The following is a 905,318-nucleotide window of genomic DNA, read 5'->3' on the forward strand; positions in this document are numbered from 1 at the left end:
GCAGTCTTCGCCGGCCTTGTCGCGGCGGTCCCTTGCGTCGTCTCAAAGTCGCACCGTTCGCCAACTCACCAACTGAAGCGCTCAGTCACAGACCCTCGGCTCGGCATCCACTGACGGCTCCGACGCCGTGATCACAGCCCCCACGTGAAGATCACCTCAGTCCTGGGCCTGGCATCCCTGCACGGTCCAGACCTACGGGCCCTGGATCTGCCGGCCGAGGTCAGTAGAGCCAGCGGTCCAGGAAAACCTGGCCAGAGAAACCCTCGTAGCCGTTGAAGGCCGCCGGGTCGATCTCCTTCAGCTCCTCGGCCAGCCGGTTCAGCTCGTCGAAAGCCCCCTCTTCCTCCACTTCAGAGAGGTACTCCTCGGGGCCGTCCGGCTCGCTGAGAAGCTCTGAGGCGGCGACGCAGCTGCCGTAGTGCTGAAGGACGTTGAGCCACACGCCGACACCCGAGTTGGCGAACCACGCCTCCCCATCCGGCATGACGAAGTAGACCGCCCCGGTCTTCGGCTCGACGCCGAACGATGAGCGCTCGGCCTGATCACCGGGGTCCGCCTGCTCGGTGAGACGGTAGAGCGGGCCCCGGGACGTGAGCAGGGCTGGCTCAACCTCGCTCTGCATCACGACTCGTTCGATGAGGCGCGGAGTTACCGGAATGCCCACCTCGACGAGCTGTGCCTTCAGAAGCCCGGGATCCGCCAGCCGGCCACAACGTCCCGTCCGGCTCGCGTGACATGCCCCAGACCAGCCCACTCGGTCAGCTGGTCGTACGTCGCCATCGAACGATCCTCTTCCGTCGGCTGTGGTCCTGACCCTGTCGAGCCGGTCTCAGGTCAAGGCACGGCCGCACGTGCGGGACAGCCCTTAGCGGACCGTCGTCCGGGGGAAGGAGACCTCGACGCGCCGGTTCTTCTTGCGGCCGTCCTCGGAGGAGTTGTCCGCGATCGGATAGTCCTCGCTGTAGCCCCGGACATCGAAGGTCGTCCCGGGGTCGAGACTCCGGGCAAGCACCTGCTGCACGGCGACGGCACGCTGCTTCGAGAGCTTCAGCCCGTGCTCGTACGTCCCGAGGTTGTCGGTGAACCCGAAGACCCGGACGCGGCCGGACCCAAGCTTGTTGACCTCGGCGGCGATGGCGGCGATGCGGGAGGTCGCGGCGGGACTCAGCTTGGCGCTGTTCTTCGGGAACAGCACCTCGGCCTGAAGGGCGAACGTCACGTCCACGTTGGTGTCCTGCCGCCGCTGCGCCCCGCCCTCCTCCTCGACGATCTGCTTGATGTCCAGCACCTTGGCGGGCGCGAGGGTGGCACCGTCGGGAAGCATGAGGCCGGGCGCGTTGGCATTGATGGCGGGCGGCGCGGCGGCGATGCCGGCGGAGCCGGGGGGATCGTCGGCGTGCGCGGTGGGCACGGTGAGCGGCCAGATGCCCACGGAGACGAGGGCCAGGGCGGCCAGGCGGCGGTTCGTCGTCGTCGTCATGGCGTCGCCTCAGGAGAGTTTGAGGGTGGCGGGTTCGAAGGTGGGGAGCTGGAAGGAGACCTCTGTGGTGGAGGCGGGGGGTGCGGGGAATTGCATGAAGACGGGGATCGACCGACCGGCGCCAATGTTGGAAAGCCCGGCAGTGGTCAGCGGGCGCCCGTCCGTGTCCCTCAGTACGTAGTACCGCTTCTTACCCACCGAGTCGACCAATGTGGCTCCGCCTAGGGAGTTTCCATGCTTCACCACCTCTGTCTCATCACCACTGAGACGAGAGGAAACGATGGTTCCCGCGTCGGACGTGTTCGTCAGCTGTCCCTTAATCGTGAGGAAGCCACCCGCGTCGCGTTCGGCAGAAGCGATGCTGAGCTCCAGCCCCTTCTGTCCCTTGAGGACTGCAAGCGTCTCCGAGGTCTGCTCAGCGGGCTCTGAGCCCTGGGTAGGAGCACTCTCCTGAGGCGCAGCCGATGTTGTAGCTTGCCTCTCCGTCTTCGGCTTCTCTTCTGCCCCACAGCCGACCGCAAGAAGGACCAGCGATGCGACTGCGAGGGAGGCCCACCCTCCGCGTGCGTACTGAATGTTCATGAAGCGCACTTCCTTTGCTCGTCGTCACAGGTCATTCGGACAGTCGGACCGTGAAGAGGTCGACGGCGTCGGGGAGGTTCGGGTTCTCGGGGTCGATCTCCCAGGAGTCTCCGTCGCATGCGAGCCCCATGATTGGACCCTGCTCTTCCTCTTCGCCCTGTCCAGGTGCAGACGGCGTTGATGTGGGCGGCTCCGGAGTGGGCACCTGATCCTCAACCATGCAGCGCGGTTCGATCACTGCTTCAGCAGACGCCGTTGCCTGCTGCGACTCCGATCCCGTCGTACGTACTGTCACGCGGAACCCCCAGGTGGCGAGACGCTCGCAGTCCGAGAGGTTCGCCTGATTCCGGGCCGCGAACTCACCCGCTTGTTGGCACGCAGAAGGATCGACGTATGCCACGCCTTGAAGGAAACCAGCCCACTGTTCAGGGTCGAGGACTACTTCGAGCCAGTCGTCCCGCAGCTGCTCCCGAGCATCCTGAGCGGCTGCTAGCGCCGCCGCGTCGGCCGCCGTCTGTGCGCTGTTCCGGGCGAAGGCCCCCTGCCCCACCGCAAAGTAGGCGAAGGCCAGAAACAGCAGACCGGCTATGACAGCGATGTAGACGGGGAACGCCTGCCCCACTTCGCCGCGCCGACGAACCGCGCCTACGAGCCGCCGGTCAACTCGCTGATCTTTGTGGCGATCGCATCCTTGATCGACTGGCCGATGTCCGTGCCGGTGATCGCCACCACGATCGCCACCACCACCACAATGATCCCGAGGTACTCCACCGCCGTCTGCCCGCGGTCCCTCGTGGACCTTGCCGTCCAGCTCCATGCCCGCACCTTGGCCTTGGTCGCGGCCTTCAGCATCGCGTCGTACATCGTGGTCCCCTCCGCGTTCAGACGCCGGTGGTCGTGTCGGCGCACAGGGCCCGTGGGCCCCTCTGTGGGTGCCGGTCATCGGGTCGGCCTGGTGCCCCGCCAAAAGGCTAGGGCCTCGGCGCGCGTGGCGGTGTGGAGTTCAGCGAAGGGAATGGAGCAAGTCGCGACGACTCGCCGGTCGTTCAGGCCCGTGGCAATCAAGTCCCGTCACCCCCACCTCTCTCACACTCGGTCCGCACTCTGTCACATGCGGTTGTGCGTGCGAAGCAGGTTCGTCAACCTGCGGTGAGATTGAGACAGTTGCCGCCGACGTCGTGACCGTAGGTCAGGCGCCGTCCTCGGGGAGCCGTTCTGCGACGAAGCTGCCCCGCTGCGGGAGGGTGATCACCCATCCCTCCGAGCGCAGGAGGGCGACGGCCTGTCGTGCCGTGTCCCTCGCCACGCCATGGTCCGCCACCAGCTTCGACTCGGACGGGATCGGGTCCCTCGGCCGGAGCTCGCCGGACTTGATCCGCTCGCGGATGACTCGGGCCACCTGCTTATAAATGGGCGTCGGGTCAAAACGGTCGATATCCATGTTCGGGACGTTAGCTACGTGCTACACGCTGGGCATATGGGCAACGTCCTAGACGAGGTAGACAAGCCATACAAGTCCAGCTAGCGTTCAAAACGGAAGACCCCGGCGAGTGCGCGAACACTCCCGGGGCGTGGCCAACCTGTGGAAAGCAGGTCAACATGACAGACCTTATCCGCGCCCTCGTTCTGTGGGCGAGGCTGGTGTTCGGGTCCCGGAGAAGCGGCCGGCACCGTGCCCGTACCGCTCTGCGGACAGCCGACCGGTCGCCGTGCCCGACCCCCGCCACAAGCGGGGCCGTGCGGCTCCCCCGCCCGCGTTCCCCCTACGGGCTCGACGAGCCGCTGAACGGGGACGAGACCGCTCTCGTCCGCCCCTACCTGCTCGCGTACTACCAGCGGCAGGAACGGGCCCGGCAGCGGCAGCGGCGGCTCGCCCTCGTCCTCGCGGCGGACTTCGGCATCGATCTGGACACCCGGGATCTGCACGGGCTGGGGGCGGCGTGATCGTGACCTCGATCAGCCCGGACCCCGAGCCCTGCGGCGCCCGGTGGCCCGGTGGGGACCGTCTCGGCCGTCACCGATCGCCGTGCACACTGCCCGCCGGGCACGAGGGCGCGCACCGGGCGGCCCGGCAGCCGGTACGGATGTGCGTGCGCTGCTGCGCGATCACTACGGACCCGGTCGTCGTCTCCGAGGTGCACCAGAGCTCCGGGCCCGGATTCAACGTCTACGCCTGCCCGGAGTGCGCGCCGCACTTCCCGCCCGTGCCGGACGTGCTCGACCTGTTCCACGACCGGGACCGGCGCCGGGGCGGTGGCGGCCTCTGAGCGCGCGCGCCACGAGGGTGCCGCGCCGGCTCACTCGCCGCCCGTGACCGAGCCGAAGTCGGTGCCCGTGCCCAGGAAGAGGCCCGCGCCGAGGAGGATCATCGTCGCCGGGACCATCAGGGTCGTGATGACCATGGTCGCCTTCGGGACGGCCTTCGCCGCCTTGCGGCGGGCGTTCTGGGCGTCCGTCCGTCGCATGTCGTTGGCGATCTGTATGAGGGTGTCCACGATGGGGGCGCCCAGCTCCTCACCCTGCTGAAGCGCCGTGACGAACTGCGCCACCTGCTCCGAGTCGTTGCGGCGGCGCAGTTCGTCGAAGGCCTGGCGGCGGCTGACGCCCATGTCCATCTGGCGCAGGGTGATGCGGAGTTCGTCGGACCAGGGGCCCGCGTACTGCTCCGCGACCCGTTCCAGGGCCTGACGGAAGCCGAGGCCGGCCGAGACGACTACGGCGAGGACGTCCAGGAAGTCGGGGAGGGTGCGTTCGATCTGGTCCTTGCGGATCCGGACGGCCGACCAGATGCCGACCTCCGTCCAGAACACACCGAACGCGAAGAGGAGGAGCGCTACGAGGAACGATCCCCTGGCGAGCATGAGCAGGCCGCCCAGGACGCCCAGGAAGCCGTAGACCGCCCGCCTCGCCCCGTACCGGTCGATGGTGAGTCCGCCGGGGTTGCCCGCGAGGTCGATACGGCGGCGTACGGCGTTGACGCGCTTGGGACCCATGAGGCGGAGGACTGCGGGTGACCAGCGCATGCCGAGCCGGTCGACGGCGGAGTCCACCGCGCCGGTACGGGTCGCGCCGACCTCCAGGGCGAGCTTGAGGTCGTCGGGGAGACGGGCGTCGGCGCGGTAGAGGCGCAGGCCGTAGGCGATGCCGGCGACGGCGAGGCCGGCGAGCAGGGCGAGAAGGAGGTCCATGGCGCGCGCCCGTCCTATACGTCGATCTTGGAGAAGCGGCGGATGGCGGCGAAGCCGACCACGTACAGGGCGCAGGCGGCGACCACCGCGAACTGTCCGAGGGTCGAGCCGGTCATGCGGTCGAGGGCGCCGGGCTGCATGTTGTCGATGAGCAGGAGGGAGCCGATGCCGATGACGGGGACGGAGTACGCGGTCATGCTCACCTGCGACAGCTGGGTGCGGACCTCGCGCCGGGTCTCCTTTCGCTCCTCCAGGGTCTCGGTGAGGTTCCGGAGGGAGGAGACGACGGTGCCGCCCGCCCGGTTGGCGAGGACGAGGGTGGTGACGAGGACGACCAGCTCGCGGGAGGGGAGGCGTTCCGCGAGCTCGCCGAGTGCGTCATCCAGGGACGTGCCTACGGCCAACTGCTGAGCTACCTTCTCCAGTTCATCTCCGGCTGGGGACTCCAGCTCGTCGGCTGCGAGGCTCAGCGCCATACGGAGGGCCAGGCCCGCCTGGGTGGCGTTGGCCAGGATGCGGGAGAGTTCGGGGAGTTGGTTGATGAACTTCTCGATGCGCTTCTGCCGCTGCCAGTTGAGGAAGCCCAACGCCACCCAGACGCCGAGGAGTCCGCAGATCGGGCCGAAGAACGGGGAGAGCGCCGACTGTCCGACGACCCAGAGGACGGCGACCGTCACCGCGAGGCCGACCGTGAACTCGCCCGGTGTGACGTCGAGTCCGGTGGCCGCGATCCGCAGCTCCAGCTTCCGACCCAGGGACGTCCGGCGTACGCGTCGGTCGATGCCCCGGAAGCGGCGCCTGCGGCGGCCGGCCGTCTCGGGCTCGTTCGTCTCGTCGAGCCGGGCGACGAGCGCCGCGTGGCGGCGGGCCCCGCTCGCGTACACCTGGACGCCCGTCACGCCGAGGACGCAGCAGATCAGCGCCACACCGAGCGTCAGCCACACGGGATCGATCGCGGTCATGGACCTCTGCTCCTAGTTCGCTTCTCGGGTGGCGAGCCCGGCGTCGGTCGCGGCCACGCCGAAGGCCTGCGGGATGGGCTGACCGGCCATGTAGAGCCGCTCGGCGACCCGCCGGGGCAGCGGGTGGTACGTGAACTGCCCGTACACCCGGCCGTCGGCCGCGACCGGCTGCGCCTGGAAGCGGCAGATCGTGGCGAGGAGGAACCGCTCGCGCCCGTGGGAGGCGAGGACGGCGATCTCGGTGATCCGGCGGGTGCCGTCCGGGTGCCGGGTCAGCTGGACGAGGACGTCCACCGCGCTGTTGATCTGATCGCGGAGCGCCTCGAAGGGCACCTTCACCTCGGACATCGAGGCGAGCGTCTGGAGCCGCATCAGGGCGTCCTCGGCCGAGTTGGCATGGACGGTGGCGAGCGAACCGTCGTGGCCGGTGGACATCGCCTGGAGCATGTCGAGGGTCTCGCCGCCACGGACCTCACCCACGATGATGCGGTCGGGACGCATGCGCAGGGAGTTGCGTACGAGATCACGGATGGAGATCTGGCCGCGGCCCTCGATGTTCGGCGGGCGGGCTTCGAGGCGGATGACGTGGGCCTGCTGGAGCTGGAGCTCCGCCGAGTCCTCGATGGTGATGATCCGCTCGCCCTCCGGGACGAGACCGGAGAGGGCGTTGAGGAGGGTCGTCTTGCCGGTGCCGGTGGCGCCGGAGACGATCAGGTTGAACTTGGCCTGTACGAGCCCGGAGAGCAGGAGCAGCATCTGCTCGTCGAGCGAGCCGAGGCCGATCATCTCGTGGAGCGTGTACGCGCGGGGGAAGCGGCGGATGGTGAGCGTCGCCCCGGTGAGGGACAGCGGCGGGATGATGACGTTCACGCGCTCGCCGGAGGGCAGGCGGGCGTCGACCATCGGGTTCGACTCGTCGACGCGGCGGTTCACGGTCGAGACGATGCGCTCGATGGTCTGCATCAGCTGGTCGTGGGAGGCGAAGCGGAGCGGCAGCAGCTCGACGCGGCCGGCGCGCTCGATGAAGATCTGGTCGGGGCCGTTGACCATGATCTCGGTGATCGAGGCGTCTTCGAGGAGCGGTTCGAGTACGCCGAGACCGAGGGCCTCGTCGACGACACGGCGGATGAGCTGGGCCCGCTCTGCCGTGGAGAGGACCGGTCCCTCGCGGCTGATGATGTGGCCGAGGACGCGCTCCAGGCGGGCGCGCCGCTCGGCGGCCGCGAGCGCGGACATCTCGGTGAGGTCGATCTCCTCCAGGAGCTTGGCCCGGAAGGCGGCGACGAGGTGACCGTCCTCCCGGCCGGCTCCGGCACCCTTGTCCTCGGGGGCGTTGATCCGGGCACGCAGACTCATGACTTGTCGTCCCTCCTTCTCATTCGTCGTCCTCGGTGGGCGGGGTGCGGGGCATGGTGGCGGTCTTCACGACGGGGTCGAAGTCCCAGAAGGGGAGGACGGGGGGGATCTCGACGCGGACGGTGATCACGGCCGCCTCGCCTCCCTCCCCGCCGCACCCCTCGATCTGGGGATCGACCCAGCCGCTCACGGCCGCGCGACCCGCCGTCCGGCAGTCCGGCGCGTTCTCTTCGTCGGTGGTCGCCGCCCGGGCGGCGGCGCGGGCCGCCGTGCCCGCCTGCTGGGCCGCGTACGCGGCGATGCCGAGCTGGAGGCCCGCGAGCCCGACGATGAGCAGGAGGGGGAGGAAGCCGAGGTACTCGATGGCGGCCTGCCCTCGGTCACGAGCCCTCTTGCGGAGGTGATCCCTCATTGCCTCAGGCCCTCCTCCGAGATCGCTCCCGCCGTGGCCGACACGGGGAAGAGGCCGACCGCGCCCGGGGCGATGGCGGGGACCTGGATCGTCACGGTCAGGGTCGCCATGCCGCCGCTCGGGGAGCAGCTCCCGACCTGCGCGCCACTCCTCCATGCCCCGTCCAGGTGCCGCAGCGCCGCCTCGCTGTAGGCTCCGCCGACCGCGCACGCCCGCGCCCCCTCATCCGCCGCGTTCGCCGCCAGCGTGTACGTGTAGCCGACCAGGACGACCTGCCAGAGCAGCGCCAGCGTGAGCAGGATCAGCGGCACCATGCCGAGGAACTCGATCGCCACCTGCCCGCTGTCTCCGCGCCCTCTGACGTCGTCGTCCCGGTAGGCCCGCATGGCTCAGCGGCCTCCGGTGCGGCGGCGCAGGCCCAGCGAGCCGCGGTCGCCCGCCCGGGCGAGCTCCTTGCCGGGCCTGCCCTGCTGACCGGGGGCGGGGGCCGCCTGGACCAGGCCCAGTTCCCCCGCGAGGGACCACAGGGCCTGCTTGACCGTCGAGCGGGCGTCGAGGTCGTGCAGGCGGCCCGCGTCGACGACGGCCTGGAGTTCCTTGAAGTTGGCGGGGACGGAGACGCCCGCCGTCCGGGTGCCGGTGATCTTCTGGACGAGGGGCGGCTGGATCTCCGTGGACCGGTGGTGGCGGTTGACCAGGGTGACGGTCTCCTCGGCCTTCCGTACCTGGAGGCGTTCCCACATCCGTACGGTCCGCTTGGCGGCCCGTACCGCAATCACGTCCGGGGTGGTGACGAGGAGCGCGGTGTCGGACATCTCGATCGCGGCGGCGTTGGCGCCGGTGAGCTGGGAGCCGCAGTCGACGACCACCACCTCGTGCCGGGCGCGCAGGGCGCTGACGATCTGGCGGGCGGCGCGGTCGGTGACCTCCTCGCCGCGCTCCCCCTCCGCCGGGGCGAGGAGCAGCGCGAGGCCGGTCTCGTGGACGAACACGGCGTCCTGGAGGACCCGGGGCGAGATGTCGGCGATCGCGGCGAGGTCGGCGGCCGACCGCCGGAACTGGACGTCGAGGTAGGAGGCGATGTCGCCGCCCTGGAGGTCGAGGTCGAGGAGGGCGACGGTCCGGCCGGAGGCGCGGGCGGCGAGGGCGAGGTGGACGGCGGTGACGGTGGTGCCGACGCCGCCTTTGGCGCCGCTGACGGTGACGACGGTGCCGCCGGGTCCGGTGGCGAGTTCGGCGCCGGCGCCGAGGTGGCGGCGTACCCCGGCGGACCACTGGGCGGCGGCCTGCACGCGGCTGGCGAGCTCCTCGTAGCCGAGGGGGAGGGTGACGAGCCCGCGCGCGCCGGAGTCCATGGCGGCGGAGAAGAGGACGGGGCTGGCGTCGGCGGTGATGAGGACGACGCCGACGGCCGGGAAGCGGAGGGCGACCTCGCGGACGACGTCGAGCGCGGGGACGGGTCCGATGCGCTCGTGGACGAGGACGACCTCGGGGAGTTCGTCGAGGGACTCGGCGGCGAGCCGGGCGAGGGTGTCGACGAGCTGGGTGGAGTCGGTGACGGGCGCGGCGGGTTCGGCGTCGGGGAGCTGGCTGAGCAGGGTGACGACGGAGCGGGCGGCGTCGGGGTCCCCGACGGCCGGCAGGATCCTGGTGGTCATACCGGCCTCACTTGTCTTTTTCGAGCGTGTAGGTGCGGTCGCCCTGGTCGGCGGGGGCGCCGCCGGTGGCCGGGGCGACGAGGGCGAGGCGTACGTGCTCGGCGAAGGACTCGGCGTACGCCACGCGCTGGGTGTCGAGGGTGGAGAGCGCGAAGCTGATGGGGACGGCCGCGGTGGCGCCGCGGCTCGTGCGGTCGTTGCTGTCGCTGATGGGGGTGAGCTTGCCGACGGAGAGGACGCGGGCGCCGGCGACGATCATCCGCGACTGGGACGGGTCGTCCTTCTTCTCGCCGGCGAAGGTGGCGTAGATGTTGACGGTGGCGCCGGCGTTGATCTTCCCCGCGACGCCGGTGGCGGCGTCGATCATGATCGCGATCTCCTGCTCACCGGGCTTGAGCTCGGGTTTCTGGACGATCATGTCGCTCTGGAGGAGGGAGCCCTTCCTGAGCTCGGTGACGGCGATCCTGCCCTCGATCTGGCGGAGATCGGTGACGGCGGTGTCGGAGAGCCAGCGCTCGGGCATGGAGATCTTCTCGAACTGGCTCGCGTTCAGGGCGCTGTAGGGAGCCACGTTCTTGGCGAGCCGGTACGCGGTGACTTCCGGGCCGACCTTCGCGTTCACGTCGCTGATGACCGTGAGGACGCCGGCGAAGGCGCCGAGGGCGCACAGGACGGAGAGCAGCAGCAGGATCACGCCGCGGCGCTGGCGGGAGTTCATGGCCGGACTTCCTCGATCGGAGACGTGGGTCGGAGCGGGCGGGGGTGGTGCGCGGCGACGGTCACGGGACGGTGCGGGGGTCGATCGCGGAGCCGGGTCCGGCTCCTATGGCCCGCGTGGCACCGCGCCCCGGAGCCGGAGCCGGCATCGAAGCCTGAGCCGGAATCGGGGCCGGTCCCCGGGCCGGGACCGGGTCGAGGGCGGGAGCCGTGTCGCGGGCCGCCCCGAGCACCCGGGTCGCCCCCCGCGCCGGAGCCGCCCCGGACCCCGGCGCCGCCCCGATCGCCGTCGGCACCGCGACCGCCGTCAGCGGGGCCGCGCAGAAGCCGCAGCGGTCGCCGATGAGCTCCATCCCGCACCAGTGGCAGGTCTCGCGCCGTACGGAGGAGACGAGTTGGTAGAGAACGGGCAGGTCGGGCAGGTACGCGACGAACTCCACGAGCTTGCCGGTACCCCACCAGCCGGGCGAGGTCTCGGGCAGTGCGGCCTCTTGGACGGGGCTCTGGATCTGCCACGCGGGGACGAGGGCGGTGGCGGGCCAGTCGGTCTGGAGCTGGCCGCGCGCGACGAGGAGCTGCGTGGCGAACTCCGGTCCCGCGAGGCGCTGGTCGCCCGCGCCGCCGAGCCGGACGATCTGCGGCGTGGGCCCGGCGAGGACGGCGAAGTGAGCCCCGGGCAGCCAGCTCTTGAGGTGGGAGGAGAGGCTGACGGGTACGCGGTCGAGGCGGGACACCGAGCCGAGTACGGCCCCCGCGTAGATGTAGTGGGCGAGCAGCCGGGCGGCGGAGGCGAGTACGCCGGGGCTGAAGTCGCAGGCCGCCAACTGTCGTAGCTGCCGGACGAGTACGGCCGCGCCGAGGGGCGGCAGGTCGGTCCTGACCAGCGCGATCCGGTCGCTTTCGAGGAGCCCGCGGACGGCGTGCAGGCGCCGCTCGACGGCGGCGGGGGCGGAGGTGGGGCAGACGACGACCACGCTTCCGTACCGCGCGAGGAGTTGCTGCATGTCGGCGACGGAGGCATCGAGGGAGCGCGTCTCGGGGGCCGGGAGCACAGCGGCGTTCGGCGTCTGCGGGTCGGTCGGCGGCAGCACCAGGTCGGCGCTGGTGACCGCGATCGCTGTCGGCACGTCAGACCCCCGTCCCCTCCGGCCTCCGGGGTCCCGGGAGCCGCAGATCACCTACCGCGTTCGCGGCGTCACCGCAGGGCGCCGCCGCCTCTGCACTTTATCCACGCCACCCGGGGTGGTGAACACACAATCGGCCAAGCTCCCCCCACTTTCTTCGGGCCCGGCAGTGGGCCCACCGGCCCTTTCACCACGACTTTCACCACGACTTTCACCACAACTCTCACCATGACTCCCACCACGGCTTTCACCACGGCTCCCGCCGCGACTTTCACCACGGCTCCCGCCGCGATGTCGCCCCCGGCGAATGCCGCTTGCCGCCAGAGGTCTTGACAACGCGATTGGTCTGGACCAGCTTGTGCGACAACGGTGGCCACCGTCCGCACCCCCGCAGCAGCCTCGTACCCCCGTACGAGCCCCTCCGTACGACGACGTACGGCACCTCCACATCCCCAACTCCCCCACCGGAGGATGCACGTGGACCGCACCACCACCCGCCCGCACGCACGTCGATGGCTCGGCGGAGCCCTCGCGATCGCCGTCGGCTCCGGGCTCGTCCTCGTCGGCGGAGCCGGCACCGCGCAGGCGGCCGACGTCAACGTCGCCAAGAACGCCGGGTTCGAGAACGGCCTCGCCAACTGGGCCTGTTCCGCGGGGAGCGGCGCCGCCGTCTCCTCGCCGGTACGCACCGGGGCCGGCGCCCTGAAGGCCACCCCGGCCGGCCTCGACAACGCCAAGTGCGTGCAGACCGTGGCCGTCAAGCCCAACTCCACGTACACGCTGAGCGCCTGGGTCCAGGGCGGGTACGCCTACCTCGGCGCGAGCGGCACCGGGACCGGCACGGGCAGCGTCTCCACCTGGACGCCCGACAGCGCCGCCTGGAAGCAGCTCACCACCACCTTCACCACCGGCGCGAGCACCACCTCCGTCGAGGTCTACACCCACGGCTGGTACGGCACGTCCCCCTACCTGGTCGACGACGTGAGCGTCTTCGGCCCCGACGGGGGCGGCGGCCAGGACCCCGACCCCGTCATCCCGGCCACCCCCGCCGGCCTCGCCGCCGGCACGGTCACGTCGAGCTCCGTCGCCCTCAGCTGGGGCGCGGTCTCCGGCGCCACCGGCTACAAGGTCTACCGCGACGGCGCCAACCCCCAGACGGTGACCGGCACGTCCACCACCGTGACCGGCCTCACCGCCGACACCGCCTACCAGTTCCAGGTCGCCGCGACGAACTCCGCGGGCGAGTCCGCCAAGTCCACGGCCGTGTCGGCCCGCACCGCCAAGGTCACCGACCCGGGCCCCGGCCCGGCCGTGCCCAAGCACGCACTCACCGGCTACTGGCAGAACTTCAACAACGGCGCGACCGTCCAGAAGCTGCGGGACGTGCAGGCGCAGTACGACATCATCGCCGTCTCCTTCGCCGACTCGACCACCACGCCCGGCCAGATCGTCTTCAACCTCGACCCGGCCGTCGGCTACGCCTCCACCGCCGACTTCAAGGCCGACGTCGCGGCCAAGAAGGCGGCCGGCAAGTCCGTGATCATCTCGGTCGGCGGCGAGAAGGGCAACGTCACGATCAACAGTGACGCGAGCGCGACCGCCTTCGCGAACAGCGCGTACGCCCTGATGCAGGAGTACGGATTCAACGGGGTCGACATCGACCTGGAGCACGGCATCAACTCCACGTACCTGACCAAGGCGCTGCGCCAGCTCTCCGCCAAGGCCGGTTCGTCGATGGTCCTGACGATGGCCCCGCAGACCATCGACATGCAGAACACCGGCACCGAGTACTTCAAGACGGCGCTCGCCGTGAAGGACATCCTCACGGTCGTCAACATGCAGTACTACAACAGCGGTTCGATGCTGGGCTGCGACGGCAAGGTGTACAGCCAGGGCTCGGTGGACTTCCTCACCGCGCTCGCCTGCATCCAGATCCAGGGCGGTCTCGACCCGTCCCAGGTCGGCCTGGGCGTCCCCGCCTCCACGCGGGGCGCGGGCAGCGGTTACGTCGACCCGTCGATCGTGAAGAACGCGCTCGACTGCCTGACCAAGCTCACCGGCTGCGGCACCTACAAGCCGGCCCAGGCCTGGCCGACGCTGCGCGGCGCGATGACCTGGTCGACCAACTGGGACGCGACGGCAGGCAACGCCTGGTCGAACGCCGTCGGCCCGCACGTCCACAACCTCCCCTAGCGGTTACGGGGATTCCCGCACGCAGCGCCGCCGCTCCCCCGGCGGCGCTGCGTCGCGTTTCCGCGCTGCCACCCACCCGGCCGGAGGCGAGTTCCGGCCGTGCCACCTCGACGGCGGCCGTGCCACCTCGACGGCGACGGCACGCCCGCCACGCCATCGGGCCAGGTGGACGGTTCCTGGGTCGTCTTCACCTAGCTTGTGCTCGATGACGTATCCGCCGATGAGGGTCCCCCACGGGCCGGCATGGCCGAACTCATCGTCTTGACCGGTCCATGACATGCCTTCACCATGTGGCCGGACACCCGCACGAGTTTGTCGCACTCCCCCACACTCCCCACCCAGGAGACACCATGCGACGTCCCACCCGCGGCAGAAGGTCCGCCACCCTCGCGGCCCTCGTGGCGCTCGCCCTCGCGGCGCCCCTCTCCGCTCTCTCCTCACCCGCCGGGGCCGACCCGGCGCCGACCGCCGCCCGTATCGCCTCCGGCGCCGAGGAGGTGATCCGGCAGTACGAGGTCGCCGGACCGTCCACCCCGGCCGCCCGCACCGCGCTCACCGCCACCGGCGTCTCGATCGACGAGGTCGACGCCCGCTCGGTCGTCGTCAGCGCCAACACCGAGCAGCTCGCCCGCCTCAAGGCGCTCGGCTACAAGCCGGTCGCCCTCCCCGGCCCGCCGAACCGCAACACCACCGAGGGCCACACGCACGACGAGGCCCTCGGCCCGCTCGACTTCCCCTCCGCCGACGCGAGGTACCACAACTACGCGGAGATGAACGCGGAGATCGACCAGCGCCTCGCCGCCTACCCCTCGATCATGCGCAAGCAGGTCATCGGGAAGACGTACCAGGGCCGGGACATCGTCGCGATCAAGATCAGCGACAACGTCGCCACCGACGAGAGCGAGCCCGAGGTCCTCTTCACCCACCACCAGCACGCCCGCGAACACCTCACGGTCGAGATGGCGCTCTACCTCCTGCGCGAGCTCGGCGCGGGCTACGGCACCGACTCCCGGGTCACCAACGCCGTGAACGGGCGCGAGATCTGGATCATCCCGGACCTCAACCCGGACGGCGGCGAGTACGACATCGCCTCCGGCTCGTACCGCAGCTGGCGCAAGAACCGTCAGCCCAACTCCGGCTCCTCGTACATCGGTACGGACATGAACCGGAACTGGAACTACAAGTGGGGCTGCTGCGGCGGCTCCTCCGGCTCCAAGAGCTCCGAGACGTACCGCGGAACGGCCCCCGAGTCGGCCCCCGAGGTGAAGGTCGTCGCCGACTTCGTCCGCTCGCGCACGGTCGGCGGCAAGCAGCAGATCACCGCGGCCATCGACTTCCACACCTACAGCGAGCTGGTCCTCTGGCCCTTCGGCTGGACCACCGCGAACACCGCCCCCGGCATGACCCAGGACGACCGCGACGCCTTCGCGACCGTCGGCGGGAAGATGGCGGCGAGCAACGGCTACACCCCCGAGCAGTCCAGCGATCTCTACATCACGGACGGCTCGATCGACGACTACCTGTGGGGCGTGCACAGGATCTTCGGGTACACGTTCGAGATGTATCCGGCGTCGTCCGGCGGCGGCGGCTTCTACCCGCCCGACGAGGTCATCGAGCGCGAGACGAGCCGCAACCGCGACGCCGTCCTCCAGCTCCTGGAAAACGCGGACTGCATGTACCGCTCGATCGGCAAGCAGGCGCAGTACTGCACGGCCTGACCCTCGCACGCAGCACCACAGAGGGCGCCCCGGCGGACCACCGCCGGGGCGCCCTCCCGCATCCGGTGCTCAGCCGAGGACGGCGAGCGCGTCGATCTCGACGAGGAGGCCGGCCGGGAGGCCGACGTACACGGTCGTCCGGGCGGAGGCCGGGTCCGCGAGGCCCTGCTCCTGGAAGTACTGGTTGTAGATCGCGTTCATCTCGGCGAAGTGGTCCACGTCGGTGAGGTAGACGCGCATCATCATGACGTCGTCCCAGCTCGCGCCGCCCTCCTCCAGGATCGCCTTGACGTTGGCGAAGGTCTGGAGGGTCTGCTCGCGCAGGGTCGGGCCCGCGACCGTCGGGGCCTGGCCCTCGACGGCGGGCAGGAAACCGACCTGGCCGGCGACCTGGAGGATGTTGCCCTTCTTCACGCCGTGCGAGAACTTCGCGGGCGGGGCGGTGTGGGTGGCGGGGGTGAGGGCGATCTTCTCGAGGGTCATCCGTTGTCCTTGGTAGGGGTGCTGCCGGAGTACTCCCGGCTGATGTCGTCCGCGGTGCGGCGCACCAGCGGGAGGAGACCGAGGAGTTCCTCGGCCGTGACGACCACGTTGGGCGCCGAGACCGACATGGCGGCGACGACCCGGCCGTCGGCGCCGCGGATCGGGGCGCCGACGCAGTTGATGGACTCCTCGTGGCCGCCGAGGTCGGTGGCCCAGCCCTGTTCGCGTACGGTCGCCAGTTCCTTGAGGAAGGCGGCGGCGTTCGGGGTCGAACGGGGCGTGTACGGGGGGTAGTCGAGCTTCGCGGCGACGGCGCGGCGGTCGGGCTCCGGCAGGTCGGCCAGGAGCAGCTTGGCGACGGCGGCGACGGTGATCGCGACCGGCTTGCCGATGCGGGAGTACATGCGGACCGGGTAGCGGCTCTCGAACTTGTCGATGTAGAGGACCTCGCCCTCCTCGTACACGGCGAGGTGGACGGTGTGCCCGGTCTGCTCGTTGAGGGCGGCGAGGTAGGGGTGGGCGATCTCGCGGACGTCGAGGTTCTCGACGGCTTCCTGGGCGAGCGCGAAGAGGCGGGCCCCGAGTCGGTAGCGCTGGTCCTGCTGGCGGTGGACGAGGCCGTGCTCGTGGAGGGTGCGCAGCAGCCGCAGGGCGGTCGACTTGTGGACGCCGAGCCGTTCGGCGACCTGCCCGAGGTCGGCGGGGCCCTGGGCGAGCAGCGGCAGGATGCTGAGCGCCCGGTCGACGGTCTGGCTCATGGCGTACGTACCTCCTGGTCGTCCCCCGTCCAGCCGGGGCCGAGGTGAAGTGTGCCCCAGGCTCCGGCGTCGAGGGCGGCGAGCCGGTCGGCGTGGGCGCGGCGGGGCGGGACGGCGACGTCGCCGGGGACGGTGAGGGCGGCGGCGGCCATGAGGTGGCCGTGGCGGAGCCGCGTGTCCATGTCGAGGCCGCGGAGGGTGGCGGAGAGGAACCCGGCGGCGAAGGCGTCGCCGGCGCCGACGGGTGCGACGACGTCGACCCGGGGGGCGGGGACGGAGGTGACGGTGTCGGGGGTGGGGGTGGCGGGCGCGCTGGGCTCGGGCGCGGGGCCGCTGCGCGGGGCCTCTCCCCACCCCGCCCCTTCCCGAACTGGGGCTCCGCCCCAGACCCCGCGCCTCAAACGCCGGCGGGGCTGAATCTCAGCCCGCCCGGCGTTTGAGGGCACGACCGCAGGCCGTACGGGGTCCGGGGGCTTGACCCCGGTTTCGGGAAGGGGCGGGGTGGGGGAAGAAGCCGCGCAGCGCTCGAACACAACCGCCCCCTCCCCACCCCGCTTCACCACGAGGACCGCCGGTTCCGGCAGGGCGCCACGGATCGCGGCCGGATCGCGGAGGCCCCACAGCGCCTCCGCCTCGTCGGCGCCGACGAAGACGAGGTCGGCACGGCGGGCGAGTTCGAGGAGCACCTCGGGGGCGGTGCCGTCGCTCCACAGGCCGGGCCGGTGGTTGACGTCGAAGGAGACGAGCGGGCGCCCGGGACGGGGGGCCGTGAGCTCCCGCATCAGGGCCAGGCAGCCGGCCGACAGTGCGGCCGTGATGCCGGTGAGGTGGAGGACGCGGGCGTCGGCGACGGAGTCGTACGGGACGGTGGCGGGCGACATGGCCGAGGCGGCCGATCCTGCCCGGTAGTAGACGACCTCGTGGGCGTCGGTGGCCCGGTCCTCGTCGGTGCGGAAGTAGACGCCGGTCGGCCGGTGCGGGTCGCGGGTGACGGCGGTGACGTCGACTCCGTAGCCGCCGATGGTGTCGACGAGGTGGTCGCCGAAGCCGTCCCGGCCGACGCGGCCGACCCATTTCACGCGGTGTCCGGCGGCGGCGAGGGTGCAGGCGACGTTGGATTCGGCGCCGCCGATCGCGCGGGCGAAGGAGGGGACGTCGGCGAGGCGGCCGGGCCGGGAGGGAAGGAAGGTGACCATGGACTCGCCGAGGCAGACGAAGTCCGGGGGTTCGGGCGCGTGTGAGAGTGCGGACGCGTCCGTGATCGCGTCCGGGGGCGCGTGTCCGCTCACTCTCGGGCTCCCTGTGACTGTGACGGGTCCATTGACCCGGCCTTGGCCCGGATGTTAGACAGCCATGAGCAAGATACGCAATGACCGTTGCACACAGCGCAACACTCGACGAGGAGGCCCCGTGCCCGACCTGCCCGACCTGGCGAACGAGCGAGTCGACCACCGCTTCAAGGGACTGCCCCCGGACGCCGAGGGCCTGACCGTCGGCGAGCTGGCGGCCCAGCGCCGCTCCCTCTTCACCGGCGGCTTCACCACCCCCGTCCTCGCGCTCTCCGCCGAGTCCGTCGAGCACAACCTCCGCCTCCTGGAGGTCTACGCCGAGCGCCACGGCCTCGCCTTCGCCCCGCACGGCAAGACCTCCATGGCCCCCCGGCTCTTCGACCGCCAGCTGGAGCACGGCGCCTGGGGCATCACGGCCGCCATGCCCCACCAGGCCCGCGTCTACCGTGCCCACGGCGTGGCCAGGGTCTTCCTGGCGAACGAGCTCGTCGACGCCGTCGCCCTGCGCTGGCTCGCCGCCGAGCTCGACGCCGACCCGGACTTCCGCTTCGTCTGCTACGTCGACTCGGTGCGCGGCGTCGAGCTGATGGACGAGGCACTCCGCGCGGCGGGAGCCGCCCGCCCCGTGGACGTCGTCGTCGAGCTGGCCGCCGGCGCGACCGGGCGGACGGGCGTACGGACCGAGGCGGAGTGCGCGGCCGTCGCCGACGCGGTCGCGGACGCCCCCACGCTGCGGCTCGTCGGCGTCGCCGGGTACGAGGGCACCATGCCCGGGGCCGACGGCGAGCGGGTCAGGGAGTGGCTGCACCGGCTGGTCGGGCTCGCGGCCGACTTCGACAAGGCCGGCCGCTTCGACCCCGCCATCGGCGAGATCGTGGTGAGCGCGGGCGGGAGCGAGTGGTTCGACGCGGTCGCGGACGTCTTCGCGGAGATCCCCGGACTCTCCCTCCCCGTCCTGAAGCTGCTGCGCTCCGGCGCGTACGTCTCGCACGACGACGGCCAGTACCGCGAGAGGACCCCCTTCAACCGGGTCCCCGAGGAGGGCGCGCTCCAGCCCGCGTTCCGTCTCTGGTCGCAGGTCGTCTCCCGCCCCACCCCGGAGCAGGCCTTCACGAACGCCGGCAAGCGCGACGCAGCCCACGACCTGCACCTCCCCGAGGCGCAGGTGGTCCGCGACGCCCGCACCGGCGAAGTCCGCGCCGCCGAGGGCGTCACGGTCACCGGCCTCTCCGACCAGCACGCGTGGCTGGGCACGGCGCCCGAGGCGGACGTGGAGGTCGGCGACTGGGTCGGCATGGGCCTGTCCCACCCGTGCACGTCCTTCGACAAGTGGCAGCTGATCCCGCTGGTCGAGGCGGACGGCACGGTGGTCGACTACATCCGCACGTTCTTCTAGAAGGAATCGGAAGGATCGGCATGGACCTCGTCTTCCGCGACGCGGAGGTCGTCGACGGCAGCGGCGGCCCGTCCTACCGGGCCGACGTGGCGATCGACGGCGGCCGGATCGCCACGATCGTCAAGGAGGGCGCCGCCGCCGGCTGTCAGCGCCCCACGGCCCGCCGCGTCGTGGACGCCGAGGGCCTCGCGCTCTCCCCCGGCTTCGTCGACATGCACGCCCACAGCGACCTCGCGCTGCTCCGCGACCCGGACCACAGCGCGAAGGCCGCGCAGGGCGTGACGCTGGAAGTCCTGGGCCAGGACGGCCTGTCGTACGCGCCGGTCGACGACCGCACGCTCGGCGAGGTCCGGCGGACGATCGCCGGCTGGAACGGCGGTGCGCCCGGGGACACGACCCTCGACCTCGACTGGCGCACGGTCGGCCAGTACCTGGACCGCCTCGACGGCGCGCACGGCGGCCGGGGCATCGCGGTCAACGCCGCGTACCTCGTCCCGCAGGGGACGGTCAGGATGTACGCGGTCGGCTGGGAGGACCGCCCCGCCACCGGGTCCGAGCTGGACCGGATGCGGCAGCTCGTCGCCGAGGGCCTGGAGCAGGGCGCGGTCGGCATGTCCTCCGGCCTGACGTACACCCCCGGCATGTACGCGCCGGACGCCGAGCTCACCGAGCTCTGCCGGGTCGTGGCGGAGTACGGCGGCTACTACTGCCCGCACCACCGCTCGTACGGCGCCGGCGCCCTCCAGGCGTACGCGGAGATGGTCGCCCTGACCCGCGAGGCGGGCTGCGCCCTCCATCTGGCCCACGCCACCATGAACTTCGGCGTGAACGAGGGCAGGGCGCCGGAGCTTCTGGCGCTCCTGGACGAGGCCCTCGCCGACGGCGCGGACATCACCCTCGACACGTACCCGTACACGCCCGGCAGCACGACCCTGGTCGCCGTCCTCCCGAGCTGGGCGAGCGAAGGCGGCCCGGAGGCGGTGCTGGCGCGGCTCCGCGACGAGGAGACGGCGGACCGGATCCGCCACCACCTCGAAGTCGTCGGCTCGGACGGCTGCCACGGAGTGCCGGTCGACTGGGACACGATCGAGATCGCGGGCGTGACCGACCCCGGTCTCACGGAGTTCGTGGGCCGCCGCCTCGACGGCTGGGCCACGGCCCGGCGCCTCCTGCTCGACGACCGGCTCGGGACGACGATCCTCCAGCACGTGGGCCACGAGGAGAACGTCCGGACGATCATGCGGCACCGGGTCCACACGGGCGGCTCGGACGGCATCCTCCAGGGCCTCAAGCCGCACCCGCGCGCGTACGGCACGTTCCCTCACTACCTCGGCCGGTACGTGCGCGAGCTCGGCGTCCTCTCCCTGGAGGAGTGCGTCGCCCACCTGACCTCCCGCCCGGCGGCCCGCCTCCGCCTCCCGGACCGGGGCCTGGTCCGCGAGGGGTACGTGGCGGACCTGGTCCTCTTCGACCCGGGGACGGTCGCGGCGGGAGCGACGTACGCGTCCCCCCGCACCCTCCCGGTGGGCATCCCGCACGTCCTGATCGACGGCAGGTTCGTCATCGAGGACGGCCACCGCACGGACACCCTGGCGGGCCGCGCCATCCGGAGGACCCCCCGACGAGGTGAGGTGCGGGACACCCCCTGGGTCCGCTAGGTCCGTGCCCTCGTCGCGTCCGGCACAGCGTCCCGCCGCGTAAGGACCGGCCACCGCTCCCGCCGCATCCACAACAGCCCCACCGCCACCACGACACCCGCCACCACGAACCCGTACCAAGGCGTGCGCCCCGACGGTGCCGTCTCGTACACGAGCGCCGCCGACAGCACCACCAGCAGCTGTCCGGCCCGGCTCCGCCAGGCGGCCGCCGCGACGACGGCCGTCCCCCACAGCAGGTACCACGGCTGCACCATCGGCGAGAGCGCCACGAGCGCGACCAGCGAGAGCCCGAGGCCGAGTACGGGGTCCAGCGCCCCCCGCCACGAGCGCCACGCGAGCGCGAGGATCAGCCCGACGGCGACGACGAGTCCCAGCTTCTGGACGACGCCCTTCACCGGATCGGGATCGTCCGCGACGAGCAGCCCGAGCGCGAGCCCGAGGTCGCTCGTCACCGAGAGCGCCGTGTGGATGGCCCCGGCGACGCTCTGCGTCCGCAGCCAACCGAACCCGGTACCGGCGGCCAGCGTCGCCCCCACCGCGACCCCGCCCGCCACGAGCCCCGGCAGCACGAGCCCCTTCACCACACCCCGTACGCCACCGTCCCGGCGCGCGATCATGACGCCGACGAACAGCAGGGCGACCGCCGCCGGCGACTTCACCATCATCGCGAGGCCGACGAGGACGCAGCCGAGCACCCACCGCCCGCGCACCGCGAGGAGCACACCGCCCAGCATGAGGCCGATCATCAGCCCGTCGTTGTGCATGCCGCCGACGACGTGGATCAGCAGCAGCGGGTTGAGCGCGGCCAGCCACACCGCTCCGTCCGGGCCCCCCGCACCCCCGCCGAGCCCCCGTACGGCCCAGACGATCAGCGCGAGCGCGCCCAGGGCGATCAGCCGCATCCCGAGGACGGCCGGCACGATCGCCCCGCCGGTCGCCTTCACGACGACCTCGGCGAGGAGCAGGAAGACCGGGCCGTACGGTGCGGGGGTGTCGGTCCAGTGGCCGCCGACGCTCGCCGCCGCGTCCGCGCCGAGGTCGCCGGGGCCGAGGACGGAGGGCCCGCCGCCGTAGACGTCGTGGCCTTCGAGGACCATCGCGCCCTGCGCGACGTAGCTGTAGACGTCCGCGCTGTAGAGCGGCGGGGCGAGGAGCAGCGGCGCGGTCCAGAGGGCCAGGGTCCCGAGAACCCCGTCCCGCGCACCCCGCGCGAGCAGGACGCCGTACCGCCACCAGGCGGCGACGAGCAGGGTCAGGCCGAGGTACGCGAGGACGGCGCCGGCCACGGTGAGCGCGGAGCCGCGCGGCTCCCACAGTCCCCAGCCGCCGCGTACGGGCAGCGTCCCGGCGGCCCACCCGCCCACGGCGACGGCGAGCGATCCGGCAGCACCCAGCCACCGGCATCCGGAGGCACTGAAAACCCACATGACGCGCCAACCTATCCCGGCCGGGCGGAGGCCTCCTATCTCGGCCGTCGGGAGGGGCCCCGCCCCTTCCCCGGCTTCGTCGGCTCGTCGCCGGTGGGAGCCGTCTCCGTCGTCGGGCCGGCGGCCGGAGCGGTCGTCGCGGACCCGGACGGAGCAGCGGTCGGTTCCCGGTCGCCGGCCGTGGCGGAGGGCGTCGCACTCCCCTGGGGCGATGCGGGCGCGGAGCCGGGGGCGGAGGCACCTCCGGCTCCACCTCCGCCCGAGGCGTCGGACGTGTCGGGCGGACCGGCCTCCCCGTCGCGGGCGGACGGGCCGGACGGATCGGAGGGGTCCGCCTGGATCAACGCGGGCGGCCCGCCGGGGCCGCCGTCGGGGGAGCCCGTGCCGCCCTTCGTGCCGGAGCCGCCCGAGAGCAGTGCGGCGGCGGCCCCGAGGACGGCGATCCCGCCGGCGGCGAGCAGCCACACGGGACCCCGCCCCCGGCGTGCGGGGGCGTGGCGGCGGCGGGCGCCCCGGGGGCCGGCGGCGCCGGGGTCGTGCTGGCTCATGGGCCCGAATTGTAGGGAGCACGACACCGCCGGTGCGACGGGGGTCACATCGGGGTGCCGTGTCCGACGTGTCCCAAAACACGAGGCGTCCCGCCCCACCCCGCCGTAAGCTCTCGTCATGCAGGTGATCCAGTCCACGAAGCTCGCCAACGTCTGTTACGAAATCCGGGGTCCGGTGCTCGAAGAGGCGATGCGGCTTGAGGCTGCGGGTCATCGCATCCTCAAGCTCAACACGGGCAACCCGGCCGCCTTCGGCTTCGAGTGTCCGCCCGCCATCCTCGAGGACGTGCTGCGCAACCTCTCCGAGGCACACGGCTACGGCGACGCGAAGGGCCTGCTGTCGGCCCGCCGTGCGGTGATGAGCCACTACGAGACGAAGGGCATTCCGCTCTCCGTCGAGGACATCTACCTCGGCAACGGCGTCTCGGAGCTGATCCAGATGTCGATGCAGGCGCTCCTCGACGACGGCGACGAGGTCCTCGTACCGGCCCCGGACTATCCGCTGTGGACCGCCTCGGTCTCGCTCGCGGGTGGTACGGCCGTGCACTACCGCTGCGACGAGCAGGCCGACTGGATGCCGGACCTCGCCGACATCGAGCGGAAGATCACCGACCGCACCAAGGCGATCGTGATCATCAACCCGAACAACCCGACGGGCGCCGTCTACGACGACGAGATGCTCCGCTCGCTGACGGAGATCGCCCGCCGCCACAACCTGGTCGTCTGCTCGGACGAGATCTACGACAAGATCCTCTACGACGGTGCGACGCACACGCCGACCGCCGCGATCGCCCCCGACCTCCTCTGCCTCGCCTTCAACGGCATGAGCAAGAACTACCGGGTGGCGGGCTTCCGCTCCGGCTGGCTCGCGGTCTGCGGCCCGAAGCACCACGCGACCTCGTACATCGAGGGCCTCACGATCCTCGCCAACATGCGGCTGTGCGCGAACATGCCCGCGCAGCACGCGGTGGCCGCCGCCCTCCAGGGCCGGCAGTCGATCGAGGACCTGGTACTGCCGGGCGGGCGGCTCCTGGAGCAGCGGGACACGGCGTACGAGCTGCTGACGCAGATCCCGGGCGTGACGTGCGTGAAGCCGAAGGGCGCGCTGTACCTGTTCCCGCGGCTCGACCCGACCGTCTACAAGATCAAGGACGACCGGCAGATGGTCCTCGACCTGCTGCGGGCCGAGAAGATCATGGTCGTGCACGGGACGGGCTTCAACTGGCACGAGCCGGACCACTTCCGGATCGTCACGCTGCCCGCGGCGGCGGACCTGGCGGACGCGGTGACGCGGATCGGCCGGTTCCTGGACGGCTACAGCCAGCCCTGACCCCGCCACACTCAGACATCGCTCAACTTTAGACCGAATCTAAGCTAGGATGGCTCTCAGAGCACTCAGGAGGCCATCCCATGTACGAACCGATCCGCACCAAGTCGGTCCACCGGATGGCCGACGACGACCACGCGTACCCGCACCGCTCCCGCGAGGAGGAGCTGGACATCCAGCTCGCCGGACACCTGTCCGCCCTGCTCGCCGTCACCGACGAGCTCGGCGACACGGAGGCGGGCGAGCTCATCGCCCGTCAGGTGGCGCGGCTGCGCGGCGCACCGCCCGCCCGCCACGCGGGCCTCAGCGGCTCGCCGGCGCGGGAGCTGCACCGCAAGGCGCACGCCCTCGCGGGCCGCGCCCTGGTCGTCGCCGCCTCCCGGGCCGACACGGCCGCCGCGATCCTCGCCGCCGGGCGCATGGACGCGCACACCGCGGCACTGGCCGGGGAACCCACCCTGGCCGCAGCCGGCGCCCCCTGACGGCCCCGGTCCGCGCGGCACGAACCGCGCGGACCGGGCGCCACCCACACCCCTACGGGGTGCCCCCGGCCGTCGGCTCGGTCGCCCTGAAGCCGGCCTCGTACACGACACACCGCGGCACACCCTGTTCGTACGCCTCGGCACCCATGACCACCGTCCGGCCGGTCCCCCCGTCCGCGAGGTCCTCGACGACCCCGAAGCCCCGCTCGACGGCCTTCTCCCGCTCGTCCTGGAACTCCACCGTCACCGTGTAGCTGCCCCTGCGGCCCGCCTGACTGGTGACCGACAGTTCCGCCACCGGCCGCTTGGACACCGGATCGACGGCGCACCGCGCCACCGTCACGTCCTCGGACGGGAACCGCATGTTCTCGTGGTTCTCCCCCACGGCGTAGATGTACGCGCCGATGCCGCCGACCGGCACCAGCACCACGAGCGCGCCCACCACCCACAGCATCACGACCGCCCAGCGTGGCATCGCCTCACCCCCCTGCTCGACGGGCTTCACGGTACATCCCGCTCCGGTTCGGTACCGGGATCGGTACTTCACCCCTCGTACACCCAACTCCCCCTGGAATGTGGGTTTCCGCGAGCACGCTGCCCGCGTGAGACGCATCCTGGGAATCGTCCTGGCCGCCCTGCTCCTCGGCGGCGTGGCCGCCGTCCTCGTGACGGGCGGCGACAAGGACACAGGCACGGCAACGAAGACCGTGCGAGGAGTCATCGGGTCGGAGAAGGCCGAGTTCTTCGCCGACCCACAGGTCGTGAAGGCGCTGGCCGCCAAGGGCTTCGCCGTGGGCACCGAGACCTCCGGGTCCTGGGACATGGACGAACTGCCCCTCGACGGCTACGACTTCGCCTTCCCGTCCTCCAGGGGGCCCGCCGACGGGCTCCGCGCGAAGGCGAAGACGAAGGACAAGGCGACCACCGCCCCGCTGCGGCCCTTCTACTCGCCGCTCGTCGTCGTCGCGCACAGCGCGGCGGCCCGGGTCCTCGCGGGCAACGGCCTCGCGACCCTCGGCCCGCGCGGGACGACCGGCACCCTGAAGATGGACGCCTACCTGGCCGCCGCCCGCGCCGACCGGACCTGGCAGCAGCTCAAGGGCTCCGCCGGGCGCGCCGAGCTGAGCGGCACCCTCTTCATCACCTCCACCGATCCGGTCGCCTCCAACTCCGGCGCCCTCTACCTGGCGGCCGCGAGCTACGTCGCCGACGGCGGCAAGGTCGCGGGCGACGCCGCCGCCGTGACCCGCACCGCCCCGCTCATGCGCAAGCTGATCCAGGTGCAGGGCGCCCAACAGGCGGGCTCCGACGCCCCGTTCCGCGACTTCATCAGCGGCGTCGGCAACCCCCTGGTCCTGGTGTACGAGTCCCAGGTCGCCGCCCAGCTCCTCGCGGGCAAGCCCATGGGCGACCTCGTCGTCCTCTACCCGGACACCACCGTCAACAGCGACCACACCCTCGTCCCGCTCACCGAGAACGGCCGGGCGCTCGGCGAACTCCTCGCCACCGACCCCGAACTGCGCAAGCTCGCGGTCCGCCACGGCTTCCGGCCGCAGGGCGCGGCGAGCGAGTTCACCTCGGCCACCGAACACCACGCCGCCTACCTCAACCAGACACTGACCGGCGTCCGCCAGGCGCCCGTGCCCACCAGCAAGGTGCTGCACGAGATGGCGCTGCGGGCCCGCGACCAGGGGGACACCGCATGACCACGCCCGAGGATCCGAGAAGAACGATGGCCCTGACACCGCCCGGGAACGACAGCCCGCTCGTCCTCACCCCGCCGGAGCCGGTGGCGCCCGTCCGCGCCGAGCAGGTCTCCGGCGTCGTCCCGCTGGACGAGTCCACCCGTACCGAGATGTCCCGGCGGGCCGTCGAGTACGTCGGATCGCTCTCCGGACTCGACCCGCGCTCCCCCGAGTTCTCGGGCCGCATCGGCGAGATCACGGCGCTCGGCGCGGGCGAGATGCGCTCCGCCACCCAGCAGTCGAACCGGATGCTCGACCGCACGGTCCGCTCGCTCGGCACCGGCGCGTCCGCCGGCGACGCCCAGACCCGGGTCGGCGCCTCGCTCGTCGAACTCCGGCGCACGGTCGAGGACCTGGACCCCCGGGACACCCCCGCCAAGGGGTTCAAGGGCCTCCTCTCCAAGCTCCCCGGCGGCAACAAGCTGCGCGACCACGTCGCCAAGTACGCCTCCTCGCAGGCCACTCTGAACCGGATCGTCGGCGCACTGCGCGGTGGCCAGGACGAACTGGAGCGCGACAACGCGGCGTTGCAGACCGAGCGGGCCCGCCTCTGGGAGACCATGGGCAAGCTCCAGGAGTACGCGGTGCTCACCGAGGCCCTCGACGCGGCCGTGGAGGAGCGGATCGCCCTCACCCCGGACCCGGCCCAGGCGGACGCGCTGCGCGCCGACGTCCTCTTCCCGGTCCGGCAGAAGCACCAGGACCTGCTGACCCAACTCGCCGTCTGCGCCCAGGGGTACATGGCGATGGACGTGGTCCGCCGGAACAACGCCGAGCTGATCAAGGGCGTGGACCGGGCGGCGACGACCACCCTGTCGGCGCTGCGGATCGCCGTGATGCTCGCCACCGCGCTGGAGCACCAGCGGAACGTCACCGAACAGGTCAACGCGCTCCGGTCGACGACGGAGAACCTCATCGCCACCAACGCCGGGATGCTGTCGGAGCAGGCCGGCGAGATCCAGCGGATCGCGGCGGACCCGGCGGTGGGCGCGGAGACGCTCCGCACGGCGTTCCAGCAGATCTACACGACCCTCGACGCCATCGACACGTACAAGGTCCAGGCCACGGAGTCGATGGCCGCGACCGTCCGGTCCCTGACCTCCGAGCTCCAGCAGGCGAGCTCCCACCTGGAGCGCAGCCGCCGCACCGGCGCCCTGGAAGGCGGCGGCCCCGCATGAAGACCATCCGTCGCCCAAGGACCCTCACCCGGACCCTCGCCGGCCTCGCCCTCGCCCTGCTCGTCACGGCCACCAGCGGCGCCTGCTCCACCATCGACAACAGCTCCTCCGGCGGCCAGGGCAGCCGCCCGACCCCGGACCGGCACGGCACGAGCTACGCCCCCGGCACTCTCCGCGTCCTCGCCTCCTCCGAGCTGGCCGACATGGCCCCCGTACTGGAAGAGGCCCGCAAGGCGACCGGCGTCACCGTCCGCCCCACCTACGCCGGCACCCTCGACGCCGTCGAGCAGATCGCCTCCGGCAAGGCGGAGAAGGCGTACGACGCGATCTGGCTGTCCTCCAACGACTACCTCAGGCTCCGCCCGGACACCGCCAAGCGGATCACCGGCGAGACCCCGATCATGACCTCGCCGGTCGCCCTCGGGGTCCGGCCCGCCGCGGTCGCCCGCCTCGGCTGGGACCCCGCCAAGGTCACCTGGTCGCAGCTGCACAAGGCGGTCGCCGAGAAGAAGCTGACGTACGGCATGACGGACCCGATGCGCTCCAACTCCGGTTTCTCCGCGCTGGTCTCGGTCGCCTCGGGGCTCTCCGGCGCCCAGTCCGCGCTCACCGAGCAGGACGTCACCCGGTCCACTCCCCGGCTGAAGGAGTTCTTCGCGGGCCAGAAGCTGACCTCCGGCTCCTCCGGCTGGCTCGCGACCGCCTACGGCCGTCGCGCCGACGTCGACGCGCTCGTCAACTACGAGTCCGTGCTGCTGTCCGCGCCCGGGAAGCTCACCGTGATCCGCCCGTCGGACGGCGTCGTGACCGCCGACTACCCGCTCACCCTGCTCACCTCCGCCCGCACCGAGGCGAAGGAGGCGGCCGGCCGGCTCACCACCTACCTGCGCACCCCCGAGACCCAGCGGCGGATCACGGACACGACCCTGCGCCGCCCGGTCGTCCTCGGCGTCCCGCCGGCGTCCGCGCTCGCCGAGGACCAGCGGCGCGAGCTGCCGTTCCCCGGCAGCCGGGCCGTCGCCGACGGGCTGCTCGACGCGTACGACAACACCCTGCGCAGGCCCTCCCGCACGGTCTACGTGCTCGACACGTCCGGCTCCATGGCGGGCGAGCGCCTCGAACGCCTCAAGACGGCGCTCGCCGAGCTCACGGGCGACTTCCGGGACCGGGAGGAGGTCACCCTGATGCCCTTCGGCTCCGCGGTGAAGCAGGGCGAGGTCCGTACACACACGGTCGACCCGGCCTCGCCGAAGGCGGCGCAGGACGCGATCGGGACCGACGCCCGGAACCTCTCGGCCTCCGGCGGCACCGCCATCTACTCCAGCGTCCAGGAGGCGTACCGCTTCCTCGGCGCATCCCCCGGCGGCGACACGTTCACCTCGATCGTGCTCATGACGGACGGGGAGAACACCGACGGCGACCCGGCCTCCGCCTTCGACACCTTCTACCGCTCCCTGCCCGCCGAGCAGCAGCGCACCCCGGTCTTCCCGATCCTCTTCGGGGACTCCGACCGCGGCGAGCTCGACCACATCGCGAGCCTGACCGGCGGCAAGCTCTTCGACGCCCGACAGGGTTCGCTGGACGGCGCCTTCGAGGAGATCCGTGGCTACCAGTAACCGCCTCCTGCGGTACGCCGAGTCCCGCAAGAACCTGACGGGCTGCGCCGCCGGCCTGGCCGGTCTCGCCCTCACCCTCACCGGAGCCGCGGGCTCCCTGTGGCCGCTGGTGGTCGTGGGCCTGTACGGGGCGGGGGCGCTGATCGCCCCGCCCGAGCGCCCGGACACCCCGCACTTCCCGAGCGCCGACGAGCAACTGGACGCCCTTCGGGCCGACTTCGTCAAGCTGCGCGCGTATCTGACCGAGGTGGAGCTGCCGTCGGCCACCCGCGAGCGGCTCACCGCCCTCGGCACCCTGATCGAGGCCCTGCTCGAACCGGGCTGGGTGAGCGACCCGGAGCACCTCCACGTCCTGGCCCGCGCGGTCCGCCTGGACATCCCGGAGGCCGTCGACACCTTCGTACGGACGCGGTGGTGGTCGCGGTTCACCTCGGGCTCCGAGGCCCCTGAGAGTCACCTCGAACGGCAGCTGGCCGCGCTCCACGAGGAGGCGACCGCGATCGCCACCGCCCTCCAGGAAGCGGAAGCGATCCGTCAGCAGATCCACACGGAGTACGTGGAAGGACGCGGCAACTGATCGGTTATGTTCCGCACATGTCACTCACTGATCGCCCCGCGTCCCGCCGCACCATCCTGACCGCCCTGGCAGCCGCCACCGTCGGTGCCCCGCTCGTCGGCCAACTCGCCGTCTCGGCACCGGCCTACGCCGGCACCGAGAACGACCTCTACGACAGCAACACCGACCTCTACACCAGCACGGAGCACCCGGTCACGGAGGGCACGGACTACGGCCGTCGGTACAAGCGCCACGAGCAGCTCGACAGGTACCTGTCCAAGCCGTCCGCGCCGCCGAAGACGGCGATCATGGCCATCCACGGCGGCCAGATCGAGCGGGGCACCTCCGAACTCTGCCTGGCGATCGCGGGCTACGACCCGGCGAACGTGGAGCTGGCGGACGTCACCCAGGGCTTCCACGACTACTGGATGTTCGAGGGCATGCGCTCGGAGAACAACAGGGACTTGCACGTCAGTTCGGTGAACTGCGACGACCACGTCGCCGTGGGCATCGCCGCGAGCCACCTCAACGTGCTGAGCCTGCACGGCTGCCAGTACAGCCAGCTGAACATGCCGCAGACGGCGATCTGGCCCTCGACCGCCGACCCGAAGCTGGTCGTCGTCGGCGGTCTCAACGCGGCCTTCCGCGCGGCCCTCGTGAAGGAGCTGAACCAGGCCGGCTTCCCGGCGGTCGACGCCTTCGCCCCCGAGCACCGGGAGAACCTCAAGAACTACGCCGGCGGCGTGACGAACAACATCTGCAACCGGACGGCGACCGGCGCCGGAGCCCAGCTGGAGATCACCGAAGACATGCGCAGGTCCCTCTTCGGCCCCCAGGCCACGGACTTCGACTGGAAGAGCGGCCGACTCGAGACCTGGGACAACGAGCGCTTCCGCGGCTTCCGGGACGCCTGCCGCCGGGCCATCGCGACCGTCGAGTCGAGCCAGGTCATCCTCTGACCCCGTACGCCGGACATGCGCCGGCCCCCGGAGCCTGAGGGGGCTCCGGGGGCCGGTTGCGTCGTGGTGGGCCGTCGTGACCCCACTGGTCAGGGCGGTGTTTCGGGGCAACCCACCACGAGTCTCGAAGGGGCGACTAGCCCAGGCGCTCCACGAGCGCGTTGTACTGGTCCCACAGCTCCTTCGGCGTGTGGTCGCCGAAGGTGTTCAGGTGGTCGGGGACGAGGGCGGCCTCTTCGCGCCACACGTCACGGTCGACCTTGAGGAGGAACTCCAGGTCCTCGGCCGGCAGGTCGAGGCCCTCGGTGTCGAGGGACTCCGGGGTCGGCAGGATGCCGATCGGGGTCTCGACGCCCTCGGCCTTGCCCTCCAGGCGCTCGACGATCCACTTCAGGACACGGCTGTTCTCGCCGAAGCCGGGCCAGACGAACTTGCCCGCGTCGTTCTTGCGGAACCAGTTCACGTAGTAGATCTTCGGCAGCTTCGCGGCGTCGGCGTTCGCACCCACCTTGACCCAGTGGGCCATGTAGTCGCCCATGTTGTAGCCGCAGAACGGCAGCATGGCGAAGGGGTCGCGGCGCAGCTCGCCGACCTTGCCCTCGGCGGCGGCGGTCTTCTCGGAGGCGACGTTCGCACCGAGGAAGACGCCGTGGTTCCAGTCGAAGGACTCGGTCACCAGCGGGACGGCGGAGGCGCGGCGGCCGCCGAAGAGGATCGCCGAGATCGGCACGCCCTTCGGGTCCTCCCACTCCGGCGCGATGATCGGGCACTGCCCGGCCGGGACGGTGAAGCGGGCGTTCGGGTGGGCGGCCGGCGTCTCGGACGCGGGCGTCCAGTCGTTGCCCTTCCAGTCCGTGAGGTGCGCGGGGGCCGTCTCGGTCATCCCCTCCCACCACACGTCGCCGTCGTCCGTGAGGGCGACGTTCGTGAAGACGGAGTTGCCCCACATGGTCTTCATGGCGTTGGCGTTGGTGTGCTCGCCGGTGCCGGGCGCGACGCCGAAGAAGCCGGCCTCGGGGTTGATCGCGTAGAGGCGGCCGTCCTCGCCGAAGCGCATCCAGGCGATGTCGTCGCCGATGGTCTCGACCGTCCAGCCGGAGATCGTGGGCTCCAGCATGGCGAGGTTGGTCTTGCCACAGGCCGACGGGAACGCGGCGGCGACGTACTTCGACTCGCCCTGCGGCGGGGTGAGCTTGAGGATCAGCATGTGCTCGGCGAGCCAGCCCTCGTCACGCGCCATGACGGAGGCGATGCGGAGCGCGTAGCACTTCTTTCCGAGCAGGGCGTTGCCGCCGTAGCCCGAGCCGTACGACCAGATCTCGCGGCTCTCGGGGAAGTGCGAGATGTACTTGGTGGTGTTGCAGGGCCACGGCACGTCGGCCTCGCCCTCGGCGAGCGGCGCGCCCAGCGTGTGCACGGCCTTGACGAAGAAGCCGTCGGTGCCGAGCTCGTCCAGGACGGCCTGTCCCATGCGGGTCATGGTGCGCATGGAGACGGCGACGTACGCGGAGTCCGTGATCTCGACGCCGATGGCGGAGAGCGGGGATCCGACGGGGCCCATGCAGAAGGGCACGACGTACATGGTGCGGCCGCGCATCGAGCCTCGGAAGATGCCCTCGGAGCCCGCGAAGAGCTCCTTCATCTCGGCCGGGGCCTTCCAGTGGTTGGTCGGGCCCGCGTCCTCCTCCTTCTCGGAGCAGATGTACGTCCGGTCCTCGACGCGCGCGACATCGGAGGGGTCGGAGGCCGCGTAGTACGAGTTCGGGCGCTTGACCGGGTCGAGCTTCGTGAAGGTCCCCTTGGCGACGAGCTCCTCGCACAGGCGCTCGTACTCCGCCTCGGACCCGTCGCACCAGACGATGTTGTCCGGCTGGGTGATCTCGGCGATCTCGTTCACCCAGGAGACGAGCTCCTGGTGCTGGGTCGGGACGGTGGTGGGAGCCGCGTTGTCGCGCGCCACGATTGCTCCTTGTTGAGGGGTTTTTTTGGTGTATGCCCCGTGGGGGCCGCGACCCGGATGCTTCGTAGCTGCTCATCCGGTGCCGACCGCACTCATTTGATCATCCGATGTTAGCGCCCATATGTCCAGAGGGCCGCACACGTGAGCATCGCCACTCATATCCGGGACCTACGGGCGCGTAGGTACGATTCGTTGTCATGACTGCAGCCACGCCGGAAGTGACCCCGATCGAGCTCCCGACGAAGCCCAGGCTCAGAGGATGGCTGCACGCGGGCATGTTCCCCGCCGTGATCGTCGCCGGTCTCGTCCTGGTCGCCTTCTCCGGCTCTCCCCGGGCCCGCATCGCCTGCGGAATCTTCGCCCTCACCGCCTGCCTGCTCTTCGGCATCAGCGCGCTGTACCACCGCGGCACCTGGGGCCCGCGCGGCGAGGCGATCCTCCGGCGCCTCGACCACGCCAACATCTTCCTGATCATCGCGGGCACCTACACCCCGCTCACCCTGCTGCTGCTCCCCGACTCCACGGCCAAGCCGCTCATGTGGGCGATCTGGGCGGCGGCCCTCGCCGGGATCGCCTTCCGGGTCTTCTGGGTCGGCGCCCCCCGCTGGCTGTACACGCCCTGCTACATCGCGATGGGCTGGGCCGCCGTCTTCTTCCTGCCCGATTTCATGCGCACGGGCGGCATCGCCGTCCTCGTCCTGGTGATCGTCGGCGGACTGCTCTACAGCGCGGGCGGGGTCATCTACGGCATCAAGCGCCCTAACCCGTCCCCGCGCTATTTCGGCTTCCACGAGGTCTTCCACTCGCTGACCCTGGCCGCCTTCATCGCCCACTACGTGGGCATCTCCCTGGTGGCCTACCAGCACGCCTGACGGACCTCGCCGGCCCGACTTCACGGACGGGCCGGCGCCCCCAGCGCGCCCCGGACGATCCGCGCCGACTCCGGATTGTCCGCGCACTCCCACACTCCGTGCGGGCAGTAGTCCGTCACCGTCTGGTAGACGGGCCGGTGCGCCGCGAACCAGTCGAGCATCCCCCGCACGTACACCGGATTGTCCCCGTTCCTGAAGAGCCCCCACTCCGGGTACGAGACGGGCTTCCCGTGCGCCGCCGCGAACCGCACGTGGTGTTCGAGCCCGTACTCCTCGGTCACCTGCTCCTCGAAGGAGAGCCCGGCCGGCTGGTCGTAGGCGTCCATCCCGATGATGTCGACGACGTCGTCCCCCGGGTAGCAGAGCGGCCACGCCACGGCGTCGAGCCCCCGGCTCGGGGTGAAGTCGAAGCGGAACCGCTGCCCCGCCACCTCCCGCAGCACCCCCACGACCCGCCGCCAGTACGCCTTCCAGGCCGTCGGGTCCGGGCCGCAGCGATGGCTGTACGTGGTGCCGTTCATCTCCCAGCCGAGCACCAGGACCGCGTCGCCGAGCCCGTGCTCCACGAGCCGCTCCCCCAGCACCCGGAAGTGCGCGTCGAAGGCACCGCCCGCCCCTTGCCGCAGCCCCGTGCGCACCTCCGTGTCCGGGAGCCCCGCCTCGTTGCGGTCGAGCAGCGGCACGTTCAGGACGAAGAGCCGTCCCGGCCGCTCCTCCTTCCACCGCGCCCAGGGCCCGAAGAGCGCCGGATGCCCCTCGATGTTGGACCAGCGGTCGCCGGGCAGGTACGTGTGCCCGACGGTCAGCGTCTCGCCGCCAAGCCAGGCCTGCACCTGCGCGATCCGCCGCACCCCGGCCTCGTCGGAGCCGGTGAAAAAGCCGGAGGGCACCCCCGGCAGCGGCTCCGGCGTCACCGGGGCCCGGCTTCCGGTGTGCCGCCCGCCGGGCGCGAGCCGCTCGTAGGGCAGCAGGAACACGAGAACGGCCGCGAGCAGCACGATCAGTGCGGCCCGCGGCCGGGACATCCAGGGGGAGGGTTTCACGTCAGCTCGTCCAGAATTCCCACCAGCGGGTCAGGATCAGCATCCCGATGATCCCGATGTGCAGGACGGGCAGGGCGAAGGCGAACTCGCCGAGGAAGGTCCGCACCCCGGCCGGGGCGGGCAGCAGCCCGGCCCGGACGTTGTGCGAGGTCACGTACCAGAACATGACGATGGTGGCGACCCAGGCCAGGCAGCACCACAGGCAGAGCGAGTTGATCTCGTACAGCGACTGGTACATGAGCCAGGTGCAGAAGCCGACCCCGAAGAGCATCCCGGCGTTCAGGCCGAGCCAGAACCAGCCCCGGTAGCGGGCCCCGGCGAGCAGCCCGGCACCGGCGGCGACGACGACGGCGTACGTGACGAGCCCGAGCATCGGGTTGGGGAAGCCGAAGACCGCCGCCTGCTCGCTCTTCATGATGTTGCCGCAGGAGACGACCGGGTTCAGGCTGCACCCGGGCTGGAAGCCGGGGTCCTCCAGGAGCTTGAACTTGTCGATCGTGATCACCCAGCCGGCCAGGACGCCCGCCGCCCCCGTGACCATCAGCATCCAGGCGAAGGCCCGGCCCGCGCCGAGCCCCGTCCCCGCGGTCTCCCGCGCGGACTCCTCCTGCCGCTGCCCGGGCATCCCGCCCCGTACGTTCACCGTCGCCATGCCGCGACCGCCTTCCGTTCTCTCGCGCTCAGCCCTGGAGGCGCCGCACCGGCATCAGGACGTGCGCGCACTCCGCGAGCATCTCCTCGTCGGAGACGAAGGAACGCAGCCGCGCCTCGTCGACCGGCTGCCCGGGGACGGCCTCGGGCCAGGGGCGCACGGAGCAGATGAGGTAGACCTGGCCGCGCTCGCGGGCGGCCGCCTCCCACTCGTCGGGCACCGGGCACTGCACCTTGAGGAAGGGCAGGTTGAGCACGGCGGAGCCGCCCTCGACGAGCAGCGTCGCGTTGATCCCGGCGTCCTTCTCCAGGTCGAAGAGCCGGTCGCCGACCGAGAGGTTCATGGACTCCAGGGCCGTCCGCATCGCCTGCTGACCGGCCTCCGGGCCGTCCCGGCCGTCGCCGAGCGAATACGCCATGAGGAACGGCGTGCCCGCCGAATCGGCGGAGGGTTCGCTGGACCACGGAATCACCGTGAGAGTTCCCAGCGGAGAGGCGCTGCGCGCCGAGGAAACGACATTGGAAGTGGTCATGAATCCGGATGCTAGTGGCCCAACCCCCCTCCCTCTTCGCCGATTTCACCCGAACGGTCGATATTCACGCCGCTGGCATTTCGAACGCAACGAACCCGGGTTTTCATCGTTGTGCCCTGAGGGCAATTGCCGACCCGAGGAGATCACTCATGATCGTCCCGCGCCGCGTCGCACTGCGGTCCCTCTTCGCCGTGGCGGTCGCCGCCTTCACCGGGGGCGCGCTCGGCCGCATCGCGACCCGCACCCCGCCGGGAGCACCGTCCGGGGCGCCGCGCGGCTCGCGCGACCCGCTCGCCTTCGACGAGATGTACGGAGGCCACCGCATCCGGGGCTTCTCCGGACCCGGCGGCACCCCGGCGGCCTTCGTCGACGGCCGGCCGCTGCATCTGATGCGCTGCGCCGACGGCGGTTACGTCTCGCCGATCGACCACTACGCGTCCTGCCCGACGCCGCTGGCGGCCACCCGCGCCGCCGTGGACGAGCTGGGCGCCGCCCCGCTGTCCCGGTTCGCCGCCGCCCATGGCGTCCACACCGACCCGACGGGAGGGAGCCCGCGTGGTGTACACGCGTAAGAACCAGCGCGACCTGACCGGCGCCGAGCGCCGGAAGTTCGTCGCCGCCGTCCTGGAGCTCAAGCGGACCGGCGCGTACGACGAGTTCGTTCGCACCCACATCGACCACTACACGGCCGACGGGGAGGGGCGGCTGCGGACCGCCCACATGGCGCCGAGCTTCCTGCCCTGGCACCGCAGGTTCCTGCTGGAGTTCGAGAAGGCGCTGCGCCGGATCGACGGCACGGTCTCCGTCCCCTACTGGGACTGGACCCGGGACAACAGCCCGGCCTCGTCGATCTGGGGCGAGGACTTCATGGGCGGCAACGGGCGCCGCGCCGACCTCCAGGTCATGACCGGCCCCTTCGCCCACTCCACCGGGCGGTGGAACGTCACGTACGCGATGTCCGAGACCCGCTTCCTGACCAGGGACTTCGGCCGGCCCCGCGATCCGGTCGCGCTTCCCACGCAGGCCCAGCTCGACGAGGTGATGCGGGAGCGGGTGTACGACGTGGCGCCCTGGAACTCGACGAGCGCGTCCGGCTTCCGCAACCGGCTGGAGGGCTGGGCCTCGGGCCAGGGCAACGAGCGGTTCCGCGTCCACAACCGCGTCCACCGCTGGGTCGGCGGGCTGATGCTCGGCGGCGGCTCCGTCAACGACCCGGTCTTCTGGCTGCACCACTCCTTCGTCGACCTGGTCTGGTCGCGGTGGCAGCAGCGCAACCCCGGGGCCGCGTACCTGCCGGCGGAGCCGCCGCCGCTGGGCGACGCGCAGTACCGCAAGGTCGTCGCCCGGCACGAGCCGATGGCTCCCTGGGGGGTCACTCCGGCGGAGCTGTTCGACCACAGCCGGATCTACCGGTACGCCTGACCCCGCACACAGGTGTGTCCCCCCGGCCGCCGGGCCGGGGGGACACACCTGTCGGACGAGGGGGATCAGCCGCCGTAGCCGCCGTTGTCGTGGCCGTGACCGTCGGCGTTGATGCAGGTGTTGCCGAAGGCCGGGTTGAGCAGGCCGATGACGTTGACGGTGTTGCCGCAGAGGTTGACCGGGACGTGGACCGGGACCTGGACGACGTTGCCGGAGGCGACACCGGGCGAGTGGGCGGCGACGGCCTCGGCGCCCGAGTCGGCGACGGCCAGGCCGGCTCCGCTGAGGGCCACGGCACCCGTGCCGGCGAGAACAGCGGCAGCCTTCGCGATGCGAGACATCAAGAACTCCTTGGACGTGGAAAGCGACCGCAGGAATCACGGCCGACTCCCCTTCAACGCCGGTCACACGGTCTGGTCACGGTCATTGCGCCGAACGAGACGAAAGAAATCCGAAAAGAGTCCGAAAAGAGATTGGCCCGCGGACGGAGGGCGCCCGCCGCCGGTTACGACGGGACGGGCCTCGGTCCACGGGCCGCGGCCATGCGACGAGCCTTCTCTGTAACGATCAACGACCCGTGGGGTGGCGGGGAAGAATCGTGTCTTCACCCGCGCGGGGGGGTGCCGCGGCGTCAGTGCGCGTTCGGCGCCAGACCGAGCTGGGGGTCGAGGGCTCCGCTGAGCACGGGGGTGAGGAGGGCGGCCTGCGGCTTCGCCAGGTCCGGAAGGCCGGCGAGCCCGTTGCCGCGCGGGGACTCCACGGGGTTGCCGACGACGGCGCCGGGAGTGGACGCCTTCATCTCCGAGTGCGGGCTGCTGAGGAGCGCCCGGCCGAGGTCGCTGCCGTCCAGGAGCTCGGGCAGCGGCGCGTCCACGACGGTCTTCGGGAGGGTGCCGGTGAGCGGCACGCTGGGCAGGGTGAAGTCCGGCAGGGAGCCGAGGCCCTTCTGGAAGCCGGTGGGCGCGCCGGGCACCGGGACGGGCACGCCGGTGGCCACCGTGGGCGCGTCCATCGGCAGTACGGGCTCAAGTCCCTGGAGCGGAACGATCACCGGTGCCTCGACGGCGGCGGCCGGGGCGGCCATGGCGGCGGAGGCGAGCGCGGTCATGAGGATTCCCATGCCGGCGTGAGAGCGCAGAGTCATGCGCTGTAGAACGAGCCGTTCGGGGGAAACGTGGCGGAATACCCCCGTGTGCAGCAACGCGTGAGGCCCTCACCGGTGAAGGTGAGGGCCTCGCTTGACGTTCCGTCAGCCCAGGGGGCCGTCAGTGACGGCGGGAGATCCGTCCGCCCCGGAGGTAGACGACGGTGCCGCCGATGATCAGCGCCGCACTGATGGCGGCCGCGCCCATGAGCGCGGGGTCGCTGCCGGTGTCGGGGAGTTCGGGCCCCGGCGGGGTCGTCGGGGTGCTCGGCTCGTCGGTCGGCGGGGTCCACGGCGGGGAAGTGGGCGGAGTGGTCGGCGGAGTGGTCGGCTCCTCACAACCGGGCTCCGGCTCCTCACCGGGCGCGGGCTCCTCGCACTCACCGGGCTCGTCCGGGTTGGTCGGAGGCGTCCACGGCGGCGAAGTGGGCGGAGTCGTCGGCGGAGTGGTCGGCTCCTCACAACCGGGCTCCGGCTCCTCACCGGGCGCGGGCTCCTCGCACTCACCGGGCTCGTCCGGGTTAGTCGGCGGGGGCGTGGTGTGCGGCGGAGTCGTCGGCGGCTCGGTGTGCGGAGGCTCGGTCGTCGGAGGCTCCGTGTGCGGAGGCTCGGTCGTCGGAGGCTCCGTGTGCGGAGGCTCGGTCGTCGGAGGCTCAGTGTGCGGAGGCTCGGTCTGCGGCGGTTCGGTGTGCGGAGGCTCGGTCTGCGGCGGTTCGGTGTGCGGCGGAGTCGTCGGGGGCTCCGTGTGCGGCGGAGTCGTCGGGGGCTCCGTGTGCGGCGGAGTCGTCGGGGGATGGGTCGGCTCGCCCGGCTCGTCGCCATAGCCGCCGGGTTCCCCCGCCTGGGCGCAGAGGTCGCCGACGGCCGCCGCGGCGAAGCCGCCGAGCTCCATGCTCTTGCCGCAGACGTCCGCGGGCAGGGGGCCCTGGACCTGACCCCCCGTACCGGGACCGGGGGAATCGCCCGTACCGGCATGGGAGTTGGCGGCAAGGGCGAATCCGCCGGTCAGCGACAGGATGCCGGTCGCTGCCGCTGCGGTGAGTACTTTCCTGCTGATGATGGACCGCATACCGCTCTTCCTCTGGAGAAAGGGAGAGACCGGCGAGGATCCCCCCTCGCTCCGACCGGCCAGTCCACGCCGACGTTCGCGTGGGATGGACCAGACAGTAGGGAGCGGGGCCCCACGTCAAGCGGGGGCCACACGGCGGCCGATCAGAAAATCATTCGATCAGCCGCCCAGCGGGAGACCGCCGAGCAGCGCGGAACCGCCCTTGCCGGCCTCGTTGAGCTGGCCCAGGGTGTCCGTGGCGGCCTTCACCGGGGAGCCGTCGGTGGTGCTGCTGAGCACGTCCGTCTTCAGTCCATTGGCGGCGATCGCCTCCAGGCCACCGTTCAGGCTGGTGGGGGTCAGCGCCTCCGTGGCCATGGCGGGCGCGGCGGCACCCAGCGCCGCGAGCGAACCGGCGACGATCGCGGCGACCTTGGTGGACTTCATGGGGAGAATCCTTCCTCTGTACTTTCAAGTCACGTTCCACACAGGGTTCTTGGCCGAATCCCGCGTGTTCTTCTGCCTTCTGTAACGAGAGGTGCGCTCCCCGGAAACTCCGGGAGGAAGGATTTCTCGACACTGCACCCGATCGATGTCGACCGGTGCTATTTGTCGCGCGAAGGCCCGTACCGGTGCGGCGGACGCCGGGCCGGTACGGGCCTTCGCGGGGACTACCTGACGGGAAGCGGGGGCTTGACCGGCAGGTCGGGGACGTCGACAGGCGGCTTCACGGGCGCGTCGACCGGCAGCTCGGGCGGGTCGACGGGCAGCTCCGGCGGATCGACGGGCAGCTCGGGCGCGGTGACCGGGAGCGCCGGAAGGGCGGGCAGTCCGGCCAGGTCCGGTGCGGGCAGACCGCTGCCGAGCACGGTGGCGACGGCCAGATTGACCAGTGACGTCAGGGTCGCGGTCACCTGCGGTACGACTCCGGCGGCATCGCCCGAGGTGACGGCGGCGAGCAGGCCGGCGACGGCCTTCTCAACCGTGGCGAGGGCGTCGTCCACGATGTCCGCGGGCGCGGCGGCGGCCTTCGCACCGGCGGCGACGGGCAGGCCCACCGGCGGCTTCACGGGAAGGTCGGGCGCGGGGAGATCCGGGGCCGGAAGGTCCGGCGCGGGCAGGTCCGGGGCCGGGAGATCCGGCGCGGGCAGGTCCGGGGCCGGGAGATCCGGGGCTGGGAGGTCCGGGGCCGGGAGGTCCGGGGCCGGGAGGTCCGGGGCCGGGAGGTCCGGGGCCGGGAGGTCCGGGGCCGGGAGGTCCGGGGCCGGGAGGTCCGGGGCCGGGAGGTCCGGGGCCGGGAGGTCCGGGGCCGGGAGGTCCGGGGCCGGGAGGTCCGGGGCCGGGAGATCCGGCGCGGGGGTTTCCGGCAGGGGGGCCGGGGCCGTGTTCTTGGCCTGGTCGACGGCCGCCGCGATCTTCGTTTTGAGGGCGTCGGCGTCGGCCGCGGGCAGTTGGCCCGCGTCGGCCTTGAGGGCTGCCGTGACGAGTTCGGTCACGGGGGTCGTCACCGAGCCGAGCTCGCCGAGCGCCTCGGCCTGGGTCAGCAGGGCGGCGGCTTCGGGGAGGGGCGCGTGGGCGGCCCGGTCGGCCGCGGAGGACGGATGGTGTTCGCCGGCGACGGCGGGTCCCGCCGCGCCGAGGGTGATGGCGGCGGATATCGCCAGGGCAGTGAATCGGCGTGTAGCCAGGGGACGCATATGTGTTCCTTTTCCTTATGCGTCGGACAACTTCTCTCCCACCGTGCCTGCGGGTATAGCCCTCCGCAACCGGGGAACTACTGAGCGCCACGTCTCCGTTCGAGTGAATCCACCCTCCCGGCCTGCCCCTCGAAGGGGCGTACGCCGTTGCACCGACCGGCGCACGACGGTGCGGCCGAACGAGTAGCCCACCAGTCCCCGCAAGGGAAAAGCCGGTGCGCCCACCCCGATCGGGGTGGGCGCACCGGCTTCGGAAGGACCGATCCGCTGTGCGAGATCAGACGTTGGCGCAGAAGTTGCCGAAGGTCGGGTTCAGCGCGCCGATGACGCTGACGGTGTTGCCACAGAGGTTGACCGGGATGTGGACCGGGACCTGGACGACGTTGCCGGAGCCGACACCCGGGGACTTCACGGCCGCACCCTCGGCGATGGAGTCGGCGGCGGCGACACCGGCGGCACCGGCGACCGCGGCGGCGGCACCGACGGTCAGGACAACGGCCTTGGCGATACGGGACATGGGGAAGTGCTCCTCGATCGAATTCATCCAACTCGGACTGCGCGGACTGTTCGGCCCGGCTCTCTCAACAACGCATCGGCCTTTCATCGGTTGCTCTCCCGAACGGGTGACGTTCAACCGATCTTTGGGCCATAAGAGGGCCATTGGAGGGACTGGGCGTGGAACAGCGCAACACGCTCAACGAGGAACCTGCCGCGCAGATACGGGAGTTAGCGTTTCCGAGCATCTAATGCTTACTATCGCCCCGCGTCGGGGTTATAACGTTCCCGAACGTTGCTTCCGGGCCGACCGCGCGTTCACCCATTTCGTGCGGACGACACCTCCCCCTCTCCCGGCCTTCTCGGGTCTTCCCTTCCTCCCCTCATCAAAGCGGAGAACCTGTATGCGGAATTCAGCGTTTCCTGCTGTGCGTCGCAGTGTGGTGTGCGCCCTGTCGTGTGCGGTGCTGTCCGCCGCGCTGCCGGTCGCCTCCGCCGCCGCGCCCCGGCCCGGTGAGGCCGCCCGCGTCCCCTTCGCCCCGCGCTACGAGGCCGAACAACACGGCGGGATCGTGCGGGCCGCCAACACCTCGGCGAAGGGCGCGAAGGGCACCGAGTCGGTCAACGACGACGCCTCGATCGCGTACGTCGACGTCGACAGCGACCCCAACACGTACAACTCCAGCCGTGCCGAGCTCCCGGTGCCCTCGGGCGCCCGGGTGAGCTGGGCCCGTCTGTACTGGGGCGGGAACCTGCGGGTGGGCGAGCAGAAGCCGCCCGCGGACAACGGGCGCGTCCTGATCGCCGAGCCCGGCGGCCAGTACAAGGCGCTGCTCGCCGACACCCTGATCGGCCACCGCACCGCCGGCGGCGCCGACGCCTTCCAGGCCTCCGCCGACGTCACCGAGCTGGTCCGCTCGGCCCGCTCGGGGCAGTGGACCGTCGCCCAGGTCAATGTCGCCATGGGGCGTTCGAAGGTCGGCGGCTGGGGTGGCTGGACGCTCGTCGCCGCGTACGAGAAGGCCTCGGAACCACTGCGCCGACTGGCCGTCTGGGACGGTTTCGAAACGGTCGGTCCGGGGGACGGTGAGCTGCGTGTCCCGGTCGGTGGAAAGCGTTATCCGAAGGGCGTGGGCGGACGTCTCGGCGTGATCGCCTATGACGGCGACCGCGGTACTTCCGGTGATTACCTGGCGGTCGAAACGAGCCCGTCCCGGAGCGTCCGAATGGCCGATTCCGCTAATTCTTCCGACGACGTCATGAACTCCAGCATCACCGAATTCGGCACCGGTCGGACGGTCCGTTATCCCGATGGTACGAACACTCTGGGGTACGACTCCGACGTCTTCGACCTGCGGGGGGCGCTGCGCGAGGGGGGCGATCGTGTCCATGTCCGGTTCGGCAGCCGGAAGGACACCGTCTGGCTCGGTGCGCTCTTCCTCCAGGCCGACGTCCGGCGCTGACGTGCGGCCTCCACGAGCGCCGGAAGCGCCGGACCCCGCGTCCGTCACCGTCCTGCACACGGTCCAGCCCGGTGACGGCGGGGTCGCCCGTGTCGTCGTCGACCTCGTCCGCGCCCAGCGCGCCGCCGGCCTGCGGGTCGCGGTCGCCTGTCCCCCGGGCACCTCCCTCTCCGCAGCCGTCCGCGCCGAGGGCGCCGAGACCCACGACTGGCGGGCCGGCCGGGACCCCGGTCCCCGACTGGTCCGCGAGACGAGGGAGCTGGCACGGGTGATCCGTACCGTCAGGCCCGGTCTCGTCCACGCGCACAGCGCCAAGGCGGGGCTGTGCACCCGACTCGCCCTGCGCGGACGGGTTCCGACGGTGTATCAGCCGCACGCCTGGTCCTTCGAGGCGGTCACCGGGACGACCGCGTCGCTCGCCCGCCGCTGGGAGCGGTTCGGCGCCCGCTGGACGGACCGGATCCTCTGCGTCAGCGAGGCCGAGCGCCGTACCGGCGAGGCCGCCGGGGTCGTGGCGGACTGGTCCGTCGTCCACAACGGTGTGGACGTGGCCCGGTTCGCGACCGACGGCCCGCCCGGCAACCCCGTACCCACCGTCGTCTGCGTGGGCCGGCTCTGCCGCCAGAAGGGGCAGGACGTGCTGCTCGCCGCCTGGCCCGCCGTCCTCGCGGAGGTGCCCACGGCCCGTCTCGTGCTGGTCGGCGACGGCCCGGACGGCGAACGGCTGCGGGCGGCGGCGGGCCCCTCGGTCCGCTTCACCGGCGCCGTCGACGACACCGTCCCCTGGTACCGGGCCGCCGACGTGGTCGTCCTGCCGTCCCGCTGGGAGGGCATGGCGCTCGCGCCCCTGGAGGCCATGGCGAGCGGCCGGCCGGTCGTCGTCAGCGATGTCGACGGGGCGCGCGAGAGCCTGCCGCCCACCCATGAACCCCTGTGCCTGGTCCCGCCCGAGGACCCGGCCGCGCTCGCCGCCGCTCTCGGCCGCCTCCTCGGCAGGCCGGAGCTGCGGCACCGTCTGGGCCGCGAGGCCCACGAGCACGTACTCAGCAGTTTCGATGTCCGGCGCACCGGCGCGGCCGTCGCGGACGTCTACCGCGAACTGGCCGGCGTGCGGGGGGCCGAACACAGAGAGCCGATTGCGCAGTGACCACGGAAAGTACCAGCGTTCCTCCCTCGCCGGGCCCCTGGCCCACGGCGGGCCAGGCCTTCGGCCTCGCCTCCCTCGCGCCGCGCCGCGCCACGACGGACCGGCTCGCGCTGCCGCGCCGCCCCGCCCGGCGGCGGTCCGGCGCCTGGCCGCTCGCGGCGGTCGACTGCCTCGCCGTCCTGGCCGCCGCCTCGCTCCTGAGCGCGGCGCACCACGACGCCCGGCTGCTGCTGCCGATCACGGCGCTCGTCCTCGTCCTCGACGGGCACGGGGGGCTCTACCGGCCGGCCGCGCACACCCGGCTGCTCGACGAGCTGCCCGCGCTCGCCTCCCGCGCCGGGGTCGCCTGGTGTCTGGCGGCGGCCGCCGTCGCCGCGTACTCGCCCGCCCTGGCGTTCGGGCCGCTGCGGCTCTGCGCCGCGTACGGCACGCACGTCGCCGTCGTGTGCCTGGTGCGCGCGCTGCTGCTTGCCCGCAGGCGGCGGGTGGCGCGGGAGCGTCCCCGCTCGGCGCTGGTCATCGGCGGGACGGGGGCCGCGCGCCGGTTCGCCGCGGCGGCCGCCCAGCACCCGGAGTACGGGGTGCGGCCGGTCGGGATCGTCGGCGTGCCGGAGCAGGGCGGAGCCGCCCGGGCGGTCGGGGAGGCCGGACTTCCGGTCCTCACCACGACCGAGGAGATCCACCGGGCCGTCATCCAGAACAGCGTGTGCGACGCGGTGTTCCTCGACGACGACCCGGGTCTCGTCAACCTCTTCCAGCACTACGGCTGCACCACCTGGCGGGTGGGCGGCCAGCGGCAGGCCGGGCCGATGGGGGAGCACGTCTGGGGGTACGCCTGGCGCCGGATCGTCCCGCTGGGCGAGCGCCGCGGGCTGACCGCCAAGCGCGCGCTCGACATCGCGCTCGCCGCGCCCGCGCTCGCGCTCGCGCTGCCGGTGCTGCTGCTGTGCGCACTCGCCGTGCGCGTCTCGGACGGGCCGGGCGTCCTCTTCCGGCAGGAGCGGGTGGGCCAGCACGGCCGCCACTTCACGCTCCTCAAGTTCCGTACGCTGCGGCCGACCGACGACACCGAGTCGGCGACCCGCTGGAACGTGGCGGGCGACCGGCGGATGAGCGCGGCCGGCGGTTTCCTGCGCAAGAGCTCGCTGGACGAGCTGCCGCAGCTGTGGAACATCCTGCGCGGGGACATGAGCCTGGTCGGGCCCCGGCCCGAACGCCCGTACTTCGTCGCCCAGTTCAGCAAGCTCCACACCGGTTACGCGGCCCGGCACCGGATGCCGGTGGGGCTGACGGGGCTTGCGCAGGTGCACGGGCTGCGCGGCGACACCTCGATCGAGGACCGCTGCCGTTTCGACAACCACTACATCGACCACTGGTCGCTCTGGCAGGACGTCTGCATCCTGCTGCGTACGGCGGCCGGGCTCGTCCGACCCACAGGGAGCTGAGGATGGCCACGGCCGTGACGCCGGTGCCGGCGGTCGACCCGGACGCGAGGAACCGGACCCGCGAGGACGTACGGGACCGGGCCCGCGACGACGTACGGGACTGGGCCCGCAGGGCCGGGGCGCTGTCCCCGGTCCTCGCCGTGATCGCGCTGCTGCTCGTCCCGGGCGGCGGCGGGGCGCAGGGCGGCACCGGCGGCACGGGCACGATCGCGGACGCGGCCTCCGGGCTCCTCGTCCTGATCTGTTTCGTGCGGGTGCTGCGCGGTGGCACCCGGCCGCTGACCCGGGCGGCGGCCGTCGTCCTCGGCCTGCCCGTCCTCGGGATCTGTCTGGCCGCGATCACCTCGAACGACCCGGCGGCGAGCCTGCCGGGCGTCGCCCGCTACGTACAGATCTTCGTCCTCGTCCCGGCGGCCGTGCTCCTGATGATCCGCGACCGGCGGGACTTCGCCGTGGTCGCCTGGGGTCTCGTCGGGCTCGCGCTGCTCCAGGGCGCGGTGGGCGTGCTCCAGTACCTGACCGGTACGGGCGCCTCGTACATGGGCGAGGACATCCGGGCCGTCGGCACCTTCGGGCCGACCGATGTGATGGGCATGGCGACGGTCGTGTCGTACGGGCTCGTCATTGTCACCGGGATCGCGCTCGGCAGCGGTCCCGGCCGGACCCGGACGGCGGCGCTGGTCTGCGCGGGGCTGCTGTTCCTGCCGCTGGTGCTGTCGTTCAGCCGGGGCGCGTGGATCGCGACCGTGCTCGCCTGCGGGATCCAGCTGCTGCTCGCCGGGCCGCGCCGGGCGCTGCGGGTGGCGCTCGCGGCGGGGGCGCTCGGCGTCGTCCTCGTCGGCGGTCTCGGGATCGGTTCGGAGATGGTGAAGGAGCGGGTCGCCAGCATCACGCAGGTGGCGGCGGCGCCGGACCAGTCGGTGACGGACCGGTACACGATGTGGGCGGCGGCCGGACGGATGTGGAGCACGGAGCCGGTCACGGGCGTCGGCCTCAAGGGCTTCCCCGCGTACCGCGACTCGAACGCCTCGCTCGCGCTGTCGTCCGGAAGCGACACGGCGGGCGCGGGCGCCGTCTTCCAGCGGCAGCCGCTGCTGTCCCCGCACAACATGTACCTGCTGGTGCTCAGCGAGCAGGGCCTTCTGGGGCTGTTCGCGCTGGCGGGCAGCTGGGTGGCGCTGCTCGTCGGCGCGCTGCGCCGACGGCGTCTCGGCGCGGACTGCGCACTGGTCGCGGCGGGCCTGCTGTCGTGGCAGCTCATCGACTTCTTCTACGCGGACATCGGCGGCCCGTCGACGGTCCTGATGTCGGTCGTGTTCGGCCTGGCGGTCTGGTGGTCGCTGGCGGAGGTGCGGCGTGCGTGACCCGTGGGCCGGGGAGCCGGAGCCCACGGACACCCCGTGGCCCGGCGCCCCGCGCTCCGCTCCCCGGCCGCCCTGCGGCACCCCGCTGACCGACCCCTGGCCGACCGCGCCTCCGGGGCCCACGGACTCTCCGTGGGCCCCGGAGGCGCCGGTGCTGCCGGGGGCGGGCGCGGGGGTGGGGACGGAAACGGCCGTACGGGGGGCGGAGACCGCCGTACGGGCGGACGGGGTGCGGGCGGACGGGGTGCGGGCAGCCGGCGTGCGGGCGCCGCGCGGGCGCCGGGCGCATGCCCGGGCGCGCGTACGGGCCGGGGCCGACCGCGTGCAGGGGCGGGGCTTCCTCGCGAAGGCCGCCGCCGTGACCGCCGGGCTCACCGCCCTCGGGGCCCTGCTCGGGCTCGTACGCGACCAGATCCTCGCCGGGTACTTCGGCGCGGGCGCGGAGACCGACGCGTTCCTGGTGGCGTGGACGGTCCCCGAGTTCGCCTCGACGCTGCTCATCGAGGACGCGCTCGCGCTGATCCTCGTGCCCGCCTTCTCCCGGGCGCTCGCCCGCCGCTCCGGCAGCCTGTTCGGGGATCCGGTGCGCGCCCTCGTGCGCGGCACGCTCCCGCGGCTCACCGTCGCCGTCTCGGTCGCCGCCGCCGTACTCGTCCTGGCGGCGCCGCTGATCGTCTCCACCCTCGCGCCCGGCCTGCCCGACCCTCAGCTCGCCGTCGACTGCACGCGGCTGACCGCGACCTGCGTGCTGTCCTTCGCCCTGGTCGGGTACTGCTCGGCCGCGCTCCGCGCGCACGGCTGCTTCCTGTCGCCGGCCTCGATCTACGTGGCGTACAACGTCGGCATCATCGGCACGATCCTGGTGCTGCGCGAGCCGTGGGGGGTGCGGTCCGCCGCCGCCGGGGTCGCGGTCGGCGGGGTCCTCATGGTCCTCGTGCAGGCCCCCTCGCTCCTCCGTGAGCTGCGGGCCCGCCCGGTGCCGAAGGAGGAGCCGACGGCGCTCGCGCCCGAGAGCGGGCGCGGCGGGCAGGAGGGGCGCATCCTGGTCCTCGGTCTCATCGCGCCGGTCGTCGCCTTCTCGCTCTGCCGCCAGTCGCAGACGCTGATCGAACGGTTCCTCGCCTCGCCGCTGCCCGCCGGGGCCATCTCGCATCTGAACTACGCGCAGAAGGTCGCGCAGATGCCGATGATCCTCTCCCTGATGCTGTGCACGGTCAGCTTCCCCGTGGTCGCCCGTGCCCTCGCGGCGGGCGAGACCGAGGCGGCCCGCCGCCGGGTCGAGCGGGATCTGCTGCTGGCCGCCGTCGTCGTGCTCGTCGGCGCCTCGACGGTGATCGCCGCCGCCCCCAGCATCGTCGAACTCCTCTTCGAACGGGGAGAGTTCGACCGTACGGACACCGTCGCCACCGCCGCCGTCATGCGCGTCTACGCCCTCGGCCTCCTCGGCCAGACCATGGTCGGCGCCCTCGTCCGCTGCTATTTCTCCGCCGCCCGCCCCCTCTGGTACCCGGCCGCCGCCATGGCCGCCGGGCTCGCCACGACCACCGTCGCCGGGATCCCCGGCGCCCACTACTGGGGCGCCGTCGGCATCGCCGCCGCGAACGCCCTCGGCATCACCTGCTCCGCCGTCCTGCTGCTGCGCGGCGCCCACCGCCAGACCGTGCCCGTCCAGGTCGACCGGCTCGGCGAGGGGCTCCTCCGGCTCGCCACCGCCGGCGCGTGGGCCACCGGCGCCGGCTGGCTCTGCTCGGTCGGGATCGGCTCCCCCGCCCTCGCCCTCACCGTCGCCGCCCTGGTCGTCATCGGCGTCTTCCTGCTCTTCATCGCCTGCGCCGCCAAGGCGCCGGAGATTCCGCCCCTGCCCCGCTCCGCCTCCCGGAGGACCGACCATGCCCGCCCCCACCGCGCTGCGCCGACTGCTGCCGAAGCCGCCCCTGTGGGTGAAACCGCCCCTGTGGGTGGCGATGTACCACTCGATCACGGACCCCGGTGACGACCCGTACCACGTCACCGTCTCCCCGGTCCGCTTCGCCCGGCAACTGCACTGGCTCGGCGACCGGGGACTGCGCGGGGTCTCGGTGCGGGAGCTCCTCGCCGCCACCGCCGCCGGGCGCGCCAAGGGGCTCGTCGGCCTCACCTTCGACGACGGCTACGCCGACTTCCTCGACTCGGCACTGCCGCTGCTGCGCCGGCACGGCTTCACCGCCACCGTGTACGTCCTGCCGGGCCGGCTCGGCGGCGAGAACGCCTGGGACACCGAAGGACCGCGCAAACGGCTCCTCGACGAGGACGGCATCCTGCGGATCGCGGAGGCCGGCATGGAGATCGGCTCCCACGGCCTCACCCACGTCGCCCTCACCGAGGCCGACGACACGGCACTCGCGGACGAGACCCGGCGCAGCCGGGAGCTCCTGGAGGAGATGACCGGCGAGACCGTGGACGGCTTCTGCTATCCGTACGGGAAGGTCGACCCGCGCGTGATCCACGCCGTACGGAAGGCCGGCTACCGCCACGCCTGCGCGATCGACCCCGGCCCGCACACCAGCGCGTACGCCCTGCCCCGCGTCCACATCGGCGAGGACGACACGTCCTGGCGGCTCACCGCCAAGCGCGTGCTGCACCCGCTGCGCCGCCGCCACCCCGTCGACGTGTTCCCCTCGCAGGCCCAGGCCGGACCCGCCGTGGTCGGTGCGCCATGAGGGTCCTGCACGTCATCACCGGGCTCGGCATCGGCGGCGCCGAGCAGCAGCTGCGGCTCCTGCTGCGCCACCTCCCGGTCCAGCACGGGGTCGTCACCCTCACCAACCCCGGCGCCGTCGCCGCGGGCATCGAGTCCGACGGCACGCCCGTCACCCACCTGGGCATGGCCGGCAACCGCGACCTCGGCGCGCTCCCCCGCCTCGCGCGGATCGTCCGCCAGGGCCGCTACGACCTCGTCCACACCCATCTCTACCGGGCGTGCGTGTACGGCAGGCTCGCGGCCCGGCTCGGCGGGGTCCGCCGGGTCATCGCCACCGAGCACTCGCTCGGCGAGGCCCAGATCGAGGGCCGCCCGCTCTCCGCGGGCACCCGCGCCCTGTACCTGGCGTCCGAGCGGCTCGGCACGTCCACGGTCGCCGTCTCGCCCAGCGTGGCCCGCCGCCTCGCCGACTGGGGGGTGCCCCCGGACCGTATCCGGGTGGTGCCCAACGGCATCGAGACCGGCCGCTTCGCCTTCGACGACCGCGCCCGCCGCCTCACCCGGGGCGTCCTCGGCATCCCCGAGGACGCCCATGTCGTCGGCGGGGTGGGGCGGCTCACGCCCGGGAAGCGGTTCGACCGGCTCGTCCGGGCCGTGGCCTCGGTGCCGGAGGCCCGGCTGCTCCTCGTCGGCGAGGGCGAGCACCGCGCGGAGCTGCTGCGGATCGCCCGGGAGTGCGGGGCCGCCGACCGGGTACTGCTCGTCGGGGCCTGCGAGGACCCGCCGTCCGTCGCCTCGCTCGGCCCCTCGCTGCCCGAACTGCTCTCCGCCATGGACGTCTTCGTGTCCACGTCCCCCGACGAGACCTTCGGGCTCGCGGTCGTCGAGGCGCTCGCCGCGGGCCTTCCCGTGCTGTACGTGGCCTGCCCCGCGATCGACGACCTGCCGCCGGACGCGGCTCCGGGCGCGCGCCGGATCGGCGAGTCCGTGCCCGAGCTGGTCTCCGCGCTGCGCGGCATCCGGGACGCCCGGCTCACCCGCCTCCCCCAGCCCGCGGCCGCCCGCCGCTACGACATCACGCACAGCGCAGGGCAGTTGATGTCCCTCTACGACCAGGCCGTCCACGGCACCCCGTCCCCCGCGAAGTGAGAGAGCCCGCACGATGAACACCACCCCAACCCGCACCTTCCCGCCCGCCGGCCTCCGTCGCCCGGGCCGCTGGGCCGTGCTCCCCGCCGCCGTCCTCGCCGGAGCGGTCCTCGGCGGCGGATACGGAGCGCTCAAGACCCCGCAGTACGCGGCGATCAGCTACGTCATCGTCGTCCCGGCCGAGAAGTCCGACCCGGCGGCGGCGCTCGGCTTCGCCCAGGCCTACGGGCGGGTCGCCACCGACATCGCGGTGACCGGCGACGCCCAGGTGTGGGCGGGCGTCACCGCCGACACGCTGCGCAAGAGCGTGCAGGCCGCGACCTCGCCGGACGCGCCGATGATCTCGATCACCGCCCGGGCCGAGAAGCCCGCGAAGGCCGTGTCCATGGCCGACGGGGTGGCCCGCGCTCTCGTCCTCAACAGCACGCACGTCGCGGGCAGCACGGGCGTCAAGGTCGTCCAGTTCTCGCGCGCCACCAAGCCGGTCGCGCCGGTGTCCCCGTCCGCGCCGCTCTCCGCGCTCGTCGGCGGCTGTGCCGGCGGGCTCCTCGGCGGCCTGGTCCTGCTCGTCCGCCCGAAGCGCGGCGCCGCGCGCGGCGAGGCCCGGCACTCCCGGCAGCCCGCCACCGCCCCGGGCACGCCCGCCGCGGCCTCCACCACGTCCGCCGCCGTGCCCGCCCCCGCGGTCGCCTCGCACCAGCCGGAACCGGAGGCGGTGTGACCCCGAGAACCCTGCGGACCGAGGTCTGCCGTGACGAGGAGCGCTTCGGGCGGCTGGCGGCCGAGTGGACGGCGCTGTACGGGCGCTGCTCCTCCGCCACCCCCTTCCAGTCCCACTCCTGGCTGCACTCCTGGTGGCTCTCGTACGGTCGGCCCGGTGCGCTGCGGGTGGTGCTCGTACGACGGGAGAGCGGCGAACTCGTCGCCGCCGCGCCCCTGATGCGGGCGCGCGGGCCGCTGCCCGTCCTCACCCAGCTCGGCGGCACCATCACCGACTTCACGGACGTGCTGCTCGACGACGACTGCCCCGAGGCGGCGCCCGCCCTGGCCCGGGCGCTCGCCCGGGCGGCCCGCGGCGCGGTCATCGACCTGCGGGAGGTACGCCCCGGCGCGGCCACCGAGCGGATCTCCGCCCACTGGCGCGGACCGCGCCGCCGGCTCCCGGACTCGCTGTGCCTGGAGCTGCCCGCCGTCCCCATGGAGGGGCTGCTCGAACGGATCCCCTCCGGGAAGGCCCAGCGGGTCCGCGCCAAGCTCCGCAAGCTCGACGCCCTCGGCATCGACTCGCACGTCGTCACCGGCGACGAGGTCCCGGCCGCCCTCGACCGGCTCCTGAAGCTCCATCAGCTCCAGTGGCAGGGGCGCGGAGTGACCGCCGAGCACACGAGCCGGCGCTTCGCCCAGCACCTCACGCGGGCCGTGCGGCCCATGGTGGAGCGCGGGGACGCGATGGTCACCGAGTTCCGGCTCGCCGGAGACGTGGTGGCCGCCGACCTGACCCTGATGTCCCCCCGACTCGCCGGCGGCTACCTCTACGGTGCCGACCCCGAACTGCGGGCCCGCAAGGTCGACGTGGCGACGATGCTGCTCCGCCACGGGGCCCGCGAGACGAGCACCGGCGGGCGGGCCACGCTGAGCATGCTGCGCGGCACCGAGGCGTACAAGCAGCACTGGCGCCCCGAGGCCGTCCGCAACCAGCGGCTGATGCTCGCCGGACGGCGTACGGCCCCGCTCCTGTGGCTGCGCGCGGGCGCCGCCGACGGTCGCCGCTGGGCGGCCCGCCAGGCCCGGGAGCGGGCCTGGGTGGGGCGGGCACTGGCCCGATTGCCCGGACGGACGCCGAACGGCGGCGGATGAGTTTCCTCCACCGCCGCCGTTCGGATCCGTCGGGTCCGGTCAGAAGGGCCAGACACCCTTCAGCGCGTCCTTCCAGTCGAGGTCGACCTCGTCCTTCCAGGAGTCCTTCGGGACGCAGACGGGCCCGCCGATCCAACTCTCGACCCACGAACCGAGGTTCACGGTCCAGCAGTCGGGCTTGGGCTCAGGCTTCGGTTCCGGCTTGGGCTCAGGCTTCGGCTCAGGCTTCGGCTCAGGCTTCGGTTCCGGCTTGGGCTCAGGCTTCGGTTCCGGCTTGGGCTCAGGCTTCGGTTCCGGCTTCGGTTCCGGCTTCGGTTCCGGCTTCGGTTCCGGCTTGGGCTCAGGCTTGGGCTCCGGCTTCGGCACCGGGACCGTCGGGTCTGTCGGCTCGACAGGGTCGGTCGGGTCGGTCGGGTCGACCGGATCCACAGGATCGACGGGATCGACCGGATCCACGGGGTCGACGGGGTCGACGGGGTCGACGGGGTCAACCGGATCCACCGGATCCACCGGATCAATCGGGTCCACCGGGTCCACCGGGTCGACCGGGTCCACCGGGTCCACCGGGTCCACCGGATCCACCGGAATCTCCGGGATTTCCGGGATTTCCGGGATTTCCGGTTCCAGCCCGTACAACATCTGCCGGAACACCAGCGACGACTTCGGATTGTCGTCGCACTGCCAGACGCCGTGCGGACAGTAATCCGTGATCGTGTGATACAGCGGCTTGTGCTGTTTCATCCACTCCAGCATGCGCCGCATGTACACGGGATTGTCGCCGTTACGGAAGAGCCCCCATTCGGGGTAGGAGATCTGCTTTCCGTGCTCCGCGGCGAAATCGACCTGCTTCTGGAGCCCGTACGGCTCGCTCACGTGTTCGTCGAAGCTCATTCCCGGCGGCTGGTCGTACGAGTCCATGCCGATGATGTCGACGACGTCGTCACCCGGGTAGCACTCGGTCCACGGGACGGCGTCGCGGCCGCGGCTCGGGTTGAAGTCGAAGCGGAACTCCTGCCCGGGGACGGAGCGCATCGCGGTGACGATGCGGGTCCAGTACTTCTTCCAGGCCGTGGGGTCCGGCGCGCACCGGTGGGTGTACGTCGTGCCGTTCATCTCCCAGCCGAGGACGATGACGGTGTCGGTCGCCCGGAGCTCGACGAGCCGCTCGGCGAGGGTCGTGAAGTGGTGGTCGTAGTACCCGGCCGCGCCCAGCTGGAGCTGTCGGCGGACCTCGTAGTCGGAGACGCCGGCCTCGTTCCGCTCCAGCATGGGGACGTTGAGGACGAACAGTCGGTCGTCCTGCTCGTTGCGCCAGTCCGCCCAGGCGTCGAGGAAGCCGGGCGGGCCCTCGATGTTCGACCAGAGGTCGCCCGGCAGGTAGGTGTGCCCGACGCGGAGTTCGCGGCCGCCGAGCCACCGTTCGAGCTGCCCGATGCGGGCGACCCCGAGCGCGCCCGAGTCGAGGAAGGCTCCCATGGCGCTGGAGAGAGTCGGTCCGGGGTCCTTCGTCGTTACGGAGTCGGTGGCGTGGGCGGGGGACGACAGGACGACCGATCCCGAGGCGAGGAGACCGGCGGTGAACACCCCCAGCCACGCTCTCGATGTTCTCCGCTGTGCAGCTGCCATGGCCGCTCCTTCACGTCGCTCGCTTTTTGATGATCCGTCAATCCGATACTCCGAAAGTATTCCTAATGAGCCGACCGTGAACTCGGCTTCCCTCTGATCAGTAGTCCATTAGAGGATTTCATCGCCCAGTTGGGGCACCCGAGATGAAGGGCATGCCGTGCCGCGCCGTCAGAGTTTCGACACCCGCGTACCCACCGTCCTTGTGCGACTCGACCCGAACCCCTTTCATCACGGCACTCTCGGCGCCGCGCGATCACTGGGACGAGCGGGAATCCCGGTCCATGCCGTCATCGAATCGAGCACCAGTCCCGTCGCCCGGTCCCGCTATCTCCGCTCGGCCCGCCCGGGCCCGGCCACACCGTCCTCCGCCGGGCTTGCGGAACTGCTGGTGCGAATCTCCGACGAGATCAGCCACGACATCGACGGCCGGGTACCCGACGGTGCCTCACATCCCGTGCTGGCCCTCCCCCTGGACGATGTCAGCGCCCTCGCGCTGGCCCGGCGGCGCGCCGAGCTGTCCCCGCGCTTCCTGCTGCCCGAGCAGACCGAGGAGCAGCTCCTGCGGGTCGCGGACAAGGCCGCGCTCGCCAGGACCTGCGCGGCGCTCGGTCTGCCCCATCCGCGGACCGAACTCCCCACCGGCGCCGACGAGGCCGCCGCCATGGCCTGGTCGCTCGGCCTCCCGGTGGTCGCCAAGTGGAGCAGGCCCTGGTCGCTGCCGGCCGGCCGCGGGCTGCGCAGCACCTCGATCGTGCGGTCCCTCGCGGAGGTACGGGAGTTGTACGGCCGCACTCCCGAGGCCGGCAGCCGGCTGCTGCTCCAGGAACTCCTACCGGCGGGCCGGGACCTGGACTGGTTCTTCCACGGGTACGTGGACTCCGCCGGCCGCTGCGCGACGGGGGCCACCGGACGCAAGGAGCGCTCCTGGCCCGACGGCGCCGGGCTCACCGCCGTGGGCCGCTGGGCGGCGAACCCGGCCGTGGACCGGACGGCCCGCGAGCTGCTCGACGCGCTCGGCTACCGGGGCGTGTGCGACCTGGACTTCCGGCTCGACCGGTCCACGGGCGCGTACCACCTGCTCGACTTCAACCCCCGGCCCGGCGCGCAGTTCCGGCTCTTCGCCGACCCCGAGGGGCTGGACGTCGTCCGGGCGGCGCACCTGGACCTGACCGGCCGTCCGGTGCCGCCGCACACCCCGGTATACGGCCGCCGGTTCGTCGTCGAGAACTACGCGGCGCTCTCGCTCGTCACCTCCCCGAGCCGCCGGTACGCGGCCGCGCCCGGCGCCGCGCGGCAGCCGCGTACCGAGCGTGCCTGGTGGGCGGCCGACGACCCGGCGCCCGCGCTCGCGATGGGCGTCGCCTGGCTAGCGCACCTCCTGCGCAAGGCCTTCGGCGCGGTCGTCCGGCGGCTCGGGGCCGGCCGGACCGGGCATCCGGCCGTCATCCCGGCGCCGTCGGCCCGCACCACCCCCGACCAGCTCACCCCACGATGAGAACGATGAAGGCGGAAGGCACGATGTCGAAGTCGATGTACGACCTGGTGGTCGTCGGGGCCGGACCCTACGGTCTGTCCGTGGCCGCGCACGCGGCGGCCCACGGGCTGAAGCTGCGGACCTTCGGCCGCTCGATGGCGTCCTGGCACGCCATGCCGCCGGGCATGTTCCTGAAGTCGGAACCCTGGGCCTCGCACCTCTCCGACCCGGAGGGGGCGTACGGACTCGACGCGTACGCCGTGACGCGGGGCGTCCGCGCCGAGCACGGCGTGCCGCTGCCGGTCGACTTCTTCGCCTCGTACGGTGACTGGTTCGCCCGTCAGGCCGTGCCCGCCCTCGACGAGCGCCTGATCGCCTCGGTCGCGCCCACGGCCGGGGGCTTCGCGCTGCGGACGGAGGACGGTGAGCCGCTCCGTACGCGGACGGTGGCCCTCGCCATCGGGGTGCTGCCCTTCCTGGAGGTCCCCGGGCCGCTGCGGGGGCTCCCCCGGCGGTACGTCACCCACTCCAGCCACCACGGCACGCTCGACCGCTTCGCCGGGCGGGACGTGACCGTCGTCGGCGCCGGTCAGGCCGCCCTGGAGACGGCCGCGCTCCTCACCGAGCAGGGCGCGGCCACCGTCCGGATCGTCGCCCGCGCGGACCGGCTGAACTGGAACACCCTGCCCCCGGCCCTCGACCGCGGCCCGTGGCGCACGGCGCGCGCCCCGCACACGGGCCTCGGCTGCGGCTGGCGCAACAAGCTCTACGCGGACACGCCGGGGCTCTTCCGGCGGCTTCCGGCGGCCACCCGGGAGCGGATCTTCGACTCGGCGCTCGGCCCGGCGGGCGCGTGGTGGCTGCGCGAGCGGTTCGCGGCGGTCGGGGACGTACGGCTCGGGCAGCGGATCACCTCGGCGACCGTGACCGGGGACGAGCGGCTCCGGCTCGACATCGCCGGGTCCGGCGGGTCGACGGTCCTGGAGACCGATCACGTCGTCGCGGCGACCGGCTTCACGCCGTCCCTGGAGCGGGCGGGGATGCTCGACCCGGCGCTGCGCGGGGCGCTGCGGACGGTCGGCGCGGTCGGCGCCCCGGAGGTCGGCGGCCTCTTCGAGTCCTCGTGGCCGGGGCTCTTCCTCGCCGGGCTGCTCACGGCCCCGTCGTACGGGCCGTCGATGCGGTTCGTGCTCGGCGCCGAGTACACGGCGGGCCGGCTGGTGAAGGGGGTCCGGCAACGGCTGCGGTCCGGAACCCGGCGCGGCACGGTGGCCCGACCCCGTACGGACGAGAAGGCCGCCGTCGGGGCATAGCCGAGGGCCGGCCCCGGAGAGCGGGTGCTCTCCGGGGCCGGCCCCTGTGCCTGCGGACCGCTGGGGACTCAGAAGTTGCCGCAGAAGTTGCCGACGGCGGGGTTGAGCACGCCGATGACGTTGACGCTGTTGCCGCAGACGTTGATCGGGATGTGGATCGGGGCCTGGACGACGTTGCCCGACAGGACGCCCGGCGAACCGATGGCCACGCCGTGCGCGTCCGCGTCCGCGAAGGCTGGCGACGCCACACCCATGGCCATGACGATTCCGGCGATGACGGCCGCGGCCTTCTTACAGTTCATTGCGTCTGGATCCTTTCCTCGGCGGAATACCTTTCCGCTGCACACCACACAACGAACACGCCTCACAAAGGAAACCTCGACATCGGCGACGTCACCTCTTTCACTCCATTGCCCCCACGAAACAGGGCCGGAGGGAACGAGAAACGTTCCCTCCGGCCCTGTTTCGTGCGCGGTGCGGATCAGCCGTTGTAGGCGCCGTTCCCGGAGAGGACCGGGATGTCCTCCAGGATGTGCGACAGCGGCTCGTCACCCTTGGCCTGGGTGGAGTTGTCCGCGCACTGCTGGTTCTGCGGGGACGACAGGACGTTGATGTCCTGGGCGGTGATCGGGATGGCGCCGATGAGCGAACCGAGGTTGCCCTTGACCGGGACGCCGAGGCACAGCTTGTTCAGCGAGCCCTGGACCGCCGCGAACTGCGGGCTCATGTCACCGGCGGTCTTGGAGTTGCCGTACGACTGGTGGGCGCCGTTGCCGCTGAGGGAGGTCGTGCCGCCGTCGTTGGCGATGGCGAGCGCCGGAGAGGCCGCCGCAGCGGAAGCGCCGACAACAGAGGCCGTCACAGCCGCAGCCGCCATAATCTTCTTGATCACGGTGATTCCGTTCCTGTTCCCACCAATCGACCTGATTGATGCGACGGGATCAACTGCGGCCGGGGGCATTGGTTCCGGCCCTTCACTCGTTCGACTGGGACTCCGTTTCGCGCTGTCGCGTGCGCTCCGCCAAGGGGGTGACACAGCGGAACCCGGGCGTCCGGAGGCCAGTTGATCAGGGCGCTCCCTGCACGGAGCCGGTTCTAGAAGGGAACTCCCGTGATCAAGAAGGTTATGGCCACTGCGGCCGCAGCCGCCTCCATCGTCGGCGTCTCCGCCGCGATGGCGACCCCGGCGCTCGCCATCGCCAACGACGGCGGCACCACCTCGCTGAGCGGCAACGGTGCCCACCAGGAGTACGGCAACTCCGCCACGTACGGCAACATGAGCCCGCAGTTCGCGCTCGTCCAGGGCTCCCTGAACAAGCCCTGCGTCGGCCTGCCGGCCAAGCTCAACGCCGGTTCGCTGATCGGTCTCGTCCCGATCACCGTCCAGGACATCAACGTCCTGTCCTCCCCGCAGAACCAGCAGTGCACCGAGAACTCCACCCAGGCCAAGGGTGACGAGGCTCTGTCGCACATCCTGGACGACATCCCGGTCCTGTCGGGCAACGGCGTCGGCAACAACTGACGTCCGGCTCACGCGTAAGGGGCCGCCCTCTCCGGGCGGCCCCTTACGCGTGCGTACTACGGCTACGAGCGCGGCCAGACGGGGGTGGCCATCAGCCGCTCCCACTCCCGGTCCGGCATTCCCGGTACCGTGCGCCCCGCCTGCACCCACTGTGTCACCAGTGCGGAATAGACCGGGAATGGCGTGCGGTCGACGGTCGGTGGGTCACTCACATATCGGCTCTTCGGAATGAAGGCCATCCGTTCCCATTTCCCGGGACCCGGCGCCATCTTCGCTCCCTCCACTGCGATTCACGCATCATTGCAAGGATTACACAGGCGCCGCAGGAGAGTGATTCGCTCTGCCCATGTCGCGTCGCGTACCTCTGTGCGAGGTGGGTCGAATTAGCGTGCGGGCATGAATTTCGCGCGCCCGAAGCGGCCCCGGAGTCTGCTGCTCGCCCCCGCGGCTCTCACCGCGCTCATCGCCCTCGTTCCCGGCGCGCTCGCCGCCGCCCCGACCGAACTCCCGTCCCCGGAACAGGGGCTGAACCTCCTGGTCGTCGGCCTCGACACCCGCAGGGGCGTCACCGAGGAGGAGAAGGAACGTTTCCGTCTGGGCGGGAAGGAGTGCGACTGCACGGACGTGATGATGCTCGTGCACGTGTCGGCGGCGAACGACCGGATCGACGTCGTGAGTCTGCCGCGCGACTCGCTCACCTCCTTCCCCGCCGACCACCGCGACCGGCGGACCGGCAAGCTGCACGCCGCCCACCCCGCGAAGATCAACAGCGCCTGGGCGGAGGGCGGTTCCTCGTTCACCGTGGAGATCGTCGAGTCGATGACCGGGCTGCCCGTCCACCGGTACCTGGAGATCGACTTCCGGCGCTTCATGGACACCGTGGACCGCGTCGACGGCGGGGTGCCCATCTGTACGGCGGAGCCCCTCAAGGACCCCTCCACCGGCATCGACCTCCAGCCCGGGACCAAGCCCGTCGGGGGCGGCGAGGGCCTCCAGTACGTCCGCTCGCGGAAGGCGGACGGGCAGATGGACTTCGGCCGGATCCACAAGCAGCAGAAGTTCGTCGTCAACACCCTGGAACGGCTCCGCGAAGGGATCCTCGACGACCCGGAGCGGCTGACGGACTTCGCCGCGACGCTGCGCGGGACGGCGGCGGCCGAGCGCGGGATCTCGACGGCGGAGCTGCTGACGCTCGCCGCCCGGCTGAGGGACCTGCCCCCGGACCGTACGGAGTTCGCGACCGTGCCCGTACGGGGCTTCAATCCGGACATCGCGGGTGTCGGGTCCACGCTCGCCTGGGACGAGGAAGGCGCGGCGGAGGTCTTCGGGCGGCTGCGCGAGGACCGGCCGCTGCCGGCCGCCGAGGAGGTCGCGCCCAGCGCGATCCCGGTGGGCACGTACGCGCCGGCCGCGGGGTCATCGCTCATCTGCCCGTAGTCCGTCCGGTGGACTTACCGGAACCTCCGTACGTCCGACCAGTTGATCAGCACGGCTCGGCACTCAGCGGGGCCAGTACCCGAAAGGCCTGAACAATGAAGAAGCTCTTGGCTACGGCTGCTGTGGCCGCGTCGGTTCTCGGCGCGACGGCGGCGGGTGCCGGACAGGCGCTCGCGATCGCCGACGACGGTGGCACCACCTCGCTGAGCGGCAACGGTGCCCACCAGGAGTACGGCAACTCCGCCACGTACGGCAACATGAGCCCGCAGTTCGCGCTCGTCCAGGGCTCCCTGAACAAGCCCTGCGTCGGCCTGCCCGCCAAGGTCAACGCCGGTTCGCTGATCGGTCTCGTCCCGATCACCGTCCAGGACATCAACGTCCTGTCCTCCCCGCAGAACCAGCAGTGCACCGAGAACTCCACCCAGGCCAAGGGTGACGAGCCGCTGTCGCACATCCTCAGCGACATCCCGGTGCTGTCCGGCAACGGCGCCGGCAACAGCTGAGCGACGACGCCCGGCACGGCGGCGGCCCCGCCGCCCCTCCTCGGAGGGGTGGCGGGGCCGTCGCCGTCCGGACAGGCCCTAGCGCGCCGGATTCGCCGTCTCGGCGAGCTCCGCCGGGTCGGTGACCGGGGCCTCGCACACGAAGTGACGGCAGACGTACGCGGCGGGCCCGCCGGCCACCAGCGGCCGGTCCTTCAGGAGCGGGAACTCCTCGCTGTCGGGGGCGCCGGTCGCGAGCACCGCGCCGGGGGCGGTGGCCAGGAGCGCGGTACGGCGCAGCTCCTGGAAGGCCTCGTCGGCGGGGGCGCCGACGACGGCGATCTCGCGGGGCCCGTCGAGGAGGGCCTCGGCGACCGCCAGGCCCCAGCCGATGAAGCGGGGCGCGCGGGGGCCGAGGGCCTTGACGACGCCGAGGGCTCCCTCGGCGGCGGTGCGGTGGGCCTCCGAGCCGGTGTGGGCGGCGTACGAGAGGAGCGCTCCGGCGGCGGCGGTCCAGCCCGAGGGTGCGGCGTTGTCCGTGGGGTCCTGCGGGCGGCGGATGAGGGCCTCGGCGTCGTGGGCGGTGTCGTAGAGCGCGCCGCCCTCGCCGGTGAAGCGGTCGAGGACGATGTCCAGGAGGAAGCCGGCGAACTCGAGCCAGGCGCCTTCGCCGGTGACGGCGGCGAGGGCGAGGAAGCCCTCGGCGACGTCGGCGTAGTCCTCCAGGACGCCGTCGTTGGTGCCGGCCCGGCCGTCCTTGGAGGTGCGGGTGAGCCGGGCGGTCTCGTCCATGTGGACCCGGACGAGCAGGTCGGCGGCCTCGGTGGCGCGCTCGACGAGGTCGGGGCGGTCGAAGAGGGCGCCGGTCTCGGCGAGGGCGGCGATCGCTAGGCCGTTCCAGGCGGCGACGACCTTGTCGTCGCGGCCGGGGCGCTCGCGCTCCTCGCGGGCGGCGAGGAGCCGGGCGGCGATGGAGGCGATGCGGTCGGCGTCGGCGACTCCGGCCTCCTGCGGGAGCTGGAGGACGGAGCTGCCGTGCTCGAAGGTGCCGTCCTCGGTGACACCGTAGTGGGCGGCGGCGAGGGCGGCGTCCTCCGCGCCGAGGACGGCGGTCAGCTGCTCCGGGGTCCAGGCGTAGTAGGCGCCCTCGACGTGCTTGCCCGTGCCGTCGTCGCTGTCGGCGTCGAGGGCGGAGGCGAAGCCGCCCTCGGGGGTGCGCAGTTCGCGGACCATGAAGTCGGCGGTCTCCAGGGCGACACGGCGGGCCAGGTCGCTGCCGGTGGCCTTCCACAGGTGCGCGTACACCCGGCAGAGCAGGGCGTTGTCGTACAGCATCTTCTCGAAGTGGGGCACGACCCAGGCGCGGTCGACGGCGTAGCGGGCGAAGCCGCCGCCGAGCTGGTCGTAGATGCCGCCGCGGGCCATGGCCTCGCAGGTGTCGGCGGCCATCTGGAGGGCGCCTTCGGAGCCCGTACGGGCGTGGTGGCGGAGCAGGAACTCCACGGCCATCGACGGCGGGAACTTGGGGGCGCCGCCGAAGCCGCCGCGGGTGGCGTCGTACTCGCGGACGAGGCCGAGAAGGGCCTGCGCGAGCTCCTCCTCGCCGGGGACGCCGTCGCCGCCGTAGGCGAGGGAGCGGCCCGCGAGGTCCTTGACGATCCGGTCGGCGACCTCGCCGACCTCGTCGCGGCGGTCGGCCCAGGCGCCGCGGACACCTTCCAGGACGTCGGGGAAGGAGGGCATGCCGTGGCGGGGCTCCGGCGGGAAGTACGTGCCGAAGTAGAAGGGGGCGGCGTCCGGGGTGAGGAAGACGGTCATCGGCCAGCCGCCCTGGCCGGTGGCGGCCTGGACGGCCTCCATGTAGACGGCGTCGACGTCGGGGCGCTCCTCGCGGTCGACCTTGACGGCGACGAAGTGCTCGTTGACCAGGTCGGCGGTGGCGTCGTCCTCGAAGGACTCGTGCGCCATCACGTGGCACCAGTGGCAGGAGCTGTAGCCGACGCTGAGCAGCACCGGGACGTCGCGGCGGCGGGCCTCCTCGAAGGCCTCGGCCGACCAGGGCCACCAGTCGACCGGATTGTCGGCGTGCTGAAGGAGGTAAGGGGAGGTCTCATGGGCCAGTCGGTTCGCCATGGTGCCCATCCTGCCCTGCCGTCGGGGGCAGAGCGTCGTCACACCCGGCCGAGGCGGGTGATGAGCGGTCCCAGGGACCAGCCCGTTCGGCGCAGGCCCGCCCAGGCGCAGCAGGCGGCGATGGCGAGCGCGGTCAGGGCGGCGCCGGGCGCGGTCGGCAGCCCGTTCATGACGAGGACGCCGGTCAGGACGACGACGAGTCCGTCGAACTGCCACAAGAAGACCCGGACGGCGGAGAGGTCGCCCAGCGGCGTGATGATCGGAAGCAGCAGTTCGACGGGCAGATTCGTCTTCATCTCGCGCAGGAACCTGGCGCCGAGCACGAGCGCCACCGTGCCTGTGACGAGGAGTGCCGTGTCGGCCCCGGCGGCCTGAAGCGGCCATCGCGTCGTGATCGTGACACCGCTCGCCAGGCCGACCGAGACCACCACCGCGACGACCGGCCAGGCCAGGGTGCGGGCGAGCGTCCCGCCCCACCACTCGCCGAGCAGCGGGGCCAGGGTCAGTTCGTCGCGCAGTCCGCGCCAGGTCTCGCCGACCCACCCGGACCCCAGGTACACGCCGACCGCGCCGGCCAGCCAGGCCGGCGTCGCGAGCCTGGCGTCCGGCTCCGCGACGCCGAGCGTCAGCACGGCGGCGCCGGCCGGCAGGAACACCGCGGCGGCGATCGCGCGGCCTCTCGTGCGCAGGGCGCGGACCGCTCCCTGGGCCAGGTGGCCGCGCAGCCGCCCGTCCGGACGCGTCAGGGCGTGTGTGAGCCCGCGCGGCTGCGGGCGGTACAGGTCGAGCGCGTGGTGGAGCGTGCCGGTCCAGGCGAAGGTCTGGGCCTCGGCGGCACGCGCCGATTCGCGGGCGAGCCGGGCGAGATCGACCGTACGGACGGACCGGAAGGCGGACCGGCCGAGCGCCGCCGCCGCGACCGCCAGCACACCGGTGACGAGCCACAGGCCGTCCCCGCCCAGGAAGGCGGACCGGCCGAGCAGCGCCACGGCGGCCGCCACGGCGGCCACGGCGGAGGCGAGCAGGACGTTCTCGCGCACCGTCCGGACCTGGCCCCACAACCACGCCACGGAGACGACGGCGCCGATGCCCGCCGCGACGGCCACGCCCTGCGGCAGGAGGCCGCTTCCCGGGCGGTCGAACAGGTCGGTCGCGAGGAACGTCGCCGTGCACACCGCGAGGAGCGTGCCGAGTCCCGCGTACGCCAGCCGGCGGCGGGCGAACGTGCCGAGGTAGTGCGTCGGGGACAGGTCGGTGGACATGAACACGTGCAGCAGGAACGGTTTGAGCACCAGCGGTCCCCAGAACCGGCCGGTGAGCTGGGCGCCCCAGACCGCCGCCGCCGCGACCAGGCAGGCCACGGGCATCGCCGCCCCGGCGGACCCCAGGGTGAGCAGCGCCCGCGTGGTGCGCACCAGGTAGACGACCGGCGCCACGTAGACGGCGCCGAGGATGACGGTGAGGTAGACGGTGTACGCCCAGTCCTGCACGGTGGCGCGGTCACCGCGGTGGGCGTACCGGTGGCGTACGGCGTGGACGCGGGCCCTGGGGCCGGACTCGACCTCCTCGGTGGTGCCGGCCGTCGTCATCCCAGCTCCACGACGCCGTCGCAGGCTTCCACCATGGCCGCCTCATGGGTGGCGACCAGGAACGACGTGCCCTGCCCTGCGCGCTCGGCGAGCAGGGCGGCGACGAGGGCGACGTGCTCGGTGTCGAGATGCCGCTCGGGTTCGTCGAGGAGGACGACGTCGGCGGGGCGGACCAGGGTCAGCGCGAGGTGGAAGAGCTGTAACTGGCCGGAGGAGAGCTGGGAGGGGAACCGCGCGCCCAGCGCGGTGAGACCCAGTCGCCCGGTGATCTCTTCGGCGCGCCCGACGGTCGTCGTGGTGTTGCCGTACCAGGAGGCGGCGACCAGGGTGACCTGCTCGCGGATCGTCATGTCACGGGCGACGGGCACCGGTTCGACGAGCGAGGCCACGAGCCGCCGGTGCCGGGGCCTGGCCATGTCGACGGTCTCGCCCCGCACGAGGACGGCGCCGTCCGTCAGCCGCCGGCTTCCCAGGAAGGCCCTGAGGAGGGTCGTCTTCCCGGAGCCGTTGCTTCCGGTGAGACACCGGAACTCGCCCGGCGGCACCGCGAACGTCGTCGGCGCCAGCAGGGTGGTCCCGTCCAGGACGACCGTGGCGCCCTCCGCGGCGATCGCGGACACGTCGTCGCTCACCGCGCCGCTCGCTAACCGGTCGGTAGGCATCCCTGAACCTTCTTGTCTGGGCAGGCGTACGGACGCCCCCCGTCCCGTGGACAGGGGGCGTCGTCGCTACTTTCCGGTGGCGCCGGCCTTGGCCGCCGGGGTGTCCGCGGTGGCCGCCGGGTCCGGGGCCTCCTCGAAGGAGACCTTGCCCATGTGGCGGTTCATCGACTTCATCAGCAGCCAGACCGCGACGGCCATGACCGCGAAGACGACGAAGCCGAGGACGCCGGGGGTCACCTTGTTCTTGTCCAGCTCTTCGGCGGCGAAGGGGACAAGCTGGGTCAGTGCCAGGTGTGCGCTCATGTCAGGCATTGTCGCGGATGCCCGCGAAGAGATCTTCCTCGGGGAGGGAGGTCGGGACCAGCGCCTTGCTGAGCTCGTACTCCTCCGTCGGCCAGACCTCCTTCTGGATCTCCATCGGGACCCGGAACCAGCCGCCGTCGGGGTCGATCTGCGTGCGGTGGGCGATCAGGGCCTTGTCGCGGATCTCGAAGAAGTCGGCGCAGGGCACGAAGGTGGTCAGCGTCCGCTCCTTGCGCTCGAACTCGCTCCAGCGCTCCAGCCACTCCCCGTAGGGGGACTCCAGGCCGCGGGCGAGGAGCGCCTCGTGCAGGGCGGTGGTGCGGGGACGGTTGAAGCCCTGGTTGTAGTAGAGCTTCAGGGGCTGCCAGACCGGGCCGAACTCGGCCTCCGGGTACTTCTCGGCGTCGGTCGCGCCGTCGAAGGCCACCATCGTGATCTTGTGGGTCATGATGTGGTCGGGGTGCGGGTAGCCGCCGTTCTCGTCGTAGGTCGTGATGACCTGCGGGCGGAACGAGCGGATCTTGCGGACCAGCTCTCCGGCCGCGGTGTCGACGTCCTCCAGGGCGAAGCAGCCCTCGGGGAGCGGGGGCAGCGGGTCGCCCTCGGGCAGTCCCGAGTCGACGAATCCCAGCCATTCCTGGGAGACGCCGAGGATCTCGCGGGCCTCGTCCATCTCCTTGCGGCGCACCTCGTGGATGTTCGCCTCGACATAGGCGTCACCCTGGAGCTGGGGGTTCAGGACCGAGCCGCGCTCGCCGCCCGTGCACGTCACCACGATGACGTCCACCCCCTCGGACACGTACTTGGCCATCGTGGCCGCACCCTTGCTCGACTCGTCGTCGGGGTGGGCGTGAACGGCCATCAGTCGCAGCTGGTCAGTCAAGACTCGATCCTCAGTGATTCGACGCGGAGGCAGGCTTCTATAGTGACGGAATCGGGGGAACGAAAATTCCGCCACCCCCGGCTTCGAGAGGATCCACCATGAGCGCGGTGCGAGAGCAGCTGCCCGAAGGGCGCTACGGGCGCTCCGCGGACGAGCGGGCCGACCGCAAGCTCAAGGTGGCCGGCGCCGTGCTCGGCGTCCTCTTCCTCGGCATGATGGGCTGGTTCGGCTGGCACTACGTCGTCGACAGCAAGATCAGCGCCGAGATGATCAAGTTCGACGTGGTGAGCCCCACCGAGGTGCAGGTGCACCTGGAGATCCGCAAGGACGAGGGCGTCAGGGGCGTCTGCACGCTGCGGTCACGGGCCGAGGACGGCGCCGAGGTGGCCCGCAAGGACGTGCGGATCGACGACCCCTCCGGCCGGGTCGACAACGTCTTCACGCTCCGTACGACGGCGCTCGCGACGAGTGCCGAGCTCGTGGGGTGTACGGCTCGGTAGCCGTGGGTAGGGACCGGGTGACGAGTCCCGGCGGGTCACGAGCGTGACCTGGGCTGACGCCATCTTGATGATGTATGTCCTCCCGCTTTTCGCCACTCATTGTTAGGCTCGTGGTTTCGCCCGCTCGGGAAGCGCCTGCTTCCCGTGTAGGGCGATGCTTTGTATTCCCAGTACCTACGAGGAGCACCTGTGACCCAGACCAGCGACAACGTCACCTGGCTCACCCAGGAGGCGTACGACAAGCTCAAGGGAGAGCTTGAGTACCTGTCTGGTCCCGCGCGTACCGAAATCGCGACCAAGATCGCGGCGGCGCGCGAAGAGGGAGACCTGCGCGAGAACGGCGGGTACCACGCGGCCAAGGAGGAGCAGGGCAAGCAGGAGCTCCGGGTCCGCCAGCTCACCCAGCTGCTCGAGCACGCCAAGGTCGGCGAGGCCCCGGCGGACGACGGCGTCGTCGAGCCCGGCATGGTCGTCACGATCGCCTTCGACGGCGACGAGGACGACACGATGACCTTCCTGCTCGCCTCCCGCGAGTACGCGAGCGACGACATCGAGACCTACTCGCCGCAGTCGCCGCTCGGCGTCGGTGTCAACGGCAAGAAGGCCGGTGACGACGCCGAGTACGAGCTGCCGAACGGCAAGAAGGCCACGGTGAAGATCCTCAGCGCCACGCCGTACGGCCGCTGAGCCGCCGCCTTCCACGGCTTCGTGTGACGGGCCGGACCCCTCGGGGGTCCGGCCTTTTCCCTTGCATGCACATGCAATGATGCGGCCCTGACGTTGCGTCATCAGAGTTGCGTCATCAGGGGGGATGGGCACAGTGCTGGGACCGCTGCGTGAGGGCACGCCACGGCAGATCGGACCGTACGAGGTGCTGGCCCGGCTCGGCGCCGGCGGCATGGGCGAGGTCTTCCTCGGGCGGGGAGCGGCCGACGGGGTCTTCGTCGCCGTGAAGACGGTGCGGCGGGACGTCGCCGGTGATCCCGCCTTCCGCGACCGGTTCCGGCGCGAGATCCGGGTCGCCGCACTCGTCGCCAGCCCCCACGCCGCGGCGCCCGTCGGCGGCGACGCCGACGCCGAGGTGCCCTGGCTGGCCACCGCGTACGTCCCCGGGCCCAGCCTCTCCCAGGCCGTGCGGCGCGGCGGCGCGCTGCCCGTCGCCACCGTGCGCGCCGTCGGCGCCGGGGTCGCCCGCGCCCTCGCCGACCTGCACGCGGCCGGGGTCCTGCACCGGGACCTCAAGCCCGGCAACGTCATGCTCTCCGTCGACGGGCCCCGCCTCATCGACTTCGGCATCGCCCGCAGCGCCACCGCGACCACCATGACCGCGACGGGGGTGATGGTCGGCACCCCCGCCTTCATGTCCCCCGAGCACGTGGCGGGCGCGCGACGGGTGACCGCCGCCTCCGACGTCTTCTGCCTCGGCTCGCTGCTCTGCTACGCGGCGACCGGCGAGGACCCCTTCGGTGACGGGCCGCTCGCCGCCGTCCTCTACCGGGTCTCACAGGCGGAAGCCAACCTGAGCCGGGTGCCGGAGGAGCTGCGCGGCACCGTCGCCGCCTGTCTGGCCCTGGACCCGGCGGACCGGCCCACGCCGGGGGAGCTCGCGGAGCTGCTCGGCGAGGGCGCGGGGAGTCGTTTCCCCTGGCCGAAGGGCGTACGGGACCACATCGGCGAGTACGGGACGGAGCTGGCCCAGCTCGTGGCCTCCGGCGGTCCGCTTCTGGAGGTCGCGCCCGCGCCCTCGATCGATCCCCGGGGGCCTGTCGTGACCTCGGGGGTGCCGGGGCTGCATTCCGTGCCGACGCAGGGGCCGGTCGCGCGGCCCGACGCCCCTCCGCGTCGGCGGCGGGGGCGGGTGCTCGCCGCCGTCCTGGCGCTCGCGGTCGTGGCCGGGGGGCTCGGCACGTATCTGTTGTGGCCGGAGAGCGAGACGAAGAAGCCCTCGGCGCCGCCGAAAGCCGCCCCGCCCGCCGGGCCGCGTGTCCCGGGCGTCGACGACCGGGGCCTCGCCGACGCCTCGGGCGTCGTCCCGCAGAGCACGGCCCAGCGGCCGGCCGACTGGAAGCCGTGGCAGGCGAAGCTGACCGCGCCGGCGCTCGGCTGCTCGGCCGGGGAGAAGGTGCTGGTCTGCCGGACGACGGACGGGCGGTACGAGGCGCTGGATCCGGCGAGCGGGAAGAAGCTGTGGGACGTGCCCCGCGCCAAGGACACGCCGCCCGAGACCTACATCAGCACCTCCGGTTACCCCTTCGTGGGCGGGGGCGCCACACGTCCCACGGTCCACGACGGGAACGTGGTGCTCGTCGCCGGAGCCTCGCTCCAGGTCCGTGACGCGCGCACGGGGGCGGTGCGCTGGGAGAAGCCGGCCCTGGGTCCACAGAACTTCTGGGACACCCGGCCCGTCGTCGGCGACGGGATCGTCTTCGCGGCGACGAAGCTCGCCGAGGACAGCACCGAAACGCTGGTCGCTCTGACGGCGTTCTCCCTGGCCGACGGACGGCGGCTCTGGTCGCACGGTCTCACCAACGGGGACATCTCCAGCGCCGAACGCAAGGCGTACGAGTCGGTGGCCTACGCCAAGGGCATCGTCTACGCGCTCAGTCAGGGCGGGCTCGTGGCGTACGACGGCAAGAAGGGCACTCAGCTCGGACAGGTGGACCCGGACTCCAAGGCGTGCCGCGAGCTCAAGGTGCTCGGTGCGTCGGCGTACTGCGCCGGCGCCGGGTCCGGCGAGGACACCGACACGGCGCTGCATCTGCTCGACGCCCGCACTCTCGCCTCGAAGGCCTCGCTGCCCGGCGCGCTCGCCTCGACCACTCCCACGTCCGTCGGTCCGCACGCCGTCGTGACCTTCGACAAGGGTCTGCGGATCCTCGACCCTCGCACGGGGAAGACGGTCGCCACGCACGCGGCCGAGGCCGCGCCCGCCGGCCTCGGCCAGAGCTGGTCGTCGCCCCTGATCGCCGGCGATCAGGTCGTGTACGCCGACTACTCCTCGCTCTACACCGTGCGGATCGGCGCCGACGGCAAGCCGGGCGGGCTCAACGTGACACCGGTGCCCGGGGCGCCGGGACCGCGTGCCGAGGAGGAGTTCTACGACCCGAGAATGGGCGAATTGATCTTCAAGAAGATCCGGCAGCCGGAGGTCCTGCCCGTGGGCGGAATCGCGTACGTCGTCTTCGACAAGGGTGTCGTCTCCTCCGTCGAACTCCCCAAGTGACGCTCTGAAAGGACCTGTTCGGTGCTGGAAGCTCTGCCCCCGGGACAGCCCCCGCGACTCACGGGGCCCTACCGACTGCTCGCCCGGATCGGCGCGGGCGGCATGGGCGAGGTACATCTCGCCTGCCGGGCCGACGAGCCGACCGCCGATCCGTACCGGATGGTCGCCGTGAAGACCGTGCGGGAGGACCTGGAGGTCGACGGGGACTTCCGGACCCGGTTCCGGCGGGAGATCGCGGCGGCGCGGACCGTGGACGGGCCGGGGGTGGCGCGGCTCGTGGACGCCGACGCCGAGGCGCCCTCGCCGTGGCTGGCGACGGAGTACGTGCCGGGGCCCTCGCTCGCCGAGGCCGTCGTGCGGTCGGGGGCACTGCCCGTCGCGGCCGTACGGGCCCTGGGCGTCGGGCTCGCGCGGGCTCTGGCGGACGTGCACCGGGTGAAGGTCCTGCACCGGGACCTCAAGCCCGCGAACGTCCTCCTCGGTGCGGCCGGGCCGAAGCTGATCGACTTCGGCATCGCGCATGCCTTCGAGGCGACGGCGCTGACCTCGACCGGGCTCGTGATCGGCTCCCCCGGGTTCATGTCGCCGGAGCACCTGGTGGGGAGCCGGGCGGTGGTGCCCGCGTCGGACGTGTTCTGCCTGGGCGCGGTGCTCGCGTTCGCGGCAAGCGGCCAAGGGCCGTTCCATGACGAGGAGATGGCCGCGGTGATCTATCGGATCACTCGCGCCGACGCCGAACTGTCCGGGGTTCCGGAGGAGTTGCGGACCGTCGTGGAGCGGTGCCTGCGGCTCGATCCCGCCGAGCGGCCCTCGGCCGAGGAGTTGGTGGGCCTGCTCGGTGGCGGGGGCGCTCCGGCGGCCTTCCCTTGGCCCGGTGGGGTGTTGTCGCTGCTCGCCGAGCACGGGGAGGCCGCCCGGCAGGTCGGGGAGGCGGCGGCGTCGGGTGCGGGCGTGGCCGATCTGCCGACGCTCGGGCCGGTCGTGCCGTACTCCCCCACCGCGATGACGGACCGGCCGGTGACGCCGGCCGCCGCACCCACGCGGTCTCGGCGGCGCTGGGGCGCCGCCGTGGCCGGGGCGGTGGCGGTGGCCGTGCTCGCGACGGTGGGTGTGGTACTGCTCAACCGGGCCGATGGGGCGGGGAGTTCGGCCGGCGGGGTCGCGGGGTCGCCGAGCACCGCCCCCGGTACGTCGGGGGCTCCGGCTCCGCGGACGCTGAGCCAGGTCGTCCTGCCGTACGGCGGCGCGGGCCACACCAACGACTTCGGCACGGCGGGCACCGACCGCGCGTACCGCCCGGCCGAGTGGTCGCCATGGATCACCGAGGTGGAGCCGGGCAGCGGCACCTGCGCGCTCTCCCCGAAGGTCCTGCTCTGCCCCGGGCCCGGCGGCGCGGCCACCGGGCTGAGCGCGGCGGACGGCAAGCAGCTGTGGAAGGTACCGGGCCGGGGCGAGGGGCTGCGCAGCGGCGCCCAGTATCCGGCGGTCGTCGGCGACACCGCGTATGTGACGGGGCCGGACGGGGTCGTCGCCTACGGGGTCCTGGACGGCAGGGAGCGGAACCGGATCCCGGGGCCCGGGGGCGATTGGGCCGTGAAGGGGACGGACCTGCTGGACGGGGTCCTCTACTCCACGTACGTCAACGTGCGCGACGAGCGGACGGGGCTCGTGACCGCCGTTCGCCTCGGCGACGGCAAGGAGCTGTGGCGGACGCCGCTCGACGCCCTGCCGGAGCAGCCGGTCGTGGCGGCCGGGCGGGTGTTCGTCCCGCTCGGCGTCGTGCCGGTGGCCCTGGACGCCCGTACGGGCAGGGAGACGGCGCGAGGCACGGAGGCCTGCAGCGTCTTCACCGTCCACGAGAAGAGCGGCAGCGTGCTGTGCTCGGGGCGGCAGGAAGGCACCGTCGGCGTCCTGGACGCCACGACGCTCACGATGCGTCGCACGCTGGGCAGCCAGGTCTCGGCCGGGCCCGCCGTGAACGCGGACGGGCTCGTCGCCGTCGTCGAAACGGACGGTGGCCTCGTCACGTACGACCTGAAGAGCGGCCGCGAGCGGTGGCGGGCGTCGGGGCACTCCGGGGAGCGGGTGTACCTCGCGGGTGACCGGGTCGTGGTCGCGGGCGCGACGAATGTGACCTCCTTTCCGGCCTCCGGTCCCACCGCCGAGGACGACGGGGAGGCCTACGAGCCCAACCTGCCCGACGGCGTCCCCCTGCAGCAGGCGGCCGGAGATGTACTGGCCGCCGGAGGGGCGGTGTTCCTCGCCCTCCCCGACGGCCTCGTCGTCTCCGGGTATCTGCCCTGAGCGGGGCGGTCAGCCGTCCGCGCGGCGGTACTTGCGGACCGAGAGCGTACGGAAGATGGCGACGATCAGGATCGAGTAGATCAGCGACGCCCACACCGGGTTCTGCATCGGCCAGGCGTCGGAGGGGGAGACGCCCGGGTCGCCGAAGAGCTTGCGGCAGGCCTGCACGGTGGCGCTGAACGGGTTCCACTCGGCGATGGGCTGGAGCCAGGACGGCATCTGGCTGGAATCCACGAACGCGTTCGAGATGAACGTGACCGGGAAGAGCCAGATGAGGCCGCCGGACGTCGCCGCCTCCGGGGTGCGGACCGAGAGGCCGATGAGGGCGCCGATCCAGGTGAAGGCGTAGCCCAGGAGGAGAAGGAGGGCGAAGCCCGCCATGATCTTCCCGAAGTTGGTCGGTGCCGCGTAGCCCGGGCGCCAGCCGATGATCAGCGCGACGATCGCGAGGACGAACAGGGTCAGCGCGGTCTGGACGAGGTCGGCGAGGGTGCGGCCGGTGAGGACCGCGCCGCGCGCCATGGGCAGGGAGCGGAAGCGGTCGATGAGGCCCTTGTGCATGTCGTCCGCGATGCCCGCGCCCGCGCCGGCCGTGGCGAAGGTGACGGTCTGCGCGAAGATGCCCGCCATCAGGAAGTTCTTGTAGACGTCCGGATCGGTGCTGCCTCCGATGCTCATGGAGCCGCCGAAGACGTACGTGAAGAGGATCACGAACATCACCGGCTGGATCAGCCCGAAGAGGATCATCTCGGGGATCCGGGTCATGCGGATGAGGTTGCGCCGGGCGATGACCAGGGAGTCGTTCACGGTGCTCACTTGGCCGTCTCCTTCGTCAGGTCACGGTCACGGCCCCGGCCGTCCTTGCCACGGCCGTCCGTGCCACGGCCGTCCGTGCCACGGCCGTCCGTGCCACGGCCGTCCGTGCCGCGGCCGTCCTCCGGGGGCGGCCCGCCGTTCTCCTCCTCCGTCAGTGCGGCCGCGTGGCCGGTCAGGGAGATGAAGACGTCGTCGAGGGTGGGGCGGCGCAGGCCGATGTCGTCGATCTCGACGCCGACGGCGTCCAGGTCCCGGATGACCTCGGCGAGCAGCTTGGCGCCGCCCGAGACGGGGACGGTGAGCTTACGGGTGTGGTCCTCGACGGAGACCTCGCTCTCCCCCCGGCCCGCGATGCCGTAGCGGGCGAGGACGCCGCGGGCGCCCGCGATCATCGCCGGCTCGTGGACGACGACCTCGACGCGCTCGCCGCCCGTCTGGGCCTTGAGCTGGTCGGAGGTGCCGCGTGCGATGACCTTGCCCTGGTCGACGACGCAGATGTCGTGGGCGAGGTGGTCGGCCTCCTCCAGGTACTGCGTGGTGAGGAGCAGCGTCGTACCCCCCGCGACGAGTTCCTTGATGACCTCCCACAGCGCCTGCCGGTTCCGGGGGTCGAGGCCGGTCGTCGGCTCGTCCATGAACATGACCGGTGGGGAGACGACGAGGGCCGCCGCGAGGTCGAGGCGCCGGCGCATGCCGCCGGAGTACGTCTTGGCGGTGCGGTCGGCGGCGTCCGCGAGCCGGAACCGGTCGAGAAGTTCGTCGGCCCGTACCTTCGCCGCCTTCGCCTTCATCTGGTACAGCCGGCCGACCATCTGGAGGTTCTCGCGGCCGGTGAGGTACTCGTCGACCGCGGCGAACTGGCCGGAGAGGCCGATCGAGCGGCGGACCTGTTCGGGATGCTTGAGGACGTCGATTCCGGCGACGACGGCCCGGCCGCTGTCGGGCTGGAGGAGCGTCGTCAGCACGCGCACGGTGGTGGTCTTCCCCGCGCCGTTCGGGCCGAGCAGGCCCAGGACAGTGCCCTCGGGTACGTCGAGATCGACGCCGTCCAGAGCTCGTACGTCACCGAAGGTCTTCACCAGACCCTCGGCGTAGATCGCGCCTGGCATGTGGGTTCTCCCAGGGAGATTCGGGCGTTTCCTACCGATCCTAGGTTTATCGGGCGGGCCTCGCCCAGTGAATTTGTGATCCGCGCCACACGATCGCGGGGTCGGGTGGGGTAGGCGGGGCGGTGCGGCGGCGCGGGTCAGCCGAGGACCGTGTAACCCGCGTCCCGCAGCGCCTCCTCGACCTCCCGGCAGTGCTCCGGGCCCTTCGTCTCCAGGTGCAGCTCGACCTCCGCCTCCGTCAGACCCAGGCGCGGATCCGTCCGCACATGGCTCACGTCGAGGACGTTCGCGTCGACCACCGTGAGGACCGCGAGCAGCGTCGCCAGCGCGCCCGGCCGGTCCGTCACCCGCAGCCGCAGGCTCAGATAGCGGCCCCCGGCGGCCATGCCGTGCCGCAGGATCCGCTGGAGGAGCAGCGGATCGACGTTCCCGCCCGACAGGATCGCGACGACGGGCCCCTGGAAGGCCCTCGGGTCGGCGAGGAGGGCCGCCACCGGGCTCGCACCGGCCGGTTCGACGACCAGTTTGGCCCGCTCCAGGCAGAGCAGCAGCGCCGACGACAGGTCGTCCTCGGAGACGGTACGGACCTCGTCCACGTACTCCTGGACCAGGGCGAACGGCACGTCGCCCGGCCGCCCCACCTTGATCCCGTCCGCCATCGTCACCGGCGACTCGATCACCACCGGATGCCCGGCGGCCAGCGACGGCGGATACGCGGCCGCGCCCTCCGCCTGCACGCCGATCACCTTCACGTCCGGACGCAGCGACTTCACCGCGAGCCCCACGCCGGCCGCGAGACCGCCGCCGCCGACGCCCACGAGGATCGTCCGGACCTCCGGGCACTGCTCCAGGATCTCCAGGCCGACCGTGCCCTGCCCCGCGATGATGTCGGGGTGGTCGAAGGGGTGGATGAAGACCGCGCCCGTCTCCCGGGCGTACGCCTCCGCCGCCGCCAGCGTCTCGTCGACGACATGGCCGTGCATCCGGACCTCGGCGCCGTACTCCCGGGTGGCCGCGACCTTCGGCAGCGGGGCGCCGACCGGCATGAAGACCGTCGCGTGCACGCCGAGCAGCTTCGACGCGAGCGCGACGCCCTGCGCGTGGTTGCCCGCCGACGCGGCGACGACCCCGGCGGCCCGCTCCTCGGGCCGCAGCCCGGAGATCCGTACGTACGCCCCGCGCAGCTTGAAGGAACCGGTCCGCTGGAGGTTCTCGCACTTGAGCTGGACCGGCGCCCCCACCAGCGACGACAGATGGCGGCTGCCCTCCATCGCGGTCACCCGGGCCACCCCGGACAGCATCTTCTGCGCCCCCCGCACGTCGTCCAGCATGAGGTGGTGCAAGGGGTCTCGCGTACGGAAGCTCATGACAGCAAGTCTCGCAGCTCACCGCCCTCGTGGCCGCTCGGCGGGCGGGTGCCGAATCCGGTTTGCGCAGCCCCGGTACGGACCCCCTCGGGTCCGCGTACTCTGTCCCCCACCGACCGACCACCCCCGCACGAGAGAGACCCCAGCCATGCCCACATCTCAGGACATGACGACTGAGCTCGACCCCGGTCTCCTCGACGCCCTCCAGCACCAGGTGGCCGTCTTCGCCCGCCGGGCCGAGCAGACCCGCCTCGGCGGCACGGGACAGCTCCGCAACTCGATGGACCGCGCCGCCTACCTCCTCCTCAACCGGCTGGACCAGGAAGGGCCGATGGGCGTCAAAGCGCTCGCGGCGGGCATGGGGATCGACTCGTCCACGGTCACCCGTCAGGTCGCCCCGCTCGTCGACACGGGCCTGGTCAAGCGGACCTCGCACCCGGAGGACGGGCGCGCGGTCGTGCTCCAGCTGTCGCCGCGCGGCCTCGCCCGCCTGGAGGAGGTCCGCTCCTCCCGCCGCCAGCTGATGGTGGAGGTCACGGACGGCTGGACGCAGGCCGAGCGCGAGTCCTTCTGCACGCTGCTCACGCGCTTCAACACCGCCCTGTCCGCACGGCAGTCGGCGCACACGGGGCATCCGGGGGCCGGTTCCGGGGGTACGGCGACGGAGTCCGCGCCGACGTCTTGAGCCGAGGGTCGTGAGCCGAGCCTGTTGAGCCGCGGCTCTTGACCCTGGCCTCCCGCTGCCCTCCTATGAGGGGGTGCGCGAGCATCGGATCGGACCTGGCAGCGAACAGGCCCACCGCACCCGGGAGTTCGAGACGTTCGTGGCCGGGGCGGCGGGACGGCTGCTGCATGCCGCGACCCTGCTCACCGCCGAGTCCCGTACCGCCAACCCCCACGCCAGGGCGCTGCTGAGCGCCGCCCTCGCCCATACGTACGCGGTGTGGGCGCGGTTGCGCGACGAGGACCCGTACGACCTCACCCGCCGCGATCTCGCCGCCCGCTTCGCCCGCACCGCGTGGCGGCACCACGGCGGACACGGCCCGCTGGCCGCGCTCGGCCCGCAGGAACGTCTCGTCGTCGTGCTGCGGCTCTACGAAGGGGTGGCCGAGGAGCAGGTCGCGGCCCTGCTCGGGCTGTCCGAGGCGCGCGTCCGCGCCGTCTGCGCGCGCTCGGTCGCCGCGCTCCGGGCCGCGGCGCGCGGCGCGGCCGCCGCCTCGCAGGGGCCGGGTGGTCCCGGTGGTCCCGGTGGTCCCGGTGGTCCCGGTACTCCCGGAGCTCCCGGAGCTCCCGGAGCTCCCGGAGCTCCCGGAGCTCCCGGAGCTCCCGGTCGGAAGATCGCCGCGTGACCCGGCACGAGGACAAGGAGGCGGCGGTCCGGCGGATGCTGGACACCCCGCACCCGCCCGTCCCCGCGGATCTCGCCGTACAGGCCGTGGAGCGCGGGTCGCGGCGGGCGCGCCGGGAGCGGATGGCGCGCCGGGTGCTGTGGTGCCTGTTCGTCGTCGCCGTGTTCGCGTTCGTGGTGTGGGCGTCGGTGGAACGGCCGTGGGAGGTCCCGCCCGCGCAGACGACGCCACCGCTCGAAGGGTGGTGACAAGAGGCCGGGCCTAGCCTGGAGGAGGGGCCTACTGGAGGTCGCCATGGCCAGGAAAGCAACGGACTGCCGGGACACCCCGAGCGTCTCCGGCTGCTCGCTCTACATCTCGGGCGAGGAGGAGGAGGTCGTCCGGGCCGCCGTCGAGCACATGGTGTCCGTACACGAACACACGGACACACTCGAACTCCGCGCGGAGGTGCGGGCCGCACTGAAGGACCCGCTGCCCGGGAGCTGAGCCGCGCTGAGCCGAACCGAGCTGAACCGAGCTGAACCGAGCTGAGCCGAGCGACGGAGGGCCCGGGCACCGTAACGGGACCCCGGACCCTCCGTACCGGCGTCGGCTAGCCCAGGGCCTGGCGGAGGTCCGCCAGGAGGTCCTCGACGTTCTCGATGCCCACCGAGAGGCGGACGAGGTCGGCCGGGACCTCCAGGGCGGAGCCCGCGACGCTCGCGTGCGTCATGCGGCCCGGGTGCTCGATGAGGGACTCGACGCCGCCCAGCGACTCACCGAGGGTGAAGAGCTGCGCGCGGTTGCAGACCTCGACCGCCGCCTCCTCGCCGCCCTGCACGCGGAAGGAGATCATGCCGCCGAAGGACCGCATCTGCTTGGCCGCGACCTCGTGCCCCGGGTGCTCCGGGAGGCCCGGGTAGAGGACCTGGGTGACCTTCGGGTGCTGGGTCAGCATCTCGACGACCTTCGCCGCGTTCTCGCTGTGGCGGTCCATGCGCACGGCGAGGGTCTTGATGCCGCGCAGCACGATCCACGAGTCGAACGGTCCGGCGACCGCGCCCATCGCGTTCTGGTGGTACGCGAGCTCCTCGCCGAGCGCCTCGTCGGCCGTCACGAGCGCGCCGCCGACGACGTCCGAGTGGCCGCCCATGTACTTGGTGAGCGAGTGCACGACGACGTCCGCGCCGAGCGCCAGCGGCTGCTGGAGGTAGGGCGAGGCGAAGGTGTTGTCGACGACGAGCTTCACGCCGGCCTGGCGGGCGACGCCCGCGACGGCCTCGATGTCGGTGATGCCGAGGAGCGGGTTCGAGGGGGTCTCGACCCAGATCAGCTTCGTACGGTCGTTGACGGCGTCCCGCACCGAGTCGATGTCGGAGGTGTTCGCCACCGAGAAGTCCACGCCCCAGCGCTGCACGACCTTGGCGAAGAGCCGGAAGGTGCCGCCGTAGGCGTCGTTCGGGATGACCACGTGGTCGCCGGGCGCGAGGAGGGTGCGCAGCAGGCAGTCCTCGGCGGCGAGCCCGGAGGCGAAGGCGAGACCACGCCGGCCGCCCTCCAGGGCCGCCAGGTTCTCCTCCAGGGCGGTACGGGTCGGGTTCGCGCTGCGGCTGTACTCGTATCCGCCGCGCAGCCCGCCCACGCCGTCCTGCTTGTAGGTGGACACCTGGTAGATGGGCGGGACGACCGCGCCGGTCAGCGGGTCGGCGGTGTTGCCCGCGTGGATCGCGCGGGTCTCGAAGCTCTGGTGAGAGTGCTGGTCGCTCATGAGTCAGGAGCGTAGTCCTGAGCGCCCCCCGCCGCTTCGTTCGTCTCACCGGGTGTCCTGGACAATGGACGCATGGAGATTCTCTGGTTCCTGATCGCGCTGGTGCTGCTGGTCAGCATCCTCGGCCCCTACCTGCGCCGCCGCAGGGGCGGTGTCGGGATCCGACAGGTCGCGCCGGGCGCACCGGACGCGGCGGACCCGGAGGCGTACGGCTTCGTGCGGCAGGAGGAGCAGGACGTACGGCTGCCGGGGGCCGACGAGGAGCTTCTCCACGTCCTCGACGTCGTCCAGGCCACCCAGGACTGGCGGGCCGCCTCGCGGCTGCTGGCCGAGACCGGCAAGGACGGCGAGGTGCGCTGGCAGCGCGTCCAGGCCTTCGCGGGCGCCGCCTCCCTCGAACTCCAGGAGCGGCCCGGTGTGGGCGGGGCGTGGCTGCGGGCCTGGCGGGCGGACGCGCCGAAGGACGCGGGCGGGGCGGCCGTGCACGGCGAGTTCCTGGTGCAGCAGGCGTGGCGCTCCTCGGCTGCCGGGACGGACGACTTCCGGATCATCCTGGAGGAGGGGCTGAAGGTCACCGAGGAGGCGGCGCTGCTCGCGCCCGGCGACCCCGTCCCGTACATCACGCAGCTGGCCGTGGCGCGTGGGCTCGGCTACAGCCACGAGCAGTTCGACCAGGTGTGGGCGAAGGTCATCGACCGCGCTCCGCAGCACATGGGGGCGCATCTGGCGGCCCTGCACTACTGGTGCGAGAAGTGGCACGGTTCGCGCGAGGAGGCCGACCACTTCGCGACGACGGCCGCCGCGCGCGCCCCGCGGGGCTCGCTGCTCGCGGCGCTGCCGCTGTTCGCGGTGTACGAGCACGTGCCCGACGTGGTGCTCGTACAGGACTTCTTCCGTACGGCCGTGGTGAGCAAGGCGACGGAGGGCGCGCTGTACGCGGTCCACTCGGCTCGGCCCGAGGACCCGATGCTCGCGCACGTCCGGCACCTGCTCGTCTGGTTCCTGGTGCGCGGCGAGCGCTGGGGCGAGGCCATGCACCAGCTGGTGCACGTCGACGGGCACGTGGGCGCGGTGCCGTGGACGCTGAGCGGGGACCCGGCGGCGGAGTACACGGTCTTCCGGAACCTGGCGGTGGCGGGGTACGAGGCGAACGGCGGCAGCCCGGTGACGCTGCCGCGCTGAGGCGGGGCTGGACCGCTGAGGGCCGGAGGGGAATCCCTTCCGGCCCTTCCTTGTTGTGTCGACTGCCGACGTCGAGGAGAGATGCAGCATGTTCCTGTCCCGCACCCCCGTCCTCCCCACCCCCGAGCAGGCCCTGCGCGGCCGCCCGGAGCCGGAGTTCTCCGTCCCGGATCGCCACACGGTCCTCGGCAACCCGCTCCTCGGCCCCTACCCCGAGGGCCTGGAGGTCGCCGACTTCGCCCTGGGCTGTTTCTGGGGTGCCGAGCGCAAGTTCTGGCAGACCGAGGGCGTCTGGACGACCCTCGTCGGCTATCAGGGCGGCATCACGCCGAACCCGGTGTACGAGGAGGTGTGCTCCGGTCTGACCGGCCACACCGAGGTCGTCCGGGTCGTCTTCGACCCGTCGAAGGTCTCGTACGCGTCGCTCCTGAAGCTCTTCTGGGAGTCCCACGACCCGACGCAGGGCTTCCGTCAGGGCAACGACGTGGGCACCCAGTACCGCTCCGCCGTCTACACGCACAGCGCGGCCCAGGCCGAGCAGGCCGAGGCCTCCCGCGCGGCGTACCAGAAGGTCCTCGCGGGCTCCGGCTACGGCGAGATCACCACGCACGTCCTGCCGGCGGACGAGGAGCGCCCGTTCTATCCGGCGGAGGCGTACCACCAGCAGTACCTGGACCGCAATGTTGGCGGCTACTGCGGCATCGGCGGCACAGGCGTGGCATGTCCGATCGGCATCGCGCCCGCTGACGAGTGACGATCGCTTGGTGCATGCGCGGGCAGACTCGTTCGCGGGGTTGGCCGTGGCCAGTGGTTGGGTAGGTTCGCGGGAGGCTCGCAGTGAGCCTCCCGACGCTGTGGGACGTACATGCGCTTCAACAACATGATCTACTTTTCGCGACGCAGACTGAACGCGTTCTTCCCTGAGCGCGCCGCGCGCCGCATGCCGGTCTTGAGCGCGGAAGTGGATCTGCAGGTTGCAACGGTGGCGGTGTCACCCGCTCCACCCAGAAATCCGACCGAATCGGAGCTTCACCGGCTCCGCCAAGTACGGCGACAGCTTGAGCGCGAATCCTCCTACTTCCATGCTCCAGGGTTGGCTGTGGGTGAGTGGATCGTCTTCGACCTTGAGATGGGATGGAGCACGTCACACGAAGACAGCAAGCTGCCCGACTTTGACGACGTCGTGTTCTTCATCGGGTCCCTGCGAGGCGAGCGGACTCTGGATGGAACCCCCGTCGATTTGATGCTCTGCGGTTCCACGGAGCATCTCCTCAAGAAGACGGCAACGGCGGGCAGGATGGGGTCGGGTACCCAGTGGCTGCACGACTTGGTCCTCAAGATCAACGACGCGGATGGGAACGGACTCACAGGCATCCCGGAAATGCTGACGGCTGCGGCCTTGGCCGTGCCACGAGTCAACCGCCCCGATCAGGTGGCGCGATGGGTGTTCGACATCGCCAAAGGCCACCATGCGCCGCAGCATCGGGCAAGAGTCCATGGGCTGGCCCGAGTGGACCTACACATTCCGGAGTCGGAGTTTCAACCGCGTCTCATTGTGGCCACCCCGCTGTACGTCCACGACGCCTCGAAGAAGCCGGCGCGATGGATGACACGTCTACGTCTTCACCGTGACCTGTATCGGCGCCATCGCCGGTCCATCTGGCAGTGGCGCCCCGATCTGCCACCACGTGACCGAGGCAGGCTCTACTGCCCACCCGGGCAGGCCGAAGCCGCTGAAGCCTCGGAGTGAGAGCTCGCCGCACCTTGTAGGACAGGGATCCCCTGGTGGCCTTGTACGTCTCAGCTTGCCTTCAGTCGCGCCACTGCGGGACCAGCAGGTCAGGGTTGAACGGGCGACGACCTCCGCCCCCCACCGGCCGCACGATCACCGTGTGCAGTACCTCCCGGACCAGCGTGCGCTTCTGCACCAGGTCCAGCCTGCCCGAAGCCCACCGCTCGCGTACGTCACCCGTGACCTCAACGGCCCGTTGCTCACTCAGAGCGTGACGCGTCCTGTCCGCACGGAGTTCCTTGACGCGCGCTTCCATCTTCTGGCTTTCAGGGAAGAACAGCTCGTCCGGCATCCGGTCTTCCTGCCATGCCTGGAGGAACGTGCGCTGCTTGGCCATCAGACGGTCCAGCTCCTCCTCCCCTCCCCACTTCTCGTGGGCGCGCGTCGCCCTGGCAGCCCTCTCCTCCAGCTTCGCGAGTACGGCTTCCGTGATGAACTCATCGATCTTGGCGCCGTTCCGTCCGGTACCGCCGCATCCGCCCATCTCCTTGCTGGGACACTGGTAGAGATACCCCCCAGAGAGGTCGGCTCGCGCGGTTGCCCTAAGGGGCGAGTTGCAGATCTGACCGTCAGCGCAAGGCTTTCCGCACCGGAGGATTCCCGTCAGCAGATACGACGGGGTGCGATAGTCCGTGACCGATCCGTCAGCCTTCACGTTGGGACCGACGCGGGCCGAGAAGATGGCGTCGATGGCCATCCACTCCTTGGGCGTGATGACGGACTCCCAGAGACCCGTAACCGGAACGCCGTTGGCATCGCGAACCAACTCACCGTTGTGCTTCCGCCAGCCGCACAGCCGAGGGTTCCACAGCGCGAGCTTGAGTGAGCGGCTCGCCCAATCCTTGCCGTTGATCGTGCGAACGCCGCGCTCCCGCCACTCGCGGAGGATGGAGTGCAGGGACCTGCCCGCGATCACCTCGCGGGCGGCCTTCGCCAACCACGCCGCTTCCTCGGGCTCCAGCGTGAGCTTGTCGACCTGCCAGCCGAACGGACGCTTGCCACCAGCCGGGATACCTGACTCCGCGCGAGCGCGGTGCGAGCGGCGCGCACGCCGCTGCATCTTGCGCACCTCCATCTTGGAGATGACGACGCCGAAGAGCCCCATGGACTCCACGTCCTCGCTATAGAGGTTCTTCGACCCCTTGGCGTCGGCGTAGAGCCGGCCTTCTTCGTACGTGATCGCGTCCACGAACCGTTCGTAGTCGCCCGCCAGGCGCGCAAGCCGGTCGTCCGCGACCACGATGACGCCCTGCACAGGCTGTCCGTCGGGCATGTGGCCCGACTTCAGCGCCTTGACCATGGCCTCGAAGTCCGGACGCACCACCGACGCCTTGGCCGCCGACAGGTCGTTGTCTGCGTAGCGGTGCACGATCGTCCAGCCGAGACGGGCCGCCGTCTCACCGTTCACCTTGTGTTGATCCTCGACGCCGTGACCGTCCTTGGCCGTGTCGACGGAGACACGCGCATACGAGACAACCGGGATGACCGATGCCGCTTCGCTCACTTCCCACCCCTCACTAAGAGTTACTAATCGTACACGTAGGGAAATGCTGTGATCGGCATTACCCGGACAAGAACCCGACCGGCTGGCGCGGCATCGGAGTCTCCTGCCTGTTCGTTGTCGGGGACGCCGGGAAACGTCAACGGGGTCGGTTTCCGGCGGTGTTACTCTGGCGCCATGCAGTTCTGCCACGCTCAGGCCCGTTACATGAGGCTGCGCCGCTCCTAGCGGCGGGCCCCTCTTCACGCGTCTCACTCTCCGCGCGTCCTCGCATTCCTGCGTCGGTACTCGCGCTCTCGCGTTCGTTCAGGCCCTCCGCTTCCGGGTCCCGCCGGTGCGGCTCTTCGTGCTGCCCCGGCTCCGAACGGTTTCGCGGAGCAGACTCATGCCATATTCCCCGCAGGGCGGCCGACACGAGCTCGGCCAGAACTTCCTCGTCGACCGGTCCGTGATCGACGAGATCGACGGCCTGGTGGCCAGGACCAAGGGTCCGATACTGGAGATCGGTCCGGGTGACGGCGCCCTGACCCTCCCGCTGAGCAGGCACGGCAGGCCGATCACCGCCGTCGAGCTCGACGGCCGGCGGGCGCAGCGCCTCGGTGTCCGTACCCCCGGTCACGTGACCGTGGTGCACCACGACTTCCTGCACTACCCGCTGCCGCGCAACCCGCACGTGGTCGTCGGTAACGTCCCCTTCCACCTGACGACGGCGATCATGCGGCGGCTGCTCGACGCCCAGCACTGGCACACGGCCGTCCTCCTCGTCCAGTGGGAGGTCGCCCGGCGCAGGGCCGGCGTCGGCGGGTCGACCCTGCTGACGGCCGGCTGGGCGCCCTGGTACGAGTTCGATCTGCACTCCCGGGTCCCCGCGCGCGCCTTCCGCCCGATGCCGGGCGTGGACGGTGGGGTCCTGGTGATCCGGCGGCGGTCGGCGCCGCTCGTGGGCCAGGTGAAGACGTACCAGGACTTCGTACGCCAGGTGTTCACCGGCAGGGGGAACGGGCTGAAGGAGATCCTGCGGCGTACCGGGCGGATCTCGCAGCGGGATCTGGCGGCGTGGCTGCTGCGGAACGAGATCTCGCCGCACGCGCTGCCGAAAGACCTCAAGCCCGGGCAGTGGGCGTCGCTGTGGGAGCTGACCGGCGGTACGGCCGACGGTGCCCTCGCCGGTGCGGGGGGCGGCGCGGCCGGATCGCTCGGGTCGGCCAGGGCAGGGGCCGGTCACCCGGGCGGGCGGGCCTCCGCGAGCCGTCGGGGGGTGCCGCAGGCGCGGCGCGGCCGGGGGCGGGTCGTACGGAGCTCCACCGGGACCGAGCAGGGGCGGGGCAGGGGCCGGGGTCGACCGGAAAGCTCCTGACCTGTGCCTGATCCGTATCTCGTGCTCGTCTCGGCGGTCTCACCCGTTCCCCTCCCGCTCGCACATGGCGGGAGGGGAGTGGCGGGGCTGTGTGCGGGGCTGCGGGGCGGTTATCTGCCCGTGCGGCGTCCGTACGACGAGCCTCGCGCGCCCTGGCGTCCCTTCGTCTGGCGGACCTGTGCGCGGGGAGCGCAGGGGTCGCCGCCGCGCGTGGGGCCGAATCTGCGGCCCTCGGGCGTCGCGGGGGGTGTCCGGTCGGGCCTGGCAGACGTGGAACGGGTCCTGTTCGCCTCCGGCTCGTACTCCCTGCCGCCGCCGCCCTGGGCGGGCATGCGCGCGCCGGTCGCTCCCGGTGCGTACCCCGGCTGGGAGGCCTGGAAAAGGGCGATCCATTGGGTGAGGGTCAGGTCCTTCGGCAGTCCGCCGTCCGGAATTCCGTGGCGGTCGGCGAGGGACCGGTAGGTCCGTTTGGGGATGTGGCGCCGGAGGATCTCGGCGAGGCCGCGTCCGGGTCCGGTGAAGACGGCTTCGGCGAACTGCTGGAAGGCGCGGCTCGCGCTCTCCGGCAGCAGGGGCCGGGGGCGCCGTCTGATCGTCAGGATGCCGCCGTCGACGCTGGGCATCGGACGGAACGACGTGGCGCGGACGCGGTCGTGGAGCGTGAACTCGTACCAGGGGGCCCAGGAGGTCGTGAGCAGCGATCCGCCGCTGCGACCGGCGCGTTTACGGGCGACCTCCCACTGCACGATCAGGGCCGCCGACTGCCAGTTCGTCGATTCCAGGAGACGCCGGAGGATCTGGGTCGTGATACCGAAGGGGACGTTTCCGACGACGGTGTCGATCTCGCGCGGAAAACGGAAGTCGAGGAAATCTCCTTGGAATACGGTGACCTTTTCCCGGTCGAACTTCCTCCGTATGTGCGCGGCCCAGTGCGGGTCCATCTCCACGGCCGTCACGGTGTCGAAGGAGTGGAGCAGCTCCTCGGTGATCGCGCCCTTTCCGGGGCCGATTTCGAGAACGTGTCTCCCGTCTCCCTCGACCTGCCGGACGAGATTGCGCACGGCTCTGTCGTCCTGGAGGAAGTTCTGCCCTAATTCGCGGCGGAGGACGTCGCGATCCGCTCGTCTCGGTATGGAGTCGCGCACTGCCATGAACGATCCCCTCCCTGGCTGCCGTGGTCAATGGACTTGGCACGGACCATACCTCACGGTCCGTCGCCTGACAGGAGAGCGAGTTGACGTAGTGACGGCTTTCCGTACGGGAGTTGGGAGCGGGCCGAGAGGGCGGGGTGAGGGGTGAGCGGAAGAGGGCGGGAGGGCCGGCTCAGGGTCGCCTTCCCCCAAGTGAGGTGCGGCGGAGTGGTATTGGAGGGGCCGGGAGGCTTGCTGCGCGAAGACCCTCCAACGCGCCTCCGGTGGGGTCGGGTTGAGGTCGCTGCTCGTCGGCCACTCCCGCCGTCGGGGCCGAACTATGTCATGTCGGGGATGAAATCAAGCCATTCCCCCGGGAACGGCTGTTACCCCTCCCTTTACCTGGCGTGGATTTCCCCACCATTGGTATAGAGCGTGAGTCGACACGACACCATGGGGACCGCGCATGCGGCGGACACCACCCCCCGGCGCCCCGACAAGGGGGGTCCGCGACCCTGCCGGACTCCCGTGGCCTGGGGTCTACGCCAGGTATAGGGGGAACGTAGGGGGAGCATAGGGGGGGTGCCCTGAGGTTGGGTGAAAGCGCGGCTTCCGGAAACGGAGCCGGATGTCTTCAGCCGGAATTACCAGGACCGGCGCGAGAACACCGGTGACAGGGCCCTGGGGCGGCAGCGTGGGACATGGGGGGAGTGCGGGTCCGACGGGGGTTGCCCCCTGCCGGCTCTGATCATGCGGAGCACTCCTTCTCTCCTGCTTCCCACCGGTGATGTGCGCGCCGAATTGATTCGTGGAGAGATGTCGACAGTGTCCAAGAGTGAGTCCGAGGAATTCGTGTCCGTGTCGAACGACGCCGGTTCCGCGCACGGCACAGCGGAACCCGTCGCCGTCGTCGGCATCTCCTGCCGGGTGCCCGGCGCCCGGGACCCGGGAGAGTTCTGGGAGCTCCTGACGGCGGGCGGCCAGGCCGTGACCGACATCCCCGCGGACCGCTGGAACGCGGGCGACTTCTACGACCCGGACCGCTCCTCCCCCGGCCGCATGAACAGCCGGTGGGGCGGGTTCGTCGAGGACGTCGACCGGTTCGACGCGGCCTTCTTCGGCATCTCGCCCCGCGAGGCCGCGGAGATGGACCCGCAGCAGCGGCTCGCCCTGGAGCTGGGCTGGGAGGCCCTGGAGCGCGCCGGGCTCGACCCGTCCTCACTCGCCGGCACCCGTACCGGCGTCTTCGCCGGCGCCATCTGGGACGACTACGCCACCCTGAAGCACCGGCAGGGTGCCGCCGCGATCACCCCGCACACCGTCACCGGCCTCCACCGGGGCATCATCGCGAACCGGCTCTCGTACACGCTCGGGCTCCGCGGCCCGAGCCTGGTCGTCGACTCCGGCCAGTCGTCGTCGCTCGTCGCCGTCCACCTGGCGTGCGAGAGCCTCCGGCGGGGCGAGTCCGAGCTCGCGCTCGCCGGCGGCGTCTCGCTCAACCTGGTGCCGGACAGCACCATCGGCGCGAGCAAGTTCGGCGGTCTCTCCCCCGACGGCCGCGCCTACACCTTCGACGCGCGCGCGAACGGCTACGTACGCGGTGAGGGCGGCGGTTTCGTCGTCCTGAAGCGGCTCTCCCGGGCGATCGCCGACGGCGACCCGGTGCTCGCCGTGATCCGGGGCAGCGCCGTCAACAACGGCGGTGCCGCCAAGGGCATGACGGCCCCCGACGCGCAGGCGCAGGAGGCGGTGCTCCGGGAGGCCCACGCGCAGGCCGGGACCGCGCCGGCCGACGTGCGGTACGTCGAGCTGCACGGCACGGGCACCCCCGTGGGCGACCCGATCGAGGCCGCGGCGCTCGGCGCCGCCCTCGGCACCGGCCGCCCGGCCGGACAGCCGCTCCTCGTCGGCTCGGTCAAGACGAACATCGGGCACCTGGAGGGCGCGGCCGGGATCGCCGGCTTCATCAAGGCCGTCCTGGCGCTCCAGGGCCGCGCGCTGCCCGCCAGCCTGAACTACGAGACCCCGAACCCGGCGATCCCCTTCGAGGAACTGAACCTCAGGGTGAACACGGCGTACCTGCCGTGGGAGCCGGAGCGCGACGGACAGCGGATGGTCGTCGGCGTGTCCTCGTTCGGCATGGGCGGGACGAACGCGCACGTGGTGCTGGAGGAGGCCCCGGACGTCGAGGCAGCGGAGGGCGACGGGCCGTCGGCCGTCGGCGGTGTGGTGCCGTGGGTGGTGTCCGCGAAGACCCCGGCCGCGCTGGACGCGCAGATCGGGCGCCTCGCCTCGTACGCGGGCAGCCGTACGGACGTCGATGCGGGTGCGGTCGCGCGCGTACTGGCCGGTGGGCGTGCGGAGTTCGAGCACCGGGCCGTCGCGATCGGTGCCGGATGGGACGGCCTCGTACAGACCTTGGCCGATCCGGAAGGGCTGATACGCGGCACGGCCTCCGGCATGGGCCGGGTGGCGTTCGTGTTCCCCGGGCAGGGCACGCAGTGGGCCGGGATGGGCGCCGAACTCCTGGGTTCTTCCGAAGAGTTCGCCGCCTCGATGGCCGAATGCGAAGCCGCGCTCGCCCCGTACGTGGACTGGTCGCTCGAAGCCGTCGTCCGGCAGGCGCCCGGCGCGCCCACCCTGGAGCGGGTCGACGTCGTCCAGCCCGTCACCTTCGCCGTCATGGTCTCCCTCGCCCGCGTCTGGCAGCACCACGGCGTGACCCCGCAGGCCGTCATCGGACACTCCCAGGGTGAGATCGCCGCCGCATACGTCGCCGGAGCCTTGAGCCTGGACGACGCCGCGCGTGTCGTCACCCTGCGCAGCCAGTCCATCGCCGCACACCTCGCGGGCAAGGGCGGCATGCTCTCCCTCGCGCTGGGTGAGTCTGCGGTTCTGGAGCGACTGGGCGCCTTAGACCGGTTGTCGGTCGCCGCCGTGAACGGACCTGCCGCCACGGTGGTGTCGGGTGACCCCGTACAGATCGAGGAGCTTGCGCAGGCGTGCAAGGCCGACGGGGTCCGTGCGCGGATCATCCCCGTCGACTACGCCTCCCACAGTCAGCAGGTCGAGATCATCGAGGACGAGCTCGCGGAGGTCCTCGCCGGGCTCACCCCGCAGGCGCCGCAGGTGCCGTTCTTCTCGACGCTCGACGGCGCCTGGATCACCGAGCCGGTCTTGGACGGCGGTTACTGGTACCGCAACCTCCGCCACCGCGTCGGCTTCGCCCCCACCGTCGAAACGCTGGCCACGGACGAGGGCTTCACCCACTTCGTCGAGGTCAGCGCCCACCCCGTCCTCACCATGGCTCTGCCGGAGACCGTCACCGGTCTGGCGACCCTGCGGCGTGACAACGGCGGCCAGGACCGCCTCGTCACCTCCTTCGCCGAAGCATGGGCCAACGGCCTCGCGATCGACTGGAGCCCGCTCCTCCCCCCCGCGACCGGCCGGCACCCCGACCTCCCGACGTACGCCTTCCAGACCGAGCGCTACTGGCTGGGCGAGATCGAGGAGCTCGCCCCCGCGGCCGAACTGCCGGTCCGGCCCGCCGTGCTCCGCCCGGAGGCCGCCGAGCCGGCGGCGCTAGACCGGGACGAGCAGCTGCGCGTGATCCTGGACAAGGTCCGGGCGCAGACGGCCCAGGTGCTGGGGTACGCGTCCGGGGGCCGGGTCGAGGTCGACCGGACCTTCCGTGAGGCCGGTTGCACCTCCCTGACCGGTGTGGACCTGCGCAACCGGATCAACGCCGCGTTCGGCGTACGGATGGCGCCGTCCATGGTCTTCGACTTTCCCACCCCCGAGACGCTCGCGGAGCAGCTGCTCGTCGAGATGCGCGGAGAGGCCCTGGGGAAGCGGGGGGCCGGGGTCGGGTCCGGGGCCGAGTCGGCTCCGGTGGCGGCGGTGGCCGGTGCCGTCGACGAGCCGGTGGCGATCGTGGGCATGGCGTGCCGCCTGCCGGGCGGTGTCGCCTCGCCGGACGACCTGTGGCGGCTGGTGGCCGGGGGCGGGGACGCGATCTCGGACTTCCCGCAGGACCGCGGGTGGGACGTGGAGGGGCTGTACCACCCGGACCCCGAGCACGCCGGTACGTCGTACGTCCGCGAGGGCGGGTTCATCGAGAACGTCGCCGGTTTCGACGCGGCGTTCTTCGGGATCTCTCCGCGCGAGGCCCTCGCCATGGATCCGCAGCAGCGTCTCCTCCTCGAAACCTCCTGGGAGGCCGTCGAGGACGCCGGGATCGACCCGACTTCCCTGCGGGGACGGCAGGTCGGCGTCTTCACCGGGGCGATGACCCACGAGTACGGGCCGAGCCTGCGGGACGGCGGGGAAGGCCTCGACGGCTACCTGCTGACCGGCAACACGGCCAGTGTGATGTCGGGCCGCGTCGCGTACACGCTGGGCCTGGAAGGCCCCGCCCTGACCGTGGACACGGCGTGTTCGTCGTCGCTGGTAGCCCTGCACCTCGCCGTGCAGGCCCTGCGCAAGGGCGAGGTCGACATGGCCCTCGCCGGCGGCGTGGCCGTGATGCCCACGCCCGGGATGTTCGTGGAGTTCAGCCGGCAGCGCGGCCTGGCCGGGGACGGCCGGTCGAAGGCGTTCGCCGCGTCGGCGGACGGCACCAGCTGGTCCGAGGGCGTCGGCGTCCTCCTCGTCGAGCGCCTTTCGGACGCGCGCCGCAACGGACACCAGGTGCTTGCGGTCGTGCGTGGCAGCGCGGTCAACCAGGACGGCGCGAGCAATGGCCTTACGGCTCCGAACGGGCCGTCGCAGCAGCGCGTGATCCGGCGGGCGCTGGCCGATGCCCGGCTCACGCCGGGTGACGTGGACGTCGTCGAGGCGCACGGCACGGGCACGCGACTCGGCGACCCGATCGAGGCCCAGGCCCTCATCGCCACGTACGGGCAGGGCCGGGACGGCGAACAGCCTTTGAGGCTCGGGTCGTTGAAGTCCAACATCGGACACACCCAGGCCGCCGCCGGTGTCTCCGGCGTCATCAAGATGGTCCAGGCGATGCGCCACGGGCTGCTGCCCAAGACGCTGCACGTGGACGAGCCGTCGGACCAGATCGACTGGACGGCGGGCGCGGTCGAACTCCTCACCGAGGCCGTGGACTGGCCGGAGAAGGGCGATGGCGGACTGCGGCGGGCGGCGGTCTCTTCCTTCGGCATCAGCGGGACGAACGCGCATGTCGTACTGGAGGAGGCCCCGGCTGTCGAGGCAGCGGAGGGCGACGGGCCGTCGGCCGGCGGTGGCGTGGTGCCGTGGGTGGTGTCCGCGAAGACCCCGGCCGCGCTGGACGCGCAGATCGGGCGCCTCGCCTCGTACGCGGACGGTCGTACGGACGTCGGTGCGGGTGCGGTCGCGCGTGTACTGGCCGGTGGGCGTGCGGAGTTCGAGCACCGGGCCGTCGCGGTCGGCGCCGGACGGGACGAGCTCGCGGGGGCGCTGGGCGCTCCTGAGGGCCTGGTCCGGGGTGTGGCCTCCGGTGTGGGTCGGGTGGCGTTCGTGTTCCCCGGGCAGGGGACGCAGTGGGCCGGGATGGGTGCTGAACTCCTCGATGTGTCGGAGGAGTTCGCGGCGGGGATGGCCGAGTGCGAGGCCGCGCTCGCTCCGTATGTGGATTGGTCGCTTGAGGCCGTCGTCCGGCAGGTGCCCGGCGCGCCCTCGCTGGAGCGGGTCGACGTCGTCCAGCCCGTCACCTTCGCCGTCATGGTCTCCCTGGCACGGGTGTGGCAGCACCACGGCGTGACCCCGCAGGCCGTCATCGGACACTCCCAGGGTGAGATCGCCGCCGCATACGTCGCCGGAGCCTTGAGCCTGGACGACGCCGCGCGTGTCGTCACCCTGCGCAGCCAGTCCATCGCCGCACACCTCGCGGGCAAGGGCGGCATGCTCTCCCTCGCGCTGGGTGAGTCTGCGGTTCTGGAGCGACTGGGCGCCTTAGACCGGTTGTCGGTCGCCGCCGTGAACGGACCTGCCGCCACGGTGGTGTCGGGTGACCCCGTACAGATCGAGGAGCTTGCGCAGGCGTGCAAGGCCGACGGGGTCCGTGCGCGGATCATCCCCGTCGACTACGCCTCCCACAGTCAGCAGGTCGAGATCATCGAGGACGAGCTCGCCGAGGTTCTCGCCGGGCTCACCCCGCAGGCGCCGCAGGTGCCGTTCTTCTCGACGCTCGACGGCGCCTGGATCACCGAACCCGCCCTCGACGGCACCTACTGGTACCGCAACCTCCGCCACCGCGTCGGCTTCGCCCCCGCCGTCGAGATGCTCGCCGCGGAAGAGAACTTCACCCACTTCGTCGAGGTCAGCGCCCACCCCGTCCTCACCATGGCCCTCCCCGACACCGTCACCGGCCTCGCCACCCTCCGCCGCGACGAGGGCGGCCAGGAGCGTCTGGTCGCGTCCCTCGCCGAGGCGTGGGCCAACGGCCTCCCCGTCGACTGGAGCCCGCTCCTCCCCGCCACCACCGGCCGGCGCCCCGGCGTCCCGACGTACGCCTTCCAGACCGAGCGTTACTGGCTCCAGAACACGCCCGCCCCCCTCACCACCGCCGACGACTGGCGCTACCGCGTCGAGTGGAAGCGGCTCGCGGTCACCGAGGAGACCGCGCGCGCCGGACTGTCCGGTCGCTGGCTCGCCGTCACCCCCGAGGACCACTCCTCGCAGGCTGCCGCCGTGCTCACCTCGCTCGTCGACGCCGGCGCCCGGGTGGAGGTGCTGGCGGCCGGGGCGGACGACGATCGCGAGGCCCTCGCCGCCCGGCTCGCCGGAGTGACGGCCGGTGACGGATTCACCGGTGTCGTCTCGCTCCTCGACGGACTCGTGTCGCAGGTGGCGTGGGTGCAGGCGCTCGGTGACGCCGGGATCGGCGCGCCTCTGTGGTGTGTCACCCGAGGTGCGGTCTCCCTCGGGCGCCACGACTCCCCCGCCGACCCCGACCAGGCCATGCTCTGGGGCCTCGGCCGCGTCGTCGCCCTCGAACACCCCGAACGCTGGGCCGGTCTCGTCGACCTCCCCGCGGACGCCGACCAGACCGCTCTGGCCCACATGCTCGTGGTTCTCGCCGGCCGCACGGGCGAGGACCAGGTCGCCGTACGCGCCACCGGGCTCCACGCCCGCCGTCTCGCCCGCGCACCCCTCCACGGACGCCGGCCCTCCCGCGACTGGCAGCCCCACGGCACCGTCCTCATCACCGGAGGCACCGGGGCCCTCGGCAGCCACGCCGCCCGCTGGATGGCCCACCTCGGAGCCGAGCATCTGCTTCTCGTCAGCCGCAGTGGGGAGCAGGCCCCCGGCGCCGTCCGACTCGCCGACGAACTGCGCACATTGGGCTCGCATGTCACTGTCGCCGCCTGCGACGTCGCCGACCTCGACGCCATGCGCACCCTCCTCGGCACCATCCCCACCGACACCCCCCTCACCGCCGTCCTCCACACCGCCGGAGCGCTCGACGACGGCGTCGTGGACACGTTGACCGCCGCGCAGATCGAGCGGGCCCACCGCGCGAAGGCTGTCGGTGCCGCGGTGCTCGACGAGCTCACGCAGGACCTCGACCTCGACGCGTTCGTGCTCTTCTCCTCGGTGTCGAGCACCCTGGGCATCCCCGGTCAGGGCAACTACGCCCCGCACAACGCCTACCTCGACGCCCTCGCCGCCCGCCGCCGGGCCGGCGGCCGGACCGCCGTCTCGGTGGCCTGGGGGCCGTGGGACGGCGGCGGCATGGCCGCCGGTGACGGAGTGGCCGAGCGACTGCGCCGCCACGGTGTGCCCGGCATGGACCCGGAACTCGCCCTGGCCGCACTGGAGTCCGTGCTCGGCCGGGACGAGACCGCGATCACCGTCGCGGACATCGACTGGGACCGCTTCTACCTCGCGTACTCCTCCGGCCGCCCGCAGCCCCTGGTCGAGGAGCTGCCCGAGGTGCGGCGCATCATCGACGCGCGGGAGAGCGCCACGGCCGGGCAGGGCGGGAACCCGTCCGCGGGCGGGAACCCCCTGGCCGAGCGGCTGGCCGCCGCGGCTCCCGGCGAGCGTACGGAGATCCTCCTCGGTCTCGTACGGGCGCAGGCCGCCGCCGTGCTCCGGATGCGCTCACCGGAGGACGTCGACAGCAGCCGGGCCTTCAAGGACATCGGCTTCGACTCGCTCGCCGGTGTCGAACTCCGCAACCGGCTGACCCGGGCGACCGGGCTCCAGCTGCCCGCGACGCTCGTCTTCGACCACCCGACGCCGCTGGCCCTCGCGGCCCTGCTCCGTGCCGAGTTCCTCGGCGAGGAGGAGACGGCGGCGGACACTGGGACGTCGGTCGCGGGCCCGGGCGATGCCGACACCGATCCGATCGCGATCGTCGCGATGAGCTGCCGCTACCCCGGTGGCGTCCGCAGCCCGGAGGATCTGTGGCGGATGCTGTCCGAGGGCGGCGAGGGCATCACTCCGTTCCCGGCCGACCGCGGCTGGGACCTGGACGGTCTGTTCGACGCGGACCCGGACGCGCTCGGCAGGGCGTACGTCCGCGAGGGCGGGTTCCTGCACGACTCGGCCGAGTTCGACGCGGAGTTCTTCGGTGTCTCGCCGCGCGAGGCGCTCGCCATGGACCCGCAGCAGCGGTTGCTCCTGGAGACGTCCTGGGAGGCGTTCGAGCGGGCCGGCATCGAGCCGGGCTCGCTGCGCGGCAGCAGCACCGGTGTCTTCATCGGCCTCTCCTACCAGGATTACGCGTCCCGCGTCCCCAACGCCCCGCGTGGCGTCGAGGGTTACCTGCTGACCGGCACCACCGCCAGCGTCGCGTCCGGCCGCATCGCGTACACCTTCGGTCTCGAGGGCCCGGCGACGACCGTCGACACCGCCTGCTCGTCCTCGCTGACGGCCCTGCACCTGGCGGTGCGGGCGCTGCGCGGCGGCGAGTGCACGATGGCGCTCGCCGGTGGCGTGGCGATGATGGCGACTCCGCACATGTTCGTGGAGTTCAGCCGGCAGCGGGCGCTCGCCCCGGACGGCCGGAGCAAGGCCTTCTCCGCGGACGCCGACGGGTTCGGCGCGGCGGAGGGCGTCGGGCTGCTGCTCGTGGAGCGGCTCTCGGACGCGCGACGCAACGGACACCCGGTGCTCGCCCTGGTCCGCGGCACCGCCGTCAACCAGGACGGTGCCAGCAACGGTCTGACCGCGCCCAACGGCCCCTCGCAGCAGCGGGTGATCCGGCAGGCGCTGGCCGACGCCCGGCTGACGCCCGGCGACATCGACGCCGTCGAGACGCACGGCACGGGCACCGCTCTCGGCGACCCCATCGAGGCCCAGGGGCTGCAGGCCACGTACGGGAAGGAGCGGCCCGCGGAACGTCCGCTCGCCATCGGCTCCGTGAAGTCCAACATCGGGCACACCCAGGCCGCGGCCGGTGCGGCGGGCATCATCAAGATGGTCCTCGCGATGCGCCACGGCACCCTGCCGAAGACCTTGCACGCCGACGAGCCGAGCCCGCACGTCGACTGGGCGAACAGTGGCCTGGCCCTCGTCACCGAGCCGGTCGACTGGCCGGCCGGCACCGGTCCGCGCCGGGCCGCCGTCTCCTCGTTCGGCATCAGCGGGACGAACGCCCACGTGGTGCTGGAGCAGGCGCCCGATGCGCCGGATGCAGTCGAGGTGGCCGACGTGGCTGGCGGGCACCTGCCCTGGGTGCTGTCCGCCAAGGACGAGCAGTCGCTGCGCGGCCAGGCCGCTGCTCTGCATGCCTGGCTGAGCGGCACCGGTAGCGACGTCGGCAGCGACCCCGCCGGTCTGCGGGACGTCGGGTACGCGCTCGCCACCAGCCGTACCGCCTTCGCCCATCGCGCCGCCGTGACCGCCGCCGACCGGGACGGGTTCCTGGACGGACTGGCCACGCTGGCCGGAGGCGGCACCTCGGCCCACGTCCACCAGGACACCGCCCGGGACGGCTCCACCGCGTTCCTCTTCACCGGCCAGGGCAGTCAGCGCCCCGGCGCCGGCCGTGAGCTGTACGACCGGTACCCCGTCTTCGCCCGGGCGCTCGACGAGATCTGCGCCCACCTCGACGGTCACCTCGAACTGTCCCTGCTCGACGTGATGTTCGCCTCCGAGGGCAGTGCGGAGGCCGCGCTGCTCGACGAGACCGGGTACACGCAGTGCGCGCTGTTCGCCCTGGAGGTCGCGCTGTTCCGGCTCGTCGAGAGCTGGGGCATACGGCCGGCCGCGCTGCTCGGCCACTCGGTCGGCGAGATCGCCGCCGCGCACGTCGCCGGGGTGTTCTCGCTCGCCGACGCCGCACGCCTGGTCGCCGCCCGCGGCCGGCTCATGCAGGAGCTGCCCGCCGGCGGCGCGATGCTCGCCGTCCAGGCCGCGGAGGACGAGATCCGCGCCTGGCTGGAGACAGAGGAGGAGCGGTACGCGGGCCGCCTCGACGTCGCCGCCGTCAACGGCCCGCAGGCGGCCGTCCTGTCCGGCGACGCCGACGCGGCGCGGGAGGCGGAGGCGCACTGGTCCGGTCTCGGCCGCAGGACCCGCGCGCTGCGGGTGAGCCACGCCTTCCACTCCGCGCACATGGACGCCATGCTCGACGGGTTCCGTGCCGTCTTGGAGACGGTGGAGTTCCGGCGCCCCTCCCTGACCGTGGTCTCTAACGTCACCGGCCGGGCCGCGGAGCCGGACGACCTGTGCGACCCCGAGTACTGGGTGCGGCACGTCCGCGGCACCGTCCGCTTCCACGACGGCGTCCGCGTCCTGCGCGACCTCGGCGTGCGGACCTGCCTGGAGCTGGGCCCCGACGGGGTCCTCACCGCCATGGCCGCCGACGGCCTCGGCGCCGACTCCGGCTCCGGCTCCGACGCTCCCCGGCCTCTGCTCGTGGCGCTGCTGCGCCGCAAGAGGCCGGAGACCGAGACCGTCGCGGACGCCCTCGGCAGGGCGCACGCGCACGGCACCGGACCCGACTGGCACGCCTGGTTCGCCGGATCCGGGGCGCGCCGCGTGGACCTGCCCACGTACGCCTTCCGGCGTGACCGCTACTGGCTGGACGCCCCGGCGGACGACACCGCCGCGGACACCGCCGGGCTCGGACTCGGCACCGCCGACCACCCGCTGCTCGGCGCCGTGGTCAGCCTCCCGGACCGGGACGGCCTGCTGCTCACCGGCCGTCTCTCGCTGCGCACCCACCCGTGGCTCGCGGACCACGCCGTACTGGGAAGCGTCCTGCTCCCCGGCACCGCGATGGTCGAACTGGCCGCCCACGCCGCCGAGTCCGCAGGACTGCGCGACGTACGGGAGCTGACCCTGCGCGAGCCGCTGGTCCTGCCCGAGCGCGACGGCGTCGAGCTGCGGGTGACGGTCGGGGAGCCCGCCGATGACGGAGCGCGGCCCGTGTCCCTCCACTCCCGGATCGCCGACGCGCCCGCCGGTACCCCGTGGTCCTGCCACGCGACCGGCGTGCTGGCCACCGACGGGCCCGAGCGGTCCGCCGAGTCCGACCGTGTGGCCGTGTGGCCGCCGCAGGGCTCCGAAGAGATTCCGCTCGACGGCCTGTACGAGCGGCTCCACGGCAACGGCCTCGCCTTCGGTCCGCTGTTCCAGGGGCTGAGCGCGGTGTGGTGGTACGAGGGCGAGGTCCTCGCCGACATCGCCCTGCCGGCGGACGCGCCCGCGCACGCGGCTGCGAACGCGGCTGCGGCGGCCCGCTACGGCATCCACCCCGCCCTGCTCGACGCGTCGCTGCACGCCATCGCGGTCGGCGGGCTCGTCGACGAACCCGAGCGCGTACGCGTCCCGTTCCACTGGAGCGGTGTCACCGTGCACGCGGCCGGTGCCTCGGCGGCCCGGGTCCGCCTCGCACCCGCGGGGAAGGACGCCGTCTCGCTGTCCCTGACGGACGGCGAAGGACGCCCGCTGGTCTCCGTGGAACGCCTCACGCTGCGCCCGGTCTCCGCCGGCCAGGCGGCGGCGAGCCGCGTCGGCGGGCTGATGCACCGGGTGGCCTGGCGTCCGTACGCCCTGACCTCCGCCGGCGTACAGGACGGGTACACCGGCCTGTACGGGCCGACGGCCGTCCTGGGCAAGGACGAGCTGAAGGTCGCCGCCGCCCTGGAGTCCGCGGGCGTCGAGGTCGGGGTCTACCCCGACCTGGCCGCGCTGACCCGGGACGTGGCGGCGGGCGCCCCGGCGCCCCGTACCGTCCTGGCCCCGCTGCCCGCGGGCCCCGCCGACGGCGGCGCGGCGAGCGTACGGGGCACGGTGGGCCGCACCCTGGAGCTGCTCCAGGCGTGGCTCGCCGACGAACACCTCGCGGACGCCCGGCTGGTCCTGGTCACCCGCGGTGCGGTCCGCGACCCCGAGGGGCCCCGCGCCGACGACGGCGGCGAGGACCTGTCGCACGCGGCCGCCTGGGGTCTCGTGCGGTCCGCGCAGACCGAGAACCCCGGCCGGTTCGGCCTGCTCGACCTGGCCGACGACGCCCCGTCGTACCGGACCCTTCCGTCGGTGCTCTCCGATGCCGGGCTGCGCGACGAGCCCCAGCTCGCCCTGTACGACGGCACCGTCCGGCTGGCCCGCCTGGCCTCCGTCCGCCCCGAGCCGGGCGCCGACGTGCCGGGGCTCGACCCGGAGGGCCTCAACTCGGAGGGAACGGTCCTGCTGACCGGCGGCACCGGCGCGCTGGGTGGCATCGTGGCGCGCCATGTGGTGAGCGAGTGGGGTGTGCGGCGTCTGCTGCTCGTGAGCCGTCGCGGCCCGGACGCCCCCGGGGCGACGGAGTTGGTGACCGAGCTGGAGGGTCTCGGGGCCGTGGTGTCGGTAGCCGCCTGCGACGTAGCCGACCGCGAAGGCCTGACCGGCGTACTGGCCGGGATTCCGGCCGAGCACCCGCTGACCGCTGTCGTCCACACGGCGGGAGTCCTGTCGGACGGAACCGTGCCGTCGATGACGACGCAGGACGTGGAGCACGTCCTGCGTCCCAAGGTCGACGCCGCTTTCCTCCTCGACGAGCTGACCTCGACGTCCGCATACGACCTGTCCGCGTTCGTCATGTTCTCCTCCGCCGCCGCCGTCTTCGGTGGCGCCGGCCAGGGCGCGTACGCGGCAGCCAACGCCACCCTCGACGCCCTCGCCTCACGCCGCCGGGCAGCCGGACTCCCCGCCCTCTCCCTCGGCTGGGGCCTCTGGGCCGAGAACAGCGGCATGACCGGCGGACTCGGCCAGGCGGACCTGCGCCGGATGAGCCGCGCGGGCATCGGCGGGATCAGCGACGCGGAGGGCACCGCGCTCCTCGACGCCGCCCTCCGCGACGGCCGGTTCCCGGTCCTGCTGCCCCTGCGCCTCGACGCCGCCGGACTGCACGACGCGGCCGGGAACGACCCGGCCGGGATCCCCGCGCTCTTCCGGGACGTCGTCGGCACCGGGACTGTCCGGCCCCGGCCGTCCGCGGCCTCCGCCACGGCGACGCCGGGGACTCCGGGAACGGAGACCGGCCCCGGCCAGGCCGCCCCGGCCGCGGCCACGCTCGCCGAACGGGCCGCCGCCGTGGACGGGCCCGCACGGCAGCGCCTGCTCCTGGAGTTCGTCGTCGGCGAGGTCTCCGAGGTACTCGGCCACGCCCGCGGCCACCGGATCGACGCCGAACGGGGCTTCCTCGACCTCGGCTTCGACTCCCTCACCGCGGTCGAACTCCGCAACCGCCTCAACTCCGCCGGCGGCCTCGCCCTCCCGGCGACCCTGGTCTTCGACCACCCGAGCCCGGCCGCACTCGCCGCCCACCTGGACGCCGAACTGCCGCGCGCAGCCGAAGACGAAGCCACCGAAGACGTAGCCACCGAGGCCGGGACCGCGACCTCCCGGAGCGTCGCCGACACGGACGCGCTCCTGGCGCAACTCACCCGCCTGGAAGGCACCTTGGTGCTGACGGGCCTCTCGGGCGCCCCCGGGAGCGAAGAGGTCCTGGAGCAGCTGCGGTCACTGCGCTCGATGGTCACGGGCGAGGAGGGGATCGCAGCCGGGTCCGGAACCCCGGATGCGTCCGGGGTCATGGCCGAAGACCCGGCCTGGTTCGGGGGCGGGAGCGGGAGCGGGAGTGAGGGCGGCGCGGGAGTGCCGGACTTCATGACCGCCTCGGCCGAGGAACTCTTCGGCCTCCTCGACCAGGACCCCCGCACGGACTGATCCCTGCCGCACGGTCGCCTCCCGCCCGGACCCCGTCCCGGGCACCTCGACTCGAATCACGTCATGCGCGCCTCGGGCGCCTCCAGGAACTCAAGGGGACAGCGTGTCCACGGTGAACGAAGAGAAGTACCTCGACTACCTGCGTCGGGCCACGGCGGACCTCCACGAGGCCCGCGGCCGCCTCCGCGAGCTGGAGGCGAAGGCGGGCGAGCCGGTGGCGATCGTGGGCATGGCCTGCCGCCTGCCGGGCGGTGTCGCCTCGCCGGAGGACCTGTGGCGGCTGGTGGCGGGTGGCGAGGACGCGATCTCGGAGTTCCCGCAGGACCGCGGCTGGGACGTCGAGGGCCTCTACGACCCGGACCCGGAGGCGACGGGCAAGACCTACGCCCGCGAGGCCGGATTCCTTTACGAGGCGGGCGAGTTCGATGCCGACTTCTTCGGGATCTCGCCGCGCGAGGCCCTCGCCATGGACCCGCAGCAGCGGCTCCTCCTGGAGGCGTCCTGGGAGGCGTTCGAGCACGCCGGGATCCCGGCGGCGACCGCGCGCGGCACGTCGGTCGGCGTCTTCACCGGCGTGATGTACCACGACTACGCCACGCGGCTCACCGACGTCCCGGAGGGCATCGAGGGGTACCTCGGCACCGGCAACTCCGGCAGCGTCGCCTCGGGCCGGGTCGCGTACACGATGGGCCTGGAGGGCCCGGCGGTCACGGTCGACACGGCCTGCTCGTCCTCGCTGGTCGCCCTGCACCTCGCCGTACAGGCCCTGCGCAAGGGCGAGTGCGACATGGCCCTCGCCGGCGGCGTCACGGTCATGTCGACGCCCAGCACCTTCGTGGAGTTCAGCCGGCAGCGCGGACTGGCCCCGGACGGCCGGTCGAAGTCCTTCTCGTCGACGGCGGACGGCACGAGCTGGTCCGAGGGCGTCGGCGTCCTCCTCGTCGAGCGCCTGCCGGACGCGCGCCGCAAGGGTCACCGCGTGCTCGCCGTGGTCCGGGGCACCGCCGTCAACCAGGACGGTGCGAGCAGCGGTCTTACGGCTCCGAACGGGCCGTCGCAGCAGCGCGTGATCCGGCGGGCGCTCGCCGACGCCCGCCTGACGACCGGCGACGTGGACGTCGTCGAGGCCCACGGCACGGGCACACGCCTCGGCGACCCGATCGAGGCCCAGGCCCTCATCGCCACCTATGGGCAGGGCAGGGACGGCGAACAGCCGCTGCGGTTGGGATCGTTGAAGTCGAACATCGGGCACACGCAGGCGGCCGCCGGTGTCTCCGGCGTCATCAAGATGGTGCAGGCGATGCGCCACGGCGTCCTGCCGAAGACACTCCACGTGGAGAAGCCGTCGGACCAGGTGGACTGGTCGGCGGGCGCGGTCGAGCTGCTGACCGAGGCCATGGCGTGGCCGGAGAAGGGCGACGGCAGCCTGCGGCGGGCGGCGGTCTCGTCGTTCGGCGTGAGCGGGACGAACGCGCACGTGGTGCTGGAGGAGGCCCCGGACGTCGAGTCGCTGGGCGCCCCGGCTGACGGGCCGTCGGCCGTCGGCGGTGTGGTGCCGTGGCTGGTGTCCGCGAAGACCCCGGCCGCGCTGGACGCGCAGATCGGGCGCCTCGCCTCGTACGCGGACGGTCGTACGGACGTCGACGCGGTTGCGGTGGCGCGCGTACTGGCCGGTGGGCGTGCGGAGTTCGAGCACCGGGCCGTCGCGATCGGTGCCGGTCGGGACGGCCTCGCACAGACCTTGACCGATCCGGAAGGGCTGATACGCGGCACGGCCTCCGACCTGGGCCGGGTGGCGTTCGTGTTCCCGGGGCAGGGCACGCAGTGGGCCGGGATGGGTGCTGAACTCCTCGATGTGTCGGAGGAGTTCGCGGCGGGGATGGCCGAGTGCGAGGCCGCGCTCGCTCCGTATGTGGATTGGTCGCTTGAGGCCGTCGTCCGGCAGGCGCCCGGCGCGCCCACGCTGGAGCGGGTCGACGTCGTCCAGCCCGTCACCTTCGCCGTCATGGTCTCCCTCGCCCGGGTGTGGCAGCACCACGGTGTGACGCCGCAGGCCGTCGTCGGGCACTCCCAGGGCGAGATCGCCGCCGCGTACGTCGCCGGTGCGCTGAGCCTGGACGATGCCGCCCGTGTCGTGGCCCTGCGCAGCAAGTCGATCGCCGCGCACCTCGCGGGGAAGGGCGGCATGCTCTCCCTCGCGCTGAGCGAGGACGCCGTCCTGGAGCGACTGGCCGGGTACGACGAACTCTCCGTCGCGGCCGTCAACGGACCGACCGCCACCGTCGTCTCCGGCGACCCGATACAGATCGAGGAACTCGCCCGCGTCTGCGAGGCCGATGGGATTCGTGCGCGGATCATCCCCGTCGACTACGCCTCCCACAGTCAGCAGGTCGAGATCATCGAGGACGAGCTGGCGGAGGTCCTCGCCGGGCTCACCCCGCAGGCGCCGCGGGTGCCGTTCTTCTCGACGCTCGACGGCACCTGGATCACCGAACCCGCCCTCGACGGCACCTACTGGTACCGCAACCTCCGCCACCGCGTCGGCTTCGCCCCCGCCGTCGAGATGCTCGCCGCGGAAGAGAACTTCACCCACTTCGTCGAGGTCAGCGCCCACCCCGTCCTCACCATGGCCCTCCCCGACACCGTCACCGGCCTCGCCACCCTCCGCCGCGACGAGGGCGGCCAGGAGCGTCTGGTCGCGTCGCTCGCCGAGGCGTGGGCCCACGGCCTGCCCATCGGCTGGGACTCCCTCCTCCCCGCCGTCACCTCCCACCCCGACCTGCCCACGTACGCCTTCCAGCGCCGCCACTACTGGCTCCACGACTCCCCCGCCGTCCAGGGCTCCGTCCAGGACTCCTGGCGCTACCGCATCGACTGGAAGCGCCTCACGACCGGCGAGCCGACCGTGCTCTCCGGGCGCTGGCTCGTCGTCACCCCCGAGGACCGCTCCTCCGAGGCGGCCCCGGTGCTCGCCGCGCTGTCCGGCGCCGGCGCCGAGCCCGTACAGCTGGACGTGTCCGCGCTGGGCGACCGGCAGCGGCTCGCGGAGGCGCTGGACGAGGTCCTGGCGGCGGCCGGTGGAGCCGTCGACGGCGTCCTCTCGCTCCTTGCGTGGGACGAGCGCGGCCACCCCGGTCACCCCGCCCCCTTCACGCGGGGCACCGGCGCCACCCTCACTCTGGTGCAGGCACTGGCGGACACCGGCGTCGGCGCCCCGCTGTGGTGCGTCACCCGCGGCGCGGTGTCCGTCGGCCGGGCCGACCACGTCATCTCCCCCGCCCAGGCCATGGTGTGGGGCATGGGCCGGGTCGCCGCCCTGGAGCACCCCGAGCGGTGGGGCGGACTGATCGACCTGCCCTCGGACGCCGACCCGGCGGCCCTGGACCGGATGGCGATGGTCCTCGCCGGCGGTACGGGCGAGGACCAGGTCGCCGTACGCGCGTCCGGGCTGCTCGCCCGCCGTCTGGTCCGCGCCCCCCTCGCCGCCCACGGCACGGCCTCGCCGTGGTGGCGGGCCGACGGCACCGTGCTCGTCACCGGCGCCGACGAGCCGGCGGCCGCCGAGGCCGCCCGCCGGCTGGCCCGGGACGGAGCGGCACACCTCCTCCTCCATACCGACCCCTCCGACCCCTCCGACACCGCCGACGCGGACCTCGCCGGACTCGTCGCCGAACTCGCGGACCTGGGCGCGGCGGCCACCGTCGTGACCTGCGACCTCACGGACGCGGACGCGACGGCCCGACTGCTGGCCGCCGTCCCCGACGAGCACCCGCTCGGCGCCGTGCTCCACCTGCCGCCCACGGTCGAATCCGACCCGCTGACCGCGACCGACCCGGACGCCCTCGCCCGCGTCGTGACCGCGAAGGCCACCGCCGCGCTGCACCTGGACCACCTGCTGCGGGAGGCCGCGGCGACCGCAGGGCCCGGACACCGTACGCCCGCCCTCGTCCTCTTCTCCTCCGTCGCCGCGATCTGGGGCGGCGCAGGTCAGGGCGCGTACGCCGCCGGTACCGCGTACCTCGACGCCCTCGCCGGCCGGCACCGGGCCGAAGGCCCCACTGTGACCTCCGTGGCCTGGAGCCCCTGGGAGGGCAGCCGCGTCACCGAAGGGACGACCGGCGAGCGGCTGCGCCGCCTCGGCCTGCGGCCCCTCGCCCCCGCGACGGCGCTCACCGCCCTGGACACCGCGCTCGGCCACGGCGACACCGCCGTGACGATCGCCGACGTCGACTGGTCGAGCTTCGCGCCCGGTTTCACCACGGCCCGGCCGAGCACCCTCCTCGCCGACCTGCCCGAGGCGCGCCGCGCACTCGACGAGCAGCAGACGACGACCACCGACGACACGCACCTGAGCCGCGAGCTCGCCGGCCTCACCGCCGCCGAACAGCAGCACCGCATACAGGAGTTGGTCCGCGAGCACCTCGCCGTGGTCCTCAACCACCCCTCCCCGGAGGCCGTCGACACCGGGCGGGCTTTCCGTGACCTCGGCTTCGACTCGCTGACGGCGGTCGAGCTCCGCAACCGCCTCAAGAACGCCACCGGCCTGGCCCTCCCGGCCACCCTCGTCTTCGACTACCCGACCCCCCGGACACTCGCGGAGTTCCTCCTCACGGAGATCCTCGGCGAGCAGGCCGGTGGCGCCGAGCCGGCACCCGTGGACAGCGGCGCCGTCGACGAGCCGGTCGCGATCGTCGGCATGGCCTGCCGTCTGCCGGGCGGTGTCGCCTCGCCGGACGATCTCTGGCGGCTGGTGGCGGGGGGCGGGGACGCGATCTCCGGCTTCCCGCAGGACCGCGGCTGGGACGTGGAGGGCCTGTACGACCCGGACCCGGACGCGTCCGGGCGGACGTACTGCCGCGCCGGCGGATTCCTGGACGACGCGGGCGAGTTCGACGCCGACTTCTTCGGGATCTCGCCGCGCGAGGCCCTCGCCATGGACCCGCAGCAGCGCCTCCTCCTCGAAACCTCCTGGGAGGCCGTCGAGGACGCCGGGATCGACCCGACCTCCCTGCGGGGACAGCAGGTCGGCGTCTTCGCGGGCACCAACGGCCCCCACTACGAGCCGCTCCTCCGCAACACCGCCGAGGACCTGGAGGGCTACGTCGGTACGGGCAACGCCGCCAGCATCATGTCGGGCCGCGTCTCGTACACGCTCGGCTTGGAGGGCCCGGCGGTCACGGTCGACACGGCCTGCTCGTCCTCGCTGGTCGCCCTGCACCTCGCCCTGCAGGCCCTGCGCAAGGGCGAGTGCGGGCTGGCGCTCGCCGGCGGCGTGACGGTCATGTCGACGCCCACGACGTTCGTGGAGTTCAGCCGGCAGCGCGGGCTCGCGGAGGACGGCCGGTCGAAGGCGTTCGCCGCGTCGGCGGACGGGTTCGGCCCGGCGGAGGGCGTCGGCATGCTCCTCGTCGAGCGCCTCTCGGACGCGCGCCGCAACGGCCACCGGGTCCTTGCGGTCGTGCGTGGCAGCGCGGTCAACCAGGACGGTGCGAGCAATGGCCTTACGGCTCCGAACGGGCCGTCGCAGCAGCGGGTGATCCGGCGGGCGCTCGCCGACGCCCGCCTGACGACCGGCGACGTGGACGTCGTCGAAGCCCACGGCACGGGCACACGACTCGGCGACCCGATCGAGGCCCAGGCCCTCATCGCCACCTACGGGCAGGGCCGGGACGGCGAACAGCCCTTGAGGCTCGGGTCGTTGAAGTCCAACATCGGGCACACGCAGGCCGCCGCCGGTGTCTCCGGCATCATCAAGATGGTCCAGGCGATGCGCCACGGCATCCTGCCGAAGACACTCCACGTGGACAGGCCCTCGGACCAGATCGACTGGTCGGCAGGCACGGTCGAACTCCTCACCGAGGCCATGGACTGGCCGGAGAAGGGCGACGGCGGACGGCGCCGGGCAGCGGTCTCTTCCTTCGGCATCAGCGGCACGAACGCGCATGTCTTACTGGAGGAGGCCCCGGCCGCCGAGTCGCTGGGCGCCCCGGGCGACGGGCCGTCGGCGGGTGTGGTGCCGTGGCTGGTGTCCGCGAAAACCCCGGCCGCGCTGGACGCGCAGATCGCGCGGCTCGCCTCGTACGCGGACAGCCGTACGGATCTGAACGCGGGTTCCGTGGCACGCGTACTGGCCGGCGGACGTGCGGAGTTCGAGCACCGCGCAGTCGCGATCGGCGCCGGACGCGAGGACTTCGCGGGGGCGCTGGACGCGCCCGAGGGGCTGGTCCGGAGTGTGACGTCGGGTGTGGGTCGGGTGGCGTTCGTGTTCCCGGGGCAGGGGACGCAGTGGGCCGGGATGGGCGCCGAACTACTCGATGTGTCGGAGGAGTTCGCGGCGGGGATGGCCGAGTGCGAGGCTGCGCTCGCTCCGTACGTGGACTGGTCCCTTGAGGCCGTCGTCCGGCAGAGCGAGGGTGCGCCCACCCTGGAGCGGGTCGACGTCGTCCAGCCCGTCACCTTCGCCGTCATGGTCTCCCTCGCCCGCGTCTGGCAGCACCACGGCGTGACCCCGCAGGCCGTCATCGGACACTCCCAGGGTGAGATCGCCGCCGCGTACATCGCCGGCGCGCTGAGCCTGGACGACGCCGCCCGTGTCGTGGCCCTGCGCAGCAAGTCGATCGCCGCACACCTCGCAGGCAAGGGCGGCATGCTCTCCCTCGCCCTCAGCGAGGACGCCGTCCTGGAACGACTGGGCGCCTTCGACGGGCTGTCCGTGGCAGCGGTCAACGGGCCCACCGCCACGGTGGTGTCGGGTGACCCCGCACAAATCGAAGAGCTTGCCCGCGTCTGCGAGGCCGACGGGGTCCGCGCGCGGATCATCCCCGTCGACTACGCCTCCCACAGCGCCCACGTCGAGATCATCGAGAAGGAACTCTCCGAGGTCCTCGCCGGACTCGCCCCCCAGACGCCGCGCGTACCGTTCTTCTCGACGCTCGACGGCGGCTGGATCACCGAGCCCGCCCTGGATGGCGCGTACTGGTACCGCAACCTCCGCCACCGCGTCGGCTTCGCCCCCGCCGTCGAAACCCTCGCCACGGACGAAGGCTTCACCCACTTCGTCGAGGTCAGCGCCCACCCCGTCCTCACCATGGCCCTCCCCGACACCGTCACCGGCCTCGCCACCCTCCGCCGCGACCAGGGCGGCCGGGACCGCCTCGTCACCTCCCTCGCCGAAGCCTGGGCCAACGGCCTTCCCATCGACTGGAGTTCCCTCCTCCCCGCCACGGCCGGCCACCACCCCGACCTCCCGACGTACGCCTTCCAGACCGAGCGCTACTGGCCGCAGCCCGACCTCTCCGCCGTCGGTGACATCACCTCCGCCGGTCTCGGGGCGGCCGAGCACCCGCTGCTCGGCGCGGCCGTCCCGCTCGCGGACTCCGACGGCTGCCTGCTCACGGGGAGCCTTTCCCTCCGTACGCATCCCTGGCTGGCCGACCACGCGGTGTCCGGCACCGTGCTGCTGCCGGGAACGGCGTTCGTGGAGCTGGCGTTCCGGGCCGGGGACCAGGTCGGCTGCGATCTGGTCGAGGAGCTCACCCTCGACGCTCCGCTCGTCCTGCCCCGTCGCGGCGCGGTCCGCGTGCAGCTGTCCGTCGGCGCGAGCGACGAGTCCGGCCGCCGTACCTTCGGCCTCTACGCGCACCCCGAGGACGCGCCGGGCGAGGCGGAGTGGACGCGGCACGCCACCGGTGTGCTGGCGGCCCGTTCGCAGCGCACCCTTCCCGTCGCCGACACGGAGGCCTGGCCCCCGCCGGGCGCCGAAACGGTGGACGTGGACGGTCTGTACGAGCGCTTCGCGGCGAGCGGCTACGGCTACGGCCCCCTCTTCCAGGGAGTCCGCGGCGTATGGCGGCGCGGCGACGAGGTGTTCGCCGACGTGGCCCTGCCGGCCGAGGTCGCCGGCGCCGAGGGCGCGCGGTTCGGTCTCCACCCGGCGCTGCTCGACGCCGGGGTGCAGGCGGCCGGCGCGGGCGGGGCGTTCGGCGAGGGCACACGCCTGCCGTTCGCCTGGAGCGGGATCTCCCTGTACGCGGTCGGCGCCACCGCCCTCCGGGTGAGGCTGGCCCCGACCGGGCCGGACACGGTGTCCCTGAGCGCGTCCGACGCCACCGGGCAGCCGGTGTTCGCCGCGGACTCCCTCACGGTGCTTCCCGTCGACCCCGCGCAGTTGGCAGCCATCAGCGACCCGACGCCGGACGCGCTGCACGTCCTGGAGTGGACCGCTTGGGACGGCGGTGCCGCGCAGGCGCTCCTGCCCGGCACGGTCGTGCTGGGCGGCGGCGATGCCGACGGCCTCGCCGCGGCGCTGCGCGCCGGTGGCACCGACGTCCTTCCCTTCCCGGACCTCGCCGCTCTGGCTCAGGCCGTCGACCGGGGCGAGACCCCGGCCCCGACGACCGTCCTGGTGGCCTGCCCCGCTCCCGGCCCCGGTGGGCCGGAGCAGGTCCGCGAGGCCCTGCACGGGTCGCTGGCGCTGATGCAGGCGTGGCTCGCCGACGACCGGTTCACCGACGCGCGTCTCGTGCTCGTGACCCGCGACGCGGTCGCCGCCCGCTCCGGCGACGGGCTGCGGTCGACGGGACAGGCCGCCGTATGGGGCCTGGGCCGGTCCGCGCAGACGGAGAGCCCGGGCCGGTTCGTCCTGCTCGACATCGACGCCGACATCGACATCGACGGCGACGGCGACGGCGACGGCGAGACCATCGCCGAGAGCCTCGCGACCGCCCTCGGCTCCGGCGAGCCGCAGCTCGCCGTGCGGGGCGGCGCGCTCCTCGTACCCCGGCTGGCACGGGCCTCCGCGCCCGCCGCGGCCGACGGCCTCGCCGCTCTGCCGCTTCCCGCCGCTCCGGCCCTCTGGCGTCTGGAGCCCGGTGCGGACGGCAGCCTGGAGAGCCTCACGGCGGCGCCCGGCGACGCCGATGCCCTCGCCCCGGAGCAGCTCGCCCCGGGCCAGGTCCGCATCGCCGTACGCGCCACCGGTCTCAACTTCCGCGACGTCCTGATCGCCCTCGGCATGTACCCCGACCCGGCGCTGATGGGCACCGAGGGCGCCGGTGTGGTCACCGCGACCGGCCCCGGCGTCACGCACCTCGCCCCCGGCGACCGTGTCATGGGCCTGCTGTCCGGCGCGTACGCCCCGGTCGTCGTCGCCGACGCGCGGACCGTGGCGCGGATGCCCGAGGGGTGGACGTTCGCCCAGGCCGCTTCCGTACCGGTGGTGTTCCTGACGGCCGTCTACGCCCTGCGCGACCTGGCGGACGTCAAGCCCGGCGAGCGCCTGCTCGTCCACTCCGCCGCCGGTGGCGTGGGCATGGCCGCCGTGCAGCTCGCCCGGCACTGGGGCGTGGAGGTCCACGGCACGGCGAGCCCCGGGAAGTGGGCGGCCCTGCGCCGCCTCGGCCTGGACGACGCGCACATCGCCTCGTCCCGGACCCTCGACTTCGAGGACGCGTTCCGCACCACGTCCGGCGGAGCCGGCATGGACGTCGTCCTGAACTCGCTCGCCCGCGAGTTCGTCGACGCCTCGCTGAGCCTGCTCGGACCGGGCGGCCGCTTCGTGGAGATGGGCAAGACCGACGTACGCGACCCGGAGAAGGTCGCCGCCGACCACCCCGGTGTCGGCTACCGCGCCTTCGACCTCGGCGAGGCGGGGCCGGAGCGGATCGGCGAGATGCTCGCCGAGGTACTCGCTCTCTTCGAGAGCGGGGTGCTCCGGCACCTGCCCGTCACCACTTGGGACGTCCGCCGCGCCCGCGACGCCTTCCGGCACGTCAGCCAGGCCCGTCACACGGGCAAGGTCGTCCTCACCATGCCGTCGGGGCTCGACCCGGAGGGAACGGTCCTGCTGACCGGCGGCACCGGCGCGCTGGGTGGCATCGTGGCGCGCCATGTGGTGAGCGAGTGGGGTGTGCGGCGCCTGCTGCTCGTGAGCCGTCGCGGCCCGGACGCCCCCGGGGCGACGGAGTTGGTGACCGAGCTGGAGGGTCTCGGGGCCGTGGTGTCGGTGGCCGCCTGCGATGTCGCGGACAGGGAAGGCCTGACCGGCGTACTGGCCGGGATTCCGGCCGAGCACCCGCTGACCGCTGTCGTCCACACGGCGGGCGTTCTGTCGGACGGAACCGTGCCGTCGATGACGACGCAGGACGTGGAGCACGTCCTGCGTCCCAAGGTCGACGCCGCTTTCCTCCTCGACGAGCTGACCTCGACGTCCGCATACGACCTGTCCGCGTTCGTCATGTTCTCCTCCGCCGCCGCCGTCTTCGGTGGCGCCGGCCAGGGCGCGTACGCGGCGGCCAACGCCACCCTCGACGCCCTCGCCTCACGCCGCCGGGCAGCCGGACTCCCCGCCCTCTCCCTCGGCTGGGGCCTCTGGGCCGAGAACAGCGGCATGACCGGCGGGCTCAGCGACACCGACCGCTCGCGGCTCGCCCGTTCCGGGGCGACGCCCATGGACAGCGAGCTGACCCTGTCCCTCCTGGACGCGGCGATGCGCCGCGACGACCCGGCGCTCGTCCCGATCGCCCTGGACGTCGCCGCGCTCCGCGTCCAGGAGAGGGACGGCATGCTGGCGCCGCTGCTCAGCGGGCTCACCCGCGGGTCGCGGCCCGGCGCCACGCCGGCCGCCCGGCGCAGGACCGCCGCCGGCGGCCCCGCCGAGGGCGACACGGACCTCGGCGGGCGGCTCGCCGCGATGACGCCGGACGACCGGGCCGCGCACCTGCGGGACCTCGTCCGTACGCACGTGGCGACCGTCCTGGGACACGGCACCCCGAGCCGGGTCGACACCGAGCGGGCGTTCCGCGACACCGGCTTCGACTCCCTCACCGCCGTCGAACTCCGCAACCGTCTCAACGCCGCCACCGGACTGCGGCTCCCGGCCACCCTCGTCTTCGACCACCCCACCCCCGGGGAGCTCGCCGGGCACCTGCTCGGCGAACTCGCCGCTGCGGCGGGCGGGGCCTGGACGGACGGATCCGGATCCGGATCCGAGGGGGCCGCGCCCGCGACGGACCGGCAGACGACGGCGGCCCTCGCCGAACTCGACCGGCTGGAAGGGGTACTCGCCTCCCTCGCGCCCTCTGCCGGCGGCCGCCCGGAGCTCGCCGCCCGGCTCAGGGCGCTGGCCGCGGCCCTCGGCGACGACGACGCCCCCGACCTGGACGAGGCGTCCGACGACGACCTCTTCTCCTTCATCGACAGGGAGCTGGGCGACTCCGACTCCTGACCTGGCCTGACCCACCCACTCACAGCACTGACACCACCGGCACCACCAGCCCCTCACACACGGAACGGACAGGCGAGAACGGGAGCCATGGCGAACAACGAAGACAAGCTCCGCGACTATCTCAAGCGCGTCACCGCCGAGCTGCAGCAGAACACCAGGCGTCTGCGCGAGATCGAGGGACGCACGCACGAGCCAGTGGCGATCGTGGGCATGGCCTGCCGCCTGCCGGGCGGTGTCGCCTCGCCGGAGGACCTGTGGCGGCTGGTGGCCGGGGACGGGGACGCGATCTCGGAGTTCCCGCAGGACCGCGGCTGGGACGTCGAGGGCCTGTACGACCCGGACCCGGACGCGTCCGGCAGGACGTACTGCCGGTCCGGCGGATTCCTGCACGACGCGGGCGAGTTCGACGCCGACTTCTTCGGGATCTCGCCGCGCGAGGCCCTCGCCATGGACCCCCAGCAGCGCCTGTCCCTCACCACCGCGTGGGAGGCGATCGAGCACGCGGGCATCGACCCGACGACCCTGAAGGGCAGCGGGCTCGGCGTCTTCGTCGGCGGCTGGCACACCGGCTACACCTCGGGCCAGACCACGGCCGTGCAGTCGCCGGAGCTGGAAGGCCACCTGGTCAGCGGCGCGGCGCTGGGCTTCCTGTCCGGCCGTATCGCGTACGTCCTCGGTACGGACGGACCGGCTCTGACGGTGGACACGGCCTGCTCGTCGTCGCTGGTCGCCCTGCACCTCGCCGTACAGGCCCTGCGCAAGGGCGAGTGCGACATGGCCCTCGCCGGCGGCGTCACGGTCATGCCCAACGCGGACCTCTTCGTGCAGTTCAGCCGGCAGCGCGGCCTTGCCGCAGACGGCCGCTCGAAGGCCTTCGCCACCTCGGCGGACGGCTTCGGTCCGGCGGAGGGCGCCGGCGTCCTGCTGGTGGAGCGTCTGTCGGACGCGCGGCGCAACGGTCACCGGGTGCTCGCCGTGGTTCGGGGCAGCGCGGTCAACCAGGACGGCGCGAGCAACGGCCTCACGGCTCCGAACGGGCCGTCGCAGCAGCGCGTGATCCGGCGGGCCCTGGCCGATGCCCGGCTCACCCCGGGTGACGTGGACGTCGTCGAGGCCCACGGCACGGGCACACGCCTCGGCGACCCGATCGAGGCCCAGGCCCTCATCGCCACGTACGGCCGGGAGCGCAGCGACGCACAGCCCTTGCGGCTGGGCGCGTTGAAGTCGAACATCGGACACACCCAGGCGGCCGCCGGTGTCGCCGGCGTCATCAAGATGGTGCAGGCGATGCGCCACGGGCTGCTGCCGAAGACCCTGCACGTGGACGAGCCGTCGGACCAGATCGACTGGACTGCGGGCACGGTCGAGCTGCTGACCGAGGCCATGGCGTGGCCGGAGAAGGGCGACGGCAGCCTGCGGCGGGCGGCGGTCTCTTCCTTCGGCATCAGCGGGACGAACGCGCATGTCGTACTGGAGGAGGCCCGGGCCGCCGAAGACACCCCGGCCGCCGAGCCGTCGGCGGGTGTGGTGCCGTGGATGGTGTCCGCGAAGACCCCGGCCGCCCTCGACGCCCAGATCGGACGACTCGCCGCCTACGCGGACACCCGTGCGGACCTGGATGCGGCCGGGGCGGCCCGTGCGCTGCTCGACGGGCGCACGGCGATGGAGCACCGAGCGGTCGCGATCGGCGACAGCCGGGAGGCCCTGCGGGACGCGCTCCGGATGCCGGAAGGGCTGATACGCGGCACGGCCTCCGCCGTGGGTCGGGTGGCGTTCGTCTTCCCGGGCCAAGGAACCCAGTGGGCCGGGATGGGCGCCGAACTCCTCGACACATCCAAGGAGTTCGCCACCGCCATGACCGAGTGCGAGACCGCATTCACCCCGTACGTCGACTGGTCACTCGAAGCCGTCGTCCGGCAGACGCCCGGCGCGCCCACCCTGGACCGGGTCGACGTCGTCCAGCCCGTCACCTTCGCCGTCATGGTCTCCCTCGCCCGCGTCTGGCAGCACCACGGCATCACCCCCCAGGCCGTCATCGGACACTCCCAGGGCGAGATCGCCGCCGCGTACGTCGCCGGAGCCCTCACCCTCGACGACGCCGCCCGCGTCGTCACCCTGCGCAGCAAGTCCATCGCCGCACACCTCGCAGGCAAGGGCGGCATGCTCTCCCTCGCCCTCAGCGAGAGCGCAGTCCTCGAACGGCTGGTGACCTTCGACGGGTTGTCGGTGGCAGCGGTCAACGGACCTACCGCCACCGTCGTCTCCGGCGACCCGGCCCAGATCGAAGAGCTCGCCCGCGTCTGCGAGGCCGACGGGATCCGCGCCCGGATCATCCCCGTCGACTACGCCTCCCACAGTCAGCAGGTCGAGACCATCGAGAAGGAGCTCTCCGAGGTCCTCGCGGGTCTGACTCCCCAAGCTCCCCGAGTGCCGTTCTTCTCGACCCTCGAAGGCGCCTGGATCACCGAACCCGCCCTCGACGGGGCTTACTGGTATCGCAACCTCCGCCACCGCGTCGGCTTCGCCCCCGCCGTGGAAACGCTCGCCACAGAGCAGGGCTTCACCCACTTCGTCGAGGTCAGCGCCCACCCCGTCCTCACCATGGCCCTCCCCGACACCGTCACCGGCCTCGCCACCCTCCGCCGCGACCACGGAGGCCAGGACAGCCTCGTCAGCTCCCTCGCCGAAGCCTGGGCCAACGGCCTGCCCATCGACTGGGACTCCTTCCTCCCCGCCGCCGCCTCCCGCCCCGACCTGCCCACGTACGCCTTCCAGACCGAGCGCTACTGGCTCCAGGACTCCGCTCCCACCAGCGCCGCCGACGACTGGCGCTACCGCGTCGAGTGGAAGCCGCTGACGACCGCCGGCCAGGCGGACCTGTCCGGCCGGTGGCTCGTCGCCGCCGAGGGCCGGCCCGACGCCGAGCTGCTGGACACGCTGAAGGCCGCCGGGGCGGACGTGGAGGTGCTGGAAACCGGGGCGGACGACGACCGCGAGGCCCTCGCCGCCCGGCTCGCCGGGCTGACGGCCGGTGACGGATTCACCGGTGTCATCTCACTCTTCGACGGACTCACGCCCCTCGTCGCCTGGGTGCAGGCGCTGGGCGACGCCGGAATCAAGGCGCCTCTGTGGTGTGTCACCCGGGGCGCCGTCTCCCTCGGGCGCCACGACTCCCCCGCCGACCCCGACCAGGCCATGCTCTGGGGCCTCGGCCGCGTCGTCGCCCTCGAACACCCCGAACGCTGGGCCGGTCTCGTCGACCTCCCCGCCCAGCCCGACGCGGCTGCCCTCGCCCACCTCGCCACCGCCCTCACCGGCAACACCGGCGAGGACCAGATCGCCATCCGCGCCACCGGACTCCACGCCCGCCGTCTCGCCCGCGCACCCCTCCACGGACGCCGGCCCACCCGCGACTGGCAGCCCCACGGCACCGTCCTCATCACCGGAGGCACCGGAGCCCTCGGCAGCCACGCCGCCCGCTGGATGGCCCACCACGGAGCCGAACACCTCCTCCTCGTCAGCCGCAGCGGCGAGCAGGCCCCCGAAGCCACCCGACTCGCCGACGAACTCCGCACATTGGGCTCGCGTGTCACTGTCGCCGCCTGCGACGTCGCCGACCCCGACGCCATGCGCACCCTCCTCGACACCATCCCCACCGACACCCCCCTCACCGCCGTCCTCCACACCGCCGGAGCGCCGGGCGGTGACCCGCTCGACGTCACCGGTCCCGAGGACATCGCCCGCATCCTGGGCGCGAAGACCCGCGGCGCGCAGGTGCTCGACGACCTGCTCCGCGACACTCCCCTGGACGCCTTCGTCCTGTACTCCTCCAACGCCGGGGTCTGGGGCAGCGGCGGTCAGGGTGTCTACGCGGCGGCCAACGCCCACCTCGACGCCCTCGCCGCCCGGCGCCGTGCCCGTGGCGAGACCGCGACCTCGGTCGCCTGGGGACTCTGGGCGGGCGACGGCATGGGCCGGGGCGCAGACGACGCGTACTGGCAGAGGCGCGGCATCCGCCCGATGAGCCCCGACCGCGCCCTGGACGAGCTGGCCAAGGCCCTGCGCCACGACGAGACCTTCGTCGCCGTGGCCGACGTGGACTGGGAGAGGTTCGCGCCCGCGTTCACGGTCTCCCGCCCCAGCCTCCTGATCGACGGTGTCCCGGAGGCCCGGCAGGCGCTCGCCGCGCCCGTCGCGCCCGCCGGCGCCCCGGCTCCCGGCGACGCCGCGTCGGCGCGCGCCGGGCAGTCGTCGGCGCTGGCCGCGATCGCCGCGCTCCCGGCACCCGAGCACCGGCCCGCGCTCCTCACCCTCGTCCGTACGCACGCGGCCGCCGTACTCGGTCATTCCTCCCCCGACCGGGTGGCTCCCGGCCGGGCCTTCACCGAGCTCGGTTTCGACTCGCTGACGGCCGTGCAGCTCCGTAACCAGCTCTCGGCGGCGGTCGGCAGCCGGCTCCCCGCCACCACGGTCTTCGACCACCCGACGCCCGCCGCGCTCGCCGAGCACCTCCATCAGGAGTACCTCGCGCCGGCCGAACCGGCCCCCACCGACTGGGAGGGGCGGGTACGCCGGGCCCTGGCCGAGCTGCCTCTCGACCGGCTGCGGGACGCGGGCGTCCTCGACACGGTCCTGCGCCTCACCGGCATCGAGCCCGAGCCCGTACCCGGCGGCCCGGACGGCGCCACCGCGGGCCCCGACGCGGAGCAGGAGCCGGCGGCGTCGATCGACGACCTCGACGCCGAGGCCCTGATCCGCATGGCCCTCGGCCCCCGCACCACCTGACGCAGGTCGCCCCCCCCCACCCACACCTGCGCCCCCACACGCCCACAACCCCATCCACGAGCGGAAGACCACACCCAGATGACGAGTTCCAACGAGCAGTTGGTGGACGCTCTGCGCGCCTCTCTGAAGGAGAACCAAGAACTCCGTGAAGAGAGTCGCCGCCTTGCCGACCGTCGGCAGGAGCCCATGGCGATCGTCGGCATGAGCTGCCGTTTCGCGGGCGGTATCCGGTCCCCCGAGGACCTCTGGGACGCCGTCGCCGCGGGCAAGGATCTCGTCTCCGACGTACCGGAGGAGCGGGGCTGGGACATCGACTCCCTCTACGACCCGGAGCCCGGGCGGAAGGGCACGACGTACGTCCGCAACGCCGCGTTCCTCGACGACGCCGCCGGCTTCGACGCGGGGTTCTTCGGGATCTCGCCCCGCGAGGCCCTCGCCATGGACCCGCAGCAGCGGCAGCTCCTCGAAGCCTCCTGGGAGGTCTTCGAGCGGGCCGGCATCGACCCCGCGTCGGTCCGCGGCACCGACGTCGGCGTGTACGTGGGCTGTGGATACCAGGACTACGCGCCGGACATCCGGGTCGCTCCCGAAGGCACCGGCGGATACGTCGTCACCGGCAACTCCTCCGCCGTCGCCTCCGGGCGCATCGCGTACTCCCTCGGCCTGGAGGGACCCGCCGTGACCGTGGACACGGCGTGCTCCTCGTCGCTCGTCGCCCTGCACCTCGCCCTGAAGGCCCTGCGGAACGGCGACTGCTCGACCGCCCTCGTCGGCGGCGTGGCCGTCCTCGCGACACCCGGGGCGTTCATCGAGTTCAGCCGTCAGCAGGCCATGGCCGCGGACGGCCGGACCAAGGGGTTCGCCTCGGCGGCGGACGGCCTCGCCTGGGGCGAGGGCGTCGCCGTGCTCCTCCTCGAACGGCTCTCCGACGCGCGGCGCAAGGGACACCGGGTCCTGGCCGTCGTGCGCGGCAGCGCCGTCAACCAGGACGGTGCGAGCAACGGCCTCACGGCGCCGCACGGCCCCTCCCAGCAGCGGCTGATCCGACAGGCGCTGGCCGACGCGCGGCTCACGTCGGCCGACGTGGACGTCGTGGAGGGCCACGGCACGGGGACCCGCCTCGGCGACCCGATCGAGGCGCAGGCACTGCTCGCCACGTACGGGCAGGGGCGTGCCCCGGGGCAGCCGCTGCGCCTGGGCACGGTGAAGTCGAACATCGGGCACACGCAGGCCGCTTCCGGTGTCGCCGGTGTCATCAAGATGGTGCAGGCGATGCGCCACGGCGTCCTGCCGAAGACCCTGCACGTGGACGAGCCGACGGACCAGGTCGACTGGACGGCCGGCTCGGTCGAGCTGCTCACCGAGGCCATGGACTGGCCGGAGCGGCCGGGCCGGCCACGGCGGGCGGGCGTCTCGGCGTTCGGCGTGGGCGGGACGAACGCGCATGTCGTCCTCGAAGAGGCTCCGGCCGTCGAGAAGGCGGAGGACGTCACGCCGTCGACCGTCGGTGGCGTGGTGCCGTGGCCGGTGTCCGCGAAGACCCCGGCCGCCCTCGACGCCCAGATCGGACGACTCGCCGCCTACGCGGACACCCGTACGGGCCTGGACCCGGCCGCGGCGGCCCGCACGCTGATCGACGGCCGTACGGCCATGGACCACCGCGCGGTCGCGATCGGCGACAGTCCGAAGGCCCTGCGGGACGCCCTCCACATGCCGGAAGAACTGATACGCGGCACGGCCACCGACCTCGGCCGCGTGGCGTTCGTCTTCCCCGGCCAAGGAACCCAGTGGGCGGGAATGGGCGCCGAACTCCTCGACACGTCCGAGGAGTTCGCGGCGGCCATGGCCGAGTGCGAGACCGCACTCGCTCCGTACGTCGACTGGTCGATCGAAGCCGTCGTCCGGCAGACGCCCGGCGCGCCCACCCTGGACCGGGTCGACGTCGTCCAGCCCGTCACCTTCGCCGTCATGGTCTCCCTCGCCCGCGTCTGGCAGCACCACGGCGTGACCCCGCAGGCCGTCATCGGACACTCCCAGGGCGAGATCGCCGCCGCGTACGTCGCCGGAGCCCTCACCCTCGACGACGCCGCCCGCGTCGTCACCCTGCGCAGCAAGTCCATCGCCGCACACCTCGCCGGCAAGGGCGGCATGCTCTCCCTCGCCCTCGGCGAGGAAGCGACGCAGGAGCGGATCGCGGACCTCGTCGGCCTCTCGATCGCCGCCGTCAACGGCCCCACCGCCACCGTCGTCTCCGGCGACCCGACCCAGATCGAGGAACTCGCCCGCGCCTGCGAGGCCGACGGCATCCGCGCCCGGATCATCCCTGTCGACTACGCCTCCCACTGCGCCCACGTCGAGACCATCGAGAGCGAACTCGGCAAGGCCCTCGCCGGGCTCACCCCGCGTGCGCCGCAGATCCCGTTCTTCTCCACCCTCGAAGGCGCCTGGATCACCGAACCCGCCCTCGACGGCACCTACTGGTACCGCAATCTCCGCCACCGCGTCGGCTTCGCCCCCGCCGTCGAAACCCTCGCCACCGACGAGGACTTCACCCACTTCGTCGAGGTCAGCGCCCACCCCGTCCTCACCATGGCCCTCCCCGGCACCGTCACCGGCCTGGCCACCCTGCGCCGCGAGGACGGCGGACGGCACCGCCTGACCACGTCCCTCGCCGAGGCGTGGGCCAACGGCCTCCCCGTCGACTGGGACTCCTTCCTCCCCGCCGCCGCCTCCCCCGCCGACCTCCCGACGTACGCCTTCCAGCACCGCTCCTACTGGATCAGTCCCTCGGCCCCCGGCGAAGCACCCACGCACACCGCTCCCGAGGCCGGGCTCGAAGCCGAGGCCGGCCAGGCGTGGGGGCTCGACGTCGCCGACCTCGACGAGGAAGGCCGGCGCGGCGCCGTACTCGCCATGGTGCTGCGGCAGGCGGCCGCCGTGCTCCGGTACGACTCGCCCGACGAGGTGTCCGTCGACCGGCCCCTGCGGGAACTCGGCTTCGACTCGCTGACCGCCGTCGACCTCCGTAACCGCATCAACCGGCTGGCCGGGCTCCACCTGCCGCCCACCGCCGTGTTCGAGCACCCCACGCCCGCCGCGCTCGCCGACCGCGTCAGCGCCGAGCTGGCCGAGCGGAACTGGGCCGTCACCGAACCCCGCGACCAGGCGGAACCCGCCGTCCCGGCCGCGGCCCAGACCCCGGCCACGGACCGTTCCCGCTCCGCCTCCCGCGCCGACGGGGGGATGTTCCGCGCCCTGTTCCGGCAGGCCGTGGACGACGGCCGGTACGGCGAGTTCCTCGGCGTCCTCGCCGAAGCCTCGGCGTTCCGCCCGCAGTTCGCCACGCCCGAGGCCTGCCCGGAGCGGCTCGAACCCGTGCTGCTCGCCGGCGCTCCGGCGAACCGTACGAAGGACCGTGCCCTTCTCGTCGGCTGCACGGGCACCGCGGCGAACGGCGGCCCGCACGAGTTCCTGCGGCTCAGCGCCTCCTTCCAGGAGGAGCGGGACTTCCTCGCCCTGCCCCTGCCCGGCTACGGCACAGGCACCGGTACGGGCACGGGCGGCGCCCTCCTCCCGGCCGACCTCGACACCGCGCTCGACGCGCAGGCCCTGGCGGTCCTCCGGGCCGCCGGGGACGCCCCGGTCGTCCTCCTCGGGCACTCCGGCGGCGCCCTGCTCGCCCACGAGCTCGCCTTCCGCCTTGAGCGGGCCCATGGCGCCCCGCCCGCCGGCATCGTCCTGGTCGACCCCTATCCGCCGGGCCACCAGGAGCCCGTCGAGGCGTGGAGCAGGCAGCTCGGCGAGGGTCTGTTCGCGGGCGAGCTCGAACCGATGGCCGACGCGCGGCTGCTCGCCATGGGCCGGTACGCCCGGTTCCTCGCCGCACCGCGTCCGGGCCGCAGCAACGCGCCCGTCCTCCTGGTGCGCGCCTCCGAACCGCTGGGCGACTGGCAGGACGAGCGCGGCGACTGGCGCGCCCACTGGGACCTTCCGCACACCGTCGCGGACGTTCCCGGCGACCACTTCACGATGATGCGGGACCACGCGCCCGCCGTCGCCGGCGCCGTCATCGCCTGGCTCGACGGCATCGAGCGGAACACCGCGCAGGGAGAGAACCAGTGAACGACAGACCCCTGAACGGACCCGTGAACAGACCCCTGAACGTGGACAGCGGCCTGTGGATCCGGCGCTTCCACCCCTCGCCGAACAGCACGGTGCGGCTGGTCTGCCTGCCCCACGCCGGTGGCTCCGCCAGCTACTTCTTCCGCTTCTCCGAGGAGCTCCACCCCTCCGTCGAGGCCCTGTCGGTGCAGTACCCCGGACGTCAGGACCGGCGCGACGAACCGTGCCTGGAGAGCGTCGAGGAGCTCGCCGAGCACGTCGTCGCGGCCACCGAACGCTGGTGGCAGGAAGGCCGGATGGCGCTCTTCGGGCACAGTCTCGGAGCCTCCGTCGCCTACGAGGCGGCCCGGATCCTCGAACAGCGGCACGGAGTACGGCCCGAGGGCCTGTACGTCTCCGGCCGGCGCGCCCCGTCCCTGGCGTCGGACAAGCTCGTCCATCTCCTGGACGACCAGGCGTTCCTCGCCGAGATCCGGCGCCTCAACGGCACCGACGACCGGTTCCTCCAGGACGACGAGCTGCTGCGGCTGGTGCTGCCCGCGCTGCGCAGTGACTACAAGGCAGCGGAGACGTACGAGCACCGGCCCTCCGCCAAGCTCACCTGCCCGGTGATGGCGCTGGCCGGCGACCGCGACCCGAAGGCGCCGCTGAACGAGGTGGCCGAGTGGCGCCGGCACACCAGCGGGCCGTTCTGCCTGCGGGCCTACTCCGGCGGCCACTTCTACCTCAACGACCAGTGGCACGAGATCTGCAACGACATCTCCGACCACCTGCTCGTCACCCGCTGCGCACCCGATCCCCGCGTCGTGCAGCCTCCGACCCGTCTTATCGAAGGAGCCGCGAAGAGATGGCAGAACCCACGGTGACCGACGACCTGGCGGGGGCCCTCACACAGCCCCCGCTGGGCCGCACCGTCCGCGCGGTGGCCGACCGTGAACTCGGCACCCACCTCCTGGAGACCCGCGGCATCCACTGGATCCACGCCGCGAACGGCGACCCGTACGCCGGCGTGCTGCGCGGCCAGTCGGACGACCCGTATCCGGCGTACGAGCGGCTGCGCGCCCGCGGCCCGCTCTCCTTCAGCCCGACGGGCAGCTGGGTCACCGCCGATCACGCCCTGGCGGCCCGTGTCCTCTCCTCGGCGGACTTCGGCGTGTCCGGCGCCGACGGCGGCCCCGTGCCGCAGCAGGTCCTCTCCTACGGGGAGGGCTGCCCGCTGGAGCACGAGCGGGCGCTGCCGTCGGCGCGCGACGCGGCGGAGGCCGGGCACCGCACCGAGGTCGAGCGGATCCACCGGGAGACCCTGGAGGGGCTCGCCCCGGACGTGTCGGCGTCGTACGCGTTCGAGCTGGTGGGCGGTTTCGTCCGTCCGGCGGTGACGGCCGCGGCAGCCGCCGTGCTCGGTGTTCGCGAGGACCGGCGCGGGGAGTTCGGCGACCTGGTGGAGCGGCTCCGGCCGCTGTCCGACAGTCTGCTGGCCCCGCAGTCCCTGCGGACGGTACGGGCGGCCGACGGCGCGCTGGCCGCGCTCGCGGCGCTGCTCGCCGACTCCTCCGGCCGGACGGACGGGGCCCTGCTGTCGGCGCTCGGTGTCACCGCCGCCGTCCAGCTCACCGGCAACGCCGTGCTCGCCCTCCTCGCCCACCCCGAGCAGTGGGGCGAGCTTTGTGCCCGGCCCGGGCTCGCCGCGGCCGCGGTGGAGGAGACCCTCCGCTACGACCCGCCGGTGCAGCTGGACGCCCGGGTGGTCCGCGCGGAGACGGAGCTGGCGGGCCGACGTCTTCCGGCCGGCGCCCATGTCGTCGTCCTCACCGCCGCCGCCGGCCGCGACCCGGAGGTCTTCACGGACCCGGAGCGCTTCGACCTCGCGCGCCCCGACGCCACCGCGCACCTCGCGCTGCACCCCGCCGGCCCGTACGGCCCGGTGGCGTCCTCGGTCCGGCTCCAGGCGGAGGTCGCGCTGCGGACCCTGGCCGGGCGTTTCCCGCGGCTGCGGCAGGCCGGGCCCGTGCTCCGCCCCCGCCGGGCGCCCGTCGGCCGCGGGCCGCTGAGCGTCCCGGTGAGCGCCTGAGACACCGGGACGCGGTCCTCCCCGGCCGCCGCCCCACCCCGCCCCGCCCCTCCACCGGCAGGAAGGACAACGACGCCATGCGCGTCCTGCTGACCTCGTTCGCACATCACACGCACTACTACGGCCTGGTGCCCCTGGCCTGGGCGCTGCTCGCCGCCGGGCACGAGGTGCGGGTCGCCGGCCAGCCCGCGCTCACGGACACGATCACCGGGTCCGGGCTCGCCGCGGTGCCCGTCGGCACCGACCACCTCATCCACGAGTACCGGGTGCGGATGGCGGGCGAACCGCGCCCCAACCACCCGGCGATCGCCTTCGACGAGGCCCGTCCCGAGCCGCTGGACTGGGACCACGCCCTCGGCATCGAGGCGATCCTCGCCCCGTACTTCTACCTGCTCGCCAACAACGACTCGATGGTCGACGACCTGGTCGACTTCGCCCGTTCCTGGCAGCCGGACCTGGTGCTGTGGGAGCCGACGACGTACGCGGGCGCCGTCGCCGCGCAGGTCACCGGTGCCGCGCACGCCCGGGTCCTGTGGGGGCCCGACGTGATGGGCAGCGCCCGCCGCAAGTTCGTCGCGCTGCGGGACCGGCAGCCGCCGGAGCACCGCGAGGACCCCACGGCCGAGTGGCTGACGTGGACGCTCGACCGGTACGGCGCCTCCTTCGAGGAGGAGCTGATCACCGGCCAGTTCACGGTCGACCCGACCCCGCCCAGCCTGCGTCTCGGCACCGGCCTGCCCACCGTCGGCATGCGTTACGTCCCGTACAACGGCACGTCGGTCGTGCCCGGCTGGCTGGGCGAGCCGCCCGCGCGGCCCCGGGTCTGTCTCACCCTCGGTGTCTCCGCGCGTGAGGTTCTCGGCGGCGACGGTGTCTCGCAGGGCGACATCCTGGAGGCGCTCGCCGACCTCGACATCGAGCTGATCGCGACGCTCGACGCGAGCCAGCGCGCCGAGGTGCGCAGCTACCCGAAGCACACCCGGTTCACGGACTTCGTGCCGATGCACGCGCTGCTGCCGAGCTGCTCGGCGATCATCCACCACGGCGGGGCCGGCACCTATGCGACCGCCGTGATCAACGCGGTGCCGCAGGTGATGCTCGCCGAGCTGTGGGACGCGCCCGTCAAGGCGCGGGCCGTCGCGGACCAGGGGGCCGGGTTCTTCCTGCCGCCGGCCGACCTCACCCCGCAGGCCGTCCGGGACGCCGTCGTCCGCATCCTCGACGACCCCTCGGTGACCGCCGCCGCGCACCGGCTGCGCGACGAGACCTTCGGCGACCCCACCCCGGCCGGGATCGTCCCCGAGCTGGAGCGGCTCGCCGCACAGCACCGCCGCCCGCCGGCCGGCGACCGTCCCTGACCCCCGTCGGAAGACCGCTCGGATACCACCCGGACACCGCCCGGAACCACCCGGACATCGCCCGGACATCGCCCGGGAAATCCTCAACCCTCAGCCCGAAAGCAGGAGTTCCGTGTACGAAGTCGACCACGCCGACGTCTACGACCTCTTCTACCTCGGTCGCGGCAAGGACTACGCCGCCGAGGCCTCCGACATCGCCGACCTGGTGCGTTCCCGTACCCCCGAGGCGTCCTCGCTCCTGGACGTGGCCTGCGGCACGGGCACCCACCTGGAGCACTTCACCAAGGAGTTCGCCGACACCGCGGGCCTGGAGCTGTCCGAGGACATGCTCACCCACGCCCGTACGCGGCTGCCCGACGCGACGCTCCACCAGGGCGACATGCGGGACTTCCGGCTCGGCCGCCGGTTCTCCGCCGTCGTCAGCATGTTCAGCTCCGTCGGCTACCTCCGTACGACCGGTGAACTCGACGCGGCCGTCGCGTCGTTCGCGCAGCACCTGGAGCCCGGCGGCGTCGTCGTGGTGGAGCCGTGGTGGTTCCCGGAGACCTTCGCCGACGGCTGGGTCAGTGCCGACGTCGTCCGCCGGGACGGGCGCACCGTGGCCCGCGTCTCGCACTCGGTGCGCGAGGGGAACGCGACGCGCATGGAGGTGCACTTCACGGTGGCCGACCCGGGCCGCGGCGTACGGCACTTCTCCGACGTCCACCTCATCACCCTCTTCCAGCAGGCGGAGTACGAGGCAGCCTTCACGGCCGCGGGGCTGCGCGTCGAGTACGTGGAGGGCGGCCCGTCGGGCCGTGGCCTCTTCGTCGGCGTCCCCGCCTGAGGCCGCTCGGCCCCCACACACAGACCCCCCGGGGCAACGCCCCGGGTGCACCAAGCACAGAGAGAGAAACGAACCGTGACAGGTAAGACCCGAATACCGCGCGTCCGCCGCGGCCGTACGACCCCCAGGGCCTTCACCCTGGCCGTCGTCGGCACCCTCCTGGCGGGCACCACCGTGGCGGCGGCCGCTCCCGGCGCCGCCGACACGGCCAACGTCCAGTACACGAGCCGGGCGGCGGAGCTCGTCGCCCGGATGACGCTCGACGAGAAGATCGGCTTCGTCCACTGGGCCCTGGACCCCGACCGGCAGAACGTCGGCTACCTCCCCGGCGTGCCGCGTCTCGGCATCCCGGAGCTGCGTGCCGCCGACGGCCCGAACGGCATCCGTCTGGTGGGCAGGACCGCCACCGCGCTGCCCGCGCCGGTCGCCCTGGCCAGCACCTTCGACGACACCATGGCCGACAGCTACGGCAAGGTCATGGGCCGCGACGGACGCGCGCTCGGCCAGGACATGGTCCTGGGCCCGATGATGAACAACATCCGGGTGCCGCACGGCGGCCGGAACTACGAGACGTTCAGCGAGGACCCCCTGGTCTCCTCGCGCACCGCGGTCGCCCAGATCAAGGGCATCCAGGGTGCGGGTCTGATGACCACGGCCAAGCACTTCGCGGCCAACAACCAGGAGAACAACCGCTTCAGCGTGAACGCCACGGTCGACGAGCAGACGCTCCGCGAGATCGAGTTCCCGGCGTTCGAGGCGTCCTCCAAGGCCGGCGCGGCCTCCTTCATGTGTGCCTACAACGGCCTCAACGGCAAGCCGTCCTGTGGCAACGACGAGCTCCTCAACAACGTGCTGCGCACGCAGTGGGGCTTCCAGGGCTGGGTGATGTCCGACTGGCTCGCCACCCCGGGCACCGACGCCATCACCAAGGGCCTCGACCAGGAGATGGGCGTCGAGCTCCCCGGCGACATCCCGCCGGGCGAGCCCTCGCCGCCTGCCAAGTTCTTCGGTGACGCGCTGAAGCAGGCCGTCCTGAACGGCACGATCCCCGAGTCGGCCGTGACCAGGTCGGCGGAGCGCATCGTCGGGCAGATGGACCGCTTCGGTCTGCTGTCGGCGACCCCGGCGCCCCGGCCCGAGCGCGACAAGGCGGGTGCCCAGGCGGTGTCCCGCAAGGTCGCCGAGAACGGCGCGGTGCTCCTGCGCAACGAGGGCCAGGCCCTGCCGCTCGCCGGTGACGCCGGCAAGAGCATCGCGGTCATCGGCCCCACGGCCGTCGACCCCAAGGTCACCGGCCTGGGCAGCGCCCACGTCGTCCCGGACTCGGCGGCCGCGCCGCTCGACACCATCAAGGCCCGCGCCGGCGCGGGTGCGACGGTGTCGTACGAGACGGGTGAGGAGATCTTCGGGTCGCAGATCCCGGCGGGGAACCTCAGCCCGGCGTTCCACCAGGGCGTGCAGCTCCAGCCGGGTCAGGCCGGGGCGCTGTACGACGGCACGCTGACCGTGCCCGCCGACGGCGAGTACCGCATCGCGGTCCGCGCCACCGGTGGTTACGCCACGGTGCAGCTCGGCAGCCACACCATCGAGGCCGGCCAGGTCTACGGCAAGGTGAGCAGCCCGCTCCTCAAGCTGACCAAGGGCACGCACAAGCTCACCGTCTCGGGCTTCGCGATGAGCGCCACCCCGCTCTCCCTGGAGCTGGGCTGGGTGACGCCGCAGGCGGCCGACGCGACGATCGCGAAGGCCGTGGAGGCGGCGATGAAGGCCCGTACGGCCATCGTCTTCGCCTACGACGACGGCACCGAGGGCGTCGACCGTCCGAACCTGTCGCTGCCGGGTACGCAGGACAAGCTGATCGCGGCGGTCGCCGACGCCAACCCGAACACGATCGTGGTCCTCAACACCGGTTCGTCGGTGCTGATGCCGTGGCTGTCGAAGACCCGCGCGGTCCTGGACATGTGGTACCCGGGCCAGGCGGGCGCCGAGGCCACCGCCGCGCTGCTCTACGGTGACGTCAACCCGAGCGGCAAGCTCACCCAGAGCTTCCCGGCCGCCGAGAACCAGCACGCGGTCGCCGGCGACCCGAACCGCTACCCGGGCGTCGACAACCAGCAGCAGTACACCGAGGGCATCCACGTCGGGTACCGCTGGTTCGACAAGGAGAACGTCAAGCCGCTGTTCCCGTTCGGGCACGGCCTGTCGTACACCTCGTTCACGCAGAGCGCCCCGACCGTCGTGCGCACGTCCACGGGCGGTCTGAAGGTCACGGTCACGGTCCGCAACAGCGGGCAGCGCGCGGGCCAGGAGGTCGTCCAGGCGTACCTCGGTGCCAGCCCGAACGTGACGGCCCCGCAGGCGAAGAAGAAGCTGGTGGGCTACACGAAGGTCGCGCTCGCCGCGGGCGAGTCGAAGACGGTGACGGTGAACATGGACCGTCGTCAGCTGCAGTTCTGGGACGCCGCGGCCGACTCCTGGAAGACCGGAACGGGCAACCGGCTCCTGCAGACCGGTTCGTCCTCCGCGGACCTGCGCGGAAGCACCACGGTCAACGTCTCGTGACGTGACACGCACGAAGACGGCGGTGCCCGCCACCCGGAAGGGTGGCGGGCACCGCCTTTCGGGCCTGGTACGCCGGTCAGCCGGCGTGCAGCGCCCACTCGCGTACGGCGTCGATCACCCGCAGCGCCTGCTCGCGCTCCAGGTGCGGGCCGATCGGCAGGCTGAGGACCTGCCGCGCGAAGCTCTCGGCGCGCGGCAGCGAGCCCTCCGCCGGGGCGTCGCCCGCGTAGGCGGGAGAGAGGTGCACCGGCACCGGGTAGTGCGTGAGCGTGTCGACGCCGCGGGCGTCCAGGTGGTCCCGCAGGTCGTCGCGGCGGTCCGTGCGCACGGTGAAGAGGTGCCAGACCGGGTCGGTGTCGGCTGCGGTCACCGGCAGGGTGATGCCGGGGAGTCCGGCGAGCCCGGACAGGTACTCCGCGGCCAGCGCCGACCTGCGGCCGTTCCAGTCGTCCAGGTGGGCGAGGCGGATCCGCAGGACGGCCGCCTGCATCTCGTCCAGGCGGGAGTTGGTGCCCTTCATCTCGTGGCTGTACTTCTGCCGGGAGCCGTAGTTGCGGAGCATCCGCAGCCGTTCGGCGAGCTCGGGGTCGCCGGTCACGACGGCGCCGCCGTCGCCGAAGCAGCCGAGGTTCTTGCCCGGGTAGAAGCTGAACGCGGCCACCGACGAACCGGCGCCGATCCGCCGGCCCCGGTAGCGGGCGCCGTGCGCCTGCGCGGCGTCCTCCACGATGTGCAGGCCGTGCCGGGCCGCCAGGTCGCGGAGGGCGTCCAGGTCGGCCGGGTGGCCGTAGAGGTGGACGGGGAGGAGTGCCCGGGTGCGGGGGGTGATCGCCTTCTCGACGAGCAGCGGGTCCAGGGTGGGGTGGTCCTCGTGGGGTTCGACGGGCACGGGGGTCGCGCCGGTGGCCGACACCGCGAGCCAGCTGGCGATGTACGTGTGCGAGGGGACGATCACCTCGTCGCCGGGTCCGATGCCGAGGCCGCGGAGCGCCAGCTGGAGGGCGTCCATGCCGCTGTTCACGCCGACGGCGTGGCCGGTCTCGCAGTAGGCGGCGAACTCGCCCTCGAAGGCTTCCAGTTCGGGTCCGAGGAGGTAGCGCCCGGAGTCGAGGACGCGGGCGACGGCGGCGTCGGTCTCCGCGCGCAGCTCCTCGTAGGCGGCCTTGAGGTCGAGGAAGGGGACGCGGGGGGTCACGAGGCCACTCCCGCGGCGAGCTCCGGCGCGGGTGCCTTGAGCGGCTCCCACCAGTCGCGGTTCTCCCGGTACCAGCGGACGGTGCGCGCGAGGCCGTCCGCGAAGGCGACCTGCGGCCGGTAGCCGAGCTCGCGCTCGATCTTCCCGCCGTCGAGGGAGTAGCGCAGGTCGTGGCCCTTGCGGTCGGCGACCTTCCGGACGGACGACCAGTCCGCGCCGAGCGACTCCAGGAGCATGCCGGTGAGTTCGCGGTTGGTCAGCTCCAGGCCGCCGCCGATGTGGTAGACCTCGCCGGCCCGGCCGCCCGCGAGGACGAGCGCGATGCCCCGGCAGTGGTCGTCGGTGTGCACCCACTCGCGGACGTTGGCGCCGTCGCCGTACAGGGGCAGCGTCCCGCCGTCGAGGAGGTTCGTCACGAACAGCGGGATCAGCTTCTCGGGGTGCTGGTACGGCCCGTAGTTGTTGCAGCAGCGGGTGATCCGCACGTCGAGGCCGTACGTCCGGTGGTAGGCGCGGGCGACGAGGTCGGATCCGGCCTTCGAGGCGGCGTAGGGGGAGTTGGGCTCCAGCGGGCTGCTCTCAGTCCAGGAACCGGAGTCGATCGACCCGTACACCTCGTCGGTGGAGACGTGCACGACCCGTCCCACGCCGGCGTCGACGGCGCACTGGAGGAGGGTCTGCGTGCCCTGCACGTTGGTCTCGGTGAACACGGACGCGCCCGCGATGGAGCGGTCGACGTGGCTCTCGGCCGCGAAGTGGACGACGGCGTCGACGCCGCGGAGCTCCCGGGCGAGGAGCTCGGCGTCGCGGATGTCGCCGTGGACGAAGCGCAGTCGCGGGTCGCCGGCCGCGGGGGCCAGGTTGGCGATGTTGCCCGCGTAGGTGAGGCTGTCGAGGACGATCACCTCCTCGGCGGGCACGTCGGGGTACGCCCCGGCGAGGAGCTGCCGCACGAAGTGCGAGCCGATGAAGCCCGCACCTCCGGTCACCAGAAGCCGCACTGCTGTCTCCCTTTCGGTGGCGCGGTGGGTCGCGCTGTCGGTCGCGATGTCGGTCGCGCTGTCGGTCGCGCGTACGCGGCGGTCGCGAGGCGTCGCCCTCACGGGGCTCCCTCGCGGCCGGCGATCTCCATCAGATACGTGCCGTACTCGGTGCGGGAGAGACGTTCTCCCAGGCGGTGGCAGGCCTCGGCGTCGATGAAGCCCATCCGGAAGGCGATCTCCTCTAGGCCGGCGATCCAGACGCCCTGCCGCTCCTCCAGGACCTGGACGTACTGCGCGGCCCGGAGGAGCGAGTCGTGGGTGCCGGTGTCCAGCCAGGCGAAGCCGCGGCCCAGGTCGACGAGTTCGGCCCGGCCCCGCTCCAGGTAGACGCGGTTGACGTCGGTGATCTCCAGCTCGCCGCGCGCCGAGGGCCGGATGTTCTTGGCGATGTCCACGACGTCGTTGTCGTAGAGGTAGAGGCCGGTGACGGCGAGGTTGGAGCGCGGCTTGACGGGCTTCTCGACGAGGCCGGTCAGCCGGCCCTCGGCGTCCACCTCGGCGACGCCGTACCGCTCGGGGTCCTTGACCGGGTAGCCGAAGAGCACGCAGCCGTCGAGCCGCGCGATGCTGTCCCGCAGGAGCGTGTACAGGCCGGGCCCGTGGAAGATGTTGTCGCCCAGGATCAGGGCGCAGGTGTCGTCGCCGATGTGGCCGGCGCCGACGAGAAGCGCGTCCGCGATTCCCGCGGGCTCTTTCTGTACCGCATAGTCGAGTTCGATTCCGAGGTGGCTGCCGTTTCCGAGCAGCGACTCGAAGAGTTCGATGTGCTGGGGGGTGGAGATGATTTGTATCTCGCGAATACCGCCGAGCATGAAAACCGACAGCGGATAGTAGATCATCGGTTTGTTGTAGACCGGAAGAATCTGTTTCGAAATCACCGAGGTCGCCGGATGCAGTCGAGTTCCGCTCCCGCCGGCCAGGACTATTCCCTTCATTCCCGGAAGCTAGCAGGAGAAGGCCGGTATTAACGGTTGGCGTGGCGGAGATAGGGGGCGCTAGGGGATGCGCAGGGGGAGTGTCGCCGCGCCTTTGGGGGGGGGTGGGAAAACGCCGAGGGCCCGGCCGTCCGGCCGGGCCCTCGGAAGGGGAGTGCGTGCGGGTGCGGGTCAGCGCAGGAAGCCGCGGACCTCCTCCCAGCCGTCCGCGGCGTCCCGCTCCAGCTGGTTCAGGCGGGCGGTGACGACCTGGTCGAAGCCGTCCATGAAGTACTCGTCGCCGTCGTGGGGCGCCACCTGGCCGCCGCGCTCGACGAAGTCGCGGACCACCTCGGTGAGGGAGGTGTCGGGGTCCACGCGGCCCGCGATGTACCGGGTGGCGCCGTCCAGGTCGGGGAAGCCGGCCTCGCGGTACAGGTACACGTCGCCGAGGAGGTCCACCTGCACCGACACCTGCGGGTGCGCGGTGGGCCGCATGGTGGCGGGCTTGATCCGCAGCAGTTCGGCGTCGGCCCCGGCCCGCAGGCTGTTCAGGGCGTAGCCGTAGTCGATGTGGAGTCCGGGGGTGCGCTCGTTGACCCGCTCCTCGAAGGCGTTGAGGGCCTCCTGGAGCTCGGCCCGCTCCTCCTGGGGCAGCTTGCCGTCGTCACGGCCGCTGTAGTCCTCGCGGATGTTGACGAAGTCGATCGTCCTGCCCTGCCCGGCCTCGTCGAGGTCGGCGATGAAGTCGACCAGGTCGAGCAGGCGCGAGGCGCGGCCCGGGAGCACGATGTAGGCGAAGCCGAGGTTGATCGGCGAGTCGCGTTCGGCGCGCAGCTGCTGGAAGCGGCGGAGGTTCTCGCGGACGCGGCGGAAGGCGGCCTTCTTGCCGGTGGTCTGCTCGTACTCCTCGTCGTCGAGGCCGTAGAGCGAGGTGCGGATGGCGTGCAGGCCCCACAGGCCGGGCTGGCGCTCCAGGGTCCGCTCGGTGAGCGCGAACGAGTTCGTGTAGACGGTGGGCCGCAGGCCGTGCTCGGTGGCGTGCGCGGCCAGGGTGCCGAGGCCGGGGTTGGTGAGCGGCTCCAGGCCGCCGGAGAAGTACAGGGCGTACGGGTTGCCCGCGGGTATCTCGTCGATGACCGACCGGAACATGGTGTTGCCGGCGTCGAGGGCGGACGGGTCGTAGCGGGCGCCGGTCACGCGGACGCAGAAGTGGCAGCGGAACATGCAGGTCGGGCCGGGGTAGAGGCCGACGCTGTACGGGAAGGCGGGCTTCCTGGCGAGGGCCGCGTCGAAGACGCCGCGCTGTTCGAGGGGTAGCAGGGTGTTCTTCCAGTACGCCCCCGCGGGGCCGGTCTCGACCGCGACGCGGAGCTCCGGGACCTGCCCGAACAGGGCGAGGAGGCGCCGGAAGGCGTCCCGGTCGACGCCCAGGTCCTGGCGGGCCTCCTCCAGCGGGGTGAAGGGGCTGTTGCCGTAGCGCACGGCGAGCCGGACCAGCTGCTCGGCGGTGCTCCCGGCCTCGTCGGGCGGTACGAGGCCGCCTGCGACGAGGCTCTGGCCGACGGCGTGGACCGCCGCCCCGATATCGGCTCCGGGATGCGCGCAGCGTTCGGCCGGGGCGGTGGCGGCGGGGGCAGGGGCGGTCATCAGGAGCGTCCAATCGTGGGCGTGGATGTCTGGGGGGCCGGGTCGTGGTGGCGCGCGGTCAGTTCGTGGCCCTTGGCGGCGCAGAGCCGCAGCACGTCGCCGACGCGGCGGATGTCGTCGTCGCCGACGGCGGTGCCGGTCGGCAGGGAAAGCACGCGTTCGGCGAGGCGTTCGGTGTGCGGCAGCGGGGCGTGCGTCCGGCCGCGGTACGGCTCCAGCTGGTGGCAGCCCGGGGAGAAGTAGGCGCGGGCGTGGATCCCCTCGGCCCGCAGGACGTCCAGGACGAGGTCGCGGTGGATGCCGGTGGTGTCCTCGTCGATCTCGACGATCACGTACTGGTGGTTGTTGACGCCGTGCCGGTCGTGGTCGGCGACCAGGACGCCGGGGATGTCCGCCAGCTGCGCGCGGTAGGCGGCGTGGTTGCCGCGGTTGCGGGCGGTGACCTCGGGGAACGCGTCCAGCGAGGTGAGTCCCATCGCGGCGGCGGCCTCGCTCATCTTGGCGTTGGTCCCGCCGGCCGGGCTGCCGCCGGGCAGGTCGATGCCGAAGTTGTGGAGGGCGCGGATCCGGGCGGCGAGGTCGCCGTCGTCGGTGACGACGGCGCCGCCCTCGAAGGCGTTGACGGCCTTGGTGGCGTGGAAGCTGAAGACCTCGGCGTCGCCGAGGCTGCCGGCGGGCCGGCCGTCGACCGCGCAGCCGAGGGCGTGCGCGGCGTCGAAGAACAGTCTCAGGCCGTGCTCGTCGGCGACCTTCCGCAGCTGGTCGGCGGCGCAGGGGCGGCCCCAGAGGTGGACGCCGAGGACGGCCGAGGTGCGGGGGGTGACCGCGGCGGCCACCTGCTCGGGGTCGAGGTTGCCGGTGTCCGGGTCGACGTCGGCGAAGACGGGGGTGAGGCCGATCCAGCGCATCGCGTGCGGGGTGGCGGCGAACGTCATCGACGGCATGATCACTTCGCCGGTCAGGCCGGCGGCGTGCGCGAGGAGCTGGAGTCCTGCCGTGGCGTTGCAGGTGGCCACGGCGTGCCGGACCCCGGCGAGGCCGGCGACGCGCTGCTCGAACTCGCGGACGAGCGGGCCGCCGTTGGACAGCCACTGGCCGTCGAGGGCCCGGCCGAGCCGCTCGAAGAGCTTGGCGCGGTCGATGCGGTTGGGCCGCCCCACGAGGAGCGGCTGGTCGAAAGCGGCGGGGCCGCCGAAGAATGCGAGGTCGGATAAGGCGCTTTTCACGGATGTTCCCTCCGGGCCACCGTCACGAAATGATTCGCCGATCCGGGAATCCCGAACGAGGTCGCCGCGCTCCACCGTGACGTACGACGCGATGGTCGATTGTGGTGGTCGATTTCGGGGGGACTCTAATCCGCGTGCAACGGACCGACAAGAGCGCACTGCGCGCTTCGGATGTGCTTCGGATCACATCCACTCCCCGGGTATTCCATCGGCGGCGCTAATGTGGTGATGCTTGTCAAGATCCGGGAATCAGCGGAGCCGCCGGGAGGGCCGGGGCGCGCTCCGCGGAAGAGCACGCGCGAGAAGTTCCGTTCCTCTTCCCGTTTCCGTTCCGCTTCCGGTTCCCAGTCAGGAGTTCTCAGTGCGCCGCCCCCACGAGGGAACGACCGTTTCGCCCCCGGTACTCGACCTGGCCACCCTGGGGCAGGACTTCGCGGCCGACCCCTACCCGACGTACGCGAGACTGCGCGCCGAGGGCCCGGCCCACCGGGTGCGCACCCCGGACGGGGACGAGGTGTGGCTGGTCGTCGGCTACGACCGGGCGCGCGCGGTCCTCACCGACCCGCGGTTCAGCAAGGACTGGAGGAACTCCACGACTCCGCTGACCGAGGCCGAGGCCCAGGTCAACCACAACATGCTGGAGTCCGACCCGCCGCGGCACACCCGGCTGCGCAAGCTGGTGGCCCGTGAGTTCACCATGCGCCGCGTCGAGTTGCTGCGCCCCCGCGTCGAGGAGATCGTCGACGGCCTCCTCGACGCCATGCTGGCGGCGCCCGACGGGCGCGCCGACCTGATGGAGTCCCTGGCCTGGCCGCTGCCGGTGACCGTGATCTCCGAACTCCTCGGCGTGCCCGAGCCGGAGCGCGCCGCCTTCCGCGGCTGGACCGACGCCTTCGTCTTCCCGGACGACCCTTCCGCGGCCCAGACCGCCATGGCCGAGATGAGCCGCTACCTCTCCCGGCTCATCGAATCCAAGCGCGCGCGGCCCGGCGAGGACCTGCTCGGCGCGCTCGTGCGGACCAGCGACGAGGACGGCTCCCGGCTGACCCCCGAGGAGCTGCTCGGCATGGCCCACATCCTGCTGGTCGCCGGCCACGAGACCACGGTCAACCTGATCGCCAACGGCATGCACGCGCTCCTCTCGCACCCGGACCAGCTGGCCGCCCTGCGCGCCGACATGACGCTCTTGGACGGCGCGGTGGAGGAGATGTTGCGCTACGAGGGCCCGGTGGAGTCCGCGACCTACCGCTTCCCGGTCGAGCCCGTCGACCTGGACGGCACGGTCATCCCGGCCGGCGACACGGTCCTCGTCGTCCTGGCCGACGCCCACCGCACTCCGGAGCGCTTCCCCGACCCGCACCGCTTCGACATCCGCCGGGACACCCGCGGTCATCTCGCCTTCGGCCACGGCATCCACTTCTGCCCAGGTGCCCCACTGGCCCGGATGGAGGCCCGGATCGCGGTCCGCGCCCTTCTCGAACGGTGCCCGGACCTGGCCCTGGACGTCTCCCCCGGCGAACTGGTCTGGTACCCGAACCCGATGATCCGCGGCCTCAAGGCCCTGCCGATCCGCTGGCGGCGAAGCCGGGAAGCCGGCACGCGCACCGGCTGAAACCCGCGTCCGCCGTGGCCGGGCCGTCCCGTACGGCCCGGCTGATCGGTCCCCATTCTCCGTAACAAGAGCTGGTTAGAGTGATCATCGGACGGCCGAAGGGTTCGGCACCCGGACGAGGGGGACTTCCGCGATGAATCTGGTGGAACGCGACGGGGAGATAGCCCATCTGCGGGCCGTTCTTGACGCATCCGCCGCCGGTGACGGGACGCTCTTACTCGTCTCCGGACCGGCCGGCAGCGGGAAGACGGAACTGCTGCGGTCGCTCCGGCGTCTGGCGTCCGAACGGGGCACGCCCGTGTGGACGGTCCGTGCGCTGCCGGGCGACCGCGGCGTCCCGCTGGGCGTGCTCTGCCAGTTACTCCGGAGCGCCGAGCAGCACGGTGCCGCCACGTCCGCCGTCCGCGACCTGCTGGACGCCGCCTCGCGGCGGGCCGGGAACCGCACGTCCCCGGCCGACGCCCCGCTCCGCGTCGACGAGACGCACCAACTGCACGACTGGCTGCGCTCCATCTCCCGCCGTACCCCGTTCCTCGTCGCCGTCGACGACCTGACCCACGCCGACACCGCGTCCCTGAGGTTCCTCCTCCACTGCGCCGCCCACCACGAGCAGGGCGGCATCGGCTTCGTCCTGACCGAGCGCGCGTCCCAGCGCGCCGGGTACAGGGTGTTCCGCGCGGAGCTGCTCCGCCAGCCGCACTGCCGCAGCATGTGGCTCTCCGGCCTTCCCCCCGGCGGGGTACGCCGGTTCCTCGCCCACCACTACGGCCCCGAGGCGGCCGAACGGCGAGCTCCCGCCTACCACGCGACGACCGGCGGGAACCCGCTGCTCCTCCGGGCGCTGACCCAGGACCGGCAGGCGGCCCGCACCACCCTCGGCACCGCGGGCGACGACGATCCCGTGTACGGCGACGCCTTCGCCCAGGCCGTCCTCGACTGCCTGCACCGCAGCGCCGACGGCACGCTGGAGACCGCCCGCTGGCTCGCCGTCCTCGAACAGTCCGACCCGCTCCTCGTGGAGCGGCTCACCGGCGCGACGGCCGCCGCCGTCGAGCGTCACCTCCAGGAGCTCGCCGCCATCGGCCTCCTCGACGAGGACGGCACCCTGAGGCATCCCGCGATACGCGAGGCCGCCCTCCAGGACCTGCCTGCCGCGGACCGCACCGAGCTGCACCAGCGCGCCGCGGAGCAGTTGCACCGCGACGGCGCCGACGAGGACACCGTGGCCCGCCATCTGCTCGTCGGCGGCGCCCCCGACGCCCCCTGGGCGCTGCCCCTGCTCGAACGGGGCGCGCAGCAGGCCCTGTTCGACGACCGTCTCGACGACGCGTTCCGGATCCTCGAGTTCGCCGTGCGTTCCAGCACCGACAACGCCCAGCTGGCCCGCCTCGCCCCGCATCTGGTCGCGGCCTCCTGGCGGATGAACCCGCACATGACGACCCGGGCCCTCGCGCTCTTCGACCGGCTCCTCGGCGGCGAACTGCCCCCCAGCCACCCGGTCATGGCGCTGATCCGCTGTCTCGTCTGGTACGGGCGGCTGCCCGAGGCCGCCGACGCGCTGTCCCGGCTGCGGCCCGCCACGGACGGCGACGCCCTGGAACTGTCCCTCACCCGGATGTGGCTGGCGGCGCTGTGCCCGCCGCTCCTGGAGTCCCTGCCGCCGGCGCCCGAGCCGGAGCGGGGGCCCGTGCCGGTGCGGCTCGCGCCCCGGACGACCGCGCTCCAGGCCCAGGCGGGCGTCTTCCAGCGAGGCCCGGAGAACGCGTCCGTCGCGCAGGCCGAGCAGATACTCCAGGGCTGCCGTCTTTCGGAGGAGACGTACGAGGCCCTGGAGACCGCTCTCCTGGTCCTCGTCCACGCCGACCGGCTCGACCGGGCGCTGTTCTGGTCGGACGCGCTGCTCGCCGAGGCCGCGGAGCGGCGGTCGCTGGGCTGGGAGGCGGTCTTCGCCGCGACCGGGGCGATGATCGCGATCCGCTGCGGGGACCTCCCGACGGCGCGGGAGCGGGCCGAGCTGGCGCTCTCCCACGCGGCGCCGGAGAGCTGGGGTCTCGCCGTGGGCGTGCCTCTCTCCGCGCTGCTCCTCGCGTGTACGGAGGCCGGCGAGTACGAGCAGGCGGAGCGGGTCCTGCGGCAGCCGGTGCCGGACGCGATGTTCGACTCGCGGCACGGCATGGAGTACATGCACGCCCGGGGCCGCTACTGGCTGGCGACGGGACGGCTGCACGCGGCGCTCGGCGAGTTCATGCTCTGCGGGGAGATCCTGGGCAGCTGGAACCTGGACCAGCCCTCGATCGTGCCCTGGCGGACCTCGGCCGCCGAGGTGTACCTGCGGCTCGGCAACCGCCAGAAGGCCAGAGCGCTGGCCGAGGCCCAGCTCGCCCTGGTGCGGCCCGGGCGTTCCCGCACCCGGGGGCTCACCCTGCGGGTCCTCGCGGCGGCGGCGGAAGGTCAGCAGGCGGAGCGGCTGCACGCGGAGGCGGTCGACATGCTGCACGACAGCGGGGACCGGCTCGAACACGCCCGTGCGCTGGCCGGGATGAGCCGCCACCAGCAGGCCCAGGGGGACAACTACCGGGCCCGGATGACCGCGCGGCTCGCCGGTGACATGGCCTGGGCCTGTGGCGCGTATCCGCTGGCCGAGGAGATCGTTCCGGGCCGCGGCGGCCGCCGGGCGAAGGCCGTGAACCCCGACCTCGAACTGCCGGGCGGCCCGGACGTCGGGCTGCTGTCGGAGGCCGAGCGGCGGGTCGCGGCCCTCGCGGCCAGGGGGTTGACGAACCGCCAGATAGCGCGCCGGCTCTGTGTCACCGCGAGCACGGTCGAGCAGCATCTGACGCGGGTCTACCGCAAGCTGAACGTGACCCGCCGGGCGGACCTCCCGGTGAGCCTCGCACAGGACAAGTCCGTCACCGCGTGAGGCGCGTCCCGGGAGGCCGGACGGCCTCCCGGGACGCCGGGATCACACGGTGGTGCCGAGCGGGGTGCCGACCGGTGAGCCGAGCCCGCCGCCGTCTGCTCCGTCGGCTCCGTCACAGGGCCTTGCTGAAGAGGGCGGGCGCGATCACCGCGGCCTCCGGGCCGTACGTGGCGACGAGCCGCTCGTGGAGTCCTTCCCGCGTGACCTCGTACGTCTGCGGTCCGACCGACTCCAGGGCGAAGGTGGCCATGGCGGCACCCGCCCGGGCGGCGTCGACGATCTCCAGGCCGGAGGCCAGGGCCGCCAGGAAGCCCGCGCGGAAGGCGTCGCCGCCGCCGGTGGGGTCCGCGGCGTTCGTCGCGGGCACGGCCGCGCTCTCGATGCCCGGCCCGTCGGCCGTGTCGATGCGGCACCCCTTGGCGCCGAGCGTGGTGATCCAGGTCCCGACCCGGGCGAGCACCTCCGCCTCGGTCCAGCCGGTCTTGCTGAGCAGCAGCGCCCGCTCGTACGCGTTCGTGAACAGCAGCTCGGCTCCGTCGACGAGCTCCCGGACGCTGTCGCCCTCCAGCCGGGCGAGCTGCTGCGAGGGGTCCGCGGCGCGGCGCAGGCCCAGCTCGCGGCAGACCCGGGTGTGGCGCACCATCGCCTCGGGGTCGTCCGCGCCGACGAGGACGAGGTCGAGCCCGCCGGGCCGCCGGGCCGTCTCGCCCAGGTCGATGTCGCGTGCCTCGGCCATCGCGCCCGCGTAGAACGAGGCGAGCTGGTTGCCGTCCTCGTCGGTGGTGCACATGAAGCGGGCGGTGTGCTGCCGGTCCGACACCCGTACGGCGTCGGTGTCGACGCCCGCGGCGCGGAGCAGCTGACCGTACCCGTCGAAGTCCTTGCCGACGGCGCCGACGAGGACGGGGCGGCGGCCGAGCAGGCCGAGGCCGTACGCGATGTTGGCCGCGACGCCGCCGTGCCGGATGTCGAGGGTGTCGACGAGGAAGGACAGGGACACGTGGGCGAGCTGGTCCGGCAGGATCTGCTCGGCGAAGCGGCCCGGGAAGGTCATGAGATGGTCGGTGGCGATCGACCCGGTGACGGCTATGCGCATGTCAGATCCCCGCGGCCTTCTTCAGGGCGTCCACGCGGTCCGTGCGCTCCCAGGTGAAGTCCGGCAGCTCGCGGCCGAAGTGGCCGTAGGCCGCGGTCTGCGAGTAGATCGGGCGGAGCAGGTCGAGGTCGCGGATGATCGCGGCCGGGCGGAGGTCGAAGACCTCGCCGATGGCGTTCTCGATCTTCTCGGTGTCGACCGTGTTCGTGCCGAAGGTCTCGACGAAGAGGCCGACGGGCTCGGCCTTGCCGATCGCGTAGGCGACCTGGACCTCGCAGCGCGAGGCGAGGCCCGCGGCGACGACGTTCTTCGCGACCCAGCGCATCGCGTACGCGGCCGACCGGTCGACCTTCGACGGGTCCTTGCCGGAGAAGGCGCCGCCGCCGTGCCGGGCCATGCCGCCGTACGTGTCGATGATGATCTTCCGGCCGGTGAGGCCGGCGTCGCCCATCGGGCCGCCGATCTCGAACCGCCCGGTCGGGTTCACGAGCAGCCGGTAGCCGTCGGTGTCCAGCTTGATGCCGTCCTCGACGAGCTGCGCGAGCACGTGCTCCACGACGAACTTCCGTACGTCGGGGGCGAGCAGCCCCTCCAGGTCGATGTCGGAGGCGTGCTGCGAGGACACCACGACCGTGTCGAGGCGGACCGCCCGGTCGCCGTCGTACTCGATGGTGACCTGGGTCTTGCCGTCGGGACGCAGGTACGGGATGGTCCCGTTCTTGCGGACCTCGGTGAGGCGGCGCGAGAGGCGGTGCGCGAGGTAGATGGGCAGCGGCATCAGCTCGGGCGTCTCGTCCGAGGCGTAGCCGAACATCAGGCCCTGGTCGCCCGCGCCCTGCTTGTCGAGCTCGTCGCCCTCGTCCCTCTGGGAGGCACCCTCGACCCGCTTCTCGTACGCGGTGTCCACACCCTGCGCGATGTCCGGGGACTGCGACCCGATGGACACCGACACGCCGCACGAGGCTCCGTCGAAGCCCTTCTTCGAGGAGTCGTAACCGATCTCCAGGATCTTGCTCCGGACCAGGGCGGGAATGTCCGCCCACGCCTTGGTGGTCACCTCGCCGGCGACGTGCACCAGGCCGGTGGTGATCAGCGTCTCGACGGCGACGCGCGAGGTGGGGTCCTCTCGCAGCAGTGCGTCGAGGATGGTGTCGCTGATCTGGTCAGCGATCTTGTCCGGGTGACCCTCGGTGACGGACTCCGAGGTGAACAGACGACGGGACACAACGCTCCCTGGGGTTGCAGCGGCTGCTGACGACATATGACGGGCCGGAAGCGGACCGGCCGGCGGACGGCCGAACCGGATCACATTGAAACCGTCCCGCTCCGGACACCGCCAGTGATCCTGCCCCCTGAACAGACCCGTAAATCCCCCTGCCCCACCCCCTATTGGAGCGCGCGAAGCGGAAACCGCGCGGCGACGCGACCACCCCCCTGCCTAGGGGCGTTGACGCCCCACCGTGGGGCTGATGAGGTCCCTGTGCTCCTGACCTGTGCTCCCTGACCTGTGCTCCTGACCGACCCCCGCGGCCCGGCCGCGCGCGACCCGTGGAGAGCGCCCCACATGCCCGACACCCGCACCACCGGCGAACCCGGCCGCACCCTGCCCCGGATCGCCACCGCCGCCGCGCTGGCCCTGGCCCTCGGGCTGCCCATGGCCCACCCGGCGGGCGCGGAACCGGCGGATCCGGGCCCGGCCCCGGCGCCCTCTTCGGGCAGCGCCGTCACGCCCACGCCGCAGCAGTTCGCCCACCGGGCCGACGCCGTCACCGTCACCCCGACCGTGACCCTGGTGACCGATCCGCGGACCGACCCGGCCGCCCTCCAGGTGGTCGAGAAGGCCCTGCGCGACGCGGGCGCCCGCACCCTCCAGCGCGCAGCCGCCCCCGTCCGCGGCCAACTGACCGTCCACATAGGCGGGGTGCGGGAGAACCCGGCCACGGCCGGGGCCCTTTCCGCCCTCGGCGTCCCCGGCCCGGCCGGCCTGCCCGCCGACGGCTACGTCCTCGCCGCGGGCCGCGCCGCCGACGGCACGGAGCGGATCGCGCTCTCCGGCGTGGACGCCCGGGGCACGTACTACGCCGCCCAGTCCCTGCGCCAACTCCTCCCGCGCACCGCCCTGTCCGGGGCCCGCCTGCGGGGCGTGACCGTGCGGGACTGGCCGGCCGCCCCGGCGCGCGGCGTCGTCGAGGGCTTCTACGACACCCCGTGGACCCATGCCACCCGCCTCGACCAGCTCGACTACTACGCCGAGCACAAGCTCGACACCTACATCTACTCGCCGAAGGACGACCCCTACCTCCGGGCCAAGTGGCGCGAGCCCTACCCGGCCGCCGAGGTGACCCGGATCCGGGAGCTGTCCGACCGGGCCCGCGCCCGGCACGTCGACTTCACCTACGCCGTCTCCCCCGGGCTCTCCGTCTGCTACAGCGCGCCCGAGGAGGCCCAGGCGCTGATCGCCAAGCTGGAGAGCGTCCGGGACATCGGCGTCCGCTCGTTCTCCGTACCGCTGGACGACATCAGCTACACCACCTGGAACTGCGCGGCCGACAAGGAGCGCTTCGGCACGGGCGGCGGCGCCGCGGGCGAGGCCCAGGCCCTGTTCCTGAACCGCGTGAACGACGGCCTCCGCGCCGCCCACCCGGACGCCGCCCCGCTCCAGACGGTGCCGACGGAGTACGACGACCTCGAAGCGACGCCGTACAAGAAGGCGCTCGAGACGAAGCTGGCGCCCGGCGTGCTCGTCCAGTGGACCGGCACCGCGGGCATCGCCCCGGCCATCACCCGCGCCCAGGCGGCCGAGGCCAAGCGGCTCCTCGGCCATGACGTCCTGCTCTGGGACAACTTCCCGGTCAACGACTACGTCCCCGGCCGGCTGATGCTCGGCCCGCTGGAGGGCCGCGAGAAGGGCCTCCCGCAGGACCTCGCCGGCTACACCGCGAACCCGATGCCGCAGGCCGACGCCTCCAAGATCGGCCTGTTCACGGTCGCCGAGTACCTCTGGAACGACCGCGCTTACGACCCGGCCACCGCCTGGACCGCCGCGCTGGCGGAGCGGGCGGGTGGCGACCGGCGCGTGCGGCAGGCGCTGCGGACCTTCGCCGACGGCAGCTTCTTCTCCCGGATGACCGGCCGCCAGTCCCCCGAACTCGCCGCCGCCATCGCCCGCTTCCGCAGCGCGGCGCCCGCCGACCGCACCGCCGCCACGGCCGTACTGGACGGGAAGCTCGCCGTCTTCGAGGGCGCCCCGGCCGTCCTCCGCGCCGACCTGCCCGACCGCCGCTTCGTCGAGCAGACCGGCCCCTGGCTGAACTCCGCCGAGGCCTGGGGCGCGGCGGCCCGCACCGCGCTCGCGCTGACCGGCGCCGTCCGCGACGGCGACACCGGTGAGGCCGCGCGGCTCCGCGCGCTCCTCCCCGGCCAGGTCGCGCACGCCCAGTCCTTCACGTACACCCACCTGTACGGGCTGAAGATCCCGGTGATCGTCGCGGACGGCGTCCTCGACGCCTTCGTCCTCGACGCGATCGCCGAACACGACGTCTTCCTCGGCGTCACCCCCCGCCCGAAGGGCATCACCAACCTCGAAGCGGACCAGGAGAACCTGATCCCGCACGCCGCCGACGGTAACGACGCGACGCACTTCCGCGGCCTCTGGGACCCGAAGCCCGGCGCCTGGGTCGGCCTCGACCTGCGGGCCGAGCGGGAGATCGGCAGGGTCACGCTGGCGCTCGGCGCGCCCGACCGGCCGCAGGGCCACCCCCGCCGCGGCGTGGTGGAACACTCCCTCGACGGCACGACGTGGCAGCCGCTCGGCGAGCTGTCGGGCGGCCCCGACACCGTGCTCACGGCCCCGGCCGGGACGCGGGCGCGGTACGTCAGGCTGCGGACCACCGAGGCACAGACCGGCCTGGAGACGTGGCTGACGGTGCGGGAGATCCGCGTCGGCTGACACGGCACACGGGCACGGCGAAGGGCCGGGGCGGCGGCACGCCCCGGCCCTCTCGTACGCCTCTACGCCTCTACGCCTCTACGCGCCTATGCGCCTATGCGCCTATGCGCCTATGCGCCTACGCCACGGGATCAGATCGTCGACGTGTCGATGACGAAGCGGTAGCGGACGTCGCTCGCGAGGATCCGCTCGTACGCCTCGTTGATCCGCTCCGCGCCGATCACCTCGATCTCGGCGCCGAGACCGTGCGCGGCGCAGAAGTCGAGCATCTCCTGCGTCTCGGCGATGCCGCCGATCATCGAACCGGCGAGGGTCTTGCGGCCGCCGATGAGGGAGAAGAGGTTGAGCGCGACGGGCTCCTCGGGCGCGCCGACGTTGACCAGGGCGCCGTCCGTCTTCACCAGGCTCAGGTAGGCGCCGAAGTCCAGCGGCGCGGAGACGGTGGAGATGATCAGGTCGAAGGTGCCGGCGAGCTTCGTGAAGGTCTCCGGGTCGCTCGTCGCGTAATAGTGGTCGGCGCCCAGCTTGAGGCCGTCCTCCTGCTTCTTCAGCGACTGGCTGAGGACGGTCACCTCGGCGCCGAGCGCGTGGGCGATCTTGACGCCCATGTGGCCGAGGCCGCCGAGGCCGACGATCGCGACCTTCTTGCCGGGGCCGGCCTGCCAGTGGGCGAGCGGCGAGTAGAGGGTGATGCCCGCGCAGAGCAGCGGCGCGGCCTCGTCGAGGCCGAGGCCCTCGGGGATGCGCAGGGTGTAGTTCTCGTCGACGACGATGTGGGTGGAGTAGCCGCCGTAGGTCGGCTCGCCGTTCTTGTCGAGGGCGTTGTACGTGCCGGTCCCGCCCTGCGTGCAGTACTGCTCCAGGCCCTGCTTGCAGTAGTCGCACTCGCGGCAGGAGTCGACGAAGCAGCCGACGCCGACCCGGTCGCCGACCCGGTGCTTCGTGACCCCGGAGCCGACCTCGGCGACGATGCCGGCGATCTCGTGGCCGGGGACCATCGGGAAGATGCCCTCGCCCCAGCCGTCGCGCGCCTGGTGGATGTCGGAGTGGCAGATGCCGGCGTACTTGATCTCGATGAGGACGTCGTGCTCGCCGACGGGCCGGCGCGGCACGGTGGTGCGCTCCAGCGGGGCGTTGGCGGCGGGTGCGGCGTAGGCGGTGACGGTGGTGCCGTTCGTGGTCATGACCCCAGCCTGCGCCAGGACGCCGGGATCACCCAGCCACCTGTTCTGCCTACGTCCAGCGTGCCTACCACTGGCAGGGACAGGAACGTCCGTCCGCCGGGTCGTACGACCTGGGATAATCGGGTCACATGGATCTCAGTGCCGAACTCAGCGAATTCCTGCGCTCGCGCCGGGCCCGGCTGAAGCCGGAGGACGTGGGGCTGCCGGAGTTCGGGCGCCACCGCCGCGTACCGGGGCTGCGCCGGGAGGAGCTCGCGCAGCTGGCCGGCGTGTCCGTGGCGTACTACACGCGTCTCGAACAGGGCAACGGCCGCAATGTGTCGATGGAGGTCCTGGACTCGATCGCGCGGGCGCTGCGGCTGAGCGACACGGAGCGGGCGCATCTGACGCATCTGGCGAAGCCGACGGTGAAGAAGCGGCAGCGGGCGGCGATCGCGCGTCCGCAGCGGGTCCGCCCGGGGCTCGTCCAACTTCTCGACTCGATGGACGGGGTGCCCGCGTTCCTCCTGGGCCGCCGCCTCGACATCCTGGCCTGGAACCGGATGGCGCGGGCGCTGATGGGCGACTTCGCGGCCTGGGAGCCGGACGAGCGGAACCTGGCCCGGATGATCTTCCGCGATCCGAACGCGCGCGACCTGTACATCGACTGGGAGTGCAAGGCGATCGAGGTCGTGAGCACGCTGCGGCTGTACGCGGGCTGCTACCCGGACGATCCGCTGCTGCTCGCGCTGGTGGGCGAGCTGTCGGTGAAGAGCGAGGAGTTCCGCTCGCTGTGGGCGGCGCACACGGTGGCCGACAAGGGGCACGGCACGAAGCGGCTGCGGCATCCGCTGGTGGGCGAGATGACCCTGTCGTACGAGTCTATGAAGGTGGCGGGCGACGATCCGGACCTGGTGCTCGTGACGTACCACGCGGAGCCGGGGACGGCCTCGGCGGACGCGCTGCGGCTGCTCGCGCAGTGGGGCGTGGACGAGCCGGCCCCCATACGGGAGTGAACGACGAGCCCGTCGGCGTACGGGAGTGAACGACGAGGCCCCCTCCACCAGGAGGGGGCCTCGTCCGCGTACGTGTGCCGGGGGGATCAGGCCTCCGAGCCGGCCTTCCAGTCGGCCCAGTTCATGTTCCAGCCGTTGAGGCCGTTGTCGGGGGCGATCGTCTTGTCCTTGGAGTTCTTGACGATCACGACGTCACCGACGATCGAGTGGTCGAACAGCCAGGCGGCCTGCTGGTTCGGGTCGCCGGCGCCCTTGGCGTCGTTGAGGCCGACGCAGCCGTGGCTGGTGTTGGCCGAGCCGAAGATCGAGTCCGGGCCCCAGTAGTTGCCGTGGATGAACGTGCCCGACGTGGACAGACGCATGGCGTGCGGCACGTCCTTGATGTCGTACTCGCCCTTGCCGTCGTCGTCGGTGAAGCCGACCGTGGCGCCGTTCATCCGGGTCTCCTTGAACTTCTCGGAGATCACCATCTGACCGTTGTAGGTCGGGTTCTCCGGGGAGCCGGCGGAGATCGGGATCGTCTTGATCGTCTTGCCGTCCTGGGTGACCGTCATCGTCTTGGTGGCGACGTCGACGGTGGAGACCTGGTTGCGGCCGATCTTGAAGGTGACGGTCTTCTGCTGGACGCCGAAGACGCCGTCGGCGCCCTCGACGCCGTCGAGGTCCAGCTTGAGCGTGACGGTCGAGCCCTCGGTCCAGTACTTCTCCGGGCGGAAGTCGATGCGCTGGGCGTTGAACCAGTGCCCGACGACCTCCTGGCCGGAGCTGGAGGTGACGGTGATGCCGCCCTGGACGGCCGCCTTGTCGGTGATCGCCTTGTTGAAGTTGATCGAGACGGGCATGCCGACGCCGACGGTCGAGCCGTCCTCGGGGGTGAAGTTGCCGATGAAGCTGTTCGCCTTCGAGACCGTCGTGAAGGACGAGTTCTCGTGGGCCTCCAGGCCCTCCGCGTCCACGGCGGTGGCGGCGATCTTGTAGACCGTGGCCCGCTCCAGCTGCTCGCTCGGCTTCCAGCTCAGCCCGTCGGCCGCTATCTCGCCCTTGACCGCGGTGCCCTCGGCGGACGTCATGGTGACGTCGGTGAGCTTGCCCTCGGTGACGGTGACCTTGGCGTCGTTGTTGATGGACGCGTTCTGCGTGCCGGTCTTGGGCGCGATGACGATCTGCGCCTTGGAGGTCTTCGCCGCCTCCGCGGCCTCGTCGACCTGGGACTGTGACGGTGGCGTCGGGGAGCCGGAGGCGCTGCCGCCCTTGTCGCCGTCGTTGCACGCCGAGAGCACCAATACGCCGCCGAGCACCGCGGCCGCGACCGCCAGGCTCTTGCGGCGCTTGCCGTCCGTCATCACACGCATCTCCATCGTCGCCGAGTCCTGCCAACGCTTGCTTCGCTGCTTACCTAAATACCCATGACACCCCGTCCGGTTCCGGAACCGGACGGTTTGTGGGGAACACCACTGTTCGACACGCACGGGTGGTGCGTCCGGTTCCCACGGGCATGCGAAAGGCCCCGGGACGGTGTCCCGAGGCCTGTGAACAGGTCGCTTTCCGGCCTTACGGCCGGTGCGCGCCCCTAAGCCCGGTCGTCGTCCCCGTCTTCCCCGTCTTCCGCGTCCCCATCTTCCTCTCCGAGGTCCCACTCCAGGGCATCGGGGTCGTACACGACCTCCTCTGTGCTCCAGGAGGCCTGGACCATCTCGATCCCGGGGACGTCGCGGATCAGGTCGAAAGGCTCGACGAGGTGGGCGAGGGCCTCGGCGCTGTCCTCGCGGGCGACGGCGCGGGCCTGGACGCGCTCCTCCTCCGGCATGAACTCGTCGCTGTCGATCCGGGCCTCGGCGGCCTCGCTCAGCTCGGCGGGACCGTCGATCTCCAGAACCACATCGACACGAAGCCGTACATAGCGTGCTGTCTCGGAAGTACTCATGAGTCGGAGCGTAGGGGGCGGCGGGCTCCCGGCTTTCCCGCGACCCGCTGTGTTCATTAGCATCGGCCGCACCGACCGATGCGCGGTTTCCGCAAGGGGGATCGAAATTTCCGTGTCCGCCGCCCGACGCCCACTTCTCACCGCCGCCGCGGCGGGAACGCTGCTGTGCGCCCTGTGGTTCGTACCGTCCGCCAACGCCACCGACGAACAGGGTGGTGTACGGGTCGGGACCGGCGTCGTCCAGGACGACCCGGCCGCGGGCGCCGCCCGCCTCGCGGAGACCGGAAACCTGGACACGACGCCGTACCTGCTCGGCGGGACCGGCTTCCTGGGAGTCGGCGCGGGTTTCGTGGCACTGGCGATGAGACGGCGGGGCAGGGCTTCCTGAGCCACCCGGCCCGGACATGACGGAGGGCCCGCCCCGGATTCCCGAGGCGGACCCTCCGCACTGCTCGACCTGCGCTCTCGCTTACGCCAGCGGCCCGGTGACGGGCTCCACCGCGGCGACGAGCCTGCCCGCGCTCACGAACGCGTCGGCGGCCGCCAGGTCGGGGGCGAGGAACCGGTCCGGGCCGGGCCCGGCGACACCGGCCGCGCGGAGCGCGTCGATGGCGGCCCGGGAGGCGGGCGCCGGGGTGAGACCCTCGCGGAGCTCGATGCCCCGGGTCGCGGCGTACAGCTCGACCGCGATGATCCGGTTGAGGTTGCCGATCGCCGTGCGCAGCTTGCGGGCGGCGGACCAGCCCATGGAGACGTGGTCCTCCTGCATCGCGGAGGACGGGATGGAGTCGGCGGAGGCCGGGACGGCGAGCCGCTTCATCTCGCTGACCAGCGCGGCCTGCGTGTACTGGGCGATCATCAGGCCCGAGTCGACGCCGGCGTCCTCGGCGAGGAACGGCGGCAGGCCGTGCGAGCGGTTCTTGTCGAGGAGCCGGTCGGTACGGCGCTCGGCGATCGAGCCGAGGTCGGCGGCGGCGATCGCGAGGAAGTCGAGGACGTACGCGACGGGGGCGCCGTGGAAGTTGCCGTTGGAGGCGACGCGGCCGTCGGCGAGGACGACGGGGTTGTCGACGGCGGCGGCGAGCTCGCGCTCGGCGACGAGCCGGGCGTGGGCCATGGTGTCGCGGCCGGCACCGGCGACCTGCGGGGCGCAGCGCACCGAGTAGGCGTCCTGGACGCGGGGGGCCTCGCCCGCGAGGGCGTGGCCGGTGAGGCCGGAGCCCTTGAGCACGGCCAGCATGTTGGCGGCGGCGGCGGCCTGGCCGGGGTGCGGGCGGATGGCGTGCAGCTCGGGTTCGAGGACCTTCTCGGTGCCGAGGAGGGCTTCGAGGGAGAGCGCGGCGGTGATGTCGGCCGACTTGTAGAGCGTGTCGAGGTCGGCGAGGGCCATGATCAGCATGCCGAGCATGCCGTCGGTGCCGTTGAGAAGGGCGAGGCCCTCCTTCTCCTTGAGCTCGACGGGCGCGATGCCGTGTGCGGCGAGCAGCTCGCCGGCGGGCTTCAGCTCACCGTCGGGGCCTTCCGCGTCCCCTTCGCCCATCAGGGCGAGGGCGCAGTGGGAGAGCGGGGCGAGGTCGCCGGAGCAGCCGAGGGAGCCGTACTCGTGGACGACGGGGGTGATGCCGGCGTTGAGGACGTCGGCCATGGTCTGGGCGACCTCGGGGCGGACGCCGGTGTGACCGGAGGCGACGGTCTTCAGCCGGAGGAACATCAGCGCGCGCACGACCTCGCGCTCGACGCGCGGGCCCATGCCGGCGGCGTGCGAGCGGACGATGTTGCGCTGGAGCTGGGCACGGAGCTCGTGGCTGATGTGCCGGGTGGCGAGCGCGCCGAAGCCGGTGGAGACGCCGTAGACGGGTTCGGGCTTGGCGGCGAGCGCGTCGATCACGGCCCGGGCGGCGGCGAGGGCGCGCACGGCCTCGGTCGACAGCTCGACGCGGGCGCCGTGGCGGGCGACGTCGATGACGTCCTGCGGGGTCGTGCCGGACGTGCCGAGGACGACTGTCTGCATATCCATATTCAGCACCCTACGGATTGAAGACCGACCTGTCACTAGGTGATTTTGTCACCGGCTCGACAGGGGACGACCCCTTACCGGGTCACGACGGTCGAGCCGGTGATCACCACCGGGGTTCCAGTCTGCCGTCCGAAGCCGTCAACGGCGCAGGAGCGACGCCGGCGGGGACGGGCACTCGGGCGTCCAGGGCCCCTCCATGACAAGGACCACGCCGCCACGTCCACGTGACGTCGAGACGCTCTTCCCGGAACTGGCAGCCCACCGGGGTACGACCACCCGGCTGCATCCACAACCGGGGGCACCCGGGGATGTCGGCGAGCTCCGTCGGCGGGCCGATGCCGTGGCCGCCGGACGAGCCGTGGCCGGTGTGCGGCGAGGGGGGTCGGGGGGACTCACCCGGCCAAGCCGCTAACCAAGCCCCACCCCACCGGCCTGCCACACGCCCTCCGGCCCCGGCCGCTGCCCGAGCCCTGGCGTGACCCCGGCCCCCGGACCGCCCTCCGAGAGTTTTTGCGCAGCTTCCGCCACCGGGTCAAGGGTGGCCGCAGGCCATCGCATCGCGACGCCGAAGGCGCCCTTGACGCGGCGGTGGAAGCTGCGACTCTCGGAAAGAGGGCGGTCCCACCAGAAGCCCACGAAGCAGGCCCACCCCCAGAGCCTCGCCCCCGCCCCGAGCGCCTTCGTAGCGAGCAAGTGTGCGGATCGGCAGCGCACTTCACTCGTACGGGCGGTCTTCACTCTGCGTGTCGTTGCGGGCATATGTCGTGCGGTGCGTTCGCAACAAATCGGCCCCCGTCGACGCGCTGGTCGGTCCCGGTGTCGGACCCGTGTGTAAGCGTGTAGCGCGAAGCATGCGACGTGTTGGAGGGGGAACGGTGGCAGCAAAAAGTGACGGCTGGGCTGGCATGGGCTGGGATTGGACGGATGTCGACGACATTCGCCGGCGTCTCGACGAAGGCGCCGATCCAGAGAAATGGAGCGGGGGCCGACCGCTGCATCGCGCAGCAGTGTTCGGGTCCTCGGAGGTCGTCGCGGAGTTGGCTGGTCGAGTTGCGCATGTGGACGCGCTGGAGAACGGGGTGACGGCACTCTGGGAGGCCGTCGTGTCCAGGAAGCCGGAAAACGCACGAGCCCTCACCGCTGCCGGGGCCGATCCTTGGCGGCTGTCGATCGGCGCCTGGTCACCGGGGCGGCTGAGCCTGGCTGGACCGACGCCGGGCCTGTTCTCGGTACCGGAACGGGTGGGCCTGACCGACACGGAGCGTGCGGCAGCGGAAGAGGCCAATCGGCTCACCACGGCACTGGGCACATTCCACTACGACGGTACGGGGCTGGCCTGCGTGGCCGGCATCGACGCGGCCGAGGCGGTGCGCCGTCTGGAGGCAGCGCCGGTGGAGGACGAAGTCCTCGATGAACTGCTGGAAGATCCGTACGAGTACGGCATGGACGAGAGTTTGCAGATCATCGGCGTGACGTCCGTACCGGGCGGCTGCGTCGTCACACAGCCCTGGGGATACGCGCCGCAAATGCCGGGCGTGCTGACCCGGTTGTCTGCCGACACGGTCTGCTACGGCCTGTACGCCAATCCCAAGAGCGGCAACCAAGGCAGCATCGCCCGTCATGGAACTGTCGAGGGCTGGGACCTGCACCCGGGCGGGGGACCGCACGAGAACGACACTTCCGAGGAAGTGTTGGCTTCGTACCTCTACCAGCACAGCGCCGTGGCCTACTCCTGCGCCTTTGCAGGACTGCGGCCGGCCGACAGGCGTGCCGTGGTCGGACCTCCCGATGTGTGGGTCGAACTGCCCCGCCGCGACTACTGGAGTCACTGACGCGGACAGAGCGCTCAACTGGCAGCTTTCCCTCCCGCCGCACTCCCGGCAGACCCTGTCCGAGACCGCCAAGCACGCCCGCATCGGGGCCTGTTCCTTCGCTCGTGCCAAGCTGCAGCTCAAGCAGGGGCAGGCACCCCTCACCGGCAGGCGCACCGGACCCGCTCACCGTCCGGGTGCGGGGCTACGGGGCGAGCCCCGCGGCCTCACCCCCGCACAGCGCCTCCCCGTACAGCGTCGACAAGGCGCCGTCGATGGGGTGGGGCTGCGGTACGCCGGAGGAGTCCGGCTTGTTCCACCTCTGGAGGTTGACGGCTACGGACATCTGGCGCTTGCCGTCGGCCCGGGTCAGGGAGATCGTCCCGGCGCCCCAGACCGAGCCGTCGTGGCCCCAGAACGTGCCGCAGTCCTTGGTGACCTTGTGCAGGCCGAGCCCGTACTCGATCATCGATCCGTCCAGGGCGATGACCGGGACCGTGCGCTGCATCTGCGCCAGTGACGCCCTGCTGACGATCCCGCCGCCCAGGAGCCGGGCGTAGAAGCGGTTGAGATCCTCCGTGGTCGAGACGAGCGCGGCGCCCGTGCCCGTCCACGACATGTCGTAGACGCTGTAGTCGCGCGGCGGGTCGATCAGGCCGTAGAAGGCCTCGTACATCCGGGAGTGCGGTCCCTCGATGCGCGGCCCGGACGGGAAGGCGGTGTGCCGGAGGCCGGCGCGCTCGATGACGTTCCGGGTGATGTACTCCTCCGCCGGGGTGCCGGTCACCTCCTCCAGGAGTTGGCCGAGGAGCAGCCAGTTGGTGTTCGAGTACACCCCCGGAAGGGCCCCCGGTTCACCGGCGGGCGGCGCCGCGAGCCCCATCTCGATCAGCTCTTCCGGGCGGAACCGCCGGAACCGGTTGTCGTCGAGGCTCTCGGTCGAGATGTCCGGCAGGGAAGGGAACGCCGCGAGCGACGGGAACGCGTAGCGGACGTAGTCGGGGATGCCGCTGGTGTTGTCGAGCAGCATCCGGACCGTGATCCTCATGCCGCGCTCCCCCGGCACCAGCCGAGGCAGGTAGCCGCCGATCGGCGCGTCGAGCCGGATCCGGCCCTGCTCGACCTGCTGCATGACGGCGGCGGCGGTGAAGGTCTTGGTGATGCTGCCGACGCGCTGCCGCATGTCCGCCGTGACGGGGCGGCCGGTCGTGACATCGGCGACGCCCGAAGCGCCGCGCCATGTCCGGCCGTTGTCGCGCACCTCGGCGAACACCCCCGGAACCCCGGCACGGTGGACACCGTCCAGGGCGGACTTCAGCGCCACACGGTCGAGGGCGGGGGCGGGAGCGGGAGCGGGGCGGGGGCCGGGAGCGGGGCGGGGGCCGGGGGCGGGAGCCGCCGCGACCGTGCCCGCGCAGGCGACCAGCGCGGCCACGGTCGCGCACACCACCGTTCGGAGCTTCATGACGTACGTCCTTTCACTGTCGACGACGAGGAGGAAGTGCGATGTCCACGGCTCACTCGGCCAGCGCGCGGCGCAGGGCCGCCCCGAGTTCGGCGATCTGCCGCTGCGAGACCTCGGCGGAGAGGATCGCCTGCGATCCGTGGAAGGTGCCGGGCCACTGGTGGAGCTCGACCGGCACACCCGCCTGCATCAGACGCAGCGCGTAGGCGATGCCCTCGTCGCGGTTCGGGCAGAACTCCGCGGTGGCGATGTACGCCGGTGGCAGGCCGGACAGATCGTCGGCCCGGGCGGGCGCGGCGTACGGGCCGGCCGGCCGGCCGCCCAGGTAGTGCCGCCACGACGCGGCGACCGTGGCGCTGGTGATCCAGGGCGTGTCGGTGAAGTGCACCGACGACCACGTCTCCTGACGGTCGTCGAGGCTCGGCTGGTTGAGCGCCTGGAACCGGATCGCGGGACCCCGCTCGTCCCGCGCCCGCAGGGCCAGCGCGGCCGCGAGGTTAGCACCGGCGCTGTGCCCGCCGACCGCGATCCGCGCCGGGTCGGTGCCGAGTGCGTCCGCGCGCCCGGCCGCCCAGGCCAGTACGGCGCAGGCGTCGTCCAGGGCCGCCGGGTACGGGTCCTCGGGTGCCAGGCGGTACCCCACCGAGACGACCACCGCGCCGGAGAGGTCGGCGACCCGGGCGGCCCACGGATGCTCGGTGTCGAGGTCGCCGAAGACCCCGCCGCCGCCGTGCAGCCAGACGACGGCGCCCTGCGCCCGGTGGGGGCGGTAGACCCGTACGGGCACGTCCGGTGCGCCGGGGACCGTGTGGTCCTCGACGTCCATCCGCGAGGTGTCCGGAGCCGGCGCGGCGGCGGCGCGGGCGGCGAAGTCCGCGCGCCCGGCGACCGGGTCGCTCATGTCCATGAGCGGGAGGAACGGGAGGAACGGTTCGAGTTCGGGATCCATGACGGCCATCCTGGGCGGCGCGCCCCGGGGAGGTCATCCGACGTCCGTCGCGCATCCCGCGCCGAAATCCCGCCGATCGGCGCGCCCTTGCTCTCCACCCCCGCCTATCCTTCCGGCATGGAGGCACTGGCCGTACGACTGTCGGGACTGGATCCGCACGTCGGCGGCGCGATCCGCATCATCGCGTTCTACGACACGCTGATGCGCCGGCGCGTGGATCTGGCGGCGCTCGCGCGGGCCTCGGCAGGTCTGGCCGAGTGCACGGCCGGGATCCGGCTCCACGGCACGGGTCAGGTGATCCGACTCGCGCCCGACGGCAGGCCGCCGGCCGGCCCGCCGGCGCCCGCGTCCTCCACGACGCCGATCACTCTCGACGACGAGGAGATCGGCACGGTGTGGCTGGAGCGCCACGGTCTTCCGAACCCGCTCGACGACGTGCTCCTCGACCGGCTGGCCATCGCCGCCGCCGGGGTCGTCGAGCGCCACGGCCCGGCGCGGACGACCATGGCCGACCCCGCGCTCGTCGAGCTGGCCATCGGCTCCGACACCGACGAGGCGGCCAGAGCCCGGGCGTTACGGCTCCTGGGGTTCGCCGCCGGCGTGCCGGTCCACGTCGTCGCCGTCCGTACACGGCTCCCGCTCGACCGGCTCGGCGCCCTGCTCTGCCCGGCGCGCCCGGTGAAGGCGGCACCACTCGCCGACGTGGGCGTCGTCCTGGCCACCGCGCTCGACCCGGCCGGGTTTCCGGCGGACGTCCGCGCGGGCATCGGCGACGCGGGAAGCCCCGACCGGTCCTGGCGGCAGGCCCGCACCGCCCTCCGCTTCACCACCGCGCGCGAGCCCGTCGTCCGCTACCCGGACCTGGGCGCGCTGGCCCTCCTGGCCGACGTCCCCCCGGACGTCGCACGGGACAACGCCGACGTGGCCGCCGTCGCCCGGCTCGCCGCCGGTCCGGAGGATCTGGAGACGCTGGACACCTACTGCGCCACCGGCTCCCTGCGCCGGGCCGCCGACCTCCTCCATCTGCACCACAGCAGCATCGCCCGCCGGCTGGAGCAGATCTCGAAGACCCTGGGCATCGACGTCACCTGCCCCACCGGCCTGACCCGGGCCAGGCTCGCCCTCACCGCGTGGCGGCTGCTCGGCGACTGAACGCCCGTCGGGGCAGTCGGGGCAGTCGGGGCCGTCCGGTCAGGGCTCCCGAGGCGGACCCTCCGGCGGCCCGTCGGGCAACGGCCCCGGCGACGGCTCGGGCAGCGAACCGGGCAAGGGATCCGGCAGCGGCCCCACCGACGACGGCGGCTCCACCGGTGGCGCGTCCCGGAAGCGGCGGCGGTCGCGGGCGCCGGGCGGGGCGTCGGCGAGGCGGATGACCGTGCCGTCGCGGCCCGCCACGACCGGCTTCGCCGAGCGCGCGGCCTTCGCCTGGTACTGGGCGGCGTCCGCGAGCCGGAAGAGGCGGCGCGCCGACCTGAGCGGCCCGATGGGGTCGCCCGTGGACGCCACCCCGCAGGCCACGCCCTCGCCGAGCTCCAGCTCCGCCGCCCGTACGCAGAGCTCCTCGGCGACGGCGACGACCTCGTCCGCCGTCGGGCCGACCGTGAGGAGGCAGAACTCGTCGCCGCCGAGGCGGGCCGCGAGCGCGCCGGGGAGCCGGGCCCCGCAGCGGGAGAGCACGGAGCCGAAGCGTTCGAGGAGCCGGTCGCCGACGGCGTGGCCGTGGGTGTCGTTGACGCGCTTGAGGCCGTTGAGGTCGCAGACCAGCAGGCTCACGACGGAGCCGTCGACCCGGTAGCGCTCGATGGCCTCGTCCAGGCGGGTGTCGACGGCCCGGCGGTTGGCGAGGCCGGTGAGCGGATCGGTGAACGCGAGCTTGCGGACCTCCTCCAGGCGTTCGGCCTGGGCGATGCCGGCCGCGACGACCGCCGCGAGGACGGTCGCGAAGTCGGCGTCCTCGCGGGTGAAAGGTTTCGCCTCGGGTGGGCGGGCGACGTACAGCTCGCCCCAGGCCCGCCCGTGCAGCACGATCGGGGCGACCACGCAGCAGCCCCGTCCGCGCTTGCGCAGACCCGTCACTCGGCCGGTCGGGACCCGGTCGCCGGCGGTCTCCACCCAGGCGTCCGGCTCGCCGCCGCCCGCCCATTGCTCGTGCAGGAACTCGGTGATCTCGGGGAACTGGTGCACCGGATACGTCTCCGAGTCCGGGAACTCCTCCTCGCCCGCGGCCCGCTCCCCGGCGTTGACCAGGACCTTCAGCCGGCCGAGGTCCCGCTCCCAGACGGAGAGGGCCGCGAAGGTCCCGTCGAGCCCGTCGCAGGACCCGAGCGCCGCCGCCCGCCAGAATTCGCGTGGAGTGTGCGCCGCCGCCATCCCCTGCGCCAGCGCCACTACGGCCCGCAGCCGCACATCCTCACCCATTCCTCCAGCTTAGGGAGTATTAGTCCGTTTTCCCTCGCGAGACGTCACGGAAAGTGACATGAAGCGAAAATCCGGCCGGTGGACTCCCCTCGCCCACTCCCCCACCCCCTCGCTCACTTCCCCGGCCACTCCGGCTTCCGCTTCTCGTTGAAGGCCGCCACGCCCTCGGCCCGGTCCCCCGAGAACGCCACCGAGCGCCACGCCGCGTCCTCGACCTCCAGGCCCGCCCGCAGGTCCAGGCCCTGGCCGAGCCGCATGGCCTTCTTGGCGGCGCGCAGTCCGACGGGCGAGTTGGCCGCGATGCGCCCGGCGAGCTCCAGGGCGGCCGTCCGCGCGTCCTCCTCCAGAAGGTCGACGAGGCCCAGCTCACGGGCCTCCGCCGCCTCCACGCGGCGGGCCGTGAAGACCAGCTCGGCGGCGCGCGCGGCGCCCACCCGGCGCGGGAGGAGCTGCGTACCGCCGCCGCCGGGGATGACGCCCACCGAGACCTCGGGGAGGCCGACGACGGCGGTCGCGTCGGCGACGATCACGTCGCAGGCGAGCGCGAGCTCGAAGCCGCCGCCGAGGGCGAAGCCGTGCACGGCGGCGACGGTCGGCATCGGCAGTTCGAGGACGCCGGTGTAGGCGGCGCGGGCGGTCGGGCGCTGGCGGACGAGCTCGGCGTCGGTGAAGGAGTTGCGCTCCTTGAGGTCGGCGCCGACGCAGAAGGCCCGGTCGTTCGAGGAGGTGAGGACGGTGACGCGGACGGAGGCGTCGGCGGCGAGGGCCGCGCAGGCCGCGCCGAGGGAGCGGGCCATCTCGGAGGAGACGGCGTTCATCGCCTTGGGCCGGTCGAGGACGAGCTCGGCGACATGCCCGTTCCCGTCCTTCCGGACCACCACGAACTCACCAAAACGCTGCTCGGACATGTGCCGCACACCCTCCCGATCCAGGACCCGTTAACGACGGTTAACGGGCGTTCACGGGAGATCCTAGGGCCGCCAGGCCCTCAGGTGGGGCGGCGGGTCAGGAGCCAGGGCTCGACGACGCCGAGACCACGGACCGGCCGCTGCCACATCGGCTGGAGCGCGAAGCGGTACGTGGCGGGCTTCCGGCCCTCCTTCTCCGCGAGGGCCGCCTCCTCGGCCGCCTCCGTCTCCGAGACGGGCGCGTCCCCGGTCCTGGACAGCTCCGCGGCGAGGGCTCCGTCGACGAGCACGGCGTCCTTCGGAGCTATCGAGGTGAGGCGGCTGGCGAGGTTCACGGTCGTGCCGAAGACGTCGCCCATGCGGGTCGTCACCGTGCCGAAGGCGATGCCCACGCGCAGCGCGGGCATCGTCTCGTCGTGGCCGAGGGTCTCGATGAGGCGGAGCGCGATCTCGGCGGCGGTGCCGGGGTCGTCGGCGCAGTAGAGCACCTCGTCGCCGAGGGTCTTGATGAGCCGGCCGCCGTGTGCGGCGACGAGGTCGGCGCAGGTGGTCTCGAAGGCCTCGACGAGTTCGCCGAGCTCCTCCTCCTCCAGGCGGCGGGTGAGCCGGGTGAAGCCGACGAGGTCCGCGAAGCCGACCGCGAGCCGCCGGTCGACCATCTCCTCGTCGTCGGCGGCCTGCACGACCCGGCCGGTGGCGGCGGCGAGCTGCCTCCGCCACACGTAGATCAGGAACTCCTCCAGCTCGGGCAGGAGCAGCTCGACGAGGGGATACGTCACCTCGGTGCGGGTCATGCCGGGCTCGGGGGGCTCGGTGAGGCCCTCCAGGAAGGAGTCGATCTGCCACTCGGCGAGCCGGGCGGTGGTCTGTCCGGTGGAACGGGCGACCTGCACGGCCATGGGCTCGCTGAGCAGCCCGGCCTCGACGAGACCGGCGAGCCGGCGCAGCGCGAGGACGTCGGCCTCGGTGAGCGCCTTGGCCTGGCCGATGTCGGCGAAGCCCATCGCGCGCCAGAAGCGGGAGGCGAGCTCCATGGAGACACCGGCGGTGCGGGCGGCCTGGAACGGGGTGTAGCGGCGGTCGGCGCCGAGGATGAGCTGTTCCAGCCGGATGGCGAGGGGGTCGTCGCTCGGCTCGGCCGTGTGGTCGACCTCGTGGTGGGGGGTGGGGTACGCGGAGGGTTCCGGTGCGGGGTACGCGGGTGGCTCGGATTCGCCGCCCGCGTTCGCGTCGTCGACGGTCACCGGCCGCCTCCTGCCCGTTCCCTGCCCACTTGTCCTGCCGATCTGTCGCCTGGATCGCGCTCCACGATACGGCAGGTGTGGAATGGCTCACGCCTGAACGGTGAGCCATTCCGTCCTGTGAGCCGATGTCCGGCCCGTCGCCGCCCTTCCCGCACCGTCAGGCGGGTGTCCGCAGGTGGACGATGTCGCCCGCGCCGACGGCCTCCGTGCCGCCGCCTTCCGTGGCCACGACGAGGCGTCCGTCGCCGTCCAGGGCGACCGCCTCGCCCTCCAGCATCCGCTCGCCGGGCAGGTCGGCCCGCACGCGGCGGCCGAGGGTCGCGCAGCCGGCCGTGTAGGCCGCCTGGAGGCCCGAGGCCTCGGGGTCGCCGTCGGCGCGTACCCAGTCGCCGTACCACTGGGCGAGGGAGCGCAGGACGGCCCGCAGGAGGGTGTCGCGGTCGGTGGAGACGGCGTCGGCGAGGAGGAGGGAGCCGGCCGCGGGGACGGGCAGCTCCTCCTCACGGAGCGTGACGTTGATGCCGAGGCCGACGACGATCGCGTCCTCTCCGGCGCGCTCGGCGAGGATGCCGCCGGTCTTGCGCTCCTCGCCTCCGACGGAAACCAGCAGGTCGTTCGGCCACTTGAGGGACATGTCGGTCCCGGCGGCCTTCGCGAGGCCCGTCGCGGCGGCCACCCCGGTGAGCAGCGGGAGCCAGCCCCAGCGGTGCACCGGCACGCCCGGCTTGAGGAGCACGGAGAGGAAGAGCCCGGACCGGGCGGGCGCCGTCCAGCTGCGGTCGAGGCGCCCGCGCCCCGACGTCTGCTCCTCGGCGACGAGCACGGCCCCCTCGGGCAGCTCGTCGGCGCGGGCGGCGAGGTCGCTGTTGGTGGAGCCGGTGGTGGTGACCACGTCGAGCGAGGTCCACAGACCGCCGGGCTGCACGAGCGCGCGACGCAGGGAGGGGGCGTTCAGCGGGGGCCGGTCGAGGTCGGACCAGGGCCGTCCTGAACCGTGAGAGGTCGTCATGCAAGCCAGACTAGGTGTGGCAAACACCGCAGTGCCGAACCGTATCGGCGTCGCTACGCTACGGGTCAGTAGGCCAGCAGTAGCCCATTCGTAGTCAACGAACCCCCCGTGACCAGGCAGGGAGCCGCATCCCGATGTCCGAGCCGGCAGAGCAGTACGAGATCGACATTCACACGACCGCGGGCAAGATCGCGGACCTCAGGCGCCGTATCGACGAGGCCACGCACGCCGGCTCGGAGCGCGCGGTGGAGAAGCAGCACGCGAAGGGCAAGCTGACCGCGCGCGAGCGGATCGGCCTGCTCCTCGACGAAGGGTCGTTCGTCGAGCTCGACGAGCTGGCCCGGCACCGGTCGACCAACTTCGGCCTGGAGAAGAACCGGCCGTACGGAGACGGTGTCGTCACCGGCTACGGCACGGTCGACGGGCGCCCGGTGGCCGTGTTCTCGCAGGACTTCACGGTCTTCGGCGGTGCGCTCGGCGAGACGTACGGCCAGAAGATCATCAAGGTGATGGACTTCGCGCTGAAGACCGGCTGCCCGGTCATCGGCATCAACGACTCCGGTGGCGCCCGCATCCAGGAGGGTGTGAGCGCGCTCGGCATGTACGGCGAGATCTTCCGCCGCAACACCCACGCGTCCGGGGTGATCCCGCAGATCTCCCTGGTCGTCGGCCCGTGCGCGGGCGGCGCGGTGTACTCCCCCGCGATCACCGACTTCACGGTGATGGTGGACCAGACCTCGCACATGTTCATCACGGGCCCCGACGTCATCAAGACGGTGACGGGCGAGGACGTGGGCTTCGAGGAGCTGGGCGGTGCCCGGACGCACAACTCGACCTCGGGCGTGGCGCACCACATGGCGGGTGACGAGAAGGACGCCATCGAGTACGTGAAGTCCCTGCTGTCCTACCTGCCGTCGAACAACCTCTCCGAGGCGCCGGCCTTCCCCGAGGTCGCCGAGACCGAGGTGACGGACGAGGACCGCGAGCTCGACACGCTGATCCCGGACTCGGCGAACCAGCCGTACGACATGCACAAGGTCATCGAGCACGTCCTGGACGACGGTGAGTTCCTGGAGACGCAGGCGCTGTTCGCGCCGAACATCCTGACCGGTTTCGGCCGCGTCGAGGGCTTCCCCGTGGGTGTCGTCGCCAACCAGCCGATGCAGTTCGCCGGCTGCCTCGACATCAACGCCTCCGAGAAGGCCGCGCGGTTCGTCCGGACGTGCGACGCCTTCAACATCCCGGTGCTGACGTTCGTCGACGTGCCCGGCTTCCTGCCGGGTGTGGACCAGGAGTACGGCGGCATCATCCGGCGCGGCGCGAAGCTGATCTACGCGTACGCGGAGGCGACGGTCCCGCTGATCACGGTCATCACGCGGAAGGCCTTCGGCGGCGCGTACGACGTCATGGGCTCCAAGCACCTGGGCGCCGACCTGAACCTGGCGTGGCCGACCGCGCAGATCGCGGTCATGGGCGCGCAGGGCGCGGTGAACATCCTGCACCGCAGGACCATCTCCGCCGCCGAGGACCAGGACGCCGAGCGGGCGCGGCTCATGCAGGAGTACGAGGACGCCCTGCTCAACCCGTACACGGCGGCCGAGCGCGGGTACATCGACGGTGTGGTCATGCCGTCGGACACGCGCCCGCAGATCGTGAAGGGGCTGCGCCAGCTGCGTACGAAGCGTGAGTCCCTGCCCCCGAAGAAGCACGGCAACATCCCGCTGTAAGCCGCGTACGAGCGCTGAAGGAGCCGTTGTGATCAAGGTCGTACGAGGAAACCCGACGCCCGAGGAGCTGGCCGCCGCACTGGCGGTGGTCCAGGCCCGGGCCGCGGCCACGGCGGCGGCGGCCGCCGAGGGTGGCGGCCCGGCGATACCGGAGGGCTGGTCGGATCCGTCCCGGATCGCGCGGACGGTACGCCACCGGCCGGGCCCGCGGGCCTGGGCCAGGTCGTACTGGCCCGTGTAGTCGCGTCGTCGTCAGAGTCGTAGTCGTCGTAGGCGTCGTCGTCCCATGACGGAAGGCCGGACCCCGTGTGCGGGGGGTCCGGCCTTTCGCCATGTGCACGGCGTCATTTGCGTCCGAGGAACACACCGGCGAGTACGGCTCCGACGGCGACGATCGCGGCATTGACGAGGACCGCGAGGCCGATGCCGTCGAGGAGGACGGGCGCGGTGACGACGACGGCGCTCATGATCGGCGTGCCCATGGTGATGCCGATCTGCTGGGTCATGGTCGCGAGCCCGGTCGCCATGCCCTGCTCGCCGTCGGGGATGCCCGAGGTGGCGGTGACCATGAAGCCGACGATCGCGAGCATGTTGCCGACGCCGCCGGCGAAGGTCGCGGCGAGCAGCAGTCCGAGGCTGCCGCGGTCGTCGCCGAGCCCGTACAGGGCGAGGGTGGCGGCGGCCTGGAGGAGTCCGCCGGTGACGAGGGCGGAGCGGGCGCCGAAGCGGCCGATGAAGCGGGAGGCGAAGACGCCGCCGAGGATCGTGCCGGCGCCGAGGACGCCGAAGGACAGCCCGGCGGCGAGCGGCGAGAAGCCCAGGACGTCCTGGAGGTACAGGGTCATGAGGAAGACCAGCGAGGTCTCGGTGACGAAGGCGACGAGCCCGGCGAGGTTGCCCCAGACGACGGTGCGGCGCTTCAGGACGTGGACGGGGACGAGCGGCGAGGCGGCCCGTCGTTCGACGAGGACGAAGGCGACGAGGAGGGCTGCGCCCGCGGCGAGGGCGGTGAGCGCGGTGGGGTCGGTCCAGCCGTGTTCGCCGGCGACCGTGAGGCCGTAGACGAGGGCGAGGAGTCCGCCGGTGACGGTGACCGCGCCGGGGATGTCGAGGCGGGGGCGGACGGCGGGGCGGCTCTCGGCGATGACGGCGGGGGCGACGAGGAGGACGGCGAGGGCCACCGGCACGTTGACGAGGAACGCCCAGCGCCAGGAGAGCAGGTCGGTGAGGACGCCGCCGAGGATCGCGCCGGTGGTGAAGCCCGCGGACATGAGGGCGCCGTTGAGGCCGAGGGCCTTGGCGCGCAGCGGGCCCTCCGGGAAGGAGGCGGTGAGCAGGGAGAGCCCGGCGGGGGTGACGGCGGCGGTGGCGAGGCCCTGGGCGACGCGGGCGGCCATGAGCATCTCGGGGCCGGTGGCGAGTCCGCCGACGAGGGAGGACACGCCGAGGAGCGCCATGCCGCCAAGGAAGAGGCGGCGGCGGCCGACGAGGTCGGCGACGCGCCCGAAGAGGAGGGTGAAGCCGGCGGCGGCGAGGGCGAAGGCGGTGGCGATCCACTGGAGGCCGCCGAGGCTGAAGCCGAGTCCCTGGCCGATGACGGGGAGCGCGACGTTCAGGATCGAGAAGTCGACGGCGAGCATGAACTGGGCGAGGAGGAGGACGACGAGGACGAGCCGCATCCGGCCGGTCATCCGGGCTTCGGCGCGTTCCGTGGGCGTGGGGAGATCCAGGGCGACCATGACACACAACCCCTTAATGGGAGATCCGTTCCGTTAAGATGTCCCGTACCGTAGCAGAGTCGAAGGCCTTAATGGAACAGGAGACCCGTTTGACTGAGAGCCAACCGGCCTCGCCCGGCACCCTGCGTCCCGGCGGCCGCACCGCGAAGGTGCGCGAGGCCGTCCTCGACGCCACCCGGGACGCCCTCGCAGACGCCGGTTTCCACGCCCTGAACATGGACCGGATCGCCGCGAGCGCGGGCGTCGGCAAGACCACCGTCTACCGCCGCTGGGGTTCCCCCGTCGGCCTCGTCACCGACCTCCTCCACGACATGGCGGAGCAGTCGCTGCCCGCCGCCGACACCGGCGGCCTCGCGGGCGACCTGCGGGCCAACGCCGAACTCGTACGGGACACCCTGACCGACCCCCGGATGGGCGCCGTCTTCCGCGCGGTCATCTCCGCGGCGGCCTGCGACGAGGAGTGCGCCCGCGCACTCGCCGGCTTCTACCGGACCCGGCTCGCCGAATGGGCCCCGGTCGTCGCCAGGGGCGCGGCACGCGGCGAGATCCCCGCGGACACGGACCCGGTGGAGCTGCTCCGCGCCGTCTCCGCGCCGCTCTACTACCGCTTCGCCGTCACCCACGAGGAGCTCACCGCTGACGTGGCCGAACGGGCGGCGGAGGCGGCGCTCGCGGCCGCGCGCGCCGGGGTGTTCCACCGCCCCGAGGGGGCCGCCGCCCCCGAATAGTCCTTCGGTACGGGGGCGCTTGAGTATCCGTACTCAGGCGCCCCGCGCGCCCCACCCGGAGGATCGGAGCATGCTGTGGTCCGACCCGAAGAACGAGCCGCCGAGGTTCATGCGCGAGATGCAGAAGATGATCCGCCGCGCGGGCGTCGTCCTCGCGCTGGCGATGGTGGTGGAGATGATCGTGGTCAGCGCGAAGTGAGCACGGCACTGACTACGCTGACCCCATGACTGCTGAACAGCGCCGCGTCGTCCTCGCCTCCGCGTCCCCCGCCCGGCTCGGGCTGCTCCGGCAGGCCGGGCTCGCCCCCGAGGTGATCGTGAGCGGCGTCGACGAGGACAAGGTCCACGCCCCGACCCCGGCGGAGCTCGCGCTCGCCCTCGCGGAGGCCAAGGCCGCCCATGTGGCCGCCCGGCCCGAGGTGTTCGGCGCGCTCGTCATCGGCTGCGACTCGGTCCTGGAGCTCGACAAGCAGGCCCTCGGCAAGCCGGCCGACGCCGAGGAGGCCACCGCCCGCTGGAAGGCGATGCGCGGCCGGGTCGGCATCCTCCAGACCGGTCACTGCGTGTACGACACGGCCGCGAAGCGCTACGAGTCGGCGACGGCCTCCACCGTGGTCCGGTTCGGCGAGCCGACGGACGCGGAGATCGCCGCGTACGTGGCGAGCGGCGAACCGCTGCACGTGGCGGGCGCGTTCACCCTGGACGGGCGCTCGGCGCCGTTCATCGACGGCATCGACGGGGACCCGGGCAATGTGATCGGCCTGTCGCTGCCCCTGCTGCGCACGCTGCTGAGGAAGCTGGACGTCGAGATCACCGACCTCTGGGCCTGAGGCCGGGAGGCCTTACGCGGTGGCCGGCGCCTCCTCGGGGGCGTCGACGCCCTCCCCGGCCCCGTCTCCGTACGTCTTCCCGTACGCCACCAGGGTGAGGACGACGAGTCCGACGACCGTCATCAGGAAGGCGAACGCGCCCCAGCCGATCAGGCCGACGGCGACCGCGCCGAGGATGCCGTGCACGACCGCGCAGCCGATGAGCAGGCCCCGGCCCGCGCGGCCCGGGCGGCGGTCGCGGATGCCGGCGACGAGGGCGACGAGGCCGCACAGGACGAGCGCGACACCGGAACCGATGCCGAGCCCCCAGGTGCCGGCGACCATGGCGTCCGGGTCCATCCCGTCGAGGGACATCGACTGGGCCTCCACGAAGCCCGCCATGACGGCGTTGATCGCGACGATGCCGGGCGCTTCGAGGAAGAGCACCGCCGCCGTCACGAGAGCTATCGGTCTGCGGGCCACCTCGGCCACCCCCTGGATTCGCCTGTTACCGACAGTACGATCGACAGCGCGAAGGCTACTGGCCGGTAAACCTGCGGACAAGAGTTCGCACACGGGCGGGCGCGGCCGGTCGCCCGGCAAAGAATCGACGGGCCGTTCGTAGAAACCCGACAAAGAAACCCGAATGGCGACTGGCCGGACGAACAGAGACCTGCGCCACACCTCGGAGCTACTGTGCCGTAAAGGAACCCTGCGTACCGTGGTGCGACAAGGGAATTCACGACCCGAGCAGGCCCGGGGTCACGCTCCGTGTGGGCAAGCTCACCACTGGGGACGGGTCGAAAGGCCGTGTCGGCAGTCCCTAAACTCAGCTTGTTTCAAGGAGGGAGCCATCGTGCGCAAGGTGCTCATCGCCAACCGTGGCGAAATCGCTGTCCGTGTGGCCCGGGCGTGCCGGGACGCGGGTATCGGCAGCGTGGCCGTGTACGCCGATCCGGACCGGGACGCTCTGCACGTCCGGGCGGCTGACGAGGCGTTCGCCCTGGGCGGTGACACTCCCGCGACCAGTTATCTGGACATGGCGAAGGTGTTGCAGGCCGCGAAGGACGCCGGTGCGGACGCCGTCCACCCCGGATACGGCTTCCTCTCCGAGAACGCCGAGTTCGCGCAGGCCGTCCTGGACGCGGGTCTGATCTGGATCGGCCCGCCGCCGCAGGCCATCCGCGACCTGGGCGACAAGGTGGCGGCGCGTCACATCGCGCAGCGCGCGGGCGCCCCGCTGGTCGCCGGCACGCCCGACCCGGTCTCCGGCGCCGACGAGGTCGTCGCGTTCGCGCAGGAGCACGGGCTGCCGATCGCGATCAAGGCCGCCTTCGGTGGCGGCGGTCGCGGTCTGAAGGTCGCGCGGACCCTGGAAGAGGTCCCCGAGCTGTACGACTCCGCCGTCCGCGAGGCCGTCGCGGCCTTCGGTCGCGGCGAGTGCTTCGTGGAGCGCTACCTCGACAAGCCCCGGCACGTCGAGACCCAGTGCCTGGCCGACACCCACGGGAACGTGGTCGTCGTCTCGACCCGCGACTGCTCGCTCCAGCGCCGCCACCAGAAGCTCGTCGAGGAGGCGCCCGCGCCGTTCCTGACCCAGGCGCAGAACGCCGAGCTGTACGCGGCGTCGAAGGCGATCCTGAAGGAGGCCGGCTACGTCGGCGCCGGCACGGTCGAGTTCCTCGTCGGCACCGACGGCACGATCTCCTTCCTGGAGGTCAACACCCGCCTCCAGGTCGAGCACCCGGTCACCGAAGAGGTCACCGGCATCGACCTGGTCCGCGAGATGTTCCGCATCGCCGACGGCGAGGAGCTCGGCTACGGCGACCCGGCGGTCCGCGGTCACTCCTTCGAGTTCCGCATCAACGGCGAGGACCCCGGCCGCGGCTTCCTGCCCGCCCCCGGCACCGTCACCGTCTTCGACGCCCCCTCGGGCCCCGGTGTCCGCCTCGACGCGGGCGTCGAGTCCGGCTCCGTGATCGGCCCGGCCTGGGACTCGCTCCTGGCCAAGCTGATCGTCACCGGCGCCACCCGCGAGCAGGCGCTGCAGCGCGCCGCCCGCGCCCTGGCCGAGTTCAAGGTGGAGGGCATGGCCACGGCCATCCCGTTCCACCAGGCCGTCGTCGTCGACCCGGCGTTCACCGCGGACCCGTTCCGGGTCCACACCCGGTGGATCGAGACGGAGTTCGTCAACGAGATCAAGCCGTTCGCGCCGGCCGGTGCCGACGCGGACGAGGACGAGTCGGGCCGCGAGACGATCGTCGTCGAGGTCGGCGGCAAGCGCCTCGAGGTCTCCCTGCCGTCCTCGCTCGGCATGACGCTGGCCCGCACCGGGCTCGCGGCGGGTGCGAAGCCGAAGCGCCGCGCGGCGAAGAAGTCCGGCCCGACCGCCTCGGGCGACACCCTCGCCTCCCCGATGCAGGGCACGATCGTGAAGGTCGCGGTCGAGGAGGGCCAGGAGGTCAAGGAGGGCGACCTCATCGTCGTCCTGGAGGCCATGAAGATGGAGCAGCCCCTCAACGCCCACCGCTCCGGCACCGTCAAGGGCCTGAGCGCCGAGGTCGGCGCCTCGGTCACCTCCGGCGCCACCATCTGCGACATCAAGGACTGACCGTCGCGGCACGTACGGTACGAAGGGCCCGCAGGCAGCAGCCTGCGGGCCCTTCCGTCGAGACACCCGTCGAGACACCCCGGTCGAGACACCCCCAGGGGAGGACCTCCATCATGCGAGCCGACGCGCGGCGCAACCACGAGCGGCTGCTCACGGAGGCCAGGGCCGCCTTCGCCGAACACGGCACGGACGCACCCCTGGAGGAGGTCGCCCGCCGTGCGGGCCTCGGGATCGGCACCCTCTACCGCCACTTCCCCACCCGGGCCGATCTGCTGAACGCCGTCTTCCAGGAGGCCCTGGCGGCGCTCCTGCACCGCTCGCACGAGCTGGCGGGCGCGGCCGAGCCGTGCCGGGCGCTCGTGGAGTGGCTGCGGGCCCTGATCGCCCACGCGGGCGAGTACCGGGGGCTCGCGCACGCGCTGATGTCCGCCTCGTACGACCGGAGTTCGGCGCTCGCCTCGTGCAGCGTGCCACTGCGCGAGGCGGGCGAGGCGCTGCTCGGGCGCGCTCAGGAGGCGGGGCAGGTACGCGCCGACGTGTCGATCGGCGACCTGATGCAGCTCACCAACGCGATCGCGCTGGCGGCGGAACAGTGCCCGGAGGACGTGGAGTTGGCGGACCGCCTGCTCGCACTGACCCTGCGGGGACTCACAGACTGATGGTGGTGGCCGTGGGACCCCTGGGGGAGGGTCCCTCGCGACGCGGAACTCGGTGAGGTGGCGGTGACGGTGACGGCTCAGCGGCGGCGCATGTCCGCGACCCGGGCCGTGCGCTCCAGCGTCTCCGCCGCCATTCCCCCGCCGGGCCCCCGGAACTGACCGGCCGCCATCCGTCCGCGCTGGACGGGGAGGGGCATGTCACGGCGGGCCCGGACGCCCGGGGGGTGCTGCTCACCGCCGACGGAGCCGGGCCCCTGGCCCGTACCGGCGACGGCGATCTGCACGCCCTGGTCGGCGAGGGCCTGGAGCTCGGAGGCGGCCCGCTCGTCGTGGGCCGGGGGCTCGTCGGTCACCAGGCGGGTGATGACGTCCGTCGGCACCGTCTGGAACATGGTGTCGGCGCCGAGCTTGGTGTGGTCGGCGAGGACCACGACCTCCGCCGCCGCCTGCACCAGGGCCCGGTCCACGCTCGCGGAGAGCATGTTGGACGTGGAGAGCCCGCGCTCGGCCGTGAGTCCGCTCCCGGAGAGGAAGGCCCGGGAGACCCGCAGCCCCTGGAGCGACTGCTCGGCCCCGCTGCCCACGAGGGCGTAGTTGGAGCCGCGCAGGGTGCCGCCCGTCATGACGACCTCGACCCGGTTGGCATGGGCGAGGGCCTGGGCGACGAGCAGGGAGTTGGTGACGACGGTCAGACCGGGCACGCGGGCGAGCCGGCGCGCCAGCTCCTGGGTGGTCGTCCCGGCACCGACGACGATGGCCTCGCCCTCTTCGACGAGGCTCGCGGCGACGTCGGCGATGGCCGTCTTCTCCGCGGTGGCGAGATGGGATTTCTGCGGGAAGCCGGATTCTCGCGTGAATCCGCCCGGCAACACCGCACCGCCGTGGCGGCGGTCGAGGAGTCCTTCTGCCTCGAGTGCCCGTACGTCCCTCCGTACGGTCACCTCCGAGGTCTGGACGACGCGGGCGAGCTCGCGGAGCGACACGGCCCCATTGGCTCGCACCATTTCGAGGATCAACTGGCGACGTTCTGCAGCGAACACGAAACTGACAGTAACGTGACCGGCCGATACTTTTCAGCACTATGCGCCGAATTGCAGAAGATGCGCACAGACGGGGCCTCCAAGTGGTATGGGAGACCCCGTCGTTGATCCGCTCGATGCCTGGGCTATGCCCCGCCTTGCCGGGGGTTGTCCGAGTCGGCGAACCGTTCCCGCAGGCGGGAGCGGTCCCGGAGCGGGGTGGGGCGGGGGTGTTACGCCTCGCCCGCCGACTTTCGGGTGTGCAACTGCCGTGCCACTTCCGCGATCGAGCCCGACAGGGAGGGGTACACGGTGAAAGCATTTGCGATCTGTTCGACGGTCAGATTGTTGTCGACCGCGATCGAGATCGGGTGAATCAGTTCGCTCGCCTTCGGGGCGACGATGCAGCCGCCGACCACGATGCCGGTGCCAGGGCGGCAGAAGATCTTGACGAAACCGTCCCGGATGCCCTGCATCTTCGCGCGGGGGTTGCGCAGCAGCGGCAGCTTGACGACCTTGGCGTCGATCTTGCCCGCGTCCACGTCGGCCTGCGTGTAGCCGACGGTGGCGATCTCGGGGTCCGTGAAGACGTTGGAGGAGACCGTCTTCAGGTTGAGCGGGGTCACCGCGTCGCCGAGGAAGTGGTACATGGCGATGCGGCCCTGCATGGCGGCGACCGAGGCAAGCGCGAAGACACCGGTCACGTCACCGGCCGCGTAGACGCCGGGGGCGCTCGTACGGGAGACCTTGTCGGTCCAGATGTGACCGGAGTCCTTCAGCTTGACGCCGGCGTCCTCCAGACCCATTCCGGACGAGTTCGGGATCGCGCCGACGGCCATGAGGCAGTGGGTGCCGGAGATGACCCGGCCGTCCGCGAGGGTGACCTCGACCCGGTCGCCGACCCGCTTGGCGGACTCGGCGCGGGAGCGGGCCATGACGTTCATGCCGCGGCGCCGGAAGACGTCCTCCAGGACGGCGGCGGCGTCCGGGTCCTCACCGGGCAGCACGCGGTCGCGGGAGGAGACGAGGGTGACCCGGGAGCCGAGCGCCTGGTAGGCGCCGGCGAACTCGGCGCCGGTGACGCCGGATCCGACCACGATGAGCTCCTCGGGGAGCTCCTTGAGGTCGTAGACCTGGGTCCAGTTGAGGATGCGCTCGCCGTCCGGCTTGGCGTCCGGCACCTCGCGCGGGTGGCCGCCGGTCGCGATGAGCACGGCGTCCGCGGTGAGCGTCTCCTCCGTGCCATCGACGGCGGTGACGATCACCTGGCGGGAGCCGTCCACGGCCTGCCGGCCGGAGAGCCGGCCGCGGCCGCGCAGCACGCGGGCGCCCGCCCGGGTGACGGAGGCGGTGATGTCGTGCGACTGGGCGAGCGCGAGGCGCTTCACCCGTCGGTTGACCTTGCCGAGGTCCACGCCGACGACGCGGGCGGCCTGCTCCACGTGCGGGGTGTCGTCCGCGACGATGATGCCGAGCTCCTCGTAGGAGGAGTCGAAGGTGGTCATCACCTCCGCCGTCGCGATGAGCGTCTTCGAGGGAACACAGTCGGTCAGGACGGAAGCGCCGCCGAGGCCGTCGCAGTCGACGACGGTCACCTCCGCGCCGAGTTGGGCGCCCACCAAGGCCGCCTCGTATCCGCCGGGTCCGCCACCGATGATCACGATCCGGGTCACTGGGATCTACGCCTCGCGTCTCGTTCTGCCGGGGGGTCCCCCCGCTGGGGTGCAGTGCGTACGCCATTGTCCCGCACGCTTCAAGTGCGTACCCCATTCTCCCGCACGCCCGGCGCGGCCTCGCGCCGGGGCTCCCCACGGGCGTCACCGCGGAGTCCGGGAGTTCGGCGGACACCCCGCCCGCTCCCGTACTCTCGGTCCCATGTCGCTCTACGCCGCTTTCGCCGGCAACCTCGACGCGCGGCTGATGAGCCGCCGCGCACCGCACTCCCCGCTGCGCGGCACCGGCTGGCTGAACGGCTGGCGGCTCACCTTCGGCGGCGAGCAGATGGGCTGGGAGGGCGCGCTGGCCACCATCGTGGAGGCCCCCCGCTCACAGGTCTTCGTGGCGCTGTACGACATCGCGCCGATGGACGAGGAGTCCATGGACCGGTGGGAGGGCGTCGGCCTGGACATCTACCGGCGGATGCGGATCCGGGTCGACACGCTCGACGGCGAGGAGGCGGCCTGGGTGTACGTCCTCAACGGCTACGAGGGCGGGCTGCCGTCCGCGCGGTACCTGGGCGAGGTCGCGGACGCGGCCGAATCGGCGGGCGCGCCGCACGACTACGTGATGGAGTTGCGCAAGCGTCCCTGTTGATCCGTCCGGGGCAGGCGACTCCCCCGTTCGTCGGAAACGACAAGACAACGATCGCATGTCCGTCAGCATCGTCATCTACGCGCGTAGGCATTCTCCGGCTACGCTTCTGCGCGTACCAAATCCGTCCGGGGCTCCCCTCGGACCCCCCTCCCCGAGGCGAGAGAGTCAGTGAACGCAACTGCCACCCCGTACGAGGCCGCCGAGGCCGCTGCCGCCCGTCTGCGCGAGCTGACCGGCGTCGAGAACCACGACGTCGCCCTGGTCATGGGCTCGGGCTGGGCGCCCGCCGTCGACGCGCTCGGCGCCCCCGAGGCCGAGTTCCCGGTGACCGAACTCCCCGGCTTCCCGCCGCCGGCCGTCGAGGGCCACGGCGGCACGGTCCGCTCGTACAAGATCGGTGAGAAGCGCGCGCTGGTCTTCCTCGGCCGCACCCACTTCTACGAGGGCCGGGGCGTCGCCTCCGTCGCCCACGGCGTGCGCACCGCCGTCGCCGCCGGCTGCAAGACCGTCGTCCTGACCAACGGCTGCGGCGGCCTCCGCGAGGGCATGCGCCCCGGCCAGCCGGTCCTGATCAGCGACCACATCAACCTGACGGCCGCCTCCCCGATCGTCGGCGCGAACTTCGTGGACCTCACCGACCTGTACTCGCCGCGGCTGCGCGCGCTGTGCAAGGAGGTCGACGAGACCCTGGAGGAGGGCGTCTACGTCCAGTTCCCCGGGCCGCACTACGAGACCCCGGCCGAGATCAACATGGTCCGCGCCATGGGCGGCGACCTCGTCGGCATGTCCACCACCCTGGAGGCGATCGCGGCCCGCGAGGCCGGCGCCGAGGTCCTGGGCATCTCGCTCGTCACGAACCTGGCGGCGGGGCTCTCGGGCGAGCCGCTGAACCACGAAGAGGTCCTCCAGGCCGGGCGGGACTCCGCCGCGCGGATGGGCGAACTGCTGACGCGGGTCCTCGACCGGATCTGAGTTTTTCCGGCGCTCCTCGCACCGCTCGGCCCCAGGGGGCCGAGCGGGCTTCGGAGCCCTGCGGCGGCCTCCGACCGCCGGGTGGTCCCGCCGCGCCCATGCCCCGCGCGGCGCCGGGCCGCAGGTGCCGCTGCGCGGGGCTTCTCCCCCACCCCGCCCCTTCCCGTAACCGGGGGCGAGCCCCCGGACCCCGTACGGCCTTCGGCCGTGCCCTCAAACGCCGGGCGGGCTGAAGGTTCCGCCCGAAGGACGGAAATTCAGCCCCGCCGGCGTTTGAGGCTCGGGGGTCCGGGGGCAGAGCCACCGGTTACGGGAAGGGGCGGGGTGGGGAAAGGCTCCGCGCAGCGGCACACCCACCGCCCCGCACCCTCCCGCCCCGCAACCCCGAAAGGCACACCGTGACGCAGGACGACCTCCTCGCCCGGGCCCAGGCCTGGCTCGCCGAGGACCCCGACACCGAGACGCGCGAGGAGCTCGCGAAGCTCATCGAGGCCGGCGACACCGACGAGCTCGCCGCCCGCTTCGCCGGCACGCTCCAGTTCGGCACCGCCGGACTCCGGGGCGAGATCGGCGCAGGACCCATGCGGATGAACCGTTCCGTCGTCATCCGCGCGGCCGCCGGCCTCGCCGCGTACCTGAAGGCCAAGGGCGAGACCGGCGGTCTCGTCGTGATCGGCTACGACGCCCGCTACAAGTCCGCCGACTTCGCCCGCGACACCGCCGCCGTGATGATCGGCGCCGGACTCCGCGCGGCCGTGCTCCCCCGCCCGCTGCCGACGCCCGTCCTCGCGTACGCCATAAGGCATCTGGGCGCCGTCGCCGGTGTCGAGGTGACCGCGAGCCACAACCCGCCGCGCGACAACGGCTACAAGGTCTACCTGGGCGACGGCTCGCAGATCGTGCCGCCCGCGGACGCGGAGATCGCCGCCGAGATCGACGCGGTGCGCTCCCTCGCGGACGTGCCCCGCCCGGAGGCCGGCTGGGAGACCCTCGGCGACGAGGTCCTGGAGGCCTACCTGGCGCGTACGGACGCCGTCCTGACGCCCGGGTCCCCCCGGACCGCGCGGACCGTCTACACGGCCATGCACGGCGTCGGCAAGGACGTCCTGACGGCGGCCTTCGGCCGCGCCGGCTTCCCGCCGCCCGCGCTCGTCGCCGCGCAGGCCGAGCCCGACCCGGCGTTCCCGACGGTCGCCTTCCCGAACCCGGAGGAGCCGGGTGCCATGGACCTCGCCTTCGAGGCGGCCCGGGCCGTGGACCCCGACCTGATCATCGCCAACGACCCGGACGCCGACCGCTGCGCGGTGGCCGTGCCGGACGCCTCGGTCGAGGGCGGCTGGCGGATGCTCCGCGGCGACGAGGTGGGCGCGCTGCTCGCCGCGCACCTGGTGCACAAGGGCGCGACCGGCGTGTTCGCCGAGTCGATCGTGTCGTCCTCCCTCCTGGGCCGGATCGCCGAGGCGGCCGGGGTCGGGTACGAGGAGACGCTGACCGGCTTCAAGTGGATCGCGCGCGTCGAGGGGCTGCGGTACGGCTACGAGGAGGCGCTCGGCTACTGCGTCGACCCGGAGGGCGTCCGCGACAAGGACGGCATCACGGCGGCGCTGCTCGTCGCCGAGCTGGCCTCGGTCCTCAAGGAGCAGGACCGCACGCTCCTCGACCTGCTCGACGACCTGGCGGTGGCCCACGGGCTGCACGCCACGGACCAGCTGTCGGTGCGGGTCGAGGACCTGTCGGTCATCGCGAACGCGATGGCCGCGCTCCGCGAGCGCCCGCCGGTCTCCCTCGCCGGTCTCACCGTCGTCTCGGCGGAGGACCTGACGAAGGGCACGGAGACGCTGCCGCCGACGGACGGGCTGCGCTACCACCTGGAGGGCGACTACAAGGCCCGGGTGATCGTCCGCCCGAGCGGCACCGAGCCCAAGCTCAAGTGCTACCTGGAGGTCGTCGTGCCGGTCGCCGACGCACGCGGGCTCGCGCCGGCGCGGGCGAAGGGCGCGGAGCTGCTGGCCGCGATCAAGCGGGACCTGAGCGCGGCCGCGGGGCTCTGACCCGGAGGTGTGCGTCGTGGGGCCGGTACGGGAGTGATTCCGTACCGGCCCTTTCGTCCGTCCGGGTGAAATCCGCCGTCCGGGTGAAATCCGCCGCTCCCGTCCGCGTCAGCCGAAGCGGCCGTTGACGTAGTCGGCGGTCCGCGGGTCCCTCGGCGAGCCGAACATCGTCTCCGTCGGGCCGTGCTCGACGATCACGCCGGGGGTGCCCTGCTCCGCGAGGAAGAACGCGCAGGAGTCGGAGACCCGGGCCGCCTGCTGCATGTTGTGGGTGACGATCACGACGGTGACCTCCGCCTTCAGTTCGGCGATGGTCTCCTCGACGCGCCGGGTGGAGGTCGGGTCGAGCGCCGAGCAGGGCTCGTCCATGAGCAGGACCCGGGGGCGGACGGCGAGCGAGCGCGCGATGCAGAGGCGCTGCTGCTGGCCGCCGGAGAGCGCCCCGCCGGGCTGCCGCAGCCGGTCCCTGACCTCGTTCCAGAGCCCGGCCCGCGTCAGGCACTCCTCGACGAGGTCGTCCTTGGCCTCCTTGCCCGCCCGGATGCCGCCCAGCTTGAGGCCGGCGAGGACGTTCTCGTACAGGGACATCGCGGGGAACGGGTTGGGCTTCTGGAAGACCATGCCGATCTCGCGGCGGGCGTGGGTGATGCGGCGGCCCCGGTCGTAGATGTCGGAGCCGTCGAGGAGGACCCGGCCGGCGAGCGAGGCGGTGCCGGTGAGTTCGTGCATCCGGTTGAGGATGCGCAGGAACGTGGACTTGCCGCAGCCGGAGGGGCCGATGAGGGCGGTGACCTCGCGGGCGGGCATGGCGAGCGAGACCCGGTCGAGGACCTTGCGGTCGCCGAACCAGGCGGACACGGCGTCGGCTTCGAGCGCGGCGGCGCGGGACGGGACCGGCGCGTCCCCGTGCCCGGACGGCCCGGGCGGCCCGGACGGCACGGGCGGCAGGGTGACGGTGTCGGCGAGATCGGTCACGGGCGGTGACTCCCTTGCGGTCAGAGGAGGTTGGGGAGGAGCCGGGTCAGCTGCCCGGAGACGAGGACCCCGAGGGCGACGAGGACCGGGACGGCGGCGACCCAGGTCTGCCGGGTGCCCCAGCGGCGGCGGGCGAGGACGGTGAGGATCGCGGCGGCGAGCAGCGCCTGGACGCCGAGGAAGATCCCGGGCCACACGTCGGACTCGCCCGCGAGCGGCTTCTCGGCGGCGGTGATCCAGCCGGGGCGCAGCGGCCGGGCGGGGCTGGGCTGCGCGTCGCCGATCAGCTTGGCGTCGACGCGGAGCACGTCCTCGGGGGTGTACGCGCCGCCGCTCGCCGTCATCAGCGTGAGGCGTCCTTCCCCCGCGCCGAGGGGGGTGGGGTTCGGGTCGCCGGGGCGGCGGATCGCCGTCACCTCGTACACGGCCTTGCCCTGACCGGTCGTCACCTCGACGCGGGCGCCGGCCGGCAGGCGGTGGACGTCGTTGAACGGGCTGCCGTACCCCCATTGGCGTCCCATGATCACGCTGGCCCCGGCCTGGCCGGGCAGGGCCGTGTCCCGGCGGTGGCCGGGTCCCGACATGAGGACGCCGGAGGTGGTGCCCTCGGCGACGACCTCGCGGATGCCGAGCGCGGGGATGCGGAGGAGGGCGACCGGGGCGCCGAGGGCGAGGGGCTTGCCGTCGTACGTGGACTGGCCCACGGGTGCGGTGCCGAGGGCGAGTTGCTCGCGCAGGTCGTCGTAGGCGGTGGACTGGTCGCGGGCGTGCTGGAGGTGGCCGACCACGGTCAGGTTGGCGGCGAAGCCGATGAGGAGCGCGGCGAGGACGCACAGCGCCGCCCCGGCCAGGGCGAGCCCGGCGCGGGGGGCGGCTGCGGGTGGCGTTGCGGTGGTCACGGGCGCGGGGCCTTCGCCTTGCGACGGCGGTTCTGGAGGACGGCCGCGGCGCCGAGCAGGCAGAGCGCGAGCGAGCCGAGGGCGGCGGACGCGGCGGAGGAGGCGCCGGTGGCGGCGAGGGAGCCGTTGCCGCCGTTGGTGGTGGTGTTGCCGTTGCCGGAGGAACCGGATCCGCCTGTGGAGCCGCTGGTGCCGGATCCGCCGCTCGTACCGGATCCGCCCGAGTCCGATCCGCCGCCGGTACCGGAACCGCCGGACGTACCGTCGCCGGAGCCGCCCGTGGTGCCGCCCGTGGTGTCACCGTCGGCGGTGCCGGTCGGCGACGGCGTACCGGTGCCGGTGGGGCTCGCGGTGCCGCTCGGGGTCTCGGACGGGGTCCCGCTGGGCGTGTCCGTCGGTGTGGGCGTGTCGGTGGGGGTGGGGTCGTCGGTCGGGGTCGGCGTGCCGGTGGGGGTGGGCGTGCCGGTGCCGGTCGGGGTGGGGGTGCCGGTGCCTGTGGGAGTCGGCGTCTGCGTGGGCTCGCCCACCTCCAGGGTGTTCCCGATGAGGCGGGCGGTGAAGGCCTCGGGGTCGGCGGGGGTGAACGTGGCGACCAGTGTCAGGCCGTTGTCGGCGGCCGTGAGGCCGGTGAGAGTGGTCTCGGCCTTTCCGGCGGCGACGGCGACGGTGGTGATGTCGATGAACTCGTCGTTCACGTACTTCTGGAAGGTCACCGATCCGACGGCGTCCCTGGGCTGCACGTCCGCGACGAGCTTGACCTGGCCGCCGACGACGGGCCGCGCGGGGTCGAAGGCGAGATCGATGACCGTGGCCCTCTGGGCGATCGGGGCCCAGGTGTCGCCGGTGACCTCGATCGTCGTGGAGAAGTAGTCCAGGCTGTCGCTACCGCCGGCCGGGCGGCAGTGGAGGCGGAGCTCGTAGCGGCCGTCGAGGGCGTCGGCGGTGCGGAACTTCAGCAGCGCTTCCTTGAGCGTCTGCTCACCCTCGATGGTGAGCGCGCGCGTGAACGGTCCCGAACTGAGCGGCTCACCGTTGGAGACGATGTTCCCGAGGAACTCGAACGCCAGACCGTCAGGGTTGACGACGACGAGCCGGCCCACGACGTACGGGTCGGTGGCCTCCCTCGCGGGGCAGCCACCGGTGGTCGTCACGCCGGTGGCGACCGGGTGAGAGGAGATGCTGCCCGATCCGCCCTGGAGCGTGAAACTCCCGAGCACGGTGAGGGCCTTGGCGGGGACGGCCAGCGCGAGGACGGCGGCGAGGGCGCCGCAGACGAGGGCGAGCGCCGTGAGGAGCGCGACGGGTGAGCGGAGTGGTGCCGGGCGGTTCATGCGGGGTCCCCCGGAGGAGTCGGAATCGGATCGGATGGAGACGGACGACGGGTGTACGGGTACGCCGTGGGGCCGGGCACCCTGGGGTGCCCGGCCGTTGCGCGGTTACGGGAGCGTGGTGATCAGCGCTCGCCCTTGACGGTCGTGGCGCCGCAGGCGGTGCCGAGGGTGCCGAAGCCGTAGTTGGCGATCGTCGTGCCGGCGGCGCAGACCTTGGAGGTCGAGCCGACGAAGGTGGAGGCGATCGTGGCGTTCGTCAGCTTCGCGGTCGGGACGACGTTGTAGACGTCACGGGTGAAGGGGAAGGAGAGGTTGAGCGTCTTGTCGGCGTTGCGGGGCGCGACGGTGCCGACGGAGCCGAGCACGGCGGCGCCGCGGCGGTCCGTGACGACGGCCTTCTCCTGCGCCGTGTACTGGGCGACGGAGTACGGCGCGATGTCACCGGCCGTGTCGAGGACCGTGCCGTCGTTCTCCTGGACACCCTGCTGGACGCAGGCGCCCGGCGTGGTCACACCGATGGAGGAGAGGAAGAACTGACGGGTGCCGGAGTTGGCCTGCGGCAGGATCGGGGTGAGCGCCACACCGTTGAGGGACGTGGTGGTGCACTCGTAGATGCCCTTCAGCTGGACCGCCGTCAGGTCGGACGGCAGGGCGCTGTCGGAGCGCTTCACCCAGGACACCGCGTCCTTGGCGAAGGGGATCCAGGTCAGGTCCGTGGTGCTGGTGTCGACCGGGCCGCGCGAGGAGCGGGCGAAGTCGAGGCAGCCGGAGTTGGTGTCCACGGCGTTGCGCAGGGCGTCGATGCCGGCCGAGGAGCCGTTGGGGCGGTTGATCACACAGCCGGTCGCCTTGGTCTTGATGGTGGCGGAGCCGGTGGCGTCCCAGGAGGCGATGATCTTCTGGTTCACGGCGTTGACGACGACGTTGCCGAGGCCGTTCAGGACGTCCTGGGTCGTGTCGGAGCCGGTACCGGCCAGGGTGCGGTACTGGGTGATCGGGTTGGGGTCGGCCTGCGCGGCGGGGGCGAGGGCGACACCGAGACCGAGGGCGGCCACACCGAGGGCAGCACCGATACGAGCGCGGGACTTGACGTTCACTTCTGATCTCCTCCGTGGAAACGGATGTCATGGAATGGACGTACAAGAAAATCCGGATTGTTTTCCCGGCCGACCCGTCGACCGGCCGGGAACAACAATTCCGTACGGGCGGTTCCAGGAGCCACCACGTTCAGTCGCTCTTCAGGTGACGAATTCCTGTCCTAGGTGAATCCAAGGGAATTCGGCGGCGGCCGGCGAACCCCAGGACGGCCGGTCCCGCGAGGCCGGCGATTCCGCCGACGAGGAGGACTGCGAGAAGGACCCAGCGGATGACGCCGAGCACCTGGGAGGGGGTGCTGCCGGTGTCGGCGAGCTTCTCCCCCGGTGCGCCCCCGGAGCCGTTCCCGCCGCCGCCGGAGGCCGGCGGTGCTGCGGAGGACGGCCGGGTGGTGGCAGCCGCGCTCGTGTCCGTGTTTCCGGCCGTACCGCCGCTCGCGCCCCCGCCGCCCGAGCCCGAGTCGGATCCGGCACCGGAGGCCGAGCCCGAGGCGCCCGTCGTGCCGCCCGACCCGGAGCCCGAGCCGGAGCCCGAGCCCGGCCCCGAGCCGGAGCCCGTCGTCCCGCCGGACGCCGAACCGGACCCTGCGCCCGTTCCGCCGCCTGACCCGGAACCGGAACCCGAGCCGGAGCCCGCACCTCCGGTCGTCGTGCCCGGCCCCGCCGGGACCCCCCGCTCCAGGCGGCCGGCCGCGGCCTCCGCCTGGAGCTTCAGCTTCGCGGGCATCGGCGCGTAGCCGAAGGGCAGCTCACCGGGGGCGGTGCCCTGCTTCTGCCCCGCTCCCGCCGCGTACCGCATCACGCGCGCGTAGTCCTTGCGCGCGTCGGCCGGAAGGCCGGTGGAGGCGGCCGCGTAGGCCACCATCGTCAAGGGGTAGGCACCGCCCTTGGCCCGACCGGGGTCCGGGGCGAGGACCCCGGGCACGGCCGAGTCCTTGAACTGCTCGACGGCCTTGAGCATGGACGAGGTCGTGGGCCGGACGTACGTACCGTCGGCGTTCGGCAGGGCGGCGATCTGGAGTTGGTAGCGGGACGCCGAGGCCGCGTCGGTGATGCCGTAGGCGCGGCGGGAGCCGGGGAGGATGTCGCCGCCGACGAGCTTCAGACCGTTGGTGATCGAGTCGTGGGCCTCCCGGTCCTTGGCGTTGTTGGTCCCTCGCCGGACCGAGCGGGCGGCGTCGTGCATGTCGATCGCGTACGGCGAGCGCTCGGTGATCCCGTACCGGATCTTCAATTCGCCGTTGACGAGTTCCGTCTCGGTGGGATCGGCCTTCGGGAATTCATCGGAACCGTCGGTGACGAGCCCCAGATCCTTGAAGTAGGGGTTGACTTTCATCCCCCAGGGGTCCGGCTTCCCTTCGAGGAAGGCGCGCGCTTCCGCATCGCCCCGCAGATAGTCCCAGACGACCCTCGTCGTGTCCGAACGCTCGGCGGAGAGCAGAATTCCGCCGGGGTAATTCCCGACCGCCTGCACGACCCGCTGGAAATCCGGGTTGAGCTTCTGGAACTCCGGATCCCGGACGATGGACCCCGGGTTCCCCTTCACGTGGTCCGGCGCCGGGGCCGTGTTGCTGAGGAGCCGGATGTCGGACGGATACGAGTACGTGAGCACCTTCGCCAACAGCCGGGCGCTCAGCTTCAGGTCCTTGACGAGACCGATCGCGTCGGCCTCCCAGTAGAGACCCACGGTGAGCGCGTTGACGGCGACCGGTGCGTGCACGAACCCCGCTTTCTCCCCGCCCTCCACGGGCTCGACGGTGAAGGCGAGGCCGGGCGAGGTGGTGGTGGGGTTCAGCAGGTTGCCCCGCGCCAGGTCCTCGCCGCGCTGGGTGAAGGTGAAGCGGGTGGTCCCGTCCGCGCACAGCGCCGCCTGCCAGGAGGTGATCGCGTCCGTGACCAGCTCGGAGCCGGTCATGCGACGCTCCGCCTTGTCGGTCGGGCATGCCTCACGGACCGGCAGGAAGTCGAGCGGGAAGACGATCCGCTGGTTCCAGTTGGTCGTGGAGAGCGGCGAGGTGTGGGGGCGCTGGTTGTTGCCGGTCGAGCCGTCCGGCTCGTGGGAGCCGCGCGGCACGACGACGAGCCAGCAGCCCCTGCCGCGGACGTTCCCACCCGTGCCGACGGGGTCGCCGCAGCCGAGGTGCGGGGCCTCCCGCGTGGACTGGAGGTGGATGGCCGCCTCGCCCGTGCCGTCGGGCTGGGTGGTGACGAAGAACTCCTCGTTCGTGTCGTTGGAGCTGAAGTACGTCCAGTCGGTGGCCTTCGTCGTCGGCGGGCCCGAGACCGGGGTGAAGGGAATGAACGGCTGGGACATCTGCCCCGGGTACTCCGGGCTCGGGATCAGCTCGTCGTACTCCTTCTCCAGCGGGTCGGTGCCGACCACGAGCTCACGCCTGACGATGTGTGTGCCGTAGTCGATGTTGCCCGTGGCCCCGGCGCCGAACTGGCACTGCTCTCGTTTCGGCCCCGCCGGATCGTCCCCCCAGCACTGCATGATCTGGAGGTAGTCGGTGTTCCTGCCCTTCGTCGGCTTCCCGCCCTTCCACGTGACCTTCAGGCCCTGGGCCCGCAGGTTCTCCGTCTGGTGGACGGTCACCTCCAGGCCGGAGAAGTCGTCGTACGGGCCTGCCGTGCCGCGCTTCGTCATCGCCGAGCTCTCCGGCTCGGCGGCGACCGCGACGGTGTCCTGGGGCAGTGGGACCAGGGCGAGCACGACGGCGGCGAGGAGCGCGCCGAGGCCGGCGGTGCGACGTCGGGTGGAGTTCCTCATCGGGTGCCTCCGTCGCGCCGGGCGCGGGCCGCGAGGGCGCGGCCGACGAGCGGGGGTGCGATGACCGTGGCGAGCAGCAGGACGGCGGAGAGCGCCATGAGCAGCCCGCGCAGTCCGGCGCCCGTGTCGGCGGCGAGGGTGACGGGGGTGCCGACGATCATGCCGCCGCCGGAGTCCTGTCCGGTGCCCGTGCCGCCGCCGCCCGTGGCGCCGCCGTCGGAGCCGCCGGTGAGGATCTCGCCCGTGTCGGGGTCGACGGCGGCGCCGCCGGTCCCGCCGGTCGCGGCACCGGAGCCCGTACCGCCGCCGGTCGCGGAGCCCGAGCCGGAGCCGGTGCCCGAACCCGTACCGCCCCCGCCGGTCGAGGACCCGGAGCCCGAGCCCGTACCGGAGCCGCCGGTCCCGCCCGTACCGGAGCCGCCGGTGCCGGAGCCCGTGGCGCCGCCGCCGGTGGAGGAACCCGAGCCGCCGGAGCCCGAGCCCGTACCGGAGCCCCCGTTCCCGTTCCCGTTCCCGCCCGTCGACGTCCCGGAGGTGGAGCCGCCGTTGCTGGAACCGCCGTTGGCGGTCCCTCCCCCGCTCGACCCGCCGTTGTTCACCGGCGTGGCCGTGCCGCGCGCGCCGCCGGTGCCGTCGGCACACTGGGTCGCACCGCGCTTGTCGCAGTCCTTCGGCCTCGGCGCGTTCTTGGCGAGGGTGTTGGTGCCGTCCGCCGAGAAGGTGGGGTTGCGGCAGTCGGAGAGGTCGACGGCGCCGGTGGGCGCCCCGGGTATCCGGCGGACCTGTTCGAAGCCGGCCTGGACGAGGTTCCTCGGCAGCGGCGAGTAGCCGAGCTCCTCGGCCTGCTGCTGGCCCTCGCAGAGGAAGTAGCGGGCGAAGGTGCCGAGCGAGCGGCCCTTCTCCTTGGTGTGCGGGGCGGTCTCCGTGGTGGGGACGACCATGTAGCTGTAGCTGGAGAGCGGGTAGCTGCGCGAGTCCTTCGACCGGTAGACGTCGTCGAGGATCTGGGTCAGGTAGTCGGTCGAGGACTTGTTCTCGTTGATGCGGGCGTCGAGCAGGGCGACGGCGACGCTGGAGGCGGTCGGCTCGACGTAGTACCCGGCGGAGTTGAGGATCTTGGCGACCGGGAAGTGGGCGTTCACGGCGTACGAGTACTCGACGTAGGTGATGGCGCCCTCGCCCTGCGGCTGGCGGACGTGTGCGGAGACTCCGAGCGAGCCGGACTTGGCGACGGCCGTGGCGCCGGGCGCGACGGGGAAGTAGGAGGTCATGCCGCAGGGCGTCTGGCGGCCCGCGCGCCGGCAGTAGTCGTCCCAGACGCCGCCGTGCTCCTTGGCGAGCCAGGTGGTGAACTGGGCGGTGGTGCCCGAGCCGTCGGAGCGCACGACGGGCACGATGCGGCGGGCCGGGAGGGTGAGGCCGGGGTTGTCGGCCTTGATCTCGGGCGCGTTCCACATGGTCAGCTGCCCGGTGAAGATGCGGGCCAGGACGGAGCCGGAGAGGCGCAGGTTGGTGACCTGCCGGCCGCCTATCCGGAGGTTGTACATGAAGGCGGTGCCGCCCGCGACGATCGGCATGTACGCATAGCCGCGGCCCGGCGGTACGTCGGTGGCGCTGCCGTCCTTGAGGCCGTACGGGATCTCGGAGACGGCGAAGTCGACGGTGCCGTTCTTGAACTGCTCGCGGCCCTGGGAGGAGCCGTTGGCGTTGAAGTTGACGGTCAGTCCGATGTTGGCGCCGATGTTGCGGCGCCACTGCTCGACGGCGTTGGAGCTCCAGGTCGAGCCGGAGCCGGTGATCTTGGTGTATCCGGCGGCCTGGGCGGCGGGCGGGCGGACGAGGAGGGCGAGCAGCGCGCACAGGGCGGCGGCGAGCCCCAGGAGGCTGCGGGTGGCGGGGACGGGTCTCACGGCGTACTCCTCGACGGTGCGGGTACGGATCGGCCCGGCCGGGCAGCGCTCCGGGGGGCGGCGGCCTGCCGGGCCGCGTCCTTCCGGGACGCCTCGGCCCTGCGCCGCTCCTGGCGCTTCGTCAGCTGCCCGGGGCCGCGGCCGCCCGCGATCCGGGCGAGGACGAAGAGCAGCAGGACGAGCAGCATGAGGACGGCGGCGGTGCCGAAGCCGCGGGCGATCATGTTCGGTTCGGGTGACTTGACGAGCTCGAAGGTGGCGAGCGGCAGGGAGACCTGGGCGCCGGAGGTCGGCAGCGCGTTCAGCTCGGCGGTGAAGCCGGCGGTCAGCAGCACGGGCGAGGTCTCGCCCACGCCGCGCGCGGTGCCGAGGATGACGGCGGTGGTCAGACCGGAGCGGGCGGTCGGCAGGACGACGTGCCAGACCGTGCGCCAGCGCGAGGACCCCATGGCGTACGAGGCCTCCCGCAGCGTGCCGGGGACCAGCCGGATGACGACGTCGGCGGCGCGGATGATGATCGGGAGCATCATCACGGAGAGGGCGAGCGAGGCGGCGAAGCCGGACCGCTCCGTGCCCAGGGCCAGGATGACGGTCGCGTAGATGAAGAGGCCCGCGACGATCGACGGCAGCGCCGTCATGGCCTCGACGATCGTGCGGACGAGCCGCGCGAAGGGGCCGGGCACCTCGTTGAGGAAGACCGCGCAGACGATCCCGGAGGGCACGGTGAGCGCGAGGGCGATGCCGACCTGTTCGAGGGTGCCGACGACGGCGTGCAGGATGCCGCCGACGTCGAGCGGTTCGAGGGGGCCGGCGAGGCTCATGTCCTCGGTGAAGAAGTTGAGGTGGACGAGGGCCTCGCGGCCCTCCCACAGGGTGAAGGCGACGACGAAGACGAGGACGGCGAGGAGCACGAGCCCCAGGCTGCGCACGACGACCCCGGCGATCCGGTCGCGGACGGCGGGCCCGTCCTCGTCGAAGGAGACGAGGAGCGCGTACAGCCCGAGGAAGAGGACGTACGCGACGAGGACGAAGCCGACGGCGCCGCTGAAGGGCAGCAGGCGGGCGAAGAGCAGCCAGGTGAGGGCGAGCGAGGCGGCCGCGGCGCCGAGCACGGCGTACACGTCGGTGGAGCGCAGGCTGCCGGTGGAGCGCCGCCGCTCGGGTCCGGGCGCGGAGGAGGACGACGGCGGGGGCGGCACGGCGGGCGGGCTCACCGGGGGCCGCTCGGGGGCGATGGTCATGTTCTTGTCCCCTTACGCGTCGCTGGTGGCGCCGGAGCGGCTGCGGGCGACGATGGACGAGGCGGCGAAGTTGACGATCAGGGTCATGACGAAGAGCGCGAAGCCGGCGGCCATGAGCGCGGACATGCCGAAGGGGGTGGCCTCGCCGTAGCGCAGGGCGATGAGGGAGGACACCGAGCTCGTGCCGGTCTGCAGGACGTGCCACTGGATGGTGAAGACCTGCGAGATGACCATGTAGACGGCGATGGTCTCGCCGAGGGCCCGGCCGAGGCCGAGCATGGTGCCGCCGATCATGCCGCCCCTGCCGAAGGGCAGGACGACGCTGCGGATCATGCCCCAGCGGGTGGCGCCGAGCGCGTAGGCGCCCTCGCGTTCGCCGGCCGGCGCCTGGGAGAAGACCTCGCGCATGATCGAGCAGATGATCGGCGCGACCATCATCGCGACGACGAGGCCGGCGACGAAGGTGGACGAGGTGTAGACGGTGGGCGGGGCGAGCGGGTCGTCGGGGTCGGCGCCGTCGACCCGGAGGAACGGGATCCAGCCCAGGTAGGCGGAGATCCAGCGGGCGATCGGGAGGATCGACTCCTCCAGCCAGAAGACGCCCCACAGGCCGTAGACGACGGAGGGCACGGCGGCCATGAGGTCGACGGTGGAGACGAGCGTGCGGCGCAGGCGGGGCGCGGCGTACTCGGAGATGTAGAGCGCGGCGCCGGTGGCGAGCGGGACGGCGACGACGATCGCGACGAGGGCGATGAGGATCGTGCCGAGGAGGACGGCGGCGATGCCGAAGCGGCCGGCGTCGGGCTCCCAGCTCTCGGTGCTGAGGAAGGAGAATCCGGCGCGGTCGAGGGCCTGCCAGGCGCGCAGGAGCAGGAAGCCGCCGACGAGGAGCATGACCGCGAGGACGAGGCCGCCGCCGGTGCGGGCGACGGTGCGGAAGACCCGGTCGGGAAGGCCGGGGTCGGCGTGGAGCCGTCGCGGCGTGTCGGGCGGCGGGTCCGCCGGTGTGCCGGCCGGCGGTCCGGGCAGCGGGTCAAGGGTCTCGGTGGTCACGGGAAGGACGTAAGTCCCGCCTGGTTGACGTGTGCGCCACGAGACGTGAACGAGGGGCGTGCGCGGGGCAACTTCCGTTCACCACAAGACAGTTGTCGTCCATCGCTCGCCTTCGGCGGCGAGCAGGGTCCGGAAGCGCTGGTACGCGGTACGACATGTGGAGTGCCGCTCGTAGGAACGCCCGGAGAGGGCGGTGGTCCGCCCCTCGGCGTCGCGCAGCAGCCAGACCCAGCCGTTGCCGCCGGCGGTGTGCTGCACCCCGCCGGCCATGGCGGCGTGTCCGGCGCACAGGGCCAGGAAGGCGTCCCTGCATTCGTCGTGGTCGTCGTAGCAGCCCCCCGACCGCGCGACGACCCGTCCGTTCTGGGCGACGAGTCGCCATCCGTACCGCCCGTCGGTCGTTAAGTCGACCAGACAGCGCGTCGTGGACACACCGGTGTCCTTGGTCATCGCCCCCACCCCCACAGTCTCGGCAAGCGCAATCTATTGAGACGGGGGTGAAAGTTGGGTGCTAAACGAATTGCCGGTGGCACGCTTCACCGGACCGTTGCCCCTTGGACACCGGCGACGTGGGCACCCGCCCCGGGGCCGGGGCGGGGCCGGTCGGGGCGGGCTGGGTGGGGCGGCCGGTCGCGAGGAGGATCAGCCCGTGGCGAGGAGGATCAGCCCGTCGCGAGGAGGATCACGAGCAGCAGCAGCCCGGCGACCGCGGGGGCGATGATCTCGTACGCCCAGCGCACCTGCGGCTCGCCCTGCGCGCCCGGGTCGCCGGCGTGGAGCGCGGCGAGCTCGCGCAGATCGGCGACGGTCTGGTCGCCGGGCGCGCTCCGGGACGCGTGGTCCCGTACGTCGGCGGTGACGGAGGTACGGCCGTGGGGGTCGTCCTGCGAGGCGCGGGCGGCACGCCGCGCCGCGGTCTTCCGCTTCCGCAGCGAGACGGGGACGGCCCACAGCTGGTACTTGGCGCCCTCCTGCGTGAAGACCTCGGTGGAGTAGCCGGCGCGGAGGTCGGCGACGGAGGCCCAGGGCAGCGTGATCGACCGGAACGGGTTGCGGATGCGGAGCCGCCGGTCGTTGGCGTACACGGCGGGCCGGATCGTGAAGGCGACGATCAGCGGGACGGCGAGGACGACCCCCGCGAGCGCGAGCCAGGGAGTCCGGCCCTCGCCCCGGATCAGCGCGTCGCCGCTGAAGAGGACCGCGAGGATCAGCAGGAACACACCGCTCGCGATGCCGAGGGGCGAGCGGAAGACGCGGTCGGCGAACTGCTGCCCGGCCTCCGGCTTCGGCTCGTTGCCTGCCTCGGGGGTCGGCTCAGGGGTCGGCTCGGGGGTCGGCTCCGGGGTCGTCATGCCGCCGATTCTGCCTCAGCGGGCCGGTGAGGGCTCAGGCGGCCCGCGTGGCCACGAGATCCGCGTACAGAATGATGTTGTCGGGCCGGTGGCCGTCGACCAGCTCTCCGCCACAGGTGACGAGGCGCAGCTCGGGGCGCGTGGTGTCGCCGTACACCTTGGCCGTCGGGAAGGTCTTCTTGTCGACCTGCTCCAGCTCCCTGACCCGGAACACGGCGACCTTGCCGTCCGCCCGGGTCACGGCGATCTCGTCGCCCACCCGGACCCGCGAGACGTTCTTCAGGACGGCGGGGCCGCGGGCGGTGTCGAAATGGCCGATGAGGACGGCGGGGCCGGTCTCGCCGGGCGTGACGCCCTTGTCGTACCAGCCGATGCGGTCGGCGTCCGCGACCGAGGGCACCTCGACGGTGCCGTCGGCGGCGAGGCCCAGTTCCAGGACGGGGCCGGTGTCCACGCCCGCGCTGGGCACCTGGACGCGGACGGGCAGCGAGCGGGCCAGCGGCCGGACGGGGGCGGTGCTCGCCGTCGGCGCGGGCGCGGTGGCCTCGGCGACGCGCGCGGGCGGGGTGGCGGCGGTGGGCGCGGCCCCGGCCGAGCAGCCGACGAGCCCGGTGAGGGCGGCCACGACGAGGAGGGCCGCGGTGGTACGAGAACGGGGACGGGCGCTCACGGGACGACTCCGGACGGGGTGTGACCGGCCGCCGCACGGGTGCGACGGCCGGTCTGGGGTGAGGTGCTCCTGCTCGGGTCAAGGGCGAGGAGACAAGGGACGGCTCAGACGCGGGCGGCTGCCCGGCGGCGCAGGGCGACGAAGCCGAGGCCCACGGCGGTGGCCGAGGCCGCGCCCGCGCCGACGGCGATCAGGACGGTGGAGCCGCCCTGGCTACCGGCGGCCTCGGTGCCGAACTCGGCACCGGCCGCGACGCCGCCGCGCGGGATGACGGAGGTCTGGCCCGCGTGCACGGTGGCGCCGGTGCCCCCGGCCCTGCCGGTGCCGTTCGTGACGGCGCCCTTGACCGGGGCGAGCTTGCAGCCCTTCGGCAGCTTCGGGAAGGCGTGCGTGGCGCCCTTGGCCGTGCCGCCCTCGACCTTGGTGTAGAGCGACGGAGCGGTGCTGTTCGCGGCGACGATCCGGGCGACGATGCCGGCGCTCTTCGGCAGCGCGGGGTGCTTCCGGTCGAGGGTCGCGAAGACCTTGTCGGCGCCGTTGGCGTCCGCGGTGGTGAGCTTGGCCTTCGGACCCTGCGGGCTCATGATCAGCTTGGCCTTCGCGCCCGCGCCGATGCTGACGGTCGAGGCGATCGTGCACGCGCCGAGCGTGTCCTTGTCGACCGGGGCGGGCTCGCCCTGGCCGTTGCTGCCCATGCCGTACGGCTGCGGGGCGGCCTGCTTCGACGAGCCGGGGACGTAGGCGGAGAACGAGCCGCCCTCGTGCAGGACGACGACGGCCTTGCCGAAGAAGTAGACCTTGGTGCCGGCGTGGACGTAGATGTAGCCGCTGCCCTTGTCGGTGGCGGTGTCGATGAGCTGAAGGCCGAAGACGCCGTTCTTCTTGCCGAGCTCGACGACGGTGCCGTCGTCGAGCCGGTAGATGCCGGGCACGCCGGGGGCGATGTTGCCGATCCAGTTGTGGATGGTGCCGTCCGGGTTCAGGACGAGGAACTCGCCGTTGTCCTGTCCGGCGGCGGAGCGGGTGTTCGCGTCGAGGACCCCGACCGGGTGACCCTGGCGGAAGAGCTCGGCGCGGTAGTGCAGGGCGTTGACCTTGTAGATCTTGACGACGGTGCCGGTGATGAGGGTCTGCGTACGGACGAGCGTGCCCTTCGCGGAGCCGGCCGACGGCACGGCGGCCGGAGCCGAGGTCGCCGGAGCCGTCGTGGCCGGAGCCGAGACAGGCGGAGCCGCGACGGTCGCGGTCGGAGCGGGCGTGGCGGCCGACTTCGCGGCCGGCTTCGCGGCCGGCTTCGCGTCCGACTCCCCAGCCGACTTCCCGGCCGACTGCGCATCCGACTTCGCATCCGACGTCCCCGCCGGCTTCCCGGCCGACTGCGCGGCCTGCTTCGCGGTCACCGGCCCGTCGGCGGCGAGGGCGGCACCCGCGGTGAGCGCCGGAGTGGTGATCGCGACGCCCGCGACGAGGGCGACGGCGACGGCGGTGCGAAGGGCGGTGCGCATAACGACTCCTGTGATTCAGGTGAGTGACAAGGCTGAGTCGCATGCCGCTTTTTCTCGGTCCGACTGTTTCCGGTGAGGTCTGGCTGGCTGCAAGAAAAAATCTAATGATCTTGTATTCAGGAGTCGTCCGCTCCATGTCACGGGCGTGTGACAGGAGTCACCACGCCGCAGGACCCCCTGTGACCTCGGGCTCGATGACAGAGCTCCCCTGTACAGGTCGCTACGCGCGTAGATATGCTCGACTGGTGACCATGCCCACCACTGCATCCGCAGCTTCCGCATTCGCCGACGTGACCGCGTCCGACGGTGCGCTGCGCCGCTTCCTCCACGGGCTGCCCGGCGTCGATGCCGTCGGCCTGGAGGCGCGCGCCGCGTCCCTCGGCACCCGCTCGATCAAGACCACGGCGAAGGCCTACGCCATCGACCTGGCCATTTCCATGATCGACCTGACGACGCTCGAAGGCGCGGACACCCCGGGCAAGGTCCGGGCGCTCGCCGCCAAGGCCGTCAACCCCGATCCGACCGACCGTACGACCCCGACGACCGCCGCCGTCTGCGTCTACCCCGACATGGTGGCCACCGCCAAGGCCGCCGTCGCGGGCTCCGGCGTCAAGGTCGCCTCGGTCGCCACCGCCTTCCCGGCCGGGCGCGCCGCGCTCCCCGTGAAGCTGGCCGACACGGCGGACGCCATCGCCGCGGGCGCCGACGAGATCGACATGGTCATCGACCGCGGCGCGTTCCTCTCCGGCCACTACCTGAAGGTCTACGAGCAGATCGCCGCGATCAAGGCGGAGTGCGGCGACCGCGCCCGCCTCAAGGTGATCTTCGAGACCGGCGAGCTGTCCACGTACGACAACATCCGCCGCGCCTCCTGGCTCGGCATGATGGCCGGCGCGGACTTCATCAAGACCTCGACCGGCAAGGTCGCGGTCAACGCCACCCCCGCCAACACCCTGCTCATGCTGGAGGCCGTGCGGGACTTCCGCGCGCAGACCGGCGTGCAGATCGGCGTGAAGCCGGCCGGCGGCATCCGCAACACCAAGGAAGCCATCAAGTTCCTGGTGCTCGTCAACGAGACCGTGGGCGAGGACTGGCTGGACAACCACTGGTTCCGCTTCGGCGCTTCCAGCCTGCTCAACGACCTGCTGATGCAGCGCCAGAAGCTGGCGACCGGCCGTTACTCCGGCCCCGATTACGTGACGGTGGACTGATCAACATGGCATCTGTATTCGAGTACGCGCCGGCGCCCGAGTCCCGGTCCGTCGTCGACATCGCGCCCAACTACGGCCTGTTCATCGACGGCGAGTTCGTCGAGGCGGCCGACGGCAAGGTCTTCAAGACCGTCTCCCCCTCCACCGAGGAGGTCCTGTCCGAGGTCGCCCAGGCGGGCGCCGAGGACGTGGACCGCGCGGTGAAGGCGGCCCGGAAGGCCTTCGAGAAGTGGTCGGCGCTGCCCGGCTCCGAGCGCGCCAAGTACCTCTTCCGCATCGCCCGGATCATCCAGGAGCGCAGCCGCGAGCTGGCCGTCCTGGAGACCCTGGACAACGGCAAGCCGATCAAGGAGACGCGCGACGCGGACCTCCCGCTGGTCGCCGCGCACTTCTTCTACTACGCGGGCTGGGCCGACAAGCTCGACCACGCCGGCTACGGCGCGAACCCGCGCCCGCTGGGCGTGGCGGGCCAGGTCATTCCCTGGAACTTCCCCCTCCTCATGCTGGCGTGGAAGATCGCCCCGGCCCTCGCGACGGGCAACACGGTCGTCCTGAAGCCGGCCGAGACGACCCCGCTCTCCGCCCTGTTCTTCGCGGACATCTGCCGCCAGGCCGGGCTGCCGAAGGGCGTCGTCAACATCCTTCCCGGTTACGGGGACACCGGCGCCGCGCTGGTCGAGCACCCGGACGTGAACAAGGTCGCCTTCACCGGCTCGACCGCGGTCGGCAAGTCCATCGCGCGCTCGATCGCCGGTACGCACAAGAAGGTCACCCTCGAACTGGGCGGCAAGGGCGCGAACATCGTCTTCGACGACGCCCCCATCGACCAGGCCGTCGAGGGCATCGTCAACGGCATCTTCTTCAACCAGGGCCAGGTCTGCTGCGCGGGCTCGCGCCTGCTGGTCCAGGAGTCGATCCAGGACGAGGTGCTCGACAGCCTGAAGCGCCGCCTCTCCACGCTCCGCCTCGGCGACCCGCTGGACAAGAACACCGACATCGGCGCCATCAACTCCTCCGAGCAGCTGGCCCGCATCACCTCGCTGGTGGACCGGGGCGAGGCGGAGGGCGCCGAGCGCTGGACCGCCCCCTGCGAGCTCCCGTCGGCCGGTTACTGGTTCGCCCCGACGCTCTTCACGGGCGTCACGCAGGCGCACACGGTCGCCCGCGACGAGATCTTCGGCCCGGTCCTGTCGGTGCTGACGTTCCGTACGCCGGACGAGGCCGTGGCGAAGGCCAACAACAGCCAGTACGGCCTGTCGGCCGGCATCTGGACGGAGAAGGGCTCCCGCATCCTCGCGGTCGCGTCCAAGCTCCGCGCCGGTGTCGTCTGGGCCAATACGTTCAACAAGTTCGACCCGACCTCGCCCTTCGGCGGATACAAGGAGTCGGGCTTCGGCCGCGAGGGTGGCCGTCACGGTCTGGAGGCCTACCTCGATGTCTGAGAAGACCGAGCAGCGACTGAGCGTTTTCAAGACCTACAAGCTGTACGTCGGGGGCAAGTTCCCCCGCTCCGAGAGCGGCCGGGTGTACGAGGTGACGGCGAAGACATCAGCCGCTGGCGCGGCGGGGAAGGGCAAGTGGCTGGCGAACGCCCCGCTCTCCTCCCGCAAGGACGCCCGTGACGCGGTCGTCGCCGCCCGCAAGGCCTTCGGCGGCTGGGCGGGCGCGACCGCGTACAACCGCGGCCAGATCCTCTACCGCGTCGCCGAGATGCTGGAGGGCCGCCGCGAGCAGTTCGTCCGCGAGGTCGCGGACGCGGAGGGCCTGTCCAAGTCGAAGGCGGCGGTCGTCGTCGACGCGGCGATCGACCGCTGGGTCTGGTACGCGGGCTGGACCGACAAGATCGCCCAGATCGTGGGCGGCGCCAACCCGGTCGCGGGCCCGTACTTCAACCTCTCCTCGCCCGAGCCGACGGGCGTCGTGACCGTCGTCGCCCCCCAGGACTCGTCGTTCCTGGGCCTGGTCTCGGTGATCGCCCCGGTGATCGCGACGGGCAATACGGCCGTGGTCATCGCGTCCGAGAAGTCCCCCCTCCCGGCGCTCTCCCTGGGTGAGGTGCTCGCCACCTCCGACCTGCCGGGCGGTGTCGTGAACATCCTCTCCGGCAAGGCCTCCGAGATGGGCCCGCACCTCGCGGCCCACCAGGACGTCAACGGGATCGACCTGACGGGCGCGACCGAGGGCGACCTGGCGCGCGACCTGGAGATCGCGGCCGCGGACAACCTGAAGCGCGTCCTGCGCCCCCGTACCGAGGACTTCGCGGAGTCCCCGGGCACGGACCGCATGACCGCGTTCCTGGAGACGAAGACGGTCTGGCACCCCACGGGCTCGCTGGGCGCGAGCGGCTCCTCGTACTAGCTCCACTCCCGCCGCGAGCGGAGCGGACGGCCCCCGGGTGTACTCACCCGGGGGCCGTCCGCTCTTGCCCCACACCCCGGTCGGCCGCAAGATCCGCTCATGATGAGGGGATTGATCAAGGGAGACAACGTCTTCGTCCCGACGGCCGCGCTGCGCGTCGCCGTCCGGAACGACATCGACGTGGCGGCGCTGCTCGTGACGGAGCGGGGCAGGGTCCGGGGGGACGCGGACATCGTCTTCGACGGCGCCCCGGTCCACCCGTCGGGCGCCGTACGGCTCTCCGACGGCGGGGACGGCGACGAGGACGGCTTTGTCTGGGTGGACGCCGACCTCACGGGCATCGAGGAGGAGATCTCCCGCGTCCTCGTGGTCGCGTCGACGGACGACGGCGCCCTGCGGGACGTGAACGACCTGTCCGTACGGGTCCTCGGGCCGGACGGCGCGACGGTCGTCGGGTACGAGGTGACCGAAGCGGGCGGCGAGACGGCGATGGTGCTCGCGGAGCTGTACCGACGGGCGGGCGGCTGGAAGTTCCGCGCGGTGGGCCAGGGGTACCTGGACGGCCTCGTCGGCCTGGCGGAGGACCACGGGGTCGACGTGGCCGAGGAGGAGGCGGTGGAGCATTCCCCGGCGGAGGTTTCCCCTGCGGCCCCGGCGGAGGCGGAGGCCGAGACGCGGAATCCGGAAGCGCCGCAGGTCCCGGTCCCGACCCAGGCCCCGGCCCCGGCCCCCGTTCCGACCTCCATCCCGGCCCCCGCCAAGATCCAGGCCCCTTCCCAGGCCCCGGCCCCCGTCCCGTACCCGTACCCGCCCGTCGCGCAGGGCCCGTCGGGCTGGACGTTCGGGGCCGTCTTCGAGCCGCGCACACTCTCCGGCGCGGGCAACACGGTCCTCGACGTCGAGGACCTCCCGCCGGGCCCCGTCATGGTCGAACTCGCCGTCAAGACCGACGGTCACACCAGCGTGTGGACCCTCGGCCCGAAGAGCAGGCAGGTGGACCTCCTCGTCAACAGCACTGAGCGGGACTTCCGGGGCCGCTTGCTCCACGTCGTCCCCGAGACCGGACGACTGCGAATGAAGCTGGGCGCGGCCGGGCCCTGGCAGGCGCGGGTCCTGCCGCTGGCGGCGGCCCAGCTCCTGACGGAGGACACGATGGAGTCCTGGGGCCCGAACGTCCTGCTGCACACGGGAGGGCCGATCGACATCGCCTTCCACTACCGAGGCAGCAGCAACTTCATCGTCAACTCCTACGACCTGGCGGGGCACGACGACCCCGCGACCCTCCCGGATTTCCTGCTGCCGCGCATCAACGAGATCGGCAGGCGCCGGGAGTCCCTGTCGCTGCCCGAGGGCCCGGTCCTCGTCCATCTGGTGCGGGCGGACGGCCCCTGGCGCGCGCGACTGAAGCAGCCGAGCGCGGCGGCGGCCTGGCTACGACGCGCCAGGCGCTGAGTTCTAGCCCGGGAGCAGCCCCTGCGTCAGCGGACCGGCCACCGGCAGGTCGGCGACCGCGCCGCCCTGCGTGACGTGGTCGGTCACCAGGTTCGTACCGACCGGCTTGAAGTCGGCGACCTGGGTGCCGAGTCCGTTGTCGAGCGGGTCGACGCCCGTCTTGGCCAGCGGGTCCAGCTGAAGGCGGGTCAGCGGGCCCAGGCCGTGGGTGACGCCGCTCAGCGCGCCCGCGCCGGCCGCGGCGGCGTCCGTCCGGGTCAGCGAGTCGACGGGCAGCGGCACCGGGGCGACCGCCTGGGCCGCCGCGCCCGCGCCGAGCACCGCGGCACCGGCCGCCGTGACGGTGAGCCCGGCCTTGAGCAGGGCGCTGCGGCGGGGGGTCCGGGGTTCTGCGTGACGCGCCATGAGTGTCCTTCCAGGGGGTGATCGAGCGGGCACCGACAGTAGTCGAGGTGTGATGCTCGATACCAACGGCCTTCCTCGGGGGTCCACCGCACGGGGGAATGGTTCACACTGGTGTCCCGTGAGTTCCCTACCGATACCGACCCGCGTCGTCCTGCTCGCCGGTCCCTCCGGCTCCGGCAAGTCGTCCCTCGCCGCCGTCACCGGCCTCCCGGTCCTGCGCCTCGACGACTTCTACAAGGAGCACGACGACCCGTCGCTCCCGCTCGTCGACGGCAGCTCGGACATCGACTGGGACTCCCCACGGTCCTGGGACGCGGACGCCGCCGTCGCCGCGATCGTCGAACTGTGCCGTACGGGACGGACCGACGTCCCCGTGTACGACATCTCCACCAGTTCCCGGGTGGACCACGAGCGGCTCGACATCGAGCGGACCCCGCTCTTCGTGGCGGAGGGGATCTTCGCCGCGGAGATCGTGAACCGCTGCCGCGAGCTCGACGTCCTCGCCGACGCGCTCTGCCTCCGCGGCCGCCCCTCGACGACCTTCCGCCGCCGGCTGGCCCGGGACCTCAAGGAGGGCCGGAAGTCCGTGCCGTTCCTGCTGCGCCGCGGCTGGCGGCTGATGCGTGCCGAGCGGGCGATCGTGGCCCGCCAGGCGCAGCTGGGCGCCCACCCCTGTGCCAAGGACGAGGCCCTGGGCCGCCTCGCCGCGGCGGCGGCGGGCCGCCACCGCACGCCGACGGCCCGCTGAGCACGGACGCCCGCACGCGTACACGAAACAGCGCGGGTCGGACGAGGCCCCCCGGCTCGTCCGACCCGCGCTGTGTTTCCCCCGTACCCCCGTACGGTCCCCCGTGCCCCCCGCAGGCCCCGTTTCCCCCGTAGGCCCCGTGGGTCTTTCCCCCCGGCCTTCAGGCCACCAGCTCGCCGAAGGACTCTTCCTCGTCACGGCCGAAGCTCAGCACCTCGTCCTCGCGCAGTCGCCGCAGCGACCGCCAGATGCTCGACTTCACCGTGCCGACACTGATGTCCAGGATCTCCGCGATCTCCGGATCGGTCCGGCCCTCGTAGTAGCGCAGCACCAGCATCGTGCGCTGGAGCTCGGGCAGCCGGGCCAGCGCCTGCCACAGCACGGCGCGCAGCTCCGTGCCGCGCATCGCGTCCGTCTCGCCGACCGTCTCGGGCAGTTCCTCGGTCGGGTACTCGTTGAGCTTGCGCCGGCGCCACGCGCTGATGTGCAGGTTGGTCATCGTCCGGCGGAGGTATCCGCCGACCGCGGCCTTGTCGCTGATCCGGTCCCAGGCGCGGTACGTGGAGAACAGCGCGCTCTGGAGCAGGTCCTCGGCCTCGAAACGGTCACCGGTCAGGTGGTAGGCGGTGGCGTACAGGGAGGCACGACGCTCCTGGACGTAGGCCGTGAACTCGGCCTCCGAGCAGGAACGCTCCCCCGTGACCTCCCCGTACGCCGCTCCCCCGTCAGCAATGGCCACCATGTACGGCGCCTTGCGCTGACGCCCGACGCTGCGAACGCACCCCCGCCCGTTCACCGCGCCGGACTTCTCGGTGCTCCGTACGACGTCGTGGAGACGCGTGACTACTGCGCTTGAGGTGGTGCTGTGCAGTGCGTTCATCGTGCGCCCCCCGTCGGTTGGAGTGTGTTTCGGTCCGTGTGCCAAGAAGCTTGCCCATCGGACTTCATGGCGGTGTCCGCCGACTGTCACAGCCGTGTCACAGGGGACGGAACAGAAGCGAGTCCACGAGCGGTCGTCCTCGGACGGCCGCATGCGACAGAATGACGGCGTGCCTTTTCTGCTGCTGATCGAGGACGACGACGCCATCCGCACGGCCCTCGAACTCTCCCTGTCCCGGCAGGGCCACCGGGTGGCCACCGCCGCGACGGGTGAGGACGGCCTCCAGCTGCTGCGTGAGCAGCGGCCGGACCTGGTCGTGCTCGACGTCATGCTGCCCGGCATCGACGGTTTCGAGGTCTGCCGGCGCATCCGCCGTACCGACCAGTTGCCGATCATTCTGCTGACCGCGCGCAGCGACGACATCGACGTGGTCGTGGGCCTGGAGTCCGGTGCCGACGACTACGTCGTGAAGCCGGTGCAGGGCCGGGTCCTCGACGCCCGCATCCGGGCCGTACTGCGGCGCGGCGAGCGGGAGTCGACGGACTCCGCGACGTACGGCTCGCTGGTGATCGACCGGTCCGCGATGACGGTCACCAAGAACGGCGAGGACCTCCAGCTCACCCCGACCGAGCTGCGGCTGCTCCTGGAGCTGAGCCGGCGGCCCGGCCAGGCGCTCTCCCGGCAGCAGTTGCTGCGGCTCGTGTGGGAGCACGACTACCTGGGCGACTCGCGGCTCGTCGACGCCTGTGTGCAGCGGCTGCGCGCCAAGGTGGAGGACGTGCCGTCCTCGCCGACGCTCATCCGTACCGTCCGCGGCGTCGGTTACCGGCTGGACGTTCCTGCGTGAGCAAGGGGATCCTCGCGCGGCTGCGGCTCTCCAGCCTGCGGCTGCGGCTCGTCGTCGTCTTCGCCCTGGTCGCGCTCACCGCGGCCGTCGCCGCCTCCGGCATCGCGTACTGGCTGAACCGCGAGGCCGTGCTCACCCGTACCCAGGACGGGGCGCTCAACGACTTCCGGCAGGAGATGCAGAACCGGGCGGCGACGCTGCCGCTGCGGCCCACCGAGGACGATCTGCGGCGGACCGCCGAGCAGATGGCGAGCGGCAGCGCCGGCTACCAGGTCCTGCTGCTCGGCGAGCGGGCCGCGGGCAAGCCGATCGCCGGCGCCTCCGACCCGGACGACTTCACACTCGCCGACGTGCCGCGCTCGCTGCGGGACGCCGTGGACACCAAGCGGCCGGTGACGGAGGCCAACCCGTATCCGTACCACCTGTTCTGGCAGCGCACGGAGCGGGACGGGACGCCGTACCTGGTCGGCGGGACACGGATCGACGGCGGCGGGCCCGCCGGCTACATGTTCAAGTCACTGGCCGCCGAGAAGGCCGATCTGAACTCGCTCGGCTGGTCGTTGGGGATCGCGACGGCCCTCGCGGTGGCCGGCTCCGTGCTGCTCGCGCAGGTCGCGGCGACGACCGTGCTGCGCCCGGTGCACCGGCTCGGCGAGGCGGCCAAGCAGCTCGGCGAGGGGAAGCTCGACACCCGGCTGCGGGTCACCGGCGCGGACGAACTGGCCGATCTGACCCGTACGTTCAACAGCGCGGCGGAGTCGTTGCAGAAGAAGGTCGCGGACATGAGCGCGCGGGAGGAGTCCAGCCGGCGTTTCGTGGCGGACATGTCGCACGAGCTGCGGACCCCGCTGACCGCGCTGACCGCCGTCACCGAGGTGCTGGAGGACGAGCAGGACTCGCTCGACCCGATGATCGCCCCGGCGGTGGCGCTGGTCGTGAGCGAGACCCATCGCCTCAACAACCTGGTGGAGAACCTGATGGAGGTGACCCGCTTCGACGCGGGCACCGCCCGGCTCGTCCTCGACGAGGTGGACATCGCCGACCAGATCACCGCGTGCATCGACGCGCGGGCCTGGCTGGACGCGGTCGATCTCGACGCCGAGCGCGGGATCGTGGCGCCGCTCGACCCGCGCCGCCTCGACGTGATCCTGGCGAACCTCATCGGGAACGCGCTGAAGCACGGCGGTTCGCCGGTCCGGGTCTCGGTGCGTACGGAGGACGGCGAGCTGGTCATCGCGGTGCGCGACCACGGTCCCGGCATCCCCGAGGAGGTGCTGCCGCACGTCTTCGACCGCTTCTACAAGGCGAGCGCCTCCCGGCCCAGGTCGGACGGGAGCGGGCTCGGCCTGTCGATCGCGATGGAGAACGCTCTGATCCACGGCGGTTCGATCACGGCCGCCAACTCGACCGGCGAGGACGGGGCGGTGGACGGCGCGGTGTTCGTGCTGCGGCTGCCCCTGGACGCCTCGGGGATCACCCGCGAGGTACAGACCCGCAGCAGCCAGGGCGAGGTGGAGGAAGCGTGAGGCGCCGCACCTTCGGCCGTACGGCAGGTGGCCGTACGGCAGGTGGTTGGTCGACCGGTGGACGATCGGCTGGTGGCCGGTCGAATCGTGGCCGGTCGGTCGGTACGGGCGTCCTGGCGGCCGCCGCGCTCACCGCGCTCGTCACCGGCTGCGGCATCCGGACGACGTCCGTCCCGGTGGACGCGGGCGCGGCCCCGTCCCGGGTCCCGTGCAGCGTGACCGGCGAGAGCGCCTCCGCGACGGCCGCGCAAGGGGTGCCCGTCCGGGTGTTCCTGGTGTGCGGCTCGCAGCTGGAGGCCGTGGACCGCAGGACCCCGCTGCCGGAGGCGAACGCGGGCGGCGATCCGGTGGTGACGGCCAAGGGGCTGCTCGTACAGCTCCTCGCCGAGCCCTCCGACGACGAGCGGCAGGCCGGGTTCACGACCGCGGTGCGCGGTCCGCTCGTGGTCGGCGACGGCTACGAGGGCGACCCGGCCGGCACGCTGCGGCTGAGCCGGCAGCCCGAGGACCTGACGCCGGTCGCGCTCTCGCAGATCGTCTGCACGTTCTCGGCGAGCTCGGCGGGCGCGGGCGACCACACGGTCCTCCTCGGCGGTCCCGGCCCGTACGCGCCGAAGCGCTACCAGTGCACGACGGAGCTGAAGGAACGTCCGGAGTCCGCTCCGCCGACGACCGCGCCCCCGGAGGCGACGACGGGCACCCCGACGGGTACGGAGACGAGCGGTACGACGACCGGCCCGGCGACCGGCTCCGCGGCCCCCGGGGCCACGCCCGCGGGCTGAGCCGATCGGGCCGTTCCCTCGGTCGCGTCCGACCCGGCGGAACCGATTCCGCCGTGGTGGGCGTCTTGGGGGGCGTGCAGCGTCAAGGTTCGGGCGGCAGTGCCGCCGTGGTCGTCCGCGTGGTGGGGTTCATCGGCCTCCTCGCGCATCTGCTGCTCGTCGCCTGGGTCAGCCTGCGGCCACGGGACGTGGCCTGGGTGACCGCGCCGAACACGATCCCGCTGGCCGGGCTCCGGGCCGATCTGGCCCTCGGCGGCGTCGAGGCGGCCCGGCTGATCGGCGAGGGACTGCTGCTCCTGGCCCCTCTCGGGGTGCTGCTCCCGATGGCCGACGGGCGGCTCGACGTCTCCCGCTGGGCCTCGCTGGCCCGGACGACCGCCGCCGGCGCGCTGGTGTCGCTGGCCGTGGAGCTGCTGCAGACCGCCGTACCGGGTCAGGTCGTGGACGTGGACTCCGTAATCCTGAACACCGCCGGGGTGGCGCTCGCCCATGTCCTCTTCGTGCCGGTCGGCCGGGCACGGCTGCGCCGCAGGTCGGCGGCGGGCCGGGCGGAGTCCGCCGCGGGGACCGGTCCGGGTGAGGGTGCCCCCCTCCTGCGGAACGAGACGCCTCAGGGTCCGACCCCGACGATTCCCAGGGTCCCGATCGCCCGGTAGACCGACGCTTCGTCCCCCCTCCCGGCGGCACCATGGAGTCATCGGGAGCCCGACGGAGCGGCTCCCGGAAAACGACTCCGAAGGAGCCCACCATGGCCGCTCTCGTCCGCCCTCGTGAAGGACGCATGATCGGTGGAGTGTGCGCGGCGCTGGCCCGGCGCTTCGGCACCTCCGCGACGACGATGCGCGTGATCTTCCTGGTCTCGTGTCTGCTGCCCGGCCCGCAGTTCCTCATCTACCTGGCGCTGTGGGTGTTCCTGCCGCAGGAGAAGAGCGCGAGCACGGCCTGGTAGCGCACAGGCACACACGCCGAAGGGGCGCGTGCCCGGGATTCCGGGTGCGCGCCCCTTCGGCGTGTGCGGCTGCGGTCAGCCGAGGGCGCCGCCGATCGGCAGGCCGCCGAGCAGGCCCACGACCGGGCCGAGCGGGGTGGCGCCGAGGCCGCCGGCCGCCGCGTCGAGCGGGAGGTTCTGGGTGGCCTGGGTGACCTGGCCGGCGGCGCCCGGGAGCTGCTTCACGCCCTGGTCGACACCCTGGCCGAGGGCGCCCTGGCCGGCACTGAGGGACTCGCCTGCGCCGTCAGGGAGCGTGGTGAGACCGTCACCCAACGGGACGGCCTGGGTCACCGTGCCCAGCACGTCGGCGCCGACCGGCAGGGACGGCGCTGCGGAGGCCGTGCCCGCGGCGGCGGCGGCGAAAGCGGCACCGAGAGCGGCGACACCGAGCTTCTTGGCGGCAGACTGCTTCATCTGAACATCTTCCTTGGGGAATCCGGGGGCTTCGGGGAAAGCCGGGAGGGGAAATCCTGGGAATGCAGAGCGGCTCTGCAACCTAACCAGTGGGCGACCCCTCCGCAAACACCGGAAAGCGACCGGGTGTCGCGCCGACCCGGTCGCTCCGAACCCCTTCGACAGGGCGGCCCTCAGCCCTCCGTACGGGAAGCTTCGCTGGTCGCGGCGGTCTGCTGGAACAGCCATTCGGACTTGAGCTCGGCATATCCGGGCTTGATCACGTCGTTGATCATGGCCAGGCGTTCGTCGAAAGGAATGAACGCTGATTTCATCGCATTGACGGTGAACCACTGCATGTCGTCGAGCGTGTATCCGAATGCGTCGATCAGCAGCTCGAATTCCCGGCTCATGCTCGTGCCGCTCATCAGCCGGTTGTCGGTGTTGACCGTGGCGCGGAAGTGCAGCTTGCGGAGCAGGCCGATGGGGTGTGCGGCGTACGAGTCGGCGGCTCCGGTCTGGAGGTTGGAGGTGGGGCACATCTCCAGGGGGATCCGCTTGTCGCGGACATAAGCGGCGAGCCGGCCGAGGCGGACCGAGCCGTCCTCCGCGACCTCGATGTCGTCGATGATCCGGACGCCGTGCCCGAGCCGGTCGGCGCCGCACCACTGGAGCGCCTGCCAGATGGAGGGCAGCCCGAAGGCCTCGCCCGCGTGGATCGTGAAGTGGTTGTTCTCCCGCTTGAGGTACTCGAAGGCGTCGAGGTGGCGGGTGGGCGGGTAGCCGGCCTCGGCGCCCGCGATGTCGAAGCCGACGACGCCGGTGTCGCGGTAGCGGTTGGCGAGTTCGGCGATCTCCAGGGCGCGGGCGGCGTGCCGCATGGCGGTGAGCAGGGCGCCGACCCGGATGCGGTGGCCGTTGGCCCTGGCCTGCCGCTCACCCTCCCGGAAGCCCTCGTTGACGGCCTCCACGACCTCTTCGAGGGTGAGACCGGCCTCCAGGTGCTGTTCGGGGGCGTAGCGCACCTCCGCGTACACGACCCCGTCCTCGGCGAGGTCGACCGCGCACTCGGCGGCGACCCGGACCAGGGCGTCACGGGTCTGCATGACGGCGCAGGTGTGCGCGAAGGTCTCCAGGTACCGCTCCAGGGAGCCGGAGTCGGCGGCCTCGCGGAACCAGATGCCGAGCTTGTCGGGCTCGGTCTCGGGGAGCTGTTCGTAGCCCTGCTCGCGGGCGAGTTCGATGACCGTGCCGGGGCGCAGGCCGCCGTCGAGGTGGTCGTGGAGCAGCACCTTCGGGGCACGGCGGATCTGGTCCGCGGTGGGGACGTTGGGGGTCTGGCTCGTCATTGCCGCACTCTAGCCCCTACGCGCGTAGAGCGCGCCTCGTGGCGCCGTATCCTCACCCGGATTTCTCGTGTGCGGGGCGACGGGGCCCCAACCTAGGCTGCCTCCATGACTTCCCTGGCGATCGACTCCGAACTCCCGCGCGTCCACGGCTTCCTGTCCGCCTTCCGCCGCCGCCAGGCGGCCCGTACGGTCGACTTCCCCGGCGGTTTCGCGGTCTTCGACGAGGCGTACGCGCTGTCCCGGGGGAACAACCACCTGCTGGTCGAAGGGCCGGTCGATCCCGAGGCGCTGCCGGGGCTCGCGGACGAGCTCCAGGGCTCCCTGCCGTACCGCCTCGTGTACGTCCTCGACGAGGAGGTCGCCGCGGCCTGCCGGGAGCCGATGGAGCGGGCCGGGTTCCGGCACTCGACCTCTCTGCTCATGTGCCACAGCGGCCCCGTGCCCGTCCACGGCGGGGCGCGGGAGGTGGACCTGGACGTGCTGCGGGAGCCCGCCCTCGCCTCCTGGAGCCGCTTCGCGCCGGACGCCTCGCCGGAGCAGGTCCGCGACCTGGTGGAGCGGCGGGCGGCCCGGCGGCGGGGCGCCGAGGTCGTGCGGTTCCTCGCCTCGTACTCCTCCGACGGCGAGGTGGCGGGATGGGTCGACCTCTACATGGACCCGGCGGCCGGGATCGCGCAGATCGAGGACCTGGTCACGGCCGAGGCCCACCTCGGGCAGGGCCACGCCGGGGCCGTCCTGGACACGGCGCTCCGCATGGCCGCGGACGCGGGCTGCACCACCCGCTTCCTGTCCGCGCGCCCCACGGACTGGCCGCACCGCTGGTACGGCCGGAAGGGCTTCGAGGCCATCGGAAGCGCGACCCGCTTCGAACGGGCTTAGGGGCAGCGCCCGTTCGGTCCACCGACGATACGTAACGGTGACCGCGTGTACGGGTGGCGTACACCTCGGCTTCTGAGACTGTTCCACCATGGCGCACTACGCACTCGTGGGGCCGTCCGAGGCCCGGAGACCCCGGCTCGGCCGTCCCGTTGGAGGTTCCCGGTCGGCGGCGGTGGGCGGCGTGGTGCTGCTCCTGCCCGACGGTGAGCCGATGTCGGGACGGCGCGCTTCGGCATGGGCGCACCTGGGGGTCCTGCCGCTCGGGCGGGCGCTCGTCAAGGACGGGCGGGCGGAGGGGCTCGTCGGGCACGTGGTGCGGTATCGGGGCCGCGGGTGGAACGGCACGGACGCGGAGCTCGCGGCGGACGCCTCGTGGGCGGTCGCGGAGGCGGTACGCCGGTACGGCGACGTCCCGGTCTGTCTCGTCGGGCACGGGATGGGGGCGCGGGCGGCGCTGCGGGCCGCCGGGCACGACGCGGTCGGCGCGGTCGTGGCGCTGGCACCGTGGCTGCCGGAGGACGACGTGGCGGCGGAACCGGAGCCGGTGCGGCAGCTGGTGGGGCGCCGCGTGCTGATCGTGCACGGCACGAACGACGCCCGTACGGACCCCGAGCTGTCGTTCCGTTTCGCGGCGCGGGCGAAGAAGGCCAACCGCGACACCTGCCGCTTCGAGGTTCACTCGGACGGGCACGCGCTGCGCCAGTACGCGGCCGAGGTCCAGGCGCTCGCCGCGGACTTCGCCCTCGGCGCGCTCTTCGCCCGGCCGGTGGCCCGGCCCGTGACGGACGCGCTGGCCGCTCCCCCGCCGCTGGGTCTGCGGATGCCGCTCGCGGCGGGCTTCGGGAGCTCGTACCCGCGGCCTTAGGGGAGCAGGTTTCCGCGCCTGCTCAGGAGGAACTTCTTGAAGGCGGCGACCGGGGGCGTGTCCGGGTGGCCGTCGAGCCAGGCGACGCCGATCTCGCGGGCCGCGCGCGGCGCGGTGACGGTGAGTTCGACGACGCCGGGGCGCGGGACCGCGGGCGGCGGCAGCAGGGCGACGCCGAGGCCTGCGGCGACCAGGCCGCGGAGGGTCTCGGCCTCCTCGCCCTCGAAGGCGACGCGGGGCTTGAAGCCGGCCTCGGCGCACAGGTCGTCGGTGATGCGGCGGAGCCCGTATCCCGGTTCCAGGGTCACGAAGGTCTCGTCGGCGGCCTCGGCGAGGCGGACGCGGCGGCGGCCCGCGAGGCGGTGGTCGTCCGGGACGACGAGCCGCAGCCGCTGCTCGTCGAGGCGCCGGGCCACCAGGTCGGGGGCGTCCGGCACCGGTGAGGTGAGGCAGAGGTCGAGGTCGCCGGCCCTGAGCCGCTCGATCATGGCCTCGCCGTAGTTCTGGACGAGGGTGAAGCGGACGCGCGGGTGGTCGACGCGGAAGGCGCGGATGAGGGCGGGGACGGTCTCGGAGCCCATGGTGTGGAGGAAGCCGAAGGCGACGCGGCCCGCGGTGGGGTCGGCGTCGGCCCGTACGGTGTCGGCGGCCCGCTCGACCTCGGCGAGCGCCTTCTCGGCGGCGGTGAGGAAGCGGCGGCCGGCCGGGGTGAGGGAGACGGTGCGGCCGCGGCGGGCGAAGAGGGCGACGCCTAGGTCCTGTTCGAGCCGGACCATCGCCCGGGAGAGCGTGGACTGCGGTACGCCCATCTCGGCCGCGGCCCGGGTCACGTGCTCGTGCCGGGCGACGGCGGCGAAGTACGCGAGCCGCGGGGCGAGCAGCAGTCCCATGTCTTCTTCGTTACTGTTCGGTGACAGCCGATGCTGTGACCTGTACTCATGCACCATGGGAACGATTACAGCAGTTCCGTGCATTGGACGCATGAAACGGATCGTCCTACGTTCGTGACATGCCTCCCGCCAGTACCAAGGCGGCCGCCACCCACGCGGCCGCCGACACCCGCCTTTCCCCCGGAGCCCCCGGCTACCGCCGCACGAGCCTCGCGCTCTTCGCCGCCGGACTGGCCGCCTTCGCCCTCCTCTACTCCACGCAGGCCCTCCTCCCGGCCATCTCGGCCGAGTTCGGCGCCACCGCGTCCGCGGCCTCCTGGACGGTCTCCGCCGCGACCGGCGCCCTCGCCCTGTGTGTCCTGCCGCTCAGCGCCCTCTCGGAGCGCTTCGGGCGGCGCGCGATGATGACCGCCTCCCTCTCGGTCGCCGTCGCCGTCTCGCTCCTCGTGCCGTTCGCCCCCAGCCTGGAGTCCCTGATCGCCCTCCGCGCCCTCCAGGGCGCCGCGCTCGCCGGGCTCCCGGCCTCCGCGATGGCGTACCTCGCCGAGGAGGTCCGCCCCAAGGCGCTGATCGCGGCGATCGGCCTGTTCGTCGCGGGCAACTCGATCGGCGGCATGAGCGGCCGGATCGTGACCGGCTGGGTCGCGCAGATGTGGGGCTGGCGCGCGGGTCTGGCCGCCGTCGGACTGACCTCGCTGCTGTGCGTGATCGCCTTCCGGGCGCTGCTGCCGAAGGCGCGGCACTTCACGCCGGGCACGCTGAACCCGAGGGCGCTGGCGAGCGCCGTGCGGACGCATCTGTCCGACCCGCTGCTCGTCCGGCTGTACGTGATCGGCGCGCTGTTCATGACGGTCTTCGGCGCGGTGTACACCGTGATCGGCTACCGCCTGGTCGAGGCGCCGTTCTCGCTCCCGCAGGGCGTGATCGGCTCGATCTTCCTGGTCTACCTGGTCGGTACGGTCGCCTCGGCCGCCGCCGGGAAGCTCGTCGGACGGCTCGGCCGGCGCGGGGCGCTCTACCTGGCGGTCTCCACGACCGCCGCGGGCCTGCTGCTGTCGCTCGCCGACTCGCTCGCCGCGGTCCTGGCGGGCCTGGTCCTCATCACGGCCGGTTTCTTCGCGGGGCACGCGGTCGCGTCCTCCTCGGTGAGCCGTACGGCGAAGACGGGCCGGGCGCAGGCCTCGGCGCTCTACCAGTCCGCGTACTACCTGGGCAGCAGCGCGGGCGGCACGCTCGGCGCGATCGCCTTCCACGCCGGCGGCTGGGCGGGCACGGTCCTGATCGGCCTCGTCGCGGTCCTCGGCGTCGTCTCCGTGACCCTGTACGGCAGCCACAGCGCCCGGGTCGCGGCGCGGCGGCCGCGACTCGCTGCGGCTGCCTGCAACTGACCGGCTCCCTCTGACGTCCTCGATGTCAGGGACTCTAGGGGGAGTTGACGATCATGAAGCGAACAGCGAGTCGTATAGGCAAGAGAGCGGGCATCGCGACCGGTCTCACGGCACTGGTCGTGCCGATGACGATCGCGCTCGGTACGGCCCCGGCGCAGGCGGCGTCCTGCAACGTGACGACGGGGCCGTACCAGAAGCAGGTGGAGAAGTTCCTGGGCCGGACGGTCGACGGTCGTCAGTCGCTCGCCGACTGCAAGGCGATCCAGTCGTTCCAGGCGAAGCACGGCATCACCCCGACCGCGGGGTACGCGGGGACGATCACCTGGCGCACGATGAACACGATGCTCCAGCAGAAAGCAGCCGGGACCAACCCGAACAAGGACCGCAAGTGTCCGACCAACCGGGGCCGGATCGCCTGTGTCGACCTGACGCGGCAGCTGACCTGGATCCAGGACGGCTCGCGCCTCAAGTACGGGCCGGTGCCGGTGCGTACGGGCAAGGACGGCACGGAGACGCGTACGGGCTCCAAGAAGATCTACTGGCGGAACATCAACCACTGGTCGACGATCTACCACGTCTCCATGCCGTACTCGCAGTTCTTCGACGGCGGCCAGGCCTTCCACTCGACGACCAAGTCCATGTGGAACCCGCCGGGTTCGGGCGGCTGCGTGAACATGCGGTCGGCCGACGCCAAGGCGTACTGGAACCTGCTCAGGAACGGCGACGACGTCTTCGTCTACGGGCGCAAGCCGGGAACCTGACCGGCACTGTCAGTCGGCTGAGGTAGCTTCCCTCTCACCGGCACCGAACGGGTGCCGGTGAGGGGTGAGTGGGGTATGGACCCGATGAGTGACGCCGCGACCGTGACGACCGAGGACCTCGACAAGTACCGCAGGGAGCTGACCGGTTACTGCTACCGGATGCTCGGATCCTCCTTCGAGGCGGAGGACGCGGTACAGGACACGATGGTGCGGGCCTGGAAGGCCATCGACAGCTTCGAGGGCCGCTCCTCGCTGCGGTCCTGGCTGTACCGGATCGCGACCAACGTCTGCCTGGACGCGCTGAACGCGGGCAAGAAGCGGGCGCGGCCGATGGATCTGACCGCGCCGACGCCGGTCGCCCAGGCGCAGCTCGTCAAGCAGCCGGAGATCACCTGGCTGGAGCCGGTGCCGGACGGGCGGGTCCTGCCGTCGGTCGCCGACCCGGCGGAGACGGCCGTGCACCGGGAGACGGTGCGGCTCGCCTTCGTCGCCGCCCTCCAGCACCTGCCGCCCAAGCAGCGGGCCGTGCTGATCCTGCGCGAGGTGCTCGCCTGGAAGGCGAGCGAGGTCGCGGAGCTCCTCGGGCTCTCCGTCGCCTCGGTGAACAGCGCCCTCCAGCGGGCCCGGGCGACCCTGGCCGAGCAGGCGCCGGCCGTCTCCGACCCGGCGAACCCGCTGGACGAGGAGCAGAAGGCGCTCCTGGAGCGGTACGTCGCCGCCTTCGAGGGCTACGACATGAAGGCGCTGACCGCACTCCTCCACGAGGACGCGACCATGTCGATGCCGCCGTACGACCTGTGGCTCCAGGGGCACGACGACATCGTCGGCTGGATGCTGGGCGTCGGCGAGGTCTGCTCCGGCTCGAAGCTGGTGCCGACCGTGGCGAACGGCTCCCCGGCGTTCGCGCAGTACCACCCCGACCCGGCGGGCGGCTTCGCCCCGTGGGCGCTGATCGTCCTGGAGCTCCGCGAGGGCAAGGTCGCCGGGATGGACTTCTTCCTCGACACCGAGCGCTGGTTCCCGCTCTTCGACCTGCCGGCGCGGCTAGACGCCTAAGGTCCCGTCGAGGCCGGTCAGCAGGAGCAGGGCCCGTAGCTCGGGGCCCGCTCCGTGGAAGCGGATGCGGTGGCCCCGGCGGCCGGCCGCGAGCTTCAGACGGGCGAGGGCGTCGACGGCCGCGAGGTCCGCGGGTGCGAGGGCGCCGACCTCGCAGACGACGTCACCGGGCGGGGCCGCGCCGAGTTCGGCGCAGAGGAGGGCCACCTCGTCCCCGGTGGGGCGGGCGGGCAGGGTCACGACGAGCGGCTGACTGATGTCCACATGGCTTGTGACCGGTCCGGGACCCGGAACTCATCGGCGGGGGTCCCGTGCCTACCTCTACGCTGTCGATCATGACTCACGAACCTGTCGAACTGGTGATCTTCGACTGTGACGGTGTTCTGGTGGACAGCGAGCGGATCTACTGCCGTGTGGACCGGGAGGTGTTCGCCTCCCTCGGGGCGGAGTTCACCGAGGCGGAGGTGATCGAGCACTTCGTCGGTTCCTCCCACGAGATGCTCACGGCGATCGTGGAGGAGCGCAGGGGCCGCCCGCTGGAGCCCGGCTGGCAGACGCCCTTCAAGCAGCGGTACGACGACGTGCTGGACGCCGAACTGACGGCCGTGGAGGGCATCACGCACGTCCTGGACACCCTGCCCCTGCCGTACTGCCTCGCCTCCAACAGCAGCCACGCCGGCATCCGGAAGAACCTGGGCAGGACCGGGCTGCTCGACCGCTTCGAGGGCCGGATGTTCAGCGCCCGCGACGTCGCCCGCGGCAAGCCCGCCCCGGACCTCTTCCTGCACGCGGCGGCCACGATGGGCGTCCCCCCGGAGCGCTGCGCGGTCGTCGAGGACAGCCCGTACGGCGTCCAGGCGGCCCGCGCGGCCGGCATGCGCGCCTTCGGCTACTGCGGCGGCCTGACGCGGGCGGACCGCCTGATGGGCCCGCGGACGGTGGTCTTCGACGACATGCGGGAGCTGCCAAAGCTGCTCGGGGAGCCGGTGTAGGCGTACGCCTACACCGGCTCCCTTCACGGGCCGGGCGTCAGGCTCCGGGCGTCAGGCGTCAGGAGATGCGGTCCAGGACGATCGGGTTCGCCGTGAAGTCGGTGCCCGTCGGGGCGATGTCCCAGGAGTCGTTCAGGGACTTCAGGGCGTAGTCGAACTTCTCCGGGGTGTCGGTGTGGAGGGTCAGCAGGGGCTGGCCCGCCGTCACCGTGTCGCCCGGCTTCGCGTGCAGCTCGACGCCGGCGCCCGCCTGCACCGGGTCCTCCTTGCGGGCGCGGCCCGCGCCGAGGCGCCAGGCGGCGATGCCGATGTCGTACGCGTCGAGGCGGGTCAGGACGCCGGTCGACGGGGCCGTGACGACGTGCTGCTCGCGGGCGACGGGGAGGGTGGCGTCAGGGTCGCCGCCCTGGGCCGCGATCATCCGGCGCCAGACGTCCATCGCCGAGCCGTCGGCGAGGGCCTTCGCCGGGTCGGCGTCCTTGATGCCGGCCGCGTCGAGCATCTCGCGGGCGAGCGCGATCGTCAGCTCGACGACGTCCGACGGGCCGCCGCCCGCGAGGACCTCGACGGACTCGCGGACCTCCAGGGCGTTGCCCGCGGTCAGGCCGAGCGGGGTCGACATGTCGGTGAGCAGCGCGACCGTCTTCACGCCGCTGTCGGTGCCGAGCTGGACCATGGTGGAGGCCAGCTCGCGGGCGTCCTCGATGGTCTTCATGAAGGCGCCGGTGCCGACCTTGACGTCCAGGACGAGCGAGCCGGTGCCCTCGGCGATCTTCTTGGACATGATGGAGCTGGCGATCAGGGGGATCGCTTCGACCGTGCCCGTGACGTCGCGGAGCGCGTAGAGCTTCTTGTCGGCGGGGGCCAGGCCGTCGCCGGCCGCGCAGATGACGGCGCCGGTGGTGTCGAGGACGTGCAGCATCTCCTCGTTGGAGAGCAGCGCGCGCCAGCCCGGGATCGACTCCAGCTTGTCGAGCGTGCCGCCGGTGTGGCCGAGGCCGCGGCCGGAGAGCTGCGGGACGGCCGCGCCGCAGGCGGCGACGAGCGGGGCGAGCGGGAGGGTGATCTTGTCGCCGACGCCGCCGGTGGAGTGCTTGTCGGAGGTCGGGCGGGAGAGCGCGTCGAAGTTCATGCGCTCGCCGCTGGCGATCATCGCGGCGGTCCAGCGGGCGATCTCCGCGCGGTTCATGCCGTTCAGCAGGATCGCCATGGCCAGGGCGGACATCTGCTCGTCGGCGACGACGCCGCGGGTGTACGCGTCGATGACCCAGTCGATCTGCTCCGGGCTCAGCTCGCCCTTGTCCCGCTTCGTGCGGATGACGGAGATGACGTCCATGAGGTGGTGCCTCTTTCTACGCGCATAGAGGGGGAAAGGGAGAGCGACCCTTCCATCGTGCCGGAAGGGCCGCTCCGAGGTGTTACTTGCGAAGGTGGTCCGGGCCGAACGCCTGCGGCAGCATCTCGGCCAGGGTCAGGAACCCGGCGGGCGTCTCCAGGACGAGGTCGGGGCCGCCGAACTCGAACAGGAGCTGCCGGCACCGGCCGCACGGGACGAGGGACTCGCCCCGGCCGTCCACGCACACGAAGTGCGTCAGCCGGCCGCCGCCGGTCGCCTGGAGCTGGGAGACGAGACCGCACTCGGCGCACAGGCCCAGGCCGAACGAGGCGTTCTCCACGTTGCAGCCGGAGACCGTCCGTCCGTCGTCCACGCGGGCCGCCGCGCCGACCGGGTAGCCCGAGTACGGGGCGTACGCGCGGGCCATGGCCTCGCGGGCCGTGACCCGCAAGGCCTCCCAGTCCGACGCCGGAAGCGGCGTCGTCACTTGCCCTCGCCCTTGCGGTAGCGCATGCCGTCCGCCTTGGGCATCCGCAGGCGCTGCGCGGAGAGCGACAGGACCAGCAGGGTCACCACGTACGGGGTCGCGCTGACGAACTCGACCGGGACCGTCTCCGTACCGAGGTACCAGATGAGGACGCCGACGCCGATGACGATGCTGATCGAGGACGTGATCCAGCGCTTCTTGTACGCCTTCCAGGCCGCCAGGACGACGAGGATCGCGAAGAGCAGCAGGAGCAGCGCGTGCACGGACTCGCCGCCGCTGCGGAGCTGGAGCGCGTCGGCGAAGCCGAACAGGCCCGCGCCCATCGCGAGGCCGCCCGGCCGCCAGTTGCCGAAGATCATCGCCGCGAGGCCGATGTAGCCGCGGCCGCCGGTCTGGCCCTCGTTGTAGATGTGCGAGGTGACCAGGGAGAGGAAGGCGCCGCCGAGACCGGCCAGACCGCCCGAGACGACGACGGCGATGTACTTGTACTTGTACACGTTGACGCCGAGGGACTCGGCCGCGATCGGGTTCTCGCCGCAGGAGCGCAGCCGCAGACCGAACGAGGTCTTCCACAGCACGAAGAACGTGCCGATCACCAGCAGCACCGCGAGGATCGTCACCAGCGAGACGTTGGTGACCAGGCCGCCGAGGATGCCGGCGATGTCCGAGATCAGGAACCAGTGGTGTTTCTCGATGTCGGCGAGCCAGTCGGACAGGCCCGGCACGGTGATCGAGGTGATGTCATCGGCCGGCGGGGACTGCTTGGGGCTGCCGCCCTTGGCCGCCGCCTCGCCGGAGTTGAACCACAGCTTGGCGAAGTAGGTGGTGACACCGACGGCCAGGATGTTGATCGCGATGCCGGAGATGATGTGGTCGACGCCGAAGGTGACGGTCGCGACCGCGTGCAGCAGGCCGCCGAACATGCCGCCCAGGATGCCGGCGAGGATGCCGATCCAGGGGTCGGTCTGCCAGCCGGCCCAGGCACCGAAGAAGGTGCCGAGGATCATCATGCCTTCGAGGCCGATGTTGACCACGCCCGCGCGCTCGGCCCACAGACCGCCGAGACCGGCGAGGCCGATCGGCACGGCGAGCGAGAGCGCGGCGCTGATCTGGCCGGCCGAGGTGAGGTCCTGCGCCCCGGTGATGACCCGCACGGCCGACAGGGCCACGAGCCCGCCCGCGACGATCAGCAGGATCCAGGGGAGGGTGAGGCGGGTGCGGCCGCCCTTGCCGCCGGCCGCCTTGGGGGCCGCGGGCGGCGGGGTGGAAGTCGCCGTGGCGCTCACGCCGACACCTCCGTCGTGTCGTTGGAACGGGCCTGGGCCGCGAGCTTCTCGCCGACCTGTCGCTGCTGGCGCTTGAGGCCGTAGCGGCGGACGACCTCGTAGGCGATGACGACGCAGAGGACGATGACGCCCTGCATGACGCCGACGATCTCGCGGTCGTAGTTCTCGAACTCCAGCTGCTGGCCGCCGCGCTCCAGGAACGCCCAGAGGATCGCGGCGAGCGCGATGCCGATCGGGTGGTTCCGGCCGAGCAGGGCGATGGCGATACCGGTGAAGCCGATGCCGACGGGGAAGTCGCCGCCGAATTCGTACGAGTCGTTGAGCAGCGTCGGCATACCGATCAGACCGGCCATGCCGCCGGAGATCAGCATGGACGTGACGACCATCTTCTTGACGTTGACACCGCTGGCCGACGCGGCCGTCTCGGACTGGCCGACGGTGCGCAGGTCGAAGCCGAAGCGGGTGCGGGAGAGCGTGAACCAGTACCCGATGCCCGCGATGACCGCGACGACGACGAAGCCGTAGATCGGGGTCGGCGTGGTCGGGAACTCGAAGAAGTGCGAGGACTCCGGCAGCGGGGTCGTCGCCACCTTCGTGCCGGCCGCGTCCAGGTGACCGAGGCGGCCGGGCTGGAGCAGGTAGCCGATGATCGCGGTCGCGATGAAGTTGAGCATGATCGTCGAGACGACCTCGCTGACACCGCGGGTGGTCTTGAGGAGACCCGCGACGCCCGCCCACATGGCGCCGACGATCATCGCGGTGACGATGATCAGCGGGATCTGGACGATGCCCGGCAGGGTCAGCGCGCCGCCGACGGCGGCGGCGAAGAAGGCGGCGAGACGGTACTGGCCGTCCACACCGATGTTGAACAGGTTCATGCGGAAGCCGATGGCCACCGCGATGCCCGCCAGGTAGTACGTCGTCGCCTTGTTGATGATGTAGACCTGGCTGTCGGACTTGACGCCGTAGTCGAACATGATCCCGAAGGCGCTGAACGGCTCCTTGCCGGTGGCCGCGAGCACCAGGGCGGTGATCAGGAAGGCGGCGACGATCGCGAGCAGCGGCGCCGCGATCGCCAGGAGCACCCGCTCCTTGTCGAACTTCTTCATCGGGCCTCGTCCTCCGGGCCGTCGGTGCCCTCAGTGCCCGCAGGGCTCTCAGGGCTCTCAGGGCTCTCAGGGCTCTCATCGTGCTCAAGGTGACCGGCGGCGGCGCCGGTCATGGCCGAGCCCAGCTCCTCCGGAGTGATCGTCGCCGGGTCGGCGTCCGCCACGAGCCGCCCGCGGTACATCACGCGCAGGGTGTCGGAGAGGCCGATCAGCTCGTCGAGGTCGGCGGAGATCAGCAGGACCGCCAGGCCCTCACGGCGCGCCTCGCGGATCTGGTCCCAGATCTGCGCCTGCGCGCCGACGTCCACGCCCCGGGTGGGGTGCGCGGCGATCAGCAGTTTGGGGTCGTGGCTCATCTCGCGGCCGACGATCAGCTTCTGCTGGTTTCCGCCGGAGAGGGAGGCCGCGGTGACGTCGATGCCGGGGGTACGGACGTCGTACTCGCGGACGATCCGCTCGGTGTCCTTGCGGGCGGCCTTGAGGTCGAGGATGGCGCCCTTGGAGTTGGGCTTCTCGGTGACGTGCCCCAGGATGCGGTTCTCCCAGAGGGGGGCCTCCAGGAGCAGACCGTGCCGGTGGCGGTCCTCGGGGATGCAGCCGATGCCGTCCTCGCGACGCTTGCGCGTGGGGGCCTCGGAGATGTCCTGGCCGTCCAGGGTCACGACGCCGCCGTCGGCGTTGCGCATGCCCATGATCGTGTCGACGAGTTCCGACTGGCCGTTGCCCTCGACACCGGCGATGCCGAGGACCTCGCCCTTGTGGATGGTGAAGGTGATCCCGCCGAGGACCGCGCGGACCACGCCGTCGGGGTCGACCGCGCTCAGCGCCAGGTCCTGGACCGTCAGCATCGGCACGTCCGTGACCGTCGACTCGCGGGTCTCCGGCGAGGGCAGCTCGGCGCCGACCATCAGCTCCGCGAGCTGCTTGGTGGTGGTGTGCTTCGGGTCGGCGGTGCCGACCGTGGTGCCGCGCCGGATGACGGTGATCTCGTCGGCGACCGACAGGACCTCGCCCAGCTTGTGCGAGATGAAGATGACGGTCAGGCCCTCGGCCTTGAGCTCGCGCAGGTTGTCGAAGAGCGCGTCGACCTCCTGCGGGACGAGCACGGCGGTCGGCTCGTCGAGGATCAGGGTGCGGGCGCCGCGGTAGAGGACCTTGAGGATCTCGACGCGCTGACGGTCGGCCACACCGAGGTCCTCGACGAGGACGTCGGGGCGGACGCCGAGGCCGTACGCGTCGGAGATCTCCTTGATCTTGGCGCGGGCCTTGTCCCCGATGCCGTAGAGCTTCTCGGAACCGAGGACGACGTTCTCGAGGACGGTGAGGTTGTCCGCGAGCATGAAGTGCTGGTGGACCATGCCGACGCCGCGGACGATCGCATCGCCGGGGCTGTTGAACGTCACCTGCTCGCCGTCGACCGTGATGGTGCCCTCGTCCGGCTTCTGCATGCCGTAGAGGATCTTCATCAGCGTCGACTTGCCCGCGCCGTTCTCGCCCACGAGGGCGTGGACGGTGCCGCGGCGCACGGTGATGTCGATGTCGTGATTGGCCACGACGCCGGGGAAACGCTTGGTGATGCCGCGGAGTTCTACGGCGTTCGGACTGCTGGTGCTGGAGGCTTTGATGACGCACTCTCCAAGGCAGGGAGCGTGAGGAGGACGAGGCGGGGACGCAGGCGCTGTCGGTGGCGAAAAATACCCTGTACGCCATGACGCTACGCGCGTAGCGTCAGGAAAATCGTTCAACTGCCCGCGGACATACGTGTGAAGGGGGCCCGGAGTGTCGGCCGAAGCCGCTCTCCGGGCCCCCTTTCCGACGTGTGTCAGAGGGTCGTGGCGACCTTGATCTGACCGTCGACGATCTTCTTCTTGGCCGCGTCGATCTGGGCCTGGATGTCCGTGAGGTGGCCACCCGTGGTGGTGAGGGAGACACCGTCCTCGGCCAGCGAGTAGGTGTGCGTGCCGGTCATCGGCTTGCCGTCCTGGACGGACTTGACGAGCTCGAAGACGCCGGTGTCGACGTTCTTGACGACCGAGGTCATGATCGAGCCGGCGTACTTCGACAGGGCCGGGTCCTTCGCCTGGTCCGAGTCGACGCCGATCGCCCAGGTGCCGGGCTTCGCGGCGACGGCCTCGATGGCGCCGGCGCCGGAGCCGCCCGCGGCGGCGTAGATGACGTCGATGCCCTTGTCGAGCATGCCCTTGGCGGCGGCCTTGCCCTTGTCAGGCGCACCGAAGCCGGACATGTCCGTACCGGTGGACAGGTACTGGATCTGGACCGTGGCGTTCGGCTTGGTCTCCTTGACACCCTGCTGGAAACCGGCGGCGAACTTCTTGATCAGCGGGATGTCGACACCGCCGATGAAGCCGATCTTGCCGTCCTTGGACTTCAGGGCCGCGGCGACACCGGCGAGGTAGGAGCCCTGCTCCTCGGTGAAGACGATCGAGTCGACGTTCTTCGCCTCGGAGACCGAGTCGACCAGGCCGAAGGTGGTCTTCGGGTACTTGGCCGCGACCTTGTCGATCGCGTCCTTGTAGGCGAAGCCGACACCGATGACCGGGTTGTAGCCGCCCTCGGCGAGGGAGGCGAGGCGCTGCTCGCGGTCGGCCGGGGTCTCACCGTTCTTCGCGGTGAGCTCCTTGGTCTCGACACCGAGGTCGGCCTTGGCCTTGTCGAGACCGCGCGCGGCGGAGTCGTTGAAGGAGTTGTCGCCACGACCACCCACGTCGTAGGCCATGCCGACCTTGATGTCGCCCGAGTCGGAGCCCGAGTCCCCGGTGGAGGACTCCCCGCAGGCGGTGGCAGTGAGAGCGAGAGCCGCAGTGACAGCACACGCGGCGGTGATCTTGGATACCCGGCGCACGAGGAGGTCCCTTCAAGACTGACCGAAAGCGCCTCTTCCGGCGCTGGTTTCGGGCGATCGTAACGCGCGTAGATGTCAGTTAAAGACCCGTTCATGAGTCGTTACCGGATCGACGCCCACGCGTCGTACCAGACGGTAGCGGCACGGGGACGATCCGACACGCGGCGCGAGCCCCATTACCTCGACCTGACGATCTTTTGCGATTTCCTTTGCACACGCTGAGTAGGGCTTGGTAACTCTCCTCTGACCATACGGGGACGGCGGGGCTGACCACCCCATCGCCCAGAACAAACAGGGGGAAGTCCTATGAAACGCTCCTTCGCCGCGTTCGGCATCACGGCGGCGCTGCTCGGCGGCTCCGCGGCCCTGGCGCCCACGGCCTCCGCCGGCACCATCGGCGACTGCAACACCTGGACGTCGAGCCGCGCGCCGTACACCGGTTCCGCGTACTGCAGCAAGATCGCGTGGGGTGACGAGTTCCGGGTGAAGGTCACCTGTGTGGACCCGCGGGGCAGCCAGTGGACCGTGTACGGCCCGTGGAAGAACAACACCCAGACGTCGACGGCCAAGTGCTCGGACAACCCGAACGTCGGCGTCCTGCGTGTCGGTGTCTCCTTCAGCGCCTGACCGTCTCGTTCGGCGTCTGACCGTCTCGTTCGGCGTCTGACCGACCGGAGCGGGTCCTGACCCGGCCCGCTCCGCCTTTCACCAGCACAGAAGCCCTAGGGGGAACCATGAAGAAGACCGTGATCGCCACGCTCGGCCTCGCGCTCGCGGCCGGCTCGCTGATCGCCGCGCCCGCCGCGTCCGCCGCGTCCGCCGCCCAGCTCGGCACGGCGAGCGTCGACTGCGAGACCTGGAAGTCGACCGGAGCGCCGTACACCGGTTACGCCAAGTGCACCGGCATGCTGCCCTATCCGCTCGAAGGCGCGAAGGTGAAGATCACCTGCGTCGACCCGCGGGGATCGCAGTGGGTCGTCTACGGCAAGGCCGTCGGCAACGGCAAGACGTCCAGCGCGAAGTGTTCCGACAACCCGAACGTCGGCATCTACAAGGTCGGCGTCGAGCGGGTGCGCCTGTGACGGCGGGCATGACCTGGAGGAACCGGGCGGCTCTCGCGTCCGCGGCTCTGGCCGTGGCCGCGGGTCTGGTCGGCGCGGCGCCCGCACCGGCGAGCGCGGCGGGCTGCACGGTGGGGAAGTCGGGAAGCGCTCCGTGGACCGGGTACGCGAAGTGCGACGTCTTCCAGGGGCGGCAGTACCGGGTCTGGATCACCTGTCAGGGTCCGACCGGCGGGCCGTTCCAGCGCTACGGCATGTGGCAGCGCGACGGACGGATCTCCAGCCAGCGCTGCTCGGACAGCCCCAACGTGGGCATCACGCAGGTCCGGGTGCAGTGGGGCAGGTGATCTGAGCGGGAGGCCGCGCACGCGGCCTCCCGCTCTGCTCGATCAGCCCCTGCGGTCGAGCAGCGCCGCGGCCGTGAAGAGTTCGACGGCCGTCTCGATGCAGCGTTCGTCCACGTCGAAGTCGCCCGCGTGCAGGTCGCGGACCCGGGTGTCGCCGGGGGTCCGGACGCCGAGGCGGGCCATGGCGCCGGGGACGTGCTCCAGATACCAGGAGAAGTCCTCGCCGCCGAGGCTCTGCTCGGTGTCCTCGATCGCGTACGGTCCGCGGCGGGCGGTCATCGCGTCGGCGAGCAGCTCGGTGACGACCCCGTCGTTGACGACCGGGGGGACGCCCCGCACGTAGTTCACGGTGGACTTCGCGCGGTGCAGGGCCGCGATCTCGTCGATCGCCGCGTGGACCAGGTCGGGCGCCTCCCGCCAGGTCGGCAGGTCGAGGCAGCGGACGGTGCCGGAGAGCTCGGCGTGCTGCGGGATGACGTTGCAGGCGTGGCCGGCCTCGATGCGTCCCCAGGTGACCGAGAGGCCCGAGCGGGCGTCGACGCGGCGGGCGAGGACGGCGGGGACGTCGGTGGCGATCCGGGCGGCGGCGGTCACGAGGTCGGTGGTGAGGTGCGGGCGGGCGGTGTGGCCGCCCGGGCCGTCAAGGGTGACTTCCAGCCGGTCGCAGGCCGAGGTGATGGGACCGGGGCGCAGCCCGATCTTCCCGGCGTCCACCCTGGGGTCGCAGTGGACGGCGATGATGCGGCCGACTCCGTCGAGCACGCCGGCCTCGACCGCGTCGGCGGCGCCGCCGGGCAGCACTTCCTCGGCGGGCTGGAAGAGGAGCCGTACGGCGTACGGGAGGAGGCCCTGCCGGTCGAGTTCGGCGAGGACGAGTCCGGCGCCCAGGACGGTGGTGGTGTGGACGTCGTGTCCGCAGGCGTGCGCGCGGTTGGCCACGGTGGAGCGGTAGGCGACGGTCTTCACGTCGGGGATGGGCAGCGCGTCGAGGTCGGCGCGGATCGCGAGCATGGGGCGGCGGCGGTCCGGGGTGCCGATGTCACAGATGAGCCCGGTGCCGCCCGGCAGGACCTTCGGCACGAGGCCGGCCGCCTCCAGGCGGGCCTTGAGCGCGGCGGTCGTACGGAACTCCTGGTTGCCCAGCTCGGGGTGCATGTGCAAGTCCCTGCGGAAGGCGATCAGTTCGGCGCGCAGGGGTGCGGACAGCGTTCCGGGCAGGGTGACGGAGCCTGGCTCACGGGACTTCAACTGGTTCACCTTTTGAAGGGTAGGCCCCTCGCATGGTCAACTGCCCGTTGATCACGAAAAGTTCAGCCCGTTAGGGGAAAGAATCTCGGTTTGGCAGGCATGAAGGCCCTTCCGTATGGGTACGCTCAGCCGAATTCGGCCGGGTTGGACCGGGTTGGGCCTGTCAGGCCGTTCCGGTGGCTCCTGTGGCTCCTGTGACCCGTGCCGTGAGCCGGTCGACCTCGTGGGCCGCCGTGCCCGCCACTCCGGACAGGAAGCCCTGGGCGCGCGGGGACGCGGTCGCCCGCAGCCACTCGGGCGCGACCTCGATGACGGCGACCTTCACGCCCGTACCGGCGAGGGCCAGTGGCAGGGTGTGGACGACCGTGGACGGGAAGCTGACGACGGTGCGGCCGATCGGGCCGCGGCGGGCGATCAGCTCCAGGGGCAGATCGGGCCGGACCACCTGGAGGCCCGTCTCGACCGCGATGCGGTGCAGCTTCTCGGCGCTCTCGCGGCGGTGCGCGAAGTAGCGGGTCGCGCCGTGGGCGCGGGCCAGTTCCGCGACCACGCGCGCGTAGTGGTCGGCGTCGACGACGCCTGTCTCGACCAGCGAGGTGCCGACCAGGTCCGCGCCGCCGGTGAGCAGCGGCGGGCCGAAGCGGGTCCGTGTCCAGGCGTAGGAGTTCTCCGTGACCTCGACGCCGGGCGGCGCCTCGACGGGCAGCGACGTGAAGATCTCGACCGTACGGCCGCGGGCCGGGGCGAGCCGTCGCCGGGCCAGCGAGGTCACCGGGGCGAGGACCAGCTCGCGCGGGCCCAGGTTGCCCTTGCGGTGCCAGCGCACCAGGCGCTCGCCGCGGCCGAGCTGGGCGGCGAACTCCATCGTCGCGGTGCCGTCGTCGACCACCGTCAGGTGCCGGGGCGAGAAGAGCGACAGGAGCAGCTGTACGTAGCGGGAGAACGGGTCGCCGATGATGACCCGCTCCGCCCGGCGCAGCGGCGGGGCGAGCTGCCGCAGAGTGCGGACGAGCGCGCCCCGGCCGCCGCGGGCCTCCTGCCAGCGGACGGTGAGGCCCTCGTCGCGGGCCAGCTGGGCCATCCGGCGCAGCTGGCCCCGCGACATGGGGTCGGTCGGCGAGAGGACGACGACCGTGAGGGCGGGCGTTGCGGGCTCCGCCCCCGGGGTGGGAGCGGGTGCCGCCCCCGGGGTGGTGGCGTCCGTGGTGCGGGACGCCGCGGCTGACGTGCCGACGGGCTCGTCCGGAGCGGATGCTCCGGTTGCGGGTGCCGCGCCGGGCGCCCGGTCGGGCGCCTGCGTGTGCGCCCATTCCAGGACGTTGAGGAGCTGGACCGGGCTCTCGACGAACGCCAGCTGCCCGGTCATGCGGCGACGAGCCCCTGGACCCGGCGGAGCTTCTTCATCGGGCCGAGCTCCGACTCGTAGACCTTCTTGACGCCGTCGCCGAGGGCGGTCTCGATGGTGCGGATGTCACGGACGAGGCGCTGGAGGCCCTGCGGCTCGACGGAGGCGGCCTGGTCGGAGCCCCACATGGCGCGGTCGAGGGTGATGTGGCGCTCGACGAAGGTGGCGCCGAGGGCGACGGCGGCGAGGGTGGTCTGCAGGCCGGTCTCGTGGCCGGAGTAGCCGATCGGGACGTTCGGGTACTCGTCCTTCAGCGTGTTGATCACGCGGAGGTTGAGCTCCTCGGCCTTGGCCGGGTACGTCGAGGTGGCGTGGCAGAGCAGGATGTTGTCCGAGCCGAGGACCTCGACCGCGTGGCGGATCTGCTTCGGGGTGGACATGCCCGTGGAGAGGATGACCGTACGGCCGGTGGCGCGCAGGGAGCGGAGGAGCTCGTCGTCCGTGAGGGAGGCCGAGGCGACCTTGTGGGCGGGGACGTCGAACTTCTCCAGGAAGGCGACGGCCTCGGTGTCCCACGGGGAGGCGAACCAGTCGATGCCGCGCTTCTTGCAGTGCTCGTCGATGGCGCGGTACTCGTCCTCGCCGAACTCCACGCGGTGGCGGTAGTCGATGTACGTCATCCGGCCCCAGGGGGTGTCTCGCTCGATGTCCCACTGGTCGCGCGGGGTGCAGATCTCCGGGGTGCGCTTCTGGAACTTGACGGCGTCACAGCCGGCCTCGGCGGCTACGTCGATCAGGGCGATGGCGTTGTCGAGCTCGCCGTTGTGGTTGATGCCGATCTCGCCCGTGATGTAGACGGGCTGACCCGGGCCGGCGGTCTTCTCGCCGAAGGTGCGCAGACGAGTGCTCATGGTGCTGTTCCTTACGAGTTGGGGATGCGGGGTGCGGGAGTGTCGAGCTCGGGTCCGAGGAGCCAGGCCGCGATCTCGCGGATCGCTCCGAAGCCGCCAGGGGTGGCGGTGACCGCGCGGGCCGCGGCCCGTACGGAGTCGTGGGCGCTGCTCACCGCGACGGGCCAGCCGACGAGGTGGAAGCAGGGCAGGTCGTTGACGTCGTTGCCGGCGTAGAGCACGCGCTGGGGGTCGATGCCCTCGGCGTCGCACCACTCCTTGAGGGCCCGGTCCTTGCGGTCGATGCCGTGCAGGACGGGGATCTTGAGCTTGCGGGCGCGGGCGGCGACGACGGCGTTCTGTTCGGTGGAGAGGATGAGGACGGGGAGTCCGGCGCGGCGCAGGGCCGCGATGCCGAGGCCGTCGCCGCGGTGCGCGGAGACGAACTCGCGTCCCTCGGCGTCGAGGTGGACCCGGTCGTCGGTCTGGGTGCCGTCGAAGTCGAGGACGACGGCGTCGACGTCGGCGAAGCCGGGGGTGGCGGGCTCGTCGAGGAGCGGCGCGAGGGCCTTGGCGCGGGCGAGGTCGTGCGGGTCGTCGATCTCCAGGACCCGGGCGGGGTCGGTGACGACGAGCGCGGTACGGCCGAAGAAGCGGTGCCCGTGGGTACGGAAGCCGGTCGCGTCCATGGCGTAGACGGCGCCGGTCTCCAGGTACTCGGGCTCCCGGTCCTGGCGGCGGGGGCGGTGCGCCTTGTCGTGGTTGACGCCCTCGGCGCCGTCGTCGACCGTGTCGCGCCAGAGGAAGCCGTGGGACGGGGCGGCCGTGAAGGCCGTGTCGGCGGCGCCCGAGGTGACGCGCTCGACGGTCTCGGCGACCTCGGCGGAGGTGAGGAAGGGGCTCGTGCACTGGACGAGGAGGACGACGTCGGCCGCACGGCCGTGGGTGGCCTCGAAGGCGTCCATCGCGTGCAGGACGGCGGCCTCGCTGGTCGCGGTGTCGCCCGCGATCTCGGCGGGGCGGTGCACGGCCTCGGCTCCGGCGGAGCGGGCCGCCGCCGCGATGGCGGCGTCGTCGGTGGAGACCACGACATGGGTGACCGGGCGGGCGCCGAGGCAGGCGCGGACGGCGCGGGCCACGAGCGGGACACCGGCCACCGGGGCGAGGTTCTTGGCGGGGACGCCCTTCGAGCCGCCCCTCGCGGGGATCACGGCGAGCACGGTGGCGGTGTCCGTGGGGTACGTCGTCATCAGAGTTCTCCCAGCCGGCGGATGACGGGGGCCACGCGCTGGACGCCGTGGCGGTACGCGCCCCGCGCCGCGTCCCGGACGATCCGGCGGAGGCCGCTCTCGCGGGGCTCCTGCGCGGTGACGTCCAGGCGGTGGCGGGCGAGGATCCCCGGCAGGTAGCCGGGGGCCGTCTCCGCTGTGTAGTAGGGGGTGATCGGGGGCAGCGCGGGGAGCGCCAGGAGTGCGGCGACCCGGTCGCGGGCCGCGTCGAAGGCCTCTTCGTACGGGCTGTCGGATGCCACGCCCTGCCGGGCGAGCCAGGTCTCGTCCGGGGTCGGGACGAGTCCCTTGTCGAGCGCCTCGAAGGAGGCGAGCAGGCCGGAGCCGACGAAGTGGTGGTTGCCGAGCGGCTCGCGGACCCCGAGGTCGGTGAGGATCGCGGTGGGGATCCGGCGGTGGAGGGCTTCGAGCGCGGCCGTGGAGGAGACGGTGACCAGGAGGTCGGTGCGGTCGAGGACCTCGCCCATGTGTCCGTACACGAGCCGGAAGTTGGCGGGCGGGTCGAGGTCGCGGACCAGCTTCTGGAAGGGGTACTCCTCCAGGTGCGTGGTGTGTTCGCCGGGCTTGGAGCGAAGCTTGAGGAGCACCTCGCGGCCCGGGTGGAGCCGTGCGTGCCGGATCAGCCGCTCCAGGACGTAGCTGCGCTCGGCCCGGCCGGCGGGCACGGACGGCTGCGCGGCGAAGACGAGGGTGTCGCGGCCGGCCTCGGGGGTGTGCGGGGCGCCGCCCAGGAAGGGCAGCGCGGCCTCGACGACCGAGTCGGAGCCGGCGCCCACGCCCTCGTACACGGCACGGAAACGCTCGGCGTCGTGCCGGGAGTTGGCGAGGACGACGTCGGCGCCGTGGCGCAGGAGGAGCCCGTCGGTGAGCTTCTCGTAGACCACGCCGACATAGCCGGTGACGATCACCGGGCGCCGGTCCAGGGCCAGATCGGCCAGACCCTGGAGGACGGCCCGGACGGTGCCGCCGACGAGGGCGAGGACGATGACGTCGTATCCCTTTCCGCGTTCCGCCGCGTCCCGTACGGCACGGAGGAACTCCGCACCCGTCACCTCGCTCGGGGTGGTCGTGGACACCCCGGTCTCGGCGAGTTGGCGCGGGGTGGGAGTGGCCCGTCCGCGCAGGACGAATCCGGTGGGTTCGGCTGTCGCCGTGGTGATGCGGCGCGCCGTGAGGGCGCCCCATTTCCACCGGGTGTCGGAGTCGGCGAGTACGGCTACTCGTACTGCCTCGTTGGTACTTGCTGGCACGTCGAGGACGCTAGAAGGGCATTTCGCTTTCCGGCCCAACTGAGACACAACAACGGGTGAACAGCGCCTCTCCGACGTGTTAAACAGGTCGGATTCCGGCCGCAATCGGACCGGGCAGGGGCCGGATTTCCCTGCAGGTAAAGGCGGTTAATCGGCCCGCCGCTTGGTGTTCACCAAATATCCCCCCACCGGTCGGGGGGAGTGCCGGGTCGGCACCTAGCGTCGGCCACGTGGTCAAGCTCTCCGTGGTCGTGCCGTTCTTCAACGTGCAGACATATGCCCCCGACACCCTCACAAGCCTGCGTGCCAACGCCCGCGAGGACTTCGAGTTCCTCCTTGTCGACGACTGCTCGTCCGACGGGACTCCCGAACTCCTCGACCGGGCCGTACGCGACGTCCCGGGTGCCGTCCTGCTCAGGCACGCACGCAACGAAGGACTGGCCACCGCCCGCAACACGGGCCTCGACGCGGCCCGCGGCGAGTACGTCACCTTCCTCGACGGGGACGACTGGCTCTCCCCCGGCTACTACGGGCGGCTCGTCGCCGCCATGGACGAGCTGGGCTGCGACTTCCTGCGCACCGGCCACGTCTCCGTCTCGGGCCGCAGCCGCAAGGTCCGCGGGGTGCCGGTCCCGCGCCGCGGCGAGGTACTGAACCCGCGCGACGCGATACTGCCGGCCCACCGGACGACCTCCGTCGACTACCCGTACGCGTGGGCCGGGATCTACCACCGGCGACTCCTGGAGCGCGGGCTCCTCCACTTCCCGCACGGCCTGCGGACGGCCGAGGACCGGCCCTGGATCTGGAAGCTGCACCGCGAGGCGGAATCGTTCGCGGCGATCGGGGAACTCGGCGTCTTCTACCGCCGCGGGGTCGCGACCTCGCTCACCCAGATCGGCGACGTCCGGCAATTGGATTTCATCCGCGCATTCGACCAGGTGATCGAGGAAACGGCGAAGGACCGGGACGCGGACCTTCTTCTCCCCAAAGCCGTCCGCACCTATTGCGCACTGATTTCCCATCACATCGGCGGGATCGGACGATTCGAACCCGAGGTGGCGCGCCTGTTGAAGGCGATGAGCGCGGGCGCGCTGCGCCGGATGCCGCAGGGGGTCCTCGACGAGGCCCTGACGTCGATGGGCGGGGACCGCGCGACGATGCTCCGCAAGCTGCGGAGGCAGCGCCCGGCACCGCCACCGGCGGCACCGGATCCGACACCCGTGGCGGTGTCCGTGACCACGGCGGAGACGGTGTCGGCACCGGTCTCCGCCACCGCCGCGACCCGTTCCCCGGAGGTGGCGGCATGAGCGCCCGACGCACCACTCAGATCTTCTGTGCCTCCACCCTCTACGGGGCGGCGACCCTGGCCGCCGCGCTGGACAGCGGCTGCTTCGGCCGCGCCGACCGCCGGATCCTGCTCGTCACCAACAACGCCGCCGTACCGGAGACCACGCCCGCCCTCGACGAGGCCGAGGGCTTCGAGCGGCTGCGCGGCCGCTTCGACTCCGTCCTGTCCTGGAACGAGACGATCTCCCCGCTCCACCCCGCCGGCTGGACGCCACGGGGACAGGACATGCCGATGCTCCAGCGCTATCTGCGGCGGCTCTGGGACCTCGGCGACGACCGCGTCGAGCTCGCCCTGGAATCCCTCCAGGTGACCCCCGCCCTCGCCATCGCCCACCTGCTGCCCGACGCGCCGATCACGGTGTACGCCGACGGGCTGATGAGCTACGGGCCGACCCGCAACAAGATCGACCCGCTGATCGGCGGGCGGGTGCGCGCACTGCTCCACCTGGACCTCGTCTCCGGGCTCGAACCGCTGCTGCTCGCGGAGTTCGGGGCGGTCCCGGAGGCCGTACCCGTGGAGGCCTTCACGAAGGTCGTCGAGGAGCTGGCCGGGCCGGTCGCGGCGACGCCCGAGGAGGGCCCCGCGCTCCTCCTCGGCCAGTACCTGGCCGCCCTGAAGCTGCTCACCGCCGCCGAAGAGGAAGAGCTGCACCTGCGGATGGTCCGCGGGGCGGTCGCCCGGGGCCACCGCAAGCTCGTCTTCAAGCCGCACCCGACGGCCCCGGACACCTGGACGCGGACGCTGGTGGACGAGGCGGCGCGGCTCGGTGCCGAACTGACCGTCGAGGACCGGCCCGTACTCGCCGAGGTGCTCTACCGCGAGCTGCGGCCCGCGCTCGTGGTCGGCTGCTTCTCCACGGCGCTGCTCACGGCGCACTCCTTCTACGGACTGCCGGTCGCCCGGGTCGGCACGGACACGCTCCTGGAGCGGCTCACCCCGTTCCCGAACAGCAACCGGATCCCGCTCACCGTGGTGGACGCGGTCGTCCCGCCCCTGGAGGAGGGCGGCCTGGACGAGCCGGCCGGTCCGGCCCTGGACGTGGTGGAGCTGAACGACCTCGTCGCCGCGGTCGGCTTCGCGATGCAGCCGAAGATACGGGCCGACCTGCGGGACGCGGCGGCGCGGCACCTGTCGGGCCCGCACGCCGAGCGCACCCGGCACCACTTCACCCGCCGGCGCCTGACCGTCCTGAACCTGCCGGGCGGCATCCCGCTCCCCCGGCATCCGCAGGTCCGCCGCCTGGCGCGCCGCGCGCTGCGGCTCCGCAAGGAGCTGCGGAAGCGCGGCGCCGCCCGGAAGTAGGCGGCCGACAAGAGGAGGGGCCCGGGAACCCGTGCGGGGGTCCCGGGCCCCTCCCCTTTTTCACCTCAGGCGCGGACGATCGACTCCTGGATCTCCGTCACCCACCGCGAACGGTCCTCCGGGCACTCCAGGTACAGCTCACGCGCGTAGTGCTCGGACGCGTAGCCGTTGCTGTCCATCCAGCGGGCCAGGGTCTGCACGGTCGGCAGGATGTCGTCCATCGAGCCCCGGTGGACGATGGTCGCGGCCTGCTCGATGCCGGGCAGGACGTGCACCAGGACGCCCTCCACGGCCGTCCCCTCGGGGACCGTCATACCGGCGTGCACGAGGACCGAGCCGTCCCCCTTGCCCGCGTCCTCGTAGTACGCGATCCCCGGACCGAAGCCGGTGACGCCCGCGGCTTCGAGACGGTCGCACAGCTCGCCGTACAGCGGCCCGATGGCCGGGCCGATGTCGTGCGGGCCGAAGCTCGCGGCGACCGTGCTCAGTTCGGCGATCCGCACGGCGGGGATCTTCTTGACGACGACGTCCTGGGTGGACATGCGTCCCTCCGTTTCGATGGCTCGGAGCCGCGCACCGACCTGGGTGAGCCGGGCCCGCGCCGCCTCCAGGGCCGCTTCCAGCTCGGCCTGGCGCAGACGCAGCATGCCCCGCAGCTCGTCCGCGTCGATCTGCTCGTCGAGGATCGCCCCCACCTGTTCGAGGGTGAAGCCGAGGTCCTTGAGCGCGATGACGCGATTGAGCCGGGCGAGCTGCTCCCCGGTGTAGAAGCGGTAGCCCGTGTGCGGGTCGACCCGGGCCGGGCGCAGCAGTCCGATGGCGTCGTAGTGACGCAGCATGCGGACCGACACCCGCCCGTGCCGGGCGAAGTCTCCGATGATGAACATGACGACTCCTACGGAACGGCCTCACACCGTGTCAGGGTCAACCGGACGACACGGCCCAGGGTCAGGCGGCGCTGCTGAGGGAGAGCTTCGCGGCGAAGCCGAGGAAGAGCGCGCCCGCCGCCGAGGTCGCCCCGGCGGAGAGCCGGCGACGGCTGCGGAACGCGGCCGCGAGCCGGGTCCCGCCGAATATCAGCATCGTGAGGTAGAGGAAGCTGCCGATCTGGAGCAGCGTGCCGAGCACCAGGAAGGACAGGGCCGGGTAGGCGTATCCGGGATCGACGAACTGCACGAAGAACGAGATCAGGAAGAGGATCGCCTTCGGGTTGAACAGGCTGATGACCAGCGCACGGCGGTACGGACGCTCGACCGGCCCGGCCGACGGCTGCTCCGCGTCGTCCGCCGCGTCGCCCCGGCCGCGCCACATCGCCCAGGCGGCCCGCAGCATCCCGTACGCCATCCAGACCAGGTAGCCCGCGCCCGCGTACTTGACGATGGTGAAGAGGAGCGGGGTGGTCTGGAGGAGCGAGGCCGCGCCGAGCGCGGCCAGTGTCATCAGGACCGCGTCCCCGGTGAACACTCCGGCGGCGGCCTTGTACGCGGTCCGCGTGCCCTTGCGGGCGGCGACGGAGAGCACGTACAGCGAGTTCGGCCCCGGCAGAAGGATGATGAGGACGAGCCCCACGAGATAGGTCGGCAGATCGGTGACACCCAACATAGAGCGGAGTGTCGCACACGAGTACGACACTCCGCTGTGACCTGCGTCTACGTGTCCTGGACGGAGGCTAGAAGGCGTCGGTGGGGACGTACGTGCCCCAGACCTCGCGCAGGGCGTTGCAGACCTCGCCGACCGTCGCCCGCGCCTTGAGCGCGTCCTTCATCGGGTAGAGGACGTTGTCCGTGCCCTCCGCCGCCTTCTTCAGCTCGACGAGGGCCGCGTCCACGGCGGCCTGGTCGCGCTCGGCCCGCAACTTCGCGAGGCGGTCGGCCTGCTGGGCCTCGATCGCCGGGTCGACGCGGAGGGGCTCGTAGGGCTCCTCGACGTCGATCGTGTAGCGGTTGACACCGACGACGACCCGCTCGCCGCTGTCGGTCTCCTGCGCGATCCGGTACGCCGAGCGCTCGATCTCGCCCTTCTGGAAACCGCGCTCGATCGCCGCGACCGCGCCGCCCATGTCCTCGACCTTGGCCATCAGCTCAAGCGCCGCGGCCTCCACGTCATCCGTCATCTTCTCGACCACGTACGACCCCGCGAACGGGTCGACGGTCGCCGTCACGTCCGTCTCGTACGCGAGGACCTGCTGCGTACGCAGGGCCAGACGGGCCGACTTGTCCGTCGGGAGCGCGATCGCCTCGTCGAAGGAGTTCGTGTGCAGGGACTGCGTTCCGCCGAGGACGGCCGCCAGGCCCTGGACGGCGACGCGGACCAGGTTGACCTCGGGCTGCTGGGCGGTCAGCTGGACGCCGGCGGTCTGGGTGTGGAAGCGGAGCATCAGCGACTTGGGGTTCTTCGCGCCGAACTCCTCCTTCATCACCCGCGCCCAGATCCGACGGGCCGCACGGAACTTCGCGACCTCTTCGAGGATCGTCGTGCGGGCCACGAAGAAGAAGGAGAGACGCGGGGCGAAGTCGTCGACGTCCATGCCGGCCGCGACCGCCGTGCGGACGTACTCGATGCCGTCGGCGAGGGTGAACGCGATCTCCTGCGCGGGCGAGGCACCGGCCTCGGCCATGTGATAGCCCGAGATCGAGATCGTGTTCCACTTCGGGATCTCGGCCCGGCAGTACTTGAAGATGTCCGCGATCAGGCGCAGCGAAGGCTTCGGCGGGAAGATGTACGTGCCCCGCGCGATGTACTCCTTCAGCACGTCGTTCTGGATCGTGCCCGTCAGCTTGTCCGCCGGAACACCCTGCTCCTCACCGACCAACTGGTACAGGAGGAGAAGGAGGGAGCCGGGGGCGTTGATCGTCATCGACGTCGAGACCTTGTCCAGCGGGATGCCGTCGAACAGCACCCGCATGTCGTCGATCGAGTCGATCGCCACACCCACCTTGCCGACCTCGCCCGAGGAGATCGCCGCGTCGCTGTCGTGGCCCATCTGCGTCGGCAGGTCGAACGCCACCGACAGACCCATCGTGCCGTTGGCGATGAGCTGCTTGTACCGGGCGTTCGACTCCGTCGCCGTACCGAAACCCGCGTACTGCCGCATCGTCCACGGCCGACCCGTGTACATCGAGGGGTACACGCCACGCGTGAACGGGTACGAACCCGGCTCGCCCAGCTTCCCGGCGGGATCCCACCCCTCCAGAGCCCCCGGCCCGTAGACCGGCTCGATCGGCAGCCCCGACTCCGACTCGCGCGCCATGTGTTGTGCCTTCCCGATAGACCTGCTGCTCAGCGGTACCGACCCTCGCGACGGACTGTAGCGGCGGGCGTGCGGCCGGTGGAGGGCAGCACGCTGGGACCTTCCTCACAGCTTGCGCGCGCTCCCTTCCGTTCCTTCGTACGCGCGTGCGCAACCGCACGCGCGCGGGAAGCATCCCTACGTACACACGACTCGGCCCGGGGGGCAACGATGAAGCGGACCACGTCCGTCATACGCAGAGCGGTACTGGCGGCGGCAGCGGTGGCACTGGCCGCCGGCTGTACGGCCCAGGCGGCCGATCCGGCAGGCGGCGGCGCGAGCCCGTCGTCGACGGCGCCGAAGGCGACGACGTCCGCCGCTCCCAGCGCGACGGCGTCCCCGACCGACGGCCCCACCGCCACACCGACCGACGGCCCCACCGTCACACCGACCGTCTCGCCGACGACGGACGACAAGCCGCCGTCCCCCTCCGCCACTGCCGGCACCGGGGCGCCGACGCCCGACGCCCTCATGAAGGACGGCGACGAGAGCGAGCAGGTCCGCGAGCTCCAGGCCCGGCTCCGGCAGCTCGGCCACTTCGACCGGGCCCCCACCGGTTTCTACGGGACGATGACGGCGGCGTCGGTCACGGCGTTCCAGAAGAAGCAGGGGCTGCCGCGGACGGGCTCGGTCGACGCGACGACCTGGGAGCGGCTGCTCTCGGCCAGCCGGAAGCCGACCGCCGACGAGCTGAAGCCGTCGACGACGAACAAGCTGGACACCCCGGACGCGCGCTGCATGACCGGCCGGGTGCTGTGCATCAGCAAGGAGAGCCGGACCCTGGCCTGGATGATCGACGGCCGGGTCGTCTCGTCCATGGACGTCCGCTTCGGCTCGGAGAACACCCCGACCCGCGAGGGCACGTTCAGCGTGGGCTGGAAGGCCCGCAAGTGGACGTCGACGATCTACCACACGCCCATGCCGTACGCGATGTTCTTCAGCGGCGGCCAGGCGGTGCACTACTCGGCGGACTTCGCGGCCCGCGGCTACAACGGGGCCTCGCACGGCTGCGTCAACGTCCGGGACCGGGCGAAGCTCTCGGCGCTCTTCGACCAGGTGAAGGTCGGCGACAAGGTCGTCGTCCACTGGTAGCGGCGGGGAGAGGGAGAAGGGGCGCGGGTGGGACCGGGGGAACGTGCCCCACCCGCGCCGGGTGCGCGGAGCCGTAGGTACGGGGGGAACCCCGGCTCGTCGCGCGGCCGATGACCAGTCGGCTCACTCAGTACTGCGCCGACGGCCCGGAAAGTGTCACACCTGCTGCGGGAAACGTCCCGCGGAGGCTCTTGTCGGCGTCCTCGGAGCCGCGGTTCCGGCGCTCGGCGCCGTCGTTCCGGCCGTCGCTCCCGCTGTCGTTCCCGCTGTCCTTCTTGCCGTCGCGCGTCCCGTCGGCCTTCCCGTCGGACGTGTCGTCGTCCTTGCTGCCGTCCTTGCTGCCGTCGTCCGCCTTGCCGTCCTCCCGGGGATCGGCGGACGCGCCCGTGCCGCCGGAGCCGAGGAGCCGGTCGCAGTAACGGCTGAGGGTCTCGCCGCCGCGCAGGGTCCCCGTCAGCTTCCGGCGGTCGGCGGCGTCGAGCCTGCCGGACCGGTAGTCCCGGCAGGCCTTGAGGGCCTTCTCGCGCACGGTCGACCCGCCGGTGCCCGTGTCCCCGCCCGGGCGGGACGTCGTCCGGCCGGGTTCCGGGGTGTGCCGGGTGGCGGGCGGTGCGGTGAGCGAAGGGGACGTGGACGAGGAGGGCGAGCCGGGGGAGGTCGAGACCCCGGGCGAGGGCGACGAGCCGGGCGAGTGCTCGACGTCGTCCGGTCCAGCCGAGGGCACCTCGGGGTCCTTCCGTACGCCGTGCGAGCCCGTCACGACGGGCTCCGGGCTCTCCGCCGCCGTGACGGTGGCCGCGGGCTCGGGGGTCATCAGCGGCAGCACGCCCGTGCCGGCGGCGACGGCGACTCCGCCGACCGTGACGGCGGCGACCGCGGCGGCCAGCCCGTACCGCACGGAACGCCCCCAGCGGCGGCGCGTGGCCGCGGGGACGGGGGCGAGCCGCACATGGCCCAGTTCGGCGTGGTCGGCGGCACGGCCGGCACCGACCGGGGTCGCTGTCCTGGCGAGGGCGGCGCGTTCGGCCGTGGCCCGGCGGAAGGCGGCAAGCGCCGCGGCCTCGCCGGGCAGCTCGGCGTGGCCGGCCCGGTCGGCCTGGGCGGTGGACGGCGTACGGGCCGAGTCGAGGGCCTCCGCGAGACGTCGGGCCTCGGGGCGCGCGGGGTCGTCGAGGGCGTCGACCGGCTCACCCCGGAGCAGCCGCTCCGCGGCCTCCTGGTCGAGCCACTGGTAGCGCTCGTCGGCCATCACATGTCCTTCTGCGTACGCGGACGTGAATGCGTCACACCGCCGGAGCCCGTGGCTCCCGGCCCGCGCCCGCGTTGCGGAGGGACACCGTCCAGCGGAACGACGTCTCCACCGGCCCCGTCCGCCCCGAGGAGTTCGGCGAGCCTCTTGAGCCCCCGGTGCGCGGCGGTCCGTACGGCGCCGGGGCGCTTCCCGAGGGTGTCGGCGGCGGTCTTGGCGTCCAGGCCGACGACGACGCGCAGGACGACGGCCTCTGCCTGGTCCTGCGGGAGTTGGGCGATCAGGTGCATGGTACGGCCGGTGGCCAGGGCTTCCAGCGCCTCGTCCGCGGTGTCGGAGTCGGCGGGCCTGTCGGTGAGTTCGGTGTCGTCGGCTCCCACGGCGGGCCGCCGGCCGCGCATCCGTATGTGGTCGAGCGCGCGGTTGCGGGCGATCCGGGCCGCCCAGCCGCGGAAGCGGTCCGCGTCTCCGCTGAAGCGGTCGAGGTCGCGCGCGATCTGGAGCCAGGACTCCGAGGCGACGTCCTCGGCGTCGCCGTCGCCGACCAGTGTGCGTATGTAGCCGACCAGCCGAGGATGCACGGCGCGATAAACAGTACGGAAGGCGTTCTCGTCCCCGTCCTGCGCAGCGAGCACCGCGGCGGTCAGCTCCGCGTCGTCCCCCAGCACTCCCCAAACCCTGTTCGTCGGTCGCGTCGTCGCGCCATCGCGGCTGGTCACCACCGCCACGCTGCCTCGCGCATGTGCACGCTACGTCGTACGCCCGCGCCGCGTCCACGCGATCCGGGGTCTTTGTACAACTTGCAACCTTCGAAAACGGTGCCGTGCTGCACGTGCGGGTGCACGTGTGCCGGTGTGACAGAAAGCGCAGCACCGGCGCTGTATGGAGTACGGAGCCGTGCTGCGGCTCCGTGGATGACGACCGGGGCCTCTCCTGTGGGGGGTGGCGGCCCCGGTCGTCTCCCTTTTCCGCCTCTCCCCCAGCATCCAGACCACCCGTACCGGGCTGGGCACACTGCACCCTCTTCACTGTCAACCGACAGTTGACACTCCATGGGTGTCAACCTAGGGTTGCCTCATGACGAATCCAGTCGTTCCGAAGGTCCCCGTCCGTCTCGACGAGCTCATCGAAGCGATCAAGAAGGTCCATCCCGACGCCCTGGAGCAGCTCTCCGGCGCGGTCATCGCGGCCGACCACCTCGGCGATGTCGCCGACCACCTCATCGGCCACTTCGTGGACCAGGCCCGGCGCTCCGGCGCCTCCTGGACCGACATCGGCCGCAGCATGGGCGTCACCCGCCAGGCGGCCCAGAAGCGGTTCGTCCCCAAGGATCCGGACGCGGAGAAGACGGACGCGAACGCGGGGTTCAACCGCTTCACCCCCCGCGCCCGGAACGTGGTGATGGCCTCCCAGAACGAGGCCACGGCCGTCGGCAACGGCGAGATCACCACCGCCCACCTGGCGCTCGGCCTGCTCGCCGAGCCCGAGGGGCTCGCGGCGTTCTGGATCCAGACGAAGGGCGTGACCCTCGACCAGGTCCGCGAGGCCGCCACCGCGACCCTGCCGCCGGCCGTCGACGAGCCGCCCACCCTCGTCCCGTACGACGCGGCGGCGAAGAAGGTCCTGGAGCTGACGTTCCGCGAGGCCCTGCGCCTCGGCCACAACTACGTCGGCACCGAGCACATCCTGCTGGCGCTCCTGGAGCACGAGGACGGCACGGGCGTACTGACCGGCCTCGGCCTCGACAAGGCCACGGCGGAACGGGAGATCGCCGAGTCGATCGCCTCGGTGTCGATCCAGGAGTAGGAGCGGATCAGGCGGTGCGGGCCCGGCGGGAGACGACCGCGCGCAGCACCCGGCCGCCCTCGACGGAGAGCTCACGGGCCCGGCGCAGTCCGGTCGGGCCGTGGGCGGCCGATTCGAGGACGGCCTGCTGGCGGCGGAGCTCCCCGGCGAGCAGCGGGCCCGCGCCGTCCGCGTCCCCGGCCCGGCAGCGCTCGACGAGCCCGTCGGGCACACCTGCGGCGTCGAACCCGCCGTGCAGGGCGAGGGCGGTGACGGAGCAGGCACCGGCCCAGGTACGGAGGGCCTCGACCGTCCACGCGGGCGGGGCGGTCGCCAGCATGGCGCGTACGTCCTCGGCGCCGTCCGTACGGGCCGCGTCCAACCCGACGAGGGCCTTGGCGGTGGCCTCGCCCCACGCAGCCCCGTCGCCGCGCGCGACGGCCGCCCACACGGGCCGCAGGGCGTCGCCCCCGTCGGAGGCGAGCAGCGGCAGACAGCGGTCGAGACAGGCGAGACCGGCCGCGGCCAGTCCTCGCTCGTCGGCCCCGTCGATCAGTTCCAGCAGGCTCCGGCCCGTCGCTGACGTCATGGACGCCTCCTCGCCACCCGATGCGGACGCAGTACTTCCCCTACTGCGCCGAGGGGCGGTTTTTCGTCACTGCGCGGCCGGAATCATGCCAGTGCCGCGCCGCGCTGCATAGGGCCGGGACAGTGCTCCGCCAGCGGATCCGGCTCAGCGCACCCTTGCCGCGAGTGCCCTGAACTGGTCCCAGGTGAGGGTCGGTTTCGTCGGGTCCCAGACCTTCTGGGCGAGTGCCGTCAGGGGCAGCCGGATGCCGTCCGCCACCTGGGCCTGGGTCTGCGCGCCCGAGAGGTCGCACCAGACGGCGAACCGGGCGCCGAGGATCTGGGGGTCGTAGCGGGCCGGGACCGGCGTCGTGCCGCGGAGCACCAGCGGGGTCCACTGCTCGTAGATGCGGCGGCCGGTGGGGTAGGTGAATTCGTTCGGCTCGCCGAGGACGTAGTAGAGGTACTCGTCGTTGAGGTTCACGACGTCGCGGCCCTCGCTCAGGTACTCGGCCGGCGGCCGGGCCCCGATCTCCTTGCCGGTCCAGTACTCGACCTCGATGCCCTTGTCGGCGTTGACGACACCGCCCCGGAAGAAACCGTCGTTCCAGGCCTTCGCCACCTTGCCCGTGTCGCGCACCACCGCCGCGCGGTCGTTCAGCCAGCCTTCCGCCAGGTCCTGGACGCGCGCCTGGGGGCCGTACTTCTGGCGGGCCGCCGTGGCCAGCTGCGGATAGGAGGCCTCGGGCGAGCGGACGGTCAGCGCCTGGTACTCGTCGGCGCCGACATGGAACCAGCCACCGGGGAAGAGGGCGGCGTACTCGCGCAGCAGCTCGTCCACGAGCCGCGCCGAGGCCGGCTTGGAGATGTCGATCGCACCCTGGCGCGGGACCCCCTGGACGTTGAGCAGTCGCAGGTCGGGGTAGGCGCGCAGGACGGCACCGAGGTGTCCGGGCGAGTCGATCTCGGGCACGACGGTGATGTGCAGGCTCTGCGCGAGGGCGAGGATCCGGCGCACCTCGGCCTTGGTGAGGTGCTGGGCCGAGACGATCTCGGGGTGGGTGTCCGAGGCGATCCGGAAGCCCTGGTCGTCGGAGAAGTGCAGACCGAACTGGTTGAGCTTGAGGTCGGCCATCTCCCGGAGCCGGGCCTCGATCCACTCCGCGGTGAAGAACTTGCGGGCGATGTCGAGGTTCAGTCCGCGCTGGGGCTTCGCGGGCGCGTCGGTGACGGTGCCCTCGGGCATCGCGCCGGTGGCCTTGACCGACTGCTTGAGCGTCCGGGTGCCGTAGAAGACCCCGGCCTCGTCGGGCCCGGTGATCCGCACCCGGCCGTCGCGGACCGCGAGGGTGTACGACTCGGCGGCGCCCGTCCCGCCCAGGGCCAGCTCGACGTCGCCGGGTCCGGCGGCGACGGCGCCGCGGTACGGGACGCCGAGCTCCCCGGCGAGCAGCTTGCCCTCGTCGGCGAGGCCCGCGCTGTTCGCGCCGAGGACGATCCCGGCCGTGGGCGCGGGCTTCCAGCCGGGGCCGCGGGCGGCCTCGTGGTCGCGGACGGCGGGGATGGTGCGGGGCTCGGTGGAGAGGGGGTACGTCCGGGTCGGCGTCGGGGTGGGCGTCGGCGTCGGGGAGGGCGGCGCGCTGGTGGGCGCGGCGCTCGTGGCCGTACCGCCGGAGGGCGACGAAGGGGACGGCGCCCCGGACGGAGAGCCGTTCGAACAGGCCGCCACGGTGGCCAGTGCCACCGCGGTCGCCATCAGTGCGGGGCCCCGGCGGGGCACCCGTATGGAGTACCGCATCATTCGGAATCCTCCCGTACGGAAGGCGGTCCGGCCAATCGGGGGAACGGAACCGGATCGTCCATCACATGTTCCGAAACTCTCCCTTCCGGGTGAAATTCGCGCATCCGTCGGACACTTCCCTCGTCCCGTCGATAACGTTGAGTCACGTCCACCCCACCCGTCCCGGAGTACCGGAGCCCACGCTGACCAGCGACACCCACGCCCCCTGCCGGACACCGGGCTCCACGGACACGCCTGCCATACCCGCGCAGAACAAGGGCCCCGCCGCTCAGCCGTCCACTCCGCCGTCCACTCGGCCGTCCCCCCACCCCTCGCCCCACGGGCTCACGCGCTTCAACGCCGCCTCGGCCGCCGAGGCGGAGACCCTGCTCCTCTCCTGCTGCCACAGCCCCCGGTGGGCCGAACGGGTGACCGCGCACCGCCCGTACCCGACGGTCGACGCGCTGCTCGCGGCCGCCGACGAGGCCGGCTACGACCTGTCCCGCGCCGATCTCGACGAGGCACTGGCCGCCGAGTCCTCCGCCCCGCCGCACCCCGACGCCCCGCCGGCGGCGCGGACCGCGCTGCGGGCCGCCCACGCCGCGTACGAGAGCAGCTTCGGACACGCGTTCGTGATCAGCCTCGAAAATGTGCGGCCCGGAGAGCGTCTCGACCAGGTATTGGCAGGCATTCGGTCACGTCTCGGCAACGAACCAGAGGAAGAGCGCGTGATCGCCGCCGACGAACTGAGGCGGCTCGCCCGCGCCCGGCTTGCCTTCCGCTTGTCCGAGGGCCTCACACCCCGACACTCCGAAGCGTGATTCCGACCGGAACAGGGCGATTTCGGCTTGTGGGATAGCCCGTCCGTGCCTGTTTGATCACACCGATGGACCCCGCGCGAGCGAACCGACAAGTCGTCGCTACGATGACCGGGGCCGGTGGACCGTACCCGGCCGGGTCAGACCGACAGAGAAGCCGGCCGACCCTGATCCCCGCTCCCGGAGGGTTTTTCCGTGCCGGCTGGAACGCTGTACCGCGGCCGGGAAGGAATGTGGAGCTGGGTGGCTCATCGAGTCACCGGCGTCCTCATCTTCTTCTTCCTGTTCGTACACGTGCTGGACACCGCTCTCGTCCGCGTCTCTCCCGAGGCGTACGACGAGGTCGTCGCGACCTACAAGACGCCGATCGTCGCTCTTCTGGAGTACGGCCTCGTCGCCGCCATCCTCTTCCACGCGCTGAACGGTCTCCGTGTCATCGCCGTGGACTTCTGGTCCAAGGGCCCGCGCTACCAGAAGCAGATGCTCTGGACCGTCGTGGGCATCTGGGTCGTGCTGATGGCGGGCTCGCTGTACCCCGTCCTCGGCCACGCCGCACGTGAACTGTTCGGGAGCTGACGCCAGATATGTCTGCTGACACCACCTCCTCCGCCGCCATCGGCCCCGTCGAGGGCGCCGTGTACGACGTGGACAACCCCGCGCCGTACATCGAGGCCCCGCGCAAGCGCACCGGCAAGACGCCGAAGGCGACCCGCGGCAACTTCGAGATGGCCGCGTGGCTCTTCATGCGCCTCTCCGGCGTGGTCCTCGTCGTCCTGGTCCTCGGCCACCTGCTGATCCAGCTCTTCCTCGACGGCGGCGTCTCCAAGATCGGCTTCGCCTTCGTGGCCGGCCGCTGGGCGTCCCCGTTCTGGCAGGTCTGGGACCTGCTGATGCTCTGGCTCGCCATGCTGCACGGCGCCAACGGCCTCCGTACGGTCATCAACGACTACGCGGAGCGGGCCAACACGCGCCTGTGGCTCAAGGGCCTGCTGTACACCGCCACGGTGTTCACCATCCTTCTGGGCACGCTGGTGATCTTCACCTTCGACCCGAACATCCGCTAGGCACGGGGCTGAGGTAATCCACGTCATGAAGATCCACAAGTACGACACCGTCATCGTCGGCGCCGGTGGCGCGGGCATGCGCGCCGCCATCGAGTCGACGAAGCGCAGCCGCACCGCCGTCCTGACGAAGCTGTACCCCACCCGCTCCCACACGGGCGCCGCGCAGGGCGGCATGGCCGCCGCGCTCGCCAACGTGGAGGAGGACAACTGGGAGTGGCACACCTTCGACACGGTCAAGGGCGGTGACTACCTGGTCGACCAGGACGCCGCCGAGATCCTGGCGAAGGAGGCCATCGACGCCGTCCTCGACCTGGAGAAGATGGGCCTGCCGTTCAACCGGACCCCGAACGGCACCATCGACCAGCGCCGCTTCGGCGGTCACTCCCGCAACCACGGCGAGGCCCCGGTCCGCCGGTCCTGCTACGCCGCGGACCGCACCGGCCACATGATCCTCCAGACGCTGTACCAGAACTGCGTCAAGGAGGGTGTGGAGTTCTTCAACGAGTTCTACGTCCTGGACCAGCTCATCGTCGAGGTCGACGGTGTGAAGCACTCCGCGGGCGTCGTCGCGTACGAGCTGGCCACCGGCGAGATCCACATCTTCCAGGCCAAGGCCGTGATCTACGCGTCCGGCGGCACCGGCAAGTTCTTCAAGGTGACCTCCAACGCCCACACCCTGACCGGTGACGGCCAGGCCGCGTGCTACCGCCGTGGTCTGCCCCTGGAGGACATGGAGTTCTTCCAGTTCCACCCGACGGGCATCTGGCGCATGGGCATCCTGCTGACGGAGGGCGCCCGCGGTGAAGGCGGCATCCTCCGCAACAAGGACGGCGAGCGCTTCATGGAGAAGTACGCGCCGGTCATGAAGGACCTCGCGTCCCGTGACGTCGTCTCCCGCTCCATCTACACGGAGATCCGCGAGGGCCGCGGCTGCGGTCCCGAGGGCGACCACGTCTACCTGGACCTGACGCACCTTCCGCCGGAGCAGCTCGACGCCAAGCTCCCGGACATCACCGAGTTCGCCCGTACGTACCTCGGCATCGAGCCGTACACGGACCCGATCCCGATCCAGCCCACCGCGCACTACGCCATGGGCGGCATCCCGACCAACGTCGAGGGTGAGGTCCTCTCGGACAACACCACCGTCGTCCCGGGTCTGTACGCGGCCGGCGAGGTCGCCTGCGTGTCGGTGCACGGCGCCAACCGCCTCGGCACCAACTCGCTGCTCGACATCAACGTCTTCGGCAAGCGCTCCGGCATCGCCGCCGCCGAGTACTCCGCCAAGCACGACTACGTCGAGCTGCCGGAGAACCCGGAGTCCCTCGTCGTCGCGACGATCGAGAAGCTGCGCGACTCCACGGGTCACGAGCGCGTGGCGGACATCCGCCGCGAGCTGCAGGAGACCATGGACGCCAACGTCATGGTGTTCCGCACCGAGCAGACGATCAAGACGGCCGTCGAGAAGATCGCCGAGCTGCGCGAGCGCTACGAGAACGTGTCCATCCAGGACAAGGGCAAGCGCTTCAACACGGACCTCCTTGAGGCCATCGAGCTGGGCAACCTGCTCGAACTGGCCGAGGTCATGGCCGTCTCGGCCCTCGCGCGCAAGGAGTCCCGCGGCGGTCACTACCGCGAGGACTACCCGAACCGCGACGACGTCAACTTCATGCGCCACACCATGGCGTACCGCGAGGTCGGCGACGACGGCTCCGAGACCGTCCGTCTCGACTACAAGCCGGTCGTCCAGACCCGCTACCAGCCGATGGAGCGTAAGTACTGATGGCTACCCCCGTACTGGACAAGGTCGAGGCGGAGTCCGCCGCCTCCCCGTACATCACGGTCACGATGCGGATCCGCCGCTTCAACCCCGAGATCTCGGACGCCTCGGTCTGGGAAGACTTCCAGATCGAGATCGACCCGAAGGAGCGTGTCCTCGACGCCCTCCACAAGATCAAGTGGGACGTCGACGGCACGCTGACCTTCCGCAGGTCGTGCGCGCACGGCATCTGCGGCTCGGACGCGATGCGGATCAACGGCAAGAACAGGCTCGCCTGCAAGACGCTGATCAAGGACCTCAACCCCGAGAAGCCGATCACGGTCGAGGCCATCAAGGGCCTGACGGTGCTGAAGGACCTTGTCGTCGACATGGAGCCCTTCTTCCAGGCGTACCGGGACGTCATGCCGTTCCTGGTCACCAAGGGCAACGAGCCGACGCGCGAGCGCCTGCAGTCCGCCGAGGACCGCGAGCGCTTCGACGACACCACCAAGTGCATCCTGTGCGCCGCGTGCACGTCGTCCTGCCCGGTCTTCTGGAACGACGGCCAGTACTTCGGTCCGGCCGCGATCGTCAACGCGCACCGCTTCATCTTCGACTCGCGTGACGAGGCGGGCGAGCAGCGCCTGGAGATCCTGAACGACAAGGACGGCGTGTGGCGTTGCCGCACGACCTTCAACTGCACCGACGCGTGCCCCCGTGGCATCGAGGTCACGAAGGCGATCCAGGAAGTCAAGCGCGCGCTGATCACGCGTCGTTTCTGACGTCTCGTTCGGCTGTAAACGCCCGCTTCTGTACGCTGCGCGTGCAGGAGCGGGCTTTGTCGTTGCGGAGTGTCGTGGAAAGCGGGGACTGATGAGCGAGCCGAATCCTTACGCGGACGGGGAGTACCGGTGGGGTCCTGGCGAGGGTTCCGGGACTCCCGCGTACGGGTATCCGCAGGACGCTACGCCGTGGGCGGGACCGGGGCCGTACCAGGCGCCGGCCTACCAGCCGACGCTGCCGGGCGGGGTGGCCATGCCGCCGCCGTACCCGACGGGCGGGGTGCCGTCGTTCGCCATCGGGGACATCAGCGTGGTCGGTGACCAGATCCTCACCCCGGCCGGGCCGATGCCGCTGAAGGGCGCGGTGTGGAACGCGATGGACCTGTCGCGTCACGAGGAGAAGATCTCGACGGTCGGCATCGTGCTGGCCTGTCTCTTCGTCGCGGCCTGCGGCCTGGGGCTGCTGTTCCTGCTGATCAAGGAGAAGGTGACGACGGGCTTCGTCCAGATCACCGTGAACAGCGGGGGCAAGCACCACTCCACGATGATCCCGGCGATGCACCCGGACACCATCCACTGGGCGATGGCGCAGATCAACTACGCGCGCTTGCTGAGCGTCTGACCCTGCTCCGGCGGGACGGTCAGTCCCAGTGGCGGACGTGCTCCGCGCTCTCCGCCTCGACCATGATGCGGCGCAGCAGGTCGTTGAGTTGATTCCGCTCCTCGGCGGAGAGGACGCCGAGGAGGCGGTACTCCTCGTGCCCGAGGACGTCCATGGCGCCGAGCCAGGTCTGATGGCCGGCGTCGGTGAGCTCGACGACGACCCGGCGCCGGTCGGTCGTGGACTGTGTACGGCGGACGAATCCGCGCTTCTCCAGGGCTTCGAGGCGGCCCGAGACGGAGGCGGGGGCGAGGTCGAGGTCCTGGGCCAGTTCGGAGGGGGCGGCGCTGCCGCCGCGGCCCGCGAGCTTGTGGAGGGTGTCGAACTCGTATCGCTCCAGGTCGAAGTCGGCGAGTGACTGCTCCCTGACCCGGCGGAAGTGGACGGAGAGCTTCTTCATCCGGGTGACGGCGCCCTCGACGACGGGGTCGAGGCCGGGCAGGACGGGCTGCCAGCGGGCGACGTGGTCGTCCGTCCAGTCGCGGGGCTGACCGGATTCACCTGGGGTACGCGGTTCCTCGGGGAGCGCCATGAAGTGATCGTACGTCGGCGGACGGGCCTCTTCTCAAGAGAAGTATTTCGTTGACGAATTATTCGATACCGAAATACTCTGCGGTCCATGCCTGCCGCTCCCGTGCGCGCCGCCGCGCCCGCCGCCGTCCCCCACCCCCTGCGCACCCGCTCCTTCCGCCTCCTCTTCACCGGCCGCGCCCTCTCCCTCCTGGGTGACGCGGCGATCCCCGCCGCCCTCGCCCTCGCCGTCCTGGAGGCCACCGGCTCCACGTCGGCGCTCGCCCTCGTCCTCGGCTGCGCGATGGTCCCCCGGCTGCTCCTGCTACCCCTGGGCGGCGTCGTCGGCGACCGCTTCGACGCCCGCACGGTCGCGCTCGTCACCGACCTCGTGCGCTGCGCCACACAGCTCCTGGTCGGCATCCAGCTGCTCGGCGGCGCCCCGAGCCTCGCCGTCCTCGCGGTCGCCGAGGCGCTCGGCGGCGCCGCCGGGGCCTTCGCGATGCCGACCGGTTCACCGCTGGTGAAGGGAACCGTCGCGCCCGAGGCGCTGCACCGCGCCAACGCGGCGATGAGCGTCGCCCGGAGCGCCAGCCGCCTCGGCGGACCGGCGCTCGCGGGCACTCTCGTCCTGACCGTGGGGCCCGGCTGGGCGTTCGTCCTGGACGCGGCCACCTTCGCCGTCAGCGCCCTGCTCCTGACGGCCGTACGGGTGGAAAGGGTGCCGATCCCGCGCCGCTCGCTCCGCGCCGACCTGGCGGAGGGCTGGCAGGAGGTCCGCTCCCGGGACTGGTACTGGACCAGCCTGATCGGCCACAGCGCCTGGAACGGCGCCGCGGCCGTCCTGATGACCCTCGGCCCCGCCGTCGCCGTGCAACGGCTCGGCGGCGACGCCACCTGGGTCGTCCTGCTCCAGGTCGGCGCCGTCGGCTTCCTCCTCGGGGCACTGCTCGCCGACCGGGCCCGCCCCAAGCGCCCGGTCCTGACGGCGAACCTCGGGCTCGCCACGTACGCCCTGCCGCTGATCCTGCTCGCCGTGGCCGCGCCCGCGCCGCTGACGATCGCGGCCTACGGGCTCGCGCAGGCGGGGCTCGGCTTCCTCTCCCCCGTCTGGGACACCGCCGTCCAGCGGGCGATACCCGACCACGCGCTCGCCCGCGTCACCTCGTACGACTGGCTGCTCTCGCTGGCCGCGATGCCGCTCGGCTACGCCCTGGCCCCGCTCGCCGCCGCGGCCTGGGGGCCGGAGGTGCCGCTGCTCGCCGCCGCGGTGGTGGTGGGCGGCTGCTGCCTCGGCACGGCGCTCGTCCCGGGGGTACGGCGCTTCCGCTGAGGCTCAGACCCCTGCCTGAGGCTCAGACCCCCGCCTGAGGCTAGACCCCCGCCTGAGGCTCAGACCCCCGCCAGGAAGGCGGTGAGCAGCCGGGCGGTCTCGTCCGGTCGCTCCAGGGCCGGGAGGTGTCCGGCCCAGTCGAGGTCGACCCGGCGGGCGGCGGGCAGGAGGCCGGCCAGGTCGTCGGCGACGGCCCGGAAGTCGGGCACGTCGTGGGCGCCGCTGGCGACGAGCGCGGGGACCTCGATGCGGGCGAGCTCCTCCCGGGTGACCTCGAGGTCGACCGGGCGGAACTCCGCGGGGGCGGCGAGCTGGACGTCGAAGGCGCGCCGCTGCATCTCCCGTACGAGGGCGCGGGCGGTCTCGTCGGCCTCGGGGCCGAGCCAGGTGTCGACGTTGAGCTCGACGGCGGCGTCGAGGTCGCCGGCCTCCAGGAGCGCGTCCTCGCGGCCGCCCCACGCCCGCAGCTCCTCGCTCGGCACCATGCAGGGGCTGCCGGAGCCGAGCAGGGCGAGCGCGGTGACGCGGCGGGGGTGACGGGCGGCGAACTCCAGGGCGACGACGCCGCCGAAGGAGGAGCCGACGAGGGCGGCGCGGTCGGCGCCGAGGTGGTCGAGGAGGTCGCGGACGTCCTCCGCGTGGGTGTGCGGGGCGTCGACGGGGGTGTCGCCGAAGCCGCGGAGGTCGCAGCGGACGACACGGTGGCCCGCATCGGCGAGCGCGTGGAACTGTCCGTCCCACATCCGGCGGTCGCAGACCCCGGAGTGCAGCAGGACAACGGTCGAGGGGCCTTGGCCGGCCAGGTCATGAGAGAGCGTCACCCGCTGACCTTAGAGGAGGGCGGAGCCTGGCGGCCATTGATTTGAGCATGCGACTTGAACACGTTCAAGAGGAGGTCTACAGTCATGCCCAACAGCTTTTGAACGCGTTCAAGGGAGGGTGGGGCATGGACCTCACTGTCGTCGCGTATGTCGTCTACCTGCTGATCAGCGTGGCACTGACCATCTGGGTCGCCCGCACGCTCAGCCGTAACGGAAGGATCTTCCTCGCCGACGTCCTGCACGGGAACGAGAAGCTCGCGGAGGCCGTCAACCACCTCCTCGTGGTCGGCTTCTACCTCGTCAACTTCGGCTTCGTCGCCCTCCACCTGAGCCAGGACGAGGCCGTCCTCGACGCCCGCTCGCTCTTCGAGGCCCTCTCCGTCAAGCTCGGGGTCGTCCTGCTCGTCCTCGGCGTGATGCACCTGGGCAACGTGTACGTGCTCAACAAGATCCGCCGCCGGGGCGTGATGGAGCGCGAGCAGGTCCCGCCGGTCGGCCCGCAGGGCTGGACCGCGTCCCCCAAGGGCGGTCCCTGGGCCCCGCCCGCGCCGCAGGCCTGAACCGTGCGGACCCCCGTCGGACGCCTGACCGTGCTGTACGACGCCGACTGCCCGCTCTGCGTCCACCTGAGGCACTGGCTGCTGCGGCAGCGGCAGCTCGTGCCGCTGGACCTGGTCCCGGCCGGCTCCCAGGAGGCCGGGCGCCGCTTCCCGGAACTCGACCACTCCGCCACCCTGCGGGAGATCACGGTGGTCGGGGACCGGGGGCAGGTCTACCGGGAGACGAACACCTGGATCGTCTGCCTCTGGGCGCTCGCCGACCACCGGGCCAAGGCCCACTGGCTGGCCACCCCGGCCGGGCAGCCCTTCGCCCGGGTGACCGTCCTGGCCGCCGCGAAGTGGCGCGAGGCCCTCAAGGGGCCCGCCTGCGAGGACGAGGGCGGGCGCTGCGAGGCACCCGGCCGGCCCGACTAGGCTCGGCACCGTGAAGGAAGAGCAGAAGGCCGACGAGCAGCGGGCCGAAGTCGACAAGGCCGAAGGCAAGAAGGCCCCGAAGAGCGAGCAGACCCGCACGCTCATCCTCGAAACCGCGCTCCGGCTGTTCAAGGAGCGCGGTTACGACAAGACGACGATGCGGGCCATCGCCCAGGAGGCCGGGGTCTCCGTCGGCAACGCGTACTACTACTTCTCGTCCAAGGAGCACCTCGTCCAGGGCTTCTACGACCGGATCGCCCAGGAGCACCAGGCCGCGGTCGAGTCCATCCTGAACGGCCCCGAGAAGGACCTGACGGCCCGGATCCGGGGCGTCTACCTCGGCTGGCTCGACATCGCCGAGCCGTACCACGAGTTCGCCGCGCAGTTCTTCAAGAACGCCGCCGACCCGGACAGCCCGCTCAGCCCGTTCTCACCGGAGTCGGAGGGCCCGCGCGAGGCGGCGATCGAGGTCCACCGGCGGGTCATCCGCGGCGCTTCGGTGAAGGTCGACCCGGAACTCGCCGAGGCGCTCCCGCAGTTGCTGTGGCTCCAGCAGATGGGCCTCGTGCTGTTCTGGGTGTACGACCGCTCGGAGGGCGCCGCGAACAGCCGGCGGCTCGTCGAGCGGCTCGCGCCGGTCACGGCCCGCGCGATCTCGCTCTCCCGGTTCCGGATCCTCCGGCCGCTCGTCAAGGAGACGCACGAGCTGCTCTCCGACTTCATGCCGACGGCGGCGGGGATGGCGGCCTCGGGAAGGCCCAAGCGGGCCACCCCGAAGCCGCCGGCCGGGGACAGCTAGATCCAGTCGAGCTCCCAGAGGCGCCAGATGCCGGTGCCGTCAGTGAGGTACTGGGAGCCGCCCACCGCCTCCGTGGCGAGGACGTAGTCCTTCTTCTGCCACAGCGGGACGAGCGGGACGTCGTCGGCGACCTCGGTCTGGATCGCCCGGAAGTCCCCGGTCGCCCGGGAGCGGTCGCTGAACTGCTGCGTCGAGACGACCAGGGAGTCGATCCGCTTGCTGGAGAAGCCGTTGTGCAGGGTGTTCGCCGTGCCGACGAGGGGCGCGGTGAAGCTGTCGGAGTCGGGGAAGTCGGGCAGCCAGCCGACGGTGTACGCGTCGTAGGCGCCGCGCGCGTACGCCTTCTGGAAGCCCTTCCAGTCAGCCTCGACGACCTTGACCTTGAAGAGGCCGGTCGCCTCCAGCTGCCGCTTGATCTCCGCGGTCTCGGCGGCGTAGGTGGCGTCCGCGCGGAAGCCGAAGGTGAACTTCACCGGCGTCTCCACCCCGGCTTCCTTCAGGAGCTTCTTCGCCTTCTTCGCGCTCGGCGCGGGGTTGGCGTCGTAGAACGCCGTGCTGTGCCCCACGAAGCCCTGCGGGATGAGCGAGTACAGCGGCTCGACGGTGCCCTTGTAGGCGCCGGTGGTGATCTCCGGGCGGTCGATGACGGCGGCGACGGCCTGGCGCACGGCCTTGTCCGCCAGCGGCGAGCCGGGCCGGACGTTGAAGTTGAGGTTGCGGATCTCCGCGCTCTCGGCCTCGGTGAGCCGGGTCCCGCCCTCGGTCTCCAGGGTCGCGAGGAATTCCGGCGGCAGCTGCCGGTGCGTGACGTCGACCTGCTGCGACTTCCACGCGCCGGCGAGGTCCTCGGACGTGCCGAAGTACTTCACGAGGACCGGGCCGCCGGCCTTCGTGATGGCGCCCTTGTACGCGGGGTTGGGCTCCAGGCGCGCGGACTCGCCCGGCTTGTACTCCTTGAGGACGTACGGGCCGGAGCCGTCGACGGCCAGGCCGGTGCGCAGCGCGTCGGCCGGGTACTGGTCCTTGTCGACGATCGAGCCGGCGCCGGTGGCCAGCTTCAGCGGGAAGGTGGCGTCCCGGCCGCTGAGGTTGAAGGTGACGTCGCGGCCGTCGGCCACGACGTTCTTCAGCGTCGGGAAGAGCGGCTGCGGACCGACGTCCGTCTTGATGCGCAGCATCCGCTCGAAGGAGTACTCGACGTCCTCGGCCGTCATCTTGCGCCCGTTGGCGAAGGTGAGGTCGTCGCGGAGCGTGCACCGGTACGTGGTGAGCTTGGCCCCCACGAACTTGCAGCTCTCGGCGGCGTCCGGCACGGGAGTCGTGAATCCCGGCTTGAACGTCAGCAGCGACTGGAAGACGTTGCTGTACATGGCCCACGAACCGGCGTCATAGGCGCCGGCCGGGTCGAGTGAAGTGACTTCGTCGGTCGTGCCGACGCTGATCGGATCCGACCGGAGTCCGTCGGAGGGCAGGAGTTGCCAGCCCCCGACCCCGGCCGCCACCAGTACTCCACAAGTGATGAGGATCCGCAGACGGACCGTCGACCGCATTGCCGTGTTTCCTTTTTTCGTACCACCCCAGGCACGACGCCCCCCGAAAACGCCGCATTACCGTCAGCCAATCACACGACTTTCACAAGTGGAAGGAAAAACTTTCACACAGCAGGTATATGTCCGGAATATGAGACTTTAAGCCGATGAGCAGCACGTATCGCTCTCGGAGCAGGGAGTGACCCCCTGCTCCGCCGCCCGATTACGCCTGCTTCGAGGCGAGTTCGACGAGGGTGATGTCGGAGGGCGCCCCGACCCGGACCGGGGGTCCCCAGGCGCCCGCGCCCCGCGAGACGTACAGCTGGGTGTCGCCGTACCGTTCGAGCCCCGCGACGGTCGGGTTGGCGAACTCGGCGAGGTAGTTGCCCGGCCATAGCTGACCGCCGTGGGTGTGACCGGAGAGCTGGAGGTCCACACCGTGGCGTACGGCGTCGTGGATGACGACCGGCTGGTGCGCGAGGAGCACGGCGGCGCGGGCCCGGTCGCGGTCGCCGAGGGCGCGGCCGAAGTCGGGACCCTGGCCCTCGCTCTCCCCCGCGATGTCGTCGACGCCGGCGAGGTCGAAGCCGGCCGCGATCTCCACGCGCTCGTTGCGCAGCGGGCGCAGGCCGAGCTCGCGTACGTGGTCGACCCAGGCGTCGGCGCCCGAGAAGTACTCGTGGTTGCCCGTCACGAAGAAGGAGCCGTGGCGGGCGCGGAGCCGGGCGAGCGGCTCGGCGGCGGACCCGAGGTTCTCGACGGTGCCGTCGACGAGGTCGCCGACGATCGCGATCAGATCGGGCTGGGTGGAGTTGATCGCGTCCACGATCCGCTGACTGTGGGCCCGGCCCAGGATCGGCCCGAGGTGGATGTCGGACACGACGGCGATCCGGTAGCCGTGCGCGGCGCGCGGCACCTTGGCGAGCGGGACGGTGACGCGCTTGATCCGGGGCCCGCGCAGCACACCGTACGTGCCGTACCCGACGGTCCCGAGAGCGACGGCAGCGGCGGAGCCACCGACGACACGCGAGACGAAGAGCCGCCGGGAGGGGGCGGCTGCCGGGGGCTCAGGGGCCTCCACGGCAGGCGCGGCGGTTTCGGGAACGGACACGGGCACGGGCACGGGTGCCGCCTGGTGCACCTCAGCCGTGGCGCGGCGGTCGAGCCACCGGCGCAGGACGGGCCGCACGGCCTCGCCGACCACGAGGGCCAGGGTCACGTACAGCAGCAGGGCGAGCCACAGGAACCCCGGCCAGGCGACGACCTGCTGGAACCAGAAGGGCGCACCGGCCCGCGCGGAGGTCAACGCCGCGAGCGAGAGCAACGGCAGCACGACGACGGCCACCGTACCGACCCGCCGAGCCGTCCCCCCGGCCACCGTCACATCGCGCACGAGGCGCCGCCACACGTACCAGTGAACCCCGCCGAGCACGGCGAGGACCACGACCAGAACCAGCAGAAACACGAGCACGCCCCGAACCCCCTCTTTCTCTTCCCGACTAGGAGCTGTGACCGGTGTCGCGACGCGCGGCACGCACTCCACGCAACCCGAGCACACCGATCACCGTCCCCAAGACAAAGGACGTGACGGCGAGCAGCAGGTGAACCCAGAAATAGGCCGTCGGGTCACCCGCGTCGTCGAAGGCGAGGCCGCTCCCGTCGTTCCACAGGTTTTTGACGAAGGTGACCCAGATGAACCAGCTCCACACCCCGAACGCGAGCAGGAACCAGGAGACGCGACGGCTGAGCTTCATGGCCCCAGTATCACCGTCCGCCTCCCCGGCCCCGCGTCCGGGTGGACGAGCGTGGACGAACCGCCAGGCGGGGTTCGGATCCCTGTTCCGTACCTGTACGTTCTCGACCGTGTCTGCTTCGAAGAAGACCGCTTGGGCGGTCGCCGCTGCCGTACTCCTGCCGTTCGTCATCGCCGCACCCGCGGCCCACGCGGACGAAGGGAAGGACGCGAAGGACAAGCAGCCCAAACCGCCCGCCACCATGTCCGCGGTCGGCGGCGCGCTGCTCGGCAAGCCCGGTACCCAGGTCCGGCTGGGGGCCGGTGCCCCCGTGCTGCCGAAGGATCTGTCCGCCCGGTCCTGGATCGTCGCGGACGCGGAGAGCGGCGAGGTCCTCGCCGCGCACAACGCGCACTGGCGGCTCGCTCCGGCGTCCACGCTGAAGATGCTCTTCGCGGACACCGTGCTGCCGAAGCTCGGCAAGACGCAGAACCATCTGGTCACCAACCAGGACCTGGCCGGGCTCGGCTCCGGGTCCAGCCTGGTGGGCGTCAAGGAGAAGCAGACCTACAGCGTCCGCGACCTGTGGCTCGGGGTCTTCCTCCGCTCCGGCAACGACGCCGTCCACGTCCTGTCGGCCATGAACGGCGGCATCCCGAAGACCGTGAAGGACATGAACGCCCGCGCGGCCGAGCTCCAGGCGCTCGACACGTACGTGGTCTCCCCGGACGGTTACGACGCCCCGCGCCAGGTCTCGTCCGCGTACGACCTGACACTCATCGCCCGCAGCGGCATGCAGAACGAGGACTTCCGCGAGTACGCCGCCACGCCCCGCGCCGCCTTCCCCGGCGAGCTGAAGCCGGGCAAGAAGCGCGAGACATTCGAGATCCAGAACACCAACCGGCTGCTGACCGGTGACTTCGGCGTCGCCCCGTACCAGGGGATCGCGGGGGTGAAGAACGGCAACACCACCCATGCCGGATCCACCTTCACGGGCGTCGCGGAGCGGGGTGGGAAGGTGCTGCTCGTCACCGTGATGAACCCGTCGTCGAAGGAGCAGCACGCGGTCTACAAGGAGACCGCCCGGCTGCTCGACTGGGGCTTCGCCGCGGCCGGGAAGGTGACCCCGGTGGGCGAGCTGGTGCCGCCCACGTCGGCCCGTACGGGCACGGGGTCGGGAACGGGGCCGGATTCCGGGTCGGGCACCGGGAGTTCGGACGGCGGCACGGCGCCCGCGCCCGGGAAGAACGCTCCGGACGCGTCGGCGAGCGCCGCCGCCTCCTCGGAGAAGTCCGGCGGCGTCGGGATCGCGCTGAGCGTGGCGGGCGGGGCGCTCGTCCTGCTCGCCGGCGCCGTGTTCCTCGTCAACCGGCGCTGGCCGCCGGCCGGTTCGGGGTCGCGGCGTCGTCGCTCGCGGGCTCCGCTGGATCCGGACGTGAACCCGTAGCCGTCCAGGCCGAGGAGAACAGCAGCAGTTTCGCGGTGAAGTTGATCCACAGCATCAGGGCGATCGGTGTGCCGAACGCCCCGTACATCGACTTCCCCGCGACCCCCTTCATGTAGCCGCCGAGCAGCAGCTTGAGCAGCTCGAAGCCGACGGCGCCGATGAGCGCCGCCACCACGAGCCGGCGGCGGGGCGGGTGGACGCCGGGCAGCAGCGTCAGGACGTAGAGCAGCATCAGGAAGTCGGCGGCGACGGCGACGAGGACGGCGGCCGCCTGGAGCAGGTAGCCGCCCGCCCCGTCGCCGGAGATGCCGACCCGGTCGGCGCTCCAGCCGACGGCGGTGGAGCCGAGCCAGGACGCGGCGAGCGAGCAGACCGCGACGCCGCCGAGGCCGAGGAGCACGAGCGCGTCCTTGCCCTTGCGCACGACGGGGTTGCCCTCCTCGGTGTCGTCGAGCCCCCACACGACCCGCAGGCACTCCCTCATGGAGCCGATCCAGCTGATGCCGGTGACGAGCAGGAGGGCGCCGGCGATGAGTCCGACGGTGCCGGCGTTGGCGACGAGGCCGTCGATGTCGAGCTGGTCGGAGATGCCGGGTACCTGGTCGGAGATCTTCTCCTCGATCTTGTCGAGCTGTTCCGTGGAGAGCAGCGCGGCGCCGATCGCGGCGGCGACCGTGATCAGCGGGAAGAGCGCGAGGAAGGAGAGGAAGGTGATCGCGGCGGCGAGCCGGCTCCAGTGGACCTCGTCGAGGGTCTCGTACGAGCGCCAGGCGTGGGTCCGCATGAGGCGGGTGGCCACGGGGCCGATGACGGGGAGCTTGGTCAGCCAGTCCATGTCGTACGCGTACCCCTTGATCCGTTGGTCCAGAGATGGCCGGAGTACGAGAATCCCCCGGCGGAGCGCGCGGGACGGTGAACGACATCCCGGAGGCAATGGCGGCATAAGCGACAGACACGGCTATACGGTCACCCTGATGGCTGTCGAGACCCACCGCCCTCTGAGGAGTACCCCACCATGAAGGACGCCTTCGGCACCCCGCAGTCCCTGCTCGTCCTCGGCGGCACCTCCACGATCGGGCTCGCGACCGCGCGCCGGATGATCGCCCGCGGCGTCCGTACGGTGTGGCTGGCCGGGCGGCCCTCCCCCGTGCTCACCGCGGCCGCGGACTCGCTCCGCGCGCTCGGCACGGACGTGCGCACCGTCCCCTTCGACGCGCTCGACACCGAGTCGCACGAGGAGCGGCTCGGCAAGATCTTCACGGAGGGGCCCATCGACGTGGTGCTGCTCGCCTTCGGGGTCCTCGGCGACCAGGCGCACGACGAGGCCGACCCCGTCGCCGCCGTGCGGGTCGCGCAGACCAACTACACGGGCGCCGTCTCGGCCGGTCTGGTGTGCGCGGGCGCGCTCCAGGCGCAGGGGCACGGCTCGCTGGTGGTGCTCTCCTCGGTGGCGGGCGAGCGGGCCCGGCGCGGTGACTTCATCTACGGCTCGTCGAAGGCGGGGCTCGACGTCTTCGCCCAGGGCCTCGGGGACGCGCTGTACGGCACGGGCGTGCACGTCATGGTCGTCCGGCCCGGGTCCGCGCGGTCGACGGCGGCGGCAGGGCGCGCGAGGACGCGGGCCCGGCTCTCTGCGACCCCCGAGGCGGTCGCTACCGCGATCGAGCTGGGGCTGCGGCGCCGCTCGGAGACGGTGTGGGTGCCGGGGACGCTGCGGATGGTGATGGCGGCGGTACGGCACGTGCCGAGGCCGCTCTTCCGCCTCCTGCCCGTGTGAGGAGGGGGAGGGCTCAGCCGGCGGGGGTGACGGTCGGCGTGTCGACCGGGCTGCCGCCCTGGGTCGGGACGGCCGAGATCGGCCGGCCGCTGCCGAACTCGTAGTCGTACAGCTTCCGCCACACGCCGTCCGGGCCCTGCTCGTACAGCGCGAACGAGCGGCACGTCCAGGCCGCCTCGTATCCGGCGAGCTCCTCGAACGCCCGGTCCATCCCCTCCTCGGAGATGGCGTGCGCCACGGTGACGTGCGGGTGGTACGGGAACTGGAGCTCGCGCGCGAGCGGCCCCGCCTCGTCCCGGATCTGGTGCTGGAGCCGGTTGCAGAGGGGGACGCCGTCCTCGAGCTTCACGAAGACGACCGGGGACAGCGGGCGGAACGTCCCGGTGCCCTTCAGACGGACGGGGAACGGCTCGTACTCGGCGGCGACCCCGGCGAGGTGCGCCTCGATCTCCGGGAGCCGCTCCTCCGCGACCTCGGTCGGCGGGACGAGGGTGACGTGCGTGGGGATGCCGTGCGCGGCGGGATCCCCGAAGCCAGCGCGCCGCTCCTGGAGCAGGCTGCCGTAGGGCTCCGGGACCGCGATCGAAACGCCGAGCGTTACGGTCCCCACGTCGTTCTCCTCCGTCGTCCGTCGAATGGTGTGCGGCGGGTGGTGCAGCCGCCAGTGTGCGTCCTGCACCACCCTCGTGGCCAGGGTCCTAGGACTCAGTGCTTGGCGGGCAGGAAGCCCATCCGGTCGTAGGTCTGCGCCAGCGTCTCGGCGGCGACCGCGCGGGCCTTCTCCGCGCCCTTGGCCAGGACCGAGTCCAGCGTCTCCGGGTCGTCCAGGTATTCCTGGGTGCGGGCCCGGAACGGCGTGACGAAGTCCACCATGACCTCGGCCAGGTCCGTCTTCAGCGCGCCGTACATCTTGCCCTCGTAGCTCTTCTCCAGGTCGGCGATGCTCGTCCCGGAGAGGGTGGACAGGATGGTGAGGAGGTTGGAGACGCCCGGCTTGTTCTCCGCGTCGAAGCGGATCACGGTGTCCGTGTCGGTGACCGCGCTCTTGACCTTCTTCGCGGTGACCTTCGGCTCGTCCAGGAGGTTGATCAGGCCCTTCGGCGTGGACGCCGACTTGCTCATCTTGATCGTCGGGTCCTGGAGGTCGTAGATCTTCCCGGTCTCCTTGACGATGTACGGCTTGGGGACGGTGAAGGTGTCGCCGAAGCGGCCGTTGAAGCGCTCCGCGAGGTCGCGCGTCAGCTCGATGTGCTGGCGCTGGTCCTCGCCGACCGGGACCTCGTTGGCCTGGTAGAGCAGGATGTCCGCGACCTGGAGGATCGGGTACGTGAAGAGGCCGACGGTGGCGCGGTCGGCGCCCTGCTTCGCGGACTTGTCCTTGAACTGCGTCATGCGGGAGGCCTCGCCGAAGCCGGTGAGGCAGTTCATGACCCAGCCGAGCTGCGCGTGCTCGGGGACGTGGCTCTGGACGAACAGCGTGCAGCGGTCCGGGTCGAGGCCGGCGGCGAGCAGCTGCGCGGCGGCGAGGCGGGTGTTCGCCCGCAGCTCGGCGGGGTCCTGCGGAACCGTGATGGCGTGCAGGTCGACGACCATGTAGAAGGCGTCGTGGGACTCCTGGAGTGCGACGTACTGACGGACCGCACCGAGGTAGTTGCCGAGGTGGAACGAGCCCGCCGTGGGCTGGATTCCGGAGAGCGCGCGAGGACGATCAGAGGCCATGCACATCATTCTCTCAGGTGTGGGAACCGATCCCCGACTGCCGGTGTATCAAAGGTGTGAGGACGCGGGAGGGGACCCGGGAGGGGGGCCTGGTCGACGACGAGGCCGTGGTGATCGCACGGGTGCGCGCCGGAGAGCCGGAGGCGTACGCGGAGCTGGTCCGCGCGCATACGGCGGTGGCGCTGAGGGCGGCCGTGGCGTGCGGCGCGGGCCCGGAGGCCGAGGACGTGGTGCAGCAGGCGTTCTTCAAGGCGTACCGGTCGCTGGGGCGGTTCAAGGAGGGCGCGGCGTTCCGGCCGTGGCTGCTGCGGATCGTCGTCAATGAGACCAGGAACACAGTGCGCTCGGCGGGTCGGCAGCGGGCCGTCGCGGGCCGGGAGGCGGACCTGCTCGGGGGCGAGCCGCGGATACCGGAGTCGGCGGATCCGGCGGTCGCCGCGGAGGAGCGGGAGCGGAGCCGGCGGCTCCTCGACGCCCTGGACGGTCTCGCCGAGGACCACCGGCAGGTGGTGATCCACCGCTATCTGCTCGAGCTGGACGAGGCGGAGACGGCCGAGGCGCTGGGCTGGCCGAGGGGGACGGTGAAGTCCCGGCTGAGCCGGGCGCTGAAGAAGCTGGGACTGGTGCTGGAGGGACTCGTGCGGGAGGGAGGTGAGGAGCGTGGCTGAGGAGCGGTTGCCGGAGGGCCGTACGCCGGACGAGCGGCTTCCGGAGGAGTTGCGGGCGCTGGGGCGGCGGCTGCGGGTGCCCGACGTGGACGGTGAGTCCATGGCGGAGCGGGTGCTCGCGCAGCTCCTCGCCGAGCACGCGCCGACGCCCGTGCCGGAGCCTCTGCCTGTGTGGCGCCGGTGGTGGGCATCGGTGCGGGGATGGGCGCGCGGGCGGTGGCGGGCGCTGGTGGCCGGTCTGACGGGGGTGCTGATCGTGCTGGTGCTCACCCCGCCCGTGCGGGCGGCGGTCGCGGACTGGTTCGGCTTCGGCGGGGTCACCGTGCGGTACTCCGACGATCCCGCCGGCCGGACCGCGGTGCCGGGCGGGGCGGTGCCGGGCGGGGCGGTGCCGGGGTGCGCCGACCCGGTGACGTTGGCGGAGGCCGGGCGCAGGGCGGGCTTCGAGCCGCTGATACCGGGTGCCCTGGGCCCGCCGGACGCGGTCGCGGTGACGGGGTCGGCCGAGCGGGGCCGGGCGGTGATCAGCCTGTGCTGGCGGGACGGGGAGCGGACGGTCCGGCTGGACGAGTTCCCGGCCCGGCTGGACATCGGCTTCGCCAAGGAGGTGACGACGCGGCCGGAGTGGGTGGATCTCCCGGACGGCGCGCAGGGCTACTGGTTCGGGGCGCCGCACCTGCTGACGGTCCCGATGACGGACGGGACCGGTCAGGTCTGGAGACATGAGGTCCGTACAGCGGGTCCCACGCTCCTCTGGACGCGGAGCGGAGGCGCGCTCACCTTCCGGCTGGAGGGCATACCGGACGCGGAGGAGGCGCGCGGGGTGGCGGAGTCGGCGGGCTGAGGGTGACCGCCCGGCGTGCGGCTTCCGGAGCGGTGGGCGCGCCGTAGCCGAGGTTTCCGCTTCCGGCGCGCGAGCGACGATAAGAAGGGGAGCCACACCCCTGAGCTCCCGGGCCGCAGGACGAACGGAGACCCCGTGTCGAGGACGCAAGACGCGATCGCTTCCGCGGAGGCGCACAGCGCTCACAACTACCACCCCCTTCCGGTCGTCGTCGCCTCGGCGGACGGCGCCTGGCTGACCGATATCGAGGGGCATCGCTATCTCGACATGCTCGCCGGCTACTCGGCGCTCAACTTCGGGCACGGCAACCGGCGGCTGATCGATGCCGCGAAGGCGCAGCTGGAGAGGGTGACGCTGACGTCGCGCGCCTTCCACCACGACCGCTTCGCCGAGTTCTGCACGCAGCTCGCGGCGTTGTGCGGCAAGGAGGCGGTGCTGCCGATGAACACGGGCGCGGAGGCGGTCGAGACGGCCGTGAAGACCGCCCGGAAGTGGGGGTACGAGGTGAAGGGCGTGCCGGACGGGCACGCGAAGATCGTGGTCGCGGGGAACAACTTCCACGGCCGGACGACGACGATCGTCAGCTTCTCCACGGACCACGAGGCGCGGGACCACTTCGGCCCGTACACGCCGGGGTTCGAGATCGTCCCGTACGGGGACCTGACGGCCCTGGAGGCGGCGGTCACCGAGAACACGGTGGCGGTGCTGCTGGAACCGATCCAGGGCGAGGCGGGGGTGCTGGTGCCGCCGGCCGGCTATCTGCCGGGCGTGCGGGAGCTGACGCGCCGGCGGAACGTGCTGTTCATGGCGGACGAGATCCAGACGGGTCTGGGCCGGACGGGGAAGACGTTCGCGTGCGAGCACGAGGGCGTGGTGCCTGACGTGTACATCCTGGGGAAGGCGCTGGGCGGCGGTGTCGTGCCGGTGTCGGCGGTGGTCGCCGACCGGTCGGTGCTGGGCGTGTTCCGGCCGGGCGAGCACGGGTCGACCTTCGGCGGGAATCCGCTGGCCTGCGCGGTGGCGCTCGAGGTGATCGCGATGCTGCGGACGGGCGAGTTCCAGGAGCGGGCGACGGAGCTGGGCGAGCACCTCCACGCCGAGCTGGGGCTGCTCGTGGGCGGCGGGGCGGTGGAGGCGGTGCGCGGGCGCGGTCTGTGGGCGGGGGTGGACATCGCGCCGTCGCACGGCACGGGCCGGGAGATCTCGGAGAAGCTGATGGAGCGGGGGGTCCTGGTGAAGGACACGCACGGGTCGACGATCCGGATCGCGCCGCCCCTGGTCATCTCGAAGGAGGATCTGGACTGGGGTCTTGAGCAGTTGAGAGGGGTGCTGTCGGACTGACGGGTCCGTCCCGCCGCGGGCCCGGCCGTCGCGCCCGCGGCGGGCCGTCTCGCCCGCGGCGGGCACGGGGTTCTCGCGGGCAACGCGGGCCATTGACACGACAGTTGGTCTAGGCCAATGATGCCGCCATGCCGAGACTCCGTCTGCGTCACGCCGTGCGTGCCGCGCTCGCCGCCCTCGTCCCCCTCGCGCTCCTCGGCGCGTCCACGGGACCCGCCCACTCCGCCCCGAGGGCGGCCTGGCCCGAGCCCGTCCCGGTGGTCTCGCACGTCGACACCACCGACCCGGTCGTCTTCATCACCATCGACGACGGCTGGTACCACGACCCCGCGGCGGCGAAGCTGCTGCTCGACCGCCGGGTGCCCGCCTCGCTCTTCCTGCTGCCGGGCGCCTACTCGTACGACTCCGGCTACTTCCACACCCTGCTGAACCAGGGCCGCTCCCGCGTCGAGAACCACACCGTCAACCACCCCGACCTGACCACGCTCGACGCCGCCGGACAGAAGGCGGAGGTCTGCGGGGCCCGCGATCAGCACCTCGCCCGGTTCGGCGACGGCCCGCGGCTGCTGCGTCCGCCCTACGGCACGTACGACGCGACCACCCGGACCACCGCGCGCGCCTGCGGGGCGAAGGCCGTGGTGACGTGGACGTACGACCTCACCACCTGGGGCCAGTGGACCCCGCCGACACCGACCCTCAAGGCCGGCGACATCATCCTGCTCCACTTCAACGAGACCCTGGAGCAGGACCTGAAGCGGGCCCTGGACCTGGCCGAGGCGGCCGGCCTCAAGCCCGCGCCGCTGAGGGAGTACGTCGCGGACTAGGGCCTGTCCGACCCTGATCCGCCGGACAGGCCCTAGCCGGGTCCTAGAGGATCACGTGCGGGAGGAAGCGGGCGTACTCGTCGGTGACGAGGCCCGCCGACTCCCGGATCCCGAGCCCCGCCGCCTCGTTCTCGACGACCCACGCGCCGAGCACCACCTTGTTGCCGTCGAAGTCGGCCAGCGGGGCCAGCTCCTGGTAGCAGCAGGCCTCCCCGTCCCGTACGAAGGGCTCCGTCCCGGCCTCGTGCAGGGTGACGCCCGCGCCTTCGCGGCCGAGCAGCGGCTTGGCGACCCACCCCGTGGTCGAGGCGAGCTCGCGCGGACCGTCGAGGTAGGCGGGGAGCAGGTTCGGGTGACCCGGATTCAGCTCCCACAGGATCGCGAGCAGCGCCTTGTTGGAGAGGAGCATCTTCCAGGCCGGTTCGATCCAGCAGGTGGTGCCGGTCCCGCCGCCGTTGTCGAGGGTGTCGAGGACGTGCTTCCCGAAGCGGTCGGTGGTCAGCCACTCCCAGGGGTAGAGCTTGAAGCAGCTGCGGATGAAGCGGAGCCGGTCGTCGACGAAGCGGCGCGAGAGCCGGTCCCAGCCGATCCGCTCGACGGACAGCGCCTCCGTGTCGAGTCCGGCCTGCTGGGCGGTCTCGCGCAGGTACGCGACCGTCATCAGGTCCTCGCCGAGCTCGTCGCCGTCCGAGTGGACGAAGTGGACGGGGCCCGGCGGCAGCAGGTGCGCCTGGCGCTTCCAGGCGTCGACGAGCCGCTCGTGGAGGGAGTTCCACTGGTCGGCGCCGGGGAACCGCTCCTCCATCCAGAACCACTGCGGGCTGGCGGCCTCCACCAGCGAGGTGGGGGTGTCGGCGTTGTACTCCAGCATCTTGGCCGGGCCCGTGCCGTCGTAGCGCAGGTCGAACCGCCCATAGAGGGAGGGGAGTTCGTCGCGGCGCCGCCAGGACTCGGCGACCAGGGAGGCGAGCTTCGGGTCGGTGATCCCGAGCTCGGCGAACCGGTCCCGCTCGACGATGTGCGCGGCGGCCGCCAGGCACATCGCGTGCAGCTCCTCGACGACCTCCTCCAGGGCCTCGACCTCGGGCAGCGTGAAGGAGTAGTACGCGCTCTCGTCCCAGTAGGGACGCAGCGAACCGTCCGGGTAGCGGGTCAGGGGGTAGACGACCCCCTGCTCCTCCACGATCGCCTGCCAGCCGGGCCGGGGCTCGATGGTGTGCCGCTTCATGTGCCGGGCCCTCCTCAGCCGCCGCCGGAGCCCGAGCAGCCGAAACCGCCGGTGTCGACGGCCGCCTTGCTGAAGCTGCCGCCGCTCACCTTGCCGCTCCGGACGGAACCGCCGTAGTAGTACGAGCCCCGGGTCGTGGTGCCGTTGCTGTCGTCGTCGTCATCGCCGCCACCGCTCTCGCACCGGTAGCTGGGCAGCTCCTCGCGGGTCAGCGGGTCCACACACCGCTGGTCCGGCTCCGAGCCGCACGCGGTGATCGTCGCCGCGAGCACACCCATCCCACCGAGCACCACCGTGCTCGACCTCAGCCTCCGCATGTCCCTGGCCCTCCCCTTCGCAGTCGCGACCGCACAGTGTAGGCCGGTCAATTCCAGCCGCAGCACCTAGAGTCATTTCGTGCTACTCGGGATGATTTGTGCGCTCGCCTCGTCCGTCTGCTTCGGCGCGGCCTCGGTTCTCCAGGCGATGGCGGCCCGCGCCGTGACGCCGGGGACCGGCGGCGGAGTCGACATCGCGCTGATGGGGCGGGCGCTGCGGCAGTGGCGGTACCTCGCCGGCCTCAGCGCGGACGGCCTCGGTTTCGCCCTGCAGATCGTGGCGCTGCGGACCCTGCCCATCTACGTGGTCGGCGCCGCCCTCGCCGCGAGCCTGGCGGTCACGGCGGTCATCGCCTCCCGGGTGCTGCGGGCGCGGCTCAGCCGGGTGGAGTGGACCGCGGTGGGCGTGGTCTGCGCGGGGCTCGCGCTGCTGGGCCTCGCCTCCGGGAAGGAAGGCCACCAGGACGGCCCCGAGTGGCTGCCCTGGGCGCTGCTCGCGAGCGCCTTCGGGGTGCTGCTGCTCGGCGTCGCGGGCGGGCGGCTGCCGGCGAAGCCCCGCGCCCTCGTCCTCGGCCTCGGGGCGGGCTTCGGCTTCGGGGTGGTCGAGGTGGCGGTCCGGCTGATCGACGGCATCGACTTCGCCGATCCGGTCTGGTACGCGCTCCTGGTGGGCGGCGGGGCCGCGTTCGTGCTGCTGACCTCGGCACTCCAGCGCGGGTCGGTGACCACGGCGACGGCGGGCGCGGTGCTCGGCGAGACGATCGGCCCCGCGATCATCGGGGTGGTCTGGCTCGGCGACACCACCCGGGAGGGCCTCGGCTGGCTCGCAATCACCGGCTTCGCGATCGCGGTGGCGGGCTCCCTGACCCTGGCCCGCTTCGGCGAACCACCGGAGGTGGACGCTAACGGACGGACAATGGAGGTGGGGGCGAGAGCGAGAGCGGGTTCCCACCAGGGCACCGGCCCTGGCACCGACCCCGGCACTGGCCCCGGCCCCGGCTCCGGGCAGGACTCCGCTTAGGTACCCCCGGGCACCTTCTACGCGCCCCCTGACGCCTGGGGCAGCACCCGGCACAGGGCCTGGAGTGCGCCCTGCCAGCCGCTGTCCGGGGGCGTGGCGTAGCCGACGACCAGACCGTCCAGGGCCGGCGCCACGCCCGGCCGGCGGAACTGGTTCACCCCCTGCACCGCGAGACCGTGCCAGGCGGCGGCTCGCAGGACGTCCTGCTCGGTGCCGGGCGGCAGGGCGAGGACCGCGTGGAGGCCGGCCGCGATCCCGCTGACCCGGGTCGGCGGCGAGTGCGCGGCCACCGCCTCCACCAGCTGGTCCCGGCGCCGCCGGTACCGCAGCCGCATGGCCCGTACGTGCCGGTCGTACGCCCCCGAGCCGAGGAACTCGGCGAACGCCAGCTGGTCCGGCGCGCTCGACGCCCAGTCCACGGCCCCCTTCGCGGCGACCACCTCGCCCACCAGCCCCTCCGGCACCACCATCCACGCCAGCCGCAGCCCGGGCGCCAGGGACTTGCTCGCGGTCCCCAGGTAGACGACCCGCTCGGGATCCAGGCCCTGGAGCGCGCCCACCGGCTGCCGGTCGTAGCGGAACTCGCCGTCGTAGTCGTCCTCCAGGACGAAGCCTCCCGAGGTGCGCGCCCAGTCGACGACGGCCGCCCTCCGGTCCGGCGGCAGGGCGCCGCCCAGCGGGAACTGGTGCGCCGCCGTCAGGAGGACGCCCCCGGCGCCCGCCAGCTCCTCGACGTGCGTGCCGCGTTCGTCGAAGGGCAGGACCGGGGTCCCGAGTCCGGCCCGGACGAGGAGGTCGGCGTGGACGCCGAGCCCGTACGACTCGACCGCCACGTCCCGCACCCCCCGGCCGCGCAGCACCTCGCCCATCAGCATCAGCCCGTGCACGAACCCCGCGCAGATCACGATCCGTTCGGGCCGGGCGTGCACGCCCCGCGCGCGGGCGAGGTACTCGGCGAGCGCGGTGCGCAGTTCGATCCGGCCGCGCGGGTCGCCGTAGCCGAAGGCCTCGTTCGGGGCGGCGGTCAGCGCCCGTCGGTACGCCTTGAGCCAGTCGGCGCGCGGGAAGGAGGCGAGGTCGGGGGTGCCGGCCTTGAGGTTGTGCGCCGGGGCGCCGAGCCGGGACCGTACCGCCGCCGCAGACGCCGCAGACGCGGCAGACGCGGCAGACGCGGCAGACGCGGCAGACGCGGCAAGCGTGGCAGGGGCAGGGGGCGCCGGCCTGCGGGGCGCGGTCCGGCGGGCGACGCGCGTGCCCGAGCCCTGCCGGGCGGTCAGCCAGCCCTCGGCGACCAGCTCGGCGTAGGCGTCGGCGACGGTGTTGCGGGCCATGCCCAGGTCGGCGGCGAGCGACCGGGAGGACGGCAGCCGGGTGCCGGCCTCCAGGCGCCCGCTGCGGACCGCCTCCCGGAGCGCGTCCATGAGTCCGGCGCGCAGCTGCGGACCGCGCAGTTCCAGATGGAGGTCGGCGCCAAAAGTGGCCCACTCGTTTGCCATGGAAATGGACCATACTCCTGCGCCATCCCGCTCGTACGGTGAGAAGCATGACGACCACCACGACGACGACGCACCAGACGACCCCGTACGCGCACGAGCACGAGCCCCGCCTCGCCCTGGCCGAGCGGGTCCCCGAGTTCTACCGGGCGATGATCCGGCTGGAGACGGCGGCCGCGAAGGACGTCGACCCGACCCTCTACCACCTGATCAAGATCCGCGCCTCGCAGGTCAACCACTGCGCTTTCTGCCTCGACATGCACACCAAGGACGCGCTGGCGGAGGGCGAGACCGTCGAGCGGATCGTGCAGCTCTCCGCCTGGGAGGAGTCCCGGCACTTCTACACCGAGCGGGAGCTCGCGGCCCTCGCCCTGACCGAGGCCGTCACCGTCCTCACCGACGGCTTCGTCCCCGACGAGGTGTACGCGCAGGCCGCCGCGCACTTCGACGAGACCGAGCTCGCCCGGGTCATCGCCGCGATCGTCACGATCAACGCCTGGAACCGGATCGGCGTGACGACCAGGCTGACGCCCGGCCACTACACCCCCCGCAGCGCGTGAGCCGGGGGCCGGAGGCCGACCTCCTGCGCGCCCTGCACGGGGGCCGGGCGGCCGGCGATCCGCTGGTGCTGCCCGGCCCGTGGGACGCCGTGAGCGCCCGCGCCTTCGAGGAGGCCGGTTTCCCGGCGCTCGCGACGCCGAGCGCCGGGATCGCCGCCGCCCTCGGGTACGAGGACGGGGAGACGCCGGCGGCGGAGATGTTCGCCGCCGTGGCGCGGATCGCCCGCGCCGTCTCCGTACCCGTCACCGCCGACCTGGAGGGCGGTTACGGGCTGCCGGTGGCCGAACTGGTGGAACGCGTACGGGAGTCCGGCGCGGTCGGGGTGAACCTGGAGGACAGCGACCGGGTCGGCGGACTCAAGGACCCGGAGGCCCATGCCGCGTGGCTGGCGGAGGTCCGGGCGGCCGCGGGCCCCGGGCTCTTCGTCAACGCGCGCGTGGACGTGTACATCCGGGAGGCGGCCGACGGGGTGGCGGTGCGGGACGCCGCGGTGTCCCGCGCCCGGCTCTACGCCGAGGCGGGCGCGGACTGCGTCTACCCGATCGCGGCCCCGCCCGCCGACCTCCCGGCCCTGCGCGCCGCGCTCGGCGGCCTCCCCCTCAACGCCCTGTCCGTCCCGGGCGGCCTGTCCTTCGCCGAGCTCGGCCTGCTCGGCGCGACCCGCGTCACGTTCGGCGACGGCCTGCTCCTGCGCGCCACGGCCGACCTCACGGCCCTGGCGGCGAGGCTCCGGAGCGGTGCCGTGCCCACGGGCTGAGCACGGCACAGTCCGTGGGAGCGGCGCCGTCGCCGTCAGTACGCGCCCGGGCGGAAGAACTCCAGGGCCGCGCGCAGGACCTCGCGCTGCTTGGGCCAGTCGGTCTCCGGGCCCGCGGCGAGGATGGCGTAGTGGTTGCCGTCCGGCGCCGTGAACGCGCGGTCGACGACCTGGCGGCGGCCGCCCTCGCGGTCGTACGCGTACACCAGCTCGGCGGAGTCGGCCGGGGCGTCCGGTTCGCCGGTGACCCGGTCGAGACTGATCTCCACATAGCCCGGCTTGTTGGCCTTGCCGTCGTCGGAGGCGCCGCGCAGGGCCTCGTACGGCGTCATGCCGGGCTCGGTGATGACGAAGACCTGGAGGAGGCTCTTCCCGTCCGGCGCGTTGTAGAAGACGCCCTCCGTGTCGGACTCGGTGCGGTGCCAGCCCTCGGGGACGGCGATCGTGAAGCCCTTGCGGTCCTTCTGCACCTTGTAGGTGGGCGGGGGGACGTCGTCGGTGGGAGAGGTGGCGGCGGAGTCGGAGGGCGTGGGCGAGTCCGACGGGGAGTCGGTCTCGTACGGGGTCTCCGTGTCCGTCGGGTCGTCCGAGGACGACGACTCCGGCGGGGCCGAGACCGAGACCGAGACCGCCGGGCCGCCCGCCCCCGGGGCGTTCCCGTCCTCGCCCTTGCCCCAGAGCAGCCACGTGCCCACCGAACCCGCCGCCAGGACGGCGACGGCCACCCCCGCCGCGACCGCGCCGCGCGTACGCGGGCGCCCGGCCGGGCCCGGTGCGGTGGAGTGCTGCCACTCCCCCGTCTCCGGTACGTACTCCGGGGCGTACGAGGGCGGGGGAGGCGGCGGGGGCACGACGGGACCGGCAACGGGAGCAGGGCCGGCAACGGGACCGGGAGCAGGACCGGGAGCGGGACCGGGAGCGGGTGTCGGCGCCGGGCCGGGAGCCGGACCGCCCCCGACCGGCTCCCAGCTCTGCGTCTCGTCGTTCCAGCGGGCGCTCATCTCACCCTCCGAGCAGGGCGCCGACGGCCTGCCCGACGGCCACGCCCGAGGCGAGGATCCCGCTCACCGCGCCCGCGTCCACGAGCGCCTGACGCAGCCGGGTCAGGCGGCCCGTACCGGCGCGCCCCGTGCCCTCGATCTCGTCCTCGGCGTCGGAGAGTTCCTCGTCCAGGGCGGCCGTCTGCTCGGAGGCGACGACCCCGCCGAGGTCGGCCCGGAGCCTGCGGATGGCCTGGAGGAGCTCCTCCTGCTGCGGATCGCGGGCCGGCTGCGCTCCGTTCACCGTGCTGGTGACGGTGTTGTTGTCGCCGATGGTGACGTTCCCACCGGTGTTGGTGACGTGAATGCCGCCGCGGGCCCTGTCGTTGCCATTGCCGCTGTCGTTGCCGGTGTCAGCCACGGTCGCCTCCGGTCGTCGAGGTGGTGAAGGTCTTGTTGGTGACGGAGTTGTGGTTGCCGAGGGTGACGTTGCCCTTGGTGTTCTCGATGAACGTGCCGCCCTCGGCGACGTGGATGATCTTCTGCTCGAACTCGGCGGTCTCGTAACCGGCTTCGCGCAGCGCGACGGTCACGCCGTTCGCGACCCTGTCCTGAATGCTCTTCAGGTAGCGGCTGACGTCCATCTCCTGGAAGAGGGAGGCCTGGTCGTCGGAGCCGCGCTCGCGGACCGAGATCCAGGGCCCCTCGGGCAGCGCGTTCGCGTGGCCCCCCGTGAGCAGCCGCCAGCCGTGGCGGAGCGCCCGCCAGAGGGTGACGACGGCCTGCCCGCCGGAGCGCGGGGTCTGGCCGAGCGCCCAGACGGCCTTCCCGAAGTGGTGGTTGTGCCGGAAGCGGTGGGCGATCCGGTCGGCGTCCCGGTAGAGCCGCTTCACCGGCCGCAGGACGTGCGGGGCGACCTCCAGCATCAGCATGCCGCCCTGCGTGTGGACGCGGACGAAGACGGTCGCGACGATCTCCTCGCCCCAGCCGCCGACCCGGACGCGGAGGAAGTGGCGGCGGGTCTCGCCGCCCTCCTCGATGGCACCCGAGCGGTGCAGCTCGAAGCCCTCCGGGGTGTACGGGGCGGCGGTACGGGCCGGCAGTCCGTCGACGGGCAGGAAGACGACCTCGTCGATCTCCAGCTCGCGCAGCCGGTCGCGTACGGCGGCCTGGATCTGCGGCGAACCGTGCGCGGAGGGCACGCGGAGCGCCTCCACGAGCGGGACGACGTGCCGCATGATCGCGCTGTTGTCGAGCGGCTCGGGCGCCTTGCCGTCGAGGTTCTTGCGGGGGCGCAGCTCGATGGAGAGCGACCAGGGCTCGTACGGGGCTCCGGCGCCGCAGAACGGATCGTCCGAGCCGTACATGACGAGGCGCGCGTGCTGCTCCACGCGGATCCGGTCGCGCAGGCGGCGGAAGCGGACGCCCTCGGCCTGCTCGGCCGGGTCGGAACGGAGGTCGGGGAAGCGCTCCTTGGAGAGCTCCTGGGTGAGCGCGCGGGCGAACTGGCCGTGGTGGGTCGCGACCGCCCAGGCCACGAGCAGGGGCACGGCGATGGTGATCCACACCTCCAGCGGGCCGATGCCGAACGCCTCCTCGGCGGCGACACTGATCGCGTACCCGAGGAACTCGCCCGCCTCGGAGACGTCGCCGAGGAGCTCCCCGCCGGACTCGTCGTCGCCGAAGGCGAGGACGAGCAGGAGGAGCGCCGACTGGACGAACGTGATCCGCCCGTACCAGCGCAGGAAGAAGGCGGGGACCGTGCGGTAGAGGGGCGGGGCGGCGGACCGGCCGCGGACCCAGCGGGCGAGGCCGAGCACCAGGAACGGTGCGATCAGGAGGACGATCAGGCCCTTGGTGAGCGGGAGCGCGATGATCCAGAGGGCGAGGATGCCGGCGGCCCAGGCGAGTTCGACGCGGCGGGCGCGCAGCGCGTGCGCGAGGACGCGGCTCGCGTCGAAGCCGAGGGAGGGCGCGGCGAAACGCTCCTCGTGGACGTACAACTGGTCGATGACGGCGTCCCGGAAGCCGTCGTCGAGGTAGGTGCCGGCGCAGAGCAGGCGGGTCGACTCGCTCGCGGAGGGTAAGCGGCGCGGATCGACGGCGGGCGGCGTGGTGGGTGGCGTACCCGGCGGCGTACTGGGTGGCTCACCGGGCTGCTGAGGTACGAACGATTGCGCCAAGACTCCCCCGATTACTGCGGAACTGTCCGTGTTGACGGCCCACTTGGACGGGACCGGTGGGACAGCATAGGGGAGGCGGGGACTCCGTGTTGGCGCGAAAAGTCGGCGCGGAAAGCGGCGCCCCCGGGCCGTACGGTCGGTCGTACGGTCCGGGGGCGCCGGGTATGCGGGGTGCCGTCAGGCGGTCAGGGCTTCAGGCGGTCAGGCCTTCAGCCCCTCGGGTCGCGGCTCAGATGAGGCCGAGCTCGCGGACCGCGTCGCGCTCCTCCGACAGCTCCTGCACGGAGGCGTCGATGCGGGCGCGGGAGAACTCGTTGATGTCCAGGCCCTGGACGATCTCGTACTTTCCGTCGGTGCAGGTGACGGGGAAGGAGGAGATGAGGCCCTCCGGGACGCCGTACGAACCGTCCGACGGGATGCCCATGGAGGTCCAGTCGCCCGCGGCGGTGCCGTTGACCCACGTGTGGACGTGGTCGATGGCGGCGTTCGCGGCGGAGGCGGCGGAGGACGCGCCACGGGCCTCGATGATCGCGGCGCCGCGCTTGGCGACGGTCGGGATGAAGGTGTCGGCCAGCCACGCCTCGTCGGCGACGGCCTCGGCGGCGTTCTTGCCGGCGATCTCCGCGTGGAAGATGTCCGGGTACTGGGTCGCCGAGTGGTTGCCCCAGATGGTGAGGCGCTTGATGTCCTCGACGGAGGCGCCGGTCTTCGCCGCGAGCTGCGAGAGCGCGCGGTTGTGGTCCAGGCGGGTCATCGCGGTGAAGCGCTCGGCCGGCACGTCCGGGGCGGCGGCCTGGGCGATCAGGGCGTTGGTGTTGGCCGGGTTGCCGACGACGAGGACCTTGATGTCGTCCGCGGCGTGGTCGTTGATGGCCTTGCCCTGCGGCTTGAAGATGCCGCCGTTGGCGGCGAGCAGGTCACCGCGCTCCATGCCCTTGGTACGCGGGCGGGCGCCGACGAGCAGCGCGACGTTGGCACCCTCGAAGCCCTGGTTCGGGTCGTCGAAGATGTCGATGCCCTTGAGCAGCGGGAACGCGCAGTCGTCGAGCTCCATGGCGGTGCCCTCGGCGGCCTTCACGCCCTGCGGGATCTCGAGGAGGCGCAGCTTGACCGGCACGTCCGCGCCGAGCAGGTGGCCCGAGGCGATGCGGAAGAGCAGCGCGTAGCCGATCTGGCCGGCCGCGCCGGTGACGGTGACATTCACGGGAGTGCGGGTCATGGCGATCTCCGTAAGACAGCTGGCGGTGGGGGTCCCTGCCCCGGGTTTCCGGACGTCCCTTCTGATCGACGATCGACGATCGATCAGTGCGATCGATCGGTGTCTCGACGTGAAGAGATTTCCAGCGGTCAGGCTATCGGACCCGGGGGCCCCCGAACCCCCACCCCGTTGTGGTCCGGCTCACTGCCACCCGTCCGAGACCACGAAGGTCCGTCAGTTCGTGGTGCAGGCCTCGCTTCCGTCCGCGAGCGTGGCGCAGGCCGTCGCGTCCGCGCCGGAGGCGACGGCGAGCATCGGGGTGTACGCGTCGGTGTCGGCGCCCGCGCTCACCTCGGCGCGCCGGGTGGTCCCCGCGGCCTTCACCGTGACGGTGTCCCCCGGTACGGCTCCGGTGATCCGCGCCCAGGCCGCCGCGCAGGTCTCGCTGTGCCGGACCTCGACCTGGGCGGTGCCGACGCGGGTGACGGCGACGGTGGTGGCGAGGGGGCCGCCGCAGCCCATGGCCTCCGGGTCGCGACCCGTGCAGCCGGGACCCGCGCACTTCACCCCTGCGGGGAGGCTGGCACTGGGCGCGGCCGTCGGGACGGTCGGCGAGGGCGGGGTCGCGGCCCGGTCGTCCGCGCCGTCGCCCGTACCGCCCAGGTCGACGAGGAGGAGGGCGGCGGTGACGACGAGCAGGGCGCCGAGGATCCCGGCGGCGTAGAGGAGGGGCGTCCGGCGGGGACGGGGCGGGGACGGGGCCGGGTCCGGGGATGCGGGTGCGGAGGCGGGAGCGGGGACCTGCCCGAGGCGCCGGATCTGCATGGTCCGGTCGCCGCCAGGACCGTCGTCAGGGCCGTCGCCAGGACCGTCGTCAGGGCCGGCTGCGTCACCCGAATCGCCGGCACCGTCGAGGCCGTCGGGACGGCCGCTCCGCGACCACCCCCGTTCGGCGCGTTCCCACTCCGCCGCGAGGTCCCCGGGGTCGGTTCCGGTCACTTCGGCGAGCGCCGCGACGGCGTTCCTGGGGACGGGCCGACGCGCGCTCAGATAGGCGTCCCACGTGCTCCGGTCGTGCCCGGTGCGCTCGGCCACGGCGGTGACGCCGAGGCCGCTGCGGTCGACCAGCCGGCGGAGCCGCTCCGCGAACGCGCGGACGTCCGGGTCGAGTTCGTCCGACAGCGTCTTCCAGCCAGGCATGTACGCCCCCCTTGTCCGCGGCCTCCCCTGCGTTCTCGAAGGATGGCAGCTCCGAGGGCGATCCGCGCCCCGGATGCGGAGGCGAGGTGGCGGAATGGTCACTTCCGTGACACAGCGAGCGGCCGGAACTTGAACCACGTTGGCGCGTACATGACTCTTGATCGCAGCGGCGCCCGCCCTCCCACGGGGGAGAGGGCGGGCGCCGTACGCAGCCTGTCGTCCTACGCCACCGCTCTACGTCACGGTGAGATGGAGGACGTCCTCCAGGAACGGGATCCGCAGCCAGGGCGCCGGCTGCACCATGAGTGCGAGCAGCACGATCAGGCCACCCATGACCCCGTACGTGATCATGTCCGTGAAGCGGGACCGCACGGCCAGCATGCCCACGGACGGCACCACCCGGCGCATCACCGCACCGAGGAGCAGGGCCGCCCCGATGAGCATCGTGCCCACCCGGAAGGCGTGCGGGAACGGGTCCGTTCCGACCACGACGAGGCCGATGCCGGCCAGGACGAGAACGGTGAGCAGGGGCCACTGACGCGCGGGCGCCGAGGCGTCGCCGGCCGCCGCCCGGCCGCCGCCCTCGGGCCGCGCGGTGTCGGTGGTCAGACCGAACCGGCGCCGCCTGGCCCCCTTGGCGGCCTCGCTCTCGGCGGCACCGCCCCCGGAGGCCCCGCCATCGGAGGCCCCGCCTTCGGAGGCCATGTCAGAGCGCCGCGGCCGCGCGCTCGGCGGCCTCGACGACGTTCACGAGGAGCTGTGCGCGGGTCATCGGGCCGACGCCGCCCGGGTTCGGGGAGATCCAGCCGGCCACCTCGGCGACACCGGGGTCCACGTCGCCGAGGATCTTGCCCTCGCCGTTGCGCGAGACGCCGACGTCGAGGACGGCCGCGCCCGGCTTCACGTCCTCCGGCTTGATCAGGTGCGGCACGCCGGCCGCCGCCACGATGATGTCGGCGTTGCGCAGGTGCGCCGACAGGTCCCGGGTGCCGGTGTGGCACTGGGTCACGGTCGCGTTCTCGGAGCGGCGGGTGAGGATGAGCGGCATCGGGCGGCCGATGGTGACGCCGCGGCCGACGACCACGACCTCCGCGCCGTTGATCTCCACGCCGTGCGCGCGGAGCAGCGTGATGACGCCGTTCGGCGTGCAGGGCAGCGGGGCGGGCTCGTTGAGCACGAGGCGGCCGAGGTTGGTCGGGTGCAGGCCGTCCGCGTCCTTGGCCGGGTCCATCAGCTCCAGGATGCGGTTCTCGTCGATGCCCTTCGGCAGCGGGAGCTGGACGATGTAACCGGTGCAGGACGGGTCCTCGTTGAGCTCACGTACGACCGCCTCGATCTCCTCCTGCGTGGCGGTGGCCGGAAGCTGTCGCTGGATGGAGGCGATGCCGACCTGGGCACAGTCGCGGTGCTTGCCCGCGACGTACTTCTGGCTGGCCGGGTCGTCGCCGACGAGGACGGTGCCCAGGCCAGGCGTGATGCCCTGGTCCTTGAGGGCCGCCACTCGGACGGTCAGTTCGGTCTTGATCGCGGCTGCGGTGGCCTTGCCATCGAGAATCTGGGCACTCATGAAGACATCCTCCCGGATGACCCCCGCCTTGTTCCAATTCGCTCCTGCCGGACGGCTCGTCATACGGGACGACAGATTGCACTTGCACAACTCCGAGGCGTATCGACTGGACAAGAACTCCGCGTTGCTACGACGATGACCTGCGCAACACCGCGGAAAGTGCCGGGGGGAAATCCGCTCAGATGTCGTGAAAGTCCTCCGCGCGGCCGCGTAGTCCCCGCACAGAAACATTCTCGGAGGAACCCCGCGATGAGCTTCGGCGATCCGAACAACCCCTACGGCCAGCCTCAGGGGCAGCCCCAGGGCCAGCCCCAGCAGCCCGGCTACGGCTACCCGCAGCAGGCCCCGCAGGGCGTGCCGCAGCAGGGGTACGGCTACCCCCAGCAGCAGCAGCCGGGCGCGTACCCGCCGGCGCCGGGCACGATCCAGGCCAACAACGGCTACATCAACCTGCACGGTCTCGGGACCGTCCAGGTCGGCTCGATGGGCCTGCGGTTCGCCGCGCGCCTGATCGACGCCGTGGCCATCGGCGCCCTCGTCTGGATCCTGTCGTTCATCGGCGCGGCGGGCGTGGTCGGCGCGGCCGAGTCCATCGAGGACTGCACGGGCATCGACCCGATGACCCCGGCGTACCAGGAGTGCGTGAACGAGCAGGCCGCCGCCGCGGGTGGCATCATCGCCGCCTTCTTCGGCTTCCTGTTCCTGCTGTTCATCGCCACGATGCTCTACGAGTGGCTGATGATCTCCTTCGTCGGCGCCACGCTCGGCAAGATGGCGGTGGGCCTCCGCGTCGTCAAGGAGGCCACGGGCAGCAAGCCGGGCCTCGGCGGCGGCTTCATCCGCTGGATCATCCCGATGGCCGGCGCGCTCGTCTGCGGTATCGGCCAGCTCCTGGTCTACCTGTCGCCGTTCTTCGACAGCACCGGCAAGACGCAGGGCTGGCACGACCGTGCCGCCGGCACGGTGGTCATCAAGAAGTAACGCTTGCGGCGGGCTCCCCCGCTGCTCCGAGGGCCGTCCGGCACACCGCCGGGCGGCCCTCGCCCGTTCCTCACACCCGCTTGAGCACCGCGAACCCGTCCGACCGGTACGTGATCTCGTAGCGCGCCTCCGGGTGCCGTTGTGAAGCGAGCTGCGTCGGGTCCGAGATCTGCTGCGACCAGCCGCCCAGGTCGAAGGCGAGGTAGTCCGGGGTGGCGCCCTTCGAGGTGCCGACCCAGTAGACCCGGTGGTCCGCCGTGAGGTGGGCGAGGAGCGAGACGTCCGCCTCCACGCTCGCGCCCTCCGGCACCGCGGCCACGGCCGCGCGCGCCTGCTCGGCCCGGGTGTCCGTGCGGTACGTCTCCGGCTTCAGCAGCTCCCGCAGCGGCAGGTTCATGGCGAGCACCAGCGCGACCGCCGTCGCGACGGGGACGACGACCTTCCCGTACGCGGCGAGCCAGGCGCGCGGCGAGGTGCGCACGGACCGGGCCGCGTCCACGAGGGCCAGGAAGAGCACCGGCATGAGGATGGCGCTGTAGTGCCAGTGCAGGCCCCAGTGGTTGGGGTCCTGGGAGACGAAGCGCCAGCCCAGGGTCGGCAGGACGAGCAGGATCAGCGGGGAGCGCAGGGCGAGGAAGCCCGTGATGGCGAGCAGGAAGAACACCATCTCCCAGCGTTCGCCGGAGACGAGGGCGTCACCGATGACCTGCCCGATGGAGGTCTCCGCACCCTCGCCCGTCTTCTCGATCTTGGACCAGTAGTCGTACTCGCCGACCCGGCTCGCCGCCGGGATCAGGACGAGGACCGTGAGGGCGAAGGCCGCCACGCCGAACCCGGCCAGGGCGGCGCCCAGCTTCTTCTGGCCCTTCACGAAGAGCACCACGCCGACCATGGCGACGGTGAGCCCCATGTCCTCCTTGACGAGGACGAGCGGCGCCGACCAGGCGACGGCCGCCGTCCAGCGCCCGAGGAGCAGGGCCCGGCAGGTCAGGGCGAGCATCGGGACGGCGAAGGCGATCTCGTGGAAGTCGGACTTGACGGCCTCCTGGAGACCCCAGGAGAGCCCGTACGCGACGGCGAGTCCGATGCCGGCGGCGCGGCTGCCGAGGACCTGCTGGGTGGTGCGGCCGACGACGACGGAGGAGGCGGCGAAGAGCGCGGCCTGCCCGAGGAGCAGGGCGGCGGGCGAGGGCCAGATCCAGTACAGGGGCGCGAGCAGCGCGGTGACCGGGCTGAAATGGTCGCCGAGTATGTGGAAGCCGGGGCCCTTGATGTCGACGACGGGGGCCCGGAACTCGGCGTACGCCCTGACGGACTGCCCGAAGATCCCGAGGTCCCAGGAGGGCGTGCGGAAGTGCGTGTACTGCACCCAGGAGTAGAGGAAGTACAGGCCGCAGAGGACGACCGCGAGGATCACATAGGGCCTCAGCGGTGCCGGTGAAAGGCCGTCCGACGCCTCCGCGTCGGTGGTATCCGCAGCGGGCCTGTTCAGTACGTCCAACACCACGTCCCCCACAACCGGCGGCCGACAAAAGAGCAACCCATTAGACCAGAGTCCACCCGATCGGCCGATCCGTAAGCGGTAGGTGACGTTCTGCATTCGTTTATCGCCGCTTCCTAGCCTGACCGCGCAGGCAGACCTCGGGAAAGGAAGCGTCATGTACAGCATCATCGTGGTGCCCGCACCCGCCGCCGGCCCCGGGAGCCAGGTCAGGCTGGCACCCGGCGAGAAGCTCCACTTCGGCCGCACCACCCCGCAGACGGCCGGCGCACCGTGCCACCACCTGGACATTCCCCACCCCGGGGTGTCCCGCACCGCCGGCGAGATCGGCGCGACGGCGAGCTACTGGACGCTCAGCAACTTCAGCGCGGCCTCGACCTACGTCGTCGAGAACCCGGAGGGCGCCGGGGAGCACATCAAGATCGCGCCGGGGCGGGTCGACGCCCCCGTGCCGTTCGAGTTCTCCCGGGTCGTCCTGCCCGCCGGCGGCGACCTGCTCGACTTCAGCGTCTGGGCTCCCCGCCACGACTACGTGGAGCGCGCGTACTCCGCCTCCGCCGAGGAGGGCGAGCCGACCGCGCTCGCCTTCCCCCTCGACCGCTCCAAGCGGTACTTCCTCGTCCTCGCCGCGCTCTGCGAGTCGCGGCTGCGCGGCGCCCCGCACGCGCCGCTGCCGACGGTCGACCGGATCGTGGAGCGGCTGCGGCCCCTGTGGCCCGCGGTGAACCGCGCCTCGGTGCAGTGGAACATCGACTACCTGGCCGTGAAGTTACGGCTCAAGCCCGGCCCGGACACGGCGGACGCGGGCCCGCGCCTCAACGGCAAGAAGGAGTCCCTGGTCTCGCTCGCGCTCCGCTTCGACCTCGTCCGCGAGGACGACCTGACGGCGCTGACGGCACCGACAGCCCCGACGAAGCCGACAGCCCCGACGTTCCTACCGGAGGCACGGTGAACTGCTTCCCGCTGACCGTGCCGACCGGGTACGAGGTCGGCGACTGGACCGTCGAGCGCCCGCTGGGCGCCGGCGCGTTCGGCAGCGTGTACGCGGCACGCCGCACGGGCACGGGGACCGACCCCCACGGCGACACCGGCGGACGGGGTGATCTCCCCGCCCGGGCCGCGCTCAAGTTCCTGCCGACCGGCACCCACACCCCGCGCCAGCTGCGCCACCTGCGCGACCTCGCCGACCGCGAGGTCGACCTCCTGAGACGGCTGCGGTCACCGCGCCTCATCCGGCTGTACGAGACTCTGACGGTCGACGACCCGGCGCACCCGGAGCTCGACGGCGCCACCGTCCTCGTACTGGAGGAGGCGGAGCGCCCGCTCCAGTCGCTGCTCACGGACTCCGCGGCGCCGCCGCCGTCCGGTCCCGCGCTGCTCGTCCAGATCTGCGAGGGCCTGCACCAGCTGCACACCGCGGGCTGGGTGCACGGCGACCTCAAGCCGGGGAACGTCCTGCTGATGAAGGACGGCAGCGTCCGGCTCGGCGACTTCAGCACGGCGAGTGAGCTGGAGGGCAGCCACGCCTACGCCGCCGGCTTCGCCACGCCCGACTACACGCCGCCCGAGCTGCTCTGGTCGGAGGTCGGCGACCGGGGCACGCGGATCCGTCCCAGCGCCGACGTCTGGGCCTTCGGCGTCCTGGCCCACACCGTCCTGACCGGCTCCTCCCCGCTGCCCGGCGGCACGCCGACCGCCCGCCGGGACGCCGCACTCCGCTACGCGCGCGGCGACGAGGAACTCCGCCTCTCCCCCGAGCTCCCGCCGGTGTGGCGGGAGATCGTCACCGACTGCCTGAGCCGCACCCACGAGGACCGGGCCGCCCACGACGCGACGTCCGTACTGAGCCGGGTCCGGGAGGCGGCGGCGGGCCGGATGCCGCGCCGACGGCGCTCCGGACGACGACGGCTCGTACCGCTCCTCGCCGCCTCCCTGGCAGGGCTGACGGCGGCGGGCCTCGGTCTGAACGCCCTGCTCGACCGGCAGGACGGAGAGAACACCGCCGCCGGGTACGAGCGGTGCGCGCCGGGCTACGTCTGCTTCTTCTCCGAGGCGGGCGGCAGGGGCGAGATGTGCGACTGGGAGAACGACGACCCCGAGTGGTTCGACGGCGACACGGTCTGCGCGTGGGCACGGAAGGAGGCCCCGCGCTCGGTGTTCAACAACGGCGCCGCCGACGCGAAGGGCTTCGTCCACGTCGCGTTGTTCGCGGCGACCGATCTGAAGGACGACCTGGGCTGCGTACCGCAGAGCGCACGCGGCGACATCACCCTGCCCCGGCCGATCGCCTCGCACACCTGGTCCACGAGATGCCAGGGAGCCGTGACCCTCTGATGTCCGAGTACGGGCGGAGCGCCGGACTTCGGGACGGTGGGGCGGCCATCCGCTCGCGAGAAGGGAACACGAACGTGTCCTACGCACGACTGCGCGCCGCACTCCTGGCGTTCCTGACGGCCCTGGGCCTCACCCTCGGGCTCGGCGCCGCCACGGCCGGCGCCGCCGCCGACACCCGTACGACCGCCGCCCCGCCCGCCGGCAAGCCGGCCTTCCAGCTGCCGTTCGCCTGCGGCACGCAGTGGCAGCTCAATACCTGGGACCACGATCCGGCGCTCGACATCGTCAAGGAGGGCAACCCCGGCTCCGACGGCCTGCCCGTCTACGCCTCCGCCCCGGGCACGGTCTCGGCCGCGTACTGGAACAACGGCTCCGGCAACACGCTCCAGATCAGTCACGGCAACGGCTGGTTCACGGCGTACTACCACCTCCAGGAGGCCCCGACCGCGTACGTGAAGGTCGGCGGTCAGGTCACCGGCGCCACGCAGATCGGCCGCGTGGGCAAGTCCGGCGCGGCCGGCGGCTGGGCCCACCTCCACTACGAGCAGCGCTACCTGGCCTCCGGCACGTTCACGGACGAGTCCCACCGCAGGCCCGTGCACTTCGGCGGTGTCGAGTACAGCGGGGCCGGCCGCCAGTGGGCGAGCGTCACGAGCGGCAACTGCGCGCAGCCGCAGACCGCCCCGTACCAGCCGTGGAACTGCCCCAACGGCTCCGTCTGCTTCTACTCCGAGACGGGCGGCCGGGGCACGGTCTGCAAGACCGACAGGAACGTGCCGGCGAGCAGCTGCGGCCTGCGCAAGTCCTTCTTCAACAACGGCAACCCGGAGGCCGGCGGCGACCACGTGTACGTCTCCTTCGCGGAGGGCGGCACGTCCTGCCTGCACCACGGCTGGGCGGACGGCCGGGGCGACTTCGCCGCCGGCGGCCGGACGATCAAGTCCGTGACCTGGGGCGGCGAGTGCGCCTGACCCTCCCCTAGGAGTTACGAGGTACCCCGAGCCGGACCGCGCCGCGAAGGTGTGACCGGGCCGCCCACCCGGAGCGGCCCGGTCACCCGAGGGGGCTCGGAACCATGACGTCCACGTTCGTTCGCGCCTGCGCCGTCGCCCTGGTCCTCGTGGCCGGTGCGACCGGCTGCGGGCCCGGAGCCGGGGCGGAGGCCGGCTCCGGCCCCCGTCCCGAAGTCACCGACACCGACCGCGCGTTGCTCCGGCACGCGGAGCAGGTCCTGGTCGAGCGGTGCATGCGGGCCAAGGGCTTCTCGTACCGGGCGGGACCGCGCCCGACCCCGGACGAGAGCCTCACCGTCGGCTACCTGCTGACGGACGCGGCCTGGGCGCGGAGGAACGGGTACGGCAGCCGGATCAGCGCGAAGGTCCTCGCGGCGCGGAAGACGAACCCGAACCTGCTGTACGTCGACGGGCTGTCGCCCGAGCGTCGCAAGGCCTACCGCACGGCCCTGGACGGCGGCGCCGGAGCCAGGACGCTCTCCGTGGAGGCGCCCGGCGGCGGAACGATCGGCCGCCGGCTCGGCGGCTGCGAGGAGACCGCCCAGAAGCGGCTGTACGGCGACCCGGCGGCCTGGTTCCGGGCCGCCAAGACCGCGACCAACCTGACCCGGCTGTACGTGTCGGAGCTGAGCCGCGACCCGGAGTTCACCGCTGCCCAGGCGGCCTGGGCGGCCTGCATGCGCGAGGCCGGTCACCCGTACGCGACCCCGGCGGACGCCCGCAGCACGCTCCCCGCGAGCGGGCCCGAGGACAAGATCTTCGCCGCCGAGGTGCGCCTGGCGACGGCAGAGGCCGAGTGCGCCGCGTCCTCCGGCTTCGCCCGCACGGGGCGGGCCCTGGAGCGCCGGTACGTGGACGGGCTGCGCGGCGCGTACGGCGACGAACTCGACGTGTACGCACGACTGGAGCACGAGGCGCTGACCCGCGCCCGCTCCCTCACATGAGCTCCCGCGGCGCGAGGCCGCGGGCGGACGGAGGAGGAACCATGAAGCGTCTCATCGGCAGCGCCGTCGCGGTGCTGGGCCTGGCGGCCGGCTCCGTGCTGATCGGCACACCGGCACAGGCGTCGACCGCGTGCGACAACTTCTACAACAACGCCGCGCGGTCCGGATACATGTACGCGTGGAACCTGCCCAACTGTTCCGGCCTGCTCGGCGGGGACGTGGACAACGACGCCGACTGGGGCGACTCCACCGGGTCCTTCCAGGGCAGCGACACCAACAACGCCGAGTCCGTCATGAACAAGGGCACGGGCAGTACGTACCACATCGTCCGGTTCTACGACTACACGGCCTACAACACGCCCAACGGTTACGGCTGCCTGCACCCGGGCGAGTACTACGCGAGCGACCTGCGGGACAACAGGCTCAGCGACGGCGGTCCGGCCGCCAACAGCATCAGCTCGCACAACTGGGTGTCCAGCTGCAGCCACTGGCTCGACTGATCCCCGCACCACGCACGGAGGGCCCGCCGGTACGCACCACGTACCGGCGGGCCCTCCGTCCGCTTCCGCGCGAGGATCAGTGGAAGAAGTGACGCGTACCGGTGAAGTACATCGTCACGCCCGCCTTCTTCGCGGCCTCGACGACCAGCTCGTCACGGACCGAGCCGCCGGGCTGCACGACCGCCTTCACGCCGGCGGCCGTCAGGATCTCCAGGCCGTCGGGGAAGGGGAAGAAGGCGTCCGAGGCGGCGTACGCGCCGCGCGCCCGCTCCTCGCCCGCCCGCTCGACGGCCAGCTTCGCGGAGTCGACGCGGTTGACCTGGCCCATGCCGACGCCGACCGAGGCGCCGTCCTTGGAGAGCAGGATCGCGTTGGACTTGACGGCGCGGCAGGCCTTCCAGGCGAAGGAGAGCTCGGCGAGCTCCTCCGCGGACAGGGCCTCGCCGGTCGCCAGGGTCCAGTTCGCCGGGTCGTCGCCGTCGGCCTGGAGGCGGTCGGTGACCTGGAGCAGCGCGCCGCCGTCGATCGGCTTGACCTCGACCGGGTTGGCCGGGGCGCCGTCGGCACGGAGCACGCGGATGTTCTTCTTCTTGGCCAGGACCTCGACCGCGCCGTCCTCGTAGCCGGGGGCCACGATGACCTCGGTGAAGATCTCGGCGACCTGCTCGGCCATCGCGACCGACACCGGGCGGTTGACGGCGATGACGCCGCCGAACGCGGACAGCGGGTCGCAGGCGTGCGCCTTGCGGTGGGCCTCGGCGACGTCCGCGCCGATCGCGATGCCGCACGGGTTGGCGTGCTTGATGATCGCGACGCAGGGCTCGGCGTGGTCGTACGCGGCCCGGCGCGCGGCGTCGGTGTCCGTGAAGTTGTTGTACGACATCTCCTTGCCGTGCAGCTGCTCCGCCTCGGCGAGGCCGCCCGTGCCGTCGACGTAGAGCGCGGCGCCCTGGTGCGGGTTCTCGCCGTAGCGCAGCACGTTGGAGCGCTCGTACGTGTGACCCAGGAAGCCCGGGAAGCCGCTGTCGTCGTCGGCGGCGTAGCCCTCGGCGAACCAGGAGGCGACGGCCACGTCGTACGCGGCGGTGTGCTGGAAGGCCTGGGAGGCGAACCGCTTGCGCAGGCCCAGGTTGGAGCCGCCCTCCTTGACCGCCAGGAGGACCGCGTCGTACGCGCCCGGGTCGGTGACGACCAGCACCGACGGGTGGTTCTTGGCGGCGGCGCGGACCATCGACGGGCCGCCGATGTCGATCTGCTCGACGCACTCGTCGGGGGTGGCGCCGGAGGCGACGGTCTCCTTGAACGGGTACAGGTTCACGACGACCAGGTCGAAGGGCTCGACACCCAGCTCGGCGAGCTGGTTGCGGTGGTCCTCCAGGCGCAGGTCGGCGAGGATGCCGGCGTGCACGCGCGGGTGCAGCGTCTTGACGCGGCCGTCCAGGCACTCGGGGAAGCCGGTCAGCTCCTCGACCTTGGTGACCGGGATGCCGGCGGCGGCGATCTTCGCGGCGGTGGAGCCGGTGGAGACGAGGGCGACACCCGCCTCGTGCAGGCCGCGGGCCAGCTTCTCCAGGCCGGTCTTGTCGTAGACGCTGACGAGTGCGCGGCGGATGGGGCGCGTCGTACCTTCGGCGGTCACGGGATTGTTACCTTTCGTCCCTCAATGCGGTAGCCGTGCCGGGCCAGACGCCCCACGACCTCGACGAGCAGCGAGCGCTCGACTTCCTTGATGCGCTCATGGAGCGCGGTTTCATCGTCCTCGTCCCGGACCTCGACGACGCCCTGGGCGATGATCGGGCCGGTGTCGACGCCGTCGTCGACGAAGTGGACGGTGCACCCGGTGACCTTCGCGCCGTAGGCGAGGGCGTCACGCACCCCGTGGGCACCGGGAAAACTGGGCAGCAGCGCCGGGTGGGTGTTGACGACCCGGCCGCCGAAGCGGGCGAGGAACTCCTTGCCGACGATCTTCATGAACCCGGCCGAGACGACGAGGTCCGGCTCGTGGGCCGCGGTCGCCTCGGTCAGGGCACGGTCCCACTCCTCGCGGGTCGCGTGGTCCTTGACGCGGCAGACGTAGGTGGGCAGCCCGGCGCGCTCGGCGCGCTCCAGACCGACGATGCCGTCGCGGTCCGCGCCGACGGCGACGATCTCCGCCCCGTACCCGTCGGGGTCGGCGGCGATGGCGTCGAGGAGGGCCTGCAGATTGGTACCGGACCCGGAGACCAGGACGACGAGGCGGGCGGCAGCCACTGGGTCACTCTTTCCGTGGTGTTTGTGCGGTCGTACGAACGAATCGTGTCGCTCGATACGGGGAACCCTACGAATGGCTCGACCGTCAGCAACGATACCGGCACACCGGACGGCCCCCACGGGACGGGGGCGGAGCAGGGCGGTAGCGTCAGGGTCCGACGCCGGACGAGACACCGGACAGGACACCGGGCAGGACTCCGGACGAGACCGGACAAGACGCCGAGCGAGACGCCGGACACGGCGCCGGACACGGCACGCAGAAGAGCACGCAGAACAGACAGCAGCGGAGACCGCGGGTGCGGCCGCGGTCACGACGACAGAGGGAAGACGTCCAGCACATGCCGGAGCGCCAGTCCACGAACGACAACAACCCGTTCGCGCCGCCGCCCGAGGGCCGGCCGGATCAGCCGTGGCAGCCCCGGCGACCGGAGGGCTCGGACGACGACGCGTCCGGTTCCTCGGGGTCGCCGGACGCTCCGGGATCGGAGCCGGGCGGGCCCACCGGGCCCACCGGGTCCTCCGGGGCGTCCGACGGGCGCTGGAGCCCGCGCCAGCCGGGCCGTTCGACGGACGGGTTCGGTCGGGGTCCCGACCGCCGGGGAGGCCCGGAGGGCGGACCTGGACAGGGCGGGTCCGGCCGTGACAAGGGGATGCGCTGGGATCCGACGGACCCGGCACAGCGGCGGGCGCGCTACGCGATCCTCGCGGGCATGTGGGCCTTCTTCTTCGCCATCTTCGAGATCCCGGAGCTGGCGCTGCTGCTCGGCGCCCTCGGGCTCTACTGGGCCATCAGCTCCCTGCGCGCGAAGCCGAAGGACGCGACGGCGGCCGACGCGGCGGCGGCTTCACCGTCGGAACCGTCGGGTCCGTCCGCCTCTCAGCCCGCGGACGCACCCGTCCCCACTCCCGCCTCCACTTCCACCTCCGCTCCCGCTCCGGCGGCCACGCCGGTCCGTTCCCTGCGGACGGCCGCGATCAGCGGTCTGGTGGCGTCGAGCGTGGCCCTGATGATCGTCGCGGTCGGCTTCACCATGCAGATCGTCTACGCGGACTTCTACGAGTGCCGTGACGACGCCCTGACCCACGCGGGCGAGCTCGCCTGCAACGACCTCCTGCCGAAGCCGCTGCGCGCGGGCTTCGGAGTGCGGGAGTAGCCCCCGCTCAGCCCTTGAGGTCCGGCGGCGGGGAGGACTCCCACGCCGCCGGGAGGTAGTCGTACGGCTCGTACCCCGGGTCGTCGTCCAGGTCGAGGCCCAGAGCCGGGACCGGGGCGGCGGCCTTCGCCGTAGCGGCCGGGGTGCCGGGATCGGTCCCGGCGGCTTGCGACGCCTGGCCGCCGGGAAAGGCGCCGGCAGCAGCGCCGGCGGTGGCACCGGCAGCGGCACCGGCCGTTGCGGCGGTCGTGGGGTCCGGAGCGGCGTCCGGCTGCGTCTCCAGGTCGAAGGGGTCCCCGAACCCCGCCCCCGCGGACGCGGTCGCCTGCGCCGTCGCGGGCGCGGGTGCGGTCGCGGGTGCCGGTACGGGCAGCGGCAGCGGCTTTGGCCGGAGCGCCCGAAGGCCCCAGGCCCGTACGGCCAAGGCCACCGGCACCCCGACGCAGGCGCCCCACAGCACCGTCGCCGCGCCGGCCTGCCACCACACCGGGCCGAAGGCGGACAGCCGCCCGGAGCCGAGCGGGCCGCCCGCGGCGGCCGCGAGGACGGCCACGGCCGCCCCGCACGCCCAGGCGGCCGCCAGCGCCGTCAGGGCCACATCCCGGGCCGGCCAGCCCTTGGCCGTGCGGCCCACGCGCCACCCCTGCACCAGGGTCGCGGCCAGCGGGACCGCGAGCGCCGCCCAGTGCGTCCACGTACCGCGCCCCTCGGCGGGCAGCGCGGCCAGCAGCGGGAACGACGGCACGGCCGGGTCGCCGGCGAGACCCAGCGGGGTCGCGAGCGCGCCCGTACCGAGGGTGAAGCCGGGACCGAGCCCGTACGCCGCGCCCCACACGGCCGCGTTCGGAAGCAGCGCCAGGACGAGGAGCAGGACCGCCGCCCGCCCCGACCACTCCCCCGCGAGGCCCTCGAACGCCGCCTGCGCCTCGCCCGCGTGCCAGGCCAGCGAGACCGCGGCGAGCACCGCGCCGCCGCCGCACAGCGTCACGAGCCCGAGGCCCGCCGCGCGCACGGCGGCCGCCGCCTGCCGCTGTCCGGGCAGCGGGCGGCCGAGCGCCGTCCAGACGCCCGTCCCCGCAGCGCCGAAGACGACGGCGGGCAGCCAGAATCCGGCGCTGATCAGCTCGGCGGGCAGCGGTCCGCTCTCGCTGTAGACCACCACGACCGCCGCGACCAGCAGGTATCCCCCGGCCACCGCGGCCACCGCACCGCTCGGAGAAGGGCGCGGCCGGTCGCTGTCGCCGCCCGGGTCGAGGGTGTCGCGGGCGGCCCGGTGGACGAGCCAGACGGGCAGGACGGAGAGGAGCATCGGCACGACGCCGAGAGGCGCGGGCAGCCCGGACAGCGTGTCCGTACGGATCAGGTCCACGCCGTGGGCGAGGAGCCAGAGCCCGGCGGCGACGTGCAGGGCGCCGCCGGGGCCGCTGTCGGGATGCGGGGAGCTGATCCAGGCCGCGGTCACCAGGACGGCGAGGGCGCCGAGACCGAGCCCGGCGGCGACTCCGCCGCGGACGCAGGCGGTGGCCAGGGCGGCGGAACGGCCGCCCTGGACCAGGGGGTGCTCGGTCAGATGGGTCACGGGGCCATGCTGCCAACGACACGCGCTTAAGCCGCGTAACAGGCAAACCTCCGCTGTGTCGCTCAAGATACGTTTATGTACTTTTCCGCCCATAGCAGCTCTGCGGGAGGTCGACGCCGATGAGCCGGAGCACCACGGATTCCGCATCCTCCGCGACCCTGCCGACACCGAAGGAGCGGCGCAGGTTGCGTGAGGCCCTCGCCCTGAGCGAGGAGCAGGTCGCCGAGGCCATGGGCGTCACGAAGGCCACCGTCAAGGCCTGGGAGACCGGGCGCTCGGCGCCACGGGGCCGCAAGCGCGAGGCGTACGCGAAACTGCTCGGCGCGGCGGAGGTCGCCGAGGCCGCCCGCGCACCGGAGCACACTCCGCCCGCGCCCGCACCGACGTCCCCGTCCACGTCCACGTCCGCGGTCACACCAATGGCCCTGCCCCCCGCCTCGGCCTCCGCCTCCGCCTCGGTCCGGCCCATGGCCGCCGTGAAACGAGCCGCCAAGCCGCCCAAGGCCCCCTCGCCGGTCCCGGCCATCGCGCCCGGCGCCGCGCGCAAGGGCGCATCGAAGCCGCCGGAACGCCTGAAACCGGCGGAAGCGGAGGCCGCCCCGGAGACCGTCCCGGAGCCCGCACCCGCACCCGCACGGCCGCCTGCCGAGCCGGGGCTCACCCCCGCGGAGGCCTTCGACGCGCTCTACGTACACGCCGCGCCCGGGCTCGTCCACCAGACCTATCTGCTCACGGGGCGCCGCCGGCTCTCCCGCGAGTCCGTCGAGTACGCCTTCCACCACGCCTGGGAGCACTGGCCCGAGGTCGCCGTCGACGCGGACCCGGTGGGCTGGGTGCGGGCGGCGGCGTACGAGTACGCCCTCTCCCCCTGGCACCGGCTGCGGCGCGCCCACAAGCACCCCGACGCCCCGCCGACCGAGGCGAGCCGGCGGGCGCTGCTCACCGCGCTGCTCGAACTGCCGCCGCCGTACCGCCGTACCGTCCTGCTCTACGACGGGCTCGGCCTCGACCTGCCGGACACGGCCGCCGAGACGGAGGCGAGCACCCCCGCCGCCGCCAACCGCCTGCTGCACGCCCGTACGGTCATCGGGCAGCGGATCCCCGAGCTCGCCGAGCCGGAGACCCTGCACCGGCGGCTTCACGAGCTGGTCTCCGAGGCGCCGACGGCGACCCTCCCGGCGGCGCGCGCGGTCCGGTCGGGCAGCGAGCGGCGGACCCGCAAGTGGACGCGGACGGTGCTCGGGGTGACGGCGGCCCTGATCTGCGTGACGGCCTTCACGGCGGCGACCGCTCCGACGCGCTACCTGCCCGTGGAGGTCCCCGGCGAGACCGTCAACGGGGTGCCGGTGCGCGGCGGCCCGCAGAAGCTCGGCCCCGAGGACGTCGAACTCCGCGACAGGCTCCGCAACGAGCCGAACCCCGGCCCGGAGCGGCTGATCCCGTCGGCGGAGTAGGCACGGCGCCCGTACGCGAGTGGGCCCCGCCCCCGCCCGGTTTCCCGGGAGGGGGCGGGGCCCACTCGTGTCACGACGTGTGCTGTCAGCCCGCGAGGATGGCGCGCGCCAGCTTGGCCGTCTCGGTCGGCGTCTTGCCGACCTTGACGCCCGCGGCCTCAAGGGCCTCCTTCTTCGCCTGGGCGGTGCCGGAGGAGCCGGAGACGATGGCGCCGGCGTGGCCCATGGTCTTGCCCTCGGGCGCGGTGAAGCCCGCGACGTAGCCGACGACCGGCTTGGTGACGTTGGCCTTGATGAAGTCGGCCGCACGCTCCTCGGCGTCGCCACCGATCTCACCGATCATGACGATCAGGTCGGTGTCGGGGTCCGCCTCGAACGCCGCGAGGGCGTCGATGTGCGTGGTGCCGATGACCGGGTCGCCACCGATGCCGACGGCGGACGAGAAGCCGATGTCACGGAGCTCGTACATCATCTGGTACGTCAGCGTGCCGGACTTCGAGACCAGGCCGATGCGGCCCGGCTTCGTGATGTCGCCCGGGATGATGCCGGCGTTGGACTGGCCCGGCGTGATGAGGCCGGGGCAGTTCGGGCCGATGATGCGGGTCTTGTTGCCCTTCGACTGCGCGTACGCCCAGAAGGCGGCGGAGTCGTGGACGGCGATGCCCTCGGTGATGACGACGGCCAGCGGGATCTCGGCGTCGATCGCCTCGACCACGGCGGCCTTCGCGAACGCCGGCGGGACGAAGAGGACCGAGACGTTGGCGCCGGTCTCCTTCATCGCCTCGGCGACGGAGCCGAAGACCGGGACCTCGGTGCCGTCGAAGTCGACGGTCGTGCCGGCCTTGCGCGGGTTCACGCCACCGACGATGTTGGTGCCGTCACCCAGCATGAGCTTGGTGTGCTTCATGCCCGTGGCACCGGTCATGCCCTGGACGATGACCTTGCTGTCCTTGGTCAGGAAGATAGCCATGGTGTTCTGACCTCGTCCCTTACTTCGCAGCCGCGAGCTCGGCGGCCTTGTCGGCCGCGCCGTCCATGGTGTCCACGCGCTGCACGAGCGGGTGGTTCGCGTCCGACAGGATCTTGCGACCCAGCTCCGCGTTGTTGCCGTCGAGGCGCACGACGAGCGGCTTGGTGACCTCTTCGCCCTTGGAGGCGAGGAGCTCCAGGGCCTGGACGATGCCGTTGGCGACCTCGTCACAGGCGGTGATGCCACCGAAGACGTTGACGAACACGGACTTGACGTCCGGGTCGCCCAGGATGATCTCCAGGCCGTTCGCCATGACCTCGGCGGAGGCGCCGCCGCCGATGTCGAGGAAGTTGGCCGGCTTCACGCCGCCGTGGTTCTCACCGGCGTACGCGACGACGTCCAGGGTCGACATGACCAGACCGGCACCGTTACCGATGATGCCGACCTCGCCCTCGAGCTTGACGTAGTTGAGGTTCTTGGCCTTGGCGGCAGCCTCGAGCGGGTTGGCTGCGGCCTTGTCCTCGAGAGCCTCGTGGTCGGGCTGACGGAAGTCGGCGTTCTCGTCGAGAGACACCTTGCCGTCCAGGGCCAGGATGCGGCCGTCCTTGGTCTTCACCAGCGGGTTGACCTCGACGAGGAGCGCGTCCTCGGCGACGAAGGTGTCCCACAGGGTCACCATGGCCTCGGCGACACCCTCGGCCACGTCGGCCGGGAACTTCGCCTGGGCCACGATCTCGCGGGCCTTGACGATGTCCACGCCTTCGACGGCGTTGACCGGGACCTTCGCGAGGGCCTCGGGGGTCTTCTCCGCGACCTCCTCGATGTCCATGCCGCCCTGCACCGAGGCCATGGCCAGGAAGGTGCGGTTGGTGCGGTCGAGGAGGTACGAGACGTAGTACTCCGCCTCGATCTCCGGGGACAGCTCGGCGATCATCACCTTGTGGACCGTGTGGCCCTTGATGTCCATCCCGAGGATGTCCGTCGCGCGGGCGACGGCCTCGTCCGCGTCGCCGGCCAGCTTGACGCCGCCGGCCTTGCCGCGGCCACCGACCTTCACCTGGGCCTTGACGACGGACTTGCCGCCGAGGCGCTCGGTCGCGGCGCGCGCGGCCTCAGGCGTGTCGATGACTTCACCGGCCAGCACCGGTACTCCGTGCTTGGCGAAGAGATCCCTCGCCTGGTACTCGAACAGGTCCACGCGCGTCCGTCCCTTTTCTGATGATCGCGGTTCGTTGTCTGCGTGGGCGTGCCGCGAAGGGCAACGTGACTGCACTGTCACAAGGGAGGCGTACACGGTGACCGTGGACGCGGCATGTCCGTCTCGCAGGTTATCCCCGAGGGAGGTAGGTCCCTAAATCGCAGGTCACAACGGAGCGGTGATACGGGTCACAGAACGTAGGGGGGCCGGGGCGGTCCGTAGGGGTTGCGGAGCGGGGACTCGCGCCCTTCACGGCAGGCGGGGACTGGGCTCCGGGCCCCTCACGACGCGCCAGGGATCGAGGTGAGGGGCTCGCGGAGGCGGGTGTGATATGGACCTCAGTCGACCCCGGAGCACCCGTGCGGGTGGTCCCGGGGCTGCGGATTCCGCACCTGCCGGGGGTACGACTCGATCACCCGTACGACTCCGGGGGCCGGACCCGGCTCGGGTCCGGCTCGGGTCCGGCTCGGGTCCGGGCTCAGGCCGTGGGTATCGGCAGCGGACGCTTCTCCAGAGCGGCGGCCATGATCTCCGGGAACAGGTCGGGGGTGCAGGCGAAGGCCGGGACGCCGAGCGCGGCGAGCGCCGCCGCGTGGTCCCGGTCGTAGGCGGGGGCGCCCTCGTCGGAGAGGGCGAGCAGCGCCACGAACTGGACGCCGGAGGCCTTCATCGCCGCGACCCGCTTCAGCATCTCGTCGCGGATGCCCCCCTCGTACAGGTCGCTGATGAGGACGACCACGGTGTCGGCGGGGCGGCCGATCCTCGCCTGGCAGTGGGCGAGGGCGCGGTTGATGTCGGTGCCGCCGCCGAGCCGGGTGCCGAAGAGGACGTCGACCGGGTCGTCGAGCCGGTCGGTCAGGTCGACGACGGCCGTGTCGAAGACGACGAGCCGGGTGGCGATCGACCGCATGGAGGCCAGCACCGCGCCGAAGACCGAGGCGTAGACGACGGAGGCGGCCATCGAGCCGGACTGGTCGATGCAGAGCACGACCTCTTTCCGCACCCCCTGGGACGCGCGCCCGTGGCCGATCAGCCGGTCCGGGACGACGGTGCGGTACTGGGGCAGGTAGTTCTTGAGGTTGGCGCGGATCGTGCGGTCCCAGTCGATGTCCCGGTGCCGGGGGCGGCTGATCCGGGCCGAGCGGTCGAGGGCGCCGGTGAGCGTGGCGCGGGTGCGGGTGGCGAGGCGCTTCTCCAGGTCGTCGACGACTTTGCGCACGACGGCCCGCGCGGTCTCCCTGGTGGTCTCCGGCATGGCCTTGTTCAGGGAGAGCAGGGTGCCGACGAGGTGCACGTCGGCCTCGACGGCCTCCAGCATCTCCGGCTCCAGGAGGAGCGTGGCGAGGCCGAGGCGGTCGATCGCGTCGCGCTGCATGACCTGGACGACGGAGCTGGGGAAGTACGTCCGGATGTCGCCGAGCCAGCGGGCGACGGAGGGCGCGGAGCCGCCGAGCCCGCCCGAGCGGTCCCCGCCCTTGCCGTCGGCCCGGCGCTCGCGGCCGTAGAGCTCGGCGAGGGCGCGGTCCATGGCGGCGTCGATGCCGGTGAGGGCGCGGCCGGTGCCCTCGGCGTCCCCGCCGCCGAGGACCAGCCGCCAGCGGCGCAGCCGCTCGTCGTCCGTCGTGCCGTCGGTGCTGCCGCTCATGTCGTGGCCTCTCGTGTCGTGGCCTCTCGTGTCATGGCCTCCGTACCGAGGATGAGGTGGAGGAGGGGCAGGACGCCGTCCGCCCGTTCCCGGTCGAGGCCGGTGGCGAAGCCGGGTACGCCGCCGGGCGTCGCGCGGCCCGGCCCGTCGGCCCGCGGGCCGCGCGCGACGAGCTCGCCGAGGGTGCGGCGGACGCCCGGCTCGTATCCGGAGAAGGTGCGGCGCAGCAGGGGCAGGACGTCGGTGAAGGCCGCCGCCGGTACGGAGGTGAGCCAGGTGTCGATCAGGCCGAGCAGCCGCTCGTCGTGGACGAGGAGCAGCCCGCCGCCGGAGGCGCCGCCGGCGAAGCCGTCGATCCAGGCGGCGGCGTCCTGCGGAGGGGCGCCGGGCGAGAGGGCGCGGCTCATGAGCGGTGCGGCCTCGTCCTCGGTGATCCGTCCCTCGTCGAGGAGGAGGCGGGCGGCCCGGCCGCGCAGGATCCCGGGCACGCGGTCGCGTCCGGCGAGCCGGTGCAGGACGCCCGCCCAGCGGTCGGCGGGACGTGCGCTGTCCGGCAGCAGGCCGAGTGCCTGGTGGACGTCGTCGATGCGGTCGCGCATGGCGGTGGCCGCGTCGGCGTCGAGTCCGACGCAGGCGGGCGGCAGGCCGACACAGATCCGCTCGGCGAGCCCGGCGGCGACCTCGGCGAGGGCGGCCGTGCCGGTGCCTCGGACGTCGCCGTAGCGCAGGGAGCGGGCCAGGGCAGGGAGGGCCTGGGCGAGGTGGGTGACGTCGGTGTCGAGCGCGGCCCGGTCGGCGAGGGCCCGCATCACGACGGGCAGGGCGTCGGCGAGGCCGGCGAGGAGGCACTGCTCGGCGAGGGCGGTGATGTCGGCGAGGGCGGTCGCGGCCAGGGCCCGGGACTCGGCCTTGGCGGTGGCGGCGGCCTCGACGGTGGTGCCCCAGACTCCGGCCTCTGCCACCTGGACGTGCAGCTCGGGCTCCCAGCCCAGCCGCCAGGTCTCCCGGAAGGTGCCGGTGCCGGCCCGTCCGGCGGCCGGGGTGCCCCAGCCGACGCCGAGCAGCCGCAGCCGGTGCAGGAGTCGGCTGCGGGCGCCGTCCGTGTCCTTGCGGAGGTCGAGGTCGAGCTCGCGCTCCCGCGCCTCCGGCTTGAGCCGCAGGGAGCGCTGGAGGCGGCTCAGGTCGCGCTGGAGGGGTACGGCGGGGGCGCCGGCCGGGACCTCGCCGAGGACGTCGCCGACGACGAGGCGGTCGCGGACGAGGTCGAGCGGCACGTCGGAGCCCTCGCACAGGACGGCGCGGACGGCGTCCGTCGTCTCGTCGAGTCCGGGGGCCGGCCGGCCGCGCAGGGCGGCGAGGGTGTCGGCGAGGCGGACGGCCTCGATGACGTGCGCGGTGGAGACGAGGTGGTCCTCCGCCCTGAGGAGCCCGGCGACCTTGGTCATCCAGCGCTCGACGGGCCGGTCGGGGGCGGTGAAGAGGTGGCCGTACCAGCCGGGCGCCTCGATGCCCGCGCCGTAGCCGGAGCGCCGGGCGAGCCTGCGGTGGGTCCAGGGGACCCAGGTGAGCTCGGTCTTCACCTTGGGCAGGCCCTTGAGGAGGGCGCGGTCGGCGGCGACGGTGGTCTTCCGGGTGAGGGCGGGGACGTGCCAGGCGCCGCAGACGACGGCGACCTCGTCGCCGAAGTCCTTGCGGGCGGCGCGCAGCTGGAGCCGCATGTACGCCTCGCGGACCAGGTCGCGGGGGTGCCCGCCGTGCCCGTACGCCTCGCGCAGGGCGCCCATGGCCTCGGCGAGGGCCTCGAACGGGGCGGTGGGGTCGTCTTCGCCGCGCAGTTCGACGACGTCCTCCCACCACTGCTCGGCGTCGTCGTGCCCGGCGGTCCTGGCGAGTTCGGCGAGGGGGTCGATACGGAGCCCGCCGCCGGCCTCCCCGCCGTCGGCGGCCCCTTCTCCGTCGGACCAGGTGGGGTCGGCGGCGGCGAGGGTGTGGGCGGCGGGCAGGTCGACGAACCGGACGGCGGCGCCCCGGTCGAGGGCCCAGCGGATCGCGACCCACTCGGGCGAGAACTCGGCCATCGGCCAGAACGCGGCCCGCCCGGGGTCGTCCACGGCGTGGGCGAGCAGGGCGACGGGCGGCCGCATGGACTCGTCCGCGGCGAGGGCGACGAGGGCATCGGCCTCGGCAGGTCCTTCGACGAGCACGACGGCGGGCTTCTCCGCGTCCAGCGCGGCCCGCACGGCGCGGGCCGAGCCGGGCCCGTGGTGCCGGACGCCGAGCAGCAGGGGCCGGCCGCGCCGCCCGCCGCCCCCGGCCTGGACCCCGCTCCGGCCGGGGACGGGGGCCGGTGCCGGTGCCGTGGTGGCGGGTGTCATGCGCTCACCTCGCGGCAGGCGCGGTAGAAGTCCTTCCAGCCGTCTCTCTCCCTGACCACGGTCTCCAGGTACTCCTGCCAGACGACGCGGTCGGCCGCAGGGTCGCGGACGACGGCGCCGAGGATGCCGGCGGCGATGTCCCCGGGGCGCAGGACGCCGTCGCCGAAGTGGGCGGCGAGCGCGAGGCCACCCGTGACGACGGAGATCGCCTCGGCCGTGGAGAGCGTCCCCGAGGGGGACTTGACCTTCGTCCGCCCGTCGGTGGTGACTCCGTCCCGCAGCTCGCGGAAGACGGTGACGACGCGGCGGATCTCGGCCGCTCCGGCCGGCACGTCCGGCAGGGCAAGGGAGCGTCCGATCTGCTCGACGCGCCGGGCGACGATGTCGACCTCGGCCTCGGGTGTCGCGGGCAGCGGCAGCACGACGGTGTTGAAGCGGCGGCGCAGCGCGCTGGAGAGTTCGTTGACGCCCCGGTCGCGGTCGTTGGCCGTGGCGATGAGGTTGAAGCCGGGGACGGCCTGCACCTCCTCGCCGAGCTCCGGGACCGGCAGGGTCTTCTCGGACAGGATCGTGATGAGGCTGTCCTGCACGTCGGCGGGGATGCGGGTGAGCTCCTCGACCCGGGCGGTCATGCCCCGCGCCATCGCCCGCATCACGGGGCTGGGCACGAGTGCGTCGCGGCTGGGGCCGTGGGCGAGGAGCCGCGCGTAGTTCCAGCCGTACCGGACGGCTTCCTCGGGCGTGCCCGCGGTGCCCTGGACGAGGAGTGTGGAGTCGCCGCTGACGGCGGCGGCCAGGTGCTCGGAGACCCAGGTCTTCGCGGTGCCGGGCACACCGAGCAGCAGGAGCGCCCGGTCGGTGGCGAGCGTGGTGACGGCGACCTCGACGATGCGGCGCGGTCCGACGTACTTGGGCGTGATCACCGTCCCGTCGGGGAGCGTGCCGCCGAGGAGATAGGTGGCGACGGCCCAGGGCGAGAGGCGCCAGCGGGCGGGCCGCGGCCGGTCGTCGGCGGCGGCGAGTGCGGTGAGTTCGTCGGCGAAGGCGTGCTCGGCGTGCGGCCTCAGGGCCGCGGTGGTGGCCTCGGGCAGGCCCGGTCCGGTGTGCGTCTCGACACCGGAACCGGGCTGCGCGACAGTTTCGGGCACGGTCATGGATCCCCCTCCAGATCGCTCGACCTGTTGTGCGATCCACCGTGCACCATCCCACTGACAATCGGCTGTCGCCGCTGGTCAGGTGCCCTGCCGGGAGGGCGGGGTGAGGGAGGGTCAGCCCACGATCGGGGAGGTCAGCCCACGATCGGGGAGACGGCGACGCAGCCGCCCGCCATCGCCTGCTCGCCCTTGGACTCCTTGATGACCTTGCCCTGGTAGACGACCTTGCAGGTAAGGCTCGCGGGGTCGAGCGAGACCGGCATGACGGCCGGCGGCATGATGCCGTGCAGCTTCACGGTCTTCTTCCACGGCGTGGTCGGCTTCTTCTCCGACTCGACCTTCGGCGCCATGGCACTGCCGTCACCGGCGTGGAACTCGATGGTCTCGATGCTCTTGCCGCCGACCTCGTACGTGACCTCGTAGGACTCGGTGACGGTCTTGTCGACCTGGTCGACGGCCTTCTCCGCGGCCTCCGAGCAGGCCCCGAGGCCGAGGGCGAGCCCGGCGGCGGCGAGGGCCGAGACGGCGGTACGGACGGTGCGCTTCATGAGGGGGTCCCCCTGGACGGGTGGTGCTGATCTTCGGTCACGCGCAGAGAATCGTAAAGAAAGAGTAAAGTCAAATCCCTTCCCGGAGGCCAGGGGCGTTGTCAGTGGCGGCGTCTACGGTCGGTGACATGAATGCCATGGGGGTGCGCTGGACGGCTGATCAGGTGCTGGCACTGGCTCCTGACGAGGCCTCACGCAGAGCGGGGAGCGAGCTGGGCACGGCCGGGCCGTGGTCGGGCACGGGCCGCGGCGAGGGAGCCGTCTGGGGTGTGTGCGGGGGCAGCGGCGGCCGGTCGTACGAGACGGTCGTCGACCTCACGGGGCCCGCGTACACGTGCGGATGCCCCAGCCGGAAGTTCCCGTGCAAGCACGCGCTGGGACTGCTGCTGCTCCAGGCGTCGGACGGTACGGCGGTGGCGGACGGCGCCCCGCCGGAGTGGGCGGCACCGTGGCTCGCGAAGCGCCGGGGCGGCGTCGGGAGCCCGGCCCGGCCGGCCGGGACCGGCGCCTCCAAGGCCCCGGCGGATCCCGAGGCCGCGCGGCGCAGGGCCGAGCGCAGGGCGGCCCGGATCACCGCGGGCGCGCAGGAGTTGGAGCAGCGGCTCGCCGACCTGCTGCGCGGCGGCCTGGCCACGGCCGAGCAGACCGGGTACGGCCTGTGGGAGGAGACCGCGGCCCGCATGGTCGACGCCCAGGCTCCGGGGCTCGCGGGCCGGGTCAGGGAGCTGGGCGCGATACCGGGTTCGGGTCCCGGCTGGCCCGTGCGCCTCCTGGAGGAGTGTGCGCTGACCCACCTCCTCGACCGGGCCTGGCTCGCCGCCGACCGGCTGCCCGCCGACTTCGCCACGACCGTGCGGACCCGGGTCGGCCTCACCGCCCCGGCCGACGGCGTCCCGGTGCGCGACCACTGGCACGTCCTCGCGCAGTACGACACGGCCGACGCCCGGCTGACCACCCGGCGGGTCTGGCTGCACGGCGCCTCGACCGGACGGACCGCGTTCCTCCTCTCCTTCGGCGCGGCCGGCCGGGCCCCCGGCCTCGCGCTCCCCGTGGGCGCGCTCCTCGACGGCGAGCTGACCCCGTACGCGGGCGCCGGCCGGCTGCGCGCGGAGCCGGGCGAGCAGTTCGTCCCGGTCGACGCCCCCGTCTCCCCGCCGCCTGGCGGTCCGGTGGGCGAGGGTCTCGACGCGTACGGGCGTGCGCTGCGCGAGGATCCGTGGCTGGACTCCTGGCCCGTGACCCTGCGCCAGGTCGTCCCGGCGCGGGCGGAGTACGGCTGGCAGCTCGCCGACGCGGACGGCCGCGAGGCCCTGCCGCTGACGCCCGCCGCGCAGAACCGGCCCGGACTCTGGCGCCTCGTCGCCCTCTCCGGCGGCGCTCCCGTGACCGTCTTCGGCGAGTGCGGCCACCGCGGATTCACCCCGCTGGCCGCCTGGTCGCCGGAGGCGCCCGCCGAGACGGTCCCCCTCATATGACGGCCCGCCACCTCCCCCGACCGCACGGAGGACCCCGATGAACACGCGCGCGACCACGCCCGCCCCGTACGCCGCAGGCTCCGACGGTGGCGGCGACGGCGACGACAGCGCCCGCGTCTGGGAGGAACTCGTCACCTCCGCGCTCCTCGGCACGGACCGACGGCCGCCCTCGGTCCTCGCGGGGGCGACGGGCCCGGGCGGGACGGGCCCGGGTGTGACGGACCCTGACGGGACGGGACCTGACGGGACGGGACCGGGCACGGCGGGCTCCCGTCCGGCCGGCGCGGACCTGCCGGGTGCGCTGCTCGACGCCGCCGCGCTGCACACCGTACGGCGCAGGGCGGGGCTGCGCCCCGGACCCGCCGCGCCACCGCCCGAACCCGCGCCGGAGGACCCGCGCCGGCCGCTGCCCGAGGCGGCCCGGCGACGGCTCGACCAGCTCCTCGCCGGGCGGGCCGCGCCGTCGCCCGCCGCCGGGCGCCGCGGGGCCGCGCCCGACCTCGCCGAACTGCTGCCCCAGTGGCTGGCCCTCGCCAACGAGCGCGGGTACAAGGCACCGCCCGCCACTCTGCCCGCCCTGCTCGACGCGGCCAGGGCCCGCACCGACCTGCGGCCCCAGGCCCTCAGGCTCGCCGGACCGCGCGGCCTGTGGCTGGCCGGCCTGAACCCCGAGTGGCGGTTCGCGCTGCGGGGTACGGGCGCGGCCGGCCGGCTCCCGTCACCCGGGGACACCGAGGGCGTCAGGGTCCTGTGGGACGAGGGCCTGTTCGCCGAGCGGGTCACGCTGCTCGCCGCCGTACGGACCGGGGACCCGGCGGCCGGCCTCGCCCTCCTGGTGTCCACCTGGACCGCCGAGCGGGCGGAGGACCGGCTGATGTTCCTGGACTCGCTGCGGACCGGACTCTCCGACGCGGACGAGGAGTTCCTGGAGGCGGCCCTCGCCGACCGCAGCCGCAACGTCCGCGCAACCGCCGCCGAGCTGCTCTCCGCCCTGCCCGCCTCGGCGTTCGCGGGCCGGATGGCCGGCCGGGCCGCCACCTGCGTCGGCCTCGACCGGACGGCGGAATCGCCCACGATCTCCGTCGAGGCCCCGCACGAGTGCGACGCGGCGATGCAGCGCGACGGGGTCGTGCCGAACCCGCCGGCCGGACGGGGCGAGCGTTCCTGGTGGCTGGGCCAGCTCGTCGAGGCCGCCCCGCTCGCCTGCTGGCCCGTCCGCTTCGGCGGACGGACTCCGGAGGAGATCGTGGCGCTGCCGGTCGCCGACGACTGGCAGGGCGAGCTGCACGCCGCCTGGTGTCGGGCGGCCGTGCGGCAGCGGGACGCGTCCTGGTCGCGCGCGCTGCTCGGCTCCCCCGCGATCCCGCCCGCGACAGGCCCCGGAACCTCGTCCCTGGCCGAGCGGGCGCAGCTCCTGGCGACGCTCCCGGCGGACGAACGGGCGCGCTGGGTCGCCTCCTTCGTCGCCGCCCACGGCCTGTCGGAGGCGTTCCAGCTGCTCGGCGTGTGCGCCGTGCCCTGGGCCGAGCCGCTGGGCGCCGCCGTGATCGACGCCCTCGACATCGCCCGGGACGCGGGCAGTTACCCATGGAGCTTCAGCGGGGTGATGGGCCTCGCGGAGCGCTGTCTCGCACCGGAGGCGGCGCGGCATCTGGACTCCCTGACGGCCCTGCCCGACGAAGAGGAGGAGGACACCGCGCCCGGCGCGGGCGGCTACTGGTCCGAGGCGTTCCAGCGGCTGGTCTCCACGCTCCGGCTCCGCGCGGCGATGCGCGCCGAGCTCACCCAGGTCCCCGTCTGAAGGGGCGGCACCACGGCGAAGGGCCCTCCCCGAAGGGAGGGCCCTGACAAGCGAGGCACGCGAGGACGTCGGACCGGTCAGGCCGGTCAGGCCGCCACGCGGACGTTCGCGTTCACCCAGTCGACGATGGACGCGGTCGTCGCGCCCGGCGTGAAGATCTCCGCCACGCCCTTCTCCTTCAGCGGTGCGATGTCCGCGTCCGGGATGATGCCGCCGCCGAAGACCTTGATGTCCTCCGCGTCACGGTCCTTCAACAGCTCCAGGACCTTCACGAAGAGCGTGTTGTGCGCGCCCGAGAGGATGGAGAGACCGATCGCGTCGGCGTCCTCCTGGATCGCGGTGTCGACGATCTGCTCGGGCGTCTGGTGGAGACCGGTGTAGATGACCTCCATACCGGCATCGCGCAGCGCCCGCGCGATCACCTTGGCCCCGCGATCGTGGCCGTCGAGACCCGGCTTGGCGACCACCACGCGGATCGGACCGGTCACACCCATCACTGCCTCCACATGCGACCCCCGCGCTTGATTGCCGGGGAGGTGAACGAACGTTATCGCCAGCATCCCGCAAGCGGCCGTTTCGCGGTGGCGAGCGAGGGGGAAATCACACGTGGGACATGTTCGCCATGCGCCGTTCCCCGCTTCGGGCCCTCCTCCTGGGCCCACCAGCCGCAAGCGGGGCCCGGTCGCAAGGGAGCCGCGACGAGGTCGCCGTACCTCCGTGCCGCCGTCCGTGCGGCGCGGGGTGCGGCGTACCTCCGTATCGTCCGGCCCCGCGTGCCGCTCGGGAGGTCGGCGATGAAGCTCTCCAAGGTCACCGCCCTGATGAAGGCCACCGCCTTGGAGCTCGCGATCCTCACCGGGCATCTCGTCCTCTACCCCTCCGGGATCGTGGCCGAGCGCCTCTCCCCCGCCACTCGCACGAGCGATCCAGCCGCCGGTTCCAACGCCGGTCCCGACGCCGATCCGCACGCGACGATCACCCCGGGCCTGCGCCCGGTCGTCCTGCTGCACGGCTTCGTCGACAACCGCTCCGTCTTCGTCCTGCTGCGTCGCACCCTCACCCGGCACGGCCGTGACTGCGTCGAGTCGCTCAACTACTCACCGCTCACCTGCGACCTGCGGAGCGCCGCCGAGCTGCTCGGGCGGCGGGTGGAGGAGATCCGCGCCCGCACGGGACACACCGAGGTCGACATCGTCGGACACAGCCTGGGCGGGCTCATCGCCCGCTACTACGTCCAGCGGCTGGGCGGTGACACCCAGGTACGCACCCTGGTCATGCTCGGCACCCCGCACTCCGGCACCACCGTGGCCCCGCTCGCCGACGCGCATCCCCTGGTGCGGCAGATGCGCCCCGGTTCGGCGGTCCTGCGGGAGCTGGCCGGCCCGGCGCCCGGTTGCCGTACGCGGTTCGTCAGTTTCTGGAGCGATCTCGACCAGGTGATGGTGCCGGTCGAGACCGCGCGCCTCGACCATCCCGATCTCCTCGTGCACAACGTCCGCGTCAGCGGCATCGGCCATCTCGCGCTGCCCGTCCATCCGACGGTGGCCACCGGGGTGCTCGGCGCCCTGGACGCCGGTGGCCCGGTGGCTCCGGGCGGCGCTCACGAAGGGGAGCCGGGCGCCGCCTCCGTCGCCTGATTCCCGCTGTGCCGTCGACGTGTGATCGCGGCCTCCTGCCCACCCACGTCAGCGGGCGCCGAGGGCCGCGACCAGGAGGTCGGCGAGGAGCGCGCCGGCCGTGCCCTCCGGGTCCAGGTCGGGGTCGTAGATCGTGACGTTGAGGCCCACGCAGTGATCCGAGGCGAGCAGGCCGGCAAGGAGTGGGCGCAGCTCGTGCGGCAGGAGCCCGTCCGGGTCGGGACTGTCGACCGCCGGCATGACGGCGGGGTCCAGCACGTCGGCGTCCAGGTGCACCCAGAAGCCGTCGAGCCCGCCGCCGCAGGTATGGCCGCAGTCCGTCCAGGTCGGTGAGGTCCCGCTGCCCCCGGCCGGTGGCGAGCGCCAGCTCCTCGCCGGCAGCGGCGCCGACGTACGCGCTGTTCCCCAGGTGCCGGAAGTCCGCCGAGGCGTCCACGGCGGCCAGTCCGTACCGCCCGATGCGCCGCAGCGCCAGCGAGGCCCCGAGCCGGATCGAGTTCATCGGGCCATCCTGAGCACTCAGGCGCGCCCCCGGCCAGCCCCTGGATCCGGCCGACTCACACCTTGTTCTTCGAACGTTCCTCGAACACAAGGCCAAAGCTCTCTCCCCGAGCTGGCGAAACACGGCCGATTGCCCGTTTCCTGCGGGCTCAAACGCCTCCGAAGATTGTCGGTTGCGCATACCGCCGGGTACAGTCGCGCCACTGCTTCCCCCGGGACACCCCTCATCGGGCCCGCCCCGGACTGGTCCTGCTGCCGAGGCGAGAGAGACGTTGGTGAACGACCAGCACCCCCACGCCGGGTACGTCGGAAACGACGCCCACACCACAGGCAGCTTCGCCGTCGACCCGCTGTTCGGCGCCTACCCCGCGGGTCAGGCCGACCACAGCGGCCAGTGGGACTTCGGCCAGTACGGGATGACCGGTCAGTACGACACCACAGGTCAGCAGCAGTACGACACGACGGGCCAGTGGGACACCACGGGCCAGTGGCAGGCCACCGACCAGTACGGATACGGAAGCGCCGCCACGCACACGCAGTACGAAACCGGCGGGCAGCAGTACGACACGGCCGGCCAGTACGACACCACCGGGCACTACGACACCACCGGGCAGTGGGACGCCTCCGCCTGGACCGACGCCCAGCAGACCGGCCAGTACGAGACCGTCCACGCCGGCGCGTACGCCGCCCAGGGCGCGTACGGCTACGAGGCCTACGACGCCACCGGCCAGTGGGCGGCCCCCGCCTTCGCGACCGAGACCGGCGCCTACGACGCCACCGCCTGGAACCAGGCGGCCTCCGAGGCCGAGCCGCTCGTCCCCCAGCAGTACACCCCGCAGGCGGAACACACCGCCGAGTTCGCGTTCGACCTCGCCCATGAGCAGCAGGAAGCGCAGGCCGAGTACGCCTACGCCGACGACCTCGTGGACGCCGCCGAGGACACCGTCCACGACGACGCCCTCCACGACGACGCCGAGAACTTCGCCTACGCCGAGCCCGTCGCCGAAACCAGCGCCGAATCCATCGTCGAACCCGCCGCCGAACCGGCCGCCGAGCTCCGTACGGAGTCCCCGCTCGCGGGCCGCCCCGTGCGCCGCGGCTCGGGCAGCAGCCGCGGCCGCCGCCGTACGCCCGCCAAACGGTCCGCCCTGCTGACCGTCGCCGTCCCCTCCGCCTGTGTCATGGGCGTCGCCGGCATCGCCGCCGCCTCCGTCAGCGGGCTCACCAACCCCACCACCGACGGCGGCAAGAAGGACACCACCGCCCTCGCCGCGGCCGACCCCGGCTCCGTCAAGCAGGTCGCCGCCAACAGCGCCCTCGACACGCAGCTGGCCGCGCTCAGCGAGGACGCCCGCGACTTCGGCGACCGCGCGAGCCGCACCCAGGAGCGCATCGACCTCAAGGCCCGCCAGGCGGCCGACAAGAAGAAGCGCGAGGAGGAAGCGGCCCGCAAGGAGGCGCTCCGCCCCAAGTACATGCTGCCGGTGGAGCTCCACCGGCTCAGCGCGCGCTTCGGCCAGTCCGGCGTCAACTGGATGTCCGTGCACACCGGCATCGACTTCCCCGTGCAGACCGGCACGCCCGTGATGGCCGCCACGGACGGCACCGTCCGCACCCAGCTGAACAGCGCCTACGGCAACATGGTGATCGTGACCGCCCCCGACGGCACGGAGACCTGGTACTGCCACCTCAGCAGCGCCAAGATCCGCTACGGCCAGGTCAAGGCCGGCGACGTCATCGCGTACTCGGGCGACACCGGCAACTCCACCGGCCCGCACCTCCACTTCGAGGTCCGGCCGGGCGGCGGTTACGCCATCGACCCGCTGGCCTGGCTGCGCAGCCACGGGCTCGACCCGACCAGCTGATCTTCACCCGCGTATGCGAGAGGGCCCCGGCCGAAGCCGGGGCCCTCTCGCATGCGCACGCGCTACAACTTCTCGACCGGCGCGTACCGCAGGAGCAGCCGCTTCGGCTTCTCGTCGCCGAAGTCGATCGTCGCCTGGGCGTCCGCGCCGACCCCCGTCACCGCCGTCACCGTGCCCAGACCGAACTGGTCGTGCGTGACGCGATCGCCGATCTGGAGGGAGATCACCGGCTTCTCACCGGCACGCCGGGTGGCGAAGCCCGAGGGGCCGGAGCGCGCGCGGGACGCGGAGAGCGAGGAGGTGATGCCCGAGGTCGGCCCGGCGGGCTTCGCCATCGGACCGGTCCGCTTCCACTCCAGGTACGCGGGCGGGATCTCCTCCAGGAAGCGCGAGGCCGGGTTGTACGAGGGCTGGCCCCAGGCACTGCGCATCGACGAACGGGTGAGGTAGAGCCGCTCGCGGGCGCGCGTGATGCCGACGTACGCGAGGCGCCGCTCCTCCTCCAGCTCCTTCGCCTGCCCGAGGGCGCGCATGTGCGGGAAGACGCCGTCCTCCATGCCGGTGAGGAACACCACCGGGAACTCGAGGCCCTTGGCGGTGTGCAGCGTCATCAGCGTGATGACGCCCCGGCCCTCCTCGTCCTCGTCCGGGATCTGGTCGGAGTCGGCGACGAGGGCGACCTTCTCCAGGAACTCGGCGAGGGTCGCGGGCTCCTCGCCGCGCTCCTGCTCGAACTCGAGGGCGACGGCGGCGAGTTCCTGGAGGTTCTCGATACGGGTCTCGTCCTGCGGGTCGGTCGAGGCCTGGAGCTCGGCCAGGTAGCCCGTGCGCTCCAGGACGGCCTCCAGGACGACGGCGGGGCCGGCGCCGGACTCGACGACGGTGCGCAGCTCGTCCATCAGCGCGTTGAAGCGCTTCACGGCGTTCGCCGAGCGGGCGGCCATGCCGTACGCCTCGTCGACCCGCTTGAGGGCCTGCGGGAAGGTGATCTTCTCCCGCAGGGAGAGGGCGTCGATCATCGCCTCGGCGCGCTCGCCGATGCCCCGCTTCGGCACGTTGAGGATGCGGCGCATCGGGACGTTGTCCTCGGGGTTGGCGAGGACCCGGAGGTACGCGAGGACGTCCCGGACCTCCTTGCGCTCGTAGAAGCGCACGCCGCCGACGACCTTGTAGGGCAGTCCGACGCGGATGAAGATCTCTTCGAAGACACGGGACTGGGCGTTGGTCCGGTAGAAGACGGCGACGTCGCCTGCCTTGGCCTCGCCGGTGTCCGTGAGCCGGTCGATCTCGTCGGCGACGAACTGTGCCTCGTCGTGCTCGGTGTCGGCGACGTAGCCGGTGATCTGCGCGCCCGCGCCCGCGTTCGTCCACAGGTTCTTGGGGCGGCGGGACTCGTTGCGCTCGATGACCGCGTTCGCCGCGGAGAGGATCGTCTGCGTGGAGCGGTAGTTCTGCTCCAGGAGGATCGTCGTCGCGTCCGGGTAGTCCTCCTCGAACTGGAGGATGTTGCGGATGGTCGCGCCGCGGAAGGCGTAGATCGACTGGTCGGCGTCGCCGACGACGCACAGCTCGGCCGGGCCGAGGTCCTCGTAGCCCGTGCCGACGAGCTCCCGTACGAGGGTGTACTGGGCGTGGTTGGTGTCCTGGTACTCGTCGACGAGGACGTGGCGGAAGCGGCGGCGGTAGTGCTCGGCGACGTCGGGGAACGCCTGGAGCAGATGGACCGTCGTCATGATGATGTCGTCGAAGTCCAGGGCGTTGGCCTCGCGCAGCCGTGCCTGGTACATCCGGTACGCCTCGGCGAGCGTCTTCTCGAAGCCGTCGACGGCCTGGTCGGCGAAGGACTCCTCGTCGATCAGCTCGTTCTTGAGGTTCGAGATCTTGGCGCTGAAGGACTTCGGCGGGAACTTCTTCGGGTCGAGGTCCAGGTCGCGGCAGACCAGCGACATCAGCCGCTTGGAGTCGGCGGCGTCGTAGATCGAGAAGGAGGACGTGAAGCCGAGCCGCTTCGACTCGCGGCGCAGGATGCGCACGCACGCGCTGTGGAAGGTCATGACCCACATGGCGTTGGCCCGCGGGCCGACGAGCTGCTCGACGCGCTCCTTCATCTCGCCGGCGGCCTTGTTGGTGAAGGTGATCGCCAGTATCTGGCCGGGATGGACGTGCCGCGTGCCCAGGAGGTGGGCGATGCGGTGGGTCAGCACCCGGGTCTTGCCGGAGCCGGCTCCGGCGACGATGAGCAGCGGGGTGTCGGTGTGGACGACGGCGGCGCGCTGCTCGTCGTTCAGCCCGTCCAGGAGCGCGGCCGGGTCCACGACGGGGCGCGCCGCGCCGTCGCGGTAGTAAGCGTCCCGGGGCGGGGGCGCGTCGAAGTGCTCCCCGAAGAGGTCGTGCGGGACCTGCTCGGGGACCGGGGCACCGTGCTCGTCGTCCTCGGGCGGGGGCGGGGCCTCCCCCGAGGAGTTCTGGAGGCCGGCCAGGAAGCTGTCGTCAAAGAGGCTGCTCATCGCCTCACGAGTCTAGGACGCCCCACCGACATCCGGGTCCGCCTTCGGGACGGCCTTCGTCACGCTCCCGGGAAACGGGTCACACCCAGAGGGTGGCGATGAAGATGTTCGCCGTGGTGAGGGCGCCGACCGCGGCGAAAAGGCCCTTGTCGACCTTCTCCTCGTCGCGCTTGACGTAGACCAGTCCGAGGATCACGACGAGCACGGCCAGCTTGATGCCGATCTTGATGTTGTTCACGGTCTGGTCGTCGGCCTGGTTGAGGCCGACGAGCGCGACGCCCGTGATCAGCATGACCAGCGCACCGTGCAGCATCGCCGGGGTGAAACGGGCCGTACCGGCGCCCATCGCCTTCATCTGGGTGAGGAATCCGCCCAGGAGGGAGGCGATACCGATGATGTGCAGGGCGACGAAGACATTGATGAGTACGTCCATGGGCGGAGCCTAACCGGGGCCTTAGCACCACTCTCCGGCCGGGTCCACTGCCTCCGGTGCTTCGGTCGGTCGTCTGCCGCAATGTCTCCCGGGCCGTCACCCCGGACGAACGAGATCGGTCCATGTCCATCACCTGCCGCCAATAGCGGTCAAGTCACTGCCGGGGCGTGACCCCGAGGTTTAGCGTCCTCCAGCAGGTGGCCGGCTCCCACCACCGCCGGTCACCCGGCGGCTGCCGGTCATCCCCGCCAGGAAAACCCGGCGGCGGTCCGTCTCCCCTGTGCGGCCCGCCGTCGGCCCGGCGGGCACCGTTCCCCCGCAGGGAAGAGGATGTGACCCGCCCTCGTGGCAGCGCACCGAAAACCCAGGCCGTCCCCGCTCGGTGGTCCGGCGGTCCGCACCGCCGCCACCCTCGCCCTCGCCTCCGCGGCGACCGCGACGCTCTTCGAGGGGTCCGGGCACGCGGACCCCCGACTCACCACCGCCCAGGTCAAGGCGAAGGTCGACCGGCTCTACCACGAGGCCGAGGTCGCGACGGAGAAGTACAACGGGGCGAAGGAGCGGGCCGACGCCTCCCGCGCGGCGTTCGACCGGCTGCGCGACGAGGCCGCCCGCAGGGCCGAGCGCCTCAACACCGCCCGGGACGGGCTCGGGGCCATGGCCACCGCGCAGTACCGCTCCGGCGGCCTCGACCCCGCCGTGCAGCTCGCCCTCACGTCCGACCCCGACGAGTACCTGGAGCGGGCCGCGCTCGCGGAGAAGGCCGCGGACCGGCAGGCGAAGGCCGTCACCGCCGTGCGGCGCGAACTCGGCGCGCTCCGGCAGCTGCGCGACGAGTCCGCGGGACGGCTGACCGCACTGCGCGGGCACGAGGAGGAGCTGCGGCGGCAGAAGGCCGTCGTCCTCGGCAAGCTGGAGGCGGCCAGGACCCTGCTCGCCCGGCTGACGGCGGAGGAGCGCGCCCGGTACGACGCCGCCGTCGCGGCCCGGGACAGCGCCCGCGCCCCGGAAGGCAACGGCACGAGCATCGGTACGCGTACGGACGGCGGTACGGCCACGGGCGCCGGAACCGGCGGCTCGACGGCGGCGCGCGCCGATCGATCCTCAGGCGACGAGCGCGGCCCCGTGACCGCCCCGAACACCCGGGCCGCCGAGGCCGTCTCCTTCGCCCGCGCACAGCTCGGCAAGCCGTACGTGTGGGGAGCGACGGGTCCGTCCGCGTACGACTGCTCCGGGCTCACCCAGGCCGCCTGGCGCGCGGCCGGCGTCTCCCTGCCGCGCACCACGTACACCCAGATCAACGCCGGCCAGCGCGTCTCCCGCTCCCAGCTCGCCCCCGGTGACCTGGTGTTCTTCTACTCGGGGATCAGCCATGTCGGGCTCTACATCGGCGGCGGCCAGATGATCCACGCCCCCCGCCCCGGCGCCCCGGTGCGGGTAGCCCCGATCGACGAGATGCCCTTCGCCGGAGCGACCCGCGTGGGGTGACCGGCGTGGGGTGACCGGCTGTCGCGGCCCGGGTGGGGTCGTTCAGACCAGGCGGCGGGCGGTGGCCCAGCGGGTCAGCTCATGGCGGTTGGAGAGCTGGAGCTTCCGCAGCACCGCCGAGACGTGCGACTCGACCGTCTTCACCGAGATGTAGAGCTGCTTGGCGATCTCCTTGTACGCGTAGCCGCGGGCGATCAGCCGCAGCACCTCGCGCTCCCGCTGCGTGAGCCGGTCCAGGTCCTCGTCCACGGGCGGCGCGTCCGTCGAGGCGAAGGCGTCGAGGACGAACCCGGCCAGGCGGGGCGAGAAGACGGCGTCGCCCTCCTGGACACGGAAGATCGAGTCGACCAGGTCGGTACCGGTGATCGTCTTCGTGACGTAGCCGCGGGCACCGCCCCGGATCACCCCGATCACGTCCTCGGCCGCGTCCGAGACGGACAGCGCCAGGAAACGGACCGGGTCCTCGGAGGCCACCATCAGGCTCGCGCAGCGGCGCAACACCTCGACGCCGCCACCGCCCGGCAGGTGCACGTCGAGGAGGACGACCTCGGGCCGGGTCGCGGTGATGACCGTGACCGCCTGGTCGACGTCGGCGGCCTCGCCCACCACCTCGACCCCGGTGACCTCGGTCCGGCCGATCTCCGCCTGCACGCCCGTACGGAACATGCGGTGGTCGTCGACGAGCACGACCCGCACCCGGCGTTCCGTACCCGGCGCCGTCGCCCCCGCCTCGGCCCCGGTCGCTGCCCCGGTCTCGTCGCTCATCCGTCCGCCCTCTCCATCTCAAGCTCCACTTCGGTGCCCCCGCCCGGCACGGACCGCAACCGGGCCGAACCGCCGTTGCGCTGCATACGGCCGATGATCGATTCTCGTACGCCCATCCGATCCTCGGGTACCGCGTCCAGGTCGAAGCCCGGACCGCGGTCCCGCACCGAGACGAAGACCATGCGGCCCTCCACCTCGGCGAAAACCTGCACCGCCCCGCCCTCGCCACCGTACTTGGCGGCGTTCACCATCGCCTCGCGCGCGGACTGCATCTGTGCGGTCAGTTTCTCGTCGAGCGGGCAGTCGCCGACGACGACCACCTCCAACGGGACTCCGTGCTTGTCCTCGACCTCCGCCGCGGCCTTCTTCACCGCTTCCGCGAGGGTCGCGGGCTCCTCCTCGTCCCGGCCGGTGCCCTCGGGCTTGTAGAGCCAGTTCCGCAGCTCCCGCTCCTGTGCGCGGGCGAGCCGGCGCACCTCCCCCGCTTCGTCGGCGTTGCGCTGGATCAGCGTGAGGGTGTGCAGCACCGAGTCGTGGACGTGCGCCGCGACCTCGGCGCGCTCCTGCGCGCGAATGCGCATGGTCCGCTCCTCCGTGAGGTCCTGCGACATCCGGACCAGCCAGGGCCCCGCGAGCAGGGCTATCCCGGTGAGCACCGCGACGGCGGCGGTGAAGGCCGTCCCGAGCTGGGCGACGGAGCCGCGGACCACCACGAAGACCGCGAGGCCGGTGCCGACGAGGGCGACGCCGACGAGTCCGCGGGCGACCTGGAGGGTCCGTCTGTGCCGGCCGGCATCGGTCCAGCTGGCCCGGCGGGCGTTGTCCGCCTGGCGCCAGACGAGGACGACACCGACGCAGATGAGGAGGACGGGCCAGACGTACCGCCCGTACTCGTTGTCGATGCTGATGTTCCCGACGAGGATCGCGCCGCCGATCGCGAGCGCGATCAGGGCGAAGACCTGTCCGCGGTCGGGCTTGCGCAGCCGGCGGCGGCCGTCCGGAGTGATCTCGAAGACGGGGCGGGGAGCGGCCCGGCCTCCGACACCGAGCGGGACGACGATCCAGAAGACCGCGTAGAGCAGGCCTCCGAGCCCGTCGGTGAAGAAGAGCACCGCGAACAGCGCGCGCACCCAGACGACCGGGAGTCCGAGGTGGCCCGCGAGGCCGCTTGCGACACCACCGAGCCACCGCCCGTCGGCGCTCCGGTAGAGCCTGCGCACGGGTGGTTCGTCGGTCTCGGTGACACGAGCGGCTGCGGACATGCACCGATCGTCACACGTTCGGCCTGCCCCGGACATCAGGGTCGGCCCTGAGATCGCCCCTGGTAACGCCTCAGGGGCGACACCCCTTCGAATATCAGGGTCGGGCCAGGGTCGGTCCCGGTGCCGCTCCGGGTCACGGGCCGTCACCATGGACGCATGACGAGTTCGAAGCCTTCGACCCACGAGGCCCCGCCGCCGGCGGAGGCCGATGCCTCTCTGCCTCTGCAGCGTTCGCGGAGCGGCAAGCTCGTCGGCGGAGTCTGCGCCGGCCTCGGCCGGCACTTCGACCTCGACCCGGTGATCTTCCGGATCACGGTCGGCGTGCTGTCCGTGACAGGCGGCGTCGGCCTGATCTTCTACGGCTTCGCGTGGCTGCTCGTTCCGCTCGCGGGCGAGGAGGAGAACGAGGCACGCAGACTGCTGACGGGCCGGGTCACCGGCGCCTCCCTGTCTGCCGTGTTCATGGCGCTGATCGGCTGCGGGATCTTCCTGTCGATGCTGCGCAGCGGGTCGATGCTGGGCTTCACGATGCTGCTGTCGCTCGCGGTGTGCGGCGCGGCGGTCTGGTCGCGGCGCCGGGCGGCCGGCAGCGAGGCGGAGAGCCGGATCGAGACGGCGGCCGCCCAGATGGTCGCCGAGGCGCCTCCCGAGACCAAGGCCCCGCCCCGCGTCGAGTACCAGTCCTGGTGGAAGGGCCCGATCGTCAAGGACGGATCGACGGGCAGGGTGGCGCTCGGCTATCTCTGGGGACCGCACGGCATCCCCGACGAGGACGGCAAGGTCGACGGCGAGGTGCCGAGGCCCGGAAGCCAGTGGGGACCGGATCCCTCCCGCGCCGACCGGCCGGCTCCGTCCATCCGGCGGAGCCCGCTCTCCATCGCCGGTCTCGTCCAGCTGCTCGCCCTGCTCGCGGCCGGCCTCGGCACCGCCCTCACCTGGGAGTCCGAGCCGCTGGGCAGGAGCCTGGCGACAGGGCTGGTGGCCGCCCTCGCGGTGTTCGGCCTGGGCCTCGTCGTCAGCAGCTTCCTCGGCCGCACCGGGTTCGGGACGGTCTTCCTCACCATCCTCACGGCCTGCCTGCTCGCCGGGGCGGTGGCCCTGCCCGACCGGATCACCACGGACTGGGTCCGCGAGACGTGGAAGCCGGCCTCCGTCGCCGCGGTGCAGCCGCACTACGAGCTGGGGACCGGCGTGGGCCTGCTCGACTTGTCGGCGCTGCCGGTCCCCGCGGGCACGACCGTCGCCACCCGGGCCGAGGTGGGCGCCGGACAGCTCAAGGTGGTCGTCCCGAAGGACGTGGTCGTGAAGCTCCACGCCGAGGTGGGGCTCGGCGATCTCCAGCTTCCCGGACAGCCCGCGGACGACATCGACATCGCCCCGGACCAGGTCGAGACCCGCACGATCGCCCCGCCGGCCGGGATCGCCCCGGCAGGCACGCTGGACCTCTCGCTCGAGGTCGGCATCGGACAGGTGGAGGTCACCCGTGCTGCTTCATGAGTTCCGCCCCGGCCGGCTGCTCGTCGGCCTCACCGCCCTCGCCCTGGCCGCCCTGTACGCGGGCGACCTCACCGGTGCCTGGACGACCCCGTGGTACGCGGTGATCCCGGTGCTCTGCGGCGGCCTGGGCACGGCCGCCCTGGTGACCTGGGTCGCCTATCGAATACGGCGCCGTCGATCCGCGAGGAACCTGTCCGCCGACAGCTCGGAGGCCCCTGCCAGCAGCAGCGGAAGCCAGGCCATCAGATAGGCGAGGTCGTTGCCGAGGTAGTACGGGCTCACCTGCCAGCTCACGGTCAGCCAGAGGCTCAGGGAGATCAGCACGCCGCCGAGCGCCGCCACGCGGGCGTAGAGACCGAGCAGGGTCCCGATCCCGACGGCGAGCTCTCCGAAGGCGATGGCGTACCCGAAGCCGGCGGGGTTCTTGAGGGCGAGGTCGACGAGGGCGGGGATCGCCGAGCTGTCCCGCACGGCGCGCATCGTCTCGCCGATGGAGCCGCTGCCCTCGGCGGCGAAGAAGGCGGAGTCGGTGAGCTTGTCGAGCGCGGCGTAGACGAACGTGACCCCGAGGAAGAGCCGCAGCGGAAGGAGGGCGTAGCGGGAGGCGACGGCCTTCCATCGGTCGAAGCTGACCTGCCACCGGGCGAAGGTGGCCTTCCGCCGGGCGCGGCGGCCGGTTCCGCCCTGGTCTCCCGGGCCTCCGGAAGCGCCCGGACCGCCGGTCCCGCCCGGGTCGCCTGGCGTGTCGTTCGTCCGGTCCGCTCGTCCCGTCATCGTCGGTCACCTCTCCATGCCCCGTACGACTGTTCGCGGAACGATTCTCCTCGGACCAGCGCCCGAGGGACACGTGGAGAGGGCCGGACGCTCAGTCGACGACGTCGATCGTGACCCGATTGGTCTCGATGCCCGCCGCCGTCACGACCGAGACCTCCACCCTGCCGGGCTCCACGTCCGCGGGGAGGGGGACGGTGAGGGCCCCGTCCGTCGGGTTGGCGAAGCCACCCGGGATGGGGACCAGGGGGACGTGGGCGTGGACGGCGCCGATGCGCACGACCAGCCGGGTCAGCGGGTCGGGGGCGGCGGCGCCCGGCGGGACGAAGCCGCAGCCGCGGATCTCGATGTCGTCGCCCGTCCGGATCGGGGCGTCGAGGTCGCCCGCCTCCCGGGAGCGGACGACGGAGTGGATCGTGGGGCGGACGCCCTCGGTGCACTTGGTGGCGAGGTGCCAGGCCGCGGAGACGGCGAGGAGCAGCACGAGCGACCAGGGCACCTCGGGGAGCCGGCCGGGGTCGCGGGCGAGGCCGACAGCCGTCAGGGCCAGGACGGCGCAGGAGACGAGGAGGTACTGGACGTCGGCGAGGCCGGCCCGGCCGCTGTCGTCGCAGAGCAGGTCGGCGGCGCGCGGACGGTCGGCGCGGACCTTCTGGAGGCGGCCGGCCGCGATCCGGACGGAGACGACGAGGCGGGCGGTGACGGTGACCGCCGACACGAGAGCGAAGACGGTGAGCAGGCCGGCACCGCGGGACAGGCCGAAGGCGGCCGGGCCCGGCCGGAGGAAGGCCAGGAAGAGGAGGGTGAAGCCGAGGAGGAGGAGCCAGGCGGCAGCGACGGCCCGGGTGGTGGAGAGCCGGTTGTCCTCGCCGATCAGGGGGGCGAGGAGACCGCCGCGTGTCCGGTGGGCGTGGGCGGCGGCGCTGAGCAGGACGGCGAAGACGAGGGCGGTGCACAGGCCGGCCGTGCGGGCACCGGTCCAGCCGTCGCCGATCGCGGTGAGGGCCTGGCCGAGCAGCAGGGCGAGGACGGCGCCCCAGACGGCGCCGATGCCCCCGCTGCGTACACGGTCGCGCCAGGCCGCCCCGGCCTCACGGCCGCGGACGGCCACGGCGCGGGCGGACTGGGCCAGCTCGTCGGAGACCCACTGGCGGGCGGCGACCGGCGAGTGGGCGACGGCCGCGGGGACGCCGTGCCCGGCGGCCAGCTCGTCCCGCCGGGCGAGGAAGGCGGCGACCGCGCGCCGGTGGCCGGCCTTCCCGCAGTGGGCGCAGCCGGCGCATGCCGTCGCGTGTTCGCCGTACTGTCTCGCCTCTTGAACCGCCACGGTGCTCACTTCCCGAGCTCACTTCACGACCCGTTCCGTTGCTTTCCGGTGCGCTCCGATGCGTTCCGAACGGTCAACCAGCCGTTGATTCCACGGAATTGTGTCGTACCGGCGGCTCCCGGAGCTGCCGTGTGCGCCCCGCCGGAGAGTGATTGCCGCGCCATCTCATTGACGTACAGAAGGGTGAAGCGATGGTGTTACGACAGGAGTTCGGGCTCCGCTCGGCTGATCCTGCGCCAGAGTGGCTGGTAGTTGATCCAGCCGACGAGGTCGCTGCCGAGCTGTTCGCGGGTGGCGACGGCGTCCCGGTGGTCGATCGGCACCGGCTTTCCGGCCGCCCGCGCGGCCAGTTGGACTTGGGCGCAGCGTTCCATGGCGATGAACCACCAGGCCGCCGCGTCGACGGAGGAGCCGACGGTGAGCAGCCCGTGGTTGCGCAGCACGATCGCCTTGAACGAGCCGAGGGCGAGGGCGATCCGGCGGCCTTCCTCGGCGTCGACGGTGACGCCGGTGTACGCGTCGTAGAGGGCGTGGTCCTGGTAGAAGGCGCATGCCTCCTGGGTAAGCGGGTCGAGGAGTTCGCCGAGCGCGGCGAGCGCCCGTCCGTGGAGCGAGTGGGTGTGGGCGACGGCGACGACGTCGGGCCGGGCCCGGTGGACCTGGGCGTGGACGGTGAAGGCCGCCTGGTTGACATGCTGGCCGCCCCGGACGACCTGCCCGTCGCCGTTGACGAGGACGAGGTCGCTCGCGGTGAGGTCCTCGAAGGGCGCCCCGAAGGGGTTCACCCAGTAGCAGTCGGGGAGCTCCGGGTCGCGGGCGCTGATGTGGCCCGAGACGCCCTCCTCGTATCCGAGCCGCCCGAAGAGCCGGAGCGCGCCCGCGAGCCGCTGTCTGCGGTGGGTGCGTTCCTCCTCGGCCGTCGCGTGGACGGGCGGCATGGCGAAGTGGAGCCGGTCGACGGGGACGGGGTCGGGTATCACGCTCATGCGCCGGAAGGTAACGCCCGGCCGGGCAACTCACCAGAGTCCGGACGTGAACACGACGAAGCCGCCGCCCCGGAGCACCGGGGCGGCGGCTTCAAGCACCTGCGGGAGGGACTACTCCCACTCGATGGTGCCCGGGGGCTTGCTCGTGACGTCGAGGACGACGCGGTTCACATCGGCGACCTCGTTCGTGATGCGGGTCGAGATCTTGGCGAGTACCTCGTAGGGCAGGCGCGACCAGTCGGCCGTCATCGCGTCCTCGGAGGAGACGGGGCGCAGCACGATCGGGTGACCGTAGGTGCGGCCGTCGCCCTGGACGCCCACGGAGCGGACGTCGGCGAGCAGGACGACCGGGCACTGCCAGATCTCGCGGTCGAGACCGGCCGCGGTGAGCTCCTCGCGGGCGATGGCGTCGGCCTCGCGCAGCAGGTCCAGGCGCTCCTTGGTGACCTCGCCGACAATGCGGATGCCGAGGCCGGGGCCGGGGAAGGGCTGGCGCTGGACGATCTCCTCGGGCAGGCCGAGCTCCTGGCCGACCATGCGGACCTCGTCCTTGAAGAGCTGGCGCAGCGGCTCGACGAGCTCGAACTCCAGGTCCTCGGGGAGGCCGCCCACGTTGTGGTGGGACTTGATGTTGGCCGTGCCCGTGCCGCCGCCGGACTCGACGATGTCCGGGTAGAGCGTGCCCTGGACGAGGAACGCGACGTCCTCGCCGGTGCCCGCCGACTCGGCGACGATCTCGGCCTGGGCCTGCTCGAAGACGCGGATGAACTCACGGCCGATGATCTTGCGCTTGGTCTCCGGGTCGGAGACGCCGGCGAGGGCGGTGAGGAAGCGCTCCTGAGCGTCGACGACCTTCAGGTTCACGCCGGTGGAGGCGACGAAGTCCTTCTCGACCTGCTCGGTCTCGCCCTTGCGCATGAGGCCGTGGTCGACGTAGACGCAGGTGAGCTGCGAGCCGATGGCCTTCTGCACGAGCGCGGCGGCCACGGCGGAGTCGACGCCGCCGGAGAGACCGCAGACGGCGCGCTTGTTGCCGACCTGGGCGCGGATGGCCGCGACCTGCTCGTCGATGACGTTGCCGGTGGTCCACGACGGCTCGATGCCGGCGCCGCGGTAGAGGAAGTGCTCCAGGATCTGCTGGCCGTGCGTGGAGTGCAGCACCTCGGGGTGGTACTGGACGCCGTACAGCTTCTTCTCGTCGTTCTCGAAGGCGGCGACCGGCACGACGTCCGTGGACGCGGTGACGGAGAAGCCCTCGGGGGCGGCGGAGCAGGCGTCGCCGTGCGACATCCACACGGACTGCTCGACCGGGGTGCCCTCGAAGAGGGTCGAGCCGGCCTTGGAGACGTGCAGTTCGGTACGGCCGTACTCGCGGGCGCCGGTGTTGTCGACGGTGCCACCGAGGGTCGTCGCCATCAGCTGGAAGCCGTAGCACATACCGAAGACGGGGACGCCCGCCTCGAAGATCGCGCGGTCGAGGCGGGGGGCGCCTTCCGCGTACACGGAGGACGGGCCGCCGGAGAGGATGATCGCCTTCGGGTTCTTGGCCAGCATCTCGGCCACCGGCATGGTGGACGGGACGATCTCGCTGTAGACCCGGGCCTCACGGACGCGGCGGGCGATGAGCTGGGCGTACTGGGCGCCGAAGTCGACAACGAGGACTACGTCCGGGTTGGAGACGTCGGGCGCGGCAGCGGGGGTCGCTGATGACACTACGGCGGCCTTCCGGCGGTAGGTGGGGTCCCCCGAAGGGGGTGCTCTTTGTCGATTCTACCGGCGCGCCGGTCGGACTTTTCGTCTCACCATCCGAACCCGGGTTGGCCCGGGGTCCGCGGCGGGGTCCATACTGTCGCCATGCGCAAGCTCCCGACCTTCGTCTTTACCTATGGCACCGGCCCGTCCGGCTGCCATGGTCGTGCTGCTTGAGCAACTGACAAGCGACTTCCCAGGCGCCCCGGGCCGACAAGGCCCGGGGCGTTCTGTCGTTTCCGGGCCGTGTCGCCCCGGGGTTCCGCACCCGACACCCCGAGGAGCCCCACCATGACGACGAACACCGCCATCACCGAGAAGACCGGCGCCCGCACCGACGAGGCCGCGGCGCTGATCGGTGGCGCCCGCGACCGCATCGACTCCCTCGACGACCGGATCATCGGTCTCATCCAGGAACGGATGGCCGTCTCGGCCGTCATCCAGGAGGCCCGGATCTCGTCCGGCGGCCGCCGGGTGAACCTGGCGCGCGAGATGGAGGTCCTCGGTCACTTCCGTGACGCGCTGGGCAAGCCGGGCACGGCGCTCGCGATGACCATGCTGGAGCTGTGCCGGGGCCGCATCTGAGCGGGGTCCGAAGGCGAGCGAGGGCCCGGATCTGAGTTCGGGCCCGCTCTCACCCGTACGGCGCGTGACCGGCCGCGACCCGGCTTCGTTGGTCCGGGTGTCCGTGCCAGCCAGGGGCGGGCCCGTAAGAAACCACGCGTGGCTTCGCTGGGGCGTGTGGCGTACCTCCGGTACGCCGTGGGACCTCGCACCAGCGCGTGTGGCCGGGCAGCAGGGGACAGCAGCCCGGTCACCCAGAAAGGGCGGTCGGCCCCGGGGACGCCCGGGGCCGACCGCAACCGGCTCAGAACGAAACCCCGAACGCCGTCCCCCTCCCTTCCCCTCCCCCCCTTCTCCGTTTCTCCCCGCGCGGCGCAACCCCCCGGTGCCGACGGCAAGGGCCCCGTACCGCGACCGGAATCGCGGCACGGGGCCCTTTCCTGCGTGCCCGGCACCCTCACACCTCCGGCGTGACGCGCGTCACACGAAGATCCTGCGCAACCGCTACAACCAATCCCGTCGGTCGCGGGTCATCTATGCAGCATCACCAAAAGCAGGAAAGGCGCTGCACTCGGAGGGGGGTGCAGCGCCTTTTCTCATTCCTGCTTCGACAAGCTCAGGCCTTCTTCGGCGGGACCGCCGGGATGCCCAGGAACGGCAGCCGCAGGGCGCCGAAGGCCTCGGCCGGGACCGCAGGGGACTTCGGCTCGACCGCCGCCAGCCGTACGTACGCCTCCCCCTGCCGCGGCCGCGGGTCGTCCTCGCCCTTGTTCGGCCAGAACGACATCGCCCGCTCCGCCTGCGCCGTGATCGTCAGGGACGGGTTGACGCCGAGGTTGGCGGAGACGGCCGCCCCGTCGACGACGGAGATCCCGGGGTGCCCGAAGAGCCGGTGGTACGGGTCGATGACGCCGGACCCGGCGTCGGCGCCGATCGGGCAGCCGCCCAGGAAGTGGGCGGTGAGTGGGGTGCCCATCAGCTCGCCGACGTTGGAGCCGGGGAAGCCGTTGATCTCCTCGGCGAGGAGGGTGGCGGCCCGGGTCGCCTCCTCGATCTGGACCGGGTTCGGCGCCCCGTGCCCCTGGCGGGCCGTGAGCAGGCCCTTCCCGAGGCCGCCGGGCTTGCGGTAGGTCGTGAGGGAGTTGTCGAGGGACTGCATGACCAGACCGATGATGGTCCGCTCCGACCAGTGCCAGTTGGAGAGGGAGCGGGCGGCGAGCGTCGGGTGCCTGAACAGGTTGAGGAACCAGTTGCGCACCCGGTGGGCACCGTAGGGCACCTGCAGGACGGTGAGGCCGCCCATGGAGTTGGAGCCCTTGCCGTACCGGACCGGCTCGATGTGGGTGTTCGCGTCGGGGTGGATCGAGGAGGTGATGGCGACGCCCTTGGTGAAGTCGGCCTTCTCCTTGCCGTGCTTCTTGCGGTAGCGCCGGTCGGTGGTCTGCGCGCCGACCAGGCCCTCGGAGTTGGTGCGGGTGAGCTCGCCGAGCCGGTGCGAGATCCGGGGCAGCAGGCCGCCGTCCTTCATCCGGTGCAGCAGGGTCTGCGTGCCGTACGTGCCGGCCGCGATCACCACCCGGCGGGCGCGGAAGGTCCGGCCCTTGCCCTTCTTCCGGTTGTCCGTGGGGAGGGTCCGCACCGCGTAGCCGCCCCGCGAGTCCTCGGTGACGGTGACGACCGTGGTCATGGGGTGGACGGTGGCGCCGGCCTTCTCGGCGAGGTGGAGGTAGTTCTCGTTGAGGGTGTTCTTGGCGCCGTGGCGGCAGCCCGTCATGCACTCGCCGCACTCGGTGCAGGCACGCCGGGCCGGGCCCGCGCCGCCGAAGTACGGGTCGGCGACCTCCGCGCCCGGCTTCGCCTTCGCCGTACCGTCGGAATCGTCACCGTCCCCGAAGAAGACGCCGACCGGCGCCATGTGGAAGGTGTCGCCGATGCCCATCGCCTGCGCGGCCGCCTTGAGGTGCACGTCCGAGGGGGTCGTCGTCGGGTTGAGCCGGACGCCGAGCATCCGCTGCGCCTGGTCGTAGTACGGCCGCAGCTCGTCCTGCCAGTCGGTGATGTCCTTCCACTGCGGGTCGTCGAAGAACGGCTTGGGCGGTACGTAGAGAGTGTTGGCGTAGTTGAGGGAGCCGCCGCCGACGCCGGCGCCCGCGAGCACCATCACGTTGCCCAGCAGATGGATGCGCTGGATGCCGTAGAGGCCGAGGGCCGGGGCCCACAGGAAGTTCTTCACGTCCCAGGAGTTCTTCGGCAGGGTCGCGCGGGTGAAGCGGCGCCCGGCCTCCAGGACGCCGACCCGGTAGCCCTTCTCGGTGAGCCGGAGGGCGGTGACCGAACCGCCGAAGCCGGAGCCGACGACGAGGACGTCGTAGTCGTACGCGTCGTCCGTCCCGCTCGCTTCCTGATTCTGGGCAGGGGGTACCGCGGTCATGGCTCTCCTCGTACGAAAAGGTGTGAAAGGAAAGGGCGTCAGCGCAGGCGCAGGGCCTTCAGCGCAGGCGCAGGGCCTTCATCGCCTTCAGGGACAGGCTCATCACCGCGGCGTACTTCTCGTCGTCCATGCCGAAGGAGGGCGCGAGCGGCATCAGCCGCTGCTGGGCGACGGTCTGGGCCTCGGTGTACTTGAGGATGCCCTCGGAGCCGTGGCGGCGGCCGAGACCGGAGTCCTTCATGCCGCCCATCGGCGACTGCACGCTGCCGTAGGCCGGCGCGTACCCCTCGTTGATGTTGACGGTGCCGGTGCGCAGCCGGGCCGCGACGGCGTGGCCGCGGCGCGAGTCCTTGGTCCACACGGAGGAGTTGAGGCCGTACGGCGTGCCGTTGGCGAGGTCGATGACCTCGTCCTCGTCCGTGAAGCGGTAGATCGACACGACCGGGCCGAAGGTCTCCTCGGAGCAGACGGCCATCGGGGCCTCGACGCCGTCGAGGATGGTCGGCTCGTAGAAGAGGGGGCCGATGTCGGGGCGGGCGACGCCGCCGGCGACGAGCGTGGCGCCCTTGGCGACGGCCTCCTCGACGTGCTTCGTGACCGCCTCCAGCTGCCGGTCGCCGACGAGGGAGCCCATGTCGGCCCCGTACGCGAGGGAGCTGCCGAGGCGCATGGCCTTGGTGCGGGCGGCGAAGCGGTCGAGGAAGGTGTCGGCGATCGACTCGTGCACGTACAGCCGCTCGATGGAGATGCAGAGCTGCCCGGCGGAGGAGAAGCAGGCGCGGACGGCACCGGCGGCGGCCTTCTCGATGTCGGCGTCCTTCAGGACGAGCATCGCGTTCTTGCCGCCGAGTTCGAGGGAGACGCCGACGAGCCGGGCCGCGGCACCCTGGGCGACCTCGCGGCCGGTGCGGGTGGAGCCGGTGAACGAGACGTAGTCGGCGTGCTTGACGACCTCGGGGCCGACGACCGGGCCCTCGCCCAGGACGACCTGGAAGACCTCGGCGGGCAGCCCGGCCTCGACGAGCAGGTCACGGGCCCACAGCGCGGTGAGCGCCGTCTCGGTGTCGGGCTTCATGACGACCGCGTTGCCCGAGACGAAGGCGGGGAGCGCGTCGCCGACGGAGAGCTCCAGCGGGTAGTTCCAGGGCGCGATCTGGCCGACGACCCCGCGCGGCTGGCGCAGCTCGGTGACCTTGGTGAGGGTCGGTACGACTCCGGTGTGGCGCTTGGCGCGCAGGTACGAGGCGGCCTTGCGGCCGTAGTGGCGGGCCGCGACGCACACCGCCTGGACCTCCTCGTGGGCGTGCAGGCGCGCCTTGCCCGTCTCCAGCTGGATGAGGTCGAGGACCTCGGCCTGCCGCTGGAGGACGAGGTCGTGGAAGCGGAGGAGGACGGCGGCGCGGACCTTGACCGGGGTCGCGGCCCAGGCCGGCTGCGCGGCGCGGGCGCGAGCGAAGGCCTCGGCGACGTCCTCGGGGGTGGACTCGGGCAGCTCCGCCAGCCTCTCCCCGGTGAAGGGGGTGTGGTTGGCCGTCCGGCCCGAGCCGACGACGCCCCGGATGAGCCGGGCGACCACCTCGGGCGTCACGACGTCGGCGGCGGTCCGCACGCCGGCGGGCGCGGGCGCGACCGGGTTGGTCGCGCCGGCGGGCGCGGCCGCTCCGCCCTGCGCGGCGGGGGCGTCGGGAACCGAGAGGGCGGCGGGGGCCTGCGAGTCCGTCATGAGGGCGAGCGTAGGCGGCGATCCGCCCTTTGGGTACCCGTCGGTAACGCGTTTTCACCGGGTACACACATCGCGCCAGCGATCACTGGCACATAAGCCCTGATCAGGGGCTTACGGCTGACGGAGGCCGGGGGAGGAGATTTTTCCGGCCCCCTTCGCCCGTCTGTTCGGCGGCCCGTTCAGTCGCCCGGCGGCCGCCAGTGCTGGAGCATGATGTCGAACTGCTCGCGTGTGGTCTCCCAGCTCGACTGCGGCGAGGACATGTACAGGGCGTACTCCGTGCCGTCGTCCTCGTAGTACATGAGGTCGATCGCGTGCCGCGGCCCGGGGAAGTCCTTCCTCTCGGTCCAGGTGAACTCCCACTGGCAGGACCGGACCTGGTCGCGGTAGGTGACCTGGCCGAGCTTGACCCGGGTGTAGTCCATCCGCTTCTGCAGGACGCGTTCCAGGTCGAGGGCGTGCATGTACGGGTTCTCGAAGTCGGGGCTCCGGTCGATGCTGATCCGGATGCGGTGATTGCCGTTGTCCGGGGTGTAGTCGATCTGGTCGCCCTCCTTCTGCCGCTTCCAGCCGTCCGGTACGAGCAGGCTGAAGCCCGCCGGATCGTGGACGCGGTGCCAGCCGGCCGGAATGTCGTTCTCGGTGGCCGGGGTGGCGATGGAGGGGCCGGTGGCCGTGGCTCGTCCGCCGTTCCTGTCGCCGTCCCGGTCGCCGCCCGCGTAGTGCATGGCGGCGAAGACGGCGCCGCCCGCGACGAGACCGGCGAGCAGGGCCGCGAGGACGACGGTGCGCCAGCGGCCTCGACCCGAAGACGAGGGGGCGGAGGTGGAGGTGGAGGCGGAAGGCACCAGGGTGGGGGGTGACTGCGAGCCCTGGGACGGCTGCGGCGTCTGGGGCTCGTCGGCCGGGTGAGGCCACTGCGCCGTGGACGTCCGCGGCGCACCGGCCGGACGCGCCGCGGCGTCCGTACCCGCCGTACCCGCCGTACCCACCGCGCTCCCGGCGGCCGTCGAGTCCGCCGCGTCCCCCGCGCCCGAGGTCAGGTCGTCCCTCGCCACGCGCTGGGTCGGCACGTACGCCTGTGCCGTCTGCGGCGTCCGTCCCTCCATCGCGTCGAGCAGCATCCGCTCGGCCTCGTCCGCACGCGGCCGGTGTTCCGGCTCCTTGCGCAGCAGCGCCACGATGACCGGTGCGAGCGGCCCGGCCTTCTCCGGGTACGGCGGCTCCTCGGTCACCACGGCCTGCATCGTGCTGATCGGGGAGGTCCGGCGGAACGGCGAGGTCCCCTCCACCGCCGTGTACAGCGTGGCCCCGAGGGACCAGAGGTCGGAGGCGGGACCGGGATCGCCGCCCCGTACCCGCTCGGGCGCCAGATAGTCGATGGAGCCGACGATCTCCCCGGTCCGCGTGATCGTCGAGTCTCCCTCGATCGCCGCGATCCCGAAGTCGGTGATCAGTACGCGCCCGTCCCGCGCCAGCAGGACGTTGCCCGGCTTGACGTCCCGGTGCAGCACCCCGGCCGCGTGCGCGGCCCGCAGCGCCCCGAGGACGTGCAGTCCGACCCTGGCCGCCTCACGGGGCTCGATCGCGCCCGTCTCCTTGGCGGCGTCTGCGAGCGAGGGCCCGTCGACGTACTGCATCACGATCCAGGGACGGCTGTCGTGCTCCAGGACGTCGTGGACGGTGACCACGCCCGGGTGGGTGATCCGCGCGGCGGCCCGCGCTTCCTTCTGTGTCCGCGCGTGCAGCACGAGCCGGTCGGCCTCCGCCACGAACCGGCCCGCCGTCAGCTCCTTCACCGCGACCACGCGGTGCAGTACCTCGTCGTGCGCGCGCCAGACCTTGCCCATGCCGCCACGGCCGATGCACTCGCCGAGCCGGTAGCGACCCGCGAGCAGCAACCCCGCCCCTGTGCTCTGAGAATGTTCCACTTGCCCCCGCCCGTTCCTTCGGATGCCAGGTTACGGAGGGGGGCGGGGGCTGCGGAACCTCGGGGCTGTCATAGGAACAGCACTGTGACCGGGGGACGGTGACGCCCCGATGGACGGCCCGGCGGGCGGCCCTGCGTCAGCCCGGCGTCCTCTCCGGCTCAGCGTCCCGGGCGGAACGCCTTCGTGGCCTCGTCGTAGATCTCGGATACCTTGTCGCTCTCGCCCTTCGGGCCGATGACCACCACGACGTGGTACCGGCCGCCGTCGATGAGGGCGAGGTTCCGGACGGAGACCTGGCGCCCGGTGCTGTCCAGCCACCAGTAACTGCCCGTGGCCGTCGCCGTCGTGCCGATGTCGACCCGGCGGGACGAATCCGTACCCGACCAACTGGACACGCGCAGCGGCTCCAGCTCGCGCTCCTTGTTGTTCTGGTACTCCAGGGGGTCGGATCCGTGGTCGGCGACCGTGTCCCTGCCCGGGACGACGATCATCGTGAAGTCGCCTCCGGTGTAGCGCACTTGCCCGGCGTCGTTGATCGGGCTGCGGCGCCAGCCGTTCGGCACCCCGATCCGGAAGCCCTCCGGGTCCTGGCGCAGGGTGTACCCGGCGGCGAGGGCGGGCGCCGACGGATCGGCCGCGGGCGGGGTCGTGGACGGCTTGGCGGGGGGCTTGGAGGTCGGCTCGGAGGACGGATCGGCCGGCGGGGCGCTCGTGGGTGCGGTGCCGGGCGCGGTGGTACGCGGGGACCCGCCGGCCGACGGAGCGCCCGCGCCGGGCTCCTTCCCCTCGCCCGGCAGGAAGAACACGGCGTACGCCACGGCCCCACCGAGCAGGAGCAGGACGAGGAGCAGCAGCGTACGGCCGAGGGAGCGAGGCGAACCCTCGCCCCGGGAGGGGCTCCGGGGCGCACGGGGGGCCCGGGGCGCGCGCTGCGGGATCTCCTCCTGGAACTCCACCCCCGCGTCGACGTATTCGCCCTGGTGGACGACCTCGGGCGCGGCCTCGTGAAGGGCCGCGGCGCGCGGCTCGGGGCGGGGGTCCTTGCCCCGCTTGTGACGGTGGCGGCCCGCACCCGCGCCCGCACCCTTACGGCGCCGGCGCACCAGCTCGCCGCGGCGGCGCACGATCGGCAGGCGTGTCTCGTCGAAGGACGGCAGCGGTACGGCTCCGAGGCCCGCCTCGGGCTCCGGCGCCGACCGCACGAGGGAGCGCAGCCAGCCGCGGAGCTCCTCGAAGTCGGGGCGCTCGGTGGGGTCCTGGCGGAGCAGGGACTCCACGACCGGGCGCAGCGGCCCGCACTCCTCGGCGAAGGCGGGCGGCTCGGCGCAGACCAGCTGGACGAGCTCGGCGGCGCTGTCCTCCGGGTAGGGGGCGTGGCCCTGGACGGCCCGGTAGAGGAGCGCGCCGAGCGCCCACAGGTCGGTGGCGGGACCGATGGGCGGGGCGAGGCGCCAGTTCTCGTGGACGGGGCCGGCCTGCTCGGGCGCCCAGCGCTCGGTGACCGCGCCGACGACGGCGATCCGGGTCTGGCGGGCCCGCTCGGCGTCGAGGCGCGTGGTGGGGCCGCGGTGGACCTGGACCGGTACGGCGAGCCGGTCGGGCGGTCCGGCGGCGCCGGCGGGGACCGGGAGGCGGGCGGGGTCGGGTGTCGCGGCCGTGTACCCGGCGGGCAGCGCCGGGCGGCCGGACCCTGGCAGTACGGGGCCGCGGCCGGGGCCCGAGCCGCCTGCGGGGATCGGTCCGGAGCCGTCACGCGCGGCGTGCGGACCGTCGCTCCAGCTGCCGGCGAGGTGCACGCGCGGCGGAGGACCGGCCTGCGGGCCGCCGTACGCCGTATCGCCGCCGTCGTCCTCGTCGTCGTCCTCGTCGTCGTCCGCCGCCTGCGACCACCACTGCGGCTCGGGCGCGCCGGACGCGGGCACCGGGGCAGGGGGCGGCGGGGGCGCGGGGGCCGGGACCGGTGGCGTGGGCGGCTCCGCCGGTGCGGGGCGCTGGCCGGGGAGCGCGCCCGTCTCGCCGAGCCGCGCCGCGGCACGCGCTCCCGCGCGGTACGCGGCGATGGCTCCGGCCCGTGCGGCCCGCACGTCGGCGGTGGGCGGCGGGGCGACGGCCGGGGGCTCCGCCCCGGTCCGGGTCTCGGGCGCGGACCTCGCCCCGGCGCCGTACGGGTCGGCCCCGTAGGACTCACGACCGTACGCATCGGCACCGGGACCGGCCGCGCCGCCGGTGCTCTCGCCACCGTCCTGGTCGGACCCGTACTGGTCAGGCCCGTACTGCTCAGGCCCGTACTGGCCGGACCGGTACTCGTCGGCCCCGTACTCGTCGGCGCCGTAGCCGTAGCCGGTCTCCCCGAGAAGCTCCTCGTCCGAGTCCGTCCCGTACGAGACCTCCTCGAACTCCACGACCTCCTCGAACTCCTCCGCCCCCTCCTCATCGGCCTCGGCCTCGGTCTCGGTCTCCTCGTAGACCTCGGCCTCGTACAGGTCGGAGCTGTACACCTCGGCGAACTCGGGCTCCGGCGCGAGCGGGAAGTCGGGCTCGAACTCCCGGGACGCGAACCCGGACCCCGTCCCGGCCGCCGTCCCGGCTCCGAACCTCGCCCCGAACTCCCCCTCGTCGTCCCCCGCCTCCGGCACGGGCGCGTAGCCGCACAAGGCCTCTTCCGCGGCGCCCACGGCGAGGCCCGTGAGGACCACCCGCCCGTCGTCGCAGACGAGCACGGTCCGGGCGGTGATGTTCCGGTGGACCCAGCCGTGGGCGTGGAGCGCGCGCAGGGCGGTGAGGACGTCGGCGCCGATCTCGGCCGCCCGGTACGGGTTGAGGGGCTGCTCGGCGAGGAGCGCGGCCAGCGGCCTGGCAGCCACGACCTCGCTCACTATCCACAGCGAACCGGCCTCCGCGAAGACGTCGAAGACCTGGTCGAGGAGCGGATGGTCGGGAATCTGCGCGGCGGCCTGGGCCGCCTCGATCGCCCGGCGCACGACGGGCTCGGCCGGCCGGCGGGTCGCCCGCCCGGCGCTCCCGTAGGACTGCGCGGAACCGCCCGCGCCGTCGAGCACCTCGGCGTCCACGAACTCCGGCAGGGGCACCTGGCGGACCAGGACCTCCTGCCCGCTGTACGTGTCGAAGGCGCGCGTCTCGGCGAAGTCGTACGCGTCCGCGCCCGGACCCGCCTCCGCGCCGGTCGGCGGCAGCGGCAGGCGGTAGCGGTCCGCCAGCACCCTTCCCGCGTAGTCGTCCACGACGCCTCCCCACGCGCGCACGCTGTCCCCCGTGGACCCGCGGATCCGTCGAATCACGCGAGTCCGTCAATTCCGGTCCGGCACCGTGCAGTTAGCGGCAATTGTCGGCTGCGTACGGTCCACGAACTCTCACGATACGTGGCGCCGGTCAGTCCTTGGGGCTGAACGTGGCGAACGCCGTCTCCCGCAGGGTCCGGCACTCCGCGCCGTTCCACTCGTCCGCCTTGCAGGTGATCATGATGGAGTAGCCGTGCTTGTCGTCCACCTTGAAGCCGCGGTTGAGCACGCGGACGGTCATGCCCTTCTGCGTGCGCGTGAACTCCCAGTCGGCGACGGTCGGGTAGCCCTTGTAGGAGACCTGCTTGATGCCGATGTGCTCGTAGTCCTGGCTGGTGACGGCCACGCCGGCCTTGGCCAGCTCCCAGGCGCTCTGCGCGTTGTCCTTCGGGCTGTCGTTGAAGTCGACCTGGACGCGCGGGAAACCGCCGCTCTGGCTGAATATCACGCCGAGGTCGTAGCCCGGTATCGAGCTGGGCTTGTAGGTGCCGGGCAGCGCCATGGAGAAGTGGAGCCGCTCGTTGGTGACGAGCGCGTACCCGGCGGGCAGCTGCGCGCCGGTACCGCCGCTGGGCTTGCCGGACGGCTTCGTGCCGCCCTGCCCGGTCGTCGTCCCGACCGTCGTCCCGGTGGTCGTTCCGGTGGTCGTCCCCGTCGTGCCCGTGTCGCCCGTCGATCCGTTGGAACCGGTGCCCCCGGGCTGCGCGCCGCCCTGCTGGCCGGGGCCGCCGGGCGTCTGCCCCTTGCCGCCGGAGCCTTCGGAGCCGCCGGACCCGTCGGCGCCACCGCCGGAAGCGCCGGCCGAGGCCGTCGTGCCGCCGGTCCCCTGGCCCTGCTTGTCCTTGTCGTCGCCACCGGTGAGGGAGACCGTCAGGATCGTGCCGAGCAGAGCGAGGACGGCGACCGCGGCGATGATCACCAGCGTGCGGCGCGGCACGACGTCGGTCAGCGGCGCACGGGCCGGAGCCTGCCTGCCGCCCCCCTGCAACGGCTCGACCGCCCTCGGCCTCGGCGGCTTCGCCTTCGGCTCGGCCTTCGCGGAGGCGGCCGCGTTGCGCACGGACTTCAACGCGCCCCGTACCCGGTCGGCGGCGACGGCCGTGTCGGGCGTCCTGTCCCGGTCGGCGGCCGGATCCGCGGGAGCCCGGTCGGGGCGCGGCGGAAGCAGTATGGCCCGGGTGACCTCGGGAGAGACCTCCGGCGCCGCGACGGGCGCGTCGAGCACGGCCCGCAGCAGGACCCGCGCGCGGGCGTCGTCGAGGCGCTGGGCCGGGTCCTTGGCGAGCAGGCCGTAGATGACCTGCTCCAGCTCGGGTCCCGCGTTCTTCGGGGGGTCGACCGGCTCGGTCATCACTGCCGTGAGGGTGGCGATGGCGGAGCCCTTGTCGTAGGGCGGGCTGCCCTCGACCGCCGCGTACAGGAGGCCGCCCAGCGACCACAGGTCGGCGGCCGGTCCGGGCTTGTGGCCGCGGGCGCGCTCCGGCGAGATGTAGGAGGGGGCGCCGACGAGCATGCCGGTGGAGGTGATCGAGGGGTCGCCCTCGACCTGGGCGATGCCGAAATCGGTCAGGACGACCCGGCCGTCATCGGCGATCAGCACGTTCGACGGCTTCACGTCACGGTGGAGGATGCCCTCGCGGTGCGCGGAGCGCAGGACGTCGAGGATGGCGAGGCCGACCTCGGCGGCGCGGCGGGGCGTGAGCACGCCGTCCTCGCGCACCGCGTCGGCGAGGGACTTGCCCTCGATGAGCTCCATGACGATCCACGGACGGTCGTCCTCGTCGACGACGTCGTACACGGTCACGGCGCCGTTGTTACGGATCCGGGCGATGGCCTTGGCCTCGCGCAGGGTCCGGGTGATGAGGCGTCGCTTCTCGTCGTCGTCGATGCTGGTGGGGAAGCGGAGCTCCTTGACGGCGACGGTGCGGCCCAGGGTCTCGTCGACCGCGCGCCACACGGTGCCCATGCCGCCGCGTCCGAGGACCACGCCGAGCCGGTAGCGGCCGGCGAGCAGCCTGCCCTCGGTCACGGGGTCCTTGCGCAGCCGGTCGCCGAAGCCGCCGGAACCACCGGAGGCACCGGAACCACCGGAGCCACTCCCGGAAGCCGAGCGGCCGGAACCGCTCCCCCGATCGGCGCGGGCGCTCTCGCCGTCGCCGTCCCCGGCGCCGAAACCGGCCCTGCCGGTCGACGGCTCGGTGCCCCGCAGCCGGCCCGTCGCGCCGGAGGGCTCGTCGGACACCGCGTCATCCTTCGGGTCGACAGCGCCCTCGGCACGCTCCACGTCGCCCGCGCCCTCCGCACGCTCCACGTCATCCACGTCGGCCGCGGCGTCCGCGTCCTCCGTAACGTCCGTGACCTGCGCGTCCTTCGTGTCCCGCGGGTCCCGCTCCGCCGCGCGCGCGGCCGGGACCGCCCCTCGGTCGCCGTCGGCCGCGGCCCCCGCGGCGGCGTCCCGCCGGGGGTCCCTCGCCGTGTCCCGCGACTGCTCCGCCTCCGACATGCGTCCCCTCTGCGATCCCTGATCTCCGCCGCGTCTGCCGCTTCCCGCGTGATGCGGTAACCCGCCCTGGAAGAGAGGCCATTGTCCCTCACCTCGGGACGGGTGCCGCCCCCGGGTCCGTACTCCGGGATGACGACGCCCGTCGGCACCCCCCAGGTTCCCACCGGATTCCGGACGACACGGACGTCCTGCCCGGAACGGACCGTCAGATCGGCACGATGTCCGGCGCCCCGAGCCGTGCGGCGTCCGCCGTCAGGTCGTCCGGCTGCCGCTGCGACTCGCGTTCGGCCTCGACCCGCTTCTCGTAGTGCTCGACCTCCTTGTCGATCTGGTGGGCGTCCCAGCCCAGGACCGGCGCCATCAGCTCCGCGCACTCGCGCGCGCTGAGCGTGCCCCGGTCGAAGGTCTCGATGGAGATCCTGGTCCGCCGGGTGAGGACGTCGTCGAGGTGGCGCGCGCCCTCGTGCGAGGCGGCGTAGACGATCTCGGCGCGCAGGTAGTCGTCGGCCGCCGCGAGCGGTTCCCCGAGCCCGGGGTCCTCGGCGATCAGGTCGAGGATCTGCTCCGTCAGGGAGCCGTACCGGTTGAGAAGATGCTCGACCCGGACGACGTGCAGCCCGGTCCTGGCCGCCGTCCTGGCCCGCGCGTTCCACAGGGCCCGGTAGCCCTCGGCGCCGAGGAGCGGGATGTCCTCGGTGACACAGGCGGCCACCCGCTGGTCGAGGCCGTGGACCGCCGCGTCGACGGCGTCCTTCGCCATGACGCGGTACGTCGTGTACTTGCCGCCGGCCACCACGACCAGGCCGGGGACCGGGTGGGCGACGGTGTGCTCGCGCGAGAGCTTGCTCGTGGCGTCCGACTCGCCCGCGAGCAGCGGCCGCAGGCCCGCGTAGACGCCCTGGACGTCGTCCCGGGTGAGCGGGGTCGCGAGCACGGTGTTCACATGCTCCAGGAGGTAGTCGATGTCGGCGCTGGACGCGGCCGGATGGGCCTTGTCCAGGTCCCAGTCGGTGTCGGTGGTGCCGACGATCCAGTGCCGGCCCCAGGGGATGACGAACAGCACGGACTTCTCGGTACGGAGGATGAGTCCGGTGGTCGAGTGGATGCGGTCCTTGGGCACGACCAGGTGGATGCCCTTCGAGGCGCGCACGTGGAACTGGCCGCGCTCGGCGATGAGGGCCTGGGTGTCGTCCGTCCACACCCCGGTGGCGTTGACGATCTGCTTGGCCCGGATCTCGTACGAGCCGCCCGACTCGACGTCCTGCACGCGCGCGCCGACGACCCGCTCGCCCTCGCGCAGGAAGCCGACGACGCGGGCCCGGCTGGCGGCCTTCGCGCCGTACGCGGCGGCCGTGCGCACGAGGGTGGTGACGAAGCGGGCGTCGTCCATCTGGGCGTCGTAGTACTGGAGGGCGCCGACGAGGGCGTCCTTCCTGAGGCAGGGCGCGACCCGCAGCGCGTTCCGCCGGGAGAGGTGGCGGTGCGCGGGCAGGCCGCGGCCGTGGCCGGAGGAGAGGGACATCGCGTCGTACAGCGCGACGCCCGAGCCCGCGTAGAACCGCTCCCAGCCCTTGTGCTGGAGCGGGTAGAGGAAGGGGACGGGCTTCACCAGGTGGGGTGCGAGCCGCTCCAGGAGCAGTCCGCGCTCCTTGAGGGCCTCCCGCACCAGCGCGAAGTCCAGCATCTCCAGGTAGCGCAGGCCGCCGTGGATGAGCTTGCTGGACCTGCTCGACGTACCGGAGGCCCAGTCGCGGGCCTCGACGATGCCGGTGGAGAGTCCTCTCGTGACGGCGTCCAGGGCGGTGCCCGCGCCGACCACTCCGGCGCCGACGACCAGCACGTCCAACTCTCGCTCCGCCATGGCCGTGAGCGCCTCGGTGCGCTCGGCCGGTCCCAGTGTCGCTGTCCTCACGGTTGCGCCTCCCGTCGTTCCCCGAGCCGTCCCGGTTCCGATTCTGGCCCGCTCCGGTGACTTCAGCCACCGCCTCGCCGCCACCCTGTGGATAACACTCGGCGACCTTCGGCCCCACAATGCCGCATATCGGTCATATTTACGCCTAGTCTGACATTGCGTTCACCCCGTTCTGTCCACCGGGGTTGCGCCTCGCGTCCCCTCCGGCTACTGGGAAGGACGGCCCACCCCCCATGCCCGCTGATCTCGCCGTCATCGGCCTCGGCCACCACGGACTCCCCCTCGCCCAGGCCGCCACCGCCGCAGGCATCGACACCATCGGCTACGACACCGACCCCCGCCCCGTCGCCGAACTCGCCGCCGGCCGGTCCCCGGTCGACGGCTCGCTCACCGCACCGGAGATCCGCCGGATGCTCGCGGGCGGCTTCCGTCCCACCACGAACACCGCCGAACTCGGCCGCGTCCGCACCGCCGTCCTCTGCGCGCCGACCCCCCTCGGCCCCGACCGCACCCTCGACCTCACCGCCGTCACCGACGCGGCCCGCGCCCTCGCCGCCCGGCTGCGTCCCCACACCACCGTCCTCCTGGAGTCCCCCGTCCCACCGGGCACCACCGAGGGCCCCCTCCGCGAGATCCTCGAAGCGGGCTCGGGGCTCCGCGCCGGCCGCGACTTCCACCTCGCGTACTCCCCCGGCCGCCTCGACCCCGGCAACCGCACCCACGGCTTCGCCGGCACCCCCAAGGTCATCGGCGGCCTCACCCCGGCCTGTACGGAGTCCGCCGCCGCCTTCTACGGCCGGCTCACCGACAAGGTGGTACGCGCGCGCGGCCCGCGCGAAGCCGAGACGGTCAAGCTCCTGGAGACCAACTTCCGGCACGTCAACATCGCCCTCGTCAACGAGATGGCGGTCCTCTGCCACGAACTCGGCGTCGACCTCTGGGACGTCATCCGCTGCGCCGAGACCAAACCCTTCGGCTTCCAGGCCTTCCGCCCGGGCCCCGGCGTCGGCGGCCACGGCGTCTCCGTCGACACCATCGGTGCCCACCGCCCGCTCCGCCTCGTCGAACTCGCCGGCCAGGTCAACGAACGCATGCCCCAGTACGTCGTCCAGCGCGCCGCCGCTCTCCTCAACGAGCACGGCAAGTCGGCCCGCGGAGCCCGGATCCTGCTGCTCGGGATCACGTACAAGCCCGATCTCCCGGACCGTCAGGGCTCGCCCGCCGACGAGATCGCCCGCCGCCTCATGGACCTGGGTGCGGCCGTCAGCTACCACGACCCGCACGTCCCCGACTGGCGCGTCCGCGAACTCCCCGTCCCCCGCGCGGACTCCCTCTACGAGGCCGCGGCCCACGCGGATCTGACGGTGCTGCTCCAGCACCACCGCACCTACGACCTCCAGGGCCTCTCGGTGAAGGCCCAGCTCCTCCTCGACACCCGCGGCGCCACCCCCGGAGGCGCGGCACACCGCCTCTGAGCCGCCTGCCCCGCACAGCCACGCGTCCGTACGCGAGAGGGCCCCGCACCACCCGGTGCGGGGCCCTCTCGTACGTACTCCGGATCAGCGCTTGTGCTGCGCGTCCGCGACGGTGACCTCGACGCGCTGGAACTCCTTGAGCTCCGTGTAGCCCGTCGTCGCCATCGCCCGGCGCAGGGCGCCGAAGAAGTTCATCGAGCCGTCCGGGATGTGCGACGGACCCGCGAGGATCTCCTCGGTGGTGCCGACGATGCCCAGGTCGACCAGCTTGCCGCGCGGAACGTCCTCGTGGACGGCCTCCATGCCCCAGTGGTGGCCCTTGCCGGGCGCGTCCGTGGCGCGGGCCAGCGGGGAACCGATCATGACGGAGTCGGCGCCACAGGCGATCGCCTTCGGCAGGTCGCCCGACCAGCCGACACCGCCGTCGGCGATGACGTGCACGTACCGGCCGCCGGACTCGTCCATGTAGTCGCGGCGGGCCGCGGCCACGTCGGCGACCGCGGTCGCCATCGGGACCTGGATGCCCAGCACGTTGCGCGTGGTGTGCGCCGCGCCGCCGCCGAAGCCGACGAGGACACCCGCCGCGCCCGTGCGCATCAGGTGCAGGGCCGCGGTGTACGTGGCGCAGCCGCCGACGATGACCGGGACGTCCAGCTCGTAGATGAACTGCTTCAGGTTCAGCGGCTCGGACGCGCCCGAGACGTGCTCGGCGGAGACCGTCGTGCCGCGGATGACGAAGATGTCCACGCCGGCGTCGACGACGGCCTTGGAGAACTGCGCGGTGCGCTGCGGGGAGAGCGCGGCGGCGGTGACGACACCGGAGTCGCGCACCTCCTTGATGCGCTGCCCGATCAGCTCCTCCTTGATGGGGGCGGAGTAGATCTCCTGCAGACGGCGGGTCGCGGTCGCCTCGTCCAGCTCGGCGATCTCGTCGAGCAGCGGCTGCGGGTCCTCGTACCGGGTCCAGAGCCCTTCGAGGTTGAGGACGCCGAGGCCGCCCAGCTCGCCGATGCGGATGGCGGTCTGCGGCGACACGACCGAGTCCATGGGAGCGGCCAGGAACGGCAGCTCGAAGCGGTAGGCGTCGATCTGCCAGGCGATCGAGACCTCCTTCGGGTCCCGGGTGCGCCGGCTAGGGACGACGGCGATGTCGTCGAACGCGTACGCCCTGCGGCCGCGCTTGCCGCGCCCGATCTCGATCTCAGTCACGATGTGTGGCCTTTCCCTCTACGTCTGCGCCTACCAGTATCCCCGACACAAGCGTGAGGGGCGGTCCCGGCCACATGCCGGAACCGCCCCCACGCGTCGCGCTGTGTTACTTCCTGCTGTAGTTCGGCGCCTCGACCGTCATCTGGATGTCGTGCGGGTGGCTCTCCTTGAGGCCCGCGGACGTGATCCGGACGAAGCGGCCCTTGGTCTCCATCTCCTCGATGGTGGCCGCGCCGACATAGCCCATGGTCTGGCGGAGCCCGCCGACGAGCTGGTGCAGGACGTTGGCCAGGGGGCCGCGGTAGGGCACCTGGCCCTCGATGCCCTCGGGCACGAGCTTGTCGTCCGAGGCGACCTCGGCCTGGAAGTAGCGGTCCTTCGAGTACGACCGGCCCTGGCCGCGGGACTGCATCGCGCCGAGCGATCCCATGCCGCGGTACGACTTGAACTGCTTGCCGTTGATGAACTGCAGCTCGCCCGGGGACTCCTCGCACCCGGCGAGCAGGCTGCCCAGCATGACCGTGTCCGCACCGGCGGCGAGCGCCTTGCCGATGTCGCCGGAGTACTGCAGACCGCCGTCGCCGATGACCGGGACGCCGGCCGCGCGGGCGGCGAGCGCCGCCTCGTAGATGGCGGTGACCTGCGGGACGCCGATGCCGGCGACCACACGGGTGGTGCAGATGGAGCCGGGGCCGACGCCGACCTTGACGCCGTCGACACCGGCGTCGATCAGGGCCTGCGCGCCGTCACGCGTCGCGACGTTGCCGCCGATGACGTCGACGCCGACGCTGGACTTGATCTTCGCCATCCAGTTCAGGGCGTTGCTGTTGTGGCCGTGGGACGTGTCGACGATCAGGAAGTCGACGCCCGCCGCGGCCAGGCCCTGCGCGCGCTCCAGCGCCTCGGGGCTGGCGCCGACGGCCGCGCCGACGAGCAGCCGGCCCTCGGCGTCCTTGGCCGCGTACGGGTACTTCTCGGCCTTGACGAAGTCCTTGACCGTGATGAGGCCCTTGAGGATGCCGGAGTCGTCGACGAGCGGCAGCTTCTCGATCTTGTGGCGGCGCAGCAGCTCCATGGCGTCCACGCCGGAGATGCCGACCTTGCCCGTGACCAGCGGCATCGGGGTCATGACCTCGCGCACCTGGCGGCTGCGGTCCGACTCGAAGGCCATGTCGCGGTTGGTGACGATGCCGAGCAGCTTGCCCGCCGGGTCGGTCACCGGGACGCCGCTGATGCGGAACTTGGCGCACAGCGCGTCGGCCTCGGCCAGCGTCGCGTCCGGGTGCACGGTGATCGGGTCGCTCACCATGCCGGACTCGGAGCGCTTCACGAGGTCGACCTGGTTGACCTGGTCCTCGATCGACAGGTTGCGGTGCAGGACGCCCACGCCACCCTGTCGCGCCATGGCGATGGCCATGCGGGACTCGGTGACCTTGTCCATCGCCGCCGACAGCAGCGGGATGTTCACGCGGACGTTGCGGGAGATGCGGGACGAGGTGTCGACCGCGTTCGGGAGGACCTCGGACGCGCCCGGCAGCAGCAGCACGTCGTCGTAGGTCAGCCCGAGTGTCGCGAATTTCTCGGGCACTCCGTCGACGTTTGCAGTCATGACACCTTCCCCAAATGGCCTTGATCGGTGCGGATGTCCATGCTAACGGGCCGAAGCCGTGTCTCATTCCACGATCAAGATCAGCCGGAAGCTTTGGACGTTTGTACGTGTACGAAAGGGCTGACGAGCCCCGGCAACACTTACTGTTCGGCCAGCGCGCGGAGCCTGCTGAGCGCGCGGTGCTGCGCGACCCGGACGGCCCCCGGGGACATGCCGAGCATCTGCCCGGTCTCCTCGGCGGTCAGCCCGACGGCGACCCGCAGGACGAGCAGCTCGCGCTGGTTCTCCGGAAGGTTGGCGAGGAGCTTCTTGGCCCACTCGGCGTCGTCGCTGAGCAGCGCGCGCTCCTCGGGACCGAGGGAGTCGTCGGGCCGCTCCGGCATCTCGTCGGAGGGCACGGCCGTGGACCCCGGGTGCCGCATGGCGGCCCGCTGGAGGTCGGCGACCTTGTGTCCGGCGATGGCGAAGACGAAGGCCTCGAAGGGCCTGCCTGTGTCCTTGTAGCGCGGCAGGGCCATGAGGACGGCGACGCAGACCTCCTGGGCCAGGTCCTCCACGAAGTGGCGGGCGTCCCCCGGCAGCCGGTTCAGGCGGGTGCGGCAGTACCGCAGGGCGAGCGGGTGCACACGCGCCAGCAGGTCGTGCGTGGCCTGCGCGTCGCCTTCGACCGCGCGGCGTACGAGCGCGCCGATCTCCCCCTGCCCGGCAGGCATGGGGGAACCCACGGTCTCGTCGTCGCGCATCGCTCCATGGTGCCCCGACGCCTCTGCGTTCGCGGCACCGCGTCCGTAGTTGTGCACCGAAGCGTTATGAGCAGGTGCGCCGGAACTCATCTCCCGCGCCCTCCCCTCCCGCTCGACCGACTCGTCCCCGAGGAACTCCACATCTCAAGGATGCGTCATTCCGCGAGGAAGTGACACAAGCCCACCCCGTCCACCCCACGACGGACGCGGATGCGGACGGGGAAATGGCCGGTGACCTGCGACTCAGCGCACCAGGCCCCAGCGGAAACCCAGCGCGACGGCGTGCGCCCGGTCCGAGGCGCCCAGCTTCTTGAAGAGGCGCCGGGCGTGCGTCTTGACGGTGTCCTCGGAGAGGAAGAGCTCGCGCCCGATCTCCGCGTTGGACCGGCCGTGGCTCATGCCCTCAAGAACCTGGATCTCGCGTGCGGTGAGCGTGGGCGCGGCGCCCATCTCGGCCGAACGGAGCCGGCGCGGGGCGAGCCGCCAGGTCGGGTCGGCGAGAGCCTGGGTGACGGTGGCCCGCAGTTCGGCCCGCGAGGCGTCCTTGTGCAGATAGCCACGGGCACCCGCGGCGACCGCGAGCGCGACGCCGTCGAGGTCCTCGGCGACCGTGAGCATGATGATGCGGGCGCCGGGGTCCGCGGAGAGCAGCCTGCGGACGGTCTCCACGCCGCCCAGACCGGGCATGCGTACGTCCATCAGAATGAGGTCCGAGCGATCCGCGCCCCAGCGGCGGAGGACTTCCTCGCCGTTGGCCGCGGTGGTCACACGCTCGACGCCGGGCACGGTCGCGACCGCGCGGCGAAGCGCCTCTCGGGCAAGCGGGGAGTCATCGCAGACGAGGACGGATGTCATGACTGACCTCCGTGGCTCTCGCAGCTGTTGCGCGTCACCTTGAGCCTCCAGGGCTGGTACGTATCGTCACCTGTGCGATTGACGCTCTCGGACACCTGCCCGATCGCTTGTTCCTTCAACCGCCTCCGCACACTCAACGACGGTCACTCGAAAGAGTTACGGGTCGGACGGCAGCCATCGGCACTCTACGTGAGGAGCCGTAAGCGGAGGAGAGCGACGCGGCCCATCTGCCCTTCATCGAAAGCTATGCCCCATTTAGCGGGTTTTCTTCCCTTTTCGCAGTGTCTGTGGCTAGATTCGCAATGAGTCATATTTACATCTACTTCGACAGTAGTTGTACTACCCCGAGTCGTCGGGGCCCGAGGAGCCCCGGCCGATCAGCCATCCACCCGCCCACCTATCCGTTCGACACGGTTTCAAGGGGACTAGCGCAATGGCAGATTTCTCCCGCCTTCCCGGACCCAACGCCGATCTGTGGGACTGGCAACTCCTCGCGGCCTGCCGCGGGGTGGACAGCTCCCTGTTCTTCCACCCCGAGGGAGAGCGCGGCGCGGCACGGAGTGCGCGCGAGAACTCGGCGAAAGAGGTCTGCATGCGGTGCCCGGTACGCGCGGAGTGCGCGGCACACGCACTCGCCGTGCGGGAGCCCTACGGCGTCTGGGGCGGCCTCACCGAGGACGAACGCGAAGAGCTCATGGGACGCGCCCGGAACCGCCTCATCACGGCGGCCCCGACGGCCGCACCTGTCACCTCCGTGACATCCATGACGGCATCGGCGGCGGCTGCGGGCCGCCCGATCGTGGAGCGCATGTGAAGGAACGTTTCCTCAGCGCAAGCTGAGCCCGAGTCGGTGACACCCGAGCGAGCCGCGCCCACGCGCGCGTGGCCGTAGTGCCTACGCGCGCGTGGCGGCGCGGGTCAGTTCGGCGAGCGTGGCCGCGACGGCCGGCACCTGAGCCAGGTCCGGCAGGGTCAGGGCCACGATCTCCCGCTCCACGGCGGGCTCAACGGTCACGGTCCGCGCCCCCTTGGGCCGTACGGACTCGATCGCGAGCGCCGGCAGGACGGCGACGCCGAGGCCCGCGCCGACCAGGCCCACCACGGCCGGGTAGTCGTCGGTGGCGAAGTCGATGCGGGGGGTGAAGCCCGCCTCCTCGCAGACGTCCACGAGCTGCCGGCGGCAGCGCGGGCAGCCCGCGATCCAGGACTCGTCCGCGAGCTCCGCGATGCCGACCGACCCGGCCTCGGCGAGCCGGTGCCCCTCGGGCACGAGGCCCACGAGCCGGTCGGCAAGCAGCGGGCGGACAACGAGGTCGTCCCACTCGGCCTGCCCCACCCCGTAACGGAAGGCGAGGGCAACGTCGCAGTCGCCCTCCCGGAGCATCTCGATCGAGCGCGGCGGTTCCGCCTCGACGAGGGAGACCCGGGTGCCGGGGTGCGCGGCGCGCAGCGCGGCGAGCGCGGTGGGGACGAGGGTGGAGCTGCCGCTGGGGAAGGAGACCAGGCGGACGCGGCCGGCCCGGAGTCCGGCGATGGCGGCGACCTCCTCCTCGGCGGCCGTGAGCCCCGCGAGGATGCCGGAGGCGTGGCGGACCAGGACCTCGCCGGCCTGGGTGAGGCGCATCTCGCGGCCCGTACGGATCAGCAGCGGGGTGCCGGCGGAGCTTTCGAGCGCCTTCATCTGCTGGCTGACGGCGGGCTGGGTGCAGCCGAGTTCGCGCGCGGCGGCCGAGAAGGAGCCGGTGGCGGCGACGGCGCGCAGGACGCGGAGATGGCGTGCCTCGATCATGCGGCCAAGCATAAGCGAATCTTGGGCGAAGCAGCGAATTCATAGACGATCCTTTGAGGGCTATCAAGGGATATCCCCGTAAAGTGCCCGCATGACCTTGTTGAGTGTGAACGCGGGCCGTGCCCGGGCGGCGGACTACACGGACGCCGCGTCGGGGCTGACGGCCATCGACAAGCGCCCCGTCGACGGGCCCGTCCGGATCGAGGCCCCCGGGCCGCCCGGTGTCGGGAGGAGCGGGGTGGCCGGGGACACGGTCTGCGACCTGCGGTTCCACGGGGGCGACGACCGGGCCGCGTACGCCTTCGCCCGCGAGGACATGGACCTGTGGGAGCGGGAGCTCGGCCGCGAGCTGGCCAACGGCTCCTTCGGCGAGAACCTCACGACCCGCGGCCTCGACGTGAACGGGGCCCTGATCGGGGAGCGGTGGCGGATCGGCGGGGACGTCGTCCTCGAAGTGACCGGCGGCCGCATCCCGTGCCGGACCTTCGCGGGCTTCGTGGAGGAGAAGGGTTGGGTCAAGCGGTTCACGCAGTCGGCGGCCGGACCCGGGGCGCTGCTGCGGGTGATCGTGCCGGGCGAGGTGCGGGCGGGCGACCCGATCACGGTCGTGCACCGGCCGGACCACGACGTCACCGTTGCGCTCCTGCACCGCGCGGCGACCGTCGAACGGACGCTGCTGCCCGGCACCTTGGCGGCCGCGGAGTGGATGGAGTCGGGGCTGCTCGCGCTCGCGCGTCAGTACGCGGAGAAGTACGGACGGACGGACGGCCGGGCGGACGGCGGGGCGTAGCCGCCGGGCGGGGCACTAACGTGCCGGTATGACGACTGCACTGATTACGGGGGCCACCGCGGGCATCGGGGCCGCCTTCGCACGCAGGCTGGCGGCGGACGGTCACGACGTCGTGCTGGTGGCCCGGGACGTGAAGCGGCTCCGGGAGCAGGCCACCGAACTGCACGACCGGCACGGCATCGAGGCCGAGGTCCTCTCGGCGGACCTGGCCGAGGAGAAGGGCATCGCCGCCGTCGAGGCGCGGCTCTCGGACCCGAAACAGCCGGTCGACATGCTCGTGAACAACGCCGGCTTCGGCAACAAGGGCCGCTTCCTGGAAGTGTCCATGGCCGACGAGTTGAAGATGCTCACCGTGCACTGCGAGGCGGTGCTGCGGCTGACCTCGGCCGCCGCCGCCTCGATGAAGGCGCGCGGCCGCGGCTCGGTGGTGAACGTCGCCTCGGTGGCGGCCTTCGTGCCCCGCGGGACGTACGGGGCGTCGAAGGCCTGGGTCGTGCAGTTCACCCAGGGCGCGGCGCGGGACCTCGCGGGCAGCGGGGTGCGGCTGATGGCGCTCTGCCCCGGCTTCGTCAGGACCGAGTTCCACGAGCGGGCCGGGATGGGGACGGACAACATCCCGGGCTGGATGTGGCTCGACGCGGACAAGCTGGTGACGGCGGCGCTCGGGGACCTGGAGCGGGGGAAGACGCTGTCGATCCCCGACCCCCGCTACAAGGCCCTGATGGGTGTGGTGAAGCTGGCGCCGCGCGGGCTGCTCGGCGGGGTCTCCTCCAAGGCGGGCCGCAAGTACGGCCCTAAGTGACCTTGAGGTCCAGTCGACCGGTGGCGCCGTCCCACCAGGTCACGTGGAGGGTGTGGCCGGTGACCCGGACGTTCGCGAGGGTGGTGACGGGTGCCGGGTCCGGTTCGGCGGTGAGCGAGGCGAGGGCGACGAAGAGGGCGGCCGGGCCGGTCGTCGTGCCGTGGAGGGCGAGCGTGCGGGTCCCGGGACCCTGAAGGGTTTCCCCGGTGGGGAGTTCGGCGGCCGGGGTGTCGTACGGGTAGCCGTGGACCGGGTGGAGCTCGGCGGTCGGCCCGCCGGGGGTGGTGGCCCAGCCCGTCTGCCGCACGGGAGTCCCCTCCGGGGCGCCGAGCACGAGGTGCGCGCGGACCTCGGCGCGGCCATGGGCGAGGGTCGCGGAGAGGACCCGGACGCCGGGCAGCGGACGGTGCACGGAGGCGGCCCAGTCGGGGCCCGTACCGGCCGGGGCGGCGGGGCCGCGGGCGGTGGCACCGCCGTCTTCCGTGAGCAGGGCGAAGTGGTTGTCCGCCGGGGCCGGCCCGGTGCTGGGGCCGGTGCGGGTGGAGTAGGCGTGCCGGGCGTAGCCGGGGTCGTCCGTGCCGGATTCGGCGCTGTGGACGTGGTTGCTGCCGTGGTTGTGGAGGCGTACGAGCCCGTCGGCTGCGGTCGTCTGGGCGAGCAGTCCGGTGGGGGCGAAGGCGCGGACGGTGTCGGCCCGTTCGGCGGGCAGGGCTTCCTCGGGGTCGGTCCAGGCGGGGTGGTCGGCGGGCAGGAGGAGGCCGAGGAAACCCTTGGAGGCCCAGTAGGGGGAGCCGGGTCCCGAGTACTCCTGGACCAGGGGCGCGTGCGGGCCGTGCCAGCCGAGAGTGAGCAGCCCGCGCTCGTCGGTGGCGCCGCGGTCGAGGAAGTACCGCAGGGAGCCGGAGGCGAGGCGGCGGGTCGCGCCGGGAGTGAGCGGGGTGTGCCCGGTGAGGGCGCCGAGCCAGGGCGCGGCGGCCGCGGCGAACCGGTAGATCAGGGAGCGCCCGTACGGGACGGGGGCGCCGTTCGCGTCGAAGAGGTGGACGTAGTCGTCGAGGTGGCGGCGCAGACGGGGGCCGTACCGGTCGAGGAGGGCCCGGTCGCCGCCGAGGTGGGCGTGGAGGACCGGGTAGAAGTGCAGGGCCCAGGCGTTGTAGTGGTCGAAGGCGCGGTTGTCGCCGTCGCTGTACCAGCCGTCGCCGAGGTACCAGTCCTCGATGCGGGCGAGGGAGCGGTCGACGGTGGCGGCGGCCCGGTCGGTCTCGGCGCCGGCGTCCTGGAGGAAGCCGGCGACGGTGAGGCCGAAGAGCCACCAGTTGTTGTCGACGGGGGACGGGCCGAGGGCGGGGCGGAGCCAGTCGACGACACGCCGGCGGGTGCGGTCGTCGAGGCGGTCCCAGAGCCAGGGGCGGGTGAGGCGGAGGCCGAGCGCGACCGAGGCGGATTCGACGACCGCCTGGCGGGTGTCGGCCATCAGGGGCCAGGAGTCGGGGTCGCCGGTACCGGGTCGCGCCGTCCCGGCGGCGAGTCCGTCCGCGTACAGGTCGAGGTGCCCGTGGGGGTCGTCCCCCTGGGCGCCCGCGACACGGAGGGCCGCGAGGAGGAAGGTGCGGGCCCAGCCCTCCAGTCCGTCGGAGCGGGCGCCGGACCAGCTGGGGCGGGGGCCGGGGAGGCCGACGAGGCCGCCGCGGGGGGAGGCGTACGGGCGTACGGCGAGGAGGAGCCGGTCGGCCGTGGTCTCCCAGTGGGCACGGGTCCAGCCGGTGTACGGGCTGAGCTCACGGTTCTCGGGCGGCGTGGGCATGATGCTCCCTGAGGGCTCCCTGGGTGACGTCTGCGTCGCCCGGAATCCTGAACAGGCTTCGATCGAACGTCAAGGGAATCAGAGCGAATGATCGAAACTCCCGTCGTTCGATCATTCGTGGACTAGAGTCGAGAGACCTGGTCCAGGGACCACCACTGCGAGGGGGAACCGCACCGTGCGCGAGAGTGCCGCCGAACGACACGACCGACTACTGGCCCTGGTCCGCGAGCGCGGCACCGCCCGGGTCGCCGAACTGGCCGAGCGGCTCGGCGTCTCCCCCGTCACCGCCCGCCGGGACGTCGAGGCGCTGGCCGGTCAGGGCCTGCTCGACCGGGTGCACGGCCAGGTGTCGTGGCCCCGGGGGCAGGGCGACCCGGGCGCGGGACGCCCCGGCGAGGGCCTGGTCCTCGGCCTGCTCGCCCCCTCCGCCACGTACTACTTCGCCGAGGTCATCCGGGGTGCGCACGAGGCCGCGGCGCGCGCCGGCGCCCGGCTGGTGCTGCGCGTCTCGGACTACCGGCCCGAGGAGGACCGCGCCCGCACGGAGGGCCTGCTCGCGGCGGGCGCCGAGGGCGTCCTCGTCGCACCCGGGTGGCGCGGCCCCGAGGACCGGCTCGCCTACGGGGACTGGCTGGCCGAACTCCCCGTACCGGCCGTGCTCCTGGAGCGCAGGGCGGAGCCCGGCAGCCCGCTCGACGGCCTGGACCGGGTGGTCTCCGACCACGGCCACGGCGTCCTCCTCGCCCTGCGCCACCTGCTCGGACTCGGCCACTCGACGCCGCTGCTCGTGGCCCGCGGGGACTCCCCGACCGCGCTCGCGGTGCGCGCCGGGTACGCCGAGGCGCTGGGGACGCTCGGCCTGAAGGAGCCCCGGCCGGTCATCGAGTCCGTACCGGCCGAGGCGGACCCGGAGGGCTTCGAGCGGGCCGTGCGGGCGCTGTACGAGGCGGTCCGCTCGGGCCTGGCGGGCGCGGCGCTCGTCCACAACGACGTCGACGCGATCGAGATCGTGCAGCGCCTGGCCGAGCTGGGCGTACGGGTGCCGCAGGACCTGGCCCTGATCGCGTACGACGACGAGGTCGCGGCGCTCGCCGACACCCCGCTGACGGCGGTCGCCCCGCCCAAGCGGCAGGTCGGGCGGTACGCCGCGGAGCTGCTCGTGGAGCGGCTCACCGAAGGCGGCGCGGGGTCCGGCGAAGAGGCGGCGCGACGCCATCTGAGCCTGCTGCCGCGGCTGCGGGTGCGGGACTCGTGCGGGGCGGGTCCGGGCAACTCCACGCCGGGGCACTCCGCACGATCGATCTGATCTTTTTTCGATCAATCAATCTTTCGCTCTTGACTTCGGTCATGAACGGTCACAGGATCACGGCCACAACCTCCCAGCCGCCCCGCCCCCAGGAGCCGTGCCGTGACCCGTACTTGGAGCAGAACGTCCCGCGTCATAGCCGGCACCGCCACCGCCCTGGCCGTCCTCACGGCCTGCGGCGGCGGCGGTGACGACACCGCAAGCAAGCCGAACGGCCCCGTGACCCTCACCTTCTGGGGCTGGGCCAAGGGCTCCAAGGACGTCGTGGACGCCTTCAACGCCTCCCACACCGACATCCAGGTGAAGTTCGAGGAGATCCCCTCCGGCACCGCCGGCGGCTACGCCAAGATCTCCAACGCCGTGAAGGCGGGCAACGCCCCCGACCTCGTCTCCATCGAGTACTCCTCGCTCCCGGAGTTCGTGAGCTCCGGCGCCCTCCAGGACATCGGCGGCGAGTTCACCGAGGCCGACCGCGCGAAGCTCCTCCCGCAGACCGTCGAACTCACCACCCTCGGCGGCAAGTCCTGGGCCGTCCCCTTCGACGCCGCCCCGCAGGCCTTCTTCTACCGCAAGGACCTCTTCGCGAAGTACAAGGTCCAGCCCCCCACCACCTGGGACGAGTTCAAGAAGGCCGCCGAGCAGGTCAAGAAGGCCGACGCCAAGGCCCGTATCGCCACCTTCTTCCCCGACGACCCGACGACCTTCGAGGCGATGGCCTGGCAGGCCGGCGCCCAGTGGTTCAAGGCCGAGAACGACACCTGGAAGATCGACACCACCGACCCGGCCACCACCAAGGTCGCCGCCTACTGGCAGGGCCTCCTCGACGCCGGCCTCGTCCACAAGAACGCCTCGTTCAGCCCCGAGTGGACCGGCTCCCTCAAGAACGGCACCACCATCGGCTACCTCGGCGCCTCCTGGGGCGCGGGCGTCCTCAAGGGCACGCTGCCCGAGCAGAGCGGCAAGTGGGCCGTGGCGCCCATGCCCAGCTGGGACGGCAAGCCCGCCAGCGGCATGCTCGGCGGCACCTCCTTCGCCGTGACCAAGGACAGCAAGCAGAAGGCGGCGGCCGTCACCTTCGCCGAGTGGATGTCCACCACCGAGGAGGGCGTGAAGGCCCGCATCGCCTCCGGCACCTCCTCCGCCTTCCCGGCCGCCGCGAGCCTGCGCCCGGTCGCCAAGAAGGCCTTCGACGCGAGCTACTACGGCGGCGAGGACATCTACGCCCTCTTCGAGGCCTCCGGTGCGTCCATCAACCCCAGCTGGGCCTGGGGCCCGACCACCGGCACCACCAACACCACGATCAAGGACCACTTCGGCAAGATCGTCCAGGGCGGCCCGACCATCGCGGAGGCCGTCAAGGCCGGCCACGACGCCACCGTCGCCGAGCTCACCAAGCGCGGCCTGAAGGTCGAGGGCTGACCGCGTGAAGGCCCGCACCCGCGCCGCCGCGATCCTGCTGACCCCGTTCTTCCTCCTGTTCACCGCGGTGATGGTGGTGCCGATCGGCTACGCGGTCTGGCTCAGCCTCTTCACCGAGAAACAGTCCGGACTGGGCTTCGGCGGCGCCGAGACCGTCTTCAGCGGCCTCGACAACTACACGGCGGCGCTGGGTGACCGGGCCTTCCGCGAGGGCTTCGGCGTCCTGCTCGGATACTGCCTGCTCTACATTCCGCTCCTGCTCGTCGGAGCCCTCGGCCTCGCCCTCCTCCTCGACTCGGCCCTCGCCCGCGCCCGCCGCTTCTTCCAGCTCGCGCTCTTCCTGCCGCACGCCGTCCCCGGCATCATCGCCGCCCTGATCTGGGTCTACCTCTACACACCCCAGCTCAGCCCGGTCGTGCGGGCGATGGAGGCGGGAGGCATCGGCTTCGACTTCTTCTCCCCCGAAGGCGCGCTGCCCTCCATCGTCAACATCGCCCTGTGGGAATGGCTCGGCTACAACATGGTCATCTTCTACGCGGCCCTCCAGGCCATCGACCGGTCCGTCCTCGAAGCGGCCACCGTCGACGGGGCCGGCGCCTGGCGCATCGCCTTCTCCATCAAGGTCCCGCTGGTCAAGGCCTCGCTCGCGATGGTCGGCCTCTTCACGATCATCGGCTCGCTCCAGCTCTTCACCGAGCCGCTGATCCTCAACAAGGGCACCGGCTCCGCCGTCACCTCCACCTGGACGCCGAACATGTACGCGTACACCGCGGCCTTCGACCGCAACGACTACGGGCTCGCGGCGGCCGCCTCGGTTCTGCTGGCCCTGACGGCGGCGCTGCTCTCCTTCGCGGTGACACGCCTGACGGGCCGCCGCAAGGCGGGGAAGGAGCGCACGGCATGAGCAAGCCCCGCACCGGCAACACCTGGCTCTCCAAGGCCGCCGTCAACGGCGCCCTCGTCCTCGCCGTCGTCTACATGCTCTTCCCCCTCGTGTGGCTGCTGACCGCCGCCACCAAGGACGCCGGAGGCCTCCTCGCCGGAAACGCCTTCTCCTTCGAGGGCTTCGACCTCGGCGGCAACCTCTCCCGGCTCGCCGAGTACAACGACGGCATCTACTTCCACTGGTACCTGAACAGCCTCCTCTACGCCGGATTCGGCGCCCTCGCCTGCTCGCTCGTCAGCGTCGCCGCCGGATACGCCTTCCACGTCTACGACTTCCGGGGCAAGGAGAAGCTCTTCGGCCTCGTCCTCCTGGGCGTGCTGGTCCCCACCACCGCGCTCGCCCTGCCGATGTACCTCCTCGCCAGCGAGGTCGGCATCGTCAACACCTACTGGGCCGTCCTGATCCCCGTCCTCGTCAACCCCTTCGGCGTCTACCTCTCCCGGGTCTTCTGCGCGGGCTACATCCCCGACGAGGCCCTGGAGGCCGCCCGGATCGACGGGGCCGGCGAGCTGCGCGTCTTCTGGTCCATCGGTCTGCGCATGGTCATGCCCGGCTTCGTGACCGTCTTCCTCTTCCAGTTCACCGCCATCTGGAACAACTTCTTCCTCCCCCTGGTGATGCTCTCGGACCAGAAGCTCTTCCCCCTGAGCCTCGGCCTGTACGCGTGGAACAGCAACGCCCACGGGGAACCCGACTTCTACCCCCTCGTCGTCACCGGATCCCTGCTCGCCGTCGTCCCCCTCGTCGTCGCCTTCGTCTCCCTCCAGCGCCACTGGAAGGCGGGTCTGACCGCCGGCAGCGTCAAGTGAGGAGCACACGTCCCACGATGCACCCCGCCACTGACAACCGCCCCGCCCTCCTCCTCGCGATGGGCCCGGACACCGCGGAACGCCTGCTCACCGACGCCCACCGGCAGCGCCTCGCGGCCCTCACCCGAACCGACCCGCACCTCGTCGCCCACGACCTCACCGCCCCGGACGCGCGGACCGCCGCCGCCCTCGCCGAGGCCGAACTCCTCCTCACCGGCTGGGGCGCCACGCCCCTCACCGCCGGGATCCTCGACCGCGCGCCGCGCCTCCGGGCCGTCGTCCACGCCGCCGGCTCCGTCAAGCACCACATCACCGACGCCTGCTGGGAGCGCGGCCTCCGCGTCACGACGGCCGCCGCCGCGAACGCGCTGCCCGTCGCCGAGTACACGCTCGCCGCGATCCTCTTCGCCGGGAAGCAGGTCCTCCGCTCCGCCCAGCGTTACGCCGAACTCCGCACCGACCACGCCTGGCTGACCGAATCCGCCGCCTGGGGAAACCACCGTCGCACGATCGGCATCGTCGGCGCCTCCCGGATCGGCCGCCGGGTCATCGACCTCCTCCGCCCCTTCGACTTCGAGATCCTCCTGTACGACCCGTACGTGACGACCCCGCCGCCCGGCGTGGAGCTGACCGGCCTCGACGACCTGTGCGCCCGCAGCACCGTCGTCTCGGTCCACGCGCCCCAACTCCCGTCCACGTACCGCATGATCGGCCCGGCCCAACTCGCGGCGATGCCCGACGGCAGCACCCTGATCAACACGGCCCGCGGCTCCCTGATCGACGAGACGGCGCTCCTCCCCCACCTCCTCTCGGGCCGCCTCCACGCGATCCTCGACGTGACCGACCCGGAACTCCCGCCCCCGGACTCCCCGCTCTACACCCTCCCGAACGTCCTGCTCACCCCCCACGTGGCCGGCTCCCTCGGCAACGAACTCCACCGCATGGCGGACCAGGCGATCGAGGAGGTGACGCGGTACGTCCACGGCGAACCCTTCGCGGAGGAGGTACGGGCGTCAGACCTCCAGCGCTCGGCGTAGACGGTCGGCCTCGTCGAGGACGAGGGGGAGGACGCCGGGGTCGCAGTGGAGGACGGCGGGCAGCACGTCCGGCCAGGAGCCGAGGTGCAGGGCGAGGGCGGCACACTCCCGGGCCCGGACCGGGTCGGGGTGGACCCGGGCCAGGTCGGCGTAGACGGCGGCACACCGGAGTCCGGAGAAGTGCAGTCCGGCGAGGAGCCGGGCCGCCTCTTCGTGCGCGCCTTCTCTGACGAGGTCCCCGGCGACGGACAGCAGCAGGCCTTCGGCGTTCCGGGGATCCGTCTCCCGGGCATGGCGGCACGCCTCCTCGTAGTCGCCGAGGACGACGAGGGCCTCGGCGAGGTACTGCGCCTGGGTGGCCGGAGACGATGGCGCCGCTTCCACCCGCGCCAGCCCCACCAGGCGTACCGCCTCCTCGCGTCTCCCCAGGGCGAGCAGCGCGCGCACACGGTCCGGCAGGAAGGTGACGCCGACCCCGCCGGTCCGAAACGTCCCCACCCCCGCGAACCGGTGGGCCGCCTCGTGTGCCCGTCCGTCCCGTGCCATCCCCGCCACCACGATCAAGGACATCAGGTCCTGGTCGTACGAGCTGCCCTCCCGCCCCAGGAGCGCGGCCTGGTCCCACGCCCCCACGTCCGCCAGGCCGCGGACGGCCACCGTCAGGTTCCGCCCGGAGCTCAATCCGCCGTTCCGGGCCAGGCGGACCACCGCGTCGAAGTCGCCCTCCGCCAGGCGGGCCCCGATCACCGTCTCCGTCCAGGGGGCCCAGCCCGCGGCCAGTTCCTCCGCACGGTCCACCTCGCCCACCGCCACCAGAGCGGACACGAACCCGAGAGCTTCGTCCGCCCCGTTGCGTTCGGCCACGGCGAGCAGGGACCGCGCCTCCTCCGTCCTGCCCACCCCCGCCAGCTCCCGCACCACCCCCAGGAGCGCCTCGGCGGACGCTTCGGGACCGGGTGCCCGCAGTGTCCGTTCCGCCGCGACGAGCAACTCCCTCGCCGCTTCCGGGTCGCCCGCGTCGAGGAGCGCGTCCGCGATCCCCACCCTCACCACGGCCCCCTTCCGACCACCGTCGAGCAGGGCCTGCGTCCGCTCCCGGCGGCCCGCGTGGCAGAGCGCCCGCGCGTACGCGGCCAGCAGGTCCGCGTGCCACTCCCCGGCAAGGCGGTCGACGACCGCACCCGCCCCTTCGAGATCGCCCGCGCGCAGCCGCGCCTTCCCGAGCTTGAGCCGCAGCTGCACCGTGGCCAGGGACTCCGACTGCTCCATCACCGCCTCCGCCTCGTCGAGATGCCCGGCCTCGACGAGCCCGTCGGCGACCTGGCGGAGGATCCACTCACCGGTCGCTCCGGGCATCTCGGCGGCGGCCTTCCGGGCCCGGTCCCAGGCACCGGCCTCGGCGTACTCCCTGCCCCACCGGCCGGTCTGCGGCCCCGGAAACTGCTCCCGGGACCAGCGGTCGAGGTGCTCGAACTCGCCCGTGGCGGCCAGCGCCCGCACCGTCTCGAACAGCCAGTGGTCGCTCGGCGCCGCGCCGATGGCCGCCAGCGCCTCGGAGCGGAGCACGTCCGCCCGCTCCTCGTGGCCGGCCGCCCGCAGGGCCCGCGAACCGTCGAGGAGCAGCGCGACCGCTACGTGCGGGTCACGGGCGACCGCCTCGCGCACCAGCTGCTCGGCCTCCCCGGCGCGGTCCGCCGCGGCCAGCGCCCCGGCCACCCGCGCCACGGCCGCGACCCGAAGCAGGAAGTTCCGCTCTTCGGTGAGCGCGACGGCCCGCTCGTACTGTCCGGCCGCGCAGAGCGCGTCGAGGAGGGGCGGCAGCAGACGCCCCCGTTCCATGTCGCTCTCCACGGCGCGCACGCGCCGCTCGGCGCGGTCCAGCTCGCCGAGCGTGAGGAGGGCCGGCACCAGGTATCGCGTCAGCAACTCCTGGTCGGAGCGGTTCCCCTCGGCCAGGACGAGCCCCTCGGCCTCCGTCACCAGCTCGTCGGCGGTCGATCGGTCCCCCGCCTCCAGGAGCCTGCACGCGACCGCGCACAGCCCGTGCACCGTCTCCAGGCGGCCCTCGCTCCGGACGAGGGCCGTCGCCCGGTCGATCCGTCCCGCCGCCGCCCACGCCGCCGCCAGCTCGACCGGGATGTCACCGGCGCGCCGCGTCAGCTCGCCGCGCCGGAACCCGAGCCGCAGCATCGTCGCCACGAGCCCTGCCCGGTCGCCGTGTTCGAGGACCGCCTCGCCCGTCGCCCGGACCTCCGCCAGCGCCTCGGCCACACCACCGGTCTCCTCCTGGAGCCGGTCGTGCCGCACCTCGTCGAGGGCGCAGGCCAGCATCCGGTCCAGGTCTCCGGCCGTCCGCAGCATCGGGAAGTAGCCGTGCAGCAGGTAGTCCGGGGTGCCGTCCGGCCAGCCCCCGGCACGCCATTCCTCCGCCCAGGCGTGCAGCGTCGCCCGCCGCTGACCCAGCACGCGACGGCCCAGCATGTCCCGGGCGCCGACCACCAGTTCCTCGTGCGCGAGGAGGTACGCCTCGCCGCGTACCGCGAACGTCCGCCCCGGCCCCGTGCGCAGCACGTCCTTCACCCGGTACGGGACCTCGCCCGTCAGTTCCGCGAGGTCGTCCGCCGTCAGGCCGCCGCCGGCGGCGGTCAGCAGGCCCAGGAGCTCGTACGGGAGTCCGCCGGCCTCCAGGAGCCGCTTCAGCTCCCGCTCCGCCTCCGCCCGGATCGCCCGCGCCTTCGGGGACGGGGAGAGGATCCGTACGGCCGCGGGGTCCCGGAGCGGGTGGTCGTCCGGGACGTCGGCCGGGAGGGGCGGGTTCAGGCGGCCGGAGACGATCACCCGGAGGTCGTACGGCAGCAGGCTCGCGATCGAGTGGGCGTCCGGGCCCGTCGTCACGCCCCGGTCCTCGTCCAGACCGTCTACGAGGAGGACCAGGCGCTCGCCGCGCGCGGCGCAGGCTGCGGCGGCCGAGGCGTACAGGCGTAACAGGTGGGCCTCGCGGGTGGCGGCCGTCAGGAGCGCTGGGAGGCCTTCCCCCGCCAGTTCCGCCAGCTGCTCCAGGACGACGTCCACGTACGCGGCGACGTCGTTCTGGGCGCCGAGGCGGGCCGTGATGAAGAAGGGGACGATCCGCACCCCTGGGGGTGGGTCGAGGGCGAACCAGGAGAGCAGCGCGGTCTTGCCGGCCCAGGCCTCCGCCCGCCACCAGGCGTACGCGGGGCCGGAGTCGGCCAGGCAGAAGGCCGCGAGCTCGGCGAGTTCGGCTTCGCGGTCGACTAGTTCCGCGGGCGCGATGCGGCGGACCTGCTCCCGGTACGCGGACCGGACCGCCGGCGCTTCCGGTGACCCGATCCGGTTGCCGTCGCCGATCACGACGACGCCCGAACCGTTGGTGACCGTGACCGGCCGTTCTCCCCCTGCCCGCTCCATGCGTCCAACCTAGACTGGAAGGGTCCTACCGGGGCCCGGGAGGCGCCATGACCTTCGTACAGATAATCGACTGCAAGACGAGTCGGGTGGACGACCTGAACCGGCTCATGGACCAGTGGGTCGAGCAGACCGAGGGCAAACGGACCGCGACCCACAGCATGGTCGGCAAGGACCGTTCGGACGCCTCCCACATCGTGGAGATCGTCGAGTTCCCCTCGTACGACGTGGCCATGCGCAATTCGCAGCTCCCCGAGACCGACCGGATCTTCCGCGAGATGGTCGCGCTCTGTGACGAGATGCCGACCTTCACCGACCTGGACGTGGTCCGGGACGAGGCGCTGTACAAAACCAACGCCCGGCACCTCATGGAGATGATGGCGCGGGAGCCGGAGCTCGCACTGCTCGACGAGGTGATGGCAGAGGGATACCACGACCACGATCCGACCAACGAGCAGGACGTCATCGGCATGGACGCCGTCCGGCGCGAGGTGGAGATGTGGCGGCGCGGCTTCGACTTCACCTTCGCCATCGACGACCAGATCGCCGAGGGCGACCGGGTCTGCACCCGCTGGACCTGGAAGGGCAGCCACACCGGGGACTTCATGGGGCTCCAGCCGTCCGGCATGGACGTGACCATGACCGGCACGGTCATCCACCGCTTCCGGGACGACGGGAAGATCGTCGAGGGGTGGTGGCAGTACGACCTGCTCGGGCTCATGGGGCAGCTCGGCGCGGTGGAGGGATGACCTCCTGAGGAAATCACGAGGCCCGATGCCCCCGCGACGGGGGCACCGGGCCTCGGTGATCAGTGGCGGTCAGTGACGACGCGCCTCAGACACGCCTCAGTGGGAGTGACCGTGGCCGTGGCCGTGGCCCGCGTCCGCCGGCTCCTCTTCCTTCTTCTCCACCACGAGGGTCTCGGTGGTGAGGAGGAGGGAGGCGATCGAGGCGGCGTTCTCCAGGGCGGAGCGCGTCACCTTCACCGGGTCGATGACGCCGGCCTTGACCAGGTCGCCGTACTCGCCGGTCGCGGCGTTGAAGCCCTGGCCCTTGTCGAGCTCCGCCACCTTCGAGGTGATGACGTAGCCCTCGAGGCCGGCGTTCTCGGCGATCCAGCGCAGCGGCTCGACGGCGGCGCGGCGGACGACCGCGACACCCGTGGCCTCGTCGCCGGTCTTGCCGAGGTTGCCCTCGAGGACCTTGACGGCGTGGACCAGAGCGGAGCCACCACCGGAGACGATGCCCTCCTCGACCGCGGCGCGGGTCGCGGAGATGGCGTCCTCCAGACGGTGCTTCTTCTCCTTCAGCTCCACCTCGGTGGCGGCGCCGACCTTGATCACGCACACGCCGCCGGCCAGCTTCGCGAGGCGCTCCTGGAGCTTCTCGCGGTCCCAGTCGGAGTCCGTGGACTCGATCTCGGCCTTGATCTGGTTGACGCGACCCGCGAGCTCGTCGGCGTTGCCGCCGCCCTCGACGATGGTGGTGTCGTCCTTGGTGATCGTCACGCGACGGGCGGTGCCCAGCACGTCCAGGCCGGCCTGGTCGAGCTTGAGGCCGACCTCCTCGGCGATGACGGTGGCGCCGGTCAGCGTCGCCATGTCGCCAAGCATCGCCTTGCGGCGGTCGCCGAAGCCCGGGGCCTTGACGGCCACGGCGTTGAAGGTGCCACGGATCTTGTTCACGACCAGGGTCGACAGGGCCTCGCCCTCGACGTCCTCGGCGATGATCAGCAGCGGCTTGCTGGCGCCGGCCTGGATGACCTTCTCCAGGATCGGCAGCAGGTCCTGGATCGAGGAGATCTTGCCCTGGTTGATCAGGATGTACGGGTCGTCGAGGACGGCCTCCATACGCTCCTGGTCGGTGACCATGTACGGGGACAGGTAGCCCTTGTCGAAGGCCATGCCCTCGGTGAAGTCGAGCTCCAGGCCGAAGGTGTTGGACTCCTCGACGGTGATGACACCGTCCTTGCCGACCTTGTCCATCGCCTCGGCGATGAGCTCGCCGACCTGCTGGTCCTGCGCGGAGAGCGCGGCGACGGCGGCGATGTCGGACTTGTCCTCGATCGGGCGCGCGGTGGCGAGGAGCTCCTCGGAGACGGCCTTGACGGCGGCGTCGATGCCCTTCTTCAGGGCGGCCGGGGAGGCGCCGGCGGCGACGTTGCGCAGACCCTCGCGGACCAGGGCCTGGGCGAGCACGGTGGCGGTGGTGGTGCCGTCACCCGCGATGTCGTTGGTCTTGGTCGCCACCTCCTTCACCAGCTGGGCGCCGAGGTTCTCGAACGGGTCGTCGATCTCGACCTCGCGGGCGATCGTGACACCGTCGTTGGTGATGGTGGGGGCGCCGAACTTCTTGTCGATGACGACGTTGCGGCCCTTGGGGCCGATCGTCACCTTCACCGTGTCGGCAAGCTTGTTGACGCCGCGCTCAAGGGCGCGACGGGCGTCCTCGTCGAACTTCAGGATCTTCGCCATGGGAGCGGTTCAGCCCTCTCGGAATCGTATGGAAACGAACTGCGCCCCCGGACGCCCTGTGCGGGGTCAAGGGGCGCAGCTCAAAGCATCCACTTCGGATACTTCGGTGAATTACTTCTCGATGATCGCGAGCACGTCGCGAGCCGAGAGGACGAGGAACTCCTCGCCGTTGTACTTCACCTCGGTGCCGCCGTACTTGCTGTAGAGCACGATGTCGCCGACCTGAACGTCGAGCGGAAGACGCTCGCCGTTCTCGAAGCGGCCCGGGCCCACGGCGAGGACAGCACCCTCCTGGGGCTTCTCCTTCGCGGTGTCCGGGATGACCAGGCCAGAGGCGGTGGTCTGCTCGGCGTCGAGCGGCTGGACCACAATGCGGTCCTCGAGCGGCTTGATGGCAACCTTGGAGCTGGTGGTCGTCACGATCCGACCTCCCCCTTCGGAGATTACGGGGTCAACTGTCTGAGGTGGCGACCAGGTGGATCCGTCGTCGCGGGTGCCGGACCTGCCTGTCGCTGTGTTGGCACTCTCCAGTGGGGAGTGCCAGAGCCGAGACTATGACCGCGATTAGCACTCGGTCAAGCGGAGTGCCAATTCCATGCCGTCGCGCGTCGTTCTGGTCTCGGTATGGGCAACGCCGTGACGGACCCTCCGGTTCCGGACGAGGGTGCGGCCATGACGACCCCTCCCCCTCCGGTACGCACGGCCGGCGACATCCTGTTCGGGATCCTGCTCCTCGTCCTGGAGGGCGTGCTCGTCCTGATCGCCGCCTTCACCCTGGGCATGCGCGGGTGGGCCGACAGCTACGGTCCGGCGCCTGCGGGACCGCCCCCGGTGGACTGGGTGCCGGTACTCGTCTTCGGAGCGATCACCGGCGGCGTCCTGCTGCTCGCCTGGGCGATGCTGCGCGGCGGCTGGTCCTGGACGGCAGGGGGCCAGTTCCTGGCCGCGGCGCTGCTCGGCATCGGCACGCTGGCCTTCGGGATACAGGAGTGGGCGCGGGCGCACCCCGCGACGCCGGGGCCGACGGCCCCGGCGACCCCGTCCGAAGCACAGTGCGTGTGCCGCAGCGGGGGCGGGCCCTGCGAGTGCCCGGGAGGGTGACCCCCGGGTCAGTCGGCGTGGCCGGAGATCCGGGCCGCCGTTCCTTCCGCCACGGTCGTCGCGTCCGGCGTGGCCATCCGTTCCGCCGCCTTCCGCCCCAGCCGCTCGATCGGGTCGACCGACGAGGCGCAGCCGGAGACGGCGAGCAGCGCGCCGGCCAGCGCCGCGCCGGCGACGGCCGCACGGAGCCGTCTCGTACGGAGGCCGCTCGCACGGAGGCCGCTCGTACGGAGTTGTCTCGCACGGAGGCCGCTCGTACGGAGCCGTCTCGCACAGAGCCCGCTCACACGTAGTCCTCGAGCTTCGCGACCGCGTACCCCTTGGCCGTGATCACGTTCATCACCCTCCGGATCATGTCGGGCATCGTGCCCTTCCAGTCGCCCTTGCCCCGGAAGTGGGTGAGCACGATGTCGCCGGGGTGCAGGTCCCGGTCCCACTCGCGCCACTCCATGTGGTCCGGGAACGCCTCTGACGCCCACAGCGGGACCGCCTTGATCCCGCAGGTCTTCGCGGCGCGCAGCGTGTCCTCGTTGTAGTTGCCGTACGGCGGGCGGAAGAGCGGGGGCCGCTTGCCGAATCGTTTCTCGATGACGTCCTGCATCCCGCAGATCTCGCGCTTCTGCTGCTTGTACGAGAGCCCGGGCAGGTAGCGGTGGTTGAGGGTGTGGTTGTGCAGGGAGACCCCGCCCTCCTGCGACTTCTGCATCCTCGCGAAGTACCCGTAGTCGTCCTTGACGACGTAGTCGCTGAGGAAGGCGCTGTAGGGGATCCGGAGGTCCTTCATCATCCGCAGCAGCTCGGGGTCCTTCTCCGCGCCGTCGTCGATCGTCAGGAAGACGACCTTCTGCTTGGTCGGCACGGTCGTGAAGACGGGCGGCAGCCCCTCGCCGTCCGTCTCGAATCCCTTGCGCGTGGTGATCTTCGGTTTGACCTTCGGCGGGGCGGGCGCGTCGAGCGGGGGCCGGGCGAGGCCCCACTTCTTGGCGGCGAGCGCGCGGGCGGCCTTCTGCTTGCGGACCTTCTCGACGTACGCGCTGAGCGCCCCGGCCGACCCCGGGGCCTGCGCCTGCCCCTGCTGCCCGGGGGCGGGGGCGGGGGCGGGCGCGCGGCGCTCCGGTTCGGCGGGGCCCGCGCCGGAGCAGGCCGTGGCGGCGGAGGCGAGGGCTGCGACGACGAGAGCGGCCCCGAGGGTCCGCCGGACAGGGTGCGCGCTGATCACCATGAATTCTTCCTCTTGTCGTACAAGCGGTATGGCGCCGCATCCTGTCAGTGCTGACGCCCCGTCCGGACCACGACACCGCCGTACGGCGCCACCGTCCCCCGGCCGGCCCACAGCGCCGCAGGGCCCACAATGGGACGGGTGACCGACCTCGCCCACTTCACCGCCCTGCTCACCCCCGAGGGGCAGGCCCTGCTCGCCGCCCTGCGCGACTACGACCCCGCCCAGGAGCTGGCGGTCGTCTCCCGGCTCCGCCGCGACCACCCCGCAGAGCTCGTCACGTCGGCGGTCGGCCAGGCCCGGCTGCGCCAGCGCGCGGTGGCCAAGTTCGGCGCCGAGGACGCGTACCGGATGTACTTCACGCCCAACGGCGTCGAGCAGTCGACCCGCGCCTCGGTCGGCACGTACCGGGCGGCCCGGCTCAAGGCGCTCGGCGTCGGCAGCGTCGCGGACCTCTGCTCCGGGATCGGCGGCGACGCGATCGCCCTGGCCCGCGCCGGGATCTCCGTCCTCGCCGTCGACCGCGACCCGCTCACCGCCGAGGTGGCCCGCGCCAACGCCGAGGCCCTCGGCCTCGCCGGGCTCGTCGAGGTCCGCGAGGCCGATGTGACGGAGATCGACACGAGCCCGTACGACGCGGTCTTCGTCGACCCGGCGCGGCGCGGCGGCCGGGGCAGGATCTTCGACCCCGAGGCGTACTCCCCGCCGCTCTCCTGGGCCGTCGAAGCGGCCCGCAGGGCCCCGCACGCCGCCCTGAAGGTGGCACCCGGCATCCCGCACGAGGCCGTCCCGGCGGAGGCCGAGGCCGAGTGGATCTCGGACGGCGGGGACGTGAAGGAGGCCGTGCTCTGGTTCGGTACGGAGCCGGGCGCCCGCCGCGCCACGCTGCTGCCCTCGGGCGCCGGGATCGTCGGCCGGGGGCTGCCCGACCCGGCGGTCCGGCCGGTCGGCCGCTACCTGTACGAGCCGGACGGCGCCGTCATCCGCGCGCACCTCGTCGCCGAGGTCGCGGAGGACCTCTCGGGCGGCCTGATCGACGAGACGATCGCCTACGTCACGGCGGACGAGCTCGTCCCCACGCCGTACGCCGCCGCCTACGAGATCACCGACGAACTCCCCTTCAACCTCAAGAAGCTGAAGGCGCTGCTCCGGGAGCGCGAGGTCGGGACGCTGACCGTGAAGAAGCGCGGTTCGGCGGTCGAACCCGAGGAGATCCGGCGGAAGGTGAAGCCGAAGGGCCCCAACTCCGCGACGGTGCTGCTCACTCGGGTCGCGGGAGCCCCGACGATGCTGATCGGCCGCCCGGCGGGCGGAGGCCGGTGACCAGGGTGCCGTAAGCCGCAAGCGGCACGATCCGAACGGGGGAGAGATCATGGCGCTGCATCCGGAAGGCATGTTCACCACGGGGCCGCTCGCGCACCTCGTCGGACTGGCCGCCGGCGGACCCGACCCGCTGGAGTGGGAGGTCCTGCGGTTCGACCGCGTCACGCGGACGGAGTACTGGGACCCCTCCTGGCGGCACAGCTCGCAGACCCTCGCCTCCCAGCTCGACTACATGGCCACCGCGTTCAGCGAGGACTTCTTCGCCACCTGCCCGGAGGCGGACCGCCGCGCCTGGCGCGCGGCCGCCGGGGCGAAGAGCGTGCCCGCGTTCATGACCGGGCTCGCGATGCTGCTGCGGCTCGCGGACCGCCAGGGGCACGCCACGTACGAGGACGTGCCGCTCGCCGCGTGGGAGGTGAAGGCGCAGTTCCCGCTGCTGATGTCGCTGGACGGCTGGGCGTACGACGGCGAGTACGCCTCGTACGAGGAGAGCATGTGGGCGTACATCGAGGGCGAGCACCCGTACTGCTCCTACGAGGTGGTCCCCCGCCTCACCCAGGCGCTGGAGGCGCGCACGCTCTGCACCGAGTCGGCGGCCTTCGCCGCGTCCTTCCGGAAGCTCGCACCGCAGGCGACCCCGGAGACCCTGGCCGTCATCACCCGCACCACGTTCACCCACATGACGGAGCACCACGCATGAATGCGATCTTCCACGACGAGCCCTTCCCCGAGGTGTTCGGGAACGCCTCCCAGGTGATCGTCAGCGCCGACGAGCAGTGGATCGCGGCCAGTTCGATCGGGTACCACCAGAGCCGGGTGGCCGTCTACCGCGCCGCCGACCTCTCCTGCGCACACCTCCTGACGTTCCCGTTGGCCGCCGAGGCGATCGACTTCCACCCCACGCTCCCGCTGCTGTCCATCGGCCTCAACAACGGCGACGCATACCAGCGCGAGGGCGGCCTCACCCTCTTCGAACCCGGCACGGGCCACCGCGTCGACTTCGCCGACCCCGACTGGGGCGTCGAGCCGGCCCGCTGGCTGGACGCCAGAACGCTCGAACTCACCTTCTTCACGTGGGAGTCGGACTGCTCGCAATTCCAGTCCCGCGCCACCGTCGTCCGCGACGACTGGCTCGGCCTCCCGTCCGACGCCCTCGACCTGCGCACGCTTCCCCGGACCCCGCTCCCCCCTGACGCCCTGGTCGAGTACCTCGACGGTGAACTCACGCATCCGCTGCTCCGGGCCCTCGCCGAGCGGGCAGGCCGGAGCTACGACGGCCTCGGCGGGGTCTGGGCCGTGGCCGGGCTGAGTGACGGCCGGGTACTCGCCACCCGCAGCCACGCCGTGCTGGAGTGCTGGTCCCCCGACGGCTCGCTGCTGTGGAGCGTTCCCGCGCCGTCGGCGGCCGGCGGTCAGCGGATCGAGGTCTCCGCCGACGAGCGGACGGTACGCGTGGCCGTCCCGGGCCCCGGCCCCGACTCTCGGACCCGGACGGACTTCCCCCTCGTCGCCACCTCCGACGGCACGGTCCTCGACGCCCCCTCGGTGCCCTTCGCGGCCGCGCTGACGGCCCGTACGGACGGGGTGTGGGCGATCCGGGACACGTACCAACGCAACTCCGAGGCCGAACCCCCCGCCCCGCCCAACGCCCGGGCCTTCGCCGCCGACGGCACCCCGCTCGGCACGGTCCACGAGCCGGAGCGGTACGACCTCGTCCCGATCGACGTACGCCGCTGCCCCGAGCTGCTGTACGGCCGCCGGCGCCGCGAGGTGATCGCGCTCGACCCTGTCACCACCGCCGAGACGGTGCTCTTCGCGCTGGAGCCGTTCATGGTCGACCGGCCGCTGGGCCGGGCGGTGTACGTCTCCGACAGCGCGGGCCCCGCGCTCCTGCACGGCCGGACGGAGCTGGTCCGCCGCACCTTCCCGGCGGGGGACGTGACCTGGACCGTGCCCACGGACTCCACGATCGTCGACCTCGACGCGCACGCCGGCGTCCTGCACGCCGTCTGCACCGACGGCACGCTGCTCTCGGTCGACACCGCCGACGGCACCGTCCTCGACCGGCGCCCCCTGCCCCCGTACGGCCCGCTCTCGGTGCACGCGGCCCCCGACGGCACGGTCCTCGTCGGCACGACGGCCGGCCAGATCCTGCGCTACTGAGCGCGTGATTCCTCGGTCGCCCGCGCGCGACCGAGGAGCAGTTCCCGCTCGCGCGCGTTCCGGGTGAGCGAGGCCGCCCGCTCGAACTCCGCCCGGGCCTCCGCCGCCCGCCCCAGCCGGGCCAGCAGGTCGCCGCGCACGCTCGGCAGCAGGTGGTAGCCCGCCAGGGCGGTGCCCCCGGCCAGGGCGTCGACGAGCGCGAGACCCGCCTCCGGGCCCTCCGCCATCGAGACGGCGACCGCGCGGTTCAGCTCGACCACCGGGGAGGGCGCGACGGCCCCGAGCCGGCCGTACAGGGCGGCGATGGTCCGCCAGTCCGTCTCCTCGTACGAGGCGGCCCGCGCGTGGCAGGCGGCGATCGCGGCCTGGAGGGCGTACGGCCCGTAGGAGCGCCCGTCCCCGGCCCGCTCCAGGGCGGCGAACCCCCGCCGGACGAGCAGCCGGTTCCAGCGGCTCCTGTTCTGGTCGGCGAGGAGGACCGGCTGCCCGTCGCGGCCGGTACGGGCCGCCGTCCGGGAGGCCTGGAGCTCAAGAAGGGCGGCGAGCCCGTGGGCCTCGCTCTCCCCGGGCATGAGCGCGGCGAGTCCGCGGGCCAGCCGCAGCGCGTCCTCGCACAGGCCGGGCCGCAGCAGGTCGTCGCCGGCGGTCGCCGCGTACCCCTCGTTGAAGATCAGGTAGACGACCTCCAGGACGGAGCCCAGCCGGGCGACCCTCTCCTCCCCGTACGGCACCTCGAACTCCACGCCCGCCTTCGCGAGCGCCCGTTTGGCGCGGGTGATCCGGGCCGCGACGGTCGCCTCCGGCACGAGGAAGGCGCGGGCGATCTCGTCCGTCCGGAGCCCGCCGACGAGCCGCAGCGTCAGCGCCGCGCGGCCGTCGGCGGAGAGCACGGGGTGGCAGGTGGTGAAGACGAGCCGGAGCACGTCGTCGTCGATGTCGCCCGGACCGGACGGCTCCGGGTCGTACGACTCCTCCGTGAGGGTCCGGCCCACCTCGGCGAGCTTCCGGGCATACGTCTCGCGGCGGCGCACGAGGTCGACGGCGCGGTGCTTCGCGGCGGTCGTCAGCCAGGCTCCCGGACGCTCCGGGACGCCTGACCGCGGCCACTGCTCAAGGGCGGAGACGAACGCGTCCTGGGCGATCTCCTCGGCGATGCCGACGTCCCGGACGATCCGCGCCACGGTGGCGATGATCCGCGCCGACTCCATCCGGCAGACCGTCTCCAGGGTGCTTTCCACCGTCATGGTTCACATGACAGCACACCTGACACGACACCTGACAGGACACCCGCGGGTCAGCCTTCCGGCATCTCCTCGACCTCGCGGACCTCCAGTCCGACCTTCCAGTTCGGCGGGTGGACGGCGAGGAAGCGCTTCCCCCACTCGACGGCCTCGGCCATGTCCTTGCACTGGAGCATCGCGTAGCCGCCGACGACCTCCTTGGTCTCGGTGAACGGTCCGTCGGTGTACGACAGCTTCCCGTCCGACCAGGTGATGCGGGTGGCCTCGGCGGTCGGCTTGAGCCCGGCCGTGTCCACCATGGCGCCGGCCTTGGTGATCTCCTCGAAGAGCGCGCCCATCCGCTCCTCGAAGCCGGGGTCGGCGCTCTCCATGTCGATGGTGTTCTCCTCGATGCGGACGAGGGACAGGAAGCGGGGCATGACGACTCCTCGGTGGTGCGGTGGCGGGGCCGTTCCCCGCCTTCCACACATACGTCGAACGGGCCGGGCCCGCATCGACACCACGCCCGGGGAATCTTCTAGACGTAGTCCTCCAGGCGGGCCACGGTGAAGCCCTGCTCCTGGATGCGGCGCAGCATCGTGGCGGTCATCTCGGTCATCGTCCGGCCCTTGAGCTCGGACGGGCCGCGGAAGTGGGCCAGGACGATGTCGCCGGGGTGCAGCTTCTTGTCCCCGCGCTGATACTGCATGTTCTTGATCTGCATGGACTCGCGCCACAGCACGATCGCGTCCACCCCGCAGGTCCCGGCGGCGGCGCGGGTGTCCTCGTTCCAGTTGCCGTACGGCGGGCGGAAGAGCCGCGGGGTCGTGCCGTACTCCTTCGCCAGCTTCGTCTGCTGGCCGCATATCTCGCGGCGCTGGGCGTCCCTGGAGAGCGTGCGGAGGTTCGGGTGCGTGAGGGTGTGGTTGGCGACGCCGTGGCCCTGGGCGGCGAGCGGGGCGAAGTAGCCGTAGTCGCCGCGTATCGCGGAGTCGGTGAGGAACATCGTCACCGGGACCTTGAGGTCCTTCATCATCCGGACGAACTCGGGGTCCTTCTCGGCCCCGTCGTCGATCGTGATGAAGACGATCTTCTCGGTGGTGGGGATCTCGCTGATGACGGGGACAGGACCACCCGGCTCGCGGGTCACCGGCTTGGTCGCCGGCGGGGCGGGCGGGGCGGCGAAGGGCTTGAGGCCCCAGCGGCGGTACGCGGCGGCGGCCGCGGCCTCGGGGGCCTTGTCACCGGCGGCCCCGGCGGACGGGGAAGCCGCGGGGGCGGTGGTGGCCGTCCCCCGGCCGGGGGTGGCGGCGGAGTCCTCCACCGCGCAGCCGGTCACCAACAGAGCGACGGCGGTCAGCGCCGCCCACACCACGATCTTCTTGTCCACGCCCTAGGGGATGCGCGAACGGCCCCCGGGGTTGCTCAGGAGGTCTCGACCGACTCGAAGCGCCAGCGGTGGACCGGACGGGTGATCAGCTCGGCCTCCGGTTCGGGCAGCTCCGGCAGTTCGGCGTCGAACGCCGCCGCCTCCCACCAGGTGAGGACGAGGACCCGGTCCTGCGGGGCGCGCAGGATCTCCCGCCGCAGCGGCTCGTACGGGAGGACCCGGGCCCTGGCCCACTCCAGGAGCTCGGCGCCCCGGCCCTGCGCGGCCCGCGCCTCCCACATGAGGGTGAGCCTCATGAGTACAGGTTCTCCTTGCTGACCTCGTGCACGTGATCGTGGTCGTGGTCGTGGGAGTGGCCGTGAGACGAACCGGGCACATGGGGATCAGTCACCGGCAGCGACGAGTCCGCCGACAGCTCCAGGTCCGACGCCGGCCGGTTGCGGGCGACCATCTCGGAGCCGAGCGCGGCGACCATCGCGCCGTTGTCCGTGCACAGCCCCGGGCGCGGTACGCGCAGCCGGATGCCGGCCCGCTCGCAGCGCTCCTGGGCGAGCGCCCGCAGCCGCGAGTTGGCGGCGACGCCGCCGCCGATCATCAGGTGGTCGACGCCCTCGTCCTTGCAGGCCCGGACGGCCTTGCGGGTGAGCACGTCCACGACCGCCTCCTGGAAGGACGCGGCCACGTCCCGGACGGGCACGTCCTCGCCGGCCGCCCGCTTCGCCTCGATCCAGCGGGCCACGGCGGTCTTGAGACCGGAGAAGGAGAAGTCGTACGCGGGGTCACGGGAGCCGCTCAGTCCGCGCGGGAAGGCGATCGCCTTCGGGTCGCCCTCCGTGGCGAGCCGGTCGATGACCGGTCCGCCGGGGAAGCCGAGGTCGAGGACGCGGGCGATCTTGTCGAAGGCCTCGCCGGCCGCGTCGTCGATGGTCGCGCCCAGCGGGCGCACGTCGGAGGTGATGTCGGCGGAGAGCAGCAGCGAGGAGTGGCCGCCGGAGACCAGCAGGGCCATCGTCGGCTCGGGCAGCTTGCCGTGCTCCAGCTGGTCGACGCAGATGTGCGAGGCGAGGTGGTTGACGCCGTACAGCGGCTTGCCGAGGGCGTACGCGTACGCCTTGGCGGCCGAGACGCCGACGAGCAGCGCACCCGCGAGGCCGGGCCCGGCCGTGACGGCGATGCCGTCGAGGTCCTTGGCGGAGATCCCGGCCGTCTTCAGGGCGCGCTCGATCGTCGGGACCATCGCCTCCAGGTGGGCGCGGGAGGCGATCTCGGGCACGACGCCGCCGAAGCGGGCGTGGGTGTCGACGCTGGAGGCCACGGCGTCGGCGAGGAGGGTGGTGCCGTGGACGATGCCGACACCGGTCTCGTCGCAGGAGGTCTCGATGCCGAGTACGAGGGGTTCGTCAGCAGCCATCAGAATCAGTCTCAGTTCCTTGAACGGTCAGTCGCATCACGAGCGCGTCCACGTTTCCCGGCTGGTAGTAGCCGCGCCGGAAACCGATGGGCTCGAAGCCGAAGCGCTCGTAGAGCTTCTGGGCCCGGGTGTTGTCCACGCGCACTTCGAGGAGAACCTCGTCGCACTCGAAGGCGGTGGCGTGGTGGAGCAGATCGGTGAGGAGCCGGGCGCCGAGCCCCGTACCCCACTGGTCGCGGGAGACGGCGATCGTCTGGACGTCGCCGAGTCCGCCGGCCGCGGCGAGCCCCGCGTACCCGACGAGCCGCCCCGCCGGGTCCTCGGCGACGAGGTAGCGGCGGGTGGCACGCGGCCCGCGCGCGTGCGCGAGCTCCGACCAGAACATCCCGGCCGACCAGGCGTCCTCGGGGAACAGCTCGTCCTCCAGGGCCAGCACCGGGGCAATGTCCCACCAGCGCATCTCGCGCAGTGCGACTCCACCGGTCGCCGGTCCGCCGGTCACGTGGGCGCCGGTCACGTGGGCGTGACCACCTTGTAGTTCTTCGGCACCTGCGCGTCGGGGCGGCGCAGGTACATGGGCAGCGGGTCCAGGAAGCCCTCGCCGCCGGCCGCGAGCCGTTCCGCGGCGAGCGCGGCGAGCGCGGCCGCCGACTGGTGCTCGGGGTCACGGGCGTCGGGGAAGGCCTCGGGGTAGAGGCGGGCGCCCGCGCCGACGACGGGCAGGCCCGCGAGCCGTTCGGCGATCTCGGCGGGCCGGTCGACGGCCGCGTCGGTCACGCGGGTGCGGGAGTCCTCGTACCGCGCCCAGTAGACCTCCTTGCGGCGCGCGTCCGTCGCGACGGCGAAGGGCTCGTCGATCCCGGAGGCGTACGCGAGGCCGTCGAGGGTGCACAGGCCGTGCACCGGGACGCCGAGCGCGGAGGAGAAGGCGGCGGCCGTGACGAGACCGACGCGCAGGCCGGTGTACGGCCCGGGGCCGACGCCGACGACGATCCCGGTGACCGCGTCGAGCGTGAGGCCGGCTTCCTTGAGGACCCGGTCGACGGCGGGCAGCAGCAGCTCCCCGTGACGGCGGGCGTCGACCTGGGCCGACGAGGCGACGACGGCCTCGCCGTCGTGCAGGGCGACGGTGACGGCGGGGGTGGCGGTATCCATGGCGAGCAACAGCACGCGAACAGCCTACGGCTCCCGGGACGGGCGGCGCCCCGGCGAGGCACCCGGGCCACCCCCGGGCCGCCCCCGGGCACGGCGCCCGGCCCCCGGGGGCACCGGCTGCTACCGTCACCCTTCGATACGTTCGTACGAGAGGTGGGCACGGTGGCAAGGAGCAGCTCGGGATTCGTGGCCGGGCTCACCGCGGCGGCCGTCGTCGCGGTCGGCGTCCTCGCGTACCAGGCCTCGGCGAGCGCCCCCACCGATCTGGCGGCGAAGCCGAAGACGCCGGGCACGAGCGCCCCCTCCGTGTCGCCGAGCGGCGGTCCGAAGCAGCCGGTGAAGAACCCGCTGACGGTCCCGGCGAGCTCCGGCACCGGTGAGCGGGTCGTGTACGCGCTCGCCGACCGCCGGGTGTGGCTGGTGAACGGCAAGGACAAGGCCACCCGGACGTTCACGGTGATGCCGAGCACGGTCGACCCGCTGCCGGGCGCCTACACGGTGACGTCGCGCTCGGGCTCGGTGCGCGGCTCGGACGGGGTGCAGATCGAGCACGTGGTGCGGTTCGCGACGGCCCAGGACGTGGCGATCGGCTTCAGCGCGGCGGTGGACGGCTCGACGCCGAAGCCGGACCCGTCGAAGAAGACCGGCGGCATCCGGATGAAGCGGGCGGACGGGGACGCGCTGTGGACGTTCGCGTCGATCGGCGCGAAGGTCGTCGTCGTAGCCTGATCCACCAGGCAGCCTGCTCGGACAGACCCTAGGCGGCTTCGTCCCGCCGTACGACGTCCTGGTCCCCGCCCGCGGCCTGCTCGGGCCCGGGACGGCGCGGCGGAGTGGACAGAGCGCGCGCCGCGGCACAGGACGCCAGCAGCTCGCCCATCGAGACGTGGTCCCGAGCGTGTCCCGCTTCGGCTCCCGCTCCCGCTTCCGCGCGCTGTGGCGTGGCCATGCATGCCTCCCGTAGGTTAGGTACACCTAACCAGCTCGTGCATCCATGTCACCACGGCACGTACGGCCCACGCAATATCTTCCCGACACGTTGTCGGAAGCTCCTACGATCAGACGTACGCCGCGGCGCCCGAGGGGGCCCGCCGTCAGCCGAGATCGAGGTCCTCGTCGGCCCAGCGCGAGCCGATCCCGCGCAGCACGACGGTGCGCCGGTCGTCGTCGGTGTCGCCGGTCAGCCGGTGGATGAGGACGTGGAGCCGGTCGTCGGTCAATTCCTCGACCTTGCCGTCACCCCACTCCACGACCACCACGGACTCGGGCAGCGAGACGTCCAGGTCGAGGTCCTCCATCTCGTCGAGACCGCCGCCGAGGCGGTACGCGTCGACGTGCACCAGGGCCGGGCCGCCGACCAGGGACGGATGGACGCGGGCGATGACGAACGTCGGGGACGTGACCGCGCCCCGCACGCCGAGGCCCTCGCCGAGGCCGCGCGTCAGGGTGGTCTTCCCGGCGCCGAGCTCGCCGGTGAGCATGACGAGGTCGCCGGGCCGGAGGAGTTTCGCGAGCCGGCGGCCGAGGTCCCCCATCTGCTCGGGGGAGTCGATGGCGAGGGTGGCGCCGGAGACGGGCGGGTGCGCTGCTTCCATACCCGCCAACTTAGCCCGTGCCGGACCGGACCCCTGTGGAGCTCCGCCCCGCAGGGGCCTCCCGGTCGCCGTCACCCTCCGGGGCCGTCATCCTGATGCTGGAAGGCGTCCCCCGGGAGGACGGTGTGCACCACCGGATGCGTGGCATCTCCGACGGATACGCGGGTGGCACCGACGACACCGTGACCCGCGTCCTGGCACACGCGCTCCCCCCGCTCCTCATCGCCATCGGCATCGTCTTCCAGTGGCTCACGCCGCCGGAGCTCACCGGCACGCCCTTCTTCGTGGCCGCGCCCCTCGTCGCGGCGCCCTTGTTCGCGCGCTGGGTGCCGGCGTTCTTCGGTGCCGTCGGGATCGTGGCGGCCACCCTGCTGCACGCCGTGGCCGGGCGGGTGACGGAAGCGGCCGTCGCCCACGACCTCGCGACAGAGCTGGCGACCATCGCGTTCGCCACCGCGCTCGCCGTGCTGATCAACGGCGTCGTCGCGCGCACCCGAGGTCAGCTCGCCACGGCCCGGGGAGTGGCGGAGGCGGCGCAGCGGGCCGTCCTCCCCACCCCGCCCGCCCGGATCGACGGCCTGCGTCTGGCGGCGCGCTACGACGCCGCCCAGACGGACACGCTGGTCGGCGGCGACCTCTACGGGGCCCTGGCGACCTCGTACGGGGTCCGGCTCATCGTGGGCGACGTCCGGGGCAAGGGGCTCGGGGCGATCGAGGCGGTCTCCGTCATCCTCGGCGCCTTCTGGGAGGCCGCGGACGGCGAGCCGTCCCTGTCCGACGTGGCGAACCGCCTGGAGAACGCCCTGGTCCGGGAGGGGACGCGGCGCCAGGACATGGACACGTCCGAGGGCTTCGCCACGTGCGTCCTCGTGGAGATCCCCCCGGGCCACGACCGCGTCCGCGTCCTCAACCGAGGGCACCCGGAGCCGCTGCTCCTGGGCGCCGCCGGAACCGTCACCGCCCTGCACCCCGGCGACTTCTCCCTGCCCCTGGGTCTCGCGGACCTCGGCGCGCACGCCGCGCCGCCGGACGAGTGGCCGTTCCCCCCGGCCTCGACGCTCCTGCTGTACACCGACGGCCTCTCGGAGAGCCGCGATGCGTCCGGGGTCTTCTACGGCCCCGCGGGGAGCCTGGAGGGCAGGTCGTTCACCTCGCCCGACAGACTCCTGGCCGCGCTCGTGGCGGACGTCCACCGGCACGCGAACGGCGAGAGGGGCGACGACATGGCCCTGCTGGCCGTCACCCGCCCGCCGGGAAGGACCGGCCGGAAGGACACCCTCCAGCCCTGACCTGCCCCGCCCCCTCCCCTACGCCTGCCCCTGCCCCTTGCCGACGTCGGCGACCACCGTCGCCGGCCCGGGGACGGCACCGGCCCGCACGAGCAGGTCGGCCAGGCGGTCGGTGACGGCCTCGGGGTGCTCCAGCATCACCAGGTGGCCGCCGTCCGGGACGATGACCAGCTCCGCGTCGGGCAGCAGATCGGCGATGGCCTCGGTGTGCGAGCTGGGGGTGACGAGGTCGTTGTCCCCGGCGAGCGCGAGCACCGGCAGCTCGAGCTCCGCGAAGGCGGTGAGAGCGGCGGCCTTGTCGTGCTCGGCGAAGGCCGGGTAGAACTCCGCGACGACGTCGATCGGGGTCGACTCGATCATCCGCTCCGCGAAGCGGGCGACCGCCGGGTCCACGTCCTTCGACGCGAACGAGTACTTCTTGATCAGCCCGGCGAACAGGTCGGCCGTCGCCCGGCGCCCGCGCTCGACCAGCTCCGCCTGGGAGCCGAGCGCCCGCAGCACCCCGGGCAGGACCCGCCGGACGGCGTTGACGCCGGCGAGCGGCAGCCCGTACGACACCTCGGCCAGGTTCCCGGCGGAGGTGCCGACGAAGGCGACCCCGACGACCCGGTCGCGGACGAACTCCGGGTACTGCTCGGCGAGCGCCATGATCGTCATGCCGCCCATCGAGTGCCCGACCAGGACGAGCGGGCCCTCGGGCGCGGCGACGTCGAGGACGGCCTTGAGGTCGCGGCCCAGCTGCTCGATGGTGACGGGCACCCCGTCGGGCCCGGACTGGGCGACGCCGTGGCCGGAGCGGCCGTGGCTGCGCTGGTCCCAGTGGACGGTGCGGACGAGACCGCGGAGCGCGGCTCGCTGGAAGTGCCAGGAGTCCTGGTTGAGGCAGTAGCCGTGGCTGAAGACGACGGTGACGGGAGCGGGCTCCTTGCGCCCGAAGAGCCGCCGCCGGCGCCCGCCGGACGTGTCGGCCCCGGTCTCCCCCACCTCGTCGACCTCGTAGTAGAGGACGGTCGAGTCGTCGGCGAGCGCGCGGCCTGAGGTGCCGCGGAGGCTGCCGTACGGGCCGGTGGCGTCCAGGGCGAGCCGGGCCTTCTGCCGGACGGAGCGGCCGACCGTGAGCCGCTCGACGGCGACTCCGGCGGCGGCGCCCGCGGCGAGGACGCCTATCGCGGCCCCGGCGAACCCGGCCCGCCGCCAACTCTTCGACTCGCCCACGGGAACCCCTCTTCGTCTATTCGTCCAGATAGACGCGCGGGACGCGCGCGCCGATCCGGGTGACGATCTCGTACGCGATGGTGTCGGCGGCCACCGCCCAGTCCTCGGCGGTCGGCTCGCCCCGGTCGCCGGGGCCGAAGAGCACGGCCTCGGTGCCCGGCTCGGGGGTGTCCCCGCCGAGGTCGACGACGAACTGGTCCATGGCGACGCGCCCGGCGACCGTACGGACGGTGTCGCCGACGAGGACGGGCCCGCGCCCGGACGCGTGCCGGGGAACGCCGTCGGCGTACCCGATCGGGACGAGACCGAGCGTGGTCTCCTCGCCGGTGACGTAGTGGTGCCCGTAACTCACCCCGTGCCCGGCGGGCACGTGCTTGACGAGGGCGACGCTCGCCTTGAGCGACATGACGGGCCGGAGCCCCAGCTCGGCGGAGGTGCCGAGCTCGGGGCTGGGCGAGACGCCGTACAGGGCGATGCCGGGCCGGACCAGGTCGAAGTGGGCCTCGGGCAGGGTGAGGGTGGCCGGCGAGTTCGCGATGTGCCGGACCTCGGGCTCGACGCCGGTCTTCTCGGCGTAGTCGAGCATCGAGCGGAACACATCGAGCTGGGCAGCGATGGAAGGGTGGTGGGGCTCGTCGGCGCAGGCGAGGTGTGACCAGAGCCCGGTGACCTTGACGAGTCCGTCGGCCTCGGCCTTCAGCGCGGCACCGACCAGCTCGGGCCAGTCGGCGGGCTGACAGCCGTTGCGCCCGAGCCCGGTATCGGCCTTGAGCTGGATACGCGCCGTCTTCCCGGTCGCTCGCGCGGCCTCGACGACCTCCTCCAAGGCCCACATCCCGCTCACGGACATGTCGAGCCCGGCCTCGATGCCCTGGTCCCAGGGGTCGCCGGGGGTCCAGAGCCAGCACATGACGGGGACGTCGGTGATCCCGGCGGCGCGCAGGGCGAGCGCCTCGTGCGGGGTGGCCGTGCCGAGCCAGTCCGCGCCCGCGTCCAGGGCGGCGCGGGCACAGCGCACGGCGCCGTGTCCGTACGCGTCGGCCTTGACCACGGCCATGATCCGGACGTGGGGGGCGACACGGGCGCGCAGCGTGCGGACGTTCGCACGCAGCGCGCCGAGGTCGATCTCGGCGCGGGCTCTGCGGGGCGGAGGTGTCTCAGTCATCGCGCCCAGTCTCTCAGGTGTCAGCCACCGGGCCGCTTCCCCCAGATGTAGACCCGGTCACCCTTGCGCAGGACGTCCCAGAGTTTCCCGGCGTTGCCGTAGCCGAGATTGACGCAGCCCCGGCTGCCGGTGGGCGTGGCGATCTGCCCGTAGACGGCGTGGAAGGCCTGGCCGCCGCTGAAGAACTGGGAGTAGGGCATGGGGGTGTTGTAGATGGACGACCAGTGATCCTTGTGACGCCAGTAGACGGTGTGCCACCCGGTCCGGGTGGCGTACCCGACCCGCCCGCTCCGCACGTTCACCACGGGGAACGTCACCTTCTTGTCCTTCCGCACCCACATGAGCTGCCGGTCGAGATCGACGCAGGCCACGGCGTACTTCTTGACGGGGCAGCGCCGCCCCGGGTCGAGGTTCTTCCGCGCGGCGAGCAGCTCGGCCCGCGCCCAGGTGACGGGCCCGGTGTACCCGTTGGCGGGCTTGATCTTCTCCTTCACCTGAAAGGCCTTGATGGCCCTGCAGTCCGCGGCCGACTGCTTCCCGTCGACCTTCAGCTTGAGCAGCCGCTCGACCTGCCGCTGGTAGGTCCCGGTGCTGGCGGTGCAGGCGGCCCCGACGGCACTCCGCGGCAGATACTCGACCAACTCGTCCACGTCCCCCTCCGGCTCGGGCACGGGAACGTCCCCCTGGGACTGGAGCGGCGGCAGCACCTGATCGGGCGTGTCCATCGGATACTCGGCCCGCCCACCACCGGGCACCCCGGGCACGAGCGGCTCGACGGCGTCAGGGGCGGGCGAGTCGGGTACGGGCTCGGGCTCGGGCTCGGGCTCGGGCGAGGGGGAATCGGCGGCGGGCGCGGGCGAGTCGGCGGCGGGCGCGATGGGCTCGGGCGTATCGGCGAGGGCCGTGGTCGGCCCGAAGGCGAGGACGGTGGCGAGGGCGAACAACAGCGGCGCGGTAAGAGTTCTCCAACTGATCACCCCACCCACCCAATCCCCGCCGCGCGTTCCCAGCGCGCCGGATCCCACGGGCGGGCCAACGGGTTCGCCCGACTGGCCGCCGCCCGACCCCACCACCGCGCACGCCCCGGAGCACCGGGGCAGGGGGCGCACCCCTCGCCCCCGACATGAGCGCCGCGCAGCAGGCGCACCCGGGTCCCGGCCACAGGCGTTCCGGGAGGGGCGGGGCGGGGCGGGGCGGGGGAAACAACCCACCGCCTACGACACCACGTCCCGCCAAGCCCCCCGCAGGGACTCCGCCACCTCGCCCGCCGTCACCGGCCCCGCACCGGCCCCCGCGGCCCGAGCGTCCCCCGGGCCTCCCACACCCCCCGACGCCCGCCGCGCAGCCAGCCCGTGCACGTACGCCGCAGCCGACGCCGCCTCCACCGCCGGCAGCCCCGCTGCCAGCAGCGACCCCGCGAGCCCCGACAGGACGTCCCCGCTCCCGGCCGTCGCCAGCCACGGCGTCCCCGTCGGGTTCACCCGTACGGGCCCGCCCCCCGGCCCGCACACCAGCGTCGTCGACCCCTTGAGCAGCACCGTCGCCCCGAACCGCCCCGCCAGCTCCCGTACCGCCGCGAGCCGTCCCGCCTCCACGTCCTCCCGGGAGACGCCCAGCAGCGCCGCCGCCTCCCCCGCGTGCGGGGTGAGCAGGGTCGGAGCGGGGCGACGGGCCCGTACCGCCGCCGGGTCCAGGCCCCGCAGGCCGTCGGCGTCGACGAGGACCGGCACGTCGGAGGCGAGGACCTCGGCGACCGCGACGACGGGCCCGGGCCCCTCGCCGAGCCCGGGCCCGACGACCCAGGCCTGCACCCGCCCGGCCTTCGCCGGCCGCCCGGAGTGCACCAGCGTCTCCGGGTGCCGCGCGAGCACCGCGTCCCCTGCGGGCCCGACGTACCGCACGGCCCCCGCCCCGCCCCGCAGCGCCCCCGCCACCGCGAGGACCGCCGCACCCGGGTAGCGGGCGGAGCCGGCGACGACGCCGAGGACCCCGCGCCGGTACTTGTCGCTCTCCGCGCCCGGCACGGGCAGCAGCCGTGCGACGTCCTCGTGCTGGAGGGCCTCCGTCTCCGGCACCCCGGGGAGGTAGGGGCCGAGCCCGATGTCGACGAGCCGCAGCGCCCCGGCGTACTCCCGCGCCGGGTCGACGAGCAGCCCGGGCTTGTACGTCCCGAAGGTCACCGTCACGTCGGCGCGCAGCGCCTCCCCCGTCACCTCGCCCGTGTCGGCGTCGACGCCGCTCGGCAGGTCGACGGCGACGACGACCGCGTCGGAGCCGCGCGCGGCCCGGGCGACGGGGACGGCGTCGGGCCGGAGCCCGCCCTGCCCTCCGATGCCGGTGATGCCGTCGAGGACGAGGTCGGCGAAGGCGAGCACCTCGAAGGGGTCGTCGGCGATCCGCCCGCCCGCCGCCCGGAGCGCCGCGAGCCCGCCCTCGTGGGCGCGCTCCCCGAGCAGTACGGCCGTGACGCCGGCGCCCCGCCGGGCGAGCCGGGCGCCGGCGTACAGCGTGTCGCCGCCGTTGTCGCCGCTGCCGACGAGCAGTACGACCCTCGCCCCGTACACCCGCGGCAGCAACCCGGCGCAGGCGGCGGCGAGTCCGGCGGCGGCCCGCTGCATCAGGGCGCCTTCCGGGAGGCGGGCCTTGAGTGCGGCCTCGGCGGCCCGGACGGTCTCCACGCGGTGAGCGGTACGCATGCCCAGCAGTCTGCCGCAGTCCCCGGCCCCGCGCCCGAACCGCTCAAGCCCCTGAGCAAGCCCACCGCCGGTATCGCGCAGAGGCTCACGTAGACGCCCTGGTCGGGGTCGTAGCCGGAGCCGGTGACGGTGGTGCCAGCGGCGGAGGCGGGGCGGTGTTCGGGGCGGTCAGGGAGAGGTTTGTAGGTGCGGGTGCCGTCGGTGACCGTTCCAATTAAGTGACCAGCAGTGAGTCTTGTACCCATACCTGGTCACTGCGGACATCCCGAACGGTTTTGGATATCCGACTGGTTGCCCGCGTTCCGGTGTTCCCCGCTCGGGCACGTGCATCGTGTGCGCGTTCCGTGACGGGTGGGCGGGTTCCCTCACGCTCTCGTGTCTCCGGTCCGGCCTGGGCGGTCCGATGCCCCACAGCATCACTCCGGTGCTGTGGGGGCGGTGCCGTCCGACGCCGGATCGGGTGCCCGAGGGCGCGTCGCCCGATCGCGACGCTCGCGGCGTCGTGTCGGGACATCTTTCGCTTGTTGCTGGCCAGGGGCTTGCGCCAGTGCTCATCGCCCCACATCGACGTGTACGCCGGATCGACGGCGACGATCGACAGGCCATGCTCGGCCGCCATGGAGACAAGCCGGGCCTTGAGCTTGCCGGTGGGGATGCCGGAGATCAGCTGCCTGAACCGCTTCTTGCGACCGTGTTTCTCTCGGGTCTTCTCGGCAGCGAAGTCCAGGTCCTCGATCGCGATGGCGGCCACGCCGCAGCTTTGCGCCCAGTGCAGTACCTGGGTGATGGCGTGCCGGATCTGCGCATCGCGGTGATCCGCGCTGCCGGACAGGTCGTAGAAGAACCGGCGCGGGTCGCCGACCGGGTTGCCCTGCGGGTCGAGGTGGTAGGCGGCGAAGTGGTCGGCGTTCGTATCGACGCCGATCACGCCCCGGGCCCGTGCGGCCGATAGAGGGACCGTCTGGACGACGGGGCGTTGCCAGGAGGCGGTGAGGTACCAGCGGCCCCGGCCGGTGTCGTAGTGGATGCGGTAGGCGACCGCCCGGTTCGCGGTGACACGGTCGGCCCATTCCTGGCCCCGGTGCGCGAAAGCGACACGGGAGGTGAGGACGTACCGGCCGTGCTTGACGTTGGCCAGGTGTGCCAGCGGGGCGGGCAGCTTGACGCTGACCTCGCCGTCGGTGGTGACGCGGATCGTCTCGTTCCCGTACCGCTTCCCGGACTCCCCGTCAGCGGCCAGGAACCAGCGTGCCGCCTCCCAGCGCTGCCGCCACTCGGCCTCGGTAAACCGCGCCGCTTCGAGGTTGTGCCGGGTGTTCAGTAACTTCCGGCCACCGCGCACCACGTGCACGACACCGGCCTCACGCTCGGCGCGAGCGATACCGAGCCGGTGTTCCAGGATGTGCAGACGCCGCGACTTGTGGAACCACTCCCCCTTGGACCGGTATCCGCCCGCTGCCCGCTTCGAACCCTTCTCGCCGATCGGCAGGGACAGCCGGTGCATCAGCATGCGCACACCAGCCTCAAGGGACTGGACGTGCGCGAACTGGCAGCGGCGGGACAACGCCCACTGATCGTGCGTGGCCTTCGTGATCGACCCCGCCCACCGAGAGGACGACTCCGCCGTCAGACCCTGCTTACGAGCCGCCCATGCATCCGAGGTGTGATCGCCCGCGTCAGCGCACCGGGCCTTGAGGTCACGCGAGGCGAGCCTGCCCAGATGCCCGCCGACCAGCCGCAACACCATGTCATCCTCAGGCGTGAGGTTCTTGAGCCGATCGCGAACCGCCATACCGGACGGCCCCAGAGCAACGAACGGCGCGTCGACCACCCGCAGTCGCCTTCCCGCGTCCACCCGCACCACACGCCTCCCTCCGCGACCAACACCCCGAACCTACGACCGCCCCCGACAACCCGACCCCCACACCCTCACGGTGTGAATTAGGACACACTCGCACGCTCTCGCATGCACTCCTGGACACTCGCCGAGCAGCAGTTCCCAACCCCCTGAGCCGCGCGCGAGACAACCCGGGGCCCGACCGTGGAAACGGCCGGGCCCCGGGCTCGTACATCCCAAGAGGGTCACCCCTCCGCGATCACCACCGCCGACGCCACCCCCGCGTCATGGCTCAGCGAGACGTGCCAGTGCTTCACGCCCAGCTCCGCCGCCCGCGCCGCCACCGTCCCGCGCACCCGCAGCCGCGGCTGCCCGGTCCCCTCGACGTACACCTCGGCGTCCGTCCAGTGCAGCCCGCCCGGCGCGCCGAGCGCCTTCGCCAGCGCCTCCTTCGCGGCGAACCGCACCGCGAGCGAGGCCACCCCGCGCCGTTCGCCGCTCGGGAGCAGCAGCTCGCGCTCGACGAAGAGGCGCTGGAGCAGCCCCGGTGTGCGCTCGATCGACGCGCCGAAGCGGTCGATCTCCGCCACGTCGATCCCCACCCCAATGATCATTTCCCACTCACTCCACGGTCACCGACTTGGCCAGGTTGCGCGGCTGGTCGACCTCGTTGCCCCGCGCGGTGGCGAGCTCGCAGGCGAAGACCTGGAGCGGCACCGTGGAGACCAGCGGCTGGAGCAGCGTAGGCGTCGCGGGGATCCGGATGAGGTGGTCGGCGTACGGGACGACCGCCTCGTCGCCCTCCTCGGCGATCACGATGGTCCGCGCACCGCGGGCCCGGATCTCCTGGATGTTGGAGACGATCTTGTCGTGGAGGACGGAGCGGCCCTTGGGCGAGGGCACCACGACGACGACCGGCAGGTCCTCCTCGATGAGTGCGATCGGCCCGTGCTTGAGCTCTCCGGCGGCGAAGCCCTCGGCGTGCATGTACGCGAGCTCCTTGAGCTTCAGCGCGCCCTCCAGGGCCACCGGGTAGCCGACGTGCCGGCCGAGGAAGAGGACGGTGTTCTTGTGGGCGAGGGAGCGGGCGAGGGCCCGGACGGGCTCCATGGTCTCCAGGACCCGCTCGACCTCGTCGCCGATGCGCGCGAGCTCGCGCACCACGGCGTGGATCTCGTCGCCCCACTTGGTGCCGCGCACCTGCCCGAGGTACAGCGCCAGCAGGTAGCAGGCGACGAGCTGCGTCAGGAAGGCCTTCGTCGAGGCGACGGCGACCTCGGGCCCGGCGTGGGTGTACAGCACGGCGTCGGACTCACGCGGGATCGTCGACCCGTTCGTGTTGCACACGGCGAGGACCTTGGCGCCCTGCTCGCGGGCGTGCCGGAGCGCCATCAGGGTGTCCATGGTCTCGCCGGACTGCGAGATCGCGATGACCAGGGTCTTCTGCCCGAGGATCGGATCCCGGTAGCGGAACTCGCTGGCGAGCTCGACCTCGCAGGGGATGCGGGTCCAGTGCTCGATGGCGTACTTGGCGATGAGGCCGGCGTGGAAGGCGGTGCCGCAGGCGATGATGACGACCTTGTCGGCCTCGCGGAGCACGGCGTCGGGGATGCGCACCTCGTCGAGGGTGAGCCGGCCGGCCCCGTCGATCCGCCCGAGGAGGGTGTCGGCGACGGCCTTGGGCTGCTCGGCGATCTCCTTGAGCATGAAGTAGTCGTAGCCGCCCTTCTCGGCGGCGGAGGCGTCCCAGTCGACGTGGTAGGCCCGTACGTCGGCGGGCACCCCGTCGAAGTCGGTGACGGTGACGGCGTCCCGGGTGAGCTCGACGACCTGGTCCTGGCCGAGTTCGATCGCCGAGCGGGTGTGGGCGATGAAGGCGGACACGTCGGAGGCGAGGAAGTTCTCGCCCTCGCCGACGCCGACGACGAGCGGGGAGTTCCGGCGGGCGCCGACGACCACGTCGGGCTGGTCGGCGTGGACGGCGACCAGGGTGAAGGCCCCGTCGAGCCGGCGGCAGACGAGCCGCATGGCCTCCGCCAGGTCCCCGGCGGAGGAGAACTCCTCGGCGAGGAGGTGGGCGACGACCTCGGTGTCGGTCTCGGACGCCAGGTCGTGGCCGCGTTCGGCGAGCTCGGCGCGCAGGGCGGCGAAGTTCTCGATGATGCCGTTGTGGACGACGGCGACGCGCCCGGCGTTGTCCAGGTGCGGGTGCGCGTTGACGTCGGTCGGCCCGCCATGGGTGGCCCACCGGGTGTGCCCGATGCCCACGGAGCCGCCGGCCAGCGGCCGGTCCTTGAGCTCCTTCTCCAGGTTGACGAGCTTGCCCGCCTTCTTGGCCGCGGCGAGTCCCCCGTCGGAGAGCACCGCGACACCGGCCGAGTCGTAGCCCCGGTATTCGAGCCGCTTCAGGCCCGCGACCACCACATCAAGTGCCGACTGACCGCCGGCGTATCCCACGATTCCGCACATGTCGGAAGCGTAGGGCGGAAGGGGGCCGGAAGGCCGGAGTTCGGCGGCCGCGCGTCGGCGGCCGACCGAACCCCGCCCCCTGGAGGGTGATGTCACAAGGGTGACGTCAGCCGAGCTTGGCGGCCTGCGCGTCGACGATCGCCTTCGGCAGGGCCTTGACCGTGCCGCTGAAGCTGAGCGTGGAGAACGAGGCCAGGGTGTTGCCCTGGCGGAAGGCGACCAGCTTGGTGACCCAGGGCTTGCCGTCCAGGTCGGTGGTGACCGTCCAGGCCAGCGACTCCTCCCCCGCGGTCAGCGTCTCCGGCGCGACCTTGGAGATCTTCGTCCGCTCGCCGCCGCCGATCAGCGTGAAGCCGCCCGCGCACTCCGTCCCGGCCGTCTTCAGCGAGGCGAATGCCTCCTGGGCGCCCTGCCCGTCGTACGAGCCGAGGGTCACGCCCGTCACCGGTGCCGCCAGCGCCCCCAGGGCGTCCTCCGGCGACGCCCCTTCGGTCTTCGGCACCTCGATGGCCTTGCGCTGCGCGGACGCCGCCGGCTTCCCGGTGGCGATGTACGACATGGCGTGGGCGAGCGGCGTACAGGCCGGCTTGTCGGCGGAGACCGCGGAGGCCAGGGCGATCTCCCCGGCCTTGGCCTTCTGCACCTGGTGGCCCGGCAGGTCGGCCTGCTCGACGATGAGCTTCTCCAGCTCGGCGGCGGACAGCGCCCTGGCGGGTGCGCTGCTCGTGGCGGAGGCGCTGGGAGCGGCCTCCTTGCCGCTGCCCTTGCCCTGGTCGCCGCTCTTCTCCCCGCCGCCGCAGGCGGTGACGAGCAGCGCGAGGGAGACGGCGGTGGCGGCGACGGCGGCGTTTCTCATGGACGTACGCATCGTGGTGACTCTCTGCTTCTCTTCGGTACCCATCGGTACTCTTCGTGCCGCCCGGCGGCGGCTCCCCCCGCGTGAGATCCCGAGGACCCGAGGACACAGGACACGCGGCATGAGCATGATCGCCCTGGGGTCACGGCCGGACAAAGGCTTTTGTCGCGTGACCGACCCCACGGCCCACGGACGCCGCCGACCCACGACAATGGCGGGGTGATCACTTCGCCGCCACGAAGCGCCAACGGAGAAGGTCCCCGCGACGGCGCCGGGACCGGCAGCCCCCGGAACGGCACCGGCCACCGCCGCCCGTCCGAGGCGACCCCGTACGTCGACCTCACCCGAGCCGAGTGGAGCGACCTCCGCGACAAGACGCCCCTCCCCCTCAGCGCCGACGAGGTCGAGCGGCTCCGCGGCCTCGGGGACGTCATCGACCTCGACGAGGTCCGGGACGTCTACCTCCCGCTCTCCCGCCTGCTCAACCTCTACGTGCAGGCCACCAGCGGCCTCCGCGGCGCCCTCAACACCTTCCTCGGCGAGAACGCGGAGCAGCGCGGCACGCCCTTCGTCATAGGAGTCGCCGGTTCCGTCGCCGTCGGCAAGTCGACGGTCTCCCGGCTCCTCCAGGCCCTCCTCGCCCGCTGGCCGGAGCACCCGCGCGTGGAGCTGGTGACCACCGACGCCTTCCTCTACCCGATGGAGGAGCTGAAGGCGCGCGGCCTCATGGCCCGCAAGGGGTTCCCCGAGTCGTACGACCGCCGGGCGCTCACCCGGTTCGTCGCGGACATCAAGGCGGGCAAGGAGGAGGTCACGGCCCCGGTCTACTCGCACCTGATCTACGACCGCGTGCCCGGCGAGCGGCTCGTCGTCCGCCGCCCCGACATCCTCATCGTGGAGGGACTGAACGTCCTCCAGCCGGCCCTGCCCGGCAAGGACGGCCGCACCCGCGTCGGTCTCGCCGACTACTTCGACTTCTCGGTGTACGTGGACGCGCGGCCGGAGGACATCGAGCGCTGGTACCTCAACCGCTTCCGCAAGCTGCGCGACACCGCGTTCCAGAACCCGTCCTCGTACTTCCAGCGGTACACGCAGGTCTCCGAGGACGAGGCCCTCGACTACGCCCGCACGATGTGGCGGACCATCAACAAGGTCAACCTCCTGGAGAACGTGGCCCCGACCCGCGGCCGGGCGACCCTCGTCGTCCGCAAGGGACCCGACCACAAGGTGCAGCGCCTCAGCCTCCGGAAGCTCTGATCTCCGTAAGCTCACCGCATGCTGCACCTCCGGATGATCGTTCCGCCCGGCCGTACCGCGGCCGCCGTCAAGCTGATCGCGTCGACGGTCGGCACCACGCACCTGGTGGTGCTGCCGGGCGCGGCCCGTGACCCGGCCGGCGACGTGGTCATGTGCGACGTGGCCCGCGAGGCGGGCGACGAACTCATCAGCGGGCTGCGCGAGCTGAGGGTCGACCAGGACGGCTCGATCGCCGTCGAGAACATCGACCTCTCCCTCTCCAAGCGCGCCGAAGACGCCGAGAAGGAGGCCCCGGGCGAGCCCGCGGACGCGGTGATCTGGGAGCAGCTGACGGGCGCGACGCACGAGGAGTCGACGCTCTCGATCACGTACAGCGCGTTCATGATCCTGGCGACCATGATCGCGGCCTGCGGTGTCGTCCTCGACAACGCGATCCTGATCGTGGGCGCGATGGCGGTCGGCCCGGAGTTCGGCCCGCTCGCCGGCGTCTGTACGGCGGTGGTGCAGCGCGCCCCGAAGCTGGCGGCGCGCTCGCTGACCGCCCTGCTCGTGGGCTTCGCGGCGGCGATCGCGGCCACCACGGTCTTCAGCCTGGGGATGGACGCGCTGGACCTGTTCAGCAGGGAGCAGCTGGACGCGGACCGCCCCAACACCAGCTTCATCTGGCAGCCGGACCCGTTCTCCTTCGTCGTGGCGCTGCTCGCGGGCGTGGCCGGCACGCTCTCGCTCACGTCCTCCAAGTCGGGCGCCCTGGTGGGCGTGGCGATCTCGGTGACGACGGTCCCGGCCGGCGCGAACGCGGCGGTGGCGCTCAGCTACGGCGAGATCGGCCAGATGTGGGGCTCGATCGAGCAGCTGCTGCTCAACCTCTTCGGCATCATGCTGGCCGGAGTGCTGACCCTGTACGGCCAGAAGCTGCTGTGGCGCACCCAGCGCGGCCGCTGGCGGCGTGAGACACCGGCGGCCCCGAAGCCCTGAGGGACCGGGCAGGAACGAGAAGGGCCCTGCCGCTCCCCCACGGGTGCGACAGGGCCCTCTCCTGCATGACGGTGCTTCAGAAAGGTTAGCCGAGCGCGGACTTCACGACGTCCGCCAGGCGCTGCGCGACCGCGCGGGCCTGCTCGATGTCGGCGGCCTCGACCATGACGCGGACGAGCGGCTCGGTGCCGGACGGGCGCAGCAGGACCCGGCCGGTGGCGCCGAGCTCCGTCTCGGCGGCGGTGACCGCGGCGGCGAGGTCGCCGGAGGTCTTCACACGGGACTTGTCGACGTCCGGGACGTTGATGAGGATCTGCGGCAGACGCTCCATCACGCCGACGAGCTCCGCGAGGGACTTGCCGGTGGCGGCGATCCGGGCGGCGAGCATCAGGCCGGTCAGGGTGCCGTCGCCGGTGGTGGCGTGGTCGAGCACGATCACGTGCCCGGACTGCTCGCCGCCGAGCGCGTAGCCGTGCTCCTTCATGGACTCCAGGACGTAGCGGTCGCCGACCGCGGTCTGGACGAGGTTCAGGCCCTCGCGCTCCATGGCGAGCTTGAAGCCCAGGTTGGACATGACGGTCGCGACGACGGTGTCGCCGCGCAGCGTGCCGGCCTCGCGCATGGCGAGGGCGAGCACGGCGAGGATCTGGTCGCCGTCGACCTCGTTGCCCGCGGCGTCCACGGCGAGGCAGCGGTCGGCGTCGCCGTCGTGCGCGATGCCGAGGTCGGCGCCGTGCTCGACGACGGCGGCGCGGAGCAGCCCCAGGTGCGTGGAGCCGCAGCCGTCGTTGATGTTGAGGCCGTCCGGCTCGGCGCCGATGGTGACGACCTGGGCGCCGGCCCGGGTGAAGGCCTCGGGCGAGACGTGGGAGGCGGCGCCGTGGGCCTCGTCGAGGACGACCTTGAGACCGTCGAGACGGTTGGGGAGGACCGTGAGGAGGTGGGAGACGTACGTCTCGAAGCCCTCGTCGTAGTCGCGGACCCGGCCGACGCCGGCGCCGGTCGGACGCGCCCAGGGAGCGCCGGTGCGGTGCTCCTCGTACACGGACTCGATGCGGTCCTCGAGGTCGTCGGCGAGCTTGTGGCCGCCGCGGGCGAAGAACTTGATGCCGTTGTCGGGCATCGCGTTGTGGCTGGCGGAGAGCATCACGCCGAGGTCGGCGCCGAGGACGCCGGTGAGGTGGGCCACGGCGGGGGTGGGGAGGACGCCGACGCGCAGCACGTCGACACCGGCACTGGCGAGACCCGCCACGACGGCCGCTTCCAGGAACTCTCCCGACGCACGCGGGTCCCGTCCGACCACCGCGGTCGGCCGATGGCCTTCGAAGGTGCCCGCTTCGGCCAGTACGTGTGCCGCCGCGACCGAGAGACCGAGCGCAAGCTCCGCCGTCAGGTCCGCGTTGGCGACGCCGCGCACGCCGTCCGTGCCGAAGAGTCGTCCCACAGCTGTCCTCCGAAAAATACGTGCCCAAGCCGATGAAAGATGAAGGTGAAGGTGAAAAGGGTTATGAAAAAACGTACGCCCCGACGGCACGGGCAGTGCCGCCGGGGCGTACGAAAACAGTCCGAGCAGGCGTGATTAACGCTTGCTGTACTGCGGGGCCTTACGGGCCTTCTTGAGACCGGCCTTCTTGCGCTCGACCGCACGGTCGTCGCGGGAGAGGAAGCCGGCCTTCTTCAGCGCCGGGCGGTTGTTCTCGACGTCCGCCTCGTTCAGCGCACGGGCCACACCGAGGCGCAGGGCGCCGGCCTGGCCGGAGACACCGCCACCCGCGATGCGGGCGATGACGTCGTAGCGGTTGTCGAGCTCGAGCACCTTGAAGGGCTCGTTGACTTCCTGCTGGTGCACCTTGTTGGGGAAGTAGTCCTCAAGGGTGCGACCGTTGATCTTCCACTTGCCGGTGCCCGGAACGATCCGGACGCGGGCAATGGCGTTCTTGCGACGGCCCAGGCCGGCGGCCGGCTGCGGGTCGCCGAAGCGGGACGCGAGCGACTCGGAGGTGTACTCACCCTCGACGAGCTCGGTCTCGGTGGTGTACTCCTCAACGCCCTCGAACTCGTCGACGGGGGTCTCGGGGGTGGTCTCGGCCACGATGCTCCTCAGATTTCTTTCGTTCTTAGGGGGTGTGGCCGGAACTACTGCGCGACCTGGGTGATCTCGAACGCAACCGGCTGCTGCGCAGCGTGCGGGTGGTTCGGGCCCGCGTAGACCTTCAGCTTCGAGAGCATCTGACGGCCCAGGGTGTTCTTGGGGATCATGCCCTTGATGGCCTTCTCGACGGCCTTCTCGGGGTTCTTCTCCAGCAGCTCGTCGTAACGGACGGAGCGGAGACCACCCGGGAAGCCGGAGTGGCGGTACGCCAGCTTCTGGGTCTTCTTGTTGCCGGACAGGTGGACCTTGTCAGCATTGATGATGATGACGAAGTCGCCCATGTCCATGTGCGGGGCGTAAACCGGCTTGTGCTTGCCTCGGAGGAGGTTCGCAGCCGTGGTCGCCAGACGGCCCAGGACGATGTCCTGCGCGTCGATGATGTGCCACTGGCGAGTGACATCGCCGGGCTTGGGGCTGTACGTACGCACTTCGTAGCCTTCGCTTCTTCAGTGGATGGAGTCCAGACACACCTGAAGCGATCATGCAGCTGGGGCCTGCACTGCCGGGACACCGCCCGTATGCGAGCCACTGGTAACTGCTCCAGGGAACCTGCGTAACGGCCCTTCGTGTGAGAACGACGAAGCCAATACGCATAACAAACCGCAACAGTACCCGCGCCACCCCGGACGGGTCAAAACGCGCCGCCCCTACCGCGCCCGCTCGACCCGACGCCCGACCAATCCCCGCCGCCGACCGCCCGAGGTCACCGCGCCCGCTCGACCCGCCGCTCGTCCCACACCGGCTCCGTCGACCTCTCCCCCACGCCGCACTCGCACGACTCGGCCCCAAGGGGCCTCTCCGGCTTCGCCCAGCTGCGCCGGACTCCGTCCGCCGACCGAAGCCCGAACCCGCCGCCGACCGCCCGAGGTCACCGCGCCCGCTCGACCCGCCGCTCGTCCCACACCGGCTCCGTCGTCTCCCGTACGACACCGTCCGAGCCGAAGACCAGGAACCGGTCGAAGCTCTTCGCGAACCACCGGTCGTGCGTGACCGCCATCACGGTCCCGTCGTACGACTCCAGGCCGTCCTGGAGCGCCTCGGCCGACTCCAGGTCCAGGTTGTCCGTCGGCTCGTCGAGGAGCAGCGCCGTCGTCCCCGCCAGCTCCAGGAGCAGGATCTGGAACCGGGCCTGCTGCCCGCCGGAGAGCTTGTCGAAGGGCTGGTCGCCCTGCCGCTCCAGCTCGTACCGCCGCAGCATCGACATCGCCGCGCCCCGGTCCTTGGCGTGCTCGGTCCACAGGATGTCGACGAGCGGCCGCCCGGTCAGCTCCGGGTGCGCGTGGGTCTGCGCGAAGTGCCCGGGCACGACCCGCGCGCCCAGCTTCCAGTCGCCCGTGTGGGCGACCGTCGGGTCCCCCGCGAGCAGCCGCAGGAAGTGCGACTTCCCGGAGCCGTTCGACCCGAGGACCGCGACCCGCTCCCCGTAGAAGATCTCCAGCGAGAACGGCTTCATGAGACCGGTCAGCTCGAGGTTCTCGACGGTCACGGCCCGCACGCCGGTCCGGCCGCCGCGTAGCCGCATCCGGATGTCCTGCTCGCGCGGCGGCTCCGGCGGCGGCCCCGCCTCCTCGAACTTCCGCAGCCGGGTCTGCGCGGCCGCGTAGCGCGAGGCCATGTCGTGGCTGACCGACGCCGCCTGCCGCAGGTTGAGCACGAGCTTCTTCAGCTGGGCGTGCTTCTCGTCCCAGCGCCGCTTCAGCTCCTCGAAGCGGGCGAACCGCTCGCGCCGGGCCTCGTGGAAGGTGGCGAAGCCGCCACCGTGCACCCACACGTCCGAGCCGGCCGGGCCGGGCTCGACCGCGACGATCTTCTGGGCGCCCCGGGAGAGCAGCTCCCGGTCGTGCGAGATGAAGAGCACGGTCTTACGGGTCTCCCGCAGCCGCTCCTCCAGCCACCGCTTGCCGGGCACGTCGAGGTAGTTGTCCGGCTCGTCCAGGAGCAGCACCTCGTCGGGGCCGCGCAGCAGGTACTCCAGGACCAGCCGCTTCTGCTCGCCGCCGGAGAGCGTCCGCACCTCCCGGAACTGCGCCTTGTCGTACGGGACGCCGAGCGCCGCCATGGTGCACATGTCCCAGAGGGTCTCCGCCTCGTACCCCTGCACCTCGGCCCAGTCGCTGAGGGCCTGCGCGTACGTCATCTGCGCGGCCTCGTCGTCGACCGTCATGATCAGGTGCTCGGCCGCGTCGACCGCCTTCGCGGCCTCCCGGATCCGCGGCTGCGCCACCGAGACCAGCAGGTCACGGACGGTGGACGCGTCCCGTACGGAGCCGACGAACTGCGGCATGACGCCCAGGCCGCCGCTGACGGTGACCGAGCCGCCGTGCGGCTGGAGCTCCCCGGAGATCAGCCGGAGCAGTGTGGTCTTGCCGGCGCCGTTGGCCCCGACGAGGGCGACGACCGCGCCCTCCCCGACCCGGAAGGAGGCGTCCCCGAGCAGGACCCGCCCGTCGGGAAGGTAGTACTCAAGATGTGCGGCCTCGACATGTCCCATGAGGTGCATTGTCACCGCACGCGTCCCCTTCGCCCAACCGGTTTAGGATGCGCGGCATGAGCTTTGGGGGACCGCAGTGGCCACAGGAGCCGCAGCAGCAGGGGCAGGGACAGCAGGGCCACGGACAGCAGCCGGGATACGGGCAGCAGCCCGGCCACGGCGGGCAGCAGCCGGAGTACGGGCAGCAGCCCGGCCACGGCGGGCAGCAGCCGTACGGCGGGCAGCCGGGCCAGGGACAGCAGCAGCCGAACCCCTTCCCGGGGGCACAGGGCAGCGGGCCCACCCCTGACTGGGGCGCCCTCGCCGACGCCTCGGCCAGCCGCAACCGCCGCAAGCGCTGGCTGCTGATCGGCGGCGGGGCGCTGGCGACCGTCGCCGTGGGCGCGATCGTCGCCACGGCCGTCGTCTCCACGAACAAGACGGACGACGAGTCGAAGAACGGCGGGATCCCCACCGCCTCGGCCTCCCCCACCGGCTCCCCCACGCCCGAGCCGACGTTCTCCTCGGTGGCGCCGCCGCCCCCGCCGAACCCGAAGGACTACATCTCGGACCCGAAGAAGGACAAGGCCCCGCTCACCGTGGACGGCCTCTTCCCGGGCAAGAAGATGTCCATGAACGGCCGCCCGTACAAGAAGGGCGCCACCTCCGCCACGACGAACTGCGCGTCCGTCACCCAGGGCGGCCTCGGCGCCGTCCTCAAGAAGAACGGCTGCCAGAAGGTCCTGCGCGCCACCTACGTGAAGGACGGCGTGGCGATCACCGTCGGCGTGGCCGTCTTCCCCTCCGAGGCGGCGGCCCTCAAGGCGAAGACCCAGGCCAGCGGAGGCATCGCGCCGCTGGCGGGCGCCGGCGTGAAGGAGTTCTGCCGCGCCACGGTCTGCCTGCGCCGCTCGAACTCGGCCGGCCGCTACGCCTACTTCACGCAGGCCGGCTTCACCAACGGCAAGAAGGTCACCAAGACCGACAAGCCGATCTTCCAGGCCAGCGACGACCTCGGGACCTTCGCCTTCAACCAGATCTACGCCCGCGGCCGGGCGCAGGCCTCAGCAGCAGCCAACGCTCCCGGGGAGTGACCGCTTGTTACGGGCCTCCTTGCTGCGCGCGGCAAGGAGGGCGTCCTCCGGGTAGCCGACCTCTTCGAGGGTGAGGCCGTGCGGCCGTACGACGTGGACGGCCGAGTCCCGCACGCCGGCGGCGAGCACCTTGCCGGGCCAGTCGACCGGCCGGTGGCCGTCGCCGACGAAGAGCATCGCGCCGACGAGCGAGCGGACCATGTTGTGGCAGAAGGCGTCCGCCTTCACGGTCGCTTCGAGGATGCCGTCGGGCCGCCGCTCCCACCTCAGCACCTGAAGGGTGCGGATGGTCGTGGCCCCTTCGCGCTTCTTGCAGTACGCGGCGAAGTCGTGCTCGCCGACGAGCGCGGTCGCGGCCTCGTTCATGGCGTCCATGTCGAGGGCCCAGTCGTGCCACAGGACGTGCCCGCGCAGGAGCGGGTCGACGCCCCCGGGGTTGTCGGTGACGCGGTAGGCGTAGCGGCGCCAGATCGCCGAAAAACGGGCGTTGAAGCCGCTGGGGGCCTCTTCCACCTTCCACACCCGTACGTCATGGGAGAGCCGCCCTGCGAGCCGCCTGAGCAGCTTGTCCCGGTGCTCCTCCCAGAGCTCGACGGGCAGGTCGACGTGGGCGACCTGCCCGCGCGCGTGCACCCCGGAGTCGGTCCGGCCGGCGACGGTCAGCTCGTACGTCTCCGTGGCACGCGTCACGGTCCGCAGCGCGGCCTCGATCTCGCCCTGCACGGTGCGCCGGCCCTGGGGCTGCTTGGCCCAGCCGGAGAACTCCTTGCCGTCGTACGAAAGGTCAAGGCGTACCCGTACGAACCCGTCCTGCACGTCATCGCTCACGCGGAAATCCTCTCAAACACACGGGTACGGGCCCGCACCCCCAGAGGGGTGCGGGCCCGCACACGAGAACAGTCGGTCGGAACGCTTACGCGTCCTTCACGTGTCCTACTTGGTCGAGTCCTCGACGGGCTCAGCCGGAGCCTCGGCGGCCGCGTCGGCCTCCTTGACGGCGCGCACGGTGGCGGCCTCGGCCTCGGCGACGGTCGCCTTCTTGGCGATCTCGCCCTCGACCAGCTCGATCACGGCCATCGGGGCGTTGTCGCCACGACGGTTGCCGATCTTGGTGATACGGGTGTAACCACCCGGACGCTCCGAGTAACGCGGGGCGATCTCGGTGAAGAGGGTGTGGACGATGCCCTTGTCGGTGATCGTCTGCAGCACCAGGCGACGGTTGTGGATGTCGCCCTTCTTCGCCTTGGAGATCAGGCGCTCGGCGACGGGACGCAGGCGACGGGCCTTGGCCTCGGTCGTCGTGATGCGGCCGTGCTCGAAGAGGGACTTCGCCAGGTTGGCGAGCAGCAGACGCTCGTGAGCGGCGGAACCGCCGAGGCGGGCACCCTTCGCGGGACGCGGCATGGTGTTTCTCCTTGGTGTCTGCCCCGGCCGTATCAGGTACCGAGGTCAGTATCCGAGCGGGCGGTCACCCGTCGGAGATCCGGACGCCCCCGAAGGGGCGCCCGGAGGGGGCGCGGGGAGCTGCGCGATCAAGCACAGCGCTCCCGCACCAAGGGACCGGCAAGCGGCCCCGAGCTCTTAGTACTGCTCGGTCTCGACGAAACCGGCATCCGCATCGTCATCGGCGCCGAAGGCGTCGGCGGCGGCGGTCGGGTCGAACCCGGGCGGCGAGTCCTTCAGCGCGAGGCCCATACCGGCCAGCTTCGCCTTGACCTCGTCGATCGACTTCGCACCGAAGTTGCGGATGTCGAGCAGGTCCGCCTCGGAGCGCGCCACGAGCTCACCCACGGAGTGGATGCCCTCGCGCTTGAGGCAGTTGTACGAACGAACGGTGAGCTCGAGCTCCTCGATCGGCAGCGCAAGATCAGCGGCGAGCGCGGCGTCGGTCGGGGACGGGCCCATGTCGATGCCCTCGGCGTCGATGTTCAGCTCACGGGCAAGCCCGAAGAGCTCAACAAGCGTCTTGCCGGCCGAAGCCATGGCGTCACGCGGACGCATGGCCTGCTTGGTCTCGACGTCGACGATCAGCTTGTCGAAGTCGGTGCGCTGCTCGACACGGGTCGCCTCGACCTTGTACGTGACCTTGAGCACCGGCGAGTAGATGGAGTCGACCGGGATACGACCGATCTCCTGGCCCGCCTGCTTGTTCTGGACGGCGGAGACGTAGCCGCGACCGCGCTCGACGGTCAGCTCCATCTCCAGCTTGCCCTTGCCGTTGAGCGTGGCGAGGACGAGGTCGGGGTTGTGCACCTCGACACCGGCCGGGGGCGCGATGTCGGCGGCGGTGACCAGACCCGGGCCCTGCTTGCGCAGGTACATCACGACCGGCTCGTCGTGCTCCGAGGAGACGACCAGCTGCTTGATGTTCAGGATGAGGTCGGTGACGTCCTCCTTGACGCCCGGCACGGTGGTGAACTCGTGCAGGACACCGTCGATGCGGATGCTGGTGACAGCGGCACCCGGGATCGAGGAGAGGAGGGTACGGCGGAGGGAGTTGCCGAGGGTGTAGCCGAAGCCCGGCTCCAGCGGCTCGATCACGAACCGGGAGCGGAACTCGTCGACGACCTCTTCGGTCAGCGACGGACGCTGAGCGATCAGCATGTCGTTATGTCCTTCTGTCGTGGACGCCCACTATTTGACGCCCGACGGGATGTAGCACCTACAAGGGTACGGGCGGCACGGCCCGAAGAGCCGTACCGCCCGAAGTCCTGGTCAAGCAGCCGTGCGTCGGAAGATCAGACGCGGCGGCGCTTGGGCGGACGGCAGCCGTTGTGCGGCGTGGGGGTGACGTCCTGGATCGAACCGACCTCGAGGCCCGTGGCCTGGAGGGAGCGGATCGCGGTCTCGCGGCCGGAGCCCGGACCCTTGACGAAGACGTCAACCTTGCGCATGCCGTGCTCCTGCGCGCGGCGAGCGGCCGACTCGGCGGCCATCTGCGCGGCGAACGGGGTGGACTTGCGCGAGCCCTTGAAGCCGACGTGGCCGGCGGAGGCCCAGGAGATCACGTTGCCCGCGGGGTCCGTGATCGAGACGATCGTGTTGTTGAACGTGCTCTTGATGTGCGCGTGGCCGTGAGCGACGTTCTTCTTTTCCTTGCGGCGCACCTTCTTGGCAGCGCCCTGACGACCCTTGGGGGGCATCTATTACTCCTACGGGAGGTGGTCGGTCCTACAGCGAAGACCGCTTGGTCAAGCGTCCGCTGAGGACTACTTCTTGCCCGGCTTCTTCTTGCCGGCGATGGCGCGACGCGGGCCCTTGCGGGTACGAGCGTTCGTGCTGGTGCGCTGACCGCGAACGGGCAGGCCACGACGGTGGCGCAGACCCTGGTAGCAGCCGATCTCGACCTTGCGGCGGATGTCGGCGGCGATCTCGCGGCGGAGGTCACCCTCGGTCTGGAGGTTGGCGTCCACGTACTCACGGATCTTGACGAGGTCTTCCTCGGCAAGGTCACGGACACGGGTGGACGGGTTCACGCCGGTCGAGGCGAGAATCTCCTCGGACCGGGTGCGCCCGATGCCGAAGACGTAGGTGAGTGCGACCACCACACGCTTTTCGCGCGGGATGTCAACACCGGAAACGCGTGCCATTCAATGGCTCCTGTGTTCTCGGGGGTCTGCTGCAGAACCGCTCCCGACCGCCGACTCTCCGAATGATCGAAGAGTGGTACGTCCGGGTCCCCGGCCCCCGCCGGAGGTGCCGTCAACCGTGGAACACGGCCCGACGGGCTCTGCGTATGTACGTACTGCTATGCGTCGCGCGAAGAACTGCGAAATGCAGGTCGGTCGGCGTGCGTCAGCCCTGGCGCTGCTTGTGGCGCAGGTTGTCGCAGATGACCATGACCCGACCGTGACGGCGGATCACCTTGCACTTGTCGCAGATCTTCTTGACGCTCGGCTTGACCTTCATGGGATGTGAGGTTCTCCGGGTCAGTGCCACCACCCGCGCCGCAAGGCGGGGTGCGGGCAAGATCTACTTGTACCGGTAGACGATCCGGCCACGCGTCAGGTCGTACGGAGAGAGCTCCACGACGACCCGGTCGTCCGGAAGGATTCGGATGTAGTGCATCCGCATCTTGCCGGAGATGTGCGCGAGGACCTTGTGACCGTTCTGGAGTTCCACCTTGAACATGGCGTTCGGGAGGGACTCGATCACGGTGCCCTCGATTTCGATGGCACCTTGCTTCTTGGCCACGCTTCGCCTTTCGAATCGGCTACCTTGATCGACTCTCGCCGCCGTATGCGGACACACGGGTACACGAGAGCCGACGCATCAGTCTACGTCAGGCCCCTGGAAAAGACGAATCCGGGAAGTTTGCCCACAGTAGAAGATCATTACGCAAGCGGCTACGCGAGGGGGTCCCGCACTACGCCAGCGGATCCGGCGCCGCGACGACGCCCAGCTCCGCCAGCTTCGCCTTGCCCCCGACCCATCCCCGACGCAGCCCTCGCGGGCTCGGCGCCAGGGGCGCCTCACAAGCTTCGGCCTGCTGCGGTGGACTCCGTCCACCGGTCTCCGCGCCGCGCGCGTGCCCGGGAGCCTGACAGCGTCAACGGCCCCGCACTACGCCAGCGGATCCGGCGCCGCGACGACGCCCAGCTCCGCCAGCTTCGCCTTGCCCCCGACCCATCCCCGACGCAGCCCTCGCGGGCTCGGCGCCAGGGGCGCCTCACAAGCTTCGGCCTGCTGCGGTGGACTCCGTCCACCGGTCTCCGCGCCGCGCGCGTGCCCGGGAGCCTGACAGCGTCAACGGCCCCGCACTACGCCAGCGGATCCGGCGCCGCGACGACGCCCAGCTCCGCCAGCTTCGCCTTGCCCCCGTCGACCGCCGTGAGGACCAGCGGGCCCTCCTCGGTGAGGGCGATCGAGTGCTCCCAGTGCGAGGACCAGGTGCCGTCGGTCGTGACGACCGTCCAGTCGTCCTTGAGGACCTCGGTGTGCGGGGTGCCCAGGGAGACCATCGGCTCGATCGCCAGGCAGAGGCCGGGGACCAGCTTCGGGCCCTTGCCGCGCTTGCGGGAGACGTAGTTCAGCAGGTGCGGGTCCATGTGCATCTCGGTGCCGATGCCGTGGCCGCCGTAGTCCTCGACGATCCCGTACTTCCCGAGGCTGTGCTCGCCGACCGACGGACGGGGCTGCCGCTTGATGTACGACTCGATGGCCTTCGAGATGTCGACGAGCCGGTTGCCGAGCTTCATCGCCGCGATGCCCGCCCACATCGACTCCTCCGTCACCCGGGAGAGCTCCACGAGCTCGGGCGCGTGCCCGGTGCCCACGAACGCCGTGTAGGCCGCGTCACCGTGCCAGCCGTCCACGATCGCGCCCGCGTCGATGGAGATGATGTCGCCGTCCTTGAGGACGGTCTTGTCGTCGGGGATGCCGTGGACGACGACCTCGTTCACCGAGGTGCAGATCGTCGCGGGGAAGCCGCCGTACCCGAGGAAGTTCGACTTCGCCCCGTGGTCGGCGATGACCTTCCGCGAGACCTCGTCCAGATCCCGCGTCGTGGCGCCCGGCACGGCCGCCTCGCGGGTCGCCGCGTGAATGGCGGCGACGACCAGCCCCGCCTCGCGCATCTTCGCGATCTGCTCGGGGGTCTTGATCTGCACCATCGTCGCGGGGCCTTTCTTGCGTGTACACGGGACAGAACAACGATACGGCCGCGGCGCCCTTCCCGGGCACCGCGGCCGTATCGAACAAACCGGTGTTACTTCTTCAGCGCGGCCATGGCCTTCGCCGTGACCTCGTCCACCTTGCCGAGCGCGGAGATCGTCACGACCAGGTTCTGCGCCCGGTAGTAGTCGATGATCGGCTCGGTCTGCGTGTGGTAGACCTCCAGGCGCCGGCGAACCGTCTCCTCGGAGTCGTCGTCACGCTGGTAGAGCTCGCCGCCGCAGGCGTCGCAGACGCCCTCGGTCTCCGGCGCGTTGTACGTCACGTGGAAGACGTGCGCACTGTCGTTACGGCAGATGCGGCGACCCGCGATCCGCTTCACGACCTCGTCCTCGGGGACCTCCAGGTCCAGGACCGCGTCCAGCTGCATGTCCTCGGCCTTCAGGACCACGTCCAGGGCCTCGGCCTGCGCCACGTTCCGGGGGAAGCCGTCCAGCAGGAAGCCGTTGACGGCATCCGGCTGCGCCATGCGGTCCTTGGCCATCCCGATGGTCACCTCGTCGGGTACCAGGTCGCCGGCGTCCATGAACGCCTTCGCCTTGAGGCCCAGCTCCGTGCCCTGAGAGATGTTGGCGCGGAACAGGTCACCCGTGGAGATGTGCGGGATGGCCAGGTTCCGGGCAAGGTACGCGGCCTGCGTTCCCTTGCCGGCCCCGGGCGGTCCGACGAGGACGATTCGCATCAGCGGAGGAACCCTTCGTAATTGCGCTGCTGGAGCTGGCTCTCGATCTGCTTCACGGTCTCCAGCCCCACACCCACGATGATGAGGATGCTCGTCCCACCGAAGGGGAAGTTGGCATTGGCGCCACCGAAGCCTGCCAACGCCATCGTCGGCACAAGAGCGATCAGACCCAAGTACAGCGAGCCCGGCCAAGTGATCCGGTTGAGCACGTAGCTCAGATACTCAGCAGTAGGTCGACCAGCCCGGATACCCGGGATGAAGCCACCATACTTCTTCATGTTGTCGGCGACTTCCTCGGGGTTGAACGAGATCGCCACGTAGAAGAAGGCGAAGAACACGATCAGGAGGAAGTACGTGGCGATGTAGTAGGGGTGGTCACCCTTGACGAAGTGGGCTTCGATCCAGGTCTTCCACCCCGCGGTGGAGTTCGAGAACTGCGCGATCAAGGCCGGGATGTAGAGCAGCGACGACGCGAAGATGACAGGAATCACACCTGCCTGGTTCACCTTCAGCGGGATGTAAGTGGACGTACCGCCGTAGGAGCGCCGGCCGATCATGCGCTTCGCGTACTGCACGGGGATCCGCCGCTGGGCCTGCTCGACGAAGACCACGAGGGCCACCATCGCGAAGCCGACGAGGATCACGGTGCCGAACTCGATCCAGCCGTCGGCCAGGTCACCCTCGACCTTGATCTTCCACAGCGCGCCCGGGAAGCCGGCGGCGATCGAGATGAACATCAGGATCGACATGCCGTTGCCGATGCCACGGTCGGTGATGATCTCACCGAGCCACATGACGACGGCGGTACCCGCGGTCATCGTGAGGACCATCGTGGCGATCGTGAAGATCGACTGGTTGGGCACCACCTGGTCGGCGACGGAACAGCCGCTGAAGAGCGCGCCGCTCTTGGCGGTGGCCACGAGGCCGGTGCCCTGAAGGATGGCGAGGGCGATCGTCAGGTACCGGGTGTACTGCGTGATCTTGGCGGTACCGGACTGCCCCTCCTTCTTGAGGGCCTCCAGGCGCGGGATCACGACGGTCAGCAGCTGCAGGATGATGCTCGCCGTGATGTACGGCATGATGCCGAGCGCGAAGATGGTGATCTGCAGCAGCGCGCCGCCACTGAACATGTTGACCAGGCCGAACAGGCTGTTGTTGCCCTCGCTGGCCTGCTTGACACACTGCTGGACGGCCTCGTACTTGACGCCGGGGACCGGGATGTGGGCCCCGAGGCGGTACAGCACGATGATGCCGAGCGTGAAGAGCAGCTTCTTGCGCAGGTCGGGCGTCTTGAACGCCCGGGCGAACGCGGTGAGCACGGTGCCTCCTGCGACCCCCGCGCTATGCGTCAAGGGTGACGGTCTTGAGGTTCGACGATTGGGTATCGGTCATCAATTCCGTGCGGGCATACCGCACGGAGTCTAGACAGTGCACGCCACCTTACCGGCGACCATGCCCGCCTAGGAACGACCAACCGGGGATGCCCCTTTTGGGAGGCATCCCGGGCGGGAGCGGACCTCCGGGTCCCGGGCATCCGACTTTGGTCGGGCGCCCGTCCCGACCAAGAGCCGTCCTGACACGGCATCCCGCCCCCAGAAGACTGATCGAGCCGTTCCGGACCGGCCGGCCGGCACGGCTCGATACTCGTCGATCCCACTTCTGGGGGAACACCTGTGAAGACCTCACTCACCGTCGCGACCGCCGTGGGCGCCGCCCTCCTGATGGGTGCCGGCACCGCCGCCGCCCGGCCGGCGGCGCCGAGCCCCGCTCCGGCGGTCGCCACGACGGCGGCCGCCGCACCGCAGGCCGCCGCCGCGGGCTGCCATCTCGCGGTGTACACACCGTGGAAGGAGAACGTCTCGCCCACGGGCGTGAGCGACCACGCCCGCGGCAAGTACCAGACCGTGAGCAACTGCAGCGGCTGGTACAACACCGCGCTGCTGCAGCACCACCGCTGGGACGGCTGGAACCGCATCGCCGGTACGGAGTGGGTGGGCAACCGCGGCATGAGCTATCTGGAGTGGAAGTGCCAGGGCAAGGGCACGTTCACCTACCGCACGAAGGGTTCCGTCCGCGGCGGCAACCCGGCCCGGGTCGCCTGGGCCACCAGCGCGGAACGCCGCTTCACCTGCTGACGTGAAGCCCGTACGGATGGCCCTCGCGGGCTGTGTCGCGGTGGCGGCCACGATCGTGGCCGCCACCGTCGGCGCCCCCGACGCGGGAGGGAGCTCAGGTGACGACGGCCGGGCCGGGAAGGCCGTCACTCGGATCGAGTTCACGGAGGCGGCTCCGCTGGACGCCGACCAGTCCGTGACGACGCACCGGAAGGTGGAGATGTACGCCGAGCACCAGGGTGACGCGGTGAGCAGGCTCCACTTCGTGATCACTGTCGACGGGCGGCTGGCGGAGGAGCGTGTCTGGCGTGCCGACCGCCCCGAATCCATCAGCTTGCGGACCTGGGAGTCCTGCACGACCGGTGAGGAAGCCACCCCCGATCCGAAGCCGGACAGCCTGGACGTCATCCTGCGGAATTACTTCGGGCCTCCCGAAGTCCCTCGTGACGCGAAGAAGGCCGCCGGCGGCGCGAGCCGTTGGGAGACGCCCACCGGCATGATGCTCATGGCGTACACCGACCTCGGCGGCCCGTATCCCCACCGGATCGTCGAGATCAAGGAGCCGGACGGCTCGATCGGCTCCACGATCAGCGGTACCCGGATGAGTGAGCATCCCGCCTTCCCCGGCTGGCGGGCGGGCTGGCAGACCTGTCGCCCCGCCACCGGGGCGTCCTGAACCGGAACATCAGGTACTGCTCAAAGTCGCTGTGCATGTGCAATCGGCGTCGATACAGTCGTGATCACCCAGGGGGGCGGGAGCGGGGGAACGCAGCGCCGCCCCCTGCCGCGATCGCGAAGTGGGGGAAATGAGCACGCAACGCCATGCACATGCCCATGTCCTTGTCGCCGATGACAGCCCGACCCGCACGCTCGGCCTCATCCAGATCGTCCAGCGATTCTCATACGTGAAGGCGATCAGCACCTGTACGTTCGACGGCCTGGCCGAGGCGGTAGCCCGCGCCGCCCCGGACCTCGTCCTGCTCAGCACCGCCGATTCGCCCGGGGAGGACCTGACCACCGTCCTCCGGCCCCGGGCAGGGGATCACGAGGTCCGTTTCATCTCCGTGGGACACCCGGCGCGGATCCGCGTCACTCCGTCCAGCGTGTCGGCCGGTCTCCATGGCTTCCTGCCCGACACCGCGACTCCGGAGGATTTCAACCGCGCCCTGGCCGCCGCCCTCGCGGGGTTCACGTATTTCCCCCGCGACATGACGGAGGAACTGACCGAATACCGCGGCCGGTTCCCGCAGCTGACTCCCCGGGAACAGCAGGTGCTGGATCTGCTCTCCGACGGGATGAGCAATCACCGCATCGCGAGCTCCCTGGGAATCAAGGAGGCCACGGTGAAGATGTACGTGACCCACGTACTGGCCAAGCTCAACGTCGAGAGCCGGCTCCAGGCCTGTCTCAAGGCCCGAGGGCTCACCTCGGCCGCGGCCTGATCTCCTCCGGACGCAGACAAGCCCGGCCGGCTCCCCCGAAGGGGAACCGGCCGGGCTTGATCAGTGCTGTCTACCGGACTCAGACGAGCTCGGTGACGGTGCCACCAGCGGCGGCGATCTTCTCCTTGGCGGAGCCGGAGACGGCGTCAACCGAAACCTGCAGCGCCACGGTGATCTCGCCGGTGCCGAGCACCTTGACGAGGCTGTTCTTGCGAACCGCGCCCTTGGCGACCAGGTCGGCCACCGTGACCTCTCCACCCTCGGGGTAGAGAGCGCCGAGCTTGTCCAGGTTCACGACCTGGAACTCGGTGCGGAACGGGTTCTTGAAGCCCTTGAGCTTCGGCAGACGCATGTGGAGGGGCATCTGCCCACCCTCGAAGCGCTGCGGAACCTGGTAACGGGCCTTCGTACCCTTGGTACCACGACCGGCCGTCTTACCCTTGGACGCCTCACCACGACCGACACGGGTCTTGGCGGTCTTGGCACCGGGGGCGGGACGGAGGTTGTGGGCCTTCAGCGGGCTGTTCTCCGCCATGTTATTCAACCTCCTCGACCGTCACGAGGTGGCGGACGGTGTGAACCATTCCGCGGAACTCGGGGCGGTCCTCCTTGACAACCACGTCGTTGACCTTCTTGAGGCCAAGCGAACGCAGGGTGTCGCGGTGGTTCTGCTTGCTGCCGATGTACGACTTCGTCTGCGTGACCTTGAGGCGAGCCATTACGCACCCGCCCCGGCACGCGCACGGAGCAGAGCCGCGGGAGCGACGTCCTCGAGGGGCAGACCACGGCGAGCCGCGATCTCCTCGGGACGCTGCAGGCCCTTGAGGGCCGCCACGGTCGCGTGCACGATGTTGATCGCGTTGTCGGAGCCGAGCGACTTCGACAGGATGTCGTGAACGCCGGCGCACTCCAGAACGGCGCGCACCGGGCCACCGGCGATAACACCGGTACCGGGGGAAGCAGGCTTCAGCAGGACAACGCCGGCCGCCTTCTCGCCCTGGATCGGGTGCGGGATGGTGCCCTGGATGCGCGGAACCTTGAAGAAGTTCTTCTTGGCTTCCTCGACACCCTTGGCGATGGCCGCGGGAACTTCCTTGGCCTTGCCGTAACCGACACCTACCGTGCCGTCGCCGTCACCGACGACAACCAGGGCGGTGAAGCTGAAGCGACGACCACCCTTGACAACCTTGGCGACGCGGTTGATCGCGACAACGCGCTCAACGTACGCGGTCTTCTCGGCGGCAGCGCCACCGTCGCGGCCCTTCCGGTCCCGCCGCTCGCCGCCACCGGCACCGCTTCCGCGGCGCTGGGGTCCAGCCATTGGATTACCTCTCTCTGTTACGTCCGTTAGTCCCGGAACCGGGGCTTAGAACTTCAGCCCGGCTTCGCGGGCGGCGTCAGCCAGAGCGGCAATGCGCCCGGCGTACCTGTTGCCACCACGGTCGAACACGACTGCCTCGACACCGGCGGCCTTGGCGCGCTCGGCGACCAGGGAACCGACCTGCTTGGCCTGCTCGGACTTGTCACCCTCGCCGCCACGGATCGACGCGTCCAGGTTCGACGCAGACGCAAGGGTGTGACCCTTGAGGTCGTCGATGACCTGAGCGGTGATACCGCGGTTGGAACGCGTCACGACGAGGCGCGGACGCTCCGCCGTACCCGACACGTTCTTGCGGATGCGGATGTGGCGGCGCTTCTTGGCGGCGCCCTTGTAGGCGTCGCCCTTGGCGATCTTCACACCGTATGCCATGGCTTACTTACCAGCCTTTCCGACCTTGCGGCGGATGACCTCACCCGCATACTTCACGCCCTTGGCCTTGTAAGGGTCAGGCTTGCGAAGCTTGCGGATGTTGGCGGCGACTTCGCCGACCTTCTGCTTGTCGATGCCCTCGACCGAGAACTTGGTCGGCGACTCGACCTTGAACGAGATGCCCTCGGGCGCCTCGACGAGGATCGGGTGGCTGTAGCCGAGCTGGAACTCCAGGTTGGAGCCCTTCGCGGCCACGCGGTAACCGACACCGCTGATCTCGAGCGCCTTCACGTAACCCTGGGTCACACCGGTGATCATGTTGGCCACCAGCGTGCGGGACAGGCCGTGAAGGGCCTTGTTCTGACGCTCGTCGTTCGGACGGTTGACGTTGAGCACGCCATCCTCGCCCTTAACGATCTCGATCGGAGCGGCGACGGTGTGGCTCAGGGTGCCCTTGGAACCCTTCACCGTGACCGTGCGGCCATCGATGGTGACGTCCACGCCGGCGGGAACCTGGATAGGCAGCTTGCCAATACGCGACATGAGCTTTCCTTCCTTTCCCGACTACCAGACGTAGGCGAGGACTTCCCCACCTACGCCCTTCTTGCCTGCCTGCTGGCCGGTCAGGAGGCCGTGGGACGTGGAGATGATCGCCACGCCCAGGCCGCCGAGAACCTTCGGCAGGTTGGTGGACTTCGCGTAAACCCGGAGACCGGGCTTCGAGATCCGCTTGATGCCCGCGATGGAGCGCTCACGGTTCGGACCGAACTTGAGCTCGAGGACGAGGTTCTTGCCGACCTCGGCGTCCTCGACCTTCCAGCCCGTGATGAAGCCCTCCTGCTGGAGGATTTCCGCGATGTGAGACTTGATCTTGCTGTGCGGCATCGTCACGGAGTCGTGGTATGCCGAGTTCGCGTTACGCAGACGAGTCAGCATGTCCGCGATCGGATCAGTCATGGTCATGAATTGGCCTTCGGCCTCTCTCGCCGGGGTTTCCTGTATGCGCCATCCCTCTCCCCACACAGGGGCGGGACGGGTGCGGCGCGGGGACCTACGGCGTAGTAAGTCGTACGGGCGACGGACGCCCAACCCTCCTAGCCTAAGCCATGGAGGGATGGGCGACCGCCAACCCAGTGCTTACCGAGAGTCTCCGGTCATTCCCAACACCCAAAGGGTGGAAGGGAATTACCAGGAGCTCTTGGTCACGCCCGGCAGCTCGCCACGGTGAGCCATCTCACGAAGGCACACGCGGCACAGGCCGAACTTGCGGTACACGGAGTGGGGACGACCACAACGCTGGCAGCGCGTGTAGCCACGCACGCCGAACTTGGGCTTGCGGGCAGCCTTCGCGATGAGAGCCTTCTTCGCCATCTCGCTTACGCCTCCTTGAAGGGGAAGCCGAGGTGACGGAGAAGGGCGCGGCCCTCAGCGTCGTTGGTCGCCGTGGTCACCACGGTGATGTCCATACCCCGGACACGGTCGATCTTGTCCTGGTCGATCTCGTGGAACATGACCTGCTCCGTGAGACCGAAGGTGTAGTTGCCACGCCCGTCGAACTGCTTGGGGGACAGACCACGGAAGTCGCGGATGCGCGGAAGCGCGAGCGACAGGGTGCGGTCCAGGAACTCCCACATGCGGTCGCCACGGAGGGTGACGTGCGCACCGATCGGCTGACCCTCACGCAGCTTGAACTGCGCGATGGACTTGCGAGCCTTGGTCACGGCCGGCTTCTGACCGGTGATCGTGGTCAGGTCGCGGATCGCACCGTCGATCAGCTTGGAGTCACGGGCGGCGTCGCCGACACCCATGTTCACCACGATCTTCACGAGGCCGGGAACCTGCATGACGTTCTCGTACGAGAACTCCTCACGCAGCTTGCCCGCGATCTCCTCGCGGTACTTCGTCTTGAGACGCGGAGTGGTGGTAGCCATCAGATGTCCTCACCCGTCCGCTTGGCAACGCGGATCTTGTTGCCCTCGTCGTCGAAGCGGTAACCGACACGCGTGACGACCTTCTTGCCGTCCTTCTCCACGACCAGCTGGACGTTGGAGACGTGGACCGGAGCCTCGGTCGTGACGATGCCACCGGCCTGCGACGGGCCGGCCTTGGTGTGCTTCTTGACCCGGTTGACACCCTCGACGAGGACGCGGTTCTCGCGGGGGAAGGCCGTGATGACCTTGCCCTGCTTGCCCTTGTCCTTACCGGTGATGACCTGGACCAGGTCGCCCTTCTTGATCTTCATGCTTACAGCACCTCCGGCGCGAGCGAGATGATCTTCATGAACTTCTTCTCGCGCAGCTCACGGCCGACCGGGCCGAAGATACGGGTGCCACGAGGGTCGCCGTCGTTCTTGAGAATGACAGCGGCGTTCTCGTCGAAGCGGATGTACGAGCCGTCCTGGCGGCGGCGCTCCTTGACGGTGCGAACGATGACCGCCTTGACGACGTCACCCTTCTTCACGTTGCCACCGGGGATCGCGTCCTTGACGGTGGCGACGATGACGTCACCGATGCCCGCGTAGCGGCGACCCGAGCCACCGAGAACACGGATGCAAAGGATCTCCTTGGCACCAGTGTTGTCGGCGACACGCAGTCGCGACTCCTGCTGGATCACGTCTATCTCCTGATTGTCTGCCGGTTCCCGGCCGGGGCACCGAAGTGCCCCGGCCGAGCCTGGCGGAACGAACTTGAAGGGTTACCCCTACAAGCTGTGGTTATTGGATTTCGCTTGCGCGAAATGCCTACTTGGCCTTCTCGAGGATCTCGATGACGCGCCAGTGCTTCGTCGACGACAGCTTCCGGGTCTCCATCAGGAGGACGCGGTCACCGATGCCGGCAGCGTTCTGCTCGTCGTGAGCCTTGAGCTTGTTCGTACGGCGGATGACCTTGCCGTACAGCGCGTGCTTGACGCGGTCCTCGACAGCGACGACGACGGTCTTGTCCATCTTGTCGCTGACGACCAGGCCCTCGCGGACCTTGCGAGCGTTGCGCTCGGTCTTCTCAGTCACGTTGCTCTCGCTCATCAGGCGTTCTCCACCGTCTCGATGCCCAGCTCGCGCTCACGCATCAGGGTGTAGATCCGGGCGATGTCCTTACGGACGGACTTGAGCCGGCCGTGGTTCTCGAGCTGGCCCGTCGCCGCCTGGAAGCGGAGGTTGAACAGCTCTTCCTTGGCTTCGCGGAGCTTGTTGAGAAGCTCCTCGTTGCCCAGCTCGCGCAGCTCGGACGCCTTGGTACCGGCGGTCATCACAGCTCACCTGCTTCGCGCTTAACGATCTTGCACTTCATCGGCAGCTTGTGGGCCGCACGGGTCAGGGCCTCGCGCGCGATCTTCTCGTTCGGGTAGGACAGCTCGAACATCACCCGACCGGGCTTGACGTTCGCGATCCACCACTCCGGCGAACCCTTACCGGAACCCATGCGGGTCTCGGCAGGCTTCTTGGTCAGCGGGCGGTCCGGGTAGATGTTGATCCAGACCTTGCCGCCACGCTTGATGTGGCGGGTCATCGCGATACGAGCAGCCTCGATCTGGCGGTTCGTCACGTACGCCGGCGTGAGGGCCTGAATGCCGTACTCGCCGAACGCAACCTGCGTACCACCCTTGCTCATACCCGAGCGCTTGGGGTGGTGCTGCTTGCGGTGCTTGACCCTACGGGGGATCAGCATGTCGGTCAGGCCTCCGTTCCGGTGCTCTCAGCCGGAGCGGCAGCGGCGGCGGGAGCGTCGGCCTTGGGGGCCTCGGCAGCCGGCGCGGACTGCTGCTGCGGCTTGCGGCCGCGGCCGCCACGCTCGCCACCGCGGCCACCACGGCCGGCCGGGCGGTCGCCAGCGCCGGCACCACGGGCCGGGCGGTTACCCGCACGGGCCGCAGCGTTCTCGGCGCGGACCTCGGCGATGTTCTTGACGTCGCCCTTGTAGATCCAGACCTTCACGCCAATGCGACCGAAGGTCGTCTTGGCCTCGAAGAAGCCGTAGTCCACGTTCGCGCGGAGCGTGTGCAGCGGCACACGACCCTCGCGGTAGAACTCCGAGCGGGACATCTCGGCGCCGCCGAGGCGACCGCCGCACTGGATCTTGATGCCCTTGGCACCGGCCTTCATCGTGCCCTGCATGCTCTTACGCATGGCGCGACGGAAGGAGACGCGGGAGGAGAGCTGCTCGGCAACGGCCTGAGCAACCAGCTGAGCGTCCATCTCGGGGTTCTTGACCTCGAGGATGTTCAGCTGGACCTGCTTGCCCGTGAGCTTCTCGAGGTCACCGCGGATGCGGTCGGCCTCGGCGCCACGGCGGCCGATGACGATGCCGGGACGCGCGGTGTGGATGTCCACACGCACACGGTCACGGGTGCGCTCGATCTCAACCTTCGAGATGCCGGCGCGCTCCATGCCGGACGTCATCATCCGACGGATGGCGACGTCTTCCTTGACGTAGTCCTTGTACAGCTTGTCGGCGTACCAACGGGACTTGAAGTCCGTGGTGATGCCGAGCCGGAACCCATGCGGGTTAACCTTCTGGCCCATTACCGGGTTCCTTCCTTGCTGCTGACGACCACGGTGATGTGGCTGGTCCGCTTACGGATCCGGAATGCACGGCCCTGAGCACGCGGACGGAACCGCTTCAGGGTCGGGCCCTCATCGACGTACGCCTCGCTGATGACCAGCGAAGAGGCGTCAGTGTGGTCGTAGTTGTGTGCAGCGTTGGCAATGGCGCTGTCCAGCACCTTGCCAACCGGCACGCTCGCGGCCTGCGGGGCGAAACGCAGGACCGCCTGAGCCTCCGTGGCGTCCATGCCACGGATAAGGTCCACCACTCGGCGGGCCTTCATGGGCGTGACGCGGATGTACCGCGCCTGGGCCCTGGCTTCCATGGTTGTCCTTCCAGTGTCTGTCATGGTCGATTCCACCCCGCTACTAGCGGCGCTTCGACTTCCGGTCGTCCTTCACGTGACCCCGGAAGGTGCGCGTCGGCGAGAACTCACCGAGCTTGTGGCCGACCATCGACTCGGTGACAAACACCGGAATGTGGGTCTTGCCGTTGTGCACCGCGATCGTGTGGCCGAGCATGGCCGGGATGATCATCGAGCGACGGGACCAGGTCTTGATGACGTTCTTGGTACCGGCTTCGTTCTGTACGTCCACCTTCTTTACGAGGTGTCCGTCGACGAAGGGTCCCTTCTTGAGACTGCGCGGCATCTAAACCCGCTCCTAGCGCTTCTTGTTCGTCTTGCGGCGGCGGACGATGTACTTGCTCGAAGCCTTCTTCGGCGAGCGAGTACGACCCTCCTTCTGACCCCACGGGGAGACCGGGTGACGACCACCGGAGGTCTTACCCTCACCACCACCGTGCGGGTGGTCCACCGGGTTCATCGCGACACCACGGACGGTCGGGCGAACGCCCTTCCACCGCTTACGGCCGGCCTTGCCCCAGTTGATGTTCGACTGCTCGGCGTTGCCGACCTCGCCGATGGTGGCGCGGCAGCGGGCGTCGACGAGACGGATCTCACCGGACGGCATACGAAGGTGGGCCATCGTGCCCTCCTTCGCCAGCAGCTGCACAGAGGCACCAGCGGAGCGCGCGAACTTGGCGCCGCCACCGGGACGGAGCTCGATCGCGTGGATCGTGGTACCGACCGGGATGTTGCGGAGGGCCAGGTTGTTGCCGGGCTTGATGTCCGCGCCGGGGCCGTTCTCGACCCGGTCACCCTGCGTCAGGTTCTTCGGGGCGATGATGTAGCGCTTCTCGCCGTCCGCGTAGTGGAGCAGCGCGATGCGCGCGGTGCGGTTGGGGTCGTACTCGATGTGAGCGACCTTCGCCGGCACGCCGTCCTTGTCGTGACGACGGAAGTCGATCACCCGGTAGGCGCGCTTGTGGCCGCCACCCTGGTGTCGAACCGTGATCCGACCGGTGTTGTTACGGCCGCCCTTGCTGTGCAGGGGGCGGACCAGCGACTTCTCCGGCGTGGACCGCGTGATCTCGACGAAGTCGGCTACGGAGGAGCCACGACGGCCCGGCGTAGTCGGCTTGTACTTGCGGATTCCCATTTCTCAGTCCTCGTCCGATTCCGGACGATCCAGACCGCCCTTAGGCGGTCGGACCGCCGAAGATGTCGATACGGTTGCCCTCGGCAAGGGTCACGATGGCGCGCTTGGTGTCCTTGCGCTTACCGAAACCGGCCTTGGTGCGCTTGCGCTTGCCCTGGCGGTTGATCGTGTTGACCCCGGTGACCTTGACCGAGAAGACCGCCTCGACGGCCTGCTTGATCTGGGTCTTGTTGGAGCCAGGCGCGACGATGAACGTGTACTTGTTCTCGTCCAGCAGGGCGTAGCTCTTCTCCGAGACAACCGGCTTGACGAGAATGTCGCGCGGGTCCGAGAAGGTCTTGCTGGTGACGACGGCCTCAGTCATCAGGCGTCGCTCCCTTCGGTCTCAGCGGTCTGGGGGCCAGACACGAAGGACTCGAGGGCGGCCTGAGTGAAGACCACGTCGTCGGAGACGATCACGTCGTACGTGTTGAGCTGGCCCGGCTCCAGGATGTGCACCTGGGGCAGGTTACGAGCGGACAGCCACGCGGCCTCGTCCGAGCGCTCGACGACCAGGAGCACGTTCTTGCGCTCCGAGATCTTGCCGAACAGCGTCTTGGCGGCCTTGGTGGAGACCTGACCCTCGACCACGCCGGTGACGACGTGGATGCGGGAGTGGGTGGCCCGGTCCGAGAGGGCACCACGGAGGGCGGCGACCTTCATCTTCTTCGGGGTCCGCTGGGAGTAGTCACGCGGCTGCGGGCCGTGGACGACGCCACCACCGGCGAACTGCGGGGCGCGGGTCGAACCCTGACGGGCGCGGCCGGTGCCCTTCTGGCGGTAAGGCTTCTTGCCACCACCACGGACCTCGCCACGACGCTTGGTCTTGTGCGTGCCCTGACGGGCCGCGGCCAGCTGCGCGACGACGACCTGGTGGATCAGCGGAACGCTGACCTTGGCGCCGAAGATCTCCTCGGGGAGCTCGACGGTCCCGGTCTTGTCGCCTGCCGGCGAAAGGATGTCAATGGTGCTCATCGGTTCCTCAAACCCCCTTGGCCGCGGTGCGGACCAGGACGAGGCCACCGTTAGGGCCGGGGACGGCGCCCTTGATGAGCAGCAGACCCTTCTCGGCGTCAACGGCGTGGACGGTCAGGTTCTGGGTGGTCACACGCTCGTTGCCCATGCGACCGGCCATCTTCATGCCCTTGAAGACACGACCCGGGGTGGCACAGCCACCGATGGAGCCGGGCTTGCGGTGCACGCGGTGGGCACCGTGCGACGCCTTGCCACCACGGAAGTTGTGGCGCTTCATGACACCGGCGAAGCCCTTGCCCTTGCTCTTACCGGTGACGTCGACCTTCACGCCGGCCTCGAAGAGCTCAGCGGTGATCTCCTGGCCGAGCGTGTACTCGGAGGCGTCAGCGGTACGGAGCTCCACCAGGTGGCGGCGCGGGGTGACGTCAGCCTTGGCGAAGTGACCCTTGAGGGGCTTGTTCACCTTGCGAGGGTCGATCTCGCCGAAGGCGATCTGGACCGACTCGTAGCCGTCGACGTCGTTCGTACGGACCTGGGTCACGACATTCGGGCCGGCCTTGACGACGGTCACCGGGACGACCCGGTTGTTCTCGTCCCAGACCTGCGTCATGCCGAGCTTCTCGCCCAGGATGCCCTTGATGTTCTTAGCCATCTCGCGCGCCCTCAGAGCTTGATCTCGATGTCAACGCCCGCCGGGAGGTCGAGACGCATGAGCGAGTCAACCGTCTTCGGCGTGGGGTCGAGGATGTCGATGAGGCGCTTGTGCGTGCGCATCTCGAAGTGCTCGCGCGAGTCCTTGTACTTGTGCGGCGACTTGATGACGCAGTACACGTTCTTCTCAGTGGGCAGCGGCACCGGGCCCGCGACCGACGCACCAGTGCGCGTCACCGTCTCGACGATCTTCTTCGCCGAGGAATCGATGACCTCGTGGTCGTAGGCCTTGAGCCGGATGCGGATCTTCTGTCCCGCCATGGCTACTAGTAGTCCTGTCTCTCGTAACGCTCTGGACTCGGGGGTTCTCTTGACTCTGTCTCCGACCCACGCGGTCGGGCGTGTCGCACTCCCTCTACGCAGAAATCCCGAAGGATTTCCCAACCAAGGGGGTGCGGTCCCAGAACCGCGAGCCGGGGGCAGAACACCACCCGAGTGCCTGGCCTGCACCCCGCTGACGCTTCCCGGAAGATTCCCGTACGTCCGCTCCTGAGAAGGAGCGACGAGTACTGTGGGACTCGCTTCCGGTCCTCCCGACGGGAGGCGCGCAGCATCGGCACTCAACCGAGCAACCCCGACAGTCTGCCACACAGGACCTTCCGGCCGCCAATCGGGGGCGAAGACTGTACCCCACGTCACGTACGGGCAAGCGTCGGGGCGCACGCGTCGTCCCGGACGCCCCTCCCGTACCCCCTCATCCCAACCGGCGTGCCCGTTCCGTCAGATGGCGGCGCTCGGGAGCGCTCGTCGCGTGCCGGGCCGCCTCGCGGTAGGCGACCGCCGCGTTCTCCTCGTCGCCGAGGAGTTCGAGGAGGTGCGCGCGCGTGGCGAGGAGCCGGTGGTGGTGGGCGAGGCGCTTGTCCTCCGCCAGGCCGGCGAGCAGCTCCAGGCCCGCTTCCGGGCCGTGGACCATCGCGACCGCGACCGCGCGGTTCAGCGTGATCACCGGGTTCTCCCCGATGCGCTCCAGGAGCTCGTACAGGGCGAGGATCTGCGGCCAGTCGGTGGCCGCGGCGGACTCCGCCTCGTCGTGCACGGCCGCGATGGCCGCCTGGAGCTGGTACGGGCCGACCCGCCCCTTCGGCAGCGTACGGCTGATCAGTCCGACGCCCTCCGCGATCAGCCCGCCGTCCCACCGGCCCCTGTCCTGCTCGCCGAGCGGCACCAGCTCTCCGTGCGGGCCCGTGCGGGCCTGGCGGCGGGCGTCGGTGAGGAGCATGAGCGCGAGCAGGCCCGCCGTCTCGGTGTCCTCGGGGACGAGCCGGTACAGGAGGCGGGTGAGCCGGATCGCCTCCGTGGACAGCCCGGGCGCGGTGAGGTCGTCTCCGGCGCTGGCCGTGTAGCCCTCGTTGAAGATCAGGTAGAGGACGTGCCGCACTTCGGTGAGCCGGGCCGCCCGGTCCTCCCCCACGGGCTGGACGAGGCCGCCTCCCGCCGCCTTGATGGTCTGCTTGGCCCGGCTGATGCGCTGCGCCATGGTCGTCTCGGGTACGAGGAAGGCCGCGGCGATCTGCGCCGTGGTGAGGCCGCCGACGGCCCGCAGGGTGAGCGCGATGCGGCTCGCGGGGGTCAGGTCGGGGTGACTGCAGAGGAAGAGCAGCGCCAGGGAGTCGTCCTCGTCGCCCGTGGGGGCGTCCGCCGCCCGGGCGACGAGCTCGGAGTCCGGGGTGGCGAGCGAGAGGGCGTCCTCGCGGCGCCGGCGCGCGGCCTCGCTGCGTACCAGGTCGATGTACCTGCGCTGGGCGACGGTGAGCAGCCAGCCGCGCGCGTTGTCGGGGATCCCGTCCTCGGGCCACTGCCGCGTGGCGGCGATGAGCGCCTCCTGGACGGCGTCCTCGGCGAGGTCGAAGTCGCCGTACCGCCGGACGAGCGCGCCGAGGACCCGCGGCGCGTACGTGCGCAGCAGGTCCTCGATCTCATGGGTCCCGGTCACACGTCCGCCGGGGACTCGTTCAGGATCGGCCAGAGCTCGACGGGGTCGACGTCCGCGAAGGGCATGTCCGCGGCGATCTGCTGGGCGCGCTCCGGGCCTTCGCAGTCGAGCAGGTAGAAGCTGGCCAGGTACTCCTTGGTCTCCAGGTACGGGCCGTCGGTGACCACGGGGGCGCCGCCCTCGCGGCGGACGAGCAGGGCGGCGGCCGCGTCGGCGAGTCCGTACGCGCCGATCAGCTCGCCGCTCTCCCGGTACTTCCGGTTGAAGGCCTCCTGCTTGGCGATCGCCTCGGGCCAGGCCTCGGCCGGGAACGACTCCCACTTGGCCTGGTTGCCGTAGATCATCGCGACGTACTTCATCTCGGGTGTCCTCCCCGTCACACGCGCCCCTGTGGCGCGCTGTCACCCATGGGTCGAGGCCGCCCGCGCGGCCACGACATCGGACGACAGTATTTCTCGAACTTCCCCAAAGATCTTTTTCGGCGGTGCCGGGAACCGCCGGGAACGCGAGAAGGCCCCGCACCTTTCGGTGCGGGGCCTTCTCTTGCAGCTCGTTGGAGCTACCAGGTCAGATCACAGATCAGGCAGTGATCGAGACGACCTGGCCGGCGCCGACGGTCCGGCCACCCTCACGGATGGCGAACTTGAGGCCCTCCTCCATGGCGATGGGCTGGATCAGCTCAACGCTCATGGCGGTGTTGTCGCCCGGCATGACCATCTCGGTGCCCTCGGGGAGGGTCACGACGCCGGTCACGTCCGTGGTACGGAAGTAGAACTGCGGGCGGTAGTTGTTGAAGAACGGGGTGTGACGGCCACCCTCGTCCTTCGACAGGATGTAGGCCTGGGCCTCGAAGTTCGTGTGCGGCGTGACCGAACCCGGCTTGATGATGACCTGGCCGCGCTCGACGTCCTCGCGCTTGATGCCACGGAGGAGCAGACCGACGTTCTCACCGGCCTGGCCCTCGTCGAGCAGCTTGCGGAACATCTCGATACCGGTGACCGTGGTGGTGGTCTTCTCGGTCTTGATACCGATGATGTCGACGGTCTCGTTGACCTTGAGGACACCACGCTCGATACGACCGGTGACGACGGTGCCACGACCGGTGATCGTGAAGACGTCCTCGATCGGCATGAGGAACGGCTTGTCGACCTCGCGCTCGGGCTGCGGGATCGACTCGTCGACGGCCTTCATGAGACCGAGGAGAGCCTCGCCCCACTCCTTGTCGCCCTCGAGCGCCTTGAGCGCCGAGACGCGGACGACCGGAAGGTCGTCGCCCGGGAAGTCGTACTCGGAGAGGAGCTCACGCACCTCGAGCTCGACGAGCTCCAGGATCTCCTCGTCGTCCACCATGTCGGCCTTGTTCAGGGCGACGACGATGTACGGAACGCCGACCTGGCGGGCCAGGAGCACGTGCTCCTTGGTCTGCGGCATCGGGCCGTCGGTGGCCGCGACCACGAGGATGGCGCCGTCCATCTGCGCCGCACCCGTGATCATGTTCTTGATGTAGTCCGCGTGACCGGGGCAGTCAACGTGGGCGTAGTGACGCGACTCGGTCTGGTACTCGACGTGCGCGATCGAGATGGTGATACCGCGCTGGCGCTCCTCGGGAGCCTTGTCGATCTGGTCGAAGGCCGAGGCCTCGTTCAGGTCCGGGTACGCGTCGTGCAGCACCTTGGTAATGGCGGCCGTGAGGGTCGTCTTACCGTGGTCAATGTGACCGATGGTGCCGATGTTGACGTGCGGCTTAGTCCGCTCGAACTTTGCCTTCGCCACTGAATCCTCCTGCGGAGTGGTTCTGTACGCCTTGCTTCATCGGCGCCAGGTGATCTTTGCTGGGATGCCATCCACCGGGGCCCGATTCCTCGGGTTTCGGGGGTCGAGCCCCGGCGACTGGTGTCAAGCCTAAAGCGTGAACTCGGAAGAGTTACTCGCCCTTGGCCTTCGCGATGATCTCCTCGGCGACGTTCCGCGGAACCTCGGCGTAGGAGTCGAACTGCATCGAGTAGCTTGCGCGACCCGAGGTCTTGCTGCGGAGGTCTCCGACGTAGCCGAACATCTCCGAGAGGGGCACGAGGCCCTTCACGACGCGAGCGCCGCTGCGCTCCTCCATGGCCTGAATCTGACCACGGCGGGAGTTGATGTCGCCGATGACCTCACCCATGTAGTCCTCGGGCGTGGTGACCTCGACGGACATCATGGGCTCGAGGATGACCGGCGAAGCCTTACGCGCGGCCTCCTTGAAGGCCTGCGAACCGGCGATCTTGAACGCGAGCTCGGAGGAGTCGACCTCGTGGTAGCCACCGTCGAGAAGGATGACGCGGACGCCAGTCATCTCGTAGCCGGCCAGGATGCCGAACTGCATGGCCTCCTGCGCACCCGCGTCGACCGAAGGGATGTACTCCTTCGGGATGCGGCCACCGGTGACCTTGTTCACGAACTCGTACGTGGCGTCGCCGTCCGTGATCGGCTCGATCGCGATCTGCACCTTGGCGAACTGACCGGTACCACCGGTCTGCTTCTTGTGGGTGTAGTCCACGCGCTCGACGACCTTGCGGATCGTCTCGCGGTACGCGACCTGCGGCTTGCCGACGTTCGCCTCGACCTTGAACTCGCGACGCATACGGTCGACGAGGATGTCGAGGTGAAGCTCGCCCATACCACCGATGATGGTCTGGCCGGTCTCCTCGTCCGAGTGCACCTGGAAGGAGGGGTCCTCCTCCGCGAGACGCTGGATGGCGACACCCAGCTTCTCCTGGTCACCCTTGGACTTGGGCTCGATCGCGACCTGAATGACCGGCGCCGGGAAGTCCATGGACTCCAGGATGACCGGGTTCTTGTCGTCGCACAGCGTCTCACCGGTGGTGGTCTGCTTCAGGCCCATGACGGCGACGATGTCGCCGGCGCCCACCGAGTCGATCTCCTCACGCTTGTTCGCGTGCATGCGGTAGATCTTGCCGATGCGCTCCTTCTTGCCCTTGACGGAGTTCAGCACCGCGGTGCCGGCCTCCAGGCGACCGGAGTAGATCCGGACGAAGGTGAGCTTGCCGAGGTGCGGGTCGCTCGCGATCTTGAACGCGAGGGCCGACAGCGGCTCGTCGTCGGACGGCTTGCGCTTGACGACCAGCTCCGCGTCCTTGACGTCGTGGCCCTCGATGGCCTCGACGTCCAGGGGGGAGGGAAGGTAGCGCACGACCGCGTCGAGCAGGGGCTGGACGCCCTTGTTCTTGAACGCGGTGCCACAGAAGACGGGGGTGACCGTCTTCTCGCCGCCACCCTTGCCGGAGGCAATGGTGATGCGACGGACGGCGGCGTAGAGCTGCTCCTCGGTGGGCTCGACGCCCTCGAGGAAGAGCTCCATGAGCTCCTCGTCGTTCTCGGAGACGGACTCGATCAGCTTGCCGCGGTACTCGTCGGCGAGCTCGGTCAGGTTCTCCGGGATGTCGACGACGTCGTACATCTCGCCCTTGGACGCGTCCGCGGACCAGACCAGGGCCTTCATGCGGACGAGGTCCACAACACCCTGGAAGTCCATCTCGGCGCCGATGGGCAGCTGCATGACGATCGGGACCGCGCCAAGGCGGTTCACGATCATGTCGACGCAGCGCAGGAAGTCGGCGCCCGTACGGTCGAGCTTGTTGACGAAGCAGATACGCGGGACGCCGTAGCGGTCCGCCTGTCGCCAAACGGTCTCGGACTGGGGCTCGACGCCGGCCACACCGTCGAACACGGTGACAGCACCGTCGAGCACGCGCAGCGAACGCTCCACCTCGACGGTGAAGTCGACGTGACCCGGCGTGTCGATGATGTTGATCGTGTGATCGACATTCTCGAGCGGCCAGTGGCAGGTCGTCGCGGCGGACGTGATCGTGATGCCGCGCTCCTGCTCCTGCTCCATCCAGTCCATCGTGGCAGCGCCGTCGTGGACTTCACCGATCTTGTAAGAGACGCCGGTGTAGAACAGGATCCGCTCGGTGGTGGTCGTCTTGCCCGCGTCGATGTGCGCCATGATGCCGATGTTGCGCACCTTGGCAAGGTCAAGCGAAGTGGTAGCCATATCGGCTCAGTCTTCTCTCGGTCTCGATGTGGGTTGCGACTACCAGCGGTAGTGCGCGAAGGCCTTGTTGGACTCGGCCATCTTGTGCGTGTCCTCACGCTTCTTGACAGCAGCGCCGAGGCCGTTGGAGGCGTCGAGCAGCTCGTTCAGAAGGCGCTCGGTCATGGTCTTCTCGCGACGGGCGCGGGAGTAACCGACGAGCCAGCGGAGGGCCAGCGTGGACGCGCGGCCCGGCTTGACCTCGATCGGCACCTGGTAGGTGGCGCCACCGACACGGCGGGACTTGACCTCGAGGGACGGCTTGACGTTCTCAAGCGCGCGCTTCAGCGTGATGACCGGGTCCTGGCCGGTCTTCTCGCGAAGACCCTCCATGGCGCCGTACACGATGCGCTCGGCGGTGGAACGCTTGCCGTCAAGCAGGATCTTGTTGATCAGCGAGGTGACAAGAGGAGAGCTGTAGACCGGGTCGATGATGACCGGGCGCTTCGGGGCGGGGCCCTTACGAGGCATTCTTACTTCTCCTTCTTGGCGCCGTAGCGGCTGCGAGCCTGCTTACGGTTCTTGACGCCCTGCGTGTCGAGGGAACCGCGGATGATCTTGTAACGAACACCCGGCAGGTCCTTCACACGGCCACCACGCACGAGCACGATGGAGTGCTCCTGCAGGTTGTGACCCTCACCCGGGATGTAGGCCGTGACCTCGATGCCCGAGGTCAGACGCACACGCGCGACCTTACGGAGGGCCGAGTTCGGCTTCTTCGGGGTGGTCGTGAACACACGCGTGCAGACGCCACGACGCTGAGGGGAACCCTCGAGCGCGGGCGTCTTGTTCTTCTCGACCTTGTCCTGCCGGCCCTTACGGACCAGCTGCTGGATCGTAGGCACTACTTCTCCGGTTTCTGTGTGCCGTCGGTGAAACTAACCTGAAACACTCGCCGACCCACGCGGTCGGGTGTGTCGAATCTCGCGGACCTCCGCCGAAGGCGGAAAAGGCGCGGATCACGGTGGCCGTTTCGCGGACTCGCCGTGCGGCGGAAGACACGCACGGGAGCCCAGGCACACCCCAGGCACAAGGCTTGAGCGTACCTATCGCACGGACTCCGGTCAAAACAAATGCCGACGCGCACGGAGCTCCGGGCAGGGCGAGGCAGGGCGGGGCACCCTCCGGCCGCCCTGGGGAGGGCGCCCGGAGGGGGGCCGCCGGGGTGGACCCGGCGACCCGGAGCGCCCGGACAGAGGTGGTCAGTCGCGCGCGGTCCGCCGCGCCTCGACGGCGGCAGGGTCGTCCAGTCCCTCCTCGTCGGGCTCCAGGAACTGGTTCACGACCTTGACGAAGACGCCCAGGCGCTCGTCGGGCACGCCCAGCCAGCGGGCGAAGTCCTCCATGGTCGGCTGCCAGTCGTTGGGCGGCAGCAGGTCCGCCGCCAGCGGCAGCTCCTCGGGGGTGACCCGGCCGGACCGGATCAGCATGTCCCGCACGGACACCCCGAGGAGCGGGGCGATCCGGCGCATCGTCTCCAGGTCGGGCATGCTCTGCCGCTGGAGCAGGCGCGTCACGGCGGCGCGGTGCACCCCGGCCTCGTCCGCGATCCGGGACTTCCCTCCGCCGCGGGGACTGTCGATGTCGTAGCCGCGCGCTCTCATCAGGCCTTCGACCCAGCCCGCGAATTCGTCGAGCCCTTGACTGGTCATGTGTACCGCTCCCTTACTCCCCACCCTCCGGATTCCATACTTTAGCGTGCTTGCGCGCACAGAATTACGTGCTTTCGGGCACGCAATCGTGTCGAATCGATGAAGGCCCGGTCAGGACATCCCCACAAGTTTGTTGCGCGCTCGCACGCAACGTGTAAGGCTGCTCACCGCCGCACTCGCCGGCCCCCTGAGCCCCAGAAGCCCCACCGGCCCCATGGACGCCCCGGTGGCCCCGGACCGTGGAGAAACCTCTTGTTCCCGACCGACCCGTCCCCCTGGCAGGCCTCCGCCGCGTGCGCCGGCCTCTCCCCGTCCGTCGTCTTCGCCCGCCGGCCCAAGGACGCGGCCCCGGCGCTGCGCGCCTGCGCCGACTGCCCCGTCCGCCGCGAGTGCGAGGCGGCCGTGGCCCCGGCCGAGAGCTACTTCGACGGCGTCTGCGCGGGCCGTCTGTGGCGCAACGGCCGCCCGGCGGACGCCCAGCGCGTCGCGAAGGCGGTCGCGATGGCGGGGAGCCGCCGCCGTGGCTGACCTCACCGACGTCACCGAGCACGCCGATCCTGCCGAGCCCGCCGCCCGTACCGCCGGCCTTTCCGACCGCGCGGACCACACCGTCGAGCTCGTCCTGCGGGACATCACCCTCTGGACCGCCTCCCTCGTACGGCAGTTCCCCGAGCTCTCCGAAGAGCTGGCCCCCGGCCGCCGCTCCCCCGCCGGGACCGCCCCCACCGCCCCGCACCCCGGCCGCGACGAGCTGATCCGCGAGGAGCGGCGTGAGGCGCTGCTCCTCGAACAGCGGCACGGCCTCTCCGTCCCCGGGCACGGCGCCGCCCCGATCCGGCTCCACATCTCCGACGCCATCCGGGACATCACCGACGGCGTGGTGGAGCTGGAGGACGCGGTCTGCGCCCGGCTCGCCCTGCCGCGGCCGCGCCGGGCCGGGGTGATCGAACGGCTGCGGCGGATCGTCGGGCTGCTCGACGCCGTCGCCGCCCATCCGGTCCTCGCCCGGCACGTCCGGGACGAGATCCGGCGGATGGCCCGCCGCTGCGCGCGGACGCTGGGCGACGCGGAGACGATCGTCCGGGTCTCGGGGCGCTGCCCGTGGTGCGACTCGGTGTCGCTGCGGGCGTTCCCGGACCGGCGGGCGGTGCTGTGCGTGAACCCGGCGTGCGTGTGCACGGACGAGGCGTGCGGCTGCCAGGACGACCCCGCGTACCGGCACCTGTGGCCGGAGAGCGGGTGGGCGGAACTGACGGAGGCCTCGGGGACCCGTACCGAGGAGATCGAAGCGGCGATGGACGACACGAAGGAGATCCCGTGCTGAGTTCCCCCTCCCTGCCCGCGCTGCCCGCGCTGATCCCCGGGCCGCTCGCCGCCGAGGAGGCCGGGGTCGCCCCCGCGACGATCCGCAAGTGGGTCCAGCTGGGACACCTGCGGGCCGCGGGCAAGGCGGGCCGCGCCCAGCTCTTCCGCCTGGAGGACGTCTTCGCGGCGGAGCGGCTGGCCCGCCGCCGTACGCGTACCGCCTGACCGTCCGTCACCGAAGCGCCCCGATTCCGGATCCGGAATCGGGGCGCTTCGTCATGCCCTCAGGAAGGCGCGCAGGGAGCCGACCAGGGCGTCGGCGAAGCGCTCGCGGACCGGCTCGGGGACGCGGTCGAGGGAGAGGTACGGATTGAGGTCCTCCAGCTCGACGAGGAGCAGCCCGCCCTCCGGGGTGCGGCAGGCGTCGACGCGCTGGATGCCGTGGTCGAGGGTGTTCCAGTCGACGAAACGGCGGGCGAAGGCGAGGTCCTCGGCGGTCGGTTCGTACGGCTCCAGGACCCAGCGGCGCTCGGGGTCGGGGGCGTACAGGGCGTACTGGAAGAGGTCGTCGACGAAGTAGAAGGAGACCTCGTACCGGAAGTCGATGCGCGGCTGGACGAGGAGCTCGCCGTACGGGAAGGCGGTGAGCTCCTCGTACGCCACGAAGCGCAGTCCTATGGAGTCGGCGCCGGCCTTGGGCTTGACCGCGTACTCCGTGGCGTCGGGCAGCCGGTGGAGGTCCTCGGGGCGGTCGGCGGTGGGGATGACGGGGTATCCGGCGGCGGTGAGGTCGAGCAGGTACTGCTTGCCGGCCATGTCGCCGCGCCCGTGGAGGGGGTTGTAGACGCGGGTGCCGAGGGCCAGGGCCCGCTCGCGGAAGGCCTCGTACTCCTTCTGGTAGGCGAGGACCGGGCCGCTGTTGCGGACGACGACGGCGTCGAAGCCCTCCATGAGGGCGGCGGCGTCGAGCGGGTGGCAGAGGGCGAGGTCGAAGTCGGCGCGCAGCCGGGCGGTGAGGTGGATGTCCTCGTCGCCGTAGCGCCGCCCGTTGGCCGGGTAGGCCAGGTCGGTCACGTAGAGCAGGCGGGGGCGGTCGGCGGTCACGGGCGGCTCCCTCGGTTCGGTGGCGGCCAACCTATCGAGCGGGTCGTCTCCGGACTCCGGGAGATCCCCTCGGCGTTCTAGTTGCGTGCGCGCACGATCACTGTCACAGTTGGTGCAGCGGCGGAGCTGCGCCCGCAGGACGGGACGCGGCTCCGCCGTCCGCCGTCCGGGCGCGCTGCCGCGCCCCGCCCCCTCCCGCCGGAGCGCCCCGGGCGGCACCCCGTCCCGCCATCCCTCCCCTCCCGAGGAGAACCGTCATGACCACTCCCCCGAGTGCTTTCCCGGACGTCGAGAAGCTGGTCGTCGACGTCCTCAAGGCCGACCCCGCCCTGGCCGGCGCGACCATCGCGGTCAACGCGCCGGCCGGCTTCGACGGCACGACGAGCGCCGTCCTGGTGAACCGCCGCGGCGGCGCCTGGATCGGCGACCAGCACGTCGACATGCCGCTGATCGAGTTCGAGGTGTACGGGCCGAGCAAGACCGCCGCCCACGTCCTCGCCAACGCGGCCCGGCGGTGCCTGCTCGCCACCATCGGCAAGCAGCTCGGCGCCGGCAACGTCGTCCACGACGTGGAGGAGCAGGACGGGCCGCGCTGGCTGCCCGACTACCTCTACCGGGGCGCCAACCGCTACCTCTGCGTGATCCGCCTCTCCCTGAGCGTCTTCTAGCCGCTCCCTCTGAGCGTCTTCCGAGCCGTTCCGGCTCCCTGACGGACGCTCACCCCACAGACCAGGCCTCGCCGTCCGGCGGGGCCTTTGCCGTACCCGGACCGGATGTCCGGGTGCGGTCGTCACCCCTCTCAACCCATCACCCCAAGGAGAAACACCACCATGGCTGGAAACAACTCTGCCGAGATCCGCGTCGCAGGTGCAGGCAAGCTCTACGTGGCCGACGCCGGCACCCCCGCCCCGGCCACCTTCGGGACCGACGCCGCCGTCGACTGGTCCGGTGCGGGCTGGAAGGACCTCGGTTTCACCACCGGCGACGGCGTCACCTTCTCCAAGAAGGACAAGCTGGAGGCCATCGACTCGTGGCAGTCGGTCTCCCCGGTGCACTACATCTACTCGGCCCGTGACCTCTCGCTGAAGTTCTCGATGCTCCAGTTCAACGAGGACACGCTGCCGTTCTTCATGGGCGGCGGCGCCGTCAAGGCGGAGCCGACCCCGGCGGTCGACACCTACCGCTACGAGATCGCCGAGCGTCCGTTCGCCGACGTGCGCGCCCTCGGCCTGGAGTTCACCGACGTGAAGGCCGGTGGCACGACCGCGGTCACGTACCGCTTCATCATCCCGCGCGGCCAGGTCACCGCCTCCGACGACATCAAGCTGGGCCGCAAGGCGGCCTCCCAGCTCGGTATCACCTTCTCCGCCATGTCGAAGGGCGACGGCAAGCCGCTGGCGACCTTCCTCATGAAGGACAGCCAGTACTCCGCGACTGTCTGATCCCCTTCCCCACCCGGGGCGGGACGGAGAACTCCGTCCCGCCCCACCCCCTCTTCTTCTTCACTCACTCGAACAAGGAGTACGCATCACCATGGCCCGTTTCGACGTCAACGCCGCCCGCGCCCAGCGACAGGAGGCCCACGGACGCAAGTGGTCCTTCGAGCTGGACGGCGAGACCTACACCCTTCCGACCGAGCTCAGCCGCGCCACCGCCAAGGCGCTGCGCAAGCTCGACGACAACGACGTGGACGGCCTTCTCGCGCTCCTGATGGGTGAGGAGCAGTTCGCGCGCTTCGAGCAGCACGACGTGACCGTGCAGGACATCGCCGCCATCCTGGAGGCCTACGGCAAGGAGACCGGGCTCGGCCTGGGGGAAGACTGAGCCTCGTCGAGTTCGTCGACGAACACGCCGAGGCCCTTGAAGCGGACTTCCTCCGCTACTACTCCACCGATCTGCTCGACTGGCACCGCGGCGAGCTCTCCAGCCGCCGGGTCCTGCTGCTGATCAAGCACCTGCCACGGGACAGCGCGCTCCAGCACGAGCTCCACGGCGAGGCCGCCGAGTGGTCGATCACCGACCATCTGCTGGCAGCCACGGTCGACCATCTCGCCGTCGCCAACTGGATGTTCGCCTGCGTCAACACGGGCGAGGACGGCGATCCGCCCGAGGCGCCCAAGCCCGTCCCCCGTCCGGGAAGCACGGACGAGGACGGGGAGGAAGGCGCGGAGGGTGCGGACCAGGACGGGCGGAACACGCCCGCCGGGGAGGACGAAGGAACGTCTCCCCACGCCCTCGCCCGGTTCTTCGGGTGATCCCGCGGCCCCCGGAGCCCCCCCCGTCAGGGAGTGGGCTCCGGGGGCGCTTCCTGTGCTCGCTCGGCGGCCATGTCCTCGGCGAGGGCCCTGGCGCGGTCGGACAGCCGGCGCCCCTTGCTCGCGCGCGAGTCGGGGACGGCGGGTCCGGCCTCCGGCCCGGGTTCGTGGCCGGGTCCGTGGCCGGGGTCCGGGTCACGGCGGTCGGCGGACGGGACGGGCTGGACCGGCACTCCGGCAAGCGGCGGCACGATCGGCCTCCCGCCCTTGCCGCGTACGACCTTCCGTACCGGCTGGGCGTTCCGGCGGGTACGGCTCTCCTGCGCGGTCAGCAGAACCTCGGCTTCCGCGTCCGGCTCAGGGCTCGTCCGGTGCTCCGGTTCGGGCTCGGGGCGCTGGTCGAACAGCTCGCGCTCCTTGCGTACGCGCTCCTCGGCCTCGACGACGGCCGCGGGCGGTTCGAGGAGCCGGGCGAAGGGAAGCGCGATGACCCGGGCGCCCTCCTGCCCGACGTCCGTACGGCGCTGGGGGCGGCGGATTCCACGCGCGTCACCCTGCCCCTGCGCGTAGGCATCGGCGACGCGCTTCTCGTACTCCCTGCGGATACGGGGGAGTTCGTCCGACACTGCCTCGGCCCAGCCGGCGGTGAACGCGGCGGTCTCCCGGCGGTCGATCTCGGCCCGCGGGATCACGACGAGCTCGTCGGGCGCGTACCCGGCGAGGTGGACGAGCTCCGAAAGGTAGGCGAACAGGTGGGGCAGATCGGGGTGGGCGTCGAGCCAGTCGACTACCCGTTCCCCCCGGTTGGCGCCCGGCTCCGTTTCCATGCGTCAGTACTGCCTTCCGCCCCCTGGGGTCCCCGCGCGCCCCTCGCGCCCCTCGCGCCCCGAAGTGGTCGGCCCCAGGAATGCGTCCTCCAGGTTACCCGGTCGAACGCATGACCCGATCAAGGGCCAACCCGTACGGGGGGCGCTGAATGAGACACGCCGTCAGCAGTTTCCCGCTCGACAAACCTCGAACAGATGTTCCACACTCTGTTCGCACAACAGTTCGAAAACGTGGTGCCCCCGCTCCTCACTCCGCGGCGCCGCCACACACGCACGGGCAAGCAACCGGAAGGCAGGCGTCCATGACCCAGCAGGCCGAGGCATCGCGACCGCAGATCCCTCTCCAGGACCGCCTCCGCCAGCTCCTCGACGGACCCGTCGCCCTCGACAAGAGAGCATTGCTGGGCACGTTGTACGCCGAGGTCTCCCGCTACGAGACGCTCGCGTACGTGGCCGGCTGGAACGACGCCCTCGCGACGGCGCGCCGCGGCCCCCGCCGGGGGGAGGACGCCTAGCCACCCCCGCTGCCCCAGACGAACGAGCCCCTGCCGGAACCGGCGGGGGCTTTTCGGCGCTTGGCCCTCACGGGCCGGAAGCGGAGCAACCATGTCCACCCTCAAATTCGACCCAGCGAAAACGATTCCCGAGCTCTCGGAAAACCTGAGGGACCACCACCAGTACCTCTCGAAGATCGACGGCGACCCGCTGCCCACGACCGGCTGGATGAAGCAGCAGCTGGCGCCCGTCAACAAGCTGATCACGGACCTCAAGGCACAGCAGGACAAGGTCGCCGAGGAGGTCGTCAAGCCCACCTGGGAACAGGTCATGGAGAAGCTGGGCCTCGGACCGGTGGCCGAGATCATCAAGAAGGGCATCGAGGGGGGCATCGGGGCCGCCATCGTCGCCGGCTTCGTCGCCCTCGGCGGCATCATCGTCCCCCTCCTCATGATCGCGCTCGGTGCCTTCCTGGTCTTCAAGCTGCAGAAGTGGCACGCCTCCAGGAACGCCAACAACGAGACGGTCGGCATGCGTGCCGACGGCAGCTTCGGCCGACGGAACTTCACGGACATCCAGAACGAGCGAAACGGCGTCGCCGGCGGCGGCATCGCCGACCTCCCGGCGAACGCCAACTTCGACAACCTGCGCGACCAGCTCACGCTGCTGAACCCGCAGCTGGAGACGTTCAACAAGCACGCCCCCGACTTCGTCACGCATTTCAAGAAGCTGCCGACCGAAAGCAAGGCCACCAAGGCGGCGAAGGGCGTCAAGGCCGTCGCCGAAGCCGTCGCCGGCGTCAACCACCAGGCGATGCCCCTGGTCTCCAGCGGCATGGGAAAGATCACCGGCGCCGTGCGGAACTCGGATCCCAAGAAGACCGCCGACTTCGCCAAGGCCATCGGGCAGGTGAAGTCCGCCATGGACGGCCTCGACGTGGACAAGGTCCCCAAGGTGGCGACCTTCCAGAACGCGGCCAACGCGGCCAAGGAACTCGCCCAGCACGCCGGGACCCTCTCCGGGCGGATGCGCGACTTCGCCACGGCCGTCCGTGACCTCAACCGCGAGATGAACCCGGCCACCTGATCCCCGCCCCACCCCGAAAGGAGGTACATCCATGTCCCTCGTCAGAAACCTGAAGAACGCGTCCACCGGCCTCGGCACCCTCAAGACCCAGGCATCCGGCGCCGCCACGTCCGTCAAGAAGGTCGGCGACGCCGGCAAGGCGGCGAACGGCCAGCTCAAGAACCTCAAGACCGCCGCCCAGGGCTCCACCGGCCAGCTCAAGAACCTGAAGACCGCCTCGGACCAGGCCGAGCGCGCCATGAAGAAGGCCGGCGACACCGCGCAGTCGGCCGGCGGCAAGCTCGGCAAGTACGAGTCGGGCGCCGGCAAGGCCGCCAAGGGCCAGGACAAGCTCAACAAGTCCATGAAGGGCAACATCCTCGCCCGGCTCCTCGAACTCTTCATGCCGCTCATCGAGAAGATCGTCGAAATGGCGATGCGCTCGAAGACGATGCAGACGGTCATGAAGAAGGCGTTCGACGCCATCAAGACCGTCATCAGCGCCGTCATGAAGGCCATCGGGCCGATCATGAAGAAGGCCGGCGACCTGATCAAGACGGTCTGGAACGGCATCAAGAGCGCCATCTCCACCGTCGTCAAGGCCGTCGCGACGGTAATCAAGACCTACGTGAACATCTGGAAGTCCGTCATCACCACGGTGATGAACGCGATCAAGAGCGTCATCAGCGGGGTCTGGAAGGGCATCAAGGCCGTCATCACGCCGGTCGTCGACTGGATCAAGAGTGCGATCCCGCAGGCGTTCACCGCCGTCAAGGACAAGATGTCGTCCATCTGGAACGGCCTCAAGGACATCGCGTCCCGGGCGTTCGACGGCATCAAGAGCGGCGTGAAGGGCCCCATCAACTCCGTCATCGGCCTCATCAACTCGATGATCGGAAGCCTCAACCGCGTCAAGGTCAGCGTCCCCGGCTGGGTCCCGGTCGTCGGCGGCAAGACCTTCGGCGTCAACCTGCCGACCATCCCCATGCTCGCCACCGGTGGTGTCGTCATGCCCCGCCACGGCGGTGTCCCGGCGATCCTCGCCGAGGCCGGCGAGGCCGAGGCCGTCCTCCCACTCTCCAAGCTGGACCGGCTGCTCGCCCTCACCGCCCAGCGCGCCCGTACGGCCGCCGGCCCCCAGCTCGGCCGGGAGGGCGCCGGACTGCACATCGAGCACTACCACGCCGCCCGCAACAACGACCCCCAGTCCACGGCGGATGCCCTGATGTACCTGGCGAAGGCACGCGGATGAGTGCCGTCGCGGCCATGCCGAACTTCCGCGGGGTCGCCGCACCGATGGGCAACCTACGGCGGGGGCTCGACGGGGCGGGCGGCTCACTGAGACAGCTCAGGCAGGGCGTTCAACATGCCGCGAGGGGCGCCGGCGACCTCAACGCCGCGGTCCGCAACGCCGGAACCACCCTGCGGAACCTCGGCCGCGACGCCACCGGCGCCGCCACCGCCGTGACCAAGATCCGCCGCTCCACCGCCCCCGCCGGCGTCAAGCGGTTCGGCACCGCCGCCGGCAAGGCCCGGACCGCCGCCGCCAAGATCGGCACCGGCGTCGGCGCGATCCTCGCCCTCCTGATCCCGATGCTCCCCGTCACCGACGTCATCACCAAGCTGATGGGCACCTTCGGCACCGTCATGACCGTCGCCTCGGTCGCCATGATCGCCATCAACGTCGCCATGCGGGCCAACCCGCTCGGCTTCGTCGTCGGCATCATCGTGCCCATCGCGGCGGCCATCATCGAGTTCGCACTGAACTCCGAGACCGGCCAGCAGATCATGCAGCAGGTCTTCGAGCGCGCCCTCGCGGTCATCGAGGAGATCTGGGCGTTCCTCGCCCCGTTCGTGGAGATGATCGGGACGGCGGTCGGGACCTACTTCGAGGGGTACCTGGCCCTGATCACCGGAGTGATCACGGGCATCGGCGTCGTCATCGGCGGGGTGTCGCAGCTCGGCACCGCCGTCTCCTCGGCGTGGAACGCGCTGCGCGGGATCGCCTCGGGCGCGATGGACGGCATCAAGAACGCCGTACGGCCGGTGGTCTCCTGGATCACCGACTCCGTCCCCGGCTTCTTCCGGACCGCGAAGGACGCGGTCTCCGGAGCCCTGCGCGGGATCGGCGACCTGATCGAGGGTGCCCTGAGCACCGTGATCGGGGTCGTCAAGGGTCCGATCAACGGCCTGATCGCCTTCGTGAACTGGATCATCGACGGTCTCGACAAGCTCAGCTTCGAGATCCCCTTCACCGGCAAGAAGTTCGGCGTCGACCTCGACAAGATCCCGATGCTCGCCGACGGCGGCATCGTCTTCCCCGGCGGCGACGCGGACGAGTACCGCATCGATTCGCTCTCCCAGCTGGAGAACCGCCGCGTCCCGGCCCTCTCCGAGCCGCCCCGGCGGCCGCACCGGATCAGGGAGTTCCACGAGGCGCCGGGCGCCGGGCCCCGGTCGGCCGCCGAGGACCTGCTCTTCCTCGCGACCGCCCGCGGCTGATCGGCCGCCTGCGCGACCGAGCGAAGACCCGCCCCCGAACGACCGTCCGCCGGCGAGCGACCGTCCGCCACCGCCGAGCGGCCGTCCGCCGACCCACCCCGCCGACCTCCCATCAGAAGTGAGGTGACGGCCCCCATGGCCGAGACCACCACCGCATACGCCGGAAACACCTACACCGCCGACCTCGCGCCCGGCTCACTGATCACCCAGGACGGGCAGATCCAGTGGGCCGGGCTTCTCATCGGGCCCGGCACGCCGTTCAACATCGACAAGTCCGGCCTGTCGGGCTGGGAAGACCTGCCCGAGTACGACTCCTCCGACGCCGACCGGCCGACGTCCCACGGCGCCTGGCCGGGCTCCCGGTTCGCCAAGCCGCGCAAGGTCGGCGGCACGGTCGTGCTGATCCCGGAGTTCAACCAGGCCTCCGAGGCCATCCGCGCGCTGCGCCAGGCGCTCGCCCTCCTCGACGAGGAGCGCTGGCTCACCGTCCGGCTGCACGGCGAACTGCTCGCCGTACGCGCCCGGATCGCCCAGCGCGTCGTCCCCGCCGACCAGGGCTTCGCCACCCAGGGCAGCTCGCGCATGTCCGTCCAGTGGCTGGCGTCCGACCCGCGCCGGTACGGCGTCACCGAGCAGATGGTCAGCACGACGGCCCCGCAGCCCGAGCGAGGTCTCGAATGGCCCCTCACCTGGCCGCTCACCTGGGGCGAGGCCAAGAGCACGGGTGACGCCGTCGCCGAGAACACCGGCTCCGCCCCCTGCCATCCGGTGATCGTCTTCCGCGGCCCGTGCTCCGTCCCCACCGTCACCGAGCGGACCACGCGCCGCCGGCTCCGGTACGCGATCGACCTGGCCGCCGGCGACGAACTCGTCGTCGACACCGGCGCGGGCACGGTCATGCTCAACAACTCCGCGTCCCGACGGCACACCGCGATGGCCGACTCCAACCCGGAGGAGCTGTTCGCGCTCGAACCGGGCCGTACCGAGCTGTCCTTCCGGCCCGACTCGGCCACCCCGGACGCCACGATGACCGTCCGCTGGCGCAGCGCCGAATGGTGACCCGCCACCTCTGATCCAGGCCTCCGAACCCGGCCCCCGATCCCCACACCCCTGATCCGCCACCCCGACCGTCACGGAGAGGTGACCCATGACCGTACGCGCCGCTTGGCTCCAGACCACCGGCCAGACCCGCGAGGACACCCGGCTCGCCCTCGCCGCCCTGCTCACCCCCAGTGGCCAGAGCGCCGAGGAGACCCCGCTGCGCTCGCGGTCGGGCATCGTGCCGGGCGGTCTCGTCCTCACCGGCAGCTCGCCCATGCAGTGCACCATCGGCACCGGACGAGCGATCGTCCAGGGCAAGGACACCGCCCAGGGCGCCTACCTCGTCGCCGTCACCTCCCCGGAGCTCCTCACCATCGCCGACGGCGACCCGATGTACGACCGGATCGACCTGATCGAACTGGCCGTCGTCGACGACGCCTACGACCGCACCGGTGCCACGGAGGCGGTGGTACGCCTGGTCAAGGGCACCCCCGCCGCCTCCCCCACCGCGCCGGCGAGCGGACCGGGCAGCACGATCCCGCTCTACACGGTCCTCGTACCGAAGGGCATCTCCGCCGGCGCAGGCGGCATCCAGTGGACCACCTCGGCGGTCACCACCATGCACTGGCCGGTCGTGGCCCTCGGCGGCATCATGCCCACCAGCGGCTTCAAGGGCGCGTACGTCGGCCAGTACCGCGACACCGCCGGACTCTTGCAGCGCTGGGACGGCACGACCTGGGTCTCGTACCCGAAGCCCGTCGGCGGCATCGCCCCGAGCACCACGACCACCGGCGCCTACACCGGCCAGTACCGGGACAACGGCGGCGGACTGCAGCGCTGGAACGGGGCCTCCTGGCAGTACGTCGAAGGCGCCTCGACCGTGCTGTTCAGCGCCACGCAGTGGCTGACCGCCCAGGCACAGAGCGTCCCCCCCAACACCTGGACCGTGCTCAACCTGCCCACCGTCGAGGTCGACGACGCCACCGCCTGGACCACGAACAACACCTACACCGTGCCGCGCACCGGCTGGTGGCGGGTCTCCGCACACGCCACCTGGGCCAACGAATCCCAGACCGGCATGCGCGGCGCCCGTGTCTCGGTCGCCGGCGTCGGACAGGGCCGGCTGACCTGGCTCACCCCCGCCGGCAACGGCGCCATATCCGTGGGCGGCAGCAGCCCGATCAGGCTCGTCGCCGGCGAGACCCTCCAGCTCTCCGGCTTCCACAACCACACCGCGGCGATCAAGACCCTCGGCGGCTCGGGCTACGCCTGCACCCTCTCCGCCGAATGGATCAGGTCCTGACTCCCCCGCACGCCGAACCGTCCCTCGACTCCTCGAACGGAGAATCCCCATGAACCTGCGCAGCAGCTGGGTCGCCGAGACCGGCCAGACCCGCGAGGACACCCGCCTCACCCAGACCGGTGTGACGACGCTGACCAACCCCGTCCAGGTCCGCTCCGGCGTCCTGCCGGGCTCGTACACCGGCGAGTACCGGCTGTCCGGCTTCTGGACGAAGGGCGAATCCGCCATGACGGCGCTCGTCTCCGAGGGCCGGGCCGTGATCCAGGGCGAGATCTCCCAGGGCGTCTACCCGGTCACCCTGCCGAGCTCCGTGGTCGTCACCTTCGATCCGGGCGACGCCCAGTACGGCCGCATCGACCTGATCGTCGTCCGGATCTACGACAACCTCTACGACTCCTCGAACCGCAACGAGGCGAAGGTCGAGATCATCAAGGGCGTCCCCGCCCAGGCGCCTCAGGCCCCGGCCGTCCCGCCGCGCTGCCTCGCGCTGTACGCGGTGACCGTCCCGGCCACCGTCAGCGCGGGCAACGGCGGCATCCCGTGGGCCACCGCCCTCAAGGACCTGCGCACCCCGGTCGTCGGCCTCGGCGGCATCCTCCCCGTCGAGGGCCCGGTCTTCCCGGGCGCCTACCCGGGCCAGTACCAGGACTCGGGCGGCGCCCTCCAGCGCTGGGACGGCAGCGCCTGGGTGCCGTACCCGTCCGCGCTCGGCGGCATCGCCCCGGCCGGCATGGTCACCACGGCCAGCTACGCGGGCCAGTACCGGGACGCCGGCGGCACCCTCCAGCGCTGGGACGGAAACTCCTGGGTGCCGATCGGCGGCATCGCCCCGGCCGGCACGATCACCAACGGCAGCTACCCGGGCCAGTACCGGGACGCCGGCGGCACCCTTCAGCGCTGGAACGGCACGGTGTGGGGGTCGGCGGTGCCCGGCCCGTACTTCGTCGACAACAGCGACTACGGCGACACCACGTCGCTCACATGGACCTCGACACTCGCGGGACGCGCCACGAACCCGCTCGCGCTCAACTTCGTCGCCCCGGCGTCGAGGTCCGTCGTGGTCAGCTTCGGCGCCCGCATGAAGTCGCACAGTGCCGACCACTACGCGTTCATGGCGCTCAAGCTCACCCAGGGAGCCACGGTCGTCGGCGACCTCGACGACGAGTACGCGACGGTCGCCGCCAGCCCGCACCTGATCTCGGTGGCCACCACGCGTCGGCTGTCGAACCTGACCGCGGGCGCGACGTACACCCTCACGGCCTTCTTCAAGATGGTCACCAACTCCACCTCCCTCAAGGGCGGTTACGACAACACGTTCATCAAGGTCGACCCGCTTCCGTAACCGCCGCCGCCATCACCACTCCGGGAGAACCCATGACCTTGCACTCCGGTTGGCTCGCCCCCACAGGACAGACCCGCCAGGGCACCCGCCACACCGCCGTCGGTGCCACCACCCCGGCCACTCCGCTCACCGCCCGCTCCGGCATCCTGCCCGGCACCAACGACGGCAAGTACCGCGTCGGCGGCCTGTGGATGAGCGGCAGCGGCCCGATGACCGCCACCGTCTACGCCGGCCGGGCGGTCGTCCAGGGCCCCGCCGTCCAGGGCACCTACCCCGTCACCCTCGACCAGGACACCGTCGTCACCTTCGCCGACGGCGACCCGCTGAACGACCGGATCGACCTCGTCGTCCTGCGCGTGTACGACGACCAGTACGACAGCTCGCAGCAGAGCAAGGCCGCCATCGAGATCGTCAAGGGCACCCCGTCGGCCGTCCCCGCGGTCCCGGCGGCGCCCCCGGTCTCCCTCGCCCTGTTCAGCGTCAAGGTGGTGGCCGGCACCTCCGCCGGCTCCAACGGCATCCTCTGGTCGGGGACCGGCATCGTCACCGACCTGCGCGTCACGACGGCCAGCGTCGGCGGCATCCTGCCCGTCTACAACAACGCGGCCGTGCCCGGCGCCTACCCGGGCCAGTACCAGGACAACGACAACGCGCACTTCCTCCAGCGCTGGGACGGCACCGGCTGGATCGCGTACCCCAAGGAGGTCGGCGGCATCGCCGCCAACGGCACCCTGCCCACGGGCAGTTACACCGGGCAGTTCCGCGAGACGAACGGCGTCCTCCAGCGCTGGAACGGCACCACCTGGGCGAACTACCACCCGCCGCTCGACCACGAGACCATCACCACCGGCGCCACCGCGCTGACCGGCTGGAGCATGTCGTCGTTCTGGGCCCGCCGCACCCGCGGCGGCGTCGTCACGGTGCGCATCAGCGTCATCCGCACCGGCGAGAACATCACCGCCAGCGCCAGCGGAGGCATCAGCGACTACCCCCTCGTCACGCTGCCGGCGGGCTGGTCCCCGGGCACGACGTTCGACGCCGTGGCCTCCAACTCCATAGGTTCCGGCACCGCCACGATCTACAACTTCACCAACGCGCAGATCACTCTGCGCGACTGGAGCGCCAACGGCTCCATCGGCACCACCGGGGGACTGAACGTCTCCGCCACCTACGTCCAGTAAGGGAGGACCGCGATGACACTCGACACCCCCTACCGGGCGATCTTCTGCGATCTGCTCTCGGATCAGACGATCGACATCCTGCCCCTGCGGGACGTCCAGTTCGACGACTACATCGGCAAGGCCGGCTCCCTCTCCGGCACCATCCCCATCCCCGACCGGGCGATCGCCGCGCGCGTCCGCCAGGTCCAGGAGGGCCGCACCGCGGTCTACCTGGAGCGCGGCGGCGACCTGTGGTGGGGCGGCATCATCTGGACCAGCACGCTGCAGAGCAGCGAGCGCGGAGTACTGACGCTCTCCATCCAGGCCGCGACCTTCGACTCGTACGCCGCGCGCCGCCGTATCCGTACGAAGCTCGACATCACGACGCCCACCGACCAGCTGGAGATCGCCCGCAAGCTCTGGGACGAGCTCCAGAAGGCCGTCGGCGGCAACATCCGCGTCGAACACGGGGAGGAGGTCTCCCCGACCAAGCGGACCGCGAGCTGGCGCAAGGGCGACGAGATCCTCTACTCGGAGGCGCTCGAACAGCTCGCCTCGCTCGACGACGGCTTCGAGCACCAGATCATGGTCTACCGGGACCCGGTCGACGGGCGGCGGATCCGGCAGCTCCGGCTCGGCGCCCCCAAGATCCGTACCGGCGCCACCGACCTCGTCTTCGACCGGCCCGGCACGATCCTGTCGTACTCCTTCCCGCGCGACGCGACCCGCGGCGGCACCACCGCCATGGCGCGCGGCGCGTCGATCAACTCGAACGCCGCCGCCGAGTCCCGGCCGCTGTTCTCGGGAGAGAAGGAATCCCCGCTGATCAAGGGCGGCTGGCCGCGGATCGACCTGTCGTCGGACCACAACGAGATCACCTCCCAGGCCACCCTGGAGAAGATGGCCACGGCCGAGCTCGCCCAGGCCGCCGGCGCCGTCGTGATCCCCGAGATCACCATCCGGCTCGGCGGGGTGGTGCCGCCGGCGCTGCTCGGCCGCACCGCCCGGATCCGGATCACCGACGAGTGGCACGCCCCCGGCCTCGACGCCCGCTACCGCATCATCGGCGTCAAGGTCAGGCCGCCGGAGCGCGGCCGCCCCGACACCGCCGAGCTCTACCTTGAGGAGGCCTGATGCCCCAGCTGCCCGAGGACATCATCGACCGGCTCACCCAGATGGAGCGCCGCATCCAGGCGCTGTCGACCGCGGTCAACACCCGGCCCGCCATGAACGAGGTCACCGACGGCGCCCTCAACGTCAAGCTGCCGAACGGCACCTCCGTCCTCCAGGTCGGCAAGTGGGACGAGGACCCGGAGAAGACCGAGTACGGGCTGGCGATGCGCCGCCAGACCGGCGAGCTGGCCATCGCGCTCTACAACGGCAGCGGCACCGACACCACCCGGCAGGTGCTGCGGCTGTACGACTCGTACGGTCACGAGGTCTTCTCCGACGACATCGTCAAGGGCGGCCTCGCCCGGCCGTGGCTCGCGATGCTGCCGCCGCAGGACCTCGCCTCCGCGAACTGGCCGGCGACGAGCTCCCTGAACAACTGGGCGACGATCGCCCGCTCCTACAACCCGGTCTGGCAGCCGCGGATGCGCCTGCTGATGGAGACCCGTGCCAGCTCGGGCGCCACCGGCGAAGTGAAGGTGATCATCGACGGCGCCACCCAGTTCGGCGGGACCGTCGCCGCCGGCAGCCAGTTCGACGTCACCGACGCCATCGTCGCCGACATCACGACGCGCTTCGGCACCACCGCCAAGATCGAGATCCAGGCCCGGGTCACCAGTGCCTCCGGCACCGTCTACGCCAAGCCGGTACTGATGTACGGCACCCAGAGCTGAGCCGTCCCGCCCCCATGGAGAGGAACCCCGCATGATCATCGACCCGGCCCAGCCCTGGGGCGTGGCCATCGACTACGCCGGCCGCGCCACCGTCACCGACGGCGGCCACACCGTCGACGTCCGCATCCACGACACCACGATGGGCGGCCCGCTGGAGGTCGACCCGATGACCGGCGAGTACCCGCAGGTCTACGTCACCGCCCAGCTCGACGAGGCCGGTACGGCCGGCTCCTCGCTGCGCGGCAGCGGGCTCGTCATCCTCAACGCGCAGGGCGGCCTGCCGGTCGTCCCGAACCAGGAGGCCGTACGCGACGCCGTCGCCGCCGCGCTCGCCGACTTCGAGACGCGCCGGACGGCCTACGCCACGCTCTGCACCACCTGGGCACCCCCGGCCCCGGACCCGACGCCCACCCCGGAGCCGGAGCCGACCCCCACACCGGAACCCGAGCCGATCCCGGAGCAGCCCTCCAAGGAGCCGACCCCGGAACCCGCCTCGGAACCGGTCCCGGACCCCGCCCCGGAAGCGGCCCCCGAGCCGTCCAAGGACCCGGAGCCCACCCCGACCGCGTAACCACGGCCGCGTAGCCACGGCCCCCGCCCCACCCGTACGTACGCCCGCCCGAGTGCGGGCCTTCTTCATGTCCGGAGGACACCAGATGGCCACTCCCCTCTCCGCGGACCGGCTCCTCGCCGCGCTCCGCGCCGAAGGCGTCACCGTCGTCGAACACCCCGGCTGGCGCACCCACAACCGCAATCACACCGGTGCCTGGGGCCCCGTCACCGGCGTGATGATCCACCACACCGTCTCCACCGGCACCGCCTCCTCCGTCGAGCTCTGCTTCAACGGCTACGAAGGCCTGCCCGGACCGCTCTGCCACGGCGTCATCGCCAAGGACGGCACCGTCCACCTCGTCGCCAACGGCCGCGCCAACCACGCCGGCGGCGGCGACCCGTCCGTCCTCCAGGCCGTGATCAGCGAGACGTACGGGGACCGGCCCCCGGCCCCCCGAGCCCACCAGGGCACCCCGAACGCCGTCGACGGGAACTCCCGCTTCTACGGCTTCGAGTGCATCAACCTCGGCAACGGCACCGACCCCTGGCCGGCCGCCCAGCTCGACGCGATCGAGCGGGTCTCCGCCGCCCTCTGCCGCGCCCACGACTGGGGCGCCAGGTCCGTCATCGGCCACCTGGAGTGGTCCGACTGGAAGAGCGACCCCAAGGGCTTCGGCATGCCGACGATGCGCGACCGCGTCCAGGCCCGCCTCAACAAGGCCCCCGCCAAGAACACCCCCACCTCCGGCAAGCCCGCCCCGCCCCGCCTCCAGCCCTTCCCGGGCACCTCGTTCTTCCGCAAGGAGACGAGCTCCCCGATCATCACGGCCATGGGCCGCCGCCTCGTCGCCGAGGGCTGTTCCGCGTACGGCGTCGGCCCCGGCCCCCGCTGGAGCGAGGCCGACCGCCGCAGCTACGCCAAGTGGCAGCACAAGCTCGGCTTCCGCGGCTCCGACGCCGACGGCGTGCCCGGCGCCGCCTCCTGGAACGCGCTGAAGGTCCCGTACACGAAGTAGCCCCGTACCGGAGAGGAGACCCCCGATGTCCGATGCCGCCAAGCGCACGGCCCGCACCGTCCTCCAGTCCGCCGTCGGCATCGCCGTCGTGCTCCCCGCGATCGTCGACGCGTCCGGCGTCCCCGCGACCCTCCCCTGGGTCGCCGGGGCGCTGGCCGTCGCCGGCGGACTGGCCCGGGTGATGGCCCTCGACACGGTGCAGACCCTGCTGCCGTCCTGGCTGCGCAGCTCCCCGGGAGGTGCCGATGACCGAGTCTGATCCGAACGACCCCGTCGCCGTCGCCCTCGAACTGGAACGCCTCCGCGGCACCCTGGAGGCCGGCTTCGCCCGCGTCGACGGCTCGCTCGCCCTGCTCGTCCAGCGCAGCGACCAGACCGACAAACAGCTGGCCGACCACGAGGCCCGGCTCGACGCCCTGGAGCGTGCCCGCTGGCCGCTGGCCAGCATCGCCGCGCTCACCGCGAGCGCCGGCGTGCTCGTCGCGGTCTGGGAACTGGCCGCCAGGTGACGAAGAAGCCCCACTGAAAGAACGCCGAAGGGCGGCCACCCCGCAATCGGGGTGACCGCCCTTCGGTTCGCACTACTTACTGGTTGTACGGACCGTAGTCGTAGTCCTCCAGCGGAACGGCCTGGCCGGAGCCCGAGCCGAACGGCGAGTAGTCGATGTCGTCGTAGCCGACGGCCGAGTACATCGCGGCCTTGGCCTCTTCGGTCGGCTCCACCCGGATGTTGCGGTAGCGGGCGAGGCCCGTACCGGCCGGGATGAGCTTACCGATGATGACGTTCTCCTTGAGGCCGACCAGGGAGTCCGACTTGGCGTTGATCGCCGCGTCGGTCAGAACCCGGGTGGTCTCCTGGAAGGACGCCGCCGACAGCCACGACTCGGTGGCGAGCGAGGCCTTGGTGATACCCATCAGCTGCGGACGGCCGGAGGCGGGGTGACCGCCCTCGGTGACCACACGACGGTTCTCGGTCTCGAACTTCGAGCGCTCGACGAGCTCGCCCGGCAGCAGCTCCGCGTCGCCGGACTCGATGATCGTCACGCGGCGCAGCATCTGCCGGATGATGATCTCGATGTGCTTGTCGTGGATCGACACGCCCTGCGAGTTGTAGACCTTCTGGACCTCGGCGACCAGGTGGACCTGGACCGCACGCTGACCGAGGATGCGCAGCACGTCGTGCGGGTTGGTGGCACCCACGGTGAGCTTCTGGCCCACCTCGACGTGGTCGCCCTCGCCCACGAGCAGACGGGCACGCTTCGAGATCGGGAACGCCGTCTCGTCGGTGCCGTCGTCCGGGGTGACGACGATCTTCTTGGTCTTCTCGGTCTCCTCGATACGGATGCGGCCGGCCGCCTCCGAGATCGGGGCGACACCCTTGGGCTGACGAGCCTCGAAGAGCTCGACGACACGGGGCAGACCCTGGGTGATGTCGTCACCGGCCACACCACCGGTGTGGAAGGTACGCATCGTCAGCTGGGTACCGGGCTCACCGATGGACTGGGCGGCGATGATGCCGACCGCTTCACCGATGTCGACCAGCTTGCCGGTGGCGAGCGAACGGCCGTAGCAGAACGCACACGTACCGACGGCGGACTCACAGGTCAGGACCGAACGGGTCTTGACCTCCTCGACGCCCGCGTTGACGAGGGCGTCGATGAGCACGTCACCCAGGTCGACGTTGGCCGGCGCGATGACCTTGCCGTCGACGACGACGTCCTCGGCGAGCATCCGCGCGTACACGGAGGTCTCGACGTCGTCCGTCTTCCGCAGGACACCGGTCTCGTCCTTGGCCGCGATCCGCAGCTTCAGACCGCGCTCGGTGCCACAGTCCTCCTCGCGGATGATGACGTCCTGCGAGACGTCCACCAGACGACGGGTCAGGTAACCCGAGTCGGCGGTACGCAGGGCGGTGTCGGCGAGACCCTTACGGGCACCGTGCGTCGAGATGAAGTACTCGAGGACGGTGAGGCCCTCACGGAACGACGCCTTGATGGGACGCGGGATCGTCTCGTTCTTGGCGTTCGACACCAGACCACGCATACCGGCGATCTGACGCATCTGCATCATGTTTCCTCGGGCACCCGAGTCAACCATCATGAAGATGGGGTTCGTCTTGGGGAAGTTCGCGTTCATCGCCTCGGCAACCTCGTTGGTCGCCTTGGTCCAGATCGCGATGAGCTCCTGCGTGCGCTCTTCCTTGGTGATCAGGCCGCGCTCGTACTGCTTCTGGACCTTCTCGTCCTGCGCCTCGTAGCCCTTGACGATCTCCTTCTTCGCCTCGGGAACGACGACGTCGGAGATGGCCACGGTGACACCGGAACGGGTCGCCCAGTAGAAGCCCGCCGCCTTCAGGTTGTCGAGCGTCGCCGCCACGATGACCTTGGGGTAGCGCTCGGCGAGGTCGTTGACGATCTCGGAGAGCTGCTTCTTGCCGACGGAGTAGTCGACGAACGGGTAGTCCTCGGGCAGCAGCTCGTTGAAGAGCGCGCGACCCAGGGTCGTCCGCAGACGGAACGAGTCACCCTGCTGCCACTCGCCGGCGGCGACACTGTCCTCGCCGTCCTCCGTGACCGGGGGAACCCAGCCGCGGGGAGCGACGGTGCCGACGGGGAAGCGGATGTCGATCTCGGACTGCAGCGCCAGCTCGCCGGCGTCGAACGCCATGATCGCCTCGGCCGTGGAGCCGAACGCGCGGCCCTCGCCCTTGGTGTCACGGAGCTCGCCGTCGGTGGTCAGGAAGAACAGACCGAGGACCATGTCCTGGGTCGGCATCGTGACCGGGCGGCCGTCGGCCGGCTTCAGGATGTTGTTCGAGGACAGCATCAGGATGCGGGCCTCGGCCTGCGCCTCCGCGGAGAGCGGCAGGTGCACGGCCATCTGGTCACCGTCGAAGTCCGCGTTGAACGCGGTGCAGACGAGCGGGTGGATCTGGATGGCCTTGCCCTCGACCAGCTGGGGCTCGAAGGCCTGGATGCCGAGGCGGTGCAGCGTGGGCGCACGGTTCAGCAGAACCGGGTGCTCGGCGATGACCTCTTCGAGGACGTCGTACACGACCGTGCGGCCGCGCTCGACCATCCGCTTGGCGCTCTTGATGTTCTGCGCGTGGTTCAGGTCGACCAGGCGCTTCATCACGAACGGCTTGAAGAGCTCCAGCGCCATGGCCTTCGGCAGACCGCACTGGTGCAGCTTCAGCTGCGGACCGACGACGATGACGGAACGCGCGGAGTAGTCCACACGCTTGCCGAGCAGGTTCTGACGGAAACGACCCTGCTTGCCCTTCAGCATGTCGCTGAGGGACTTCAGGGGACGGTTACCGGGACCGGTCACCGGACGACCACGACGACCGTTGTCGAAGAGGGCGTCCACGGCCTCCTGAAGCATGCGCTTCTCGTTGTTCACGATGATCTCGGGCGCGCCGAGGTCAAGGAGTCGCTTCAGACGGTTGTTGCGGTTGATCACACGGCGGTACAGGTCGTTCAGGTCGGAGGTCGCGAAGCGGCCACCATCCAGCTGCACCATCGGACGCAGGTCCGGCGGGATCACCGGCACGCAGTCGAGAACCATGCCCTTGGGGCTGTTCGCGGTCTGCAGGAACGCGGAGACGACCTTGAGGCGCTTGAGCGCACGGGTCTTCTTCTGGCCCTTGCCGGTACGGATGATCTCGCGGAGGCGCTCGGCCTCCTCCTCGAGGTCGAACGACTCGAGGCGCTTCTGCAGAGCAGCGGCACCCATCGAACCGTCGAAGTACGTGCCGAAGCGGTCACGCAGCTCGCGGTAGAGGAGCTCGTCGCCCTCCAGGTCCTGGACCTTGAGGTTCTTGAAGCGCGACCAGACCTCGTCCAGACGGTCGATCTCGCGCTGCGCACGGTCGCGCAGCTGCTTCATCTCGCGCTCGGCACCCTCGCGCACCTTGCGGCGCACGTCGGCCTTCGCACCCTCGGCCTCGAGCTCGGCGAGGTCGTTCTCGAGCTTCTTGGCGCGGGCCTCCAGGTCGGAGTCGCGACGGTTCTCGATCTGCTGACGCTCGACGGAGACGTGCGCCTCGAGGGAGGGCAGGTCACGCGTACGACGCTCGTCGTCGACGAACGTGATCATGTACGCCGCGAAGTAGATGACCTTCTCGAGGTCCTTCGGGGCGAGGTCGAGCAGGTATCCGAGGCGCGACGGGACGCCCTTGAAGTACCAGATGTGGGTGACGGGAGCGGCGAGCTCGATGTGGCCCATCCGCTCACGACGCACCTTGGCGCGGGTGACCTCGACGCCACACCGCTCACAGATGATGCCCTTGAAGCGGACACGCTTGTACTTGCCGCAGTAGCACTCCCAGTCCCGGGTCGGACCGAAGATCTTCTCGCAGAAGAGTCCGTCCTTCTCGGGCTTGAGCGTGCGGTAGTTGATGGTCTCCGGCTTCTTGACCTCGCCGTGGCTCCACTGACGGATGTCGTCAGCGGTAGCCAGACCGATCCGGAGCTCGTCGAAGAAGTTGACGTCGAGCACTATGCGTCAATCCCTCTCAGGGTTGTAAGTCTTGGGGTCTGGAACGGGGGTCCTGGGGCCGGCCGGGGGTTCATTGCTGAACCCCCGGTCCGGACTCCCGTCAGACCTCTTCGACGCTGCTCGGCTCGCGCCGGGACAGGTCGATACCGAGCTCCTCCGCTGCGCGGAAGACGTCCTCGTCGGTGTCGCGCATCTCGATGGACATGCCGTCCGAAGAGAGCACCTCCACGTTGAGGCACAGGGACTGCATCTCCTTGATGAGCACCTTGAAGGACTCGGGGATGCCGGGCTCAGGGATGTTCTCGCCCTTGACGATGGCCTCGTAGACCTTCACGCGGCCGGTCACGTCGTCGGACTTGATCGTCAGCAGCTCCTGGAGGGCGTACGCGGCGCCATAAGCCTCAAGCGCCCACACCTCCATCTCACCGAAGCGCTGGCCACCGAACTGGGCCTTACCACCCAGCGGCTGCTGGGTGATCATCGAGTACGGGCCGGTCGAACGCGCGTGGAGCTTGTCGTCGACCAGGTGGTGCAGCTTGAGGATGTACATGTAGCCGACCGAGATCGGCTCCGGGAACGGCTCGCCGGAGCGGCCGTCGAACAGCCTCGCCTTACCGGTCGGGAGCACCATGCGCTCGCCGTCGCGGTTCGGGATGGTGTGGTTCAGCAGACCCGCGAGCTCGTCCTCACGCGCACCGTCGAAGACGGGGGTGGCGACGTTGGTGCCCGGGGCGACCTGGTCGGCGCCGATCGCCTGGAGGCGCTGCGCCCACTCGTCCGCGAGGCCGGAGACGTCCCAGCCGCGGCTGGCGAGCCAGCCGAGGTGGATCTCCAGGACCTGTCCCGGGTTCATTCGGGACGGGACACCCAGCGGGTTGAGGATGATGTCGACCGGCGTGCCGTCCTCAAGGAAGGGCATGTCCTCGATCGGAAGGATCTTGGAGATGACACCCTTGTTGCCGTGACGGCCGGCGAGCTTGTCACCGTCGGTGATCTTGCGCTTCTGGGCGACGTAGACGCGGACCAGCTGGTTCACGCCCGGGGGAAGCTCGTCGCCCTCCTCGCGGTCGAAGACGCGGACGCCGATGATCTTGCCGATCTCGCCGTGCGGCACCTTCAGCGAGGTGTCACGGACCTCACGGGCCTTCTCACCGAAGATCGCGCGGAGCAGGCGCTCCTCCGGCGTCAGCTCGGTCTCGCCCTTGGGCGTGACCTTGCCGACGAGGATGTCGCCGGCGACGACCTCGGCACCGATACGGATGATGCCGCGCTCGTCGAGGTCGGCGAGGACCTCCTCGGAGACGTTCGGGATGTCCCGGGTGATCTCCTCCGGGCCGAGCTTGGTGTCACGGGCGTCGACCTCGTGCTCCTCGATGTGGATCGAGGAGAGGACGTCGTCCTGCACGAGGCGCTGCGACAGGATGATCGCGTCCTCGTAGTTGTGACCCTCCCACGGCATGAACGCCACGAGCAGGTTCTTGCCGAGCGCCATCTCGCCGTCTTCGGTGGCGGGACCGTCGGCGAGGACCTGGCCCTCGATGACGCGGTCGCCCTCGTCGACGACGACCTTCTGGTTGACCGAGGTGCCCTGGTTCGAGCGCGAGAACTTGTGCAGGCGGTACGTGATGTACGTGCCGTCGTCGTTGGCGACCGTGACGTAGTCGGCCGACAGCTCCTGGACGACACCGTCCTTCTCGGCCTTGAGCACGTCGCCGGCGTCGGTGGCACAGCGGTACTCCATGCCGGTGCCGACGAGCGGGGCCTCCGACTTGATCAGCGGCACCGCCTGACGCATCATGTTCGCGCCCATGAGGGCACGGTTGGCGTCGTCGTGCTCGAGGAACGGGATCATGGCGGTCGCGACCGACACCATCTGGCGCGGCGAGACGTCCATGTAGTCGACCTCGGACGGCAGGACGTAGTCGACCTCGCCGCCACGCTTACGCACCAGGACGCGGTTCTCGGTGAGCCGCATGTCGTCGTTGAGCGCGGCGTTGGCCTGCGCGATGACGAAGCGGTCCTCCTCGTCGGCGGTGACGTAGTCGACCTCGTCCGTGACCTGACCGTCGATGACCTTGCGGTACGGCGTCTCGATGAAGCCGAACGCGTTGACGCGGCCGTACGAGGCGAGCGAACCGATCAGACCGATGTTCGGGCCTTCCGGGGTCTCGATCGGGCACATGCGTCCGTAGTGGGACGGGTGCACGTCTCGGACCTCGAAGCCGGCCCGCTCACGGGACAGACCACCAGGGCCCAGCGCCGAGAGACGACGCTTGTGCGTCAGACCCGACAGCGGGTTGTTCTGGTCCATGAACTGCGACAGCTGCGAGGTGCCGAAGAATTCCTTGATCGACGCCACGACCGGGCGAATGTTGATCAGGGTCTGCGGCGTGATCGCCTCGACGTCCTGGGTCGTCATGCGCTCACGCACGACGCGCTCCATACGAGCCAGACCCGTGCGGACCTGGTTCTGGATGAGCTCGCCGACGTTACGCAGACGACGGTTGCCGAAGTGGTCGATGTCGTCGGTCTCGACGACGATCTCGTTGCCGTTCTCGCCGATCGTCTCGGTCTCGCCCGCGTGGAGCTTGACCAGGTACTTGATCGTGGCGATGACGTCGTCGGTGGTGAGCACGCCGGCGTCCAGCGGCTCGTCGGCGCCGAGCTTCTTGTTCACCTTGTAGCGGCCGACCTTCGCGAGGTCGTAGCGCTTCGGGTTGAAGTAGAGGTTCTCGAGCAGCGTCTGAGCAGCCTCACGGGTCGGCGGCTCGCCCGGACGCAGCTTGCGGTAGATGTCGAGCAGCGCGTCGTCCTGGCCCTGGGTGTGGTCCTTCTCCAGGGTGGCGCGCATGGACTCGTACTCGCCGAACTCCTGCAGGATCTGCTCGGTGGTCCAGCCGAGAGCCTTCAGCAGAACGGTGACCGACTGCTTGCGCTTGCGGTCGATGCGGACACCGACCAGGTCGCGCTTGTCGATCTCCATCTCCAGCCAGGCACCCCGGGACGGGATGATCTTGGCGGAGAAGATGTCCTTGTCGGACGTCTTGTCGATCGAGGAGTCGAAGTAGACACCCGGCGATCGGACCAGCTGCGACACCACGACACGCTCGGTGCCGTTGATGACGAAGGTGCCCTTGTTGGTCATGAGCGGGAAGTCGCCCATGAAGACCGTCTGAGACTTGATCTCGCCGGTCTCGTTGTTGGTGAACTCGGCGGTGACGAAGAGCGGGGCACCGTACGTGAAGTCACGGTCCTTGCACTCGTCGATCGAGTTCTTCGGCGGCTCGAAGCGGTGGTCGCGGAAGGTCAGCGACATCGACCCGGAGAAGTCCTCGATCGGCGAGATCTCCTCGAAGATCTCTTCCAGGCCGGACTTCGTGGGGACGTCCTGTCCCGACTCAAGGGCAGCCTCGACGCGAGCCTTCCAGGCGGCATTACCGAGCAGCCAGTCAAAGCTCTCGGTCTGCAGCGCGAGGAGGTTCGGAACCTCGAGGGGCTCCTTGATCTTTGCAAAGGAGATGCGCAGCGGGGCGGTGCTTGCGCCGTTGTTCGTATTGGTCGAGGCGTTGCGCGAGGCGGCCAAGAGGGGGTCCTTCCGAGGGCTCGGACTCACTACGCGCGTACCGGTCCCCAGCAATGCTTTGCGGCAGACTTTTCCTGAGATGACCAAAAGGCCAGTTCAGACGGGGTCGGTCCACGAAGCGGATGCGAAGGTATGCCCCTGGTGACGGGCAGGGGGCAGCTAACAGGCAGCGCAAAGGGTCAGTGTAGCCACTTGGCTCACTGATGTCCAGGGCGAATAATTCGCGACCCTCGTTGCTCTCAACTCCGCGGTACCTCGCGCCGTGCGGCGCACCTCGATACTGCCCGTTCAGTCGTCGATCCATGCCTCGGATACGGATCGTTGTGACGACGCGTCCTGAGAATTGCGCGCTGCGTGCGGTTCGTCAAGGCCCCCCGGTCTGCGGGGCGCACGGCGAAGATCACCATACTCCGCCACCGACGGCCCTCGGGGCCCCCGCCACGCCCTTCCCGGGGAACGCCGAAAGGCGACCACCCACAAGGGTGATCGCCTTTCGGTGCTCCCGCGTTACACGGGGGCTGGAGTCAGCTACAGCGACTCGAAACGGTCTTACTTGACCGTGACGGAGGCGCCGGCGGCCTTGAGGGACTCGGCGGCCTTCTCGGCAACGTCCTTCGCGACCTTCTCGAGGACGGCCTTCGGGGTGCCGTCGACGAGGTCCTTGGCCTCCTTGAGGCCCAGGGAGGTGAGCTCGCGCACGACCTTGATGACCTGGATCTTCTTGTCGCCGGCACCCTCGAGGATGACGTCGAACTCGTCCTGCTCCTCGGCGGCCTCGGTGGCAACCGGGGCGCCCGGGCCGGCAACGGCGACGGCCGCAGCGGCGGTGACGTCGAACTTGTCCTCGAAGGCCTTAACGAACTCGGAGAGCTCGATGAGGGTCATCTCCTCGAACTGGGCGAGGAGGTCGTCCTGAGAGAGCTTCGCCATGATGGGCGATCCTTCCACTAATTCGGCAGGTGCCGGATGTATGAAGAGGCGGGCGTAACGGCCCGCTGCGACCCGCGCGCTAGGCGGCGCGGATCAATGCGCGAGCCGAATTACTCGGCACCGCCCTGCTCGGCGAGCTTGACGCGAAGCGCCTCCGCGGTGCGGACGAACTTCGACGGCAGCGCCTGGAAGAGCGAGGCAGCCTGAGACTGCTTGCCCTTGAACGCGCCGGCCAGCTTGCTGAGCAGAACCTCGCGGGACTCGAGGTCCGCAAGCTTCTTGATCTCATCGGCGGTCAGCGCCTTACCGTCAAGGACACCGCCCTTGATGATGAGGTTCGGGTTCTCCTTGGCGAAGTCACGAAGACCCTTCGCCGACTCCACCGGGTCACCGGTGATGAAGGCGGCGCCCGTCGGACCGGTGAACTGGTCGTCGAGCGAGGTGATCCCGGCCTCGTTGGCCGCAATCTTGGTCAGCGTGTTCTTCACCACGGCGTACTGGGCGTTCTCACCGAGCGAACGACGCAGCGTCTTGAGCTGCGCGACGGTGAGACCCCGGTACTCGGTCAGCACGACGGCGTTCGAGCTCTGGAACTTGTCCTTGAGCTCGGCTACCGCGGCAGCCTTGTCGGGCCTTGCCATGAGCGTCGGCCTCCTTCCGGGTGATGGGACCGCGCGGAAGGGGCTGAACAAAACAAAACGCCCCGGCGCAGGCGCACGGGGCTTTGCTCGACCGCATCACGAAGATCCGGGAACTCATCCACAGTCACCTGCGCGGGTCGTTCGCATCTCAGCGAATCCTTCGGCCACCGCACCCGAGTGGGAGCAGCGACGACCAGCGGTCTTTGGCTTCTGTGGAAGCGTACGTGACGGGGTGCGGTTCGGGCAAATCAGCCCTGGCCGAGGCCCTCGCCGGCCCCCTCGCCGGCCCCCTCGCCGATGCCCTTGAGCATCTCCATGAAGTCGACGGTGTCCTTGGCCGGCGGGGCCTCGACGGTCGCCTTCGTGCCGTAGTCGGAGTAGAAGGCGGTCATGTTCATCGCGCCCTCGGGCATCTTCATGCCGACGACCATCTTGACCGGGTAGCCGTCACCGTTGACCCAGAGCTCGGTGTCGTAGCCCTTGATCCCCGACTCCTCCATGGTCGCCACGAGCTTGTCGCGGTCCGCCTTCGGCAGGCTGTCGAGGCTCTTGTTGGCGTTCAGCATGTCCTCGAAGGCGATCGAGCCCTTGTAGTGCTGGGCGTCGACGCCCTCGACCTTCTCCGGGCCGATGTGCTTGATGCCCGGGGCCTCCAGGAGGAGCGCGAGCTGCTGGGCCGGGTCCTGGTTCATACCGCCCAGGCCCTGCGACATCGTCTTCCCCAGGACGGCGTCGGATTCCTTCGCCATCCCGGCGAAGTCCATCTTCATCCAGCGCTTGCCGTCCATCTCGGCGGCCTGCTCGGCGCCCATGTCCATGTACATGACGTCGTCACGCATGATCATGCGGATCTTCTCGGGCATTCCGGCGGCGCCCGCGCCGGCGAACATGCCCCCGGACATCGTCACGTCCATCGCGGCCGGGTCCCAGCCCTGCACACCGGTCATGGTGGTCGTGCCGGAGTCCAGGCCGGTGCCGGTCATCTCGATCGTCATCCGGATCTTCGCGGCCTTGGCCTCGGAGGTCTTCGTGTACGCGGCCTGGATGACCTTCGTGACGTCTTCGAGGCTCTGCGTCTGCGGCTTCGCGGGCGCGTCGGCCGCCTTCGGGTCGCCGTCCTGACACCCCGCGACACCCACCACGACGGCCGTGGCCGTCAGGGCGACGCCCGCGCGCTTCCATGCGGACATGTTCATGAGCGTTCCCCACCCCTTGTTAAGCCTTTGCGATTCCTTGAACCGTAACAAAGAACAGGCCCTCGCCTCTCCGAGGAGAGGCGAGGGCCTGTCGACCACTCAGTGAACCGGTGAGGTTCAGACCGCGGCCGGGTCCTCCTCGACGAGGAGGTTACGGGTGCGGTTGGAGTCCAGCGGGATGCCGGGGCCCATCGTCGTCGTCAGGGTCGCCTTCTTGATGTAGCGGCCCTTGGCGGCGGACGGCTTCAGACGAAGGATCTCGTCCAGGGCCGCAGCGTAGTTCTCGACCAGCTTCGTCTCGTCGAAGGAGACCTTGCCGATGATGAAGTGCAGGTTCGAGTGCTTGTCGACGCGGAACTCGATCTTGCCGCCCTTGATGTCGTTGACAGCCTTCGCGACATCGGGGGTGACGGTGCCGACCTTGGGGTTCGGCATGAGACCACGCGGGCCGAGGACGCGGCCGAGGCGGCCGACCTTGCCCATGAGGTCCGGGGTGGCCACAACGGCGTCGAACTCGTTCAGGCGGTTGCCCTTGGAGATCTCGTCGATGAGCTCGTCGGAGCCGACGATGTCGGCGCCGGCGGCAATCGCGGCCTCGGCACGGTCACCGGTCGCGAAGACCAGGACCCGGGCGGTCTTGCCGGTGCCGTGCGGGAGGTTCACGGTGCCGCGGACCATCTGGTCGGCCTTGCGCGGGTCGACACCCAGGCGGAAGGCGACCTCGACGGTGCCGTCGAACTTCGTGGCGGCGGTGTCCTTCGCCAGACGGACGGCCTCGAGGGGGGCGTAGTTCCGCTCCCGGTCGATCTTGGCGTCCGCGGCGCGGAGAGCCTTGCTGCGCTTCACTTCTTCTCCTGTTGGTTCAGGTATGGAGTCGTGGTGCGGGCCGGCGCGGGCCCTACCACTAGGTCACAAGGGGGTTGATCAGCCCTCGACGGTGATGCCCATGGAACGGGCGGTACCGGCGATGATCTTGGACGCGGCGTCCAGGTCATTGGCGTTCAGGTCGGGCAGCTTGACCGTGGCGATCTCGCGGACCTGAGCGGCCGTGAGCTTCGCGACCTTGGTCTTGTGGGGCTCGCCGGAGCCCTTGTCCACACCAGCGGCCTTGAGGATCAGCTTCGCGGCCGGCGGAGTCTTGGTGATGAAGGTGAAGGTGCGGTCCTCGTAGACCGTGATCTCCACCGGCACGACCATGCCACGCTGCGACTCGGTCGCGGCGTTGTAGGCCTTGCAGAACTCCATGATGTTGACGCCGTGCTGACCGAGCGCGGGGCCGACCGGCGGGGCCGGGTTCGCCGCACCGGCGTTGATCTGGAGCTTGATAAGCCCCGTGACCTTCTTCTTCTTGGGAGGCATTGCTCTCTCCGGGTCCTAGTGAGAGTGTTCAGCCCGCCTTCCGGTCATCCGGATGCAGGCATACCGCACAACGATAACGGGTATGGACGTGCGGCTAAAAACCGAGCAGGTCAGAGCGGCTGCGAGAGCCACTCTGACCTGGTCGGAAGACGGTGAGATCAGTTCTTCTGGATCTGGTCGAAGCTGAGCTCGACCGGGGTCTCGCGACCGAAGATCTCGACGAGGCCCTTGACCTTCTTCGAGTCCGGGTTGATCTCGTTGATCGTGGCCTGGAGGGTCGCGAAGGGACCGTCCGTGACCGTGACCGAGTCGCCGACCTCGAAGTCCAGAACCTGGACCTCCAGCTTGCGGGCGGGAGCGGGCTTGCCCTCGGCCTCTGCGGCCTCGCGGGCGGCCTTCTCCTCGGCCTCCGGGGCGAGCATCTTGACGATCTCGTCCAGGGTCAGCGGGTACGGGTCGTAGGCGTTGCCCACGAAGCCGGTGACGCCGGGGGTGTTGCGGACGACGCCCCAGGACTCGTTCGTCAGGTCCATGCGGACGAGAACGTAGCCGGGAAGCTTGTTCTGCTTGACGTTCTTCCGCTCGCCGCCCTTGATCTGGACGATCTCTTCCTCGGGGACCTCGGCCTGGTAGATGAAGTCCTCGACGTTGAGCGAGACGGCACGCTGCTCGAGGTTGGCCTTCACGCGCTTCTCGTAGCCGGCGTAGGTGTGGATGACGTACCACTCGCCGGGGAGGGTGCGGAGCTCCTCGCGAAGCGCGGCGACCGGGTCGACCGGGGCGGCCGGCTCGGCCTCCTCCTCGGTCTCGTCCTCGGCGTCCTCGACCTCGACGGACTCCTCGTCGTCGGACTCTTCGTCCTCGGAGTCCTCGTCGTCCGACTCCTCGTCGGAGTCCTCGGTCTCGTCGGCTTCCGCCTCGTCCTCGTCCTCGTCCTCGACGTGGAGAGCGGCGTCCTCGGCGGCGTCGCCGGCAGCGTCGTCAGCAGCGTCGGCCTGGTCCTCGTCGGCGGCCTCGACGATGTCCAGCTCGTCCTCGACGGACTCGGACTCGAAGGCGTCGTTCAGGTTCGCGTCAGACACGGTGGCTGCTTCTTCCTGCGATACAGATGGGGTGGAACAAAAAGTCAGCCGAAGACGTACTTGACTGCTTCCTGGAAGCCATAGTCAATCACGGTGACAAGGCCGATCATGATGACGACGAAGATAATCACCACAGTGGTGTACGACGTCAGCTGGCTACGAGTGGGCCAGACGACCTTGCGGAGTTCCGCCACGATCTGGCGGTAGAAGAGCGCGAGCCGGCCCAGAGGGCCCTTCTTGCCGCGCTTGCCGCCCTTGCGGGCCTTCTTCTTGGACTCAGAGGCCTCGTCGTCGGCATCAGGCATGTCGATGGAGCCTACGGCGTCCGTCACGATCTCTCACCTGATTCCGGGTCGGCCGTGCCGCGCCCGGGATGGAGCCGCACGGCGGTGCAATGAAGTACGTACATGCGCACAACACCTGGCGGTGTGTGTAGCAGGGCCGGAGGGACTTGAACCCCCAACCGCCGGTTTTGGAGACCGGTGCTCTACCAATTGAGCTACGACCCTTTGTTGGTGTCCCTCAACCTACCGCATCGTGAGATGTGGTCGGTGCGGGCCAACGAGCAGTGAGCATACGTGGTGATGGGGGTCCGCGTCGAACAGAAACCGCGCCGACCTGCCCTCGGACGGGCGTACGACCGGGAATGACCGTTCCTGTCCGGTCCGTGAAACCTGTGTGCCTGGCCCTGACGAGGTCTGGGACGATGGGCCGTATGAGCGCTGCTACCCCTCCCACCGAGCGTCGGGTCTCCGCCCGCATCGGTGCGATCTCCGAGTCCGCCACCCTCGCCGTCGACGCCAAGGCCAAGGCCCTCAAGGCCGCCGGGCGCCCGGTGATCGGCTTCGGCGCCGGTGAGCCCGACTTCCCGACCCCCGACTACATCGTCGAGGCGGCCGTCGAGGCTTGCAGGAACCCGAAGTTCCACCGCTACACGCCGGCCGGCGGTCTGCCCGAGCTGAAGGCCGCGATCGCCGCCAAGACGCTGCGCGACTCGGGCTACGAGGTCGACGCCTCTCAGGTCCTCGTGACCAACGGCGGCAAGCAGGCGATCTACGAGGCCTTCGCCGCGATCCTCGACCCGGGCGACGAGGTCATCGTCCCGGCGCCGTACTGGACGACGTACCCCGAGTCGATCCGTCTCGCGGGCGGCGTCCCGGTGGAGGTCGTGGCCGACGAGACCACCGGCTACCGGGTCTCCGTGGAGCAGCTGGAGGCCGCGCGCACGGAGAAGACCAAGGTCGTCCTCTTCGTCTCGCCGTCCAACCCGACCGGCGCCGTGTACCCCGAGGCCGACGCCGAGGCGATCGGGCGCTGGGCCGTCGAGCACGGCCTGTGGGTCCTGACCGACGAGATCTACGAGCACCTCGTCTACGGCGACGCGAAGTTCACGTCGCTGCCGGCGATCGTCCCCGAGCTGCGCGACAAGTGCATCGTGGTCAACGGTGTCGCGAAGACGTACGCGATGACCGGCTGGCGCGTCGGGTGGATCGTGGGCCCGAAGGACGTCGTGAAGGCCGCGACGAACCTCCAGTCGCACGCCACGTCCAACGTGAGCAACGTCGCGCAGATCGCCGCCCTCGCCGCCGTCTCGGGCAACCTGGACGCGGTCGCGGAGATGCGCACCGCCTTCGACCGTCGCCGCCAGACGATCGTGCGGATGCTGAACGAGATCGAGGGCGTGTACTGCCCGACGCCGGAGGGCGCCTTCTACGCGTACCCCTCGGTGAAGGGTCTGCTCGGCAAGGAGATCCGCGGCAAGCGCCCCGAGACCTCCGTCGAGCTCGCCGCCCTGATCCTCGACGAGGCCGAGGTCGCGGTCGTCCCGGGCGAGGCCTTCGGCACGCCGGGCTACCTGCGTCTGTCGTACGCGCTCGGCGACGAGGACCTGGTCGAGGGCGTCTCCCGGATCCAGAAGCTGCTGGCCGAGGCGACCGCCTGATCACCTAGGAACGTTCCTAGCTGGGCCCCCGCTCTTCGGAGCGGGGGCCCGTTTTTGCGTTCTAGCAAGGTCCCGATCGGGGAAACGGGGTGCCTTCGTCCATTCGGGTGCGGCAGTATCAGTCGATGGAGCACGTTTCACGCGACATCACCCTGCTGCCCAAGGCCCATCTGCATCTGCACTTCACCGGTTCGATGCGGCCCACGACGCTCATCGAGCTGGCCGACAAGTACGGCGTCCATCTTCCCGAGGCGCTGAGCAGCGGTACGCCCCCGAAGCTACGGGCGACCGACGAGCGCGGCTGGTTCCGCTTCCAGCGCCTGTACGACATCGCGCGCTCCTGCCTGCGCGAGCCCGAGGACATCCGGCGGCTCGTCCGCGAGGCCGCCGAGGAGGACGTCAGGGACGGCTCCGGGTGGCTGGAGATCCAGGTCGACCCCACCTCGTACGCCCCACTGCTCGGCGGGCTCATCGCGGCCATGGAGATCATCCTGGACGCGGTCGACGCGGCCTCCCGGGAAACCGGGCTCGGGATGCGGGTGCTCGTCGCCGCGAACCGGATGAAGCACCCCCTGGAGGCGCGGACGCTCGCCCGGCTCGCGGTGCGGTACGCGGACCGGGGCGTGGTCGGCTTCGGGCTCTCCAACGACGAGCGGCGGGGCCTGGCGCGCGACTTCGACCGGGCGTTCTCGATCGCCCGCGACGGCGGTCTCCTCGCGGCCCCGCACGGTGGGGAGCTGACCGGCCCCGCCTCCGTACGGGACTGCCTGGACGACCTGCGGGCCTCGCGCGTCGGCCACGGGGTGCGGGCGGCGGAGGACCCCCGGCTGCTGCGGAAGCTGGCGGAGCGCGGGGTGACCTGCGAGGTCTGCCCCGCGTCGAACGTGGCCCTCGGTGTGTACGAGCGGCACGAGGACGTACCGCTGCGGACGCTCTTCGAGGCGGGTGTCCCGATGGCGCTGGGCGCCGACGACCCGCTGCTCTTCGGCTCGCGGCTCGCGGCGCAGTACGAGATCGCCCGCCGGTACCACGGGTTCACGGACGCGGAGCTGGCGGAGCTGGCCCGTCAGTCGGTGCGGGGCTCGGCGGCCCCGGAGGGCGTACGGGCGAAGCTCCTTGCGGGGATCGACGACTGGATCGCCGACTGATCCCTCGGGTCCGTCAGCCGATCCCGCGCATCAGCGTGCGCGCGATCGAGCGGGCGAAGTCGTCGAGCGGCCCGGGGCCGTCCTCGGTCATCTCGTACGCGAAGGCCCGCTGGACGCAGGCGCCGAGGAGGAGCGCCGCGGCCGCCCGCGGGTCGGCGTCGGCGGCGACCCGGCCGAGGCGCTGCTCGGTGCGGAGGTAGGCGGTGAGCCCCTCGACGGGCTTGTGCGGGCCGGCGCCGAGCCGGCGCATGCCCTCTTCGTGGCGGGCCTTGAGCTGCGGCTCGGCGTAGAGCGAGGCGGCCATCGGAAAGCTCTCCTCGTAGAAGAGGGCGGCCTGCCGGGCGATCTCGGTGAGGTTCTCCTCGACGGTGCGGCTGCCGGGGTCGGCGGCGAGGGCGCCGAGCAGCCCGCCGAGCCGGGGCAGCCGTTCGTCGAGGACGGTCAGGAAGAGCTCTTCCTTGCTCGCGAAGTACTTGTAGAGCGCCGCCTCCGAGCAGCCGGCCGCCTTGGCGATCTCCTTGGTCGTGGTGCGGGCGAGTCCCGCCGTCCGCATGAGGTCGCGCGCGGCGTCGACGATCCGTACGCGGGTCGGCCTCTGTTCCATGCATCCTCCAGCCACGCTTGACGCGTGAGTGAGTATCCACCCACCCTGGGGGTGAGTGAACACTTACCCACCCCGGGAGGGTGCGACATGAAGCTCACTGTCTTCGGCGCGACCGGTGGCATCGGCCGGGAGATCGTCCGCCAGGCACTGGCCTCGGGCCACGAGGTGACGGCGGTGGTACGGGATCCGACGCGGCTGGCGGTGACCGGGGAGCGGCTCGTGGTCCACCGGGCCGACCTCGCCGCCCCCGAGACCCTGCGCGCGGCCGTCACCGGCCGGGACGCCGTGCTGTCGGGCCTCGGCGCCCGCGGTCGCGCGGACGCGGCGACGGGCGTGGCGGCCCGGCTGACCCGCTCGGTGCTCACGGCGATGGAGGCGGAGCGGGTCCGGCGGCTCCTGGTGGTCAGCGCGGCGCCGGTGGGCCCCGCCGCGGAGGGCGACGGGGTGCTCGACAAGGCCGTCCTCGCCGTGATCAGCAGCGTCCTGAAGGACGTCTACGCCGATCTGCGGGTGATGGAGTCCGCGCTGGCGGCAAGCGGCACGGACTGGACCTCGGTCCGCCCGCCGAAGCTGACGGACAAGCCGCTCACCGGCCGGTACCGCACGGTCGTCGGCGGCAATCCGCCCCGGGGCCGCACGCTGGCCCGCGCGGACGTGGCCCACGCGATGCTGGCGATGATCGACGCCCCGGCGACGGTCAAGCAGGGCGTGGGCGTGGCCTACTAGGCCACTAGATCTCGACGCCGACGGTCACGGGCTCGTTGACGAGGGTGATCCCGAAGGCGTCCCGGACCCCGGCGACGACCTCGCGGGCGAGGGCGAGGAGGTCCTCGGTGGTCGCCTCGCCGCGGTTGGTGAGGGCGAGCGTGTGCTTGGTGGAGATCCGGGCGGGCCCGGTTCCGTACCCCTTGGTGAACCCGGCCCGGTCGATCAGCCAGGCCGCGGAGGTCTTCACTGCGCCGCCCTCGCCCGCGGGGAAGGCCGGCGGGGCGACGTCGGGGCCGAGCCGCTCCGCCACACGGGCCCGGAAGCTGTCGAACTCGTCGTTCGTGAGGATCGGGTTCGTGAAGAAGGAGCCCGCGGACCAGGTGTCGTGATCCTCCGGGTCCAGGACCATGCCCTTGCCGGCGCGCAGCCGCAGCACGGTCTCGCGGGCCTGGCCGAGCGGCACCCGGTCGCCCGCCTCGACGCCGAGGGCGCGGGCGGTCTCCGGGTACTTGAGCGGCGCCGACATCCCGTCCGCGTCCTCCAGCTCGAAGCGGACCCGCAGCACCACGTACCGCTCGGGCTGGTCCTTGAAGAGGCTGTGCCGGTACGAGAAGGCGCACTCGGCGTTGGTGAGGGTGACGGTCTCCTCGGCGCGCCGGTCGTAGGCGACGACCTCGGTGACGGTCGCGGAGACGTCCTGCCCGTACGCGCCGACGTTCTGGATCGGGGTCGCGCCGGCCGAGCCGGGGATGCCGGCCAGGCACTCGATCCCGGCGAGTCCGGCCTCGACGGTCCGCGCCACGGCGTCCGTCCAGACCTCGCCCGCGGCGAGCTCCAGGCGCGAGCCCTCCAGGGCGAAGCCGGTGGTGGCGATGCGCAGCGCCGTGCCGTCGAAGCCCTTGTCCCCGATGACCAGGTTCGAGCCGCCGCCGATGATCAGCAGCGGGGTGCCCGCGGCGTCGGCCTCGCGGACGGCCGCGACCACCTCGTCGTCGGTGGTGGCGGTGACGAGCCGGGTGGCGGGTCCGCCGAGCCGGAAGGTGGTCAGGGGCGCGAGGGGGGCGTCGTGGAGTGGCTGCACGGGCTCAAGGGTACGGGCCCGCCGCTTCCGCGACGGGCCCGTGACGCTCGTAGCCGTCAGGCGAGCTCGACCACGGCCCGCGACATGCCGAGGACCTTCTGGCCCGCGCTCATCGCGGTGATGTCGACCCGCACCTTCCGGTCGTCCAGCTTCGCGGCGACCTTGGCGCTGACCTCGACGAGGGCGCCCTGGTCGTCGTTGGGGACGATGACCGGCTTGGTGAAGCGGACGCCGTACTCGACGACGGCGGCGGGGTCGCCGGCCCAGTCGGTGACGACGCGGACGGCCTCGGCCATGGTGAACATGCCGTGGGCGATGACGTCGGGGAGGCCGACCTCCACCGCGAACTTCTCGTTCCAGTGGATGGGGTTGAAGTCCCCGGAGGCGCCCGCGTACCGCACGAGCGTGGCGCGCGTCACGGGGAAGCTCTGCGCGGGCAGCTCGGTGCCGACCTCGACGTCGTCGTAGGCGATCTTGGCGGTCATGGTCAGGCCCCCTCGGGTGCGCGGGAGACGAGCTTCGTCCAGGCGGTCACGACGTGCTCGCCGGACGCGTCGTGGACCTCGCCGCGGATGTCCAGGATGTCGTTGCCCGCGAGGGACTTGATCGCCTCGATGGTGGAGGTGACCGAGAGCCGGTCCCCGGCGCGTACGGGCCGGGTGTAGGCGAACTTCTGGTCGCCGTGGACCACGCGGCTGTAGTCGAGGCCGAGCTGCGGGTCCTCGATGACGGCGCCGGCGGCCTTGAACGTGATGGCGAACACGAAGGTGGGCGGGGCGATCACATCGGAGTGCCCGAGCGCCTTGGCCGCCTCGGTGTCGGTGTACGCGGCATTGGCGTCACCGATCGCCTCGGCGAACTCGCGGATCTTCTCGCGGCCGACCTCGTAGGCCGCGGTGGGCGGATAGGTCCGGCCCACGAAGGACTGGTCGAGCGCCATGGACTCGATACCTCCTGGATTCATTACCGATGGTGCGGGTGTCGCCGATCGCGCGGACAAACGACACGAGGCCGCCCCCTAGTGGGGACGGCCTCGTGTACGAGCCTGATTAGCGCGTCTCGCGGTGCGCAGTGTGCGAGTTGCAGCGGGGGCAGTGCTTCTTCATCTCAAGACGGTCCGGGTTGTTACGCCGGTTCTTCTTGGTGATGTAGTTCCGCTCCTTGCACTCCACGCAGGCCAGCGTGATCTTCGGGCGGACGTCGGTGGCAGCCACGTGAGTGCTCCTTGGACGGATGGGACGGATGAACGCATAAAAGAGTAGCCGATCGAAGGACCGACCCCAGAATCGGCTACCGTGTGTAGCGGTGACCGGACTTGAACCGGTGACACAGCGATTATGAGCCGCTTGCTCTACCATCTGAGCTACACCGCTTTGATGATCTGGATCCCGCCCTAAGGCGGGGTCCTTCTCACCAGAGCCCCAATACGGAATCGAACCGTAGACCTTCTCCTTACCATGGAGACGCTCTACCGACTGAGCTATTGGGGCGAGCGAGGAAGACATTACACGGTCTCCCGCCCATCACCCAAATCGGTTTCCGCGTGCCCGCGCGACGCCCCTCACCCGGCCCCCGCGACGGCTCTCACCAGGCGTCACGTACGCCACTCGTGGACTCATCGGTACGACTATTGCGCTCCTCCTCGAAGGCGGGACCGAGCCCCCCTAGGCTCTGCCCCACCTTGCGCGATCTTGATCTTGAGGAGCCTTGAGGAGCCCGATGTCAGCCGACAGCAAGCAGCCCCAGCCGCCCGAGGACGGGGCCGCCACCACCGCCGACTCGACCTCGCTCCTGCTCTCCCACGCGCGCCTCACCGACGGCCGGACCGTGGACGTCCGGCTCGTCGGCGGGCGGATCGAGGCCGTGGGCACGGCCGGCAGCCTCAGCGCCGTCGGCGGTTCCCGCGTCGACCTCGCCGGCTATCTGCTGCTGCCCGCCGCCGCCGAACCCCACGCGCACGCCGACACCGCGCTCTCCGCCGACACCCCGGGGCCCGTCTCGTACGCCCCGGAGGAGGTCCAGCGGAGGGCCACCGAGGCCGCCCTGCTCCAGCTGGGACACGGCGCGACGGCGCTCCGCGCGCACGTACGCATCGGCGACGTCCAGGGGCTCGGCCCGCTCGAAGCCGTGCTCCAGGCGCGGCGCTCGCTGCGCGGCCTCGCCGACCTGACGGCCGTCGCCGTCCCCCGGCTCCTCACCGGGGTCGCGGGCGCGGACGGGCTCGCGATGCTGCGGGACGCGGTGAAGATGGGCGCCGGTGTGGCCGGCGGCTGCCCGGACCTCGACCCGGACCCGGCCGGATACGTGGAGGCCGTCCTGGAGGTCGCGGCCGAGCACGGCTGCCCGGTCGACCTGCACACCGACGGGGACGACCCGGCCCGGCTCGCCCGGCTCGCGGCGATGGCCGGGGGGCTGCGGCCCGGGGTGACGATCGGGCCGTGCGCCGGGCTCGGCCGGCTCCCCGCCGACGTGGCCCGGCGGGCGGCGGACCAGCTGGCGGCGGCCGGGGTGACGGTGGTGTGCCTGCCGCAGGGCGGCTGCGGGGGTACGGAGCTGCGCGGCGCGGCACCGGTCCGGCTGCTGCGGGCCGCCGGGGTGCGGGTCGCGGCAGGCAGCGGGGCGCTGCGGGACATGTCCAACCCGGTGGGGCGCGGGGATCCGCTGGAGGCGGCGTACCTGCTCGCCTCGCTGGGCGGGCTGCCGCCCCAGGAGGCGTACGCGGCGGTGAGCGCGGGGGCGCGGGCCGCGATGGGGCTGCCGGAGGTGCGGGTGGAGGCGGGCTTCCCGGCGGAACTGCTCGCGGTGCGCGGCGAGCGGCTCGCGGGCGTGCTGTCCCTCGCGTACAGCCGGATCGTGGTGCACCGGGGGCGGGTGGTGGCCAGGACGAGCGCGGTGCGGGAGTACTGCGACTCGGCGGCCGCCCTGGACCTGCCCCGGCAGGTGCGGCCGGAGCGGCCGCAGCCGCCCGAGCCGGGGAGCCCTCCGGCCGGTCCCGTCGTACGGTCGTGAGTATGCGCATCGTCATCGCTGGAGGACACGGACAGATCGCCCTGCGCCTGGAGAGGCTGCTGTCGGCGGGCGGACACGAGGTCGCGGGGATCATCCGCCGGCCGGAGCAGGGCGACGACCTACGGGCGGCGGGCGCCGAGCCGGTCGTCCTGGACCTGGAGACGGCGTCGGTGGAGATGGTCGCGGCGGTGCTCCAGGGCGCCGACGCCGCGGTGTTCGCGGCGGGCGCGGGGCCGGGGAGTTCGGTGGACCGCAAGGACTCGGTGGACCGCGCGGCGGCCGTGCTCTTCGCGGACGCGGCGGAGCGGGCGGGCGTACGGCGCTACGTCGTCGTCTCCTCGATGGGCGCGGACGCGACCCACAAGGGCGACGACGTCTTCGACGCCTACCTCCGCGCGAAGGGCGCCGCCGACGACACGGTCCGCGCCCGCACGGCCCTGGACTGGACGATCCTGCGCCCGGGCTCCCTGACGAACGACGCGGGCAAGGGCCTGGTCCGCCTGGAGGCCCACACGGGCCGGGGCATGGTGCCGCGCGACGACGTGGCGGCGGTCCTCGCGGAACTCCTCGACACGCCGGCGACGGCGGGCCTGACCCTGGAGCTGATCAGCGGCTCGACGCCGCTCTCGGTCGCCGTGAAGGACGTGGCCGGAAACTGACCCGCCGCCCTACGGCCCGGAAACGAGTGAAGGTCCCCGGTGCGAACACCGGGGACCTTCTTCACGTGGCGACGCCAGGATTCGAACCTGGGTAGGCTAAGCCGACGGATTTACAGTCCGCTCCCATTGGCCACTCGGGCACATCGCCATGAGATCGCTGCCGTGGAGCCGCTTTCGCGGTGTTCTGTGGCAACGACGTAAACAATACCTGATCCCCGGGGGTGGTCCGCCACCGGATTGATCAGCGGTTCGAGTCGCGGCGAACCCCCTAGGCTTTGGGCTGTACCCGACAGCAACCGAGCAAGGAGCCACGAGTCATGGCCGACTCCAGTTTCGACATCGTGTCCAAGGTCGAGCGGCAGGAGGTCGACAACGCCCTCAACCAGGCCGTGAAGGAGATCTCCCAGCGTTACGACTTCAAGGGGACCAACGCCTCCATCTCCTGGTCGGGCGAGAAGATCCTGATGCAGGCGAACGGCGAGGAGCGCGTGATGGCGATCCTCGACATCTTCCAGACCAAGCTGATCAAGCGGGGCATCTCGCTGAAGTCGCTGGACGTCGAGGGTGAGCCGCAGCTGTCCGGCAAGGAGTACAAGCTCTTCGCCTCGATCACCGAGGGCATCTCGCAGGAGAACGCCAAGAAGGTCGCGAAGGCTATCCGGGACGAGGGCCCCAAGGGCGTCAAGGCGCAGGTCCAGGGCGACGAGCTGCGCGTCAGCTCCAAGAGCCGGGACGACCTGCAGGCCGTGCAGGCGCTGCTCAAGGGCAAGGACTTCGACTTCGCCCTCCAGTACGTGAACTACCGCTGACCCGTCGAGGCTCGTGTCCGAATTCCGCCAGCCCGAGCGTCGGCGGGCCCCGCACACTGGATCGTGGAAGACCCGTGCGGGGAGAGGAACCAGTCATGACCGTGTACGCGTACGTCGACGGCCCCCTGGGCGAGATGCTGCTGGTCGGGCAGCTCGCCGAAGGGGGCCGTGCCGTGCTGCGCTCCCTGTCCCTGCCGGGGCAGAAGGGCGGCGTCGAGGTCGAGGACGGGTGGACGTGCGCGCCCGAGGCGTTCGAGGACGTCGCCCGGCAGCTCGGTGAGTACTTCGCCGGGCGGCGGGAGCGGTTCGACATCCCGTACGACCTGAGCTGCGGTACGGACTTCCAGCGGCGCGTCTGGCGGGCCCTGGAGGAGATCCCGTACGGGACGACCGTCTCCTACGGGGACGTCGCCCGGCTCGTCGGCTCGGCCGGGGCCGGGGTGCGGGCCGTGGGCACCGCGATCGGGCGCAATCCGCTGCTCGTGGTGCGGCCCTGCCACCGGGTGATCGGGGCCGACGGGAGCCTGCGCGGGTACGCCGCCGGGCTGGAGCGGAAAGAGCGGCTGCTGGGAGTCGAGGGCGCCTTGGCGGGCCTTGCGTGAGCGAGGGGCTCTTTCCTCGCGAGCGGGCCGTCGTCGCGCCCGGGGCCGTGCACGTGCCCGGGTGGCTGTCGCCCGCGCGGCAGAGGGAGTTGGTGGACGCCTGCCGGGAGTGGGGGCGCGGGCCGGTGTCGTACCGGCGGACCGTGCTGCCGGGCGGGGGCGTCATGTCCGTGCGGTCGCTGTGCCTGGGCCGGCAGTGGGAGCCGTACCGCTATCTCGACTCGGTCGGCGTCGAACTGCCCGACTGGCTGGCCGCCTTGGGGCGCGAGGCGGTCGTCGAGGCGTACAGGGAGAACGGCGGGGCCGTGGGGTTCGCTCCCGATACCGCGCTCGTGAACTTCTACGGGGCCGGCGCGAAGATGGGCATGCACCAGGACAAGGAAGAGCGGTCCGGGGCCCCTGTGGTGTCGTTGAGCCTCGGGGACCGGTGCGTCTTCCGGTTCGGGAACGCGGAGAACCGCGGGCGGCCCTACCGCGACGTCGACTTGGCCTCCGGTGACCTTTTCGTTTTCGGCGGGGCCTCGCGGTGGGTTCATCACGGGGTGCCGACGGTCCACCCGGGGACGGCCGATCCGGCGCTCGGCCTGGTCGGGCGGCTCAACATCACGCTGCGCGAGACCGGTCTCTGACCGCCCCCTAGGCTGATGCGCGTGACAGAGGAACTGCGCCGGTCGCTCGGCGTCTTCGACGCGGTCGTGATCGGGCTCGGATCGATGGTCGGGGCCGGGATCTTCGTGGCGCTCGGGCCGGCGGCCGATGCGGCCGGGTCCGGGGCCGGGCTCCTCTGGGCGCTCGGGGTCGCCGCCGTCGTCGCGTACGCCAACGCCATGGCCTCGGCGCGGCTTGCCGCCCTTTACCCGGCCTCCGGCGGCACCTATGTGTACGGTCGCGAACGTCTCGGGTCGTTCTGGGGGTACCTGGCCGGCTGGGCCTTCGTGGTCGGCAAGACGGCCTCGTGCGCGGCGATGGCGCTGACCGTCGGGGCGTACGTGTGGCCGGAGCAGGCGCACGCCGTGGCGGTCGCCGCCGTGGTGGCTCTGACGGCCGTCAACTACCGGGGAGTTCAGAAGTCGGCGCTCCTCACACGGGTCATCGTTGCCGTGGTTCTCGCCGTTCTCGCCTGTGTCGTCGTGGTGTCCTTCGGGGCCGGCGAGGCGGCGCGGCCGACGCTCGGCGGAGAGGTCGTCGCGGGCTCGGTCTTCCAGGCCGCGGGTTTGCTCTTCTTCGCGTTCGCGGGGTACGCGCGCATCGCCACGCTCGGCGAGGAGGTCCGCGATCCGGCCCGCACGATCCCCCGGGCGGTGCCGGTGGCCCTCGGGATCGCGCTCGCCGTCTATGCGGCGGTCGCGGTGAGCGTGCTCACCGTCCTGGGGCCCGCCGCCCTGGCCGACTCCCCCGCGCCGCTCGCCGACGCGGCCCGCGCGGCGGACGCGGAGTGGCTGGTGCCGCTCGTCACGGTGGGCGCGGCGGTCGCCGCGCTCGGCTCGCTGCTCTCGCTGATCCTCGGGGTGTCCCGGACGACCCTGGCGATGGCGCGGGACGGATATCTGCCGGGCGGGCTCGCAGTCGTGCACCCCCGCTTCCGGGTGCCGCACCGGGCCGAGCTCGCCGTGGGCGCGGTGGTGGCCGTGGTGGCGGCGACGGCGGACGTGCGCGGAGCGATCGGCTTCTCGTCCTTCGGCGTGCTCGTCTACTACGGCATCGCGAACGCCTCCGCCTGGACGCTGGGGGGCCGGAACCGGCCGCTCGCCGCGCTCGGGCTCGTCGGCTGCGCGGTGCTCGCGTTCGCGCTGCCGCTCGGGTCCGTCCTCGTAGGGTCCGGGGTCCTCGCGGCGGGGGTCGTGGCATGGGCGGTCAGTCGAGGACGAGCCGTACCCCCGCGTCCGTGAGCTCCTCGACGAGCTCCTGGAAGGTCGCGGGGCGCTGTCCGCCGTAGGGCAGGACGCCCAGGCAGGCGCGGCCCACGTCGGCGTGATGCCAGACGACGGTCGCGCCGGCCAGGTCCTCGACCGTCGCCCCGAAGCTTCCCGCCCCTAAGCAGCGGCCCGGGCCGAGCACGGCCTCCCCCAGCGCGCACCGGAACGAGTCCTCGTCGACGATGTCGGTGCCGTCGAGGTGGTACGTGGCGCCGGGGACGAGCTCCGGGGCGCCGTGCGAGCCGTGGGCCGCGGCCCGGTCCAGCCACTCGCCGCGCGCCGCGCCGGTGAACCGCCGCCAGGTGCCGGGCTCGGTGGGCCTCGCGTGCCAGAACAGGTCCCATATCTCGCCGGTCGCGGGGGGCACCAGGCGCGTACGGGGGATGGACAGGGTGAGGTCGACGAGACCGCGGTGGCGGGCGGAGGTGTCCCAGCCGGTGATGCGGCCCGCCGCGCCCTCGTGGTGCTGGTTCCCGATCCGGGTGAGGCCCTGGTAGCGCACCTCGCGGAACTCCTCCGCGCCCGCGGCGAGGGCGTCGCGGAGTTCGCCACGCGGGGAGCAGCCGAGGAAGGTGACGTCGGTGTGGGCCTCCTCCTCGGGTGCGGCGCGCGTGACCGGGATCAGGTTGCCGCACGGGACCGGGTCGGCGGCGTGGGGGGTGCGGCGCGGCTCGCCGGTGGCCTCCACCGTGACGACGTCGCCGCGCATGCCGAGGATCCGGGTGTCGGCGAGGGCCCACCGTGTGCCGTGGAGGTCGACGACGAGCGTGCCGTACGGCGCGGTGCCCTCGACGACCGCCTGGGTGACGGCCCGGGACAGCTCGCCGCGGGGTTCGCAGCCGCGGAGCTCGTAGCGGACGCGGGCGGGTCGGGCGGGTTCGGCGAAGAGGCCCGTCACGTCCTGGCAGAGGGCCAGGACGTGGCGGCCGGGATCGCCGGGGGCGGGCATCAGCACGTAGCGGGGGAACTGCATCAGTGGGCCGGGTACGCCTGGTCCGTGGGGACGATCTCCTTGCCGAGGGGGAGCAGCGAGACGGGGATCAGCTTGAAGTTGGCGATGCCGAGCGGGATGCCGATGATCGTGATGCAGAGGGCGATGCCGGTGACGATGTGGCCGAGGGCGAGCCACCAGCCGGCGAGGATCAGCCACAGCACGTTGCCGATGCAGGAAGGGGCGCCCGCGTCGCGGCGGTCGACGACCGTGTACCCGAAGGGCCACAGGGCGTAGAGGCCGATGCGGAACGCGGCGAGGCCGAAGGGGATGCCGATGATCGTGATGCAGAGCAGGACGCCCGCGAGCATGTAGCCCAGGAACATCCAGAATCCGCAGAGGATGAGCCAAATGACGTTCAGGACGGTCTTCACGGGCGGTGACCTGCCATCTGTTCGAGCCGGGCGATCCGCTCGGCCATCGGCGGATGGGTGGAGAACATCTTGGACATGCCCTTGCCGGGGCGGAACGGGTTGGCGATCATCATGTGGCTCGCGGTCTCGATCCGGGGCTCGGGCGGCAGCGGCAGCTGCTTGGTGCCCGCTTCCAGCTTACGCAGGGCGCTGGCCAGGGCGAGCGGGTCGCCGGTGAGCTGGGCGCCGGAGGCGTCCGCCTCGTACTCGCGGGAGCGGGAGATGGCGAGCTTGATGACCGAGGCGGCGATCGGGCCGAGGATCATGACCAGAAGCATGCCGAGGAGTCCTGGGCCGTCGTCGTCGTTGGAGCGGCCGACGGGGATCAGCCAGGCGAAGTTGACCAGGAACATGATCACGGAGGCGAGGGCTCCGGCGACCGAGGAGATGAGGATGTCCCGGTTGTAGACGTGGCTCAGCTCGTGGCCGATGACGCCGCGCAGTTCGCGCTCGTCGAGGATCGCGAGGATGCCCTCGGTGCAGCAGACGGCGGCGTTGCGCGGGTTGCGGCCGGTCGCGAAGGCGTTGGGCGCCTGGGTCGGCGAGATGTAGAGCCGCGGCATCGGCTGGCGGGCCTGGGTGGAGAGCTCGCGCACCATCTTGTACAGCGCGGGGGCCTCGAACTCGCTGACGGGGCGGGCCCGCATGGCCCGCAGCGCCAGCTTGTCGCTGTTCCAGTACGCGTACGCGTTGGTGCCGAGCGCCACGAAGAGCGCGACGATCAGCCCCGTCCGTCCGAAGAAGCTGCCGATGACGATGATGAGGGCGGAGAGCCCTCCGAGGAGGACGGCGGTCCTCAGCCCGTTGTGCCGGCGGTGCACGGTACGCCCTCCAAGTGGTGCGGCAGGGGAACCCTTTGCTTCGTGGTGGTCCACTCGTCCAGTGGACCCTCCCGTACTGGTCAACGCCAGGCGGGAGGCTCGGGTTCCCCCGGCCGTACCGGGGCGGGCCGGACAGGCCTGAGGGCCGTTCGGGTGACGGCGTCCCCTAGGGCCTATCCGACCCTGATCCGCCGGACAGGCCCTAGCGGGCGGCCGGGACCGCGATCTTCTCCGGCGCCAGGCCGGCGGCGATGGGCTCGATCTCGCTGGTGCAGTGGGCGCAGCGGGTGGCGATCGCCGGGATCTCGGTGAAGCAGCGGGGGCAGTCGCGCTTCTCCGACTTGGGGTCGGCGGCCTCCGCCTTGGCGAACCTGTCCTGGACCTTCGCCAGCGGGGCGACGATCAGGAAGTAGAGGACCGCGGCGGTGATGACGAAGGCTATGGCGGCGGAGATGGCGAGGCCGTAGGGGAAGACGGTCTTGCCGACGCTGAACTTCGCCTCGCTGAAGTCGCCGACCGAGCCGGTGGCGAGGCCGATGAGCGGGGTGATGAAGGCCTTGCTGAAGCCCGTGACGACGGCCGTGAACGCGGTTCCGACGGCCAGACCGATGGCCATCGAGATGACGTTCCCGCGAAGTATGAAGTCCTTGAATCCGTTCAGCACGGGGTGTTGCTCCTCGGTGTTTCTTTGTGGGGGGGTCAGAAGAGGCTGTCCGCCGCGAAGCGGAGGGCGAACTGCGGGTAGCCCGACAGCACGACACCGGCGGCGGCGGTCAGCGCGATCGCCACGGTGACCGGCGCGGAGGCCTTGTGGGGGACGGGGGCCCCCACCGGCGCGCGGAAGAGCAGTGCCGTCCAGCGCAGGTAGTAGTACAGCGCGATCACGACATTGAGACCCATCACCACGGCCAGCCAGCCGAGACCCGCGTCGACGGCCGACGAGAAGACGGTCACCTTGGCGAAGAGGCCGATGATACCCGGGGGCAAACCGGCCAGATTCAGGAGGAAGAACCCGAGCACGAGGGCGGTGACGGGGCTGGCCGCGTACAGGCCCCGGTAGTCCGCGATCCGGTTCCCGGGGTGCGTACGGGCGACTAGGGCGACGACCGCGAAGGCGCCGAGGTTCACGACGGCGTACATCAGGGCGTACGCGACGGTGGCGCCGATCTGGTCGTCGTCGGCGTACGCGGCGGCGGCGATCGGCACCAGGAGGTAGCCGGCCTGGGCGACGGAGGACCAGGCGAGCAGCCGGACCGCGCTCCACGCGCGCGTGGAGACCTGCCGAAGGGCGGCGACGTTGCCGGCGGTCATGGTGAGCGCGGCGAGGGCGGCGAGCGCGGGGCCCCAGACGTCGGCGTACGAGGGGAAGGCGACGACCGTCACGAGGATGAGCCCGGTGAAGCCGACGGCCTTGCCGACCACCGAGAGGTAGGCGGCTACGGGCAGTGGCGCGCCGACGTAGGTGTCGGGGACCCAGAAGTGGAAGGGGACGGCGGCTGTCTTGAAGGCGAAGCCGACGAGGGTGAGGGCCACGCCCGCCTCGGCGAGCGTTTCGAGCTGCCCGGGGACGGAGTCGAGGCGCTGGGCGATCTCCGTGAGGTGGAGGGTGCCGGTCGCCGCGTACACGAAGCTGACGCCGAGGAGGGTGACGGCGGTCGCGGTGACGGAGGAGAGGAAGAACTTGAGCGCGGCCTCGCCGGACATGCGGTCGCCGCGCTTGAGGCCGACGAGCGCGAAGGCGGGCAGCGAGGCCACTTCGAGGGCGACGACGAGGGTCGCGAGGTCGCGGGAGGCGGGCAGCAGGGCCGCGCCGGCGGCGGAGGACAGCAGCAGGAACCAGAACTCGCCGGCCGGGAGCTTCTCGCGGGTCGCGTCCAGGGAGAGGATCGCGGTGAGGAGCGCGCCGCCGAGGACGAGCAGCTGGATGACGAGGGTGAACTGGTCGGCGGTGTAGCTGCACGCCGCGGCGTGCCCCTGGGCCTGCGCCTCGGCGGTGAGGCAGAAGGTGGAGCGGTCACCGGCCCGCAGCGGGACGAGGAGGGCGAGGGCGGCGGTGAGGCCGCCGATCGCGGTCCAGCCGAGGAGCCGCTTGCGCTCCGGGGGGACGAAGAGGTCGGCGACGAGGACCACGAGGGCGACCACGGCCGTGAGGGTGGGGGGCGCGATCGTCAGCCAGTCGACGGACTGGACGAGCGACTCGCCGGCGAGCGTCGTCACTGGGGTCATCGGGTGCCTCCGGCGAGGAGCTGCTGGACGGCCGGGTCGGTGAGGCCGAGGAGGACGGCCGGCCAGAGTCCGGCGAGGACGGTGAGGGCGACGAGCGGGGTCCAGGCGGCGAACTCGTACCCCTGGACGTCGGCGATCGCCGTCTCCTCGGCGGGCCGGGGGCCGCCCATGCAGACGCGGCGGACGACGAGGAGGAGGTAGGCGGCGGTGAGGAGGGTGCCGAACGCGCCGATCGCCATGAAGGTGAGGAAGGCGGGGCGGCTGAGGCCCGGGGCCGGGTCGAAGGCGCCGAAGAGGGCCAGCATCTCGCCCCAGAAGCCGGCGAGGCCGGGGAGGCCGAGGGAGGCGACGGCGGCGAAGGCGAGGAGGGCCCCGAGGCGGGGGGCGCGGCCGTAGAGGGCGGCTCCGGTGGCGCCGGCGAGGGTGTCGAGGTCGGCGGTGCCGTACCGGTCCTTGAGTGCGCCGACCAGGAAGAAGAGGAGGCCGGTGACGAGGCCGTGGGCGATGTTGGCGAAGAGGGCGCCGTTGACCCCGGTGGGGGTCATGGTGGCGATGCCGAGGAGGACGAAGCCCATGTGGCCGACGGAGCTGTACGCGATGAGCCGCTTGAGGTCGCCCTTGGCGCCGGGCCGCACCAGGGCGAGGCAGGCCAGCGATCCGTAGATGATCCCGGCGACGGCGAAGGCGGCGAGGTACGGGGCGAAGGTCCGCATGCCGTCGGGGGCGATCGGCAGGAGGATCCGGACGAAGCCGTACGTGCCCATCTTGAGCAGGACGCCGGCGAGGAGGACGGAGCCGACGGTCGGGGCGGCGGTGTGGGCGTCCGGGAGCCAGCTGTGCAGCGGCCACATCGGGGTCTTCACGGCGAGCCCGAGACCGATCGCGAGAACGGCGGTGACCTGCACGGACGTGGTCAGTCCACGGCCGTTGTCAGTGGCGAGTGCCACCATGTCGAACGTGCCCGCCTGCAGGCCGATGAGGAGCAGGCCGAGCAGCATGACGACGGAGCCGAGCAGCGTGAAGAGGATGAACTTCCAGGCGGCGGCCTGCCTGCCCTCGCCGCCCCAGCGGGCGATGAGGAAGTACATCGGGATGAGGACCATCTCGAAGGCCAGGAAGAACAGGACGAGGTCGAGGACGGCGAAGGTCGCGAGAGTGCCGGACTCCAGGACGAGAAGCAGGGCGACGAAGGCCTTGGGGGAAGGGCCGCTCGGCATCTTGAAGTAGGAGTACAGCGCGCAGAGGAAGGTCAGCAGCGCGGTCAGGACCAGGAGGGGGAGGGAAATGCCGTCGATGCCGAGGTGGATGCGCACGTCGAGTGCGGGGATCCACGTGATGTCCGTGGTGGCCTGCATCTTCGACGGCTGGTCGTGGTCGAAGCCGAGCGCGAGGACGATCGCGGCCAGCAGGATGACGCCGGTGACGGTGACGCCGTGGCGGAGCACGGCCTGGTCCGGCGACTTCCCCTTCAGTCCGGGCGGGGCCGGGAGAAGGGCGGCGGCTGCGCCGATGAGCGGGCCGACGACGGTCAACGCGAGAAGGAACTGCATCACGGATTCGCTGATATCGATCACGTCTCACGCTCCGGCGACGGCGTTGGCGAGGGCGACTGCGGCGATCACCAGGACGACGGAGCCGGCGAGCAGGGCGCTCAGGTAGGTCTGGACGTTGCCGGTCTGGGCGCGGCGGACGAGCCACCCGAGACCCTTGGCGGAGTTGCCCGCGGCGCTGACGTACGTGTCGACGACCTCGCGGTCCAGGAAGCGGACCAGGGAGGCGGCGGCGAGGACGGGGCGGACGAAGGCGGCCCGGTAGACGGCGTCCAGGTGGAAGCCGGCGGCGGCGGGGGCGTGCAGCGGGCCGAGGAGGGCACGGCCGGGGTCGGCCGGGTCCGCGGCGGGGTGCGGCAGGTGCAGCGCCTCGGCCTCGACCAGGCCGGCGTCGGCGTCGGGGTGGGCCACGTGCGGGACGGGGGGCGCGATCGGGGTACGGGCGGCGAGCGTCCGCCAGACCGCGTACGTGATCACGGCTCCGGCGGCGGCGAGGCCCGTGCCCAGGACGGCCGTGGTGACGGTCGGGGTGAGGGCGTCACCGCCGAACCAGTCGTCGAGGTACGTGACGGTCAGCCCGAAGCCCAGGGAGGGGATCGCGAGGACCCACAGGACGGTCGTCATGGCGAGCGGCTGGCGGCCGTGGTCGGGGGCCTCGGCGCCCCGGCCGCGGAAGGTCCGCAGCCACAGGCGGAGGGCGTAGGCCGCGGTGAGGAGGGCGGTGAGCAGCCCGGCGACGAGGACGGTCCAGCCGGCCCCGGCGGGGATGCCGGTCCGGTCCCCGAGCGCGGTGTGCTCGGCGGCCACGAGGACGGCTTCCTTGGAGAAGAAGCCGGCGAAGGGCGGGATCGCGGCGAGCGCGAGGAGGGCGACGGTCATCGTCCAGTACGCGTCGGGGATGCGCTTCGCGAGGCCGCTCATGCGGGACATGGCGGTGAGCGAGTTCGTCCCGGCGGCGTGGATGACCGCGCCGGCGGCGAGGAAGAGCAGCGCCTTGAAGGCGGCGTGCGAGAGGAGGTGGAAGACGGCGGCCCCGCGGTCGCCGACGGCGAGGGCGCCGGCCATGTAGCCGAGCTGGCCGATCGTCGAGTAGGCGAGGACCCGCTTGATGTCGTCCTGGGCGAGCGCGGCCAGTGCCGAGCCGACCATCGTGATCGCGGCCATCACGGCGAGCACGGTCATGGCCGCGGCGGATTCGGCGAAGACAGGGAGCAGTCGGGCCGTGAAGTAGATGCCGGCGGCGACCATCGTCGCCGCGTGGATGAGCGCAGAGACGGGGGTGGGACCGGCCATCGCGTCCGGGAGCCAGGTGTGCAGCGGGAACTGCGCGGACTTGCCGGCCACGCCCGCGAGCAGGAGCAGCGCGATCAGGGTCGGGTGGTCGATGCCGCCGTTCTCGACGGCGCGGAGGACCTCGGTGATCCGGAAGCTTTCGGCGTCGGCGGCGAGCGCGAAGAGACCGATGAGGAAGGGCACGTCACCGAGCTTGGTGACGAGGAACGCCTTGAGGGAGGCGGCCCGCGCCTCGGGGGTCTCCCAGTAGTGGCCGACGAGGAAGTACGAGCAGATGCCCATGATCTCCCAGCCGACCAGCAGCACCATCAGGTCGCCGGAGTAGACGACGAGCAGCATCGCGGAGGTGAAGAGGGAGACGAGCGCGGCGTACGAGGGGTAGCGGCGGTCGTCGCGGAGGTAGCCCGTCGAGTAGATCTGCACGCAGGTCGCGATCACGCCGACGAGGACGGCGACGAGGGCGGCGAAGCCGTCGATGTAGAGGCTCAGGTAGATGGGGACGGAGCCTGTGGGCGTGAGCTCCGTGGCCGCGCTGATCACCTCGTCGCCGCCCTGGCGGGCGGCTACGAGGACGGCGAGGACGGCCGCGGCGAGCGTCGGGAGCACGGCGAGCGGGCGGACGAAGCCGGGCGCGGTGCGGCCGAGGAGGAGTCCGGCGACGGAGCCGAGGAAGGGCAGGAGGGGGACGAGGACGGCGAGGGTCGTGGTGGTCACGCGGTGGCCTCGGCCTTCTCGCCGTGGGGCGTGTCGTCGTGCGGTTCGTGCGGTGTCCCGCCGTGCGGTGTCCCGCCGTGGGGCGTGCCGTCCGTGTCGTCGGGTCGCTCCGCCGTGTCGCGGAGGCGGTCGACGTCCGCGGTGCCGCGGTTGCGGTGGACCATCAGGACGATCGCGAGACCGATGCCGATCTCCGCGGCGGCGACGGCGATGGTGAAGAGGGTGAGGGCCTGCCCGGCGTGCAGGGCATCGCGGAGCCAGACGTCGAAGGCGACCAGGTTGAGGTTGACGGCGTTGAGCATGAGCTCGACGGACATCAGGACCAGGATCGCGTTGCGGCGGGCGAGGACTCCGTACGCGCCGACACAGAAGAGGAGGGCGGCGAGGACCGCGGGATAGGCGAGGTGCATCAGCGCTCCTGCTCCTTCTTGCGGGAGAGGACGATCGCGCCGACCAGCGCGGCCAGGAGGAGCACCGAGAGGGCCTCGAAGGGCAGCACCCAGTGCTTGAAGAGGGTGGCGCCGGTGACCTCGGTGGAGCCCTGGACGGCCCCGTCGAGGTCGATCCAGGTCGTGCGGAACGCGTCGACGACGACCCAGACGAGCGCCACGGCGGCGGCGAGCGCGACGCCGAGGGCGACCGGGCGATTGCCGGAGTCGGCGTCCGGGGAGCGGCCGATGGGGGCCTTGGTGAGCATGAGGCCGAAGAGGAGGAGGACGACGACGGAGCCGACGTAGATCAGGACCTGGACCCAGGCGATGAACTCGGCGGTCAGGAGCAGGTACTCGACGGCGAGCCCGCCGAGCGCCACGACCAGCCAGAGGGCGGCGTGGACGAGCTGGCGCGTGGTGACGGTGACGACGGCGGCGCCGAGGGTGACGAGGCCGACGAGGAGGAAGGCGATCTCGACGCCGGAGGGCGAGAGGAAGCCGTGGGCCTCCGCGGCCGCCGCTTGTGCTGCCGGGTGTGCTGCCAGGGTCACTGCTGCTCCTCCTGGGCCTCGGCGGCGGCTGCCTTCTCCGCTGCCGCCTTCTCGGCCGCCTTCTCCGCCGCCTTGCGGGCCGCGGCGATCTCCTTCGGTTCCTCCGCCTTCGGGTCGAGCGCGGGCGGCTCGGGGACCGTCCACATCCACTCGCGGAGCTTGTCGCGCTCGTGGGTGAGCTCGTGGATGTCGGTCTCCGCGTACTCGAACTCGGGCGACCAGAAGAGTGCGTCGAAAGGACACACCTCGATGCAGATACCGCAGTACATGCAGAGCGAGAAGTCGATGGCGAAGCGGTCGAGGACGTTCCGGCTGCGCTCGCGGCCGCCGGGGGCGGCGGCCGGCACGGTCTCCTTGTGGGAGTCGATGTAGATGCACCAGTCGGGGCACTCGCGGGCGCAGAGCATGCAGACCGTGCAGTTCTCCTCGAACAGCCCGATGACCCCGCGGGTGCGGGGCGGCAGCTCGGGCTGGACGTCCGGGTACTGCGCGGTGACGGTCTTCCTCGTCATCGTGCGGAGCGTGACGGCGAGGCCCTTGGCGAGGCCGGAGCCGGGGATGGGCATTACTGGATCGCCACCTTCACGATGCCGGTGAGCGCGATCTGCGCGAGGGCGAGCGGGACGAGCGTCGTCCAGGCCAGCTTCTGGAGCTGGTCCTCGCGCAGGCGCGGGTAGGTCACCCGCAGCCAGATCACGACGAAGGCGAGGACGGCGGTCTTGAGGAGGGTCCAGACCCAGCCGAGGCCGTCGGCGCCGAAGGGGCCGTGCCAGCCGCCGAGGAAGAGGACGGTGGTGAGACCGCAGAGGACGATGATGCCCGCGTACTCGGCGAGCAGGAAGAGCGCGAAGCGGAGGCCGGTGTACTCGGTGTACGCGCCGAAGATGATCTCCGAGTCGGCGACGGGCATGTCGAACGGGGGCCGCTGGAGCTCGGCGAGACCGGCGACGAAGAAGACGAGCGCGCCGACGATCTGCCAGGGCAGCCACCACCACTCGAAGGCGTTGAGGATGCCGGGGAGGGAGACGGTGCCGGCGGCCATCGCGACGGACGCGGCGGCGAGCAGCATCGGGAGCTCGTAGGCGAGCAGCTGGGCGGCGGTACGGAGGCCGCCGAGCAGGGAGAACTTGTTGGCGGACGCCCAGCCGGCCATGAGGCTGCCGAGCACGCCGACGCCCATCACGGCCAGCACGAAGAAGATGCCCGCGTCGACGACCTGGCCGACGGCCCCCTCGCTCGGCCCGATCGGGATCGCGACGAGGACGAGGAGGTACGGGAGGAGGGCGACGGCCGGTGCGAGCTGGAAGATCCGCCGGTCGGCGTCCTTGGGGACCACGTCCTCCTTCTGCGCGAACTTCACGCCGTCGGCGACGAGCTGGGCCCAGCCGTGGAAGCCACCGGCGTACATGGGGCCGAGGCGGCCCTGCATGTGGGCCATGACCTTGTGCTCGGTCTGCCCGACGACGAGGGGCAGGACGAGGAACACGGCGAAGACGATGAGGAGCCGGACGGCGACGTCGAGTGCGTCGTTCACGCGGGGTCGCCTCCGGCGGGGTCGGTGGGTTCGGTGGGTGCGGACTCTTCCCGCCCTGCGGGCGGCCCGCTTTCGGGGGCCGGTGCCTGGGCCGGGTCCTGGGCCGGGTCCTGGGCCGACGGCTCGGCCTCGGCCGGGGTGGCCGGGGTGGCCGGCGTGGCCGGGGCCTCGGGCTCGGCCGGGGTGGCCGCCTCGGTCGGCTCCGCCGCCGCCGTGCCCGGGGCCTCGGGCTCAGGCGGCTCCTTGTCGAAGGCCGGGCGGGCGTGGTGCCAGGGAGCATCCGAGCTGCGGGTACGAGGGGTCGCCGTGGCCGGGCCGTCCGCCGTCGCGTCCTGCTCCGGGGCCGCCTGGCTCGCCGAGCCGTCGGCGGCCGTGCCCGCGCGGCGCGGCGGGCGCGCCGTGGGCGCTGCCGGGGCCGCGCCGTCGGCGGCCGGGGCCGGGGCCTGGGGCTCCGGTGGGGTGCCTGCGTCCGGTGTCGTCTGGCTCGCCGAGCCGTCGGCCGTCGTGCGCGCGCGGCGCGGTGGGCGCGCCGTCGGCGATGCCGGGGCCGGGCCGTCGGCGGCCGGGGGCTGGGCCTCGGGCTCCGGTGCGGTGGTTGCTTCCGGGGTCGTCTGGCTGGCCGAGCCCTCCGTCACCGAGCGGGAGCGGCGCGGGGGGCGGGCCGCTGCCTCCGGTGCGGACGTCGGGTCCGGGGTCGGCTGGGTCGCCGAGCCCTCCGTGACCGAGCGGGTGCGGCGGGCCGGGCGGTCGCCCGCCGTCGCTCGGGCCGGGCGGGCCGGGGCCGGGGGGAGCTGGCCCTTGAGGGGGCCCCACTCGTTGGGGTCCGGGACGCCGGGCGGGAGCATCTGGCGGCGCTTCGGTCCTCCGCCGTCGTGGGACTCGCCCGGCTCCTTCGCGCCCGGCCACGCCTTCGCGACCCGGGCCGCGAGGACGAAGTCCTTGCGCAGTGGGTGGCCCTCGAAGTTCTCCGGGAGGAGGAGCGGGACGAGGTGGGGATGGCCCGTGAAGTCCACGCCGAACATCTCGTGGGTCTCGCGCTCGTGCCAGCCCGCACCCGCGTACACCCCGATCGCCGTCGGGAGGGCCGGCGCCGCGTGCGGGACCGTCGTACGGACGAGGAGGCGGCGCGGCGGGTGGCCGGCGCTGAGGGCGACCACGTGCGCGCAGACCCGGAAGCCCGTGCCCGGCTCGTCGACCGCGCTCAGCCAGTCGAAGTAGGTGCAGCCCAGCTCGTCGCGGGCCGTGGTGAGCGCCGTGATCCAGGCGGCCGGCGGGACGTCGACCGTCAGCAGGTCGTACGCCCGCTCCGCCGTCGCCTCCTCGCCGAAGATCTCCGTCACGGAGTCGGGGAGGGAGTCGTACGTACTCATGGCCTGTCTCCCGGCGGGGGCGTCAGCGGGCTCGTCAGCTCCGAGACCGACGCGGTCGTCGCGTACCGCTCCGCCAGGCTCTCGCGCGCGATCTTCTCCTGGAGCTTGAGGATGCCCTGGAGGAGCGCTTCGGGGCGGGGCGGGCAGCCCGGCACGTACACGTCGACCGGGATGATCTGGTCGACGCCCTTGGTGACCGAGTACGAGTCCCAGTAGGGGCCGCCGCAGTTGGAGCAGGCGCCGAAGGAGATCACGTACTTCGGCTCGGGCATCTGCTCGTACAGGCGCTTCACGGCCGGGGCCATCTTGTCCGTCACCGTGCCGGAGACGATCATCAGGTCCGCCTGGCGCGGTCCCGGCGCGAAGGGGATCACGCCGAGCCGGATGAAGTCGTGCCGGGCCATCGACGCGGCGATGAACTCGATCGCGCAGCAGGCGAGGCCGAAGTTGAAGACCCACAGGCTGTAGCGGCGGCCCCAGTTCAGGACCACCTTCATCGGCTCGGGAGCCAGGCGGGCGAGCGGCCCGAGCTTCGGAGCGGGCAGCGGTGTTACGTCCATGACAGGACGCCCTTCTTGTACGCGTAGAGCAGCCCCACGGCCAGGAAGCCGAGGAAGACGAACATCTCGACCAGGGTCGTGGCGCCGTAGCCGGGCGCCGCGAAGACCGTCGCCCAGGGGAAGAGGAAGATCGAGTCGACGGCGAAGATGACGTAGAGGAAGGCGTACACGTAGTAGCGGACCTGGGTGTGCGCCCAGCCCTCCCCCACGGGGTCGACACCGCACTCGTAGGTGAGGAGTTTCTCGGGTGTCGGCACGACGGGCCTGAGCAGTCGCCCGGCGCCGAACGCCACGGCGACGAAGAGCACGCCGACGACGGCGAGCAGCCCGACGACGGAGTACGTCTGGAAGTAGTCCGCCGCGTCGGCCGCGACAACGGTCGGTTCCCGCACGTCCGCCCCTCGGTCTCGGTGTCTCATGGGTCACTTCTGTACGCACGCGAGTCTAGGCCCTGTTAAAGGGACCGTAAGCGGTCCCCGGGTACTCCTTGGTAGGCCCCGGTGGGGATATCCCCACCGGGGCTCACCCACCTCCCCCATGGCGTCGCACGTTCCCCGACCGGCAGTCTGGGGACCATGAGCGCCGATCATGAATTCCCCGGTAAATCCCCCGGTTCCGCCGATGCCCCTCGTCCGCCCGTGCGGTCGGCCTACGGGAAGGAGACCTGGAAGGAGATCTCCTTCCTCCTCTCCAACCTCTTCACGACCCTGGCCGGTTTCGTCTACGCGGTCGTGACCGTCGTGCTCGGCGTGAGCCTCTCCGTCACGGTGATCGGGCTGCCGCTGCTCGCCCTCGGTCTGGGCGGCGCGCGCTGGATCGGCCGGTCGGAGCGGGCGCGGGCCCGCTCGCTGCTCGGGGTACGGGTCGCGGAGCCGTCCCGGATGCCGCCGCGCCGCGGCTTCTTCGCGTGGCTGTGGTCCTCGCTGAAGGACCCGGTGGCCTGGCGGACCCAGCTGTACGGGCTGATCCGACTGCCCTGGGGCATCGTGACGTTCACCGTCGCCCTGGTCTCGCTGCTGGTCCTCTGGCCCGTCCTGCCCTTCATCGCCCGCGGTCTGACGAACGCCGACCGGGGCATGGTCCGCGGGTTGCTCTCGCCCTCCGACGAGCTGGAGCGGCGGATCGCGGAGCTGGAGTCGGACCGTGGCGTGGTCGTGGACACGGCCGCGGCCGACCTGCGGCGCATCGAGCGCGATCTGCACGACGGCGCGCAGGCCCGGCTCGTCGCCCTCGCGATGGGGCTGGGTCTCGCGAAGGAGAAGCTCCTGGAGGACCCGGAGGGGGCCGCGGCGATGGTCGACGAGGCCCACGGCGAGGTGAAGCTCGCGCTCCAGGAGCTGCGGGACCTGGCCCGGGGCATCCACCCGGCGGTCCTCACGGACCGGGGGCTCAGCGCCGCCCTGTCCTCGGTGTCCGCGCGCTGCACGGCGCCGGTGAAGGTGTCGGTGGACCTGGCGGAGCGGCCGGCCGAGGCGATCGAGGGCATCGCGTACTTCACGGTCTCGGAGCTCCTCCAGAACGTCTCCAAGCACGCACGGGCCCGGTCCGCGTCCGTGGAGGTGTGGCGGTCGGAGGACCGTCTGATGCTCCAGGTGCGCGACGACGGCGCCGGCGGGGCGCGGCTCGACGGCGGGACGGGGCTCGCGGGGCTGACGGAGCGGCTCGGGGCGGTGGACGGCCTCCTCGTCGTCGACTCCCCGGAGGGCGGTCCGACGACGGTCACGGCGGAGCTGCCGTGGCGCTCCCGGCCCTCCGCGTAAGCACCGGGTGGGTCAGGTAGGGAAAACCCCCCACCGGAGACGCCCACTCCCCTCATGGTCCGGGGCGCGGCGAAACGGAACCCTGGAACACGTACCGCCCCATCCCCTTGAGCAGAGAAGGACGACCGCGATGGCCTCCCCCCGACTCCCCGCCGCGATCCGCGCGCCGTTCGAGGCCCGCACCTGGCGTGCGCTCGGTTACGTGCTGATCGGGCTGCCGCTCAGCGTCATCTGGTTCTCGCTCTCCGTCGCCTTCGTCTCGGCCGGCGCCGGGCTGCTCATCACCTTCCTAGGGGTGCCGATCCTGGCCGGGGCGCTCGCGATGTGCCGGGGCTTCGGCGCGGTCGAGCGGGCCCGGGCGCGGGCGCTGCTCGACCTCGACGTGAAGGCGCCGGAGCCGGTGCGCGGCAAGACCGGCGGGGCGTTCTCCTGGATGGGCGCGATGCTGAAGAGCGGGGCGTCGTGGCGCCACCTGCTGTACGCGCTGCTGCACATGCCGTGGGCGGTCTTCGGCTTCTCGGTGTCGGTGGCGCTGTGGGCCTGGGGCTGGAGCCTCTTCACCTACCCGCTGTGGCAGTGGGTCTTCCCCACGTGGATCGGGCAGGACGGCATCCAGCTGTACGGGGACGCCACCCACCAGATGTACCTCGACAACGGCTTCGAGGTCGCCGTGACCAGCCTGATCGGCCTGCTGTTCGTCCTGGTCGGGCCGTGGGTGCTGCGCGGGATCGTCGCCGTCGACCGGTTCCTCGTCGCGGGGCTGCTCGGCCCGTCTCGGCTGGCCTCCCGGGTGACGGAGCTGGAGTCCGACCGGGGCGTGGTCGTGGACACGGCCGCGGCCGACCTGCGGCGCATCGAGCGGGACCTGCACGACGGCCCGCAGGCCCGGCTCGCCTCGCTCGCCATGGATCTGGGGCTCGCGAAGGAGAAGCTGGCGGAGGACCCGCAGGCCGCGGCGACGATGGTCGACGAGGCGCACGGCGAGGTGAAGGTCGCCCTTCAGGAGCTGCGGGCCCTGGCCCGGGGCATCCACCCGGCCGTCCTGACCGACCGGGGCCTGGACGCGGCGCTGTCGTCGGTGGCCTCCCGGTGCTCGGTGCCGGTGTCGGTGGACGTGGACCTGCCGGCCCGGCCGGTCGCGGCGATCGAGGGCATCGCGTACTTCGCGGTCTCGGAGCTCCTGCGGAACGTCACGGAGCACGCGCGGGCCCGGCGCGCCTGGGTGGACGTGTGGCGGGCGGGCGACCGGCTGATGCTCCAGGTGCGGGACGACGGTGTCGGCGGCGCGGAGGCGGCGGCGGGCCGGAGCCTGGCGGGGCTCTCCGAGCGGGTCGGGGCGGTGGACGGCGTCCTGGCGGTGGACTCGCCCGCGGGCGGGCCTACGACGGTGACCGTCGAGCTGCCCTGGCGCGCGTAGCCCTGCTCCGTCCGTCTCGGCCCGCCTCGGGGTCCTCCCCCGGGGCGGGCCGCTTCCTGCGATGCTGGAGGCCTTATTGACCTTCGGGACAGGGGGCTGCGGGACGTGGGAGTACAAGAGGTGACAGATCGGGTGCGGGTGGTCATCGCGGAGGATTCGGTGCTGCTCCGTGAGGGGCTGACCCGGCTGCTGACCGACCGGGGGCACGACGTCGTCGCCGGGGTGGGTGACGGCGAGGCACTGGTGAAGCTGGTCGCCGGGCTCGCGGGCGAGGACGCGCTGCCGGACGTGGTGGTCGCGGACGTGCGGATGCCGCCGACGCACACGGACGAGGGCGTGCGGGCGGCGGTGCGGCTGCGCAAGGAGTACCCGGGTCTGGGTGTCCTGGTCCTGTCGCAGTACGTGGAGGAGCAGTACGCCACCGAACTCCTGGCGGGTTCGAGCCGGGGCGTGGGCTATCTGCTGAAGGACCGGGTCGCGGAGGTCCGCGAGTTCGTGGACGCGGTGGTCCGGGTGGCCGGGGGCGGTACGGCGCTGGACCCCGAGGTGGTGCAGCAGCTGCTGGGCCGGTCCCGTCAACAGGACGTGCTGGCGAACCTGACGCCGCGCGAGCGGGAGGTCCTGGGCCTTATGGCGGAGGGGCGGACGAACTCGGCGATCGCGCGGCAGCTCGTGGTGAGCGACGGCGCGGTGGAGAAGCACATCAGCAACATCTTCCTGAAGCTGGGCCTCTCCCCGAGTGACGGTGATCATCGGCGGGTACTGGCGGTGTTGACGTATCTGAAGTCCTGAAAATCTGACACCCTGTCAGAATCCAGCGCGGCCGCACGTGACCGAGTGCGGCCGAGTGCGACTGGAGCGAGGCCGGAGCGACATCGGGGAGGCTGCCGACCGTCCGACAACCGGAGGGTCCTAGATCCAATGGATGAGGCGTAACGCGACCTTCCGGAACAATCCGGGTGGCGACAGAACGTGACAATTCAGGGCAAGAGGGTGTCTCACAAAGAGGTCCGGTATGCGAGAAGTCCCGGGAGGGCCCCCCTTACCGTCGTAGGGTGGGCCACGGGACGACCGGTGATCAGCCGGCGTCTCCCGAGCCTTCTCCCGCCTCCGGCGGAGAGTCCCCTTGCCACGAGGGAGGTCCAGTTCAGTGACCAGCCAGGTCAGTAGCGAGGCCGGTGAGGCCCTGCTCGGGGAGCAGCGCAGCGCCCCGGCGACGGCCCACCACGGCGCCGAGAAGGAAGTGCGCCGGCTCGACCGGGTGATCATCCGCTTCGCGGGCGACTCCGGTGACGGCATGCAGCTCACGGGTGACCGCTTCACCTCGGAGACGGCGTCCTTCGGGAACGACCTCTCCACGCTGCCGAACTTCCCGGCCGAGATCCGCGCACCCGCCGGAACGCTGCCGGGCGTCTCGTCCTTCCAGCTGCACTTCGCCGACCACGACATCCTGACCCCGGGCGACGCCCCGAACGTGCTGGTCGCGATGAACCCGGCCGCGCTCAAGGCCAACATCGGCGACGTGCCGCGCGGCGGCGAGATCATCGTCAACACCGACGAGTTCGCCAAGCGCGCCATGGCCAAGGTCGGCTACGCGACCTCGCCCCTGGAGGACGGGTCGCTGGACGGCTACCGGGTCCACCCGGTGCCGCTGACCACACTGACCGTCGAGGCCCTCAAGGAGTTCGGCCTGTCCCGGAAGGAGGCCGAGCGGAGCAAGAACATGTTCGCGCTCGGGCTGCTCTCCTGGATGTACCACCGGCCGACCGAGGGCACCGAGAAGTTCCTGCGCACCAAGTTCGCGAAGAAGCCCCAGATCGCCGAGGCCAACGTGGCCGCCTTCCGGGCCGGTTGGAACTTCGGCGAGACCACCGAGGACTTCGCCGTCTCCTACGAGGTCGCCCCGGCGACCCGGGCCTTCCCAACCGGCACCTACCGGAACATCTCCGGGAACCTGGCCCTCTCGTACGGCCTGGTCGCCGCCTCCCGCCAGGCGGACCTGCCGCTCTACCTCGGCTCGTACCCGATCACCCCGGCCTCGGACATCCTCCACGAGCTGTCCAAGCACAAGAACTTCGGCGTGCGCACCTTCCAGGCCGAGGACGAGATCGCCGGCATCGGCGCCGCCCTCGGCGCGGCCTTCGGCGGCGCGCTCGGCGTGACGACGACGTCCGGCCCCGGTGTGGCCCTCAAGTCGGAGACGATCGGCCTCGCGGTCTCCCTGGAGCTGCCGCTGCTGATCATCGACATCCAGCGCGGCGGCCCGTCCACCGGTCTGCCCACCAAGACCGAGCAGGCCGACCTCCTCCAGGCCATGTACGGCCGCAACGGCGAGGCCCCGGTGCCGGTCGTGGCCCCGAAGACGCCCGCCGACTGCTTCGACGCGGCGATCGAGGCGGCCCGGATCGCCCTCACGTACCGCACGCCCGTCTTCCTGCTCTCCGACGGCTACCTCGCCAACGGCTCCGAACCCTGGCGCGTCCCGGACGTCGACGAGCTCCCCGACCTGCGGACCCAGTTCGCGACCGGGCCGAACCACACGCTCGACGACGGCACCGAGGTCTTCTGGCCGTACAAGCGCGACCCCGAGACCCTGGCCCGGCCCTGGGCCGTGCCCGGCACCCCCGGCCTCGAACACCGCATCGGCGGCATCGAGAAGCAGGACGGCACCGGCAACATCTCGTACGACCCCGCCAACCACGAGTTCATGGTCCGCACCCGCCAGGCCAAGATCGACGGCATCGACGTCCCCGACATCGAGGTCGACGACCCGGACGGCGCGAGCACCCTCGTCCTCGGCTGGGGCTCCACCTACGGGCCGATCACCGCCGCCGTCCGCCGTCTCCGCCGCGCCGGGCAGCCCATCGCCCAGGCCCACCTGCGCCACCTCAACCCCCTCCCGAAGAACCTCGGGGAGGTGCTGAAGCGGTACGAGAAGGTCGTCGTCCCCGAGATGAACCTCGGCCAGCTCGCCACCCTCGTCCGGGCGAAGTACCTCGTCGACGCCCAAAGCCACACCCAGGTCAACGGCATGCCGTTCAAGGCCGAGCAGCTGGCCGCCGTTCTCAAGGAGGCCATCGATGCCTGAGCCCACGGAGCTCCTGCTCAACCTGGTCCCCAAGGCCGAGGCCGTCCAGACGATGAAGGACTTCAAGTCCGACCAGGAGGTCAGGTGGTGCCCCGGCTGCGGTGACTACGCCGTCCTCGCCGCCGTCCAGGGCTTCATGCCCGAACTCGGCCTGGCGAAGGAGAACATCGTCTTCGTCTCCGGCATCGGCTGCTCCTCCCGCTTCCCGTACTACATGAACACCTACGGGATGCACTCCATCCACGGCCGCGCCCCGGCGATCGCCACCGGCCTCGCCACCTCCCGCCGCGACCTGTCCGTCTGGGTCGTCACGGGCGACGGCGACGCGCTCTCCATCGGCGGCAACCACCTCATCCACGCGCTCCGCCGCAACGTCAACCTGAAGATCCTGCTCTTCAACAACCGGATCTACGGGCTGACCAAGGGCCAGTACTCGCCCACCTCCGAGGTCGGCAAGATCACCAAGTCGACGCCGATGGGCTCGCTCGACGCGCCCTTCAACCCGGTGTCGCTCGCGCTCGGCGCGGAGGCCTCCTTCGTGGCCCGTACGGTCGACTCCGACCGCAAGCACCTCACCGAGGTGCTGCGCCAGGCCGCCGAGCACAACGGCACGGCGCTGGTCGAGATCTACCAGAACTGCAACATCTTCAACGACGGCGCCTTCGAGGTCCTCAAGGACAAGGACCAGGCCAAGGAGGCCGTCATCCGGCTGGAGCACGGGCAGCCGATCCGCTTCGGCGCCGAGCTCGACAAGGGCGTCGTCCGCGACCAGGCCACCGGCGACCTCCAGGTCGTCACGGTCACCCCGGAGAACGAGTCGCGGATCCTCGTCCACGACGCCCACGCGGCCACCCCCACCACCGCCTTCGCGCTCTCGCGGCTCGCGGACCCGGACACCCTCCACCAGACGCCCATCGGGGTGTTCCGGTCGGTGGAGCGCCCGGTCTACGACACGCTGATGGCGGAGCAGCTGGAGTCGGCCGTGGAGCAGCAGGGCAAGGGCGACCTGGGCCGGCTCCTCACCGGCAACGACACGTGGACGGTGGCGGGGTAGTTCCCGACCCGTCCGCCCGCCCGCACGAGTGACTGAGGGCCCGATCCGTACGCCCGTACGGATCGGGCCCCTCTCATGTCCCGTCCCGCGCCGCCTTCTGCGCCGCCTCGTCGAACTTCCCGAGGAAGACGGGCACTCCGTCCTTCACCTGCCACAGGAAGAGCCCCAGGAGGGCCGTGGCCTTGTCGTTCCTGGTCTTGGCGGAGTACAGCTTGGCCAGCCCCTCGTAGACGTCCCGCACCAGCGCGTTCGCGACGGCGGAGGCCTTCGACTCGGCACCGTCCCCGACCGCCGTGCGCAGCGCCTCCGCGATCCAGTTGACGGCGTCGTACGCCTCCGTGGTGTACCGGTCGACGGGGGTCGTCCCGGCCAGTCCCCAGCGCTTCCGGTACGCGGCGGCGAACGCCTTCGCTGCCGGGATCCCGTCGGGGTCGACGTACCCCGTGCCGAAGTACCAGCCCTCCGCCGCCGGCCCCGCGAGGGTGAGGAACTCCGGCTGGAGCACGTACTCGACGCTGCCGCAGGCCCCCTCGTACCCCTGGTCGCGCAGGGCCTTGGCGCACAGCGCGGCCCGGCTCGGCGAGTCGCCCGCGTACAGCACGCCCTGCGGGTCGGTCGCGAGGGCGGCCCGTACGGCGGCCGCGAAGTCCTCGCTGTCCGCCTCGACGGGGTGCGAGGTCACCACCCCGCCCCGGTCCATCGACGGCGGGGTGGCCTTCATGCTCTTGACGGCGAACCAGCTGTACCGGCCCGCGGCGCGGTCCTCCACGACGGCGGTCCGGACGACCTTGCGCTCGGTGAGGTAGCGCCCGAAGGGCACGATCATCACGTCGGGGGACGGACGTGACTCGAAGTAGGTCTGCCTGAGGGTCTGGCCCTTCACCATCTCGCCCGTCGGGATCGAGGCGAGGACGCTCACCAACGAGACCGATCGGTCGACGAGTTCGCCTCCCGCGGCGAGGACGGCCGGGGCGGTCGCCGGGCCGAGGACGCCGACCAGCCTCTCGTCCTTGAGGAGGGCGCGGGCAGCGGCCTTGGCGCGCTGGGCGTCCCCGCCGTCGTCCATGACCCGGAGGACCAGGTCGAAGGGGCGGTCCGGGCGGGCGTTGAAGGTCTCCACGGCCACCCGGGCCCCGCGTTCCTGGGCCCGGCCGTCCGTCTTGGCGGGGCCGCTGAGGTCGGTGAGCAGACCGAGCGTGTACGCGGCGAGCGGGGCCCCGGTGCCGCCCGCTCCCCCACCCGTACTCGTCCCCGCGATCGTGCCCGTCCCCGTGCCCGCCGGGGTGCGGCTCAGGAGCCACGCGGTCAGGCCGCCCGCGCCCGCGACGGCCACCGCCGAGCCGCCCATCAGCAGCCTGCGCCGCGAAACCCCCTTCGGGGGCTCGGAGTTCACGAGCATCGTCGGCTCGGGGACCGGCAGGTCGAGGACCCGCGAGGAGCGCTGGGCGATCAGCGCGGGCAGGCCGGGCGGCAGCCAGTCGCCCGCCGGGCCCTCGGCCTCCCCCAGCGCCGCCCGCACCTCGGCCGCCGTGGGGCGGTCCGCCGGATCCTTCGCCAGACAGGCGCCGACCAGGGGCAAGAGCGTGTCCGGTACGTCGTCGAGGGCGGGCTCCTCGTGGACGGTGCGGTAGACGACGGCCGCCACCCCGCCCGTACCGAAGGGGCGCTCCCCTGTCAGCGCGTACGCGAGGACACAGCCGAGCGAGAAGACGTCGCTCGGCGGGCCGACCTCGCCGGCCCCGGCGGCGCGGGCCTGCTCGGGGGCGAGGAAGCCGGGGGTGCCGATCATCGCGTCCGTGGCGGTCAGCGCGGTCGCGCCGGCGGAGCGGGCGATGCCGAAGTCGATGAGCCGCGGCCCGTCGAGGGCGAGGAGGACGTTGCCCGGCTTGACGTCCCGGTGGACGAGCCCCGCCTCGTGCATGTCGGCCAGCGCGGCCGCGAGCCGGGCGCCCAGGGCGCGGACGGCCGGCTCGGGCAGGGCGCCGTGCAGACCGACGGCCTCGGCGAGCGACGGCCCCGGCACGTACTCGGTCGCCAGCCAGGGCTCCCGGGCCTCCGGATCCGCGCCGAGGACGCGGACGACCCAGCGCCCCGTGATGCGCTCGGCGGCGCGGGCCTCGCGGCGGAACCGCTCCCGGAAGCCGGGGTCGGCGGCGTGCTCGGACCGGATGAGCTTGAGCGCGGCGAGCGCCCCGCCGCCGGAGCGGGCCAGGTAGACGACGCCCATGCCGCCCGCGCCGAGGCGGCCGAGGAGCCGGTAGCCCGCGATCGACGACGGGTCGGCCTTGCGGAGAGGCTGCACGGCCGGTCAGGCCTTCTGCTTCGCTTTGTTCGCCTCGCTCGCTTTGTTCGCCTCGCTCGCTTTGTTCGCCTCGCTCGCGGGGAGGACGGGTGCGGCGCCGATCAGCTTGAAGGCGCCGTTCTGCACGGCGTGCACGAAGGTCCCGCCGTTGGTGAGGTCGCCGCTCTCGTCGAAGGTGTAACCGCCCATGACACCCGTGTACTTCTGTTTCCGCAGCGCCGCCCAGAGCCCCTTGCGGGCCGGGCTCCCGCCGGCCTTGGCACGCCGCGCGAGCTCTTGCAGGGTCATCGTGACGACGTCGTACGACTCCCCCGTGTAGTACGCGGGGGCCGCGCCGAACCGCTTGCGGTGGGCCGCGACGAAACCGGCGGCCTCCTTGCGGGAGACGGCGTCGAGCACGGGGGCGCCGAAGAACCAGCCCTCGGCTGCCGCGCCGGCCTCCTTCAGGAACGCCGGCCCGAAGGCCCGCTGCCCGGCGAACCGCGGCCCGGCGAAGCCGAGTTCGCCGAGGGCGCGGGCGGCGAGGACGGCGGTGGCCCGGACGCCGCAGTGGACGTACGCGTCCATGCCGGCGTCGATCATCTCGCCGAGGATGGCGCGGTAGTCCCGCGCGCGGGCCGGGACCACGCGGAAGCGGGGGTCGAGGCCCGCCTGCCCGAAGCCGAACTGGACGCCCCGGACGATCTGCCAGCTGTACTGGTCGTCGGTGCGCTCCTGGAGGACTCCGGGCCTGCGGATGGCGGACAGGAGCGTGACGGCGTAGGCGAGGTGCATTCCGGCGTAGACGTGGTGGGGGATCGCCCGCAGCACCGTGGCGTTCGGCGTGCTCTCCGTGTCCCGGACCGTGAGCAGGTTGTAGCCGGCCGAGACGGTGAGCAGGGGAAGACCGGCCTCCTCGAAGGCGGGCAGGGCGACCTGGGCGGTGTCGTCGGAGGTGGCGCCGAGCACGGCGAGCACGCCCGGGTCGGTGGTGAGCCTGCGGGCCGCTGCCAGGGCCTTGGCCGGGTCTCCCCGGTCGTCGGAGACCGTGAGTTCGAGCGTGTACGGCTTGTCCTTGCGGGCGTTGAACTGCTCGACGGCGAGGCGCGCGCCGCGCTCCTGGGCCAGGCCGATCTCCTTGGCGGGGCCGGAGAGGTCGGCGAGGACGCCGATCTTCCAGGTGGTGCGGGGCGGGACGGGCTTCCTGCCGTCGTTCTTCCTGTCGTCGCCGTCGCCGTCGTCGCCCGTCAGGGCCGACCAGGCGGCGACGGAGCCGCCGGCCGCGGCGAGGACGGCGGCGCCGGAGGCGAGGAGCAGGAAGCCCCGCCGGCTGCGCTTCGGCTCCTCCGCCGGTCCCGTGCCGGGCGCGGTGACGTCGATCTCGGGGAGGGCGAGCATCCGGGCGGAGCGCTCGGCGATGGTCCGGACGACGGGGGCGGGCAGCCAGTCGGCGCCGTCGCCCGGGGTGTCCTCGGTGAGCCGGACACCGATCTCCGCGGCGGTGGGCCGGGCGGCCGGATCCTTGGCGAGGCAGGTCCGGACGAGGTCGAGCAGCCCGTCGGGTACGCCGGTCAGGTCGGGTTCGTCGTGGACGGTCCGGTACATCAGGGCGTCGACGGCGCCGGTGCCGAACGGCGGGCGGCCGGTCGCCGCGTACGCGAGGAGGCAGCCGAGCGCGAAGACGTCGGCGGCGGGACCGATCGCGTCGGTGCGGGCCTCGGCCTGCTCGGGGGCGAGGAAGCCGGGGGTGCCGACGACCATGTCGGTGGCGGTGAGGGCGGTCTCGCCGGTGGCGCGGGCGATGCCGAAGTCGATGAGGCGGGGGCCGTCGACGGCGAGGAGGACGTTCCCCGGCTTGACGTCCCGGTGGACGAGCCCGGCCGCGTGCACGGCGGCGAGGGCGCGGGCGACGGCCCAGCCGAGGAGGCGGACGCTCCGCTCGGGCAGCGCGCCGTGCGCGGTGACGGCCTCGCCGAGGGACGGGCCGGCGACGAAGGCGGTCGCCATCCAGGGTTCGGGGGCGTCCGGGTCGGCGCCGGTGACGGGTACGGCCCAGGGGCTGGAGACCCGGCGGGCGGCCTCGACCTCGCGGCGGAAGCGGGCCCGGAAGTCGGGCTGGTCGGCCTGGTCGGCGTGGGTGACCTTGACGGCGGCGAGCTCGCCGTTCGCCGTACGGCCCAGGTAGACGACGCCCATGCCGCCCGCGCCGAGACGGCCCAGGAGGCGGTAGGCGGCGATCACCGACGGGTCGGAGGGCAGGAGCGGCTGGAGGGCGCCGGGCTCGGGCCGGGGTGTGGGCTGCGGCTCGGGCCAGGGCTGGGGTTGCGGCTCGGGCCGGGGCTGGGGCTCGGGCTGGGGCTCGGGCTGGGGGGTCGTGGGGCTCATGACTGGACCTCCAGCTCGTCCTGGGCGCGTTCGAGCATCGTGACGAGGGCCTGGACCTGGGCGGGAATGGTGCCGACCGTCGTGGCGGTGTCCTGCTCGCTGTAGCCGGGCGCGCCCTTGACGACGGTGGCGACGGTGACCTGGCCGATCCGCGACTGGTACCAGCCGTAGAACTGGTCCCCCTTCACCGCGTCGTTGAGGTAGATCCCCCGCTCTCCGAGGGAGTCGTCGGCGGTGAAGTTGCCGCCGACGCCGAAGGGGTTGCCGAGGGAGATGAGGCCCGAGATGCGTTCGCCGTCGCGCAGCTTCTGGTCGGGGCAGCGGAGCGCCTCCTCCAGGGTCCCGGCCATCTCCCAGTCGGCGTCGGCCTCGGTGCGGTGCACGGTGACCGTGGCGGCGACCCGGAGGGTCCCGCGGGCGCCGTCGGCGGGCACCTCGCTGTAGGCGGTGACGCTGGAGAGGACGGTGGAGGGCCGGGTGCCCGTCTCCCAGGAGCAGTTGGCGCCGAGGACGGGCCAGTAGTCCGGGTCGCTGAGGTGCGGGGTGCGCTTCACGTATTCCGGGCCCCAGGCGTCGGGCCCGCCGACGACGGCGAGCGCGATCCGCCGGGCGTCGGCCTCGGTCTTCGGCGCGCGCTTCGGGTCGGGAACGAAGTCGAGCGCGGTGGGCGCCGGGGCGGCCGTGGTCGGAGCGGCGCTGGTCGGGGCGGCGCTGGTCGGGGCCGCCGACGTACGCGTACCCCCCTTGCCGTCGGGTCTCTTCCCGTCGTCACCGCCACCGGTGCAGCCGGTGGCGATCAGCCCGCCCAGCAGTAAGCCACAGCAGGCACGCAGCAGTCTTTGGTCCCCGTACGCCACAAGTCCCCCACGGTCCCTCACGGTTTCCCCACGAACGTGAGCAGATCGTACGGCCTGGAAGGTCAACTCACCGCGATTACCACGTCATTGAGACGCACTGGCGACACTCTCGCGACGCGCCTCGTCGTACCGCGCCCGGGCCTGCTCGACCTCCGCGACCCGCCGGTCGGTCCAGCGGGCGAGCTCCGCGACCTGGCGGGCGGCCTCCTCGCCCATGACGGTGAGGCTGTAGTCGACGCGGGGCGGGATGACGGGCTTGGCGTCGCGGTGGACGAAGCCGTCGCGCTCCAGGGTCTGGAGCGTCTGCGTCAGCATCTTCTCGCTGACGCCGCCGACCCGGCGGCGCAGCTCGCTGAAGCGGTACGAGCGCTCGCGCAGCGCGATGAGGATCAGGACTCCCCAGCGGCTGGTGACGTGCTCCATGACCAGCCGGGCCGGACACATGGCGCCGACGACGTCCGTCAGCAGGCTCTTCGGTTCCCCACTCACGTTCCCACTTACTTCCATACCAGTACCTTACTTCAAAGTGGGTACTTACGAAAGGAAAGTGCCCGACGTACGGTGAGGACATCGCCCACCGCACCCCACGGGAAAAGGAAGCATCATGAGCATCGTCGTCACCGGAGCCACCGGCCAGCTCGGCCGTCTCGTCATCGACGCCCTCCTCGCCACCGTCCCCGCCGCTTCCGTCGCCGCCGTCGTCCGGAACAAGGAGAAGGCGGCCGACCTCGCGGAGCGCGGTGTCGAGCTGCGGATCGCGGACTACAGCCGGCCGGAGACGCTGGCGGAGGCCTTCGAGGCGGGCGACCGGGTGCTCCTCATCTCGGGCAGCGAGGTCGGGCAGCGCGTCGCACAGCACGCCGCCGTGATCGCCGCGGCCAAGTCGGCGGGCGTCGCCCAGCTCGCGTACACCGGCGTCCTCGGCGGCCCGGAGGCCGACTTCGACCTGGCCGACGAGCACAAGGAGACCGAGCGGCTGATCCTCGCCTCCGGCCTGCCGTACACCTTCCTCCGCAACGGCTGGTACACCGAGAACTACACCGCGAACCTCGCCCCCGTCCTGGCCCACGGCGCCGTCGTCTCCAACGCCGGCGAGGGCCGGATCGCCTCCGCCACCCGCGCCGACTACGCCGCCGCCGCGGCCGCCGTCCTGACCGGCCCGGCCGAGGAGCACGTGAACCGGGCGTACGAGCTGAGCGGCGACACCGCCTGGTCGTTCGCCGAGTACGCGGCCGAGGTCGCCGCCCAGTCCGGCCGGGAGATCACGTACACCAACGTCCCCGCCGAGGCGCACCTCGCGATCCTCACCGGCGCCGGGGTCCCGGAGTTCTTCGCCGCGATCCTGGTCGACGTCAACCGGGCCGCGGAGCACGGCGCGCTCGCCGTACGGACCGGCGACCTGTCCCGGCTGATCGGCCGCCCCACCACCCCGATCGCCGTGACGATCAAGGAAGCGCTCGCCGCCTCCTGAACGAGGGGTCGGGCTGTCATGACCGTATGGCGATACGGGCATGACAACCCGCCCCGTGCGGCGCTACCTTCGACAGGACAGCGTGGCGCGCGGCAGGAGGTCCGGTGGAGACGAAGACGGAGAACGAAGGACGAGCAGGATTGCTCTACGGGATCGGCGCCTACGCCATGTGGGGACTGGTCCCGCTCTTCTGGCCGCTCCTCAAGCCCGCCGGAGCCGTCGAGATCCTCGCCCACCGGATGGTCTGGTCGCTCCTCTTCGTCGGCATCGCACTGCTCGCGCTCCGCCGCTGGAGCTGGATACCGGAGCTCGCGCGCAGCCCGCGCAAGCTGGCCCTGATCACCGTCGCCGCCGCCGTCATCAGCGTGAACTGGGGCCTCTACATCTGGTCGGTCAACACCGGCCACGTCGTCGAGGCCTCCCTCGGCTACTTCATCAACCCGCTCGTCACCATCGCGCTCGGCGTCCTCGTCCTCAAGGAGCGGCTGCGCCCGGCCCAGTGGGCGGCGGTCGGCGTCGGCTTCGCGGCCGTCCTCGTCCTCGCGATCGGGTACGGGCAGCCGCCGTGGATCTCGCTCACCCTCGCCTTCTCCTTCGCGATCTACGGCCTGGTGAAGAAGAAGCTCAACCTCGGCGGCCTGGAGTCGCTCGCCGCCGAGACCGCCGTCCAGTTCCTGCCGGCCCTCGGCTACCTGGTCTGGATCGGCACCCAGGGCACCCTGGCCTTCGGCTCCGAGGGCGCCGGACACGCGGCCCTGCTCGCCGCCACCGGCATCGTCACGGCGGTGCCGCTGGTCTGCTTCGGCGCGGCCGCCATCCGCGTACCGCTGTCGACGCTCGGACTCCTCCAGTACCTGGCGCCGACCTTCCAGTTCCTGCTCGGGATCCTCTACTTCCACGAGGCGATGCCGCCGGAGCGGTGGGCGGGCTTCTCCCTCGTCTGGCTCGCCCTGACGCTCCTCACCTGGGACGCGCTGCGCACGGCCCGCCGCAGCCGGGCCGCGATGGCCACGGCGTCGGCGGAGGCGGTGGCGTCGGTCGAGGCGGCTTCGGCCAAGGCGGCTTCGGTCGAGGCGGCGGCCTCGGTCAAGGCGGCCCACCACCCGGGGCGCTGACGTCTCACGCGTCCAGGAGGTCGTGCTCCTGGATCAGCCGGCAGACCGCCGTCAGCCGCAGGGTCACGAAGTCGTGGCCCGCGGGCTCGGTCCACTCGGCCTCGGACAGCCCGTCGGTGAACCCGAGCACGTAGTCGGCGAGCTCCTCCCGCCGCACGGTCCGGCCCTCCGGCCCCCGCTGGGCCGGGACGAGCGCGTCGCACACGGCGGCGGCGTGCTGGTCGACGGCGGCCGCGAGGCCCGGCTCGGAGGCGACCTCCGCGAGCCGGGGCAGGTACGCGACGGCGACATCGGTCAACGGGCAGCCGGGGGAATCGCTCATCACTCCACATTAGGTGCGGATCGGGGCGTCCCGACCGTGACCTTGGTCGCAGGTCGGTTCCCTCTTGTAACCGACCCGGTCCTGCGCCAGGATCGGGTGTCATGGATGACAGCGCCCTGAAGGCACCGAGCCACTGCGCGGGAAGCTACGGAAACGACGGCGACCCCGACCCCTTCCAGTGGGACACCCGCGAGGACTGCGAGGTCCGCCAGATCCTCGACCGCGTCGCCGACAAGTGGTCCCTCCTCGTCATCGCCCTCCTCGACCGCCGCGTCCTGCGCTTCACGGAGCTCAAGCGCGAGATCGACGGCGTCAGCCAGCGCATGCTGACCGTGACCCTGCGCCAGCTGGAGCGCGACGGCCTGGTGAAGCGCACCGTCCACCCGGTGGTCCCACCCCGCGTCGAGTACGAGCTCACCCCCCTGGGCGGGACCCTGCACACGACGATCCGCTCCCTCGTGACCTGGACCGAGCAGCACCAGAACGAGATCGCGGCGGCGCGCGAGGAGTACGACGCGAAGGAGGCGGCGCCCGCCTGAGGGCCGCGACGTCCGGCGGCGGCCCCGGGATATCCGGTGGCCCCGCCCCCGGGGCTTCGCGCACCCTGACGTCCATGGAAGAACCGAAGTACCGGATCCGGGCGCTCCACACCCCGGACACCGTCACCGTCTACCAGGCGTACACGCCGGGGATCGGCCTGCCCGCCGCCCGCGAGGGTCGATTCCCGGCCACATGGAAGCGGGACCGGATGACGTGGATCAAGCCGTCGTTCCTGTGGATGATGTACCGCTGTGGCTGGGGCGCGAAGGAGGGCCAGGAGACGGTCCTCGCCGTGGAGATCACCCGCGAGGGCTTCGAGTGGGCCCTGCGGAACGCCTGCCTCTCGCACTACGTGCGCGGGTTCCACCCCGACCAGGCCTCCTGGAAGCGGCAGTTGGGGCAGGCGCCGGCGCGCGTCCAGTGGGACCCGGAGCGCGACCTGCACCTGCGGCCGCTCCCGTACCGCTCGCTCCAGCTCGGCCTGTCGGGCGAGGCCTCCCGCCGGTACGCGGACGAGTGGACGGTCTCCGTCACCGACGTGACCCCGCTCGCCCACGACGTCCACGCGCTGGTCCGCGCGGGCGACCTGGCCGCCGCCGGCCGCCTGCTGCCCCGCGAGGAGCCGTACCCGGCGCCGGACGGGCTGCTGGACCACCTCCGCGCCCAGGAACCGGAGCCGTCCCCGCCGGTCACCGCGCCTTAGCACCCCGCGCGGCGGTCCTCGGGGCGGTCACTCCCCCACCCTCCGCACGATCTCGGCCATCACGCCCTTCCAGTGGGCGCGTTGGCGTTCACGCTCCTCGGCGCTCGCCATGTGCTCCTGGTGGAAGGTGAGGACGGTCCGGCCGTCGCCCGCCGGGGAGACGGCGACCTGGAGGACGGTCTCGCCGTACGACAGGCGGACGCGGTCCCGGGGCCGGAGGCTGCGGAGGGCGGGGTCGCCCTCGACGGGAAGCGCGGCTCCCGGACCGAACCAGAGGCTCAGGCCTTCGGGGCTCATGAGGAAGTCCCAGACGGCCGCGACGGGCAGGGGCAGGGTCTTGGAGACACCGATCTCCCAGCCGGCATCCCGCGTCAGTCCCACAGGCATCACACTTCTCCCTCCGGCGGGGTACGGGCACGGTGCGCCCGGACCTTGTGGCGGTTGCCGCACCGGTCCATCGAGCACCAGCGGCGGCGCCCGGGACGCGAGGTGTCGGCGAAGACGAGCGCGCAGTTGTCGGCGCCGCAGACGCGGACCCGGTCGGCGTACGGCCCGGTGAGGAGCTCGACCGCGTCCCGGGCGACCGTGGCGAGGAGCCGGGCCCCGGTGGCTCCGGGCGCCCACGCGCGCGTGCCGTCGGCGGCGATCAGGGCGACGAGCGGCGGCTCGGCGGCTGCGGCGTTGACCGTCGCCAGCTCCCCGGGGTCGGGGGCGGCGCCCCCGACCCGCGCCAGGGCGAGGCCCCAGAGCGCGTCCCGCACGTCCCGGACGGCCGCCAGCTCGGCGTCCGTGACGGTCACGTCGAGTCCGGGTGCGAGGCGGCAGCCCCGCACCCAGTCGAGCAGCCCGTCGACCCGGTCGAGGACCTCGTACTGCGCGGCGACCGGCCCGGGTCCACCGGTGAGCAGCAGCTCCAGGCAGAGGGCCCCGGCATCGAAGCGGAACACCTGCCCGTCGCGGTGCCGAAGGGTCATTCCGGTGGCGGCCAGTGTCATGTAACCAGTATAACCAGTTACATGAAGCCCATCCATTGGAAGCTTGTCCTCGACGCCGCCGACCCGCACGCCCAGGCCGTCTTCTGGGCCGCCGCACTCGGCTACGCGGAGGAGAACCACGACGCCCTCATCCGGCGCCTCCTCGACCTCGGGGCCGCCCAGCCCGAGCAGACCGTGACCGTCCACGAGGGCACGGACCACGAGCGCCTCGGCTGGCGCGACCTCGCCGCCGTCCGCCACCCGGACGACCCCCAGGACCCGGCGACGGGCGGCGGGCTCGGCCGGCGCCTCCTCATCCAGCGCGTCCCGGAACCCAAGACCGTCAAGAACCGGCTCCACCTCGACCTCCACCCGGACCCGGGCACCCGCGAGGCCGAGGTCACCCGCCTGGAGGCGCTCGGCGCGACGGTCCTGCGCCGGGTGGACGAACCGTCCGGGTCCTGGACGGTCATGGCCGACCCGGAGGGCAACGAGTTCTGCGTGCATTGAGGGCCGAGGTCAGGGCCTGCGCACCTCGAAGTGGAAGCAGCCGTACTCCACGGCGCGGACGTGCACGAGAACGACGGCCGGGTCGGCGAAGGCCTCCTCGAAGGCCTGCTCGAAGCCTTCGCCGGGAGCTTCGGGCAGCTCCAGGAGCCGCCCGCCGGCGATCCGGCCCTCCGCGTCGTACCGCCGGACGGTCCGCAGCGCCCCGGCCCGCTCGAAGGGGTACGCCTCCGAGGACCCGGGGCCGCCGCACTCCTCGGCGTGCACGAAGACGGGCCCCTGCTCGTCGTACGCTCCCGGCTCGACCCCACCCTCGGCCGCCCAGCGCCGCAGCGGCGCGTACGAGACGAGCGCGATCCGCTCCCCGGCGACGGAGAGCCGCAGACAGCAGCGCAGAGGACTCCCGCCCTCGGCGTCGACGAACGGCACACAGGGCTGCCCGGCATCGTCGGTGACGCGCAACTGGGCGTGGACGGCGGGCGAGATGGCGCGGGCGAGGTAGATGCTCATGGGCCCAGCGTCACGCGGCACGGCAAAGGCCGCTGGCGGAATTCGGACGGGGCGCTCGGGGCGGGGGCGAGGCTCTGGGGGTGGGCCTGCTTCGTGGGCTTCTGGTGGGGCCGCCCTCTTTCCGAGAGTCGCAGCTTCCACCACCGCGTCAAGGGCGCCTGCGGCGTCGCGATGCGATGGCCTACGGCCACCCTTGACCCGGCGCCGGAAGCTGCGCAAAAACTCTCGGAGGGCGGTCCGGGGCCGGGGTCACGCGGGGGCTTCGGGCATCGGCGGGGGCTGGAGGGCGCCCGGCGGGCCGGTGGGGTGGGGCTTGGTTCGTAGCCGGGGCGGGCGGACATCTTCCGGTGGGTTCGGGGTGCGCGGCCGTTGAATGGGGCAGCCGGGCCTGGCTAAGCGGCGAACGTCCGTCCCTTGGCGGGGATTCAGGCCCGGCTGGTCACTCCCGGCGGGTGGAGAGGTGACTAACGTGCAGCTACTCCGAGTAACAGCCCCCGAGATAACCCCCAAAGGGCGTACATCGCCCTTATCGGGCGGAGAAAGTGCACCAATGTCTCACCGCCAGCCGCCAGCCGCCAGCCGCCTCAGCCCCGACCACGCACCGCCCTCCGTCCACGACCGGCTGCCCAGCGCCTACCACCCACCGGGAGTGACCAGCGGGGCCTGAATCCCCAACTCCCCACCGGCCGCGACCCGCTAAGCGCCGCCCGGCTGCCCCATTCAACAACCGCGAACCCCGCACCAACCCCCACAGACACACCCGGCCCCGCCACTAACCAAGCCCCACCCCACCGGCCCGCCACACGCCATCCCGACCCCCGCCAATGCCCGGGCCCCCGCGTGGCCACGCCCCGGCCGCCCTCCGAGAGGTCTTTCGCTCCTGGAGCCGCCGGGTCAAGGGTGGCCGTAGGCCATCGCATCGCGACGCCGTAGGCGCCCTTGACGCGGTGGTGGAAGGTGCGACTCTCGGAAAGAGGGCGGCCGCACCAGAAGCCCACCGGAAACGCCCACCCCCAGCACCCCTGCGGGCCCACCGGCACCCCCAACCCCCGGCGTCCCGCCCCGGGTTCGCTCAGCGAACGCACCTGACCGGTTTCCGCTCTTGACGCGGAGTCAAACTCTCACTGAACATTCAGCACGCACAGCAGAACAACTGAACACCGCACATGCACTCGCACAGCTCCAGCGCCTCGTGGCACCCACGCCCGAGGCGTCTCGCACGTTCCGTCCCATCCCCGTTCGGAATCCGGAGCCCCCACATGAACATCTCCGTGCCCAGACGCGTCACCGCGGTCGCCGCTCTCGCGGCCCTCGCGCTCGCCGGTCTCACCGGTACCGCCGGCGCCGAGTCGCAGGCGGCCGCCGCCGCCCCCGACATCCCCCTGGCCAACGTCAAGCAGCACTTGACGGACCTTCAGTCGATCGCCACCGCCAACGGCGGCAACCGCGCCCACGGCCGTACCGGCTACAAGGCGTCCATCGACTTCGTGAAGGCCAAGCTCGACGCCGCCGGATACACCACCACCATCCAGCAGTTCACCTCCAGCGGCGCCACCGGCTACAACCTCATCGCCGACTGGCCGGGCGGCGACCCGAACCAGGTCCTGATGGCCGGCGCGCACCTCGACTCGGTCAGCTCGGGCGCCGGCATCAACGACAACGGCTCCGGCTCCGCCGCCGTCCTGGAGACGGCCCTCGCGGTCGCCCGCTCCGGCTACCAGCCCTCCAAGCACCTGCGGTTCGGCTGGTGGGGCGCGGAGGAGCTCGGTCTCGTCGGCTCGAAGTACTACGTCAGCCAGCTGCCGACCGCCGAGCGCGCGAAGGTCTCCGGCTACCTCAACTTCGACATGATCGGGTCGCCCAACCCGGGCTACTTCGTCTACGACGACGACCCGGCCATCGAGCAGACCTTCAAGAGCTACTTCGCGGGTCTCGGCGTCCCCACCGAGATCGAGACCGAGGGCGACGGCCGCTCGGACCACGCCTCGTTCAAGAACGTCGGCATACCCGTCGGCGGTCTGTTCACGGGCGCGAGCCGGGTCAAGACCAGTGCCCAGGTGTCGAAGTGGGGCGGTACGGCCACGGCCTTCGACCGCTGCTACCACTCGTCGTGCGACAACACGTCGAACATCAACGACACCGCCCTCGACCGCAACAGCGACGCGGTCGCGCACGCGATCTGGGCGCTGTCCGGCACGAGCACCCCGCCCACGGGCACGGTCTTCGAGAACACGGCCGACGTCTCCGTCCCGGACAACGGCGCCGCGGTCACCTCGACGGTCAACGTCACCGGCGTCGCCGGCAACGCCCCGAGCACTCTCGCCGTCGGTGTGAACATCGTCCACACCTACCGCGGTGACCTCGTCGTCGATCTCGTCGCCCCGGACGGCTCGGTCTACAGCCTGAGCAACCGGTCCGGCGGCAGCGCCGACAACATCGTCCAGACCTTCACCGTGAACGCCTCCTCCGAGGTCGCGAACGGCGCCTGGAAGCTCCGCGTCCAGGACAAGGCCTCGGCCGACACCGGCTACATCAACAGCTTCAAGCTGACGTTCCCGTAAGGCGCAGGACGCAAGAAACTCCCGGGTGGGTCGGTGACCATCGCCCCCGACCCGCCCGGGGTCCCAACCTGACGGTTACTTACCGGCGTTGGCCGCGTCCACCAGCGCGTCCTGCGTCACCGCGCCGACGTAGACCTTGCCGTCGTCGGTGAGCAGCGCGTTCACCAGCTTCGTCTTGAAGACGGTGCCCGAGCCGAACTTCCCGGTGACCTTGTCGCCGAAGGAGTCCAGGAGCCCCTGGATCTCCTTCGGCGCCTCGTCCGTCTTCGGGGCCGGGGCGCCTGAGTCGAGCTTCGCGATCGTCGTCCAGCCCTCGCCGATGACGTTCAGGCCACCGCCCGTCCCGAGGTCGCCGAAGCCGGGGAGGCCGCCGAGCTCGCCGCCGAACTCCTTCTCGAAGTCCTTCCCGAAGTCCTCGGGCTTCTCCGACCCCGCGCCCTTCTCCGCGGCGCCCTCGGTCACCTTCGCGCCCTCGGGGACCTTGAAGTCGAAGTCCGAGGCGGCCGGCTTGCCGAAGTCGACCTTCGTGAAGCCCGCGTCGACGACCGGCTTGCCGCCCTCGACCGAGGCGAGGGTGAACTTGAGCGGGGTGCCGTTCGCCGCGTCCACGGCGATCTTGATCGACTCGACCGTCGAGCCGGACTGCTTCGGCTTGATCATCAGCTGGTACGCGTCCCGGCCGGCGACCTTGGCCGTGCCGTCGACGGTGATCGACGTGGTGTCGCCGGCCGCCTTCAGGACCTCGTCGGCGAGCTGCTTGGGCGTGGTCGGGAGCTCCTTCGAGGGCGTCTCGCCCTTCTCGCCCTTCTCCCCGGCGCCTGCGGGGGCCTTCTCGTGGAAGACCTCCTTGGACTTGCTGTCGTACGCCCAGACGTCGTCGCCGTTGTGGATCAGGCTGTACTCGTCGGAGCCGTCCAGCAGCGTCAGCTTCTGGCGGTCGGGGCCGTCGGCGGCCACGCGCAGCGTGTGGGTGCCGGAGACGAGCTCGGTGAGCTTCTCCGTGGGGTCCGCCGAGGAGGAGCCGCCGCCACCGCCGGCCAGCGCGCCGAGGTCGGCCAGGCCGCCGACGGGCAGGCCGAGGTCGGTGGAGATCCTGAAGGTGCCGGACAGGGTCTGGGTGTCCGAGGCGGCGATCTTCTCGATGAGCTGCTGGGCCGTGATCTCCGGGAGGTCCGGGTCACCGGACGCCGCGAGTGCCGGGACGAGCCCGATGGTCGCCGCGGCCACTCCTGCCACCGCGATCGGGACGATGAACCGGCTCGCCTTACGGGTGTCTGCCATGGTCTCCGCTTCCTCCGTGCTGCGCCCTGTGGTCGATGACTCCATCTGACCAAATCGGGGGCATAGAAGCGTCAGCCCCCGGGATCAACCTCGCGTACTGCTTCGGGATGACCCCACCCTGAGATTCCCTCACCCGCCCGGTTGACCCCTCGGCGTCCGCCGGGCCCTCAGCCCGCGCGGTGGACCACCGCGTCGCACATCTCCTGGAGCGCCGCCTTCGCGTACCCGTCGGGCAGCGGCGCCAGCATGGCGCGTGCCTCCTCCGCGTACCGCACGGTGTCCCGCCGGGCCTGCTCCAGGGCCGGGTGGACGCGGAGCCGCCGCAGGACCTCGGCGTGCCGGTCGTCGTCCGTCAGGTCGCTGTCGACGAGGGCGACGAGCTCGACGTCCTCCGGGCGGCCGTGGGCGGCCGCCGCGGCCCGCAGGTGGAGGACGGGCAGTGTCGGGATGCCCTCGCGGAGGTCGATGCCGGGGGTCTTGCCGGACTCGTGGGAGTCGGAGGTGATGTCGAGGACGTCGTCGGCGAGCTGGAAGGCGACGCCGAGCCGCTCCCCGTACTGGGTGAGGATGTCGACGACGCTCTCGTCGGCGCCGGACATCATCGCGCCGAAGCGGCAGGAGACGGCGACGAGCGAGCCGGTCTTGCCGCCGAGGACGTCGAGGTAGTGCTCGACGGGGTCGCGGCCGTCGGTCGGTCCCGCGGTCTCCAGGATCTGGCCGGTCACGAGCCGTTCGAACGCCTCGGACTGGATCCGTACGGCATCGGGGCCGAGGTCCGCGAGCGTGTGCGAGGCGCGGGCGAAGAGGAAGTCACCCGTGAGGACGGCGATCGAGTTGCCCCAGCGCGTGTTGGCGCTCGGTACTCCGCGCCGGACGTCGGCCTCGTCCATGACGTCGTCGTGGTAGAGCGTGGCCAGGTGGGTGAGCTCGACGACCACGGCGGAGGGCACGACGCCCGGCGCGTAGGGGTCGCCGAACTGGGCGGAGAGCATCACGAGCAGGGGGCGGAACCGCTTGCCGCCGGCCAGGACGAGATGCTGCGCGGCCTCCGTGATGAAGGGGACATCGCTCTTGGTGGCGTCCAGGAGGCCCGCCTCCACAGCCGCCAACCCGGTCTGGACATCGGCCTCAAGAGCCTGGTCCCGCACGCTAAGACCGAACGGCCCGACGACGGTCACGAGGGGGTCTCCTGTCTGCTGACGCCTGCTGACGATCACACGGATTGTTCACATGGACTGTTGACGATCACATGGATTGTCGATGTGTCGCTCGATTCACTCAAGCCAGCGTATCCGGTCACCTTTCGATCACCGTGGGCGCCTTCCCGTCACCCCCGGTATGTTCGGGATCAGCTCATACGACCAGGAGTAGGCGTTTTGTCCCGAACAACGATCGATACGGAACCGAACGGCGAGCAGCCGCCCCCGGAGGACGACCACGCGTTCCTCGGCCATCCCCGGGGACTGCTGACCCTCTCGGGCCTGGAGGTCTGGGAGCGGTTCTCGTTCCTCGGCATGCAGGCGATCCTCGTCCTCTACTTCGCCGCGAGCGTCGCCGACGGCGGCCTCGGCATGGACTCCGGCACCGCCGCCTCGGTCTCCGCCGCCTACGGCACGCTCGTCTACCTCGTCTCGGTGGCCGGCGGCTGGCTCGCCGACCGCATCCTCGGCTCGTACCGCGCCGTCCTCTGGGGCGGCATCCTCATCGCCTGCGGCCACTACGCGATGGCCGTGCCGACCGCCGCCATGACCTGGGTGGGCCTCGGCCTGATCAGCGCCGGCACCGGCCTCCTCAAGCCGAACGTGGCCACCATGGTCGGCAAGCTGTACCGCACGGACGACGACCGCCGCGACGCCGGTTTCGCCCTCTACTACATGGCGATCAACATCGGCGCCTTCGCCGGCCCGCTGATCACCGGCTGGCTCGCCGACCACAAGGGCTACCACTGGGGCTTCTCGGCCGCCGCGATCGGCATGACCTTCGGCCTGATCCAGTACGTGGCGGGCCGCCGTCACCTGGCCGGGCGCAAGCACGCCGCCGAGTTCGCGCTCGCCCCGGACGCCATGCGCCGGGCCGTCCGGGCGATCGTCGTCGGGGCGGTCGTGACGGCCCTCGTCGCCGTGGCGCTCGCCCTCACGGGCTGGCTCACCATGGACCGGTTCGTGGACGTGCTGACCCTGATCTCGGTCATCGCGCCCGTCGTCTTCTTCTGGGTGATGTTCAGGAGCCCCCGGGTCACGGCCGAGGAGCGCGGCCGCCTCAAGCCGTACATCGTGCTGTTCCTGGCGTCGGTGGTGTTCAACTTCATCCTCTTCCAGGCGTACTCGACGATGATCCTGCTCGCCTCCACCAACGCCCGCACGACCATCCTCGGCTTCGACTTCCCCGCCAGCTGGTACGCCTCCGCCCTCGGCGCCTTCGAGGTCCTCCTGGCCCCCGTCGTGGCCGCCGTCTGGGCCCGGATGGGCCACAACCAGCCGCACGCCTCCAACAAGATCGCCTTCGGCGTGATCCTCGGCGGTCTCTCCTTCCTCCTGATGGTCCTGCCGACCTCCGGGCACGCCGACGACACCTACCAGATGGCCGCCTGGTGGATCGTCGGCTCGTACCTGCTGCTCGGCCTCGGCGACGTCCTCCTGGAGACCTCCGGGATGTCCGCCACGAGCAAGCTCGCCCCGAAGGCCTTCAGCAGCCAGACCATGTCGCTGTGGTTCCTGTCGCTCGCGCTCGCCAACGGCATCCAGGCCCAGACCGTGAAGCTCTACGACGACGTGTCCAAGCCCGTGTACTTCGGCGTGAACGGCGCCGTCGCCGTCGCGGTCGGCCTCGTCGTGATCGCCCTGGCGCCCTGGCTGCGCCGCACCATGCACCCCGTCCACTGAGGTGACCTGATGACGAAGCCGAAGATCCGTACCGACTTCCCGTACGAGACCCGCCACGAGGACGTCCGCATCCCCCTCCCGGACGGCACGAAGCTGTACGCCCGGATCTGGCGCCCGGTCACCGAGGAGCCCGTACCGGCCCTCCTGGAGTACCTGCCGTACCGCCTCAGCGACTGGACCGCGCCCCGCGACTGGCAGCGCCACCCCTGGTACGCGGGCCACGGCTACGCCTCCGTACGGGTCGACGTCCGCGGCCACGGCAACAGCGAGGGCCTCCCCGGCGACGAGTACGACGCCGTCGAGCTCGCCGACGGCGTGGCCGTCGTGAACTGGCTCGCCGAGCAGCCCTGGTGCTCGGGCAAGGTCGGCATGTTCGGCATCTCCTGGGGCGGCTTCAACTCGCTCCAGATCGCCGCCCTCGCCCCCGAACCCCTCAAGGCCATCGTCACCGTCTGCTCCACCGACGACCGGTACGACAACGACGTCCACTACATGGGCGGCTCGGTCCTCGGCGTCGACATGCACGCCTGGGCGGCCACCATGCTCGCCTTCGTCTGCCGGCCGCCCGACCCGCGGTACGTGGGCGAGGAGTGGCGCGAGCGGTGGCTGAAGCGTCTGGAGGCCGTGGACCCGCTCATCCACACCTGGCTCGCCCACCAGACCCGCGACGCGTACTGGCGGCACGGCAGCGTCTGCGAGGACTACTCCGCCATCGGGGCCGCCGTCCTCGCCGTGGGCGGCTGGCACGACCCGTACCGCGACACCGTGCTGCGGCTCGCCCAGCACCTCCCCCAGGACCGGGTGCGCGGCATCATCGGCCCCTGGTCCCACCAGTACCCGGACCGCGGCCTGCCGCCGGGACCCGCCATCGGCTTCCTCCAGGAGACCCTGCGCTGGTGGGACCACCACCTCAAGGGCGTCGAGAACGACGTGATGGCCGAGCCGCTGCTGCGCACCTGGATCAGCGAGTCGCACCCGCCGGCCACCGTGTACGAGGAGCTGCCGGGCCGCTGGGTCACCGACCCCGCCTGGCCCTCCCCGAACGTCACCCCCGTCACGTACGCCTTCCAGGGCGCCCCCCTCGTGGTCGACTCCCCGCAGCAGACCGGCATCGACGCCGGCCGGTTCTTCCCCTTCGGCAACGACGCCGACCTGCCGCCGGACCAGCGCGACGAGGACGCCCACTCCGCCTGCTTCGACTTCGCCGTCCCCGAGGACGGCGGCCCGATCGAGATCCTCGGCCGCCCGTCCGTCAGCCTCGCCCTGCGCGCGGACGCCCCCACCGGCCAGGTCGTCGCCCGGCTCTGCGACATCGCCCCCGACGGCTCCTCCACGCTCGTCACGCGCGGCGCGCTGAACTTCTCCGCCCGCTACGGCCGCGACCGGGCCGTGGAGGCGCAGGTCGGCGAGTGGGAGAGCTTCGTCTTCGAGCTGAACGGCATCGGGCACACCTTCCCGCCCGGCCACCGGGTGCGGCTCGCGGTCTCCTCCGCGTACTGGCCGTGGATCTGGCCGCAACCGGACGCGAAGGGCTTCACGCTCGACCCGGCGGGCTCCTCCCTCACCCTGCCGGTACGCCGCCACACGGAGGACGCCGTCGAGTGGGAGGAGCCGGAGCAGTCCGAGCCGCTGGGCGTCGCCTACCCGCGCACCCTGGAGGAGCCGCGCCCGGAGCGGGTCGTGGTGCGGGACGTGGCGAAGGGCGAGTGGAAGCTGGAGGTCGACCCGAAGTACGGGGGCACGCGGGTGTACCCGGACGGTCTGGAGTTCACCGAGGACGCGGTGGAGACGTACACGATCGAGGAGGGCGACCCGCTGTCCGCGCGGACGCTCTCGGAGTGGTCGATCCGGCTGCACCGGCCCGAGATGGCCTGGGACGTCACGGTCGACACGCGCTCGGAGATCTCCTGCGACGCGGACGCCTTCCACACCGAGAACGAGGTGGTGTGCAAGGAGGACGGCGAGGTCGTCTTCCACCACACGTGGGAGAAGAGCATCCCGCGCACGGCGGGCTGAGGACGGCTGCCGGACACGCGCGAAGGCGCCCGCACCGGGGTCGGTGCGGGCGCCTTCTCTCTGGACTTACGCGTTCGCGCCGGCCTTGCGGCGGCGGGCGAGGACGAACGCGCCGGCGCCCAGGGCGACGGCCCCGGCGGCGGCGAGGCCGAGCGGCAGGGTGTCGTTCGCACCGGTGGCGGCGAGGGCGCCGTTGTTCACCGCGGTGTTCGACGAGCCGCCCTGCTGGGTGGTGTTGCCGTTGCCCGTGGAGGTGACGGTCGGCGCCGGGGTGGGCGTCGTCGTCGACGGGGACGGCTCCGGGGTGGGCTTGGTCGTCGCCGAGGTGGGCTTCGGGGTCGGCTTGTCGCCCTTGGCCGCGACGATCTCGAAGTCGGCGGTCGCGTACTCCTCGCCGAGACCGCAGCTGCCGTCGTTGTTCTCGTACGCGCCGACGGCGAAGGCGACACCGGGGCCGGCCGGGGTCTCGTCGTCGAGGGTGAGGCGCAGCTTCACGTCGGCGGAGCCGCCCTTGACGAGGTCGCCGATCTCGATGGCGTCGAACTCCTTGGTGATCGGCGTCCACTCCAGGACGTCGGCCGAGGACCACTCGATGGAGATGTACTCCTTGTAGAACCCGGACTCCTCGTCGAAGGGCGCCTCGCCGTCGGGCAGGGCCGCCGCGTAGGCGAGGGCCTCGACCTCGTCGAGGGTCCGGTCGGAGGTGTTGCTGACGCGCAGCGAGAAGATCGCGCTGGTGCCGGCGGTGACCGACTTCGGGCCGCTGAGGGCGACCTTGACGGCGTCGTCCTCGTAGCAGTCGCCGAGGCCCTTCTCGAAGGCTTCCAGGGCCTCTTCCGCGTCGGCGAGGTCCTGCTCGGCCACCACGATGTCGGCGGCGAGCAGGCTGGCCTTCTGGGCGAGGGCGACCCGCGCGTTCTGGAAGGCGGTCTCCGCGTTCTTCAGGCGGAGGTCGGCCGCGGTCTTGGTGGCGGCTGCGGCCTCGACGGCGGTCTTCGCGGCGGTGACGGCCTGCTCGGCCGTCGCGATCTCCTCCGGGGTGGCGGTGCTGCCGGTCTCCTTCAGCTTCGCCAGGGCCTCCTCGGCGGTGACGAGCGCCGCGTCGGCGGTGGCCTTCGCGGTCTTGGCGGCCTCGACGGCGGCCGTGGCCGCGGCGAGCTCGGTCTTCACGGCCTCGCCGACATTGCCGTCCCTGAGGTCCTGCACGACGGCCTTGCGCTGGGTCTCCAGCTCGTCGAGCTTGGCCTCCGCGTCGGCGACGGCCTTCTCCAGCTCCTCGTACGAGGGCTTCTCGTCCTCGTCGTCGGTCGCGGGCTTCTGCGTCGACGCGGGCGACGGCTTGGTGTCGGCGAACGCCGGCGCGGCGGAGAGGAAGACGACCGGGGTGGTCACGGCGGCGGCCACGGCGGTCGCGAGGATGCGACGAATCTTCACAGTGTGGACCCTTTTTCCTGGTCAAGGAAGATGAAAAGAGCGTGTTGGGGCGTGCCTCCGCGGGGACTTCACGCGGCGCGACGCCACCGCGATCGTAGGGCTCGGGGGGCGTTCGCGGGAGGGCTGTTTCCGCAGTTCGGGACGGGTGTCTCGACGGATCTCGGCCACATACCGCACGAATGCGGACGGTTGCCCACGGAGGCCGCACTTTCTGTGTGATCCATGTCATCAGCGCCCGGCGGCGGGCCCCGTAACGTGTCCCCCACACACGTGGAAAGCGAGGCACGCACAGATGTCCGAGCACAGCCCGCTCGACCTGGCCGAGGGCGATCCCTTCGGCCCGCACAACCTCCCGTACGGCGTCTTCTCGACCGCCGACGAGCCCGGGCGGCGCCGGCTCGGCGTCCGGATCGGCGGGCACGTGCTGGACGCGGGCGCCGCGGCGCACGCGCTCGGCTCGCCCTATGCGGCGCTGCTCGCCCAGCCGAGCCTGAACCCGCTGCTCGCGGCCGGGCGGACCGCCTGGCGCGACGTCCGCCGGGCGCTCACGGCCTGGGTGACGGTGCCGGCGCACCGGGCGGACATCGAGCCGCTGCTGTACCCGCTGGACGGGGTGACGCTGCACCTGCCGTACGAGGTCGCGGACTACGTCGACTTCTACGCGAGCGAGCACCACGCGACGAACGTGGGCCGGATCTTCCGCCCGGACGGCGACGCCCTCACCCCCAACTGGAAGCATCTGCCGATCGGTTACCACGGTCGCGCGGGCACGGTCGTGGTCTCCGGCACCGATGTCGTACGCCCCTCCGGGCAGCGCAAGGCGCCGACGGACGCGGCCCCGGTCTTCGGGCCGTCCGTGAAGCTGGACATCGAGGCGGAGGTCGGCTTCCTCGTCGGCACCCCGTCGGAGCTGGGCCGGCCGGTCGCGCTCGGCGACTTCCAGGAGCACGTCTTCGGCCTGTCGCTGCTCAACGACTGGTCGGCGCGGGACATCCAGGCCTGGGAGTACGTGCCGCTCGGCCCGTTCCTCGGCAAGTCGTTCCAGACGTCGGTCGCGGCGTGGGTGACGCCCCTGGAGGCGCTGGACGCCGCCCGGACGGCCCCGCCGGCGCGGGACTTCCCGCTGCTTCCGTACCTGGACGACGCGGCCGCGGAGGAGCCGGGCGGCTTCGACGTGCGGATCACGGTGGAGATCAACGGCGAGGCCGTGGCCGAGCCGCCGTTCTCCACCATGTACTGGACGGCGGCCCAGCAGCTCGCCCACATGACGGTGAACGGCGCCTCGCTGCGCACGGGTGACCTGTACGGCTCCGGGACGGTCTCCGGGCCCGAGGTGGGCCAGCGCGGCTCGCTGCTCGAACTCACCTGGAACGGCCGGGACGCGCTCGAACTGGCCGGTGGCAAGCGGACGTTCCTGGAGGACGGCGACGAGGTCGTGCTCACGGCCTGGGCGCCGGGCCCGGACGGTACGCGGGTGGGTCTCGGCGAGGTCCGGGGCCGGATCGCTCCTTCCGCCTGAGCCGTCTGAGCCGCCTGATCCGTACGGCCGTCAGCGCACCCGCCACAGCGCGGGGACGTTCGGCGGCTCCCAGCCGGCCTGGGCCGTGTGTGCCTGGAGGCACGCGTAGCCCAGGCCGCCGTACGTGACGGAGTCCCCGGCCCGGTAGGCGGTCCCGGCGGCCCAGGTCCCGCCGGGAGACCCCGTCGGAGTCGCCGTCGGAGTCGCCGTCGGAGTCGCCGTCGGGCTCGGTCCGGGGTCCTGCGGCACGTTCAGGACGAAGTCGAAGGCGGCCTCCCGGGCTCCGCCCGCGTCCCGGACGGTCATGAGCAGCCGCGGGTCGAAGATGCTGTCGGTGTTGTTGCGGGGTTCGTTCGGGAAGTACAGCTGCGTGGTGAGCACGGGCCGGCCGGGGGCCTGGAGCTTGACGTGGAGGTGCCGGGTGCGGCCGGGGTAGAGGCCGGGCACGATCGTGGTGAGCTTGAAGGCGCCCTGTGCGTCGGTGAACTGGTGGCCGCGGAAGCGGAATCCCGAGTTGTCGTAGGCACCGTTGGTGTCGGCCTGCCAGAAGTCGAGCAGGACGCCCGGTATCGGCCGGCAGGCGAGTCCGAAGACGTAGCCGCTGACGGTCAGCCGGACACCGACCGTGCCGGACTCCAACAGGCTCGTCCGCAGCGGCGAGTTCGGCTTGAAGTACGGGCCCTCGGTCTGCGGCACGGTCGGGTCGTCGCCGTCGTCGCACTCCGGGGTGAGCGCGGGCGCCGCCTCGCCGGCGGTGAGGGTTCGGGCGAGCGCCGGGACGCCCATGAGCACCGCGGGCGCCGCCATGCCGGCGGCGAGCGCGGCGCGCAGCACCGCCTTGCGGGTGACGTGCCCGGTACTGGTTTCGTGGTCCATGCCTGCTCCTCCTGCGGGGGCGGGGTGGCGGGGATGGCAACGAACCTAGGGGCGCGGGCCGTCGACTTCGAGGGACGGAACACGGCGGTCGTGGTGTTTTCGGAAGTCCCCGGGGCTGTGGCCGGTCTCGCGGCGGAAGAAGCGGCAGGAGTACGCGGGATCGTCGAAGCCGACCCGGGCCGCGACCTGGCGGATCGTCAATCCGGTGCCGACGAGGAGTCGTTGTGCCTCGCGGGTGCGGGCCTCGCGGAGCAGGGCGCCGGGGGTGCGGCCGGTGGCGGCCCGTACGGCCTCGGTGAGGTAGCCGGGGGTGACCCCGATCCGCTCGGCGCACTCCCGTACGGACCGGTGGTCCGCCCCGGCGGGGGTGATCAGGCGGGCGAACTCCCCGGCGACGGTACCGAATCGGCCGGCCGGTGCTTCGGCCGTACACGTGGTCTCGGGCCCCGGGAGACGCGCCGTCCGGACGAGGAGGACGCGCAGCAGGGACCGCAGGACCGTGGCGAAGCCGGCGGCGCCGTGCCCGTACTCCCCGGCGAGTTCGGCCATCAGCCCGGTGGTACGGGCGTGGGTGGGCCCGTCGAGGGTGAGCCAGGGGCGCTCGCCGAGGCGGCGCAGCAGGTCCCGGTCGCCGGGGTGGTCGAGGAGGAAGTCCTCGGTGAAGAGGACGACGGTGCCGTCCAGGCCGTGCGCGTCCTCCCAGTGGTGGACCTGGCCGGGCACGATCACGGCCAGGTGGGGCGGGCGGAGCTCCCAGCGGGCCAGGTCGACGACGTGGGCGCCGGTCCCCGCCGTCACGTGGACGATCTCGTAGAAGGTGTGGCGGTGCGGGAAGGCGGCCCTCGACAGGGGGCCGACGGCGTCGAAGCTTCCGGTGGCGAAGGGCACGTCGTCGGGGAGGCGCAGCTCCAGGCGGTGGACGGGCGGGTCGCCCGCCCGGGGAGCGGCGCAGGGAGTCCCTGGTAAGACGGTCGAGCCGCGCATCGTGACGCTTCCTCCCGGGTGAGTGGTACAGACCATTCGGGGCGGTTTCCACGATGACACGGGCACCTCCAATGGGTCACCCCCGCGTGCGGCACCCCTACCGGGAAGCCGATGCTGCTGGAGGCGGCGGGAACAGGGGAGAGTCCGCCCCCGTCAGGCGCCCCGCACGGGCGCGCTCCCCCCTCCCGAGGAGCACACCCACCTGTCCGCTCGACCCCGTCGTCTCATGGCCGCGCTCGCCCTGGCCGCCGTCGGATCGCTGGCCCTGGGAACGGCACCGGCCGCCGCGGTCTCGGCCGGGAAGCCGGTCACCGACTTCCCCCATCCGGGCCTGAAGAAGACCTACGACGCCACCGTGGCGTACAAGTCGGAACAGAAGGCCATCGACGACGGCTTCGAGCGCACCGACATGTGTGTGGTGGACGAGAGTCCGGAGAAGCTCGGCGGCATGGGCTACCACTACGTCAACCCGGCGAACATCGGCTCGACCGACCCGACGAAGCCCGCGTCGGTGCTGTACGCGAAGAACCACGAGACCGGCAAGCGCGAGCTGGTCGCCGTCGAGTGGGTCGTTCCCAACACGGGCCAGCCCAAGCCGCGTCTCTTCGACCACGACTTCGACGGTCCGGCCGTGATCGAGGGAGTCGGCGACGTCTACACGCTGCACGCGTGGATCTTCAAGAAGAACCCGAAGGGCGTCTTCACCGCGTACAACCCGCGGGTGCACTGCGCTTGCCCGGAGGACGCGGCCGCACCCGCGCCCACACATCCGTAGACAGACGAGGAGGGGCCCGGCTCGCCGTGAGCCGGGCCCCTCCTCGTACGGCACGCACCTACCGGACGAAGACGCTCGCCTGGTTCGCCAGGTCCAGGAAGTACTGCGGCGCGAGGCCGAGCACCAGCGTGACCACGACGCCCGCCGTGATGGCGAGCGTCGTCAGGGCCGAGGGCACGGCGACCGTGGGGCCGTCCGCCTTCGGCTCGCTGAAGAACATCAGCACGATCACCCGGATGTAGAAGAACGCGGCGATCGCCGAGGAGAGCACGCCGACCACGACGAGCGCGCCCGCGCCGCCCTCCGCCGCCGCCTTGAACACCGCGAACTTTCCGGAGAATCCGGAGGTCAGCGGGATGCCCGCGAAGGCGAGCAGGAAGACCGCGAAGACCGCCGCGACGAGCGGTGAACGGCGCCCGAGACCGGCCCACTTGGAGAGGTGGGTGGCCTCGCCGCCCGCGTCCCGGACCAGGGTGACGACGGCGAACGCGCCGATCGTCACGAAGGAGTACGCCCCCAGGTAGAAGAGGACGGACGAGATGCCCTCGGGGGTGGCGGCGATGACACCGGCCAGCAGGAACCCGGCGTGCGCGATGGACGAGTACGCCAGGAGCCGCTTGATGTCGGTCTGGGTGATGGCGACGATCGCGCCGCCCAGCATGGTGACGATCGCGACGCCCCACATGACCGGCCGCCAGTCCCAGGTGAGGCCCGGCAGCACCACGTACAGCAGGCGGAGCAGCGCGCCGAACGCGGCGACCTTGGTCGCGGCGGCCATGAAGCCGGTGACCGGGGTCGGGGCGCCCTGGTAGACGTCCGGGGTCCACATGTGGAACGGCACGGCGCCGACCTTGAAGAGGAGCCCCGTGAGGACCATGGCGAAGCCGATGAGCAGCAGGACGTCGTTGCCCATGGTGTCGGCGAGCGCCGGGTCGACGGAGACGACGGCGCCGTCGACGACCCGGGCGATCGTCGCGTACGAGACGGAGCCCGCGTAGCCGTAGAGCAGGGCGATCCCGAAGAGCAGGAACGCCGAGGAGAAGGCGCCGAGCAGGAAGTACTTGACGGCCGCCTCCTGCGACATCAGCCGCTTGCGGCGGGCGACGGCGCAGAGCAGGTACAGCGGGAGGGAGAAGACCTCCAGGGCGACGAAGAGCGTCAGGAGGTCGTTGGCCGCCGGGAAGACGAGCATGCCGGCGATCGCGAAGAGGGCGAGCGGGAAGACCTCGGTGGTGGTGAAGCCGGCCTTGACGGCCGCCCTCTCCTGCTCGCTGCCGGGGACGGCGGCGGCCTCAGCGGCGAAGGAGTCGACCTTGTGGCCGTGGTCGGCCGGGTCGAGCCTGCGCTCGGCGAAGGTGAAGACCGCGACGATCGAGGCGAGGAGAATGGTGCCCTGGAGGAACAGGGCGGGTCCGTCGACGGCGATGGCGCCCATGGCCGCGATCTGGGCCTTGGTGGTGCCGTAGCCGCCGGCCGCCAGGCCGACGACCGCGGCGAAGGCGGCGACGAGGGCCAGGACCGAGAGGAACACCTGGGCGACGTAGCGGCCCTTGCGGGGCACGAAGGCCTCGACGAGGACGCTGATGATCGCGGCGCCGATCACGATGAGTACGGGCGAGAGCTGCGTGTACTCGATGTGGGGGGCCGGGATCTTGCTCAGCGGCTCGACCGCCGCCGTCGTCCACAGGCTGTGGACAGCCGTTGCACTCACTTGGCTGCCTCCACGTTCTCCACGGTGGGCTGGGGGTCCTTCTGCTGGACGTCGGACATGGTGTGCTGCACCGCCGGGTTGACGACGTCCGTCAGCGGCTTCGGGAAGACGCCGAGGAAGATCAGGAGGGCGATCAGCGGGACGACCACCGCCAGTTCGCGCACCCGCAGGTCGGGCAGCTCCCGCACCTCCTCCTTCACCGGCCCGGTCATCGTCCGCTGGTACAGGACGAGGACGTAGAGCGCGGCGAGGACGATGCCGGTGGTGGCGATGATGCCGGCCACCGGGTACCGGGCGTACGTGCCGACCAGGACGAGGAACTCGCTGACGAACGGCGCGAGTCCGGGCAGCGACAGGGTCGCGAGACCGCCGATCAGGAAGGTGCCGGCGAGCACCGGGGCGACCTTCTGCACACCGCCGTAGTCGGCGATGAGCCGCGAGCCGCGCCGGGAGATCAGGAAGCCGGCGACGAGCATCAGCGCGGCCGTCGAGATGCCGTGGTTGACCATGTAGAGCGTGGCACCGGACTGGCCCTGGGTGGTCATCGCGAAGATGCCCAGGATGATGAAGCCGAAGTGCGAGATCGACGCGTAGGCGACCAGCCGCTTGATGTCCCGCTGGCCGACCGCGACCAGCGCGCCGTACACGATGCTGATGAGCGCGAGGACGATGATCGCCGGGGTGGCCCACTTCGAGGCCTCGGGGAAGAGCCCGAGGCAGAAGCGGAGCATCGCGAAGGTGCCGACCTTGTCGACGACGGCGGTGATGAGGACGGCGACCGGGGCGGTCGCCTCCCCCATCGCGTTCGGCAGCCAGGTGTGCAGCGGCCACAGCGGCGCCTTCACCGCGAAGGCGAAGAAGAAGCCGAGGAAGAGCAGCCGCTCGGTGTTGGTCGCCATGTCGAGGGACCCGTTGGCCCGCGCCTCGGCGATCTCGGTGAGCGAGAAGTTCCCCGCGACCACGTAGAGCCCGATGACGGCGGCCAGCATGATGAGCCCGCCGACCAGGTTGTAGAGCAGGAACTTGACCGCCGCGTACGAGCGCTGGGCCGCCGCGTTCTCGTCGGATCCCGAGTGCGCCCGGTCGCCGAAGCCGCCGATGAGGAAGTACATCGGGATGAGCATGGCTTCGAAGAGGACGTAGAAGAGGAAGACGTCGGTGGCCTCGAAGGAGAGGATCACCATCGCCTCGACCATGAGGATCAGGGCGAAGAAGCCCTGGGTCGGGCGCCAGCGCGAGGACTTCGTCTCCAGGGGGTCGGCGTCGTGCCAGCCCGCCAGGATGATGAAGGGGATCAGCAGGGCGGTGAGCGCGATGAGCGCCACCCCGATGCCGTCCACGCCGAGTTCGTACCGGACCCCGAAGTCCTTGATCCAGGAGTGGGACTCGGTCAGCTGGTACCGCTCGCCGCCGGGCTCGAACCGTACGAAGACGACGGCGGCGAGCACGAGCGTGGCGAGCGAGACGAGCAGCGCCAGCCACTTGGCGGCGGTGCGACGGGCGGCGGGGACGGCGGCGGTGAGGATCGCACCGAGCGCCGGCACCGCTGCCGTGACCGTAAGGAGCGGGAAAGACATGACAGTTACACCGCCCTCATCAGCAGGGTCGCGGCGATCAGCACCGCAGTACCTCCGAACATGGAGACCGCGTACGTGCGGGCGTAGCCGTTCTGGAGCTTGCGCAGCCGGCCGGAGAGTCCGCCGACGGTGGCCGCGGTGCCGTTGACGACGCCGTCGACCAGGGAGTGGTCGACGTAGACGAGCGAGCGGGTGAGGTGCGTGCCGCCGGTGACGAAGACGGCGTGGTTGAAGTCGTCCTGGAGCAGGTCGCGGCGGGCGGCCCGGGTGAGGAGCGAGCCGCGCGGGGCGACGACCAGGACGGGCCTGCGCCCGTACTGGAGGTAGGCGAGGCCGACGCCGATCACCATGACGGCGACGGTGGCGGAGGTGACGGCCGCGGCGCTGATCGGCGGGTGGCCGTGGGCGTAGCCGGTGACCGGCTCCAGCCAGTTGATGAACCGGTCGCCGATGCTGAAGAACCCGCCCGCGAAGACCGAGCCGACGGCCAGCAGGACCATCGGGATCGTCATGGACCTGGGCGACTCGTGCGGGTGCGGCTCGTGGCCTTCCGCATCGGGCTGCCAGCGCTTCTCGCCGAAGAAGGTCATCAGCATCACGCGGGTCATGTAGTACGCGGTGATGGCCGCGCCGAGCAGGGTGACCGCGCCGAGGATCCAGCCCTCGGTGCCGCCCTTCGCGAAGGCCGCCTCGATGATCTTGTCCTTGGAGAAGAAGCCGGACAGACCGGGGAAGCCGATGATCGCGAGGTAGCCGAGGCCGAAGGTGACGAAGGTGACCGGCATGTACTTCCGCAGGCCGCCGTACTTCCGCATGTCGACCTCGTCGTTCATGCCGTGCATGACCGAACCGGCGCCGAGGAAGAGACCGGCCTTGAAGAAGCCGTGGGTCACCAGGTGCATGATCGCGAAGACGTAGCCGATGGGCCCGAGGCCGGCCGCCAGGATCATGTAGCCGATCTGCGACATCGTCGAACCGGCGAGGGCCTTCTTGATGTCGTCCTTCGCGCAACCGACGATCGCACCGAAGAGGAGCGTGACCGCGCCGACGACGGTGACGACGAGCTGCGCGTCCGGTGCCGCGTTGAAGATGTCGGCGGATCGGACGATCAGGTAGACACCGGCGGTCACCATCGTGGCCGCGTGGATGAGGGCCGAGACCGGGGTCGGGCCCTCCATCGCGTCCCCGAGCCAGGACTGCAGCGGCACCTGGGCGGACTTGCCGCAGGCGGCGAGGAGCAGCATCAGGCCGATCGCGGTCAGGGTGCCCTGGGACGCCTCGCCGGTCGATGCCAGGACCGGCCCGAAGGCGAAGGTCCCGAAGGTGGTGAACATGATCATGATGGCGATCGACAGGCCCATGTCGCCGACCCGGTTGACCAGGAAGGCCTTCTTCGCGGCGGTAGCCGCGCTGGGCTTGTGCTGCCAGAAGCCGATCAGGAGGTACGAGGCGAGGCCGACGCCCTCCCAGCCGAAGTACAGGAGCAGGTAGTTGTCGGCGAGGACGAGCAGGAGCATCGCCGCGACGAACAGGTTGAGGTAGCCGAAGAAGCGGCGGCGGCGCTCGTCGTGCTCCATGTAGCCGATGGAGTAGACGTGGATGAGCGTGCCGACCCCGCTGATCAGCAGGACGAAGGTCATCGACAGCTGGTCGAGCTGGAAGGCGATGTCGGCCTGGAAGCCCTCGACGGGGATCCAGGTGAACAGCCGCTGGTGCATCGCCCGGTCGTCGGCGCTCTTGCCGAGCATGTCGGCGAAGAGCGCCAGGCCGATGACGAAGGAGACGGCCGCGAGCAGGGTGCCGAGCCAGTGCCCGGTCTTGTCGAGCCGCCGGCCGCCGCAGAGCAGGACGGCCGCGCCGAGCAGAGGTGCCCCGACGAGCAGCGCAATGAGATTTTCCACGGGTCAGCCCCTCACAGCTTCATCAGGCTGGCGTCGTCGACCGAGGCCGAGTGGCGGGCACGGAAGACGGACACGATGATCGCGAGCCCGACGACGACCTCCGCGGCGGCGACGACCATCGTGAAGAACGCGAGGATCTGGCCGTCGAGGTTGCCGTGCATGCGGGAGAAGGTGACGAGCGCGAGGTTGCAGGCGTTGAGCATCAGCTCGACGCACATGAAGACCACGATCGCGTTGCGTCGGATCAGGACCCCGGCCGCACCGATGGTGAACAGCAGGGCCGCGAGATACAGGTAGTTGACGGGGTTCACCGGGTGGCCTCCTCTTCGTCCCGGTCCCGGCCGAGCCGCTCCTCGGAGCGCTGCTCCAGGGCCTTGAGGTCGGCCAGCGCCTCGCTGGACACGTCCCGGATCTGGCCCCGCTTGCGCAGGGTCTGCATGACGGTGAGCTCCGACGGGGAGCCGTCGGGGAGCAGACCGGCGACGTCCACGGCGTTGTGCCGGGCGTAGACGCCGGGCGCGGGCAGCGGCGGCACGTGCGTGCCCTCGCGTACGCGCTGCTCGGAGAGTTCGCGCTGGGTGGCGGCGCGCTGGGTGCGCTCGCGGTGGGTGAGCACCATCGCGCCGACGGCCGCGGTGATGAGGAGCGCGCCGGTGAGCTCGAAGGCGAAGACGTACTTGGTGAAGATGAGGGCGGCGAGGCCCTCGACGTTTCCGCCGTACGCGGAGTTGGCCGCGCCGAGGCCGTTGAACTCGGTGAGCGAGGCCTGGCCGATGCCGGCGATCAGCAGGATGCCGAAGCCGAGACCGCAGGCCGCGGCCCACCAGCGCTGGCCCTTGATGGTCTCCTTCAGGGAGTCCGCGGCCGTGACGCCGACCAGCATGACGATGAAGAGGAAGAGCATCATGATCGCGCCGGTGTAGACGACGATCTGGACGATGCCGAGGAAGTACGCGCCGTTGGCGAGGTAGAAGACCGCCAGGATGATCATCGTGCCGGCCAGCGACAGTGCGCTGTGCATGGCCTTCTTCATCAGGATCGTGGCGAGGGCGCCGACGACGGCGACGGTGCCGAGGACCCAGAACTGGAAGGCCTCGCCCGAGGACGTCGTGTAGGCGGCGAGGTTCGCGCTCATGCGTCCGCCCCCTCCGGCTCGCCCTTCTCGCCGTTGGAGACCTCGACCTGCTGGACCGTCCCGGGCGCGGCCTCGGTGACGAGGCCCCGGTAGTAGTCCTGCTCGGTCATCCCGGGGAAGATCGCGTGCGGCGAGTCGACCATCGTCTCCTCGAGGCCCGCGAGGAGCTGCTCCTTGGTGTAGATCAGGTTCTCGCGGGAGGAGTCGGCCAGTTCGAACTCGTTGGTCATCGTCAGCGCGCGTGTCGGGCAGGCCTCGATGCACAGCCCGCACAGGATGCAGCGGGCGTAGTTGATCTGGTAGACCCGGCCGTACCGCTCGCCCGGCGAGTAGCGCTCCTCGTCGGTGTTGTCCGCGCCCTCGACGTAGATGGCGTCGGCGGGACAGGCCCAGGCGCACAACTCGCAGCCGACGCACTTCTCCAGGCCGTCGGGGTGACGGTTGAGCTGGTGCCGGCCGTGGAAGCGGGGCGCCGTCGTCTTCTCCTGCTCCGGGTACTGCTCGGTCAGCCGCTTCTTGAACATGGCCTTGAAGGTCACGCCGAAGCCGGCCACCGGATTCTGGAAGTCAGACACCGTCCGTCTCCTTTCCCTCACTCGCAGTAGCAGTATCGGAGGCGCCACTGACAACGAGGTCCTTGTCGTGCCTCGGCCTGCGCCGGGGCACGGGCGGCAGGGACTGTCCGGGCTTGGGCGGTACGGGGAAGCCTCCGGCCATGGGGTCGAAGGCCCGCTCGGCCTCGGGGGCCTCCGCCTCGGCCTTCGCCTTCCTGTCGCGGAACGTGTCGAAGAGGAAGGAGAGCAGCAGCAGTCCGAGGACGGCACCCGCCACGTACAGGACGATGTTGCTGAACGCGATGTTCTCGTTCCGCAGGGCCCGGACGGTGGCGACGAGCATGAGCCAGACCACGGAGACCGGGATGAGGACCTTCCATCCGAGCTTCATCAGCTGGTCGTAGCGGACGCGGGGCAGGGTGCCGCGGAGCCAGATGAAGAAGAAGAGGAGCAGCTGCACCTTGAGGACGAACCAGAGCATCGGCCACCAGCCGTGGTTCGCGCCCTCCCAGAAGGTGGAGACCGGGTACGGGGCCCGCCAGCCGCCCAGGAAGAGCGTCACCGACACGGCCGAGACCGTCACCATGTTCACGTACTCGGCGAGCATGAACATCGCGAACTTGATGGACGAGTACTCGGTGTTGAAGCCGCCGACGAGGTCGCCCTCGGACTCCGGCATGTCGAAGGGGGCGCGGTTGGTCTCGCCGACCATCGTGACGATGTAGATGATGAACGAGACCGGCAGCAGGATGACGAACCAGCGGTCCGCCTGCGCCTCGACGATCGCCGAGGTCGACATCGACCCGGAGTAGAGGAAGACGGAGGCGAAGGCCGCGCCCATGGCGATCTCGTACGAGATCATCTGTGCGCAGGACCGGAGGCCGCCGAGGAGCGGGTACGTGGAGCCGGAGGACCAGCCGGCGAGGACGATGCCGTAGATGCCGACGGAGGCGATCGCGAGGACGTACAGCATCGCGATCGGCAGGTCGGTGAGCTGCATCGCCGTGCGGTGGCCGAAGATCGAGACCTCGTTGCCGGCCGGGCCGAAGGGGATCACGGCGATGGCCATGAACGCGGGGGCGGCGGCGATGATCGGCGCGAGGATGTAGACGGCCTTGTCGGCCTTCTTCACGATCACGTCCTCCTTGAGCATCAGCTTGATGCCGTCCGCGAGGGACTGGAGGAGGCCCCAGGGGCCGTGCCGGTTGGGCCCGATGCGCAGCTGCATCCAGGCGACGACCTTGCGCTCCCACACGATGGAGAAGAGCACGGTCACCATCAGGAAGGCGAAGCAGAAGACGGCCTTGATCGCGACGAGCCACCAGGGGTCCGTGCCGAACATGGACAGGTCTTCGGCGGCGAGGACGGTGTTCATTCCTGGACCTCCGTCGTGGTGGCCGCGCCGATGCGGACCAGGTCGCCGGGGTGGGCGCCGGTGGCGGAGTAGACGCCGGTGCCGGTCGAGTTCAGCGGGAGCCAGACCACGCGGTCGGGCATCTCGGTGACCTGGAGCGGGAAGGTGACCGAGCCGGCCGGGCCGGTGACCTCCAGGGTGTCGCCGTCCTTGACGCCGGTGTCGGCGGCGGTGGCGGCGGAGAGCCGCGCGACCGCCGCGTGGCGGGTGCCGGCCAGGGCGGTGTCGCCCTCCTGGAGGCGGCCGAGGTCGAGGAGGAGCCGGTGTCCGGCGAGGACGGCCTCGCCGTCGCCGGGCCGGGGCGCGGCCTGGCCGGGCTCGGTGGGCTCGGTGGCCCGCTCCTCGGTCCACCGGCCGAGCCGGTCCAGCTCGCGCCGTGCGGACTTCAGGTCGGGCAGGGCCAGGTGCGCGTCCATGGCGTCGGCGAGCATGTGGAGCACGCGCGCGTCGGCCGGGGAGAGCGACCTGGTCATCTGCTCGGGCTTGAGCGCGGCCTCGAAGAGGCGTGCCCGGCCCTCCCAGTTGAGGAAGGTGCCGGACTTCTCGGCGACGGCGGCGACCGGCAGGACGACGTCGGCGCGCTCGGTGACCTCGCCGGGCCGCAGCTCCAGGGAGACCACGAAGGCCGCGTCGAGCGCTTCACGCGCGCGTGCCGGGTCGGGCAGGTCGACGACGTCGACGCCGGCGACGAGCAGCGCGCCGAGTTCGCCGGTGGCCGCGGCCTCCAGCATCTGGCCGGTGTCGCGGCCGTAGCGGTGCGGGAGTTCGCGGACGCCCCAGGCAGCGGCGACCTCCTCCCGCGCGCGCGGGTCGGTCGCGGGCCGGCCGCCGGGCAGCAGGGTCGGGATCGCGCCCGCCTCCACCGCTCCGCGCTCGCCGGAACGGCGCGGGATCCAGACGAGCCGGGCGCCGGTGGCGGCCGACGCGCGCAGGGCGGCGGTGAGCGCGCCGGGTACGCCCGCGAGGCGCTCGCCGACGGCGATGACGGCGCCTTCCCGGCGGAGGGCCTCGGCGGCGGCGAGTCCGTCGCCTTCCAGGCTGACCCGGGAGGTGAGCGCGTCGAGCCACTCGGTCTCGGTGCCGGGAGCGGCGGGCAGCAGCGTGCCGCCCGACTTCTCCAGGCCGCGGGTCGCGTGGGAGGCGATCGCGTACGTCTTCTGCCCGTGCTTGCGCCAGGCCTTGCGAAGCCGCAGGAAGACGCCGGGCGCCTCCTCCTCGGACTCCAGGCCGACGAGGAGGACGGCCGGGGCGGCTTCCAGCGAGGTGTACGTGACACCGGAGCCGTCCAGGTCCCGTCCCCGCCCCGCGACGGCGGAGGCCAGGAAGTCGGCCTCCTCGCCGGAGTGGACCCGGGCACGGAAGTCGACGTCGTTGGTGTCGAGGGCGACCCGGGCGAACTTGGCGTACGCGTAGGAGTCCTCGACGGTCAGCCGGCCGCCGGCGAGGACGCCGGTGCGGCCGCGGACGAGTCCGCGGGCGGCGGCCTCCAGGGCCTCGGGCCAGGACGCCGCTTCGAGCTCACCGGTCTCGTAGTTGCGGACGAGGGGGGTGGTGAGCCGGTCGCGCTGCTGCGCGTACCGGAAGCCGAAGCGGCCCTTGTCGCAGATCCACTCCTCGTTGACCTCGGGGTCCTCGGCGGCGAGCTTCCGCATGACCTTGCCGCGCCGGTGGTCGGTGCGGGTGGCGCAGCCGCCCGCGCACTGCTCGCAGACCGACGGCGAGGACACCAGGTCGAAGGGGCGGGAGCGGAAGCGGTAGGCGGCCGAGGTGAGGGCGCCGACCGGGCAGATCTGGATCGTGTTGCCGGAGAAGTACGACTCGAAGGGGTCGCCCTCGCCGGTGCCGACCTGCTGGAGCGCGCCGCGCTCGATCAGCTCGATCATCGGGTCGCCCGCGACCTGGTTGGAGAAGCGGGTGCAGCGGGCGCAGAGCACGCAGCGCTCGCGGTCGAGGAGGACCTGCGTGGAGATCGCTACGGGCTTCTCGTAGGTCCGCTTGTGGCCGTCGAAGCGGGACTCGGACTGTCCGTGGGACATCGCCTGGTTCTGCAGGGGGCACTCGCCGCCCTTGTCGCAGACCGGGCAGTCCAGCGGGTGGTTGATGAGCAGCAGCTCCATCACGCCGTGCTGGGCCTTCTCGGCGACCGGGCTGGTCAGCTGCGACTTCACCACCATGCCGTCGGTGCAGGTGATGGTGCAGGAGGCCATGGGCTTGCGCTGGCCCTCGACCTCGACGATGCACTGGCGACAGGCGCCGGCGGGGTCGAGGAGCGGGTGGTCGCAGAAGCGCGGGATCTCGATGCCGAGCTGTTCGGCGGCGCGGATGACCAGCGTCCCCTTGGGGACGGAGATCTCGATGCCGTCGATGGTCAGCGTGACGAGGTCCTGGGGCGGGAGCGCCGCCTCGCCGCCCCCGGAGGGGGCAGACGTGGTGACTGTCATGCGTTCACCTCCGTGTTGTCTGCGCGCCGGTCGGCCCAGACGGTCGACCTGGCGGGGTCGAAGGGGCAGCCCTTGCCCGTGATGTGCTGCTCGTACTCCGCGCGGAAGTACTTGAGCGAGGAGAAGATCGGCGAGGCGGCGCCGTCGCCGAGGGCGCAGAACGACTTGCCGTTGATGTTGTCGGCGATGTCGTTGAGCTTGTCGAGGTCGGTCATGACGCCCTTGCCTGCCTCGATGTCGCGGAGCAACTGGACGAGCCAGTAGGTGCCTTCGCGGCAGGGGGTGCACTTGCCGCAGGACTCGTGCGCGTAGAACTCGGTCCAGCGGGTGACGGCCCGGACGACGCAGGTCGTCTCGTCGAAGCACTGGAGGGCCTTGGTGCCGAGCATGGATCCGGCGGCGCCGACGCCCTCGTAGTCGAGGGGCACGTCGAGGTGCTCCTCGGTGAACATGGGCGTGGAGGAGCCGCCGGGGGTCCAGAACTTGAGGCGGTGGCCCGGCCGCATGCCGCCGCTCATGTCGAGGAGCTGGCGCAGCGTGATGCCGAGTGGGGCCTCGTACTGGCCGGGTGAGGTGACGTGCCCGCTGAGCGAGTAGAGCGTGAAGCCCGGGGACTTCTCGCTGCCCATCGACGTGAACCATTCCTTGCCGCGGTGGAGGATCGCGGGAACGGACGCGATGGACTCGACGTTGTTCACGACAGTGGGGCAGGCGTACAGACCGGCGACCGCGGGGAAGGGCGGGCGCAGCCGGGGCTGGCCGCGGCGCCCTTCGAGCGAGTCGAGGAGGGCGGTCTCCTCGCCGCAGATGTACGCGCCGGCGCCGGCGTGCACGGTGAGTTCGAGGTTCAGTCCGCTGCCGAGGATGTTCCGGCCGAGGTAGCCGGCGGCGTACGCCTCGCGGACCGCCTCGTGGAGGCGGCGCAGGACGGGCACGACCTCGCCGCGGAGATAGATGAACGCGTGCTCGGAGCGGATCGCGTAGCAGGCGATGATCATTCCCTCGATGAGGGAGTGCGGGTTGGCGAAGAGGAGCGGGATGTCCTTGCAGGTGCCGGGCTCGGACTCGTCGGCGTTGACGACGAGGTAGTGGGGCTTCCCGTCGCCCTGCGGAATGAACTGCCACTTCATGCCGGTGGGGAAGCCGGCGCCGCCGCGACCGCGGAGCCCGGATTCCTTGACGTACGCGATGAGGTCGTCGGGGCTCATCGCGAGGGCCCGCTTGAGGCCCTGGTATCCCTCGTGCCGCTCGTAGGTCTCCAGGGTCCAGGAGTTGGGCTGGTCCCAGAAGGCGGAGAGGACGGGGGCGAGAAGCTTCTCGGGGCTGTTGTTGTTGTCGATCTCGGCCGCCAAGGTCATCACTCCCCCTCCTGACGGGTTGCCTCACCGCGCGGGTGAACGATTCGGTGGTGCGGGGCCTCGCCCTTGGACAGCCTCAGGCCGACGAGGGAGGCGGGGCCCGCTCCGCCGGTGGCCTCGACGGCGCCGGGGCGCTCGTCGGGGAAGCCGGCGAGGATGCGGGCGGTCTCCTTGAAGGTGCAGAGGGGGGCGCCGCGGGTGGGTTCGACGGTCCGGCCGGCCCGCAGGTCGTCCACCATCTTCTTGGCGGACGCCGGGGTCTGGTTGTCGAAGAACTCCCAGTTGACCATCACGACCGGTGCGAAGTCGCAGGCCGCGTTGCACTCGATGTGTTCGAGCGTGATCTTGCCGTCGTCCGTCGTCTCGTCGTTCCCGACGCCGAGGTGCTGCTTGAGCTCCTCGAAGATGGCGTCGCCGCCCATGACCGCGCAGAGCGTGTTCGTACAGACACCGACCTGGTAGTCGCCGGACGGCTTGCGCCGGTACATCGTGTAGAAGGTGGCGACGGCGGTGACCTCGGCGGTGGTCAGGCCGAGGAGGTCGGCGCAGAACCGCATGCCGGTACGGGTCACGTGGCCCTCCTCCGACTGCACGAGGTGCAGCATCGGCAGGAGCGCGGAGCGGGAGTCCGGGTAGCGGGCGATGATCGCCTTGGCGTCCTCGGTCAGGCGCGCGTGGACCTCGGCCGGGTAGGCGGGGGCGGGGAGCTGGGGCATCCCCAGGCTGACGTTCTCCGTCATCGGTCGACGCCTCCCATCACGGGGTCGATGGAGGCGACGGCGACGATGACGTCGGCGACCTGGCCGCCCTCGCACATCGCGGCCATGGCCTGGAGGTTGGTGAAGGACGGGTCGCGGAAGTGGACCCGGAAGGGACGCGTGCCGCCGTCGGAGACGACGTGCACGCCGAGCTCGCCCTTGGGCGACTCGACGGCCGCGTAGGCCTGCCCCGCGGGGACCCGGAAGCCCTCGGTGACCAGCTTGAAGTGGTGGATCAGGGCCTCCATGGAGGTGCCCATGATCTTCTTGATGTGGTCGAGGGAGTTGCCGAGGCCGTCGGGGCCGAGCGCGAGCTGCGCGGGCCAGGCGATCTTCTTGTCGCCGACCATGACCGGGCCCGGTGCGAGCCGGTCGAGGCACTGCTCGACGATCCGCAGCGACTGGCGCATCTCCTCCAGGCGGACGAGGAAGCGTCCGTAGGAGTCGCAGGTGTCGGCGGTCGGGACGTCGAACTCGTAGTTCTCGTAGCCGCAGTACGGGTCGGTCTTGCGCAGGTCGTGCGGGAGGCCCGCGGAGCGCAGGATCGGACCGGTGGCGCCGAGGGCCATGCAGCCGGTGAGGTCGAGGTAGCCGACGTCCTGCATGCGGGCCTTGAAGATGGGGTTGCCGGTGGCGAGCTTGTCGTACTCCGGCAGGTTCTTCTTCATGGTCTTCACGAACTCGCGGACGGCGTCGACGGCGCCGGGCGGCAGGTCCTGGGCGAGGCCGCCGGGGCGGATGAACGCGTGGTTCATGCGCAGGCCGGTGATCAGCTCGTACAGGTCCAGGATCATCTCGCGGTCCCGGAAGCCGTAGATCATGATCGTGGTGGCGCCGAGCTCCATGCCGCCGGTGGCGATGCACACCAGGTGGGAGGAGAGCCGGTTGAGCTCCATGAGCAGGACGCGGATGATGCTCGCCCGGGCCGGGATCTGCTCGGTGATGCCGAGGAGCTTCTCCACGCCGAGGCAGTACGCCGTCTCGTTGTAGAACGAGGTGAGGTAGTCCATCCGCGTGACGAAGGTGGTGCCCTGCGTCCAGGTCCGGTATTCGAGGTTCTTCTCGATGCCGGTGTGGAGGTAGCCGATGCCGCAGCGGGCCTCGGTGACGGTCTCGCCGTCGATCTCCAGGATGAGGCGGAGCACGCCGTGGGTGGACGGGTGCTGCGGGCCCATGTTGACGATGATGCGTTCGTCGTCGGCCTTGGCGGCGGACTGGACGACTTCTTCCCAGTCGCCGCCGGTCACCGTGTAGACGGCGCCTTCTGTCGTCTCCCGGGGGGAGGCGGACGGGGTGTTCACGAGTACGACCTCCGCTGGTCCGGAGCCGGGATCTGGGCGCCCTTGTACTCGATGGCGATGCCACCGAGGGGGTAGTCCTTGCGCTGCGGGTGGCCCTGCCAGTCGTCCGGCATCATGATCCGGGTGAGGGCGGGGTGGCCGTCGAAGACGATGCCGAAGAAGTCGTACGTCTCGCGCTCGTGCCAGTCGTTCGTCGGATAGACGGCGACGAGCGACGGGATGCGCGGGTCGGCGTCGGGCGCCGAGACCTCCAGGCGGATCAGCCGGCCGTGGGTGAGCGAGCGCAGGTGGTAGACGGCGTGCAGCTCGCGGCCCTTGTCACCCGGGTAGTGGACGCCGGAGACGCCGGTGCAGAGCTCGAAGCGGAGCGCCGGGTCGTCGCGCAGGGTCCTGGCGACCCGGACGAGGTGCTCGCGCTCGATGTGGAACGTGAGCTCGTCGCGGTCGACGACCGTCCTCTCGATGGCGTTGTCCGGGAGCAGTCCCTGCTCCTCCAGCGCGCCTTCGAGTTCGTCGGCGACCTCGTCGAACCAGCCGCCGTACGGGCGGGTGGCCGGGCCGGGGAGGCGGATCGAGCGGACGAGGCCGCTGTAGCCGGACGTGTCGCCGCCGTTGTTGGCGCCGAACATGCCACGCTGGAGGCGTACCTCCTCGCCGTGCTCCCCGCGCTGGCCGGGCAGGTTCTGCTCGCTCAGCTCCTTCTCGGGGTTGGGTGTCTCGTCACTCACCGGAGCAGACCCTTCAATTCGATGGTCGGCAGCGCCTTGAGCGCCGCCTCCTCCGCCTCGCGCGCCGCCTCCTCGGCGTTCACGCCGAGCTTGGAGGTCTGGATCTTCTGGTGGAGCTTGAGAATCGCGTCGAGGAGCATCTCCGGCCGCGGCGGGCAGCCGGGCAGGTAGATGTCGACGGGCACGATGTGGTCGACGCCCTGCACGATCGCGTAGTTGTTGAACATGCCGCCCGAGGAGGCGCAGACGCCCATGGAGATGACCCACTTGGGGTTGGGCATCTGGTCGTAGACCTGCCGCAGGACGGGCGCCATCTTCTGGCTGACGCGGCCGGCGACGATCATGAGATCGGCCTGGCGCGGTGAGCCGCGGAAGACCTCCATGCCGAAGCGGGCCAGGTCGTACCGGCCGGCGCCGGTCGTCATCATCTCGATGGCGCAGCAGGCGAGGCCGAACGTCGCGGGGAACACGGACGCCTTGCGCACCCAGCCCGCGGCCTGTTCGACCGTCGTCAGCAGAAAGCCGCTCGGGAGTTTCTCTTCGAGTCCCATAGGTGCCCCTCAGCCCCTCAGTCCCATTCCAGGCCGCCGCGACGCCACACATACGCGTAGGCGACGAAGACGGTGAGCACGAAGAGCAGCATCTCCACGAGCCCGAAAAGCCCCAGGGCGTCGAACGTGACAGCCCAGGGGTAGAGGAAGACGATCTCGATGTCGAAGACGATGAAGAGCATCGCCGTCAGGTAGTACTTGATCGGGAAGCGGCCGCCTCCGGCGGGCGTGGGTGTCGGCTCGATGCCGCACTCGTATGCCTCAAGCTTTGCCCTGTTGTACCGCTTTGGCCCGATAAGCGTGGCCATGACCACGGAGAAGATCGCAAACCCCGCACCCAGGGCACCGAGCACGAGGACGGGCGCGTACGCATTCACGCTCCTCGCTCCTTCCAGTCGTCCTTGACCGTTGGATCGCACGGCCGGACCGTGAAAGATCGCCCCCATGTGAGGCAGTTCACAAGCCCGGCTGCCCCGCATCTTATGCCTGCCCCTCTGTGATCTGCGACACGGGGTGCAGCAACGAGTTTGTGATCTCCACCACCTGACGAAGGATCATGAAGCCGGATGAGGGGTGATCTTGTTGCGCGAAGCGCCCAGGTGATCACCAGATGTGACATCCGTACCGGAAGTCGCTGCTCGGAGGGGGTGCCGCACTATCAAGCCATGGCCCATACAAGCAAATTGGTGATGGGACGGGCGCCGGTGATAAAGGAAGCGCACATCGCCCGGTCGAGGGGTCCGGCGTACGGGAGTGGACGCGTGCACTCGTTCACGAGCCCGGCTGTGACCTGCGTCACGCCGCGCAGGGGTCCGGGAAAGCGGGGCTTGGCCACCGAGGTGAAGAGGTGGTAGGTGACGGGCAATTCGGACGTTTTATTGAAAACACATGATCAAGGGCGCGATGGGTCGTGCCCGATTTGCCCGTTACGGCGTCAATAAGGGCGCCGAAGAAGCGGATTCACCCGTTCCCTGCGCAACTGTGGCGCAGCCCACGTTTCTTGAAGGGAACCGCCAAGCCCTGATAGCGGTTGTCCCATGTCCCACACCGCTCACATACCCAGCCACCGGAAGCCCCGCCGCAGCGCCTCGAAGCTCGCGCTCCGTGCCGGAGTTGCCGGTGGCGTCCTCGGCACCATCGCGGTGGCCGGTGCTGCCGGGCCGGCGTCTGCCGAGCCGGTGACCGAGACCATCGAAATGCCCACGCTCGGATCCCTCGACACCGCGGGCCTGGCGAGCGCTGTCGCCGCCTCCGCCGAGGCGTCCCAGCAGGAGGCCCTCGACCAGAGCCTGGAGTCGCAGGAGAACGCGGCCCTGCAGAAGGCCGCCAAGGAGGCCAAGAAGGCCAAGGCCGAGGCGGACCGCAAGGCCGAGGCCGAGCGCGCCGAGAAGGCCCGCGCCGAGGCCGAGGCCAAGGCGAAGGCCGAGCAGGAGCGCAAGGACGCCGAGGAGCGCGCCTCCCGCGACCGTGCGCGCACCCAGCTCTCCACTACCTCGACGAGCGACAACAGCTCGTCCGGCTCCGGCTCGTCGGACAGCGGCTCCTCCAGCTCCTCGGACAGCGGCTCGTCCACGAGCAGCAGCAGCAACGAGACGCAGGCCCCCTCCGGCTCCGCCGCCGCGATCGTGGCCTTCGCGCGCGCCCAGGTCGGCGACGCGTACGTCCGCGGTGGCACCGGCCCCAACTCCTGGGACTGCTCCGGCCTCGTCCAGGCCGCCTACGCCGCGGCCGGCATCGACCTGCCGCGCATCTCGTACGACCAGTCGAGCATGGGCACCTCCGTCTCGCTGAGCAACCTCCAGCCGGGCGACATCCTGTACTGGGGCAGCCGCAGCGGCTCGTACCACGTCGCCATCTACGTCGGCGGCGGCAAGTACGTCGGCGCGCAGAACTCGTCCACCGGCGTCGTCGAGCACTCGCTCGACTGGGACACCCCGTCGGGCGCCGTCCGGATCCTCTGATCCGGCGCACCACGCCGTAAGCCGAAGGGCCGTCACTCCTCGGGGGAGAGACGGTCCTTCGGTGTGTCCGGGGCCGGAGGGCTCAGCCGCCCTCGACCGCGCTTCCCTGGCCTTCCTGGGCCTCCGCGGCCACCGGGAGGCACTTGCGGAGGATCTCGGGGAGCCCGGGGGCGTACTTCACCTCCTTGCTCTCCGGCAGCCGGCCCGTCTTCGGGTCCGGGTCCGGGTAGTCGGGGAATCCGTTGCGCCGGACGCATTCGGACACCGCCTTGTCCTTCTTCAACTGCGCTTGATCGAGGGGCGGTTCAGCGGGGATCCGGCTCTTGCACGCCTTCTCGGCGGCCAGCTGGGCCTCGACGGTGTTGGCGTCCTTGTCGACCCGCCTGGCGCCTCCCTCCGTGTCCACGAGCTTCAGCCCCTGCTCGGCGAGGCAGTCGTAGAGCGGGTCGTACGCGGCTTCGATCGAGGAGGTCGGGACCGGCCGGGAAGCCGCGGGCTCGGCGTCGCCACCGCACCCGGTGAGCGCGAGAGCGGCGAGGATCAGAGGGGCGGCCAGCGGGCGTCTCATCGATGTACGTCCTTGTCCTGGGGGTCCCGATGCCTGGGACATCCCGATACGGGGGCGGCGCTCGGAGCCTGTGCGCGATGCGCGATGGGCGATGCGCCTCCAGGCTCGGCGCGGAACGGGCCGAGCGCATCGCACGGTTGCTCGACCGGTTCCACTCTAACCACCGGGTGAAGAGGGGGCCGTCCGCCAACTGGCATACGGGGCACGCCTGTTGCGATTTCTCGCCAAACGTGGCGCGTCGGCACTCGTGGACCTGACATAGTCACGGACCGCTGCGAGCCAACTCCGCTGCGGTGTCGTGTACTTCCCTGTCGGTGCCACGCAGGCCCCGACTGTCACACAGCTCCTGTGCAGCCTCCCTCGTACCGAAAGGCAAGGACATGAAGAACACCGCCCTCCGGCGTGCCCTCAGCACCGTCGTCGTCCTCGGCACCCTCGGAACAGGCGTACTGGCCACCGCCGGCACGGCCTCGGCCGTGACCAGGGACGGCTACCTGGACATCCGCGAGTTCGGCCTGTTCTACAACTCGTCCCTCGGGGGCTCGTTCATCGACCTGTACATGGCGGACGGCGACCTCGCCAACGACAGGTTCATCACCCCCGGCCCCGGCCAGGGCTACGTCGTGGGCGACAACGCCGCCTCGTACTTCAACAAGGACAAGGTCACCTGGTACGTCTACACCGGCGCCGGCGCGGGGGGCATCGAGGGCTGGATCCCCGCGGACCGCTTCGGCACCTTCTCCACGACGTTCAAGAACCAGGTCTCCTCGGTCTACCACTTCAAGGCCCGCTGAGCCCTCCTCCCCTCCGGCGGGTGTTCAGGCCTTCCTCCACGGGATCGGGTGCGGGTCAGTGGCGGAGGGCCTCCGCCGGTTCGATCCGGGAGGCCCGCCAGGCCGGGTAGAGACCGGCCACCACGCCGGTGACGAGACCGATCAGCGGCGCCGCGACGACCGCGGTGGGGTGGACGACCGGGGTCCACTCCCGGACGAGCGCCACCCCGATCACCGTGCACACGCCCAGCGCCGTCCCGACGAGCCCGCCGATCGCCCCCAGCGCGCCGGACTCCGCGAGGAACTGGACGGTGATGTGCCGCCCCCGGGCGCCCAGGGCGCGCCGCAGACCGATCTCGCCGGTCCGCTCCAGGACCGCGACCAGGGTGGTGTTGGCGATGCCGACCGCGCCGATCACCAGGCAGACCCCGGCCAGCAGCAGGAACAGCTGGTCGAGGTCGCCGGTGACGCCCGCCCGCAGCGCTCTCGGGTCCGGCGGCGGAACGGCCTTCAGATACTCCGGATGGTCGGGGCGCAGCGCGACCGGGGCCTCCTGCGCGATCTGCCGGGCGGCCCCGGTCTCCGTGGCGATCAGCATCTTCGCCGCACCGGCGTCGGGTGGCCCCCACATTCGCTCGGCGGTCGTCCGGGGCACGCTCACCGACATCAGCACGTCCGGCCTGCGCTCGACGTCGTCGACGATGCCGGCCACCACGAACGGCTCGTCCCCGATGAACACCGCCGGCCGGGTCTCCAGGGTGGTGATCCCGAGCCGGGCCGCGACGCTCGCGCCGATGACCGCCACCGGCTGTGCCTTCGCCGAGGCGAACTCGTCGTAGAGCCGGCCCTGCGCGAGGTGGGGGACGGCGGCCCGGAGCGCGCCCGGCGAGGCGGCGACCACGTCGACCGGTACGCCGTCGGCGCCGTCGCCGACGGGCGCGGCGCGCACGGTGACGTCCGAGCGGAGGCGGACAGTCCAGTACACCCCGGCGTCCCGGACGCCGCCGAGCCGCTCGATCCGGGCGTCCGCGTCGGCGGGGAAGCCCTGTTCCGCGAACTCGTTCTGCTCCCGGGAGATGTCCTCGACGCTGACCTCGGTGGCGGTCAGCAGGTCGAACCGGGCGTCGATCTGGGAGGACGTGGTCGCCGTCAGGCCGAGGATCGCGACGAACGTGCCGACGCCGAGGACCGTGCCGAGGGCGGTGAGGACGGAGCGGCCGGGGCGCTGGAGCATGCCCGCGACGGCCTCGGAGAGGGTGTCGCGGGGGGTGAGGCGGGAGGGTTCGACAACGCGTCCGCCATGGCGGTCTCTCATACGGGGGTCCCTTCGTGCCGGCCCGGCCGTACGGGGTCGGCCTCGCTGAGGACGCCGTCGCGGATCGTCACCGTGCGGCCCGCGCGTGCGGCGACCTCGCTGTCGTGGGTGATGACGACGACCGTCATGCCGGTGGCGTGGAGTTCGCCGAGGAGCGACAGGACCGTCTCGGCGTTGCCGGAGTCGAGGTTTCCCGTCGGCTCGTCGCAGAGCAGCAGCGAGGGCCGGCCCGCCAGCGCGCGGGCGATGGCGACGCGCTGGCGCTCGCCGCCCGACAGGCGGCCCGGGAGCGCGTCGACGCGGTGGGCGAGGCCGACGCGTGTCAGGGCCTCCCGGGCGCGGGCGCGGCGCTCGGCGCGGGGGACGGCCGAGTACAGCATCGACAGCATCACGTTCTCCGTGGCGCTGCGGTGCGGCATGAGGTGGAACGCCTGGAAGACGAAGCCGATGCGGCGGCCGCGCAGGGCGGTTCGGTCGCTGTCGGAGAGGGCGGCCGTGTCGATGCCGTCGAGGAGGTAGGTGCCCTCGGTGGGCGCGTCGAGGAGTCCCGAGACGTTCAGGAACGTGGACTTGCCGGAGCCGGAGGGACCGACGACAGCCACGAACTCGCCGTGCCGGATGGCGAGTTCACAGGGGTGCAGGGCCTGGACTGGCGGCGGGCCCGGGTAGGTGAGGCCGACCCCGTGGAACTCCATGACGGGGGTGTCCGGAGCGGGCTGCTCGGTGTGGGCGGGTGGCGGGCCGGAGTTCCGGTCCCGCCGTCGTCGTACGAGGGGGGTCACTCCGACCCCCGGCCGCCCTGGTCGGCGCCGGTGGCGGCCACCCCGGTCACGACCTCGGCGCCCTCCGCCAGGCTGCCCGCCGCGAGCGGGACGATCTCGACGTAGCCGTCCCCGAGGGTGCCTGTCCGCACCTCGACGGGTGTGCGGCGCCCGCTTCCGTCGACGACGGTGACCACGGTCGTACCGTCCGCGCTCGCCGACACGGCGGTGACGGGGACGACGAGGGCCTCGCCGTCGGTGGAGGCCGCCTCGATCGTCAGCCGTACGTCCTGGCCGGCGAGGGCGGGCGGGATCTCCTTGTCGGGCACGGCGGTGAAGAGGAACCCGGAGCCGGTGGGCCCGTTCGCGGGCGCGGCACCGTCCTGGCCCTGGCCCTGGCCCTCACCCTGGCCGCCGCCCCCCTTGGCGTCGGCGACGGTGGGCGTCGAGGCGACGCTCTCGACCTCGGCGGTGAGTTCGACGCCGGTCACCTCGTCGACGACACGGACCTTCTGGCCGGGCCGGACCATGCCCTTCTGGTGGTCCTGGAGGTAGCCCTGCGCGAGGAGGCGGCCGGAGGACAGGGTCATCAGCGTGCCGGAGACCGGGGAGCCGGGGCGTACGGCGGTGGACGCGACCCGGGCGGGGAAGCGCTCCACGAAGGAGACCTCCCCCGCCGGGACCATCGGTCCGGAGGCCGCCCACGCCTTGCCGAGCACGGTACGGGCCTTCTCCAGGTCCTCGACGGCCCGGTCCCGCGCCTTGCGCAGGTTCTTCTTCTGGGCCCCGTCCTTGTTCTCGGCGACCGCGTCCCGGGCGTCGTCGACGGCCCGTTCGGCGGCCGTGACGGCGTCACTCGCGGCGTCCACTCCGGCGCCCGCGTCGTCCACGGCCGGGCGCGGTTCGTAGCCGGCGGCGGCGTAGAACCCCTCCACGGCCTCCTTCGTCCCCGCGCCGAACGTGCCCTCCTCGTCGCCGGCCCGGCCGAAGCCGAGCCCGGCCAGCGCGGTCTGGAGCTGGGCCACGTCGTCGCCCGTCGCGCCCGGCTTGAGGTCCCGGTAGACGGGGAGCCGGCCCGGGAGGACGAAGAGCGGGCGGCCGGATATCTCCAGGACGACCTGCCCGGCGCGCACGGCCGCGCCGACGGCGACCGGCGTCTTGGTGACGACGGGCGCCCCGCCGTCCCCGCCGGCGGCGACCGGCGCCACCGGTACGGTCTGACCCGCGACGACGGTGCCGCGCAGCACGACCGTCTCCCGCAGGACGCGGCGCTCGACGGCGGCGGTGAGCACGTCTGCCGGGGGCGGGGCGGCGTCCGCCGCGATCTGGGCGGGCGACTTGATCACCGTACCGGCGAAGGCGCCGGCGGCGGTCAGGACGACGGCCCCGACGACGAGCGCGCCGATCCAGAGGCGGCCTCGGGTGGGTCGGCGTTCGGGGGTGGTGTCCATGGCCGAGTTCACGTCAGCGTCCATGTCGGCGACGTCAGTCCGAGGCCGGGAAGGGGACCTCGGAGGTCCCCGGGCGGCACTTGCTCATGACAGCCGTGTCGTCCATGTCCGCCCCCACGGGTGCTTCGCCGGTCTCCGGGTCGGGGTCGGGCCAGTCGGGGTAACCGTTGCGCCGGTAGCACTCCGCGATCGCCTGTGACACCTTCAACGCTTCTTGATCGACGGGGAGTTTGGCGGGAAGGAGGCTCTTGCACTCCTCCTGGGCGGCCATGATCACCTTGCGGTCGATGGCGTCCTTGTCCACGGTCATGACGCCGGGGCTCTTCTCCTTGAGCTTCACTCCGTGCTTGCCGAGGCACTCGGTGTGCGCGGCGTACACGGCGTCGATCGGATCGATCGGGGCGCGGGCGGCTTCCTCGGTACACCCGGTGAGCGCGAGGGCGACGAGGAGCAAAGGGATGGCCGGCGAGCGTCTCATCGGTGCACGTCCTTCTGCCTTCTACGGGGAGGCTGTCCCGGTGACGGGGCGCGCGGCGCTCGGAACCGGTGGCGCGGGGCGCCTCCACGGCTCGGCGCGAAGCGGGCCGGGCACGTCGTACGCGTGCTCGACCGGCGCCACTCTAACCACAGAGAGAAGACGCCGTCACTTCCCAACTGCCGCTCATCTCATACCTGCTGTTCATCTGGAGCCGATAACAGCCGGTCGGTTTCCGGGCACTTGACATACTCGGCATAGCGAACGGGTCCGGCGATCACGGGAGAGTCCCAGGTGAGCCGCCGGAAACGGGCGATCGGCGTATGTCCGCCAGGCAGTGCGGTTGACCAATCAGCCTGCGATCAGGTGGAGTTCGCCCTCGAATTCGCCCTCGAATTCGCCACGTTCTCACCCCGGTCTCCCTTCATGCCGAAAGGCAAGAACCTTGAAACAACGCCGAGTCGCGCGCCCCAGCCCGTCCCGTTCGGCCGCCGTCCTCCTGCTGAGTACGGGACTTCTTCTCACCGCCTGCTCGTCGGGAGAACCCGCAGTCTCCGCCGACACGAAGCCGCTGTCCGACCCGTCCAAGGTGTCCCCCGCAGAACTCGTGTATCCCTTGGACCCGTACAAGACGACGAACGAACAGATCCGCAGCCTGGAGACGGCACAGGACCTGCTGGTCGCGGACTGCATGAAGCGCTTCGGGTTCACGTACAAGCTGCCGGTCCGGCCCGCGCCGCGGCCCAACGGCACGTCGTTGCGCTACGGGATCACGGACGAGGCGAGGGCGGCACGGTACGGGTACGCCAGGCCCGGTGGCCCCGCCCCCGACCCGGAGAAGCTGCCCGAGGACTCGCTGCCTCCGGCCGAGCGGCTGGCGCTGACCGGGCCGCCGCTCAAGAGCAAGCCGGGAGGCGGTCTCGTCCTTCCCCCGCTCACCCTGGAGGAATCGCGGAAGACCGACAGCGGCCGGACGCTCAATGGGCAGAAGGTGCCGATCGGCGGCTGTTCCCGGGAGGGGCACCTCAGCCTCTACGCGGAGAAGAAGGAGCCCGTGGAGCTGCTCTACGTCTTCGGGATGGAGTCGGAGGCGTCCACCCGGGCCCAGCAGTCGCCGAAGGTGGCGAAGGCCGTGAAGGCGTGGTCGGCGTGCATGGCGGAGAAGGGGTACAGCGTCACCGACCCCGTCTCCCCGCACCAGGCGCTCGGGCTGGAGGCCGATGGCGACGACGGCAGCGCCAAGGCGATCGCCGCCGCGAAGCAGGACGTGGCCTGCAAGAAGCGGACGGATCTGGTGGCCCTCTGGTACACCGCCGAGGTCGGGTTCCAGAAGGAGCTCATGGAGGAGCACGCCGAGACGCTGAGTCAGGTCAAGGTCGAGCTGGACGAGCGGATCAAGAAGGCGGCCTCGGTCAACCGGTGACCGACATGACGAAGGGCCCTCTTCCCGCGGGAAGAGGGCCCTTCCTCGTATCAGGCCTTCGGGGCCACCTTCGAGAGGCCGTTGATGATGCGGTCCATCGCGTCGCCGCCCGTCGGGTCCGTGAGGTTCGCCAGCATCTTGAGGGTGAACTTCATCAGGAGCGGGTGGGTCAGGCCGCGCTGGGTCGCGATCTTCATGACCTTCGGGTTGCCGATCATCTTCACGAAGGCGCGGCCGAGCGTGTAGTAGCCGCCGTAGGTGTCCTTGAGGACCTGCGGGTAGTTCCGCAGGGCCAGTTCGCGCTGGGCGGGGGTCGTGCGGGCGTGGGCCTGGACGATGACATCGGCCGCGATCTGGCCGGACTCCATGGCGTACGCGATGCCCTCGCCGTTGAACGGATTGACCATGCCGCCCGCGTCGCCGACGAGCAGCAGGCCCTTCGTGTAGTGCGGCTGGCGGTTGAAGGCCATCGGGAGGGCGGCGCCGCGGATCGGCGTCGTCATGTTCTCCGGGGTGTAGCCCCAGTCCTCCGGCATCGAGGCGCACCAGGCCTTGAGGACCTCGCGCCAGTCCAGCTCGCGGAAGGCGGAGGAGGAGTTGAGGATGCCGAGGCCGACGTTGGACGTGCCGTCGCCCATGCCGAAGATCCAGCCGTAGCCGGGGAGCAGCCGGTCCTGCGGGCCGCGCCGGTCCCACAGCTCCAGCCAGGACTCCAGGTAGTCGTCGTCGTGGCGGGGCGAGGTGAAGTACGTGCGGACGGCGACGCCCATCGGGCGGTCCTCGCGGCGGTGCAGGCCCATGGCGAGGGAGAGCCGGGTGGAGTTGCCGTCGGCGGCGACGACGAGCGGGGCGTGGAAGGTGACCTCGCGCTTCTCGTCACCGAGCTTGGCGTGGACGCCGGTGATGCGGCCGGTGCGGTCGTCGACGATCGGGGCGCCGACGTTGCAGCGCTCGTACAGCCGGGCGCCGGCCTTCTGCGCCTGCCGGGCGAGCTGCTCGTCGAAGTCGTCGCGCTTGCGGACGAGCCCGTAGTCCGGGTACGAGGCGAGTTCCGGCCAGTCGAGCTCCAGGCGGACGCCGCCGCCGATGATCCGCAGGCCCTTGTTCCGCAGCCAGCCGGCCTCTTCGGAAATGTCGATGCCCATGGAGACGAGCTGCTTGGTGGCGCGGGGGGTGAGGCCGTCGCCGCAGACCTTCTCGCGGGGGAAAGCGGTCTTCTCCAGGAGCAGGACGTCGAGTCCGGCCTTGGCCAGGTAGTACGCGGTGGTGGAGCCGGCCGGGCCCGCCCCGACGACGATCACATCTGCGGTGTGCTCGGAGAGGGGCTGCTCGGTCACGGCGGAGTCTCCCGGAATTCGACGATGAGGACGTATCGCAGTCTATGGGGGGCGGGTGCGGGAGAAACGGAGGGTCACCCCACCGCTTTCCCACAGGGTGAACACCTGTTCCCCTGTGCTGAACGTGATGGCACGATGATCATCCGTGACCGACTTCCGATTCGACCTACGGCGGGGCGCGCTGATCACGGCCGCCCTCGCCCTCCTCTGCTCGGTGTTCCTCGTGCTGCCCGCGAGCGCCGAAGCCGAGCCCTTCGACGACTGCCCGCCCGCCACGTTCTGCCTCTACTCCGGAGCCGACGGCACCGGCGAGCGGCGGGACTTCACCGACCGGCAGAACGCCGAGAGCTACGACGCGACCTGGGACGGCAAGGCTCTGTCCGCGAAGAACAACACCGCGATGTGGGCCTGCGTCTACGGCGACCCCGCGTACGGCGGGCACCTCGAAACCGTCGATCTGGACGCCGAGGACGCCTACGCGGCCGGCGCCGTCAGCGGCCACAAGCTGGTCCCGACCCGGGCCCTCTGCTTCACCGGCTACGAGCGCTGCCCCGACAACCGGGTCTGCACCTTCGCGGAGCGCAACGGCCGCGGCGCGATGACCGTCCACCTCCCGGCGACCGACCCCGCCACCCGGAACTACGGCAACAGCTACGGCACCGGGCCCGCGCCCAAGTCCGCCTGGAACCGGACCGCGAAGGACGTCTGCTTCTACCCCCAGCCGACGTACACCGGCACCTGGGCCGACCCGGCGGACACCACGGGCGTGAAGAAGTTCGGCGCCTACGTCGTCCTGCGCGGCGACAGCGTCACCGTCCCGGCGCCCTTCGCCGGGACGTTCCGCTCGCACGAGCTCGTCACCACCACGGGAGACTGCCAGTGACCAGGAACCGCCGCCCCTGGGTGGCCGTGGTGGCCGCCCTCGGCGCCGCCCTCGCCCTGACCTCCCCCGCCTCCGGCGCCGGTCAGCAGGCCACCGACCCGCTCGCCACCTGGGCCAAGGGCACAGCGGTCACGGTCGCCCCCGGCGTCACCCACACCACCTGGACCGAAGGCCCCTCCGCCCTCCGCGCCAAGGCCCGCAAGCTCCAGATCGTCGAGATCGACCCCACCGCCGGGTCTCTCACCCTGGAAAGCACCGTCGGCACGCGCGACGGCTCGGCCGAGCACGTCACGGAGCAGCTCGCCAAGGTCACCCCGGTGGCGGCCCGTCACCCGTACGCGGGAGTCAACGGCGGCCTGTTCCAGCGGGAGCCCGCCGGAGCCGGCGTCGAGAAGACCGCCGCGCACACCAGCGTCTCGGCCACGGACGGCGTCCTGCACAGCTCCAGTTGCTGGAGCGGCGGGAAGGGCAGCACCGGAGCGGTGATCCAGTACGGCATCCCGTACATCACCAAGCTCCTCACGGACATGCAGCTGATCGGCCCCTCCGGCGAGACCGTCCGGATCGACGACGTCAACCGGACCCCGGGACGCCCCCCGCACTGCGCGCGCGACTCCGAGGACATGGAGGTGAGCAAGACCCCGCCCGTCTTCACCGACAGCGACGAGATCGTCGTCTTCACCGACGACTACGGCCTGCCCACCCCGAAGCCCGGGACCGACCCCCTCGTCGCCGCCACCGCCGACACGGGCTTCGAGGTCGTCGTCGACGCGCACGGCGTCGTCACCCAGGTCCGCGAAGGCCGCGGCGGAACCGCGGTCCCCGCGGGCGGCCGCGTCATCCAGGGCATCGGCACCAGGGCCCAGTGGCTCCGCGACCGGCTCGCCCTCGACGACCGGGTGACGATCGACCAGAAGCTCCACGACGTCACCCTGAACCGGGACATCCCGCTGGACAAGTCGGTCGACGTCGTCAGCTCCTTCCACCAGCTGCTCCGCCACTCGAAGATCCCCGCCGAGCTGCCCGACTCCTGCAGCGGCAAGGAGACGAGCGCCGACGGCACGACCCTGATCTGCACCGACTCGCGCACCGCGCTCGGCACGAACGCCCAGGGCCACCCGGTGCTCGTCACCCTCACCGGGGCGGACAACGAGGACGGCGACTACCTGCGGAGCTTCGCCGCCCTCCTGGACTCCCCGCTGCTCGGGATCGTCGACGCCATCAACCTGGACGGCGGCGGCTCCACCGCCCTGGTGACGAAGAAGCCGACGGAGGCGCAGTCGAAGACCCACACCCCGCCGACGGACCCCCTGGACGGCGGGCTCGTGCACCGCGAGGTCGCCGACTCGGTGTACACCGGCATCGGCGGTTACGGCATGTACGTGAAGCCGTAGCCGTCGCTCACCCGGCCGTCAGGCCTTGAACCCCCGGTGGAGCGCCACGATCCCACCGGTCAGGTTCCGCCAGGCCACCTTCGACCAGCCGGCCTTCTGGAGCATGCCCGCCAGGGTCGGCTGGTCCGGCCAGGACTGGATGGACTCGGCCAGGTACACGTACGCGTCGGGGTTCGAGGAGACGGCGCGGGCCACCGGCGGCAGCGCGCGCATCAGGTACTCCTCGTACACCGTGCGGAACGGCGCCCAGGTGGGGTGCGAGAACTCGGAGATGACGACCCGGCCGCCCGGCTTCGTCACCCGGTACAGCTCGCGCAGCGCCGCCTCGGTGTCCTGGATGTTCCGCAGCCCGAAGGAGATCGTGACGGCGTCGAAGACGTCGTCACGGAAGGGCAGCTTCATGCCGTCGCCCGCCGTGAACGGCATCCACGGGTGGCGCTTCTTGCCGACCTGGAGCATCCCGATCGAGAAGTCGCAGGGCACGACGTACGCGCCCGCGCGGGCGAAGGGCTGCGAGGACGTGGCCGTACCCGCCGCGAGGTCGAGAATCTTCTGCGCGGGGCGGGCGTCGACGGCCTTCGCGACCTCCTTGCGCCAGCGGCGGTCCTGCCCGAGGGAGAGCACGTCGTTGGTGAGGTCGTAGTTCGCCGCCACGTCGTCGAACATCGAGGCGACTTCGTGCGGCTGCTTGTCCAGGGTTGCGCGGGTCACTGGCGTTCGGCCTCGCAAGATCGGGTGCGGACGGATCCACCCATTCTGGCAGGCGGCGCCCTGCCGCCCGGAGCGGGCCCGCTGGGCGGCAGGATTTCCGGGAACTCCTTTCAACCTTTCGGGACCGGGGGTGCTCAAGGACGGTCGAGCACGCGCCACGACGGCGGGTGCACGACGGCGAGGGGAGAAGGGGTGCGATGGCAGTGTCGACCGAGATGACGGCCGCGGAGCCGGACGTCAGGGCCGGGGGCGGCTCCGACGTCGGGGCCGGGGGCGGCTCCGACGTCGGGGCCGGGGGCGGCGCGGACGTCCGCACCGACGGCCGGGTGGACGTCGGGTCCGTCGCCGGGTTCGAGGAGTTCGCCCGGGCCGCCCAGCAGCGGCTGTACCGCACGGCGTACCTGCTCTGCGGCGACGCCGAGACCGCCCGGGACCTGACCCAGACCACGCTGGCCAAGCTGTACCAGCACTGGCGACGGGCGGGGGCCGCCGATCATCCGTACGCGTACGCCAAGACGGTGCTGACCCGCACCTTCCTGTCCGAGCGACGGCGCCGGCTGCGCGATCTGCTCGCGCTGACCCGGACCGGGGGCACGGACCCGGCACCGCCCGCCGACCACACCGATCTGCGCGTGACGCTGCTCGGCGCGCTCGCCGAACTCCCGCCCCGGGCACGGGCGATGGTCGTGCTGCGCTATTGGGAGGACCAGAGCGTGGCCTCCGTGGCGACCCTGCTGCGGTGCAGCGAGGCCACCGTCAAGAGCCAGTGCTCCCGTTCCCTTGCCCGACTTCGCGTACGCCTGGCGGATGCCGGGCTCTCGATCACGGAAAGCTGAGGTCCACCGTGGAAAAGAACAACGACACCGATCTGTTGCGCGACGCCATGGACCGGACGACGGACGGTCTGCCACCGCTGCCCGACCTCGTCCCGCTCGCGGTGCGCGAGGGCCGCAGGCGGCGGGCCCGGTCCCGGTTCACGGTCGGGGCGGCGGCGTTCGCCGTGGTCACGGCGGGGGCCCTCGGTCTCACCCTGCTGCCGGGGACGACCGCCCCGGCGGTGTCGACACCCGCCACCGGGGGCGCGACGTACAGCTATCCCCCGGTGGTCGTGGAGGAGACGCCGGGCATCACGCCGCCGGACAACCCCGAGGGACTGTCCCCGGCCGAGCGGGAGCGCCGCGCGCAGTACCAGCAGAAGATGGCGGCTCTGCTGGACGAGCTGCTGCCCGCGACGATCACCGACATCAGCCCGGTGAAGGACCGGACGCCCGAGTACCGGATCACGGCGGGCGGCGAGACCTTCCGCATGGTCGCGTCGGTGCGACCGGGCAACGAGATGTCCCTCCTGTACTGCGAGAACAAGCCGAAGGACGCGCCCACCTGCGAGGAGGACACGCGGCTGAGGAGCGGGCCAATGAGCGAGTGGCCGACCTGGAGGGTGACCAAGCAGTACTGGTACCGCAAGAGCGTGGTCGCGCTCATCGTGTACGCCGGGAAGGCGGAGGCGCCGGTGACGCTGCGCGATCTGGTCGACGTCGCCGAGGACCCGCGCTTCCTGGAGCTGGTGAAGGAAGCGGACGCGCGTCCGGTGGAGGCGGAGGAGCCGCCGTTCGTCCTGGAACGCCTTTCCCCGACGGAGGTTGCCGAACTGTCCTCCGGGAAGGGTCAGCGGGCCCGGTAGACCAGTCGGCCGTCGATGACCGTGGCGACGCAGGTCGACGGGCCGAGGCGGACCAGAGCGGCCCGGTCGGCGACGTCGAAGACGGCGAAGCGGGCCGGGCCGCCCGGCACGAGACCGGGCAGCAGCACCAGCGGCGCCGGCGAGAAGGACGGTGGCCCGGGGAGCGTGTCCGGGCGGCGGCCGATGACCAGGCCGGCCCTGCGTACGGCGTCCACGGCGCCCCGGCCTCGCAGTTCACCGGCGACGCCGACCGTCCCGTGGGCCAGGAGCTGCTGCACGCCGCGGCGCGCGGAGGCGCCGCGGCGGGAGGGGTCCATCCGGAAGATCCGCTGCGCCCGCTCCCCGGGGATCGGCTCGGTGCCGAACCCCGCGGCCTCCCGGGGGTCCGGGTGGTACATGCCTTCGAGCAGCTCGGGCCCGTACGGGTTGAGCAGTCCGGGCGTGAGGATGCCGGGCCACTGCCGCACCCGCGCCTCGGGGCGCAGGGCGGCCAGGTCCTCGTACGGGCCGACGGCGGCGACGAGGGCGCCGTCGACCAGGACGGCGGTCTCGGGCGACGCCTCGGCGAAGTGGATCGTCAGCATGGCGCCGTCAGTTGGCGTCGAGGAGCTTCAGCTCGGGGTGAGCCGTGCCGCCCTCGATCGCCGTGGACGAGATGTGCGAGGCGACGCGCTCGTCGACCGGGTCGTTCGCCGGGTCGTCGTGGACGACGAGGTGCTCGTACGTCGTGGCGCGCTGCGCCGGGACGCGGTCCGCCGTGCGGATCATGTCGATCATCTCGCGCAGGTTGGAGCGGTGCTTGGCACCCGCCGAGGAGACGACGTTCTCCTCCAGCATGATCGAGCCGAGGTCGTCGGCGCCGTAGTGCAGGGTCAGCTGGCCGATCTCCTTGCCCGTGGTGAGCCACGAGCCCTGGATGTGCGCGATGTTGTCGAAGAACAGCCGGGCGATCGCGATCATGCGCAGGTACTCGAAGAGCGTGGCGTGCGTGCGGCCCTTGAGGTGGTTGTTCTCGGGCTGGTACGTGTACGGGATGAAGGCCCGGAAGCCGCCCGTCCGGTCCTGCACGTCACGGATCATCCGCAGGTGCTCGATCCGCTCGGCGTTGGTCTCGCCGGTGCCCATCAGCATGGTGGAGGTCGACTCGACGCCCAGCTTGTGGGCGATCTCCATGATCTCCAGCCAGCGCTCGCCGCTCTCCTTGAGCGGGGCGATGGCCTTGCGCGGCCGCTCGGGGAGCAGCTCGGCGCCGGCGCCCGCGAAGGAGTCGAGACCGGCGGCGTGGATGCGGGTGATCGCCTCCTCGACGGAGACGCCGGAGATCCGGGCCATGTGCTCGACCTCGGAGGCGCCGAGGGAGTGGATGACCAGCTGCGGGTAGGCCTGCTTGATCGCGGCGAAGTGCTTCTCGTAGTACTCGACGCCGTAGTCCGGGTGGTGGCCGCCCTGGAACATGATCTGGGTGCCGCCGAGCTCCACGGTCTCCGCGCAGCGGCGCAGGATGTCGTCGAGGTCCCGGGACCAGCCCTTCTTCGTGTCCTTCGGAGCGGCGTAGAACGCGCAGAACTTGCACGCCGTCACGCAGACGTTCGTGTAGTTGATGTTCCGCTCGATGATGTACGTCGCGATGTGCTCGGTCCCCGCGTACCGGCGGCGGCGCACGGCGTCGGCGGCGGCGCCCAGCGCGTGCAGGGGCGCCGAGCGGTAGAGGTCGAGCGCCTCCTCGGGGGTGATCCGGCCACCCGCGGCTGCGCGGTCGAGAACAGACTGGAGCTCGGCCTTCTCGGTCACCGGGTACGTCCCTTTCGGAGGGGTTCTGATCGTCCGAACCAGCGTACGCCAGGGGTTCTCACGGCTTCCCCAGGGTGCTCGGCGGGGTGTTCCGCGAGGTGTTCCGCGCGAGCAGCTCCACTCGGACGTCGGCCGGGAAACCCGTCGTCGGGCCGGTGCGGCGGGCGAACTCCCGCACTCCCGCGAGCTGCTCCGGGCCGAAGCGGAAATCGAGCGTCCGGAAGTACCGCTCCAGGAGCTCCGCGTCGAAGGTCTCCCAGCGGGCGGCCTGCTCGGCGACCTTGGCGACCTCTTCGAGGGAGAGGTCCCGCGAGGCCAGGAACGCCTGGTGCACCTCGTGGACGGTCTCGGGCTCGCGCGCCAGGTAGTCCTTGCGCGCCGCCCACACCGCGAAGACGAAGGGCAGCCCCGTCCATTCCTTCCACATGAGGCCCAGGTCGTGGACCTGGAGCCCGAGGCGGGGGGCGTCGTGCAGCGAGGCCCGGAGCGCGGCGTCGCCGATGAGGACGGCCGCCTCCGCCTCCTGCATCATCACGCCGAGGTCCGGCGGGCACGTGTAGTAGTCGGGCTTCACCCCGTACTGCTCGGCGAGCAGCAGCTGGGCGAGGCGCACCGACGTGCGGGAGGTCGAACCGAGCGCCACCCGGGCCCCGTCCAGCTCCCGGAGCGGCCGCTGGGAGACGATCACGCACGACATGACGGGGCCGTCGCAGCCCACGGCGATGTCGGGGAGGGCGACGAGGTCCTCGGCGTTCCGGAGGTACTCGACGAGGGTGATGGGGCCGACGTCGAGGTCACCCCGGACGAGGCGCTCGCTGAGCTTCTCCGGGGTGTCCTTCGTGAGCTCGAGATCGAGGAGCGTTCCGGTCCTCGCCAGGCCCCAGTAAAGGGGCAGGCAGTTCAGGAACTGGATGTGTCCGACGCGGGGCCGGCTGCGCGGGTGGGCGCCGGTTGCGTCGTCGGTTGCATTGTCCACATTGCGAGGCTAGACCCGCCTCGTGGCGCGGGCGTCGCCGGGGCTCACGACACGGCCGAGGTCGGCACGGAACCGCAGATCAAACATGTGAGTGACGTGATCTTTCCCTCTACCGTCCTCCGCATCCTGCGTGCTAGGCTCAACGCAAGTTGCAGTTTGGTTTCCCTTGCAGTACAGAGCCTGCGGAGCATGTGACCCGCAGGCTTTTGTAGTTTTCAGACTTGTTTGCAGGTTCTGGAGCAGGGCAACCCTTTGGCCCAAGGAGGGCTTATGGCTACCGGAACCGTCAAGTGGTTCAACGCTGAAAAGGGCTTCGGCTTCATCGCCCAGGACGGCGGCGGCCCGGATGTCTTCGTCCACTACTCCGCGATCAACGCGAACGGCTTCCGTTCGCTCGAGGAGAACCAGCTCGTGACCTTCGACGTCACGCAGGGCCCGAAGGGCCCGCAGGCGGAGAACGTCACCCCGGCCTAAGGTGCCCGGGTCGGCGTCAGCGCTGGACTAGAGCAGTACCCAAGGAGCCCCGCTCCGTGCCTCAGGGCACGAGCGGGGCTCCTGCCTTTTCTCCCTACACGGTCAGCATGTGGGGATGACCGCCCCGTTGTTGTCGCGGGCCTCGTCGTTGCCCCAGCGTGACAGGTAGTACGCGGACACGTACGCTCCGTTGCCGTTCTTCCCGGCGTAGACGGTGTCGAGGTCGGTCCTGAGCCACCAGTGGTTGAAGTTCCCGGAGGCGTCGCGGATCTCCTGGCCCCAGACCTTGCAGAAGACGTAGTTCGTGCCCGCGTTCAGCACGCCTTGGGCGTCGTCGGTGTTCGCCTGCGCGTAGCCGGTGGCGTTGGCGAAGGTGTCGACCCAGTACTTTCCGCCTCCGCCGCCCGAGCAGCCGTTGTCGCTCGTCAGGTACTTGGAGCCGTAGGAGCCCGGGTAGGGGGCGAGGGAGGCGCCGTTGATGACGATGGGCTGGCCGACGCCGTTGTAGAGCTGCTCGTAGTGGATGTGGGCGCCGGAGCTGTTGCCGGTGGAGCCGGTGGTGCCGATCTGCTGCCCCTGGGCGACCCAGGCGCCGTTGGCGACGGAGTAGGCGTTGAGGTGGAAGTAGTACGTCTTCCAGCCGCTGCCGTGGTCGACCACGATGTAGTTGCCCGCGCCGCTCGGCTGGGAGTAGCGGTAGGCGGTCCCGGACGCCGAGGCGAGGACCGGGGTGCCGGCCGTCGTGCCGCCGTCGGCGCGGATGAAGTCGAGGGCCTGGCGGACCTCGGCGGAGTGGTGGCCGTAGGTCCACTTCTGGCCACAGGGGTAGGGGGCCTTGAAGAGCGGCGCCGCCTGGGCGGGGGTGGTCGTGACGAGCGCGGTGAGCAGGCCCGCGACGAGCGCGAGCAGGGTGCCGAGCGGGGTGATCCGTGCACGCATGCGTCCTCCGGTGGGGGCTTCGTGGGGAGCGGGGATTCCAGGGATTGCCTGTCGTTACAGGGGTCGACGCGCGTTGAACGGACCACAGCGTGCCGGAAGATCGCGTGCCGCAGTAGACCGCGAGAACCACACTCGTACGACGGCGATTACGTAGTCTGGACACATGACCGAACGGAAACCGCCGGGCGTGAGCTTCGAGTCGTTCGTCGACAAGCAGATCCGGGAGGCCTCGGAGCGAGGCGAGTTCCGGAGCCTCCCCGGCTTCGGGAAGCCGCTGCCCGACGACTCCGCCCCGTACGACGAACTGTGGTGGGTCAAGCAGAAGATGCACCGCGAGGGCATGGCGGTACTGCCGCCGGCCCTCCAGCTGCGCAAGGACGCAGAGGACGCCACCGCGGCGGTGGCCGCGGCCGTCTCGGAGCGCCAGGTCCGCCGGATCGTCGGCGAGATCAACACCAAGATCGCCGAAGCCCTCGCCCGGCCGCCGGCCGGGCCGCCGCTCAACCTGACACTCTTCGACGTCGAGGAGACCGTGGCGCGGTGGAGGGCCGAGAGGAGTCTGCCGTGAACAGCGCCGGTCTGCTGGTCGACTCGTTCGGACGGGTACGGGAAGCCGTCCACGAGGCCGTGGAGGGACTGACGGAGGACGAGCTCGCCGCCCGGATCGACCCGGACGCCAACTCGGTCGCCTGGCTCGTCTGGCACCTCACCCGGATCCAGGACGACCACCTCGCGGACGCGTTCGACACGAAGCAGCTGTGGGCGTCGGACGGCTGGGCCACCCGCTTCGGCCTGCCGTTCTCCCGGCAGGCCACCGGGTACGGGCAGACGCGCGCCGAGGTCGGCGCGGTGCGCGCGCCGGCGGAGCTGCTGCTCGGGTACCACGACGCCGTGCACGCGCGGACGGTGGAGCTGATCGGGTCGGTGACGAACGCGGACCTGGCCCGGGTCGTCGACACGGCCTGGGACCCTCCGGTGACCCTCGGTGTCCGGCTGGTCTCGGTGATCGCGGACGACCTCCAGCACGCGGGCCAGGCGGCGTTCGTCCGGGGCGTGGTGGAGCGTACGGGCGCGGATCGCGATCACTGACGGGGCGTCTTTTCGTACAACCCCCGACCCGGATCACGAGTCAAACAAGCGTGGCGCTTGCCATGTCTGTTTGTTTTGGGGGGAATTCACCTTGCAGAATCGTTTGTCCGGTCGTGGTCGTCACCTCGCCGCCGCTGTGACCGCCGTCCTCGCGATCACCGCCGGCACGGCCCTGGCGTCCGGGCCGGCCGCGCTCGCCGCCCCGGCGGGTACCGCCGCCGTCACCGCCGCCACGGAAGCCACCGCCGACGCGACCGTGCCGTTCCCGGCCGGCGCGAAGATCGCCGGGGCCGGGACCACCGGCTTCCTGACCCGCTCCGAGAGCACCAACGAGCTCCGGTGGACCCGGTACGCGGACGGCAGCTCGACCGCCGTCGCGTCCCCTGCCGGCGGTGGCGTCGGCGGCACCGGCACGGACATCCTGGTGGTCGGTGACTCCGCCGCCCCGCACCTGATGCGTACCGTCACGCTCCTGGACATGTCCGTGCCCGTCGTCGACCGCCCCGCCGTCGTGGTCTCCTTCGACCTCGGCTCACTGGGGGCCACCTACGTCCAGGCCGTCGGCCCGCGCACCGTCCTCGCCAAGGCGCCCGTCAACGGCGCCCCCGGCGAGAAGCTGCTCCTCGTCACCGAGGAGAACGACGGCATCCACAGCCGCGAGGTGACCGGCCTCCCCGCCGACGCGAACGGCTTCTTCGCCGACGCGCCCGTCGTCGACGGCAAGATCCTCGTCGGTTACGAGACCGGCTCCTCCGACCTGCGCACCGGCGCCCGTGCCGTCATCGACGTGACCACCGGCGCGGTCGTCGAGACGTACCCCGCCGGCGTGTCCGACTCCCTCTCCTCCCTCCACTCCCAGCTGGCCCTCTCGGCCACGCACGTCGCCTGGACCGCGTTCTCCGAGGACGACGGCATCGTCTACACCACGGTGGACCGGAAGACCCGCGTCACGAAGCGGCACACCTTCGCCCTCACCGACGAGTACTTCGTCGGCCTGGTGGGCAACTGGCTGGTGTACGGCGCCCCGAGCAAGCTCACCGACAACGGCACGTTCCCGAACACGAAGGTGCAGGCCGTCGACCTGACGGCGGGCGAGCTCTCCGAGCCCACCCAGATCTCCGAGCCCGTCCAACTCGCCGACTACGCCACCTCCATGGAAGCCGCGTCGGACGGCTCCCTGCTCGTGCGCGGCGGCACGGTCGCGCAGGGCGAGGGCCTCTACCGGGTCTCCACCCCCGGGGGCGGGCAGCTCGCCGTCGAGAAGGTCGCGACGACGGAGCAGCCCACCGCCCTGACCTATCTCGGCTCCCAGGTGCCGGCCGTCGTCGACTTCGACCGGGACCGCGAGGTCGAGCTGAAGTGGCGGATGTCCCGGCTCAACGCCGACGTCCAGCTGAAGCTCACCCACAAGAAGACGGGCCAGACCTACTCCCGCCTGCTGGAGCTGCGCCGCGACTATCCGTCCCGGCACACGTTCGACGACATCACCTTCGGCATCACCTGGCAGGGCCTCGTCGACGACCTCTCGCCGGGCGACAAGTCGGCCTTCAACGGCGACTACACCTGGTCCTTCCGGGCCGTTCCGCAGAACGGCATCGGGCCGGCGGTCGAGCAGTCGGGCACCTTCAGGGTGGTCCGCTCGGCCAAGCCGCACGACTACAGCGACAACGGCTCGCCGGACCTGTTCGCCAAGGACGCGGGCGGCACGCTGTGGCGCGTCGACACCACGTACGACGCGGCCACGAAGCGGCTGGCTCCCACGTACCAGAGGACCCTGGTCGGCTCCGGCTGGAATGCGTACGACCAGATCGAGTCCGTCGGGAACGTCGCGGGCACGACCGCGGCCGACACGATCGCCCGTGACGCGTCGGGCGTGCTGTGGCTGTACCAGGGCACCGGCGACGAGACGAAGCCGCTGGGGACCCGTACGAAGATCGGCCCCGGCTGGCAGACGTACAAGCACCTCGCCGGCGGCGGCGACCTGACCGGGGACGGCCGCGCCGACCTCGTCGCCCAGGACAGGGCGGGCGACCTCTACCTCTACAAGGGCACGGGCTCGGCCGGCACTCCCTTCGGCGCCCGTACGAAGATCGGCGGCGGCTGGGGCGGCTACAACCAGCTGACGGCCGTCGGGAACCTCGCCGGAGGCCCGGCCGGTGACCTCCTCGCCCGTGACACGGCCGGCGTGCTGTGGCTGTACCTCGGCAAGGGCGACGGCACCTTCGCCGGCCGCACCAAGGTCGGCGGCGGCTGGGGCGGTTACACGGAGCTCGTCGGCATCGGCGACGGCAACAAGGACGGCCGCCCCGACCTGTACGCGTACGGCGGCTGGAACCGCGCCGCCGCCTTCTACGCCGGTACGGGCAACTGGAGCGCGCCCTTCGCGGGCGGGACCGACGCGATCAAGGTCCTGGAGTACGGCGGCGCCGGCTACCAGCGCGTCTTCTGACGCACGGCAGCCCCCCGCTTCCCCTTCTGGTTCCGACGACTGATTCCGACGACTACAGAGGAAACGATCCTTTGTCTCTATCGCGTACTCCCCGACGTCACCTCGCCGCTGCCGTCACCGCCCTCCTGGCGCTGACGGCCGGCACGGCACTCGCCGTCACCCCCGCCACGGCGGCCCCCGTCCCCGGCCCGGCAATCGTGCAGACGGCCGAGGCGATCGGCACGATCCCGCAGGGCGCGCGGGTCACCAGCGCCGGGGCCACCGGCTTCCTCAGCACGGTCCGGCACTACGACCCCTTGAGGACCGACTACCTCTGGACGAAGTACGCCGACGGCTCCACCACCCTCCTGAACACTCCGAACACCGGCTTCTTCGGACAGGGTTCGGACATCGTCTGGGGCGCCACGCCCGGTTCACTCTCGTACTCGATGTACGACATGGCCAACCCGGGAACCACCGTGGGCGGCGTCACGATGAACAACGGCACCTCCTCGCGCGGGGTCATCGGCTCGGCGCTCGTGACCGTCACCGAGGACCGCTACACCGGCGCCGTGCGAGTCGAGATCCTCCGAGGGAGCAAGTACCCGACGCCCCCCATCCCCGTACCCGGCATCCCGGGCAACGCCAACGTGACCAAGGTCGTCCTCACGACGCCCGGCACGGCCGTCATCGTGTACGAGACGGGCAGCGGCGCAACCCTCCGCTACCACCTGGCCGCCGTGGACACCGAGACCGGCGAGGTCCTGGAGACGCGCCCGGCGGGCTCGCTGGAGTTCGGCGACGTCGCGCTCTCCGCGACCCACTGGTCCTGGATCGAGTACGACTACCCCGACGGACCGCTCGGCGGGAAGCGCGTCGCCCTCCTCCACACCGCCCCGCGCGGCGGCGGCGCGACCACCACCACCAACCTGGGCATCGTCGGCGCCAGTGAGGTGATGCGCACGGGTCTCCTGGGCGACTGGGTGACCTACACCAGCGTCGGTGGCTACCAGTCCTACGGTCCGTCGCCGCACTACCCGCTGGTCGCTCGCCCCCTCGGCGGCGGGACGCCGGTCAAGCTCCTCGACCACGTCGTCACCGCGGTCTCGGACACCGACGGCAACCTCGTCGTGCGCGGCGGCAGCCTCACCGAGGGCGCGGGCTCGGGCGAGGGCGTCTACAAGGTCTCGGCGAACGCGACGGGCGGCGCACCGACCGTCACCACGGTCGCGACCGCGAACACGCCGACGGCGCTCGGGATCGTCTCCCAGGACGCCGCCCCGACCGTGGTCGACCTCGACAAGAGCCAGGGGGCGAGATTCAGCTGGACCCTGACCCAGGCGAACGTGGACGGCACGTTCACGCTGAAGCACACCCGCACCGGCAAGACCGAGCAGATCCCCGTCTGGACCGACAACCCGACGGCCAACCCGCACAACAAGGCCACCGTCGACTGGTCGGGCAGGCTCGTCTCCTCCTCCCTCGACGCCTACAACGGCGACTACACCTGGGAGCTCCGCGTCAAGCCGCGCAGCGGCATCGGCCCCGAGGTGAAGAAGACCGGCGCCCTCAAAGTGGTCCGCAAGACCGCCGCGCACGACTACTCCGACAACGGCACCCCGGACTTCCTCTCCCGGGACTCCGCCGGCCGGGTCTGGCGCGACGACATCAACAGCAGGACGCCGCAGGACGGCGTCCCCACGTCCACACACACGCTGCTCGGCTCCGGCTGGGGCGTCTACAGCCATATCGAGGCCGTGGGCAACGTCGCCGGTGCCTCCGTGAGCGATGTCGTCGCCAAGGACAAGGACGGCAACCTCTGGCTGTACCTCGGCAAGGGCGACGGCACCTTCGCGCCCCGCACCAAGATCGGCCCCGGCTGGAACGCGTACAACAAGATCACCGGCGGCAGTGACGTCAACGGCGACGGCTGGTCCGACCTCTTCGCCACCGACACCTCCGGCGTCCTCTGGCTCTACAAGGGCACGGGCAACTGGCGTACCCCCTACGGCAGTCGGACGCGGGTCGGCGGCGGCTGGGGCGCCATGAACCAGATCACCGCCACCGGCGACCTCGGCGGCACCGTCCACGGCGACCTCGTCGCCCGTGACACGACCGGCGTCCTCTGGCTGTACCCGAGCACGGGCACCGGCACCTTCGGCGCGCGCGTGCGCGTCGGCGGCGGCTGGGGCGGCTACACCCACCTCGTCGGCGCCGGCGACATCAACGGCGACGGCCGCGCCGACCTGTTCGCGTACAGCCCGGCCGGCGGCTCGTACGTCCACCAGGGCACGGGCAGCCTCTCGACCCCGTTCGCCCCGCGCACGAGCATCGGCGTCTACCTGCCGGGCTCGACGGCGCACAACCCGGTCATCTGACACGTCGGTGTCGTGACGGGCCTGACTGGCCCGAGGCATTCCGGATAGTCGTACAACCTTGCGACGCACTCGGAGGTCATGTGGGTGCGGCGTGGATCGCCGCACCCACATCACTCGAGGGAGAACTCCGTTTTGTCCCACACCGGTTCGTCCCGCCGCCACCTCACCGCCGCCGTCGCCGTGGCCCTCGCCGCCGCCTGCGCGGGCACGTTCACGACGGGCGTGGCCCTCGCCACCACCGAGACGACGACCGCCGTTTCGAGCGGTACGGCCCAGGAGAGTGCCGCCGCGCTCCTGCCGAACTCGTACGTGACCGGCAACGGACCGACGGGCTTCCTGTCCGTCCGCTGGGCCGCTCCTTCCGGCGGGCAGTCGGAGTACCGATGGACGCGGTACCAGGGCGGCGTCACCACCCTCCTGCCCGCGGGCACGTACGAGGGCAGCGCCGGCTCGGACGTGATCGTGAAGAAGGTCAACGGGACGACGTACAACCTGTACGACATGGCCACGGGCGTCGCCCCCGTCGTCATCGACACCACCTCCGTCGGCGCGACCGCCCGGCTCGTACGGGCCGAGGGCTCGACCCTCGTCATGGAGGTCCCGCGCGCCGGGGGCGGCTCGGACGTCCACCTCGTCGGCAAGGCGGCCGACGGGACCCTCCTGAACCGCAAGGTCGCCGGGGTTCCCGACACCACCTCCGTCCGCTCCTACTTCCCGGTCGCGCCGGGCGAGCTGCTCGTCCGCTACTGGGACTCCGCCCAGAGCGTCCTGCGCGCGCTCCTCGTGGACGTCGCCACGGCCAAGGTCACGGAGAACCGGGTGCTCACCGAGAGCATCGCGAGCCCCGACGTGACCGCCTCCGCCACCCATGTGGTCTGGAGCGAGTACGCCAGCGACACCACCACGGCCCTCTGGCTGGCCAAGCGCGGCCAGGAGGGCGCCACGCGGGTCCCCGTGGGCTCGAACGCGACGCTGGCGCTCGGGGTCCTGGGCGACGACTGGGTGGCGTACGGCGATCCGCGAGGGTTCGCGACGGCCAGGCCCAACCCCCTGCACGCCCTGACGGTCCGCTCGCTGACCGACGGCCGCACGGTCAAGCTCCTCGACCTCGTGCACCGTGTCGTCCCCACCGGCGACGGCACCCTCCTCGTCCAGGGCTCCACGCTCGCGCAGGGCGAGGGCCTCTACCGGCTCACGGTCGGCGCGGACGGCGAACCGGCCGCCATCCTCGTCGCGAGCACGGGCCGCCCCCTCGTGTACACGGTCACCGGCGTGACGGTCCCCGCGACCGTCGACTTCTCCGTCGCCAGGAACGGCGTGCCGCTGAAGTGGCAGGGCAGCGGCAGCAGCGTCGGGAAGGTGACCCTGGAGCTGACGCACACGGCGACGGGGGCCCGCGCGACCTTGGGCGCGACCACGCAGGGGGCCGTCAGCCTGAACTGGGGCGGCACCTTCGACAACGGCACGGCCGTCCACAACGGCGACTACACCTGGCGACTGACGACCGTGCCCTACAACGGGATCGGCGAGAAGGCGGAGCTGACGGGCTCGTTCAAGGTCATCGGCCGGCCGGCGGACCACGACTTCTCGAACAGCACCTCGCCCGACCTGCTCTTCCGCAGTGGCGGCCGGCTCTCCGTCTTCGACGCCCGACAGTTCCTGGACAGCAACACAACGGACCCGCTGTCGGAGGTCGTCGTCGGATCCGGCTGGGACACGTACGACCGGATCGTCACCCCCGGAAACCTGGGCGGCACCGTCCACGCCGACCTGCTCGGCCGGGACAAGAGCGGCGTGCTGTGGTCGTACGCGGGCACCGGCATTCCGTCCGTCCCCTTCAAGACGCGTACGAGGGTCGGCGGCGGCTGGGGGATCTACAACAAGATCACCGCCGGCCTCGACGTCAGCGGCGACGGCCGCCGCGACCTCCTGGCCACCGACAAGGACGGCGCCCTGTGGCTCTACAAGGGCACGGGCTCCATCACCTCTCCCTTCCGGCCGCGGGTGAGGGTCGGCGGCGGCTGGGGGATCTACAACAAGATCACCGCCACCGGGAACATCGGCGGCGGCCCCGCCGGAGACCTCATCGCCCGAGACAAGGACGGCGTCGACTGGCTCTACCTCGGCAAGGGCGACGGCACGTTCGCCGCCCGGACCCGGATCAGCAGCGACTGGGGCTACTACACCGACCTGATCGCCGTCGGTGACGCCGACCGCGACGGCCGGTCCGACCTCGTCGTCCGTCATGTGACCGGCGGCGACACGGGCAGCCTCCTCTTCTACCCCGGCAGCGGCGACTGGCGGAACCCCTTCCCGAAGGAGGTGTCGATCGACTCGTCGCGGCGGTTCGTCCGTGACGGCACCCTGATGTTCTGACCCGCCACCCGACCTGCGCAGCCGAAGAGAGAACAGAGCCTTGACGCGTACGAGAAGCACCCGGTACCGCTTCGCCCTCGCCACGGCCGTGGCCACCGCCCTCGCCGTGACGGCGGGCGGGACGGCCGGGGCCTCCGCGCCGACGACCTCGTTCGCGGCGACGGTGGCGGCGGAGCAGAACATCGCCGTCCCGTTCCCGGTCGACGCGACGGTCGTGAGCGCCGGTCCGACCGGCTTCCTCAGCGCCCAGAGCGGCGAACAGCTCACCTGGCGGTGGACGCGGTACGCGGACGGCGTCGCGACCGTGCTCCCGCCGGGCTCGTACCGGGGCGCCAAGCAGACGGACATCGTGGCGAGGACCGACGGGAGCGGCGTCTACACGCTGTCCGACATGGCGACGGGAGGCGACCCGCTGGAGGTCGACACCCGCCCCCTGGGCGAGGGTTACACCCTCGCCGGGGTCGCGGGCAGCACCCTCGTCATGAGGAAGGCCGCCGCGACCGGCGGCACGGAGCTCCACCTCGTCGGGAAGGAGCAGGGCGTCCTCGTCGACCACACGGTGACCGGGCTGCCCGCCGAGATCGTGAACCCCTTCGTCATCGTGGACTCGCCCGGCACCGTGCTGGTCCGGTACACGGTCACGGTGGACGGGGTGAAGCGGAGCCGCGTGACCATCGTGGACGTCGCGACCCACGCGGTCGTCGAGGAGCACGAGACGTCCGACGTCCCGGTCATCGGCATGGCCCTGTCGGCGACCCACATCGCCTGGGTCGAGAAGCCGGCCGACTCGACGGTGAAGGTGGCCGTGGCGCGGCGGGGCGGCACCGCCGAGACCGTTCGCCACGACACGGGCAGCACGGGCAACGTGGCCATCCAGATCGTGGGCGACTGGCTGACGCACCGGCGTTACTCGGTCAACGCGCCCACCACGGCGAACCCCCTGTACTCGCTGTACGCCCGCCCCCTGTCGGGTGGCGAGCCGGTCAAGCTCCTGGAACACACGCTGACCTCCACGGCCGGCCCCGACGGAACCCAGCTCGTGCGGGGCGGGACCTTCGAGCACGACGAGGGCCTCTACCGCATCGCCCCCGGCACCGCCGGTGCCCGGCCCGTCGCCACCCTCGTCGCGAGCACCGGCCAGCCCACCACCCTGGAGCTGGCGAGCCACACCGTCCCCACGACGCTCGACCTCGACCTGCCCGGCGCCGGCGCCCTGACCTGGACCTTGAGCCGGGGCGCGAACGCGGGCCTCGAACTCGTCCACAAGGCGACCGGGAAGACGGCGACGCCGGGCCTCCCCACCATCACCGAAGGAGTCCACACCGCGCGCTGGGACGGTCTCTTCGACGACGGCATCACCGCCTACAACGGCGAGTACACGTGGAAACTGACGGCGACGCCCTGGGACCGCGTCGGCCCCGACCTCGTCCGCACCGGCACCTTCAAGCTCCTCCGCAAGCCCACCTCGCACGACTTCAACGACAACGGCAGCTCGGACCTGCTCCTGCGGAACGACCTCGGTGAGCTGCTGGTGCACGACAGCCACATGGACCCCTACCAGCGGGGACCGGTCTGGCAGAAGAGGGCCCCTGTACGGATCGGCACCGGCTGGAACACCTACGACCAGGTGCTCGTCGCGCCCGGGAACATCGCCGGATCCGCGTACGCGGACATCGTCGCCCGCGACCGGTCGGGGGTCCTCTGGCTCCACCAGGGCGCCGGGCGGACCCTCGCGCCCCGGGTACGCGTCGGCGGCGGCTGGCAGATCTACGACCGGATCACCGGCGGCGGCGACATGAGCGGCGACGGCCGCCCCGACCTCCTCGCCACCGACAAGGCCGGCGTCCTGTGGCTCTACAAGGGCACCGGATCCGCCACCGCCCCGTTCTCGAAGGCCGTGCGGATCGGCGGCGGCTGGGGGATCTACAACAAGATCACCGCCACCGGGAACATCGGCGGCGGACCCGCCGGTGACCTCGTCGCCCGCGACAAGGACGGCGTGCTGTGGCTCTACCTCGGCAAGGGTGACGGCACGTTCGCCCCCCGGACCCGGATCGGCGGCGGCTGGGGCACCTTCCCGCCCACCGCGATGGGCGACGTCGACCGCGACGGGCGGCCGGACCTCGTGGCGTACCGCAACGAGACGGTGTACTTCGCCAAGGGCACCGGGGACTGGAAGGCACCCTTCGCGCCCGTCCGGGAGTCCACGTACCTGCCGACCAACTCGTACGCCCCGACGGTGTTCTAAGGCGCGAGCGGGACCGGCGGAACGGTGGGGATGGTCGCCCAGACCGTCTTGCCGACGGACCGGTCCTTCACGCCCCACGCGGTCGCGAGGGCGGCTACGAGCAGCAGCCCGTAGCCGCCCTCGTCGGGCTGCCCGGACGGTAACGGGCGGCGCTCGCCCCGCGCGTCGGAGAGCTCGATGCGTACGTGGTCGTCGGCGCGTTCCATCCGCACCTCGAAGTCCCTCCCCGGCACCCGGCCCTGAAGGGCGGCGTTGCTCGCGAGCTCGGCGACGACCAGTTCGGCCGCCTCGGCGGCGGAACCGGTCACGCCCCACTCGTGGAGCTGCTGCACGGCGAGTAGCCGCGCCAGACGTGCGCCCCGGCGCGTGGCCGAGAGCCGGAGCGTGAACTCACCGGTTGGGGTGGCGGTTTCGGACTTCATGCCCCTGAGAGTGGTGGGTGCGCCCTACGCTGAACAGCAGCGACGCGACGACGTTGAGTCACTGTACGGGTGCGCCAAGAGGGCGGTACGGATGTCGGGCAACGAGGAGGAGCGGCCGGAACGGCCCTCCGAAGCGGACGGTACGGCGCACTTGTTTCGTGCGCTCGGAAAGATCATCAAGGTGCTGCGGAAGAACGCGGGCCTGAGCCAGGCGGAACTGGCCGACATCACGCATTGCAGCGAGGACCTGATCTCCTCCATGGAGCGGGGCGTACGAATCCCCCAACCGGACTTCCTGATCCGGGCGGACCCCGTGCTGAACGCGGGCGGGGTGTTGGTGGCGGCTGTGGATGATCTACGGGACGCCCAGGCGAGGGCGCGGGTGCGGCACCCGGACTGGTTCCGGAGCTTCGCTGCGGCGGAAGCTTTGGCGGTTGCCCTGCACTACTACGAAGTACAGGCGGTGCCTGGCCTGTTGCAGACGGAGGCATACGCACGGGCCGTGATGCGCCATCGGCGGCCCGTCTGGGACGAGCAGACGATTGAGAAATGGGTGGCCGACCGCTTGGCCCGCCAGTCGCTCTTCGACAAGTGGCCAGCGAAGACGATCAGCTTCGTCCTGGAGGAGGCCATTCTGCGCCGCCCCACCGGCGGCCTCAGCGTCCACCACGAACAACTGCGCCGCATCCTGGACATCGCCAGTCGGCGCACGGTCCATCTCCAGGTGATGCCACTGACGAGGAAGGACCACCCCTCCCTCGACGGCGCGTTCACGCTGCTGACGCCGCAAGGGCGGCGCGAGGTCGCTTACACCGAGATCTACGGCCACGCTCGGCTGATCACCGACCCTGAAGAGGTACGTGTGTACGCAGAGCGCTATGGGATCATCCGGGCGCAGGCACTCACGCCCCGCGAGTCCCTGGAGTTGATCGAGAAGATGCTGGGAGAGCTATGAGCACCACCGATCTGGCCTGGTTCAAGAGCAGCTACAGCAGCGGCGAGGGCGGCAACTGCATCGAAGTCGCCGCGCACCCCACCACCATCCACCTCCGCGACTCCAAAGTCCCCCACGGCCCCCAGCTCGCCGTATCGCCCGCGACGTGGTCCGCGTTCGTCTCGTACGCTGCGTTTCCTAAGCAATCATGAGGAGCGGGCGCGGTGTTGAGTGACACCGGGCCCGCATCCCTGGGGGGATACGCATCATGAATCACGCGCACATACGCGGCCGTCGGCTCGCCGTGGCCGTCACCGCCGTGCTCGCCGTCTCCGCCGTCGGCGGGACGCTCGTCACCGCGCCCGCAGCGGTGGCCGCCGTCGCCGCCCCGGCCGCGCCGCTGGACGCGCAGGACATCACGTTCCCGGCGGGCGAGAAGCTCGTCAGCGCCGGGACCGCCGGGTTCCTCACCTCGAAGGACGACGGCGCGGGCGGGTCCGCACTGACGTGGACGTATTTCGACGACGGCGTCACGTGGCCGGTTCCGTCATCGGTCGCGTACCAGAGCCGTTCGGACACGATCGTCACCCGCGACGGGTACCGCTTCATCCTGCGGGACATGAGCGGGAACGGGGTCTCGACCTACGTGGAGCCGGTCGGGCTCGGGGCGGGCTACAAGGTCGCCGGGGCGGCCGGTTCGACGCTCTTCCTGAGCGTGCCGAACCCGACGTACGGGGGCGAGGACCTCTACCGGCTCACCCGGGTGAACGGCGTGCAGCAGCAGGAGAAGATCACGCCCTTCGGCCGCGGCCGTGACTACAAGGTCCTGTCCCACTCGCTCACCAGCGTGGTCGTCGTCTACACGGAGGACGGCAGCACCGGACCGATGTACCGCCGCGCGCTGGCGGACCTCGGCGGCGGTTTCCTGAAGGAGGAGCGGGCCCTCCTGGCGTTCGACCCGGCCACGGTCACGACCGCGATCAGCCCGTCGTACATCGCGTGGACGGAGTACGTGGACGGCGCCGCCAGGGTGGCGATCGAGAAGCGGAGCGAGTACGCGCCCTTCAAGCGCGTCTCGCTGGGCGCGGGCTCCAAGGGTGTCGTGGTCGGGTTCTCCGGCGACTGGGTGCTGTACGGCGTGCCGGACGGGCTCACGGCCCCGACGGCCAACCCGCTGCACGCTCTGACCGCGCAGAACGTGCTCACCAGCGAGACAGTGACGCTGCTCGACCACTTCACGTCCACGTCGACCGCGCCCGACGGAAGCATCTACGTCCAGGGCGGGAAGTCGACCGACGGGGAAGGACTGTTCAAGATCACGGAGGGCGACCACCCGACGGCCTCGCTGATCGCGGGCACCCCCGGCGCGTCCACCGCGCCGACCGTCCTCGGCAGCACGGTCCCCGGCGTGGCGGACCTCGACCGCAACGGCGGTCAGGTCGCCATGGAGTGGCAGCTCTCCCGGTACAACGTGAACATGGACGTCACCCTGCGGCACACCGCGACCGGGAAGACGTACACGAAGCGCCTCACGCGGCCTGCCGCGCCCGCGCGGCTCACGTGGGACGGGCTGACCTCGGACGGGTTCAGCGCCCCGAACGGCGACTACACCTGGAACGTCACCCTGACGCCGACCAACGCCATCGGGTACCCGGGATACGCGTCGGGCGCCTTCAAGGTGACCCGGAAGGCCAACCCGCACGACTACAGCGACAACGGTTCGGCCGACCTGCTCGCGCGGGACGCGTCGGGCGTGCTGTGGCGGGACGACCTGCTCGACTGGCCGGTGGGCGGTCAGGTGACGCCGGCGAAGCCCCGCGTCAAGATCGGCAGCGGGTGGAACACGTACAACCTGATCGAGGCGGCCGGGAACAACGGCGGCTCCGCCGTCGGTGACGTCCTCGGACGGGACACGGCCGGTGTGCTGTGGAACTACCCCGGCAAGGGCGACGGCACGTTCGGGACCCGGATCAAGGTCGGCCCCGGCTGGGGCGTCTACAACAAGCTCGCCGGCGGGTCCGACCTGAACGGTGACGGCAAGGCCGACCTCGTCGCCACCGACGCGTCCGGCCTGCTGTGGTTCTACAAGGGCACGGGCAGCTCCACCGTGCCGTACGCCGGCCGCGTGAAGATCGGGCCCGGCTGGGGCGTCTACAACCAGCTGACGGCCGTCGGGAACATCGCCGGGGGTGTCGCCGGGGACCTCGTCGCCCGGGACGCGGCGGGCGTGCTGTGGCTGTACCTCGGGAAGGGCGACGGTACGTTCGCGGCCCGGACCAAGATCGGTACGGGCTGGGGCGGTTACAGCCAGCTCGTGGGCGCCGGCGACACGAACAACGACGGCCGGCCCGACCTCGTCGCGTACGGGTCGGCGGGGACGCACGTGTTCCTCGGGACGGGGTCGTGGTCGGCGCCGTTCACGAAGACGACGACCTCGCTGTACGCGGGCGAGGGGACCAAGTTCACGTCGGTGTCGTGATGACGGTCGCCTGACCCGGTACGGGTCAGGGCCTGCCGGTCGCGCCTCGGACCGCTCGTCGTAGCATCCGGGGCGTGACCTCCAGGACCTTCGTTCTCTTCGACGTCGACGGCACCCTCATGGACGCCGTCGCCAACCAGCGCCGCATGTGGCACGAGTGGGCCGCGCGGTACGGGCTCGACGGGGACGAGGTGTACGCCGTCGCCCTGCGGACGCGACCCGTCGAGACCTTCGCGGCCGTCGCCCCGGGACACGACCCGGACGAGTGCCTCGCCCTGCTGCACGAGCTGGAGGACGAGGACGTCCGTACGGGCACGTACACGGCCTTCGACGGGGCCGCCGAGCTGCTCGCCGGCCTTCCGGCGGACCGGTGGGCGCTGGTCACGTCGAACTACGAACACCGGGTGCGGGGGCGCTTCGAGCGGACCGGGCTGCCGCTGCCCGGGCTGATCGTGGACGCGGCCTCGGTGGCCGAGGGGAAGCCGTCCCCTGTCCCGTACCTGCTCGCGGCCGAGAAGCTGGGCGCGGATCCCGCGGAGTGCCTGGTCATCGAGGACGCTCCGTCGGGGGTCCGCTCGGGGCTCGCGGCCGGGATGACGGTCTGGTCGGTCAACGGGCCGGAGCTGGTGGAGGGCGCCCATCGCCACTTCGACACGCTCGCGGAGGCGGCCCCGCACGTCCTGGCCGCTCTGAGCTAGCAGGGGGTGGGCCTGCTTCGTGGGCTTCTGGTGGGACCGCCCTCTTTCCGAGAGTCGCACCTTCCACCACCGCGTCAAGGGCGCCTCCAGGAGCGAAAGACCTCTCGGAGGGCGGTCCGGGGGCCGGGGTCGCCGGGGGCCCGGGCAGCGGCCAGGGTCGGAGAGCGACCGTCGGGCCGGTGGGTGGGGGCTGGGTTCGTAGCGGGGGTGAGTGAGCCTCTTCCGGTCGGCTCAGGGTGCGCGGTTGTTGAATGGGGCGGCCCGGCTCGGCTTGGCGAGTCGCGGCCGATGGGCAGTGGGGATTCAGGCCCCGCTGGTCTGTCCCGGTGGGTGGAGGGTCGTGCGCCTGGAGTGACCAGCGGGGCCCGAATCCCCGCCGAGGGACGGACGTTCGCCGCTGAGGACCCCTGACAAGTGGGGTCGCGCACGAGGCTGTCGGGAAGCGGTCAGCTGCGTCATCGCATGCGATAAGTCCGGCGACGTCGGCGATCACCTCCGGGATACTGGTCGCCCATGGATGAGGTCAAGGTCGTCGTCGCCCATTCCGAGCGCGCGACCCTGCGCGTCGGCGACGTGTTCCTGAAGGTGGACGCCGATCAGGCGCGTATCGACGTCGAGGTCGAGGCGATGTCTCTCGCGCCGGTCCCGACCCCGGAGGTCCTGTGGCGCAAGCCGCCCGTGCTCGCGATCGCCGCGCTCCCGGGGACGACACTCGGGCGCCTCGGCGGGCCGTCGACCGGGTCGTCGGCGGCGTGGGCCGCGGCGGGCGCCGCCATCCGGAAGCTGCACGACGCGCCGCTGCCGCCCCGGCCCGGCCGGGCCGGCCGGGCCATCGTCGCGCTGACGGCGGAACTCGACGACGAGTGCGAGTTGCTCGTGACGAACGGCCTCCTGCCCGCCGACCTGGTCACCCGTAACCGCCAGGTCGCCGAGGCCGCACTCCGGCCGTGGACTCCGGCGTTCACACACGGCGACCTGCAGATCGCGCACGTCTTCGTCGACGGCGACGAGGTGACGGGCATCATCGACTGGTCCGAGGCAGGCCAGGGCGATGCCCTGTACGACCTCGCCACCTTCACGCTCGGACACGAGGAGCACCTCGACGACGTCCTCGCCGGCTATGGCACCGACATCGACCTCGACGTGATCCACGCGTGGTGGTCGTTGCGAAGCCTGCTGGCAGTTCGCTGGCTGATCGAGCACGGCTTCGACCCGTTCGCACCAGGCTGCGAGGTCGACGTGCTGAGATCCCGGGCGATCTGGAACCGGCGGACCTTGTCCCGGTAGACCTCGTGGTCATAGCCGCGGTGGGTGGAGGGTCGTGATTAGTGAGGGTTCGGGACTGGCGGGGAGACATTCGTGCACTTTCTCGGCCCGATAAGGGTGATGTGCCTCCTTTAGGGGTTATCTCGGGGCCTGTTACTCGGAGTAGCTGCACGTTAGTCACCTCTCCACCCACCGGGAGTGACCAGCCGGGCCTGAATCCCCGCCAAGGGACGGACGTTCGCCGCTTAGCCAAGCCCGGCTGCCCCATTCAACGGCCGCGCACCCCGAACCAACCCCAGCGGACCCACTCGCCCCGGCCGCTAACCAAGCCCCACCCCACCGGCCCGTCAGGCGCCCTCCAACCTCCGCCGCTGCCCGGGCCCCTGGCGTGACCCCGGCCCCCGGACCGCCCTCCGAGAGTTGTTGCGCAGCTTCCGGCGCCGGGTCAAGGGTGGCCGTAGGCCATCGGCGGAGCCGACTTGCCCTTGACGCGGTGGCGGAAGCTGCGACTCTCGGAAAGAGGGCGGTCCCACCAGAAGCCCGCCGGAAACGTCAACCCCTCGGGCCTGCCCCTGACGGCCGGCCCTGGGACCCGTGCCCGCCGGGGCCCGTGCCCGCCGGGGAGGTGCGTCAGACCGCGGCGAGCCGGTCCACCGGCAGCTCCACCCTCGGCGCGGCACCCTCTGGCAGTAGCCGTCCCGACCGGGTCAGGGTCGCGAGGCCGTGCAGGGACGCCCAGAACACCTCGGTGAACAAGCCCGCGTGAACGCCGTCCCCTGCGACCTCGCCCAGGCTCTCCAGTAGGGCGGCGAAGGCGTCCTTCAAGGGCTCCGGGGTGTCCTCCTGTGCGTACGGAAGACCGCCGTCGAGCTGGAACATGGCGTCGTAGACCGCCGGGTGGCGTTCGGCGAAGTCGAGGTAGGCGCGGGCGAGGGCGGCGACCCGGGCGCGCGGGCCGTCCGCGGCGGAGGTCGCAGCCCGCACCGCCGCGGCCAGCTCGGCGGCGCCTTCGAGGGCGACGGCGCCGATGATCTCCCGTTTGCCGCGGAAGTGGCTGTAGAGGACGGGCTGGCTGTATTCGATGCGCTCGGCGAGCCGACGGGTGGTGACCGCGTCCCAGCCCTGCTGCTCGGCGAGTTCGCGGGCGGTCGCCACGATGAGGCGCTCGCGCTCCGCCCGTTCGCGATGCTTGCGTTCCTGTACCGACATGATTCGACCCTAGCACCGCTAGACAACAGAGCAGCATTAGCACTAGCGTTGCCTCATCACCTAGCAGCACTAGATTCCCGAGGGGTCGTCATGCTCAACGCACTCGAGGTCGTCACCACCGTGATCGTCGGCGTGATGGTGGGGGTGGAGTTCTCCGTCGCCTTCGTCATGAGCCGGATCCTCAACGCCCTCCCCGACGACAGCCGCCAACTCGGCCATGCGCACGGGGGCCGGATGCTCGGCGCCGTGATGCCGGTCTGGTACATCGGCTCGCTCGTCCTCGTCGCGGCATGGGCCGTCGCCGGATGGGGCCACGACGGCGCCGGACTCGTCGTCACCGCCGGCGCGCTGCTGATGCTCAGCGTGGTCATGTCGATCCTGCTGCTCGTCCCAATCAACAACCTGAACAAGACGTGGACCCCTGACAACCGACCCGCCGACTGGAAGCAGCAGTTGCACCGCTGGGAACGCTTCCACTACGCCCGCGTCGCCGTCATCATCGCCGCCTTCACCCTGCTCGTCGCCGCTCTTGCCTGAGCCCGCGGGCCGGCCTCGCGCCGGCAGCGCACGATCCCCGAACGATCCCTGCACGCTCCACGAAGCTCACCAAGCTCACCAAGCTCACCAAGCCGACGAAGACTCACAAGGAGCAGAACCATGTCACTGAAGAAGATCAACACCGCCCTGGCCGCCGTCTTCATCCTCTTCATCCTCTGGTTCGGGACGGAGTACATCCTGAGCCCGGAGACGACGGCGCCTGGCTTCGGTCTGCCGAGCTGGCCGTCCGGCGACGGCGGCGGTTTCCTGATCACCAAGGGAATCCGCGACGTCGTCCTGGCCTTGGTCCTGGGCATCCTGCTGGTGACGGGCCACCGTCGGGCGCTGGGCTGGGCTCTGCTGGTGGAGGCCCTCGCCGCGTACGGCGACATGGCCAACGTGCTGGCCCACCACGGCTCCGTGGCCACCGCGCTCGGCGTGCACTGCCTGACCGCGACACTGATGGTGGTCAACGGCCTGCTGCTCATGCACGAGACCCGCAAGACCGCGGCCGCTCCGGCAATGCCCGCCCCGCAGCCCGCCTGACGCCACCTTGGCACGTGTCGACATCCGCCCGTCAGCGCCCGCAGGCGATCTCGCGGGTGGTGTCGGCGATGGCGCGGTAGTCCTTGCGGAGGATTTTGGAGTGGTTGCTGGGGACCTTCGTGCTGATCTGGATGTTCGGGTTGCGGGTGGTGGCGGGGGTGAGGTCGGCGCGGATCTTTTCCATCAGGGCGGGGTCGCCGCCGAGGTTGCCGCCGGTGGCCAGGACGTAGCGGGTGGGGGCGGTGATGCGGTCGAAGACCGGGTTGAGGTGGGTGGGTGCGCAGAGTTCGTTGACCTCGATGTTGATCTCGGCGTGCTGTTCGGCGCTCATGCGGGCGGCCATGCCGAGCCGGCGGGCGAGGGGGAAGACGGGGCTGAGGCGGCGGAACAGTTTGCGGACCTGGGTTTTGGTGGCGTCGTCGAGCCAGGAGTGGGGCATGGCGCCGTCCACGGACACGACCCCGTGGACGCGGTCGGGGTGTTGGGCGGCCCAGTGGACGGCGAGCATGGCGCCGTAGGACCAGCCGACGAGGATGGGGCGTTCGATGCCGCGGGCTGTGAGGACGGCGTCGAGGTCGCGCAGGCAGGCGGCGAAGGAGTAGTCGGTGGAGAGTGCGGACTTGCCGCGGGCGCGCTCGTCGTAGGTGATGTGGCGGTAGTCGCCGCCGAGTTCGGTGATGACGTGGCGCCAGTGCTTCTGGTCGGCGTAGGAGCCGTTGAGGTAGACGACGGGGCGGCCGGGGCCGCCGGTGTCGGTGACGGCGAGGCGGGTGTCGTCGACGCAGACCGTACCGGTCCAGGCAGCGGGGTGGATGGCGGCGGTGGTGGCGGTGACGGTCATGGCAGGCCTTCTTTCTGGGTCGCAGGGCTGTGGGCGGGGTGGTGGTCAGAGGCTGCGGGCGGTGATGTCGCCGTGGGCGGTGGTCGCGGTGATGTTCAGGCCTGCGGCCGAACCCTCGCTGTTGTGGAGGGTGTTGGTGATGCGGCCGTAGGTGGTGCCGGCGTCGAGGGTGGCGGAGACGCCGCGGGCGGCGCCGATCTCCAGGTCGCCGGACTCGGTGCGGACCGTGACCGTGCCGGTCTTCGCCTCGGCGATCGTGATGTTGCCCTTCTGGGTGCGGAGTTCCGCGGGGCCGCCCAGGCGGCCGACGGTGATGTCACCGGCCTGGAGGGTGAGGCGGGCGGAGGCGGTCTCGTCGAGCTTGACGGTGCCCTGCGCGCTGTCGATGGTCACGTCGCCGAGGCGTCCGACTCCGCGGAGTTCGGCGGTGGCGGTCCTGGCCTCGACGCGGGAGCCGGCCGGCAGCTGGACGGTGACCTCGACCGCACCGGAGTTGCCCAGGATCCGGCTCTTCGGCTCGGCGGCCTCGATCCGCAGCACACCGTCGGCGTAGTCGACGCTGATCCGCTCGGCGGCCTTGATGTCGTTGCTCTTGGCCGGGTTCGCGGGGAGGACCTCGACCGTGGTGTCGGCCCGGTCGGCGGCGATGAACCGGATCCGGCCCGCCGGGACGGCGAGGACGGCGACGATCGCGGCGGGGGTGGCGAACTTCTGCATGATGCGCTCCTTGTGTTCTCCGGGCCCGGACTCTCTGTCCGCGCCGTTTCCGACAAGAGAAACGCTACGTTGCGTTCAAGGATCGAGCAACGTCTTCGTTGCGCCAGATGCGCATCCGCGCAGGTCATCGCCCATATTTCATTGCAACGGTCGTGCGAACCTAACGCAACATCCCTCACGCGTACGTTGCAACGGGATGAAGGTGAACGCGCCGAATGTCAATCAAGGTTGACGCCAAACGGCCTGTCAACGTAAGTTGACACCATGACCGATGCGACCGATCTCGCCACGCGAGCGGGCGACCGTGACCCCCGGGTCGGGCTGCGGGCCGTCTCCGCCCTGCGGCGATTGCTGGAACAACTGGAAGCCGTCCAAGTGCGCAGTGCGCGCCATCAGGGCTGGTCGTGGCAGGAGATCGCGACCGAACTGGGAGTCAGCCGGCAGGCCGTCCACAAGAAGTACGGGAGGCAGTGATGTTCGAACGGTTCACGAAAGCGGCGCGTGCCGTGGTGAAGGGGGCGGTCGATCACGCGGAACGGGACGGCGCGACCGTCGTCACCAAGGACCATCTCCTGCTGGCCCTGCTCGACCGGGAGGACACCCGGGCCTCGGCCGCGCTGCGCAGCCTGTGCCCGCCGGAGCGCCGGCCGTCCCTGATCGCCGCGCTGGCCGACGCCCGGCGTCGGGCGGGGCTGTCCCGGGCCGACACGAAGGCGCTGGCCGACCTCGGTATCGACGTCGGCGCGATCGTGGCGCGGGTGGAGGAGACCCACGGGGCGGGCGCGCTGGCCGGCGACCGCAAGGACTCCGGATGGTGGTCGGGCCGTCAGTCCTTCTCCCGGGAGGCCAAGACCGTGCTGGAGAAGTCCCTCCGGGTGGCCCTGGCGCGCAAGGACCGGGAGATCGGCGACGAGCACATCCTCCTGGCGCTCACCATGACCGGCGGGGTCGTCGCGGAGGCCCTGGCCGACCACGGCGTCACGTACGCCTCCGTCGAAGCCGCCGTCGCCGGCCCGACGGCCCTCTGACCCACCACGCCGGTCTCAGAGGTGGCCGTCCAGGGACTCCCGGACCTCGGCGGTGGTCATGAGCCCCGTGCCGTGCGCCACCGCCTCTCCCTCCTTCAGCAGGACGTAGGACGGGGCTCCGGTGATTCCGTACCGCTCGGTCGCGGCCGGACAGCGTGTGATGTCGGCGCGTACGGCCGTGACGCGGCCCGCGTACTCGTCGGCGATGCCGCCGACGACGAGGTCCATGGTCCGGCAGGGCTCGATCGCCTTGGGCCATGTCCCGATGAAGTACGCGAGGACCGGGACCCCGCTCATCTTGAGGATGAAATCGAACTCCGCGTCCTCACGGGGTTGGTGGACCCGCTTCGCCATGGAAGCTCCTGACCTCGTGTTCCGTCTTTCTCTCCCCATCATCCCCCGCGCGTCGCGGTGTGCGCCTGCGTCGCGGCGGCCCCACGGACCCGGTGGAGCGCGATGTGACGCGGCCCACAGGGAACGTCCTCCCTGGCTGCCTCCTCCTCAGGGTGTCGGTTGTTCACCAACGCTCCGGGGGAATCTCGTGGTTGACATCAGCACACGGCGGCGGGCAGGCCAGGCGGTCGCCGGGCTGCTCGCCCTGGACGGGCTCGCGCACGTCTACTGGGCCACCGGGCCGACCTGGCCCGCACCCGACCAGCGGGCGCTGTCGCTCGCCGTCATCGGCGGGGTCGTGTCCTTCGCGCCGCGCGTGGTGGTGCCGCTGGCGCTGGTGCTCTTCGGCGCTGCGGCGGCCGTCCTCGCCGGCGCGTACGGGCGGGGCGGGCGGGTCACCGGGCTGCTCGCCGCGCTGGTGACTTTCGCCGTCGCCGCCGGGCTCCTGGTCCGCGGGCTGGTCGGCCTGGTGTGGGCGCTCGGCGTCGGCGACGGGGCCGGTCCGGTCTTCTTCTGGCTCAATCTGCTCCTCTACACCCCGCTCTGCCTCGGCTTCGGCTGGGTGGCCGCCACCCGCCTGGTCGCTCCCCGGGCCCGGAAGGCACTCGCGCTGCCGCTGGCCCTTGCCGCGCTCGTCGCGGGCACGGCGTACGCCTGGCAGCCCGCCGAGGCGACCGGCTACGCCGCCCCGCCCGGTGGCCGGTACGTCGAGACGCCCGTCGCCCGCTTCCACTACGTCCGCCAGGGCGCGGGCGGCTCGCCGGTGGTGCTTCTTTCGCCCGGCGCGTCGTCGACCTTCGCCTGGCGCGAGCAGCTCGCCGCGCTCTCCCGGACGCACACGGTCTACGTTCTCGATCTCCCCGGCCAGGGGTTCACCGAGCTCCGCGACCGGTCCCTGACCTGGGACCTGGACGGGATGACCACGGCCATCGGGAGCTTCCTGGACGCCATGGAGATCCCCCGGGCCGCCCTCGGCGGGAACTCGTGGAGCGGTGGCTTCGCCCTCGCCTACGCCCAGCGCCACCCGGACCGGGTGAGCCGGCTCGCCCTGCTCGCGCCCTCCGGTCTCGACGAACGGGACCCCGTGCTGTGGGAGGCCCTCAAGCTGCCGATCGCCGGGGAGCTCCTGACGAGCCTCGGCGCGGGCCGGTCGGCCACCGAGTCGTCGCTGCGGGGGCTGTTCGTGAACCAGGGCCGGATCACCGACGAAATCGTGGACGCGGCCTGGGCTCCCGCCACCCGCGACACCAACCGGCGCTCGGTCTACCGCCTGGAGCGCGGCCTGGACTGGCGCGAGACCGAGGCCGCGATGCCCGCGACCCGGCAGCCGGTGCTCGTCCTCTGGGGGCGCCAGGACACCGTCCTGCCCGCCGCCCAGGCCGCTCGCTTCGGGCGGCTCCTGCCCCACGCGGAGACGACGGTCCTGGACGGCTGCGGGCACGCGCTCACCCTGGACTGCCCGGACCGGGTGAACCCGCTGCTGGAAGAGTTCCTCCGTGACCGCTGACCAGAAGGAGCGGGGGGACTGGGGTGACCGGGGTGACCGGGGCGTGGCTCTGGCGCGCGCGGCGCGGGCCGGGAACACCCTCGCGCTGCACGAGCTCCTGGACCACCTCACCCCGTACATCGCCCGGATCTGCACCCCCATCGCCCTGGCCGACGGCCCGGACGCCACCCAGGAGACGCTGCTCGCCGTGTTCCGGTCGCTGCGGTCCCTGAAGGATCCGCAGGCGCTGTACGGGTGGGTGCGGGCCATCGCCGTGCGGGAGGCGGTACGGATCGCCCGGCGGGCGGCGCGGGCCCACCCCGCCGAGCTGGCCGACGTACCCGAGCGCGGTGATCCGCAGCTCGCCGCGGACATCGACGACGTACTGGCCCGGCTGTCCCCCGAGCACCGGGCCGTCCTGGTGATGCGGGATGTGGAGGGCCTGGACGAGGAGGCCGCGGCCGCGCTCCTCGGCGTCCCGGCCGGCACCGCCAAGTCCCGGCTGCACCGGGCCCGGATGAGCTTCCGAAAGGCATGGTCCTCATGACGAGGCACGAGATGAGTGCGCACGAGATGACGACGTACGAGATCGACCCGGTGGAGCGGCTGCGCATCATGGCGGCCGGGGTCCGCGGCGCGCGGATCGCCGAGGAGGTGCTGCCCGTCCCGTTCGAGGAGGTGTGGGCGGTGATGGCGGACCTGGAGGGCGAGTTCGGCCGCTTCCAGCCGGACATGAGGAGGGTACGGGTGCTGCGGGTCGCGGGAGACCGGGTCGAGGCGCTGGCCCGCAGCAAGTACGGCTTCCGCGCGCACCTGCGCGGCTTCGTCCGGCCGGGCTGGTGCTGGCTGCAGAGCCGGTTCCTGATCATCGGCATGGCGGCGGCCCCGGAGCCGGGGCCGGGCGGCGGCACCCGGGTGGCACTGACCGGCGGTGTCCGGGTCCGCGTCCCGGGGCGGGCTCCGGCGGTCGTCCCGTTCGGCACGGCGTCCGAGCTGTCCCGCGCGATGGCCCTCCTCGCGGAACGGGTGGGCGACCGGGGGGCGGGCCCGGCCGTGTGACCGACGGAGGGCTACCGTTCAACCGCCGTACGGAAACAAGCACTTGGTCTCCGTACAGATGTGAATCACCCTCAGCTAATGTGTGGCCCATGCAGGGGGAACTGGAAGACCATTCTGGTGTGGGCAGTCTGAACGGCAGCGGAGCCATGCCACTCGAGGCGGGAGATCCCCGCCAGATCGGGGCGTTCCGGCTTCTCGGCGTGCTGGGCTCCGGGGGTATGGGGCGGGTCTATCTCGGCGCCGTGCCAGGGAAGTTCGCGGCGGTGAAGCGGGTCCTTCCCGTACTCGCCGAGGACACCGACTTCCTGAGCCACTTCGGGCACGAGCTCGACAACCTCGCCCGGCTGCCCGCCGGAGCCAACACGAAGCTCCTGGCGAGCGACCGCACGGCCAAACCGCCGTGGTTCGCCACGGAGTTCATCCCGGGCATCACCCTCAACGAGGCCATCCGGCTGCACGGCGGCCCGCTGCCCGCGGCCGCCCTGTGGCGGCTGCTGCGGGACGCGGCGGCCGGGCTGCGGGTCGTGCACGGTGCCGACATGGTGCACCGCGACCTCAAGCCGTCCAACGTCATGCTGACCGGCGACGGCCTCTCCCTCATCGACTTCGGCGTGGCGCGCGCCGCCGACCAGAGCCGGCTCACCAAGACCGGCATGGTCATCGGCACCCCCGCCTACATGGCTCCCGAGCAGGCCGTCGCCGAACGTCAACTCACCGGCGCCGCCGATGTGTTCGCGCTCGGAAGCCTGTTGCTGTACGCGGCGAACGGGCGGCCCCCGTTCGGCGAGGGCTCCGGGCCCGACCTCCTCTACCGCGTCGTCCACGGAGAGCCCGACTTCGGGAAGCTCGCCGAGACCGACCCCGAGCTCGCCGCGCTCGTCCGGAACTGCTTCGCCAAGGACCCGGCGGACCGGCCGACCGCCGCCGAGCTCGTCGACCGGGCCGACGAGGGCGCTGCCGGAGCCGCGTGGCCCGCCGCCGTCGCCGACCGCATAGGCGAGCGCGCGGCCTTCGCCGCCGGGGCGCCCACCGCCGAGCACCTCGCGGAGCTGGAGCGGATCGAGCCGGCCCAGGACGTCGCGACCGCCTCGCTCACCCCGCAGCGCGGGAAGGAGCCCGCGACCGCCGCCCCGGACGCCGTCGCGATCACCGGGGCCGCCGCCACGGGGAAGCGGACGCGGCGGAACCGGTTCGTCGTGTTCGCCGTGCCCGTCGTCGTGGCGACCGGCACCACCCTGACCGTCGCCCTCGGCCCGTACGTGGTCGGCCGCGACGCGGCGGCCGACGGCGCCTCCTCGTCGCCCTCCGCCGTCGCCTCGCAGCCGGCGCCCGGCAACCCCGCGGCCGTACCCTCGTCGTCGTCCTCGAAGCCGGGCGCGTCGACGTCCGCCTCCCCGTCCGCCTCCTCGGGGCCGTCGTCCCCGCCTCCGGGCGGGTCCACGGCGGCACCGCCGCCCGGCACCGGCTCCGGCGACGCGGGTGGCGGGGGCGGGGCCGTGTCCGGCGGCGGGGCCGGGTCCGGAAGTGATTCCGGAAGCGGTTCCGGAAGCGGGTCGGGTAGTGGCTCCGGCGGCGGGTCGCAGACGACCAGCCCCGGCGGCGGCGGCTCGACCACGACCAGCCCTGGAGGCGGTGGTGGCGGGTCGACGACCACGCAGCCCGCCCCGCAGCCCTCGCGGACGACCACCCAGCCCGCTCCCCCGCCGTCGACCGGCGGCGGCTCGGGGCCCTCGGGGACGTACTCCATCGAGAACGTCTCCAGCGGAGAGTGTCTGTCCGAGAGCCACCCCTCGTGGGGCGGCGTCATGGTCAACACCGCCCCATGCGGTACACCGCCCAGCAGCGGCACCATCTCCTACTCCTGGACCTACTCGTCCACGGGGAACGGCACCTTCCGTCTGGTCAACAAGAAGACCGGGTTCTGCCTCCAGCCGGGCGGGACACCCGGCTTCACCGCCAAGGACTGCAACGGCTCCAGCCTCCAGTCGTGGACGATCGGCACCAAGACGTCCGCCGGTCACACCATCAAGAACGTGAACAGCGGCGACTGCATGATCCCCGGCCCGCCGTTCCTGATGCTGTACACCTGCAACCCGAGTGACAGGAGCCACCTCTGGCGGAACATCTCCGCCGTCTGAACCGCGCGTCAGGAGCCGGTCGTGAAGACCGGCACCGTCGCGTCCCCCTCCGCCCGGAAGGCGACCCGCAGCTCCATCCCGATGCGGAGCTCCGCCTCCGGCACGTCCACGACCTCCGTCATCATGCGCGGGCCCTCCGCGAGGTCGACGACGGCCGCGACGTACGGGACACGCTCCCCGAAGGGCGGGAGGTCGTTCCGGTGGACGACCGACCAGGTGTAGAGCGTGGCGCGGCCGCTCGCCTGCTCCCAGCGGACGTCCTCGCTCCAGCAGTGCGGGCAGAACTCGCGCGGGTAGTGGTGGGTCCTGTCGCAGGCCGCGCAGTGGCGCAGGAGGAGCCGGCCTTCGGCGGCGGCGTCCCAGTACGGGCGGGTGAAGGCGTCGATGTCGGGGTCGGCGGCCGTCCTCGGGTTGCTCATCAGAAGAGTCCGATCGCGGAGTCGAGGGACCAGGTCTGCCAGGACATGGCGAGGAGGGCGACCAGGGATATCAGCGCCATCATCGCGTTCTGCCCCTGCTCGGCCCAGTCGTGGATCATCAGGACGAGGTAGAGGAGGTTGAGGAGGAGGCCGCCGACGAGGGCGACCGGGGTGAGGAAGCCGACGACCAGGCCGAGGCCGAGGGCGAGTTCGGCGTAGACGACGACGTACGCCATGACCTTGGGGCGGGGGGCGACGACGGTGTCGAAGCCCTTCTTCACCTGGGGCCACTTGTGGTTGGCGGCGACGTCGGCGGCCCAGGCGATGCCGGTGCCTCGCTCGAACCAGCCCTTCCTGTCCTTGTGGCGCCAGCTCTCCAGCCACCACAGGCCGAGGCCGATGCGGAGGACGGCGAGCCATTCGGCGCCGGTGAGCCAGACGGTCTGCATACGCGCGCCCTCTCGAGGAGTCGATCCAGGAATCTGACGGTACGTCAGCTCAGCCGTCAGTTCAGCGCAGGGCGGGCTCCCCGCGCAAGGGGCGGGCGCGCGTGACCGATTCGCAACCGAAATCCGCCCCCGTCGAGACCCACTGCGTGTACACGTCATTACGCTCAGCAGTCATGGTCACCACCCCCCAGCAATCCTCCGCTCACCCGGTGTACGTCATCGGCGGCGGCCCCGGCGGGCTCGCCGTCGCCGCCTCCCTGCGCGAGCGCGGCGTCCGGGCCGTCGTCCTGGAGAAGTCCGACGCCGTCGGCGCCTCCTGGCGTGCCCACTACGACCGGCTGCGGCTCCACACCACCCGGCGGCTCTCCGGCCTCCCCGGCCTGCGCATGCCCCGCGCCTTCGGCCGCTGGGTCGCCCGCGCGGACGTGGTGCGCTACCTGGAGACGTACGCGGAGAAGCACGAGCTGGAGATCGTGACGGGCGTCGAGGTCTTCCGGATCGAGCGGGCGGGCGAGGAGTGGCTCCTGCACGCGACCGGCGGCCGGCGGCTCACCGGGCGCGCGGTGGTCGTGGCCACCGGGTACAACCACACCCCGCGCCTGCCGGAGTGGCCGGGCCGCGACGCGTACGAGGGCGAACTGAGCCACGCCCGGACCTACCGCAACCCCGGTCCGTACGAGGGCAAGGACGTCCTCGTCGTCGGCGCCGGGAACACCGGGGCCGAGATCGCCGCCGACCTCGCCGAGGGCGGCGCCGGGCGCGTACGGCTCGCGGTGCGGACCGTCCCGCACATCGTGCGGCGCACGACGGCCGGCTGGCCCGCCCAACGCAGCGGCATCCTGGTGCGGCGCCTGCCGGTGGCCGTGGCCGACCGGATGGGCGAGGTGATGGGGCGCTGCTCCCTGCCGGACCTGACGGCGTACGGGCTGCCCCGGCCGGAGAAGGGCCTCGCCACCCGGCAGCGGGAGGGTGCGATCCCGGTGCAGGACGTGGGCCTGATCGACGCCGTACGGTCCGGGAAGGTCGAGGTCGTCGCCGCCGTCGACGCCTTCGAGGGCGGCGAGGTGCTCCTCGCGGACGGCACCCGGATCACCCCGGACGCGGTGATCGCGGCGACCGGCTACCGGCGCGCCCTGGAACCGCTCCTCGGGCACCTGGAGGGCGTGCTCGACGAGCAGGGACGACCGGTGGCACACGGGGCGCGCTGCGCGCGCGAGGCGCCGGGGCTGTACTTCACGGGGTTCACGAATCCGATCAGCGGCATGTTCCGGGAACTGGCACTCGACGCGGAGAGGATCGCGCGGCGGATCGCGCGGAGCCGCTAGCCCGGCCTGATCGGCAAGACTCCCGCTGGAGGGCGCCGAGCAGGTGGGGAGGGCTCCGATGCCCCTCCCCGCTCCTCCCCCACACCCCCTCTCCGTCCGCTCCCCGAACATCCATCCCCGCACGACCATTCCTGACTGGCCGTCAGTTCTGTAATCTGACTAGGCGTCAGGTCAGTAGTCATGGGCGGAAGGTGGAGCGGAACGATGCTTGGATCGACTCACGGCACCTTCACCACCGATCTCCGCGCCCGCGTGGTCGCCTGCGGGGAGGCGCCCGCCGCCGTCGTGCACGGCGTCACCGTCGCCCCCGGCGACCGGGACGTCAGCGGGCGCCCGCTGCACGCCCCCGTGCCCGACCTCGACCGGTTCTTCCGGCCCGGGTCCGTCGCCGTCGTCGGCGCCTCCGACACCGAAGGCCGCCCCAACACCGGGATCACCCGGCAGCTGCTCGCCTGGGCCGAGCGGGTCGGCGCCCGGCTCGTGCCCGTGCACCCGACCCGTACGAGCGTCTTCGGGATCGACTGCGTCCCCTCCGTCTCCGCGCTCACCGAGCCCGTCGACCTCGCCGTCCTCCTCGTCGCCGACCCGCTCCCCGTCATCGAGGAACTCGCCGACACCAAGGTGAAGTTCGCCGTCGCCTTCGCCTCCGGCTTCGCCGAGACCGGCGAGGCGGGCGCCGCCGCGCAGGAACGGCTCGCCGCCGCCGTACGCCGCTCGGGCATCCGGCTCCTCGGCCCCAACACCAACCTCAACGCCTTCGAGCGCTTCCGCGACGACCTCGAAGGCCCCGCCGTCGCCCTCATCACCCAGTCCGGCCACCAGGGGCGGCCCGTCTTCACCCTCCAGGAGCTGGGCGTCCGACTCTCCCACTGGGCTCCCACCGGCAACGAAGCCGACCTGGAGACCTCCGACTTCATCTCGTACTTCGCCGGACTGCCCGAGGTCGGGGCCATCGCCTGCTACGTCGAGGGGCTCAAGGACGGCCGCTCCTTCCTCCTGGCCGCCGACCGGGCCGCGCGCGAGGGCGTGCCCGTGGTCGCCGTGAAGGTCGGCCGCACCGAGACCGGGGCCCGCACCGCCGCCTCCCACACCGGCAAGCTCACCGGCGCCGACCAGGTCGTCGACGCTGCCATGCGTCAGTACGGGGTGATCCGGGTCGACGGGCTCGACCAGCTCCAGGACACCGCGACGCTGCTCGCCCGCGCCCGCAGGCCGCAGGCCGACGGCGTCGTCGTCTACTCCATCTCCGGCGGTACGGGAGCCCACTTCGCCGACCTGGCCACGGCGGCGGGACTCGAACTCCCCACGCTCCCCCAGGCCAAGCAGGACGAACTGCACCAGTGGATCCCGGAGTACCTGAGCGTCTCCAACCCCGTCGACAACGGCGGGCACCCGGTGGGCGACTGGCGCGGCCGGAAGATCATCGACGCGATCCTCGCCGACCCCTCCGTCGGCGTCCTCATCTGTCCCATCACCGGCCCCTTCCCGCCGATGAGCGACAAGCTCGCGCAGGACCTGGTGGACGCCGCCGAGGCGACGGACAAGCTGGTGTGCGTGGTCTGGGGATCGCCGGTCGGGACGGAGGACGCGTACCGCACGACACTCCTCGGCTCCTCGCGCGTCGCCACCTTCCGTACCTTCGGCAACTGCATCGGGGCCGTGAAGGCCTACCTCGACCACCACCGCTTCACCACCGGCTACCGCTCCCCCTTCGACGAGGCCCCCCGCACGCCCTCCCCCTCCTTCCGCAAGGCCCAGGCCCTCATGCGGCCCGGCCGGCGGCTCAGCGAGCATGCGGCGAAGCAGCTGCTGCGGGCGTACGGGATTCGGGTGCCGCGCGAGCAGCTCGTCACGAGCGCGGCGGCGGCCGTCCGGGCCGCGGGGCTCGTCGGCTACCCGGTCGTGATGAAGGCGTCGGGCGCGCAGCTCGCCCACAAGACGGAGCTGGGCCTGGTGAAGGTCGGCCTGACCTCGGCCAGTCAGGTGCGGGACGCGTACCGCGAGCTCACCGACATCGCCCGGTACGAGTCGATCGACCTCGACGGCATCCTCGTCTGCCAGATGGTCGGGCGGGGCGTGGAGATGGTGGTGGGCGTGACCCGCGACGATCTCTTCGGCCCGACCGTCACCGTCGGCCTCGGCGGGGTGCTCGTCGAGGTCCTGAACGACACGGCCGTCCGCGTCCCGCCGTTCGGCGAGCAGGAGGCCCGCTCCATGCTCGCGGACCTGCGCGGCCGGGCACTCCTGGAGGGCGTACGGGGCGCACCGCCGGCCGACGTCGACGCGCTCGTCGAGGTCGTGCTGCGGGTGCAGCGGATGGCGCTCGAACTCGACGGCGACCTCGCCGAACTGGACATCAACCCGCTGATGGTGCTGCCGCGCGGGCAGGGGGCGGTGGCCCTGGACGCGCTCGCGGTCTGCCGATAGGAGTTTCTCGTGGACGAGGTCCTGCACGCCGTGGAGAACGGCGTCTCCTGGATCACGCTCAACCGCCCCGAGGCGATGAACGCGGTCACCTGGGACCAGCGGGAGCGGATCATCGCCCTGCTGGCGTCGGCCTCCGCCGACCCGGACGTCCGGGCGGTGGTCGTCACGGCGACCGGCCGGGGCTTCTGCGCGGGCGCGGACCTGCGGGGGGCTCCGTCGTCCGGGGCGGACCGGGTGGCGGGGGACGTGGCCCGGATGATCCGGCTGGGCGCGCAGCGGTTCATCGGGGCGGTCATGGACTGCGAGAAGCCGGTGATCGCGGCGGTGAACGGCACGGCGGCGGGGATCGGGGCGCACCTCGCCTTCGCCTGCGACCTGGTGCTCGCGGCGGACTCGGCGCGCTTCATCGAGGTGTTCGTACGCCGGGGACTCGTCCCGGACGGCGGGGGCGCGTACCTCCTCCCCCGGCTGATCGGGCCGCAGCGGGCGAAGGAGCTGATGTTCTTCGGCGACGCGGTGCCGGCGGCGGAGGCGAAGGAGATGGGCCTGGTGAACCGGGTCGTCCCGGCGGAGGACCTGGAGAAGACGGCCCGGGAGTGGGCGGAACGCCTCGCCCAGGGCCCGACGCGAGCCCTCGCCCTGACGAAGCAGCTGGTCAACGCGTCCCTGGACACGGACCGAGCAACGGCCTTCGCGACCGAGGCGACGGCCCAGGAGCTCAACATGACGACCCGGGACGCACAGGAGGGGGTGGCGAGCTTCGTGGAGCGGCGGGAGGCGCGGTACGAGGGGCGGTAGCGGGTAGCAGGGCTGTCCGCCCGGGGCCTTATGGTGTGTCGCGCATATGCCACACACTGCCGCTCCGGGGGGAACGGAATGCCCAACTTCGCGCGCTCGCGCGTGAGATCCAGACGATCCATAGGATCCATAGGATCCACGAAAGCGCTCCTGCTTGTCCCTGCTCTGCTGACGGCCCTTCTGGGATCCGCGATCCCCGCGGGTACGGCCCTGGCGGCGACGCCCACGCCGCCGACCGCCGCGGCGACCGATCCGGTGCCCACGCCGTCCGTGGACCCGACGCCCACGGACGAGCCCGTACCCACGCCGTCCGTGGACCCGACGCCGTCCGAGGAGCCCACGCCCACCGGCCCGCCCTGTCCCGACCTGCCGTTCACCGCGCTCGGCGCGCCCGCCGACGCGAGGGGCGCCTTCACGGTGGACGGGGACGGCACCAGCTGCTTCACGGTGACCGTGGAGAACCCGGGTCAGTACCGTCTGCTCACCGCCGACGACCAGGTAAGTGCGTCGCTGTACTCGGGTGAGACCTGGGTCGACTGCACGTACTTCGCCTACCGGTACAGCTGGTGCGAGCTCGCCGCCGGACCGTACACGCTCAAGCTCCACAACAGCAGCGGGTCGGCCGGGGAAGGCCTCGTCTCTCTGGTCCCGCTGACGGCCGCTCCCGGCTGTCCGGCCGTGCCCGGCACGCGCTACGACTCGGCCCCGGCGACCGGGCGGGGGTACGGCCGGACGGGCGTCGTCTGCCGCTCCTTCACCGCCTCCCCTGGTGAGCGGATCACCGTCGACGCCCAGCTCGGCGGCTACGAACCGATCTTCTGGGTCACCGACGACACCGGCAAGCGCATCTGCCCCGCCTACGAGGACCGCAGCGACGGCTGCGTGCTGCCTGAGGGCACCAGCGGCTACCGCGTCCTCGCCACCGTGCCGGACGCCGCTGACAGCACCGCCTCCTCGTACACGTTCAAGGTCCGCCGTCTGTCGGACCCGGCGGGCTGCGTCCCCGTGACCGAGACCTCCTACGGCTCCGCCCCCGCCGAGGCCGCCCCGGGAACCGGATGCAGGACGTTCACCCCGACCACGACCGGCCGCTACGACGTGGACGAGGTCGGCCCGGACACGGGGGCCGCCGGGATCGACGTGTACCGCCCGGACGGCACCACCGCCTGCGCGGCGGGACAGAACTGCGCGCTCACCGCGGGCGTCCCCTACACCCTCGTCACCGACAAGCCCGTACGTATCCTCGACCGCGCCTCCACGGAGGGCTGCGACAGCGGTGTCACTCTCGCGGCCACCTATCAGGGGACGTTCGACGCACGGGGTGCGGTGGACTGCTTGCACCTGCCGGTTCCTCAGGACGCCCACATCGCCATCCTGGGCGGGGACGCCGCCGAGTTCACCGTGGTCGACGCGGCCGGTACCGCCTTCTGCGACAGCGGCCTGACCAAGGGCACGTGTGAGCTGGGCGGCACCGCCCCGTACCGCGTGCTGGTCTCCAAGGAGTACCTCGACGCCGCGTCCCGTACGTACCGTCTCGTCGTCCACCGCACGGACGCCCCGAGCGCCTGCCGGACCTTCCTGGCCGGCGACTTCACCACGAACCCGACGCGGATGACCGTACGGACCGGCGAGGGCGTCTTCGCCGACTGTCTGACCATCCCGGCCGCGGCTCACTCCGCGAACGAGCTCACGCAGATCCAGAAGGTCTCGGGCACCGCGGGAGCCGAGGTCAACGTCCTCGACTCGACCGGCAAGCACGTCTGCTCGATCAGTACCTACTACAACACGTGGACCACGTGCGCCCTGACACCTGGTCTCGCGCACACCGTCCTGGTCCAGGGCCATGACAAGCCCGCCGAGTTCGCGCTCACCCGCCGGGACGTCACCGCCACGGCACGCGGCTGTGTCACCACCCCGGCCGTCGCCGTCGGCGGCCCGTCCACCGGCGGTGTCCCGGCGAAGCCGGGGACCTTCCTGTGCCACCAGGTGACGACGGCGGACGCGCGGGACACCCTGCACCTGAACGCGCGTGACGCGCGGAGCTCCGCGCGGTTCGCCGTGTACGACGCGAACGGCGTGGCCCACTGCGGCTACTTCACCAACGGCTGCGCGGTAACGGGCTCCACGCGCTACCAGGCTCTCGTAGTCGTCCGGGAGGGCGAGACCGCCGCGCCCGCCTACCGCCTCGACGCCCTGCGGATCGGCACGGCCGCCGGCCCCGCGCCCGAGTGCGTCAAGGTGCCGAACGTCAGCTACGGCTTCGGGCCGCTGGTCTCCACGCTGTCGGAGCAGAAGACGGCGGTGTGCGCGGTGCTGCCGACGGCGACGCGCGACGACTTCGACCTGAAGCTCTCGCCCACGGGGACCGTCGCGCAGATACCGACCCCGAAGCTGTACTACGGATCCCCTCTGAAGGACGGCTGCCGGCAGATCTACGGCCCCGACGGCTACTCCTACACATGCGGCCTGCAGACCGAGAAGTTCGAGCGGGTGGCCCAGACGAGCACCCTGGTGGTCGGACTGCCGGAGACCCCGGCCCAGGCCGCCACGGCGCTGCGCGTCGAGGGCAGGTGCGGCGGCTCCAGCCTGTGCGGGCCCGATGAGTGGACCGTCGGCAGTGTCGGCCCCGCCACGGTCGGCAAGGGCAAGATCACGATGAAGGTCACCGGCACCGCTCTGCACGACGAGGACCAGGTGTTCCTGATCCAGTCGGGCGCGGACTACCGGGCTCTGTCGACCGCGACCACCGTCGCTCCCGACCGGCGGAGCATGACGGTCTCCATCGACCTGACGGACGCCCCGCTGGGCCCGCTCATGACGAGGGTGTACACGCGCTACTCGCGCTCCCAGGACAGCAACGCCGTCACCGTCGTCGCCGCCCTCCGCAACACCGCCGCCCCCACCTTCTCCGGCACCGCGATCGTCGGCGCGAAAGTCACGGCGAAGGCCGGGTCGTGGTCGCTGCCGGTGGACTCGCTCGCGTACCAGTGGCGGGCCAACGGGATCGCGATCGCGGGGGCCACGGCCTCCACGTACACGATCCCCTCCACCATCCAGGGCAAGCAGCTGTCGGTGGCCGTGATCGCGCGGAAGACCGGGCACCCGACGCTCACGTCCACGAGCGCGGCCGTCGCCGTCGGCAAGGGCGTCGCCCCCAAGCCCACCAAGGCCCCCTCCCTCTCAGGCACCGCCCGCGTCGGGAACAAGGTCACGGCCGTCGTCGGGACCTGGTCGCCCGCGCCGACCTCGTACGCCTACCAGTGGCGGGCCAACGGCGTCGCGATCTCCGGGGCCACCGGGTCGACGTACACCCCCGTCGCGTCCGTCGTCGGCAAGAAGCTGACCGTGACCGTGACCGCCCATCGGACCGGGCATCTCAGCGGGGTCTCCACGACCGCCGGGTACACCGTCGCCACCGGCCTCGCGCCGAAGGCGACCTCCGCTCCGTACCTCACCGGTACCGTCCGGGTCGGGCGGACGCTCACCCTGAACCGGGGGACGTGGACGCCCGCGCCGACCTCGTACGCCTACCAGTGGTACGCGAACGGGCGGGCGATCAGCGGAGCGACGAAGGCCTGGTGCACGCTGACGAAGGCGCAGCGCGGGACGAAGATCACCGTGCGGGTGACGGCCTACCGGACCGGTCACTCGTCCGGGGTCGCATGGACCCGGGCGACCTCGGCGGTCGTCGGCTGATCCTCGCGCGCGGTACGCAGGAGGCCCCCGGGGCGGCGGACGGAGACGGACGTCGCCCGGGGGCTTCTCCGTTCCCGGGGCTTCCCATCTGACGAACCGTCAGTTTCAATGGGTGGTGTGATGGGACACGCCGGGATGGCGGCCACCGCCGTCCGACACCTGAGAGCGGCCGGTTCGCCCACGGCCGTCGAACCACTGCCACGGCCGGTACTGCGCGCGGTGCGGGAGGACGAGCGACCGCCCGTCGACCCGGCCGAATTCCGCCGCGTCCTCGGTCACTTCGCGAGCGGGGTCACGATCGTCACGGCCCTCGACGCCGACGGCCCGGCGGGCTTCGCCTGCCAGTCCTTCGCCTCGCTCTCCCTCGACCCGCCCCTGGTCGCCTTCATGGTCGCCCGTACGTCGACGACCTGGCCCCGGATCGCGGACGCCGGCACCTTCTGCGTCAACATCCTCGGGGCCGAACAGGGCCCGCTCTGCCGGTCGTTCGCGGTGAGCGGGGCCGACAAGTTCGCGGGGGTCGACTGGGAGCCGGCTCCGGCGACCGGGTCACCGCGCCTCGCCGGCTCGCCCGCCTGGATCGACTGCACGATCACCGCCGTCCACACCGGCGGCGACCATCTGATCGTGGTCGGGCGGGTCGACTCCCTCGGCGCGACGGAGGACGGGGACAGGGACGGGGGCGGGGATCCGCTGCTCTTCCATCGGGGGCGGTTCGGGCGGTTCCGCTCCTAGTGCTCCGGTAGCACTCCGGCAGTACTCCGGCAGGAGTGTGGCGTCCGGCCCGGGGCGATGACAGGCGGCCGGAGCGCTAGACCGCCATCCGCCGCACCACCGCCAGCGCCTCGCGCACCGCCCCCGGAATGTCCGTCACCGGGAAGCGCGCCTGGCGCACCACGCGCTCGCGGTCCACCACCAGCACCGCCCGCTTCAGCCGCAGCGCCTGCCCGGCGCGGAACACGGGTAGCCGCAGGGCGGCGGCGAGGCGCAGGTCGACGTCCGAGAGCAGCGCGAAGGGGATTCCCTCCTCGACCGCGAACACCCGCTGCTCATCCGGGCGTTGCGTGCTCACGCCGCGCACCTCGGCGCCCGCCGCGCGGAAGTCGTCGTACGCGTCCCGGAACAGCCGGTTCTCCAGGGTGCAGCCGATCGCGCCCGGGATGTCGGCCCAGCCGTCCGGCAACGGGCCGGGGCGGCCGGTCGCCGGGTAGCAGAACAGGACGGTGGCCGCGGCCTCGGCCACCGGGTCCAGCGGCTCGCCGTCCCGGTGCCCCGGCAGTGCGAGGCGCGGCAGCCGCTCGCCCACCAGGTCCGCCACGCGCCGGGCCTCGGCACTGTGGTCGTCGGCCGTACCGCTGAGTGAGCCGTCGCCGAGCAGCCAGCGGTCCGCCCAGTCCTGCATCGAGAGCAGCACGGGCAGCAGCCCCCGCCCGCTCTCCGTCAGCCGGTACTCGTACCGCACCGGGCCGCTCTGATACGGAACCTTCTCCAGGACCTCCGCCTCCACCAGGTGCGCAAGGCGCTCGGTCAGCACCTTGCGGGAGATCCCCAGCTCCTCCTGGAGCGCGTCGAAGCGGTGGTGCCCGCGGGCGGCCTCTCTCACCAGGAGCAGGCTCCACCAGTCGCCGACCACCGCGGCCGCCTGCGCGATCGCACAGGCGGCGTCCCGCTCGGGCACCGACCTGACCATGGGGCTCCTGTCCTCCGGATGCGGCGTCTGCGGCTTCTGCAGTGTGCGGTCTTCGAAACCATCTTGCGCCATGCGGTCAGTTCCGGATAGGAACTCACTCGACAAGGTAAGTTCCCAAAAGAGACTCACTGGGGGTGGGCGTCGCATGAGCGAGGCACCGACGGTCCCGAAGCACGATCGCCGCAGCACGCACCACGCGACCTCGCCTCCGGCCGTCTTCTGGCGCTACTGGGCCGCTACCACCGTCAGCGACGCGGGCACCGCCGTCACCGCCCTCGCTCTGCCCCTGATCGCCCTCACCGTCCTCGACGCCACCGCGCTCCAAGCCGCCCTGCTCGCCGCCGCCGGACAGATCTCGTGGCTGCTGCTCAGCCTCCCGGCCGGAGTGATCGCCCAGCGCGTCCCGCTCCGCCGCCTCCAGGTCGCCCTCGACCTCGTACGGTTCGTCGCCGTCGGATCCCTCCCGCTCGCCTGGTGGCTCGACCGGCTCAGCTACCCGCACCTGTTGCTCGCCGCGCTGGTCACCGGCGCCGCGACCGTGCTCTTCGACATCGGCAACTCGACCTTCCTGCCCGCCATCGTCCCGGCCCGGCAGCTCGCCGCCCGCAACAGCCTGATGTCCGGCACGCACGCCGTCACCGAGACCGGAGGGCCCTCCGGGGGCGGTCTCCTCGTACACGCCGCGGGCCCGGTCGGCGCACTCCTCGTGGACGCGGCCAGCTACCTGTTCTCCGCCCTGCTGCTGCGTACGCTCCCCGAGCGCCGTCCCGCCGCCCGCACCGGCGACGGTGCCCTCCGGCTGATCCGTGAGGGCTGGACGTATGTGACGCGGCACCCGGTGATGCTGCCCTGCATGCTCTGGGCCACCGGCACCAACTTCGTCTGCGCCGCCCTGGTCGCCCTCACCCCCCTCTACCTGGTCCGTGAGGCCGGACTGACGCCCGTGCAACTCGGCCTGGTGCTCGCCATGGACGGGATCGGCGCGCTCGCCGGATCCGCCGTGGCGGTCCGGCTGACCCGGCGGTTCGGCACCGCCCGGGTGCTCGTCGGGACCGCGCTGGCCGGCGGCGCCGCTGCCCTGCTGGCCCCGCTGACCACGTCCGCGGCCGACGCGTACTGGTTCGCCCTGGGCAACGCCGGCTTTGCCTTCGGCGTCGTCATCGGGTCGATCACCACTCGCACGCACCGTCAGACCGAGTCCCCGCCCGAGCTCCTCTCCCGTGTCATGGCCACCGTCCGCTTCGTCTCCTGGGGCGCCCAGCCCCTCGGCGCCCTCAGCGCCGGCCTGCTCGCCACGTACGCGGGGACGCACGCGGCCCTGTGGACGGTGTGCACGGCCGCGCTCCTGCCGCCGCTCTACCTGCTCGCGGTCCCGGTGGGCCGCCGCCGGGACTTCGACTGACATGGTCACGAACGAACCGACGAGACCCCCGCCTCACGCACCCGAAGACTTCGGACCTGCTCGTCCGGAGCCTGTCCGGGCGATCCTGTCTCGTGGTTCCTCAAGGTCGAGAGAGCCGATGAAGCGGTCCAGCCGTGAGACGACGTGCCGCAATACGTCGACGGATCCCGTGGCGTCGTCCGCGAGCTCCAGTGCGTGATCCGCCGAGGGAACTTCCAGGACGTCATGTCGTAGGGACTCGGCGGTCCGTGAGTCCCACAGCCTGTCGGCGCTACCGCCGATGAGGAGGGTCGGCGCCTGGGCTCGCCGGAGAGCACGAGCCACATGGTCGATGGTCAGGAGCGGAGTGAGCCAGGCCGCTGCGATGTTCCGCTCGGCTGCGATGCCGCAGGCGAGTGAGCCCAAGGACTTGCCGACGAGGAGGCGACAGGCCCCCGCCTCGGCGTCGACGGCCTGGGTGACCTGCCGCTCCACCCACGCGATCCGGTCGTCCACGGTGAACTGCGAGAAGTCGTCCGGGATCTGCCACCACAGCTCCTGGACCGTCCAGCCGTGCTGGAGGAGCACGCCACGAGCGAAGTGCAGCAGCGGCCTGGCGGGCGAGTAACCGACTCCTGGAACGACGACTGCGACACGGTCAGGGGCACCGTCGAAGCGGGTGGGCATGGCGAAGGGAGAGGGATCGGACATGGCCGCAGGCTACTGGCACCCAACAGGACTCCGGTGTCGGAAACAGGAGGCCTAGGACTCCATGTACAGGGCTATCCCGCCCACCATGAAGACGCTCACCACGGCGAGCGTGCCCCACAGCAGCAGGGAGACGAAGTACCCCTGCCTCGCCGGCCGGGTGAGCAGCGCCGCCACCGCCAGGAACGCCCAGCCCACGAGCCATCCCCACACGCCGGCGAGCGGCGCCAGGAGGGCTCCGGCGAGGGCCGACAGGCCCAGCTGCCACCAGACCGGGCGGCCGCCGAACCTGCGCCCCAGGTCCTCGCCGAGGAGCACCACGGGCAGGACGAGTACGGCGGAGACCGCGAACGCCGCCAGCACGCCGAACGTGGACACCAGCGGGAGCGCCAGCAGGAACAGCCCGCCCTCGTACGTGTAGCCGGTCTCCGCCGTCCGGCTCAGGCCCACCGTCATCAGCACGGCCAGGGCCACCCCGGCCTCCAGGCACAGCGCCAGCGTCGAGACCCGCAGCATCCGGGCGTTCGTCCGCCCCGTGTCAGGACCGCTCATCGGCGATCACCCCCTGGCGGTCATCATGCTCCCGCCAGGGACGCCGTCTCCGTCCGGGGTCGGCGGATGACCAGGGCCATCAGCGCCGCCGCCGCGCAGAGCGCGCCCGACGCGTACCAGACGAGGTCGTACGTGCCGAAGACGTCCCGGGCGACACCGCCCGCGAAGGCGACGACGGCCGCGCCGACCTGGTGGGAGGCGAGGACCCAGCCGAAGACGATCGCCGAGTCCTCCCCGTAGTGCTCGCGGCAGAGCGCGATCGTCGGCGGGACCGTGGCCACCCAGTCCAGGCCGTAGAAGACGATGAAGAACAGCATCGGCGGGTGCACGGTGGGCGCGAGCAGCATCGGCAGGAAGAGGAGGGAGATGCCGCGGAGCGCGTAGTAGACCGCGAGCAGGCGGCGGGCCTCGAAGCGGTCGGTGAACCAGCCCGAGGCGATCGTGCCGACGACGTCGAAGACGCCGATGACCGCGAGCAGTCCCGCGGCCGCCGTGACGGGCATCCCGTGGTCGTGGGCGGCGGGCACGAAGTGGGTCTTGACCAGGCCGTTCGTGGAGGCGCCGCAGATCGCGAAGGTGCCGGCGAGCAGCCAGAAGGGGCCCGTGCGGGCCGCCTTGAGGAGGACGGTGACGGCCCGGCGCGCGGCGCCGGTGACGGGGGCGGGCTTCTCGGCGTACTCGCCGCCGTACGGGGCGAGGCCCGTGTCCGCCGGGTGGTCGCGGAGCAGCAGCCAGACGAAGGGGACGACCGCGAGGGCGGCGAGCGACACGGTGACGGCGGCGGGGCGCCAGCCGTGGTCCTCGACCAGCCAGGAGAGGAGGGGGAGGAAGACGAGCTGGCCGGAGGCGCCGGCGGCGGTGAGGATGCCGGTGACCAGGCCGCGGCGGGCGACGAACCAGCGGTTGGTGACGGTCGCGGCGAACGCGAGCGCCATCGAGCCGCTGCCGAGGCCGACGAGCACGCCCCAGAAGAGGACGAGCTGCCAGGCCGCCGTCATCCACACGGTGAGGAGCGAGCCGACGGAGATGATCGTCAGCGCGACGGCGACGACCCGGCGGATGCCGAAGCGGTCCATGAGGGCGGCGGCGAACGGGGCCGTGAGCCCGTAGAGGGCGAGGTTGACCGAGACGGCGAAGCCGATCGTGCCGCGCGACCAGTCGAACTCCTGGTGCAGCGGCTCGATCAGCAGGCCCGGGAGCGAGGCGAAGGCCGCCGCGCCGATGATCGTGACGAAGGTGACCGCCGCGACGAACCAGGCGCGGTGGACGCGGGGCGTGCGGCGGGGCGATGAGGGAGTCGCGGGCGCGGGAGCGGCGCTCTCGGTTGTCTGGGCCATGCCACAGAGCATCCCGTCCGCACCCCCGCACCGACCATTGACCCGAATGACAGCTTTCCAAAGGATCGGGCCAGTCGCCATCAAGCCCCCTACACCCGCGGCAGCGTCCTGATCGGCCGTACGGCGAGCAGCGCCCCCACCACGAGCACCGCGATCCCCGCCCCCGCGAGCAGCACCTCCTCCGTGCCGACGGCCGCCGCCACCGGGCCCGACAGGGTGCGCCCGACGCCCATCATGAGGAGTGAGCCGGCCACGTCGTACGCGTGCATCCGGTTGAGGGCCTCCTGCGGGACGTGGGTCTGGACGGCGGTGGACCACATGACCAGCCAGAACGCGAAGGCCGCGCCGCCGATGAACTGGCCCGCGCCGAGCACCCACGCAGGGGCGCCCGTACCGAGCAGGACGAGGTTCACGGGGAGGCCGAGGAGGGCCACCGCGCCCGCCGCGAGGGGGCGGCGGGGCCGCAGCCGGAGGGCGAGGAGGCCGCCGACGGCGCTGCCCGCGCCGTTGATCGCCATGAGCACGCCGTACGTGGCGGAGCCGTGCTCCCCGGTGACCAGGCTCGCGGTGAGCGGCACCATCGGGCCCGCGACGGTCAGCCCGTACACCGTCCAGATGGAGATGACCCCCCACAGCCAGCTGCGGGAGCGGAACTCCCGCCAGCCGCCGACGAGTTCGGCGCCGAGGGAGTCACGACGTGCGGTGTCGGACGGGATGGGGACGAGCCGCATGAGGGCGAGGCAGAGGGCGCTGACGGCGAAGGTCGCGCCGTTGAGGGCGAAGGCGGCGCCGGCGTTCCACACGGCGACGAGCAGCCCCGCCGCAGCCGGTCCCGCCATGATCATGAGGGCCTCGACGACCCGCAGGACGGCGTTGGCGCGCTGCACGTCGGGGGCGATGCGCGGAATCGTGGAGGCGACGCCGGGCTGGAAGAGAGCGGCGCCCATGCCGCTGAGGACGGAGAGGGCGTAGACGGCCCACAGGGGTGGGCTGCCGAGGGTGAAGGAGACGGCGAGGACGGCGGCGCCGGGGAGGCGGAGCAGGTCCGCGAGGATCATCATGCGGCGGGCGGTGAACCGGTCGGCGAGGACGCCGCCGAAGAGCACGAAGAGCGCGAAGGCGGCGGTCCAGCCGCCGAGGGCGAAGCCGACGGTGGAGCCGGGGTGGCCGGCGCCGAGGAGTCCGGCGGCGTAGGCGACCGGGACCATGCCCTCGCCGAAGACGGCGACCGCGCGGGCGACGAAGAAGAGCCGGAAGTTACGGTTCCACAGTGCGGGCGGCTCGGCCGGTACGGGAATCCGTTCGGCGGCCTCAGACTTGTACGTGTTGTCCGTCACGGACACGAAGAGGTACCAGTAACTGGTCTGGACCACCACTGATTTTTCCCCCGAAGGGAGCCCCGCCGTGCCGTCCCCGCACCGCGTCGCCGTCCTCGCCCTGCCCGGACTCCTCCCCTTCGAACTCGGCATCCCGCACCGCATCTTCGGCCGCGCCCGGGACGCGGAGGGCACGCTGCTGTACGAGATCGTCACCTGCGCCCCGGTCGCGGGCCCCGTCCCCACCGACGCCGACTTCTCCGTGTACGTGGAGCACGGCCCCGAGATCCTCGCCACCGCCGACACGGTCGTCGTCCCCGCCTCGTACGAGCTCGGCCCCGTCTACGAGGAAGGCAGGCTCACCGCGGAGCTCGCCGCCGCCCTCGCGCACATCCGGCCCGGCACCCGGCTCGTCTCCATCTGCACCGGCGGGTACGTGCTCGCCGCGGCCGGGTTCCTCGACGGACGCCCGGCCACCACCCACTGGTCCTCCGCCGCGCACTTCCAGCGGCTCTTCCCGAGCGTGCGGGTCGACGCCGACGTCCTCTTCGTCGACGACGGCGACGTCCTCACGTCGGCGGGCGTGGCCGCCGGGATCGACCTGTGCCTGCACATCGTGCGCCGCGACCACGGCACGGCCGTCGCCAACGACGTCGCCCGCAGGACCGTCGTACCGCCCCACCGCGACGGCGGCCAGGCCCAGTACATCGAGCGGCCCCTCCCCGAGGCCGGCACCCACACCACGACCACGGCCAGGGCGTGGGCGCTCGCCCACCTCCACGAGCCGATCCAGCTGCGGGACCTGGCGGGGAAGGAGTCGATGAGCGTACGGACGTTCACCCGCCGCTTCCGCGACGAGGTCGGGATCAGCCCCGGGCAGTGGCTCACGCAGCAGCGCGTCGAGCGGGCCCGGCACCTCCTGGAGTCCACCGGTCTGCCTGTCGACCGGGTCGCGCAGGACGCCGGCTTCGGCACGTCCCAGTCGCTGCGCGTGCACCTGATGGGCGCGATCGGGGTGACCCCGACCGCCTACCGGCGCACCTTCCGCTCCTCCGCGTCCACGACGGATTCCTCCTCCTGAGACTCCCGGGTCCGGCGGGTCAGCCGCCGCTCCCCCACCGTGCCGATCGCCACGAGCAGCACGGTCAGACCGACGCCGTAGAGGATCGCGGTCGACGGGGCCACCACCTTGAGCAGCCCGCCCGCGAGGGCGCCGCTGGCGGCGTAACCTGCGCCGACGGCCGCGTACATGACCGAGTACCCGGCGGCGAGCGCGGACGCCGGGAGGAGCCGGCGCAGGGCCAGGTTGCGGGTGAGCGCGGCGGGCGCCTGGAGGAGTCCGGCGGCGGCCAGGACGAGGCCGATGGCGGCGGTCCAGGGCAGGAGGGCGACGAGGGCGACTCCCGCGGTCACCCCGAGGACCAGGACGACGGACTGCACGAGCAGCGGGCCCGGCCAGTGCCCCCGCAGGCCGTAGACGAACGCGCCGACGGCCGAACCGATCGAGAACCCGGCGAGCAGCGGACCGGCCCAGCCGATGGCGATCCCGCGCTGTTCGAGCAGGGCGGGCAGGAGCAGTTCGGCGAGGGCGAGCAGTGTGAGCCCGGCGGCCCCGAGGACGTACACGGGCCAGACCCGCAGCAGCGCCCGCCGCGCGGAGACCCCCTTCTCCGGCGGCTCGGCGGCCCAGCCGACGGGCAGCAGCCACATCCCGGCCACCGAGAGCGCCATCAGGGCGGCCATGAGGAGCAGCGGTACGTCGGGGCCGACGCCGAGCGCGAGACCGGTGGCGAGCGCGGGCGAGGCCGCCCACACCCCGAAGGTCAGCATCGACTCCATGCTCATCGCCTGCGTGACGGCCCGCTCCGGGACCATGCTCGTCAGGAGCGCGCGCAGCCCGCCCGCCACGGCCGCCGGTCCGGCGCCCGCGAGTACCGCGAGGGCGGCGAGGACGACGGGGTGGGCGCCGGGCACGAACCCGAGCCCGGCGAACCCGGCGGCGCCGACGGCGAGTCCGGCGGCGAGCTGTGGCCGGGCCCGCTCGGCGTTCATACGGAGGCCGAGGACGGGGGCGGCGACGATCTCCCCGATGACGTACGCGGCGGCGAGCGCGGCCCCGAGGGAGTACCCGCCGGGCCGCTCGCGCACGAGGAAGACGAGCGCGAGCGGCGCCATGGCTACGGGCAGCCGCCCGGCGGCGGTGACGGCGCACCAGGCGAGGACGGGTCGGGTGGCGAGCTCGCGGTAGGACATGGCCACGACCGTAACCCTCAGGCGGTCCTGTCACCCAGAGGAATTGGGGTGGCTCCCTGTCCGCTCGTACGGCTCAGAAGGTGAGCACCCCGCGTGCCACCTTTCCCTGCTCGGCGTCCTCGACGGCCCGCGCGAACTCCTCCACGGGGTACGTCCGCGTCACCAGTTCGTCGAGGAGGAGGCTGCCGGAGCGGTACAGCTCCGCGTAGAGGGCGATGTCCTTCTGGGGGCGGGAGGAGCCGTAGCGGCAGCCCAGGATCGACTTGTCCAGGAACATCGCGGCGGGCGGGAAGCTCGCCTCCGCCGTGGGGGCGGTCATGCCGAGGAGGATCGCCTGGCCGTGGCGGTCGAGGAGCTCGATCGCGGTACGGACGAGGCCGGTGTGCCCGACGCACTCGAAGACGTGGTCGGCGCCGGTGGGCAGGATCTCCCGTACGCCGTCGGTGGAGGCGAGGAAGTGCGTGGCGCCGAACCGCCGGGCCACGGCCTCCTTCTCCGGGTTGGTGTCGACGGCGACGATCGTCGGGGCGCCGGCGATCCGGGCGCCCTGGATGACGTTGAGGCCGATGCCGCCGGTGCCGATGACGACGACGGTCTCGCCGCGGTCGACCTTCGCGCGGTTGAGCACGGCCCCGACGCCGGTGAGGACGCCGCAGCCCATGAGGGCGGCGGAGGTCAGCGGGATGTCCTTGGGGATCTTCACGGCCTGGACGGCCTTGACGACGGTCCGCTCGGCGAAGGAGGAGTTGGACGCGAACTGGAACAGCGCCTGCCCGGTCGACGCCCGCGAGAACGGCTGCCCCGGCATGCCGATCGCCTTGCGGCACATGGTGGGCCGGCCGCGGTCGCAGTCGGCGCAGGCGCCGCAGTTCGCGAGCGTGGAGAGGGCGACGTGGTCGCCGGGGACGACGTGGGTGACGCCGGGGCCGACGGCCTCGACGACCCCGGCGCCCTCGTGGCCGAGGACGACGGGCGGCGGGAACGGAATGGTCCCGTCGACGACGGACAGGTCGCTGTGGCACAGCCCGGCGGCGGCGATCCCGACGAGCACCTCCCCGGGCCCGGGCGCCCGTACCTCCAGATCGTCGACGACCTGCACGGACTTCCCGTCGAACACGACACCACGCATGAGCTCCAACTCCTCGTCTCGGGGGTGAATCTGTACGTGCCGCGCGTGGGGTCACGCGTTCGGGCGGGAGCCGTCCGCCGCCGCCTTGGCCATCTCCTCGAGCCGCGCCAGCATCGGCATCGGGTCGACCCCCACCGTCCCCGGCAGGAAGTCCGCGATCCGCTCCGGCGTCCACGCGCCGCCCTCCGCGTACCCGGCGCGCAGCTCCCTGGGCTGTGCCCACACCGCGATCTTCGGGCCGGCGATCGTGTACACCTGGCCGGTGATCTTCTCCGCCCTGGCCCGCTCCGAGAGCAGGTAGACGACGAGCGCGGCCACGTCCTCCGGCTCCCCGATCTCCTTCAGCTCCATCGGGACGTTCGCGGACATCCGGGTCCTGGCCACGGGCGCGACCGCGTTCGCGGTGACGCCGTACTTGTGGAGTCCGAGGGCGGCGCTGCGCACGAGCGAGATGATGCCGCCCTTCGCCGCCGAGTAGTTGGCCTGCGCCACGGAGCCCTGGTGGTTGCCGCTGGTGAAGCCGATCAGCGTCCCCGTGCCCTGCTTGCGCATCACCGCGGAGGCGGCGCGGAAGACCGTGAACGTGCCCTTGAGGTGGGTGGCGACGACCGGGTCCCACTCCTCCTCGGACATGTTGAAGAGCATCCGCTCGCGCAGGATGCCGGCCACGCACACGACGCCGTCGATCCGCCCGTACTCCGCGAGGGCGACGTCCACGATCCGCTGGCCGCCCTCCATCGTCGAGATGTCGTCGGCGACGGCGACGGCCGAGCCGCCGGCGGCCTCGATCTCCTTCACGACGGAGAGGGCGATCTCCGAGGTCGGTTCGCCGCCCTCGATCGACACCCCGTAGTCGTTCACGACGACCTTCGCGCCCTCCGCCGCGCAGGCGAGGGCGACCGCGCGGCCGATGCCCCGCCCCGCGCCCGTGACGGCCACGACCTTGCCAGCCAAGAAGTTCCCCATGCCCGGCCCCTCCCGCAGTTTCTGACGGTCCGTTAGATTCATTCGTTGTCAGGATTCTACGGTCCGTCAGATACCGGAAAACAAGACCCCGGAGGCCCCGATGTCTCTGCCCGCCGCTTTTCACGAGATCGCCAAACGCGTCAACAACTGGGGCCGTTGGGGCCAGGACGACGAGATCGGCACGCTCAACCTCGTCACCGACGAGGTCGTACGCGAGGCCGTCGCCACCGTCCGCACCGGCCGCCGCGTCCCCCTCGCCGTCGACCTCAAGCAGGACGGCGTCCAGACCGGCATGATCCCCGGCCGCGTCAACCCGCTCCATGTCATGGTCCAGGTCAACCAGGAGCTGTTCGGCCCCGGCACGGTCGCCACCAGCGACGACGCCGTGACCTTCGGCCTCCAGGCCGGCACCCACTGGGACGCGCTGACGCACGCCTCGCACTCCGGGCGGATCTACAACGGCCGCCCCGCCGACACCATCACCGCGCACGGCCGCGCCGAGTTCAGCGGCATCCACACCGCCCGCCAGGTCGTCTCGCGGGGCGTCCTGCTCGACGTGGCCGCCGCCAAGGGCGTCGACCGGCTGCCCGGCGACCACGCCGTCACCCCCGAAGACCTCGACGAGGCCGCCGAGTTCGGCGGGGTCACGGTCCGGTCCGGCGACATCGCCCTCGTACGGACCGGGCAGATGCAGGTGTACCTGGCCGGGGACAAGCACGGGTACGCGTTCCCGTCACCGGGGCTCTCGGTCCGTACGCCGGAGTGGTTCCACGCCCGGGACGTCGCGGCCGTCGCCAACGACACCCTGACCTTCGAGATCTTCCCGCCGGAGATCGACGACCTCTGGCTGCCCGTCCACGCCCTCGACCTCGTCGAGATGGGGATGCTCCAGGGGCAGAACTGGAATCTCGAAGAACTGTCCACAGCCTGTGCACAAGAGCGGCGCTACGCCTTCCTGCTCTCCGCGATGCCGGAGCCCTTCGTCGGCGGCACGGGCACACCGGTGGCCCCGATAGCCATCCTCTGACTCACCGGCTCACCGATTCACGGGCGGCGGCGCGCTCGCGCGCGCCCCGAGCACGGCACGGCCGCGCCGCCACCCGGCCACGACCCGCACACGCCGAGGACCCACGGCCCTCGGCTCCCCTCGCCACGAATCGCTCACACCAGAGTGGGCAAAACGGAACGAACCGTCAACAGTGCACCCGGCCGGGCGACACCGCGCCCTGACCGTGCGCGGGGGTCACAGGCGCCCTGTCCACCTCGCACCAGATGCTCTTGCCGGCGCCTTCCGGCTGCCAGCCCCACCGGTCCGCGAGGCCGTCCACCAGCTCCAGGCCACGCCCGTTGGTGTCCTCGCCCTCCGCGTGCCGGGGCCGCGGCGGCCGGTCGCTCGCGTCCGCCACCTCGACGCGCACCCCACCCTCCGCCGCGAACAGCATCCGCAGCACCGCCGGGCAGCCCGTGTGTACCACGGCGTTGGTCACGAGCTCGGAGATGATCAGCACCAGCGTCTCCGCGAGCGGCTCGTCGTCCCCTATGCCCGAACCGGCGAGCCGCGACCGCGCCCACCTCCGGGCTCGCCCCACTTCCGCCGGGTCGGGCCCGACCTCCAACTGCACCTGAAGCACCTGCACCGCTCACACCATCCGAACCGGCGGACACACCTTCACGGAACGTGATTCCCTTGTGGGACAGCATGGTTGACGTACAGTCACCGCAACAAGCGCTTCGGGCATATTCCAGCGCGAAGGAGTACGCATGGCCCATACTGTGCGACGCACTCTGCGGGTAGTCGAACGCCGGGCGCGAGCGGCGGGCATTCCCGGGCCCGGAGTCACCACAAGGGCGACACCGGGACGATCCGGGCCAACGAGCACGCGCATCCCACGGAGAGTACCGGAGCCGGAGACCGACTCCAGGCCGTGACGGCCCCGCCGAAGGACACAACCCGATATCAACATTCCGTGACGTGGCGAACGCGGAGCGCTACAGATTCGCCGCCACCACCTCCTCGGCCCGCGCGGCGGGCAGCCGCAGCCGCGCCCGCACCCAGGCCCGCTTGAGATGCAGGTGCACGTCCGCCTCCCAGGTGAACCCCATGCCGCCGAACACCTGGAGACAGTCCCGGGCGTTCGCGGTGGCGGCCTCGTCGGCGAGGAGCTTGGCCCCGGCGATCTCGACGGGATCACCGGTCACGGCAGCACCCCGCACGGCGGCCCGAGCCAACTCACCCCGCACGAGCATCCCGGCACACAGATGCTTCACGGCCTGAAACCCCCCGATGACCTGCCCGAACTGCTCCCGCTCCCGCGCGTACGACACAGCCATCTCGGTAGTCCGCCCAGCACTCCCCACCTGCTCGGCAGCGGTGAGCAGGACGGCGACTTCCGTCGCGGGCAGGACCTCCGCCGTGTCCTCCACCACCCCCGTTGTGGGCATGCGTTCCGCCGGGGCGTGGGGGTCCCCCCTCTGGGGGAGGGTGGGCACAACGGAACGGCGCCCATGCGGGCGCGTTCCGCTCCTGCTCCCGGCGCCCACGAACCCCGGCACTCTGTGCAGGGGCGTCAGTGGATCCACCGACCGCAGCGGGACGGCGCCCTCCGCCTCTCCCAGCACCACGTCCGCCTCGTCCAGCCACGGGACCAGCCCCTCGTCCACCTCCGTCACTACGGTGGAACCCTCCGCCGCCCCCGGCACGGCCCCAGCCGCCACGTGCGTCGCGACCAGCGGCCCCGGCAGCAGCACCCTCCCCGCCTCCTCAAAGAGAAGCACCGCCTCCGCCAGCCCGAGCCCCACCCCGCCCTCCTCCTCCGGCAGCCGCAGCGCGAAGAACCCGGCCGCGCCGAGCTCCCGCCACAGCTCCCGGTCCAGGGACGGGGAAGGCGCGTCCACGGCCGCCCGCAGGGCCTCCCGGTCGAAGAGCCGCGCGAGCAGCTCGCGTACACCCTTCCGGAGCGCCCGCTGGTCCTCGGTGAGTCGGAAGTCCATGGCGGGGGTCACCGTCCTTTCGGGAGGCCGAGGATGCGCTCGGCGACGATGTTGCGCTGGATCTGGGAGGTGCCGGCGGCGATCGTGTACGAGAGCGAGGACAGCCGGTCGAGGGTCCAGTCGTGGCCGAGGTCGAGCGCGTCGGGCCCCAGCACCCCGGCAGCGGCCTCGTACAGCTCCTGGCGGGCGTGCGAGTAGTGCAGCTTGAAGACGGACCCGCCGGCCCCCGGCACCCCACCCGTCGCCTGCGCCTCGCTGACGTTCGCCTGGGTGAGCCGCCACAGCGCCTGGAACTCGGCGGAGAGCCTGCCGAGCCGCCGCCGCAGGGCGGGGTCGTCCCAGGTGCCGTTCTCCCGTGCCGTACGGGCGAGTTCGCCGAGGAGACGGCGGCAGGCGACGACCTCGCCGACGAACGCGGTGCCGCGTTCGAACGACAGCGTGACCATGGTGACGCGCCAGCCGTCGTTCTCGTCCCCGACCCGGTTCCCGACGGGCACCCGCACCTCGTCGAGGAACATCTCGGCGAACTCCGTCGAGCCGGCGAGCGTCCGCAGCGGCCGTACGGTGACGCCGGGCGCGTCCATGGGCATGGCGAGCCAGCTGATCCCCCGGTGCTTGGACACCCCCGGCCCCGCATCCGTACGGACAAGAAGCTCGCACCAGTCGGCGACCTCGGCGTGCGAGGTCCAGATCTTCTGCCCGCTGACGACGTACTCGTCGCCGTCCCGGACCGCCCGGGTCCGGAGGGAGGCCAGGTCGGAGCCGGCGTCGGGTTCACTGAACCCCTGGCACCAGACCTCGTCGCCGCGCAGGACCGGCGGCAGCCAGCGGTCGCGCTGCTCCGGTGTCCCCTCGGCGGCGATCGTCGGCCCGGCGTGCAGCAGCCCGACGAAGTTGGCGCCGACGTAGGGCGCGCCGGCGAGCTCGGTCTCCTCCAGGAAGATCAGCCGCTGGGTCGGTGACGCGTCCCAGTGGACGTCCGCGTACCCGGCGTCGTACAGGCGGCGCTGCCAGCCGCAGTCGTACGCGCGCCGGGCGGGCCAGTCGAGCGGGTCGGGTCTCGGCGGGAGCGTGGGCAGGGTGGCGGCCAGCCATTCCCGCAGCCGCCCCCGGAACTCCTCCTCCTCGTCGCTGTAGGCGAGGTCCATCAGACGAGGCCCTGGCCGGCGCCCCGGCCGACGCCCCGGTCGAAGTCCAGGTCCAGCATGCGGATGGCGTTGCCGCGCATGAGCTTGTAGATCGTCTCGTCGTCGAGGCCCTGGACGTGGTCGAGGGCGACCTCCTTGGTGTGCGGGAAGGTCGAGTCGACGTGCGGGTAGTCGGTCTCGAAGGTGGCGTTGTCCCTCCCCACGACGTCCAGGGACGCGATCCCGTGCTTGTCGCGGAAGAAGCAGCAGAAGATCTGCCGGTAGTAGTACGTGGACGGCGGCTCGGGGATGAGGTCGCGGACGCCGCCCCAGGCGCGGTGCTCCTCCCACACGTCGTCGGCGCGTTCGAGGGCGTACGGGATCCAGCCCATCTGGCCCTCGCTGTAGGCGAGCTTGAGCCGGGGGAACTTCACGAGCACCCCGCTGAAGAGGAAGTCCATCATCGAGGCCATGGCGTTGTTGAAGCTGAGGGAGGCCTGGACGGCGGGCGGGGCGTCGGGGGAGGCGGCGGGCATCTGGCTGCTGGAGCCGATGTGCATGTTGACCACCGTCCCGGTCTCCTGGCAGACGGCGAAGAATCGGTCCCAGTAGCCGGAGTGGATCGAGGGGAGTCCGAGGTGGGTGGGGATCTCGGAGAAGGTCACGGCCTTGACGCCGCGGGCGGCGTTGCGCCGGATCTCGGCCACGGCGAGGTCGATGTCCCAGAGCGGGATGATGCACAGCGGGATCAGCCGGCCGCCGCTGCCGCCGCACCACTCCTCGACCATCCAGTCGTTGTAGGCGCGGACGCAGGCGAGGGCGACCTCCTTGTCGTGGGCCTCTGCGAAGGTCTGGCCGCAGAAGCGCGGGAAGGTGGGGAAGCAGAGGGAGGCCTCGACGTGGTTGAGGTCCATGTCCTTCAGGCGGGCGGCCGGGTCCCAGCAGCCGCGGCGCATCTCGTCCCTGGTGATCCCTTCCAGGGTCATGTCGTCGCGGTCGAAGCCGACGGCGGCGATGTTGCGCTTGTACGGGAACTTGAGGTCCTCGTAGATCCACCAGTCGGTGGGCGGCCCTTCGGGGTCCATCGTGATCTGGTACTTGCCGGCGACGTAGGCGAGCTCGCCGATGCCGGCCGTGAGGGGCTTGGGGCCGCGGTCGCGGTACTTCTTGGGCAGCCAGGTCTCGAAGAGATGGGCCGGCTCGATCACGTGGTCGTCGACGCTGATGATGCGGGGCAGTTCCGTCATGACCCCTCCAGGTTTCTGATGGACCGTCAGATCTGACGGGATCAGGCTAGGCCCCGCACCCCTGGACCGACAAGCAGGGGACCTCTACGCTCGCCGAAGAATCTGACGGAACGTCAGCCAAGAGGGGTAACGGATGACCGAGACCGCACACGCCCTGGGTGATTCCCGCACGCTCTGGGAGCTCGTCGAACGCCGCGCCGCCCTCACCCCCGACCGGCCCGTCCTCCTCCAGGGCGACCGCGTCCTCACCTTCGGCGGCCTGCGCGAGCGCGCCGAGCGCTGCGCCGCCGGGCTGTACGGGATGGGGGTGCGGCCGGGCACGGTCGTCGCCTGGCAGCTGCCCACCCGGATCGAGACGGCGGTGCTCTCCTTCGCGCTCGCCCGCATCGGCGCCGTACAGACGCCGGTCATCCCCTTCTACCGGGACAAGGAGGTCGGCTTCGCGCTGCGCGAGTCCAAGGCCGAGTACTTCGCCGTCCCCGGGGTGTGGCGCGGGTTCGACCACACGGAGATGGCCCGGCGGCTCGGCGCGCGCGGGATCTTCGAGGCGTACGGCCCCGAATCCCTCCCGGACGGCGACCCGGGGATCCTGCCGCCGCCGCCCGCCTCGGGGACGGACGTCCGCTGGATCTACTGGACCTCAGGCACGACCTCCGACCCCAAGGGCGTCCTGCACACCGACCGCTCGCTCCTCGCGGGCGGCTCCTGCCTCGCCCACGCGCTGCGCCTCACGGACGGGGACGTCGGCTCGATGGCCTTCCCGTACGCGCACATCGCCGGGCCCGACTACACGGTGATGCTCCTGCTGTACGGGTTCCCCGCCGTCATGTTCGAACAGTTCGCCCTGCCGGAGGCGCTCGACGAGTACCGCGCGAAGGGCGTGACCGTCGCCGGCGGCTCGACCGCCTTCTACGCGATGTTCCTCGCCGAACAGCGCAAGCGCCCCGACGAGCCGGTCATCCCCACCCTGCGGCTGCTCGCGGGCGGCGGGGCGCCGAAGCCGCCGGAGATCTACCACGCGGTACGGAAGGAGCTGGGCTGCCAGCTCACCCACGGGTACGGGATGACCGAGGTCCCGATGATCACGATGGGCGACCCCGAGGACACCGTCGAGAACCTCGCGACCACCGAGGGCCGCCCGCCCGCCGGCATGGAGATCCGGATAGTCGGCGCCGGCGCCGGCATCGGGACCGGGACCGGCGTCGGGACCAGGACCGGCACCGGCTCAGGTACCGGCGACGGCGAGGTCCGGCTCCGCGGCGAGGCCGTCTGCCAGGGCTACCTGGACCCGGCGCAGACCGCGGCCGCCTTCGACGAGGACGGCTTCCTCATCACCGGGGACGTGGGGCACCTGACCCCGAGCGGCCACCTCGTCCTCACGGGCCGGATCAAGGACATCATCATCCGGAAGGGAGAGAACATCTCGGCCAAGGAGATCGAGGACCTCCTCCACCGCCACCCGGACGTCGGCGACGCGGCCGTCATAGGCCTCCCGGACCCCGAGCGCGGCGAACGCGTCTGCGCCGTCGTCGAGCAGCCCCCGGGCGCGGCCCCGCTGACCCTGCCAACGGTCGCGGCCTTCCTCCGCGAGGCCGGCCTCTCCGTCCACAAGCTCCCGGAACAACTGGAGGTCGTGGACGCCCTCCCCCGCAACGAGACCCTGCGCAAGGTGCTGAAATACCAGCTCAGGGAACAGTTCGGCGCTCTATGATCCCCGGGATTCTTCCGCGAGTTCCCACTCGCGGAACCTGAGGGGGACCACATGAGAAGACGACCCATCGCGCTCGCGGCGGGCCTCGCGGCCGTCGCGGGCCTGCTGCTCGGCATACCGGCGGCGGGCACGGCGACGGCAGCGGCGACGGCGACGGCGACGGCGACGCCAGCGACGGCTACTGCCACCGCCACCGTCACGACCACTCCGTACGCCGGCGAAGTACGCGTCATCACCTGGAACATCTGCGGCGAGGCCGGCAGCAAGCGCGGAGTGATCGGCTACTGCCCGTACCGCAACGAACCCGGCCTCAAGATGGACGAGGTCAAGAAGCTCGTCGACGCCCACCAGGCGAACGTCGTGATGCTCCAGGAAGCCTGCGGATACCAGGGCGAGACGCCCCCGGCCGGAGCCGAGAAGAGCCACATGGCCCTGCTCGCCGCCCGCCTCGGCCCCGGCTGGTCCCTCGCGCACGCCGCTGGGAACAGGGCCGGCGACTACGTCGACAAGGACCCGCTCGTCGTCAAGGACGAGAGCGACCCGCTCAATGCCGAATCGGCGTGCCGCGGCACCGCCCTGGGTGGCAAGGTCGGCGTCCTGCTCGCCGTCAAAGGGACCTTCGACGGCCCCGTCGAGCGCGTCGAGACCGTCCCCGCCGAGCTCTCCCACCGCCGGCTTCCCCTGCTCTGCGCACGGGTCACCGGCCTCACCGACAAGCTCTGCACCACGCACCTCATCGACAGCAACAGCACCGTGGCGAAGCGTCAGAGCGAGACCGTCCGCGACCACCTCAAGTCCGCGCTCGCCACCGGTGTCGTCCTCGGCGGCGACTTCAACTACCGCGAGACCACGGATGCCCTGAGCCCGATCGCCACCACCCTCGACCGCTGCGAGAACGACGACGACACCTCCGTGCACTGGGAGAACACCGCTGCCCAGCCGCACTGGAGCCGCATCGACCACCTCTTCGGAACCGAGCGGCCCGGCGGGCAGCGGTTCGTGTCCTGCACCGTCGACCACTCCCTCCTGGACACCACGCAAAACCTCCTGATCGACGCCAAGCCCTCGAACGGCTATTCCGACCACGCCCCGGTCATCGGCTACCGCCGCCCGGCGCCCGTCCCCGGCGACATGACCGGCGACGGCGCGCCCGACCTCGTCGCCGTCGACGACGACGGCAAGCTGCGGCTCCACCACGGCGAGGGCACCGGCGGCCTCCCCGCAACCTACGGAGTCATCGGCACCGGCGGCTGGTACAGCGCCTCCGTGGCGCACCGCGGGGACTGGACCGGCGACGGCACGGAGGACGTGCTGGCCCGCGTCGGCGGCGAGCTGCGCGTCTACGCCAACCGCGGCGACGGCTCGATCACCGCGCCCGTCGTGGTCGCGACCGGGCTGCCCACGGACACGAAGGTCGCAGGCGTCGGCGACGTCACCCACGACGGACACCCCGACGCGGTCCTCCAGTACGACGACAAGCTGTGGCTCCGCGCCGGGGTCCGCGGCGCGACGCCGGCCGTGGCCGCACCCGTCCTGATCGGCCCCGGTGGCTGGGACGTCATGACGCTCACCTCCCCCGGCGACGCCGACCGGGACGGGCGCGTGGACCTGCTCGCCCGGAGCACCGGGAACGGCGACCTCTGGCTCTACCGGGGGTACGACGACGGGACCTTCGGCAACCGGGTCGAGTACGGGCACGGCTACGCCGTCACCACGCGCCCGCTGCTCGCGGGAGGTGCCGACGCCGACCGGAACGGGGTCGCCGACCTGTGGGCGACGACGAGCGAGGGCACCGGCACCCTGCTCTTCTACGCGGGCGGCACCGGCGACACGGGGACCCCGGTGGACGGCTCCCGCACCACGGTCGGCACCGACTCATGGAGCACGATCCGGTCGATCAGCTGACCTCCACCACGGCCGCGGGGACGTCCCCGTACACGTCGAAGAGGCGGCGGACGCCGAGGGCGGACAGGACCCGGTCGACATGACCGTCCCCGCCGTCGATGCCCGCCTCGGGCAGGATCAGGCGGAGGCGGCCGCCGCAGGAGCGGAGGAGGCGGCGGGCGGCGATGAGGACGCCGACTCCACTGGAGTCGCAGAAGCGCACGGCGGACAGGTCTATCACCAGGTCGTGCCGGCCCCCCGCGACGGCGTCGTGGACGTGTCGGCGTATGCGGGGGGAGGTGACCAGGTCCAGTTCGCCCCTGATGCTCAGCACCGTCCAGGGACCCTGCTCGTCCTCGTCGACCTCGATCGTCGTCACGATCGCCGCCTGCCCCGACACCACCGGCCGAAACCCCTTCACCGAGGTATGGCGCTTTCCTTACCATCCAGACCCGCGTCAAGGGCGCACTTGCGGCAAACAGGCGTGCGTCGTCGGCACCGCGCATTACTTTGGAGAACGAGGACTCAAGGGCCGGCAGGGAACGGAGGATTCGCATGGCGATGGAGACACCACCGCGCTGGGACCGCAAGATGCAGCAGCGGCTCGCCGCCGGGGAGGCCGCCGCGCTCGGCGAGTTCTACGACCGGTTCGCCTCGCTCGTGCACAGCCTCGCCCACCGGGTGCTCGACGACGACGCCGCGGCCGACCAGGTCACCCGCGAGGTCTTCGGCTACATCTGGGAGAACCCCGACGACTACGACCCCAAGCAGGGGAACATGCGGTCGTGGGTCGCCCGGCTGACCCAGCGGCAGGCCGTCCACCGGCTGCGGCAGGCCGAGGCGACGGCCTACGCGGAGACCGGGCAGGGCTCCGCCGAGGAGCTGGAGCAGAAGGTGCGGCGGGCCTCCGTCGCGGCCCGCGCGGACTACATCGTGACCTCCATGCCGGCGCCGCTGCGGGCCGCGCTCGAACTGGCCTACTTCCAGCGGCGGGACTACCGCCAGACCGCGGCCGACCTCGGGGTCACGGAGGACGAGGCACGGCGGCGCCTCCGGCTCGGGCTCCAGCTGCTCTCCTCGGCGAACACCCGCTCCCTGGAGGGCTCCTCCCCTCCCGGCGGCTACGGGCGGACGCTGTGACGGGGGCGAACGGCGACGCGGACGGCGTCGCACGCGCCCCGTGGATACCGGGCCCGCGCCGGTCGGCGGACGACCACGCGGACCTGACGGCCGACCCGACGGTGGACCCGGCGAAGGCCCCGGAGGCCTTCGAGGCTCGCGAGCTCCCGGAGGGCCCGGCGGTCGAGGCGGAACCGGCCGAGCCGGACGTGCCGCAGCTGACCCACCGCGTGCTCAAGTCGCTCCTCGGCGCCTGGGCGCTCTCGGCGTGCTCCGCCGGGGAGACGAAGGCCGTCGAGGACCACCTCACCGAGTGCGCGCCCTGCGCCGAGGAGGCCCTGCGGCTGCGGGACGCCGTCGCCCTGCTCCACGAGGACCGCGACCTGGACCTCGACCCGCTGCTGCGCTCCCGGGTCCTGGAGAACTGCCTGGGCCGCCGCCCCGCCCGCGTACCGGTGCCCGAGTGGGTCACCCCGTACGACGCGGAGACCGCCCGGCTCGACGCGCTGCTGCGGGACATCGGCGAGTCGGAGTGGCACGCCCCGGTGCGGCTCAAGTGGTTCGAGGACGAGCACATCGTGCGCCGCAAGACCACCGTCGCCGGGGTCATCGGCCACCTCCTGGCCGTGGACGGCCTGGTGACGTCGGCGCTCGGCATCAAGGACCCGCTGGGCGCGGGCGTGCCCGAGCTCTCCCCGACGGAGCGGACCGAGGCGTTCTGGTCGGCGCTCGACCGGCCGCCGAACCGCGCGCTGCGCGGGCCCTGGCGGGACCAGTCGCACGCCCTGATCCGTACGGTCTCGTTCGCGGGCCGCGGCGTGGGCGACCTCACGGTCACCTACAAGGACTTCGCGCTGCCGCTGCGGGACTCGCTCCTGGAGCGGGCCTTCGAGTGCTGGGTGCACGCGGACGACATCGCCAACGCGGTGGCGTACCCGTACGCCCCGCCGAGCGGCGCCCATCTCCACGGCATGATCGACCTGGCGGTCCGGCTGCTCCCCGCCGCCCTCGCCGGGCGCCGCCGCAGCGGCCTCGCGGCCCCGGCCCGGCGCCTCGTCGCGGCGGGCGCGCCCGGCCGCTCGCTCCACCTGGAGGTCGAGGGGGCGGGCGGCGGCCACTGGTACATCGCGCTGGACTCCCCGGCGGCGATCGCCTCGCCGGACCGGGCGGTGGCGCAGGTGGCGATGGACGGGGTGGAGTTCTGCCAGCTGGTGGCCGGCCACATCTCGCCGGAGGAGGCCGCGGCCGGACAGGACGGCGACCGGGAGGCCATCCGCGACGTCCTGTCGGCGGCGGCGTCCCTCAGTCGCCTGTAGCGCCCTGCGGAGCTGCTACGCGAAGACGACCGTGCGGCGGCCGTTCAGGAGGATGCGGCGCTCCGCGTGCCACTTCACCGCGCGGGCCAGCGCCTGGCACTCCACGTCGCGGCCCACGGCGACCAGCTGGTCCGGGGTCACCTCGTGGCCGACGCGCTCGACCTCCTGCTCGATGATCGGACCCTCGTCGAGGTCGGCCGTCACGTAGTGCGCGGTCGCGCCGATCAGCTTCACACCGCGCGCGTGCGCCTGGTGGTAGGGCTTGGCGCCCTTGAAGCTCGGCAGGAAGGAGTGGTGGATGTTGATGATGCGGCCGGAGAGCTGCTTGCACAGGTCGTCGGAGAGCACCTGCATGTAGCGGGCGAGGACGACCAGCTCGACGTTCTCCTCGCGGACCAGGTCGAGGAGTTCCGCCTCGGCCTCGGCCTTGGTGTCCTTGGTGACCGGAATGTGGCGGAACGGGACGCCGTACGAGCCGACGAGCTCCTCGAAGTCCGTGTGGTTGGAGACGACGGCGACGATCTCCACCGGCAGCGCGCCGATCCGCGAGCGGAACAGCAGGTCGTTCAGGCAGTGCCCGAACTTGGAGACCATGAGCACGACCCGCATGCGCTGCTCGGCGAGGTGGATCTGCCACTCCATGCCGTAGGAGTCCCCGACCGCCGTGAAGCTCGCGCGCAGCTTCTCCACGTTCACCGGGGCCTCGGCCGAGAAGTGGACCCGCATGAAGAAGAGACCGGTGTCGCGGTCCCCGAACTGCTGGCTGTCCTCGATGTTGCACCCGGTGATGAACAGGTAGCTCGACACGGCGTGCACGATGCCCTTTTTGTCCGGGCACGAGAGGGTGAGGACGTACTGGTCGGTCATCCCGTCAGCCTGCCATACCGGGGAGGCCCGCGAGAGCCACCGTCCGGCAGGCGGAACGGCTCAGGACCGCGTCATGATATTGAGCACGTCGAGGGAGCGCGGGGGCGCGTCGGGATCCTCCCCGTCGGCCTGCGCCATCCGTACGTGTGCCTCGCGGGCGGCCCGTACGGCCTCGGGCCAGCCCTGGTGCTGCAGGTAGGCGGAGACGGGTGCGTCCGGGCCCACCTGGTGCATGATCCGCAGCACGCGGAGCACGGCGACGTCGACGAGGGCGGCCTCGCCGGTGTCGCGGAAGACCGCGCCCACGTACTTCTCTGCGGACCAGTTGTCGAGCCAGGTGTCCTCGACGAGGCGGTAGACGGCGTCGGTGACGTCGCCGTATCCCTCCTGGCCGGCCAGCCAGGTCGTCTCGTGGAACCCGGGGTCGGAAAGCATGTGCAGCGCGGAACGCACGTTGATGCGCCAGCGCCACCACGGCATGTCGTTGAGCGGCATGCCGCCCATGGTGGAGGAGCGACGGCCGCGACGGGAAGAGTTAACCGAACCGGAGACTGGACTGGACACGTTTCGATCGTACGTTCCCTTGCCAGATAAGCGGACTCGCCCCCTCCCCATCACCGCCCGGCCCCCGTAATTCACCTTTACGTCACCCTTCGTTGAACCGCGCTCACTCCCGCGTTACCCGTGAGGCGGAAATGTGCATGCCCATGACCGGTAGGCGACTGACCTCACTCCTCGCGTACGTCACCACCACGGCGGCCGGAGCGTCGCTGCTCACCGGGTGTGGCGTGCTCCCTGGGGCCACGGGGGGCTCCAGGGAGCCCGTCACGGTGATGACCTGGGCACCCGACCAGACCCAAGCGACCAACATGCCCGGAATGCCTGCGATGGCGCAGGCCTATGCCCGCTGGGTCAACTCCCAGGGCGGCATCGACGGCCACGAACTCCGCGTCCTCACCTGCAACGAACAGAACACCAGCGCCGGCGCCGCCGCCTGCGCCCGCCGGGCCGTCCGAGAGAACGCGGTCGCGGTCGTCGGCTCGTACAGCCAGAACGGCAGCTCGTTCATGGCCCCGCTGGAAGCCGCCGGCGTCCCGTACATCGGTGGCTACGGCATCTCGGAGGACGAGTTCACCAGCTCGCTCTCCTACCCCGTCAACGGCGGCCAGGCCTCCCTCATCGCCGGACACGGCATGCAGCTCGCCGAGTCCTGCCGCAAGGTCTCCCTCGTCCGGCCCGACACCGTCGCCGGCGACCGGCTCCCCGACCTCCTCAACTCCGGCCTCCGCAAGGCGAGTCACCGCAGCGCGATCGACATCCCGGCGGTCGAGGACGCCGGCGAGTACACCGAGCAGGCCGGCCGGGCCCGCGACAAGGCCGGCGACGAGAAGGGCTGCGTCACCGCCGTGCTCGGCGAGCGGACCCAGACCTTCTTCGACTCCTTCCGGCGCCTCCCGGAGGACGGGAAGAACGGCGGCTCCGGCAAGAAGGGCGACCCCGTCCGCATCTCCTCCGTGCTCGGCAGCGTCGCCCAGCCCGTCATCGACCGCACCGGCGGCGCCCGCAGCCCCTTCGAGGGCGCGTACGTCACCGGCTGGTACCCGGAGGCGGCCGACAAGAGCTGGGCGCCGATGCGCAAGGTCATCCAGGAGCACGCCTTCGCCGACAACCGGGTCGACCCGGCCGACGCCGGCGTCCAGACCACGTGGATCGCCTACACGGTCCTCAAGTCGGTCGTCGAGACCCTCGACAGGGACAAGATCACCGCCGAGCAGATCACCCACGCCCTCGACCGGGGCGCGCGCATCGACACCGGCGGACTCACCCCCAGCCTGCGCTGGATGTACGAGGACCTGCTCGGCGCCCCCGGCCTCATCCGGGTCGTCAACCGCGAGGTGACGTTCCAGGTGGTCCGCCAGGGGCGGCTCGTGGCGCAGAAGCCCGGCTTCGTCGACGTCGGCGAAACCGTCCTCAGCGCCCCGTAACACGCTCCCCTAGAGCTGGGTGGGCGTCCGCTTGTCCAGTCCGTACTTCGTGGCGGTCGGGTTCCACAGCCCGGCCGCCTGCTTCTTGGCGGTGGTGGCCTCGCCGCTCTTCTTGTTGGCCTCCACCAGATGACCGGTGCTCTTGGCCTTGCCGCCCTTGCAGGCCTTCTTGGCCTTCATCTGGACCGCCCAGGCCGCGTAGTGGTCGTCCGCCGAGGCCGAGGCCTGCCAGGCCTTCGTCAGCGCGGCCGTCAGCTGGGGGCTGTTCGGAAGCTTGTCCACCGAGAGCGTCTTGAGCTTGGTCACCAGGCCCCGGCGCTGGTCGGCGGCGCCCCGCAGGTCCTTCGCCGCCTGGTCGAGGTCCTTGCACTGCTGGATCTTCGCGACCGAGCTGATCACCGTGTCACGGCTGCTGTTGCTGGTCGCGAGGAGCTTGTCCAGCTCCTTGGCCTGCGGCTCCGCCGGGTCGGCCGGCTTCTCCGCGGGCGCCTCGGTGGTGGCGGAGGGCGCGGCGGAGCTCGCCGCGACGTTCTGCCCGGGAGTCTTGGGGTCCTTCGGGTCGTCCTCGCCGCTGAGCAGCATCCCGGCGCCGAGACCGACGACCGCGCAGCCCACGACGACGGCGGCGATCAGCGCGACCGGCGACTTACGGCGCGGCGGCTCGGGCTCGTCGTCGTAGTACGCGTCCTGGTAGGCGTACTGCTGCGGCGGCTGCGGCGGCTGGTAGCCGTGCTGCTGCGGAGGCGCCTGGTGCTGCTGGTGCTGCTGCTGCTGCTGGTACGGCGGCGGGGCGGGCTGCTGGTGCTGCTGCTGCTGCTGCTGCGGCTGGTAGGCCTGCGGCGGCTGCGGGGCCCGCGGAGCCTCCGTACGGAAGAGGTTGTCGAACTCGGCGGGCGGCTGCCGCTCACCGGTTTGCTGAGCCTGCGACTGCGGCGGTACGGGCGCGATGTACTGGGTCGCGTCCGAGGCGCCCCCGGGCTGCCCGGGCAGCTGGCCCGGGAGCGGCCCCGTCCCCAGGAACTGGGTGTTCGCGCCCGCGCCCGGGTGCGGCGGCACGGCCGCGATGTGCTGCGTCGCCTGCATGTCCCCCGCGGCCTGGGCGGCCGGCGGCGGGTACCCGTACCCCGGCTGCGGGGCCTGCACCGGCGGCATCGCACCGGGTACGGGCGCGATGTGCTGGGTCGCCTGCATGTCGGCGGCGGCCTGGGCGGCCGGCGGCGGGTAGCCGTACCCGGGCTGCGGCGGGAGCTGCTGCGGTATCGGCGCCTGAGGCGCGGCCTGCGGCGGGATCTGCTGCTGCGGGACCGGCGGCAGGTACTGCGTGGACTGCATGTCGGCAGCGCCCGGCGTCGCCTCAGGGGGCAGCGGCTGCGCGGGCGGCAGCGGCTGCCCGCCCGGCTGACCACCGGCGGGACCCCAGGCGCCGTCCCACGGCTGAGCTCCCCCGTGGGCACCGTCGTGCGCGGGGGGCACCGCCGGGTACTGCGGCTCCGGACCCTGTCCGTTCTGCGTCACCGGGACTCCTACTGATGGACCTACGGAATCGTCGGCTCACGCTACCGGGTGCGCGCGGGGCTCCGCACACACGTGTGAGGCCGGTTACACAACCTTCCTGCGCCTCGCCTCCGTGGCCTACGCCGCCGACAGGTCCATCCGCGCGCTGAACTCCCGCACCACCGCCTCCCCCGCGTACGGCTCCAGGCTCTCCCTCAGATCGTCCAGGTACTCCGCGCCCCGCGACGACCGCAGCGTGCCAAGGAGTTCGAGCGCCCGCGTCCCCGTCCGGCAGGCCTGCTCCACCTCCCGCTGCTGCACCTGCGCCGACGCCAGCAGGGCCAGACCGATCGCCCGGCGCCGCGCCCGCGTCTCAGGATGGCCGGCGATCGCCTCCCGTGCCGCCCGCGCCGCCTCGTCCGCCTGCCCCAGGTCCCGGTGGCAGTGCGCCAGTTCGTCCGCGAGGTAGGCGTGATCGAAGTGCGCGATCCACACCGGGTCGTCGCCCGCCTCCGGATCGGCCTGCTCCAGCGCCCGTACGGCACGGCCCGCCGCCGTCTCGAACGAGCTGATGTCCCCCATCAGCGCGTGCCCGCGCGCCTCGGCCGCCAGGAACATCGCCTCCGCCCGCGGCGGCACCTTGCCCCGCGCCCCCTCCTGCGCCGCCCGCGCCAACTGGGCGATCTCCCGGGGGTTCCCGAGCTGCGCGGCGAGGTGGCTCATCGACGCGGCCAGGACGTACCCGCCGTAGCCCCGGTCCCCCGCCGCCTGCGCGAGCCGCAGCGCCTGGATGTAGTAGCGCTGCGCGAGACCCGGTTCGCCCGTGTCCACCGCCATGTACCCGGCGAGCTCGGTCAGCCGCGCGGCCGCCGCGAAGAGCTGCCGGCCCACGGCCTCCCGGTACGAGCCCGAAAGCATCCCCGACACCACGCTGTTGAGGTAGTGCACCACCACCGGCCGCACGTGACCGCTGCCGAACCGCCGGTCGAGGTCGACCAGCGCGCTCGTCATCTCCCGTACCGCCGCGACGTCCGCGACCCCGACGCGCGCGCCCGCGAGCCGCGCCACGTGCGCGTCAGGACCGGTGATCAGCCAGTCCCTGCTGGGCTCGACGAGCGCGGAGGACGCCACCGTGGAGCCCGTCAGGAAGTCCCGCCTGCCCACGTCGCTGCGCCACAGCTCGCAGACCTGCTCGATCGCGCCGAGCACGGTCGGCGCGAACTGGAGGCCCACCCCGGCGGCGAGGTTCCGGCCGTTCGCCATCCCGACCTCGTCGATCGTGACCGTCCGGCCCAGTTTGCGGCCCAGTGCCTCCGCGATGATGCCCGGCGCCCGGCCGCGCGGCTGCTGCCCGCGCAGCCACCGCGCCACCGACGTCTTGTCGTACCGCAGGTCGAGGCCGCGCTCCGCGCCGACCATGTTGACCCTGCGGGCGAGGCCGGCGTGCGAGCAGGCCGCCTCCTGGATGAGCGCCTGGAGCCGTTCGTTCGGCTGACGCGCGACGAGTGGCCTGGCTGCCATGAGTTACCCCCTGAGGCCGAGCGGTGATCACAGGTGCAGTGATCACGAGAAGTGATCACTGCCCGGTGGATATCCGGTCAATGCCGATGTGAACACGCGAAACCGGACAGGCCGGCCGCGACGCTGCCGCCGGCGCCCCCACTGATGCGTGCCCCTTGCTTCGTGCCCCTTGCTGCGTGCCCCTTGCTGCGTGCCCCTTGCTGCGTACCCCTTGCTGCGTACCCACCCCCCGCTCCCCCGGCCCCCGCGCGCCCCCGCCGGTGCACCCGTGCGCCCCGTATGCAGGATCGATGCGTCACACCGCTCTCCCCCGCGCCCGTAACCCCAGGTGACGGGGGCAGTTGTGTTCACCGTGGAAGAGACCATCGGAGTCACGGAAGCCGCACAGATCCCCCAGCAGCGAGGCGAACAACTGCTGGACAGCGCCGTGCGGTACGCGGAAGAGCGGCACTGGGACGTGTTCCCCGGGACCTGGCTTGAGGCCGTCGAGGGCAGGGAGCGATGCTCCTGCGGCGCGGAGTGCGCCGTCCCCGGCGCGCACGCGGTCAAGCCCGACTGGTCGACCCAGGCCACCGGGAGCGGCGTCGGGGCGCGGCGCATGTGGTCGAAGACGCCGAAGGCGTCGATCCTGCTGCCGACGGGCCGGACGTTCGACGCGATCGAGGTGTCGGAGTCGGCCGGTTTCCTCGCGCTGGCCCGCATGGAGCGCATGGACCTGACGCTCGGCCCCGTGACCTGCACCCCGGACCGCCGGATGTTCTTCTTCGTCCTGCCGGGCGCCGCCGCCAAGGTGCCCGACCTCGTACGGAAGCTGGGCTGGGTCCCGGGCGCGATCGACCTCGCCACGCGCGGCGAGGGGCACTACGTGGCGGCCCCGCCCACCCGGATCGGCGGCGTCGGCGCGGTGCAGTGGGCACGGCGCCCCACCCCGGCGAACCGCTGGCTCCCCGACGCGGAGGAGCTGATCAGCCCCCTCGCGTACGCGTGTGGCCGGGAAGCTGCGGAGGCGCGCGTCCGGGCGCAGTGATCCCTGGGCCCGGCCAGGCCTCACCCGTATGGTGGTGCCCGTATACACGGGGACAACCGAAGGGTTGACGGGACATGCCTGACCAGGCATTTGACGGAGTTTTCGACAAGGCGGGCGCCGCAGCGGGCACCGCACCGGGTGCCGGTGCGGTGCCCGCGGTGCGTGTCGAGGGGCTGTGGAAGCGTTTCGGCCAGCAGATCGCGGTGAACGGGATCGATCTCGTCCTGCCCGCGGGGAAGTTCATCGGGCTCGTCGGGCCCAACGGAGCCGGCAAGACGACCACCCTCTCCATGATCACGGGGCTGCTCCGGCCCGACCAGGGGCGGATCCTGGTCGCCGGGCACGACGTATGGGCCGACCCCGAGTCGGTCGCCGAGGTCAAGGCGCGGATCGGCATCCTGCCGGAGGGGCTGCGGCTCTTCGAGCGGCTCTCCGGCCGTGAACTCCTCGCGTACAGCGGCCGGCTGCGAGGGCTGCCGGGCGCCGAGGTCGACAAGCGGGCCGCGCAGCTCCTCGACGTCCTCGACCTCACCGGCTCGCAGAACAAGCTGGTCGTCGACTACTCGACCGGCATGCGGAAGAAGATCGGCCTCGCGGCCGCCCTCCTCCACAACCCCGAGGTGCTGTTCCTGGACGAGCCGTTCGAGGGCGTCGACCCGGTGTCGGCGCAGACGATCCGCGGGGTCCTGGAGCGGTACACCCAGTCCGGTGCGACCGTCGTCTTCTCCAGCCACGTCATGGAGCTGGTCGAGTCGCTGTGCGACTGGGTCGCCGTGATGGCGGCGGGCCGGATCCGCGCGCAGGGCCCGCTCGCGGAGGTCCGCGGCGACCGGCCCTCGCTCCAGGCGGCGTTCCTGGAGCTGGTCGGGGCGAACGGGCGCGAGACGGCCGGGGAGTCCCTGGACTGGCTGGGCGGCGGGGCGCAGCGATGAGCACGACGACCACCGTCACCACGACCAGCACCACTGCCGCCTCCCCCAGACCGTCCCTCACGTCCACCTTCGTACGGCTCAAGCTGTCGCTGCTGAAGAACGGGCTGCGGCAGTCGGGCGGGCGGACCGCCGCGTACATCGTCTCGATCGTCTTCGGCGTCCTGTTCGCCGCGGGCATGGTGCTGTCGTCCGTCCTGCTGCGGGGCAGCGCCTCGGCCGACACGGTCGCGGTCCTCCTCATCGGGACGCTCGCGCTGTCCTGGACGGTCATGCCGCTGTTCGTGCCGAGCGGGGACGAGACCCTCGACCCGTCGCGGCTCGTGATGCTGCCGCTGCGGCCCCGGCCGCTGGTCCGGGCCCTGCTCGTGGCGTCCCTGGTGGGCGTCGGGCCCGTACTCACCCTCGTCCTGGTGCTCGGCGCGGCCCTCTCGGTCGCGCGGGGCACGGCGGGCGTCGTCGTCGCCGTGCTCGCCGTCCCGCTCGTGACGGCCGTGTGCGTCGCGCTGTCCCGGGCGGTGGCCGCCGCCAACATCCGGCTCCTGACCTCCCGCAAGGGCCGAGACCTGGCGCTGCTCAGCGGCCTGGTGATCGCGGTCGGCATGCAGCTGGTCAACTTCGGCGCCCAGCGCCTCGGCCAGACCGGCGGTCTGGGCCCGCTCGAACCGGCGGCGGCGGTCGTCGGCTGGCTGCCGCCGGCCGCCGCGATCGGCGCGGTCGACGCGGCGAGCAGCGGCGACTACGCGGTGGCCGTGGCCCGGCTGCTGCTCACGGCGGCAGCGCTCGTGGCGCTGGTGTACTGGTGGCAGCGGAGCCTGGTGCGGCTGATGGTCGAGCCGGACGGCTCCACGATCGGCGCGTCGTCCGGGTCGGGTGCCGCCGAGAAGTCCGGGGGTACGGGGCTGCTCAGCCGGATCCTGCCGGGCGGGCGGACGGGCGCGGTCATGGAGCGCAGCCTGCGCTACATCTGGCGCGACCCGAAGACGAAGGCCGCGTGGGTGACCTCGCTGGCCATGGGCCTGATCGTGCCGCTCTTCAACGCCTTCCAGGGCACGGGCACCATCTACTGGGCGTGCTTCGCCTCGGGCATGCTCGGCGTCCAGATGTACAACCAGTTCGGCCAGGACACGTCGGCGTTCTGGATGGTCGCGCAGACCATCTCGACGACGGCCGACGCGTACGCCGAACTCCGGGCCCGGGCCCTGGCCCTCCTGTACGTCACGCTGCCGTTCACCGTGCTGGTGACGGTGGCGACGGCCGCCGTCCTCGGCGACTGGTCGGCCCTCCCGGAGGCGCTCGGCCTGTCGTTCGCCCTGCTCGGCGCGCTGGTGGGCTCGGGCGCGGTGGCCTCCTCGGTCTTCCCGTACTCGATCCCGCAGGACAGCGGCTACAAGAACGTGGCACCGGGACAGGGCGGCCTGGCCTGGATGTCGATCCTGGGCGGCATGCTCGGCTCCGTGGTGCTGTGCGCCCCGCCCATCGGCGCGACGATCTACCTCCACCTGTCCGACCGGCAGTCCGCGCTGTGGCTCATCCTCCCGGCCGGCGTCCTCTACGGCGCCCTGCTCACCTGGGCGGGCCTCAAGCTGGCGGCCCCGCGCACGGCGAGGCGACTCCCGGAGATCCTGACGGCGGTCAGCAAGGGCTGACGGCCAGGCCGGACGATTCGACGATCGGTGGGCGTGTGACCGCCCGCCGATCGTTCGCACGCATGGGGGCCTTTGCGAAGACGGCACGTGCGTCTACGCGGTGGGCAAGAAGCCGGGACCGCCGGCGATGTCGCCGGTGCCACGTGCGACCACCCGCTCGTCGGGTCGGCCGGGGCCGCGAGATCCGGACCCTGACCACGCCACGGGGCGGGGCGGGGCGGGGCGGGGCGGGGCGGGCGGACGCTAGGTGGTCAGGCCGCCCTGGGCGTACTCGTCGAGGCGGTCCCGCCAGCCCGCCGGCATACCTACCCGCTTGCTGTCGGGCCGATATGCGGGCAGGCCGTACTTTCGCTCATGTTCGTCCCAGGCCGCGTCCGTGCGGCACGGGCCGCAGTGCGTCTCGTCCGCCGCCGGGCGGAAGACGTGCGGGTTTCCCGGGCCCTCGCAGGCGATCAGCGGCGCCGGGCGGGCGGGCGGCTCGGCAGGAGCCTCCGGGGCGTCCGGGACGAGCGGTGCCGGCATCTTCTCCGTCAGGCGGTGCCGCAGGAAGCCGACCGCCGACCGCACGCCGTTGCCCGGCAGGTACGCCGTCAGGGCGCGGCGCATGTCGGCGGCCGAGACCCCGCGACGGAGCCATTCCGCCGCCTGCTCGGCCAGCCCCCGCGCCTCCCGGACCCCGAGCAGCAGGTCCTTGTGGCTGTGGCGGAGGGAGAGCAACAGGCGTTCGGCTGTGAGAAATTCCGGGTCGCCGTCAGGCGGTGCGGAGTCCGCCTCGATATCCGCCTCGGGGGCCGGGTCCGGCTGCGGCTGCGGCTCCGGGTCCGGTTCGCGATCCGCCCGCGCTTTGGGGGGTGGGTGGGGATCGTTCTTCCCAGAGTCTTTGTCTACCGGTTTATAGGTTTGGGCATTCCGGTCCCGTGAAGAACCGGCTTTCGGCTGCCGACCACTCGGCGACTCGGGCGGCTCGCCGCCACCCCGGAGGGCGATCGCCTCCTCGCTCGTGAGGGTGACGTTCGACGCGAGTTGGTCGGTGACCCAACGCCCCCGATCGTTCTGCCACCTCCACTCGTGGAGGTACCCGTTCGCGATCAGGTGCTTCCTCGCGTTCCGGTACTCCCTGGGCGTCAGCTCCAGCGCCTCCGCGTACTTGCCGAGGGCCTCATAGCGCTCCTGCTCGGGGAGGCTCTGGACGATGAGGATCAGGACCTTCGCGTCACTGTTCATCCGACGCGAGTAGAGGATCTCGTTCGCGGCCTTGGTGTAGCTGCGCACAGGCGCGATAACATGCCGAAGCATTTCTGGTGGACCTCTAGTTTCCACTGGGCGTGAAGGTCCTCGGACGGTGTTGGCGCACCCCCGGGGACCGCTCCCTTTACGGAGCGTGATAACAGGGTTACCGTAGCGCACAATTGACGGTCCAATGCAACAACTCCGCCTCTACGAACGGATCTTCGAGCGTCGGTCGCGACCGCCAGTCCAACGGCCAGGTCAGCCCGTGCAACGCCGGGATCCCGACGTACGCCTCACTCCTGCCGCTGCCACTCAGCGCCCTCGTCGGCGCCGGCCACGCGAAGTCGCCTGCGGCGCGCGGCGGAAGCAGAAAGTACAGGTTCTTCTCGCCGGTGGCCTCGCGGACGATCGGGCCCGCCTGGAAGTCCGTGAACGACATGATCCGGTACGCCACGTCCTCGCCGAGGAAGCCCCCGATCCGTACGGCGTCGAAGTGCACGCCCGCGTGACGGAGGGCGTGACCGGTCGCGGGTACCCAAGCGGGTGCGGTGTCAAGCGACTTGCGCAGATTCATGCGGCCAGCTTGGAGGCCGTGGTCTGCTGAGACCAGCGACACAGTCCGGTTGTGCAGGACTGTGCACTCGGGAGGTCGGGTGTGAACAACGAGAAGAAGGGGAGCCCGGGGGCCGCGAAGGCCTTCGGTGCGCTCCTGCGTTTCTACCGCGAGCGGGCAGGCATCTCACAGGAGGCACTGGGCCGGGCAACCGGATACTCCAAGTCCCAGGTGGCCATGATCGAGCGCGGGGAGCGGCGGGCGAAGGGGAACTTCGTCGACATCGCGGAGGAGTTGCTGGGTGCACAAGGTGCACTTCTGGCAGTGGCCGGGGAGGTCACGGCGAGTGGCATCGCCGCCTGGTTCGAGGACTACCTGGAGGAGGAGATCAAGGCAGCGGGCATCCACTGGTACGAGACCCATCTGATCCCCGGGCTTCTCCAGACCCCGGAGTACGCACGGGCCGTCTTCCACTGCGCCGTCCCGGCCCTGGAGGACGAGGAGATAGAGGCGGGCGTCGCGGCCCGGATCAAGCGGCAGGAACTGTTCTCCCGCAGGCCCGCGCCGCTGGTGACCTTCGTCCTGGAGAAGGCCGCGCTGACCAAGCCGCTCGGCGGGCCGGAAGTGCTCCGGAAGAACCTGCTGTACGTGCGGGAGTGCGCCGACCTTCGGAACGTCACCATCCAGGTGATGCCGGAGGACCGGCGGACCCACGCCGGGCTCAACGGGCCGTTCATCCTTCTGGAGACCGAGCGGCGCCAAGGTCAACTCGTCTATGTCGAGGGGCAGGGCGGCAGGTACTTTCTCAGCGAGCAGCCGGACGTGGGGGACTGCTTCGCCCGCTACAGCACTCTGCGGGCGCAGGCCTTCAGTCCGGAGGAATCGGCACGACTCATCGAACAGGTGGCACGAGAGCTATGAGCACCGACCTCAACTGGTTCAAGAGCAGCTACAGCGGCGACCAGGGCGGCGCCTGCGTCGAAGTCGCCCTCTCCTGGGCCAAGTCCTCCTACAGCGGCCCCCAGGGCGGTGACTGCGTCGAGGTCGCCACCTGCACGGATGCCGTCCACGTCCGGGACTCCAAGGACCTCGACGTCCCCCCCTTCTCCGTCTCCCCCGGCGCCTGGGCCGCTTTCGTGGCCCGGGTCGGCTGACCCGGGCCACGGGACCTCAGCGGTTCGCGAGCCGGTCCAGGTCGGCCCGGGTGCCGTTGAAGACGTCCGCGTTCACCGGGGCCTTGATGGCGTCGAAGAGCGCGGATTCCGTGTACTGCCACATCAGCCAGCTCGCCGAGCCCGCCGGCAGCGGCGGCTGGGTGATCGACCGGCGGTAGTCCGCGAGCTGGAGGCCGTACCCGGCGAAGGCCGTCGTCGAGCCCATGCAGTCGTCCAGGAACGACTTCTGGGTGTAGATGACCGGCTTCCGGCCGAACGCGGTCTCCACCTTGTTCAGCCATGCCGTCACGTCGGCCACCGAGCCGTGGACCGGGCAGCGGCCCGTACCGTCGTCCATCCGCTCCAGGTCCAGGACGGGCGGCAGGTCTCCGGGGCGGTGGCCGGTGTAGCCGGTGGCGCGTACGGCGGCGATGAAACGGTCCGCCTGCGCGGGTCCCGTCGGCGCCGTCGCCGCCGTGTAGAAGTGGTACGGGGCGACCGCGAGGCCCGCCTTCCGGGCCGCTTCCAGGTCGGTGGCGAGGTACGGGTCCGTGACGTTGAGGCCCCGCGTGGCCTTGACCGTCGCGAACTCGACGCCTTCCGCGCGCAGGCCGTTCCAGTCGATCGCCGCGCCTCCGGGGTGCTGGTACACGGAGGTGTCCACGCCGTCGACTGCGTAGCCCGCCGGGCGGGGCGGCTCGCAGGAGGCCCCTCGGGCGGCCCAGTCGTCCAGTGCGGCCCAGGTGTTCGGGCCGACGATCCCGTCCTTGCCCAGACCGGCGCACGACTGGAACTGGGCGACCCGGCTCTCCGTCCCTCCGCCGAAGTCGCCGTCGACCACGAGGGGCGGGTAGTGGCCTGGCTCCATCGTCAGGTTCAGCAGGCACTGGGCCTCCTTGACCTCGGCGCCGCCGGCACCGCGTCGCAGGGTCGGACGCGCGTCGGAGTAGTCGCACCCGGCGACCGCCGGCCCCGCCGGGGCGGGGCGTCCGGCCGCTTCGGCCGTCGTCGACGCCACCACCGTCGATGCGAGCAGCAGCGCGAGCGACGCCCCCGTGAGGGTCAGCAGCTCTCGAAGCTTCCTTCGTCCCATCTGTTCCTCCTGTGGTCTCTGTGACTTCCGCGGCACGAGTTCCGAGCCGGTGTTCGACGGCATGCCGATGCGCCGCAACTACGGGCTTCAGCACGGCAGTTCTGGGACATTGGGACGTCGGGGCGCCATGGGCCTCCCGGACCGGAGACAACGCCGAACCCTGGGACGTCACTGGGACGACGGTCGGGGGTGCTCTCGTCAGGAGTTCGTTTTGAATCGATTCACCGAGGCCGAGCGCTTCGCGGCCCGACTGCGCGAGTTACGCCAGCGAGCCGACTACAGCTACGAGGTCCTCGCCCAGAAATCCGGTACCAGCCGTTCCAGCCTCCACCGCTACTGCACGGGCTCCTCCGTCCCGCAGGACTACGGCTCCGCCCACCGCATCGCCGTCGCCTGCGGAGCCACCCCCGCCGAGCTGCGCGAGCTGCACCGGTTGTGGGCCTTGGCCGACGCGGAACGGGCTGAAGCGCTCGAACCCACCGAGCCGGTCGAGTCGGTTGAGCCGGCTGAGCCGGTTGAGCCGGTTGAGCCGGTTGAGCCGCCTCCGCCGGTCGAAGTCGCCTCTCCTCCGGAGGAGAAGGAAAGCGAACCCGCCGAGCCGACCGTCACCGAGCCCGAGCCCGACCACGAACCCGCTCCCGCCCGCCGGACCCCGCGCCGGCTCCTCGTCGCCCTCGCCGTCACCGGCCTCGTCCTCGCTCTCACCGCCTGGGGCGTCTCCGTCCTCTCCTCGCCCCCGGAGGGCACGGCACCGGAGCCCTGCGGGCCCGTGGTCAGCATGGGGCAGAACGACGAGTGCGTACGGGACGTACAGGAGCGGCTCCGCGACCATGGTGCCCGCATCGGGGTCGACGGGTCCTTCGGGCCGGAGACCCTGCGCCGGGTGACGGCGTTCCAGGTGCTCGCCGGCCTCGTACCGAACGGGGTCGTCGGGGACCCCACGAAGAAGGCCCTCCGCGAATCGCCGGTCCGTATGGAGACCTGGGCGCCGGAGAAGGTACGCCAACGGGTCCGCGAGGTCTTCACGGAGGCACCTGACGATGCCGTGGCCATCGCCGACTGCCAGTCCTTCCTCGACCCTCTCCACATCCTGCCGAACACCAACGGCAGCAGGAACTGGGGGGTGTTCCAGATTTCCGACGCGCGCCTGGCAGAACTGGGCGGCACGCCGGCCCAGGCGCTCGACCCCGAATGGAACATCCAGGCCGCCCGGAAGCTGTGGAGCCGCGAGCGCGACTTCGGCGACTGGCCCCACTGCGAGCGGGCCCTGACGAAGGCCCCGGCCACACCGTCGGCGTCCGCGTCCCGCTGAGGACGAGCGCGCCCGCCTCACCTCCCCCGTAGAGAGGTGAGGTGGGCGCGTACGGATCAGGCGTGGGCGTTGGCGAACCGCGCGAACGCGGCCCGCGTCCCCGCCCCGGCGATGCCGTCGATCGCACCCGTGTAGCCGCTGGTCGCCTTCAGCTGCCGCTGGAGCGCCCTGATCGTGTTGGGGCCGGGGTCTCCGTCGATCGCACCCGTGTAGCCCCAGTACTGCTTCAGGCAGCGCTGGTAGGCCTTCCAGCTGTCGGTGCCGAGGAGGCCGTCGATGCTGCCGTTGTAGTCCCAGAACTGGGCCAGCCAGCGCTGCACGTTCTTGGCCTGCGTGGTGCTCAGGCCGAAGTTGTTCGTCGCCAGCGTGCCGAAGGCCTCCGCGCCCACCGCCTGCTGGGCGGCCGCCGGCGGGGCTGCCGCGAAGCCGGTGCCCGCCGTCGCGAGGGTTCCCGCCGCCAGGCCGGCGATGGCGGTGACACTGACGAAGGCCCTCGTCAGAACGCTCGGTCGCATGTGCTTTCCCTTCATTCGGTGACGCTGTCCGTGTCGAACGGGGACGACGCTGGCAGGGCGTCCCGGACCGTCGCAACGAACACCGGCCCCCTGGGACGGCGGGATGGCTCCGTCCGTCTGAGCTGCGGGGATGCCCTCGCAGCTGGGACGGGGATGGGACGCCGTGAGGGCCCCCACCCGTCGGGGTGGAGGCCCTCACCTCACTCACGTACGCCTATCGGATCAGAAGGCGCCGTTGAGGCTCCACCAGTTGGCGTCCTCCGGGGCGCCGGCGCCCAGGGCGCCCGTGCCCTTGCCGCCGTAGAGGACCAGGCAGCCCACGCCTCGGCAGCCCTCACCGACGTAGTCGCTGGTGGTGATGGCGGCGAGGTCGTTGCGGCCGTCGGCGTCGAAGTCGCCGACCGCGAGGAAGGAGGCCATGACGTTCCAGCCGCCGGAGCCGATCAGCACGCGGGCACCGAGGGTGGTGCCGGTGGACGGGTAGAGCCAGAGCTTGCCCGTGGAGCCCTCGCGGCCGATCAGGTCGGCCCGGCCGTCGCCGTTCATGTCGCCCGGCGCCACCAGGGCGTTCATGGCGTTCCAGCCGCCGTTGCCGATCAGCTTGCGCGCGCCGAGGGTGCCCGTCGCCGTGCCCGGGTAAAGCCACAGCTTGCCGGTGGACTTCTCGACGGCGAGCAGGTCCGAGCCTCCGTCGGCGGTCAGGTCACCGAACGCGGTGAGCTTGTTCATGGCGTTCCAGCCGCCAGTGCCGATCAGCTTGCGCGCGCCCAAGGCGCCCGTGCCGGTGCCCGGGTAGAGCCAGAGCTTGCCGGTGGCCAACTCACGGGCGATGACGTCCTCGTGGGCGTCACCGGTGAAGTCACCGTGCCGGGTCAGGGCGTTCATGGCGTTCCAGCCGCCGGAGCCCACGAGCTTGCCCGTGTCGTCACCGGGCAGGAACCACAGACGCCCGACCTTGTCACGGACCAGGACGTCCGACTTCTTGTCCGCGTTCATGTCGCCGAAGCCGGCGGCCATGGGGGCCGTGTAGGCGTTCCACTCGGGGTACGGGGGCGCCACGCACTCACGCTCGGTGGGCACGAGCCTCACCGAGCTGACGCTGCTCCACGCGTAGCCCCACTCGGTGCCCGCCGGGTCCGGGCGCCGGATGTCGGTGCCGCCCTCGACGTCGTAGTTCGGGTCGTCGTACAGGCAGGCGAACTTGTTCGTGTGGTTGACGACCGACTCGAACGTGTTGTCCCAGGTCCCGAGCGTCGCCGTGTCCACGTTCGTCTTGTACATCGTGCCGGTGCCGTTGTCGGTCTTCCAGGCGCAGAAGTAGCCCGCCGGGCAGTCGCTGATCGCGGCCTGCGCGGGCACGGCGCCCGAACCCAGCAGAGCGGCAGAGGTGAGTCCCAGCGCCGTGGCCACCGTGGCCAGGCGCTTCAGCAGTGATGTGCGCAAAGTCGTTCCCTCCCTGAGGTGGCGCGGAGAGACCTCGACGCGCCACGGGGGCACCGTACCTTGTCATGCGACGATCACGGCAAGGGGGTTTCGGTGGCTCGCCTTCAGGGTGTGAGCACGCCGTTCAGGAAGGGTTCGACCGCCTCGCTCCAGGCCTCCGGGTGCTCGTAGTGGAGGAGATGGCCCGCGTCGGGGATCTCCGCGTACGCCCCGTGGGGCAGGACCCTGACCATCTCCTGGGCCTCGGCGCGGCCCAGCTCGCCGTCGAGGCCGCGGACGACGAGTGTCGGGCAGCGGACCTGGGCGAGCGACTCCCAGTGGGCGTCGTGGACCCATGTCTCGCGGGAGGTCAGCATCTGCGCCGGGTCGAAGACCGGGCGCCAGCCGTCCGGGTGCTCGGCCATGACCTCGGCGAAGAAGGCGCCCCGCGCGGGGTTCGGGCGCTCCACCCACGGATCGTCCTCGCCGAACCAGCGGCGGACGGCGTCCAGTGACGGGAAGGGCGCGGGCCAGCCCCGGAACCAGTCCTGCCACGCGCGCTGCGAGGCGGCCCCGAGGGCCGAGGCCCGCATGTCGCAGATGACGAGGGCGCGGACGAGATCGGGGCGCTCGGCGGCCAGTTGCCAGGCGGTGAGGGCGCCCATGGAGTGGCCGACGAGGGTGACCGGGCCGAGGCCCAGCTGCTCGACGACCGCGGCCGCGTCCGCCACGTACGCCTCGCGGGTGAAGGGGCCGGCGGGCGGCTTCTGGCTGTGGCCGTGGCCGCGCTGGTCGAGGGCGACGACGCGGTGGCGGCCGGTGAGGCGGCGGACGGCGGGGGCCCAGTGGGCGGCGTGGCCCATGAGGCCGTGGAGCAGTAAGACGCCCTGCGCGGGCGGGGTGGGCGGGTGTGTGGGCGGGGTGCGTCGTGTGGCGCGCGCCGGTTCCGACCGGGGGGCCGGCGGGCGCGGTCCCGGCTGCGGGCCGTCCTTCCGGTCGTCGCCGGTCGGTGTCGTGTAGTCCCAGGCGGCCAGGCGTACGCCGTCGGCCCCGGTGACGTCGAGTCGTCGCGCCATGTCCCTGGCACCCCCTCTTTCCCGTCGAACCGCATCAGAGTATCGAACTCGCATTCGAAAATGCGCTTCTGCCACCCAACACCCCTCGTTCGAGTGACAGGCCTCAAGGATTGACTCCCGCTGCCGAGGGGAGATCTTGAACGGGAGGCGGACCGCTCGGGGAAAAACGGTCCGACGGGACTGACCTTGAGAGCTCGGGGCTCCAGGTCAGCACAGGGGAGGACAGGCCCCGGCGCCCAAGGGCGCCGGGGCCCTCTGTCGTCCGTCGCCCTCGGTCCCGCTTCGTCCTCATGGGCCACTCCTCACGGCAGCACACGGCTCGTAAGCACACGGCTCGTACCAGCGTGGCACGCCGAGGGGGCGGGCGTGGCCATTCCGGCGTAAACCGGGGCGCGCGACGGGCGTTGACCCGGAACGTCTCCGATCCGATCCGCTTCCGATCCGCTTTCGTGACCCCCTCGCGTACAACCAACTCCCCCGGCCGCGGGTCCATCCGGTCATGCTCAGTCCTCAAGTCCTCAGCAAGGGGGACCACTACACGGTCCTCCGGCCCGACCGTCTGACCACGACGGAGGGGCGGCAGATCACGCACATCCCCCTGGCCGCCGTCCAAGAGGTCCGGTCGGAAGGCGACAAGGCCCTGCTGGTCGTCCTGACCGACGGGGTGACCCGCCGTCTCCCGGGCGGCAACGCGTACGCCACCTCCGCCTTCCTCACCGCCCTGACCGCGGCCCTGCCCGAGCAGCGGGACCCGGCAGGGAGCGCCCTCGTCACGACCGAGGAGGGCGGCACCATCATCAAGGTGTGGCAGGTGTGGACCGGCGGCGGGGCCTTCCTCGCGGCCTGCGTCGGCTACGTCTGGTGGACCGGCTCCGCCCACGGCGAGCTGATGGGCCTGGCCGCCTTCGGCGGACTGTTCGGGCTGATCGTCGGAGGACCGCTCACCTTCGCCACCTTCATCAGCGTCAAGAACCGGGTGGTCCTCCGTCGGCGTGGCATCACCGTCGCCGCCGCACGGCACTACCACCCGAACGGCAAGCGGGCGAGCTGGTACAAGTTCACCGACACCAGCGGCAACGAGCACACCACCAGCTACGGCTCCAACCGCATGACGGAAGAGATCCACGTCGTCTACGACCCGGAGAACACCGGGCTCAGTGCCGCCGCGGAGCCGCTCTTCTCGACCGTCCTGAAGCACTCCTTCGGCGGGTCGGTCTCGCTCGCGATCCTCACGCTCGGCCTGTGGGGCGTCCTCGCGCCCTACCTCTGACCCGGAGTACGGAGTGAGGGGCGCCCCGCCTGGCCGGCGGGGCGCCCCTCACTCCGTACTCCGTACAGCCGCAGTCAGCGCTTCGCGACGAAGACGTGCGCCGCGACCTCCGCGACCAGCTCGGCGGCCTCGCCGCTGCTGCCCACGAGGACACCACCCGGCGACTCCGTCACCGACACCACGGAACCGGGCTGCACGCCCGCCCTCCGCAGCGTGTACATCAGCTGGGCGTCCGTCTGGATCGGCTCGCCGATCCGGCGCACGACCACCGTCTTGCCACCGCTCGCGTCCAGGTCCGCGAGGGAGACCATCGAGTCGTCGAGGAAGGCCTCGGCCTCCGCCTTCTCGCCCAGCTCCTCGAGACCCGGGATCGGGTTCCCGTACGGCGACTCCGTCGGGTGACGCAGCAGCTCCAGGACCCGCCGCTCCACGGCCTCGCTCATCACGTGCTCCCAGCGGCACGCCTCCGCGTGGACCTGCTCCCACTCCAGGCCGATCACGTCGACGAGCAGACACTCCGCGAGGCGGTGCTTGCGCATGACGCGGGTGGCGAGGCGGCGGCCCTCGTCCGTCAGCTCCAGATGGCGGTCACTCGCCACGGCCACCAGGCCGTCGCGCTCCATCCGGGCCACCGTCTGGCTCACCGTGGGGCCGCTCTGGTCGAGCCGCTCGGCGATCCGGGCGCGCATAGGGACCACACCTTCCTCCTCAAGCTCGAGGATGGTGCGGAGATACATCTCCGTTGTGTCGATCAGTCCGGACATACGTGCCCCTCGATGAGTCGTGCGCTGGCCCTGACCCAATTCTGACGCATCGCGCCGACAACCGGGCCGCACTGGGGTGAGGCGGTATTGACAGAGCAATGGTCCAGACCGCACCGTGATCCGCGACCACGACGAGAAGGAGCCGCCGCCATGGGCGAGAGCAAGCTGGCCGGACAGTTCTTCGACGCCGCGATCGGCCTGCTCCAGCAGGTCCGCGACGGGGACTCCGAAGAGATCGCCGCCGCCGGCGCCGCGATCGCCGAAGCCGTCGCGAACGGCAACAGGCTCTTCGCCTTCGGCGCGGGCCACTCCTCGCTCGCCGCCCAGGACGTCGTCTACCGGGCCGGCGGCCTCGCGCTGATGAACCTGCTCGCCGTCCCCGGCGTCGTCGGCGTGGACGTCATGCCCGCCACGCTCGGCTCGGCCCTGGAGCGGGTCGACGGCCTCGCCGGGGCGGTCCTGGACTCCTCCCCCGCCAAGGCCGGGGACGTCCTGATCATCATCTCCCTCTCCGGACGCAACGCCCTGCCCGTCGAGATGGCGATGAACGCCCGCGCCCTCGGCCTCACCGTCATCGGCGTCACCTCCGTGGCGTACGCGACGGAGACGAAGTCGCGGCACGTCTCGGGGTCGTACCTCAAGGACCACTGCGACATCGTCCTCGACTCCAGGATCGCCATCGGGGACGCGGAGCTCACCCACGAGGGCATCGAGGCGCCGTTCGCACCCGCGTCGACCGTCGTGACCAGCGCGCTCATGCAGGCCACGATGGCCGCCGCCGCCGAGGAACTCGTACGCCGGGGCATCGAGCCGCCGCTGCTGCGCTCCGGGAACGTGGACGGCGGGCACGAGTGGAACGGCCGCGTGATGACGGAGTACGGCGACCGGATCTTCTTCCGGCACTGAGCGGGTACGGGGCGGGGCCGCCTGTCACGCCCAGGGCCGCCGCCCCCTCACTCCCCCGGCGGTAGTCCGAGCTCCGCCGCGATCCTGGACGCCACCGTCTCCGCGAAGACCACGTCCTCCCGCTCGAAGCCCGGGCGGCACGCGGCCCGCAGGAACGTCAGCACGCCCAGCGTCCGGCCCCGGGTGCGCAGGACCGCGCACAGGGCGTGCGCCGCGTCCCCGGGCCACTGATGGGCCTCCGCCCACACCTCGGCGGTCCGGCCCGCGCTCGCCCGCACGGTGCCCGCACGGTCCAAGGCCTGGAGCGCCGGATGCCTCGGCCCGTACCGCAGCGGAATGTCGCCGCCCACGACCGGGGAGGACGGTCCGGGGGCACTCGGCGGGGTGGCCAGGGCGCGGGTCAGACGGCGCTCCCCGACGACCCGGTCGACGAGGGCGTGGTCCGCGAAACCGGCCAGGGCGAAGTCGAGCAGGACCGTCGCCGCCTCCTCCGCGGTCTCGCACTCCGCGGCCGCCGCGCCCGCCCGGTGCAGCTGGCTCCACCGGAACCGCAGCCGGTCCGCCTCGCGCACCGCGAGCCGGTCCTCCGTCACGTCCTGGAACAGCCAGGCCACGCCCAGCGGCACCGGCTCCTCCGCCATCGGCGAGGACAGCCGCAGGAAGCCGCTGCGCCAGCACCGGCGCTGCTCGCCCGACGACGTCCGCAGCGTCACCCACACCTCGGCGGGCGCGGGCGGCGTGCCGGCCGCCAGGACGTGCTGGAGGGCGGCCTCCAGCTCCTCGGCGCCGTGCACGACGACGTCGCCGAGCGGGCGGCCGAGCAGGGCCGTACGGCCCGTACCGAAGGCGCGGGCCGCGTGGCCGTTGACGACGGCGGGGCGCAGGTCGGCGTCGACGAGGACGACACCCCAGGAGGCGTCCTCGAAGAGGGCCTCGCTCAGGGCGACGGAACGCTCCAGATCGAGCTGTACGTGGACCTCGCTGAACGCGCAGTAGACGCCCGCCGGGCTGCCGTCGGCGCCGCGCACCCCGGCGGCCTGGCTCCGTACGAGCACCCGCCCACCGTCCTTGCGCAGCAGCGCCAGCTCATGGACCTGCCGGCCGGGGCCCTTCATGGCCCCCATCAGCCGCCCGAGGGTCTCCTCGGCGTCCGCGCCGCGCGCCGCCCACCCCCCGAACCCGCGCCGCCCGACGGCCTCCCCGGCGGACCAGCCGAGGATCCGCTCGGCCTCACGGTTCCAGTGCGTGATCGTCCCGTCGGCGTCCAGGGCGCAGAGCGCCGCGTCCATCCCGTCGAGCAGCGCGGCCAACAGATCGGCCCCGGCCCCCGGAACGGAGGCGGTCTCGCTCGCGGCCCCCGTGAATGCACTCATCCCGGTACCCCCCATGCTGCGCCCATTCAACTGGAACGTGACGCAGAGCACACCCCGCTTCCGCGAATTGAATAAATGGGTTGAGGGGCACGGGGGGCGCTTCCTAGGGTGTGGGTACACGCGAAAGGAGGTGATCCGAAGACATGGTTTCTTTTCGGACTCGTGAGGTGACTGCGGGCTAAGGCCTGCCGTCGCACGCACTCTGTGCACCTCGGCAGGCCAGTCTGCCGAACACCACCGCAGTCACCCGACCCGTGAGTCGCCGGTCAGTCCGACCGGCTCCTGTCCGAACCTAGGCGGACGGGACCAAGGCTCACGGGTCGTCTGCGTTTTCGCGGTCGTTCAGGGAGCGAGGCGCTCCACGCGCCAGGTTTCGCCGCCGTTGTCCTCGGCGCCGGTGTCCTCACGGACGTACCGCAGGCGGTCGTGGAGGCGGTTCTCGTGGCCCTGCCAGAACTCGACCGCGTCCGGGACGACCCGGATGCCGCCCCACTCCGGCGGGACCGGGACCTGTTCGTCCTCGGGGTAGCGGGTCTCCAGCTCCTCGTAGCGGGCGAGGAGTTCCTCGCGGGAGGCGATCACCGAGGACTGGTGGCTCGCCCAGGCGCCGAGCTGGGAGCCGTGCGGGCGGGTGCGGAAGTAGGCGACCGTCTCGTCGCGGCCCGTGCGGACCGCGCGGCCCGTGACGATGACCTGGCGGGCCAGCGGGTGCCAGGGGAAGAGCAGCGAGATCTGCGGGTTGGCCGCCAGCTCCTCGCCCTTGCGCGAGCTGTAGTTGGTGAAGAAGACGAAGCCGGCCGCGTCGTAGTGCTTCAGCAGGACCGTCCGGGAGGACGGGCGGCCGTCGGGGGTCGCCGTGGAGACGACCATCGCGTTCGGCTCGTGGATCGCCGGGTTCTCCGCGGTCTCCTTGAACCAGCGGGAGAACTGCGCGATCGGCTCGGGCGCGAGGTCGGACACGGACAGCTCCGTGGTGCGGTACTGCTCGCGCATGTCGGCGGGATCCAGGGCGTCGGGATCCGGGGCGTCGGTCACGGCGTCGGCGTTCGTCGCGGGATCGGTCACGGGGCCATCCTGCCGCAGCACCTCAGTCTGCCCGGCACCGCCCGGCGCTAATCCTCTCTCGCCGGATCGGCGCAGTGTGCCGGATGTCACGCTTCCCCGCATCATCGGAACCGTACAGACTCTTGGGCTGGATGACTGTTGATTCCCCACCATCGACCACCGCACGGTTGATCGATCATCGATAGAGGAGCCGCCTGATGTCCGACTTCGTACCCGGGCTCGAGGGAGTCGTCGCGTTCGAGACGGAGATCGCCGAACCCGACAAGGAGGGCGGCGCCCTCCGCTACCGAGGCGTCGACATCGAGGACCTCGTCGGTCACGTCTCGTTCGGCAACGTCTGGGGCCTGCTGGTCGACGGCGCCTTCAACCCGGGTCTGCCGGCGGCCGAGCCGTTCCCGATCCCGGTGCACTCCGGGGACATCCGGGTCGACGTCCAGTCCGCGCTCGCGATGCTCGCACCCGTGTGGGGCCTCAAGCCGCTCCTCGACATCTCCGTCGAGGAAGCCCGCGACGACCTCGCCCGCGCCGCCGTCATGGCCCTCTCGTACGTCGCCCAGTCCGCGCGCGGCCAGGGCATGCCGATGGTCCCGCAGAGCGAGATCGACAAGGCGCAGTCCGTCGTCGAGCGGTTCATGATCCGCTGGCGCGGCGAGCCGGACCCGAAGCACGTCAAGGCCGTCGACGCGTACTGGACCTCCGCCGCCGAGCACGGCATGAACGCGTCGACGTTCACGGCCCGTGTCATCGCCTCCACCGGCGCGGATGTCGCCGCCGCGCTCTCCGGCGCGGTGGGTGCCATGTCCGGACCGCTGCACGGCGGCGCGCCCTCCCGCGTCCTCGGCATGATCGAGGAGATCGAGCGGACCGGCGACGCCACCGCGTACGTGAAGCAGGCCCTCGACAAGGGCGAGCGGCTCATGGGCTTCGGCCACCGCGTCTACCGCGCCGAGGACCCGCGCGCCCGCGTCCTGCGCCGGACCGCCAAGGAGCTGGACGCCCCGCGTTACGAGGTCGCCGCCGCGCTGGAGAAGGCCGCGCTGGACGAGCTGCACAACCGCCGCCCCGACCGGATCCTGGCGACGAACGTCGAGTTCTGGGCGGCCATCGTCCTCGACTTCGCCGAGGTCCCCGCGCACATGTTCACGTCGATGTTCAGCTGCGCCCGTACGGCCGGCTGGTCGGCGCACATCCTGGAGCAGAAGCGCACCGGGCGGCTCGTGCGCCCGTCGGCCCGCTACACGGGTCCCGGCCAGCGGGACCCGCGCGAGATCGAGGGGTACGCCGACATCGCCGGCTAGGAACGGTCGGGCTTCGGCCTGTCCGGCTAGGACGCCATCGCCGGGTACGTCTCCGGGTGCAGCAGCAGGTCCGCGTGGTGGCGGGCCGCCACCAGCGGGTGGGCCCGGAGCTTGCCCTTCAGCTCGTTACGGCCGTACTCGGCGAACAGCGGGTTCGCCGGGTCGGCCGTGACGCCCGGGGCCGTGGAGGCGTACGGGAAGGTCAGCGGTGCGATCCGGGCGTCCAGGCGCGGGTTGTAGAAGAACGGGACGGAGTAGCGCTCCGTCGCCCCGGGAGGGGACACCACCCGGTGGTTCGTCGCGATCAGGTAGCCGTTCGTGGCCACTTCCAGCAGTTCGCCGAGGTTGACGACGAACGCACCCGGCAGCGGCGGCACGTCGTGGAACTCCCCGTCCTCCCGCTCGACCTGGAGCCCGCCGACCTGGTCCTGGAGCAGCAGCGTGAGGAAGCCGTAGTCCTTGTGCGCGCCGACGCCCTGGTCGTCGCCCTCGCCGCTGCTGCCCGGGTAGCGCACCAGCTTGAGGTGCGGGTGGGCGCGGGGGCCGAAGATGTCGTCGTAGAAGTCGGCGGGCGCGCCGATGGACGTCAGGAGTTCGTGCAGGAGCCGCTCGGCGACGCCGCTCAGGCGGTCGATCCAGTGCAGGGCCGCTGTGCGCAGCTCGGGGAGCGCGGCCGGCCACTGGTTGGGGCCTTCGAGCCACCAGTACGGGGCTTCCCAGGCGCCGGGAGTGCGCGCGGGGCGCTCGGCGCCGATGTCGAGCTGGTCGCGCCAGTCGCGGGCGCCGGCGGTGCGTTCGTCGCCGATGCGGGTGTAGCCGCGGAAGTGCGGCGAGTTGATGTTGTCGAGGGCGAGCCGGTCGGCCTCGGGCAGCGCGAAGAAGGCCCGCATGGCGGTGGTGAGGGCGCGTGTCTCGGCCTCGGTCACGCCGTGCCCGACGAGCTGGAAGAAGCCGACGTCGTGGGCGGCGGAGTGGAGCTGGGCGTGGAGCAGCCGCCGGGCCTGGGGGCCGCGGTCGGCGGCGGAGAGGTCGACGATCGGGAGCTGCGCTGCGTAGGAGGGCTTGATCCGCGAGCCGGGCACCGGCTCGGGTGAGCGACGCGAGCTGCGGGTCGGCTGCTGGGAGGTCGAGCTGAGAGTCATGGGTGCGTCCGCGGGGTCTACGGGTGCCCGGGGCGGCCGCCAGGGGTGGGGCGGGGGCCACGGGTGCCGGTCGGCTTGGGCTCTGAACGAGGGACCCGGGGGCGCGGTGTGGTGCCCGGGGGTCAGGGGGTCAGGCGGAGCGGCGACAGCTCATGCTCGTGACGCGGACGAAGTCCACGTGGCGACGGCGTACGAGCGAAGGCATGCGAACAGCGTACTGCGGCAGGCCCGGATGGGGTGTGGTCCGCGTCACGCCGCCGGTCCGGCCGTGCGCGCTCCCCGGGCTCTGGTCAAAACGGTGGGTGTGCGCGAAGATCACCGCCACGCGTGTCACGCGCATGCCAAGCTTCCCGTCGCAGCACCCCATCGCAGGAGGATGTCCATGACTCCCCGCACCCGCAGCCCCCGCCGCACCTCGCGCGGCCTGGTCGCCGCGGCAGCCGTCGCCGGCACGGCCGCCGCCGCCCTGCTCCCCTCCCCGGGGGCCGCCGCGGCCGTACTGCCGCAGGCCCGGGTCTTCATGGTGAACCCGGTGCAGTCCTCCGGCGACCAGTCCCTCGCCGACCACAAGGACGCGGCGAGCGACGTACCCGCCGCCGCCTACGCCACCGTCACGCTCCGGAACCTCGACGCGAGCGGCGGCCTGTCCGGGAAGTGGGCCGCCGTCCGCTCCGAGACGGGCAAGCCCGCCGCCGTCGCCGACGCCGCCTCGTACGACCGCTCCCAGGACCAGTTCGAGCAGGTCATGGCGTACTTCTGGGTCAACGAGGCACAGGAGTACCTCCAGGGCCTCGGCTTCGGCACCGAGCTGCCCGGGGCGAACGACCGCGTGCAGCCGGTCCGCCTCAACCAGTGGGGCGCCGACAACTCCTTCTTCACCGACAAGAAGGACGAGATCCGCTTCGGCAAGGGCGGCGTCGACGACGCCGAGGACGCGGACGTGATCGTCCACGAGTACGGCCACGCCGTCCACGACGCCCAGGTGCCCGGCTTCGGCACGAACGCCGAGTCCGGAGCGATCGGCGAGGCCTTCGGCGACTACCTGGCCGTCGCCGTCGGCACCCACGCGGCGGCGAAGTACGGCTGGCCGCTCAAGGCCGACGCGGCCTGCGTGGCCGACTGGGACGCCACCGGCTACAGCGAGGCACCGCACTGCCTCCGCCGGATCGACGGTACGAAGACGTACGCGGACCGCGAGGGCGAGGTCCACGCCGACGGCGAGATCTGGTCCCGGGCGCTCCTCGACATCCGCACCGCGCTCGGCGCCCGCACGGCCGACCGGATCATCGTCAACGCCCAGTTCGGCTTCGCGCCCGACACCAGCTTCCGCGACGCGGCCCTGACGACGGTCGCGACGGCGGAGCGGATGTACGGCAAGGGCGCGGCGGACGCGGTACGGAACGCCTTCCGGGCGCGCGCGATCCCCGGCGTCTGACCGCCGGACAGGCCCTAGGGCCCTAGGCGAGGGCCTCGTTCACCAGCCGCGCCCATTGGGCCACCACCCGTTCCCGGCGGGCGCGGTCGTCCGTCAGGAGGGTGGCGAGGCCCAGGCCGCGGGCCATGTCGAGGAGGCCCTGGACCGTTTCGCGGACGCCCGGGACGGACTCGTCGGCGCCGAGGACCTCGACCGCGACCCGGTGGGACTCGCGGCCGACGCGGGCCTCCAGTTCGGTGACGCGGTCCCGGAGCTGGGCCTCGTCGGAGGCCGCGACCCAGAGGTGGAGCGCGGCCCGGAACAGCGGCCCGGTGTAGAGGTCGACGAGGGCCTCGACGGCCTCGTGGCGGTCGCGGGACGGGAGGGCGCGCAGGGCCTGGGAGCGTTCCTCGGCGACGTACTCGACGGCCGCCGTGAAGAGGTCCTCGCGGGTCGGGAAGTGGTGCTGGGCCGCGCCCCGGGAGACGCCGGCGCGTTCGGCGACGACGGCGACCGTGGAACCCGCCCAGCCGTGCTCGGCGAGGCAGGCCACGGCGGCTTCCAGGAGCCGCTGCCGGGTGGCGCGGCTCCTGTCCTGCTTGGGCGCGGTCAGAGCCGCCATTCCGGGTCCCGTCGTTCGAGGAAGGCCGTCATCCCTTCGCGCGCCTCGGCGGAGGCGAAGAGCGTGGCCGACCTCTGCACCAGGTCCTCCGCGTCGCGTTCGAAGGTTTCCAGGACTCTAGCGGTGACCAGCCGTTTCGCCTCCCGCAGGCCTTGCGGGGAGCCGGCGCGCAGGGCGTCGAGGATGCCGTCGTACGCGGTGGCGGGTGCCGTCACCAGGCCCATGGCGATCGCCTCGGGAACGCCGAAGCGTTCGCCCGTGAGGTAGTAGCGGGCGGCCGCGCGCGGGTCGAGCCTGGGGAGGAGGGTGAGGGAGATGACGGCCGGGGCCACCCCGATCCGTACCTCGGTGAGTGCGAAGTCCGCGGCTTCCCCGGCGATCACGATGTCGCATGCGCCGAGGAGGCCGAGGCCGCCGGCCCGGGCGTGGCCGGTGACGAGGCCGACGACCGGTTTCGGCAGTTCGACGATCTGCCGGAGCAGGTCCACGAAGGCGTACGGGCTGGGCGGGGCCTTCAGGTCGGCGCCCGCGCTGAACGTGCCGCCGGTGTGGGTGAGGACCACCGCCCGGACCGCCGGGTCCTTGCCGCAGGCGGTGAGGGCGTCGGCGAGCTCGGTGACGAGGTGGGCGGAGAGAGCGTTGCGGGTGGCCGGGGAGTCGAGGGCGAGGGTGATGATCCCCCGCTCCTCGGTGAGCGCGACGAGGGGTTCGGGTGGGGTCATGCGCGGTCCCTCAGTTCTCTGCGGAGGATCTTGCCGGACGCCGCCCGCGGGATGCTCTCGACGAACTCCACGCTGCGGACCTTCTTGTACGGGGCGACGCGTCCGGCCACGTACGCCATGACGTCCTCGGCGGTGAGGCCGTGCGCGGTGGGCGCGGCGGGCGCGGCGGCCTGGCGGACGACGTAGGCCTTGGGGATCTCGGTGCCCTCGGCGTCGGTGACGCCGATGACGGCGGCGTCGGCGATGCCGTCGTGGGTGAGGAGGAGCGCTTCGAGTTCGGCCGGGGCGACCTGGAAGCCCTTGTACTTGATGAGCTCCTTGACCCGGTCGACGACGAACAGCCAGCCGTCGTCGTCGACGCGCCCGATGTCGCCGGTGTGGACCCAGCCGTCGCCGTCGATCATCGCGGCCGTGGCATCGGGGCGCCCCAGGTAGCCCTTCATGACCTGCGGCCCCCGGATGGCGATCTCGCCCGCCTCGCCGGGTGCCGCGTCCTTCGCCGGGTCGTCGAGGGAGAGGATCCGCAGCTCGGTGGAGGGCAGGAGCTTGCCGACGGTGCCGGGAGGGGGGTTCTCGACGACGAGCGGGGTGACGTGGGTGGCCGGGGAGAGCTCCGTCATGCCGTACGCCTGACGGACCGGCGGCAGTCCGAGCCGCGCCGAGCAGGCCTCGGCGAGGGCCGCGTCGAGCGGGGCGGCGGAGCTGACGATGTACTCCAGGGAGGACAGGTCGTAGTCGGCGACCGCCGGGTGCTTGGCGAGGGCGAGGACGATCGGCGGGGCGACGTACAGGCCGTTGATGCGGTGCTTCTGGATCGCGCCGAGGAAGGTGTCGAGGTCGAAGCGGGGCAGGACGACGACGGTGGCGCCCTGGCGGAGCGGGGCGTTCATGAGGGCCGTGAGGCCGTAGATGTGGAAGAAGGGGAGGACGGCGAGGATGCGGTCGCCGGGGCCCATCGGGACGAGCGGGGACAGCTGGGCCAGGTTGGTGGCGATCGACGCGTGGGTGAGCATCACGCCTTTGGGGACGCCGGTGGTGCCGGAGGAGTACGGGAGGGCCGCGATGTCCTCGTCGGGGTCCATCGGGGGATCCGGGACCGGGCCGGTGGAGGCGAGGAAGGACTGGAGCGAGCGCACGTCGCCCGTCTCCGTCTGGTCGCAGACGAATATCTCCTTGATCCCGCCCGCGAGTTCGGCCGCCGCGCGGGCGGCCGGGAGCAGCGGCGAGACGGTGACGATCCAGCGGGCGGAGGAGTCGCGGAGCTGCTTCGCGAACTCCTCGGGTGTGGCGAGCGGGTGGACGGTCGTGACGGACGCACCGGCGCGGGTGGCGGCGTAGAACGCGATCGGGAAGAGCACGGTGTTGGGGCTGTGCAGGGCGAGCACGTCGCCCTTGCGGACACCGGCCTCGGCGAGCCCTGCGGCGACCAGCCGGTGGAAGCCGTCGACCTGGGCGTACGTGAGGGTCAGCTCGCCGGCCCCGTCGATGAGGGCCGGGGTGTCGCCGTACTCGGCGGCGCGGCCGAGGACCGCGTCGTGGATCGGGAGGGAGACGGTGGGAACGTGCTCGTACTCGCTGTGGAACACCATGCGTTGCCCCCTGAGCGGCGGTGGTGGAAGGTGCGGATCTCGTCGGTCACCGGAAGGAAATCAAGCACGCTTGCATGGTCTTGGGAAGACGGCAGCCGGACACCGACGCCCCTGTCGCCGGGGCCGGTTAGCCTGCACTCATGGTCTTCAAGCGTCTTCTGGGCAGGGGCGGCATACCGCTCGAAATCGATACGATCATTCAGTCCGGGCCGACTCAGCCGGGCGGCATCCTCACCGGGGAGGTCGTGCTGCGCGCGCCCGAGCGGGACGTCGAGGTGAAGTCCATCAGTCTGCGGCTGGCCGCCAACGTCTCGATGGCGCACAAGGGCGACGGCGACGGCGAGCGTAGCGGTGACACCTTCGACTACCCCAGTGTGAGCAGCTGGTTCACGCTCAAGAAGGGCGAGGAGCGGCGGCTGCCCATCAAGCACCGGCTCAAGTGGGAGAGCCCGCTGTCCGAGGTGAAGGGGCAGGAGGTCGGCCTGCTCCTCGGGCTGAACACCGAGGTCGAGGCCGAGGGCATCAAGGCCCAGACGGACGACGACCTCGTGCGCGTCACCTCGACGCCCCTGCACGACGCGGTGTTCGACGCGTTCGCCGCCGAGGGGTACGAGCTCCGGACCTCCCGGACCGTGTCGGAGATGATCCCGCGCACCGAGTACCACGTGTACCTCGTACAGAGCTTCCTCCTCGTCGATCAGTCGCCGGGCGGCGAAAAGCGCCCGAAGAACCTGGAGTTGGTCTTCCGGGCCAACCCCGTCGGCTGCGAGATCTACCTCCGCAGGGGCGACCTCGGCCAGAAGTACTGGGAGAAGAAGGCGCCCGCCCTGCGGTACGTCGCCGCCCACCACGACCTCGGCCGGGTGGACTTCGAGGCCGAGGTGCGGCGGTGGATCTCCGAGGTCACGCTCCTGGGCGACCGGAACGACAGCGGCGACGAGGGCTGAGACCCTCCTCCCGTCCCCCGGTCAGTACGACTTGGGCAGGCCCAGCGTCTGGTGCGACACGTAGTTGAGGATCATCTCCCGGCTGACCGGGGCGATCCTGGCCACGCGGGCGGCGGTGATCAGGCGGGCCAGGCCGAACTCCTTCGTGAGGCCGTTGCCGCCGAGGGTGTGGACGGCCTGGTCGACGGCCTTCACGCAGGCCTCGCCGGCGGCGTACTTCGCCATGTTGGCGGCCTCGCCCGCGCCCATGTCGTCGCCCGCGTCGTAGAGATGGGCTGCCTTCGCCATCATCAGGCGGGCCAGTTCGAGCTCGATGTGGGCCTGCGCGAGGGGGTGCGCGATGGCCTGGTGGGCGCCGATCGGCGCCTTCCAGACCTGGCGCTCCTTCGCGTACGTCACGGCCTGGGCGAGCGCGTACCGGCCCATGCCGATCGCGAACGCGGCCGTCATGATCCGCTCCGGGTTGAGGCCGGCGAAGAGCTGGAGCAGGCCCGCGTCCTCGTCGCCGACGAGGGCGTCCGCCGGCAGGTGGACGTCGTCGAGGGTGAGCTCGAACTGCTTCTCGTTCGCGTCGAGTTCCATCTCGATGTGGCGGCGCTCGAAGCCGGGGGCGTCGCGCGGCACGATGAAGAGACAGGGCTTGAGGCTGCCCGTGCGGGCGTCGGACGTGCGGCCCACGATCAGGGTCGCGTCCGCGATGTCGACGCCCGAGACGAAGACCTTCCGGCCGTTGAGGACCCAGCCCTCCTCGGTACGGGTCGCGGTCGTCGTGATCCGGTGCGAGTTGGAGCCCGCGTCGGGCTCCGTGATGCCGAAGGCCATGGTGCGGGAGCCGTCCGCGAGGCCCGGGAGCCACGTCCGCTTCTGCTCCTCCGTGCCGAAGCGGGCGATGACCGTGCCGCAGATCGCGGGCGAGACGACCATCATGAGGAGCGGGGCCCCGGCGGCGCCGGCCTCTTCCAGGACGATCGACAGCTCGGCCATGCCGCCGCCCCCGCCGCCGTACTCCTCGGGCAGGTTCACGCCGAGGTAGCCGAGCTTGCCCGCCTCGGCCCACAGGGTGGCCCGGTCGAAGCCGGGGCCGTGACGGTGGCCGAGCGCGGAGACGGCTGCCCGGAGCGCGGTGAGCTCTTCACTCTCGATCATGGTGCTCATACGGTCTTGTCCTCCTGTGCTTCGGTCTGTACGACGGCGAGCAGGGCGCCTACCTCGACCTGGCGGCCGGGGGCGGCGTGGAGTGCGGTGAGCGTGCCGGAGGCGGGGGCGATGACGCGGTGCTCCATCTTCATGGCCTCCAGCCAGAGGAGCGGCTGTCCGGCGATGACCTGGTCGCCGACGGCGAGCCCGTCCGCGACCCGGACGACGGTGCCGGGCATGGGGGCGAGCAGGGAGCCGGGTTCCCGCTGGTCGGCGGGGTCGGGGAAGCGGGGGCGGACGGTGAGGCGGTGGGGGCCGACGTGGACGGTTCCGTCGCCGTACCGGGCGACGTCGAAGTCCCGTACGACTCCGGAGATGTCGAGGCGCACACGGTCGGGTGACGCCGACACGACCCGCACCCCCTCGGGGGCCGTGACCTCGTATCCGCCGTCCCGGACCGGCCGGTAGCGGACCTCGTGCTCCCCGTACGTCCTCGCCTCGTCCTGGGAGCGCAGGTTGCGCCAGCCGCCGCCGAAGCGGCCCCGGCGGGAGGCCGCGCGGGACAGGGCGGCCGCCACCGCCGCGTACGCCTCCCCTTCCGGCGCCGTGGTCAGGGCGGGCAGGTTCCGGTCGTAGAAGCCCGTGTCGAGCGTGTCCGGTGCCCCGTACTCCGGGTGCCGCAGCGAGGCGACGAGCAGGGCCCGGTTGGTGGCGGGGCCGTGGATCCGGGCCCGCTCCAGGGCGTGGGCGAGCTTGCGGGCGGCCTCGGCGCGGGTGGGGGCGTGGACGACGATCTTGGCGAGCATCGGGTCGTAGTGGACGCCGACCGCGTCGCCGGAGACGTACCCGGTGTCGACCCTGACCCGGCCCTCGCGGGGGACGTCGAAGCGGTGCAGGAGGCCCGTCTGGGGCGCCCACTCCCGGGCCGGGTCCTCCGCGTAGAGGCGGGCCTCGATCGCGTGGCCGCGCGGGGCCGGGGGCTCGGGGGGCAGTTCCCCGCCCTCCGCCACGGCGAGCTGGAGGGCGACGAGGTCGACCCCGTACACCTCCTCCGTCACCGGGTGCTCGACCTGGAGCCGGGTGTTCATCTCCAGGAAGTGCGCCCGGCCGTCCGCCACCAGGAACTCGACCGTGCCCGCGCCGACGTAGCCGACGGCCTTCGCCGCGCGGACGGCCGTGTCGAGGAGGGAGGCTTCCAGGGCGGCCGGCAGACCGGGCGCCGGGGCCTCCTCGATCACCTTCTGGTGCCTGCGCTGGAGGGAGCAGTCGCGGGTGCCGAGCGCCCAGACCGTGCCGTGGGTGTCGCAGAGGAGCTGCACCTCGACGTGCCGGCCGTTCTCCACGTACGGCTCGACGAAGACCTCCCCGTCACCGAAGGCGCTCGCCGCCTCGGCGGACGCCGCCTTCAACTCCTCGGGGAGGGAGGCGAGTTCGCGGACGATCCGCATGCCCCGGCCGCCGCCGCCCGCCGCCGCCTTCACCAGGACGGGGAGGTCGGACGCGGTGACGTCCGTCAGGGGTTCGATGCCCAGGAGTTCCTTCGCCCGGGTCTTCGAGGCCATCGCCTCGATCGCCTCGGGCGGCGGGCCGATCCAGACGAGGCCCGCGTCGGTCACGGCCCGCGCGAAGCCGGCGTTCTCGGAGAGGAAGCCGTAGCCGGGGTGGACGGCGTCGGCGCCCGCCGCGAGCGCCGCCTTCACCACCAGGTCGCCGCGCAGGTACGTCTCCGAGGGCGCCGCCCCCGGCAGTCGTACGGCCGCGTCGGCCTCCCGGACGTGCAGGGCGTCGGCGTCCGCGTCGGAGTACACGGCGACGGTGGAGATGCCCAGGTCACGGCAGGTGCGGAAGACCCGGCAGGCGATCTCGCCCCGGTTCGCGACCAGTACGGTCGAAATCATGAGTGGTGCCCTCACATCCGGAAGACGCCGAAGCCGCCGCGCGCGCCTTCGACCGGTGCCGTGTGGATCGCGGACAGGCACAGCCCGAGGACCGTGCGGGTGTCGCGGGGGTCGATGACCCCGTCGTCGTACAGCCGCCCCGACAGGAACATCGGGAGGGACTCCGACTCGATCTGCGCCTCGACGAGCGCGCGGAGACCGGCGTCCGCCTCGTCGTCGTAGGGCTGTCCCTTCGCGGCGGCGCTCGCGCGCGCCACGATCGAGAGGACGCCGGCGAGCTGCTGCGGGCCCATGACGGCGGACTTCGCGCTCGGCCAGGCGAAGAGGAAGCGGGGGTCGTAGGCCCGGCCGCACATGCCGTAGTGCCCGGCGCCGTACGAGGCGCCCATGAGGACGGAGAGGTGCGGGACCTTCGAATTGGCCACCGCATTGATCATCATCGCGCCGTGCTTGATGATGCCGCCCTGCTCGTACTCCTTGCCGACCATGTAGCCGGTGGTGTTGTGGAGGAAGAGCAGCGGGATGTCGCGCTGGTTGGCGAGCTGGATGAACTGCGCCGCCTTCTGCGACTCGGCGGAGAAGAGGACGCCCTGCGCGTTGGCGAGGATGCCGACCGGGTACCCGTGCAGGGACGCCCATCCGGTGGTGAGCGAGGTCCCGTACAGCGGCTTGAACTCGTCGAAGTCGGAGCCGTCGACGATCCGGGCGATCACCTCGCGCGGGTCGAAGGGGGTCTTGAGGTCGCCGGGGACGATGCCGAGGAGTTCGTCCTCGTCGTACTTGGGGGGTTCCGCGTGTGACGGATCGGCGTGCGCCTTGCGGTGGTTGAGGCGGGCGACGATCCGGCGGGCCTGGCGGATCGCGTCCGTCTCGTCGACGGCGTAGTGGTCGGCGAGGCCGGAGGTCCGGGCGTGCATCTCGGCGCCGCCGAGGGACTCGTCGTCGCTCTCCTCCCCCGTCGCCATCTTCACGAGCGGCGGGCCGCCGAGGAAGACCTTCGACCGCTCCTTGATCATCACGGTGTGGTCGGACATGCCGGGGACGTACGCGCCGCCGGCCGTCGAGTTGCCGAAGACGACCGCGACGGTGGGGATGCCGGCGGCGGAGAGGCGCGTGAGGTCGCGGAAGAGCGCCCCGCCGGGGATGAAGATCTCCTTCTGGGAGGGGAGGTCGGCGCCGCCGGACTCGACGAGCGAGACGACCGGGAGCCTGTTGGCGAAGGCGATCTCGTTCGCCCGCAGGGCCTTCTTCAGCGTCCACGGGTTGGAGGCACCGCCGCGCACGGTCGGGTCGTTGGCCGTGATCAGGCACTCGACGCCCTCGACGACCCCGATGCCGGTGACGAGCGAGGCACCCACCTGGTAGTCGCTGCCCCAGGCGGCGAGCGGCGACAGTTCCAGGAAGGGGCTGTCGGGGTCGACGAGCAGCTCGATGCGCTCGCGGGCGAGGAGTTTGCCGCGCCCCCGGTGCCGGGCCGTGTACTTCTCGCCGCCGCCCGCGAGGGCCTTGGCGTGCTCGGCTTCGAGGGCGTTGAGCTTGTCGAGCATCGCGGCGCGGTGCTCTCGGTGCTCGGGTCCGCCGGTGTCGAGGGCGGAAGCGAGGACGGTCACAGGAGTACCTCCGGGATGTCCAGGTGCCGGGAGCGGAGCCACTCGCCGAGGGCCTTGGCCTGGGGGTCGAAACGGGCCTGCGAGGCGACGCCCTCGCCGAGGATTCCGGTCACGGTGAAGTTGAGCGCCCGGAGGTGCGGGAGGACATGCCGGATGACCGGCAAGTCGGCGGTCTCCGGTAGGAGTTCACGGAAGCGGTCGACGGTGAGCGTGTGCGCGAGCCAGCGCCATTCGTCGTCCGTGCGCACCCAGACGCCGACGTTGGCGTCGCCGCCCTTGTCGCCGCTGCGGGCTCCGGCGATCCGGCCGAGGGGGGCGCGGCGGGTGGAGCCGTACGGGAGCGGCGGCGGGAGCGGCGGGTCGGGTACGGGCGCCAGGTCCTCCGTGCTCCTCGGCGGTACGGGTACGGGTACGCGGCCGCCGTCCGGGAGCACGGCCGTGTGCGGGACGCCGGCTGCGGGGACGTACGCGGTCCCGAAGACGCCGTAGGGAGCACCCTTCCCGGGGGGCGCGGTGACGTGGAAGCCGGGGTAGCTGGCGAGGGCCAGTTCGATGGCGGCGCCGGTGAGGGCGCGGCCGACGGCCTCCGGGGAAGGGTCGCGGACGACGAGCCGGAGCAGCGCGCTCGCGGTCTCCTCGGTGTCGGCGTCCTCGCGGTCGGTGCGGGCCAGTTCCCAACGGACGTCCGTGGGGCGGGAGTCGGCGGCGGTGAAGGCGTCCTCGATCTGGTCGCGGACGAGCCGGGCCTTGGCCTCGATGTCGAGGCCGGTGAGGACGAACACGACCTCGTTGCGGAAGCCGCCGAGGCGGTTGAGGCCGACCTTGAGGGTGGGGGGCGGGGCCTCGCCGGTCACGCCGTGGATCCGGACCCGGTCCGGGCCCTCCTGGGTGAGCCGTACGGTGTCGAGGCGGGCCGTCACGTCGGGGCCCGGGTAGCGGGCGCCGGCCGTCTCGTACAGCAGCTGGGCCGTGACCGTACCGACGTCGACGAGGCCGCCCGTGCCGGCGTGCTTGGTGATGACGGCGCTGCCGTCCGCGTGGAGCTCGGCGACCGGGAAGCCGGGGCGGCGGAAGACGGACAGGTCGTGACCGGCCGGCTCGGCGAAGAAGGCGTAGTTGCCGCCGGTGGCCTGGGTGCCGCACTCCAGGACGTGCCCGGCGACGACCGCGCCCGCGAGCCTGTCGTACTCCTCCGGGCCCCAGCCGAAGTGCCACTGCGCGGGCCCGGTGACGAGGGCGGCGTCGGTGACCCGGCCGGTGACGACGACATCGGCTCCGGCGGCGAGGCAGGCGGCGATACCGGCCCCGCCGAGGTAGGCGTTGGCCGTCAACACCCCCTCCTGCGGAGGCAGTCGGTCGCCCTCGACATGGGCGATACGGGTCGGCAGGCCGAGCTTCCCGGCGAGGGCGCGCAGGGCGTCGGCGAGGCCGGCGGGGTTCAGGCCGCCCGCGTTGGTGACGATGCGGACGCCGCGCTCGTGGGCGAGGCCGAGGCCCTCCTCCATCTGGCGCAGGAAGGTCTTCGCGTATCCGGCGGCCGGGTCCTTGAGCTGGTCGCGGCCGAGGATGAGCATGGTCAGCTCGGCGAGGTAGTCGCCGGTGAGGACGTCGATCGCGCCCTCGGGCCCGCCGCCGGTGAGCATCTCTCGGACGGCGTCGAAGCGGTCACCGTAGAAGCCGGAGGCGTTGCCGATGCGGAGGACCACTACGCCGCCCCCCGGGGTGCGCGGCCGGTGCCGGCCGGGCCCGCGAAGGCCTGGGCGATGGCGAGCCAGCGCTCGGCGTCGGGGCCGTGCGCGACGAGCGCGGTGTCGTCGCGGTGGACGCGCTGGGTGACGAGGAGGCAGAAGTCGAGGGCGGGTCCGGTGACGGTCTGGGTCGCACCCTCGGGGCCGTACGCCCACACCTCCCCGTCGGTTCCGGTGAGTTCGACACGGAAGGGCTCGGCGGGCGCCGCGATCCCCCGCACCAGGAAGGCGTAGTCGCGGGCACGGACGCCGATCCAGGCGACATGCCGGAGCCGGGCCGTGGGGGTGCGGACCACACCGAGGGCGTCGGCGATGTCCTGGCCGTGCGCCCAGGTCTCCATGAGCCGGGCGGTGGCCATGGCCGGGGCGCTCATCGGCGGCCCGTACCAGGGGAAGCGCGCGCCGGACGGGACCGCGCGCAGGGCTTCCTGGAGGCGCTCGCGGCCCGTGCGCCAGGCGGCGAGGAGCTCGGCGGGCGGCAGCTTCGCACCCTCTTCCGCGCCGTCGTCGACGAAACGGTCGGGGGCGGCGAGGGCCTTCGCGGTCTCGGCGGCGAAGGCCTCGGGGTCGGTGGCGGCGAGAAGGGCCGCCCGGTCGGTCCAGGCGAGGTGGGCGATCTGGTGGGCGACGGTCCAGCCGGGCGCGGGGGTCGGCGCACCCCACTGCTCGTCACTCAACTCGCATACGAGCAGATCGAGTTCCTCGCTCTCCTCACGCAGATCGTCGAGGACGACGGCGGGATCGGACACGGTGCGCTCCCCTCGGGACACGGTGACGTGCCCCGGAGCATGGCAGCGAACCAGAAAACAATCAAGCATGCTTGCTTTGATTTTTGACGGATCCCGGAGGCGCCTCGGGGAGCGGGTCATACGGGTCATCCCTCAGGCGTACGACGGCCGTGTGGCGGGCGACTCGGGGACGACCCCGAATCGTGCCTGGTGGGGCCGTGTACGGGAGGGGTCGGCTCCTAGCGTGGAGGGCATGTCGTCACTGCTCGCCTTCGCCGTCAAGGACTTCCGGTCCCAGCTCCGCCAACTGGTCCTCACGGGCGCCGCCGTCGCCGTCGGCGTCGCCTTCCTGGTCCTCTCCGTCGGTGGCGCCGGAGCACTCGTCCAGTCGTACGAGCAGTCCGCCGCCGCCGACGTCGGCACGGCCCCCGTCCAGGTCGTCGCCCCCGAGACGGGCGTCCTGCCCGCCGGCGCGGCGGCGAAGGCGGCGACGCTGCCCGGGGTCGTCGAGGCGAGCGAACGGCTCGTCGGCCACGCCAACGTCCTGCTGCCCTCCGGACGGCCCCTCGACGACCGCGCCCTCGTCACCTCCGTCGCCGCCGACCCCGCGCTGCGCTGGCAGCGCCTCGACAGCGGCCGCTGGCCGCAGGCCCGGGACGAGGCCGTCCTCGACACCGACACCGCGCGCCGGGTCGGGGCGGCGCCCGGCGACACCGTACGGCTGACGAAGGCCGCGGGCGGCACCGCCGACGTACGGCTCACCGGACTCCTCGACACCTCCGCGTCGGAGGCCCTCAGCGCGCAGCCGGCGATCGGCGTGCCGTACGCGCAGACGCGGACGTACGCGACGGGCGTTCGCGCCACCCACCTCGACGTCGACCTGGCGCCCGGGACGCCGGGGGGTGCGGGTGCCGCGGCAGCCACCGCCACCGCCGCCGCTGCCAAGAAGGCGATCGGCGGCGGCGTCGCCGCGTACACCCACGCCGGGGCGGTCGAGAACGCCAAGCAGAGCGGCAGGACGATGTACGCCGTCGTCCTCACGGCCGCGCTCTCCTTCGTCCTCATCGCCATGGCCGTGGCCCGCATGGTCGTCACGAACACCTTCTCCGTCGTCCTGGCCCAGCGCGCCCGCCAACTCGCCCTGCTGCGCTGCATCGGCGCCGACCGCGAGCAGGTCCGCCGGGTGATCCGCCGCCAGGGGCTGCTGCTCGGCGTCCTCGCCTCCGCCGCCGGCCTCGCCACCGGCGCGGGCGCCTGCCTCCTGGGCACCGCGCTCCTCGACGGGCTCGCCGACCTCGGCCCCATCGAGGTCTCGCTGCTGCCCGGCCGGCTCACGTTCCTCCTCGCCGGGGTGTTCGGCGTCCTGCTCACCCTGTGGGCCGTCCGCAAGCCCGCGCGGGCGGCCGCGGCCGTCCCGCCGGTGGCCGCGCTCGCCGCGAGCGGCGCCGCGAAGCTCCCCGAACCCGGCAGCCGGGCCCTGCGCGAGGCCGTCTCCGTCGTGTTCGTCGTCACGGGCGCGGGCCTGCTCGCGCTCGGCACGTTCGGCGGCTCGCCCCTGGCGCTGCTCGCCGTGACGCTCGGCGCGATCCTCACGTTCTTCGGCGTCCTCCGCTACGCCCGCCACCTGCTGCCGCCGCTGGTCGGCCTCCTCGGCCGGGGCCTGCGCCGACCCTTCGGCACCGCCGGGAAGCTCGCCGTGCAGCAACTGCGCGCCAACGCGGCCCGGACCGGGGCCGCCGCCTCCGCGATGCTCGTCGGGGTGACGGTCGCCGTGTCCGCGGTGACCGCGATCGGGGTCGCGAGCGGCGGCCTGGAGACGATGCTGGCGAGCCGTACGCCGGCGGTCTTCAGCTTGGTGGGCGGCGAGGCGGGTAAGGCGGGCGGGGCCGACACGGCGAACGCCGATGCGCGGGACGCCGTCCCCGCCGACGCGCTCGCCGCCCTGCGCGACCGGCGCGAACTGGCCGTCACCCCGGTCCGTACGGCCACGCTCACCGTCGACGGCCGCAGCACCGTGATCGCCGCCGCCGACCCGGCGCGCCTCAACCCGGCGGCGGAGGACGTCGCGGATGCCCGCGCCCTCAAGGACGGGGAGGCGCTGACGCTGACGGGGGACGGAACCCTGACGGTGAAGAGCGCGGACACCACCCGTGACACCACCCTCACCGCCCGCCGCTCCGTGCTGCCCCTCGCGCTCGCCCCCGGGGCCACCGTGTACGTCACCCCCGCCACGCTCGACCGGCTCGCGCCCGGCGCCACCGGCGTGGCCACGGTCCTCGTCGACCCGGCCGCCGGCACCGACCACGCCACCGCCCGCACCGCCATCGACCAGGCGCTCGGCGCCCACCCGGACCTCCGGGTCGCCGACGCGACGGCCGACGCCCGGCTCATCCGGAGCATGCTGGACCGGCTGATGCTCGTGGTGACCGTGCTGCTCGGCTTCTCGATGGCCATCGCCGCGCTCGGCGTCGCCGCGACCCTGATGCTCACCGTCGAGGAACGCACCCGGGAGTTCGGCATGCTCCGCGCGATCGGCCTGGCGGGCGGGCAGCTCCGCCGGATGCTCACCCTGGAATCCGTGCTCCTGGCCGTGTCCGGCGCCCTCGCCGGTACGCTCCTCGGCCTGGTCTACGGCACGCTCGCCGCCCGCTCCGTCCTCACGGCGGTGTCCCCCCTGGAGATCCTCGCTTCCTCCGGCGGTACGGCCCTGACGGTCGTCGGCATCTTGGCGGCGACCGTCGTCACCGGCATCGCCGCCTCGGCCCTCCCGGCGCGCCGGGTCCGCCGCCTGGCGGTGGTGGACGCACTCCAGGCCCCGGCGTGACGGATCAGGTGTGACGGATCAGATCAGTCCCACTGCTCGTCCGCGAGGGAGGTGACCGGCTGCGGCTTGCCGATGACGGCCAGGGCGATGAAGAAATTGATCTGGCCGATCGCGATGGTGAGAGTCGCCAGCGCCTTCTCGTCGTAGTGCTTCGCCACCTCGGCGTACAGCTCGTCGGAGACGCGCTCCTGACCGTGCGGGGCGGGCTGGAGGGTGGCCTCGACCAGGGCGAGGGCGGCGCGCTCGGCGTCGGTGAAGTACGGGGCGTCCTGCCAGGAGGCGACGGCGGTGATGCGCTCCTCGGACTCCTTGGCCTTGCGCAGGAAGCCGGTGTTCAGGACGGTCAGGTAGGTGTTGCGGACGATCTGCCCGGCGCGCAGGTGGACGAGGTTCATCGTGGTGCGCGGCACCGACTGGTTGCCCGTGGCCCGGAAGAGGGCGGCGCTGATGTCGTTCAGCTCGGGCACGAACTCGGCGGGGTTGGACATCCGGGAGATGGAGGGGTTCGTCATGGCTGTCGTTCTCCTTGGTGTCTGTGTGTCTGTCCGGTCGGTGTCTTCACAGCACTGACGGACAGCCGCACGGAGATGTGACAGGAACCCGGAAAGAAGTTCCGCCGGACGCTAGGCGAGGGCGCGGCGGGGGCGCGGGACGAGCTCGCCGCCGCAGTTCGGGCAGACATCGCCCATGGCGTCGGCGCACGGCACGCAGAAGCTGCACTCGTACGTACAGATCCGGGCGGGCCCGTCCACGGTCAGGGTCGCGGTCTCACAGCGCTCGCAACGGTCGCGCATCTCCAGGGCCATGCTCGGCTCCCCTCCTCGTACGTCGGATGACACCCCTCATCCTCCGAGGCGCCCCACTCCCCCGAAACAGGCCGAAAGCCAAAGATCAAAGGGATCGGGCCGCCACCTCGGTAGGCCTGCGTCACGCCCCCTGTTCGGGCGCCTCGTGATCGTCACCGGCGTTGGCCCTCCGCCAGTCCGCCGCCCCGATGAACAGCAGTGCCGCACCGCCGAGGGCGGCGCCGACAAGGACGGCGCTCGAAAGCACCAGCTGGACGCTGAGGGGGATGCTCGCCCTCAAGTGCGTGTCACCGATGTTGAGTTCGTAGTTGCTTTCAGGGGCGGAGGGTGCGCCGTCGGCGCTCGCGTGCTCGGGCATGGAAGCAGGAGACAGCGTCCCGGACATTCCGTCAAATCTTCCAGATACCGGGTGTCCGGATGGCCGGAAACAAAGCCTGCCCCTGCCCCGAGGCACCCGCGGAGGTCGGCGTCAGCGTTGCGCCCACCAGGTCACCGCCGCCCCGCCTGCCGTGGTGGCCAGAGCGACGAGCCATCCGGGGATGCGCTGGACGGTCAAGTGCAGCCCTCCAACGCGGAGTTCGAATCGCGCGGGCGGGGTGGCCGGGTCTTTGGTGTGGGACACGTTTCCTCCTGTAGGTCTCCCGCTACCTGACACCTGCCCGCGGGTGGACCACGGACTCTCGATTCCCGATCACGAAACCCTCGTGGAGATCCCCCTGGAGCTGATCCGAGAGGCGTTCGGAGGCCAGCTCAGTGACTAAGACCTTCGGGGACCTCTTCGGTTCGTTCCAGCAGGAGGCGTTCCGGCTGGAGACGCTCGCCGACTACAGCCGCTCCGGCAGTGTGGACGCGTACCGGCTGTTCCTGGACGGGCAGCCCAAGCCCGTCGACTACAACGCCGACTGGCTCGCCGACGTACGGACGCACACCTCCGCCGGGCGGCGGATGTACCGGGTGCATGTTCTGGCCCGCCCCCTCACCCCGTATCTGCGCTTCGAGCTGGGATGGGGCTACGTCACGAACGCCACGGCCGGCGAGGAGTTCTTCATCCTGGACGTGACCGAGCAGCCGAGCCCGCTGCCGCCGAGCGTCGGGGACTTCTGGCTGTTCGACTCCACCGCCGCCGCCCCCATGCGGTACGACGGCGAGGGCGGGTTCCTCGGGGCCGACGTGCTGTCCGACGACCGGGGCCCCGAGTACGTCACGTACCGGGATACGGCTCTGGCACACGCCGTTCCGTTCGCCGACTGGTGGGCGAAGCACGAGGCGTGAACCGGGGGGCGGTCGTAGGTTCGGGGTGCTGGCCGCGGAGGGAGGCGTGTGGTGCGGGTGGACGCGGGAAGGCGACTGCGGGTGGTCGACGCGCCGTTCGTTGCTCTGGGGCCGTCCGGTATGGCGGTTCGCGATCGGCTCAAGAACCTCACGCCTGAGGATGACATGGTGTTGCGGCTGGTCGGCGGGCATCTGGGCAGGCTCGCCTCGCGTGACCTCAAGGCCCGGTGCGTTGACGCGGGCGATCACACCTCGGATACATGGGCGGCTCGTAAGCAGGGTCTGACGGCGGAGTCGTCCTCGCGGTGGGCGGGGTCGATCACGAAGGCCACCCACGATCAGTGGGCGTTGTCCCGCCGCTGCCAGTTCGCGCACGTCCAGTCCCTTGAGGCCGGTGTGCGCATGCTGATGCACCGGCTGTCCCTGCCGCTCGGCGAGAAGGGTTCGAAGCGGGCAGCGGGCGGATACCGGTCCAAGGGGGAGTGGTTCCACAAGTCGCGGCGTCTGCACATCCTGGAACACCGGCTCGGTATCGCTCGCGCCGAGCGTGAGGCCGGTGTCGTGCACGTGGTGCGCGGGGGACGGAAGTTACTGAACACCCGGCACAACCTCGAAGCCGCCCAGCTCACCGAGGCCGAGTGGCGGCAGCGCTGGGAGGCGGCACGCTGGTTCCTGGCCGCTGACGGGGAGTCCGGGAAGCGGTACGGGAACGAGACGATCCGCGTCACCACCGACGGCGAGGTCAGCGTCAAGCTGCCCGCCCCGCTGGCACACCTGGCCAACGTCAAGCACGGCCGGTACGTCCTCACCTCCCGTGTCGCTTTCGCGCACCGGGGCCAGGAATGGCGTGACCGCGTGGAGGCGAACCGGGCGGTCGCCTACCGCATCCACTACGACACCGGCCGGGGCCGCTGGTACCTCACCGCCTCCTGGCAACGCCCCGTCGTCCAGACGATCCCCCTGTCGGCCGCCCGCGCCCGGGGCATGGTCGGTGTCGATACCAACGCCGATCACTTCGCCGCCTACCACCTCGACCCGCAGGGCAACCCGGTCGGCGACCCGCGCCGGTTCTTCTACGACCTGTCCGGCAGCGCGGATCACCGCGATGCGCAGATCCGGCACGCCATCACCCGCCTCCTGCGCTGGGCGCAAAGCTGCGGTGTGGCCGCCATCGCGATCGAGGACCTGGACTTCGCTGCCGAGAAGACCCGAGAGAAACACGGTCGCAAGAAGCGGTTCCGGCAGCTGATCTCCGGCATCCCCACCGGCAGACTCAAGGCCCGCCTGGTATCCATGGCGGCCGAACACGACCTCGCCATCGTTGCGGTCGATCCGGCGTACACGTCGATGTGGGGCGATGAACACTGGCGCAAACCCCTGACCAGCAACAAGCGAAAGATGTCCCGACACGACGCCGCGAGCGTCGCGATCGGGCGACGCGCCCTCGGACACCCGATCCGGCGTCGGACGGCACCGCCCCCACAGCACCGGAGTGATGCTGCGGGGCATCGGACCGCCCAGGCCGGACCGAGTACCCAAGGACGTAAGGGAACCCGCCCACCCGTCACGGAACGCGCACACGATGCACGTCACCGGACGGGGATACAGCGAACGCGGGAACCCAGCGCATCCAACACCGTTCGGGATGCGCGCAGTTCCGGGATCTGGCAGCAGTTGTCACTCCTGGACACTGCTTAGGAACGGTGTGCAGCGTGGACCAGGCGTCGTCGAGGGACCAGCGGGGATCCGGCCGGTCGACTTCCCCGCCGAGGACCGAGCGGTAGAACTCCGCGAGTGCGCGGGGCGCGGGGCAGTCGATGACGAGGCACTGCAGGTCGGCGATCACGCGCGGATTCTAGAGGGGCTGCTCAGCCCACGCCCTGGCCCAAGCCCTGGTCCGCGCGCTTGGCCGCACGGACCTGGGTGCGGACCGCGCCCATGCTCGCCCCGATGACGAGGGCGATGGCGAGGGCGTCGGTGACGGACAGGGCCTGGCTGAGGATGAGGAAGCCGGCCGCCGCCGCGATGGCCGGTTCCAGGCTCATCAGGATCGCGAAGGTGGGCGCGGGCAGGCGGCGCAGGGCGAGGAGTTCGAGGGTGTACGGGAGGACGGACGACATCAGCGCGACCCCCAGGCCGAGCAGGACCGTCGACGGTACGAGGAGCTTGTCGCCCGCCTCCGCGATGCCCAGCGGCAGGCTGAGGACGGCGCCGAAGGCCATGGCGAGCGCGAGCCCGTCGGCCTGCGGGAAGCGGCGGCCGGTGCGGGCGCTGAAGACGATGTACGCGGCCCACATCGCGCCCGCGGCGAGCGCGAAGGCCGCGCCGACGGGGTCGAGGCGGTCGAAGCCGCCGCCGCTGAGCAGGACGCAGCCGCCGAGGGCGAGCCCGGCCCAGAGCAGGTTGCTCAGCCGGCGCGAGGCGACCACCGAGAGGATCAGCGGGCCGAGGACCTCCAGGGTCACGGCGGCGCCGAGCGGGATCCGGTCGGCGGCCTGGTAGAAGAGGATGTTCATCCCGGCCATGGCCGTGCCGAAGGCGACGATGGTGCCCCAGTCGGCGCGGCTGTAGCCGCGGACCTTGGGCCGGCAGATCGCCAGCAGGACGACGGCGGCGAGCACGAGCCGGAGGGTGACGACGCCGAGGGCTCCGGCGCGGGGCATCAGGAGGACGGCGACGGCGGAGCCGAACTGCACGGAGAGTCCGCCCGCGACGACGAGGGCGACGGGGCCGAGGTGCCGGCCCGCCTTCCCCTTCCCCGGTACGGGAAACCGTGCGGAAACCCGTGCGGAGACCCCCTGGGGCTCGACCGCCACGGCGACCGGCGGCACATCCCTGACCGGACTGTTCACCGGACTGTTCACCGGACCACTCCTCCATTGCCCATCTCACCACTGGTTCACTGCACTGTACTGCAAGTGCAACACAGTGAACGCGACGTCTACTCCCCCACGATCCCCCTCTCACGCTACGAACACCCGCGCGGCACCGGAAATGCCGATTGCGCTGCGGTTATGCTCCGAAGACATGAGCATCGAGCTACGCCACCTCCGCTGCTTCCTCGCCATCGCCGAGGAACCCAGCCTGACCAGGGCGGCCGCCCGGCTCCACCTCACCCAGCCGGCCGTCTCCCGCACGCTCGCCGCGCTCGAGCAGCACCTCGGCGCCCGGCTCGTCGACCGCTCCACCCACCACCTCGCCCTCACCGCAGAGGGCCGCGCCTTCCAGGACAGGGCGGCCGCGGCCCTCGCCGCCTTCGACGCCGCCGTCGACCCGGCCAGACTCCGGCACCGCCCCCTGCGCCTCGGGCACGCCTGGTCGGCCTTCGGCCCGTACACCACCCCGCTCCTCCGGCGCTGGCAGCGCCTGCACCCCGAGACCCCGCTCGAACTCCTCCGCATCGACGACCGCACGGCCGGGCTCGCGCGCGGCGAGGTGGACGCGGCGCTGCTCAGGGGCCCGGTCGACGCGCCCGGTCTGGTCACCAAGGAGCTCGCCACGGAGGAACGGGTCGCCGCGCTGCCCGCCGACAGCCCGCTCGCCGACCGGAGCGACCTCACCCTCGGGGACCTGGCCGCCGAGACGATCGTCCTCAACACCGTCTCCGGTACGACCACGCTCGCGCTCTGGCCGGCCGAGGCCCGCCCGGCCGCCACCCTGACCGTCGCGAACACCGACGACTGGCTCACCGCGATCGCCGCGGGCCGCGGCACCGGCGTCTCGTCCGGCTCCACGGCCGCGCTCCACCCGCACCCGGGCGTCGCCTACCGCCCGCTGTCCGACGCGCCGCCGCTGCCGGTGGTCCTGGCCTGGCGGGACGCCTTCCCGCACCCGGCGACGGGCGCGCTGGTCGCGATGGCGCGGGACATCGTCAGCGGGGACTGACGGAGGGGGGCGAGCCCCTCAACTCCTCCCGGCGGAGGATCCCGCCAAAGGGAGCGCCCTTGACGCGGTGGTGGAGGCAGCCACACTCGGGAAGAGGGCGGCCGCACCAGAAGCTCGCGGCGCCGGGCAACCCCAGCACCTAAAAAACCCCAGGTCAGCGGTACTCACAGAGGTACGCGGTCGCGACCTCGACCTTCAGCTGGAACGTGCTGTCGCCCGGGACCTCGAACCGCGTGCCCGCCTCGAAGGTCTCCCAGTCACCTGCGTCCGGCAGCTTCACCGTCAGGGCGCCGCTGACCACGTGCATCGTCTCCGGAGCGGCCGTGCCGAACTCGTACTCACCGGGAGCCATGACGCCGACGGTCGCCGGGCCCTGCTCCTGCTCGAACGCGATCGACTTGACCGTACCGTCGAAGTATTCGTTGACCTTGAACATGACCATCCTCCGGAGGACCTCGTCGCGCGCCGCTACTGGCGAGGCGAGTGTACGAGTCACCCTTCCAGGCCCCCCTCCAAGCCCTCCGCCAGCACCTCCGCCAGGTGTCGGGCCCGGCCGCCCGCGAGATCGCCGATCTGGGTCCTGCACGAGAAGCCGTCCGCCAGGACCTCCGATCCCTCAGGGGCCGCGCGGAGTGCCGGCAGGAGCTGGTCCTCGGCGCAGGCGATCGAGACGGCGTAGTGGTCCGGTTCGAAGCCGAAGTTGCCCGCCAGGCCGCAGCAGCCGCCCGACAGCTCGCCCGTCAGGCCCGCGCGGGCGCGGAGGCGGCGCTCCGGCGCGTCGCCCAGGACCGCGTGCTGGTGGCAGTGGGTCTGGCCGGTGACCGGGCGGTCGAGGCGGGGTGGGGTCCAGTCGGGGGCCAGGGTCTCCAGGGCCTCGGCGAAGGTCAGGACGGAGGCCGCGAGGCGGGCCGCCCGGGGGTCGTCCGGCAGGAGTTCGGGCAGGTCCGTGCGGAGAGTCGCCGCGCAGGAGGGTTCGAGGACGACGATCGGGCCGGGGCGGGCCGAGAGGTCCAGGACGTCCAGCGTCCGGCGCATCACCTTCCGCGCCGCGCCCAGCCGGCCCGTCGACACGTACGTCAGGCCGCAGCAGACCCGGCCCGGCGGGAGTGCCACCCCCAGGCCCGCGTCCTCCAGGACGCGCACCGCCGCGCGGCCCACCTCCGGGGCCAGGTGGTTCGTGAAGGTGTCCGGCCAGACGGTCAGGGTCGGCGGGCGGCGTGAGCCGCGTTCGCCGAACCAGGACGCGAACGTCCGGTCCGCCACCCTCGGCATCGACCGTTCCGGCGTCACCCCCGCCAGGCGCGTGGCGAACGGCAGCCGCGTCGCCGCGTTCACTCCGCGGCCGAAGAGGGCCAGCCAGCGGGGCAGGCCGCCCATCGTCCAGTGGGAGCGCGGCCGGCGCCACACCCGCCGGCCCGCGTAGTGGCGGTCGAGGAACTCCGCCTTGTACGCGGCCATGTCGACGCCCACCGGGCAGTCGCTGCGGCACCCCTTGCAGGACAGGCACAGGTCGAGCGCCTCCCGGACCTCCTCCGAGCGCCAGCCGTCGGTGATCACCTCGCCGAGCGCCATCTCGTGCAGCAGCCGCGCCCTGCCCCGCGTGGAGTGTTTCTCCTCTCCCGTCGCCCGGTAGGACGGGCACATGACCGATGATCCTGAACTCGGGGCGCCTGTACGGCATTTGGCTACACCTACGCATCGCGCCGCCTGCCGGCCCACGCCCACCAGCGGCAGGCCCTCGAAGCGCAGGCCGGAGTCCAGTGGCTTCGGGCGGACCAGCATCCCCGGGTTCAGGCCCCCGTCCGGGTCCCACACGTCCTTCACCGCGCCGAAGAGGCCGACGAGCTCCTCCCCGTACATCCTCGGCAGCAGCTCCGCCCGCGCCTGCCCGTCTCCGTGCTCCCCGGAGAGCGAGCCGCCGTGGGCGACCACGAGGTCCGCGACCGCCTCCGAGAAGCGGCGGAAGTCCCGTACCCCCTTCGCCGTCCACAGGTCGAAGTCGATCCGGACGTGCACGCAGCCGTCCCCGAAATGCCCGTACGGGGTCCCCCGGAGGCCGAAGTCCGCCAGCAGCGCGCGGAATTCGCGCAGGTACGCGCCCAGCCGGGCCGGCGGCACCGCGCAGTCCTCCCAGCCCGGCCAGGCTTCCCCGCCCTCCGGCGTCCGCGTCGCCGTCCCCGCCGCGTCCTCGCGGATCCGCCACAGCGCCCGCTGCCCGGCCGGGTCCCGGACCAGCGCCGAGTCGAGTGCGTCCGCCGCCCGGACCAGCCCCCGCGCCGGGCCCTCCCCGTCCATCTCCACGAACAGCCACGCCCCGCCCCGGGGCAGCCCCTCGGCCGCTCCCCGGACCAGGTCTGCCGCCATGCCCTCCACCGTCAGGGGGCTGTACGAGAGGAGTCCCGCCGCCGCTTCCGCCGCCGCGCTCTCGTCCGGGTAGCCGAGGACGACCAGCACCGGCTCGGCCGGCAGCGGGACGAGCCGCACCGTCGCCTCCGTCACCACCCCCAGCGTCCCCTCGCTCCCGCAGAACGACCGGACCACGTCCGCGCCCCGCTCCGGCAGCAGCGCGTCGAGGGCGTAGCCGGAGATCCGGCGCGGGAGGCCCGCCGGGTAGCCGGTCCGCAGGAGGGCGAGGTGGCGGTCGACGAGGTCGAGGAGTCCGGGCGGCGCGCCCTGCCCGTCCCGGCCGAGCGTCAACCGTCCGCCTCGGTACGTCACCACATCCAGCGAGCGCACGTTGTCCGCCGTGGTCCCCCAGGCGACCGAGTGCGCCCCGCACGCGTTGTTGCCGATCATGCCGCCGAGGGTGCAGCGGCTGTGCGTCGACGGGTCGGGGCCGAAGGTCAGCCCGTACGGCCTCGCCGCCGCCCGCAGCTCGTCGAGGACGAGCCCCGGCCCGACGACGGCCGTCCGCTCCTCCGGGTCCAGGGAGACGAGACCGGCCATGTGCCGTGTGAGGTCGAGCACCACGCCCGTGCCGGTGGCCTGGCCGCCGATGGACGTGCCGCCGCCGCGCGCGACGACCGGTGTCGTCCCGTGCGCCCGGCACACCTCCAGGACGGCCGCCACGTCGGCCGCGTCGCGCGGCGCGACCGTACCGACCGGCACACGGCGGTAGTTGGAGGCGTCCATCGTCGTCAGGGCCCTCGCCGTGACGGAGAAGTCGACGTCTCCGGCGACGGCGGCGCGCAGGTCCGCGGCGAGGGCGGACGCGTCTACATCGTGTGTTCCCACAACGCCAGGATGTCTCAGTCCTCGTCTCATCCGGCGGACATCCCGCGACCGGCGCCTTCCCGAACCGATACTCTCCGCCTCGTGGCTGAGATCCAGATTCCCGCTGACATCAAGCCCGCCGACGGCCGTTTCGGCGCGGGCCCCTCCAAGGTGCGTACGGAGGCGCTGGACGCCCTGGCCGCGACCGGCACCTCTCTCCTCGGCACGTCCCACCGCCAGGCTCCGGTCAAGAACCTGGTCGGCGAAGTGCGTGCCGGCGTCTCCGACCTCTTCTCGCTGCCCGAGGGCTACGAGGTGATCCTGGGCAACGGCGGCTCCACCGCCTTCTGGGACATCGCGACCCACGGTCTGATCGAGAACAAGTCGCAGCACCTCACCTTCGGCGAGTTCTCCTCCAAGTTCGCGAAGGCCGCCAAGCTGGCTCCCTGGCTTGCCGAGCCGACCGTGATCTCCTCCGACCCGGGCACGCACCCGGAGCCGGTGGCCGAGGCGGGCGTCGACGTCTACGCGTACACCCACAACGAGACCTCCACCGGTGTCGCCGCCCCGATCAAGCGGGTCGCCGGTACCGACGAGGGCGCGCTCGTCCTGGTCGACGCGACCTCGGGCGCGGGCGGCCTGCCCGTCGACATCGCCGAGTCGGACGTCTACTACTTCGCCCCGCAGAAGTCCTTCGCCGCCGAGGGCGGCCTGTGGCTCGCGGCCTTCTCGCCGGCCGCGCTGGAGCGCGCGAAGAAGATCCACGAGTCCGGTCGGCACATTCCGGAGTTCTTCTCGCTGCCCACGGCGATCGACAACTCGCTGAAGAACCAGACGTACAACACCCCGGCGCTCTCGACCCTCTTCCTGCTCAACGAGCAGCTGAAGTGGATCAACGGCCAGGGCGGTCTCGACTGGGCCGTGGCCCGGACGAAGGAGTCCTCGGACGCGCTGTACGGCTGGGCCGAGGAGTCCAAGTACGCGTCGCCGTTCGTGACGGACGCGGCGAAGCGCTCGCAGGTCATCGGCACGATCGACTTCGCGGACGAGGTCGACGCGGCGGCGGTCGCGAAGGCGCTGCGCGCCAACGGGATCGTGGACACCGAGCCGTACCGCAAGCTGGGCCGCAACCAGCTGCGGGTCGCGATGTTCCCGGCGATCGACCCGGCGGACGTGCGGGCGCTCACAGCCTGCATCGACTACGTGATCGAGAAGCTCTGATCTTCCGTACGGAGGGCCCGGCGTCGGACATCGTCCGCGCCGGGCCCTTCGGCGTACCCGTGGCCCGCGCCCGGTCGTTCGCCGTGGTTCACCCCATCTGCGCCTTCACGTGATCGATCACCGCGGTGAACTGGTCGGTCGGCGAGAACTCCACGACGTCGACGTCCTCAAGGGCCTCGGGGGCATGGCCGGGGCCCCAGTAGTAGGCCTGCCCGGCCTCGTAGATCTCCTCGCCCGAGGCGGTCCGCATCCTGATGCGCCCCTTGAAGAGGTACCCCCAGTGGGGACACTGGCACAGATCGCCTTCGAGGCCCTTCAGCGCCGGCCCCATGTCGGTGCCTGCGGGAAGGTGGATGAACGCGGCGCTCAGCCCACCCCCGGCCTCCGTCATCCGCAGCTCCACGCCACCGCCCTCCAGGGCGACGGGGGTGGTCTCTCGGGTGGTTGCCGTCATGTTTCCTCCACGGCCGCTCCGGTCCCGGTCTCGGCTCTCCGGTCTCCTTCCAGTCTCGCGCGCCCGGGTCGGCGGCGCAGCGGCGCCACCCGGCTCGTACGTCACCGGCTGAGCGCCTGGTAGCGGCGGACCGCCAGCGGCAGGAAGACCGCCGTGAGCGCGAGCGGCCAGGCGAAGGCCATCAGGACGGCGTGCTGTTCGACCCAGGAGCCGCCGCCCGCGCCCGGGTTGCCGAAGAGCTCGCGGGTGGCGGTGACCGTGGACGAGATCGGGTTCCAGGCGGCGACGGGCCCGAGCCACGAGGGCATCAGGGACGGCGCCACGTACACGCTGGAGATCATCGTGACCGGGAAGATCACGGCGTACAGCGCCCCGGCGGCCTCCGTGTTCGGCACCATCAGGCCGCACCACACGCCCACCCAGATCAGGCTGAAGCGCAGGAGGAGGAGCAGGCCGAAGCCGAGGAGGGTCGGGCCGGGGCCGCCGTCGGACGTCCAGCCGATGGCGAGGGCGGTGGCGGCGAGGATGGCGAGTTCGGCGGAGGCGATCAGGAGGTCGGAGACGCCCCGGCCGGTGGCGACGGCGGACGGGGCCATCGGCATGGAACGGAAGCGGTCCACGACCCCCTTGCCGCTGTCGGAGACGACGGCCGTCGCGGTGTTCATGAGGCCGAACGCCATGGTCATCGTGAACATGCCGGGCATCAGGAACTCGCGGTAGTCACCGCCTCCCGGCACGAGCATCGCGCTGCCGAAGACGAATCCGTAGAGGAGGACGGAGACGATGGGGAAGCCGAGCTGCCAGACGATCGCGATCGGCTGGCGCCGGTAGTTGAGCAGGGTGCGGCGGACGAGGGTCCAGCAGTCGACGACGGCCCAGCGGGCCCGGCCGCCGAAGGTGTCCGGGGTGATGACGGGGGCACTCATGCGGCGGCCTCCTGGCCGGTGAGGCGGAGGAAGACGTCGTCCAGGGCGGGGCGGCGCAGCGCCAGGTCCTCCACGGCGATCCGCTCCCGCTGGAGAGTGCGGGCGACCTCGGTCAGGGCGGCGACGCGATCGGTGACGGGGGCGTGGACGCGCCGCTCGGCCTCGTCGGTGCGGGGCTCGGTGCCCGCGACCCCGGCGAGGATCGCGCGGGCTGCGGGCAGGTCGGCGTGCTCGGCGACGACGACCTCGACGCGGTCGCCGCCGACGCGGTCCTTGAGGCCGTCGGGGGTGTCGTCGGCGATGGCCCGGCCCCGGTCCATGACGGTGATCCGGGAGGCGAGCCGGTCGGCCTCGTCGAGGTACTGGGTGGTGAGGAGGACGGTCGTGCCGCCCGCGACGAGCGTGCGTACGGCGCCCCAGACCTCGCCCCGGGCACGTGGGTCGAGGCCGGTGGTCGGTTCGTCGAGGAAGAGGACGGCGGGGGCGAGGACCATCGAGGCGGCGAGGTCGAGGCGGCGGCGCATGCCTCCGCTGTACTGGCCGGCGCCCTTGTCGGCGGCCTCGGTGAGGCCGAAGCGGTCGAGGAGTTCGGCGGCGCTGGTGCGGGCGCGGCGGGCGCCGAGGTGGAAGAGCCTGCCGAAGAGTTCGAGGTTCTGACGGCCGGTGAGGCCCTCGTCGACGGCGGCGTACTGGCCGACGAGTCCGATGCGGGCGCGGACGGCGCGCGGGTCGTGGGCCACGTCGATCCCGGCGACCCGGGCGTGGCCGCCGTCGGCCTTCAGGAGGGTGGCGAGGATGCGGACGGCGGTGGTCTTGCCCGCGCCGTTGGGGCCGAGGAGGCCGTGGACGGTGCCGGCGCGGACGGCGAGGTCGAAGCCGTCGAGGGCGTGGGTGGCGTCGCTCTTCTTCCCGTACCGCTTGCGGAGTCCCTCGGCGAGGACGGCGTGTTCGTGCATGGAGGCCTCCTGGTTCCGATCACATTCTGAGTACACCGTACTCAATTCAGAGTACACTGTACTCAGTTTTAGAGTGGCGGCATGACGACGAGCAGCCTCGACCTCCTCTGGGGCACGGGCGACCGACCCAGCCGCGGCCCCAAGCCGGGCCTCACCCTCGAACGGATCGTGACGACGGCGGTCGGCATCGCCGACGCCGAGGGGCTCGACGCCGTCTCGATGCGGCGGGTGGCGGGCGAGCTCGGCGTCGGCACGATGTCGCTCTACCGGTACGTCCCCGGCAAGACCGAGCTCCTCGACCTGATGCTCGACCGCGTCCAGGGCGAGTCCTTCGACGACGCCCCGACGCCCCCCGCCCACTGGCGCGACACCGTCACGGCGCTGGCCCGGACGACCCTCGGCCTCTACCGGGCCCACCCCTGGCTGCTGAAGGTCAACGAGGCCCGCTCCGTCCTCGGCCCGAGCGCGCTGCGGGGCCTGGAGCTCTGCCTGTCGGGGCTCAAGGGGCCGCACGGCATGGGGCTGAGCGACCCCGAGACCATCTCGGTCATCATCACCGTGCAGGGCTTCGCGGCGGGGATCGCGCGCATGGAGCTCCAGACCGTCGAGGCGGCGAAGGAGACCGGCGTCGACGACGAGGAGTTCTGGCGCACCCAACAGCCGTATCTGGAGCGGGCAATGGCCTCCGGCGACTACCCGATGATGGCGGCGCTCGCCGCCGACACCTTCTCCCGGGACGTCGACCACTTCGCCTTCGGCCTCGCCCGCCTCCTGGACGGTTTCGAGGCGCTGGTCGGCGGGGCGGGCGGGGTCAGCCCCGCCGCAGCAGACGCTTGATGCCCAGGATCAGGACCGTGGCGCCGGCGAGGACGAGGAAGCCGACGGTCGCGTTCCCCTGACCGCCCTGGTCCTGCGTCGCCGGGGCCTTCGGCGCTCCCGGGGTCGTCGGCGCCTCCGACGGGCCGCCGCTGCCGCTGCCGGACGGACGCTCGGCCCCCGCCCGGTCCACCCGCACCACCTTGCTGTTCGCACCCTCCGAGCCGAACATGAACGCCGAGCCGTCCGTCGTGTACGTCACCGACTCGGCCTGCCCCTGGAAGGGGGCGCCGACGCCCGCTCCCCCGTCGCCGAGGCCCTCGGCGACGAGACGTCCGTCCTTCCACGCGTACTCCTTCGCGCTGAAGTAGCCGCGCAGCACGAGCCGTTCACCGTCCGGGGAGAAGGCGCCGTCGGTCACCCACGGCACCTCGTCGACGCGCCGGAAGGTGTTCGTCCCGGACGAGGAGAGCCGCTCGGGGCCCGCGTACAGGCCTCCGCCGTCCTGGTTCTTGCTCGCGATGTACACCCGGCCGGTCTTCGGATGGACCATCAGGGCCTCGGCGTTGCGCGGTCCGTCGGCGTACTTCACGACGTACTGCTTCGCCGACACCTTCTGGTCCTTGAGCGTCTTCGGCTCGGGGAAGCGGTAGATCCAGACGTGGTCCCAGGAGCCGTCGAGGTTGTCGCCGATGTCGCCGACGTAGATGTCGCCGTCCGGGCCGACGGCGATCGCCTCCATGTCCCGGGGGGTGCCGACGCCCTCCATCGTCAGGGTCGCGACGGTCTCGCCCGTACGGGAGTCGATGCCGTAGATCAGGGGCGCGTCCTGGTCGTTGTGCGTCCAGTAGATCCCGGGGTGGGCGCGGCTCGCCGCGAGACCGCTGGACTCGGTGATCCGGGGGTCCGAGATCGTGAAGTCCCGGTCGGGGTCCTGCCCTTCGGCACGGGCATGACCGGCGGGGACCAGCGCAAGGGCCGCCGCAGCACCGAGGACGCACAGAGCAGTTCGCATGCCCTCAAGCCTGCCACGGACCGGGGGAAACCCGCTTGACCAGCGAGGGAGCCGCTGTCATGGTCGCCCGCATGCCCACTTTCACCGCGCCCGACGGCACGGCACTCACGTACCACGTCTCCGGCTCCTTCCCCGGTTCCGGATCCCCGCTGCTGTGCCTGCCCGGCGGTCCGATGCAGGACTCCGCCTATCTCGGGGACCTGGGCGGGCTCACCGCCTTCCGTACGGTGATCCGGCTCGATCTGCGGGGCACGGGTGCGTCGGCGGTGCCGGACGACCCGTCCTCGTACCGCTGCGACCGGCTCGTCGAGGACGTCGAGGCGCTGCGGATCGAGCTCGGGCTCGACACCGTCGACCTCCTCGGGCACTCGGCGGGCGCGAACCTGGCCGCGCTGTACACGGCCGCGCACCCTGAGCGGGTGGCCCGGCTGGTCCTCGTGACCCCGGGCACGGCGGCGGTCGCGCTCGACACGAGCGGCGAGGAGCGGCTCGCGGCGGCGCGGCTGCGGAGCGCGGAGCCGTGGTTCGGTCCGGCGTACGCGGCCCTGGAGGAGCTCGCGGCGGGGCGCGGGTCGGCCGAGACGTTCCAGGCCGTCGCCCCGTTCTTCCACGGGACGTGGGACGAGGCGGCGCGCGAGCGGCACGCGGAGAGCGACCGGCAGCGGAACGGCGCGGCCGCGGGCGTCTACGGGAGCGAGGGCGCCTTCCAACCGGCGGTCACGCGTGCCGCGTTCGCGGAGTTCGGGTGTCCGGTGCTCGTCGTCGCCGGGGAGGGCGACGCGAACACGCCGGTGCCGACGGCCACCGCGTACGCGGAGCTGTTCCCGAAGGCCACGCTCGCGGTCCTGGCCGGGGGCGGGCACTACCCGTGGCACGACGACGAGCGGTGGTTCACGGAGACGGTCGACACCTTCCTGGGATGACCCCTGTCCGTGTCCGGGATCACGTCGCCGCCCCTGGGAGCGGTCCGCAATGATGTGACCATGCGTTTTCTGTTCGTCGGCGACAGCATGACCATCGGACGCGTCGGCGACTGGACCTGGCGCCACCGGATGTGGCAGCACCTGGAGGCGACGCTTCCGGGCGGGTACGAGATCGTCGGCCCGCGCATCGGGCTCTACGACCCGACGGCGGCCGACGACCCCGACGGTGTCGACGCCTACGCCGACCCCGCCTTCCCCGCTCCCGCCCGGCGCCATCTGGCCGGCTGGGGCGAGGGCTGGCTGCACATGGCGCCCGTGATCGGCGAGACGGTCACGGCCACGGGGGCGGACGTCCTGCTGATCTCCCTCGGCCTGATCGACCTCGGCTTCTACACGAACAGCGACCAGACCGAGGAGAACGTCCGCGCGTTCGTCGCGGCGGCCCGCGCCGCGAACCCGCGGGTACGGGCCGTCCTGCTGCCGGTCATACCGAACGTCCGCGCCGAGTACGATGCCCCCTTCGCCGCCGAGTGCGACCGCTTCAACGAGCTCCTCGCGAAGGCGGTCGCCGACCTGGACACGGCGGCCTCTCCGCTCCTCCTGGCGGCGATCCCGGAGTCGTACGACATCCACGCGGACACCTACGACGGCACCCACCCGGGGGTGACCGGCGAACACAAGCTGGCCGCGGCGTTCGCCACGGCGATGCACCAGGCCTGGGGCCTGGGCGGCCCCTACTCCCTCTGAGGTCATCGAGGTTCATCATGGAAATCCAGCACACCGGCGCGGCGCTGAGCGTCGGCCACCACGACGCCGAGCTCGACGCGCGCCTGTCCAGCGGCCTCGACGAGATCAACTTCCCCGCGACCGGGACCACCGCCGCCGATCAGGGCACGCTGTCGGTGAAGGCCGTCGACGAGGCCGGCGAGCTCATCGGGGGCCTGTCCGCCTGGACCTGGGGCGGGCTGCTGGGCATCGAGATGCTCTGGGTCCGCGAGGAGAGCCGCCGGGACGGCTGGGGCGCCAAGCTCCTCCTCGCCGCGGAGGAGGAGGCACGGCGGCGCGGCTGCGACCGCGCGTCCGTGTCGTCGTTCACCTTCCAGGCGCCGGAGTTCTACCGGCGCCAGGGGTACGCCGAGACCGGCAGGACCCTGGGCATCCCCGGCGGCGCCGAGGACGTCCACTTCCACAAGAAGCTGAGCTGAGCCTCCCCGGTTCCGGGTGTCACGCGGCGCGGGTGAGGCGGTTCGCGAACGTCGAGACCGTGTACGTACCGATGCCGAGGACGACCTCCAGGGCGTTCCGGCGGGTGTAGCCGTGGGACGTGAAGGCCGCGAGCTCCTCGTCGCTGACGGCGCCCGAGGAGGCGAGCACCTGGAGGGTGAACAGGCGGACGGCGGCGAGGCGGTCGGGCGCGGGGGCGGTCGCCGGGTCGAGGGAGGCCATCTTGGCCTCGTGCATGTCGACGCACAGGTGGCACTGGTTGCGGGCGGCGACGGTCAGGATCACGGTCTCGCGGGAGTGCGGGTCGAGCGTCGTGGACTCGAAGATCTCGCTGAGCTTGAGGAAGCCGTTCAGGGTCTCCGGCGACTCCTTGAGGAGGGCGACGGCGCCGGCGGTACGGGCGGAAAGGTCTGCGGGCAAGGTGTCTCCGATGTACGGGCGAGCTAGAATGGACAACATGGTTGACCATGTCGATGGAGAAAACGTAAACCAGGTTGTCGATCAGGGCAAGGGGAAATCCACCGACGCCCCCGGCCCGGGTTACGAGCTGCCCCTGCTCCTCTTCGGCGGCTTCCGCACGCTCATCGACCGGCTCCACGCCCGTCTCGCCGCCGAGGGCCACCCCGACCTCCGCCCCGCCCACGGCTTCGCCATGCAGGCCGTCGGCGCCGGGGGCGCCACCGCCAGCGACATCGGGCGGCGCCTCGGCGTCTCCAAGCAGGCCGCCGGCAAGACCGTCGACCGGCTCCTCGCCCTCGGTTACGCGGAACGCGCCGACGACCCCGCCGACGCGCGCCGCAAACTCGTCCGCCTCACCCCGCGCGGCCGCGACGCCCTCGCCCGCTCCGCCGCGATCTTCGACGAACTGCGGGCGGAGTGGGTCACGGCCCTCGGCGCGGACCGCGTCCGCGACGTCGAGACGGCCCTGCGGAACGTCGTCCCCGCGGAGACGGCGTTCCGCCTGGACGCCACGAGCTGGCTCGGCGCCCCTTAGAACCGGGGCATCACCAGGCGAAGGCCTCCGGCGACGGACCCGGGCCAGGGAAGATCTCGTCCAGCGCGGCCAGGACCTCCTCGCTCAGCTCCACCTCCAGGGCGCGCAGCGCGCTCGTCAGCTGCTCCGGCGTGCGCGGGCCGACGATCGGGCCCGTCACGCCCGGGCGGGTGAGCAGCCACGCGAGGGCCGCCTCGCCCGGCTCCAGACCGTGCTTGTCGAGCAGGTCCTCGTAGGCCTGGAGTCGCGCCCGCGACGCCGGGTCGGCGAGCGTCTCCGCCGCGCGGCCCTCCGTGCGGCGCTTGCCCTGCGCCTCCTTCTTCAGGACCCCGCCGAGCAGGCCGCCGTGGAGCGGCGACCACGGGATGACCCCGAGCCCGTACTCCTGCGCGGCCGGGATCACCTCCATCTCGGCGCGCCGCTCGAAGAGGTTGTAGAGGCACTGCTCGCTGACGAGCCCGACCGAGCCGCGCCGGGCGGCGGTCTCGTTGGCCTGGGCGATCTTGTAGCCGGGGAAGTTCGAGGAGCCCGCGTACAGCACCTTGCCCTGCTGGATCAGGACGTCGACGGCCTGCCAGATCTCCTCGAAGGGCGTCGAGCGGTCGATGTGGTGGAACTGGTAGACGTCGATGTAGTCGGTGCCGAGCCGCTTGAGGCTGGCCTCCACCGCACGGCGGATGTTGAGCGCCGAGAGCTTGTCGTGGTTGGGCCAGGCGTCGCCGTCGGCCGCCATGTTCGCGTACACCTTGGTGGCGAGGACGGTCTTGTCGCGGCGGCCGCCGCCCTGGGCGAACCAGGAGCCGATGATCGACTCCGTCCGCCCCTTGTTCTCGGCCCAGCCGTAGGCGTTGGCGGTGTCGAAGAAGTTGAGACCCGCGTCCAGCGCGGAGTCCATGATGGCGTGACTGGTGGCTTCGTCCGTCTGCGGACCGAAGTTCATCGTGCCGAGGACGAGTCGGCTGACCTTGAGTCCGGTGCGTCCGAGCTGCGTGTACTCCATGGGAGTCAAGCCAACTGCTTCGAGTCCGCTCGAAGCAAGGGGATTCCCACGGAGCGAAGAGGTGCCTACTGTCCGGTGACCGCCGCCACCGCGATGATCGCGAACATCAGTACGAGCGCGCCGGCCATGATTCGGTTACGGGTCTTCGGGTCCACGCATCGAGGTTAACCCGAACGCCCCTCGCGTCCCTCAAGGGGCCAGCCGTCGAGCTTCTCGTACCGGGGCTGCTCGCCCCGCACCCCGCTCACCGGCAGGTTCGAGCGGACGAGTGCCAGCTCGGCCACCTGCCAGCGGTCGCCCTCGAAGGTGTGGAGCTCGTCGAGGAACGGATGGAGGTCGATCTCGTCCGTCCGCGCGCGGGCGAGCGTCAGATGGGCCTGGTAGCGGCGGTGCTCGTCCATCGCGACCCCGGCCCGGCGCGCGGCGGCGTCGGCCCGCTCGGCGAGCAGCCGCAGCTCGTCCAGGTCCCCGGCGACGCCCGTCCACAGGGCGCGGCGGCCGAAGTGGCCGCCGCCGTGGAGGCGCAGCGGGAACGGCGGGGTGCGGTGCGCGGCCCGGGCGAGCCGGACCCGCAGCTCGGGCAGCAGCTCCTCGTCGACCTCGCCCATGAAGGCGAGCGTGAGGTGCCAGCCGGGCCGCGAGGTCCAGCGCAGCCCGTCGGCTCCGGGCAGCCGGTGCAGTCGGTCGGTGACGTGTCCGAGCTCGGCGAGCTGCTCCGCGGGCGGCAGGACGGCGGCGAAAAGCCTCATGGGGAGAGTCTGGCAGGCCGGGGCGCCGGGCCGGGACGCCGGGCCGGGAGGCTAGCCTCTGCGGGATGAAGATCAGAAAGGGCGGGGTGGACGACCTCCCCGCGATAATCTCCGTGCTCGACAGCGCCGTGGTGTGGCTCAACGGCAAGGGCATCACCGCCCAGTGGGGCACGGAGCCGTACTCGGCCCGCCCGGCGGCCGTGCGGCAGGTCGAGGACACCGTGACCGAGGGCGATCTGTGGATCGCCGAGATCGACGGCGTACCGGCGGGCACGATGACGCTGACGCCGCACCCGGGCAAGCACGTGCCGCCGGCGGACGAGCCCGAGGTGTACGTGCGCATGCTGGCGACCGACGTGCGGTTCCACGGCCACGGGGTGGGGGCGGCGCTCCTCGCCCACGCGGCGGAGGAGACCCGGCGGCAGGGGGTGTCGCTGCTGCGGGTGGACTGCTTCGCGGGCAGCGAGGGGCGGCTCGTCGCGTACTACGAGGGCCAGGGCTTCACCCGGACCGAGCCCTTCGCGGTGGGCGAGTGGCAGGGCCAGATCCTGGAGCGGCGGGTCTGAGGACCCGCCGCTCCAGGGACACGCGGTCGGCTGATCACACGGTCAGCCGTACCGCGGCCGGTCTCGTGGCCGGTACCGCGGCCGATCTCGCGGTCAGCTGGTGAAGTACCCGGCGTCCAGCCCGATCCAGCCGACGATCTGGCGCTCGTCGAAGACGCGCAGCGCGCCGTCGGAGGTGACCTCCCAGCGGACGGTGAGGGGGCCGGTGATGCTGCCGGAGCCGGTCGTCTGGCCCACCATGCCCTGGGTGCGGCTGGGGTGGAGGTGCGACGGGAGAGTCAGGATCGTGTCGCCACTGGTCCACGGGGCCTTGGGGTCGACGCGGGTCACCCGGAGGTGGAGGTCGACGCGGTTGCCCGTCTGGCGGTACTGCGGGAGGTAGCTGCCGGAAGCGGTGCAGAGGGTCTTGTCCCACTCCAGGGGAGTCCACGGGACGTGGTCGCCGGTGCCGTCGGTGGTGCTGGTGATGCCGTAGAGGGCCATGTGACGCTTCTCCTGGGTGGCGAAGCCGAACACGAGCTGCGGCCCGGCGGGCGTTCGGCGGACGGTGATGGCTTCGGTCTCGCGGTGGGCCAGGTGGAGAGCGGTGGTGTTGAAGGTCCGCTCGACCACCTCGCCGGTGGTGACGTCGTAGACGTTCCACCAGGAGTTGCCCGGGCTCGGGTTGGTGGCGCTGTAGGCGCTGCCCTCGTTCTGGTAGACGAGGTTCCCGTACAGGCACCAGGACTGGGTGCGGTACTTCGCCGGGAAGCTGCGCTGCGGGGTGAAGTCGCAGCGCTTGAAGGCGGCGAGGTCGTAGACGCGGTACTCCGCGACGCCGGACGACACATGGCGTACCGCGATGCGGCCGTGGTCGACGTCCAGGGACGGGGTGATGTGGGTGGCTCCGGGGACGGGGTCGAACACCTCGACGAGCCCGCTACCGGCGTCGACGACGGCGTCGGGCGTGAACGCGACCCGGCCGATGTGCTTGCCGTAGGCGAATTCGTCGGTGTCGGGGTTCCCGTCGCTGGGGACGGGGTCCGCGTCGGTCTCCAGCCAGAGCCAGGGCGTGCCGTCGACGTGCTCGACGCCGAGTCCGCCGCCGTGGCCGAAGCGCCTCAGGTACATGACGGCGAGGACGGTGCCGTCGGGCGCGAGCTGGTTGACGCAGAGGTCGCCCAGGCGGTTGCGGTCCTCGCCGGACACCCGAGCGGTCTCGTTCGTGAGCTGGCGGTTGTGGCTGATGAGCTGTACGGCGTAGGCCAGGCCGGTCACCGGATCGAAGGCGACCTGCTGGTGCACCTTGGTCTGGTCGAGGAGGAGCTCCTTGCCGTACAGGTCGACGGGCTCGGCCTTCAGGTCGAACCTGTGCCCCGCGGGCAGGCTGCCGGGCGGCAGGCTTTCGGCGACGGCGACGGCGACAGCGGCTGCCGCGGGCGCGGCCGCGGGCACGGCCGCATGGGCGGCGCCGACGGGGGCGAGGACCGGAGTGGCGGCCATCGCGGTCAGGAGGGTACGGCGGCTCAGCGGCATGAGGGAACGGCTCCGTTTCGTCGCTGCGACGGTGCGGCGGTGGCCACCGGAGCGTTCGACGAGCCGCGGCCTCGGCCGCGGCTCGGTATGTGGGCGGAACGTATGGACATGGGCGTGCAAGCCCCCCTTTTCAAGATCAATCACCTGCACGGTGCCGTGATCTTCGCACACGGAAGCGAGGGATCAAGGGGGAGATTCGGGGGTGCCTGACGGAGGGCCGGGGCGGAGGCAGAAGCTCCGCTCCCCGCCCCGGAAAGGCGGAGGCAAGGCCTCCGCCCCACCCGGGAGGGTCAGGCCGCCGTCACCAGTCGCTCGCGCGCCACGAACCGCACCTGCGGGTGGCCGTGGCGCCAGCCGAAGGCCATCTTCAGGCCGCCGACCCTGGCCAGGATCAGGCCGATGACGCCGGCCGCGGCCAGCGAGATCACGCCGCCCGTGGCGAAGCCGACGCGGGCGCCGTACGTGTCGGTCACCCAGCCGAGGAGCGGCGCCCCGATCGGGGTGCCGCCGGCGAAGACCATCATGTAGAGGCTCATCACGCGGCCCCGCATGGCCGGGTCGGTCGCCATCTGGACGGCCGAGTTCGCCGTGATGTTGACCGTGAGGCCGATCATGCCGATCGGCACGAGCAGCAGCGCGAACAGCCAGAACGCCGGCGACAGCGCCGCCGCGATCTCCAGGACGCCGAAGACCGCCGCCGCGACGACGAGCATCCGCAGCCGGGTCGAGCCCCGGCGGGCCGCGGCGAGGGCGCCCACGAGGGAGCCGGCCGCCATCAGGGTGTTGAGGAAGCCGTACGTACCGGCGCCGACGTGGAAGACCTCCTCCGAGAAGGCCGTCAGCCAGATCGGGAAGTTGAACCCGAAGGTGCCGATGAAGCCCACGAGGGCGATCGGCCAGATCAGCTCCGGCCGCCCGGCCACGTACCGCAGGCCCTCCCGCAGCTGGCCCTTGCCGCGCGGGGCGCGCTCCACCTTGTGGAGCTCGCTCGTCCGCATGAGCAGGAGGCTCACGAGGGGGGCTAGGAAGGAGAGGCCGTTGAGGAGGAACGCCCAGCCGCTGCCGACTCCGGCGATCAGCACACCGGCGACGGCGGGGCCGACGAGCCGCGCGGACTGGAAGTTCGCCGAGTTCAGGGAGACGGCGTTGCGCAGGTGCTCGGGGCCGACCATCTCGGCGACGTAGGCCTGGCGGGCCGGGTTGTCGACGACGGTCACCATGCCGAGGAGGAAGGCGATCAGGTAGACGTGCCAGACCTGGATGGAGCCGGAGAGGGTGAGGACGGCGAGCGCGAGACCGCAGAGGCCGAGGGCGGCCTGGCTGAAGAGGAGCAGGGTGCGCTTCGGGTAGCGGTCGGCGATGACACCGCCGTACAGCCCGAAGAGCAGCATCGGCAGGAACTGCAGGGCGGTGGTGATGCCGACGGCGGCGGCCGAGCCGGTGAGGCTCAGGACCAGCCAGTCCTGGGTGATGCGGGCCATCCACGTACCGGTGTTGGAGACGATCGCTCCGGTGAAGAACAGCCGGTAGTTGCGGATTTTGAGCGAGGAGAAGGTTTCCCCCCGCCCGCGGGTCTTGAGGGTGGGTCGGTGGACGGGTGCGGAGTCTGCTCCGGGTCCCGTACTCAAAGTGCGTTCGCCTCCTTGGCGCGTCGGTCAGAGGTGAGCGAGCTTCTCCAGGACCGGGGCGGCCGCGCGCAGCTTGGCCCATTCGTCCTCGTCCAGGCCCTCGGCGAGGGTGGCCAGCCAGGCGTTCCGCTTGCGGCGGGACTCTTCGAGCATGGCCTCGGCCGTCTCGGTCTGGCGGACCACCTTCTGCCGGCGGTCGTCGGGGTGCGGCTCCAGCCGGACCAGTCCCTTGGCTTCGAGCAGCGCGACGATGCGGGTCATCGACGGCGGCTGGACGTGCTCCTTGCGGGCCAGCTCACCAGGGGTGGCCGAGCCGCAGAGCTTGAGGGTGCCGAGCACCGACATCTCGGTGGGGCTCAGCGACTCGTCGACGCGCTGGTGCTTGAGTCGTCGGCTCAGTCGCATGACGGAGGAGCGGAGCGCGTTCACGGCCGCGGCGTCGTCGGCTGTGCCGTGGGACAGGTCAGGCATGTTTGTTAGCCTAACTCATTACTCTTCCTAAATACCAACCGGAATGCGCCGACGTCGTGTGGATCACACGACCGGGGGACGGACGAGGGAGGAACCGTCACCAGAGATCACGCTTCGGCATCCATGTATCACCCAAACGAGTGAGTCGGATCCGGAAAGTGACGCAAAGAGGCACCGGGTGCCCCGACCCTGAACGGCATGGGATCGACAGTGCTCAGCCTGCGCATCGACGGTGAGCTGCTCGACCGGCTCAGGAGTCACGCCGCGAAAAGAGGAATGAGCGTCCAGGACTATGTCGTCCGGACGCTCATTCGGGAGGATTTCGACGAGCGGTTCAAGACCGCCGTCGACGAGACGGAGAGGTTCTACGGGTCGGAGCCGGCGTCGGCGTCGGTGTCGACGTCAGCCGCGCCCTCACCCACCCCCTCGCCCGAGGATCACGTCAGGCCGAGCGCCGGCATCGCGTAGTAGAAGACGAAGACCGCCGACACGACGTACATGGCCGCCGGGACCTCACGGCCCCGGCCGGCCGCCAGGCGCAGCACGCTGAACGCGATGAAGCCGAAGCCGATGCCGTTCGTGATCGAGTACGTGAACGGCATCATCAGCATGGCCAGGAACGCCGGCACCGCGATGGTGTAGTCGCTCCAGTCGATGTCCTTGACCGAGCCGGCCAGGATCAGGAAGCCGACCGCGAGCAGCGCGGGCGTGGCCGCCTGCGACGGAACCATGGTCGCCAGCGGCGTCAGGAAAAGCGCGACCGAGAAGAGACCGCCGGTCACGACCGAGGCGAGGCCCGTCCGCGCGCCCTCGCCGACGCCCGCCGTGGACTCCACGAAGCAGGTGGTGGCGGAGGACGAGGTCGCGCCGCCGGAGGCGACGGCCAGGCCGTCCACGAGCAGGACCTTGTTGATGCCCGGGAAGTTGCCGTCCTTGTCGATCAGCTTGGCCTCGTCGCCGACGCCGAGGATCGTGCCCATCGCGTCGAAGAAGCAGGACAGCAGCACGGTGAAGACGAAGAGGACGCCGGTCAGGAGACCGACCTTCTCGAAGCCACCGAAGAGGCTGACCTCGCCGACGAGCCCGAAGTCGGGCGAGGCGACGGGGTTGCCCGGCCACTTAGGGGTGGTGAGACCCCAGGAGGGGACGGTCGCGACCGCGTCGATCACCATGGCCACGACCGTCATGGCGACGATCGAGATCAGGATGGCGCCCGGCACCTTGCGGATGATCAGGGCGAGGGTGAGCAGGGTGCCCAGGATGAAGACGAGGACCGGCCAGCCCAGAAGGTGACCGCCGCTGCCGAGCTGGAGCGGGACGGTGGTGTGCGCGGCGTCGGGGATGCGGGAGACGAAGCCCGAGTCGACGAGGCCGATGAGCATGATGAAGAGGCCGATGCCGATCGCGATGCCCTTGCGCAGGCCGACCGGGACGGCGTTCATGACGCGCTCGCGCAGACCGGTCGCGACGAGCAGCATCACCACGATGCCGGCGAGGACGACCATGCCCATGGCGTCCGGCCAGGACATCTTCGGCGCGAGCTGGAGCGCGACGACCGTGTTGACGCCGAGACCGGCGGCGAGGGCGATCGGCACGTTTCCGATGACGCCCATGAGGAGCGTCGAGAAGGCCGCCGTGAGGACGGTCGCGGTGACGAGCTGGCCGCTGTCGAGCTGGTTCCCGTACATGTCCTTGGCGCTGCCGAGGATGATCGGGTTCAGCACGATGATGTAGGCCATCGCGAAGAAGGTGGCGAAACCGCCCCGGACCTCACGGGCGACGGTCGACCCGCGCTCGGAGATCCGGAAGTAGCGGTCGAGGCCCGAGCTCGGCTGCGGGGCCGCGGGCTCGGGAGAAGTGGCCTTGGCGGTGGCCGTGGTGCTCATGGGGGTTCCTCTTCGGAAGACGTCCATTTGGCGGTTCATACGAGGGAAACCCGCCAGAGGCAAACCGTTTCAGTATGAACACATGAACGAGCGAGCGTCTATCTCCGCGCGTAGATGTGAATTCCCGCCACCTAGACTGAGCCCATGGCGAAGTGGACACCGAAGCACGAGGCACCCGAGCCCCTCGAAGGGCCCGTCGTCGCCACCATCACCGGCGGCACGATCCTCTGGTTCGCGCTCTTCCTCGTCCAGGTCCCCTTCTACGGCTGGTTCGACGACCGCGACCTGACCTGGTGGGTGTGGACCTGCCTGGCGGGCGGCGGGCTCGGCCTGATCGGCATCTGGTACGTACGGGGACGCGAAGCGGCGATCAAGCGGCACGCGGCGGAGGCGCGGACGGCGGAGGCGGCGGGGAACCCCGAGACGACCCCGGACACGACCCCGGAGACGACCCCCGGCGCATGACCGACGCGTAGCACCACAGGACCATTCCCCTCCTCCCCCGGTCTGATCTTCACCCTGCTCGGCAGGTGAACGACCCATTCCGGTCGTACCGTCGAAAACATGACTCAGCGGGCGAAGATCGACACAGGCGGCAGCGAGACCGAGGCGGTGGAGCCGCCCGTCGTGCACCGCCCGGCCGGGCTCACCGCGGCCGAGGTCGCCGAGCGGGTCGCACGCGGCGAGGTCAACGACGTACCCGTACGCAGCTCCCGCTCGACCACCGACATCGTCCGCGCGAACGTCTTCACCCGCTTCAACGCCATCATCGGCGTGCTCTGGGTGATCATGTTCTTCGTCGCGCCGATCCAGGACAGCCTCTTCGGCTTCGTGATCATCGCGAACACCGGCATCGGCATCATCCAGGAACTCCGCGCCAAGAAGACCCTCGACGGACTCGCCCTCATCGGCGAGGCGAAACCGACCGTCCGCCGCGACGGGGTCGCCGCCGAGCTCTCCACCTCCGAGATCGTCCTCGGTGACCTGATCGAGCTCGGCCCCGGCGACAAGGTCGTCGTCGACGGCGTCGTCGCCGAGGCCGACAGCCTGGAGATCGACGAATCACTCCTCACCGGCGAGGCCGACCCGGTCGTGAAACAGCCCGGCGACCCGGTCATGTCCGGCTCGTTCGTCGTCGCCGGCGGCGGCGCGTTCACCGCCACCAAGGTCGGCCGCGAGGCCTACGCGGCCCAGCTCGCCGAAGAGGCCTCCCGCTTCACCCTCGTCCACTCCGAGCTGCGCAGCGGCATCTCCACGATCCTCAAATACGTGACGTGGATGATGATCCCGACCGCGATCGGGCTGATCATCAGCCAGCTCGTCGTGAAGGACAACGACCTCAAGAACTCGATCGCCCGCACGGTCGGCGGCATCGTCCCGATGATCCCCGAGGGCCTCGTGCTCCTCACCTCCGTGGCCTTCGCGATCGGCGTGATCCGCCTCGGCCGCAAGCAGTGCCTCGTCCAGGAACTCCCCGCCATCGAGGGCCTGGCCCGCGTCGACGTCGTCTGCCTCGACAAGACGGGCACGCTCACCGAGGGCGGCATGGACGTCACGGAGCTCCGCCCGCTCAACGGCTCGGACGAGGCATACGTACGAAAGGTCCTCGGCGCGCTGGGCGAATCGGACCCGCGCCCGAACGCCTCCCTCCAGGCCATCATCGACGCCTACCCGGACTCGGTGGACTGGCGCTGCACGGAGTCGCTCCCCTTCTCCTCGGCGCGCAAGTACAGCGGCGCGGCCTTCAGCGAGGGCAACGGCGAGAACTCGACATGGCTCCTGGGCGCCCCCGACGTCCTCCTCCCGTCCGGCGACCCGACCCTCACCGAGATCGACCACCTCAACGAACAGGGCCTGAGGGTCCTCCTCCTCGCCCGCACGACCCGCGACCTCGACGCCCCCGAGATCGCCACCGACGCCCGCCCGACGGCCCTCGTCGTCCTGGAACAGCGGCTACGCCCCGACGCGGCCGACACCCTGGCCTACTTCGCCGACCAGAACGTCGCCACGAAGATCATCTCGGGCGACAACGCGGTCTCGGTCGGCGCGGTCGCCGGAAAACTGGACATGCCCGGCGCCGCGAACACGGTCGACGCCCGCCGGCTCCCCACGGACCGGGAGGAAATGGCGAAGGTCCTCGACGAGAACGCGGTCTTCGGCCGGGTCAGCCCGCAGCAGAAGCGGGACATGGTGGCGGCGCTCCAGTCCCACGGCCACACGGTCGCGATGACGGGCGACGGCGTCAACGACGTCCTCGCCCTGAAGGACGCGGACATCGGCGTCTCGATGGGCTCGGGCTCGGAAGCGACCCGCGCGGTGGCCCAGATCGTCCTCCTGAACAACTCCTTCGCGACGCTCCCGTCGGTGGTGGCGGAAGGCCGCCGGGTCATCGGCAACATCACCCGCGTAGCCACCCTCTTCCTCACCAAGACGGTCTACTCGGTCCTCCTCGCAGTCCTCGTCGTCTGCTCCCAGGTCGAGTACCCCTTCCTCCCCCGCCACCTCACCCTCCTCTCCACCCTCACGATCGGCGTCCCGGCCTTCTTCCTCGCCCTCGCCCCCAACAAGGAACGCGCGAGGCCGAACTTCGTCCGCCGGGTCATGAGGTACGCAATCCCCGGCGGCGTCATCGCGGCGGCGTGCACCTTCACCACGTACCTCCTCGCCCGCCACCACTACAGCGGCGAAGGCGCCCTGGAAGCGGAGACCAGCGCGGCCACCCTCACGCTCTTCCTGGTCTCCATGTGGGTCCTGGCGATCATCGCCCGCCCCTACACCTGGTGGCGGATCACCCTCGTCGCCACGATGGCCGGCGCCTTCCTCCTGGTCCTCGTCGTCCCCTGGCTCCAGGACTTCTTCGCCCTGAAGCTGGTCGGCACGACGATGCCGTGGGCGGCGGTCGTGATCGCGGCGGTGGGCGCGGTGCTCCTTGAGGTGGCGTACCGCTGGGTGAGCAGGAAGTTCCCGGCATAAGCCCCGGCGGACCGGGCCCCGGCGGACCAAGCCCCGGCGGCAACTCCCTGCCGAGCCGCCCGAGTCCCCGCTAGGGTGGCCGATCGATCGCGCGTGATCATCGGTTGGGGGCGGGGATGGCTGCGGGTACGGGGGAAACGCGTCTCACGATGCTCGGGCACTACCAGGTGGCCGAGTTGCTGGGAGCCGGCGGCATGGGCGAGGTCTACCTCGCCCACTCGCCCTCCGGACGGGCGGTCGCCGTCAAGGTGATCCGCGAGGACCTCGCGGCGAAGCCCGGCTTCCGCGAACGGTTCGCCCGCGAGGTCCAGGCGGCCCGGCAGGTGAGCGGCGCGTTCACGGCACCGGTCCTGGACGCCGACACGACGGGCCCCACCCCGTGGATGGCCACCCAGTACGTCGAAGGCCCCACGCTCGCCGACGTGGTGAACGACCGGGGCACGCTCCCCGCCGACGAGGTCTGGCGACTGGCGTCGGGCCTGTGCGAGGCGCTGCGCGACATCCACCGCGCGGGCCTGGTCCACCGCGACCTGAAGCCCGGGAACATCCTGCTGGCCGAGGACGGCCCACGGGTCATCGACTTCGGCATCTCACGCGTCGTGGACGCGACCGCCCTGACGCAGACCGGTCAGATCCTGGGAACACCCCTCTTCATGGCGCCCGAACAGTTCCGCACCCCCCGTGACGCGGGACCGGCCGCCGACGTCTTCGCACTGGGATCGGTCCTCGTCTACGCGGCGACCGGCCACGGCCCGTTCGACGCGGACACCCCGTACGCGATCGCCTGGAACGCCGTCCACGAGGACCCGAACCTCACCGGCCTGCCCGAATCCCTCCGCCCCGTCGTCGAACCCTGCCTGCGCAAGGACCCCGCCGAACGCCCCGCCCCCGAAACCCTCCTGACCCTCCTCTCCTCCCGCCGCGAACGCCGCGCCCACCGCACCTCCGCCCGCGAAGCCGAACTCGCCCACACCCGCCGCGTCCGACTGCGCCGGGGCGCGCTCGCGGCGGGCGCGGTGGCGTGCGCGGCGCTCATCGCCGGCGTATGGACGTGGTGGCCGAACGGGGACGGCGGCGAAAGCCCCCGGAAACCGCTCGCCACGGCCGGCACCCCGTCATCCGGACCGACGTCCGCGCCGGTGCGGATGCCGGGCTGGAAGCCGTGGGTGACACAGCTGCGTACGGACCAGGGCCCGCCACGCGAGATGACCGACTGCCGCTACGAGGCCTCGGCCCTCTGGTGCACGGACGATCGGGCACAGCTGGCACGTCTGGACCCCCGCTCGGGAAAGGTGCTCTGGCGACAGACCGGCCCCGGAGGGCAGGGGTCGGCAATCCTGGGCACGACGCGCTGGACCGTTCTGGTCGGCGCCTACCAGGAGAACGGGTCCCAGCACGCGTACAAGATCCAGGCATACGACGTGGAGACGGGAAAGCCGCAGAACGAGCGAGTGATCCCCGGGGCGAAGGAGTGCGGCCTCGCCGCCGAGCTCATCGTCTGCGCTCACGGCGGAAGCATGTCGGCGTGGAACCCGGACGGGATCTCTCCCCGGTGGACCGCCTCATCGGACTGGGTCCTGCTCCCCTCGCCGAAGGGCTCCCCGCCGCAGAGCGTCTACGTCATGAAGATCACCGAATCCGGCCTTCCCACGGAGGTCGGCGAGATCAGCCAGGGTGACGGCCACCTCATCTGGCGCCAGGACGTCCCCAAGGGAACCGGCTTCGCCAGGGTGTCCGGTGAGGGCTTCCTGTACTTCCTCACCTACAGGGGAGGCGTGACGAAGCTCGTCCGGCTCGACCCGGAGCGCGGGGGTGAGAGGACGACGGACCTGGCCGTCCCCGAGCGCATGCTGGACATCGTGGGCGAGGTGTTCTACAGCCATCGCGGCGGCGTCATCAGCGCGTACGACATCGCCACCGGGCGGCGCCTGTGGGCCTCCAGCACGCTCCACCACCGCTTCTCGGCCCCGACGGTGGAAGGCGACCGCATCCACTTCACCACCCAGGACGGCACGGTCATCGCCCTGGACCGGCACACCGGGGGCGCGCTGTGGCAGCAGAAGGCTCCTCAAGGAGGATCCGAACCCGGCCCTTCGGCCAGGGCCACCCTCGCCATCCCTGCACCCGTCGTCCTCGGCGATGTCATCGTCGCGCCGGCCTACCAGGCCTGGATCCACTCGTTCCTCGCGCCGCAGACGGCCACGCCCCCTCGGGCGAAGGCCCCTTCCACCGCCGCCGGATGATTCAGTCCCCGCTGGGCCGCCACGCCTGGGCCTGACGGACGGCGACACGGGAGGCCCAGGCCCACAGCACCACGCTGACGACAAGGACGACGCCGGTCGCCGACAGGATCAGCCCGGCGGTGACGTGGGACTCGTCGCTGTTCGTGATCGGCGCCGCGAGGGCGGTCGCGACCGCGACGCCCGCGGTTCCGGCAAGGGCAAGCGGGGCGAGGACCGCCCACGCCGCGCTCGTACGGAAGACGCGCAGCCCACCCGTGAGTACGGACAGGGGCGCGAGAGCGCGGCCCTGCCGCAGGAACTCCGCCATGGCGCTGAGGCCCGCGGCCATGACGAGTACGGCGATACCGACCATCCCGAACAGGGCGCTCCAGCGGCCTTGGTCACGGTTGTGAGCACCCCCGGACTCCCCGCCCGGGGCACTGACGGCCGCGCCGCGCGGGAACACCTCGTGGGACATCCGCTTGAGAGCGGGCACGGAGAGCGGCCGTCCGTCCCGCCGCACGAGGGCGAGGACCGGCTGCTCGGCGTCGCCGGAAGCGGCGCGCTCCGTCAGCGTCCGGGCGTCGGCACGGCGGATCACCAACGGCGAAAACCCGTAGGAGGTCCACCGGAACAGCTCGAACAACCGCGAGTCCTGCGGGATCCCACCCACGCGCGCCTCGCGCGCGGGGCAGGACAGACGCAGGGCGGTCAAGGCGGCGCAGTCGCCGTACACGGTCACGTCCCCCCGCCCCTCGGCGCCACTGCGATGCGTCAGCAGGACAGCCTCGGCCTCCGGGACGCGGGTGGTGAAGTCGGCCACGTCGGATGCGGACACATCGCCGTCGATGCTCACACTGACGGTGCTGCGGTCCATGTGGTCCATGGCTCGCTGTTCATCGCTGGCCTGTGACCCGAAGATCCCCTGCCACGCGATGGCCTGCATGAGCACGATGAGAGCGATCGAGACACCGGCGACGAGCCGGGCCGTCGCGCCGGGATGCGCGCTGCTGCGCCGCCCCGCTACGAGCGTTCCCGGCAGGTGGTGCGCCCGTGCCCGGCGGGCGAGCAGGACTCCGGCCTTGGCGACGACGGTCGCGAGGGCGGCCGGCAGCGTCAGGACCGTACCGGCGATGCCCACCCAGCTGACGAGCATGCGCAAAGGGGGAGCCGGAGCGAACCCGGGGCCGTACACCGCCAGGAGGATCCAGAGCGGGCACAGCACGGCCAGCCGGGGCAGCCAGGCGCTGCGGGAAGTACTGCGCGGCCGGGTCCCGGACGTGCCCCGGCGGGGCGCGAGGTCCGCGAGGACCACGGCCGTCAGGACGATCAGGAGTGCCGCGAGGGGCGCGAGTACGGCGGCGGACCAGCCGTACGCGCGAAGGTGGGAGGAGGAAAGGATGTAGTCGGCGTGCGGGATGCGCAGGTCACGCAGTAAGGCTCCACCGACCGCTGCGGCACCGATCACCGCGCCGAGTACGGCCGCGGGCCCGGCCTCGCCCACGGCGATCAGGGCGCGGTCGGTCCGTCGTCCGCCGAGTGCGGCGACGAGCGCGGTCCTGCGGTCTCGGGCGTGCGCACCGGTGCGTGCCGCGACGACCAGCAGGACGGAGGCGGGCAGGACGAGCAGTCCGATGACGACGGCCTGGAACATCCACTCGGACTTGTCGTTGCTTCCCCCCATGCCGAAGTCCCCGCCGGCCCACCCGCCTCCGGCCGAAGGACCGAACCCGGTGACGACTTCGACCTGCCCGCCAGCGCTCAGTCCGTCGCGCGGGCGGACGTAGGCGAGCCATTCGGACGGCTCGTCCAGCCCTTCCTCGCCGATCGTGCCGGCCAGCCGGCCGTAGCGATGGTCGATGTCCTCGCCGGCGCCCGCCCTCCGCAGCTCCGGCGACAGGAACACCTGGCCCGGTTCCGGCCAGCGGTCCAGCCCGGGCGGCAGTGGCGCGTCCCCGCGGTGAGGGGCCAAGTGCACGACGGTGAACTGACGTTCACCGGCGAGCGAGTCGTATCGCTCCAACCACGCCGTAGCGTCGGCCACGCGCTCCCCGGCCCCGTCGGAGCCGATCACGGGCTCCCTGGCCACCCGACGCTCCTCCTTGCCCGCGTACACGGCATGGACGGCGACGAGGCTGCCCAGGCCGAGCCCGAGGACGAGCGTCGCGAGGAACAGCGCGACGAAGCGCACGCCGCCTGCCTCGGTACGGCGGCCGGCCACGCGCCCGATGGCGAGGAGCCGGCGCGCGAGCGTCATACGGCCGCTCCCGAGGAGACCGGCTTCAAGGTGCCCGCATCGAGCCGCAGCGTACGGTCGGCTCGTGCGGCGATCCCCGGATCGTGGGTCACGACGAGCAGCCCGCACGCGTAGCGCCGGGGCAGATCGAAGAGCAACTCGGCGGTACGGTCACGGGTTTCCGTGTCCAGGGCGCCGGTCGGCTCGTCGGCGAGCAGCAAGGCGGGTTCGTTGATCAGGGCGCGGGCCACCGCGGTCCGCTGCCGCTCACCGCCGGACAACTCCTCACTCGTCGCCGCCTGCGGTACGCCGAGGTCGTCGAGAAGCTTCTGCGCCCGGTCTCGCGCTCCGTCCCGGCGGGAACGGGCGAGCATCGCCGCGAGCATCACATTGTCCAAGGGGCTGAGCTCCGGAAGGAGTTCACCGAACTGGAAGACCATGCCGATCGCCTCGGCACGCACGATGGCGAGGCGCCCGGGCCGCAGCCCGACGATGTCGGTGCCGGTCACCTTCACGGACCCCGCCGCCGGTTTGATCAGCCCGAGTACGCAGGAAAGCAGTGTGCTCTTACCCGATCCGCTCGGGCCGGTCACGGCGACGGATTCACCGGCCCGCAGGGTCAGGGAGAGGTCGGTGAACAGCTCCCGCGTACCGAGGGAATGCGTCAGCCCCTCGATCTCCAGAACGGGCCGTATGGATTCCGTGCCGTGTGCCGTGGCCACTAGCGGTCCTCCTGAGCGCAGACAGAATCCATCACGCTCGCACGGCGGAATTGACGCCACAAGCAACCACGTGAATGTCCGTCACATCACGGCGGATATCAGCTGTCAGCTGTCAGCTGGTCGACGGCTCGGGACAGCCGCCGCACACGCAATGCAGCCGTCAGCATAGGGAGAGTGAACTCGCCGTCGGCGGTTTCCGGCCTACTGGAAAGGAATGCGCGGATCCGCCCGAGCAGGGCCTCGCGTTCGCTTTCCGGCATGACGAGCATCCCCGCGCGCGTCGCGAGGGTCGCGACGAGGGAGTCGGCGGTGCGGAGCTGCCCGTGCGGGAACTCGGCTTGCTCCGGCGAGCCGAACCAGGCGGCCGCGCCGGCCTTCGGGAGATGCATGTCCGCCGTCACGGCACGCCAACTGGCGGGCGTGTCACGCGGCCCGATGGCCGCGCTCCCGCTGACCCGCGCGAGCCCGGCGACCCAGTCGACCTGGTCGTCCATCACGTTCCACAGCCCGGCCAGGACACCACCAGGTGCGAGGACCCTCGCGATCTCGGGCCCCGCGACGGCCATGTCGAACCAGTGCATGGCGTTCCCGGCCAGCACGGCGTCGACGGACCCGTCCGGCAGCGGAATCGACTCGGCGCTGCCGGGCAGGGCGCGGACGGTCGGCAGCGCGCGGCGCAGTTCGGCCAGCATCGCCGGGTCGGGCTCGACCGCGATGACGTCGACGCCCAGCGCGACCAGCGTGGCGGTCAGCTTGCCGGTTCCGGCGCCGAGGTCGAGGACCCGGGGCCCTGGCGCGGTCTCCAGCGCCCAGCGCACGGCGGCCTGCGCGTAGTCGGGACGGTGCTCGGCGTATGCGGCAGCCGCGGCGCCGAACGACGAGCTGTGAAGGAGACGTTCGCCGATTTCCACGGTAATACCGTAAGGGTGAATCACGGGAACTGGCGGTCTCGGTCGGCTGATCGCCCGGGGGAGAGTCGGTACTCCAGGAACCTGCCCGGGTGACGCGGCCGACCGCGCCCCGGCGAGGACCTCAGGACCGGCTTTAGACCGTCAGCGCACGTCGACGAAGTCGGCCGCGGAGAGGGCGGGTGCGGCCCAGTTCGGGGCCATGTACTTCCAGCGCCAGAATCGTCCGGAGTCTACGGCTCCGCTCGGACACCACCAGAACGGCGCGACGGCACCCGGCTGCCGGGCGGGGCTCCAGCGGGTGGGCGTTTCCGATGAGCTTCTGGTGGGACCGGGGTCACGCCAGGGGCCCGGGCATCGGCGGGGGTCGGAGAGCGACCGTCGGGCCGGTGGGTGGGGGCTCGGTTCGCAGCCAGGGCGGGTGGGTCTCTATCGGTCGGTTCGGGGTGCGCGGCCGTTGAATGGGGCAGTCGGGCGTGGCTTAGCGGCGAACGCCCGCCCCTGGGCTGGGATTCAAGCCCGGCAGGTCACTCCCGGCGGGTGGAGAGATGACTCACCCGCAACTACTCCGAGTAACAGGCCCCCCCTTGACGCGGTGGTGGAGGCCGCCACACTCGGAAAGAGGGCGGCCCCACCAGAAGCCCACCAGATACCCCCACCCCCAGGACCTCCCCCAGCAAGCGGGGCGATGAGTTCACCTCAGGAACGTCTTGCGCCACTCCAGCGGCGACATCGTGAGCGCGGCTTCGGCGAGGGCCTGCGCGGACGCCGTCTTCAGACTGCCGAGTGAGGTGTCGATCCAGTCCTGGACCAGGGTGTTGCCCTGCGCCCGGTACTCCACAGCCTGCACGAGGCACTCCAGCTTGTCCGCGTCCTTGGCCACGATTGCCTCGGGGCTGTCATTGGCCTCGTACTCGTCGACGACCCGCTGGACCCCGGCCTTCACCGCCGGATGCGCGGCGGACACCTGATCCGCGGTGACGGTCTGGTTCGTGGCCGCGTCGATGTAGCGGCGGCCGATGTGCGGGATGTCGCCGATCCGGGTCTCCTGCGTGTCGTGGAACAGACACATCAAGGCGACCTTGGCCGGATCCACGCCCTCCATCATGGCGAGCACGGCCCCGATGACGCCGACGCGGAACGAATGCTCGGCGATCGACTCGGGGTTGTTGTTGCCGGTGAACCACCACCCGGTGCGCTTGGCATTCTTGAGCACCCCCATCTCGAAGATGAACCCGGCCGTGCCCTGCGCGTTCGCCGTCTCGTCTGCCATGCGGTGACCTCCGGTTCTCAGCTGCGATCACGCAAAACGTAATACACGGTGTTGAGTTCATGACGAGATCTTTCGGATGCGACACCCTCGTCCAACAGCCGGCCCGTACGCTCTGCCAAGTCCCGCGCAAGCGATGCCGACGCCTGGGGCAGCCATGGGTGCCCCGCCAGCAGGGCCCACAGGGTGTGGGCGTACAGATCGACGTATCCCGGGGCGTGGTGCATCCCGTACGTGGGTTCGTAGCGGGGGTGAGTGAGCCTCTTCCGGTCGGCTCAGGGTGCGCGGTTGTTGAATGGGGCGGCCCGGCTTGGCTTAGCGGGTCGCGGCCGGTGGGGAGTTGGGGATTCAGGCCCCGCTGGTCACTCCCGGTGGGTGGAGGGCGTGGGTGGTGCGTGGTCGGGGTTGGGGGGCTGGCGGTGAGACATTGGTGCACTTTCTCCGACCGATAAGGGTGATGTGCCCCCTTTGGGGGATATCTCGGGGGCTGTTACTCGGAGTAGCCGCACGTTAGTCACCTCTCCACCCACCGGGAGTGACCAGCCGGGCCTGAATCCCCGCCAAGGGACGGACGTCCGCCGCTTAGCCAGGCCCGACTGCCCCATGCAACGGCCGCGCACCGCGAACCAAACCCAGCGGACCCACTCGCCCCGGCCGCTAACCAAGCCCCACCCCACCGGCCCGGCGGGCGCCCTCCGGCCCCCGCCAATGCCCGAAGCCCCCGCGTGACCCCGGCCCCGGACCGCCCTCCGAGAGTTTTTGCGCAGCTTCCGGCGCCGGGTCAAGGGTGGCCGTAGGCCATCGCATCGCGACGCCGTAGGCGCCCTTGACGCGGTGGTGGAAGCTGCGACTCTCGGAAAGAGGGCGGTCCCACCAGAAGGTCTCAAGAACCCTTCGCCCCCAGAACCCCGCCCGAGGCGTCGCGGTCAGCTACTGACCTATTTCCCTCCTACCGTCGGGCCATGACCACTTCACCCGAAGCCGAAGGCTCCGTCTCGTTCCCTCCCGGAGAGCTCGGTGAGCTGCTGCGTGCGCTCGCCGAGCAGCGCGAGTTGCTGCTCATCACCGTGCGCGGCATCACCGACGTCCAGGCCGCGCAGCGTACGACCGTCAGCGATCTCACCTTGGGTGGGATCGTCAAGCACATCGCCCGCGGGCATCACGTGTGGACGCAGATCCTCGTCAAGGGGGACGGGGAGCTGCCGGACGGCATGCTCGACATGGAGCAGTACCGCATGGTCGACGGCGAGACGCTCGGCGGGTTGTTGGAGCAGTACGCCTCCGGCGTCCGGATGACCGAGGAGGCCTTGGGCGGTCTGCCCGATCTGGATCGGACCGTGCCCCTCCCCCGGACTCCCTGGTCCCCGCCCGAGACCGTCTACTGGTCCGTTCGCCGGATCCTGCTGCACCTCCTCAGGGAGACGGCGCAGCACGCCGGGCACGCGGACATCATCCGGGAGGCCCTCGACGGAGCGAGCACCACCGCTCAGCGGTGATCGCCCGCTCCGGAGACGTCGGTCAGTCGAACCAGCGGTCCCTTGCCAGTTCCGCCGTCCTCGACGGGTCCTCCAGGAGGGCCGCCACCTCGAAGCGGCGGGGCCACTGGCCTGCCGACCAGGCCAGGCCTGCCGCCACGCCTTCCAGCGTGGCGGCGTGGAGGATGCCGTCCTGTGTCACCCGCCAGTCCAGTTCCACGCCCCCCGCTCGGAGTTCCTCGTGTTCGATGTACGAGGCAGGGGTTGCCGGGCCCAGGAGGGCGTGGACCGACGGCGGGACCTCGTGTTCCTCGCCGACCGTCGTCACCTCCGCCTCGAACGCCTCGCTCAGGCGGCGGACCTGGAACAGTTCCGCCAGGTCGGCCGCGCGGGACGGGGCCACCGGGAGCAGTGGCGTGTCGCCCGTGAGGGGGAGGAGGTCCGGGGCGTCCGCCACCAGGGCTTCCGCCGCGTCCACGACGGCCAGTTGCCCGTCCACTACCGCCCGCAGCTCGTCCGGGAGCGTCACCTGGTCCGGGTCCATGTCCGCCAGCGCCGTGTAGAGGGCGTGGAGTTGGGGGGCCGTTACCTCTCGGGCCGGGTCCGCCAGGCGGGTCAGGAGTTCGGCCGCGCCGCCCGGCTCCTCCAGGAGCGCCGCCACCGACGTGCGGACGCCCAGCGCCCGCAGGACCTGCTCGTCGTCGAAGCCGGTCGCGTCGGCGGGGTCGTACAGGCCGGAGAGGAGCGGGTCCGAGCCTTCGGCGCGGAGTCCCGCTGGGCGGCGGCCGTCCAGGACCGGGTGGTCCCGGAGCCACCAGGCCGTGTACGAGCGGACCGTCTCCGTCGTGCCGTCCGGGAGGAGGATCCGTACCGGCTGGGTGAGGGCGTCACGGAGCGGGGGCTGCGCCAGGAGGGCCAGCGCCTGCGGCCAGGCTTCGTCGTCCACCAGGTCCAGATCGCGTACCGCCACGATCTCCGTCGCCACCGGCGGCACCGGCGACTCCGGCAGGCGGTCCAGGACGTCCTCGCACCACACGTCGACCGCGTCGAGGAGGCCGGCGTCGTCCGGCTCCGGGTAGTCGCTCTCCCGGGGCTCGACCTCGTCCGGGTCGAGGACCAGGTCGGTCGCACGGACCAGGGCGAAGTTGGACAGGACTCCGCAGGCCGCCAAGGGGCGTTCGCCCCAGCGGGATGCCAGGTCCCCGTCGACGAAGGGCAGTTCGTCCTCGCGCATCACCGACGCGAAAGCGGAGCCCGGGAGGACCAGCTCGCCCGCCGGGGAGAGTTCGCCGTCCTCGTCGGGGAGGGCTAGCGCGCCGAGCCACGGCTCCTCGCCCGGGTCGAGTTCCGCATCCCTGACCAGGGTGAGGACCGTCTCCGCCAGTTCCTCCGCGTCGAGGGTGTCCGCGTCCTCGTCCCAGATCTCGCCCGCGTCGAGCGAGGCCGCTACCGCCGCCCGTACCTGCGGGGTCGTCAGGACCGCGCGGGGCGTGGCGGGCAGGGCGCCCAGCTTCTCCAGAAGCGGGTGCGCCGCCTCCGGATGCGCCACCTTCAGGCCGAGGCGGGTCAGTTCGGCCGGGGTCCGGTCCTGCGGGAGCAGGACCTGGCGCGGGCCGATCGTCGTGCGGATCCGGACGTCTTCGCCGGAGTCGGAGTCGGCGTCGGCGTCGTTCGCGAGCGGCACCGGGAGGCCCGTCAGGCGGTCCGGGTCGACGCCCGCGAGGGAGTCGTACAGCCGCCACCACCACGTCGGGGCCCTGTCCACGCCCGCCAGGCGGTCGATCGCCTCCGTCAGGGGTACGCGGCCCACGCCGAGCGTGCGCAGTTCGGGGCGCCGCTCCAGGCCTGCCGGGAGAAGGGTCGGGAAGACCTCGGCGAGTACGTCGACGGTCTCCGCGCCCGCGCCCTCCGCCACCTCCGCCTCGATCGGGCGGAGCGCAGGCAGCTCTTCGGAGGGGGCCGCCGGCGCCAGGAACGCGACCCTCGGCAGCCGGTCGAGGATCGCCTCGCGCAGCGCCCCGTCGAGCGGGCCCTTGCCGAGCGGGCCGGGTACGAGGTCGAGGGTCGCGGTCGTCACCGGGTGCCAGTCGGCGAGGAGTTCGGCGTACGCGTCGGCCGCGCGCTGCACCAGGAAGTCGGTGAGCGGGCCGGGCGCCGGGTGGCGCCGCGCGGTGTCCAGCGGCAGGGACGCGATGAGGAGGGCAGGGATGCCGAGCGGCTCGTCGGTGGGCGTGGGGGCGTGCACGACCGGTTCGGTGCGGGGGTGGCGCGGGGCGCCCTCAGCGTCCACGGGTACGGCCCAGGTGACGGCCCAGTGGGGGCGGAGCCGCTCCTCCACCGGGCGGTCCTTGAGGAGTTCGGCGTCGATGGGACCGGTGTGGGAGACGGTCCGCCAGCGGTGGGTGCCGGTCGCCGTGTCGTCGATGCGTACGTAACCGTCGTCCTCGGAGCGGCGGAGGGTTCGTACGCCCTCGGCCGTCTCCACGACGATCTCCGCGAGACCGGGGAGCGTGAGGAGCAGCGCGTCGTCGACCTCTTCGAGGAGCCGCTCGGCCAGGTCGAGGGCGGCGGTGTCGCGCAGCGGGAGGACGACGACCGTGTCGTAGCCGTCGGGCGCGGTGCCCTCGGCGGGCAGCGGGAGACGCAGGAGGGGTACGTGGCCGTCCCTGCGGCGCAGTTCGTCGCCGAGGCCCGGGCTGTACCGGGCGGACTCGGCGGCGAGTTCGCGGGCCTCGGCGAGGGACCAGCGGACGCCGCCGTGGCGGCCGAGGACGGCGGGTTCGTCGGTCACGGCGAGGACGGCGGCGAAGCCGACGCCGAAGCGGCCGACGGCGCCGGGGCCCTGCTCGCGCTTGGCGGAGGCGCGGAGCGTGGACAGCGACTCGGCGCCGGTGGCGTCCAGCGGGGCGCCGGTGTTGGCGGCGGCGAGGATCGCGGGGCTCTCGTCGTCCGCGGGGTGGAGGGTGAGGCGGAGGCGGCCGGTGACGCCGGCGCGGTGGGCGGCGTCGGCGGCGTTCTGGGCGAGTTCGACGACGAGCCGGTCGCGGTAGCCGCCGAGCGCGAGGTCCTCCTCGGCGTTGGCGTCCTCACGGAACCGGGCGGGCGAGGCGCCCCAGGCGTCGAGCACTCCCCGCCGCAGCCGTGCGGTGCCGAAGGGATCGGTTCCGTCGGTCGTCGTCCGGACGCTGACGCTCACGTCTGACTCCACTCTGCGGGGCGGTGATCACGGGCTGATCAGGAGGTGACACGGCCGGACCCGAAGGTCCGGGGCCCGAAAGGTACCGCGCTCCGCCCCGCCCCGGCCGCCGGGGCACGACCCCGCCCCGGGGCGCGCGGAAGCACATCCCGGGGAGGGAACGGGGGTGGACAGACCCTACGAGTGACCCAGGTCCTCGGAGGAGTCGTCGGGCTCCGTCGTCGAGCCGGAGTCCTTGGCCGGGCGGAGCGGGAAGACGTCCGCGGCCATCGAGTCGAGGACCGGGGGCGCCGGGCGCGGGGGCTTCGGCATGACCGCGGCCTCCGAGTGGCCCCCGCAGCCGTACGCGAGGGAGACGACCCGGCCGTCCGCCGGGGAGAACTCGTTGGCGCAGACGCCGAAGGCCTGCTTCAGGGAGCCGGCGAGCGGCACCAGGAACGCGCAGGAGTCGCAGGACGCGGGTGCCGCCTGCGCCATCGGGGTCTTGGCGCCGAAGCTCTCGTCCCAGCGGTCCGCGGCCACGTGCAGGCCGTAGCGGGAGAGGACCCGGGCCCGGCGCATGCCGAGCTCCTCGGCGACCGAGGCGATCGCGCCGCGCGAGGGCGTACGGGAGACGATCTCGGCGTCCTCGACGTCGAGGTGGTCCGCCAGCTCCTCCGAGACCGCCGAGTTCGGCGGCGGCGCGTCCTCGCCCGAGTACCCGGGCTCCAGGCGCAGGTCGTCCTGCTCGGTGGGCAGCAGGTCGCCGGGGCCCATGTCGCCGGGGCGGAGGCGCTCGCTCCACGGCACCCACTCGGGGGCGAGGAGCGCGTCGGCGCCGGGCAGCAGGACGGTTTCGTCAAGCGTGATGTTCTTGGCGCGGGAGGCGCGGGTGACCGTCACCGCCCAGCGCCAGCCGCGGTAGCCGGGCTCCTCGCACGCGAAGAAGTGCGTGACGACCCGGTCGCCCTCCGCGACGACCTCGACGTGTGCGCCCACCTTGCCGGGCGCGGCCGCCTCCTCGGCGGCCTCCCGCGCGAGGTCTACCGCCTCGACGCACAGGCGGTCGGGGGTACGCGTGGCTCGCGGGGTACGCGGGGCACCGCTTCGCGTCGTCGCAGCACTCACAGGTCTCGCTTCTCTCCTACGCCGTCTCACGGGTGCGCCGGCCGAGGGGCGAAAGCGAAGCCACGGGCGGCGGGCGGAGCGGACCTGAGGGCCGCATCGACGTCCGCACCCGACTTGTCTCGCGTGTCTCGGGCACACCTATCACCATCCATTCTGCGGGATGCCGAAGAGGCGCGCGGCCGAGAACTTCCGCCGGTGACGCGCTACGCACGCTACCCCGTTCGCGGGCCTCCGCCCACCTGCCCGCCTCAAGTGGCCCGGATCGCGGACGGTCCGGGGACGGTCGGAAGGGGGTTCGACGGCGTCCGGAAGAGGATTCGGGGGCGGTCGGAAGAGAATTCGGGGGCCGCCGGAAGGGGGTTCGGGTGCGGTCGGAAAGAGGCCGGGAGCGACCGGAAGGGGGCCGGGGGGCGGTCCGGGGCGGTCCGAGGGCGGCCCGAAGGGTCCTCGCGCGGCCCCGGCAGCCCCGTTCCCCGGGCGGGCCGACGCACCGCCGTTCGCCGCGCCACGGTTCGTCCGGCGCGCCGGTGGGGCACTATGACGGAGTGGCAGCCGCACGGTCCCCCGCACGATCCGAAGATCATGCCGGACCGCTCAGCCGAGCGGGCCGGGCGGTCGGACGCGCCCTGCACCTGCCCTTCACCGGGACCGCGAAAGGCATCCGGAAGGCCACCCACGCCCATGGCGCGGGCGAGTCGGGGCTCGGCAAACTGATCGAGCTGCACGCCGTGAACGGCGCCGGCGACGTCATGATCACCGTCGCCCTCGCCTCCACCGTCTTCTTCTCCGTGCCCACCGACGAGGCCCGCGGCCGCGTCGCCCTCTACCTCGCCGTCACCATGGCCCCCTTCGTCCTGCTCGCCCCGGTGATCGGCCCGCTCCTGGACCGCATCCCGCACGGCAGGCGCGCGGCGATGGCGGGCGCGATGCTGACCCGCGCCGTCCTGGCGATCATGATGTCGGGCGCGGTCGCCACCGGCAGCGTGGAGCTGTACCCGGCGGCGCTGGGCGTGCTGGTCGCCTCGAAGGCGTACGGGGTGGTGCGCAGCGCGGTCGTCCCGCGCCTGCTCCCACCGAAGTTCTCCCTCGTGAAGGCGAACTCCCGGGTCACCCTCGCCGGGCTGCTCGCCACCGGGATCGCCGCGCCCATCGGGGCGGGGCTCCAGCTGATCGGGCCCCGGTATCCGCTGTACGGGGCGTGCACGCTGTTCCTGCTCGGGACGTTCTGGGCGCTGCGGATGCCGCCGAAGGTGGACTCGGCGAAGGGTGAACGGCGGGCGCACCTGCTGACGCACGGCGAGCGGAAACCGAGCCTGCGGACGGTCGGCCCGTCCGTCCTGCACGGCCTGGAGGCGAACGCGGCGCAGCGCATGCTGTCGGGTTTCCTGATCTTCTTCCTGGCGTTCCTGCTGCGCGAGCATCCGCTGTCGGGGCAGAGCGCCGCCGTCTCCCTGGGGATCGTGGGCGTGGCGGCGGGCGTGGGGAACGCGTGCGGCACGGCGGTCGGCTCACTCCTGCGCGACCGGGGTCACGGGCCCGAGGTGATCATCGCCACGATGATCACCGTGGTGTGCGGTACGGCGATCTGCGCGGCGATCTTCTTCGGCGGCGCGATGGTCGCCGTCCTCGGCGCGGTCGCGGGCCTCACGCAGGCCCTGTCGAAGCTGTCCCTGGACGCGCTGATCCAGCGGGACGTGCCGGAGGTGGTGCGGACGTCGGCGTTCGCGCGCTCGGAGACGGCGCTGCAGATGGCGTGGGTGGTGGGCGGAGCGATCGGCATCTCGCTGCCGCTGAACGGACAGCTGGGCATGGCCGTGGCGGCCGGGATCCTGGCGCTGGGCGCGCTCCTCGCCGTACGGGGCCTGCTCGCGGCGGCCCGCCGCCGCCCGGGCGGCCCGCCGGGCCCACAGGGCCGCTCGAAGGCGCGGGTGGCGTAGTACGGGCGTAGTACGGGCATGGTGCGGGCGTGGTCCGGGCGCGCTCCCAGGGGGCTCCGAGCCGGCTCCGGCCGTCAACCGACGTCGATCCGGCGGTCTCCCGACGTCGCTGCGGCCACCTCTCCCGAGGTCGCTCCGGCGGTCTCCAGGTGTCTCCCGAGGTCACGGAGCGGCGGCGCGCCGTACCCCCGCGTGGCGCTGGCGCGGCGGCCCGATAGCCTTCGGCTCATGACCGTTGCGTTCTTCTCCGGCTCGCGCCGCCGGGCCGCCGTCGCCCTCGGGGCCGTCTCCGCCGGGCTCCTCGTACTCTCCGCCTGCGACAAGCCGACTCCGATCGCGACTGTCACGGTCGGGTCCGACTCGATCCACTCCGAGGCCGCCTGCTACAACGACGGCGACGCCATCAAGGAGTCGCAGATCCAGCAGTGCCTCAACAAGAAGGCCGAGAAGTCCATCACCGTGGCGATGGACGACAAGGTCCGCTTCGGGGTCGACCCCGACATCGCGGACAACGGCTGGACGATCTTCCTCGGCGGCCAGCAGGCCGAGCCCGAGCCGTACAAGAAGACGTACCGGACCATTCCGGCCAGCGCCTTCTTCGCCGCCGGCCAGACCGGCGAGACGCCCGACAACACCCAGGTGACCATCGTCGAGAACACCGGCAAGAAGCTGACCGGTATCTGGCACTTCCAGCTGAAGAAGGAATCCTGATCCGCCGGTGGTCCACCGGATCCTGATCGTGACGGCCGTGGCGGCGGAGGCCGACTCCGTCGCCGCCGGCCTCGGTCACGACACCCCGGAGACCGCCTGGGAGCCCCTGGCGCTCCCGGGGGGTCTCACCCTGCGCCGCCACGCCGACGGAGTGGATCTCCTCGTCGGCGGGGTCGGACCGGCGGCCGTGGCCGCCGCGACGGGTACGGCGCTGGCCCACGCCTCGCTGTCCGGCACCGGCACCGGCGCCCCCTACGACCTCGTCGTCTCCGCCGGGATCGCCGGCGGATTCGCGCCGCACGCCCCGATCGGCACCGTCGTCGTCTCCGAGGCGATCGTCGCCGCCGACCTCGGCGCGGACACCCCGGACGGGTACCTCGCCGTCGAGGAGCTCGGCTTCGGACGGTCCGCGCACCCCGTACCGCACACCCTCACCGGCCCTCTCGCCGCCGCGCTGCACGCCGGCGACCGGCCGCACACCGTCGCGCCCGTCCTCACCGTCTCCACCGTCACCGGTACCGCCGGACGCACCGCCGAGCTGGCCGGGCGCCACCCGACGGCCGCCGCCGAGGCGATGGAGGGCTTCGGCGTCGCCGAGGCCGCCGCCGCGTACGGCGTGCCCGTCGTCGAGATCCGGGCCGTGTCGAACGCCGTCGGCCCGCGCGACCGCGCCGCCTGGCGGATCGGCGAGGCCCTGGACTCCCTCCGGCAGGCGTTCTCCCTGCTGGGCCCCGCTTTCTCCCTGTTCTCCCCGGAGGCGAAGTGAAGCTGAAGATCGCCTACTCGCCCTGCCCGAACGACACCTTCGTCTTCGACGCCTGGGCCCACGGCCGCGTCCCGGGCGCCCCCCGGCTCGACGTGACCTTCGCCGACATCGACGTCACCAACGGCTGGGCGGAGGGCGGCACCGACGACCACGACGTCCTGAAGGTCTCGTACGCCGTGCTGCCCTGGATCCTCGACGAGTACGCGCTGCTGCCCTGCGGCGGCGCCCTCGGCCGGGGCTGCGGCCCGCTCGTCCTGACCCGCGACTCGGGCACGGGGGCGGACCTCGCGGGGAAGACGGTCGCGGTGCCGAGCGAGCGCTCGACCGCGTACCTCCTCTTCCGGCTGTGGGCGGCCGAGAGCGTGCCGGGAGGCGTCGGGAACGTCGTCGTCATGCCGTTCCACGAGATCATGCCCGCCGTCCGCGACGGCAAGGTCGACGCGGGGCTCGTCATCCACGAGGCCCGCTTCACGTACCAGAGCTACGGCCTGCACTGCCTCGCCGACATGGGCGAGCACTGGGAGGCCACGACCGGGCTCCCGATCCCGCTCGGCGCGATCGTCGCCCGCCGCTCCCTGGGCGAGGAGACCCTGCGGCTGCTCGCCGAGTCGGCCCGTACGTCCGTGCGGATGGCCTGGGACGACCCGGCGGTCTCCCGGCCGTACGTCCTGGAGCACGCCCAGGAGATGGACCCGAAGGTGGCCGACCAGCACATCGGCCTCTACGTCAACGAGTTCACGGCCGACCTGGGCGAACACGGCTACGCGGCGGTCCGCGGGCTGCTCACCCGCGCCGCGGCCGAGGGACTCGTACCGCCCCTCGGCCCGGACGCGCTGGCGTTCCCGTGATCCGGGTCCTCCCCGGGTCCTACACGTCGAGCTGGTCGGCGACCGCGCGCAGCAGGCCGGCGATCTTCTTGCCCTGGGTCTTCTCCGGGTAGCGGCCCCGCTCGAGCGCCGGCGTGATGTTCTCCAGGAGCGTCGTCAGGTCCTGGACGATGGACGCCAGTTCGTCGGGCTTACGGCGCTGCGCGGCGGCGACGGACGGCGTCGGGTCGAGGATCGCCACGGAGAGCGCCTGATCGCCGCGCTGGCCTGCGACGACCCCGAACTCGACCCTTTGGCCCGGCTTCAGCGCGTCGACTCCGGCAGGGAGCACCGACGAGTGCACGAAGACGTCGCCGCCGTCGTCGCGGGAGAGAAAGCCGAAGCCCTTCTCGCTGTTGAACCATTTGACCTTGCCGGTAGGCAAAGCACGCACCCCATTCCACCAGTCAGCCGAACCACTGTCGTCGCGGATCAGGCCGTCCAGCGTTTGCTCGTGCCTGCCGTCGTTCGAAGCCTCCCCAGCTCTGTACCCCCCGTCAAGCAGCTCCACCCCTCCAGGCCACTAGTCCTGGCCGGGATCGATCGCAGCTCGCCGGGGCGAGAAGGCACGGACATCACAGCACACGTACGGGACCCCCTGAGAGCGGATTACCCCTGGACGTACGACAAACCCCCCTCCCGTAGTGAATACGGGAGGGGGGTTTGTCAGGTCGGCCGCTCCCGCTCATACGCGTCCAGGCGGCCTCGCAGCGTCATGGGCAGCTCTGTCGACCCATAGGCCTCGGCCAGGGCCTCGCGCGTCTCAGGGTCTTCGAGGAGGTGAGGGGACGCCCAGTGCCGGGGAACGTTCCATCCGCACCAGATCCAGTCCGCCGGTTCCGGCATCACGAGCTTCTGCTCCGCCGCGATCCTTCCGATCTCACCGAGGTCGAGCACGGCCCCGGAGCGGCTGCCGCGGGCCATGTCCGGCAGGCAGTCGCGCCAGACCCACATGGTCACCTTGTACTCCTTCAGGAAGGACCGGCGGTCGTCCTGGTCCTTCTCGTCCCACACCTCCCCGTACTGTCGCCCGGTCGGCCTGATGTGCGGATTCCTGCGTTCCTCTTGCTGCTTCTTCAGGTGCCGCACCGTGCCGGACAACGACTTGTGCATCCGCCAGTAGGACTCCTCCTGGCCTTCGCCGTCGCATTTCCCCGCAAGGAAGTCGCCCTCGAGCCGGGTGAGCCGCGCCCCGGCCGCTGCGAGTTCCTTCTCGACCGAAGGGCCCGCGCCCGCTCGGTCGTACTGCTGCCACTGCCCGACGCTCTGGAGGACGATGTCCTCGGCGACCCGGTCCAGTTCCTCACACGCGATGTAGGCCCCCTTCTTGCAGGAGCCACCGCGGAATCGGTTGGTGCACCGGTAGGAGTACCGCGAAGGAGACCGGGTGCCGTCCTTGCGCTGTGCCCCGGAGGTCGAGACCCGGGCCAGCGATGCGCCGCATTCTCCGCACTTGGCGATTCCGGCGAGCAGGCTCTTGGCGGCTCGGGTTCCGGGCCCCTTGGCGCTCGTCTCCTTCGGAGCGATTCTCTCGACCAGGTCGAACCACTCGTCCATTTCCGCGTGCGGACGGTCCGGCAGGATAAAGGGCTCGCCGTCATCGCCGAGAACGGCTTCGCCCTTGTACGTGTAGATACCCGGGAACCAGTTCGAGCGGACCATCTTGTTGATGATCGTGGCCTGCCACATGACCCCCTTCGGGACCTGCCCCTTCCGCTCCCGCAGATGATCACTCCACGTGAGAACGCCCTTCTCGTTGAGCTCCTTGGCGATCCTGTGGGTGGTCTGCTTCCTCCCACCGATCCGCGTCTTGATCTCGTCGGCACGGTGGTTGAGCCAGCGGCCGAGCCGAGGCCGCCTGAACGGAGACAGTCCGCCGGACACGTCCGTGTCCTCGGCCTCGCCGACGAGGATGCCCGCCACGTGTGGTGCGTTGACGTAGTGCTCGATTCCCCGCCGCTGCCGCGCGATGGCGGTCGACTCGTCGGAGTCGGACGACAGCCGCAGGCACGCCAGGTAGCGCAGATCGGATTTCATGAACATCAAGGTGCGTGCGTGCCCAGGCGAACCGCTAGGACGTACAGGTAGGCACGTTTGTTCTGATGCTCACGCTCGGGAGTCTCTGACAAGACGGCGCCCCAATGTCCTTCCGGCCCGGGAACTACCCTGGCCGGATGCGTACTGAAATCCCCGCCGTACCGGTGAACGACAGCGCCCCTGGTGACGGACTCGTCAAGGTCGGTGTCGTGCTCTTCGGCGTGGGGGCGGTGGCGACGCTGGTCACGGTGGCTCCGCTGTTCCTGGGGACCGAGCCGTTCCCCACCGTCGCGTACACCGTCTCCATGCTCATGGGCGTCGGATTCGCCGTCGCCGCCGCCGGGGTGCTGCGGTCGATCGCGGCCCAGCGGCGGCAGGCCCGGGAAGGTGCGGCCGCGGCCGTTCAGGCCCGGTAGGTCTCCAGCCAGGGGCGGAAGTCCGTCAGGTCCGTGAGGACCACGTCCGCGCCGGCCGCGCGCAGCTCCTCGGGGGCGCAGGGGCCGGTCGCGACGGCCACCGCGAGGGCGCCCGCCGTGGCGGCGCCCCGGACGTCGCCGACGTGGTCGCCGACGTACACCTGGGCGTCGTGGGCGCGCAGGGCCTCGGCCTTGCCCTCGGCCCAGAGGCCGCCGACGACGGCGTCCGGCTCGATCCCGAGGTGCTCGAGGTGCAGCTCGGCGTGCGGGCCGTTCTTGGCGGTGACGACGATCGTGCGGCCGCCCGCGTCGCGCACGGCCTGGATCGCGTCCCGGGCGCCCGGCATCGGCGGCGAGGGCTCGATGGCGTACGCCGGGTAGAGCGCGCGGTAGCGCACCACCATCTCCGCGACCTGTTCCTCGGGGAACCAGTACGCCATCTCGTGTTCGAGGGGCGGGCCGAGGCGGGTGACGACCAGGTCGGCGTCGATCGTCGCGCCGGTCTCGGCGGCGAAGGCCTCCCAGGCGGCCTTGATGCCGGGGCGGCTGTCGATCAGCGTCAGGTCGAGGTCGAAGCCGACGGTGAGGGTGCGTGTGGGGGTGGTGCGGGTGGGCGTCTCGGTCGTCGTCATGGGGCCATTCTGCGGGAACTCGGGTACCTGCGTTCGAATAATCGGTGCTGCTTACACTGAGGCGAGCCTTACCGAACCGATGGGTCCCCATGCCAGCCGCTTTCCCTTCCAGACGGGTCCTCGCGACCTCGGCGGCTGTCGTCGCCCTGCTGCTCGCCGTCCTCCTGAGCCTCACCGTCGGCGCCCGCGCCATCGCCCCCTCGACCGTCTTCGACGCCCTGCTGCACGGCGGGACGAGTGACGACGCCGAGGTCGTACGGCAGCTCCGCGTCCCCCGGACCCTCATCGGGCTGATGGTCGGCACCGCGCTCGCCCTCGCCGGCACCGCCCTCCAGGGCATCACCCGCAACCCGATCGCCGACCCCGGCATCCTCGGCATCAGCCAGGGGTCGTCGGTGGCCGTCGTCCTCGCCATCGCCTTCTTCGGGGTGCACGACCTGAGCGGGTACGTGTGGTTCGCCTTCGTCGGCGCCGCGCTCGCCTCGGTCGCCGTCTACGCCATCGCCTCCGGCGGCCGCGGCGGTGCCACCCCCGTGAAGCTGGCGCTCGGCGGGGCCGCGATCAACGCCCTGCTGCTCTCCGTCACCACCGGCGTCCTCACGACCAAGGCCTCGGCGCTCGACGAGTTCCGGTTCTGGCAGATCGGCTCCCTCGACGGGCGCGACACCGAGATCGTCGGCCAGATCTGGCCCTTCCTGCTGCTCGGCACCGTCCTCGTGCTCTCGGTGGCCCGCGGCCTCGACGCGCTGGCGCTCGGCGACGACGTCGCCAAGGGCCTCGGGCAGCGGGTCGCGACCGTCCGGATCGTCGGCGGACTCGGAGCGACCGTCCTGACCGGCGCCGCCGTGGCCGCCGCCGGGCCCGTCGCCTTCGTCGGCCTCGCCGTACCGCACATCGCGCGGGCCGTCGTCGGCTCCGACCACCGCTGGGTCCTGCCGATGGCCGCGCTCATCGGGCCGGTGATGCTGCTCGTCGCGGACGTCGCCGGGCGGGTCGTCTTCCCGCCGGGCGAGATCCCCGCCGGGGTCATGACCGCGCTGATCGGGGTGCCGTTCCTGGTCACCCTGGTGCGGCGGAAGGCGGTGCCCGCGTGAGTACGACGTCTGTGCGGCCCGCCGGGTACGGGCTCGTGCGCGCCGGGCGTGGGTCCTTCCTGGTCCACCGGCGTTCGGCCCTCGTCGCGGGTGGGCTTCTTCTGCTCCTGGCCGCCGCCTCCGTCGCGTACCTCTGCGTCGGCGAGCGGTTCGTCGGCCCCTCGGAGGTCGTACGGATCCTCCTCGGGCAGCCGTCGCCGTCCGCGTTCGTCGTGGAGGAGCTGCGCGCGCCGCGGCTCGTCGTCGCGCTCGCCGTCGGCGCCGCCTTCGGGATCGCCGGCGCGCTCATCCAGACCGTCGCCCGCAACCCGCTCGCCAGCCCCGACATCATCGGCATCAGCCAGGGCGCGGGGGCCGTCACCGTCGCCGCGATGACCTTCGGCCTCACCTCGTACACCGTGCTGCCGTACGTCTCGATCGCGGGCGGCATCCTCGCCGCCGCGCTCGTGTACGTGTTCGCCTGGCGCGGCGGGCTGCACGCGACCCGGTTCGTCCTCATCGGCATCGGCATCGCGATCGCGCTGCGGTCCCTCATCACCCTCTTCATGACGAAGGGCGACTACCTGGTCGCCCAGCAGGCCCAGGTCTGGATGACCGGCTCCCTCAACGGACGCGGCTGGGACGAGTCCGGGCCGATCCGGTGGACGCTGCTCCTGATGCTGCCCGCCGTGCTGTGGGCCGCACGCGCGCAGCGGACGGTCTCCCTCGACGACGACACGGCGACCGCCCTCGGCGTACGGCTCGGCCGGATCCGCCTCGGGCTCGTCGCCGTCGGGGTCGTCCTCGCCTCCGTGGCGACGGGCGTCGCGGGGCCGGTCGACTTCGTGGCCCTGCTCGCCCCGCAGATCGCCCGCCGCATGACGCGGACCGCGCAGATCCCGCTGCTCGGCTCCGCGCTCGCGGGCGCGGTGATCGTGGTCGTCGCCGACCTGCTCGCCCGGCGGCTCCTCTCCCCCGTCGAACTGCCCGTGGGCGTCCTCACGGCGGCGGTCGGCGCCCCGTACCTGATCTGGCTCATCGTCCGGAGCCGAACGGAAGGCAAGGCATGACGAGCACGACCACCAGCACGAGCACGAGCACGAGCGCGGGCGCCGGTCGGCTGGCCGCCCGCGGTCTCACGCTCGCCTACGAGGACCGCACCGTCGTGCACGAGCTGGACCTCTCGATCCCCGACGGCAAGGTGACCGTGATCGTCGGCCCCAACGCCTGCGGCAAGTCGACCACCCTCCGGGCCCTCGGGCGGCTCCTCAAGCCGGCCGGCGGCGCCGTCCTCCTCGACGGCGAGGAGCTGGCCAAGCTCCCCACGAAGCGGATCGCCCGCTCCATCGGGCTGCTTCCGCAGACGCCCGTCGCACCCGAGGCGATCACCGTCGCCGACCTCGTCTCCCGGGGCCGCCAGCCGCATCAGGCCTGGTGGAAGCAGTGGTCGGAGGAGGACGAGCGGGCCGTCACCGACGCCATGAAGCGCACGGACGTCGCCGCGCTCGCCGACCGGTCCGTCGACGCGCTCTCGGGCGGCCAGCGGCAGCGCGTGTGGATCGCGATGGCCCTCGCGCAGGAGACCGACCTGCTCCTCCTCGACGAGCCCACCACCTACCTGGACATCTCGCACCAGGTGGAGGTCCTCGACCTGGTGCGCCGCCTCAACCGGCTGCGCGGCCGGACCGTCGTCCTCGTCCTGCACGACCTCAACCAGGCCGCCCGGTACGCCGACCACCTCGTCGCCATGAAGGCCGGCCGGGTCGTCGCGGAGGGCCCGCCGGAGAAGGTCGTCACGGCGGAGCTCGTACGGGACGTCTTCGGCCTGGAGTCGGTCGTCGTGCCGGACCCGGTGACGGGCTCGCCGCTGGTGGTGCCGGGGGCGCCGTGGCACGCGGACGACGGGGAAAAGGCCGTCTGAGAGCTCAGTGCTTGCGGGAGCGCCAGAGCAGGAACAGCGCCGAGGCGATCGCCGCGCCCCGCAGGACCCACGGCCAGGTCTCGGCGATCGCCGCGCTCATCGCGGGGCCGCCCGGGGCCACGGCCTCGCCCCAGCGGCCCTCGACGCGGCCCCACAGCCAGACGACGCCGGTCGCGGCGGCGAGGCCGGGGACGACGAGGACGGCGCCCTTGACCTCGCCGGGGGTCAGGCGGCGGGAGGCGTACGCGAGGAGCCAGCCGGCGGCGAGTGCGACGAGCGAGCCGAAGACGGCGCCGCCGAGCAGGAGCAGCGCGGCGAGCAGGACGAAGGGGTTCGCGAGGCGGGGGCGGGCGGGGGCCGGGTCGGCCTCCGGCTCTTCGAGCGCCTCGTCCGGGTCCGGCGCGGGGGCCGTCTTACGCCGCAGGACGACGCGGGCGAGCCGGCGCCACCGGCCCGGGGCGTCCTCCTCGTCGTCGAACTCCTCGTCGTCGGCCTCGGGGGCCGGGGGCTCGAAGAGGTCCGGCCGCTCGATGCCGCCGACGAAGCCCGGGAGCCCTTCGGTCACGTCGATGTCGGTGGCATGGGTGGCGTCGGTACGCCACCAGTCCGGGTCCAGATCGCCGTCGCGGACGCCGTCGCGGGGCGGGGAGACCGAAGCGGGCGGCGGGGACGGCTTGACGGACGGCTTCACGGTGGGCTTCACGGACTTCGCCGGCTTCGCCTTCGCGGATCGCGGGGACGGCACCGGCGCCCCGCCCGGCCTGGCCGTACCGCCCGCCCCACGCGCCCCGCCCGGCCCGCCCGGCCCGTCCTCCGCCCGTTCCACGACCTCGTCGGGCGTACCCAGCGCGCCGAGGATCCCCCGTACCGCCGCCGGGCTCTCCTCGCCGTACGTGCTGCGCCGCCGGTCGATCTCGTTCCGCAGCGTCGACACGAGCCGCGCCCGGTCGTTCTCCGGCAGCTGCCGCTGCTGTGCCAGATCGCCGACCCGGCTCAGATAGTCGTAGACCAACTGGTCGCTCTCGATCCCCACAGTGCCCCTCCACAGCCGGTTCGCCCGGTACGCCCCGACGTTAGCGCGCGGGCAGGGGCTAACGTGGGGCGGATGGGGATCGGTGAGCTCGACCGGGAGGCGCACGTGGCCGAAGCATCTGGCGCCGCGGCGCCGCGCACGCTCGCGGAAGCGCTGCGCGCGCGGGGCGACGACGGCCTGGCCGCGCTGCTGCGCGCCCGGCCCGACCTCCTGGGCCCCGTGCCGAACGACCTGACGCAGCTGGCGACCCGTGCCGGTACGCGCGGTTCCGTGATCCGGGCGATCGAGCGGCTCGACCGGTTCGCCCTCCAGGCGGCCGAGGCGCTCGCCGTGGCCCCGGACCCGACGCCGTACCCCGTACTCCTCTCGCTGGTCGCCGGCGACGAGGGCGACCCGGAGATCGAGGCGGCGCTGCCCGCCGCGGTCGCGCTGCTGCGCGAGCAGGCGCTCGTGTGGGGCGAGGACGAGCGGTTGCGGCTCGTACGGACCGCGCGGGAGCTGCTCGCGCCGTCGGCGCAGCATCCGTCGCCGACCGGGCTCGGGCCGACGGTCGCCGAGGCCACGTCCGGGATGTCGCCGGGCCGGGTGCAGGAGATCATCGCGGCGGCCGGTCTGACGTCGACGCACGATCCGGTGTCGGCGGTGGCCGTGCTGACGGAGCTGTTCACCGACCGGACGCGGATGGGCGAGCTGCTCGACACGGCGCCGCCGGAGGCGCTCGCGGTCCTGGACCGGCTGGTGTGGGGTCCGCCGTACGGGGAGGTGACGGCGAACCCGGCGCCTCCCGTGCGCTGGCTGCGCGACCGGGGGCTGCTGCTGCCGGTGTCGCCGCGGACGATGGTGCTGCCGCGGGAGGTGGCGCTGCACCTGCGGGGCGGGCGGGCGCACCGGTCGCCGGAGCCGCTGCCGCCGGAGCCGGTGGTGGGGCGCGACTACCGCCCACAGGTTGTGGACAGCGCGGCCGCCGGGCAGGCGTACGTGGCGCTCGCGACGATCGAGGAGCTGCTGAAGTCCTGGGACCGGGGCGGCCCGCCGGTCCTGCGCGCGGGCGGACTCGCCGTACGGGACCTCAAGCGGATCGCCGCGACGCTGGACGTCTCCGAGCAGATCGCCTGTTTCTGGCTGGAGCTCGGTTACGCGGCGGGGCTGCTCGCCTCGGACGGCGAGGCGGACGAGCGGTACGCGCCGACGCCCGCCTACGACGACTGGCTGGACCTGCCGCCGGCCGAGCGGTGGGCGCGGCTCGTCACGCCGTGGCTGGCGGCGACCCGTACGTCCGGTCTGGTCGGCGGCCAGGACGCGAAGGGCCGTACGCTCTCGGCGCTCGGCCCCGACCTGGACCGCTCGTCCGCCCCCGAGGTCCGCCACCGGGTCCTGTTCCTGCTCGCGACGCTCCCGCCGGGCGCGGCGGCCGACCCCGAGTCGGTCCTCGCCCGGCTGCGCTGGGAGCGGCCCCTGCGGGGCGCCGAGGGGTCGTCCTCCGCGGGCGCCGCGACCGTACGGACCAGGATCGCGCGCTGGACCCTGGAGGAGGCCGAGCTGCTCGGGCTCACCGGGCGCGGCGCCCTGTCCGGTCCGGCGCGCGCGCTCCTCAACCTGCCGCTCGCCGAGGCCGCGTCCCCCGCGGAGCCGGGCGGCGGGGTGGAGGCGTCGGTGGCCGCGACGCGGGCGGCGACGCTGCTCGCGCCGCTGCTCCCCGAGGCCGTCGACCACGTCCTCCTCCAGGCGGACCTGACGGCCGTGGCGCCGGGCCCGCTGCGGCGGCCGCTGGCGGACGCGCTGGGTGTCCTGGCGGACGTGGAATCGAAGGGTGGTGCGACGGTCTACCGGTTCACGCCGGGTTCCGTGCGGCGCGCGCTCGACTCGGGCCAGACGGCGACCGACCTGCACGAGTTCCTCGCGAAGCACTCGACGACGCCCGTCCCCCAGCCGCTCGCCTATCTCGTGGACGACGTGGCGAGACGCCACGGCCATCTCAAGGTCGGTGCGGCGTCGGCGTACGTGCGCTGCGACGACGACACGGTCCTCGGCGAGATCCTGGCCGACCGGCGGTCCGCGCCGCTGGGGCTGCGCCGCATCGCCCCGACGGTGCTGGCGGCGCAGACGGACCCGGTGTCGCTGCTCGACGGGCTGCGGTCGATGGGGTACGCCCCGGCGGCGGAGTCGGCGGAGGGCGACGTCCTGATCGCCCGCGCCGACGCGTACCGCACCCCTGCCCGTACGGCCCCGGTGCCCGTCCCCGACGGCCCGCCGTCCCCGGACGGCACTCTCCTCGCGGCGGCGGTCAAGGCGATCCGGGCCGGCGACCGGGCGGCGACGGCGGTCCGCAAGGAACCCTCGACCCCGACGACCGCCGGCACCCTGCCCCGCACGTCGGCGGCCGAGACCCTGGCCACGGTCCAGGCGGCCGCGATGACCGGCTCGGCGGTCTGGATCGGCTACGTGAACGCGGAGGGCGCGGCGAGCCAGCGGGTCATCGCCCCGGTCCGCGTGGAGGGCGGCTTCGTGACGGGCTACGACCACACGGCCGACGAGGTCCGCACGTACCCCCTGCACCGGATCACGGGCGTGGCGGAACTGGCGGACGACCAGGTCTAGGGAGAAGTGTCCGACCGGGAGTCCGACCCTGATCGGCCGCGGACAGCCCTTCCTAGGAGTCGACGTTCCCGGTGAGGAGCATGACGAGGAAGACCATCCACCCGGCCGTGGCGACCATGTACGGGAAGAGGACGGCGGCCCCCGTACCGAACGCGGCGAGGACGACCCGGGCCCGGTGGCGCCGCCGGGTCCGGGCGAGGAACCAGCTCGGGACGATCAGCGCGAACGCGACGACCAGGCTGCCGACCAGCATGAACGGCGCCGCGGCCCACATATCCTGCGTCCCGGAGACGGCGTACGCGCCCAGGGGCGCGACGAGCGTCCCGACGAGCGGTGCGGCCCACCATCGCGCGTCCGGCTCGTCACCGGACGCCACGGCGGCGAACGACGGGTGCGGTCCGCGGGCGGCGGTGCCCCGGGCGTCCCGGGCGAGGTTCGAGTTCATGCCCTCATCCCACAGCGTCCGCCGTCCCGCCCCCAGCGCGCGCGTACTCATCCGGCGTACGGCGGGTACTCAGGCCGCGGCGCCGCCGGGACGACCGGCCCTCGCCCCGCACCACACGGTGCTTCGCCGTTCAGCCGCCGGAGGAGGGGTCCACGCCCCGCCCAGGATCGGCCACCATGCGGCACACTGGAGGATTGGCCGCCGTCATCGGGAGCGGCCCGGGAAGGACTGATCGCGCGTGAATGGGCCTCTCATCGTCCAAAGCGACAAGACGCTGCTCCTGGAGGTCGACCACGAGCTCGCCGAGACGTGCCGGCGGGCCATCGCGCCGTTCGCGGAGCTGGAGCGGGCGCCCGAGCACATCCACACGTACCGGCTGACGCCGCTCGGGCTGTGGAACGCGCGGGCCGCCGGGCACGACGCCGAGCAGGTGGTCGACGCGCTCGTCGAGTACTCCCGCTATCCCGTGCCGCACGCGCTGCTCGTCGACATCGCCGAGACGATGGACCGGTACGGGCGGCTCACGCTCTCCAAGCACCCCACCCACGGGCTCGTGCTGACCAGTACCGACCGGCCCGTCCTGGAGGAGATCCTCCGGTCGAAGAAGGTGCAGCCGCTGGTCGGGGCGCGGATCGACGAGGACACCGTCGCCGTGCACCCCTCCGAGCGCGGGCAGATCAAGCAGACGCTGCTGAAGCTGGGCTGGCCGGCCGAGGACCTCGCCGGGTACGTCGACGGGGAGGCCCACCCGATCGAGCTCGCCGAGGACGGCTGGAGCCTGCGGCCGTACCAGCGGCAGGCCGTCGACGGCTTCTGGCACGGCGGTTCCGGGGTGGTCGTGCTGCCGTGTGGCGCGGGGAAGACGCTGGTCGGGGCCGGGGCGATGGCGGAGGCCAAGGCGACGACGCTCATTCTCGTGACCAATACCGTCTCCGCCCGTCAGTGGAAGAGCGAGCTCGTGAAGCGGACCTCGCTCACCGAGGACGAGATCGGCGAGTACAGCGGGACGAAGAAGGAGATCCGGCCCGTCACCATCGCCACCTACCAGGTCCTCACGACCAAGCGGAAGGGCATCTACCCGCACCTGGAGCTCTTCGACTCCCGGGACTGGGGCCTCGTCGTCTACGACGAGGTGCATCTGCTGCCCGCGCCCGTCTTCAAGTTCACCGCCGATCTCCAGGCGCGGCGTCGGCTCGGGCTGACCGCGACGCTCGTCCGGGAGGACGGCCGCGAGTCGGACGTCTTCTCGCTGATCGGGCCCAAGCGCTTCGACGCGCCGTGGAAGGAGATCGAGGCGCAGGGCTACATCGCGCCCGCCGACTGCGTCGAGGTCCGGGTCAATCTGACCGACTCCGAGCGGCTCGCCTACGCGACGGCCGAGCCGGAGGAGAAGTACCGCTTCTGCGCGACGACGGCGACGAAGCGGAAGGTGACCGAGGCCCTGGTGAAGAAGTTCGAGGGGCAGCAGATCCTCGTCATCGGGCAGTACATCGACCAGCTCGACGAGCTCGGCGAGCATCTGGACGCCCCCGTCATCAAGGGCGAGACGTCGAACGCGCAGCGCGAGAAGCTCTTCGACGCGTTCCGTACGGGCGAGATCAGCGTGCTCGTGGTGTCGAAGGTCGCGAACTTCTCGATCGACCTGCCCGAGGCGACGGTCGCGATCCAGGTGTCGGGCACCTTCGGCTCCCGGCAGGAGGAGGCGCAGCGCCTGGGCCGGGTGCTGCGGCCGAAGGCCGACGGGCACCAGGCGCACTTCTACTCGGTGGTCGCGCGGGACACGATCGACCAGGACTTCGCGGCGCACCGGCAGCGGTTCCTGGCGGAGCAGGGGTACGCGTACCGGATCGTCGACGCGGACGAGCTGCTGGCTCCCTGAGCCTGTCCGAGAGCGGGCTCGGTCTCAGTCCATCAGTGCGAGGAACGGGCCCGCGATCGCCAGGCAGTACTGGGCGATGACGAGTCCACGGCGGGGCACGATCAGGGCCGCCACGCCCGCTACGGCTCCGGCGGCCACCGCCCAGAAGCCGGCCGCGATGAACGCGCCGCCCACGCCGTCGCCGTCAACGGCGTCGGCCATGGTGATCGCGCCGGTGGCCACCAGGCAGGCCAGGAGGAGCAGCAGGCCGAAGCCCGCGGTGACGCGCAGGGTGAAGGGGGTCGGGCCGGTGGTGTCGTCCGTGGTGGTGGTCGTCGTCTCCATGCCCTGATCACATCAGGAGCGGCGGGGCGGCCGCCAGGCGTTCGCGTACTCAGTCGGGGCCGGGTGCGTACTCAGGGCGCGGGTTCCTGACGCCGGCCTCGGGCGGGCCGTAGTCGCCGAGGAGGACGACGCCGGCCGCCGCGCCGCCGAAGGCGCGTATCGCGCGGAACGCGGTGCCGAGCGGGCGGGTGCGGGGGCGGGGAACGGTGGTCACGAGGGTGAAGGTCGTCGCGGTCATGTCTCCATGATGGAATCCGGACATTCCGAACACATCGGCCTGGGGGTGGAACCGGTGTCCCTCTCATGGCGGATCCCGACCCCTACGGATATGGGGGCTCCCGGTGGAGTGAAATCGATTCGCCGTGCTCGGCCCGCCGGAGTTACACTCGCCAGCTTCCCCGCCTCCCTCCGTGGAGAGCCGCCGCCCGGCCGGAAACCGGCGGCCACCTCGTCGTGTCCGTGTATCCACCTGCTCGGAGGCTTCACCGTGTCCGTTTCCGACCCCGTGCCCGCTTCGGACCCCGTCTCGGACCCCGTCTCGGACCTCGCTTCGGACCCCGTTTCCGATCCGCTCTCGCGCGAGCGCGCCCATCTGACCTCCTCCCGCGCCGCCCTCCGCGCGATGCGCGAGGACGTCGAGGCGCTCGACATCAAGGACGTCACCGCGAACTGGGTCAACTCCCTCGTCCTCGGGCGCCAGATCGAGGACCGGATCAAGGCGCTCGCGGACCTCGCGGACACCCCGCTGTTCTTCGGCCGGCTCGACTACCTGCACACCACGCAGGAGGGGCAGCGCTTCTACATCGGGCGGCGGCACGTCCACGACGCCGACGGCGACCCGATGGTGATCGACTGGCGTGCGCCGGTGTCGCAGCCGTACTACCAGGCGTCGAAGAAGGACCCGCAGGACGTGGGGCTGCGGCGGCGCTTCGGGTACACGGCCGGTGACCTCACCGCGTACGAGGACGAGCACCTCTCCGACCCGGCCGCTGTGACATTTACCGGCTCCGCCGAGGGGTCGACCACGAGCCGGCTGCTCCAGGCCGAGATCGAGCGGCCCCGCGTCGGCCCCATGCGGGACATCGTGGCGACGATCCAGCCGGAGCAGGACGGGATCGTCCGCTCCGACCTGTCGGGGACCGTGTGTGTGCAGGGAGGCCCGGGTACGGGAAAGACGGCCGTGGGTCTGCACCGTGTCGCGTACCTCCTCTACGCGCACCGGGAGCGGCTCGCCCGCACCGGCACCCTGGTCATCGGGCCGAACCGGTCCTTCCTTCACTACATCGAGCAAGTCCTCCCGGCTCTGGGTGAGTTGGAGGTCCAGCAGGCGACCGTCGACGATCTCGTGGCACACGTCGAGGTGCGGGGCACGGATGAGGCGGCGACGGCGGTCGTCAAGGGCGACGCCCGGATGGCGGAGGTGCTGCGGCGCGCGGTCCGTGCGCACGTCTCGCTGCCGAAGGAGCCCCTGATGGTGGTGCGCGGCTCGCGGCGGTGGCGGGTTCCGGCGTACGAAATCGAGGAGATGGTAAGGGAGTTGCTGGACCGGGACATCCGGTACGGGGCGGCCCGCGAGGCGCTTCCGCAGCGGATCGCGCACGCGGTCCTGGTGCGGATGGAGGAGGCCGGCGAGGCGCCCGACGACCGGGTGCAGAACGCGGTCGCGCGGAACCCCGCCGTGAAGGCTGTCGTGAAGGAGTGCTGGCCGCCGGTGGAGCCCGCGAAGCTGGTGCTGCGGCTGCTCGGCGACGCCGACTTCCTGGCGGAGCACGCGGAGGGGCTGCTCACCGAGGACGAGCAGAAGCTGCTGCTCTGGGCGAAGCCGGCGCGGAGCGTGAAGGCGGCGAAGTGGTCGGCGGCGGACGCGGTGCTGATCGACGAGACGAGGGACCTGGTCGAGCGGACGCACTCGCTCGGGCACGTGGTCCTCGACGAGGCGCAGGACCTGTCCCCGATGCAGTACCGGGCAGTGGGGCGCCGGTGCACGACCGGTTCGGCGACGGTCCTGGGCGACCTGGCGCAGGGGACGACGCCGTGGGCGACGGAGAGCTGGGCGCAGGCGCTCGGGCACCTGGGCAAGCCGGAGGCGGTCGTGGAGGAGCTGACGGCCGGCTTCCGTGTGCCGCGCGAGGTCATCGCGTACGCCTCGCGGCTGCTTCCGCACATGTCGCCGGGGCTGGCGGCGGTGGAGTCGGTCCGGGAGAACCCGGGTTCGCTGGCGGTCCGCCGCGCGGAGACGGAGCAGTTGGACGCGGATGTCGTCGCCGCCTGCGTCGAGTCCCTGGCCCACGAGGGCTCGATCGGCCTGATCGCCGCCGACGCGCGGATCGCGCCGCTGGCGGAGGCGCTGACGGCGGCCGGTCTCGCGTACCTCTCCCCCGGCGAGGAGACGACCGCCGAGTCCCGGCTGACCCTGGTCCCGGCCTCGCTCGCGAAGGGCCTGGAGTACGACTACGTGGTCCTGGACGAACCGGCGGCGGTCGTCGACGGCGAACCGGACGAGCGGACGGGCCTGCGGCGGCTGTACGTGGCGCTGACCCGCGCCGTCTCGGGCCTGACGATCCTTCACTCGGCGCCGGTTCCGGAGCAGTTGGGCGACCTGTGACGACGGTCAGGCCTTAGCGGTTGGCGGGGCGGGCGGTGAGGAGGCGGAAGCGCATGCCGTGGCGGGCGTACAGCCGCCAGAGTTCGATCCCGGCGATCAGCGTGGTCGCGGCGGCGCCGCCGAGGGGCAGCAGGACGGGGTTCCCCGCCCATCGGGTCAGGGGGAAGAAGACGTCCTGGAGGGCGAGTTCCCAGGCGAGTGCCACCGTGATCAGCGCCGGGAGTGCCTGGTGGATCTCGACCGTGCGGAACATGTGGCGCGACACCTGCGGGACGGCGAAGCAGAGGAACGCGATTCCCCGCGCCACCCCGTAGAGGCAGACGGTGATCGCGACGACCGTGAGAACGGGTTGCTCGTCGAAGAAGGCGGTGCCCAGCCAGACGGCGGCCGCCCCTCCCCCGAACGCGAGCACGAGGTGGCCGAGGAAGGCGCCGGCCGCCGTGAGGGGGCCGCGCAGCCGCTCACCGAGGCGGCCCTGCGTCGGCGGCCGGACGATCAGGAAGTACGCGACGGTCACCAGCGGCGCCGTCACGAGGAGCAGGAACGGCACGAGCAGCAGCCGGAAGCCGCCGTCCCGTAACCAGAGCACGAGGAGGTCGCTCTCGTTGGCGACGAGGGGCCATTTGACCGCCAGCGCGACCGCGATGCCGCCCCAGAACCTGACGGCCTGGAGGAGCGCGATGGGAAGGTCCCGCAGGACCACCTCCCCGCGCGGTTCCATCCACCGCCGGGCCAGGACCCGGTCCTTGTGCTCCTTCGGAACGTTCACGGCCCCCGTCATGCGCCGGATTGTGACAGCGGGGGCCGGTGGACGACACCGTTCCGAGGCCCCCGTGAAGGGAGCAGGGGTCAGACGTCGAATTCGGGCAGGGCCTCCGACCAGGACCGGTGGGCGACGGCGGCCAGGACCGGGTTCGTGACGCGGTAGTAGTCCTCGGTCACCAGGCCCCAGCACAGGGCCCAGCCCCGGCCGCGCTCCCAGGTGGCGTCGTCGATCTGGGCGGCCTCGCGGAAGAGGGGTCGGGTCTCGGCGGTGAGGAGCGTCCAGGCGGGCATGGTGTCGCAGGCCGGGTCGCCGACGCCCAGGCCGCCGAAGTCGATGACGGCGCTGAGGCGGCCTGCGCGGCCGAGGAGGTTGCCGGGGAGCAGGTCGCCGTGGATCCAGACGGGTGCGCGCTGCCACTGCGGGAGCCGGAGCACCGCCTCCCACGCCGCCGTCGCGAGCTCCGCGTCGACCGTTCCGTCGGCGCCGAGGGCGCGGATGGCGCCCGGCATGTGGCCTTCCTCCCAGGCGGTGACCGGGCCACCCCGGGAGGAGGCCGGTCCGCCGGTCGCGTCGACCGCGCGGAGGGCGGCGCCGAAGCGGCCCAGCTCGACGGCGGCCTGGGCGAGGTCGGTGAGCGGTGCGGTGAAGGTGTCGGCGCCGTCGAGCCATCCGAACACGGACCAGGGGTGGTCGAAGCCCTCCCCCGGTACGCCGTGCCCGACGGGTACGGGGATGGGCAGCGGCAGGTGCGGGGCGAGGTGCGGGAGCCAGCGCTGTTCCTTCGCGGCCTGCCCTGCGGCCCAGTCGGCCTTCGGCAGCCGTACGGCGAACTCGTCCCCGAGCCGGAACATCGCGTTGTCCGTACCGGCGGAGTCCACCTCCCGCACGGGAAGTCCCGCCCACTCGGGGAACTGCGCGGCGATCAGGCGTTCGACGAGGGCGGTGTCGATCAGGGACGAGGGCGCGGGGGAAGGCATGGCGGCGACGCTAGTGGTCGTTCACTCCGACCACCACGGATTTTCCGCTCCGCCCCGGCGGTCAGGACCGGCGGTCAGGACCGGCGGATCAGGTGCGGGGCCCGCCCTGATCCGCCGGACCGGCCGTCCTACGCGTCGACCGCCTCGCGCCAGGCCCGTACCGCGTCCGCCGAGACGGGGGCGGCCCAGCCCTGGGGGCGGGCGGCGCCGCCGATGTGGAAGGCGTCGAGACCGGCCGCGCGCAGCTCGGGGAGGTGGTCGAGGCGCAGGCCGCCGCCGACGAGGATCCGGGCCTCGTAACCCGGTTCGCCCGCGCGGGCGGCCTCGGCCTTGAGGGTGGCGAGGCCGTCGTCGACACCGGTGGCGGAGCCTGCCGTGAGGTAGGTGTCGAGGCCCGGCAGGTCGGCGAGCCGCTTGCGCAGCCCGTCGCGGTCGTTCGTGCGGTCGATGGCCCGGTGGAAGGTCCAGCGGGCGCCGTCGAGGACGGCGATGAGCCGTTCGACGGCGACCAGGTCCGGTTCGCCGTCGGCGGTGAGGAAGCCGAGGACGAACTCGTCGGCGCCGGCCTCGCGGAGCTCGGTGGCGCGGGCCACGAGGGCGTCGACGCCCTGGGGGCCGCCCGCCGAGAATCCGTCGGTGAGCCGGAGCATCACGCGCAGCGGGATGTCGACGGCGGCGCGGATGGCGGCGAAGCCGGTCCGTGACGGGGTGAGCCCGTCCGCCGCTATGTCGGTGACGAGTTCGAGCCGGTCGGCACCACCGGTCTGGGCAGCGACCGCGTCTTCCTCGTCGAGGGCGATCACCTCAAGGACAGCACGGTTGCTCATCGAGCCCATTCCTCCATGAATGACGGCTACAGGTCTAGTCCAATGACCAGACTAGCCGTGCGAGTGACCTCCCGCATCGCCCGTGGCCTCATCGGCTGCGGGAGCGGTGGTCTTCGGGGCCGGAGCGGTCGCCTTCCCCGCTCCCGCCGTGACCGTGAAGGCCGCCGTCCGGACCTTGCCCTCGTGCTGGAAGTCGAGGAAGAGACGGTACGTCCCGCCGCTGGGCGCCGTCGCGGTGAAGGAGACGTCCGGGCCGGGACCCCCCTCGTTCGGGTGCACGTGGAGGTAGGCGAGGTCGCCGTCGCGCAGGGCGACGAGGTGTCCGTACGCGCCGAGGTAGGGCTCCAGGTCGGTGACGGGCTTGCCGGCCTTGGTGACCGTGAGCTTGAGCTCGCCGGCCTTGCCCGGGTCGAGGGTGCCGCCGAGGCGGACCTGGTAGCCGTCGACGGTCGCGGTCGGGACGACGGCAGGCATCGGCTTGGGGGCGTACGCGCCCGGTACGGAGAGGTCGGCGCCGAGCGTGACGCCCTGGGCGCCGGGGGCGGCGGGCTTGAAGTCGGCGAAGGCCTTGTAGCCGCCGGCGGCGGGCAGGTCGACGGGGGTCGTCCAGGTGCCGTCCGCGGCCTTCACCGGGTGCAGGTGGCGGAAGGTGGTGAGGTCGCGCGAGGCGACGATGAAGTGCAGTTCCTTGCCGTGCTCGGTGGTGAAGGCGGTGACCTTCTTCCCGCCCGCGTCCTTGATCGAGAACTTCAGGACGCTCTTGCCGGTGGCGGGGGTCGGCGTCTCCAGGGCGAGGGTGTAGCCGCCGTCGGAGACCTGGAGTCCGCCGGGGAGGTTCGCGGCGGCGGGCGCGTCCGTGGTCGCGCCCTCCTCGTGGCCGGCGTGGCCGTCGCCCGCGGCCGCGCTCTTGCTCGGAGCCGGCGCGGCGGCGTGGTCGCCGTGCCCGGCCTTCTTCGGCTCCTCGACGGGGCCGACACCCGTGCCGACCCCGTACGCGGCCCCGAAGGTCGCGGCGAGTGCGGCGGCATAGGCAGTGATCTTCACACCGGTGTTCATGGCTGCTCTCCCGATACGTGGGTCGATGCGTGGGTCGATACGTGGAGCGGGTGCGCGGGGTGGCGCGGTAACCGTTCGATGCACTTCACCATACCCCTGGGGGGTATCAAGTCAAGTCAGGGATCCGCTTGCGTCGGATACGGGTGGGGGGTATACATGGACTCACAACCGGATACCCCCCGAGGGTATCCCGGTCCCGGAGGAACCGACCGAGGAGAAGCCATGGGCTCCTGCTGCACCCCTGACAACAGCTGCTCGACCAGCACCACCGACACGGCCGCCGTCGCGGTCGCCGAGAGCACGGTGACCGTCTACGCCGTCTCCGGCATGACGTGCGGCCACTGCCGGACCGCGATCACCAAGTCCGTCAGCGCGCTGGACGGCGTCATCACCGTCGACGTCGACGTCAACGGCGGCCTGGTGACCGTCACCACCGGCGGCGAGCCGGACGACGCCGCGATCGCCGCCGCCGTCGACGACGCGGGCTACGAGCTGACCGGCCGCGCCTGAGCCGCACCACTTCGGCCGCCGGGACCCGCCCGTCACGCCCGGGTCCCGGCCCCCGACACCCCCGTACTCACGAGGAGCAGGAACAGCCATGACAACGACGACACCGGGCACCGCTCAGGTCGAGCTCGCCATCGGCGGCATGACCTGCGCCTCGTGCGCGGCCCGTATCGAGAAGAAGCTCAACCGCATGGACGGGGTCGAGGCCACCGTCAACTACGCCACCGAGAAGGCCAAGGTCACCTTCGCCGCCGACATCGACGTCGCCGCGCTGATCGCGACCGTCGAGGCCACCGGCTACACCGCCGCCGAGCCCGCGCCGCCGAGGAGCGAGGCGCCGGGCGCCCCCGAGGGGCCCTCCGACGAGGAGAAGGCCGACGAGGAGCTGCGGCCCCTCAAGCAGCGACTGATCACCGCCGTCGCGCTCGCCGTGCCCGTCATCGCGATGGCGATGATCCCGGCGCTCCAGATCGAGTACTGGCAGTGGCTGAGCCTCACGCTCGCCGCGCCGGTCGTCGTCTACGCCGCCTGGCCGTTCCACCGCGCCGCCTGGACCAACGCCCGGCACGGCGCGGCCACCATGGACACCCTGATCTCGGTCGGCACGATCGCCGCGTTCCTCTGGTCGCTGTGGGCGCTGTTCTTCGGGACCGCCGGTACGCCGGGGATGACGCACCCCTTCGAGTTCACCATCGCCCGTACCGACGGCGCCGGGAACATCTACCTGGAGGCCGCCGCCGGCGTCACCGCCTTCATCCTCGCCGGCCGGTACTTCGAGGCCCGGTCGAAGCGCAAGGCGGGCGCCGCGCTCAAGGCGCTGATGCAGCTGGGCGCCAAGGAGGTCACCGTCCTGCGCGGCGGCCAGGAGGTCACCGTACCGACCGCCGAACTCCAGGTCGGGGACCGCTTCCTGGTCCGCCCGGGCGAGAAGATCGCCACCGACGGCACCGTCGTCGAGGGTTCGTCCGCCGTGGACGCCTCCATGCTCACCGGCGAGTCCGTCCCGGTCGAGGTCTCCGTCGGCGACTCCGTCACCGGCGCCACCCTGAACGCCGGCGGCCGGCTCGTCGTCGAGGCCACCCGCGTCGGCTCCGACACCCAGCTCGCCCGCATGGCCAAGCTCGTCGAGGACGCGCAGAACGGCAAGGCCGCCGCCCAGCGCCTCGCCGACCGCATCTCGGCCGTCTTCGTCCCGATCGTCATCGCGCTCGCGCTCGGCACGCTCGGCTTCTGGCTGGGTACGGGGCAGGGCCTGACCGCGGCCTTCACCGCCGCCGTCGCCGTCCTGATCATCGCCTGCCCATGCGCCCTCGGCCTGGCCACCCCGACCGCCCTCATGGTCGGCACCGGTCGCGGCGCCCAGCTCGGCATCCTGATCAAGGGCCCCGAGGTCCTGGAGACCACCCGCAAGGTCGACACGATCGTCCTCGACAAGACCGGCACCGTCACCACCGGCCGCATGACCCTCATCAAGGTCCACACCGCCGAGGGCGTCGACGAGAAGGACGTCCTGCGGCTCGCGGGCGCCCTGGAGCACTCCTCCGAGCACCCCATCGCCCAGGCCGTCGCCACCGGCGCCGCCGCCAAGGTCGGCACCCTGCCCACCCCCGAGGACTTCGCCAACATCCCCGGTCTCGGCGTCCAGGGCGTCGTCGACGGCCACGCCGTCCTCGTCGGCCGCGAGAAGCTCCTCGAAGAGTGGGCCATGGCCCTCCCGGCGCAGCTCAAGGCCGCCAAGGACACCGCCGAGAAGGCCGGCAAGACCGCGATCGCCGTGGCCTGGGACGGCGAGGCCCGCGCGGTCCTGGAGGTCGCCGACGCCGTCAAGGAGACCAGCCCCGAGGCCATCCGGCGGCTGCGCGCCCTCGGCCTCACCCCGATCCTGCTCACCGGCGACAACAAGGCGGTGGCCGAGGCCGTCGCCGCCGAGGTCGGCATCGACGAGGTCATCGCGGAGGTCATGCCGCAGGACAAGGTCGACGTGGTCAAGAAGCTCCAGGCGGAGGGCCGTTCGGTCGCCATGGTCGGCGACGGCGTGAACGACGCCGCCGCGCTCGCCCAGGCCGACCTGGGCCTGGCGATGGGCACCGGCACGGACGCCGCCATCGAGGCCGGCGACCTGACGCTCGTCCGGGGCGACCTGCGGGCCGCGGCCGACGCGATCCGGCTCTCCCGCAAGACGCTCGGCACGATCCGCTCGAACCTCTTCTGGGCCTTCGCCTACAACGTGGCCGCTCTGCCGCTCGCCGCGGCCGGACTGCTCAATCCGATGATCGCGGGGGCCGCGATGGCCTTCTCCTCGGTCTTCGTCGTCGGCAACAGCCTGCGCCTGCGCGGCTTCCAGGCCGCGGACAAGTGACCTGATCACCCAGTAGCGAGCGATGTGACGGGGAGACCGCCGTGGCCGGTTACGGACAGCACAAGGAAGACATCATCAGACGCCTGCGGCGCATCGAGGGCCAGGTGAGGGGGGTGCAGCGGATGGTCGACGAGGACGTGTACTGCATCGACGTCCTCACCCAGGTCTCCGCCATCAACGCGGCGCTCCAGTCCTGCGCGGTGGCCCTCCTGGACGAGCACCTCAGCTGCTGCGTCACGGAGGCCATCGCCCAGGGCGGGGACCAGGCGAAGGTGAAGGTGGGCGAGGCGTCGAAGGCCATCGCCCGGCTCATCCGGACCTGACGAAGTAGCGCGGACGGCGTTCGGAATACCGAAGCGGTATCAACCGCCCTTGCGTGAAGGGCACTCAGCGGACAGCGTGATGCTCAGGCGAAGACAGAGCCCGAGCACCTGCCGGAGGAGCACCAACTCCGCCGGACCGGGAAGACCGGGGCCGCAGAGCTTCACGCAGGGGCGGTTCCTCATGAGGGCGCTCAGGGAGGTGCTCAGGGAGGTGCTCAGGGTGGACGACATCCCGCCATCGTACCCCTGGGGGGTATACCTGAGCGAAGGATGCGGCCCGTACGATGAGCCGCCCAGGGGGAAGGGGATCCACGTGCGCCGGCTGGGAGAGCTGGAGGCCGAGATCATGGACCGGTTGTGGGCCTGGCAGCGGCCCGCCACGGTCCGCGAGATCGTCGACGACATCAATCGGGGACGCCGGGTCGCCTACACGACCGTCATGACGGTGGCGGACATCCTGCACCGCAAGGGCTGGCTCCGCCGCGAGAAGGCGGGCCGGGCCTGGCTGTACGAGCCCGTCCGCAGCCGCGAGGAGTACACCGCCGGCCTGATGCGGGACGCCCTCGGCGACAGCCAGGACCGGCCGGCCGCCCTCCTGCGGTTCGTCGAGGTCATCTCGGACGAGGACATGGCCGCCCTGGACGCGGCACTCCGCGCGGCCAGGGGCGGCCCGCCGAGGGGCGCCGGCGGCATCCCCGCGGGCGGTGGCGCGTGAACCACCACGCCCTCGTCCCACTCGGGCTCGTCCTGCTCACCGGCTCCCTCGTGCCCTGGCTCGTCGTCCGGGCCCGCTGGGCCCAGCAGGTGCCCCGCCTCGCGCTCGCCGTGTGGGCCGCGTGCGGCGCGGTCTTCACCACGGCGAGCGCCCTGCTGCCCGCCCAGCTGGTCCTGTCCGGCGAGAGCAGCCACCGCCTCACGGACATGCTGCTCACGCTCCGACTCCCCACCCCTGCCCAGCTGCTCGCCCTCGACGGCCGCGAGCAGCTCGCCCTCGCGATCGCCCTCGGCGTCCTCTCGCTCCCCTGCGCCGCCTTCGTCCGGAGACTGGCGCGGGCCCGCCGGGTGCGGGTGCGGCACGCGGGGGTGCTGCGGCTCGTCGGGCGGTACGACCCCGACCTGCGGGCCACCGTCCTCGACGACGACCGGCCCGCCGTCTACTGCCTTCCGGGCCGCTCGCGCCGCGTCGTCGTCTCCTCCGGAGCGGTGCACACACTGACGTCCGCGCAGCTCGCGGCGGCCCTCGCGCACGAGCGGGCGCACATCGCGGGGCGGCACCACCTCCTCGTCGCGGCGACGGAGGCCTTCGCGGCCGTCTTCCCGCGCCTTCCGCTCGCGCGGTACGGCGGGTCGTCCGTACCGCTGCTGCTCGAAATGGCCGCGGACGACCGGGCGTTGCGGCGGTGTACGCGCGACGCGCTCGCGACGGCGCTGTACGCGCTGGCCTCGGGCCGGGCACCGCGGTCCGCGTTCGCGGCGGGCGGCCCCTCGGCGGCGCTGCGGATGCGGCGCATCCTCACCCCGTACAGCGCGGGACACCCCGTCCTGCGCGGGCTGTTCACCATCGGGTCGGCGGCGCTCGCGATGGCCCCGCTGATCGTCGCCTGCTGTTCCTTCCCCGGCTAATTTACTCGCTTCACCGTCCGACCCCCCGAACACCGCTATTTACTAAGCGAATTCGTAGATTTCGCATCGGTCACGGGCACCTTAATTCACCGCTATTGTGGGTACGTTGGGGCTCTGGCTCGGCACGTCGAAGGGTACGAAACCTATGCAGCTGGCTGGCGTTCGGACGGCCGCGGCCGGCGATGCGACGACGATATCCAGGCTGCTCGCGGACGCCATTCGGAGCAGCTACGCCGGAATACTGGCCGAAATCCCGATGCGGCGGCTGATCTCGGAGCAATGCGCACTCCCCCGCATACGCGCGGAAATTGAAATTCCGGGGGGCGCGCCCGGCTGGCTCGGCTGGCTCGTCGCGACCGACCCCGAGGGCGCGGTCGTCGGCGTCGCCGCGGGCGGGGTCCCGGTGCCGGGCGAGGGCGAGGTGTACGCGCTGGCCGTCGCGGACGGCTCCCGCCGCCGAGGAGTGGGTACGGCCCTGCTGGCGGCGGCCACGGACCGGATGCGGAGCTACGGCGCCCACGACCAGCGGGTCGAACTCCCGGCGGAGACGGACCCGGCACTCCCCTTCTACACCCACCAGGGCTTCGCCCCTCTCGGCCCCACACGCTGGAGCCGCAAGGTCTGACGCGCCCCCGGCGCAGGCCCGTACGACTGCCGAACCGGCGGTCGTGGCAGATCCACGCCATCGCGTGTTCACGCAGCCCGATCCGGTGGATCGGCGCTCCCCCGCCAGGTCAGGATGGGTCCAGCGGCGCGGTCCCGGCGGCACGGGTACCTCGTCCGGACGGCATGGACCGAGCGAGCCCCTGGAGGAGCGATGCACACACCGAGCGGCATTTCCCTGCCCGTCGTGCCCGCAGCGCTCGCTACGGTCCTGCCGTCCCGATACGACCGGGAGCGGGAGCCCGCCCCTGGGGCCGGCATCCGGATCAAGTCCGACACCCTTCCCGGACTCGAGTCGGTCTCCCCCGCCGACGAGGGCTCGGTCTGGCTGCACGACGCCCTGCTCGGCCCGCACAGCGCGGACATCGTCCGGTACCTCAGCCTCGCCCGCTCCACCGGCGGACCCGTTCTGGACCTCGGCTCCGGCGCCGGGCGGCTCGCCGTCCCGTTCGCCCGGCACGGCTTCGCCGTGGAAGCCGTGGACCGGGACGCCTCGGCCTTGGAGCGCCTCGAGGGCTGGGCCCGCCGGATCGGCCCGCAGGTCGCCGGACTCGTCGTCACCCACCGGGCCGACCTCACCGAGCTGCGGCTCGAAGGGAGTTACCGGCTGGCGATCCTCGCGGGCGCGATGGTCACGGCCGTCCCGCCCGCGCACCGGCCGGAGCTGCTGCGCGAGGTCGCCTCCCATCTGGAGACGGGCGGGGCGCTCGCCCTCGACTACACCGCGCACCAGCTGCCCGGCCTCATCGCGGAACCCCGCCGGACCTGGGCGTTCCAGGTCCCGCGCTTCGACGGCATCGACGAGTGGGTGGTGGCGCGGCAGGTCTTCGACCTGCCGTCGATGAGCGAGCGGATCACGTACTACACGGCCCGCACCGGCAAGATCTCCACCGAGCGGGTCGTGCTGACCACCGACAAGTGGATCGTGGATCCCGAGCGGCTCGCGGCCGAACTGCACTCGGCCGGACTGCACATCGAGGGCCGGCGCCGCCACCGGATCGACGACCGGACCGAGAGCGTCCTGCTGGTGTGCAGGACGGACGACTGAGACGAACGCGTGAGGCGGACGCCTGACGAGGTTGACGAGCAAGAGGTACGATGCCCACAAACGTTTGAGCCGACCAGGTAGCGGGCGGAGAAGATGGCAGTCGTGGAAGAGCTGACGGGCCGCGAGGCGGTGATCCAGCGCCTGCGCGACGTCGGGCTGCGGGTCACGGGCCCGCGCCTGGAGGTGCTCACGGTGCTCGCCGCCGGCGGCCATCTCGACGTCGAGGCGATCACCACGACCGCGCGCGAGCGGCTCGGCACGCTGACCAGCCAGGCCGTGTACGAGATGCTGCGGCACTTCCAGGAGACCGGCCTGGTCAGCAAGTTCGACCGCCCCGGCCTGCCCGCCGTGTTCGAGATCTCCGGCCCGGCACACCAGCACGCGCTGTGCGTCGTCTGCGGCCGCGTGGAGAACGTCGACACGGCCGCGCCGAAGCCGCCCCGGGGCGCGCTGCCGGAGTGGCGGGTGGAAGACGCCGAGATCGTGTTCAAGGGCCTGTGCCCCGACTGCCGGGCGAACACCCCCGCCGCCTGAGCGGTCCCGAGCCCCCCGCGAACCGTCCTGAGCTGCGGTGAACTCCGTGCGCGGCGTTCGAATGTATGGCAGGGTCTAGCGGGGCGATTCATCAGGATCCATAGGGGTCCGAGGGGAGTCTGCTGCGCCGTGTCCAGAAACACCGCCGTGGCCCGTACGGGCAGCGAACAGGCTCTCGCCGTCTACCAGCAACTCCGCGCCCGTCCGGGGACGGCCTTCGACGAGGTCGCGGACCGGCTGGAGCTCTCCGCCGAAGAGCGGGAGCGATGTCGTGACGAACTCGTCTCCTTAGGACTGACCGCACCCTCTCCCGACCCGAGCGCCGCCGTCGACGCCGTCGTCGACCCCGACGTCGCCCTGCTGCGCCTGCTGCGCCGGGAGCGCGACCGGCTCCGGGAGCGCCTCGCCGCCACCAGCCGCGCGCACACCGCCCTCGAAGCCCTCGCCGGACCGTTTCTGCGGGCCGGGGCCACACCGCGCGGGGAGATCGAGGTCGAGATCGTCGACGATCCCCACCGCATACGGCGGAGCCTCGCGGACCTGACGGACTCCGTCCGGACGGCCGCGCACTTCATGCACACCGGCTCCGTCCGCCGCGAGGAGCTGCCGGGCGAGCTGGCCCAGGACCGTCAGTGGGCGGAACGAGGGGTCCGGATCCGGGCCATGTACAGCCGGCGGGCCGCCTCCGTGCCGGAGATGGCGCAGCACCTGGAGGAGCGGGCCGCGCTGGGCGTGGAGGTCCGGTTCGCCTCCGTCGTCCCGATGAACATGGTCCTCGCCGACGAGAACTTCGCGCTCCTGCCGACCGATCCGCACGACCTGTCCTCCGCCGCGATCCTCGCCCGCGGCCCCGGCCTCGTCCGCTCCTACCTCGCCCTGTACGAGTACTGCTGGACGGCCGCCGCCCCGTACGGCGAGGAGGAGACCGCGGAGAAGGGCGGCGACGGGCTCTCCGAGCAGCAGCGGGCGGCGCTGCTCATGCTCGCCTCCGGCATCAAGGACGAACAGATCGCCAAGAATCTGGGGGTCTCGCTGCGGACGGTCAGCCGGCTCCTCTCCGAGGTGATGCAGGAACTGGGCGCGGCGAGCCGCTTCGAGGCGGGCGTGAAGGCGTCCCGGCTCGGCCTGCTCGACGGCGAGGGGGCCGAGCGCGGGGTGTAGGGGGTGTCTTGCCGGTCAGGCCGGGTCAGGGAGCGGGGTCTGGTGCCGTGCATCGCAAGGCGGAGGAGGGAGTCAACGCGGAGCGTTGGCGACCGACGACAACGCGGCGAGGCGCGGTGCCAGACCCCGCGAGCCCGGCATGATCGGCAAGACACCCCCTGAGGGCGGGATACCACTGGGGAGTTCGGATGACGCACGATGGATGCCTGATCGGTCGGACCGGTCGGATCGGTATGACGGACGGCCGCCCAGCCGTGTGACAGGGTGACGGCGGCGCGACTCGAGGGAACAGGGGGTCACTTCGCCTTGATCACCACCGGCGGCGGCACGGGAAGCGGAACCGAGCGCTCGGAAGGCTCACCCGATGCCGTGGTGACCCTCTATCAGGAGCTGCGCAGGCGCGGGGTGTCCAGCCTCGGCGAAGTCGGGGCCCAACTCCGCCTGTCGCCCGAGGAGTACGAGCGATGTCGTGACGAACTGACGGACCTCGGGCTCATCGTGCCGACCAACCCCGCCCAGCACGGCGCCCGCGCCGAGCTCCGGGCCGGGCTCAGGGCGGGCGAGGGCGGCCATCGGCAGGACGGCACCGGGCACGGCGACGGTGACGGGAACGGGGGCGGTGACGGGAACGGCGACGGCGACGGCGATACGGTCGCGGTGATCGACCCGGAGATAGCGCTGCTCCGGCTCCTGCACCGGGAGCGCGAGCAGCTGCGCGAGCACCTCGACGAGGCGGACCGCGCGTACGGCACATTGGAGACCTTGGCGGGGGCGTTCCTGCGGGCCGGTTCCCTCACGCGCTCGGACGCCGATGTGGAGCTGCTCAGCGACTACCGCCGGATCCAGCAGGTCCTCGAGGACATCACGGACGTCATCCAGCACAGCCTGGCGTCGATGCACCCGACGTCGCTCGTGCGAGAGGTGGCGGAGCGCGTACTGAGCCGGGACCGGCGGCAGATCGAGAACGGGGTGCGGGTCCGCGCCATGTACAGCGAGCGGGTCGTCTCCACTCCGGAGGTGGCGGAGCTGCTGCGGCGCCGGGTCGAGGCGGGTGTGGAGGTGCGGATCACGCCCGCCGTCCCCATGACGATGATCATCGCCGACGCGCAGTTCGCGATGGTCCCGGTGGATCCGGCGGAGCCGATGGCGGGCGCGGTACTGGCCCGGGGGCCGGCCCTGGTCCGCTCGTACATCGCGCTGTACGAGCACTGCTGGCACACGGCGTCGCCGTACGGGGACGGCACGACGCCGGAGCAGGGCGGTGACGGGCTCTCGGAGCAGCAGCGGGCGGCGCTGACGATGCTCGCCTCGGGAATGAAGGACGAGAAGATCGCGCGGGGGCTCGGGGTGTCGCTGCGGACGGTGAGCCGCATGCTGTCCGAGCTGATGCAGGAAATGGGCGCGACGAGCCGGTTCGAGGCCGGGGTGCGGGCCCATCGGCTCGGCTGGGTCGACTGACGCGGGATCGGCTGAGGCCGGGTCGGCCGAGGAGTTCCCCGGGGAATGCGAAAAGGCTCCGCGGCCGCCCCGGAAAGGGCGAGCGCGGAGCCTTTTCGCATTCCCCGGACGCTCAATTGGCAGGTATCGGCGCCGGGGAGACCTTGTTCCACTCGTTTCCGTTCGACGGAGACGGCGTGGGGGTGGGCGTCGGGGTGGCGGTGGCCGCGCCGGCCTCCCCTTCGGCCATCACGTGCTGGGGGGCCGAGACCGCGCTCGGGGCCGTCGCCAGGGCCGCGCCGCCGGCGACGGCGAGACACGCGGCCGCGGCGAGGGCGAACTGACGGACGGTCTTGCGCATCCCCGTGGCGTGCTCAGCAGACATGATTCCTCCAGGAGTTGGAATGTGAATTCCGCCTTCCGGGGGCCCGTGCCGCCGGGCGTTCCCTGAAGACATCTCCATTCTGTCCCCGCCCCGGAATCCGATCCAGGGATTCTCTGTGCGTGGACCCGCCATGGCGTGGATGCGTCAATACGCCTGCACCACAACGGAATTGAAGGATCCGGAGCCTTCCATATCTTTGGTCGAACCAAAAGAGGTGCTAGACTTGAGCCACGGCCTTCTCATTCCTCCAGGAGAGAGAGGCCGCCGGGGCAGGGGCGTGCCGCCGCCCCTGCCCCACCCCCTGCCCACGCCCCTCCACCAGCGCCCCCCGGTACACCTCGACGGTCCGGGCGGCGGAGGCGCGCCAGCTCATCCCGCGCGCGTGACGGACCGCCGCCTCGCCCATCGTCTCCACCGCCTCCGGGTGCGCGGCGAGCCACCGCAGCCGGCGCGCGTACTCCATCGGGTCGTGGCCGTGCACCAGGAGCCCCGTCACCCCGTCCCACACCGCCGTCGGCAGTCCGCCGACCGCCGCCGCGAGCACCGGGGTCCCGCAGGCCTGCGCCTCCAGGGCCACCAGGCCGAAGGACTCGCTGCGCGAGGGCACCACCAGCACGTCCGCCGCCCGGTACCAGTCCGCGAGGCGTGACTGCGGTACGGGAGGGCAGGCCCGCAGCACGTCGGTGACGCCCAGCTCCCCCGCCAGCTTCCAGGCCGTCCCCTCGCGGGTCGCGCCCGAGTGGCCGCCCACCACCGGGACCAGGAGTCGCCGGCGGAGCCCGGGCTCCAGGCGCAGCAGCTCGGCGACCGCCCGTACGAGCACGTCCGGGCCCTTCAGGGGCTGTATGCGGCCGGCGTAGAGCGGGACGAACGCGTCGGCGGGGAGCCCGAGCCGGGCCCGGGCCGCCGCCCTGCCTTCGGCCCGGGAGGTACCCCCGGCAGGCCGGAAGGTCCGCAGGTCGACCCCGGGCCGTACGACCTCGGTCCGCTCCCCCGCCGCCCCGTAGAGCGTGCGCAGCGCGTCCGCCTCGTCGGTGGTGTTGGCGATCAACCGGTCGGCTGAGCCGACGACCTGGAGTTCGCCGCGGACGCGGAGCTCGGGCTCGGGGGTGTCGCCCTCGGCGAGCGAGGCGTTCTTCACCCGGGCCAGGGTGTGGGCGGTGTGCACGAGCGGGATCCGCCAACCGACCGAGGCGATCCGGCCCGCCTGGCCGGAGAGCCAGTAGTGCGAGTGGACGAGGTCGTAGCGCCGGTCCTCCTTCAGCAGGGCCAGCGAGAAGGGCACGACGAGGTCCGGCATGGCCTCCTTGGGCAGCGGCCCGCGCGGCCCGGCGTGCAGATGACGGACCCGGACGCCCGGGGCGAGCTCGACGAGCGGGGGCAGGCCCTCGCCCCGGCAGCGGGTGAACAGGTCGACCTCCACGCCCTGTTCGGCGAGGGCTCGGGAGAGTTCGACCATGTAGACGTTCATTCCGCCGGCGTCCCCCGTCCCGGGCTGGTGGAGCGGGGAGGTGTGGACGCTGAGCATGGCGACGCGCAGGGACACGTGGGGCTCCTGTGGAGTGGGGGCCACGTGTCCCTGCGCGGAGCTCGCGCGCACGGTCACGCGGCAGGGGGACGGAGGAACTGAGGGGCGAGGAACCGAGGGAGTGGGAAACTCACGTACTGAGGTACTGAGGTACTTAGTTGCTTAGTAGTCGAAGAGGTCAGAACCCGAAGACCGGGCCCGACGGCGGTGCGAGCCGGGTCCCCGGGAGGGGGCCCATGAGCGCGTGCCAGTCGACCGGCCGCCCCGGCTCCACCTGGAGCGCCGCCGCGAGCCGGGCCGCGCCCTCCGGCATCACCGGTCGCGCCCACGCGGAGAGCGCCGATGCCACCGCCAACTGGGCGGCGAGCGCCGGGAGATGACGGCAGGAGGTGCTGGGCCGGCACCGCTCGTGGGCGTTGACGTGACCGAAGTCGGCCACCGAGCGGACCATCTCGTCGAGGACGGCGACCGCCCGGCGCGGATCGAAGGCGTCGGGGCCGTACGCCTCGCGCAGGTCGTCCACGCCCCGGTGGAGCCGCCGCTCCAGGATCTCCCAGCCGGTGCCGCCGGGCAGCGCCTGCGGGGCGAGCCCGCCGCACTCCTCCCGTACGGAGGAGAAGAGCCGCGCGAGCCAGCTGTTCCAGCTCTCGTCCAGCTCCCGGCGGGCGGCCGCGAGCCGCTCCCGGTGGAAGACGGTGCGGCGGCCGAGCGGGCGGGCCTGGAGGACGTGCCGGCGGAGGGTGTCGGAGCCGTACTCGGTGAGGAGGTCCAGCGCCCAGACGTTGCCTTCCTGGACGCCTTCCTCGATGACGTACGACTCGTTGACGTTGAAGTCCTGCGGCAGCTTGATGTCCTGCGCGAGGAGCAGCACCGGCAGGAGCACCGCGTGGCAGAAGGAGTGCCCGAAGCCGCAGAAGTGGATGGCGCGGCGGGGCAGCGGGCCCTTCGTGTCGTAGCCGAAGAGGTGCATCGCGGCGGCCTCGAAGCAGCCGTCGATCCGGTGCTCGGGGAAGCCGTCGACCGGCACCGGGAGGCCCCACTCGGCGGGGTGGCCGACGGCGATGTCCGGCAGCCCGTCCTCGACGAGCGACTCGCACAGGGCGGCGAGCCGGGGCGGGAGCCCGGCCGTCGCCCAGTACTCGGCGAGCGTCTCCCGGAACGGCTCCAGGGGCACGTACAGCCGGCGGCAGCGGCGGGCCACCGCCGGGGTGTCGCAGACCGCGCAGCGCGCCGAGACGAGGTCGCCGCCGTCGTTGGGGCGGGCGCACTCGTGGCACATGCCGCCGTCGCTGTCCGCGCCGCAGTGCGGGCAGCTGCCGGTGGCGTGCGCCCCGTACAGCCAGCGGTCGCACGGCTCGCAGTAGGGCAGGAGGCGGGTGCGCGGGGCGATGACCCCTTGCGCGAACAGTCTGCTGAAGAGGTCCTGCACCCAGCGTCCGTAGCCCTTGTCGCGCCGCGGGCGCACGATGTGGTCGAACTCGACGCCCGAGCGCAGCCAGTCGGCGGTGATCGCGGCGCGGTAGCCCTCGGCGACCTCCTCGGGCTTGCGGTTGTGGCGCAGCGCGCGGACCTCGACGGAGCTGGCGTGGTCGGCGGTGCCGGTGGTGAACCGGACCGCCTCCCCCTCGGCCCGCAGATAGCGGGTGAGGACGTCGGCAGCGACGTACGGCCCTGCGAGGTGGCCGATGTGGAGTTCGCCGTGGGTGGCGGGAGGGGTCGCGGTGATCCAGACGGGGGTGCTCATGGGACTGGGACCTCCTTGACGCTGTGGTGCGGGGCTTCAGCGGGGCACGATCAGCGGGACTGCGGGTCAGCGGGTCAGCGGGGCTCGAAGTGGAAGGAACGGATGAAGCAGTCGCGCGGCTGCTCGACGGCGTAGACGATGCATTCGAAAAGGGCCTGGGTGGTCAGCTTCTCGTCGGGTGCTATTCCGTCCGGATTCGATCCGTCCCATTCCGCGAATCGCGGGTCGGAGGTCGAGAAGTCGGGCGGGAAGAGGGAGAAGACGCGGACTCCGGAGGGCCGCAGTCGGCGCGAGAGGATGTCGGCGAATCCGGCCTGCGCGCTCTTCGCCGCCCAGAACGCCTCGTGGGCGTGGCCGGCGGTCGCGGCGGAGGCGCCCTCGGCGTCGCGGACGGCGACCATGTTGACGATGTCGGGCCGCAGGGAGCCGCGCAGCAGCGGCAGGAAGTGCTTCACCATGAGGACCGTGCCGCCGGCCGTCGACTCGATCGTCTCGACGATCTCGCGGTCGCTGGCGGCCTCCAGGTCCATGCCGTCGAGCCAGCGCGCGCCGTTGTTGACCAACAGGTCGACGCGGTCGGTGCGTTCGCCGACGCGGGCGGCGAACTCCCGGATCTCGGCGGGCCTGCTGAGGTCGCAGCCGAAGGCGTGGATACGGTCGCGGGCGGAGCCCATGACTTCGGTACGGGTGCGTTCGGCGGCTTCGACGGTTCGTGCCGAGACGTAGACCTCGGCGCCGAGATGCGCGAATCCGACGGCGAGCGCGCGACCGAAATAGCGGGACGCTCCGGTCACGACGACACGCAGATTCTCGAATTTCATGTGCGTCTGCTCTCCCCACGGATACCGATTACCGGTCCATTTCAGCGTGGCAGAGAAAGGACACCGTGGGCCCTGTGAGAGGGGTGCGCGTTCACGCCGTTGCGTGGATACGCCACGGCAGTTCGAGCCTGCCGAGGACCGTCGCGCGCTTGTGGTGGACGCGGACGCGGTCGGGCGCGGCGGAGACGGTGACGGTGCCGCCGGGGGTGCGGACGGGGCCGGTCGGCGCGGGGACGACCGTGCCGTCGAGCGCGCCGGCGGCGGCGAGGGCGGCGGCGCCGGTGAGCGCGAGCCGGGGGTGCCAGCCGCCGACGGTGAGCGCGCGGACGGAGAGCCCGCCGGGGCCGTCGCCTTCGGTGAAGGCGGCGATCTTGGGCAGGGCGGAGTGGGGCGGGTACCCGAGGATACGGGCGGCCTCGGCGCGCAGTGCGAGGAGCCGTTCGTGGAGCGCGTCCTCCGGGAGGTGGCGGGCGTCGACGAAGACGTACGGATTGCCGTACCGCACGAGCGAGACGGGCACCCCGCAGAGGACGTCGACGGGCCGGCCGGTGGGGAGGGTGCCGGGGGCGGTGGGGGCCTTGAGGAAGCTGAGCGTGTAGGCGCCGGTGCCGTGCGGCTCGCAGAGGACGGTGTCCCCGGTGGTCACGGCCCGGACGGTGACGGGCCCGGGGCGTCCGTCGGCGACGACACAGGCGAGGAGCGAGTGCCCGCACCCGGCCCGGAAGTCGAAGGCGCCGCCGGGCAGGGCCTGCACGAAGCGGTAGTCGAGGCCTCGCCGGCCGGGGCCGTGACCGGGGCCGTACAGGGCGATCTTGTGGAGGTCCGCGTACGCCGTCCCGGCGAGCGCGCGGCGCAGCCGCGCCAACTCGCCGCCGAGCGCGAGCGCCCCGGCCGGGAGCTGGTCGAGGCGCAGGACGAGGGTGGGCCCGGGGGCGTCCTCGGCCCGGACGACGGTGGCGTGCACGGTATCCGCGGCCCGCTCCCTGCCACGCGCACGCGGGGCGGGTGCGGGACGGGAAGGTCCCGGGGTCTCAGGCCGCACAGCCCACCGGGATTCGCATGCCCTGTACGACCTCCGTCCACAGTTCGTGGACGGCGAGGCCCCAGAGGGCCAGGGCGTCGTGGTGGGAGGGGCGTTCGAGCTGGCGGGCGAGGAGCTTCTGCACCCGGTCGGCGCGTACCTTGCCGCCGAGGACGAGCCGGGCCGGGGAGAGCAGTTCGCGGACGGTGTCGAGGAGGGGGCTGCCGGGGGCGAGCATCGCCGCGAGCGGGAGCGTGAAGGGTTGCTTGGGGCGGCGGAGGACGCCTGCCGGAAGCAGCTCGGACCCGGCCTCGTACAGCGCCCGCTTGCCCGTCCGTGCCGCCGTCGGCAGGGCGCGGGCGTGCGCGACGACGGAGGGCTGGCAGAAGGGCATGCGGGCCTCGACGGCCCAGGCCATGGAGAGGTGGTCGACGCGCCGCAGGTGGTACGCGGGGAGCCGCCAGCGCGTCTCGAAGGCGGTCATCGCGGTGAGCCGGTCCTCGCCGACGGCCTCGGCGGAGCGCAGTTCCTGCTCGATGCGGTCCGCCGCGGAGCCCTGATCGGCGATGTGGGCGCGGTAGTTGGCGGTGTAGAGGTGTTCGCGGAGCAGGCGCGGGGCGGCGGAGAGGGCGTCGGCGTACGCGCCGGCCCAGTCGGCCCCGGCGGGCGCGGCGAGTGCGGCGCGCATCCGGTCGTAGCCGCCGAAGAGTTCGTCGGCGCCGTCGCCGGCGAGCGCGACGGTGAAGCCGTTCTGGCGGACGGCGCGGAAGAGCGCGTACGTGGAGAGGGTGATGGGGTCGGCGTTGGGCTGGCCGAGGTGGCGGACGGTCCGGGTGAGGAGGGAGGAGAGTTCGTCGGGTTCGACGGAGACCTCGTGGTGGACGGTCCGGGCCCGGCGGGCGACGGAACGCGCGTACGCGGCCTCGGAGTCCGGCCACTTGCCCCGGTAGGTGAGGTGGAACGTGTGCAGCGGCGGGGCGTCGGTCTCGCGGGCGTGCTCGGCGGCGAGCGCGGTGACGAGGCCCGAGTCGAGGCCGCCGCTGGTGATCGCACAGACGGGCACCTCGGCGTGGGCGAGCCGCCGGACCTCGTGGCGCAGGATGTCCTGAGTGTCCTGGGTGTCGCCGAGGGGCGTTGCGGGGCGGGGGCCCCGGCGGCGTACGACCGGCGCGGATCCCGGGCGGACCAGGGCCGTCGCGCCGGGCGGCAGGACGCTGACGCCGTCGAGCGCGGTGTGCGTGGAGAAGGAGGTGCGGGTGGCGAGGACGGTGTCGAGGGCGTCGTCGCGCGGGGAGATCCGTACCCCTTCGAAGGCGAGGAGGGCGGGGATCTCGGAGGCGAAGCGGGTGGAGCCGTCGTACGGATCGTGGTGGAAGTAGACCGGCTTCATGCCCATGTCGTCGACGGAGAGGACGAGTTGGGCCGAGCCGGGGCGCAGGTCGAGGATCGCGACGGCGAACATGCCGTCGAGGTGCTCGGCGAAGGCGGGCCCGTACTCGGCGTACAGCGCGGGGAGCACGGTGCCGTCGCAGCGGTCGGGGAAGCGGTGGCCGCGGGCGGCGAGCGCGCGGCGCAGTTCGGCGTGGTTGTAGATCTCGCCGTTGAGCACGGCGAGGATGCCGGGGAGGTGCGGCAGCCGGTAGGGCTGCTGCCCGCCGCACGGGTCGGTCACGGCGAGCCGGTCGCAGCCGAGCGACCAGCCGGGCCCGCTGAGCACATGGTGCTCGTCGGGGCCGCCGTGGCGCTGGCGGGCCGAGACCGCCGCGAGCTCGGCGGGGTCCGGGCGGTCCGCTCCCGCGGCGATGGTGCCGAGAATCCTGCACATGGCGGTCGCCTCCGTATTCCGAAGTCGCGCTTCCGACGTCACGCGTCCGAAGTCGCTGTCCATCTCACACTGGTCGCACCCAATGATTTGAATCTACCAAGTTTTTGAATGGCGCGTAAGTGCCATGTCCAGTTCACGCCACGGGTTGGCCTTGCGACGCTCCCGCCACCCCAACAGGCTTGCCTCATGAGGGACATGGAGGATTCCGAGAGGGGCCGCGGCGCACCCGCATCCCTGCTGGTCGTGGCCGCGCACCCGGACGACATCGAGTTCTGCGTCAGCGGCACCGTCATGCAGTGGATCGAGCGCGGCACCCGCGTCACGTACTGCATCGTCACGGACGGCGGCGCCGGCGGTTACGACGAACAGCTCCCCCGGCAGGCGATGGCGGATCTGCGCCGCGCCGAGCAGGTCCACTCCGCGAAACTCAGCGGCGTCGCCGACGTCCGCTTCCTCGGCTACCCCGACAGCTTCGTCGAGGCGTCCGTGGAGCTGCGGCGCGACCTGTGCCGGGTCATCCGCGAAGTGCGCCCGCAGCGGGCCATCATCCCGTCCCCCGAGATCAACTGGGCGCGCGTCGCCGACCTCCACCCCGACCACCGCGCGGTCGGGGACGCCTGCCTGCGCGCGGTCTACCCGGAGGCCCGCAACCCCTTCGCGCACGCGCAGCTCCTCAAGGAGGAGGGCCTGGAGCCGTGGACGGTCCACGAACTGTGGCTGATGACCGGCCCCACCCCGAACCAGTACGTGGACGTCACCCCGGTCTTCGACCGCAAGGTCGAGGCGCTGCGCATCCACACCTCCCAGACGGCCCACTTCGACGACCTGGCCGGCCTGCTCCGCGACTGGCTCGGCGAACACGCGACGGCGGGCGGGCTGCCGCCGGGCCGGATGGCGGAGGCGTTCCAGATCGTGCACATCGACTGAGCCGGAGCCTTCCCCGATACCTCGCGAGCGTCCTTGTGGCGGCACGGAGCGCGTGAGACGGTGAACGCCACACGTGGGGGCGCGTGCGACCAACACGCGCGTGACAAGGGGGAGTTACCGCCATGGCCATGGAAGTGCCGGAGCTGTTCCAGGCTCTGATCAGCCAACTGCAGCTCGCATGGCCGGAAGCCGACGAGGACGCGTACGGGCGGGCTTCGGGGCACCTGGAGACGTACTCCAAGCTCACCGGGGACGACACGTACGCCGCACACCAGCACATCCAGCGCCTGCTGTCGTCCGGCCGCGGCGAGGCGATGGACGCACTGGGGCGGCACTGGAACAAGGTCAAGGACCCGCACGCCGCCGCCATCGAGACAGCGGCACTGAACTCGGCCGCCGCCACGGCCACCATCTCCGCCAAAGTCCAGGGCGCGAAGCTGCAGGTCCTGTCGATCACAGCCAACCTCGCCAAGCTCACCTTCGCCTCGTCCGTCGCCGGGTCGGTGACCTTCGGCGCGAGCACGGACGCCGTCGGGCCCGCCGTCGCGGCGGCCCGGACGCAAACGCACGCGATCGTCAGCGCATGCCTGGAGGACACCGTCCACCTGCTGGGCCGCCTGGAGAAGGACCCGTCCGTGACCGCCCTCGACGCCGCCGCCGCCGACCTCGCCGCAGGTGTCGGGGGCCGGGGAGGCGAAGCGTCGGACGGCTCGGGGACGGGCCGGGCCTGGGGCAATTCCCTCGACCCCGCCGGCTCCGGCCGGGCCATCGCCGAGGGCATCAGCGTCGACCACGCCGAACACCAGCTCGCGGCCGGGAAGCTCAGGGAGGTCGCCACCGCGGTCCTCGGAACGACCGCGGGCGCCCTGTCCCAGGCCGCCGGCGAGCACGCGACGGCCGCGGCCGGTGGTTCCCTCGGCGCGGCGCTCGCCCCGGTACTCGACTCGGTCCTGGACCGGCTCGCCAAGGCCACGGCGGCCTTCGGCGACCACCTGAACGGCTCGCTCCCCGACGCGGTCCTGCTGATCTCCAGCAGCCAGCAGGACACGGACGACGACAACAAGCGGCGGATGTCCGAACTGGACCGCTAGGGCGTTTCCTTCGGATCTTCCGGTCGGATTGCGCTGAGTAGAGCCGCATGGACGATCATCGGGTCGTGAGCACGGGTTATTGGGCGGTCCTCGGGGACTCCGAGTCTTGAAGGGGTGTGACCCAGATACGCCAGAAACCCGCCAGAACTTGATCTTGGCCTGCTGAGTGCCTGACGCTGTCGGGGATCTTGGCGATGACGGTCGGCCATGCCCTCGACATCTCAGTCTCCAAGATCCCCGACCTCGTCACCCGCGATCAGCTCTGCGTCTCCTCGCGGCGTCCAATAGCGGCCGCATCGGGGATGACGAGCAGCTTGCCGGTGGTACGCCGAGCCTCCAGATCGCTGTGGGCCTGGGCGGCCTCGGACAATGCGTAGCGGCCCGTTACGGTGACCTCAAGCGCCTTGGAGCGCACCCACTCGAACACATCGGCGGCCCGTCGGAGCAGTTCGGACCGATCGGCGATGAAGTCCCCGAGGCTGGGCCGGATCAGGGTCAGCGAACCGCCGTGGGCGAGCCGAATCGGATCAAACGGCGGCACGGCGCCACTTGCCGCGCCGAAGAGCACGAGATGGCCGCGGGTTCGCAGGCTGGCGAGGCTCGCATCGAAGGTGTGCGCGCCGACGCCGTCGAAGACAACCGGCAGTCCCTGACCGCCGTTGAGCCGCCTCACCTCGGCTGCGAGATCGTCGACTGCGGAGGAAAGGATCACCTCAGCGGCCCCGGCACGCTTCGCCAGCTCGGCCTTCGCCGTGGTCGACGTCGTGCCGATCACCCTGCCGCCGAGATGGGTGATGAGCTGGGTCAAAAGCAGCCCCATGCCACCAGCAGCCGCATGCACGAGCACCGTGTCGCCCCCCTGAACCGGGTAGGCGTCCTTGACGAGATAGTGCGCGGTCATGCCTTGGAGGAGCACGGCGGCGGCTGTCTCGAAGCCGATATCGTCGGGCAGCGGCACCAGCCGGGAGGAGTCCACGACGGCCCGCTCGGCATACGTGCCGGGAATCTCCACCCAACCGACCCGGTCCCCGACTGCGACGTCAGCGACGCCGGGTCCAACTTCGACGACCGTGCCGGCGCCCTCAGTGCCCGGGGTGAAGGGCAGCGGGAGGCTGTACCGGCCTTCGCGGTGGTAGACGTCGAGGAAGTTGACCCCGGATGCGGCGACCTCCACGATCGCCTCGCCCGGACCCGGCCGCGGCTGGTCCACCTTGGCCTCCTGCAGCACCTCGGGACCGCCCACTTCGTACACCTGAATCGCTCGCATGGCCCTCCAATATCGGCTCGTCCCCCACCAACCCCGTTGATGGCGATCCGATTCCCGGCAAGCCCAAACGAGGCAATACACCTAGGGCCAGGGATCCGACGTCAGTGGTCCGGCGTCAGGGCAGGAGCGCGAGCGCCGGCTCGCGCCACTCGCGGGACCTCGTCCGGCTCACCGCCGGCATCGCCCTGTCCACGGCCCACCGCGACGACGAGGAACAGCCCGCCCGCCTGCTCGCCCTGGTCCTGGACGCCCCCCACGCGACACCGCGCGGCCAGGAGGTCTGCGGAGCGGGGAAATGCCTCGACACCGGCCGCGTGATCGGGGACGCTTCGCGCGATGACCAGAATCGACGACACACCGCCCGCGTGGGACGAACGCACCCAACTCGCCACGTTTCTCGACTACACACGCGGCACCGCCCGCGCCAAATGCGACGGCGTCTCCGCGGAGGACGCCCGCAAGGCGCTCCTTCCCGGCTCGCCGCTGATGACCATGAGCGGACTGATCAACCACCTCCGCTGGGTCGAGTACTACTGGTTCCAGGTGGTCTTCCTCGGCGAGGAGGACCAGGGCCCCTGGACCGAGGAGGACCCCGACCGCGAGATGCGCGTCGCCGTCGACTTCCCGCTCCCGCAGCTGCTCGACGAGTACGCCGAACAGAGCGCCCGCTACCGCGAGCTCGTCGCCGCGAACAGCCTCGACAAGCGGGCGGAGCGACCCATCCGCGACGGCCGCCACGTCGACCTGCGCTGGATCCTCCTCCACCTCACCGAGGAAACGGCCCGCCACAACGGCCACTTGGACATCCTGCGCGAAATGCTCGACGGCACGACCGGCGGCTAACGGCTAACGGCTAACGGCTAACGGCTAACGGCCGGCGGCCGGTGCGGAGGGAAGCGGTTCCTCCGCCGGACCGGCGGGTACGTGGCGAACATGTCAAAGGGCTGGCGCTGGTTCCTCCTGGCCGTGTTCGTCGTCTGGACCGTCTTCGCACTCCAGTGGATCGACCTGGGCTGCGACTACCCGGAGGCGTACCTCGCGGTCGTCCGCTTCGGCACGCCGGAGGGGCTGGAGTTCCTGCCCGCCTGCGCCGGGTAGGAACGCCGGTTGTCCGACACGGTCCGATCAGCAGGGCGTACGCGCAGGTTCGCCCTTATCTGATTGCCGCCGACCAGCGCGGTCGGATAGAAAGCCTGCATGCTTAGGGGTAGCAAGATCGGGCTCAGGGCCCGGCACGACGAGGACATTCCGATCCTTCGGACCGAGCTCTACGACGACGTGGTCATCGGCTCGCGAGCCGAAGCCGCGCCGTGGCGGCCGGTCACGCCCGGTTCGAAGGATCCGCGGCTCGTGGTGGACGACACGGTCCAGGGGCACGTCCCGTTCTCCGTGGTGGAGTTGGACGGCGGCGCGCTGGTCGGCACCGCGAACCTGTGGGGCATCGACAACCACCACCGGTCCGCGCACATCGGGCTCGGGCTGCTGCCGTCCGCCCGCGGCAAGGGCTACAGCACCGACGTGGTCGCGGTGCTGTGCCACTACGGCTTCGTCGTGCGCGGCCTCCACCGCCTCCAGATCGAGACGCTCGCGGACAACACCGCGATGCTGCGCTCCGCCGAGCGCAACGGCTTCGTCCGCGAGGGCGTCCTGCGCTCCTCGGCCTGGGTGTTGGGCGAGTTCCTGGACGAAGTACTGCTCGGCCTTCTCGTCCAGGACTGGAAGCCGGACCCGGCGGCTTAGGCAAGGACAGTCGTCGGGGCCGTACGTCGGCAGGGAGGATCGACAGGGAGCCTCGACAGGGCGGCTCGGCAGGGCGGTTCGACCGCGAGGCCGCGTCAGCGGACCACGTCGAAGACCTGCTTCTGCAGACCGTTGGCGTAGACCTCGTGCTCGACGAGCTTCAGCTTCTGGGTGTCCTTGTCGGTGGCGCTGAAGAGCCGCTTGCCCGCGCCGAGGAGGAGCGGGAAGACGAGCAGGTGGTAGCGGTCGATCAGGCCGGCGTCCGAGAGGGCCTGGTTCAGGGTGGCGCTGCCGTGGACGATGATCGGGCCGCCCTCGGTCTCCTTCAGCGCGGCGACCTCGTCGAGCGAGCGCAGGATCGTCGTCTCGCCCCAGTTCGACACCAGGTCGTCCTCGGTGAGCGTGGTGGAGACGACGTACTTCGGCATCTCCTTGTAGTCGGCGAAGTCCTCCATGTCGGGCCACACGGGGCTGAACGCCTCGTAGCTGGTCCGGCCCAGCAGGATCGCACTGGCCTCCTTCTGCTCCCGGCCCTTGATCTCGAAGGCCTCGGGGAGGAACTCGACGTCCTTGAAGGTCCAGCCGGAGTTCCGGTAGCCGGGCTCGCCGCCGGGGCCCTCCACGACGCCGTCGAGCGAGATGAAGGCGGAGGTGATGAGAGTGCGCATGTCGATTCCTCGGTTCCTCGGTGTTCCGGCAGCTTGCCGCCGGTTCTCGGCGCCGCGCGCCCAGTCGTGATGTATGACCGGGGCCCGCGGGAAAACTCATCGGTCGCCGCCCAAGCCTAAGATCGAAGTATGGCCATGCAGCGCAGTTCCTCACTGTCCCTGTGGTCTCGGGACTCGTTCCTGTCCGTCGCGTCGGTGGGCTCGACGCTCTCGATCGGCTCCGTCGGGTCTTTCCTGTCCGTCGGCTCGATCGGCTCCGCACTGTCGATCGGCTCCGTCGGCTCCTGGGCGAGCGCCTTCTCGCTGCTGTCCGCGCGGTCGTGCCGGGCGATCCTCTCCCACGGCTCCCGGCGGGGCCGCTGACGCACGGCGGCCCCTGTGGGCTGTCAGGCCGCCGAGTCGATCTTGGACTGGAGGTTGGTCAGGAGGAGCTGGAGGAGCTCGATCGTCGTCTCGTCCGTCAGGTTGCCCTCGGCGTCGAAGCGCTCGTGCGAGCGGAACACGTGCACCTCCGGCTTCACCACGACGTCGTTGTCCGTCCAGACGAAGACCTGACGCAGGGCGATCTGCGCGCGGACCGTGCCGAAGTTGGTCGGCGCGGCGCCGAGGATCGCCGTGGGCTTGCGGTTCAGGGGCAGGCCCTCGGTGCGGGTCCAGTCGGTGCTCAGCCAGTCGAGGGCGTTCTTGAGGACGCCGGGGATGGAGTAGTTGAACTCCGGGGTGGCGATGAGCAGTCCGTCCGCCTCCATTACCCGCCGGCGGAGCTCGTTCACGACGGCCGGGCGCAGCTCGGGCGTGTCGAGGTCCTGGTCGTACGGCGGGATGTCGCGCAGGCCCTCGTAGATCTCGATCTCCTGGCCGGTGTTGAACTTCTGGGCCGCTCGCAGCAGTTGGGTGTTGTGCGAGTCGGCGCGGATCGAGCCGGAGATGGCGAGGATCGTGGACGTGGGCTTGGACGCGGTCATGGCGGTTCCCCCTCGGAAACGGTGTGTCGTATCTCGACGACCAGAAAGCTAAACCGATCGGTTCAGTCTGTCAACGGAACGGTTCAGTCTTGACAGTGAACTGAATGGTGTAGTTCATTCGACGTATGCCCACACCCCCGACCACCGACGCCGATACGACCCCCGCTCCCGCCCCCGCCCTCACCCCCGCGACAACCGACGTCCGCGAGCGGGCAGGGGGCGGCGGTCTGTTCCTCGCGTTACTCGCCGCGCCCGCCGCGATGGGCGTGTCCGGGCCGACCCTGGCCCTGCCCGAAGCCGCCCGCGGACTCGCTGTCTCCCCCGGGACGGCAGCCTGGCTGCTGACCGCCTACGGGATCGGCATGGCGGTCGGTACGCCCCTGCTGTCCGCGGCGGGCGGGCGGCGCGGCCCCGCCGGGACCGTCCGGGCCGGCGCGGCCGTCCTCGTCCTGGGCGCGGCCCTCACCCTCGTCGCCCCGAACCTGCAGCTGGCCGTCGCCGGGCGCGCCCTGGAAGCGGCGGGCGCGGCCGGTCTCAACGTCGCGGCCTTCCAGATCGCCGGCCGGGACCGCTCGGGCCGGGCGCCCGGGCTCGTCGCGATCGGCAGCGCGGTCGGCGGCACGACGGGCCTCTTCATCGGCGCGGCCGTCGCCGGGACGCTCGGCTGGCGCGCGACCCTGCTGCTCCCGCTCCTCAGCCTGCTCGCCCTCGTACCGGCGCTGCGCCTCGCGGGCCGCGCCGCACCCAAGGCGGGACCCGAGAGCGGGCACCGGCCCCGTACCCCCGCACTCACCCTCCCCCTCCCCCTCGATGTGCTGCGCGACCACGGCTTCCGCACCGCCGCCGGGCTCATGCTCGCGCTCTCCACCGTCAACTTCGCCCTGCTGTACGCGGCTCCGCGTCGCGTCACCGCCCTCACCGGCTGGACCGGCGTGGAGACCGGCGCGGCGGCCTCGATCGCCACCCTGGTGGGCGCCCTGCTGTCCTGGCAGCTGATCCGCGCCGCCCCCCGCCTCGGCACGCGCCGGACGCGGCTGCTGCTCGCGGCCGGATCACTGGCGGCGGCCGCCCTGGCCGCGTTCGCGCCCTGGGCGGCGGTGGTCCTCGTCGGCTCGGCGACCAGCTCCTTCGTCACGGCCGGCGGTCAGGGGCTGCTCACCGGCGCGGCGACCGGGCGGCTCCCGGAGGCGCGGCACGCGACGGCGATCGGGCTGTTCAACCTGGCCTTCCTGATCGGCGTGGCGGCGGGCCCGGCCGCAGCGGAGGCACTCCAGAGCACACCCTGACGTCACCCTGACCGCCCGCCGACCGCACGCCGACCTACCCGACCTACCGCCCTACCGACCTACCGCACACCCTCACCTCAGGAGCTCTCCATGTCCCTCCTCCACCCCTCCTACCCCGCCCCCCGCTACTTCGGCGAGCAGGGCGAGCTCACCGCCCGCTTCCGGCCCGCCGACGCCGAGCCCGACTACGTCTCGGGGCCGGGGCCGGGCGGCACCGCGTACCACTACCTGTCCAAGAACACCTCGACCGACGGCGAGTACGGCCTGTACCGCGTCGACATGGGGCCCGAGGCGGGCGGCCCGAGCGCCCACTTCCACAAGGCCATGTCGGAGGCGTTCTTCGTCCTCTCCGGCAGCGTGCGGCTGTTCGACGGGGAGAAGTGGATCACCGCCGGCTCCGGCGACCACCTGTACGTCCCCGTCGGCGGACTGCACGCCTTCCGCAACGACGCCGCCGAACCCGCCTCGATGCTCATGCTGTTCGCCCCCGGCGCGCCCCGCGAGGAGTACTTCGAGGCGATCACGCAGCTCGCCGACCTGAGCGACGCCGAGCGGGTGGAGTTCTGCGAGCGCCACGACAGCTTCTTCGTGTAGACGCGTCGGGCCGGGCTCTGCGGAGACGCATCGGGCGCCGGGCTTTGCAGACCAAACCGTTCAGTTCATATACTGGCGGCCCCGCCACCACACCTAAGGACCCCGCCCATGGACGCCCAGGGCGCCATCGACGAGTACGGCATCCCGATCATCCCGGACCCCGCCGACGCGGCCTCGCGCAAGCGGCAGGCGATCATCGACGCCGCCCTCGCCGAGTTCCTCGCCGAGGGCTACTCCGCGGCCTCCATGGACGCGATCACCCGCGCCTCCGGTGTCTCCAAGGCGACGATCTACAAGCACTTCGGCAGCAAGGAGCGTCTGTTCCTCGCCGTCATCGGCGGTGTCCTGCCGAAGACGTACGCCGATCTGGAGCCCTCCAACTCCACCCTCGCCGACGCCCCCGACCTGCGGGCCGCGCTCCTCCGGCTCACCACCGACTGGGCGCGGATCCTGCTGCGGCCCGACATCATGTCGCTGCGGCGCCTGGTGATCGGCGAGATAGACCGTTTCCCGCAGCTCGGCCAGCTCTGGTACCGGGTCAGCTACGACATGAACAACGGCCCGCTCGTCGAGGCCTTCACCGAGCTGCACGCGCGCGGCACGCTCGACGTGCCCGACCCGAAACTCGCCGTGCAGCAGCTCGTCGCGGTGACGGTGGGCGTACCGCAGCTCGTGCGGACCTTCTCGCCCGACGCGGTGATCGAGGACGCCGAGCTGACGCGGGTGATCAGCTCGGGAGTGGATCTGTTCCTGGCCCGGTACGCGCCCGCCTGACGACCCTGACCCGGGCCCACACCAGCAGGGCCGCCGCCCACGCGCCGGTGGTCAGGAGCTGGATACGGCTCGCCTCGTCGCCCAGCATGAAGAGCAGCACCCCGCCGATCCCCGCGAGGGCGACGACCGCCCGTGCGGACGTGCCGTGCAGGCGCAGGTGGGAGGCGGCGATCAGCGCCCAGACGACGAGGATCGCGGCGCCGATGGAGTTGAGCAGGAACGGGAAGACCGTGCGCGGCCAGAGCAGGCTGAGGATCACCGAGACGAAGCCGAAGGCGGCGGAGGCGAGGACGGCCGCGTACGGGACTCCCTTGCGCAGCCGGCCGAGCGCTCGGGGCGCGTCGCCGCGCCCGACGAGGGCGTACAGCATGCGCGAGGAGCCGTAGATGTTGGCGTTCATCGCGGACAGGAGCGCGACGAGCACGACGGCCTTCATGAGGTCGGCGGCGCCGGGAACGCCGATGCGGGCCATGACGGCGGCGTACGGGCCGTCGGCCACGGCGGGGTCGTTCCACGGGACGAGGGCGACGATCACGGCCATCGAGCCGAGGTAGCAGACGGCGACCCGCCACATGACGGCCCGTACGCCGGTGCGGACCGCGCGGACGGGGTCGTCGCACTCGGCCGCGGCGATGGTGACGGTCTCCAGACCGCCGAAGGCGAAGACGGCCGCGACCATGCCGACGGCGACGCCGTACCAGCCGTGCGGCAGGAAGCCGCCGTCGCCGATGAGGTGCGCGGTCCCGGGCGAGGGCGTGCCCGGGAGCAGACCGGCCAGCACCACGACCCCCAGGACGAGGAACCCGGCGATCGCGGCGATCTTGAGACCGGCGAACCAGAACTCCAGCTCGCCGAAGTTCCGGACGCCGGCGAGGTTGCTCACGGTGAACAGGCTCATGAAGACGGCCACCCACACCCAGCCGGGCACGGCCGGCACCCAGCCCTCGACGATGTGCGCCGCGCCGACGGCCTCGGCGGCGACGCTCACGACGAGCAGCGCCCAGTACATCCACCCGGCGAGGAGCCCGGCCCACGGCCCGAACGCCGCCCGCGCGTGCTCCGCGAAGGAGCCCGTGACCGGGCGGGCCGCGGACATCTCGCCGAGCATCCGCATCACCAGGACGGTCAGGACGCCGGCGAGGCCGTACGAGACGAGGATCCCGGGCCCGGCGGCGGCGATCCCGAACCCCGAGCCGACGAACAGTCCGGCCCCGATGGCCCCACCCAACGCGATCATGGCCAGATGCCGCTGCCGCAGCCCCGCGCCGAGTACCCGCTCTGTCACGATTCCCCCCGAAATTCAGACGACCGGCAGACGACCGGCGCAGGAGTTTCGCCGCTGACCTGGCGCAATGGCAAACCGGTTCCGGCCGCTGAGACGTCCCGGGACGACGGAAACGGGTCGGGGAACGCGCGGGACCACCGCAGACCTCCAGGCCGCCTCCGACCCGGGGATACTGACGGCACCTGCACTCACGGCCTTCCGGAGGCGCTCGTGTCCACGTACTCGGTCAGCCCGGACGACGACCTTCCGGCCGTCGCGGGAACTCGGCACGGCGTGGAGGCACCGGAGGACGTCGTCCGACGTGCTCAGGCCCTCCGCTGGCTCCAGGACAACGCCGAGCGCTTCATCGACTTCGACGTCCTGGAGGAGCGGGCGCGGTACGGGCCCAACGTCACCACACCAGACCCACCGCCAGCGCCGTGATCAGCACACCCGAGGCGAGGGCCGTCGTCAGGCGGCCCCGGGGGCCCGTGACGAGGTGGCCGAGGAGCGTGCCTCCGGTGGCGAGGAGGAGTTGCCAGCTCGCCGAGGCCACGAAGGCGGCGAGGACGAACACCGTCGCTTCCGTCGCGCCCGTCGTCGAGTGGCCGCCGAGGACGAGAGCGGTGAAGTAGACCACCGTCATGGGGTTGAGGACCGTGATCCCCAGGAACGTGAGAAACGCCCGCCGGGGCGCCGGCGGAGCGGCCTCGGCGGTCGTCGCTCCGGAGCGGTACGTGCGCACCGCAGCCCTCGTGGAGACGGCCGCCAGGATCACGAGGACCACGGCCGAAGCCCAGCGCAGCGGGCTCGCCACGGGAGCGAGGAGAGGGACGAGGGCCGCGCCCCCGAGAACCGCGAGCGTCGCGTACAGCCCGTCCGCGGCGGCGATGCCGAGCGCCGCGCCCGCCCCCGTACGCCAGGGGGAGCGAGCCGCGACCGCCACCAGGTGGGCGCCGACGGCGCCGACCGGGATCGCGATGCCGTAGCCGGCCAGCAGGCCGGCCACCACCGCGCCCGTCACGCGGCGGCGGGGATCGCGCCTCCGGGGGAGCCGGGCTGCTGCTGTCGGCGGTAGTCCGCGCCGTCCTTCGTACGGGTGAGGAAGCCGCCGATCACGAGGTAGCGGCGCAGGGCCGAGAAGTCCTCGTGCACCGTGAGCAGGGCCTCGTTGACCTCGGACTCACGGTAGGAGCGGTCCGCGTCGAAGAGGGTCTCGGCGAGGTGCGCGAGGAGCGCCTCGCGGCGCGCGGGCTTGCGCGGGATCGCCTTGAGGCGCCCGTCGGCGGAGAACAGGTCCGCGACGGGACGGGAAGGATGACTGGTCATGGGACGGAAGCCTGGCGCCCACGGCCCCCGCCCCGCAAAGGGTTTTCGGGAGGCCAGGCCCGGCCAGGCCCGGGCTACTTGAGGATGACGTTCACGGCCTCCTGCACCTTGGGCAGGATCGACCGGACGCCTCCCCGCTCGAAGATCGGCCGGGCCTTCTCCACGAACGCGAGGAAGTCGTCCTCCGAGTCCCAGAAGTCGACGACCCGCCAGCCCCCGGACCCGTCAGGACCGGCCGCGTGGGCGAGGAACCCCTGCGGCGGGAACCACTCCTCGGCCTCCAGCAGCCGCGTGGTCTCCTCGTACTGCGCCTGGGTGCCGCCGGGGATCTCGACGGTGACGATGACGGCCATGGTGCTGCTCCTGTACGTGCGGGGAGTGGGGTCCCGACCAGCTGACCAGCCGGTCCCCCGCCCCGCACGGCGGCGGACCCCGAACGAGCGAATGAGCCGGTCAGGCCTTTCCGATCAGGCCTTCCGGTCACGCCTTTTCGGCCCGGGCGGCCGGGGCGTCGGGGCCGCAGGACATGCGGGCGGCCACCAGAATCGGGTCGCCCTCCTTCGCGTCCCGGACCGGTTCCGCGCACTCCAGAAGGCCCGAGCCGTGGATGAACCAGCTGGTCGCCCGGCCCGCCGCCCGCTTGCCGTCCGCGCAGGTGTAGAGGAAGTCGGCGGTGACCTGCCGCACCCACCTGTAGTCCACGAACGTTCCGGCACCGTCGACTCTGGTGCCGCCCGCGGTGAGATCCGGTGCGGACCGGCGGACGTTGGCGAACTCGTAGGCGTCGCCGTCGCCATAGACGGCATCGGTGTCGGCGATGTGGGCGCCCAGCGAGCGGAGCGCGGCCGCGGCGCCGACGCGCGGCCCCTTCTCGAAGGTGACGGTGGTACGCGGTGTGTGCAGCGGCGCCGGCTTGTGCGTCAGCTCGCCGCCGCCCTTGCCGAGCTTCTGCTTCTCGGCGACGCCCGTCAGGACGTCCCGCTTGTCGACGTTGAACCACGTGTACGTGCCGTTCGCGCAGGCGGTGTCGGCGGCGGCGCGCGCGGGCCTGTCGACCGGCTTGGGAGAGTCGGACGTACAGGCGGCCGTGCCCGCGATCAGTGTGACAACGGCACACGCCGCGAGGCAGGTCTGTCGGATCTTCATGCTGGTGTCCCCCGGGCCCATTGGTCGATGGTGGGATGACCCTGCCCGCCGAAGGGCAGGCAGGACACGGGACTTGAGCAACTTCAGAGCTCGACCTGACGAGGTCAGCCCAGGAAGCGTGAGACGTAGCGCCGCTGCCAGGGGGTTTCGACTGCACGGGGGTCGTAGTTCCGGCGCACGAACTCCACTGCCTCGTCGGCCGGTGCTCCGTCCAGGACAGCGAGACAGGCCAGGGCTGTGCCGGTCCGGCCACGGCCACCGCCGCAGGCGATCTCGACACGTTCGGCGTCGGCACGGGCGTACGCCTCGCCGAGGACGGCAAGGGCCTGTGCGTGACTGGTGGGCAGCCGGAAGTCCGGCCAGCGCAGCCAGCGGAACTCCCAGGGGACCTCGGGAGGCTGCTTGCCGAGCAGATGGACGGCGAAGTCAGGCGCCGGACCGTCCGGAAGCGGCCGGCGAAGGCCGCGGCCCCGGACCAGACGCCCGGAGGGAAGCCGCAGCACACCAGCGCCCGTGGCGCTCCAGGTCTCGTTCACCCGCTCACCGTAGTTGCGGCGGCGGGCAGAGCGCGGCCTAACGCGTCACGCGGTAGCGGAGGTAGACGACCTTCGAGCCGATGGGGCGGGTCTCGACGAGTTCGAGATCGACCCGGCGCTCGTCCCGGGCGAAGAACGGAATGCCGCCGCCGACCAGCACCGGGTAGACCATGACCTGGTACTCGTCGATCAGACCCGCCTCGGCCGCCCCGGCGGCGAGCGTCGCACCGCCGATCGCGATGTCGCCCTCCCCCGGCTCGGCCCGCAGCCGCTCGATCTCCTCCGCCAGACCACCGGAGAGCAGGCGGGCGTTGCCCTGCACCTCCGTCAGCGTGGTGGAGAACACCACCTTCGGGAGCGGCTTCCAGAGCGCGGTCCACTCGCGGTTGGCGTCGTCGAGCGTCGGATCCTGGTCGGCGGTCTCCCAGTACAGCATCGTCTCGTACAGCCGACGCCCCAGCAGGTGGACGTCGACGTGCCGGATCTCGTCGATCCAGAAGCGGAAGACCTCGTCGCCGGGGTCCGTCCAGTCGAAGCCGCCGTCCGGCCCGACGATGTAGCCGTCGAGTGAGACGCCCATCGAATAGGTCACGTTGCGCATCAGAAGTCCTCCTCCTCGGTGACGGGACCGACAGTACGACCGCCGAACGCCACAGGCTCCTCACACGGCCGGGCGAGGAGGCAGGATGGCCCCCATGAGCGGCATATTCGACCCCCTCGACCCCGGCCGTGTCCTGCCCGGCGCGTACTCGCCGTGGGAGGAGGCGCTCGCCCTGGTCAACCGGGACCTCGCGGTGACCCTGCCGGACGTGGAGCCGCTGCGACTGCTAGTGGTTCCCTCATGGGACGAGGGAACGGGCGAGGACGTCTACGTGGCCATGGCCAACGGCGAGTGGCAGGGCAACTGCCTGGAGCCGAGTTCGGCCGACTCGCCCACGGGCGCCGTGGCGGCCGTCGCCGAGGCCGCGCAGGAGACCGTCTCCGAACTCCTCTGGCAGGCCTGGCCCGTGTGCGGCGAGCACGGCATCGGCATGCACCCGCACGAGGAGGACGGCCAGGCCAACTGGCACTGCGCGGGCGGGAAGAAGCCCAGCGAACCGGCGCACGTCCGCGCGACCATCGGCGCCCTGGACACCCTCGTACGCCCCCACCGCCCGAACCGCAAGCGCCGGCGGCATGAACGCTGACCGCTGACCGCCGGGCCGGGTGCTGGGGGTGGGCGTTTCCGGTGGGCTTCTGGTGTCGGCCGCCCTCTTTCCGAGAGTCGCACCTTCCACCACCGCGTCAAGGGCGCCTACGGCGTCGCGATGCGATGGCCTACGGCCACCCTTGACCCGGCGGCTCCAGGAGCGAAAGACCTCTCGGAGGGCGGCCGGGGCGTGGCCACGCGGGGACCCGGGCATCGGCGGGGGTCGGGATGGCGTGTGGCAGGCCGGTGGGGTGGGGCTTGGATAGTGGCGGGGCCGGGTGGGTCCCTGGGGTTGGTTCCGGGTGCGCGGTTGTTGGATGGGGCAGCCGGGCGGCGCTTAGCGGGTCGCGGCCGGTGGGGAGTTGGGGATTCAGGCCCCGCTGGTCACTCCCGGTGGGCGGTAGGGGGCCGGGGGGATCGGTCGTGGGCGGTGGGTCCTGGATGGTCGGGGTCGGGGGGGCTGGCGGTGAGACATTGGTGCACTTTCTCCGCCCGATAAGGGCGATGTGCACCCTTTGGGGGGTCATCTCGGGGGCTGTTACTCGGAGTAGCCGCACGTTAGTCACCTCTCCACCCACCGCGAGTGACCAGCCGGGCCTGAATCCCCGCCAAGGGACGGACGTTCGCCGCTAAGCCAAGCCCGGCTGCCCCATTCAACGGCCGCGCACCCCGAACCCACCGGAAGATGTCCACCCGCCCCGGCTACGAACCAAGCCCCACCCCACCGGCCCGACGGGCGCCCTCTAGCCCCCGCCGATGCCCGAAGCCCCCGCGTGACCCCGGCCCCCGGACCGCCCTCCGAGAGTTTTTGCGCAGCTTCCGGCGCCGGGTCAAGGGTGGCCGTAGGCCATCGCATCGCGACGCCGTAGGCGCCCTTGACGCGGTGGTGGAAGCTGCGACTCTCGGAAAGAGGGCGGTCCCACCAGAAGGTCACGAAGCAGGCCCGCCCCCCGGATCTGCCGGGCGGTAGCCGGGTCAGCTTGCCGGGGTGGTCAGCTCGCAGTGCGGGTAGTCGTTGTCCGGATCGCCGACGGCGGTCCAGAGCATCAGGACCTTGCCCTGCCTCAAGGCGGAGTAAGGGTCGGGCTTCCGCTGGAACTTCGTGGGGTCGGCCATGTCGAAGCCCACAGGTTGAGCGTCGTCGAAGGTCACAGCGACGATGCTTTTCCCCTTGTAGGTGTTTTCCTTCCAGGTACCTGTTCCGGACCAGGTCAGACCGTCGTACCACGAGACGGCGACGCAGATCTTGTCGGCGGTGAACGTCCCGTCCCGCTTCAGCGTGATGGTGCCGCCGTCGTCATCGGTCCACGTGGTCGCAAGTTCGGCCGGCTTCAGGGCGACCGGTTCGCCGTCGGGCGGTGGCATGACGGTGAGCCTGCCGCAGGCCGTCAGGGCGAGAGCCATGGCGGCCGATATCAGCGCAGTACTACAGCGACGCAACACACTCCACCCCTCGCGGGTTCCGCAGGCCGCGTGTGCGACCGGTGGACTCAGGAACCCACGCCGTACCCTGGCACGGAGTTTGAACATGTTCAAGTCTCCATCGGAGCGAGCAAGCGTGCGGACCCGCAGCGCACTTCACTCGTACGGGCGGTCTTTACTCTGCGTGTCGTTTCAGGCATATGCCGTGCGGTACGTTCACACAAAACGGCCCTCGCCAACGGGTGCAACCGTCGTCGAGGGCCTGAACCACTAGTGGAAAAGACCTCCACCGTGATCTATCGCAACTTTATCGCGCCCTCGCGCGACTTCACCCAGCTCACCAATGCGATCATTCGCCATCCGCGCCTCAATTCCGACGCCACGCGCATCCTCAACTGGCAGCTTTCCCTCCCGTCGCACTCCCGACAGATCCTCTCGGAGACCGCCAAGGAGGCCCGGATCGGGGCTTGTTCGTTCAGCCGGGCGAAGCAGCAGCTCAAGGCCAAGGGGTACGTGCACGAGCGGCGCGTGCAGGGAGAAGGGGGCCTCTGGGCCACCCAGCAGCTCGTGTCCAGCGAACCCCTGCGGGCCGAGGAGGCCGCCAAGATCTTCGGCAGCCTCCCCTTCCGCGCCGGGGCCGAGCGGGTGTTTCCGCAGGTGGCTCCGAGTGCCGTGGTTCCGGCCGCCGGTCATCCGGTGCGTCCGTCGACCGACGGTCATCCAGAGAAAGATCCTTGGGAAGACACCTCCATCCTTCCGCCCGAGCCGGAGCCGGATCCCGAGCCCGAGCCCGAGCCAGAGTCCGAGCCCGAGCCGGACCCCGAACCCGAGCCGGAGCCGGAGCCGGAGCCGGATCCCGTCGACGGGTCCGACCACGCTCAACTCGACGAAGCACGCGCCCTCGTCGGCGCCCTCCCCCTCCTCTCCCCCACCCTCCGGCACATCCCACCCGGCATGCGCGACGAGCTCACACAGCTCACCGCCCACTGGCTCGCCGCCGGGCACACCTCCGCCGACGTCCACGAACACATCCTGCGCGGCCTGCCCGGCGCCGGAACGCCCGTACACCGACCCGGGGGCCTGGTCAGATACCTGCTCCGCCACGTACCACCCCTGCGCCCGACCCCACCGGCCGCCGGACCCCCACGCCTCTCCCCACGACTCGAAGGCGCGCAGGAATGCGCGGGCAGACACACCCAGCCCATGCTGTTCCGGCCGGTCGCCGAGGATCAGACCCTGTGCCCGGAGTGCGCCTCCTGGGCTACTGACCCAGTCGGTAGCGGATCTTCTTGACGAGTTCCTTCAGGTCGGGCCGGCGCAACAGGCTGTAGTGGTCCGCGTCGAGCTCCACCACCGTCGGCCGGCGGGTCGACCAGCCCTCCGTGTTCTCCAGGAACGAGTAGTCGTCGCCCTCCGCCTTGAAGAGCGTCACCGGGCACGCCACTTGGCGTTCGGTGAGCTCCTTGAAGGTGTACGTGAAGTCGAACGTCTCCTCGACGATCGCGACGATGCGGCTGATCAAGTCCGGGTCCAGGGACGGGAAGCGGTCCGCGACCAGGGCGACGAAGGAGTCACGGTCGTCGGCCTTCACCGTCGCGTCGATCGTGCCCGCGAAGACGGAGTACAGGATCGTCACGAACGCCGGGTTGTCGTACGCCGCCCCGCCCGTCTCCGACGAGCGGACCTTCGGCGAGCCGGGGGCGATCAGGAAGAGGTTCTCCACCTGCTCGCCCGCCGCTTCGAGGAGGTGCGCGGACTCGAAGGCCACGCGGGCGCCGAACGAGTAGCCCCACAGCGTGTACGGGCCCGTGGGCTGGCGGCGGCGGATCGCGGCGACGTCGGCCGCCGCCATCTCGCGGATCGTGGCGTACGGCTCCTCACCCCGGTTGATGCCGTAGGCCTGCACCCCGTAGAAGGGGCGGTCGATGCCGATCTCCTCGGCCAGGTGCCGCAGGTTCATCGTGTAGCCGCCGAGGCCCGGCCAGCAGTACACCGGCGACTGGGCACCCGCCGCGTGCAGCCGCACCAGGCGGGACGCGGGGGTCGCGGCCGCGCCGTCCACCCGATGGGCGAGCTTCTCGATCGTCGGCGACTCGAAGAGGATCTGGAGGGGGAGCTGGACCCCGCCGCCGAACTCGCGGTTGATCTTGGTGATCAGGGCTACGGCTATGAGGGAGTTGCCGCCCGACTCGAAGAAGTCGTCGAGGACGGAGACCGCCTCGACCTCCTCGTACTTGAGCGCCGCCGCCCAGATCTCCGTCAGCCTGCTCTCCGTGCGGGTTCTGGGGAGGACGTGGGGGCGGCCGTGCAGGCCGGCGTTGACCACGGCCAGCTCGCCCAGCGCCTTCGCGTCCACCTTGCCGTTCGCGGAGAGCGGCAGCCGGTCCAGGACCACGACCCGGTTGGGGATCATGTAGTCCGGCAGGTGGTGGACGAGGTCGTCGCGGATCATCTCCGCCGGGCCCTTCATGTGGACCGTGTCCTCGTACATGCCCTCGCTGAGCCGCTGCTCCTCGCTGACCCTGCCCCCGACGAAGAAGTACGACGGTCCCGTCGGGCGGTCCGCCGCCGTGAGGATCTCGTCCATCCGGCGGGCGGCGGGGAGCGGGTGGCCCGTCTTCGAGCTGTAGCCGGAGGACATGAACCCGAGGCCGTGGTCGCCCAGTTGGAGGCGCTGGAGCGCGCGGCCGAGGTCTACGTACGCGCGTCGGGTGTCGGTCGTGCGGCTGATCACCGTGATGCCGAGAGCGGCACGTTCGTAGACCGCCTGGTTGATGGCGATCACGTGCTTCTTCTCTATGAGGGAGTCGGAGATCGGTAGTAAGTTGCCTTGTTCGTAGGCGTATTGGGCCGGTGGGAGATCTTCCGTTCCCTGCGGGTGCGACTGGACGTAGACGTCCACCTCCCGGGGCATTCCCGGCGCCTCCGCGTCGTACGGGACCACCTCGAACGTCGCCTCGTCCTCGCCGGGCCTGAGGTCGAGGCCGTAGCCCGGCAGGATCTCCTCGAAGAGGCCCACCATGTGGCCCGTCTCGATCTCCAGGACCTCCTGGATGTTGTTCTTGTAGACCGGCTCGATGGCGGAGCGCTTGCCCCGGAAGGAGAGACGGAGGGTGGGGTCGTCGTCGCCCGTGGCCGCAAGCTCGGCGGTCAGGTACAGCTGGTGGCGTACCGGGTGGTAGTAGTACGTGCCCGGGTCCAGGCCCGCGATGCCGCGCGCCTCCACGTACAGCTGGGTGGCGTACAGCGCGCCCGGCGAGGCGTAGCCGTACTTCGGGAGGAGTCGCTCCGCGCTCGTGAACTGGCCGAACCAGCGCAGGAGTTCGCCGAGGTCGGCGGTGGTGAGGCTGCCGATCGCGCGGGAGCCGATGCCCTCGGGGCGGCGGGCCAGGGCCGCCAGGACGTCGGCGCGGGTGACGTCGCCGCCCTCGTAGAAGCGGTACGTCTTGCGGGCGAAGACCGTGCGGCGCATGCGGGCGGTCGGGGTGCGGCCCGGGAGGGCGACGGCCGGGCGGCCGGCCAGGTCGGCGTCGTCGCGGGTGCCGGCGTTGGACAGCTGGGCCTTGACCTGGAGCTTGGACTCCTTGGACTGGTGGTGGGCGCCGTGGTTGCCCTGGTCCATCAGGGCGGCTTCCTTCGGGGAGAGCTCGACGCAGGCGACGAGGTTCTGGAAGCCGGTGCGGGGCTCGTTCTTGACGATGACCGCCGCGTTCTTCACCCAGTCGTGGTTCTCGATGGCGAGGGCGATCTCGTCCAGCTCGACGCGGAAGCCGCGCAGCTTGATCTGGTTGTCGGCGCGGCCGGCGAACTGGACGGTGCCGTCGTCGTTCCAGTGGGCCAGGTCGCCGGTGCGGTAGAGGCGTTCGCCGGTTTCGGTGTCGGTGAGGAAGCGGTCGGCGGTGAGCTCCGGGCGGTCCAGGTACCCCCGCGCCACCTGGATTCCGCCGATGCACAGTTCGCCGTCGCGGATGTGGAAGGTCGTGTCGTACGCCGGTCTGCCGATGGGGATCGCGGACGGCCCTTCGGAGAGGCTCGCCCGGTCCACCGTGTGCGAGGAGGCGTTGATCGTGCACTCGGTGGGGCCGTAGAGGTTGATCAGCTCGGCGTCCGGGAGTTCGGTGAGGAGCCGGGTGGCCAGGTTCCGGGAGAGGATCTCGCCTCCCGAGTAGACGCGGCGGAGGGTGGTGCAGGTGGCGAGTCGTTCCGTGTCGACGAGGGCCTGGAGGAGGGTGGGGACGCCCTGGAGCATCGTCGCGCCGTGCGCGCGGACCGTGTCGATCAGGGCCTCGGGGTCGCGGTAGACGCCGGGCGGGCCGACGGCTACGCGGGCGCCTACGGCGGGGGCGAGGATCTCCCACTGGGCGGCGTCGAAGCTCATGGGGGTCTTCTGGAGGACGGTTTCGGCCGGGCCGAGGTGGTGCTCTGCGGCCATCCAGCGCATCTGGGCGACGATCGAGCGGTGCTCGATCATGACGCCCTTGGGTCTGCCCGTGGAGCCGGAGGTGTAGATGACGTACGCGAGGTCTGTGTCGTGGATGTCGTCGTACGGGGTGGGTTCCTCGCCCGCTGTGCGCCAGGCGTGCTGGACGGCGTCCTTGAGGGTGACGACGGTGGTGCCGGGCGGGGCGAGCTCGGCTACGCGGGTGCTGAAGCGTTCCTGCGTGAAGACGATGCGGGCGCCGCTGTCCTCGATCATGTAGCGGAGGCGCTCCTCGGGGTACTCCGGGGAGAGCGGGACGTAGGCGGCGCCGGAGCAGATGACGCCCCAGGCGCCGATGACCAGTTCGAGGGACGGGTCCACGTGGACGCCTATGCGGGTGTCGGTGGTGGCGCCGAGGGTGCGGAGGTAGGTGGCGAGGACGGTTGCGCCTTCCGTGAGCTCGTGGAAGGTGAGCGTTTCGTCCTCGTAGCGGACGGCGGTGGCGTGGGGGTGGGCTTGGGCCTCGGCGCGGAGGAGCTGGTCGAGCGTGGACATGGGTTCCCTTCGTCTGCGGGCTCGCCGAGCCGGGCGTTCCGTCCGCCCTGTTGTGGCCGCCCCCTCGCCGGGCCGGCGCCCCGTCGCCCCCCGTTGTGGGCGGTCGTACGCCGGGCCGGCGCCCCGTCGCCCCCCCCGTTGTGAGCGCGGGATTCGACGGACGGGCGGGCTGGGGTCGTTGGGGTCAGCGGTAGATGAGTAGTTCGTGTTCTGTGGCGCCTGTCAGTTCGTAGCGGGTGCGGACCAGGGGGCGGCCCGCGTAGATGCGGATCAAGGTTGCCGCGTCGCCGATGAAGCGGGCCGGGTCGCGGCCCTCGATCTCGTTGCCCAGAGCCACCGGGTGGTCTTCTCGGTCCGCCAGGACGCCCACCAGGCGGGGGGTTTCCCGTTTGCGGCTCGTGACCGTGAGGAGGGGGAGGGCCAGGTCCAGGCTTGCCCCGCAATACGCGCCCGGTTCGCCGAAGGCCTCTCGGACGTCTCCTGCGTGGACCCACTCCCCCAGCGCCACCGCGTCCAGCCGGCCGTCCTCCCGTTCCGCGATCACCGGGCCCGCCTCCGTCAGGCCGCGTTCCAGTTCGTCGAGGATCCGGGCCAGCGGCCAGTCCTCGCGCTCGGCCACGTCGCAGGCGTTCGCCTCCGGCAGGAACACGCCTTCCTCCAGGCGGTCCTCGACGATCCTGACCAGGGCCGCCCCGCAGTGGGCGAGGACCTGCCGAGCGGTCCAGCCGGGGCAGGCCGTGCGGAGTTCGTACGCCTCCGGGGGCGTACGGCGGAGGAGCGGCATCAGCAGGTCCCGCTCCGTCCTCAGGAGTCGGTCCGGGAGCCAGGGGTCACGCCCTTCGTCGGTCGTACGCATCAGTAGCGGTAGTGGTCCGGCTTGAAGGGACCGTCGACGTCGACACCGATGTACGACGCCTGCTCGGGGCGGAGCTTCGTCAGCTTGACGCCCAGGGCGTCGAGGTGGAGCCGCGCCACCTTCTCGTCCAGGTGCTTGGGGAGGGTGTAGACGTCCACCGGGTACTCCTCCGGCTTCGTGTACAGCTCGATCTGGGCGAGGGTCTGGTCGGCGAAGGAGTTCGACATCACGAAGGACGGGTGGCCTGTGGCGTTGCCCAGGTTCAGGAGGCGGCCTTCGGAGAGGACGATGACGACCTTTCCGTCCTCGAACGTCCACGTGTGGACCTGCGGCTTCACTTCGTCCTTCACGATCCCCGGGATCCGCGCCAGTCCCGCCATGTCGATCTCGTTGTCGAAGTGGCCGATGTTCCCGACGATCGCCTGGTGCTTCATGCGGGCGATGTCGGACGCCATGATGATGTCCTTGTTGCCCGTCGTGGTGATGAAGATGTCGGCCGTCTCGACGACGTCCTCCAGCGTCGCCACCTGGTAGCCGTCCATCGCCGCCTGGAGCGCGCAGATCGGGTCGATCTCGGTGATGATCACGCGCGCGCCCTGGCCGCGGAGGGACTCCGCACTGCCCTTGCCCACGTCTCCGTAGCCGCACACCACCGCCGTCTTGCCGCCGATCAGGACGTCCGTCGCGCGGTTGATGCCGTCGATGAGCGAGTGACGACAGCCGTACTTGTTGTCGAACTTCGACTTCGTCACGGCGTCGTTCACGTTGATCGCCGGGAAGAGCAGAGCGCCCTCGCGGTGCATCTCGTACAGGCGGTGCACGCCCGTCGTGGTCTCTTCCGTCACGCCCCGGATGCCGGCGGCGATCGTGCCCCAGTCCAGGGTCGTGCTCCGCAGCAGCTCCAGGATCACCCGGTGCTCGTCGTTCTCGGCGGTCGACGGGTCCGGGACCTCGCCGGCCTTCTGGTACTCCACACCCTTGTGGACGAGGACGGTCGCGTCACCGCCGTCGTCCAGGATCATGTTGGGGCCGTCGGCGTTCGGCCAGGTCAGCGCCTGCTCCGTGCACCACCAGTACTCCTCCAGGGTCTCGCCCTTCCAGGCGAAGACCGGGATGCCCGCGGCGGCGATCGCGGCGGCCGCGTGGTCCTGCGTCGAGTAGATGTTGCAGGACACCCAGCGGACCTCGGCGCCGAGCGCGACGAGCGTCTCGATGAGGACCGCCGTCTGCACGGTCATGTGCAGGGAGCCGGTGATGCGCGCGCCCGCGAGGGGCTGGGCCTCCGCGTACTCCCTGCGGATCGACATCAGGCCCGGCATCTCGTGCTCGGCCAGCGTGATCTCCTTGCGGCCGAAGTCGGCCAGGGAGATGTCGGCGACCCTGTAGTCAGTGAATGCAGTGTCGGAGAACTCAGACATTCGCAACGCTCCTTGCGCTCATGATGGTTCGGTGGATTTCCAGCGCCGCCGTCGACTTGTTCAGCGTGATGTAGTGCAGGCCCGGCGCGCCCTCGTCGAGCAGTCGCAGACCCATCTGCGTCGCGTACTCGACCCCGATGCGGTACGCGGCCGCCGGGTCGTCCTTCGCCGCCTCCAGGCGGTGGGCGAGGTCCTCCGGGAAGGCGGCGTCGCTCAGCTCGGCGAAGCGGCGGATCTGGCGGACGTCGGTGGCCGGCATGATCTCCGGGATGATCGGGGTGTCGCAGCCGGCGGCCGCGACCCGGTCCCGCAGCCGCAGGTAGTCCTCCGGGTCGAAGAACATCTGCGTGATGGCGTAGTCGGCGCCCGCCCGGCACTTGGCCACGAAGTGCGCCAGGTCGGCGGACGGATTCGCGGACCTCGGGTGGCCTTCGGGAAACGCCGCCACTCCGATCCTGAAGTCGCCCAACGACCGGACCAGTTCGACGAGTTCGTACGCGTACGTGAAGCCCTGCGGGTGCGGGGTCCAGGCGCCGCGCGGATCGCCCGGCGGGTCGCCCCGCAGGACGAGCACGTCCCGGACGCCCGCGTCCGCGTACGCGCCGATGATCGCCCGCAGTTCGGCGACCGAGTGCCCTACGGCCGTCAGGTGGGCCACCGGCCGCAGCGTCGTCTCCGTGACGATCCGCTTCGTGACCTCGATCGTCCGGTCGCGGGACGAGCCGCCCGCGCCGTACGTCACGGAGACGAAGTCCGGGGACAGCGCCTCCACTCGGCGGATCGCGTCCCAGAGGGTGTGCTCGCCCCGGTCGGTCTTCGGTGGGAAGAATTCGAAGGAGTACGTGGGGTTCACTGGCGTCTGCCTCCCGCGTTGAAGTAGCTCGCCTCCGGGTGGTGGACGACGATCGCGTCCGTCGACTGCTCGGGGTGCAGCTGGTACTCCTCCGACAGCTCGACCCCGATCCGCTCGGGGCGCAGGAGGGCGGCGATCTTCGCCCGGTCCTCCAGGTCGGGGCAGGCCGGGTAGCCGAGGGAGTAGCGGCAGCCCTGGTACTCGGTGCGCAGCATGCCGTCGATGCCGGAGGGGTCCGTGGCAGCGATGCCCCACTCCGTACGCACCCGCGCATGCCAGTACTCGGCCAGCGCCTCCGCCAACTGGACGGAGAGGCCGTGGAGTTCCAGGTAGTCGCGGTAGGCGTCGGCGGCGAAGAGCTTCGCCGTCTCCTCGCCGATCCGGGAGCCGACGGTGACGACCTGGAGGGCGACCGCGTCGACCTCGCCGGAGTCCTCGGCGCGGTGGAAGTCGGCCAGGCAGAGGCGGCGGCCCCGCTGCTGGCGGGGGAAGGAGAAGCGGGTCCGCTCGCCTCCGTCCTCGTCCAGGACGATCAGGTCGTCGCCCTTGGACACACAGGGGAACCAGCCGTAGACGACGGCTGCTTCGACGAGGCCGTCGCGCTCGACGCGGTCGAGCAGCGCCCGCAGTCTCGGCCTGCCCTCCGTCTCGATCGTGTCGGCGTCCTTCAGTCCCCACTGGCCCTTGAAGAGGGCCGTCTCGTCGAGCCAGGGGGCGTACGCGGCGAGCGGGATGCCCTTGACCACCTTGGTCCCGAGGAAGGGGGGCTCGGGTACGGGGTTGTCGGCGGCGACGTCGGAGCGGCCGGCCGGCTCCGGCTCCCGTACCTCCAGGGCGACGGGCGTCTCGCGTTTGGGTACGCGACGCGGCTTCAGCGGCGGGAGTACGGCTCCGGGGACGCCCCGTTTGACGCCCATGAGCGCGTCCATGAGGCGCAGGCCCTCGAAGGCGTCGCGGGCGTACCGCACCTCGCCCTCGTACAGCTCGTGGAGGTCCTGTTCGACGTACGCCCTGGTGAGGGCGGCGCCGCCGAGGATCACGGGGAACTTCGCGGCGAGGCCGCGGCCGTTCAGCTCCTGGAGGTTCTCCTTCATGATCACGGTGGACTTCACCAGGAGACCCGACATGCCGATGACGTCGGCCCGGTGCTCTTCCGCCGCCTCCAGGATCGCGGAGACCGGCTGCTTGATGCCGATGTTGACGACGTTGTAGCCGTTGTTGGAGAGGATGATGTCGACGAGGTTCTTGCCGATGTCGTGGACGTCCCCGCGGACCGTGGCCAGGACGATCGTGCCCTTGCCGTCCGCGTCCGTCTTCTCCATGTGCGGTTCCAGGTGCGCCACGGCCGTCTTCATGACCTCGGCGGACTGGAGCACGAACGGCAGCTGCATCTGGCCGGAGCCGAAGAGCTCGCCCACCGTCTTCATGCCGTCGAGCAGGACGTCGTTGACGATCTCCAGAGCGGGGCGGCCGGTCAGGGCCTCGTCGAGGTCCGCCTCCAGGCCGTTCTTCTCGCCGTCGATGATCCGGCGCTTCAGCCGCTCGTCGAGCGGCAGCGCGAGGAGCTCCTCCGCCTTGCCCGCCTTGAGGGACTTCGCCGTCGCGCCCTCGAACATCTCCAGGAAGCGTTGCAGCGGGTCGTAGCCCGGGTCGTCCCCCTGCTGAGGCCGGCGGCGGTCGTGGATGAGGTCGAGCGCGACCTCGACCTGTTCCTTCTCCAGGCGGGCGATCGGCAGGATCTTCGACGCGTGGACGATCGCCGAGTCCAGGCCGGCCCGCACGCACTCGTCGAGGAAGACCGAGTTGAGGACGATCCGCGCGGCCGGGTTCAGGCCGAAGGAGATGTTCGACAGGCCGAGGGTCGTCTGGACGTCGGGGTGGCGGCGCTTCAGTTCGCGGATCGCCTCGATCGTGTGGACGCCGTCCTTGCGGGACTCCTCCTGGCCCGTGCAGATCGTGAAGGTCAGGGTGTCGATGAGGATGTCCGACTCCCGGATCCCCCAGTTGCCCGTGAGGTCGTCGATGAGCCGCTCGGCGACGGCCACCTTGTGCTCGACGCTCCGGGCCTGGCCCTCCTCGTCGATCGTCAGCGCCATCAGCGCCGCGCCGTGCTCGCTCGCGAGGGCCGTGACCTGCGCGAAGCGCGACTCGGGGCCGTCGCCGTCCTCGTAGTTCACCGAGTTGACGACGGCCCGGCCGCCGATCTTCTCCAGGCCGGCCCGCAGCACCCCGATCTCGGTCGAGTCGAGGACGATCGGGAGGGTGGAGGCGGTGGCGAAACGGCCTGCCAGCTCCGCCATGTCCGCCGTACCGTCACGGCCGACGTAGTCCACGCACAGGTCGAGCATGTGCGCGCCCTCGCGGATCTGGTCCCGCGCCATCTCGACGCAGTCGTCCCAGCGGCCGTCGAGCATCGCCTCGCGGAACTTCTTCGACCCGTTGGCGTTCGTCCGCTCGCCGATCGCCAGGTACGCGGTGTCCTGCCGGAACGGCACGTGGCTGTAGAGGGAGGACGCGCCCGGCTCCGGCGTCGGCCGCCGGTCGAGGACGGCCGCGCCGCGCACCCGCTCCACGATCTCCCGCAGGTGCTCCGGGGTCGTCCCGCAGCAGCCGCCGACGAGTGCGGGGCCGTAGTCCCGCACGAACGCCTCCTGCGCGTCGGCCAGTTCGGCCGGGGACAGCGGGTAGTGGGCGCCGTCGGAGGTGAGGACCGGCAGGCCCGCGTTCGGCATGACGGAGATCGGGATGCGGGCGTGCCGGGAGAGGTGCCGGAGGTGTTCCGTCATCTCCGCCGGGCCCGTGGCGCAGTTCAGGCCGATCATGTCGATGCCGAGCGGTTCGAGCGCGGTGAGCGCCGCGCCGATCTCCGAGCCGAGCAGCATCGTGCCAGTCGTCTCGACCGTGACCTGCACGATCACCGGCAGGTCCACGCCGACCCAGTCCAGGGCCCGGCGGGCACCGATGACGGCCGCCTTCGTCTGGAGCAGGTCCTGCGAGGTCTCGATGAGGAGGGCGTCCGCGCCGCCCCGGATCAGGCCCTCCGCGTTCTGCTGGAAGGCGTCGCGCAGCGGCTCGTACGTGACGTGGCCGAGCGTCGGCAGCTTCGTGCCGGGTCCCATGGAGCCCAGGACCCAGCGGGGGCGGCCGTCGGCGGCCGTGTGCGCGTCGGCGGCGGTACGGGCGATCCGGGCGCCGGCCTCCGACAGCTCGTACACCTGGTTCTCGATGCCGTACTCGGCGAGCGCGGCGAGGTTCGCCCCGAAGGTGTTGGTCTCGACGCAGTCCACGCCGACCGAGAAGTAGGCGTCGTGGACGGAGGCGACGATGTCGGGGCGCGTGAGGTTGAGGATCTCGTTGCAGCCTTCGAGGTTCCGGAAGTCGTCCATCGTCGGGTCGGCGGCCTGGAGCATCGTGCCCATCGCCCCGTCGGCGACCACGACCCGGGTCGCGAACTCCTCCCGGAGGGAACGCCTTCCCGTACTCATGTCAGTCCCCTCAGATGGGTGACCAGGGTGGCCGTGCAGCCCACCCCGTACGTCGTCCTGATCCGGTCCAGGAGGGAGTCCCGGTGCAGCCGGTACTCCTGCGTCCCCACGTAGTCGAGGACGGTCGCCGCGACCGCGCAGCCCAGCTGCGCCGCGCACCGCTCGGGCACGCCCCACAGCGTCCCGGCGAGGAACCCCGCCCGGAAGGCGTCGCCGACGCCGGTCGGGTCGACGACCCCGGCGACCTCCACCGCCGGGACGGCGAGCGGGGCGCGGTCCGCGCCGCGGATACGGACGCCCGCCTCGCCGTGCGTGGTGACCCAGGTGCCGACCCTGGCGAGCACCTCGGCCTCGCTCCAGCCGGACTTCTCCAGGAGCAGGGCCGTCTCGTACTCGTTGGTGAAGAGGAACCGCGCCCCGTCCACCAGCTCCCGCACCTGCTCCCCGTCGAGCCGCGCCAACTGCTGCGACGGATCGGCGGCGAAGGGAATCCCCAGGTCACGGCAGGTGCGGGTGTGCCGGAGCATGGCCTCGGGGTCGTCCGGGGAGACCAGGACCAGTTCCAGCCGGCCGGTGCGCGCGACCACGTCCCGCAGGTCGATCTCGCGCGCCTCGGCCATCGCCCCCGCGTAGAAGGTGGCGATCTGGTTCTGGGCCCGGTCGGTGGTACAGACGAAGCGGGCGGTGTGGAGCGACTCGCTGACGCGCACCGAGTCGGTGTCCACACCGTGGTCCTTGAGCCAGACCCGGTACGGCTCGAAGTCGGCCCCGACCGCGCCCACGAGGGCGGGCCGCAGCCCGAGCACACCGAGTCCGAAGGCGATGTTCGCTGCCACTCCGCCGCGCCTGACCTCCAGGTTGTCGGCGAGGAACGACAGGGAGACCTTGTCGAGCCGGTCGGCGAGCAGCTGCTCGCTGAACCAGCCGGGGAAGGTCATCAGATGGTCGGTCGCGATGGATCCCGTGACAGCGATACGCATTTCAGACCCCCGCTGCCTTCTTCAGGGCCTCCACGCGGTCCGTGCGCTCCCATGTGAACTCCGGGAGCTCGCGGCCGAAGTGGCCGTACGCCGCCGTCTCCGCGTAGATCGGCCGCTTGAGGTCCAGGTCGCGGATGATCGCCGCCGGGCGGAGGTCGAAGACCGCGCTGACGGCCTCCTGGATCCGCTCGTCCGGGAGGGTGCCGGTGCCGAAGGTCTCCACGAAGAGGCCGACGGGCTCCGCCTTGCCGATCGCGTACGCGACCTGCACCTCGCAGCGGCGGGCGAGACCGGCCGCGACGACGTTCTTCGCGACCCAGCGCATCGCGTACGCCGCCGACCGGTCGACCTTCGACGGGTCCTTGCCGGAGAAGGCGCCGCCGCCGTGCCGGGCCATGCCGCCGTACGTGTCGATGATGATCTTGCGGCCGGTGAGTCCGGCGTCGCCCATCGGGCCGCCGACCTCGAAGCGCCCGGTCGGGTTGACCAGGAGCCGGTAGCCGTCGGACTCCAGGCTGACGCCCTGCTCGACGAGCTCCTTGAGGACGTGCTCGACGACGTACTCGCGGACGTCCGGGGTGAGCAGGCCCTCGACGGAGATGTCGGCGGCGTGCTGTGAGGAGACGACCACCGTGTCGAGGCGGACGGGGCGGTCCCCGTCGTACTCGATGGTGACCTGCGTCTTCCCGTCGGGCCGCAGGTACGGCACGGTGCCGTTCTTGCGGACCTCGGTCAGCCGGCGCGACAGGCGGTGGGCCAGCGCGATCGGCAGCGGCATCAGCTCGGCGGTGTCGTCGCAGGCGTAGCCGAACATCAGGCCCTGGTCGCCGGCGCCCTGGGCCGCCAGTTCGTCCCCGGTGCCTTCCACCCGGGACTCGTACGCCGTGTCCACGCCCTGCGCGATGTCCGGCGACTGGGCGCCGATGGACACCGACACGCCGCAGGAGGCGCCGTCGAAGCCCTTCGCGGAGGAGTCGTAGCCGATGTCGAGGATCGCCTCGCGCACCAGCTTCGCTATCGGCGCGTACGCCGTGGTGGTGACCTCGCCGGCGATGTGCACGAGACCGGTGGTGATCAGGGTCTCGACGGCGACGCGTGAGGACGGGTCCTCGGTGAGGAGCGCGTCGAGGATCGTGTCGCTGATCCGGTCGGCGATCTTGTCGGGGTGTCCCTCGGTGACGGACTCCGAGGTGAAGAGGCGGCGGCTCATGCCTGGACCTCCACCGGAGCCTGCGCCGGGGCGTTGAAGAAGTGCTGCTCGATCGCGCCGAGGGTGCGGATCGACTCGACCTCCAGGGTCTCCATCTGGATGGAGGTGCCGCTCTCCTGCTCCAGGAGGAAGACGAACTCGACGAAGGACAGCGAGTCGATGAGCCGGTTCTCGATCAGGTCGAGGTCGGAGGCGATGTCGTCGCGCTCGGGGTGACGGTCGAGGATCCAGTTCTTCACCGTCTGCAGGCCGTCGGCCATGGTTGATCTCCTTTAGCTGCTGCTAGCTACTGCTGCTGGATACGGAAGAGGTGAGGGCGGGGGCGATGATCGGGGCGGCCACCGCGACCGCGTAGTCCACGTCGTGGCTGATGGACACGGTGATCTCGGTGATCCCGGACTCGGCGGCCATCTCGGCGGCGGCCCGGTGCAGCTCCACGAGCGGCCAGCCGCCCTCGGAGCGCCGTACGACGATGTCCGGCCAGGGCAGGAACCTGCCCCTGACCCGTAAGGTCTTGAAAGCCGCTTCTTTCGCCGCGATCCGCCCGCACAGGCTCAGGACGTCGAGCCCGGAGGACGTACGGCAGTCGGCGAGCTCGCCGGGGGTGAGCATCCGCTCGAAGAACGTCTCGCCGTACTGGGCGAGGAGCCTGCGGACACGGTTGACGGACACGATGTCCATGCCGAGGTTCGCCCACCCCAGGCCGCCCGCCGGCGGGGCGGCGGGACGGGCCGGCACGTCAGATCACCGGCCCGGCCGTGCCACTCGCACCGGCCCGCATGCGGGCGTTCGCGTCGAGCACCGCCTGGGTGGCGGACTCCCAGCTGCCGTGGCGCCGGGTCAGTGCGGACAGCCACCGCTCGAGACCGAAGGCGACACAGCTGGTGAAGGCCGGACCGCCGGTCGACTCCAGGGTGATGTCGCAGCGGTCGCCGAAGAAGTTCCGGTGGGTGTTGACCGAGGCGATCGCCAGGTCCTCGTACAGGAACTCGTACTTGACCGGGGTGAGCCGCTGGAGGAGCGCCTTGGAGCCGCCCTTGTCGAAGAACGGGTCGCAGGCGGCCTCCTTGCGCAGCGGCAGGTCGAGCGCCGTCGCGAAGGCGTGGATGCGGGCGGTGAAGTCGGCGAGATGCGTCTCGGCGTGCTCGCGCGCGCCGATGGCGACGATCTCCCGCATGCGGAAGCCGAGTTGGCGCCGCATGCCCTCGTAGTGGGTCTCCTTGCGGAAGCACCAGGAGCAGATCGTGACGAGGGTGTCGTCGGCGACCTGGGTGCCCTGGTGGTCGAGGTAGACGGCGTAGCAGGACGCCGAGGGCAGTCCGAGCGCGGCCGGTTCGAGGGCGTCGCTCGGGAAGCAGCCGGTGTCCGCGGAGAAGGGCGTGGTCGCGCGGCGCTCCAGGTCGAGCGGGGCGGCGACGACGGCCTGGTGCGGGAAGTTGTCGTAGTAGTCCAGCTTCGCCAGGTCGGCGGCCGGCAGGAGCGGGGGCATGGTCATCGGGCGGGCGCCCGCGGTCACTCCCCAGTTTTCGAAGGTGTCGTCGAGGAGCCGCAGGAGGCGGGTCCCTTCGGGGCCGAGCGAGGGCAGGCCGCGGGTGGTGCCCGGGCGGTCGCGCTGCGGTTCTCGCCGGCTTTCCCCGGCTTTCCCGGGGGCCCCGGCATGCGCGGGGGTCGTCACGGTCATGGTCTCTTCACCTCTCGGGTGGGAGGTCTCAGGCAGGTCCTGGGGTGCGTCAGACGACGGGCAGGGTGTCGTCGGAGAAGATCCCGGTCTTCAGGAAGAAGGAGAGCGGCTTGCGGATGGACTTGCGCTCGTGCGGGCGGCGGCGTTCGTCGGCGACCAGCGAGTTGCGCAGGGCCAGCGGGTCCGGGATGCCGGCGTCGCGGTAGACGTGCGGGTTGTAGAGGGAGTTGGTGCTGTAGACGACGTACCGCTTGAGGTACGCCTCGACCTCGCGCACCCGCTCGGCGCTGACGGACTGGCACATCCGGGAGTAGAGGAGCGAGACCAGTTCACGGCCGAAGGCGATGTGGCGGGACTCGTCCTGGTGGTGGATGCGGTTGACCTCGCGGATCGTGTGGCAGAGGGACTCGTCCTTCGCCATCCGGGAGTTGTAGTGGTCCACGAGCTCCTCGAAGAAGAGGATGCGGGTGAAGACCAGGAAGTTCTCGACCTCGGGCTCCCAGGCCGCGTCGGCGCGCATCGCGGTGGAGCCGTAGATCTTGTGGCCGTAGCGGCGGCAGAACTCGGAGAAGAACCACATGTGTTCGTTCTCCTCACCGATGAAGTGGTGGAAGAAGTCCGAGGGGACCTCGAAGCCCGGCATGTGGATGCGGCCGACGACCTCGATGAGGAGCTCGCGGATGCCGTGCACGTTGAGGCTGTAGAAGTTGATGGACTCCCACTTCGACAGGCGCTGAAGCGTTTCCTCACCGAGGGTGTCGTAGTGCTCGGTGCCGTAGACGGTGAGCAGCTCCGGAGTCATCCAGAAACGGTTCTCCTCCAGCGTCTCGGGCCACTGGAAGGTCTGGTACGGGTTGTAGTAGTCCTCTACGGAGCGCTCGCTGAGCCGCTCCAGGACCTCCATGAACCGGTCGGTGACGGGCAGGGGGGCGGTCACGCCCATGTGCTTACTCCTCTGACGATGGGGGGTTACGGCCGGACCTCGTATACGGCGTTCACAGCGGTCTCCGTGGCGCGGCGCCAGCGGGTGAAGCCGGCCTCGTCCGCGATGGCCCGGAAGGCCTTCTCGCCGGAGTGGTTGCCGAGGGCGTGCGGGCCGCGCTGCGCGACCGCGACCGGCAGGCACATCACGGCCGACAGGGCCATGAACATGCGGGCGGCCGGGGTCTGCGTGTCGATGTCCTGCGGGGACACGTTCGACTCGACGAGCATCCAGGTGCCGTCCGCGTCCAGGGACTTGTGGACGTGCTGGGCGGCGGCGACCGGGTCGCCCATGTCGTGCAGGGCGTTGAAGAAGCACACCAGGTCGTAGCCGGAGCCCGGGTAGTCGTCGGCCGAGGCGACGTCGAAGACGACCCGGTCGGAGAGACCGGCCTCCTCGGCGAGCTCACGGGCGATCGAGATGGCTTCTTCGGAGTAGTCGAAGCCGTGGACGGTGGCCTGCGGGAACGCCTTGGCGATGAGCAGCGTGGTGTGGCCGACGCCGCAGCCGACGTCCGCGACGGTGCCGCCGTTCGCCAGCTTGTCGGTGACCTCGTGCAGGGCGGGCAGCCAGTCCGGGACGAGCTTGTGCTCGTACGTGGGCTGGAAGAAGGAGCCCATGCCGGTGTCGAGGGCCGCGTCGTGCTCGGCCCAGCCGACGCCGTCGCCGGTGCGGTACGCGTCGACGAGCAGGTCCTCGGTGGCGTACAGCGCCTTGAGGGCGGTGAAGAACCCGGCGGCGTACGTGACGGCCGTCGGGTCGGCGAGGACCTCGACGTGGTCGGCGGGGAGCGTGTACGTGAGCGAGCTGGGGTGCCGCTCGACGTAACCGGCGGAGAGCTGGGCGTGCAGCCACTCCTCGATGTACCGCTCGTTCGTGCCGGTCGCCTCCGCCAACTGCCCGGCGGTCAGGGGGCCTTCGGCGGCCAGCGCCTTGTACAGGCCGAGGCGCTCGCCGAGGGCGACGGTCAGACCGCGGACGGCCGCGCCGGCGTCGGTGATGACCCGCTGGTGGAAGTCGTGGGCGCTCATGCCGCCTTCTCCTCGCTGTGGGTGGGGAGGCCGGAGCCGGTCGCACCGGGCAGGTCGCAGGTGAAGAGGAACGACCTCGGTACGCCCGGGAGGGCGCGCGGCGCGACCTGGTAGGGCCAGCGCCCGAAGTCGGCGCCCTCCTCTCCGGGCTGCCTGACCTCCCGTACGGCCCAGCCGCAGTCGTCGAGCAGCGCCTCGGGCTCCTCGGTGCCGAAGAGCCACGGGTTGCCGTCGTCCTTCAGGGCCTTGAGGAAGGTGCGGGCCAGCGGGTTGACCAGGGCGGCCTTCGAGATGACGTCGCCGAGCAGCACCGAGCCGGGCGCGGCGTGCGCGGAGAGCGTCGAGATGAGGGTGCGCACGGCCTGCTCGGGCAGGAAGAACAGCAGGCCCTCGACGACCCAGAGGACGGGCTCCTCGCTCTTCCAGCCGGCTTCCTTCAGGGGGCCGGTCCAGTCCTGGGTGAGGTCGACCGGGACGGTGATCCGGGTGCGGCCGGCGGGCTGCGGTTCGTCCGCCAGCATCTCGGCCTTGGCGGCGAGGAGCGCGGGGCGGTCGAGCTCGTAGACGGTGACGCCGTCGGGCCAGGGCAGCCGGAAGAAGCGGGTGTCCATGCCGGCGGCGAGGAAGACGACCTGGCGGATGCCCCGCTCCTCCACCGCCTTGACGACGGCCCGGTCGAGGTAGGTGGTGCGGATGGCGAGGAACGGCACGATGCCGCCCCCGTCGTAGCGGTCGAGGAGCTCGAAGCCGATCTGGTCGGCGACGGTCCGCGCGTAGGGATCGGCGAACAGCCGGTCCTCGCGCTCGGTCTCCAGGGCGCGCGCGGCGGCGGTCCACTGGGCGGTGCGGGATACGGCCTCCACAGGAGGTCCCCCTTCACTGGCGAACAGGGTGGTGGGAAGGAATGGCGAAGGAATGGCGGAAGAGCCGGAGAGTGGTGCGTGAGTGGTGCGTGAGTGGTGCGGACGGCCGCGTTCAGGCGGCCTGGCGGAGGACGGTCCGTCAGGCGCTCATGGCCGGGACAGCGCTCTTCGCCGCCGGTCGCCCACAGGCGACGGGGTCCTCGGCCGCGGGCATCGACGACAGATGGTCGGCCTCGGAGTCGGCGGGGCGCCGGCGGAAGATGCTGTGCAGGATCATGCTGAACACGGCCGTCCCGTCGGCGGCCACCAGGGTGCACCGCGGTTTGACGGTGCCGGTGGTGCGGTTGAACGGCGACGGGGTGGAGCCGAGGATCTCTACGCGCGCGGTGAGGACGTCGCCCGGGCGGACGGGCCGCAGGTAGCGGACCTCGTCGATGCCGGGCGAGCCCATACAGGCGCTGTAGGCGAGCAGGCCGTCCACGTACCGCCGCATGAACATCGACTGCGTGTGGAAGCCGCTCGCGATCAGGCCGCCGAACTGCGAACGTTCCGCGAGCTCGGGGTCCGTGTGGAAGGGCTGCGGGTCGAAGCGCCTGCCGAACTCCAGCACCTCCTCCGCCGTGACGGTGACGGCGCCCAGCTCGTGGACGTCGCCGGGCCGGAAGTCCTCGAAGTAGCGCATCACGCGCCCCCCTTGACCTAGGAGTGGTCTTTCCCTGGCGACATCCAATCTACGAATCGTTCGTTTATTTTGTCAACCCAAAAGAAGGCCGGAATCCGTTCAGGCGAGGGCCTGTTCGACGTCGGACCACAGGTCCTCGACGTCCTCGATGCCGACGGACATCCGCACCAGGCCCTCGCCGATCCCCGCGGCGGCCAGCGCGGCAGCGTCCAGCTCGCGGTGGGAGGTGGAGGCGGGGTGCGTCACGAGGGTCTCCACGCCACCGAGGGAGAGCGCGAGTTTCGCCACCCGTACGCGCTCGACGAAGGCCCGGCCCGCCTCCCGGCCGCCGGCCAGCTCGAAGGAGAGCAGCCCGCCGCCGCCCGAGAGGGCCTTGCGGGCGTTCTCGTGCGAGGGGTGGTCCGCGAGCCACGGGTAGTGCACGGCCGTGACGTCGCCGCGGGCCTCGGACCGTTCGGAGAGCGCCGCGGCGAGCGACACGGCGTTGGCGCAGTGCTCGCGCATCCGCAGCGGCAGGGTGGGTATCCCGCGCAGGGTCAGCCAGGCCGCGAACGGGTCCGCGCAGGCGCCGAGTTCGACGGTCCGCGGCCACACGCGGTGGCGCAGCTCGTCGTCGGCGAAGACGGCGGCGCCGCCGAGGACGTCGGAGTGCCCGGAGAGGTACTTGGTCGTCGAGTGGACGACGATGTCGGCGCCGAGCTCCAGGGGGCGGCACAGCACGGGCGAGGCGAGCGAGTTGTCGACGAGGCTCGTCACGCCCGCCGCGCGGGCGGCGGCGAGCAGCCCCGGCAGGTCGGGGACCTGGCCGGTGGGGTTGGCGATGGTCTCCAGGACGAGGAGCCGGGTGGCGGGGTGGACGGCCGCCGCCTCCAGCTCGGCGGGGTCGTCGCCGGAGATCCGGACGACCTCGATCCCGTACCGCTCGGCCAGGTCGGACAGGACGGCGTGGGTGCCCCCGTACAGGCAGCGCTGGGCCACCACCCGGTCGCCGGGCCGCAGGAGGGCGAGCAGGACGCCGCTGAGGGCGCCCATCCCGGACGCGAAGGCGATGGCCCCGGCGCCGCCCTCCAGGCCGGCGAGGGTCTGTTCCAGGGCCCGTACGGTCGGGTTGCCGCGGCGGCTGTAGACGTACCGGCCGTCGGGGCCTGCCATCGCGTCGGCGAGCTCGGCTGCGGAGTCGAAGGCGAAGGCGGAGGACTGGACGAGGGGCACGGAGAGCGGCCGACTGCCGGTCGGGAAAGGCTCGTTGAAGACGTGCACGGCTCGGGTGTTCAGTTCCATGGCGTTCCTTTCCTGCCATTCCTGATACGGGAAAGGGGCCGCCCGACGTCCGGTGACGGACATCGGGCGGCCCCTGGGTGCGTGCGTGCGTGCGTGTCGGGCCGGTCAGGCGGAGACCTTCTCGCCCTGCGCGGCGGGGGCGGCGGCCTCGGCGGCCACGGCCTTGTCGCTCTTCATGACGAGGAGGGTGATCACACCGCCGACGGCGGCGATGATCGCGGCGCCGATGAAGGCGGCCGAGAACCCGTCGGTGAGGGCGGGCAGGTTGCCGAGCTGGTCGGCGCCCTGGGACATGGCGACGGCGGTCAGCGCGGCGAGACCGAGCGCGGAGCCGACGTTGTAGGTGGTGTTGACGATGCCGGAGGCGAGACCGGCCTGCTCCTGCGGGGCGCCGGACATCGCGGCGATCATCGCCGGGATGTAGGCGAGGGACATGCCGAGCGCGGCGACGAGCGAGGCCGGCAGGACGTCGATGAGGAAGGTGCCGGTCGGCGGGACGGCCGCGAGCCAGACCAGACCGGCCGCGAGGACGAGCAGACCGATGCCGATGAGCGGCTTGGCCCCGAACTTCATCATGAGCCGGGAGGTGATGGCCGTCATGAAGATCATGAGGAGCACGGTCATCGGGAGCAACGCGGCACCGGAGGCGAAGGCGCCGTAGCCCAGGACCTGCTGGAGGTACAGGTTGAGGAAGTACCACATCGGGATCCAGGCGGCACCGAGCAGCGTCATCGCGAGGTTGGCCGAGCCGAGGCGCGGGACCCGCCAGACGCTGAGCGGCATGAGCGGCTCGCGGATGCTCTTCTGGATCACGAAGAAGAGGATCAACAGGGCTGCGGCACCGACCAGTTCGAGGACGGTGGCGGTGGCGCCCCAGCCGACCTCGGGGGCGCGGACGACGGCGAAGACGGCGAGTGCGAGACCGGCGGTGACGGCGACGGCGCCAAGGACGTCGACGGAGCCGCGGCGGGACTCGACGTCCGGGAGGAGCTTGGTCGCGGCGAGGGTCGCGAGGCCGATCGGGATGTAGATGATGAAGACCCACTGCCAGGCGGCCCACTCGGTGAAGACACCGCCGAGGAAGACGCCCGCGGTACCGCCGGCGGGAGCCGCGGCGCCGTAGAGCGCCATGGCCTTGCCGAGCTCCTTCGGGTCGTGCATGAAGAGCATCATCAGCAGGGTCATCGCGGCGGGCGCGATGAGCGCGCCGCCGACGCCCTGGACGGCGCGGCCGGCGATCTCCACCCAGGCGGTCTGCGCGGCGGCGGCGAGGATCGAGCCGACGATCATGATCGCCCAGCCGGTGACGAAGATCTTGCGGGCCCCGACGAGGTCGGAGAGGCGTCCGCCGAGGAGCAGCAGGCCGCCGAAGACGATGACGTAGGCGTTGAAGACCCACTGGAGCTCGCCCTGCGTGAAGCCCAGGTCCTTCTGCATCTCGGGGAGTGCGACCCCGATGATCGAGGTGTCCATGATGACCATGAACTGAGCGGCGGCGAGCACGACAAGTGCCCACCAGCGCCGGGGATTGACGGTTGACATTGCCCTGACCCTTCACTCGCTGCTGCATACCCCAGGGGGGTACCTTCGCGGAGCACCGTAGCATACCCATGGGGGGTATGTAAGGGTGAGGTGAGGGCGCGGCTAGAGCATCAGGGAATCACCCCTTCCGGCGCGGAGCGCGACACAGGGGAAGCAGGCCTTCCGGGCCGTACGCCGGGCAGAATGCCCCCATGACCGCCGAGGAACACCCCGAGCTGCTCCAGCGCTGGAACGCCACCCTGCGCGCCGCCCGCGCCGGCCACGAGGGCCCGGACCCCGCCCCGTACGGCCGGAACCTGCTCTCCCGCTGGGCCGAGCCGCAGCGCCGCTATCACACGGTCGACCACCTGCGGGCGGTCCTGGACCGCATCGACGAACTCTCTGACCAGGGCGCGGAGGGCGGCGAGCTGGAACTCGTCCGCCTGGCCGCCTGGTTCCACGACGCGGTCTACCGTCCGGACCGCTCCGAGAACGAGGAACGCTCGGCCCTGCTGGCCGAACGCGCCCTGAGAGAAGCGGGCCTGACGGAGCATGAGGTACGGGAGGTGGCCCGGCTGGTCCGCCTGACGGTCTCCCACGACCCGGCCGCGGGCGACCTGAACGGCGAGACCCTCTGCGACGCGGACCTCGCGATCCTGGCCACCGATCCGGATACCTACAGGGGGTATGCGGCGGCGGTCCGCGAGGAGTACGCCTTCGTCCCCGAGGACGCCTTCCGGACGGGCCGTGCGACCGTCCTCCGCCAGCTCCTCTCGCTCCCGCGCCTCTTCCACACGCCGTACGGGGCGGCGGTGTGGGAGGAGAAGGCGCGGGACAACATGGAAAAGGAGCTCAAGGAATTGACGGACATGCCCGAAACAGAGTGAGCGCGGGCCGAGCCGACGCCAAAACGTAATGGGAGCACCCGCCTACCGCCGGTAAGATCATTTTGTTTGTTCTTCGCCAGCGAGAGATGCCAGGAAAGACCATGAAACTGCGCAGGGCCCTTCCGATTGCCGCCGTCATACCGGCCCTCCTTGCGATATCCGCATGCAGCGGTGAATCCTCGGATTCCGACGCCAAGAAGCCGAAGGCGAGCGCGAGCTCCGGCGCGAAAAGCAAGCAGAGCCCCGAGGAGAAAGAGGCCGCCGAGGCGAAGCGCCTGGGGGCGTTCGACGGAAAGTCCCTCGAAAAGGTCGCCATCACGGGAAAGACCGCGAACTTCGACGCCGAGAAGATCGCCAAGGCGGAGGTCGAGGCCGGCCGCGGCATGGAGGCCGACAAGAAGGCCTGCCAGCCGCTCGCCAGCCTCATCGGCGGTTTCACGCACATCCCCGCCGTGAGCACGGTGCACCGCTCCCTCCAGCCCGGCGAGGCCGCCAACGCGACCGTCGGCTCCATGTGGCTCGCCTCGCACTCCGAGGACAACGCCACCCGGGTCATGAAGGAACTCCGCACGGCCGTCACCGAGTGCCCCAAGGGCTTCAAGACCCTGGGCCTCACCTACGGCAAGGTCGAGAACCTCCCGGCACCGAAGCTCGGCGACGAGGCCGTGGGCTACCGGATCACCGGCGACATCGCCAAGCAGAAGGTGCCGATGACGTACACGGTGGTGCGCAGCGGGGGCGTGATCGCGGCGTTCTACGGCGTGAACATGCTGGACCAGAAGAAGGCCGCGATCCCGGAGCCGGTGATCACGGCCCAGCTGGAGCGGATCGCGAGCGCGAAGGGCTGACGGCTGGAGCCGGACGCGCGAACGCCCGGCCGGGTGGGTCCCGGCCGGGCGTTCTCGTACGACGGGTCAGTGCGAGGGATCAGTCACCGAGGAACTGCAGGTATCCGTTGTTCCGGTAGACCCACAAGGTGCCGTCCCTCAGGAGCCGAAGGACCGGGGTCCGGCGCTCCACGGGGATCTCCGCGATCTCACGAAGCAGTTGATACGCCTGCTTGCAGTTGAAGAGCGTCTCGTCGTGCCCGCTCACTCCCCAGCGCACGGCGGTATCCGGCGCCTCGATGACGAATTGGAGCAGGCTCTCCTCGTCGTCGTCCTCGAACTCCGACTGGATTCCTTTTCCTCCGTCGAGAACACGAACCCCAAGGCCCATCTCTCACAACCTCCTGCCTGGTCCGACTACACCGGGTACAAGGAGCTCGGGACTCCGTAGATGGACACGACCACCGCGACGCGAGTCGTCATCTGTCCGTCCTTCTTCTTCTTTCCGATGATCCCGAGTTCGGGTTCGAATTCGCAGATACGGTTGTTCACATTCGTCTTCGAAAACTCCCAGCGGCCGTCGCACTTGGTCTCCGCCATCATGAAGATCTGCAAGAGCTGAGGACCGGTGATGTTGTTGTCCCAGACGCCCTTCTCCGGGAGGTAGTTCACACCACCCTCGAAGTGGCCGTCCTTGATCTTATCGACGAACCAATTGGTCATCTTCACCGGCTTGCACAGGCCCGGCATCGACTTCCAGCCGCCGAGGTCCACCTCCTCCTCGTCCGGGTCCTTGTAGTCCTTCCAGAAGTCCTCGGGGTCGACGGGGGCGGGGGTGCTCTCCCAGTCCGAAGGCCAGCCGAAGTCGTCGCTGTTGGAGGCGATGGAGCTGAACGACGCCTTGCCGGACGACGGGGTGCGGTACAGAGCGGTGCTGAACGAACCGCTGCCGTACGACGCCGTGCTGGTCGCCCCGGACTTCGGCGGGATCAGGCAGACCGGAGACTTCCTGACCTTGTCCAGGAGGCCCTTGTACTTCTCCATCAGCTTCTTGGCGAGCTTCGACGCGTCGAAGAACTTGTCGAGCGCCATGCCGATCCGGTAGAGGGCCTTCGCCACCGCGGGGATCTTCAGGACCGGGACGAGGAACCCCGCCACGTCCACGAGCGCCCAGACGCAGGCCTCGAAGTCCCAGGTGGACAGGCACTCCTTGATGTTGGCGAGACCGAACAGCTCAAGCAGGATCGCGCCGCCGTTGGCCTTGACCCACTCGACGATGTCCCCGCCGGCCAGGTCCCTGGCCGCCTTGTAGTCGTCGACGCACTGCTGGCCGCACATCTGCATGAGCAGCGATTCGAGTTCCGGCGTGAGCCCCTGCCCGGTGACCAGGGAACCATCCTCGACGTGGTCGGTCCGCTGCTCCAGGAGGCGCTTGCGCTCCTCCTCCTCCGCCCGCTTGGCGGCCTCGTCGGCCTCCGTCGCGAGCGCGTGCGCGTTCTCGGCGGCGGTCTCGGCCGCGTCCGCGTCGCTCTCGGCCTGGGTGGCCGAGGAACGGGCGGCGGCGGCGTCGTTCTCCGCCGAGGTCGCCGCCGCACGGGCGCTCGCGGCGTCCTTCTCCGCCTCCGTGGCAGCGCTGTCGGCCGCGACCGCGTCGCCCATCGCCGCGTTCGCGGCGGACGTCGCGGCCATGGCGTCCGAACCCGCCTGGAGGGCGTATCCGTCGGCGCGCTTGGCGGCGGCCTGAGCGGCCTTGGCCGCCTTCTCCGCCTCCACCGCCGCGGCCTGGGCGCGCTTCACGGCCTTCGCGGCGCGCTCCGCGTCCTTGGCCGCCGCCGCTGCCGCCTGGGCGGCCAGCTTGTCGTCGGCCGCCGCCTGGTCGGCGAGGCGCTGGGCCTCCGCCGCGTACGCGGCCGCCTGCACGGCCTTCGCCTCGGCGGCCTTCGCCTGCTGCTCCGAGAGGGTCAGCGCGCTCTGGCCGGTGAGGACCGCGAAGCCCGCCGACGCGTCGGTCTCCTGGTACGGAGAGCCGATCGCGATGGCTTCCTTCGCCGGCTTGACGGCCTGGGTCGCGGTGTCCCGCGCCGCGCTCGCCGCCTGGGCGACGGCATACGCGTGACCGGCCGTCTTCGCCGCCCACTCGGCGGTCAGGACCGCCTCGGTGTGCGCGGCCGCCGCCTCCTGCTTCGCGACGGCCGCAGCGGCCGACGCCTTCCGCGAGTCCGCCTCGGCGTTCCGCGCGTTCTGCGCGGCCGCCTCGGAGGCGTCGATCGCCGTGGCAGCGGCCGCGTGGGCGGCAGCCGCCGATCCCATCGCGGTCGCGTACGCGGCCCAGGCGCCGTCCGCGGCCGCCTTGGAGCGGTCCGCGGCACCCTTGGCCCGGGTCGCGGCCGCACGGGAGTTGACCGCTGCGGTCGTCGCCTCGTTCGCCGCCGCACGGGCGTTGGTCGCCGCGGTGGTCGCCGCGGTGGCGGCGGCACGCGCCTCGGTCGCCAACTGCCGCGTCTCGGTGGCGGCTTCGGTGCCCTCGGCGGCGGCAGCCGCGGATTCGAGGGCCGCGGCCCGGGAGTCCGCCGCCCTCTTGGTGCGCTCCGCCTCGACGGCGCGGTCACGGGCCAGCCTGGCCTGCTCCTCCGACGCCTCCGCGTCGGCCCGCTTGAGCGCGGCCCCGTCGGCGGCGGTCGTCGCGTCGGAGCGGGCGGAGGCGGCCTTGCCCTTCTCCTCCTGAGCACGGGCCTCGGCCGCACTGGCCTTGTCCCGCTCGTGCTCCGCGGTGGCCCGGTGGGCCGCCGCGTTGGCGCGCTCCAGCTCCGCCTCGGCGCGCTTGGCCTGCGCCGTGGCGGCCGCCTGCTTCGCCTCCTGCTCCTCCTTCTCCGCGGTGGCCTTGGCCTCCTGCGCGATCTTCAGGTTCGCTTCGGCCTCGGCCGCCTGCTCGTCGGCGCTGTCCGCGGCGGCCTTCGCCTGGGCGGCGGCCTCCTGCGCGGCGATACGGCGGAACTCGGTGTTCACCGCGTGCGCCTGGGTCTTCGCCAGGGCAAGCAGCGTCTGGGACGTCGAGACCGTGGCGTTCGCCGCGTTCAGCGCCGTCTCCGTCGCCTTCGCGGCGGCCGTGGCTGCGGCGCCGGAAGCGCGCGCGACCTGGACCGACTGCTGGGCGTACATCAGGCCACGGCCGCGCGGCACCCCGGAGGCGTCCGCGATCGCCCAGGCGTCCTGCTGGGCGGTCACCGCGCGCTGGGAAGCCGCGGTGGCCAGAGCGGCCTGGGCCTGGGCCTTGGTGACCAGCGCCTGGACCTTGCCGCGGGCCTTGGTGAGGTCCGACTTGGCCTGGTCGAACAGCGCCTGCTTCGGCTTGAAGAGGTGGTTCGGGTCGCGTGCGAGCTGGTCGTGCCAGTACTTCTGCCAGAGCAGGATCTGGTCGGCGAGCCACGCCTGACCGATCGCCTCGATCATGTGGTCGGTGGCGGCCTTCGTCGCCGCGGCGGCGTCGGCCTCCGCCCGCATGACGATCCCGCGCTGCGTGTTCTGACCGGCGTACTCCGACTCCCACTCGGCCGAGGCCCGGGAGACGACGTCGCTCAGGGCGTTGCGCGGGTCCACGGGGTCGCCGTGGTTGCACGTGGCCCAGGACTGCTTGAGGTTCTCGACCTCGACGCGGAACGCCGCGGTCCCCTCGGTGACCTTCTTGGCGGGGAAGCCGCCGTGCCGCAGGTAGGTCGCGATGTCGGCGGACGTGGTGCTGCCGGAGAACAGCTCGCCGGGCGCGCCGGCGTTGCGCAGCATGAAGCCCGCCGCGAAGTCGTGCCAGTCGTCCTTGCCACGGTTCTGCTCGGCGACGGCCTTGGCCTGGGCGACGGATTCGGCGCTGGGGTTGGTGTGCCCGTCGTAGCCGACCCGCGCGGACAGCTTCGGCAGCGAAGCGTGCGTGAACGCCGTGATCTCGGCGCCGAACTGCGGCGCGTGCAGCGTGATGTCGTCACTGAACGAGCTCATCGCGTACGGCCGGTTGGCGTCCTCGAGGACGGCCTTGCGGGCCGCGATGGCGTCCACGTACTCGTACGCGGCCTTCTTGTCCTGGGAGTTGGCTTCCCCCAGGGGCATGAACTGGAGCCAGATGGAGTCGCCGATGACCTCGTGCAGCTGCGCGTTGGTCCCGGTCAGGCCCTGGATGGCGACGGCCTTCGTCTTGGCGCCGCCCGCGTGCAGGGCGACACCGGCGAGGCAGCGCTCCTTGCGCGGGGTGGAGCGGACGACACTGATGACGGACGTCAGCTCGTTGAGCCGGCGCAGGGCGTCGTCGGCGGCGTTGAAGATCGTCCGCATGCCGTCGGAGACCTTCTCGATCGCCACGGCGAGCGCGGGGATACGACCCACGATCACGGACGACGAGGGGATGTCCACGAGCGCCCAGAGGCAGTCGTCGACGTCCCGCGAGGCCAGGCAGTCCTTCACCTTGGCGGCGTCGAGCTGCTCGAAGAGGATCTGCCCGCCGTTCGCGGTCGCCCACTCGACGACGTTCACGGAGACGGCCGCGAGGCCCTTCCGGTAGTCGTCGACACAGGTCTGACCACACGCGTCGAGGAGGATCTGCTCCTCGCGCTCACCGAGCGCGGGCCAGTTGGCAGCACCGCCCTTGATGGGCGTGGTGCCCTCCTCCAGGGCCTCCTGGTGCGCGGCCTCGTTCTTCTCGCGCTGCTCCTGCTCGATCTTCTTGGCGGCCTCTTCGGCGGCGGAGCTGTCGCCCTCCGCGTCGGACGCCTTGTCCTCGGCGTCCTTGGCGTCCTTCTCCGAGTCGGCCGCCTTGCGCGCGGCTTCGGCGGCGGCCTCGGCGGACCGGCCGGCCTTCTCGTTCGCCTCGGCGGCGTGCCGCTCGGCGTCGGTCGCCTCGCGGTCGGCCTCGGCGGCGATGCCGCTCACGGCACCGGCGGTGGTACGGGCGCTGAGCGCGTCGGTCCCGGCCTGTTCGGCGTGACCGGCGGCGGCGTCGGACGCGTCCTTCGCGCCCTTCTGGGCGTCGGAGGCCTGTCCCGCTGCCGTCTGGGCGCGGGTCACGGCCTCGACCGCACGCGACGAATCGCTCGCCGCGCGAGCGGCGGCCTCGGCCGCGAGCTTCGCGTCACCCGTCGCCTGGTCGGCGGTCAGCTGCGCGGACTCCGCGGCAGCGGCCGCTGCGACGGCCTTGGCCTCGGCGGCGGCGGCCTGCTGCTCGGCGAGCGTCTTCGACGACTGGCCGGACAGCACCGCGAACGCGGCCGAACTGTCCTTCTCCTGGTACGGAGTACCGACCGAGACGGCGGTGTCGGCGGCGTTGATCGCCGCCTTCGCGCTGTCGCGAGCGGCCAGGGCGGCCTGACCGGCCGCGTACGCACGGCCGACCACGGTCGCGGCCGACGTCACGGCCTCGGCGGCACTGGTTCCGGCGGCGACCGACTCCAGCTGGGCCTTCTTGGCCAGCTCGGTCGCGTTCTCCGAGGCCGTCGCGGCGTTGTCCGCGCGGATCGCCGCGTCCTGCGACGCGTCGAGCGCGGTGGCCGCGGCGACGTGCGCCGTGGACGCCTCGCCCTGGGAGACGTAGAAGGCGGACCAGGCCGTGTCGGCACTGGCCTGGGCGCGCTCGGCGGCGCCCTCCGCCGTGGTCGCGGCGGTCCGCGCGGCGACGGCGGCCGTGGTCGCCTGGTCCGCGGCGGTCTGCGCGGCCGTCGCGGCCTGCACGGCCTGGTTCGCGGCCGTACGGGCGGCGGTCGCCGCGGCTCGCGTCTCGGTGGCGGCGGCGCTGCCCTCGGCAGCGGTCGCGGCGGCCTCAAGGGCGGCGGCGCGGGCCGCGGTGGCCTGCTTCGCCTGGAGTGCGGCGACCGCCTTCTCGCGCGCGGTCTGCGCGGCCTTCGCCTTCTCGCCGGCGAGCTTCCGCTTCGCCGTCGCATCGGCGGTCGCCGTGCCCGCAGCCGTACCCGCGCTCGTGGCGGCGGTCTGCTGCGTGGCGGCGCGCTCCTCGGCCTCCTTGGCCTTGGCGCGCTCGGTGGCGGCCTTGGCGCGGGAGGCGGTGGCGGTGGCCTGCTCGGCCTGCGCCTTCGCCCGCTCGGAAGCGGCGGTCTCGGCAGCGGTCTTGGCCTTGTCCCGCTTCTGCTCGGCCGTCGTCCGCGCGGCCTTCGCCGTGTTCGCGCTCTGCGTGGCGGCCGTGGCGTTCGCCTCGGCGCTGTCGGCGGCGGCCTTCGCCTGAGCGGCGGCCTCCTCCGCGGCGACGCGACGGAACTCGGCGTCGATCGCGTGCGACTCGGTCTGCGCCTTCGCCAGCAGCGCCTCGCTGGTGGCGACGGTGGCGTTCGCGGAGGCGAGCGTGGTCTCGGTCGCCTTCGTCGCGGCGGCGGCGGCAGCGGCGGAGGCACGGGCCACCTGCACGGACTGCTGCGCGAACATCAGACCCCGACCGCGCGGGACGTGGGACGTGTCGGCGACGGCCCACGCTGCCTGCTGTGCGGTCGTCGCCGTCTGGGCGGCGGTGGCGGCCTTGGCCGCCTGTGCCTTGGCCGAGGTGACGAGGGCCGCGATGTTGGCGCGGTACATGGCGAGGTCCGCGTCGGCCTTGTCGAGCCTGGCCTGGTCGGGCTGGTCGCTGTAGTAGCCGGGCCACTTGGCGATGGTGTCGCGCCAGTACTTGCTCCACTTCAGGACCTGGTCGGCGAGCCACGCCTGGCCGATGGCCTCGATCAGGTCGTCGGTGGCCTCACGGGCCGCCAGCGAGGCGTCGGCCTCCGCGCGCATGATGGTGGCGCGCTGGGGGGCCTGGCCCGCGTACTCGAGCTCCCACTCGACCATCGCGGTCATGAGGGGCTCGTTGAGCTTGCGGGACGGGTCCCACGGGTTCTGGTAGTCGCAGCCGGCCCAGGCCTGCTTGAGATCCTCGACCTCGACGCGGTACTCGGGCGTGCCCTTGACGGGCGCCACGGCCGGGAAGCCGCCGCGCTTCAGGTAGGCCGCGATGTCGCTGGAGGTGTTGGCGGAGTTGCCGACGTTGCTGAACCTGAGCATGGAGTCCGCTGCCCAGTCGTGCAGCTGGTCCTTGCCGTTGTTCTCCGCGGCGACGGCCTTCGCGCGTTCCATCGCCTCGGCGCTGGGCCGGCTGATGTCGGCCTCGCCGATGCGCCAGGCGAGTTCCTTCTGCGTGACGACGGTGAAGTGCCGGAGGTCCTCGCCGAACTTCGGCGCGTGCCAGGTCAGTCCGGCGTCGGAGGCCACGGAGCTGGCGTACGGGTGGTTCGCGGCGGTCAGGGCGTCCTGGCGGGCCCAGGACATGTCGGAGTAGACGCCGGCGGCCTCCTGGTCGGCCTTGGACGCCAGGTTCAGCGGGCTGGGGTTCCACCATTCGGGAGCCCGGACGATCCCGCCGAGCTGTTCCTCCGCGCCGGTCAGGCCCTCGATGGCCTTGACCTTCACCTGCGGGCCGCCGACGTGCAGCGCCACCGCGGCGATGCAGCGGTCGAGGCGCCGGTCACTGCCGATGCTGTTGCGGTAGAGGCCGTCGTCCACCTCGGGCGTCGGCACCTCGGCGGCGACCGGGGACGCCGAGATCATTCCCACGAGGACGGCGGACACCGTCATCAGGGCTGTCGAACTGGTGGCCCTGGTCAGGGCCGACCGTAGGCGACGCCGGCGTCTGCCGGCGTCTCTGAGCAATGACATGTCCCGCCTTGCAATCTCGCGATCGTCCGGCAGCACCTCAAATTGAACATGGGCATGACAGAGCAGCGGTCAGCCTCCCCGGGGCACACTCCCCCGAAAACGGCCGCCGGCACGCTCGCCCCCCACGAACCGGCGCTACCGCTTGCTCCGCGACGATGTCACGCGCAGCACCTCCAAGAGAAGATCAAATAATCTTCACCAAAGCCTCACAGGAGCGGGAAAGAGGCCAAAGCGACGCCTAGTTGATCATGTTGTTACCGGCCGTAAGGGAGTGGGGCGAGAGGAACGCGTCTCGCATCGCAAGACATTCCCCGCACACGGAATGTCAGGCACAAAATCCAGGTTTACGCATGTCATGCCCTCCCTCTCCGCCGAAGACGCCACCGCCACCCCCGGCCCCACCCCCGGCCCCACCTCCGGCCCCGCCCCCAGCCGGATGCCCCTGGCCGTCTACATCCTCGGCCTCTCCGTCTTCGCGCTCGGCACGAGCGAGTTCATGCTCTCGGGACTCCTCCCGGCCATCGCGGAGGACATGAACGTCTCCATCCCCCGCGCCGGACTCCTCATCTCCGCCTTCGCGATCGGCATGGTCGTCGGCGCGCCGCTGCTCGCCGTCGCCACCCTCCGGCTCCCCCGCAAGACGACCCTCGTCACCCTCATCACCGTCTTCGGCCTCGGCCAGATAGCGGGCGCCCTCGCCCCGAACTACGCCGTCCTCTTCGCCTCGCGCATCGTGAGCGCGCTCGCCTGCGCCGGGTTCTGGGCGGTCGGCGCGGCCGTCGCCATCGCCATGGTCCCGGTGGGCTCGCGCGCCCGCGCCATGGCGGTCATGATCGGCGGCCTGTCCATCGCCAACGTCCTGGGCGTCCCCGCCGGCGCCTTCCTCGGCGAGCACCTCGGCTGGCGTTCCGCGTTCTGGGCGGTCGCCGCCGCCTCCGCGATCGCCCTCGTCGGCGTCCTCACCCGCATCCCCCACATCCCGCTCCCCGAGACGAAGCCGCGCCTCAAGCGCGAACTCGCCATCTACGGCGACCGTCAGGTCCTGCTCCAGATCGCGATCGTCGCGCTCGCCGCCGGCGGCGTCTTCTGCGCCTTCTCCTACCTGTCCCCGCTCCTCACGGACGTCTCCGGCGTCGACGAGAGCTGGGTCTCCGGCGTCCTCGCGCTCTTCGGGATCGGCGCCGTCATCGGTACGGCGATCGGCGGCCGGGTGGCCGACGCCCACCTCTTCGGCGTCCTGCTCACCGGCATCACCGCCTCGACCGTCTTCCTGATCGCGCTGGCGTTCCTCGCGTCGAGCCCGGTCGCCACGATCGTCCTGACGTTCCTCCTCGGCGTCTCCGCCTTCTACACGGCCCCGGCCCTCAACGCCCGCATGTTCAACGTCGCCGGCGCCGCCCCCACCCTCGCCGGCGCCACGACCACCGCGGCGTTCAACCTCGGCAACACCGGCGGCCCCTGGCTCGGCGGCACCGTCATCGACGCCGACCTCGGCTTCGCCTCCCCGGCCTGGGCGGGCGCGGCGATGACGGCAGCGGCCCTCGGCGCGACGGCCCTGGCGCTGCGCCTCGGCGGGCGCGCCTCCGGCAGCCACGTCGTGACCAAGAGCCCGACAAAGCAGCCCGACGACGCCGGCACGCCCGTACCGCTGAAGAACACCGCCCGCTGATGGTGTTTGCCTGTGTCCGCGTACTGGTCAGCAAGATCATGTCGGGATGACGGTGGTCTAGGGTGCCCGGCGGCCTGAAAGCGTGAGCAGCGGGGAGTGACGGCGGTGACGTGGAACAACCCGGCGGGAGGGGATCGGCGCCCGGCGTGGGATCCGGACGCGACGGAAGTACTCCCGCCGCCGACGGCTACGGGACGGTGGAGAGCCCCGGGCCCGGACTCGGACATCACCTCGACCCGGCCCTTGCCCGGGATCGACGGGGACGCGTACGCACCGCGCGCGAACACCGTCCCGCCTGAGGGGCACACCCGCCGCGCGTCGAAGACCGCGAAGGTCGTGTGGGCAGCCGCCGCTCTGGCGGCCTGCACGACGGGCGGGATCGCGATCGGCACGATGACCGCGGACCCGGCGCAACCCGCCGCGAGCGAACTGCCGACAGGTCCAGCCGCGCCCGCCTCGCACTCTCCGGCCGCGACCGCCCCGGAGCCGTCGAACGGCCCGGCCGCGTACCGGGTGACCCTGGAGACGGCGGACGCCGATGGGGCGGGCACGGACAGCGACGTCCAGGGGCGCCTGACCGACGAGGCCGGGCGCACGTCGGCCTGGACGGTCCTGGACACCGACGGGCAGAACGACTTCGAAGCCGACACCCGGACCACCTACGTGATCGACGTGCCGGCCGCCTTCGGCCGCCCGGCCTCCCTCCAGTTGTGGAAGGGCGGGAAGGACGCCTGGGCCGTCGAGTCCGGCGCCCGGATCACCGGCCCCGACGGCTACAGCGCGCTCTGGCACCCCGCCGGCACCTCGCCCCATCTGTGGATCACCGGCGGCGACGCGGCCCCCGACGACGGCTCACCGGTGTTCACCGCGTACAGCCCGGACGGGACGCTCGCCGGAGAGCGCACCTGACGGCTCCGCCACCCGCCCCACAAATCCCCGTCTCGCGTGGCGACTTCGGGCACGGACCGGGGAACACGCCGACCAGGGACGGTGCGCGATCCCCCGGCGCCCCTACGCGGACATCGCGTCCTGCACGAGCCGTTTCATGAGCGGGGACGGCTCGACCGCCAACTCGCTGCGCAGCAGCCGCCGGTACTCCTGGTAACGCTTCACCGCGCAGGCCCTGTTGCCCTCGGCCAGGAGGATCTCGATGAGGATGCGCTGCGCCGTCTCCCGTATCGGATCGATCTGGGCGGCGGTCAGCGCGGTCTGGAGGGCCGCGAGGTACTCCCCTTCCCGCTGGAGCCGCTGGGCCAGGCCCTCCAGCGCGTGCAGGCGCACCTGGTCCCAGCGCTCACGCTCCGGTACGAGCCACTCGTCCGGCCAGCGGGGCAGCAGTTCCTCCCCGAGTCTGGCCGTGAGGCCCTCGGGGTCGGCGGGCGGCGGGCCGTCGCCGACCGCGTCCTGCGCCAGGCACCGCACCTGGTGCAGGTCCACGTCGACCAGGGGCGCGAGCCGCAGGCGGCGGTCCACGCACTCCACCGTCGTCAGGGGCCCCGCGCGCCGCCCGTGACACAGCGCGGTCCGGAGGTTCGCCGAAGCCCGGCTCGGGCTGCAGTCGGGCCACAGCCGCTCGGCTGCCGCACCCCGGTACACGCCGGCCGTATGCACGGCGAGAAGCGCCAACAGGCGCTGAGCTCCCGAAGGGAGGGGAATACGGCATCCGGCGTACGAGAGCTCGAAAGCACCGAGCAGTTCGAGGTATACGCCGTTCGATGACACATCCCTCACTGTGCAACCGGCCGGTGCATCACGCATCCGCGCATCCCGCCGTCATCCCCCCTGACTTCGCCCCTGTTTTCGGCCCCGGCCGCGCTTTCCCGACACGATCCGCGAGCCGCGGGTCCTGCGGATCCACCGGCCTGACCGGTGGGCAGACGTCTCAGGGCACGCCCCGGAAATGGTCCGGAAACGCTCCGGGGACGCCGCTTGCACATTCCGGGTGACGGAGCGCCGACGAGGCCCCCGGAGAGTCGGAGCAAGACGTTCTTCCGCAGCCGCCGGTGCCCACGGGCACGGAAAGCAGGTCGGGAATGAAGGCTCGGGCGATTCTCGGGGACCTCGGCGCACGGCACGACCAGCCGTTCGGGGATCCACGCGTCTGCGTGGCCCTGCTCGACGGGCCGGTCGACCTGTCCCACCCCTGCTTCGCGGGCGCCGAACTCACCCGACTGCCGACGCTGGTACAGGAACCCGCGGGGCAGGGGCCGATGTCCCGGCACGGCACGCACGTCGCCAGCCTGGTCTTCGGCACCCCCGGCACATCCGTCACGGGGCTCGCCCCGCGCTGCCGCGGACTGATCCTGCCGGTCTTCCGCGACGGCGGCGACGGCCGGGTGCCCCAGCTCGACCTGGCCCGCGCCATCGAACAGGCCGTCGAGGCGGGAGCGCACGTCATCAACATCAGCGGCGGCGAACAGGCCGCGGACGGGTCTGCGGACCCCATCCTCGACCGCGCCCTGCGGCTGTGCGAGGACCGCGGTGTCCTCGTCGTGTCCGCCGCCGGGAACGACGGGGCCGACACCGTCCAGGTACCGGCCGCCGTCCCCTCCGTCCTGGCCGTCGGCGCCGCCGCGGCCGACGGCCGGCCGCTCGACATCAGCAACTGGGGTGCGGCCTACCGCGCCCACGGGATCCTCGCCCCGGGGCAGGACATCGAGGGCGCCGCTCCCGGCGGCGGCCTCGCCCACCTGACGGGAAGCAGCTTCGCCACCCCCCTCGTGGCCGGCACGGCCGCCCTGCTCGTCGCCGCCCAGCTGGCCGGCGGCGGGGCGGCGGACCCGAGGGCCGCCGGGCAGGCGCTGCTCTCGACGGCCACCGCCCCCGACTGCGCCGACCCGGACGCCCCGGTCTGCCGCCGCGGGCTCGGCGGGAGCCTGGACGCCGTCCGGGCGCACGCCCTCATCACCACCAGGAAAGAGGAGACAGCCGTGACCACTCCCGCAGCCGCCCCCACGCCGTCCGAGGCCCCGGCGCCGAACGTCGCCCCGGCCGCGTACGAGACCCCCGCGTCGTACGGGACACCCGCCGCGCCCGTACCGGCGGCCCCACCCGTACCGGCGGGCATCACCGCCGACGGCGAGGCCCTTCCCCCGCCTCCGGTCCCGCCCGCGCCTCCGGCACTGGCACCGGCCCAGGTCCAGACGCCGGCATCGGCACCGGCACCGGCACCGGCTCCTGCCGCCCAGGCCCCGGCCCCTGTTCAGGCCGCCCCGGCCCAACCGATACCGTCTGCGCCCCCAGTTCACGCCCCCCACACCACGACAAGCGCCGGGGTACGCCCTGCCTGTGGCTGCGGCGGCGACCCGGCCACGTGCAACTGCGGAGGCGGAGGCGGTGCGTTCCCCCGTCCGTTGATCTACGTCATCGGCACCATCGGCTTCGACTACCCGACCGAGGCGCGCCGGGACAGCTTCCGGCAGCAGATGCCGTACGTCGACGCGACGATCGACGGCAAGGTGGTCGAGCAGAGTCCGGACCCGTACAGTCCCCGCCAGCTCCGCGACTACCTCGCGACCTCCCCCTGGGTCTCCGACAAGGTGACCTGGACTCTCACCATGGACGGCGCCACGGTGTACGCGCTGGAGGCCGAGCCTTCCGCCGGCATGGACTGGAGCGAGCCACTGGTCCCTCCGGTGGAAGCCCAGCGCGCCCGCAAGGCGCCGGACCGGATCGCCACCGAGCAGGGCAAGACCGACACCGACCTGTTCCGCCTCTTCGCCAATCCGCCGGTCTCGACGGTCTACCGGGTGTTCCGCGACGCCGTCGCGGGCCAGGCACTCAACCCGGACGACCCCGCCGAACGCGACGGATACATCTCCCGTGTCTCCGTACCCGGTGTCCTCACCAACCGCACCACTCGCCTCTACTCCGGTCAGATCGTGCCCGTGGTCGAGGTGAAGAGCCGCGGTCTGTACACGTGGAACGAGGCAGCGCTCGTCGACCTCGTCTTCGACCAGGTCAAGAAGGACACCGACGCCCCGCCGGTGGCCGACAAGAAGCAGGCCAAGGTCCAGCTCCGCGACGAGGAGGACCTGAAGCTGACGATCCGGGCCCTCCTCGACAAGATCTACTACCAGTTCCGCAACCTCGGCCAGACCTCCGCCGACCGCGCGCTCAACTTCATGGGCACCAACGCCTTCCTGTTCGGCGACAAGATCGCGGAAGGCCTGCTGTCCGCGAGCAAGGTGCCGGGTTCCACCAAGAACCTCTACGCGCTCGACACCATCACCGTCGCCAAGAGCCCGTACTGCAGGGTCGGTTCGGACTGCCAGGACGTGACCGTGACCTTCTACGACCCCGAGGACGAACGCAGGTCCCGGCTCTCGTACCTGTTCACCATCGACGTGAGCGACGAGCTGCCGGTCACCCTCGCCCCGGTCCACACGTTCCTCGGCTCCTTCTGAGACTCCCGTCCTGAGACTCCCGTCGACCACCGAGAGGAGACACCGCGATGGACACCCGACGCAACCGCCCGGGAGCCATGCCGCTCCAGGCCCGTCCCGTCCAGCGTGACGGCCCCGAGGCCGGAGCCCGTGACGCCCGTACCGGCGTCGCGGCCGCCAAGTCCTCCTGCGCCACCATGACCGGCCCGGCCAGGCAGATGTGCTACGCCCAGTACGGCGTGGCCGGCTGACCGGAGCCTTCGAGGAAAGGAGAGCACCATGTTCGACGAGACCCACACCACCCCCGAGGCCGGCGGCGAGACGCCGCGCCGGTCCACCGCCGGGCAGCTCCGGCTCCAGCTGCCCCAGCAGTCCGCACCCGTCCAGCGCGGCAAGCACCCCGAGGGTGGCGACACCTCCGGCGGCGCGGCGGCCAACGGCCTGCTGGGCAGCCTGCTCGGCGACATCATCCCGTTCTGACGGGCTCACGCCCCGCAGCGGGAGACGAAAAGGAAGGAGAGCACCATGTTCGACGAGACCCACACCACCCCCGAGGCCGGCGGCGAGACGCCGCGCCGGTCCACCGCCGGACAGCTCCGGCTCCAGCTCCCCCAGCAGTCCGCACCCGTCCAGCGCGGCAAGCACCCCGAGGGTGGCGACACCTCCGGCGGCGCGGCGGCCAACGGGTTCCTGGGCGGCCTCCTCAGCGAGATCCTGCCGATCTGAGACCTGAGCCACCCGGCGGGACCGGTGCCGGGGCAGGCACCCGGCACGGTCCCGCCCGATCCGAGGAAGCACCATGCGACTCGATCTGCCGAAGCCGGCACCGGCGGTGGACCGGCGGGAGCACTACCCGCCGTACCGCTTCGTCGTCACTTTCGTGGACGTCAACAAGGTGGAGCAGCACGTGCACGTCCAGCCGCGGGGCAACTTCGGGAGTCTGCCCGGGGCCCCTGCGCCGGTCGTGCACAGCTACGGCCGCGGTTGGCAATGCGCCCCGACGGGTTGCCGGTGGAACGGCGTCCTGTGAGGGATGGGGGAAAGGGAAGGGGACGGTCCGCCCCACCGGCGGCCCGTCCCCGCAGGAAGGAGCCGAGACCACCATGGCCACACTCAGGTCGGCCGTCTCCTGGCCGAACGACAAGACATATCTCTTCTTCGACGACGACACCTACGACCGGTACGACTCGGTCACGGGCCTCCGCGAGGACTCCGGACTGCCTCTTTCCAACTGGCCCGGCCTCCCCCGCTCCCCCGACGCCTTCGTCTGGTGGGGTGCGGGCAAGGCGTACGCGTTCACGGGGAGCACGTATCTCCGCTACGACAACCTCTCCGACCGCGTCGAGCCCGACTACCTGCCGCCCAACCCGCCGTTCACGGTCGAGGCCGGCTGGCCCGGTCTGCCCACCGGCGCGGGCGGCGGAACCGACTGGCGTACCGGCGTCGACGCGGCCGTGAACTGGGGAAACGGCAAGGTGTACCTCTTCAAGGGCGACTCCTACGTGCGGTACGACGTCACCGCCGACCGGGTCGACCCCGACTATCCCCGCCCTATCGCGGGCAACTGGACCGGGCTCACCCCCGACGGTGTGGACGCCGCCGTCCACCCGGGCGGCCGGTTCGCGTACTTCTTCCGCGGCGGGCAGTTCCAGCGCTTCGACGTGGACACCGACCGGGTGGACGCGAGCGGTCCTCTGGACGCCTCCTTCCGTCTCGCGCCCACCCCCTCCGGGGCCCTGGCCCCGGCCCGCCTGCTGACCCCCACCCAGGCGAACAAGCTCATGGCCGACCTGATCCGACGCGGCAAACTGACCCTGAAGAGCCCGGCGTTCGTCGACGGGCCGGCCGGGATCGTGGCGCCGGCGCCCGGCCAGCGGGTCGTGGTGAGCCCACCGTCGTTCGGCGGCATCCGCTACACGAACCAGATCAACCCGGCGTCCGCCGTCATCGACAACCTCGACCAGCGCATGCTGATCGCGCTGTACCGGCTCACCCTCTGGATCAACTCGTCGGCACCGGACGTCACCGAGCTGCTCCACCTGGGCATCGGGCACGGAAACGGCCCGGCGAACGACTGCCACAACGAGGGCCGGGCGCTCGATCTCTCCGGCATCCTGGGTACGTCGGGCGGGGCGGCCTTCACGCGGTCGGTGAAGACGCACTGGGGCAACCTGCCGCGCCCGCCCGGTGTCACGGTCCGCATCGACCCGGCCGTGGACCCACTGGGGTTCGGGCTGTTCTCGACCGCCTTCCGGTACGCCACGTACGAGTGCGAGGCGAACGGCATCGGGCCGGCCAACAAGTGGCCCATGCCGGACCTCGGCGGCAGCGGCTTCGTGATCTACCCGGACTACGGCGGTACGGTCGCGCTGCGCAACGCCCACCAGGACCACTTCCACATCCAGGTCGGCGTGACCCGCAGCTGACGGGTTCAGGGCGCCGGGCGGCTCTTCGGGCGGCGCAGGCCCGCCTCGGTGAGGCGGCGGAGGAGCTCCTTCGAGCCGACCTCGACCGCGCCGCCCGCCACCGCGTCCGCGTACCGCTCCGACGGGATGTCGTAGTGGTCCCGCTCGAAGGCGCGCGGCGGCGCGCCGATCGAGGCGGCGAAGGCGTGCAGCTCGTCGAAGGAGACGTCGCTGACCAGGTGCGACCACATGCGGCCGTGCCCCGGCCAGGTCGGCGGGTCGATGTAGAGGCTCACGCCGGGCACCCCACCGGGTCGATGTAAAGGCTCACGCCGGGCACCCCACCGGGTCGATGCAGAGGCTCACGTCAGCCTGCCCACCGGTGCGACCACCACTCCCTGCTTGCCGCAGACCCAGTGCGGGTCGGGCCCGAGCTCGGGCTCCACGTCCAGGGCGTGCGGGTCGCCCGTGGAGCAGACCGGGCAGAGCGGCCAGCGTCCGTACCGTTCGAGGAGGGCGTCCTGGACGTCCTGGGCGACGAGCCCCGCGACGTACGTCACACCCTCGGGCCACTGCTCGACCCACCAGCGCCGGTGGGCCACCGCGTCCTCCACCATCGACACGACCTCGGCGGCGGCCACCTCTCGGGCCACCAGGTCGGCCATTACCAGCGCGCGAGCGGCGTGCAGCGCCTGCTCCACGGGGTCGATCTCGTCCATGCACTCATTGTCACCCGCCGCCGGGAAAGGGCGAAGGTCCCGTCCGTTTCCGGGACCCGCCCGGGGCCGATCCGGGCCGATGGGGTCTTGTCGGCCCGCCCGGCCGAAAGTATCTTTCAGATGTGACCAATGAAGTGAAGGAAAGTTTCACGAGCGAGGCGCCTGCCGCGCCCCCCGCGCCCGCCGCCCTCGCGGCCAAGGTGCGGACCCTCGCGCCCTCCATGACCCGCTCGATGCAGCGGGTCGCCGAAGCCGTCGCCGGCGACCCCGCCGGCTGCGCCGCCCTCACGGTCACCGGCCTCGCCGAGCTCACCGGCACCAGCGAGGCGACCGTCGTCCGCACCGCCCGGCTCCTCGGCTACCCCGGCTACCGCGACCTGCGCCTCGCCCTCGCCGGCCTCGCCGCACAGCAGCAGTCCGGCCGCGCGCCCGCCGTCACCGCCGACATCGCCGTCGACGACCCCGTCGCCGACGTCGTCGCCAAGCTCGCCTACGACGAGCAGCAGACCCTCGCCGACACCGCCGCCGGACTCGACACCGTCCAGCTCGGCGCCGCCGTCGCCGCGCTCGCCACCGCCCGCCGCATCGACATCTACGGCGTCGGCGCCTCCGGACTCGTCGCCCAGGACCTCGGCCAGAAGCTGCTCCGCATCGGCCTGATCGCGCACGCCCACAGCGACCCGCACCTCGCCGTCACCAACGCCGTACAGCTCCGCTCCGGCGACGTCGCCATCGCCATCACCCACTCCGGCTCCACCGGCGACGTCATAGAGCCGCTGCGGGTCGCCTTCGACCACGGCGCCACCACGGTCGCGATCACCGGCCGCCCGGACGGCCCGGTCACGCAGTACGCCGACCACGTCCTGACCACCTCCACCGCCCGCGAGAGCGAACTGCGCCCCGCGGCCATGTCGTCCCGGACCAGCCAACTCCTGGTCGTGGACTGTCTGTTCACCTGCGTCACCCAGCGTACGTACGAGACGGCGGCCCCTGCCCTCGCCGCCTCGTACGAAGCCCTCGCCCACCGCCACTCGCCCCGGACCCGCTGACCGTTCGCGCAGACCACCCGCCCGCCGAGCGTCACACGTCGACCGCCAACGACGCCGACGACGTCCACGCACCGAAAGAGCCGCACATGTCCACCTCCGCCACGTCCGCCACCTACTCCGAGCTCCGCGCCCAGCTGGCCACCCTCACCACCGAGGCGTTCCGCCCCGAGCTCGCCGAGATCGACCGGCTGCCGACCCTGGACATCGCCCGGACCATGAACGGCGAGGACCAGACCGTCCCCGCCGCCGTGGCCCGCCAGCTCCCCGCCATCGCCGCCGCGATCGACGCCACGGCCGCGCGCATGGCACGCGGCGGCCGGCTGATCTACATGGGCGCCGGCACCGCGGGCCGCCTGGGCGTCCTCGACGCCAGCGAGTGCCCGCCCACCTTCAACACCGACCCCTCCGTCGTCGTCGGCCTGATCGCGGGCGGCCCCTCCGCCATGGTCAAGGCCGTCGAAGGCGCCGAGGACTCCAAGGAGCTCGCGGTGAAGGACCTGACCGCGCTCGGGCTCACCGCCGACGACACCGTGGTCGGCATCTCCGCCTCCGGCCGTACCCCGTACGCCATCGGCGCCGTCGAGCACGCCCGCGCGCACGGCGCGCTGACCATCGGCCTGTCCTGCAACGCGGACAGCGCGCTCGCCGCCGCCGCCGAGCACGGCATCGAGGTCGTCCCCGGCCCCGAGCTCCTCACCGGCTCCACCCGGCTCAAGGCCGGCACGGCCCAGAAGCTCGTCCTCAACATGATCTCGACCATCACGATGATCCGCCTCGGCAAGACCTACGGAAACCTGATGGTCGACGTCCGGGCCTCCAACGAGAAGCTCCAGGCCCGCTCGCGGCGGATCGTCGCCCTCGCCACCGGTGCGCCGGACGAGCAGATCGAGGCCGCCCTCGCCGCCGCCGACGGGGAGGTGAAGAACGCGATCCTCATGATCCTCGCCGACATCGACGCCCCCACGGCCGCGAGTCGCCTCACCGTCTCCCAGGGTCACCTGCGTGCGGCGCTGCACGCGACGACCACCTGACACCCCCACCCCCGCACAGCAAGGCCCACCGCACCATGAGCAATGACGACAAGAACCGCGCCATCGCCGCCGCGATCCTCCCCCTCGTCGGCGGCGCCGAGAACATCTCCTCGGTCGCCCACTGCATGACCCGCCTCCGGCTTGGCCTGCGTGACCGCTCCCTCGTCCAGGACCAGGCCCTCAAGGCCCTGCCGTCCGTGATGGGTGTGGTGGAGGACGACACGTACCAGATCGTCCTCGGCCCGGGCACCGTCGCCCGCGTGACCCCCGAGCTCGAAGCCCTGGTGGCCGCCGCCCCTCAGCCCGTCCACACGGCCGAGGACCTCGCCGCCCAGGGCGCCGCCCTGAAGGCCGCGCAGAAGCAGAAGAACGCCACCCCGTTCAAGCTCTTCCTGCGCAGGATCGCGAACATCTTCGTTCCGCTGATCCCCGCCCTCATCGGCTGCGGCATCATCGCCGGCCTCAACGGCCTGCTGATCAACCTCGGCTGGCTGCCCGGCGTCACCCCCGCCCTCGCGGCGATGGCGAGCGGCTTCATGGCGCTCATCGCGGTCTTCGTCGGCTACAACACGGCCAAGGAGTTCGGCGGCACCGCCATCCTCGGCGGCGCGGTCGCGGCGATCATCGTCTTCCCCGGCGTCGCCAAGATCGACGCCTTCGGCCAGACCCTCTCCCCCGGCCAGGGCGGCGTACTCGGCGCACTGGGCGCGGCGATCCTCGCCGTGTACGTGGAGAAGTGGTGCCGCCGCTGGGTCCCCGAGGCCCTCGACGTCCTCGTCACCCCCACCCTCACCGTCCTCATCTCGGGCCTCGTCACCATCTTCGGCCTGATGTTCGTCGCCGGTGAGATCTCCACCGCGATCGGCGAGTTCGCCAACTGGCTCCTCGCGAACGCGGGCGCCGGAGCCGGCTTCCTCCTCGGCGGTCTCTTCCTCCCGCTCGTGATGCTCGGCCTGCACCAGGCCCTGATCCCGATCCACACCACGCTCATCGAACAGCAGGGATACACGGTCCTCCTCCCCATCCTCGCGATGGCGGGCGCCGGCCAGGTCGGCGCGGCCATGGCCGTCTACCTCAAGCTCCCTCGCAACGGCTCCATCCGCCGCACCATCAAGTCCGCCCTCCCGGCCGGCTTCCTGGGCGTCGGCGAGCCCCTGATCTACGGCGTCTCGCTCCCCCTGGGCCGCCCGTTCATCACGGCCTGCGTCGGCGGCGCCTTCGGCGGCGGCTTCGTCGGCCTCTTCAGCATGCTGGGCGACTCGGTCGGCTCGACCGCGATCGGCCCGTCGGGCTGGGCGCTCTTCCCGCTCCTCGACGGCAACAAGGGCCTCGGCGAGACGATCGCGATCTACGCGGGCGGCCTGCTCGTCGGCTACGCGGCCGGATTCGTCGCCACGTACTTCTGGGGCTTCAGCAAGGAGCTCCTGGAGGAGTTCGACGTCGACACGGAGGCGGCGACGGCCTCCGAGGTGACGGTGGCGGCGGGCGGACCGACGCCGACCGCGACGACCCCGACCACTCCGACCACTCCGGAGCCGGAACCGGCGAAGGTCTGACAGGGGTACGGGAAGGGCCCGGGCGGCACATGCCACCCGGGCCCTTCCCGTACCCGTGGTCGTCATCGGCAGAGAACGTCCTCCGACGGCCGGACACCCTCGGTCAGATAGCGGGTCACCGCCGCGTCACCGCAGGCGTTCCCGTTGCCCAAGTAGACCCCGTGCCCGCCGTGGTCGACGGAGACGAGCCGCGCCCGCTGGCCGAGGGCCTCCCGCATCCGCAGCCCCTTGGAGTACGGCGTGGACGGGTCGCGCAGGTTCTGGATCATCAGGATGTTGGACGGCCCCCGGTCGGTGATGCGGACCGGCTTCTCCACCGCCCCGCCCTTCCAGAAGGAGCAGGGCGTGATGTTCGCCGGCATCCCCGCCGTCAGCGGGAACCGCTCCCGGTCCTTCGCCACGGCCCGCTCGTACGCCGGTACGGACGCGGGCCAGTTCACGTCGTTGCAGATCACGCCGACGGTGATGGCCGCCGCGTCGTCCGGCATCGCACCGGCCAGCTCGCGCGGCAGCACCGGCTCGCCCTTCGGGTCGAGCGCCTCCGTCACCATCTGCGCGAAGGACGGGAAGAAACCGTCGGAGTAGAGCGCGAGCTGGAGCGCCTGGAGCAGCATGGACCCGGTGAGCGGGGGCCCGGGGGTCACGGGCGCACCCGGCGCGCCGGGCAGCACGGAGGCATGCGGCTCCCGGTCGAGCCGGCCCGCGAGGTCCATGAGCACAGCCCGTACGTCCTCGGGCCGCTCCGCGAGCCGCAGCCCCTCGACCGCCCGGTCGGGGTGCGCCGCCCAGGCCGCGAAGTCCGGGAAACGGTCCTCGGCGCCCTGCGCCATGCCCTCCAGCCAGCCCCGGGCGACCCGCTTCGGGTCCGGGTCGTTGCTGCTGTCGAGCACCCAACGGTCCGTACGCCCGGGGAACTTCTCCGCGTACGAGGCCGCCACGTACGTCCCGTACGACACGCTCCACGCCGACAGCTCCCGCTCGCCGAGCGCCTGCCGCAGCCGGTCCATGTCCCGCACCTGGTTGGCGGTGGTCAGCCCGCGCAGCATGGCGCCGCCGTTGCGGGCGCAGGCCTCGGCGACCCGCTTCGAGCGGGCGATGTTCTCCTCGACGCCCCCGTCGGCGCTCGGCCACGACCGCAGCGTCATCATCCACCGGTCGCCCTCGTCGAGGCCGCACCGCGCCTTGGCGGAGCCGCCGATCCCACGTGGGTCGAAGGCCACGAGGTCGTACGCCCCGTCCATCTCCTTCGCCAGGACGGCACCCTTCTGCGCCAACCGCTGCACCCCGGAGCTGCCGGGCCCGCCCGGGATCACCATCAGGGTCCCGCGCCGCGCCTCGGGCCGCGTGCTGGGCAGCCGGGAGACGGCGAGCTGGATCTGCTCCCCGTCGGGCCGGGCGTAGTCCAGGGGTACGGAGAGCATGGCGCACCGCTGTCCGGGCAGCGGCCGAAGGGCCGGGGCGCAGTCACCCCACGCAAGCCCGGCGCCGGCCCCGCCGGTGGCGGCAGTGGCGGCAGCGGCGGTGGCACCGCCTCCGGAGAGAGCGGCACCGGCGACGGCGGCGGCGGAGAGGGCGAGGACAAGCGTCTTGCGTCCACGGTTCGTTGTCATGCGCACAGCCTCGTGCAGCGGTCCCGTCCGCCCCATCCGGCAGGCACGCGGGCCGAGCGTGGGGACAACCCCCGCCCGGAAGGGGGGCGTACGGCCCCGCTCGGAGCGAAAGCGGGCGTTCGGGGGATGATCACCGCATGACCTCCCACGACACCACTCCCGCCACCACTCCCCCCGGCACCTGGGCCCTCGGCGGCGACCTCGTCGTCAACCGGATCGGGTTCGGCGCCATGCGGCTGCCCCAGCGTGGCGAGGCACTCATCGAGAACGCCGTACCGCGAGACCGCGCGGACGCGATCGCCGTCCTGCGCAAGGCCGTCGAGCTCGGGGTGAACCACATCGACACGGCGGCCTTCTACTTCTCGCCGCTCCGCTCCGCGAACGAGCTGATCAACAGCGCGCTCGGCGGCCCGTACCCCGACGACCTCGTCATCGCCACCAAGGTCGGCCCCTGCCGCGACTCCTCCGGCGCCTGGAGCGAGCACGCCCGCACCCCCGCCGCGCTGCGCGCGCAGGTCGAGGAGAATCTGCGCCAGCTCGGCCGCGACCACCTCGACGTCGTCAACCTCCGCGTCCTCGGCACCGATTCGATCGCCGAACGGTTCGGCGCCCTCGCCGAGCTCCGCGAGGCCGGCCTCATCCGCCACCTCGGCCTCTCCAACGTCACCCCCGACCACCTCGCCGAGGCGCAGTCGATAGCCCCGGTCGTCTGTGTGCAGAACATGTACGGGATCGGGGTCCGCCCCGAGTACGAGGATTTCGTCCGTCTCTGCGGCGAGCAGGGCGTCGCCTTCGTCCCCTTCTACGCGATCGCCGCCGCCGGTGGCCAGGGCGGAGCGACCGCCCCCGAGAGTCCCGAGGTCCTCGCCGTCGCGAAGGCCCACGGGGCGACCCCCGCCCAGGTCCGCATCGCCTGGACCCTCCACCAGGGCCCCCACCTGCTCGCCATCCCCGGCACCGGCGACCCCGCCCACCTCGCCGCCAACGTCGAGGCGGGCGCCCTCCGCCTGACCCCCGAGGACCTGACCCTCCTGAACGACCTGCACCGCACACCTCAGGCAAAGTGACCCCATGACGACCACACCCGGCCACACCGCACCCTCCCCGCGCACCGCCGCCGACCTGGCGCCCACCGGCACCCTGCGTGCGTCCGTCAACCTCGGGAACCCGGTCCTCGCGCAGGGCACGCCCGACGCCCCCTCCGGGATCACGGTCGACCTCGCGCGGGAGTTCGGCGCGCGGCTCGGGCTGCCCGTCGAGCTCCTCTGCTTCGACGCGGCACGGAAGTCGTTCGGGGCGATGGCGGACGGCCGGGCGGACCTCTGCTTCCTGGCGGTCGATCCGGCGCGCGAGAAGGAGGTCGCGTTCACGCCCCCGTACGTCGTCATCGAGGGCGCGTACGCCGTGCCGCGCGACTCGGCGATCAGCACGGTCGCGGAGGTGGACGCCCCGGGTGTCCGGATCGGCGTCAAGCAGGGCTCCGCGTACGACCTGTTCCTCTCCCGCTCCCTCGCCCACGCGACCGTCGTGCGCGGCGACGAGGGCGTCGACGTGTTCCGCGCCGAGGGTCTTGAGGCCGGCGCGGGCATCCGGCAGCCGATGGCCGCGTACGCCGCCGCGCATCCGGAAGTCCGGCTGCTCGAAGGGCGGTTCATGGAGATCCGGCAGGCCGTCGGGACGACCGTCGGCCGCCGGCCCGAGACCGTCGCGTTCCTCCGCGACACCGTCGAGGAGCTGAAGGCGAACGGCTTCGTCGCCGCCTCCCTGCGCCGCGCGAGCCAGGATCCGGCGCTCCTGGCCCCGCCCGCGTAGTGGCGCGGAAACCCTTCCCGGCAGGCTCCGGAAAGGCCTCGTCCCGGGCCTGAGGGAGGGCCCGCAGGGGTTCGCGCACCGGATCCGGTCCGGGGGTCCACGCGGCCGCCCAACGGCCGCGCACGGCCCGCGCAGCGGACCCGCACACCACCTCTGACCTGGGCTTTTACCCCTCCACCCCTTATCCTGGAGATCGATTCGGAGGGGGATCCGCATGGACCTGAACAACCGTGACATCCGTACCGTCGAGGACGTACTGCGCCTGCTCGACGGGCTGTTCGCGCCCGGTGCCGACCGGTGGACCGAGGGCGGCGCCGACTGGTGGGACGGGTTCTACGCCGACCGGGACAAGCCGGTGCCGTTCTTCGTCGCGAAGCCCGACGAGAACCTGGTGTCGTACGTCGAGCGGGGCCTGCTCCCGGCCGGCGGGCGGGTGCTCGACCTCGGGTGCGGGCCCGGGCGGAACAGCCTGTACCTCGCGTCGCTCGGGTACGAGGTGGACGCCGTCGACCTCTCCGCCACCGCGATCCGCTGGGCAGAGGAACGCGCCCGCGAGGCCGGCGCGGCGGAGAGCGTGCGCTTCGTGTGCGGCGACGCCTTCGCCGCACACGAACCGGACGTCCTGGACGGCCCGTACGACCTCGTCTACGACTCCGGCTGCTTCCACCACCTGCCCCCGCACCGCCGCGTCAGCTACCTCGCGCTCCTCGACCGCGTCCTCGCGCCCGGCGGGCACTTCGCGCTCACCGCGTTCGCCGCCGGGGAGGGCGGCATGGGCTCGGAGCTGCCGGACGCCGACTTCTACCGGCAGGGCAAGCTGGACGGCGGACTCGCCTACACGGACGTGGAGTTGCGTGCGCTCTTCGCCGACCTGGCGGAGATCGACGTCCGCCGCATGCGCGACGAACCCGCCGCCTCCGCGCACTTCGGCGAACCCTTCCTCTGGACGGCGCTCTTCCGTAACCCCTGACTCACATCGTCCGGACGTGGTCCGCGAGGCGGTCGTACTGTTCGCGTACGCCCGCCTCCATGCCCGCCGCCAGCGCCTGGTCCCTGATCTCGTTCGAGGGCCAGAGAGAGGTGCTGGTCAGGGCCGTGCCGCCGTGCGGGGTCGCGTCGAAGGTGAGGGTGACACGGACCGGGGCCGTGTCCGGCATCTGCTCGAAGACCTCCGTGTAGTCGAGCCGCTCCGCCGGGACGATCTCCTCGTACGTGCCGGAGAAGACGATCTCCTGGCCGTCCGGGGCGGTCTGGCCCCACCGCCAGGCGCCGCCCACCCGCAGGTCCACGTCGACGACCGTCGTCGTCAGCCCGGAGGCGCCGTACCACTCGCGTACGTGCTCGGGGCGCGTCCAGGCCTCCCACAGCCGGCCCGGCGGAGCATCGAAGGTCCGGGTGATGACCAGTTCACGGTCGGCGGGTGTCGTCAGCAGGGTGACCATGGGCTCGGCCCTTCCACGGTGTCCCTTCCAGCATCACTCCGGTGCGCCCCCACAGCCACTTCCGTAAAGGGAGTGAACACGTTCAACAGGTGAGCGCTAAAGTTCTGCCACGCGGCCGCCCCGAATCACGGCGACGCCGCCATCACAGACCTGTGGGGGGTCCCTTTGCCGCGCTCAACGCGCAGGCTTCCGCACGCCCTTGTGCGTGCCGCAGCCGTCTTCGCTCTCTCGGCGGGTGTCATCGTGCCCGCCGTCATCCACGCCCCGGCCGCGCACGCGGATGCGACGAGCCTGTCCGGCATGACGCTGGACGACGGGCGCTACCGCCTGAAACTGCCCGCCAACGCGCTCTGGATCAAGGTCAGCGTCCTGGCCTCCACCGCCCCCGGCGCCGCCGTCCTCGCCTCCACGGAGGCGCTCACCACGGACAACGTCGACTGGGAGACCGACGCGCCCTTCGCGCTCCCGCAGGGCACCGCCCTCGGCGACTACCCGGTACGCGTCGACTACCGGCTGCCCGGCGGGACCACCCAGCAGTCGACCGGCGGCACCTACAGCTACCGGCCGCACATCGGCGTCACCGACGTGTCCTGGAACCGCACCAGCACCAGCTACGACCAGCGCCAGGCCGTCCTCTCCGGAAAGACGACCCTCTGGAACCCCGCCACCGGCGCCCGCACCGCCGCGCCCGGCGGCACCAAGGTGGCGATCACCCTCACCTCGCTGGACGGCACCGGCGGGGTCGTGAACTCCAGCGCCACGACCCGCACGGACGGCAGCTTCTCCGTGACGCTGACCCCGAACGGCTGGGTGTCCGGCAGCGCGACCGTGGTCACCGCCGGCACCGTCAACGACCCGAACAACGCGGCCTACGTCCCGTCCCTGGGCGTCGAGACACTCCTCTACCGGATCAGCGCCGACGTGAACAAGTACCGCGTGCGCGCCGGTACGGACGTGCGGGTCACCGGGCACGTGGAGCGGTACACGCCGACCGGCTGGAAGCGCTTCGCCGGCGCCCCCGTCGTCGCGACCGGGGAACAGTCCTACGGTGCCGCCACGACGAACGTCCTCGGCAGCGCCACCTCCTCCGCGACCGGCACCTTCTCCTTCAACGCGCGGGCCCAGTACAGCACCGACTTCGTGTACACGTCGCTGCGGCCCTCGCCGTACTTCGGCGACTCCCGCCCGTACGCCAAGAGCGACATCGCCGTACCGCAGCAGTTCTCGTACTCCCCGCACACGATCACCCTGGACGAGCACGGGAAGCTCACCGCCACGGGCGGGTTCGGGTCGGCCTACTGCCGCAACGGGCAGCCCGTGCACCTGCAGGTCTCCTTCGACGCCGGATCCACCTGGCGCGTCCTGCGCTCCGGCATGACCGACAGCGGCTGCTCCTACACCTTCACCACCCAGGGCTACGAGAGCGCCCTCTACCGGATCTACCACCCGGAGACGAACGAGCTGGTCGCCAAGGGGAGTACGTCCCTGAAGCGGGCCCGCACGCCCACCCGCTTCTCCGCCTTCGGCGTCAGCCCCACGCAGCCCACGGTGAACGGGAAGATGACGGTCTCCGGCACCGTCCAGCGCAAGGTCGGCGGCCTCTGGAAGCCGCTCCCCGGCACCAAGGTGACCCTGGTCTACAAGCCCAAGGGCGAGAGCCAGTGGTACTGGGTCAACCAGGGCATCACCACCGACGCCAACGGCCGGTTCAGCTACCGCGCCACCGCGTACGGCGACGGCTCCTGGGCGCTGTACCTCAACACCACGGGCAGCTACTTCTACAGCGAGACGAATGCGAAGTACATCGATGCGCGCTGATCTCTCCGCCTCCTGCAGGCGCTCCCTGACGGCGGGCCTGGCCGCCGCCGCGCTCGCCGCCGGGACCCTGACGGTCACGGCCGCGCCCGCCGCCCACGCCGCCACGCTCGTCGGCATCGGCCGGGCCGTCACCGACGACGCCCAGCGCGGCATCTTCCAGGTGACCGCCTGGACCGACGCCCCGAACGCCAGGATCACCAAGGTCTCGGCCACGGTCCGGCAGGGCTCCACGGTCCTCGTCGACATCCCGACGCTCCCTGTGGTCCCCGACCCCTGGGACCCGAGCGCCGCCAACCTCTTCCGGCTCGCGGACGCCGCCACGTTGAAGCTCGTCGAGGACGGCGGGCGCATCCCGGCCCTCGGGACGTACGCCATCGACGTCACCGCCACCGACTCCCTCGGCAACAAGCAGACCCGCACCGACGCCGGACAGCTCGACTTCCGGCTCCGTCCCGAGGTCACCCTCGTCCCCACCAAGCCCACGTACGCCGACCGCAACGCCCGCCCCTCGGGCACCGTCGTCGGCATCCAGCCCGGCTCCGGGGACCGGGTCACGCTGTCCGACAGGCCGGTCGCCATCGAGAGGACCAGCCCGGCGCAGGACGGGACATGGAGCGCGGCACAACAGGCGGTCACCGACGCGGCCGGCCGGTTCACGTCGCCGCCGTTCCCGATCTCCAGCGAGGACCTCGGCACCTCGGCCATCCACTTCCGGACGACGGTCACCGCCGACACCCCCGAGATCCACGGCACCGTGACGGATTACCTCAGCGTCTCCGATTACGTGTCACGCAAGGTGGCCGTCACCGCCACCGCCGACAAGAAGCGGGCGCTCAACGGGCAGACCGTCACCATCAGCGGCCGGATGACCGACCCGGCGGCGGCGGGCGCGCCGGTCGCCGGCCACCAGGTCCGCGTGCGGCTCGGCGGCCCCACCTACGGAACGGGCCCGAGCGCCGTCGTCCGGACCGGCACGGACGGCCGGTTCACCGCCCGGCTCGTCGCCATCGCGGGCAAGGAGTCGGGCAACTGGTTCGTCGAATCCCCCGACCGGTACGTAAGCTTCCCGGATCTTCACGGCGCGCTGGCCATCCCGCTGGAGTCCCGCACCGACCTCCGTACGTACGGGCTCTCCGCCGACGGCCGGGTCACGGTCTCCGGCACCTTCCGCGCCCGGTACGTGCCGGAACCGAACTTCGAGACGTCCCAGTTCGTCCGGCTGGAGCAGCTCGTCGGCCGCGACTGGAAGGCGATCGCCTGGGCGAGCGTGAACTCGGCCTACTTCAACGACTTCACGCTCTCCGCGGCGAGCAAGGGCGGTTGGTTCCGCGTCCGGCACCTCACCACCGACCAGTTCGCCGAGTCCGTCACTCCGTCGTTCCGGCTCACCCGTCTCGACACCCGGATCGTCTCCCTGAACGCCGGCCCCGAGCCGGTCGCCAAGGGCGGGTACGTGACGGTCACCGGCGGCCTCCAGCACTACGCGGACTGGGCCTGGCGGGCGTACGGAAACGCTCCGGTCGTCCTGCAGTTCCAGCCGCGGGGCAGCACGACCTGGAAGCAGATGGCGACCGGCCGGTCGAACGCGAGCGGCAACGTCTCCCTGAAGGCGAAGGCCACCGGGGACGGCACCTGGCGCATCCGCCACTACGGCGACAGCAGGCACTTCAACACCCCGGCCGCGGCCGGCGGCGACTACGTCGACGTGCGCTGACCCACCGATTCCCGTGACAACGCCCGAGGGCGGCACCCCCCAGTCGGGGAGTGCCGCCCTCGGTCACGTTCAGCAGTACTGCGGTACTGCGATGAACCACCGATCCCGGAGGATCAGAAGTCCATGTCACCGCCCGGCATGCCGCCGCCGGCCGGCGCGGACGCCTTCTCCGGCTTGTCGGCGATGACGGCCTCGGTGGTGAGGAACAGCGCGGCGATCGACGCGGCGTTCTGCAGCGCGGAGCGCGTGACCTTCGCCGGGTCGATGATGCCCTCGGCGATGAGGTCGACGTACTCGTTGGTCGCGGCGTTCAGGCCGTGGCCGACGGGCAGGTTGCGGACCTTCTCCGACACGACGCCGCCCTCGAGGCCGGCGTTGACGGCGATCTGCTTCAGCGGAGCGTCGAGCGCCTTGCGGACGATGTCGGCACCGGTGGCCTCGTCACCCTCGAGCTCGAGCTTGTCGAAGACGCCATCGGCCTGCACCAGGGCGACGCCGCCGCCGGCGACGATGCCCTCCTCGACGGCCGCCTTCGCGTTGCGAACGGCGTCCTCGATGCGGTGCTTGCGCTCCTTGAGCTCGACCTCGGTCGCGGCACCGGCCTTGATGACCGCAACACCGCCGGCGAGCTTCGCCAGGCGCTCCTGCAGCTTCTCGCGGTCGTAGTCGCTGTCCGAGTTCTCGATCTCGGCGCGGATCTGGTTCACGCGACCGGCGACCTGCTCGCTGTCACCGGCACCGTCGACGATGGTGGTCTCGTCCTTGGTGATGACGACCTTGCGGGCGCGGCCCAGCAGGTCGAGGCCCGCGTTCTCCAGCTTGAGGCCGACCTCCTCGGAGATGACCGTGCCGCCGGTGAGGATGGCGATGTCGTTCAGCATGGCCTTGCGACGGTCGCCGAAGCCCGGGGCCTTGACCGCGACGGACTTGAAGGTGCCGCGGATCTTGTTGACGACCAGGGTCGACAGGGCCTCGCCCTCGACGTCCTCGGCGATGATCAGCAGGGGCTTGCCCGACTGCATGACCTTCTCCAGGAGCGGGAGCAGGTCCTTCACGGAGGAGATCTTGGAGTTGACGATCAGGAGGTAGGGGTCGTCGAGCGACGCCTCCATGCGCTCCATGTCGGTGGCGAAGTACGCCGAGATGTAGCCCTTGTCGAAGCGCATACCCTCGGTGAGCTCCAGCTCCAGACCGAAGGTCTGGGACTCCTCGACGGTGATGACGCCTTCCTTGCCGACCTTGTCCATCGCCTCGGCGATGAGCTCGCCGATCTGGGTGTCGGCGGCGGAGATGGAGGCCGTCGAAGCGATCTGCTCCTTGGTCTCGACATCCTTCGCCTGCTCGAGGAGCGCACCGGAGACGGCCTCGACGGCCTTCTCGATGCCGCGCTTGAGGGCCATGGGGTTGGCACCGGCGGCGACGTTGCGGAGGCCCTCGCGGACGAGCGCCTGGGCGAGAACGGTGGCGGTGGTCGTACCGTCGCCGGCGACGTCGTCCGTCTTCTTGGCGACTTCCTTGACCAGCTCGGCGCCGATCTTCTCGTACGGGTCCTCGAGCTCGATCTCCTTGGCGATGGAGACACCATCGTTGGTGATCGTGGGGGCGCCCCACTTCTTCTCGAGGACGACGTTGCGACCCTTGGGGCCGAGGGTGACCTTGACGGCGTCAGCGAGCTGGTTCATGCCGCGCTCGAGACCGCGCCGGGCCTCCTCGTCGAACGCGATGATCTTGGCCATGTGAAGTGGTCCTCCCGGACATGGGGTGGATAACGCTCCAGGACCGCGCCGACGCCCGCGACGGACGGCCTCCGCGTGTTCCGTGTGGTTCCCTGCCCCACCCGGTCGGCGACCTCGTCTGCCCGATCCTCGTAGCACTCTCACCTTCCGAGTGCTAACGCCAATGATTAGCACTCGCCCTAGGAGAGTGCAAGCGACTCTCGGGTTTCGGGCAGTCCTGACACGGGTCGGCACAGGTGCGGCACGGGTCCGGAAACGCGTGAGGGGCCCGCTTCCCCTGGGGGATGCGGGCCCCTCGACGGCGTTGCGTCGGTGGCCGATCGCGCCGCGCTCAGACGGCGAGCTTGACCATGTCCGCCTGCGGACCCTTCTGGCCCTGCGAAATCTCGAACTCGACCCGCTGCCCCTCTTCGAGGCTGCGGTAGCCATCCATCTGGATCGCGCTGTAGTGGACGAAAACATCCGCACCACCGTCGACCGCGATGAAGCCGTAGCCCTTCTCCGCGTTGAACCACTTGACGGTGCCCTGAGCCATGCCTAACTCCCCTATTACTGGCCCTTGCGCGGGAACCGCACTTCGCGGACCCGGGGTCAGACCCTGCGCCGGAACGCGTCGACCGCCGCTGAATGTATCTGCCCAACTGCCCTCTGCAACAGGTCATTCGAGCGAGAATTCTGGGCATGGCGGAAAGGGGAATTAGGGAGAATCCCTGGAGTTCCGGGGCAAGTCGGGCCCGGCAAAACGCGCAGAACGTACACAACGCACATGCACTTTGGCTGCTTCCTGACGCGCAAGGACGCATTCTCATATGCGTCCGGCATGAGCAGCGGAGGGGACTTCCCCAACTCTACCCCGCTTAACCATGCAGAATTGCCCCCTCCGCTTTATGTCGCGGAAGGGGCAATTCAAGAAAGACGGGACAGACGATGCGTCAGCCGAGGGGTCAGCAGCCTCCGGCGACGGCCGGGATGATCGAGACGCCCGCGCCGGCCGGGGTGGCCGTCTCCAGGCCCTGCTCGAAGCGCACGTCGTCGTCGTTCACGTACACGTTGACGAAGCGGCGCAGCTTGCCCTGGTCGTCCAGGACGCGGGCGGCGATGCCGGTGTGGTTCTTCTCCAGGTCCGCGATGACCTCGGCGAGGGTCGCGCCCTCGGCCGGGACCTCGGACTGCCCGCCCGTGTAGGTGCGGAGGATGGTGGGGATGCGGACGTTCACGGCCATGTCTTCGTACCTCTCAGAGGGCCAGGCCCGCGGCGCGGAACGCGTCCAGGCTCGGGCGGATGGTGGCGGTCGCCTGCGAGCCCTCGGCCACGGCGTCCAGGGTCTTGAGGCCGTCGCCGGTGTTCAGCACGACGGTGGTGAGCTCCGGGTCGATCAGCCCCGCCTCGACGAGCTTCTTCGTGACGCCGACGGTCACACCGCCCGCGGTCTCGGCGAAGATGCCCTCGGTCTGTGCGAGCAGCTTGATCGCGTCCACGACCTGCTCGTCGTTCACGTCCTCCACGGCGCCGCCGGTGCGGCGGGCGATGTCGAGGACGTACGGGCCGTCGGCCGGGTTGCCGATCGCGAGCGACTTGGCGATCGTGTTCGGCTTCTGCGGGCGGACGACGTCATGGCCGGCCTTGAAGGCGGCGGAGACCGGGGAGCAGCCCTCGGCCTGGGCGCCGAAGATCTTGTACGGCTTGTCCTCGACGAGGCCCAGCTTGATGAGCTCCTGCAGACCCTTGTCGATCTTGGTGAGCTGCGAGCCGGACGCGATCGGGATGACGAGCTGGTCGGGGATGACCCAGCCGAGCTGCTCGCAGATCTCGTACGCGAGCGTCTTGGAGCCCTCGCCGTAGTACGGGCGGAGGTTGACGTTGACGAAGCCCCAGCCCTCGCCGAGCGGGTCGCCGATGAGCTCCGAGCAGAAGCGGTTGACGTCGTCGTAGTTGCCCTCGATGGCGACGAGGTCACCGCCGTAGACGGCGGCCATGACGACCTTGCCCTGCTCCAGGTCGTGCGGGATGAAGACGCAGGAGCGGAAGCCGGCGCGGGCGGCGGCGGCGCCGACGGCGCCGGCCAGGTTGCCGGTGGAGGAGCAGGAGAGCGTGGTGAAGCCGAAGGCGCGGGCGGCCTCGAGGGCCTGCGCGACGACCCGGTCCTTGAAGGAGTGGGTCGGGTTGCCCGAGTCGTCCTTGACGAAGAGCTTGCCGGGGGCGACACCGATCTCGCGGGCGAGGTTGTCGGCCTGGACGAGCTTGGTCCAGCCCGGGTTCAGGTTCGGCTTCTCGGCGACGTCGGCCGGGACGGGCAGCAGAGGGGCGTAGCGCCAGATGTTGGCGGGGCCGGCCTCGATCTGCTTGCGCAGCGCCTCGGGGTCACCGGTGGGGAGGTCGTACGCGACTTCGAGCGGTCCGAAACAGAGTTCGCAGGCGAAGATCGGACCGAGGGCGAAGACTTCACCGCATTCGCGACAGGAAAGCCCTGAAGCGGGACCGAGGTCGACGGTGGTGGCAGAGGCGACAGTCTGTACAGCCATGGAGGCGAGGCCCTTTCTCCTCATCTTTCCCATGACGAACTTTTCGTCATGAGACGGATTTGGCACCTTCCCTAGCCGGGGGCCTCGCTGGAGGACGAGACGAACCGACTGGAGGGTTGCCGGGGCTTCAACGGGCCGTTTCCCTCTGCCCCTCTGGATGAGCGGTATTCGATTGTGAAGTGCGGTGAAGTCCTTGCGGGCTTCGTTCCTGCGCTCCGACGCGGGCGGCACCCCGACGTGCATCGGGCATCCGCGTTGTTCAAGACTGTAACCGAAGGCCCCGGCGCTTGGACGGGCCGTCCGTACCGCGAGATGGAGATCACGTGCTGGAAGAGGTGGAGCGCTGGCTGGACCGGCGGTCCTGGTCCGTGGCTGACCGGCCGATGGAGCGGATCCTCGCCGCCAAGCGAAACACGAAGGTCAGCGTCGTGCTGCCGGCGCTGAACGAGGAGGCGACGGTCGGCGACATCGTCGCCGTGATCCGCCGCGAGCTGATGTCCGAGGCGGTGCCGCTCGTCGACGAACTGGTCGTGATCGACTCGGGCTCCACCGACCGTACGGCGGAGGTGGCCGCGGCGGCCGGGGCGCGGGTGGTCGCGCGGGACGCGATCCTCCCCCGGATACCGGCCGTCCCCGGCAAGGGCGAGGTCCTGTGGCGGTCGCTCATGGTGACGAGCGGGGACGTCGTGTGCTTCGTGGACGCGGATCTGCGGGACTTCTCCGCGGACTTCGTGACGGGGATCGTGGGCCCGCTGCTCACCGACCCCGACATCGACTTCGTGAAGGCGACCTACGACCGCCCGTTCGGAGCCGGGGACACTCCTGGCCAGGGCGGTCGCGTGACCGAGCTGGTGGCACGCCCGCTGCTCAACCTGCACTGGCCGCAGCTGGCCGGCTTCGTCCAGCCGCTGGGCGGCGAGTACGCGGTGCGGCGCTCGCTCCTGGAGCGGCTGCCCTTCCCCGTCGGTTACGGAGTGGAGCTGGGGCTGCTCGTCGACGCGCTGCACACGGTGGGCCTGGACGCGCTCGCGCAGGTCGACGTGGGTGTGCGCAAGCACCGCCATCAGGACGAGCGGGCGCTCGGCCGGATGGCGGCGGCGATCTACCGGACGGCGCAGCTGCGGCTGTCGCGCGGGCACCTCGTACGGCCGCGGCTGACGCAGTTCGAGCGGGGCGAGGACGGGTTCGTCCCGCGGACCTACGCGGTGGACACGGAGGAGCGGCCGCCGATGCTCGACATCAGGGAGTACACGCGCCGCCGCGTGGCGTAACGCCACCAGATGATCCGTTTTGCCTACATTGCCCTTTTATGCGCTTCAGACAACAACACCTGGGCAGTGTGGCGGCGGTCGTCGGCCTCGCCGTGGCCTCGCTTGCGCTCTCGACGGCCGGTCCGGCCTCGGCGGACGTCATCGAGCCCTTCGGCAAGCGGTACGACGAGTCGATCTACGGCGACTTCACGACCCTCGGCAACACGGTCATGGGCTGCCCCACCTCCCCCGCGGACATGGCCGCGCGCTGCGCGGCCGCCGCGAAGGGCGAGGGCTCCGACAACAACAACACCTTCGTGATGCAGCGAATCGACGCCGCCGGCCTGGCGACGGGCGGCGGGGCACCGCAGTACGGCTCCAGTACCGGCCACGTCGTGATCCCGGCGGGCGCCGAGGTCGCGTACGCCCGGCTGTTCTGGGGCGGCAACGACGGCACGTACAAGGGCCCGAGCGGGGCCCAGCTCCAGCGCTGCGACATCTCCGGCACCGACGTCGAGGCCTCACCCGGCGACCCGGCGACGACCGCGCCGATGATCAGGGTCGGGGCGGGGGCGGCGACGCCGGTCTCGATCGACAGCATGGTCACCGACCCGTCCGACACCAACGGCCCGCACTACTACACGGGCGAGTCGGACGTGACCGCCGCCTTCGCGGGCGTCTCGGGGACGGACGCGCAGGTGGCCGTCGGCAACATCTGGGCGCCGACCGGCAAGGGCTGCGTGGCGGGCTGGTCCCTGACGGTCGTCCACAAGTTCCCCGGCCCCGACCCGGTCAAGGCCCCGGAGCGGCGGAACGTGTACGTCTACGGCGGCCACGTCCTCCAGCGCTCGACCTCGCCCGCCACCACGATCACCGTCGACGGCTTCTACCGGAGCGGTGGCACGGCACGGGCGAGCGTCACCGCGTACGAGGGCGACTGGAACACCCCGGGCGACAAGTTCCTCGTCGACGGCAAGAACGTCACCGAGGCCCACACCGGCAACACCAACAACTTCTTCGTCAGCGAGGACGACGGCGCGGTCGCCCCGAAGCTCGTCAACAACCTCAGCATCGACGCCAAGGCCTTCGACATCCCGGCCGGCGCCATCCCGCAGGGCGCGACCTCGGCGGATCTGACCTTCTCCACGAACGGCGACACCTACGTGCCGTCGGGACTGGCCTTCTCCGTGCCGGTGCCCGACCTGGAGATCACCAAGACGGCGAGCCCGCGCACGGTGAAGCCGGGCGACACCCTCACGTACACGATCACCGCGAAGAACATCAGCACGATCGACTACCCGAACGCCAAGTTCAGCGACGACCTCACCGGGAACCTCGACGACGCCGACTACAAGGGCGACGTGAAGACGGACCTGGGCGAGGTGTCGTACACGAAGCCGAAGATCGGGTACATCGGAAACATCCCCGCCGGGAAGACGGCGACCGTCACGTACTCGGTGAAGATCAAGGACCCGGTGGCCGGCGACGGGAAGCTCCGCAACAGCGTCGAGGTGGCAACCCCGCGCTCCAACTGCGGCGACGGCAGCAAGGACCCGGCCTGCGCGGTGACCCCGGTGATCGAGCCCCCGAAGCCGAGCCCGACGCCGACGCCGACGCCGACGCCGACGAACCCGGACCCTGAGCCGACGGACCCGACGACGCCGCCGACACCGACGTCCTCGGCACCGGTGGAACCCACGGACCCGCCCTCCCCGACGACCCCGGCCCCTTCCCCCTCGACGACCACGTCCGCCGCCCCGGTGGTCCCGGCGCCGGGGCCGCACGGGCAGAACGGCGGCTCGATGGCCGAGACGGGCAGCAGCGGTGAGCGGCTGTGGCTGCTCGGCGCGCTCGGCGTGGCACTCGGGGCGACGGGCCTGGTGGCGAAGGCGGCGATGCGCGGCCGACGCGAGCGCTGACCGGCACTGACCCGCACTGACTCCCGCTGACCCCCGCTGACCCTCCGTGGCCGGATCGGCCCGTCTCGTATACGTACGTTTGAGCGTTTACGGGACGGGCTAGGTTCGCCACATGGCTACTGTGCTCGTGGCATCCAACCGGGGACCCGTCTCGTACGTGCTCGGCGAGGACGGTGAGCTCGACGCCCGCAGGGGCGGAGGCGGCCTGGTCTCGGGCCTGAGCGCCATCTCGTCCCAGGACAGCCTGTGGGTGTGCGCGGCCCTAGGCGAGGGCGACCGCGAGGCCGTACGGCGCGGGATCGGCGAGCCGGGCGTCCGGATGCTGGACATCGCCCCGGACGTGTACGCCGACGCCTACAACGGCATCGCGAACTCGGTGCTGTGGTTCCTCCACCACCATCTGTACGACATCCCGCGCGAGCCCGTCTTCGACGCGGAGTTCCGGCGCCGCTGGGAGGCGTACCGGAGCTACAACCGCGCCTTCGCCGAGGCCCTGGCCGCCGAGGCGGAGGAAGGCGCGGCGGTCCTCGTCCAGGACTACCACCTGGCCCTGGTCCCGGGGATGCTCCGCGAACTCCGCCCCGACCTGCGGATCGCCCACTTCACGCACACCCCGTGGGCCTCCCCGGAGTACCTGCGGATGCTCCCGGACGACATCCGCGAGGAGCTCCTGTGGGGGATGCTCGGCGCGGACGAGCTGGGTTTCCACACCTGGGGATGGGCGTCGGCGTTCGTCAGCGGCGCGTCCATGGACGGCGCGGCGGGGTCGGCCCAGGGCCTGTGGCGCAGCGGGGACCCCTGGCGCGGGGTGGAACACATGCGGCACGGCTCGGAAAAGGCCCACACCCGGGTCCGGGCGTACCCACTCGGCGTGGACGCCGACGAGCTGCGGGCGCTCGCGCACCGCCCCGAGGTGGACGAACGGCTGGCCCGGCTCCGGGAGGAGATCGGCGACCGCAGGACGATCGTCCGTGTCGACCGCACCGAGCTCTCCAAGAACATCCTCCGCGGCCTCCTCGCCTACCGCGAGCTGCTCACCACCCACCCCGAGTGGCGCGACCGGGTGGTCCACCTGGCCTCGGCGTACCCCTCGCGGCAGGACCTGGAGTCGTACCGCCAGTACACGACCGCGGTGGCGCGGCTCGCCTCGGAGATCAACACCGAGTTCGGCACTGCCGACTGGCAGCCGGTCCTGGTCTCGGTACGGGACGACTTCACCCGCTCCCTGGCCGCCTACCGCCTCGCGGACGTGGCCCTGGTGAACCCGGTGCGCGACGGCATGAACCTGGTCGCGAAGGAGATACCGGTCGTCTCGGAGGCCGGCTGCGCGCTGGTCCTGTCGCGGGAGGCGGGGGCGTACGAGGAACTGCGCGAGGACGCGCTCACCGTGAACCCGTTCGACGTGTCGGAGACCGCCGAAGCCCTCCACACCGCCCTGTCGATGCCGCCGACCGAACGCGCCGCCCGCTCCGAACGCCTCGCCACGGCGGCCACGGCCCTGCCACCACAACGCTGGTTCCTGAACCAACTGGAGGCGCTGCGCGACTAGGGAGTGCCTTCCTTCCGCTCCCGACGCTCGCGGCCCCAGGCCGCCAGCGGCTCCAGGGCGTCGTTGAGGCGCATCCCGTCCTTCGTCAGGCCGTACTCGACGCGGGGCGGGACCTCGTCGTACGAGACGCGGTCCACGATCCCGTCGGCCTCCATCTCCCGCAGGTGGGAGGCGAGCACCTTCTCGGTGATGCCGGGAATCAGCCGCCGCAGCGCGCCGAAGCGGCTCCGCGGGTGGACGTGGAGCGCCCACAGGATGAGCACCTTCCACTTGCCGCCGATCACCTCCATCGAGGTGTCGATCCCGCAGACGTGCTCGTCGTCGGCCCCGGGCCGGTTCAGCGTCGCCATCCCCCACACCCTTCTGACGTGTTCACTCACCTCAGGGTAACCACCCACTTCCAAGTGGGTACTTGAGCAGGTCAGGGCCCTGGAGCAGCCTGGGGGCATGACACAGAACACCGCACAGAAGACCCCCGTCACCCTGCTCGGCCTCGGTGCGATGGGCACCGCCCTGGCCCGTACCTGGCTCACCGCCGGTCACCCGCTCACCGTCTGGAACCGCACCCCGGGCCGCGCGGCCGGACTTGTCGGCGAGGGTGCGAAGCCCGCCGGCAGCGCCGCCGAGGCGGTCGCCGCGAGCACCCTCGTCGTCGTCTGCCTCCTGGACGACGCCTCGGTCGGCGAGGCCCTCGCCGACGCCGACCTGGCGGGGAAGGACCTCGTCAACCTCACCACCACGACCCCGGCCCAGGCCCGCGCCCGCGGCGAGTGGGCCCGCGAGCGCGGGGCCCGCTACCTGGACGGCGGGATCATGGCCGTACCGCCGATGGTCGGCATCCCGGAGGCCGGCGGGTACGTGTTCTACAGCGGCTCGAAGGAGCTGTTCGCGGAGCACCGGGAGACCCTGGCCGTGCCCGTGGGCACCACGTACGTCGGCGAGGACGCGGGCCACGCGGCCCTGTACGACGTGGCCCTGCTCAGCGCGATGTACGGGATGATCTCGGGCGCCACGCACGCCTTCGCCCTGATCCGGAAGGAGGACATCGACCCGGTCGCGTTCGCCCCGCTGCTCGTGGACTGGATCACGGCGATGGCCGGCCCGTCGATCACACAGACCGGCAAGCAGCTGACGAGCGGCGCCCTCACCGAGGACGTGGTCTCCAACCTGGCCATGCAGGTGGCCGGTGTCCCGACCTTCCTCACCACGGCCGAGGAGCAGGGCGTGAGCCCGGAACTGATCAGCCCGTTCTTCGAGCTGATGCGCCGCCGGCTGGCCCTCGGCAGCGGCGACGAGGACCTCACGGGCGTGGTCGACCTGCTCGTACGAGGGAAGTGACCGGTCAGGCCCCCCGTACCGCCTCCGCGAGCGCGGCCAGGAAGTCCACGACCCCCGGCGGGCCCGCCACCGAGAGGTCCGCGCGGGCGGCGAGTTCCGGGACCTCGGTGGAGCCGCTGCAGACCAGGAGGCCGGGGGTGCCGTCGGAGCGGAGTTTCTCGACGGCGGCGAAGGCGGGCAGGTCGCCCAGGTCGTCGCCCGCGTAGAGCACGGATCCGGCGCCCGTCTCCCGTACGTACTCGGCGAGCGCCACGCCCTTGTCCATGCCCGGGGGCCGCAGCTCCAGGACCATGCGGCCGGGTTCCAGGACCAGGCCGTGGTGGGTGGCGAGGTCGCCGAGGGGGCCCTTGAGGGCCTCGAAGGCGCCTTCCGGGTCGAGGGCGCGGCGGGTGTGGACGGCGACCGCCCGGCCCTTCTCCTCGATCCAGACGCCCGGCCAGGCGCCGGCCCGGTCGAGGAAGCCGGGGAGTTCGGCGCGGACGGAGGCCACGCCCGGGTGCGGGGCGGCGGCCTTGACGGTGCCGGTGACGGCGTCCCAGCGTTCGGCGCCGTAGTGGCCGAGGACGACGAGGTGTCCGAGGCCGGGGACTCCGGCGAAGCCCCCGTAGCGGACGGCGACCCCGGCGGGGCGGCCGGTCACGACGGCGACGGAGGCGACCTCGGGAGCGAGGGCGGCGAGGGCGGCCACGGCACCGGGGTGGGCGCGGGCCTGTTCGGGGTCGGGGACGATCTCGGCGAGCGTGCCGTCGAAGTCGAGGGCGACGACGGCTTTCGCGGGCCGCGCGAGAAGCGCGGCCAGACCGTCGGCGCCGGCGGATGTGGTCGGGTGCGGGAGGCTTCTGACCATGTTCACGACCCTACCGACGCGGGGCGTCCGCCGACACAGGACAGCAGGGTTTGGCCGCGCTCGGATCGCCACCCCGACCCCCACCGGGCATGCCGCGCGATCCGGCCTCAGCCCTCACCCGTCGCACCGCTGGGAGCGTCCCCGATTCCGGCGCTGGCGGACCTCACTCACCTGCGCCGTTGCTTCTCCGCCCTCACCCGGCGCAGCCGGTTGACCGTGACCGGGTCGTGGGCGAGGGCGCGCGGGTCGTCGAGGAGGGCGTTGAGCAGCTGGTAGTAGCGGGTCGGGGAGAGGCCGAGCCCCTCACGGACGGCCCGCTCCTTGGCGCCGGGGCCGGGCCAGGAGCGGCGCTCGACGGCAAGCAGGGCCCGCTCGCGCTCGCCGAGCCCGTCCCCGCTGCCGCCGTCCGTCGTCCCCTGCTCTTCGGTCATACGACCAACTTATTACTCGGCGTTCTCCGCCGCCGTCGCCGCCCGGCCTATCGTGCCGAGGACCTCGGCGGGGCGGCCGGCGGGGGTGACGGCCTTGCCGATGTTCTGCTTGACGTTCTCGCTGACCGTGGCCCAGGAGGTCTTGCCGACGGGCGGGAGCTGGGAGTCCGGGAGCCCCTTGAGGAACTCGCGCAGGTTGGCGTACTCGGGGTCGGTCTCCATGCGGGTGGAGGCGCTGACGGTGACCGGGAGCAGGTCGTTGTCGCCGGCGAACTTCAGGACGTTCTCGTCGGTGAAGACGAAGTTGAGGAAGTCGCCGATCTCCTTGCGGTGGCCGTTCTGCTTGAAGCCCATGATCCAGTCGGCGACGCCCATGGAGGTCCTGGGCTTACCGTCGATGCCGGGCAGCGGCACCTGGCCGACCTCGACGCCCTTCTTCGCGGCTTCCTTGACCAGCGAGGGGTGGCCGTTGAGCATGCCGACCTCGCCGCTCGCGAAGGCGGCGAAGGCGGCCTTGCGGTTGAGCTTGCCGGGGGCGACGGGGCCGGTGAGGCCCTTGCCGACCAGGTTCTTCTTCAGCCAGTCGAAGGTGCGGACGTTCGCCTCGGAGTCGACGGCGTAGTGGTCGGTGGCGTCGGTCCAGCCGCCGCCACCGCTGAGGAGCCACATGAGGGCCTCGGCCTGGGCCTCCTCGGGGCCGAGCGGCAGCGCGAAGGGGGTCTTGACGCCCTTGTCCTTGAGCTTCTCGGCGGCCGCGGCCAGCTCGTCCCAGGTGGTGGGGGCCTCGGCGCCGGCCTCCTCGAAGAGGGCCTTGTTGTAGAAGAGCGGCCGGGTGGAGGCGACGAACGGCAGCCCGTACTGGGTGCGCTTGGTCTCTCCGGCGGCGACGAGCGGCGCGAGGAAGTTGGCCTGGACGGGGATGGAGAGGATCTGGTCGGCGGCGTAGAGCTCACCGGCGGCCGCGTAGTCGGCGTAGGCGCCGATCTGGGCGACGTCGGGGGCCTCGTCGGCCTTGACCATCTCGGCGACCTTGCGGTCGACGTCGTCCCAGGACTCGATCTGGACCTCGACCTTCACACCGGGGTGCTCCGCCTCGAAGGCGGCGACGAGGTCGGCCCAGTACTTCTTGGTCGTGTCCCCGCCGGTCAGGTCGTAGTCGGCGGCGACCAGTCTGAGGGTCACGTCACCGGATTCGCCCTCCAGGACGCCGCATCCGGCGACCGTGGCGGTCAGTCCGAGGGCGGCGGCGGCCGCGGTCAGTCCAAGGAATCGTCGCCGCTCCACGGCTTCATCCACCTTTTTGCTCGTCGTTGAGCTGCGTTGAGTTGTTATGTGCACGGTTTTCACACGGCTGTGAGCTGCGCGTTTGCTCTACGCAGGGACGCAAGTCTCCCCCGCGGCCGGGCATGAGGTCTACACCACCTGGGTATCACTTCCGCAACACAGCCGGGACCATGGACCCATGACGGGTCCCGAATTTGTATCCGTACGCAACAATCCTCGGCAGTGGACTAGACCTTTTGGGTCCCCGCGCGCCAAACTGTCCCCCGTGAGACACGTCATCGCCCTGGATGTGGGCGGCACCGGCATGAAGGCCGCCCTAGTCGGGGCGGACGGCACCCTGCTCCACGAGGCCCGCCGCGCCACCGGGCGCGACCGCGGCCCCGAGGCCGTGGTCGAGACGATCCTCGGCTTCGCCGAGGACCTCCGCGCCCTCGGCCAGGAGCGGTACGGCGAGCCCGCCGCGGCCGCGGGAGTCGCCGTCCCCGGCATCGTCGACGCCGAGAACGGCATCGCCGTCTACGCGTCCAACCTCGGCTGGCGCGACGTTCCCATGCGCGAACTCCTCAGCCGGCGCCTCGACGGCATCCCCGTCGCCCTCGGCCACGACGTCCGCACCGGCGGCCTCGCCGAAGGACGCATCGGCGCCGGCAACGGCGCCGACCGCTTCCTCTTCGTGCCCCTCGGCACCGGCATCGCCGGCGCCATCGGCATCGGCGACCGCATCGAGGCCGGCGCCCACGGCTACGCCGGCGAGATCGGCCACATCGTCGTCCGCCCCGGCGGCACCGACTGCACCTGCGGCCAGCGCGGCTGCCTGGAGCGGTACGCCTCCGCCTCCGCCGTCTCCCAGGCCTGGGCCGCCGCCTCCGGCGATCCCGAGGCCGACGCCGCCGACTGCGCCAAGGCCGTCGAGTCCGGCGACGCCACCGCCCTACGGGTCTGGCAGGACGCTGTCGACGCCCTCGCCGACGGCCTCGTCACCGCGCTCACCCTGCTGGACCCCAGCACGCTCATCATCGGTGGCGGTCTCGCCGAGGCCGGGGAAACCTTGTTCACACCACTTCGGGCCGCGGTGGAGGAGCGAGTCACGTTCCAGAAGCTGCCCGCCATCGTCCCGGCGGCCCTCGGGGACACCGCCGGTTGCCTGGGCGCGGGCCTCCTCGCCTGGGATCTGCTCGCCGACCAGCACCCCCAGCGCCCCACCGACTCGGAGGTTTCCGCCTGATGGCCGATCACAAGGTTCTCGCCGGCGCACACGTCGTGCTGCCCACCGGAATCGTCGAGAACGGACGCGTGATCGTCGAGGGCGACCGCATCACCGGCAGTGCCCCGGAAGGCGCCCCGGCCATCGACCTCACCGGGCACTGGCTCGTCCCCGGCTTCGTCGACATGCACAACCACGGCGGCGGCGGCGCGTCCTTCACCTCCGGCACCGTCGACGACGTCCTCACCGGCGTCCACACCCACCGCCTGCACGGCACCACCACCGTCGTCGCCTCCTTCGTCACCGGCGACATGGACTTCCTCACCCGGCGGGCCGGCCTGCTCTCCGAACTCGCCGAGCAGGGCGAGATCGCCGGCCTCCACTTCGAGGGCCCGTTCATCTCCCCCTGCCGCAAGGGCGCCCACGACGAGACGCTGCTCCGCGACCCCGACCCGGCCGAGGTCCGCAAGCTGATCGACGCCGGCCGCGGCCAGGCCAAGATGGTCACGCTCGCCACCGAGCTGCCCGGCGGCATCAACTCCGTACACCTCCTCGCCGAGCACGGCGTGATCGCCGCGATCGGCCACACCGACGCGACGTACGAGCAGACCGTCGCCGCCATCGACGCGGGCGCCACCGTCGCCACGCACCTCTACAACGCGATGCCCGCCCTCGGCCACCGCGCGCCCGGCCCGATCGCCGCGCTCCTGGAGGACGAGCGGATCACCGTCGAGCTCATCAACGACGGCACGCACCTCCACCCCGCCTCCCTGGAGCTCGCCTTCCACCACGCGGGCCCCCAGCGGGTCGCCTTCATCACCGACGCGATGGACGCGGCGGGCTTCGGCGACGGCCACTACTCCCTCGGCCCGCTCGCCGTCGAGGTCAAGGACGGCGTCGCCCGCCTCGTCGAGGGCGGCTCCATCGCCGGCTCGACCCTCACCCTGGACCGCGCCTTCAAGCGCGCCGTCACCATCGACGGCCTCCCCGTCGAGTCGGTCGTCCAGGCCATCTCCGCCAACCCCGCCCGTCTCCTCGGCGTCTACGACCGGGTCGGCTCCCTGGAGCCCGGCAAGGACGCCGACATCGTCGTCCTCGACGCCGAGTTCAACCTCAAGGGCGTCATGCGCAAGGGCGCCTGGATCGTCGACCCGACGACCACCACATCGGCCTGATCAGCGGTCTGATCAGCGGTCATACGGCGTCAAACGGAAGGGCGGTTGGTCGCGGGTCTGGGCCAACCGCCGTTCCTTTGGCATGATCGGTGCCCGTCGGAACGCCCGTTCCGCAGGACTTCACACGGAGTACGGGGGTGCACAGGTGATTCTGACAGTCACCCTCAACACGGCGCTGGACCTGACCTACCGGGTCCCCGCCCTCACCCCGCACGCCTCCCACCGGGTCACCCAGGTCATCGAACGCCCCGGCGGCAAGGGCCTCAACGTGGCCCGCGTGCTGGCCGCCCTCGGCCACGAGACCGTCGCCACCGGCTTCGCGGGCGGCGCGACCGGCGCCATGCTGCGGGACCTGCTCGTCGCGACCCCGGTCCGCGACGAGCTCGTGGAGACCGCGGGCCCCACCCGCCGTACCGTCGCCGTCGTCGACACCACGACCGGCGACACGACCCAGCTCAACGAGCCGGGTCCGACCGTCACCGCCGGCGAGTGGGCCGTCTTCCGGGACCGCTTCACCGAACTCCTCGACGGGGCCCGGGCCGTCGCCCTCTGCGGCAGCCTGCCGCCGGGCATCCACGTGGGGGCGTACGCGGAACTCGTCCGGCTCGCGCGCGCGGCCGCCGTCCCCGTACTCCTCGACACCAGCGGGGAACCGCTGCGGCGGGGCATCGCCGCCCGCCCCGACCTGGTCAAGCCGAACGCCGACGAGCTCGCCCAGCTCACCGGCTCCCGCGAACCCCACCGGGCCACCCGCGACGCCCGCCGCCGCGGCGCCCACGCGGTGGTCTCCTCCCTCGGCCCGGAGGGGCTGCTCGCCGCCACCCCCGAGGGCCTGTGGCGCGCGGCCCCACCCGCGGCCGTGAAGGGCAATCCGACCGGCGCGGGCGACTCGGCCGTCGCGGGCCTCCTCTCGGGCCTGGTGGACGACGCCCCATGGCCCGAGCGCCTCACCCGCGCGGTCGCCCTCTCGGCGGCGACGGTCCTCTCCCCGGTGGCCGGGGAGTACGACGCGGCGGCCTACGAGGAGCTGCTGCCCCGCGTGAAGGTGACGCAAGAGGTGACGCAAGAGACCCCCTGATCCTCGGGAGAGGCAGGGGGTCGGGGGGCCGGAATGCCGCGGACTTACTCGCCCGGGGTGACTTCCAGCCAGTCGAGCAGCACGTTGCACTGATTGCCCGTCTCGCACGAGATCTTGATCTCGTTGTCGCCCTTCTGGAGGGTGACCGGCGCCCAGGTGGTCTGCCAGTTCTTCTCCAGGTTCGGGTCCGAGGACTTGATGAAGTTCTTCAGACCGAGCGGCGAGGAGTTCGCCTTGCCGTTGACCGTCAGGGTGGCGTTGGCGTCGACCGCGGGGATCGCGTAGCGGACGGTCAGGCGGTACGCGCCCTCCGTCGGCATGTTCGCCTTCCACGTCACCGAGGCACCGACCGCGTTGAAGCCCGAGACGTAGGTGCCCTCGACGCCCTCGGCGCCCTTGACGGTCTTCTCCGTGCCGGCCGTGCCGCCCAGCTTCAGCGTCGCCGCGTCCTGCTTCGGCAGCTCGACCGGGGTCGGCTCCGTGCTCGGCTCGGTGCTGGGCTCCTCGGAGCCCTGGGAGGAGGGCGCGGTCGACGGCGTGCCGCCACCGGCCTGGCCGTCCTTGTCGTCCTTGTCGCCGTTGTTCGTGATCACGGCGGCGGCGATGCCGACGACGACGACCGCGACGACCGCGACCGCGCCGATCAGCAGCCCCCTGGAGTTGGGGCCGCCGCCGGAGCCGCCGCGCGAGGGCGGCGGGGCCTGGCGGGTCGGCGGGCCGCCGTAGGTCTCGGGGGCGGCGTACTGCGCGTGCGGCTGGCCGTAGGGCGCCTGCTGCTGCGGCGGCACGTAGGGCTGCTGCGGCGGCTGACCGTACTGGCGCTCGCCGACCGTCCTGACCTGGTTGTACGAGGTCCGGGGCACGCCGGGCTGAGCCGCTCCGGGGCCGGGGTAGCCGTAGCCGCCGCCCTGCGGCGCCTGGGCGCCCGCTGCCTGACCGTCCTCGTACAGGTAGCCGAACGGATCGTCGTCCTCGGGCTTGCTCGCGCCGTGGTTACCGGCAGCCATCCGGGTCACTCCTATCCATGCTCGCCAGCCGTCGCCGACCGGCCGAGCCTACCCCGAACGGACCAGCCCCCGGGGCGGGCCTTGACAGGCGGACGGGTGGCGGTGGACTCAGCCGGCCCGGCGGTGGACCTTGGCGCGGGAGCGCTTCTCGATGTACATCCGCTGGTCGGCGGAGTTCAGGACCTCTTCGACGGTCATCCCGCACTCGGCCCAACCGATGCCGAAACTCGCCCCGACCCGGACCGCCCGGCCGTCCACCCGGATCGGCGGAATGATCGCGTTCCGGAGGCGTACGGCCAGGTCGGCGGCGTCGGCCGCGCCCAGGCCGTCGGCGAGGACGACGAACTCGTCGCCGCCGAGCCGGGCGACGGTGTCCCCGTCGCGGACGCCCGTGGTGAGCCGGCGGGCGACCTCGATGAGGACGGCGTCGCCGGTGTGGTGCCCGAAGCGGTCGTTGATCGACTTGAAGCCGTCGAGGTCGCAGAAGAGGACGGCGAGCCCCTTCGTGCCGTCGTCGACCTCGCCCGTGGACGGGGCGACGCTGTGGACGTGGTGGTCGTACGGCCCGGCGCCGTTCGCCGGCTCGAAACCGAAGCCGTGCTCGTGCTCGTACGGCGACTCGTAGCCGGATTCGCCGCCGGTGCCGACGTGGGGCCCGGCGTCGTGTCCCTGGCCGTAGCCGCCGTCCCTGGCCGAGTCGTAGCCGCCGTCGTGCCCGCCGCTCTCGTACGCCGCGCCGCCCTCGTAGCCGGCGTACCCCGCGGCCTGCGCCGGGCGCTCGCAGAGGCGGGCGGAGAGCCGGGAGCGCAGCTCGGCGCTGTTGGGGAGGCCGGTGAGGGCGTCGTGCGAGGCGCGGTGGGCGAGCTGGAGCTCGTGGCGCTTGCGCTCCTCGATGTCCTCGACGTGGGTGAGGAGGAAGCGGGGGCCGTCGGCGGTGTCGGCGACGACCGAGTTCCGCAGGGAGACCCAGACGTAGGTGCCGTCGCGCCGCCCGAGGCGCAGCTCGGCGCGGCCGCCCTCGGCGGAGGTCCGGAGCAGTGTCCCGATGTCCTCGGGGTGGACGAGGTCGGCGAAGGAGTAGCGCCGCATGACGGACGCGGGCCGGCCGAGGAGCCGGCACAGGGCGTCGTTGGTACGGAGGAGCCGGCCGTGCTGGTCGCCGCCCATCTCGGCGATGGCCATGCCGGAGGGGGCGTACTCGAAGGCCTGCCGGAAGGACTCCTCGCTGGCGCGGAGGGCCTGCTGTTCCCTTTCGAGCCGGACGAGGGCGCGCTGCATGTTGGAGCGGAGGCGGGCGTTGCTGATCGCGATCGCCGACTGCGAGGCGTACATCTGGAGCGCTTCCTGGCCCCAGGGGCCGGGGTGCCGGCCGTTGCGCGGGCGGTCGACGGATATGACGCCGAGCAGTTCACGGCCGGAGCCGGAGGCGTACATGGGGGCGTAGAGGCGGTCGTGGGGGTGCCACTCGTCCTCGAAGCGGGGTGCGGGGCCGTCGGTGTGCCACTGGGGGACGTCGTCCTCCATGAGGACCCAGCCCTCGGTGTGCGGGATGAAGCGGAGCTCGCCCCAGGCGGAGCCCATGGAGAGGCGGCGGTCCCAGGAGGCGCGGGAGCCGACCCGGCCGGTGATCAGGGCCTCGGCGGCGGAGCTTCCGGCGAAGGCGGCGACGACGAGGTCACCGTCGGGGCGTACGAGGTTGACGCAGGCCAGCTCGTAGTTGAGACCGGCGACGACACCGTCGGCGACGGTCTGCAGGGTGTCCGCCAGGCTGCGGGCTGTGTTGAGGTCCGCCACGACCTGATGCAGCTGCCGCAGGGTCGAGAGACGGACGTACGGCTCCGACTCGGTCTCCATCGCTCGCTCTCCCCGAGACCTCGACAGCAACTCCAGGGTTCTCATCGGCTTCGTGCTGCACTGTCCCTGCCACTGAATCACAGCGAGCTGCGCACCCGGTACACAGGGTCAGCAAATACTGCCGTCTGTGACTCAAGTCACAGCAGGTCATGGCGGGTCGCGCACAACCTCGTGGGGTGGTCCGGGCCTAGTGGGTCGTACCGGGGACACGTGCCACCGGACACGTGCCCCGGTCACGTGCCACCGGAAGCCCTTCAGTGGCCTGCGGGGAGGGCCGGCGGCCTGCGCAGCAGCCACTGGCCGAACGTCCGGCGCGGGGGCCGCACCACGACACGGCCGAAGCTCTTCCTGCCGACCAGCTCGACCCGCAGCAGGACGGGCGCGCCCGGGGCGGCGTCCGGCGTCCGGCGGATCCTGAACCTGCTGTGTTCGAGGGCCAGGCCGTCGACGTCGACCACGATGCCGGGCCGGGTCACCAGCGTCAGGGTCTTGCCCTGACTGTCCACGTCGATCCGCAGGGTGTCCTGCGTGATCACCGCCTCGGTGAAGTCGAGCGTCACCTCGCACCACTCCGCAATGAGCTCCATCCTCCGCGGCACCACCCAGCGCCCGGCGCGCGTAATGGTGCTGTGCTTCTGGTGGATCCTGAGCACGTCCTTGACCTCGGCCGCGGCCGCGCCGCCCGGCGACGCGGACGGCAGGTCGGCAGTGAGCGCCGCGAGCTCGCCGAGGGTACGCGCCGACAGGGCGACCTCCAGGCGCTCGTCCAGCTCGTCCAGGGTCAGCCGGCCGTCGCCCGCCGCGACGCGCAGGACGTCCACGGTCCGGTCGCGGTCCTCGTGGGAGGCGCGCAGCTCGGGCGACGCGGACGCGCCGCGGCCGGAGCCGGAACCCGAGTGCTGCCCGGTGGACGAGATCTCTCGCGGCATGCGTCCGCCCTGGTCGTGTCGAAGCGTCGAGGGCTTCACGCCCGGGGACTAACGCTATATCGCGTCTTGGGTCTCGGCCAGGTCCCGCGAGGAAGCCCGTCCGGAAGCTTTCCGCTCCCGCTCGACCATGCCCAGCGCCACCCCGGCGACGATGACGGCGCCGCCCGCCGCCTGGGCCGGCCGGATCGACTCGCCGTTGATCAGGACCGCGCCGAGGACGCCGAAGACCGGGACCAGGTTGAGGATGTTCACGGCGACGCTCGACGCCATCCTCCGCAGGCCGTAGTTGTAGAGCAGGAATCCGCCGACCGAGCACGCCACGGCCAGGTAGACGAGCAGCGCCGCGGCGGTCGCGTCCGGCATCCGCCAGTCACCGGCCTCGACGAGGGAGGCGAGGAGGAATCCGGCCGCGCCCGCGAGGGTCTGGTGGTACGTGACGCTCATGGCGCTCTGCCCGGCGCTCGCGCGCTTGCCGAGCACGTTGTACCCGGCCCAGGCCAGCCCGCCGAGCAGCAGGAGGACGTCGCCCGTCCACCGTGCGCTGCCGCCGACCTGGGCGCCGTTGCGTACGACGAGGAAGGCGCCGGTGGTGGCCAGCAGGACGCCCGCGATCCGCAGCGGCGGCATCCGGGCCCGGAGGACGACCCGTTCCAGGAGCATCGTCATCAGGGGGTACGTGGCCACGATCAGGGACGCGTCGGACGCGGTGGACAGGTCGACGCCGACGTTCTCCAGGACGAAGTAGACGGTGATACCGAGGAAGCCGCTCAGGTAGAGCTGCCGCCGCTGCCGGGCGTCCGGCCGGGCGTCGGAACGGGCGCCGGGCCGGGCCGCGCGGCGCCGGTTCAGCCGTACCGCCACGCCGAGGAGCAGGGCCGCCAGCGCGAACCGGACGGCGCCGATGGAGAGCGGGCCGACGTCATCGAGGAGCCGTTTGGTCACCGCGTACGAACTGCTCCAGAACAGCGCGGCCGCCACCACGGCGCACACCGCCGACACGCCGGCCCCTCGCTCACGCATAACGAACCCACACCCCTCATCCCGAACAAACATCAGCCAATCGACGCGGACAGTAATCGACTGTCGAAGGTCGCGCTTAGAATCCGAATTACCTTCGGAATTCGAGTGGGAGAGGCGATCGTGGACGAACTTGATTCGGCGTTGGTGCGGATGCTCCAGGAGGACGGTCGGCGCACCAACCGGGACATGGCCCAGGCGCTCGGCATCGCCCCGTCGACCTGTCTGGAGCGGATCCGGTCGCTGCGCGAGCGCGGCATCCTGACGGGGTTTCACGCCGAGGCCGACCTCGCGGCGATCGGCCGCGGGCTCCAGGCCGTGATCGCCGTACGGGTCCGCCCGCCGACGCGTGCGGTGATCGAGTCGTTCCAGGCCTTCCTGGAGGGGATGCCGGAGGTGATCTCGCTGTTCGTGCTCACCGGGCACGACGACTTCCTGGTGCACGTCGCGGTCCGCGACACCGACCATCTGCACGCGGTGGTCCTGGACAAGCTGACGAAGCGCCCGGAGCTCGCCGACGTACGGACGTCGGTGGTGTACGGGCACATGCGCAAGAAGGTGATCGGCCCGACGTGAGGGATCCCTGCGTGAGGGTTGCGGACACTGGGGGGTCCTAGGACCCCCGGGGGTGGCGAACTGGTCCCCGGGCCCGATGCGGCCCCCGGCCGGCCCGGTCTAGCGTGCGGGTGTGCTGCAGAAGACGCCCGCCCCGCCCCCCGTGTCCGATCTGGCCATCCCGCATGCTGAGGGGGTGAGCAACGACGAGTTCCGGGCGGCGATGTCCCGCCTCGCCGCGGGCGTGGTCCTGGTGACGGCGCACGACCCCGACGAGGGCCCGCGCGGCGAGGACGTCGGCATGACGGCCACCGCCTTCATGTCGGTCTCCCTCGACCCGCCGCTCGTCCTGGTCAGCCTCCGCAACGGCTCCCGCATGGACGACCTGCTCGCCGAGGTCCCGGTCTGGGCGGTGTCGATCCTCTCCGAGGGCCAGCGGCAGATCGCCGGGCGCTTCGCGATGAAGAACCGGGTCAGCGACCGGCTCCTCTTCGCCGACCTTCCGTACACGCGCGGCGCGGAGAGCGGCGCTCCGCTGCTCGGCGGGGCGCTCTCGGTGCTGGAGTGCCGCACGGAGAGCCGGGTCGTGGCCGGGGACCACACCCTGGTCGTCGGCCGGGTCGTGACGGTCGGCCTGCCCTCGGCAGACGGCAGCGGCCCGCTCACGTACTTCCAGGGGAAGTACCGGCACCTGAGCTGAGAACGGCGGGCGGGGCTCTGAGGAGGCTCAGCCCCAGTCGCCGCGGGACTGCCGGGTGCGCTTGGTCTCCGAGCGCTGCTTCTTCTCCCGCAGCCGCCGTTCGTTGATGCCGCGCGGGATCTTCGTCGCCCTGCGGGGCTTCGGCGGCGGGGCCGTCGCCTCGGCGAGGAGGGTGGCGAGGCGGACCGCGGCCGTCTCGCGGTTACGCCACTGGGAGCGGTGCTCCGAGGCGCGGACCGTCACGACGCCGTTGACCAGGCGGGAGGCGAGGCGCTCCAGGGCGCGGGCCTTCCACACCTCGGGGAACGCCGTGGTGGCCGCGAGGTCGAAGCGGAGCTCCACCTGCGAGTCGCTGGTGTTCACGTGCTGCCCGCCCGGCCCAGACGACCGCGAGAAACGCCACTGGAGCTCGGCCTCGGGGAGCGAGACGGAGCCGCGGATGGGATAGGGACCGGACATGCCTCCATGTTCCCCGCAGTGGGCCGTTGGAGTCATCCTGTTTTCGCCGGGAACCCGTCGGGAACCGCTGGGGGTCCGTGCGCGTTTCTCCAGGCGACGACACCACGATGAAAGGGACTTTCCATGGCTGTGAGCCTGTCCAAGGGCGGCAACGTCTCTCTGACCAAGGAGGCCCCGGGCCTCGCCGCCGTCACCGTGGGCCTCGGCTGGGACGTCCGCACCACCACCGGTACCGACTTCGACCTCGACGCGTCCGCGATCGGTGTGGACGCCGCCGGCAAGGTCGCCTCCGACGCCCACTTCGTCTTCTTCAACAACAAGGCGACGCCGGACCAGACCATCGTCCACACCGGTGACAACCGCACCGGCGAGGGCGGCGGCGACGACGAGCAGATCAACGTCAACCTCGCGGGCCTCCCGGCGAACGTCGACAAGATCGTCTTCCCGGTCTCCATCTACGACGCGGTCAACCGCTCGCAGAACTTCGGCCAGGTGCGGAACGCCTACATCCGCATCGTCAACCAGGCCGGCGGCGCCGAGCTCGCCCGCTACGACCTCTCCGAGGACGCCGCCGTCGAGACCGCCATGGTCTTCGGCGAGCTCTACCGCAACGGCGCCGAGTGGAAGTTCCGCGCGGTCGGCCAGGGCTACGCCTCGGGCCTCGAGGGCATCGCCCGCGACTTCGGCGTCAACCTCTAAGACTTGATCCGTAGTTCACCAGAGGGTGAGCTGCGGGTCGCAGCCGGGGCGGAGGCCGGGCGCTCCAGCGTGGTCACCTTGCGGTGTCTCATCTGGGGTTGCTCGGTCCCGCCGTTCGGCGGTTCGGGGAGTAGAGGTCCCACGGCGTTGCCGTGGGACTGCCTGACCCCGAGCAGGGAGAGCGCGTCGGCCGCCGCCGGGGAGAGCTCCTCCACCGGCCCGGTCAGCGGCCGCCACTCGACGGCCTCCGTACTGCCGTCCGTCTCGGTGACGGCCAGGAGATCACCGGGGCGGAGCTCCACCGCGTAGAAGACCGCCACCAGGTGCCAGGTCACACCGTTCCGGGTGGCCGTGTATGTACGGGCGTCGACCAGCCGGGCCCCGACGAGCACCCGGCCCGTCTCCTCGTACAGCTCACGCGCCAGCGCCTCCACCGGCTGCTCCCCGGGGTCGATCCCGCCGCCCGGGAGGTGCCAGAGACCGGCCTCGAAGACCGGCGAGGCCTCCGACAGGCGGGTCAGGAGCAGTCGGTCGCGCTCGACGACGATCGCGTAGGCCGAGACGCGCTTCTGCACGGGCGTGTTCATCGATTCCCTTCCAGGGGTTCCAGTTGTCAGTGGTCCCGCGAGACCAGTCCCGCCTCGTACGCGACGATCGCGGCCTCCACCCGGTTGCGCGCCCCGAGCTTGGCGAGGACGGCGCTGACGTGGGCCTTCACGGTGCCTTCGACCAGGTGCAGCCGGGCCCCGATCTCCGCGTTGGAGAGCCCCGCGCCGACCCCCGCGAGGACGTCCCGCTCCCGTGGCGTCAGGTGGCCGAGGGAGCGGTGGGGCCGTGCCGCCCGGTGGGAGCCCGCCGCCCGGTCGGAGCGCAGCCCCTCGATGACCCGGGCGGCCACCCGCGGCGACAGATAGGCGCCGCCCGCCCCCACCGCCCGCACTCCGTTGAGCAGCTCCCGGGGGTCGTCCGCCTTGAGCAGGAAGCCGCTGGCCCCGTCCGCGAGCGCCCGCGTGATGAACGCGTCCTCGCCGAAGGTCGTCAGCATGATCACGCCGGCCGTCGGCAGCACCTGGTGGATCCTGGCGGCCGCCGCGAGGCCGTCGAGGCCGGGCATCCGGATGTCGAGGAGGACCACGTCGGGGCGGTGGCGCCGGGTCAGCTCGACGGCCTGGTGGCCGTCGGCGGCCTCCGCGACCACCTCCGTGCCCGTGTCCCTGGCCAGGATGGCCCGCACCCCGGCCCGGACCATCGCCTCGTCGTCGGCGACGAGGACCCGGACCGGCCGGCTCTCCGCCGACGTCTCTTCCACGCGCCGAGCCTACGACTCCGGGAGGGCCGAGCACCCCTGACGAAAGGAAGGAAGGTCCTTCCGAACGCCCCATGCGCCGCCGGGCCCGCCGCTCCTAGCGTCCACCGTGTGATCGCACTCCGAGAACTGACGAAACGCTACGGCGGGTCCACCGCCGTCCACGAACTGACCCTGGACGTCGCGGCGGGCCGGGTGACCGGCTTCCTCGGCCCCAACGGCGCCGGGAAGTCCACCACGATGCGGATGATCCTCGGCCTCGACCACCCCTCGCGCGGCACGGCGCTCATCGACGGCAGGCCCTACGCGGCCTTGCGTCACCCCCTCCGCGAGGTCGGCGCGCTGCTCGATGCGAAGGCCGTGCACCCGGCCCGTACGGCCCGCTCCCATCTGCTCGCGCAGGCCCGCAGCAACGGCATTCCGGTGCGCCGGGTCGACGAGGTCCTGGACACGGTGGGCCTCGCCAAGGCGGCCCGGCGCCGGACCGGCTCGTACTCGCTCGGCATGTACCAGCGGCTCGGGGTCGCGGGGGCGCTGCTCGGCGATCCGCCGACGCTCGTCCTCGACGAACCGGTCAACGGCCTCGACCCGGACGGCGTGCGCTGGATGCGCCAGCTCGTCCGGGGCCAGGCCGCGCAGGGCCGCACGGTCTTCCTCTCCAGCCATCTGATGAGCGAGATGCAGCTGACCGCGGATCACCTCGTCGTCATCGGACGGGGCCGGCTGCTCGCGGACACCCCGATGGCCGCGTTCCTCGCGGGCGGCGCCCGGCCGTCCGTACGGGTCGAGGTGCCCGACCCCGAGGAGCGGGCCGTCCTGGTGAGCCGCCTCGCGGCGGAGACCGGTGTGACGGTGGAGGCGCAAGAGACACCCGGGACGCCCGGAGTGGTCCTGGTGCGGGGCCTGAGCGCCGCCCGCGTCGGCGACCTCGCCCACCGCCACGGCGTCAGGCTGCACCAACTGAGCGATGTCCAGGTGTCCCTGGAGCAGGCGTACATGGAACTGACGGCGCGGAGCGTCGAGTACGTGACGGGAGGGGAGAAGGATGAGCACCGCCACGATCACGCGTAAGAACACCGCTGAGATCTCCGGCGGGGGCTTCGCCGGGGCGTTCGGCGCCGAGTGGACCAAACTGTGGTCGGTCCGCGCGCCGTACGTCTGCCTCGTGGCCGCCCTGGCGACGACGGGGATCTACACCTTCTACTACGGCTCGATCGCCCAGCTCAACGGGCACCCCGTCCAACCCGTCGGCGACGCCTCGGTCTCCTCCACCGCCGTCGTCCAGTTCGCCGTGGTCGTCCTGGCCATGCTCATGGTCACCGGCGAGTACACGACCTCCAGCGTCCACGCCTCGCTCCTGTGGGTGCCCGTCCGGCACCGGGTCCAGCTGGCGAAGGCACTGCTCGCCGCCGTGGTCTCCTTCGCCACCGGCGCGGTGTGCGCGGTGGCCGGCATGGCCGTGGCCTGGGGTCCGTTCGCCGGGCACGCCTCCTTCGACGCGGCCTCCGCCGCCCGCCAGACCGTGGCCGTCGGCGGCTACTACGCCCTCGTCGCGGTCCTCACCGTCGGCGTGTCCTTCGCGACGCGGCACGCGGCCGGGGCGCTCGCCGTGCTCCTCACGCTGCTGTGGGGGCTGCCGACCGTGCTCCTGGGGCTGGGCGGCCCCGCCCTGCTCGCCGTCCACGACTGGCTGCCGCACAGCGCGGGCGGCGTCTTCATGCGAGGCACCGCCCCCGACGCCCCGCACGCCCCCGACACCCCGTACGGGCCCGGCGTGGCCGTCCTGGTCCTGGCGGCATGGGCCCTGGCCGCCCATCTGACCGGCCTGTACCTGCTGCGGCGGCGTGACGCGTAGCGTCGGACGGATGATGACAGCCCCTCCCGTGCGGCGCGCGCTCGCCGACCTGGCCCTGTGGGCCGTGCTCTGCGGCGCCGCCGTCCTGTGGCTCCGGGACGACCCGACACCCTCGGTCGCCCTGGGTCTGGTGCTGCCGCTCGTGGTCGCGGCGGTCGCGCTCCCCCTGTCCCGGCGCCGGCCGGAGGCCGCGGTCCTGCTGGCCGGTGTCGCGTGCGCGGTGGGGTTCGCGGACACGACGAGCCCCGCGCACGTCTCCGTCCTGACCCTGGCGGTACTGAGCTGCCTCCTCGGCCTGCGGACGGCGGCGACCCGCACGCCGCTGCTCGTGCTCGCGGCGGCCCTGGCGGCCGGCCTCGCGGTCTGCGCCGTCCTGCGGGTGGGCCCGGTGTGGTGGTTCTACGCCCTGACGGTGCTGCCCGCCGCGCTCCTCCTGCCGTGGCTCGCGGGCCGTTACTGGCGCGGCCGTACGGAGCTGGTGCGCGGCGGGTGGCAGCTGGCGCGGAGCCTGGAGGAGCGGCAGCGGTTCGTCGCCGAGCGGGCGCGGCTGACGGAACGCGCCGGCATCGCCGCCGACATGCACGACTCCCTCGGGCACGTCCTGAGCCTGGTCGCGCTGCGCGCCGGGGCACTGGAGCTCTCCCCGACGCTCGCCGAGCGGGACCGGGAGGACCTCGCCGAGCTGCGCGGGACGATCGCGGACGCCGTCGACCAGCTGCGGGAGACGGTCACGGTCCTGCGCGAGAAGCCGCAGGACGACCCGCTCCGGCCGGCCACCGACACCGTCGAGGAGCTCCTCGGCCGGGCCGTCGCCTCCGGCGTCCCCGTCCGGTGGGAACGCGAGGGCCCGCCGCCCGCGCTGTCCCCGCTGATCGAGCGCGGGGTGTACCGGGTGGTGCAGGAGGCGCTCACCAACGCCACCAAGCACGCGCCGGGCAGTCCCGTCCGCGTCAGCATCACCCACGACGCGGACCGCGACCGCACCCACGTCCGGATCGTCGACGCGGGACCGCTGCCGGGCCGGGCCCCCGGCGATCAGGCGGGCGGCCACGGGCTCGCGGGGCTGCGCGAGCGCGTCACCGTCCTCGGAGGGACCCTGCACGCCGGCCCGTACGAGGAAGGCGGCTTCCAGGTCAGCGCGACCCTCCCGCACCGCGCGACGCCCCCGCCGCGGCCCGACGACAGCACCGGCACCGCGCCCGAGTCGGCGCGCCGGCTGGCCCAGGTGCGGCGCAGTGCCCGCCTGCGCCTCGCGACCGCCTTCGCGATCCCGGCGGGAGCGGCGCTCGTCTTCGTACCGGCGGCGGCCTACTTCGCGTACCAGCTGAGCGCGGGAGTGCTGCCGCCGTCCGCCTACGAGCAGCTCCCCGTCGGCGGGACCCACGCCGACCTGGCCCCGCTCCTGCCGTCCGAGCCCTTCCCGTACCCGCCGGACGACGCCCGGTCGGCGCCCCGGCCCCCGGGAACCACCTGCGCCTTCTACCGGTCGAACGGCAACCTCCTGGAGGAGGTCGACCTCTACCGCCTGTGCTGGTCGGGCGCCCGCCTCGTCACCAAGGACACGCTGCCCGCGCGCTAAGGCGCGGCCGGCTTCCCCTCGCCGAACAGCCAGACGTCCCACAGCCCGTCGAGGTCCTTCCCGGCCACGCTCTCCGCGTAGGCCGTGAAGTCGTCCGTGGAGGCGTTGGCATGCCGGTACTTCGCGGGCCAGCCGCGCAGGATCTCGTCGAAGGCGGCGTCCCCGACCGTCTCGCGCAGCTTGTGGAGGACCATCGCGCCGCGCTGGTAGACGGGCGGGTCGAAGAGGTTCTCGGCGGAGGGCGGGGCGGCCGGCGGGAAGGCCCAGTTGGCGTCCTGGGCGAAGGCCCGCGCGAAGTGCGTCCGCGCCGGGACGCCCTCGTACTCCTCCGCGTACAGCCATTCGGCGTAGGTGGCGAAGCCCTCGTTCAGCCACAGGTCGCGCCAGGTGGCGGGGGTCACCGAGTTCCCGAACCACTGGTGCGCCAGCTCGTGGACGAGGGTCGTCCGGTCGAAGGAGGCCGCGGGGAAGACGGGCCGGGTCTGGGTCTCCAGGGCGTAGCCGAGGGTCCCGTCCTCGGTGACGATCGCCCCGGCGGCCGAGAAGGGGTACGGGCCGAAGCGCTCGGCCTGCCGGGCGAGGATCTCGGGGATCTCGCCCCGCAGCGCCGCGCTGCCCGCCGCGACCGACGGGTCGGCGGCGGTCAGGACGGGGAGGGAAACGGGACCGGGGCCGGGGTCGGATCCGGTCGTCGGCCCGGGCGCCCTGGCCGTGTCCGTCGCCGTCTCGTACCGGCCGATCGCGACCGTCGCCAGATAGCTCGCCATCGGCTCGGCCGAGTGCCACACCGTGGTGACGCGGCCGTCCCGCTCCGTCCGCCGGTCGGTCCTGACGCCGTTGGAGAGCGCTTCGAGCCCGGCCGGGACGGTGAGCGTGATGTCGTACGCGGCCTTGTCGGCCGGGTGGTGGTTGCCGGGGAACCAGGTCATGGAGCCCTCCGGTTCGCCGACCGCGACCGCCCCGTCGTCGGTGCGCAGCCAGCCCTCCTCGGAGCCGTCCGCGTCCGTGATCGGCTCCGGCACGCCCGTATAGGTGACGGTGGCCTTGAACTCCGCCCCGTCGCCGATGTCCTCGCGCGGGCGGAGCGTCAGCTCGTCGCCCGCCCTGTTGTACGCGGCGGGGGCGCCGTCGACGGTCGCCCCGGCCACCGTGAGACCGGCCAGGTCGAGGTTGAAGGCGCTGAGGTCCTGGGTCGCGCGGGCGGTGATCTCGGCGGTGCCGTCGAGGCGCCCGGTGCCCGGGTCGTAGGCGAGGGACAGGGCGTAGTGCCGCACGTCGTAGCCGCCGTTGCCGAGCTTCGGGAAGTACGGGTCGCGCAGCCCGGCGGCCCCGGGAACGCCCCGGACCCCGCCGCCGGCCTCCGTACAGCCGCCCGCGAGGAGCGCGAGGGCGAGAAAGGCCGCGGCGGCCCCGGTCCGGGTGCCGGTCCGGGTGCGTCGCCGGGTCACGTACTCGTCCTCGTACACGTACACGTACCGATCCTAAGCAGGACGGATGCGACCGACACCGTACGGAAACGGCGGTGGCGCCCGGCGGGGGATCCGGGCGCCACCGCCGGCTGCGGGGCTACTGCTGCCGAGCGAGGGCTCAGTTGGCGAGCGCGGCCACGCCCGCCTGGGCGAACTTCTCGTCCAGGTCGCCGGACGGGGCGCCCGCGACGCCGATGCCCGCGATGGGCGCGCCCTTGGCGGTGACCGGGGCGCCGCCCGCGAGGAAGAGGGTGCCGGGGATGTCCTTCAGGTTCGGCGCCTGGGCGAGGCGGCCGGCGAGGACGGAGGTCGGGGCGTTCCACGAGACGGCGGTGAAGGCCTTGCGCTCGGCGGACTCGTAGGACTGCGGGCCGGCGCCGTCGCCGCGCAGGGTCACGATGGTGTTGCCGTTGCGGTCGACGACGGCGACGGAGACGCGCTGGTTCTCCTTCTCGGCGGCGTCAAGGGTGGCCTGCGCGGCCTTCGTCGCAGCCTCGATCGTCAGGTGCGTCGACTGCTGGAGGTTGTCGTTGCCGGCGTCGGCCCGGACGACGGCGGCGGGGGCGGCGGCCGGGGCGGAGGCGTTCGCGGAGACCGCGCCGAAGGTACCGGCGGCGACGACAGCGGCAGCGGTGGCACCGAAGAGGATCTTCTTCATGAGGAACTCCGTGAGGTGAGGAGGAGGGGAGGGAAGAGGGAGGAGGGCGGTTCGTTCGTTCGCTCTGTCATCCATCCTGTGGCCGGACCCGAGGCCTTTCGGTCCACGGTCCGGCTGCCCTGCTCGCGCACACTGGAGGACGCCCGGGTCAGCCGATCGGCTGATGCCGGTCTGGTCCATCCGGGCCACGATGGACAGATATCCCCAGGTCAGGACGGAATCGAGAACGGAGGCGGGCAGGTGACACAGCCGGAAGGCAGGCGGATGACACAGCCGCCCACCGAGCAGGACCCGGACGCCCCCTGGCTCGCACGCGTCATGCACATCGCGTTCTTCCTCCTCCTCGGCGCCTCCCTCGCCCGCTTCCTGCTGCGCCACCCCTGGGAGGACCGCAGCCCCTGGATCGTCGCCCTCTCCGGCGCCCTCGCCTCCCTCTACCTCCTCGGCCCCGTCCTCGGCACCCGCGCCGCCCCGCGCCGGATCGCCTGGCTGGGCACGGTCGTCGCCGTCTGGATCGTCCTCGTCGTCCTCGCGCCCAGCTTCGCCTGGTGCGCGGTCCCGCTCTTCTACACGGGCCTGCGCACCCTCCCCCCGCGCGCCGCGCTCGGCCTCGTCGTCCTGCTCACCGCCTTCGTCGTCTTCGCGCAGGTGCAGCTCGCCCACGGCGGCTGGGACCCGAACCTGGTCGTCGCGCCGCCGGCCGTCGCCGCGATCGCCACCGGGGTGTTCGTGTACTCCGACCGGCAGGCCGCACGGCAGCGGGCGCTCATCCACGACCTGATCCGCACCCGGCGCGAACTGGCCGCCATCGAGCGCCGCGAGGGCACCCTCGCCGAGCGCCAGCGGCTCTCCATGGAGATCCACGACACCCTCGCGCAGGGCCTCTCCAGCCAGCAGATGCTGCTCCAGGCGGCGGACCGCACCTGGGACAGCGACCCCGGCACCGCCCGCCGCCATGTCCGTACCGCCGAGTCCATCGCCGAGCGCAACCTCGCCGAGGCCCGCCGCTTCGTCCACGACCTCGCCCCCGCCGACCTCGCCGAGGGCGGCGGCCTCGAAGAGGCCCTGCGCGGTCTGGCGGCGCGCGAGTCGGCGGAGTTCCGGGTGGACGGGACCGCGGTACCGCTGCCCGACCGGACGCAGTCGGCGCTCCTGCGGATCGCGCAGGGCGCCCTCGCCAACATCCGCGAGCACGCGGGCGCCGAATCCGCCGCCCTGACCCTCACGTACCTCGACGACCAGGTGGTCCTGGACATCGCCGACGACGGCCACGGCTTCGACCCGGCGCTCACGCGCGACGCGGGCGGGCGCGGCGACCGGGGCGACCGGGGCCACGGGCTGCCCGCGATGCGGGTGCGGGCCCAGCAGCTGGGGGGCACGCTGACGGTCGAGTCCACCCCGGGCGAGGGCACGGTGCTCTCGGCCGCGATCCCCCTGACGCCCTGACCACCCACATCCCTCTGCCCCCCTCGCTCCTGGAGTCGTGATGTCCGTACGGATCCTCCTCTGCGACGACCACGTCGTCGTCCGCGCCGGGCTGCTCGCCCTCCTCGGCAGCACCCCCGACATCGAGGTCGTCGGCGAGGCCGGCAGCGGTGAGGAGGCCGTCGCCATGGCGGCCAAGCTGAAGCCCGACGTCGTCCTGATGGACCTCCAGCTCGGCCCGGGCATCGACGGCGTGGAGGCGACCCGCCTGATCGCGCCCACCGGTGTCCACGTCCTCGTCCTCACCACGTACGACACCGACGCCGACATCACCCGGGCCATCGAGGCGGGCGCCACCGGCTACCTCCTGAAGGCCGAACGGCCCGAGGAGCTCTTCGCCGCCATCCACTCCGCCGCGCAGGGCCGCACCGCCCTCTCGCCGCCGGTCGCGAGCCGGGTCATGGACCGGATGCGGGGCGCGGCGGGCCCGAGCCTCACCGACCGGGAGCGGGACATCCTCGGCCAGCTCGGCCGCGGCCTCGGGAACCGCGAGATCGCGCGGGCGCTGTTCATCAGCGAGGCGACGGTGAAGACGCACCTCGGCCGGATCTACGCGAAGCTCGGCGTCGACACGCGCGCGGGCGCCGTGGCGGTCGCGAAGGAACGCCGCCTGCTGCCGTAGCGCGCCGTGCTGCCGTCGCGCTTCCTGCCTCCGAGACACGGACTCACTGCTACCGTGCGTTGCTGTCCGAACGCACGGTGTCATAATCCTCTCCGTGGGAGCGCACGTGAAGCTCGCCATCGTCGGCGGCGGCCCCGCCGGCCTCTACCTCTCGATCCTGCTGAAGCGGCAGGACCCGTCCCACGACATCGCCGTGTACGAACGGAACCCCGCGGGCTCCACGTACGGCTGGGGCGTCACCTACTGGGCCGGGCTCCTCGACAAACTGCGCGCGGGCGACCCCGAGTCCGCCGCGGCCGTCGCCGAGGCCTCCGTCACCTGGACCGACGGCGTCGCGATCGTCCGCGACGAGCGGACCGTCCACCGCGGCGACGCCGGCTTCGGCATCGGGCGGCGGCGGATGCTCGCGCTCCTCGCCGACCGGGCCGAGGAGCTCGGCGTACGGGTCGCCTTCGAGCACGACGTGACCGGGCGGGACGCGCCCGAACTCGCCGACGCGGACCTGGTCGTCGCCGCCGACGGCGTCAACAGCGTGCTGCGCGAGGCGCACGCGGACCACTTCGGCGGCGAGGTCACCGCCGGCCGCAACCAGTACATCTGGCTCGGCACCACCAAGGTCTTCGACTCGTTCAGTTTCGCCTTCAAGGAGACCGAGCACGGCTGGATCTGGTGCTACGCCTACGGGTTCAGCGGCGAGCGCTCCACCTGCGTCGTCGAGTGCTCCCCCGAGACCTGGACGGGCCTCGGCCTCGACACCAGCGGCGAGACCGACAGCCTGCGGCTCCTGGAGAAGCTCTTCCACGACCTCCTCGACGGCCACGAGCTGATCGGACGGGAACGGGCCGACGACGCCGCCCAGTGGCTCACCTTCCGCACCCTCACCAACCGGGTCTGGCACCGCGGCAACCTGGTCCTCCTCGGCGACGCCGCCCACACCACGCACTACTCGATCGGCGCGGGCACCACCCTGGCCCTGGAGGACGCGCTCGCCCTCGCGGACGCCCTGCGCGCACCCGATGCGCTGCGCACCCCCGCCGGCCTCGACGCCGCCCTCACCACGTACGGGAAGCGGCGCCGCGCCGAGCTCGTCTCGGCCCAGAGCGCGGCCCGGTACAGCGCCCAGTGGTACGAGAACCTGCCTCGCTACATGCGGCTGGAGCCGGCGCAGATGTTCGCGCTCCTCGGCCAGCGCCACTCGCCGCTGCTCCCGCACATCCCGCCGCAGCTGTACTACCGGATCGACCGGGCCGCCGGACAGCTGGAGGCCCTGCGCCGCCTCAAGCGCTGGCTGGGCCCGCGGGTGGCGCGCGCGGTGCACGGCCGCCGCTGAGCGCGCCTGGTCGCGGCCCGCCGGGGTCACGCGTCACACGTCCCGGCGGTGGACCGCGATCAGGGCCACCGCCACCGCGCCCAGCGACCAGGCCGCGTACACGGTCCACGCCCCGCCCGTCGTCCACGGGAACTCCACCGGCACCGGCGAGTCCCCCACCTCCGTCAGCCGCTTCCACGCGCCCTGCGGCAGGGCGTGCAGGAACGTCGCCGACCAGCGGCTCCGCGCGTCGACGAGCGCGGGCAGCAGGAGCAGGACGCCGGTGACGGTGACGATGGTGGTCGCCGTGTGCCGCAGGAGCGCCCCGAGGCCGAAGCCGACGAGCGCGCACACCGGGGCGAGCAGGGCGGACGCGGTGACGGCGGCGAGCGCGCCCGGGTAGTCGATCGACATGCCGGCGTCCCGACCGGAGAGCACGGCCTGCGTGGCGGCGAAGGAGACGGCGGCGACGAGGATCCCGTACACGAGCATGACGCCCGTGAGGACCAGCGTCTTCGCGGCCGTCACGGCCCGCCGGTCGGGTACGGCCGCGAAGGTCGTACGGATCTGGCCGGTGCCGTACTCGCCGACGATCACGAGCGCGCCGATGGAGCCGGCCGCGAGCATGAACACCATGGCCCCGCCGAGCGTGAAGGCGTCGCGCATCGCCCAGATGGGCACGAACAGGTCGCGGATGCCCTGGGCGTAGTTCGGGTAGTTGCGGTAGTCGGCGAAGGTCGCGTTGAGGTTGACGGCGAGGACGGCGAACGCGCCGACGCCGAAGGCCCAGGGGGTGGAGCGCAGGGACCACAGCTTCATCCACTCGGCGGCGAGCAGATCACGGAAGCGGGCGCTGCTCATCGGTTCTTTCCTTTCTTCTGGAACTCGACGCTGTCGGCGGTGAGTTCCATGAACGCGTCCTCCAGGGAGGAGGCGCGGACGGCCAGTTCGGCGAGCGCGGTGCCGTCCCGGAAGGCGAGCGCGCCGACCCGGTCCGCGCCCATCCCGGTCACGGTGAACACCCCGCCCGCCCCGTCCGGCGGCCGTACGGTCGCCCCCTCGCGGATCAGGGCGGCGGCGAGGCCCGGTGCCGCGGCCGGGTCGGCGGTCCGTACGGTCACCCCGCCGCCGGAGCCGCGCGCGGCGAACTCCGCCAGGCTCTCCGCGGCGATCAGCGTGCCGCGGCCGATGACCACGAGGTCGTCGGCGGTGTGCTCCATCTCGCTCATCAGATGACTGGAGACGAACACCGTGCGCCCCTCGGCGGCGAGCCGCCGGAACAGGCCGCGCGCCCACAGCACGCCCTCCGGGTCGAGGCCGTTGACCGGCTCGTCGAAGAGCAGGACGGGCGGGTCGCCGAGCAGGGCGGCGGCGATCCCGAGCCGCTGCCGCATGCCGAGGGAGTAGCCGCCGATCCGGCGCCTGGCCGCGTCGGCGAGCCCGACCTCGTCGAGGACCTCGCCGACCCGGCGGCGCGGGATGCCGTTGGTGCGGGCGAGGGCGGCCAGGTGAGCGTCGGCGGTCCGGCCGCCGTGCACGTCGTGCGCGTCGAGCAGCGCCCCGACGTGCCGCAGCCCCCGCGGCAGGTCCCGGAACCGCCGCCCGTCGACGGTGGCGGTCCCGGACGTGGGCTCGTTCAGCCCCAGGATCAGCCGCAGAGTCGTGGACTTGCCGGCCCCGTTGGGACCGAGAAACCCGGTCACCCGCCCGGCCCGCACACGGAAACTGAGCCGGTCGACGGCGACGCGACCGCCGCGGGCGGGGGCGGGGTCGGCCCCACCGGAGGCCGGGTCGTCGTCGCTGCCGCCCGCGCGGCGGGCGAACAGGCGGGTCACAGGGCCGAAGGCGGCGCCCACCGGGCCGGACGGGCCGCTTCGGCGGCGGTCGTGGCCGTAACGTTTGGTCAGTTCTCGGACTTCGATCACCCGGCCAACGGTGCCGGGACGGCACCCTCGCCGACATCGGCCCGCCGGCCACAAACGGGCCGGTGGGGTGGCCCGGGGGCGTACGCCCCGAGGCCGATGCCCGGTACCCCTCCCCCTGCCTACGATCGGCCCATGCCTGCCACCGCCACCACCACCACGACGACCGCCGCTTCCCTTCCCGCCGTCGCCCCGGCCGGGCGCGTGTCGGCGGTCCTGGCGTGGTGTGTGGCCGCCGCCCACCCCTTCGTCCTCTTCTTCGGCGTGCAGGCCGGGCCGTTCCGCTCGACGGAGCTCCGTCTCTTCCTCACCACCGTCGGCATCGGCCTGCTCCTGCCCCTGGCGCGGCGCAGACCGGAAGCGGCGCTCGGGCTGCTCCTCGTCGGACTGTTCGCGGCGGCGACCACCTGGCCGGCCCCCGAGCTGCTGTACCTCCCCGTCCTCGCCGCCGACGCCTGCGTCGGGTGGCTGACCGCCCGGCGCCCGCTCCGCATCGCGGTGCCCGCCGCCCTGACGACGCTCGCCGTGCAGCTCGGGGCGGCGCCGTACACGACCTCCGGCCGGAACGTCTTCATCACCACGGCCCTGGCCCTCGCCCTCGCGCTCCTCACCGCCGGGCTGCTCGGCCGTTCGGTACGCGAGCGGCGCGCGCACGCGACCGAGCTGCGGGCGCGGTCGGAGGCGGAGGCCGTCACCGCCGAGCGGCTGCGGATCGCCCGCGAGCTGCACGACGTCGTCGCGCACAGCATCGGCGTCATCGCCATCCAGGCGGGCGTCGGCCGCCGGGTCATCGACACCCAGCCGGCCGAGGCCCGCAACGCACTCGCCACCATCGAGACCACCAGCCGCGAGACCCTCGCCGGTCTGCGCCGCACCCTGGGCGCGCTCAGAGCCTCCACGAAGGACACCCCGTCCTCCCCTGCCCCCTCCCCCGCACCGCTCGAACCGGCACCGGGCCTCGCCGACCTGGACCGGCTCGTCGCGTCCACGGCCGACGCGGGCGTACGGGTCGAGGTGCGGCGGCTCGGCGACCTCGACCGGCCGTTGCCGCCGGAGGTCGACCTCGCCGCGTACCGGATCGTGCAGGAGTCGCTGACGAACGTCGTACGCCATGCGTCGACGCCCGCCTGCCGGGTGACGGTGGACCGGAGCGAGGACACCCTGCTCGTCGAGATCACCGACGACGGCCCGTCGAAGAACACCCCCGACACAGGGGCCGGGGCCACCACCGAGCACGGGCACGGGCACGGATACGGCATCGTCGGCATGCGCGAGCGAGCCGCGCTCCTCGGCGGCCGCTTCTCCGCGGGCCCCCGCCCGGGAGGCGGCTTCCACGTGACCGCCGCACTGCCCCTGCCGCTTCCCCAGGAAGGCCCCCGCACGCCATGACCCAGCCGACCCAGCCGACCCAGCCGACCTCGACGACCTCGACGACCTCGCCGATCCGCGTCCTCCTCGTCGACGACCAGCCCCTGGTCCGGGCGGGCCTGCGCGTCCTGATGGCCGACAGCCCCGACCTCGCTGTCGTCGGCGAGGCCGGCACCGGCACGGACGCGGTCCGGCTGGCCGGCGACCTCCGCCCCGACGTGGTGGTGATGGACGTCCGGATGCCCGGCATGGACGGCATCGAGGCCACCCGGCTCGTCACCGCGGGCCCCGGCGCGCCCCGCGTCCTCGTCCTCACGACCTTCGACGACGACGAGTACGTGTACGGTGCGCTCCGCTCCGGCGCGAGCGGCTTCCTGGTCAAGGACATGGCCCTGGACGACATCCTCGCGGCGATCCGCGTGGTCGCCGCCGGGGACGCCCTGATCGCGCCGGCCGTCACACGCCGCCTGATCGAGGAGTTCGCGGCCCGCCCCGAACCGGGCCCGGCCCCCGCCGCCGCCCGGTCCCGTCCGCTCACCGGCGTGACGCCGCGGGAGCGGGAGGTGCTCACCCTCGTCGGCCGCGGCCTGTCCAACGGCGAGATCGCGGTACGGCTCCACATCAGCGCGGCCACCGCCAAGGCGCACGTCGCGCGGCTCCTCGCCAAGCTGGACGCACGCGACCGGGTGCAGCTCGTGGTCCTCGCGTACGAGACGGGCCTGGTGCCGTGACACCATCGGTCCCGTGCTCGACATCGGCTACTCCCTCTCCCGTCGCTTCCCCGACCCTCCGCAGACCGACTACCGCCGCGCGGACGTCCACGCGCTGCGCCACGACCTCTTCTGCGGGGACGTCTACCTCGCCGACACCAAGGCCGACCGCGAGGTGTCCACAGCCTGGGGATGGGTCCCGGTGCTCGACTTCGCCTGGGCCCTGTGCGACATCGTCGAGCAGCTCGACCAGGACCCGCGCGGCAGCCGCGCCGCGCAGCCGCAGTACGCGGAGCTCGACTTCACCGAGTCCTCGGACCGGATGCTCTTCGAGCGCCGCTTCGGCTGGGTCGACGTCGAGGCCGACTGGATGCCGGGCGACGAGCCGCCGGTCACCTTCAACCACGCCGAACTGCGCCGCGAGGCCCGCGATTTCCTGCACGACCTGATCGCCGACCTCACCGACATGCACGAGGGCCTCGGCGACAACCCGGCCGTCTGGTCCCTCCAGGCCCGCTTCCCCCGCCTCAAGTAGCAGCGGCCCCTCCTCACCCCTCCACCCGCACCCCCAACCGCGCCGCGAGCACCGGCGCCAGGTCGAGGAGCTGCGTCGTCGAGATCACCGCGCCCGCCAGCGACTCCACCCCGCGCGCGATCTCCAGACGCTGCACGCCGCGCAGGTCCACGTCCTTCAGCCGCGCCCCGGAGAAGTCCGCCCCGGTCAGGACGCAGTCCACGAACTCGACCCGTTCGAGCACCGCGCCCCCGAAGTCCGGCTCGCTCAGCACGCACCCCTCGAAGACGACGTCCTTCAGCTTCGCCGCCCGCAGGTTCAGGTAGTCGCACTTCCCGCCCCGCACCACGACTCTCTCCAGCACCGCCCCGTGCAACTGCACCCCGCCGAGCCGCGCGTCCACGAGCTCCACGTCCCGCAACTGCGCCGCGGACAGGTCCGTGCCCACCCCCCGTACGCCGCTCAGCACCGAGTCGAGGAACCGCGCGCCCGTCAGACGCGCCTCGTCGAGCCCGCACTCCCGCAGCGCGCAGTCCAGGAACCGCGCGCCCGCCCCCGACTGCCCCGCCAGGTCGAGCCCGGACAGTTCGAGCCCGTCGTAGTCCCCGTCGGCCTCGATCCCGCCCTCGTACGCCACGAGGGGAGGCAGCCGCACCTCCGGCCGCCGCGCCCCCGCCACCGCTCCCGCCTTCTTCTTCCTCGCCGTCGCCATCCCCCCATAGTGATCCATGCCACTGACAACACCCCCGTCCCGATGTCACAAACGCCGCCCCGCCACCCGTCCCCCGTACGAGACCGAACGACCACGGCGAGGGAGACGGACATGCGCAAGCTCACGATCATCGGCGGCGGCTTCGCGGGGCTCACCGCGGCGATCACCGCCGCCGAGGCCGGCGCCAAGGTGACCGTGCACGAGGCACACCGCACTCCCGGCGGCCGGGCCCGTACCGCCGAAGGCCCGTACCGCACCAACGAAGGCCCGCACGCCCTCTACGACGGCGGCCCCCACTGGACGTGGCTCAAGCAGCGCGGCCTCCTCGGCCCGCTCGCCCCGCTGCCGCCCGCCGAGGCCCTCCGGCTCCGCTTCCACCGCGACGGCGCCCTGCGCCGCACCCCGCCGCTCGGCCTGCTGCGCCAGACCCTCCGGAACGCCGCACAGGCCCCCGTCGACGTTGACTTCCACACCTGGGTCACCGGCCTCGCGGGCGAGCGGACCGCCCACGACGCCGCCGCCTACAGCGCGGTCGCCCTCTTCCACCACGACCCGGGCTCGCTCTCGGCCCGCTTCGTCCAGGAGCGTCTGCACCGGGCGGGCTCCCTGCCGCCCGAGGCCCACTACGTCCGGGGCGGCTGGGGTCAGCTGATCGAACGGATGGTCGCGCGCGCCTGGGAGATGGGCGTACGGATCGAGACCTCGTCCCGCGTCGACAGCCTGCCGCTCGGCGACGGGCCGGTGGTCGTCGCCACCGCCCTGCCCGCCGCCGCCCGGCTCCTCGGCGACCCGTCGCTGACCTGGGAGAGCGGCCGCACGGTGCTGCTCGACCTGGCGCTGCGGACCCGGAAGGGCGATCCGTTCGTGGTCTCGGACCTGGACGCGCCCGGCTGGATCGAACGGTTCACGGCGCAGGACCCCTCGCTCGCCCCCGCCGGACAGCAGCTGATCCAGGCCCAGCTGCCCATCGGCCCCGGCGCGTCCAAGGCGGACGGCGTCGCCCATGCCGAGCGGCTCCTCGACCGCGGCTTCCCCGGCTGGCGCGAGCGGACGGTGTGGCGCCGGGAGGCCGTGTCCCAGGGCCGTACGGGTGCGGTGGACCGGCCGGGCACCACCTGGCGCGACCGGCCGGCGGTCGACCGGGGCGACGGCGTGTACCTGGTGGGCGACCAGGTGGCGGCGCCCGGAGTGCTGTCGGAGGTGTCGTTCACGAGCGCGATGGAGGCGGTGTCGCTGGCCGTCCGCACGGAACTGCTTGACCTCAAGCGCGCTTGAGGTCGGAGGCTCTACCTGTCACCGCGAAAGCACCACGGGAACACACCCGGACGACGACAGGGGAACCGTCATGCACGCCATCCGCCTCCACGCCTTCGGCCCCGCCGAGAACCTCACGTACGAGGAGACGACCGACCCCGTACCGGCCCCCGGCCAGGTCCGCATCCGTGTCGCGGCGGCCGGCGTGCACCTCCTCGACACCGCGCTGCGACTCGGCCACACCGGCCCCTTCCCCGCCCCCGCCGAACTCCCCACGATCCCCGGCCGCGAGGTCGCCGGCACCGTCGACGCACTCGGCGAGGGCACCGACCCGTCCTGGCTCGGCAAGCGGGTCGTCGCCCACCTCGGCATGGTCCCCGGAGGGTACGCGGAGCTGGCCGTCACCGACGCCGCCCGCCTGCACGCCCTGCCCGAGGGCCTCGGCGAGGCCGAGGCCGTCGCCATGATCGGCACCGGCCGCACGACCCTGGGCATCCTGCAGTTCACGGAACTCGGCCCCGACTCGATCGCGATCGTCCCGGCGGCCGCGGGCGGCATCGGCACCCTGCTCGTCCAGTACGCGATGAACGCCGGCGCGACCGTCGTCGGCCTCGCCGGCGGCCCCGCGAAGGTCGCGCTCGTCGAGGCGAACGGCGCCGACCTCGCCGTCGACTACAAGGAGACGGACTGGCCGGAGAAGGTCCGCGCGTACCTCGGCGGGCGCTCCGCGACCGTCGTCTTCGACTCGGTCGGCGGCGACACCGGCCGCGCCGCCGTCGACCTCCTCGGCAAGGGCGGGCAGCACGTGGTGTTCGGCTGGTCCGGCGCGGGCCTGCACGACGGCGAACCGCTGACGTTCACCCCGGAGGAACTCGCGGAGCGGGGCATCACGTCGGACTCCGTCCTCGGCCCCGTCATGATCCAGAAGGCGGGCGGCGACGTCCGCAACCTCGAACTCGCCGCCCTCGCCGCCGCGACCGACGGCAGCCTCCGCCCGGCGGTCCACCGCTTCCCGCTGGAGGACGCGGCGAAGGCCCACCGCGCCCTGGAGACCCGGGGCACGACGGGCAAGGTGGTCCTCATCCCGTAGGAAGCACGGATCACCGACTCAGACGCCGATGACGTCCCACGAATGCGCCTTGAACTCCTTCTGGAAGTCGGCGTGGTCCTCCCACATCCGGGCGGCGGAACGCAGCACGTCCCAGTTGTGCTCAAGGGCCTGGTCCACGACGGGCCGCAGTTCGGGGGCCGACTCCCGCTTCTCCACGAGGCCCTTGACCGCCGAGGCGGCCTGCACGGTGTAGCGCAGGGCGCGCAGGGCCCGGGACGTGTCGTCCATCCCGAACCCGTGGTCCTTCCCGTTCGCGGGGTCGAAGAGGGGCGTCAGGCGCGCCTCGATGAAGTCGGTGATCCGCTGAAACCGCTGCTCGATATCCATGCCCCCTTCCTACAGCACGTCCTACAGCACTCCCGCCCCACCACCGCCGAGCTCCGCCAGCGCCCCGTCCGTGAGGCGGTAGACCGTCCACTCGTCCTGCGGGCGGGCGCCCAGGGACTCGTAGAAGTCGATCGACGGCTTGTTCCAGTTCAGGACGGACCACTCCAGGCGCTCGTAGCCGCGGTCCACGCAGATCCGGGCCAGCTCGCTCAGCAGGGCCTTGCCGTGGCCGCCGCCGCGCACCTCCGGACGGACGTACAGGTCCTCCAGGTAGATGCCGTGGACACCGCGCCAGGTCGAGAAGTTGAGGAACCAGAGCGCGAAGCCGGCGACCTCGCCGGACTCCGTCTCCGCGATGTGGGCGAAGGCGGCGGGGCGGTCGCCGAAGAGGGCCTCGTGGAGCTGCTCAGGGGTCGTACGGACCTCGTGGAGGGCCTTCTCGTACTCCGCGAGGTCGCGGATCATGGCGAAGACGACGGGGACATCGGCGGGCGTGGCGGTACGGATCATGGGACCAGCCTGCCCCGGATCACGCCCTCCTGGCCAGCAGGATTCGCGCGAGCGCCACCTGTTCCTCGTCCAGGCCGGGCTCTCCGTCCTCGATGTCCCAGAGCCCGTTCTGCAGGACCCGGCCGAGCGTCCACGCCACCGCCCGCCGCCGGTCGCCGACGACCTCGGCCAGCAGGTCGAACCGCCACAGCATCTCGTCCGGATCGGGATCGAACCGGTCCGTCAGAGCGGGCAGCAGATCGAACCCCGGATCCCCGGCGAGCGGCTTGGGGTCGATGGCCAGCCAGGGCTCCCGCTCGGCCGCGAGCACGTTGTCCAGGTGGAGGTCCCAGTGGAGCAGCCGGTCCCCCGGCTCGCCCGCCACGTCCCGTACGGCCGCCGCGCAGTCCCGCAGGACGGCGGCGTCGGCCGCGTCGAGCCGTGCGGCCGCGTCCGGTACGTCGGCGAGCATCCCGGCGGCGATGTCGCCGAGGGTCCGCAGCCCCGCCGGCGCCGGAACGGCCACGAGCCGGGCGAGCAGCGCCGCCACGATCCGCAGCGCCTCCCTGGTGTCGGCGACCGAGGACAGCGGCCGGGCGGCGTCGAGCCACTCCAGGAGCATGGTCCCGGTCCCGGCGTCGTGATCGAGCAGCCGCACCACACCGGCCCCGTCCCAGACCCGCAGCCCGACCGGCTCCCCCTCGGTCTCGTCGTCGAGGATCTGCATCTTCAGCGCGGCGCGGGTGCCGTCCGCGACCCGCTCCACCGGCAGCACCAGCGAGGCCACCCCGTACATGGAGGGTCCGGTGACCCGCAGCCCCCAGCGGCCGAGGAACTCCTCGGCCCGCGCGGGCAGCCCGGCGACGAACGCCCGCCCCGCCTCACCGTTGTACTTGGCCTGCGAGCGCGCGAGTTCCTCGGGTACGTGAATCACGTACCGAGACTAGACACCGGCGTCGCGCAGCGCCTTCGAGAATGCGCCGGCGCCGTAGAGGGCGCCTCCACCGGGCAGCACGCCCCCGTCGACGAGCACGGTCGGCGTACCGCCGCCGAAAGACCCGTATCCACAGGCCCAAGGCCCCGGGTAACGTCCCGCCCACGCACCCGGCAGACGGACTGAGGAACGACACATGAGTACGGTCAACGGCGGCATCTCGTTCTGGTACGGGCAAGAGGGCGCCCCCGCCCCCCGCGAGCCGCTCCCCGGCGACACCACGGCCGACGTCTGCATCGTCGGCGGCGGCTACACGGGCCTGTGGACGGCCTACTACCTGAAGAAGGCCGTCCCGTTCCTCAACATCACGGTCCTCGAAGCCAAGTTCTGCGGCTACGGCGCCTCCGGACGCAACGGCGGCTGGCTCTACAACGGCATCGCGGGCCGCGCCCGCTACGCCAAGCTCCACGGCCACGAGGCCGCCGTCCGCCTCCAACAGGCCATGAACGCCACGGTCGACGAGGTCCTGGACATCTGCGAGACGGAGAAGATCGAGGCGGACCAGCACCGCGGAGGAGTGCTCGAAGTAGCCGTTTCCCCGGCGCAACTGGCCCGTCTGAAGGAGTTCCACGCGACCGAGGCCGCCTTCGGCGAGAGGGACCGCGAGCTCTACGGCGCCCGCGAGACGGCCGACCGGATCCGCGTCACCGGCGCCGTCGGCTCGTCCTGGACACCGCACGGCGCCCGTCTGCACCCGGTGAAGCTGGTCAAGGGCCTGGCGGAGGCCGTGGAGTCCCTCGGCGTGACGATCCACGAGTCGACGCCGGTCACGGAGATCAAGCCGAAGCACGCGATCACCCCGTACGGCACGGTCCGCGCCCCGTACGTCCTGCGCTGCACGGAGGGCTTCACGGCCTCCCTCGCCGGGCAGCGCCGCACCTGGCTGCCGATGAACTCGTCGATGATCGCCACCGAGCCCCTCACGGACGCCCAGTGGGAGTCCATCGGCTGGGAGGGCCGCGAGACCCTCGGCGACATGGCGCACGCCTACATGTACGCGCAGCGCACGGCGGACGGCCGCATCGCGCTGGGCGGCCGGGGAGTCCCGTACCGCTACGGCTCGAAGACGGACAACGACGGCCGCACGCAGCCGCAGACGATCGAGGCCCTCCGCGACATCCTGGTCCGCTTCTTCCCGCAGCTCGCCGGCATCGGCGTCGACCACGCCTGGTCGGGCGTCCTCGGCGTCCCCCGCGACTGGTGCGCGACGGTCACGCTCGACCGCTCGACGGGCCTGGGCTGGGCGGGCGGGTACGTGGGCTCCGGCGTCGCCACCGCGAACCTGGCGGCCCGTACCCTCCGCGACCTGATCCAGCAGGACTCGGGCCAGTCGGGCCCCACGGACCTCACCGCACTGCCCTGGGTGAACCACAAGGTGCGCAAGTGGGAACCGGAGCCGCTGCGCTGGCTCGCGGTCCAGGCGATGTACGCGGCGTTCCGGGGTGCGGACCGCCGCGAACTGACGGGCCACAGCGCGGAGACGGACCGGGTGGCGGTCCTGGCGGACAAGGTGACGGGCCGCCACTGAAGGACGGGCGGCCCGGAACCAAGACCTGGGCAAAGGCCGCCCCGTAACCCTCCCACTCCCCCTCCCCCTCCTCCTCCCCTCACTCCACTTGAATGCCGAAGTCCCCCACCAACTCCTCAAGGCCGCCCCGGTACCCCTTCCCGCCGAGGACGAAGTCCCAGTTGCCGCCGGCGCGCCGCCGGAACGACCCGAGGACGAGGGCGGTCTCGCCGGGCCGCCCGTCGGACACCTCAAGGCGGTCGAGCTCGCCGCCGGAGTCGTCCCGCAGCCGGATCCCCGCGTCGGTGAAGGCGCCCAGGTCGGCGTCGGGATTGACCTCCGGGTCCACGGCGGCCACCAGGACGAGCCGGTCGGCGCGGGCGGGGAGCGCGTCGAAGCCGACTCGTACGGCGGCGCGGTCGCCGGGGGCGGCGGCGACCATGGCCACCGAACCATCGGGTGTGGCGGGGTTGTTGAAGAAGACGAACCACTCGTCGCCGAGGACCTGGTTGCCGGAGCAGACCAAGGCACACACATCAAGAGCGGTGGACCCCGACCACACCATGCCGAGCAGATTGAAGTCGTCGTCGGCCTCGGCGGGCGCGGTCACGGCGACCTCGACGGGAGCCGGAGTGGTCGTCCCACCCCCCAGCCGCCCGCGCAGCCCGTGCTGATGGAGCAGGTCGACGAGCTCAGTACCCGAAATCAGTGTGAGCGGCTTCCCGTTGGCGAAGGCATAGGACCCCGGCCCGAACTTCGAGGTCGTGACGAGCACGCCCTTGTTCGCACCGGCGTCCTGCACGGTCCCGTACAGATCGCGGACGGCGGTCGGCGGGACGGTGTTCCGGTACCGCTTGACCTGCACGACGATCGAGCCGCCGCTGATCGGATCGGAATCCAGCGCCTCGACGTCGACGCCGCCGTCGTTGGAGCGGCGCGTGGTGACGGCCTGAAGCCCCCGAGCACGGAACAGTTCGGCCACAAGCCCCTCGAAGGCGATCGGATCCATGACGAGGAGATCGGGCTCGTCCCCGTCCCCCTGCACCACGACGTCCGAACCGACCTGCTCGGGCGTGCGCAGCGGGGCCACGGCGACCCGCTCCTCGGGCTTGGCGGACAGCCGCCCGCCGAGGGCCCCGGTCAGGCACTCCACGGCCCCGACGAGCTCCAGGTTCAAGCGGTCGAAGTCGCGCCGTCCCACGACGAGGGAAGCGACGCACACGCGCCCGGCGAGCCCGGTGGCGGGATCGACACCGCTCACGTACCCGTTGAGGGCGACGCTCTCGAGCACCCCGCTCCGATCGGCGACGAACAACTCCCGCACGGCGAGGAGCACGCTCTGCGCGAGCACGTCCCGATAGAGGGCGCGCCGCTGAGTAACGGGCCGAGGCACCTCCTTGTCCTCATCCGGGCCCGGCAAGTACTTAATCCCCTTGGCGGCGGGCACGACCTCGTACGCGGGCAGGTCCCAGTCGAGGACGAACGTGCGCCCGACAGGGTCGTAGGCGGCGGCGACCTCGCGCGGAAACCCCTCAGGCCAGGCGGCGGAGGCAAAAAGCACGGCCGAAAAGAACTCGACGACGGTCTCCGGCTCCCCCACTCGCAAGGCGTCGGCGGTCCCGGCGAGCCCGACGTTATGCGCGCGGACCTCCTCGATCCGCGCCGCGGCCCAGGAGTCGTACGCCTGCCGATACGCGGCCAACTGCTCCAGGCGCCGCGCCTCGGCGGCCTGTGCCGCGTACCAGTCGCGCTCGAACCGCGCCCGACCGCCGGGCTCCTGGTAGTGCCGCTGGTCCGGCATGGCCACGGGCTCGCCCAACGCCCCGGGCGCGAACGGCTGCACGACCTCACTCCGCCGCAACCCCTCCACACCAAAAACGGGAGCCCGGCATCCGGAGACAAGCAGCCCCTGAAGCTGGGCGACCCGCGCGTCCAACTCCTGCGTCCGGCGCAGAGCGTCCTCGTCCCGATGCCGCCGATACGCGGCGCGCTGCTCCTTCTGCATCCGGGCGACATCCCGCTCGTACGCCCGCTGCGCCCCCTCCGCCTCCCTGCGCTGACGCAGCACGGCCTGCTGCTGCCCCTCGCGCTCCCTCTGCGCAATCCGCTGCTGCTCGGCCCAGACCCCGATCAGCCCACCGGAACGCCGCCCCATCCGCACACCCCTCCCCGAACGCCACCTGTACGCCCCCGTAACGCACAAGTGTCCCGGACGAGCCCGACCGGGAACACAGGAACACCGCAGCCGCTACGGTCCCGGGTCGGAACCTGAACGCCCCGGCCGCAGGCGCCGCCGGCATCGGGCCACTAGGCCGCGTGACAGTCCGTCAGGTAGTCGAGCCCGGGATCAGGCGGACCACATTGCAGGATCGCGTCCACCGCCGGCCACAGCTCGACGGGTACGGCGTAGCAGAGGAACATCCAGGGGTCGTCCGCATCCGGCTCGATCACTTCCCGAAGCCGCAGAATCTGATCGCGGCTGATGGGAAACTCGGTACGCAGGAATTCGTCCACCTTGCTGAACCCCTGCAACGACCAGACGACCCCGGGCTCCTCTGAAGGCATCCACCGATCGTATCGCCGCGTGGGGGTGCATAGGTCAACGTCCCCTGCCGGTGTCATAGGCGCCTGCCAGGATCACGCACATGACAGCCGGAGAAGATCTCGTTCCCCGCGTGGCGGCGAAGGCCAGGGCCACTTCCACGACGTTGCCTCCCGCCGCCAGTGCCGAGGAGATCGCCTCGGCAGAGGCAGTTCTCGGCTTCGCACTCCCGCCTCTGCTGGCGAGCCTGTACCGGGAGGTGGCCAACGGTGGCTACGGACCCGAGTATCAGCTCCTTCCGCTGGTCGGAGCAGGACGCACGGTGCTGAGCGAGTACCAGTCCGAACGATCCGGTTCAGCTCAGGGAGAGACACCGTTCTGGCCGGCGGGCGTGCTGCCGATCCTCGACTGGGGCTGCGCCATGTACGCCGCGGTGGACTGCCGCAGCGAGACCGCCACGGTCCTCCTCTTCGAGCCGAACGCCATGACGGACGACGGAGCCGCCGCCTGGTTCGTCGACGCCGGGAGTCTGGCCGAATGGCTCGAAACCTGGCTTGCCGGAACAGGGTGGTACCGGGAGGACGCCTATGAGAACACAGATGAAGAACCGGAGGACATGCCACCGTGGGAGCTCGCCGCTTCCCGGATCGCGGAGTGAACGAACCGCGGGATGAACTCGCTGAGCTCCATGAAGCGGCTCCTCACCCGACGGCAACCCAGCCCGACCGCCCCTGACCTCCACCTGGTGAGAGGTCCTGCACGGTGCCGCGTGATCCAGACAAGAGCGGGCTGTGCCGGACCGTGCACTCACGCATCGCTCACGCACAATCGATGAATACGCCTGAGGGTTCGAGTGATCAGGGCTTGAGGAGGGCGGCTGCCTCGCGGGCGGCGTCGATGGCTCCGGCGCGGGCGGCCTGCCGGTCGTCGTCGCTGCGGGCGTAGGCCACGGAGATGACCATGTTGCTGCGGCGGAAGAAGACCTGCGCGGTGATGTTCTTGCCGGGTACGGGCGGCCGGAAGCGGAGAAGGGCTTCGTCGCCGAGGCCGAGCAGGTCTTCCTGGGTGTCCTTCTCCCAGCCCAGTTCTCCGTCGGTGCGCTGCTCGCGCATGTCCTTCTCAGCCAGTTCGACGTTGAGACGGCTGGCGAAGAGGTGCACATTGGCCCGGTACTTCCCCTTCTCACGCGGGGCTGCCCAGGTGCAGGAGGCCACGTCCTCGCGTCCGCCGTACGCCTCGGGCACGAGCCGGTGGATCGTCTCGGGGGTGACGAGCTCGCAGAACCGCGGATCGGCCGTGAACTCGCCCTCCTGCTCGCCCTCCCACCACCGCCATGTCCAGAAGGCAGCCAGGGTGACGACGATCAGCGCGATCGCGGCGGCGAAGACGAGACGCGAGGGGGCGGCGGACCGAGTCGGCACGACGGGCCCGGCGGCCTCGGGGGGTATGGTCACCGCCGCAGCATAGGGGCCACCGAGACCCCCCTCCAGGACCCGGCTCCGCGGGACAACCAGCGCCCCGACGCCTCACCCGGCCCCGCTGCAGGGAACACGCGTCCCTGAGGCCGAGAACGTCTCTGGGCAGGATGGGCGTCTGGTCAGCCGAAGGCGAGCTCGCGGAAGCGGTTGCGTGCGAACCCGCGCTATAAGCTTGGGAATCACTCGGCACTCGGGGGTCGGAACGCCTGGTGACCTGCGGAAACGTCCGCTGCGGAGCCGAGTTCCGGAGCCCGCGGAACCCCCGTGTCGACCGCTGTTTACCGCCCTGACTGGCGCGTAGTGGCACGAGTCGTGTGCTGCCCGGCGTCACAGGTACCTCGGTCGTCGGGACGACGCTCGGCGTCAGCGGAGGTTCTTCCAGAACGCATGATTGTGGTCCTTGGTGAACTCCGTGCGCTTCCACGGTCCCGAGGCCAGCGACTGCACGTAACCGCCGCTGCGGAAGCTCGGCCAGTCCGTTTTTCCGGACTCGGCGAAGTCCACCCAGGTGTCCGTCATTCGCTTGCCGAGGCGTTCCTGCTTCTCAGTCAGCTTCTCGAACAGAGGCAGCTTGAGGTCGAAGAGGTAGGACAGCTCCGACATGTGCGAGGCGCGGAGCTCGAAGCTGAGCTTCGGGTCGCCTGCCCATGAGGGCGTCTCGCGCTCACTGAACTCGAACATCCGGGTCGGAGTCCACTGCGACAGCAGCCGGGCGGTGTCCAGCGTCGGAACCGACCAGGTGCGATCGGTCAGGACCGTTGCCAGGGCCTCGCCGGCAGAGCTGAAGCGGCTCAGCGGGTAGCGGGCCAGTACCGCGTCGGACTGGGCGCCGAACTCCTTGCGGATTTCGGGCTCGTACGCCTCGGGCGGCATGGGATCGCCCGTCAGCTCCTGGCCGAGGATCCGGCCGCGCTCCTCGTCGTGGTTGACCCCGATGAGGACCGGGACGCGGTTGAACCTGCCCGTGCGCAGCGCCTCGGCCGGGGCCAGTGGCATGAGGTCCGTACCGGCGATCGGGCGGGGCTCGTTCCAGGTCCCGTACGCCTTCATGAGCGTGGCCGCGTCCGTGCCTCGCAGGCAGGACTCCGCATCATCGCAGTCCTTGCCCTCCTTGGACTTCAGCTTCTTGAGCTCGGCGAGCGTGGCCTTGGCCTCGGCCTCGGCTTCCTCCCGGGTGCGGGAGCCACCCGTGGCGCAGGGCGCGCTCTGCACGATGGCGCGGTCGAACAGTCCGGCCGACTTCGGCGAGGCGAGGTGGCCGCAGACGCTGTACCCGCCGCCGGACTCACCCATGATCGTCACGTTGCCGGGATCGCCCCCGAAGACGCCCGCGTTGGCGCGGACCCAGCGCAGCGCCGCCTGCTGGTCCTCCAGGCCGAGGCCGCCGGAGGTCCTGAGGGCCGGATGGGACAGGAAGCCCATGACGCCGAGCCGGTAGTTGACCGACACGACGACGGCGCCCTCGGCTGCCAGCCGCTCGGGGCCGTAGAGGTCGCCACTGCCGAACATCAGGCTGCCGCCGTGGATCCACACGATCACCGGCCGCTTGGCGGCCCGCTTCACGGGGGTGGTGACGTTCAGGTACAGGCAGTCCTCGGCCTCGCTGGGGACTCCGACGGGCAGCCCCTTCGGCTGCGCGCAGGGGGATCCGGGCGCGGTCGCCTCACGCACCCCGGCCCAGGCGGCGGCGGGCTGCGGCGAGGCCCAGCGCAGGTCGCCCACCGGCGGGGCGGCGTACGGGATGCCCTGGAAGCTGCGCAGGCCGTCGCTGTCGGCGGTGCCACGCACGGCGCCGCCGGTGGTGCCGACCACCGGGCCGGCGGTGCTGCCTGCTGCCGCTCGCGCGGGGGTGGTCGGCCCGACGCCCAGGCCCAGGCCCAGCGTGGTCAGCGTGAGGGCGGCGGCGATGAACCCCTTGGAAACGTTCCTGGTGTGTCTCATGGCCCGAACGCTACGCAGATTTGCGCGATCGTGCAATACGCTTGTCTAACTCGATCGTGTGAGGCGTTCGTGTCACACGGGCGCTAGGCTCCTGAGCATGGGAAACCGCGAAGCCCTGCTCATCGGCGCCAAAGCCTGCCTGCGGGAAAAGGGATACGACCGCACCTCTGTGCGTGACATCGCCACGGCCGCCGGAGTGAGCACGGCCGCCGTCGGCTACCACTACGGCTCACGCGAGGCACTGCTCAACCAGGCCCTGTTCGAGATCCTCGACGAGTGGGGCGACGCGATGGGCCGGGCGCTGGTCCCCGACGCCGACGGCTCCTCCAGAGCGCACTTCGAGCGCATCTGGGAGAGCCTGATCGAGGACTTCGGTGCGCACCCCGACCTCTGGCTCGCCTCGGTGGAACTGTTCATGCAGGCCCAGCGGCAGCCGGAGCTGCGCGCCGCTCTGGCCGGGGGTACCGCTCAGGGGCGGCGTGGCATGGCGGCCATCCTGGACGGCGTCCGCGAGGAGGAGGTGTCGGACGCCTCCGTCCGCACCCTCGGCGCCGTGCAGTTGGCGCTCGTGTCGGGTGTGATGCTCCAGTGCCTCAGCGACCCCTCCAGCGCCCCCACCGCTGCCGAGGTGCTCGAAGGCGTCCAGGCCCTGGCCGAGTTGGCGCGCTGACCATGACAGACAACGAAGAAGGCTCAGGTCGCTGACCTGGGCCTTCCCTCAAGAGCGGATGACGGGAATCGAACCCGCGCCATAAGCTTGGGAATCACCCGATACCTAACCTTATGCATGACCCCTGACCTGCGGGAATGCGACCCGAACCCCTCGTCCGGCAAGGTCCAGCGGACCTCCTGACGCCCGCTGTTTACCGGTCCTGCTGGGCACGTTGTGGCACGCAGCCTGGGTGGGGCGCGAAGACGGGGGCGAACCCGAACCGCACCGGCGTCGAACGCAGGGGCCGTGCCGGCGGGATTCTCTCAGCGCGGCTGCTCGCGCCCCAGCCGCCTCCTGTGGTCGAACCGTTGCAGGAAGCATCGCCACCGGCGTCAGCAGGCGTTCCCGGGCGAGGCGTCTGTCGAGGCGCCGGGTACCCGCGGCGTTCTCGGCGGATCGGCTGACTCTCTCGCGTACTGGCGGCACTCGCCGGTGAAGACGGCGGCGAGTTCGGTCTTGAGCAGGGGCGCCACGAACGGGACCACGGCCGCTTCGGCGGCGCCCTCGGGCTCGCGGTAGACCTGGAGTGCGAGGCCCTCCATCACGGCGGCGAGGCGGACGGCCGCCGCCGACGGATCCACGTCCTCGTCGACCTCGCCGCACTCCTTGCCGTTGTGGACGGCGCGGGCGATGTCCTCGCGCAGCTTACGAGCGGCCTCGGTGTCGACGGCCGCGAGGGCGGGGGCGTCGAGGGCTCGGCCGGCGAACGCGCGGGTGACGCGGTATTCGGCGCGGCGGGCCTCGTCCAGGGGGATGTACTCGGTCATCACCTCCGCCATGACCCGTGCGAGGGGTCGCTTGTGCTCGACCCCGTCCCTGATCCGCTCATCGACGCGCGCGCGGATGCGGGCCGAGACCTCGCGGAAGGCATGGAGCAGCATCTCGTCCTTGGTGCGGAAGTAGTGCTGGACGAGCCCGACGGACATGCCTGCGGTGGCGGCCGTGCGGGCGACGGTGACGGCGTCGAGCCCGTGTGCGGTGATCAACTGGCTGACAGCGTCGGCGATCTGACGTCGGCGTTCTTCGTGGTCGGCGGTTCGCGGCACTTGATAACCGTACCAGCGTACGGTTATAACCGTATTCCCATACGGTTATTTGGCGTGCCTCACGGAAGGACGACGCCCCATGCTCAACCCGCTCCGCCGCGCCGCCGCAGCGGCGACAGCCCTCCTGCTCGGCCTGCTTCCCTTAGGTCATGCGCCGGCCGCGGCCGACTCGCCCATCCCCGCGGACCGCTTGGCGGCCGTGGACGCCTACGTGCACGACCGCATGGAGGCCACCCGTACGCCCGGGCTCTCCTACGCCGTCGTCGGACCCGACGGGCCGATCCACACACGCGCCAGGGGAACGGACGGATACGGCGAACCGGTCACGATCGAAACCCCCTTCCTCTGGGGCTCGGTCGCCAAACCGATCGCCGCGAGTGCCGTGATGACCCTCGTGCAGGACGGGCGCCTCCGGCTCGACGACCCGGTCGTCGAGCACTTGCCCGGCTTCCGTTTCGGCGGCTCCGGTCACGCTTCTCGCGTCACCGTCCGCCACCTGCTCCAGCAGACCGCCGGCCTGCCCGAGTCGGCCACCTTCGAGGTCACCGACTGTGTCGACGCCGACTGCCCGGGAGCGGTGCAGCGCGTAGCCGAGCTGGACGACGTACCTCCACTCGGACCGCCCGGCACCACGTACACGTACAGCAGCGCCAACTACCTCGTGCTGGCCGCCGTCGTCGAGTCCGTGACCGGTCGCCCCTTCGCCGACCACCTTCGGGACAGCGTCCTGCGCCCGGCCGGCATGGACGGGGCGATCGCCGACCGGGCGTCCGCACGCGAGCGGAACCTTCCGCCCGGGCACCAGCTCCTCTGGGGCATACCGTCCGCGATCGCCGACGGCGTGGACGACGACGGCGCCGCCTACGGCTACACGGGCGGTGACCTGAACGACCTCGCCGCGTTCGCCTCCCTCCAGCTCCGGTCAGGGAGGACCGGCAACGGCACGACGATCCTGACGCCCGAGTCCGTCCGCCTGATGCGGCAATCCGGCCGACTCCACCCGTCCGGCGCCGACACCGGATACGGACTCGGCTGGCGCGTCGGGGGCCTTGAGGCTCCCCTCGGCAGCGCGATCTGGCACACCGGTGCCACCCCTGGCTACTCCGCGATGCTCTTCCTCCTGCCGAAGCAGAACATCGCCCTCGTCCTCCAGCAGAACCTCCACGGCCTCCTCCACGACGGTGCCGTCATGGAAGTCGGCTTCGGCGCGGCCCGCATCCTCGCCGGCGGCACCACCCCCACCGACGCACCCTCCGCCGCGACGTACCACGCCACCGTCTGGGGCCTCACCGCCCTGGCCCTCACCCTCCTCGCGGGCACCTACCAGTCCGCCCGCCTGCTCCGCCGACGGCCCGTGCCCCGCCGCATCGTGCCCACCGTCCTGTGGTGTCTGGCCGGCGCCCTGCCCTGGATCGCCATGGCGGCAGCCCTCACCCTCATCGGGCCCAGAGCGCTGTGGACCTGGACACCCGACGCCTTCATCGCCCTCTGCACGGCAACCGCCGCCGGGACCGCCACCATCGCCCTGCGGCTCACCACCGCATACGTCGGCAGAGACAGCGCCCGGCGTCCGGCCTCCCCGGGGCGAGTCCGCAGTGCCTGAAGGGTGAGGATCGCGCGACCGTACGAGGAGCGGGAAGGTGCCAGTTCCGGGAGGACCGTAAAACGTAGGTGGCACGGCCGTGATCATGCGAAAGGGCCGGCGCCGGGGAAACATGCCCCTGCGCTGGCCCTTTGTCTTGAGCCCCCTGTCGGGTTCGAACCGACGACCCCCGCTTTACAAGAGCGGTGCTCTGGCCAGCTGAGCTAAGGAGGCAGCGAGTGCAGTGTAACCAACCCCGCCCGGGCGGCGGCCGGAAATCTCACGTCCTCTGGGTGGCTGACAGATCGGGCATGGGCAGGTAGCGTCACTTGCGGTTCACCCAGGTGGACTAGACCTCAATCCTTCCTTTACTCGGATCGTCCGGCACGTTCCTGCCGGTGAAGGGATACACCACCATGGCTTCCGTCACTTTCGACAAGGCGACCCGGGTCTACCCCGGTGCCACCAAGCCCTCCGTCGACCAGCTCGACATCGAGATCGCCGACGGCGAGTTCCTCGTCCTCGTCGGGCCCTCCGGCTGTGGCAAGTCGACCTCGCTCCGCATGCTCGCGGGGCTCGAGGACGTCAACGCCGGCTCCATCCGCATCGGTGACCGCGACGTCACGCACCTGCCGCCGAAGGACCGGGACATCGCGATGGTGTTCCAGAACTACGCGCTGTACCCGCACATGACCGTCGCCGACAACATGGGCTTCGCGCTCAAGATCGCCGGCGTCAACAAGAGCGAGATCCGCGCCAAGGTCGAAGAGGCCGCGAAGATCCTCGACCTCACCGAGTACCTCGACCGCAAGCCGAAGGCGCTCTCCGGCGGTCAGCGTCAGCGTGTCGCCATGGGTCGCGCCATCGTGCGTGAGCCGCAGGTCTTCCTCATGGACGAGCCGCTGTCGAACCTCGACGCGAAGCTCCGTGTCTCGACCCGTACGCAGATCGCCGGTCTCCAGCGCCGCCTCGGCATCACCACGGTCTACGTCACCCACGACCAGACCGAGGCCCTCACCATGGGCGACCGCGTCGCCGTGCTGAAGGACGGTCTGCTCCAGCAGGTCGACTCCCCGCGCAACATGTACGACCGGCCCGCCAACCTCTTCGTCGCCGGCTTCATCGGCTCCCCCGCCATGAACCTGATCGAGGTCCCGATCACCGACGGCGGCGTGAAGTTCGGCAACAGCGTCGTCCCCGTCTCCCGCGACGCCATCGCCGCCGCCTCCGCCAACGGCGACACGACGGTCACCGTCGGCATCCGCCCCGAGCACTTCGACGTGCAGGGCTCGGAGAGCGACCAGGGCCTGGCCGTGACGGTCAACGTCGTCGAGGAGCTCGGCTCCGACGGCTTCATCTACGGCTCCACCCGCGTCGGCGGCGAGGACAAGGACCTCGTCGTCCGCGTCGGCGGCCGTGACGTCCCCGCCAAGGGCTCCACGCTCCACGTCGTCCCGCGCGCCGCCGAGCTGCACGTCTTCTCCACCTCCACGGGCGCCCGCCTCAGCGACTGACCCGTAGCGCTTCACTGAACGGCCCCGCATCTCTTGCAGATGCGGGGCCGTTCGCCTAAGAGGTCCAAGTCGTGGTTTACCCCGGAAAACCCCGGCATTCAGGGCCCGCCCACGACCCCCGCGTCAACACGGAATTCGAAAAGCCGCCTCGAACCATCCCCCGCGAGAGTGACTAAATGTCGCCATATCACTACCGGCCGCTACGCTCGCCTGCGTGACGCACACTGCCCGCCGAATCGGCCGCTCTCTCGCCCTCGTCCTGCCCGTCGTCCTGGTGCTCTCGGGAACGCTCGCGGTGTCCGCCGTTCCGTGGGCCGGCCAGGACTCCACCACCCAGCTGACGGCCTCCTCCACGGACGTCTCCGTCCGCGCCAAGTCCCGTGCCCCGCAGGATATTCTCCGCGACCAGCTCCTCGCAGAGCTTCAGGAGAAGGACCCCGGCACGGCCCTCACGCACCTCCAGCGCGAGGTCGAGAACCGGCCTTCCCTCGCCGAGCACTGCATGTCCATCGCCCGCGCCCTCGGCCGCGCCGCCGTCAAGCACTACGGCCCCTCCCGCGCCCAGTCCTTCTCCCGCCCGGTCTGCGACACCTCGTACGCGACCGGTGTCATGCGCACGAGCTGAGCCGGGAGCTGAGACCTCAGCCGAGCCGTGAGTCGAGTCGGGAGTCGAGCCGCACGCCGAGCCACGGGCTGAGCATCGTCGTGCGCCCAGCCGCCCTCCGGCGCACGGGGCGCCTATCGTTCCCCGTATGCACACCAATCCGACGCAGGCCGTGGTCCTGGCGGGCGGCCAGGGCTCGCGGCTGCGCCCCTACACCGACGACCGCCCCAAGCCGATGGTCGAGATCCCGGGCACCGGGACCCCGATCATCGGCCATCAGCTTTCCTGGCTCGCCGCCGAGGGCGTGACCGACGCAGTCGTCTCCTGCGGCCACCTCGCCGAAGTCCTCCAGGAGTGGCTGGAAACCGCCGACCTCCCCCTCAAGGTGACGACCGTCGTCGAGTCCGAGCCCCTGGGCCGCGGTGGCGGCCTCAAGTACGCCGCCGCGCATCTGCCCTCGCCGGACCAGCCCTGGTACGCGACCAACGGCGACATCTGGACCCGCTTCTCGCTCCGCGAGATGGCCGCGTTCCACGACGAGCGGGACGCCGTCGCGACCCTCGCCCTGGCCCGCCCCCGCATCCCCTGGGGCGCCGTCGAGACCGACACCTTCGGGCACATCACCGACTTCGTCGAGTCACCCCCGTCGCCGTTCCTCATCAACGCCGGCGTGTACGTCTTCTCCGCGGCCTTCACCGAGCTCCTCCCGGACCTCGGCGACCACGAGCGGACCACCTTCCCCCGGCTCGCCCGCGAACGCCGCCTCGCCGGCTTCCCGCTGCCCCAGGGGGCGTACTGGCGCGCCATCGACACCGCCAAGGACCTGACCGAGGCCGCCAAGGAGCTTGCCGCCCAGCGGGCCTGAGACACCCCGGGAGGACGAGTACGTACGCGTGAGGGCGGCGCCGCTTCTTCGCGGCGCCGCCCTCTCTCGTACGCGTACGTGTGCGCGTACGTGTGCGCGTACGTGTGCGCGTACGTGTGCGCGTGCTCCTGCCCGCGTCAGCCCAGCAGGCCGCCGATCGGGTTCCTCGCGCCGCCCGTCGTCGAGCCGCTCTCCGTCGGCGTGCTGCTGCCGCCCGTCGAGCCCGTCGAACCGGTGGAGCCGCCGCTCGACGTGCCGCCCGTGCTCGTCGGGGTGTCGCTGGTGGTCGGCGGGGGCGCCGGGTCCGACTGCGTCGGCGGGCGCGTGGTCGTCGTGGACGAGGAGCCCGTGGTGCCGCTGCCCTGCGTGGCCGTCGGGCGCTGTTCCTGCGTGCGGGTGGCCTCCCGGGTCGTCTCGGTCGGCCGGGTCGCCTCCTCGGTCTCCTCGCGCCCTGCGGTGGCCTCCGTCGTCTCGGACGTCTCGGACGTCGCGGACGGCTCCGGCGCGGTGGAGGCGCTCCCGGAGGGGGCTCGGCGCGTCGGCTCCGTGGGGAGCGGGCGGCCGGGGAGGTGGTTGATCGGGTCGTCGTTGGGGCCCGGGACGGTGACCATCTCGGTCGAGCGGACCGCGCCGCCGAGGACGGAGCCGATGAGGAGGGTGAGGCCGACGACGACCGAGGCGAGGAGGGTGCTGCGGCGCGTGACGCGGCGGCGCAGGGCCCAGAGTTCGGCGCGGGGGCCGAGGGTGCGCCAGGCCTCTCCCGCGAGGCGGCCGTCGATCGAGTACACGGGGGCGCCGGCGATGATCAGCGGGGACCAGGCGGCCAGGTAGATGATGTCGGCCGAGTCGTAGACCGGGACGGTCTTCCAGCTGACGGTCAGGATGAGCGCGGCGGAGAGCAGGGCGCCGACGACGGCGGCCGCCCGCTGCCAGAGGCCGAGCACGGTGAGGACGCCGACGACGACCTGGAGGAACGCGACGGTGAGCCCGGCGCCCACGGGGTGCTGGAGGGCGAAGTCGCGGAGCGGTTCGGCGAGGGCCCACGGGTGCAGCGAGTTGAGCCACTTCACCATGGAGCCGCGCTCGCCGCCGTCGAAGTAGACGGGGTCGCAGAGCTTGCCCATGCCCGCGTAGATGGAGATGAAGCCGAGGAAGACGCGGAGCGGGAGGAGGACGACGCCGAGGTTCATCCGGCGGCCCGGGTAGTACGCGTGCCGGACGGGGTCGTGCGCCTGGCGCCGGCCGTCGCGGCCCTCCCGGCCGTCCGCCGTGCCGTACGCCGTGTCGTCCCCGTACGGCCCGGGGGTCTCGGGCCGGAGCTCGTACACGTCGTCGTAGGCGCCCTCGGCGCGACGCATCGGCGGCAGCAGCGGCCCGGCGGCCTCGGCGGGCACCATCGGGGTGGGCATCGTGTCGTCGATGCGCGGGATGGCCTGGGTCGCGCCCGCGTCGAGCCCTGCGTCCAGGCCGGAGTGTCCGGCGTGTCCCGCGTGCCCGAGGCGTCCGCCCGGTGCACCATGGCCGCCGTGACCGACCGCCGGGTCCAGGGTGGAGACGGCGGAGGACTCGCGTACGGCCTGGAGCAGACCGGTCGCGCCCGGCGCGGACTTCCCCGTCCACACGACGGGACGGCGGCGCGGCGCGCCCCCTCCCGCACCGGCTGCGGCTCCCGCTCCCGCGAGTGCGGCGACGCGCGGGTTCGCGGCGAACGTCGGCGCCTGTGCCGGCGCGAGCCGCACACGGAAGCTGGCGTGGTTCACGATCACCTGGGCGGGATCTGAGTCCACTTTGACCATGCTCAGCGCGGGCTGATCGTCGAACCCCGGCCGGGGCGTTCTGGTGTCCACACTCATCTAACCGAGTGATCTGGGTTTAGGACACTGCCTTGACAGCTCGCAAATGTCCGAGACCCGTCAAGATCAACGCCGCGGCCGAGGCCGGTCGTCCGAAGAAGTGTTGCGATGCGTGGTGCGGAGAAGTGTTACGCCATACGGCGGCGGGCCGCCTCGTACAGCACGACACCCGCGGCCACACCCGCGTTGAGCGACTCCGCGCCACCCGGCATGGGGATGCGGACGAGGTAGTCGCAGGTCTCGCCGACGAGGCGCGACAGGCCCTTGCCCTCGGAGCCGACGACGATGACGACCGGGCCGGACAGCGCCTCCAGCTCGTGGACCTCGTGGTCACCGTCGGCGGCGAGGCCGACGACCGTGAGACCGGCCTTCTGGTACTGCTCCAGGCAGCGGGTCAGGTTGGTGGCGCGGGCGACCGGGGTACGGGCGGCGGTGCCGGCCGAGGTCTTCCACGCACCGGCCGTCATGCCGGCGGCGCGGCGCTCGGGGACGACCACGCCGTGGCCGCCGAAGGCCGCGACGGAGCGGACGACGGCGCCGAGGTTCCGCGGGTCGGTGATGCCGTCGAGGGCGACGATCAGCGGGTCCTCGCGCTCGTCGAAGGCGGCCGCGGCGAGGTCCTCGGGGTGCGCGTACTCGTACGGCGGGACCTGGAGGACGAGACCCTGGTGGTTCAGGTTGTTCGTCATCCGGTCGAGCTCGGGGCGCGGCGCCTCCATGATGTGGATGTTGCCGCGGCCGGTGGCGAGGTTCAGGGCCTCGCGCACGCGCTCGTCGTTGTCGATGAACTGCTGGACGTACAGGGTCGTGGCGGGCACCCCGTCGCGCAGCGCCTCGAAGACCGGGTTGCGGCCGACGACCATCTCGGACGTCCCCTTGCCACCGCGGCGCGCGACGGGCTTGCGCTTGGCCACGTTCCGGGCCATCGCGTTGGAGACGCGGAACGCCTTGTGGCCCTTGCGGTCGGTGGCCTTGGGCGTCGGGCCCTTGCCTTCGAGGCCCTTGCGCCGCTGGCCACCGCTGCCGACCGTCGCACCCTTCTTGTTCGACGTGCGACGGTTCCTGCGCTGGCTGTTCCCGGCCATGACTACCTATTTCCTCTAATGCCTGCGTACACAAGTCTGTAACTGAAGTGTGCCGCCCGGAGCCCCGAGCGGCACGTCTTCTAACGGTTGCCCAGCGTCCAGCGGGGGCCGTCGGGGCTGTCCTCGATGGCGAGACCGGAGTGGCTCAGCTGATCGCGGATCGCGTCCGCGGTCGCCCAGTCCTTCCGCTCGCGGGCCGACTCGCGCTGCTGGAGCACGAGCCGTACGAGGGTGTCGACGACGCCGTGGAGCTCCTCGCCGCCACCGGACTCGTCGGCCCAGTGCGGGTCGAGCGGGTCCAGGCCGAGGACGCCGAGCATGGCGCGGACCTCGGCGAGGCGGGCGATGGCCTCGTCCTTGTCGTCCGCCGCGAGGGCGCTGTTGCCCTGGCGGACGGTGGTGTGGATGATCGCGAGCGCGTGCGGCACGCCCAGGTCGTCGTCCATGGCCTCGGCGAAGGCCGGCGGCACCTCGTCGGCAGGGGCGACGGTCGTCCCCGCCTTCTCGGTGGCGCGCTGGACGAACCCCTCGATACGGGCGAACGCCGACTCGGCCTCGCGCAGGGACTCCTCGCTGTACTCGATCATCGAGCGGTAGTGCGGGGTGCCCAGGTAGTAGCGGAGGACGATGGGACGCCAGTTCTTGACCATCTCCGACACCAGCACGCTGTTGCCGAGCGACTTCGACATCTTCTCGCCGGCCATGGTGACCCAGGCGTTGTGCACCCAGTACTTCGCGAAGTCGTCGCCGTAGGCCTTGGCCTGGGCGATCTCGTTCTCGTGGTGCGGGAAGATCAGGTCGAGGCCGCCGCCGTGGATGTCGAAGGCGGAGCCGAGGTACTTGTGGGCCATGGCCGAGCACTCCAGGTGCCAGCCGGGGCGGCCGCGGCCCCACGGGGTCTCCCAGTCGGGCTCGCCCGGCTTGGTCGCCTTCCACATCGCGAAGTCGCGCGGGTCGCGCTTGCCGGTGATGCCGTCCTCGGCGGGCTGCCGCAGGTCGTCGATGTCCTGGTTCGACAGCTCCAGGTAGCCCGGGAAGGAGCGCACGTCGAAGTAGACGCTGCCGTCGGCCTCGTACGCGTGACCGCGCTCGATGAGGCCGCGCATCATCTCGATCATCTCGGGGACGTGCCCGGTGGCGCGGGGCTCGTAGGTGGGCGGCAGGCAACCGAGCGCGTCGTAACCGGAGTTGAACGCGCGCTCGTTCTCGTAGCCGATCGACCACCAGGGGCGGCCCTGGTCCGCGCCCTTGGCGATGATCTTGTCGTCGATGTCGGTGACGTTCCGGATGAACGTGACGTCGTAGCCGCGGTAGGCGAACCAGCGGCGCATGATGTCGAAGTTCAGCCCCGACCGGATGTGGCCGATGTGCGGGGCGGCCTGGACGGTCGCGCCACAGAGGTAGATCGAGACACAGCCCGGTGTGAGCGGGGTGAAGTCACGGATCTGCCGGGCGCTGGTGTCGTACAGGCGAATAGTCACCACTCCAGGGTAGTGGGCGTGTGGTAGTGCCCCGCGACCCTGTCGGCTGACGCGGGACACGTTTTTCACGCCCTCTGCTGCGATACGGGGTAGACGAGGGCCGTCGCGAGGGCGGCGAGGCCCTCGGCGCGGCCGGTCAGGCCGAGCCCGTCGGTGGTCGTGCCGGACACGGAGACGGGTGCGCCGGCCGCCGCGCTCAGCGCCTTCTGGGCCTCGTCGCGGCGCTTGCCGACCTTGGGGCGGACGCCGACGACCTGGACGGCGATGTTGCCGATCTCGTATCCCTCGGCGCGGACGATCCGGGCGGCCTCGGCGAGGAGGGTGACGCCGGAGGCGCCGGACCACTCGGGGCGCGAGGTGCCGAAGTGGGCGCCGAGGTCGCCGATGCCGGCGGCGGAGAAGAGTGCGTCGCAGGCGGCGTGGGCGGCGACGTCACCGTCGGAGTGGCCGGCGAGGCCGTACCCGTCGTTCTCGTCGGCGTCCCAGAGGAGTCCGGCGCACCACAGCTCGCGGCCCTTCTCGAAGGCGTGGACGTCGGTGCCGATGCCGGTGCGCGGCAGCACGGGGAGATCAGAAGCCATCGTTGGCCCTCCTGCGGGCGAGTACGGCCTCGGCGAGGACGAGGTCGAGCGGACGGGTCACCTTGAACGCCTCCTCGTGGCCGGGCACGACGACGACGGGCGCGCCGAGCCGCTCGACCATGCCGGCGTCGTCGGTGGCGCCTTCACCGGTGAGGGCGATGGTGGCGTGGGCGTTGACCAGCGTGTCGTGGTCGAAGCCCTGCGGGGTCTGGACGGCGCGGAGGCGGGCGCGGACCGGCGTGGCGACGACCTGCTCGGGGTCGCCGGGCTTCTCGGCCGGCTCGACCTCCTTGACGGTGTCCGCGACGGGCAGCGCGGGGACGACGGCGACGGCCCCGTCGCGTACGGCCTCGATGACGGCGTCCACGGTGTCGACGGGGACCAGGGGGCGGGCCGCGTCGTGGACGAGGACGGTGGTGATGCCCTCGGGCAGCGCCTGGAGTCCGAGGTGGACGGACTCCTGGCGGGTGTCGCCGCCGGGGACGACGACGTAGTCGGTCCGCTCGGGGAGGGCGTGGTCGTCGAGGAGGTGCTTGACCTCGGCGGCGCCGTCGGGGGGTGCGACCACGACGACGAGCGAGACCGCGCGGGAGGCGGCCATCGCGCGGACGGCGTGGATGAGCATGGGGGTGCCGTTCAGCGCGCGGAGCGCCTTGGGGGCGCCCGGGCCGAGGCGTACGCCCCGTCCGGCAGCCGGGATCACCACGGCGGTACGAGGAGGACGCGCTTCGTCTGACATCGGTTGCACTCCGGCAGGTTTGTTTCCGCGGCCGACATGGGTATGGCCTCACCGTGCCGGACGCGACGCCTTGACCGGGCCCTTTCCGTGACGACGGTCGAGGCGTTGCCGCGTGAGCACAGGGGTTCGGACGTAACAGGGGGTGCGGGTTCTCTTCAGCGGTACGTGCGGGGTTGCCCGGCTCTGCCGGCCTTGCCCGTGTGCGTACGGTCGCGCGTACGCTCCGCATACGTACGCGAACATGCCGCAGCGCCCGGCGACAGCGCTGTGTGGTTCACAGCGCGCCAGCGGGCACCGCGGCATCGCTTCACTTGGAAGCACGCTCGGAACGAATCGCCCGGAAAGATCCGGTTGCCGGGCAGGGCCCGGTCGACCGGAAGAGACCGGAGCGATTCAGAGCGCGCTCACTCAGGACGCGAGGACCTCGTCGAGGAGAGCCTCGGCCTTGTCCTCGTTCGTGTTCTCCGCGAGAGCCAGCTCGCTCACCAGGATCTGCCGAGCCTTGGCAAGCATCCGCTTCTCACCGGCGGACAGCCCGCGCTCGCGCTCCCGGCGCCACAGGTCGCGCACTACTTCGGCGACCTTGATGACATCGCCGGAGGCGAGCTTCTCGAGATTTGCCTTGTAGCGACGGGACCAGTTCGTCGGCTCTTCGGCGTACGGCGCGCGCAGCACCTCGAAGACCCGGTCCAGCCCGTCTTGACCGACCACGTCGCGAACACCGACGAACTCCGCATTGTCCGCCGGTACACGAACCGTCAGGTCGCCCTGCGCGACCTTGAGCACCAAGTAGGTCTTGTCCACGCCTTTGATCTGGCGAGTTTCGATGGCCTCGATCAGCGCGGCCCCGTGATGGGGATAGACCACGGTGTCGCCAACCTTGAACGTCATGTGACAGGTACCCCTTCCGTGGCTATCCAGGGTAACACGGATACTGGTTCTTCTGAATGGCGTTTTCGCAGGTCAGAGCATATCTCGGGGCTTGACAACAGCATCACGAACGTGCTGCGGAGGGCTTCCGGAAGGCGGTATTCGCAGGTCGGAGCCGCTGTGCGGACGGAGAGAAACGCGCACGTTACACGTACCAGGAACCCCTCCAGGGAGGGGCGATGTCCTGGTTTGTCGGGTTCGGGGCGCCCTTCTTCGCGTACTCCGTTCGAGGATCGACCACCCGTACGGATGCATGCCGGGGTGATTCCGGAATTGATCAGGTCGACGACGGTCCGCGATTTCCCGGAGCGGGGCTGCGGGGAATGCGGGGCGACCCTCGAATTGATCAAGGCGGTTATGTGAACAACAGGTCAATGGGTCGCGATCCGGCCACGGGGGCCCGCTCACGCGCCCGCTCACGAGCCTGCTCACGGCGACGGCCGGGCGCCCCTCGGGCCGGGGCTCCGGGAACCCCATGGGGGCCCACCGGCAACTGCCACGGCCGGTTAGGGGCGGGTCGGGTGCGGGACGGAGAGTGCGGCTCGGTAACCTAAGCGCGCTGACACACCTTTAGCTGTTCCTTGGTCCCCAAACCTGTCCGTTCGTCCTAGGAGATGCCGCCGCCGTGAGCCGCAGCCTTCGACGCGGCGCCCTCGCCGCCTCTGCCCTCGTGTTCTCCATCGCCGCGCTGTCCGCCTGTGCTGCGGGCAACGACGCGCAGACCCTCGGAGTCAAGCCGGACAACGCGGCCGTCACCGTGGACGACGTCAAGATCCAGAACGCGCTCGTCATCACCCAGCCCCACCAGGGTGTGAAGGGCCCGGCCGTCGTCTCGGCCACCGTCTTCAACAACGGCAGCGCGCCGCAGACCCTCGACGCGATCACCCTGCCGGGTACGAGCGCGACGGTGAAGCTGACGCCGGCCGCGGGCAGCACCGGCCCGATCACCGTCCCGGCGCTCGGCTCCGTCGTGATCGGCGGCGCGGGCAACGCGACCGCGACGATCGAGAACGGCACCGAGGCCGCCAGGAAGGGCGACGCGCAGGAGGTCGTCTTCAAGCTCAGCAAGACCGGCGACGTCGGCCTGGAGGCCTTCGTCGTCCCGGCGACGAGCTACTTCAAGGAGTACGGCCCGTCGGTCGTCCCCGCTCCCCCGGGCTCCTCGCCGACCGCCTCGGCGCCGGCCGAGGGCGAGCACGGCGGCGAGGCCGAGCACGGCACCGACGCCTCCGCCGAGGCGACGACCGCCGGTCACTGACCGAGCGGCAGCAGGACATACGTGTGAAGGGGCGCCCCCGGTCGGGGGCGCCCCTTCACACGTATGTCCGCCTCGTTTACGGCTCGACCTTGCAGCCCAGGATTTACGGCTCGAACTTGTAGCCCAGGCCGCGGACCGTCACCAGGTAGCGCGGGGCGCCGGGATCCGGTTCGAGCCCCGTCCCACGTGCGCCCCTCGCACTGGTCGGCCCTGGGGGCCTCACAGGCTTCGGGGCGCTGTGCCGGACTCCGTCCGGCCGCCTCGGCCGGGGTCGGCCTACGGCTCGAACTTGTAGCCCAGGCCGCGGACCGTCACCAGGTAGCGCGGGGCGCCGGGATCCGGTTCGATCTTGGCGCGGAGGCGCTTCACGTGGACGTCGAGGGTCTTGGTGTCGCCGACGTAGTCCGCGCCCCACACCCGGTCGATGAGCTGCATACGGGTCAGTACGCGGCCCGCGTTGCGCAGCAGCATCTCCAGGAGGTCGAACTCCTTCAGCGGCAGGTCGACCTTGCCGCCCGAGACCGTCACCACGTGGCGGTCGACGTCCATGCGGACCGGGCCGGCCTCCAGGGCCGCCGGGGTGACCTCCTCCGGCTCTCCGCGGCGGCGGAGCACCGCGCGGATGCGGGCGACGAGCTCCCGCGAGGAGAAGGGCTTGGTCACGTAGTCGTCGGCTCCTATTTCCAGGCCGACGACCTTGTCGATCTCGCTGTCCTTGGCGGTCACCATGATCACCGGGACGTTCGAGCGGCCGCGCAGCTGGCGGCACACCTCGGTACCGGGCAGGCCCGGAAGCATCAGGTCGAGGAGGACGAGGTCGGCTCCGTTGCGCTCGAACTCGTCGAGACCGTCGGGCCCGGTCGCCGCCACGGCGACCTCGAAGCCTTCCTTGCGGAGCATGTACGACAGGGCGTCGCTGAAGGATTCCTCATCCTCGACGACGAGCACTCGGGTCACGGAAGGACCTCCGGGGCGGGAAGCGGTTCGGTCATGAGATCTGGGGTGGGAGAAGAGACGGGCCGGCGGTCCCGTGCGGAGCCCGCCTCGGGCAGCCGCAGGGTGAACGTGGAGCCCTGACCCTCGGTGCTCCATACGGTGACCTCGCCACCGTGTGAGGCGGCCACGTGCTTGACGATGGCGAGGCCGAGCCCCGTACCGCCGGTGGCACGGGAGCGGGCCGGGTCGACGCGGTAGAAGCGCTCGAAGACGCGCTCCTTGTCCTTGTCGGGGATGCCGATGCCCTGGTCGGTGACGGCTATCTCGATCAGGTCGCCGCCGGGCGCGGCGATCTTGCGGGCCGCGATGCCGACGCGGGTGTGGGCGGGTGAGTAGTTGACGGCGTTCTCGACGAGGTTGCCGAGGGCCGCGGCGAGCTGGCCGCGGCTCCCCCAGACTCGCAGGTCGGCCGCTCCGCCGGAGACCATGGCGATCTGCTTGGTGGAAGCGGTGTGCCGGGAGCGGTCGATCGCCTCGGCGACGAGCTCGTCCACGGACACCGGCTCGGAGTCCTCCAGCGGGTCGTCGTTCTGCACGCGGGAGAGGTCGATGAGCTCCTGTACGAGGTTGGTGAGGCGGGTCGCCTCGATCTGCATGCGGCCGGCGAAGCGGGTGACCGCCTCGGGGTCGTCCGAGGCGTCCATGACCGCCTCGGAGAGCAGGGAGAGCGCGCCCGTGGGCGTCTTGAGCTCATGGCTCACGTTGGCGACGAAGTCGCGCCGCACCGCTTCGATACGACGGGCCTCGGTGAGGTCCTCGACCAGCAGCAGCACGAGCCGCGACCCCAGCGGGGCGACCCGGGCGGAGACGGCGAGGGCTTCGCCGCGTCCGGTGCCGCGCCGGGCCAGGTCCAGCTCGACCTGTCGTATCTCCCCGTCGCGACGGGTGTCGCGGGCCATGTTGAGCATGGGCTCCACGGCCAGCTTGCCGCCCCGGACCAGGCCGAGGGCGTACGCCGCCGAACTGGCCTTGACCACGGAGTCGCTCTCGTCGAGGACGACTGCGGAGGAGCGCAGTACGGACAGCACGGTGTCGACGCCGGGCGGGAGCACGGCGTCGGTGTGCAGGGAGGTTCGGGTGGGCCGCGCCTGGTCGCGCTCGCTCCAGCGGAACGCCAGCATGGCGATCACGCCGGTGCACACGCCGGCGATCGCTGCCAATGCGGCGACCGCCGCGTTCACGTCCATGCCCTCAAGGTTATGCGGGGTGGAGGACACTCTCCCAGCCGTCCGAGTGGCTGCTCGAACAGTCGTCGCCCAGAGTTCACCGTGGAGACGGTGGTGGTTCATTTGCTGCGACGGCGGCAGTGGCGCGTGTCGCCCAGAGTTCACCTAGAGGAAAGTGCCGATTCATATGAGGGGGTGGAACCGGACGCGTAAGGGGCCGAACGTGGAAGCGTGGGGGTCCGAAGCCCCACCCGGACCCCGGAGCTTTGCGTAGAGAGGGACATCCATGCGGGACGCGTACCACGAGGAACTGGACTCGATCGGCGAGAGCCTGGTCGAGATGGCCCGACTCGTCGGATCGGCGATCGGGCGGGCCACGACGGCGATGCTCGACGCGGACCTGAAGCTCGCGGAGAGCGTGATCGCGGCGGACCAGAAGGTCGACGACCTCCAGCACGATCTGGAGGCGCGGGCGATCGCACTGCTCGCGCGGCAGCAGCCGGTGGCGACGGATCTGCGGATAGTGGTGACCTCGCTCCGCATGAGCGCCGACCTGGAGCGGTCGGGCGACCTGGCGCAGCACGTGGCGAAGCTGGCGCGGCTGCGGTTCCCGGACACGGCGGTGCCGCGGGACCTGCACGCGACCATCCTGGAGATGGGGCAGCTGGCGCAGCGCCTGATGGCGAAGGCGGCGGAGGTCATCATCACGAAGGACGTCGACCTGGCGCTCCAGCTGGAGCAGGACGACGACGAGATGGACCTGCTGCACCGGACGCTGTTCCAGCACCTGATGGACGACCGCTGGCGGCACGGCATCGAGACGGCCGTGGACGTGACGCTCCTCGGCCGGTACTACGAGCGGTTCGCGGACCACGCGGTGTCGGTGGCGAAGCGTGTCGTGTACCTGGTGACGGGGGAGCACGCGGACGAGCTGCAGGCGGCGGACGCGCCGGTGGAGGGCGCGTAGGCGCACGGGCGCCGATGCGCCGTTGATGCGCCGGTCCGAGTGGGCATGCAATGGGGGGAGGCGACGCACGCCTCGAAAGGGAGGGACCCCATGGCCGAATCCCCTATGACGACCGATCCCCGGCAGGAGACCCCGCGCGGGACGGAGTTCCTGCCGGTACTCGGCGCCTGTGGCTGCGGCTCGGGCTGCGGCTGCGGCTGCCAGTCGGGCTCGCCGTGCCAGTGCGGAGGCTGCTCGGGCTGACCGGAGCGAGAGGAGGGGGGGTGGGGCAGCGACCCCACCCCCTCCTTCCGGTCTTCTCAGATGTCGAGTACGCCGACGGTCTGGTCGCCGCTGAGCTCGCCGGTCGTACGGAAGCCGAGCCGGCGGTAGAACTCGCCGGGCCCGTCCTCGCCGGGCTCCCAGGTCACGTACAGCTGTGCCGTCCCGCGCCGCCGGAGCTCGTCGCGCACCGCCTCGACGGCGAAGCGCCCGTACCCCTTGCCCTGTCCGGTGGCGGCGATGTTGAGCCGCCAGAGGCCGCTGCGGCGGTCGGTGGGGTCCTTCTCCTCGTTCCACGGGATGTCGAGGAAGGCCATGAGGAAGCCGACGAGCTCGTCCCCGTCGAAGATCAGCCGGGGCCAGGCGACGTCCCCGAAGGCGTACGCCTCGGCGAGGGACTTCACGACGGGGGCGACGTTGCGTTCCTGATGGGGGTGGACGCGCAGCCCGAGGGCGGCGTCGACGTTCTCGGGGGTGACGCGCTCCAGGCGGAGTGCCGGACCGGGCTGTGACGTGCTGGGCTGTGACGTGCTGGGCTGTGACGTGCTGGGCTGTGCCGGGGCGGGCTGTGACGTGCTCATGGCCTGGACGCTAACGATTCCGTGCCCTCCCCGCCCGTGATTTTCGCGGACGGGCCCCCTGCCCGCCGGTGGACGACGGTCAGGGGGCCTCTTCACGCGCGCCCCTTAGTTGGGGAGGAACACCACCGAGCGCAGCAGGAGGCGGTCGGAGGCGGGGCGGCCGTGGGGGCGGAGGGTCCAGGAGTCGCCGGTGCAGTCGGGCTCGGTGAAGACGATCGCGTACTCGTCCGTGTCGTTGTGCGGCGCGAACGCGGGCGCGGAGGCGCCCGGGTCGGCGGCCTCGGGGATCGTGACGCACTCGCCGCTCGCCGGGTCGTGCAGGACGGCGGCCTGCGGCTCGCCGTTCAGCCCGACGTACCGGTAGACGAAGTCACCGGTGGCGGCGTGGGCGGACGTGGCGAGGGTGGCGGTGAGGGCAAGGGCGCCGCAAGCGGCGGCGACGGTGTGCCGGAGACGCACGAGGACTCTCGTTTCGTGAGATGGAGCTGGTCACCGGCAGACCTACCGCTCCGCGCGCATCCCGTACGCGCCGCCCCCGAGCCGTAAGGTTTCGCCCTCACCCGTCCGGCGCAGCGGTCATTCTCCCCGTCTGTTGCCGGAGGTGTCGCACAGCGCGCGGTCGACGAGGTCGCCGGCGGCCTTGTGGTGCCGGAGTGCTGTGTCGAAGTCGTTGAAGCTGGTGGTCATGGAGACGGTGACGGCACGGCCGCCGTCGCCGGTGGCGCCGTTCAGGGTGATGTAGCCGGCTTCGCCCCCTTCGTGGCTCCAGTAGGTGCCGCCGCAGGTCAGGGGGCGGTTGACCAGGCCGAGGCCGTAGCGGCCGCCGGGCCAGATCACCTCGAACTGCTTGGCGACCGGGACGGTGTCCCGCATCTCGGCCATGCGCGCCTCGGACAGCAGCCTGCCGCCCAGCAGTCCCCGGAAGAACCGGTTGACGTCCGCCGTGGTGGAGACGTAGCCGCCGAGGTCGGGAACGATCTGTTCGGTGACGTCGGTCCGTTCGCCGGAGGCGAAGACCTGGTAGCCGCGGGCGTGCGGGCGACGGAGGGTGGGCGTGTTGCCCGCCAGGTAGGTGTGGTGCATGCCGAGCGGTTTCAGGATCCGGCTCTCGACCTCGTCCTTCCACGGTCGGCCGGTGACCTTCTCCACGATCATGCCGAGGACGACGTAGCCGGTGTTGGAGTAGCTCCAGCCGGTGCCGGGCGGGAAGTCCGGGTGGTGCTTCATGGCCCGGGCGACGATCTGTTCGGGGGTGTAGGTGTCGTAGCGGTGCCGGTAGTAGTCCTGCGGGGTGTCGAAGCCGGGAAGGTCGTCGTGGAGGCCGCTGGTGTTCCGCAGGAGCTGCCGCACGGTGATCTTCCGTCCGTCGTTGCCGTTGGCGTCGATCACTCCGGGCAGCCGGCGGTCCACCGTGTCGTCCAGTGACAGCCGGCCCTCGCCGACCAACTGCAGGACCACGGTGGCCATGAGCGCCTTGCCGGTACTGGCCATCCGGAAGTAGCCGTCGCGGGGCACCGGGCGGTTCGTGCCCGCCACGGCGACGCCCGCGGTGGCGACGAGGTCGCGGCCGGAGGCGGTGGTCACCCGCGCCTGGACGCCGGTGATCCCCAGCGCCTGGAGGGCGGAGGTGTCCCGGCGCAGGTCATCCTGCCGGTAGCCGGGCGCGGATGGCGGTGCGGCCGCGGCGCCGTCCGCGGGCCGGGCGGCCGCGGCGGCAGCGACTGTGCCGAGTAAGGCCGCCGCGACGGCCGGCCACCACCGGCCGATCCGGCGGTGACGCTGCTGGGAACGCTGCTGGGACGGGCGGTGCTTCGGCCCGGAGGCCGGGGTCGTGAATCTCATGGGCATCACGCTAAGCAAGCATGACGTTACGGGTCGCTACCGCGGGCTGCCCCTCGAAAGCTACAGCCGGCTGTAGTGCCACAGGGGGCGCCCGGCACGTACCGTGGCGCGTCCGAGGGCCGGTCCCGGTCCCGTACGACGGCCGAAGGCGAGCCAGTGCGCGGTGTGAACGGCAAGGCCCGAGCACGGTCGATCCAGGCCTTGGTCCAGGCCGGACGCAGCGGTCACTACCTGCTCGGCACCCTGGTGACCGCGACGGTAACGCTCGTGGCGGCGCCCCTGCTGTGCGTACCGTCGCTGGCGGCTCCCTGGGCGGAGCGCCACCGTCGCCGCGCCGGGGCGCTGCTGGGCCGGCCGGTGGAGCCGCGCCCCCGTTCCCCGCGCCGCGACCTCGGGTGGCTCGCGACGCAGTTGGCCACCGGTCTGCCGGCGGGCGTACTCGCCCTGCTGTGCCTCGGCAACCTGCTCCTCGTCCTGGGCATCACCGTGGGGTGGTGGGCCTTTCCCGCGTCGGAACCGGCACGGCTGCCGCTGCTCGGTGTCCATGTCGACAGCTGGGCCCTCGCGCTGACGGCCGGTCCGGTGCAGTTCCTGCTCCTGGCGGCGCTGGCGGCCATCGCTCTGCCCCCGCTCGCGCGGGTACACGCGCGGTGCTGCCTGGCGGTGACGGCGCCGACTCCCGCGGAGCGACTGGCCGCACGTGTCGGCGAACTCACCCGGACGCGCGCGGACGTCCTGCAGGCGCACGGCGCGGAACTCCGCCGGATCGAACGCGACCTGCACGACGGCACCCAGGCCCGGCTGGTGGCCATCGCCATGCGTCTTGCCGTGGCCGGGGAGATCCTCCCCCAGGACCCCGACGCGGCCGGCGCGCTCGTACGGCAGACCCGAGCCGAGACCGAGGAGGCCATGACCGAGCTGCGCTCCGTCATCCGCTCCGTCTACCCTCCGGTCCTGGCCGACCAGGGCCTCGTCGGCGCACTCCGCGCCCTGGCCACCAGGGCCGGCGTGCCGACCCGCATCGACATCGGCGAGCTCGGTGAGGTCCCTGCCGCGGTCGAAGCGGTCGCCTACTTCGCCGTCACCGAGGCACTGTCGAACATCGCCCGGCACAGCCGGGCCACCGAGGCCGCCGTCCACCTCACCCGCGACGGCGCGCTGTTGTCCGCGGAGATCACCGACGACGGGACCGGCGGAGCGGACGCGTCCAGAGGCAGCGGCCTGGACGGAATCCGCCGCCGCGCCGCCGCCCTGGACGGCACGATGAGGGTCAGCAGCCCGCCGGGCGGGCCGACCGTCGTCACCGTGGAGCTGCCGTGCGTGTAGTCATCGCCGAGGACAACGTCCTGCTGTCCTCCGGACTCGAACTCCTGCTGGGCTCCCAGGGCTTCGAGGTCGCCGCGATCGCGGTCGACGCCCCCGGCTTCCTCGCCGCCGTCGAGACCCACCGCCCGGACGTCACCATCGTCGACGTGCGGCTGCCCCCGACCTTCCGCGACGAGGGCATCCGCGCGGCCCTCCGGGCCCGCCGCGACCACCCCGGACTTCCCGTCCTGGTCCTGTCCCAGTACGTCGAGCAGGAATACGCCGGCCGCCTCCTCTCCGACACCCGCGGCGGCATCGGCTACCTGCTCAAGGACCGGGTGAGCCGTATCGCCGAGTTCACCGACGCCCTGCGCCGCGTGGCCGCCGGCGGCACCGCCATGGACCCCGAGGTCATCGGCCAGCTCCTCGCCGGCCGCGGCGATCCCGTCGACGCGCTCACCCCCCGCGAACGCGAGGTCCTGGCCCTGATGGCCGAAGGGCACGACAACACCACGATCTCCCAGCGGCTCTTCGTCACCGACAACGCCGTCCACAAACACATCGGCAGCGTCTTCCTCAAGCTCGGCCTGTCGGCCGGCGACAGCGGCCACCGCCGCGTCCGCGCCGTCCTGGCCTACCTCCGCCGGCACGGCGGCACCTAACCCGGCCACGCGTGACGGGACAGGAAAGAGCCCCCTCCCTGCGGTTTCTCCGCAGGGAGGGGGCTCTTTCGTCAGTCAGGGCTACAGCAACGGCTGCAGCAAGGGCTACTTCTTGCCCTGGTTCTTCACGGCCTCGATCGCCGCCGCCGCCGCGTCCGGGTCGAGGTAGGTGCCGCCCGGGTTGAGGGGCTTGAAGTTCTCGTCGAGCTCGTACGACAGGGGGATGCCCGTCGGGATGTTCAGGCCCGCGATGTCCGCGTCCGAGATGCCGTCCAGGTGCTTGACCAGGGCGCGGAGGCTGTTGCCGTGGGCCGCGACCAGGACCGTACGGCCGGTGAGGAGGTCCGGGACGATGTTGTCGTACCAGTACGGGAGCATCCGGTCGACGACGTCCTTGAGGCACTCGGTCCGCGGGCGCAGCTCCGGCGGGATCGTCGCGTAGCGCGCGTCGTGGGCCTGCGAGTACTCGCTGTCGTCGGAGAGCGCCGGCGGCGGGGTGTCGTAGGAGCGGCGCCACAGCATGAACTGCTCCTCGCCGAACTCGGCGAGCGTCTGGGCCTTGTCCTTGCCCTGGAGGGCGCCGTAGTGGCGCTCGTTCAGCCGCCAGGAGCGGTGGACCGGGATCCAGTGGCGGTCCGCGGACTCCAGCGCGAGCTGCGCGGTGCGGATGGCGCGCTTCTGGAGGGAGGTGTGCAGTACGTCGGGGAGCAGGCCGGCGTCCTTGAGCAGCTCGCCGCCGCGCGTCGCCTCCTTCTCGCCCTTCGCGGTGAGGTTCACGTCCACCCAACCGGTGAACAGATTCTTCTCGTTCCACTCGCTCTCGCCGTGGCGGAGGAGGATCAGCTTGTACGGTGCGTCGGCCATGCGTACGAGCCTAATCGACCGCCGACGATTGACGCGCGTCGTCAATTCGCTGGCGTCCGGCACCTGAGATACGTAAGTTACGAGAGCCGTGATAGGGGCTTACAGACACCAAGGGGCCGGCCACACATGTCCATCGACTCGCTCAGACGATCAGCTCACGCGACCGTTTCCGGTTTTCCCCGGGGCTTCTGGTGGCTCTGGCTGTCGACCCTGGTCAACCGTACCGGGGCTTTCGTCCTGACGTTCCTCTCCCTCTACCTGACGCAGGAGCTCGGGCACTCCGCCTGGTTCGCCGGACTCGTCGTCGCCCTCCACGGCCTCGGCGGCGTCGCCGGCTCGCCGCTCGGCGGCACGCTCACCGACCGCTGGGGCCGCCGGCCCACCATGGTCACGATGCACCTGGCCGCCGCCGCCTGCGCCGCCGCCCTCGCCGTCGTCACCAGCGCCTGGGCCATCGCCACCGTCGTCCTCCTCATGGGCGTCGCCATGCAGGCCGTCCGGCCGTCGATCAACGCGACGATCGCCGACATGGTCCCCGCCCACGACGTGCGCCGGGCGTACGCCCTCAACTACTGGGCCCTCAACCTCGGCTTCGCCATCGCCTCCATCGGCGGCGGCGCCGCGGCCTTCCTCGGCTACCGCACGCTCTTCGTCGTCGACGCCGTCGCCACCGTCCTGTGCGCCGTGATCGTCTTCCTGCGGCTCCCCGAGACCCGCCCCGAGGCCGCCGTCGACAAGCAGGGCGCGCCCGTCGCCGAGGAGAAGGTCAGCATGCTGACCGTCCTCCGCGACGCTCCCTTCCGCACGCTCGTCCTCCTCAACCTCCTCGTCTGCGTCGTCTTCACCGCCCCCTGGATCGGCCTCCCGCTGACCATGGCGCACCAGGGCCTGCCCCCGTCCTCCTTCGGCATGGTCATCGCCGTCAACGGCATCGTGATCGTCGGCTTCCAGCTCCTCGTCAACAAGCTGACCGACAAGCGCTCCCCCGTCCTCCTGCTGACGCTCTCGTCCCTCCTCTTCGCCGTCGGCACCGGCGCCACCGCCCTCGCGGGCTCGTCCGTCGCCTTCGCCGCGACCGTGGTCGTCTGGACGGTCGGCGAGATGATCCACGTCCCGACGAACGCCGCCGCCACCGCCCGCCTCGCCCCCGAGCACGCCCGCGGCCGCTACCAGGGCGTCATGGGCATGTCCTGGGCCGTCGCCGGGTTCGTCGCCCCCATCACGGCCGGCGCGATCGTCGACGGGCCCGGCCCCGACGTCCTGTGGGCGGCGACCGCCGCCATCGGCGTCGTCGCCGCCGTCGGGTACTTCACCCGGCTGCGGAAGGCCCTGGCGGAGGAGACCGCGACGCAGGAGACCTCGCCGCGGGAGACCTCGCCGCGGGAGACCTCTCCGAAGGACGCCCCCCGCGTCCTCAAGGAGGAGAGCAGCACCGACACCTCCGACACCTCCGTCAAGGCCTGAGCTCCCCCGCCCCTTCACCCCGTCCCGTACGCCGCCCACCGTACGAGGCCGAACCCCTCCCCCTCCCTGCGCACTTCGGCGGCACCCGCCCCGCCGAAGTGCGCGGGCACGACCAGCTCCCGCTCGTCGGCGGCCCGTTCCAGGATCCGGCGGCGGCTCACCGCCGCCCCGCCCGCGTCCAGGCAGAAGCAGCTGGCGCAGGACGGTTGGAGGAGCTGTACGGGGCTGTGCAGCAGGTCGCCGACGAAGACCGCCCTGTCTCCCCCTGACGCGACCCGCAGGACCGCCGAGCCGGGCGTGTGGCCGGGCGCCGGCTCCAGGGTCAGGTTCCCGTCGATGCGGTGGGCCCCGTCCCACAGCCGGACCTGTCCGGCGCGGTGGACCGGCGCGACGCTGTCCTCGTAGACGAGCCGGTCCTCCTCCTGGAGCCCGTTGCCGTAGCCGTTCTCCGGGCCGTAGTGGAAGTCGTCGGCGGCCGGTACGAGGTACTCGGCGTTCGGGAAGGTCGGCACCCATTCCCCCTGGACGTCCCGCGTGTTCCAGCCGACGTGGTCGGCGTGCAGGTGGGTGTTGACGACGACGTCGACGTCCTCGGGGCGGACGCCCGCCCGCTCCAGCCGGCCCAGGAAGTCGCCCTCCTGCCGGTGGAAGTGCGGCGAGTGCGGCCGCTCGCGACCGTTGCCCACCCCCGTGTCGACCAGGATGGTCCGGCCCCCGCTGCGCAGCACCCAGCTCTGCAGCGCCATGACCGCGCTGTCGCTCTCCGGCTCCCAGTGGTCCGGCGCGAGCCACTCCTCGTTGTCCCTCCACACCTCGGCCCCGGCCCCCGGGACGATGCCGCGGGCCGGGCCGAACGGGCCCTGCCACTCGACGACCCGGATGACCTCGACGTCTCCCAGCACGATGCGCGGTGCGCTCTCCGTGTTCATGTCGTCGAGCCTAGGGAGAGGGGAGTGAGCTTCTCGATGCTTCTCTCGCTCTTCTCGATACGCATACTGCTCATGGATGAGGGTCTGGGGCCTACGCTGGCTCCATGGACCTGGTGAGCGACGCGATCTCGGCCGTACGCGTCGGGCGGCCCTCCTCCGACCGCGTGCGGGTCGGCGGCAGCTGGTGCGCCCGGCTGGACCCGTACGACGGCGCCGGCTTCCACGTCGTCCTGAAGGGCACCTGCTGGCTGCTGCCCGACGGCGGCGAGCCGGTCGCGCTCGGCGCCGGGGACGCGGTGCTGCTCCCGCACGGTACGGGGCACGTCATCGCCGACTCGCCCGCCGACGCGGCGACCGTGGCACGGGCGGTGCCGTTCGCCCGGTGGGCCGACCGGACGCTGCCGCAGCCTCCCCTGCCCGCGTTCCACGCGCGCGAGCGCGAGGTGGAGATGCTCTGCGGCAAGTACCGGCTCGACCACGGCCGCGCGCACCCGCTCCTCGCCGAGCTCCCCCCGCTCGTCCACCTGCCGAACCGCGTCGGCCACCACCCCGAGCTCCGCGCCGCCGTCGACCTCCTCGGCGGCGAGCTCGACGCCCGGCGGCCCGGCTCCTCCGTCGCGCTAGCCAGCCTGCTCGACCTGCTGCTCGTCTACATGATCCGGTCCTGGCTGGCCGAGACCGAGGAAGGTGCATGGCCGGCCGCCCTCGGCGACCCCGTGACCGCCGCCGCCCTGCGGGCCCTGCACTCCGACCCGGCCGCGCCCTGGACCAACGACCGGCTCGCGGCCGAGGCGGGCGTCTCCCGGCCCACCCTGGCCCGCCGCTTCACCGCGCTGGTCGGCCGGCCCCCGATGGCGTATCTGACGTGGTGGCGGCTGACGCGCGCCGCCGCCCTGCTCCGGGACACCGCGGACCCGCTGGCCACGGTCGCCCGCCGCGTCGGCTACGCCAGCCCGTACGCCCTCTCGCACGCCTTCCGCCGGGAGTTCGGCACGACGCCGGGCCAGTACCGGAGGGGTGAGGACGTCACTACCTCCCGCTGAGCGCCCGCTGGGCCTCGTACAGGTTCCGCGGGCGCACCGACTCCGGGCTCCCGTAGGCCTCCACGCGCGCGTGGAGCTCGCCCGCGAAGTCCGGGACGTCGATCTGGTCGAACTCCCGTACCTCGCTGATGCCGACCGTGGCGCTGTACGGCGCGACGGTGTCGAGCTTCACGAGACCCGCGCGGCCGTTCGTCACCGTCACGTTCCAGTGGGCGAACCGGGCGCCGTAGAGCGGCCCGGCGGAGGCGTCGCCGCCGTGCCGGCCGTCGTTCTCGACGGTGATCTCGGTCCGTACGTTCGCGAAGGGCATGCCCCGGTGGGTGTCGAAGGTGCCCGTCTCCATGACCCCGCGCGACCAGACGTTGTGGCTGGACAGGCCCTCGACGTTGATGCCGTGGAGCTGCGTGCCCGCCGGGGCGGGGACGGTACGGGCGGCGATGCGGAAGTCCTCGACGAGGTTGTCGTGCGCGCCCTCCCGGCAGAAGTACGGGTGGTGGGAGCCGCGCCCCTCGACGCGCGTACGGCGCAGGGTGCAGGCGGAGGCGGCGACGAGCCCGAAGCCGTTGTCGACGTGGCGGACGACCACGTCCTCCGCCCAGCAGTCGTACGCACACTGGAAAGTGACGCCGTTGAAGCCCTTGTCGAGGAGGTGCGGCGACTGGGGGACGTCCGGCGCCTCCAGGGTCAGGCCCACCACCCCCGAGCCGGTGAGCGGGGCCACCCCGGAGACGAGTCGGGGGTCCCACTCGGGGCGGAGGTCGAGCGGCAGGGGCCGTTCGAGGGTGACGCGGCGGCCCGCGAGCCCGGTGATCCGTACGGGCCACTCGTAGGGGACGTAGGAGGTGAGCTTGGTCTTGTCGTCCCAGGTGTACGCCTCCGGGCCGGGCCCGCCGCCCGCCATGTGCTCCAGGAGCGTGTGGCCCGGGTCGTCGGCGAGCCGGAGCAGGACGAGCTGCCCGCGCCGGAGTGCCGACGGGTCCTCGACCGTGACCGAGCGGTCGCCCCGGCGGGCGGGGCGGAGGGTGGTGAGCGTGGTCCATTCGTCGCGCCGGTTGCCGGTCCAGCCCTCGAAGGGCCAGGCCCGGTCCCGTATCGCGGCGACGAGGGAGGCGTGCCGGGCGTGCGGGGAGAGCCAGACGAGGCCGCCGGCCCAGGACCAGGAGGACTTGTCGCCGCCGTAGCGGGAGCCGTACGGGCCGATCAGTTCGGTGAGGTGCCGGGTCGCGAGCAGGGTCGTCCGGCCGGAGCCCGCGCCGCGCAGGACGACTCCGTTGTGGCCGATCCGGAGGTAGTCGTCGATCCGGTACGTGCCGGGCGGCAGCAGCACCGTGCCGCCGCCCCGCTCCCCCGCCTCGGCCAGGGCGCGGTTGATCGCGGGGGCGGAGTCGGTGGCGCCTTCGGGATCGGCCCCGTAGGTGACGGCGTTCGCCACGACCGGAGGGCGGGGCGCGCGCCGGGCTCCGCCGTGGGCGCCGGCCTTGCCCACGTAGGGGATCTGCGGGTGGGTGGTGGGGGCGGCTTCGAACTCGCGCCAGAGCCCCACAGGGTTGTGGCCGGGGCCGGGGCGGGTGGGGGAAGTGAACCCCGTCGCCCCCAGGGATCCCACGGCTCCCGCGACCGCCACCGCACTGCCGACGAACTGCCTTCTGCTGAGTGCCATGCCCCTGAACCTTTCACGTATATGAACGGTGTTCAGATCTGCGCCGGGCGTGAGCATGGCAGGAGAAGGCCCCTGCCGGAAGGGGTCAGCGGGAGGGTTTCTGGGTCAGGTTCTTGAACGCGTCGAGGTTGCGGGTCGACTCGCCGCGCGAGACCCGCCACTCGTACTCGCGCCGGATCGCCGACGCGAACCCCAGCTCCAGGAGCGTGTTGAAGTCGCCGTCCGCCGCTTCGAGGACCGAGCCGAGCAGCCGGTCCAGCTCCTCGGGCGTGACGGCGGCGAGCGGGAGCTTCCCGGCGAGGTAGATGTCGCCGAGGCCGTCGACCGCGTAACTCACCCCGTACAGCTTGAGGTTGCGTTCGAGCAGCCAGCGGTGGACGCCCGGCTCGTTCTCGTCGGGGTGCCGGATGACGAAGGCGTTGAGGGAGAGCGAGTGGCGGCCGGCGCGCAGCGAGAGCGTCGTGAAGAGCTTGCGCGTGCCCGGGAGTTTGACGACGTACGAGCCGGGCTCGGGGGACTCCCACTCCACTTCCGCGTCCTGGAGGGTGGACTCGATGATCCGCCGTACGTCCGCGGCGACGTCGCCCTTGGTCGCGCCGTTCCTGGTCACGTCCGCGGCCACGTCGCCCTTGCTCACGCCGTCCCTGGTCACGCCGCCCCCGGTCACGTCCTCAGCCATGGTGGGAGCGTACGCGACGGCGGTTCTCGCGGACCCGATGGTCGTGCATGGCGGCCGTGTACACATCGGCCGTCCCCGACGCCGCCGTGTCCCAGCCGAACGACCCGGCGTGCAGGGCCGCCGCCGCGCCCATCCGGTCCGACAGGCCCGGGTCGGCGACGAACCGGCCGAGCGCGCGGGCGTAGTCCGCCGGGTCGTGCCCCTGGACGAGGAAGCCGGTCACGTCGTCCCGCACGGCGACGGGCAGACCGCCCACCGCCGCCGCGACGACCGGGGTGCCGGCCGCCTGCGCCTCGATGGCGACCAGGCCGAAGGACTCGCTGTACGAGGGCATGACGAGGACGCTGGCCGCGCGGAACCAGTCCGCGAGCCGGTCCTGCCCCACCGGCGGGTGGAAGCGCACGACGTCCGCGATCCCGAGCCGGGCGGCGAGCTTCTGGAGGCCCTCCGGCTTGGCCAGGCCGCTACCGCTCGGACCGCCGACGACCGGGACGACCATGCGCGAGCGCAGCGACGGGTCCTGGTCCAGGAGCCGGGCGGCGGCGTGCAGCAGGATGTCCGGGGCCTTGAGGGGCTGTATGCGGCCGGCGAAGACCGGGATGAAGGCGTCCTGCGGGAGCCCGAGGCGGGCGCGGGCGGCGGCGCGGCCGTCGGCGGGGCGGAAGTGGTCGAGGTTCACGCCCGGGTGGACGACCGCGATCTTGCCGGGGTCGGCCTCGTAGAAGCGGGCGAGCTCGTCGGCCTCCTCGGCCGTGTTGGCGATGAGCCGGTCGGCGGCCGAGACGATCTGCATCTCGCCGATGACCCGGGCCGCGGGCTCGGGGGTGTCGCCCTCGGCGAGCGCCGCGTTCTTGACCTTCGCCATGGTGTGCATCGCGTGGACGAGCGGGACGCCCCAGCGCTCGGCGGCGAGCCAGCCGACGTGGCCGGAGAGCCAGTAGTGGGAGTGGACGAGGTCGTAGTGGCCGGGACGGTGACCCGCCCACGCCTGCATCACGCCGTGCGTGAAGGCGCAGAGCTGGGCCGGCAGCTCCTCCTTGGCCAGACCCTCGTACGGGCCGGCGTCGACGTGCCGGACGAGGACGCCGGGGGTGAGCTCGACGACCGGCGGGAGGCCGCCGGTGGTGGCCCGGGTGAAGATCTCCACCTCGATGTCGATGGCGGCGAGGCGCTTCGCCAGCTCGACGATGTAGACGTTCATGCCGCCCGCGTCGCCCGTGCCCGGCTGGTGCAGCGGGGAGGTGTGGACGCTGAGCATGGCGACCCGGCGCGGGGTGCGGTTCCGGCCGGGGAGCCGGAGCCGGGTCGGCGCCTGGTGCCGGTGCCGGGCACCGGCGAACCGGGACACGTACTGGCTCACGTCGGCGGTCCTTCCGCTCGGGGACTGCGTCGGGCATGACAGCTGAAGGGCGGGTGACGCCCTTCAGCCCCGACAACAGCGGAATGCTCCCTTTCATTTCCGGCGCCCCGGGCGCTTTGCCAATTCATTACCGGTCGAGAACGGCCGAGGGGTAGCCCGAGGAGCGGCCGAGAGGTAGCCGGGGAACGGTCACACCTGGTCACGCCCGGTCCGCCGCACTCCACCCCTTACGCTCGTGTCATGGCCCCGCGCACCACCCGCCCCGTCGGCACACCGACCCGCGGGACCACCAACCCCAACCGTCTGCGCCGCATGGACCGCTGGATCGCCGCCGTCCACGGCCCCGCCCTGCGCCGCTCCCCCGAGCCGCCGCTCGCCGTCGACCTCGGATACGGGGCCGCCCCCTGGACCGCCGTCGAGCTCCTCGCCCGGCTGCGCACCGCCGAGCCCCGCACCCGGCTGTACGGCATCGAGATCGAGCCCGCCCGCGTCGAGGCCGCGAAGCCGTACGAGCACGAGGGCCTCTCCTTCCTGCACGGCGGCTTCGAGGTGCCGGTGCCCGGCACGGTCGCCCTGATCCGGGCGGCGAACGTGCTGCGCCAGTACGACGAGGAGCAGGTCGCGGCGGTATGGGCCCGGCTGTGCGGGCGGCTCGCGCCCGGGGGGCTGCTCGTCGAGGGCACCTGCGACGAGATCGGGCGGCGGCACGTGTGGGTGGCCCTCGACCGGAGCGGTCCGCGCACGGTGACCTTCGCGACCCGGCTCGGCTCGCTGGAGCGGCCCTCGGACCTGGCGGAGCGGCTCCCGAAGGCGCTCATCCACCGCAACGTACCGGGCGAGCCGGTGCACGCCTTCCTGCGGGACTTCGACCGGGCGTGGGCGGCGGCCGCCCCGTACGCCTCGCTGGGCGCGCGGCAGCGCTGGATCCGCTCCGTACGCGAACTGGCGGCGGACTGGCCGCTGACGGACGGTCCGCGGCGGTGGCGGCAGGGCGAGGTGACGGTGCGGTGGGAGGCGCTGGCGCCACGGCGCTGACGCCGCCGGCACTCACCCCTCTCCGGGACTCTTTACCCAACTCCCGCTGAATTTCGCGTACGTCGGGAACGCCACCCGCGCATCTCTCGTCCCCTTGAGGGGAACCGGCCCGACAGGCCCAGGTTTCCCCTGTTGTTTTCCGGTTTCGCATGGCACTATCGCCAAGGTCGCCGCTAAGTTACTGACGGTAAATCAGATAGAGACGCGGGCCGTTTACGAGGGGGAGCTTGTGAACCGACGTCGCCACACCACCGCCGCGATCACCGTGATCTGCGCCCTGGCGGTGCTGGCCTCACCGGCCCTGACCCTCCAGGCCGCCGCCGCGCCGCTGCCCCCTCCCCCGCCGAAGAAGAACCTGGAGGAAGTACGCAAGGAGATAGACGGCCTGTACCGGCAGGCCGCCGTCGCCACCGACGCGTACAACCTCGCCGAGGAGAAGACCAAGGAGCAGTCCGCCGAGATCGTCCGGCTCGCCCGGATGATCGTCGAGGGCCGCGAGAAGGTCGAGGACCTCAAGGCGAAGGCGGGTGCCGCCGCCCGCGCCCAGTACCGCAACGGCGGGCTCCCGGAAGGCGCGCAGCTCGTCCTCACCGACGACCCGCAGCTCTTCCTCGACACCGCGGGACGGCTCAAGGCCGGGGCGAAGGCCACCACGGACCTCCTCGGCGAGATGACCCGCACCCAGGCCGAGTTGGGCCTCTACGCCAAGGACGCCGGCGCCAACTGGACCAAGCTGGAGGCCCACCGGGTCAAGCAGGCCCAGGCGAAGAAGGAGATCAACGACAAGATCGCCGCGGCCAAGAAGCTGGAGTCCGCACTCGCCGCCGAGGAGCGCGAGCGACTGCGCCGTCTCGAGGAGCAGGCGCAGTACCGGGCCCAGACGACGTGGCTCGACACCGGCATCCTCGGCGACCTCAAGACCGGGGCGACCGCGCAGGGCAAGACGGCGGTGCAGTTCGCGACGGCGCAGATCGGCAAGCCGTACGTGTGGGGGGCGGAGGGACCGGACTCCTTCGACTGCTCCGGCCTGACCCAGCTGGCCTGGGCCAAGGCGGGGCTGCCGATCCCGCGCACCTCGCAGGAACAGTGGCGGCTGCTGCCGCGCGTGGACATCAAGGACATGCGCCCGGGCGACCTGATCGTCTACTTCAAGGATGCGAGCCACATCGGGATGTACATCGGCAAGGGCGCGATCGTGCACGCGCCGCGCCCGGGCCGGAACGTGACCCTCGCGGGGGCGGGCTCGATGGAGATCCTGGGAGTCGTCCGCCCGGGGTAGCCCTGTGCCGTTCCGGCGGCATTTCGGCGGGATTCCGCCCCCCTGTGACCGGATTCATCCGCCCGACCTGACGGACCTCCCGCACCCGGCGTGACCTTTCTCATTGCCGTCGGGCCTCCCACGGGGCCCGCGCGGCCCTTCCCGCGACAACTACCTCCCCTTCCGCGGCATATGCCAAGCCAGGGGAGGCGACTCCCCCGCTGATCACCATTCCGTTGCGCACCGACCTACCGCTAGGGTCCGGGACGGGCGGGGCGCCACCCGGCGCCCTGCGCACCCTCGGGGGGAGGGAAGGAAGCTCCGGACCGATGCCCGTATCCGTACCGCGTCAGAGAATCGTCTCTGCTTCCGCGGGACCCGGCGACGCCACCGCTATGGACGCCACCGCTATGACTGGCACAGGCACAGGAACCGACCGCGATCGCACCGATCTCACTCTCCTGGTCGTCGAGGACGACCCGGCGGGTGCCCTCGCCGTGCCCGAACTGCTCGACGCGGCGGACGCCGCCGGGACGCGCGTACGCATCCGTACCGCCCGCAACCTCACCGAGGCCGAGCGGCTCCTCACCGACGACGTCCACTGCGTCCTCGTCGACCTCTCCCTGCCCGGCCCCCGCGCCGCCGCCGGGGACGACCCGCTCGCCCCGCTCCGCCACATCCTGCGCCTCGCCCCGCGCCACGCCGTCCTCGCCCTCGCGGCCTCGGCCGACGCGGAGCTGGCGGCCGAGGCGGTACGGGTCGGGGCCCAGGACCACCTGTTCCGCGAGGAACTCGACGGACGGCTGCTCAGCCGGGCCATCCGGTACGCGGTCGAGCGCAAGCGCGCCGACGCCGTCCAGGTGAAGCTGGCCGAGTCCCGGCTGCGTGCCCAGGAGAACGCCCGCCTGGAGCGCGGACTGCTCCCGACGCCGCTCCTGGAGGGCTCGGACCTGCGGTTCGCGGCCCACTACCGGCCCGGCCGCTCCCGCGCGCTGCTCGGCGGCGACTTCTACGACACCGTCCGCACGCCCGACGGCACCGTCCACGCCATGATCGGCGACGTCTGCGGGCACGGCCCCGACGAGGCGGCCCTCGGGGTCGAGCTGCGGATCGCCTGGCGGGCGCTGACCTTCGCGGGGCTGTGCGGGGACGAGCTGCTCTCGACGATGCAGCAGGTCCTGGAGCACGAGCGGGAGAGCGACGAGATCTTCGCGACGCTCTGCACCGTCGACATCGCGCCCGACGGACGCCGGGCAGGCCTCTGCCTCGCCGGGCACCCGTCACCGCTGATCGCCCGGCAGGGACGGGCGGCGCGGCTGCTCCCGTACGAGGACGGCGGCCCGGCCCTGGGGCTGCTGCCGCGCGCCCGCTGGCCGCGCCGCCAGGTGGAGCTGGGCGGGGCGTGGAGCCTGCTCATGTACACGGACGGACTGATCGAGGGCCGCTCGGCCGGCCCCGGCTCGCCGCGGCTCGGCCAGGACGGGATGGTCGAGATGATCAACCGGCAGCTGACCGAGGGCCTGCGGGGCGAAGAGCTCCTGGAGGCGGCCGTGACGGAGGTGCGGTCGCTCAACGGCGGCGAGCTGACGGACGACGTCGCTGTCCTGGCCCTGGAACGGGACAGGGCCCGGGGGTAAGCCCCAGGCCCTGCCGTGCACGTGTTTCCTACGCTCCGCTACCGGCCGCCGTTGTAGGGGCCGTACGGTCCGTCGCTGCTGGAGCCGCCGCCACGGCGGCCCCCGCCTCCGCCGGAGACCTGCGCGAGCGCGGGGCGCACGTCCACCATGAAGACGATGGCGGCGATGACCCCGGCGATCTGCAGGAACAGCATCGGCACCAGCAGATTCAGGGCGAGGTTGATGCCCAGGATGATCAGCCAGAACTTCTTCGTCTGCTTCTCGGCGGCGCGGTAGGCATCCTCGCGCGCCATGGCGGCGAAGACGAGCGCGGCCACGGCGAAGCCGGTGAAGATCAGGAAGATCACCAGGTTGAGAAGGGAGTCGAATCCCGCGCGCAACATGCTGAGCACCGCCTAGTGGTGATGTGGAGAAAGCGCCTCGCGGTCAAGGTACCCGTTACAACGCGTCGGGTACCCGTATTGGTGCCCGCCCTTCCCCTGCTCCCTTACTTCTTCACTCCTTCTCGGCGGCGACCGTCGCCTTCTTGGCGGGGGCCTTGCGAGCGGTGGTCTTCCTGGCAGACGCCTTCTCGGCGTCGGCCTCGGCGTCGGCCTCGGCGACCGGCTCGTCCGCGACAGGCGTCTCGTCCGCCACCGGCTCGACGACGACGGCGATCTCCGTGATCTCCTCGGCGGCCTCGCCGCGCCAGGTCTTGACGGCCTCCTCGCCGTGGGCGGCGACCTCCTCGTACTTCTCGCGCGCCTTGACCGCGTACTCGGCGGCCACGCCCACGCCGCGGAGGGCGAGGTCCTGGGCGGTCTCGCCGAGCTTCTTGAGGTCCGTGTCGAGACCGCCGACGACCTCGGCGAACTTCGACTGCACGGTGACCTGGGCCTCCTTGGCCTGCGCGGTCACCTTCTCCTGCACGGCCTTCGGGTCGGTCTTCCGCACGGCCTCGATACGGGCAGGCGCCTCGGCGGCGATCTGCTCGATCAGGCCGGGGACCTTCTTGGCCTGCCGCACGGCGAGGTCGGCGGTGCCGGCGGCGAAGTAGAGAGGGGTACGCAGTTCGTCGATGATGGCCATGCTGGTGGTCCTCCCGGGTGTGACGTAGGTACTAACGCGAAGGCGATTCGGCATCGGGCGCGGCGGCGGCCGGACCATCGGTTGCGGCGGCGGCCTCGGCGGCAGCCTTGGCGGCGGCCTCGGCCTCGGCGAGGTTCTCCTTGCGGAACGAGTCGTAGATCTGGAGCAGCACCTGCTTCTGCCGCTCGTTGATCGAGGGATCGGCCAGGATGACAGCGCGCGTCTCCAGCTCCTCCCGCTCCTTCTCGTCGAGGATCCCGGCCCGCACGTAGAGCGTCTCGGCGGAGATCCGCAGGGCCTTGGCGACCTGCTGCAACACCTCGGCGCTGGGCTTCCGCAGCCCGCGCTCGATCTGACTCAGGTACGGATTCGACACGCCGGCGGCGTCGGCGAGCTGCCGCAGGGACAGCTGCGCGGTCCTCCGCTGCTCGCGGAGGTACTCACCGAGATTGCCGACGTTGAGCGATGCCATGCCCCGACCATGCCAGCCTCCGCTAACTATTGCAAGCAGGCGCTTGCAATAGTGTCGCGGTGGCGTGGTGGCCCTTGTGGACTCGGCCGAGCTTGGCAGGTGACCCGCCGGTAGGGTCGCGCGCATGGGGTGGGGATGGGATGCGGTCGACTGGGCTGGGCTGAAGCACAACTACGGGTCTGCCGACGACATACCCGGCCTGCTCCGCCGATGCGAGGGTCCGGATGCGGACGACGCCTCGGCCGAGCTGATCAACCTGCTCTTCCATCAAGGTGGCTGGATCTGTTCCGCCGCGTCGGCCGCACTGCCCTTCGTGCTCCGCCTGGCCGCGACACCGCAGGTGCCGAGCCGCGTCGCGATGCTGAAGCTGGTGGCGATGCTGGCAGCGGAAGCCGGTCGGGTCCAAGCCCGGTTCCTCGACCTCGGCTGGGTACCCGCGTGGGAACAGGCCCTGCCCGTGGTGCTGGGTCTGCTGGACGACCCCGAGCCGGAGATCCGGCGGGACGCAGCCGATGTGCTCCGTGTCTGTGAAAGCCCCGGTGAGTCGGTTCTTCCTGGGCTGCTCCGGTGCTGGGAGGCGGAGGACGATCCGGCAACCCGCCTCGACCTGGTTCTCGCACTGGGCCAGGCGGCCCGGCGCGCGCCGGTCGGCGGGCAGGGCTCCGAGGTCTTCCGCCTGCTCCGTCGTCTGCTCGACTCTCCGGAGGCGCAGATACGCCTGGCGGCAGTGCACGCGCTCGCCCCGAAGGACCCGGGCCTGCCTACCCGGCGGCTCGGCCTCGTGCTCGAAGCGGTCCGCGATCCCACCGTCGAACTGTGGCACCACACCAGCTCGCTACGGGCCGGGGCACAGCGTGTCCACCACTGGACCGGAGGGCTGGTCACCGGCCCCGCCCCGGGCTTCGCGCTCGGTCTGCTGGCGGACCATCACGACGAGGACCAGCGGATCGGTGCCCTGGCCCAGGCGGGCAGGCTGCTGTCCCAGTGGCGCTCACCGACCGCCGCCCTTCTGCCACGCCTCGTCGCACGACTCGGCGATCCCGCCCCCGAAGTCCGCTTCCGGGCCGCCGAGCTGCTGGCCTGCCTCGGCCCGGCGGCCGCTGCCCACGCCGACGAGGTCGCCACGCTCCTCCCCGACACCGCCGCCCGCACCACGCGCAGACGGGAGCCCGTCGGCGAGGCCGCTCTGTGGGCTCTGGCCCGGATGAACGATCCGCGCTGCCTGCCGGGGGTGATCGAACTGATCGCCGGCAAACGCTCCGGCTTCGCATCGGCTTCCGCTCACTACCCCGCGACACACCTGCACCCTGTCGTCCTCCCCGCGCTCCCCGAGGTGCTGGGCTGCCTTCCGAACCACACCGGACTGTTCCTCCCCTCCATCTGCGACCAGCTCGTCACCGCCACGGACGACCGCCTGCTCAACGGGCTCTGCGACGTACTCGCGGCCTGGGGGCCCGCGGCAGAGGCCGCGGTTCCACAGCTGCTCGGCCTGCTGGAGGACGACCGGACGTGGCCCGCGGCGGCGAAGGCCCTGGCAGGAATCGGCTCGGCGGGGAACGGAGCACGGGACCTGCTTCTGTCCCGGTCGCGTGCCGCCGGACCGCACACGGACCTCGCGGCTTGGGCGTACTGGAAAGTCGGCGGCGAACCCGGGCCGGCCCTGGAAGTCCTCGGCCACGGCGACGCCTCGCGAGGGCGCCCCCACCCTGTCCTGCGCAAGCTCGCGGACCTGGGACCGCACGCCGCCCCCTGCGCCGACCGGCTCAGGGCGATGACGGCCGAGACCGACCCCTGGACTCGCGTCGAGGCAGCACACGCCCTGTGGGCCGCGACCGGCGACGTGGAAACCGTTGTTCCGGTGCTGACGACGGTCGTGCAGGATCTGGCCGAGGGCACCTACCAACCCGTCATGCTCCCCGCGGTGGACCACCTCGCCCGGCTCGGACAGGCGGCCCGGCCTGCCGCGCACCTCTTGCGCGACGTACCCGCTCGTGACCAGCGGCTGCGTACCAGCGGCGGCTGGCGAGGCTTCATCCAGGACGAGAGGATCCGCACCGCCGTCGGGAAGCTGCTCAGCGCATCCGGTCCCTCCGCGTGAGGTGAGCTGAGGTGAGCTGAGGTGAGTGATCCTGCGGATCCGTGTCGCGGGGATGTCTCCCCGGTGGTGGACGAGACAGGCGTCCGTCTTCGGCCCGAGGGCTATCCCTGCGAATCGTCGAGGGCCTGGTAGAGCGTGGTCCAGAAGTCGTGGATGAGGCGCGTGGAGTCGGGGGTGGACATGCCTACCTGGGTGAGCAGGATTCCGGTGAGCCCGTTCTCCGGGTCGGCGTAGGCCGTGGTGCCGGTGCCGCCGTCCCAGCCGAACTGGCCGACGGGCGCGTAGTCGCCGCGGTGGGTGCGGACCGCCATCCCGAAGCCCCAGCCGCCGTGCTGTCCCAGGCCGACCGTGGCGTGGGCGATGTTCCTGTACATGGTGTCCCGGGCGGCTTGCTGCCCGGGCGTGAGGCGGTTGGTGGTCATCAGCTCGACAGCGGGTCGGGACAGGATCCGTTCGCCACCGTGCATGCCGTGGTTCAGCAGCATCCGGAAGTAGGCGTGGTAGTCGTCGACGGTGGAGACCAGGCCGCCACCGGCGCCTTGGAACGCCGGAGGCCGGCTCGTCCTGCCGCCTTCCGCCTCGTCCCACACCAGGAACTCGCCGGTCCGCGGGTCCGGCCCGTAGAGGGGCGGCAGCCGGTCGATCTTGTCGGCGGGCACGTGGAATCCGGTGTCCTTCATCCCCAGCGGATCGAGGACGCGCTCGCGCAGGAACGTCTCCAGCGGCCGGCCCGCGACCCTGGCGACCAGCACGCCCAGCACCTCGTTGCTCAGGTCGTACTGCCACCGCTCCCCGGGCTGGTACGACAGGGGCAGTTCGCCGAGTCGGCGCATCCACTCGTCCGGCTCGGGCGCCGGGCCGGACGCCACGCCGTAGTCGGTCCGCTCGAAGGTCGCGGCCCTGATCGGGGAGTCCAGCAGCTCGAAGTCCATGCCGAGCCCGAAGGTGGACGTCAGCAGGTCCCGTACGGTGATCGGCCGCCGCGCCGGCACCGTGTCGTCCAGCGGGCCGTCGGGCCGAGTCAGGACCCGCCGGTCGGCGAGTTCGGGCAGCCACGGATCCACCGGCTCGTCGAGGCGCAGCCTGCACTCGTCGAGCAGGATCATCGCCGCCGCCGTCGTGACCGGTTTGGTCGTGGACGCCATCCGGAAGATCGTGTCCCGGCTCATCGGCGCGCCACCGTCGTGGCGCATCGTCCCGATCGCTTCGACGTGCGTCCGGCCGCCGCGGCCGACCAGGGCGACCAGCCCGGGAATCCGCTTCGACTCGACATGCCGTTCCAGCACTTCGCGCAGGCGGCGCAGGCCTGCTTCTGAGAAGCCGCCGGCGCTCGTGTCCGTCGTGTTGGTCGTGTTGGTCGCGTTCATCGTGAAGCTCCTTGCCCACAGCGGTTGTTCCCTGGAAGCCCCATCGCGGCGGCCGTTGCGCTGAGCGTGCACCTTGACCCGAGGTCAAGGTCAACCGCCGTCGCGGCAGGAGGTGATGAGCTGGAACAGACGCGCTACCCTCGCCCTTGTGATCGCAGACGGACTCACGATCGGTCAGGCGGCGGCGTTCGTGGGCGTCACGATCAAGACCGTGCGGCACTATCACCGGCTCGGCCTGGTCGACGAGCCCGAGCGGGACGGTTCCGGCTACCGGCGTTACGGGTCGGCCGACCTGCTCCGGCTCGTCCAGGCCCGGACCCTGGCCGGGGCCGGTGTGCCGCTGGCCGAGATCGGGGAGCTGCTCGACGCCGAGCCCGAGCGGTTCGCCGTCGCCCTGGACGACGTCCGCCGTCGGCTCACCGAGCAGATCGAGGAGCTGACCGCCCGGCGCGACACCCTGCACCGACTCGCCCATGGAGACCGGGCCCTGCTGCCCGACCGGGCCTGCGCGGTCCTGGACCGACTCGCCGACGTCGGCTTCACCCCCGACTACGTGGCCGCTCAGCGGGAAGCGCTGGTGCTGGCCCGGGCGATGGTTCCGGGGATCTTCGACAGCTTCCTGGCCCGGCTCGAAACCTCGCTCGACGATCCCGAGTCCGTCGAGCTGACCAAGCGAGGCCTGGACGCGAGGTCCTGGCATCCGGACGACCCGCGGATCGAGGAACTGGCGTCCGCACTGGCCGACAAGCTGCTGGCCGACCGCGCGCAGCTGGCGATGCCGACCGGGTTCCGACGCCAGTCCGACGCGGCCTCCCGGTACGGAGTGGTCAACCACCACCGGGAAGGCGAGGAGCCCTCCATCGCCCGGCTGAACGCTCTGGTCGAGGCGAACCTGCGCGCGGCCGGCATCGACGTCCCGCGTCAGTGACCGCGACCGCGACCGCGGTCATGGACGGTGGTACCGCCGAAACTGCTGGTCAGGTGCCGTGACAGCCTCGCGTGCGATGCTGGGGAGCGTGAAGCTGGAGGATCTGGTGCGGTTGCGGCGCGCGCGGGACGTGATGGACCGCGACTACGCGCTGCCCCTCGACGTACCAGCGCTGGCCAGGGTCGCGCTGATGTCGGCCGGGCACTTCTCCCGCAGCTTCCGCGCCGCCTACGGCGAGACGCCGTACAGCTACCTCATGACCCGGCGCGTCGAGCGGGCGAAGGCGCTGCTGCGGCGGGGCGACCTGAGCGTGACCGAGGTCTGCTTCGCCGTCGGCTGCACCTCGCTCGGGTCGTTCAGCTCGCGGTTCACCGAGCTGGTGGGCGAGACCCCGAGCGCGTACCGGGCCCGTCGTCACGAGGCGGGTGCCGTGATCCCGGCGTGCGTGGCGAAGGTCCTCACGCGCCCGACCAGGAACGACTGACGGCGGACGGGTCCGGCGCGGAAGCGGTCACGATCGGAGAAGCGAATTCCGGATCACCGTCGTAGCGTCGAAGCCATGAACGTCAAACTCTCGCAGTGCTTCATCGCCGTCGACGACCACGACAAGGCGCTCACCTTCTACCGCGACGCCCTCGGCCTGGAGGTCCGCAACGACGTCGGCTTCGAGGGGATGCGCTGGGTGACCGTCGGTTCGCCCGCGCAGCCGGACGTGGAGATCGTCCTCGAACCGCCGCTCGCCGACCCCAACGCCTCGGCCGCCGACCGCCAGGCCATGGCGGAGCTGCTTGCCAAGGGCATGCTGCGCGGCGTGATCTTCTCCACCGACGACGTCGACGCCACCTTCGAGCACGTCCGCGCGGCCGGCGGCGAAGTGCTTCAGGAGCCGGTCGACCAGCCGTACGGCGTCCGCGACTGTGCCTTCCGCGACCCGGCGGGCAACATGCTCCGGTTCTCCCAGCCCCGCAAGGCCGGCTGACGACCGCCCCTCCCTGCCTCCCTTCATGGCAGCATGCCCGGAGGTCAACAGGGAGGGCCGGCATGACAGTTGAGACGCACACCCCGGACACGACGGGCCCCCGGCGCCGCGCGGACGTCCTCGACGAGACGGCGCGCCCGGGGCCGCGCCGCTTCTCCGGTCCCGCGACAGGGGACGAGCGGCAGATGCTCGTCGGGTTCCTGGCGGACCAGCGCGCGACCCTGGTGCTGAAGTGCGCGGGCCTCACGGACGACCTGGCCGACCGCGCCGTCGCCCCGTCCACGCTCTCCCTCCTCGGCCTGGTCCGGCACCTCGCCGATGTCGAACGCCGCTGGTTCCGCGCGGTCCTCGCCGGTCAGGCCGATGCGGCGCCGCTCTTCTCGTCCCCCGCCGACCCGGACGGGGACTTCGACGGCGCTACCCCCGACGCGGCGGCCGTCACGGCGGCCTGGGACGCCTGGCACGCGGCCGTCGCCTTCGCCGAACGCTTCACGGCCGAGGCCCCCGACCTCGACGTCTCGGCCCACGACTCCTGGCGCGGAACGGTCTCGCTGCGCTGGGTCCTCCTCCACATGATCGAGGAGTACGCCCGCCACAACGGCCACGCCGACCTCCTCCGCGAACGCATCGACGGCGCGACCGGCATGTGAGCGGCGCTCCCCCGCTCAGGCGACGCTCCCCCGTTCAGTCGACGCTCCCCCGTTCAGTCGGCGCTGCCCCGCTCAGGCGACGCTCGCCGCCCAGGCGGCGAGCGCCGCGAGCCGCTCCCCTTGCGCGGGGTCGAGCAGGGGCACGGTCATACCGCCATCGTGCCCCGCCGGGCCCGCCCCCACCAGGCACTCGTCCGCTTCCTTACCATCCGCGACGGATCGACTTTCGCTACCCTGGCAGACATGACAGCCATGGCACCCGCCCGCACCGAGCCCGACCTCTCCCATCTCCTCGACCACACCAGCCACGTCCTGCGCACCCGCATGACAGCCGAGCTCGGCGAGATCGGGCTCACCCCCCGCATGCACTGCGTCCTCGTCCACGCCCTGGAGGAGGAGCGCACGCAGGCGCAGCTCGCCGAGATCGGGGACATGGACAAGACCACGATGGTGGTGACCGTCGACGCCCTGGAGAAGGCCGGGCTCGCCGAGCGGCAGCCGTCGAGCACCGACCGGCGGGCGCGGATCATCGCCGTCACCGAAGAGGGGGCGAAGGTCGCCCAGCAGAGCCAGAAGATCGTCGACGGGGTCCACGAGAAGGCCCTCGCCTCCCTCCCCGACGACGAGCGCGAGGTCCTGCTCCGCGCGCTGAACCGCCTGGTCACCGGCCATCTGGAGACCCCCGTCGAGGGCCCGAAGACGGCCCGCCGGGCCCGCCAGCGCGGCTGACCCCCGAAACTCCTCCCGTAAAAAATAGTCTGCAACAAAACCATCTGCTAACGTCTCTCCTGTTGCCGCCGCCGAACAGGAGAGAAGCTCATGTCCACGCCTGCCAGCACCTCCCGCCCACTCGCCCTCGGTGTCCTCGCCACGAGCATGCTGATGACGGTCCTCGACGGCAGCATCGTCACCGTCGCGATGCCCGCCATCCAGAGCGACCTCGGCTTCACCCCCGTCGGCCTCAGCTGGGTCGTCAACGCCTACCTCATCGCGTTCGGCTCGCTCCTCCTCCTCGCCGGCCGCCTCGGCGACCTCATCGGCCGCAAGCGGATGTTCCTCCTCGGCACGGGCCTCTTCACCGCCGCCTCGCTCCTCGCCGGCGCCGCCACCTCCCCCGAGGTCCTGATCGCCGCCCGCTTCCTCCAGGGCGTCGGCAGCGCGATGTCCGCCGCCGTCAGCCTCGGCATCCTCGTCACCCTCTTCGCCGAACCCCGCGAACGCGCCAAGGCCATCGCCGTGTTCAGCTTCACCGGCGCCGCCGGCGCCTCCCTCGGCCAGGTCCTGGGCGGAGTCCTCACCGACGCCCTCGCCTGGAACTGGATCTTCTTCATCAATCTCCCCATCGGCGTCGCCGCCCTCCTGCTCGCCCTCCCCGCCCTGCCCGCCGACCGCGGCCTCGGCCTGAAGGCCGGCGCGGACGTCATCGGCGCGCTGCTCGTCACCTCCGGCCTGATGGCCGGGATCTACGCCGTCGTCACCATCGAGGAGTACGGAGCCGGTTCGGCGCACACCCTCGGCTTCGGCGCCCTCGCCGTCGCCCTCCTGGCCGGCTTCCTCGTCCGCCAGACGAAGGCCGCCAACCCGCTCATGCCCCTGCGGATCCTCCGCTCCCGCAGCGTCTCCGGCGCCAACCTGGTCCAGATGCTGATGGTCGCCGCGCTCTTCTCCTTCCAGATCCTCGTCGCCCTCTACCTGCAGAAGGTCCGCGGCTACGGCGCCGCCGAGACCGGCCTCGCGATGCTGCCCGCCGCCGCCGTCATCGGCGTCGTCTCCCTCGGGGTCTCGGCCCGCCTCATCGCCCGCTTCGGCGAGCGGAACATCCTCCTCACCGGCCTCCTCCTGCTCGTCGGCGTCCTCGGCCTGCTGACCCGCCTCCCCGTCGACGCGAACTACGCCACCGACCTGCTCCCCGTGATGCTGCTCGCCGCCGGCTTCGGCCTCGCGCTCCCCGCCCTCACCTCGCTCGCCATGTCCGGCGCCGAGGAGAAGGACGCGGGCCTGGCCTCCGGCCTCTTCAACACCACCCAGCAGATCGGCATGGCCCTCGGCATCGCGGTCCTCTCCACCCTCGCCGCCTCCCGCACCGAGTCCCTCACGGAGGCCGGCCGGTCCACCGCCGAGGCCCTGACCGGCGGCTACCACCTGGCCTTCGCCGTCGGCACCGCGCTCGTCCTCGCCGCCCTGGCCGTCGCCTTCACCGTCCTGCGCCCCGCCCGGAACCAGCCGGAGGCACGGAAGTCCGAGCGCGTACTCACCACGCTGTGACAATGACGCCATGAGAGCCGACCGCCTCGTCGCCGCCCTGCTCTTCCTCCAGACCAGGCACCGCGTCACCGCCGCCGAACTCGCCGCAGAACTGGACGTGTCCGAAAGGACCGCCCGCCGGGACCTCGAAGCGCTCGCGAGCGCCGGGGTCCCGGTCCGTTCCCAGGCGGGCGTGGGCGGCGGCTGGTCGTTGGTCGGCGGCGCCCGTACCGATCTGACGGGCCTCACCGCCCCCGAGGTCCGCGCCCTGTTCCTCCTGATCGACAAGACGCCCACGAGCCCGCAGACCCGGACCGCCCTGCGCAAGCTCGTACGGGCCCTCCCCTCGCCCCTCCGCGCGGGCGCCGAGGCCGCCGCCCGCGCCGGGACCGCCGACGGCACCGACTGGGCCGGCGCCCCCGTCTCGGTCACCGAGGAACCCCGACTGGCCGCTCTCCAGCAGGCCGTGGTCGAGGAACGCGAGCTCACGATCGGGTACGCCCGCCCGGGCCGGGAACCGAGCGAACGGACCGTCCACCCGCTCGGGATCGCCACGAAGACCGGCGTCCACTACCTCGTCGCCGGTACGGAGCACGGCCTGCGCGTCTTCCGGGTCGGCCGGATCACCTCCGTGACCGAGACGGGCGCCCCCGCCGTCCGCCCCGAGGACTTCGACCTCCCCACCGCCTGGCGCGCGCTCGCCGCCCGCATGGAGGACCGCATGGTCGCCGCGACGGTCCGCGGCAGAGCCGCCCCGGGCACGGAGTCCGTCCTCGAAGGACTCGTCGAAGGGCGGATACGGTACGGGGAACGCGCCCCGGACGGCTGGGCGTCCATCGAGATCGACGGACCCTCGCCCGAGGTCGTCGCCGCCCGACTCGCGGGCCTGGGAGCCCGCGTGGAACTCCTCGACCCACCCGGGGCCCGCACGGCACTCGCCCGCATCGGCGCCGAACTCACCGCGCTGTACGGGAATCCACCGTCGGCACCGTCCCCAGACACTCCGGAAGCTCCTCCGAGTGCACCAGCGCCAGCCGCGACACGGCCCGGGTGAGCACCACGTACAACCGGTTCGCGCCGCGCGCCTCGGCCGCCGCGATCGCGGCCGGTTCGACCACGACGACATGGTCGAACTCCAGCCCCTTGACCGCCGTCGCGGGCAGTACGGTCACCCGCTCGCCCGCGCCCGCCTCCGCCCCGCAGCCGCGCACCGCCTCCCCCACCTCCCCGACGAGACCGTCGGCCGTGATCACCCCCACCGAGCCCTCCGTCGCGAGCGCGGCGCGCACGGCCTCGCGGGTCGCGGCCAGGAGGTCCGCCGTCTCCGTCGCCCGATGGACCGTCACCTCGCCGTCGGTACGGACCGACCGGCCCGCCGGCACGTCCGCGCCCAGGTGCGGCAGGAGCCGGTTGGCGAGGTCCACGATCGCCGCGGGCACGCGGTAGCCGAGGGTCAGCGGCACCACCGGCGCCTCGGCCCTGCCCAGGTGGGCCAGTTGCTCGCGCCAGTCGCGGGCCGCCCACGGCGCGGTGCCCTGGGCGAGGTCCCCGAGGACGGTGAGCGAGCCGAAGGCGGTCCGGCGTGCGATCGCCCTGCACTGCATGGGCGAGAGGTCCTGGGCTTCGTCGACGACGACGTGGCCGTAGCTCTCGGGGCGCTCGATCAGCCCCGCCAGCTCGTCGAGGAGGACGAGATCGGCGGCGGTCCACCGCGCCGAGCGGTACGACCGCGGCGGCCGCGCCCAGCGGATCGCCGCCGACTCGCCCTCCGTCAGCCCACCGCCCGTCAGCCCACCGCCAGAGGCCGAGAGCGCCACCGGGTCCGGGTCCGTCAGCACCTCCGCGAGCACCTCCTCCGGTGTCGTCCTCGGCCAGCACGCGTCGAGGAAGGCGGTCACCGCCCCGGCCCGTTCGACGCGCCGCACCCAGGCCGCGCCCACCGCCCCCGACCGGCGTTCGGCCCGGAGCTGGAGGGCCCTGACGACCCGGGCGCGGACCCGCTCGCGCCCCGTGGCGTAGGGCGGCGCCTCCTCCCGTACCGCCTCGACGATCGCGGCGAGCTCGGCGGCCGGCAGCCGCCAGTGGTACGAGCCGTCGGGGACGGCCAGGTCGCCCGGCGGGACCGGGTCGACCCTGCCGTACAGCGCGCGGTGCAGCACCCCCGCCATGCGGGCGTCGTGCTTGACCCGGGCCGCCGCCTCCCCGTCCTCGGCCCGGACCGGGTGGCGGGCGAGCTCCTCGTCGAGGGTGGCCTGCCGGACGCCGGTCTCGCCGAGCGAGGGCAGCACCTCGGCGATGTACGACAGGAAGGCGCGGTGCGGGCCGAGGACGAGGAGGCCGGAGCGGCGGATCCGCTGGGGATGGCTGTAGAGGAGGTACGCGGCCCGGTGCAGGCCGACGGCGGTCTTGCCGGTGCCGGGCGCGCCCTGCACGCACAGCGAGGCGGCCGGGTCGGAGCGTACGAGGTCGTCCTGTTCGGGCTGGATGGTGGCGGCGATGTCCCGCATGGGGCCGACCCTGGGTCGCTCGATCTCCCCGGCGACGAGCGCGCTCACCGCCTCCCCCGTCCCGCCGTCCGCGAGGCGTTCGTCCTCCAGGGCGGTCAGATCCTCCGTGGCGCCCCGGTTGTGCGGGGCCCAGCCGAAGCGGCGGCGCCGGAGGACGCCCTGCGGGTCGTGGGCGCCCGCCTGGTAGTAGGCGCGGGAGACGGGGGCGCGCCAGTCGACGACGAGCGGCGGGGCGGAGGGGTCCTCGGCGATCCGGCGGCGGCCGATGTGGTGGGTCTGGCCGTCCTCGCGGTCGAGGCGGCCGAAGAACAGCGGGCCCGGCGGCTGTTCGCCCATCTCCTTGGCGCGGCTGCGGAGGTGGAAGCCGAGGGCCTCGGCGTCGGCGCCGGACGCGGCGACGTCCTCGCCGGTCACGACATGTTCGGCGACGTCCTCGGTCATCCGGGTCAGGGCGGCGCGGCAGGCGTCGTGGTGGGCGCGTTCACGGGCGAGCTCAAGGTCCAGTGACGTCATTCCGACAAGACTAACGGAAAACGTTACCGAGTTACATTTTTAACCGACTCGCAGAAGGGGTCAGTACGGAAGCCCCTCCCGCAGCGCCCGGAACGTCCGCCCGGCCGCCGCCACCGCGTCCGCCGCCACCTCCCCGGCCGTCTCACCGCCCGCGATCCGGGCCGTGTTCTCCTCGGCGAGGACCCGCAGCACCGCCACGATCTGCCCGGCCGCGACCCGCGCGTCCAGCGGATCGCCGCCGAGGGCGTCCGCGAGGGCCGCCTCCGACCGCGCCCGGTACGCGTGGAGGCGCGCGACCAGGGCCGGCGTGCCGTACAGGAGCCGGTGGTACGCGAGCACGGCCGGGTGGTCACAGAGGCCGGTCACCGGGTCCTGCCGCCCGAGGCCGTCGAGCACGTGCGCGTACAGCGCGTCGAGCGGCGCGGTCCCGGCCAGGCGCCCCGCGGCCACGACCCGGGCGGCCTCGTCCTCGTGGTCCGCGAACCGGTGGAGGACGAGGTCCTCCTTGGCCGGGAAGTACCGGAAGAGGGTCGGCTTCGACACCTCGGCGGCGGCGGCCACCTCCGCGACCGAGACCGCGTCGAAGCCCTTCTCCAGGAAGAGCGCGACGGCGGCGTCCGACAGGGCCTGCCGGGTGCGCTCCTTCTTCCGTTCGCGCAGCCCGGGGGTTGCGGCAGAGCCGGCGCCGGCAGCAGAGCCGTCGCCGGGGTCCCGGCTCATGACGCGCTCCCGTCCACCAGCACCGCGACACCGTCCAGGATCCGGTCGAGGCCGAAGCGGAACTCGGCCTCGGGCTCGTCCGCGACGTCCAGTACGCCCGAGTCCAGCAAGCGCCCCACCGCCGGGTACTTCTCCGGGTCCGCGAGCCGCCTCAGGGTGCGGCCGTAGCGGGCGAGGACCTCCTCCGGGCTGCCGTCGCCCGCCGCCATCGCGGCGGCGAGGTCGGCGGTCATCAGGGCCTCGTTCTTCACGAACCCGGCGACGAGCAGGGTCACCGAGATCTTGGCGCCCTCGTCGAGGCCCGTGTCCGCCATGGCGACGAGGGCCTTCTCCCACCAGGCGACCATGTGCGGGGTCGCGGGCGGCCCGAAGACGGGGACCCGCAGCATCCAGAGGTTGCGGTGGTAGACCTCGCGCATCCCCCAGGCCCACGCCCCCATCGCCTCGCGCCAGCCCGTGCCGGGCGGGAAGAGCTCGGGTGGGGCGCCCGTCGCGGCCTCCTGCATGAGGACGTACAGCTCGCTCTTGGCGGAGACGTACCGGTAGAGCGACATGGGCGAGACGCCGAGCTCCTTGGCGACCCGGCCCATGGAGACGGCGTCGAGCCCCTCGGCCGAGGCGAGGGAGACGGCAGCGCCGACGATCCGGTCCAGTGTCAGGCCGGGCTTGGGCCCCTTCGAGGGGCGCTCCCGCAGCCCCCAAGCCGCCTCGATGCTCGGCGGCAGGAAGGTCCCGCCGTCGTCCCCGCCGTTACCGCCGTCGCCGCCCGCCATGACCCGCCGCCTCCGCACCTCGCACACGTCCCACGCTTGACGCCCATCCTAGTAATGCGTAACCCTTACACAGTGACGCGTATGACATACGCAGTACGCGACATCGGTCGTGTCACGGCGCCTCGCCGCGACCCCATGAGCCCAGGGAGCACGCCATGCCACCTCCGGCCGTCGAAGCCATCGGCCTGACCAAGACCTACGGAGGCGTACGCGTCCTCGACGCGCTCGACCTCCATGTCGCACCCGGCACGGTCTTCGCCCTCCTCGGCCCCAACGGCGCCGGGAAGACCACCACCGTCCGCATCCTCGCCACCCTCGCCACGCCCGACGCCGGGCACGCGCGCGTGGCCGGGCACGACGTCGTCACCGCGCGCTCCCGGGTCCGCCACGCGATCAGCCTCACCGGACAGTTCGCCGCCGTCGACGAGACCCAGACCGGCGCCGAGAACCTGTGGACGGCGGCCCGGCTCTCCAGCCTCTCCCGGCCCGCCGCCGCGCGCCGCGCCGGCGAACTCCTCGAACGCTTCGGCCTCGCCGACGCCGGCGGCCGGCTGACCAGGACGTACTCGGGCGGCATGCGCCGCCGCCTCGACCTGGCCGCCGGACTCGTCCGCGACCCCGGCGCGACCCGCGTGATGTTCCTCGACGAACCGACCACCGGCCTCGACCCGCGCAGCCGGCAGGAACTGTGGGAGGTGGTCCGCGAACTCTCCGCGAGCGGTACGACGGTCTTCCTGACCACCCAGTACCTGGAGGAGGCCGACCGGCTCGCCGACCACATCGCCGTCCTCGGCAACGGCCGCACCCTCGCCGAGGGCACCCCCACCGAACTCAAGGCCCGGTACGCCGCCCACCGCCTCGACGTCGTCGCGTCCGACCAGGAGGGTTACGTACGGCTCGCCGCCCGCGCCGCGCAAGCCGGCTGCACCTCCGCGACCCACGACCCCGCGTCCCGCACGCTCGGCGTCCCCACCGACGGCAGCGCCGTCCACGTCCGCGAACTGCTCGACGCACTCGACCCCGAGCGCCGGGACATCGCCCGCTTCACCCTGCACACGGCCACGCTCGACGACGTCTTCCTGACCCTCACCGCCGACAAGGAGCTCACCCGTGCCTGACGCGCTCACCGCCGCGAGCACCCTCGCCGGGCGCGGCATCCGACTCAGCCGCCGCAACCTCGACGCCGTCATCACCTCGATGATGATGCCGATCATGCTGATGCTGGTCTTCGTCTACTTCTTCGGCGGAGCCATCGACACCGGCACCCGGTACGTCACCTACGTCGTCCCCGGCGTGCTCGTCCTCTGCGCCGGATTCGGCGCGGCGAGCACCGCCGTCACCGTCAGCGAGGACATGCGGCGCGGGGTCGTCGACCGGTTCCGCACGCTCGACGTCGGCGGAACGCCGTTCCTCGCCGGGCACGTCGCGGCCACCGTCACCCGCAACGCCCTCTCCACCACCCTCGTCCTCGGCGCGGCCTTCGTCATCGGCTTCCGCCCGACCGGCACACCGGGCGGCTGGCTCGCGGCGATCGGGCTGCTGCTCGCCTGGATCACCGCCGTCTCCTGGCTCTCGGCGGCCCTCGGGCTCGTCACCAGGACGGCGGAGGCCGCCGGCGCGATCACCTTCTTCATGATGTTCCTGCCGTACCCGAGCAGCGCGTTCGTGCCGATCGACACCATGCCGAGCTGGCTGCACGGCTTCGCCGAGCACCAGCCGGTGACCCCGCTCATCGAGTCGATGCGCGGCCTGCTGCTCGACCAGCCGGTCGGCGACGCCCCGTGGGTGGCGCTGGGCTGGTGCGCGGCCCTGCTCACCCTGGCGCTCGCCGCCTCCGGCTTCCTCTTCCGCCTCCGGACCCGCTGAGGCCGGAAAACGTCAGAAGACGACGTCAGAAGATGTCGGGCGAGAACGGCCGCAGCGGCGTACGGAACAGCAGGTCCGCACGGGCGGCCGCGCCCGGCGTGAGCTCCTCGACGCGCCCGGCCCGGGCCAGTCGTACCGCCGACTCGTCACCGAAGGCGAGCGTGCCCAACTCGGCGATGTCGAAGGCGAGATCCGCGGATTCGGCAGGGGTACGGACACAGGTCGCGCCCGCCGGGGAGGCGTCGAGGCGGTAGCGCCCGCCCGCCAGACCGTCCGCGTCCCGCAGGTCGAGGACGAGGCTCCCGTCCAGCGGATACGTCCGGCTCTCCAGGACCCGGACGACGTCGAGGACCCGGACCCACAGCATGTCGACGTGCGTCAGCGTCCTCGCCGCGCGCGGGTCCGGCAGGAGCAGCGGCAGCAGGTCGTCCGGCGCCCGGTAGCCGGAGCGGACCGTGCTGATCCAGTCGATCGAGCAGACGTACTGCCAGAGGGCCCGCTCGGCGGCCGGCGTGACGGCGATCAGGTCCCGTACGGACGCGGTGTTCACGGGCTGCTTGGCGTCGTCCCACTTGTCGTCGGCGCTGTAGGCGACGAACCCCTCCACCTCGCCGGACGCGGAGCGGTAGACCGCGTAGAACGGCTCCTTCCACGGGTCGAGCTGGTACCCGAGACCGGTGCCGAGCTCCCAGCCGCGCGTGGTGCGGTCGGTGACCCCGGCGCGAACGCCGGCGAGCCGGCGGTGCAGTGCGGGACCGATCTTGCGGATCTCCGCGCCGTCGGCGAGGTCGATCCGGCCGCCGTCGTCCGGGCGCCCCGTGCGCTTCGGGTCGAGCCCGGCCCGCCCTACGTCGACGCTCCACTCGGTGGACCAGCTGGCCGGGCCGAAGCCGTACCGCCCGTAGATCGGGTACTCGGCGGCGATCAGCGTGGCGATGGCGTCGCCCCGCTCCTTCGCGGCGGCGAGGTCGGCGCTCATCATGCGGCCCAGCAGCCCCTGGCGCCGGTGCGTCGGGGAGACGGTGACCTGGGTGACGGCGTCGGCGGTGAGGCTGCCGCCGCCGACCGTACTGACCTCCTGCCGGAACGACCGGAGGGTGCCGACGATCCGGTCCCGGTCGAAGGCCCCCAGCGTCCGCGCGAGGTCGGCGTTCGCGAGCCGGTCGGCGACCAGGTCGTCCGAGGTGTCGGGCGGTCGGAGGAAGCCCGTCTGCAGGGCGAGAAGCCAGCCGGGGAAGTCGGATTCCGTCACCGCGCGCACGTCGACACTCATCCCCCGACCCTACGCAGCGCCGCACGGACCCCGCACGCGAGTTTCCCGCGACGCCCCGACGTCCCGACGCCCCGCCCCCGCGCCCCCTCAGGCCAGCAGGTCGTCGACCTGTGCCTCGCCCTCCCGGTAGCGGCGGGCGATCTCCCCGCTGCAGTCGTCGGCGGTCCGCTGGAGGCCCTGCCGCCGGCGCGAGATCTGCTGCTCGTACCCCGCGAGCCGCCCCATCGCCGTGTGCAGCTCCTCGTCCGTACGGGCCGTCAGGTCCGACAGCTCGACCTCCGACAGCATCTCGGACGCCAGCCGCCGGTACTCCTCGCCGCGCGGAGTCGACAGCGTCACGTGCCGCGCCGAGGTCCGGTGGCGCGAGGGCACGTCGGCGAGGATCTCGGAGAGCCGGTCGAGGACCGGGGCCTCCGGGTCGGTCCGCCGCGCCAGCTCGGCCCGCAGGATGTCGATCCGCCCCTGGAGCATCCGGCGTACGTAACTCAGGTCGGCCTCGTCGCTCTGCGCCTCCCGGCGCAGCGCGCGCAGCTCGGGCAGCCGCAGCGCGCCGAGGTCCGGCTGCGTCCGGTCCGCCAGGGCCGGCTCTGCGGTCCGCTGCACGGGCGGACGCACGATCGGGCTTCCGCCCATGCCTCCTCCCACGCCTCCTCCAGGGCTTCGTCCCACACTCGCGGCGCGGAACAGCGGTACGGGGCCGGACGGCGTCGGCCCGGTGCCAGGTGCACTCATGTGAATCGTCCCCTCGACCGGTGCGGAGCCGCACCGCCTGACAGGCATCGTGCCACTCCCAGCCGTGCACGTGCAGGCGCTCTGCACCCGTTCGGCCCCCCACTGTTCCCGGCCGGTACGTTGGGACACATGCGAGCTGTGGTGCAGAGAGTGGACGGCGCGAGCGTCGTCGTCGCAGGGGAGACCGTCGGAGAGATCGTCGGCGAGGGGCTGTGCGTCCTGGTCGGGGTGACCCACGACGACACCCCGGAGAAGGCCGCCCAATTGGCCAGAAAGCTCTGGTCCGTCCGGGTGCTCGACGGCGAGAAGTCGTGCTCCGACGTGAACGCGCCGCTGCTGGTGATCTCTCAGTTCACCCTCTACGGAGACGCCCGCAAGGGCCGCCGCCCCACCTGGAACGCCGCCGCCCCCGGCCCGGTCGCCGAGCCCCTCGTCGACGAGGTCGTCGCGCAGCTGCGGAACCTGGGAGCGCACGTGGAAACGGGCCGCTTCGGAGCGGACATGCGCGTCTCGCTCACGAACCACGGCCCGTTCACGGTCCTGCTGGACGTCTAGTCGTCCGTACGCCCCTGCTCCCCTACGGCTCGACGACCGTCTCCTGCGCGGCCGCCGTGTTCCCGACGATCAGCGGCGCGTCCACCGGGACGTTCCGCTTCACCAGGGCCAGGGCGATCGGCCCCAGCTCGTGGTGGCGGACGGCGGTCGTCACGAAACCGAGCTGCCGGCCCTCCTCCCCGTCGGCGGCCAGCCGGACCGGCGCGCCGTGCGCGGGCAGCAGAACCTCGCTGCCGTCCAGGTGCAGGAAGACCAGGCGGCGCGGCGGCTTCCCCAGGTTCTGCACGCGGGCGACGGTCTCCTGCCCCCGGTAGCAGCCCTTCTGGAGGTGGACGGCGCTGCCGATGAGGCCGACCTCGTGCGGGATGGTCCGGTGGTCGGTCTCGAAGCCGAGCCGCGGCCGGTGCGCCTCGACGCGCAGCGCCTCGTACGCGAGGATCCCGGCGGCCGGGCCGTGCGAGGCGGCGAAGGACTCCAGGCCGGCGCGGGGCAGGAACAGGTCGCGGCCGTGCGGGGTCTCCCGTACGACGGCACCGTCGGGGACCTCGGCGATGGAGCCGGCCGGGAGGTGGACGACCGCAATGTCGTCCGTACGGTCGGCGACCTCGACCCGGTAGAAGAACTTCATCGACTCCAGGTAGGCGACGAGCTCCTCCCGGGTCCCCGGCTCGACGTGCGCCCAGAGCGTCTCGCCGTCGTCGACGAGGTACAGGGCGTGCTCGATGTGCCCGTTCGCGGAGAGGACGAGCGCCTCGGTCGCCTGCCCGGGCGGCAGGTCGGTCATGTGCTGGGTGACGAGCAGGTGCAGCCAGCTCAGCCGGTCGTCGCCGGTGACGGCGACTACACCGCGGTGGGAGAGGTCGACGAAACCGGAGCCGTCGGCGAGGGCGCGCTGCTCGCGGAACAGATCGCCGTAGTGGGCGGCGACGCCTTCGTCGCGGCCTTCGGCGGCAACGGCGCCGGGCAGGGCCAGCAGTGGGCTGATCGTTGAATGTCGCTGCATAGGAGCCAGCCTACGACTCGGCGTCGGCGGCCTTCCTGGCACACTCGGCGCAGCGGCCGAAGATGGCGAAGTGCTTCATGTCCGTCTCGAAGCCGAAGGCCTCGCGGAGCTTCCCGGTGAACTCGGCGGCCACCTCGACGTCCGCCTCGATGACGCCGGAGCAGTCCCGGCAGACCAGGTGCAGATGGTGGTGCCGGTCGGCGAGGTGGTACGTGGGAGCCCCGTGCCCCAGATGGGCGTGGCTCACGAGCCCGAGCTCCTCCAGGAGCTCCAGGGTCCGGTACACGGTGGAGATGTTCACCCCGGACGCGGTCCTGCGGACCTCGACCAGGATCTCGTCGGGCGTCGCGTGCTCCAGCGCGTCGACGGCCTCCAGGACGAGCTGGCGCTGCGGCGTCAGCCGGTAGCCGCGCTGCCGCAGGTCGCTCTTCCAGTCCGTGGTCACCACGCCCCCCAGTTTGACATCCCCCGCCCCGTGCACGGGGCGGACTCCCTACTCAGGTCGCATGCGGCCTGGTGGGTGATTGACGCTTCGCAGACCGGGTGTCCCCGAGGTCTCCACGTCCTGACACCGCCTGCCCGGCGGCGTGATCGATGTTACGTCCCGCGTTGGTGTCCGCGTTGGCCTCAAACCCGCAGTCGGGGTTCTTGCACACGAAGCAGGCCTGGGTTTCCCGGTTGTCGGGGGTGATGCGGCCGCAGACGGAGCAACGCCTTGAGGTGTCGGGGGCGGGGACCTTGACCACGATGCCACCGCGGTCGGCGGCCTTGTACTCCAGCATGGTCACCGTGCGGCCCCACGCCTCGCCGGCGATCGCCCGGCTCAGCCCGGCCTTCTGTCGGACATTCCTCCCGGGGGCTTCCACGGTCCCTCTGGCGGACTTGACCATGCGGGTGATGGACAGGTCTTCCACCCCGATCCGCGAGAACGTCTCGGCGATGCCGGTGGTGGTCTTGTGCTGCCAGTCGACCGCTCGACGCTTGGCTGTCGCACGGAGCTGGGCGATCTGGTTGTACGTACGCGTGAGGCGGCGCGAGTCCCCCACGCCGGGCTTGCGATCCCGGCGCCTCCGCTCCCTGGCCTTCTCCAGTCGGCGCAGCCGCTTCGTCTCACCCTCGGTGAGCCAGTGGCCGTGTTCGCGGAAGGTGCCGTCGGACAGGGCGAGGGGCTTGGCGATGCCCCGGTCGATGCCCACGGTCGGGCCGGTGTGCCCAGCCGGTTCGGGTACCTCGCGCTGGACGCGGAAGACGACGTACCAGCCGTCCGCCTCCTTCACCAGTCGGGCCCCGGAAACCCGGTTTCCCTTGTCGGCACGCTTGCCGACGGGAAGATCCCTGGTCCAGCGGAACAGCACGTGCCCGATCTTCGGCGCCCACATACGCCCCCACCGACGGTTCAGGCGCACGATCTGGAGGTCGCGGCCCTGCGGGATGTCGATGGCCATGCGCGAGCGGAAGCGGCCCTTGAAGGCCGGGGCCTGGGCGCGGCCCTCCCAGCAGTTCTTCCACGCCTGAAAGTACGTCTTCAGCACAGCCTGCGCCGCTTGAGCGGGCAGGACGCCGAGCCAGGGAAGATCCTTACGGCCCTGCCGGATCGCCATATCAGCGGCGGCAAGACTACGACACCCCTTGGGAAGCATCGTCCACCAGTCGTGCACGAGGTTCCACAAAGCGCGGGCCGCATGCCCCTGATCCTCAGCCGCCGATGCCTGAGCCGGGGTGAGGCAGAGCCGCGCCTTGTGACCACGCTGCCGTTTCAACACCCCTCCCGATCCCGCCCGCGGACCATGCTGACGAATCGATGGCCGGGGCACACCCGGCTCACCCATAACCGCAACGCTACCGGCCACCCCGAACACCGAGCCCTGATGATGGAACTCTTCGCCACACTGGCCGCAATCCGCACGTTCATGCGACTTTCTGCCATCAGTTCCGACGTCGAGTGAACAGCAATACCCCCGGCCGAAAGGTGACAGCCCCAGCCCGCGCTTGTGGCGTGCGGGTGGTTCGGACAGTCTGAATCCGTGAACCTTTGATCTTCGCGTGAGTAACGCGCGAGGGCCTGCCGGCAATAGCCGGCAGGCCCTCGGAAAGAGCGGTTGCCCAGGCCTTACCGGAAGAAGGCGATGCCGTCGTCCGGCAGGTCGCCGAGGTTGCGGGCCATCTCCGCGACCTCCTCGGGCGTCACGACCTTCTTCAGGTGCGCCGACATGTAGGGGCGGAGCGGGACCTCGGGGGTCGCCTTCTCGCCGACCCACATGAGGTCGCTCTTCACGTAGCCGTAGAGGCGCTTGCCACCGCTGTACGGGCCCGAGGCCGCAGTCCGGGCGACGGCGTCCGTCGCGAGGTCGATCTGCGGCTTCTGGTCGGCGAGCTCGCCGTACCAGATCTCGACGATGCCCTCGTCGCGGACCATGACGATCTCGACCTTGCGGTCCTTGTCGATGCGCCAGTAGCCGCTCTCGCTCTCCAGCGGACGGACCTTGTTGCCGTCTTTGTCGAGAACCCAGGAGTGCGAGTGGTACTCGAGGAAGTCCCGGCCGTCGTGGCTGAACGTCACGGACTGGCCGAAGTTGCACTTCTCGGCGCCGGGGAAGTCGGAGACGCCCGCGCCCTCCCACGTACCGAGCAGGAACGCGAGGGGGACGAGGTCCGGATTGAGGTCGGACGGGATCTCGATCATGAGCAGCTCTGGCGTTCTCTAGAAGTGGTTAGCGCTGGCCCTGGTACAGCTTCTTCACGGCCAGTCCGGTGAAGGCGAGCACGCCGACGGCGACGAGGACCAGCAGGACTTCGAAGAAAATGATCACAGGGTGCTCCTCGACTGAGCGGTGAAGGCGGAACGGGCCGGACCCCAGCTTAGTGGGCGGGGGCCCGGCCCACTCTGTGAGGTGGGTCTAGCCGCGTACGGTGACGGCTAGCCGAGCAGCTGCGCCTGGAGGGCGACGGTCTGCTGGAAGGGCACGGCGAGCGTTCCGCCCTTCCGTGTCTGGGTGACCATCGTGAGCGTGTCACCGGCCATGATGTACGCCCACCGGGTCTGCTCCGGGCCGTACGGCTTCTTCTCCTGGTACGTGTACGCGGTCACCTCCGGCACCTGGACGTCACCCGAGGCACCGTCGATGATCTCCGCCTCGGCGACCCCCAGCGGAAGCTCCTCGTCCGTGTCCCCGCTCTTCAGGGACTCGATCCGGAAGCGGTCGGCGTAGGCGACGGAGGTGAACCGCAGCAGGTGGATCCGGGTCGTCGTGCCGTCCGGCGTCGTCCAGCCCCGGGCCGCGATGTGGCGCAGGGCCGTGTCGCCGAGGGCGACCTTCAGCCGCGCGCGCTCCTCCTTCCCGTAGCCCGCGAGGTAGGCGTCCTCGGACACCCAGCCGCCGGTGAGCTTCGGGTCGACGGTGGCGCCCGCCGGCGCGGGCAGGAGGAGCTGACGCGCGTCGGCGTAGTGGATCTCGCCCTCGTTGCCCGGGGTGAAGGGGCGCGGCCGGTCCGCCGGGAGGGCGGGCAGCCGGAGCCGCGGGTACTCCCAGCGGCCGTCGCTCTCGGTCGCGAGACCGGGGACGTCGCTCCGGTCGAGCGCGGTGATCCCCATGGCCGTACCGGCGCCGACGCCTCCGCAGACGACGACGGCGGCCGTCCAGCGAGCGACGGCCCACAGGACCCGGCGCGACCGGCCGGGGACGGCGGGGGCGACGGGGACAGGGGAGACGGGGACAGGGGAGACGGCTGCCGGAGCCTCCGGCGCGGGCGCGGGCGCGGGGGCCGGAGCCTCCGGCGCGGGGACGGTCTCCGCCGTCCCGGTCGACTGCTCGGTCATACGTACTCCCCCGGGGACTCGATGTGCCGGAGCTGCTTCTCCAGGAGCTCCGCCACCGCCTTCTTGTCGAACCGGGTGGCTCCGGCCGCCCAGACGGAAACCGCCACCTCGCCGTCGTACGCCGCGCAGGTCACGGCCCGCAGCCGCTCCTCCCACTGCTCCTTGTCCTCGGCGTCCTCCGGCTTGGCGGGATCGGGCACCACCCAGCAGGCGGCGTTCTTCGCGTGGTCCTTGACCCTCGGCCCCTTCGGCATGTCCACGAACTCGGCCAGTTCCTTGTGCAGTTCGAAGAACGCACGGACCGCCTTCTTGTCCTTCATCCGCAGGACGCTCACCTCCACCTGGAGATCGCTGTCCTGCGAGGCGTACGAGCGCATCGCCATGCCCTGGATCCCGAGCGCGTCGATCTGCTTCTCGAACTCGCGGCGCTTCTTGCCGTAGAGGCCCTTGCTCGTCTTCTTGAACAGGGCCTCGGACTCCTTGGCACCCAGTTCGTCGTCGTTGCCGTACCCCTCGATGTCCGAGCCGAGCCAGTACCCCTCGGGGACGGGCAGGAGGAGCTTGCTCAGCGGCGTGGAGGCGCGGCCCTTGGCCAGACCGCTGACCGGGTCCGCGGGGGGTGTCACGGTGGGATCCGCCCACGCCACGGTGGGCGCGGTCCGGTCGGCGCCGTCGACGGTGACGGCCGTGTACGCGACACCGCCGCCGACGGCCCCGAGCACCAGCACGGCGGTCAGTACGTTCGTCAGGAGCCGGCGCGTCCGGCCCGCGGTCTTCTCGGTCACAGGCGCTCCAACTGCCGCTCGGCCAGAGAACGGATGTCCTTCTCGGCGATCTTCTCGGTGTCCGACATGTAGATCACGATCGCGATGTCCCCGTGCTGGACGAAGGCCCGGGCCACGTAGAAGTCCAGGTATCCCGGCTCACGCTCCACCGGGTAGAGGTAGGAGCGGCCGTTGCCGGACCCCTTCACCGTCTCGCCCTCGTAGTTCGCGTTGTCGTCGAAGCCCGCGATGCGCTGCTGGCTCGCCACGTGCTCCGCCGCGCCCGCCTGGGCACCGGACCGGTACTGGATGAGGTCGATCGTGACGGACCGGCGCTCGCCCGACATCCACGACCGCGTCGCGACCCGCCGGATCCCGAGGTCGAGCTGGCGCGTCAGCGCGTTGCTGGGCCGCGTGTACCGGGAGGCGTACGCGTCCAGCGACTCCCACCCGTCCTCGCCGTCGGCCCGCGCGCCCTTCGGGCGCGGCAGGAGCAGCTTCCGCAGATCACCGTTGGCCTTCACCTGACGGTCCTCGGCGGCGGAGAGCGGCTCGGGCTCCTCCCCCTTCGGGAGCGGCTTCGGGTAGGCGAGACCCGGCTGGTTCAGCGCGGGCAGTGGTGTCGGTTCGCGCTCGGCCTGGATGCCGTAGCCGGTGGCGGTGCCGCCGACGAGGCCGAGGACGGCGGCGACGGCGATCAGCCCGACCGTACGGAGGGCACGGCGGCGCGGCCGTACGGTCGGCGGTGTGTCCGGAACCACATCCTGCGCGTCGTCCCGCACGGAGACCGGAAGGGTGGGTTCCGGCCCGGTCTCCGGCTCCGACGGCGGTGCCGTATCCGTATTTTGGACACTTTCTTCGATACTCAACAGTCCCCCCACGAGACCTGAAGGGCGGATTCCGTCATCCGCGCACCCAACTGACACGTGAGAGGCACAGGGGGTTGCAGGGCCGCGCATTACAGTTCGGCATATGGCGAAGAAGCTCGTGATCAAGGTGACCGCAGGGGCCGACGCCCCCGAACGCTGCTCCCAGGCCTTCACGGTGGCCGCCGTCGCCGTCGCCAGCGGGGTCGAGGTCTCGCTCTGGCTGACCGGCGAGTCGTCGTGGTTCGCCCTCCCGGGCCGCGCGGCCGAGTTCGAACTGCCGCACGCCGCGCCCCTGCCGGACCTGATCGACTCGGTCCTGGCGGCCGGCCGCGTGACGCTGTGCACGCAGTGCGCGACCCGTCGCGAGATCACGGAGAAGGACGTCCTGGACGGCATCCGCATCGCGGGCGCCCAGGTCTTCGTCCAGGAGGCCATGGCCGACGAGACCCAGGCCCTCGTCTACTGAGGACGACCTGAGGACGACCTGAGGAAGACCTACTTCCGGCGCTTCTTGCCGTCGAGCTCGTCCCACCACTCGTCCGACTGCGCGTCCCCCGAAGGGTCGTCCCACCAGCGGTCCTCCGGACCCCTGCGGTTCGCGATCATCGCGGCGACCGGGGGGATGACCATGGCGACGACGCACATGCCGATCGCCACCGGCATCGAGAAGAGCCGCACGACGGCCCAGGCGCCCACGAAAAGCACCAGGCAGGCGCCCATCAGCCAGAAGTAGACGTGGCGACGGCGTGCGTACACCTCTTCAGCGTACGTCCGGACCCGAGTCCGGGCAGACCGAAGGGCCGTGCCTCAAGTCCTGGAAATGGCGTCCAACCCCCCAGGAGGCACGGCCCTACGGCCGGTATGACGAGGCTTCGCGCCGCGCCGGAATCCGGCGGCCGGAGGCCGGCGCAGCGGCTCGAAGCCTGTGAGGCGCCCCGGCGCCGAGCGGTGCGAGGGGCGCGTCAGAAAATCAGACCGCGATGGCGACCTCCGCGAGGCCACCCTTCTGCGCCACGACCTGGCGGTCGGCGGTGCCGCCCGGGACCAAGGCGCGGACGGTCCAAGTGCCCTCGGCCGCGTAGAAACGGAACTGTCCGGTGGCGGAGGTCGGGACCTCGGCCGTGAACTCGCCGGTCGAGTCCAGGAGGCGGACGTAACCGGTGACGGGCTCGCCGTCCTTGGTCACGAAGCCCTGGATGGTGGTCTCACCGGGCTTGATCGTCGAGGCGTCGGGGCCGCCGGGCTGCGCTCCACACATGGTGTTCTGTCCTTACGGTCGAGGGGTTCCGGAGAAGGGGAGGGAGGTCCGGAGGAGGCTTACTTGTTGGCGCCGAGCTCGATCGGCACGCCGACGAGGGAGCCGTACTCGGTCCACGAGCCGTCGTAGTTCTTGACGTTCGTGACCTCGAGCAGCTCGTGCAGGACGAACCACGTGAGCGCGGAGCGCTCACCGATGCGGCAGTAGGCGATGGTGTCCTTCGCCAGGTCGACCTGCTCGTCCTCGTAGAGGGCCTTGAGCTCGGCGTCCGACTTGAAGGTGCCGTCGTCGTTGGCGTTCTTCGACCAGGGGATGTTGCGGGCGCTCGGCACGTGGCCGGGGCGCTGCGACTGCTCCTGCGGGAGGTGCGCCGGGGCGAGCAGCTTGCCGGAGAACTCGTCGGGCGAGCGGACGTCGACCAGGTTCTGGGCGCCGATCGCGGCCACGACGTCGTCGCGGAACGCGCGGATCGAGGAGTCCTGGGCCTGGGCCTTGTACGCGGTGGCCGGGCGGGCCGGCACGGCGGAGCCGTCGACCAGGTCGCGGGAGTCGAGCTCCCACTTCTTGCGGCCGCCGTCGAGGAGCTTCACGTCCTGGTGGCCGTAGAGCTTGAAGTACCAGTAGGCGTAGGAGGCGAACCAGTTGTTGTTGCCGCCGTAGAGGACGACCGTGGTGTCGTTCCCGATCCCCTTGGCCGAGAGGAGCTTCTCGAAGCCCTCCTGGTCGATGAAGTCACGGCGGACCGGGTCCTGAAGGTCCTGGGTCCAGTCGATCCGGATGGCGTTGCGGATGTGGTTCTTCTCGTAGGCCGAGGTGTCCTCGTCGACCTCGACGATGGCAACCTGCGGGTTGTCGAGGTTGGCCTCGACCCAGTCCGCGTCGACCAGGACGTCGCTGCGAGCCATGCTGTTCTCCTCCGGGGCAGTGTGCGGCGGTGTGGTGCGGTTGGTGCGGGTTTGTGATCCGGTACGCGTCGTCGCGTGGCGTACGACGTGCGTACGGCTGCACAGGTCGGCCCCGACCGCGGTCGAAGGGCCTGAGGGAATACGGGAGTCGGTGCTCCCGCTCAGACTGAGCGACAGAGCATGGCGGCGACGCGGCACAGGTCTACTGCCCGCCGCTTCGTGAGATCCGCCTGTCGCTTCATGCCCTCGATCGTAGGGACGGACAGGCGGCCGTGTCACCGGTGTGTCGTATTTTGAGACGCGATCGTCCGAGATGCGAGACGCGATCACCGTACGAGTCGGCTCCGGACGCCTCCGTGCGGCGGTGTCCGCTTCGGTTTCTGCGGATCGGACGGCGACGTCTCAGCATGTGACCAGGGGCGCCGTCCATGGGCCGATCGGGGCTGGACGGGGCTCGACGGGGGCGTACGAGGGCGCATGAGCGCGCGCGTAGGCGTACGGAGGCGTACGGAGGCGTACGGGAGCGTGCGAGCGCCGCGCAGCGATGGCGCAATGATGGCGCGGTGCCTCTTACGGGCCGCCGTGGGGCGGCCGGCCGGAAGCCCCCGCGCGGTCCGCCCCGTCGTCTCCTCCGGGCCTCAGCCCGCCAGGGCGATGTCCTTGCCCGTCACCGCGACCGCGAGGCCGTCCGGCCTGGCCTCGACCTTCTCCACCTTCATCCCGGCGATCAGCCCGATCGGCCGCTCGAAGTCGGTCCGCTCGCGGACCAGTTGCTCCACACCCGGAATGCCCTCGCCCGGCACCTCGTCCGCGCGGACCTTGATCGTGTCGCCGTTCACCACGGTCACGGTGGACAGGACCGAGCGGGTCAGCGTGCGGCCCATGATCTCGACCCCGCCGGTGACCTTCACCTTCCCGTCGCCGCCGTAGGCGACGGTGGCCTCGCGGTCGGAGGCGGCCGTGAGGTCCGCGTACGAGATGAGGGCGGTGCCGGACGCCGAGCCCGCCCGCGCGCCCGACCAGTCGCCGGTGACGGTCACGTCCCGGAGCGCGGCCGTCAGCTCGCCGATCCGGATCTGCCGACTGCCCGCCGTCGCCTCGACGCCCTTCGCCACCACGTCGACCTCGTCGAACCGCTTGTCCGCGACCTGCGTGAGGAAGGGGAAGCCCTTGATGTCGATCTCGATCGAGTCGCTCTTCGTCCCCGAGAGCTTCACCCGGCTCGCCGCCTCCGACTCGGCGTACGCCACGGCGAGCCGGTCGATCCCGACGAGCACCCCGCCCAGCACGACGGCCACGATCAACAGAATCCGCAGTGCTCGCATGGGTTGTGCGTCTCCCCGATAGACAGAAATGCGACTGGATAAGTGTTCGGCCCCCCGACACGAAGATCGACGTGTCGAGGGGCCGATTGGTTCCCTCTGGGGTCCCGGCCGGACTCAGGTCAGGGCGCGGCCCAGCAGGTAGACGGCGGGCGCGGCGGCCGTCAGCGGCAGCGCGATCCCCGCGGTCATGTGGACGAAGCGCGACGGGTAGTCGTAGCTGGCCACCCGCAGGCCGATCAGCGCGCAGACGCCGGCCGCGAGGCCGATCAGCGCCCCGGAGGTGCCCAGGCCGGTCAGCCCGCCCGCGACGATCCCGGCGCCCGCGCCCGCGAGGAGCGCGACGACCAGGGAGACCGGGCCGGGCAGCGGGAGCGCCCGGGCGACGACGGTCGCGGCGACCGCGATCCCGCCGACGACGACCGCGTCCGGGGCGGCGCCGAGGTGCCCGGCGGCGACGACCGTCAGCGCGGCCGAGGCGATGCCGGCCATCAGGCCGTACATCCGCTCGTCCGGGTCGGCGTGGCTGCGGAGCTGGAGGACGAGACAGAGCAGGACCCAGACGCCGAGCGTGCCCAGGATCGCGGCGGCCGCGTGCTCCCGGCCGGTGGCCAGGAGGGCGGCGTCGGCGACGAGACCGCCGGCGAAGGCGAGGGCGATGCCCTGCCGGGCGGGCCACATGCCGTTGAGCCGGAACCAGCCGGCGGCGGTGAGGCCCTGGAGGAGGACGAGCGGGACGAGCAGCGCGTACGGGCCGAGGGCGGCGCCGCCGGCGAGCAGCAGGCCGAGGACGGCGGTCAGGGCCGCCGGCTGGAGACCGGGCTCGATCACGGGCGAGCGGCCTTCGGCCCGCGCGCGCTGGGCGTCGGTGATCCGGGTGTTGCCGGAGGTGGTCGGCGACGAATAGCCGGCCCCCGCCGCCGCCTCGGCCACGGGAGCGGCGGCCACGGGCTCGGGCGCGTACTCCACCGGTACGGGCGTGTCGTACGCCACGGGAGCCGTGGGAGCCGCCGGAGCCGCCGCGTACTGCTGCTGCTCGTACTGCTGCGGCGGCAGGTACGCCGTGTTGTCGTAGGCGGGCTCGTAGGCGGGCTGCGCGTACGGATCCTGGTACGGCGCCTCGTACGTCACGGGGGGCGGCTGCTGCTGCTGGTGCTGCGGCTGGACCGTGGGCTGGAACTGGGTGTCCCAGGTCTGGCCCTCCCACGTCTGCGTGACATCCGGGACGTGCTGCCCGTTCGCGTACGGGTCGTACTGCTGGTCGTTGCTCATGCTGCTGGGGTTCACCCTCCTGCGAACGGGGGGAGCACCTCGACCGTGCCGCCCTCGGCAAGCCGTACGGTCTCATGGCTCCGGGTGCCGACGGGGTCGCCGTCGATCAGGAACGAGCACCGCCGGAGGACCTGGGCGAGCTCGCCCGGGTGCTTCTCGCGGGCCGCGTCCAGGGCCTCCGCCAGGGTCTCGGCGATGTACGGCTCCTCGGCGACACCGGCGGCGGCCTTGGCCGCGGCCCAGTAGCGGATGGTTCCCGCTGCCATCATTGCCCTCCCAGGATTCTGGTAGCTTGCTGCCGCCCCCGCGTGGGGCCGGTTCGGGCTGGACCGCAACCCTCGGGTTGGAAGCCCGCCGTCTCGGCGGTGGGCGGAGTCACAGCGGCGCTCCCTTCGTTGTGCGCCGGCGTCCATGATGGGCCATACGCGCGTCAACCTGTGGCGCGCGTTAGCCCGACCCACGCGTGAGCCAGTCCCCCAGCCGGGCGAGCAGCTCCTCGTCCGCCGCGTTCTCGGCTGGGGGTCCCCCCACGCCCCCAGGGCGTAGGGGGACCATCCCCGGCTCCAGCCACAGTTCGGCGTCGCCCGCCCCGGCCAGCATCCGCGGGTGGTCGAGCGGGAAGTACGCGTCCCGGTCGCCGTGCACGATCAGCTGGGGGTCCCCCCACGCCCCCAGGGCGTAGGGGGAGGCACCGGCGCGATCAGCGGGACGGCCTCGACGGGCGAGAGGGGTACGGGGTCCCAGGTCCGCCGGTCGATCCGGGTGCGGAGCCCGTAGCGGCCGACCAGCCGGCCCGCGGGGCGGGTGACCACCCAGTGGAGCCGGCGCATCGGGGCCGTGCCCCGGTAGTACCAGCGTGCGGGGGCGGAGACGGCGGCCACCGCGTCCACGCGTCCCTCCGTTCCCCGCTCCAGGGCTGCGTGGCGCAGGACGACGGACCCGCCCATGGAGAAGCCGACCGTCACCACGCGCGCGTGGCCGAGCTCGCGGGCCCAGCGGACGGCGGCGGACAGGTCGAGGACCTCCCGGTCGCCGACGGTGGAGCGGCCGCCGGAGCCGCCGTGCCCGCGGAAGGAGAAGGTGACGACGGCCGCGCCGCGCTCCGCGAAGGCGCGGGCGGCGCGCCGGACGGCGGGCCGGTCGGCCGCCCCGGTGAAGCCGTGGGCGACGACGACGGCCGTACCGGTGACGGCCGTTTCGGTGACACTTGCGGCGGAGGGTTCGTAAACCGCCTCGATGCGGACACCGTCATCCGTACGCAACATCACACGCCGCGGATCACGCGGATGGACGGAAGTGAGCGACGAGACATCCACCATGTGAAATCGGCTCTCTCCCTCTGAACTCATGTGGGCTATTCTGCTGGGCATGAGGATCCGGGCGACGCAGCCCCCGGGTCCTTTTGCGTTTTCCGACCGTTGTTACGGATAGGTGAACAAAAGCTCTCAGGGCGCGAGAGCTTTCAGTGATCTGTACGAAGCAGTGCACGTCCTCGCAGGGACCGAGGAGGAACCGCGTGATGAGCGAGCGAACGAAGCACGACCGACCGATGGCAGGTGGCGCGGTATGAGCTCTCTGCTGCTCCTGACCAACGCCCTCCAGCCGTCGACCGAGGTGCTGCCCGCACTCGGCCTGCTGCTGCACAACGTCCGGGTGGCTCCGGCAGAGGGCCCGGCCCTCGTGGACACCCCCGGCGCGGACGTGATCCTCGTCGACGGCCGGCGCGACCTCCCGCAGGTCCGCTCGCTCTGTCAGCTGCTGCGCTCCACGGGGCCCGGCTGTCCGCTGATCCTCGTCGTCACGGAGGGCGGCCTCGCGGCCGTCACCGCCGACTGGGGCATCGACGACGTCCTCCTCGACACCGCGGGACCGGCCGAGGTCGAGGCGCGGCTGCGGCTCGCGATGGGCCGCCAGCAGATCGTCTCCGACGACTCCCCGATGGAGATCCGCAACGGCGACCTGTCGGTCGACGAGGCGACGTACAGCGCGAAACTCAAGGGCCGGGTCCTGGACCTGACCTTCAAGGAGTTCGAGCTCCTCAAGTACCTGGCCCAGCACCCGGGCCGGGTCTTCACGCGGGCCCAGCTCCTCCAGGAGGTGTGGGGGTACGACTACTTCGGCGGCACCCGTACGGTCGACGTCCACGTGCGGCGTCTGCGGGCGAAGCTCGGCCCCGAGCACGAGTCGCTGATCGGCACCGTGCGGAACGTCGGCTACCGCTTCGTCACCCCGGAGAAGGTCGAGCGAGCGGCCGAGGAGGCCCGGGCGAAGGACACCCGGACGGAGGAGGCCGCCCGCACCGCCCGTGTCAAGGAGGCCGACCGGGAGGTCACTCCGCTGGAGGACAGGAACGTGGCGGACGCCACAGTGCGACCTGCCGGTAGGTAGGTCACCCCGCGTAGACTGCCGCGCGTGGCCAAGGTGACGCGGGATGACGTAGCTCGACTGGCAGGTACTTCGACCGCGGTCGTGAGCTACGTCATCAACAACGGACCCCGGCCGGTCGCCCCGGCCACGCGCGAGCGTGTCCTCGCCGCCATCAAGGAGCTGGGCTACCGCCCCGACCGGGTGGCCCAGGCGATGGCGTCCCGGCGCACGGACCTCATAGGCATGATCGTCCCGGACGCCCGGCAGCCGTTCTTCGCGGAGATGGCCCACGCGGTCGAGCAGGCCGCCGCCGAGCGCGGAAAGATGGTGCTCGTCGGCAACTCCGACTACCGGACCGAGCGCGAGGTGCACTACCTGCGGGCCTTCCTCGGCATGCGGGTCTCCGGACTGATCCTGGTCAGCCAGGGCATGAGCGAGCAGGCCGCGAGCGAGATCGAGGCCTGGGACGCCCGCGTGGTGCTGCTGCACGAGCGCCCCGAGGCGATCGACGACGTGGCCGTCGTGACGGACGACATCGGCGGCGCCCAGCTCGCCACCCAGCACCTCCTGGAGCACGGCCACCCCTACGTGGCCTGCCTCGGCGGCGTCCCGAACACCCCGGCCGTCGGCGACCCGGTCGCCGACCACGTCGAGGGCTGGCGGCGCGCCATGGTGGAGGCGGGCCTCCCGACCGAGGGCCGGCTCTTCGAAGCCCCGTACAACCGCTACGACGCCTACCAGGTGGCCCTGAAGCTGCTCGCGGGCCCGGACAGGCCGCCGGCCATCTTCTGCTCCACCGACGACCAGGCCTTCGGTGTCCTGCGGGCCGCGCGCGAGCTGCGCATCGACGTGCCCTCGGGGCTGGCGGTCGCGGGCTTCGACGATGTGAAGGAGGCGGCGCTCACCGACCCGCCGCTGACCACGATCTCCTCGGACCGCCCGGCGATGGCCCGGGCCGCGGTGGACCTGGTCCTGGACGACAGCCTGCGCGTCGCGGGCTCGCGCCGCGAGCGGGTCAAGCTCTTCCCGTCGGGCCTGGTCGTCCGCCGCTCCTGCGGCTGCGGCGAGTAGGCCTTCACGCCGGTACGGGCACGCCGAGGCGTCCGTCGGTACCGTGCGACGGGACCCCCGCCCAGGGGGATCCTTATTTCGGGCATACAGGGTTCTGTCGGGCTTCTCAGCCGGTCCTCAGACGGCTCTCATGTACGGCTCCGAGAGTCAGAGCCATGACGGACTTCCAGGAGCAGCAGCCGCAGCAGCCGTACTACCCGCCGCAGCCCCCGAGGCCCCCGTACGCCCCGACGCAGCAGCAGGGTGACCGGCAGCCGTACGACGCCGCACAGCCGTACGAGGCGACCCGGCCGATCACCACCGAGCCGGGGACCACGATCTGGCCGTCCGGCGGGCACGGCGGGCACGTCCCGCCGTCCGGCGGGCACCTCCCGCCGCCGCCCCTGGATCCACCGGTCGCCGTCGCGGCGGACGGCGCACCGGGCGCCCGTCGCCGCGCCAAGCGCGGGGTCGGGCTCCTCGCGGCCGTGGCCATCGCGGCCGCGGCGGTCGGCGGCGGCGCGGCGACGCTCGTCCAGCAGCTCACCACCGACACCCCCGCCACCGCCTTCTCGGGCGTGACCGGCACGAACGTCTCCGCGAGCAGCGCGGGCACGGTCGCCGGTGTCGCCCAGGCCGTCTCCCCCTCCATCGTCGAGATCTCCGCGAGCTCGAACTCCGGCAAGTCCACCGGCTCGGGCGTGATCATCACCTCCGACGGCGAGATCGTCACCAACAACCACGTGATCTCCGGCGCCTCCCAGATCAGCGTGCAGCTCAGCGACGGCACGTCGTACCAGGCGGAGGTCGTCGGCACCGACCCCGACAAGGACCTGGCGCTGATCAAGCTCCAGGGCGCCTCCGGTCTGAAGGCCGCCACGCTCGGCGACTCGTCCAAGGTGAAGGTCGGCGAGGAGGTCGTGGCGATCGGCTCCCCCGAGGGCCTGACCGGCACGGTCACCAGCGGCATCGTCTCGGCGCTCGACCGGGACGTGACCGTCGCCAAGAACGATGACGGTGCCGGTGCCGGTGCCGGCTCCGGCCAGGAGCAGCAGCCGCAGTACGACCCGCGACAGGGCTGGCCGTTCGAGTTCGGCGGGCAGCAGTTCAACGGCGACACGGGCACGTCGAAGACGACGTACAAGGCGATCCAGACCGATGCCTCGCTCAACCCGGGTAATTCCGGCGGTGCGTTGATCAATATGAACGGCGAGATCATCGGAATCAATTCGGCCATGTATTCGCCCAGCTCTTCGAGCGGTTCCACGGCCGGAAGTGTCGGCCTCGGATTCGCCATTCCGGTCGACACGGTGAAGGCCGACCTCGACGGCCTCCGTTCCGGCGGCGACAACTGACCGGTGTCCGGAGTGCGTGCGAGGCTGGTGCCATGACTGGCCAGGTGAACGAAGGCGCCCGCGAGCGCATCCTGATCGTCGAGGACGAGCCCGCCGTGCGGGAGGCCCTGCGCCGCAGCCTCGCCTTCGAGGGGTACGACACGCAGGACGCCGTCGACGGGCTCGACGCGCTCGCCCGCATCGAGGCGTACGCCCCCGACCTCGTCGTCCTCGACGTCCAGATGCCCCGGATGGACGGGCTCACCGCGGCCCGGCGGATCAGGGCCTCCGGCTCGACCGTGCCGATCCTCATGCTGACCGCCCGCGACACCGTCGGCGACCGGGTCACCGGCCTCGACGCGGGCGCCGACGACTACCTCGTGAAGCCCTTCGAGCTGGACGAGCTCTTCGCCCGGATCCGGGCGCTGCTCCGGCGCAGCTCGTACGCCTCCGCCGCCGCGGCCCCGGCCGACGACGACGTGCTGTCGTTCGAGGACCTGCGGATGGACCTGGCGACGCGCGAGGTGACGCGGAGCGGGCGGACGGTGGAGCTGACCCGCACCGAGTACACGCTCCTGGAGATGTTCCTGGCGCACCCGCGGCAGGTGCTGACCCGCGAGCAGATCCTCAAGGCGGTGTGGGGCTTCGACTTCGAGCCGAGCTCGAACTCGCTCGACGTGTACGTGATGTACCTGCGGCGCAAGACGGAGGCGGGCGGCGAGCCGCGCCTCGTGCACACGGTGCGGGGCGTCGGCTATGTCCTGCGCGGAGGAGGCAGCGAGTGACCCGCTTCAGGCCCCTGGCCTGGTTCCGTTCGCGGCCGCTCCGGTCGCGGCTCGCGCTGCTCACCGCGTTCGCGGTGGCGGTCGCGGTCGCGGCGGTCTCGCTGGCCTGCTGGTTCGTGACACGGGCCCAGCTGGAGGCGGAGATGGACTCCTCCCTGCGCAGCAGCAGGCTGGACGGGGCCTCGGTGCAGAGCCTGCTCAACCTGTGCCGCCAGGACACGACGCCGCCTCCCCTGGGGGGCTCGTACACGGTGCAGGTGGTCCTCGCCAACGGCACCGTGTGCACCTCCGGCAAGGCCGCGCTCCCGGCCGGCCCCGCCGAACTCGCGGTGGCGCGCGGCCAGTTGTCGTACGCGCTGCACACGGTGAAGGACGACGACGGCCAGGAGATGCGGGTCTACACCTACCCGCAGGAGGGCCTGCCCGGGATCGCCGTCTCCCTCGCCCGCCCGCTCGCCGAGATCGACAACTCGATGTCCACGCTGCGCTGGGTGCTGCTCCTGGTCTCCGGAATCGGCGTCGTCGGCGCCGGCGCGGCGGGCCTGTGGGTGGCGCGCACCGGCCTCGAACCGGTGAACCGGCTGACCGGCGCCGTCGAGCACGTGGCCGCGACCGAGGACCTGACCGTCCGCATCCCGGTGGACGGCGAGGACGAGATCGCCCGCCTGTCGCGCTCCTTCAACGCGATGACGGCGGCGCTCGCGACCTCCCGCGACCGGCAGGCACAGCTGATCGCGGACGCCGGCCACGAACTCCGCACGCCCCTCACGTCGCTCCGGACGAACGTCGAGCTGCTCGCGCGGAGCGAGCAGACCGGCCGGGCGATCCCGCCGGACGACCGGCGGGCCCTGATGGCCTCGGTGAAGGCGCAGATGACGGAGCTCGCGGCGCTGATCGGCGACCTCCAGGAGCTGGCCCGCCCGGACACGGTGCGGCCGGGACCGCTGGAGGTCGTACCGCTGCACGGCATCCTCCGCTCGGCCCTGGACCGGGCCCGGCTGCGCGGCCCCGAGCTGACCTTCGTCACGGACCTCGCGCCCTGGTACGTACGGGCGGAACCGGCGGCGCTCGAGCGCGCCCTCGTCAACGTCCTGGACAACGCGGTGAAGTTCTCGCCGCCCCGGGGCACGGTCGAGGTGACCCTGATGCGGGGCGAGCTGACGGTCCGGGACCACGGCCCGGGCATTCCGCCGGACGAACTCCCGCACGTCTTCGACCGCTTCTGGCGCTCCCCGTCGGCCCGCAGCCTGCCGGGCTCGGGCCTGGGCCTCTCGATCGTCGCCCGTACGGTCCACCAGGCGGGCGGCTCGGCGAGCCTCGCCCCGGCCCCGGGCGGCGGCACGGTGGCAACCGTCCGCCTGCCGGGCGCGCCGACGCCACCGCCGGAACACTGACGGCCGGAAAAACCGAGCCGGATCAGTCTCCGGTGAAGCCCCAGAAGCACAGCTCCGCCGGACGGCCCTCGCCTCCGTAGACGATCGTGCAGCAGCCGGAGCCGCGGTCGAACGGAGGGAACCAGCCGTCTCCGGTCCGCTTCAGGGCCTGCTCGACGACCTCCCGCACGGGCTGCGCCGTGCCGAAGAGTTCCATGGCTTCCGCCGCTTCGACCACCCTCACGTCGCCGGGCTCCTCCATGGCCTCCTCGCAACGGACCACGCGCTCGACGTCGAGCACCGAATGCGCCGGCTCCTCCTCCAGCCGACCGCTCGCCATCAGCGCTGCCGGCGTCTCGATGCCTGCTTCCCGGTAGTACTCGGCGTCCTGGGCGAAGACCGCCTCGCGAAGATCGTCCAGCGCATCCTGCGCACTGTGCCGGAAAGGCGTGAAGTACGACCATCTGCTCGCTCCCATGCCGGGGAACCTTACCTACGGCCTGAGACAGGAGCCCTTGGCGAGGCACCGCGGCGTGATCGCCCGGACAGGTCCTAGTTGTGCCGGAGCAGGGCCTCGACGAGGCCTGACCGGGTGTTCGGGTAGTCCATGGGGACGATCCCGAGCCCGGTCGCGCCGGACGCGGCCGCGCTGTCGAGGTAGCCGTGGACGCGGGGGTTGAGTCGGTCGGCGTTCCAGCGGGGCGGGAGCGCGGCGGCGGTCGACACGTAGTTGACGTACAGCTTCCCGGGCTGGGCGACCGCCTTGCGGAAGTGGGCCTCGATCTTGGGGTACTTGCCGAACGGTTCGGCCATGTAATCGTCCTGGATGTCGAAGAGCGAGCCGTCGCCGTAGCGGACGCCCGGCAGCCCTCCGTTGTCGGCGAGCAGGACGACACGGCCGCGGGCCTCGCCGAGGAGCGGCAGGCCGGCGCCGATCCGGAAGAGGGAGCGCCAGCCGCGTGCGTCGAGGTAGTCGTCGAAGACCGCGCGGAAGGTGGCGTCGGACTCCTCCGAGTACTCCTGCTTGACCCGCATGAGGACGGTCTCGGAGGGGTGGGCGGCGAGGAAGGCCCGGCAGGCGACGAGGACGTCCCCGAACATCATGTTCTGGTACGAGGCGCCGTGGTGGATCGCGAAGGACCCGCCGGTCACCCGGCACCGGATGTCCAGGAACCGGATCCCGCTGTCCAGCTGCTGGGCGATGGTGCTGTTCTGGCATTCGGTCCAGGGGCCGCCGTACCGGGCCCCGGAGTCGTGCGTTCCGGGGATGGTCAGCTGCCGCAGGGCCGTACCGTCCCCGTGCGCCGCCATCCAGGCCCGTACGTCCACGGCGGAGGCGGTGGGCGCCCCGAGCATCACTCCGGCCCCGGCTGCGAGGGCCCCCACGAGAAAGCGTCGTCGCTGCATGGACCGGATGATGTCAGGGTCACGACAAACACACCAGAGGTCTTCCGGACGTACGCGAAAAGGGGCGGCGGCCCGTCGGAACGGTCCGCCGCCCCCTAGCTCAGGGGCCCGGAAAAGGACTGCTCAGAGCTACTTGACGACCGTGATGCGGTCCGTCGCCGGCGGAGCCAGCGGCGCGGTGGCCGAGGAGTGCGCCCCCAGGTAGGCGGTGAACATGTCCAGGTCGGACGCGCCGACCAGCTTGTTCTTGTGCTCCTTCAGGACAGCGAAGCCGTCGCCGCCACCGGACAGGAACTCGTTCATCGCGACCCGGTAGGTCTTCGCCGGGTCGATCGCCTCACCGTTGAGCCGCACCGAGTCGACCACGATCCGGTCGGCGCCGGCCTTGGTCATGTCCAGGGTGTAGGTGAAGTTCTTCGACACCTGGAGGATCTTCGGGGCACCCAGGTTGAGGCCGCTGACCTGCTGCTGGAGCGTGGTGACGAGCTGGGCGCCGGTCAGGTCGACCGCCGTCATCATGTTGGTGAACGGCTGGACGGTGTACGCCTCGCCGTAGGTCACGACCCCGTCGCCCTCGGCGCCGGCGGCCTTGTGGGTCAGCGGCGCGCGGACGCCGCCCGGGTTCATCAGGGCGAGCTGCGCACCGCCCTTGTCCGCCGGGGCCATGCCCTCCAGCTGCGCGTCCGCGATCAGGTTGCCCAGCGGCTTCTCGTACACCGTCGGGTCGAGGGGGTTCTCGATGTCGGCGGAGATGTGACCGACGGGACGGCCGGCGATCGGCGCGGCCAGGTCCTTCCAGCGCTTGATCAGCTTGCTCATGTCGCCGGCCGGCTTCACGTCACGGGTGACGACGTGGTTCGCGGAGGCGACGGCGGTGCGGACGATGTCCTTCGTACGACGGTCGTAGGTGAGCGTCGTGTCGGTGTAGAGCCGGCCGAAGGAGGCCGCCGAGGTGACCGTGCGCGGCTTGCCCGCCGGGTCCGCGATGGTGCACGCGTACGCCTGGTGGGTGTGGCCGGTGACCAGGGCGTCGACCTGCGGGCTGACGTTCTTGGCGATGTCGACGATCGGGCCGGATATGCCGTTGCCGGGACCCGGGCTGTCACAGTCGTAGTTGTACGCGCCCGAGGCAGGCAGGCCGCCCTCGTGGAGCAGGGCGACGATCGACTTCACGCCCTTGCGCTCCAGCACCTTGGCGTACTTGTTGATCGTCTCGACCTCGTCGCCGAACTTCAGGCCCTTGATGCCCTCGGCGGACACGATGTTCGCCGTGCCTTCGAGGGTGACGCCGATGAAGCCGATCTTGACGCCGTCGCGCTCCCAGACGAAGTACGGGTCGAGCAGCGGCTTGCCGCTCTTCTCGTCCGTCACGTTGGCCGCGAGGTAGGGGAAGTCCGCCCCCTTGAAGGTCTTGCCCTCTTCGAAGCAGCCCTCGGTCGGGTGACAGCCGCCGTTCTGCATGCGGGCCAGCTCGCGCGCGCCCTCGTCGAACTCGTGGTTGCCGACCGAGCTCACGTCGAGCTTCAGCTTGTTCAGCGCCTCGATGGTCGGCTCGTCGTGGAACAGGCCGGAGACCAGCGGCGAGGCGCCGATCATGTCGCCCGCGGCGGCGGTGACGGAGTACCGGTTGCCCTGGCGGGCCTGCCGCAGGTGCGTGGCCAGGTACTCGACGCCGCCGACGTCGTTGATGGTTTCGGTCGTGCCGTCCTCTTTGAGGTGGGTGAGCCGGCCCGACGAGCCGGTCGGCGGCTCCAGGTTGCCGTGGAGGTCGTTGAAGGACAGCAGCTGGACGTCGACCATCCGGCCCCATCCCTTGCCGTTCCCGTAACCGCTCCCGGCGGCGAACGCGTCCCCGGCGGCCCCCGCCGACGACGGCATCGCGGCGAAAAGCGCCCCGACGGTCGCGAGTCCCGCACCGGCGGCCAGAATCCGCCGCCCGGTCTTGTTCTTCCGCTTCTTCCCCGGTGTCGCTGCCATCTCTCCCCTTGCACCCTTTTGCGGCGTTGATCTACGCACCCGTCTGCCGGTGCAGCCTAGAGTCAACGCGCGTAGCGCAACAGGGGGTAGCGGGTTACAAGACAGTTGCCGCCGCCTTTCCCCGGGGCGGCGGTACGTCACCGTAGGCTCGTACCCATGACTTCCGACGCGGCGCCGGCCATCGAACCGGGACGGCAGATCCACACGTATGACGAGCTCTCCCCCGAGCAGGTCCAGGACGTACTGGAGCTCCTCGAGGCCGCCGACCAGGCCGACGGGCTGCACGCCGTGTCCGAGCAGGGGCGGCTCTACCTGCGGCACGGCCGCCGCGAGGGCGTGCGCCACTTCCTGCTCACCGTCGGCCCGCACCTCTACGGCTACGCGCAGCTGGAGGAGACCGACCCGATCGAGGCCCCGGCCGCCGAGCTCGTCGTCCACCCGAGCCACCGCGGCCGCGGTCACGGCCGGGCTCTCGGCACGGCCCTGCTCGCCGCCTCCGGCAAGCGGCTGCGCGTCTGGGCGCACGGCGGCAAGTCGGCGGCCCGGCACCTCGCGCAGGTCCTCGGCCTGACCCTGTTCCGTGAACTCCGCCAGCTGCGCCGGTCCCTGACGCCGCTGGACATCCCGGAGCCGGTCCTGCCCGAGGGCGTCACCGTCCGAACATTCGTCCCCGGCCAGGACGACACCGCCTGGCTCGCCGTCAACGCGACCGCCTTCGCGCACCACCCCGAGCAGGGCTCGCTCACCCAGCGGGACCTGGACGACCGGATGGCCGAGCCGTGGTTCGACCCGAAGGGCTTCTTCCTCGCGGAGAGGGACGGGAAGCTGATCGGCTACCACTGGACGAAGACGCACGCCGAGCAGCAGCTCGGCGAGGTGTACGTGGTGGGCATCCTGCCCGAGGCGCAGGGTGGCGGCCTCGGCAAGGCGCTGACGGCGATCGGCCTGCGGCACCTGGCGGCGCAGGGGCTGCCGACGGCGATGCTGTACGTGGACGCGGACAACACGGCGGCGGTGACGGTCTACGAGCGGCTCGGCTTCGCGACGCACGAGGTGGACCTGATGTACCGCACGGAGTCGTGAGGCGCCCGAGGACTCCGTAACGCCTGTTGCACAGGGGGCGGTTGACACCGCCCCCTTCTTTGCACCACCCTTTCACTACTTGATTAGTGAAAGGGTGGTGGAAGCGATCGTGGTCGAGTACCGCATCGACCGGCGCAGTGGCGTCGCCACCTACCTCCAGATCGTCCAGCAGACGAAACAGGCCCTCCGGATGGGCCTCCTGGAGCCCGGCGACCGACTGCCCACCGCACGCGAGGTCGTCGAAGCGACGGCCATCAATCCGAACACGGTCCTCAAGGCCTACCGCGAGCTCGAACGCGAAGGCCTCGTCGAGGCCCGCCGAGGCCTCGGCACCTTCGTCCGAGCCACGCTCGGCACCGGCCCCGCCGACTCGCCCCTCCGCGGCGAACTCACCGCCTGGGCCCGCCGCGCCCGCGCCGCCGGCATGGACCGCGAGGACGTGTCCGCGCTCTTCACATCCGTACTGAAGGAACACTTCGAGGGGGACGACGCATGACGAGAGACGGCATCGCGCTGGAGGCCGATCTCCTGGGCAAGACATACGGAGGGAGAGGCCGCGGCTGGGCCCTGCGGGAGTGCGACTTCGCCCTCCCCGCCGGCAGGATCTGCGCCCTCGTCGGC

General features: G+C 71.9%; 836 protein-coding genes, 5 tRNA genes, 4 pseudogenes and 1 riboswitch (1 of these 846 cut by a window edge). Of the genes and pseudogenes, 368 read left to right on the forward strand and 477 right to left on the reverse strand.

Annotation, left to right across the window (positions count from 1 at the left end; translation table 11 throughout):
• Positions 1-220: 220 nt before the first annotated feature.
• The 6 genes from OG357_RS13745 to OG357_RS13770 form a co-directional block, all read right to left on the reverse strand.
• Positions 221-622, reverse strand: coding sequence for an SUKH-4 family immunity protein (locus OG357_RS13745; protein ID WP_329625584.1), 402 nt, complete (start codon positions 620-622; stop codon positions 221-223).
• Positions 623-865: 243 nt separating this feature from the next.
• On the reverse strand, positions 866-1,480 hold the full coding sequence (locus OG357_RS13750; protein ID WP_329621416.1) for an OmpA family protein: 615 nt from the start codon (positions 1,478-1,480) through the stop codon (positions 866-868).
• A gap of 9 nt (positions 1,481-1,489) precedes the next feature.
• The gene (locus tag OG357_RS13755) at positions 1,490-2,062 is read right to left on the reverse strand and encodes a hypothetical protein (RefSeq protein WP_329621417.1); all 573 of its coding nucleotides are present in this window, start codon (positions 2,060-2,062) and stop codon (positions 1,490-1,492) included.
• 31 nt (positions 2,063-2,093) lie between these two features.
• Positions 2,094-2,684 carry a pilus assembly protein TadG-related protein gene (locus OG357_RS13760; RefSeq protein WP_329621418.1) on the reverse strand — a complete coding sequence of 197 codons (591 nt, stop codon included), beginning with the start codon at positions 2,682-2,684 and terminating at the stop codon, positions 2,094-2,096.
• A gap of 23 nt (positions 2,685-2,707) precedes the next feature.
• Positions 2,708-2,926, reverse strand: a complete 219-nt coding sequence (locus OG357_RS13765; protein ID WP_329621419.1) for a Flp family type IVb pilin — start codon at positions 2,924-2,926, stop codon at positions 2,708-2,710.
• A gap of 325 nt (positions 2,927-3,251) precedes the next feature.
• On the reverse strand, positions 3,252-3,461 hold the full coding sequence (locus tag OG357_RS13770) for a winged helix-turn-helix domain-containing protein (protein WP_329621420.1): 210 nt from the start codon (positions 3,459-3,461) through the stop codon (positions 3,252-3,254).
• 338 nt (positions 3,462-3,799) lie between these two features.
• Here OG357_RS13770 and OG357_RS13775 point away from each other — a divergent pair, with 338 nt between their 5' ends.
• On the forward strand, positions 3,800-4,006 hold the full coding sequence (locus OG357_RS13775; protein WP_329621421.1) for a hypothetical protein: 207 nt from the start codon (positions 3,800-3,802) through the stop codon (positions 4,004-4,006).
• A gap of 2 nt (positions 4,007-4,008) precedes the next feature.
• Positions 4,009-4,329, forward strand: coding sequence for a hypothetical protein (locus OG357_RS13780; protein WP_329621422.1), 321 nt, complete (start codon positions 4,009-4,011; stop codon positions 4,327-4,329).
• Positions 4,330-4,359: 30 nt separating this feature from the next.
• On the opposite strand, the gene OG357_RS13785 is transcribed toward OG357_RS13780, so the two are convergent.
• The 8 genes from OG357_RS13785 to OG357_RS13820 form a co-directional block, all read right to left on the reverse strand.
• On the reverse strand, positions 4,360-5,250 hold the full coding sequence (locus OG357_RS13785) for a DUF5936 domain-containing protein (protein ID WP_329621423.1): 891 nt from the start codon (positions 5,248-5,250) through the stop codon (positions 4,360-4,362).
• A gap of 14 nt (positions 5,251-5,264) precedes the next feature.
• Positions 5,265-6,212: a type II secretion system F family protein gene (locus tag OG357_RS13790; protein ID WP_329621424.1), complete on the reverse strand. Its 948-nt coding sequence runs from the start codon at positions 6,210-6,212 to the stop codon at positions 5,265-5,267.
• Positions 6,213-6,224: 12 nt separating this feature from the next.
• Positions 6,225-7,568, reverse strand: coding sequence for a CpaF family protein (locus tag OG357_RS13795; RefSeq protein WP_329621425.1), 1,344 nt, complete (start codon positions 7,566-7,568; stop codon positions 6,225-6,227).
• A 19-nt stretch (positions 7,569-7,587) separates the two neighbouring features.
• Entirely contained in the window at positions 7,588-7,980 is a 393-nt protein-coding gene (locus OG357_RS13800; RefSeq protein ID WP_329621426.1) for a TadE/TadG family type IV pilus assembly protein, read from the reverse strand.
• Positions 7,977-8,366 carry a TadE/TadG family type IV pilus assembly protein gene (locus OG357_RS13805; protein WP_329621427.1) on the reverse strand — a complete coding sequence of 130 codons (390 nt, stop codon included), beginning with the start codon at positions 8,364-8,366 and terminating at the stop codon, positions 7,977-7,979. The genes OG357_RS13800 and OG357_RS13805 overlap by 4 nt, the downstream gene beginning before the upstream one ends.
• 3 nt (positions 8,367-8,369) lie before the next feature.
• The gene (locus OG357_RS13810; RefSeq protein WP_329621428.1) at positions 8,370-9,638 is read right to left on the reverse strand and encodes an AAA family ATPase; all 1,269 of its coding nucleotides are present in this window, start codon (positions 9,636-9,638) and stop codon (positions 8,370-8,372) included.
• A gap of 7 nt (positions 9,639-9,645) precedes the next feature.
• The gene (gene cpaB / locus OG357_RS13815; protein ID WP_329621429.1) at positions 9,646-10,356 is read right to left on the reverse strand and encodes a Flp pilus assembly protein CpaB; all 711 of its coding nucleotides are present in this window, start codon (positions 10,354-10,356) and stop codon (positions 9,646-9,648) included.
• 61 nt (positions 10,357-10,417) lie between these two features.
• Complete coding sequence (locus OG357_RS13820; protein WP_329621430.1) at positions 10,418-11,482, reverse strand: hypothetical protein; 1,065 nt, start codon at positions 11,480-11,482, stop codon at positions 10,418-10,420.
• A 468-nt stretch (positions 11,483-11,950) separates the two neighbouring features.
• Here OG357_RS13820 and OG357_RS13825 point away from each other — a divergent pair, with 468 nt between their 5' ends.
• Together OG357_RS13825 and OG357_RS13830 are read left to right on the forward strand one after the other, a co-directional pair.
• Complete coding sequence (locus OG357_RS13825) at positions 11,951-13,672, forward strand: chitinase (protein WP_329621431.1); 1,722 nt, start codon at positions 11,951-11,953, stop codon at positions 13,670-13,672.
• A 350-nt stretch (positions 13,673-14,022) separates the two neighbouring features.
• On the forward strand, positions 14,023-15,390 hold the full coding sequence (locus tag OG357_RS13830; RefSeq protein ID WP_329621432.1) for a M14 family metallopeptidase: 1,368 nt from the start codon (positions 14,023-14,025) through the stop codon (positions 15,388-15,390).
• A 69-nt stretch (positions 15,391-15,459) separates the two neighbouring features.
• Here the strand turns inward: OG357_RS13830 and OG357_RS13835 are convergent, their stop codons facing one another.
• Genes OG357_RS13835 through OG357_RS13845 form a run of 3 tightly spaced genes read right to left on the reverse strand, consistent with a single transcriptional unit; the run spans position 15,460 to position 17,827 of the window.
• Positions 15,460-15,873, reverse strand: a complete 414-nt coding sequence (locus OG357_RS13835; protein WP_329621433.1) for a RidA family protein — start codon at positions 15,871-15,873, stop codon at positions 15,460-15,462.
• Positions 15,870-16,631 (reverse strand): IclR family transcriptional regulator, encoded by a 762-nt coding sequence (locus tag OG357_RS13840; RefSeq protein ID WP_329621434.1) that lies wholly within the window; start codon positions 16,629-16,631, stop codon positions 15,870-15,872. Before OG357_RS13840 ends, OG357_RS13835 begins: the two co-directional genes overlap by 4 nt.
• A complete protein-coding gene (locus OG357_RS13845) occupies positions 16,628-17,827 on the reverse strand; it encodes a PfkB family carbohydrate kinase (protein WP_329625585.1) in 1,200 nt (399 codons plus the stop codon). The genes OG357_RS13840 and OG357_RS13845 overlap by 4 nt, the downstream gene beginning before the upstream one ends.
• A 223-nt stretch (positions 17,828-18,050) precedes the next feature.
• Between OG357_RS13845 and OG357_RS13850 the strand changes: the two genes are divergently transcribed.
• Both OG357_RS13850 and OG357_RS13855 read left to right on the forward strand, forming a co-directional pair.
• Positions 18,051-19,316, forward strand: a complete 1,266-nt coding sequence (locus OG357_RS13850) for an alanine racemase (protein ID WP_329625586.1) — start codon at positions 18,051-18,053, stop codon at positions 19,314-19,316.
• A 20-nt stretch (positions 19,317-19,336) separates the two neighbouring features.
• Entirely contained in the window at positions 19,337-20,974 is a 1,638-nt protein-coding gene (locus OG357_RS13855) for an N-acyl-D-amino-acid deacylase family protein (protein ID WP_329621435.1), read from the forward strand.
• Here OG357_RS13855 and mptB read toward each other — a convergent pair.
• Both mptB and OG357_RS13865 read right to left on the reverse strand, forming a co-directional pair.
• A complete protein-coding gene (mptB, locus tag OG357_RS13860) occupies positions 20,971-22,401 on the reverse strand; it encodes a polyprenol phosphomannose-dependent alpha 1,6 mannosyltransferase MptB (protein WP_329621436.1) in 1,431 nt (476 codons plus the stop codon). The two genes, OG357_RS13855 and mptB, sit on opposite strands and share 4 nt — an antisense overlap.
• A gap of 35 nt (positions 22,402-22,436) precedes the next feature.
• Complete coding sequence (locus tag OG357_RS13865; RefSeq protein WP_329621437.1) at positions 22,437-22,949, reverse strand: hypothetical protein; 513 nt, start codon at positions 22,947-22,949, stop codon at positions 22,437-22,439.
• Positions 22,950-23,067: 118 nt separating this feature from the next.
• Between OG357_RS13865 and OG357_RS13870 the strand changes: the two genes are divergently transcribed.
• Together OG357_RS13870 and OG357_RS13875 are read left to right on the forward strand one after the other, a co-directional pair.
• Positions 23,068-24,279, forward strand: coding sequence for a pyridoxal phosphate-dependent aminotransferase (locus tag OG357_RS13870; protein WP_329621438.1), 1,212 nt, complete (start codon positions 23,068-23,070; stop codon positions 24,277-24,279).
• A gap of 80 nt (positions 24,280-24,359) precedes the next feature.
• Positions 24,360-24,758 carry an SCO4983 family protein gene (locus tag OG357_RS13875; protein ID WP_329621439.1) on the forward strand — a complete coding sequence of 133 codons (399 nt, stop codon included), beginning with the start codon at positions 24,360-24,362 and terminating at the stop codon, positions 24,756-24,758.
• Between the two features lie 52 nt (positions 24,759-24,810).
• Here OG357_RS13875 and OG357_RS13880 read toward each other — a convergent pair whose 3' ends face one another.
• Positions 24,811-25,233 (reverse strand): hypothetical protein, encoded by a 423-nt coding sequence (locus OG357_RS13880; protein WP_329621440.1) that lies wholly within the window; start codon positions 25,231-25,233, stop codon positions 24,811-24,813.
• Positions 25,234-25,333: 100 nt separating this feature from the next.
• On the opposite strand from OG357_RS13880, the gene OG357_RS13885 reads away from it, so the two are divergent.
• Genes OG357_RS13885 through OG357_RS13905 form a run of 5 tightly spaced genes read left to right on the forward strand, consistent with a single transcriptional unit; the run spans position 25,334 to position 30,812 of the window.
• A complete protein-coding gene (locus tag OG357_RS13885; RefSeq protein ID WP_329621441.1) occupies positions 25,334-26,464 on the forward strand; it encodes a hypothetical protein in 1,131 nt (376 codons plus the stop codon).
• Positions 26,461-27,681 carry a toxic anion resistance protein gene (locus tag OG357_RS13890; protein WP_329621442.1) on the forward strand — a complete coding sequence of 407 codons (1,221 nt, stop codon included), beginning with the start codon at positions 26,461-26,463 and terminating at the stop codon, positions 27,679-27,681. The genes OG357_RS13885 and OG357_RS13890 overlap by 4 nt, the downstream gene beginning before the upstream one ends.
• Positions 27,678-29,297 carry a substrate-binding and vWA domain-containing protein gene (locus OG357_RS13895; RefSeq protein WP_329621443.1) on the forward strand — a complete coding sequence of 540 codons (1,620 nt, stop codon included), beginning with the start codon at positions 27,678-27,680 and terminating at the stop codon, positions 29,295-29,297. Before OG357_RS13890 ends, OG357_RS13895 begins: the two co-directional genes overlap by 4 nt.
• Positions 29,284-29,874, forward strand: a complete 591-nt coding sequence (locus OG357_RS13900) for a prefoldin domain-containing protein (RefSeq protein ID WP_329621444.1) — start codon at positions 29,284-29,286, stop codon at positions 29,872-29,874. The genes OG357_RS13895 and OG357_RS13900 overlap by 14 nt, the downstream gene beginning before the upstream one ends.
• A 17-nt stretch (positions 29,875-29,891) precedes the next feature.
• Complete coding sequence (locus OG357_RS13905) at positions 29,892-30,812, forward strand: poly-gamma-glutamate hydrolase family protein (RefSeq protein ID WP_329621445.1); 921 nt, start codon at positions 29,892-29,894, stop codon at positions 30,810-30,812.
• 136 nt (positions 30,813-30,948) lie between these two features.
• Here the strand turns inward: OG357_RS13905 and OG357_RS13910 are convergent, their stop codons facing one another.
• Positions 30,949-32,772 (reverse strand): phosphoenolpyruvate carboxykinase (GTP), encoded by a 1,824-nt coding sequence (locus tag OG357_RS13910; protein WP_317598699.1) that lies wholly within the window; start codon positions 32,770-32,772, stop codon positions 30,949-30,951.
• Between the two features lie 197 nt (positions 32,773-32,969).
• On the opposite strand from OG357_RS13910, the gene trhA reads away from it, so the two are divergent.
• Positions 32,970-33,644 (forward strand): PAQR family membrane homeostasis protein TrhA, encoded by a 675-nt coding sequence (gene trhA / locus OG357_RS13915; protein WP_329621446.1) that lies wholly within the window; start codon positions 32,970-32,972, stop codon positions 33,642-33,644.
• Positions 33,645-33,664: 20 nt separating this feature from the next.
• Here trhA and OG357_RS13920 read toward each other — a convergent pair whose 3' ends face one another.
• The 3 genes from OG357_RS13920 to OG357_RS13930 are packed head-to-tail and all read right to left on the reverse strand — an operon-like array spanning position 33,665 to position 35,871.
• Positions 33,665-34,669 carry a glycoside hydrolase family 26 protein gene (locus OG357_RS13920; RefSeq protein ID WP_329621447.1) on the reverse strand — a complete coding sequence of 335 codons (1,005 nt, stop codon included), beginning with the start codon at positions 34,667-34,669 and terminating at the stop codon, positions 33,665-33,667.
• Positions 34,670-34,688: 19 nt separating this feature from the next.
• On the reverse strand, positions 34,689-35,312 hold the full coding sequence (locus tag OG357_RS13925) for a vitamin K epoxide reductase family protein (protein ID WP_329625587.1): 624 nt from the start codon (positions 35,310-35,312) through the stop codon (positions 34,689-34,691).
• A 55-nt stretch (positions 35,313-35,367) separates the two neighbouring features.
• Positions 35,368-35,871: a DUF5949 family protein gene (locus tag OG357_RS13930; protein ID WP_329621448.1), complete on the reverse strand. Its 504-nt coding sequence runs from the start codon at positions 35,869-35,871 to the stop codon at positions 35,368-35,370.
• Between the two features lie 149 nt (positions 35,872-36,020).
• Here OG357_RS13930 and OG357_RS13935 point away from each other — a divergent pair, with 149 nt between their 5' ends.
• Both OG357_RS13935 and OG357_RS13940 read left to right on the forward strand, forming a co-directional pair.
• On the forward strand, positions 36,021-36,443 hold the full coding sequence (locus tag OG357_RS13935; protein ID WP_329621449.1) for a tyrosinase family oxidase copper chaperone: 423 nt from the start codon (positions 36,021-36,023) through the stop codon (positions 36,441-36,443).
• Positions 36,427-37,293 (forward strand): tyrosinase family protein, encoded by an 867-nt coding sequence (locus tag OG357_RS13940; protein WP_329621450.1) that lies wholly within the window; start codon positions 36,427-36,429, stop codon positions 37,291-37,293. Before OG357_RS13935 ends, OG357_RS13940 begins: the two co-directional genes overlap by 17 nt.
• A gap of 65 nt (positions 37,294-37,358) precedes the next feature.
• Here the strand turns inward: OG357_RS13940 and OG357_RS13945 are convergent, their stop codons facing one another.
• The 6 genes from OG357_RS13945 to OG357_RS13970 form a co-directional block, all read right to left on the reverse strand.
• Complete coding sequence (locus OG357_RS13945) at positions 37,359-37,634, reverse strand: chaplin (RefSeq protein ID WP_329621451.1); 276 nt, start codon at positions 37,632-37,634, stop codon at positions 37,359-37,361.
• A 290-nt stretch (positions 37,635-37,924) separates the two neighbouring features.
• Positions 37,925-38,437, reverse strand: a complete 513-nt coding sequence (locus OG357_RS13950) for a hypothetical protein (protein ID WP_329621452.1) — start codon at positions 38,435-38,437, stop codon at positions 37,925-37,927.
• 121 nt (positions 38,438-38,558) lie between these two features.
• Complete coding sequence (locus tag OG357_RS13955) at positions 38,559-39,506, reverse strand: chaplin family protein (protein ID WP_329621453.1); 948 nt, start codon at positions 39,504-39,506, stop codon at positions 38,559-38,561.
• Positions 39,507-39,665: 159 nt separating this feature from the next.
• Positions 39,666-39,932 carry a hypothetical protein gene (locus OG357_RS13960; RefSeq protein ID WP_329621454.1) on the reverse strand — a complete coding sequence of 89 codons (267 nt, stop codon included), beginning with the start codon at positions 39,930-39,932 and terminating at the stop codon, positions 39,666-39,668.
• Positions 39,933-40,156: 224 nt separating this feature from the next.
• Positions 40,157-41,182, reverse strand: coding sequence for a hypothetical protein (locus OG357_RS13965; RefSeq protein ID WP_329621455.1), 1,026 nt, complete (start codon positions 41,180-41,182; stop codon positions 40,157-40,159).
• Positions 41,183-41,459: 277 nt separating this feature from the next.
• On the reverse strand, positions 41,460-41,699 hold the full coding sequence (locus OG357_RS13970; protein ID WP_329621456.1) for a chaplin: 240 nt from the start codon (positions 41,697-41,699) through the stop codon (positions 41,460-41,462).
• Positions 41,700-42,081: 382 nt separating this feature from the next.
• On the opposite strand from OG357_RS13970, the gene OG357_RS13975 reads away from it, so the two are divergent.
• The 9 genes from OG357_RS13975 (at position 42,082) to OG357_RS14015 (ending at position 52,782) form a co-directional block, all read left to right on the forward strand.
• Positions 42,082-43,140 carry a DUF3344 domain-containing protein gene (locus OG357_RS13975; RefSeq protein ID WP_329621457.1) on the forward strand — a complete coding sequence of 353 codons (1,059 nt, stop codon included), beginning with the start codon at positions 42,082-42,084 and terminating at the stop codon, positions 43,138-43,140.
• On the forward strand, positions 43,106-44,287 hold the full coding sequence (locus tag OG357_RS13980) for a glycosyltransferase (protein WP_329621458.1): 1,182 nt from the start codon (positions 43,106-43,108) through the stop codon (positions 44,285-44,287). The genes OG357_RS13975 and OG357_RS13980 overlap by 35 nt, the downstream gene beginning before the upstream one ends.
• Positions 44,284-45,732, forward strand: a complete 1,449-nt coding sequence (locus tag OG357_RS13985) for a sugar transferase (protein ID WP_329621459.1) — start codon at positions 44,284-44,286, stop codon at positions 45,730-45,732. Before OG357_RS13980 ends, OG357_RS13985 begins: the two co-directional genes overlap by 4 nt.
• Before the next feature lie 2 nt (positions 45,733-45,734).
• Positions 45,735-47,096: an O-antigen ligase family protein gene (locus OG357_RS13990; RefSeq protein ID WP_329621460.1), complete on the forward strand. Its 1,362-nt coding sequence runs from the start codon at positions 45,735-45,737 to the stop codon at positions 47,094-47,096.
• Positions 47,097-47,247: 151 nt separating this feature from the next.
• On the forward strand, positions 47,248-49,089 hold the full coding sequence (locus tag OG357_RS13995; protein WP_443066806.1) for a lipid II flippase MurJ: 1,842 nt from the start codon (positions 47,248-47,250) through the stop codon (positions 49,087-49,089).
• Positions 48,986-49,795, forward strand: coding sequence for a polysaccharide deacetylase family protein (locus tag OG357_RS14000; protein ID WP_329621461.1), 810 nt, complete (start codon positions 48,986-48,988; stop codon positions 49,793-49,795). Before OG357_RS13995 ends, OG357_RS14000 begins: the two co-directional genes overlap by 104 nt.
• On the forward strand, positions 49,792-50,925 hold the full coding sequence (locus OG357_RS14005) for a glycosyltransferase (RefSeq protein ID WP_329621462.1): 1,134 nt from the start codon (positions 49,792-49,794) through the stop codon (positions 50,923-50,925). Before OG357_RS14000 ends, OG357_RS14005 begins: the two co-directional genes overlap by 4 nt.
• Before the next feature lie 13 nt (positions 50,926-50,938).
• Positions 50,939-51,646: a lipopolysaccharide biosynthesis protein gene (locus tag OG357_RS14010; RefSeq protein WP_329621463.1), complete on the forward strand. Its 708-nt coding sequence runs from the start codon at positions 50,939-50,941 to the stop codon at positions 51,644-51,646.
• Positions 51,643-52,782, forward strand: a complete 1,140-nt coding sequence (locus OG357_RS14015) for a GNAT family N-acetyltransferase (RefSeq protein ID WP_329621464.1) — start codon at positions 51,643-51,645, stop codon at positions 52,780-52,782. The genes OG357_RS14010 and OG357_RS14015 overlap by 4 nt, the downstream gene beginning before the upstream one ends.
• A gap of 39 nt (positions 52,783-52,821) precedes the next feature.
• Here OG357_RS14015 and OG357_RS14020 read toward each other — a convergent pair whose 3' ends face one another.
• Positions 52,822-54,408: a glycoside hydrolase family 26 protein gene (locus tag OG357_RS14020; RefSeq protein WP_329621465.1), complete on the reverse strand. Its 1,587-nt coding sequence runs from the start codon at positions 54,406-54,408 to the stop codon at positions 52,822-52,824.
• Positions 54,409-54,796: 388 nt separating this feature from the next.
• On the opposite strand from OG357_RS14020, the gene OG357_RS14025 reads away from it, so the two are divergent.
• Positions 54,797-55,903, forward strand: coding sequence for a carboxylate--amine ligase (locus OG357_RS14025; RefSeq protein WP_329621466.1), 1,107 nt, complete (start codon positions 54,797-54,799; stop codon positions 55,901-55,903).
• Positions 55,904-55,938: 35 nt separating this feature from the next.
• Positions 55,939-57,195 (forward strand): FAD-dependent oxidoreductase, encoded by a 1,257-nt coding sequence (locus tag OG357_RS14030; protein WP_329625589.1) that lies wholly within the window; start codon positions 55,939-55,941, stop codon positions 57,193-57,195.
• Positions 57,196-57,263: 68 nt separating this feature from the next.
• Here the strand turns inward: OG357_RS14030 and OG357_RS14035 are convergent, their stop codons facing one another.
• Positions 57,264-57,497 (reverse strand): chaplin, encoded by a 234-nt coding sequence (locus OG357_RS14035; protein ID WP_056643515.1) that lies wholly within the window; start codon positions 57,495-57,497, stop codon positions 57,264-57,266.
• 179 nt (positions 57,498-57,676) lie between these two features.
• Complete coding sequence (locus OG357_RS14040) at positions 57,677-58,087, reverse strand: rodlin (protein ID WP_329621467.1); 411 nt, start codon at positions 58,085-58,087, stop codon at positions 57,677-57,679.
• Between the two features lie 219 nt (positions 58,088-58,306).
• On the opposite strand from OG357_RS14040, the gene OG357_RS14045 reads away from it, so the two are divergent.
• The 3 genes from OG357_RS14045 to OG357_RS14055 all read left to right on the forward strand — a co-directional run bounded on the left by OG357_RS14045 (position 58,307) and on the right by OG357_RS14055 (position 60,657).
• Positions 58,307-58,717 carry a rodlin gene (locus tag OG357_RS14045; RefSeq protein WP_329621468.1) on the forward strand — a complete coding sequence of 137 codons (411 nt, stop codon included), beginning with the start codon at positions 58,307-58,309 and terminating at the stop codon, positions 58,715-58,717.
• 396 nt (positions 58,718-59,113) lie between these two features.
• Entirely contained in the window at positions 59,114-60,154 is a 1,041-nt protein-coding gene (locus OG357_RS14050; protein WP_329621469.1) for an LCP family protein, read from the forward strand.
• A 95-nt stretch (positions 60,155-60,249) separates the two neighbouring features.
• Positions 60,250-60,657 (forward strand): rodlin, encoded by a 408-nt coding sequence (locus OG357_RS14055; RefSeq protein WP_329621470.1) that lies wholly within the window; start codon positions 60,250-60,252, stop codon positions 60,655-60,657.
• Between the two features lie 78 nt (positions 60,658-60,735).
• Here the strand turns inward: OG357_RS14055 and OG357_RS14060 are convergent, their stop codons facing one another.
• From OG357_RS14060 to mca, 5 genes are all read right to left on the reverse strand, one after another.
• Positions 60,736-62,769, reverse strand: coding sequence for a thioredoxin domain-containing protein (locus OG357_RS14060; protein ID WP_329621471.1), 2,034 nt, complete (start codon positions 62,767-62,769; stop codon positions 60,736-60,738).
• A 38-nt stretch (positions 62,770-62,807) separates the two neighbouring features.
• On the reverse strand, positions 62,808-64,358 hold the full coding sequence (locus tag OG357_RS14065) for a hypothetical protein (RefSeq protein ID WP_329621472.1): 1,551 nt from the start codon (positions 64,356-64,358) through the stop codon (positions 62,808-62,810).
• Positions 64,355-64,990, reverse strand: coding sequence for an ABC transporter ATP-binding protein (locus OG357_RS14070; protein ID WP_329621473.1), 636 nt, complete (start codon positions 64,988-64,990; stop codon positions 64,355-64,357). The genes OG357_RS14065 and OG357_RS14070 overlap by 4 nt, the downstream gene beginning before the upstream one ends.
• Before the next feature lie 96 nt (positions 64,991-65,086).
• Positions 65,087-65,323 (reverse strand): hypothetical protein, encoded by a 237-nt coding sequence (locus OG357_RS14075; protein WP_329621474.1) that lies wholly within the window; start codon positions 65,321-65,323, stop codon positions 65,087-65,089.
• A 1-nt stretch (position 65,324) separates the two neighbouring features.
• On the reverse strand, positions 65,325-66,206 hold the full coding sequence (mca, locus tag OG357_RS14080) for a mycothiol conjugate amidase Mca (RefSeq protein ID WP_329621475.1): 882 nt from the start codon (positions 66,204-66,206) through the stop codon (positions 65,325-65,327).
• A 98-nt stretch (positions 66,207-66,304) separates the two neighbouring features.
• Here mca and OG357_RS14085 point away from each other — a divergent pair, with 98 nt between their 5' ends.
• From OG357_RS14085 to OG357_RS14100, 4 genes are all read left to right on the forward strand, one after another.
• Positions 66,305-66,706, forward strand: a complete 402-nt coding sequence (locus OG357_RS14085) for a DUF4307 domain-containing protein (protein ID WP_329621476.1) — start codon at positions 66,305-66,307, stop codon at positions 66,704-66,706.
• A 189-nt stretch (positions 66,707-66,895) separates the two neighbouring features.
• The gene (greA, locus tag OG357_RS14090) at positions 66,896-67,393 is read left to right on the forward strand and encodes a transcription elongation factor GreA (protein WP_329621477.1); all 498 of its coding nucleotides are present in this window, start codon (positions 66,896-66,898) and stop codon (positions 67,391-67,393) included.
• A 124-nt stretch (positions 67,394-67,517) separates the two neighbouring features.
• Positions 67,518-69,929, forward strand: coding sequence for a serine/threonine-protein kinase (locus OG357_RS14095; protein WP_329621478.1), 2,412 nt, complete (start codon positions 67,518-67,520; stop codon positions 69,927-69,929).
• Positions 69,930-69,950: 21 nt separating this feature from the next.
• Complete coding sequence (locus OG357_RS14100) at positions 69,951-72,233, forward strand: protein kinase domain-containing protein (protein WP_329621479.1); 2,283 nt, start codon at positions 69,951-69,953, stop codon at positions 72,231-72,233.
• Between the two features lie 9 nt (positions 72,234-72,242).
• Here the strand turns inward: OG357_RS14100 and OG357_RS14105 are convergent, their stop codons facing one another.
• From OG357_RS14105 to ilvA, 3 genes are all read right to left on the reverse strand, one after another.
• Positions 72,243-73,049 (reverse strand): ABC transporter permease, encoded by an 807-nt coding sequence (locus tag OG357_RS14105; RefSeq protein ID WP_329621480.1) that lies wholly within the window; start codon positions 73,047-73,049, stop codon positions 72,243-72,245.
• Positions 73,046-74,158: an ATP-binding cassette domain-containing protein gene (locus OG357_RS14110; protein ID WP_329621481.1), complete on the reverse strand. Its 1,113-nt coding sequence runs from the start codon at positions 74,156-74,158 to the stop codon at positions 73,046-73,048. The genes OG357_RS14105 and OG357_RS14110 overlap by 4 nt, the downstream gene beginning before the upstream one ends.
• A 137-nt stretch (positions 74,159-74,295) precedes the next feature.
• Positions 74,296-75,525 carry a threonine ammonia-lyase gene (ilvA, locus tag OG357_RS14115; protein ID WP_329621482.1) on the reverse strand — a complete coding sequence of 410 codons (1,230 nt, stop codon included), beginning with the start codon at positions 75,523-75,525 and terminating at the stop codon, positions 74,296-74,298.
• A 148-nt stretch (positions 75,526-75,673) separates the two neighbouring features.
• Here ilvA and OG357_RS14120 point away from each other — a divergent pair, with 148 nt between their 5' ends.
• The 4 genes from OG357_RS14120 (at position 75,674) to OG357_RS14135 (ending at position 77,360) form a co-directional block, all read left to right on the forward strand.
• Positions 75,674-76,210 (forward strand): MarR family winged helix-turn-helix transcriptional regulator, encoded by a 537-nt coding sequence (locus tag OG357_RS14120; protein WP_329621483.1) that lies wholly within the window; start codon positions 75,674-75,676, stop codon positions 76,208-76,210.
• Positions 76,211-76,283: 73 nt separating this feature from the next.
• Positions 76,284-76,874, forward strand: a complete 591-nt coding sequence (locus OG357_RS14125) for a sigma factor-like helix-turn-helix DNA-binding protein (RefSeq protein ID WP_443066679.1) — start codon at positions 76,284-76,286, stop codon at positions 76,872-76,874.
• Positions 76,871-77,122, forward strand: a complete 252-nt coding sequence (locus OG357_RS14130; protein WP_329621484.1) for a hypothetical protein — start codon at positions 76,871-76,873, stop codon at positions 77,120-77,122. The genes OG357_RS14125 and OG357_RS14130 overlap by 4 nt, the downstream gene beginning before the upstream one ends.
• A 46-nt stretch (positions 77,123-77,168) precedes the next feature.
• Entirely contained in the window at positions 77,169-77,360 is a 192-nt protein-coding gene (locus tag OG357_RS14135) for a DUF1059 domain-containing protein (RefSeq protein WP_329621485.1), read from the forward strand.
• Between the two features lie 106 nt (positions 77,361-77,466).
• Here the strand turns inward: OG357_RS14135 and OG357_RS14140 are convergent, their stop codons facing one another.
• Positions 77,467-78,621, reverse strand: a complete 1,155-nt coding sequence (locus tag OG357_RS14140) for a cystathionine gamma-synthase (protein WP_329621486.1) — start codon at positions 78,619-78,621, stop codon at positions 77,467-77,469.
• A 72-nt stretch (positions 78,622-78,693) separates the two neighbouring features.
• On the opposite strand from OG357_RS14140, the gene OG357_RS14145 reads away from it, so the two are divergent.
• The 3 genes from OG357_RS14145 (at position 78,694) to OG357_RS14155 (ending at position 81,553) form a co-directional block, all read left to right on the forward strand.
• The gene (locus tag OG357_RS14145; RefSeq protein WP_329621487.1) at positions 78,694-79,803 is read left to right on the forward strand and encodes a hypothetical protein; all 1,110 of its coding nucleotides are present in this window, start codon (positions 78,694-78,696) and stop codon (positions 79,801-79,803) included.
• 88 nt (positions 79,804-79,891) lie between these two features.
• Positions 79,892-80,557 (forward strand): peptide-methionine (S)-S-oxide reductase MsrA, encoded by a 666-nt coding sequence (msrA, locus tag OG357_RS14150; RefSeq protein WP_329621488.1) that lies wholly within the window; start codon positions 79,892-79,894, stop codon positions 80,555-80,557.
• A gap of 111 nt (positions 80,558-80,668) precedes the next feature.
• Positions 80,669-81,553 (forward strand): SAVMC3_10250 family protein, encoded by an 885-nt coding sequence (locus tag OG357_RS14155; protein ID WP_329621489.1) that lies wholly within the window; start codon positions 80,669-80,671, stop codon positions 81,551-81,553.
• 61 nt (positions 81,554-81,614) lie between these two features.
• Here OG357_RS14155 and OG357_RS14160 read toward each other — a convergent pair whose 3' ends face one another.
• Positions 81,615-83,099 carry a recombinase family protein gene (locus tag OG357_RS14160; protein WP_329621490.1) on the reverse strand — a complete coding sequence of 495 codons (1,485 nt, stop codon included), beginning with the start codon at positions 83,097-83,099 and terminating at the stop codon, positions 81,615-81,617.
• Positions 83,100-83,481: 382 nt separating this feature from the next.
• Between OG357_RS14160 and erm (OG357_RS14165) the strand changes: the two are divergent.
• Positions 83,482-84,240 (forward strand): annotated as a pseudogene (gene erm, locus OG357_RS14165) (23S ribosomal RNA methyltransferase Erm); the annotation flags it as partial.
• Positions 84,241-84,563: 323 nt separating this feature from the next.
• On the opposite strand, the gene erm (OG357_RS14170) reads toward erm (OG357_RS14165), so the two are convergent.
• Positions 84,564-85,604 carry a 23S ribosomal RNA methyltransferase Erm gene (erm, locus tag OG357_RS14170; protein ID WP_329621492.1) on the reverse strand — a complete coding sequence of 347 codons (1,041 nt, stop codon included), beginning with the start codon at positions 85,602-85,604 and terminating at the stop codon, positions 84,564-84,566.
• A gap of 795 nt (positions 85,605-86,399) precedes the next feature.
• Between erm (OG357_RS14170) and OG357_RS14175 the strand changes: the two genes are divergently transcribed.
• From OG357_RS14175 to OG357_RS14215, 9 genes are all read left to right on the forward strand, one after another.
• Positions 86,400-99,740, forward strand: coding sequence for an SDR family NAD(P)-dependent oxidoreductase (locus OG357_RS14175; RefSeq protein WP_443066680.1), 13,341 nt, complete (start codon positions 86,400-86,402; stop codon positions 99,738-99,740).
• Positions 99,741-99,843: 103 nt separating this feature from the next.
• Positions 99,844-110,964 carry an SDR family NAD(P)-dependent oxidoreductase gene (locus OG357_RS14180; protein ID WP_329621494.1) on the forward strand — a complete coding sequence of 3,707 codons (11,121 nt, stop codon included), beginning with the start codon at positions 99,844-99,846 and terminating at the stop codon, positions 110,962-110,964.
• A gap of 87 nt (positions 110,965-111,051) precedes the next feature.
• A complete protein-coding gene (locus tag OG357_RS14185; protein WP_329621495.1) occupies positions 111,052-115,749 on the forward strand; it encodes a type I polyketide synthase in 4,698 nt (1,565 codons plus the stop codon).
• A gap of 78 nt (positions 115,750-115,827) precedes the next feature.
• Positions 115,828-119,871 (forward strand): type I polyketide synthase, encoded by a 4,044-nt coding sequence (locus OG357_RS14190; RefSeq protein ID WP_329621496.1) that lies wholly within the window; start codon positions 115,828-115,830, stop codon positions 119,869-119,871.
• Between the two features lie 23 nt (positions 119,872-119,894).
• The gene (locus tag OG357_RS14195; RefSeq protein WP_329621497.1) at positions 119,895-120,737 is read left to right on the forward strand and encodes a thioesterase II family protein; all 843 of its coding nucleotides are present in this window, start codon (positions 119,895-119,897) and stop codon (positions 120,735-120,737) included.
• Positions 120,719-121,942, forward strand: a complete 1,224-nt coding sequence (locus OG357_RS14200) for a cytochrome P450 family protein (protein ID WP_329621498.1) — start codon at positions 120,719-120,721, stop codon at positions 121,940-121,942. Before OG357_RS14195 ends, OG357_RS14200 begins: the two co-directional genes overlap by 19 nt.
• Positions 121,943-122,019: 77 nt before the next feature.
• Positions 122,020-123,300 (forward strand): activator-dependent family glycosyltransferase, encoded by a 1,281-nt coding sequence (locus OG357_RS14205; protein ID WP_329621499.1) that lies wholly within the window; start codon positions 122,020-122,022, stop codon positions 123,298-123,300.
• A gap of 112 nt (positions 123,301-123,412) precedes the next feature.
• On the forward strand, positions 123,413-124,126 hold the full coding sequence (locus OG357_RS14210; protein ID WP_329621500.1) for a class I SAM-dependent DNA methyltransferase: 714 nt from the start codon (positions 123,413-123,415) through the stop codon (positions 124,124-124,126).
• 75 nt (positions 124,127-124,201) lie between these two features.
• Complete coding sequence (locus OG357_RS14215; protein WP_329621501.1) at positions 124,202-126,688, forward strand: beta-glucosidase family protein; 2,487 nt, start codon at positions 124,202-124,204, stop codon at positions 126,686-126,688.
• 76 nt (positions 126,689-126,764) lie between these two features.
• Here OG357_RS14215 and OG357_RS14220 read toward each other — a convergent pair whose 3' ends face one another.
• The 5 genes from OG357_RS14220 to OG357_RS14240 form a co-directional block, all read right to left on the reverse strand.
• The gene (locus OG357_RS14220; RefSeq protein WP_329621502.1) at positions 126,765-127,883 is read right to left on the reverse strand and encodes a DegT/DnrJ/EryC1/StrS family aminotransferase; all 1,119 of its coding nucleotides are present in this window, start codon (positions 127,881-127,883) and stop codon (positions 126,765-126,767) included.
• Positions 127,880-128,884 (reverse strand): dTDP-glucose 4,6-dehydratase, encoded by a 1,005-nt coding sequence (gene rfbB / locus OG357_RS14225; protein ID WP_329625591.1) that lies wholly within the window; start codon positions 128,882-128,884, stop codon positions 127,880-127,882. Before rfbB ends, OG357_RS14220 begins: the two co-directional genes overlap by 4 nt.
• 98 nt (positions 128,885-128,982) lie before the next feature.
• Entirely contained in the window at positions 128,983-129,861 is an 879-nt protein-coding gene (rfbA, locus tag OG357_RS14230) for a glucose-1-phosphate thymidylyltransferase RfbA (protein ID WP_329621503.1), read from the reverse strand.
• A 171-nt stretch (positions 129,862-130,032) separates the two neighbouring features.
• Complete coding sequence (gene desII, locus OG357_RS14235; protein WP_329621504.1) at positions 130,033-131,490, reverse strand: dTDP-4-amino-4,6-dideoxy-D-glucose ammonia-lyase; 1,458 nt, start codon at positions 131,488-131,490, stop codon at positions 130,033-130,035.
• The gene (locus tag OG357_RS14240; RefSeq protein ID WP_329621505.1) at positions 131,490-132,716 is read right to left on the reverse strand and encodes a dTDP-4-dehydro-6-deoxyglucose aminotransferase; all 1,227 of its coding nucleotides are present in this window, start codon (positions 132,714-132,716) and stop codon (positions 131,490-131,492) included. The genes desII and OG357_RS14240 overlap by 1 nt, the downstream gene beginning before the upstream one ends.
• 361 nt (positions 132,717-133,077) lie before the next feature.
• Between OG357_RS14240 and OG357_RS14245 the strand changes: the two genes are divergently transcribed.
• On the forward strand, positions 133,078-134,328 hold the full coding sequence (locus OG357_RS14245) for a cytochrome P450 family protein (protein WP_329621506.1): 1,251 nt from the start codon (positions 133,078-133,080) through the stop codon (positions 134,326-134,328).
• 133 nt (positions 134,329-134,461) lie between these two features.
• Positions 134,462-137,248: an ATP-binding protein gene (locus OG357_RS14250; protein WP_329621507.1), complete on the forward strand. Its 2,787-nt coding sequence runs from the start codon at positions 134,462-134,464 to the stop codon at positions 137,246-137,248.
• Positions 137,249-137,360: 112 nt separating this feature from the next.
• Here OG357_RS14250 and OG357_RS14255 read toward each other — a convergent pair whose 3' ends face one another.
• Both OG357_RS14255 and metK (OG357_RS14260) read right to left on the reverse strand, forming a co-directional pair.
• Entirely contained in the window at positions 137,361-138,344 is a 984-nt protein-coding gene (locus tag OG357_RS14255) for a carbohydrate kinase family protein (RefSeq protein ID WP_329621508.1), read from the reverse strand.
• A 1-nt stretch (position 138,345) separates the two neighbouring features.
• On the reverse strand, positions 138,346-139,569 hold the full coding sequence (gene metK, locus OG357_RS14260) for a methionine adenosyltransferase (RefSeq protein WP_329621509.1): 1,224 nt from the start codon (positions 139,567-139,569) through the stop codon (positions 138,346-138,348).
• Positions 139,570-139,908: 339 nt separating this feature from the next.
• Here metK (OG357_RS14260) and OG357_RS14265 point away from each other — a divergent pair, with 339 nt between their 5' ends.
• The gene (locus tag OG357_RS14265; protein ID WP_329621510.1) at positions 139,909-142,293 is read left to right on the forward strand and encodes a beta-N-acetylglucosaminidase domain-containing protein; all 2,385 of its coding nucleotides are present in this window, start codon (positions 139,909-139,911) and stop codon (positions 142,291-142,293) included.
• A 131-nt stretch (positions 142,294-142,424) separates the two neighbouring features.
• Here the strand turns inward: OG357_RS14265 and OG357_RS14270 are convergent, their stop codons facing one another.
• Positions 142,425-143,477 (reverse strand): NAD(P)-dependent alcohol dehydrogenase, encoded by a 1,053-nt coding sequence (locus tag OG357_RS14270; RefSeq protein ID WP_329621511.1) that lies wholly within the window; start codon positions 143,475-143,477, stop codon positions 142,425-142,427.
• Between the two features lie 128 nt (positions 143,478-143,605).
• On the opposite strand from OG357_RS14270, the gene OG357_RS14275 reads away from it, so the two are divergent.
• On the forward strand, positions 143,606-144,472 hold the full coding sequence (locus OG357_RS14275; protein WP_329621512.1) for a helix-turn-helix domain-containing protein: 867 nt from the start codon (positions 143,606-143,608) through the stop codon (positions 144,470-144,472).
• An 86-nt stretch (positions 144,473-144,558) separates the two neighbouring features.
• Here the strand turns inward: OG357_RS14275 and OG357_RS14280 are convergent, their stop codons facing one another.
• Positions 144,559-145,830 (reverse strand): L,D-transpeptidase, encoded by a 1,272-nt coding sequence (locus OG357_RS14280; protein ID WP_329621513.1) that lies wholly within the window; start codon positions 145,828-145,830, stop codon positions 144,559-144,561.
• A 212-nt stretch (positions 145,831-146,042) separates the two neighbouring features.
• Positions 146,043-146,396: a hypothetical protein gene (locus OG357_RS14285; protein ID WP_329621514.1), complete on the reverse strand. Its 354-nt coding sequence runs from the start codon at positions 146,394-146,396 to the stop codon at positions 146,043-146,045.
• A gap of 112 nt (positions 146,397-146,508) precedes the next feature.
• Between OG357_RS14285 and OG357_RS14290 the strand changes: the two genes are divergently transcribed.
• Positions 146,509-146,784, forward strand: a complete 276-nt coding sequence (locus tag OG357_RS14290; protein ID WP_329621515.1) for a hypothetical protein — start codon at positions 146,509-146,511, stop codon at positions 146,782-146,784.
• Positions 146,785-146,865: 81 nt separating this feature from the next.
• Here the strand turns inward: OG357_RS14290 and hutH are convergent, their stop codons facing one another.
• Entirely contained in the window at positions 146,866-148,407 is a 1,542-nt protein-coding gene (gene hutH / locus OG357_RS14295; protein ID WP_329625592.1) for a histidine ammonia-lyase, read from the reverse strand.
• 881 nt (positions 148,408-149,288) lie between these two features.
• On the opposite strand from hutH, the gene OG357_RS14305 reads away from it, so the two are divergent.
• Complete coding sequence (locus OG357_RS14305) at positions 149,289-150,245, forward strand: ankyrin repeat domain-containing protein (RefSeq protein WP_329621516.1); 957 nt, start codon at positions 149,289-149,291, stop codon at positions 150,243-150,245.
• Positions 150,246-150,429: 184 nt separating this feature from the next.
• Here OG357_RS14305 and OG357_RS14310 read toward each other — a convergent pair whose 3' ends face one another.
• Positions 150,430-151,689 (reverse strand): serine hydrolase domain-containing protein, encoded by a 1,260-nt coding sequence (locus OG357_RS14310; RefSeq protein ID WP_329621517.1) that lies wholly within the window; start codon positions 151,687-151,689, stop codon positions 150,430-150,432.
• Positions 151,690-151,741: 52 nt separating this feature from the next.
• A complete protein-coding gene (locus tag OG357_RS14315; RefSeq protein WP_329621518.1) occupies positions 151,742-152,638 on the reverse strand; it encodes an alpha/beta hydrolase in 897 nt (298 codons plus the stop codon).
• A 117-nt stretch (positions 152,639-152,755) separates the two neighbouring features.
• Here OG357_RS14315 and OG357_RS14320 point away from each other — a divergent pair, with 117 nt between their 5' ends.
• Positions 152,756-153,790 (forward strand): PucR family transcriptional regulator, encoded by a 1,035-nt coding sequence (locus tag OG357_RS14320; protein WP_329621519.1) that lies wholly within the window; start codon positions 152,756-152,758, stop codon positions 153,788-153,790.
• 39 nt (positions 153,791-153,829) lie between these two features.
• Here the strand turns inward: OG357_RS14320 and OG357_RS14325 are convergent, their stop codons facing one another.
• From OG357_RS14325 to OG357_RS14340, 4 genes are all read right to left on the reverse strand, one after another.
• Entirely contained in the window at positions 153,830-155,056 is a 1,227-nt protein-coding gene (locus OG357_RS14325) for a GGDEF domain-containing protein (RefSeq protein ID WP_329621520.1), read from the reverse strand.
• Positions 155,057-155,169: 113 nt separating this feature from the next.
• A complete protein-coding gene (locus tag OG357_RS14330) occupies positions 155,170-155,964 on the reverse strand; it encodes an enoyl-CoA hydratase/isomerase family protein (RefSeq protein WP_329621521.1) in 795 nt (264 codons plus the stop codon).
• Positions 155,965-156,044: 80 nt separating this feature from the next.
• The gene (locus OG357_RS14335) at positions 156,045-157,208 is read right to left on the reverse strand and encodes an adenylate/guanylate cyclase domain-containing protein (RefSeq protein WP_329621522.1); all 1,164 of its coding nucleotides are present in this window, start codon (positions 157,206-157,208) and stop codon (positions 156,045-156,047) included.
• 157 nt (positions 157,209-157,365) lie between these two features.
• Positions 157,366-158,217 (reverse strand): biotin--[acetyl-CoA-carboxylase] ligase, encoded by an 852-nt coding sequence (locus tag OG357_RS14340; RefSeq protein ID WP_329621523.1) that lies wholly within the window; start codon positions 158,215-158,217, stop codon positions 157,366-157,368.
• A 134-nt stretch (positions 158,218-158,351) separates the two neighbouring features.
• Here OG357_RS14340 and OG357_RS14345 point away from each other — a divergent pair, with 134 nt between their 5' ends.
• Together OG357_RS14345 and OG357_RS14350 are read left to right on the forward strand one after the other, a co-directional pair.
• Complete coding sequence (locus tag OG357_RS14345; RefSeq protein ID WP_329621524.1) at positions 158,352-159,944, forward strand: acyl-CoA carboxylase subunit beta; 1,593 nt, start codon at positions 158,352-158,354, stop codon at positions 159,942-159,944.
• 28 nt (positions 159,945-159,972) lie between these two features.
• A complete protein-coding gene (locus tag OG357_RS14350; protein ID WP_317598621.1) occupies positions 159,973-160,185 on the forward strand; it encodes an acyl-CoA carboxylase subunit epsilon in 213 nt (70 codons plus the stop codon).
• A gap of 103 nt (positions 160,186-160,288) precedes the next feature.
• Here the strand turns inward: OG357_RS14350 and OG357_RS14355 are convergent, their stop codons facing one another.
• The gene (locus OG357_RS14355) at positions 160,289-161,683 is read right to left on the reverse strand and encodes an MFS transporter (protein ID WP_329621525.1); all 1,395 of its coding nucleotides are present in this window, start codon (positions 161,681-161,683) and stop codon (positions 160,289-160,291) included.
• A gap of 38 nt (positions 161,684-161,721) precedes the next feature.
• On the opposite strand from OG357_RS14355, the gene OG357_RS14360 reads away from it, so the two are divergent.
• From OG357_RS14360 to OG357_RS14370, 3 genes are all read left to right on the forward strand, one after another.
• The gene (locus OG357_RS14360) at positions 161,722-162,411 is read left to right on the forward strand and encodes a TetR/AcrR family transcriptional regulator (RefSeq protein WP_443066681.1); all 690 of its coding nucleotides are present in this window, start codon (positions 161,722-161,724) and stop codon (positions 162,409-162,411) included.
• A gap of 70 nt (positions 162,412-162,481) precedes the next feature.
• Positions 162,482-162,610: a morphogenic membrane protein MmpB gene (mmpB, locus tag OG357_RS14365; protein WP_329621527.1), complete on the forward strand. Its 129-nt coding sequence runs from the start codon at positions 162,482-162,484 to the stop codon at positions 162,608-162,610.
• A 25-nt stretch (positions 162,611-162,635) separates the two neighbouring features.
• Complete coding sequence (locus OG357_RS14370) at positions 162,636-163,241, forward strand: nucleoside triphosphate pyrophosphatase (protein WP_329621528.1); 606 nt, start codon at positions 162,636-162,638, stop codon at positions 163,239-163,241.
• A gap of 12 nt (positions 163,242-163,253) precedes the next feature.
• Here OG357_RS14370 and OG357_RS14375 read toward each other — a convergent pair whose 3' ends face one another.
• Positions 163,254-163,703: a hypothetical protein gene (locus OG357_RS14375; RefSeq protein ID WP_443066682.1), complete on the reverse strand. Its 450-nt coding sequence runs from the start codon at positions 163,701-163,703 to the stop codon at positions 163,254-163,256.
• Between the two features lie 373 nt (positions 163,704-164,076).
• Between OG357_RS14375 and OG357_RS14380 the strand changes: the two genes are divergently transcribed.
• Together OG357_RS14380 and OG357_RS14385 are read left to right on the forward strand one after the other, a co-directional pair.
• Positions 164,077-165,831, forward strand: a complete 1,755-nt coding sequence (locus tag OG357_RS14380; protein ID WP_329621530.1) for an acetyl/propionyl/methylcrotonyl-CoA carboxylase subunit alpha — start codon at positions 164,077-164,079, stop codon at positions 165,829-165,831.
• A 113-nt stretch (positions 165,832-165,944) separates the two neighbouring features.
• Positions 165,945-166,490: a TetR/AcrR family transcriptional regulator gene (locus tag OG357_RS14385; protein WP_329621531.1), complete on the forward strand. Its 546-nt coding sequence runs from the start codon at positions 165,945-165,947 to the stop codon at positions 166,488-166,490.
• 77 nt (positions 166,491-166,567) lie between these two features.
• On the opposite strand, the gene OG357_RS14390 is transcribed toward OG357_RS14385, so the two are convergent.
• Positions 166,568-167,494, reverse strand: coding sequence for a DeoR/GlpR family DNA-binding transcription regulator (locus tag OG357_RS14390; protein ID WP_443066807.1), 927 nt, complete (start codon positions 167,492-167,494; stop codon positions 166,568-166,570).
• A gap of 248 nt (positions 167,495-167,742) precedes the next feature.
• The gene (locus OG357_RS14395) at positions 167,743-169,182 is read right to left on the reverse strand and encodes an NAD(P)H-quinone dehydrogenase (protein WP_329621533.1); all 1,440 of its coding nucleotides are present in this window, start codon (positions 169,180-169,182) and stop codon (positions 167,743-167,745) included.
• A gap of 202 nt (positions 169,183-169,384) precedes the next feature.
• Here OG357_RS14395 and OG357_RS14400 point away from each other — a divergent pair, with 202 nt between their 5' ends.
• From OG357_RS14400 to OG357_RS14410, 3 genes are all read left to right on the forward strand, one after another.
• Positions 169,385-169,822: a gamma-glutamylcyclotransferase gene (locus OG357_RS14400; RefSeq protein WP_329621534.1), complete on the forward strand. Its 438-nt coding sequence runs from the start codon at positions 169,385-169,387 to the stop codon at positions 169,820-169,822.
• Between the two features lie 168 nt (positions 169,823-169,990).
• Positions 169,991-170,794, forward strand: a complete 804-nt coding sequence (locus OG357_RS14405; protein ID WP_329621535.1) for a purine-nucleoside phosphorylase — start codon at positions 169,991-169,993, stop codon at positions 170,792-170,794.
• Positions 170,795-171,192: 398 nt separating this feature from the next.
• Positions 171,193-172,845 (forward strand): phospho-sugar mutase, encoded by a 1,653-nt coding sequence (locus OG357_RS14410; protein ID WP_329621536.1) that lies wholly within the window; start codon positions 171,193-171,195, stop codon positions 172,843-172,845.
• 108 nt (positions 172,846-172,953) lie between these two features.
• Here the strand turns inward: OG357_RS14410 and OG357_RS14415 are convergent, their stop codons facing one another.
• The 12 genes from OG357_RS14415 to OG357_RS14470 form a co-directional block, all read right to left on the reverse strand.
• Positions 172,954-173,784: a phosphate ABC transporter ATP-binding protein gene (locus OG357_RS14415; protein WP_443066808.1), complete on the reverse strand. Its 831-nt coding sequence runs from the start codon at positions 173,782-173,784 to the stop codon at positions 172,954-172,956.
• Between the two features lie 56 nt (positions 173,785-173,840).
• Positions 173,841-174,719: a sortase gene (locus tag OG357_RS14420; protein WP_329621537.1), complete on the reverse strand. Its 879-nt coding sequence runs from the start codon at positions 174,717-174,719 to the stop codon at positions 173,841-173,843.
• Positions 174,716-176,050, reverse strand: coding sequence for a hypothetical protein (locus tag OG357_RS14425; RefSeq protein ID WP_329621538.1), 1,335 nt, complete (start codon positions 176,048-176,050; stop codon positions 174,716-174,718). Before OG357_RS14425 ends, OG357_RS14420 begins: the two co-directional genes overlap by 4 nt.
• A 122-nt stretch (positions 176,051-176,172) precedes the next feature.
• On the reverse strand, positions 176,173-177,147 hold the full coding sequence (locus OG357_RS14430) for a substrate-binding domain-containing protein (RefSeq protein WP_329621539.1): 975 nt from the start codon (positions 177,145-177,147) through the stop codon (positions 176,173-176,175).
• 130 nt (positions 177,148-177,277) lie between these two features.
• A complete protein-coding gene (locus OG357_RS14435) occupies positions 177,278-179,914 on the reverse strand; it encodes a hypothetical protein (RefSeq protein WP_329621540.1) in 2,637 nt (878 codons plus the stop codon).
• Positions 179,911-181,824 carry a phosphate ABC transporter substrate-binding protein PstS gene (gene pstS, locus OG357_RS14440; protein WP_329621541.1) on the reverse strand — a complete coding sequence of 638 codons (1,914 nt, stop codon included), beginning with the start codon at positions 181,822-181,824 and terminating at the stop codon, positions 179,911-179,913. The genes OG357_RS14435 and pstS overlap by 4 nt, the downstream gene beginning before the upstream one ends.
• On the reverse strand, positions 181,821-183,065 hold the full coding sequence (gene pstA, locus OG357_RS14445; protein ID WP_329621542.1) for a phosphate ABC transporter permease PstA: 1,245 nt from the start codon (positions 183,063-183,065) through the stop codon (positions 181,821-181,823). Before pstA ends, pstS begins: the two co-directional genes overlap by 4 nt.
• A 12-nt stretch (positions 183,066-183,077) precedes the next feature.
• The gene (gene pstC / locus OG357_RS14450) at positions 183,078-184,118 is read right to left on the reverse strand and encodes a phosphate ABC transporter permease subunit PstC (protein ID WP_329621543.1); all 1,041 of its coding nucleotides are present in this window, start codon (positions 184,116-184,118) and stop codon (positions 183,078-183,080) included.
• A 78-nt stretch (positions 184,119-184,196) separates the two neighbouring features.
• The gene (locus OG357_RS14455; protein WP_329621544.1) at positions 184,197-184,568 is read right to left on the reverse strand and encodes a DUF1508 domain-containing protein; all 372 of its coding nucleotides are present in this window, start codon (positions 184,566-184,568) and stop codon (positions 184,197-184,199) included.
• Between the two features lie 212 nt (positions 184,569-184,780).
• Entirely contained in the window at positions 184,781-185,470 is a 690-nt protein-coding gene (locus tag OG357_RS14460) for a PH domain-containing protein (protein WP_329621545.1), read from the reverse strand.
• 34 nt (positions 185,471-185,504) lie between these two features.
• The gene (locus tag OG357_RS14465; RefSeq protein WP_329621546.1) at positions 185,505-186,140 is read right to left on the reverse strand and encodes a class F sortase; all 636 of its coding nucleotides are present in this window, start codon (positions 186,138-186,140) and stop codon (positions 185,505-185,507) included.
• A 104-nt stretch (positions 186,141-186,244) separates the two neighbouring features.
• A complete protein-coding gene (locus tag OG357_RS14470) occupies positions 186,245-187,645 on the reverse strand; it encodes a hypothetical protein (protein WP_329621547.1) in 1,401 nt (466 codons plus the stop codon).
• A gap of 251 nt (positions 187,646-187,896) precedes the next feature.
• On the opposite strand from OG357_RS14470, the gene deoC reads away from it, so the two are divergent.
• From deoC to OG357_RS14490, 4 genes are all read left to right on the forward strand, one after another.
• Complete coding sequence (gene deoC / locus OG357_RS14475) at positions 187,897-188,856, forward strand: deoxyribose-phosphate aldolase (protein ID WP_317598598.1); 960 nt, start codon at positions 187,897-187,899, stop codon at positions 188,854-188,856.
• A 5-nt stretch (positions 188,857-188,861) separates the two neighbouring features.
• Positions 188,862-190,298, forward strand: a complete 1,437-nt coding sequence (locus tag OG357_RS14480) for an aldehyde dehydrogenase family protein (RefSeq protein WP_329621548.1) — start codon at positions 188,862-188,864, stop codon at positions 190,296-190,298.
• Positions 190,291-191,214, forward strand: coding sequence for an aldehyde dehydrogenase family protein (locus OG357_RS14485; RefSeq protein ID WP_329621549.1), 924 nt, complete (start codon positions 190,291-190,293; stop codon positions 191,212-191,214). The genes OG357_RS14480 and OG357_RS14485 overlap by 8 nt, the downstream gene beginning before the upstream one ends.
• Before the next feature lie 99 nt (positions 191,215-191,313).
• Positions 191,314-192,666: a TerD family protein gene (locus OG357_RS14490; protein ID WP_329621550.1), complete on the forward strand. Its 1,353-nt coding sequence runs from the start codon at positions 191,314-191,316 to the stop codon at positions 192,664-192,666.
• Positions 192,667-192,669: 3 nt separating this feature from the next.
• Here the strand turns inward: OG357_RS14490 and OG357_RS14495 are convergent, their stop codons facing one another.
• Positions 192,670-193,071 (reverse strand): hypothetical protein, encoded by a 402-nt coding sequence (locus tag OG357_RS14495; protein ID WP_329621551.1) that lies wholly within the window; start codon positions 193,069-193,071, stop codon positions 192,670-192,672.
• A 52-nt stretch (positions 193,072-193,123) separates the two neighbouring features.
• Between OG357_RS14495 and OG357_RS14500 the strand changes: the two genes are divergently transcribed.
• Complete coding sequence (locus OG357_RS14500) at positions 193,124-193,819, forward strand: uridine kinase family protein (RefSeq protein WP_329621552.1); 696 nt, start codon at positions 193,124-193,126, stop codon at positions 193,817-193,819.
• Positions 193,820-193,979: 160 nt separating this feature from the next.
• On the opposite strand, the gene OG357_RS14505 is transcribed toward OG357_RS14500, so the two are convergent.
• Complete coding sequence (locus OG357_RS14505) at positions 193,980-194,699, reverse strand: SigE family RNA polymerase sigma factor (RefSeq protein ID WP_024755347.1); 720 nt, start codon at positions 194,697-194,699, stop codon at positions 193,980-193,982.
• Positions 194,700-194,868: 169 nt separating this feature from the next.
• Between OG357_RS14505 and afsQ1 the strand changes: the two genes are divergently transcribed.
• From afsQ1 to OG357_RS14530, 5 genes are all read left to right on the forward strand, one after another.
• Positions 194,869-195,546: a two-component system response regulator AfsQ1 gene (gene afsQ1, locus OG357_RS14510; protein WP_017239746.1), complete on the forward strand. Its 678-nt coding sequence runs from the start codon at positions 194,869-194,871 to the stop codon at positions 195,544-195,546.
• On the forward strand, positions 195,543-197,072 hold the full coding sequence (locus OG357_RS14515) for a HAMP domain-containing sensor histidine kinase (RefSeq protein ID WP_329621553.1): 1,530 nt from the start codon (positions 195,543-195,545) through the stop codon (positions 197,070-197,072). Before afsQ1 ends, OG357_RS14515 begins: the two co-directional genes overlap by 4 nt.
• Positions 197,069-197,854: a hypothetical protein gene (locus OG357_RS14520; protein ID WP_329621554.1), complete on the forward strand. Its 786-nt coding sequence runs from the start codon at positions 197,069-197,071 to the stop codon at positions 197,852-197,854. The genes OG357_RS14515 and OG357_RS14520 overlap by 4 nt, the downstream gene beginning before the upstream one ends.
• A gap of 74 nt (positions 197,855-197,928) precedes the next feature.
• Complete coding sequence (locus OG357_RS14525; RefSeq protein ID WP_329621555.1) at positions 197,929-198,510, forward strand: VanZ family protein; 582 nt, start codon at positions 197,929-197,931, stop codon at positions 198,508-198,510.
• Between the two features lie 92 nt (positions 198,511-198,602).
• Positions 198,603-198,803 carry a PspC domain-containing protein gene (locus OG357_RS14530; protein WP_317598590.1) on the forward strand — a complete coding sequence of 67 codons (201 nt, stop codon included), beginning with the start codon at positions 198,603-198,605 and terminating at the stop codon, positions 198,801-198,803.
• 75 nt (positions 198,804-198,878) lie between these two features.
• Here OG357_RS14530 and OG357_RS14535 read toward each other — a convergent pair whose 3' ends face one another.
• Together OG357_RS14535 and OG357_RS14540 are read right to left on the reverse strand one after the other, a co-directional pair.
• Entirely contained in the window at positions 198,879-199,259 is a 381-nt protein-coding gene (locus OG357_RS14535) for a hypothetical protein (RefSeq protein ID WP_329621556.1), read from the reverse strand.
• 173 nt (positions 199,260-199,432) lie between these two features.
• Positions 199,433-200,587 (reverse strand): adenosine deaminase, encoded by a 1,155-nt coding sequence (locus OG357_RS14540; protein ID WP_329621557.1) that lies wholly within the window; start codon positions 200,585-200,587, stop codon positions 199,433-199,435.
• 105 nt (positions 200,588-200,692) lie between these two features.
• Between OG357_RS14540 and OG357_RS14545 the strand changes: the two genes are divergently transcribed.
• Both OG357_RS14545 and OG357_RS14550 read left to right on the forward strand, forming a co-directional pair.
• Positions 200,693-201,466 carry a GNAT family N-acetyltransferase gene (locus OG357_RS14545; protein ID WP_329621558.1) on the forward strand — a complete coding sequence of 258 codons (774 nt, stop codon included), beginning with the start codon at positions 200,693-200,695 and terminating at the stop codon, positions 201,464-201,466.
• A gap of 88 nt (positions 201,467-201,554) precedes the next feature.
• Positions 201,555-202,331 (forward strand): alpha/beta hydrolase, encoded by a 777-nt coding sequence (locus tag OG357_RS14550; protein ID WP_329621559.1) that lies wholly within the window; start codon positions 201,555-201,557, stop codon positions 202,329-202,331.
• Here the strand turns inward: OG357_RS14550 and OG357_RS14555 are convergent.
• Complete coding sequence (locus OG357_RS14555; RefSeq protein WP_329621560.1) at positions 202,328-203,278, reverse strand: LysR family transcriptional regulator; 951 nt, start codon at positions 203,276-203,278, stop codon at positions 202,328-202,330. The two genes, OG357_RS14550 and OG357_RS14555, sit on opposite strands and share 4 nt — an antisense overlap.
• Before the next feature lie 62 nt (positions 203,279-203,340).
• Here OG357_RS14555 and OG357_RS14560 point away from each other — a divergent pair, with 62 nt between their 5' ends.
• The 3 genes from OG357_RS14560 to OG357_RS14570 all read left to right on the forward strand — a co-directional run bounded on the left by OG357_RS14560 (position 203,341) and on the right by OG357_RS14570 (position 206,426).
• The gene (locus tag OG357_RS14560) at positions 203,341-204,609 is read left to right on the forward strand and encodes an MFS transporter (protein WP_329621561.1); all 1,269 of its coding nucleotides are present in this window, start codon (positions 203,341-203,343) and stop codon (positions 204,607-204,609) included.
• Between the two features lie 53 nt (positions 204,610-204,662).
• Complete coding sequence (locus OG357_RS14565; RefSeq protein ID WP_329621562.1) at positions 204,663-205,370, forward strand: L,D-transpeptidase; 708 nt, start codon at positions 204,663-204,665, stop codon at positions 205,368-205,370.
• A gap of 84 nt (positions 205,371-205,454) precedes the next feature.
• On the forward strand, positions 205,455-206,426 hold the full coding sequence (locus OG357_RS14570; protein WP_329625594.1) for a sigma-70 family RNA polymerase sigma factor: 972 nt from the start codon (positions 205,455-205,457) through the stop codon (positions 206,424-206,426).
• Here OG357_RS14570 and OG357_RS14575 read toward each other — a convergent pair.
• On the reverse strand, positions 206,415-206,690 hold the full coding sequence (locus OG357_RS14575; protein WP_329621563.1) for an STAS domain-containing protein: 276 nt from the start codon (positions 206,688-206,690) through the stop codon (positions 206,415-206,417). The genes OG357_RS14570 and OG357_RS14575 overlap by 12 nt on opposite strands.
• Before the next feature lie 71 nt (positions 206,691-206,761).
• Between OG357_RS14575 and OG357_RS14580 the strand changes: the two genes are divergently transcribed.
• Positions 206,762-207,418, forward strand: a complete 657-nt coding sequence (locus OG357_RS14580) for an HAD family hydrolase (RefSeq protein ID WP_329621564.1) — start codon at positions 206,762-206,764, stop codon at positions 207,416-207,418.
• 58 nt (positions 207,419-207,476) lie between these two features.
• On the opposite strand, the gene OG357_RS14585 is transcribed toward OG357_RS14580, so the two are convergent.
• From OG357_RS14585 to OG357_RS14610, 6 genes are all read right to left on the reverse strand, one after another.
• Positions 207,477-208,754 (reverse strand): thymidine phosphorylase, encoded by a 1,278-nt coding sequence (locus OG357_RS14585; protein WP_329621565.1) that lies wholly within the window; start codon positions 208,752-208,754, stop codon positions 207,477-207,479.
• Positions 208,755-208,836: 82 nt separating this feature from the next.
• Positions 208,837-209,241 (reverse strand): cytidine deaminase, encoded by a 405-nt coding sequence (locus tag OG357_RS14590; RefSeq protein ID WP_329621566.1) that lies wholly within the window; start codon positions 209,239-209,241, stop codon positions 208,837-208,839.
• Positions 209,238-210,527: an ABC transporter permease gene (locus OG357_RS14595; protein ID WP_329621567.1), complete on the reverse strand. Its 1,290-nt coding sequence runs from the start codon at positions 210,525-210,527 to the stop codon at positions 209,238-209,240. The genes OG357_RS14590 and OG357_RS14595 overlap by 4 nt, the downstream gene beginning before the upstream one ends.
• Positions 210,524-211,636 carry an ABC transporter permease gene (locus tag OG357_RS14600; RefSeq protein ID WP_314611951.1) on the reverse strand — a complete coding sequence of 371 codons (1,113 nt, stop codon included), beginning with the start codon at positions 211,634-211,636 and terminating at the stop codon, positions 210,524-210,526. Before OG357_RS14600 ends, OG357_RS14595 begins: the two co-directional genes overlap by 4 nt.
• Complete coding sequence (locus OG357_RS14605; protein WP_329625595.1) at positions 211,633-213,261, reverse strand: ABC transporter ATP-binding protein; 1,629 nt, start codon at positions 213,259-213,261, stop codon at positions 211,633-211,635. Before OG357_RS14605 ends, OG357_RS14600 begins: the two co-directional genes overlap by 4 nt.
• Positions 213,262-213,458: 197 nt before the next feature.
• Entirely contained in the window at positions 213,459-214,499 is a 1,041-nt protein-coding gene (locus OG357_RS14610) for a BMP family lipoprotein (protein ID WP_329621568.1), read from the reverse strand.
• 306 nt (positions 214,500-214,805) lie between these two features.
• Here OG357_RS14610 and OG357_RS14615 point away from each other — a divergent pair, with 306 nt between their 5' ends.
• The 3 genes from OG357_RS14615 to OG357_RS14625 all read left to right on the forward strand — a co-directional run bounded on the left by OG357_RS14615 (position 214,806) and on the right by OG357_RS14625 (position 215,907).
• Entirely contained in the window at positions 214,806-215,126 is a 321-nt protein-coding gene (locus OG357_RS14615) for a hypothetical protein (protein WP_329621569.1), read from the forward strand.
• Between the two features lie 107 nt (positions 215,127-215,233).
• On the forward strand, positions 215,234-215,581 hold the full coding sequence (locus OG357_RS14620) for a hypothetical protein (RefSeq protein ID WP_329621570.1): 348 nt from the start codon (positions 215,234-215,236) through the stop codon (positions 215,579-215,581).
• A gap of 8 nt (positions 215,582-215,589) precedes the next feature.
• Entirely contained in the window at positions 215,590-215,907 is a 318-nt protein-coding gene (locus tag OG357_RS14625; RefSeq protein ID WP_329621571.1) for a hypothetical protein, read from the forward strand.
• Positions 215,908-215,949: 42 nt separating this feature from the next.
• Here the strand turns inward: OG357_RS14625 and OG357_RS14630 are convergent, their stop codons facing one another.
• The 5 genes from OG357_RS14630 to OG357_RS14650 form a co-directional block, all read right to left on the reverse strand.
• Positions 215,950-217,164, reverse strand: a complete 1,215-nt coding sequence (locus OG357_RS14630; protein ID WP_329621572.1) for an amidohydrolase — start codon at positions 217,162-217,164, stop codon at positions 215,950-215,952.
• A gap of 154 nt (positions 217,165-217,318) precedes the next feature.
• On the reverse strand, positions 217,319-218,521 hold the full coding sequence (locus OG357_RS14635; RefSeq protein WP_329621573.1) for a hypothetical protein: 1,203 nt from the start codon (positions 218,519-218,521) through the stop codon (positions 217,319-217,321).
• Positions 218,518-219,411 carry an N-acetylneuraminate synthase family protein gene (locus OG357_RS14640; protein WP_329621574.1) on the reverse strand — a complete coding sequence of 298 codons (894 nt, stop codon included), beginning with the start codon at positions 219,409-219,411 and terminating at the stop codon, positions 218,518-218,520. Before OG357_RS14640 ends, OG357_RS14635 begins: the two co-directional genes overlap by 4 nt.
• Before the next feature lie 11 nt (positions 219,412-219,422).
• Positions 219,423-220,640 (reverse strand): acylneuraminate cytidylyltransferase, encoded by a 1,218-nt coding sequence (locus OG357_RS14645; protein ID WP_329621575.1) that lies wholly within the window; start codon positions 220,638-220,640, stop codon positions 219,423-219,425.
• Positions 220,640-221,929, reverse strand: a complete 1,290-nt coding sequence (locus OG357_RS14650; RefSeq protein ID WP_329621576.1) for a DUF6716 putative glycosyltransferase — start codon at positions 221,927-221,929, stop codon at positions 220,640-220,642. Before OG357_RS14650 ends, OG357_RS14645 begins: the two co-directional genes overlap by 1 nt.
• A 230-nt stretch (positions 221,930-222,159) precedes the next feature.
• On the opposite strand from OG357_RS14650, the gene OG357_RS14655 reads away from it, so the two are divergent.
• Together OG357_RS14655 and OG357_RS14660 are read left to right on the forward strand one after the other, a co-directional pair.
• Complete coding sequence (locus OG357_RS14655) at positions 222,160-223,236, forward strand: glycosyltransferase family 2 protein (protein ID WP_329621577.1); 1,077 nt, start codon at positions 222,160-222,162, stop codon at positions 223,234-223,236.
• Positions 223,233-224,579 (forward strand): polysialyltransferase family glycosyltransferase, encoded by a 1,347-nt coding sequence (locus OG357_RS14660; protein WP_329621578.1) that lies wholly within the window; start codon positions 223,233-223,235, stop codon positions 224,577-224,579. The genes OG357_RS14655 and OG357_RS14660 overlap by 4 nt, the downstream gene beginning before the upstream one ends.
• Before the next feature lie 65 nt (positions 224,580-224,644).
• On the opposite strand, the gene OG357_RS14665 is transcribed toward OG357_RS14660, so the two are convergent.
• From OG357_RS14665 to OG357_RS14675, 3 genes are all read right to left on the reverse strand, one after another.
• On the reverse strand, positions 224,645-225,466 hold the full coding sequence (locus tag OG357_RS14665; protein ID WP_329621579.1) for a MerR family transcriptional regulator: 822 nt from the start codon (positions 225,464-225,466) through the stop codon (positions 224,645-224,647).
• Between the two features lie 61 nt (positions 225,467-225,527).
• A complete protein-coding gene (leuE, locus tag OG357_RS14670; RefSeq protein ID WP_329621580.1) occupies positions 225,528-226,181 on the reverse strand; it encodes a leucine efflux protein LeuE in 654 nt (217 codons plus the stop codon).
• 67 nt (positions 226,182-226,248) lie between these two features.
• Positions 226,249-227,829, reverse strand: coding sequence for an acyl-CoA mutase large subunit family protein (locus OG357_RS14675; protein WP_329621581.1), 1,581 nt, complete (start codon positions 227,827-227,829; stop codon positions 226,249-226,251).
• Between the two features lie 210 nt (positions 227,830-228,039).
• Between OG357_RS14675 and OG357_RS14680 the strand changes: the two genes are divergently transcribed.
• Positions 228,040-228,960, forward strand: a complete 921-nt coding sequence (locus OG357_RS14680) for a L,D-transpeptidase family protein (protein WP_329621582.1) — start codon at positions 228,040-228,042, stop codon at positions 228,958-228,960.
• A gap of 127 nt (positions 228,961-229,087) precedes the next feature.
• Here OG357_RS14680 and OG357_RS14685 read toward each other — a convergent pair whose 3' ends face one another.
• Both OG357_RS14685 and OG357_RS14690 read right to left on the reverse strand, forming a co-directional pair.
• Positions 229,088-230,209 carry a hypothetical protein gene (locus OG357_RS14685; RefSeq protein ID WP_329621583.1) on the reverse strand — a complete coding sequence of 374 codons (1,122 nt, stop codon included), beginning with the start codon at positions 230,207-230,209 and terminating at the stop codon, positions 229,088-229,090.
• A complete protein-coding gene (locus OG357_RS14690) occupies positions 230,209-230,877 on the reverse strand; it encodes an RNA polymerase sigma factor (protein ID WP_329621584.1) in 669 nt (222 codons plus the stop codon). The genes OG357_RS14685 and OG357_RS14690 overlap by 1 nt, the downstream gene beginning before the upstream one ends.
• Positions 230,878-231,286: 409 nt before the next feature.
• On the opposite strand from OG357_RS14690, the gene OG357_RS14695 reads away from it, so the two are divergent.
• Positions 231,287-232,015 carry a Clp protease N-terminal domain-containing protein gene (locus OG357_RS14695; protein WP_329621585.1) on the forward strand — a complete coding sequence of 243 codons (729 nt, stop codon included), beginning with the start codon at positions 231,287-231,289 and terminating at the stop codon, positions 232,013-232,015.
• 7 nt (positions 232,016-232,022) lie between these two features.
• On the opposite strand, the gene OG357_RS14700 is transcribed toward OG357_RS14695, so the two are convergent.
• Together OG357_RS14700 and OG357_RS14705 are read right to left on the reverse strand one after the other, a co-directional pair.
• Positions 232,023-232,583 (reverse strand): hypothetical protein, encoded by a 561-nt coding sequence (locus tag OG357_RS14700; protein WP_329621586.1) that lies wholly within the window; start codon positions 232,581-232,583, stop codon positions 232,023-232,025.
• 144 nt (positions 232,584-232,727) lie between these two features.
• The gene (locus OG357_RS14705; RefSeq protein ID WP_329621587.1) at positions 232,728-234,362 is read right to left on the reverse strand and encodes a beta-N-acetylhexosaminidase; all 1,635 of its coding nucleotides are present in this window, start codon (positions 234,360-234,362) and stop codon (positions 232,728-232,730) included.
• Positions 234,363-234,499: 137 nt separating this feature from the next.
• Between OG357_RS14705 and OG357_RS14710 the strand changes: the two genes are divergently transcribed.
• The 6 genes from OG357_RS14710 (at position 234,500) to OG357_RS14735 (ending at position 239,383) form a co-directional block, all read left to right on the forward strand.
• Positions 234,500-235,162 (forward strand): 2-oxo-4-hydroxy-4-carboxy-5-ureidoimidazoline decarboxylase, encoded by a 663-nt coding sequence (locus OG357_RS14710; RefSeq protein ID WP_329621588.1) that lies wholly within the window; start codon positions 234,500-234,502, stop codon positions 235,160-235,162.
• Positions 235,163-235,354: 192 nt separating this feature from the next.
• Positions 235,355-235,735 (forward strand): succinate dehydrogenase, cytochrome b556 subunit, encoded by a 381-nt coding sequence (gene sdhC / locus OG357_RS14715; RefSeq protein WP_015035721.1) that lies wholly within the window; start codon positions 235,355-235,357, stop codon positions 235,733-235,735.
• Positions 235,736-235,743: 8 nt separating this feature from the next.
• On the forward strand, positions 235,744-236,223 hold the full coding sequence (locus OG357_RS14720; protein ID WP_141295397.1) for a succinate dehydrogenase hydrophobic membrane anchor subunit: 480 nt from the start codon (positions 235,744-235,746) through the stop codon (positions 236,221-236,223).
• A gap of 25 nt (positions 236,224-236,248) precedes the next feature.
• A complete protein-coding gene (gene sdhA, locus OG357_RS14725; RefSeq protein WP_329621589.1) occupies positions 236,249-238,003 on the forward strand; it encodes a succinate dehydrogenase flavoprotein subunit in 1,755 nt (584 codons plus the stop codon).
• On the forward strand, positions 238,003-238,761 hold the full coding sequence (locus tag OG357_RS14730) for a succinate dehydrogenase iron-sulfur subunit (RefSeq protein ID WP_329621590.1): 759 nt from the start codon (positions 238,003-238,005) through the stop codon (positions 238,759-238,761). The genes sdhA and OG357_RS14730 overlap by 1 nt, the downstream gene beginning before the upstream one ends.
• Positions 238,762-238,852: 91 nt before the next feature.
• A complete protein-coding gene (locus tag OG357_RS14735) occupies positions 238,853-239,383 on the forward strand; it encodes a hypothetical protein (RefSeq protein ID WP_329621591.1) in 531 nt (176 codons plus the stop codon).
• Between the two features lie 19 nt (positions 239,384-239,402).
• On the opposite strand, the gene OG357_RS14740 is transcribed toward OG357_RS14735, so the two are convergent.
• A complete protein-coding gene (locus OG357_RS14740; RefSeq protein WP_329621592.1) occupies positions 239,403-239,954 on the reverse strand; it encodes a MarR family winged helix-turn-helix transcriptional regulator in 552 nt (183 codons plus the stop codon).
• 87 nt (positions 239,955-240,041) lie between these two features.
• Between OG357_RS14740 and OG357_RS14745 the strand changes: the two genes are divergently transcribed.
• Positions 240,042-241,265 carry an MFS transporter gene (locus OG357_RS14745; RefSeq protein ID WP_329621593.1) on the forward strand — a complete coding sequence of 408 codons (1,224 nt, stop codon included), beginning with the start codon at positions 240,042-240,044 and terminating at the stop codon, positions 241,263-241,265.
• A gap of 59 nt (positions 241,266-241,324) precedes the next feature.
• Here the strand turns inward: OG357_RS14745 and OG357_RS14750 are convergent, their stop codons facing one another.
• Positions 241,325-242,086, reverse strand: a complete 762-nt coding sequence (locus OG357_RS14750) for an alpha/beta fold hydrolase (RefSeq protein WP_329621594.1) — start codon at positions 242,084-242,086, stop codon at positions 241,325-241,327.
• Between the two features lie 125 nt (positions 242,087-242,211).
• On the opposite strand from OG357_RS14750, the gene OG357_RS14755 reads away from it, so the two are divergent.
• From OG357_RS14755 to OG357_RS14765, 3 genes are read left to right on the forward strand one after another with little or no spacing between them, the layout of a single operon-like run.
• Positions 242,212-242,646: a hypothetical protein gene (locus OG357_RS14755; RefSeq protein ID WP_329621595.1), complete on the forward strand. Its 435-nt coding sequence runs from the start codon at positions 242,212-242,214 to the stop codon at positions 242,644-242,646.
• Between the two features lie 3 nt (positions 242,647-242,649).
• The gene (locus OG357_RS14760; RefSeq protein WP_329621596.1) at positions 242,650-243,060 is read left to right on the forward strand and encodes a thiol-disulfide oxidoreductase DCC family protein; all 411 of its coding nucleotides are present in this window, start codon (positions 242,650-242,652) and stop codon (positions 243,058-243,060) included.
• A 10-nt stretch (positions 243,061-243,070) separates the two neighbouring features.
• Positions 243,071-243,859, forward strand: a complete 789-nt coding sequence (locus OG357_RS14765; RefSeq protein WP_329621597.1) for a TetR/AcrR family transcriptional regulator — start codon at positions 243,071-243,073, stop codon at positions 243,857-243,859.
• Here the strand turns inward: OG357_RS14765 and OG357_RS14770 are convergent.
• The 3 genes from OG357_RS14770 to OG357_RS14780 all read right to left on the reverse strand — a co-directional run bounded on the left by OG357_RS14770 (position 243,856) and on the right by OG357_RS14780 (position 247,142).
• Positions 243,856-245,409, reverse strand: coding sequence for an ABC transporter substrate-binding protein (locus OG357_RS14770; protein WP_329621598.1), 1,554 nt, complete (start codon positions 245,407-245,409; stop codon positions 243,856-243,858). The two genes, OG357_RS14765 and OG357_RS14770, sit on opposite strands and share 4 nt — an antisense overlap.
• A gap of 202 nt (positions 245,410-245,611) precedes the next feature.
• The gene (locus OG357_RS14775) at positions 245,612-246,859 is read right to left on the reverse strand and encodes a metallophosphoesterase (protein ID WP_329621599.1); all 1,248 of its coding nucleotides are present in this window, start codon (positions 246,857-246,859) and stop codon (positions 245,612-245,614) included.
• 28 nt (positions 246,860-246,887) lie between these two features.
• Positions 246,888-247,142, reverse strand: coding sequence for an SCO4848 family membrane protein (locus OG357_RS14780; protein ID WP_329621600.1), 255 nt, complete (start codon positions 247,140-247,142; stop codon positions 246,888-246,890).
• Positions 247,143-247,251: 109 nt separating this feature from the next.
• Between OG357_RS14780 and OG357_RS14785 the strand changes: the two genes are divergently transcribed.
• Positions 247,252-248,568, forward strand: a complete 1,317-nt coding sequence (locus tag OG357_RS14785) for a D-alanyl-D-alanine carboxypeptidase family protein (RefSeq protein WP_329621601.1) — start codon at positions 247,252-247,254, stop codon at positions 248,566-248,568.
• Here OG357_RS14785 and OG357_RS14790 read toward each other — a convergent pair.
• The gene (locus tag OG357_RS14790; protein WP_329621602.1) at positions 248,486-249,403 is read right to left on the reverse strand and encodes a YihY/virulence factor BrkB family protein; all 918 of its coding nucleotides are present in this window, start codon (positions 249,401-249,403) and stop codon (positions 248,486-248,488) included. The two genes, OG357_RS14785 and OG357_RS14790, sit on opposite strands and share 83 nt — an antisense overlap.
• Positions 249,404-249,583: 180 nt before the next feature.
• Here OG357_RS14790 and OG357_RS14795 point away from each other — a divergent pair, with 180 nt between their 5' ends.
• Positions 249,584-250,345 carry a decaprenylphospho-beta-D-erythro-pentofuranosid-2-ulose 2-reductase gene (locus tag OG357_RS14795; protein ID WP_329621603.1) on the forward strand — a complete coding sequence of 254 codons (762 nt, stop codon included), beginning with the start codon at positions 249,584-249,586 and terminating at the stop codon, positions 250,343-250,345.
• Between the two features lie 13 nt (positions 250,346-250,358).
• Here OG357_RS14795 and OG357_RS14800 read toward each other — a convergent pair whose 3' ends face one another.
• On the reverse strand, positions 250,359-250,955 hold the full coding sequence (locus tag OG357_RS14800) for a 2'-5' RNA ligase family protein (RefSeq protein WP_329621604.1): 597 nt from the start codon (positions 250,953-250,955) through the stop codon (positions 250,359-250,361).
• A gap of 95 nt (positions 250,956-251,050) precedes the next feature.
• Positions 251,051-252,064 carry a tryptophan--tRNA ligase gene (trpS, locus tag OG357_RS14805; RefSeq protein ID WP_329621605.1) on the reverse strand — a complete coding sequence of 338 codons (1,014 nt, stop codon included), beginning with the start codon at positions 252,062-252,064 and terminating at the stop codon, positions 251,051-251,053.
• A 56-nt stretch (positions 252,065-252,120) separates the two neighbouring features.
• Here trpS and OG357_RS14810 point away from each other — a divergent pair, with 56 nt between their 5' ends.
• From OG357_RS14810 to OG357_RS14825, 4 genes are all read left to right on the forward strand, one after another.
• Positions 252,121-252,732, forward strand: coding sequence for an RNA polymerase sigma factor (locus tag OG357_RS14810; protein WP_329621606.1), 612 nt, complete (start codon positions 252,121-252,123; stop codon positions 252,730-252,732).
• Positions 252,725-253,576, forward strand: coding sequence for a hypothetical protein (locus OG357_RS14815; RefSeq protein ID WP_329621607.1), 852 nt, complete (start codon positions 252,725-252,727; stop codon positions 253,574-253,576). Before OG357_RS14810 ends, OG357_RS14815 begins: the two co-directional genes overlap by 8 nt.
• A 135-nt stretch (positions 253,577-253,711) precedes the next feature.
• Positions 253,712-254,917: an ornithine--oxo-acid transaminase gene (rocD, locus tag OG357_RS14820; protein ID WP_329621608.1), complete on the forward strand. Its 1,206-nt coding sequence runs from the start codon at positions 253,712-253,714 to the stop codon at positions 254,915-254,917.
• A gap of 128 nt (positions 254,918-255,045) precedes the next feature.
• Positions 255,046-255,741: a polysaccharide deacetylase family protein gene (locus tag OG357_RS14825; protein ID WP_329621609.1), complete on the forward strand. Its 696-nt coding sequence runs from the start codon at positions 255,046-255,048 to the stop codon at positions 255,739-255,741.
• Between the two features lie 43 nt (positions 255,742-255,784).
• Here OG357_RS14825 and OG357_RS14830 read toward each other — a convergent pair whose 3' ends face one another.
• Entirely contained in the window at positions 255,785-256,969 is a 1,185-nt protein-coding gene (locus tag OG357_RS14830; RefSeq protein ID WP_329621610.1) for a glutathionylspermidine synthase family protein, read from the reverse strand.
• A 14-nt stretch (positions 256,970-256,983) separates the two neighbouring features.
• Positions 256,984-257,286 carry a hypothetical protein gene (locus OG357_RS14835; RefSeq protein ID WP_024755284.1) on the reverse strand — a complete coding sequence of 101 codons (303 nt, stop codon included), beginning with the start codon at positions 257,284-257,286 and terminating at the stop codon, positions 256,984-256,986.
• A 91-nt stretch (positions 257,287-257,377) separates the two neighbouring features.
• Here OG357_RS14835 and OG357_RS14840 point away from each other — a divergent pair, with 91 nt between their 5' ends.
• Positions 257,378-258,307, forward strand: a complete 930-nt coding sequence (locus OG357_RS14840; RefSeq protein ID WP_329621611.1) for a hypothetical protein — start codon at positions 257,378-257,380, stop codon at positions 258,305-258,307.
• Between the two features lie 17 nt (positions 258,308-258,324).
• On the opposite strand, the gene pdxR is transcribed toward OG357_RS14840, so the two are convergent.
• On the reverse strand, positions 258,325-259,803 hold the full coding sequence (gene pdxR, locus OG357_RS14845) for a MocR-like pyridoxine biosynthesis transcription factor PdxR (RefSeq protein ID WP_329621612.1): 1,479 nt from the start codon (positions 259,801-259,803) through the stop codon (positions 258,325-258,327).
• 47 nt (positions 259,804-259,850) lie between these two features.
• Here pdxR and OG357_RS14850 point away from each other — a divergent pair, with 47 nt between their 5' ends.
• Together OG357_RS14850 and OG357_RS14855 are read left to right on the forward strand one after the other, a co-directional pair.
• Positions 259,851-260,360, forward strand: a complete 510-nt coding sequence (locus OG357_RS14850) for a carboxymuconolactone decarboxylase family protein (protein WP_329621613.1) — start codon at positions 259,851-259,853, stop codon at positions 260,358-260,360.
• Entirely contained in the window at positions 260,357-261,118 is a 762-nt protein-coding gene (locus tag OG357_RS14855) for an isocitrate lyase/PEP mutase family protein (RefSeq protein ID WP_329621614.1), read from the forward strand. Before OG357_RS14850 ends, OG357_RS14855 begins: the two co-directional genes overlap by 4 nt.
• Before the next feature lie 35 nt (positions 261,119-261,153).
• Here OG357_RS14855 and OG357_RS14860 read toward each other — a convergent pair whose 3' ends face one another.
• The 7 genes from OG357_RS14860 to OG357_RS14890 all read right to left on the reverse strand — a co-directional run bounded on the left by OG357_RS14860 (position 261,154) and on the right by OG357_RS14890 (position 268,246).
• A complete protein-coding gene (locus OG357_RS14860; RefSeq protein WP_329621615.1) occupies positions 261,154-261,969 on the reverse strand; it encodes a hypothetical protein in 816 nt (271 codons plus the stop codon).
• Positions 261,970-262,120: 151 nt separating this feature from the next.
• Positions 262,121-262,519 carry a hypothetical protein gene (locus OG357_RS14865; protein WP_329621616.1) on the reverse strand — a complete coding sequence of 133 codons (399 nt, stop codon included), beginning with the start codon at positions 262,517-262,519 and terminating at the stop codon, positions 262,121-262,123.
• Entirely contained in the window at positions 262,512-264,281 is a 1,770-nt protein-coding gene (locus OG357_RS14870) for a hypothetical protein (RefSeq protein WP_329621617.1), read from the reverse strand. Before OG357_RS14870 ends, OG357_RS14865 begins: the two co-directional genes overlap by 8 nt.
• A 229-nt stretch (positions 264,282-264,510) precedes the next feature.
• Positions 264,511-265,500 (reverse strand): malate dehydrogenase, encoded by a 990-nt coding sequence (locus OG357_RS14875; RefSeq protein ID WP_329621618.1) that lies wholly within the window; start codon positions 265,498-265,500, stop codon positions 264,511-264,513.
• 213 nt (positions 265,501-265,713) lie between these two features.
• Positions 265,714-266,679 (reverse strand): helix-turn-helix domain-containing protein, encoded by a 966-nt coding sequence (locus OG357_RS14880; protein WP_329621619.1) that lies wholly within the window; start codon positions 266,677-266,679, stop codon positions 265,714-265,716.
• A gap of 234 nt (positions 266,680-266,913) precedes the next feature.
• On the reverse strand, positions 266,914-267,384 hold the full coding sequence (locus OG357_RS14885; RefSeq protein WP_329621620.1) for a DUF3017 domain-containing protein: 471 nt from the start codon (positions 267,382-267,384) through the stop codon (positions 266,914-266,916).
• A 1-nt stretch (position 267,385) separates the two neighbouring features.
• On the reverse strand, positions 267,386-268,246 hold the full coding sequence (locus OG357_RS14890) for a bifunctional methylenetetrahydrofolate dehydrogenase/methenyltetrahydrofolate cyclohydrolase (RefSeq protein WP_329621621.1): 861 nt from the start codon (positions 268,244-268,246) through the stop codon (positions 267,386-267,388).
• Positions 268,247-268,495: 249 nt separating this feature from the next.
• Here OG357_RS14890 and OG357_RS14895 point away from each other — a divergent pair, with 249 nt between their 5' ends.
• A complete protein-coding gene (locus OG357_RS14895) occupies positions 268,496-269,227 on the forward strand; it encodes an RDD family protein (RefSeq protein ID WP_329621622.1) in 732 nt (243 codons plus the stop codon).
• A gap of 70 nt (positions 269,228-269,297) precedes the next feature.
• Here OG357_RS14895 and OG357_RS14900 read toward each other — a convergent pair whose 3' ends face one another.
• Positions 269,298-270,731 (reverse strand): DUF2079 domain-containing protein, encoded by a 1,434-nt coding sequence (locus tag OG357_RS14900; RefSeq protein WP_443066683.1) that lies wholly within the window; start codon positions 270,729-270,731, stop codon positions 269,298-269,300.
• A gap of 154 nt (positions 270,732-270,885) precedes the next feature.
• Between OG357_RS14900 and OG357_RS14905 the strand changes: the two genes are divergently transcribed.
• The 5 genes from OG357_RS14905 to OG357_RS14925 all read left to right on the forward strand — a co-directional run bounded on the left by OG357_RS14905 (position 270,886) and on the right by OG357_RS14925 (position 275,519).
• Positions 270,886-271,680 (forward strand): FHA domain-containing protein, encoded by a 795-nt coding sequence (locus OG357_RS14905; protein WP_329621623.1) that lies wholly within the window; start codon positions 270,886-270,888, stop codon positions 271,678-271,680.
• Complete coding sequence (locus OG357_RS14910) at positions 271,677-273,062, forward strand: protein kinase domain-containing protein (RefSeq protein ID WP_329621624.1); 1,386 nt, start codon at positions 271,677-271,679, stop codon at positions 273,060-273,062. The genes OG357_RS14905 and OG357_RS14910 overlap by 4 nt, the downstream gene beginning before the upstream one ends.
• Positions 273,063-273,136: 74 nt before the next feature.
• Positions 273,137-274,033, forward strand: coding sequence for a peptidoglycan DD-metalloendopeptidase family protein (locus OG357_RS14915; RefSeq protein WP_329621625.1), 897 nt, complete (start codon positions 273,137-273,139; stop codon positions 274,031-274,033).
• A gap of 104 nt (positions 274,034-274,137) precedes the next feature.
• Positions 274,138-275,019, forward strand: a complete 882-nt coding sequence (locus OG357_RS14920; RefSeq protein WP_329621626.1) for a hypothetical protein — start codon at positions 274,138-274,140, stop codon at positions 275,017-275,019.
• A 41-nt stretch (positions 275,020-275,060) separates the two neighbouring features.
• Positions 275,061-275,519 (forward strand): hypothetical protein, encoded by a 459-nt coding sequence (locus OG357_RS14925; RefSeq protein ID WP_329621627.1) that lies wholly within the window; start codon positions 275,061-275,063, stop codon positions 275,517-275,519.
• A gap of 76 nt (positions 275,520-275,595) precedes the next feature.
• Here the strand turns inward: OG357_RS14925 and purH are convergent, their stop codons facing one another.
• Complete coding sequence (gene purH / locus OG357_RS14930) at positions 275,596-277,158, reverse strand: bifunctional phosphoribosylaminoimidazolecarboxamide formyltransferase/IMP cyclohydrolase (RefSeq protein ID WP_329621628.1); 1,563 nt, start codon at positions 277,156-277,158, stop codon at positions 275,596-275,598.
• Positions 277,155-277,769 carry a phosphoribosylglycinamide formyltransferase gene (gene purN / locus OG357_RS14935; RefSeq protein WP_329621629.1) on the reverse strand — a complete coding sequence of 205 codons (615 nt, stop codon included), beginning with the start codon at positions 277,767-277,769 and terminating at the stop codon, positions 277,155-277,157. Before purN ends, purH begins: the two co-directional genes overlap by 4 nt.
• Positions 277,770-278,107: 338 nt before the next feature.
• Here purN and OG357_RS38845 point away from each other — a divergent pair, with 338 nt between their 5' ends.
• Positions 278,108-278,923: a hypothetical protein gene (locus OG357_RS38845; protein ID WP_443066684.1), complete on the forward strand. Its 816-nt coding sequence runs from the start codon at positions 278,108-278,110 to the stop codon at positions 278,921-278,923.
• Positions 278,924-278,930: 7 nt separating this feature from the next.
• On the opposite strand, the gene OG357_RS14945 is transcribed toward OG357_RS38845, so the two are convergent.
• Entirely contained in the window at positions 278,931-280,502 is a 1,572-nt protein-coding gene (locus tag OG357_RS14945) for a cell division protein PerM (RefSeq protein ID WP_329621631.1), read from the reverse strand.
• Between the two features lie 119 nt (positions 280,503-280,621).
• On the opposite strand from OG357_RS14945, the gene OG357_RS14950 reads away from it, so the two are divergent.
• Positions 280,622-281,956 carry a sigma factor-like helix-turn-helix DNA-binding protein gene (locus OG357_RS14950; protein WP_329621632.1) on the forward strand — a complete coding sequence of 445 codons (1,335 nt, stop codon included), beginning with the start codon at positions 280,622-280,624 and terminating at the stop codon, positions 281,954-281,956.
• A gap of 85 nt (positions 281,957-282,041) precedes the next feature.
• Here OG357_RS14950 and sucD read toward each other — a convergent pair whose 3' ends face one another.
• The 6 genes from sucD to OG357_RS14980 form a co-directional block, all read right to left on the reverse strand.
• Positions 282,042-282,926, reverse strand: a complete 885-nt coding sequence (gene sucD, locus OG357_RS14955) for a succinate--CoA ligase subunit alpha (protein ID WP_056552175.1) — start codon at positions 282,924-282,926, stop codon at positions 282,042-282,044.
• A 19-nt stretch (positions 282,927-282,945) separates the two neighbouring features.
• Positions 282,946-284,124, reverse strand: coding sequence for an ADP-forming succinate--CoA ligase subunit beta (sucC, locus tag OG357_RS14960; protein ID WP_329621633.1), 1,179 nt, complete (start codon positions 284,122-284,124; stop codon positions 282,946-282,948).
• Positions 284,125-284,602: 478 nt separating this feature from the next.
• Positions 284,603-285,769: a VWA domain-containing protein gene (locus OG357_RS14965; RefSeq protein ID WP_329621634.1), complete on the reverse strand. Its 1,167-nt coding sequence runs from the start codon at positions 285,767-285,769 to the stop codon at positions 284,603-284,605.
• A complete protein-coding gene (locus OG357_RS14970; protein WP_329621635.1) occupies positions 285,766-288,144 on the reverse strand; it encodes a DUF5682 family protein in 2,379 nt (792 codons plus the stop codon). Before OG357_RS14970 ends, OG357_RS14965 begins: the two co-directional genes overlap by 4 nt.
• Positions 288,141-289,298, reverse strand: coding sequence for an ATP-binding protein (locus OG357_RS14975; RefSeq protein ID WP_329621636.1), 1,158 nt, complete (start codon positions 289,296-289,298; stop codon positions 288,141-288,143). The genes OG357_RS14970 and OG357_RS14975 overlap by 4 nt, the downstream gene beginning before the upstream one ends.
• Positions 289,299-289,432: 134 nt before the next feature.
• Positions 289,433-289,846 (reverse strand): hypothetical protein, encoded by a 414-nt coding sequence (locus OG357_RS14980; RefSeq protein WP_329621637.1) that lies wholly within the window; start codon positions 289,844-289,846, stop codon positions 289,433-289,435.
• A gap of 128 nt (positions 289,847-289,974) precedes the next feature.
• Here OG357_RS14980 and OG357_RS14985 point away from each other — a divergent pair, with 128 nt between their 5' ends.
• Both OG357_RS14985 and OG357_RS14990 read left to right on the forward strand, forming a co-directional pair.
• The gene (locus tag OG357_RS14985) at positions 289,975-291,321 is read left to right on the forward strand and encodes an SWIM zinc finger family protein (protein ID WP_329621638.1); all 1,347 of its coding nucleotides are present in this window, start codon (positions 289,975-289,977) and stop codon (positions 291,319-291,321) included.
• A 37-nt stretch (positions 291,322-291,358) separates the two neighbouring features.
• Complete coding sequence (locus tag OG357_RS14990) at positions 291,359-293,122, forward strand: DUF5691 domain-containing protein (protein WP_329621639.1); 1,764 nt, start codon at positions 291,359-291,361, stop codon at positions 293,120-293,122.
• An 86-nt stretch (positions 293,123-293,208) separates the two neighbouring features.
• On the opposite strand, the gene OG357_RS14995 is transcribed toward OG357_RS14990, so the two are convergent.
• Entirely contained in the window at positions 293,209-293,616 is a 408-nt protein-coding gene (locus OG357_RS14995; RefSeq protein ID WP_024758053.1) for a cobalamin B12-binding domain-containing protein, read from the reverse strand.
• A 300-nt stretch (positions 293,617-293,916) separates the two neighbouring features.
• On the opposite strand from OG357_RS14995, the gene OG357_RS15000 reads away from it, so the two are divergent.
• Positions 293,917-294,759 (forward strand): esterase/lipase family protein, encoded by an 843-nt coding sequence (locus tag OG357_RS15000; protein WP_329621640.1) that lies wholly within the window; start codon positions 293,917-293,919, stop codon positions 294,757-294,759.
• Positions 294,760-294,807: 48 nt separating this feature from the next.
• On the opposite strand, the pseudogene OG357_RS15005 reads toward OG357_RS15000, so the two are convergent.
• Positions 294,808-295,255, reverse strand: a pseudogene (locus OG357_RS15005) (arginase family protein); the annotation flags it as partial.
• A gap of 280 nt (positions 295,256-295,535) precedes the next feature.
• Between OG357_RS15005 and OG357_RS15010 the strand changes: the two are divergent.
• Positions 295,536-297,125, forward strand: a complete 1,590-nt coding sequence (locus OG357_RS15010; RefSeq protein WP_329621641.1) for a M23 family metallopeptidase — start codon at positions 295,536-295,538, stop codon at positions 297,123-297,125.
• 62 nt (positions 297,126-297,187) lie between these two features.
• Here the strand turns inward: OG357_RS15010 and pcrA are convergent, their stop codons facing one another.
• Both pcrA and OG357_RS15020 read right to left on the reverse strand, forming a co-directional pair.
• The gene (gene pcrA / locus OG357_RS15015; protein ID WP_329621642.1) at positions 297,188-299,632 is read right to left on the reverse strand and encodes a DNA helicase PcrA; all 2,445 of its coding nucleotides are present in this window, start codon (positions 299,630-299,632) and stop codon (positions 297,188-297,190) included.
• Between the two features lie 79 nt (positions 299,633-299,711).
• Positions 299,712-300,065: a hypothetical protein gene (locus OG357_RS15020; RefSeq protein WP_329621643.1), complete on the reverse strand. Its 354-nt coding sequence runs from the start codon at positions 300,063-300,065 to the stop codon at positions 299,712-299,714.
• A 345-nt stretch (positions 300,066-300,410) separates the two neighbouring features.
• Here OG357_RS15020 and OG357_RS15025 point away from each other — a divergent pair, with 345 nt between their 5' ends.
• Positions 300,411-301,553, forward strand: a complete 1,143-nt coding sequence (locus tag OG357_RS15025; RefSeq protein WP_329621644.1) for a C40 family peptidase — start codon at positions 300,411-300,413, stop codon at positions 301,551-301,553.
• A 42-nt stretch (positions 301,554-301,595) separates the two neighbouring features.
• Here the strand turns inward: OG357_RS15025 and OG357_RS15030 are convergent, their stop codons facing one another.
• Both OG357_RS15030 and OG357_RS15035 read right to left on the reverse strand, forming a co-directional pair.
• Positions 301,596-302,318, reverse strand: a complete 723-nt coding sequence (locus tag OG357_RS15030; protein ID WP_329621645.1) for a response regulator transcription factor — start codon at positions 302,316-302,318, stop codon at positions 301,596-301,598.
• Positions 302,315-303,580, reverse strand: a complete 1,266-nt coding sequence (locus OG357_RS15035) for a PspC domain-containing protein (RefSeq protein ID WP_329621646.1) — start codon at positions 303,578-303,580, stop codon at positions 302,315-302,317. The genes OG357_RS15030 and OG357_RS15035 overlap by 4 nt, the downstream gene beginning before the upstream one ends.
• 156 nt (positions 303,581-303,736) lie before the next feature.
• Here OG357_RS15035 and OG357_RS15040 point away from each other — a divergent pair, with 156 nt between their 5' ends.
• A complete protein-coding gene (locus OG357_RS15040) occupies positions 303,737-305,077 on the forward strand; it encodes a PspC domain-containing protein (RefSeq protein WP_329621647.1) in 1,341 nt (446 codons plus the stop codon).
• A 156-nt stretch (positions 305,078-305,233) separates the two neighbouring features.
• On the opposite strand, the gene OG357_RS15045 is transcribed toward OG357_RS15040, so the two are convergent.
• The 4 genes from OG357_RS15045 to guaA all read right to left on the reverse strand — a co-directional run bounded on the left by OG357_RS15045 (position 305,234) and on the right by guaA (position 309,874).
• Positions 305,234-305,851 (reverse strand): DoxX family protein, encoded by a 618-nt coding sequence (locus OG357_RS15045; RefSeq protein ID WP_329621648.1) that lies wholly within the window; start codon positions 305,849-305,851, stop codon positions 305,234-305,236.
• 91 nt (positions 305,852-305,942) lie between these two features.
• Positions 305,943-307,175 carry a hypothetical protein gene (locus tag OG357_RS15050; RefSeq protein WP_443066685.1) on the reverse strand — a complete coding sequence of 411 codons (1,233 nt, stop codon included), beginning with the start codon at positions 307,173-307,175 and terminating at the stop codon, positions 305,943-305,945.
• Positions 307,176-307,372: 197 nt separating this feature from the next.
• Positions 307,373-308,161: a class II aldolase/adducin family protein gene (locus OG357_RS15055; protein WP_329621650.1), complete on the reverse strand. Its 789-nt coding sequence runs from the start codon at positions 308,159-308,161 to the stop codon at positions 307,373-307,375.
• Positions 308,162-308,272: 111 nt separating this feature from the next.
• On the reverse strand, positions 308,273-309,874 hold the full coding sequence (gene guaA, locus OG357_RS15060) for a glutamine-hydrolyzing GMP synthase (RefSeq protein ID WP_329621651.1): 1,602 nt from the start codon (positions 309,872-309,874) through the stop codon (positions 308,273-308,275).
• A 327-nt stretch (positions 309,875-310,201) separates the two neighbouring features.
• On the opposite strand from guaA, the gene OG357_RS15065 reads away from it, so the two are divergent.
• A complete protein-coding gene (locus tag OG357_RS15065; protein WP_317598495.1) occupies positions 310,202-310,495 on the forward strand; it encodes a chorismate mutase in 294 nt (97 codons plus the stop codon).
• 595 nt (positions 310,496-311,090) lie between these two features.
• On the opposite strand, the gene OG357_RS15070 is transcribed toward OG357_RS15065, so the two are convergent.
• The 6 genes from OG357_RS15070 to OG357_RS15095 form a co-directional block, all read right to left on the reverse strand.
• The gene (locus tag OG357_RS15070; RefSeq protein ID WP_329621652.1) at positions 311,091-312,905 is read right to left on the reverse strand and encodes a GMC family oxidoreductase; all 1,815 of its coding nucleotides are present in this window, start codon (positions 312,903-312,905) and stop codon (positions 311,091-311,093) included.
• Positions 312,906-312,963: 58 nt separating this feature from the next.
• Positions 312,964-314,628: a succinic semialdehyde dehydrogenase gene (locus OG357_RS15075; protein ID WP_329621653.1), complete on the reverse strand. Its 1,665-nt coding sequence runs from the start codon at positions 314,626-314,628 to the stop codon at positions 312,964-312,966.
• 179 nt (positions 314,629-314,807) lie between these two features.
• Positions 314,808-316,559 carry a serine/threonine-protein kinase gene (locus tag OG357_RS15080; protein ID WP_329621654.1) on the reverse strand — a complete coding sequence of 584 codons (1,752 nt, stop codon included), beginning with the start codon at positions 316,557-316,559 and terminating at the stop codon, positions 314,808-314,810.
• Positions 316,560-316,717: 158 nt separating this feature from the next.
• The gene (locus OG357_RS15085) at positions 316,718-319,801 is read right to left on the reverse strand and encodes a protein kinase (protein WP_329621655.1); all 3,084 of its coding nucleotides are present in this window, start codon (positions 319,799-319,801) and stop codon (positions 316,718-316,720) included.
• A 148-nt stretch (positions 319,802-319,949) separates the two neighbouring features.
• The gene (locus OG357_RS15090) at positions 319,950-322,361 is read right to left on the reverse strand and encodes a serine/threonine-protein kinase (protein WP_329621656.1); all 2,412 of its coding nucleotides are present in this window, start codon (positions 322,359-322,361) and stop codon (positions 319,950-319,952) included.
• A 205-nt stretch (positions 322,362-322,566) separates the two neighbouring features.
• Positions 322,567-324,273 (reverse strand): glycerol-3-phosphate dehydrogenase/oxidase, encoded by a 1,707-nt coding sequence (locus tag OG357_RS15095; protein WP_329621657.1) that lies wholly within the window; start codon positions 324,271-324,273, stop codon positions 322,567-322,569.
• A gap of 233 nt (positions 324,274-324,506) precedes the next feature.
• On the opposite strand from OG357_RS15095, the gene OG357_RS15100 reads away from it, so the two are divergent.
• Complete coding sequence (locus OG357_RS15100) at positions 324,507-325,748, forward strand: nucleotide sugar dehydrogenase (RefSeq protein ID WP_329621658.1); 1,242 nt, start codon at positions 324,507-324,509, stop codon at positions 325,746-325,748.
• A gap of 84 nt (positions 325,749-325,832) precedes the next feature.
• On the opposite strand, the gene OG357_RS15105 is transcribed toward OG357_RS15100, so the two are convergent.
• The 4 genes from OG357_RS15105 to OG357_RS15120 all read right to left on the reverse strand — a co-directional run bounded on the left by OG357_RS15105 (position 325,833) and on the right by OG357_RS15120 (position 330,164).
• Positions 325,833-326,957, reverse strand: coding sequence for a GuaB3 family IMP dehydrogenase-related protein (locus OG357_RS15105; protein WP_317598487.1), 1,125 nt, complete (start codon positions 326,955-326,957; stop codon positions 325,833-325,835).
• 106 nt (positions 326,958-327,063) lie between these two features.
• Positions 327,064-328,566 (reverse strand): IMP dehydrogenase, encoded by a 1,503-nt coding sequence (guaB, locus tag OG357_RS15110; RefSeq protein ID WP_317598486.1) that lies wholly within the window; start codon positions 328,564-328,566, stop codon positions 327,064-327,066.
• A 140-nt stretch (positions 328,567-328,706) separates the two neighbouring features.
• The gene (locus OG357_RS15115; RefSeq protein WP_056552247.1) at positions 328,707-329,309 is read right to left on the reverse strand and encodes a sigma-70 family RNA polymerase sigma factor; all 603 of its coding nucleotides are present in this window, start codon (positions 329,307-329,309) and stop codon (positions 328,707-328,709) included.
• A gap of 243 nt (positions 329,310-329,552) precedes the next feature.
• The gene (locus OG357_RS15120; RefSeq protein ID WP_003948568.1) at positions 329,553-330,164 is read right to left on the reverse strand and encodes a response regulator transcription factor; all 612 of its coding nucleotides are present in this window, start codon (positions 330,162-330,164) and stop codon (positions 329,553-329,555) included.
• 433 nt (positions 330,165-330,597) lie between these two features.
• Between OG357_RS15120 and OG357_RS15125 the strand changes: the two genes are divergently transcribed.
• Entirely contained in the window at positions 330,598-330,978 is a 381-nt protein-coding gene (locus OG357_RS15125; RefSeq protein ID WP_329621659.1) for a WhiB family transcriptional regulator, read from the forward strand.
• Positions 330,979-331,059: 81 nt separating this feature from the next.
• On the opposite strand, the gene OG357_RS15130 is transcribed toward OG357_RS15125, so the two are convergent.
• Complete coding sequence (locus OG357_RS15130) at positions 331,060-331,953, reverse strand: LysR family transcriptional regulator (RefSeq protein WP_329621660.1); 894 nt, start codon at positions 331,951-331,953, stop codon at positions 331,060-331,062.
• A gap of 91 nt (positions 331,954-332,044) precedes the next feature.
• Between OG357_RS15130 and OG357_RS15135 the strand changes: the two genes are divergently transcribed.
• Entirely contained in the window at positions 332,045-332,743 is a 699-nt protein-coding gene (locus tag OG357_RS15135) for an MOSC domain-containing protein (protein WP_329621661.1), read from the forward strand.
• Positions 332,744-332,771: 28 nt separating this feature from the next.
• Positions 332,772-333,545, forward strand: coding sequence for an SDR family NAD(P)-dependent oxidoreductase (locus OG357_RS15140; RefSeq protein ID WP_329621662.1), 774 nt, complete (start codon positions 332,772-332,774; stop codon positions 333,543-333,545).
• On the opposite strand, the gene OG357_RS15145 is transcribed toward OG357_RS15140, so the two are convergent.
• Positions 333,538-335,349 carry a DUF2264 domain-containing protein gene (locus OG357_RS15145; protein WP_329621663.1) on the reverse strand — a complete coding sequence of 604 codons (1,812 nt, stop codon included), beginning with the start codon at positions 335,347-335,349 and terminating at the stop codon, positions 333,538-333,540. The two genes, OG357_RS15140 and OG357_RS15145, sit on opposite strands and share 8 nt — an antisense overlap.
• Positions 335,350-335,524: 175 nt before the next feature.
• Here OG357_RS15145 and OG357_RS15150 point away from each other — a divergent pair, with 175 nt between their 5' ends.
• The 5 genes from OG357_RS15150 to OG357_RS15170 all read left to right on the forward strand — a co-directional run bounded on the left by OG357_RS15150 (position 335,525) and on the right by OG357_RS15170 (position 340,866).
• Complete coding sequence (locus OG357_RS15150; protein WP_329621664.1) at positions 335,525-336,655, forward strand: substrate-binding domain-containing protein; 1,131 nt, start codon at positions 335,525-335,527, stop codon at positions 336,653-336,655.
• Positions 336,656-336,757: 102 nt separating this feature from the next.
• The gene (locus OG357_RS15155; protein ID WP_329621665.1) at positions 336,758-338,074 is read left to right on the forward strand and encodes an ABC transporter substrate-binding protein; all 1,317 of its coding nucleotides are present in this window, start codon (positions 336,758-336,760) and stop codon (positions 338,072-338,074) included.
• 4 nt (positions 338,075-338,078) lie between these two features.
• Positions 338,079-338,978 carry a carbohydrate ABC transporter permease gene (locus tag OG357_RS15160; RefSeq protein ID WP_329621666.1) on the forward strand — a complete coding sequence of 300 codons (900 nt, stop codon included), beginning with the start codon at positions 338,079-338,081 and terminating at the stop codon, positions 338,976-338,978.
• Positions 338,975-339,829, forward strand: coding sequence for a carbohydrate ABC transporter permease (locus OG357_RS15165; protein ID WP_329621667.1), 855 nt, complete (start codon positions 338,975-338,977; stop codon positions 339,827-339,829). The genes OG357_RS15160 and OG357_RS15165 overlap by 4 nt, the downstream gene beginning before the upstream one ends.
• Before the next feature lie 17 nt (positions 339,830-339,846).
• Positions 339,847-340,866: a hydroxyacid dehydrogenase gene (locus OG357_RS15170; RefSeq protein WP_329621668.1), complete on the forward strand. Its 1,020-nt coding sequence runs from the start codon at positions 339,847-339,849 to the stop codon at positions 340,864-340,866.
• On the opposite strand, the gene OG357_RS15175 is transcribed toward OG357_RS15170, so the two are convergent.
• Positions 340,843-344,295 carry a hypothetical protein gene (locus tag OG357_RS15175; RefSeq protein ID WP_329621669.1) on the reverse strand — a complete coding sequence of 1,151 codons (3,453 nt, stop codon included), beginning with the start codon at positions 344,293-344,295 and terminating at the stop codon, positions 340,843-340,845. The two genes, OG357_RS15170 and OG357_RS15175, sit on opposite strands and share 24 nt — an antisense overlap.
• Before the next feature lie 47 nt (positions 344,296-344,342).
• Between OG357_RS15175 and OG357_RS15180 the strand changes: the two genes are divergently transcribed.
• Entirely contained in the window at positions 344,343-345,041 is a 699-nt protein-coding gene (locus OG357_RS15180) for an ester cyclase (RefSeq protein WP_329621670.1), read from the forward strand.
• 96 nt (positions 345,042-345,137) lie between these two features.
• Here the strand turns inward: OG357_RS15180 and groL (OG357_RS15185) are convergent, their stop codons facing one another.
• Both groL (OG357_RS15185) and groES read right to left on the reverse strand, forming a co-directional pair.
• Positions 345,138-346,766 carry a chaperonin GroEL gene (gene groL, locus OG357_RS15185; RefSeq protein WP_329621671.1) on the reverse strand — a complete coding sequence of 543 codons (1,629 nt, stop codon included), beginning with the start codon at positions 346,764-346,766 and terminating at the stop codon, positions 345,138-345,140.
• A 111-nt stretch (positions 346,767-346,877) separates the two neighbouring features.
• Positions 346,878-347,186, reverse strand: coding sequence for a co-chaperone GroES (gene groES, locus OG357_RS15190; RefSeq protein ID WP_267045346.1), 309 nt, complete (start codon positions 347,184-347,186; stop codon positions 346,878-346,880).
• A gap of 252 nt (positions 347,187-347,438) precedes the next feature.
• Between groES and OG357_RS15195 the strand changes: the two genes are divergently transcribed.
• Entirely contained in the window at positions 347,439-347,867 is a 429-nt protein-coding gene (locus OG357_RS15195; RefSeq protein ID WP_329621672.1) for a DUF6234 family protein, read from the forward strand.
• A gap of 8 nt (positions 347,868-347,875) precedes the next feature.
• Here OG357_RS15195 and OG357_RS15200 read toward each other — a convergent pair whose 3' ends face one another.
• Entirely contained in the window at positions 347,876-348,154 is a 279-nt protein-coding gene (locus OG357_RS15200; protein ID WP_329621673.1) for a hypothetical protein, read from the reverse strand.
• Entirely contained in the window at positions 348,151-349,089 is a 939-nt protein-coding gene (locus tag OG357_RS15205; protein ID WP_329621674.1) for a polysaccharide deacetylase family protein, read from the reverse strand. The genes OG357_RS15200 and OG357_RS15205 overlap by 4 nt, the downstream gene beginning before the upstream one ends.
• Positions 349,090-349,218: 129 nt before the next feature.
• Between OG357_RS15205 and OG357_RS15210 the strand changes: the two genes are divergently transcribed.
• The 3 genes from OG357_RS15210 to OG357_RS15220 are packed head-to-tail and all read left to right on the forward strand — an operon-like array spanning position 349,219 to position 352,572.
• A complete protein-coding gene (locus OG357_RS15210; protein ID WP_329621675.1) occupies positions 349,219-350,409 on the forward strand; it encodes a THUMP-like domain-containing protein in 1,191 nt (396 codons plus the stop codon).
• A gap of 49 nt (positions 350,410-350,458) precedes the next feature.
• Positions 350,459-351,109 (forward strand): hypothetical protein, encoded by a 651-nt coding sequence (locus tag OG357_RS15215; RefSeq protein ID WP_329621676.1) that lies wholly within the window; start codon positions 350,459-350,461, stop codon positions 351,107-351,109.
• Positions 351,106-352,572, forward strand: coding sequence for a hypothetical protein (locus OG357_RS15220; protein ID WP_329621677.1), 1,467 nt, complete (start codon positions 351,106-351,108; stop codon positions 352,570-352,572). Before OG357_RS15215 ends, OG357_RS15220 begins: the two co-directional genes overlap by 4 nt.
• Here OG357_RS15220 and OG357_RS15225 read toward each other — a convergent pair.
• The 7 genes from OG357_RS15225 to tsaB form a co-directional block, all read right to left on the reverse strand.
• Entirely contained in the window at positions 352,566-353,816 is a 1,251-nt protein-coding gene (locus OG357_RS15225) for an RNA polymerase sigma factor (protein ID WP_329621678.1), read from the reverse strand. The genes OG357_RS15220 and OG357_RS15225 overlap by 7 nt on opposite strands.
• A 50-nt stretch (positions 353,817-353,866) precedes the next feature.
• Positions 353,867-354,232 (reverse strand): YciI family protein, encoded by a 366-nt coding sequence (locus OG357_RS15230; RefSeq protein ID WP_329621679.1) that lies wholly within the window; start codon positions 354,230-354,232, stop codon positions 353,867-353,869.
• A 98-nt stretch (positions 354,233-354,330) separates the two neighbouring features.
• Entirely contained in the window at positions 354,331-355,182 is an 852-nt protein-coding gene (locus OG357_RS15235; RefSeq protein WP_329621680.1) for a polysaccharide deacetylase family protein, read from the reverse strand.
• 35 nt (positions 355,183-355,217) lie between these two features.
• Positions 355,218-355,478, reverse strand: coding sequence for a hypothetical protein (locus OG357_RS15240; RefSeq protein WP_329621681.1), 261 nt, complete (start codon positions 355,476-355,478; stop codon positions 355,218-355,220).
• A complete protein-coding gene (tsaD, locus tag OG357_RS15245; RefSeq protein WP_329621682.1) occupies positions 355,475-356,593 on the reverse strand; it encodes a tRNA (adenosine(37)-N6)-threonylcarbamoyltransferase complex transferase subunit TsaD in 1,119 nt (372 codons plus the stop codon). Before tsaD ends, OG357_RS15240 begins: the two co-directional genes overlap by 4 nt.
• On the reverse strand, positions 356,583-357,053 hold the full coding sequence (gene rimI, locus OG357_RS15250; RefSeq protein WP_329625597.1) for a ribosomal protein S18-alanine N-acetyltransferase: 471 nt from the start codon (positions 357,051-357,053) through the stop codon (positions 356,583-356,585). The genes tsaD and rimI overlap by 11 nt, the downstream gene beginning before the upstream one ends.
• 53 nt (positions 357,054-357,106) lie before the next feature.
• A complete protein-coding gene (gene tsaB / locus OG357_RS15255) occupies positions 357,107-357,763 on the reverse strand; it encodes a tRNA (adenosine(37)-N6)-threonylcarbamoyltransferase complex dimerization subunit type 1 TsaB (RefSeq protein WP_329621683.1) in 657 nt (218 codons plus the stop codon).
• 147 nt (positions 357,764-357,910) lie between these two features.
• Here tsaB and OG357_RS15260 point away from each other — a divergent pair, with 147 nt between their 5' ends.
• Positions 357,911-358,477, forward strand: coding sequence for a hypothetical protein (locus tag OG357_RS15260; RefSeq protein WP_329621684.1), 567 nt, complete (start codon positions 357,911-357,913; stop codon positions 358,475-358,477).
• A gap of 28 nt (positions 358,478-358,505) precedes the next feature.
• On the opposite strand, the gene OG357_RS15265 is transcribed toward OG357_RS15260, so the two are convergent.
• The gene (locus OG357_RS15265; protein WP_329621685.1) at positions 358,506-358,697 is read right to left on the reverse strand and encodes a hypothetical protein; all 192 of its coding nucleotides are present in this window, start codon (positions 358,695-358,697) and stop codon (positions 358,506-358,508) included.
• Positions 358,698-358,842: 145 nt separating this feature from the next.
• Positions 358,843-359,343 (reverse strand): tRNA (adenosine(37)-N6)-threonylcarbamoyltransferase complex ATPase subunit type 1 TsaE, encoded by a 501-nt coding sequence (gene tsaE / locus OG357_RS15270; protein ID WP_317598447.1) that lies wholly within the window; start codon positions 359,341-359,343, stop codon positions 358,843-358,845.
• 17 nt (positions 359,344-359,360) lie between these two features.
• Between tsaE and OG357_RS15275 the strand changes: the two genes are divergently transcribed.
• Positions 359,361-360,632: a PP2C family protein-serine/threonine phosphatase gene (locus tag OG357_RS15275; RefSeq protein WP_329621686.1), complete on the forward strand. Its 1,272-nt coding sequence runs from the start codon at positions 359,361-359,363 to the stop codon at positions 360,630-360,632.
• Between the two features lie 18 nt (positions 360,633-360,650).
• Here OG357_RS15275 and OG357_RS15280 read toward each other — a convergent pair whose 3' ends face one another.
• The 8 genes from OG357_RS15280 to OG357_RS15315 all read right to left on the reverse strand — a co-directional run bounded on the left by OG357_RS15280 (position 360,651) and on the right by OG357_RS15315 (position 370,882).
• Positions 360,651-361,847 carry an alpha/beta fold hydrolase gene (locus tag OG357_RS15280; RefSeq protein WP_329621687.1) on the reverse strand — a complete coding sequence of 399 codons (1,197 nt, stop codon included), beginning with the start codon at positions 361,845-361,847 and terminating at the stop codon, positions 360,651-360,653.
• A gap of 16 nt (positions 361,848-361,863) precedes the next feature.
• Positions 361,864-363,012: an alanine racemase gene (gene alr / locus OG357_RS15285; protein WP_329621688.1), complete on the reverse strand. Its 1,149-nt coding sequence runs from the start codon at positions 363,010-363,012 to the stop codon at positions 361,864-361,866.
• A 20-nt stretch (positions 363,013-363,032) separates the two neighbouring features.
• On the reverse strand, positions 363,033-363,956 hold the full coding sequence (locus OG357_RS15290) for a L,D-transpeptidase family protein (protein WP_329621689.1): 924 nt from the start codon (positions 363,954-363,956) through the stop codon (positions 363,033-363,035).
• A 270-nt stretch (positions 363,957-364,226) separates the two neighbouring features.
• Positions 364,227-365,708: an NAD(P)H-hydrate dehydratase gene (locus tag OG357_RS15295; protein ID WP_329621690.1), complete on the reverse strand. Its 1,482-nt coding sequence runs from the start codon at positions 365,706-365,708 to the stop codon at positions 364,227-364,229.
• 214 nt (positions 365,709-365,922) lie between these two features.
• Positions 365,923-367,500, reverse strand: a complete 1,578-nt coding sequence (locus tag OG357_RS15300) for a transposase (RefSeq protein ID WP_329625598.1) — start codon at positions 367,498-367,500, stop codon at positions 365,923-365,925.
• A gap of 290 nt (positions 367,501-367,790) precedes the next feature.
• A complete protein-coding gene (locus tag OG357_RS15305) occupies positions 367,791-368,159 on the reverse strand; it encodes a holo-ACP synthase (protein WP_317598435.1) in 369 nt (122 codons plus the stop codon).
• A gap of 7 nt (positions 368,160-368,166) precedes the next feature.
• Positions 368,167-370,014, reverse strand: a complete 1,848-nt coding sequence (gene glmS / locus OG357_RS15310; RefSeq protein WP_329621691.1) for a glutamine--fructose-6-phosphate transaminase (isomerizing) — start codon at positions 370,012-370,014, stop codon at positions 368,167-368,169.
• A 106-nt stretch (positions 370,015-370,120) separates the two neighbouring features.
• Positions 370,121-370,882: a hypothetical protein gene (locus OG357_RS15315; RefSeq protein WP_329621692.1), complete on the reverse strand. Its 762-nt coding sequence runs from the start codon at positions 370,880-370,882 to the stop codon at positions 370,121-370,123.
• 207 nt (positions 370,883-371,089) lie between these two features.
• On the opposite strand from OG357_RS15315, the gene coaA reads away from it, so the two are divergent.
• A complete protein-coding gene (gene coaA, locus OG357_RS15320; protein ID WP_329621693.1) occupies positions 371,090-372,127 on the forward strand; it encodes a type I pantothenate kinase in 1,038 nt (345 codons plus the stop codon).
• Between the two features lie 18 nt (positions 372,128-372,145).
• Positions 372,146-373,105 (forward strand): DUF389 domain-containing protein, encoded by a 960-nt coding sequence (locus OG357_RS15325; RefSeq protein WP_329621694.1) that lies wholly within the window; start codon positions 372,146-372,148, stop codon positions 373,103-373,105.
• A gap of 85 nt (positions 373,106-373,190) precedes the next feature.
• Here the strand turns inward: OG357_RS15325 and glmM are convergent, their stop codons facing one another.
• The 4 genes from glmM to OG357_RS15345 form a co-directional block, all read right to left on the reverse strand.
• A complete protein-coding gene (gene glmM, locus OG357_RS15330; RefSeq protein WP_329621695.1) occupies positions 373,191-374,549 on the reverse strand; it encodes a phosphoglucosamine mutase in 1,359 nt (452 codons plus the stop codon).
• 135 nt (positions 374,550-374,684) lie between these two features.
• Positions 374,685-375,197: a 30S ribosomal protein S9 gene (gene rpsI / locus OG357_RS15335; RefSeq protein ID WP_015035601.1), complete on the reverse strand. Its 513-nt coding sequence runs from the start codon at positions 375,195-375,197 to the stop codon at positions 374,685-374,687.
• Between the two features lie 44 nt (positions 375,198-375,241).
• Positions 375,242-375,685 (reverse strand): 50S ribosomal protein L13, encoded by a 444-nt coding sequence (rplM, locus tag OG357_RS15340; protein WP_024755428.1) that lies wholly within the window; start codon positions 375,683-375,685, stop codon positions 375,242-375,244.
• Between the two features lie 440 nt (positions 375,686-376,125).
• The gene (locus tag OG357_RS15345; protein ID WP_329621696.1) at positions 376,126-377,748 is read right to left on the reverse strand and encodes an ABC-F family ATP-binding cassette domain-containing protein; all 1,623 of its coding nucleotides are present in this window, start codon (positions 377,746-377,748) and stop codon (positions 376,126-376,128) included.
• Positions 377,749-377,804: 56 nt separating this feature from the next.
• Between OG357_RS15345 and OG357_RS15350 the strand changes: the two genes are divergently transcribed.
• Positions 377,805-378,821, forward strand: coding sequence for a hypothetical protein (locus OG357_RS15350; RefSeq protein WP_329621697.1), 1,017 nt, complete (start codon positions 377,805-377,807; stop codon positions 378,819-378,821).
• Here OG357_RS15350 and truA read toward each other — a convergent pair.
• From truA to secY, 10 genes are all read right to left on the reverse strand, one after another.
• On the reverse strand, positions 378,792-379,649 hold the full coding sequence (gene truA, locus OG357_RS15355) for a tRNA pseudouridine(38-40) synthase TruA (protein ID WP_329621698.1): 858 nt from the start codon (positions 379,647-379,649) through the stop codon (positions 378,792-378,794). The genes OG357_RS15350 and truA overlap by 30 nt on opposite strands.
• Positions 379,650-379,754: 105 nt before the next feature.
• Positions 379,755-380,225 (reverse strand): 50S ribosomal protein L17, encoded by a 471-nt coding sequence (gene rplQ / locus OG357_RS15360; RefSeq protein WP_329621699.1) that lies wholly within the window; start codon positions 380,223-380,225, stop codon positions 379,755-379,757.
• Between the two features lie 177 nt (positions 380,226-380,402).
• Positions 380,403-381,425, reverse strand: coding sequence for a DNA-directed RNA polymerase subunit alpha (locus tag OG357_RS15365; protein ID WP_024755423.1), 1,023 nt, complete (start codon positions 381,423-381,425; stop codon positions 380,403-380,405).
• 134 nt (positions 381,426-381,559) lie between these two features.
• Positions 381,560-381,964 carry a 30S ribosomal protein S11 gene (gene rpsK / locus OG357_RS15370; RefSeq protein ID WP_006376016.1) on the reverse strand — a complete coding sequence of 135 codons (405 nt, stop codon included), beginning with the start codon at positions 381,962-381,964 and terminating at the stop codon, positions 381,560-381,562.
• A gap of 66 nt (positions 381,965-382,030) precedes the next feature.
• Positions 382,031-382,411 (reverse strand): 30S ribosomal protein S13, encoded by a 381-nt coding sequence (rpsM, locus tag OG357_RS15375; RefSeq protein WP_017239590.1) that lies wholly within the window; start codon positions 382,409-382,411, stop codon positions 382,031-382,033.
• Positions 382,412-382,616: 205 nt separating this feature from the next.
• The gene (gene rpmJ / locus OG357_RS15380) at positions 382,617-382,730 is read right to left on the reverse strand and encodes a 50S ribosomal protein L36 (protein WP_003956441.1); all 114 of its coding nucleotides are present in this window, start codon (positions 382,728-382,730) and stop codon (positions 382,617-382,619) included.
• A 63-nt stretch (positions 382,731-382,793) separates the two neighbouring features.
• On the reverse strand, positions 382,794-383,015 hold the full coding sequence (infA, locus tag OG357_RS15385) for a translation initiation factor IF-1 (RefSeq protein WP_003956442.1): 222 nt from the start codon (positions 383,013-383,015) through the stop codon (positions 382,794-382,796).
• A 566-nt stretch (positions 383,016-383,581) separates the two neighbouring features.
• Positions 383,582-384,433, reverse strand: a complete 852-nt coding sequence (gene map / locus OG357_RS15390; RefSeq protein WP_317598411.1) for a type I methionyl aminopeptidase — start codon at positions 384,431-384,433, stop codon at positions 383,582-383,584.
• Positions 384,434-384,528: 95 nt separating this feature from the next.
• Positions 384,529-385,176: an adenylate kinase gene (locus OG357_RS15395; protein ID WP_317598409.1), complete on the reverse strand. Its 648-nt coding sequence runs from the start codon at positions 385,174-385,176 to the stop codon at positions 384,529-384,531.
• Positions 385,176-386,495: a preprotein translocase subunit SecY gene (gene secY / locus OG357_RS15400; RefSeq protein ID WP_329621700.1), complete on the reverse strand. Its 1,320-nt coding sequence runs from the start codon at positions 386,493-386,495 to the stop codon at positions 385,176-385,178. Before secY ends, OG357_RS15395 begins: the two co-directional genes overlap by 1 nt.
• A gap of 354 nt (positions 386,496-386,849) precedes the next feature.
• Between secY and OG357_RS15405 the strand changes: the two genes are divergently transcribed.
• The 3 genes from OG357_RS15405 (at position 386,850) to OG357_RS15415 (ending at position 388,732) form a co-directional block, all read left to right on the forward strand.
• A complete protein-coding gene (locus OG357_RS15405; RefSeq protein WP_329621701.1) occupies positions 386,850-387,311 on the forward strand; it encodes a hypothetical protein in 462 nt (153 codons plus the stop codon).
• A 1-nt stretch (position 387,312) separates the two neighbouring features.
• Positions 387,313-387,966 carry a hypothetical protein gene (locus OG357_RS15410; protein ID WP_329621702.1) on the forward strand — a complete coding sequence of 218 codons (654 nt, stop codon included), beginning with the start codon at positions 387,313-387,315 and terminating at the stop codon, positions 387,964-387,966.
• A gap of 130 nt (positions 387,967-388,096) precedes the next feature.
• Entirely contained in the window at positions 388,097-388,732 is a 636-nt protein-coding gene (locus tag OG357_RS15415) for a response regulator transcription factor (RefSeq protein ID WP_329621703.1), read from the forward strand.
• 79 nt (positions 388,733-388,811) lie between these two features.
• Here the strand turns inward: OG357_RS15415 and rplO are convergent, their stop codons facing one another.
• From rplO to OG357_RS15555, 28 genes are all read right to left on the reverse strand, one after another.
• The gene (gene rplO, locus OG357_RS15420) at positions 388,812-389,267 is read right to left on the reverse strand and encodes a 50S ribosomal protein L15 (protein ID WP_024755416.1); all 456 of its coding nucleotides are present in this window, start codon (positions 389,265-389,267) and stop codon (positions 388,812-388,814) included.
• 1 nt (position 389,268) lies between these two features.
• Entirely contained in the window at positions 389,269-389,451 is a 183-nt protein-coding gene (gene rpmD / locus OG357_RS15425) for a 50S ribosomal protein L30 (RefSeq protein WP_024755415.1), read from the reverse strand.
• Positions 389,451-390,053 carry a 30S ribosomal protein S5 gene (rpsE, locus tag OG357_RS15430; RefSeq protein ID WP_017239585.1) on the reverse strand — a complete coding sequence of 201 codons (603 nt, stop codon included), beginning with the start codon at positions 390,051-390,053 and terminating at the stop codon, positions 389,451-389,453. The genes rpmD and rpsE overlap by 1 nt, the downstream gene beginning before the upstream one ends.
• A gap of 45 nt (positions 390,054-390,098) precedes the next feature.
• On the reverse strand, positions 390,099-390,482 hold the full coding sequence (gene rplR / locus OG357_RS15435; RefSeq protein ID WP_329621704.1) for a 50S ribosomal protein L18: 384 nt from the start codon (positions 390,480-390,482) through the stop codon (positions 390,099-390,101).
• A 3-nt stretch (positions 390,483-390,485) separates the two neighbouring features.
• Entirely contained in the window at positions 390,486-391,025 is a 540-nt protein-coding gene (gene rplF / locus OG357_RS15440; protein ID WP_024755414.1) for a 50S ribosomal protein L6, read from the reverse strand.
• Positions 391,026-391,046: 21 nt separating this feature from the next.
• Complete coding sequence (gene rpsH / locus OG357_RS15445; protein ID WP_015035585.1) at positions 391,047-391,445, reverse strand: 30S ribosomal protein S8; 399 nt, start codon at positions 391,443-391,445, stop codon at positions 391,047-391,049.
• A gap of 222 nt (positions 391,446-391,667) precedes the next feature.
• Complete coding sequence (locus tag OG357_RS15450; RefSeq protein ID WP_003948630.1) at positions 391,668-391,853, reverse strand: type Z 30S ribosomal protein S14; 186 nt, start codon at positions 391,851-391,853, stop codon at positions 391,668-391,670.
• Positions 391,854-391,858: 5 nt separating this feature from the next.
• The gene (gene rplE, locus OG357_RS15455) at positions 391,859-392,416 is read right to left on the reverse strand and encodes a 50S ribosomal protein L5 (RefSeq protein WP_099054322.1); all 558 of its coding nucleotides are present in this window, start codon (positions 392,414-392,416) and stop codon (positions 391,859-391,861) included.
• A complete protein-coding gene (gene rplX, locus OG357_RS15460) occupies positions 392,413-392,724 on the reverse strand; it encodes a 50S ribosomal protein L24 (protein ID WP_015035583.1) in 312 nt (103 codons plus the stop codon). The genes rplE and rplX overlap by 4 nt, the downstream gene beginning before the upstream one ends.
• Before the next feature lie 2 nt (positions 392,725-392,726).
• Positions 392,727-393,095 (reverse strand): 50S ribosomal protein L14, encoded by a 369-nt coding sequence (rplN, locus tag OG357_RS15465; protein WP_003956455.1) that lies wholly within the window; start codon positions 393,093-393,095, stop codon positions 392,727-392,729.
• Positions 393,096-393,222: 127 nt separating this feature from the next.
• The gene (gene rpsQ / locus OG357_RS15470; RefSeq protein WP_030318650.1) at positions 393,223-393,504 is read right to left on the reverse strand and encodes a 30S ribosomal protein S17; all 282 of its coding nucleotides are present in this window, start codon (positions 393,502-393,504) and stop codon (positions 393,223-393,225) included.
• Positions 393,504-393,728, reverse strand: coding sequence for a 50S ribosomal protein L29 (gene rpmC, locus OG357_RS15475; protein ID WP_147980754.1), 225 nt, complete (start codon positions 393,726-393,728; stop codon positions 393,504-393,506). The genes rpsQ and rpmC overlap by 1 nt, the downstream gene beginning before the upstream one ends.
• Complete coding sequence (gene rplP / locus OG357_RS15480; protein ID WP_015035580.1) at positions 393,728-394,147, reverse strand: 50S ribosomal protein L16; 420 nt, start codon at positions 394,145-394,147, stop codon at positions 393,728-393,730. Before rplP ends, rpmC begins: the two co-directional genes overlap by 1 nt.
• A gap of 5 nt (positions 394,148-394,152) precedes the next feature.
• Entirely contained in the window at positions 394,153-395,001 is an 849-nt protein-coding gene (gene rpsC / locus OG357_RS15485; protein WP_017239578.1) for a 30S ribosomal protein S3, read from the reverse strand.
• A complete protein-coding gene (rplV, locus tag OG357_RS15490; protein WP_024755410.1) occupies positions 395,001-395,348 on the reverse strand; it encodes a 50S ribosomal protein L22 in 348 nt (115 codons plus the stop codon). Before rplV ends, rpsC begins: the two co-directional genes overlap by 1 nt.
• Positions 395,349-395,391: 43 nt before the next feature.
• The gene (gene rpsS, locus OG357_RS15495) at positions 395,392-395,673 is read right to left on the reverse strand and encodes a 30S ribosomal protein S19 (RefSeq protein WP_024755409.1); all 282 of its coding nucleotides are present in this window, start codon (positions 395,671-395,673) and stop codon (positions 395,392-395,394) included.
• A gap of 12 nt (positions 395,674-395,685) precedes the next feature.
• Positions 395,686-396,522: a 50S ribosomal protein L2 gene (gene rplB, locus OG357_RS15500; protein ID WP_329621705.1), complete on the reverse strand. Its 837-nt coding sequence runs from the start codon at positions 396,520-396,522 to the stop codon at positions 395,686-395,688.
• 40 nt (positions 396,523-396,562) lie between these two features.
• On the reverse strand, positions 396,563-396,886 hold the full coding sequence (gene rplW, locus OG357_RS15505) for a 50S ribosomal protein L23 (RefSeq protein ID WP_024755407.1): 324 nt from the start codon (positions 396,884-396,886) through the stop codon (positions 396,563-396,565).
• Complete coding sequence (rplD, locus tag OG357_RS15510) at positions 396,886-397,536, reverse strand: 50S ribosomal protein L4 (RefSeq protein WP_329621706.1); 651 nt, start codon at positions 397,534-397,536, stop codon at positions 396,886-396,888. Before rplD ends, rplW begins: the two co-directional genes overlap by 1 nt.
• 7 nt (positions 397,537-397,543) lie before the next feature.
• Positions 397,544-398,188 (reverse strand): 50S ribosomal protein L3, encoded by a 645-nt coding sequence (gene rplC, locus OG357_RS15515; protein ID WP_024755405.1) that lies wholly within the window; start codon positions 398,186-398,188, stop codon positions 397,544-397,546.
• Between the two features lie 11 nt (positions 398,189-398,199).
• On the reverse strand, positions 398,200-398,508 hold the full coding sequence (rpsJ, locus tag OG357_RS15520; protein WP_003948644.1) for a 30S ribosomal protein S10: 309 nt from the start codon (positions 398,506-398,508) through the stop codon (positions 398,200-398,202).
• Positions 398,509-398,941: 433 nt separating this feature from the next.
• Complete coding sequence (locus tag OG357_RS15525) at positions 398,942-400,180, reverse strand: RNA polymerase sigma factor (RefSeq protein ID WP_329621707.1); 1,239 nt, start codon at positions 400,178-400,180, stop codon at positions 398,942-398,944.
• Entirely contained in the window at positions 400,177-400,539 is a 363-nt protein-coding gene (locus OG357_RS15530; RefSeq protein ID WP_329621708.1) for a YciI family protein, read from the reverse strand. Before OG357_RS15530 ends, OG357_RS15525 begins: the two co-directional genes overlap by 4 nt.
• A 220-nt stretch (positions 400,540-400,759) precedes the next feature.
• Entirely contained in the window at positions 400,760-401,953 is a 1,194-nt protein-coding gene (tuf, locus tag OG357_RS15535) for an elongation factor Tu (RefSeq protein ID WP_317598385.1), read from the reverse strand.
• A 151-nt stretch (positions 401,954-402,104) separates the two neighbouring features.
• Entirely contained in the window at positions 402,105-404,234 is a 2,130-nt protein-coding gene (fusA, locus tag OG357_RS15540) for an elongation factor G (RefSeq protein ID WP_329621709.1), read from the reverse strand.
• A 39-nt stretch (positions 404,235-404,273) separates the two neighbouring features.
• The gene (rpsG, locus tag OG357_RS15545) at positions 404,274-404,744 is read right to left on the reverse strand and encodes a 30S ribosomal protein S7 (protein WP_024755400.1); all 471 of its coding nucleotides are present in this window, start codon (positions 404,742-404,744) and stop codon (positions 404,274-404,276) included.
• Positions 404,745-404,746: 2 nt separating this feature from the next.
• Positions 404,747-405,118: a 30S ribosomal protein S12 gene (rpsL, locus tag OG357_RS15550; protein WP_003948652.1), complete on the reverse strand. Its 372-nt coding sequence runs from the start codon at positions 405,116-405,118 to the stop codon at positions 404,747-404,749.
• A 357-nt stretch (positions 405,119-405,475) separates the two neighbouring features.
• Positions 405,476-405,925 carry a helix-turn-helix transcriptional regulator gene (locus OG357_RS15555; RefSeq protein ID WP_329621710.1) on the reverse strand — a complete coding sequence of 150 codons (450 nt, stop codon included), beginning with the start codon at positions 405,923-405,925 and terminating at the stop codon, positions 405,476-405,478.
• 252 nt (positions 405,926-406,177) lie between these two features.
• Here OG357_RS15555 and OG357_RS15560 point away from each other — a divergent pair, with 252 nt between their 5' ends.
• The 3 genes from OG357_RS15560 (at position 406,178) to OG357_RS15570 (ending at position 407,455) form a co-directional block, all read left to right on the forward strand.
• Positions 406,178-406,453, forward strand: a complete 276-nt coding sequence (locus tag OG357_RS15560; RefSeq protein ID WP_329621711.1) for a WhiB family transcriptional regulator — start codon at positions 406,178-406,180, stop codon at positions 406,451-406,453.
• 94 nt (positions 406,454-406,547) lie between these two features.
• Positions 406,548-407,249, forward strand: a complete 702-nt coding sequence (locus OG357_RS15565; RefSeq protein WP_329625599.1) for a hypothetical protein — start codon at positions 406,548-406,550, stop codon at positions 407,247-407,249.
• Entirely contained in the window at positions 407,243-407,455 is a 213-nt protein-coding gene (locus tag OG357_RS15570) for a hypothetical protein (RefSeq protein ID WP_329621712.1), read from the forward strand. The genes OG357_RS15565 and OG357_RS15570 overlap by 7 nt, the downstream gene beginning before the upstream one ends.
• Before the next feature lie 51 nt (positions 407,456-407,506).
• Here OG357_RS15570 and OG357_RS15575 read toward each other — a convergent pair whose 3' ends face one another.
• Complete coding sequence (locus OG357_RS15575; protein WP_329621713.1) at positions 407,507-408,334, reverse strand: hypothetical protein; 828 nt, start codon at positions 408,332-408,334, stop codon at positions 407,507-407,509.
• 257 nt (positions 408,335-408,591) lie between these two features.
• On the opposite strand from OG357_RS15575, the gene OG357_RS15580 reads away from it, so the two are divergent.
• The 4 genes from OG357_RS15580 (at position 408,592) to OG357_RS15595 (ending at position 410,589) form a co-directional block, all read left to right on the forward strand.
• Positions 408,592-409,002 (forward strand): hypothetical protein, encoded by a 411-nt coding sequence (locus tag OG357_RS15580; RefSeq protein WP_329621714.1) that lies wholly within the window; start codon positions 408,592-408,594, stop codon positions 409,000-409,002.
• Positions 409,003-409,164: 162 nt separating this feature from the next.
• Positions 409,165-409,776, forward strand: coding sequence for a phage tail tube protein (locus OG357_RS15585; protein WP_329621715.1), 612 nt, complete (start codon positions 409,165-409,167; stop codon positions 409,774-409,776).
• Between the two features lie 91 nt (positions 409,777-409,867).
• Positions 409,868-410,158, forward strand: a complete 291-nt coding sequence (locus OG357_RS15590) for a hypothetical protein (protein ID WP_329621716.1) — start codon at positions 409,868-409,870, stop codon at positions 410,156-410,158.
• A gap of 113 nt (positions 410,159-410,271) precedes the next feature.
• Positions 410,272-410,589 carry a hypothetical protein gene (locus tag OG357_RS15595; RefSeq protein WP_329625600.1) on the forward strand — a complete coding sequence of 106 codons (318 nt, stop codon included), beginning with the start codon at positions 410,272-410,274 and terminating at the stop codon, positions 410,587-410,589.
• Between the two features lie 26 nt (positions 410,590-410,615).
• On the opposite strand, the gene OG357_RS15600 is transcribed toward OG357_RS15595, so the two are convergent.
• The gene (locus OG357_RS15600) at positions 410,616-411,416 is read right to left on the reverse strand and encodes a hypothetical protein (RefSeq protein ID WP_329621717.1); all 801 of its coding nucleotides are present in this window, start codon (positions 411,414-411,416) and stop codon (positions 410,616-410,618) included.
• A 302-nt stretch (positions 411,417-411,718) separates the two neighbouring features.
• Between OG357_RS15600 and OG357_RS15605 the strand changes: the two genes are divergently transcribed.
• From OG357_RS15605 to OG357_RS15670, 14 genes are all read left to right on the forward strand, one after another.
• A complete protein-coding gene (locus OG357_RS15605) occupies positions 411,719-411,931 on the forward strand; it encodes a hypothetical protein (protein ID WP_141295727.1) in 213 nt (70 codons plus the stop codon).
• Positions 411,932-412,022: 91 nt separating this feature from the next.
• Positions 412,023-412,997 (forward strand): hypothetical protein, encoded by a 975-nt coding sequence (locus tag OG357_RS15610; protein ID WP_329621718.1) that lies wholly within the window; start codon positions 412,023-412,025, stop codon positions 412,995-412,997.
• Between the two features lie 31 nt (positions 412,998-413,028).
• Positions 413,029-414,228, forward strand: a complete 1,200-nt coding sequence (locus tag OG357_RS15615) for a phage tail protein (RefSeq protein ID WP_329621719.1) — start codon at positions 413,029-413,031, stop codon at positions 414,226-414,228.
• On the forward strand, positions 414,225-415,478 hold the full coding sequence (locus OG357_RS15620) for a tape-measure protein (protein ID WP_329621720.1): 1,254 nt from the start codon (positions 414,225-414,227) through the stop codon (positions 415,476-415,478). The genes OG357_RS15615 and OG357_RS15620 overlap by 4 nt, the downstream gene beginning before the upstream one ends.
• A 135-nt stretch (positions 415,479-415,613) precedes the next feature.
• The gene (locus OG357_RS15625; RefSeq protein ID WP_329621721.1) at positions 415,614-416,537 is read left to right on the forward strand and encodes a phage distal tail protein; all 924 of its coding nucleotides are present in this window, start codon (positions 415,614-415,616) and stop codon (positions 416,535-416,537) included.
• 88 nt (positions 416,538-416,625) lie between these two features.
• Positions 416,626-417,822 carry a hypothetical protein gene (locus OG357_RS15630; RefSeq protein WP_329621722.1) on the forward strand — a complete coding sequence of 399 codons (1,197 nt, stop codon included), beginning with the start codon at positions 416,626-416,628 and terminating at the stop codon, positions 417,820-417,822.
• A 49-nt stretch (positions 417,823-417,871) separates the two neighbouring features.
• Positions 417,872-419,164, forward strand: a complete 1,293-nt coding sequence (locus OG357_RS15635) for a hypothetical protein (RefSeq protein ID WP_329621723.1) — start codon at positions 417,872-417,874, stop codon at positions 419,162-419,164.
• Between the two features lie 32 nt (positions 419,165-419,196).
• Entirely contained in the window at positions 419,197-420,345 is a 1,149-nt protein-coding gene (locus OG357_RS15640; protein WP_329621724.1) for a hypothetical protein, read from the forward strand.
• 12 nt (positions 420,346-420,357) lie between these two features.
• Positions 420,358-421,458 (forward strand): hypothetical protein, encoded by a 1,101-nt coding sequence (locus tag OG357_RS15645; protein ID WP_329621725.1) that lies wholly within the window; start codon positions 420,358-420,360, stop codon positions 421,456-421,458.
• On the forward strand, positions 421,458-422,168 hold the full coding sequence (locus OG357_RS15650) for a hypothetical protein (RefSeq protein WP_329621726.1): 711 nt from the start codon (positions 421,458-421,460) through the stop codon (positions 422,166-422,168). The genes OG357_RS15645 and OG357_RS15650 overlap by 1 nt, the downstream gene beginning before the upstream one ends.
• Positions 422,169-422,199: 31 nt before the next feature.
• Positions 422,200-422,739 carry an ATP-binding protein gene (locus OG357_RS15655; protein ID WP_329621727.1) on the forward strand — a complete coding sequence of 180 codons (540 nt, stop codon included), beginning with the start codon at positions 422,200-422,202 and terminating at the stop codon, positions 422,737-422,739.
• 85 nt (positions 422,740-422,824) lie between these two features.
• Positions 422,825-423,736, forward strand: coding sequence for a peptidoglycan-binding protein (locus OG357_RS15660; RefSeq protein WP_329621728.1), 912 nt, complete (start codon positions 422,825-422,827; stop codon positions 423,734-423,736).
• A 25-nt stretch (positions 423,737-423,761) separates the two neighbouring features.
• Complete coding sequence (locus tag OG357_RS15665; RefSeq protein ID WP_329621729.1) at positions 423,762-423,995, forward strand: hypothetical protein; 234 nt, start codon at positions 423,762-423,764, stop codon at positions 423,993-423,995.
• Entirely contained in the window at positions 423,982-424,245 is a 264-nt protein-coding gene (locus tag OG357_RS15670; protein ID WP_056651295.1) for a hypothetical protein, read from the forward strand. Before OG357_RS15665 ends, OG357_RS15670 begins: the two co-directional genes overlap by 14 nt.
• A 76-nt stretch (positions 424,246-424,321) precedes the next feature.
• Here OG357_RS15670 and OG357_RS15675 read toward each other — a convergent pair whose 3' ends face one another.
• The 10 genes from OG357_RS15675 to OG357_RS15720 form a co-directional block, all read right to left on the reverse strand.
• On the reverse strand, positions 424,322-428,236 hold the full coding sequence (locus OG357_RS15675; RefSeq protein ID WP_329621730.1) for a DNA-directed RNA polymerase subunit beta': 3,915 nt from the start codon (positions 428,234-428,236) through the stop codon (positions 424,322-424,324).
• A gap of 100 nt (positions 428,237-428,336) precedes the next feature.
• Positions 428,337-431,819 (reverse strand): DNA-directed RNA polymerase subunit beta, encoded by a 3,483-nt coding sequence (gene rpoB, locus OG357_RS15680; protein ID WP_329621731.1) that lies wholly within the window; start codon positions 431,817-431,819, stop codon positions 428,337-428,339.
• Positions 431,820-432,368: 549 nt separating this feature from the next.
• Positions 432,369-432,749, reverse strand: a complete 381-nt coding sequence (gene rplL, locus OG357_RS15685) for a 50S ribosomal protein L7/L12 (RefSeq protein ID WP_329621732.1) — start codon at positions 432,747-432,749, stop codon at positions 432,369-432,371.
• A 110-nt stretch (positions 432,750-432,859) separates the two neighbouring features.
• Positions 432,860-433,390: a 50S ribosomal protein L10 gene (gene rplJ / locus OG357_RS15690; RefSeq protein WP_329621733.1), complete on the reverse strand. Its 531-nt coding sequence runs from the start codon at positions 433,388-433,390 to the stop codon at positions 432,860-432,862.
• A gap of 248 nt (positions 433,391-433,638) precedes the next feature.
• Positions 433,639-434,586: a hypothetical protein gene (locus tag OG357_RS15695; protein WP_329621734.1), complete on the reverse strand. Its 948-nt coding sequence runs from the start codon at positions 434,584-434,586 to the stop codon at positions 433,639-433,641.
• A gap of 117 nt (positions 434,587-434,703) precedes the next feature.
• Positions 434,704-435,432 (reverse strand): 50S ribosomal protein L1, encoded by a 729-nt coding sequence (gene rplA, locus OG357_RS15700; RefSeq protein ID WP_024755370.1) that lies wholly within the window; start codon positions 435,430-435,432, stop codon positions 434,704-434,706.
• 78 nt (positions 435,433-435,510) lie between these two features.
• Complete coding sequence (rplK, locus tag OG357_RS15705) at positions 435,511-435,945, reverse strand: 50S ribosomal protein L11 (RefSeq protein ID WP_015035536.1); 435 nt, start codon at positions 435,943-435,945, stop codon at positions 435,511-435,513.
• Positions 435,946-436,103: 158 nt separating this feature from the next.
• Complete coding sequence (nusG, locus tag OG357_RS15710; RefSeq protein WP_329621735.1) at positions 436,104-437,027, reverse strand: transcription termination/antitermination protein NusG; 924 nt, start codon at positions 437,025-437,027, stop codon at positions 436,104-436,106.
• A gap of 44 nt (positions 437,028-437,071) precedes the next feature.
• Complete coding sequence (gene secE / locus OG357_RS15715; RefSeq protein ID WP_024755368.1) at positions 437,072-437,359, reverse strand: preprotein translocase subunit SecE; 288 nt, start codon at positions 437,357-437,359, stop codon at positions 437,072-437,074.
• Between the two features lie 104 nt (positions 437,360-437,463).
• Positions 437,464-437,536 (reverse strand) — tRNA-Trp (locus OG357_RS15720).
• Positions 437,537-437,742: 206 nt separating this feature from the next.
• Between OG357_RS15720 and OG357_RS15725 the strand changes: the two genes are divergently transcribed.
• Positions 437,743-438,969 carry a pyridoxal phosphate-dependent aminotransferase gene (locus tag OG357_RS15725; RefSeq protein ID WP_329621736.1) on the forward strand — a complete coding sequence of 409 codons (1,227 nt, stop codon included), beginning with the start codon at positions 437,743-437,745 and terminating at the stop codon, positions 438,967-438,969.
• Between the two features lie 125 nt (positions 438,970-439,094).
• On the forward strand, positions 439,095-440,117 hold the full coding sequence (locus OG357_RS15730; protein WP_329621737.1) for an adenosine deaminase: 1,023 nt from the start codon (positions 439,095-439,097) through the stop codon (positions 440,115-440,117).
• A gap of 13 nt (positions 440,118-440,130) precedes the next feature.
• Here OG357_RS15730 and OG357_RS15735 read toward each other — a convergent pair whose 3' ends face one another.
• Positions 440,131-440,721 carry a TetR/AcrR family transcriptional regulator gene (locus tag OG357_RS15735; protein ID WP_329621738.1) on the reverse strand — a complete coding sequence of 197 codons (591 nt, stop codon included), beginning with the start codon at positions 440,719-440,721 and terminating at the stop codon, positions 440,131-440,133.
• An 87-nt stretch (positions 440,722-440,808) separates the two neighbouring features.
• Here OG357_RS15735 and OG357_RS15740 point away from each other — a divergent pair, with 87 nt between their 5' ends.
• Positions 440,809-441,447: an NAD(P)-dependent oxidoreductase gene (locus OG357_RS15740; protein ID WP_329621739.1), complete on the forward strand. Its 639-nt coding sequence runs from the start codon at positions 440,809-440,811 to the stop codon at positions 441,445-441,447.
• Positions 441,448-441,451: 4 nt separating this feature from the next.
• Here OG357_RS15740 and OG357_RS15745 read toward each other — a convergent pair whose 3' ends face one another.
• The 6 genes from OG357_RS15745 to OG357_RS15770 form a co-directional block, all read right to left on the reverse strand.
• A complete protein-coding gene (locus tag OG357_RS15745) occupies positions 441,452-442,570 on the reverse strand; it encodes a UDP-N-acetylmuramate dehydrogenase (RefSeq protein WP_329625601.1) in 1,119 nt (372 codons plus the stop codon).
• A complete protein-coding gene (locus OG357_RS15750; RefSeq protein WP_329621740.1) occupies positions 442,567-442,995 on the reverse strand; it encodes a MaoC family dehydratase in 429 nt (142 codons plus the stop codon). Before OG357_RS15750 ends, OG357_RS15745 begins: the two co-directional genes overlap by 4 nt.
• 2 nt (positions 442,996-442,997) lie before the next feature.
• Positions 442,998-443,450 (reverse strand): MaoC family dehydratase N-terminal domain-containing protein, encoded by a 453-nt coding sequence (locus OG357_RS15755; RefSeq protein ID WP_329621741.1) that lies wholly within the window; start codon positions 443,448-443,450, stop codon positions 442,998-443,000.
• A 109-nt stretch (positions 443,451-443,559) separates the two neighbouring features.
• On the reverse strand, positions 443,560-443,724 hold the full coding sequence (gene rpmG / locus OG357_RS15760) for a 50S ribosomal protein L33 (protein WP_003956487.1): 165 nt from the start codon (positions 443,722-443,724) through the stop codon (positions 443,560-443,562).
• A gap of 86 nt (positions 443,725-443,810) precedes the next feature.
• A tRNA-Met gene (locus tag OG357_RS15765) sits at positions 443,811-443,883 on the reverse strand.
• A 44-nt stretch (positions 443,884-443,927) separates the two neighbouring features.
• Positions 443,928-444,000, reverse strand: a tRNA-Thr gene (locus OG357_RS15770).
• 229 nt (positions 444,001-444,229) lie between these two features.
• Here OG357_RS15770 and OG357_RS15775 point away from each other — a divergent pair.
• Both OG357_RS15775 and OG357_RS15780 read left to right on the forward strand, forming a co-directional pair.
• A complete protein-coding gene (locus OG357_RS15775; RefSeq protein ID WP_329621742.1) occupies positions 444,230-445,519 on the forward strand; it encodes an amidohydrolase family protein in 1,290 nt (429 codons plus the stop codon).
• A gap of 2 nt (positions 445,520-445,521) precedes the next feature.
• A complete protein-coding gene (locus tag OG357_RS15780; RefSeq protein WP_329621743.1) occupies positions 445,522-446,178 on the forward strand; it encodes an NAD(P)H-binding protein in 657 nt (218 codons plus the stop codon).
• 66 nt (positions 446,179-446,244) lie between these two features.
• Here the strand turns inward: OG357_RS15780 and OG357_RS15785 are convergent.
• Positions 446,245-446,326: transfer RNA gene (locus tag OG357_RS15785), tRNA-Tyr, on the reverse strand.
• 169 nt (positions 446,327-446,495) lie between these two features.
• Between OG357_RS15785 and OG357_RS15790 the strand changes: the two genes are divergently transcribed.
• The 4 genes from OG357_RS15790 (at position 446,496) to OG357_RS15805 (ending at position 449,478) form a co-directional block, all read left to right on the forward strand.
• A complete protein-coding gene (locus tag OG357_RS15790) occupies positions 446,496-446,987 on the forward strand; it encodes a YajQ family cyclic di-GMP-binding protein (RefSeq protein WP_141295791.1) in 492 nt (163 codons plus the stop codon).
• A gap of 95 nt (positions 446,988-447,082) precedes the next feature.
• Positions 447,083-447,589: a methylated-DNA--[protein]-cysteine S-methyltransferase gene (locus tag OG357_RS15795; protein ID WP_329621744.1), complete on the forward strand. Its 507-nt coding sequence runs from the start codon at positions 447,083-447,085 to the stop codon at positions 447,587-447,589.
• Positions 447,586-448,218 carry an alpha-ketoglutarate-dependent dioxygenase AlkB family protein gene (locus tag OG357_RS15800; protein WP_329621745.1) on the forward strand — a complete coding sequence of 211 codons (633 nt, stop codon included), beginning with the start codon at positions 447,586-447,588 and terminating at the stop codon, positions 448,216-448,218. Before OG357_RS15795 ends, OG357_RS15800 begins: the two co-directional genes overlap by 4 nt.
• A gap of 15 nt (positions 448,219-448,233) precedes the next feature.
• Entirely contained in the window at positions 448,234-449,478 is a 1,245-nt protein-coding gene (locus tag OG357_RS15805) for an APC family permease (protein WP_329621746.1), read from the forward strand.
• On the opposite strand, the gene OG357_RS15810 is transcribed toward OG357_RS15805, so the two are convergent.
• The 14 genes from OG357_RS15810 to OG357_RS15875 all read right to left on the reverse strand — a co-directional run bounded on the left by OG357_RS15810 (position 449,444) and on the right by OG357_RS15875 (position 462,378).
• A complete protein-coding gene (locus OG357_RS15810; protein WP_329621747.1) occupies positions 449,444-450,478 on the reverse strand; it encodes a hypothetical protein in 1,035 nt (344 codons plus the stop codon). The two genes, OG357_RS15805 and OG357_RS15810, sit on opposite strands and share 35 nt — an antisense overlap.
• Positions 450,478-450,870 carry a YccF domain-containing protein gene (locus OG357_RS15815; protein WP_329621748.1) on the reverse strand — a complete coding sequence of 131 codons (393 nt, stop codon included), beginning with the start codon at positions 450,868-450,870 and terminating at the stop codon, positions 450,478-450,480. The genes OG357_RS15810 and OG357_RS15815 overlap by 1 nt, the downstream gene beginning before the upstream one ends.
• Positions 450,867-451,730: a zinc metalloprotease HtpX gene (htpX, locus tag OG357_RS15820; protein WP_329621749.1), complete on the reverse strand. Its 864-nt coding sequence runs from the start codon at positions 451,728-451,730 to the stop codon at positions 450,867-450,869. Before htpX ends, OG357_RS15815 begins: the two co-directional genes overlap by 4 nt.
• Positions 451,731-451,932: 202 nt before the next feature.
• Positions 451,933-452,394, reverse strand: a complete 462-nt coding sequence (gene mscL, locus OG357_RS15825; RefSeq protein ID WP_329621750.1) for a large conductance mechanosensitive channel protein MscL — start codon at positions 452,392-452,394, stop codon at positions 451,933-451,935.
• Between the two features lie 35 nt (positions 452,395-452,429).
• Positions 452,430-453,956: an NADH-quinone oxidoreductase subunit N gene (locus OG357_RS15830; RefSeq protein WP_329621751.1), complete on the reverse strand. Its 1,527-nt coding sequence runs from the start codon at positions 453,954-453,956 to the stop codon at positions 452,430-452,432.
• The gene (locus tag OG357_RS15835; RefSeq protein ID WP_329625602.1) at positions 453,953-455,506 is read right to left on the reverse strand and encodes a complex I subunit 4 family protein; all 1,554 of its coding nucleotides are present in this window, start codon (positions 455,504-455,506) and stop codon (positions 453,953-453,955) included. Before OG357_RS15835 ends, OG357_RS15830 begins: the two co-directional genes overlap by 4 nt.
• Positions 455,507-455,533: 27 nt before the next feature.
• Positions 455,534-457,513 carry an NADH-quinone oxidoreductase subunit 5 family protein gene (locus OG357_RS15840; protein WP_329621752.1) on the reverse strand — a complete coding sequence of 660 codons (1,980 nt, stop codon included), beginning with the start codon at positions 457,511-457,513 and terminating at the stop codon, positions 455,534-455,536.
• Entirely contained in the window at positions 457,510-457,923 is a 414-nt protein-coding gene (gene nuoK / locus OG357_RS15845) for an NADH-quinone oxidoreductase subunit NuoK (RefSeq protein WP_329621753.1), read from the reverse strand. The genes OG357_RS15840 and nuoK (OG357_RS15845) overlap by 4 nt, the downstream gene beginning before the upstream one ends.
• Positions 457,923-458,495, reverse strand: coding sequence for an NADH-quinone oxidoreductase subunit J family protein (locus OG357_RS15850; protein WP_329621754.1), 573 nt, complete (start codon positions 458,493-458,495; stop codon positions 457,923-457,925). The genes nuoK (OG357_RS15845) and OG357_RS15850 overlap by 1 nt, the downstream gene beginning before the upstream one ends.
• A complete protein-coding gene (locus tag OG357_RS15855; RefSeq protein ID WP_329621755.1) occupies positions 458,492-459,061 on the reverse strand; it encodes a NuoI/complex I 23 kDa subunit family protein in 570 nt (189 codons plus the stop codon). The genes OG357_RS15850 and OG357_RS15855 overlap by 4 nt, the downstream gene beginning before the upstream one ends.
• On the reverse strand, positions 459,061-460,029 hold the full coding sequence (locus tag OG357_RS15860) for a complex I subunit 1/NuoH family protein (protein ID WP_329621756.1): 969 nt from the start codon (positions 460,027-460,029) through the stop codon (positions 459,061-459,063). Before OG357_RS15860 ends, OG357_RS15855 begins: the two co-directional genes overlap by 1 nt.
• Positions 460,026-461,399 (reverse strand): NADH-quinone oxidoreductase subunit C, encoded by a 1,374-nt coding sequence (locus tag OG357_RS15865; protein WP_329621757.1) that lies wholly within the window; start codon positions 461,397-461,399, stop codon positions 460,026-460,028. Before OG357_RS15865 ends, OG357_RS15860 begins: the two co-directional genes overlap by 4 nt.
• Entirely contained in the window at positions 461,396-461,959 is a 564-nt protein-coding gene (locus OG357_RS15870; RefSeq protein WP_329621758.1) for an NADH-quinone oxidoreductase subunit B, read from the reverse strand. Before OG357_RS15870 ends, OG357_RS15865 begins: the two co-directional genes overlap by 4 nt.
• Positions 461,950-462,378: an NADH-quinone oxidoreductase subunit A gene (locus OG357_RS15875; protein WP_189800433.1), complete on the reverse strand. Its 429-nt coding sequence runs from the start codon at positions 462,376-462,378 to the stop codon at positions 461,950-461,952. The genes OG357_RS15870 and OG357_RS15875 overlap by 10 nt, the downstream gene beginning before the upstream one ends.
• Positions 462,379-462,534: 156 nt before the next feature.
• Here OG357_RS15875 and OG357_RS15880 point away from each other — a divergent pair, with 156 nt between their 5' ends.
• The 5 genes from OG357_RS15880 to OG357_RS15900 all read left to right on the forward strand — a co-directional run bounded on the left by OG357_RS15880 (position 462,535) and on the right by OG357_RS15900 (position 469,278).
• Positions 462,535-463,719 carry a sensor histidine kinase gene (locus OG357_RS15880; protein WP_329621759.1) on the forward strand — a complete coding sequence of 395 codons (1,185 nt, stop codon included), beginning with the start codon at positions 462,535-462,537 and terminating at the stop codon, positions 463,717-463,719.
• Between the two features lie 130 nt (positions 463,720-463,849).
• Entirely contained in the window at positions 463,850-465,136 is a 1,287-nt protein-coding gene (locus OG357_RS15885; RefSeq protein WP_329621760.1) for a sensor histidine kinase, read from the forward strand.
• Positions 465,137-465,268: 132 nt separating this feature from the next.
• Positions 465,269-465,928 carry a response regulator transcription factor gene (locus tag OG357_RS15890; RefSeq protein ID WP_329625603.1) on the forward strand — a complete coding sequence of 220 codons (660 nt, stop codon included), beginning with the start codon at positions 465,269-465,271 and terminating at the stop codon, positions 465,926-465,928.
• Positions 465,929-466,286: 358 nt separating this feature from the next.
• Positions 466,287-468,224, forward strand: a complete 1,938-nt coding sequence (locus tag OG357_RS15895; RefSeq protein ID WP_329621761.1) for a 2-oxoacid:acceptor oxidoreductase subunit alpha — start codon at positions 466,287-466,289, stop codon at positions 468,222-468,224.
• The gene (locus tag OG357_RS15900) at positions 468,217-469,278 is read left to right on the forward strand and encodes a 2-oxoacid:ferredoxin oxidoreductase subunit beta (protein ID WP_329621762.1); all 1,062 of its coding nucleotides are present in this window, start codon (positions 468,217-468,219) and stop codon (positions 469,276-469,278) included. The genes OG357_RS15895 and OG357_RS15900 overlap by 8 nt, the downstream gene beginning before the upstream one ends.
• A 73-nt stretch (positions 469,279-469,351) precedes the next feature.
• Here OG357_RS15900 and OG357_RS15905 read toward each other — a convergent pair whose 3' ends face one another.
• The 4 genes from OG357_RS15905 to OG357_RS15920 form a co-directional block, all read right to left on the reverse strand.
• Complete coding sequence (locus OG357_RS15905) at positions 469,352-471,580, reverse strand: bifunctional serine/threonine-protein kinase/ABC transporter substrate-binding protein (protein WP_329621763.1); 2,229 nt, start codon at positions 471,578-471,580, stop codon at positions 469,352-469,354.
• Positions 471,581-471,586: 6 nt separating this feature from the next.
• The gene (locus OG357_RS15910) at positions 471,587-473,944 is read right to left on the reverse strand and encodes a bifunctional serine/threonine-protein kinase/ABC transporter substrate-binding protein (protein ID WP_329621764.1); all 2,358 of its coding nucleotides are present in this window, start codon (positions 473,942-473,944) and stop codon (positions 471,587-471,589) included.
• A complete protein-coding gene (locus tag OG357_RS15915; RefSeq protein ID WP_329621765.1) occupies positions 473,941-474,822 on the reverse strand; it encodes a hypothetical protein in 882 nt (293 codons plus the stop codon). Before OG357_RS15915 ends, OG357_RS15910 begins: the two co-directional genes overlap by 4 nt.
• A gap of 63 nt (positions 474,823-474,885) precedes the next feature.
• A complete protein-coding gene (locus OG357_RS15920) occupies positions 474,886-475,245 on the reverse strand; it encodes a winged helix-turn-helix transcriptional regulator (protein WP_329625604.1) in 360 nt (119 codons plus the stop codon).
• Between the two features lie 160 nt (positions 475,246-475,405).
• Here OG357_RS15920 and OG357_RS15925 point away from each other — a divergent pair, with 160 nt between their 5' ends.
• Entirely contained in the window at positions 475,406-476,272 is an 867-nt protein-coding gene (locus OG357_RS15925) for an NmrA family NAD(P)-binding protein (protein WP_329621766.1), read from the forward strand.
• Between the two features lie 167 nt (positions 476,273-476,439).
• Complete coding sequence (gene rarD, locus OG357_RS15930) at positions 476,440-477,387, forward strand: EamA family transporter RarD (protein ID WP_443066809.1); 948 nt, start codon at positions 476,440-476,442, stop codon at positions 477,385-477,387.
• Positions 477,388-477,391: 4 nt separating this feature from the next.
• Here the strand turns inward: rarD and OG357_RS15935 are convergent, their stop codons facing one another.
• Positions 477,392-477,709 (reverse strand): DUF6401 family natural product biosynthesis protein, encoded by a 318-nt coding sequence (locus OG357_RS15935; RefSeq protein WP_329621768.1) that lies wholly within the window; start codon positions 477,707-477,709, stop codon positions 477,392-477,394.
• 101 nt (positions 477,710-477,810) lie between these two features.
• Between OG357_RS15935 and OG357_RS15940 the strand changes: the two genes are divergently transcribed.
• Positions 477,811-478,248: a winged helix-turn-helix transcriptional regulator gene (locus tag OG357_RS15940; protein ID WP_329621769.1), complete on the forward strand. Its 438-nt coding sequence runs from the start codon at positions 477,811-477,813 to the stop codon at positions 478,246-478,248.
• A 74-nt stretch (positions 478,249-478,322) separates the two neighbouring features.
• A complete protein-coding gene (locus OG357_RS15945; protein WP_329621770.1) occupies positions 478,323-478,952 on the forward strand; it encodes a DUF4291 domain-containing protein in 630 nt (209 codons plus the stop codon).
• Positions 478,953-478,979: 27 nt separating this feature from the next.
• Here the strand turns inward: OG357_RS15945 and OG357_RS15950 are convergent, their stop codons facing one another.
• Together OG357_RS15950 and OG357_RS15955 are read right to left on the reverse strand one after the other, a co-directional pair.
• The gene (locus OG357_RS15950) at positions 478,980-479,339 is read right to left on the reverse strand and encodes an SRPBCC family protein (protein ID WP_329621771.1); all 360 of its coding nucleotides are present in this window, start codon (positions 479,337-479,339) and stop codon (positions 478,980-478,982) included.
• The gene (locus OG357_RS15955; protein ID WP_329621772.1) at positions 479,339-479,947 is read right to left on the reverse strand and encodes a CGNR zinc finger domain-containing protein; all 609 of its coding nucleotides are present in this window, start codon (positions 479,945-479,947) and stop codon (positions 479,339-479,341) included. The genes OG357_RS15950 and OG357_RS15955 overlap by 1 nt, the downstream gene beginning before the upstream one ends.
• 21 nt (positions 479,948-479,968) lie before the next feature.
• Here OG357_RS15955 and OG357_RS15960 point away from each other — a divergent pair, with 21 nt between their 5' ends.
• The gene (locus OG357_RS15960) at positions 479,969-480,436 is read left to right on the forward strand and encodes a VOC family protein (protein WP_329621773.1); all 468 of its coding nucleotides are present in this window, start codon (positions 479,969-479,971) and stop codon (positions 480,434-480,436) included.
• A 9-nt stretch (positions 480,437-480,445) separates the two neighbouring features.
• Here OG357_RS15960 and OG357_RS15965 read toward each other — a convergent pair whose 3' ends face one another.
• The gene (locus tag OG357_RS15965; protein WP_329621774.1) at positions 480,446-480,943 is read right to left on the reverse strand and encodes a DUF1203 domain-containing protein; all 498 of its coding nucleotides are present in this window, start codon (positions 480,941-480,943) and stop codon (positions 480,446-480,448) included.
• Positions 480,944-482,202: 1,259 nt separating this feature from the next.
• Between OG357_RS15965 and OG357_RS15970 the strand changes: the two genes are divergently transcribed.
• A complete protein-coding gene (locus OG357_RS15970; protein ID WP_329621775.1) occupies positions 482,203-483,504 on the forward strand; it encodes a M28 family metallopeptidase in 1,302 nt (433 codons plus the stop codon).
• A gap of 75 nt (positions 483,505-483,579) precedes the next feature.
• Here the strand turns inward: OG357_RS15970 and OG357_RS15975 are convergent, their stop codons facing one another.
• Both OG357_RS15975 and OG357_RS15980 read right to left on the reverse strand, forming a co-directional pair.
• The gene (locus tag OG357_RS15975) at positions 483,580-484,785 is read right to left on the reverse strand and encodes a LolA family protein (protein WP_329621776.1); all 1,206 of its coding nucleotides are present in this window, start codon (positions 484,783-484,785) and stop codon (positions 483,580-483,582) included.
• 167 nt (positions 484,786-484,952) lie between these two features.
• A complete protein-coding gene (locus OG357_RS15980; protein ID WP_329621777.1) occupies positions 484,953-485,963 on the reverse strand; it encodes a polyprenyl synthetase family protein in 1,011 nt (336 codons plus the stop codon).
• Positions 485,964-486,161: 198 nt separating this feature from the next.
• Between OG357_RS15980 and OG357_RS15985 the strand changes: the two genes are divergently transcribed.
• Positions 486,162-487,667: a peptide MFS transporter gene (locus OG357_RS15985; protein WP_329621778.1), complete on the forward strand. Its 1,506-nt coding sequence runs from the start codon at positions 486,162-486,164 to the stop codon at positions 487,665-487,667.
• A gap of 9 nt (positions 487,668-487,676) precedes the next feature.
• A complete protein-coding gene (locus tag OG357_RS15990; protein WP_329621779.1) occupies positions 487,677-489,683 on the forward strand; it encodes a CocE/NonD family hydrolase in 2,007 nt (668 codons plus the stop codon).
• Positions 489,684-489,749: 66 nt separating this feature from the next.
• Here the strand turns inward: OG357_RS15990 and OG357_RS15995 are convergent, their stop codons facing one another.
• Positions 489,750-491,117: an LPXTG cell wall anchor domain-containing protein gene (locus tag OG357_RS15995; protein WP_329621780.1), complete on the reverse strand. Its 1,368-nt coding sequence runs from the start codon at positions 491,115-491,117 to the stop codon at positions 489,750-489,752.
• A 292-nt stretch (positions 491,118-491,409) separates the two neighbouring features.
• Here OG357_RS15995 and fahA point away from each other — a divergent pair, with 292 nt between their 5' ends.
• Complete coding sequence (gene fahA / locus OG357_RS16000; protein WP_329621781.1) at positions 491,410-492,636, forward strand: fumarylacetoacetase; 1,227 nt, start codon at positions 491,410-491,412, stop codon at positions 492,634-492,636.
• Positions 492,637-492,666: 30 nt separating this feature from the next.
• On the opposite strand, the gene OG357_RS16005 is transcribed toward fahA, so the two are convergent.
• Both OG357_RS16005 and OG357_RS16010 read right to left on the reverse strand, forming a co-directional pair.
• On the reverse strand, positions 492,667-493,512 hold the full coding sequence (locus OG357_RS16005; protein WP_329621782.1) for a dioxygenase family protein: 846 nt from the start codon (positions 493,510-493,512) through the stop codon (positions 492,667-492,669).
• A gap of 45 nt (positions 493,513-493,557) precedes the next feature.
• Positions 493,558-494,496 carry a helix-turn-helix domain-containing protein gene (locus OG357_RS16010; RefSeq protein ID WP_329621783.1) on the reverse strand — a complete coding sequence of 313 codons (939 nt, stop codon included), beginning with the start codon at positions 494,494-494,496 and terminating at the stop codon, positions 493,558-493,560.
• Positions 494,497-494,722: 226 nt separating this feature from the next.
• Here OG357_RS16010 and OG357_RS16015 point away from each other — a divergent pair, with 226 nt between their 5' ends.
• On the forward strand, positions 494,723-495,271 hold the full coding sequence (locus OG357_RS16015) for a hypothetical protein (RefSeq protein ID WP_329621784.1): 549 nt from the start codon (positions 494,723-494,725) through the stop codon (positions 495,269-495,271).
• A gap of 58 nt (positions 495,272-495,329) precedes the next feature.
• On the opposite strand, the gene nuoN is transcribed toward OG357_RS16015, so the two are convergent.
• Genes nuoN through OG357_RS16085 form a run of 14 tightly spaced genes read right to left on the reverse strand, consistent with a single transcriptional unit; the run spans position 495,330 to position 511,077 of the window.
• Positions 495,330-496,982 (reverse strand): NADH-quinone oxidoreductase subunit NuoN, encoded by a 1,653-nt coding sequence (gene nuoN / locus OG357_RS16020; protein WP_329621785.1) that lies wholly within the window; start codon positions 496,980-496,982, stop codon positions 495,330-495,332.
• Entirely contained in the window at positions 496,979-498,559 is a 1,581-nt protein-coding gene (locus tag OG357_RS16025; RefSeq protein ID WP_329621786.1) for an NADH-quinone oxidoreductase subunit M, read from the reverse strand. Before OG357_RS16025 ends, nuoN begins: the two co-directional genes overlap by 4 nt.
• A 5-nt stretch (positions 498,560-498,564) precedes the next feature.
• On the reverse strand, positions 498,565-500,460 hold the full coding sequence (gene nuoL / locus OG357_RS16030; protein WP_329621787.1) for an NADH-quinone oxidoreductase subunit L: 1,896 nt from the start codon (positions 500,458-500,460) through the stop codon (positions 498,565-498,567).
• Between the two features lie 11 nt (positions 500,461-500,471).
• Complete coding sequence (gene nuoK / locus OG357_RS16035; RefSeq protein ID WP_329621788.1) at positions 500,472-500,771, reverse strand: NADH-quinone oxidoreductase subunit NuoK; 300 nt, start codon at positions 500,769-500,771, stop codon at positions 500,472-500,474.
• Positions 500,768-501,595, reverse strand: a complete 828-nt coding sequence (locus OG357_RS16040) for an NADH-quinone oxidoreductase subunit J (RefSeq protein ID WP_329621789.1) — start codon at positions 501,593-501,595, stop codon at positions 500,768-500,770. Before OG357_RS16040 ends, nuoK (OG357_RS16035) begins: the two co-directional genes overlap by 4 nt.
• Positions 501,592-502,170: an NADH-quinone oxidoreductase subunit NuoI gene (nuoI, locus tag OG357_RS16045; protein ID WP_329621790.1), complete on the reverse strand. Its 579-nt coding sequence runs from the start codon at positions 502,168-502,170 to the stop codon at positions 501,592-501,594. Before nuoI ends, OG357_RS16040 begins: the two co-directional genes overlap by 4 nt.
• Complete coding sequence (gene nuoH, locus OG357_RS16050; protein WP_329621791.1) at positions 502,163-503,524, reverse strand: NADH-quinone oxidoreductase subunit NuoH; 1,362 nt, start codon at positions 503,522-503,524, stop codon at positions 502,163-502,165. The genes nuoI and nuoH overlap by 8 nt, the downstream gene beginning before the upstream one ends.
• Positions 503,521-506,004: an NADH-quinone oxidoreductase subunit G gene (locus OG357_RS16055; protein WP_329621792.1), complete on the reverse strand. Its 2,484-nt coding sequence runs from the start codon at positions 506,002-506,004 to the stop codon at positions 503,521-503,523. Before OG357_RS16055 ends, nuoH begins: the two co-directional genes overlap by 4 nt.
• Complete coding sequence (nuoF, locus tag OG357_RS16060; RefSeq protein WP_329621793.1) at positions 506,001-507,362, reverse strand: NADH-quinone oxidoreductase subunit NuoF; 1,362 nt, start codon at positions 507,360-507,362, stop codon at positions 506,001-506,003. Before nuoF ends, OG357_RS16055 begins: the two co-directional genes overlap by 4 nt.
• Positions 507,362-508,102: an NADH-quinone oxidoreductase subunit NuoE gene (nuoE, locus tag OG357_RS16065; protein WP_329621794.1), complete on the reverse strand. Its 741-nt coding sequence runs from the start codon at positions 508,100-508,102 to the stop codon at positions 507,362-507,364. Before nuoE ends, nuoF begins: the two co-directional genes overlap by 1 nt.
• Positions 508,099-509,421, reverse strand: a complete 1,323-nt coding sequence (locus OG357_RS16070) for an NADH-quinone oxidoreductase subunit D (protein ID WP_329621795.1) — start codon at positions 509,419-509,421, stop codon at positions 508,099-508,101. Before OG357_RS16070 ends, nuoE begins: the two co-directional genes overlap by 4 nt.
• On the reverse strand, positions 509,418-510,149 hold the full coding sequence (locus tag OG357_RS16075) for an NADH-quinone oxidoreductase subunit C (protein WP_329621796.1): 732 nt from the start codon (positions 510,147-510,149) through the stop codon (positions 509,418-509,420). Before OG357_RS16075 ends, OG357_RS16070 begins: the two co-directional genes overlap by 4 nt.
• The gene (locus OG357_RS16080) at positions 510,146-510,700 is read right to left on the reverse strand and encodes a NuoB/complex I 20 kDa subunit family protein (protein WP_024756031.1); all 555 of its coding nucleotides are present in this window, start codon (positions 510,698-510,700) and stop codon (positions 510,146-510,148) included. Before OG357_RS16080 ends, OG357_RS16075 begins: the two co-directional genes overlap by 4 nt.
• Before the next feature lie 17 nt (positions 510,701-510,717).
• Positions 510,718-511,077 (reverse strand): NADH-quinone oxidoreductase subunit A, encoded by a 360-nt coding sequence (locus OG357_RS16085; RefSeq protein WP_019888619.1) that lies wholly within the window; start codon positions 511,075-511,077, stop codon positions 510,718-510,720.
• Between the two features lie 660 nt (positions 511,078-511,737).
• Between OG357_RS16085 and OG357_RS16090 the strand changes: the two genes are divergently transcribed.
• On the forward strand, positions 511,738-512,661 hold the full coding sequence (locus OG357_RS16090) for a C40 family peptidase (protein ID WP_329621797.1): 924 nt from the start codon (positions 511,738-511,740) through the stop codon (positions 512,659-512,661).
• A gap of 82 nt (positions 512,662-512,743) precedes the next feature.
• Here the strand turns inward: OG357_RS16090 and OG357_RS16095 are convergent, their stop codons facing one another.
• Positions 512,744-513,229, reverse strand: a complete 486-nt coding sequence (locus OG357_RS16095) for a hypothetical protein (RefSeq protein WP_329621798.1) — start codon at positions 513,227-513,229, stop codon at positions 512,744-512,746.
• A gap of 380 nt (positions 513,230-513,609) precedes the next feature.
• On the opposite strand from OG357_RS16095, the gene OG357_RS16100 reads away from it, so the two are divergent.
• Positions 513,610-514,023: a hypothetical protein gene (locus tag OG357_RS16100; RefSeq protein WP_329621799.1), complete on the forward strand. Its 414-nt coding sequence runs from the start codon at positions 513,610-513,612 to the stop codon at positions 514,021-514,023.
• Between the two features lie 55 nt (positions 514,024-514,078).
• On the opposite strand, the gene OG357_RS16105 is transcribed toward OG357_RS16100, so the two are convergent.
• From OG357_RS16105 to OG357_RS16120, 4 genes are all read right to left on the reverse strand, one after another.
• Positions 514,079-515,317, reverse strand: coding sequence for an ABC transporter permease (locus OG357_RS16105; protein WP_329621800.1), 1,239 nt, complete (start codon positions 515,315-515,317; stop codon positions 514,079-514,081).
• Positions 515,314-516,012 (reverse strand): ABC transporter ATP-binding protein, encoded by a 699-nt coding sequence (locus tag OG357_RS16110; RefSeq protein WP_329625605.1) that lies wholly within the window; start codon positions 516,010-516,012, stop codon positions 515,314-515,316. The genes OG357_RS16105 and OG357_RS16110 overlap by 4 nt, the downstream gene beginning before the upstream one ends.
• Positions 516,013-516,095: 83 nt before the next feature.
• Positions 516,096-517,553 (reverse strand): peptidoglycan-binding protein, encoded by a 1,458-nt coding sequence (locus OG357_RS16115; protein WP_329621801.1) that lies wholly within the window; start codon positions 517,551-517,553, stop codon positions 516,096-516,098.
• 10 nt (positions 517,554-517,563) lie between these two features.
• A complete protein-coding gene (locus OG357_RS16120) occupies positions 517,564-518,007 on the reverse strand; it encodes a hypothetical protein (protein WP_329621802.1) in 444 nt (147 codons plus the stop codon).
• 442 nt (positions 518,008-518,449) lie between these two features.
• Here OG357_RS16120 and OG357_RS16125 point away from each other — a divergent pair, with 442 nt between their 5' ends.
• Positions 518,450-519,427, forward strand: coding sequence for a hypothetical protein (locus tag OG357_RS16125; RefSeq protein WP_329621803.1), 978 nt, complete (start codon positions 518,450-518,452; stop codon positions 519,425-519,427).
• A gap of 50 nt (positions 519,428-519,477) precedes the next feature.
• Here the strand turns inward: OG357_RS16125 and OG357_RS16130 are convergent, their stop codons facing one another.
• A complete protein-coding gene (locus OG357_RS16130; protein ID WP_317598215.1) occupies positions 519,478-520,764 on the reverse strand; it encodes a geranylgeranyl reductase family protein in 1,287 nt (428 codons plus the stop codon).
• Positions 520,765-520,909: 145 nt separating this feature from the next.
• Between OG357_RS16130 and OG357_RS16135 the strand changes: the two genes are divergently transcribed.
• Together OG357_RS16135 and OG357_RS16140 are read left to right on the forward strand one after the other, a co-directional pair.
• Positions 520,910-521,647: a peptidase inhibitor family I36 protein gene (locus tag OG357_RS16135; protein WP_329621804.1), complete on the forward strand. Its 738-nt coding sequence runs from the start codon at positions 520,910-520,912 to the stop codon at positions 521,645-521,647.
• Positions 521,644-523,041 carry a phosphodiester glycosidase family protein gene (locus OG357_RS16140; RefSeq protein WP_329621805.1) on the forward strand — a complete coding sequence of 466 codons (1,398 nt, stop codon included), beginning with the start codon at positions 521,644-521,646 and terminating at the stop codon, positions 523,039-523,041. The genes OG357_RS16135 and OG357_RS16140 overlap by 4 nt, the downstream gene beginning before the upstream one ends.
• 18 nt (positions 523,042-523,059) lie before the next feature.
• On the opposite strand, the gene OG357_RS16145 is transcribed toward OG357_RS16140, so the two are convergent.
• Complete coding sequence (locus tag OG357_RS16145) at positions 523,060-523,752, reverse strand: demethylmenaquinone methyltransferase (protein WP_329621806.1); 693 nt, start codon at positions 523,750-523,752, stop codon at positions 523,060-523,062.
• Between the two features lie 326 nt (positions 523,753-524,078).
• Here OG357_RS16145 and OG357_RS16150 point away from each other — a divergent pair, with 326 nt between their 5' ends.
• On the forward strand, positions 524,079-524,588 hold the full coding sequence (locus tag OG357_RS16150; RefSeq protein WP_329625606.1) for a SigE family RNA polymerase sigma factor: 510 nt from the start codon (positions 524,079-524,081) through the stop codon (positions 524,586-524,588).
• Positions 524,589-524,596: 8 nt separating this feature from the next.
• The gene (locus OG357_RS16155; RefSeq protein ID WP_329621807.1) at positions 524,597-525,433 is read left to right on the forward strand and encodes a hypothetical protein; all 837 of its coding nucleotides are present in this window, start codon (positions 524,597-524,599) and stop codon (positions 525,431-525,433) included.
• Here OG357_RS16155 and OG357_RS16160 read toward each other — a convergent pair.
• The 3 genes from OG357_RS16160 to OG357_RS16170 are packed head-to-tail and all read right to left on the reverse strand — an operon-like array spanning position 525,418 to position 528,200.
• On the reverse strand, positions 525,418-526,017 hold the full coding sequence (locus OG357_RS16160) for a hypothetical protein (protein WP_329621808.1): 600 nt from the start codon (positions 526,015-526,017) through the stop codon (positions 525,418-525,420). The two genes, OG357_RS16155 and OG357_RS16160, sit on opposite strands and share 16 nt — an antisense overlap.
• A 7-nt stretch (positions 526,018-526,024) precedes the next feature.
• A complete protein-coding gene (gene mqnC, locus OG357_RS16165) occupies positions 526,025-527,224 on the reverse strand; it encodes a cyclic dehypoxanthinyl futalosine synthase (protein ID WP_329621809.1) in 1,200 nt (399 codons plus the stop codon).
• 58 nt (positions 527,225-527,282) lie between these two features.
• A complete protein-coding gene (locus OG357_RS16170) occupies positions 527,283-528,200 on the reverse strand; it encodes a menaquinone biosynthetic enzyme MqnA/MqnD family protein (RefSeq protein ID WP_329621810.1) in 918 nt (305 codons plus the stop codon).
• A gap of 270 nt (positions 528,201-528,470) precedes the next feature.
• Here OG357_RS16170 and OG357_RS16175 point away from each other — a divergent pair, with 270 nt between their 5' ends.
• Positions 528,471-528,674, forward strand: a complete 204-nt coding sequence (locus OG357_RS16175) for a cold-shock protein (RefSeq protein WP_030208785.1) — start codon at positions 528,471-528,473, stop codon at positions 528,672-528,674.
• 102 nt (positions 528,675-528,776) lie between these two features.
• Here OG357_RS16175 and OG357_RS16180 read toward each other — a convergent pair whose 3' ends face one another.
• Positions 528,777-529,613, reverse strand: a complete 837-nt coding sequence (locus OG357_RS16180; protein ID WP_329621811.1) for a M23 family metallopeptidase — start codon at positions 529,611-529,613, stop codon at positions 528,777-528,779.
• Positions 529,614-529,776: 163 nt separating this feature from the next.
• On the opposite strand from OG357_RS16180, the gene OG357_RS16185 reads away from it, so the two are divergent.
• The 6 genes from OG357_RS16185 (at position 529,777) to OG357_RS16210 (ending at position 540,132) form a co-directional block, all read left to right on the forward strand.
• Positions 529,777-530,181 (forward strand): J-domain-containing protein, encoded by a 405-nt coding sequence (locus tag OG357_RS16185; protein WP_329621812.1) that lies wholly within the window; start codon positions 529,777-529,779, stop codon positions 530,179-530,181.
• A complete protein-coding gene (locus OG357_RS16190) occupies positions 530,178-530,702 on the forward strand; it encodes a mycothiol transferase (RefSeq protein WP_329621813.1) in 525 nt (174 codons plus the stop codon). The genes OG357_RS16185 and OG357_RS16190 overlap by 4 nt, the downstream gene beginning before the upstream one ends.
• Before the next feature lie 91 nt (positions 530,703-530,793).
• Positions 530,794-533,151 (forward strand): FG-GAP repeat domain-containing protein, encoded by a 2,358-nt coding sequence (locus OG357_RS16195; protein ID WP_329621814.1) that lies wholly within the window; start codon positions 530,794-530,796, stop codon positions 533,149-533,151.
• Positions 533,152-533,222: 71 nt separating this feature from the next.
• Positions 533,223-535,508, forward strand: coding sequence for an FG-GAP repeat domain-containing protein (locus OG357_RS16200; protein WP_329621815.1), 2,286 nt, complete (start codon positions 533,223-533,225; stop codon positions 535,506-535,508).
• Between the two features lie 132 nt (positions 535,509-535,640).
• Positions 535,641-537,884 (forward strand): FG-GAP repeat domain-containing protein, encoded by a 2,244-nt coding sequence (locus OG357_RS16205; RefSeq protein WP_329621816.1) that lies wholly within the window; start codon positions 535,641-535,643, stop codon positions 537,882-537,884.
• A gap of 40 nt (positions 537,885-537,924) precedes the next feature.
• Positions 537,925-540,132 (forward strand): FG-GAP-like repeat-containing protein, encoded by a 2,208-nt coding sequence (locus tag OG357_RS16210; RefSeq protein WP_329621817.1) that lies wholly within the window; start codon positions 537,925-537,927, stop codon positions 540,130-540,132.
• On the opposite strand, the gene OG357_RS16215 is transcribed toward OG357_RS16210, so the two are convergent.
• Complete coding sequence (locus OG357_RS16215) at positions 540,129-540,554, reverse strand: ATP-binding protein (RefSeq protein ID WP_329621818.1); 426 nt, start codon at positions 540,552-540,554, stop codon at positions 540,129-540,131. The genes OG357_RS16210 and OG357_RS16215 overlap by 4 nt on opposite strands.
• Before the next feature lie 91 nt (positions 540,555-540,645).
• Here OG357_RS16215 and OG357_RS16220 point away from each other — a divergent pair, with 91 nt between their 5' ends.
• The 5 genes from OG357_RS16220 to OG357_RS16240 all read left to right on the forward strand — a co-directional run bounded on the left by OG357_RS16220 (position 540,646) and on the right by OG357_RS16240 (position 545,952).
• A complete protein-coding gene (locus tag OG357_RS16220) occupies positions 540,646-541,509 on the forward strand; it encodes a helix-turn-helix domain-containing protein (protein WP_329621819.1) in 864 nt (287 codons plus the stop codon).
• Positions 541,506-541,700 (forward strand): DUF397 domain-containing protein, encoded by a 195-nt coding sequence (locus OG357_RS16225; RefSeq protein WP_329621820.1) that lies wholly within the window; start codon positions 541,506-541,508, stop codon positions 541,698-541,700. Before OG357_RS16220 ends, OG357_RS16225 begins: the two co-directional genes overlap by 4 nt.
• Positions 541,701-541,756: 56 nt before the next feature.
• Complete coding sequence (locus OG357_RS16230; protein WP_329621821.1) at positions 541,757-543,967, forward strand: FG-GAP repeat domain-containing protein; 2,211 nt, start codon at positions 541,757-541,759, stop codon at positions 543,965-543,967.
• Between the two features lie 74 nt (positions 543,968-544,041).
• Positions 544,042-544,665 (forward strand): HAD family hydrolase, encoded by a 624-nt coding sequence (locus OG357_RS16235; protein WP_329621822.1) that lies wholly within the window; start codon positions 544,042-544,044, stop codon positions 544,663-544,665.
• 513 nt (positions 544,666-545,178) lie between these two features.
• Positions 545,179-545,952 (forward strand): phosphotransferase family protein, encoded by a 774-nt coding sequence (locus tag OG357_RS16240; protein WP_329621823.1) that lies wholly within the window; start codon positions 545,179-545,181, stop codon positions 545,950-545,952.
• 609 nt (positions 545,953-546,561) lie between these two features.
• Here the strand turns inward: OG357_RS16240 and OG357_RS16245 are convergent.
• The gene (locus OG357_RS16245; protein WP_329621824.1) at positions 546,562-547,140 is read right to left on the reverse strand and encodes a TetR/AcrR family transcriptional regulator; all 579 of its coding nucleotides are present in this window, start codon (positions 547,138-547,140) and stop codon (positions 546,562-546,564) included.
• A 90-nt stretch (positions 547,141-547,230) separates the two neighbouring features.
• Here OG357_RS16245 and OG357_RS16250 point away from each other — a divergent pair, with 90 nt between their 5' ends.
• Together OG357_RS16250 and OG357_RS16255 are read left to right on the forward strand one after the other, a co-directional pair.
• Positions 547,231-547,677, forward strand: a complete 447-nt coding sequence (locus tag OG357_RS16250) for a DUF1772 domain-containing protein (protein WP_329621825.1) — start codon at positions 547,231-547,233, stop codon at positions 547,675-547,677.
• Between the two features lie 120 nt (positions 547,678-547,797).
• Entirely contained in the window at positions 547,798-548,223 is a 426-nt protein-coding gene (locus tag OG357_RS16255) for a DUF4267 domain-containing protein (RefSeq protein ID WP_329621826.1), read from the forward strand.
• A 31-nt stretch (positions 548,224-548,254) separates the two neighbouring features.
• Here OG357_RS16255 and OG357_RS16260 read toward each other — a convergent pair whose 3' ends face one another.
• Positions 548,255-549,064 (reverse strand): alpha/beta fold hydrolase, encoded by an 810-nt coding sequence (locus OG357_RS16260; RefSeq protein ID WP_329621827.1) that lies wholly within the window; start codon positions 549,062-549,064, stop codon positions 548,255-548,257.
• Between the two features lie 45 nt (positions 549,065-549,109).
• Positions 549,110-549,781: a DUF4097 family beta strand repeat-containing protein gene (locus OG357_RS16265; protein WP_329621828.1), complete on the reverse strand. Its 672-nt coding sequence runs from the start codon at positions 549,779-549,781 to the stop codon at positions 549,110-549,112.
• A gap of 264 nt (positions 549,782-550,045) precedes the next feature.
• Between OG357_RS16265 and OG357_RS16270 the strand changes: the two genes are divergently transcribed.
• Together OG357_RS16270 and OG357_RS16275 are read left to right on the forward strand one after the other, a co-directional pair.
• Complete coding sequence (locus tag OG357_RS16270; protein ID WP_317598173.1) at positions 550,046-550,255, forward strand: helix-turn-helix domain-containing protein; 210 nt, start codon at positions 550,046-550,048, stop codon at positions 550,253-550,255.
• A complete protein-coding gene (locus OG357_RS16275; protein WP_329621829.1) occupies positions 550,255-550,809 on the forward strand; it encodes a Clp protease N-terminal domain-containing protein in 555 nt (184 codons plus the stop codon). The genes OG357_RS16270 and OG357_RS16275 overlap by 1 nt, the downstream gene beginning before the upstream one ends.
• A 15-nt stretch (positions 550,810-550,824) precedes the next feature.
• Here the strand turns inward: OG357_RS16275 and OG357_RS16280 are convergent, their stop codons facing one another.
• Positions 550,825-551,163 (reverse strand): thioredoxin family protein, encoded by a 339-nt coding sequence (locus tag OG357_RS16280; RefSeq protein WP_329621830.1) that lies wholly within the window; start codon positions 551,161-551,163, stop codon positions 550,825-550,827.
• A gap of 187 nt (positions 551,164-551,350) precedes the next feature.
• Between OG357_RS16280 and OG357_RS16285 the strand changes: the two genes are divergently transcribed.
• The 4 genes from OG357_RS16285 to OG357_RS16300 all read left to right on the forward strand — a co-directional run bounded on the left by OG357_RS16285 (position 551,351) and on the right by OG357_RS16300 (position 555,885).
• The gene (locus OG357_RS16285; protein ID WP_329621831.1) at positions 551,351-552,709 is read left to right on the forward strand and encodes an alpha/beta fold hydrolase; all 1,359 of its coding nucleotides are present in this window, start codon (positions 551,351-551,353) and stop codon (positions 552,707-552,709) included.
• Entirely contained in the window at positions 552,699-553,235 is a 537-nt protein-coding gene (locus tag OG357_RS16290) for an RNA polymerase sigma factor (RefSeq protein ID WP_329621832.1), read from the forward strand. Before OG357_RS16285 ends, OG357_RS16290 begins: the two co-directional genes overlap by 11 nt.
• Complete coding sequence (locus OG357_RS16295; RefSeq protein ID WP_329621833.1) at positions 553,232-553,747, forward strand: hypothetical protein; 516 nt, start codon at positions 553,232-553,234, stop codon at positions 553,745-553,747. The genes OG357_RS16290 and OG357_RS16295 overlap by 4 nt, the downstream gene beginning before the upstream one ends.
• A 146-nt stretch (positions 553,748-553,893) precedes the next feature.
• Positions 553,894-555,885: a serine/threonine-protein kinase gene (locus OG357_RS16300; RefSeq protein ID WP_329621834.1), complete on the forward strand. Its 1,992-nt coding sequence runs from the start codon at positions 553,894-553,896 to the stop codon at positions 555,883-555,885.
• 8 nt (positions 555,886-555,893) lie between these two features.
• Here the strand turns inward: OG357_RS16300 and OG357_RS16305 are convergent, their stop codons facing one another.
• Positions 555,894-556,304, reverse strand: a complete 411-nt coding sequence (locus tag OG357_RS16305) for a Zn-ribbon domain-containing OB-fold protein (RefSeq protein WP_329621835.1) — start codon at positions 556,302-556,304, stop codon at positions 555,894-555,896.
• A complete protein-coding gene (locus OG357_RS16310; protein WP_329621836.1) occupies positions 556,304-556,753 on the reverse strand; it encodes a DoxX family membrane protein in 450 nt (149 codons plus the stop codon). The genes OG357_RS16305 and OG357_RS16310 overlap by 1 nt, the downstream gene beginning before the upstream one ends.
• Positions 556,754-556,926: 173 nt before the next feature.
• On the opposite strand from OG357_RS16310, the gene OG357_RS16315 reads away from it, so the two are divergent.
• The 5 genes from OG357_RS16315 (at position 556,927) to OG357_RS16335 (ending at position 565,734) form a co-directional block, all read left to right on the forward strand.
• Positions 556,927-558,078, forward strand: coding sequence for a flavin-containing monooxygenase (locus OG357_RS16315; RefSeq protein ID WP_329621837.1), 1,152 nt, complete (start codon positions 556,927-556,929; stop codon positions 558,076-558,078).
• Positions 558,079-558,282: 204 nt separating this feature from the next.
• Entirely contained in the window at positions 558,283-560,505 is a 2,223-nt protein-coding gene (locus OG357_RS16320; RefSeq protein WP_329621838.1) for an acetate--CoA ligase family protein, read from the forward strand.
• A gap of 9 nt (positions 560,506-560,514) precedes the next feature.
• Positions 560,515-561,303, forward strand: a complete 789-nt coding sequence (locus tag OG357_RS16325; protein WP_329621839.1) for an enoyl-CoA hydratase/isomerase family protein — start codon at positions 560,515-560,517, stop codon at positions 561,301-561,303.
• A 312-nt stretch (positions 561,304-561,615) separates the two neighbouring features.
• Positions 561,616-564,999 carry a hypothetical protein gene (locus OG357_RS16330; RefSeq protein ID WP_329621840.1) on the forward strand — a complete coding sequence of 1,128 codons (3,384 nt, stop codon included), beginning with the start codon at positions 561,616-561,618 and terminating at the stop codon, positions 564,997-564,999.
• A 108-nt stretch (positions 565,000-565,107) separates the two neighbouring features.
• Positions 565,108-565,734 carry a flavin reductase family protein gene (locus OG357_RS16335; protein ID WP_329621841.1) on the forward strand — a complete coding sequence of 209 codons (627 nt, stop codon included), beginning with the start codon at positions 565,108-565,110 and terminating at the stop codon, positions 565,732-565,734.
• A gap of 76 nt (positions 565,735-565,810) precedes the next feature.
• Here the strand turns inward: OG357_RS16335 and OG357_RS16340 are convergent, their stop codons facing one another.
• Positions 565,811-566,689, reverse strand: coding sequence for a winged helix-turn-helix transcriptional regulator (locus tag OG357_RS16340; protein ID WP_329621842.1), 879 nt, complete (start codon positions 566,687-566,689; stop codon positions 565,811-565,813).
• 145 nt (positions 566,690-566,834) lie between these two features.
• On the opposite strand from OG357_RS16340, the gene OG357_RS16345 reads away from it, so the two are divergent.
• Complete coding sequence (locus tag OG357_RS16345; RefSeq protein WP_329621843.1) at positions 566,835-568,091, forward strand: MFS transporter; 1,257 nt, start codon at positions 566,835-566,837, stop codon at positions 568,089-568,091.
• 33 nt (positions 568,092-568,124) lie between these two features.
• Here the strand turns inward: OG357_RS16345 and OG357_RS16350 are convergent, their stop codons facing one another.
• The 4 genes from OG357_RS16350 to OG357_RS16365 all read right to left on the reverse strand — a co-directional run bounded on the left by OG357_RS16350 (position 568,125) and on the right by OG357_RS16365 (position 572,010).
• Entirely contained in the window at positions 568,125-568,781 is a 657-nt protein-coding gene (locus OG357_RS16350; protein ID WP_329621844.1) for an alpha/beta hydrolase, read from the reverse strand.
• A 51-nt stretch (positions 568,782-568,832) separates the two neighbouring features.
• Positions 568,833-569,330, reverse strand: a complete 498-nt coding sequence (locus OG357_RS16355; protein ID WP_329621845.1) for a hypothetical protein — start codon at positions 569,328-569,330, stop codon at positions 568,833-568,835.
• 23 nt (positions 569,331-569,353) lie between these two features.
• A complete protein-coding gene (locus OG357_RS16360) occupies positions 569,354-570,667 on the reverse strand; it encodes an MFS transporter (protein ID WP_329621846.1) in 1,314 nt (437 codons plus the stop codon).
• 89 nt (positions 570,668-570,756) lie between these two features.
• Positions 570,757-572,010 carry an MFS transporter gene (locus OG357_RS16365; RefSeq protein ID WP_443066810.1) on the reverse strand — a complete coding sequence of 418 codons (1,254 nt, stop codon included), beginning with the start codon at positions 572,008-572,010 and terminating at the stop codon, positions 570,757-570,759.
• 61 nt (positions 572,011-572,071) lie between these two features.
• On the opposite strand from OG357_RS16365, the gene OG357_RS16370 reads away from it, so the two are divergent.
• Complete coding sequence (locus OG357_RS16370) at positions 572,072-573,064, forward strand: GlxA family transcriptional regulator (protein WP_329621847.1); 993 nt, start codon at positions 572,072-572,074, stop codon at positions 573,062-573,064.
• Here OG357_RS16370 and OG357_RS16375 read toward each other — a convergent pair.
• The 3 genes from OG357_RS16375 to OG357_RS16385 form a co-directional block, all read right to left on the reverse strand.
• Positions 573,013-574,236 (reverse strand): MFS transporter, encoded by a 1,224-nt coding sequence (locus OG357_RS16375; RefSeq protein ID WP_329621848.1) that lies wholly within the window; start codon positions 574,234-574,236, stop codon positions 573,013-573,015. The genes OG357_RS16370 and OG357_RS16375 overlap by 52 nt on opposite strands.
• 73 nt (positions 574,237-574,309) lie before the next feature.
• Positions 574,310-575,365 (reverse strand): Zn-dependent alcohol dehydrogenase, encoded by a 1,056-nt coding sequence (locus OG357_RS16380; protein WP_329621849.1) that lies wholly within the window; start codon positions 575,363-575,365, stop codon positions 574,310-574,312.
• A gap of 51 nt (positions 575,366-575,416) precedes the next feature.
• Positions 575,417-576,331 (reverse strand): SDR family oxidoreductase, encoded by a 915-nt coding sequence (locus tag OG357_RS16385; protein WP_329621850.1) that lies wholly within the window; start codon positions 576,329-576,331, stop codon positions 575,417-575,419.
• A gap of 100 nt (positions 576,332-576,431) precedes the next feature.
• Between OG357_RS16385 and OG357_RS16390 the strand changes: the two genes are divergently transcribed.
• The gene (locus OG357_RS16390) at positions 576,432-577,358 is read left to right on the forward strand and encodes a cyclase family protein (RefSeq protein WP_329621851.1); all 927 of its coding nucleotides are present in this window, start codon (positions 576,432-576,434) and stop codon (positions 577,356-577,358) included.
• A 166-nt stretch (positions 577,359-577,524) separates the two neighbouring features.
• Here OG357_RS16390 and OG357_RS16395 read toward each other — a convergent pair whose 3' ends face one another.
• The 4 genes from OG357_RS16395 to OG357_RS16410 form a co-directional block, all read right to left on the reverse strand.
• Positions 577,525-577,968, reverse strand: coding sequence for an ATP-binding protein (locus tag OG357_RS16395; protein ID WP_329621852.1), 444 nt, complete (start codon positions 577,966-577,968; stop codon positions 577,525-577,527).
• Between the two features lie 352 nt (positions 577,969-578,320).
• Positions 578,321-579,322 carry an acyl-CoA dehydrogenase family protein gene (locus tag OG357_RS16400; protein ID WP_329621853.1) on the reverse strand — a complete coding sequence of 334 codons (1,002 nt, stop codon included), beginning with the start codon at positions 579,320-579,322 and terminating at the stop codon, positions 578,321-578,323.
• A gap of 8 nt (positions 579,323-579,330) precedes the next feature.
• Positions 579,331-580,470, reverse strand: a complete 1,140-nt coding sequence (locus OG357_RS16405; protein ID WP_329621854.1) for an acyl-CoA dehydrogenase family protein — start codon at positions 580,468-580,470, stop codon at positions 579,331-579,333.
• The gene (locus OG357_RS16410) at positions 580,470-581,696 is read right to left on the reverse strand and encodes an amidohydrolase family protein (protein WP_329621855.1); all 1,227 of its coding nucleotides are present in this window, start codon (positions 581,694-581,696) and stop codon (positions 580,470-580,472) included. Before OG357_RS16410 ends, OG357_RS16405 begins: the two co-directional genes overlap by 1 nt.
• 133 nt (positions 581,697-581,829) lie before the next feature.
• Between OG357_RS16410 and OG357_RS16415 the strand changes: the two genes are divergently transcribed.
• On the forward strand, positions 581,830-583,407 hold the full coding sequence (locus tag OG357_RS16415) for a class I adenylate-forming enzyme family protein (protein ID WP_329621856.1): 1,578 nt from the start codon (positions 581,830-581,832) through the stop codon (positions 583,405-583,407).
• Positions 583,408-583,458: 51 nt separating this feature from the next.
• Complete coding sequence (locus tag OG357_RS16420; protein ID WP_329621857.1) at positions 583,459-585,312, forward strand: FG-GAP-like repeat-containing protein; 1,854 nt, start codon at positions 583,459-583,461, stop codon at positions 585,310-585,312.
• Here OG357_RS16420 and OG357_RS16425 read toward each other — a convergent pair.
• Complete coding sequence (locus tag OG357_RS16425; RefSeq protein WP_329621858.1) at positions 585,305-585,670, reverse strand: STAS domain-containing protein; 366 nt, start codon at positions 585,668-585,670, stop codon at positions 585,305-585,307. The two genes, OG357_RS16420 and OG357_RS16425, sit on opposite strands and share 8 nt — an antisense overlap.
• Positions 585,671-585,846: 176 nt before the next feature.
• Between OG357_RS16425 and OG357_RS16430 the strand changes: the two genes are divergently transcribed.
• A complete protein-coding gene (locus OG357_RS16430; RefSeq protein ID WP_329621859.1) occupies positions 585,847-586,431 on the forward strand; it encodes a sigma-70 family RNA polymerase sigma factor in 585 nt (194 codons plus the stop codon).
• Positions 586,428-587,726 carry a maleylpyruvate isomerase N-terminal domain-containing protein gene (locus tag OG357_RS16435; RefSeq protein WP_329621860.1) on the forward strand — a complete coding sequence of 433 codons (1,299 nt, stop codon included), beginning with the start codon at positions 586,428-586,430 and terminating at the stop codon, positions 587,724-587,726. Before OG357_RS16430 ends, OG357_RS16435 begins: the two co-directional genes overlap by 4 nt.
• A 15-nt stretch (positions 587,727-587,741) precedes the next feature.
• On the opposite strand, the gene purU is transcribed toward OG357_RS16435, so the two are convergent.
• Positions 587,742-588,593 carry a formyltetrahydrofolate deformylase gene (gene purU / locus OG357_RS16440; protein ID WP_329621861.1) on the reverse strand — a complete coding sequence of 284 codons (852 nt, stop codon included), beginning with the start codon at positions 588,591-588,593 and terminating at the stop codon, positions 587,742-587,744.
• Positions 588,594-588,653: 60 nt separating this feature from the next.
• The gene (locus OG357_RS16445; RefSeq protein WP_329625608.1) at positions 588,654-589,097 is read right to left on the reverse strand and encodes an SCO4402 family protein; all 444 of its coding nucleotides are present in this window, start codon (positions 589,095-589,097) and stop codon (positions 588,654-588,656) included.
• Positions 589,098-589,300: 203 nt separating this feature from the next.
• On the opposite strand from OG357_RS16445, the gene OG357_RS16450 reads away from it, so the two are divergent.
• Entirely contained in the window at positions 589,301-590,578 is a 1,278-nt protein-coding gene (locus tag OG357_RS16450; protein ID WP_329621862.1) for an ABC transporter substrate-binding protein, read from the forward strand.
• A gap of 9 nt (positions 590,579-590,587) precedes the next feature.
• On the opposite strand, the gene OG357_RS16455 is transcribed toward OG357_RS16450, so the two are convergent.
• Together OG357_RS16455 and OG357_RS16460 are read right to left on the reverse strand one after the other, a co-directional pair.
• Positions 590,588-592,093, reverse strand: coding sequence for a hypothetical protein (locus OG357_RS16455; RefSeq protein ID WP_329621863.1), 1,506 nt, complete (start codon positions 592,091-592,093; stop codon positions 590,588-590,590).
• Between the two features lie 117 nt (positions 592,094-592,210).
• Positions 592,211-593,593 (reverse strand): transcriptional regulator, encoded by a 1,383-nt coding sequence (locus OG357_RS16460; RefSeq protein WP_329621864.1) that lies wholly within the window; start codon positions 593,591-593,593, stop codon positions 592,211-592,213.
• 343 nt (positions 593,594-593,936) lie between these two features.
• Between OG357_RS16460 and OG357_RS16465 the strand changes: the two genes are divergently transcribed.
• From OG357_RS16465 to OG357_RS16475, 3 genes are all read left to right on the forward strand, one after another.
• Entirely contained in the window at positions 593,937-594,620 is a 684-nt protein-coding gene (locus OG357_RS16465) for a bifunctional DNA primase/polymerase (protein WP_317598113.1), read from the forward strand.
• A gap of 74 nt (positions 594,621-594,694) precedes the next feature.
• On the forward strand, positions 594,695-595,552 hold the full coding sequence (locus OG357_RS16470; RefSeq protein ID WP_329621865.1) for an ABC transporter ATP-binding protein: 858 nt from the start codon (positions 594,695-594,697) through the stop codon (positions 595,550-595,552).
• Positions 595,549-597,198: a transporter gene (locus OG357_RS16475; protein ID WP_329621866.1), complete on the forward strand. Its 1,650-nt coding sequence runs from the start codon at positions 595,549-595,551 to the stop codon at positions 597,196-597,198. The genes OG357_RS16470 and OG357_RS16475 overlap by 4 nt, the downstream gene beginning before the upstream one ends.
• A gap of 243 nt (positions 597,199-597,441) precedes the next feature.
• Here the strand turns inward: OG357_RS16475 and OG357_RS16480 are convergent, their stop codons facing one another.
• Both OG357_RS16480 and OG357_RS16485 read right to left on the reverse strand, forming a co-directional pair.
• Positions 597,442-598,470 carry a hypothetical protein gene (locus OG357_RS16480; RefSeq protein ID WP_329621867.1) on the reverse strand — a complete coding sequence of 343 codons (1,029 nt, stop codon included), beginning with the start codon at positions 598,468-598,470 and terminating at the stop codon, positions 597,442-597,444.
• 121 nt (positions 598,471-598,591) lie between these two features.
• Positions 598,592-599,002 (reverse strand): hypothetical protein, encoded by a 411-nt coding sequence (locus OG357_RS16485; RefSeq protein WP_329621868.1) that lies wholly within the window; start codon positions 599,000-599,002, stop codon positions 598,592-598,594.
• Between the two features lie 81 nt (positions 599,003-599,083).
• Here OG357_RS16485 and OG357_RS16490 point away from each other — a divergent pair, with 81 nt between their 5' ends.
• Positions 599,084-599,902, forward strand: a complete 819-nt coding sequence (locus OG357_RS16490; RefSeq protein WP_329621869.1) for a helix-turn-helix domain-containing protein — start codon at positions 599,084-599,086, stop codon at positions 599,900-599,902.
• Entirely contained in the window at positions 599,899-600,135 is a 237-nt protein-coding gene (locus OG357_RS16495) for a DUF397 domain-containing protein (protein ID WP_329621870.1), read from the forward strand. Before OG357_RS16490 ends, OG357_RS16495 begins: the two co-directional genes overlap by 4 nt.
• Positions 600,136-600,151: 16 nt before the next feature.
• Here the strand turns inward: OG357_RS16495 and OG357_RS16500 are convergent, their stop codons facing one another.
• On the reverse strand, positions 600,152-601,228 hold the full coding sequence (locus OG357_RS16500) for a GH25 family lysozyme (RefSeq protein WP_329621871.1): 1,077 nt from the start codon (positions 601,226-601,228) through the stop codon (positions 600,152-600,154).
• A gap of 211 nt (positions 601,229-601,439) precedes the next feature.
• Between OG357_RS16500 and OG357_RS16505 the strand changes: the two genes are divergently transcribed.
• The gene (locus OG357_RS16505; RefSeq protein ID WP_329621872.1) at positions 601,440-602,540 is read left to right on the forward strand and encodes a helix-turn-helix domain-containing protein; all 1,101 of its coding nucleotides are present in this window, start codon (positions 601,440-601,442) and stop codon (positions 602,538-602,540) included.
• Between the two features lie 56 nt (positions 602,541-602,596).
• Here the strand turns inward: OG357_RS16505 and OG357_RS16510 are convergent, their stop codons facing one another.
• The 3 genes from OG357_RS16510 to OG357_RS16520 all read right to left on the reverse strand — a co-directional run bounded on the left by OG357_RS16510 (position 602,597) and on the right by OG357_RS16520 (position 605,553).
• On the reverse strand, positions 602,597-603,055 hold the full coding sequence (locus OG357_RS16510) for a peptidoglycan-binding protein (protein ID WP_329621873.1): 459 nt from the start codon (positions 603,053-603,055) through the stop codon (positions 602,597-602,599).
• A 222-nt stretch (positions 603,056-603,277) separates the two neighbouring features.
• Complete coding sequence (locus OG357_RS16515; protein ID WP_329621874.1) at positions 603,278-604,498, reverse strand: peptidase inhibitor family I36 protein; 1,221 nt, start codon at positions 604,496-604,498, stop codon at positions 603,278-603,280.
• A gap of 104 nt (positions 604,499-604,602) precedes the next feature.
• Positions 604,603-605,553 carry an alpha/beta fold hydrolase gene (locus OG357_RS16520; protein WP_329621875.1) on the reverse strand — a complete coding sequence of 317 codons (951 nt, stop codon included), beginning with the start codon at positions 605,551-605,553 and terminating at the stop codon, positions 604,603-604,605.
• Positions 605,554-606,052: 499 nt separating this feature from the next.
• Between OG357_RS16520 and OG357_RS16525 the strand changes: the two genes are divergently transcribed.
• Positions 606,053-606,823, forward strand: coding sequence for a hypothetical protein (locus OG357_RS16525; protein WP_329621876.1), 771 nt, complete (start codon positions 606,053-606,055; stop codon positions 606,821-606,823).
• A 74-nt stretch (positions 606,824-606,897) separates the two neighbouring features.
• Here OG357_RS16525 and OG357_RS16530 read toward each other — a convergent pair whose 3' ends face one another.
• Entirely contained in the window at positions 606,898-607,587 is a 690-nt protein-coding gene (locus tag OG357_RS16530) for a metal-dependent transcriptional regulator (protein ID WP_317598091.1), read from the reverse strand.
• Positions 607,588-607,737: 150 nt separating this feature from the next.
• Between OG357_RS16530 and OG357_RS16535 the strand changes: the two genes are divergently transcribed.
• A complete protein-coding gene (locus OG357_RS16535) occupies positions 607,738-608,493 on the forward strand; it encodes an SIS domain-containing protein (RefSeq protein ID WP_317598090.1) in 756 nt (251 codons plus the stop codon).
• Positions 608,494-608,540: 47 nt separating this feature from the next.
• Here the strand turns inward: OG357_RS16535 and OG357_RS16540 are convergent, their stop codons facing one another.
• A complete protein-coding gene (locus OG357_RS16540) occupies positions 608,541-609,866 on the reverse strand; it encodes a PAS domain-containing protein (protein WP_329621877.1) in 1,326 nt (441 codons plus the stop codon).
• 342 nt (positions 609,867-610,208) lie between these two features.
• On the reverse strand, positions 610,209-611,036 hold the full coding sequence (gene pdxH / locus OG357_RS16545; protein WP_443066686.1) for a pyridoxamine 5'-phosphate oxidase: 828 nt from the start codon (positions 611,034-611,036) through the stop codon (positions 610,209-610,211).
• Between the two features lie 92 nt (positions 611,037-611,128).
• Here pdxH and OG357_RS16550 point away from each other — a divergent pair, with 92 nt between their 5' ends.
• Positions 611,129-612,229, forward strand: a complete 1,101-nt coding sequence (locus tag OG357_RS16550) for a citrate synthase 2 (protein ID WP_317598079.1) — start codon at positions 611,129-611,131, stop codon at positions 612,227-612,229.
• Between the two features lie 26 nt (positions 612,230-612,255).
• On the opposite strand, the gene OG357_RS16555 is transcribed toward OG357_RS16550, so the two are convergent.
• Positions 612,256-613,371 carry an isopenicillin N synthase family dioxygenase gene (locus tag OG357_RS16555; RefSeq protein WP_329621878.1) on the reverse strand — a complete coding sequence of 372 codons (1,116 nt, stop codon included), beginning with the start codon at positions 613,369-613,371 and terminating at the stop codon, positions 612,256-612,258.
• Positions 613,372-613,753: 382 nt separating this feature from the next.
• Here OG357_RS16555 and OG357_RS16560 point away from each other — a divergent pair, with 382 nt between their 5' ends.
• Complete coding sequence (locus OG357_RS16560) at positions 613,754-614,806, forward strand: M4 family metallopeptidase (protein WP_329621879.1); 1,053 nt, start codon at positions 613,754-613,756, stop codon at positions 614,804-614,806.
• Between the two features lie 22 nt (positions 614,807-614,828).
• Here the strand turns inward: OG357_RS16560 and OG357_RS16565 are convergent, their stop codons facing one another.
• From OG357_RS16565 to OG357_RS16575, 3 genes are read right to left on the reverse strand one after another with little or no spacing between them, the layout of a single operon-like run.
• Positions 614,829-615,407, reverse strand: coding sequence for a TetR/AcrR family transcriptional regulator (locus tag OG357_RS16565; protein ID WP_329621880.1), 579 nt, complete (start codon positions 615,405-615,407; stop codon positions 614,829-614,831).
• Positions 615,395-616,129: an enoyl-CoA hydratase family protein gene (locus OG357_RS16570; RefSeq protein ID WP_329621881.1), complete on the reverse strand. Its 735-nt coding sequence runs from the start codon at positions 616,127-616,129 to the stop codon at positions 615,395-615,397. The genes OG357_RS16565 and OG357_RS16570 overlap by 13 nt, the downstream gene beginning before the upstream one ends.
• On the reverse strand, positions 616,126-617,718 hold the full coding sequence (locus OG357_RS16575) for a 4-coumarate--CoA ligase family protein (RefSeq protein WP_329621882.1): 1,593 nt from the start codon (positions 617,716-617,718) through the stop codon (positions 616,126-616,128). Before OG357_RS16575 ends, OG357_RS16570 begins: the two co-directional genes overlap by 4 nt.
• 140 nt (positions 617,719-617,858) lie before the next feature.
• Here OG357_RS16575 and OG357_RS16580 point away from each other — a divergent pair, with 140 nt between their 5' ends.
• Positions 617,859-618,665 carry a sporulation protein gene (locus OG357_RS16580; protein WP_329621883.1) on the forward strand — a complete coding sequence of 269 codons (807 nt, stop codon included), beginning with the start codon at positions 617,859-617,861 and terminating at the stop codon, positions 618,663-618,665.
• Positions 618,666-618,686: 21 nt separating this feature from the next.
• Here the strand turns inward: OG357_RS16580 and OG357_RS16585 are convergent, their stop codons facing one another.
• Genes OG357_RS16585 through OG357_RS16605 form a run of 5 tightly spaced genes read right to left on the reverse strand, consistent with a single transcriptional unit; the run spans position 618,687 to position 625,807 of the window.
• Complete coding sequence (locus OG357_RS16585) at positions 618,687-619,820, reverse strand: acyl-CoA dehydrogenase family protein (protein ID WP_329621884.1); 1,134 nt, start codon at positions 619,818-619,820, stop codon at positions 618,687-618,689.
• Entirely contained in the window at positions 619,817-621,700 is a 1,884-nt protein-coding gene (locus OG357_RS16590; RefSeq protein ID WP_329621885.1) for an acetyl/propionyl/methylcrotonyl-CoA carboxylase subunit alpha, read from the reverse strand. The genes OG357_RS16585 and OG357_RS16590 overlap by 4 nt, the downstream gene beginning before the upstream one ends.
• Positions 621,701-621,711: 11 nt before the next feature.
• Positions 621,712-623,310 carry an acyl-CoA carboxylase subunit beta gene (locus OG357_RS16595; RefSeq protein ID WP_329621886.1) on the reverse strand — a complete coding sequence of 533 codons (1,599 nt, stop codon included), beginning with the start codon at positions 623,308-623,310 and terminating at the stop codon, positions 621,712-621,714.
• Positions 623,307-625,016 (reverse strand): acyclic terpene utilization AtuA family protein, encoded by a 1,710-nt coding sequence (locus tag OG357_RS16600; RefSeq protein ID WP_329621887.1) that lies wholly within the window; start codon positions 625,014-625,016, stop codon positions 623,307-623,309. Before OG357_RS16600 ends, OG357_RS16595 begins: the two co-directional genes overlap by 4 nt.
• The gene (locus OG357_RS16605; protein WP_329621888.1) at positions 625,016-625,807 is read right to left on the reverse strand and encodes a TIGR03084 family metal-binding protein; all 792 of its coding nucleotides are present in this window, start codon (positions 625,805-625,807) and stop codon (positions 625,016-625,018) included. The genes OG357_RS16600 and OG357_RS16605 overlap by 1 nt, the downstream gene beginning before the upstream one ends.
• Positions 625,808-626,039: 232 nt before the next feature.
• Between OG357_RS16605 and OG357_RS16610 the strand changes: the two genes are divergently transcribed.
• Positions 626,040-628,610 (forward strand): ABC transporter permease, encoded by a 2,571-nt coding sequence (locus OG357_RS16610; RefSeq protein WP_329621889.1) that lies wholly within the window; start codon positions 626,040-626,042, stop codon positions 628,608-628,610.
• A gap of 23 nt (positions 628,611-628,633) precedes the next feature.
• Here the strand turns inward: OG357_RS16610 and OG357_RS16615 are convergent, their stop codons facing one another.
• From OG357_RS16615 to OG357_RS16630, 4 genes are all read right to left on the reverse strand, one after another.
• Positions 628,634-629,122 (reverse strand): carboxymuconolactone decarboxylase family protein, encoded by a 489-nt coding sequence (locus OG357_RS16615; protein WP_329621890.1) that lies wholly within the window; start codon positions 629,120-629,122, stop codon positions 628,634-628,636.
• A gap of 111 nt (positions 629,123-629,233) precedes the next feature.
• Positions 629,234-629,416, reverse strand: coding sequence for a DUF1272 domain-containing protein (locus OG357_RS16620; protein ID WP_317598056.1), 183 nt, complete (start codon positions 629,414-629,416; stop codon positions 629,234-629,236).
• 121 nt (positions 629,417-629,537) lie between these two features.
• Positions 629,538-629,774: a hypothetical protein gene (locus OG357_RS16625; protein WP_329621891.1), complete on the reverse strand. Its 237-nt coding sequence runs from the start codon at positions 629,772-629,774 to the stop codon at positions 629,538-629,540.
• A gap of 111 nt (positions 629,775-629,885) precedes the next feature.
• Positions 629,886-630,038: a hypothetical protein gene (locus OG357_RS16630; protein WP_329621892.1), complete on the reverse strand. Its 153-nt coding sequence runs from the start codon at positions 630,036-630,038 to the stop codon at positions 629,886-629,888.
• Between the two features lie 131 nt (positions 630,039-630,169).
• Between OG357_RS16630 and OG357_RS16635 the strand changes: the two genes are divergently transcribed.
• Positions 630,170-630,688, forward strand: a complete 519-nt coding sequence (locus OG357_RS16635; protein WP_329621893.1) for a DUF6879 family protein — start codon at positions 630,170-630,172, stop codon at positions 630,686-630,688.
• Between the two features lie 51 nt (positions 630,689-630,739).
• Positions 630,740-632,386 (forward strand): IS200/IS605 family accessory protein TnpB-related protein, encoded by a 1,647-nt coding sequence (locus tag OG357_RS16640; protein ID WP_443066687.1) that lies wholly within the window; start codon positions 630,740-630,742, stop codon positions 632,384-632,386.
• 4 nt (positions 632,387-632,390) lie between these two features.
• Here OG357_RS16640 and OG357_RS16645 read toward each other — a convergent pair.
• Both OG357_RS16645 and OG357_RS16650 read right to left on the reverse strand, forming a co-directional pair.
• A pseudogene (locus tag OG357_RS16645) lies at positions 632,391-632,534 on the reverse strand (VOC family protein); the annotation flags it as partial.
• 22 nt (positions 632,535-632,556) lie between these two features.
• Positions 632,557-633,552 carry an EamA family transporter gene (locus OG357_RS16650; protein WP_443066688.1) on the reverse strand — a complete coding sequence of 332 codons (996 nt, stop codon included), beginning with the start codon at positions 633,550-633,552 and terminating at the stop codon, positions 632,557-632,559.
• A 163-nt stretch (positions 633,553-633,715) separates the two neighbouring features.
• Here OG357_RS16650 and OG357_RS16655 point away from each other — a divergent pair, with 163 nt between their 5' ends.
• The gene (locus OG357_RS16655; RefSeq protein ID WP_329621894.1) at positions 633,716-634,573 is read left to right on the forward strand and encodes a LysR family transcriptional regulator; all 858 of its coding nucleotides are present in this window, start codon (positions 633,716-633,718) and stop codon (positions 634,571-634,573) included.
• Positions 634,574-634,727: 154 nt separating this feature from the next.
• Here OG357_RS16655 and ppnP read toward each other — a convergent pair whose 3' ends face one another.
• Both ppnP and OG357_RS16665 read right to left on the reverse strand, forming a co-directional pair.
• Positions 634,728-635,009 (reverse strand): pyrimidine/purine nucleoside phosphorylase, encoded by a 282-nt coding sequence (ppnP, locus tag OG357_RS16660; protein ID WP_150274509.1) that lies wholly within the window; start codon positions 635,007-635,009, stop codon positions 634,728-634,730.
• Positions 635,010-635,065: 56 nt separating this feature from the next.
• Positions 635,066-637,837, reverse strand: a complete 2,772-nt coding sequence (locus OG357_RS16665; RefSeq protein ID WP_329621895.1) for an FAD-binding and (Fe-S)-binding domain-containing protein — start codon at positions 637,835-637,837, stop codon at positions 635,066-635,068.
• A gap of 51 nt (positions 637,838-637,888) precedes the next feature.
• Between OG357_RS16665 and serC the strand changes: the two genes are divergently transcribed.
• Positions 637,889-639,007 carry a phosphoserine transaminase gene (gene serC, locus OG357_RS16670; protein WP_329621896.1) on the forward strand — a complete coding sequence of 373 codons (1,119 nt, stop codon included), beginning with the start codon at positions 637,889-637,891 and terminating at the stop codon, positions 639,005-639,007.
• 88 nt (positions 639,008-639,095) lie between these two features.
• Here serC and OG357_RS16675 read toward each other — a convergent pair whose 3' ends face one another.
• The 3 genes from OG357_RS16675 to OG357_RS16685 form a co-directional block, all read right to left on the reverse strand.
• Complete coding sequence (locus OG357_RS16675; protein WP_329621897.1) at positions 639,096-639,461, reverse strand: hypothetical protein; 366 nt, start codon at positions 639,459-639,461, stop codon at positions 639,096-639,098.
• A 101-nt stretch (positions 639,462-639,562) separates the two neighbouring features.
• A complete protein-coding gene (locus tag OG357_RS16680; protein WP_329621898.1) occupies positions 639,563-640,387 on the reverse strand; it encodes an ABC transporter permease in 825 nt (274 codons plus the stop codon).
• Entirely contained in the window at positions 640,384-641,343 is a 960-nt protein-coding gene (locus OG357_RS16685) for an ATP-binding cassette domain-containing protein (RefSeq protein ID WP_329621899.1), read from the reverse strand. Before OG357_RS16685 ends, OG357_RS16680 begins: the two co-directional genes overlap by 4 nt.
• Before the next feature lie 81 nt (positions 641,344-641,424).
• Here OG357_RS16685 and OG357_RS16690 point away from each other — a divergent pair, with 81 nt between their 5' ends.
• The gene (locus OG357_RS16690; protein WP_329621900.1) at positions 641,425-642,180 is read left to right on the forward strand and encodes a TetR/AcrR family transcriptional regulator; all 756 of its coding nucleotides are present in this window, start codon (positions 641,425-641,427) and stop codon (positions 642,178-642,180) included.
• Here OG357_RS16690 and OG357_RS16695 read toward each other — a convergent pair.
• A complete protein-coding gene (locus OG357_RS16695; RefSeq protein ID WP_329621901.1) occupies positions 642,155-643,174 on the reverse strand; it encodes a WD40 repeat domain-containing protein in 1,020 nt (339 codons plus the stop codon). The two genes, OG357_RS16690 and OG357_RS16695, sit on opposite strands and share 26 nt — an antisense overlap.
• 71 nt (positions 643,175-643,245) lie before the next feature.
• Between OG357_RS16695 and OG357_RS16700 the strand changes: the two genes are divergently transcribed.
• From OG357_RS16700 to OG357_RS16710, 3 genes are read left to right on the forward strand one after another with little or no spacing between them, the layout of a single operon-like run.
• The gene (locus tag OG357_RS16700; protein ID WP_329621902.1) at positions 643,246-644,097 is read left to right on the forward strand and encodes an alpha/beta fold hydrolase; all 852 of its coding nucleotides are present in this window, start codon (positions 643,246-643,248) and stop codon (positions 644,095-644,097) included.
• Positions 644,098-644,157: 60 nt separating this feature from the next.
• Positions 644,158-644,844 carry a GDSL-type esterase/lipase family protein gene (locus OG357_RS16705; protein WP_329621903.1) on the forward strand — a complete coding sequence of 229 codons (687 nt, stop codon included), beginning with the start codon at positions 644,158-644,160 and terminating at the stop codon, positions 644,842-644,844.
• 17 nt (positions 644,845-644,861) lie between these two features.
• Positions 644,862-645,302, forward strand: coding sequence for a GNAT family N-acetyltransferase (locus OG357_RS16710; protein ID WP_329621904.1), 441 nt, complete (start codon positions 644,862-644,864; stop codon positions 645,300-645,302).
• 19 nt (positions 645,303-645,321) lie between these two features.
• Here OG357_RS16710 and OG357_RS16715 read toward each other — a convergent pair whose 3' ends face one another.
• The gene (locus OG357_RS16715) at positions 645,322-645,741 is read right to left on the reverse strand and encodes a carboxymuconolactone decarboxylase family protein (protein ID WP_329621905.1); all 420 of its coding nucleotides are present in this window, start codon (positions 645,739-645,741) and stop codon (positions 645,322-645,324) included.
• 37 nt (positions 645,742-645,778) lie between these two features.
• On the opposite strand from OG357_RS16715, the gene OG357_RS16720 reads away from it, so the two are divergent.
• A complete protein-coding gene (locus OG357_RS16720; RefSeq protein ID WP_329621906.1) occupies positions 645,779-646,315 on the forward strand; it encodes a MarR family winged helix-turn-helix transcriptional regulator in 537 nt (178 codons plus the stop codon).
• A gap of 10 nt (positions 646,316-646,325) precedes the next feature.
• Here the strand turns inward: OG357_RS16720 and OG357_RS16725 are convergent, their stop codons facing one another.
• Together OG357_RS16725 and thpR are read right to left on the reverse strand one after the other, a co-directional pair.
• Complete coding sequence (locus OG357_RS16725; RefSeq protein WP_329621907.1) at positions 646,326-647,315, reverse strand: aldo/keto reductase; 990 nt, start codon at positions 647,313-647,315, stop codon at positions 646,326-646,328.
• A gap of 164 nt (positions 647,316-647,479) precedes the next feature.
• Entirely contained in the window at positions 647,480-648,064 is a 585-nt protein-coding gene (gene thpR, locus OG357_RS16730; protein ID WP_329621908.1) for an RNA 2',3'-cyclic phosphodiesterase, read from the reverse strand.
• A 65-nt stretch (positions 648,065-648,129) separates the two neighbouring features.
• Between thpR and OG357_RS16735 the strand changes: the two genes are divergently transcribed.
• A complete protein-coding gene (locus OG357_RS16735) occupies positions 648,130-648,630 on the forward strand; it encodes a GNAT family N-acetyltransferase (RefSeq protein ID WP_329621909.1) in 501 nt (166 codons plus the stop codon).
• 93 nt (positions 648,631-648,723) lie between these two features.
• Here the strand turns inward: OG357_RS16735 and OG357_RS16740 are convergent, their stop codons facing one another.
• From OG357_RS16740 to OG357_RS16750, 3 genes are all read right to left on the reverse strand, one after another.
• Complete coding sequence (locus OG357_RS16740; RefSeq protein ID WP_329621910.1) at positions 648,724-650,145, reverse strand: phage baseplate protein; 1,422 nt, start codon at positions 650,143-650,145, stop codon at positions 648,724-648,726.
• A 290-nt stretch (positions 650,146-650,435) separates the two neighbouring features.
• The gene (locus OG357_RS16745) at positions 650,436-651,773 is read right to left on the reverse strand and encodes an MFS transporter (RefSeq protein WP_329621911.1); all 1,338 of its coding nucleotides are present in this window, start codon (positions 651,771-651,773) and stop codon (positions 650,436-650,438) included.
• Between the two features lie 27 nt (positions 651,774-651,800).
• Positions 651,801-652,244, reverse strand: coding sequence for a MarR family winged helix-turn-helix transcriptional regulator (locus tag OG357_RS16750; protein WP_024759949.1), 444 nt, complete (start codon positions 652,242-652,244; stop codon positions 651,801-651,803).
• Between the two features lie 198 nt (positions 652,245-652,442).
• Between OG357_RS16750 and OG357_RS16755 the strand changes: the two genes are divergently transcribed.
• Positions 652,443-652,712: a hypothetical protein gene (locus OG357_RS16755; RefSeq protein ID WP_329621912.1), complete on the forward strand. Its 270-nt coding sequence runs from the start codon at positions 652,443-652,445 to the stop codon at positions 652,710-652,712.
• On the opposite strand, the gene OG357_RS16760 is transcribed toward OG357_RS16755, so the two are convergent.
• A complete protein-coding gene (locus OG357_RS16760; protein ID WP_329621913.1) occupies positions 652,682-654,130 on the reverse strand; it encodes an NCS2 family permease in 1,449 nt (482 codons plus the stop codon). The two genes, OG357_RS16755 and OG357_RS16760, sit on opposite strands and share 31 nt — an antisense overlap.
• Positions 654,131-654,274: 144 nt before the next feature.
• On the opposite strand from OG357_RS16760, the gene OG357_RS16765 reads away from it, so the two are divergent.
• The 3 genes from OG357_RS16765 (at position 654,275) to OG357_RS16775 (ending at position 659,346) form a co-directional block, all read left to right on the forward strand.
• Positions 654,275-654,595: a DUF2530 domain-containing protein gene (locus OG357_RS16765; RefSeq protein ID WP_329621914.1), complete on the forward strand. Its 321-nt coding sequence runs from the start codon at positions 654,275-654,277 to the stop codon at positions 654,593-654,595.
• Positions 654,596-654,694: 99 nt separating this feature from the next.
• On the forward strand, positions 654,695-657,103 hold the full coding sequence (locus OG357_RS16770; RefSeq protein WP_329621915.1) for an HAD-IC family P-type ATPase: 2,409 nt from the start codon (positions 654,695-654,697) through the stop codon (positions 657,101-657,103).
• 149 nt (positions 657,104-657,252) lie between these two features.
• On the forward strand, positions 657,253-659,346 hold the full coding sequence (locus OG357_RS16775; RefSeq protein ID WP_329621916.1) for a protein kinase domain-containing protein: 2,094 nt from the start codon (positions 657,253-657,255) through the stop codon (positions 659,344-659,346).
• A gap of 1 nt (position 659,347) precedes the next feature.
• Here the strand turns inward: OG357_RS16775 and OG357_RS16780 are convergent, their stop codons facing one another.
• The 4 genes from OG357_RS16780 to OG357_RS16795 form a co-directional block, all read right to left on the reverse strand.
• A complete protein-coding gene (locus tag OG357_RS16780; protein WP_329621917.1) occupies positions 659,348-661,582 on the reverse strand; it encodes an ABC transporter permease in 2,235 nt (744 codons plus the stop codon).
• Positions 661,579-662,283: an ABC transporter ATP-binding protein gene (locus OG357_RS16785; RefSeq protein WP_329621918.1), complete on the reverse strand. Its 705-nt coding sequence runs from the start codon at positions 662,281-662,283 to the stop codon at positions 661,579-661,581. Before OG357_RS16785 ends, OG357_RS16780 begins: the two co-directional genes overlap by 4 nt.
• A gap of 98 nt (positions 662,284-662,381) precedes the next feature.
• Positions 662,382-663,194 (reverse strand): class I SAM-dependent methyltransferase, encoded by an 813-nt coding sequence (locus OG357_RS16790; RefSeq protein WP_329621919.1) that lies wholly within the window; start codon positions 663,192-663,194, stop codon positions 662,382-662,384.
• A 691-nt stretch (positions 663,195-663,885) separates the two neighbouring features.
• Positions 663,886-664,464, reverse strand: a complete 579-nt coding sequence (locus OG357_RS16795; RefSeq protein ID WP_329621920.1) for an HD domain-containing protein — start codon at positions 664,462-664,464, stop codon at positions 663,886-663,888.
• 959 nt (positions 664,465-665,423) lie between these two features.
• Between OG357_RS16795 and OG357_RS16800 the strand changes: the two genes are divergently transcribed.
• Positions 665,424-665,957, forward strand: a complete 534-nt coding sequence (locus OG357_RS16800; protein WP_329621921.1) for a DinB family protein — start codon at positions 665,424-665,426, stop codon at positions 665,955-665,957.
• A gap of 22 nt (positions 665,958-665,979) precedes the next feature.
• On the opposite strand, the gene OG357_RS16805 is transcribed toward OG357_RS16800, so the two are convergent.
• Positions 665,980-669,144, reverse strand: a complete 3,165-nt coding sequence (locus tag OG357_RS16805; RefSeq protein ID WP_329621922.1) for a sacsin N-terminal ATP-binding-like domain-containing protein — start codon at positions 669,142-669,144, stop codon at positions 665,980-665,982.
• 165 nt (positions 669,145-669,309) lie between these two features.
• A complete protein-coding gene (locus tag OG357_RS16810; RefSeq protein ID WP_329621923.1) occupies positions 669,310-670,239 on the reverse strand; it encodes a DUF3027 domain-containing protein in 930 nt (309 codons plus the stop codon).
• A 545-nt stretch (positions 670,240-670,784) separates the two neighbouring features.
• On the opposite strand from OG357_RS16810, the gene OG357_RS16815 reads away from it, so the two are divergent.
• The 4 genes from OG357_RS16815 (at position 670,785) to OG357_RS16830 (ending at position 674,501) form a co-directional block, all read left to right on the forward strand.
• Positions 670,785-672,176 (forward strand): MFS transporter, encoded by a 1,392-nt coding sequence (locus OG357_RS16815; protein WP_329621924.1) that lies wholly within the window; start codon positions 670,785-670,787, stop codon positions 672,174-672,176.
• A 228-nt stretch (positions 672,177-672,404) separates the two neighbouring features.
• On the forward strand, positions 672,405-672,887 hold the full coding sequence (locus OG357_RS16820; RefSeq protein WP_329621925.1) for a DUF2771 domain-containing protein: 483 nt from the start codon (positions 672,405-672,407) through the stop codon (positions 672,885-672,887).
• Positions 672,888-672,894: 7 nt separating this feature from the next.
• Positions 672,895-673,653, forward strand: coding sequence for a futalosine hydrolase (locus OG357_RS16825; RefSeq protein ID WP_329621926.1), 759 nt, complete (start codon positions 672,895-672,897; stop codon positions 673,651-673,653).
• Positions 673,650-674,501: a 1,4-dihydroxy-6-naphthoate synthase gene (locus OG357_RS16830; protein WP_329621927.1), complete on the forward strand. Its 852-nt coding sequence runs from the start codon at positions 673,650-673,652 to the stop codon at positions 674,499-674,501. Before OG357_RS16825 ends, OG357_RS16830 begins: the two co-directional genes overlap by 4 nt.
• A gap of 19 nt (positions 674,502-674,520) precedes the next feature.
• On the opposite strand, the gene OG357_RS16835 is transcribed toward OG357_RS16830, so the two are convergent.
• Together OG357_RS16835 and OG357_RS16840 are read right to left on the reverse strand one after the other, a co-directional pair.
• Positions 674,521-674,904: a cold-shock protein gene (locus tag OG357_RS16835; RefSeq protein ID WP_033211384.1), complete on the reverse strand. Its 384-nt coding sequence runs from the start codon at positions 674,902-674,904 to the stop codon at positions 674,521-674,523.
• A 281-nt stretch (positions 674,905-675,185) separates the two neighbouring features.
• A complete protein-coding gene (locus OG357_RS16840; RefSeq protein ID WP_329621928.1) occupies positions 675,186-676,556 on the reverse strand; it encodes a recombinase zinc beta ribbon domain-containing protein in 1,371 nt (456 codons plus the stop codon).
• A gap of 137 nt (positions 676,557-676,693) precedes the next feature.
• On the opposite strand from OG357_RS16840, the gene OG357_RS16845 reads away from it, so the two are divergent.
• Positions 676,694-676,972, forward strand: a complete 279-nt coding sequence (locus OG357_RS16845) for a hypothetical protein (RefSeq protein ID WP_329621929.1) — start codon at positions 676,694-676,696, stop codon at positions 676,970-676,972.
• Here the strand turns inward: OG357_RS16845 and OG357_RS16850 are convergent.
• Positions 676,960-677,604 carry an HAD family hydrolase gene (locus OG357_RS16850; protein ID WP_329621930.1) on the reverse strand — a complete coding sequence of 215 codons (645 nt, stop codon included), beginning with the start codon at positions 677,602-677,604 and terminating at the stop codon, positions 676,960-676,962. The two genes, OG357_RS16845 and OG357_RS16850, sit on opposite strands and share 13 nt — an antisense overlap.
• 89 nt (positions 677,605-677,693) lie before the next feature.
• On the opposite strand from OG357_RS16850, the gene OG357_RS16855 reads away from it, so the two are divergent.
• Genes OG357_RS16855 through OG357_RS16865 form a run of 3 tightly spaced genes read left to right on the forward strand, consistent with a single transcriptional unit; the run spans position 677,694 to position 680,598 of the window.
• The gene (locus tag OG357_RS16855; protein WP_329621931.1) at positions 677,694-678,698 is read left to right on the forward strand and encodes a FecCD family ABC transporter permease; all 1,005 of its coding nucleotides are present in this window, start codon (positions 677,694-677,696) and stop codon (positions 678,696-678,698) included.
• Positions 678,695-679,747 (forward strand): FecCD family ABC transporter permease, encoded by a 1,053-nt coding sequence (locus tag OG357_RS16860; RefSeq protein ID WP_329621932.1) that lies wholly within the window; start codon positions 678,695-678,697, stop codon positions 679,745-679,747. Before OG357_RS16855 ends, OG357_RS16860 begins: the two co-directional genes overlap by 4 nt.
• Positions 679,744-680,598, forward strand: a complete 855-nt coding sequence (locus OG357_RS16865; RefSeq protein ID WP_329621933.1) for an ABC transporter ATP-binding protein — start codon at positions 679,744-679,746, stop codon at positions 680,596-680,598. The genes OG357_RS16860 and OG357_RS16865 overlap by 4 nt, the downstream gene beginning before the upstream one ends.
• A gap of 4 nt (positions 680,599-680,602) precedes the next feature.
• Here OG357_RS16865 and OG357_RS16870 read toward each other — a convergent pair whose 3' ends face one another.
• The gene (locus OG357_RS16870; protein ID WP_329621934.1) at positions 680,603-681,631 is read right to left on the reverse strand and encodes a hypothetical protein; all 1,029 of its coding nucleotides are present in this window, start codon (positions 681,629-681,631) and stop codon (positions 680,603-680,605) included.
• A gap of 72 nt (positions 681,632-681,703) precedes the next feature.
• Here OG357_RS16870 and OG357_RS16875 point away from each other — a divergent pair, with 72 nt between their 5' ends.
• On the forward strand, positions 681,704-684,229 hold the full coding sequence (locus OG357_RS16875) for a helicase C-terminal domain-containing protein (protein WP_329621935.1): 2,526 nt from the start codon (positions 681,704-681,706) through the stop codon (positions 684,227-684,229).
• A gap of 52 nt (positions 684,230-684,281) precedes the next feature.
• Here the strand turns inward: OG357_RS16875 and OG357_RS16880 are convergent, their stop codons facing one another.
• Complete coding sequence (locus OG357_RS16880; RefSeq protein WP_329621936.1) at positions 684,282-684,674, reverse strand: hypothetical protein; 393 nt, start codon at positions 684,672-684,674, stop codon at positions 684,282-684,284.
• A 238-nt stretch (positions 684,675-684,912) separates the two neighbouring features.
• On the opposite strand from OG357_RS16880, the gene OG357_RS16885 reads away from it, so the two are divergent.
• Positions 684,913-686,553: a DNA repair helicase XPB gene (locus OG357_RS16885; protein WP_329621937.1), complete on the forward strand. Its 1,641-nt coding sequence runs from the start codon at positions 684,913-684,915 to the stop codon at positions 686,551-686,553.
• Positions 686,554-686,577: 24 nt separating this feature from the next.
• On the opposite strand, the gene OG357_RS16890 is transcribed toward OG357_RS16885, so the two are convergent.
• Both OG357_RS16890 and OG357_RS16895 read right to left on the reverse strand, forming a co-directional pair.
• Positions 686,578-686,877, reverse strand: a complete 300-nt coding sequence (locus tag OG357_RS16890) for a hypothetical protein (RefSeq protein WP_329621938.1) — start codon at positions 686,875-686,877, stop codon at positions 686,578-686,580.
• Between the two features lie 49 nt (positions 686,878-686,926).
• Entirely contained in the window at positions 686,927-687,115 is a 189-nt protein-coding gene (locus OG357_RS16895; RefSeq protein ID WP_317597958.1) for a hypothetical protein, read from the reverse strand.
• A 267-nt stretch (positions 687,116-687,382) separates the two neighbouring features.
• On the opposite strand from OG357_RS16895, the gene OG357_RS16900 reads away from it, so the two are divergent.
• Entirely contained in the window at positions 687,383-689,482 is a 2,100-nt protein-coding gene (locus tag OG357_RS16900) for a HelD family protein (protein ID WP_329625612.1), read from the forward strand.
• A gap of 13 nt (positions 689,483-689,495) precedes the next feature.
• Here the strand turns inward: OG357_RS16900 and OG357_RS16905 are convergent, their stop codons facing one another.
• The 4 genes from OG357_RS16905 to OG357_RS16920 form a co-directional block, all read right to left on the reverse strand.
• A complete protein-coding gene (locus tag OG357_RS16905; protein ID WP_329621939.1) occupies positions 689,496-690,263 on the reverse strand; it encodes a hypothetical protein in 768 nt (255 codons plus the stop codon).
• Positions 690,264-690,331: 68 nt separating this feature from the next.
• Positions 690,332-691,225, reverse strand: a complete 894-nt coding sequence (locus tag OG357_RS16910; protein WP_329621940.1) for an aminoglycoside phosphotransferase family protein — start codon at positions 691,223-691,225, stop codon at positions 690,332-690,334.
• Between the two features lie 128 nt (positions 691,226-691,353).
• Positions 691,354-692,052, reverse strand: coding sequence for a copper homeostasis protein CutC (locus OG357_RS16915; protein ID WP_329621941.1), 699 nt, complete (start codon positions 692,050-692,052; stop codon positions 691,354-691,356).
• A 51-nt stretch (positions 692,053-692,103) separates the two neighbouring features.
• Positions 692,104-693,108 carry a hypothetical protein gene (locus OG357_RS16920; RefSeq protein ID WP_329621942.1) on the reverse strand — a complete coding sequence of 335 codons (1,005 nt, stop codon included), beginning with the start codon at positions 693,106-693,108 and terminating at the stop codon, positions 692,104-692,106.
• Between the two features lie 156 nt (positions 693,109-693,264).
• On the opposite strand from OG357_RS16920, the gene OG357_RS16925 reads away from it, so the two are divergent.
• The 10 genes from OG357_RS16925 (at position 693,265) to OG357_RS16970 (ending at position 702,784) form a co-directional block, all read left to right on the forward strand.
• A complete protein-coding gene (locus tag OG357_RS16925; RefSeq protein WP_443066689.1) occupies positions 693,265-693,618 on the forward strand; it encodes a heavy-metal-associated domain-containing protein in 354 nt (117 codons plus the stop codon).
• A gap of 88 nt (positions 693,619-693,706) precedes the next feature.
• Positions 693,707-695,974: a heavy metal translocating P-type ATPase gene (locus OG357_RS16930; protein ID WP_329621944.1), complete on the forward strand. Its 2,268-nt coding sequence runs from the start codon at positions 693,707-693,709 to the stop codon at positions 695,972-695,974.
• Between the two features lie 41 nt (positions 695,975-696,015).
• A complete protein-coding gene (locus OG357_RS16935; RefSeq protein ID WP_015035316.1) occupies positions 696,016-696,297 on the forward strand; it encodes a metal-sensitive transcriptional regulator in 282 nt (93 codons plus the stop codon).
• 313 nt (positions 696,298-696,610) lie between these two features.
• Entirely contained in the window at positions 696,611-697,012 is a 402-nt protein-coding gene (locus tag OG357_RS16940; protein ID WP_329621945.1) for a BlaI/MecI/CopY family transcriptional regulator, read from the forward strand.
• Entirely contained in the window at positions 697,009-697,920 is a 912-nt protein-coding gene (locus OG357_RS16945; protein WP_329621946.1) for a M56 family metallopeptidase, read from the forward strand. Before OG357_RS16940 ends, OG357_RS16945 begins: the two co-directional genes overlap by 4 nt.
• Positions 697,921-698,065: 145 nt before the next feature.
• Entirely contained in the window at positions 698,066-698,545 is a 480-nt protein-coding gene (locus tag OG357_RS16950; RefSeq protein WP_329621947.1) for a GNAT family N-acetyltransferase, read from the forward strand.
• A gap of 192 nt (positions 698,546-698,737) precedes the next feature.
• Positions 698,738-699,631, forward strand: coding sequence for an SAM-dependent methyltransferase (locus OG357_RS16955; RefSeq protein WP_329621948.1), 894 nt, complete (start codon positions 698,738-698,740; stop codon positions 699,629-699,631).
• A 102-nt stretch (positions 699,632-699,733) separates the two neighbouring features.
• Positions 699,734-700,165, forward strand: coding sequence for a Fur family transcriptional regulator (locus OG357_RS16960; protein ID WP_329621949.1), 432 nt, complete (start codon positions 699,734-699,736; stop codon positions 700,163-700,165).
• Positions 700,166-700,294: 129 nt separating this feature from the next.
• Positions 700,295-701,326: a helix-turn-helix domain-containing protein gene (locus OG357_RS16965; protein WP_329621950.1), complete on the forward strand. Its 1,032-nt coding sequence runs from the start codon at positions 700,295-700,297 to the stop codon at positions 701,324-701,326.
• Between the two features lie 372 nt (positions 701,327-701,698).
• On the forward strand, positions 701,699-702,784 hold the full coding sequence (locus OG357_RS16970; RefSeq protein WP_329621951.1) for a helix-turn-helix transcriptional regulator: 1,086 nt from the start codon (positions 701,699-701,701) through the stop codon (positions 702,782-702,784).
• Positions 702,785-702,896: 112 nt separating this feature from the next.
• Here OG357_RS16970 and OG357_RS16975 read toward each other — a convergent pair whose 3' ends face one another.
• From OG357_RS16975 to asnB, 6 genes are all read right to left on the reverse strand, one after another.
• Entirely contained in the window at positions 702,897-703,148 is a 252-nt protein-coding gene (locus tag OG357_RS16975; protein WP_329621952.1) for a hypothetical protein, read from the reverse strand.
• Between the two features lie 217 nt (positions 703,149-703,365).
• The gene (mshA, locus tag OG357_RS16980; protein WP_329625613.1) at positions 703,366-704,676 is read right to left on the reverse strand and encodes a D-inositol-3-phosphate glycosyltransferase; all 1,311 of its coding nucleotides are present in this window, start codon (positions 704,674-704,676) and stop codon (positions 703,366-703,368) included.
• Positions 704,677-704,854: 178 nt separating this feature from the next.
• Complete coding sequence (locus tag OG357_RS16985; RefSeq protein WP_329621953.1) at positions 704,855-706,420, reverse strand: class I tRNA ligase family protein; 1,566 nt, start codon at positions 706,418-706,420, stop codon at positions 704,855-704,857.
• Positions 706,421-706,494: 74 nt separating this feature from the next.
• Positions 706,495-707,241: an SDR family oxidoreductase gene (locus OG357_RS16990; protein ID WP_317601979.1), complete on the reverse strand. Its 747-nt coding sequence runs from the start codon at positions 707,239-707,241 to the stop codon at positions 706,495-706,497.
• Between the two features lie 91 nt (positions 707,242-707,332).
• Positions 707,333-708,205 carry a hypothetical protein gene (locus OG357_RS16995; protein WP_329621954.1) on the reverse strand — a complete coding sequence of 291 codons (873 nt, stop codon included), beginning with the start codon at positions 708,203-708,205 and terminating at the stop codon, positions 707,333-707,335.
• Between the two features lie 67 nt (positions 708,206-708,272).
• Positions 708,273-710,087 (reverse strand): asparagine synthase (glutamine-hydrolyzing), encoded by a 1,815-nt coding sequence (asnB, locus tag OG357_RS17000; protein WP_329621955.1) that lies wholly within the window; start codon positions 710,085-710,087, stop codon positions 708,273-708,275.
• Between the two features lie 195 nt (positions 710,088-710,282).
• Between asnB and OG357_RS17005 the strand changes: the two genes are divergently transcribed.
• Both OG357_RS17005 and OG357_RS17010 read left to right on the forward strand, forming a co-directional pair.
• Positions 710,283-711,014: a PIG-L deacetylase family protein gene (locus OG357_RS17005; protein ID WP_329621956.1), complete on the forward strand. Its 732-nt coding sequence runs from the start codon at positions 710,283-710,285 to the stop codon at positions 711,012-711,014.
• 122 nt (positions 711,015-711,136) lie between these two features.
• The gene (locus tag OG357_RS17010; RefSeq protein ID WP_329621957.1) at positions 711,137-712,105 is read left to right on the forward strand and encodes a hypothetical protein; all 969 of its coding nucleotides are present in this window, start codon (positions 711,137-711,139) and stop codon (positions 712,103-712,105) included.
• Between the two features lie 256 nt (positions 712,106-712,361).
• Here the strand turns inward: OG357_RS17010 and OG357_RS17015 are convergent, their stop codons facing one another.
• Complete coding sequence (locus tag OG357_RS17015; RefSeq protein ID WP_329621958.1) at positions 712,362-713,372, reverse strand: quinone oxidoreductase family protein; 1,011 nt, start codon at positions 713,370-713,372, stop codon at positions 712,362-712,364.
• Positions 713,373-713,708: 336 nt separating this feature from the next.
• On the opposite strand from OG357_RS17015, the gene OG357_RS17020 reads away from it, so the two are divergent.
• The 3 genes from OG357_RS17020 (at position 713,709) to OG357_RS17030 (ending at position 715,112) form a co-directional block, all read left to right on the forward strand.
• Entirely contained in the window at positions 713,709-714,215 is a 507-nt protein-coding gene (locus OG357_RS17020) for a DinB family protein (RefSeq protein ID WP_329621959.1), read from the forward strand.
• An 81-nt stretch (positions 714,216-714,296) separates the two neighbouring features.
• A complete protein-coding gene (locus OG357_RS17025) occupies positions 714,297-714,470 on the forward strand; it encodes a hypothetical protein (protein WP_329621960.1) in 174 nt (57 codons plus the stop codon).
• A 99-nt stretch (positions 714,471-714,569) separates the two neighbouring features.
• Positions 714,570-715,112: a GNAT family N-acetyltransferase gene (locus tag OG357_RS17030; RefSeq protein ID WP_329621961.1), complete on the forward strand. Its 543-nt coding sequence runs from the start codon at positions 714,570-714,572 to the stop codon at positions 715,110-715,112.
• A 95-nt stretch (positions 715,113-715,207) separates the two neighbouring features.
• Here the strand turns inward: OG357_RS17030 and OG357_RS17035 are convergent, their stop codons facing one another.
• Positions 715,208-715,780: a dihydrofolate reductase family protein gene (locus OG357_RS17035; RefSeq protein WP_329621962.1), complete on the reverse strand. Its 573-nt coding sequence runs from the start codon at positions 715,778-715,780 to the stop codon at positions 715,208-715,210.
• 129 nt (positions 715,781-715,909) lie between these two features.
• On the opposite strand from OG357_RS17035, the gene OG357_RS17040 reads away from it, so the two are divergent.
• A complete protein-coding gene (locus tag OG357_RS17040) occupies positions 715,910-716,143 on the forward strand; it encodes a hypothetical protein (protein ID WP_329621963.1) in 234 nt (77 codons plus the stop codon).
• A gap of 23 nt (positions 716,144-716,166) precedes the next feature.
• Here the strand turns inward: OG357_RS17040 and OG357_RS17045 are convergent, their stop codons facing one another.
• Entirely contained in the window at positions 716,167-716,745 is a 579-nt protein-coding gene (locus OG357_RS17045) for an NADPH-dependent FMN reductase (RefSeq protein WP_329621964.1), read from the reverse strand.
• Between the two features lie 125 nt (positions 716,746-716,870).
• Between OG357_RS17045 and OG357_RS17050 the strand changes: the two genes are divergently transcribed.
• The 3 genes from OG357_RS17050 to OG357_RS17060 all read left to right on the forward strand — a co-directional run bounded on the left by OG357_RS17050 (position 716,871) and on the right by OG357_RS17060 (position 719,399).
• On the forward strand, positions 716,871-718,031 hold the full coding sequence (locus OG357_RS17050) for an MFS transporter (RefSeq protein ID WP_329621965.1): 1,161 nt from the start codon (positions 716,871-716,873) through the stop codon (positions 718,029-718,031).
• Positions 718,032-718,121: 90 nt separating this feature from the next.
• The gene (locus tag OG357_RS17055; RefSeq protein WP_329621966.1) at positions 718,122-718,625 is read left to right on the forward strand and encodes a cupin domain-containing protein; all 504 of its coding nucleotides are present in this window, start codon (positions 718,122-718,124) and stop codon (positions 718,623-718,625) included.
• Between the two features lie 108 nt (positions 718,626-718,733).
• On the forward strand, positions 718,734-719,399 hold the full coding sequence (locus OG357_RS17060; protein ID WP_329621967.1) for a TetR/AcrR family transcriptional regulator: 666 nt from the start codon (positions 718,734-718,736) through the stop codon (positions 719,397-719,399).
• Here the strand turns inward: OG357_RS17060 and OG357_RS17065 are convergent.
• Positions 719,353-720,636, reverse strand: a complete 1,284-nt coding sequence (locus OG357_RS17065) for an amino acid permease (protein WP_329625614.1) — start codon at positions 720,634-720,636, stop codon at positions 719,353-719,355. The genes OG357_RS17060 and OG357_RS17065 overlap by 47 nt on opposite strands.
• A 258-nt stretch (positions 720,637-720,894) precedes the next feature.
• Here OG357_RS17065 and OG357_RS17070 point away from each other — a divergent pair, with 258 nt between their 5' ends.
• A complete protein-coding gene (locus tag OG357_RS17070) occupies positions 720,895-721,107 on the forward strand; it encodes a hypothetical protein (RefSeq protein ID WP_329621968.1) in 213 nt (70 codons plus the stop codon).
• Here the strand turns inward: OG357_RS17070 and OG357_RS17075 are convergent.
• From OG357_RS17075 to OG357_RS17100, 6 genes are all read right to left on the reverse strand, one after another.
• Entirely contained in the window at positions 721,076-721,687 is a 612-nt protein-coding gene (locus tag OG357_RS17075; RefSeq protein WP_329621969.1) for a LysE family transporter, read from the reverse strand. The genes OG357_RS17070 and OG357_RS17075 overlap by 32 nt on opposite strands.
• A complete protein-coding gene (locus tag OG357_RS17080; RefSeq protein WP_317597902.1) occupies positions 721,684-721,992 on the reverse strand; it encodes a DUF2087 domain-containing protein in 309 nt (102 codons plus the stop codon). The genes OG357_RS17075 and OG357_RS17080 overlap by 4 nt, the downstream gene beginning before the upstream one ends.
• 74 nt (positions 721,993-722,066) lie before the next feature.
• Complete coding sequence (locus OG357_RS17085) at positions 722,067-722,345, reverse strand: hypothetical protein (protein WP_329621970.1); 279 nt, start codon at positions 722,343-722,345, stop codon at positions 722,067-722,069.
• A 127-nt stretch (positions 722,346-722,472) separates the two neighbouring features.
• Positions 722,473-723,138: a hypothetical protein gene (locus OG357_RS17090; protein ID WP_329621971.1), complete on the reverse strand. Its 666-nt coding sequence runs from the start codon at positions 723,136-723,138 to the stop codon at positions 722,473-722,475.
• Between the two features lie 104 nt (positions 723,139-723,242).
• A complete protein-coding gene (locus OG357_RS17095) occupies positions 723,243-723,674 on the reverse strand; it encodes a protein-tyrosine phosphatase family protein (protein ID WP_329621972.1) in 432 nt (143 codons plus the stop codon).
• A 37-nt stretch (positions 723,675-723,711) separates the two neighbouring features.
• Complete coding sequence (locus OG357_RS17100; protein WP_329621973.1) at positions 723,712-724,275, reverse strand: dihydrofolate reductase family protein; 564 nt, start codon at positions 724,273-724,275, stop codon at positions 723,712-723,714.
• Positions 724,276-724,369: 94 nt separating this feature from the next.
• Here OG357_RS17100 and OG357_RS17105 point away from each other — a divergent pair, with 94 nt between their 5' ends.
• Positions 724,370-724,861 carry a hypothetical protein gene (locus tag OG357_RS17105; RefSeq protein WP_329621974.1) on the forward strand — a complete coding sequence of 164 codons (492 nt, stop codon included), beginning with the start codon at positions 724,370-724,372 and terminating at the stop codon, positions 724,859-724,861.
• 977 nt (positions 724,862-725,838) lie between these two features.
• On the opposite strand, the gene OG357_RS17110 is transcribed toward OG357_RS17105, so the two are convergent.
• On the reverse strand, positions 725,839-726,267 hold the full coding sequence (locus OG357_RS17110; protein ID WP_329621975.1) for a hypothetical protein: 429 nt from the start codon (positions 726,265-726,267) through the stop codon (positions 725,839-725,841).
• A gap of 309 nt (positions 726,268-726,576) precedes the next feature.
• Between OG357_RS17110 and OG357_RS17115 the strand changes: the two genes are divergently transcribed.
• Entirely contained in the window at positions 726,577-727,578 is a 1,002-nt protein-coding gene (locus OG357_RS17115; RefSeq protein WP_329621976.1) for a hypothetical protein, read from the forward strand.
• Here the strand turns inward: OG357_RS17115 and OG357_RS17120 are convergent.
• The 16 genes from OG357_RS17120 to OG357_RS17195 all read right to left on the reverse strand — a co-directional run bounded on the left by OG357_RS17120 (position 727,547) and on the right by OG357_RS17195 (position 748,124).
• Complete coding sequence (locus OG357_RS17120; RefSeq protein ID WP_329621977.1) at positions 727,547-731,260, reverse strand: non-ribosomal peptide synthetase family protein; 3,714 nt, start codon at positions 731,258-731,260, stop codon at positions 727,547-727,549. The two genes, OG357_RS17115 and OG357_RS17120, sit on opposite strands and share 32 nt — an antisense overlap.
• 184 nt (positions 731,261-731,444) lie before the next feature.
• Positions 731,445-732,116: a maleylpyruvate isomerase family mycothiol-dependent enzyme gene (locus OG357_RS17125; protein WP_329621978.1), complete on the reverse strand. Its 672-nt coding sequence runs from the start codon at positions 732,114-732,116 to the stop codon at positions 731,445-731,447.
• Positions 732,116-733,534 (reverse strand): adenosylhomocysteinase, encoded by a 1,419-nt coding sequence (ahcY, locus tag OG357_RS17130; RefSeq protein WP_329621979.1) that lies wholly within the window; start codon positions 733,532-733,534, stop codon positions 732,116-732,118. The genes OG357_RS17125 and ahcY overlap by 1 nt, the downstream gene beginning before the upstream one ends.
• Positions 733,527-734,387 carry a methylenetetrahydrofolate reductase [NAD(P)H] gene (metF, locus tag OG357_RS17135; RefSeq protein WP_329621980.1) on the reverse strand — a complete coding sequence of 287 codons (861 nt, stop codon included), beginning with the start codon at positions 734,385-734,387 and terminating at the stop codon, positions 733,527-733,529. The genes ahcY and metF overlap by 8 nt, the downstream gene beginning before the upstream one ends.
• Positions 734,384-737,872, reverse strand: a complete 3,489-nt coding sequence (gene metH / locus OG357_RS17140) for a methionine synthase (protein WP_329621981.1) — start codon at positions 737,870-737,872, stop codon at positions 734,384-734,386. The genes metF and metH overlap by 4 nt, the downstream gene beginning before the upstream one ends.
• Positions 737,869-738,852 (reverse strand): carbohydrate kinase family protein, encoded by a 984-nt coding sequence (locus OG357_RS17145; RefSeq protein ID WP_329621982.1) that lies wholly within the window; start codon positions 738,850-738,852, stop codon positions 737,869-737,871. Before OG357_RS17145 ends, metH begins: the two co-directional genes overlap by 4 nt.
• Position 738,853: 1 nt before the next feature.
• Positions 738,854-740,062 carry a methionine adenosyltransferase gene (metK, locus tag OG357_RS17150; RefSeq protein WP_329621983.1) on the reverse strand — a complete coding sequence of 403 codons (1,209 nt, stop codon included), beginning with the start codon at positions 740,060-740,062 and terminating at the stop codon, positions 738,854-738,856.
• Positions 740,059-740,322: an acyl carrier protein gene (locus OG357_RS17155; RefSeq protein WP_317597878.1), complete on the reverse strand. Its 264-nt coding sequence runs from the start codon at positions 740,320-740,322 to the stop codon at positions 740,059-740,061. Before OG357_RS17155 ends, metK (OG357_RS17150) begins: the two co-directional genes overlap by 4 nt.
• A gap of 22 nt (positions 740,323-740,344) precedes the next feature.
• On the reverse strand, positions 740,345-740,800 hold the full coding sequence (acpS, locus tag OG357_RS17160) for a holo-ACP synthase (protein ID WP_329621984.1): 456 nt from the start codon (positions 740,798-740,800) through the stop codon (positions 740,345-740,347).
• A 1-nt stretch (position 740,801) separates the two neighbouring features.
• Positions 740,802-741,743, reverse strand: a complete 942-nt coding sequence (locus tag OG357_RS17165) for a hypothetical protein (protein WP_329621985.1) — start codon at positions 741,741-741,743, stop codon at positions 740,802-740,804.
• A 49-nt stretch (positions 741,744-741,792) separates the two neighbouring features.
• A complete protein-coding gene (locus tag OG357_RS17170; RefSeq protein ID WP_329621986.1) occupies positions 741,793-742,686 on the reverse strand; it encodes a diiron oxygenase in 894 nt (297 codons plus the stop codon).
• Between the two features lie 26 nt (positions 742,687-742,712).
• Positions 742,713-743,756, reverse strand: a complete 1,044-nt coding sequence (locus tag OG357_RS17175) for a class I SAM-dependent methyltransferase (RefSeq protein WP_329621987.1) — start codon at positions 743,754-743,756, stop codon at positions 742,713-742,715.
• On the reverse strand, positions 743,753-744,619 hold the full coding sequence (locus tag OG357_RS17180) for a class I SAM-dependent methyltransferase (protein WP_329621988.1): 867 nt from the start codon (positions 744,617-744,619) through the stop codon (positions 743,753-743,755). The genes OG357_RS17175 and OG357_RS17180 overlap by 4 nt, the downstream gene beginning before the upstream one ends.
• Positions 744,620-744,758: 139 nt before the next feature.
• Positions 744,759-745,301 (reverse strand): MaoC family dehydratase, encoded by a 543-nt coding sequence (locus OG357_RS17185; RefSeq protein ID WP_329625615.1) that lies wholly within the window; start codon positions 745,299-745,301, stop codon positions 744,759-744,761.
• 99 nt (positions 745,302-745,400) lie between these two features.
• Positions 745,401-746,582: a trans-sulfuration enzyme family protein gene (locus OG357_RS17190; RefSeq protein ID WP_329621989.1), complete on the reverse strand. Its 1,182-nt coding sequence runs from the start codon at positions 746,580-746,582 to the stop codon at positions 745,401-745,403.
• Between the two features lie 105 nt (positions 746,583-746,687).
• Positions 746,688-748,124, reverse strand: a complete 1,437-nt coding sequence (locus OG357_RS17195) for an MFS transporter (RefSeq protein WP_329621990.1) — start codon at positions 748,122-748,124, stop codon at positions 746,688-746,690.
• 191 nt (positions 748,125-748,315) lie between these two features.
• Here OG357_RS17195 and OG357_RS17200 point away from each other — a divergent pair, with 191 nt between their 5' ends.
• Both OG357_RS17200 and OG357_RS17205 read left to right on the forward strand, forming a co-directional pair.
• A complete protein-coding gene (locus OG357_RS17200) occupies positions 748,316-748,990 on the forward strand; it encodes an HD domain-containing protein (RefSeq protein ID WP_329621991.1) in 675 nt (224 codons plus the stop codon).
• 101 nt (positions 748,991-749,091) lie between these two features.
• A complete protein-coding gene (locus OG357_RS17205; protein ID WP_329621992.1) occupies positions 749,092-749,838 on the forward strand; it encodes a hypothetical protein in 747 nt (248 codons plus the stop codon).
• Between the two features lie 79 nt (positions 749,839-749,917).
• On the opposite strand, the gene OG357_RS17210 is transcribed toward OG357_RS17205, so the two are convergent.
• Both OG357_RS17210 and OG357_RS17215 read right to left on the reverse strand, forming a co-directional pair.
• The gene (locus OG357_RS17210; protein ID WP_329621993.1) at positions 749,918-750,208 is read right to left on the reverse strand and encodes a hypothetical protein; all 291 of its coding nucleotides are present in this window, start codon (positions 750,206-750,208) and stop codon (positions 749,918-749,920) included.
• 26 nt (positions 750,209-750,234) lie between these two features.
• Complete coding sequence (locus OG357_RS17215; RefSeq protein ID WP_329621994.1) at positions 750,235-757,410, reverse strand: hypothetical protein; 7,176 nt, start codon at positions 757,408-757,410, stop codon at positions 750,235-750,237.
• Positions 757,411-757,927: 517 nt separating this feature from the next.
• On the opposite strand from OG357_RS17215, the gene OG357_RS17220 reads away from it, so the two are divergent.
• Positions 757,928-759,160 (forward strand): Cmx/CmrA family chloramphenicol efflux MFS transporter, encoded by a 1,233-nt coding sequence (locus tag OG357_RS17220; RefSeq protein WP_329625616.1) that lies wholly within the window; start codon positions 757,928-757,930, stop codon positions 759,158-759,160.
• A 243-nt stretch (positions 759,161-759,403) separates the two neighbouring features.
• Positions 759,404-760,069, forward strand: coding sequence for a PLAT/LH2 domain-containing protein (locus OG357_RS17225; protein WP_329621995.1), 666 nt, complete (start codon positions 759,404-759,406; stop codon positions 760,067-760,069).
• Between the two features lie 102 nt (positions 760,070-760,171).
• Here OG357_RS17225 and OG357_RS17230 read toward each other — a convergent pair whose 3' ends face one another.
• The gene (locus OG357_RS17230; protein ID WP_329621996.1) at positions 760,172-760,633 is read right to left on the reverse strand and encodes an AfsR/SARP family transcriptional regulator; all 462 of its coding nucleotides are present in this window, start codon (positions 760,631-760,633) and stop codon (positions 760,172-760,174) included.
• Between the two features lie 560 nt (positions 760,634-761,193).
• On the opposite strand from OG357_RS17230, the gene OG357_RS17235 reads away from it, so the two are divergent.
• The 6 genes from OG357_RS17235 (at position 761,194) to OG357_RS17260 (ending at position 765,971) form a co-directional block, all read left to right on the forward strand.
• Positions 761,194-763,566, forward strand: coding sequence for a S8 family serine peptidase (locus OG357_RS17235; RefSeq protein ID WP_329621997.1), 2,373 nt, complete (start codon positions 761,194-761,196; stop codon positions 763,564-763,566).
• A 47-nt stretch (positions 763,567-763,613) separates the two neighbouring features.
• Positions 763,614-763,796 (forward strand): hypothetical protein, encoded by a 183-nt coding sequence (locus tag OG357_RS17240; RefSeq protein WP_329621998.1) that lies wholly within the window; start codon positions 763,614-763,616, stop codon positions 763,794-763,796.
• A gap of 28 nt (positions 763,797-763,824) precedes the next feature.
• Positions 763,825-764,025 (forward strand): hypothetical protein, encoded by a 201-nt coding sequence (locus OG357_RS17245; RefSeq protein WP_329621999.1) that lies wholly within the window; start codon positions 763,825-763,827, stop codon positions 764,023-764,025.
• Positions 764,026-764,070: 45 nt separating this feature from the next.
• On the forward strand, positions 764,071-764,271 hold the full coding sequence (locus OG357_RS17250) for a hypothetical protein (RefSeq protein WP_329622000.1): 201 nt from the start codon (positions 764,071-764,073) through the stop codon (positions 764,269-764,271).
• A gap of 73 nt (positions 764,272-764,344) precedes the next feature.
• Positions 764,345-764,575: a hypothetical protein gene (locus OG357_RS17255; RefSeq protein WP_329622001.1), complete on the forward strand. Its 231-nt coding sequence runs from the start codon at positions 764,345-764,347 to the stop codon at positions 764,573-764,575.
• Positions 764,576-764,648: 73 nt separating this feature from the next.
• Positions 764,649-765,971 (forward strand): hemopexin repeat-containing protein, encoded by a 1,323-nt coding sequence (locus tag OG357_RS17260; RefSeq protein WP_329622002.1) that lies wholly within the window; start codon positions 764,649-764,651, stop codon positions 765,969-765,971.
• Positions 765,972-765,976: 5 nt separating this feature from the next.
• On the opposite strand, the gene OG357_RS17265 is transcribed toward OG357_RS17260, so the two are convergent.
• Together OG357_RS17265 and OG357_RS17270 are read right to left on the reverse strand one after the other, a co-directional pair.
• A complete protein-coding gene (locus OG357_RS17265) occupies positions 765,977-766,246 on the reverse strand; it encodes a DUF4031 domain-containing protein (RefSeq protein WP_329622003.1) in 270 nt (89 codons plus the stop codon).
• Between the two features lie 66 nt (positions 766,247-766,312).
• Positions 766,313-766,669 carry a hypothetical protein gene (locus OG357_RS17270; protein ID WP_329622004.1) on the reverse strand — a complete coding sequence of 119 codons (357 nt, stop codon included), beginning with the start codon at positions 766,667-766,669 and terminating at the stop codon, positions 766,313-766,315.
• Between the two features lie 122 nt (positions 766,670-766,791).
• Between OG357_RS17270 and OG357_RS17275 the strand changes: the two genes are divergently transcribed.
• From OG357_RS17275 to OG357_RS17285, 3 genes are all read left to right on the forward strand, one after another.
• A complete protein-coding gene (locus OG357_RS17275; protein ID WP_329622005.1) occupies positions 766,792-767,718 on the forward strand; it encodes a MurR/RpiR family transcriptional regulator in 927 nt (308 codons plus the stop codon).
• Positions 767,719-767,804: 86 nt separating this feature from the next.
• A complete protein-coding gene (gene murQ, locus OG357_RS17280; protein ID WP_329622006.1) occupies positions 767,805-768,749 on the forward strand; it encodes an N-acetylmuramic acid 6-phosphate etherase in 945 nt (314 codons plus the stop codon).
• 35 nt (positions 768,750-768,784) lie between these two features.
• The gene (locus tag OG357_RS17285; RefSeq protein WP_329622007.1) at positions 768,785-770,305 is read left to right on the forward strand and encodes a PTS transporter subunit EIIC; all 1,521 of its coding nucleotides are present in this window, start codon (positions 768,785-768,787) and stop codon (positions 770,303-770,305) included.
• A 62-nt stretch (positions 770,306-770,367) separates the two neighbouring features.
• On the opposite strand, the gene OG357_RS17290 is transcribed toward OG357_RS17285, so the two are convergent.
• The gene (locus tag OG357_RS17290) at positions 770,368-771,915 is read right to left on the reverse strand and encodes an alpha/beta hydrolase (protein ID WP_329622008.1); all 1,548 of its coding nucleotides are present in this window, start codon (positions 771,913-771,915) and stop codon (positions 770,368-770,370) included.
• Between the two features lie 137 nt (positions 771,916-772,052).
• On the opposite strand from OG357_RS17290, the gene OG357_RS17295 reads away from it, so the two are divergent.
• The 3 genes from OG357_RS17295 to OG357_RS17305 all read left to right on the forward strand — a co-directional run bounded on the left by OG357_RS17295 (position 772,053) and on the right by OG357_RS17305 (position 774,697).
• On the forward strand, positions 772,053-772,982 hold the full coding sequence (locus OG357_RS17295) for an aldo/keto reductase (protein WP_329622009.1): 930 nt from the start codon (positions 772,053-772,055) through the stop codon (positions 772,980-772,982).
• A 4-nt stretch (positions 772,983-772,986) separates the two neighbouring features.
• Positions 772,987-773,727: a transporter substrate-binding domain-containing protein gene (locus OG357_RS17300; protein ID WP_329622010.1), complete on the forward strand. Its 741-nt coding sequence runs from the start codon at positions 772,987-772,989 to the stop codon at positions 773,725-773,727.
• A gap of 214 nt (positions 773,728-773,941) precedes the next feature.
• On the forward strand, positions 773,942-774,697 hold the full coding sequence (locus OG357_RS17305) for a class I SAM-dependent methyltransferase (RefSeq protein ID WP_329622011.1): 756 nt from the start codon (positions 773,942-773,944) through the stop codon (positions 774,695-774,697).
• Position 774,698: 1 nt separating this feature from the next.
• On the opposite strand, the gene OG357_RS17310 is transcribed toward OG357_RS17305, so the two are convergent.
• Positions 774,699-775,169, reverse strand: coding sequence for an SRPBCC domain-containing protein (locus OG357_RS17310; RefSeq protein WP_329622012.1), 471 nt, complete (start codon positions 775,167-775,169; stop codon positions 774,699-774,701).
• Between the two features lie 201 nt (positions 775,170-775,370).
• On the opposite strand from OG357_RS17310, the gene OG357_RS17315 reads away from it, so the two are divergent.
• Together OG357_RS17315 and OG357_RS17320 are read left to right on the forward strand one after the other, a co-directional pair.
• On the forward strand, positions 775,371-776,987 hold the full coding sequence (locus OG357_RS17315) for a hypothetical protein (protein WP_329622013.1): 1,617 nt from the start codon (positions 775,371-775,373) through the stop codon (positions 776,985-776,987).
• Positions 776,977-778,701: a hypothetical protein gene (locus OG357_RS17320; protein WP_329622014.1), complete on the forward strand. Its 1,725-nt coding sequence runs from the start codon at positions 776,977-776,979 to the stop codon at positions 778,699-778,701. Before OG357_RS17315 ends, OG357_RS17320 begins: the two co-directional genes overlap by 11 nt.
• 113 nt (positions 778,702-778,814) lie before the next feature.
• Here the strand turns inward: OG357_RS17320 and groL (OG357_RS17325) are convergent, their stop codons facing one another.
• The 4 genes from groL (OG357_RS17325) to thrC form a co-directional block, all read right to left on the reverse strand.
• Complete coding sequence (gene groL, locus OG357_RS17325; protein WP_024760532.1) at positions 778,815-780,437, reverse strand: chaperonin GroEL; 1,623 nt, start codon at positions 780,435-780,437, stop codon at positions 778,815-778,817.
• A 331-nt stretch (positions 780,438-780,768) separates the two neighbouring features.
• Complete coding sequence (locus tag OG357_RS17330) at positions 780,769-780,972, reverse strand: cold-shock protein (RefSeq protein WP_015035246.1); 204 nt, start codon at positions 780,970-780,972, stop codon at positions 780,769-780,771.
• A gap of 409 nt (positions 780,973-781,381) precedes the next feature.
• Complete coding sequence (locus OG357_RS17335) at positions 781,382-781,660, reverse strand: MoaD/ThiS family protein (RefSeq protein ID WP_329622015.1); 279 nt, start codon at positions 781,658-781,660, stop codon at positions 781,382-781,384.
• Positions 781,661-781,673: 13 nt separating this feature from the next.
• Positions 781,674-782,960, reverse strand: a complete 1,287-nt coding sequence (thrC, locus tag OG357_RS17340; RefSeq protein ID WP_329622016.1) for a threonine synthase — start codon at positions 782,958-782,960, stop codon at positions 781,674-781,676.
• 17 nt (positions 782,961-782,977) lie between these two features.
• A riboswitch (SAM riboswitch) is annotated at positions 782,978-783,124 on the reverse strand.
• 159 nt (positions 783,125-783,283) lie between these two features.
• On the opposite strand from thrC, the gene OG357_RS17345 reads away from it, so the two are divergent.
• From OG357_RS17345 to OG357_RS17355, 3 genes are all read left to right on the forward strand, one after another.
• Positions 783,284-784,231 (forward strand): glucosyl-3-phosphoglycerate synthase, encoded by a 948-nt coding sequence (locus OG357_RS17345; protein WP_329622017.1) that lies wholly within the window; start codon positions 783,284-783,286, stop codon positions 784,229-784,231.
• A 38-nt stretch (positions 784,232-784,269) separates the two neighbouring features.
• Positions 784,270-786,129: a DUF7927 domain-containing protein gene (locus tag OG357_RS17350; protein WP_329622018.1), complete on the forward strand. Its 1,860-nt coding sequence runs from the start codon at positions 784,270-784,272 to the stop codon at positions 786,127-786,129.
• A 112-nt stretch (positions 786,130-786,241) separates the two neighbouring features.
• Entirely contained in the window at positions 786,242-787,678 is a 1,437-nt protein-coding gene (locus tag OG357_RS17355) for an alpha,alpha-trehalose-phosphate synthase (UDP-forming) (RefSeq protein WP_329622019.1), read from the forward strand.
• Here OG357_RS17355 and OG357_RS17360 read toward each other — a convergent pair.
• Positions 787,675-788,028, reverse strand: a complete 354-nt coding sequence (locus tag OG357_RS17360; protein ID WP_329622020.1) for a winged helix-turn-helix transcriptional regulator — start codon at positions 788,026-788,028, stop codon at positions 787,675-787,677. The genes OG357_RS17355 and OG357_RS17360 overlap by 4 nt on opposite strands.
• Positions 788,029-788,125: 97 nt before the next feature.
• On the opposite strand from OG357_RS17360, the gene OG357_RS17365 reads away from it, so the two are divergent.
• Positions 788,126-789,016, forward strand: coding sequence for an NAD(P)-dependent oxidoreductase (locus OG357_RS17365; protein ID WP_329622021.1), 891 nt, complete (start codon positions 788,126-788,128; stop codon positions 789,014-789,016).
• A 4-nt stretch (positions 789,017-789,020) separates the two neighbouring features.
• On the opposite strand, the gene otsB is transcribed toward OG357_RS17365, so the two are convergent.
• From otsB to OG357_RS17380, 3 genes are all read right to left on the reverse strand, one after another.
• A complete protein-coding gene (gene otsB / locus OG357_RS17370; RefSeq protein ID WP_329622022.1) occupies positions 789,021-789,863 on the reverse strand; it encodes a trehalose-phosphatase in 843 nt (280 codons plus the stop codon).
• 167 nt (positions 789,864-790,030) lie between these two features.
• On the reverse strand, positions 790,031-790,294 hold the full coding sequence (locus OG357_RS17375; RefSeq protein ID WP_329622023.1) for a DUF3263 domain-containing protein: 264 nt from the start codon (positions 790,292-790,294) through the stop codon (positions 790,031-790,033).
• 12 nt (positions 790,295-790,306) lie between these two features.
• A complete protein-coding gene (locus OG357_RS17380; protein ID WP_329622024.1) occupies positions 790,307-791,590 on the reverse strand; it encodes an extracellular solute-binding protein in 1,284 nt (427 codons plus the stop codon).
• Between the two features lie 253 nt (positions 791,591-791,843).
• Between OG357_RS17380 and OG357_RS17385 the strand changes: the two genes are divergently transcribed.
• The 3 genes from OG357_RS17385 to OG357_RS17395 all read left to right on the forward strand — a co-directional run bounded on the left by OG357_RS17385 (position 791,844) and on the right by OG357_RS17395 (position 795,035).
• Entirely contained in the window at positions 791,844-792,803 is a 960-nt protein-coding gene (locus tag OG357_RS17385; RefSeq protein WP_329622025.1) for an ROK family protein, read from the forward strand.
• Positions 792,803-793,957 carry an N-acetylglucosamine-6-phosphate deacetylase gene (nagA, locus tag OG357_RS17390; RefSeq protein ID WP_329622026.1) on the forward strand — a complete coding sequence of 385 codons (1,155 nt, stop codon included), beginning with the start codon at positions 792,803-792,805 and terminating at the stop codon, positions 793,955-793,957. Before OG357_RS17385 ends, nagA begins: the two co-directional genes overlap by 1 nt.
• A gap of 145 nt (positions 793,958-794,102) precedes the next feature.
• Complete coding sequence (locus tag OG357_RS17395) at positions 794,103-795,035, forward strand: 1-phosphofructokinase family hexose kinase (protein ID WP_329622027.1); 933 nt, start codon at positions 794,103-794,105, stop codon at positions 795,033-795,035.
• Positions 795,036-795,079: 44 nt separating this feature from the next.
• Here OG357_RS17395 and OG357_RS17400 read toward each other — a convergent pair whose 3' ends face one another.
• From OG357_RS17400 to OG357_RS17415, 4 genes are all read right to left on the reverse strand, one after another.
• Positions 795,080-796,042 (reverse strand): CBM35 domain-containing protein, encoded by a 963-nt coding sequence (locus OG357_RS17400; RefSeq protein ID WP_329622028.1) that lies wholly within the window; start codon positions 796,040-796,042, stop codon positions 795,080-795,082.
• A gap of 108 nt (positions 796,043-796,150) precedes the next feature.
• Positions 796,151-797,896: a diguanylate cyclase CdgB gene (cdgB, locus tag OG357_RS17405; RefSeq protein ID WP_329622029.1), complete on the reverse strand. Its 1,746-nt coding sequence runs from the start codon at positions 797,894-797,896 to the stop codon at positions 796,151-796,153.
• 254 nt (positions 797,897-798,150) lie between these two features.
• Positions 798,151-798,825 carry a DUF1707 SHOCT-like domain-containing protein gene (locus OG357_RS17410; RefSeq protein WP_329622030.1) on the reverse strand — a complete coding sequence of 225 codons (675 nt, stop codon included), beginning with the start codon at positions 798,823-798,825 and terminating at the stop codon, positions 798,151-798,153.
• 54 nt (positions 798,826-798,879) lie between these two features.
• Entirely contained in the window at positions 798,880-799,845 is a 966-nt protein-coding gene (locus OG357_RS17415; protein WP_329622031.1) for a DMT family transporter, read from the reverse strand.
• 120 nt (positions 799,846-799,965) lie between these two features.
• Here OG357_RS17415 and OG357_RS17420 point away from each other — a divergent pair, with 120 nt between their 5' ends.
• Positions 799,966-800,418 carry an Lrp/AsnC family transcriptional regulator gene (locus tag OG357_RS17420; protein ID WP_329622032.1) on the forward strand — a complete coding sequence of 151 codons (453 nt, stop codon included), beginning with the start codon at positions 799,966-799,968 and terminating at the stop codon, positions 800,416-800,418.
• A gap of 112 nt (positions 800,419-800,530) precedes the next feature.
• On the forward strand, positions 800,531-801,097 hold the full coding sequence (locus OG357_RS17425; RefSeq protein ID WP_329622033.1) for a flavin reductase family protein: 567 nt from the start codon (positions 800,531-800,533) through the stop codon (positions 801,095-801,097).
• A 27-nt stretch (positions 801,098-801,124) separates the two neighbouring features.
• Here OG357_RS17425 and arfB read toward each other — a convergent pair whose 3' ends face one another.
• Entirely contained in the window at positions 801,125-801,556 is a 432-nt protein-coding gene (gene arfB, locus OG357_RS17430; RefSeq protein ID WP_329622034.1) for an alternative ribosome rescue aminoacyl-tRNA hydrolase ArfB, read from the reverse strand.
• 123 nt (positions 801,557-801,679) lie between these two features.
• Between arfB and OG357_RS17435 the strand changes: the two genes are divergently transcribed.
• A complete protein-coding gene (locus OG357_RS17435; RefSeq protein ID WP_329622035.1) occupies positions 801,680-802,255 on the forward strand; it encodes a TerD family protein in 576 nt (191 codons plus the stop codon).
• On the opposite strand, the gene OG357_RS17440 is transcribed toward OG357_RS17435, so the two are convergent.
• A complete protein-coding gene (locus OG357_RS17440; RefSeq protein ID WP_329622036.1) occupies positions 802,252-802,842 on the reverse strand; it encodes an NUDIX domain-containing protein in 591 nt (196 codons plus the stop codon). The genes OG357_RS17435 and OG357_RS17440 overlap by 4 nt on opposite strands.
• A 26-nt stretch (positions 802,843-802,868) precedes the next feature.
• Positions 802,869-803,564, reverse strand: a complete 696-nt coding sequence (locus tag OG357_RS17445) for a response regulator transcription factor (RefSeq protein ID WP_329622037.1) — start codon at positions 803,562-803,564, stop codon at positions 802,869-802,871.
• A 108-nt stretch (positions 803,565-803,672) separates the two neighbouring features.
• On the opposite strand from OG357_RS17445, the gene OG357_RS17450 reads away from it, so the two are divergent.
• From OG357_RS17450 to OG357_RS17460, 3 genes are read left to right on the forward strand one after another with little or no spacing between them, the layout of a single operon-like run.
• Positions 803,673-804,632 (forward strand): ABC transporter ATP-binding protein, encoded by a 960-nt coding sequence (locus OG357_RS17450; RefSeq protein WP_329622038.1) that lies wholly within the window; start codon positions 803,673-803,675, stop codon positions 804,630-804,632.
• Positions 804,607-805,416, forward strand: a complete 810-nt coding sequence (locus tag OG357_RS17455) for an ABC transporter permease (RefSeq protein WP_329622039.1) — start codon at positions 804,607-804,609, stop codon at positions 805,414-805,416. Before OG357_RS17450 ends, OG357_RS17455 begins: the two co-directional genes overlap by 26 nt.
• A 10-nt stretch (positions 805,417-805,426) precedes the next feature.
• On the forward strand, positions 805,427-806,995 hold the full coding sequence (locus OG357_RS17460; protein ID WP_329622040.1) for a sensor histidine kinase: 1,569 nt from the start codon (positions 805,427-805,429) through the stop codon (positions 806,993-806,995).
• Here the strand turns inward: OG357_RS17460 and OG357_RS17465 are convergent.
• Together OG357_RS17465 and OG357_RS17470 are read right to left on the reverse strand one after the other, a co-directional pair.
• Positions 806,992-808,467, reverse strand: a complete 1,476-nt coding sequence (locus OG357_RS17465) for a M1 family metallopeptidase (RefSeq protein WP_443066690.1) — start codon at positions 808,465-808,467, stop codon at positions 806,992-806,994. The two genes, OG357_RS17460 and OG357_RS17465, sit on opposite strands and share 4 nt — an antisense overlap.
• 115 nt (positions 808,468-808,582) lie before the next feature.
• Positions 808,583-809,122, reverse strand: coding sequence for a GlcG/HbpS family heme-binding protein (locus OG357_RS17470; RefSeq protein WP_329622041.1), 540 nt, complete (start codon positions 809,120-809,122; stop codon positions 808,583-808,585).
• Between the two features lie 264 nt (positions 809,123-809,386).
• Between OG357_RS17470 and OG357_RS17475 the strand changes: the two genes are divergently transcribed.
• The 3 genes from OG357_RS17475 to OG357_RS17485 all read left to right on the forward strand — a co-directional run bounded on the left by OG357_RS17475 (position 809,387) and on the right by OG357_RS17485 (position 812,559).
• Positions 809,387-810,568 (forward strand): sensor histidine kinase, encoded by a 1,182-nt coding sequence (locus OG357_RS17475; protein WP_329622042.1) that lies wholly within the window; start codon positions 809,387-809,389, stop codon positions 810,566-810,568.
• A gap of 40 nt (positions 810,569-810,608) precedes the next feature.
• Positions 810,609-811,229 (forward strand): response regulator transcription factor, encoded by a 621-nt coding sequence (locus OG357_RS17480; protein WP_317597815.1) that lies wholly within the window; start codon positions 810,609-810,611, stop codon positions 811,227-811,229.
• 106 nt (positions 811,230-811,335) lie between these two features.
• Positions 811,336-812,559: an FAD-dependent monooxygenase gene (locus OG357_RS17485; RefSeq protein ID WP_329625618.1), complete on the forward strand. Its 1,224-nt coding sequence runs from the start codon at positions 811,336-811,338 to the stop codon at positions 812,557-812,559.
• Positions 812,560-812,592: 33 nt separating this feature from the next.
• Here OG357_RS17485 and OG357_RS17490 read toward each other — a convergent pair whose 3' ends face one another.
• A complete protein-coding gene (locus OG357_RS17490) occupies positions 812,593-813,399 on the reverse strand; it encodes an ABC transporter permease subunit (RefSeq protein ID WP_329622043.1) in 807 nt (268 codons plus the stop codon).
• Positions 813,396-814,463, reverse strand: coding sequence for an ATP-binding cassette domain-containing protein (locus OG357_RS17495; protein WP_329622044.1), 1,068 nt, complete (start codon positions 814,461-814,463; stop codon positions 813,396-813,398). Before OG357_RS17495 ends, OG357_RS17490 begins: the two co-directional genes overlap by 4 nt.
• Before the next feature lie 132 nt (positions 814,464-814,595).
• Between OG357_RS17495 and OG357_RS17500 the strand changes: the two genes are divergently transcribed.
• The 3 genes from OG357_RS17500 to OG357_RS17510 are packed head-to-tail and all read left to right on the forward strand — an operon-like array spanning position 814,596 to position 817,073.
• Entirely contained in the window at positions 814,596-815,849 is a 1,254-nt protein-coding gene (locus OG357_RS17500; RefSeq protein WP_329622045.1) for a sensor histidine kinase, read from the forward strand.
• Positions 815,846-816,559, forward strand: coding sequence for a response regulator transcription factor (locus OG357_RS17505; RefSeq protein ID WP_329622046.1), 714 nt, complete (start codon positions 815,846-815,848; stop codon positions 816,557-816,559). The genes OG357_RS17500 and OG357_RS17505 overlap by 4 nt, the downstream gene beginning before the upstream one ends.
• Before the next feature lie 13 nt (positions 816,560-816,572).
• A complete protein-coding gene (locus OG357_RS17510; RefSeq protein WP_329622047.1) occupies positions 816,573-817,073 on the forward strand; it encodes a hypothetical protein in 501 nt (166 codons plus the stop codon).
• Between the two features lie 13 nt (positions 817,074-817,086).
• Here the strand turns inward: OG357_RS17510 and OG357_RS17515 are convergent, their stop codons facing one another.
• The gene (locus OG357_RS17515; RefSeq protein ID WP_329622048.1) at positions 817,087-817,764 is read right to left on the reverse strand and encodes a pentapeptide repeat-containing protein; all 678 of its coding nucleotides are present in this window, start codon (positions 817,762-817,764) and stop codon (positions 817,087-817,089) included.
• Positions 817,765-817,875: 111 nt separating this feature from the next.
• Between OG357_RS17515 and OG357_RS17520 the strand changes: the two genes are divergently transcribed.
• Both OG357_RS17520 and OG357_RS17525 read left to right on the forward strand, forming a co-directional pair.
• Positions 817,876-819,039 (forward strand): FAD-dependent oxidoreductase, encoded by a 1,164-nt coding sequence (locus tag OG357_RS17520; RefSeq protein WP_329622049.1) that lies wholly within the window; start codon positions 817,876-817,878, stop codon positions 819,037-819,039.
• 70 nt (positions 819,040-819,109) lie between these two features.
• On the forward strand, positions 819,110-820,108 hold the full coding sequence (locus tag OG357_RS17525) for a zinc-binding dehydrogenase (RefSeq protein WP_329622050.1): 999 nt from the start codon (positions 819,110-819,112) through the stop codon (positions 820,106-820,108).
• A gap of 18 nt (positions 820,109-820,126) precedes the next feature.
• On the opposite strand, the gene OG357_RS17530 is transcribed toward OG357_RS17525, so the two are convergent.
• Genes OG357_RS17530 through OG357_RS17540 form a run of 3 tightly spaced genes read right to left on the reverse strand, consistent with a single transcriptional unit; the run spans position 820,127 to position 821,879 of the window.
• On the reverse strand, positions 820,127-820,456 hold the full coding sequence (locus OG357_RS17530; protein WP_056652160.1) for a hypothetical protein: 330 nt from the start codon (positions 820,454-820,456) through the stop codon (positions 820,127-820,129).
• A 21-nt stretch (positions 820,457-820,477) separates the two neighbouring features.
• The gene (locus OG357_RS17535; RefSeq protein WP_329622051.1) at positions 820,478-820,966 is read right to left on the reverse strand and encodes a GNAT family N-acetyltransferase; all 489 of its coding nucleotides are present in this window, start codon (positions 820,964-820,966) and stop codon (positions 820,478-820,480) included.
• Positions 820,967-820,985: 19 nt separating this feature from the next.
• Positions 820,986-821,879, reverse strand: a complete 894-nt coding sequence (locus OG357_RS17540; RefSeq protein WP_329622052.1) for an aminoglycoside phosphotransferase family protein — start codon at positions 821,877-821,879, stop codon at positions 820,986-820,988.
• Positions 821,880-822,075: 196 nt separating this feature from the next.
• Here OG357_RS17540 and OG357_RS17545 point away from each other — a divergent pair, with 196 nt between their 5' ends.
• Positions 822,076-823,467 carry an NAD(P)/FAD-dependent oxidoreductase gene (locus OG357_RS17545; RefSeq protein WP_329622053.1) on the forward strand — a complete coding sequence of 464 codons (1,392 nt, stop codon included), beginning with the start codon at positions 822,076-822,078 and terminating at the stop codon, positions 823,465-823,467.
• 79 nt (positions 823,468-823,546) lie between these two features.
• On the opposite strand, the gene OG357_RS17550 is transcribed toward OG357_RS17545, so the two are convergent.
• Together OG357_RS17550 and OG357_RS17555 are read right to left on the reverse strand one after the other, a co-directional pair.
• Positions 823,547-825,601, reverse strand: a complete 2,055-nt coding sequence (locus OG357_RS17550; protein WP_329622054.1) for a restriction endonuclease — start codon at positions 825,599-825,601, stop codon at positions 823,547-823,549.
• 152 nt (positions 825,602-825,753) lie between these two features.
• The gene (locus tag OG357_RS17555; protein ID WP_329622055.1) at positions 825,754-826,011 is read right to left on the reverse strand and encodes a DUF7683 domain-containing protein; all 258 of its coding nucleotides are present in this window, start codon (positions 826,009-826,011) and stop codon (positions 825,754-825,756) included.
• Between the two features lie 110 nt (positions 826,012-826,121).
• On the opposite strand from OG357_RS17555, the gene OG357_RS17560 reads away from it, so the two are divergent.
• Positions 826,122-826,646: an SMI1/KNR4 family protein gene (locus OG357_RS17560; RefSeq protein ID WP_329622056.1), complete on the forward strand. Its 525-nt coding sequence runs from the start codon at positions 826,122-826,124 to the stop codon at positions 826,644-826,646.
• A gap of 199 nt (positions 826,647-826,845) precedes the next feature.
• Here OG357_RS17560 and OG357_RS17565 read toward each other — a convergent pair whose 3' ends face one another.
• Together OG357_RS17565 and OG357_RS17570 are read right to left on the reverse strand one after the other, a co-directional pair.
• The gene (locus OG357_RS17565) at positions 826,846-827,442 is read right to left on the reverse strand and encodes a hypothetical protein (RefSeq protein WP_329622057.1); all 597 of its coding nucleotides are present in this window, start codon (positions 827,440-827,442) and stop codon (positions 826,846-826,848) included.
• 387 nt (positions 827,443-827,829) lie between these two features.
• The gene (locus OG357_RS17570; protein WP_329622058.1) at positions 827,830-829,407 is read right to left on the reverse strand and encodes a carboxylesterase/lipase family protein; all 1,578 of its coding nucleotides are present in this window, start codon (positions 829,405-829,407) and stop codon (positions 827,830-827,832) included.
• A gap of 97 nt (positions 829,408-829,504) precedes the next feature.
• On the opposite strand from OG357_RS17570, the gene OG357_RS17575 reads away from it, so the two are divergent.
• Positions 829,505-830,077: a TetR/AcrR family transcriptional regulator gene (locus OG357_RS17575; protein ID WP_329622059.1), complete on the forward strand. Its 573-nt coding sequence runs from the start codon at positions 829,505-829,507 to the stop codon at positions 830,075-830,077.
• Between the two features lie 374 nt (positions 830,078-830,451).
• On the opposite strand, the gene OG357_RS17580 is transcribed toward OG357_RS17575, so the two are convergent.
• Positions 830,452-831,165, reverse strand: a complete 714-nt coding sequence (locus OG357_RS17580) for a TetR/AcrR family transcriptional regulator (protein WP_329622060.1) — start codon at positions 831,163-831,165, stop codon at positions 830,452-830,454.
• Between the two features lie 79 nt (positions 831,166-831,244).
• On the opposite strand from OG357_RS17580, the gene OG357_RS17585 reads away from it, so the two are divergent.
• Positions 831,245-832,768: a serine hydrolase domain-containing protein gene (locus tag OG357_RS17585; protein WP_329622061.1), complete on the forward strand. Its 1,524-nt coding sequence runs from the start codon at positions 831,245-831,247 to the stop codon at positions 832,766-832,768.
• A gap of 139 nt (positions 832,769-832,907) precedes the next feature.
• Here OG357_RS17585 and OG357_RS17590 read toward each other — a convergent pair.
• Positions 832,908-832,981, reverse strand: a tRNA-Thr gene (locus tag OG357_RS17590).
• 182 nt (positions 832,982-833,163) lie between these two features.
• Here OG357_RS17590 and OG357_RS17595 point away from each other — a divergent pair.
• From OG357_RS17595 to OG357_RS17605, 3 genes are all read left to right on the forward strand, one after another.
• A complete protein-coding gene (locus tag OG357_RS17595; RefSeq protein ID WP_317597777.1) occupies positions 833,164-834,261 on the forward strand; it encodes an ABC transporter ATP-binding protein in 1,098 nt (365 codons plus the stop codon).
• Positions 834,262-834,475: 214 nt separating this feature from the next.
• Positions 834,476-834,886, forward strand: coding sequence for a hypothetical protein (locus tag OG357_RS17600; RefSeq protein WP_329622062.1), 411 nt, complete (start codon positions 834,476-834,478; stop codon positions 834,884-834,886).
• A 127-nt stretch (positions 834,887-835,013) separates the two neighbouring features.
• Entirely contained in the window at positions 835,014-835,730 is a 717-nt protein-coding gene (locus OG357_RS17605) for a nucleotidyltransferase family protein (protein WP_317597773.1), read from the forward strand.
• Positions 835,731-835,867: 137 nt separating this feature from the next.
• Here OG357_RS17605 and OG357_RS17610 read toward each other — a convergent pair whose 3' ends face one another.
• From OG357_RS17610 to OG357_RS17635, 6 genes are all read right to left on the reverse strand, one after another.
• Entirely contained in the window at positions 835,868-837,583 is a 1,716-nt protein-coding gene (locus OG357_RS17610; protein ID WP_329622063.1) for a DoxX family membrane protein, read from the reverse strand.
• Positions 837,584-837,711: 128 nt separating this feature from the next.
• On the reverse strand, positions 837,712-838,668 hold the full coding sequence (rlmB, locus tag OG357_RS17615; protein ID WP_329622064.1) for a 23S rRNA (guanosine(2251)-2'-O)-methyltransferase RlmB: 957 nt from the start codon (positions 838,666-838,668) through the stop codon (positions 837,712-837,714).
• Positions 838,669-838,748: 80 nt separating this feature from the next.
• Entirely contained in the window at positions 838,749-840,149 is a 1,401-nt protein-coding gene (gene cysS, locus OG357_RS17620; protein WP_329622065.1) for a cysteine--tRNA ligase, read from the reverse strand.
• A gap of 65 nt (positions 840,150-840,214) precedes the next feature.
• Positions 840,215-840,730, reverse strand: a complete 516-nt coding sequence (ispF, locus tag OG357_RS17625) for a 2-C-methyl-D-erythritol 2,4-cyclodiphosphate synthase (protein WP_329622066.1) — start codon at positions 840,728-840,730, stop codon at positions 840,215-840,217.
• Positions 840,720-841,469 carry a 2-C-methyl-D-erythritol 4-phosphate cytidylyltransferase gene (gene ispD / locus OG357_RS17630; protein ID WP_329622067.1) on the reverse strand — a complete coding sequence of 250 codons (750 nt, stop codon included), beginning with the start codon at positions 841,467-841,469 and terminating at the stop codon, positions 840,720-840,722. The genes ispF and ispD overlap by 11 nt, the downstream gene beginning before the upstream one ends.
• A gap of 408 nt (positions 841,470-841,877) precedes the next feature.
• The gene (locus OG357_RS17635; RefSeq protein ID WP_003953493.1) at positions 841,878-842,360 is read right to left on the reverse strand and encodes a CarD family transcriptional regulator; all 483 of its coding nucleotides are present in this window, start codon (positions 842,358-842,360) and stop codon (positions 841,878-841,880) included.
• 664 nt (positions 842,361-843,024) lie between these two features.
• On the opposite strand from OG357_RS17635, the gene OG357_RS17640 reads away from it, so the two are divergent.
• On the forward strand, positions 843,025-843,657 hold the full coding sequence (locus OG357_RS17640; RefSeq protein WP_329622068.1) for a DUF461 domain-containing protein: 633 nt from the start codon (positions 843,025-843,027) through the stop codon (positions 843,655-843,657).
• Positions 843,658-843,933: 276 nt separating this feature from the next.
• On the opposite strand, the gene OG357_RS17645 is transcribed toward OG357_RS17640, so the two are convergent.
• Positions 843,934-844,614, reverse strand: a complete 681-nt coding sequence (locus OG357_RS17645; protein ID WP_017242433.1) for a response regulator transcription factor — start codon at positions 844,612-844,614, stop codon at positions 843,934-843,936.
• Positions 844,611-845,840 (reverse strand): sensor histidine kinase, encoded by a 1,230-nt coding sequence (locus OG357_RS17650; protein WP_329622069.1) that lies wholly within the window; start codon positions 845,838-845,840, stop codon positions 844,611-844,613. The genes OG357_RS17645 and OG357_RS17650 overlap by 4 nt, the downstream gene beginning before the upstream one ends.
• 265 nt (positions 845,841-846,105) lie before the next feature.
• Here OG357_RS17650 and phoU point away from each other — a divergent pair, with 265 nt between their 5' ends.
• Positions 846,106-846,786 (forward strand): phosphate signaling complex protein PhoU, encoded by a 681-nt coding sequence (phoU, locus tag OG357_RS17655; RefSeq protein WP_024756335.1) that lies wholly within the window; start codon positions 846,106-846,108, stop codon positions 846,784-846,786.
• A 90-nt stretch (positions 846,787-846,876) separates the two neighbouring features.
• Positions 846,877-847,029, forward strand: a complete 153-nt coding sequence (locus OG357_RS17660; protein WP_329622070.1) for a hypothetical protein — start codon at positions 846,877-846,879, stop codon at positions 847,027-847,029.
• Positions 847,030-847,085: 56 nt separating this feature from the next.
• On the opposite strand, the gene OG357_RS17665 is transcribed toward OG357_RS17660, so the two are convergent.
• The 3 genes from OG357_RS17665 to OG357_RS17675 form a co-directional block, all read right to left on the reverse strand.
• Complete coding sequence (locus OG357_RS17665; RefSeq protein ID WP_329622071.1) at positions 847,086-847,628, reverse strand: GNAT family N-acetyltransferase; 543 nt, start codon at positions 847,626-847,628, stop codon at positions 847,086-847,088.
• 105 nt (positions 847,629-847,733) lie between these two features.
• A complete protein-coding gene (locus OG357_RS17670; protein ID WP_329622072.1) occupies positions 847,734-848,087 on the reverse strand; it encodes a hypothetical protein in 354 nt (117 codons plus the stop codon).
• Between the two features lie 117 nt (positions 848,088-848,204).
• Entirely contained in the window at positions 848,205-849,470 is a 1,266-nt protein-coding gene (locus OG357_RS17675; RefSeq protein ID WP_329622073.1) for a serine hydrolase domain-containing protein, read from the reverse strand.
• Between the two features lie 156 nt (positions 849,471-849,626).
• Between OG357_RS17675 and OG357_RS17680 the strand changes: the two genes are divergently transcribed.
• Complete coding sequence (locus OG357_RS17680) at positions 849,627-850,796, forward strand: sensor histidine kinase (RefSeq protein ID WP_329622074.1); 1,170 nt, start codon at positions 849,627-849,629, stop codon at positions 850,794-850,796.
• A complete protein-coding gene (locus tag OG357_RS17685; RefSeq protein WP_329622075.1) occupies positions 850,787-851,437 on the forward strand; it encodes a response regulator transcription factor in 651 nt (216 codons plus the stop codon). Before OG357_RS17680 ends, OG357_RS17685 begins: the two co-directional genes overlap by 10 nt.
• 105 nt (positions 851,438-851,542) lie before the next feature.
• On the opposite strand, the gene OG357_RS17690 is transcribed toward OG357_RS17685, so the two are convergent.
• Entirely contained in the window at positions 851,543-852,301 is a 759-nt protein-coding gene (locus OG357_RS17690) for a phosphoglyceromutase (RefSeq protein ID WP_329622076.1), read from the reverse strand.
• Between the two features lie 126 nt (positions 852,302-852,427).
• Between OG357_RS17690 and OG357_RS17695 the strand changes: the two genes are divergently transcribed.
• Positions 852,428-853,765 carry an MDR family MFS transporter gene (locus tag OG357_RS17695; protein ID WP_329622077.1) on the forward strand — a complete coding sequence of 446 codons (1,338 nt, stop codon included), beginning with the start codon at positions 852,428-852,430 and terminating at the stop codon, positions 853,763-853,765.
• A gap of 14 nt (positions 853,766-853,779) precedes the next feature.
• Here OG357_RS17695 and OG357_RS17700 read toward each other — a convergent pair whose 3' ends face one another.
• Complete coding sequence (locus OG357_RS17700; protein ID WP_329622078.1) at positions 853,780-854,694, reverse strand: MBL fold metallo-hydrolase; 915 nt, start codon at positions 854,692-854,694, stop codon at positions 853,780-853,782.
• A 104-nt stretch (positions 854,695-854,798) separates the two neighbouring features.
• On the opposite strand from OG357_RS17700, the gene OG357_RS17705 reads away from it, so the two are divergent.
• Positions 854,799-855,737, forward strand: a complete 939-nt coding sequence (locus OG357_RS17705) for an AraC family transcriptional regulator (RefSeq protein WP_329622079.1) — start codon at positions 854,799-854,801, stop codon at positions 855,735-855,737.
• Here OG357_RS17705 and OG357_RS17710 read toward each other — a convergent pair.
• The 3 genes from OG357_RS17710 to mshA (OG357_RS17720) form a co-directional block, all read right to left on the reverse strand.
• Positions 855,724-857,397, reverse strand: a complete 1,674-nt coding sequence (locus OG357_RS17710; RefSeq protein ID WP_329622080.1) for a glycosyl hydrolase family 28-related protein — start codon at positions 857,395-857,397, stop codon at positions 855,724-855,726. The two genes, OG357_RS17705 and OG357_RS17710, sit on opposite strands and share 14 nt — an antisense overlap.
• A gap of 85 nt (positions 857,398-857,482) precedes the next feature.
• Positions 857,483-858,076, reverse strand: a complete 594-nt coding sequence (locus OG357_RS17715) for a YbjN domain-containing protein (RefSeq protein ID WP_329622081.1) — start codon at positions 858,074-858,076, stop codon at positions 857,483-857,485.
• Complete coding sequence (gene mshA / locus OG357_RS17720) at positions 858,069-859,436, reverse strand: D-inositol-3-phosphate glycosyltransferase (RefSeq protein ID WP_329622082.1); 1,368 nt, start codon at positions 859,434-859,436, stop codon at positions 858,069-858,071. Before mshA (OG357_RS17720) ends, OG357_RS17715 begins: the two co-directional genes overlap by 8 nt.
• A gap of 240 nt (positions 859,437-859,676) precedes the next feature.
• On the opposite strand from mshA (OG357_RS17720), the gene OG357_RS17725 reads away from it, so the two are divergent.
• From OG357_RS17725 to OG357_RS17735, 3 genes are all read left to right on the forward strand, one after another.
• Positions 859,677-860,471 (forward strand): class I SAM-dependent methyltransferase, encoded by a 795-nt coding sequence (locus OG357_RS17725; protein WP_329622083.1) that lies wholly within the window; start codon positions 859,677-859,679, stop codon positions 860,469-860,471.
• 229 nt (positions 860,472-860,700) lie between these two features.
• The gene (locus OG357_RS17730; protein WP_329622084.1) at positions 860,701-861,750 is read left to right on the forward strand and encodes a C40 family peptidase; all 1,050 of its coding nucleotides are present in this window, start codon (positions 860,701-860,703) and stop codon (positions 861,748-861,750) included.
• Between the two features lie 374 nt (positions 861,751-862,124).
• The gene (locus tag OG357_RS17735) at positions 862,125-863,366 is read left to right on the forward strand and encodes a PP2C family protein-serine/threonine phosphatase (RefSeq protein ID WP_329622085.1); all 1,242 of its coding nucleotides are present in this window, start codon (positions 862,125-862,127) and stop codon (positions 863,364-863,366) included.
• A 38-nt stretch (positions 863,367-863,404) separates the two neighbouring features.
• Here OG357_RS17735 and OG357_RS17740 read toward each other — a convergent pair whose 3' ends face one another.
• From OG357_RS17740 to OG357_RS17750, 3 genes are all read right to left on the reverse strand, one after another.
• On the reverse strand, positions 863,405-863,749 hold the full coding sequence (locus OG357_RS17740) for a DUF2516 family protein (protein WP_329622086.1): 345 nt from the start codon (positions 863,747-863,749) through the stop codon (positions 863,405-863,407).
• Between the two features lie 112 nt (positions 863,750-863,861).
• Positions 863,862-864,434: a hypothetical protein gene (locus tag OG357_RS17745; protein ID WP_329622087.1), complete on the reverse strand. Its 573-nt coding sequence runs from the start codon at positions 864,432-864,434 to the stop codon at positions 863,862-863,864.
• A 31-nt stretch (positions 864,435-864,465) separates the two neighbouring features.
• Positions 864,466-864,906: a helix-turn-helix domain-containing protein gene (locus OG357_RS17750; protein WP_329622088.1), complete on the reverse strand. Its 441-nt coding sequence runs from the start codon at positions 864,904-864,906 to the stop codon at positions 864,466-864,468.
• A gap of 124 nt (positions 864,907-865,030) precedes the next feature.
• Between OG357_RS17750 and OG357_RS17755 the strand changes: the two genes are divergently transcribed.
• Positions 865,031-867,004: a HEAT repeat domain-containing protein gene (locus OG357_RS17755; protein WP_329622089.1), complete on the forward strand. Its 1,974-nt coding sequence runs from the start codon at positions 865,031-865,033 to the stop codon at positions 867,002-867,004.
• A 101-nt stretch (positions 867,005-867,105) separates the two neighbouring features.
• Here the strand turns inward: OG357_RS17755 and OG357_RS17760 are convergent, their stop codons facing one another.
• Positions 867,106-868,371, reverse strand: a complete 1,266-nt coding sequence (locus tag OG357_RS17760) for a serine hydrolase domain-containing protein (RefSeq protein WP_329622090.1) — start codon at positions 868,369-868,371, stop codon at positions 867,106-867,108.
• Between the two features lie 148 nt (positions 868,372-868,519).
• Between OG357_RS17760 and OG357_RS17765 the strand changes: the two genes are divergently transcribed.
• The 7 genes from OG357_RS17765 to OG357_RS17795 all read left to right on the forward strand — a co-directional run bounded on the left by OG357_RS17765 (position 868,520) and on the right by OG357_RS17795 (position 874,226).
• The gene (locus OG357_RS17765; protein WP_329622091.1) at positions 868,520-869,299 is read left to right on the forward strand and encodes a MerR family transcriptional regulator; all 780 of its coding nucleotides are present in this window, start codon (positions 868,520-868,522) and stop codon (positions 869,297-869,299) included.
• An 88-nt stretch (positions 869,300-869,387) separates the two neighbouring features.
• The gene (locus OG357_RS17770) at positions 869,388-869,783 is read left to right on the forward strand and encodes a helix-turn-helix transcriptional regulator (RefSeq protein WP_329622092.1); all 396 of its coding nucleotides are present in this window, start codon (positions 869,388-869,390) and stop codon (positions 869,781-869,783) included.
• Between the two features lie 75 nt (positions 869,784-869,858).
• The gene (locus tag OG357_RS17775) at positions 869,859-870,278 is read left to right on the forward strand and encodes a VOC family protein (RefSeq protein WP_329622093.1); all 420 of its coding nucleotides are present in this window, start codon (positions 869,859-869,861) and stop codon (positions 870,276-870,278) included.
• Positions 870,279-870,340: 62 nt separating this feature from the next.
• Entirely contained in the window at positions 870,341-870,928 is a 588-nt protein-coding gene (locus OG357_RS17780; RefSeq protein WP_443066691.1) for a DinB family protein, read from the forward strand.
• Between the two features lie 243 nt (positions 870,929-871,171).
• Positions 871,172-871,657 (forward strand): MarR family winged helix-turn-helix transcriptional regulator, encoded by a 486-nt coding sequence (locus OG357_RS17785; protein ID WP_329622094.1) that lies wholly within the window; start codon positions 871,172-871,174, stop codon positions 871,655-871,657.
• A 90-nt stretch (positions 871,658-871,747) separates the two neighbouring features.
• Positions 871,748-873,193: an MFS transporter gene (locus OG357_RS17790; protein WP_329622095.1), complete on the forward strand. Its 1,446-nt coding sequence runs from the start codon at positions 871,748-871,750 to the stop codon at positions 873,191-873,193.
• Positions 873,194-873,203: 10 nt separating this feature from the next.
• Positions 873,204-874,226: a helix-turn-helix transcriptional regulator gene (locus tag OG357_RS17795; RefSeq protein ID WP_329622096.1), complete on the forward strand. Its 1,023-nt coding sequence runs from the start codon at positions 873,204-873,206 to the stop codon at positions 874,224-874,226.
• On the opposite strand, the gene OG357_RS17800 is transcribed toward OG357_RS17795, so the two are convergent.
• From OG357_RS17800 to OG357_RS17810, 3 genes are read right to left on the reverse strand one after another with little or no spacing between them, the layout of a single operon-like run.
• Entirely contained in the window at positions 874,129-876,192 is a 2,064-nt protein-coding gene (locus tag OG357_RS17800) for a HelD family protein (protein WP_329622097.1), read from the reverse strand. The two genes, OG357_RS17795 and OG357_RS17800, sit on opposite strands and share 98 nt — an antisense overlap.
• A gap of 60 nt (positions 876,193-876,252) precedes the next feature.
• Positions 876,253-876,912, reverse strand: a complete 660-nt coding sequence (locus OG357_RS17805) for a TetR/AcrR family transcriptional regulator (protein ID WP_329622098.1) — start codon at positions 876,910-876,912, stop codon at positions 876,253-876,255.
• Positions 876,909-877,685 (reverse strand): TetR/AcrR family transcriptional regulator, encoded by a 777-nt coding sequence (locus OG357_RS17810; RefSeq protein WP_329622099.1) that lies wholly within the window; start codon positions 877,683-877,685, stop codon positions 876,909-876,911. The genes OG357_RS17805 and OG357_RS17810 overlap by 4 nt, the downstream gene beginning before the upstream one ends.
• Before the next feature lie 155 nt (positions 877,686-877,840).
• Here OG357_RS17810 and OG357_RS17815 point away from each other — a divergent pair, with 155 nt between their 5' ends.
• Both OG357_RS17815 and OG357_RS17820 read left to right on the forward strand, forming a co-directional pair.
• Complete coding sequence (locus OG357_RS17815; RefSeq protein WP_329622100.1) at positions 877,841-878,803, forward strand: ABC transporter ATP-binding protein; 963 nt, start codon at positions 877,841-877,843, stop codon at positions 878,801-878,803.
• Positions 878,796-879,551 (forward strand): ABC transporter permease, encoded by a 756-nt coding sequence (locus tag OG357_RS17820; RefSeq protein WP_329622101.1) that lies wholly within the window; start codon positions 878,796-878,798, stop codon positions 879,549-879,551. The genes OG357_RS17815 and OG357_RS17820 overlap by 8 nt, the downstream gene beginning before the upstream one ends.
• A gap of 25 nt (positions 879,552-879,576) precedes the next feature.
• Here OG357_RS17820 and OG357_RS17825 read toward each other — a convergent pair whose 3' ends face one another.
• Together OG357_RS17825 and OG357_RS17830 are read right to left on the reverse strand one after the other, a co-directional pair.
• Positions 879,577-880,824, reverse strand: a complete 1,248-nt coding sequence (locus OG357_RS17825) for a GNAT family N-acetyltransferase (protein ID WP_329622102.1) — start codon at positions 880,822-880,824, stop codon at positions 879,577-879,579.
• 87 nt (positions 880,825-880,911) lie between these two features.
• On the reverse strand, positions 880,912-881,556 hold the full coding sequence (locus tag OG357_RS17830) for an RsiG family protein (protein ID WP_329622103.1): 645 nt from the start codon (positions 881,554-881,556) through the stop codon (positions 880,912-880,914).
• A 129-nt stretch (positions 881,557-881,685) separates the two neighbouring features.
• Between OG357_RS17830 and dtd the strand changes: the two genes are divergently transcribed.
• A complete protein-coding gene (gene dtd / locus OG357_RS17835; RefSeq protein ID WP_317597702.1) occupies positions 881,686-882,111 on the forward strand; it encodes a D-aminoacyl-tRNA deacylase in 426 nt (141 codons plus the stop codon).
• 22 nt (positions 882,112-882,133) lie between these two features.
• Here the strand turns inward: dtd and ygfZ are convergent, their stop codons facing one another.
• The 7 genes from ygfZ to OG357_RS17870 form a co-directional block, all read right to left on the reverse strand.
• Positions 882,134-883,114: a CAF17-like 4Fe-4S cluster assembly/insertion protein YgfZ gene (gene ygfZ, locus OG357_RS17840; protein ID WP_329622104.1), complete on the reverse strand. Its 981-nt coding sequence runs from the start codon at positions 883,112-883,114 to the stop codon at positions 882,134-882,136.
• A 10-nt stretch (positions 883,115-883,124) separates the two neighbouring features.
• Positions 883,125-883,562 (reverse strand): Fur family transcriptional regulator, encoded by a 438-nt coding sequence (locus OG357_RS17845; protein WP_329622105.1) that lies wholly within the window; start codon positions 883,560-883,562, stop codon positions 883,125-883,127.
• A gap of 49 nt (positions 883,563-883,611) precedes the next feature.
• Positions 883,612-884,874, reverse strand: coding sequence for an RNA-guided endonuclease InsQ/TnpB family protein (locus OG357_RS17850; RefSeq protein WP_329622106.1), 1,263 nt, complete (start codon positions 884,872-884,874; stop codon positions 883,612-883,614).
• Positions 884,875-885,224: 350 nt separating this feature from the next.
• On the reverse strand, positions 885,225-885,797 hold the full coding sequence (locus OG357_RS17855) for an FABP family protein (protein ID WP_317597697.1): 573 nt from the start codon (positions 885,795-885,797) through the stop codon (positions 885,225-885,227).
• Between the two features lie 234 nt (positions 885,798-886,031).
• Positions 886,032-886,931, reverse strand: a complete 900-nt coding sequence (locus tag OG357_RS17860) for a hypothetical protein (RefSeq protein WP_329622107.1) — start codon at positions 886,929-886,931, stop codon at positions 886,032-886,034.
• Positions 886,928-887,716 (reverse strand): hypothetical protein, encoded by a 789-nt coding sequence (locus OG357_RS17865; protein WP_329622108.1) that lies wholly within the window; start codon positions 887,714-887,716, stop codon positions 886,928-886,930. Before OG357_RS17865 ends, OG357_RS17860 begins: the two co-directional genes overlap by 4 nt.
• Positions 887,713-888,477: a hypothetical protein gene (locus OG357_RS17870; protein WP_329622109.1), complete on the reverse strand. Its 765-nt coding sequence runs from the start codon at positions 888,475-888,477 to the stop codon at positions 887,713-887,715. The genes OG357_RS17865 and OG357_RS17870 overlap by 4 nt, the downstream gene beginning before the upstream one ends.
• Before the next feature lie 190 nt (positions 888,478-888,667).
• On the opposite strand from OG357_RS17870, the gene OG357_RS17875 reads away from it, so the two are divergent.
• Entirely contained in the window at positions 888,668-889,030 is a 363-nt protein-coding gene (locus OG357_RS17875; RefSeq protein ID WP_024756301.1) for a DsrE family protein, read from the forward strand.
• A gap of 29 nt (positions 889,031-889,059) precedes the next feature.
• On the opposite strand, the gene OG357_RS17880 is transcribed toward OG357_RS17875, so the two are convergent.
• The 8 genes and pseudogenes from OG357_RS17880 to OG357_RS17910 form a co-directional block, all read right to left on the reverse strand.
• The gene (locus OG357_RS17880; RefSeq protein WP_329622110.1) at positions 889,060-889,320 is read right to left on the reverse strand and encodes a DUF3099 domain-containing protein; all 261 of its coding nucleotides are present in this window, start codon (positions 889,318-889,320) and stop codon (positions 889,060-889,062) included.
• A gap of 214 nt (positions 889,321-889,534) precedes the next feature.
• Entirely contained in the window at positions 889,535-889,822 is a 288-nt protein-coding gene (locus OG357_RS17885; protein WP_017242395.1) for a DUF1416 domain-containing protein, read from the reverse strand.
• Between the two features lie 59 nt (positions 889,823-889,881).
• The gene (locus tag OG357_RS17890; RefSeq protein ID WP_329622111.1) at positions 889,882-890,727 is read right to left on the reverse strand and encodes a sulfurtransferase; all 846 of its coding nucleotides are present in this window, start codon (positions 890,725-890,727) and stop codon (positions 889,882-889,884) included.
• Positions 890,728-890,888: 161 nt separating this feature from the next.
• Positions 890,889-890,969, reverse strand: coding sequence for a putative leader peptide (locus OG357_RS38850; protein WP_350497993.1), 81 nt, complete (start codon positions 890,967-890,969; stop codon positions 890,889-890,891).
• A 396-nt stretch (positions 890,970-891,365) separates the two neighbouring features.
• Entirely contained in the window at positions 891,366-892,052 is a 687-nt protein-coding gene (locus tag OG357_RS17895) for an LmeA family phospholipid-binding protein (RefSeq protein ID WP_317597690.1), read from the reverse strand.
• Between the two features lie 114 nt (positions 892,053-892,166).
• The gene (locus tag OG357_RS17900) at positions 892,167-893,321 is read right to left on the reverse strand and encodes a hypothetical protein (protein ID WP_329622112.1); all 1,155 of its coding nucleotides are present in this window, start codon (positions 893,319-893,321) and stop codon (positions 892,167-892,169) included.
• An 11-nt stretch (positions 893,322-893,332) separates the two neighbouring features.
• Complete coding sequence (locus OG357_RS17905) at positions 893,333-893,587, reverse strand: MoaD/ThiS family protein (RefSeq protein ID WP_329622113.1); 255 nt, start codon at positions 893,585-893,587, stop codon at positions 893,333-893,335.
• Positions 893,588-893,768: 181 nt separating this feature from the next.
• A pseudogene (locus OG357_RS17910) lies at positions 893,769-894,670 on the reverse strand (alpha/beta fold hydrolase).
• A gap of 217 nt (positions 894,671-894,887) precedes the next feature.
• Here OG357_RS17910 and OG357_RS17915 point away from each other — a divergent pair.
• The 5 genes from OG357_RS17915 (at position 894,888) to OG357_RS17935 (ending at position 900,251) form a co-directional block, all read left to right on the forward strand.
• Positions 894,888-895,709, forward strand: a complete 822-nt coding sequence (locus OG357_RS17915; RefSeq protein ID WP_329622114.1) for a response regulator transcription factor — start codon at positions 894,888-894,890, stop codon at positions 895,707-895,709.
• 24 nt (positions 895,710-895,733) lie between these two features.
• Entirely contained in the window at positions 895,734-896,759 is a 1,026-nt protein-coding gene (locus OG357_RS17920) for a LacI family DNA-binding transcriptional regulator (RefSeq protein WP_329622115.1), read from the forward strand.
• Positions 896,760-896,914: 155 nt separating this feature from the next.
• Positions 896,915-898,093, forward strand: coding sequence for a S1C family serine protease (locus OG357_RS17925; protein ID WP_329622116.1), 1,179 nt, complete (start codon positions 896,915-896,917; stop codon positions 898,091-898,093).
• Positions 898,094-898,125: 32 nt separating this feature from the next.
• The gene (locus OG357_RS17930; RefSeq protein WP_329622117.1) at positions 898,126-898,857 is read left to right on the forward strand and encodes a response regulator transcription factor; all 732 of its coding nucleotides are present in this window, start codon (positions 898,126-898,128) and stop codon (positions 898,855-898,857) included.
• Positions 898,854-900,251, forward strand: coding sequence for a sensor histidine kinase (locus OG357_RS17935; RefSeq protein ID WP_329622118.1), 1,398 nt, complete (start codon positions 898,854-898,856; stop codon positions 900,249-900,251). The genes OG357_RS17930 and OG357_RS17935 overlap by 4 nt, the downstream gene beginning before the upstream one ends.
• Positions 900,252-900,273: 22 nt before the next feature.
• On the opposite strand, the gene OG357_RS17940 is transcribed toward OG357_RS17935, so the two are convergent.
• From OG357_RS17940 to OG357_RS17950, 3 genes are all read right to left on the reverse strand, one after another.
• Positions 900,274-900,708 carry a hypothetical protein gene (locus tag OG357_RS17940; protein ID WP_329622119.1) on the reverse strand — a complete coding sequence of 145 codons (435 nt, stop codon included), beginning with the start codon at positions 900,706-900,708 and terminating at the stop codon, positions 900,274-900,276.
• A gap of 74 nt (positions 900,709-900,782) precedes the next feature.
• Entirely contained in the window at positions 900,783-901,637 is an 855-nt protein-coding gene (locus OG357_RS17945) for a phosphatidylinositol-specific phospholipase C (RefSeq protein WP_329622120.1), read from the reverse strand.
• A gap of 129 nt (positions 901,638-901,766) precedes the next feature.
• Positions 901,767-903,614, reverse strand: a complete 1,848-nt coding sequence (locus OG357_RS17950) for a bifunctional metallophosphatase/5'-nucleotidase (protein ID WP_329622121.1) — start codon at positions 903,612-903,614, stop codon at positions 901,767-901,769.
• A 156-nt stretch (positions 903,615-903,770) separates the two neighbouring features.
• On the opposite strand from OG357_RS17950, the gene mshD reads away from it, so the two are divergent.
• From mshD to OG357_RS17965, 3 genes are all read left to right on the forward strand, one after another.
• Entirely contained in the window at positions 903,771-904,697 is a 927-nt protein-coding gene (mshD, locus tag OG357_RS17955; protein WP_329622122.1) for a mycothiol synthase, read from the forward strand.
• A 109-nt stretch (positions 904,698-904,806) separates the two neighbouring features.
• Positions 904,807-905,193 (forward strand): GntR family transcriptional regulator, encoded by a 387-nt coding sequence (locus OG357_RS17960; RefSeq protein WP_443066811.1) that lies wholly within the window; start codon positions 904,807-904,809, stop codon positions 905,191-905,193.
• Positions 905,190-905,318: the 5' end (the start) of an ABC transporter ATP-binding protein gene (locus tag OG357_RS17965; RefSeq protein ID WP_329622124.1), read on the forward strand. It continues 717 nt past the right edge of the window; the window shows 129 of its 846 coding nt (coding positions 1-129); its start codon is at positions 905,190-905,192; the stop codon falls past the right edge of the window. The genes OG357_RS17960 and OG357_RS17965 overlap by 4 nt, the downstream gene beginning before the upstream one ends.

Source organism: Streptomyces sp. NBC_01255, from assembly GCF_036226445.1.
Taxonomy (GTDB): Bacteria; Actinomycetota; Actinomycetes; order Streptomycetales; family Streptomycetaceae; genus Streptomyces.

Excerpts from the sequence above, each read along its gene's own strand:
- OG357_RS14550 (WP_329621559.1), top strand. The coding sequence starts at position 201,555 with ATGGCGCACTACGCACTCGTGGGGCCGTCCGAGGCCCGGAGACCCCGG.
- OG357_RS15875 (WP_189800433.1), bottom strand. The coding sequence starts at position 462,378 with ATGAGACACCGAGACCGAGGGGCGGACGTGCGGGAACCGACCGTTGTC.
- OG357_RS14085 (WP_329621476.1), top strand. The coding sequence starts at position 66,305 with ATGAGCGCGGTGCGAGAGCAGCTGCCCGAAGGGCGCTACGGGCGCTCC.
- OG357_RS15650 (WP_329621726.1), top strand. The coding sequence starts at position 421,458 with ATGCCCCAGCTGCCCGAGGACATCATCGACCGGCTCACCCAGATGGAG.
- OG357_RS17825 (WP_329622102.1), bottom strand. The coding sequence starts at position 880,824 with ATGAGTGTCGACGTGCGCGCGGTGACGGAATCCGACTTCCCCGGCTGG.
- OG357_RS17110 (WP_329621975.1), bottom strand. The coding sequence starts at position 726,267 with ATGGCTCTCGCCCTGACGGCCTGCGGCAGGCTCACCGTCATGCCACCG.
- OG357_RS14660 (WP_329621578.1), top strand. The coding sequence starts at position 223,233 with ATGAGCGCCCGACGCACCACTCAGATCTTCTGTGCCTCCACCCTCTAC.
- OG357_RS17570 (WP_329622058.1), bottom strand. The coding sequence starts at position 829,407 with ATGAGACACACCAGGAACGTTTCCAAGGGGTTCATCGCCGCCGCCCTC.
- rpsQ (WP_030318650.1), bottom strand. The coding sequence starts at position 393,504 with ATGAGCGAGAGCAACGTGACTGAGAAGACCGAGCGCAACGCTCGCAAG.
- OG357_RS15640 (WP_329621724.1), top strand. The coding sequence starts at position 419,197 with ATGACCTTGCACTCCGGTTGGCTCGCCCCCACAGGACAGACCCGCCAG.
- OG357_RS17575 (WP_329622059.1), top strand. The coding sequence starts at position 829,505 with ATGGGAAACCGCGAAGCCCTGCTCATCGGCGCCAAAGCCTGCCTGCGG.
- OG357_RS14285 (WP_329621514.1), bottom strand. The coding sequence starts at position 146,396 with ATGAGTACTTCCGAGACAGCACGCTATGTACGGCTTCGTGTCGATGTG.
- OG357_RS17330 (WP_015035246.1), bottom strand. The coding sequence starts at position 780,972 with ATGGCTCAGGGCACCGTCAAGTGGTTCAACGCGGAGAAGGGCTACGGC.
- OG357_RS14925 (WP_329621627.1), top strand. The coding sequence starts at position 275,061 with ATGAAGCGTCTCATCGGCAGCGCCGTCGCGGTGCTGGGCCTGGCGGCC.
- OG357_RS16005 (WP_329621782.1), bottom strand. The coding sequence starts at position 493,512 with ATGGACCACGAAACCAGTACCGGGCACGTCACCCGCAAGGCGGTGCTG.
- OG357_RS16485 (WP_329621868.1), bottom strand. The coding sequence starts at position 599,002 with ATGAATCTGCGCAAGTCGCTTGACACCGCACCCGCTTGGGTACCCGCG.
- OG357_RS14315 (WP_329621518.1), bottom strand. The coding sequence starts at position 152,638 with ATGGATCCCGAACTCGAACCGTTCCTCCCGTTCCTCCCGCTCATGGAC.
- rpsM (WP_017239590.1), bottom strand. The coding sequence starts at position 382,411 with ATGGCACGCGTTTCCGGTGTTGACATCCCGCGCGAAAAGCGTGTGGTG.
- cdgB (WP_329622029.1), bottom strand. The coding sequence starts at position 797,896 with ATGGAGACCGAGTCGGAGCCGTACGTCCGTCTCTCGACCCTGCGGCAG.
- OG357_RS14920 (WP_329621626.1), top strand. The coding sequence starts at position 274,138 with ATGACGTCCACGTTCGTTCGCGCCTGCGCCGTCGCCCTGGTCCTCGTG.
- rplF (WP_024755414.1), bottom strand. The coding sequence starts at position 391,025 with ATGTCGCGTATTGGCAAGCTGCCTATCCAGGTTCCCGCCGGCGTGGAC.
- OG357_RS15140 (WP_329621662.1), top strand. The coding sequence starts at position 332,772 with ATGACGACTGCACTGATTACGGGGGCCACCGCGGGCATCGGGGCCGCC.
- mshA (WP_329625613.1), bottom strand. The coding sequence starts at position 704,676 with ATGCTCAGCGTCCACACCTCCCCGCTCCACCAGCCCGGGACGGGGGAC.
- OG357_RS16055 (WP_329621792.1), bottom strand. The coding sequence starts at position 506,004 with ATGACAGTCACCACGTCTGCCCCCTCCGGGGGCGGCGAGGCGGCGCTC.
- rpsS (WP_024755409.1), bottom strand. The coding sequence starts at position 395,673 with ATGCCGCGCAGTCTCAAGAAGGGACCCTTCGTCGACGGACACCTCGTA.
- OG357_RS14435 (WP_329621540.1), bottom strand. The coding sequence starts at position 179,914 with ATGAGGAACTCCACCCGACGTCGCACCGCCGGCCTCGGCGCGCTCCTC.
- OG357_RS14250 (WP_329621507.1), top strand. The coding sequence starts at position 134,462 with ATGAATCTGGTGGAACGCGACGGGGAGATAGCCCATCTGCGGGCCGTT.
- OG357_RS16260 (WP_329621827.1), bottom strand. The coding sequence starts at position 549,064 with ATGACCGTCACCGCCACCACCGCCGCCATCCACCCCGCTGCCTGGACC.
- OG357_RS17650 (WP_329622069.1), bottom strand. The coding sequence starts at position 845,840 with ATGGACGTGAACGCGGCGGTCGCCGCATTGGCAGCGATCGCCGGCGTG.
- OG357_RS14205 (WP_329621499.1), top strand. The coding sequence starts at position 122,020 with ATGCGCGTCCTGCTGACCTCGTTCGCACATCACACGCACTACTACGGC.
- OG357_RS16080 (WP_024756031.1), bottom strand. The coding sequence starts at position 510,700 with ATGGGACTCGAAGAGAAACTCCCGAGCGGCTTTCTGCTGACGACGGTC.
- OG357_RS17805 (WP_329622098.1), bottom strand. The coding sequence starts at position 876,912 with ATGAGCCGGGACCCCGGCGACGGCTCTGCTGCCGGCGCCGGCTCTGCC.
- OG357_RS17250 (WP_329622000.1), top strand. The coding sequence starts at position 764,071 with ATGTTCGACGAGACCCACACCACCCCCGAGGCCGGCGGCGAGACGCCG.
- mshD (WP_329622122.1), top strand. The coding sequence starts at position 903,771 with ATGACTTCCGACGCGGCGCCGGCCATCGAACCGGGACGGCAGATCCAC.
- OG357_RS16690 (WP_329621900.1), top strand. The coding sequence starts at position 641,425 with ATGACGACGAGCAGCCTCGACCTCCTCTGGGGCACGGGCGACCGACCC.
- OG357_RS17220 (WP_329625616.1), top strand. The coding sequence starts at position 757,928 with ATGCCCCTGGCCGTCTACATCCTCGGCCTCTCCGTCTTCGCGCTCGGC.
- OG357_RS17715 (WP_329622081.1), bottom strand. The coding sequence starts at position 858,076 with ATGGCTGAGGACGTGACCGGGGGCGGCGTGACCAGGGACGGCGTGAGC.
- OG357_RS17585 (WP_329622061.1), top strand. The coding sequence starts at position 831,245 with ATGCTCAACCCGCTCCGCCGCGCCGCCGCAGCGGCGACAGCCCTCCTG.
- OG357_RS13810 (WP_329621428.1), bottom strand. The coding sequence starts at position 9,638 with ATGACCACCAGGATCCTGCCGGCCGTCGGGGACCCCGACGCCGCCCGC.
- OG357_RS13880 (WP_329621440.1), bottom strand. The coding sequence starts at position 25,233 with ATGCCACGCTGGGCGGTCGTGATGCTGTGGGTGGTGGGCGCGCTCGTG.
- OG357_RS13830 (WP_329621432.1), top strand. The coding sequence starts at position 14,023 with ATGCGACGTCCCACCCGCGGCAGAAGGTCCGCCACCCTCGCGGCCCTC.
- OG357_RS14330 (WP_329621521.1), bottom strand. The coding sequence starts at position 155,964 with ATGTCCGAGCAGCGTTTTGGTGAGTTCGTGGTGGTCCGGAAGGACGGG.
- OG357_RS17210 (WP_329621993.1), bottom strand. The coding sequence starts at position 750,208 with ATGGGCCTTGGGGTTCGTGTTCTCGACGGAGGAAAAGGAATCCAGTCG.
- OG357_RS17105 (WP_329621974.1), top strand. The coding sequence starts at position 724,370 with ATGAGCGGCATATTCGACCCCCTCGACCCCGGCCGTGTCCTGCCCGGC.
- OG357_RS14490 (WP_329621550.1), top strand. The coding sequence starts at position 191,314 with ATGATGAGGGGATTGATCAAGGGAGACAACGTCTTCGTCCCGACGGCC.
- phoU (WP_024756335.1), top strand. The coding sequence starts at position 846,106 with ATGCGGGACGCGTACCACGAGGAACTGGACTCGATCGGCGAGAGCCTG.
- OG357_RS16695 (WP_329621901.1), bottom strand. The coding sequence starts at position 643,174 with ATGCGAACTGCTCTGTGCGTCCTCGGTGCTGCGGCGGCCCTTGCGCTG.
- OG357_RS17780 (WP_443066691.1), top strand. The coding sequence starts at position 870,341 with ATGACAGTTGAGACGCACACCCCGGACACGACGGGCCCCCGGCGCCGC.
- OG357_RS16405 (WP_329621854.1), bottom strand. The coding sequence starts at position 580,470 with ATGGACCTCGCCTACAGCGACGAGGAGGAGGAGTTCCGGGGGCGGCTG.
- OG357_RS15805 (WP_329621746.1), top strand. The coding sequence starts at position 448,234 with ATGCGCGTGACAGAGGAACTGCGCCGGTCGCTCGGCGTCTTCGACGCG.
- OG357_RS16890 (WP_329621938.1), bottom strand. The coding sequence starts at position 686,877 with ATGGAGACGACGACCACCACCACGGACGACACCACCGGCCCGACCCCC.
- OG357_RS14970 (WP_329621635.1), bottom strand. The coding sequence starts at position 288,144 with ATGACACCCGCCACCACGGCACCGGCACCGGCCCCCGTCCCCGGCCGG.
- OG357_RS14495 (WP_329621551.1), bottom strand. The coding sequence starts at position 193,071 with ATGGCGCGTCACGCAGAACCCCGGACCCCCCGCCGCAGCGCCCTGCTC.
- OG357_RS17790 (WP_329622095.1), top strand. The coding sequence starts at position 871,748 with ATGTCCACGCCTGCCAGCACCTCCCGCCCACTCGCCCTCGGTGTCCTC.
- OG357_RS16275 (WP_329621829.1), top strand. The coding sequence starts at position 550,255 with ATGTTCGAACGGTTCACGAAAGCGGCGCGTGCCGTGGTGAAGGGGGCG.
- rplD (WP_329621706.1), bottom strand. The coding sequence starts at position 397,536 with ATGAGCACCATTGACATCCTTTCGCCGGCAGGCGACAAGACCGGGACC.
- OG357_RS16230 (WP_329621821.1), top strand. The coding sequence starts at position 541,757 with ATGAATCACGCGCACATACGCGGCCGTCGGCTCGCCGTGGCCGTCACC.
- OG357_RS17725 (WP_329622083.1), top strand. The coding sequence starts at position 859,677 with ATGGCCCCGCGCACCACCCGCCCCGTCGGCACACCGACCCGCGGGACC.
- OG357_RS15755 (WP_329621741.1), bottom strand. The coding sequence starts at position 443,450 with ATGGCGCTCGACCAGTCCTTCGTGGGCCGGACCTATCCGCCCACCGCG.
- OG357_RS16555 (WP_329621878.1), bottom strand. The coding sequence starts at position 613,371 with ATGACTCTCAGCTCGACCTCCCAGCAGCCGACCCGCAGCTCGCGTCGC.
- OG357_RS15990 (WP_329621779.1), top strand. The coding sequence starts at position 487,677 with ATGACGAAGCCGAAGATCCGTACCGACTTCCCGTACGAGACCCGCCAC.
- OG357_RS17855 (WP_317597697.1), bottom strand. The coding sequence starts at position 885,797 with ATGATCGAGATCCCGTCCGACCTCAATCCGGACCTCGTCCCCCTCGCG.
- otsB (WP_329622022.1), bottom strand. The coding sequence starts at position 789,863 with ATGGTCAGAAGCCTCCCGCACCCGACCACATCCGCCGGCGCCGACGGT.
- OG357_RS17165 (WP_329621985.1), bottom strand. The coding sequence starts at position 741,743 with ATGACCGTGACGACCCCCGCGCATGCCGGGGCCCCCGGGAAAGCCGGG.
- OG357_RS16845 (WP_329621929.1), top strand. The coding sequence starts at position 676,694 with ATGCGTACTGAAATCCCCGCCGTACCGGTGAACGACAGCGCCCCTGGT.
- pstA (WP_329621542.1), bottom strand. The coding sequence starts at position 183,065 with ATGACCATCGCCCCCGAGCGGCCCCCGGTGAGCCCGCCCGCCGTGCCG.
- trpS (WP_329621605.1), bottom strand. The coding sequence starts at position 252,064 with ATGGCCTCTGATCGTCCTCGCGCGCTCTCCGGAATCCAGCCCACGGCG.
- OG357_RS16705 (WP_329621903.1), top strand. The coding sequence starts at position 644,158 with ATGCGTTTTCTGTTCGTCGGCGACAGCATGACCATCGGACGCGTCGGC.
- OG357_RS13925 (WP_329625587.1), bottom strand. The coding sequence starts at position 35,312 with ATGCCCGGGCAGCGGCAGGAGGAGTCCGCGCGGGAGACCGCGGGGACG.
- OG357_RS14835 (WP_024755284.1), bottom strand. The coding sequence starts at position 257,286 with ATGCGGAGGCTGAGGTCGAGCACGGTGGTGCTCGGTGGGATGGGTGTG.
- OG357_RS38850 (WP_350497993.1), bottom strand. The coding sequence starts at position 890,969 with ATGAAGCGACAGGCGGATCTCACGAAGCGGCGGGCAGTAGACCTGTGC.
- OG357_RS13960 (WP_329621454.1), bottom strand. The coding sequence starts at position 39,932 with ATGAAGTCCACCAAGGTCGCCGCGATCGTCGCCGGTTCGCTCGCGGCG.
- OG357_RS15920 (WP_329625604.1), bottom strand. The coding sequence starts at position 475,245 with ATGTGTCCGGCCCGGCTGGTCATGGAGCACGTCACCAGCCGCTGGGGA.
- alr (WP_329621688.1), bottom strand. The coding sequence starts at position 363,012 with ATGACTGAGACACCTCCGCCCCGCAGAGCCCGCGCCGAGATCGACCTC.
- OG357_RS16245 (WP_329621824.1), bottom strand. The coding sequence starts at position 547,140 with ATGTCGGTACAGGAACGCAAGCATCGCGAACGGGCGGAGCGCGAGCGC.
- OG357_RS16120 (WP_329621802.1), bottom strand. The coding sequence starts at position 518,007 with ATGAGACGCTCGCCGGCCATCCCTTTGCTCCTCGTCGCCCTCGCGCTC.
- OG357_RS17290 (WP_329622008.1), bottom strand. The coding sequence starts at position 771,915 with ATGACAACGAACCGTGGACGCAAGACGCTTGTCCTCGCCCTCTCCGCC.
- pcrA (WP_329621642.1), bottom strand. The coding sequence starts at position 299,632 with ATGAGCAGCCTCTTTGACGACAGCTTCCTGGCCGGCCTCCAGAACTCC.
- OG357_RS17700 (WP_329622078.1), bottom strand. The coding sequence starts at position 854,694 with ATGAACACGGAGAGCGCACCGCGCATCGTGCTGGGAGACGTCGAGGTC.
- OG357_RS17240 (WP_329621998.1), top strand. The coding sequence starts at position 763,614 with ATGGACACCCGACGCAACCGCCCGGGAGCCATGCCGCTCCAGGCCCGT.
- OG357_RS16905 (WP_329621939.1), bottom strand. The coding sequence starts at position 690,263 with ATGACGGGGGCCGTGAACGTTCCGAAGGAGCACAAGGACCGGGTCCTG.
- rimI (WP_329625597.1), bottom strand. The coding sequence starts at position 357,053 with ATGCGCTGGTGGGACATTGCCCCGGTGCTGGCCCTGGAGGACGAGCTG.
- OG357_RS16840 (WP_329621928.1), bottom strand. The coding sequence starts at position 676,556 with ATGAAATCCGATCTGCGCTACCTGGCGTGCCTGCGGCTGTCGTCCGAC.
- OG357_RS17435 (WP_329622035.1), top strand. The coding sequence starts at position 801,680 with ATGGCTGTGAGCCTGTCCAAGGGCGGCAACGTCTCTCTGACCAAGGAG.
- OG357_RS16800 (WP_329621921.1), top strand. The coding sequence starts at position 665,424 with ATGACCACTTCACCCGAAGCCGAAGGCTCCGTCTCGTTCCCTCCCGGA.
- OG357_RS14155 (WP_329621489.1), top strand. The coding sequence starts at position 80,669 with ATGCGCTTCAACAACATGATCTACTTTTCGCGACGCAGACTGAACGCG.
- OG357_RS17015 (WP_329621958.1), bottom strand. The coding sequence starts at position 713,372 with ATGCGAGCGATTCAGGTGTACGAAGTGGGCGGTCCCGAGGTGCTGCAG.
- OG357_RS14470 (WP_329621547.1), bottom strand. The coding sequence starts at position 187,645 with ATGCGCACCGCCCTTCGCACCGCCGTCGCCGTCGCCCTCGTCGCGGGC.
- OG357_RS15205 (WP_329621674.1), bottom strand. The coding sequence starts at position 349,089 with ATGGTGATCAGCGCGCACCCTGTCCGGCGGACCCTCGGGGCCGCTCTC.
- OG357_RS15395 (WP_317598409.1), bottom strand. The coding sequence starts at position 385,176 with ATGCGAATCGTCCTCGTCGGACCGCCCGGGGCCGGCAAGGGAACGCAG.
- thpR (WP_329621908.1), bottom strand. The coding sequence starts at position 648,064 with ATGAGGCTTTTCGCCGCCGTCCTGCCGCCCGCGGAGCAGCTCGCCGAG.
- OG357_RS17065 (WP_329625614.1), bottom strand. The coding sequence starts at position 720,636 with ATGATCGCGTTGGGTGGGGCCATCGGGGCCGGACTGTTCGTCGGCTCG.
- rplP (WP_015035580.1), bottom strand. The coding sequence starts at position 394,147 with ATGCTGATCCCCCGTAGGGTCAAGCACCGCAAGCAGCACCACCCCAAG.
- rplK (WP_015035536.1), bottom strand. The coding sequence starts at position 435,945 with ATGCCTCCCAAGAAGAAGAAGGTCACGGGGCTTATCAAGCTCCAGATC.
- OG357_RS14890 (WP_329621621.1), bottom strand. The coding sequence starts at position 268,246 with ATGAGTGCCCAGATTCTCGATGGCAAGGCCACCGCAGCCGCGATCAAG.
- OG357_RS17185 (WP_329625615.1), bottom strand. The coding sequence starts at position 745,301 with ATGCGCTACTTCGAGGACTTCCGGCCCGGCGACGTCCACGAGCTGGGC.
- OG357_RS17675 (WP_329622073.1), bottom strand. The coding sequence starts at position 849,470 with ATGAGATTCACGACCCCGGCCTCCGGGCCGAAGCACCGCCCGTCCCAG.
- OG357_RS17940 (WP_329622119.1), bottom strand. The coding sequence starts at position 900,708 with ATGGGAGCGAGCAGATGGTCGTACTTCACGCCTTTCCGGCACAGTGCG.
- OG357_RS14265 (WP_329621510.1), top strand. The coding sequence starts at position 139,909 with ATGCCCGACACCCGCACCACCGGCGAACCCGGCCGCACCCTGCCCCGG.
- OG357_RS15580 (WP_329621714.1), top strand. The coding sequence starts at position 408,592 with ATGACCACTCCCCCGAGTGCTTTCCCGGACGTCGAGAAGCTGGTCGTC.
- OG357_RS16335 (WP_329621841.1), top strand. The coding sequence starts at position 565,108 with ATGGGTGGTGTGATGGGACACGCCGGGATGGCGGCCACCGCCGTCCGA.
- OG357_RS14950 (WP_329621632.1), top strand. The coding sequence starts at position 280,622 with ATGAGCCGGAGCACCACGGATTCCGCATCCTCCGCGACCCTGCCGACA.
- OG357_RS14720 (WP_141295397.1), top strand. The coding sequence starts at position 235,744 with ATGTCTGCTGACACCACCTCCTCCGCCGCCATCGGCCCCGTCGAGGGC.
- OG357_RS14280 (WP_329621513.1), bottom strand. The coding sequence starts at position 145,830 with ATGGAGATGCGTGTGATGACGGACGGCAAGCGCCGCAAGAGCCTGGCG.
- OG357_RS16915 (WP_329621941.1), bottom strand. The coding sequence starts at position 692,052 with ATGAGCAACCGTGCTGTCCTTGAGGTGATCGCCCTCGACGAGGAAGAC.
- OG357_RS16615 (WP_329621890.1), bottom strand. The coding sequence starts at position 629,122 with ATGACGAACCCCTCCATCTCCCGGATGTCCAACCCCGCCGAGTTCGTG.
- OG357_RS14570 (WP_329625594.1), top strand. The coding sequence starts at position 205,455 with ATGAGTGACGCCGCGACCGTGACGACCGAGGACCTCGACAAGTACCGC.
- OG357_RS13845 (WP_329625585.1), bottom strand. The coding sequence starts at position 17,827 with ATGGTCACCTTCCTTCCCTCCCGGCCCGGCCGCCTCGCCGACGTCCCC.
- OG357_RS17695 (WP_329622077.1), top strand. The coding sequence starts at position 852,428 with ATGTCCATCGACTCGCTCAGACGATCAGCTCACGCGACCGTTTCCGGT.
- OG357_RS15100 (WP_329621658.1), top strand. The coding sequence starts at position 324,507 with ATGCCCGCTGATCTCGCCGTCATCGGCCTCGGCCACCACGGACTCCCC.
- OG357_RS17195 (WP_329621990.1), bottom strand. The coding sequence starts at position 748,124 with ATGTCAACCGTCAATCCCCGGCGCTGGTGGGCACTTGTCGTGCTCGCC.
- OG357_RS14255 (WP_329621508.1), bottom strand. The coding sequence starts at position 138,344 with ATGCGCATAGCCGTCACCGGGTCGATCGCCACCGACCATCTCATGACC.
- OG357_RS15645 (WP_329621725.1), top strand. The coding sequence starts at position 420,358 with ATGACACTCGACACCCCCTACCGGGCGATCTTCTGCGATCTGCTCTCG.
- OG357_RS14345 (WP_329621524.1), top strand. The coding sequence starts at position 158,352 with ATGTCCGAGCCGGCAGAGCAGTACGAGATCGACATTCACACGACCGCG.
- OG357_RS17285 (WP_329622007.1), top strand. The coding sequence starts at position 768,785 with ATGAGCAATGACGACAAGAACCGCGCCATCGCCGCCGCGATCCTCCCC.
- ispF (WP_329622066.1), bottom strand. The coding sequence starts at position 840,730 with ATGGCTTCTGATCTCCCCGTGCTGCCGCGCACCGGCATCGGCACCGAC.
- OG357_RS17815 (WP_329622100.1), top strand. The coding sequence starts at position 877,841 with ATGCCACCTCCGGCCGTCGAAGCCATCGGCCTGACCAAGACCTACGGA.
- OG357_RS17810 (WP_329622099.1), bottom strand. The coding sequence starts at position 877,685 with ATGGCGGGCGGCGACGGCGGTAACGGCGGGGACGACGGCGGGACCTTC.
- OG357_RS15450 (WP_003948630.1), bottom strand. The coding sequence starts at position 391,853 with ATGGCGAAGAAGGCTCTCATCGCGAAGGCTGCCCGCAAGCCCAAGTTC.
- OG357_RS14830 (WP_329621610.1), bottom strand. The coding sequence starts at position 256,969 with ATGAAGCGGCACACCATCGAGCCCCGGCCCGGCTGGCAGGCGATCGTG.
- nuoK (WP_329621753.1), bottom strand. The coding sequence starts at position 457,923 with ATGCACCTCGCCTATCCCGCGGTCCTCGCCGCCCTCCTCTTCTGTGTC.
- OG357_RS14275 (WP_329621512.1), top strand. The coding sequence starts at position 143,606 with ATGGATCTCAGTGCCGAACTCAGCGAATTCCTGCGCTCGCGCCGGGCC.
- OG357_RS13840 (WP_329621434.1), bottom strand. The coding sequence starts at position 16,631 with ATGAGCCAGACCGTCGACCGGGCGCTCAGCATCCTGCCGCTGCTCGCC.
- OG357_RS16780 (WP_329621917.1), bottom strand. The coding sequence starts at position 661,582 with ATGACGCTCGCGCGCCGGCTCCTCGCCATCGGGCGCGTGGCCGGCCGC.
- ispD (WP_329622067.1), bottom strand. The coding sequence starts at position 841,469 with ATGTCAGACGAAGCGCGTCCTCCTCGTACCGCCGTGGTGATCCCGGCT.
- groL (WP_024760532.1), bottom strand. The coding sequence starts at position 780,437 with ATGGCCAAGATCATCGCGTTCGACGAGGAGGCCCGGCGCGGTCTCGAG.
- OG357_RS17800 (WP_329622097.1), bottom strand. The coding sequence starts at position 876,192 with ATGACGTCACTGGACCTTGAGCTCGCCCGTGAACGCGCCCACCACGAC.
- OG357_RS17555 (WP_329622055.1), bottom strand. The coding sequence starts at position 826,011 with ATGCCTTCAGAGGAGCCCGGGGTCGTCTGGTCGTTGCAGGGGTTCAGC.
- rplC (WP_024755405.1), bottom strand. The coding sequence starts at position 398,188 with ATGGCTAAGAACATCAAGGGCATCCTGGGCGAGAAGCTCGGCATGACG.
- fusA (WP_329621709.1), bottom strand. The coding sequence starts at position 404,234 with ATGGCTACCACTTCGCTTGACCTTGCCAAGGTGCGCAACATCGGCATC.
- OG357_RS14885 (WP_329621620.1), bottom strand. The coding sequence starts at position 267,384 with ATGGCCTCCGAAGGCGGGGCCTCCGATGGCGGGGCCTCCGGGGGCGGT.
- OG357_RS13785 (WP_329621423.1), bottom strand. The coding sequence starts at position 5,250 with ATGGACCTCCTTCTCGCCCTGCTCGCCGGCCTCGCCGTCGCCGGCATC.
- OG357_RS14975 (WP_329621636.1), bottom strand. The coding sequence starts at position 289,298 with ATGACCGTGCCCGAAACTGTCGCGCAGCCCGGTTCCGGTGTCGAGACG.
- OG357_RS17020 (WP_329621959.1), top strand. The coding sequence starts at position 713,709 with ATGACCAGAATCGACGACACACCGCCCGCGTGGGACGAACGCACCCAA.
- murQ (WP_329622006.1), top strand. The coding sequence starts at position 767,805 with ATGTCCACCTCCGCCACGTCCGCCACCTACTCCGAGCTCCGCGCCCAG.
- OG357_RS16725 (WP_329621907.1), bottom strand. The coding sequence starts at position 647,315 with ATGGAGTACACGCAGCTCGGACGCACCGGACTCAAGGTCAGCCGACTC.
- OG357_RS14135 (WP_329621485.1), top strand. The coding sequence starts at position 77,169 with ATGGCCAGGAAAGCAACGGACTGCCGGGACACCCCGAGCGTCTCCGGC.
- OG357_RS17505 (WP_329622046.1), top strand. The coding sequence starts at position 815,846 with ATGACCCAGCCGACCCAGCCGACCCAGCCGACCTCGACGACCTCGACG.
- OG357_RS15065 (WP_317598495.1), top strand. The coding sequence starts at position 310,202 with ATGACGACGAACACCGCCATCACCGAGAAGACCGGCGCCCGCACCGAC.
- rfbA (WP_329621503.1), bottom strand. The coding sequence starts at position 129,861 with ATGAAGGGAATAGTCCTGGCCGGCGGGAGCGGAACTCGACTGCATCCG.
- OG357_RS15180 (WP_329621670.1), top strand. The coding sequence starts at position 344,343 with ATGACCTTCGTACAGATAATCGACTGCAAGACGAGTCGGGTGGACGAC.
- OG357_RS16610 (WP_329621889.1), top strand. The coding sequence starts at position 626,040 with ATGTCGTCACTGCTCGCCTTCGCCGTCAAGGACTTCCGGTCCCAGCTC.
- OG357_RS15970 (WP_329621775.1), top strand. The coding sequence starts at position 482,203 with ATGAACATCTCCGTGCCCAGACGCGTCACCGCGGTCGCCGCTCTCGCG.
- erm (WP_329621492.1), bottom strand. The coding sequence starts at position 85,604 with ATGGCAGTGCGCGACTCCATACCGAGACGAGCGGATCGCGACGTCCTC.
- OG357_RS17760 (WP_329622090.1), bottom strand. The coding sequence starts at position 868,371 with ATGAACGCGACCAACACGACCAACACGACGGACACGAGCGCCGGCGGC.
- OG357_RS17490 (WP_329622043.1), bottom strand. The coding sequence starts at position 813,399 with ATGAGCAGCGCCCGCTTCCGTGATCTGCTCGCCGCCGAGTGGATGAAG.
- OG357_RS17300 (WP_329622010.1), top strand. The coding sequence starts at position 772,987 with ATGACGACCACACCCGGCCACACCGCACCCTCCCCGCGCACCGCCGCC.
- OG357_RS14615 (WP_329621569.1), top strand. The coding sequence starts at position 214,806 with ATGAAACGCTCCTTCGCCGCGTTCGGCATCACGGCGGCGCTGCTCGGC.
- OG357_RS17550 (WP_329622054.1), bottom strand. The coding sequence starts at position 825,601 with ATGGGGCGGCGTTCCGGTGGGCTGATCGGGGTCTGGGCCGAGCAGCAG.
- OG357_RS13930 (WP_329621448.1), bottom strand. The coding sequence starts at position 35,871 with ATGACCACTTCCAATGTCGTTTCCTCGGCGCGCAGCGCCTCTCCGCTG.
- OG357_RS16315 (WP_329621837.1), top strand. The coding sequence starts at position 556,927 with ATGGTCACCACCCCCCAGCAATCCTCCGCTCACCCGGTGTACGTCATC.
- OG357_RS17350 (WP_329622018.1), top strand. The coding sequence starts at position 784,270 with ATGCGCTTCAGACAACAACACCTGGGCAGTGTGGCGGCGGTCGTCGGC.
- OG357_RS14360 (WP_443066681.1), top strand. The coding sequence starts at position 161,722 with ATGTCCCGTACCGTAGCAGAGTCGAAGGCCTTAATGGAACAGGAGACC.
- leuE (WP_329621580.1), bottom strand. The coding sequence starts at position 226,181 with ATGTTGGGTGTCACCGATCTGCCGACCTATCTCGTGGGGCTCGTCCTC.
- OG357_RS14780 (WP_329621600.1), bottom strand. The coding sequence starts at position 247,142 with ATGAAGCTCAGCCGTCGCGTCTCCTGGTTCCTGCTCGCGTTCGGGGTG.
- OG357_RS16320 (WP_329621838.1), top strand. The coding sequence starts at position 558,283 with ATGCTTGGATCGACTCACGGCACCTTCACCACCGATCTCCGCGCCCGC.
- OG357_RS15415 (WP_329621703.1), top strand. The coding sequence starts at position 388,097 with ATGAGCACGCAACGCCATGCACATGCCCATGTCCTTGTCGCCGATGAC.
- OG357_RS14770 (WP_329621598.1), bottom strand. The coding sequence starts at position 245,409 with ATGCGGTCGACGGTCCGTCTGCGGATCCTCATCACTTGTGGAGTACTG.
- OG357_RS16880 (WP_329621936.1), bottom strand. The coding sequence starts at position 684,674 with ATGAACTCGAACCTCGCCCGGGACGCCCGGGGCACCGCCGCCCGCGGA.
- OG357_RS14455 (WP_329621544.1), bottom strand. The coding sequence starts at position 184,568 with ATGACCAAGGACACCGGTGTGTCCACGACGCGCTGTCTGGTCGACTTA.
- OG357_RS16295 (WP_329621833.1), top strand. The coding sequence starts at position 553,232 with ATGACGAGGCACGAGATGAGTGCGCACGAGATGACGACGTACGAGATC.
- OG357_RS13790 (WP_329621424.1), bottom strand. The coding sequence starts at position 6,212 with ATGACCGCGATCGATCCCGTGTGGCTGACGCTCGGTGTGGCGCTGATC.
- OG357_RS16755 (WP_329621912.1), top strand. The coding sequence starts at position 652,443 with ATGGGATCGACAGTGCTCAGCCTGCGCATCGACGGTGAGCTGCTCGAC.
- OG357_RS16700 (WP_329621902.1), top strand. The coding sequence starts at position 643,246 with ATGCCCACTTTCACCGCGCCCGACGGCACGGCACTCACGTACCACGTC.
- OG357_RS13890 (WP_329621442.1), top strand. The coding sequence starts at position 26,461 with ATGACCACGCCCGAGGATCCGAGAAGAACGATGGCCCTGACACCGCCC.
- OG357_RS15615 (WP_329621719.1), top strand. The coding sequence starts at position 413,029 with ATGTCCCTCGTCAGAAACCTGAAGAACGCGTCCACCGGCCTCGGCACC.
- OG357_RS17295 (WP_329622009.1), top strand. The coding sequence starts at position 772,053 with ATGACCTCCCACGACACCACTCCCGCCACCACTCCCCCCGGCACCTGG.
- rpmJ (WP_003956441.1), bottom strand. The coding sequence starts at position 382,730 with ATGAAGGTCAAGCCGAGCGTCAAGAAGATCTGCGACAAGTGCAAGGTG.
- OG357_RS17320 (WP_329622014.1), top strand. The coding sequence starts at position 776,977 with ATGCGCGCTGATCTCTCCGCCTCCTGCAGGCGCTCCCTGACGGCGGGC.
- OG357_RS17710 (WP_329622080.1), bottom strand. The coding sequence starts at position 857,397 with ATGGCACTCAGCAGAAGGCAGTTCGTCGGCAGTGCGGTGGCGGTCGCG.
- OG357_RS17545 (WP_329622053.1), top strand. The coding sequence starts at position 822,076 with ATGAGTACGGTCAACGGCGGCATCTCGTTCTGGTACGGGCAAGAGGGC.
- OG357_RS17415 (WP_329622031.1), bottom strand. The coding sequence starts at position 799,845 with ATGCGTGAGCGAGGGGCCGGCGTGTCGGCGGTGTGCGCCGTGGTGGCG.
- OG357_RS16305 (WP_329621835.1), bottom strand. The coding sequence starts at position 556,304 with ATGAGCAACCCGAGGACGGCCGCCGACCCCGACATCGACGCCTTCACC.
- OG357_RS14985 (WP_329621638.1), top strand. The coding sequence starts at position 289,975 with ATGAATGCCATGGGGGTGCGCTGGACGGCTGATCAGGTGCTGGCACTG.
- OG357_RS15625 (WP_329621721.1), top strand. The coding sequence starts at position 415,614 with ATGGCCGAGACCACCACCGCATACGCCGGAAACACCTACACCGCCGAC.
- OG357_RS14050 (WP_329621469.1), top strand. The coding sequence starts at position 59,114 with ATGAATTTCGCGCGCCCGAAGCGGCCCCGGAGTCTGCTGCTCGCCCCC.
- fahA (WP_329621781.1), top strand. The coding sequence starts at position 491,410 with ATGTCCGAGCACAGCCCGCTCGACCTGGCCGAGGGCGATCCCTTCGGC.
- OG357_RS14480 (WP_329621548.1), top strand. The coding sequence starts at position 188,862 with ATGGCATCTGTATTCGAGTACGCGCCGGCGCCCGAGTCCCGGTCCGTC.
- OG357_RS14700 (WP_329621586.1), bottom strand. The coding sequence starts at position 232,583 with ATGACGTCAGCGACGGGCCGGAGCCTGCTGGAACTGATCGACGGGGCC.
- OG357_RS16520 (WP_329621875.1), bottom strand. The coding sequence starts at position 605,553 with ATGGCGCGACGACTCGACGTCACCGGGGCCGACGGCGTACGCCTGGCC.
- OG357_RS16930 (WP_329621944.1), top strand. The coding sequence starts at position 693,707 with ATGACAACGACGACACCGGGCACCGCTCAGGTCGAGCTCGCCATCGGC.
- OG357_RS17925 (WP_329622116.1), top strand. The coding sequence starts at position 896,915 with ATGACGGACTTCCAGGAGCAGCAGCCGCAGCAGCCGTACTACCCGCCG.
- OG357_RS16300 (WP_329621834.1), top strand. The coding sequence starts at position 553,894 with ATGCCACTCGAGGCGGGAGATCCCCGCCAGATCGGGGCGTTCCGGCTT.
- OG357_RS17145 (WP_329621982.1), bottom strand. The coding sequence starts at position 738,852 with ATGCGTATCGCTGTCACGGGATCCATCGCGACCGACCATCTGATGACC.
- OG357_RS14840 (WP_329621611.1), top strand. The coding sequence starts at position 257,378 with ATGATTTGTGCGCTCGCCTCGTCCGTCTGCTTCGGCGCGGCCTCGGTT.
- OG357_RS16535 (WP_317598090.1), top strand. The coding sequence starts at position 607,738 with ATGGGCGAGAGCAAGCTGGCCGGACAGTTCTTCGACGCCGCGATCGGC.
- OG357_RS14535 (WP_329621556.1), bottom strand. The coding sequence starts at position 199,259 with ATGAAGCAGTCTGCCGCCAAGAAGCTCGGTGTCGCCGCTCTCGGTGCC.
- OG357_RS15950 (WP_329621771.1), bottom strand. The coding sequence starts at position 479,339 with ATGCCTGTGGGACTGACGCGGGATGCCGGCTGGGAGATCGGTGTCTCC.
- OG357_RS15300 (WP_329625598.1), bottom strand. The coding sequence starts at position 367,500 with ATGGCGGTTCGCGATCGGCTCAAGAACCTCACGCCTGAGGATGACATG.
- OG357_RS17055 (WP_329621966.1), top strand. The coding sequence starts at position 718,122 with ATGTCCCTCCTCCACCCCTCCTACCCCGCCCCCCGCTACTTCGGCGAG.
- rpsG (WP_024755400.1), bottom strand. The coding sequence starts at position 404,744 with ATGCCTCGTAAGGGCCCCGCCCCGAAGCGCCCGGTCATCATCGACCCG.
- OG357_RS15305 (WP_317598435.1), bottom strand. The coding sequence starts at position 368,159 with ATGATCATTGGGGTGGGGATCGACGTGGCGGAGATCGACCGCTTCGGC.
- OG357_RS14030 (WP_329625589.1), top strand. The coding sequence starts at position 55,939 with ATGTACGACCTGGTGGTCGTCGGGGCCGGACCCTACGGTCTGTCCGTG.
- OG357_RS13805 (WP_329621427.1), bottom strand. The coding sequence starts at position 8,366 with ATGCGGGCCTACCGGGACGACGACGTCAGAGGGCGCGGAGACAGCGGG.
- OG357_RS14790 (WP_329621602.1), bottom strand. The coding sequence starts at position 249,403 with ATGGACTGGCTGACCAAGCTCCCCGTCATCGGCCCCGTGGCCACCCGC.
- OG357_RS15740 (WP_329621739.1), top strand. The coding sequence starts at position 440,809 with ATGAAGCTCACTGTCTTCGGCGCGACCGGTGGCATCGGCCGGGAGATC.
- OG357_RS16105 (WP_329621800.1), bottom strand. The coding sequence starts at position 515,317 with ATGAGAGACCGCCATGGCGGACGCGTTGTCGAACCCTCCCGCCTCACC.
- OG357_RS16795 (WP_329621920.1), bottom strand. The coding sequence starts at position 664,464 with ATGGCAGACGAGACGGCGAACGCGCAGGGCACGGCCGGGTTCATCTTC.
- OG357_RS14735 (WP_329621591.1), top strand. The coding sequence starts at position 238,853 with ATGAGCGAGCCGAATCCTTACGCGGACGGGGAGTACCGGTGGGGTCCT.
- OG357_RS15750 (WP_329621740.1), bottom strand. The coding sequence starts at position 442,995 with ATGACCGCCAAGATCGCCTACGACGACGTCGAGGTCGGCACCGAGCTG.
- OG357_RS15935 (WP_329621768.1), bottom strand. The coding sequence starts at position 477,709 with ATGAGCGATTCCCCCGGCTGCCCGTTGACCGATGTCGCCGTCGCGTAC.
- OG357_RS17605 (WP_317597773.1), top strand. The coding sequence starts at position 835,014 with ATGCACACCAATCCGACGCAGGCCGTGGTCCTGGCGGGCGGCCAGGGC.
- rpmD (WP_024755415.1), bottom strand. The coding sequence starts at position 389,451 with ATGGCTCGCCTCAAGGTCACGCAGACGAAGTCGTACATCGGCAGCAAG.
- OG357_RS16410 (WP_329621855.1), bottom strand. The coding sequence starts at position 581,696 with ATGACGGAACTGCCCCGCATCATCAGCGTCGACGACCACGTGATCGAG.
- OG357_RS17235 (WP_329621997.1), top strand. The coding sequence starts at position 761,194 with ATGAAGGCTCGGGCGATTCTCGGGGACCTCGGCGCACGGCACGACCAG.
- OG357_RS15730 (WP_329621737.1), top strand. The coding sequence starts at position 439,095 with ATGGAGCACGTTTCACGCGACATCACCCTGCTGCCCAAGGCCCATCTG.
- nagA (WP_329622026.1), top strand. The coding sequence starts at position 792,803 with ATGGCCGATCACAAGGTTCTCGCCGGCGCACACGTCGTGCTGCCCACC.
- OG357_RS14200 (WP_329621498.1), top strand. The coding sequence starts at position 120,719 with ATGGCAGAACCCACGGTGACCGACGACCTGGCGGGGGCCCTCACACAG.
- OG357_RS16255 (WP_329621826.1), top strand. The coding sequence starts at position 547,798 with ATGTCACTGAAGAAGATCAACACCGCCCTGGCCGCCGTCTTCATCCTC.
- OG357_RS16925 (WP_443066689.1), top strand. The coding sequence starts at position 693,265 with ATGGACTCACAACCGGATACCCCCCGAGGGTATCCCGGTCCCGGAGGA.
- OG357_RS16090 (WP_329621797.1), top strand. The coding sequence starts at position 511,738 with ATGTCCCACACCGCTCACATACCCAGCCACCGGAAGCCCCGCCGCAGC.
- pdxH (WP_443066686.1), bottom strand. The coding sequence starts at position 611,036 with ATGATGCGGGGAAGCGTGACATCCGGCACACTGCGCCGATCCGGCGAG.
- OG357_RS17885 (WP_017242395.1), bottom strand. The coding sequence starts at position 889,822 with ATGTGTGGAGCGCAGCCCGGCGGCCCCGACGCCTCGACGATCAAGCCC.
- sdhA (WP_329621589.1), top strand. The coding sequence starts at position 236,249 with ATGAAGATCCACAAGTACGACACCGTCATCGTCGGCGCCGGTGGCGCG.
- OG357_RS14980 (WP_329621637.1), bottom strand. The coding sequence starts at position 289,846 with ATGAAGCGCACCGTCCGTACCGCCGTCTCGGCCCTCGCCGCCGCCGGG.
- OG357_RS14055 (WP_329621470.1), top strand. The coding sequence starts at position 60,250 with ATGAAGAAGCTCTTGGCTACGGCTGCTGTGGCCGCGTCGGTTCTCGGC.
- OG357_RS17705 (WP_329622079.1), top strand. The coding sequence starts at position 854,799 with ATGGACCTGGTGAGCGACGCGATCTCGGCCGTACGCGTCGGGCGGCCC.
- guaB (WP_317598486.1), bottom strand. The coding sequence starts at position 328,566 with ATGACTGCAAACGTCGACGGAGTGCCCGAGAAATTCGCGACACTCGGG.
- OG357_RS17515 (WP_329622048.1), bottom strand. The coding sequence starts at position 817,764 with ATGGCGACGGCGAGGAAGAAGAAGGCGGGAGCGGTGGCGGGGGCGCGG.
- OG357_RS15790 (WP_141295791.1), top strand. The coding sequence starts at position 446,496 with ATGGCCGACTCCAGTTTCGACATCGTGTCCAAGGTCGAGCGGCAGGAG.
- OG357_RS16015 (WP_329621784.1), top strand. The coding sequence starts at position 494,723 with ATGGCCGCGCTCGCCCTGGCCGCCGTCGGATCGCTGGCCCTGGGAACG.
- OG357_RS15170 (WP_329621668.1), top strand. The coding sequence starts at position 339,847 with ATGCACCCCGCCACTGACAACCGCCCCGCCCTCCTCCTCGCGATGGGC.
- OG357_RS17740 (WP_329622086.1), bottom strand. The coding sequence starts at position 863,749 with ATGTTGCGCGCGGGATTCGACTCCCTTCTCAACCTGGTGATCTTCCTG.
- asnB (WP_329621955.1), bottom strand. The coding sequence starts at position 710,087 with ATGTGCAGGATTCTCGGCACCATCGCCGCGGGAGCGGACCGCCCGGAC.
- thrC (WP_329622016.1), bottom strand. The coding sequence starts at position 782,960 with ATGGCTGTACAGACTGTCGCCTCTGCCACCACCGTCGACCTCGGTCCC.
- OG357_RS17255 (WP_329622001.1), top strand. The coding sequence starts at position 764,345 with ATGCGACTCGATCTGCCGAAGCCGGCACCGGCGGTGGACCGGCGGGAG.
- rpsH (WP_015035585.1), bottom strand. The coding sequence starts at position 391,445 with ATGACCATGACTGATCCGATCGCGGACATGCTGACTCGTCTGCGTAAC.
- OG357_RS16740 (WP_329621910.1), bottom strand. The coding sequence starts at position 650,145 with ATGCCGCTGAGCCGCCGTACCCTCCTGACCGCGATGGCCGCCACTCCG.
- OG357_RS16750 (WP_024759949.1), bottom strand. The coding sequence starts at position 652,244 with ATGCCTGACCTGTCCCACGGCACAGCCGACGACGCCGCGGCCGTGAAC.
- OG357_RS14065 (WP_329621472.1), bottom strand. The coding sequence starts at position 64,358 with ATGACGACGGCCGGCACCACCGAGGAGGTCGAGTCCGGCCCCAGGGCC.
- purU (WP_329621861.1), bottom strand. The coding sequence starts at position 588,593 with ATGACCGACCAGTACGTCCTCACCCTCTCGTGCCCGGACAAAAAGGGC.
- OG357_RS15695 (WP_329621734.1), bottom strand. The coding sequence starts at position 434,586 with ATGAACATGTCCGCATGGAAGCGCGCGGGCGTCGCCCTGACGGCCACG.
- OG357_RS14425 (WP_329621538.1), bottom strand. The coding sequence starts at position 176,050 with ATGAACCGCCCGGCACCACTCCGCTCACCCGTCGCGCTCCTCACGGCG.
- OG357_RS14500 (WP_329621552.1), top strand. The coding sequence starts at position 193,124 with ATGCTCGATACCAACGGCCTTCCTCGGGGGTCCACCGCACGGGGGAAT.
- OG357_RS15795 (WP_329621744.1), top strand. The coding sequence starts at position 447,083 with ATGACCGTGTACGCGTACGTCGACGGCCCCCTGGGCGAGATGCTGCTG.
- OG357_RS16350 (WP_329621844.1), bottom strand. The coding sequence starts at position 568,781 with ATGTCCGATCCCTCTCCCTTCGCCATGCCCACCCGCTTCGACGGTGCC.
- OG357_RS15865 (WP_329621757.1), bottom strand. The coding sequence starts at position 461,399 with ATGAGTACGTACGACTCCCTCCCCGACTCCGTGACGGAGATCTTCGGC.
- OG357_RS16115 (WP_329621801.1), bottom strand. The coding sequence starts at position 517,553 with ATGGACGCTGACGTGAACTCGGCCATGGACACCACCCCCGAACGCCGA.
- OG357_RS17125 (WP_329621978.1), bottom strand. The coding sequence starts at position 732,116 with ATGCGTACGACCGACGAAGGGCGTGACCCCTGGCTCCCGGACCGACTC.
- OG357_RS15885 (WP_329621760.1), top strand. The coding sequence starts at position 463,850 with ATGGCCTCCCCCCGACTCCCCGCCGCGATCCGCGCGCCGTTCGAGGCC.
- OG357_RS15020 (WP_329621643.1), bottom strand. The coding sequence starts at position 300,065 with ATGGACGTACTCATCAATGTCTTCGTCGCCCTGCACATCATCGGTATC.
- OG357_RS15610 (WP_329621718.1), top strand. The coding sequence starts at position 412,023 with ATGTCCACCCTCAAATTCGACCCAGCGAAAACGATTCCCGAGCTCTCG.
- OG357_RS15125 (WP_329621659.1), top strand. The coding sequence starts at position 330,598 with ATGGCAGATTTCTCCCGCCTTCCCGGACCCAACGCCGATCTGTGGGAC.
- OG357_RS17365 (WP_329622021.1), top strand. The coding sequence starts at position 788,126 with ATGACACAGAACACCGCACAGAAGACCCCCGTCACCCTGCTCGGCCTC.
- OG357_RS16950 (WP_329621947.1), top strand. The coding sequence starts at position 698,066 with ATGCAGCTGGCTGGCGTTCGGACGGCCGCGGCCGGCGATGCGACGACG.
- OG357_RS15670 (WP_056651295.1), top strand. The coding sequence starts at position 423,982 with ATGACCGAGTCTGATCCGAACGACCCCGTCGCCGTCGCCCTCGAACTG.
- glmS (WP_329621691.1), bottom strand. The coding sequence starts at position 370,014 with ATGTGCGGAATCGTGGGATACGCCGGCGGTCAGTCGGCACTTGATGTG.
- OG357_RS14095 (WP_329621478.1), top strand. The coding sequence starts at position 67,518 with ATGGGCACAGTGCTGGGACCGCTGCGTGAGGGCACGCCACGGCAGATC.
- trhA (WP_329621446.1), top strand. The coding sequence starts at position 32,970 with ATGACTGCAGCCACGCCGGAAGTGACCCCGATCGAGCTCCCGACGAAG.
- OG357_RS16990 (WP_317601979.1), bottom strand. The coding sequence starts at position 707,241 with ATGAAATTCGAGAATCTGCGTGTCGTCGTGACCGGAGCGTCCCGCTAT.
- OG357_RS17440 (WP_329622036.1), bottom strand. The coding sequence starts at position 802,842 with ATGAACACGCCCGTGCAGAAGCGCGTCTCGGCCTACGCGATCGTCGTC.
- rplB (WP_329621705.1), bottom strand. The coding sequence starts at position 396,522 with ATGGGAATCCGCAAGTACAAGCCGACTACGCCGGGCCGTCGTGGCTCC.
- OG357_RS16095 (WP_329621798.1), bottom strand. The coding sequence starts at position 513,229 with ATGAGACGCCCGCTGGCCGCCCCTCTGATCCTCGCCGCTCTCGCGCTC.
- OG357_RS14190 (WP_329621496.1), top strand. The coding sequence starts at position 115,828 with ATGACGAGTTCCAACGAGCAGTTGGTGGACGCTCTGCGCGCCTCTCTG.
- OG357_RS15630 (WP_329621722.1), top strand. The coding sequence starts at position 416,626 with ATGACCGTACGCGCCGCTTGGCTCCAGACCACCGGCCAGACCCGCGAG.
- OG357_RS16010 (WP_329621783.1), bottom strand. The coding sequence starts at position 494,496 with ATGCGCGGCTCGACCGTCTTACCAGGGACTCCCTGCGCCGCTCCCCGG.
- OG357_RS15350 (WP_329621697.1), top strand. The coding sequence starts at position 377,805 with ATGAGCTTTGGGGGACCGCAGTGGCCACAGGAGCCGCAGCAGCAGGGG.
- OG357_RS16975 (WP_329621952.1), bottom strand. The coding sequence starts at position 703,148 with ATGTCTGCTGAGCACGCCACGGGGATGCGCAAGACCGTCCGTCAGTTC.
- OG357_RS16895 (WP_317597958.1), bottom strand. The coding sequence starts at position 687,115 with ATGACCGCGACGACCTTCACCCTCGTGACCACCGTTCCCCGCCCCCGC.
- OG357_RS16470 (WP_329621865.1), top strand. The coding sequence starts at position 594,695 with ATGCCTGACCAGGCATTTGACGGAGTTTTCGACAAGGCGGGCGCCGCA.
- OG357_RS17660 (WP_329622070.1), top strand. The coding sequence starts at position 846,877 with ATGGCCGAATCCCCTATGACGACCGATCCCCGGCAGGAGACCCCGCGC.
- OG357_RS15940 (WP_329621769.1), top strand. The coding sequence starts at position 477,811 with ATGGATGACAGCGCCCTGAAGGCACCGAGCCACTGCGCGGGAAGCTAC.
- OG357_RS14680 (WP_329621582.1), top strand. The coding sequence starts at position 228,040 with ATGAAGCGGACCACGTCCGTCATACGCAGAGCGGTACTGGCGGCGGCA.
- rpsE (WP_017239585.1), bottom strand. The coding sequence starts at position 390,053 with ATGGCTGGACCCCAGCGCCGCGGAAGCGGTGCCGGTGGCGGCGAGCGG.
- OG357_RS14825 (WP_329621609.1), top strand. The coding sequence starts at position 255,046 with ATGCCGAGACTCCGTCTGCGTCACGCCGTGCGTGCCGCGCTCGCCGCC.
- OG357_RS17950 (WP_329622121.1), bottom strand. The coding sequence starts at position 903,614 with ATGGCAGCGACACCGGGGAAGAAGCGGAAGAACAAGACCGGGCGGCGG.
- OG357_RS16375 (WP_329621848.1), bottom strand. The coding sequence starts at position 574,236 with ATGTCCTACCGCGAGCTCGCCACCCGACCCGTCCTCGCCTGGTGCGCC.
- OG357_RS16590 (WP_329621885.1), bottom strand. The coding sequence starts at position 621,700 with ATGATTTCGACCGTACTGGTCGCGAACCGGGGCGAGATCGCCTGCCGG.
- OG357_RS17480 (WP_317597815.1), top strand. The coding sequence starts at position 810,609 with ATGTCCGTACGGATCCTCCTCTGCGACGACCACGTCGTCGTCCGCGCC.
- OG357_RS17200 (WP_329621991.1), top strand. The coding sequence starts at position 748,316 with ATGACCGCCGAGGAACACCCCGAGCTGCTCCAGCGCTGGAACGCCACC.
- OG357_RS16525 (WP_329621876.1), top strand. The coding sequence starts at position 606,053 with ATGCTCAGTCCTCAAGTCCTCAGCAAGGGGGACCACTACACGGTCCTC.
- OG357_RS16460 (WP_329621864.1), bottom strand. The coding sequence starts at position 593,593 with ATGGCAGCCAGGCCACTCGTCGCGCGTCAGCCGAACGAACGGCTCCAG.
- OG357_RS14565 (WP_329621562.1), top strand. The coding sequence starts at position 204,663 with ATGAAGCGAACAGCGAGTCGTATAGGCAAGAGAGCGGGCATCGCGACC.
- OG357_RS17665 (WP_329622071.1), bottom strand. The coding sequence starts at position 847,628 with ATGAGCACGTCACAGCCCGCCCCGGCACAGCCCAGCACGTCACAGCCC.
- OG357_RS14005 (WP_329621462.1), top strand. The coding sequence starts at position 49,792 with ATGAGGGTCCTGCACGTCATCACCGGGCTCGGCATCGGCGGCGCCGAG.
- OG357_RS16665 (WP_329621895.1), bottom strand. The coding sequence starts at position 637,837 with ATGAGACGAGGACTGAGACATCCTGGCGTTGTGGGAACACACGATGTA.
- OG357_RS16110 (WP_329625605.1), bottom strand. The coding sequence starts at position 516,012 with ATGGAGTTCCACGGGGTCGGCCTCACCTACCCGGGCCCGCCGCCAGTC.
- OG357_RS17045 (WP_329621964.1), bottom strand. The coding sequence starts at position 716,745 with ATGACCGCGTCCAAGCCCACGTCCACGATCCTCGCCATCTCCGGCTCG.
- OG357_RS13895 (WP_329621443.1), top strand. The coding sequence starts at position 27,678 with ATGAAGACCATCCGTCGCCCAAGGACCCTCACCCGGACCCTCGCCGGC.
- OG357_RS16270 (WP_317598173.1), top strand. The coding sequence starts at position 550,046 with ATGACCGATGCGACCGATCTCGCCACGCGAGCGGGCGACCGTGACCCC.
- OG357_RS14645 (WP_329621575.1), bottom strand. The coding sequence starts at position 220,640 with ATGACGACGTACCCCACGGACACCGCCACCGTGCTCGCCGTGATCCCC.
- OG357_RS16585 (WP_329621884.1), bottom strand. The coding sequence starts at position 619,820 with ATGAGCACCATGATCGAGAGTGAAGAGCTCACCGCGCTCCGGGCAGCC.
- OG357_RS14795 (WP_329621603.1), top strand. The coding sequence starts at position 249,584 with ATGAAGGACGCCTTCGGCACCCCGCAGTCCCTGCTCGTCCTCGGCGGC.
- OG357_RS15870 (WP_329621758.1), bottom strand. The coding sequence starts at position 461,959 with ATGGACGTAACACCGCTGCCCGCTCCGAAGCTCGGGCCGCTCGCCCGC.
- OG357_RS16530 (WP_317598091.1), bottom strand. The coding sequence starts at position 607,587 with ATGTCCGGACTGATCGACACAACGGAGATGTATCTCCGCACCATCCTC.
- OG357_RS15055 (WP_329621650.1), bottom strand. The coding sequence starts at position 308,161 with ATGAGCGTGATACCCGACCCCGTCCCCGTCGACCGGCTCCACTTCGCC.
- rpsC (WP_017239578.1), bottom strand. The coding sequence starts at position 395,001 with ATGGGCCAGAAGGTTAACCCGCATGGGTTCCGGCTCGGCATCACCACG.
- OG357_RS13965 (WP_329621455.1), bottom strand. The coding sequence starts at position 41,182 with ATGCGTCCCCTGGCTACACGCCGATTCACTGCCCTGGCGATATCCGCC.
- OG357_RS14110 (WP_329621481.1), bottom strand. The coding sequence starts at position 74,158 with ATGCCAGGCGCGATCTACGCCGAGGGTCTGGTGAAGACCTTCGGTGAC.
- OG357_RS17635 (WP_003953493.1), bottom strand. The coding sequence starts at position 842,360 with ATGACGTTCAAGGTTGGCGACACCGTGGTCTATCCCCATCACGGGGCC.
- OG357_RS14665 (WP_329621579.1), bottom strand. The coding sequence starts at position 225,466 with ATGTTCATCATCGGAGACTTCGCCCGGCACGGGCGGGTGTCGGTCCGC.
- cpaB (WP_329621429.1), bottom strand. The coding sequence starts at position 10,356 with ATGAACTCCCGCCAGCGCCGCGGCGTGATCCTGCTGCTGCTCTCCGTC.
- OG357_RS17305 (WP_329622011.1), top strand. The coding sequence starts at position 773,942 with ATGGACCTGAACAACCGTGACATCCGTACCGTCGAGGACGTACTGCGC.
- OG357_RS17875 (WP_024756301.1), top strand. The coding sequence starts at position 888,668 with ATGGCGAAGAAGCTCGTGATCAAGGTGACCGCAGGGGCCGACGCCCCC.
- OG357_RS16495 (WP_329621870.1), top strand. The coding sequence starts at position 599,899 with ATGAGCACCGACCTCAACTGGTTCAAGAGCAGCTACAGCGGCGACCAG.
- OG357_RS14880 (WP_329621619.1), bottom strand. The coding sequence starts at position 266,679 with ATGCCTGGCTGGAAGACGCTGTCGGACGAACTCGACCCGGACGTCCGC.
- OG357_RS14540 (WP_329621557.1), bottom strand. The coding sequence starts at position 200,587 with ATGACGAGCCAGACCCCCAACGTCCCCACCGCGGACCAGATCCGCCGT.
- rplW (WP_024755407.1), bottom strand. The coding sequence starts at position 396,886 with ATGACTGAGGCCGTCGTCACCAGCAAGACCTTCTCGGACCCGCGCGAC.
- OG357_RS17525 (WP_329622050.1), top strand. The coding sequence starts at position 819,110 with ATGCACGCCATCCGCCTCCACGCCTTCGGCCCCGCCGAGAACCTCACG.
- OG357_RS17085 (WP_329621970.1), bottom strand. The coding sequence starts at position 722,345 with ATGGCCGTCATCGTCACCGTCGAGATCCCCGGCGGCACCCAGGCGCAG.
- OG357_RS14485 (WP_329621549.1), top strand. The coding sequence starts at position 190,291 with ATGTCTGAGAAGACCGAGCAGCGACTGAGCGTTTTCAAGACCTACAAG.
- OG357_RS16310 (WP_329621836.1), bottom strand. The coding sequence starts at position 556,753 with ATGCAGACCGTCTGGCTCACCGGCGCCGAATGGCTCGCCGTCCTCCGC.
- OG357_RS14850 (WP_329621613.1), top strand. The coding sequence starts at position 259,851 with ATGACGACCACCACGACGACGACGCACCAGACGACCCCGTACGCGCAC.
- OG357_RS17100 (WP_329621973.1), bottom strand. The coding sequence starts at position 724,275 with ATGCGCAACGTGACCTATTCGATGGGCGTCTCACTCGACGGCTACATC.
- pdxR (WP_329621612.1), bottom strand. The coding sequence starts at position 259,803 with ATGGCAAACGAGTGGGCCACTTTTGGCGCCGACCTCCATCTGGAACTG.
- OG357_RS17375 (WP_329622023.1), bottom strand. The coding sequence starts at position 790,294 with ATGACCGAAGAGCAGGGGACGACGGACGGCGGCAGCGGGGACGGGCTC.
- OG357_RS15925 (WP_329621766.1), top strand. The coding sequence starts at position 475,406 with ATGAGCATCGTCGTCACCGGAGCCACCGGCCAGCTCGGCCGTCTCGTC.
- OG357_RS14560 (WP_329621561.1), top strand. The coding sequence starts at position 203,341 with ATGCCTCCCGCCAGTACCAAGGCGGCCGCCACCCACGCGGCCGCCGAC.
- OG357_RS14370 (WP_329621528.1), top strand. The coding sequence starts at position 162,636 with ATGACTGCTGAACAGCGCCGCGTCGTCCTCGCCTCCGCGTCCCCCGCC.
- OG357_RS14965 (WP_329621634.1), bottom strand. The coding sequence starts at position 285,769 with ATGAGCGGCAGCACCGACGGCACGACGGACGACGAGCGGCTGCGCCGC.
- OG357_RS17260 (WP_329622002.1), top strand. The coding sequence starts at position 764,649 with ATGGCCACACTCAGGTCGGCCGTCTCCTGGCCGAACGACAAGACATAT.
- OG357_RS15130 (WP_329621660.1), bottom strand. The coding sequence starts at position 331,953 with ATGATCGAGGCACGCCATCTCCGCGTCCTGCGCGCCGTCGCCGCCACC.
- metK (WP_329621983.1), bottom strand. The coding sequence starts at position 740,062 with ATGAGCCGCCGCCTCTTCACCTCGGAGTCCGTCACCGAGGGACACCCC.
- OG357_RS15165 (WP_329621667.1), top strand. The coding sequence starts at position 338,975 with ATGAGCAAGCCCCGCACCGGCAACACCTGGCTCTCCAAGGCCGCCGTC.
- OG357_RS16580 (WP_329621883.1), top strand. The coding sequence starts at position 617,859 with ATGGTCTTCAAGCGTCTTCTGGGCAGGGGCGGCATACCGCTCGAAATC.
- OG357_RS16760 (WP_329621913.1), bottom strand. The coding sequence starts at position 654,130 with ATGAGCACCACGGCCACCGCCAAGGCCACTTCTCCCGAGCCCGCGGCC.
- OG357_RS17245 (WP_329621999.1), top strand. The coding sequence starts at position 763,825 with ATGTTCGACGAGACCCACACCACCCCCGAGGCCGGCGGCGAGACGCCG.
- OG357_RS13825 (WP_329621431.1), top strand. The coding sequence starts at position 11,951 with ATGCACGTGGACCGCACCACCACCCGCCCGCACGCACGTCGATGGCTC.
- OG357_RS15835 (WP_329625602.1), bottom strand. The coding sequence starts at position 455,506 with ATGCAGTTCCTTCTCGCGTTGACCGTCGTCGGCCCGCTCATCGGCGCA.
- sucD (WP_056552175.1), bottom strand. The coding sequence starts at position 282,926 with ATGGCTATCTTCCTGACCAAGGACAGCAAGGTCATCGTCCAGGGCATG.
- OG357_RS14685 (WP_329621583.1), bottom strand. The coding sequence starts at position 230,209 with ATGGCCGACGAGCGCTACCAGTGGCTCGACCAGGAGGCCGCGGAGCGG.
- OG357_RS15175 (WP_329621669.1), bottom strand. The coding sequence starts at position 344,295 with ATGGAGCGGGCAGGGGGAGAACGGCCGGTCACGGTCACCAACGGTTCG.
- OG357_RS15210 (WP_329621675.1), top strand. The coding sequence starts at position 349,219 with ATGGGACGGGTGACCGACCTCGCCCACTTCACCGCCCTGCTCACCCCC.
- OG357_RS13800 (WP_329621426.1), bottom strand. The coding sequence starts at position 7,980 with ATGAGGGATCACCTCCGCAAGAGGGCTCGTGACCGAGGGCAGGCCGCC.
- OG357_RS15585 (WP_329621715.1), top strand. The coding sequence starts at position 409,165 with ATGGCTGGAAACAACTCTGCCGAGATCCGCGTCGCAGGTGCAGGCAAG.
- OG357_RS15220 (WP_329621677.1), top strand. The coding sequence starts at position 351,106 with ATGAATGCGATCTTCCACGACGAGCCCTTCCCCGAGGTGTTCGGGAAC.
- OG357_RS17735 (WP_329622085.1), top strand. The coding sequence starts at position 862,125 with ATGGACGCCACCGCTATGACTGGCACAGGCACAGGAACCGACCGCGAT.
- OG357_RS17755 (WP_329622089.1), top strand. The coding sequence starts at position 865,031 with ATGGGGTGGGGATGGGATGCGGTCGACTGGGCTGGGCTGAAGCACAAC.
- OG357_RS16820 (WP_329621925.1), top strand. The coding sequence starts at position 672,405 with ATGACCGTTGCGTTCTTCTCCGGCTCGCGCCGCCGGGCCGCCGTCGCC.
- OG357_RS17500 (WP_329622045.1), top strand. The coding sequence starts at position 814,596 with ATGCCTGCCACCGCCACCACCACCACGACGACCGCCGCTTCCCTTCCC.
- OG357_RS17355 (WP_329622019.1), top strand. The coding sequence starts at position 786,242 with ATGGCTACTGTGCTCGTGGCATCCAACCGGGGACCCGTCTCGTACGTG.
- OG357_RS16355 (WP_329621845.1), bottom strand. The coding sequence starts at position 569,330 with ATGAGCGGTCCTGACACGGGGCGGACGAACGCCCGGATGCTGCGGGTC.
- OG357_RS14060 (WP_329621471.1), bottom strand. The coding sequence starts at position 62,769 with ATGGCGAACCGACTGGCCCATGAGACCTCCCCTTACCTCCTTCAGCAC.
- OG357_RS13970 (WP_329621456.1), bottom strand. The coding sequence starts at position 41,699 with ATGTCCCGTATCGCCAAGGCCGTTGTCCTGACCGTCGGTGCCGCCGCC.
- OG357_RS16540 (WP_329621877.1), bottom strand. The coding sequence starts at position 609,866 with ATGAGTGCATTCACGGGGGCCGCGAGCGAGACCGCCTCCGTTCCGGGG.
- OG357_RS14140 (WP_329621486.1), bottom strand. The coding sequence starts at position 78,621 with ATGAGCGACCAGCACTCTCACCAGAGCTTCGAGACCCGCGCGATCCAC.
- nuoH (WP_329621791.1), bottom strand. The coding sequence starts at position 503,524 with ATGAACACCGTCCTCGCCGCCGAAGACCTGTCCATGTTCGGCACGGAC.
- deoC (WP_317598598.1), top strand. The coding sequence starts at position 187,897 with ATGCCCACCACTGCATCCGCAGCTTCCGCATTCGCCGACGTGACCGCG.
- OG357_RS16850 (WP_329621930.1), bottom strand. The coding sequence starts at position 677,604 with ATGACGACGACCGAGACGCCCACCCGCACCACCCCCACACGCACCCTC.
- tsaE (WP_317598447.1), bottom strand. The coding sequence starts at position 359,343 with ATGGAAGCAGCGCACCCGCCCGTCTCCGGCGCCACCCTCGCCATCGAC.
- OG357_RS17945 (WP_329622120.1), bottom strand. The coding sequence starts at position 901,637 with ATGCAGCGACGACGCTTTCTCGTGGGGGCCCTCGCAGCCGGGGCCGGA.
- OG357_RS16040 (WP_329621789.1), bottom strand. The coding sequence starts at position 501,595 with ATGAGCGCGAACCTCGCCGCCTACACGACGTCCTCGGGCGAGGCCTTC.
- OG357_RS14320 (WP_329621519.1), top strand. The coding sequence starts at position 152,756 with ATGGAGGCACTGGCCGTACGACTGTCGGGACTGGATCCGCACGTCGGC.
- OG357_RS17120 (WP_329621977.1), bottom strand. The coding sequence starts at position 731,260 with ATGTCCACGCTCGACCAGCTCCTCCGCGCCGAGGCCCAAGCCCACCCC.
- OG357_RS17010 (WP_329621957.1), top strand. The coding sequence starts at position 711,137 with ATGGCCATGGAAGTGCCGGAGCTGTTCCAGGCTCTGATCAGCCAACTG.
- OG357_RS15195 (WP_329621672.1), top strand. The coding sequence starts at position 347,439 with ATGACGACCCCTCCCCCTCCGGTACGCACGGCCGGCGACATCCTGTTC.
- rplR (WP_329621704.1), bottom strand. The coding sequence starts at position 390,482 with ATGGCATACGGTGTGAAGATCGCCAAGGGCGACGCCTACAAGGGCGCC.
- nuoF (WP_329621793.1), bottom strand. The coding sequence starts at position 507,362 with ATGACCTTGGCGGCCGAGATCGACAACAACAACAGCCCCGAGAAGCTT.
- OG357_RS17190 (WP_329621989.1), bottom strand. The coding sequence starts at position 746,582 with ATGGAACTGAACACCCGAGCCGTGCACGTCTTCAACGAGCCTTTCCCG.
- OG357_RS16475 (WP_329621866.1), top strand. The coding sequence starts at position 595,549 with ATGAGCACGACGACCACCGTCACCACGACCAGCACCACTGCCGCCTCC.
- OG357_RS17610 (WP_329622063.1), bottom strand. The coding sequence starts at position 837,583 with ATGAGTGTGGACACCAGAACGCCCCGGCCGGGGTTCGACGATCAGCCC.
- OG357_RS17400 (WP_329622028.1), bottom strand. The coding sequence starts at position 796,042 with ATGGCTGCCGGTAACCACGGCGCGAGCAAGCCCGAGGACGACGATCCG.
- rpmC (WP_147980754.1), bottom strand. The coding sequence starts at position 393,728 with ATGACCGCCGGTACCAAGGCGTCCGAGCTGCGCGAGCTGGGCAACGAG.
- OG357_RS17520 (WP_329622049.1), top strand. The coding sequence starts at position 817,876 with ATGCGCAAGCTCACGATCATCGGCGGCGGCTTCGCGGGGCTCACCGCG.
- OG357_RS13955 (WP_329621453.1), bottom strand. The coding sequence starts at position 39,506 with ATGCGGTCCATCATCAGCAGGAAAGTACTCACCGCAGCGGCAGCGACC.
- OG357_RS17455 (WP_329622039.1), top strand. The coding sequence starts at position 804,607 with ATGAGCACCGCCACGATCACGCGTAAGAACACCGCTGAGATCTCCGGC.
- OG357_RS13875 (WP_329621439.1), top strand. The coding sequence starts at position 24,360 with ATGTACGAACCGATCCGCACCAAGTCGGTCCACCGGATGGCCGACGAC.
- OG357_RS16385 (WP_329621850.1), bottom strand. The coding sequence starts at position 576,331 with ATGGGGAACTTCTTGGCTGGCAAGGTCGTGGCCGTCACGGGCGCGGGG.
- OG357_RS14580 (WP_329621564.1), top strand. The coding sequence starts at position 206,762 with ATGACTCACGAACCTGTCGAACTGGTGATCTTCGACTGTGACGGTGTT.
- OG357_RS15775 (WP_329621742.1), top strand. The coding sequence starts at position 444,230 with ATGTCAGCCGACAGCAAGCAGCCCCAGCCGCCCGAGGACGGGGCCGCC.
- OG357_RS14505 (WP_024755347.1), bottom strand. The coding sequence starts at position 194,699 with ATGAACGCACTGCACAGCACCACCTCAAGCGCAGTAGTCACGCGTCTC.
- OG357_RS16550 (WP_317598079.1), top strand. The coding sequence starts at position 611,129 with ATGTCCGACTTCGTACCCGGGCTCGAGGGAGTCGTCGCGTTCGAGACG.
- OG357_RS14695 (WP_329621585.1), top strand. The coding sequence starts at position 231,287 with ATGACGAATCCAGTCGTTCCGAAGGTCCCCGTCCGTCTCGACGAGCTC.
- OG357_RS16025 (WP_329621786.1), bottom strand. The coding sequence starts at position 498,559 with ATGTCTTTCCCGCTCCTTACGGTCACGGCAGCGGTGCCGGCGCTCGGT.
- OG357_RS16735 (WP_329621909.1), top strand. The coding sequence starts at position 648,130 with ATGAAGATCAGAAAGGGCGGGGTGGACGACCTCCCCGCGATAATCTCC.
- nuoE (WP_329621794.1), bottom strand. The coding sequence starts at position 508,102 with ATGACGGAGAACGTCAGCCTGGGGATGCCCCAGCTCCCCGCCCCCGCC.
- OG357_RS14340 (WP_329621523.1), bottom strand. The coding sequence starts at position 158,217 with ATGACGACCTCTCACGGTTCAGGACGGCCCTGGTCCGACCTCGACCGG.
- OG357_RS15345 (WP_329621696.1), bottom strand. The coding sequence starts at position 377,748 with ATGGGACATGTCGAGGCCGCACATCTTGAGTACTACCTTCCCGACGGG.
- OG357_RS15945 (WP_329621770.1), top strand. The coding sequence starts at position 478,323 with ATGGAAGAACCGAAGTACCGGATCCGGGCGCTCCACACCCCGGACACC.
- OG357_RS15000 (WP_329621640.1), top strand. The coding sequence starts at position 293,917 with ATGAAGCTCTCCAAGGTCACCGCCCTGATGAAGGCCACCGCCTTGGAG.
- OG357_RS17795 (WP_329622096.1), top strand. The coding sequence starts at position 873,204 with ATGAGAGCCGACCGCCTCGTCGCCGCCCTGCTCTTCCTCCAGACCAGG.
- OG357_RS17745 (WP_329622087.1), bottom strand. The coding sequence starts at position 864,434 with ATGGCCATCATCGACGAACTGCGTACCCCTCTCTACTTCGCCGCCGGC.
- OG357_RS16875 (WP_329621935.1), top strand. The coding sequence starts at position 681,704 with ATGGGGATCGGTGAGCTCGACCGGGAGGCGCACGTGGCCGAAGCATCT.
- OG357_RS15215 (WP_329621676.1), top strand. The coding sequence starts at position 350,459 with ATGGCGCTGCATCCGGAAGGCATGTTCACCACGGGGCCGCTCGCGCAC.
- OG357_RS17895 (WP_317597690.1), bottom strand. The coding sequence starts at position 892,052 with ATGCGAGCACTGCGGATTCTGTTGATCGTGGCCGTCGTGCTGGGCGGG.
- ygfZ (WP_329622104.1), bottom strand. The coding sequence starts at position 883,114 with ATGCAGCGACATTCAACGATCAGCCCACTGCTGGCCCTGCCCGGCGCC.
- OG357_RS17750 (WP_329622088.1), bottom strand. The coding sequence starts at position 864,906 with ATGGCATCGCTCAACGTCGGCAATCTCGGTGAGTACCTCCGCGAGCAG.
- OG357_RS17040 (WP_329621963.1), top strand. The coding sequence starts at position 715,910 with ATGGCCATGCAGCGCAGTTCCTCACTGTCCCTGTGGTCTCGGGACTCG.
- OG357_RS16420 (WP_329621857.1), top strand. The coding sequence starts at position 583,459 with ATGAGAAGACGACCCATCGCGCTCGCGGCGGGCCTCGCGGCCGTCGCG.
- OG357_RS15780 (WP_329621743.1), top strand. The coding sequence starts at position 445,522 with ATGCGCATCGTCATCGCTGGAGGACACGGACAGATCGCCCTGCGCCTG.
- OG357_RS17155 (WP_317597878.1), bottom strand. The coding sequence starts at position 740,322 with ATGGCCGACGGCCTGCAGACGGTGAAGAACTGGATCCTCGACCGTCAC.
- OG357_RS16500 (WP_329621871.1), bottom strand. The coding sequence starts at position 601,228 with ATGGGACGAAGGAAGCTTCGAGAGCTGCTGACCCTCACGGGGGCGTCG.
- OG357_RS15365 (WP_024755423.1), bottom strand. The coding sequence starts at position 381,425 with ATGCTGATCGCTCAGCGTCCGTCGCTGACCGAAGAGGTCGTCGACGAG.
- OG357_RS16770 (WP_329621915.1), top strand. The coding sequence starts at position 654,695 with ATGACTCAGCGGGCGAAGATCGACACAGGCGGCAGCGAGACCGAGGCG.
- OG357_RS13870 (WP_329621438.1), top strand. The coding sequence starts at position 23,068 with ATGCAGGTGATCCAGTCCACGAAGCTCGCCAACGTCTGTTACGAAATC.
- OG357_RS16775 (WP_329621916.1), top strand. The coding sequence starts at position 657,253 with ATGCTCGGGCACTACCAGGTGGCCGAGTTGCTGGGAGCCGGCGGCATG.
- OG357_RS14635 (WP_329621573.1), bottom strand. The coding sequence starts at position 218,521 with ATGACCGGGCAGCTGGCGTTCGTCGAGAGCCCGGTCCAGCTCCTCAAC.
- OG357_RS14625 (WP_329621571.1), top strand. The coding sequence starts at position 215,590 with ATGACCTGGAGGAACCGGGCGGCTCTCGCGTCCGCGGCTCTGGCCGTG.
- rpsJ (WP_003948644.1), bottom strand. The coding sequence starts at position 398,508 with ATGGCGGGACAGAAGATCCGCATCCGGCTCAAGGCCTACGACCACGAG.
- OG357_RS15605 (WP_141295727.1), top strand. The coding sequence starts at position 411,719 with ATGACCCAGCAGGCCGAGGCATCGCGACCGCAGATCCCTCTCCAGGAC.
- OG357_RS15135 (WP_329621661.1), top strand. The coding sequence starts at position 332,045 with ATGACCTTGTTGAGTGTGAACGCGGGCCGTGCCCGGGCGGCGGACTAC.
- OG357_RS16680 (WP_329621898.1), bottom strand. The coding sequence starts at position 640,387 with ATGAGTGCCCCCGTCATCACCCCGGACACCTTCGGCGGCCGGGCCCGC.
- OG357_RS15115 (WP_056552247.1), bottom strand. The coding sequence starts at position 329,309 with ATGCGCGACGACGAGACCGTGGGTTCCCCCATGCCTGCCGGGCAGGGG.
- rplO (WP_024755416.1), bottom strand. The coding sequence starts at position 389,267 with ATGGCGGAGAACAGCCCGCTGAAGGCCCACAACCTCCGTCCCGCCCCC.
- OG357_RS13950 (WP_329621452.1), bottom strand. The coding sequence starts at position 38,437 with ATGACTCTGCGCTCTCACGCCGGCATGGGAATCCTCATGACCGCGCTC.
- OG357_RS13795 (WP_329621425.1), bottom strand. The coding sequence starts at position 7,568 with ATGAGTCTGCGTGCCCGGATCAACGCCCCCGAGGACAAGGGTGCCGGA.
- OG357_RS15045 (WP_329621648.1), bottom strand. The coding sequence starts at position 305,851 with ATGACGGGACGAGCGGACCGGACGAACGACACGCCAGGCGACCCGGGC.
- OG357_RS15735 (WP_329621738.1), bottom strand. The coding sequence starts at position 440,721 with ATGGAACAGAGGCCGACCCGCGTACGGATCGTCGACGCCGCGCGCGAC.
- OG357_RS16920 (WP_329621942.1), bottom strand. The coding sequence starts at position 693,108 with ATGAACACCGGTGTGAAGATCACTGCCTATGCCGCCGCACTCGCCGCG.
- rplQ (WP_329621699.1), bottom strand. The coding sequence starts at position 380,225 with ATGCCGCGTCCCGCGAAGGGTGCCCGCCTCGGCGGTTCCGCCGCTCAC.
- OG357_RS16710 (WP_329621904.1), top strand. The coding sequence starts at position 644,862 with ATGGAAATCCAGCACACCGGCGCGGCGCTGAGCGTCGGCCACCACGAC.
- OG357_RS14310 (WP_329621517.1), bottom strand. The coding sequence starts at position 151,689 with ATGAAGCTCCGAACGGTGGTGTGCGCGACCGTGGCCGCGCTGGTCGCC.
- OG357_RS38845 (WP_443066684.1), top strand. The coding sequence starts at position 278,108 with ATGCCGGAGCGCCAGTCCACGAACGACAACAACCCGTTCGCGCCGCCG.
- OG357_RS13990 (WP_329621460.1), top strand. The coding sequence starts at position 45,735 with ATGGCCACGGCCGTGACGCCGGTGCCGGCGGTCGACCCGGACGCGAGG.
- mptB (WP_329621436.1), bottom strand. The coding sequence starts at position 22,401 with ATGTGGGTTTTCAGTGCCTCCGGATGCCGGTGGCTGGGTGCTGCCGGA.
- rlmB (WP_329622064.1), bottom strand. The coding sequence starts at position 838,668 with ATGGCCGGGAACAGCCAGCGCAGGAACCGTCGCACGTCGAACAAGAAG.
- rplV (WP_024755410.1), bottom strand. The coding sequence starts at position 395,348 with ATGGAAGCCAGGGCCCAGGCGCGGTACATCCGCGTCACGCCCATGAAG.
- OG357_RS13975 (WP_329621457.1), top strand. The coding sequence starts at position 42,082 with ATGCGGAATTCAGCGTTTCCTGCTGTGCGTCGCAGTGTGGTGTGCGCC.
- OG357_RS15620 (WP_329621720.1), top strand. The coding sequence starts at position 414,225 with ATGAGTGCCGTCGCGGCCATGCCGAACTTCCGCGGGGTCGCCGCACCG.
- OG357_RS15725 (WP_329621736.1), top strand. The coding sequence starts at position 437,743 with ATGAGCGCTGCTACCCCTCCCACCGAGCGTCGGGTCTCCGCCCGCATC.
- OG357_RS14640 (WP_329621574.1), bottom strand. The coding sequence starts at position 219,411 with ATGAGCACTCGTCTGCGCACCTTCGGCGAGAAGACCGCCGGCCCGGGT.
- OG357_RS14995 (WP_024758053.1), bottom strand. The coding sequence starts at position 293,616 with ATGGGTGTGACCGGTCCGATCCGCGTGGTGGTCGCCAAGCCGGGTCTC.
- OG357_RS14745 (WP_329621593.1), top strand. The coding sequence starts at position 240,042 with ATGCCTGCCGCTCCCGTGCGCGCCGCCGCGCCCGCCGCCGTCCCCCAC.
- OG357_RS17530 (WP_056652160.1), bottom strand. The coding sequence starts at position 820,456 with ATGGATATCGAGCAGCGGTTTCAGCGGATCACCGACTTCATCGAGGCG.
- OG357_RS14185 (WP_329621495.1), top strand. The coding sequence starts at position 111,052 with ATGGCGAACAACGAAGACAAGCTCCGCGACTATCTCAAGCGCGTCACC.
- OG357_RS14755 (WP_329621595.1), top strand. The coding sequence starts at position 242,212 with ATGGACCTCACTGTCGTCGCGTATGTCGTCTACCTGCTGATCAGCGTG.
- OG357_RS14730 (WP_329621590.1), top strand. The coding sequence starts at position 238,003 with ATGGCTACCCCCGTACTGGACAAGGTCGAGGCGGAGTCCGCCGCCTCC.
- OG357_RS16565 (WP_329621880.1), bottom strand. The coding sequence starts at position 615,407 with ATGGCGGCTCTGACCGCGCCCAAGCAGGACAGGAGCCGCGCCACCCGG.
- OG357_RS14460 (WP_329621545.1), bottom strand. The coding sequence starts at position 185,470 with ATGACGACCCCGGAGCCGACCCCCGAGCCGACCCCTGAGCCGACCCCC.
- OG357_RS14585 (WP_329621565.1), bottom strand. The coding sequence starts at position 208,754 with ATGGACGTCATCTCCGTCATCCGCACGAAGCGGGACAAGGGCGAGCTG.
- OG357_RS14545 (WP_329621558.1), top strand. The coding sequence starts at position 200,693 with ATGACTTCCCTGGCGATCGACTCCGAACTCCCGCGCGTCCACGGCTTC.
- OG357_RS14675 (WP_329621581.1), bottom strand. The coding sequence starts at position 227,829 with ATGGCGCGCGAGTCGGAGTCGGGGCTGCCGATCGAGCCGGTCTACGGG.
- OG357_RS16430 (WP_329621859.1), top strand. The coding sequence starts at position 585,847 with ATGGCGATGGAGACACCACCGCGCTGGGACCGCAAGATGCAGCAGCGG.
- OG357_RS15325 (WP_329621694.1), top strand. The coding sequence starts at position 372,146 with ATGCTGCACCTCCGGATGATCGTTCCGCCCGGCCGTACCGCGGCCGCC.
- OG357_RS15040 (WP_329621647.1), top strand. The coding sequence starts at position 303,737 with ATGACGAGTTCGAAGCCTTCGACCCACGAGGCCCCGCCGCCGGCGGAG.
- OG357_RS15230 (WP_329621679.1), bottom strand. The coding sequence starts at position 354,232 with ATGCCCCGCTTCCTGTCCCTCGTCCGCATCGAGGAGAACACCATCGAC.
- OG357_RS13835 (WP_329621433.1), bottom strand. The coding sequence starts at position 15,873 with ATGACCCTCGAGAAGATCGCCCTCACCCCCGCCACCCACACCGCCCCG.
- OG357_RS16225 (WP_329621820.1), top strand. The coding sequence starts at position 541,506 with ATGAGCACCACCGATCTGGCCTGGTTCAAGAGCAGCTACAGCAGCGGC.
- OG357_RS17475 (WP_329622042.1), top strand. The coding sequence starts at position 809,387 with ATGACACAGCCGCCCACCGAGCAGGACCCGGACGCCCCCTGGCTCGCA.
- OG357_RS16445 (WP_329625608.1), bottom strand. The coding sequence starts at position 589,097 with ATGGGCGGCATGCCGCTCAACGACATGCCGTGGTGGCGCTGGCGCATC.
- OG357_RS14010 (WP_329621463.1), top strand. The coding sequence starts at position 50,939 with ATGAACACCACCCCAACCCGCACCTTCCCGCCCGCCGGCCTCCGTCGC.
- OG357_RS16220 (WP_329621819.1), top strand. The coding sequence starts at position 540,646 with ATGTCGGGCAACGAGGAGGAGCGGCCGGAACGGCCCTCCGAAGCGGAC.
- OG357_RS17595 (WP_317597777.1), top strand. The coding sequence starts at position 833,164 with ATGGCTTCCGTCACTTTCGACAAGGCGACCCGGGTCTACCCCGGTGCC.
- OG357_RS17460 (WP_329622040.1), top strand. The coding sequence starts at position 805,427 with ATGATGACAGCCCCTCCCGTGCGGCGCGCGCTCGCCGACCTGGCCCTG.
- OG357_RS16250 (WP_329621825.1), top strand. The coding sequence starts at position 547,231 with ATGCTCAACGCACTCGAGGTCGTCACCACCGTGATCGTCGGCGTGATG.
- OG357_RS17915 (WP_329622114.1), top strand. The coding sequence starts at position 894,888 with ATGAGCTCTCTGCTGCTCCTGACCAACGCCCTCCAGCCGTCGACCGAG.
- metH (WP_329621981.1), bottom strand. The coding sequence starts at position 737,872 with ATGAGTACGGGAAGGCGTTCCCTCCGGGAGGAGTTCGCGACCCGGGTC.
- OG357_RS15810 (WP_329621747.1), bottom strand. The coding sequence starts at position 450,478 with ATGCAGTTCCCCCGCTACGTGCTGATGCCCGCCCCCGGCGATCCCGGC.
- OG357_RS15855 (WP_329621755.1), bottom strand. The coding sequence starts at position 459,061 with ATGCCCATCCCCGGCTCCGGCCTCGCCAAGGGCCTCGCCGTCACGCTC.
- OG357_RS14355 (WP_329621525.1), bottom strand. The coding sequence starts at position 161,683 with ATGGTCGCCCTGGATCTCCCCACGCCCACGGAACGCGCCGAAGCCCGG.
- OG357_RS17890 (WP_329622111.1), bottom strand. The coding sequence starts at position 890,727 with ATGGCTCGCAGCGACGTCCTGGTCGACGCGGACTGGGTCGAGGCCAAC.
- OG357_RS17310 (WP_329622012.1), bottom strand. The coding sequence starts at position 775,169 with ATGGTCACCCTGCTGACGACACCCGCCGACCGTGAACTGGTCATCACC.
- OG357_RS17335 (WP_329622015.1), bottom strand. The coding sequence starts at position 781,660 with ATGGCCGTGAACGTCCGCATCCCCACCATCCTCCGCACCTACACGGGC.
- OG357_RS17175 (WP_329621987.1), bottom strand. The coding sequence starts at position 743,756 with ATGAGCGCCCACGACTTCCACCAGCGGGTCATCACCGACGCCGGCGCG.
- rplJ (WP_329621733.1), bottom strand. The coding sequence starts at position 433,390 with ATGGCAAGGCCCGACAAGGCTGCCGCGGTAGCCGAGCTCAAGGACAAG.
- OG357_RS15660 (WP_329621728.1), top strand. The coding sequence starts at position 422,825 with ATGGCCACTCCCCTCTCCGCGGACCGGCTCCTCGCCGCGCTCCGCGCC.
- OG357_RS14555 (WP_329621560.1), bottom strand. The coding sequence starts at position 203,278 with ATGGTGCATGAGTACAGGTCACAGCATCGGCTGTCACCGAACAGTAAC.
- OG357_RS16575 (WP_329621882.1), bottom strand. The coding sequence starts at position 617,718 with ATGGTGTTCCACAGCGAGTACGAGCACGTTCCCACCGTCTCCCTCCCG.
- OG357_RS17785 (WP_329622094.1), top strand. The coding sequence starts at position 871,172 with ATGACAGCCATGGCACCCGCCCGCACCGAGCCCGACCTCTCCCATCTC.
- OG357_RS13765 (WP_329621419.1), bottom strand. The coding sequence starts at position 2,926 with ATGTACGACGCGATGCTGAAGGCCGCGACCAAGGCCAAGGTGCGGGCA.
- OG357_RS16720 (WP_329621906.1), top strand. The coding sequence starts at position 645,779 with ATGGTTGACCATGTCGATGGAGAAAACGTAAACCAGGTTGTCGATCAG.
- OG357_RS15240 (WP_329621681.1), bottom strand. The coding sequence starts at position 355,478 with ATGAGGCTCACCCTCATGTGGGAGGCGCGGGCCGCGCAGGGCCGGGGC.
- rpsK (WP_006376016.1), bottom strand. The coding sequence starts at position 381,964 with ATGCCCCCCAAGGGTCGTCAGGGCGCTGCCAAGAAGGTGCGCCGCAAG.
- OG357_RS14000 (WP_329621461.1), top strand. The coding sequence starts at position 48,986 with ATGCCCGCCCCCACCGCGCTGCGCCGACTGCTGCCGAAGCCGCCCCTG.
- OG357_RS17830 (WP_329622103.1), bottom strand. The coding sequence starts at position 881,556 with ATGAGTGCACCTGGCACCGGGCCGACGCCGTCCGGCCCCGTACCGCTG.
- OG357_RS16380 (WP_329621849.1), bottom strand. The coding sequence starts at position 575,365 with ATGCGTGGTGTCGTGTTCGACGGGAAGTCCGTGCAGGTCGTCGACGAT.
- OG357_RS14705 (WP_329621587.1), bottom strand. The coding sequence starts at position 234,362 with ATGATGCGGTACTCCATACGGGTGCCCCGCCGGGGCCCCGCACTGATG.
- OG357_RS14895 (WP_329621622.1), top strand. The coding sequence starts at position 268,496 with ATGAGCTTCGGCGATCCGAACAACCCCTACGGCCAGCCTCAGGGGCAG.
- OG357_RS15955 (WP_329621772.1), bottom strand. The coding sequence starts at position 479,947 with ATGACACTGGCCGCCACCGGAATGACCCTTCGGCACCGCGACGGGCAG.
- OG357_RS16160 (WP_329621808.1), bottom strand. The coding sequence starts at position 526,017 with ATGCTGACGATCCACTTCGCCGAGGCGTCGCCCGAGACCGCCGTCCTG.
- OG357_RS16340 (WP_329621842.1), bottom strand. The coding sequence starts at position 566,689 with ATGGTCAGGTCGGTGCCCGAGCGGGACGCCGCCTGTGCGATCGCGCAG.
- OG357_RS17080 (WP_317597902.1), bottom strand. The coding sequence starts at position 721,992 with ATGACCAGTCATCCTTCCCGTCCCGTCGCGGACCTGTTCTCCGCCGAC.
- OG357_RS13855 (WP_329621435.1), top strand. The coding sequence starts at position 19,337 with ATGGACCTCGTCTTCCGCGACGCGGAGGTCGTCGACGGCAGCGGCGGC.
- OG357_RS14600 (WP_314611951.1), bottom strand. The coding sequence starts at position 211,636 with ATGAAGAAGTTCGACAAGGAGCGGGTGCTCCTGGCGATCGCGGCGCCG.
- rplL (WP_329621732.1), bottom strand. The coding sequence starts at position 432,749 with ATGGCGAAGCTCTCTCAGGACGACCTCCTCGCCCAGTTCGAGGAGATG.
- OG357_RS16570 (WP_329621881.1), bottom strand. The coding sequence starts at position 616,129 with ATGACCCCACCCGAACCCCTCGTCGCGCTCACCGAGGAGCGGGGGATC.
- OG357_RS13945 (WP_329621451.1), bottom strand. The coding sequence starts at position 37,634 with ATGTCTCGCATCGCGAAGGCTGCCGCTGTTCTCGCCGGCACGGGTGCC.
- OG357_RS16240 (WP_329621823.1), top strand. The coding sequence starts at position 545,179 with ATGGATGAGGTCAAGGTCGTCGTCGCCCATTCCGAGCGCGCGACCCTG.
- OG357_RS15530 (WP_329621708.1), bottom strand. The coding sequence starts at position 400,539 with ATGAAGTACGTCGCGATGATCTACGGCAACCAGGCCAAGTGGGAGTCG.
- OG357_RS17535 (WP_329622051.1), bottom strand. The coding sequence starts at position 820,966 with ATGATCCGTACCGCCACGCCCGCCGATGTCCCCGTCGTCTTCGCCATG.
- OG357_RS17205 (WP_329621992.1), top strand. The coding sequence starts at position 749,092 with ATGAAACTGCGCAGGGCCCTTCCGATTGCCGCCGTCATACCGGCCCTC.
- OG357_RS15635 (WP_329621723.1), top strand. The coding sequence starts at position 417,872 with ATGAACCTGCGCAGCAGCTGGGTCGCCGAGACCGGCCAGACCCGCGAG.
- OG357_RS13920 (WP_329621447.1), bottom strand. The coding sequence starts at position 34,669 with ATGTCCCGGCCGCGGGCCGCACTGATCGTGCTGCTCGCGGCCGTTCTC.
- mmpB (WP_329621527.1), top strand. The coding sequence starts at position 162,482 with ATGCTGTGGTCCGACCCGAAGAACGAGCCGCCGAGGTTCATGCGCGAG.
- groL (WP_329621671.1), bottom strand. The coding sequence starts at position 346,766 with ATGGCGAAGATCCTGAAGTTCGACGAGGACGCCCGTCGCGCCCTTGAG.
- OG357_RS17170 (WP_329621986.1), bottom strand. The coding sequence starts at position 742,686 with ATGGGCGTGACCGCCCCCCTGCCCGTCACCGACCGGTTCATGGAGGTC.
- OG357_RS14120 (WP_329621483.1), top strand. The coding sequence starts at position 75,674 with ATGCCCACATCTCAGGACATGACGACTGAGCTCGACCCCGGTCTCCTC.
- OG357_RS17930 (WP_329622117.1), top strand. The coding sequence starts at position 898,126 with ATGACTGGCCAGGTGAACGAAGGCGCCCGCGAGCGCATCCTGATCGTC.
- OG357_RS16185 (WP_329621812.1), top strand. The coding sequence starts at position 529,777 with ATGACCGAACGGAAACCGCCGGGCGTGAGCTTCGAGTCGTTCGTCGAC.
- OG357_RS17005 (WP_329621956.1), top strand. The coding sequence starts at position 710,283 with ATGGAGGATTCCGAGAGGGGCCGCGGCGCACCCGCATCCCTGCTGGTC.
- OG357_RS15880 (WP_329621759.1), top strand. The coding sequence starts at position 462,535 with ATGAGCGCCGATCATGAATTCCCCGGTAAATCCCCCGGTTCCGCCGAT.
- OG357_RS14530 (WP_317598590.1), top strand. The coding sequence starts at position 198,603 with ATGGCCGCTCTCGTCCGCCCTCGTGAAGGACGCATGATCGGTGGAGTG.
- ppnP (WP_150274509.1), bottom strand. The coding sequence starts at position 635,009 with ATGTTCAAGGTCAACGAATACTTCGACGGTACGGTCAAGTCGATCGCG.
- OG357_RS16865 (WP_329621933.1), top strand. The coding sequence starts at position 679,744 with ATGACGAGCACGACCACCAGCACGAGCACGAGCACGAGCGCGGGCGCC.
- OG357_RS13750 (WP_329621416.1), bottom strand. The coding sequence starts at position 1,480 with ATGACGACGACGACGAACCGCCGCCTGGCCGCCCTGGCCCTCGTCTCC.
- OG357_RS16855 (WP_329621931.1), top strand. The coding sequence starts at position 677,694 with ATGCCAGCCGCTTTCCCTTCCAGACGGGTCCTCGCGACCTCGGCGGCT.
- OG357_RS14990 (WP_329621639.1), top strand. The coding sequence starts at position 291,359 with ATGAACACGCGCGCGACCACGCCCGCCCCGTACGCCGCAGGCTCCGAC.
- OG357_RS16215 (WP_329621818.1), bottom strand. The coding sequence starts at position 540,554 with ATGAAGTCCGAAACCGCCACCCCAACCGGTGAGTTCACGCTCCGGCTC.
- OG357_RS15035 (WP_329621646.1), bottom strand. The coding sequence starts at position 303,580 with ATGTCCGCAGCCGCTCGTGTCACCGAGACCGACGAACCACCCGTGCGC.
- OG357_RS17035 (WP_329621962.1), bottom strand. The coding sequence starts at position 715,780 with ATGCGCACTCTCATCACCTCCGCCTTCATCTCGCTCGACGGCGTCGTG.
- tsaD (WP_329621682.1), bottom strand. The coding sequence starts at position 356,593 with ATGGCTGCTGACGAACCCCTCGTACTCGGCATCGAGACCTCCTGCGAC.
- OG357_RS14035 (WP_056643515.1), bottom strand. The coding sequence starts at position 57,497 with ATGAACTGTAAGAAGGCCGCGGCCGTCATCGCCGGAATCGTCATGGCC.
- OG357_RS14020 (WP_329621465.1), bottom strand. The coding sequence starts at position 54,408 with ATGGCAGCTGCACAGCGGAGAACATCGAGAGCGTGGCTGGGGGTGTTC.
- OG357_RS17270 (WP_329622004.1), bottom strand. The coding sequence starts at position 766,669 with ATGGACGAGATCGACCCCGTGGAGCAGGCGCTGCACGCCGCTCGCGCG.
- OG357_RS14620 (WP_329621570.1), top strand. The coding sequence starts at position 215,234 with ATGAAGAAGACCGTGATCGCCACGCTCGGCCTCGCGCTCGCGGCCGGC.
- OG357_RS13755 (WP_329621417.1), bottom strand. The coding sequence starts at position 2,062 with ATGAACATTCAGTACGCACGCGGAGGGTGGGCCTCCCTCGCAGTCGCA.
- OG357_RS14875 (WP_329621618.1), bottom strand. The coding sequence starts at position 265,500 with ATGACCCGCACTCCCGTGAATGTCACCGTCACCGGCGCGGCCGGCCAG.
- OG357_RS16985 (WP_329621953.1), bottom strand. The coding sequence starts at position 706,420 with ATGAGCACCCCCGTCTGGATCACCGCGACCCCTCCCGCCACCCACGGC.
- OG357_RS15265 (WP_329621685.1), bottom strand. The coding sequence starts at position 358,697 with ATGGCCACGCCACAGCGCGCGGAAGCGGGAGCGGGAGCCGAAGCGGGA.
- ilvA (WP_329621482.1), bottom strand. The coding sequence starts at position 75,525 with ATGAGCTTCCGTACGCGAGACCCCTTGCACCACCTCATGCTGGACGAC.
- OG357_RS17860 (WP_329622107.1), bottom strand. The coding sequence starts at position 886,931 with ATGACCGAGCAGTCGACCGGGACGGCGGAGACCGTCCCCGCGCCGGAG.
- OG357_RS16415 (WP_329621856.1), top strand. The coding sequence starts at position 581,830 with ATGACCGAGACCGCACACGCCCTGGGTGATTCCCGCACGCTCTGGGAG.
- OG357_RS16560 (WP_329621879.1), top strand. The coding sequence starts at position 613,754 with ATGACTCCCCGCACCCGCAGCCCCCGCCGCACCTCGCGCGGCCTGGTC.
- OG357_RS16175 (WP_030208785.1), top strand. The coding sequence starts at position 528,471 with ATGGCTACCGGAACCGTCAAGTGGTTCAACGCTGAAAAGGGCTTCGGC.
- OG357_RS17690 (WP_329622076.1), bottom strand. The coding sequence starts at position 852,301 with ATGGCCGACGCACCGTACAAGCTGATCCTCCTCCGCCACGGCGAGAGC.
- OG357_RS14740 (WP_329621592.1), bottom strand. The coding sequence starts at position 239,954 with ATGGCGCTCCCCGAGGAACCGCGTACCCCAGGTGAATCCGGTCAGCCC.
- OG357_RS15090 (WP_329621656.1), bottom strand. The coding sequence starts at position 322,361 with ATGTCGGAGGCGGAGCAGTCGCGGGACACGGCGAGGGACCCCCGGCGG.
- OG357_RS16280 (WP_329621830.1), bottom strand. The coding sequence starts at position 551,163 with ATGGCGAAGCGGGTCCACCAACCCCGTGAGGACGCGGAGTTCGATTTC.
- OG357_RS16265 (WP_329621828.1), bottom strand. The coding sequence starts at position 549,781 with ATGCAGAAGTTCGCCACCCCCGCCGCGATCGTCGCCGTCCTCGCCGTC.
- OG357_RS15975 (WP_329621776.1), bottom strand. The coding sequence starts at position 484,785 with ATGGCAGACACCCGTAAGGCGAGCCGGTTCATCGTCCCGATCGCGGTG.
- rplX (WP_015035583.1), bottom strand. The coding sequence starts at position 392,724 with ATGAAGATCAAGAAGGGCGACCTGGTCCAGGTCATCACCGGTAAGGAC.
- OG357_RS13905 (WP_329621445.1), top strand. The coding sequence starts at position 29,892 with ATGTCACTCACTGATCGCCCCGCGTCCCGCCGCACCATCCTGACCGCC.
- arfB (WP_329622034.1), bottom strand. The coding sequence starts at position 801,556 with ATGTCCGGTCCCTATCCCATCCGCGGCTCCGTCTCGCTCCCCGAGGCC.
- OG357_RS15665 (WP_329621729.1), top strand. The coding sequence starts at position 423,762 with ATGTCCGATGCCGCCAAGCGCACGGCCCGCACCGTCCTCCAGTCCGCC.
- OG357_RS14325 (WP_329621520.1), bottom strand. The coding sequence starts at position 155,056 with ATGGGTGAGGATGTGCGGCTGCGGGCCGTAGTGGCGCTGGCGCAGGGG.
- OG357_RS15600 (WP_329621717.1), bottom strand. The coding sequence starts at position 411,416 with ATGGAAACGGAGCCGGGCGCCAACCGGGGGGAACGGGTAGTCGACTGG.
- OG357_RS17215 (WP_329621994.1), bottom strand. The coding sequence starts at position 757,410 with ATGACGGTGTCCGCCGTCCTCGTGGGAATGATCTCGGCGTCCCCGGTC.
- OG357_RS17060 (WP_329621967.1), top strand. The coding sequence starts at position 718,734 with ATGGACGCCCAGGGCGCCATCGACGAGTACGGCATCCCGATCATCCCG.
- OG357_RS15910 (WP_329621764.1), bottom strand. The coding sequence starts at position 473,944 with ATGAGCCCCACGACCCCCCAGCCCGAGCCCCAGCCCGAGCCCCAGCCC.
- desII (WP_329621504.1), bottom strand. The coding sequence starts at position 131,490 with ATGACCGCCCCTGCCCCCGCCGCCACCGCCCCGGCCGAACGCTGCGCG.
- OG357_RS16685 (WP_329621899.1), bottom strand. The coding sequence starts at position 641,343 with ATGCACGAACACGCCGTCCTCGCCGAGGGACTCCGCAAGCGGTACGGG.
- OG357_RS17775 (WP_329622093.1), top strand. The coding sequence starts at position 869,859 with ATGAACGTCAAACTCTCGCAGTGCTTCATCGCCGTCGACGACCACGAC.
- OG357_RS15120 (WP_003948568.1), bottom strand. The coding sequence starts at position 330,164 with ATGACATCCGTCCTCGTCTGCGATGACTCCCCGCTTGCCCGAGAGGCG.
- OG357_RS15830 (WP_329621751.1), bottom strand. The coding sequence starts at position 453,956 with ATGACCCCAGTGACGACGCTCGCCGGCGAGTCGCTCGTCCAGTCCGTC.
- OG357_RS13745 (WP_329625584.1), bottom strand. The coding sequence starts at position 622 with ATGCAGAGCGAGGTTGAGCCAGCCCTGCTCACGTCCCGGGGCCCGCTC.
- OG357_RS15900 (WP_329621762.1), top strand. The coding sequence starts at position 468,217 with ATGCCTGAGCCCACGGAGCTCCTGCTCAACCTGGTCCCCAAGGCCGAG.
- OG357_RS16910 (WP_329621940.1), bottom strand. The coding sequence starts at position 691,225 with ATGCCTTCCCCCGCGCCCTCGTCCCTGATCGACACCGCCCTCGTCGAA.
- OG357_RS15225 (WP_329621678.1), bottom strand. The coding sequence starts at position 353,816 with ATGACGGTGGAAAGCACCCTGGAGACGGTCTGCCGGATGGAGTCGGCG.
- ahcY (WP_329621979.1), bottom strand. The coding sequence starts at position 733,534 with ATGTCTGAGTTCTCCGACACTGCATTCACTGACTACAGGGTCGCCGAC.
- OG357_RS15590 (WP_329621716.1), top strand. The coding sequence starts at position 409,868 with ATGGCCCGTTTCGACGTCAACGCCGCCCGCGCCCAGCGACAGGAGGCC.
- OG357_RS15960 (WP_329621773.1), top strand. The coding sequence starts at position 479,969 with ATGAAGCCCATCCATTGGAAGCTTGTCCTCGACGCCGCCGACCCGCAC.
- OG357_RS16675 (WP_329621897.1), bottom strand. The coding sequence starts at position 639,461 with ATGACGGCAACCACCCGAGAGACCACCCCCGTCGCCCTGGAGGGCGGT.
- OG357_RS13865 (WP_329621437.1), bottom strand. The coding sequence starts at position 22,949 with ATGAGCCAGCACGACCCCGGCGCCGCCGGCCCCCGGGGCGCCCGCCGC.
- OG357_RS16510 (WP_329621873.1), bottom strand. The coding sequence starts at position 603,055 with ATGCGACCGAGCGTTCTGACGAGGGCCTTCGTCAGTGTCACCGCCATC.
- OG357_RS16765 (WP_329621914.1), top strand. The coding sequence starts at position 654,275 with ATGGCGAAGTGGACACCGAAGCACGAGGCACCCGAGCCCCTCGAAGGG.
- OG357_RS16100 (WP_329621799.1), top strand. The coding sequence starts at position 513,610 with ATGAAGAACACCGCCCTCCGGCGTGCCCTCAGCACCGTCGTCGTCCTC.
- OG357_RS17030 (WP_329621961.1), top strand. The coding sequence starts at position 714,570 with ATGCTTAGGGGTAGCAAGATCGGGCTCAGGGCCCGGCACGACGAGGAC.
- msrA (WP_329621488.1), top strand. The coding sequence starts at position 79,892 with ATGTTCCTGTCCCGCACCCCCGTCCTCCCCACCCCCGAGCAGGCCCTG.
- OG357_RS15295 (WP_329621690.1), bottom strand. The coding sequence starts at position 365,708 with ATGCGTACCGCTCACCGCGTGGAGACCGTCCGGGCCGCCGAGGCCGCA.
- OG357_RS15030 (WP_329621645.1), bottom strand. The coding sequence starts at position 302,318 with ATGAGCGACGAGACCGGGGCAGCGACCGGGGCCGAGGCGGGGGCGACG.
- OG357_RS14390 (WP_443066807.1), bottom strand. The coding sequence starts at position 167,494 with ATGGTGCGAGCCAATGGGGCCGTGTCGCTCCGCGAGCTCGCCCGCGTC.
- hutH (WP_329625592.1), bottom strand. The coding sequence starts at position 148,407 with ATGCAGACAGTCGTCCTCGGCACGTCCGGCACGACCCCGCAGGACGTC.
- OG357_RS17410 (WP_329622030.1), bottom strand. The coding sequence starts at position 798,825 with ATGCCGCGAGAGATCTCGTCCACCGGGCAGCACTCGGGTTCCGGCTCC.
- OG357_RS14075 (WP_329621474.1), bottom strand. The coding sequence starts at position 65,323 with ATGAGCGCACACCTGGCACTGACCCAGCTTGTCCCCTTCGCCGCCGAA.
- OG357_RS16345 (WP_329621843.1), top strand. The coding sequence starts at position 566,835 with ATGAGCGAGGCACCGACGGTCCCGAAGCACGATCGCCGCAGCACGCAC.
- OG357_RS16655 (WP_329621894.1), top strand. The coding sequence starts at position 633,716 with ATGAGCATCGAGCTACGCCACCTCCGCTGCTTCCTCGCCATCGCCGAG.
- OG357_RS16620 (WP_317598056.1), bottom strand. The coding sequence starts at position 629,416 with ATGGCCCTGGAGATGCGCGACCGTTGCGAGCGCTGTGAGACCGCGACC.
- OG357_RS17090 (WP_329621971.1), bottom strand. The coding sequence starts at position 723,138 with ATGAAGATCCGACAGACCTGCCTCGCGGCGTGTGCCGTTGTCACACTG.
- OG357_RS15555 (WP_329621710.1), bottom strand. The coding sequence starts at position 405,925 with ATGACCAGTCAAGGGCTCGACGAATTCGCGGGCTGGGTCGAAGGCCTG.
- OG357_RS17900 (WP_329622112.1), bottom strand. The coding sequence starts at position 893,321 with ATGAGCAACGACCAGCAGTACGACCCGTACGCGAACGGGCAGCACGTC.
- OG357_RS16180 (WP_329621811.1), bottom strand. The coding sequence starts at position 529,613 with ATGCGTGCACGGATCACCCCGCTCGGCACCCTGCTCGCGCTCGTCGCG.
- OG357_RS16400 (WP_329621853.1), bottom strand. The coding sequence starts at position 579,322 with ATGGACTTCCGACTCACCGAGGACCAGCGGGCGCTCCGGAAGGGTGTA.
- rarD (WP_443066809.1), top strand. The coding sequence starts at position 476,440 with ATGTGGGGACTGGTCCCGCTCTTCTGGCCGCTCCTCAAGCCCGCCGGA.
- OG357_RS14385 (WP_329621531.1), top strand. The coding sequence starts at position 165,945 with ATGCGAGCCGACGCGCGGCGCAACCACGAGCGGCTGCTCACGGAGGCC.
- OG357_RS14145 (WP_329621487.1), top strand. The coding sequence starts at position 78,694 with ATGGAGATTCTCTGGTTCCTGATCGCGCTGGTGCTGCTGGTCAGCATC.
- OG357_RS17050 (WP_329621965.1), top strand. The coding sequence starts at position 716,871 with ATGCCCACACCCCCGACCACCGACGCCGATACGACCCCCGCTCCCGCC.
- OG357_RS17470 (WP_329622041.1), bottom strand. The coding sequence starts at position 809,122 with ATGAAGAAGATCCTCTTCGGTGCCACCGCTGCCGCTGTCGTCGCCGCC.
- OG357_RS15655 (WP_329621727.1), top strand. The coding sequence starts at position 422,200 with ATGATCATCGACCCGGCCCAGCCCTGGGGCGTGGCCATCGACTACGCC.
- OG357_RS15070 (WP_329621652.1), bottom strand. The coding sequence starts at position 312,905 with ATGACCGCGGTACCCCCTGCCCAGAATCAGGAAGCGAGCGGGACGGAC.
- OG357_RS15315 (WP_329621692.1), bottom strand. The coding sequence starts at position 370,882 with ATGCGTACGTCCATGAGAAACGCCGCCGTCGCCGCCACCGCCGTCTCC.
- OG357_RS16360 (WP_329621846.1), bottom strand. The coding sequence starts at position 570,667 with ATGGCCCAGACAACCGAGAGCGCCGCTCCCGCGCCCGCGACTCCCTCA.
- map (WP_317598411.1), bottom strand. The coding sequence starts at position 384,433 with ATGGTGCAGATCAAGACCCCCGAGCAGATCGCGAAGATGCGCGAGGCG.
- OG357_RS13935 (WP_329621449.1), top strand. The coding sequence starts at position 36,021 with ATGATCGTCCCGCGCCGCGTCGCACTGCGGTCCCTCTTCGCCGTGGCG.
- OG357_RS15965 (WP_329621774.1), bottom strand. The coding sequence starts at position 480,943 with ATGAGCATCTACCTCGCCCGCGCCATCTCGCCCGCCGTCCACGCCCAG.
- OG357_RS16450 (WP_329621862.1), top strand. The coding sequence starts at position 589,301 with ATGACCGGTAGGCGACTGACCTCACTCCTCGCGTACGTCACCACCACG.
- OG357_RS15145 (WP_329621663.1), bottom strand. The coding sequence starts at position 335,349 with ATGCCCACGCCGCCCGAGAACCGTGAGCTCAGCCCGTACACCGGCTGG.
- OG357_RS17360 (WP_329622020.1), bottom strand. The coding sequence starts at position 788,028 with ATGGCGACGCTGAACCGGCCCGGGGCCGACGACGAGCACGTCTGCGGG.
- OG357_RS14175 (WP_443066680.1), top strand. The coding sequence starts at position 86,400 with ATGTCGACAGTGTCCAAGAGTGAGTCCGAGGAATTCGTGTCCGTGTCG.
- OG357_RS16390 (WP_329621851.1), top strand. The coding sequence starts at position 576,432 with ATGTCTCTGCCCGCCGCTTTTCACGAGATCGCCAAACGCGTCAACAAC.
- OG357_RS14905 (WP_329621623.1), top strand. The coding sequence starts at position 270,886 with ATGTACAGCATCATCGTGGTGCCCGCACCCGCCGCCGGCCCCGGGAGC.
- OG357_RS15075 (WP_329621653.1), bottom strand. The coding sequence starts at position 314,628 with ATGACGGACTCGCAGGCCCCCGCCGCCCTCTCGGTTCCCGACGCCCCC.
- dtd (WP_317597702.1), top strand. The coding sequence starts at position 881,686 with ATGCGAGCTGTGGTGCAGAGAGTGGACGGCGCGAGCGTCGTCGTCGCA.
- OG357_RS16955 (WP_329621948.1), top strand. The coding sequence starts at position 698,738 with ATGCACACACCGAGCGGCATTTCCCTGCCCGTCGTGCCCGCAGCGCTC.
- OG357_RS14400 (WP_329621534.1), top strand. The coding sequence starts at position 169,385 with ATGTCGCTCTACGCCGCTTTCGCCGGCAACCTCGACGCGCGGCTGATG.
- OG357_RS17905 (WP_329622113.1), bottom strand. The coding sequence starts at position 893,587 with ATGGCAGCGGGAACCATCCGCTACTGGGCCGCGGCCAAGGCCGCCGCC.
- OG357_RS16625 (WP_329621891.1), bottom strand. The coding sequence starts at position 629,774 with ATGCCCGAGCACGCGAGCGCCGACGGCGCACCCTCCGCCCCTGAAAGC.
- OG357_RS14270 (WP_329621511.1), bottom strand. The coding sequence starts at position 143,477 with ATGACCACGAACGGCACCACCGTCACCGCCTACGCCGCACCCGCCGCC.